Raw genomic sequence first — 922746 nt, 5'->3', positions numbered from 1 at the left:
ACCCGGCCTACCCCGACTACGACGAGATCCGCGCGATCGTCGCCGAGGCCATCGACCCGGCGCCGACACCGGACGACGCCGTGACCGGCACGCCCACCCCGGCGCCCGCACCGAGCGCGGCGGCGACCCCGCCGTCCGCGGCGCCCGGAGGGGACGCGGCGACGGTCACCGACGTCACCGACGCCTGCGCCTACGACCCGGTCCGTGCCGCCGAGGCCCGCGCCGCGGGTGAACCGCCCAACCAGGCCGACTGAAACAGGACCTCCTCGCCCCCCACGCCTCGCTCCGCTCGGCGCGGGCCCCTGCGAGGGGACCGTTCCAGCACGTCACCTGCTCGGCGCGGGCCCCTGCGAGGGGGCCGTTCCAGCACGTCACCTGCTCGGCGCGGGCCCCTGCAGCGGGGCCGGGTCCGGAACGCCACCACCTAGGGTCGTGGGCATGACCCCACCCGCCGACGGCCGGGAGCGCCTCGTCGCCCTCCTCGCGGCGGGGATCGCCGCCGTCCTCCTGGTGTCGTCGGTGACCTGGTTTGCCAGCGACCGGGCGGTCATCGGCGTCGCCCAGCTGTTCCTCGGGGCCGTCCTGGCCGCCGTGGCGGCGCTGCTGTACCGGCGCGCGCAGCGCCGCTGAGCCCGCGACCGGCCAGGTCAGCCGCCCTGCACCGGCGCCTCGCCCACCACGGCACCGCTCGCGTCGAGGACCCGCACGGTGGCCGGAGCGGGCGGCACGTACGGCTCCACGCCGGCTCCGGCGACCAGCGGGACGGTGGTGGTCACCGTGCCGTCGGCCAGCAGCACCTCGGCGCGCACGCCGGTGCCCGGGCCGCTCACCGCGAGGGCCCGGCCGGTCGCCACCGCGACCACCCGGTCCAGCAGCGGCGCACCGGCCGGGGCCGGGTCGGTCATCGTGAGCTCGCTGCTCGAGCTCTGCACCGGGTCGACGAGCGGCCACTGGGTGGCCAGCGCGGTGGCGGTGGCCCCGGACGGGAACGTGACGCCCACCAGGACTGCCGTCCCGCCGCCTGGGGAGTCGCCGAGGTCCGCGGCCGCGAGGAGCGTCGGGGCGAGCTCGGCCGTGGGCGGCCGGTAGCTGCCCACCAGGGACTCCACGGCCGACCGCAGCAACTCCTCACCGACCCGGCCGCGCAGGCCCCGGGGGTCGGCGACGTCGACCGGGCGGTCCACCAGCTCGTCCGGGTACACGGTCCAGGCAGCCACCGCCGGCTGGGGGCGGCCGTCCCGCCGGACCTCCAGCTGCAGGCCGGCCGGCCAGGGCGGCCCGTCGAGGGCCAGCCCCCCGGCACCGCCGGGCATCGGCACCGGCTCCCACCGCTCGGTCACCTCACCGGTGGCCGTGACGTCCCGGCCGGTCAACGCCCGGGCCTCGTCCCCGGGGAGGCCGACGACCACGAGCACCGCGCCGTCGTCGTCCCGGGCGGCCCACAGCGAGATCGGGTCCGTCCGCGACAGCTGCCCCACCGAGGTGGCCAGCGACAGCCCGCCCGGCGCGGCACCGGGCGGGCCGGTGAACCAGGCGCCGTGCAGGCTGCCCCGCTGGTCGGGGCCGAGCACGAACGCCACTCGGGTGTCGCCCACGTCACCGGCGAAGGCCACCCGCCGGCTGTCCGGCGGGACCTCCGGGAGCTCGGCGAACGCCGTGGCCGGCAGGTCCGGCGGCACCCAGCCGAGCACGGCCACCTCCCGCAGCCACGCCGTGTCCCCGGCGAGCGAGCCGCGGGTGGGCTGGTCGTACAGGGACGGCAGCGGGTCGAGGGGCGGGCGGTCGGCGGGCGCCGCCGGCTGACCGCGGTCCTCGGCGACCAGGCCGGACACCGCCACCGGCACGCCGACCAGCACCAGCGCCGCGGCCGCGGCGGCGGCCGTGGCGACCAGCCGGGTGCGCCGCTGCCGGCGCGCCCGGGACCGCACCCGGTCGGCCAGGTCGTACGGCGCCGGCGGGACGTCGTCGGCGGTCGCGCGCAGCCCGCGGCGCAGCCGGTCCTCGAGGTCGGACCGCATGTCAGCACTCCTCGAGCAGGGCGGCGGGGGCGGGGTCGGCGAGCAGCAGGCGCAGCCGGGCGAGGCCGCGGACGGTCTGGCTGCGCACCGTGTGCACCGAGCAGCCCAGGGCGTCCGCGGTGGCGGCCTCGCTGAGGTCCTCGGCGTAGCGCAACACCAGGACGGCGCGCATCCGCGGCGGGAGGGTGGCCAGCGCGTCGGCGACCCGCTCGCGCTCGGCGACGTCCTCGGTGGCGTCCGGGCCGGCCGGCTCCGCGGCGGGCAGCGCGACGACCTCCTGGGAGCTGCGCAGCCGCCACCAGCCGGCCGCGGTGGTCACCAGGATGCGGCGCACGTAGGGGTAGGGGTCCTCGCCGGCGATCCGTGACCACCGGCGGTAGGCCTTCACCAGAGCCGTCTGCAGCAGGTCCTCGGCGTGCCCGCGGTCGCGGCTGAGCAGCACCGCGGTGCGCAGCAGCTCGCCGGACCGTGCGGCGACGAACGCCTCGAAGGCCGCCTCGTCTCGTGCTCTCACCCGTTCCCCCTCGTCGTCACCCCTCCGACGCGCGGGCGGGCCGCGGACGAACGCCGCCGTGACCTGATCGTGACCGGGTGCCGTCCGCCGGGGCGGTGCCGGTCGGCGTTTCGGGCCCGGTGTGACGGGCACCACGCCGCTGGGACGGCGCCCAGCCCGGAGCGCCGGGGACGGAGGCGACGTGCAGATCGACAAGGTGAAGCTCGTGCAGCTGCTGCGCGGCGAGGGTGACAACGACACCGCCGAGAAGGTGGACGCGCAGCTGCCCGACCAGATCGACACGCAGCGCGACAGTGACGCCCTGTCCGCCGTCGGCCTCGACCAGGCCACCCTGCAGGGCAAGCTCGCCGGCGGCGCGATCGGCGGCAGCATGGCGATGTGAGCAGCGCGGCGGTGTGAGCCGTGCAGCGCCGTGAGGCCGGCCCCGCGGTGCGGGACCGGCCTCACCCGCTCGCCCCGTCCGGGGCACCGCCCCGAGCCGGTGAGGGTGGGGAGGACGAGTCCTTCCTCAGCCGGCGCTGTCCTCGGCCGGCTTCCGCGCCCGGGTCCGCTCCTCGCTCGCTGGCGCTCGCTGCGATGCTCCCCGGGCTGTCAGCCGGCGCTGTCCTCGGCCGGCTTCCGCGCCCGGGTCCGCTCCTCGCTCGCTGGCGCTCGCTGCGATGCTCCCCGGGCTGTCAGCCGGCGCTGTCCTCGGCCGGCTTCCGCGCCCGGGTCCGCTCCTCGCTCGCTGGCGCTCGCTGCGATGCTCCCCGGGCTGTCAGCCGGCGCTGTCCTCGGCCGGCTTCCGCGCCCGGGTCCGCTCCTCGCTCGCTGGCGCTCGCTGCGATGCTCCCCGGGCTGTCAGCCGGCGCTGTCCTCGGCCGGCTTCCGCGCCCGGGTCCGCTCCTCGCTCGCTGGCGCTCGCTGCGATGCTCCCCGGGCTGTCAGCCGGCGCTGTCCTCGGCCGGCTTCCGCGCCCGGGTCCGCTCCTCGCTCGCTGGCGCTCGCTGCGATGCTCCCCGGGCTGTCAGCCGGCGCTGTCCTCGGCCGGCTTCCGCGCCCGGGTCCGCTCCTCGCTCGCTGGCGCTCGCTGCGATGCTCCCCGGGCTGTCAGCCGGCGTAGGGGCGCTCCCGCGCCAGCTCCTCCTTGGCCACGCCGCGGATGTGCACGGCGTCGGGGCCGTCGACGATCCGCAGCGTCCGCGCGCTGGCGTAGAAGCGGGCCAGCACGGTGTCGTCGCTGACGCCCGCCCCGCCGTGCAGCTGGATCGCCCGGTCGATGACGTCGAGGGCGACCCTCGGGGTGGCCACCTTGATGGCCGAGATCTCGGTGCGGGCGCCCTTGGCGCCGTACTTGTCGATCAGGTCCGCGGTCTTGAGCACGTAGAGGCGGGCCTGGTCGATCTCCATCCGGGACAGGGCGATCGCCTCGCGCACGGTGCCCTGCTCGGACAGCGGGCGGCCGAAGGCCACCCGCGCCTTGGACCGCTCGACCATGAGCGCCAGCGCTCGTTCGGCCATGCCGATGGCCCGCATGCAGTGGTGGATCCGGCCGGGGCCCAGCCGCGCCTGGGCGATCATGAAGCCGTCGCCCTCGCCGGCCAGGATGTTGCTGACCGGCACGCGCACGTCGGTGAACCGCAGTTCGGAGTGGCCGTGCTGGTCCTGGTAGCCGAAGACCGGCAGGTGCCGGACGATCTCCAGCCCCGGGGTGTCGCGGGGCACCAGCACCATCGACTGTTGCCGGTGCGGGGCGCCGTCGGGGTCGGTCTTGCCCATCACGATGAAGATGGCGCAGCGGTCGTCGGCCGAGCCGGTGATCCACCACTTGCGGCCGTTGATGACGTAGTCGTCGCCGTCGCGGACGATCGAGGTCTGGATGTTGCGGGCGTCGGAGGACGCGACGTCGGGCTCGGTCATCGCGAAGCCAGACCGGATCTCCCCCTCGAGCAGGGGCTCCAGCCAGCGCTCCTTCTGCTCGGCGGTGCCGAACATCATGAGTGTCTCCATGTTGCCGGTGTCCGGGGCACCGCAGTTGGTGACCTCGGGGGCGATCACCGGCGACCAGCCCATGACCTCGGCGACCGAGGCGTACTCGAGGTTGGTCAGCCCGCCGAGCTCGTGGTGGAAGAGGTTCCACAGGCCCCGCTTGCGGGCCTCGACCTTCAGCTCGTCCAGCACCGGCGGGTGCTCGTGGTTCTCGTGGCCGCGTTCCTTGCGCCAGCTCTCGTACCCCGGCTCGGCGGGGAAGACCTGCTCGCGCATGAAGTCCCACATCCGGCCGCAGACGTCCTCGGCTCGTGCGGAGAGGGCGAAGTCCATGGGGGCAAGGTAGAGGGCGCCGTGACCGGCGTCTCCCCGGGGTCCGCACGCGCCGGAGGCCGGGCCCCTCGTAGGACCCGGCCCCGGGACGCGCTGGAACCGGCCCCCTCGCAGGGACCCACCGCGAGCTCGCGAGCGGTGGGGGGCGAGGGGGTCCTTCTTCAGACGCGCGTGCTGTGGTCGCCGACGCCGGTCCGCACCGGGCCCAGGGCGATGAGCAGACCCACCGCCGCGGTGGCGATGTGCAGGACGTTGTCCGCGGCGTTGAGGCTCAGGAAGTCCCAGGTCTGGCCGATGGCGATCAGCCCGTAGACGAACGCGGCGCCGTAGCCGACGGCCAGCAGCCAGCCGTAGGTGCGCGCCCCGGCCAGGGTGCGGGCGAGCACCAGCCCGGCCACACCGATCAGGATGTGCACCACGTTGTGCATGCCGTTGATCTCGAAGAACAGCAGCTGCTCGCCGGTGTCGTGGGCGAAGAAGTCGTCGACACCGGTGATGAAGAAGCCGACGACGCCCACCAGCAGGTAGACGGCGCCGAACGCCAACGCCAGGAGCTCCGGCCAGGTCCGCGCTCCACCGTTCGTGTTGCCCGCCGCAGCGGTCATCGTGTCCTCCAGTGTCCGGTCCGTCGTCAGGAGACGACGGCTCAGTCGGTGCGGTACCCCCCGCTCACAAGCCGAACGCAGAGTCACCCGTTCAGGGTGGGCGTGTCGCCCGGGTGGGCGACCCCGCCGTCGGACCGTCGGGGTCACCGCACCCGTGGTTCGACCCGTGACGTCCGGACGGTTCGGTGAACGGAGCCCGGGCCGGCGGCGTATCCCCAGGACGGGTGACGGCCCGGGCCCCGCGCACCACGGGGGAGCACGGGGCCGGGTCCGTCACCCCTAGGACGTGGCAGCGGTCAGCGCGGGGTGGGCCGGGGACGGCGGACGACGAACGGGCCGATGGCCAGCAGGTCGACCGGCGCGGAGCCGAAGCACTCCAGGGCGTCGCGCGGGTCGTCGACCATCGGCCGCCCGGCGGTGTTCAGGCTGGTGTTGACCACCACCGGGATGCCGGTGCGCCGCTCGAAGGCCGAGATCATCCGGTGCACCAGCGGCTCGGTCTCCCGGTCGATGGTCTGGATCCGCGCCGTCCCGTCGACGTGGGTGACCGTGGGGATGCGGTCGCGCCACTCGGGGGCGACGTCGTGCACGAAGAGCATGTACGGCGAGGGGACCGGCCCCCGGCTGAAGATCTCCGGCGCCCGCTCGAGCAGCACCATCGGCGCGACCGGGCGGAACTGCTCGCGGCCCTTGACGTCGTTCATCCGCTCCAGGTTGGCCTCGTGGCCGGGGTGGGCCAGCAGCGAGCGGTGACCCAGCGCGCGGGGGCCGTACTCCGAGCGGCCCTGGAACCACGCCACGATCCCGTTGTCGGCCAGCACCTCGGCGACGGCCTCGGCGACGTCGTCGGGCCGCTCGTAGTCGATGGCGGCGGTGTCCAGCCACCGCTGGACCTCCTCGTCGGTCCAGCCGCGGCCCAGTGCGGCACCCGGCATCGGCTCGGTGCGCTCGCCGAGCTCGTGCGCGACGTGCAGGGCGGCACCCAGCGCCGTCCCGGCGTCGCCGGCGGCCGGCTGCACCCAGACCTCCTCGAACGGGGTCTCGGCGAGGACGCGGGTGTTGGCCACGCAGTTGAGGGCGACGCCGCCGGCCATCGTGAGCGTCTCCTCCCCGGTCTGCTCGTGCACCCAGCGGGCGAGGTCGACGAGCACCTCCTCCAGGCGCGTCTGCAGGCTGGCGGCGAGGTCGGCGTGCGCCTCGGTCCAGTCGTCGCCCTTGGCCAGGCGCGGGGCGAACTCGGCGAAGTCGACCCGCTCGGTCACGAACCCGCCGTCGCCGGTGGCCCGGACCAGCTCCGAGAGCTCACCGAGGAACCGCGGCTTGCCGTAGGAGGCCATCGCCATGACCTTGAACTCGTCGGAGCTGCGCAGGAAGCCGAGGTGGTCGGTGAGCTCCTCGTACAGCAGGCCCAGCGAGTGGGGGAGTGCCTGCCCGGCCAGCACCTCCAGCTGCCCGTCGACGTAGCGGCCGGCCAGGTGGCTGTGCGCCTCGCCGCGGCCGTCGAGCACCAGGACGGCGTTGTCCCGCTGCGGGGCGGCCTTGCCCGCGGAGGCGGCGTGCGCGACGTGGTGCGCGACGAACCGCACCCTCGCCGGGTCCAGGCCGGGCAGCGCGTGGGCGAGGAAGTCCGGCGCCATCTCGGCGTAGCGCTTGCGCATCGTGTCGCCGTCATCGAACAGCCCGGACTCCTCCGGCGTGCCCATGAGCGCCGGGTCGAAGGAGTAGGCGACGGCGTCGAGCTCCTCGGGACGGACGCCGGCGTGCCGCAGGCACCAGGCCGCCGACAGCTCGGGCAGCTCCCAGGCGCTCCACGGCAGCGGGCGCTTGCCGTGCTTGCGCCGGCTGAACCGCTCCTCCTCCGCCGCGGCCACGACCCGGCCGTCGACGACGAGGGCCGCCGACGGGTCGTGGTAGATGGCGTTGATGCCCAGGACCTTCACGCGTGCACTCCTCCCGCCGGGCACGTCGCCCGCTCGTCCTCCCCGATCATGATCGGCATCCCGCCGTCCCGCAGCGCGGGGCCCTCGCTCAGGTGTCCCGCCGGGCGAGCAGGCCGTGCTCCAGGACGGCGGCCAGCGCCAGTGTCTTGTAGCCGACCTGGTCGAAGAGGACGACGACCCGGTCGCCCTCGACCCGCATGACCACGCCGGGCCCCCACTCGGCGTGCTGCACCGGGGTCTGCACCGGGAAGGGCGTCGCGCCGTCGTCCGGCGGCGCGCAGGACAGCCCGGCCGCGCAGGTGTCGCAGTTGCCGCACGGCCGGTCCAGCTGCTCGCCGAAGTAGCCGAGCAGGAACTGCCGCCGGCACTGGGTGGTCTCGGCGTAGCCGCGCATCATCTCCACGCGGCTCTGGTCGACCCGCTGGTGGTGCTCGGCCAGCTCGCGGGCGGCCGCCGCGGCCTCGCCGGGCGCGGGCGCGTCCTCCGCCGGGTGGGCGGCGCCGTCCTCGTCGAGGACGACGGCCGACACCTGCTCGAGCAGGTTGAGGTCGCGGGCCAGCGGGCTGGCGGCCCGGCCGGTCTCCTCGCGCAGCTGACCGACGGCGACGCCGTCCTCGAGGCCGGCGGCCTCGGCGGCGCCGACCAGCCCGGCGACCTGCTGCAGCTCCTCCTCGGCGGGGACGCCGGCGGCGAAGAACTTCCGGATGCCCAGGTCCTCCTGGCGGTAGACCAGCACCGCCAGCGCCGGCTGCCCGTCGCGGCCGGCCCGGCCGATCTCCTGGTAGTAGCTGTCCACGGAGTCCGCGGGTTCGGCGTGCACGACGAAGCGGGTGTCGGGCTTGTCGATGCCCATGCCGAAGGCGGTGGTGGCGACCACGACGTCCAGCTCGTCGGCCATGAACGCGCGCTGGGTGTCCTCCCGGTCGGCCCTCCGCAGGCCCGCGTGGTACGGCCGCACCCGCAGCCCGCGCTCGGTGAGCGCGTCCGCGACGGACTCGGTGCCCTTGCGCGTGGCGCTGTAGACGATCCCCGGCACCCGGCCCTCGCCGACCAGCCCGGTGACCCGGTCGAGCACGGCCCGGTCCTTGCCGGCCGCGTCGGCGTGCCGCTCGACCTCCAGGCGGATCTCCGGGCGGTCGAAGCCGGCGACGACGACGTGCGCGTCGCGCATGTGCAGCCGCTCCACGATCTCCGCGCGCACCGGTGGGGCGGCGGTCGCGGTGAGGGCGAGCACCGTCGGGTGGCCCAGCTGCTCGACCACGCCGCCCAGGCGCAGGTAGTCGGGGCGGAAGTCGTGACCCCAGGCGGAGACGCAGTGCGCCTCGTCGACGACGAACAGGGCGGGTCGCGCCTGCGTGATCGCCTCGACCACCTCCGGCTTGGTCAGCTGCTCGGGCGCGAGGAAGAGGTGGCGGACCGTCCCGTCCGCCAGTCCCTCCAGGGCGGCGCGCTGCTCCCGGGCGGGGAGGGTGGAGTTGAGCTGGGCGGCCTGCCCGGCCAGTCCGTCGAGCTCGGCGAGCCGGTCGACCTGGTCGCGCTGCAGCGCGATCAGCGGTGACACGACCAGCACCGGCCCGTCGACCAGTTCCCCGGCGACCTGGTAGACCGCCGACTTGCCGGCGCCCGAGGGCAGCACCGCGAGGGTGTCGCAGCCGGCGACGACGGCCTGCATCGCCTCCTCCTGTCCCGGCCGGAAGTCCTCGTAGCCGAGCAGGTCGCGGGCGACCCGGCGGATGCGGCGGGTGCGGACGGAGGGCGACGCCCCGGCGGGGTTCCTCTGGTCGGTGCGGGGCACCGGCACCCGCTTCCCGCGGCCGGAGATCGGCAAACCGCCTCGTTGGTGTCACTCCATCGACCTGCTCTGCGGCTCGGCGCGTCCCGACGGACGACGAGCCCGGTGGGCGACCACTAGCGTCCTCGCCGTGAGCGCCCGCTACCGGATCGCCGAGGCAGCGGGCCTGCTCGGCGTCAGCGACGACACGGTGCGCCGCTGGATCGACAGCGGCCGGCTGCCCGCGTCCCGCGACGGCGGTGGCCCGGCGCACGTGGACGGCGCCGACCTCGCCCGGCTGGCCGCCTCGCTGCACGACGCGCCCGAGCCCGGCGCGACCCGCGGTTCGTCGGCGCGCAACCGGCTGACCGGCATCGTCACCCGCGTCGTCCGGGACACCGTGATGGCCCAGGTGGAGATCCAGGCCGGGCCGTTCCGGGTGGTCTCGCTGATGTCGCGGGAGGCGGCCGACGAGCTGGGGCTGGACGTCGGCGTGCGCGCCGTGGCGACGGTCAAGGCCACCCAGGTCAGCGTCGACGTCCCCTGAGCGCAGCTGCGGAGATCTGCCCGATCGGGTGGTCGCGTCTGCGCCGTCCTCGGCGCTAGAGTCCCGCAGGTGCGGACCGCACGTGTCCGCCGGAGGAGGTTCCGTGTCCCGACGCGTCGTGGTGCCGGTGCTGGCCGCGCTGCTGCTCGCGGGTTGCGGTGGCTCGTCCGGCGGGGCGGCCACGCCGTCACCCGCGGGCGACGGTGCCGCGGGGGACGCGCTGTCCGGGACCCTCACCGTCTTCGCCGCCGCCTCGCTGACCGACGTCTTCACCGACCTGGGCGGCCGGCTGGAGGTCGAGCACCCCGCGCTGGACGTGCAGTTCAACTTCGCCGCCAGCACGGCGCTGGCCACCCAGGTCCTCCAGGGCGCCCCGGCCGACGTCTTCGCCAGCGCCGCGGAGCCGCAGATGGACCGCGTCGCGGACGCGGGACTGGTCGACGCACCCGAGGTCTTCGCAGCCAACGAGCTCATGCTCGTCGTCCCGCCCGACGACCCGGCCGCCGTCCGGCCGCCGCAGGGAGCCGGCATCCCCCGGCTGGCGGACCTGGTCCGCGACGACCTCACCATGGCCGTCTGCGCCCTGGAGGTCCCCTGCGGTGCCGCTGCGGCCGAGGTGCTCGGTGCGGCCGGGATCGAGGACGTCCCCGACACGTACGAGGAGGACGTCCGGGCGGTGCTCACCAAGGTGCAGCTCGGTGAGGTCGACGCCGGCCTGGTGTACGTCTCCGACGTGCACGCCGCGGGCGACAGCGTCCTGGCCTACGCGTTCACCGAGTCCGTGCTGGCACGCAACCGCTACCCGATCGGCGTCCTGGGGAGTGCGCCGAACCCCGAGGCGGCCCGGGCCTTCGTCGACCTGGTCCTGAGCGAGGAGGGCCGACAGGTGCTGCGGGACGCCGGTCTGCAGGAGCCGTGAGGCGGGGGGCCGGCGTCCCGCTCCCGCTGCTCGTCCCCGCCCTGCTGGCGGTCGCCTTCCTGGTGCTGCCGCTGCTCGGCCTGGTCGTCCGCGCGCCGTGGGGCGAGCTGTGGCCGCAGCTGTCCACCCCCGCCGTCGGGCAGGCGCTGCGGTTGTCCCTGGTCTCGGCGACCCTGGCCACCCTGGTCTCCGTCGTGCTCGGCGTGCCGTTGGCCTGGGTGCTGGCCCGCTCGCGGGTGCGCGGCCGCTCGGTGCTGCGCGCGCTGGTCACCGTGCCGCTGGTGCTGCCCCCGGTGGTCGGCGGTGTGGCGCTGTTCCTGGTGCTCGGCCGGCAGGGCCTGGTCGGTGCCTGGCTGGACGACGCCTTCGGCCTGACCATCCCGTTCACCACCACCGCGGTGGTCATCGCGGAGACCTTCGTCGCGATGCCCTTCCTGGTCATCAGCGTCGAGGGCGCGCTGCGTGCCGCCGACGCCCGCTTCGAGGACGCCGCCGCCACCCTGGGTGCCGACCGGTGGACGACGTTCCGCCGGGTCACCCTGCCGCTGGTCGCCCCCGGCGTGGCGGCCGGGGCGGTGCTGTGCTGGGCGCGCGCGCTGGGCGAGTTCGGCGCCACGATCACCTTCGCCGGCAACTTCCCGGGTACGACGCAGACGATGCCGCTGGCGGTCTACCTGGCCCTGCAGCGCGACCCGCAGGCGGCGGTGGTGCTGTCCCTGGTGCTGCTCGCCGTCTCGCTGGCCACCCTGCTCCTGCTGCGCGACCGCTGGCTGTCCCGGGCCGGTGCCGCGGCGTGAGCCTGGCCGCCTCGGTCACCGTGGCCCGCGGGCCGATGACCGTCGGGCTCGACGTGGCCGTCGCCGACGGGGAGGTGCTCGCCGTCCTCGGGCCGAACGGCGCGGGCAAGTCGACGCTGCTGCGGGTGCTGGCCGGGCTGCTGCGCCCGGACGACGGGCGGGTCGTCGTCGGCACGGACGTGTGGGTGGACGTCGCCGCCGGCGTACACCTGCCGGCGCACGAGCGGCGCCTGGGCATGGTCTTCCAGGACCACCTGCTCTTCCCGCACCTGTCGGTCACCGACAACGTCGCCTTCGGGCTGCGCACCCGGGGCGTCCGCAAGCACGCCGCGCGCGCGACGGCACGGGAGTGGCTGGCGCGGGTGGGCGTCGCCGACCTCGCCGACCGGCGGCCCGGCCAGCTCTCCGGCGGGCAGGCGCAGCGGGCCGCGCTGGCCCGCGCGCTGGTCGGTGACCCGGCGCTGCTGCTGCTCGACGAACCCCTGTCGGCGCTGGACGCGCGCACCCGGCTCACCGTCCGCGCCGAGCTGCGCCGCCACCTGGCCGACTACGGCGGCAGCACGGTGCTGGTCACCCACGACCCGGTCGACGCGATGGCGCTGGCCGACCGGGTCGTCGTCGTGGAGGAGGGGCGCGTCGTGCAGGCCGGCACGCCCGCCGACGTCAGCCGCCACCCGCGCACCGACTACGTGGCCCGGCTGGTCGGCCTGGCGCTGCTGCCGGGCACCGGCGAGGGCGGGTCCGTCCGGCTGGAGGGCGGCGGCCGGGTGGCGGTGGCCGAGCCGAGTGCGGGGCCGGTGTTCGTCGCCGTCCGCCCCGAGTCGGTGGCGCTCTACCCCTCCCGGCCCGACGGCAGCCCGCGCAACGTCTGGCCGGCCCGGCTGGTCGCGGCCACCCCGCACGGCTCGACGGTGCGCTGCGAGCTGGCCGGTGAGGTGCCGCTGATCGCCGACGTCACCGCCACCGCCTTCGCCGAGCTGGGCCTGGCCCCCGGCACGCCGGTGTGGGCGTCGGTCAAGGCCTCCGAGGTCGCGGTCTACGAACGCTGAGAGGGTGACGGGCATGAGCACGGTCGCGGGAGTGGTCCTCGCCGCGGGCGGTGGGCGCCGCTACGGGATGGCCAAGGCGCTGGTCGAGTACGGGGGCAGCCTGCTGGTCGAGCGGGCGGTGCGGACGGCGCGCGCGGTGTGCGACCCGGTGCTCGTCGTCCTCGGCGCCCGGGCGGTCGACGTCTGGCGGACGGCGGACCTCGACGGCGCCACCGTGCTGGCCAACCGCGACTGGGAGACCGGGATGGCGTCCTCGCTGCGCACCGGGCTGGACGGCCTGCGCGGCTGGCCCGTGGCGGCGGGGCGGCGGGGTGGGGGAGCGATCGACGCGGCGCTGGTCACCCTGGTGGACATGCCAGGCATGACGCCGGAGGCCCTGGCCGCGCTCGCCGCGCACGCCGCCCCGGACGCGCTGGCGGTCGCCACCTACGACGGCGTCCGCGGGCACCCGGTGCTGATCGGCCGCGACCACTGGGCCGGTGTCGTGGCGACGGCGACCGGCGACGAGGGCGCCCGCCGGTACCTCGCCACGCACCCGGTCACCGAGGTCGACTGCACCGGCCTGGCCGATCCGGCCGACCTCGACGTGCCCCCGGGGGAGGTACCGTCGGCGCCGTGATCGCCAGGCCCCTGATCGCCGCAGTCGTCGACGCGCCGCTGTCGGTCGCCGAGCACGAGGACGCCGTGGCCGACAAACGGGCCGGAGCGGTCGTGTCCTTCGCCGGCGTGGTCCGCGACCACGACGGCGGGCGCTCGGTCACCGAGCTGGAGTACGTCGGCCACCCGAGCGCCGCGCAGGTGATCACCGAGCTGGCGGAGGAGTTCGCCGCCCGCCCCGACGTGCACGCCGTCGCCGTCTCCCACCGGGTGGGCCTGCTCGCCATCGGCGACGTCGCGCTGGCCTGCGCGGTGAGCACCTCGCACCGCGGCCAGGCGTTCGCCGCCTGCGCGGAGCTCGTCGACCTGGTGAAGGAGCGGCTGCCGATCTGGAAGCGGCAGGTCTTCACCGACGGCGAGGAGGAGTGGGTCGCCTGCCCCTAGGGACGCCGGTCCCCGCTCAGTACGCGTCGACCAGGACGACCTCGAACGGGCCGGCGTCGGTGAGCTCGAACTGGGCGTTGACCGCCGCCAGGCCGCCGCGCCACAGGATGGCCGTCGTCGGCACCTGGAAGTCCTCGTCGGTGATGACCTCCTCGACCGTGCCGGAGGCGAGGTCCTCGGCCAGGTCGATCCGGGAGACCTGGTTGACCCGGTTCTGCACCACCCACACCCGGCCGTCGCGGTACTCGACGCCGTCGGCGTTGGGCAGCGGACCTCCGACGTCGATGCGGGCGCTGTCGCCGGTGGCCGGGTCGACGGTGTACAGCGCCTGGTTCGTGGAGTGCGCGACGACGAGCACCCGGCCGTACCGCGCGTCGGCGATGCCGTTGAGGTTGAACTGCCCGGACAGCTCGGCCGCGGGGCCGTCCAGCTGCAGCGTCCGGGCCTCACCGGGCCGGCCGTGGTGGTCGACCGGCACGAAGTACAGCTGCGCGGCGCGGCTGTCGGTGAACCAGGCGCCGTCCCGGGTCACCGCCACGTCGTTGACGAACGAGCCCGTCGTCCCGCCCAGCTGGTAGGTGGCCACCGTCGTGCCGGAGCGGGTGTCGTAGACGTACGCCTGGCCGGTGGGGCCGCCGGCGACGAAGAGCAGTCCGTTCTCCGGGTCGGTGTCCATGCCGACCGCGACGCGGCCCTCGGGTGCGTCGATGAACAGCTCGGCGGTGCCGCGGCGCAGGTCCCCGCGGTACACGTCGCCGTCGCTGAGGTCCCCGGCGTAGAAGGTGTCGTCACCGCCGGGCGCGATGCCCTCGGCCCCTCCGGCGCCCGGGAGCTCGATGACCTCGGTGTCGGCTGCGGCGTCGGTCCACGGCCGGTCGGTCCACGTCCGGTCGGTCGCGGCGGCGGGGACGGTGGTGGCAGCGAGCGTGGCGAGGGCGGTCCCGACCAGGACCACCCCCCGGGTCGTCGTCCGGCGGGGGAGCGCGGGACCGGGCATGCGGGCCTCCTGGGTGCAGCGGGTCCACCCCACCGTGGCACGGCGGCACCCGGCCCGCAGCCCGGTCGCCGGGGCGGGTCAGGCCCGGACGGGGTCCCCGCCGTCGTCCCGGTGGCCGTCCGCGCCGCCGTGCCCGCCGTCCTGCCCGCGTTCGGCGGCGGCGACCTCGGCCTCGCCCTCGATGCGGTGCGCCTCCCCGTGCAGCTGCGCGGCGGCGTCCCCGTGGGACTCGCCGTACACCTCCTCGGCGCGGCCGACCAGCTCGTCGACCTTGCCCTTCGCCTTGTCCCAGGTGCTCATGCACCCATTCTGCGAGCAGCGGACCGCGACGGCGGGGTTCACCCCCCCGCGAAGGGGGGCAGCACGTCGACCACCGCGCCGGGTGCCAGCGTGTGCGACCGGTCGCGCGTCTGGGTGCCGTCCACGAGGAACGAGCAGGCGGTGAGCACCCGCTCCAGCCGCTCGCCGTGCGCGTCGGCGATCTGGCCGACGAGCTCGGCCAGCGTGCCGGCGTCCCGGGTCTCGGTCTCCACGCCGGCGGCCGCGCGGGCCCCGGCGAAGTACCGCACGGTGACCAGCGATGTCACGGTCCGCCTCCACCCGGCGGAGCCGGCAGGTCGACAGAGCGGCTCACGGCGCTCAGCCCCCGATCGCGGACATCGGCCGGGTCGGCTGCAGGAAGCTCGGGTCGTCGATGCCGTGGCCGGGCAGCTTGCCCAGGGTGGCGATCCGCCAGCGGTCGGCGATCTCGGCGTCGGTGGCGCCGTCGCGCAGCGCCGTCCGCAGGTCGGACTCCTCGCGGGCGAACAGGCAGTTCCGCACCTGCCCGTCGGCGGTCAGCCGGGTGCGGTCGCAGCTGCCGCAGAACGAGCGGGTCACCGAGGCGATGACGCCGACGGTCGCCGGGCCGCCGTCCACCAGCCACCGCTCGGCCGGCGCGGACCCGCGCTCCTCGGTGTCGGGCGTGAGGGTGTGCGCCGCCGACAGCCGCTCGAGGATGTCCTCGGCGGTGACCATCTCACCGCGCGTCCAGGCGTGGTGGGCGTCCAGCGGCATCTGCTCGATGAAGCGCAGCTCGTAGCCGTGCTCCAGGCAGAAGTCCAGCAGCGGGACGGCGTCGGCCTCGTTCATGCCGCGCAGCAGGACGGCGTTGACCTTGACCGGGGTGAGCCCCGCGCGCTGCGCGGCGGCCAGGCCGGCGAGCACGTCGTCGAGGCGGTCGCGGTGGGTCAGCTGCTTGAAGCGGGCGCGGTCGACGGTGTCCAGGCTGCAGTTGATCCGGTCCAGGCCCGCGGCGGCCAGCGCGGGCGCCACCCGGGCCAGGCCGATCGCGTTGGTCGTGAGGCTGACCTCCGGCCGCGGGCGCAGCGCGGTGGCCGCAGCCACGATGCCGACCAGGCCGGGGCGCAGCAGCGGTTCCCCGCCGGTGAAGCGGACCTCGCGGATGCCCAGGTGCTCCACGCCGATGCGGACCAACCGGACGAGCTCCTCGTCGGTGAGCACCTCCACCTTGGGCAGCCAGTCCAGGCCCTCCGGCGGCATGCAGTAGGTGCAGCGCAGGTTGCACCGGTCGGTCAGCGAGACCCGCAGGTCGGTGGCCACCCGGCCGTGCCGGTCCACCAGCCCACCGGTCCCGGGGGTGGGGTCCGGACGGCGGAGCACCGGGTCCGGGAGCGGGTTGGTCGAGGTCACGCCTGCGAATGTAGTGCCGACCGGGGACGGCGTGCCGTTCCCCGGACGGGGGTCCCGGTGGCGCCCGGGTGGCCGGGAACGCGGGAGCGGACCGGCGCGGTCCGTTGTTACCGTCGCAGTGCCACCCGAGGGACCGGCGGCCCCACCCCGCACTCGCCCGTGGCCAGGAAGCCCGAGACGCCCCGTGTCCGTGTTCAGCCCCTACGCCCGCCTGTTCGCCGTCCCCGGGTCGCGGGCGTTCTCCTTCGCCGGCTGGGTCGCCCGGCTGCCCATCCCGATGCTGGGTCTGGGTGCGGTGCTGCTGGTCGCCGCCGAGACCGGCAGCTACGGGTTGGCCGGCGCGGTCAGCGGCACGCTGGCGCTGAGCTTCTCCGTGGCCAGCCCGCAGTGGGCCCGGGCGATGGACCGCCGCGGGCAGGGCGCCGTCCTGCGGGTCGCCATGACCGGCTACCTGGTCTCCGGGGTGGCCTTCGTCGCCGCGGTCACCGCCGGGGCGCCGCGGTGGAGCTGGTTCGTGCTGGCCGCGCTGGTCGGAGCCAGCGGGCCGAACATCGGCTCGCTGGTGCGTGCCCGGTGGGCGCAGGCGCTGGCCGAGCCGGACCGCCGGCAGACCGCGTTCGCCCTGGAGGCGGTCGTCGACGAGGTCGTGTTCGTCGTGGGCCCGCCGCTGGTGACGCTGCTGGCCACGCTCGTCGCCCCGCCCGCGGGCTTCCTCACCGGCATCACCCTCGGCGCGGCCGGCGGGTTCTGGCTGGCCCGCCAGCGCGCCACCGAGCCCCCGGCCTCGCCCGCCGACCCGGCGGCGCCGTCCCGGCGGTGGGCCGCGCTGAACGCGAGCGTGCTGGTCGTGGCGGTGACCTACGCGGCGGTCGGCACGGTCTTCGGCGCGATGGACGTCGTCGTGGTGGGCTTCGCCGACGAGCAGGGCGTCCCCGCGCTGGCCGGCCTGGCGCTGGCCGTCTACGCCTTCGGCAGCCTGCTCGCCGGCCTGCTCTACGGCGTCGCCCGGCTGCCCGGGACGCTGGCCGCGCGCTTCCTGGCCACCGCGGTCGCCTTCGGGCTGGCCGCCCAGGTGCTGTGGGCCGTGGGGTCGCTGCCGGTGCTGGTGGTCGCCGGCTTCCTCGCCGGCACCGCCATCGCGCCGGTGCTGGTCTCGGGGACGTCGCTGGTCGAGTCGCGGGTGCCGCGGACCGCGCTCACCGAGTCCCTGTCCTGGACGACCACCGGGCTCACCCTCGGCGTCACGGCCGGGTCCGCGCTGGCCGGGGCCGCCGTCGACGCGTGGGGCGCGCAGGCGGCCTTCGCCGTCCCGGCGGTCGCGGCGGGGCTGGCGGCGCTGGTCGCGCTGGCCGGCGCGCCGCTGCTGCGCGACCGGCGGGCCGCTGTGACCAGCCCCCGGGTTGAGCACTCGGCTGCCGGGTAGGCCGTAGCCCGGCAGGTTGCGCGCCACCTGGTGCGCCCGCCCGCGACCGAGAGGAGCCCCTGTGGCCAGCGTGCCCACGATCCGCCTGAACAACGGCGTCGAGATCCCCCAGCTGGGCTTCGGTGTCTACCAGGTCCCGCCGGAGGACACCGCCGAGGCCGTCTCCACCGCCCTGGAGATCGGCTACCGGCACATCGACACCGCCGAGATGTACGGCAACGAGAAGGGTGTCGGCGAGGCCGTCGCGCGCTCGGGCCTGGACCGCGGCGAGGTCTTCGTCACCAGCAAGCTGAACAACGGCTTCCACGCCCGGGACGACGCCCTGCGCGCCTTCGACCAGTCCCTGGCCGACCTGGGCTTCGAGTACCTGGACCTGTTCCTCGTCCACTGGCCGCTGCCGGGGATCGACGTCGACTACGTCGAGACGTGGAAGGCCATGGAGGAGATCTACGCCAGCGGCCGCGCCAAGGCCATCGGCGTCTCCAACTTCCAGGTCCACCACCTGCGCCGGCTGTTCGGCGAGACCGACGTGCGCCCCGCGGTCAACCAGGTCGAGGTGCACCCCTACCTGGCCAACGACGAGCTGCGCGCCTTCGACGCCGACCACGAGATCGTCACCGAGGCCTGGTCGCCGATCGCGCAGGGCAAGGTGCTCGACGACCCGGCGGTCGTGCGGGTGGCCGAGCGCTACGCGCGCACCCCGGCCCAGGTCGTGCTGCGGTGGCACGTGCAGCGCGGCGACGTGGTGTTCCCCAAGTCGGTGAACCGCGAGCGGATGCAGCAGAACGCCGAGCTGTTCGACTTCCAGCTCGACGGTGACGCGATGGGCGACCTGAGTGCGCTGGACCGCGGCGAGCGCACCGGCCCGGACCCGGACACCTTCAACTACATCCCCGGCTGAACCTGCTGTCGGAGGCTGGGAGCGCAGGAAACCTGCGCTGCCAGCCTCCGTTGCGACCCCTCAGCGCACCCCGGCGCGGAGCAGGGCGGCCCGCACCATCGCCAACACGGCCTCGCCGTCCACGCCTGCCGTCCGGGCCTGGACGGCGAGGTCGTCGGCCTGCCGCTGCAACCGGTCCCGGGCCGGAGCGCTGGGCCGGCCGCCGGTGACCACGGTGCCGGTGCGCCGCCGGCTGGCCACCAGGCCCGCGGCCTCCAGCTCGGCGTAGGCGCGGGCGACGGTCCCGGTGGCGACGCCGAGGTCGGCGGCCAGCGCGCGCATGGTGGGCAGCCGGGCGCCCTCGGCCAACAGCCCCGCGTCGACGTAGGCGGCGATCTGACTGCGGATCTGCTCGTACGGCGGGGTCGCGGCACCGACGTCGACGGTGATGTCCAGCCCGGCCACCGGCGTCACGCCGGGACCGCCTGTTCGCCCGCCGGTACCCGGGGTGCCCGGGTGCACAGCACCACCGCGGCGGCCAGCAGGGCGGTGAACCCGCACGCGGCGGTCAGCAGCCCGAGGAGGGCGACCAGTTCGCGGCCGGACGACGACCCGACCGTCCACAGCGCGCGACCGGAGACCCCGAGCAGCCCGCCGCTGACCGTCAGAGAGGCCCCGACGGCCCCGCGCAGCACGCGGTGCGCCGACGCCACCCGCAGGGCCGCCTCGATGCGGTCGTCCTGGGTGGCCACGGCGGGCCGGTTCGCGACCACCCACAGCGCGCCGGCCGTCGCGGCGGCCAGCAGGAGCAGCCCGACCGCTGCCGGAGTGCCGTAGACGGGTCCGGCGAACGGGCTCGCGGTGACCTCGAAGGGCGGGTCGTCGACCACGAGGCTGCGGCCGTCCGGAGCAGCCACGAGCGATCCGGCGAGGACCGTGGTCGTCGCTGCGACCGCGCTGACCGCCGCCATCCGCAGCAGCCACCGGGGTGCGGCGTCCAGCAGCCCGCGCCGTTCGAGGCGAGCCCGGCGCACCGCTCCGTCCGGACGCGGCCAGGTCAGCTCCGCGACGGCCAGCACCGCGGTGTGCACCAGCCCGAAGGTGACCGGCACCAGGAGAGCCGTGACCCCCAGGCTGCCGGGTGCCGCGGCGTGCTCGAGGCGGGTGGTGCCGATCCAGACGCCGGCGGCGGCCCCCAGGAGGACGGCGGCGGCCGACCCCACGCGGGCGTGCGCCCGGGCGCCGGCCACGGCCGCCTCCCGGCTGGGCGGGGAGCGCCGGACGACACCGGTGACGACCAGCGCCATCACGCCCGCGAGGACCGGTAGCAGCAGGAGCACGCTCACGGCCGTCCCGCCTCTCTCAATCAGCCAGGTGATTGAGACAATGGCAGGCGGGCCGTCCGCTCGCAAGGCGCGTCCCGCCGATCGACACGCTCTAAGGTCGTGGACGTGGGCATACCCCGTATGCATACTCCGTATCCATGTCCATCAGACACGGCCTGCTGGCGTTGCTCGAGCGCGGCCCCAGCCACGGCTACCAGCTCAGGGCGGAGTTCGACGTGGCGACCGGGGCGACCTGGCCGCTGAACGTCGGGCAGGTCTACACGACGCTGGACCGCCTCGAGCGCGACGGCCTGGTCACCCAGGACGGCGAGCCCGACGCCGACGGGCGCATCGCCTACCGCATCACCGACGACGGCCGGGCCGAGGTGCTCGACTGGTTCGGCTCCCCGGTGAGCCCGCGCAGCGCCCCTCGGGACGAGCTGGCCATCAAGCTGGCGCTGGCCGTCACGACGCCGGGCGTCGACGTGTTGGGGGTCGTGCAGACCCAGCGCACCGCCACCATGACCGCGCTGCAGGAGCTCACCCGGCTCAAGACTCGCGGCACGGACGACCCCGGCGACCTGGCCTGGTCGCTCGTGCTCGAGTCCCTGGTGTTCCGCTCCGAGGCCGAGATCCGCTGGCTGGACCACTGCGAGGCGCGGGTGGCCCGGGCGGCCACCCGCCGTCCGGCCGCGACGCCGCAGCCGGCGCCCGCCCCGGTCCGCGAGGGGGGACGGCGGTGAGCGCGCCGGTGCTGCAGTTGTCCGGTGTCACCCGCGAGCACCGCCAGGGTGAGACCACCGTGCACGCGCTGCGCGGGGTGGACCTGTCCGTCTCACCGGGCGAGCTGGTCGCGGTCATGGGCCCGTCCGGGTCGGGCAAGTCGACCCTGCTGCACCTGGCCGGCGGGCTGGACACGCCGACGTCCGGTGCGGTGCTCGTCGAGGGCCGCGACCTGGCCCGGCTCGGCACCGCCCAGGTGGCCGCGGTCCGCCGGCGCAGCGTCGGGTACGTGTTCCAGGACCTCAACCTGCTGCCCTCGCTGACCGCCCTGGAGAACGTCGCCCTGCCCCTGGAGCTGGACGGCGTCCGCGGCGGCGTGGCCCGGCGCACGGCGCGCGCGGCCCTCGAGGAGGTCGGCGTCGGCGCCCTGGCCGGCCGGTTCCCCGACGAGCTGTCCGGCGGGCAGCAGCAGCGGGTGGCCATCGCCCGGGCCCTGGTCGGGCCGCGTCGGTTGCTGCTGGCCGACGAGCCGACCGGCGCACTGGACTCGGTGACCGGTGAGGAGGTGCTCCGGGTGCTGCGCGCCCGGTGTGAGGCCGGGGCCGCCGGCGTGCTGGTCACCCACGACGCCCGGCACGCCGCGTGGGCCGACCGGGTGGTGTTCCTCCGGGACGGCGTCGTGGTCGACCAGAGCGGCCCGGCCGCGCCGGTGGAGTCGCTGCTGGCCCCCGGCGGCACCTGGTGAGCACCCTGCTCAGCCCGCCGGAGCGGCCGGGCGCGACCGGCCCGGCGGTGCCGCCCGCTGCGCCGGGTGCCTTCGCCCGGTGGTCGGTCCGGTGGCGGCTGGCGCTGCGGATGGCCCGGCGTGAGGCCCGCCGGGCGCGCGGCCGCACGGCGCTGGTGCTGCTCATGGTCGGCCTGCCGGTCGCGGCCGTCACCGCGGGCGACACCCTGTACCGCACCTGGGACGTGAGCGCCGCCGAGGCGCTGCCGTCGCAGCTGGGAGCAGCGGATGCGCGGATCGAGGGCCGGTTCCGCGGCCCCGTGTACGCCGACCCGGTCACCGGGGAGGCGTTCGAGATCGCGGACGCCGAACCGGACCCGTGGACGGCCGAGGAGGTGCGTGCCGCCCTGCCCGCGGGGTCGCGGGTGGTGACCCGGGAGGTCGGCCGCACCAGCTACCGCACCGGCGCCGGCTACGCGACGGTCGACGCCTTCGCCGACGACCTGCGCGACCCGGTGCGCGCCGGCGCCTTCACCGTGGTGGCCGGCCGGGTGCCCGCGCAGGACGGGGAGGTCGCCGTCAGCGCCACCGTCGCCGAGCGCGGCGTCGCGGTGGGCGACCGACTCCTGCTGACCCGCGACGACGTCCCGGCGACCGTGGTGGGGGTGCTGACGACCGTCGCGCGCAGCTCCTCGCCGTTCGTCGTCCTGCCACCCGCGTCGCGGGACCTGGTGTCCGACCCGGTCAGCGAGTTCCACGCGGTCGTGCCCGGCGGCCTGGACTGGCCGGCGGTGCGCGAACTCAACCAGCAGGGTCTCGTGGTGCTCTCCCGTGCGGTCGCGCAGGACCCGCCGCCGGCGAGCGAGACCTCCCCGCCCGGCTACTGGACGGGCAGCAGCACGAACACCGGGCAGGTGGCCGTGCTGGCGCTCGTCGTCGCCGCCCTCCTGCTCGAGGTGGTGCTGCTCGCCGGACCGGCGTTCGCCGTCGGGCTGCGTCGGCAGCGGCGTGATCTTGCGTTGCTGGCCGCCACCGGTGCCACGCCCGCCGACCTGAGCCGCACGGTGCTCGCCTTCGGACTGCTCCTCGGCGGGGGCGCTGCGGTCGGCGGCGCGCTGCTGGGCGTGGGCGTGGCGCAGCTGGCCGTGCCGGTCGTCGAGGCCCGCACCGACGCGGTGTTCGGGCCCTTCGACGTGCCGCTGGGCCACGTCCTGGTCGTGCTGGTGATGGGCACCGTCGCCGGGCTGGCGGCGGCCGGCACGGCGGCGGTGCAGGCGTCGCGCACCGACGTCGTCACCACGCTGACCGGGCGACGCGGCCAGACGCGCTCCTCGCGCCGGCTGCCCTTGCTGGGACTGGTCCTGGCCGTCGTCGGCCTGGTGCTGACCGGCCTCGGCGCGCGGGGCAGCGAGTTCGGCGTCGCCGGCGGTGCGGTGCTGCTGGTCGTCGGCCTCGTCGTGGCGACCCCGTGGCTGGTCGGGCTGCTGACCCCGCTGGCCCCTCGACTGCCCACGTCCGCGCGGCTGGCCGTCCGGGACGCCGTCCGCAACCGCTCCCGGACGGCGCCCGCGGTCGCGGCGGTCATGGCGACCGTCGCCGGCGTGACCACGCTGGCCATCGGCAGCGCCAGCGACAGCGCGCAGGGCCGCCGCGACTACGCGCCGCAGGCACCGCTGGGGGCGGCGGTGGTCAGCGGCGTGGACCTCGACTGGGAGGCCGTCACGGCGACGGTGGCCCGCGAGGTGCCGGGACGGGAGGTCACCCGCCTGTCCGGTGTCTCCTGGAGCGACCCGGCGGCGCCGCAGCTGGTCGTGACCGCCCCGGGCTGCGCCGGGTCGGTCGACACCTGCCGGTGGTTCGACGAGGCGGGCGTGCCCGTGTCGCTCAGCCTGACCGACGTCCTGGTCGGCGGGCCGGACACCGCCGCCCGGCTCTTCCCCACGGAGCTGGCCGGGGAGGTGGCCGCCGCCCTGGCGCAGGGCCGGGTCGCCGTCCTGGGCACCGGCGCCGTCGACGCCTCCAGGCAGGTGCGGCTCGCCGCCGTCCGCTACGACCCGGTCACCGGGGCGTCGCAGCCGGCCGGCGCCGTGACGCTGCCGGGCGCGGAGGTGCCGCTGACGGCCCAGGATCCGGTCACCCTGCCCGCGCAGGTCGTCGTCCCGGAGTCGCTCGTCGCGGAGCTGCCCGCGCCGGTCGGCCCGCTCCAGATTGTCGTCGGGGGACCGGACGCACCGGTCACCGCGGCCGAGGAGACCCGCCTGCGGGAGGCCCTGACCGTGCTCGCCGGGGACGTCGCCGTGTACGTGGAACGCGGGTGGTCCGACGAGCTGTGGGTGGCCCGCCTGCTGCTGGTCCTCGTCGGCGGGACGCTCGTGCTGGTCGCCACGCTCACCGCCACCGGGCTCACGGTCGCCGACGCCCGGCCCGACCACGCCACGCTGGCCGCCGTCGGCGCCCCGCCGCGCACCCGCCGCCGGATGGCGATGGGGTCGGCGGCGGTGATCGGCGGGGGCGGCGCGCTGCTGGGCGTGCTGGCCGGCCTCGCGCCGGGCATCGCGGTGGCGTACCCGCTGACCAGCAACGACTACGGAGCGGGCGCCCGTCCGCTGGTCGTCGTCCCGTGGGACCTGCTGGCCGCCGTCGCGGTCGGGGTGCCGCTGCTCGCGGTCCTGGTCACCGGCCTCGCCGTCAGGTCCCGGCTGCCGATGACCACCCGGCTGCGCTGACCGGAGGCTGGGAGCGCAGGAAACCTCCGCTCTCAGCCTCCGGTCAGTCCGTCGTGACGAAGTCGATGAGCTCCTCGACCCGGCCGATGAGCTGGGGCTCCAGGTCGGTCCAGGTGCGCACGCGCGCGAGGATGCGCTGCGCCCACACGTAGCCGGTGTCGTCCTCCCAGCCCAGCCGGCGGCACACGCCGTCCTTCCACGACTCGCCCTTGGGCACCGTGGGCCACGCCCGGATGCCGACGACCGAGGGCTTGACCGCCTGCCAGATGTCGATGAAGGGGTGCCCGACGACGAGGGCGTGCGCCCCGGTCACCTGAGCGGCGATCCGGGACTCCTTGGAGCCGGGGACCAGGTGGTCGACCAGGACGCCGAGCCGCCGTCCCGACGAGGGGCGGAACTCGCGCACGATGCCGGGCAGGTCGTCCACGCCGTGCAGGGGCTCCACGACGACGCCCTCGATGCGCAGGTCGTGGCCCCACACCTTCTCCACCAGCTCGGCGTCGTGCTTGCCCTCGACGTAGACCCGGCCCTCGCGGGCGACGCGGGCCCGCGCGCCGGCGACGTAGGTGGAGCCGGACGCGCTGCGGGTCGGGGCCGCCGGTGCCTGCGGCCTCGGGCGCACCAGCACGACCGGCCGGCCCTCGACCCAGAAGCCGGGGCCCAGGGGGTAGGCGCGCACGCGGCCGTGGCGGTCCTCCAGGTGCACGACGTCCTTCTCGCAGCGCACCACCGCGCCGACGAACCCCGAGCTCGGGTCCTCGACGACCAGGTCGCGTTCGGCCTCGACGGAGGGGCTGGGCGCCTTCCGCGTGCGGGGGTGCACCAGGTCGTCGTACGGCGAGCGGGGAGGCACGCCCTCCAGGATGGGCACGACCCGCGCCGACAGCGGGGACGACGCGCCGGTGCCCCCCGGGCCCGACACGCCCGAGCGACCGCAGATCACGAAACGTCACCGGCGACCACGGTGACCCGCGTCCGCCCTACCACCCACCTGAACAGGCCTTTCCCCGTTCGGTGACCCCTCACGGCGGTGGCCGCCGGGGCCTCCGCGCGTGTCGGATCGGCCGTGTCTGTTTCGTGACCTGCCGGCCGGTCACCCAGTGATCGACAGGAAACACCCCCTGCTCAGATGGGAGCGACAGCCACGATGATCGGCACCGAAGCCATCAGCCGCGTGATCGGCAAGGACGTCTACGACCAGAGCGGTGACAAGATCGGCTCCGCGTCGGAGGTGTACCTCGACGACGAGAGCGGTCAGCCGGAGTGGGTCACCGTGCGCACGGGCCTGTTCGGCACCAAGGAGTCCTTCGTCCCGCTGCAGGGCGCCGACCTGAGCGGGGACGGCCTGCGCGTACCGGTGAGCAAGGCCCAGGTCAAGGACGCCCCGAGGGTCGACACCGACGGGCACCTGTCCCCGCAGGAGGAGGAGGAGCTCTACCGCTACTACGGCCTGGGGTCGGGTACGTCGATGACCGATACCACCGTCGGCCGGGTCGACACCGACACCACCACGACGACCGGGACGGCCGGGACGGCCGGGATGGCCGCCGGGACCGCGGGCACGACCACCGGCACCGCGGGGATGGCCGCCGGGACGTCGGGGCGCACCGACCGGGACGGCGACGGGGTCTACGACGACGTGCAGGGCGGCGCGGTGGGCCGGGACACCTCCGGGCCGACCACGGATGACGCGATGACCCGCTCGGAGGAGCGGCTGAGCGTGGGCACCCGCACCGAGCAGGCCGGCGTCGCCCGGCTGCGCAAGTACGTGGTGAGCGAGAACGTGACCGAGACGGTGCCGGTGTCCCGCGAGGAGGTGCGGGTCCAGCGCGAGCCGATCACCGACGCCAACGCCGGGCAGGCCTACGACGGGCCGGCGATCTCGGAGGAGGAGCACGAGGTGACGCTGCACGCCGAGCGTCCGGTGGTGGAGAAGGAGGCCGTGCCGGTGGAGCGCATCCGCCTGGACAAGGAGACGGTCACCGACACCGTGCAGGTCGACGAGACCGTGCGCAAGGAGGAGATCGAGGTCGACGGCCCCGGGACCACGGACCGCCGCGTCTGAACCCCCGCCCGGCCGGACCGGGCACCTGATGGCGATGGCCGGCCGAGGAGCGGACTCCCGGCCGGCCATCTGCCGTCCCCGCTCGGGGTGGCCTCCGGAGGCCCGCCCGACCGGGCAGGGTCGCTGGTGGGCGGCGGGTGGGATGCTCGGGACGTGAGCGAGACCACGGTGCTGCCGGTGCCCGGCGCGGACGGCGTGTTCGCCGGGCCGGACGAGCTGGCCGCGGCGCTCGAGACGACCGGTTACCTGCCCGACGAGGGGCTGGCCACCGCGGCCTTCCTGGCCCTGGCCATGCACCGCCCGCTGTTCCTCGAGGGGGAGGCCGGGGTCGGCAAGACCGCCCTGGCCCGGGCCCTCGCGGAGGTCACCGGCCGCCCGCTGTACCGGCTGCAGTGCTACGAGGGGCTGGAGGCCAGCCAGGCGCTCTACGACTGGGACTTCGGCCGCCAGCTGCTGCACCTGCGCGCCGCGGAGGCCGCGCACGCGACCGCGGACACCGAGACCCTCGAGGCCTCCCTCTACGACCGCCGCTTCCTGCTGGCCCGTCCGCTGCTGCAGGCGCTGGAGGACTCCCCGAGCGTGCTCCTGGTCGACGAGGTCGACCGCGCCGACGACGAGTTCGAGGCCTTCCTGCTCGAGGTCCTGTCCGACTTCACCATCTCCATCCCCGAGCTCGGCACCGTCCGCGCGCAGACCCCGCCGCTGGTGGTGCTCACCTCCAACCGCACCCGTGAGGTGCACGACGCGCTCAAGCGGCGCTGCCTCTACCACTGGCTGGCCCACCCCGACTTCGACCGCGAGGTGGCGATCCTGCGCCGCCGGCTGCCCGACGTCACTGACCGGCTGACCCGCGAGGTGGCCCGCGCGACGGCCAAGCTGCGAACCCTGGACCTGCTCAAGCCCCCCGGTGTGGCCGAGGCCATGGACTGGGCCACCGCGCTGCACACCCTCGGCGCCCGGGACCTCGACCCGGACGTCGCCGCCCGCACGCTGGGCGCGGTCCTCAAGTACCGGGAGGACACCGACCGGGTGCACGCCATGGCGAGGGGGGCGCTGTTCGGTGGCGGATGAAGGACCCCGCTCTCCTCACCCCTCGCGAGCTCGGGGCGAGCCTCTGAGCGGGGCCACCCGCCCGGCTCACCTGCGGGACGTCGTGGACACGGTGCTGGGCTTCGCGCGGACGCTGCGCGTCGCTGGGGTGGGCGCCTCCCCGGACCGGGTCGAGGCGATGCTGGCCGCCGTCTCCGCCCTTGACGTCCTCGACGCCACCGACGTCTACTGGTCCGGCCGGCTGACCCTGTGCGGGGGCCCGGACGACCTGGAGCGCTACGACGCCGCGTTCGCCGCGTACTTCGGCGGCGAGTCGCCGCGCCCGGTGCCGCCCGCGGCACGGGAGGTGCAGCGGACGGTCACCACCGCCCCGCTCGACCCGGGCCCCGGCGAGGGGGACGGCGACTCCGACCCGGAGCTGGCCGGGCAGGCCAGCGCCGACGAGGTGCTGCGGCACCGGGACGTCGCCGACCTCACCGGCGCCGAGCGCGAGCAGCTGCGCCGGTTGTTCGCCCTGCTCACCCCGGCCGCGCCGATGCGGGCGTCCCGCCGCCGGCGGCCCGGACCGCACGGCACCGTGCACGCCGCCCGCACCGTGCGCCGCGCGCTGCGCGACGGGGGCGAGGTGACCCGGCTGCTGCACCGTCGGGCCCGCCCGCGCCCGCGCCGGGTGGTGCTGCTCGTCGACGTGTCCGGCTCGATGAGCCCCTACGCCGACGCGCTGCTGCGCTTCGCGCACGCCGCCGTCCGGGCGCACCCGGCCGCGACCGAGGTGTTCACCGTGGGCACCCGGCTGACCCGGGTGACCCGGGAGCTGCGGCTGCGCGACCCGGACAAGGCGCTGACGGCCAGCGGCTCGGCCATCCCGGACTGGTCCGGCGGCACCCGCCTCGGCGAGGTGCTCAAGGCGTTCCTGGACCGCTGGGGCCAGCGCGGCACGGCCCGGGGCGCGGTCGTGGTCGTCTGCAGCGACGGCTGGGAGCGCGGCGGCACCGACGTCCTGGCCGAGCAGATGGCGCGGCTGCAGCGGCTGGCGCACGCGGTCGTGTGGGTCAACCCGCACAAGGGCCGTGTGGGCTACCAGCCGCTCACCGGCGGGATGCAGGCCGCGCTGCCGTCGGTCGACCACTTCGTGGCCGGGCACAGCCTGGCCGCGTTCCAGGAACTGGCAGGGGTGATCCAGCGTGCCTAGGAGCGTGCGGAGTCCCACGGTGACGGTCCCCGTCGCGCTGCGACTCCGCCCGGAGAGGAGGGCCAGCGATGCGTGACGTGCTCGAGGACCTGGTCGGCTGGTGGCAGGCGGGGGAGACCGTCGGCATGGGCACCGTCGTGGCGACCTGGCGCTCCGCGCCGCGCCCGGCGGGGGCCTCGATGCTCGTCGGCCCGGACGGCACCGCGGTCGGCAGCGTCTCCGGCGGCTGCGTCGAGGGCGCGGTGTACGAGGAGGCCCGGGACGTCGTCGAGTCCGGCGTCCCGACCCTGGAGCGGTACGGGGTCAGCGACGACGACGCCTTCGCCGTGGGACTGACCTGCGGCGGGATCCTCGACGTCTTCGTCGAGTCGGTGTCCCGCGAGTCCTTCCCGGAGCTGGGCGAGGTCGCCGCGTCGGTGGCCGCGCACGAGCCGGTCGCCGTCGTCACCTGCGTCGCCGGCCCGGAGGACCGGGTGGGCCGCCGGCTGGTGATCTGGCCCGACCGCGCCTCGGGCACCCTGGGCGCCCAGCGGCTGGACGACGCCGTCGTCGAGGACGCCCGCGGCATGCTGGCCGCCGGGCGCACCGGGATGCTGCACGTCGGGCACGACGGCGAACGCCGCGGCGACGACCTGTCGCTGTTCGTCAACGCCTTCGCCCCGGCCGCCCGGATGGTGGTCTTCGGCGCCATCGACTTCGCCGCCGCCGTCGCCCGGGTCGGGGCCTTCCTCGGCTACCGGGTCACCGTCTGCGACGCCCGGCCGGTGTTCGCCACGCCCAAGCGCTTCCCGGACGCGCACGAGGTGGTCGTGGAGTGGCCGCACCGCTACCTGCAGGCCGAGGTGGACGCCGGCCGGGTCGACGAGCGCACCGTGCTGTGCGTGCTCACCCACGACCCGAAGTTCGACGTCCCGCTGCTGGAGGTCGCGCTGCGGCTGCCGGTGGCCTACGTGGGCGCGATGGGCTCGCGGCGCACGCACGAGGAGCGCCTGGCCCGGCTGGCCGAGGCCGGGATGACCAAGGAGGAGCTGGCCCGGCTGTCCTCGCCGATCGGGCTGGACCTCGGCGCCCGCACGCCGGAGGAGACGGCGGTCTCCATCGCCGCGGAGGTCATCGCCGGCCGCTGGGGGGGTTCGGGGGAGCGGCTGACCGGCACCGACGGCCCCATCCACCGGACGGCCGACCGATAAGGACCCCCGTGCCCCCCACCGCTCGCCCGCTCGCGGCGGGCCCCTGCACGGGGGCCGACGATGGGCCGGTGGGCGGTGACCCTCCGTACCGGTACGAGGTCGAGGTCGTCACGCTGCTCGCCTCGCCGGTGCACCGCTACGACGGGCGTCCCGCGGGGCCGGTGCCGGCCCAGGACGGCGACCACCGCGACCGGGTCGAGGTGCGCGCCGGGTACGGCGTGGTCGGCGACCGGTACGCCGGCCGGACGGCGCACCGCGACGCGCAGCTCACCGTGCTCGCCGTCGAGGCGCTGGAGGCCGTGGCCGCCGCGACCGGCGCCGGGCCGTTCGACCCGCACCTGGCCCGGCGCACCGTCGTCCTGCGCGGAGCGGAGGTCGAGGCGCTGCGCGGGCAGCGGTTCGCCCTCGACACCGGCGACGGGCCGGTGCTGCTCGGCGGCGGCCGGGCGGCCCACCCGTGCGCGTGGCTGGACGTCGTCCTGGCGCCGGGCGCGCACGCGGCGATGCGCGGCCGCGGCGGGGTGCGCTGCGCGGCACTCTCCGACGGGGTGCTGCGGCTCGGGCCGGCCGTGCTCGCCACCGCCGTCCCGCTGGACGCCGCCCGGGCCGGGGACGCCGTCCGGCGCCGCTGAGCCGTCACCCCAGCAGGGTGCGCACCGCCACCGGGGCGTCCCCCGCCCGCCGCAGCGGCGCCACCCGACCGCCCCCGGCGGCGGCCAGCGCCGCGCACTGCGCCACCGACTCGGCGTCCGCGGACAGCGACAGCACGTGCAGCCGGGCCCCGGCGCGAGCCAGCGCGGCGGCCGCCGGCAGCGGGTCAGGGCTCTCGGTGGGCACCCCGTCGGACAGCAGCAGCACGTCGCGGGCCGCGGCTCGGGTGCGGGCCAGCTGGGCGGCCGCCGTCCGCAGGCCGAGGTCGAGGTCGGTGGTCCCGCCGCCGCGCAGGTCGAACAGCCGGGAGACGGCGAGGTCGGCGCGCGGGTCGGCCGACAGCGGGCGCAGCACCACCGCCCGCGACCAGAACGCGACGACCCCGAGCTCGTCGCCCGGGCGCATCCGCTGGGCCAGTGCCGCGGCGGTGAGCACGGCGACGGTGAGCTCGTCCCCGGCGACGGACCCCGAGGCGTCGACCAGCAGCACGCTGGCCCGGCCGGTGGCCCGCCAGCCCCGGGTGTGCAGGTGGTCGGCGCGCCAGTGCGGCTCGGCGCCGCGGGCGGCCAGGGTGGCGTCGAGGTCGACGTCGCTGCCGGTGGCGTCGCGGCGGGTCACCACCCGGCGGGTGCCCGGCCGGTCGGGGACGCCGGTGCGCGGGGCGGCCACCGGCAGCCGGGCGGCCAGCGCGCGGGCGGCGGCGCGCAAGCCGGGGTCGAAGGCGCGGCCCATCGCGGTGAGCAACCGGGTGGCGGCGTCGGGGTCCCGCTCGGCGAGGTCGCGCAGCGCCTGCTCGTCGAGCTGCCCGGCCTGCGGGGAGACCTGCTGGAACTCCGGGTGGGCGCGGCTGAGCTCGTCGCGGCCGGCCCGGCGGGCGGCGTGCTGCCGGAGCAGCTGCTCGACGTCGGCGGGGTCCTCGACGGCGGCCGGCTGCGGTGGGCGCCCGCCGGGCGGTGGCGGCGCCGGTGCGCCGGGGGTGGACCGGTCCGCCTCGTCGGCGGTCAGACTTTTCCCAGCTCCTCACCCGCCCGGCGCCAGATGTCGGCGACCACGTCCTCGACCGGGCGGGTCGCGCCGTCGGCGAGGGTGACCTTGCCGGTGAGGGCGGCCAGGGCGGCGTCCAGGCCGGACGTCTCCTCGACGCCCTCCTGCCCGCGGACGGTGGCCAGCTCCACCGCGATCAGCACGGTGTCCAGCGCACCGCGCACCGAGGCGCCGATCCGCAGCTCCGGGTGGTCGCGGGTGATCCGCACCGCACGCACCGCGCGGGCGACGAGCGCCTCGGGCCCACCGGTCGCCGCGGCCACGACGGCCAGCTCGGCGTCCTCGTCCTGGTAGCCCATGGCCACCCGGCAGGACCGGTCGTAGAGGGCGGGGGTGACCCGCGCGGTGCCCACCGCGTCGAACGGGTTCATCGCCGCGACCAGCCGGAAGGTGGGCCGCGCGGTCACCCGGCCGAAGCGGGGCACGTGCATCTCCCGCTCGGACAGCACCCCGAGCAGCACGTTCATCGTCTCCTCGGGCACCCGGTTGAACTCCTCGACGTAGAGGACGGCGCCGTCGGTCATCGCCCGGGTGAGCGGGCCGGGCACGAAGTTCTCCGGCCGGTAGTCCTCGGTAAGCACCCGGGAGGCGTCGTGGTGCCCGACCAGCCGGGTGGGGGTGAGCTCTGCGTTGCCCTCGACCAGGACCAGCGGGACGCCCGCCCCGTCGGCGAGGGCACGCAGCAGCGTCGTCTTGCCGGTGCCCGGCGGGCCCTCGAGCAGCACGTTGCGGCCGGCCGACAGCGCGGCGGCGACCACCTCGGCCTCCCGGATGCGGGCGACCACCCGCTCGCGGGCGACGCGCACCATGCCGGTGACGTCCAGCCGCCGCGCGGGGGTGGTGGTCACGCTCCTCCTCGGGGGACACGCGGCCGGGGCGCCCCGGGAGAGGGACGCCCCGGCCGTCCGTCAGCTGTGGATGAGCACGCCGCGGATGTTGCGGCCGGCGTGCATGTCCTCGTAGCCCTCGTTGATGGTGTCCAGCGTGTACTGCTTGGTGACCAGCTCGTCGAGCTTGAGCTTCCCCTCCTGGTAGAGGCGCAGCATCTTGAGGATGTCGGCGCTGGGGTTCTGGTCGCCGAACATGGCGCCCTTGAGCTCCTTGGCGAAGAGGGTCAGCTCCCCGATGGAGATGGGCAGGCCGACCTGGGTGATGTCGCCGAGGCCGGTGACGACGACGACGCCGGCCTTGCGGATCGACGAGAACGCCTGGGCCACGTGCTCGCCGGTGGTGACGCCGATGGTCACGATGGCCTTGTCCGCACCCTGGCCGTTGGTGACGCTGCGGGCGAAGTCCGCGGCCTCCTCGATGCCCTCGAACGCGTGCGTGGCGCCGAGCTCCTGCGCCTTCTCCCGCTTGAACGCGACCGGGTCGACGGCGATGACGTGGCTGGCGCCGGCGAAGGCGGCCCCCTGGACGGCGTTGATGCCGATGCCGCCGATGCCCATGACGATCACCGTCTCGCCGGGCTGCACGTCCGCGGCGGTCACCGCCGAGCCCCAGCCGGTGCCGACGCCGCAGCCGGTCAGGCAGGCGACCTCGAGCGGGATGTCCTGGGGGATCTTCACCGTCGAGCGCACGTCGACCGTGGTGACCGCGGCGAAGGTGCCCAGGCCGCACATCTGCGAGACGGCGGTGCCGTCGGGGAGGGCGAACCGGTAGCTGTCCTGGTCGTCCCAGCGGGACCCGTAGAGCAGGTTCGCGCCGGAGTCGCACAGGTACTGCATGCCGCCGGCGCACCAGCGGCACCGGCCGCAGCCGGGCAGGAAGGAGAACACGACGTGGTCGCCCTCGGCGAAGCCCGGGGTGTTGGGGCCGACCGCGGTGACCACGCCGGAGCCCTCGTGTCCGCCGCACATCGGGTAGTGGCCGGCGGGGATGTCGCCGGTGGCCACGTGGTCGTCGGAGTGGCACAGCCCGGAGGCGGCGAGCTCCACCTGCAGCTCGCCCTGCCGCGGGTCGTCGACCACCAGGTCGGTGACCTCGTACTTGCCGGGGGCGGAGCGGATGATCGCCCCGCGGGTGTTGACGGGCACGCCGGACCTCCTCGTCTCGGGCCGGCACGGTGCACGGCCGTGCGGGCACGGTATGTCCCAGGTCACACCGGGCGGAAGGTGGGTGCAACGTCGGCGCACCTGCGACGCTGTCCGGGTGCCCGGCAGCCCGGTGGTCGTCGTCGGCGCCGGGCCGGTGGGGCTCACCGCGGCGCTGCTGCTCGCCCGGCGGGGGCTCGCCGTCGTCGTCCTCGAGCGGCAGCCGGCGCCCTACGGCCTGCCCCGCGCGGTGCACCTGGACGACGAGGCGTTGCGGGCGCTCGCCGACGCCGGGGTCGCCGAGGGCTTCCTGCGGGTCAGCCGGCCGGTGCGCGGCCTGCGCCTGGTCGACGGGGGCGGCGGGGTGCTCGCCGAGTTCGCCCGCGCGTCGTCGTCCGGGCCGCACGGCTGGCCGCAGGCGTCGATGTTCTCCCAGCCGGACCTGGAGGAGCTGCTGCTGGCCGCCGTCCACCGGGAGCCGCTGATCCAGCTGCACCGCGGCTGCGAGGTCGTGGACCTGACGCCGGACGGCGTCGTCACCTCCTCCGCCGGGGCGCGGACGCGGGTGCCGGCTGCGGCCGTGCTGGGCTGCGACGGGGCCAACTCCACCGTGCGCCGGCTGCTCGGCGCCCGCATGCACGACCTCGGCCGGCCCGACCGCTGGCTGGTGGCCGACCTGCGCTCGGCGCAGCCGCTGCCGCTGTGGCCCGGCGTGCAGCAGGTGTGCGACCCGCGCCGGGCGGCCACCCTGATGCCGGTCGCCGGCGACCGTTACCGCGCCGAGTTCCGCCTGCTGCCCGGGGAGACCGGTGCGGGCCTGGCCGCCCGCCTGCCGGAGCTGCTGGCCCCGCACGGTGCGGCGGACGCGGAGGTGGTGCGGGTCGCCGAGTACACCTACCGGGCGCAGGTGGCCGACCGGTGGCGCTCGGGGCGGGTGCTGCTCGCCGGGGACGCCGCGCACCTCACCCCGCCGTTCATCGGCCAGGGGCTGGGGCTCGGCCTGCGCGACGTGCACCAGCTGGCGTGGAAGCTGGCCGCCGTCCTCGCCGGGTCCGCACCCGAGCGGCTGCTGGACACCCACCGGGCCGAGCGCGGGCCGCACGCCCGGTCGATGGTGCGGCTGGCGCTGCTCGTCGGCCGGCTCATGACCGGCGGCGGCCGAGGAGCCGCGGTGCTGCGCCGCGCGGTGCTGGCCGGGGTGGGCCGGGTGCCGGCCGTCGCCCGCTTCGCCGTCGGCAGCCGCACCCCGCCGCTGCGCCGCGGACCGCTGGTGGTGCGCCGCGTGCCGGCCGGTCGGCGGCTGGCCGGCACGCTGCTGCCCCGCGTGCCGGTGCGGGTGGACGGTCGGGAGGTGCCGGTGGACGACGTCCTCGGGCCCGGGACGGCGCGGCTGCGGCTGCTCGCCCCGGGTCGGCTGGCGGTGCGCCCCGCCGGTGGAGCGGAGGTCGTGGTCGCCGACGTCTCCGGGGTGCTCACCGGGTGGCTGCGGCGCGGGCGGGCGACGGGCGTCGTCGTCCGGCCCGACCGGATCGTGCTCTCGGCGTCCTGACCGGCGTGGCGCGCGGGGTCCCGGGTAGGGGGTGGCCATGCAGATCGACAAGAACCAGATCCTCGACCTCCTGCGCTCCCAGGGCGACGACGGCAAGGCCCAGCAGGCCGACCAGGAGCTGCCCGGCACCGTGGACACCGACCAGCACGCCGGACTGCTGGAGAAGCTGGGCCTGTCCCCGATGGACCTGGTCACCAAGCTCGGTGGCGGCGGGGGTGGCGGTCTGGGCGGTCTGCTCGGCCGCTGACCTGCCGCGACTGTGCGCTCATCGTGGTCTCGGCCCACCCCGAGACCACGATGAGCGCACACTCCCCGCCGCCGGTCGCCCGACCGGGTGACCGGCTGGCCCGTCCCTGACGCCCCGCCGACCATGGCGCGGTGCGCGAACGTCTGCTGAGGGCCCCGGCCTGGGCGCAGGCCCTCATCGCCGGTGGGTCCTTCGGCTCCCTCATGGTCCTCAACTACCGCCTCATCCAGGGGTTCAGCTGGAGCGAGGCTCTGGTCACCGGCTTGATCACGGGTCTCGTCTTCGGCGCTGTCATGGGGCCGGTCACGGCCCGGATGAATCGCGGGGTGCTCCAGGCTGCCCGTGACCTCCCGCCGGACCGGCTCGGCCGGGCGATCCGGCTGCGCGTCGGGGGGCAGTCCCCGAGGACCCGGTGCTCCGCGGCGCGGCCCGGCGGATCGCCCTGCAGCAGCGCGACGTGATGGTGCGCCAGCGGCGCTGGTTGCTGCCGCTGCTCGGCGTGTTGCTCGTGCTGCTCCTGGTCCTCGCCCTGGGTGGCGGCGGTTCGCCGGCCGTGTGGCTGGCGATCGTCCTCCTCTCCGGGCTGGTCGCCGCGCACTTCCTGATGGCCCGGCACCTCGCCCAGCGGGCCGAACTGCTCGCGGACCCGGCGGGGGACCGATGACCGGCTGGCTGGCCCGCGCCCGGTGGTGGCAGGTCGGCCTGCTCGTGGCTCCGCTGCCGGGCACCGTCTTCGGCCTGATGGAGCGGTTCGCCCGCGACGAGAGCTGGACGCACGCCGTCGCGTTCGGCGCCGTCACCGGCCTGCTCTGCGGCGGCATCGTCGGTGCCATCGCGCAGACCCGGCTCCAGGAGGACGCCGGGGACCTACCGCCCGAGACGTACGCCCGCCTGGACCGGGCCGCGCGGCGCGGGCCGGTGCCCGGGGACCCCGACGAGCGGGCGGCGGCCCTCGATCTGCTGCTGGGGCGGCTGTCCGCCGTCCGTGCGTCCCGCACACCGAGCGCGGTCCTGATGTCGGGTCTCCTCCTGTTCACCGTGGCCGCTGCCGTCACCCGGTCCCCGTGGTGGTGGGTGGGCACCGCGGTGTGCGCGGTGCTGCTCGTGCTCGCAGTCCGGGTCGTCCCCCGTCGCCTGGAACGGCGGGCGGGGCAGCTGGCCGAGCCGCCGGGCTGACCCGCGCGGGGTGTGCACGTACTGCGGACCAGGTCGGCCGGAGACCGCGCTCCGTGCACATCCCGCGAAGCGGCATGCTGACGCAGTGAGCTACGACGTCGCCGCCGTCCGCGCCTGCTTCCCCGCCCTGCGCGAGGGGGCCGCCCACTTCGACGGGCCGGGCGGCTCGCAGGTCCCCGAGTCGGTGGCCGCCGCCGTTGCCGCGACCATGACCGCGCCGATGGCCAACCGCGGCCGGACGACGCAGGCCGAGCGCAATGCCGACGACGTCGTCCTCGCCGCCCGCCGCGCCGTCGCCGACCTCGTCGCGGGCGACCCCGGCGGCGTGGTGTTCGGCCGCAGCATGACCCAACTGACCTACGACCTCTCCCGCACGCTGGCCGCCGGGTGGGGCCCGGGTGACGAGGTGGTGGTCACCCGGCTGGACCACGACGCCAACGTCCGCCCCTGGGTGCAGGCCGCGCAGGCCCGCGGGGCGACCGTGCGCTGGGCGGACTTCGACCCGGCCACCGGCGAGCTCGCGCCCGAGGCGGTGGCCGCCGTCCTCTCCGACCGCACCCGGCTGGTCGCCGTCACCGGCGCGTCCAACCTGATCGGCACCCGGCCGGACGTCGCCGCGATCAGCGCCCTGGCCCACCGCGCCGGGGCGCTCGTGCACGTCGACGGGGTGCACCTCACCGCGCACGCCCCGGTGGACGTCGCCGCGCTGGGTGCGGACCTCTACGCCTGCTCGCCGTACAAGTTCCTCGGCCCGCACCTCGGCTGCCTGGTCGCGGCCCCGGACCTGCTGGCGACGCTGCACCCGGACAAGCTGCTGCCCTCCACCGACGCCGTCCCCGAGCGGTTCGAGCTCGGCACGCTGCCCTACGAGCTGCTCGCCGGCACCACCGCCGCGGTCGACTTCCTCGCCGGGTTGGGCGGCCCCGAGGGCGACCGGCGGGCCCGGATCGAGCTCGGCATGGCGGAGCTGGAGGCGCACGAGGACCGGCTGCGGGAGCGCATCGAGGACGGCGTCCGTGCGCTGCCCGGCGTCACCGTGTGGTCCCGGGCCGAGCGCCGGACGCCGACCCTGCTGCTCACCGTCGAGGGCCGGGACGCCGCCGACGCCCACCGGTTCCTCGCCGCGCGCGGGGTCAACGCGCCGGCCGGCTCGTTCTACGCGATCGAGGCCTCCCGCCACCTGGGCCTCGGGGACACCGGCGGCCTGCGGGTCGGGCTGGCGCCGTACAACGACGACGAGGACGTCGACCGCCTGCTGGCCGGCCTGGAGGAGTGGCTCGCCGGCCGCTGAGCGGCCTCCCGCGCGCGGGAGGCCGGTGGATCGCGCACGACCGGACGGCCAATATCGCGACAAAGGCGGATGGATCGCGCGCGACCGGAACGTGTGACAGCGGTCACGCGCGGGCTAGGGTGGGCCGTACCGCCGAGACCCCGGAGGTCCTCGTGTCCGCTGCCGCGTGCGCTCCCCCGCACGGACGCCGGTGACCGCCGCCGCGCCGGCCCGGCCCACCTCCTGGCCCCGTCCCGTGCTCCGCGCGCCCGCAGCGCGGCCGGCCCCCGCCGTCCCGGCGTTCAGCAAGTACCTGGTGCCCGAGGTGGTCTTCGGCTGGGGGGCGCTGTCGGAGGCCGGCTGGGCGGCGCGCCGGCTGGGCGCCCGGCGGCCGTTCGTCGTCACCGACGCCGGGCTGGTGCAGGCCGGGTGGTGGGCCGAGCTCGCCGGGCACCTGGCCGAGGCGGGGCTGCAGCCGACGGTGTGGCAGGACCTCACGCCCAACCCCAAGGACCACGAGGTCGCCGCGGGCGCGGAGTGCTACCTGGCCAGCGGCTGCGACGTGATCGTCGGGCTCGGCGGCGGGTCGGTCATCGACGCGGCCAAGGCGGTCGCGGTGGTGGCGAGCAACGGGGGCGTGATCCTCGACTACGAGGGCGTGGACCGGGTCACGGCCGCCATCCCGCCGACGGTCATGTGCCCCAGCACCGCCGGCACCGGCGCCGACGTGAGCCAGTTCGCCGTCATCACCGACACCACCCGCCGGCTCAAGGCCACCCTGATCGGCCGGGCCCTGGTGCCCGACATCTCGGTCACCGACCCGCGGCTGCTCACCACGATGCCCGACGACCTGGCCGCCGCCACCGGCCTGGATGCCCTCACCCACGGCATCGAGGCCTTCGTCTCCCGCGCGTCGGGCCCGCTCACCGACGTGCACGCGCTGCACGCCATCGAGCTGATCTGCGGCTCGCTGCGCGGCACCCTCGCCCGGCCCGACGACCAGGCCGCGCACACCGCGATGGCGCAGGCCAGCCTGGAGGCCGGGCTGGCCTTCACCAACGCCATCCTCGGCGCCACGCACGCCATGAGCCACCAGGTGGGCGGGCTGCTGGACCTGCCGCACGGCGTCGTCAACGGCGTCCTGCTGCCGCACGTCATCCGGTTCAACGCCCGCAGCGCGCCGGACCGGTTCGTCCCCGTCGCGCGGGCCATGGGCATCGACGTCGGCGGCCTGCCCGGCGAGGTGGCCGCCGAGGCCGCCGCCGCGGAGGTCGCCCGGCTGGCCGCGGACCTCGGCTGCCCGAGCGGGCTGGCCCAGCTCGGCGTGCGCGAGTCCGACGTCGACACGCTGGCGACCACCACCCTCGGCGACGCCTGCCTGTCGACCAACCCCCGCGACGCCGACCGCGCCGAGATCGCGGCGCTCTTCCGCAGCGCGCTGTAGATGCGCGCCCCGGACATCTCCCAGCTCACCGGGCTGCGCTCGTCCAAGCCGAGCTGGTACGCCGAGTACCGGCAGACCGTCGACGACCTGCACCGCGCGATCGGCTCCCTGGAGCACGTCGCCGGCGTGCTGTCGGCCACCGGTCGGGGCGCCGACGCGCTGTGCCGGGCGGTCGTCGACGCCGCCGCCGAGCACCTCGGCGAGCCCTGGGCGGTGCTCGCGCTGGCCCCGACGGCGCTGCCGCTCGCCCGCCCGCGGATGCTCGGCCGCGGCCCCTCGGGGGTCGGCGTGGAGGACGTGGCGCTGCTGCCCGAGGTGGTCCGCCGCCCGGTCACCGCCGCGCTGGCCGCCGACGCCGTCGAGCCGTGGCAGACCCCCGACGGTGCCGTCGTCGTCCCGCTGGTGGTGGACGGCGAGCCGGTGGGCGCCCTGGTCGGCTGCGGCGGCCCGCGGCGGACGGCGACACCCGCGGACCTCGCCATCCTGCGGATCATGGCCAACCAGTCGGCGGTCGCGCTGCTGTCGGAACACCTGCTGGCCCGGTCGGAGGGGCTGCGCCGGCAGACCGAGCAGCTCTGTGCCCAGGCCCAGGAGCGCGCCCGGGACCTCGCCGAGCGGCACGCGCAGCTGGCCGACGCCGAGCGGCGGCTGGACGTGGCGGCGCAGCGGGAGGCCGTGGACGCCGAGCGGCACCGCATCGCCCGGGAGCTGCACGACAGCGTGGCCCAGCACGTGCTGTCGGCCGGGATGACCATCGAGTGGTGCCGGCCGGAGGTGGCCCACCACGCGGAGGTGCACGAGCGGCTGGGGCACGCCAAGGCGCTCACCCGGGAGGCGGTGGAGCGGCTGCGCGGCGCCATCCACGCGCTGTCCTGCGACGGGCACGGGGACGGCGACGGGCTGCCCGCGATGCTCGGCCGGCTCTCCGACGTCGCCCCGGTGCCGGGCCTGGCGGTCGCCGTCCGGGTGGAGGGGCGCCCGCGCCCGCTGCCGGCGGAGGTGGCGCACTCGCTGTTCCGGATCGCCTCGGAGTGCCTGTTCAACACCGCCCGACACGCGCAGGCCACCCGCAGCACCGTGCGGCTGGCCTACCGGCCCGGCGAGCTGCGGCTGTCGGTGGCCGACGACGGCCGCGGTGACCCCGACGTGCTGCGCCGCGCGCTGCGCGCATCGGGGCGCCGGGACGACGGGTACCACCGCGGGCTGGCCAACATCTCCTCCCGCTGCCGGGAGATGGGGGCGACGGTGCGGATCACGCGGGCGCGGATGGGCGGGGTGCGGGTGGAGGTCCGCGTGCCGCGGGGGAACGACGTGCCGGGGGAGGACGCCGGTGGGTGAGGTCATCCGGCTGGTCATCGTCGACGACCACGCGATCGTCCGGCAGGGGCTGCGCTCGATCCTGGAGCGCGAGCCGGACATCGAGGTGGTCGGCGAGGCGGCGTCCGCGGGCGAGGCGCTGGACCTGGTGGCCGCCAGCCGCCCGCACATCGTGCTGCTGGACCTCAAGCTGTCGGCCGGCTCCGACGTCGCGGGGCTGGCGCTGTGCGGCCAGCTCACCGCCGCCAGCCCCGCGCCCGGCGTGCTGGTGGTGACCACGTTCCTCGACCAGCAGCTGGTGCTGGAGGCCATCCAGCGCGGCGCCCGCGGCTACGTGCTTAAGGACGTCGACGCCGTGGCGCTGGTGGCTGCCATCCGGGCGGTGCGCCGCGGGGAGAGCGCCTTCGACAGCCACAGCGCGACGATGGTGGTGCGCTCGCTGTCCGCGCCGCCGTCCCCGGCCCGGAGTGGCCCGGCCCTCACCGCCCGCGAGCGCGAGGTGCTCACCCTGCTGGCCCGCGGGCTGTCCAACGAGGCGATCGGCCGGGAGCTGTACATCTCGGCCACGACGGCGAAGTTCCACGTCGGCAACGTCATGCGCAAGCTGGCGGTGTCCCGCCGCGCGGAGGCCGTCTACGCGGGCTCCAAGCTCGGCCTCATCTAGAGCTGGAGTCGCTCGGTGAGGGTTCCCGCACTCGAGCGACTCCGGTCCGGCCGGACTCGGCGATGCGCTTGACGGCGGCGAGGGTGGCCGGGATGCCCTCGTGCGCGGCGCGGGTGCGGTCCTCGACCTGGCGCTCGGCGTCGTCCCCGAAGCGCTCGGCGAAGCGGGCCAGCCCGGCCGGCAGGAACTCCCAGGACTCGGTCAGCCGGGTGCCGCTCTCGACCGGCTCCATCGTGAACGCCCAGCGGACCAGCGTGCCGCCGACCACCCAGGCGAACTCGCGGCCGCGGTCGGCGGTGACCACCTGGCTGCGGGTCTCCCAGGTGCGGTCCGGCGTCTCGTTGCGCCCGGTGAACCAGTCACCCACCGCGCCGGTCGCGCCCTCGTCCCACCAGCAGGAGCGGCAGACGGGGCTCCACTCCCCGGTGCGGGTCACGTCCGACACCAGGTCGTAGACCTCCTCCGGCGAGGCGGCGACGACGACGGACGCGGCGTGGGTCAGCGCGGACACGGGCGCAGTGTGTCAGCCGTGACCGGATCTCGGCGGCCCGGTCCAGAGGCTCGCCGCGAGCTCGCGAGCGGTGAGGAGGACCGGAGCCTCCTTCAGCGGGCGGACGCGCGGGTGACCACGTCGGTCGCCCAGCCCTCCAGCCCGGAGTGGTCGCGGATGACCTCCACCCGGCTGCAGTTCTCCGCGTAGGCGGGCAGGTCGCAGCCGCCCAGCGCCCAGGAGTACCGCGGCTCCGGGGTCAGCCAGATGGTCTCGCGCACCCGCCGGGTGAGGTCGGCGAACACGTCCAGCCGCGGGGCGTTGCCGTTGCCGCGGCCGTCGCCGAGCACCAGCAGCGTCGAGCGGCGGGTGAAGGCGCCGGAGTGGTCGGCGGCCAGCTTCGCGAACACCGTCCCGTAGTCGCTGGAGGCGTCCACGTCGATCACGTCGCCGCCGAACACCAGGCCCAGCGCGTGCTCCAGCGGGTGCTCGTCGAACAGGTCGGTGATCTCGACGACGTCGTCCACGAACGCGAAGGTGCGCACCTGCGCGAACAGGTCCTGCAGCGCGTGGACGACGTGCAGGGTGAACCGCGCCGTCGTCCGCACCGACAGGCTCACGTCGGCGACCACGACCAGCCGCGGCTTGTCCTCCGCGAGCCGGGTCGTCACCGGCCGGAACGGGACGCCGTCGTACTTCAGGTTGCGGCGCATCGTGCGGGCCACGTCGACCCGCCCGCGCGGGGACTGCCGCTTCTTGTGGGTCAGCCCGCCGTGCAGCGAGGTGGCCAGCCGGCGCAGCGACTCCTCGATCCGCGCGCGGTCGGCCTCGGTCACCTCCTCCACCGGCGCCCGCGCCAGCTCCCGCTCCTCGATGGCCACCTCGGTCATCTCGGCGAGCTTCTGCAGGTGGGCGGCGAGCAGCTCGGGCAGGTCCTCGATGACCCCGGCGAGCTGGCGGCGCAGCACCTCGGCCACCTCGGGGTCCAGATCGCCGACCGGGTCGGCCAGCCAGTCGCGCAGCGCCTGCTGCTGGGCCACCGACAGCTCCAGGTCCAGCCGCGTGCCGCCGGCGCGGACCAGGTCGCCGGGCAGGCCCGGGTCGTGCAGCCGGGTGACCTCCAGCTGCACCTGCTGGGCGTCGGAGGCGTCGCCGCCGCGGCTCTCCGAGGACAGCATGATCTCGTGGGTCAGCGAGGCCATGTCGATCTTGTTGGCCTCTTGGTGCAGGTTGTACTGCGCGGCGAGGTCCTCGGGCTTGAAGAACTCCTTGATGTCCACCGGCTTGCCGTGGCTGTGCCCCTCCTGCACGTCGGCGGCCGGGTCCGGCGACCAGGTCATCCGCTGCAGCGCGCCGGTGTCGGCCAGGTCGTCGTGCGCGTGCCCGTGGGCCTGCTCGGCCTCGACCACCGCCCGCAGGGAGAAGAAGCGGGCGAAGGTGTCGGCGAAGACCTCGGCGTCCCGGCGGTCCTTGAGCAGCGCCGCGCCGAGCGCGGCCTCCAGCGCCGCCCGGTCGCGCACCCCGACGGCGGCCGCGGCCGCGTAGGCGTCGATCGCCTCCGCGGTGGAGACCCGCATCCCGCGCAGTCGCAGCAGCCGGACGAACCGGTGCAGGGCGCCCTCCACCTCAGACCGGCCGCCGCCGGGCGCCGCCGCCCCGGTTGAACGACCGCTCGCCCTGCCCGGGCCGCACCTGCCGCGGAGCGGCCGGCGGCGGGGACTCCGCCGGCGCCTGCTGGCCGTAGTAGTTCCCGTCGTGCCGGCCGGGGGTGTCCTTGGCCGCCCGCGCCCGGCGCCCGTCGTCCCCGTCGTCGTGGGTGTGCGCGTGCCCGCCGTGGGAGTGGGACCCGTGCGCGTGGCCGTGGCCGTGGTCCGCCGGCGCGGGCACCGTCGCGTTGGGGTCGACCAGCCGGGGCAGCGCCTCGCGCGAGCGCTGCACGTCGCGCTCGTACTTGGCGACGACGGACACGGTGTCGCCGAGCACCTGCGCGTCCAGCTCGCTCACCCCGAGGACAGCGAGGGTGCGCGCCCAGTCGATGGTCTCGGAGATGCTCGGGGCCTTGCGCAGGTCCAGGCCGCGCAGCCCGCGGACGATCTGCACCAGCCGCTGCGCCGCCGCGTCGGCCAGGCCGGTCTGCTTGGACCGGAGGATCTCCAGCTCGCGGTCGGCGTCGGGGTACTCCAGGAACAGGTGCAGGCAGCGCCGCTTGAGCGCCGCGGACAGGTCGCGGGTGTTGTTCGAGGTCAGGACGACGTACGGCGCCTGCTGGGCGACGAAGGTGCCGATCTCGGGCACCGACACCTGGTATTCCGCGAGCATCTCCAGCAGCACCGCCTCCAGGGCCTCGTCGGCGCGGTCGACCTCGTCGACCAGCAGCACCACCGGGTCCGGCGAGCGGACCGCCTCCAGCAGCGGCCGCGGGGCGAGGAACCGCTCGTTGAAGAAGGCGCTGTCCGCGCCGGCGATCCGGTCGACGGCGTCGGCCAGCGAGGTGGTGTCCTCGAGCAGCTCGGCGGCCTTGTCCCGGAGGATCTGGGTGTAGAGCAGCTGCTTGCCGTAGTCCCACTCGTAGAGCGCCTTGGTCTCGTCCTGGCCCTCGTAGCACTGCAGCCGCAGCAGCCGGCGTCCGGTGGCGGCGGCCAGCGTCTTGGCCAGCTCGGTCTTGCCGACCCCGGCCGGGCCCTCCAGCAGCAGCGGCTTGGCCAGCCGGGACATGACGAACGTGGTGGTGGCCAGCCGCCGGTCGGCGATGTAGCCGTGCTCGGCGAAGGCGCGGGCCACGTCGTCCGGCGAGTCGAAGTCGGGGGAGGCGGGGACGGCGTCGGCGGGCACGGGCTGGAGGGTCACGCGGCACTCCTGGGCGGTGGGCGGACAGGGGCGGGACGGCGGGGGGACCGCCCCGCCCCTGGGTCGGTGACGGGTCAGCCGAGCAGGTCGTCGAGGTCGCCGGACATGCAGTGCTCGACCACCGGGCGGACGGTCTCGAACGTGCACTCCTTGGCGTTGCCCGGCGTGCAGGCGTCGCCGAGCACGTGGTTGGTGATCCGGTCGACGTCGGTGTCGTCGCCCTTGATGACCGCGGCGTTCTCGTAGAAGCGCGTCGGGCCCTGCCCCAGCCGGTTCTTCGAGTAGCTGTCGGTGGTGACGTCCACGAACCGCTCGGGGATGCCCACGTCGCGCATCAGCCGGATGGCCGCGGCCAGTGCGGCGTCGGCGGCCTGCGGGGCGGTCATCCCGTGGGTGTCCACGCCCATGGCCTCGGCGATGTCGGCGAACCGCTGGTACTGGGTGGGCATGTTGAACGCCCAGACCCGCGGCAGCGCGATCGCGTTGTTCAGCCCGTGGTGGGTGTCGTAGAAGGCGCTCACCGCGTGGCTGATCGAGTGGATGATGCCCAGGCCGCCGGAGTTGAACGCCTGCGCGGCGATGTACTGGGCGTACATCATGCCCTCGCGGCCGCCGAGGTCCTGGCCGTTCCACACCGCCTGGCGCAGGTGCTGGCTGGTCAGCTTGATCGCGTACAGGGCGTTGCCGAGGGACGGCTGGAAGTTCAGCCGGGACACGTAGGGCTCGCTGGCGTGCGCCAGGACGTCGAAGCCGCACTGGGCGGTGTAGTCGACCGGGCAGTCGTAGTAGAGGACCGGGTCGTCGATGGCCAGCGTGGTCACGCTGGTGTCGTCGAAGGCCACGTACTTGTGCGGGTTGTCCGGGTCGGTCGTGGTGTCGGTGATGACGTAGGCCCAGCTGGTCTCCGAGCCGGTGCCGGCGGTGGTGGAGACGGCGATGTGCGGCGGGTTCTTCGGGTTCTCCGACTGGTTGAACCCCTCGAACTCGTTGACGCTGCGCCCGTCGTGGGCCACCGAGATGCGCGCGCCCTTGCAGGCGTCGTGGCTGGACCCGCCGCCGATGGAGACGAAGCTGTCGCACTCGTTCTCCTGGTACATCCCCACGGCGTCCATGACGTTGTAGTCCTTGGGGTTGGACTCGACCTTGTCGTAGACGACGACCTCGAGGCCGTGGTACTTCATCGACTCCGCGATCTTGTGGACGATGTCGGTGCCGCGCAGGCCCGACGTCATGATCAGCGTCCGCTTGAAGCCCAGCTTGAGCGCCTCCGGGCCGATGATCTCGTGGGCGCCGGGGCCCATCAGGGCCCGCGGGAACGGGTGGAACTCCTTGATCGGGAACGGCCTGAGGAGTTCTTCGACCTTCATGGGGAGGGGCCCTTCCTGCTGCCGGCGGGGTCGTCGGCGCGGACGCTAGGAGCGCCGTCACGGGTCGCGGCAGGGGTGCCGGGGCGGAACCGGCCGTCCGGAGGTGCAGGTCGGCCCGCCCGGTGAGGTGCACCTGCCCGACCGGGCAGGGTCGCCCACCCCGGCGTCCGGGCGGGTCCGGGCTCGCCGTCGCGGGTCCGGGCTCACTGCCTGCGGTGAGCCAGGACCCGCGATGATCAGCTCAGCTGGTCGTCGAGGACGGCGGGGCCCCACGCAGGGCCGGGAAGCCGAGCGCGAGCTGGTCGAAGGCGGCGTGCAGGGCCCGCCCGAGGGTCGTCGTCCCGTCGGCGAGCCACACCTCGAACGCCGTGGTCGCCGCGGCCCGCGTGGTGGTGGCCACCAGCCGGGGGAGCAGGTCGCCGGGGGCCTGCCCCGTGCGGCGGGCGACGTGCTCGGCCACCACCCGGTCGACGTCGGCGTAGCGCACCTGCGAGTGGGCCTGCAGCGCCGGCTCGCCGAGGATCAGCGCCATCCGCTGCCGCAGGATCGGCAGGTCGCCGTCGGCGTAGTCGTTGACCTCGACGTAGGCCGCGCAGATCGAGGCCAGCACCGGCTGGTCGTCACGGGTCGCCGCCAGCAGCCGCTCGAGGCGGTCGACGTGCGCGCCGAACTCGCCCCACACCGCGTCGGCCTTGGTCGCGAAGCAGCGGAAGAACGTGCGCCGGCTGGTCCCCGCCGCCTCGGCGATGTCGTCGGCGGTGACCTGCTCGAAGCCGTCCCGGGTGGACAGCTCCAGGGCCGCCTGCTGCAGGCGGGCGCGGGTGTCGGCGCGCACGTCCACGGGCCCCTCGGTCACCGGCCCATCCTGCGCCACCGGACCGCCCGGACGGCGCGCCGCCGGACACGCGGCCGGTGTTGCCGGGTGGCACTGGGTGTCACTAACGTGCCCGCCACCGCATGACCCGGATCACAGGAGGCGCCGTGCCCGAGACCGACGACACCCAGACCGGCAGCGGCCCGGAGGCCGCTCCCGCGGTCGAGGAGACCCTGGTCGAGGAGTCCCTCGTCGAGGAGGTCTCCATCGACGGCATGTGCGGGGTGTACTGATCGACGCGCCGCTCGCGGCGCCGGTCGCGCCCCCCGGCGGGGCCGGCGCCGCCTCCCCGTCGGGCTCCGGCGCTCCCGCGCCCGCCCCGTCCGCGGGCTTCGACCCGTCCCTGCCCTGGCGCAAGGCCCCGTCGGTGGCCCTGCGCCCGGAGCCGTTCGGCGCGCTGGTCTACTCCTTCGGGACCAGGAAGCTGTCCTTCCTCAAGTCGAAGGCGCTGGTCACCGTCGTCGAGACGCTGGCCGAGCACCCCAGCGCCGACGCCGCCCTGGTCGCCTGCGGCGTCCCGGTGGCCCAGCAGCCCGCCTACCGCCGGGCGCTGGCCGACCTCGCCCGCTCGCAGATGATCGAGAGAAGGACCTCGTCGCCCCCCGAGAAGGACCCTCCTGCCCCCCACCGCTCGCACGCTCGCGGCGGGACCCTGCAGGAGGGCCGTCCGGAGCTCGCGGCGGGCCCCTGCGACGAGGCCACCCCGGAGGCTCACCGATGACCAGCGTCCTGCCCCAGCGCCCCGTGGGCGGGCGGCTGGTCGACCAGTTCGAGTACGGGCTGGACGCGCCGATCTGCCTGACCTGGGAGCTCACCTACGCCTGCAACCTGGCCTGCGCGCACTGCCTGTCCTCCTCCGGACGGCGCGACCCGCGCGAGCTGTCCACCGCCGAGGCCGAGGCGGTGATCGACGAGCTGCAGCGCATGCAGGTCTTCTACGTCAACGTCGGCGGCGGCGAGCCCACCGTCCGGCCGGACTTCTGGCACCTGCTCGACTACGCCATCGGCCACGACGTCGGCGTCAAGTTCTCCACCAACGGCGTCAGGCTGGACCGCGCCCGCGCCGAGCAGCTGGCCCGCACCGACTACGTCGACGTGCAGATCTCCCTGGACGGCGCGACCGCCGAGGTCAACGACCGCGTCCGCGGCACCGGCTCCTACGCCACCGCCATCCGGGCGCTGGAGAACCTCGCCGAGGCCGGCATGCGCGACTTCAAGGTGTCCGTCGTGGTGACCCGGGAGAACGCCGGGCAGCTCGACGAGTTCCGGGCGCTCACCGACCGCTACGGCGCCCAGCTGCGGATCACCCGGCTGCGCCCGTCGGGCCGCGGCGCCGACGTCTGGGACTCCCTGCACCCCACCCAGGCCCAGCAGCGGGAGCTCTACGCCTGGCTGCTCGCCAACGGTGACCGGGTGCTGACCGGCGACTCGTTCTTCCACCTGTCGGCGTTCGGCGAGGCGCTGCCCGGCCTGAACCTCTGCGGCGCCGGCCGGGTGGTCTGCCTGATCGACCCGGTGGGTGACGTCTACGCCTGCCCGTTCGCCATCCACGAGCAGTTCCTCGCCGGCAACGTGCGCTCGCCGGGCGGGTTCCAGCGGGTGTGGCAGCACTCGGAGCTGTTCGCCGACCTGCGCAGCCCGCAGACCGGCGGCGCCTGCACGAAGTGCGCGCACTTCGACGCCTGCCGGGGCGGCTGCATGGCGGCCAAGTTCTTCACCGGCCTGCCCCTGGACGGTCCCGACCCCGAGTGCGTGCAGGGCTACGGCGAGTCCGCGCTGGCCGCCCGCGACGCGGGCACCGTCGCGCCGCGCAGCTCGGTCGACCACTCGCACACCGGCCCGGTCCGCGGCCAGCCCACGCTGCTCGGCATGCCGGCCGTCCCCGCGAAGATGTGCGACGAGTCCCCGCTGGCCGGCATGCGCTGACCCGGCTCACCGACCCGCTGGTCCTGGCGGGCCGGACGGCGCCCTCCCGGGTGCTGTTCGGCCCGCACGAGACCAACCTGGCCCGCGGCCGGGCGCTGTCGGCGCGGCACGTCGCCCACTACGCCCGGCGGGCGGCCGGTGGGTGCGGCGTCGTGGTCACCGAGACCGCGTCGGTGCACGTCTCCGACCACCCCTACGAGCTCAGCCCCCTGGCCGCCGACTGCGGCCCCGGCTGGGCGGACGTCGTCGCCGCCTGCCGCCCGTACGGCGCCCTGGTGCTCGCCTCGCTCGGGCACACCGGGGCCCAGGGCACGTCGGCGCACGCGGGGACGGCGCTGTGGGCGCCGTCCGCGGTGCCGGACGTGGTCACCCGCGAGGTGCCCGTCGCGATGGAGCAGCCGGACGTCGACGCGCTCGTCGCCGGCTTCGCGGCCGGCACCCGGGTCGCGGTGGCGGCCGACGTGGACGGCGTGGAGGTCGACGCCGGCCCGCGCTCGCTGCTGCGCCAGTTCCTCTCCGGCCTGACCAACGCCCGCACCGACGGCTACGGCGCCGACCGGGCGCGGCTGCTGCGCGAGGTGCTCGCCGCCGTCCGGGCCCCGCTCGGCCCGCGGCGGGTGCTGGCGCTGCGGCTGGCCTGCGACGAGCAGGCGCCCTGGGCCGGGATCACGCCCGACCTCGCCGTCGGGTACGCCGCGGCGCTCGCCCCGCTGGTCGACCTGCTCGTCGTCGTCCGCGGCGGCGGGCTCGCGCCCTCGGCGTACCGGCCCGACGGCCACGTGCCGCCCGGCTTCAACACCGACCTCACCCGCGCGGTCCGCGCGGCCGCCGGGGGCACGCCGGTCGTCCTGCAGGGGTCGGTCGTGGACGTCGCCGCCGCCCAGCGGGCGCTGGACGACGGGGTCGCCGACGCGGTGGAGATGACCCGCGCCCAGCTCGCCGACGCGGACCTGGTGGTCGAGGCGCGGGCCGGCGTCCCGGTGCGGCCGTGCACCCTGTGCAACCAGGCCTGCCAGGTGCGCGACGTCCGCAACCCGCCGGTCAGCTGCGTGGCCGACCCGTCGCACGACGGTGACCTCCCCGACGGCACCGGCCGGCGGGTCACCGTGGTCGGCGGTGGCCCGGCGGGGCTGGAGGCGGCCCGCGTGCTGGCGTCCGCGGGGGCCGCCGTCCGGCTGGTGGAGTGCGCCGACCGGCTCGGCGGCGCGCTGCACGCGGTGGCCGCGCTGCCCGGCCGGGCGCGGTTCGCCGACCTCGCCGGCTGGCTGGCCGGGGAGGTGTCGCGGCTGGGGGTGCGGGTCGAGCTGGGCACCGCCGCCGACGGCGGGGACGTCGTGGCCACCGGCGCGCGGCGGCGTCCTGGTGTGACCGCCGCCGACGTGCTGGCCGGCGCGGGGCTGCCGCCCGGTCCGGTGGTGGTGTGGGACCCGGTCGGGGGGCCGGTCGGCGTGGGGGTCGCGGAGTTGCTCGCCGCGGCCGGTCGCGAGGTCGTGCTGGTCACACCGGACGCGGTGGCCGGCGAGCGGCTCGGCGGGGACCTGGGCCCGGCCAACGCCCGGCTGGCGCGGGCCGGCGTGCGGCGGGAGACGTCGTCGCTGCTGCGGTCGGCCGCCGACGGGGTGGCGGTGCTGGCCGACCGCTGGACCGGGACGGAACGGTCCGTGCCGTGCGCCGTCGTGGTGGACGCCGGGCCGCTGCTGCCGGGGGAGGTGCCGCCCGGCGGGTCCGCGGCCGGGGACGCCGTCGCGCCGCGCACCGTGCTCGAGGCGGTGCTCGAGGGCCGGCGCGCGGCGCGGGCGGTGCTCACCCGGGGTGCGACCGACCTGGCCGCCCCCTGACAGCTCAGAACGCACTCAGAGGTCGACGACCTTGTTCTCCCCGGTGTCGGGCTTCTCACCGGTGGCCTTGGCCTTGACGAAGCTGAACGCCGTGGCCAGCCGGTTGCCGGGGCTGTCCCAGTACTCCGCGGTGTCCCCGTGCACCTTCACCAGCACCACGGAGGGGTCCTCGGGCCCCTGCGGCAGCCAGGCCTCGACCCCGGCGTTCCACAGGTCCTTCTTCTTGGCGACGTCGTCGACGATCGACGCGTGCCCGCTGAGGGAGACCCAGGTGCCCCCGGAGCCGACCCCGACGTTGACCTGCGGCGCGGTCGCGACGTGGCCGAGCCAGTCGGAGGTGCGCTCGGTGATGAACCACAGGTCGCCGTCGAACTCCACCTCCTGCAGCGCCATCGGGCGGCTGGTCAGCTTGCCCTCGGGTGACGTCGTCGTGAGGAAGCCGAACCTCTGGCCCCTCAGAAGCTCGGCGACCTTGTGGGTGTCCTCGGCGGTCATGTCGTCCTCTCGCAGTTCGTCCGGTGTCCTCGTGACTCCTGCCCAGGCCCGGAGATCCCGACACGCCCCACTCCCGCGCCGTTCCCCTCACCCTCGCGCCGGTGCACCGGCGCGAGGGTGCGTGCACCTGCGCGGGAGTGCGCCCGGGCACCGGGGCAGCGGCCGGTCAGCGGCCGTCCAGGTACCGCCAGACGCCGTCCACCCGGGTGAAGCGGCTGACCTCGTGCTGGTCTCCGGTCTGCCCGCCGTGCCGGTGCCAGGCCCGGAACTCCACGGTGCCCTCGCTGTCGAGCAGCCCGCCGCGGGAGGTGGCGAGCACGTCGAGACCGGTCCAGCGGACCGCCGGGTCGAGCTCCAGCGAGGGCGGCCGGGTGGACGGGTGCCAGGTGGCGAGCAGGTAGGCGGCGTCGCCCACGGCGAAGGCGCTGTACCGCGACCGCACCAGCTGCTCGGCGGTCACCGCCACGGCAGACCCGTCGTGCAGCCGGCCGCAGCACTCGCCGTAGGCCAGTCCGCTGCCGCAGGGGCAGCGTCGTGGGGCCATGACTGCCAGTCTCTACGTCCGCAGCACCGGCGCGACGGGGGAGGCACGTGCGACACCTCGCCACGCCGCTGCGCGTCGGGCCGGTGCGGCTGGCCAACCGCCTCGTCCTGCCCGCCCACCTGACCAACTACGCCGTCGACGGCGCCTTCACCGACCGGCACGCGGCCTACTACGCCGCCCGGGCGGCCGGCGGGGCCGGGCTGGTGGTCACCGAGGAGGTCTCCACCGACCCCGCCGACCGGCCCTACGAGAAGACCGTGCACGGCTGGGACCCCGCCGGACTGCCCGGCATGCGGCGGGTCGCCGACGCCGTCCACGCGCACGGGGTGCCGGTGTTCGCGCAGGTCAACCACAACGGCGGGCAGTCGGACTCGCTGCACACCCGGACGCCGGTCACCGCACCCTCCCCGGTGCCCGACCCGCTGTTCCGTGAGGTCCCCCGCGAGGCCACCGCCGCCGACCTGGCCCGGCTGGTCGCCGGCTACGCCGAGGCCGCCGCCCGCTGCGCCGTGGCCGGGTTCGACGGCGTGGAGGTGCAGGGCTCGCAGTCCTCGCTGGTCCGCCAGTTCCTCTCCGGTGCCACCAACCGGCGCACCGACCGCTACGGCGGCCCGCTGGAGCACCGCGCCCGCTTCCTCGTCGAGGTGCTGACCGCCGTCCGCGAGGCCCTCGGCTCCGGCCGGGCCCTCGGTGTCCGGCTGGCCGACGAGGAGGGTCTCGACGGCGGGACGACGCTCGCCGAGGCCGTGGCCACCGCCCGGCTGGTGGCCGGCCTGGTCGACTACGTCAGCACCACCGTCGGCGTCGCGACGGCCACGCTGGACCGCGTCGTCCCGCCGATGACCACCCCGCCCGGGTACGCCCGGCACGTGTCGGCGGCGGTCCGCCGGGCCGTCGACGTGCCGGTGGTGGGCGTCGGCCGCTTCCTCACCCCCGCCCAGGCCGAGCGCGCGCTCGCGGACGGCGACTGCGACCTGGTCGGCGCCGTGCGCGCGCAGATCGCCGACCCGGAGTTCGCCGCCAAGGCGCTCGGCGGGCGGGACCGCGAGGTGCGCCGCTGCCTGGGGTGCAACTCCGACTGCGTGGGCCGGGTGGGCCGCAACCTGCCGCTCGGCTGCGTGACCAACCCGCGGGCCGGCCGCGAGGCGCCGCTGCCGGCCCCGCACCGCCGCCGTCGGGTGCTGGTCGTCGGGGGAGGGCCGGCCGGGCTGCGCGCCGCGGCCACCGCGGCCGCCCGCGGGCACGCGGTCACCGTCTGGGAGCAGGCGCCGTGCACCGGCGGCGCGGTCCGGCTCGCGGCGTCCGCCCCCGGCCGGGAGGGGCTGCGACCGCTGGTCGACGACCTGGCCGCCGAGTGCGCGCGCGCCGGCGTGACCGTGCGCACCGGCGTGCGCGCCACCGCGGCGGCCGTCCTCGCCGAGGCCCCGGACGCCGTCGTCCTCGCCACCGGCGCCCGCCCGGCGCGGCCGGCCTGGGCGGGGGAGAGCGACCGGGTGGTCGACGTCCGCGACGTGCTCTCCGGTACCGACGCACCGGCCGGTGCCGTGCTCGTCGTCGACGACCTCGGCACCACCGCGGCCACCTCGGTCGCCGAGCTGCTCGCCGGCCGCGGCTGCACCGTCGAGGTGGTCACCGCGGCGCTGGTCGCCGGCCAGGACCTGGGCCTGACCCTGGAGCGGCCCGGCTGGGAGCGGCGCGCGGCGGCCCTGGGCATCCGGCGGACGACGGAGCGGCTGGTCACCGCCGTCGACGGCCGCACCGTGCGGCTGCTGCACCACCCGACCGGCGACACCGAGGAGCGCACCGTCGACCGGGTGGTCACCGTCGCGCCGCCGCGCGCCGACGACGCGCTGTGGGCGGCGCTGCGGGACAGCGGCCTGGAGGTGCACCGGATCGGCGACTGCCTCACCCCGCGGCGGGCCGGCGACGCCACCCGGGACGGCGACCGCGCCGGGCTGGCGGTCTGACTACCGTGCCCCGGTGACCACCCTCGCCGGCGCCACCTGGCCCGACCTGCCCGAGCGCCCGCTGCTGCTCGTGCCGCTCGGCGCGGTCGAGCAGCACGGCCACCACCTGCCGCTGGCCACCGACACCACCGTGGCCTGCGCGGTCGCCGAGGCCGCCGTCGACGTTCTCGACGGCGCGCTGCTCGCCCCGGCCCTGGCCTACGGCGCCAGCGGCGAGCACGAGGACTTCCCCGGCACCGTCTCCCTCGGCACCGAGGCGCTGACCGGGCTGCTGGTCGAGTACGGCCGGTCGGCCTGCCGCTGGGCCGGGCGGCTGGTCCTGGTCAACGGGCACGGCGGCAACCTCGACGCGCTGCGCACCGCCGGGGCGCGGCTGCGCGGAGAGGGCCGCGAGGTCGGCTGGTTCCCGTGCGCCCCGCCCGGCGGCGACGCGCACGCCGGGCGGACCGAGACGTCGGTCATGTTGCACGTGGAACCCGACGCCGTCCGCATCGACCGGGCGGTCGCGGGGGACACCACGCCGATCGCCGAGCTGTTTCCCCGGCTGCGCGCCGAGGGCGTGCGGGCGGTCAGCCCCACCGGCGTGCTCGGTGACCCGGCCGGCGCGTCGGCGCGCGAGGGCGCGGCGCTGCTCGAGGGCCTGGCCGGGCGGCTGGCCGCCGCCGTCCGGGGCTGGGACGTCGACCCCTCCGGGCGGCTGCGCGGCTGAGCGGCGGTTATCGTCCGGCGCATGGGGAGCCCGCCCGGCTGGCTGGTCGTCGTCGACTACCAGGAGGTCTTCCGCGACCGCGGCTCGCCGTGGACGACGCCCCGGTTCGACGAGATCCGCCCGCGCGTCCGCTCCCTGGTCGCGGCGTTCGGCGACCGCGTCGTCTTCACCCGCTTCGTCGTCCCCGAGGAGCCGACCGGCGCGTGGGCCGACTACTACGCCAAGTACGACCACTTCACCCAGCCGCACGCCATCCCGCTGTTCCAGCTCGCCGAGGACCCGGGCGCCTCCCCCGTCGTCGACGCGCCCACCTTCGGCAAGTGGGTCCCCGAGGTCGCCGCGCTGGTCGGCGAGGGCCCGGTCACCGTCGCCGGGGTGGCCACCGACTGCTGCGTGCTGTCCACCGTGCTGCCCGCCGCGGACGCCGGCGTGCGGGTGCGGGTGGTGTCCGACGCGTGTGCTGGCGCGGACGACCAGGCCCACGACGACACCATGCGCATCCTCGGCTGCTACGCCCCGCTGGTGGAGGTCGCGACCACCGCCGAGGTCCTGGCCGCGGGGTGACCGGCGGGCCGCGCGTCGCCGTCCCCCCGCCCGACCGGCTGCCCGACGGCACCGCCGTCCGCCTGGACCCACGCGTCCGGCGCCGGGACGGCGGGACGGCGCTGCTCGGCGGCTCCCCCCTGCGGCTGGTCCGGCTGCGGCCGCGGGCCCGCGACCTGCTGCGCGCCGACCGGCTGGTGGTCACCGACGCGACCACCGCCGCGCTGGCCGCCCGGCTGCTGGACGCCGGCCTCGCCCACCCGGACCTGGCCCACCCGGAGCCCGGCGCCGGCGCGACGACCGACCTCACCGTCGTGGTGCCGGTGCGGGACCGCCCGGCCGGGCTGACCCGGCTGCTGGCCGCGCTGCGCGCCGACCCGGACACCGCCGGCGTCCCGGTGCTCGTGGTCGACGACGGGTCGGCCGACGCCGCCGCCGTGGCGGGGATCGCCACCCGGCACGGCGCCCGGGTGCTGCGGCACCCGACCGCCCGCGGCCCGGCCGCGGCCCGCAACGCCGGCCTGCGGGCGGCCGGCAGCGACCTGGTCGCGTTCCTCGACTCCGACTGCGTGCCGCTGCCGGGCTGGACGGTGCCGCTGGCCGGGCACACCGCCGACCCGCGGCTGGCGCTGGTCGCCCCGCGGGTCGTGCCGCTGGACCCGCGCGCCGGGGGCTGGGTGGTGCCGTACGAGGCCGCGGTGAGCGCACTGGACATGGGGCCGGACCCCGCTCCCGTCGCCCCCGGGACGGCGGTGTCTTACCTGCCCAGCGCGGCCCTGCTGGCCCGCCGCGCGGCGCTGGGTGACGGGTTCGACGAGTCGATGCCGGTCGCCGAGGACGTCGACCTGGTGTGGCGGCTGGTCGCGGCCGGCTGGCGGGTGCGTTACGAGCCGTCGGCCGCCGTCGCCCACGACCACCGGTCGGCGACGGGGGCGTGGCTGCGCCGCCGCGCCTTCTACGGCACCGGTGCCGCGCTGCTGGCCGCCCGGCACGGCCCCGTGGTCGCCCCGGTGGTGCTCTCCCCGTGGACGGCGGCGGCCTGGGCGCTGGTGCTGACCGGCCGCCGCCCCGGCGTGCTGGCCGCAGCCGGGGTGCTCGCCGGGGCCACCGGCCGGCTGGCGCCCCGGCTGGCCCGTCCCGGCGGGCGGCCGCCGGTCGGGCTGGCCGCGCTGCTGGTGGTGCGGGGCAGCGCCGCGGCGGGACGGACGATGGCGCGCAGCGTCACCCGGCACCACTGGCCGCTCGCGCTGGCCGCCGCCGCGGTGTCCCGCCGCGCCCGCCGGCTGGCCGTCGCGGCCGCCGTCGCCGACGCCGTCCTGGCCTGGTGGCCGCACCGCGCGCGGGTCGGCCCGCTGCGCTTCGCCGCCGGCCGCCGGCTCGAGGACCTCGCCTACGGCGCCGGCCTGTGGTGGGGCGCGCTGCGCGCCCGCGACGCCCGCGCGCTGCTGCCCGCCCGACCTGCCCCGATGCCCCTCGCACCGGGACGGTTGCGCACGACCGGGTCACTGGTGCAATCGACGGCGAGCGGTCACGATGGGCGCACGATGGACCCGAGCCCGCGGACGACACCGTGACGTCGGTCAACCCCTGGATCGCGCTGCCCGACGGCCGGCCCGACCCCGCGCTCCCCCGGCGGCTGCGCGCCGCGCACGAGGCACTGGTCACCCGCTCCGAGCGCGCCACACCGGACGCCGTCCGCGCCGTCGTGTGGGAGTCCTGGCGGCGCAGCCTGGCCGGCGGTGTGGACCCCGACGGCGCCGCCCCGCCGGTCGACCTGCTCGACGACGACCTGCTGGCCCACCGCGCCGCGCACCCGCTGGCCGCGGTGCTGCCGGTGATCCGCCGGCTGCTCGTCCAGGACGCCGAGGCCGACCGGATGATCGTCGCGGTCACCGACGCCGACGGCCGGATGCTGTGGGTCGAGGGGGACGCCGCGCTGCGCCGCCGGGCGGAGACGATGCACTTCGTCGAGGGAGCGCGGTGGGCGGAGGAGGTCGCCGGCACCAACGCCCCGGGCACCGCGCTGGCCCTCGACCACGCCGTGCAGATCTACGGCAGCGAGCACTACCGGCGCCCGGTGCAACCGTGGAGCTGCTCGGCCGCACCGGTGCACCACCCGGTCACCGGCGTGCTGCTCGGCGCCATCGACGTCACCGGCGGCGACCACGTGGCCAGCCCGCAGGTGCTCACCCTGGTGCGGGCCACCGTGGCCGCGGTGGAGGCCGAGCTGCGCTGGCTGCACCGGGAGGACGCCGCCCGCCCGGCCCCCGGGCCCGCCGCCCGCCCGGCGCCGCGGCTGGCGGTGCTCGGCCGCGACCGCGCCCGGCTGGTGCTGCCGTCGGGCTCCGCGGAGCTGTCCCTGCGCCACTCCGAGCTGCTGCTGCTCCTGGCCGAGGCGGCGACCGACGGCGGGGGACGCACCGCCGAGCAGCTGGCCGTCGAGCTGCACGCCGGCGACGCCGCGGCGGTCACAGTCCGGGCCGAGCTGTCCCGGCTGCGCCGGCTGGTCGGCGTCCAGCTGCTCGGCTCCCGCCCCTACCGGCTGACCGGCCCGCTGGAGACCGACCTGGACCAGGTGCGCCGGCTGCTGGCCCGCGGCGCCGTCGGCCCGGCCCTGGAGCGCTACCCCGGCGCCCTCCTGCCCCGCTCATCGGCCCCCGGGGTGGTCGCCGCCCGGCACCGGCTCAGCACCGCGCTGCGGCACGCGGTGCTCGCCGCCCGCCGCCCGGAGCTGCTGCTGCGCTACACGCGGCTGCCCGAGTGCCAGGACGACGTCGCCGTGTGGCAGGCCTGCCTGGACGCGCTGCCGCCCGGCGCGCCCAACCGCCCGGTCGTCGCCGCCCACCTGCACCGGCTGCGCCGCAGCCCGCGCGGACCGCTGCGCCTGCACTGAAGAAGGACCACCCTGCCCCCCACGCCTCGCAGGCTCGGCGCGGGACCCTGCAGGGTGGCCGTTCCAGCACGTCACCGAGCTCGCGGCGAGCCTCTGGACGGGGCCGTGGCCGTGCCAGCACGTCACCGGGCTCGCGGCGAGCCTCTGGACGGGGCCGTGGCCGTGCCGGCAGGTCACCGGGAATGTGACCTGACCCGGCCGCCTTGCTCCTCCCACGTGACCGCACCGCCCGATGTCGCCACGACCGGTACCCGGCGGGTCGTCGCCGCCGTCCTCGCCCTCGCCCTCGGCGGCTTCGCCATCGGCACCACCGAGTTCGTGACGATGGGCGTGCTCCCCGAGATCGCCGCCGGCGTGGGCGTCGACATCCCCACCGCCGGGCAGGTCATCTCCGCCTACGCGCTGGGCGTGGTGGTGGGCGCCCCGGTCATCGCCGCGCTCGGTGCCCGGCTGCCCCGCCGAGGGCTGCTGGTGGCGCTCATGGCGGCCTTCCTGCTCGGCAACCTGGGCAGCGCGCTGGCCGCCGGCCACACCTCGCTGCTGCTCGCCCGGTTCGTCAGCGGCCTGCCGCACGGTGCCTACTTCGGGGTGGCCTCGCTGGTGGCCGCCTCGCTGGTCCGCGCCGAGTTGCGCGGGCGGGCGGTCAGCTCGGTGATGCTCGGCCTGGCCGTGGCGACCGTGGCCGGTGTCCCCGCGGCGACCTGGCTCGGGCAGACGCTGGGCTGGCGGGCGGCCTACTGGGCGGTCGTCGTGCTGGCCGCGGCCACCGTGGCGGCGGTCCTGGCGCTCGTCCCGGCGACGCCCGGCCGCAGCGAGGTCACCGTCGCCACCGAGCTGGCCGCGCTGCGCCGTCCGCAGGTGCTGCTGACCCTGCTGGTGGCCACGGTCGGCTTCGGCGGCGTGTTCGCCGTCTACAGCTACATCGCCCCGCTCACCACCGAGGAGGCCGGGCTGCCGCGCGGCGCGGTGCCGTGGGTGCTGCTGATCTTCGGGGTGGGCGGCGTGCTGGGGACCGTGCTCGGCGGCCGGCTCGCCGACGTCGCGCTGTTCCGCTCGCTGGTCGGCGCGATGGTCACCCTGGGTGGGCTGCTGGCGGTCGTGGCACTGGTCGGCGGTCGGGCCCCGGCGCTGCTGGTCACGCTGTTCCTGCTGTCCGGCACCGCCTCGGTGCTGGTCGTGACCCTGCAGCTGCGGCTGATGGAGGTCGCCGGCGACGCGCAGATGCTCGGCGCCGCGCTCAACCACTCCGCGCTGAACGCGGCCAACGCGCTGGGGGCGTGGGTCGGCGGCGTGGTGATCGCGGCAGGGCTGGGCTGGACCGCCCCGGCCGCCGTCGGGACGGGGCTGGCCGCGGTCGGGCTGGTCGCGCTGGCCGCGTCGGCGCTGCTGCGCCGGCGGGACCGCCGGGCCGGGCCGGTGCGGACGGCGCCCGCACCGGCCGGCTGACCCCTAGGGAGCCAGCGTCTCGGCGAACAGCGGGACGGCGTTGTCCAACGCGTACTGCGTACCGAGGGCCGAGCCGCTGGAGAAGGCGTTGGACAGCGTCTGGTCCTCCAGCACCAGCGCGTTGCCCTCCTGCACCGCGGGCAGCGACTGCCACAGCGGGTTGCCGGTGATCTGCGCGGCGTCGACGAAGATCGGGAAGACGACGGTCAGCGGCGCGTCCAGCAGCGGCACCTGCTCCTCGCTGAGCGACACGGCGAAGCTCTCGCCGGCGAGGTCCTGGACGGCCGGTGAGTTGACGAAGCCCAGGGTCTCCATGAAGTCCACGCGGGGGTCCCCGCTGACGTAGGCGCTGAAGCCCTCGGAGGTGTAGGCGCCGACGGCGACCTCGGTGCCCGCGAACCCCGGGTTGGCCTCGGCGGCCTCGCTGAACTGCTGCTCGACCTCGGCCCGAAGGTCCGCGGCCTCCTGCTCCCGGCCCAGCGCCCGGCCGACCAGCTCCAGCTGCTGCTGCCAGGTCGTCTGGTAGGCGCCCACCCCCTCGGGCTGGCCGATCGTCGAGGCGATCCGGCTGAGCGCGTCGTGGCGCTCCTGGGTGGCGGGGGAGCGGGTGTCCAGGATGAGGTCCGGGTCCAGCGCGGCGACCGCCTCCAGGCTGGGCTCCAGCGTCTCGATGAGCTCCGGGGCCTCGTCGTAGCGACCCTCCGCCCAGGGGCCGACGCCCTCGCCGCCGAAGGCCAGCCAGTCGCTGGCGCCGACCGGCTGGACACCCAGCGCCAGCGCGGTCTCGGCGTCCGACCATCCGAGGGCGACCACCCGCTGGGGCTCCTCGGGCACCTCGACGGCGCCGAACGCCGTCTCGACGGTCACCGGGAACCCCCCGGAGCCGGACGGGGCGTCACCGGTCGCGCCGGTCCCCCCGGAGGACGTGGTGTCGGCGGAGCCGCAGCCGGCGACCAGGACGGTGGCGACGAGCAGGGCGGCGCCGCGCAGGGACGGGTGGACGGACATGGACGTACCTCCAGAGCAGGACAGGCTCACCTAACTACGTGTCCCTGGAGCGGTCCTCCCCGGGTCTCCGCGAACCCGTCCGTGCAACCCGGCTGCAACGTTGCCCACTCTCCGCACCCGCGGATCGTGTATCGGCGAGACTGCTGCTGGTGCGGGGCTTCACCCCGAGTGGAGCCGCGACTGCGGGCCGGACGACGCCAGCCCGGAGTAGGTAAGCGTGGCCTAAGTCACGTGTCGGTCGCGAGGATCCGCACCAGGCGGGGCCGTGTGCCCGCGGCCCACACCCTGCGGAGGAGCGGAGGAACCGTGACCCAGATCAACGTGCGGGTGGACGGGGTGACGTACACCGACGACGTCGAACCCCGGACCCTGCTGGTGCACTACCTGAGGGAGCAGCTCGGCAAGGTGGGCACCGTCGTCGGCTGCGACACCAGCAACTGCGGCTCCTGCACCGTCCACCTGGACGGCGTCGCGGTGAAGTCCTGCACCGTGCTGGCCGTGCAGAGCGACGGCGGCGAGGTCACCACCATCGAGGGGCTCACGCCGCAGGGCGGCGACCTGCACCCGATGCAGCGGGCGTTCCACGAGATGCACGGCCTGCAGTGCGGGTTCTGCACGCCGGGGATGATCATGGCCTCGGTCGACCTGCTGAACGAGAACCCCGACCCGAGCGAGCACGAGATCCGCGAGGGCATCGAGGGCAACCTCTGCCGCTGCACCGGTTACCAGAACATCGTCCGCGCGGTCCAGCAGGCCGCCGGCGAGATGCGCACCCAGGGCAACGGGTCCGCCCGACCCACCCACGCCGCCCCGGCCGAGGTCGACACCGCCGCCGCGCCGCACGTGGTGGGGCAGGCATGACCGCCGTCGAGGACCGCCCGGCGCAGGCGCCGGAGCGCGAGGTCGGCAAGGCCCGCCGTCGCAAGGAGGACGCCCGGCTGATCACCGGCGCGACGACGTGGACCGACAACATGGTCCTGCCCGGCATGCTGCACCTGGCCGTCGTCCGCAGCCCCGTGGCACACGCGAAGATCACCGCCATCGACGTCAGCGCCGCGCAGGAGGCGCCGGGCGTGGTCACCGTGCTCACCGGCCGCGACGTGGCCGACGAGCAGGGCTCGCTGCCCTGCGCGTGGCCGGTCACCCCCGACATGGTCAACCCGGGCCACCCCTCGATCGCGGTGGACGAGGTCAACCACGTCGGCGAGGCCGTCGCGGTGATCGTGGCGCGCAGCAAGGCCGCCGCGCAGGACGCCGTCGAGCTGGTGGACGTCGACTACGACGTGCTGACCCCGGTGCTGGACATGGAGGAGGCGGTCGCCGAGGGCGCCGCGCTCACCCACGACCACCTGGAGTCCAACCGCAGCTTCCACTTCGTCTTCGACGGCGGGGAGGCCGGCACCGGGACCGACACCGACCAGGCCTTCGCCGATGCCGAGGTCGTGGTGAGCCGGCGGTTCGTGCAGCAGCGGCTGATCCCGGCGTTCATGGAGCCGCGCTCGGTGGTCGTCCAGCCGCAGGGCGACAACTACACGATGTGGTCGGCCACCCAGGTGCCGCACATCCTGCGCGTGATGCTGGCCATGGTCACCGGGGTGCCCGAGCACAAGCTGCGCGTGGTCGCCCCCGACGTGGGCGGCGGGTTCGGCGGCAAGCTGCAGGTCACCCCGGAGGAGGTCATCAGCCTGCTGGTGGCCCGCCGCCTGGGCAAGCCGGTCAAGTGGACCGAGAGCCGCAGTGAGTCGCTGATGACCGCCCACCACGGGCGCGACCAGGTCCAGTACATCGACATCGCCGCCGACCGCGAGGGCAACGTCAAGGGCCTGCGCTGCCGGATCCTCGCCGACATGGGCGCCTACCTGCGCCTGGTCAGCCCCGGCGTCCCGGTGCTCGGTGCCTTCATGTTCAACGGCATCTACAAGTTCCCGGCCTACCGCTTCGAGTGCGACGGGGTGTTCACCAACAAGGTGCCCACCGACGCCTACCGCGGCGCCGGCCGGCCCGAGGCGACCTTCGCCATCGAGCGGATCATGGACGAGCTCGCCGCCGAGCTCGGCATGGACGCCCTGGAGCTGCGGCGGAAGAACTGGATCAAGGCCGAGGAGTTCCCGTTCACCACGGTGGCCGGGATGACCTACGACAGCGGTGACTACGAGACCGCCACGCAGCAGGCGCTGGACCTGATCGGCTACGACGAGCTGCGCGCCGAGCAGCAGCGCCGCCGGGAGTCCGGGAACCCGGTCCAGCTGGGCATCGGTTTCTCCACCTTCACCGAGATGTGCGGCCTGGCGCCCTCCCGGGTGCTCGGTTCGCTGTCCTACGGCGCCGGCGGGTGGGAGCACGCCTCCATCCGGATGCTGCCCACCGGCAAGGTGGAGGTGGTCACCGGGTCCACGCCGCACGGCCAGGGCCACGAGACCGCGTGGAGCCAGTTGGTCGCCGACCGGCTCGGGGTGCCCTTCGAGGACGTCGAGGTGCTGCACGGCGACACCTCGGTCGCCCCCCGCGGCATGGACACCTACGGCTCCCGCTCGCTGGTCGTCGGCGGGGCGGCGGTGGTCAACGCCGCGGAGAAGGTGGTCGCCAAGGCCCGCCGGATCGCCGCCCACCTGCTGGAGGCCAGCGAGGAGGACCTGCAGTTCACCGACGGGAAGTTCTCCGTCCGCGGCACCCCGGGGGCAGAGCTCGCCATCCAGGAGATCGCGCTGGCCACCTTCGCGGCGCACAACCTGCCCGACGGCATGGAGCCCTCGATCGACGCCGACGCGACGTTCGACCCGGAGAACTTCTCCTTCCCGCACGGCACGCACATCTGTGCCATGGAGGTCGACACCGACACCGGGGCGGTCAGGATCCGCAAGTACGCCTGCGTGGACGACGTCGGCACGATCGTCAACCCGCTCATCGTGGAGGGGCAGATCCACGGCGGGCTGGCCCAGGGCATCGCCCAGGCGCTGTTCGAGGAGGCCGTCTACGACGCCGACGGCAACCTCACCACCGGCACCTTCGTCGACTACCTGGTGCCCTCGGCGGCCGACCTGCCGAGCTTCGACACCGGCAACACGGTGCACGAGGCGCCGGGCAACCCGATCGGCGCGAAGGGCGTCGGGGAGGCCGGGTGCATCGCCAGCACCCCGGCGGTGGTCAACGCCGCGCTGGACGCCGTCCGGCACCTGGGGGTGCGCGACATCCGGATGCCGCTGACCCCGGAGCGGGTCTGGCGGGCGCTGCACGACGGCGGGGACGGCGGCGACCGCGCCACCGCCGGCACGAACGCCTACGGCGGGGCCTCCACGGAGAGCACGTCCGGCGTGTCCACCCCTGCGTCCTCCCTCGGAGGTGACCGGTGATCCGCCGCAACGACTCTGGAGTGAAGCCATGATCCCCGCGTCCTTCGGTTATGCGCGTCCCACCACCGTCGAGGAGGCCCTGCGGGCCGTCGCCGAGGGCGGGGACGACGTCAAGGTCATGGCCGGCGGCCAGTCGCTGATCCCGGTCATGCGGCTGCGGCTGGCCGCACCGGAGACGGTGGTCGACCTCGGTGGTGTCGCCGAGCTGCGCGGCGTCCGGGACGACGGCGACGCGATCGTCATCGGCGCCATGACCACCCACGCCGACGTGATCCGCGACCCGCTGGTGCAGCAGTTCGCGCCGCTGATCGCCGAGGCGACCGAGACGGTGGCCGACCGGCAGACCCGCGCCCGGGGCACCTTCGGGGGCGCCCTGGCGCACGCCGACCCGGCCGGCGACCTGCCGGCGGTGGCCCTGGCCCTGGACGCGGACTTCGTCCTCGCCGGACCGGGGGGACGCCGCACGGTGCCGGCGGCGGAGTTCTTCGTCGACTACCTGACCACCGCGCTGGAGGAGGGGGAGCTGCTCGTGGAGATCCGCGTCCCCAAGCTGGCCGGTGAGTGGGGGGTGCGCTACGAGAAGTTCAACCGGGTGGCGCAGGCGTGGTCGATCGTGGCGGTGGCCGCGGTCGTCCGCCGGGAGGACGGGCACATCGCCGAGGCGCGGGTCGGGCTGACCAACATGGGTCCGACGCCGCTGCGGGCCAGCGCGGTCGAGGCCGCCCTGGCCGGTGCCGAGGCCAGCCCGGAGGCGATCGCCGCGGCGGCGCGGGCGGCGGCGGAGGGGACGTCCCCGAGCAGCGACCTCAACGCCCAGGCCGACTACCGCGAGCACCTCGCGCAGGTGCTGACTCGCCGCGCCGTCACCGCGGCCGCGGGGATGTAACGTCGATCACCCGCTCCGGAAGCCGCTCGACCGCATCGGCCGGTCCGCCCTCGACCCGGGGGCGGACCGGCCGTGCCACGCCCCCCAGGAGGTAGCACCGTGCAGTTGGAGAACTCGTTCACCGTCCCCGTGCCGATCGACGAGGCCTGGCGGGTGCTGCTGGACATCGAGCGGATCGCGCCGTGCATGCCCGGTGCGGCGCTGGACTCCGTCACGGGTGACGACTTCACCGGGCGGGTCAAGGTCAAGCTCGGCCCGATCAACCTCACCTACCAGGGCAAGGCCAGCTTCGTGGAGAAGGACGAGGCGGCGCACCGGGCGGTGATCGACGGCCGCGGCAAGGACCAGCGCGGCAACGGCACCGCCAACGCACTCATCACCGCCCAGCTCAAGGCCCAGGGCCAGACCACGCGGGTCGACGTCCTCACCGACCTCAACATCACCGGCCGACCGGCGCAGTTCGGCCGCGGTGTCATGACCGACGTCGGCAACAAGCTGCTGGGCCAGTTCGCCGACAAGCTCGCCGCCCAGCTCGGCGCCGGCGACGCGGGGGCGACGGCCGCCGCGACCCCGGCGGCGGCCGGCCCGGCGCAGAAGGCCACGGCCACCGTGGCCGGCGTCGCCGAGGAGGTCGCCGCCACCGCCGAGCAGCTGCCCGGGGACAACGCGGTGGCGAAGAAGGCGCGCTCGACCGCGGCGGCGGCCAAGGAGTCCGCCGCGGCCACCGCGGACCGGGCCGCGGCACCGGCGGCGGCGAACGGCACCGCGCCGGCGGCCGCCACGGCACCGCGGGCGACCGACACCGCGCCGATCACGACCGGCACGGCGGCGGCGGCGGGGGCGACCGACACCAGCCCCATCACGACCGCCGCGACCAGCGCGGCCACCGCACCCGCCGCGCCCGCGACGGTCCCGGTGGCCCAGGTCCCCCGGCCGCCGGCTGCCGCGCAGGAGGAGCCCGAGCCGATCGACCTGCTCGAGGTCGCCGGTGGGGCGGCGCTGACGCGCTACGCCGCGCCGCTGGCCGGGGTGGCGGCGCTGCTGCTGGTCGTCACGCTGGTCGTCCGGCGCCGGCGCCGCTGACGTCCGCGGGGTCGCCGGGGCGTCTCCCGGCGACCCCGCCCAGCCAGTCGACGGCGGCCAGCGCGACGACGTCCGGGGCGCGGGACAGCGCGTGGTCGCCGGGGACGGCGTAGAGCGACGCGCCCGGCCGCCCGGTGAGCACCGCGGCCAGGTCCTCCGGGCGGCCGGAGGCGTCCCGCTCGCCCTGGACGACGCCCAGCGGCAGCTCGACGGCGGTCAGCTCGCCGGCGCGGCTCTTCTCCGGGCGGCCCGACGGGTGCAGCGGGAAGGCCAGGCAGAGCACGCCGTCGGCCCCCAGCGCGGCCGCCGTCCGGCAGGCCACCCGGGCCCCGGCGCTGCGCCCGCCGAGCACCAGCGCGCCGGTCAGCCGGCCGTCGTCCCGCAGCGTGGCGAGCACCGCCGTCCAGGCCTCGTCCAGCCGGGGCGGCGCCGGGGCGATCCGCCGTCCGGCCACCCGCCAGGGCTGCTCCACCCCGAGCACCCGCCACCCGGCCGCGGCCGCCGCCGCGGTGACCGCGACCAGGTCCACCGACCCCAGGCCCCCGCCGGCGCCGTGGCCCAGCACCAGCGTGCCGGCGGCCCGGCCGGGCGGCTCGGTCGCGGTGACCCGGGCGGGACCGAGCGGGGTCGGCACCCCCGTCACGGGGCGGGCAGGGCCAGCAGCGCGTCGACCGCGCCGGCGAGGTCCGCGGCGACGAGCGCGGCGGGGTCGTAGACCGCCGGGTAGCTGCGCTCCGCCCGCGGGAACCAGGCGGCGGTCAGCCCCGCGCGCAGCGCCCCGTGCACGTCCCAGCCGTGCGCGGCGACCAGCGCCACCCGCGCCGGCTCGACGTCGCACACGCCGGCCGCCCACAGGTACACCTCGCGGGCCGGCTTCCACGCCCGGATGACCTCGCTGGACAGCGACCGCTCCACCAGCGGGGCGATCCCGCCGCGCTCCAGGCCGGCCTCGGCGACGCCGGGGGAGCCGTGGGTCAGGGTCACCACCCGCACGCCGGCCCCGACCAGCCGGCGCAGCGCGGGCTCGACGTCCGGGTGCGGGGCCAGCTCGCGGAAGGCGTCGGCCACCGCGGACCGGTCGGCGTCCCCGAGGTCGGTGCTCTGGGCGAGGGCCGCGTCGAAGGCGTCCCGGAAGCGGCACCAGGTGCCGGCGGTCGCCGCGGCGAAGCCGGTCAGCAGCGTGCGGGAGAAGACCGACGGCAGCAGGTCGGCCGGCTGCCCCACCTCGACCAGCGCGGCGCGCACCGGGCCGAGGTCCAGCAGCGTCTCGTTGACGTCGAAGGCGACCACCTGCGGCCGCACCGTGCTCACGCCGGGCCCCGGCCGGCCTTGGCGCGGTGGACCTTCACCTGGCGGCGGACCAGCAGGCCGGCGGCGACCGCGATCCCGGCGTAGATGAGGTAGTCGAAGTACTGCAGGTACTCGGTGACGACGTCGCCCAGGGCCACCCCGAGACCGATGAGCACGCTGTTCCAGATCAGGCTGCCGGCGGTGGTGTAGAGCACGAACTGGCCGAACGGCATCCGGACGACACCCGCGGGCACCGAGATGAAGCTGCGCACCAGCGGCACCATCCGGCCGAAGAACACCGCCGAGCGCCCGTGCCGCTCGAACCAGGCGAAGGTCCGGTCGACGTCCTCGGTGTCCACCAGCGGCAGCCGGTCGAGGAAGGCGTGCGAGCGGCGCGGGCCCAGCGCCCGGCCGACGTAGTAGAAGACGATCGCGCCGAGCACCGAACCCAGGGTCGCGGCGAGGACGACCGGGACGATCGACATCCGGCCCTCGTTGATGAGCACGCCGGCCAGCCCGAGCACCGCCTCGCTGGGGATCGGCGGGATCACCGTCTCCAGCAGGATGGACAGGCCCACGCCCACCGGCCCCAGCCGCTCCACCAGGTCGAGCAGGAAGCCGGTGATCCCGCCGGAGTCCGAGGAGGCTGCGGCGGCGAGGGACGACATGCGCCCACGGTAACGGCGCGGTCCGGGGGGCACCCGGCAGCGCCGGGGTAGGTTCGCCACCCATGCGGCAGCGCTTCACCGCCCGGGCCGTCGTCGTCGGGGACCGCGCCGGCACCGTCGTGCCCGACGCGGTGGTCGACGTCGAGGACGGCACGATCGGCTGGGTCGGCCCGGCCGCCGACGCGCCGGACGCCGGCGACGCCGCGGTGGTCGCCGTCCCGGGGCTGCTGCTGCCGGGGCTGGTCAACACCCACTCGCACGCGCCGATGGTGCTGTTCCGCGGGCAGGCCGAGGGGCTGGCGCTGGACCGCTGGCTGCGCGAGGTGATCTGGCCGCGGGAGGCCCGGCTGACCGCCGACGACGTCGAGGTGGCGATGACCGCGGCGTCGGCGGAGCTGCTGCGCGGCGGGGTCACCACCAGCGTGGAGATGTACTTCTCCCCCGAGCGGATCGCCGCCGCCGTCGGGCGCACCGGCGCCCGCGCCGTGGTCGCCACCCCGCTCATCCCGCTGCCGGGCATGCCGCCGCTGGCCGAGCAGCTGGCCGCCGCCGTCGACCTGGCCACGGCCGCACCCCGCGACGGCGCCGTGGAGTACGGCATCGGCCCGCACGCGGCCTACACGCTGCCGCTGCCGGTGCTGCGCGACGCCGCGGCCGCCGCCCGCGAGCACGGCCTGCTGCTGCACCTGCACGTCGCCGAGACCGCGGGCGAGGGCGCGGACCTGCTGGCCACCCACGGGCTGTCGGTGCCCGCGCTGCTCGCCGCGCACGACGTCCTGGGCGGGCGGGTGCTCGCCGCGCACTGCGTGCACCTCGACGACGGGGACCTGCAGCTGTGGCGGGAGTACGACGTCGCGGTGGCGCACTGCCCGGCGAGCAACGCCAAGCTGGCCAGCGGGACCGCCCCGGTGCGGGCGATGCTCGACCGCGGGATCCGGGTCGGGCTGGGCACCGACGGGCCGGCGTCCAACGACGGGCTGGACCTGCTCGCCGACGTCCGGCTGGCCGCGCAGCTCGCCCGGCTGCGGGAGTCCTCGGCCACCGCGCTGACCGCGGCCGAGGCGTTCTGGCTGGCCACCGGTGCGGCCGCCGACGCGATCGGCCGCCCGGACCTCGGTCAGCTCGCCGCCGGCCGCCGCGCCGACCTGGTGCACGTCGACACCCGCGACCCCGCCTTCGAGCCGGTGCTCGACCCGGCCGACCTGCTCACCCACCTGGTCTGGTCGGGCACCTCGCGGCTGGTGCGCGACACCTGGGTCGGGGGTGCGCAGGTGGTGCGCGACGGCGTCTGCACGACGGTGGACGCCGACGCCCTGCGCGCCGACGTCGCCGCCCGCGCGAGGCGCCTGGCGACCGGCTGAGGCACCACGGGCGGCCTCTCGCGCGCGAAAGGCCCCGGGACCGCCATTATCGCGATATTGGCGGTAGGGGGTGGGTCAGGAGCGCAGGGAGATCGTCTCGCCGCGGGTCACCGCGCGGATCTCACCGGGGATGCGGCGGGCGGCCACCTCGCGGACGAAGTCGCCCAGCGGCGAGGCGAAGCGGTCGTAGTCGTCGTAGTGCACCGGCACGGTCACCGGCGGCTTGAGCAGCTCGACCAGGTCGGCGCCCTGCCGGCCGTCCATGGTCACGGTGAACCCCAGCGCCTTCGTGCCGCCCAGGTGCGGGACGACGACGTCCAGCGGCCCGCAGCGCTGCAGCACCTCGCCGAGCCACGGCTTGAAGACGGTGTCGCCGCTGACGTAGCCGCGCCAGGTGACCCCGCCGTCCCGCACGAGTTCGAGCACGCTGCCCATCACCGGCGGCAGCAGCCGCGCCATGGGGCCGGGGCCGTGCACGCCGGGCACCGAGGTGACCCGCAGCGTGGCGCCGTCCCGGGTCAGCTCGTGCCGCTGCCACGGGGTGAGGTCGACGGTGGACCGGAACCCGCGGCGCGACAGCGCCTGGGCGGCGGCCGGCGTGGTGAGCACCGGGGTGTCGCGGTCCAGGGTGGCGGTGGCGATGCGGTCCCAGTGGTCGGCGTGCAGGTGCGACAGCAGGATCGAGTCCAGCGCCGGCAGCTGGTCGGGCAGCAGCGCGGGGTCGGTGAGCCGCTTGGCCCACAGCCCCTTGCCGAGGTAGGCCCGCTGGCCGCGGCGCAGGAAGTTCGGGTCGGTGAGCAGGGTGAAGGGGCCCAGCCGCAGCAGCATGGTGGCGTTCCCGCCGAAGGTGAGTGTGACGTCGTCGGCAGGGGCGGGGGCGGCCATGCCGGGCCGTCTACCCCGCTTCCCCGGCGGACACGCCGTCCCGGCCGAACCGCTCGGTCGGGCCGGGACGAACACCAGCGGTGAGGATGTCTCCCATGACGGACGGACGGCTCGGGCGCCTGCGGGCGGGGTGGCGGCGACTCGCGGAACGCACCCGGCCGGTGCACCCGGAGACCGAGCGGGCACTGGCCGAGCGCTGGGCGGCGCTGCCGGAGCACGTGCGCACGCCGGCGCAGAGCCTGGGCCGGCACGCGGTCGGCTGCGAGGGCACGCACGGCGTCTTCCCGAAGTGCAACCTGACCTGCACCCCGTGCTACCACTCGGCCGACGCCAACAAGGTCCGCGTGGACGGCGGGCACACCGTGCGCGAGGTGGACGCGCAGATGGCCTACCTGCGGGAACGCCGCGGGCCCTACGCGCACGCCCAGCTGATCGGCGGCGAGGTCTCCCTGCTGCCCCCGGACGACCACGCCGAGGCGCTGCTGACCATGCGCCGGCACGGCCGCTCGCCGATGTCGATGACCCACGGCGACTTCGACCCCGACTACCTGCGCGCCCTGGTCACCGGGGACGACGGCCGGCTGCGGCTGCCGCGGGTGAGCTTCGCCGCGCACGTCGACTCCCTCATGCGCGGCCGCCGCGGCGCCGTCCGCCCGCGCACGGAGGCCGAGCTGCACCCGTTCCGGGAGCGCTTCGTGCAGATGTTCCGCGACCTGCGCGCCGAGACCGGCCTGCGCTCCTACCTGGCGCACAACATGACCGTCACGCCGGCCAACCTCGACCAGGTGGCCGAGGTGGTGCGCGCGGTGGTGCCCATGGGCTACTCGATGATGAGCTTCCAGCCGGCCGCGCACGTGGGCGACGACCGCCGGTGGAAGGAGTCCTACACCGCGGTGGACGTCGACGCGGTGTGGGCGCGGCTGGAGGAGGGCCTGGGCCGCACGGTGCCGTACCAGGCGATCGAGTTCGGCGACCCCCGGTGCAACCGGCTGGGGTTCGGCTTCCTGGCCGACGGCGGGTGGCACCCCTTCGTCGACCCCGCCCACCCCGCCGAGCTGCGCGCCCGCGACGCCTTCTTCGCCCACTTCGGCGGGATCGCCTTCAGCAACACCCCGCCGGCGCTGCTGGCGGTCAAGGTGCTGCGGGTGCTGCGGCACCACCCCGGGGACGCCGCCGTCGCGGCCGGCTGGGCGCGCAGCCTGGTGCGCCGCGCGGGCGGGCTGCGGGCGCTGGCCGGCGCGGCCCGCCGCGGGCGGCTGGGGCTGATGACCTTCGAGGTGCACAGCTTCATGGACGCCGCGCACGTCGGGCCGGCGTGGGACATGATGCGCCGCGGCGAGGTCGCCGAGGACCCGCAGCTGCGGGCCACCCAGGAGCGGCTGGCGGCCTGCACCTACTCCATGGCCCACCCGGAGACCGGTGAGCTGGTGCCGGCCTGCGCGCAGCACTCGGTGCTCGACCTGGCGGAGAACGCCCAGCTGCGCAAGCTCCTGCCGCTGACCGTCGTCTGACCCCGCTCCCGCGGCGAGATCGGCGATCTCACCCGCCTGCGGCCGTCCATCCGTGCGAGACCGCCGATCTCGCCGGCACGGGCGGGCGACGACCGGCCGGACCACGAACGCAGGGTGAACTGTCCGTGCACGAGGTGTCACCGCCGCGGGGCTGGGCACCGGCGAGCACGTGACTGCTGTGCACCGCCGGGCCGCCGCCCTGAGCCGCCGCCGGTTCCTGCAGGTCGGCCTGGCCTCCGGCGCCGCCGTCGTCCTCTCCTCGGCCGCCGGGACGGCACCCGCCTGCGCGGCGACCCCGGACCTGCGGGTGCACGTCCTCGTCCTCGACGGCACCAGCCCCGCCGAGGTGACGCCGCTGCTCATGCCGCGGGTGGCCGCGCTGCGGGCCGACGGCGCGTGGTTCGACCGGGCGCGCTCGTTGCCGGTGATGGAGACCATCCCCAACCACGTGATGATGATGACCGGCGTGCGCCCGGACCGCTCCGGCGTGCCGGCCAACGCCGTCTACGACCGCGCCGAGCGCGTCGTCCGGGACCTGGACCGGCCCACCGACCTGCGCTTCCCGACGCTGCTCGAGCGGCTGAACGCCACCGGCCGCACCACCGGCACGGTGCTGTCCAAGGACTACCTGTACGGCATCTTCGGCACGCGGGCCACGCACCGCTGGGAGCCGTTCCCCGTCGTCCCGGTCAGCGGCCACGCCCCTGACGTGTTCACGGTGGACGCCGCGATCAGCATGGTCCGCGAGTTCGACCCGCACCTGCTGTTCGTCAACCTCGGTGACGTCGACCGGGTGGGCCACAGCGACCCGACCGGGCCGCTGGAGCTGGAGGCCGCCCGCCGCGCCGCGCTGCTGAGCACCGACACGCAGGTGGGCCGGTACGTCGACGAGCTGCGGGCCGGCGGGCGCTGGGCGAACACGGTGCTGGTCGTGCTGGCCGACCACTCGATGGACTGGTCGATCGCCACCGACTTCGTCTCGGTGGCCCGGGTGCTGGCCGGTCGGCCCGAGCTGCGGGAGAACATCGTCATCGGCCAGAACGGCGGCGCCGACCTGCTGTACTGGGTCGGCCCGGCGGAGGAGCGGCGGGCCGGGCTGGCCGAGGTCACCCGGCTGGTGCGCGCGCACCCCGGCGTGCTGTCGGTGCAGGCCCCCGACCGGCTGGCGCTTGGTCCCGAGGCCGGCGACCTGGTCTGCTTCGCCCGCCCGGGCTGGCGGTTCAGCGACGAGAACCCCTGGTCCAACCCGCTGCCGGGCAACCACGGTCACCCGGTCACCGAGCCGATCCCGTTCCTCGTCGCCGGCGGGCACCCGGCGGTGCGCCGCGGGGTCGTGTTGAGCGACCCCGCCCGCACCGTCGACGTCGCGCCCACGGTCGGCGGGCTGTTCGGCCTGGGCGCACCGGAGGGCGGCTACGACGGGCGGGCGCGCACCGGCGCCTTCACCACCCGCGGCCCGCTGGTGCCCGCACCGGCCTGACCGGCGGTCACTGGCCGGCTCCGGGCCGGCACCGGCGAGATCGGCGATCTCGCACGGTCAGGGCCGCTCAGCCGTGCGAGATCGCCGATCTCGCCGGGTCGGCGGGGGTCGGGGCCACCAGCGGCGGCACCACCGTGCGGGCGGTCACCGGCAGCACCAGCCCCACGGGCCGGCCGGCCGGCGGCTCGTCGGCGGCGGCGGTCTCGGCCTCGACCGCCACCCCGCCGGGTCCGGGCACCTGCACGACGACCAGCGCGCGCAGACCGCGCCGCCGCACCCGGACGACGGTGCCCGTCACGTCGGCGGCCGGGTCACCCGGCGCGGTCACCCGCACCACCTCGGGGCGGACGACGAGCACCCCGGGCCCGTCCGGGACCGGCCCGGGCAGCGCGAGGGCGCCGAGCGCGGAGGTGTGCACGCCGTCGCGTACCGTCCCGGGCACCTCGGTGCGCCCGCCGAGCAGCCGGCTCACGGCCAGGGACGCCGGCCGGGCGTACAGCTCGCGCAGCGGCCCGGCCTGCTGCAGCCGGCCGCCGTCGAGCACCGCGACCGCGTCGGCCAGCGCGTCGGCCTCGGCCGGGTCGTGGGTGACCAGCAGCACGGTGGGGTCAAGCCGCAGCCGCAGGTCGGCCAGCAGGTCGTGCATCTCGGTGCGCAGCGCGGTGTCCAGGGCGCTGAACGGCTCGTCGAGCAGCAGCACCCGCGGTTCGGCGGCCAGCGCGCGGGCCAGGGCCACCCGCTGCTCCTGCCCGCCGGACAGCGCCCGGGCCGGCCGGTCGCCGTAGCCGGCCAGCTGCACCAGGCCCAGGTACTCCTCGGCGCGCTCCCGGGCCCGTCGCCGCGGTACCCCGCGCACCCGGTCGGCGAAGGCCACGTTGTCCCGCACCGACAGGTGCGGGAACAGCAGCGGCCGCTGGAAGACCATCGCCATGCCGCGCCGCTCGGGCGGCACGCCGGCCAGGTCGCGGCCGTCCAGGCGCACGCTGCCGCCGGTGGGCTCGTCGAGGCCGGCGGTCAGCCGCAGCACCGTGCTCTTGCCCGACCCCGACGGGCCGAGCACGGCCACGCAGGAGCCGGCGGGCACGTCGAGGGTGAAGCCGTCCAGCGCGGGGGCGGCGCCGCCGGGGTGCACCCGGGTCAGCCCCCGCAGGTCCAGCGCGGCACTCACCGCCGCCGTCCGAGCAGCCCGACCGCCACCAGCAGCGCCAGCGGCGGCAGCACCGAGCCCAGCGACAGCACGGCCACCTGCGCCTCGTTGCCCACGCTGGAGGCCGCCGACGCGACGAGCAGCGGCAGCGTCACCAGCTGCCCGCCGCCGACCAGCAACGTGACGACGTAGTCGCTCCAGCCCACCAGGAAGGCCAGGAACGCCGCACCGGCCAGCGCCGGGGCCAGCATGGGCAGCTGCACGGCGAGCACCGCCCGTCGGGCGGTCGCCCCCAGGGTGCGCGCTTCCTCCTCGAAGCCGGGGTCGTGGGCGGCGTAGGCGGTGCGCATCAGCACGGTCGTGTAGGGCAGCGCGGCCACGGTGAGCAGCAGGACCACCCCGACCGACGAGGGCACCCGCAAGCGCAGCAGCAGCACGTCCAGGCCCAGCGCGACGGCGAAGGGCGGCAGCACCAGCGGCGAGAGCAGCGCGCCGAGCACCGCCCCACGCGCCGGCACTCCGGAACCGGCCAGCGCCCGTCCGGCCATCGCGCCCAGCGGGGTGGCCAGCGCCGCGACGACCAGCCCGAGCACCGTCGACCGGACCGACGCCGGGCCCGCGCCGGCGGCCACGGCGTCGCGCAGCCCCGCCGTCCCCCACGCCTGCGGCAGCACTGCCGGGGCGGCCCAGCGGTCGGCGGCGGCCCACAGCACCAGGGGCACGAGCGGGAGCAGCAGCCAGACCGCCAGCGCGGCCCGGCCCGCCCGGACGCTCAGTGCCACGCGGACAGCCTCCGCAGCGCGCGCAGCGCCAGCAGGACGGCGGCCAGCGCCAGCACCGCGGTCGTCACCGCCACCGCGGCCGCCTGCGGGCGCACGGCCAGGTCGATCGAGCCGGCCAGCCGCACCGCCATCACCGGCAGCGGCTCGGGGTAGGGGCGGCCGAGCAGCGCGGCGACCTCGTAGGAGCCCAGCGTGTAGACGAACGTGACCGCCGACGCCGCGCCCAGCGCCGGGGCGGCCAGCGGCAGCGTCACGAACCGGAACCGCGCCCACCGGCCGGCCCCCAGCAGCGCCGCCGTCTCGTCGTAGGAGCGCGCCCGCGAGGCCAGCACACCGCCCACCACCAGCGCGACGAACGCCGACTCCTTCCACGCGTACTCCGCGACGACGGCCACCCACCACGGGCCGCCCACCAGCGACGGCCAGGCGTCCGGGGACACGCCCAGCCAGCGGGCCAGCACGCCGGAGTCGGCCAGCAGCAGCCCCATCGCCGCCGCACCGACCAGGTGGGGGACCGGGATGGTGAGCGCGGCCAGCGCCCCGAGCAGCCGGCTGCGGCGGACGGCGGCGGTCGCGGACAGCGCGATGCCCAGCCCGAGGACGGCGGCGAGGACGGTCGAGGCCGCGGCGATGCCCAGCGACAGCCGGGTCGCCGTGCCCAGGTCCCCGGCCGCGGCCCGCCAGGCGGAGAGCGACAGCTCCGGGCGCCCGACCAGCGGGGTCAGGCCCAGGCTGAGCAGGACGGCGGAGACCAGCGCCGCACCGACCACGGCGGCCACCGGCACCAGGGCGGGCAGCACGAGCAGCACCGCCCGCCGCCGGGGGCTCACGGGACCGTCCTCACGGCGCCCTGCCCACGGCCCCCGGTCACGGGGCCAGGACCGACCGGCGCCACCCCTCGTCCAGCGGTGACACCCAGTCTGCCGACAGCTCGGGCTGGGCGTTCTCCGAGAGCTCCTCGTACGGCGGCACGACGGGGGACGCGGGCAGGGCCTCGAACGCGGCCCGGTCGGCCTCCTCGAGCAGCCCGAGGTCGAGCACGGTGAACTGCCCCCAGGTGCCCGGGTCGGCCTTGGCCGCCTGCTGCTCCGGGCTCAGCGCCAGGTCGGCGACGACCTGCGCGCCGGCGGAGTCACCGGAGGTCGACGGCAGGGCCAGGAAGCTGGCGTTGCCGAAGGTGCCCTCCTCCAGCGTCAGCACCCGTGTCGTCTCCGGGAAGGTGCCGTCGGCGACCAGGTCGGCCAGCGTGGCCGGCCCGTAGGTCATCGTCATGTCGACCTCCCCGTCGGCGAACAGCCGGTCGAGCTCCTGCTGTGACTGCGGGTACGTGTCCCCGCCGCGCCACAGCGCCGGCCGCAACGCGGCCAGCCGGTCGAACAGCGCCGGCGCGTACTCGTCGTAGGCCTCCTGGGAGAACTCCACCGGCACCTCCCCGGGCCCGCCGACGACGCTGGTGAGCACCTGGCGGACGAACACCGAGCCGGTGAAGTCCGGCGGGGCGGGGTAGGTGAACCGGCCCGGGTTGGCCTGCGCCCAGTCCAGCACGCCGGCCATCGTCGTCGGCGGCTCGGGCACCCGCGCGGAGTCGTAGACCAGGGTGAACTGGGCCTTGTGCCAGGGCGACTCGCAGCCCTCCACCGGGACGCCGAAGTCGCTGCTCAGCAGCGGGTCGTCGGGGTCGGTGTACTGCCGGTTGGGCAGGTCCAGCGCCCAGTCGCACAGCCAGGCGCCGGCCTGCCGCCCGGCGGCGTAGTTCTCGCCGTTGACCCACACCAGGTCGACCTCGCCGTCGGTCACCCCGGCCTGCCGCTCGGACAGCACGCGGTCCAGCGCGTCACCGGTGTCGGAGACCGGCACGCGGCGCAGGGTCACCCCGAGCTCGGCGGCCGCGGGCGCCAGCACGTCGTCGACGTAGGCGCTGCCGGCCTCCTCGCCGCCGTACATCCACAGGTCCACCGTCTGCCCGTCGGCCTCCGCCAGCACGTCGTCCCACGGCCGGTCGGCGGCCACGGGGGCCTCGGCGGCGGGCGCGGCGCAGCCGGCCAGGGCGAGCAGCGCGGCGCCGGCCGCGATCGAACGACGACGTCCTGTGGGCACCGGGCCCGCCTTCCGGTCGGGGGACGGCGGACGCCGGGCGGGCCGCCGCAGGGTGTTCGCGCCGGGCGGGTGGGGCGGATGCCCGGTGCGGCCCCGCTGGATCGTGCACCATCGGTCCCGGGCTCGCCCGCCGGAGGCCCGTCGTGACCGTCCGTGCCGGGAGGTGCCGTGCTCGACCCCGCCGCCCGCGCGCTGCTGGACGCGCCCCTGGCCCGCGCGGCCGCCCTGCTGGACCGCCCCGGGATCACCCCGGACCGGCTCACCGGCGCCAACCTGGTGCTCGGGTTGGCCAGCGCCGGGGCGGCCGCGGCGCAGCTGTGGCTGCCCGCGCTGGTGCTGTGGCTGGCCTGCCGGCTGGCCGACGGCCTGGACGGCCCGCTGGCCCGGCGGCGCCGGGCGGCCGGACACCCGGGTGACGCCGGTGCCGGCGGGTTCTTCGACATCACCGCCGACTTCGTCGTCTACGGCGCCGGCGTGGTCGGTGTCGCGGTCGGGGCCACGGCCGGTCACGGCGCCTCCTGGCTGCCGTTCCTCGCCGTCCTGTTCGCCTACTACGTCAACGGCGCGGCGTTCCTGGCCTTCTCCTCGATCGCGGAGCGGGCCGGCCGGCAGCTCGACGACGGCCGCTCGCTGTCCTTCCTCGGCGGGCTGGCGGAGGGCACCGAGACGGTGGTCGTGCACGCGCTGTGGCTGCTGCTGCCCGCGTACGCCGGGGGCACCGCCTGGGTCTGGGCGGCGCTGGTCGGCGTCAGCGCCGCGCACCGGGTGTGGGCGGGCTACCGCGCGCTGCGCTGAGCGCGCAGCCGGACGGCGGCCCGCAGCACCCGGCCGAGCACCGGCCCGGCCAGCCGCGCGCGGACGTCGTCCACCGCGGCGTCCCAGGCCGCCCCGCTGTAGGTGGGGTAGGCGTGTGTGGTGCCGGCCAGGTCGGCGGTGGTCAGCCCCCGGCGGACGGCGAGGGTCAGCTCGCCGAGCACCTCCCCGGCCCGCGGGCCCACTGCGGTCGCGCCGACGACGCGGCGGCGGCGGTCGAGCACCAGCGTGGTGAACCCGTCGGTCTCCCCGTCGGTGACCGCCCGGTCGACGTGTCCGTGACCGACCCGGCGCACCGCGGCGCCCCGCTCGGGCGGCAGGCCGACCGAGGCCACCTCGGGGGAGGTGTAGGTGACCCGCGGCACGACCGGGTCGACGGTGCGGCGCAGCCCGAGCAGCGCGTTGGTGGCGGCCAGACTGCCGTGGACGCCGGCGGTGTGGGTGAACTGCGGGTGCCCGGTGAGGTCGCCGGCGGCCCAGATCCGCGGGTTCGTCGTCCGCAGCGCGTCGTCGACCGCCACGGTGCCGTCCTCGCGCAGCTCGACCCCGGCGGCCGGGCAGCCGAGGTCCGCGGTGCGGGGCGTGCGGCCGACGGCGACGAGCAGCCGGTCGAACGGGACGGCGGAGCCGTCGGCCAGCTGCAGCGCCCCGTCGCGGACGGCGGTGACGCCGGAGCCGGTGCACACGGTGACCCCGTCGCGGCGCAGCGCCGCCGTCACGATCGCGGCGGCCTCCGCGGGCTCCTTGCTGAGCAGCCGGTCGGCGCCGTCGACCACGGTGACCGCCGAGCCGAGCCGGGCGAAGGCCTGGCCGAGCTCGCAGCCGATCGGGCCGCCACCGAGGACGGCCAGCCGCCGCGGCAGCTCGGTGAGGTCGTCCCACACCGTCTCGCTGGTCAGCGGGCCGGCCTCGGCCAGGCCGTCGACCGGCGGGAGCGCGGGGGCGGCGCCGGTGGCCAGCAGCGCGCGGCCGAAGCGGACGGTGCGGCCGCCGACCGTGGCCGTGTCGGGTCCGGTGAGCACGGCGTCGCCGATCTCGACCCGGACGCCGGCGGCCTGCAGCGCCTCGGCGGAGTCGACCGGCGCGATGTGCTCGATCGCGGCCCGCACGTGCGCGCGCACCCCGGCGAAGTCGACGGTCACGTCGCCGGCGTGCACGCCGAACCGGCCGGCGGTGCGGGCGCTCGCGGCGGCGTCGGCGGCGGCCAGCAGCGCCTTGGAGGGGACGCAGCCGGTCCACAGGCAGTCCCCGCCGGTGCGGTCGCGCTCGACCAGCAGCACGCGGGCACCGAGGCTCGCAGCGGTCTTCGCGCCCACCATCCCCGCCGTCCCGCCGCCGATGACCAGCAGGTCCACCCCGTCGTCGTCCCGTCGTCCGCGCACGGCCCGACGGTAGGCGCTGCGCGCGGGGAGGATGGGTGTGGTGAGCACTCCCGACGTCCTCGTCGTCGGGGCCGGGCAGGCCGGCCTCGGGACGGCGTACCACCTGCAGCGCCTCGGCGTCCGCGACGTGCTGGTCCTCGAGGCGCGCGGCATCGGGCAGAGCTGGTGCGAGCGCTGGGAGTCCCTGCGGCTGTTCACCCCGCGCCGGTACTCCGGGCTGCCCGGGCTGCCGTTCCCGCCCGGCCCGACGCCGGCGCCGTCGCGGGAGGAGGTGACTGGCTACCTGCGCGACTACGCCCGCCGGTGGGGCCTGCGGGTGCGCACGGGCACCCCGGTGCGGCGGCTCGCCCCCGACGGCGACGGCTTCTGCGCGGACACGCCCGCGGGGCCGGTGCGCGCGCGGCAGGTGGTGGTCGCCACCGGGGCGTTCCGCCGGCCGTCCGTGCCCGAGGCGGCCCGCGACCTCGCCGTCCCCCAGCTGCACTCGGCCGACTACCGCCGCGCGGACGACGTCCCGCCCGGGCGGGTGCTGGTCGTCGGCGGCGGCAACTCCGCCGCCCAGCTGGCCGTCGAGCTGGCCGCCACCCACGAGGTCACGGTCGCCAGCGCCCGCGAGCCCCGCTACGTGCCGGAGCGCGCGCTCGGGGTGGGCCTGTTCGACTGGCTGCTGGTCAGCGGCGTGCTCAACGCCGACCGGGACGCCTGGGTGTCCCGGCGCATCCGCGCCCGCGGCGACGCGGTCGTGGGCCGGGAGCTGGACCGGCTGCGCCGCCGCGGCGTCGTCCGGGTGCTCCCGCACCGGGTGGTCAGCGCCGACGGCGACCGGGTCGGCCTGTCCGACGGGTCGGTCGAGGAGGTCGCCAGCGTGCTGTGGTGCACCGGCTTCGCGCCCGACACCGGCTGGGTCGACGTCCCCGGCGCCCTCGACGGGGACGGCGCGCCCCGCTCCGACCGCGGCGCCTCCCCGGTGCCCGGGCTGCACTGGATGGGGCTGCCGTGGCAGACCCGGGTGAACTCCGGGCTGCTCGACGGCGTGGACCGCGACGCCCGCCGGACGGCCCTCCGGGTGCACCGTGCGCTGTCGGCCGCCCCTGGTAGACAGAACCGGTGGCTGCCTCCCGCGACGTGGACGCGTCCTTCCTCGCCCTCCCCCTCTCCGCGCTGACCGACGCCGCGCTCACCCGCGCGGTCGACCTGGGCTGCGAGCACGCCGACATCCGCGTGGAGCGGATCCGCACCCAGTCGATCAGCCTGCGCGACGCCCGGCTGGAGGCCCTGGCCGACGGCGAGGACCTCGGGCTGGCCGTGCGGGTGGTGCACGAGGGCACCTGGGGCTTCGCCGCGGGCGTCGTCCTCACCGCGGCCGAGGCCGTCCGGCTGGCCGAGGAGGCCGTCGCGGTGGCGCAGCTGTCGGCGGCGGTGAACAGCGACCGCGTCGAGCTCGCCCCCGAGCCGGTGTACCCGGACGCGGTGTGGGTGTCGGACTACGACGTCGACCCGTTCGGCGTGCCCGACGGCGAGAAGACCGCGCTGCTCACCGAGCTGTCCGAGCAGCTGCTGGCCGCCGACGGCGTGGAGCACGTGCAGACGGTGTGCCAGACCGTCAAGGAGCAGAAGTACTACGCCGACACCGCCGGCACCCGGACCCGCCAGCAGCGGGTGCGCACCCACCCGTCGCTCACCGCGCTCACCGTCGACCGCGCCACCGGCGCCTTCGAGAGCATGCGCACGACCGCCGCGCCGGCCGGCCGCGGCTGGGAGTACCTCACCGGAACGGGCTGGGACTGGCGCGCCGAGATCGCGGAGATCCCGTCGCTGCTGGTGGAGAAGACGAAGGCGCCGTCGGTGGAGCCGGGGCGCTACGACCTGGTCGTCGACCCGTCGAACCTGTGGCTGACCATCCACGAGTCCATCGGCCACGCCACCGAGCTGGACCGGGCGCTGGGCTACGAGGCCGCCTACGCCGGCACGTCCTTCGCCACCGTCGACGGGCTCGGCAGCCTGCAGTACGGGTCGGCGGTCATGAACGTCACCGGTGACCGGACGGCCGAGCACGGGCTGTCCACGGTCGGCTGGGACGACGAGGGCGTCGCGGGCCAGCGCTGGGACATCGTGCGCGACGGCGTGCTGGTCGGGTACCAGGTCGACCGCAACACCGCGCGCCTGGGCGGCATGTCCCGCTCCAACGGCTGCGCGTTCGCCGACTCCCCGCAGCACACGCCGGTGCAGCGGATGGCCAACGTCTCGCTGCAGCCCGCCCCCGACGGCCCCTCCACCGCCGAGGTGATCGCCGGCGTCGAGCGCGGCGTCTACGTCGTCGGCGACAAGAGCTGGTCGATCGACATGCAGCGCTACAACTTCCAGTTCACCGGCCAGCGCTTCTACCGGATCGAGGGCGGCCGGCTGGCCGGCCAGCTGCGCGACGTGGCCTACCAGGCGACGACGACGGACTTCTGGGGCTCGATGCGCGTGGTGGGCGGCCCGCAGACCTACGTCCTCGGCGGCGCCTTCAACTGCGGCAAGGCCCAGCCCGGGCAGATCGCCCCGGTCAGCCACGGCTGCCCGGTGGCCCTGTTCGAGGGCGTGACCATCCTCAACACGGTGCAGGAGGCCGGACGATGAGCAGCTGGTTGCGTCCGCAGGACGTCGTCGAGAAGGCGCTGGCCGCCTCCACCGCCGACGGGCAGGTCGTCTTCGTCGTGGAGAGCTCCGAGGCCAACCTCCGCTGGGCCAACAACAGCCTGACCACCAACGGCGCCACGCGCTCCCGGCAGGTCGTGGTCGTCTCCTTCGTCGACGGCGGCGCCGGGATGGCGGCCGGCACCGTGGCCCGCACCGGCAACCCCGACGTGGGGGAGCTGGTGGCCGCCAGCGAGCAGGCCGCCCGGGACGCCGGCCCGGCCGAGGACGCCGTCCCCCTGGTCAGCGAGACGCCGGCGGGTGCCGGCGACTGGGACGCCGACCCCGCGGAGACCTCGATCGCCGTCTTCCGCGACGTCGCCCCGGCCCTCGGGGAGGCCTTCGGCGGTGCCCGTGACCGCGACGAGCTGCTCTTCGGCTACGCCGAGCACGGCATGTCCACCACCTACCTCGGCACCTCGACCGGGCTGCGGCTGCGGCACGACCAGCCCGGCGGCCGGGTGGAGCTCAACGGCAAGAGCGCCGACATGAGCCGCTCGGTGTGGGCCGGCGTCGGCACCCGTGACTTCACCGACGTCTCGGTGGCCGACCTGGTCGCCGAGGTGCAGCGGGGGCTCGGCTGGTCGCAGCGACGGGTCGAGCTGCCCGCCGGCCGCTACGAGACGCTGCTGCCCCCCTCGGCGCTGGCCGACCTGGTGATCTACGCCCACTGGACGATGGGGGCCCGCGACGCCGACGAGGGCCGCAACGTCTACGCGAAGCCCGGCGGTGGCAACCGGATCGGCGAGCGGCTGGCCGCGCTGCCGCTGACGCTGCGCAGCGACCCGTTCGAGCCCGGCCTGGAGGCCCGCCCGTTCCAGGTCGTCGGCGGATCGTCGGGGACGGCGTCGGTGTTCGACAACGGCATGGCCACCCCGGCCGTCGACTGGATCTCCGGCGGCGTGCTCACCAACCTGATCCGCCCGCGGGCCTGGGCGCTGAAGACCACCGCCCCGGCCATCGCCGCCGTCGACAACCTGGTCCTGGAGCAGCCGGGCGCCACCGCGTCGCTGGAGGAGATGGTCGCCGCCACCGACCGCGGGCTGCTGCTGACCACGCTGTGGTACATCCGCGAGGTCGACCCGCAGACGCTGCTGCTGACCGGCCTGACCCGCGACGGGGTGTTCCTCGTCGAGGGCGGGGAGGTGGTCGGCGCGGTGAACAACTTCCGGTTCAACGAGTCCCCGGTGGACCTGCTGGGGCGCATCACCCAGGCCGGCCGCACCGAGCGCACGCTGCCGCGCGAGTGGAGCGACTGGTTCACCCGCGCCGCCATGCCCGCCGTCCGCGTCCCGGACTTCAACATGAGCTCGGTGTCCCCCGCCAGCTGACGCAAGGACCCTCCTGCCCCCCGCTGCGCGGGCCCGCGCGGACGGGTGGGGCTGCTGTGACGGCGTCCGGTGAGTTGTGCCGACCGGTCCGTCACACGTTTGTGGGGTGGCGTACGTGACGTTGTGCGTCCGACCACCTACCGTCTGTTGTGCACGGTGGTCGTCCCGAGTACTGACGCACCGCCCACTGCACGCCGAGGCGAGCAGTGGACGGGGTCTCCTCGCCCGGCCGCGGACGGCTCCGGCACAGCCGGACAGGTGAGGGGAGCACTCGGTGACGAGGAGTCAGAAGCCGTCGGTCTTCCAGATCGGGCGGGTGTGGGACGACGGGGACACCGTCGTGGTGTCCGGCTGGGGCCTGGGTCTGTGCGCCGCCGCGTGCGCGTGCCACCGCCACCCCTCGGCCGGCAGCCTGGCCATCGCCGAGGACCAGGCGCGGGGCCTGATCGGCCTGGTCAGCTACCGGCACGACTGCGACTGCTGCGAGCCGTGGACGGCCGAGGAGCTCACCGCCATCGTCCGCGACCTGGAGATGGTCGCCGCCCTCGACGCCCCGGAGCCCCTGGCCGGCTGAAGGAGGACCACCCTCCTCCCCACGCCTCGCTCGCTCGGCGCGGGCCCCTGGAGGGTGGCCGTTCCAGCACCCACTGGGGTCGCGGCAGGACCCTGCACGGGGGCTGTTCCAGCACGTCGCCGGGCTCACGGTGGGACCCTGCACGCGAGCCGTTCCGCACCTCACCGGGGGCGTGGTACCCGAGGCGCCCGCCCGGGTAGGGGTGCCCACATGCTCGGACGCGCTGCCCTCCGGGGCGCCCTCGCCGGCCTGGCCGGCACCGCGGCGATGACGCTCGCGGAGGAGGTCGAGCAGGCGGTGACCTCCCGGCCGGACTCCTACGTGCCCGCGCGCACCCTGACGGCGCTGACGACCGGGCGCCGCCTCCCCGGCTCCGCGCGCCCGGCGGTGCGCAACCACCTCATGCACTGGGGCACCGGCGCGCTCGTCGGCGCGCTGCGCGGCGTGTGGTCGGCCAGCGGCCTGCGCGGCTGGCGCGCCTCGGCCTGGTACACCTCGGTGCGGCTGGCCACCGACCAGACGCTGGAGAACGCCACCGGCGTCGGCGCGCCGCCGTGGACGTGGTCCCGTCGCGACCAGGTCGTCGACCTCGCCGGCAAGGCCGTGTACTCCTTCGTCACCGGCGCGGTGGCCGACCGGCTGGTCCCGCTGGCGCCGGACCGCACCCCCTCGGGCTCCGCCCCGCCCCGCCGCCGCTGAGCGACCGGCGCGCCTCCTGCGGCGCGCGCGCCGGGCGGGAGCCGTGGGACGGATGAGGTGGGCGCCGCGATCGGCGGCCCGCGCGCCATCACCTACCCCTTGACGTCGTGTCCTTACTGTGCGTGCTCACGCGCTCGGAACTCCGTCCCCCTCCCGGGGCGGGGCGCGGCGGGAAGGGGCCGGTCATGGGCCACGACAGGACGACGAGCCGGCACTGGTCGCGCGGCGCACTGGGTGCCGCCCCCCTGTCGCTCGCCGTGGTCGTCGGCGTGCTGCTGGCGCCGGGCAGCGCGGGCGCCGCACCCGACACCCCGGCCGCACCCGCCGCTCCGGTCACCCCCGCCGCACCGGCCGCTCCGGCCACCGCCGACGACGCCGCCCGCCTGGTCGCCGAGGCCGGCCGGCAGCTGGCCGTCCTGGACGAGCAGGTGCACGAGGCCCAGCTGACCGTCGCCCAGCACCAGCAGACCGCGGCGGTCGCCGGTGCGACCGCCGCGCAGGCCGACGCCGTGCTGGCCGGCTACGCCCCGCAGCTGGCGGCCATCGCGCAGACCTCCGGCACGTCGCAGTCCCGGATGGCCGCCTTCCTCACCGGCGACTCCGCCGCGGACGTCGTCCAGCAGATGACCACGCTGGACCTCATCGCCGCGCACACCGAGGGGCTGCTGGCCGAGGTCTCGATCGCCCAGCGCCAGGCCGAGCAGGCCCGCGCGGACGCCGACGCCGCCGCCGCGCAGGCCACCGCGGCCCTCGCCGAGCTGGACCGCCAGCGGACCGAGGTGCAGGCCCGCCAGCAGCAGTACGAGCAGGACTACGCCGCGCTGTCCGCCGCTGCGCAGGCCGCCGTGCTCACCACGGTCGCCGGCCCGTCGCTGGCCCCGCCGGACACGGACGCCGTCGTGGCCGCCGCACCCAACGGGGACGTGGGCGCCGTGCTGGCGGCCGCGCTCGCCCAGGTGGGCGACGCCTACGTGTGGGGCGGCACGGGTCCCGACGGCTTCGACTGCTCGGGCCTGACCAGCTTCGCGTACGAGGCGATCGGGGTCTCCCTGCCGCACTCCAGCCGGGCGCAGTCCCGGATGGGCGTGGCCGTCGCCCGCGGCGACCTGCAGCCCGGTGACCTGGTCTACTTCGGCTCCCCCGTCTACCACGTGGGCATCTACGTGGGGAACGGCAAGATGGTGCACGCGCGCACCTTCGGCATGCCGGTCGCGGTGACCACCGTGGACATCGGCGACTACGCCGGGGCCCGCCGCGTCCTCTGAGCGGCCTCACCCGTACGGACGGCGACCCTCGGCGAGCATCGTCACGAGCGCGGCGATCCGCCGGGCGCGGGTCTGCTCGGTGGCGGCGGTCTGCACCCGGAAGAGGACCGCGTAGCGGTTCTGGGCGTCCAGGCCGGCGAAGGCCTCCTGCGCCGCCGGCTCGGCGGCCAGCGCGGCGGCGAGGTCGTCGGGCACGGCGGCCGTCGCCGGTCCGGCGTAGGCCCGGTCCCAGCGGCCGTCGGCCCGGGCCGCCTCGACCGCCGCCAGCCCGGCCGGGCGCATCCGCCCGGCCGCGGTGAGCTCCGCGACCGTGGCCACGTTCTTCTGCGACCAGACGCTGCGCGGCCGCCGCGGGGTGATCCGCACCAGGTAGGACGTGTCGTCCAGGCTGTTGGACCGGCCGTCGATCCAGCCGAAGCAGAGCACCGACTCGACCAGCTCGGGATACGTCACCGACGGGACGCCGGACCCCTTCTTGGCGATCTGCACGTACAGCCCGGGCGCGGTTGCGTGCTCGGCCGCCAGCCACTCCTCCAGCGCCGCCTGACTGGGGAAGGCCCGCACCGGCAGGTCGGTCGGCACGCCCACGACGGCCATCCTCACCAGGTGCCGGTGCACCGTCCAGGGGGCCGACCGCGGGGCAGCCGGCCCCTCCCGGGCGCCGCGGACCCCGGTGTCGCCGCGGTCGGCCCCCGGTGCGGGGCCGGGGGCCGTGTGCTGTGCTGTCGCCCGTGGCCGAGAACACCGCCGAGAACTTCATCGCCGAGTTGCCGTTCGGGTCCCCGCAGATCGACGACGAGGCGTTCGTCGCGCCCACCGCCGTCGTGGTCGGGGCCGTGACCATGGGCCCCCGGTCCAGCATCTGGTACGGGGCGGTGGCGCGGGCCGACACCGAGGTCATCGAGATCGGCGCGGACTCCAACATCCAGGACGGCAGCACCCTGCACTCCGACCCCGGTTTCCCGCTGGTGGTCGGCCGCGGGGTCACCGTCGGCCACCGGGTCGTCCTGCACGGCGCCCGCGTGGACGACGACGTGCTGGTCGGCATGGGCAGCGTCGTGATGAACGGCGCGCACATCGGCTCCGGGTCGATCGTCGCCGCCGGTGCCGTGGTCACCCAGGGCACCCAGGTGCCGCCGGGCTCGCTGGTCGCCGGGGTGCCGGCCAAGGTCATCCGGCAGGCGTCCGACACCGACGGCGAGCACATCCGCGGCAACGCGGCCAGCTACACCGGCCGGCTGGCCGACGCCCGCCGGGTGCGCCCGCTCGGCTGACCCGGGCGACCCGCCGACCCGTCCGGGCGACGGTGGGAGGACCTGGTCCCCGTGCAGGAGGCCAGGAGGTCCTCCCTCAGGTGCCGAGCAGCTCGCGGACCAGCGCGCCCACGGCGTCGACCTCGATGAGGAAGCCGTCGTGCCCGTACGGCGAGGTGACCAGCCGCAGTGGGACACCCAGGGCGTCGGCGACCTGCTGCTGCAGGGCCGGCGGGTAGAGCCGGTCGGTGTCGATGCCGGCCACGACCGACCGGGCGGTGACCCGGGACAGCGCCGCCGCGACGCCCCCGCGGTCGCGGCCGACGTCCCAGGAGTTCATCGCCTCGGTGAGCACCACGTAACTGCCGGCGTCGAACCGGCCGGCCAGCTTGTCCGCGTGGTGGTCCAGGTAGGAGGCGACCGCGTACCGGCCGTCGTCCTGCACCGCGGTGCCGAACCGCTCCTCGAGCTCGAGCGCGCTGCGGTAGGTCAGGTGCGCGATCCGCCGCGCGACGCCGACGCCGGCGACCGGACCAGGGCCGGGCAGGTAGTCCCCGCCGGCCCACGCGGGGTCGGCGCGGATGGCGGCCTGCTGGGTGGTCTGGGTGCCCAGCTGGTCGGCGGTCGCGGCGGCCCCCGCGGCCAGGAAGAACAGCGCGTCCACCCGGTCGGGCAGCGCCACCGCCCACTCCAGCGCGCGCATGCCGCCCATCGAGCCGCCGATCACCCCGGCCCAGCGGTCGATGCCCAGCGCGTCGGCCAGCGCCGCCTCGACGCGGACCTGGTCGGCCACGGTCACGGCGGGGAACCGCGACCCCCACGGCCCGCCGTCCGGCGCCGCGGACGACGGGCCGGTCGTCCCCTGGCAGCCGCCGAGCACGTTGGCGCAGACGACGAACAGCCGATCGGTGTCCAGCGGCGCGCCGGGGCCCACCAGCCCCTCCCACCAGCCCGGGGTGGGGTGCCCGGGCCCGGCGGGACCGGCGACGTGGCTGTCGCCGGTCAGCGCGTGCTCGACCAGCACGGCGTTGCCGCCGCCCGGCGCGAGCGCGCCCCACGTCTCGTAGGCCACCCGCACCGCCGGCAGCGAGCCGCCGCGCGCGAGGTCGACCGGCCCGGGCAGGTCGAGGAAGCGCCGGTCGCCGACCGGGTCGCCCTCGCGCCAGCCGCCGGGGCGTGGCGGGGCCCAGGCGGCGACCCGGACCCCGCCCACCTCAGGCGCCCTTCGCGGCGCGGAAGCCGGCCTCCAGGTCGGCGAGGATGTCGTCGATGCCTTCCAGGCCCACCGCGAGGCGGACCAGCCCGGGGGTGACGCCGGTGGTCAGCTGCTCGTCGGGGGTCAGCTGCGAGTGCGTCGTCGACGCCGGGTGGATGACCAGGCTGCGGACGTCGCCGATGTTGGCCACGTGGCTGTGCAGCTCCAGGGCCTCCACGAACCGCTTGCCGGCCTCGACCCCGCCGTGCAGGTCGAAGGTCAGCACGGCGCCGGTGCCCCGGGGCGCGTACTTCTGCTGCGCGGCGTGCCACGGCGAGGAGGGCAGGCCCGGGTAGTTCACCCGGTCGACCTCGTCGTGCGCCTCGAGGAACTCCGCGACCCGCTGGGCGTTGGCGACGTGCCGCTCCATGCGCAGCGACAGCGTCTCGATGCCCTGCACGATGAGGAACGCGTTGAACGGCGAGAGCGCCGGGCCGAGGTCGCGGAGCAGCTGGACCCGGGCCTTGAGGGCGAACGCGGGCGCGCCCAGGTCGGCGTAGACCACGCCGTGGTAGGTCGGGTCCGGCTCGGTGAAGCCGCTGAACCGGCCGCTGCGCCAGTCGAACCGGCCGCCGTCGACGATCACCCCGGCGATCACGGTGCCGTGCCCGCCCAGGTACTTCGTCGCCGAGTGCACGACGACGTCGGCGCCGTGCTCCAGCGGCCGGAGGAGGTAGGGGGTGGCCACGGTGTTGTCCACGATGAGCGGGACGCCGTTGCGGTGCGCCACCCCGGCGACGGTCTCGATGTCGAGGACGTCGCCCTTCGGGTTGCCGATCGACTCGCCGTAGAAGGCCCGGGTGTTCTCCCGCACCAGGGACTGCCAGTTCTCCGGGTCGTCGGGGTCCTCGACGAAGGACACCGTGACACCGAGCTTCGGCAGCGAGTGGTGCAGCAGGTTGTACGTGCCGCCGTACAGCGAGGCCGACGCGACGACGTGGTCGCCGGCCTCGGCGACGTTGAGCAGCGCGAGGGTCGTCGCCGACTGCCCGCTGGCCACGGCGAGCGCGGCGACGCCGCCCTCCAGCGACGCGACCCGCTGCTCCAGCGCGTCCTGCGTCGGGTTCATGATCCGCGTGTAGATGTTGCCCATCTCCGCCAGGGAGAACAGGTCGGCGGCGTGCTGGGTGTCGCGGAACTGGTAGGCCGTCGTGGCGTAGATGGGCAGGGCCCGGGCGCCGGTCGTGGGGTCAGGGGCGGTGCCGGCGTGGATCTGCCGGGTCTCGAAGCTCCAGCCCTGGGGGTCGCTCATGCGCCGTCTCCTCTCGGTCGCGGAGACCCGCGGCGCAGCGAGCTCCGTCCTTGCCCGGACGGCGGACGCCACCCGGGCCGGCTCTTCCCCTGGAGCACCTCGGACGGAGTCGAGGTTGCCGGGCAGCCAGCCAGGTGCTTGACACTGCCTCTCGTGAGCCACCCGCGATCCTAGGCGCCCCCGCCGTGCCCGGTGGACGCCGGCCCCGGGAGGCTGGCGGCGTGCGCGCACTCGTCTTCGACACCTTCGGCGGCCCGCTGACCGTTCAGGACGTCCCCACCCCCGACCCGGCCCCCGGCGGGGTGGTGCTCCGGGTGGGCGCCACCGGCGTGTGCCGCAGCGACTGGCACGCCTGGCAGGGGCACGACCCGGACGTCGTCCTGCCGCACGTGCCCGGCCACGAGCTGGCCGGCACCGTCGCCGCGGTCGGGGCCGGCGTCCGGCGCTGGCGGGCCGGTGACCGGGTCACCGTGCCGTTCGTCAACGCCTGCGGCCGCTGCGCGCAGTGCGCGGCCGGGCAGCACCAGGTGTGCACCCGGCAGACCCAGCCCGGGTCCACCCACTGGGGTTCGATGGCCGAGTACGTCGCGCTGGACGCCGCCGACGTGAACCTCGTCGCGCTGCCCGACGGGCTGACCGACGCCACCGCCGCCGCGCTGGGCTGCCGCGTCGCCACCGCGTTCCGGGCAGTGGTGCACGTGGCCCGTGTGCGGCCCGGCGAGTGGGTGGCCGTGCACGGCTGCGGCGGGGTCGGCCTGTCGGCGGTGCAGGTCGCGGTGGCCGCCGGCGCCCGGGTCCTCGCCGTCGACGTCTCCCCGGCGGCCCGGCATCTGGCCGCCGACCTGGGCGCCGAGCACGTCCTCGACGGGCCGGCCGCGATCGCGGAGCTGACCGGCGGCGGCGCGCACGTGTCCCTCGACGCCGTCGGCGCCGTGGCCACCTGCGAGGACTCCGTCCGGTGCCTGCGGCCGCGCGGCCGGCACGTGCAGGTCGGCCTGCTGCCGCCCGCGCAGGGCCGCCCGGCGGTGCCGATGGACCTGGTCGTCGCCCGGGAGCTGCAGGTGCTGGGCAGCCACGGCATGGCCGCGCACGCCTACCCCGAGCTGCTCGGCCTGGTCGCCGCCGGGCGGCTGCGCCCCCAGGCGCTGGTCACCCGCGAGCTGGCCCTCGACGAGGCCGGCGCCGCGCTGGCCGTGGTCGGCCGCGCACCCGGCATCGCCGTGGTCACCCGCTTCTGAGGACTCAGGTCCCGGGCGCGCCGGTCGCGGTCGGCACCGCGGGCGTCGGGGTCGCCGTCGGCGTGGGCTCCGGCGCCGCCGTCGGGTCCCCCGTCGGTTCCTCCGTCGTCGGGTCCGCGGTCCCCGTGGGGGTCTCCTGCCCGGCCCCGCCCGGTGCGGTGGGGGTCGGGACGGCGGAGGTCCGGGGCGCCGTCGTGGGGACCGCCGTCGTCGGCGCGGCCGGCTCCGTCGGCACCCCCGGGACCACGGGCGCCGGCGTCTGCACCGTCGAGTCGGTCACCGGGACCGTGCGGGTGACCGGGTCCGGCGGGCGGACGTACAGGTACAGCACGTAGCAGCCGACGAACAGCAGCGCCAGGACGACGGTGGAGGTCCGCGCCCGGCCGAGGTGGTGCGGCACCGCGGACCACCAGCGGGGTGGGGCGGCCGGCGGCGCGGTGCTCACCGACAGCGCGCGCGGCGGCTGGCCCGGGCCGTTCGTCTCCGGGGCGGTCACCGCACACCGTCCGCCGACGGCGCGGGTGCCTCCGCCGGGTGCGAGACCGCCGAGTGCGCCGGCACGTTCAGGCCCTCCCGGCGGAAGGCCGTGACCACGCGCGCCCGCAGGTCGCGGCCGACGTCGAACTGCTTGCCCGGCAGCGTGCGGGCCACCATCCGGACGTTCACCTGCTCCAGGTCGATCGTCTCGACCCCCATGACGCTGGGCGGGTCCAGAAGCAGCGGGCGCAGCGCCGGGTCGCGGAAGGCCTCCGCGCCGACCTGCCGGAGGAGCTCGTTGACCCGGGTGACGTCGCTGCTGGTCGGCACCGGGACGTCGACCACGGCGCGCGCCCAGTCCCGGGAGAGGTTGGTGACCTTCACGATCTGCCCGTTCGGCAGCGTGACCACCTCGCCGTTGGCCGAGCGCAGCCGGGTGATCCGCAGCGTCACGTCCTCGATCGTGCCGTCGGCCGGCTCCACGCCGCCGACCACCTGGATGCTCACCACGTCACCGAACCCGTACTGCCGCTCGGTGATGATGAAGAAGCCGGCCAGCACGTCGCCGACGACCCGTTGCGCCCCGAAGCCCAGTCCGACACCCAGCACGGTCGCCGGCGCCACCAGCCCGCCGACCGGGATGCCCGCCCGGTCCAGGACGGCGAACACCGCGACCGCGTAGACCAGCACGATCAGCGTCCAGGTGATCACCTGGGTCAGGGAGTGCCGGTGCTTGGCCGCCTCGGAGCGCACCAGCGCGTCCCCGCCGGTGGCGCGGGCGTCGATCCGGTCGGTGATCTTGTCGCCGACCCAGGAGACGAACCGGGCCAGCAGCACCGACCCGAGCACGAGCAGGACGATCTCCAGGCCGCGCCCGGCGAGCCAGGTCAGCAGTGGGTCCAGGGGTTCCATCGGGTCCCAGCCTCCCCGGCCGGGGAGGGCCCTGCCAACCCGGTCACCCGGTCAGCGGGCCGGTCAGCGGGTCTCGACGAACAGCGTGTGCGAGGAGCGGCCGATCCGGCCGGTGGCGTCGTACAGGTCCGCGAAGCACTGCCCGGCGCCGCCCGGGCCGATCGTGGTGGCGGCGTCCACGCCGAGCCACGCGCCGGCCGGGGGCCGCACGAGGGCCACGGTGAGGTCGACGTTGGCGAACGTGGCCCGCGTCCAGTCCAGGACGGCGGAGATGCCGCTGGCCGCGTCGGTCATCACCAGCAGGTGCTGCAGCGGGGTCATCGGCTCGCCCTCGACGAGGGTGCACAGCGGCCGGGTCCACGCGGCGGCCGGGCCGGGGGAGTTGAAGGAGCCGTGCGCGAAGCGCCAGTCCAGCGCCCGGTGGTAGGCGACGTCGGTGGTGAAGAAGGCGGCGGTCTCCGGACGGCACCGCTCCGGTCCGGGCAGCGGGACGCCGACCTCCGGGGTCCCCTCGACCGCCGACGTCCGCAGCCGCCACGCGGTCAGCCGCATCGAGGGGCGGTCGGCGGTCCCGGCGGTGAGCACGGCCTCGACCAGCTCGATCCGCCGTCCCGGGCGCAGCAGCCGGGCGGTGACCTGCACCGGGCCCACCGGCACCGGCGCGAGGATGTCGAAGGCCAGCCGCACGGTCTGCCCGTCGGGGATCGCGGTGACCCGCTCGGCCTCGCGGGCCAGCAGCGCGGCGACCGGCCCGGCGTGCTGCAGGCCCGGGTCCCAGGGCCCGATGGTGAGGTCGGTGGCGCGGAAGCCGTCCCCGTCGGGCAGGTAGAGGGCGGTGGGCAGCGCGGCGGTCACGGAGGCCGAGTCTGCCGCCGCCCTCAGCCGCCGGAGCGGCGGGTCTCCCACACGGCGAACGCGGTCCACGCCGCGGCCACGGCCGCGGCGACCACCCACAGCCAGCGCACCGAGGACCCCGTGGGGTTGGACAGCACCAGCAGCACGGCCACGACGAGGACGGCCCCGGCCAGTGGCGGGGTGCGCAGCAGCGTGCCCAGGGTGTCCGGCCCCGGGACGGTGACGAACACCACCAGCGCGACCACCACCAGGAAGGCGCACAGCGCGCCGAGGAAGGCCGCCGTCACGCCCCACTCGGCGGGCAGGCCGACGGCGCCCAGGGCACCGAGGACGGCGCCCACGGCCAGCCACAGCAGCGTCTTCCGCCGCCGCGACGACCAGGGGGGACGCGGCTCGGTCACGGTGTGGTGCTCCTCCCTGCCGTGGTCCCGCAGACCCGGTGCGGCCGACGTGTCGCCGGGCGAGTGTGCCCGGCCTCCAGGGCGGACACACGGCACCCGACCGCCCCGGCGCGCCGGTGTGCCCGGTTCCGGCGGGCCCGCCCCGACTGGCGCCCTCCCTACGGTGGGGGGACAGCCGTCTACCGAGGAGGGGGTGCGCCGGAACCGGCGCTCACCACGTGACCACCACACCCACGCACCGCACGACGTCCCCACCGTCCCGACCACCAGCACCGTCCGACGCCTCGGGGGCCCACCCCGCCGTCGCCCAGCCACCGCTGTCGCCGGCCGACCACGGCAGCGCCCTGGACCGTGGGGTCTTCGGCGTCTCCGCGGGGATCGCCCTGGCCTTCGTCGTCTGGGGCCTCGCCAGCCCGGCGGGCCTGGGGTCGGCGAGCGGCACCGCCCTGGAGTGGGTGCAGACCAACCTCGGCTGGCTGTTCGTGCTGCTGGCCTCGGCCTTCGTCGTCTTCGTGATCTGGCTCGCGGCGGGGCGGTACGGCCGCATCCCGCTGGGCCGCGACGGCGAGGCGCCGGAGTTCCGGACGGTGTCCTGGGTGGCGATGATGTTCAGCGCCGGCATGGGCATCGGGCTGATGTTCTTCGGCGTCAGCGAGCCGCTGTCCCACTACGCCTCCCCACCCCCGGGCACCGTGGCGGCCGAGACCCCCGAGGCCGTGCGGACAGCGATGGCGACCACGCTGTTCCACTGGTCGCTGCACCCGTGGGCCATCTACGCCGTCGTCGGGCTGGCCATCGCCTACGGCACCTTCCGGCGCGGCCGACGGCAGCTGATCAGCGCGGCCTTCGCGCCGCTGTTCGGCCAGCGCCGCACCGAGGGCCCGGCGGGCAAGGTCATCGACGTCCTCGCGATCTTCGCGACGCTGTTCGGCTCGGCGGCCTCGCTCGGCCTGGGCGCGCTGCAGATCGGCAGCGGCGCGACGATCCTCGGCTGGGCGGGGGAGGCCGGCAGCGGCCTGCTCGTGGTGGTCATCGCGGTGCTGACCGCCGCCTTCGTCGCCTCCGCCGTCTCCGGCATCGCCCGCGGCATCCAGTGGCTGGCCACGATCAACATGGTGCTCGCCGTCGTCCTGGCGGTGTTCGTGTTCGTCGTCGGTCCGACCGTGTTCATCCTCAACCTGCTGCCGACGACGATCGGCAGCTACTTCGCCGACCTGGGCGACATGGCAGCTCGTACCGAGGCCGGCGGTGGCGACGCCACGGCCGAGTGGCTGCGCGGCTGGACGGTCTTCTACTGGGCCTGGTGGATCAGCTGGACGCCGTTCGTCGGGCTGTTCATCGCCCGGATCAGCCGCGGGCGCACCATCCGCCAGTTCGTCACCGGCGTGCTGCTGGTGCCCAGCGTGGTCAGCCTGGTCTGGTTCGCCGTCTTCGGCGGCGCCGGGATCGCCGCCCAGCAGGGCGGGGTGGACATCGCCGGGGCGGCGACCACCGAGGGGCAGCTGTTCGGCGTCCTCGACCGGTTCCCGCTGGCCACCGTCACGACCGTGCTGGTCATGGTGCTGGTGGCGGTCTTCTTCGTGTCCGGGGCGGACGCCGCCTCGATCGTCATGGGATCGCTGTCCGAGCGCGGCACGCTGTCCCCGAGCCGGACGACGGTCGTCTTCTGGGGGGTCGTCATGGGCGCGGTGGCCGCGGTCATGCTGCTCGTCGGCGGCGACGCGGCACTGACCGGGCTGCAGAACGTGACGATCGTCGCGGCCCTGCCGTTCGCGCTGGTGATGGTCGGCCTGGCGGTGTCGCTGGCCAAGGACGTGCGCTCGGACCCGCTGGTGCTGCGCCGCACGGCCGGGACCGAGGCCGTGGAGGAGGCCGTCGTCGAGGGCATCACCCGGCACGGGGAGGACTTCGTCCTGGTCGTCGAGCCGGCCCGGTCCGCCGGCCGCGACGGTCTGCCGCACACCCCTCCCGGCAGCGCGCTCCGGACGGCCGCGGGACGCCGCAGCACCGACGGCCGGCGCACGGTGCGCGACGTCGGCTCGCCGATCCCCGACCGCCGCCGATGACTCCGGCCGGTCGGCTCCGTCTGTACTCCTGACGGGGCCGGCCGGGCCCCACGACGAGCGGAGCCCCCCGTGCGCTGGATCTTCGTCAACCTGCCCGTGGCCGACCTGGCCGCGGCCCGGGCCTTCTACGCCGGCCTCGGCTTCGGCTTCGACGAGCACTTCTCCGACGAGCGGACGGCGTCGGTCGTCGTCGCCGACAACGTCGTCGTGATGCTGTTGACCCGGGACCGGTTCGCCGACTTCCTCCCCGACGCCGACCGCCTCGGTGACCCGTCACGCACCACCACGGTGCTCAACGCGCTGTCGGCCGGCAGTCGGGAGGAGGCCGACGACCTGCTGGCGCGGGCGCTGCCCTCGGGTGGGCGGCGGTGGATGCCGGCGCAGGACCACGGCTCGATGTCCGGCGTCAGCTTCACCGACCCCGACGGCCACGTCTGGGAGGTCGTCTGGATGGACCCTGCCGTCCTGCCGTGAGCCGTAGGGGGCTCGGGGTGCGACGGTCGCTACATTCGACGGCGTGCCCCGGCCCCCGCTCGGTTACGCCCTGACCGTCGCGGCCGCCGGCCTGTTCGCGGTCAACGGCACGGTGTCCACGCTGGCCCTGCAGGCCGGCGTGCCGGCGCCGTGGCTGACCGCGCTGCGCTGCGGCGGCGCGGCCGTCGTCCTGCTGACCGTGCTGGCCGTGGTCGCGCCCGCGCGGCTGCGGCTGTCCTGGCGGGAGGTGCCGTTCCTCGCCGCCTTCGGCGTGGTCGGCGTCGCGCTGACCCAGTGCCTGTACTACGTGGCGATCGGCCGGCTGCCGGTCGGCATCGCGCTGGTCTTCGAGATGACCGCGCCGGTGTTCATCGCGCTGTGGGTGTGGCTGGTGCGCGGCGAGCGGGTCCGCCGGCGGCTGTGGGCCGCGCTGGGGCTGTCGCTGTCCGGGCTGGTGCTGGTCGCCGAGGTCTGGGAGGGCGGCGGCTCGCTGGACGCCGGCGGGGTGGCCGCGGCTCTCGGGGCGGCGCTGTGCCTGGCGACGTACTACCTCATGGGGGAGCGGGGCACGACCACCCGCGACCCGGTGGGCCTCACCTGCTGGAGCTTCGTCGCGGCGGCCCTGTTCTGGGCGGTCGCGGCGCCGTTCTGGCCGCTGGACCCCGCGGTGCTGGGCAGCTCCGTGCCGGTCTCCCTCGGCTCGCTGCAGCTGCCGCTGTGGGTGCTGGTCTGCTCGATCGTCGTCCTGGGCGCGGTGCTGCCGTTCTGGCTGTCGCTGTCCGCGCTGCGCCACCTGCCGCCGACGACGGCCGGGCTGGTCGCCACCGTGGAGCCGGTGCTGGCCTCGGTGGTGGCCTGGCTGTGGGTGGAGCAGGTCCTCTCGGCGTGGCAGGTGCTCGGCGGGGTCGTCGTCCTGGCCGGGATCGCCCTGGCCCAGACCGCGCGGACGGCGCGCCGACCGGCCCCGGTGCCGGAGGCGGCCCCGGCCTGAGCGCCCCGTCCCGTCCCGTGCTGTCCCGTACCGGCGAGATCGGCGATCTCGCACGGATCGGCGGCCGGAACCGTGCGAGACCGCCGATCTCGCCGCGTGAGCCCCGCCGCCTCAGCCCGCCGGCTGAGGTGAGGCTAACCTGACCGGGGCGGCGCACCGGCCGGCCGGGACGGGGGCGACGCATGACCACCACCGTGCAGCCGGCGGTCGTCACCGCGCCCGCCTGGCGGTTCTTCGACGCCGCGGTCGCCGCGGTCCGCCGGCTCGGCCCCAGCTCCGTGCGGCTCACCCTCACCGGCCCGGGGCTGACCGGCTTCGGCGCCGCGGGTTGTGACCAGCGGTTCAAGCTGGTGCTGTCCCGCGACGGCGACGGGCTGGACCGGCTGCGCGCGTGCGGCGCGGACTGGTACGCCGCGTACCGCGCGATGCCCGAGGAGCAGCGGCCGGTGCTGCGCACCTACACCGTGCGGGCGGCCCGCCCCGCACGCGCCGAGCTCGACGTCGATGTCGTCCTGCACGGCGTGCGGGAGGGGCACGCCGGCCCGGCCGCCAGCTGGGCGGCCGCCGCCGTCCCGGGCGACCCGGTCGTGCTGCTGGGCCCGGACCGGCCGTGCCCCGACCCTGCGACTTGCGGCCGGCCGTGGGGCGTGGAGTGGGCGCCGCCCGCGCGGGCCCGGACGCTGCTGCTGGCCGGCGACGAGACCGCCGTGCCGGCCGTGTGCGCCATCCTCGAGTCGCTGACCGGCGAGACGCGGCCGGTCACCGCCCTGCTGGAGGTTCCCGGGGCCGCGGACGCGGCCGACGTCGTCCTGCCGGCGGGAGCCACCCTGCGCTGGCTGCCGCGCGACGGCGCGCCGCGTGGGTCCCGGCTGGTGCCGGCCGTGCACGCCGCACTGGGCGAGCTCGGTGTCGTGGCCGCGCCGGCCGCGCCGCCGGAGGAGGTCGGCGACGAGCTGCTGTGGGAGGTCCCGGACGCCGGGCCCGGCGACGACGGCGCGGCCGCGGGCTGCTACGCCTGGCTGGCCGGTGAGGCCGGCGTGGTGACCACGCTGCGCCGCCGCCTGGTGGGCGACCTCGGCGTCCCCCGCGGGGCGGTCGCGTTCATGGGCTACTGGCGCCAGGGCGTCGCCGGACCGTGACGCCATGGAACGGCCCCGCGTCAGGGTCCCGGCCCGAGCTCGCGAGGGCAGGGGGACGCGGGGTCCTTCATCGGATGCGGCGGACCGGCACCACCATCGGTGAGCCCACCACCGGGTCGGGCACGACCCGCGCCTCCAGGTCGAACACGTCGGCCAGCAGCTGCTCGGTGAGCACCTCGCGCGGGGCACCGGAGGCGACCAGCGCGCCGTCGTCCATCGCCACCAGCCGCTGGGCGTAGCGGGCGGCCAGGTTGAGGTCGTGCAGCACGACGACCACGGTGCGCCCGCGCTCGGCGTGCAGCCGCGCCACCAGCTCCAGGACGTCGATCTGGTGGGACAGGTCCAGGTAGGTCGTCGGCTCGTCGAGCAGCAGCAGGTCGGTGCCCTGGGCCAGCGCCATGGAGATCCAGGCGCGCTGCCGCTGGCCGCCGGAGAGCTCGTCGACCGGCCGGTCGGCGAGGTCGGCCATGTCGGTCCAGGTCAGCGCCTCGGCGACGGCCACCTCGTCGTCGCGCGACCACTGCCGCAACCACGACTGGTGCGGGTGCCGGCCGCGGGACACCAGGTCACCTACGGTGAGCCCCTCGGGGGCGACCGGCGTCTGCGGCAGCAGGCCGAGCACCCGGGCCACCTCGCGGGTCGGCGTGCGCGCGATCGCCCGCCCGTCGAGCAGCACCTGCCCGGAGACCGGCCGCAGCAGCCGGCCCAGCGCCCGGAGCAGCGTGGACTTGCCGCAGCCGTTCGGGCCGACGATCGCGGTGAACGAGCCGTCGGTGAGCTGCAGGTCCAGGTCGCGGACCACGACCCGGTCGTCGTAGGCCAGGTTCACCGACTCCGCGGCGAGACGGACCGGTCCCCTCCGGGGCGCCCGGGTGCCCACGGGGTCCGGACCCGTCGGGCGCAGCGTGGCCGGGTGCGGGGTCGCGGGGTGCAGGGTCGTGGGGTGCAGGGTCACAGCGTGGATCGCCGCCTTCCGCGGACGAGGAGCCAGAGCAGGTAGGGCGCGCCGACGGCGGCGGTGAGCACGCCCACCGGCAGCGCCTGGGGCAGCACCGTGCGGGTGAGCAGGTCCGCGCCGACCACCAGCACCGCGCCGAGCAGGCCCGAGGCCAGCAGCGGCGGGCGCGCCCCCCCGGTCAGCCGGACGGCGACCTGCGGCACCACCAGGGCGACGTAGGCCACCGGGCCGGCCGCGGCCACCGCGGCCGCGGTGAGCCCGACGGCGACCAGCACGACGCACACCTGGGTCGGGACCAGCCGCACGCCCAGGCCGCGGGCGGTGTCGTCGCCGAACTGGACGGCGTCCAGCGCCCGACCCGCGGCCAGCGCGGCCGGCAGCAGGACGGCGAGGGCGGCCAGCAGCGGTACCGCCTGTGACCAGGTGCGGGCGTTGAGCGAGCCGGTGATCCACACGTAGGCGCTGGCGGCGTCCTGGACGTCGGCCCGGGTGAGCATCCAGTCCACGAGCGCGGAGGCCACCGCCCACAGCGCGATGCCCACCAGCACCAGCCGGTAGCCGTCCAGGCCGCGTCGCCAGGCGAGCGCCACCAGGAGCAGGCCGGTGGTCAGCGCACCGGCGAGGGCGGCCAGCGGCACCCCGGCGCCGGCGACCAGCCCGGAGCCGGCCGGCCCGCCCAGGACGATCGCCGCGACCGCACCGGCCGACGCGCCCTGGCTGATGCCGAGCACGTCGGGGGAGGCCAGCGGGTTGCGCGCGGTGGTCTGGAACAGCGCCCCGGCCACCCCGAGGGCCACCCCGACGAGGGCGCCGACCACCACCCGGGGAGCGCGCAGCTGCCAGACGACCAGCTCCTGCCGCTCGTCGCCCAGGCCCACCAGGGTGCGCAGCACGTCGGCCAGCCCGATCGGGAAGTCGCCGCGGCCGGTGCTGACCGCGGCGAGCAGCACGACGGCGACCACGGCGCCGGCTCCCACGCCGAGCGGCCGCCAGCGCAGCCGCCCGGACACCGGCCCGACCCGGACGACGGTCTCCCCGCGCCGGTGCACCCGCTCCGCCGTCGCCGTCACGTCGCGGCCAGCCGTCGGCGGCGGATCAGCGCGATGAAGAACGGCGCCCCGACGAGCGCCAGGACGATGCCGACCTGCAGCTCGCTCGGGCGGGCGACGACCCGACCGACCACGTCGGCCAGCAGCAGCAGCACCGCGCCGAGCAGCCCCGAGCAGGGCACCAGCCAGCGGTGGGAGGGGCCGGTGAACGCCCGCACGACGTGCGGCACGACCAGCCCGACGAAGGCGATGGGCCCGCAGGCCGCCGTCGCCGCGCCGCACAGCAGGGTGACCGCGCCCAGGCCGACGAGCCGCGCCGGCCACACCCGCTGGCCCAGTCCGCGGGCGACGTCCTCACCGAGGCCGAGCAGGTCCAGGGCCGGGGCGTTCAGCAGCGCCAGCACCAGACCGACGGCGATGAACGGGGCGACCTGCCAGGCGACGTCGGCACCGCGGCCGGCCAGCGAGCCGACCACCCAGAAGCGGAAGGCGTCGAGGCTGTCGGTGTCGCTGACCAGGACCGCCCGCACCAGCGCGTAGAACAGCGCCGACAGCGCGGCGCCGGCCAGGGCCAAGGTCACCGGCGAGGCGCCGCCGCGGCCGGCCGAGCCGAGGGCGAAGACCAGCACGGTGCCCACCAGCGCGCCGGCGAAGGCGAACCAGACGTAGCCGGCCGGTGTCCCGACGCCGAGCAGGTGGATGGCCAGGACGACGCCGAGCGAGGCACCGGCGGTGACCCCCAGCAGGCCCGGGTCGCCGAGCGGGTTGCGGGTGTGGCCCTGCGCGAGCGCGCCGGCGAGGCCGAGGGCCAGGCCGGCCATGAGCCCGATCGCGGTCCGCGGCACCCGCAGCTCGCGGACGATCACCGTCTCCTCGGTCGGCGGGCCCGGGTCGGTCAGCGCCTGCCAGACCGCGTCCAGGGCGATGACCCGGGAGCCGACCGCCACGCTCAGGGCGGCCGCGGCCGCGACCAGGACGAGCAGCAGGAGCAGGCCGAGCAGCCGGGCACGGCGTCGCCGCAGCAGGCCGGCGCCGGCCGCGGCGGCAGGAGCCGCCCCGGGTCGCCGCACGGCAGCGTCGGTCGTGGCGGACACGAGCGGCTCCCGGAGCGGACGGCGTAGGCCAGCCTCACCTTAGTGGTGACGACACCTGTTCGGCTCCCCGGCCCCGCCCCGCGCCGGCGAGGGGCAGGGGGTTCCTCAGCGGTGCTGCCGTCGGCTGCCCCCGTGCCAGTCCTCCTGCCGGCCCGCCTCGCCCGGGCGGACGCCGAAGGCCGGCAGCTGGGGCCGCTCGCGCAGGCTGCGCTTGAGCTCGGCGAACCCCGGGAAGGTGGCCAGGCCGACGACGTGGTCCCAGAGCTCGACGGCCTCCTCCGCCGACGGCAGCCGGCTGATCACCGGTCCGAAGAAGGCCGCGCCGTCCGGGGGGCGGAAGTGCAGGATCGGCGTGCCGACGTCCTTGCCGGTCAGGGCGAGGGCGGCGTCGGTCTCCTCCTGGATCCCGGCGTCCCACGACCCGTCGTCGACGGCGGCCGCGAGCCCGGTCGGCAGGCCGGCCTCGGTGAGCACCTGCTCCACGAACTCCCGGCTGGTGGCCCGCTCCGGTGGCGGCTGACCGGCCGGGTCCTCGAAGACGTGCCGGCCGAACGTGGCGTACAGCGGGTCCAGGGCCTGCGGGCCGTGCTCCGCGCGGGCGGCGGCGGCCACCCGGAGCAGGTGCAGCCCGGCGGTGTGGCCGGCCTCGTACTCCGGCGGGAACTGCGCGTCGTAGTCGACGTGCCGGTTGAGCAGCCGCAGCGAGATCAGCCGCCACTCCACCCGGTACTCGCGCTGCTCGGCGACCGTGCGGACCCACTTGGAGGTCATCCAGGCGAAGGGGCAGACCGGGTCGAACCAGAAGTGCAGGTCGGCGTCGCTCACGTCTCTCCTCGGTCCAGGGCGCTCAGGTCGTCGGGGACGTCGACCGCGTGCTGCCGCAGCGCCTCGATCGGCACCACCTCCAGCGCGCGGGCGTTGGTCGCCGCCAGGACGACCCCCGCCGCCGCACCGGCCTGGTGGGCCTGCAGCCACCGCACCGCCACCACGCACCACCGGTCGCCGGGGCGCAGGCCGGGGAAGCCGTACTCCGGGCGCGGGGTGGACAGGTCGTTGCCCAGCTGCCGCTGCAGGGCCAGGAACTCGGCGGAGACCACGGCGCACACGGTGTGGCTGCCGACGTCCTCCGGTCCGCTGCTGCACGTGCCGGTGCGGTAGAAGCCGGTCACCGGGTCGGTGCCGCACGGCTGCAGCGGCCCGCCGAGCACGTTGGTCTCGCCCTCGGTCCGCGGCTCGGTCACCCGGCCCATCCTGCCGCCGGACGGCGGTCCGCGCCGCCCGGGGCGGTGGCAGGGTGGGGGTGTGAGCACCGACACGCCCGCCGTCCTCTGGCAGCCCACGCCCGACTCGATCCGGGCCACCCGCCTCGCCCAGTTCGCCCAGCGGGTGTCCGCCCGGCGCGGCATCGACCTGGGCGACGGGGGCGACTACGACGCGATCTGGCGGTGGTCGGTGGAGCACCTGGACCAGTTCTGGGCCGAGGTGGCCGACTGGTCCGGCGTGCTGCCCGGCGTCCCCGACGACCGGGTGCTCACCCGCCGCGCGATGCCCGGCGCGGAGTGGTTCCCCGGCACGTCGGTGAACTTCGCCGAACAGGCCCTCCGGCACCCGGCCGACGGCGCGGTCGACCCGGCCGCCCCGGCGCTGATCGGCAGCGCCGAGGACGCCGACCCGGTGGAGACCAGCTGGGCGGAGCTCCGCGGGCAGGTCGGCGCGTTCGCCGCCACGCTGCGCCGGCTCGGGGTGCAGCGCGGCGACCGGGTGGCCGGCTACCTGCCCAACGTCCCCGAGGCCGTCGTCGCCTGCCTGGGTGCAGCGGCCGTCGGCGCGGTGTGGTCGTCGGTCGCCCCGGACTTCGGCACCCGCGCCGTGCTGGACCGCTTCGCCCAGATCGAGCCCACCGTGCTGGTCGCCGTCGACGGCTACCGCTGGAACGGCCGGGAGTTCGACCGGCGCGACGTCGTGGCCGAGCTCCGCACGGCGCTGCCCACCGTCCGGACGACGATCGCCGTCCCCCGGCTGCACCCCGGCGAGCTGCCCGACGGCGCTCTCTCCTGGGCCGAGGCGGTCGCCGACGTCCAGGAGCCGGTGTTCGAGTCCCTGCCCTTCGACGCCCCGCTGTGGATCGTCTACTCCTCGGGCACCACCGGGCTGCCCAAGGGCATCGTGCACGGCCACGGCGGCGTCACCCTCGAGCAGCACAAGCAGCTGGGCCTGCACGCCGACGTCGGCCCCGGCGACCGGTTCTCCTGGTACGCCTCCACCGCCTGGATCATGTGGAACATCACGCTGTGCGCGCTGCTGCGCGGCGCCACCGTGGTCGTCCACGACGGCGCCCCGACGCACCCCTCGGCCACCGCGCTGTTCGACCTCGCCGAGCGGACCCGGCTGACCTACCTGGGCACCAGCCCCGGGTACCTCATGGCCTGCGAGAAGGCCGGCGTCCGGCCCCGGGACACCCACGACCTGTCCGCGCTGCGCTCCATCGGCGTCACCGGCTCCCCGCTGCCGGCGTCGTCCTTCTCCTGGGTGTACGACGCCGTCGAGCCCGACGTGTTCCTGGGCTCGATCTCCGGTGGCACCGACGTGGCCACGGGGTTCGTCGGCTCCACGACGCTGCTGCCGGTGACCGCGGGGGAGCTGCAGCGGCCGATGCTGGCCGTCGCCGCGGCTGCGTGGGACGAGGACGGTCACCCGGTCACCGGCGAGCTCGGCGAGCTGGTCATCACCGAGCCGATGCCGTCGATGCCGCTGTACTTCTGGGCCGACCCCGACGGCACCCGCTACCGGGAGGCGTACTTCGAGCCGTGGCCGGGGGTGTGGCGGCACGGCGACTGGCTGGAGGTTACCGAGCGCGGCACCTGCGTCATCACCGGCCGGTCGGACTCCACGCTCAACCGCGGCGGCGTCCGGATGGGCACCGCGGACATCTACGCCGCGGTCGAGTCGATCCCCGAGGTGCGCGACTGCGTCGTCCTCGGCGTCGAGCAGCCCGGCGGCGGCTACTGGATGCCGCTGTTCGTGCAGCTGGCCGACGGTGCGGAGCTGACCGAGGAACTGGTGATCCGCATCCGGGACGCCATCCGCCGGCAGGCCAGCCCGCGGCACGTGCCCGACGAGGTGCTCGTCGTCCCCGCCGTGCCGCACACCCGCACCGGCAAGCGCCTGGAGGTCCCGCTCAAGCGGCTGTTCCAGGGCGTCGACCCAGCGCGGGCGGTCAACGTGGGCGCCGTGGACGACCCGTCGGCGGTCGAGCACTACGTGCGGCTGGCCGCCGAGCGCGCCGCCCGCTGAACCGGGCCGGGCTCAGCCCTTCTCCGCGCCGGCGGTCAGCCCGTTCAGGGGGCGTAGAAGGCAGGGCCTCTAGGCGGCGGGCGGCTGTCTACGATTCCGTGGCCGGCGAGTGGGTTCATGCGGTTCCAATTGAAAATGACGTCGCATGTAGTCGCCGAACTGGGGGACGGTGAAGGCCGTGTACCCGAGCCGGGGTGAGTAGACGAGGCCTCGGCGGATCAGCGCCTCCCGCACCGTGCCCGTCTGCGTCGAAGACCGAAGCCCGAGGGTGGCAGCGACGTCGCCGGTAGGGACCTCGGCTTCACCCGCTTCGGCCAAGGCGCGCAGGTACCGGCGTTGAGCGTCAGTCACGCCCCCAACTCGTGCCTTGAAGAAGCTAGTGTCTAGCTCGTCGCGGACGATCGCCTCAGCACGTTGAACGTCGTCAGCGGTGACTAGGTCAGATCCCTGTGCTGTCGACCAGACAATGCTGCCGAAGACCTGAAGGAAGAACGGATACCCTTCGGTAAAGTTGATCATGTGCTGGACGGCGGCGGGCTCGTAGTTGACGCCACGCTCGTGGGCGGGCTTGGTGATGGCGTATTCCGCCTCGCTCGGTGCCAGCGGGCCGATGAGCGAGTTCGTGAAGAGGCGCTCAGCGTATGACTTCGCCTCACCGGCCAACTCGGGAAGCATCGGGAGTCCAGCCCCTACGCAGGTAACGGGGAGCCGGCGCTGCACAACCTTGTGAAGCGCAGTGATGAAGGCTCCGAGCGGTTCCGCGGGTGCAAACTGAAGCTCATCGAGTAGGAAGATCACACCACGTCCCCGCTCAGCTGCTGCCTGACCTAGCGTGACGATGACGTCGGTCATGTCCATGGTGAGATCGCCAGAGTCAGCGATGCCTGGCTCCGGGTCCGGGAAACCGGCCCAACTGATGCCCATGGTGCCGTCGACGCTCGCATTGAGGGTGAGCCCTCTCAGCGCTGCGGCGCACTTCTTGCCGAACCCACTCCAACGGCTAGGGGCGTCGAGCGTTAGCAGGGCTCGACGGGTCAGTCGGAGGAGGAGGGCAGTGAAGTTGGTGTTCTTGGTGACCTCGCCCTCAACGACAATCCACTCCTGTTGTTCGGCGATCTCGCTGAACCTGTTAAGCAGGACGGTCTTGCCCACTCCGCGGAGGCCGGTGACTAGGCCCTGTCCTGGCGATCTTGCATCGGTGTGATTCAGGCTTGGTCCGTGGTCGGCCGACATGAACTCACCGACGCCGCCTGGGCCCGGATCGAGCCGCTGCTGCCGGCGACCGGTGGTCGGGGTGGGCGGTGGCGCGATCACCGGCAGGTGATCAACGGCATCCTGTGGCAGGCCAAGACCGGCGTGCCGTGGCGGGATCTGCCCGAGCGCTACGGGCCGTGGAAGACCGTGCACGAGCGGCTGCGCAAGTGGACCGCCGATGGCACCTGGGACCGCATCCTCACCCAGGTGGTAGTCAAGGATGACGCCGTCAGCGTGGTGGAGTGGACGATCAGCGTGGACTCCTCCTCAGTTCGGGCGCACCAGCACGCCGCTGGCGCCCGGAAAAAGGGGGCTGCAGCGACCCGGTCGAGGCGCTCGCCGTTGACGGCGAGGCGCTCGGCCGCTCCCGGGGCGGGCTGACCAGCAAGATCCATCTGGCCGTGGATGGGCGTGGGCTGCCGCTGTCGGTGCTCTGCACGCCCGGTCAGGCCGGGGACAACCCGCAGCTGCTGCCCTTGCTCGACGGGATCCGGGTGCCCCGCGTCGGCCCCGGGCGGCCGCGCAAGCGCCCCGATCACCTGATCGCTGACAAGGCCTACTCCCATCCCTCCACCCGACGGGCGCTGCGCCGCCGCGGGATCGCGCACACGATCCCGGAGAAGCGCGACCAGCGGGCGCACCGGCGCTCCCGAGGGTCGGCCGGCGGGCGACCGCCGAAGTTCGACCGCGACCGATACAAGCAGCGCAACGTCGTCGAGCGGTGCTTCAACCGGCTCAAGCAGTTCCGCGCCCTGGCCACCCGCTACGCCAAGCGGGCCGCCTACTACCGGGCCACGCTGCTGCTGGTCAGCGCGGTGCTCTGGCTCCGCGCATGATCCGCGGGACAGGCCCTAGAAGGCTCTGCGAGGTCTCCCGTCGGTTCAGCCGAGTGAGCAGGTATCCGAACGAGGCCTCTTGGCCGGCACGTCCGGCCAGCACGAGCGGTCGCGCGCCGGCGTTAGGCGTATACGGGTTGTCACCGGGTACGAGCATGCTTGCGGCCTTTCCGCTGGTTTACGGCGACATAGTAAACCATGAGAAACGACGCAAGGCTCGGCATCTCAGACGAGGCTGGACCAGCGCTCCTGTCGTGCCTCCTCCTGTGGCTGCTGGCCAGTGGCTTCTCAGCGGTCCGGAGAAGGGCAGTGAGTTGGTGAACCGGCTCAGCCCTTCTCGGCGCCGGCGGTCAGCCCGCCGGTGAGCAGCCGCTCGGTGGCGAAGAAGAGGACGACGATCGGCAGCGTCAGGATCACCGACCCGGCCATGAGCACCGTCGTCGGGATCTCGATGCTGCCCGCGAGCTGGGACAGCCCCAGGGACACCGTCCAGCGGTCCCGGTCCTCCACGAGGAAGAGCAGGGCGAACAGGAACTCGTTCCACGCGATCATGAACACGAACAGCGCGTTGGACAGGATCGCCGGTGCCGCCAGCGGCAGGGTGATCCGCCGCAGGACGGTGAACCGGGTGGCGCCGTCCACGGCCGCGGCCTCCTCGATGCTGGCCGGCACGGTCTGGAAGTAGTTGCGCAGCGTGTAGATGGCGACCGCGATCGTCTGGGACACGTACACCAGCACCAGCGGGGCCAGGGCGCCGCGCAGCCCGAGCCGGGTGAAGAACACGAACAGCGGGACGGCGAGCAGGATGCTGGGGAACAGGTAGACGGCGAGGAACAGCACGCTGATCCGGCGGCGGCCGGGGAAGCGCAGCCGGGCGATGGCGTAGCTGCCCAGGACGGCGAAGACCAGCGTCACCGCGACCGTGCCGAGCGCGACCAGGCCGCTGTTGAGCATCAACCGCAGGAAGCCCTGCCCGCCGGACCCGGTGGGGGCCAGCACGTCGCGGTAGGTGTCGACGGTCAGCTCCGACAGCGCCGGCCACAGCCGTCCCGGGTCCTGCAGCAGCGAGCTGAGGTCCCGCAGCGACAGCAGGACCATGTAGTAGAAGGGGAACAGCGTGAACACCGCCAGCCCGACGATCACCACCCAGCGCAGCACGCCGAGCACCCGGGTCTCCACGGTGGTGCGCGACCAGCCCGGCCCGGTGGGGGCCCGGGAGGGGCGGGTGTCGGCCGCGGCGGCCGGCGTCTCCGGCGGCGCCGTCACCATCCGGGTCATCAGGCGACCTCGTCCTTCGCCGCGAACCGGTAGTACACCGTGACCAGGACCAGCAGCACGACGGAGAGCACCAGCGCCTGCGCGGACGCCGCGCCGATGTCCCCGCGGCTGACCAGGTAGTCGAAGACCCGCACGCTGATCACCTCGGTGCCGGCCCCGCCGCCGGTGAGCAGGTAGATGTCGTCGAAGTTGTTGAACGTCCAGATGAAGCGCAGCAGCGCCAGCACCGCGATCGTCGGCATCAGCTGGGGCAGCGTGATGTGCCGGAACACCTGCGTCGGGGTGGCGCCGTCCACCCGCGCGGCCTCCTCCAGCGACGCCGGGGCGGCCTGCAGCCGGGCGGTGAGGAAGAGGAAGGCGAACGGGAAGGACCGCCACATCTCGAACACGATGACGGTGACCAGCGCGGTCGGGCGGTCGGTCAGGAAGGGGATCGGCTCGTCCCAGCCGAGCACCCCGGTGCCGACCTCGTTCACGATGCCGAACTGGGGGTTGAGCATCACGCCCCAGACGAAGGTGGCGGCCACGACCGGCGCCACGTAGGGCAGCAGCAGCGACGCGCGGACGAACCCCCGCCCCCGGAAGGGACGGCGCAGCGCCAGCGCCGCGACCAGCCCCAGCCCGACGGACGCCGCCGTGCCGCACCCGGCGTAGACCAGCGTGGTGACCAGCGCCTGCCAGAAGCCGGGGGAGCCGAACACGTCGGCGAAGTTCTCGACGGTGAGGTCCCCGAACAGCCCGGCGCTGCGCAGCCGGATCAGCCGCAGGTCCTGGAAGGCCAGCAGCACCGTCCACAGGATGGGCAGCACCACGAGCACCAGCACGAGGACGACGGTCGGCGAGATGAGGGCCAGCCCGGTCCGCGCCTCACGCCACCGCAGCGTCCCGCGGCCGGCCCCCGCCGACTGCGCCGCGCGGGGGGACGACACCCTGCTCACTCCAGGGCCCTGCTCACTCCAGCGAGGCGGCGATCTCGCGCAGCGCGTCGGCCGCCTGCTGCGCCGCCCCGGGCGGGTCGACCTCGCCGCCGGTCATGGCGGCGATCGCCTGCGGGACGGGCAGCTCGCCCAGCGCCGCCCCGACCAGGGCGCCCTGCCCCTGCGGGATGCCCCACGGGGAGATGGTGTCCGGCGCGGTGCGCACGGCCTCCAGGACCTCGGGGGAGTAGAGGTCCGACAGCGGCGCCTTGGTGTCCACGCCGGCCGGCAGCGTGGCCCAGGCGTCGATGAACCGCGTCGGTTCCTCGGCCGTGCCCGACCGGGTCGGCACCTTGCCCTCGGGGGAGAAGCCGAGCCACTGCTCGTAGCCGTCCTCGAGCATGTAGCTGACGAAGTCGGCCGCGGCGGCCTGCGCGTCCGCGGTCACCGCCCAGGAGACGATCTCGCCGAACTGGGCCGCGCCGTCGCCGTCCGGGCCGGAGATGGCGGTCACCACGCCGCTGTTCTCCGCGAGGAAGGCCGGGTTGCCAGCGCACTCCGGGCAGGTCGGCGCCGCGTCGGCTCGCAGCCCGGCCATCTCGTCGAGGATGAACGACGACCACACGACCATGGCCGCCTGCCCGGCGAAGTAGGCCGCGCGGGTGGTGTCGACGTCCTGCGCCCCCGCCACGGAGTGGTCGCTGATCAGCCGGTCGTAGAACTCGAAGGAGGCCACGCACGCGTCGCTGTCCAGGGTGACCTCGCCGGCGTCGTCCACCAGCTCGCAGCCGTTGCCTAGGGCCAGGTGCTCGAAGGTCTGCTGGGTGAAGGCGTCGTTGGGCACCGTGGCCCCGACGAAGCCGGCCCGCTCGGGGGTGTCCAGCGCCTGGGCGGCGGCCAGGATGTCCTCGTAGGTCTCCGGCGGCGCCAGCCCCGCGGCGTCGAACAGGTCCTGGCGGTAGACGAGCAGCTGTGCCCAGCCGTCGCTGGGGACGGCGAGCTGCGTGTCGCCGTCCCGGGTGAGCTCCAGGGCCCGCTCGGAGAACGTGTCGGCGCCCAGCCCCTCGACGATCGAGGCCGTGGCGTCGGTGTCGAGCAGCTCGTTGGTCGACAGCAGCTGCACGCCGGCCAGCGGCAGCGCGCCCACGACGTCGGGCAGCTCCCCTGCCGCGGCCGAGGAGGTGAGCAGCTGGTTGAACTGGTTGGGGTCGACGGCGACCAGCTCGACCTCCACGCCGCTGCTCTCGGTGAACGCCGCGGCGATCTCCTCCTGCGCGGCCACCCGGTCGGGCAGGTTCTCCAGGGTCCAGACGGTCAGCAGGCCGCCGTCCTCGCCGCCGCCGGAGTCGCCGGACCCGCAGCCGGCCACCAGCACGCCGGCGCCGACCGCGGCCACCGCTCCCCTGACCCGTCGCCTCGTCGCGCCCATCGAGCCTCCTCGCGGTGACCGGCCCCCTCGCCGGAGTCCCGGACAGTAGCGGCTGATCACCGCGGCTGCGCCCCGAGCGGTCAGGTGCGCAGCACCCGGGCCTCCCACGGCCGCAGCACGGCGGGGTCGCCCCCGGGCAGGTTGCCGAGCACCGGCTCCGCGCCCACGGCCTGCGGCAGCAGCTCGCCGAGCGGGTGCTCCTGGCCGCCCAGGTTGCACACGACGAGCAGCGTGTCGCCGTCCAGGCTGCGGGTGAACGCGTAGAGCTCCTCGTGCTCCGGCAGCAGCATGGTGAAGTCGCCGAGGGCGACCACCGGCTCGTCGTGCCGCAGGGCGACCAGCCGCCGGTGGTGGGCGAGCACCGACGTCGGGTCCCGGCGCTGGGCCTCGGCGTTCCACTCGGTGTGGTCGGGGTTGACGCCGATCCACGGCGTGCCGGTGGTGAAGCCGGCGTGCGGCGAGGCGTCCCACTGCACCGGCGTCCGCGCGTTGTCCCGGCTCATCGTCCGCAGCGCGGCCAGCACCTGCTCCGGGTCCTCGCCGTGCGCCGTCGCCTGCGCGAAGTGGCCCAGCGACTCGACGTCCCGGAAGTCGTCGATGCTCCCGAACGGGGCGTTGGCCATGCCCAGCTCCTCGCCCTGGTAGACGTAGGGCGTCCCCCGGTGCAGGTGCAGCAGGGTGGCCAGGCAGGTCGCGGAGTCCCGCCGGTACCGGGGCGAGTCGTCACCGAAGCGGGACACCGCCCGCGGCTGGTCGTGGTTGTCCCAGTAGAGGCTGTTCCACCCCACGTCGGCCAGCCCGGCCTGCCAGCGGCCGAGGGAGGCCTTGAGGTCGCGCATCCGCAGCGGCCGCGGGCGCCACTTGGAGCCGTCGACGTCCAGCTGCACGTGCTCGAACTGGAACACCATGTCCACCTCGCCCCGCGCGGGGTCGGTGTACAGCCGGGCCTGCTCCACGGTCACGCCCGGCATCTCGCCGACGAGCAGCAGCGACTCCCGCCGGCCGGTGAACACCTCGCGGTGCATCTCCTGCAGGTACTCGTGGACCCGCGGGCCGTCGAGGAAGTGCGGCGTCCCGTCGCCGTGGGGCAGCCCCGGGAGCGGCGGCCCGTCGGGCAGCGACCCGTCCGGGCCGACGGCCTTGCTGATCATGTTGATGACGTCCATGCGGAAGCCGTCGACCCCGCGGTCGAGCCACCAGCGCATCATCGCGTACACCGCCTGGCGGACCTCGCGGTTCTCCCAGTTGAGGTCGGGCTGCTTGCGGTCGAACAGGTGCAGGTAGTACTCGCCGCTGGCCTCGTCGAGCTCCCACGTCGGCCCGGAGAAGAAGGAGTGCCAGTTGGTCGGCTCCGCACCCGGCTGGCCGGCCGCCATGCCCTCCCGCGGCGGGCGCCACCAGTACCAGTCCCGCTTCGGGGAGTCCGGCGACGCCCGGGACTCCACGAACCACGGGTGCTCGTCACTGGTGTGGTTGACCACCAAGTCCATCAGCAGCCTGATCCCGCGGGCGTGCAGGGCGGCGATCAGCTCGTCGAGCTGCGCCAGCGTGCCGAACAGCGGGTCGACGTCGGTGTAGTCACTGATGTCGTAGCCGTTGTCGGCCATCGGCGAGCGGTACACCGGCGAGAGCCACACGACGCCGACGCCCAGGTCGGCCAGGTGGTCGACGCGCCGCAGGACGCCGCCGAGGTCACCGATGCCGTCGCCGTCGGAGTCCTGGAAGGAGCGCGGGTAGACCTGGTAGACGACGGCGCGGGTCCACCAGGCGGGCTGCTCGGGGGTCACCGGACCACCCCAGCACGGGCACCGGCGCCGCGCACACCGCGCTACGGTCCCCGACCGTGCCCCCTGGTGTGCTCCTCGTGACCGGCGGCAGCCGCGGCATCGGGGCGGCCACCGCCCGCGCCGCCGCGGCGGCGGGCTGGTCGGTGGCCCTGACGTTCCAGGACGACGCGCGAGCCGCCGCCGAGGTCGTGGGCGACATCGTGGCGGCGGGCGGGCAGGCGATGGCCGCACGCGCCGACGTCTCGGTCGAGGACGACGTGCTGGACGCCTTCGCCGACGCGGAGACCACCCTGGGCCCGGTGACCGGGCTGGTCGCCAACGCCGGCATCGTCGGGCAGCGGGCACGGGTGGACGAGCTCACCGCCGAGCGGGTGCAGCGGGTGCTCGCCGTCAACGTCCTCGGCGCCATCCTGTGCTGCCGGGAGGCCGTGCGCCGGATGTCCACCCGGCACGGCGGCCCCGGCGGCCCGATCGTGCTGGTCTCCTCGGCCGCCAGCCGGCTCGGCTCGCCGGGGGAGTACGTCGACTACGCCGCCAGCAAGGGCGCCGTCGACACCCTCGGCGTCGGGCTGGCCCGCGAGGTGGCCGCCGAGGGCGTCCGGGTCAACGTCGTCCGCCCCGGGATCATCGACACCGACATCCACGCCAGCGGCGGGCAGCCCGACCGGGTCGACCGGCTGGGGCCCGCGGTGCCGATGGGCCGCGCCGGCACCGCGGAGGAGGTCGCGGCCGCCGTCGTCTGGCTGCTGGGGGAGGACGCCGGCTACTGCACCGGCAGCCTGCTCGACGTCGCCGGCGGCCGCTGAGCAGGTCCGCGGGACCGCTGTTTGGATGGTCGGGACGCACCCGGCACGACCGCGAGGAGACCCGATGTCCCAGCCCGCCCGCCCCGACGTCGAGCCGCCGACCGGCCCGGCCCCCGACGACCTGGTGACGGAGGACATCACCGTCGGCGACGGTCCGGAGGCCAAGGCCGGTGACCTGGTCAGCGCCCACTACGTCGGCGTCACCCACGACGGCGGCGAGCAGTTCGACGCCTCCTGGGACCGCGGCGACCCGCTGGAGTTCCGGCTCGGCGTCGGGATGGTCATCCAGGGCTGGGACGAGGGCATCGCCGGCATGCGGGTGGGCGGCCGCCGCCGGCTGACCATCCCCGCGCACAAGGCCTACGGCGAGCGCGGCGCCGGCGGGGTCATCAAGCCCGGCGCGACGCTGGTCTTCGTCGTCGACCTCATGGGCGTGCGCTGACCCTCGATCCCCGACGATCACGGCGCCGTGACCACGTCCCGGCGCCCCGGGGTGGTCCCGGCGCCGTGATCGCGGCGGACAGGGGAGGAGGCCGGGTCAGGCCAGCAGGTCCGCCGCCGCGCGCAGCGCCCGCTCGGCGTCGGCGGCCAGCTGCCGGACGACGTCGGCGGCGGGCCGCTCGGCGGTGACCAGCCCGACGGACTCCCCGGCGTAGAGCGGGGCGGCGGACAGGTCACCGGTCCGCCGCGCCTCGACCACCCGGCGCCGGGCGTCCGGGTCGGCGGCCAGCTCGGCCTCCCGGCCGTGCCACTCGCGGCTGAAGTCGTTGACCAGGGCCCGGCCCGGCCAGCGCTCGGGCCAGGCCAGCCCCTGCGCGACGTCGAAGGCGCGGGTGAGCACGGTGTCCTCACCGGTGGCCGCGCACACGCGGGCCCGGGCGGCGGGGGAGTTCAGTGCCTCGGGGCAGGCCAGCAGCGGGGTGCCGATCCACACCCCGGCGGCACCGGCCGCCAGTGCGGCGGCCACCCCGGCCCCGGTGGCGATGCCACCGGCGGCCAGCACCGGGCGGTCGGCGAGGGCGAGCACCTCCTGCAGGAGCGGCAGCGTGGCCCGGTGCCCGGTGTGCCCGCCGGCCTCGGTGCCCTGCGCGACCAGCAGGTCGACGCCGGCGTCCAGGGCGCGGCGGGCGTCGTCGGCGGTGTTCACCTGGGTGACCACCGCGATGCCGGCCTCGTGCAGCAGCCGGGTGGTGGGGGTGACGTCGCCGAAGGACACCGACACCAGCACCGGGCCCGCGGCGACGGCGGCGTCGAGCAGCTCGGGCCGTTCGACCAGCGCCCAGGCCATCAGGCCGATGCCGAACGGCAGGCCGTCGGCGGCCGGGACGGCGGCCTGTTCGGCGACGAACTCCGGGGTGGCGGCGTTGCCCACGCCGACCATCCCCAGGCCCCCGCCGAGCGACACGGCCCGGGCGAGCGAGCCGCCGGCCACACCGGCCATCGGGGCCCCGACGACCGGTGCGGTCAGGCCGAACCTGCGGGTGAGCGGCGTCCGGATCACGGCGTCATGATGCCGCTACTGGGTGGCGGGGCCGCCCTGCTCGGTGCCGGAGATCTGCCGGAGGAGCTCGTGGCAGCGGCGGGCCCGCGCGCTGTCCTGCTCCATCACCTCGCGGAAGAAGCCGGCGACGTCCTGCAGGCCGGCGTTCTCCGCGTCACGGACGTACTGGCCGTAGTCGTGCCCGGCCTTGAGCGAGTGGTACTGCACGGAGATGAGGTCGTAGGTGACGTCCTCGAAGCCGGTCTCACCGGTGGCCATGGTGTGCCTCCTCGCCTGCGGACTGTGGGGTGACGGGGGTGCCCGGTCGGCGGCGGCCGAAACGGCCCACGCCGTCGGCGCTCAGGTGTCCGGGGCCTCGGAGAACGCCCCGCCGACCACGGGCGGGCCGAAGCCCTCGTCCTCGACCATGCTGGGTCCGGGCGCGGTCCCCGTGACGTCCCCGCCGCCGGCGTCGTCGGCGGCGTCCCGCCCGGCGACGAGCTCGTCCTCGCCGGTGGCCGAGGGGTCGTCCGCGGTGGAGGCGAGGTCCTCGCCCTGCCCGTGGGCACCGGGGTCGGCCTGGGTGGTGCGCGGGTCGTTCAGCGGGTCGGGGACGTCGGGGTCGGTCACGCTCATGGCCCCGTCGTGCCCGGGAGGGCCGTGCGCCAACCCCTCGCCCCAGCCGCGCGCCGTGGCACCCCGGCCCGGCGGCCGGTGGGTCCCCGTCGCGTGCCGTGCGCCCGCGGGAGGACGGCTGGGCCGGTCAGCCGGGGCTGGTGACCTGGACCGGGTCCGGGCCGGTCCACGGGCCCAGCCGGGCGAGCAGTCGCTCGCGCGAGGCCAGCCGCGGCCCGGCCTGGACGGGGTAGGCGTCGTAGCCGGCGGTGAGCTCCCGGGCGGCGTGGACGGCGAAGTTCGGGTCGTCCTGCGCCTCGCGGGCCACGGCGACCAGGTCGGCCGAGCCGCCGGCGACGACCGCCTCGGCCTGCTGCGGGTCGACCAGCAGTCCCACGGCCATGGTGGGCACGCCGGTCCGCTCGCGGATGGTCGCGGCGAAGGGCACCTGGTAGCCGTAGCCGATCGGGTGCTTCCAGCCCGCGCCGATGCCGCCGCCGGAGACGTCGACCGCGTCCACCCCGAGTGCCCCCAGCTCCCGGGCGAAGGCGATGGTGTCCTCCAGCGTCACCCCGTCGCCGGTGGCGTCGACCGCCGACACCCGCACGAACAACGGCCTGTCCTCCGGCCACACGGCCCGGACGGCCGCGACGACCTCGAGCGGGAACCGCATGCGGTTCTCCAGCGAGCCGCCGTAGCCGTCGTCCCGCCGGTTGGTCAGCGGGGAGAGGAACTGGTTGAGCAGGTAGCCGTGCGCGGCGTGCACCTCGACCACCTCGTATCCGGCCGCGAGCGACCTGCGGGCGGCGGCCACGAAGGCCTCGCGCACCTCGGTCATCTCCTCGACGGTCAGCGGGTGCGGCGCCGGCCAGCCCTCGCCCATCGGCACGCCACTCGGGGAGACGGCCTGCCACGGGGTGTCGCCGGGGCGGGCGTTCGCCGGGGTCACCGGGCCGCCGCCGTCCCAGGGGCGCTGGGTGCTGGCCTTGCCGCCGGCGTGCGCCAGCTGGATCGCCGGGACGCTGCCGTGGGCCCGCAGGAACGCGGCGACGCGGGCAAGGCCGGGCACGTGGGCGTCGGACCACAGGCCGACGTCCCCCGGGCTGATCCGGCCCTCGGCCGTGACCGCGGTCGCCTCGACCACCACCAGCCCGAACCCACCCAGCGCGAAGCGGCCCAGGTGCACCAGGTGGTAGTCGCCGACCAGGCCGTCGGCCACCGTGTACTGGCACATCGGGGCCACGACCAGCCGGTTCGGCAGGGTGACCCCCCGCAGCGTCAGCGGGGTCAGCAGGGCGGGGTGCGTCGGGGCGGTGTCCACGGGCGGGACCAACGCCGGACCCCCTCCTGGACTTCCGGCCCGCGAGGTAGACGTCCTATACGTAACATCTCTCACGGTTGCACTCGTGTTCCCCGCTTGTACGCTTTCCGGACCCCGGCACCGCTGCCGGCGCCCCGGGCGTCAGGCGGTCCCGACGACAGCTGAGCAGCACGAGCACCCGCGCCGGCGGCCCCCCGACCGGTGTACCCAGAGGATGGAGACGCCGTGACTTCCGTGGCCACCCCCGGTCTCGAGAACGCCCCGACCACCCACGCCCGCCTGCTGGCGTGGGTGCGCGAGATGGCGGAGCTGACGCAGCCGGACCAGGTGGTGTGGGTCGACGGGACCGACGAGGAGTGGGAGCGGCTCACCGGGCAGCTGGTCGACGCCGGCACCTTCACCCGCCTGGAGAAGAAGCCGAACTCCTTCTGGTGCGCCTCGGACCCCAGCGACGTCGCGCGCGTCGAGGACCGCACCTACATCTGCTCGGTCGACGAGGCCGACGCCGGTCCCACCAACAACTGGATGGACCCGGCCGAGATGAAGTCGGTCATGACCGAGCTGTACCGCGGGTGCATGCGCGGCCGGACGATGTACGTCATCCCGTTCTGCATGGGCCCGGTCGAGGCCGAGAGCCCGATGTTCGGCGTGGAGATCACCGACTCGGAGTACGTCGTCGTCTCGATGCGGGTGATGGCCCGCATCGGCAGCCACATCCTGGAGGCCATGGGGGAGGACCGGCCCTTCGTGCCGGCCATGCACTCCCTGGGCGCCCCGCTGGCCGACGGCCAGGCCGACGTGCCGTGGCCGTGCAGCGACACCAAGTACATCGTGCACTTCCCCGAGGAGCGCATGATCTGGTCCTACGGCTCGGGCTACGGCGGGAACGCGCTGCTGGGCAAGAAGTGCTACTCGCTGCGCATCGCCTCGGTCATGGCCCGCGACGAGGGCTGGCTGGCCGAGCACATGCTGATCCTCAAGCTGGTCAGCCCGCAGGAGAAGACCTACTACGTCGCGGCCGCCTTCCCGAGCGCCTGCGGCAAGACCAACCTGGCGATGCTGGAGCCGACCATCCCGGGCTGGCGGGTGGAGACCCTCGGTGACGACATCGCCTGGATGCGCTTCGGCGAGGACGGCCGGCTCTACGCGCTGAACCCGGAGTACGGCCTGTTCGGCGTCGCCCCGGGCACCGGCTGGGACACCAACCCCAACGCGATGCGCACCATCGACAAGGGCAACTCGGTCTTCACCAACGTCGCGCTCACCGACGACGGCGACATCTGGTGGGAGGGGATGACCGAGGAGCCGCCGGCGCACCTGACCAGCTGGAAGCACCAGGACTGGACGCCGGACAGCGACGAGCCCTCCAGCCACCCGAACAGCCGCTTCTGCACGCCGATCACCCAGTGCCCGATCCTGGCGCCGGAGTACTCCGACCCGAAGGGCGTGCCGATCTCGGCGATCCTCTTCGGCGGGCGCCGCAAGACGACGATCCCGCTGGTCACCGAGGCGCGGGACTGGAACCACGGCGTGTTCATGGGCGCGACGCTGTCCTCGGAGACGACCGCCGCGGCCACCGGTGCCGTCGGCGTCGTCCGCCGCGACCCGTTCGCGATGCTGCCCTTCATCGGCTACCACGCCGCCGACTACGTCGGCCACTGGGTGGAGACCGGCAAGCAGCACGACGCCGCCAAGCTGCCGAAGATCTTCTACGTGAACTGGTTCCGGCGGGACGCCGACGGCGGCTTCCTGTGGCCCGGGTTCGGGGAGAACAGCCGGGTGCTCAAGTGGGTCGTCGAGCGGCTCGAGGGCACCGCCGCGGCCGAGGAGACCGCCGTCGGGCACGTGCCGACGCCGGACTCCCTCGACGTGTCCGGCCTGGGCATGACCCGCGAGCAGGTCGAGCAGGCCCTCGCGGTGGACCGGGACGAGTGGCGCGCCGAGGTGCCGCAGATCCACGAGTGGTTCGACAAGTTCGGGGACAAGCTGCCCAGCACCATGTGGGACGAGCTGGCCATCCTGGAGCACCGGCTGTCCTGACCGGCCCCCGCCGCGGCGGGCCCTCCTCCCGGGGGGCCCGCCGCGGGCGCGTGCGGGGCCGGCCCCTGCCACGGCGCGGGCGCGCAGCCGGGCGCTGTCGGGCCCCGGTCGCGACCGTCGGTTAGCGTGGCAGGTCAGCCGGTGACCCCCTCCGCCCGAGACGACAGGTCCCCCTCGTGCTCTCTCCCTACCTCCACGTGCTCCGCACGCCGCACACGCTGCCGATGGTGATGGCCGCGTTCGTCGGCCGGCTGCCGCTGTCGATGGTCGGCCTGGGCTCGGTGCTGCTCATCGCCTCGGAGACCGGCAGCTACGGGCTCGGCGGGGCGGTCGCGGCCACCGGGGCGGTCACGACGGCGGTCTCCGGTCCGCTGCTGGGGCGCTGGGCCGACACCCACGGCCAGCGCCGCACGCTGCTGCCGGTCCTGGCCGTCTTCGTCGCCGCCGGCTGCGTGTTCCTGCCCGCGGTCAAGGACGACTGGCCGCTGTGGACCGTCTTCGCCTCCGCCGGGGTGGCCGGCGCCTGCATCCCGCCGGTGGCCTCGATGATCCGGGTGCGCTGGACCCACCTGCTGCGCGGCACGCACCGGCTGCCGACGGCGCTGGCGATGGAGTCGGTGGTCGACGAGTTCGTCTTCATCGTCGGCCCCGTGCTGGTCACCTTCCTGTCCACGACCGGACACGCCACCTCCGGGGTGGTCACCGCCTTCGTCCTGGCCGTCGTCGGCAGCGTGCTGTTCGCCGCGCAGGGCCGCACCGAGCCACCGCCGCACGGGCACGCCGCCCGCACCGGCCCGGCGGCGATCCGCACGCCCGGCCTGAAGGTGCTCTTCGTCGTCGGCGCCGCGGTGGGCGCGGTGCTCGGCAGTCTGGAGATCGCCCTCGTCGCCTACGCCGACGAGCAGGAGGCGATGGCGCTGTCCGGCGTCCTCATCGCCGCGCTCGCGGTCGGGTCCATGGCCAGCGGCATCGGGTGGGGCAGCGTGCACTGGCGCCACCCGCTGCGGCACCGGCTGGTCGTCGCCCTCGCGGTGCTGACCGTGCTGAGCCTGCCGCTGGCGTTGATCGGTGACATCTGGCTGATCATCCCGTTCGTGGTCCTGGCCGGCCTGGCCGTCTCGCCGTCCCTCATCAGCTCCTTCACGCTGGCCGAGGTGCTGGTCCCGCGCTCGGCCACCACCGAGGCCTTCACCTGGATCGGCACCGCGCTCGGCCTCGGGGTGGCCCTGGGCTCCTCGGCCGCGGGCAAGCTGGTCGACACCGCCGGGGCCAACACCGCCTTCCTGGTCGCGACCGTCTCCGCCGCGGTGGCCACGGGGGTCGTCGCCGCCGGCCAGCGGCTGCTGCACGTGCCCGCCGAGCACGCCGCCGAGCCGGCGATGGCCCGATGACTGGGCACCGGTCCATCGACGCGGTGCTCGCCGAGGCGCGCGGCCGGATCGACCGCCTGGAACCGGCCGAGGCCGCGGCGCGGGTCGCCGCCGGTGCCCTGCTGGTCGACACCCGGCCGGTCGCCCAGCGGGAGGCCGACGGCGAGGTGCCCGGCGCCCTGGTCGTGGAGCGCAACGTGCTCGAGTGGCGGCTGGACCCGGCCAGCGACGCCCGGCTGCCCGAGGCCACCGGCCACGACGTCGAGGTGATCGTGCTGTGCAACGAGGGGTACGCCTCCAGCCTGGCCGCCGACTCGCTGCGCACCCTGGGCCTGCACCGCGCCACCGACGTCGTCGGGGGCTACCAGGCCTGGGCCGCCGCCGGGCTGCCCACCACCCGGGACAGCGCCTGACCCGTCCCCGGCCCGCGGCCGGCGGCGGCCGGCAGCTGCGCGTCCCGCCCGAGCGCCTGGGCCGCTGGCTGGACGGCGTCGCCGCCAGGCACGGCACCTTCGACACCGTGGAGCCGGCCGGCGAGGGTGTCCGGGTGGTCTGCGCGGACACCACCGAGGTCGTGTTGCGGGCGCCGTTCGGCTGGCGCGCGGGCCCGGCGCTCCTGTCGTCGTTCAGCGCGGCCGCGCGGGTGCCGCACCGGGCGGCCGTGCTGCTGGTCCGCCGCGGCCGGTGGGCGGTCGGCGTGTTCGACGGCGGCGACCTGGTGGCCTCCAAGGTCGACGCCCGCCAGGTCCAGGGGCGGACGGCGGCCGGGGGCTGGTCGCAGCAGCGCTTCGCCCGGCGCCGCGCCCACCAGACCGACGCGGTCGTGGACGCCGCCGTCGAGACCGCCGTCCGGGTGCTGGCGCCGCACGCCGGCGGGGTCGAGGCGCTGTTCAGCGGGGGCGACCGCGGTCTGGTGGACGACGTCCTGGCCGACCCCCGGCTGCGGGCGCTGGCCGCGCTGCGCCGCGAGCCGGCCCTGGAGGTCGGCGAGCCCACCAAGGCGGTGCTGCTGACCACCCCGCAGCAGTTCCGCGCCGTCGAGGTGCACATCGTGGAGCCGGGCGACCGCCCCTCCCCGTGACCATCGGCAGGTGGCTGCCGCCGTCGGCGGGTCGAGCAGCCACCTGCCGATGATCGACGCGGGACGTGCCGTGACGGATGTCGCCGCACCGCGTAAGGTCCTCCGGCCGTGTCCTCCGCACCGAGCGAGACGACCACCGCCCCCGACCCCGTCCTCGCCGCCGAGCGCGCCTACCTCGCGCGCGCGGCCGACTGCCTGACCGCGATGCGCGCGGCCACCACCGCCGTCACCGACGCCGGCGTGGACGCCTGGGCCGCCGAGCGGCTGGGCGCCGCCCGCGCCGAGCGGCTGCGCGCGCTGGCCGCCGACCCCGGCGTCCCGGCCTTCTTCGGACGGACCGACACCGCCACCGAGACCTTCCACATCGGCCGCCGGCACGTCCGCGACGCCGACGGCACCCCGGTGGTCATCGACTGGCGGGCGCCGATGAGCCGGCCGTTCTACCGGGCCGGGGCGGCCGACCCGCAGGGCCTGGTGCGCCGCCGGCGCTTCGGCTTCTCCGGCGGCGAGCTCACCGGCTACGAGGACGAGCTGCTGGGGGAGGGCTCCCCCAGCCACCCCGACGACGGGGGCCAGGTGCTGCGGGAGGCGATCGAGCGCCCGCGCTCGGGCCCGATGCGCGACATCGTGGCCACCATCGCGCCCGACCAGGACGACATCGTGCGGGCGCCGCTGGCCGAGTCGATCTGCGTGCAGGGCGCCCCGGGCACGGGCAAGACCGCCGTCGGCCTGCACCGGGCGGCCTACCTGCTCTACACCCACGGCGGGCAGCTCGCCCGCACCGGCGTCCTCGTCGTCGGGCCCAACCGGGCGTTCCTGCGCTACATCGAGCAGGTGCTGCCGACCCTCGGCGAGGTCGACGTCGAGCAGACCACCGTCGGTGAGCTGACCGCCCGGGTGCCGGTGCGCGGCGAGGACACCCCGCAGGCCGCCGTCCTCAAGGGCGACGCCCGCATGGCGCACGTGCTGCACCGTGCGCTGTGGGGGTCGATCGCCAGGCCGGCCGAGGACGTGCAGGTGCCGGTGGCCGGGCGGCGGCGCCGGGTGCCGGTCGAGCGGCTCAAGCGGTACGTCGACGACCTGCGCCGGCGTGGCCGGGCCGCCGACGACCAGCAGGTCCTGCACCACGCCGCCGGCCGGGAGCGGCTGGCCATGCTGGTGGCCGAGGACGCCCGACGGCAGGCCGAGGCCGCCGGCGGCAGCCCGACGGACGCCGAGACCCGCCGGGCGGCCCGCAGCCCGGAGGTGCGGGCGTTCTGCGACGCCGTCTGGCCGGCCCGGGACGCCGCGGAGCTGGTGCACGCTCTGCTCACCGACCCCGCCCTGCTGGCCGGCGCGGCCCGCGGCGTGCTGGACGACGCCGAGCAGGCGCTGCTGCGGCGCCCGGCCGGGCCGCTGTCCCGCGCTGTCTGGACCGAGGCCGACGCGGTGCTGGTCGACGAGGTGGCCGGGCTGCTGGAGCGCACCCCCGGCTTCGGGCACGTCGTCGTCGACGAGGCGCAGGACCTCTCGCCGATGCAGTGCCGGGCCGTCGCCCGCCGGCTGGCCGCCGGGTCGCTCACCGTCCTCGGCGACCTGGCCCAGGCCACCAGCCCCTGGTCGGCGGCCGACTGGGGCGACACCCTGGCCGGGCTCGGCCGCCCGGACGCCGCGGTGCGGCCGCTGCTGCGCGGCTACCGGGTGCCCGGTGAGGTCCTCGACTACGCCAACCGGCTGCTGCCGCTCATCGCACCCGGCCTGCCGGCGGCCACGGCGGTGCGCCGGGGGCCGGGGTCGCTGCGGGTCCGCGCGGACGGGGTGCTGCCCGAGGTGGTGCGCGAGCTGGCCGCCGCACCGGGCTCGGTCGGCGTGGTCTGCGCCGACGCCGCCGCGCCCGGGGTGGCCGCGGCCCTGGTCGCCGCCGGGCTGCCCGCGGCGGTGCTGGCCGACGACGGCGCGGTGGGGCCGCTGGCCGTCGTCCCGGCGTCGCTGGCCAAGGGGCTGGAGTTCGACGCGGTCGTCGTGGTGGACCCCGCCGCGATCGTGGCCGCCGAGCCGCGGGGGCTGCACCGGCTCTACGTCGTCCTCACCCGGGCGGTGAGCACCCTGGTCGTGCTGCACCGCGGCGACCTGCCGGGACCGCTCGGCGCGTGACGGGTGGTGCTGCCGCGACCACCCGCCGTCCGCACGCGGCGCGGGTGGTTGTGGGTGGCCGGGAATGCTGTTGGGGTGGGCACCTCACGGGAAGGGTGCACATGGACCTGGGCACGGACGCACGGGCCGGGACGCTGCTCAAGCTCGCCGTCACGGTCGTGGTGGCCGGTGCGCTCGTGGCGGGTCTGCTGCTCCCGTGGGTCGGGGGGCCCGCGGTGGCCGCACAGCAGTCCACCGGCCTGCTCGGCGACCTGCCCACCGAGCTGACCGTCGACGCCCCGGCGGGCAACACCGTGCTGCTGGCCGCCAACGGCGAGGTGATCACCTCCTTCTACGAGGAGAACCGCGCCCCCGTCCCCGGTGACCGCATCGCCGAGGTCATGAAGCAGGCCATGGTCGCCATCGAGGACGCCCGCTTCTACGCCCACCACGGCCTGGACGTGCAGGGGACGGCGCGCGCCCTGGCCACGAACATCGCCGCCGGCGGGGTGCAGGAGGGCGGGTCCACGCTCACCCAGCAGCTGGTCAAGCAGACCCTGCTGCAGACCGCCGACACCCCCGAGGAGCGCAGCGCGGCCACCGAGCAGACGCTGGGCCGCAAGCTGCGCGAGGCCCGGCTGGCCCTCGCCCTGGAGGACACCTACTCCAAGGACGAGCTGATCACCCGCTACCTCAACATCGTCTACTTCGGGCAGAACGCCTACGGCGTGCAGCCGGCCGCGCAGGCCTTCTTCGGCGTCGACGCCGCGGCCCTCACCCTGCCGCAGGCCGCGCTGCTGGCCGGTCTCGCGCAGAGCCCGACCGAGGACGACCCGTTCACCAACCCGGAGGCGGCCACCGCCCGGCGCGACGAGGTGCTGTCCCGGATGGCCGAGCAGGGCCTCGTCGACCCGGCCGAGGCCGCCGCCGCGCAGGCGTCCCCGCTGGGCCTGGCCCCGGCGCCGGCCCCCCGCCGCGGCTGCGCCGAGGCCACCGTGGGCCCCTTCGTCTGCGACTTCGTGCAGCGCCACCTGATCCAGGAGCTGGGGCTGACCCAGGAGCAGCTGGACAACGACGGGCTGGTCGTCCGGACCACCCTGGACCCCGACCTGCAGCGCGCCGGGGACGCCGCCGTGCTGCAGACGGTGGCCCTGGGCGACCGGCTGGCCGGCATGTTCACCGCCGTCGAGCCGGGCACCGGCCACCTGCTGGCGATGAGCGTCAACCGCGTGTTCGGCTACGACCCGAACGACCGCGCGCAGGAGTCGTTCAACCTCAACCTGGCCGCCAGCAAGGGCTCCGGCTCGACCTACAAGGTCTTCACCGCGGCCGCGGCCCTGGCCGAGGGCTACTCCCGCTACTACACGCTGACCACGTCGGACCCCTACGTGTCCCGCGTCTACCAGGACGCCGGGCGCCCCTACGACGTGGAGAACGCCGGCACCTACCGCCCCACGCTGGACCTCACCACCGCGCTCTACCAGTCCTCCAACACCTACTTCCTGGCGCTGGAGGACGCCCTCGGCAGCGTCGAGGAGCCGGTGCGGATGGCCGAGCGGATGGGGTTGTTCCAGTTCAGCGACCCCGCGCTGCCGCAGCGGATCATCGACGAGAACCGCGGGTCGTTCACCTTCGGCGCGGAGGCCACCAGCCCGCTGGCCCTGGCCAGCGCCTACTCGACGCTGGCGGCCAGCGGCACCCAGTGCGACGTCGTCCCGGTGACCGAGGTGCTCGACCGGAACGGCCGGCCGCTGCGCGGGGCCGACGGCGAGCCCCTGGCCCTCGGCGACCGGTGCACCCCCGAGGCGGTCGCCCCCGGCGTCGCCAACACGCTCAACCAGATGCTGCGCAAGGACGTCGAGCCCGGCTTCCCCGGCGCGACCGGCACCCGCGCGTACGTGCCCGGCCACCAGATCGCCGGCAAGACCGGGACGGCGCAGGACAACGACTCGATCGCCTTCGTCGGCTACACGCCGGAGGTCGCGGCCAGCGTGATGGTGCTCAACCCCAAGGAGAAGCAGAGCGTCCGCGGCTTCGGTGGCGGCAAGGCGGCCACCATCTGGCGCGACGCCATGGCGCCGGTCCTGCAGGCACGCGGCAGCGGGGAGTTCCCGCCGGCCGACGAGAAGGTGGAGAACGGCAACACCCGCCCGGTGCCCGGCTGCACGTCGGTGCGTGCCTGCCGCACGGCGCTGACCGACGCCGGCTTCGAGCACCGCACCGCCGAGGTGGACAGCGACCGGCGGCGGGGCACCCTGCTGGGCACCAGCCCGCCCCGCGGCGGCCGCGCCGTGCCCGGCCAGGTGGTCGCCATCCTGGTCAGCAACGGCGAGGACTACGTCGCACCGGCACCGGCGCCGCAGCGGCCGGCCGAGACCGACCGGCAGCAGCCGGGGTCCCGGCCGCAGGCCCCCGAGGCGCCGTCGGAGGCCCCGGCGCCCGACGCGGAGCGCCAGCCGCCGGCCGACGCCCCGGCCCCGGACCCGCAGGACGGCGGCGGGCAGCCGGAGCAGCCCGGTCAGGGCCGGCCGGACACCGGGGGCCGGCCCGGGGGCTGAGCAGCGTCGCGCAGTCGCTCGTCGAGGGCCTGGGTGAGCAGCCACCCCCCGATGACCACCAGGTGCAGCAGCCACAGCCACAGGCTGACCGCCACGACGGCGCCGACCTCGGTGAGGCCGCCGAACGGGGACCCGAGGGCCAGCGGCAGGGCCAGGAACACGACGAAGCCCTGCAGGAAGCCCGACAGGCAGGCGGCGGTGAACAGCACGCCGGACACCAGGGCGGCCAGCCGCAGCCGCCGTCCCCCGGCGATGACCCCGTAGCCCCAGCCCAGTGGCACGGTGAGCACGGCGAGCACGGAGTAGTAGCCGACGAAGAAGCTGCCCACGTCGCTGCCCCGCTCCTGCATGTCCGCCATCACCCCCGCGGCCATCAGCAGCGGGTAGGCCAGCACCGGGAAGGCGGCCACCAGGGGCATGGCCAGCAGCCGGCCCCGCCAGCCGGTGAGCGTGTCCTTCTCGGTGGTGAAGCGCAGCAGCGCCCGGCGCAGGCCCTCCCCGTAGAAGGACAGCGGGACGAGGGCGAGCACGAACTCCAGCAGCCCCATCGACACGCCGGTGTCGACCAGGGTGCGCACCGCCTCCGGTGCCCCCAGCTGACTGGGCAGCAGCTCGCCCAGCCGGCCACCGAGGTCCCGGACGGCCTCCGGCGAGGTGGCCAGGGCGGTCAGGGACAGCGCGACCAGCAGCAGGGGGACGACGGCGATGTTGGCGTAGAAGGTGAGGCCGGCGGCGATCAGCGCGACGTCGCGCCCGCGCAGCTGTTCCGCGGCGTCCTGCAGCAGCCCCCGCGTCTCGGCGCGCAGGCGGGCCGCCGACCAGGTCGCGCTCACCCCCGGTCCAGCGGGGGCCGGGCCGCCGCGCACCCGCCCGGGCCGCGCACGGGTCCGCCGGCCCCGGTGCCGACGACGGCGCCGCACGCGTCTCCAGCCACCGGCGGACCGTAACCCGTGCAGCCGGGAGCCGTCGGTCCGCCCCGGGGTCGCGTCGTGGTCAGCCCTCGCTGTCGTCCTCGGTCTCGCTCTGCTCCTGGTTGTCCTGCTCGGTGTCCTGGCAGAGCTCCTCGTCGGTGGCACCGGCCTCGGCGGCGTTGCACTCGCCCTCGCCGCGCTGCAGATCGGTGTTGCTGCCGCACCCGGCCAGCGCGGCCGCGGTGACCAGCACGACGAGGGGTCGCTTCAGATCCATGACCGCTGCGTGCCCCGGCGCACCCCCGGGCAACCCCGTCCGCCCCAGCGGCCCCGGCCGCCCCAGGCCACCTGCGGGATCGCGTCGACGACCGACGAAACGCGCCCGGCCTGATTGTCACAGTGCGATCACGCCACTACATTCAGTGCATCCGCCGGGGCTCCCGGTCACCGAGGTGGAGACCTCCTCTCCCGGGGTGACGGCCCGCGGCCCACCCGGGTGCAGCGCGCACCGGCACCTGCGGCCGGGCGGTCGACCGTGCCCGGGCCCGTCAGCCGCCCGGTGGGCGGCCGGAGCAGAACGGAGTGCCGCCGCACCATGGCGACCCCTCGCACCGCCCGCCGTGCCGCCCTCGTCCTGGCCGGCGTCCTCGGACTCGCGTTCGCCGCGGTCCCCGCGGTCGCCGAGGAGCCGACGACCGCCGCCGCGGCCGCGCAGCTCGTCGCCGCCCGGGGGCACGAGCTGGAGGTCCTCACCGAGGACTTCAACGAGGCCCGCGAGGAGATGGCCGGCCAGCAGGCCGCGGCGGTGGCCGCCGCGGCGACGGTGACCGAGGCGGAGCGTGCGGTCACCACCGCCCAGGACGCCGTGGTCGGGATCGCGCGCAGCGCCTTCACCGGTGAGGGCGCGGGGGCCCTCCGGGCGCTGCTGACCAGCGGGTCGGCCGAGGAGTTCGTCAACCGGGTGACCCTGCTGCAGGCGGTGGCCGGCCACCAGGGCGAGCTGCTGGAGCAGGCGGCCGCCGCCGGCGAGGCGGCCCGGCAGGCGCGGGTGGTGGCCGACCGGGCCGCCGGCGAGGCGCAGCGGCAGTACGACGCGGTGGCCCGCCAGCAGGCGGAGCTGCAGGCGCAGATCACCGCCTACCAGGCCGACTACGCCCGGCTGTCGGCCGAGGAGCGGCGGGCGGCCCTGGCGGCCGCCGCGGCCGCGCACGGCCCCGCCGAGGGCGACCGGGCCAGCCGTGTCGAGCGCGAGGAGCCGGCGCCGGCCGGGACCGCCCCCGCCCCCGTCGCGGTGGGCAGCGGCTCGGTGCAGGCGGTCGTGGACCGGGCGATGGCCCAGCGCGGCAAGCCCTACGTGTGGGCGGCCGGGGGCCCGGCGTCCTTCGACTGCTCGGGCCTGGTGCAGTACGCGTTCGCCGCCGCGGGGGTCGACCTGCCACACTCCAGCCGCATGCAGTCGGCGATGGGCGCACCGGTGTCCCGGTCCGAGGCGCGCGCCGGGGACCTGGTCGCCTTCTACAGCCCGATCAGCCACATCGGCATCTACCTGGGCAACGGCCAGATGGTGCACGCGCCGACGTCGGGTGACGTGGTCAAGGTGTCCAGCATCGACGTCATGGGCGCCCCGCCGAAGTTCACCCGCGTCGCCGTCTGACCCCCGGACCGCCAATGTCGCGACAAGTGCGCCTCCGACCGCCTCTGACGCGAGAAGCGCGCCGCCCGGGACGGCGGGTGGTCGGGGTCACCGCGGGCGGGAGGCCGGTGTCCCGCGCGGTCGGGGACCATGGGGCCGTGACCCCGCGCGCCGTCGCCCTCGCGTTCCGTGCCGTCGCCCTGGCCGAGGCGGGCTCCTGGGTGGGCCTGCTGTTCGGGATGTTCGTCAAGTACGTGCTGGCGACCTCCGAGCGCGGGGTGCAGATCTTCGGCCCGGTCCACGGCGCGGTCTTCGTCGTCTACCTGGTCGTCACGGTCGTGGCCGCCCGCGTGCTGCGGTGGAACGCCGGGACGACGCTGCTCGCCCTCGCCGCGTCGGTGCCGCCACTGGCCACCCTCTGGTTCGACCGCTGGGCCACCCGCACCGGCCGGCTGCCCGTGCCCGAGGCGGCCCCGACCTCCTGAGGCCCACCCGCTGACCCCCGGCTCGCTACGGTCCCCGGTCATGCCGGAGCCCGTGCTGCCGTCCACCGCCCGCCTGCTGCTCGCCCGCACCGCCCGGGCCCAGCGCGACGGCCGGGCGCCGAGCCTGGTCGCCGGCGTCGTCCGGGACGGTGGCCCGGTCTGGTCGGCCGGGCGGGGTGGGGTGCCCGGACCGCACACCGACGTCCAGTACCGGCTCGGCTCGATCAGCAAGACGGTCACGGCGGTCGCGGTCCTGCGGCTGCGTGACGAGGGCCGGGTGCACCTCGACGACCCGCTGGACCGGCACGTGCCCGGCACCCCGCTGGGGGACCGCACCGTCGGCCAGCTGCTCGCACACGTCGCCGGCGCCGCCGCGGAGAGCCCGGGGGAGTGGTGGGAGCGGGCCCCCGGCGGCACGCTGGCGGACCTGCGGCTGGGCCCGGAGCACGTCGTGCTCGGCGCCGCCCGCCGCTTCCACTACTCCAACCTGGGCTTCGGCCTGCTCGGTGAGCTGGTCGCCCGGTTGCGCGGCCGCCCGTGGGAGGACGTCGTCCGCAGCGAGGTGCTCGCCCCCCTCGGCATGGACCGGACGACGCCCCGGCCGGTCGCCCCTGCCGCCGAGGGCCGCGCGGTGCACCCGTGGGCCGACGTCGTCCTGCCCGAGCCGGAGCACGACGCCGGCGTGATGGCCGCCGCCGGGCAGCTGTGGGCGACGCTGGGCGACCTGTCCCGCTTCGCCACCTTCCTGCTCGGCGACACCGGGGACGTGCTCGACCCCGCGACGCTGGAGGAGATGACCGTGCCCGCAGGCGTGGACGCCTCCGCACCGGGGTGGTCGGCGTACGGCCTGGGCCTGCAGGTGCTGCGGGTCGACGGGCGCACCCTGGTCGGCCACGGCGGGTCGATGCCCGGCTTCCTCGCCGGCGTGCTGGTCGACCGCGAGGAGCAGACCGGGGCGGTCTCGCTGGCCAACACCACCAGCGGCCTGGACCCGCTGCTGCTCACCGGCCTGCTCGGCGACCTGCGGGCCGCGGAGCCGCGGGTCGTGGCGGCCTGGGCGCCGTCCTCGCCGCCGGTGCCGCTGGAGGTCCTCGGCGTGTGGTTCTGGGGCCCGGCGCCGGTCGTGCTGCGCGCGGTGCCCGGCGGCCTGCTGCACCTCGGCCCGCTGCCGGGCCGGGCCGGGCGGGCCAGCCGCTTCACCCGGCGGGACGACGGCACGTGGCTGGGCCTGGACGGCTACTACGCCGGCGAGCCGCTGCGCATCGCCGAGGACCACCTGGACATCGGCACCTTCGTCCTCACCCGGCAGCCCTACGACCCGGCCGCCCCGGTGCCCGGCGGCGTCGACGAGGGCGGCTGGGAGAGCTGAGCGGGTGGGCGCAGCCGACGTCGTGCGCTCGCAATGCCGCTCGTCCAGCTGAGTCGACAGCGGATCCGATCGTCCTCCACGAGAACGGGCCCGCGTCGTGGACCTGCCCGAGCCAGCCGTGGGCACATCGTGCCGGTCGGTCAGGGCACCTGTTGCTGACTGATCACACGAGGGCACCTGTGTCGGTGAGAGCGGCCGACATCGAGCAGATCTCGCGTCAGCCGGCGGGGTACAGGCCGGCGGAGTACTGCTCGCCGTAGTAGCTCTCGATGTCCTCGAGCCGTTCCCCACGGCGCTCCAGCCGGTGGGCGATCCGGGCACGGGAGGGGACGTCGTCCGGCCGCCAGCTCTCCGGGTCCCACAGGTGCGAGCGCAGGAACGCCTTGGCGCAGTGGTGGAACACCTGCTCCACCTCGACGACCAGCGCGAGCAGCGGACGGTGCCCCTGCACCAGCATGCGGTCGAGCAGCGCCGGGTCCCGGGTCAGCCGCGCCCGGCCGTTGACCCGCAACGTGTCACCGCGACCCGGGAGGAGGTATAGCAGGCCGACGTGCGGGTTGGTCAGCACGTTGCGGAAACCGTCGGTCCGCCGGTTGCCGGCCCGTTCCGGGAGTGCGAGCGTCCGAGCGTCGAGGACTAGGGTGAAGCCAGGTGGGTCGCCCTTGGGGGAGACGTCACAGCTGCCGTCGGTGGCGCTGGTCGCCACCAGGCAGAACGGCGAGGCCGCCAGCCACTCCCGGTCCAGCTCGTGGAGGCTCGTCCGCTCCTTGGCCAGCGCGGGCGGAGCGGGCTCACCGAGGAGCTCGCGCAGCTCCGCCTCCGTGGTGATGTCGTGCACACCGTGCAGTCTGCCGGGCCTAGTCCACTTCCGCGGAAGTGCACCGGAGGACGGCCCCCCATCACAGGCGGTCGAAGGCGTCCATCGTCGTCTTGACCACCGCGGCGTAGGCCACGTGGGGGACGACGTCGGCCGCCCAGTCGGCGCCCGACCAGGTGCGCGGGTCGGTCACCCCGAGCACCGTCATCGGCCCGTTGGAGGCGACCAGCACCCCGAGCGTCGTCAGCAGCGTGCCGACCAGCGGCTGCGACCGGTAGCCGGCCGCACGCACCAGCCCGACGACGACGCCGACGCCCACGCCGGCGACCAGCCCGGTGATCGGGCCCAGGCCCTGCACCCGGTTGGCCCGCGTGTCGTCGTCCCCCGGGATCGGCAGGTGCGCCCGCTGCGCCAGCACCTCCACCGTCTGCTCAGGGGTGGAGCTGGTGCCCCGGCCGCGGACGACCATGTCCAGGTAGGTGACCGCGTTGAGCGCCGTGGTGCCCGCCGCGCCGGCGGCCGCGCCGCGCAGCGCCCAGCCCGCCACGCTGATGCCGCGCCGTCCCTTGCCGATCGTCCCCAGCGGGGTGCGCTTCGCCATCCGCGGGGTCTACCCGCCCTGCTCGGCGGTGCACACCCCCGGCACGGGGCGGCACGGGAACTCGGCGACCAGTGCGGCGCAGGCCAGCTCCCGCCGGCAGATCTCCCGGACGGCGTCATCCTGGCCCGGCGGGCCGTGGGCGGACAGCAGCTCCTGCAGCAGGTCGCGGTCTCCGGGGTCCACGGCGCGCCCCTACCCGCGGCCGTCCCGGCCGCGGCGGCGCAGCAGCAGACCGCCGACCACCACGACGAGGACGGCGGCGGCACCGGCCTCCAGGGTCGTGCGCGACGGGCCCGTGCGGACCTCGGTGCCGGCCGAGCCCGGCGTGGGCGTGCCGGAGCCGGTCAGCATCTGCACCTCCGCCGCGGCCTCGACGGTCCACGGCGCGGTGCCGCCGCACGACCCGGCGGTGAGCCCGTCGCCCTCCCGCGTGGCGAACACGAGGAAGGGACCCTCGCCGCTGAGCTCCAGGCCGCACCGGGCAGGGGACAGCACCCCCTGCCGGGCGGCGACCCGGCCGGTGTACACGGTGCCGACGCGGAAGACGTGCAGGACGGTGTCCCCGGCCTCCTCCCGGGACTCCAGCCGGCCGGAGAAGACCGCGTCCGCGCGCAGGGCGAGCTCGGTCGGCGTCCCCCCGGTGCAGCCGCACGCCGACGCCCCCGGCGCCGACACCCACCCGGCGAGCACGAGCAGCAGGGCGGCGAGCAGTCCGGTGGTGGCGCGGCGCACGACCACCAGCATCCCCGGGCCGGTGGCGCCGTGGCGGGAGGGCGGCCAACCTGGGCGGTGTGGACGACGTCGGCGCGCGGCTGGAGCAGGCGATCGACGCCCTGCTGGACCAGCGGCGGGCCGGGGCGACGATCTGCCCGTCGGAGGCCGCCCGCGCCGTCGACCCGGCTGGCTGGCGGGAGCTCATGCCGGCCGCCCGCGCGGCGGCCGGGCGGCTGGCCGCGGACGGCCGGGTGCAGGTCACCCAGCGCGGTGAGGTCGTCGACGTGGCCACCGCGCGCGGCCCGGTGCGGGTGCGCCGGCCTCAGTCCTGAGCCGACGCACGCGCCAGCAGCGGGCCCATGCGGTGGTCGACCAGCCGGCGCAGCGCCAGCGCGGTGTCGGTGCGCTGCACGCCGGGGATGGCCAGCACCCGCTCGGTGATCCGCCACAGGTCGTCGGCGTCGACGGCGACCACCCGCACCAGCAGGTCGGCGACGCCGGACAGCGCGGTCACCTCGAGCACCTCGGGGATGTGTGCCAGCGCGTCGCCGACGTCGGCCAGGCTGCGCTGCACCACCTGCACGGTGACGTACGCGCCCAGCCGGTAGCCCAGGGCCTCCGGGCGGACGCGGTGGTCGAAGGGCGCCAGCGCGTCGCCGGACTCCAGCCGGGCCAGCCGCGCCTGCACCGTGTTGCGGGCCAGCCCGAGCCGCTGCGACAGGGCCATGACCGTCGCCCGCGGGTCCTCGCCCAGGGCCTGCAGCAGGCGGGCGTCGGTGGCGTCGAGAGCGGGCACGTCGCTCAGTCTGACAGGCCCGGCCCCCCTCGGAGGGGTCATGCTGCGCAATCCGTGCGGAGGACCTTGCGCAGATCGGTGGGCGGGTGTCTGCTCCACCCGGGACCCGGACGTGCCACGATGTGTGAGTGGCGCCACACCCGGGTGCCACGGGACGTCCGACCCGCCGCCCCGACCGGTGACCCCGGCAGCGGCGGTGCGACGGTGAGGAGGAGCACAGTGCGCGAGCTCGCGAGCAGGCCCCTGAGCGCTGCCGTGTCCGGCATGACCACCGAGGTGGTCGACCCGGTGCCCGGGGCGGGTGCGCCGCACCTGCCCCGCCAGACCGGCCTGGTCCAGCTGCTGACCCCCGAGGGCGAGCGGGTGCAGCACCCCGACTACGCCATCGACGTGACGGCCGAGGAGCTGCGCGACCTCTACCGCGACCTGGTGCTGGTCCGCCGGTGGGACGTCGAGGCCACCGCGCTGCAGCGGCAGGGCGAGCTGGGCATCTGGGCCTCGCTGCTGGGCCAGGAGGCCGCGCAGATCGGCGCCGGCCGCGCGCTGCGCCCCGACGACACCGCCTTCCCCACCTACCGCGAGCACGGCGTGGCCTGGACCCGCGGGGTGGACCCGCTGCACGTCATCAGCCTGTTCCGCGGCGTCGACAACGGCGGCTGGGACCCGGTCGCCACCGGCTTCAACCTCTACACCGTCGTCATCGGCGCCCAGTGCCTGCACGCCACCGGCTACGCCATGGGCCTGCAGCGCGACGGCGCCGAGTCCGCCGCGCTGGCCTTCCTCGGCGACGGCGCGACCAGCCAGGGCGAGGTCAACGAGGCGATGATCTGGGCGGCCAGCTTCTCCGCCCCGGTCGTCTTCTTCTGCCAGAACAACCAGTACGCGATCAGCGTGCCGCTGGAGCGCCAGACCCGGATCCCGCTCTACCAGCGGGCCGCGGGCTTCGGCTTCCCCGGCGTCCGGGTCGACGGCAACGACGTCCTCGCCGTCCTGGCGGTGACCCGCGCGGCGCTGGCCGCCGCCCGCGAGGGCCAGGGCCCCACCTTCATCGAGGCGTTCACCTACCGGATGGGCGCGCACACGACCTCCGACGACCCCACCCGCTACCGGCTGGCCAGCGAGCTGGAGGAGTGGAAGCTGCGCGACCCGATCGCCCGGGTGAAGGCCTACCTCTCACGCACCGGCACCGCCGACGCCGACTTCTTCGCCGACGTGGAGGCGCAGGCCGACGAGCTGGCGGTGCGCATCCGGCGCGGCACGACCGAGATGGCCGACCCGCCCGGGAGGGCGATGTTCGACCGGGTCTACGCCGAGCAGACGCCGCACCTGGCCGCGCAGCAGGCGCAGTTCGAGGCCTACCAGGCCGGCTTCGAGGGAGGCGGTCACTGATGGCCGAGACGCTGACCATCGGCAAGGCGCTCAACCTCGGCCTGCGCCGGGCGATGGAGGACGACGCCAAGGTCGTGCTCATGGGTGAGGACATCGGCCGCCTCGGCGGGGTCTTCCGGATCACCGACGGTCTGCAGAAGGACTTCGGCGAGGACCGCGTCGTCGACACCCCGCTCGCCGAGGCCGGCATCCTCGGCACCGCGGTCGGGCTGGCCATGCGGGGCTACCGGCCGGTCTGCGAGATCCAGTTCGACGGGTTCGTCTTCCCCGCCTACAACCAGATCGTCACCCAGGTCGCCAAGATCCACGCCCGCTCGCGCGGGCGGCTGCCGATGCCCGTCGTCATCCGCATCCCCTTCGGCGGGGGCATCGGCGCCGTCGAGCACCACAGCGAGAGCCCCGAGGCCTACTTCGCGCACACGCCGGGCCTGAAGGTGGTCGCGGTCAGCAACCCGGTGGACGCCTACTGGGGCATCCAGCAGGCGATCGCCCACCCCGACCCGGTTGTCTTCCTGGAGCCCAAGCGGCGGTACTGGGACAAGGGCGAGGTGGACACCGGCGCCACCCCGGAGGCGCTGTTCGCCTCCCGCGTCGTCCGCGCCGGCGACGACGTCACCGTGCTGGCGTACGGCCCGATGGTGAAGACCGCGCTGCAGGCCGCCGAAGCCGCCGCGGAGGAGGGCCGCTCGCTGGAGGTGGTCGACCTGCGCACGATCAGCCCGCTGGACCTCGACCCGGTGGTCGACTCGGTGCGCCGCACCGGGCGCTGCGTCGTCGTCCACGAGGCGCCGGTGACCCTCGGGCTGGGCGCGGAGATCGCCGCCCGCGTCACCGAGCACTGCTTCCACTCCCTCGAGGCCCCGGTGCTGCGGGTGGGGGGCTACGACACCCCGTACCCGCCGTCCAAGCTCGAGGAGGAGTACCTGCCCGACCTCGACCGGGTGCTCGACGCCGTCGACCGCGCCATGGAGTTCTGACCGATGCTGCGCCAGTTCACCCTGCCCGACGTCGGTGAGGGGCTCACCGAGGGCGAGATCCTGCAGTGGCTGGTCGCCGTCGGCGACACCGTCACGGTCAACCAGCCGCTGTGCGAGGTGGAGACGGCCAAGGCCGCCGTCGAGCTGCCCAGCCCGTGGGCCGGCACGGTCACCGCGCTGCTGCACGACGCCGGTGCCACCGTCGACGTCGGGACGCCGATCATCACCATCGACACCGGCGGCGGCGACGTGCCCGCCCCCGCCCCCGACCGGGCGGCGGACGCCGAGCCCGCGGCCGGGCTGATCGGCGGGGCGGCGCCCGGCGGGCGGACGGCGGTGCTGGTCGGCTACGGCCCGCGCACCACCGAGGCCCGCCGCCGCCCGCGCCGCGGCGCACCGCCGCCGAACCGGCCCGCCGCGCGGGTGCCCGGGGCGGACTACGGCTCGGGCGGCCAGGACCGTCCGCCGCTGCTGGCCACCGCCCCGGACATGACCACCAAGCCGGTGCGGCACGGTGGCCTGGAGGTGGGCCGGCAGGCCGAGGCCAACGCCGCCGACGAGGAGTCGGCGACCGCCCGCAGCGCCGCCCCCGGCCGTGGGCGGGCCCGCCCGCTGGCCAAGCCCCCGGTGCGCAAGCTGGCCAAGGACCTCGGCGTGGACCTCACCGTGCTCACCGGCAGCGGTCCCGGCGGGGTCATCACCCGCGCCGACGTGCAGCAGGCGGCGGCGCCCGCGTCCGTGACGGAACTGCGGCCGGCCCCGGACCCGACGGCGGGCGAGCAGCGCATCCCGGTGCGCGGGGTGCGCAAGCACACCGCGGCGGCGATGGTGGCCAGCGCGTTCACCGCCCCGCACGTCACCGAGTTCCTCACCGTCGACGTCACCCGGGTGCTCAAGCTGCGCGCGCGGCTGGCCGCCCGCCCGGAGTTCGCCGGGGTGCGGGTCAGCCCGCTGCTGTTCGCCGCCAAGGCGGTGCTGCTGGCCGCGGGCCGGCACCCGATGGTGAACAGCTCCTGGGACGAGGCGGCGCAGGAGATCGTCGTGCACGGGCAGGTGAACCTCGGCATCGCGGCGGCCACCCCGCGCGGGCTGCTCGTCCCGAACGTCAAGGACGCCGGCCGGCTGTCCCTGGTCGAGCTGGCGACCGCGCTGGCCGAGCTCACCGAGACCGCGCGGGCCGGGCGCACCGCGCCGGAGGACATGACCGGCGGGACGATCACGATCACCAACGTGGGCGTCTTCGGCGTGGACACCGGGACGCCGATCCTCAACCCCGGCGAGTCGGCGATCCTGGCCTTCGGCGCGATCCGCGAGATGCCGTGGGTGCACAAGGGCAAGGTGCGCCCCCGGCAGGTCACCCAGCTGGCCCTGTCCTTCGACCACCGGGTGATCGACGGGGAGCTGGGCAGCCGGTTCCTCGCCGACGTCGGTGCGCTGATGTCCGACCCGGGGACGGCGCTGGCGTTCTGAGGCATGCTCCACGCGTGACCCGACCGACGGCGGCCGCGGGGCCGGCATGACCGGCGGCGCCCCCGGCGCCGGCCGCCCGGAGCTGGACCGGCGGCTGGGCACCGGCGACGCCGTGGTCATCGGCGTGGGCTCGATGGTCGGCGCCGGCGTCTTCGCCGCCTTCACCCCCGCCGCGGCCGCCGCCGGTGCCGGGCTGCTCGTCGGCCTGGCGCTGGCCGCCGTCGTCGCGTACTGCAACGCCGTCGCCTCCGCGCAGCTCGCCGCCCAGTACCCGTCCTCGGGTGGCACCTACCTCTACGGCCGCGAGCGGCTGGGCCCGTGGTGGGGGTTCCTCGCCGGGTGGGGCTTCGTCGTCGGCAAGACCGCCAGCTGCGCGGCGATGGCGCTGACCTTCGCCGCGTACGCCGCCCCCGCCGGCTGGCAGCGGCCGGTGGCCGTCGTGGCGGTGGTGGCGCTGGCCGCGGTCAACTACCGGGGCATCACCCGCACCGCCGGGCTGACCCGTGTCATCGTCACCGTCGTCCTGCTCGCCCTCGCGGTGGCGGTGGCCGTCGCCTGGGCCGGCGGGCGGGCCGACCCGGGCCGGCTGGCGTCGTGGGACGCCCCGCCGGGCGGCTGGTACGGCGTGCTGCAGGCGGCCGGCCTGCTGTTCTTCGCCTTCGCCGGCTACGCCCGCATCGCCACCCTCGGCGAGGAGGTGCGCGACCCCGCCCGCACCATCCCGCGCGCCGTCTCCGCCGCCCTGGGCATCGCGGTGGCCGTCTACGCCGTCGTCGCGGTGACGCTGCTGGCCGTGCTCGGGCCGGAGGGGACCGCGGCCACCCCGGTGCCGCTGGCCGCCGCGGTCGGGGACGCCGGCGACTGGGCCGGTGCGGTCGTGCGCGTCGGCGCCGCCGCAGCCGCCCTCGGCGCGCTGCTCGCGCTCATCGCGGGCATCGGGCGCACCGGCCTGGCGATGGCCCGCGAGGGCGACCTGCCCGGCCCGCTGGCCGCCGTCCACCCCCGGTACCGGGTGCCGCACCGCGCGGAGGTCGCCCTCGCCGCGGTCGTCTGCGTGCTGGTGCTGACCGTCGACCTGCGCGGGGCGATCGGCTTCTCCTCCTTCGGCGTGCTGCTCTACTACCTGGTCGCCAACCTCGCCGCGGCCACCCAGACCGGCCCGCACCGCCGGTACCCGAGGGCGCTGCAGGTGCTCGGCGCCCTCGGCTGCGTCGTGCTGGTCGTGACCCTGCCGCCGTCCTCGGTGGCCGCCGGGGTGGCCGTGTTCGCGGTCGGGGTCGGGTACCGGCTGTGGCGGCTGCGTAGCGTGGCCGGGTGACCGACCTCGACCGGCTGCTGCAGTTCGCCGCCCGCTCCCGCCTGCCGGAGGGCTTCGGCCACCTCGGGGACGACGGCCGGGTGCGCCCCGACCGCGGCCAGGAGACCTGGATCGTCGCCCGCATGACCCACGTGTTCGGGCTGGCGCAGCTCAGCGGCCGCGACGGGTGGGACGGACTGGTCCGCCACGGGGTCGAGGCGCTGGTGGCCGGCCCGCTGCACGACCGCACCCGCGGCGGCTGGTACGCCGCCGCCACGGCCGACGGGGTCCCGGCCGACGACGGCAAGGCGGCCTACCCGCACGCCTTCGTCGTCCTGGCCGCCGCGACCGCCACCGCCACCGGCGCGCCCGGCGGCCGGGAGCTGCTCGACGAGGCGCTGGACGTCTGGCAGACCCGCTTCTGGGACGACACCGAGGGACTGGCGGTCGAGGAGTGGGACGCCGGCTGGAGCCGGCTGTCGGACTACCGCGGCGCCAACGCCAACATGCACGGGGTGGAGGCCTCGCTGGCCGCCGCGGACGCCCTCGGGGACGACGACCCGCGCGCGGCCCGGCTGCGGAGCCAGGCGCTGCGCGCCACCGAGCGGCTGGTGCACGGCTGGGCGCGGGCGTGGCACTGGCAGCTGCCCGAGCACTTCACCGCCGCCTGGGAGCCACTGCCCGAGTACAACCGCGAGCAGCCGGCGCACCCGTTCCGCCCGTACGGCGTCACCGTCGGCCACCTCTTCGAGTGGGCCCGGCTGGCGCTGCACCTCCGCGCTGTCATCCCCGAACCGCCGTCCTGGCTGCTCGAGGACGCCGTCGGCCTGTTCACCGCGGCCGCCTCCCGGGGGTGGGCCGTCGACGGGTACGACGGCTTCCCCTACACGCTGGACTGGGCCGACCGCCCCGTGGTGCGCCAGCGGATGCACTGGGTGCTGTGCGAGGCGGTGGCCGCGGCCGAGACGCTGGCCACCGTCACCGGTGAGGCGACGTACGGCGTCCTGGCCCGCCGGTGGCGCGCCCACGGGGAGGCCCGGTTCGCCGACCCCGCCACCGGCAGCTGGCACCACGAGCTCACGCCGGAGGGCGCCGTCGCAGCGGACACCTGGGAGGGGCAGCCGGACGCCTACCACCTCGCGCAGCTGCTGCTCCTGACCGGCCGCCCGGTGCGGGGCAGCGTGGCGGCCGCCTCGCGCTGAGGCCGCGTGTGTCCGCCCGGGGGGTCCGGGTAGGGCGGGAGGCGTACCGGAACCCCGAGCAGAGGAGTGCACCGTGGCCAGCGTGCAGGAAGCCGTCGACGTCGACGTCCCCATCCGGGTCGCCTACGACCAGTGGACGCAGTTCGAGTCCTTCCCGCAGTTCATGGGTGGCGTCGAGCGGATCACGCAGATCGACGAGACGCGCACCCACTGGGTCACCAGCATCGACGGCGTCACGCGGGAGTTCGACGCCGAGATCACCGAGCAGCACCCCGAGGAGCGGGTGGCCTGGACCAGCACCGGCGGCGACGCGAAGCACGCCGGCGTGGTCACCTTCCACCGCCTCGCCGACGACAAGACCCGCGTGATGATCCAGATCGACTGGGAGCCCACCGGCGTCGTCGAGAAGGTCGGTGCGGCGCTGGGCTTCGACGACCGGCAGGTCAAGGCCGACGCCAAGCGGTTCAAGGAGTTCATCGAGAGCCGCGGCACCGAGACCGGGGCCTGGCGCGGCGACGTCCCCCGCCCCGACCAGCAGTAGGAGGACCCCGTCCTCCTCACCGTTCGCAGGCTCACGGCGAGCCTCTGGACGGGGCCGGGGGCACGGGACGGCGCCCGCCCCCTTCCGCAGGGGACGGGCGCCGTCGTCCGTGGTGGCCACCCTCCAGGGGCCCGCGCCGAGCGTGCGAGGCGTGGGGGGAGGGTGGTCCTTCTTCAGTCCGCGTCGAGGTCCTGGGCGACCAGACCGGCGATCTGGTCGAGCACGGCGGGGTCGTCGCTGCTCACGACGACCTCGGTACCCTGCTTCGCGCCGAGCGTCATGATCATCAGGGGCGATCCGGCGTCGATCGGGTTGCCCCCCGGGGTGGCCAGGGTGACCGGCACGCCGGCCTTCCCGACGGCCTCGGCGATCAGGGCCGCCGGCCGGGCGTGCAGCCCGACCCGGGAGCCGACGGTGACGGTCTGACTGGGCATGGGGGAACTCCTCGATCAGGGGCGGACGGGTGGGACACAGCCTGGCCGCTCAGGCCCTGGCCGGCTGGGTGACCGGGGCCGCGGAGTGGACGTGGGCCGTGTCGACGGCGTCCTCGGGGTCGGCGTCGGTCTTCGGCCGGCCGATGCTCTTGGCGACGGTCACCGCGAGGGCGCCCACCACCATGCCGATGAGTACGGCCAGCAGGAACAGCAGGAAGTTGCTCATCGCGAAGAAGACGAAGAAGCCGCCGTGCGGGGCCCGCAGTTCGATGCCGGACACCGCGACGATGGCGCCGGTGGTGGCACCACCGAGCATCATGGAGGGGATGACCCGCAGCGGGTCGGCTGCGGCGAACGGGATAGCGCCCTCGGAGATGAACGAGGCACCGAGCGCCCAGGCCGCCTTGCCGTTGTCCCGCTCGGCCGGGGTGTACAGCCGGGGCCGGACGGCGGTGCTCAGCGCCATGGCCAGGGGGGGCACCATGCCGGCGGCCATGACCGTGGCCATGATGACCAGCGAGCCGCTGGTCTGCGAGGCCAGGCCCGCCGTGGCGAACAGGTAGGCGGCCTTGTTCACCGGGCCACCGAGGTCGAAGCACATCATCAGGCCGAGGATGATCCCGAGCAGGATCGCCGAGGTGCCGCTCAGGCCGGTCAGCCAGTTGCCCAGGCCGGTGAGGGCGGCGGCCAGCGGGCGGCCGAGCAGGACGACCATGATGCCGCTGGAGATCAGCGTGGCCAGCAGCGGGATGATCACGACCGGCTGCAGTCCGCGGACGCCGGCCGGCAGCTTCCAGCGGCTGATCCACAGCGCCACGAGGCCGGCGAGGATGCCGCCGACCAGGCCGCCGAGGAAGCCCGCGCCCACGGTCACCGACACGGCACCGACGACGAAGCCGGGCGCGATACCGGGGCGGTCGGCGATCGCGTAGGCGATGTAGCCGGCCAGCGCCGGGACCAGGAAGCCGAAGGCCGCCCCGCCGAGGACGAAGAACAGCGCGCCCAGGTAGCCGAAGAAGCCGTCGCGCAGGCCCTCGACCGGCTCGGCGAGCGTCGGCAGGTCGAGGAAGGTGTTGTTCAGCGCCCAGACCGTGCCGTAGTTGTCCCCGGCGTCCGAGGTCGGGTCGGCCAGGGCGATGCCGTACCCGGCGAAGGCGAAGCCCAGCGCGATGAGCAGGCCGCCCGCCGCGACGAACGGGATCATGTAGCTCACGCCGGTGAGCAGCCAGCGGCGGATCTCGGTGGCCGTGCCGGCCGAGCCGGCGGCGGCGGGCTCGTCGGCCGCGTCGGCACTCCCCGGCACCCGGCGGGCGTTCGGGTCGTCCGCGGCGGCCAGGGCCTCGCGGATCATCACGTCGGGCTCGTTGATCGCCCGCTTGGTGCCCGACTGCACCAGCGGCTTCCCGGCGAACCGGTCGCGGTCCCGGACGCCCACGTCGACGGCGAAGACGACCGCGTCGGCGGCGCGGATGACCGCCGGGTCCAGCGGGGTGGCGCCGGAGGAGCCCTGGGTCTCCACGTGCACGTCGACGCCGGCCGCCTGCCCGGCGGCGGTGAGCTTGTCCGCGGCCATGTAGGTGTGCGCGATGCCGGTCGGGCAGGCGCTGACCACGACCACGCTGCGGCGCGCGGTGGCCGGTCCGGCGGCCTGCACGGTGGCCGGCGCGGGGGTGGGGGCCGGCGCGCCGGCCGGCGCGCCCACGGGGGCGGCGGCCGGCTCGGGGGCGACGACCTCCTGCACCAGCCGCACGACCTCGGCCGGGGAGCCGGCCGCGCGCAGCGAGGACACGAACTCCGGCCGCACCAGCGCGCGGGCCAGCGCGGTGAGCAGCGTCAGGTGGTCGGCGTCGCCGTGCGCCGGCGCGGCGATGAGGAACACCAGGTCGGCCGGGCCGTCGGGGGCGCCGAAGTCGACCGTCGGCGAGAGCCGGGCGAAGGCCAGCGAGGCCTCGGTGACGGCGGCCGAGCGGCAGTGCGGGATGGCGATGCCGCCGGGCAGGCCGGTGGCCGCCTGCGCCTCGCGGGCGAGGGCGTCGTCGGCCAGGTCGTCGGCGCCGGTGGCCCGCCCGGCGCCGGCGACGAGTGCGGCCAGGCGGCGCACCACCGTGGCCTTCTCGGTGCCCAGGTCGGCGTCGAGCGCCACCAGGTCGGGGGTGATCAGGTCGGGCATGACCCAGCCTCCGGAGGGGATCAGCGGACGTCGCGGCCGGCGGCCGGGACGGTGGTGCGCGAGGTGTGCGGGGGTGGGGTGCGGGTGCCGGGCAGCGCCTCGGTGCGGACGGCGGCGACCTCGACGCGCAGGGCGGCGACCTGCGCCGGGCCGGGGACGGCGGACCCGGGGAGGGCGGCGCTGGCCGCCCCGTGGGCGACCGCGTTGCGCAGCCGCTCCGCGGGCGGGGCGCCGGCGAGGTCGGCCAGCACGTGGCCGGCCAGGCTGCAGTCGCCGGCACCGACGGTGCTGCGGACGGCGATCCGCGGGGGCGTGGCCGACCAGACGCCGTCGGCGCAGGACAGCAGCGCGCCCTCGGCCCCCAGGGTCAGCAGCACCTCACCGACCCCTCGGGCGTGCAGCGCCGAGAGGGCGGCCAGGGCGGCGGCGCGGTTGGTGGTCAGGTGGGCCTCGGGCACCCCGGAGAGCTGCGCGAGCTCCTCGGAGTTGGGCTTGAGCAGGTCCGGCGCGGCGTCCGGGCCGGCGGCCAGCAGGGCCAGCAGCGGCGCCTCGGAGGTGTCGACGGCGATCCGCGCCCCCGTGTCGCGCAGCGCCCGGACCAGGTCGGCGTACCAGTCCGGCGGCGTGCCCGGCGGCAGCGAGCCGGACAGCACCACCCAGCGGGCACCCACGGCGTGCCGGTGCAGGGTGGCGGCCAGGTCCGCGCGGGCGGCGCGGTCCAGCGGGGCACCCGGCTCGTTGAGCTTGGTGGTCGTCCCGTCGGGCTCGGCCAGGGTGTAGTTGGTCCGCACCGGGGCGGCGACCGGCACGGTGGCCATCGGCAGCCCCAGCCCGTGCAGGGCCCGCAGGATCGGGTCGTCGTCGGCCGCCGGCAGCACGGTGAGCACGTCCACCCCGGCGGCGGCGACCGCGCGGGCGACGTTGACCCCCTTGCCGCCGGGCTCGGTGGAGCTGGGCGCCAGGCGGACGACGCCGCCACGGGCCAGCGGGCCGGGCAGCGACAGCGTGCGGTCCAGGCTGGGGTTGGCGGTGAAGGTGACGACCTGCGGGGCTGCGCCCCCGGACGACGTCGCCGGCTCGTTCGTCATGCGACCACGACCTCGATCCCGGCGTCCTCGAGACGGGCGAGGTCGGCCGGTGCGGCCTCGGCGTCGGTGACCAGGACGTCGACGTCGGCCGGCGTCGCGAAGCGGACCAGGTGCTCGTGGCCGAACTTGCTGCTGTCGGCCAGGACGACGACCTTCTGCCCGGCGCGGATCATCGCCCGCTTCACCGACGCCTCGGCCTCGTCCGGGGTGGTGAAGCCGTGTTCGGCGGTGACGCCGTTGGTGCCGAGGACGACGACGTCGACCCGCAGGTCGGCCAGCGCGCCCACCGCCCGCTCGCCCACCGCGCACTGGGTGATCCCGCGGACCCGCCCGCCCAGCACGTGCAGGTCGATCCCCGGCACGGCGGCCAGCCGCGCGGCGTGCGGCACCGAGTGCGTGGCCACCAGCAGCCGGCGGTCGCCGGGCAGGAGTTCGGCCAGCGCGGCGGTGGAGCTGCCGCCGTCGAGCAGCAGGCTGCCGTCGGTCGCGGGCAGCAGGTCCAGCGCGGCGGCGGCGATCTTGCGCTTCTGCTCGCTGCGCGTGCCGTGCCGCTCGCCCAGGGCGGTCTCGACGTAGGTGAGCGCGCCGGCGGGTACGGCCCCGCCGTGGACCCGGCGCAGCATCCCGGCGCGCTCCAGGACGGCCAGGTCGCGGCGCACGGTCTCGGTCGTGACGCCGAACTCCTCGGCGAGCGCGGTCACCGACACCCGCCCGCGGTCGGCGACGAGCCCGGCGATCGTCTGCTGGCGCTCCTCCGCGTACACACCCACCTCCTGCCCGTTTGTGTTGGTTAACCGTTGGATTGATGTTGTTCTACGCCCGATCTGTTGACAAGTCAACACCAACTGGTGACCCTGGTCTCAGCACGCGTCCACCTCCGCGTTCCCCCCGGCCACCGACCCCGTGCGAGGCAGCCATGACCGTCCCCGCCCCCACCACTGCCCTCACCACTGCCCCCGACAGCGACACCCCTCCGGCCACCGGCGGCCCGCTGGTGCTCCCCGGCACGCCCGTCGTCCCCGGGGTGGCCTGGGGACCGGTCGTGCGCCCGTCGGGTGCGGTGGTGCTGCCGGCCGACGACGGCGCCGCGCTCGGCGAGGAGCAGCGCGCAGCGGAGAAGGAGCGCTTCGCGGCGGCCGCCGGGGTGGTCGCCGACCGGCTGGCCGCCCGCGCCGCCGCGGCGACCGGGGTGAGCGCGGAGGTGCTGGCCACGACGGCCGGCCTGGCCCGCGACCGCGGCCTGCTGTCGGCGGTGGAGCAGCGGATCGACGCCGGCACGCCGGCCGCCGTCGCCACCGTGCAGGCCGCCCAGCAGTTCGTCGACCTCTTCACCGGCCTGGGCGGGCTCATGGCCGAACGGGTGACCGACGTCCGCGACGTCCGCGACCGGATCGTCGCCCAGCTGACCGGGCAGGGGGAGCCCGGCGTGCCGAGCCCGGAGGAGCCGTCGGTGCTGCTGGCCGACGACCTCGCACCGGCCGACACCGCCGGGCTGGACCCCGAGCGGATCACCGGCCTGGCCACCCGGCTGGGCGGCACGACCAGCCACACCGCGATCATCGCCCGCCAGCTGGGGCTGCCCTGCGTGGTCGCCGTCGCCGGCCTGGCCGACGTCCCCGAAGGGGTGACCGTGCTGCTCGACGGCGAGCGCGGCACGGTCACCGTCGACCCCGACCCGGCCGACGCGCGCGCCCGCGTCGAGGCCTCGCGGACTGCCGCCGCGGCGCTGGCCGGCTACCGCGGCCCGGGCCGCACCCGCGACGGGCTGGCGGTGAAGGTGTTGGCCAACGTGCAGGACGGCGCGGGCGCGCAGGCCGCCGCGGCCCGGTACGCCGAGGGCGTGGGGCTGCTGCGTACGGAGCTCGCCTTCCTCAGCCGGGCCGAGGAGCCGTCGGTGGCGGAGCAGGCGGCGGGCTACGCCGCGGTGCTCGAGGCCTTCCCGGGGCAGCGGGTCGTCGTCCGCACGCTGGACGCCGGGTCGGACAAGCCGCTGGCCTTCGCCACCATGCCCGACGAGGAGAACCCGGCCCTCGGCGTGCGCGGGCTGCGGGTGGCCCGCCGGGACCCGGGCCTGCTGGAGCGGCAGTTGGACGCCGTCGCCGAGGCCGCCCGCCGGACGGGGGCGCAGCCGTGGGTGATGGCCCCGATGGTCGCCACCGTGGCCGAGGCCCGCGACTTCGGGCAGCGGGTGCGGGCCCGCGGGCTGACCCCGGGCGTGATGGTCGAGATCCCCTCCGCGGCGCTGATGGCCGAGCGGCTGCTGCGCGAGGTCGACTTCCTCTCGATCGGCACCAACGACCTGTCGCAGTACACGCTGGCCGCCGACCGGCTCTCCGCCGACCTCGCCGACCTCACCGACCCGTGGCAGCCGGCCCTGCTCGCCCTGGTGCAGGTGACCGCCGAGGCCGGCCGGCGCACCGGCAAGCCGGTCGGCGTCTGCGGCGAGGCTGCCGCCGACCCGCTGCTCGCCTGCGTCCTCGTCGGGCTGGGCATCACCTCGCTGTCCTGCGCCGCGTCGTCGATCGCCGGCGTGGGGGCGCGGCTGGCCGTCGTCGACTCCGACGCCTGCCGGCGGGCGGCCCACGCCGCGCTGGCCACCGACGACCCGCACGAGGCGCGGGCCGCGGCCCGCAGGGAGCTCGGCGGGGACTGACACCGGGCGGCCCGGCCGGCCCGCGAGCTGTCGTCGGCATCACCCGGTGGGGTGAGGGATCGTCGCCTACGTCTCAGGTTCACCTGCATTTCTTCGGAACACTAGAGGTGAGACCTGGGTTGTCTCAGGTGACGGACCCCCACGACGGAAGAAGGCGACGAGAGATGAGCAGCGTGACCTCCACCTGGCGGCGGCGTCGGGAGGCGGCGCGGACGCGTCGGGCACTGGACCGTGCCCTCGCCCGCACCAGCAGCCCGGCGATGCGCGACGAGCTGCTGACGCTCGCGAACACCAGCTCCCTGCGCTGAGCAGCACCCCTCCCCCGGGAGGGACGACGTGCGACCCCGGCCTCGCCCGACGAGGACCGGGGTCGCTGCTGTCCGGGGTCGCTGCGTCCGGGGAGGGCCCGCCCGCGGCTCCTCCCGAGGGGTGGACCCGCTCAACCCGCCGGCGCGCACTGCCGATCCCCCGGGCGTGATCAGATCGTCCGCACGCAGCGCGGACCACCCCCGGGCCGACGTCCCCTCCGGACCGCGTCGGTGAGCGCCGTCCCGCCGGCCGAGCCGCGCGAGACCTCGGGTGCCACGACGGGGCTGCTCCTGGCGCACGTCCGCCGGCGGGGTGGGGACGAGGCCGTCGAGGCGGTGCTGCGCTCCGCCGGCGTGCCGCACTCCGCGGCCGAGCTGTCCCAGCCGTCGCACTGGACGAGCTACGACACCCGGATCCGCCTGTTCACCGCCGCGACCGAGGTGCTGGGCGACCCGGGGACGATGTTCCGCGTCGGACGCGAGGCGCTCGGCAACGGGCTGCACCCCGCCCTGGTGCTGTTGGTGCGCACCATGGGCTCACCCCGCCAGGTGTACCGGCAGCTGCCCCGGGCGGTGGCGAAGTTCTCCACCACCTCGACGATGCAGGTGCTGTCCGCGGGCAGCACCTCGGCCACCCTCCGGTACACGCTGCACCCCGGCCACCGGCACTCCCGGCTGGACTGCGAGTACGCCCAGGGCCTCATCGGCATGGTGCCGACCATCTTCGGTCTCCCACCGGCCGAGCTGCAGCACCCCGAGTGCGAGGCCGACGGGCACCTGGCCTGCCTCTACCGGCTGCGCTGGCAGCGGCGGGGGTGGCGGCGCGGCCTCCGGAGCGGGGACGCGGCCGACCCGGAGCTGGTCGCCCTGCGCCAGCAGCTGAGCACCCTGCAGTCGGCCGCGGCCGACCTGGTGGCCAGCGCGGACGCCGACTCGGTCCTGCACCGCATCGTGGAACGGGCGGCCACCGCGGTGCTGGCGCCCGGGTACCTGCTGGCCGTGGCCGACCCGGCCGGCGGCCCACCCCGGGTGCACTCCGCCGGCGTGCCGGAGGACCAGCGCGACACGCTGGCCGCGACGCTGCTGAGCGGCGGTGACCCCGGCCCGCACGTGGTGGCGGTAGACGTCACCTCGGCGCGACGCACCCACGGCCGGCTCGCGGTGGTCTACCACCCCGGCGGCGGTGAGCTCGGGCACGAGGGGCCCATGCTGGCCGCCTACGCCAGCCACGCCGCCGCGGCCCTCGACCTCGTCCTCGCCCTGGGCAGCGCCCGGGAGGAGGCCGACCGGGCCGGTGCGCTGCTGAGCCTGGCCCACGAGCTGTCCGGGGCGACCGAGGCCGCCACCGTCTCCGCCGTCGTGGCCGAGGCCCTGCCGCACGTCGTCGGCTGCCACAGCGCGGCGGTCCTGCTGTGGGACCCCGCGTCGGGTTGCCTGCGCACCTCGGCCACGACCGGCCACAGCGGTGCCGCGCACGCCCTGCTGGACGCCACCCCCCTGCACGCCGAGGAGGTCCCGGAGGTCGTCGGCATGCTGGCCGACCGCGAGCCGCGCGTCCTGCGGCCCGGGACGAGCAGCCCGGTGCTGCGCGACCTGCTGCTGGGCACGGACCTCGACGAGGTCGTCGCCGTCCCCGTCCTCGCCGGCCGCACGTTCCTCGGCGTGGTGACCGCAGGCTGGCCGGCCGGGCAGGCGCACGGACTCGTCGGTGACACCCTCGTCCGGCTGCGCGGCGTGGGGGACCAGGCCGCCACGGCCCTGCAGCGGGCGCGGTTGCTGGAGACCGTCCGTCGCCAGGCCACCCACGACGGGCTCACCGGGTTGCCCAACCGGGTGCTCTTCCGGGACACCCTCGCCACGACCCTGGCCGCCGCGACGCCCGGTCAGCACGTCGGTGTGCTGTTCTGCGACCTCGACCGGTTCAAGGCGGTCAACGACTCCCTCGGGCACGCCGCCGGCGACGAGCTGCTGCGCCAGGTGGCCGCCCGGCTGCGCGCCGCCGTCCGCCCCGGGGACACCGTGGGCCGGCTCAGCGGTGACGAGTTCGCCGTCGTGCTGCCCACTCTGGCCCGGCCCGAGGACGCCGATCGGGTGGTCGACCGGGTCACCGGCTGCTTCACCGAGCCGTTCCGGCTGGAGGGGACCCGGGTCGACGTGGGCGTCTCGGTGGGCGTCGCCGTCCACGGCGGGCCGGACGGCGACCCCGGGACCCTGCTGCGCGTCGCCGACGCGGAGATGTACCGGCACAAGAAGAAGGACCCCCCGCCCCCCGCGGCTCGCGAGCTCACCGCGGGACCCTGAGGGGGCCACCCGCCAGCTGCTCAGTCGCGCAGGCGGGTCCGCAGCGCGGCCTGCTCGTCGGCGCCGAACCCGTGCTCGGTCAGCCAGCCCAGCGGCCCGCCGTGGCGCTCGTCGAGCAGCGCGAGCAGCCGGGTCATGGTCTCGGCGCGGGGGGTGTGGGAGGCGACGTCGCGGGTGACCATGTCCTCGGCGTAGGTTGGTGAGGCGGCCAGCTTGGCGACCAGCGCGTCGATCACCTCGGCGGTGAGCGCGTAGTCGGCGACGATCTCCTCGTGCGGGACCCCGGCCGCGGCCAGGGCGAACATGCACACCACGCCGGTGCGGTCCTTGCCGGCCGCGCAGTGCACGACGGTGGCGCCGTCGGGGTCGGCGGCGAGGGCCCGCAGCGCGGCGACCACGTTGTCCGGCCGGTGGGTCAGGTAGCCCAGGTAGGAGCGCACCGCCGGCGGCTCGTCCTGGTCGGCCTCGGCCACCTGCCGCGGCAGGATCGACTCCGCCCAGCCGGCCGGCAGCTCGGGGGCGTCGTCCTCCTCGGCGGCGAACACGTCGGTGTGCTGGCCGCGCTCGGGCAGCAGGCTGAAGTGGCGGTGGGTCACCCCGGGCACCGCGCGCAGCGGCCCGCGGCCCTCCAGCAGCACCTCCGCGGTGGTGCGCAGGTCGACCACCTCCCGCAGCGGCAGCTCCTCCACCAGCCGGCGGACGTCGGCCTCGCTCAGGGTCTGCAGGTTGTCGCTGCGCAGCACCCGGCCACGGACCGTCGTGCCGCCGTCGACGGTGGGCAGGCCACCGAGGTCACGGGTGTTCGTGGTCCCGTCGAGCCGCAGCCAGCGGTCGGTGCGCGTGGAGGTCACCCCCCGACCGTACGACTCCCGGGCCACGCCCCCGGGACGGCCACGTGCACCCCCGGTGAGCTGCGGACGTCGGACCGGTCTCACCCGGTGGCGTCCGGGAGCCCCCGGCACACCTCGAGCAGCCGGGCGCGCAGCTGGGCGCCGCGGTGGGCGAACCCCCGCTGCGCGGCCACGTACTGCGCCTTGCCCTCCGGCGTCTCGATGGCGACCGGCTGGTACCCGGCCGAGCGCAGGTCGTACGGCGAGGCCCGCATGTCCAGCACCCGCACGTCGGCGGCCAGCACGAAGCAGTCCAGCAGCAGCTCGCCGGGGACCGCCGGGCCCAGCTTGTACGCCCACTTGTAGACGTCCATGGTGGCGTGCAGGCAGCCGGGCTGCTCCAGCTCCACCTGGGTGGCGCGGGTGGGCTGCAGCTTGTTGCGGCCGACGGCGGCCGGGGTGAAGAACCGGAACGCGTCCACGTGCGAGCAGCGGACCGGGTGGGCCTCCACCACGGCGTCGGTGCCGGCCTGACCCAGCCGCAGCGGCAGCGGGTGCCGGTGCCCGTCGTCCCGGTAGACCATCGCCCACTCGTGCAGGCCGAAGCAGCCGGTGAACGCCGGACGGCCCGCGGTCGCGGCGAGCAGCCGGGCCACGAAGGCGACGGTGTCCCCCCGGTCGGCCAGGAAGGCCGCGCGGTCCAGGGCCACCGCCCCGTCGTCGCCGGTGGCGTACCAGCGCCAGGAGGCGTGCGGCGCCGGGCCGTCCGCGGCCGGCTCCAGCACCACCCCGGCCCCCGGGTGCCAGCGGCGCAGCTGGGCCGGCCGGGCGCTGTAGTACTCGAACAGGAAGTCCTCGACCGGGTGCCGGGTGCCGGCGGCGCGCCGCGCGCGGTGCCCGGCGGTGAGCGCGTCGACCCGCTCGGCGTGCCCCCGCACCTGCGCCGTCCACTCCGCCGCCGGCAGGTGGGTCGGGGCGGCGGGGGACACGGGCCCAGGCTAGGAGGGCCGCCGGCGCCGGTGTGCACCCATCGTGGTCCACACCGCGGTGAGACCACGATGAGCGCACACTCACAGCGTCAGGGCCGCCGCGATCCGGGCCAGCAGCTCGCCGGGGCGGTGCAGGTCTGCGGCGGTCACGAACACCACCCGCCACCCCACGGCCTGGAGCCGGTTGAGGCGCCGCCGGTCGCGGGCGAACTGTCCGGGTTCGGCGTGCCAGGCACCGTCGTACTCGACGGCGACCCGCCGGTGCGGCCAGGCGAAGTCGACCCGGGCGACGAAGCCTGCCTCATCCCGGACCACGAACTGGGCCACCGGCGGCGGGAGGTCCGCGCGGATCAGCAGCAGCCGCAGTCTCGTCTCCTGCGGAGAGCCAGCCAGTCCGTCGGCGAGTCGGCACGCGGTCCGTGCCCGCCGGGAGCCCGCACCCTGCAGGGTCGCGGCCAGGACCCGCACCGCCGCCAGGTCGGCGATGCCCGAGGCGACGAGTCGGTCCACCGCCACCACCGCCTCGTCCCCGCCCAGCACACCGGCCACCCGTACGGTGGTCGCCTCGGGGCTCGTCGTGGGCACCCCGCGTCGTCGGGAGAGCCACCCGGCCGGCAGGCGGGCGCGGCGCACGCGGAGCCCGGGCACCCGGACCGGGTGCCTGCCGGGTTGCACGGTGAGCTCGACGTCGTCGACGGCCTCGGCCAGGTCGACACCCCAGAGCGCGGCGGCGCTGCACCCGGTGACGACGGCGCCGGGCACCACGAGCGCGGCTGCGGCGCTGGCGCGCACGACGTGCGTGACGGGCAGCCCCCGGTGCACGTAGACGTCGGGGAAGAGCCGACGCCATGCGGGACCGCGCAGCTGGTTGGCGGTCAGGAGTCCCGCGCGGACAGCAGACGACCCGCGGAACGCGCAGGTGCGGAGGGGCTCGGGGACGGCTGCGGGCGCGGGCACCGGCGCAGACTCCCGCCCGTGCGCCGCGCCGACCGGCGCGCCGTCCCCACCCCTGCCGCTGTGCACAGGTCGTGGTCACCCCTGGTGGGAGACCACGATCTGTGCACACCGACCTAGTGCGCGGTCCAGCCGCCGTCCATGACCAGTGAGCTGCCGGTGATGGAGGCCGCCGCCGGGGAGCACAGGTGGGCCACCGCCTCGGCGACCTCCTCGGGCTCGATCAGCCGCTTGACCGCGGCCGGCGCCAGCATCACCTGCGCCACCACCTCGTCGGCGGACAGGCCGTGCACCCGCGCCTGGTCGGCGATCTGGTTCTCCACCAGCGGGGTGCGCACGTAGGCGGGGTTGACGCAGTTGGAGGTGACCCCGTGCGGGGCGCCCTCCAGCGCGATCACCTTCGACAGCCCCTCGAGGCCGTGCTTGGCGGTGACGTAGGCGCCCTTGAACGGCGAGGCGCGCAGGCCGTGCACCGAGCTGATGTTGACCACCCGGCCCCAGCCGCGGCCGTACATGTGCGGCAGCGCCCCGCGGACCAGCCGGAACGGCGTCTCCAGCATCAGCCGCAGGATGAGGGAGAAGCGGTCCACCGGGAACTCGTGCAGCGGCGCCACGTGCTGCAGGCCGGCGTTGTTGACCAGCACGTCGACGTCGAGGTCGAGGGCGTCCACCGCGTCGAGGTCGGACAGGTCGACCGTGACCGCCGTCCCCCCGACCGCGGCGGCCACCTGCTCGGCCGCCGCGCCGTCCCGGTCGACGACGACCACCTCCGCACCGGCCTGCGCCAGCCGCACCGCGCACGCCCGGCCGATGCCCGAGGCGCCGCCGGTGACGAGCGCGCGACGTCCGCTGAGGGTCCCTGAGTCCGCCATGCCGCCGCACGCTAGGGCCTGCCGTCCCCCGGTTGCACGGCGGGGGCCGGACCCGGCACGGCCGGCCCCTGACACCTGCGAGTGGCGGGGGCACGGGGGTCCTCCCTCAGCTGTTGCCGGGCTGGATCGGGGCGTGGTCGTCCTGGGCCTCGTCGTCGGTGGTCAGCGTGACCTCGTCGCGCTCGCCGCCGTCGGGCCGGTCCTCACCGGTGACGCCGTCGACCAGGTTGTCCTGACCCGGGCCGGTCCCGCCGGTCGCCGGCTGGGGCTCGCTCATCTCGTCTCCTGACGTCGTGGTGGTCGGTGGGTCACAGGCTGCCGCCGGACCCGCCCCGTTCGGCCCGGGCGGCATCACTCTCCGCCTTCGCCGGCAGGTCGTCGGGCTGGGCGGCGTCGCGCTCGACGGCCTCCTCGCGGGTGAGGGGGACGTCGTCGAAGCCCGTGCCGGTGCTGCTGTCGTCGCCGCTGCCCGACGCGGTGGGTGCGCCCTGCTGGATCCGGTCGCTGCCCTCGGGATCGGTCATCGTCGTCCTCCCTCGTCGTGGCCGGTCGCGGGGGGACATGCCCGGGGGGCCGCCGGTCCATGCCCGGCCCGCACCGGTGGTCTCACTCCACCGCGCTGGCCGCGGCCGTCCTCACCCCCGCCGGGTGACCCGGCGGGTCAGCCGTGGCGGCGGCGGGCGCGCAGCACCAGGCCGGCCAGCCCGACCAGCAGCCCGCCCAGCGCCGCGGCGATCACCAGGGCCAGCACGAGCGGTGCCTGCACGTCCGCGAAGACCAGGCTGATCTCGACGGTCTGGGTGTTGTAGACGACGAACAGCGCCAGCACGACGGTCACGAACAGCAGCAGGGCCAGGGCGAGCGTCCGGCCGATGGTGCGACCAGGGTGGCGCTCGCGGGGCGCGGCTCGGCCGGTGGTGGCGGGGCCGGTCCCGCCCGGGGCCGCCGCCGTGCCGGGGGCCGTCGTCCCCGGGGTCGTCGTCGGGCCGGTGGCGGCCGCTCGCGGGCGCGTGGGGTCGGAGCCTGGCACGGTCACGGGTCGAGTCTGGTCCCGGCCGCCGTCGCCCGCACGGTCAGCGCGCGTCGGGCTCGGTGCCGGCCGGTGGCCAGCTGGGGCCCGCGACCTCGTCGCCCGGGCCGTCCCCGGTGCCGGCGCCCTGGGAGTCCGGGTCGCCGGGCGGGGCCTTCTCGGCGCCCAGGGGTGCGACGTCGCGTGGCTCGTCGGGCTCGGGCATCGTCACGAGGCCAGTCTGCGTCGGCGCCGTCAGGACGGCGACCCGGTCGGCCTCCCTGCAGGGTCCCGACGCGAGCGTGCGAGCGTCGGGGGGCAGGGAGGTCCTTCTTCAGTCGGCCAGCGCGGGACCCGCCTCGTGCGCCGGGTGCCCGGCACTGCGCTCGCGCTGCTTCATCCGGGCCTCGAAAACGTGCCGGTCGCCGTCGGCCAGCTCGGTGCGGGCGCGCTCGTCGAAGGCGCGGAAGACCGACCAGTAACCGGCGTCGTAGTCCTCGACGATCTGGAAGGTCCACCGGTCGGCGATGACGTTGCGGCCGACGAGGTCGCGCTCGAGGTCGTCGGCGAGCGCGGTGTGGCCGGCCTCGCGCAACAGCGCGACGGCGTCCTGGAGCAGCAGGTCGGCCTTGCCGGAGTGCTGGTGGAAGCCGTAGAGCTGCCCGCGGGCCTGCTCGATGGTCTCCAGGGCCTCGGAGAGCTTGCCGAGGCCCTCCACGGTGGTGTCGTCGAGGTCGGGCCGGCTGCGGTCGGTGCTCACCCGGTCATCCTGCGGTCCGCCGCGCCCGGCCGCCGCTCGACCGCGGCCGCCGTGCTCAGCGGGCGGCGGCGGCGTCCACCAGCCGCTCGGCCAGCTCCCGGCCGTGGGCGGCCGGGCCGTCGGGGCCCAGCAGGCCGCCGGACAGGTACATGCCGTCGATGATCAGGTGCACCTGCGCGGCCAGGTCCTCGCCCTCGCCGGGGGCGACCTGCTCGGCGAGGCGCTCCAGGCGACCGTGCAGCTCGAACTTGTAGTCGGCGGCGGCGCTGCGCGCCGGGTGCTGCGGGTCGTCGTACTCGCTGCTCACGTTGGTGAACGGGCACCCGCGGAAGCCCGCCCGCGTGACGTCGGCCTCCACCGTCCGGACGACGGACAGCAGCGCCGCCCGGGGGTCGTCCCGCAGCCGCGCCAGCTCCACGTCGATCTGCGCCAGCACGGTGGCCGCCTTGCGGGCGAGGTAGGCGCCGACCAGCTCGTCCTTGCTCTTGAACAGCCGGTAGACGGTCATCTTGCCCAGCCCGGTCTCCCGGACCAGCTCGTCCATCCCGACGCTGCGCGAGCTGCGCGTGGCGAACAGCCGCTCCGCGGTGTCCAGCACGATGGCCTGCCGCTCGGCCCGGCTGCGGCGCACGGGGATCGAGGCGTCGTCGGCGGCGAGGGGGAGGGCGGCGGCGGTCACGCCCGGATGCTGCCTCAGCGCGTGACGGAGCGGTTCGCGGCACGCCGGGGGTCAGTGACCCAGTGGTTGCGGTGAGTGACGAGATGCCCACGGGCTGACCGTGACCCGTGGGGTGGGTGGGACTCCGTGCGTACCGGGGACCGGAGGGTCTCCCCTCAAGCGCGGCGCGTCCGGCGGGGGTTGGCGAGCAGGCGGGCGAGGGGCGGGGTCGCGTCCCGGCGGGCCTGCGACTCGTCGGCCGGGCGCTCCTCGGCGGCCTCGGTACCGACGTGCGGCTGGTGCTGCGTGTCCTCCATGCAGAGCACCGTCCCCCGCACGGCGGGTGACGAAACCGTCCGGAAGGGGAGCGGGCCGTTGCCGGACGGAGACATGCATCACGGTCGGGGGGCGCGGGCACCCGGCCGCGCCCGGAGCCCTGCCGCTCAGGGGGTGTCGGCGCCGCCCCCGGACACGTCCGCGCCCTCGGCCGGCTCCTCGGCCCGCGGCGTGCGGCCGGCGTCCTCCTGGCCGGGCGGGTCCCCGCCCTCGGCGGGCTCGGGCGTGCGGGGTGGGCGCTCGGGGTCGCTCATCAGGGTCCTCCTCGGTCCTCGGCTGGTCCGGCCTGTGCCCGGCCGGCCCGCCGGTCAACCGCGCCCCCGTCGGGTCGCCGACGACGGGGCCGGTCCACCCGGGCGGCGTCCCGTTTCCCGGCCGGGCCGGCGCGGTACCGCGCAGGGCAGGTCACGACACGCGGAGGCAGCCATGGCCCAGGACGACGACCCCGACACGATCCGCCGCGAGTTCGGCGATGCCGTCAACATGAGCCCGGCGGAGCTGGAGCGGTGGCTGGAGACCGACGAGTCGCAGTCGGTGGGGCAGAAGACCGACGGCGGGGAGTCCACCGGGCACGCCGAGGGGCGCCGCATCGTGGAGCTGCTGCGCAAGAAGAAGGGCGACCTGGACGACGACGACCTCGCGCACATGCGCAAGGTGCACGGCTACGTCGCCCGTCACCTCGCCCAGGAGCCGGCCAAGGAGGACGTCGAGACCTCCAAGTGGCGGTACTCGCTGATGAACTGGGGCCACGACCCGCTGAAGAAGGGCTGACCTCCGGGCATGGGGGTGCTGCGCCCGAACGACCCTGCCCAGTACGACACCCTCGCCGACCACTGGTGGGACCCCTCCGGGGGGTTCGCCGCGCTGCACTGGCTGGCCGCCTCGCGGGCCGAGCACCTCCCGCCGGCGCCGCACCCCGGCGCGGTGCTGGTCGACCTGGCCTGCGGCGGCGGGCTGATGGCGCCGCACGTCGCCCGGCTGGGCTACCGCCACGTCGGCGTCGACCTCGGCGTGCCGGGCCTGCGGGTGGCCCGCGAGCACGGCGTCGTGCCGGTGTGCGGGTCGGTGCTCGCTGTCCCCCTCGCCGACGGGTGTGCCGACGTGGTCGTCGCCGGGGAGATCCTCGAGCACGTCGAGGACGACGTCGGGGTGCTCGCCGAGTGCGCCCGGCTGCTGCGCCCCGGCGGCGCGCTGGTCCTCGACACCCTGGCGGCCACCCGCATCGGCCGCTTCCTCACCACCACCGTCGCCGAGCGGCTGCCCGGCGGCCCGCCGCCCGGCATCCACGACCCCGCCCTGTTCGTCGACCGCGCCCGGCTGCTCGCCGCCGCCGCGGACCTCGGGCTGGAGCTGCGCCTGGTCGGGCTGCGGCCCTCGGTCCGCGACGCGCTGGCCTGGCGGCTGGGCCGGCGGGCCACGGTCCGGATGAAGCCGGTGCGCTCCACCGCCGTCGTCTTCGCCGGTTACGGGCGGCTGCGCGAGGACGCGGCGGCCGGCGGCCGACCGGAGGACGGCGAGGGCCCACGGCCGCCCGTACGGTCGTGACCATGACCGACCGCTGCGCCGAGCTGCGCCGATGAGCGCCGTCCTGACCGGTGCCGGCCACGCGCTGCCGACGACGCTGGACCAGGACGCGGCCTGGGAGGGGTTCTTCGCCGGGCACTACGCCGACGTCCGGGCGGCCAGGCGGGTGTTCGCCGGGTCCGGCGTGCGCCGCCGGCACACGGTGGCCAACCCGCTCGACGAGGACATCAGCCGGTGGAGCACCGGGGCCCGGATGCAGCGCTACGTCCAGGAGGCACTGCCCCTGGGCAAGCAGGCGGTGGCCGGCGCCCTCGACGACGCCGGGCTGGCGCCGGGGGACGTCGGGCTGTTCGCCGTCGCCACCTGCACCGGGTACGCCACCCCCGGCCTGGACATCCGGCTGGCCAGCGACCTGGGCATGCCCCCGGGGCTGCAGCGGCTGCTCGTCGGCCACATGGGCTGCTACGCCGCCGTCCCCGGCCTGGCCGCGGTGGGCGACTACGTGGAGGCCCGTGCCCGCCCGGCCGTGCTGCTGTGCTGCGAGCTGACCAGCCTGCACGTGCAGCCGCCGGCGCGGGAGCTGGACCAGGTGGTCGCGCACGCGCTGTTCTCCGACGCGGCCGCGGCCGTCGTCCTGCAGCCCGGCGCGCGCGGGCGGCGGCTGGCCGGCGTGGTGGCCCGCACCGACTCCTCCACCGCCGACCACATGACCTGGGACGTCACCGACCTGGGCTTCCGCATGGGCCTGTCCCCGCGGGTGCCCGACGTGCTCTCCCGGCACGCCGGCGACGTCGTCGACGAGCTGCTGACCGGCGCGGGGCTGGTGTCGGGGGACGTCGCCGGGTGGGCGGTGCACCCCGGGGGCCCGCGGATCCTGGACGTCGTCCGCGACTGCCTCGGGCTGGCCGAGGAGGACCTGGCGGCCTCCCGCCACGTGCTCGCCGAGCACGGCAACTGCTCCTCGGCGACGGTCCTGCTGGTGCTGGAGGAGCTCCGCGACGTGGACGGCCCGGTGGTGGTCATGGCCTTCGGTCCCGGGCTCACCCTCTACGCCGCGCTGCTCCTGCCGTCCTAAGGAGGACCCTCGCCCCCCGCCGGCTCGTGGCGGGACCCTGCCAGAGGGCCACCCGGGTTACCCTCTGTGACGTGGATCACGCTGCCGCCGAGCGGGGGTCCGTGCGGGTGTTCCTCGTCGACGACCACGAGGTCGTCCGGCGCGGGGTGGCCGAGGTCCTCGAGGACGACCCGGTGATCACCGTGGTCGGTGAGGCCGGGTCGGTGGCCGAGGCGCTGGCCCGGGTGCCGGCGGTCCGGCCGGACGTCACCGTCGTCGACATGCGCCTGCCCGACGGGGACGGCGCGGAGGTGTGCCGCCGGCTGCGCGAGCGGGTCCCCGGCCTGCGCTGCCTGGTGCTGACCAGCTTCCCGGACGAGGACGCCGTGGCCGCCGCGGCCGCCGCGGGCGCCGCGGGCTACCTGCTCAAGCAGGTCCGCGGGTCGGCGCTGGTCTCCGCCGTCCGCACCGTGGCCGACGGCGGGACGCTGTTCGACCGGGACGCCGGGGCGGCGGCCGCCGCGGCCCGCCGCCGGCCGGTCGAGCGGGACCGCCGGCTGGCGCTGCTCACCGAGCAGGAGCGCACGGTGCTGCGGCTGATCGGCGAGGGGCTGACCAACCGGCAGATCGGCGCGCGGATGGGGCTGGCCGAGAAGACCGTGAAGAACTACACCAGCCACCTGCTGGCCAAGCTCGGCCTGGAGCGGCGCACCCAGGCCGCCATCCTGGCCACCGAACTGCGCGACCGTTGAAGGACCCCCGTCCTCCTCACGCCTCGCAGGCTCGGCGCGAGCCTCGGGACGGGGGCCTCACCGTCACCGGGGGGACAGCGGGACCGACCAGCGGATCTGCGTGCCGCGCGGTCCGGTCGAGGTGGTCATCCGCCCGCCGTGCCGCTCGGCGCGGTCGGCCAGGTTGGTCAACCCGCTGCGGACGGCCACCGTCGGCAGCCCGATCCCGTCGTCGGTGACCACGACCTGCACCTGCGTGCCGACGGTGACGGTGACCGTCAGCCGGCCGGCCTGCGCATGCCGCACCACGTTGGTCACCAGCTCGCGGACCACGGCGACCACGTCGGGCAGCAGCCGGGGCGGCAGGTCGTCCTCGCCGCGCAGCCGCACGTCCGGGCGCAGGCCCTGCCCGCCGGTGATCGAGCGGACGACGTCGACGATGCGGGTGCGGACGGCGTCGGGGGAGGCGTCGTCGGCCTCGTGCAGCTCGAAGATCGCCGAGCGGATGCGGGCGATGGTGCCGTCCAGCTCGTCGACCCGCGCGGCCAGCGCCGCCGCGGTCTCGGGCAGCCGGTCGGCCAGCGAGCGGCTGACCCGGTCCAGGGCCAGGCCGGTGGCGAAGATCCGCTGGACGACGTGGTCGTGCAGGTCGCGGGCGATGCGGTCCCGGTCGGACTGGACCTGCAGCCGCCGCTCCCGCTGCTGGCTGCGGGCCAGCTCCAGGGCCACCGAGGCCTGCGCGGCGAACGCGGCGGCCAGCTCCAGGGTGTCGGGCGCGAACAGCTCCCGGTCGCGCAGCCGCAGGGCCACCACCGTCCCCAGCGCGGGCCGCCCGCCGAGCGGGATGACCAGGGTGGGGCCGAAGTGCCGCGCGAGCTCGCCCAGCACCGGGGCCCGCCGGCCGCCGTGGGCCGCCGTGCTCGCGTCGGCGATCAGCCGCGGGACGCCGGAGCGGTGCGCCGCCCCCAGCTGGCTGTCCACCAGGGGCAGCCGCACGCCCTCGAACGCCTCGGCCTCCTCCCGGTCCTGGCCGATGGCGACCACGACGGTCAGCACCTCGTCGTCGTCCGCCGCGGGCACCAGCACGCCGGCGACGTCGGCGGAGGCCAGCTCGGCGACCCGCTCGCCGATGGAGCGCAGCACGCTGTCGGGGTCGGCGCCGGACAGCAGCGCCGTGGCGATGTCGCTGCCGGCCTGCGCCCACGCGCGCCGGTGCTCGGCCCGCTCGACCAGCTCGGCGTTCGCGATGGCCAGGCCCGCGGCGGCGGCCAGGGCCTCCACGGCGGTCTGGTCCGCCGCCGTGAAAGGCCCGCGGGCCGGCTCGGCCGTGAGGTGGAGGTGGCCGAAGACGGTGTCCCCGACCCGGACGGGCACGCCGAGGAAGGCCTGCATCCGCGGGTGCCCCGGCGGGAACCCGACCGCCCGCGGGTGGGTGGACAGGTCGGCCAGCCGCAGCGTCTCGGGCCGCTCCAGGAGCACGCCCAGCACCCCGTGTCCGCTGGGGAGCGTGCCGATCCGGTCGCGGTCGGCGGCGTCCACGCCCACGACGAGCAGCCGTTCCAGCCGGGTCCCGGTCGCGTCGAGCACCCCGATCGCGCCGTAGGTCGCGCGGGTGTGCTCGACGGCCAGCCGCAGGGTGCCGCGCAGCGTGGCGTCGACCTGCTCGCTGCGCTCCGCGGGCCGGGCGCCGGGGACGACGATCTCGGTGGAGGGCAGGCCGTGGGACCCCGCGCCGGGCGGGGTCACGGCCCGGTGGTCGGGGAGCTCCGGGAGGAGCGGCGGGGTGGTGATGCGGGGCTCCGTCAGGCGCCGCGGGCCAGGCGGCGGGCCGGGTGCCGGGGGACGGCGCGACGCAGCAGGGTCTTGCCGCGTCCGCCGACGACGACGAGGTCGGCGCCCCGCGCGGCGCTGGTCAGTGCCTCGAGGACCGGCCGCTCGACCACGGCGGTGCGCACCCGGCACGAGACGCCGGTCTCGGCCAGGGCCCGCAGCACCTCGGCGTCGAGCCGTTCGAGGGCCCGGGCGTCCGCGTGCCGCCCGGCGCGGGTGCGACCGCCCGGGCGGTCGTCGGTCTCGTCGGGTGCGCAGACGACCACCACCGTGGCCTCGCGGCGGGCGGCCTCCTGCAGCGCCCAGACCAGCGCCTCGTGGGACCCCGACGAGCCGTCGACGTCGACGAGCAGCCACGGGGACGGCCGGCGGGGGAGCAGCGGGGCCGGCCGCACGGCGGCCGCGGGGCAGCCGCGTGCGTCGTCGCCGGTCGCGCGGGTGCCCCGCCGGCCCTCTTCCGGCCCGGCGGCGAGCCGGCGTCCCTCCTGCATGCCCGGATGGTGGCAACCCGCGTTCCGGTACGGCAGGGCACAAGGGCCCGCCCCGGTGCCGGTCACGGCGCGACCGGTCCGTCCCGGGACACCCCGCCGTGTGTCGCGGCGCAGCGTGCCAGGCCTGGCACGGTGTCCTCGGGGGCGGTCCCGGCGACGACCGTCGCGTCGCGCGCCTCGTCGTGCACCACCACCGCGCGCAACCCGCCGTCCCGGACGGCGGCCGCGGTCACCCGGGCCTGGGCGGCGCCGGTCTCGACCAGCAGGGTGCCGCCGGGGGCCAGCCACCGCCGCGCCCCGGCGGCGACCCGGCGGTGCAGGGCGGTGCCGTCCGGCCCGCCGTCGAGGGCGGTGCGCGGCTCGTGGTCGCGCGCCTCGGGTGGCAGCAGCGCCACGGCGGCGGTGGGTACGTAGGGGGCGTTGACGGCCAGCAGGTCGACCCGGCCGCGCAGCCCGGCGGGCAGCGCGGCGTACAGGTCGCCCCGGTGCACCCGGCCGCCGACCGCGGCCAGGTTGCGCCGGGCCCAGCCGACGGCGACCGGGTCGACGTCGGCCGCGTGCAGCTCCACCGGGCCCGCGCGGACGGCCACGGCCAGCCCCACCGCGCCGGAGCCGCAGCACAGGTCGACGACCACCGGTGTGCGGCCGGTGCCGCGCAGCGCGGCGACCGCCTGCTCGACGAGCAGGGCGGTCCGCCGGCGGGGGACGAAGACACCGGCCCCCACCTGCACCCGCAGGCCGCAGAAGGCCGCCCAGCCGACGACGACCTCCAGCGGCTCGCCGGCGACCCGCCGGGCGACCAGGTCGGCGAGGGAGGCCGGGTCGGTCGCCTCGGCCAGCAGCACGGCGGCCTCCTCCTCGGCGAACACGCAGCCGGCCGCCCGCAGGGCCGCGACGACGCCGGGCCGCTCGGCCGGCACGGCACCCGCGCTCACCACCGGGAGGCTACGGGCGCGGCGGTCGCGTGCATGACCACCGCGGCCCCGGGGCACGGGGACGACGCGCGAGCGGCGCCCGGCCGGCGCACGGACAGGAGGCCCCATGGCGACGAGCGGACCAGGACCCGACGGGGAGCCCCGCGGGGAGGAGCCGACCGCGCGGGGACGGCGCGGCCGGCTGATGGTGGCCGGGGTGGTCCTCGGCGGGTTCGCCGTGGTGCTGTCCGTGTTGCTGGGCGTGTCGCGCTGCGGCGCGGAGGTGCAGGAGAACGGGTCGGCCGACCGCCCGTCGCCGGTGGTCCAGGAGGCCGTGCCGGCGGGCGCCGCCGGCCGCGGGTAGCCGCGCCGGTCAGACCCCGGCCGCCGGCCGGAGCCGGACGTCGCCGTCGGCCGGGTCCCCCGACCGCGGCACGGGCGCCACGCGCAGCGCCGCACCCGGGGACGACGGGTGCCGCCGGTCGGCCGGCTGCCCCGTCGCGGCCGGTGCGGGCCGGCCGAGGTGGTAGCCCTGCCCGTAGCGGACGCCGAGGGCCTCCAGGGCCGCCAGCTCGGCGCCGGACTCGATGCCCTCGGCCACCAGGTCCATGTCCAGGGTGCGGCCCAGCGCCACGATCGCGGCGACGACGGCCCGGTCCGCGGTGCTGCGGGCGACGCCGTCGACGAAGGACTTGTCGATCTTGAGGACGTCGATCGGGAAGCGGCGCAGGTAGCTCAGCGAGGAGTAGCCGGTGCCGAAGTCGTCCAGGGCCAGCCGGACGCCGAGGTCCTTGACCGCCTGGAGCCGGGCCGTCGCGCGGTCGGCGTCCTGCACGAGCAGTGACTCGGTGATCTCCAGGGTGAGCCGGTCCGGCGGCAGGTCCGAGGTGGCCAGCGCGTCGGCGACGTCGGCGACCAGGCCGGGGTGCTGGAACTGGCGCACCGAGACGTTGACGCTCACCCGCGGTCCCGCGCCGTCGCCCGCCTGCCAGGTCGCGGCCTGCCGGGCGGCCTCGCGCAGCACCCAGCGGCCGATCGGCACGATCAGCCCGCTCTCCTCGGCCAGCGCGATGAACCGGGCCGGCGGCACGAGCCCGCGCGCGGGGTGCTGCCAGCGCAGCAGTGCCTCGTAGCCGCTGACCCGGTCGGCGGTCAGGTCGACGATCGGCTGGTAGTGCAGGACGAGCTCCTGGCGCTCCAGCGCGTGGTACAGGTCGGCCTGCAGCTGCTCCTGGTCCAGCTGGGCGGCGTGGTGGCGCGGGTGGAAGACCTCGCTGCGCCCCTTGCCGTGGGTCTTGGCCACGTACATGGCCGTGTCGGCGGCGCGCAGCAGCCCGATCCCGCTGACCGCGCAGGTGTCGGAGGTGGCCAGCCCGAGGCTGGCGCTGGTGCGGACGGCGCGGTCGCCGACGACCACCGGCTCGTCCAGCGCGGCCAGCACGCGCGCCGCCACGCCGGCCGCCCGGGTGCTGCTCGCCTCCCCGACGAGCAGGACGGCGAACTCGTCACCGGCCAGGCGGGCGAGGGTGTCCTCGGGCCGCAGCAGGCGGGCGACCCGGGAGGCCACGACCCGCAGCAGGGTGTCACCCGCCTCGTGCCCGAGGTCGTCGTTGACCGTCTTGAGGTTGTCCAGGTCCAGGAACAGCACCGCGGCCGGGACGCCGTCGCGCTCCCCGGCCTCGGCCGCGCGCAGCCGGTCCATGAACACCGCCCGGTTGGGCAGCCCGGTCAGCGGGTCGTGGAAGGCCTGGGTGCGCAGCTGCTCCTCCAGCTCGCGGCGGTCGCTCACGTCGCGGGTGGTGAGCACCAGGCCGCTGACCGCGGGGTCGGCGCGCAGGTCGGCCACCACCGTCTCCGTCCACCGCCAGGTGCCGTTGCGGTGGCGCATGCGCGCGCCCGGGCAGGCGGTGTGCGCGCTGCCGGCGACGACCTCGGCCAGGCGGGTCCGGAAGGCCGGCCGGTCCTCGACGTGCACCAGGTCGTACACGTCGGTCCCGACCAGCGCGCCGGGCGGGTGGCCGAGCACCCAGCCCACCGACGGTGTCTGGTAGGTGATCGTCCCGGACGCGTCGACCACCGTGATGACGTCGGAGGCGTTGCGCACGAGTGCCCGGAAGTGCTCGCCGTCCTCCAGGGCGTCGAGCAGGCTGTTGAAGGCCCGGGCGGTCTGCCCCAGTGGGTCCTCGGAGTCCACGGCGATGCGCTGGGGGGTCGACCCCGACCAGTCCCCGGTGCGGCTGGCCTGGGCGATGCCGTCGGCGACCGAGCGCAGCCGGGCGCTGAGCAGCGTCAGCCGGCCGCCGACCACGACGCGGCACACGACGAAGCTGAGCGCGCCCACGAGGAAGCCGGCGACCAGGCAGGCGACCTGGAACAGCGGGCGGGTCGCGACCGCGGACGGCACGCCCAGCCAGACGGCGAACGGCGGGAACACCAGCCCGACGGCCAGGCCGAGCCCGACCATGGACACCGCGAGGTCCCAGAAGACCCGGTTGGTCAGGCGGAAACCGCGGCGGCGGCGGCCGACCGCGGTGCGTTCCCGGACGTGGTCCATGAGGAGACAGTCGGCCTGCGGGGTCCTCTGTCTGAGCGATCTCACCCCAAAGGGCTTGAGGATCCCCACCCCGCGGCCGATGCACCTCCCATGCCCACCGTGCCGGTCGTCCCCGAGAGCCCGCTGGTCGGCGGCGACGTCGTCGTCCCCGTGCTGGACGGCGGTCGGCGGCGCTACGTCGACCTCGACGCCGCCGCGACCACGTCGGCCTCGGCCCGGGTGGCCGCGGCCGTGCAGGAGTTCCTGCCCTGGTACTCCAGCGTGCACCGCGGGGCCGGTGCGAAGTCCCAGGTCGCCAGTGCCCGCTACGAGCAGGCGCGGGCGGCGCTGCTGGCCTTCGTCGGCGCCGACCCCGCGACGCACGTCGTCCTGTTCCCGCGGAACACCACCGAGGCGCTCAACACGCTGGCCTTCCGGCTGGACCTGCGGCCCGACGACGTCGTGCTGACCACGGCCGTCGAGCACCACGCCAACCTGCTGCCGTGGCGCCGGCACGCGCGGCTGCGCGTCGTGGACGTCGACGCCCGCGGGACGTTCACCGTCGAGGACGTCGTCGCCGGCCTGGACCGGCGGCCGACGCCGAGGGTGCTGGCGGTGACCGGGGCCTCGAACGTGACCGGCTGGGTCCCCGACCTCGCCGCGATCGCCGCCGCGGCGCGGGCGCGGGGGGTGTTCGTGGCCGTGGACGCCGCCCAGCTGGCGCCGCACCGGCCCATCGACCTCGGCGCGCTGGGCGTGGACGCGCTCGCCCTGTCCGGGCACAAGGCGTACGCGCCGTTCGGGACCGGGGCCCTGGTGGTGCCGCGACGGCTGCTCGCGCACGGCGAGCCGATGCTGGTCGGCGGTGGCGCGGTGAAGGCGGTGTCCTTCGACGACGTGGTCTGGGCCGACGCCCCGGACCGCGACGAGGCCGGCTCGCCCAACGTGCTCGGTGCCGTGGCCCTCGCCGCGGCCGCCGACGAGCTGCGGGCCGGGGGCTGGACCGGCCTGCTCGCCCACGAGCGGGCGCTGGTGGCCGCCCTCGACGCCGAGCTCGCCTCCGTCCCCGGGCTGCAGCGGCTGGGGCCCGGGTCCGGCGACCGGCTGCCGGTGGCCGCCTTCACGCTGGCCGGCGTGCCGCACGCCCTGCTCGCCGCGCGGCTGTCCGCCGAGTTCGCGATCGGCGTGCGCAACGGCTGCTTCTGCGCGCACCCGTACATGGCCCGGCTCCTGGCGCTGACCGAGCAGGAGGTCACCCGCTTCCACCGGGACGCGCGCGGTGCCGACCGGCACCTGCTGCCGGGGGCGGTCCGGGCCAGCGCCAACCGGGCCACCCGGCTGGAGGACGTGGCGGCCCTCGGGGCGGCGCTGCGCGAGATCGCCGCCACCCCGGAGCGGGCCGGCGGCTACGCCCCCGACGGGCACGGCGGCTACGCCCCCGACGGGCACGGCGGCTACGCCCCCCGCCACGGCTCCCCGGTGGCGGCGGCGCCCGGCTGGTGACCGGCGCCGGTCAGACGCCGAAGCCGGCGCGGTCGATCTTGCGGTGGTACCGCTCGCCGAGCTTGCCGCCGACCAGCGCCCCGAGCAGGGAGGCCAGCAGGGCGGCGACCCCGGCGACGATGCCGGCGGTGGTCGCGGTGTCGCCGCTGACCGGGATGCCCGGCAGGTTCAGCTGGCCCAGCACGTTGTACTGGGCACCCAGCACCACCCCGAGGACGCCGAGCAGGACGACGACCAGCAGGCCGATGACCCACACGGCCAGGCCCTGGCGGGTGCCGTCGAAGCGGCTCATCCGCCCGGCGACGTAGCCGCCCGCGAGGTAGGCGAGGAAGAGGACGACCAGCAGCGCGATGCCGCCGGCCAGGCCGATCGTGTCCGCCTGCGCGCTCGCCTGCTCGGCGGCCAGGGCGCCGGTGCCGGCCTGCGAGAGGCCGAAGGCCACACCGGCGGCGGACAGCAGCGCCAGCAGCAGGACGGCCAGGCCGTTGGCCGACAGCCAGCCGAAGAAGGCGGCGCCCCACTTGATGCCGCCGTAGCGGGCGTGCTGGGCGGCCACGGCGTCCCGTGCGCTGCCGCGGGTGGCGTGCGCGCCGTCCGTGGTCGTCGCCGGGTCGGGGCGGGTGCGGTCGAACTCGGTCACGTCGGCTCCTCGGGACGGCGGGGACGACCGCGGCACCGGGTCGTCACCCCCTGGGCTGCCCGTGCGCCCACCGGCCTGAACGGGCGGCCGGGGGAGTGTGATCCAACCGTCACGTGGCTGCGTCGCCCGGGGAGCGGCAGGCGTCCGCGCCCTCGGGGGTGAGGGCGGCCAGGGTGGCGAGCAGCCGCACCGGCCCGGCGAGGGCCTCGCAGCACAGCGCGTGGACGTTGCTGCGGCCCCGGGGGGTGACGGTGACCAGCCCCTGCTCGCGCAGTGGGGTCAGGTGGTGGCTGACCAGGGTCTGGCCCATGCCGCTGAGCTCGGCGAGCTCGCGCACCGAGCGGGGGCCCTCGGCCAGGAGCAGCAGCAGGTGCAGCCGGTTGGGGTCGGACAGCGCCTTGAGCTGCGGGGCGAGCAGCCTCGCCCGGTCGGCGGCGGAGTCCGACGGCCCGGGGTCGAGCAGGCGGACACCGAGTTCCTCGCGCATGCCCCCAGTGTTCCAGGTCGGTGTTGTTGTCACCAGCATCGGCTGTTATGTTCGGCCCGCCACCGACGGAGGAGGGGTCACCGCCATGCCAGGGACGGACAGCGACCTGCCGGTCGTGGTCGTCGGCGCCGGGCCGGTGGGCCTCGCCGCGGCTGCCCACCTGCTGGAGCGGGGGCTGGAGCCCCTGGTGCTGGAGGCCGGTGCGCAGGTCGGCGCGGCCGTGCGCCAGTGGGGGCACGTGCGCCTGTTCTCCCCGTGGGAGTACGACGTCGACGCCGCCGCCGTGCGCCTGCTGGAGCGCACCGGCTGGGAGTCCCCCGACCGCGACGGGCTGCCGACCGGCGCCGAGCTGGTCGAGGCCTACCTGGCGCCGCTGGCCGCCACGCCCGAGCTGGCGGGGCGGATCCGCACCGGCACCCGGGTGGTCGCGGTCACCCGCCGGGGCGTCGACAAGACCCGCACCGTCGGCCGCGCCGGGCGGCCGTACGTCGTCCGCACGGAGTGCGACGGCCGGGTGGTCGACGTCGTGGCCCGGGCGGTGCTCGACGCGTCCGGGACGTGGGGGCGGCCCAACCCGCTCGGCGCGGCCGGTCTGCCGGCGATCGGCGAGGAGCGGATCGGTCCCTGGCGCAGCGGTCCGCTGCCCGACGTGCTGGGCGCCGACCGCGCGCGCTTCGCCGGCCGGCACGCCCTGGTGGTCGGCACGGGCCACTCGGCGGCCACCACCCTGCTGGCGCTGGTGCGGCTGCGCGAGGACGAGCCGGGCACCGAGGTCAGCTGGGCCATCCGCGGCCGCTCACCGGCCCGCCTCTACGGCGGCGGGGACGTCGACGGCCTGCCGGCCCGCGGCCTGCTCGGCTCGGAGCTGCGGGCCGCGGTGGCCGGTGGCGCGGTCACGCTGCACCGCGAGTTCGCGATCACCTCGTTCACCCCACCACCCGGCGGGGAGGGGCCACTGACCGTGGCCGGCACGGGGCGCGACGGCGTCGCGGTGCGGCTGCCGGTCGACGTCGTCGTCGCAGCCACCGGGTCCCGCCCGGATCTGGAGGTGCTGCGCGAGGTGCGGCTGCACCTGGACCCCGGTCTCGAGGCGCCCGCGGCGCTGGCGCCGCTGATCGACCCGAACGCGCACTCCTGCGGCACCGTGCCCCCGCACGGGGAGGCGCTGCTGGCCCACCCGGACGACGGTCTCTACGTCGTGGGGGGGAAGTCCTACGGCCGGGCACCGACCTTCCTGCTGGCCACCGGCTACGAGCAGGTCCGCTCCATCGCCGCGCACCTCGCCGGGGACGCCGAGGCCGCCGCCCGGGTGCAGCTCGCGCTGCCGTCCACCGGGGTCTGCTCGACCGACCTCGGCGAGCGGGAGGCCGCCGAGGCCGCGGACGGCGGGGTGGGCTTCGCCACCGGCTCGGTGCACGGCTGGTCGGCCGAGGAGACGCCCGACGCCGGCTGCTGCGGCAGCGCACCCGAGCCCGTCCGCGCGTCGCCGTCCCGTGCGGGCTGAACGGCGGGCGCTGATCGGCCTGTGCGCCACCCAGGTCACCAGCTGGGGCGTCCTCTACTACGCCTTCCCGGTCGCCCTCGCCGCCATCACCGCCGACACCGGCTGGTCGGCCACGGCGGCCACGGCGGCGTTCTCCGCCGGCCTGGTCGTCTCCGCCCTGGCCGGGATCCCGGTCGGTCGCTGGCTGGACACCCACGGGCCCCGGCGGGTGATGACGGCGGGGTCGCTGCTCGCCGTACCGGCCACGGTCGCCATCGGGCTGGCGCCCACCTACCCGCTGTTCCTGGCGGCCTGGCTGGTCGCCGGGGCGGCCATGGCCGCGGTCTTCTACCAGGCTGCCTTCGCCGCGCTCACCCGCTGGTACGGCGAGGGCCGGGTCCGGGCGCTGACCACGCTGACCCTCGTCGCCGGCCTGGCCAGCACGCTGTTCGCCCCGCTGACCGACGCGCTGGTCGCGGCCCTGGGCTGGCGGGACACCTACCTGGTGCTCGCCGTGGTGCTCGCGGTGGTGACCGTCCCGGTGCACGCCCTCGCGCTGACCGCCCCCTGGGTGCCCGCGGGTCACCGCGGCCCCCCGGCGACCCGCCGTCCGCGCCGGGTGCCGACCGAGGTGCGCAGCCGTGAGTTCCTGGCGCTGTCCGGCGCGCTCACCCTCACCGCCCTCGGGCTGTACGCGGCGAGCCTCACGGTGATCCCGCTGCTCACCGGCCGCGGCTTCTCCGCGTCGTTGGCCGCGACCACGCTGGGCCTGCTCGGCGCCGGCCAGGTGCTGGGCCGGCTGCTCTACGCCCCGCTGGTGGCCCGCACCACCCCGACCGGGCGGACCGTGGCCCTCATCGCGGCCGCGGCGCTGTCCATCGGGCTGCTCGGGGCCCTGCCCGGGCCGCCGGTCGCCCTCGTCGCCGCCGCCGTCGCGGTCGGTGCGGTCCGCGGCGCGTGCACCCTGCTGCAGGCCACCGCGGTGGCCGACCGGTGGGGGACGGCGCACTACGGCACCCTGTCCGGGTTCTTCGCCGCGCCGGTCACCGCGGCGACCGCACTGGCGCCCTGGGTGGGCACCGCGCTCGCCGAGGCGATCGGCAGCTACGCGACGGCGTTCTGGGTGCTCGCCGGTGTGGTGGTCACCGCCGTCGTCCTCGCCTGGCGGGCGGGCGCCCCGCACGCAACCGCGTCGCGGCCCCCTGCGTTGCGCCGACCGTGAGACCGCCGACCCGTTGCCCGGTCGTCCTCGCCGCCGTGCTGGCCGCGCTGCTGGCCGGGTGCGGTGCCCCGTCGACCGCGGACCCTCGGTGCGCGCCGCCGAGGAGGCGTTCGTCGCCGACCCCGTCGTCGTGCCCCACCCGTCCGGGACGTCGGCCACGCTGCGGGTGTCCACCGACCTCGACATGGCCTGCGCGGTGGTGTCCGGGCGGGACGGGTCCCTCGGCGACGGCATCGCCACCGACATGGGCGGGGGAGCGCACCGCGACCACGAGGCCGTCATGCGCGGCCTGCAGCCGGGCACCGAGTACCTCTACCGCGTGCAGGGCTCGGGTGCCGACGGTGCGCTCCACCGCAGCGAGCCGCGGACCTTCCGCACCCCGGACGCGGTCCCGGTGGCCGTCCCCGGCGACGAGGTGACCGGAGCCAGGGTGGTGGCCGTCAGCTCCCAGTTCTCCGGTCCCTCCGCCGGCCCGCTGGCGGTCGACGGCGACCTGGCCGCGGAGTGGTCCAGCGCCGGGGACGGCGACGACGCGTCGATCACGCTGGACCTCGGCCGTCCGGTCGAGGTCGCCGGCCTCACGGTGCGCAGCCGGGCGACGAGCGACGGCACCTCGGTGATCGAGACCTCCACCGTGACCGTCGACGGCGACCGCACGTACGGGCCGTTCGAGGCCGGCACGGCCGTCGTGGTCACCGAGGTCGATCTCACCGGCCAGGTGCTCCGGATCGACGCCGAGCAGACGACCGGGGGCAACACCGGGGCCGCGGAGATCCAGGTGTACGAGGCGCGCTGAACCGCGCGGCGGGCCGGTCCCCGTGGCGGGGACCGGCCCAGCGCTCACAGACCCGGTGCCCGGGGGACGTCCAGGTCGGTCTCGACCAGGTGGTTGAAGTGGTTGGTGAAGAGGTTGAGCGCGATGTGGACGGAGGCCTCGGTGAGCTCGGCGTCGCTCCACCCCGCCTCCAGGGCGGCCCGCCAGGTGGCGTCGTCGACGGCGCCCAGGCCACCGGCGGACTCCCGGACGAGGGTGAGCAGCGCGGCCAGCCGGGCGTCGCCGGCGTACGAACCGTCCCGGATCGCCACCGTCTCCTCGGTGCTCCAGCCCGCGGCCCGGGCGCCCGCGGTGTGCGCGGACTGGCAGTAGGTGCACCGGTCGACGTTGCCGACGACCAGCGCGATCGCCTCCCGGGTGCGGGCGTCGTAGGTGCCGTGGGCGCCGATGACCTCCTGCAGGGCGGCGTAGGCCTGCAGCACGACCGGCGCGTGCGCCATGGCGCCGTGGATGTTGAGGACCTTGCCGAACCTCGCCTCCAGCGCCTTGAGGGCGTCGCGGCCGCCCTCGGGCGCGTCGGCGACGGTGTGGACGGGGATGCGCGTCACGGGTGTCTCCTGTGGGTCGGGATCAGGACACCGCGGGCAACCGGGTGCGGTGGACCGGCCTTTCCGGATGGTCAGCTCGCCGACACACCCGTGCGGGCACCCGGGCGGGGCGGTGGCCGCTCCGGCGCGCTCTGACAAGATCGACCGTGTGGGGGCAACGCGGTGGAAGGAGTTGCTGCGCGCGGACCCCGCCGGGCTGAGCCCGCAGGACGCGCGGGTCCGGGACGCCGCCTGGATCGCCCGCTGCGTCGGCCGCGGCGCGACGGCGCCCCTGGGTCCGCAGGACGTCGCCGCCCTCGCCGGCCGCATCTCGCCGGTGACCGCCTCCCGCGGCGCACCGGTCTTCGGCGACGGCAGCGGTGCCGAGCCCGGCGTCTGGATCGTCCGGGCCGGCCACGTCGAGCTGGGTGTGCGGACGCCGCGGGGTCGGGTGGTCGTCGGGGTGCTGGGCCCCGGGGACGTCGAGGGGGACGTGCCGCTGCTGCTGGGCGTCCCGGTCCCCTACACCGGCCACGCGCTGGACGAGGTGGTCTGCCTGTTCCTGACCGCGGCCGACTTCGAGACGCTGCTGGCCCGGCACCCGGCGATGGCGCGGCGCTGGCTGTCCAGCGTGGCGCAGCGGCTGGCCACCAGCCACGGGCGACTGGTCTCCCTCCTCGGCCGCCCGCTCACGGCGCAGCTGGCCGGGCTGCTCCTCGACGAGGCGGAGGACGGCGCCGTCCGCCTGCCCCAGCGCACGCTGGCGGCCATGCTCGGTGTGGCCCGCCCCTCGCTGAACAAGGTCGTGAAGGCCATGGAGCGCCGGGGCCTCGTGGACGTCGGCTACGGCACCATCCGGCTCCTCGACGAGGACGGGCTGGTCCGGGCGCGGGACGCCTGAGCGGGTCAGGTGCCCTGCGACGTCCCGGCGTGCAGAGCCGGCCACCCCACCGCGGCCGCGACCACCAGCAGCGCCCCGCCGAGGAGGTAGACCGCCTGGATGCCGAGGGTCGCGGCGAGCAGCCCGCCGAGGAGCAGGGACGCCAGTCGACCCAGCTGCCACAACACGTCGAAGGTGGCGAACACCCGGCCGCGGACCTCGGCGGCGGTGCTGGCCTGCAGCAGCGAGGTGAAGGTGACCGCACCCGTCGAGGTGCACAGGCCGTAGACGGTCAGGGCGACCAGGGCGGCGGGGAGCGCGGTCGAGGTGGCGAGGACGACGTCGACGACACCGCGCAGCAGGTACGGCCCGAGGACGAGGACGGGCCGCCGCGGGTCGCTGACCAGCCGGGTCAGCAGCAGCGGACCCAGGACGGCACCGACGCCGATGGCCCCCAGCAGCAACCCGTAGCCGCTGGGGGCCAGGTCGAGGTGGTCGCGGGCGAGGACCACCAGCAGGGCGCTGGTGGCACCGGCGGACAGGGCGGCCAGGAGCTGCCCGGCCCCGAGGGCCCGGAGCAACCGGTCGGTGGCCAGCAGCCGGACACCGGCGGCGGCGTCGGCGAGGAAGCCGTCCCGGCGGGTGGACGCCGGCGCGCCCGGGAGCCGCAGCCCGGCGAGGACCGCCGCGCTGAGCAGGAAGCTCCCCGCGTTGACCGCGAAGGCCGGCCCGGCGCCCGCGGTGGCGTACAGCAGGCCGGCCAGCGGGGCCAGGGCGACCTGGCTGAGGACGGCCGCGGTCTAGATGCCGCTGTTTGCGGCGACCAGCTCGCGGTCGGCCACCAGGGCGGGCAGGGCGCTGTTGGCTGCCGGGGTGAACAGCACCGCGCCCAGGGACAGTCCGGAGGCGACGGCGTACACCGCGGGTGCGCTGTCGCCGACGACGAGCAGGGAGGCGGCCAGCGCGGCCCGCAGGAGGTCGGCGCCGACCATCACCGGGACGCGTGGGAGCCGGTCGACCAGCGTGCCGGCGAACGGCCCCAGCAGCAGCACCGGCAGGATCTCGGCGACCACCACGGCGCTCACGCCCAGCGCTGAGCCGGTCAGGTCGAGGACGAGCAGGCTCAGGGCCACGGCGGCGAACACGTCGCCCCACTGGGAGGCCGTGCGGGCCCACCACAGCCGCCGGTAGCCGGACCGGCCGAACACCGCGCGCAGGCCCACCCGCTCGCCGCGTGGGGTGGTCACACCCGTGGTCCTACGCCATCGGGTGCCGGGCGCCTCCGGGTGGCACGCCCAGCTCGTGGGCGAGGGCCGCCACCCGTCGGGCGATGTCGTCGCGCACCAGCCGCATGCGCTCGACGCCGTCGACGCCCCGCTCGGAGGGCTCGTCGGTGACCCACCGCTCGACGTGGGTGCCCTCGACCGACGCCACGTGCGCGTCGCGTCCCAGGGTGACGACGACGTCGGCGCTCCGGACCATCTCCTCGGTGACGGCCTTCGGCCGCTCGTCGGAGATGTCGACGCCGACCTCGCCGAGGACCCGCACCGACAGCTCGTTGAGCGCCGTCCCCGGCGCGGTCCCCGCGGAGGACACCTCGGCGGCACCGCCGACCAGGTCCGCCATCAACCCGGCGGCCATCCGGGACTTGCCGGCGTTGCGCACGCAGACGAACAGGACCGGGGGGCGGTCGCTCACCGGCCGGCCGCCGGCTGCACCTGCAGCTCGGCCAGCAGTCCGCGGACGCGGCCCTCGATCTCGTCGCGGATCGGTCGGACGGCCTCGACGCCCTTGCCGGCCGGGTCCTCCAGCGCCCAGTCCAGGTAGCGCTTACCCGGGAAGACCGGGCAGGCGTCCCCGCAGCCCATGGTGATGACGACGTCGGAGGCCTCGACCGCCTCGGTGGTCAGCACCTTCGGCTGCTGGCCGGTGATGTCGATGTCCACCTCGCGCATCGCCTCGACGGCGGAGGGGTTCACCTGCTCGGCGGGCAGGGAGCCGGCCGAGCGGACCTCGACGGCGTCGCCGGCGAGGGTGCGCAGCCAGCCGGCGGCCATCTGGGACCGGCCGGCGTTGTGGACGCAGACGAACAGGACGGTGGGCTTGTCGGACACGGAGGTCTCCTCCTCGGGCGGTGGGCCGGTGCGCTCAGCGCGCGGCGCCGGCGGGGTGCAGGTCGGCGAGCAGCGCGCGGACGCGGCCGTCGACGTCGTCGCGGATGGCGCGGACCTCGCCCAGGGACAGGCCGGCGGGGTCCCGGACCGGCCAGTCGTGGTAGCGCTTGCCCGGGTGGACCGGGCAGGCATCGCCGCAGCCCATGGTGACGACGACGTCGGCGGCGCGCACGACGTCGTCGGTGAGCGGCTTGGGGAACTCCGCGCCGAGGTCGATGCCGACCTCGGCCATGGCGGTGAGCACGGTGTCGTCGATCGTGGCGGACGGCTGCGAGCCGGCCGAGCGGACGTGCACCCGGCCCCCGCCGTGGTGGACCATCAGCGCCGCGGCCATCTGCGAGCGGCCGGCGTTGTGCACGCAGACGAAGAGGACCTCGCAGGTGTCGGTCGGCAGCGCGCCCCTCGCCTGCGCGAGCGCGGTCAGCCGCTCGGTGGCGAAGCGTTCGGTCAGCACCGGCAGGTGCGTGGTGACCCTCGCGGTGCGGGCCAGCGCGGTGTGGGACTCGACGACGTAGCGGTCGATCGTCTCCCGGGTGAAGACGCCGGTGAACCGGGTGGCCAACTGGTCGGAGAGCCGGTGCAGGGCGGCCTCGCCCACGGTGTCGCTCACGCCCGGGCCCCGGCCAGGCCCGGCGCGGTGAACAGGGTGGCCACGGCAGAGAGCGCCTCCGGGCGCACGGCGTAGTAGACCCACACCCCGCGCTTCTGCCGGTCCAGCACCCCGGCTGAGTGCAGCACCCTGAGGTGGTGGCTGATCGTGGCCTGGGTGAGGTCGAAGGCCTCGTTGAGGTCGCACACGCAGGCCTCGCCGCCCTGACCGGAGGCGATCAGGCTCACCAGGCGCAGCCGGACCGGGTCGGCGAGTGCCTTGAGCAGGGGTGCGACGGCCTGGGCCTGCTCTGCGCTCATCACGGTGCCGGTCAACGGCGTGCAGCAGACCAGGCCGGCGTCGGTCGTCTCGTTCCGGTGCGGAGGCATCGACACTCATCATAGTGATCGTCGTCGATGAGATGCCCGTCGATGGGTGAACCCCTGGTGACGAACCGCCTGGCCGGGTGGCACGCCCGACCGGTACCCGTCCCGGGGACGGCGTCGCGGACGGCGCACGGTGCTCGATGGCGTGCGTGGGGGCCCCGACAGGCGTTGGATCGCAGGGGGTGCTGGGCCCGCTGGCCGTCGTGTCGGCCGTCCGGGTGTGGTGCCACCGACGCTGACCGGTCGTGGAGCGGGTGACGAGAATCGAACTCGCACTGTCAGCTTGGGAAGCTGATGTTCTACCATTGAACTACACCCGCGGGGCGTGCTGAGGAGCCTACCGGAGCCTCCCGTCGGAGGGCAGCGGGGGCCCGGCCGAGCGGATGACCACCGTGGTGCCCGAGGGCCCCGGCGTCGCGACGACCTCCCCGACGGCGCTCATCAGCATCGAGCCCCGGCCACGGTCCATGCTCGGCACCCGCTCCCGCCAGCGGCGGTGGTCCCGCACGGCTACCTCCACCTGCCCGCCGGCGACCTCGACGTGCACGTCGACCACCGGCTCCGCCGGGTCCTGGGCGTGCTCGACGGCGTTGGTCGCCGCCTCGCAGGCCGCCAGCACGATGTCGTAGGCGCGGTCCTCGTCCAAGCCGGCCTCGGCGAACAGCGCCCGCAGCTGCCGCCGCAGCACCGGGATCGAGGAGGTGGCCGACGGCAACCGCCAGTGCCGCCGGACGGTGGTCCCGCGGGCGCCGGTCGGTGACACGGCGGTCGGTGGCACGGCGGTCGGTCGCCGCGGGTGCGGCGGCAGTGCACCGGTCCCCGCGCCGTCCTGCGCGGCGGCCGGCGACGGGGGCGGGCCCGGACGCGCCGCCGCGGCGGGCCCGGCGGCGCGGCCGGCGGCGCGCTCGAGCACCGCACGCAACCGCGCGACCAGCTCTGCGGACTCGAACGGCTTGGCCAGGTAGTCGTCGACGCCGGCCTCGAAGCCCTCCACCGCGGCCTCCTGGCCGGCGCGGGCGGTGAGCATGACCACCGGGACGTCGCGCACGGCCGGGTCCGCGCGCAGCGCGCGCAGCAGTTCGAACCCGTCCAGCCCGGGCATCATCACGTCGGTCACGACGACGTGCGGGCGGGCCGCGGCCACGGCGGCCAGCGCCTCCCGGCCGTCGGTGGCGGTCCGCACGGTGAACCAGGGGGACAGCAGCCGGGTCAGGTAGGCCCGCATGTCGGCGTTGTCGTCCACGACCAGGACGTCGGCCTCCGAGGCGGTCGCGGCCGTCCGGGGGCCGGCGCCGTCCACGTCGTCCCAGGGCGTGACGGCGCCGCCGCGTGCCGAGGACGACGGGACGGCGGGAGCGCCGGCCGGGGCGTCCGGCTCGCCGAAGGGCACCCGCACGGTGAACGTGCTGCCCACGCCCGGCTCGCTGGTCGCCTCGATCCCGCCGCCGTGCAGGGCGACCAGCTCGCGGGCCAGCGCGAGGCCCAGGCCGCTGCCCTCGCGGCTGCGCGCGGCAGTGCCGCTGCCGCGGTGGAAGCGCTCGAACAGCAGCGGCAGCTCCGCGGCCGGGATGCCGACACCCGTGTCGGCGACGGTGAGCACGAAGGCGTCGCCGTCGGCCCGCAGCGCGACGTCGATGCCGCCGACGAAGGTGTACTTGACGGCGTTGGCGACCAGGTTGAGGACGACCTTCTCCCACATCCGCGGGTCCACGTACGCCGGACGCCCCAGCGGGGGGCAGTCGACCGACAGCCGCAGTCCCGCCCGCTCGGCGGCGGCCCGCAGCACCCCGGCCAGCTCCGCGGTGAAGGCGGCGACGTCGGTCTCCACCCGCATCGCCGACGCCCGGCCGGCTTCGATGCTGACGACCTCCAGCAGGTCGTTGACCAGGCGCTGCAGCCGCTGGCCGTTGCGCAGCGCGAGGGTCAGCGACTCGCGGACGTCGTCGGGCAGCGCCGCCCCGTCCGCGGCGAGGGTGTCGGCGATCGGGCCGAGCAGCAGCGTGAGCGGGGTGCGCAGCTCGTGGCTGACGTTGGCGAAGAACGCCGTCTTGGCCCGGTCGAGCTCGGCCAGCGCCTCGGCCCGGGCCCGTTCCTCGGCGTAGGCGCGGGCGTTGCGGACGGCGGCGGTGAACAGGCCGGCGAGCAGCTCGTGGAAGGAGCGGTACTCCTCGTCCAGCACCCGGTTGGGGCTGAGGCCGACGACCAGCGCTCCCACGTGCTCGCCGTCCGGGCCGCCGAGCGGCAGCACGACGGCCTCGGTGACCAGGTCGCCGAACGGGCCGCCGTGGACGCCCAGGGCGGCGACCGACGGGGGCAGCAGCCCGTCCGGGGTGGCCGCCGTCCGGGGCAGGGACCCCGCCGGGCAGCCCACGGCCGCGGCACGGCGCAGGCCACCCGCGCCCGAGAGGTACACGGCGGCGAACGGCACGTCGAGGGGGGCGCCGGCCAGCGCGGCGGTCATCGCCGACACCGTGGCCGACTCCTCGGCGAGCCCGCCACCGCAGGTCGCCACGTCGTGCAGCAACCGCTGGCGCCGCTCGGCGAGCACCTGCCGGGTGACCTCGGTGCAGACCGCGAGCATCCCCGCGACCCGCTCGTCGTCGTAGGCGGGTGCGTGCGAGACGGTGAAGTAGGTCTCCTCGCGGTAGCCGGCCCGTTCGAGCAGCAGCAGCAGCTGCGGGATCCAGCTCGGCTCGCGGGTGGCCATGGCCTGCTCCACGGGGCCTTGCAGGGCGCTCCAGTGCTCGGCCTGGGTGACCCGCAGGTCGCGCCCGATGGCGTCGGGGTGCTTGGCGCCGATCAGCGTGGCGTAGCCGTCGTTGTAGACCTGGGTGTACTCCGGACCCCAGGTGAGGATCATGGGGAACCGGGAGGCCAGCACGGTGCGCACCGTGTGCCGCAGACTGGCCGGCCACGCCTCGACCGGTCCCAGCGGGGTGCGGGACCAGTCCAGGGCGGCCATCAGCCGGCCGGTGGCACCGCCGTCGCGGAAGAGCTCGTCGTCGCCGGGGGCGGGCGACGCGGAGGGGCTCGCGCTCACCTGCCGGAGCACCTCCCGTGCTGGTCGTCCACCCCCACCCCGACGGGACCGGATGCGTCGGGTTCGCACACCCGGCCGGAGGCCGGGTGCGAGACAGGAACGGTACCCCGGCGGGTCGGCGGCGCAGCGCCGGTGCGGGTGGTGGCGGCCCGGTCCGGCGACGCCCGCAGGCGCCGCCGGACCGGGCTCCGGATCAGACCGCGCGACCCGGGCAGGACACCGCGCAGCTGGTCGACAGCACCGGCCGCAGTGCCGCGAAGGCCGCGTTGCGCACCAGCCGCTGACCGTCCGGACCGGTGCGGACCTCCGGTCCACCGGTGGCGCCACCCGGGCCACCGCCGGTGCCGTCCGTGCCGTCGGTACCCGGGTCGACCGGGCTGCCCGGCGTGTCGTCGCCCGGGCCCACGGCAGGCTGGGCGACGTAGGTCAGCGCCGCGGACAGCACCTCCTCGCGACCGTCGGGTGCGAAGACGTGGACGTCGTAGACGCCCGGCACGCGAGCCGGTGCCCGGAAGTCCAGCGCCGTGGCCGTGCCGCGCAGCACCTCCGCCGCCGCGCTGGAGCCCACCCGCACCCGCGCCCCCTCGGGGAGCGCGCTGCCGGTGATGGTCACCGTGGTGCCGCCGTCGTCGCCCACCACGGCCGGGCTCAGCGAGGTGATCCCGAACGGGCCGCTGCCGGGGTAGGTCACCTCGCCCCCCTCCTCGGGTGCCGGACCGGTGCCCGGGCCGCCGTCGGAGCCGTCGCCCGGGCCACTGCCCGGGCCGCTGTCACCAGGCGTGCCGGTCGGGGAGTCGGAGCCGTCCGCGGGGTCCGGGGTCGGGGTGCCGGAGGGCACCTCCACGTCGGGGGTGACCGGGTCGGCCGGCGCGCCGGGCGCGGTGCCGCCGTCCGGGCCGCCGTCCCCCGGCGGGGTGGTGGTGCCGTCCGGGACGGACCCGTCCGCCACGTCGGGGGACGGGCTGCCACCCGGCTCGGTCCCGGGCGGGCCGTCCGGGGCGGGCGTGCCCGTGTCCCCACCGCCGTCGGGGGTGTCCCCACCCGCGCCGCCGTCCGGGGTGCCGGCGTCCGGGGTGGCGCCGCCCGTGCCCTCGTCCGGGGTGCCGGTGTCGGGGGTGGTGCCGCCCGTGCCGTCGTCCGGGGTGCCCGGCGTGGTGCCGTCCGGCACCCCGCCGTCCGGGGAGCCGCCGTCCGGGGTGGACGTGCCGTCCGGCGGTGCCGGCGCAGCCGTCGTCCCGACCAGCAGGGGTGCGGCGTACGTGCGTCCCAGGGGGGCGCCGTCGCGGTCGAGCTGCACGGTGAGCACGTAGCGGCCCTCGGCCAGCTCGACGGTGGGGGACAGGTCGAGGTCGGCCGGTGCGTCGGCGCGACCGAGGGGGAAGCGCGCCGTCCCGGTGTCGTCGGTCGCCAGCGTGTTGCCGCCGACGGTGAGCTCGGCGCCGGAGAGGGCCCAGACCTCGCCCTCGTGCTCCATGCCGAGACCGATCGTGACGCCGTAGTCACCGGTCCCCGGCGATCCCGCCGCGCTCACCTGCGGGGTCACCGGGCCCGGGGCGCCCCACATCGAGCTGAACGTGTACGAGACGCTGCCCGTGGTGCGGGCGGGCAGCCGGCTGAGCGAGAGCCGGCCGCCGGTGACCGACCGCCCGGCGAACGCCGGGAGGACGTCGACGTCCTCCAGGAGGGCCTGGCGCAGCTGTTCCGGCGTCGCGTCGGGCAGCACCTGCCGGTAGAGCGCGACGGCGCCGGCCACCTGCGGCGAGGCGATCGACGTCCCGTTGATGACCCGGTAGCCGCCGTCGTTCCAGGTGCTGAACACCCAGCTCCCGGGCGCGAACAGGTCCACCGACCCGGCGCCGTACGCGGAGAAGTCGCTGATGCCGTCGGAGGCGGTGGAGGCGCCGACGGTGATGACGTTGGGCTCGGTCAGGCTGGCCGGGTACATCGGTGTGACGTCCCGGTCGAGGGAGTCGTTGCCAGCGGCGGCCACCACCACGACGCCCTTGCTGGCGGCGTAGGAGACGGCCGCGCGCAGGTTGTCCAGCACCCACCCGCTCTGCGCCCCGCCCCACGAGGCGTTGACGACGTCGGCCCCGTGGTCGGCGGCGTAGCGGATGGCCTCCGCACCCAGCACCGGGTCCACGCCCTCGCCGCTGCCGATGACCAGCGGCATGAGGGTCACCCCGGGCGCCACGCCGGCGGTGCCCTGACCGTTGCCCGTACGCGCGCCCACGGCGCCGGCGACGCTCGCCCCGTGCGTGCCGCCGGCGCCGTTGTCGACGTCGGCGCTGTCGGTCGTGAAGTTCCAGCCGTGGCAGTCGCCGGCCCGGCCGTTGCCGTCGGTGTCGGTGGTGCCGCAGGGCTCGGCCGGGTTGGTCCACAGCGCGCCGGCCAGGTCCGGGTGGTCGGAGTCGTAGCCGGTGTCGACGACGGCGACCACGACGCCCTCGCCGGTGCCGACCTCCCAGCCGGTGGTGACGTCGTCGTCGGCGTCGGCCCGGGTGGCCTGGCCGTACGCGTTGCTGCCGGTGTTCTCCAGGTTCCAGCCGTACTGCGGCCAGTAGGGGTCGGCCACCGACCCGGCGGCCACGGGGACGGTCGGGGAGACCTCCGCGTCGGCCACCCCGGGCAGCGCCTCCAGGTGGTGCGGGGCCAGACCGGAGGTGGCGACCAGCACCCGGTCCCCGCCGACCACCTGGGCGTTGACGACGCCGTCCGCGGAGCCCAGCGCCTGCACCAGGTCGGCCGGGGCGACGCCCTCGTCGGCGGTGAGCACGTAGCGGGTCAGCCCGTCGCCGGGGCCGAAGTCGGTGGCCTCCTGCACGTCCGGGGCGGCCAGCGCGCTGACGGTCGCCGCCGCGGCGTAGCCGGCCACCGCGGAGGTGACCAGCACGACGGACAGCACGCCTCGGCGCAACGCCGCTGCTCGGGATCGGGACACGGACCCTCCACTCCACCGGTGCCGGCCGGGGACGGGCCAGCGCGAGGGGATCGGCGCGTCCGGTCGCCCGGTTGAGGGGCTGACCGGCGGGATTCGCCCGGAGGGGTGAGCGACGGCGGTCCCTACACTCCGCCGCATGCTGCTGTCCGACCGCGACATCACCGCTGCGATCGCCGAGGGCCGGCTGGGCATCGAGCCCTACGACGCGGCGCTGGTGCAGCCCTCCAGCATCGACGTGCGGCTGGACCGCTTCTTCCGGGTGTTCAACAACGCCCGCTACACCCACATCGACCCCGCGCAGCAACAGGACGACCTGACCACGCTCGTCGAGCCCGACGGCGACGACCCGTTCGTGCTGCACCCCGGGGAGTTCGTGCTCGGCTCCACCCTGGAGGTCGTCTCCATCCCCGACGACGTCGCAGCCCGCCTCGAGGGGAAGAGCTCGTTGGGGCGTCTCGGACTGCTCACCCACTCCACCGCGGGCTTCGTCGACCCGGGCTTCTCCGGCCACATCACCCTGGAGCTGTCCAACGTGGCCAACCTGCCCATCACGCTGTGGCCGGGCATGAAGATCGGCCAGCTGTGCATGTTCCGGCTCACCTCACCCGCCGAGCACCCGTACGGCTCGGCGGTCTACGGCTCGCGCTACCAGGACCAGCGCGGCCCGACGCCCTCGCGGTCCTTCCGCAACTTCACCCGCGCCGAGACGCGGCGTCCGGCGCTCTGACCGGGCCGGCCAGCTCGTCGTCCACGAACCGCTGGCGGGTCACCTGCCACCCGGTGACCAGCATGCCGGCCAGCCCGGCCAGCAGGACGACGAACATCGGCGCGTAGGAGCCGGTGCGGCCGAGCAGGACGCCGACCAGCAGCGGACCGGCCGCGGCCAGGACGTACCCCCAGCCCTGCACCGCGGTGGCCAGCGCGGCGGTGGACTGCGGTGTCCGGGCCCGCAGCCCCAGCAGCGCCAGCACCATGGCGAAGGTGCCCAGCCCGACGGCGAGGAAGGCCATCCACAGCCAGGGCACCGTGGTCGGCGCGACCCACAGGCCGACCCACCCGACGGTGTAGCAGCCGAGGAAGGTCAGCAGCAGCGGCCGCTGCAGGTGCGGCCGCACGGTCAGCGCGGGCACCACCGCGTGCACCGGGATGACCAGCAGCTGGTTGACGCCGAGCAGCACGCCGGCCGCCGCGGCGCTCAGCCCGGCGTCGCGCAGGTAGGAGGGCAGCCAGCCCACCAGCACGAAGGCCTGCAGCGCCTGGAAGCCGAAGAAGCAGGCGAACACCAGCGCCAGCGGGCTGCGGGCCAGCGACGACGTCCGGACGGCGGGCCGCGCCGCCGGGCCCCCGCCGGGCCGGACCGGGACGGCGAGCCACGGCAGCGCGGCCACCAGGGCCAGGACCGCCCACATGCCGAGCGCCCAGCGCCAGCCGTCCTCGCCGATGGCCCCGGCGACGGGAGCGGCGGTCACCGCGGCCACCGTGCCGCCGGCGGTGAGCGCGCTCGTGTAGGCGCCCACCAGCAGCCCGGTGCGCTCGGGGAACCAGCGCTTGACCAGGCCGGGCAGCAGCACGTTGCCCAGGGCGCCGCCGACCATCGCCAGCACCGTGCCGACGACGAACAGCCAGAACGCCCCGGCCACCGCGCGCAGCACCAGGCCCGCGGCCATGGCCAGCAGGGCGCCGGCGAGCACGTGCCCGTCGCGGTAGCGGGCGGCCAACGGGGGCCCGGCGAACCCGATGGCGGCGAAGCACAGCACCGGCAGGCTGGTCACCAGCCCGGCCAGGCCGCTGGAGACGCCGAGCCCGGCCTGCACCTCCTGCAGCACGGGCCCGACGCTGTTGACCGCCGTCCGCAGGTTCAGCCCGGTGAGGACGATTGCGGTGCCGACGAGGAGCAGGCCGCGGCGGGTCGCCCGGTGGCCCTGCCCGGGGTGGCCGGCCGTCACCGGCGCAGCCGGGGGCCCACCGCGTCGACCCGCGGGCTGGTCCGCGGCAGCCGGTGCCAGAGGTACTTCTGCACGGCGAGGGTGACCGTCGCCGCCAGCAGGATCCCGACCAGGTTGATGCCGAGCTGGGTCGCGGCGCGCACCAGCTCGGTGCCGCCCTCGAGGGCCAGGGACAGGCCGATGTCCGCGGCGGCGGGCACCGTGGTGACGGAGATGAAGACGCCGACCAGCGCGCCGCTCTTGGCCGCGGTCAGCGACAGCACGCCGGCCACCCCGGCGAGCACCGCCACGATCAGCGACCACCGGTCGGGGGCGGTGATGAAGCCGGTCTGCGGGCGGTCGTCGGACAGCTCCGAGGCGTCGAACCAGCCCAGCCCGCGGCCGACCAGCCCGGCCAGCGTGGTCGCCAGGATCGCCACCGAGAACCCGACCACCAGGGCCTTCGCAGCGCTGCGGGCGATCGACGGCCGGCGGTGCACCGCGGCCACCGCCAGCCCGGCCAGCGGGCCGAACTCCGGGCCGAGCACCATCGCCCCGATCACCAGCACCGCGGAGTCCACGACGATGGCGATCCCGGCCAGCAGCGTGGCGATGACCAGGAAGGCCAGGTAGGAGACCGACAGCGCGGAGTCCGCGGCCGTCGTGCGCACCACCTGCTCCCAGATGACGGCGTCGGTGCCGTCGCCCGGGGCCAGCTCCTCGGCCCGCCGCGCGGCGTGCGAGACCGCGGCGTCGATGCCCTCCAGGGTGATCGCGCCGTCCTCGTCGATGCCGATCCCGCGCAGCCCGCGCACCAGGCCGTCGGCGGACTCGCGGGCCACGTCGGCCATCACCAGGTCCCCCGCGGGCACGAGGGAGACCCCGGGGAGGACGGCGACGTGCGCCGTCCCCGGGCAGTCCTCGAGCAGCCGCACGACCTCGCCGGTGCGGTCGGGGGGGACGGTGATCCTCAGGTGCAGCAGCACCCGGACGTTGTACCCCACACCCTCCCGGCGTCGCCCCGCTACTGGCCGCCGGACTCCGTCGGTGCCGCGCCCGGGCCGGACTGCCCGGCCTGGACCTCCCCGTGGCCGGTGCCCTGGGGGGCGGTGCCGCGGTCGGTCGGGCCCTCGGTGCCCGGGGTGGGCCCGGACTCGGTGCCGGGGGAGCCGGCCGCCACGCCCGCGGGGACCATCGAGCGGAGCAGGATCTGGCTCACGTCGAGCACCTCGACGTGCTCGGCGGCCTCACCGTTCTGCTTCTTGGTGGTCAGCGCGTCGGACAGCATCGTGATGCAGAACGGGCACGCGGTGGAGATGACGTCGGGGTCCAGGCCGAGGGCCTCCTCGGTGCGCTCCACGTTGATCCGCTTGCCGATCTTCTCCTCCATCCACATGCGGGCACCGCCGGCGCCGCAGCAGAAGCCGCGGTCCTTGCAGCGGTGCATCTCCTGCGTGGACAGGCCCTGCACGGCGCCGAGGATCTCCCGCGGGGGCGTGTAGACCTTGTTGTGCCGGCCGAGGAAGCACGGGTCGTGGTAGGTGACCTTGCGGTCGACCGGGGTGACGGGGGTGAGCCGGCCCTCTTCCACCAGCTGGCTGAGCAGCTGGGTGTGGTGCACCACCTCGTAGTCGCCGCCGACCTGCGGGTACTCCCGGCCGAGGGAGTTGAAGCAGTGCGGGCAGGTGGTGACGATCCTGCGGGCCCCCGGCCCGCGGCCCTCGAAGACGCCGTCCAGCGTGGCCACGTTCTCCTGCGCCAGCATCTGGAAGACGAACTCGTTGCCCATCCGGCGGGCCGGGTCGCCCGAGCAGGTCTCCCCGGAGCCGAGGACGGCGAACTCCACGCCGGCGGTGTGCAGCAGCTCGGCGACGGCCTTGGTGACCTTCTTGGCGCGGTCGTCGATGGCCCCGGCGCAGCCCACCCAGAACAGGTACTCGACCTCGGCGTCCAGCGGGCCGTCGGCCGTGCGGACGTCGAAGTCCACCTCCTCGATCCACTGGTCGCGGGTGCTGGCCTGCACGCCCCACGGGTTGCCGCGGTTCTCCAGGTTGCGCATCATCACGCCGGCCTCGGACGGGAAGTTCGACTCGATGAGCACCTGGTAGCGGCGCATGTCCTCGATGTGGTCGACGTGCTCGATGTCGACCGGGCACTGCTCGACGCAGGCGCCGCAGTTGGTGCAGCTCCACAGCACGTCGGGGTCGATGACCCCGCCCTCCTCCAGGGTGCCGACCAGCGGCCGGTGCGCCTGCGCGTCGTTGGTCCCCTCGATGCGGGCGTACCCCGACGTCCAGACCTGCTCGTCGCTGGGCTTGAGGACGTCGTAGTCCGGCGCGGTCTCGCTCGCCTTCTGGGCACCCAGCAGGTACGGCGCCTTGGCGTAGAGGTGGTCCCGCAGGTCCATCACGACCATCTTGGGGCTCAGCGGCTTGCCGGTGTTCCACGCCGGGCACTGGCTCTGGCACCGCCCGCACTCCGTGCAGGTGGTGAAGTCCAGCATCCCCTTCCAGGTGAAGTCCTCGATCTTGCCGCGACCGAAGGTGGCGTCCTCGTCGGGGTCCTCGAAGTCGATCGGCTTCCCGCCGGAGGTCATCGGCTGCAGCGGGCCCAGTGCCTGGCCGCCGCCGGACTCGCGCTTGAAGTAGATGTTGAAGAAGGCGCTGAACCGGTGCCACGCGACGCCCATGTTGAGCACCCGGGACACCACGACCAGCCAGGCCAGCGAGACGACGATCTTGACGAAGGCGACGACGCTGAGCAGGTCGGGGCTGTCGGGCAGCACGGTGGCCAGCAGCCCGGAGACCGGGTGCGACCAGGACGGGGCGTCGGTGAGGCCGGAGGAGACCTTCAGCCCGCGGATCAGCAGGATGCACACGCCGACGGTCAGGACGACGGCCTCGACGAAGTAGCCGCGGCCCTCGTTGGAGCCGGCGAAGCGGCTGGCCCGGCCCTGCCGGCGCGGGTGGTCCCGCTGCCGCCGGTAGATCAGGTACAGGATGCCGAGGACCGTGCCGGCGCCGATGACGTCGGCGAAGAGGTTCCACAGCCCCCACTCGCCGATCAGGGGCAGGGAGAACGACGGGTCGAAGACCTCGCCGAAGGCCTCGACCAGGGTGAGGAACAGGCCGTAGAAGCCGATGAAGACGAACCAGTGGGCGACGCCGATGGCCGACCACTTGAGCATCCGGGTGTGTCCGAGGGACTCCACCGCCAGCGTCTTCAGCCGCGGGCCGACCGGGCCGGTGCGGGTGTCGTCGGGCTGGCCGGTCCGGATGATGCGGACCATGGCGCGCACGGCCCGGTAGGCCATCACGACGGCCACGACGAGGAGGAGGAGGCTGATCGTCCCGAGGACGACCTGCAGCGGGCCGGTCATGACGTTCCCTCCCGGACGCCGGCGTGGCGTCGGTCGATCCCCCACCCGCCACGACGGCGGGCGGGCGCAGCACCGTCGGGCCGACCGTGCGCGCGCACGCGTCGGACGATAGCTGCCGGCCGCACAGGCTACTCGCCGGTAACCCCTCCCGGCCGCCGTCCGCGGTGGGACTGCTCTGTCCCGCCGTCCGCACGGGCCCGCACTCGTCGGGTGGTGCCCGACCTCGCCCTGCAGCGCGAGGTCCGGCACCACGGAGCGAGGGTCGGCTCAGGCTGAGCGGCGTCGGCCACGCGCCCTCGGGGTGGTCGTGAAGCGCCGGCGCGTCGGGCCGGGGACGGCGAGCAACTCGCGGAGCCGTCGTTCGATCCGCGGCCAGGTGGCACCGATGTCCTCGTCGGCCACGCGCACGACCCGGATGTCGAGCGAGCGCAGCTCGTCCTCGCGCCGCTTCTCGTTCCACAGCACGCGCTCGGGTGTGCGTCCTCGCCAGGGGTCCGTGTACTTGACCTTCCCGTCGAACTCGACTGCCACCGCCGCGCCGTCGAACCACGCGTCGACCACGGCGATCAGCCGGCCCTCCGCGTGGATCTCGACCTGTAGTCCTGGCGTGGGTAGTCCGACGCCGACCATCCGCAGCCGGCCCCGGGTCTCCAGCGGCGACTCCGCCCGCCCGTCGGCCAGTCGGATGGCGCGTCGGGCCGCGGCGACCCCGCGCCAGGACTGCTGTGCTGCTGCGATGCGCGTCAACTCGCCGGGCGTCGTCGACTCGACGAGCAGGGCGGAGTCCATGGCGATGACGGCGTCCTCGAGTGGCCACTCGCGGGCGCAGTCGACGAGGGATCGGGCCATGGAGGTGAGCCGGAACGGGCCGCGCCGGACCACCTCGCCGGTGCTCAGGGGCGCGCAGGCCATCCGGAGACCTCGTCCTGAGCGCCACTGGAGCGGATCGGTCAGCCGGACGGTGCCGTCCAGCCGGTCGCTGACCGTCGCGCCGAGGAGCCGGGCCGCCGATCCGTGGCTGATGACCGTGTCCGGCCGGTCGAGGGAGAGCAGGGCGGCCAGGCAGTCCGCGCCGTGCCGCCGACCGTCCAGCTCCGCGAGGCGGTCGGCCGTCGTGTAGACCCCGCGACGGAGGCGCACCCAGGCGCCGGTGGCGCGGAGGGTGCGGACCTCGTCGTGGCCGTAGCCCGCACGCCGGGCGTCGACGGCGGTGAACAGCCCCCACTGACGGTCGGCCGCCGCTCGCAGGATCGGGTGCACGTGCCGAGTCTCACGTGCCCGGCCGGGCACGTGAGGGCTGGCCGCCCATCTGTGGACAGCGCGGATCGTCGTCCACGACCCCCACCGCGTGGGGCCCGACCTCGCCCTGCAGCGCGAGGTCGGGCACCACGCGACGAGGACGGCCACGCGCCGGCAGTGGTCCCGACGCACGCGACCACACCGGGGAACACGGCCGGGACGGGTGCCGTTAGGGTGGGCAGGAAAGTTGAGTGGACCCCGCGCAAGGCGTCCACCGGCTCCCTCCGGACCAGCACGACCACCAGCACACACGACAAGAGAGGCCAAGCTCCATGGCTCGAGCGGTCGGAATCGACCTCGGCACCACCAACTCCGTCGTCACCGTCCTGGAGGGCGGCGAGCCGACGGTCATCGCGAACTCCGAAGGCTCGCGCACCACCCCGTCGGTCGTCGCGTTCGCCAAGAACGGCGAGGTCCTCGTCGGCCAGTCGGCCAAGAACCAGGCCGTGACCAACGTCGACCGGACCATCCGGTCGGTCAAGCGGCACATGGGCACCGACTGGAAGACCGAGGAGATCGACGGCAAGCGCTACACGCCGCAGGAGATCAGCGCGCGCATCCTGCAGAAGCTCAAGCGGGACGCCGAGACCTACCTGGGTGAGCCGGTGACCGACGCGGTCATCACCGTCCCCGCCTACTTCGAGGACGCCCAGCGCCAGGCCACCAAGGAGGCCGGTGAGATCGCGGGCCTCAACGTCCTGCGCATCGTCAACGAGCCGACCGCGGCCGCGCTGGCCTACGGCCTGGACAAGGGCGAGACCGAGCAGACGATCCTCGTGTTCGACCTCGGCGGCGGCACCTTCGACGTCTCCCTGCTGGAGATCGGCGAGGGCGTCATCGAGGTCAAGGCCACCGCCGGTGACAACCACCTCGGCGGCGACGACTGGGACCAGAAGGTCGTCGACCACCTGGTCCGCACCTTCAACGTCTCCAACGGCATCGACCTGTCCAAGGACAAGCTGGCCATGCAGCGGCTGCGCGAGGCCGCCGAGAAGGCCAAGATCGAGCTGTCCGGCGCGCAGTCGACCAACGTGAACCTGCCCTACATCACCGCCGGTGCCGACGGCCCGCTGCACCTGGACGTCACGATCACCCGCGCGGAGTTCCAGCGGATGACCCAGGACCTGCTCGACCGCACCCGCGCGCCGTTCAACCAGGCCATCCGGGACGCCGGCGTCTCCGTCGGCCAGATCGACCACGTCGTCCTGGTGGGTGGCTCGACCCGCATGCCGGCCGTCACCGACCTGGTGCGCGAGCTCACCGGCGGCAAGGAGCCCAACAAGGGCGTCAACCCCGACGAGGTCGTCGCCATCGGCGCCGCCCTGCAGGCCGGCGTCCTGCGCGGTGAGGTCAAGGACGTCCTGCTGCTCGACGTCACCCCGCTGTCCCTGGGCATCGAGACCAAGGGCGGCATCATGACCAAGCTCATCGAGCGCAACACCACGATCCCGACCAAGCGCTCGGAGATCTTCACGACGGCCGACGACAACCAGCCGAGCGTGCAGATCCAGGTGTTCCAGGGTGAGCGCGAGATGGCGATGTACAACAAGAAGCTCGGCATGTTCGAGCTGACCGGCCTGCCCCCGGCGCCGCGCGGCGTCCCGCAGATCGAGGTCGCCTTCGACATCGACGCCAACGGCATCGTGCACGTGTCGGCCAAGGACCTCGGCACGGGCAAGGAGCAGTCGATGACCATCACCGGCGGCTCGGCCCTGCCCAAGGACGACATCGAGCGGATGATGAAGGACGCCGAGGCGCACGCCGAGGACGACAAGCGCCGCCGCGAGGAGGCCGAGACCCGCAACCTGGCCGAGTCGCTGCAGTACCAGACCGAGAAGTTCCTGGCCGAGAACGGCGACAAGATCCCGGCCGAGAAGAAGGAGGAGCTCGGCGAGGCGCTGACCGAGCTGCGCTCGGCCCTCGGCGGCTCGGACTTCGCCGCGATCAAGGCGGCCCAGGAGAAGGTCGCCCGGGTCTCCCAGGAGGTCGGCGGGGCCCTCTACGCCCAGCAGGCCGAGGCGGGTGCCGGTGACGCGGGCACGCCCGGCGGGGCGACCGGTGGTGCCACCGGTGCGACCGCGGCGGACGACGACGTGGTCGACGCCGAGATCGTCGACGAGGGCCCGGACCAGGGCGCCGACCGCCGATGAGCGAGCGGGAAGAGCAGCCGCGGGTCGTCATCCGCGACAAGCGGCGCATCGACCCGATCAGCGGCACCGTGCGGGTGCCGGCCGGGAACGCACCGGCCGGCGCCCGCCCGGGCGTGGACCCTTCAGAGGAGCAGATGAGCGAGCAGCAGGCCCCCGACGGCACGCAGCCGACGGTGGTGGACGACGACCTGTCACGACAGCTGGCGGAGCGGACGGAGGACCTCCAGCGGGTCACCGCCGAGTACGCCAACTACCGCCGCCGGGTGGACCGGGACCGCCAGCTGGTGGTCGACCAGGCCGCCGAGCGGTTCGCCACCCAGCTGTTCCCGCTCGTCGACGACATCGAGCGGGCCCGCGACCACGGGGACCTGACCGGCGCCTTCAAGGTGGTCGCCGACCGGGTGCTCGGGCTGCTCGACGGCCTGGGCGTGACGGCGTTCGGCGTCGCCGGCGACCCGTTCGACCCGGCGCTGCACGAGGCGGTCATGCACGACACGTCCGCCGACGTCGACGTCCCGACCGCGACCACGGTGCTGCGGCAGGGTTTCCGCCGCGGGGACCGCGTGCTGCGGACGGCGATGGTCGCGGTCACCGAGCCCGAGGGACCGGTGGCCGCCGCGCCCGCCGACGGGACCGCCGGCGTGCAGCCGGGCGGGGAGCCGACGTCCGGCCCGACGTCGGACTGAGCCGGGAGGGAGGCGCCCGATGAGCACCCGGGACTTCATCGAGAAGGACTACTACGCCGCGCTGGGCGTCCCCCAGAACGCCGACGCGGCGGCCGTCAAGAAGGCCTACCGCCAGCTGGCCCGCGACCTGCACCCGGACAAGAACCCGGGCAACGCGGACGCCGAGGCCCGGTTCAAGGAGGTCTCCGAGGCCTACGACGTGCTGTCGGACCCCAAGCGGCGGGCCGAGTACGACGAGGCCCGCCGGCTGTTCGGGGCTGGCGGGGCGGGCGCGCGGGCCGGCTTCCCGGGCGGTTTCCCCGGTGGGGCCGGCGGCGGGCAGCCGTTCGACCTCGGCGACCTGTTCGGCGCCGCGGGCGGCGGGGCCCGTGCCGGCGGCGCCGGCGGGCTCGGCGACCTGTTCGGCGGCCTCTTCGGGGGCGGCGGGGCCGGTGCCGGCTCGGCGCGGGCACGCAGCCAGGCGGCGTCCGGCCCGGCCCGCGGCCAGGACGTCGAGACCGAGGCGACGTTGTCGTTCGAGGAGTCCGTCCTCGGGGTGACCGTGCCGCTGCGGATGCAGAGCCCCGGTACCTGCCCGACCTGCGCCGGCTCCGGGGCCCGCCCGGGCACCAGCCCGCACGCCTGCCCGGTGTGCCAGGGCGCCGGCGTGACCAGCCGCAGCCAGGGGGCCTTCGCGTTCTCCGAGCCCTGCCGCAACTGTCGCGGCACCGGTCAGGTGGTCGACGACCCGTGCCCGACCTGCTCGGGCAACGGCGTGACCAACCAGACCCGCACGATCACCGTGCGCATCCCAGCCGGGGTCAAGGACGGCCAGCGCATCCGGCTGGCCGGCAAGGGCGCGCCCGGACGGCGCGGCGGCCCCGCCGGTGACCTGTTCGTCGTCGTGCACGTGTCCGGCCACGAGCTGTTCGGGCGCAAGGGCGAGGACCTGACGCTGACCGTGCCGATCACCTTCGCCGAGGCCACGCTCGGGGCGACGCTCACCGTGCCCACGCTGGACGGCGGCGTGACGCTGAAGGTGCCCCCGGGGACGGCGAGCGGGCAGACGCTGCGGGTCCGCGGGCGCGGCGTCCCCGGCAAGGGCCGGGCCGGCGACCTGCTGGTCACCGTGGAGGTGGCGGTGCCCAAGCGGCTCACGCCCGCCGCGGAGGAGGCCGTCAAGGTGCTCGAGGCCGAGCTCGGCGACCCGCGGCCGCGGATCACCGCGGCCGTCCAGCAGCAGGGCGGCACCCGGTGAGCGTCCCGGGCCGCGAGCAGGCCGACGCCGGCCGCGCCGTGGCCGAGGACGCGCCGGTGTTCGTCATCTCCGTCGCCGCGGAGCTGGCCGGCATGCACGCCCAGACGCTGCGCCAGTACGACCGGCTGGGGTTGGTCAGCCCGGGCCGCACCCGCGGCGGGGGCCGCCGGTACAGCCCGCGCGACGTCGCGCTGCTCCGCGAGGTGCAGCGGCTGTCCCAGGAGGACGGCGTCAACCTGGCCGGCATCAAGCGGATCATCGACCTGGAGTCGCAGGTCGAGGCGCTGCAGCAGCGGGTGCAGGAGCTGATCGAGGAGCTGGAGATCGCCGAGCGGCGGGTGATCGCCGCGGAGACCGCCGTGCAGGCCGGCTACCGGGGCGACGGCTGCGCCCCGGGCGTCCTGTCCACCGGCGCTCTCGTGCCACTGCGACCCGCCACGTCCGCCCTCGTCGTCTGGCGGCCCCGGGACGACCGGTGACGCCGGTGGACCCGCACGAGGCCTTCGTCCGCGTGGAGCGGGAGATCGGCCTGCTGCTGCGCCGCTCGCGCGCCATCTCCGCCCGGCTGTCCCGCGAGGTGCACCCGGACCTGGACGGCGCCGGCTACGGCCTGCTGGCCCTGCTGCAGGACACCGGCCCGCTGCGCGCCAGCGACCTGGTGGCCCGGCTGGGGCTGGACAAGAGCACGGTCAGCCGCCAGGTGTCCTCGCTGGCCGGCCTGGGTCTGGTGTCCCGCGAGGCCGACCCGGCCGACGGGCGCGCCCAGGTGCTGCGCACCTCACCGGAGGGCGCGGCTCGGCTGGCCCGCATCCGGGACGCCCGCCGGGCCCGCTGGGAGGCCGACCTCGCCGGCTGGCCGGCCGAGGACGTCGCCACGCTGGGCGAGCTGCTGGCCCGGCTGAACCGGCTCGGTGAGGCCGAGGCCCGCGAGGCCGAGGAGGAGGACCGCTGACCCGGTCTTCGGCCGCCTCGCAGGGTCCCGCCGCGAGCGTGCGAGTGGCGGGGGGCGAGGTGGTCCTTCTGGGCGCCCCCGTACCCGGCCGGGTACGGGGGCGCCGTCGTGCGCTGCTGTCCTGCTACCCGCCCACGGGGGCCGGGACCATCCAGCCGAGCACCGGCGTGGCCTGCAGCACCACGATCAGGCACATGAGCAGCAGCAGCAGGATGCTCCAGCCGAACACCTTGCGGAACAGCTCGCCCTCCCGGCCGGCCATGCCGACCGCGGCGGCGGCGATGGCCAGGTTCTGCGGGCTGACCATCTTGCCCATGACGCCGCCGGAGGAGTTGGCCGCGGCGAGCAGCACCGGGTCCAGGCCGGCGTTGGTCGCCGCCTGCACCTGCAGGGCGCCGAACAGCGCGTTGGCCGAGGTGTCCGAGCCGGTCACCGCGACGCCGATCCAGCCCAGGATGGGCGACAGGAAGGCGAAGAAGCCGCCGGTCTCGGCGAGGATCCGGCCGAGGTGGCTGGTCATGCCCGACTGGTTGAGCACGTAGGCCAGGGCGAGCACCGCCATCACGGTGAGGATGGCCCACTTCAGCTCGCGGTAGGTGTCGATGTAGGCCTTGAGCCCCCGGGCCGGGGAGACCCGCAGCGCCAGCATGGTGAGCAGTCCGGCGAAGATCATCAGGGTGCCGGCGGCGGGGAACCAGTTGAAGTTGTACGTCGTCGACGCGAGCTCCGTGTCCGACCCGGCCGCGAAGACGTTCAGCCCCGGCCAGGCGAAGGACGTCGTGAACGGCGGCTGGGCCAGCGCGCTCTTGATCGGACCCAGGTTGGCCAGCGAGAAGATCGCGATGATGATCCCGTAGGGGGCGTAGGCCTTGACCACCTCGGCCCGGGTGTCGGCCAGGACGGGCACGTCGCCCGCGCCGGTGGCCGGCGCGTGCGGGTCGCGCGGCGCCTGGTCGCCCGGGGCGTCACCGAGCTGCTCGCCGGCGGTCGCGCCGACCCCGCCCCGTGCGCCCGAGCCGCCGCTGCCGGCCGCGGCCGTGCCGCCGGCACCGCCGCCGACCATGGCCGCGGTGACCGGCTCGTAGGCGGCCGTGCGCATCCGGACCACCGCGACGACCGCGGCGGCCGCCACCAGCGCGGCGATGATGTCGGTCAGCGGCACCGAGATGTAGTTGGCCGCGACGAACTGGGCGATGCCGAACGAGACGCCGCCGACCAGCGCCTCGCGCCAGGTGTCCCGCAGCCCGCGCTTGCCGTCGACGACGTAGACCAGCACCAGCGGGACGAACGCGGCCAGGATCGGCGTCTGCCGGCCGGCCATGGCACCCAGGGTGTCGACGGTGAGCCGGGCGTCGTCGCTGACGCCGGAGGTGACCGTGGCCAGCGTGATGATCGGCGTGGCCAGCGCGCCGAAGGCGACCGGCGCGGTGTTGGCGATCAGCGCGACGACCGCGGCCTTGAGCGGCTGGAAGCCCAGCGCCATGAGCATGACGACGCTGATCGCGACCGGCGTCCCGAAGCCGGCCAGCGCCTCCAGGAGGGCGCCGAAGCAGAAGGCGATGATGATCGCCTGGATCCGCTGGTCGGGGCTGACCTTCTCGAAGGAGCGGCGCAGCACGTCGAAGTGGCCGGTGGCGACGGTGAGGTTGTAGACCCAGATCGCGTTGATGACGACCCACAGGATCGGGAAGAAGCCGAACGCGGCGCCCTCGGACGCCGACAGCAGCGTCTGCCCGACCGGCATCCGGAACGCGACGATGGCCAGCACGACCGCGACGGCCAGCGAGATGACCCCGGCCAGCCACGCCTTGAGCTTCAGCGCGCCGAGGAGCACGAACAGGGTGAGCAGCGGGATCGCTGCCACCAGTGCACTCAGTGCGAGTGACCCCCCGACGGGGTCGACGACCTGCTCGAACAACGGAGCTCCTTCCCTCGGCGGTGAGGGCGCGTGACGGGGTGGGGGTGGTGCGGCGGTGCGGGTCTGTCGGGGCGACCCCGCTGCGCGGGGCCGCCTCTCAGCGGTCGGCGGCCGCGGGGGGCCGGGGCAGGGCGGTGCCAGGGCCGTTGAGCGCCCGCTCGAGCAGTTCCTCGACGGGCACCCCGCGGATCGAGGCGTCCAGCACCTGGACGGTGTGGGCGACCGGCATCCGCTCGCCCATCCGGGCCAGCGTCGTCGCCACCTGCATCCAGCAGCCGGGGTTGGCGGTCACCATGAGCTCCGCCCCGGTGGCGAGGACGGCGGCGGCCTTGCGCTCACCCAGCTCCCGCGCGGGTTCGGGCTGCAGCATGTTGTAGGTGCCCGCGCTGCCGCAGCACAGCTCCGCCTCGGCGATCGCCTTGATCTCGACACCGGGGATGCCGCGCAGCAGCTGCCGCGGTTGCTCCCGGATGCCCTGGGCGTGCGCCAGGTGGCAGGCGTCCTGGTAGGCCACGGTCATGGGCAGCGGGTGCCGCTGGGCGACCGGGCCGATCTCGGTGATGAACTCGGTGATGTCCCGGGACCTGCGGGCCAGGGCCTCGGCGCGCTGCGCCCACTCCGGCTCGTCGCGCAGCTGGTGGCCGTACTCCTTGATGTTGGAGCCGCAGCCCGCCGCGTTGACGACCACGTAGTCCACACCGGCCTGCTCGAAGGTCTCGATGGTCTGCTTGGCGAACCCCAGCGCCTGCTCCTCGCGGCCGCCGTGGCCGGGCAGCGCCCCGCAGCAGCCCTGCCGCCGCGGGGCGATGACGTCGCAGCCCTCGGCGGCCAGCACGCGGGCGGTGGCGGCGTTGACGTCGGGGAAGAACGTCCCCTGCACGCAGCCGGCCAGCAGGCCGACGACCGCCCGGCGCTGCCCGACCGCCGGCGTCCGCTCCGGGACGCGCTCGACCGGGCCCAGCTTGGGGGCCAGGGACTCCATCGCCTGCAGCGGCGCCGGCATCTTCCCCATCAGGCCCGAGCGGGTGAGCAGGGTGCCCAGCCGGCTGGCCTGGTAGGCGCGCAGCGGCCCGCGCAGCGCGCGCAGCCGCTTCGGGTAGGGGAACAGGTTGTAGATGAGGTCGCGGTAGAGCTTCTCCGCCCGCGACCGCTCGTACCGCCGCTCGATCTGCGGGCGGGTCGCCTCGATCAGCTTGTCGTACTGGACCCCGGAGGGGCAGGCGGTGACGCAGGCCATGCAGCCCAGGCACTGGTCGAAGTGCCGCACCATCGAGTCGTCGAGCGGCTCGCCCTCCAGCGCCTCCTTCATCAGGTAGATGCGCCCGCGGGGGCTGTCCATCTCCTCGCCCCACAGCACGTAGGTGGGGCAGGTGGGCAGGCAGAACCCGCAGTGCACGCAGTCGCCGATCAGCGCGGCGTCCGGCGGGTGGTGCTCGTCGAACGCCGGCGTCACCGCCTGGCGGGTGCCGGGCAGGCCGAGCAGCGTCTGGGTGCCCACCGTGGCGGCGCCGGTGCCCGACGGCAGCTCGATGTCCTGACCCAGGTCGAGCGGGCGGCGCGCTCCTATGGCGGCGGCCGGCGCCTCGTCGGCCGCCCGCAGGGCCCCGGTCGGGGCGCCGTCGGGCAGGTCGGCACCCGAGTCGCGCACCGGGTTGGTGCCGGCGGAGGCCCCCGGCGACCCGGGCGGCGGGGCGTCGCCCCGGCCGTGGCTGCCCGGCGTGATCTCGGTCATCTACAACACCCCGTCATCTAGAAGCCCCCGACGAACCGGCCCGGCGACATCCGCCGCTCGGGGTCGAACCTGTCCTTGACCCGCCGCATCAGGTCCAGCGCGTCGCCGACCGGACCCCAGTGGTCCAGCCGGTCGCGGACGGCGTCCGGCGCACGCTGCACCACCGCCGTCCCGTCGTGCGGCGCCAGGGCGGCGCGCAGCCCCGGGAGCACGGCCGCGGCGTCCCCGGCGGGGACGGCGACGGAGCAGACCCCCGTGCCGGCGTGCGCGGACACGGCCGCGCCGGCGGGCAGGGCGCCCAGCACCTGGGCCAGCGACGCCGGCGCGAAGGCCAGCCGCAGCAGCACGTCGTCGGCGCCGCCGGGACGCCGGCCGAACCCGTCCGGCAGGTCCTCGGACTCCGTGCCGCCGCCGAGCAGGGCGACGGCCGAGCGCGCCTGGTCGCTCACCGACTCCGCGATCGACTCGAACAGCACGACCAGCCGCCCGGGGCCGCCGGCCGTGCCGATCAGCTCCACGGCGGTCGGGGTGAGCGTCGAGCGGGCCAGTGCGATCGACAGGGACCCCGCGGCCGCGACGTCGGGCAGCTCCAGGGTGACCACCCGGCGCGCGGGCGGCACCGGGTGCAGCCGCCAGGTCGTGGAGACCACCACGCCGAGCGTGCCGTGCGCCCCGGTGAACAGCTTGCCCAGGTCGTAGCCGGCGACGTTCTTGACGACCTTGCCGCCGGCGTGCGCCACGGTGCCGTCGGCCAGGACGACGGTGATGCCGATCAGCAGGTCGCGGGTGGTGCCGTACCGCAGTCGGCGCGGCCCGGACGCGTTGGCCGAGACCACCCCGCCCAGCGTGGCGCCGTCCTCGGGCGGGTCCAGGCCGAGCAGCTGACCGGCCTGCCCGACCGAGGCCTGCAGGTCGGCCAGCCGGACCCCGGCCTCGGCCACGACGGTCAGGTCACCGGCCACGTGCTCCACGACCCGGTCCAGACCGGTGAGGTCCAGCAGCAGGTCCGCCGAGCTCGGCGGGGCGGCCCACGTCGTCTTGGTGCGCCCGCCGACCGGGACGACGGTGCGCCGGTCGGCCGCCGCGGCCCGCAGCACCTCGGCGACCTGCTCGGTGCTGTCCGGCCGGACCACCTCGCCCGGCACCACGCCGCCGACGGCGTCGTCGGCACCTCCCGGGCGGCGGGTCCGGGTGGCGGTCGTCATCAGAAGACCTCGCCCAGGCCGGCCGCCTGCACCGGGTGCTCGCCCTTCCGGACGCCGGGCCGCTCGCCGCACAGCCGCGGGGTCGGGAAGACCTTGCCCGGGTTGGCGATGCCGTCGGGGTCGAAGGCGCAGCGCACCAGCTGCATGGTGTCGAGGTCCTCGGGCGTGAACTGCTTGCCCATCTTCATGCGCTTCTCCTGGCCCACCCCGTGCTCGCCGGTGATGGAGCCGCCGGAGGTGATGCACAGCTCGAGGATGTCCCCGGCCAGCTCCTCGGCCTCGTGGGCCTGGCCCTCGACCGCGTCGTCGAAGAGCACCAGCGGGTGCAGGTTGCCGTCGCCGGCGTGGAACACGTTGGCCACCCGCAGGCCCTTCGCGTCGGCCATGCGCTTCATCTCGGCCAGCACCTCGGGCAGCTTGGTGCGCGGGATGACGCCGTCCTGCACGAAGTAGCTGGGGCTGATCCGGCCGACCGCGGCGAACGCGGACTTGCGGCCCTTCCACATCAGCGCCCGCTCGGCGGCGTCGGCGGCGATGCGGACCTCGAAGGCGTTGCGCCGCTGCGCGATCTCCTCGACCTGCTTGAACTGCGCCTCGACCTCCACCCGCGGGCCGTCGAGCTCGATGACCAGCACGGCGACCGCCCCCTCCGGGTAGCCGCAGCTGACCGCGGCCTCGGCCGCCTCGATGGCCAGGGAGTCCATCATCTCGACGGCGGCGGGCAGGATGCCGGCGCCGATGATGTCGCTGACGGTGCCGGCGGCGTCCTCGACCGAGCGGTAGCCCACCAGCATGGTCTGCACCTCCTCGGGCACCCGGACCAGCCGCAGGGTCAGCTCGGTGGCCACGCCGAGGGTGCCCTCGCTGCCGATGAAGGCCCCCAGCAGGTCGTAGCCGGGGTGCTCGGGGGCGCGGCCGCCCAGGTGCACGACCTCGCCGTCGGGCAGCACCACCTCCGCACCCAGCACGTGGTTGACCGTGAAGCCGTACTTCAGGCAGTGCGCGCCGCCGGCGTTCTCGGCCACGTTGCCGCCGATCGAGCAGACCAGCTGGGACGACGGGTCCGGGGCGTAGGCCAGGTCGTGCGGCGCGGCGTCGCGGGTGACCCACAGGTTGATGACGCCGGGCTCGACGGTGACCTGCCGGTTGTCCGCGTCGACCGGGCCCAGCGAGCGCAGCCGGGACAGCACGAGCAGGACGCCGTCGGCCCGGGGGAGCGCACCGCCGGACAGCCCGGTGCCCGAGCCGCGCGCCACGAACGGCACGCCGGCCTCCGAGCACAGCCGCACCGTGTCGACCACGTGCTGGCGGCTCTCCGCGAGCACCACGACGGCCGGGGTGACCTTGAAGTTGGCCAGGCCGTCGCACTCGTAGGTGCGCACCTGCGCGCGGTCGGTGAGCACCCGCTCGGTGCCGACGGCGGCGCGCAGCCGGCCGGCGAGCGCGGTCGTGCGCTCGGCGGTGGCCGGTCCGGCGAGGGGGTTCTCGGCGAGGGTCGTCATGGTGTCCTCACGGCGTGCGCTCGTACGCGGGCAGGGTCAGGGAGTCGAGGTGCTCGTCGGCCGCGGCCGACCCGGGGGACGGTGTCCGCGCATCGTCCCACCGACCGGAGGAGGCGGCACCACCGCGGGAGGGCCCAGGCCGGCGGTGCTCCTCATCGCTCTCCCTGGGGTCGCTCAGCGGGGGCGTCGACCTGTTCCCGGGATCGGCCGGCGACGCTATGGTCATTTCCACATCGCGGAACAGCCCGTCTGATCACTGGAAAGTAGTGCGCTCGGTCACCGGTGGTCAACCCGGGGCCGGGGCCGGTCCGGGCCCCCGCGAGGGGGCTGGGCGGTGCGGTGGTGGGTGGAGCCGAGAGGTGTGGTGGCAACGGTGGCAGAGGCGACGCCGGGCGGGCCGGTGGACGGCGTGCAGTCGCTGGAGCGGGCCTTCCTCCTGCTGGAGCTGATGGCCGACGCCGGGGGCGAGGTGGCGATCAGCCGGCTCGCCGCGGAGAGCGGGCTGCCGGTGTCGACGATCCACCGGCTGGTGCGCACGCTGGTGTCCCGCGGCTACGTCCGCCAGCTGCCGTCGCGCCGCTACGTGCTGGGCCCGCGACTGATCCACCTGGGCGAGTTCGCCGCCCGGGAGCTGACCACCTGGGCGCGGCCGCACCTGACCTGGCTGGTCGACGCGATCGGGGAGACGGCCAACCTCGCGGTGCTGGACGGCGACCGGGTCGTCTACGCCGCCCAGGTGCCCTCCCGGCACTCCATGCGGATGTTCACCGAGGTCGGGCGGCGGGTGCACCTGCACTGCACCGGTGTCGGCAAGGTGCTGCTCGCCCAGCTGCCCGCCGGGACCGCGCGCGAGCTGCTGGTCCGGGGCGGGATGCCGGCGCGCACCGACCGCACCGTGACCGACCCCGACCGGCTGCTCGCCGACCTGCCCGTGATCGCCGCGCAGGGCTACGCGGTCGACGACGGGGAGCAGGAGGCCGGGGTCCGCTGCGTGGCCGTGCCGGTGCCCGGCGGCTCGGCGGCCGGCGCCATCTCGGTGTCCGGGCCCGCGGGCCGCCTCGCCCTGGACGCCGTCCCGCGGGTGGTGCCGCTGCTGCAGCAGGCGGCCGCCGCGCTGGCCGCGGAGCTTCGGGAGGACGGCGTGCCGCTGCTCAGCGCCCCGTCCAGCTGACCCGCTCGCGGGCCACGAAGGCCGCCACCCCGGCGCGGAAGTCCGCGCTGCCGTAGACGGTGCGCACCAGGTCGGCGTCCTCGGGCAGGCCGGCCCGGCGCAGCCGCAGCACCGCCTGCTTGGCCGCCCACATGCTCAGCGGGGCGTGCCCGGTCAGCGTGCCGGTCAGCTCGTCCAGCGCGGCGTCCAGCCCCTCGTCGGGGCAGGTGGTCACGAACCCGGCCGCGGCGGCCTCGTCGGCACCGAGCAGCCGGGCCCGCAGCAGCAGGTCCAGGGTCCGCCCCGGCCCCAGGTGGTGCACCAGCAGCGAGACGCTGTTGACCGACAGGCAGTTGCCGAGCGTCCGCGCCACGGGCACGCCGAACCGGGACGACGCGGTGGCCAGCCGCAGGTCGCAGGCCGCGGCGAGGGCCAGCCCACCGCCGACGCAGGCGCCGTCGACCGCGGCGACCGTGGACACGGTGACGTCCTCGAGCCGGGTGACCACCCGCTCGATCGACTGCTCGTAGGCGATGCCGTCGTCCCCGCCGGTGAACTCCTGGAACTGGCTGATGTCGGTGCCCGCGACGAAGGCCCGCCCGGCGCCGCGCAGCACCAGCACGCGCACGTCCTCGTCGGCGTCGGCCCGCTCGCAGGCGGCGTGCAGCCCCTCGTACATCGCGAAGGTCATCGCGTTGCGCTGCTCGGGCCGGTCGAACAGGACGGTCAGCACCGCGCCGTCCCGGGTCACCTGCAGGTCCTCGCTCATGCGCCCTCCACCTCCGCCTTTGTAGCGATAATGGCGGGACGCCCGGCGACGGCGTCGATGACGTCGGCCGGGACGCCGGCCCGCTCGAGCACCGTCCGGGTGTCGGCGCCCAGCGGTGGCCCGGCGGGGCCGCGGACGGCCGGGCCGGCCGACAGCCGCATCGGCGACCCGATCTGCCGCTGGGGCGGCAGCGTCGGGTGCGGGGCGTCCCAGAAGAAGTCGCGGGCCAGCAGGTGCTCGTCGGTGAAGACCTGGCCGTGGTCGTTGATGGGGGCACAGGGCACGCCGGCCGCACCCAGCGCGTCCAGCAGGTCGTCGGTGGTCCGGGTGGTCGTCCGGCCCTCGATGAGCTCCTGCAGCTCCGCGCGCAGCGCGTGCCGCCGCGTGGCGTCGGCGTAGCGGTCGTCGGCGAGGGCGTCGTCCATGCCGAGCGTGCGGCACAGCCCCGCCCAGGTGTTCGGGGTGTTGGCGCCGATGGTCACCCAGCCGTCGGCGGTGCGGAACGCCTGGTAGGGCGCCTGGCTCTGGTGCGCCGAGCCGAGCGGCCCGCTCACCTCCCCGGTGGCGAAGTACCGGCCGGCCTCCCAGACGGCGAGACTCACGCCGGCCTCGAACAGCGAGACGTCGATGCTCTGCCCGACGCCGGTGCGGTCCCGCTCGCGCAGCGCGGCGGTCACCGCCAAGGCGAGGTAGAGGCCGCAGACGAGGTCGCACACCGGGACGCCGACCTTGACCGGCTCGCCGCCGGGGGTGCCGGTGATGCTCATCAGCCCGCTGCGGGCCTGGGCCATGATGTCCAGCCCGGGCAGCGGGGCGAGCGGGCCGTCCTGCCCCCAGCCGGAGCCCGAGGCGTAGACCACGCGCGGGTTGACCGCCCGGACGCCCGCCGCGTCCAGGCCGAGCCGGGCCATGGCGCCGGGGCGCAGGTTCTCGACGACCACGTCGGCGGTCTCCACCAGCGCGAGGAACGCCCGCTTCCCGGCGTCGGACTTCAGGTCCAGCGCGACCGACTCCTTGTTCCGGTTGAGCCGCAGGTACGGCGAGCTCTCCCCGCCCACGAACGGGCCGCTGGCGCGGACCGGGTCGCCGGAGCGGGGGTCCTCCACCTTGACCACCCGGGCGCCCAGGTCGGCCAGCTGCATCGCGGCGAAGGGGGCGGCCATGAACACGCCGACCTCCAGCACGGTGATCCCGCTCAGCGGCGGCCGGGCCCCGCCGTCGGTCTCGGTCATGCGTCCTCCCCGGGTGCGTGCGTGCGGTCGGTGCCCGGCGTCAGTCTGGCCGGGACGCGACCGCGCCCCGGCGGCGGGAGCCGTCCGGGGCGCGGTCAGGTGGTGCTCGACGGGCTCAGAGCCAGCCGGGCACCACGAGGACCAGCCAGGTGACCAGGGGGATGACGGCCACCATCGAGAAGCCCCAGATGGTCAGCGAGCGGAAGACGCTGTCCCGCTCGTTCTCCTGGGCGTTGGCCACGACCAGGGCGCCGCTGGTGGAGAAGGGGCTGGAGTCGACGATGGACGACGACAGCGCCAGGGCGGTGATCAGGCCGATCGCGCCGATCGACTCGCTGCCCAGCAGGAAGGGCACCGCCAGCGGGATGAGCGCACCCAGGATGCCGGTGGTGGAGGCGAAGGCGGACACGACCGCGCCGATGTAGCAGATCAGCAGCGCGGCGATGGTCGGGGCGCCGAGCTGGGCGACGTTGTCGCCGAGCCAGCCGGGGGTGTCGATCTCCTGCATCAGGCCGACGTAGGTCACGATGCCGCAGATCAGCAGCACGGTGGGCCAGGCGATCTGGCCGACGGCGCCCTTCGCACCGCGGGGGGCGACGATCGACAGGAGCACGCCGACGGTGATGGCCAGCAGGCCGATGTCCAGGCCGATCGGCAGCAGCGCGCCGAGCACCAGGACGACGAGCCCGACGAGGGTCAGCGTCCGGTCGCGGTCCAGCGTCGTGACCGGGCCCGGGCGGTCGGCGGTGGCCACGGCGGTCGTTTGCACGGCCTTGTCCTCGGCGCGCTCCTCGGCTCCGCCGTGCACGTGACCCGGCTGGCCGTGCCCGGGGGTGCCGACCGCGGCCCCGCCGGTGGACGGGCTGCCGACGGCCACGGAGCGGGCGCCGCCGTCCGTGCCGGCCTCGTCGAGGTCGACGCGCTGCGGGTTGCCGAGCAGCTTCTTGCCGCCGAACAGGAAGAACACCAGCACGCTGAGCAGCACGTTGGCCACGATGGAGGCGACCCAGAGGAACAGCGGGCTGCCGGGCAGGTCGTTCTCGGCGACCACGTTGTTGGTGATGGAGCCGAAGATCGACAGCGGTGAGAAGCCGCCGGCCGTGGCGCCGTTGATGATGAACAGGCCCATCAGCAGCGGGTTGATGCCGTAGCGGCGGGCGAAGGACATGCCCACCGGCGCGATGATCGCGACCACCGCGGGGACGACGCCGCCGATGGCGGTGAGGGCGCCGGTGACGGCGAACATCGCCCACGGGATGGCGACCAGCTTCCCGCCGGAGGCCTTGACCGCGGCGTGCACCAGCCAGTCGACGGTGCCGTTGTTCTTGGCGATCGCGAACAGGTAGGTGACGCCCACGAGGATCACGAACAGCGACCCCGGGAAGAAGCCGAACACCAGGTCGGCGTACTCCTCCGAGCCGAACAGGAAGTACCCGAACACGAAGGCGGCCACGAAGGCCAGCGCCCCCATGTGCACGGGCAGCACCGTGGCGATCAGGAAGACCGCCAGCAGGACGAGGATCGAGACGAGCTGTTCGGACACGGTGCCCCTGACGGTCGGGACGGACCCCTGCGGGCGCCCGTCCTGTGTTCCACGCAGCGGAAATCGACTCCCGCGCACCGGGCATTCAAGTGATCACCAGCCGACGTGTCAACCGTCACAAGCCGCGTCCGGGACGGTGCACGGCAGTCCGGGAGGCGGGAGTACCGTCCCGCATCGTGGAGCCCGGCTGACCACGCCGGGCACGGTCTGCGGCGAGAGGGCGATGACGTGCCGACTGACATGCCGACCACGGCGGCGGGCGCGGGGACGGGCACCGGCGGCCGTCACTTCCTGCAGATCCCCGGGCCGACCAACGTGCCCGACCGCGTCCTGCGCGCCATGGACATGCCCACCATCGACCACCGCGGTCCGGAGTTCGCCGCGCTCGGCCGCGAGGTACTGGAGGCGGTCAAGGCCCCGTTCGGCACCACCAACCCCGTGGTCGTCTACCCGGCGTCCGGCACCGGCGCGTGGGAGGCGGCCCTGACCAACACGCTGTCCCCCGGCGACCGGGTGCTCTGCTTCGAGACCGGCCACTTCGCCACCCTCTGGCAGGACATGGCCCGCCGGCTGGGCCTGGAGGTCGAGTTCGTCCCCGGTGACTGGCGGCACGGCGTCCCGCCCGAGGCGGTGCAGGAGCGGCTGGCCGCCGACCCCGGTCACGAGGTCAAGGCCGTGATGGTCGTCCACAACGAGACCTCCACCGGCGTCACCAGCCGGGTCGGGGAGATCCGCGCGGCCATCGACGCCGCGGGGCACCCCGCGCTCTACCTGGTCGACACGATCTCCTCGCTCGGCAGCATCGACTACCGGCACGACGAGTGGGGCGTCGACGTCACCATCTCCGGGTCGCAGAAGGGCCTGATGCTCCCGCCGGGCATCAGCTTCAACGCGGTCAGCGACAAGGCCCTCGAGGCCGCGAAGGGCGCCCGGCTGCCCCGCTCCTACTGGGACTGGGAGCCGATCCTGGCGGCCAACGCCAACGGCTTCTGGCCCTACACCCCGGCCACGAACATCCTCTACGGCCTGCGCGAGGCGCTGCGGATGCTGGAGGAGGAGGGCCTGCCGAACGTCTACGCCCGCCACCAGCGGCACGCCGAGGCGACCCGGGCCGCCGTCCGCGGCTGGGGCCTGGAGGTGCTCGCGCTGGACGAGCGGGAGTACTCCGGCTCGCTGACCGCGATCCTGCTGGCCGACGAGCACGACGCCGACGAGGTCCGCCGGGTCATCCTCGAGCACTACGACATGTCGCTCGGCGCGGGCCTGGGCAGGCTGGCCGGCAAGGTGTTCCGCATCGGCCACCTCGGCCACTTCAACGACCTGATGCTCGCCGGCACGCTGGCCGGCGTGCAGATGGGCCTGGTCCGCACCGGCGTGAAGGTCGACCCCTCCGGGCTGCAGGCGGCGCTGGAGGTCCTGGGGCAGTGACGACGGCGCCCCCGCGGCCCTCGACGGCCGCCGCCGAGCACGCCGACCTGGGCGCGGAACTCCGCCGGGCCCTCGACGGCGAGGTCGCGTTCGACGACTACACGCGCCACCTATTCAGCCAGGACGCGTCCATGTACGCGATGACGCCGGCCGGTGTCGTCTACCCCCGGCACGCCGACGACGTGGTGGCCACCGTGCGGCTGGCCGCCGAGGCCGGGTTGCCGGTGCTGGCCCGCGGGGCGGGCACCAGCCTGGTCGGACAGACGGTCTCCCCGGGCGTCGTCATGGACCTGTCCCGGCACATGCACGCCATCACCGACCTCGACCCCGAGGGCCGGACGGCGCGGGTGCAGCCCGGCGTGGTGCAGGACGACCTCAACCGCGCGGCCGGCCGGCACGGGCTGATGTTCGGCCCGGACACCTCGACGTCCAACCGCGCCACGATCGGCGGGATGATCGGCAACAACTCCGCCGGCAGCGGGTCGCTGCGCTTCGGGATGACCATCGACCACGTCCTGGAGATGGACCTGGTGCTCGCCGACGCCTCCACCACCCGCTGGGGCGTGCTCGACGAGGCCGAGCGGGCCCGCCGCGCCGGGGGCGACTCGCTGGAGGCGCGCATCCTGCGCGGACTGCCCGGCATCGTGGCCGCGCACGCCGACGCGATCGGCACCGGCTTCCCCGCCTACTGGCGCCGCGCCGGCGGCTACCGGCTCGACCGGCTGGCCACCGCCCCGCCGTACGACCTGGCCAAGTTCCTCGTCGGCTCGGAGGGCACCCTCGCGGTCACCACCTCGGCCCTGGTGGGCCTGGTGCCCAAGCCGGCCAAGCAGGTGTTCGCCGTCGGCCACTTCCGGTCGGTGCTGGAGGCCACCGCCGCGACCGGGGACGCCCTGTCCCTCGACCCGGCCGGCGTGGAGATGATCGACAAGACCATCCTCGACCTGTCCCGGCGCAAGATCGAGTACGCCGGCCTCGGCCGGATCCTCGAGGGCGACCCCGAGGCGCTGGTGTTCGTGTCCTTCACCGGCGACGACCAGGACGAGTTGGTCGCCTCGCTGGACCGGCTGACGGCGCTGTGGAAGAGCAACGGGCACGGCTACGCCACCCTGCGCGCGGTCACCGCGGCCCAGCAGGCCGACCTGCTCAAGGTGCGCAAGTCCGCCCTGGGGCTGCTGATGGCGGCCTCCGAGGGCGCCCGCCGCCCGCTGGCCTTCGTCGAGGACACCGCCGTCCCCCCGGAGCACCTGGCCGAGTACACGGCCCGCTTCCGCGACGTGCTCGACCGGCACGGCCTGGAGGCCGGCTTCTACGGGCACTGCTCGGTCGGCTGCCTGCACATCCGGCCGTTCGTCGACCTGACCCAGCCCGGCCAGGTCGAGACGATGCGGTCGGTCGCCGAGGAGGTCAAGGACCTCGTCCGGGAGTACGGCGGGGCCAACTCCAGCGAGCACGGCGACGGCCTGGCCCGCAGCGAGTTCAACCGCGAGCTCTTCGGCGAGGAGCTCTACCAGGCCATGCGCGAGGTCAAGGCGCTGTTCGACCCGGCCGGGGTGATGAACCCCGGCAAGATCGTCGACGCCCCGGCCATGACCGAGCACCTGCGCGACGCCGACCCGCCGCAGCCCGGGCCGCTGCGCACCCGGCTCACCTTCGACGTCGTCGGCGGCATGTTCGGCGCCGCCGACCGCTGCATGAACATCGGCCTGTGCCGCAAGTCCACGACCGGCACCATGTGCCCGAGCTACATCGCCACGCGCATGGAGGAGCACTCCACCCGCGGCCGGGCCGGCGCGCTGGTCAAGGCGCTGTCCGAGGGCGACCCGCACACCGCGCTGGGCGACGAGCGGCTGCACGAGGCGCTGGACCTGTGCCTGTCGTGCAAGGCGTGCAAGAGCGAGTGCCCGCTGGGCGTGGACATGGCCTCGCTCAAGGCCGAGGCGCTGGCGCACAAGTACGACGTCCAGGGCGTGCCGCTGCGCGCCCGGGTGTTCGGCGCGATCCGCACGCTCAACAAGCTGGGGTCGGCGACGGCGCCGCTGTCCAACGTGCCCGGCCGGATCCGGCCGCTGCGGGTGATCCTGGACCGGCGCCTCGGGATCGCCCGGCAGCGGCCGCTGCCCCGCTTCCAGCGGGACAACCTGCCGCGCTGGTTCAGGCGGCACCGGCCGGCGGGCACGCCGACGCAAGGCCGGGTCACCGTGCTGGCCGACTCCTTCACCAGCTACAGCGAGCCCGGCGTCGGCAAGGCCGTCGTCCAGCTGCTCGAGCACGCCGGCTACGACGTCCGGCTGGAGAGCCGGGGCTGCTGCGGGCGGCCGAGCATCTCCAAGGGCCTGCTGGACGACGCCCGGGACAAGGCCCGTGGCCTGGCGGCCTCGCTGTGCGCGAGCGGCGCGGCCGACGGGCCGATCGTGGGCTGCGAGCCGTCCTGCATCCTCACCCTGCGGGCCGAGCACGTGTCCCTGCTGCCCGACGACCCCAACGTGCGGGCGGTTGCCGAGCGGGTGCGGCTGCCCGAGGAGCTGCTGGTCGAGGCCATCGACGCCGGGCGGCTGCGGTTGCGCGAGGACAGCTGGCTGGCCGGCCGCACGATCGTCTTCCACGGCCACTGCCACCAGAAGGCCGAGGCCGGCACCGCGGCCACCGTGGCGCTGCTCGAGCGCATCCCCGGGGCCACGGTGCAGGAGCTGGACGCCGGCTGCTGCGGCATGGCGGGGTCCTTCGGCTACGAGACCGAGCACTACGACATCTCGCTGCGGGTGGGGGAGGACCGGCTGTTCCCCGCCGTGCGCTCCGCGGCGCCGGACGCGGTGATCGCGGCGACCGGGACGTCCTGCCGCGAGCAGATCCACCACGGCACCGAGCGCACCGCCCGTCACCCGGTCGAGTTGGTCCTGGAGGCCCTGGACCGGTAGCCGTCCGCGAACCGGTTCGCTCACCGGCGCCCCCGGCTACGGTGCGCCGGTGAGCGGGACCCCTCGGCTGCTGGCGGTGGTCAACCGGGCCGCCGGCACCGCCGGGGACGACGCGGTCGCGGCCGCCCTGCGCGAGCTGCGCAGCGGGGCCGACGTGGTGGTGGCCGCGACCGGGTCACCGGCCGAGCTGGACCAGGCGATCGCCGGGCGCGACGGCCGGCGCCTGGTGGTGCTCGGCGGGGACGGCTCGCTGCACGCCGTCGCCCGGGCGCTGCACCGGGCGGGCGCCCTGGACCCCGCCGACCCGGTCGGCGTGGTGGCCCGCGGCACCGGCAACGACCTGGCGCGCACCCTCGGCCTGCCGCTGGACCCGGTCGCGGGCGCGGCCGCGGTCCTCGCCGGGGTGCCCCGGCCGCTGGACCTGCTCGACGACGACGCGGGCGGGCTGGTGGTGAACGTCGTGCACGCGGGGGTGGGAGCCCGGGCCGGCGCGCGGGCCGAGGCGCTCAAGGAGCTGCTGGGGGCGGTCGCCTACCCGGTCGGCGCGGCGCTGGCCGGGGTCAGCAGCCCGGGCTGGCCGCTCCGGGTGGAGGTCGACGGCCGGGTGGCGGTGCACCCGCGGGAGGGCTGGGCGGCCGACGGGACGCTCGAGCTGCTGATGCTCGCCGTGTGCACGGGCCGCTCGATCGGCGGCGGGACGCCGCTGGCGCCGGGCGCCGAGCCGGACGACGGGCTGGCCGACGTGGTGGTCTCCGCGGCGACCGGCCCGGTCGCCCGCGCGGCCTTCGCCGCGGCGCTGACCGACGGGGAGCACGTCGACCGGCCCGACGTGCTGGTCGTGCGCGGGAGCCGGGTGACGATCACCGGTGGCCCGGTCGACCTCGACGCGGACGGCGAGGTCGAGGAGGGGGTGGCGTCGCGGACCTGGCGGGTGCGGCGGCACGGCTGGTCGGTGCTCGTGCCGCCGCCCCGGTGACCGACCGGAACGGCCCTCCTGCAGGGGCCCGCCGCGAGCTCCTCCGGCCTCTCTGCAGGGGCCCGCTGCGAGCGTGCGAGCGGCGGGGGCAGGGAGGTCCTTCTCGGGGGGCAGGAGGGTCCTTACGCGAGCGCGGCGTCCAGCTCGATGTCGACGCCGGTGAGTGCCTTGCTGACCGGGCAGCCGGCCTTGGCCTCCTGGGCGGCCTTGTCGAACCCGGCTGCGTCCAGGCCGTCGACCTCGCCGCGCACGGTCAGCAGGATGCCGGTCAGCCGGAACCCGCCGTTGGCCTCGTCCGGACCCAGCGAGACGTCGGCCTTGACGTCCAGGCTCTGCGGCGTGCCACCGGCCTGGGCGATGTTGGCCGACAGCTGCATGGCGAAGCAGGCGGAGTGCGCCGCGGCGACGAGCTCCTCGGGGCTGGTCGTGCCGCCGGCGTCGTCGGCCGCGCGCTTGGGGAAGGACACCTCGTAGGTGCCGACCTTCGAGCTGGACAGCTCGACCTGGCCGGAGCCCTCCTGCAGGGTGCCGTTCCAGGCGGTGCGAGCGGTACGGGTGGGCATGGGACCTCCTCGGACGCGGGTGTGGACGTGCCCACCCTAGGGGGTTGCACACAACCCATCCCCGGGCGGCTCAGCCGGTCGCGACCCGCTCGGTGACCAGGTGCAGCTTGGCCTTGAGCTCGGTGAACTCCGCGCGGTCGAGGTCGAGGGCGCGGATGATCTCCTGCGAGATCGCGTCCGCCCTGTCCCGCAGCGCGCGGCCGGTGTCGGTCAGCGCGATGGACACCGAGCGCTCGTCCTCCACCCGGCGGTGGCGGGTGACCAGGCCGGCGGTGGTGAGCCGCTTGAGCAGGGGGGACAGCGTGCCGCTGTCCAGGGCCAGGCGGGCGCCGAGCTGGCCGACGGTCTGGTTGTCCTGCTCCCAGAGCAGCATCATGACCAGGTACTGCGGATAGGTGAGCCCGATCGCGTCGAGCAGGGGGCGGTAGCGCGCGGTCATCGCCCGAGAGGCGGCGTAGAGCGCGAAGCAGAGTTGGTCCTCGAGGACCGCGCTCGGTGCCGGGAGACGCGTCATCCTGCTCATGCTAGTGGTCCGGTGTCCGGCGACAGCCGGGGTTGCCCCCAGCGCCCCCCGCAGTGGTGAACGGACGTCGGGGACCGGGCGAGGTTGAGCGGAACAGGCTCAACCCTGGGCTCGTTGCACTGCTCGACACCGACGGCCGGCGCGTCCGGCCCCGCCCGAGAGGACTGACCCCAGAGACCATGCAGAGCAAGCTGACCACCCGTTCGCAGGAGGCGATCACGGCCGCCCAGCGGCTGGCGGTCGACCGCGGCCAGGCCGCGCTGGAGCCCCTGCACCTGCTCGCCGCGCTGCTCGAGCAGACCGACGGCATCGCCGGCCCGCTGCTCAGGGCCGTCGGGGCCGACGTGACCGACGTCCGCGCCAAGACCGAGGCCGCGCTGCGGCGGCTGCCCAGCGTCAGCGGCGCCACCGTGCCCGCTCCCGCGCCGTCCCGGGAACTGCTCCGCGTGCTGAACGCCGCCGGCGAGCAGGCCGGCGCGCTGGGTGACGAGTTCGTGTCCACCGAGCACCTGCTGGTCGGTCTGGCCGGGTCCGACGGCGAGGCCGCGGCGGTGCTCACCAGCGCCGGTGCCACCCGCGACGCGCTGCTGGCCGCCTTCCGCACCGTGCGCGGCAGCCGCAAGGTCACCACCGCCGACCCGGAGAGCACCTTCCAGGCGCTGGAGAAGTACGCCGTCGACCTCACCGAGCGGGCCCGCGAGGGCAGGATCGACCCGGTCGTCGGCCGGGACACCGAGATCCGCCGCGTCGTGCAGGTGCTGTCCCGGCGGACGAAGAACAACCCGGTGCTGATCGGCGAGCCGGGCGTCGGCAAGACCGCGATCGTCGAGGGCCTGGCCCAGCGGATCGTGGCCGGGGACGTCCCCGCCAGCCTCGAGGGCAAGCGGCTGATGGCGCTGGACCTGGCCAGCATGGTCGCCGGCGCCAAGTACCGCGGCGAGTTCGAGGAGCGGCTCAAGGCCGTCCTGCAGGAGATCACCGAGGCCGAGGGCGAGGTCATCACCTTCATCGACGAGCTGCACACCATCGTCGGTGCCGGCGCCACCGGCGACTCGGCCATGGACGCCGGCAACATGATCAAGCCGATGCTGGCCCGCGGCGAGCTGCGGATGGTCGGCGCGACCACCCTGGACGAGTACCGCGAGCACATCGAGAAGGACCCCGCGCTGGAGCGCCGCTTCCAGCAGGTCTTCGTCGGCGAGCCCTCGATCGAGGACACCATCGGCATCCTGCGGGGCCTCAAGGAGCGCTACGAGGTGCACCACGGGGTCCGGATCACCGACGCCGCCATCGTCGCCGCCGCCACGCTGTCCGACCGCTACGTGACCGCCCGGTTCCTGCCGGACAAGGCGATCGACCTGGTCGACGAGGCCGCCAGCCGGCTGCGCATGGAGATCGACAGCCGCCCGGTCGAGGTCGACGAGGTCGAGCGCGCCGTCCGCCGGCTGGAGATCGAGGAGATGGCGCTGGCCAAGGAGGACGACCCCTCCTCGGTGGAGCGGCTGGCCACGCTGCGCGCGGACCTCGCCGACAAGCGCCAGCAGCTCGACGAGCTCACCGCCCGCTGGCAGCAGGACAAGGGCGCGATCGTGCGCATCCAGCAGATCAAGGAGGAGCTGGAGCGGGCGCGGCTGGAGGCCGAGCGGGCCGAGCGGGACGGCGAGCTGGCCCGCGTCGCCGAGCTGCGCTACGGCCGCCTCCCGCAGCTGGAGAAGGCGCTGGCCGACGCGGAGGCCTCGGTCGCCGGCAGCGACTCCATGCTCAAGGAGGAGGTCGGCCCCGACGACATCGCCGAGGTCGTGCAGGCCTGGACCGGCATCCCGGCCGGCCGGCTGCTGGAGGGGGAGACCCAGAAGCTGCTGCGGATGGAGGACGAGCTCGCCGCGCGGGTCGTCGGCCAGCCCGACGCCGTCCGGGCGGTCTCCGACGCCGTCCGCCGGGCCCGCTCCGGCGTGGCCGACCCCGACCGGCCGACCGGCTCCTTCCTGTTCCTCGGCCCGACCGGGGTGGGCAAGACCGAGCTGGCCAAGGCGCTGGCGGAGTTCCTGTTCGACGACGAGCGGGCGATGGTGCGCGTCGACATGAGCGAGTACTCCGAGAAGCACTCGGTGGCCCGGCTGGTCGGCGCCCCGCCCGGCTACGTCGGCTACGAGGCCGGCGGGCAGCTCACCGAGGCGGTGCGCCGGCGGCCCTACACCGTCGTGCTGCTCGACGAGGTGGAGAAGGCCCACCCGGACGTGTTCGACGTCCTGCTGCAGGTGCTCGACGACGGCCGGCTCACCGACGGCCAGGGGCGGACGGTCGACTTCCGCAACACGATCCTGATCCTGACGTCGAACCTCGGCTCGCAGCTGATCGCCGACCAGTCGCTGCCCGAGGAGCGGCGCCGCGACGCGGTCATGGGCGTCGTCCGGTCGCACTTCAAGCCGGAGTTCCTCAACCGGCTCGACGACGTGGTCGTGTTCCGGGCGCTCGGCAGCGAGGAGCTGGCCGGCATCGTCGACATCCAGGTCGGCGTCCTGGCCCGGCGGCTGGCCGCCCGCCGCCTCACGCTCACCGTCACCGACGCCGCGCGGGAGTGGCTGGCGCTCAACGGGTTCGACCCGGTCTACGGCGCGCGCCCGCTGCGCCGGCTGGTGCAGTCGGCGATCGGCGACCGGCTGGCACGGGCGCTGCTGTCCGGGGAGATCCGGGACGGCGACGAGGTGGTCGTCGACGCCCCCGACGACCTGGCCGAGGCCGGGCTGACCGTCCGCCGCGGCTGAGCAGGACCACCCGGGTCGGGCGCGGGCCCGTCGACCGCACGTGCGGTCGACGGGCCCGCGCACCGCCTCACTGGCCGACGGACTCCTGGACGCACTGCTCGTAGGCGGCCTGGTCACCGGTCTGCTGGAGCTCCTGCAGGCAGTCGCCGGTGGTCTGCACCAGGAACACCGTGGCCACCAGGACGACGATCCCGAGCAGCAGACCGAGGATCCCCGTGACCAGACCGCTGATCGCCACGCCCCGGTTGTCGGCACGGCGGGCCCTCACCCGGCGCAGCCCGAGGACGCCCAGCACGATGGCGAGCAGGCCGAGGACGATCCCCGGCACCCCGGCGAAGAACGCTGCCGGCAGGGACAGGATGCCCAGCACGAGGGCCGCGATCCCGAGGCCGTTGGACTTCTGCGGCTGTCCGTACTGCCCGTAGGGGTCCTGCTGCGGGTAGCCCTGCGGACCCCCCGCCTGGGGGTACTGACCCTGCCCGCCGGGGTACTGCTGCGCCGGGTACGGCTGCGCGGGGTACTGCCCGCCGGGGGGCTGCTGTCCGGTGTAGGGCTGCCCCGGGTACGGCTGGGCGGGGTACTGCTGCCCGGAGCCGGAGGAGCCGGCGGGCGGCCCGTCCCCCCAGCCCGAGGGGCGCGAGGGATCCGGTGGCTGTCCTGGCGGCGTGGTCACGACCCGCAGCGTAGGACGCGCGCAGGTCCGCGGGACTCCGGATCGCCCGTTCGGGGTGCCTCCCCACGCCACCGCACCGGAGCCCGACCGGCCCGCGTGTCGCCGGCCGGCCGGTGGGCCGACGGGGCGAGCGCGTTGTCATCGTTCGGGTCTCGATCGACGTCCATCCCTGGCCGGGAGCCCCGCGGTGGGTCAACATCGCGCCGGACACACGCCCGGAGGCGAGGGAGCCAGCGATGACGTCAGGGCAGGGCGGCCAGGACCCGCAGCAGGGGCAGCCGCCGCAGGAGCAGCCGGGCTGGCAGGCGCCGCCCGGGCAGGGCTGGGCGCAGCAGCCGCCGCCGGACCCCGGCTGGCAGCAGCCGCCGGCCGGTCAGGGCTGGCAGGCCCCCCAGCAGGGGTGGCAGGCGCCTCCGCAGGGGTGGCAGCAGGGTCCGCCGCAGGGCTGGCAGCAGGGTCCGCCGCCGTACGGGTACGCCGCGGCCCCGTCGGCGCCCGGCGGCTACTTCTCCCAGGAGGCGCCGGAGCGGCCCACGACCGTGCGCGTCGGGCTCGGGGCCCTGATCGCCACGCTGATCCTGGGCCTCATCGCCTCGCTGGTGCAGTTCTCCGACGTCGACGGCCTGGTCGCCGAGCAGGTCGCGGTGGCCAACGACCCGGCCGTCACCGAGGACATCGTCCGCGTCGGGGTGGTCGTCGGGTCGGTGATCGGCCTGCTGGTGGTCGCCCTCCAGGCGCTGTTCATCTGGTTGGCCTGGAAGGGGCGCAACTGGGCCCGGATCGTGCTCTGCGTCCTCGGTGGCCTCAGCGTGGTCCTCGGCCTCGCCGGCCTGGGCGTGGCCGGTGCGGGCTCCGGTTTCCTGGACGCGCTGTCGGTGTTCTCGCTGCTGCTCACCCTCGTCGGGGTCGTCGCGCTGCTGCTGCGGCCGTCCACCGAGTGGTACCGGGCGATGACCGCACGCCGGCAGGTCGGCCTCCGCTGACCCATCGTGACCCGATCGTTACCGGATCGGTGAACCCGTAGCACGGCTGGTCGCGAAGACCGGACGTGACCACGACCGAGCAGGCCCCGGCCCCGGCGACCGGGCCGGACGAGCTCCCCCCGCGGGGGCGCCGTCCGCTGGCCGCCGCGGCCGGGCTGCTCTCCGCCGGCGTCGCCCTGGGCGTGGGCGAGCTGGTCGCCGGGCTGATCGGCCCCCAGGCATCCCCGGTCGTGGCGGTGGGCGACACGGTCATCACCCTCACCCCCGAGCCGGTCAAGGCGTTCGCGATCGCCACCTTCGGCGAGGACGACAAGACGGCCCTCGTCGTCGGCACGCTCGTCCTGATCGCCGGCTACGCCCTGGTCCTCGGCGTCCTGGCGCTGCGCCGTCGCCCGGTCGGGGTCGCCGGCATCGCGCTGTTCGGCGTCGTCGGCGCGGCCGCGGCGGTGACCGGGCCGGCCGGCGGCCCGCTCGACGCGCTGCCCGCCCTGGTCGGCGCCCTCGCCGGGATCGCCGCCCTGCTGGCCCTGCTGGCCCCGCTCTCCGTGCCGACCGGCGCCGCACCCGCCCGTCCCGTCGACGCCGCGCACGACGGCGGCCGGGCCCCGCTCGAGCGGCTGCGCGACGCGCTCGGCGCCGGGGACCGCAAGGGCGCCGGCCTGGACCGCCGCCGCTTCTTCCTCGCCGGCGGGGCGGCCGTGGGCACCGCGGTCGTCGCCGGTGGCGCGGGCCGGCTGCTGCTGCGCCGCTTCGACGTCGGCGGCGCCCGGGCCGACCTGGTCCTCCCGCGCCCGGCGTCACCGGCCGCGGCCCTGCCCGCCGGTGCGGACCTCGCCGGGACCGTCGACGGCCTGACGCCGCTGTTCACGTCCACCCGCGACTTCTACCGCGTGGACACCGCGATCACCGTGCCGCAGATCCGCCCGGCGGACTACCGGCTGACGCTGACCGGGATGTTCGACTCCCCGCGCAGCTACACCCTCGACGAGCTGCTCGGCCGCGACGACGTCATCGAGCGCGACGTCACGCTGACCTGCGTCTCCAACGAGGTCGGCGGCCAGCTGGCCGGCACGGCGCGCTGGCTCGGCGTCCCGCTGGGGGCCGTGCTGCGCGAGAACGGCATCCAGCCGGGCTCGGACCAGCTGGTCTGCCGCTCCTCGGACGGGATGACCATCGGCGCCCCGACCCGCTCGGCGCTCGAGGTCGAGGACGCGATGATCGCCTTCGGGATGAACGGCGAGCCGCTCCCGGTGCAGCACGGCTTCCCGGTGCGGATGCTCATCCCCGGCCTGTACGGCTACGTGTCGGCCTGCAAGTGGATGGTCGGCATCGAGGCCTCCACCTACGCCGCCTCCGCCGCCTACTGGACCCAGCGGGACTGGGCCGCCCAGGCGCCGATCAAGGTCGCCTCCCGCATCGACACCCCCGCGCCGCTGCGCGCCTTCCCCGCCGGACGCCGGCCCATCGCCGGGGTGGCCTGGGCGCAGACCCGCGGCATCTCCGCCGTCGAGGTCCGCGTCGACGACGGCGAGTGGCTGCCCGCGCAGCTGTCCCCGCAGGTCGACGCCGACCTGTGGCGCCAGTGGGTGCTGCCGTACGACTTCGCCCCCGGGCCCCACCAGCTGACCGTCCGCGCCACTGGCGCCGACGGCGAGCTGCAGACCGAGCAGCGGGCCACTCCCTTCCCGGACGGCGCCAGCGGCCTGCACTCCATCCGGGTCAGCGTCACCTGACCCCTCCTGACTCGCCTCGGCCCCCGGCCGCAGGCGCGGCCCCGACCTCCCCGGTCGGGGGCCACGACCCCGCACGACGACGACCAAGGAGCACCCCGTGAAGAGCACCCGCCTGACCCGCACCGCCCTGCTCACCGCCGCCTCGGCCCTGGCCCTGACCATGACCGCCTGTGGCGCCGAGGAGGCCGCGTCCGACGCCGCCGGCAGCGCGGGCAGCGCCGCCAGCAGCGCCGCCGGTGGCGGGTCCAGCTCGTCGGCGCCCTCCAGCAGCGCGATGCCCGTGTCCGAGGAGCCCTTCGGCGAGGGCTGCTCGGCCGTCCCCGCCGACGGTGAGGGCAGCTTCCAGGGCATGACCGACGACCCGGTCGCCACCGCGGCCAGCAACAACCCGGCCCTGTCCACCCTGGTGCAGGCCGTGACCGCCGCCAACCTGGGCGACACGCTGAACACCACCGACGACATCACCGTGATCGCCCCGGCGAACCCGGCGTTCGAGGCCCTCCCGGCGGGGACCCTGGAGACCGTGCTGGCCGACAACGCCCAGCTGACCGCGATCCTCACCCACCACGTGCTGCAGGGCCGGCTCTCCCCGGACCAGCTGGCCGGCGAGCAGACCGACATCAACGGCGACCCGGTGACCATCACCGGCTCCGGCGAGATGTTCACCATCGAGGGCACCGTCACCGGCACGCCGGCCTCGGTCATCTGCGGCAACGTGCAGACGGCCAACGCCACCGTCTACATCGTCGACCAGGTCCTGGCCCCCCCGGCCGCCTGATGAAGGACCCCTGTGCCCCCCACCCCTCGCACGCTCGGGGCGGGACCCTGCACGGGGGCCACCCGTCCTCCCCACCCCTCGCAGGCTCGGGGCGGGACCCTGCACGGGGGCCACCCGTCCTCCCCACCCCTCGCAGGCTCGGGGCGGGACCCGGGACGGGGCCACCCCTGCCCCCCGCCGCTCGCACGCTCGCAGCGGGACCCTGCAGGGAGGCCGCCCGTCCTCCCCACCCCTCGCAGGCTCGGGGCGGGACCCGGGACGGGGCCACCCGTGCCCCCACCCCCCGCACGCTCGGGGCGGGACCCTGCACGGGGGCCACCCCGCCCGCGCGGCGGGGACGTGGTGCGCCTGCTGCGGGCCGTCGTCCACCCGGACGGCGGCCCGCAGCGCCGTCGTGGGGCGCTGCGCCGCGCCGCTCCCGGGAGCGGCCGGCCCGGACGGTGATGATGTCGGCGCCCCCGACGAAGGAGCCCCGCCCCGTGACGCGCACCGCGATCCACCGCGCCCCGCTCGCCGCCGCCGCCGTGCTGGCGCTGTCGCTGCCCGGGTGCGGCTCCGACGTCCCGGCGACGGCGGGCAGCACCCCGGCGACGGCCGCCTCCGCCGAGGCCGCCCCGCCGGCGCCGACCGGCCCGTTCGGGGATGGCTGCCCCGCGCTGCCCGCGGAGGGGCCGGGCAGCGCGGCCGCCCTCGCCGGCGCCCCGGCGGCCACGGCCATGGCGACCGTCCCCGAGCTGGGCGCCACCACGGGGGCCGTGCGCGCGGCCGCGCTGTCCGCGTCCCTCGACGCCACCGCGGACCTCACCGTGCTGGCGCCGGTCGACGCGGCCTTCGCCGCCGTCCCGCGCGCCGCGCTGGACCCGCTGCTGGCCGACACCCCACGGCTGACCGCCCTGGTCACCCACCACGTCATCGCCCGGCGACTCACCCCCGGCGAGCTGGCCGGCACGCACACCACCCTCGCCGGCGGGCAGGTGACCGTCGACGGCGCGGGCGACACCTACACGATCGGTGCCGACCAGACGCTGCTCGGCGCTGCCGACGCGACGGTGGTCTGCGGCAACGTCGCCACGCTCAACGCCACCGTCTACCTCCTCGACCAGGTGCTCACCCCGCCGGCCGGCTGAGCAGCCGCGCCCGCTCACCGTCAGTAGGGTCGACGGAGTGCAGAAGGACCCCGACCCCCTCCACCCCTCGTCCCTCGGGCCGGGCCCCTGGAACGGGGCCGCCCACCCCGACCGCGACCGGCTGCTCGAGCTCGTCGTCGAGCTCGCCGTCGTGCACGGGCGGGTGACGCTGTCCTCGGGGCAGGAGGCGGACTGGTACGTCGACCTGCGCCGGCTCACGCTGCACCACGAGGGCGCCCCGCTGGTCGGGCGGGTGATGCGCCAGCTCACCGGCGACCTGCGCTACGACGTCGTCGGCGGGCTCACCCTGGGCGCGGACCCGGTGGCCGCGGCGATGCTGCACGCCGCCGCCGCGGGGGAGGGCTTCCTGGACGCCTGCGTCGTCCGCAAGACCGACAAGGCGCACGGCCTGCAGCGGCGGATCGAGGGCCCGGACGTCGCCGGGCGCGCGGTGCTCGTGGTGGAGGACGTCTCCACCACCGGCGCCAGCCCGCTGGCCGCCGCGGAGGCACTGCGCGAGGCCGGCGCGGAGCCGGTCGCCGTCGCGGTGGTCGTGGACCGCGGGGGGCGGGCCGCGGTCGAGGCGGCGGGCCTGGAGTACCGGGCCGCGTTCACCCTCGCCGACCTCGGCCTGCGCTGAGCCGACCGACGGCGGTGGCGTCGTACCGTGTGACGGTGTCCACCGTGACGACGACGCGGGGGGCCGGGCCCACCGGCGCTCCCGGCCGGGTGCTGCACCGGCGGCCGTCCGTGACCGCGTGAGCGCTGAGCGGCTGCTGGTCGTCGGCGGGGACGCCGCCGGCATGTCCGCGGCCAGCACGGCGCGCCGGCTGCGCCCGGCCGACGACCTGGCGATCACCGTCCTGGAGCAGGGCCCCGAGGTCTCCTTCTCCGCCTGCGGGATCCCGTACTGGGTGGGCGACCTCGTCGAGGACCGCGACCAGCTGGTCGCCCGCACCCCGCGCGACTTCACCGCCCGGGACGTCGACGTGCGCACCGGCACCCGCGCCGAGGAGCTCGACCTCGACGCGGGCACCGTGCGCACCAGCACCGGCGAGACGCTCGGCTTCGACCGGCTGGTGGTCGCCACCGGCGGGCGGCCGATGCGCCCGGACGTCCCCGGCCTGGACGCCCCCGGCGTGCACGGCGTGCATCGGCTGGCCGACGGCGCCGACATCCGCGCGGCGATCGCCGCCGGCGCCCGCCACGCGGTGGTCCTCGGCGGCGGGTACATCGGCCTGGAGATGGCCGAGGTGCTGCGGACCCGCGGTCTGGAGGTGACCGTGGTGCTGGCCGACTCCCTGCCCATGCCCCAGCTGGACGCCGACATGGGCGAGCGGGTGTGCAAGGCGATGGGCGACCTGGGCATCGACGTGCAGCCCGACCAGCCGGTGTGCGCCGTGGAGACCGGCGCGGACGGCGCGGCGCGGGCGGTGACCACCGACGCCGGCAGCTACCCCTGCGACCTGGTCGTCGTCGGGCTCGGCCTGGGCCCCGAGGTCGAGCTGGCCCGGGCGGCCGGCCTGCGGATCGGGGAGACCGGGGCCATCGAGGTCGACCGCAGCCAGCGCAGCCGCTCGCACGGCCACGTCCTCGCGGCCGGTGACTGCAGCGAGACGTTCCACCGGCTGACCGGCCAGGCGGTGCACGTCGCGCTCGGCACGCACGCCAACCGCCAGGGCCGGGTGGCCGGTTCGGTCGTCGGCGGCCGGGCGGCCCGTTTCGCCGGCGTCCTGGGCACCTCGATCACCAAGGTGGGCGACCTGGAGATCGGGCGGACCGGGCTGTGCACCGGGCAGGCCGAGGCCGCCGGCCACGACGTCCGCGCCGAGACCGTGGAGGAGACGACGCGGGCCGGCTACTACCCCGGCGCCGGGCCGATCGCGGTCAAGCTGGTGGTGGACGGCGGGTCCGGTCAGCTGCTCGGGGGTCAGGTCGTCGGCGGGCCAGGAGCCGGCAAGCGGGTCGACGTCCTGGCCACCGCGATCTGGGCCGGGTGGACCGCCGACGAGCTCGCCGACTGCGACCTGTCCTACGCCCCGCCGTTCTCGCCGGTGTTCGACCCGGTGCTGGTCGCCGCGCGGGTGGCCGGCCGGGCGGCCGGGGGGTGAGCGGCGTCCGGAGGGCCGGGTAGCGGGGTGTCGCGGCCGCCGACCCGGGCGCGATACTGACCGCCGGACCAGCGCCACCCCACACGAGGAGTGCCCCGCATGCCCATCGCGACCCCCGAGGTCTACGCCGACATGATCGACCGGGCGAAGGAGGGCGGTTTCGCCTACCCGGCGATCAACTGCACCTCCTCGGAGTCGGTCAACGCCGCGCTGCGCGGGTTCGCCGACGCCGGCAGCGACGGCATCATCCAGTTCTCCACCGGCGGCGCGGAGTTCGCCTCCGGCACCAGGGTCAAGGACATGGTCACCGGCGCGGTCGCGCTGGCGGAGTTCGCGCACGTCGTCGCCGAGCGGTACCCGGTCAACGTGGCGCTGCACACCGACCACTGCCCCAAGGAGAAGCTGGACTCCTACGTGCGCCCGCTGGTCGCGCTGTCCAAGGACCGGGTGGACGCCGGCCAGGCGCCGCTGTTCCAGTCGCACATGTGGGACGGCTCGGCCGTCGAGCTCACCGAGAACCTCGACATCGCCGAGGAGCTCATGGAGCGGTGCGCGGCGGCGAAGATCGTCCTGGAGCTGGAGATCGGCATCGTCGGCGGTGAGGAGGACGGCGTCGTCGCCGAGATCAACGAGAAGCTCTACACCGCCGACGGCGACTTCCTGCGCACCGCCCAGCAGCTCGGCCTCGGCGAGCGCGGGGTCTACCTGCTGGCGGCCACCTTCGGCAACGTGCACGGCGTCTACAAGCCCGGCAACGTCAAGCTGCGGCCCGACGTGCTCGAGCGCGGGCAGGCCATCGTGGCCAAGGAGTTCAACCTCGGGGACGGCGCCAAGCCGTTCAACCTGGTCTTCCACGGCGGCTCGGGGTCCGCGCAGGAGGAGATCCGCGAGGCGCTGTCCTACGGCGTCGTGAAGATGAACGTGGACACCGACACCCAGTACGCCTTCACCCGGCCGATCGCCGGGCACGTGTTCAGCAACTACGACGGCGTGCTCAAGGTCGACGGCGAGGTGGGCAACAAGAAGGCCTACGACCCGCGCACCTACATGAAGCTCGCCGAGACGAACATGGCCGCGCGCGTGGTCCAGGCGTGCGAGGACCTGCTGTCCGCCGGCCAGTCGGTGGGTTCCTGATGGGGCACCCGCACCACAACCTGCTCGGCGAGCCCCCGGCGACCCTGCTGCCGGGCGCCCCGGAGGCCGAGGCTGCTCTCGCCGCGGGCACCCCGGCGGCCGAGGTCGCCGCGGCCTCCCCGACGGTCAGCGCGGCCTGGGCGGCGCTCGCCGAGGAGGCGATCGGGGACGGCCGCACCATCGAGGCCTACGCCTACGCCCGCACCGGCTACCACCGCGGGCTGGACGCGCTGCGCCGCAACGGCTGGAAGGGCCACGGCCCGGTGCCGTGGTCGCACGAGCCCAACCGCGGCTTCCTGCGCTGCGTGACGGTGCTGGCCCGCGCGGCCGAGGCGATCGGCGAGACCGACGAGCAGGAGCGCTGCACCCAGCTGCTGCGCGACTGCGACCCCTCGCTCGCGCCGTAGGCGGGCCGCCCCGCGACGAGCACGCGGTTCGGGGAGCGACACACCGGCCGGAGTCCGCGTGTCGCTTCCCGGACGCCGTGATCGCGGGGGAGGTGGGCCCGGCTAGGGGTCCAGCCGCCAGCGGACGCGGTCGTCGGCGTACCAGGTCCAGCGGGTGACCGGCCGGGGGTGGGCGACGCCGTCGCGCACCACCCGGGCCGGGTCGCAGGCGACCTGCACCGCCCGCCCGCTGGTGCGCCGACCGGGCCGCAGCGGCAGCGTCAGCACCGTGACGTCGAGGGTGTCCACGGCCCCCCAGTCGGGCCGCACGTCGATCCGGGTGACCGGCCCGTCGGCGACCTTCACCGCGTCGTGGTGCGCCTGCGCGCCCAGCCGCCGCGCCAGCGGGCGGCGCCGGCCGTCCCCGGCCGCCTCGATGCGGCCGTGGTGCAGCAGGACTCCGCCGTGGTCGTCGCGGACCAGGCCGAGCTCCCGCACCGGGCCGCTGCCGAGGCCCAGCGCCCGTGCCAGGGCACCGGAGTCGCGGTCGCCGGCGGGCTCCCAGGAGACCGGGACGGCGGCGGTCCGCCCGGCCTTCCACAGCGCCGTGAGCACCGCCGCCAGCGCCGGCACCGGCCCGCGGACCAGCAGCGCGTCGGCCCCGGTGGCCGCGGCGACCTCGGCGCGCGCCGGCGCCTGACCCGGCGGCAGCCCGCGCAGGTCGACCTCGACGAGGGGCATGCCGATACCCTGCCACCTGCCAGCCGGTCCACCGCCGGTGACGAGTGAGGGGACGACAGCGAGATGCCGGCGATCGTGCTGATCGGCGCCCAGTGGGGCGACGAGGGCAAGGGCAAGGCCACCGACCTGCTCGGGGGGCGGGTGCCGTACGTCGTCCGCTACCAGGGCGGCAACAACGCCGGGCACACGGTGATCACGCCGGACGGCGAGCGCTACGCGCTGCACCTGATCCCCTCGGGCATCCTGACGCCCGGTTGCACCCCGGTCATCGGCAACGGCGTCGTCATCGACCCGGAGGTCCTCATCGGCGAGCTCGCCGGCCTGGAGGAGCGCGGCGTGGACACCTCGCGGCTGGTGATCTCCGCCGACGCGCACCTGATCATGCCGCACCACCGGGCGCTGGACCGGGTCACCGAGCGGTTCCTCGGCAAGCGCAAGATCGGCACCACCGGCCGCGGCATCGGGCCGGCCTACGGCGACAAGGTCGCCCGGGTCGGCATCCGCGTGCAGGACCTGCTGGACCTGTCCATCCTGCGGCAGAAGCTCGAGGGCACGCTGCAGGAGAAGAACCAGGTCCTGGTCAAGGTCTACAACCGCAAGGCCATCGACGTCGACGAGGTCGTGGCGGAGTACGCCGGCTACGCCGAGCAGCTGCGCCACCGCATCGCCGACACCCGGCTGCTGCTGGCCGACGCCCTGGACGCCGGCGAGTGGGTGCTGCTGGAGGGCTCGCAGGGCACCCTGCTCGACGTCGACCACGGGACGTACCCCTTCGTCACGTCGTCCAGCCCCACCGCGGGTGGCGCGGCGGCCGGCTCGGGCATCGGCCCCACCCGCATCGACCGGGTGGTCGGCATCCTCAAGGCCTACACCACCCGGGTGGGCTCCGGGCCGTTCCCGACGGAGCTGCACGACCAGTGGGGGCAGTACCTCCGCACCCAGGGCGGCGAGGTCGGTGTGACCACCGGCCGGGACCGCCGCTGCGGCTGGTTCGACGCCGTCGTGGCCCGCTACGCCAGCCGGGTCAACGGGATCACCGACTACTTCCTCACCAAGCTCGACGTGCTGTCCGGGCTGGAGACGGTGCCCATCTGCGTGGCCTACGACGTGGACGGCGTCCGGCACGAGGAGATGCCGATGACGCAGACGGACTTCCACCACGCCGCACCCGTGTACGAGGAGCTGCCCGGCTGGTCCGAGGACATCCGGGGCTGCCGCTCCTTCGCCGAGCTGCCGGTGAACGCGCAGGCCTACGTGCGCCGGCTGGAGGAGCTGTCCGGCGCACGGGTCAGCGTCATCGGCGTGGGTCCGGGCCGCGAGGAGAACGTCGTCCTGCACGACCTCATCGGCTGACCCGAGGGGCTACACGGCTCCCGACCGCGACGCCGCCGGCCTCGAGCGGGAGCTGTAGAGCTCCGCCCGTGCCGCCACGGCGATCTCCGGGGCGTCGGTGATCAGCCCGTCGACGCCGAGCGCCAGCAGCAGCCGGGCCTCGGTCCGCATGTCGCCGCTGCCGCTGGGGGCCGTGCCGCGGCGCAGGTGCCGGGGCAGGAAGGCGTTCTCCGGTCGCAGCGTCCACGGGACGACCAGCAGCCCGGCGCGGTGGGCCTGCGAGATGAGGCCGGAGACGCCGGTCATGGTCTGCTCGTCGTCGCGCAGCAGGATCCGGTGGCGGCTCGGGGCGATGCCCTGCGCGTAGGTGCTGACCTCCCGCAGCCCGGCTGGGGTCACCAGGTGGTCGTCCTCGCCGGCGTCGTCCACCAGCTGCAGCATCGTCGGCCCGCGGGAGCCGAGGTCGGCCCGCAGCTGGCGCAGCGCGGCGGCGTCGAAGGACTGCACGACGACGGTGCCGTCGGGGCCGGCCGAGCCCAGCCGGCGCAGCTCCGCGGCGACCAGCTCGGCCATCGGCACGCCGGCCTCGTGGTCGAACCAGCTGGGCTTCTTGAGCTCGGCCAGCACGCGGACCTGCCGGTCGGCGGTGGAGCGGCGCCGGGCGATCGCGACCACGTCGGCGAGGGTGAGGATGCCCTCCCGGTCGTCGTAGGTGGTGTTCAGCGGGCGCAGGGCCGGCATCCGCTCGACGGCGCGCAGGGTGCGCAGCTCGGCCAGCGTGAAGTCCTCGGTGAACCAGCCGGTGCGCTCGCGGCCGTCGACGACCCGGGTGGTGCGCCGGTCGGCGAACTCCGGGCGCCCGGCGACGTCGGTGGAGTGCGAGAGCTCGTTCTCGTGCCGGACGACCAGTGCCCCGTCGCGGCTGACCACGACGTCGGGCTCGACGAGGTCGGCGCCGAGGTCGATGGCCAGCTCGAAGCTGGCCGCGGTGTGCTCGGGTCGGTAGGCCGTGGCCCCCCGGTGTCCCACGACCACGGGACGGGCGGGGCCCATGGGCGCGAGTGCGGCCGTTGCCGCGGTCGCGTGCATGTCCTCTACAACACCCGAGGCAGGTGTCGGGACGGCGAACGCGCGCCGACGGGTCGTCCACGATCCGGCGGACAGCCCGCTGACCTGCGCCTCATCCGGTGCCACGTGTCTCATCTCACACACATCGGCCGGAGGGTCGGACTGCTTGAGGGCTGCGGCGCAGGGCCGTCCCCCACGGGGTCGGTCCGGCCCGGCGCCTGCCGCCGGTGGGTAGGGTCCGCGTCCGTGCGCGTGCTCGTCGTCGGCTCCGGTGCCCGGGAGCACGCCCTGTGCGTCGCTCTTTCCTCCGACCCCGCGGTCACCGCGCTGGCCTGCGCCCCGGGCAACGCCGGCACCGCCCGGATCGCGCAGGCCGCGGCGGTCGACGCCGCCGACCCGGCCGCGGTCGCCGCGCTGGCCACCTCCTGGGCGGCCGACCTGGTCGTCGTCGGTCCGGAGGTGCCGCTGGTCGCCGGCGCTGCCGACGCCGTGCGCGACGCCGGGATCGGCTGCTTCGGGCCGTCGGCGCAGGCCGCGCAGCTGGAGTCCTCGAAGTCCTTCGCCAAGCACGTCATGAGCACTGCCGGGGTGCCCACCGCCGGCTACTGGGCCGTCGGTGGGGCGGCGGAGCTGGAGACGGCACTGGACGAGGCGGGACCGCCGTACGTGGTGAAGGACGACGGCCTGGCCGCCGGCAAGGGCGTCGTCGTCACGACCGACCGGGACGCCGCCGTCGCGCACGGGCACCGCGTGCTGGACGCCGGCGGCGCGGTGCTGGTCGAGGAGTTCCTCGACGGCCCGGAGGTGTCGCTGTTCGCCGTCACCGACGGGACGACGGTGCTGCCGCTGCTGCCCGCCCAGGACGCCAAGCGCCGCGACGACGGCGACGCCGGCCCCAACACCGGCGGGATGGGCGCCTACGCCCCGCTGCCGTGGGCGCCCGCCGGCCTCGTCGAGGAGGCGCGGGCCACGGTGCTGCAGCCGACCGTCGACGAGATGGCCCGCCGGGGCGAGCCCTTCTCCGGCCTGCTCTACGCGGGCCTGGCGCTGACCTCGCGCGGGTTGCGGGTGGTGGAGTTCAACGCCCGCTTCGGCGACCCCGAGACCCAGGTGGTGCTGCCGCTGCTGGAGACGCCGCTGGCCGGGCTGCTGCAGGCCGCGGCCACCGGCACGCTGGCCGGGCACCCGCCGCTGCGCTGGCTCGACGGGGCGGCGGTCACCGTCGTGGTCGCCGCGCCGGGCTATCCGGAGCGGCCGCGCACCGGCGACCCGGTCACCGGTGCCGACGGCGAGGGCGTGCTGCACGCGGGCACCACGGTGGACGCCGAGGGCACCGTCCGCTCCGCCGGCGGGCGCGTGCTCGCGGTCACCGCCGTCGGCGCGGACCTCGCCGCCGCCCGGCAGTCGGCCTACGAGCGGGTGGCCGCCGTCCGGCTGGCCGGCGCGCACTGGCGCACCGACATCGCGCTGGCCGCGGTCGAGGGGCGGATCACGGTCTGAGAGCACCGACCGTGCCCTGCGGTGGCCGGCCTCGCGCTGCAGCACGAGGTCGGCCACCGCACGGGAGGGTCCGCGGCCGCGGGGTGGGGGCCTTGGGTCCCCTGGCCGGCCGCGAGGGAGACTGGGCCCGTGGTGCGACGAGCGGACGAGCGGTGATCGAGCGGTACACGCTCCCGGAGATGGGGCGGGTCTGGAGCGACGAGCACAAGTACGAGCTGTGGTGCCGGGTGGAGACCCTGGTGCTCGAGGCGCACGCCGCCGCCGGGCGGGTGCCCGCCGAGGTGGTGCCGCCGGTGCGCGACGCGCCGCCGCCCACGCCGGAGCGGGTCGCCGAGATCGAGGAGACCACGCAGCACGACGTCATCGCCTTCCTCACCGCCTGGGCGGACAACACCGAGCCCCGGTCGGCGGCCGCCTACGTCCACCACGGCATGACGTCGTCGGACCTGCTGGACACCGCGCTGGCCGTCCAGCTCACCGAGGCCACCGACCTGCTGCTCGGCCGCTTGGACCGGCTGGTCGCCGTGCTGCGCGACCACGCGCTGGCCCACCGCGACACCATCCGGGTCGGGCGCACCCACGGTGTGCACGCCGAGCCCGACGTGTGGGGCCACCGGGTCGCCGACCTCGCCTTCGCCGCCGCCCGGTCGCGGGACCGGCTGCGGGCCGCGCGCGGACGGGTCGGCGTGGTCGCCATCTCCGGCGCGGTCGGCACGTACTCCCTCGTCGACCCCTCGGTCGAGGCCGCCGTCGCCGCCGCGCTGGACCTCACGCCCGCCGACGCCTCCACCCAGGTGGTGCTGCGCGACTCGATCAGCGAGTGGGTCGCCTGCCTGGCGATCGTGGCCACCGTCTGCGAGACGGTGGCCCTGGAGGTCCGGCACGGGCAGCGCACCGAGGTGCGCGAGCTGTCGGAGGCCTTCGGGTCCGGGCAGAAGGGCTCGTCGGCGATGCCGCACAAGAAGAACCCGATCCGGTCCGAGCGCATCGCCGGGCTGGCCCGGGTGGTGCGCGCCGCTGTCGTCCCGGTGATGGAGGGCATCCCGCTATGGCACGAGCGGGACATCTCGCACTCCTCGACCGAGCGGGTGTTCCTGCCCGACGCCGCGGTCACCACCGACTACCTGCTGCACCTGACCACCGGTCTGGTGGAGGGCCTGGTGGTGGACGCCGGCCGGATGCGGGCGAACCTAGAGTCCACCGGCGGGCTGATCTACACCTCCGCGGTGCTGCTGGAGCTGGTCGAGGGCGGGGCGTCGCGGGAGGACGCCTACGCGCTGGTGCAGTCGGCGGCGATGGAGACCTGGACCAGCGGCACGCCGTTCCGCGAGACGCTGCGGGGGCGGGCCAAGGACGCCGGAGTCGACCTGGACGAGGCCCGGCTGGACGACATCTGCCGGCCCGAGCGGTACGTGGCCGCCCTCGGCCCGCTGTTCGACCGCGTGGCGGCCCTGGCGTGACCCTGTCGCTGCCCCTGGTGGCCCGCGGCAAGGTGCGCGAGGTCTACGAGGCCGGGCCCGGCCGGCTGCTGCTGGTGGCGTCGGACCGGATCTCCGCCTACGACGCCGTGCTGCCCACGCCCATCCCGGACAAGGGCCGGGTGCTCACCGCGCTGTCGGTGTGGTGGTTCGAGCAGCTGGCGCCGGTGCTGGCCGAGTTCGGCGCCACCCACCACCTGCTCTCGGCCACGGACGTACCGGACGCCGTCGCGGGCCGCGCGGTGCTGGTGCGGCGGCTGGAGATGCTGCCGGTGGAGTGCGTGGCGCGCGGCTACCTGTCCGGGTCGGGGACGGCGGAGTACCGGCGGACCGGGTCCATCCGGGACGTCGAGCTGCCGGCCGGGCTGGTCGAGGGCTCGCAGCTGCCCGAGCCGGTGTTCACGCCGTCCACCAAGGCCGCGCCGGGTGAGCACGACCAGGCCGTCGACTTCGCCGACGTCGTCGCCGCGGTGGGCGCCGAGCGGGCCGGCCGGTTGCGCGAGCTGACCCTGGCGCTCTACCGGCGCGGTGCGGAGGTCGCCCGGGACGCCGGCATCCTGCTGGCCGACACCAAGGTCGAGTTCGGTCTCGACTCCTCCGGGCTGGTCCTCGGCGACGAGGTGCTCACCCCTGACTCCTCGCGCTTCTGGCCGGCGACGCTGTGGTCACCCGGCGACGTCCAGCCCTCCTACGACAAGCAGTACGTCCGCGACTGGCTGACCTCCTCCGGCTGGGACCGGGTGTCCCCACCGCCGGAGCTGCCCGCCGACGTGGTGGAGGCCACCCGCGAGCGCTACGTGACCGCCTACGAGCGGCTGACCGGCACCCCGTTCCGCTGATCGGGCCCTGGTACCTCAGGGCCGGACGACCGCCGACTCCGGTGAGGTCGGACCGGTCCACCCCAGGAGCACCGGGGTGACCGAGTAGGTCACCTCGCCCTTGGCGTAGCCCTCCGGGTCGGTGCACGACTGAGCGCCGGTCTCCGCGGGGGAGGGCAGGTAGACGTTGCTGCGGCCCTCGTACGTGACGCCCGAGCAGGTGCCGCTGACGATCGTCTCGTGCCGGGCCTGCGCGGTGCCGGGGAAGATCGTGCGCCTAACCAGGTAACCCGGGACCGGGCTGGTGCCGACCGGGCCGGCCGACCACTGCACCACGTAGGTGGTCTGCCCGGTCGCCGGATCGACGACCCTCGCCACCGTCGGCTGCCCGATCTCCGGCATGGACGCCGCCCGTGCCACGGCCGCCCCGCCGCCCGAGGTCGCCCAGCCGGCCGCCGCCGGGCCGGTCGCGCCGAGCAGCAGCCCGAGCACGACCAGGCTGACCACGGCGGTCCGGCGCACGGCGGTCCGGCGCACGGCGGTCCGGCGCATGGCGGTCCTCCTCGGGCGGGACGGGGCGGTGGCCGGGGGCACCGCGGTGCGCGGTGCCCCCGACCCGGTCAGGCGGACTGTGCGGTCAGGGTGACCTGGACGCTGAAGGACGCCCCCTGGCACCCGTCGGCCGCGCTCGTGAGCATGCTCAGCGCGTCCGGCAGCAGCAGGGCGGTGTCCTGCGACTCGGCGGCCAGGCCCGCGGACAGGGCGAGCGGGCCGGCGGTGGCGACGTCCGCGGCGGCGCAGGTCTTGCCTGCCTGCGGCGTCACGGTGACCGCGCCGAAGGTGGCCTGGGTGACCGTCACCGGGAACGGGTTGGGGTTGTCGACGAGGACCTGCAGGTCGGTCGCGCCCCCCGGGTAGAGCCGGTCCTGCGGGGTACCTGCGGACACCTCGAGCGAGGTCACCGTGGCCGCCTGCGACGTCGCCGTGCCCGTACCGCTCACCAGCCACGCGGCCCAGGCCACGCCACCGCCGACGAGGGCGAGGGTCAGCAGGGCGACGACGCTGGATCGCTTGCGCAGGTTCATGAGGGGCCCCCGTGATCATCTCACTGTCCGTAGCGACGGTGTGTCGCTGTGTGTGAACGATCTACGGGACGGCGGGGCAGGGCCGGAAGCCACGGGGGCGGTGCGCCACCCGATCGAGGGGCAGGACGGCTCCGTCGTGGCGCTGCGTCACCTGCTCGCGTCACGGGAGAGAGCTGTGGCGGTCGGGTGCACCGCCGACTCCTCGTCACGGACGGTGACTACGCGGGCGCGGCGACGACGGTCACCTCGACGTCCACCGCGGCGCCCTGGCAGCCCGGTCCGGCGGTGGCCGGCATGCGCAGCGCACCGGGCACCCGCACCGGCACGCCCACGGCGCCGGCCGGCAGCCGCACCGGCTCGGCGAGGTCCACCGGGCCGGTCCGGGCGGGCAGCACGCTGCCCGCCGGGCAGACCCGCCCGGCCACGGCGCGCACGCCGACCGCGCTCAGGCGCACCGCGTGCACCCGCACGGCGGTCGGCCCGGGGTTGCCGACGGTCAGCGCGACGGCGCCCACCTCGGGGGAGGCGTAGCCGGTCGCCGGCTCGGGGAACAGCGCCCCGGCGGGCGCCCCGGCCGAGACGACCAGGGCGGTCGGGCCGGCACCGGCCGGCGCGGCCACCGTGGCCGCGGCAGCGGGCAGCCCCAGGGCGGCGACCGCGGCGGCGACGGCGCACAGCAGCACCGCGGCGAGCCGTCGGGGCGCGGTCACGGCGTCCTCCTCGGTCGCTGCTGCCGGTCGGTCGGTGCGACGGCCGGGCGGCCGTCCTGCAGCAGGAACGGCCGTCCCGGCCGGGCACCTGAGGGGTCCGGGTGCGAACCCACCCGGTCGGGTGAGCGGGGCCTCCCCGGTACCCTCGGCGGCGTGTCCCGGGTGGTCGTCGACGTCGTGCTGAAGCCGGAGATCTCCGACCCGCAGGGGCAGGCGGTGCTCGGCGCGCTCGGCCGGCTGGGCCACGGCGGCGTGCGCAGCGTCCGCCAGGGCAAGCACTTCGTGCTCGAGGTCGACGGGACGCCGGACGAGGCCGAGCTGCGCGAGATCGCCGAGACGCTGCTGGCCAACCCGGTCATCGAGGACGTCGAGCTCCACCTGCCGAGGAGCTGAGGCATGCGCATCGGGGTCGTCACCTTCCCGGGCTCCCTGGACGACGTCGACGCCGCACGCGCGGTCCGGCTGGCCGGCGCGGAGCCCGTCGCGCTCTGGCACGCCGACTCCGACCTGCGCGACGTGGACGCCGTCGTGCTGCCCGGCGGCTTCTCCTACGGCGACTACCTGCGGGCCGGCGCCCTCGCCGCGCGGGCACCGGTGATGCGCGACGTCGTCGACCGGGCCCGCCGGGGCACACCGGTGCTGGGCATCTGCAACGGCTTCCAGGTGCTGTGCGAGGCCGGCCTGCTGCCCGGCGCGCTGACCCGCAACGGCCACCTGCACTTCCGCAACCGCGACCAGGCGCTGCGCGTGGAGCGCACCGGCACCGCCTGGACCAGCGCCTACGCGGCCGGCCAGGAGGTCGTCGTCCCGGTGAAGAACGGTGAGGGCCGCTACGTCGCGGCGCCGGCCGACCTGGACCGCATCGAGGGGGAGGGGCTGGTCGCCGTCCGCTACACCGGCGGCAACCCCAACGGGTCCATGCGCGACATCGCCGGGGTGAGCAGCGCCGACGGCCGCGTCGTGGGCCTCATGCCGCACCCCGAGCACGCGGTGGAGGCCCTCACCGGCCCGTCCACCGACGGGCTCGGCTTCTTCACCAGCGTGCTCGAGGCCACGGTGTCCCGGTGATCGACACCGTCGCGCGGGCGGGGGAGACCCCGGACGAGGAGCAGCCGTACGCCGAGCTGGGGCTCCGCTCCGAGGAGTACCACCGGATCCGGGACATCCTCGGCCGCCGGCCCACCTCCGCCGAGCTGGCGATGTACTCGGTGATGTGGAGCGAGCACTGCTCCTACAAGTCCTCCAAGGTGCACCTGCGCCGGTTCGGGGACCTGCCGCGCAGCGAGGCGCTGCTGGTGGGCATCGGCGAGAACGCCGGCGTGGTCGACGTCGGTGACGGCTACGCGGTCACCTTCAAGGTTGAGTCGCACAACCACCCGAGCTACGTCGAGCCCTACCAGGGTGCGGCGACCGGGGTGGGCGGCATCGTGCGCGACATCCTCACCATGGGCGCCCGGCCGGTCGCGGTCATGGACTCGCTGCGCTTCGGCCGCGCCGACGCCCCGGACACCGCCCGCGTGCTGCCCGGGGTCGTGGCCGGGGTGGGCGGCTACGGCAACTGCCTGGGCCTGCCCAACATCGGCGGGGAACTGCTGTTCGCCGACTGCTACGCCGGCAACCCGCTGGTCAACGCCCTGTGCGTGGGCGTCATGCGGCACGAGGACGTGCACCTGGCCAAGGCCGAGGGCGCCGGCAACAAGGTGGTGCTGTTCGGCGCGCGCACCGGCGGTGACGGCATCGGCGGGGTGTCGGTGCTGGCCAGCGAGACCTTCGACGACGAGCACCGCCCGGCCAAGCGGCCCAGCGTGCAGGTCGGCGACCCGTTCACCGAGAAGCTGCTCATCGAGGCCTGCCTGGAGCTGTTCGCCGCCGACCTGGTCACCGGCATCCAGGACCTCGGCGGCGCCGGGCTGTCCTGCGCGACGTCGGAGCTGGCCAGCGCGGGCACCGGTGGCATGCACGTCGACCTCGACCGCGTCCCGCTGCGCGACCCCACGCTCACCCCGGCCGAGATCCTGATGAGCGAGTCCCAGGAGCGCATGTGCGCGATCGTCGAGCCGGCCAAGGTCGAGGCGTTCCTGGCCGTCTGCGCGAAGTGGGACGTGCTGGCCACCGTCGTCGGTGAGGTCACCGACGGCGACCGGCTGACGGTCGACTGGCACGGGCAGCGGATCGTCGACGTCCCGCCGCGCACCGTCGCCCACGAGGGGCCGGTCTACGACCGCCCGATGCGGCGCCCCGCCGACCTCGACGACCTGCAGGCCGACGACCCGGCCGCGCTGCCCCGCCCGCGGACGCCCGAGCAGCTGGCGGCGCACTGGCTGGCCGTGGTGGCCAGCCCCGACGGCGCGGACAAGACCTGGGTGACCGAGCAGTACGACCGCTACGTCCGCGGGAACACCGTGCTCGCCCACCCCGACGACGCCGGGGTGGTCCGCATCGACGAGGACAGCTCCCGCGGCATCGCGCTGGCCCTCGACGGCAACGGCCGGTACGCCCGGCTGGATCCCTACGCCGGCACGCAGCTCAACCTCGCCGAGGCCTACCGCAACGTGGCGGTGAGCGGCGCGCGGCCGCTGGCCGTCACCAACTGCCTGAACTTCGGCTCCCCGGAGGAGCCCGAGGTGATGTGGCAGTTCGCCGAGGCCGTGCGCGGGCTGGCCGACGGCTGCCGCGAGCTGGGTCTGCCGGTCACCGGCGGCAACGTGAGCCTCTACAACCAGACCGGCGACGTCGCGATCGACCCGACGCCGGTGATCGGCGTCCTCGGCGTGCACGACGACGTCCGCCGGCGGGTGCCCACCGGCTGGCGGACGGCGGGGGAGACGGTGCTGCTGCTCGGGGTCACCCGGCCGGAGTTCGGTGGGTCGGCGTGGGCGTCGGTGGCGCACGGCCACCTCGGCGGCCGCCCGCCCGCGGTCGACCTGGCGGCCGAGCGGTCGCTGGCCGAGCTGCTGGCCGCACTGGGCCGTGAGGGGCTGGTCACCTCCGCCCACGACCTGGCCGACGGCGGCCTGGCGCAGGTGCTGGCCGAGTCGGCGCTGCGGTACGGCACCGGCGCCGCGCTGCGGCTGGGTGAGGACCCGTTCACCGCGCTGTTCAGCGAGTCCGCCGCGCGGGCCGTGGTCACCACGACCGACCCGGAGGCGGTGCGGGTCACCGCCGAGTGGGCCGGCGTCCCGGTCACCGAGCTGGGCACGACCGGCGGGGACGCCCTGCTCGTCGAGGGCGTCGCCGCGCTGCCGCTGGCCGAGCTGCGCGCCGCGTGGACGGCGACCCTCCCGGCGCTGTTCGGTGCGCCCGAGGACGCGGTGGGCACCGTGCCGGCGGGGACGGTCCCGACCAGCTGATGCCCGGCGCCGCCCCGATCCCGGCCGAGCAGCTGCGGGCCGCCGTCGAGCCGGCGCGGGCCTGGCTCGCGGGGGAGGCCGAGCAGCCGCCGCGGGCGGTGCTGGGGGCGGCGGTGCGGACGAGTGCCCGCTGGCTGGCCCAGCAGGTGCCCGGCCGGTCGGTCGAGCTGCGGGTGCCGCCGCACGTCGCCGTCCAGCTGGTGCCGGGGCCCCGGCACACCCGGGGCACACCGCCCAACGTGGTGGAGACCGACGCCGCGACCTGGCTGCGGCTGGCCACCGGCGAACTGGCCTGGGCCGACGCGCTGGCCGACGGGCGGGTCAGCGCCAGCGGCGCCCGCGCCGACCTGTCACAGCACCTGCCCTTGGTGCCGCTGAGGTGAGCCGCCCTGCGGGGGCCGTGCCCGGGGCGGGCCCGGAGGGTCCCCGCCGGGTGCGGCGGATGGGGCTCCACGCGGCAGGGGACCGCACCTGGTCGCGGTGTCGGCCGGCAGGCCGACGGTGTACACGGCACAGCGCCCCCGCCCGGGGGTCCGGACGGGGGCGCTGCGGGTGGTGCCGTGGTGGCCGTGGATCAGCTGAACAGGGCGCTGGCGGCCTTGACCGCGTTGTACAGCCCGTAGGCCAGCGGGACGCCCACGAGGGTCCAGGCGAACCCGATCAGGGCGACCGGGGTGTGCGTCTGCTGCCGGTCGGCGGCGGGGTGGCTCATCGGGCGGCGCTCCTCTCGGGGTTGGCGCGGGCGGCGGCCGGGGTGGTGGCCGTGGGCTCGAAGTACCTGCTGGACACCGGACGGACCATCAGGTTGGCGATGAAGCCGACGATGAGCAGCCCCACCATGATGAACAGCGCCGGGCGGTAGTTCGCCGCCACCAGCTGCCCCGGGGTGCCCTGGGTGTCCAGGACGCCGTTGACGATCAGCGGCCCGGCGATACCGGCGGCCGCCCACGCGGTCAGCAGCCGGCCGTGGATGGCGCCCACCTGGTAGGTGCCGAACAGGTCGCGCAGGTAGGCCGGGATGGTGGCGAACCCGCCGCCGTAGAACGACAGGATCACGGCCGCGCAGATGACGAACAGCCAGGTCGCGGAGCTGCCCACGGTGGCCAGCAGGACGTAGAAGACCGCCCCGACGCCGAGGTAGACCATGTAGATCGGCTTGCGGCCGATGTAGTCCGAGGTGGAGGACCACACGATCCGGCCGGCCATGTTGAACAGCGACAGCAGGCCGACGAAGCCGGCCGCCGTGGCGGCGGCCACGGTGGAGGTCTCGCCGGTGCGGAAGAAGTCCTGGATCATCGGCGCGGCCTGCTCGAGGATGCCGATGCCCGCGGTGACGTTGCAGAACAGCACCGTCCACAGCAGCCAGAACTGCGGGGTCTTGATCGCGTTGGCCGCGGACACGTTGTCCGTGGTGACCAGGGCCTTCTTCTTCACCGACGCCGGGTCGAAGCCGGTGGGACGCCAGTCGTCGGCCGGCACGCGGACGATGAAGGCGCCGAACATCATGAAGACCAGGTAGACGGCGGCCAGCGTGAAGAACAGCGCCGCGACGGCGTCGCCGTCGGGCACGGTGCCGGCCACGGTCGGGTCGTAGGCCGGGTCGTACCAGCTCATCAGCTCACGCGACAGCGGCGAGGCGATCAGCGCACCGCCACCGAAGCCCATGATGGCCATGCCGGTGGCCAGGCCCGGCCGGTCCGGGAACCACTTGATCAGCGTGGAGACCGGCGAGATGTAGCCGATGCCCAGGCCGATGCCGCCGATGACGCCGTAGCCGAGGTACACCAGCCACAGCTGGCGGGTCTCGATGCCCAGACCACCCACCACGAAGCCGGTGACCCAGAAGACGGCGGAGGTGAACATCGCCGCGCGCGGGCCGTTGCGGTCCACCCACGTGCCGAACAGCGCGGCCGACAGGCCGAGCATCACGATGGCGATCGAGAAGATGATGCCGATCGCGGTCAGCGTGGACTCGAAGTGCGAGACCAGGGCGGCCTTGTAGACGCTGGTCGCGTACGCCTGGCCGATGCACAGGTGCACCGCCAGGGCCGCCGGCGGGATCAGCCAGCGGTTGAAGCCGGGACGCGCGACGATGCGCTCCCGGGCCAGGAAACTCGGTACTGCCACGAACGGACCTCCGGTCAGGAATCACCCGGGTTCCCCCGGCGGACGGGTCTGTGCGCGAGGTCACGGACCCGCGGGAACGGTACGTCCCCGTCGCCCGTATGGCTCGGCAGGTGAGGACTCTCACTTGAGGCGGGAGACCGCATCTTTGCCCGCCACCGGCGCGCGCGCCACTCGGGGGCACGCCACTCGTCGCCGGTGGCCGGCCCGCGGACCCGGCATAGGCTCCCGCCATGGCCTACCAGGTGAAGGGCGTCGTCGCCCGTGGGAAGGGTGCTCCGGTCACCGTCGAGACGATCACCGTGCCCGACCCGGGTCCCGGTGAGGCGGTCGTCGACGTCCAGGCGTGCGGCGTGTGCCACACCGACCTGCACTACCGCGAGGGCGGCATCACCGACGAGTTCCCGTTCCTGCTCGGCCACGAGGCCGCCGGCACCGTGGCCGCCGTCGGCGAGGGCGTCACGAACGTGACCGTGGGCGACTTCGTCGTCCTCAACTGGCGGGCGGTGTGCGGCCAGTGCCGGGCCTGCGCCAAGGGCGAGCCGCAGTACTGCTTCGCCACGCACAACGCCGCGCAGAAGATGACGCTGGCCGACGGCACCGAGCTGTCCCCGGCGCTGGGCATCGGCGCGTTCGTGGAGAAGACGCTGGTGCACTCCGGCCAGTGCACGAAGGTGGACCCGGCCGCACCGGCCACCGCCGCCGGCCTGCTCGGCTGCGGCGTCATGGCCGGCGTCGGCGCGGCGGTCAACACCGGCGGCGTGCGCCGCGGGGAGTCGGTGGCCGTGTTCGGCTGCGGTGGTGTCGGCGACGCCGCCATCGCCGGGGCGAAGCTGGCCGGCGCGACCACCATCGTCGCCGTCGACGTCGACGACCGGAAGCTGGAGTGGGCGCGGCGGTTCGGCGCCACCCACACCGTCAACTCCCGGCAGACCGACGCGGTCGAGGCGATCAAGGGGCACACCGGCGGGTTCGGCGTGGACGTCGCCATCGACGCGGTCGGGCACCCGGCGGTGTTCGAGCAGGCCTTCTACTCCCGCGACCTCGCCGGTCGGGTGGTGCTGGTCGGCGTGCCCACCCCCGACATGCAGATCACCCTCCCGCTGATCGAGGTCTTCGGCCGGGGCGGGGCGGTGAAGTCCTCCTGGTACGGCGACTGCCTGCCGTCGCGGGACTTCCCGCTGCTGGTCGACCTCTACCGGCAGGGCCGCTTCCCGCTGGAGGAGTTCGTCAGCGAGACCATCGGCATCGACGACGTGGAGACGGCGTTCGAGAAGATGCACCGCGGCGAGGTGCTGCGCAGCGTGGTCGTCCTCTGATGGCAGCGCGCATCGAGAAGGCCGTCGTCTCCGGGGTCTTCAGCCTCGACGGGCAGGACTTCGACGTCGACAACAACGTCTGGCTGGTCGGGGACGACGAGGAGGTGCTCGTCGTCGACGCCCCGCACGACGCCGCCCCGATCCTGGCCGCGGTCGGCGGGCGCCGGGTGACCGCGATCGTGCTCACCCACGGGCACAACGACCACGTCACCGCCGCCGTCGACCTGCGCGCGGCGACCGGGGCGCCGATCTGGTTCCCCCCCGCCGACCGGATGCTCTGGGACGTGGTGCACCCCGACGCCGCCCCGGACTCCGACCTGGCGGAGGGCACCCGGTTCACCGTCGCCGGGACGACGCTGACCGCGCTGCACACCCCCGGGCACTCGCCGGGCAGCACCTGCCTGCACGCCCCGGACCTGCGGGCCGTCTTCACCGGCGACACGCTGTTCGCCGGCGGGCCCGGCGCCACCGGCCGCTCGTTCAGCGACCACCCGACCATCGTCCGGTCCATCCGGGACCGGCTGCTCACCCTGCACGGGGACACCGTCGTGCACACCGGGCACGGCGAGGACACCCGCATCGCCGCCGAGCTGGGCACCGTCCGCTGAGCCCCGGGTGGCACGCGCCACCCGGGCCGGGACGCCGGCGCCGGTAGGCTCACGGGGTGCCTCGCGGTGACGGACGGCTGACGCACGCCCTCGACCCCTCGTCTCCCGGACCCCAGGACGCCTGCGGCGTCTTCGGCGTCTGGGCGCCGGGGGAGGAGGTCGCCAAGCTGACCTACTTCGGTCTCTACGCCCTGCAGCACCGCGGCCAGGAGGCGGCGGGCATCGCCGTCTCCGACGGCGCCTCGGTGGTCGTCTACAAGGACCTCGGGCTGGTCAGCCAGGTGTTCGACGAGGCCACGCTGGGCAGCCTGCGCGGCCACCTCGCCGTCGGGCACACCCGGTACTCCACGACCGGTGCCTCGACCTGGGAGAACGCCCAGCCCACCTTCCGGACGACCGACGCCGGCACCGGGCTGGCGCTGTGCCACAACGGGAACCTGGTGAACACCGCGGAGCTCGCCTCCCGCGCGGCCGACGACGGGGTGCCCGGGGCGTTCAGCTCGACCACCGACTCCGACCTGGTGACCGCGCTGATCGCCGCCCGCCCCGACCTGTCGGTCGAGGCCGCCGCGATGGAGGTGCTGCCGCAGCTGCGCGGGGCCTTCAGCTTCACCTTCATGGACGAGACCACCCTCTACGCCGCCCGTGATCCGCAGGGCGTGCGGCCGCTGGTGCTCGGCCGGCTGGAGCGCGGCTGGGTGGTCGCCAGCGAGACGGCGGCCCTGGACATCGTGGGCGCCTCCGTCGTCCGCGAGGTGGAGCCCGGCGAGCTGATCGCCGTCGACGAGGACGGCCTGCGCAGCCAGCACTTCGCCGCGGCGCAGCCGAAGGGCTGCGTGTTCGAGTACGTGTACCTGGCCCGGCCGGACACCACGATCAGCGGGCGCGGCGTGCACGCCGCGCGGGTGGAGATCGGCCGGCGGCTGGCCCGCGAGCACCCGGCCGACGCCGACCTGGTCATCTCCGTGCCGGAGTCCGGCACCCCGGCCGCCGTCGGCTACGCCGAGGCCTCCGGCATCCCCTACGGCATCGGCCTGGTGAAGAACTCCTACGTCGGGCGGACCTTCATCCAGCCCAGCCAGACCATCCGCCAGCTGGGCATCCGGCTCAAGCTCAACCCGCTGCGCGACGTCATCCGCGGCAGGCGGCTGGTCGTCGTCGACGACTCGATCGTGCGCGGAAACACCCAGCGCGCGCTGATCCGCATGCTGCGCGAGGCCGGGGCGGTCGAGGTGCACGTGCGGATCTCCTCCCCGCCGGTGAAGTGGCCGTGCTTCTACGGCATCGACTTCGCCAGCCGCGCCGAGCTGATCGCCAACGGCCTGGACGTCGACGGCGTGCGCGCCTCGATCAACGCCGACTCGCTGGCCTACGTCTCCGAGCAGGGCCTGATCGCGGCCACCGAGCAGCCGGTCAACCGGCTGTGCACGGCGTGCTTCACCGGCTCCTACCCGATCCCGCTGGCCGAGCCGACCGTGTTGGGCAAGCACGTGCTGGAGGGCATCGAGCGCCGCGCCGTCACCGGCTGGACCGGGCAGCAGGCCGGCAGCGCCACCGTGCCGGGCGGCGCGGACGACGCGCTGACCCGCCCGTGACGGAACCCGGGCGGTTCACCTACGCCGCCTCGGGCGTCGACATCGACGCCGGCGAGCGCGCCGTCACCCTCATGCGGACGGCGGTCGAGGCGACCAACCGGCCCGAGGTGGTCGGTGGCCTGGGCGGCTTCGCCGGGCTGTTCGCGCTGGACACCGCCCGCTACCGCCGGCCGCTGCTGGCCTCCTCGACCGACGGCGTCGGCACCAAGACCGCGCTGGCCCGGCAGCTGGACCGGCACGACACCGTCGGCATCGACCTGGTCGCGATGGTCGTCGACGACCTGGTCGCCTGCGGCGCGGAGCCGCTGTTCCTGCAGGACTACGTGGCCTGCGGGCAGGTGGTGCCCGAGCGCGTCGCCGCCATCGTCACCGGCATCGCCACCGGCTGCCGGCTGGCCGGGGCGGCGCTGGTCGGCGGGGAGACCGCCGAGCACGGCGACCTGATGGCCCCCGACGACTACGACCTGGCCGCGACCGCCGTGGGCGTCGTGGAGGCCGACGCGGTGCTGGGCCCCGAGCGGGTCCGGGACGGCGACGCCGTCGTGGCGATGGCGTCGTCGGGCTTCCACTCCAACGGCTTCTCGCTGGTGCGCCGGGTGGTCGCCGCGGCCGGGCTGGACCTCGCCGCGACGCCGGCCGGGCTGGACCGCCCACTGGGCGAGGTGCTGCTCGAGCCCACGCGCGTCTACGCGCTGGACTGCCTCGCGCTGGTGGACCGCTTCGGCGTCGACGGCGTGCACGCCTACGCGCACATCACCGGCGGCGGGCTCGCCGGCAACACCGCGCGGGTCGTCCCCGACGGGCTCACTGCCGTGCTCGACCGCGGCACCTGGGCGCTGCCGGCGGCCGTCGCGCTCCTGGAGGAGCACGGCGTGCCGCGCGCGGAGTCCGAGCGGGCGTTCAACTGCGGCGTCGGCATGGTGGCCGCGGTCGACCCGGCCGTCGCCGACGACGTGGTGGCCGCCCTGGGTGCCCGTGGCGTGCCCGCGTGGGTCGTCGGCACCGTCGGCCCCCGGACCGGCGCCGACCCCGCCCGGCTGGTCGGCACCTACCGCGGCTGAGGGAGGACCCGGTCCTCGTTCCGCCAATATCGTGATAAAGGCGGGATCGGGTGCGCACGGCGACGCCGCGACTCCCGGGGGAGTCGCGGCGTCGTCCGGTCCGACCGTGTCGACGGGACCGTGCCCGCCGGCTACCGGCTGGCGGCTACGCCGTCCAGGCCGTCGTCGTCGTCACCGTCCGCCCAGCGGTCGGTGTAGTCGTCCTCGTCGTCGTCGTCATCCGTGCTCGCCCGGGAGGGCGCGGTGTACGTCGACGGCGAGCCGGTCAGCTCGCGCTGCAAGGCGGAGAGATCGGTGTTCGGTGAGCTGTACTTGAGCTCACGGGCCACGCGTGTCTGCTTGGCCTTCGCTCGGCCGCGCCCCATCGGCTCGACCCCCTCGTTACGGAGTACGGGAGCCCAGCTCCGGGCTGGACGGCCCGCGTGGCGACCCCGACTGAGTGACTCTGTCCCGAGCGAGCTTACGACACGGACCGACGACCGGCACACAGCCCCGTCCGGTGCGCCACCCGGACGTGGGGGAGAGGTGCTCGCTCAGCGGGGCAGCCGGATGGTGGCCAGCCGGCCGACCGAGGCGATCCGCTCCTCGGCCAGCCGGTCGGCGGCCACGGCGGGGGAGACGCCGGCGTCGTCGGCGGCCCGGAACACCCGCAGCGCGACGTCGAAGATCCCGGTGGCCCGGGCCTCGGCCCGCGCGAAGGAGAAGCCGTGCCGCTCGTCCTCCACCTGGATGACGCCGCCGGCGTTGACCAGGTAGTCGGGGGCGTAGAGGACGCCGCGGCGCAGCAGCTCGTCGGCGGTGCCGGCGTGCGCGAGCTGGTTGTTGGCCCCGCCGCAGACGATCTCGGCCTCCAGCTCGGCGACCGTCGCGTCGTCCAGAGCGCCGCCCAGGGCGCAGGGGGCGTAGACGTCGCTGGGGGTGCGCACCAGCGTGGCGGTGTCGGAGACCGCGTCCACGCCGGGGTGGCGGGCCAGCACCCGCTCCACCGCGCCGGCGTCCACGTCGGTGACCACCACGTCGGCGCCGTCCTCGACCAGCCGGTCGACCAGCCAGCTGCCCACCTTGCCCACCCCGGCCACGCCGACGGTGCGCCCGGCCAGCGACGGCTTGCCCCAGCGGTGCTGCGCGGCCGCCCGCATGCCCTGGAAGACGCCGTGGGCGGTGAGCACCGAGGAGTCCCCGCAGCCGCCGTGGGCGGTGGACCGGCCGTGCGCGAAGCGGGTCTCCCGGGCGACGACGTCGAGGTCGGCGTTGTACGTGCCGACGTCGCAGGCGGTCAGGTACCGCCCGCCGAGGGACTCCACGAACCGGCCGTAGGCGCGCAGCAGCGCCTCGGTCTTGTCGGTGTGCGGGTCCCCGATGATGACGGCCTTGCCGCCGCCGAGGTCCAGGCCGGCCAGGCTGTTCTTGTAGGTCATGGCCCGGGACAGGGCGAGCGCGTCGGCGACGGCGGCGTCCTCGTCGGCGTAGGGGTGGAAGCGGGTGCCGCCCAGCGCCGGCCCCAGCGCCGTGGAGTGGATCGCGATCACCGCCCGCAGCCCGGAGGCCGGGTCGGAGCAGAAGACGACCTGTTCGTGACCGGAGCGGAGTACGTCCACGGCAGGAGCCTAGGGCGCGGCGGCTCGCCCGTCCGGGTGCCCGGGACGCCTGCCCGTCGGAGGGGGCGGGCATGATCCTGGGGCCGGACACCGGCGCTGCACTCCCGGGAGGACACCGCACATGGCCGAACCGAAGCGACTGCTGGCGCTCGTGCTCGCCGCGCCCCTGCTGCTCGCCGCCTGCACCACCGGCGACGGCGGGGACGGCGGCGCAGCCCCGGACGGCGGCGGCACGGGTGCCGGCGGCGGGGGCGGCGGCGGCGGCGAGCTGAGCGTCGCGGTGGTCACGCACGGTTCGGCCGGCGACGCGTTCTGGGACGTCGTGCAGAACGGCGCCGAGGCGGCCGGGGAGGACCTCGGCGTCGCCGTCGACTACCAGAGCGACGGCGACCCGCAGCGGCAGTCCCAGCTGGTCGACGCCGCGGTCAACTCCGGCGTCGACGGCATCGTCGTCTCGATGGCCAACCCCGACGCGCTGGAGGACTCCGTCACCGCCGCGGTCCGGGCCGGCATCCCGGTGGTCACGGTCAACTCCGGCGGCGACCGGTCCACGGAGTTCGGCGCCATCGGCCACGTCGGCCAGGACGAGACGGTGGCCGGCCGGGGGGCGGGTGAGCGGCTGGCCGCCGACGGCACGCAGAACGTGCTGTGCGTCGTCCACGAGGCCGGCAACATCGGCCTGGAACAGCGCTGCGCCGGTGCCGCCGAGGGCCTGGGCCGGCCGCTCACCCCGCTGCAGGTGGACGTCAACGACCTGCCCGGAGCGCAGTCCACGATCACCTCGCAGCTGCAGGCCGACCCGTCCATCGACGGCGTTCTCGCGCTGAACTCCGCGGTGGCCGGCGTGGCGGTGGACGCGGTCGCCGCCGCCGGCTCGGAGGCGCGGGTGGCCACCTTCGACCTCGACCAGGACGTCATCGCGGGCATCCAGGCCGGGGACGTCGCGTTCGCCGTCGACCAGCAGCAGTACCTGCAGGGCTACCTGCCGGTGTCGATGGTCAAGCTGTACGCGGAGAACCTGAACACCGTCGGCGGGGGGCAGCCGGTGCTGACCGGCCCGGCCATCGTCGACGCCGGCACCGTCGACGCGATCGCCGACCTGGCCTCGGCCGGGACCCGCTGAGCACCGCGACGCGGGCCCCGGAGCGGGCCGACGAGCGGGTCGCCGCCGTCGGCCCGCTGCGCCGCCTGCTGGTCCGCCCCGAGCTGGGCGCGCTCGTCGGGGCCGTGGCGGTGTTCGTGTTCTTCGCCGCCCAGTCGTCGGTGTTCCGGTCCCTGGGCGGTGTGGCCAACTGGCTGGACCCGGCCTCGACGCTGGGCATCATGGCCGTCGCGGTGGCCCTGCTGATGATCGGCGGGCACTTCGACCTGTCGGCCGGCGTCATGACCGGGACGACGGCACTGACCGTCGGGATCGTGGCCACCGAGCTGGACCAGAACATCTGGGTGGCCATCGCCGTCGCGCTGGTGCTGGCCCTCGCGCTGGGCTTCTGCAACGGCTGGCTGGTCACCCGCACCGGGCTGCCCAGCTTCATCATCACGCTGGGCAGCTTCCTCATGCTGCAGGGCCTGAACCTGGGGCTGACCAAGACGTTCACCGGCACCGTGTCGGCCGGGGGGATCGCGGAGGCACCCGGCTACGGCGGCGCGGAGTGGGTGTTCGCCTCCCGCGTGGAGCTCGCCGGCGTGGAGTTCCGCATCGCGATCGTGTGGTGGCTGCTGGCCACCGCGCTGGCCACCTGGGTGCTGCTGCGCACCCGCTTCGGCAACTGGGTCTTCGCCACCGGCGGCGACGAGGTGGCGGCCCGCAACGTCGGCGTCCCGGCGCGGCGGACCACCATCACGCTGTTCATGACCACGGCGGTCGCGGCCTGGTTCGTCGGCACCACGCTGGCCGTCCGGCTGACCTCGGTGCAGGCCAACACCGGCATCGGCCAGGAGCTCATCTACATCGTCGCCGCGGTCATCGGCGGGTGCCTGCTGACCGGCGGGTTCGGCTCGGCGGTCGGCGCCTCGCTGGGCGCGCTGGTGTTCGGCATGACCCAGCTCGGCATCGTCTACCTGCGGTGGGACGCCGACTGGTTCTACTTCTTCCTCGGCGCGATGCTGCTGCTCGCCGTGCTGGCCAACCGGGCGGTCCGCCGCTACGCCGAGGCGGCCCGCAGGTGAACCCGCCGCTGGTGGAGCTGCGGGACGTCGGCAAGGACTTCGGCGCGGTCATCGCCCTCGACGGCGTCAGCACCACGGTGCGGGCCGGCGAGGTCACCTGCGTGCTCGGCGACAACGGCGCGGGCAAGTCCACGCTGATCAAGGTGCTCGCCGGCGTGCACCGGCCCGACCGCGGTCAGCTGCTGCTCGACGGCGTCCCCGTGCAGTTCAGCGCGCCGCGCGACGCCCTGGACGCCGGGATCGCCACGGTCTACCAGGACCTGGCGATGATCCCGCTGATGGCGATCTGGCGGAACTTCTTCCTGGGTGCGGAGCCCACGCGCGGCCGTGGCCCGTTCCGCCGCTTCGACACCGCCCACGCCCGGGAGGTCACCCGCCGCGAGCTGCTGGCGATGGGCATCGACATCCGCGACCCCGACCAGCCGGTCGGCACCCTCTCCGGCGGCGAGCGGCAGTCGGTCGCCATCGCCCGCGCCGTCCACTTCGGCGCCCGGGTGCTGATCCTCGACGAGCCGACGTCGGCGCTGGGCGTCAAGCAGGCCGGCATCGTGCTGCGCTACATCGCCCAGGCCCGCGACCGCGGGGTCGGCGTGGTGTTCATCACCCACAACCCGCACCACGCGCACCCGGTCGGTGACCGGTTCCTGCTGCTCGGGCGGGGTCGCGGTCTGGGGGACCTCGCGAAGGGCGAGGTCAGCGTCGAGGAGCTCACCCGGTTGATGTCCGGCGGGTCCGAGCTGGACCGGCTCGCCGGTGAGCTGGGCAGGCCGGCGGGGTAGAAAGGACGCGGCCACCCCTCAAGGTCACCCACTCGGGTGACGACAACAGGAGGGACAGGAGTGGGGCAGGGGCCCCGTGTGCCCGGTGGGACAGCCGTGCCGCGTGGGAACCGACGGGACCGGAGTGACGCTGTCACGCTCGGTCCGCCCACCGACGCACCCCTTCCCCTGGGAGCGACATGCTGCACAGCCGTCCTCACCGGCGCTCGCGCGCGACCGTCCCGGTCGCACACCGCCGCCCGGGCGCACGGGTGGTGCAGGGCGTGCTCGCCGGCGTCGTCACCGCGACGGTCGTGCTCACCGGCGCCGCTCCGGTGAGCGCCGCCCCCGAGCCCCCCAACCCCACCGACGAGCAGCTCGGTGAGGCGCAGTCGTCGCAGGACGCCGCCGCCGCGGAGGTCGGCCGGATCGGGGCCCTGGTGGCCCAGGCGGAGTCGGAGCTGGAGCGCTACGCCTACCAGGCCGAGGCCGCCGGCACCGCCTACCTGGCCGCCGAGGAGGCGCTGGTCCAGGCGCAGGCCGAGGCCGCGCGGACGGCGCTGGAGCTGGAGGCCGCGGTCGCCGCCGTGGACGCGGCCATGGCCCGCATCGCCGGCTTCTCCCGCGACAGCTACATGAACGGCAACACCCTGTCCACGGCCGCCGCGTTGCTGGACGCCGACGGGCCGGCCGAGCTGGTGCAGACCGCCGCGATGCTGGACTACGTCTCGGCCAACCACCTCGACGTGCTCGGCCAGCTCGAGATCGCCCAGGTGCAGCAGGCCAACGCCGACTCCGCGGCCCGCGCCGCCCGCGACAAGACCGCCCAGGCCGAGGCCGCCGCGGCCGCCGCCAAGGCCGAGGCCGACCGGCAGCTGTCCGCCCAGCGCGCCGCCTACGACCAGGTCTCCGCGCAGAAGGCCGACTACGAGGCCCAGCTGCAGGCCGCGGAGATCGAGCTGCTGCGCCTGCAGGGCGCCCGCAACGCGTTCGAGGAGTGGCAGGCGCAGAAGGCCGCCGAGGAGGCGGCAGCCGCCGAGGCAGCCCGCCGCGCCGAGCAGGAGGCGGCCGCCGCGGCCGCCGCCGCCCGCGCCGCGGCCCGCAGCCAGAGCTCCGGCTCCGGCAGCTCGTCGTCGTCGTCCTCGTCGTCGTCCTCGTCCTCGTCGTCGTCCTCCGGCGGCTCGGGCCCCTACGTCACGCCGACCTCGGGTCGCACCTCCAGCTGCTACGGCATGCGCTGGGGCACCCTGCACGGCGGCGTGGACATCGCCGCCCCCATCGGCACGCCGATCTACGCCGCGCACTCCGGCGTCGTCGCCCGGGCCGGCACGGCCACCGGCTTCGGCTACGCGGTCTACATCCGCGGGGACGACGGCGCGATCACCGTCTACGGGCACGTCAACGAGTACTTCGTCAGCGCCGGCGAGCGGGTGGTCGCCGGCGAGCGGATCGCCACGGTCGGCAACCGCGGCCAGTCCACCGGCCCGCACCTGCACTTCGAGGTGCACCCCGGCGGGGCGCTGCACGGCGGCCAGGTCGACCCGGTGCCGTGGCTGCGCGCCCGCGGGGCGAGCATCAGCGGCTGTTAGGAGGACCACCCCTCCCCCCACGCCTCGCACGCGCAGGCGGAGGGTCCCTGAGGAGTGGCCGTTCCAGGCCGTCACCACGCGGACAGCAGTTACCGTGCCGGGCGTGAGGACCCCGGAGGACCCCCGCAGCACCTGGCAGCTCCCCGCGCCGGGGATGATGCCGCGGACGGCGGACCTCGAGCCGCTGGTCACCCGGGTGCTGGCGCCCAACCCCTCGCCGATGACGCTGGACGGCACCAACAGCTACCTCGTCGGCGCCCCGGGCAGCGGGCAGGCCGTGCTGGTCGACCCGGGCCCGGACGACCCGGCGCACCTGGCTGCGGTGGACGCGGCGCTGGCTGCGCGCGACGCCCGCTGCGTCGCGGTCCTGGTCACCCACCACCACGGCGACCACGCGGAGGCGGCGCTCCCGTGGGGGCAGCGGTTCGGGGCGGAGGTCGGGGCCGCCGACGCCCGGGTGGCCGGTCCGGGCGGGCGGGTCCTGGCGGCGGGGGAGCGGCTGACCCTGGCCGGGACGGCGCTGGACGTCGTCCCCACGCCCGGGCACACCGCCGACCACCTGGCCTTCCGGCTGGAGTCCGGCGCGGTCCTCGTCGGCGACCACGTGCTGGGCCGCGGGACGTCGGTGGTGACCCACCCCGAGGGCGACGTGCTGGCCTACCTGGCGTCGTTGCGCCGGGTGCACGACCTGGGGCCCAGCGCGCTGTACTGCGGACACGGACCGGAGCTGACCGAGGACCCCGGCGCGGTGCTGGACTTCTACCTGGCCCACCGGGCGTTCCGGGAGCAGCAGCTGCTCGCCGCGGTGGTGCGCGGCGGCGGGACCGTCGACGCGCTGGTGGCCGACGTGTACGCCGACGTGCCGCGGGAGCTGTGGCCGGCGGCGGCCCAGTCGACCCGGGCGACGCTGGCCAAGCTCGCCGCGGAGGGGCACGCGGTGCTGGACGGCGACCGGGTGTCCCTGCCGTGACCGTGGCGGTGGTGCGGGCCGCGGACAGCGAGCGCGACCAGCGGCGGGCCGCGGCCGCCCTGTGCGCGGCGGGGCTGGTGCCGGGCGACCGGCTGCTGGTGTCCGCGGCCGCCTCGCCGGCGCTGCTGGCCGTCGTCCTGGGCGCGCTGCGCACCGGCGTCGTCCCGGTGGTGCTGGACCCCGCGCTGCCCGCCGCCGAGCGGGCCGCGCTCGCGGCGGACGCCGACGCGGGCCTCGACGTGGGTGCGGAGCCGGGGCGGCTGCTCACCGGGGACGTGCAGGCCGAGCTGGCCGACGTCCCGCTGGCCCGGCCGGTGCACCACACGTCCGGGACGACGGGACGCCGCAAGGGCGTGTGGTCCGGCGTGCTCGCCGAGGACGACGCCCGCGCGCTGGCCGGCGAGGAGGTCGGGCTGTGGGAGCTCGGCCCGACCGACCGGCACCTGGTGCTCTCCCCGCTGCACCACTCCGCGCCGCTGCGGTTCGCCGTGCACACGCTGCTGGCCGGCGGCGAGGTGCTGCTGCCCGGGCCGTTCGACGCCGCCCGCGCGGCCGCGGTCATCCGCGCCGCGCGGCCCACCACCGCCTTCTGCGTGCCCACCCACCTGCAGCGCCTGCTGCAGCGCGACGACGTGGACTGGTCGTCCTTCCGGCGGCTGGTGCACGCCGGCGCACCCTGCCCCGAGCCGGTGAAGCGCGCCGTGCTCGCCGCCGCGCCTGCGGGCAGCGTCTGGGAGTTCTACGGCTCCACCGAGGCGCAGTTCACCGTCTGCCCGCCGGAGCTGTGGCTCGCCCGCCCGGGCAGCGTCGGGCGGGCCCGGCCGGGGCGGCGGGTGGAGGCCGACGCGCGCGGCCAGCTGTGGTGCGCGGTGCCCCGCTGGGCGCGGTTCGAGTACTGGCGGGCGCCGGAGAAGACCGCGGCCGCGTGGCGCGGCGACCTGGTCACCGTCGGGGACCTGGGCCGGGTGGACGACGACGGCACGGTCTGGCTGGACGGCCGCCGCGAGGACCTGGTCGTCTCCGGCGGGGTGAACGTGTACCCGGCCGAGGTGGAGGCGGTGCTCGACGCGCACCCGGCGGTCGTGGAGAGCGCGGTCGTCGGCGTCCCGGACGAGGTGTGGGGCCAGCGGGTGGTCGCCGCCTACGTCGGTGACGCGAACCCGGTCGAGCTGGCCGGGTGGGCACGGGAGCGGCTCACCCCGGCCAAGCGGCCCAAGAGCCTGCACCCGGTGCCCGAGCTGCCGCGCACCCCGACCGGCAAGGTGCGCCGGCTGGACCTGCCGGCGGTGCTCGGGCTGTGACCGGGTGGGACGTCGTCGTGGTGGGCGCCGGCACCTCGGGCGCCCCGCTGGCCGCCCGGCTGGCCGACGCCGGACGGCGGGTGCTGGTGCTCGAGGCCGGGGCCGACCACGCCGAGTTCCCGCCCGACCTGCGCGACGCCGCGCGCATGGCCGCGGCCGTCCCCGGCCACCCGGCCAACTGGGACCTCACCGGCGTGCTCACCGACGAGGTCACCTCCCCGGTCCCGCGCGGGCGGGTGGCCGGCGGGTCCAGCGCGCTCAACGGCGGCTACTTCATCCGCGGCACCCGCGCGGACCTCGACGGCTGGGCCGCGGCGGGCAACGACCTGTGGTCCCACGACGCGCTGCTGCCCTCCTTCGTCCGGCTGGAGGACGACCGGGACCACGGCGACCGGCCCGGCCACGGCACCGGCGGCCCGGTGCCGGTGCAGCGCCCGCGTCCCGGGCACCCGCTCGCCGACGCGCTGGGGGCGGCCGCCGCCGAGCTCGGGTTCCCCGCCGAGCCGGACAAGAACGCCGACGGGCCGCCCGGCTGGGGTCCGGTCCCGCTCAACGTGGCCGGCGGGGTGCGGGTCAACACCGCGATGGCCTACCTGGCGCCGCGCCGCGGGCACCCCGGGCTGACCGTGCGCGGCGGGGTGACCGTGCGCCGGGTCGTGGTGGAGGGCGGCCGGGCGGTCGGCGTGCAGACCGACGAGGGCGTCGTGCGCGCCGACGAGGTGGTGCTCGCCGCCGGCGCGGTGGGGTCGCCGCAGCTGCTGCTGCTGTCCGGCATCGGCCCGGCCGACGACCTGCGCGCCCTCGGCGTCGACGTGGTGGCCGACGTCCCGGGGGTGGGCGCGGAGTGCACCGACCACCCCGACGTCTACGTCACCTGGCGCCCGGCCCGGCGGCTGCCGATGCCGCGGGACCTGCACCCGCTGTCCGGCGTCCTGAACACCGCCGACGACCTCGAGGTGCTGCCCTGGCTCAAGCCGTTCAGCCGGGTGGTGGCGCCCCGCACGTCGACGGCGGTGGCCCGGGCGCTGCGCCGGCCGGGGGCCACGCTGCGCGCGCTGCGCGGGACGTCGCCGCACCGGCTGCTGGACACCGCCCGCCGCCGCGACGACCTGTTCCTCGGCGTGGGGCTGCAGCGGGAGGACAGCCGCGGGCGGCTCACCCTCACCAGCACCGATCCGCGCGTGCAGCCGCGGCTGGAGTACCGCTACCTGACCGCGGACGCCGACCGCCGGCGGATGCGCCAGGGGGTGCGGCTGGCCGCCGAGCTGCTGCGGACGCGGGCGCTGGCGCCGCTGGTCGCCGGCCGGACCGGCCTGCCCGACGACGTGCTGTGCGACGACCGCGAGCTGGACCGCTGGGTCCGGCGCTCCATCGCCACCGCCGTCCACCTGGCCGGGACGGCCCGGATGGGCCCGGACGGCGACCCCGGCGCGGTCGTCGACCAGCACCTGCGGGTGCGCGGCGTCGAGGGGCTGCGGGTCGTGGACACCTCGGTGATGCCCACGGTGACCTCGCGCGGCCCGGCGGCGACCGCGGTGGCCATCGGTGAGCGCGCCGCGGAGCTCATGGCCGGCCCGGCGTCACCGCGCGCCCGGTAGCGGCGGGAGCGGGATGCCCGCCGGCGGGAACGGGACCGCCTCCTCCGCGGACAGCACCGGCAGGAAGGCGTCGTGCCAGATCTGCCCGCCGCGGCTGCCGCCGTACCCGCCGACGTCCACGTTGGCCTGTGGGGCGAACAGCATGACGCTGGCGGTGTAGCGGGGGGTGGAGCCGACGAAGGAGACCGACGCGCGGTCCTGGGCGGTGCCGGTCTTGGTGGCGACCTGGTGCCCGGGGACAGCCGCCCGCCGACCGGTGCCGTAGGGCAGCGTGGAGCCGCCGACCAGCATCTGGTTGACCGTGCTGGCGATCTGCGGCGAGACCACCTCCGGGGTGCAGGAGGCGCCGGTGCCCAGCGGGCTGCCGTCCGCGCGGGTCAGCGGCCGCCCGTCCCGGTCGAGGACCTCCACGACCGGGACCGGCGTGCACCGGGTGCCGCCTGCGGCCAGCGTGGAGTAGGCGCTGGCCAGCGCCAGCGGGCTGGTCGCCTCCGGGCCGAGGGTGAACGAGCCGCGGTTCTCCGCCACCACCTGGTCGGCGACCGGGTCCAGGGAGGTCAGACCCAGCCGCTGGGCCACCCGCACCGGGCCCTCCACGCTGCCCAGCTCGTCCTCCAGGGCGACGAAGTAGGTGTTGGAGGAGCGGACCAGCGCCTCGTGCATGCTCAGCCGGGCCGGGATCGACTCCCCGACGTTGCCCACGGTGTAGGGCTCGGAGCCGTTGCGGTACACCCGCGAGGTGTAGGGCTCCGGCGCGGTGATCGTGTGCGTCGGCGGGAGGCCGCGCTCGAGGGCCGCGGTGGCCACGAACACCTTGTAGGTGGAGCCCGACCCCTTGCTGGCGACCACGTTGAGGTTGACCGACTCCTGCGCCGGGTCGTCGACGTCGTGGCCGAAGACCCGGTTGGCGCTCATCGCCAGCACCGCGCCGGTGCCCGGCTCGACCGCGGTGAACACGGCGGCCACCGGGTCGCCCATCGGCTGGGTGGCCAGCACGGCGGCGTCCGCGGAGCGCTGCAGGTCCGCCCGCAGCGTGGTGCGGATGGTGAGCCCACCGGTCTCCAGCTGCTCCTGGGTGACCCCGAGGGTGCCGATCAGGTGGCGCTGCAGGAAGTCGCAGAAGAACCCGCCGAGCACCGCGCCGGCACAGCCGTTGGGCGGGGCCGGCGCCGGGGCGGTCTGCACCGGCGTCGCCGCGACCTCGGCCAGCTGGGCGTCGGTGACCAGGCCCTGGGCGTGCATCCGCGCCAGCACCACGTTGCGCCGCTCGCGCGCCCGCTCGGGGTCGGCCAGCGGGTTGTCCGCGGCCGGCGTCTGCACCAGCCCGGCGAGCATGGCCGCCTGCGGCAGGTCGAGGTCGGCGGCGTCCACGCCGAAGTAGGCCTGCGCCGCGGCCTGGACGCCGTAGGCGCCCTCGCCGAAGTACACGGTGTTGAGGTACCGGGTGAGGATCTCCTCCTTGGAGTACGTCTCCTCCAGCGCCAGGGCCAGCCGGGCCTCGCGCAGCTTGCGGCCCACCGTCTGCTCGGTGGCCGCCCGCCGCTCCTCGGCGGTGGTGGCGCTCTGCAGCAGCGTCTGCTTGACCAGCTGCTGGGTGATGGTGGAGCCGCCCTCCTGGACGCCGCCGGAGGCGACGTTGCGCACCAGCGCCCGAGCCGTGCCCTGCACGTCCAGGCCGTTGTGCTCGGCGAAGCGCTCGTCCTCGATGGCGACCAGCGCCTGCTCCATGACGTCGGCGATCCGGTCGGCGGTCACCGGCGTCCGGTTCTCCCGGTAGAAGTGGGTGACCACCGTCCCGTCGGCGGCGAGGACCACCGTGTTGCCCGGCGGCGTGGCGTCGGTGAGCTCGACCGGCAGTGGTGCCAGCAGCGAGGCCGACGAGCTCGCCGCCAGCCCCGGGCCGATCACCCAGGGGCTGAGCAGCGCGGCCAGCAGCGCGCCGGTCGCCGGGAGGACCAGCACCAGGCCGACGAGGGCCCGCCGCCGGGGGTGGGGGGAACCGGACCGGGACCGTGCCATGTCGTCCTCGCCGTGCTCGTGCTCCGGCGTGCGGGTGCTGCACCGCCGTACCGCGGATCATCGCCTCCCGCGGCACCGCGCGGCACCCGGGACGACGCGGCGGTCGGCGCGTCCCGGCGACGCGCCGACCGCGACCCCCGGGCGGGGCGGCCGCGGTCGGCCGGTCACCCCGCGGGGTGGCGTGGGCGGGGCGCCGGGGTGCGGGGCGCTGCCGGCGACCGGCCGGCCGGCGGGCGGGCGGCCGACGGGGCGCTCAGGGCGACGATGAGGGCGAGCAGGGCGACGAACCCGACGAGGACACCGGCGAGGACCAGCAACGACGCGAGCACCTCCCGACCGTAGGCAGCCGCTTGCACGGTGTCACCTGGCGGGACCCCACTCCGTGATCACACGGGGATTGGTGGGGTCCCGACGGGTCGGGCGCACCCGTCCCACCCGTCCCGGGCGCCCCGCCGCGGGTGGACGGCGGCCGCCGGGCGGGGTAGCGCCGCCCGCGGGCGTCACCCCAGGAGGTGGTCCCGGGCACGATGCGTCACCGCGCCGGTTGACCGTGGCGACCGTGGGTAGGGGCGTGGACACCCGTCGACCCCGACCCGGGTCCCGCCCCTGCCCGGTCGCAGTGCGCGGCCCGCAGAGGAGCAGCACCGCGTGAACGCCGCCGACTCCCCGGCAGGTCCCGGGATCCGCGTGGTGACCGTGCCGAACACCGACCCCTACGTCGACGCCGTCCTGCCCGACGGGGTGCAGCGGGTCGGTCCCGGCCCGGGTGGCGGGCCCAGCCCCTGGCTGGACCCCGGCTACCTGGCCGCGCACGCCGACCGCACCGACGTGGTGCACCTGCACTCCGGGTACGGCCACCTGCCCGAGGACGAGGTGGTCAGCTGGACGGAGACGGTCCGGCGCTCGGGGGTCCCGCTGGTGCTGACCGTGCACCAGCTGCGCGACCCGGGCCAGCCCACCCGGCGCCGGCACGACGCCCACCTCGCGGCCCTGCTGGCCACGGCCGAGGTGGTGCTCACGCTCACCCCGGGGGCGGCGGAGGAGATCGCGGCGCGGTTCGGCCGGACGGCAATCGTGGTGGCGCACCCGTCGATCGCCGAGCCGGTCCCCGACCTCGGCGGCGGCGAGCGCGGCGTGGTCGGGATGGCGCTGCGCGCCCCGTGCCCGGCCCTGCCGGACCCCGCCGGCGTGGTCCGGGCGGCGCTGTCCGGGGCGGTCAACGGCGGGGGGCGGCTGCGGGTGTTCCTCGACGACGGGGTGGCGCCGCCGCCGGTCTTCGCCGCCGGGGACAGCCTGGAGTACCTGCCGCGCAAGGCGGACGGCTGGGCCGAGCAGCTGCAGGAGCTGCACGCCGCCGTCCTGCCGGAGTGCTGCGGCACGCACTCGCGGGACCTGGAGGTCTGCCGGGACGTCGGCACCCGGGTGGTGGCGCCCAGCTGCGGCTGGTTCGCCGACCAGTGGGCCGACGTGGTGGTCTACGACAACGACGAGGAGCGCGGCCTGGACCCGGTGTCCCTGGACGCCGCGGTCACCGCGGCACTCACCCGACCGGCCCCGCGGCCGGCCGACCAGGCGTGGCGGGCCGAGCAGCGCGCCGCCGTCCGGGCCGTGCACGGCCAGGTCTACGCCCAGGTGGTCAGCGACCGGGCGCCGTCGAGCTGACGGAGGAGGTGTGTGGGCAGGGGCGGGGTCGAACCGCCGACCTCTCGCTTTTCAGGCGAGCGCTCGTACCGACTGAGCTACCTGCCCCTCCCGGTGTCCCCACCGGAGAGCGACCCTGACGGGACTCGAACCCGCGACCTCCGCCGTGACAGGGCGGCGCGCTAACCAACTGCGCTACAGGGCCTTGCTGGTGGTGCTGGTGCTGGTGCTGCTGGTGCTGCCGTGCCCCCAACGGGGTTCGAACCCGTGCTACCGCCTTGAAAGGGCAGCGTCCTGGACCGCTAGACGATGGGGGCTCGTGTTCGCCGGGGGCAGCGAGGACTCTACATGCCCCGCGGACCACCCCGGTGGGGGGGTGGCCTCGGCGGGCCCCGACGCTGCGACACGACGTCACCGGTCGCTCACGGAGGGGTCGGCGGGTGTCAGGCTCAGCGGGTGACCCGCCGTGCCGCCCTCTGCCCGTCGCTCCTGCTCGCCGCCGCGCTGCTCGCCGGCTGCGGCGGGGACACCGCCACGGTGGCGTCCGCCAGCACGGGCGGGGCGTCGGCCCCGTCCGGGTCCGCCGCGCCGGACACGTCTGCGGACGACGGCACCGGCGGGGGCACCCCGGACGACGGCAGCGCCACCGCCCCGCCGTTCGAGGGCGACACCGCGCCGGCCACCCAGGAGGCCTCCGCCGACGCCCAGGTCACGGTCACCGAGATCCGCACCGGCCGGCAGGACGGGTACGACCGCGTCGTCCTGGAGCTGGGCGGGACCGGCACGCCGGGCTGGGACGTCCGCTACGTCGACCAGGCGTCCTCGCAGGGCAGCGGGAGCCCGATCGAGGTGGCCGGTGACGCCGCGCTGCAGGTGACCGTGACCGGCGCCGGCTACCCGTACAGCACCGGCGTCGAGGAGTGGGCCGGCCCCGACCCGCTGCCCGGCAACGGCACCGTGACGGTCACCGAGGTCGCCTGGGACGCGACCTACGAGGGCACCTCGGTCGCCGTCGTCGGGACCACCGGGGAGGCGCCGTTCCGCGTCTACGCGCTCCAGGACCCCACCCGCATCGTCGTCGAGGTCGCCGACGCCGGCTGAGAGAAGGACCCTCCTGCCCCCCGTCACTCGCAGGCTCGCGCCGGGACCCTGCAGGAGGGCCTTCAGCCGAGGGAGGCGGTCACCTCCACGGCGTCGGCCTGCACGCTGGTGCAGGTCAGGCTCAGCGACCCGGCGGCGACCGTCTCGCCCTCGGCGCAGGAGACGGTGACGCCGGCCACGCCGAGGGAGGCCCGGCCGTCCTGGACGCCACCGAAGGACAGCGAGGTGCCCAGGACGTCGACCTGCGCCTGGTCGCCGGACAGCGTCACCGTGCACCCGCTGGTGCTGCAGGACAGGGTGTCCGTGCCGATCGAGCAGGCGGTCAGGGGCAGCAGCACGAGGCTCGCCGCGAGGACGCCGGCCGCCGACCGGGCGGCGCGCGCAGGGGTCGTGGACATGGGCCGAGCCTAGGTCGGGCGGCTCACCCGGTCGGGGAGGCGGGCGCCGGGGCCGGGGGTGCGCTGGTCGTCAGCGGGCCGACCACCTCCCGTTCGATGGTCACCTCGGTCTGCCCGAGCCCGCCGAGGGTGATCTCGTCGTAGGCGGTCAGCGCGCCGGTGCCCGGGTCGAGGTAGAGCACCGTGCAGGTGAGCGGCTCGGGGAACTCGCCCTGCAGCGCGCGCAGCCCGGCCCCGCCGGTGGAGCCCTGCACCATGAGCAGCGTGCCGCCGTCGAGCCGGGTGACCTCCCGCTCGTGGGTGTGCCCGGCCAGCACGAGGGGGACGACGCCGTCCAGCGGCGGGGCCTGCTCCGGGTCGTGGACCATGGCGATCGCGGGGGGCGCGGGGAGCGTCCCGACGTAGGCGGCCAGGCCCTCGCCGGTCTCCTCCAGCGTCCGCGCGCCGTCGTCGGCGTCCGGGTCGGGGGTGAAGCGGGGGTCCGGCGTGCCCACGACCTGGATCCCGGCGACCGTCACGGCCGAGTCGTCCAGCACGGTCGCGTTCGGCTGCGCGGCGACCAGCTGCACGGTCACCGTGGAGTCGTGGTTGCCCTTGGTGAAGACGTAGGGGACCCCGAGGGCCCCGACCCGGTCCACCAGGCCGTTCTCCGGCAGGGTGCCCCAGTCGGTCAGGTCGCCGGTGTCGAGGACGGCGTCCACCTCGAACTGCGCCACCACCTGCTCGACCAGGTCGATCCCGGCGGGGTTGAGGTGGACGTCGGAGACGTGCAGCAGGGCCACCGTGTCCCCGCTCCCGCCGGCCGGCGGCAGCGCCGACAGCGTGGCGTAGAGCGTGCTGACGTTGCCGACCAGGTCCTCCAGGGAGGCCCGGTAGGCGTCGAAGCGGGCCACGATGTCCTGGGCGCTGCCGATCAGACTGGTCGCGTTGACCAGCAGCCCGGTGTAGGTCGGCTGCGACAGCGCCTCCGGCCGCCAGGTCGCCGCGGTGACGCCCGCCGTCCCCAGCACGAGCCCCGCGGACAGGCCCACCGCGATCAGGGGCTCGCGGCGGCGGCGGAACACCAGCAGCGCGGCGCCGGCCGCGCCGGCGGTCGCGGCCAGCGCGGTCAGCCAGGCGATCCGCTCGACGGCGTCCCGCAGGTCCGCGCTCACCTCGTCGACCACGCGGTCCAGCGCGGCCGGGTCGGTGGCCAGCCGGGTGGCCCGGATCTCGTCGACCCGGCTGAGGGCGATCTCCAGCCGCAGCGGCCCGTCGTAGGCGTCGACCTGCAGCGCGCCCAGCGGCGGGACGTCCACGGTGGCCCCACCGCCCAGGGGCCGCAGCGCCACCGTGGCGTCGAAGGGACCGATCTGCGCCTCGACCGGACCGAGCAGCAGCACCCCCAGCCACGCCCCGCCGAGGACGACGGCCAGCCGGGCGGCCCACCGACCCAGCCCGCGCACGGCCGCCGGGCGGCGCGGCGGTGCGGTGGGGGTCGGCTCACTCACCTGCGTCAAGCTAGCCGCGGGCGGCGGTGTGCCGTCCGGTCCGGCCCGGGCGGCACACCGCCGTCACGCGACCGTCACGCGACGAGCTTGGCGGTCACCTCGGCCAGCCGGCGGCCCTGGTAGCGGGCGGCGGCCAGCTCGGCGTCGGTCGCGGTGGCCGACTCGCCGCCGGAGGTGGTGGAGGCCCCGTAGGGGTTGCCGCCGGACTCGAACAGCAGCGGGTCGGTGTACCCCGGCGGGACGATGACGGCGCCGAAGTGGGTGAACACGTTGAACAGCGTGAGGATCGTCGACTCGTTGCCGCCGTGGGCGTTCTGCGCGCTGGTGAAGGCGGTGGCGCCCTTGTTCGCCAGCTTCCCGGTGAACCACAGCCCGCCGAGGGTGTCGATGAACTGCTTCATCTGCGCGGCCGGCGTGCCGAAGCGGGTCGGCGTCCCGAGGGCGTACCCGTCGGCCCACTCCATGTCCGCGGGGCTGGCCTCCTCGACCTCGCCGGCGGTGGCGTCGACGTGCGCCCGCCACAGCGGGTTGGAGTCGATCGCCTCCTCCGGGGCCAGCTCCGGCACCCGGCGCAGCCGCACCTCGGCGCCGGCCTCGCGGGCGCCGTCGGCCAGTGCGGCGGCGAGCTGGTGCACGTTCCCGGTCGAGGAGTAGTAGATGACGGCGATCTTCGCCACGGGGGCCTCCGGTCGGTCGATGGGTGGTTGCGTGCTCAACCATACATGCGGTTGCGTGCTCAACCAGGCCGGCGACCCGACTCCGTGGGGGGTGACTCAGGCGGTGGTGACCGAGCGCGGCCGGAACAGCCAGCGCAGCGCGATGAACCGCATCAGGCCGACCAGGCCGGTGACCGTGACGACCAGCGCGACCTGGGTGACCACACCGGCGTCCGGGGCCAGCGAGTCGAGGACGCCCAGGGCCGCGCTGCTCAGCAGCAGGCCGATGACGGTGACCCCGCCGGCCTCCAGCTGCGCGGTCAGCCAGGTCACCCGCTCGCCGGCGTGGAAGGTCAGGCGCCGGTGCATCTCGTTGGCCAGCACGGTCGAGGCCGCGGTGGCGACGACGTGCGCGGGCAGGTAGCCGAAGCCCTCCAGGGCGACGAAGAGGGCTGCGTAGACCAGCGTCGTGGAGCCGCCGACGAGGACGAAGCGGGCGAACTGGGCGACCGTGTCCTCACCGCGCAGCCGGTCCACCACGCTGCCCGCGGGCTCGCCGGCCGCGGGACGGCGGACGAGCAACGACGGGCAGGTCACGAGGACTCCTCTGCTGGTCACGGGTTCTCTCTGCACGGTCCACCTGGGCATCGGCTGTGCACCAGTGCTTATTCCCCTGAAAGCGCGCAGAACACCTGTCCGGACGACGGCCCTCCGGCAGGTCACCGTCCCGCCGTGATCATGCCGTCACCGCCCGTCACGGGATCCTGCCCGCGGTATCGCGACCGGCCGCCGGGGTAGGACGGCGCGCATGAGCCTCATGGGGATCCTCGACCGGATCGCGGACTCCGCGACCTTCGACAGGGCGATCGAGCCGGCCCGGCGGGCCGTGCTCGCCGCGCTGAAGCCGCAGGCGTTCAAGGACCTGCTGCACGGCACGTGGCTGGGCCACCCGGTGCACCCGGTCCTGGTGCAGGTCCCCGTGGGGAGCTGGACGTCGGCCGGCCTGCTGGACGCCATCCCGGCGATGCGGCCGGCCGCCACGGTCCTCATCGGCACCGGCGTGGCCGCCTCGATCCCCGCGGCGCTGTCCGGCGCGGCCGACTGGTCCGAGCAGGGCGTCGGCGTCCAGCGGCTGGGCGCGCTGCACGCCGCGGGCAACACCCTCGCGCTCGGCCTCTACGTCGGGTCCCTGGTCGCCCGGGCGCGCGGACGCGGCGGGCTGGGCCGGGTGCTGTCCTACGCGGGCCTGGGGGTGGCCACCGGGTCGGCGGCCGTCGGCGGGCACATGTCCTACGCCCAGTCCTCGGGCGCCTCGCACGCCGCGACGGCGGCCCGCGCGCTGACCTCGGACTGGATCGACCTCGGCCCGCTGGACGACCTGCCCGACGGCCGGCCGGCGCTGCGCACCGGCGGGGGCAGCGGCGTCGACGTCCCGCTGGCCGTCGTCCGCCGGGGGACGCGGGTGGACGTGTTCATCGGCGCCTGCTCGCACCTGGCCGGCCCGATGTACGAGGGGCGCATCGAGCGGGTGCGCGGCAGCGACTGCCTGGTCTGCCCGTGGCACGACTCGGCGTTCGACCTGGCCGACGGCCAGCCGCGGCGCGGCCCGGCGGCCAACCCGCAGGACAAGCTGGAGGTCCGCATGCAGGCCGGCCGGGTGATGGCCCGGCTGCCCGGGCGCGACCGGTAGGGGTCCCGGGGCGGCGCCGCCGTCCCTACCCTGCGGGGTGTGCGGCGGACGGCGGTGCTGGCCCTGGCGCTCCTGTGCGCCGGCTGTTCCGGTGCGGCCGGTGCGGCCGGTGCTGGCGACCCGGTGCCGACCGCTCCTGCCGCGCCCGCCGTGCCGCCGGTGCCGGGGATCGAGGGCGAGGTGGTGCAGCTGCGCACCGACGTGACCGTCCCGGGGCAGGTGCACGTCCGCGTGACCGACACCGGGGACCTGCCGTTCACGGTCACCGCGGTGGCGGTCGACTCGCCGGGCTTCGCGCCGCTGCCACCGACCGCGCTGACCGCGGCCTTCGCGCCGGGGCAGACCATCGCGCTGCGGACCGCGCACGGCGCGCCGGACTGCGCCGCGCAGCCGTCCCCGGTGGCCGCGCGGCTGACCGTCGTCCGCCCGGACGGCGCGATGGAGGAGCTGCGGGTGCCGCTGGCCGGCGACGACCTGGACGTCGTCCACCGCCAGGCGTGCGCCGTCGCAGGGGTGCTGGCCGTGGCCGGGGTCGGCCTGGAGGAGCTGCGGGCGACGGGGGAGTCGGTCACCGGCCGCCTGGTCCTCGCCCGGGCCGGGGAGGACGACCGCGCCGTGACGGTGGTCGACGCCCGGGGCAGCGTGGTGCTGGACGTCGCCGTCACTGGGCTGCCCCTGGAGCTGGCGCCGGGGGAGGACCGGGTGGGTGCCGAGGTGGTGTTCACCCCGGCGTCCTGCGAGCCGCACGTACTGGCGGAGACCAAGCAGCCGTTCGTCTTCCCGCTGTCCGTGGCCGTCGGCGACACCGGGCCGGTGGCGGTGCCCCTGCCGGTCGACGACGCACAGCAGGCGCTGCTGGCGGACCTGCAGGACCGGGTCTGCTGAGGTCCGGGTCTGCTGAGGACCGGGTCTGCTGAGGGCCGGGTCCGCTGAGGGCCGGGAGGCAGTCCGGCCCGGCCGCCCCGGGGGGAACGGGACGACCGGGCCGGGGCCTCGCGGGCGCCGTGCACCGGCGCCGGCCCGGTGACGTGCACCGGACGGCAGTGACGCTAGGTGACCGCGGGGGCCGGTAGGGATCACCCGACCAGGTGATGTGCAGTGGCGAACGACACGAACCGTGACCGCCGCGGTTCGCCGGCACCACCCCGGGGCACCCGCGGGGTCGTGTTCTTCCTCTTCTCCAGCCGGCTGGGCTGCCTGGGCTCGCTGGTCGTCTCGGCGCTGCTGACGCTGCTGGTCCTGCTCTTCCTCGACGTCCTCTGAGCCTCGCCGCCCGGGTCGCGCCCCGCCCGCCGCGCTAGCCTCGGCCCGGGTGCGGGTGCTTCGGACGTCCACCGCACCGGGCCTCTAGCTCAACTGGCAGAGCAGCGGACTTTTAATCCGCGGGTTGTGGGTTCGATCCCCACGGGGCCCACTTAACGGCTCGTTGAGCTGCAAAGACGCGTGAAACTGGAGATACGAAGTGACCAGTTACCGGGCCTCTGCCACGCTTTACCCCCATCTTTGCTGTGCGGCGCTTACGGTCGACGGCGGAAGGCGTTCGGGCTTCTTGGGATGGAGGCAGGCTCGGGTGCCTACCGCTGAGCTCGCCACGGGATCGTCGGGTGTCGATGCAATTGGCGGCGCGGGGCTGGGGCTCGTCCGGAACAGCAGCCGGATCGTCTGCACCGCCTCCACTTGGGGGACCAGTCATCGGATCCGGCTTGGACTCTGGCGAAACCATGTCTGGAGTCCACCAGCGCGCCAATCCGGTGGGAGCCCCGTTCCCACTGTCCGAACTCACCGCTGCCATCTCGGAACGCAGGGCTGCTGCATACGCGCTTCTGCGCGGCGCCGCCCACGCGACGACGCGCCTTCGGGTCCGGTCATCTTGAACATCACCGACGCCGGATCGGAGGTCATCACGCTGGCCGGTAGCGGCGTGAATCGACATGTGGCCGCGCGGGAGGAAGGGTCGTCGTCCCGCGGCGGCGGTGGTGCAACGATTCGGGAACGCGGGTGCCCGTGCCAGACCAGAAGGAAGGGTCACAGGCGCATTCCCTTCTAACCTTCTGCCATCTGCGCTGCTCGTCCCCGGGTGCGCAGATGCCGTCGCTCTTCCCTGGTGGCGGCCTGTTCTCGGAAGGGGTTAGCGCTGTGGGCGGTCTGTCCAGCGGTGAGGTCGTTCTTGACTGCGGTGCCGGTCAGAGTTGGTGGCTGGTAATCGAGGAGGAGGTCGGGCACGGTCGGATCGTCGCCGGCCCGTTCCCTGACCGCTTCGACGCCGCCTGGGCGGCTGGCGCGAGCGGGGATGGCGGGTTCGACGAGGCTGCCCCTGTCTACGGCCGCCTCCGGGCGGATGGCGGACTCAACCGGCGGCCGTCCCCGCAGGATTTGGCGTGGCTGGCACACTTGTCCGAGCAGATCGACCGGCTGCCCGACGACTGGCAGGCGGTTGTCTCGGACGATGACCTGGTGACCACCTTGGTCGTCGAGGTCGCCGCGGCGCTGACGGAGACCGGGCTGCCGCTGCACGACGCCGACGGCCCAGGCAACCGGCTCGGCGGTGCGTGCCTAACCCCTGAACCGGGGCTGGGCGGCATCGTCGTCACCTGGCGGCAGCACGACCGGATGAGCGTCGACGAGGTGCACGGCGCCGTCGTGAACGAATCCGTGCATCAGGTCATGAACCGCGCCTTGGCCGACGTGCTAGCTAGGCGGGGGTTCACTGTCGAGGCCCTTGGAGGAGGCAGCGGCCACCTCGTCCGCTCGGCCAAGTTCATGCCGTAAGCCCGGTCGGGATCGGACTCCGCGAACCGTGGCCAGAACCGGCTCAGCAACCCAGAACCAGTCATGGCGCGGCCCTGTCGAGCCCGCTCTGACGTGGTCGGTTAGTAGGCCTTTGTTCAGAACCGGACCGATTCGCCACTGCGGGCCCTGCAAGAACATCGACGACGTCAGATCGCTGTCGGTCAGAACTCGCGGGCCAGGGGTGCAGTCTGTTGCGAGCGTCACTCGCTCGGTACGCGCCCGGATTCGATGAAGTGATCCAAGGCGGATCGCTGCAGGCGGACGTACTTGCCAAGCTTCACGTATGAGATGCGCCGCTGCGCGACGAGTCGACGGATGAAGCGCTCACCGGTCCCTAGATACTCGGCGGCCTGCGCGATGGTGAACAGCTCGTCATGAGGGCCAGGGGGAGGACCGTGCATCACCTGGCTCGGTCGGCTCACTGCGCACCTCCGAAGGCCAACCAGGCAATCCTGTAGACCACGATGCTGCTGCGGTTAGAAGAACAGGACGTGTAGGACACGGATACCTGATTACGCTGACGGCAGTGCGACTGAGATCCTGCCCGGACCTGGTCGCCGAGGTGGAGCCCAGTGCGAGGACGAAGGTCCTGGTGCCCGCACCTGGAGACGGAGCGTTGTCCGGGACGCGTGAAGGCCAACATGCGACGAGCGTCGCCCTCCATCCTCCAGTTCTGTGGCTAGGACTCCGTGTTAGGGACGCTGACTCCCGACGTTGCTCTCCAGAGTTTCTCCAGTACTGCGCCGCCGTCTACCGCGCTGCGGAGGGAGGAGGGCCAAAGGAGTTCGTCAGGCCACCACGCTCCATCGATCCCAGCTCGCGGCTGCAACCAGCGCCATCCCGGGACGCGTTCCAGGTCGACGTCTTGTCCGGCGCAGGCTCGGATGATGCGCCTCGCCTACGTCAGGCGGTGCGAGTCGTCGCTAGGGTGCACAACAAACGGGGCGGCACCTGACCGGCTGGGCGAGGGGAGCTGCTGTGGTGCGGCCGCTACTTCGGAGTGATCGTCTCCTCGAGGCTCGGAAGGCCGCCGGTATGACACGAGAAGACCTCGCCCGAACGCTGGGATTGTCAGGCCCGGCCCGGGTTCGGGTCTGGGAGCTGGGCCTTGAACGCCCCCGGCCACGCTTCGTCCCGCGCCTGGCAGCCGCGCTAGGCGTCGAACCACTGCATCTGCTCGACGCCGACCCTCAGGATCCGTCCCTCGCGGCCCTTCGAGTCGCGGCCGGACTTGCCACAAACGAGATGGGAGCTCCGGGCCTGTCCGTCATGACGTACGCACGACTCGAGGACGGACGCCCTGGCACGGAACCGTCACCAGGCGTCGTAATCGCCGTGGCTGAGGTCCTCGGCGTGGCAGCCACTCGCGTCGAGGCAGCCATCCGGCGCTCACGTAGTGACCATGCTGCCTTGGCATCCACCAGCGACTGAACCGGCGAGCTACTGGAGGACCAGGCTGGAGAACTGGGAGGACCAGGCTGGAGAACTGGAGGCTTACTGGAGGAAGGGGTTACGCTACCGAACGCCATTGGTGGTAACTTCCCGCCACCGCTTGCCGGGGAGGTGCCATGGCGTGCACGAGCATGTTCAGCATTGCGATGGCCGCTGGTTCGATCAGCAGCCAACCGCCCATCCCGATCGACGATCAACCGCAGACGGAGCCCGTGGGAAGGCCCAAGGGCCAACAGGGGCTCGCAGGCGGGCGTGGCCGGCGGATCGACGTCGCCCCAGTGTGATGGTGGCGCGGCGGCAGGTTGTTCTCACCCTCCTCGGCGCAGCCTTGGCCCTGGCGGCGTGTAGTGACGACATAGGCGGTCCGGAGCAGGCGTCGCCGAGCGTCGCGCCTACTACTTCGTCCGCCATGACGTCCTCTGCTGTGACATCAGAGGCCCCAACCCGCGAGGAAGAAGCGGCTGAGGCCGCCACCCAAGCCTTCGAAAGGCTGCTTCAGATCAGCGACGCGGCGAGCCGTGAGCCGAACGCTCGGGACTGGGAGCCCGAGATTCGCCGCTACGCCGCCGATCCGGCGGCCCTTCTCACCGTTCAGTCCGTGCGGGACTACGCCACCCTCGGGCTCCGCCAAGAGGGTGACTCTGTCGTAGACCTAAGGGTCACCAGCGTGGATCTGGCATCGCCGGAGGGCCCAACGGTGAGGATCGCTGGCTGCTACGACAGCCAGAGCACCCAGACGGTGAACGTGGAGACCGGCGAGGTAGTGCCACCTGGGACCCCGCCTCACTACATGTGGGACATCACCGTCACGCGCTACGAGGCCGAACCCAGTGAACCGTGGTTGGTGAGCACGCTGGAGCCACGGCCGGACCAGCCATGCTGAAGCCGATCGTGGGTTTGTTCGTAGCCGTCGCGGCGCCAGTGCTGATCGGCGTGACATCTCCGGGGATCGCCGCAGCAGAGCCGGGCGTCGAGTGCTCCAAGACCAACCCCCGCACCGGGACATGCTCGCTGTGGGTCTCGACGCCGGGAGGCAGTGGTAATCCTGGGGACGTCAGCGCCGATGGGGAGCAGGGCGTGGGCGGTAATGCGTCCCCGCCAGACGCCTGCACCCGCGCGGTGGCGAATCCGCAGCCGTGGATTGGGCACCCGGTCTGGGCCGGGCACCGCCCAGAAGACGGCATGATTTGGGCGTTCACATGCCCGCGTCCGGCCGGTTGGGGTGCCGGCGTGTGGTCTGGGCTGATCTTCCTCGGGAATGGGACAGCCTCCCCTTCCGATCCTGCAGCGGATCCCCGCGTCCTCGCGCAGCAGGCGATCTCCTCCATGCCCCTGAGGGCGCCGGAGATCAGGATGGCGCCGCCCCCGGGGTCAGCGAGTGGCCTGGTTGGCCTCCCCGTCTGGATGTGGGTTGAGCGCAGCCCGGAAACCACCGGCCCTGCCCGGGCATCCGTTTCGGCGGGAGGAGTGTCCGTAACCGCTGTGGGTCAGGTGAGCCAGGTCGCCTGGGATATGGGGGACGGCACCACGGTGATCTGTGGAGCGGGGACGCCGTACACGGCGGGTGTGGAGGGTCCTTCGCCGGACTGCGGCCACGTGTACGTGAAGGCGTCCAGCCGGCACGTGCCCGGCGGGGGGCCGTGGCCGATCACCGCGACCACTACGTGGACGATCACCTGGTCCGGCGGCGGCCTGTCCGGGACGGAGACGCTGGAGCTGTCTTCATCGGCGGAGCTGTTCGTCGGTGAGCTGCACGTCCTCAACCAGGACGGGCGCAGCCAATGACTCGCACCCAGCCGGACATCAGCGCACCACCCCAGGCGGCGGTCAACGGACTGTCCCGGGCGCCGGTGCTGCCGCCACCGCGCCGCCGCCGTCGTCCGGCGCTGCTGGCCCTAGCGGTGACCATGGTGATCCTCGGCGCGCTGGGTGCCGCCTACCTGGCGACGTCGCTGGGGAAGACGTCCCCGGTGATCGCGATCGCACGGGACGTGCCCTGGGGGCAGACTCTTACCGCTGCCGACCTCGTGGAGTCGCGGATCTCGGCGGATCCGGCATTGGCGCCGATTCCTTACTCCGAGCGTGATCAGGTGATCGGCCTGATCGCGGCGACCACCCTCACGCCAGGCTCGCTGCTCACCCGCGACGCGCTGACCGGTCAGCGGCTTCCGGCTCCCGGGCAGCAGCTGGTCGGGGTCGGGGTCTCGGCGGTGCAGCTGCCAGCGACCACGCTGCGCCCGGGCGATGACGTCCTCTTAGTGCCCGTGGCCGGAGGCAGGGTTCCGGCCGCGGCCGAAGGGGCAGCCCCGAGCGTGGTGGAGGCGACCGTGGTGCAGACCGGTTCGCCGGGAACCGACGGGCTGCGGGTGGTCGACGTGCTGGTCGACGCGGCCGACGGTCCGGACGTCGCCGCCCGCGCCGCCGCGGGTCTGATCGCCATCGTCGTGGTGGCCGGCGAGTAGGCGGGGCCGCTGCCGTGCTGATCGCGCTGTGTTCGGCCAAGGGTGCACCCGGGGTGACCACCAGCGGGCTGGGGCTGGCGCTGTCTTGGCCGCGGTCGGTGGTGCTGGCCGAGCTGGATCCGGCCGGCGGGGACGTGCTGGCGGGCTACGGCCGAGGCGAGGTGCCCGCCGGCGGCCTGGCCGACCTGGAGCTCGCGGCGCGGCGGGGCGGGCTGGCCCGGCACCTGGAGACTCGGCTACTGCGACTCGACGGCGAGGGACAGAGGCGGCTGCTGCCCGGCCTGGCCGACCCCGCCATCGCCCGCCATGTGAACTGGGATCGCCTGGCCACCGTGCTGGCCTCGGTGGAGGACGGCGCCGTGGACGTCGTGGCCGATTGCGGGCGACTGCGCGCCGAGCACTTCCCGGCCGCCGTGGTCCATCGGGCTGCCGCGGTGGTGCTGGTCACCGGCTCCACGCTGCGCGCCGTACGTGCGGGTACGCAGGCGATCGCCGAACTGCGAGAGAAGGACGGACGCGCGGGCGTGCTGGCCGGGTTGGTGGTCGGGCCGGGGGAGCCGTACGGGGAGCGGGAGATTGGCGAGGCGCTCGGCGTAGCGGTCATCGGATCGCTGCCGCGGGATCCGAAGTCGGCGGCGGTGCTCAGCGATGGCGCGCCGGCCGGCCGGCTGTTCGCGCAGTCGGCGCTGCTGCGGGCCGCCCGGACGGTCGCGGCCCGGTTGGTCGAGTTCGCTGCGGCGCACGAATCCCGGCTGACGCCGCCACCCGCGACATCCGTGCTTGCGTCGGAGACCACGGTCGGGGGCGGCCGTGTCCGCTGACATCACCGATTTCCTCGACGCCGGGGCCGGGCCTCGACGACTTGACGCATCGCAGGACGCGGTGGATTGGACGCTGGTGCGCCGGCTGCACGAGGCGACGGCGTCCGCGCTGGCCGAGGAGCTCAAGCGCCGCCCGACGCTCAGCACGGTGGCGCAGCAGGAGCTGGCCCGCACGCTGATTGCCGACGGGATAGACGAGCTGGTGCGGGAGCGGATGCGGGCCGGGCAGGCGGTGCCGTCGGCGGCCGAGGAGCAGGCGCTCGCCGAGGCGGTGTTCGCTGCCCAGTTCGGGCTGGGCCGGCTGCAGCCCTACGTGGACGACCCGCTGGTGGAAAACATCGAGGCGCACGGGTACGACAACGTGTGGATCGGCTACGCCGACGGCCGAGATGTCCGCGTCGACCCGATCGCCGACTCGGACGATGAACTGGTGCGGCAGCTGCAGCACATCGCGGCCCGGCTGGGCCGCGCGGAGCGGACCCTGACCACGGCCAGCCCGCTGCTGACCATGCGGTTGCCGGACGGGTCGCGGTTGGCGGCGGTGATCGAGACGGTGCCGCGGCCGCAACTGGTGATTCGCCGGCACCGGATCCGCAACGTCGACCTCGACGACCTGGTCGGCCTTCGCGCGATTGACCGGCCGCTAGCCGAGTTCCTGCGGGCGGCGGTGCGGGCGCGCAAGAACATCGTCGTCACCGGTGCCCAGGCTGCGGGCAAGACGCTGATGCTGCGCGCGCTGGCCAACGAGCTTCCGATCGAGGAGAACCTGGCCACGATCGAGAAGCATTTCGAGCTGCTGCTGCACGAGTTGCCCGACCGACATCCGCGGGTGGTGCCGTTCGAGGCGCGGGAGGGCACCGGGGAGCGCGGCCGGGACGGCCGCCGGCTGGGTGAGGTGACGCTGACCGAGCTGGTCGAGCAGGCGCTGGTGATGAACGTGTCCCGGGTATGGCTGGGGGAGGTGCGCGGCGAGGAGGCCTGGCCGCTGATCGAGGTCATGGAGGCCGGCGAGGGCGGCTCGGCCTGCACCTTGCACGCCCGCTCGGCGCACCACGCGTTCGAGCGTCTGGCCAACCTGTGCATGCGCAACCGCGCCGCGGTCACCCCCGAGCACGCCTACCGGTCATGCGCCTCGGCGATCGACCTGATCGTCCACATCGCGACTGTGGATGAGCGGTGGATCGGGGGCGAGCGGCAGCGGTTCGTCAGCCAGGTCCTCGAGTGCAACGGCATCGGAGAGAGCGGGCGCCCGGCGGTCACCGAGGTGTTCGCACCCGGTCCGGACGGGCGTGCGGCGCCCGAGCACGACCCGGTGGACTTGGCCGACTACGTCCGGGTCGGCTTCGATCCCGGCTGGCTGCGGCCTGGCCGAGGTGACTGGCCGAGCGCCGCTGGGGGACGACGGTGAGCGGCACGGCGCTGCTGGCCGGCGTGTGCGGGGCGCTGCTGGTCGGTGGCCTGCTGCTGGCCGCGCACGCGCTCACCGCCCCCGCGGCCACGGCCCGCCCGCCGAGGCGGCGCAGGTTGCCTCCGACGGTGCACGCTGATCGTCAGACATCGCGGCGACAACGGGCGCTGTGGGTGGCTGGCGGCGTGGCGGCGGCTACGGTGTGGCTGGCCTCGGGCTGGCCGGTCGGTGGCGTGCTGGCCGGGCTGGCGGTGGTCGGCGTGCCGTGGCTGCTGACGCAGTTCTCCGCCGGCAACGCCGCGGTGGAGCGGCTGGAGGCGCTGCAGGAGTGGGTGCGGCGCGCTTCCGACGTGCTGGCCGCGGGCGGCGGGTTGGAGCAGACGCTGATCCGCTCCGCGCGCACCGCGCCCCAGCCAATCGCGGCGGAGGTGGCGGCCCTGGCCGCGCGGCTGCAGGCCCACTGGCCGACGTCCCGGGCGCTGCTTGCTTTCGCCGACGACCTCGATGACGCCGCCGGGGACTTGGTCGTCGCCGCCCTGCTGCTGGGTGCGGAGCTGCGCGGGCCGGGGCTGGCGCGAGTGCTGACCGAGCTGGCGGGAAGCCTCACCGAGGAGGTCACTATGCGCCGCAAGGTCGAGGCCGACCGCGCCAAGCCGCGGGCCAATGCCCGCTGGCTGCTGCTGATCACGGTCGCCGCGGCCGGGCTGGCCGCGCTCAACGGCGACTACCTGACGCCCTACGGCACCGGGCTGGGGCAGCTGGTCCTGGCTGTCATCGCCGCGCTCATGGTGGGCTGCCTACTGTGGATGCGCCGGCTCACCGCGCCGGCGCCGCCGGTCCGCTTTCTGGTCAATTCTGACCGCAGAGGATGGGCTGCCGGTCTCGAGCCGGAGGAGGTGCCGGCCCGGTGAGCGGCCCCCAGGTGTGGCTGATCGGCTGCGGCGCGGTCGTCGGGCTCGGCGCGTTCCTGCTGGTGCGAGCGGTCCTGGTGGTCGAACAGCCGCGGCTGGCCGACGCGCTGGCCCGTCTCGACGGGCGCCCGGCGCCAGTTTCGGTCGGTTCGATGCCGCCGACGAGCGACCGGTGGGCACGGGCGACCGGCCGCGCCGGCACCTGGGCCGCAGCCCGACTGCCCGCCGGCGCGTTGCGAGGGCCGTCCCAGGCGCTGGCGTTGATCGGCTGGACCCCGGAGGGCTACGCCGCCCGCAAGGTCGGCCTCGCCGCGTTCGGCGCGGTCGTCGTGCCACTGCTGACCGCCGTGCTCGGGATGATCGGTGTCCGGCTGCCCGTGGTGGTGCCGGTGGCTGGGTCGCTGGCGCTGGCCGGCGTCCTCTTCTTTATCGTCGACCTCGTCGTGCGTGACCAGGCCGCCGAGGCACGTGGCCAGATGCGCCGGGCGCTGTGTTCCTATCTGGACCTGGTCAGCCTGCGCCGCGACGCCAGTGAGGGCCCCACCATTGCCCTGGAGCGGGCCGCCGCGCTCGGGAATGGGTGGGTGTTCCGGCGGATCGTCGATGCGCTGGTCGCCGCGCGGCTGGCGGGTGAGGCACCGTGGGACGGGCTGCGTCGGCTGGCGGCGGACACCGGCGTGGGTGAGCTGGCCGACGTCGCCGACATCGCCGCGGTCGCCGCCGTGGAGGGCGCCTCGATCGCCCCGACGCTGCGGGCCCGCGCGCAGTCGCTGCGGGTGCAGCTGCTGGCCGAGGAGGAGGCCGCCGCCAACACCGCCAGCGAGAAACTCACCGCCCCGGTGGCGCTGCTGTCGATTGCCTTTCTGCTGCTGTTCCTCTACCCCGCCCTGGCCCGACTCATGGCCAGCTGACCCGAGCTCCGACCCGAAGGAAGTCCGATGACCGAGCTGATCACCACCCTGATGGCCCTCGGCGCAGGCCTGCGCGAGCGGCTCCGCGCCGTCCGCGACGAACCCGAGCGGGGCTCGCTGTCGGTCGAGCAGGTGATCATTACCGTGGCGCTGGTCGCCATCGCCGTCGCTCTCGTGGCGGTGATCGCCAACGCGGTCACGTCCCGCTCGTCCCAGATCCAGTAGCCGGCCCGTGGCCCGCCCCGCCGGCCCACGCGGCCCCGCGCCGGCGTCCCGGCCCAGCCCTCTCTGTGGCAGCCGGGCCGGCCGCGGGCTGCGCCGACGGCTGCCCGGGGAGCGCGGCGCGGCATCGGTGGAGCTGGCGATCACCTTCCCGGTGGTCCTGCTGCTGGTCATGACGCTGATCCAGGCGGCGCTGTGGTTCTACGCACGCTCGATCGCCCTCGGCGCGGCGCAAGAGGGCGCCCGGGAGGGCCGGGTGCAGCCCGCGTCGACCGACCGCGCCCAGTCCGCGGCCGAGGGCTTTCTCGACCAGACCGCGCAGGATCTGCTCACCGCCCGGGACGTGACCGTGGCCGGCTCGCCGGCCAGCATCGAGGTGACGGTGACCGGCATTTCGCTCAGCCTCTTCCCCGGCCTGTCCGGCTGGTCGGTGACCCAGACCGCCGTCGGCCCCGTCGAACGGCCTACGCCATGAGCGGCCACATCGGGGAGCGGGGATCGGTGTCGGTCGAGCTGGCGCTGCTGGCCCCGGCGTTGCTCCTGCTGCTGTCTTTGGCCGTCGTCGCCGGACGCACCCAGATCGCCGAGGGCGCCGTCGAGGAAGCCGCCCGTGCTGCCGCCCGGGAAGCGTCGCTGGCACGCGACCCGGCCACCGCGGCGGCCTCCGCCGCTACGCAGGCCGATCGCACATTGGCCGCCCAGGACGTGCGCTGCCAGCGCACCACCGTCGACGTCGACACTGCCGGCTTTCAGGCGCCACCCGGTCAGCCCGGCGACGTCACCGTGTCGATCACCTGCATCGTTGGCATGGCGGATTTGCTGGCGCCCGGGCTGCCCGGGGCCGTGACCGTCGAGGCCGTCTTCACCAGTCCCGTCGACGCCTTCCGCGAACGATGAGCCTCCGACAGCTGGACGCCGAACGCGGGTCGATCGCCGTCTTCTTGGCCCTCCTAGTCCCCGGGCTGCTGCTGATCATCGGCTTGGCCGTCGACGGTGGCGCCAAGGTGGCCGCCACCCAGCGGGCCAACGCAGTCGCCGACGAGGCCGCCCGAGCCGGCGGACAGGCGCTCGACGTCTCCGCCGCCCTCGCCGGACAAGTGCAGGTCGACCCGATCGCCGCAGTTGCCGCGGCGCGGGACTACCTCGATCGCAACGGCGTCGAGGGGCAGGTGAGCGTCGTCGACGGCGACACCCTGCAGGTGACCACGACAATCTCCCAGCCGACCATCTTCCTCGGCCTGGTCGGCATCTCCACGTTCACCGTGGAGGGCTTCGGCACCGCCGACCTCGTCACCGACGACGACCAGAACGGGGGAGCGGGCCGATGACCAGCCGACCGCGAAGCCTCGATCCGCTGCGTCGGGTGCTCGCCCTGCTGGTGCTGGTGGCCGCCGTCCTCGGCGTTCCGATCGGACTGGGGCGGCTCGGCGGCGCCTACCTGCCCGACGACGTCCCCTCCTGGGCGAAGGTCACCGCTGCTCTGAGCGGACCGGACACCGGCTCGGTCTTCCTCGGCCTGCTCGTGGTGATCGGCTGGGCCGCCTGGGCGTGCTTCGCCCTATCTGTGGTCATCGAGCTCGTCAGCCAGCTGCGCGGCCTGCCGCCGCTGCGGCTGCCCGGCCTGAGGGCCCCCCAGCATCTGGCCGGCCTGCTGGTGGCCGCCGTCCTCGGCGTCGGCAGCGGACCACTCTTGGCCGCCCCGGCCCTGGCCGGCCCGCCGGTCGTCGCCGAGCAGCCTGGTGGCCACGACGAGCCGCCGCCCGTACTCGAACCGGAACCGGAGTCCCCGCCGACCCCGCAGGCCGCGGCCGGCTCCACCTACACGGTGCAGCCGCGCGACACCCTCGGCCGCATCGCCGCCCGGTACCTGGGCGACTGGACGCGGTTCGAGGAGATCCTGGAGCTCAACCGGGGCCGGCCGCAGCCCGACGGCGCGACCCTCACCGATCCGGCGCTGATCCGCCCCGGCTGGGTGCTCGTCCTCCCGCCCGACGCAACCCTCCCGGAGCCTGGATCAACTGCCGCTGAGGTGACGGTGCAACCGGGCGACACCCTCGCCGAGATCGCCGAGCAGCACGGCCTGCAGCACTGGCAGCCGATCTTCGACCTCAACGCCGGCGAACCGCAGCCCGGCGGCGGCCGATTCACCGACCCCGACCTCATCCGCCCCGGCCAGGTCCTCGACCTTCCGCCCGCCGACAACGCTGTCCCCACGCCGACCCCGCCCGCCGATCGCCAGCCGCCCGCCCCAGAGGAGACACCGGCGCCACCTCCGCCGGGCGAGAACGAGCCCGCCACCCCCGCCGAATCGGCGCCGCCATCGGCTGCCTCGCCGCCGGAGAGCGCGTCCGGCGAACCGGAGCGCCCGGCCGCTGATGAGGACCGTGACGCCGACGGGGACCACTCATCGTCGGAGCTGGCAGCCGTCCTCACCGGCAGCGGCGCGCTGCTCGCCGCCGGCCTGGGCGCGGCGTGGCTGGCCCACCGCCGGCAGCGTCTGCGCGACCGTCGTCCCGGCCGACGGCTGACGCCTCTGCCGGCGACGCTGTCCGCCACCCAGGAGACCGTAACCGCGGCCGCGGAGGCCAGCCGGGTCGACTACGCCGCGCTCGACCTCGCGCTGCGCGGCCTCGCCCTGCGAATCTCCGCCGACCCCGACGGGCGGCTGCCCGACGTCCTCGCCGCCCGCCTCGACGGCCCCCGGCTGGATCTTCGGCTGCACACTCCGGCCGACCGGCCGCCGCCTACCCCCTGGACCGCCGACGACACCGGTCTGTGGTGGTCTGCCCAGCTTGACCACGGCCCGGGCATCGACACCGACGCTGCCCGTGCCCGTCTGGCGCCGTATCCCACACTGGTCACCATCGGCACCGACGGCGGCCGCCGCTGGCTGCTGGACCTGGAACGCATCGGCGCACTGCACCTTCATGGACCAGCCAGTCATCGGGAGAACTTCGCCCGTCACCTGGCCGCCGAACTGGCCGTCAACAGCTGGTCGGATCTGCTGACCGTGACCACCGTCGGCTTCGGCGAGGAACTGGTCGACCTCGCCCCGCACCGCATCCACCCGGTCGACACCGCCGCCGACGCCGAGCTCCTCGCCGCCCTACGCGACACCGGCGCCCGCGACACCAGAGACGTACTGGATGGGCGGCTCCGGGCGGGGATGGGCGACGGCTGGATGCCGCAGATCGTCCTCGCCTCCGATCCGCCACCCGACGGCGGCGAGCTAGCCGCACTCGCCGCTCTCCTGCAGGGCCGGGACGAGCGCGCGCCGGTCGCCGTGGTGCTCGCTGCCGATCCGGCGCAGACCAGCGGCCAGTGGCAGGTGACGCTGGCCCACGACGGGACGCTGCTCGTCCCGGCGCTGGGGCTGCAGCTGCCGGCCCCACAGTTGACCGCCCAGCAGGCCCGCGACATCGCCACCCTGTTGGCCTTCGAACGCGACACCGAGGACCAGCCCATCCCCGCCGCCGACGGCGACCGCCCCTGGCAGACCCACACCGACGCCGCCGGCGCCCTGCGCGGCCACGTGTCATTCCCGGAAACCACCGCACCACCCGCCCATGTGACCTCCCCCCGGCTGGCCCGACGTCCGTCCTCCACTCCGGCGGCACTCGACTCGCCGCCGCCCGGGCCGACCGAGACCCACACCGGAACCCCGTCGGCGATCACCGAGGAGGCCCAGGCGGCCGAGGATTCGGCGCCGGCCGAACTCCGCGAACGGATCGAGGACGACCTCGAGCAACTCGACCGCGACCTCGCCGATTGGTGGGACCCCAACTGCACCCGGCCACGGCTGACCCTGCTCGGGCCGGTCACCCTGCGCGCGCACGGCGATGAGCAGGCGGTCGCCAGGTCCGGACTGCGTCGCCGCTACGAAGAGACGGTCGCCTACCTCGCCACCCGCCCGCACGGCGCCGCCCCCGACGAGGCGGCGACCGCGCTGCAACCGGCCCGCGGCGGCAAGACCGACCCGGTCAGCACCCGCGCCTACGTCCACCGGGTCACCGCCGGCGCCCGCGCGTGGCTCGGCACCGACCCCACCACCGGGCAGAAACACCTCAGCTCCGGCCACCACGGCCGCTACCGGCTGACCGGCGTGCTCGTCGACGCCGACCTGTTCCGCCAGCTGCGCGCCCGCGCCGGAGTTCGCGGCGACGACGGCCTGCCCGACCTGCGGGCCGCCCTGCAGCTGGTGTCCGGGCCGCCGTTTGCCCAGCGTCCCGCTGGCTACGAGTGGCTCGACGGTCTCGATCTCACGCTCACCGCGGCCGTCTGTGACGTCGCCCACCAGGTCGTCACCGCCGCCCTCACCGCCGACGACCTCGACGCCGCCCGCACCGCCGCCGCCACCGCGCTGCTCGTCGCACCCGACGACGAGAAGGCTCTGCTCGATGCCATGGAGGTCGCCTACCGCGAGGGCAACCGCGCCGAAGCCGAGACCTACATCGCTCGCATCGTCGAGGTCCACGACGGCGACGACGAGATGGACCTTCCACTGAGCACCGCCGAGGCCATCAACCGCGTCCGCCGGCGGTACCTGGACCGTGCCTGCTGAGCAACCCAGCCGCCCAGCCGCCCGCTCAGGTGCCCCGACCGGGGGAAGTGCCAGGCTCGGCCGACGGGCAATGGTGCTGTGTTGGAAGGCCAATATTCCGAGCGGTGTGGTCAAGATCTAAATGGACTCACGTGCCTCATGTACGCCAATGAAACGTTATATCCCCCAATGACGCGACCACCAGGTCCGCCACCTCCTCCAGTCCATGGCTTCCTCCATCGGGGTCGTACCCGATCACAAATAGGCCAGCCTTCTTTGCCGAAGTGGCTCCCTTGATGCTGTCCTCGACAGCGACGACCGAAGGTGCTACGAGGCTCATCGAGTCGAGTGCCTTCTGGTAGGGCTCCGGGTCTGGTTTTCCGCGCCTCACATCATCAGAGGTGATCAGCACGTCTGGGTCCTTGAAGCCGGCCGACCGTAGCCGTGCGCAAGCCACCGATCGGCATCCGTTGGTGACGACCGCGCGCAGGTCGCCGGGGACCTGGGCGTAGAGCTTCTTGGCCCCTGGTACTCCCCGTGAGTTGTTCGCCAACAACTCTTCCCGTTCTTGGATCTGTCGCACCTGAAGCTCGGTATCCAGATGGGGAGCGACCAAGCGGACAAAGTCATAGTCGGTCATCGACTGGAACTCTGCCTGCATCCCTTCGACGTCGACCCCGGTCCACAGGGACCATGCGGCGAGGGCCTGAGCAATCTGTGTCGATGAATCGACCAGCACGCCATCCATGTCGAAGAATACGGCCGTGCACGGGTGGATGAACATCGCTTCGTCACTGCGGGGGATGCGCACCCGACAAGATCCGTTGAGAGCTCGTTGGTTCTGCTCCACGCACGCGGACCTCATGACAGTCATACCGTCACGCTCTTGGCCAGGTTGCGCGGACGATCGACGTCGCGCCCCAGAATCCCGGCGCAGTGGTAAGCCAGCAGTTGTAACACCACTCCGGCCAGGAGACCATCGACCGACGGGTCCAACGCCGGGATGCGTAGAACGTGGTCAGCCGCAAGGTTGTCCGAGTCTCCTTGAACCACGGCAATTATTCTTCCCCCACGAGCACGCAGTAGTTCTACCGTCGCCGCACCGGCATCGAACTGACCAGGACCGACCAACAGGATGCTGAGGTGATCCTCGGACACGAGCGACAGCGGTCCGTGCTTGAGTTCGGTGGACTGATAAGCCTCAGCGTGAATGTAGGTGATCTCTTTTAGCTTCTGAGCGCCTTCTCGGGCGGTGGCCCAGTACCTCTCTCGGCCCAGGAAGTACATGCTGCGGTACTCCGAGCAGATGGTAGCGAGTTCCCGAACCTTTTCGGACAGCGCAAGGCACTGCTTAACCGCCGATGGCACGAACGCGACGCCGGCTGGCATCCAGGCGGATGCCGGCCCTGCCTCACTATCAGCAGCGGTGAAGTGCTTCAGCAGGTGCGTCACCAGAAGTCCGGAAAGCAACATGTTCGTCACAACCTTGGTCGAGGCGACGGATACCTCCGGTCCGCAGCCGAGTTGGATGACGTGTTCGGACTCGCGGGCCAAGGAGCTTTCGGGAACGTTGACGACCGACACCGTCATCTGCTGATGGGCGCGGAGATAACGTGCGGCCTTCAAAGTGTCCAGAGTCTCCCCTGACTGACTGATGATCACGTAGAGGCACCGGTGATCTAGCACCGGGTTTCGCTCCACGAAGTCCAGAGCTGGTTCCGCGTCAGCAGGGATCCGCGCGATGGATTCCACCAGGAGAGCAGATTGCTGTCCGGCGTAGTACGCCGATCCGCAGCCCAGGAACTTTACTCGGGAGACCCCCGCGTAGACTTGGCGCTCGCCTTCGAGAAGCCAGTCGAAGCTCTGGAAGTATGTGTCGATGAAATCGGATGTCGTTTCAACCTGTTGCCAGATCTCTTTTGACATGAAATCCGGAAACCCGTACGTCGTGTATTCCGATGATAAAGTGGTCATTGTTCTCCAAAAGTTTTCGGCAGGCTCGGACTCGGGAGTAATTTCGAAAGTTTCTCCGTCGGCCAAGACTCCGTATTCGTCGCACCATTCCGTCAACGCCGCGAGGTCCGAAGCGACGTAGCGACCTGTCTTTCCTCGGCCCAGGAGCAGGGGGCTGTGCTTGGCGGAGGCGACCAGACGGTCCGGGCGCTGTGCGTCGAGGATCAGGACCGCGTAAGCTCCTTCGATCTTCGAGGTGGTCTTCTCTACGGCCGTTCGCAGGTCGTCACCTCGGTCTAGGCGCTGTTCGATCAGGTGCGCAAGGCACTCGCTGTCGGTGTCAGAGACTGGCTCGATCCCCGCCTCGCGGACTGCTTCCCGAAGGTGCCCGATGTTTTCGATCATCCCGTTGTGGACCACAGCTACCCGTCCGCTACTGCTGCGGTGGGGATGCGCATTGGTAGCGGTCGCAGGTCCGTGGGTCGCCCATCTGGTGTGTCCGAGGCACGTGGCCGAATTCTCGGCATTAGCGCGTCGGCTCAGCTCGGAGACAGGGCCTGCGCACTTGTGCACACGGACGGTGTCGTCATCTGGGTAGCCAATGCCGGCGGAGTTGTATCCTCGGTATTCCAGTGAGTGCAGCATGGATAGGACGACCTCGACTGCTCGGGCGTCTCCAATGGCTCCTGCGATTCCACACATTCCAGCTGTCTCCTCGGTGGTGAAGTATGGGTTACTTAAGGTCGAAGATGAGGTCCGCGGGTGAGGCTGGGAAGACATGTGCTCGGCGAAAGCCTTCGGCGTGTTCGACTCCGCACTGAAGACCTCGAATACTGGACTGCTTCTCGAGGAAGTCAAGGTAGTCAATCCCTTCGGAGCGGCGCATCCATTCGTTCTGGCTCCGGTGGCAGCGCAGCATCTGCCGCTTCGCCTCGATCGTTTCGGAGATATCGACCCACTGCTCCGGGGCGCTGCCGATGAGGGCCAGGTTGTCCATGTAAACGACCTGTGGAGTCCTCTCCAGAGTTGGTGACTGCGTCTCGAACAGCGGGGCGGTGGCCAGCTGGCGACAGGCCAGGGTGATCAGTCCGGCGCACCTGTGGTCAGGGTGGTAGTCGTTTGGAGAGTGGGCGAGGACCAGGTCCGGTGCAAAGTCACGGAGGCTCTCGGCCACCAACGATCTGGTGTCCCGGTCGTCGGTCAAGAATCCGTCGGGCCGCCCGATCCAATAGATTCCGGCGCCGATGATGGCCGCGGATTCCTGGGCCTCGCTGCGACGGATCTGCGCAGTCTGTTCGGATGAACCGGTGTCCGATCCGAGGGAGCCGTCGGTCAAGATGCACATCGCTACCTCATGGCCCTGTTGCCGGTATTTCGCCAACGTGCCCGCGGCCAGGATCTCAATGTCGTCCGGGTGGGCTCCCACAGCCATGATCTTCACAGGTGATGTCCTTTCGCGAGGTCGTCGATCAGATCCAGCTCGGAGAGGAAGTGCTTGTTCGGCAGGAACAGGTTCCGGACCCGTTCCCGAGCCGCCGATCCCATCTCCTGACGAGAGGCCGAGTCGTTGAGCAACGAGTCGACGGATCGAGCGAACTGCTGAAGGTCGTCCCAGTCCACGAGCACGCCGGAGGTGTCGTGCTCGATCTGCAGGGAAATCCCACCCACGTCCGAGGCGACGACCGCCGTGCCTTTCCACATAGCTTCGGCGACAGTCAGGCCGAAGCCCTCCGAGACGCTCTTCTGGGCGACCACAGCAGCGTGCGTCTGAGCGGCGTTGACGGCCATGGCGTTGGCGGTCCTGTCGCCCATTGGGAGACAGACCAGTTGGCATCGGCGGCGCACCGGTTCCGGAAGTTTCTTGTAGAGCGAGACGCAACGCTCGAAGTACTCCTCGGCCTCTGGGTCGTCGGCCACTCCGGTCACCTCAGGTCCGATCAGCGACAGGTACGCCTCGGTGTCGTCGACCAGGTGCTCGGCGAATGCTGTAAGGACGCCCTCCATGTCTTTGACGGGGTCCCACCTGGAGACCTGGGCGAGCATCGGGGTGGAGGTTTTCGGAGCCGGCCCCTCACGGACGATTGTGGCGCGGCGGGTCGCTTTGGACTGCTGGTCCCCGGACACGATGCCCCAATCGGCGAGCACATCCGCGGCATGCCCGGCGTTCATCCGGGCATTCTTAGGTGATCCAGGGTCGATGAACGGGGTGATGGTGTAGAGGGGTCGGGACGTCATCCACGCCGGGCTGAAGTGGGGCATCGTGAAGGCGAAGGCACTCACCTCGGTGAGGTAGCGGTGGAGGAATGCCCACGACCGCTCGGTGTGCTCGTTGGGGCGGTCCGCCCCGTTGTGGGCGCGCCAGATCGGTGTTGCTCCGATCCGGCTGATCTCTGCCACCAATCCGGCGGTCTGAGGGTCGTGCAAGAAGACGAAGTCGCCGGACCTAACATGGTCGCGCAGGCCCGCGGCGGCTTCACGACTGGTATTCGAGTAGGTCTTGTGCTCGGCCTCTCCCAGGGCTCCTCCATCTCCCGAGATCCCGGAGATGCCGTTGTCGACGCGCTTGGTGACCTCGAAGAACTCGGGGCTGGCCTGGATCACCAGCCACCGAATATCGAGGCCGATCTCGCGTCCGTATCCGACCAGCGGGGCGATCATCTCGGCAACTCCTCCACCTGCTGCGGTCGAGTTGACGTGCCAGACGGTCGGTCCTCGGTCAGCAGACCCGCGGCATTGTTGGACCAGGGCGCTGCGGTCCTGTGGGGTGAGATGCTCATAAAGCCGCTCGATGGAGTATCGGCCGACCTGGATGGCTTGAAGGTGCGCCATGTAGACGTGTCCTTTCTGGGAGTTGGTGGAGTCAGCCGTGCAGGGCTGCGCTCTGTGGGATGGCATCAGGTGGGCTACGGCGGACAATGACGATGCCCATGCAACTGAGCGCCGCCACGGCGGCGAAGGCGATGGGCAAACCGATGACGTCGGCGGCGAAGCCGATCACGGGCGGTCCACCGAGATATGCGATGTACCCAACAGCGCTGACCCGCGCGGTCATCGCCGCGGCGCGTGCAGGTGCCGATCGGCTGGCACGGGAAAGGGACACGGGGAAGACCGGGCCGAGGACCAGCCCGACCAGGCCGATGGCCACGACCATGGCCAGGGGATGGGCGACCACAGAGCCGAACGCCACGAGGCAGGCCACGAGTATGGCAATGGTCATCAGAACCCTGCGTTCCTCGAAACGGTTGAGTACCGTGTCGCCGGCTGAGCGGGAGATGAACATGGCGAGGCTGAACACGGCCAAGGCGGTGGCTCCCAAGGAGGCCGGCGCTCCAAGGTCGCGGGTGATCAGGAGGGCCGACCAGTCGGTGACGAGACCCTCGATCAGCAGGCCAGAGAAGGCGAGCACCGCGATCGCCAGGGGCAAGCGGGAGCGCCCGTTCCGCGACAGAATCTGGGTGTCTTCGGCCTCTCGTTCGGCGGGGCCCCAGGGCTGGGACCACAGCGTCGGAGCGCCCACCAGGGTCAGGACCACAAGGAGGACGGCGACGACAAGGAAGTGCCCGGTCACTGTGGCGCCAACGTGTGTGGCGATAACCCCGCCGACAGCGCCAGCGAGCACGCCCAGGCTGTACCCGCCGTGTAGCCGGGACAGGACCCGCTGACCGGTGTGCTGCTGGTAGGTGATGCCGGCGGTGTTCATGGCGACGTCGAGGACGCCGCTGGACGCCCCGAGCAACATGAGCACCGCGGTCAGCTGCCAAACGTCGTCGACGGCGCCGATCAGGGGCAGCGACGCGCTGAAGATCAGGGCGGTGACCACGCAGACCGGTGCTGATCTCAGATGATTGAGTATCCGAGCCGTGAGCAGCAGTGCGGGGACCGATCCTGCGGCGACGCCGAACAAGGCAATGCCCAGTCCGCTGTCGCTGAGATCGAGGAAGTGCTTGACCTCTGGAATGCGCGGGGCCCAGCTGGAGAGAACGGCCCCGTTGACGAAGAAGACGGTCCAGAGATGAGCGGCGACAGAACGGTTGCGTGTCGAATACAAAGCGACCCTCAGGCCGCCCTGACGACTACACTTCGCCTTTCCCCCGGACGGACAGGAGAGGCGGTCTGTGACCTTGCAGAACTTCACGGTACCAGTCGAAGCCGGGCGTCTGCAAAGTCTCGAATGCTGGGCCTAGCCCGGATCTTGCATGGGTCGGCCGCGTGAGCCGGTGGCGGGTTCTTGACCGCCGTGGTCGGTGATTCTGCGTTGGGGGTGTGACAGCTGGCCCCGTGTCGTCGGGGTGGTCGCCGGGCTCCACGGGTCCGGGCGGTCGCTGGTCGTCGGGGCGGGTGGCGCCATGGTTAGCCGGGCGGCCAAGGCGTCAAGCCGGCGGAGGCCGTTAAGAGCCAGGCCAGTGAACGGCGCTGGTCGGGCGAGGTGCAACCAGGTGCGCCGGCCTATGGTGGCGAGGGTCTGCATTTAGGCGGACTAGATCTGGACTAGATCGCCGGCGAGCGCGACGATGGCGCACCAGATCTGGTTCTGCGCGACGTCGTGCAGCGGCCGGTTGGCCAGGCCGCTGTCTTCGGCGCAGCGGATGCCGGTCCTCGGCGCGGGCCCGGCAGCGGTGCCGCAGCTCGAGGTCGGCGAGCTGGCCGGGCCGTGGTACGACGACCCAGCTCGAGAACTCGCCCAGCACGCCCGCGACGACATCATCCGAGCCAACAGCAGCTGCAGCGGGTCGGCGCCCCGCTGCTGCCCGGCAAGTTCGTCGCCGAACTGGGGTTCGCCTTCTAGCGGTTCCTGCTCGCCCGCCGCCACACCGCCACCCTGTGGCCGGCGCTGCGACCCGCCCTTCCGTATTTGCCCGGATCCGATCGGCGCCTGCTGGAGCCTCCGGTCGCCCGGTCGCCCGGTCGCCCGGTCGCCCGGTCGCCGGTTGCACGTGCTGCGCAACCGCGTGGCCCACCACGAGCCGCTGCTGGCCGAGCCGCTGCCCGACCGCTACACCGACCTGCTCGACGTCGCTGGGCTTCGTTCACCCGCAGCTGCGCAGCTGGCTCGACACCCACAATCTGCTTGCCGGTCACGGTCGCCCAGCGTCCCTGAAGAGGAGCGGATCAAGGGCACAGCGCCAGCCGGCGCGCGGCGTGAGCTCCTCCGGTAATCCTCCAGTAGTCCCCCGGTGGCGGGGCCGTCCGTCACTGCGCGCTGCGTCGGCACACCCCTGATCTCCGGACGGGACCTCCGAGAAGTTGCCGACTGGAGGACTACTGGAGGTTGGGGCGACACGGTCGACGCATGCAGAGCACAGCGCGGCGTCGGGGATCGAGGCGCGGCCGGATGAGCCGTAACGCGCCGCCGTCGGCGTCGATGGCGATCGCAAGCCCCATGGATCCCGGTGGGACGCGGCCGATGACGGTGCAGGCGATGCGAGCGGCCGTTATCGCGATCCGCGCCGGGATCTTCGACGACGTCAGCGAGGTCGACGACGTCTGCGCAGGCCACGCGTCCAGCGCTGCGGTCGCCCGGACTGCCTGCCGGCCGGCTGCCGGTCCGATGCCGTGGGCGGGAGACGATGTCGGCGGCCCCATGGTCCTCGCCGCGGCCGGCCACGCTGGGGCCGGCGCGTCGACGGTCGCCTTGGCGGTCGCGGAGGGGCTGGCGGAGAGCCGGCGGGTGCATCTGGTCGACTACGCCGAGCCGGTCCGGTCGGGGCTGGTGGCGGCCTCGTCCATCGAGCTGGGCACGGACGGGGCCGGGTGGCGGCACGGTCGCCGCGGTGGACTGGATGTCTTCCGCCTCGCTCGCCGCTCCGCCGACGGGGAGCTGCCGCCGGTGCCGGAGACCGACGACGCCGAACGACTGGTGGTGGTCGATGCGGGTTGGTCGCTGACCTGTGCGCTGCTCGACTTCCCCGGGTCGCTGGTCCGCGGGGCGATGGTCGTCGTCGTCACTCGGGTGACGGTGCCGGCGGTCCGGCAGACCGAGCACCTGCTGGGGGCCGTCGACGGGACCGCGGTAGTGGCCGCGGTGGGCCCGGCGCGCTGGCCCCAGGTGGTGGAGGCCAGTTGCGGTCCGCAGCTTCGTGAGCTTCGGGTGCGGGGCCGGGTGGTCCCGGTGCCGGTCGACCGGCGACTGGAGCCCGCCGGGTTGACCGGGGACCGGCTGCCGAAGCCGGTGGCGGCCGCCGGCCGGGCGCTGGCCGCGCTCCTGGTCCCGAGTGGGTCGCCGCAGCCTCGGCATCGGCGCCGGCCGGCGTGGTCTGGGACCGGTCCGGCGGGGCACACCCGGTGACCGGCGGATTCAGCAACGCCCCGGTCGCCGTTCGGGCGGCCGTGACGGTTGTACTCGTCCTCGCCGGGCTCGTCCTGCTGGGCGCGGAGCCGGCCGTCGCTGCACCGGCCGAGACCGCAGCGGTGGCTGCACCTGCTCCCGAGGAGGACACCGGGATCTGTCCGGAGGCGCCGCCGGGGATGCAGTCCTTCGCCGATGACGTGACCGCCTGGGCGAAGTGGGGTGTGCTGGCGCTGATCGGCATCGGCGCGGTGGTGTCCCTGGGCTCGATCCTGGTCGGGCGGATCTTCTCCCATCCGCACGCGTCCCGGTACGGAGCAATGGGCGTCGCGGTCGTGGTGCTGGTGGCGATCACCTACACGGTGATCCTGACGATCCTGGACTCGATTACCGGCAGCGGGTGCACCTGATGAACCGCCGTCCGGGACATCCGGGAAGTGATGGGTCGGAGTGGGGCCCGGCCCGGTTGGTAGCGCTCCTTGTGGTCGGCGTTCTGGTGGCGCTGGCGTTGCTGGCCGGGCTGGTCTTCGCGGTCGTCGGCGCGCTGACCGAGGACGGGCCTAACGCCACGGAGGGCGGGCAACAGGCTGCCGCCCCAACGACGGAGATGTCCCGGGAGGACGCACTCGCCGCCGCCCCCATGCCGTCTGCTGAACCGGAGGCGGCGCTGCCTGGCCCGCTGGCCAGCGAGGCTGTCGGAGTGCTTGAGCTGCCGCGCCCTACCGGCGTCGGTGCCGCCGACGTGCCGACCGGCTTTCCGGACACGCCGGAGGGGGCGCTGGCGCAGCTGGCGGCGATCGACGTGACCGCGATGCAGAGCGGCTCGTTGGACGGCGTGCGGCAGGTCATCGCCGCGTGGGCCGCGCCGGGCGGCCCCACCGGCCAGACGTGGTCCGGCGTGGAAGGCATGGCCAGCCTGCTGTCGGCCGCCGGCCTGTCCGGGGCCGGGTTGCCACAGCTGAGCATCGTGGTCCGACCTGTCATGGGGCTGGTCAAGGGCACGGTGGGGCCGGAGTTCGCGGTGGTGTGCGTGAACTTCGAGTTCACCGTCACCGTGGCGCAGACCTCCCGGATCGCGATCGCCGACTGCCAGCGCATGGCCTGGACCGGCGGACGGTGGGTGATCGGGCCGGGGGCGGAGCCGGCGCCGGCGCCGTCGGTCTGGCCGGGCACCGAGGCGGCGATCGCCGCCGGCTGGCGGGATCTGCGCTATGCCTAGTCCCCGGTTGTCTTCCCCGCTTTCGCCTGGGTCGGGGTTCGGACGGCGCCGCGCACGGGCGCTGATCGTCGTCGGGCTGGCGGTCCTTGGCTGGCTGTCGACGGCCGCTCCGGCGGCGGCCGATCCGGTGGTGTGGGCCTTCCCGGCCGATCCCTCGACGACCGAGGAGGCGTGGTCGTGCCTGCCGATCAATCCGTTCTGCGTGATCGGCGAGGCGGCCGGTGCGGTGGTCGCCGACGTGTGGATCAGCGCCATGCTCGCGCTGTGGGGAGCCGGGTTGTGGCTGCTGGGGCTGGCCTTCTCGGTGGTGGACGCCCTGACCACGCCGGACCTGTCCGCCGGCGGCCCGCTGGGCGCGGTGTATCCGGTGACCTTCGGCATCGGCGCCTCTGTGGCCGCGCTCATGGCCATGGTGAAGCTGGGCGCCGCGGCGGTACGCCGGGACGGGCAGACGCTGGGCCGGCTGCTGATCGGGCTGCTGCAGTTCGGCCTGGTCTGGGTCGGCTACGTCGGCGTGGCGGCGCTGCTGGTCACCGGCGTCTCCGGGCTGACCACCGGCCTGCTGCGCAGCCTGCTGGACATCGACACCCTGGCCGACTTCGACCCGTCGATCAGCGTGGGCCGCGACGTGGTCGACGGCACGGTCGCCACCGTGCTGGGCGTCTCCTCCATCTTTCTGCTGGTGCCGGCCAGCGTCGGCTACCTGTTGCTGATGCTCATCCGGGAGGCGGCGCTGATCCTGCTGGCAGCGACCTCGGCGATCTCGGCCGGCGGTCTGTTGGCGCAGACGTCGAGCGCCTGGTTCTGGCGCAGCCTGCGCTGGTTCCTCGCCGCCCTGCTGGTCGCCCCGGTCGCCGTGCTGGTCCTCGGGGTCGGCGTGACGATCACCGAGGGCCTGCTGACCGGTGCCGAGGAGACCAGCACCGAGGCCGCGGTGGGTATGGCGGTGGTCGGCTGCCTGCTGATCCTGCTCGGTGCCCTCTGTCCGCTCGCGCTGTTCCGGTTGCTGGCCTTCGTCGACCCGGGCACCTCCAGCGGCGCGGCCCTGCGCCAGTCCCTGGCCGGCTCCGGCGGTGTGCTGGGCGCGCTGGAGAAGCGCGGCGGTGGGCGGTCCGCCGGCGCGGCAGCGGCAGGTGCGGCCTCTGGCGGGGTGGCCGCCTCGGGTGCCGCGGCGCAGCTGGCCGGGGACCGCGCACGGGGGGAGTCGACCGCCGACGCCGCGACCAGCAGCCGGTTCGCCGGCGCGCTGCACGCGCTCACGGTCGGGAGCACGCAGGCCGGTCGGCTGGCCGCCGGAGTAGCGGCGTCGGCCGCCGACGTGCTCTCCGGCGCCGGCATCGGGCACACCGCTCCCTACTACGGGCAGGCGACGCGGAGCCGGACTCCGGCCGACGGAACTCGACACGCCGGCTGGACCTCTGCCCCCATCCAGCCCGGTGAGCCACCGCAGCCGGGCGAGGACGGCCGGTCAGCTGCCGCTCTGGCTCCGGATCCGCTGTGGTCACCCGCCGCCGACCGGGACGCCGGCACGGCGGCCGCAGCCGTCGACGGTGATCCACCCACTCCCCGGGCACCGCGGGGCGACACGACTACTGATGCCGGTGGCGATGCCCGATGAGCGCGCACCGCTACGGCGACTACACCAAGGACGTGTCGGGCTGGTTCCTCGGCATGACCGGCGCCCAGCTGGCCCTGGTGGCCCTCGCCGCGGTGCCGGCGCTGCTGGCGCTGAACGCCCGCGCCTGGGGGCTCTTCGCGCTGTGGCTTCCGGTGTGGGCGCTGCTAGCCGCGCTGCTGCTGGTGCCGATCCGGGGCCGGGTGGCCGGCCGCTGGCTCGGCGACCTCGGTCTGCATGCGATCGGAGGAGTCATGGGCTGGACGGTGTTCGGGTCCCGGGCCGCGGCAGGGACCGCCGAGGACCTGTCCGAGGCCGACCTGCCGGGGGCGCTGGCCGGCATCCGCACCCACGACGGGCCGCCCTACGGGCAGCTGTTCACCCGGCCGGTGGTCGTGCAGGACTGCGCGGCGCGGACCTGGGCGGCGGTGGCCCGGGTCGCCCATCCCGGCATCGGGCTGGCCGAGCCGGCAGACCGGGACCGGATGGGGGCCGGGCTGGCCGAGCTGTGCGAGCTGGCCGCGCGCACCGAACTGGTCGACATCCTCACCGTGCAGGTGCGCACCCTGCCCGACGACGGCGCCGAACGCACCGCCTGGGAGAGCGAGCACGCCCGCCCCGGCGCGCCGACCCTGGCCGCCCGGGTCAACGCGCTCCTGAGTGCCACCCTGACTCCGGCCGCGGTGCGCACCGAGGCCTTCGTCACCGTCGTGGTTGGCGAGGGCCGGATCGCCCGGGCCGCGCGGGAGAGCGGCGGCGGCGTGGACGGCCGTGCGCGGGTGCTGCACTCGGTGATGGCCGAGGTGGAGGCCGCGCTGCGCGGCCCGGTCGGCTGCACGGCGGTGACCTGGCTGGACTCCGCGGGGCTGGCCGCCGCGGTCCGCACCGGGTTCGCGCCCGGCGACCGCGGTCAGCTCGTCGCCGCCGACCTGGCCGCCGCCTCCGGTCAGCAGCTGGCCGCCGGTCTGCCCATGGCCACCGCCGGGCCCAGCGCCGCCCGGGCCGAGATGCGGCACTACGCGCACGACGCGTGGGCGTCGGTCACCGACACGGTCCTGCTGCCCGACTCCGGCGCGGTGCTCGGTGCGCTGGCTCCGGTGCTCGTGCCCACGACGGCGGGCGAGCGGCGCTGCCTGACGGTGTTCTTCGCGCCGCTGCCGCTGGCCCGCGCCACCCGGCTGGTCGGGCGGGAGGAGATGAGCGCCACCACCGGCAACGAGCTGCGCGCCCGGATGGGCTTCCGGCAGCGGGCCCGGCAGCGGCGGGACACCGAGCGAATCGGCGCCGCGGACGAGAAGCTCGCTGTCGGCCACGCGCTGGTCCGCGTTTCTGTCGCCGCCTGCGCCACCGTCCCGGCCACCTGGCCGGTGACCGAGCACGGCCGCCGGCTGGACGCCTCGATCCGCGCCGCCGGCTACGTGCCGCTGCGGCTGGACCTCGCGCAGGACTCCGGCTTCGCCGCCGCCGCTATCCCGCTCGGCGTCGGGCTGCCCGACCGCAGGAGCCGGCGATGACCCGCCGGCTCTCCCGGCCCGGGCGGGGCGTGGACGTGCTGCTCGCCGACTTCGGCCACCGGCTTCCCGCCTCGCCACCCGCACCTGCGGCGTCCCGAGAACGCGGACCGTTCACCCAGCTGGTGCCCCGCCGGGGACCGCGCGGCCGGGGCCGGGGCCGGGCGGTCACGCCGGCGCCGCTGCCGGTGTGGCGGATGACCTCGGAGCAGACGCCGGTGGTGTGGCCGCTGATCGCCACCAGCGGGTTGCCGCCGACCGGTGCGCAGATGGGCATCGACCTGCTCTCGGGCGGGGCGTTCTACTGCGATCCGGTCGGCTGGGTCACCGACGACGACATTTCGGTCACCAATCCGAACGTGGTCGTCTTCGGCAAGCCCGGCCGGGGCAAGTCGGCGACGGTCAAGGCTTTCGCGCTGCGGATGCTGGGCTACGGCTACCGCACGCTGGTCCTGGGGGACACCAAGGACGAGTACGAGCCGCTGTGCCGCGCGTTGGGCGTGGAGCCGTTCGTCATCGGTCACGGCCTGCCGGCAAGGGTGAACCCGCTGGCCTTCGGCCCGCTCGGGCACGGCTGGGAGCGACTCGATGCCGCCGAGGTCCGCCGCCGCGAGGCCATCATGTTCGCCCGCTGGATCGTGCTACTGCGCGGCCTGGTCGGCTCGCAGGCGGTGCCCTTCGGTCCGGTGGAGGAGACCGCGGTCTCCGAGGCGCTGCGGCTGCTCACCGGCTACGCAGGCGGCGCCACGCGGCTGACCGAGCCCACCGTGCCGCAGGTGTGGCGGGCGCTGGACGAGCCGACCGACGAGCTCGTCGCCGGTTGCCGGTACGCCGACCGGCGGCACTTCCTCGACGCCACCCGCACCCTGCGCGACGCCCTGGGTTCGCTGGTGAAGGGCTCGCTGGCCGGGCTGTTCGACGACCACACCACTCTCGACGTCGACTGGCGCGCCCCGATCCAGTCGCTGTCGCTGTCCCGGCTCGAGCCGCTCGGCGACCAGGCCGTCGGCATTGCGCTGACCTGCCTGAACTCCTGGGGGCAGGCGATGCGGGAGATCGCCGCCCCCGGCGATCTGCGGATCGTCGTCCGTGACGAGACGTGGCGGCAGATGCGCCTGGGCGCCGAGGCTATGAAGAGCCTGGACGCCAACCTGCGGCTGTCCCGCCGCGATGCCGACGTGCAGGTCCTGCTGGCGCACAAGCCCTCGGACATGCTCACCGCCGGCGACGCGAACTCGCAAGCCGTGGCTATCGCCCGCGACCTGCTGCACCTGTGCGACGTCAAGGTGCTGCACGGCCAGGACCAGGCCGTCGGCGACGAGCTGGGCAGCCTGCTGGGGCTGTCCCCGATCGCGCAGCGGGTGGTCACCGGCTGGGCGGTCGCCGGCAAGGGCCGGGCGCTGTGGCTGGTCGGCGACCGGGCGTTCAAGGTGCAGACCGTCCTCACCGAGCCCGAGCTGCGGCTGACCTTCACCAACCAGGCGTTGACAGGACGACCGGCATGAGCGGGACGCCGGAGTCCGTGGCCCACCAGCATGCGCGGGCGTGGCTGTGGAAAACCGCCGGGCCGATCGCCCTCCCGGTGCTCGCCGCACTCACCTTGTTACTGCTCCCGCTGGCCGTTCTTGCCGCACCTGAGGCGCGCACCGCGGCGGCCTCGTCGGGCTGCTCGACCGGCGGCACCGGCGCCACCGTCGCCGGCATCGAGCTGGACGCCGTGCAGATGGGCCATGCGCAGACCATCGTCACCGTCGCCGCCGCGCTCGGTCTCGAGCACTACGCCGCGACCGTGGCGCTGGCCACCGCCTACCAGGAATCCCGGATCCGGATGCTGGCCAACGACGGCAGCAGCCCGGAACTGACCGCCGAGCAGGCCGCGGTCACCGCCACCAGCCTGACCTACCCGCACGACGGCCTCGGGACTGACCACGACAGCGTCAACACCTTCCAGCAGCGCTGGATCGCCGGCTGGGGAACCGTCGCCCAGCTGATGGACCCGGTCTACGCCGCGCAGGCCTTCTACGCCCGCCTCGTCGAGGTGCCGGCCTGGCAGACCATCCCGCTCACCCAGGCGGCCCAGGCCGTGCAGATCTCGGCCGCCGGCGGCGCCTACGCCCACTGGGAGCCACTCGCCCGCGAGCTGACCGCAATGCTGTGGCCCGCCGCCCATGCCACCGCGGCCGACCCGGCCGCTGCGGCGGCCGGCGTCTGCCCGGGTCTGCCGGTGCCGGCCGGGTCGTGGATCCGGCCCACCGCCGGGGAGGTGACCTCCGGCTACGGGTCCCGGTGGGGCACCCTGCACGCCGGGGTGGACATCGCCGGCCCCCGCGACACCCTGGTGTATGCCGCCGCCGACGGCACCGTGCTCACCGCGGCCTGCACCAGTGCCTACTGCGACCGCGACGGCAGCCTGAGCGTGGCCGGCTACGGCAACCTCGTCGAACTCGACCACGGCGGCGGCGTGACCACCCGCTACGGGCACCTGTCGGCCTACACCGTCACTGCCGGCCAGCACGTCAACGCCGGGACGCTGATCGGTTTCCAGGGCTCCACCGGCAACAGCACCGGCGTGCACCTGCACTTCGAGGTCCGCGTCGACCGGTCTCCGGTCGACCCGGTGCCGTGGCTGGCCGACCACGGTGTCGACCTGCACGCCGCCACCCCCGGATGAACCGCCCACGGCCAGCAAGCAGAGGAGGAGCCATGCGCGCAACGAACGCAGGAGGTCCGCGGTGAGCGCCGGCCGGTCCCACCCGGACGTCGGCCCGGCCAGCTGGGAAATGCCGACTGCCGCCGCCCTGGTATGGCTGACAGCCGCCGCGCTGGTGCTGCCGGCCGGCCGCGCCGCCGCAGCACTCCTGACCGGCGCGGGCTGGATGTGGCCGCACGGGACGGCCGCCCTGGTCGCCTCTGTCGGCGGGCTGCTGACCGGCGACCGCACCGCCGGCCTGGATGCCGCCCAAGCCGCGGCGGCGCCGTCGCCGGCAGTCGTGTACACCGCCATCGCCGCCGGGTTTGTCCTCTATCTGGCCGGCAGCGGGGGAGCGGTCTGGGCCACACACCGGCTGCTGCGCATGCCATCCGGGATGGCCACCCGCGGCCAGATCGCCGACGTGCTCGGCCGCGCCCGGCTGCGCCGGGTCGCCCCCCTCATCCGCCCCGACCTGCTCCCGCCCGACCGGATGCTCGGCGCCCGACCGGCGGCCGGGGACCCGCACGCGGTGGGGTGGCGGCTGGGCCGCGCCGCTGTGCCCGCCGCCGGGGAGCTGTGGGTGCCCTTCGACCGGACCACCGGCGTCTACGGCCCGCAAGGCTCGGGCAAGACCCTCGACCTGCTCGCCCCGGCCCTCCTCGACGCGCCCGGCGCGGCGCTGGTGACGCTCACCAAGGCCGAGGACCTGCTGCTCAGCGTCGACGCCCGCACCACCGCCGACCGGCCGATCGCCGTCCTCGACCCCTTCGGGGCCGTGCCCGGCCTGCCGGAGCTGGTCTGGGATCCGGTGGCCGGCTGCGGAGACCCCATGCTCGCCGAGCGCCGCGCCAAGGCGTTCACCGCCGGCACGGTGACCGGCGCGGTGACCGGCGGCACCACCGAGGCGGCGGCCCGGTTCTACGCGTTCGAGGCGGCCAAGGTGCTGCAGGCCTACCTGCACGCCGCCGCGCTGACCGGCCGGACCATCGAGGACGTCCTGGAGTGGGCCGCCCACCCCCAGGCCACCACGCAGCCTGTGGATATCCTGCGCGGTCACCCGGATGCGGCACCGTTCTGGGACGGGCTGCTGCACGGCGCCCTGCAGGGTGACCCGCGCACCGCCGGGAACACCGCCACCACCGTGCAGCAGGCGCTGGCGCTGTTCTTCCAGGCCGACATCCGCCGCCGCTGCACCCCCGGGATCGGACGTCCGGCCACCGACGTCGCCGAGCTGCTTGCCGCCGGCGGCACCATCTACCTGCTCGGTCGCGAGGACCCCTACGCCTCGGCGTCCCCGCTGATGACCGCGCTGGCCGAGCACGTCCTGGACACCGCCCTGCAACTGGCCAGCAGGGGACCGACGGGTCGGCTGTGCCCGCCGCTGCTGGCCTGCCTGGACGAGCTGCCCTCCACCGCGCCGCTGCCCACCCTGCGCACCCGGATGGCCAACGACCGGGCATTGGGCGTCAGCTTCGTCTACGCCGCCCAGACCTGGCGGCAGCTCGTGCTGATCTACGGCGAGGATGAGGCCCACGCGCTGTTCGGGCTCACGAACGTGATCGTCGCCTTCGGCGGCGGCAAGGACGGCGCCTTCTACCGCGAGCTGTCCGACCTGCTCGGCACGACCCGGGTCCGGCGCACCTCCTACAGCTACGCCGGGGCCGGCTGGTCCCGGTCCACTCACGGCGAGACCGTGCCCGTGCTGCGGCCGGAAGAGATCCGTCAACTGCCGCCGGGGCGAGCGCTGGTGATCGCGGAGAACGCCCCACCGTTGATCGCCGGACTCACCCGGTGCATCACGGGGCCCCGCGGCGCAGAGCTGCTCGCCGCCCAGGCCGCCGCCCGCGACCGCGTCGCCGCCGCCCGCACCCACACCCCGCCGCTGGTCCAGCCCACTGGCCGCGCCCACGACGCCGCCGCCCGCGCCGGCCTGACCCCGACCCGACCGGAGATCCCATGACCACCCCGGACCTGGCGCTTGCCTTCCCCCGACCGCCGCAGGAGGTCCGCGCCGCTCTGGACCAGCTGCGGCAGGTCGAGGACGCCGGCCTTCCCCTCACCGGGCTGCATCTGCTGGAACGCCCCTGGGACCCGGCCACCTGCGAGCCACGGGTACGGGCCCAGCTGTGGCCCTGGCTGGACGCCGTCGCCGCCTGGCTCAACCACACCTACGCCTGGCAGACCGCGCACGCCATCCCCTCCTGCTGGCCGCGCCACCCGCATCTGGCGCACGAGCTCGCGGTGCTCGCCTGCCTGCGGCTGGCCGCCGCCGACACCACCGGCCCGCATGCGCTGGAGGAGTGGCACCGCTACGCCCTGCCCGCCTTCCACGCCCGCATGGCCGAGCGGCTCGGCATCGGCTGCCCACCGGGCCGGCACACCGACTGGCCCGCCCGCTCCTGGGCCGCCGACTACGACAGCCTCCAGGCGTCGGCTGCCCGGCGGGCGCTGTTCGACGCCGACCTCGCCGTCGAGGGAGGACACCGGTGAGAAGCACCTCCCCACGCGGGCACGAACGTGACGACTGGGTGGCGCTGGTCGACGGCGTGCGAGTCAGCCGACGCTGGATGACCCGGCACACCCCGCAGCTGCTGGCCGCCTGGCGCGACGCGCCGACCCAGCGGCGGCGGCGCACGATCGCCGCGCACATCCTGCTGGTCGCCGCGGATCTGGAAAGCGAGCCGGACGACGCCTCCGGTGACTCGGAGTGCGCCACCAGCGCCTGGCAGGCGACCGTGGCACGGATCGATCCCCGTCTGGTGGTGGGCCCGGACTGGCCGCTGCTGGCTGCCGCGCTGACCCGCGCCTCCCTCGCGGGCTACGACGTGGCCACCCGGCTACCGGAGCTCGCCGCCGCCGCGCCGCTGCCCGTCCGGCATCCCGGCCGGGAGCTGCACTGGCGGCTGCTCGACGACTGCCCGGCCGCCGTCCTCAGCCTGCCCGTGCTTCCCCGGACCGGTGGCTCGGCTGTGCACGGCGCGACGGACCATCCACAGATCCGCCGCGGCGCCCCACCCGGCCGCCGCGGCGGCCCAGCCTCGAACGCACCCCGCTGATGAAGGAGACACATGAGCCTCGACGTGCCCACCGATCCGCTCAGCTACGCCGCCTCGCTGCTGGACGCCGTCGGCGCCGACCGAGAGCAGGTACCCGCCGAGATTGCCCTGAACTGTCTCTACGCCGCGGAACTGCTCGAGCTCGCCGGCGGCCGCGCCGAACCCATCCCGCTGATCGACGGCGACCCGGCTGCGAGCATCCGCGCGGCCATGGGCGCCCTTGCTCTGCTGGACCCCGACACCTTCGCCCGCACCCAGGTGCTCGACGCTGCCCGCGTCGCACGGCGGGCCCTGCGCGGGCTGGGCTGACCGGTGGCCACAACCGTGCAGCAGCTGCTCGACGCCCTCGCCGAACGAACCCACGCACCCCGGGCGTCGACCAGCATCGAGGACGTCACCGGTGCCCTGGCGCACCTGGGCCGGGCGCTCACCGGCCTGACCCACGACGGCCTCACCCCCGGCAGCAGCCTCCGGCAGGCCACCGCCGCCGAACTCGCCGCCGCCTGCACGACAGCCGGGGGGCTGTGGCCGGCCACCGGGGGACCGCTCACCGACTTCGCCGGCGCCGCCGCCGACCTGATCGGCCGAGACCGGGCCATCATGGGCCGATCCCACCGGTGGGCCGTCACCGTCGAGCTCGCCGCCCAGGCTGAGGACTGCGCCCGGCTCGGCCACCGGCTGCTGCCCCGAGCCGCGGTCGCCGAGCTGAGCACCATTCGCCGGCTGGCCACGGCCGTGGAACGCGACGCCCAGACCCACCCACCCACCGCCGCCGGCGCGGTGGTGCTCGAGCGCCTAGGCCCTGTCCTGGCGATCTTGCATCGGTGTGATTCAGGCTTGGTCCGTGGTCGGCCGACATGAACTCACCGACGCCGCCTGGGCCCGGATCGAGCCGCTGCTGCCGGCGACCGGTGGTCGGGGTGGGCGGTGGCGCGATCACCGGCAGGTGATCAACGGCATCCTGTGGCAGGCCAAGACCGGCGTGCCGTGGCGGGATCTGCCCGAGCGCTACGGGCCGTGGAAGACCGTGCACGAGCGGCTGCGCAAGTGGACCGCCGATGGCACCTGGGACCGCATCCTCACCCAGGTGGTAGTCAAGGATGACGCCGTCAGCGTGGTGGAGTGGACGATCAGCGTGGACTCCTCCTCAGTTCGGGCGCACCAGCACGCCGCTGGCGCCCGGAAAAAGGGGGCTGCAGCGACCCGGTCGAGGCGCTCGCCGTTGACGGCGAGGCGCTCGGCCGCTCCCGGGGCGGGCTGACCAGCAAGATCCATCTGGCCGTGGATGGGCGTGGGCTGCCGCTGTCGGTGCTCTGCACGCCCGGTCAGGCCGGGGACAACCCGCAGCTGCTGCCCTTGCTCGACGGGATCCGGGTGCCCCGCGTCGGCCCCGGGCGGCCGCGCAAGCGCCCCGATCACCTGATCGCTGACAAGGCCTACTCCCATCCCTCCACCCGACGGGCGCTGCGCCGCCGCGGGATCGCGCACACGATCCCGGAGAAGCGCGACCAGCGGGCGCACCGGCGCTCCCGAGGGTCGGCCGGCGGGCGACCGCCGAAGTTCGACCGCGACCGATACAAGCAGCGCAACGTCGTCGAGCGGTGCTTCAACCGGCTCAAGCAGTTCCGCGCCCTGGCCACCCGCTACGCCAAGCGGGCCGCCTACTACCGGGCCACGCTGCTGCTGGTCAGCGCGGTGCTCTGGCTCCGCGCATGATCCGCGGGACAGGCCCTAGTTCCCGTGCCCGCCGTCCCCGGCACCAGCCGGGACCTCACCGCTGCAGACGCGGCCGGTGCGCTCACCGCCGCCCTGGACCGGGCCGCGCGGACCGACGAACTGACGCTGCGGGAGTTCCGAGCCGCCGTCGCCGCCGTCGAGATCGGCAGCCGCTGCGCCGCCGCGGTCAGCGCCGCCACCACCGGCCGCGAACCCGGACCGCTGCTGGTCACCGCGGCCGCCTGGCAGCTGGCCGGCCGCATCAGCATGACCTTCGACGACGGCCAGCCGACTAGGCACACCGACCCACGCGGGGTCATCCGGTCCGCGCAGACCTTCGCCGACAGCCTGCGCGCGGACATCGGCTCGCCCGCCGACCTAGCGGCCCTCCTCGACCGCGACGACGTCCCAAGCCTGGCCGGCCGCGTTCAGCAGATCGCCACGCAGCTCCCCGTGCTCGCCGACCAGCTCACCGCGGCCGTGCGGCACTGGGCACGCACCGGGCAGCTGCATGCCAACGCCCGCCACCTGCCACCCATGGATGAGATGCCCGAACAGCGAATCGGGGACGTCATCGCCGGTCGCCGCGTCCAGGCCCGCGGGCGGGACCTCGACGACCTCGGCGACGCTGTGCGCCGCGCCGGTTCGCTATCAGTTGCGCTGGTCGACGCGCTTCACTGCACCGACCGGCCGGCGCGGCCCAGTTCGACACCTCACACCAGCGGCCATGCCTCACCGGCTCGGCCCCAGGGCGAGCCCGAGCGTCTGCTCGGCCGTGCCCAACGCGTGGCTCAAGCCCTCGATTCGGCCCGGCAACCCTTGCACCGCCACCACTGCGGCACGCCATTGACGCCGGAGCCGTAGATCCGTCGGGCCGGCGATTTTCTCCACTGACGAACGCGACTGTGGTGACGTTCGACGGCGCGCCGCAGCGCCGGACCGGTCGTCGCCCTAATGTCATCGAGGCACCCATGTCAATGGCATTCTGCGGTAAGCGCAACAATTCTGCAGTTGGCGTAAAGAACCATTTGGTCATGCTTTCCCGCTTCATTGCCGAGAGACTTCCGGCGACGGTCACCCTGCTCGACGGAAGGTCTGAAGACCCATGAACCCCGGCGCAACAAACGAGAACATCTCCCAGCTCCGCGGCACGGGGGCGCCCGCGAACCTGCAGGACGCCATCTTTGAGAGACTGCTGCGCGAACGCATCATCTTCCTGGGCACCCAGGTCGACGACGACATCGCCAATCAGCTGTGCGCGCAGATGCTGCTGCTGTCGGCCGACGACCCGCACCGGGACGTCCACCTCTACATCAACTCACCCGGCGGCTCGGTCAGCGCCGGCATGGCCGTCTACGACACGATGCGGTTCATCGACTGCGACGTCGCCACCTACGGCATGGGCATGGCCGCCTCGATGGGGCAGTTCCTGCTCACCGCCGGCACGCCGGGCAAGCGCTTCTCGCTGCCCCGGACACGGATCATGATGCACCAGCCCTCGGGCGGGGTCGGCGGCACAGAGTCGGACATCGCCATCCAGGCCGACATGCTGCGCAATCTGAAGCGCGAGCTCAATGAGCTGCAGTCGCAGCACTCCGGTCAGCCGGTCCAGCAGATCGAGCGTGACTCCGACCGCGACCGCTGGTTCACCCCTGAGCAGGCGCTCGAGTACGGCCTGATCGACCACGTCGTGGCCACCGCCTCGGCGTTGCCGGTGTCCGACAATCCGATCACCGTGCATTGACCTGCCACGGCGCCCGCCCGCCCGGCCAGGCCGCCGGACGAACCTAGCCGGGGTGTTCTGTCGGTCAGGCGATCGGCCGCTTTCCCACCAGCACGTTGACCGGCACGTCCTCGACCAACCTCTCCCCGGACGCGGCGTGGGGGTGCAGCACCGTCGGTAGGCCTCGGCCGTCGAACCTGTGAAGTCACCGTTCACGCAGGTGAGCATCCTCAGCATCCTCAGCATCGGCGCAAGACACATCTCTATCCGCACGGGCCCCCATGCCACCGACGCCAGAGGGCGGACACCATCTGGCGTCCAGCCCTGGTCGGGTCGTCAGACCGTCGCTCCGGCCGGGTGGCTTCGGTCCAGCTTCTGCCGTGCCGTCGCCAAGGCCGATCCCAGTTCCAGTCTGTCGACGAAGGCGTCGGCTGCCCGTTCTCTGTCACGACTGATCGCGGCCTCGACAACCGGTTGGACGTAGGCGGCGAGAAGGGCAGCGCTCAGCACGGCGATCGTCGACGAGGCTTGTGCGCCAGAGCTTCCACCGGTCGCGACCCGACAGATGGCCACGGCGACAACGACCGGTGTGAGCACCGCACCGGCGCCGAAGGGCCGGATCCTGTGGCCGAGTCGGACGGCGAACAGCCGGACGGTTTGCCAGGGCCAGGTCAGCCACCAGATCACGAGTCCGTGCCGGGTGTCGCCAGCGGCGTGGTGGCCGACCTCATGCAGCGCCACCGCCAGTAGCTCGTCCCGGGTCAGGTGACCGGCGTACACCCGTTGCAGGAGGCCGGTGGTGATCGCGATGGAGTGACGTCCCGCTGCAAAGGCGTTCGGCTGACTGTCCTCGATGACGTACCAGTCTAAGTCCCGTGCCACGGGAGCGCCGACGAGTCCGCATCGTAGGTGTTCACATTCTCCCTGTAGCCAGTTCAGCCATTCGGCGTCCCGGCCGGTCGGCCTGCGGAAATGGAACATGGTGCCGACGACGAAGCGCTCCACGGGACGTTGCGGCAATAGCAGCGGCGCGCACACGAGCCAGGCGATCACGGCGATCAGGGTCGACCGGGTCAGCCAACTGAACGCGAATGTCACCAATAAGGTGCTGAGCAGCACGGCCGGTGCGGCAGCCGACAGCCGACAGGCATCTCTACGGCGGCGTTTCCATTCGGCGTTCGCCATCTCCACTCCTGGGACTCGTCGTCCAGACCTGTGCTGCCACTCTGCACCAGGCGGGTGACAAGATGCCGGGGTCGTCACCGGCGCCGATGCCATCAGTCGTCATGCCGGCGTCCCTCGAACTTCTCTTGTGCCGCCCGGTTGAACTGGCGGCGGTATCGGTCACTGGCGCTTCGTTCGGGGCGTGGCGCTGCTCGGTGATCTGGGCGGTGGATCCACGTGGTCCCTTCCGCGGATCCACCTGGACGGCGACTTGTCACCGCCGTCTGTGGCCCGGCAGGCACGGGGATCTGTCGGTTACGGAGTCGGTGGCCCGGTGTCTGGGCGGACACCTGGCGCGTTCCGCGCGTGGCTGGTGGAGAGGCCTGGGGGTGTGCGGTGTTGTGCTGTCGACCGCCCCGGGCGGGAGGGGTTGCGTGGGGGACGGGTGGAGACGCCGGTGACCGGCGGCACGGCGGGGCTCGGCCTGGCGTCGAGCACGGCCATGTGGACGGTGCCCGGGGGCAGCTGGAGGGCGTTGGTCACGCGGTCGATGTGGGTGAGCCACCGGGCCGGGGGCAGGGCGGCGATGATGGCCGCCGCCTCGCGCACCGCGTCCCTGACCGCGGAGGCGGTGCCGTCGCCCGCGGCTGCGGTGATGCGGCCGTCGAGGAGGTGGCCGGCGAGGCTGCCGGCGGTGTCGATGGCCGCGCGCAGCGCGGCGGCGCCGTCGCGGTGGAAGAGGTCGGCGGGGTCGAGTCCATGGGGCAGGGCGAGTCGGCGGGGATCGCCGCCGCGGGCGGTGAGCTGCCAGAAGATGCGTTCGGCGGCCTGCAGTCCGGCGGGGTCGTTGTCGGTGGCCACCAGAATGCCGGGCCCCTCGGCGGAGAGGTAGGGCCGGAGGAGGTCGGCTTGCCGGTCGGTGAGGGCGGTGCCGAGCGTCGCGATGCCGAGGGTGGTGACCCCGACGGTCTGCCCGTCGGTGGCCAGGGTGAGGGCGATGGCGTCCATCGGCCCTTCGACGAGAGCGGGGGTGGCCCCCTCGGCCAGTGCCTGGCGGCCTTCGTAGAGCCCGAGCAGGTGCTCGCCCTTGCGAAACAGGTCGGTGCTGGGGGTGTTGAGGTACTTCGGTCCGGCGCGGTCGTCGTCGGCGGCGGCGGGATTGCGGCGGGCGATGAAGCCGCGGATGGCGCCGTCGGTGTCCCGGATGGGAAAGGTGAGCCGGTCGCGGAATCGGTCGATCAGTGCTCCGGTGCGGGCCCGTTGGGCGAGGCCGGCGGCGAGCAGCTCGCCATCGGTGGCGCCGCCGCTGCGCAGGTGGTCGACGAGGGAGGTCCAGCCGGCGGGGGCGTACCCGGGGCTGAACCGCGGATCGGTGGCGAGGTCGGTGCCCAGCCGCTGGCGCAGGTAGCCCGGTGCCCAGGAGTCGGGGTAGTGGGTGGTGAAGAAGGCGGCGGCCTGGGTGTGCAGCTCGATGAGCCGCTCGCGACCGACGGTGGCGGTGGCCCAGAAGTGCTGCTCGAGCAGGTAGTCCGCCTCGTCGTCGGCCCCCAGCGTGCCGGTTGTCGTGAACGGGTCCGGGGTGAGGTACCCCGTGGCGGCCGTCGCCGGTGGGGTGTCGTAGTCGGGGTCGAACGGCGCCGGCTCGTCACCGGAGGGCACGCCGGGCGGGGCGGTCGTGGTGACCGCGGCCGGCACGTCGACGGGGGGCAGATGGTGCGCGTCGTCGGGGGGCTGCAGGTCGGCCGGCAGCGGCTCGGGAGCGTCGAGGGGGGCCGGGTCGGTGAGCGCGGCGATCCGAAAGACCAGCGCCTCTACCAGCCCGGTGCTCGTCTGGTCGTTCACCACCGCGGCGGGGAGGCCGGCGAGCGCGGCGCTGAGCAGCTCGACTGGGGGCCAGCCGGCGCGGGCTGCGGTGGTGACCGCGGTGACCAGGGCCGGCCAGGCGGGGTCGGCCAGCACCCGTTGCATGTCCTGGCCGGGCAGCAGGTCCAGCAGCGCCGGGCACCAGGCGGGCCGGAGCACCACGGCGCCCGGCGCGGCGGGAACGCTGGCGGGGGTGAGGTGGGGGGCCAGGCGCCACCAGAGGGCGGCGGCCGGCAGGTCGTCGGGCAAGGGCCGCTGGGCCGCCACCGCGGCCAGGAGGCCGGCGGCGTCGCGGCCGGCGCGGTCGGCGGCGGCCAGCCGGTCGGCGAGTGCGGCCCAGTGCGGATCACGGCGGATGCGGGGGGCGATGCTGTCGGCCAGCGCCGCCCACACCGAACCGCCTCGGGTCGGGCCGGCGGCGACGACGGCGTCGTCCAGCTGCCGCTGGTGCTGCCGTTCGGCCGCCGGCAGGCGGGGTGGGCCGGTGGGGCGCCGGTCGCTGTCGGGAACGCCGAGCGTGGCGCGCCAGACGGCGAGGTCCGCCCGTAGCCAGCCGTGCTCCGGGTCCAGCAGCGGTTGGGCCCAGCCGGGGGCGGTGGCCGGTGTCATCGCGGCGGCGGCCTGAGCCATCCGGTGGGCGCACTGCCTGAGGTGAGTGGCGCGACCGGTCAGGTAGGCCCCCCAGTGCGGGTCGGCGGCCAGGGGCGCCGGCACGCCGGGCAGCCAGGGCAACGGTCCGGTGCGGCCGGGGACGTGCAGCCGCCAGTCCAGAACGGCCGCCGGATCGGCGGCGCTGTCGAGCTCCCGGGCCTCGACCGCGGCCGTGAGGGCCCGGATCGGGTCGGCGCCGCAGACGGCCAGCAGGGCCAGGTGCCCGCGCAGCGTCGGCCACGCCGCTGCGCTGGTCAGGCCCTTGTGGAGCTGTTCGGCGGCGTTCTCCAGTTTTTCTCCAGTCGGGCTTCCGAGATGGTGCTCGGCGGCGACCCGCAGCGCGTCGGCGTAGCGGGTGGCAGCCGAGTGCAGCTGCTCGGCCGGGTCGGACAGCGCCCGGCGGGCTTGGGCGGCCGAGGTCTGGGCGCCGTCGCGGGTGAGCATGGCGACCAGCAGGTCGGTGGCGGTCGGCGGGGACACCGCGGCGGGGCTGATGACGCCGTGCGGGTCGCCGTCGCCGACGGTGGACAGATAGAGGTGGTTGGCGGCTCGGCCGCGGGAGAGCGCCACGTAGAGCAGCTGCCGGGACTCGGTGCCGGTGAGCACGGTGTGACAGGCCTCGGCGGTGATGCCCTGGGCGCCGTGCACGGTGCTCGCGTAGCCGAGCTGCACATGGTTCCGGGTGTAGTCGGCGGGCAGGGTGATCCGGCGTCCGGTGGCGGTGTGGGTGACGGCGAGGGCGCCGTCGGAACGCATGGCGGTGACCGTGAAGCGGTCGCCGTTCTTCACCCAGTCCACGGCGCTGATCGGCAGCGCGCGGTTGTTGGCCCGGGTGATGACCGGGTCCCCGGCGCTGGCCCGGGTGCCGTCGGCCAGCACGACCTCAGCACCCGACGGCTCGCCCAGGTTGGCCAGGCGGTCGGCCCGGGCCCGCTCGTTGAGCTGCTGGACGACCTCGCGGGTGCCGGCCAGCAGCAGCGCGTCGGCGCCGCGGGCGCGGTCGGCGGCCCACGCGGCGTAGGCCTGATCGGCGCAGGTGGCCAGGTCGCCGACGTGTACCCGCCCGCGGTCGAGGTAGAACCCGAGCCCGGTGGTGTCGCCGTCGCGGATGGCGACGGTGGCCGCGGCCTCGGCCGGGTCGGTGAAGCGAACCAGCTGGGTGAGCGTTACCGCGCCGTGGGTGGCGGCGATCTCGGCCAGTACGCCGCCGGCGGCCACGGAGGACAGCTGCTGGGAGTCACCGACCAGTCGCACCGACCCGCCGCGCCCCAGTACGTGCTCCACGGCGCGGGCCAGCTCGAGCGTGCCGGCCATGCCGGCCTCGTCGATGACCACCAGCGTGCCCGGCCCGATGTCGGCGAACCGGTTGGGCAGCGGGTCGGCGTCGAGGGCCCAGACCAGCTTGGCGAGGGTGTCGCAGGAGGTGCCCATGGCCTCCCGCAGTGCGGTGGTCGCCACCGCCGAGGGCGCCAGGCCGAGCACGCTGCCGCCGCTGGCGGTCCAGGCGCGGGCCAGGGCGGCCAGCGCGGTGGTCTTGCCGGCACCGGCCGGCGCGATCGCCAGCTGCGTCCGGGCGCCGCTGCCGGCCAGCTCGCGGACCAGCTGCGCCTGGCCGGGATTGAGCTCGATGCCGTTGGCGGTGGCCTCCAGCAGCGCCAGCTCCACCACGGCCGGGTCGACCCGCCGCCCGTCGGCGCGGCCGGCCGCGGCCAGCAGCAGGGCCTCGGCGTCCAGCACCTTCTGGGAGGTGTAGAGCTGGGCGCCGGACACGGTGTAGACGCTGGCGCCGTCGGAGCGGCGCAGCTGCGGCGGCTCGACCGCCGGATCCGGGTCACCCAGCGGGATGGACAGGGCCGGGGAGAGCGCCCGTTCGGTGATCGTGGCCACCGCGGCATCCACCTCCTCGGGCGCCAGAGCCGCGGTGCGGACGACTCGTTCGGCCTCGGCGCGGACGTGCCAGAGCTGCCAGGTGGCCCGCTGCGCGGAAACTGTGTCCAGCACCTGGATGGCGGCCGTCCGCGCCCACGCCTCGGTGGCCCGGGGAGACGATGGGGTCCGGCGCCGCAGGACGTCGGCGAGCATGCGGGACAGCCCTGTCGCCCCGCCGAGCACGCCGAGTGCCTGCCGCCGCCAGGCCGCCCGCTGCTCTGCCAGCGAGCGCGGCTCGTGTTTGGCCTCCCGCGTCTCCAGGGTGGCCTGCTGGGCCAGCGCGATCGCCTCGGTCGCCGTGGGGGTCCGCGCATGGTCGGCCTGAAAGCCTGCGGCCAGCTCGCCGCGGCGGGCCTCGATGGCCTGCCGCCGGGAGGACCAGGTGGCCAGCAGCCGCGGGTCCATCCCGGCGATCTCCCGCACCGGGCGCCGGCCCGGGTCTCGGCCCGGGCGGTTGGTGAACCGGACGCCGAGGCGGGTGACCAGCTGGGCCTCCAGCCGGGTGTCGTACCGCTCGGAGGCGGCGACCGCGGCCTTGTACAGCACCCGACCGTCCAGCGCCCGCCATCGCCCGTCCCGGGTTTGCACCTTGTTGCTCACCGCCATGTGGCTGTGCAGATCCGGATCCCCGGCCCGGGAGTCCCGATGGGTGAACACCGCCGCGATCAGTCCGGTGGTCTCCACCTGCCGCACTCCACCGGCGCCCAGCCGGCTGAAGCTGGCGTTGTCCTCCAGCCAGGACAGGGCGTCGGCGACGGCCGCGGAGTGTGCGGCCTCGATCTGCTCGGCCACCTCTGGTGGCGCCAGCGCCCACAACGCCGAGACCGATTTGACCGGGGAGAAGGTGAGGTCGTAGCCGGCCACCGCGTTGGTCGCCGGCCGGGAGGCGCGCGCCACGAACCCCGACAGCTCCCGCGCGTCGCGCGCCGGGCGGTTATAGGTCTCGACGAACATGTCCTTGGCCAGGGCGCTGCGGATGTGGGCTCGGTCCTGAGCCGGGATCGGAGCGTCTCGCGGCGAGCCTCTGGCGGTGTTGAAGGCCGCGAACTTCTCGGCGCACCGAGCCCGGAAGCTGTTGCTGGAGGCGGGAAAGGTGAGAAACGGCTGCCCCAGCGCCCCGGCCGCCCGAGCCTCCTCCACTGATCTCCCCGCGGCCAACGCATCCCGCTCCAGCCGGGCGGCATCCGGGTGCCGGCCTTCACCGAACAGCGCCATCATCTGCTGCTCGCTCACCGCCCGGCCGGCCTGCAGCCCACCGAGGCCAGCCAGACCGGCCCCGGCCCACCGGCCGGGGGACTCGCCGCGCTGCGAGTAGTAGTCCCCCAGCCCGGCGTGGCCTCGGTCCGTCGCGTCGAAGGCCGCCACCTGCCGCGTTAGGTACGCGTAGCCGTCTCCGGCGGTCAGCTTGTGCAGCGACATCACGGCCGCGGACGGTAGAAGCGCAACCTCCAGTTCCTCTCCAGTTCCACCGGAGGCCAGCTGCAGTGGCGCAACGACCTTGCTCGCTACCGCCGCAGCGCTGAGTTCCGCCAGCGACGGGGTGGCACGCGTCGGCCAGCCCGATCATCAGCTGGACAGCATCGAGTGAAACCGGGGCCGCGCCACGACCTCGGGGACCCTCAACTGCCCCTGCCAGGCGCGGCCCGTCGATCACGCTGCCGTGCAGCCCAGCATGGATGACGTGGGCGCTGACGGGCAGCCCGAGAAGTACGGCGGGCAGAGGGCTGCACTGATCCCAGCGACTGCCGCGCCGGCGGATCGACGAGGCCGTCAGATGGCGAGATGGCCGATGTCGCAGCGATCGCCCACGTGCTGGTGCGGGTCATCGCCCTTGTCGACATGCGCCGCTCTATCGGTGGAGGCGCATATTGGAACCGCCCCCTATTGCTCTCCGAGATCGGGGTGTCAGGCCCGCCGCATGGCGGCGTACTGGCTCCAGTCGCGGGCGGCGAGGGTGGCCCAGCGGGTGGCGGTGTTGGGGGAGAGACCGAGCAGCTCGGCGAGGATCGGCACCGGCATCCGGGCGGCGAGGTCGAGCATCGCCGCCTTGCGGGCGGCGGAGGGTTGGATGCCGAGCGCGACGAGTTGGGAGCGGATGTTCTCGGTGACCAGGTGCTTGCCGGGCAGGCCGCCGGGGAACAGCCAGCGGTCGGGGCGGCTGGCGTAGGAGGCCTGGCCGCGGCGGGCCAGCTGGTCGAGCACGAGCCGGTCGAGCGGGTCTGGCAGCTGGATGGGGACTTCGTCGAAGGTGACGCTCACGGCTCCGCCGGGCTCGGTGGTGATCTGTTCGGGCCGCATGCGGCAGATCCGGGAGAGCGGCTGGGCGAACAGCAGCAGGAACAGGCCGCCGATGCGCACGTAGAGGCGGATGTCGTCGTCGTGCAGCAGTCGCTCGACCTGCTGCCAGCGGTGCTGGTCGGAGAGGGTGACCTGCGGCAGCGCCCGTTCCGGCATGGGGATGGCCCGCTGGGGGCTCAGCCCGCTGCGCTGGGTCCAGTCCAGGAACGTCTTGAGGCTTTGGCCGCGGCCGGGGTGACGGACCAGGTAGTCATCGAGCTGGGCCTGGGTGGCGGTGGCGAGGGTGGTGTCGTGTTCGTCGAGCCAGTGCAGGAACCGGGTGGCGCCGAGGACGGCTTCGCGGGCGTGCTGTACTCCGCCGCGGGTGACCCGGTCGCGCTCGGCGAGTAGCCGTAGCCGGCGCAGCAGCTGCCAGCGGGCGAATCGGTCGATCAGGTCGGCGTTGGCTTTGGGCTGGTCGGCGAGGAGCTCGCGCAGCCACGGGACGATGCGTTCGACGGCGAGCTGGTAGGGCGGGATGACGCCGAGGGCGGCGAGCAGGTCGCGCACGTAGTCGACTGCGCGGCTGGAGGGCAGCGTCTCGAAGGCGGCGTGGGAGATCTCCAGCTCGCCGCGGGCCATGTCGCGCAGGATGTCCGGGCGGCTGGAGGCGCGGGTCAGCCAGTAGAGCGTGGTCTGCGGCCGTGGCGCGGCCATCAGCGCGTCGAAGACCGGTTGCAGCTGCGGGTGGATCCCTCCGCTGGGGTCGGTGAGCAGCTCGGTCAGCTGCTGGCGCAGCGTGCAGGGCCCGCAGTGCCGGCCGAACGGGCTGTCCTCGCGGCCGCAGGCCGGGCAGGCGTAGACCGGGTCGTGGCCGGTGCAGTCGGCGCAGGCCGGGCGGCGGCCGGCGTCATAGAAGGCCAACACCTTCAGCCCACCGCAGCCCGGGCAGGACGCCGGGGCGCGGCGGAAGCGCAGCACGCAGGTCTGGCAGATCCACTGCTCGAGGATCTTGCGGTGACAGGGGCGTAGCTGGCCGCACTGCCCGCAGGTCGTCGTCGACCAGCCGCGGGTCACCGGTCCTCGCGGGGACGGCGGACGGTGGCCCGGATCGGGCGCAGTTCTCCGATGCCCAGCCCCTCCTTCGCTGTGTCGGTGCCGGTCTTGGTCCGCTCGGCTTGCTTGACGACGGGCTCGAGCAGGTCGCTGGGCTGGCAGTCGAGGATGTCGCAGAGCGCGGCGAGCAGGTCGACGTTGACCCGCTGCGGCGGGGTGGTGACCAGCTTGTGCACGTACTGCCGGGTCAGGTGCACTCCGCGGTCGGCCAGCAGCGGCACCAGCTCGCTGGTCTGGAAGATGCCGCGGCCGGCCATCACCTGCCGCAGGTGCCAGCGCATTTCCACTCGGCGGGTCATCGGGCTGCCTCCGTCCCGGTCGTCGTCCTCATCGGCGTCGCCGTCTTCGTCGTCGTGGTCGTCTCGGTGGCCGCCGGTGGTGGCGTGTAGACCCGGGCCAGCGCCGCGCGCAGCGTCTGGTTCTTGAAGTCGTTGCTGACCGAGGTGTAGATCGCCGTGGTCGAGGCGTAGGCGTGTCCGACCTGCTCTTGGACGAACCGCTCCGGGTAGCCGAACTCGATCAGGTGCGTGACGTAGGAGTGGCGCAGGCAGTGCAGGGTCAGCTCCGCCGGCAGCCCGGCCTCGGCGCGCAGCGCCGCGAACCGCTTGTCCAGGTGCTTGGTCGAGACCCGGGTCAGCCGCTCGGTGACCCACAGCGCCGGATGATCGGCCGGCCGCAGGATCGGGCGGGCCTGCTCGGTCCACTGCCGCAGCCCGGCGATCGCCCAGTCGAACTCCGGCACCGCCAGCACGGTGCGCCGGCGCGGGACGCCGCCACGGATCGCCTTGCCGTAGCGCACATGCACCGACCCGTAGCTACCCCAGTCGGGCACGTGCGGGTTCGGCCGCAGGTCGGCCACGTCGAGGCGGCACAGCTCGTTGCGGCGCAACCCGAACGCGTAGCAAGTCTTGATCATCTGCGCGTCGCGCAGCGCGGCCAGCGCGCCCTTGCGACCGGAGCCGGCGATCGCCTCGACCCGGGAGTCGAGGTGGTCGAACAGCTGCTGCAGCTCGTCATAGGCCAGCGGGCGCCGGCCCGGCCGGCCCTCGTAGTCCGTCAGGTGCGCAACGGTGTTCCACTCGTGACACACCTGGGTGGGCACCTGACCGAACCGGTCGCGGCACTGGCGCGGCCACTCGTAGCGGGCGTCGGTCAGGTAGTCGCAGAACATCCGCAGCGTCAGGTGGTAACCGCGGATCGTGGCCGGCGCCAGCCGCTGTTCACCGGAGGTGAGCGAGGCGGTGAAGTCCTCCACGTCCGCCGCCGTCCACGCCCACGGGTAGCCCTCGGTGAACTCGGTGAACCGGCGCAGCAGCGATAGCCGCGGCTCCACCGTCGCATCGGCCAGCATCCGTGACTTCTGCTGTCTGGCCCAGCCGGTGAGCATCGCCTCGAACACGGCGGCCGCCTCGTCCAGATGGACGACTCCGTCGACCAGCACCAGCCCGGCCGAGCCAGGGACCTTCGCCAACCCGGAGCCCCCAGCTGTCAACGGAAACGCGACAATGTCGCATCAACGTAGCGGCGACCGGTCCCACCTCAGGTCAGCGACGCACCGGAGGGTGACCACCTGACGAGAAGGCGCCCAGCTGACGCCCGAAGTGTCAACTTTCCGTCGATATGCGGCCTTTTGACCGACAGTGCAAGACGTGTGTCGGCTCGTGATCTTGATAGGGCGGGGGAATCTCCAGTGGGCGGGCTGGCTGGTCGATCGGCGGGCTCGTCGTCGTGTGCTGGCCCGGGCGATGGGGCCGGATGAGTGGGGGAGCGGCAGGGGTGTGACTGCAGGGGGCGGCGGGGTGACGCGAGGGGGTCGGCACCGAGAAGAGCAGGGTGTGAGGCGGCTGGCCACCCCGCACGGGGGGACGGGGCGGCCAGCCGGCTATCAGGGTGCGTTAGCTGCTTCGGGTTCGTCCAGTCCGCTGGCCTCGTCCTCGGCCGGCGGGGCGTCCGGGGGCGGCTGCTCGCCGCAGGCCCGTTGCTCGACGGGGGCCAGGGTGTAGCCGCAGGACTGAAGGAACCGCAGGTAGCGCGCCGTGTGGGGGCGCACGGTGCGCCAGTCGGAGCGGTCGGTGCACTCTTCGTAGCCGGCGAGCACCTGGCCCAGGGCCAGCGTCAGGGCGCGGGCCTCGCCGGCCTGCTCGACCAGGCCGGCGAGCGCAGTGGATCGGCCGTAGCCGGCTGTCTCGGTGCAGCCGAGGAGTTCGGCGGCCAGCTGGTTGCCGCCGGCGCCGGTGACCATGGTGCCGTCGTGGGCGAGCGCGGCGGCGAGGAACGCTGCGCTGCCCTTGGGCGCGGTCTTGCGGGTCAGTAGCGCGCGCAGCCAGGTCCGGCGGACGGTCTCGGCGCTGGCCCACGCCTTGTTGGACTCGATCACGTCGCGGCGCTGGGCGCGGGCGGCCTCCCGCTCGCCCTCGTCCATCTCGGCGGCCTTCTTGCGGTCGGCATCCGATTCGGAGGTGGCCCAGCGGTCGTGGTGTCCGTGCCCGGCGGGGTCGGTGCAGACGTAGCGGGCACCGATCCAGGACCGCCACACCGGCTGCGACTGGTTTCCCGCCTCGTCGGAGTCCTCCGGGTCGTCGAGGGTGCCGGCGTCGTCGGAGGTCGGGAGTTCGGCGCCCGGGGTGACGTAGCCGGACAGGGTGGTCACGTAGGCCGCGTGGCCGGGGCATCCGGCGTGGTTGTCCGCGGTGAGCTGGACCCCGTCGGTGTCGGTCAGCCGCTGCAGGTCGGTGGCGGTGTCGCCGTAGCCGGGGCGGTCGATCACCGTCATACCGGCGGTGCGCAGTTCGTCGGCGACTCGCGCCCGCTCGGCGGTCTCGGCGCGGGCGTCGCGCAGCCGCTGCGCGGTGTGGTCGAACTGCCCGCCCCTGGCGGCCAGCACGAGGGCCTTCACCGCTTCGGGGTCGTCCTCGAACTCCGCGACCGTGGCGGCCTGGGCCAGGTCGAGGAAGTCGTGGCGGACGGTCGCGGCCTGCGCCAGGTCCGATCCGGCCACCGCGAGGGCGGCGGTGACCTCGCCGCGCTTGACGCGGGTCCGCTTGGCGATCTGCGTGGGACTGATCCCGAACGCGGCGAGTTGGGCGATCACGCCGACTCGTTCGGCGGTGGTCAGCCCGGCCCGGTGCTCGTTCTCCGCCCACTGGGTGACCAGCCGTTCCACCTCGGCGGCGTCGCCGACGGTCTCGTCGGCGGTGACGACGACGGGCACGGTGGGCCGCCCGGCCTCGATGGCGGCCAGGGTGCGGCGGTGCCCGAGGCGGACTCGCAGCCGCCCGTCGGCGGTGCGCACGGCGACGATCGGCACCAGCACGCCGAGGTCGCGGACGCTGGCGACGAGGTCGGCGTCGGCGCGGGTGTCGTGGCGCACGTTGGCGTCGACCAGCAGCGAGTGGGGGTCCAGCTGCTGCACGCGCAGCTCTGCGGCGGTGTCGGGGGCCGTCGCGCTGTCGGTGGAGGTGGATGTGTTGTCGGTGGTCATGGCAGAAACTCCTTGCTCGGTGGTGGTGTCGGTGGGATGGGGGACGGGGTCGGCGGTCATGACGCGCCGCCGGGGGAGCGGATGGCCCAGAAGGGCCACCAGCGGCGATCGGACAGCCGGGGCAGCACGGCCCGTAGCTGGCAGCCGTGCGGGCCGGTGTGCACGACCACGCCGACGGCGAGGCCGCCGGCGGTGGCCAGTTGGGCGAGGACGCCGATCAGCACGGCGGCGGCGTCGCGGTCGGGGCAGTCGATGACCAGCGGGCACCGGTGGCCGGCGGCCGTCTGCAGCGCCTGGGCCAGGGCGGCCTCGGTGGCGGCTGCGCTCATCCGCAGGCCGCTGCCGGTCCAGTCGGGGGACAGTCCCGGGTCGACGGTGGCCGCGCTGCTGGCGGGGAGGACGGCGAGCATGACCGCGCTCCCGTTCACGCCGCGACCAGCAGGACACCGGCGGTGTCCGGGGCTGGCTGGCTGGCTGGGCCGGCCGGTTCCGGGTCGCCGCCGTCGTCGTCACCCTCGAGGGAGGCGAGGATGCGCCCGGCGGCGGCGGTGACGGACGCTGCGGCCGCCCGCAGCACGGCGGTGTCCCCACCGCACCATCCGGCGACGTAGGGCACCGTGTAGGGCCCGGAGTTCAGCCCGGCCCAGGCGGTGACGATGTAGGCCACCGACTCGGCCTCGGCCTCGGCCTGCCCCCGGCAGCCGAGGTAGTCGAACCCGTGGGCGGTGTGCCCGCACTCGATGTGGGCGAGCTCGTGAGCGAGGGTCTTCACCGCCTGCGCCCCGTCGACGTCCGGGCGCACGCGCACCGTGCGGGTTGCGGGGTCGGTGATCCCGTTGGCCGGGCCGCAGTCGGCGCGGGTCACGGTGTATCCGTGCGCGGCGACCTGGTCGGTGAGCGCCGCCCACAGGGCGGCGGGGGCGTCGCCGGTCAGCAGCTCCGGCCGGATCTCGGGCAGCGGCTGGCCGTCGGTCTGGGACACGTCGAAGACGTGCACGACGCGGAATCCGCGCAGCACCCGCCGCCCCGGCGTACCGTCCTCGCGGTCGGCGGGCCCGCCGCAGCTACCTTCTGCGGCGGTCTCGCCGGCCCGCTCCTCGGCCCCCTGGTCGTGGTCGCTGCCGGCACGGTAGGTGCAGGGCGCCAGGACCGCGAGTCCGCGCTGTCCCTTGATCACCGAGCGGCCCAGGGCCTTCCAGGTGCCGAATCCGGCTACCCGGGTCGGGGTGAAGCCCCGGTCGGCGGCCTGGGCCATGATCAGCAGCTGGTTGCCCAGGCTGTAGCGGTGGAACCTGGCGGCGGTGTCGAGCATGGCGCGCCACTGCGGGTCGGCCGTGAGCCGTTCGACCTGGGCGCCGATCTGCTCGTGCAGCGCGGCGATCCGCGCCGCGCGGGCGGCGTCGGTCGCCTCCCGGTTGGCCGGGCTGCGCTGCGCCCGGGTGCCTTTCCGTCTCCTTGTCGTGCTGGTGGTTGTGCTGGTCATGTGAACCCCTCCTGTGAACCGGAGCCGATGCCGGTACGGAGGGACTACGGAAGGGGTGTCCTTCCCACCCATTCCCCCGGCCCGTCCGGCAAAGAGCTCTGCTCAGGGGCCGGGAGCGACGGCGGGGGACGACCGGACCAAGACTGCTTCCGCAGCGGAGCGCCCGAAGGGCGGAAGGATCTTGGTCCGGTCGGGAGGAGCCGGCGCGGGAGGCCCCTACGCTGAGCTGCCGGACGGGTCGGGGGATGAGAAGGACAGCCCGCCGTAGGCGGACGTTGATGCCGGCGCAGCCGGCGCCACGCGCCAGCGTGGCCCGTCAGGGTGTTCTAGACCGCAGCCGTCAGGGCAAACCAGGGCCGTATGGGGTTTCGAGCTGACGAATGCCCCTGCCGAGAGTCCGGGACAGTTCCGTGAACCGCCGGGTCTGCAACAGGCGCGCTGTCGCGTACTGGGATGATGCCCTTCATGACCCCCGGCACCGGGCGCCGTGCCAGTGGACTTCCACGCCACCTCCTACGGCAGTTCTTTGCCAGCACAGCCTCGATCAATTGGAGCTCCGCCCGGAGGAATAGACGAAGTCGGGGGGACGACGCCGGACAAGTGAGCAAGAGGTGGGTCGGCTGGCGATCTTGAAGGCTGGGTGTCGGGATGTGGGGGAGGGGCGCCGCGCCGTCGAGGGCCGCATCGGTTGATGCCAGTCGAGGAGTCTGGTCGGTCAACGTTGTAATGCGCCGTCGTCGGTGGATTGTGCCGATCGTCAGTAGCGCGGGGAGGGCCGCCTCGAAGGCAGGACCTGCGCCGGTGCATGGCCCGGGCTCCGCCGAAGGCGACGAGTCCAGCACGCTCTTGTCGCCCCGGCAGTTCGTTTCCACTGCTGGCGAGTGAGGTAGAGCAAGGATGGCTCGGACCCTGCGGCCCGGGCCATCGCAACTCACACGGGAGGAGACATGTCCGCACCTCGAGGAGGTCACACCGCCGCAGACCGTGGCGGCATGACCTGGCCGCAAATACTGGCGTCGGCGATTGGCGCCATCTATCTGCTCATCGGGATCATCGGGTTCTTCATCACCGGCTTCGACGACTTCGCCGAGCACACCGACGAGACGCTTATTGGATTCTCCATCAACCCGTTGCACAACGTGGTGCACATTCTGATCGGTGTCGCGGGTCTGGTGCTGGCGCGCACGCTTAGCCAGGCGCGAGCCTATGGTTGGCTGCTGGCGGTAGCTTACGGTGCCGCCTTCATCTACGGCCTGTTCGCCGTGGGCAACGAGGAACCCCTGAATTTCCTCAGCATCAACTGGGCTGACAACTGGCTGCACCTGGTCAGCGCTCTCGCCGGCCTGGCGATCGCCATGGGCCCGGTTCGGCATGCAATCTCCGGTCGCTCATCCCGGGTCTGATCGGAACCCCGGGGGGCGGGGCTGCTGCCGCCGACCAGACCAGCGGCAGCAGCCCCGTCATCTGTGCCCTCTCGCACCGAACACGGATGGAACCCCTTGATGGGGGGCGAGCGCTCGGTTGGCGCCGACGGTGTGGGTCTCAACGGTGTTGCAGTCGAGCAGGGCGGTCCAGCTTTCGGCCCAGTCGTTGGCGAAGGCCCCGGTGCCGGTGCGGGCGTCGGTGAACGGAGTGGACGGCGCCGAGCGGTCTGAAAGGTGACGGCGGATGCCCCGGGGCATGGGGGCGGTCACAGCCGATCGGCAGCCCATGCAGCATCCGGCTCAGGCCGGCCCGAGCATTGCGGTGCCTGTCCGCGGGAACATCCTCACCCGCTTCGGTAGGCTATCTGGCCTCGGCAGCTCATACGGAAATGGCACCGAACCGGTCGGCCGAATGTCCATCGCCTCGGAGGAGTCACATGGACGTCACCCCACAGGGCACCCCGTACGACGGCGAGACCACCGCCGCAGGTAGGCGAATGCTGACCCTGGCTCGCTTTCCGAGCTATCCCGCCGCTCAGCACCTGATCGATCAGCTGTCCGACGCCGGTTTCCCGGTCGAGCGCACGCGCATTGTCGGCAACGGCGTCCGCAGCGTGGAAACGGTCACCGGCCGGATGACCAAGGGCAAAGCGGCCGTCTACGGCGCCGGCACCGGTGCCTGGATCGGTCTGTTCATCGCCCTGCTATTCGCGATCTTCACCATCGGCCCCGTCTGGTGGGGCGTGCTGCTGACCACCGTCCTCATCGGTGCCGTGTTCGGCGCGATCGCCGGCTTCGTCGGCCATTGGGCCACGGGTGGGCGGCGGGACTTCTCCAGCGTCACCGCGCTGGAGGCTGCCGAGTACGAGGTACAGGTCGACGCCGACCTCTACGGGGAGGCCCAACGGATTACGGGGCAATCGGTCCGCTGATCTTCCGACCGCACGACGCAGGGGCCGGACCGTCACCGCACCCGAATCTCAGCACCCGAATCTCAGTACCTATGCTGTGCCATCTTCGCGTTGCTCGTCCGGGTCGAGAGAATGTCAGTACCGACGTGACCGCGCTGGCCGGCGCCTTCGAAGACGTCGGCTCGGATCTCGTCGGTCTCCCGGTCGCGGTCTGTGCACCTCTCCTGGGAATCGCTCGACAACGCTGGGTACGAGCAGGGTCGGCCCATTTCCGACAGGGTGCGGCGAAGCATCGACTGAGGTCAGTGGATTTCCGTAGCCTGGACATGTCCCTGAAGGGCAGGGTGTCTAGCGGCGAGAGGTGGGTCCGTGCCTTGGATAGCGCAGCCGTGGAGGCTGTAGCCGCCGGGTGTGTCGATGAGCGGAAGGGGAATTCTTGGTGAGCAGTGACCCGATGACGGCGGAACCGGCCCCAGACGCCGCTGACCTGCCCGGAGACCGGCCGGCGGCTCGGATCGTTGTGGGAGTTGACGGGTCTCCGGGCGCACGTGCCGCACTGGTCTGGGCGCTGGCAGCCGCCGCTCGGTCCGACGCTTTCCTCGAGGTGGTCAGCACCTTTCCCGTCACCGATCTCTATTGGGTCGATCCGTACCTCCTGGACCCCGGGCGCATCGAGAGCATCCAGTCAGACACCGACGCGCGGGTCCGCGCGCTCCTCAACGAGGTGATGAGTGAACCAGCGGTGGCCACGGTGAAGGGAGCCGAGGCCATCCAGGTGCATGTCGTCGTGTTGCCGGGTCCACCGACTGAGCACTTGGTGCAGCGGGCGGCGGGGGCCCAGCTGCTGGTGGTGGGCAGTCGCGGTCGGGGGGGCGTTCGGAGCACTCTTCTTGGCTCGGTGGCGCTGCACTGCTCAACCCATGCGCCCTGCCCCGTCGTGGTGGTGCATCCGACACCACAGCCGGCGGCCGGGCGGGTCGTTGTGGGTGTCGATGACTCGGACATGTCGCGGGCCGCTCTTGCCCGGGCGGTGCAGGAGGCCGGACGGCTCGGTGCCGAGGTGGAGGCGGTGGTCGTCTACCAGCCGGTGTCCTACTGGAGCGAGCTGTACGCGGTGACTGCGGTGCCCGTCGGGGAGACGCTCGAGCAGGCGCAGCGCAGAGGCGAGGCCATCGTTGCAGAGGTGCTGGGGGAGGAGGCCGGCGTAGCGGTGCGCGTTGTCGCCGAGGACGGCGCTCCTGGTGATGTGCTGGTACGGAGAGCCGACGGAGCTGCCCTGTTGGTCGTGGGCAGTCGGAGCCACAACCGATTGGTCGGTATGGTTCTCGGCTCGGTTGCCCTGCACTGTGTGGTTCATGCGCCGTGCCCGGTGATGGTGGTCCGCCCTGAGTCGGCCCAGGCAGCCGCATTCAGCTCGACCAGCGCAGCCGGCGTCTGAACCTGAAGGGACACGCGCCTCGGTGAGGGGCGCGTCCGACCTACATTGCAGCCGTACCCATATCGGCGGGGTTCCGTGTGTCCACGGTGCCTGATGCGATCGGTCAGGCGACGGTTGGCGGGTGCCCGAAGAGCCGGGAAGGCCACCGCCGATGCCATCACGGTCGGCCGGGACTGGGATGGAGCACGATGTCGAAGACTCTGATCATCGGCGGGCTCACACGGCGCGATCTGCCCGGGTGGCGGAGTGGTTCCCAGCCGGAAGACTCCTGCGCCACGGTCGGCTCCAACCCACGGGGGGCACCGTGAGGTGCTCAAGCTGGCTCGCGACTACGACGACGGCGGAAGGCAGCCTCGGTGATCGCCGCAGGAGGCGTGAGGAACCCTGCCTTCAACGTCGGCGGTCGGCATGATCACACCGAGAACGCGGGCAGGCCATTGCAGCAGTCACGTCACAGTCACAGCGACACGATTCATGCCTTACCGCCGCTTGTCGCGCTGTCTCGGGCAGTTGCGGGGAAAGCTCCGTTGGACGGCGCGCCACGCGAGCACCGATACCATGGAGCTCGTGGCCCAACGGACCCGCGTCGCGCTCGCGCTGGGCAGCGGTGGGGCCCGAGGGTATGCCCACATCGGCGTCATCGAGGTGCTCGAAGCACGCGGCTGCGAGATCGTCAGCATTTCCGGCACCTCCATGGGCGCGCTGATCGGCGGCCTCCACGCCGCCGGCGGTCTCGGCCCCTACTCGGAGTGGGTTCGCGACCTGGGGCAACGGGACGTGCTCCGTCTACTCGACCTGTCCACGAAGGCACCGGGAGCCATCCGCGCCGAACGGATCCTCGCCAAGGTCAACGAGATCCTCGCCGGAGCGCTCATCGAGGACCTGCCCATCCCGTTCACCGCAGTCGCCACCGACCTCCGCGCGCGCAGGGAGGTGTGGTTCCAGGAGGGACCGCTGGACGCGGCCATCCGTGCGTCCATCGCGCTGCCCGGTTTCATCGCCCCTGTGATGATGCACGGTCGGTTGCTCGCCGACGGCGGTCTGTTGAACCCGCTACCGATCGCGGCCACCGCGGCCGCGCGAGCCGATGTGACCGTGGCGGTCTCGCTGTCCGGTCAGCAGGCACCCCCGGCGGTCGGTGCCTCAGTCCGGAGAACGTCGGCAGCGGAGGATGGGAGCCAGGGCCTGCGACGGACCTCTACCCAGGTCCTCGACCGCCAGGTCATCCGCGCACTCGCGGCACGCCTCGGCCGCCTGCGTGGGACCGCACCGGTGGCCAGCGACGACGAGCTGACCGACGAGGCGGTGGAGGAACTGTTCGAGGCACTACCCGCCGGGCTACGCCTGCTCGACGTGATGGAGATGTCCCTCGAGGCCCTGCAGACGGTGGTGATGAGGTACACCCTCGCCGGCCATCCTCCTGACCTGCTCATCACCGTCCCCAAAGCGTCCTGCCGGACCCTGGACTTCCACCGAGCCGAGGAGATGATCGACCTCGGCCGCCGGCTCGCCACGGAAGCCCTCGACGGCCACGCGGCCTCATCGGCGATGGATCATGGATTTCGGCCGGAGCCGGGGGGTCTTCCGGGCAAAGTGGCTAGTCTCGGCGGTTCCGCGCCCACCCGGTGACGTGCCGTACGTGTCCGGTTGTCCGCATATCGTGCCCCGTTTGCAGGGCGACGCCCGGTCAGGCGTCGAGCGATTCAAGGGTCAGCCGTGGGGGATCCCTCCTGACGGGACCGCGCCTCAAGAAGAGAGCGGTCCGCAAGGTGAGGTCCGCCTCGTCGATCGGGCTCCGGCCCCTCCCAGAGTTCTCGACCTCCCCTCGCAGGGAGCGCCGTTCGGGCCGGAAGTGGCCGGCGATGCCCACCACGCGGCGGTTGAGGCCCGGACCATCACCGGCACGGCGCGGTTCCTCGACCGAAACCTGCCGCGGCAGCGAGCCCCTCTGCCGGTGGAGACCCGCGTGTGGAACCCCTATCGGATCAGCTGTCGGGGCTGACGTCCTCGGCGGGATCGGGGAAATCGAACGTCGGCGTCGGGTTCTGTCCCTCGGCGGCGACCATGGCATCGATGGTCACCTGGCCGGCGTTCTCGAAGACGAACGTGACGGGGATGGATTGCGACGAGCGCCGCTCCGTCTGCAGGTCCTCGAGCACGATTGACGGCGCTCCCTCCGCCCCGACGTAGACGTTGTCGTTGCCCGGCACGGTGATCGCTGCCGCCGACCGCCCGTCGACGGTGAGCGTGGCGTCGAGGAAATCGGGGCCGCGCACGTCCACGAGGTCGACCTCCTCGCTGCCGGTGTTGGCGATGCTGAGAAACAGCCGAGCGTCCTCGCCCTCCTCGTAAACGCCATCGAGCGGATACTCGAGCTGAACCTGCAGCAGCTTGACGTCCTCGTTCACCGCCTCGTCCGGACCGACGGCGCCGCCGGGGACCTCGCTGCCCTCGTCGGCGACGGGGTTGTCCTGGCTGCAGGCGCTGAGCGATAGCGTCACCACGAGCGTTGCGGCAGCGAGCGTGCGCCTGCGGTGCCGGGGATGGCTAGTCATAGGGATCCTTGTCGGTCGTTCGATCGATGACCATCAAGTGCTACCCGTGACAGTTCTCGAATCAGGCCGAACGTTGCCGTACTGCAACAGTGGGAGGCGGAATGTCGCTGATGCACAGAAATGACGTCCTCCTGTGGTTCGCCCACCTGTGCTTGGCGTCAGCACTCGTAGTGCTGACCTCCCTGCCTACGCCGCGCGCCTAGGGCGTGTCTCCCAAATCCGCGCGTGAGTGTCGTCGATGGTGAGCGGATGACGCGTTCAGCGGTGCTTGCTGAGGTGGATTGGGCGGAGTTGGAGCCGTTGCTGCCCAGCTCGGCCGGGGTGCGGGGGCGGCCCTTTCGGGATCACCGTCAGGTGCTCGAGGGGATCTTCTTCCGATACCGGACCGGGTGCGCCTGGCGTGATCTGCCGCCGGAGTTCGGGCCGTGGCAGACCGTGTGGAAGCGCCACCACCGGTTCAGCTCCGACGGCACCTGGGATCGGATCCTGACCGCGCTGCAGGCTCAGGCCGACGCCGCCGGGCGGCTGGACTGGCGGGTGGCGGTCGACTCCTCGATCAGCCGGGTGCATCAGCATGGCGCGACCGCCGCCCGGACCCCGGGGGGCTCACCCGAACTACAGGAATCGGTGTCTGGAGCCGGCTGATCACGGCATCGGTCGCTCCCGCGGCGGGCTGTCGACCAAGACTCATCTGGCCGTCGATGGCCAGGGTCGGCCTCTGGTCGTACTCATCGGCCCTGGTCAGGGAGGTGACTCGCCGGTCTTCGATGAACTGATGGCCGGCATCCGGGTTCCCCGCAGCGGCCCCGGTCGCCCGCGGACCCGCCCGCAGGCGGTGCTGGCCGATAAGGCCTACTCCGCCCGCGGCCACCGCGCTCACCTCCGGGCCCGGGGCATCACCGCGGTCATCCCCGAACCGTCCGACCAGGCCGGCCACCGGCGGCGACGCGGCTCGGCCGGCGGCCGCCCGATCAGCTATGACCAGGCCGCCTACCGCGGTCGCAACGTCGTCGAGCGGGCCTTCAACCAGCTCAAGAACTGGCGCGGTATCGCTACCCGCTACGACAAACACGCCACGGTCTTCCGCGGCGCCGTCGTCCTCGCATCGATCCTGCTGTGGCTACGCCATTGAGAGACAGGTCCTAGGTGTACCCAGGTGGCCACTCCCAGGGAGGACGCGTCAATCGACGCCGCCGAACGCGGCTGCAGCGCCATGCCGGTCGCGGCAGAGGCCCCCGTGTGAGTAAACGGCAGGGCGCAACGTCCGCCCGAGCCCCAAGGAGCAGCGACTTGACAGAGTTGGCGTTGCCACGACGTACTGGGCGAGCCAGGCAGTCTCGCCGCAGCCTACTGGTGGCGGCCCCCGACCAGTGGTGGCCTCCCTCCAGGGCAATCCTTCCGGACACAGTCCTTTCACGATGCGGCGTGAGCCGATCCCCCCGAGGCACCTCCACCCGCGGTCCCATCCGCACCGAATGACCTCGCCGGCCGCAAGGCCGGCCGGATCGAGTGCCAACTCCGGCTGCGGCCGCATCGCCGAACACCGGCTGATGATGAACGCGATTCCTCGGTCACTGTGCGATGCGAGTTGGGCCTACGCTGTGTGCATGCTGCGCGAGGGTCCCATCCCTCAGGCCCTACAGGGCCTGCTTGAGTACCTGGTTGGCGTCCTGTTCGTCGCCGCACCGTTCCTTTTCGGATTCACCGATGAGGGGCTGGCGACGGCGGCCTCGATCGCTTCCGGAGTCGTCTTCCTTGTCATCGCCGCCACCAGCGAGAGCCCGACCGGTCTGGTGAAGCAGCTGCCGCCGGCGGTACATGTCCTCTTCGACGTGGTGTTGGCGCTTTTGCTCATCGTGACCCCCTTCGTGCTGGGATTCTCCGGCGTTGCCGTGCCGCGCAACCTCTTCCTCATCTCCGGCGTCGTGTGGCTACTGGTGACCATCGGCAGCCGCTATGGGAAGAAACCCCTGCCCACGGCCGCGCCAGTCAGCACCGCGCAGCCCGAGTCTGCCCGTGGGCAGGCCGCCGGGCAGTCACCGCTCGGCCCGCGCGCTGCCGCCCCGTCTACCAGTCCGTCATCTATCGGTTCGTCGACTGTCGGGCTGTCCTCTGCTGCCCCACGTGCAGACCGTCCACCAACCGGCCCTTCGACGCCTCGCGAGGCGTCGACGCGCGCCGGCACCGATGGCTCGAAGCCCGGCCCGCTGGACGGCGGTCAGCGGCCTCGGTAGGGACACGACGCGCCTCACCTCTTGGCCCAGTGAATTGCGCGGCCTCATAGAGACTCTCGGGTGCCCCCGTCGACGATGGGGTTGGCGGCAATGGGGATGCCGGCGTGCACTTCGACGCCAACAGGCCGAACGATCATCGGTCAGGAACAATTTCGTCGGCTTCCTCGACGGCTGCAACAGAGGCCGCGCTCTGTCCCCACAGCGGTCCACTCTCGGGGCGCGCACTCCAGCGAGGGGGCGTCAATTCCGAGCTGGTTCATTTCCCGCCGGCGCGGCGGTCGTGGCCCGGTCACGGAAGCTGAACAATCTCGCATGCGCCGGACTCTTCCTGTGTGAGACGGCGTCGCGTTACCGGCAGCAGGCCCAGACATGTTTTCGGCCGGCGGCGATGTGCCAACCGTGCGTTGAGGTGAGGCGGGACACCAAGTACAGGCCCAGGCCGCCGAAACGTGGATCTCGCCCTACGGCTAGCTTCGGCGGTCGCTCGGTCACCGAGTCGCTGACCTCGATGAGCAGACCGTCTTCAGCGACGACCACGCGAGCTTGCACCGGGCGCCCGCCGTGTCGCAGCCCATTGGAAGCCAGCTCTTCAAAGGTGAGCAGGAATCGCTCCTCCAGCGAATCATCGGCATGAGCGGGCACGGAGGTGGCCAACATGTCACGTAGGGCGGCTCGTGCCGCGGGTAGCTGAGCCACGGAGGACAAGTCCCGCTGCCAGATTTCGCCATGAACCTGGGGTGGCGGCAGTTGCGCCCAGGACTCGGACACCTCGGTCATATCCTCCGCTCACCTCAGCGCCCCATCGTGGACTGTGCGCGGTACTGGGGAACAGGGAACCAGCCGAAGAGATCAGGCGCGACCGGGGCCGGGGGTGTCACCATGCCCGCTCCCGCCGGGAGACGCTCGGGGGCGGATATTTTGGTCGACATCCAGGCGGCGAATGCGGGCCGCTTGATGCGTGATCCGGGTGTGCGCTTCGGGGGCGACTCCTTCGTTTTCCGGTGTAGGCAACGTGGGCTCGACGGGGTCTTCACCTCCTAATCGGAGGGCGGCCGCCGAGGAGGCCGGGGTCGGTCGGCGCACAAAGGAGAGGTTCCGGCGTCGGGGCACGTGGCGGGAGGCCCGGCTTCTGGGTGTGAGACAAAGGGCGGCCCCGCCGCCCCGTGCGTCTGGAGCGGCGGGGCCTGGCCGCCGCCACCTCCCGGGAGGTGGCGGCGGATGACGAGGATCCCCGGGGGCTTGGGCTCGGCAGCGTCTTGGCTGAGCCCTGCGGTAGTGGACGGCTGGTTCCCCCGTGGGGTCAGGGCATCGGCAGCTCGCCGGTTCGCACCAGGTGGTCGGCGATGTCGCGGAGCTTCCGGTTGGTCGTCATCGAGGCCCGAGCCAGCAGTTGGAAGGCCCGGTCGGCGCTCAGCTTGTAGCGCTCCATCAGGATGCCCTTCGCCTGGTCGATGATGGTGCGGGACTCCAGCGCGGTCTGCAGGTTGGCGGCCATGTCCCGCGCGGTCTGATAGGCGTACAGGTTGCCGGCGGCGACCGCGGCGTAGGGCGCGAACCGGGTGGCCACCGACCGGCTGGCCTCGTCGAAGGCGTGCGGGCGGCGGGCGTAGATGTTTAGCGCCCCGGTGACCTGCTCGTCCGGGTCGATCACCAGCGGGATCGACAGGGAACTGAGGTTGCCGTGCTCCACGGCGCGTGGCAGGTAGTCGGGCCACCGGTCATCGGCGCGGGTATCGGGAACCACGGTGACTTCGCCGGTGCGGGCCGCGTGCAGGCAGGGACCGTGCCCCTCGTCGCACTGCGTCTCATCGAGGTCAGTGGCGAGCCGACCGGTGGAGACCACCGTGGTCGGCCGATCCTTGACCAGCAGCAACACCGAGGCCTCGGGGTTGCCGGGCATGACCGTCTTGGTCAGGTCGGCCACCGTCTGCAGCAGGGTGTCCATCGACAGCTCCCGCAGGGACAGCCGGCCCAGGCGTTCCAGCGCTTCGGCGGGGGCGATGGGTTGCTGGTCTTGGTTGCCGGCCACGGCGGGCCCTCCGGTCTGCTGATACCGGGGGCTGGCGGTGGCGACCTCGGCCGCGGACCCTTCTGGGTCCGCTTGGGTACGCCGCTGTTGGACGCACGGTTGACGCTCGAATATCCCGGGCGTCTGAGGGCAACCTACCCGCACCACGGGGGCCGCGCGGTGAACGTGTCACCGCCTGCCTCGATCACCGCGTGAGGGGGAAAGGCCACGTAGCGTCACGGCCAGCCGACGAAGTTCAGCACCGAGCCTCGCGCGGTCAGGCCTCACCGGCACGGCGCCGCTGCTGGTGGGGCCGCCCTACAGTCGCCGTGAATCGCCGCGAGTCGGCCGCGGCCTCCCGCTCTTCGCGGTCGTAGCGGGACTCGTAGAACCGTTCGCGGTTCTCCGCGGTGGGCCAGCCGTGTGCCCGCCCGTACTTCTGCACCGTGTTCGCCGACAGACCCAGTTCGGCGACCGACCGCACCGACGCGCCGTTCTTCAGCGCCTGTGCCACGGCCTTCTCCAGCGCCTGCTGCGCCTTGTGCACGGCCGCCACAGCGGCGCGGATGCGCGCGGCGTCGACCTCGGTGACCGGTCGCGAATCGGGCACGCCTGCAGGTTAGGACGGCCGCGATCGTGTCACCAGCGGACACGATCGCGGCACATCTCACCGGAACACGGTGCAGTCAAGGTGGGATGGCGCGTAAAGGGCGTTCCGTATGACCTGTCCGGTCCGGATTCTGGTACCGGGGGGGTCGTCCCGGCACTGGCTGCTGGCTCGCCGTGGTCTTGTAGGGCATCGCGCTCATCGGCCCAGCCTCGAGCACGGCCATGTGAATGCTGCCTGATGGGAACGCCTCCGAGTGCGACCGCCCAACAAGCTCATCACGCGCGTAGCCGACCAGCGCCCTGACCTGCGTGTTGACCAAGCGCACGCACAGTTGGTGTAAAGCTCGAGAAGCGCCACCGGCATCGACTCGAGGGTCTGCGCCGCCTCGACGTCCTGCTCGTCGGTCCGCCACCAGCGCGCCACGACACCTCTCTGTCAAGGCCCGCCAGCCGCTGGGGCACGCTCTTCCGCGCGGGGGTGCAGATGACGGATCGGGAGTGGATGGGTGGGCACGCCGAAGCCTTGGCGGTGTTCCTCAACGTGCCGGCATTCCTGAGCCAGACCGCCGCGGCTGACGGCTGCAGAACAGCTGCTTCATGTTGTTGCTCAATCCCGCAAGCGCTCCGCAGCCCCTTCCCCTGGCCGGGGTCGCCTACGGCACCATGGATGCTGTGTCTGGCCCACCGCCCAAGCCGTCGGCGGGTCGGACCACTTGACCCTAGACTGCAGATGTCGCCTAGCGCTTTAGCCCTGTAGTACATAGCGACTTTGCCTGCAGGTCCGTTGGCCCCATGCGGGTCGCCTCTCGCCATACTGCTTGGATGATCGACATGGTTGCCTCCGAGGTGCCCGTGCTGGTGGGCTATGACGGATCGTTGAGCGCCGCCACTGCTATCCAGGCAGCTGCTCGGCTGGTGCCGGGGGCCGCAGCCCACGTGGTTTACCTGTGGGAGCCCCCTTATGACTTTCCGGAGCTGCGTCATCGCTTGCGTAGCGAGGCCGAAACCGTTGACGAGCTGAGCGAGGCTTTGGAGCGGGAAGGCCTGGCGGAGGCTCGGCGAGTGGCGGCACTGGGAGTTGCCGTGGCCGAGCCCGCGGGATGGCCGGCGCAGCCGCTGGTGGAGCGCTGCTTCGGCGGGGTCGGATATCAGTTCGCCCGTCTGGCCGAGCAGCACAGCAGCGCCATGGTCGTTGTGGGTGCACGGGGCTTGAGCGGGCTGAAGGCGATGCTGGGAAGCGTCTCCGACCTGGTCCTGCATGTCAGTCCGGTGCCCGTACTGGTGGTGCCGCATCCCCTCACCACCGCGGAATGGGCGGCTGCCTCTGAGGGCCCCGTTGTGGTCGGCGATGACGGCTCGGCAGCCTCCGCTGACGCTCGAGCGCGAGCCTCGGAGATCTTCGTGGGGCGCCGCATGATTCGGGTGCGGGTTGAGAGCGGTGACGACGACGATGTCGACGTCACCGGGGCCGACATCGTGACCGCGGCAAGGCGCGGACGTGGAGCGCATGGCATCGCCGACGCGTTGTGCGGCTGTGCCCGGCAGCACCACGCCGGAGTCATCGTGGTCGGGTCGAGCGGGCGATCGGCTGGTCCCAAGACCCTGCTCGGGAACGTCGCCAAGGCCGTGGCCCACCGGGCTCAGCGGCCGGTGTTGATCGTGCCGACCAGCGAACGGGCTACGTAGCCAGCAGGCGGTGTCCCTGTGTCGCGTGTGGGTGCCACGGCGGGCGTTGACCTCGGGGGTGATGCGAGAATGCCCCTGCGACGCCCCGGCGCAGGCTCCTTTGATCAGGAGGGGCCTCGAGGTCCGGCACTGCTCGGCGCTGTCGATGAGTGACGTCGGGGCTGACGAGCTGCTGTGCGAGCCGCGGGGAGGTCGGGGTGCTGGAGATCAGCACGGCCGTCTGGGTGCTGACGGTCGGCGTGATCGTGGGGCTGTTGGCGCTGGATCTGTCGTTGGCCGCCGCGCGGCCACACGCGGTGGGCTTTCGCGAGGCGGCCGCGTGGTCGCTGTACTACATAGCCGTGGCGATCGTCTTCGGCCTGGTCTTCGCCGCGTGGGCGGGCGGTGAGTACGGCGCGCAGTACTTCGCCGGCTATGTCGTGGAGAAGAGCCTGTCGGTCGACAATCTCTTTGTCTTCGCCGTCATCATGACGACGTTCGCGGTCCCCGAGGAGCATCAGCACAAGGTGCTGACCTTCGGCATCATCGTCGCGCTGATCATGCGCGCGGTCTTCATCGCCATCGGTGCCGCCCTGCTGAGTCTGTTCTCGTTCATGTTCCTGGTGTTCGGTCTGCTGCTGCTCTGGACGGCGGTGCAGTTGTTCCGTCACCGCAACGAGGACCCCGAGGTTCAGGACAACGGCATCGTGCGGCTCGCTCGCCGCACGTTGCCGCTCACCGACGAGTACGTGGGTGGCAAGCTGCTCACCCGGTTGGACGGCCGTGTCGTCGCCACGCCCCTGTTGCTGGTGCTCCTGGCCATTGGGGGCACGGATCTGCTCTTCGCCCTGGACTCAATTCCGGCGGTGTTCGGCGTCACCCAGGAGCCTTACCTGGTCTTCGTTGCGAACGCCTTTGCCCTGCTCGGGCTGCGGGCGCTGTACTTCCTGGTGAAGGGCCTGCTCGACCGGCTGGTCTACCTGTCCACCGGATTGGCCCTGATCCTGGCGTTCATCGGTGTCAAGTTGGTCCTGCACTGGGGGCACACCATCGATGATCGGGTGCCCGAGGTGCCCACCTGGCTCTCGCTCACCGTCATACTTGTCATCTTGCTGGTGGCGACCGTGGCGAGCGTCATCAAGGTTCGCCGTGATCCGACTGCTCGGGCCCACGCCGGTTCGCTGCGTCAGCATGAGCATGAGGGGGAGGCGGCCGCGGGCAGCAGCCCGCGTCGATGAAGCAGCCCGCGTCGATGAATCGGTCACTGTCCTCGCAGGAGGGTTGGATGGCTGGGGGTGGGGATGGGTCGGGATGTCGGTCCGCTGCTGGTCGTCGTCGGGTTCGCGGTGCTCGTCGTAGGGGTCTTGGCTTGGTCTGGTGGGCTGTCCTGGTTCGGGCGCCTGCCCGGGGACATCCGGATCGAGCGGGAGAACACCCGCGTGTACATCCCTGTGGTGTCGATGCTCATCGTCTCCGTCGTCGCGAGCGTCGTGCTGTCCCTGTTCCGCAGGTAACGATCTCCGTCCCGGGCGCCGACGACGGGGCCGGCGGCCTGCCGCTGCAGGACGCCGGCCCCAGCGTGGTCACCGGTGATCGACCAGCCGGGCGATCCGCTTCTCGACCGGCGGGTGGGTCATGAACAGCGCCGTCCATGACGCACCGCCGGCCAGCGGGTGCACCAGGTACTTCGACGCTTGGGCCGGTTCCACCGGCATGGGGAGCCGCCGCGCGACCCGGTCGATCTTGGCCAGCGCGCTGGCGAGGGCGGGACCGTCGCCGCTGAGCTCGGCGCCGGTGCGGTCGGCCTCGAATTCCCGGCTGCGGGACAGCGCCAGCTGCAGCAGCGCCGCGGCGATCGGCGCGACCAGGAGAGCGACCATCGCCGCGAGCGGGCCGGGGTCCTCGTCGTCCTCGGACGACCCGAAGAACGGGAGCATCCCGACCAGGTTGGCCAGGAAGCTGATGCCGGTGGCCAGCGCCGCGGCGACCGACGTGATCAGGATGTCGCGGTTGCCGACGTGCGCGAGTTCGTGCGCCAGCACGGCGCGCAGCTCCCGGGCGTCGAGCAGGTCGAGCAGGCCTCGGGTCACCGCGACCGCGGCGTGCCGGGGGTTGCGCCCGGTGGCGAACGCGTTCGGCTGCGCGTCCGGCGTCACGTACAGCCGCGGCATGGGCAGCCCGGCCTCGGCGGTCAGCTCCCGCACGATGCGGTGGTAGGTCGGGAAGTCGTCGGGGCCCACCGGGACGGCGCGGGCGGCCATCAGTGCCAGGCGGTCGGAGTACCAGTACGAGCCGGCCACCGCGGCCAGACCGAGGAGCAGGCCGACGACCGCGCCGACCTGCCCGAACTGGGCGCCGAGCAGCACCAGCAGGCCGCCCAGGCCGGCCAGCAGCACCGCGGTCTTGATGCCGTTCCAGCTTCGGCGCAGCGCGGAGAAGGAGGGCCGCCCGGCCCTCCGGCGCGGCGTGAACAGATGGTCGCCCGCCGGCTGGGGCCACGCCCTGGTCTGGGACTGAGGCGGGCGGACCGGCGACCGGAGAGTTGTCGTCATTGTCATCCTCCCTTTCGACGGACGTGGGCAACCCCGGTCAACTGCGGGATGGCGATCCACCGGGGCAGCCACGGACTTCGGCACGCGGATGGTTCGGCACGCGGATGGTCGGCACCTCGTCGCGCGGACGGTCTCGTCGTCGTCGACAGCGGGCAGCGACGGGGTCGGGCACTCGTCCAGTTCCGGTGAGGCTGCCAGCGTGCCAGGTCGCGAGCCCCGGTCCGACCAGGCGGTGCCATGTTGATCACTCCCTTCTCTGGGACCGATACCCCGACCTCTCGCCCAGGAAAACTTCTACCGGCCGCTGTAGATTCCTGGTTGCCTCTCGTTGCGCGGCGCCGCCTAGCGAGAGGTGAAAGCTGCGGAGGGGTGTTCGCCGCGCACCAGGGCGGGAACACTGTCCACGGCGGCGTCGCCGGGTGGCCGACCGCCCGCAGATGAGGCGGCGCTGGCAGGAGGGAGGCACAGCGATGACCGCCCGGGACGACGGAATCCCGGCCAACCGTGGCCCCGAGCTGAACCGACGCGACACAGCTCGGCAGGGGGATGGCGACAGCGGACGATGGCGGCCCCCATGGCGGGTGGAGGGGGAGCGCCCGGATACCGGATCCGGCTCGTGGGCGGACAGCTGGCGCCGGCCGGGTGGAAGCCGGTTCTGGCTCGTGCTGGCCGGTCTGCTGGTGCTCAACTGGCTGCTCTCGGGACTCCTCCTCGCGCCGCCGCAGCGGCTCGAGGTCCCGTACACGTTCTTCCGCGAGCAGGTCGAGGCCGGCAACGTCGCCGAGGTCACCACGACCGGGGACGCCATCGAGGGCCGATTCGAGCAGACGGTGACCTATCCGCCCGAGGATGGGGTGCCGCAGGACGATGCAGGCTCGGACGCAGAGGTCTCCGCCGAACTGGAACGAAGGCTGGCCGGGCAGTCCCAGAGCGGAACACTGTTCACCACGCAGCGGCCGGCCTTCGCCGACGACGGCCTGATGGACCTGCTGCTCCGGGAGGACGTCACCGTCAACGCCGAGCCACCGGACCGGGTGCCGGTCTGGCAGCAGCTGCTGTTCGGTTTCGGTCCCACGATTCTGCTGGTGGCGCTGCTGGTGTGGCTGGCCCGCCGCTCGGCCGCCGGCGCCGGACTCGGCACCGGGCTGGGGCTAGGAAAGTCCAAGGCCCGCCGCTACAGCCCGGAGGCCGGACCGCGGACCACCTTCGCCGACGTGGCGGGGATCGATGACGTGGAGGAGGAGGTCAAGGAGATCGTCGACTTCCTCCGCGAGCCCGATCGCTACCGGCGACTGGGGGCCACCGTGCCCAAGGGTGTGCTGCTGGCCGGGCCGCCGGGCACCGGCAAGACGCTGCTTGCCCGCGCCGTGGCCGGCGAGGCCGGGGTGCCGTTCTTCTCCGTCTCGGCCGCCGAGTTCATCGAGATGATCGTCGGTGTCGGCGCGAGCCGGGTGCGTGACCTGTTCGAGCAGGCCAAGAAGGACGCCCCGGCGATCATCTTCATCGACGAGCTGGACGCGATCGGCCGAGCACGTGGTGGTGGCGTCACCGTCGGCGGGCACGACGAACGGGAGCAGACGCTCAACCAGATCCTCACCGAGATGGATGGCTTCGACGGCAGCGAAGGCGTCGTGGTCATGGCCGCGACCAACCGCCCGGAGATCCTCGACCCCGCGCTGCTGCGCGCCGGCCGGTTCGACCGCCGCGTGACGGTCAACCCGCCCGACACCCACGGCCGCCAGCAGATCCTGGCCGTGCACACCCGCGGGGTACCCGTCGCCGACGACGTTGACCTGGCAGTGCTGGCCTCGGCAACAGCCGGCATGGTCGGCGCCGACCTGCGCAACCTGGTCAACGAGGCCGCGCTGCTGGCCGCCCGCCGCAACCACGATCGGGTGCAGATGGCCGACTTCACCGACGCCCTGGAGAAGATCGTCTTGGGCGCGGAACGGAAGATCTTGCTCTCCCCGGAGGAGCGGGAGCGCACCGCCTACCACGAGTCCGGCCATGCGCTGCTGGGCATGCTGACCCCCGGCGCCGACCCGGTGCGGAAGATCTCGATCATTCCGCGCGGCATGGCGCTCGGGGTCACCCTGCAGAGTCCAGAGACGGATCGCTACGGCTACAGCCGCCGCTACCTGCGGGGCCGGATCGTCGGTGCGCTCGGCGGACGGGCGGCCGAGGAGCTTGTCTACGGCGACATCACCACCGGCGCGGAGAACGATCTGGACCAGGCCACCAAGATCGCCCGCCAGATGGTCGGCCGCTGGGGCATGTCGGAGGCCGTCGGCCCCGTCTCGGTGCTGCCCGATCCCCGCACCGAGCAACCGATGGCCTTGGACGGCAATGGGCCGGCGCCGGCCACCCGGGAACTGGTGGACGCCGAGGTGCGACGCATCCTTGACGAGTGCTACGTCCAGGCCCACGACACCCTGGTTGAGCACCGCGATCGACTCGAACGACTCGCCAGCGCGCTTCTCACCGCGGAGACCCTCGACGCCGACCAGGCCTATGAAGCCGCCGGTCTGCCCAAGCGCCAGACGGTCGATGACACGCTTGCCCCCGTCGTGGAGCCCCACCGCGCCGATGAGGGGACAAGCCGCCCCGGTGACCCGGTGCCGGTCGGTGACCGTTAGTCCACTCGACCGCGTCGCAACCGACACCGCCGATACGCCGGCTCGTCTACGGGCCCGTCCGGTGCCGCCTCAGCAGGCGCACCCGAACGGGCCGACACGTGGCCGCACCTGCCGGCCGGTGTGGGCGCAGAGACAGGTCCGGGTCGATGCGTGAGGTTGTGTCCCCGGCCGGCGCGGTTAGGTACCTGGCATGGCTCAGCGACCCGTGATCCTCATCGTGGGCGTGGGATACGTCGGCCTCTACACCGCGCTGCGTCTGCAGAGGCGGCTCGCCCGCGGGGAGGCCGACATGGTGGTGGTCGACCCACAACCGCACATGACCTACCAGCCGTTCCTGCCCGAGGCTGCGGCCGGCTCGGTCGAGCCGCGGCACGTCGTCGTCCCGCTGCGGCGCACACTGCGCCGCTGCCGCATCATCACCGGCGCGGTGACCGGACTCAGCCACATCCACCGCAGGGCCTACATCGCCCCGCTGGAAGGGGAGCCGTTCGAGCTCTCCTACGACGTCCTCGTGATGGCTGCCGGCTCGGTTGCGCGCACCCTGCCGATCCCCGGGCTGGCCGAGCACGGTATCGGCTTCAAGACCATCGGCGAGGCCATCTACCTGCGCAACCACGTCCTCGCCCGGCTCGACGCCGCCAGCTCCACCGACGACCCACCAGTGCGCCGCCGCGCGCTCACCTTCACCTTCGTCGGCGGCGGCTACGCCGGCATCGAGGCTCTCGCCGAACTGGAGGACATGGCCCGCTACGCCATCGAGCACTACCACCCACGGCTGTCCCCGGCCGACATGCGCTGGGTGCTGGTCGAGGGGACCGGCCGGATCCTGCCGGAGGTCGACCTCGACCTGGCCGCCTGGACGGTCCGTCAACTGCAGGCCCAAGGCATCGAGGTTCGGCTGAACACCCGGCTACAGTCGGTGTCCGACGACGGCGTGGTCCGGCTCTCCGACGGAGAGCAGTTCCCCAGCGAGACGCTGGTCTGGACGGCCGGAACAAAGCCCCACCCGCTGGTCGCGCAGACCGACCTGCCGGTCGACGACCGTGGCCGGGTGCGCTGCGAGGCGACGCTGCAGGTGGCCGACGTCCCCGACGCCTGGGCGGCCGGGGATCTGGCCGCCGTCCCCGACCTCACCCGACCGGGCGCGACGACCGCGCCCAACGCCCAGCACGCCGTCCGGCAGGCCAAGCGGCTGGCCGACAACCTCATCGCGGTGCTCCGCGACGGGCAGACCGTGCCGTACCGGCATCGCTATGTCGGGTCGGTGGCCAGCCTGGGGTTGCACCGCGGGGTCGCCCAGGTCTACGGGATCAAGCTCACGGGTTGGCCGGCCTGGTTCATGCACCGCGCCTACCACGTCAGCCGCATGCCCACCCTCGACCGCAAGGTCCGAATCATCGCCGACTGGCTGCTGGCCTCCCTCTTCCGTCGGGAAGTCATCGCCCTGGGTCAGGTGCAGGACCCGCGCCGAGAGTTCGTCTCGGCGGCGCGTGGCGCCGACAGCCGCCAGGAGCGACCGACGACCTTCTCGGGGCCCAGCCCAGACGATGCCGCTCGAGGGGCCGGTGGCTGACCGGCACCGGCAGGCGCGATGGGGATCGGCAAGCCCGCCGACCGTGCCTGAGCAAGTGGAGTTCGCCCGAGTCCGGGCTGGCGTCTCCAACGTCGGTGCAGAGGGCACCCCACCGGGGAATCTACAGCGGCCACTGTAGGTTTAAGTCGATGTCGACTGGACTACCCCACAGTCGCAGTCCACACCTTCCGGTTCGAAAGGAGGTCGACTCAGATGACACTGCCTGTCCGTTCGCGGCCGCGCGCAGTCGCCGGCTGGGATCCCTTCCGCGAGCTGGACGAGCTCACCCAGCGGGTCAACTCCCTGTGGGAGGCCAACCTCACCGGCGGCCTGCACGGCTGGGCCCCGCTCGCTGACGTGGAGGAGACCGATGACGCCTACGTCGTCGAGATCGAGCTGCCCGGCGTCAAGCGCGACGACATCGACATCCAGCTCAGCGACCGCCAGCTCACCGTCTCCGGTGAGATCAAGGAGAAGGAGCGCGCCGGAATCCTGCGCCGCCGCACCCGCCGGGTCGGGGAGTTCCAGTACTCGGTCACCTTGCCCGCCGAGGTCGACGCGGAGAAGGTCAGCGCGCACCTCGACGATGGCGTGCTGACCGTGCGGGTGCCCAAGCCCGAGCAGGCCAAGCCCCGCCGTATCCAGATCAGCAGCTGACCTGCCGGCGGCCAAGCCGCGCACCCAGCCGTCCCCGGGCTGACCGCCCACCGGCACGTCCGGCGCTCGTCCCGGGAAGACGCGCACTGTCGCGCCGACCCGGGACAGCCGGGCACCCGGGTTCATCGTTGGCTTACGAAGAGGTTTGAGGCCATGACGTCAACCCCTGCGATGCCTGCCGCGCCCTCCCGCCTGCAGCAGCTGGAGGAACGCTTCGCCGAACTCGGTGACCGGCTCGACGACTCGCCGGTCACCGAGGCCCTGTCGGTCCTGCACGCGATCGTGCAGGAAGTGGCCCGGCAGGCCCCACCCCCGTCCCTCGACCCTGCGGGCTCCACCGGCACGACCCTGCAGGACGTGGCCGACCTGTATCTGACCGCGCCGCCGATGAGCGGGGCGGCCGAGTCGACCGGCCTGCCGGTGGGCACGGCCGCGCCGGACTTCACCCTGCCCGACGCCAACGGCCAGCCGGTCAGCCTGTCGGACTTCCGCGGCCGGCCGGTGGTGCTGGTGTTCTACCCGCTGGACTGGAGCCCCGGGTGCAGCCGCCAGCTGGAGCTCTACCAGCAGGAGCTGGGAGAGTTCGAGGCCCGCGGCGCCTCGGTGATCGGGGTGTCGGTCGACTCGATCTACAGCCACGGCGCCTGGGCCGCCGTCCGCGGGATCACCTTCCCGCTACTGGCGGACTTCCACCCCAAGGGTGAGGTCGCCCGACACTACGGCGTGTGGCGAGAATCCGACGGCTTCAGCGACCGTGCGCTGTACGTCATCGACGCCGACGGCGTGATCCGCTACGCCGATGTGTCCCCGCGGGTGGAGCACCTGCCCGACATCTACGACCTGTACGCGGCGCTCGACCAGCTGACCGCTCAGCGGTCGGCGGCCTGAGCGCGTGCCAACTCACGCCATGCCTGGAAAGGAGGGAGGTGGCGCCATGACCGCCCCCGTCATCACCGGGATGCGCCCGGCCGTCGCCGTGGCCCCGGTGACCGTGTACGGCAACCGGTGGTGCGGCATCACCCAGATGACCCGCCGCATGCTCGACCGCGCCGGCGTGCCCTACCGCTACGTCGACCTCGACCTGCATCCGGAGATGCACCGCCGGCTGCGCTGGATGGCCGGCGGCGACCTGCGCAACCCCGTGGTCAATGTCGAAGGTGAGTGGCTGGAGCAGCCGACCGCGCGGGAGCTGCAGTGGGTCCTCACCCGACACGGGCTGATCTGACCTGACCAACCACTGCCAGCAGCCGACGAGACCGGACTTGCCTTTGCTGTCATGCGGCAAGAAAGGAGCGCCATGCGATACGACGAGTTCCTCGCCACAGTCCGCGAACGCGGCGAGTACGCCGACCAGGCCGAAGCCGAGCGAACGACGCGCATCGTGCTCGGCCTGCTCGCCCAGCGACTGGTCGATGGCGAACGCACGGACCTGGCGGCCCAGCTTCCCGGGCAGTTGCAGGACGCCGTGCTCACCGCCGGACCCCAGGAGACGTTCGGCGTGGAGGAGTTTCTGCGCCGGCTGGCCGGAGAGTTGTCCGCCACCGAGGAGACCGCACGCTGGGACGCCAGCGCCGTGCTCACCACCCTCGCCGAGGCGGTCAGCGGCGGAGAGCTCAACCAGATCCTGACCCAGCTCCCGGCCGGCTACGCGCCACTGTTCGGCAAGGCAGACCTCGCCTGACGCGTCGAGGGCACCCCGGTGTCGGCGCGCCAGCGGGATCCTGGCGCTGGGCAGGCCGGTGCGACCCAGGCCAGCGGGGGGTCAGATCAGGATGCTGATCACCGCAGCCCGATTCAGGCCCCGATCACGGTCCAACGAGATCTATGACGAGGAGGGATTCGCCCATGGCACGGATCAAGAGCCTCCTTCCCGAGAACGTCCAGAAGAGCGCCGGTGAGGCGCTGCAGGGCACCCTGGTCGACCTGATCGACCTCAGCCTGATCGCCAAGCAGGTCCACTGGACGGTCGTGGGACGCAACTTCCGCAGCATCCACCTGCAGCTCGATGACGTCGTGGAGACGGCTCGCCAGTACACCGACGTCGCAGCCGAGCGGGCGGCCGCGATCGGTGTCCTGCCCGACGGTCGCGTCGACGCCCTGCGGGGCCAGAGCCAGGTGCCGCAGCCTCCGGTCGAGTGGATCCAGGCCGAGGATGCCATCCGGTTCTTCGTCGACGTCTTCGACCAGATGGTCGCCCGCATGCGGGCACGCATCGACGCGACCGAGGACGACCAGGTGACGCAGGATCTGCTGATCGAGGTCACCGCGGCCCTGGAGAAGCACTACTGGATGTGGCAGGCGGAGAACCAGTCCGGCTGAGTCTGAGACGCCACACAGCCAACGGCCGGTCCCGACGGGACCGGCCGTTTGTGCATGCGGCTGCCTCAAATCTGCACCTGTTCTCCCATGATCACGGTCCGCCACCGGAAGATGCACGAGGTCGGCCTGGCTGTAGCCGAGTTGCGGGCCAAGATGATGAAAAGGCGCTTGCGCCCGGCGCTCATGCCTGCTGCCTGGCGCGGTGGAACGCGATGTGCGAGATGACGTACGGGATCTCGTCCAGGTCCACGTCCGATCTCGCGCTCCCAACGTCCTGGCCTATCAACCTCAACGACGGGACCGCGCTCTGCGCCGTCGTGGCGCTGGTGGTGGCGGCCGCGGTCGTCCTGGGCGGCACGCGCTCTCTTGGTGCTTCTCCGGGCTTCTCTTGGTGCTCCTCCGGGCTCCCGAGCCGCCGAGGTTCGCAGGGCCCCGCGGTGCGCCGGTTCCTACACCGGAATCGGTGAGCCAGCCGGAACAGCTGAGATGGTTGTGCCAGAGTTCATCGGCGATCGCCAGCTTTCCGGGTCGATCGCTTCCCCCTAACGTGCCCTCGTGCTGACGGCCGGTCGTACCCGTGGATCCCTGCTGCCGTGCGCCCTGCACAGCGCCGACTGGTGCCGGCGTGGGGACCCCGACGGCAGGGGCATGGCGACCGCCTCTCGGGCATCCGCGCGCCGGCATCTGGTGCCCCGCGGGCGGTGACGCCGATCGGTGGACGGCTTCCAGCGGGCTGTGGCAGAGGAGGGGTACGACGTTGTCTTCGGCGGCGAGGACTGGATGGCGGCGCTGTCCGCGTACCGCGACGAAACCCCCGCCACCGTGGCGCACCCGTCGCCGGAGGTCGCCGCCGAGGCGGTGGACAAGGTCGGCCTCGCTGCGGCGCGCGGTCAAGGCAGGTCTGCGGGCGCCGCGGACCGAACCGGCCACGACTCGCCGAACTGCGTGCCGACGCCCCCAAGGTGCTACACGAGCACCTGAAGCTCAATCCCGTCGACGTCCCACCGGCAGGCATGGGGCGGGGCGCTTCTCAGCGATCTGCCTCTGGCGACCTCGAGGTGGGGTCCGAAGTGCGGGCGCCCATGAGGCGGGAGCATGCCGGGCAGTGCATGAGCGGGCCTCGCCGCTCGGGCAGCCATGGGTCGCCCAGCTGGTCCACCGGCACTCCGCAGACGGCGGCCATGGGACCGCCGGAGCGCACGGCATGTAGCGGGCCGGGGTTTCGGCGGGTGGTCCCGGCCAGGTAGTACTCGGGGAAGCAGTACTCGCGGCTCTGGCTGTCCATGCCTTACCTCACACGCCAGCCTCGGTGAAGGGCAAGCGCGCTCCTCCTGCCGACGCCGTGTTCTCGATGCAAGCCGGAAAGACCGTGCGAGAGGGCCTGTACTCGCGGTCGAAGCGGCGCTCCACGCCGGTCCTGTTCCACTCATCGCAGGCACAGGTCCACGGGTTAGGTCGAGCATGTCGCGCGCCAAATCGCGGGCGGGCCGTCGGCGCCAGCCCCGGCGATACAGTCGCGCCGATCCGGCAGCGCCCCAGCATCAAGCCCTCCGCGACCTACCGCACCGCCCAGCTCCCGCGGGCACTCCGCGTCGGTCCATTCCGACCTCACCGGACGGACCGCCCAGAACCGCCAACCTGGTCGCAGCGCGTGACCAGCGGCCGACCGGGGGCCTCAGCTGGTCAGGGCTGCCATGTCCGCAGCATTAGCGGGCGCGGCCGGGTGGTGGCTGGGGTAGCGGCCCTGTGCTGCCAGCGGTCGAGCAGGTTCTCGACCTGTCGGCCGGTGATCCGGTCCATCGGCGTGCCCGGCCGACTCGGTCGGCGAGCAGGCGCCGGGTTGCCCGGGCGCCGCGCGCCAGGTCAGCCGGAGTGGAGCGCTGACGCTGTACCCACCGCCGACGGTGAACTCCCAGATGCGAACCCGAGGCTTGAGCCCAGGCCGGTGATCGGTGATCGCTTCTGACAGCAGGCCCTCGGCGTGGAAGGAACCGCAGGTGAACGGCTGGCGAAGGCACGTGAGCACCGGGGTACACCGGTTTGAGGGCGTTGGCCGCGGGTAGCGCGAGGCCGCACACACGCGTACCGCTCACCCAGGGAGGGATTGTGACGACACCTCGCGCCTCAGGCGTGGAAATCGAGCGCGTTCGGGCCAACCCCGCGGGGGCCTACATCACCGTCGCAGGCGTCGTGATCTTCAACGTCGCCGTGTTCTTCGAATGGGCCAGCAGCGACGGCGATGGTTTCAGCGGGTACGAGGCCGACAGTCTGTGGCCTTACGCGGCCTATCTGGGCATCGGCTTCGCCGTCGCCCTGCTCTACGCGGCCAGCAGGGCGTACCGACGGCAACACCGCGGGCTGTCCCTCGCGTCGATGGCCGTCGGCCTGGCGACCCTCCTCCAGTGCGTGGCCTGGCTCGTCGACGTTCCGGGTGCCGCGGAGCGCCAGTCGGAGTTGAACGCCGACGTGGGTGTGTGGATCGGGCTCGTCGGCGCTGCCATCTGGGCCATCGGATCGGGGCTGCTCGCCAAAGAACCCGAGGGCGACCCGGAGCACGACCGCATCCGGACCGGCACGGACGCGGTCGACCGTGATCGCGGGCCTGCTGGGGGCCTGGACCGGTAGGTCCACCGCACGCCAGCCACCCATCCGGAAGTGCCCTCTCCACACGCGTGGAGAGGGCACTTCCGTCATCTGGCAGGGTGCATGGCCGCTGGTCGAGGAGCGCAGATAGGGTTCGTCGCATCTACTCCCACTCTATTATCTACTGGTGCGGCAATTAGTCTTTACCAAAATGTTTCGAATCGGACCCGGGCACTCCGCCGGGTCCGCCAGAGGTACGCGCCAAGAGTCGCGCGCGGTGGTCGCGCCGACCGTGGCGAAACGTCAAACGGATCAACGCGTGACCCCGCCGCGACGCGCAGTCGAAGCCTCTCATGGAAGGCCGGCGGTGCCGTGCGCGTCGTTCGAGAGCGCCGCGGAGTCGATGAAGGCTCCGAGACATGATGGTCCTCATGACTACCACTCGTGAGCACTTCGTTGCGTACCCGTACCTAGGCCGGCCGGCGCCACTGATGGCGGAGCACTCCCTGCCGATGAGGTGCATCGGGCCGCGACAGGCGTGTCGATCAGCCTCCCCGGCCGGGAACGGCGCCCGCCGACAAGGCGGTGTGCGGGGCGCCTGTCCACGAGGACGAGGACCGGGCCTCGTTCCACGCGGGGGCTCGGTTCTGGGCAAACCTGCTCGGCATGTACGCAGATGGCCGGGTGAACCATGACCCGGCGTACCTATGGGTTCACTATCGCCGGCAGGATTACCGTCGGTGACACGACCGTCCGGTCGGCCCTATTGCCGCTCATCGAGGAGATGCTGCGCGCCGAGATCCAAGAGCACGGACTCGCGCCAGTCGACGATGAGGCCGCTGTGAAGGTGAGCTCCTACGTCCTTGCTCAGGCGGTGGGCGAGATGGAGCGAGAGCGTCCTGACGTGCTGATGAAGGCGTATCTGGAGAGGGCAGTGTCGAGGGATCTGAGGCGGGGACTGCGTGACGCCGTCGTGACGACGGCCGGCATCTACGTCGAACCGTCTGGCGAAGGGAGCCCCCCGTTGTAGTGCTGCGGCTTTCACGCGGGGCCTCGGGGACCGGCCGGCATGTCTCGGGCGCAACTCCATCAGCCCTCGGCTGAGGAGATCCGTGCGGGCGCATGCGTAGTCACCCAGATCTGCTGCATGTGGCCTGGAATGTCTGCCATTCCGTGACGTCACCCGGAGTGCGCGGTAAGCGAGGCAGCTCCCGTGATCTCTCAGCTGCTCCGCCCTCGATCCGCTGGGGCGGGGAGGCTATTCGGCCGGAAGCATGATGGTGGAGGGTCGCCTTTGCTGGCCGGGCCCCAGCAGAATCACTCGTCCGGCCTTACGCAACCGAACAAGACGAGAACTGCCGTTCAGCGCCAGCTTCGTGCGACCAGCGAGCGCCCGTCCATCAGGCGGGCGATGGGCTGAGATCTCGGCAGCAGCGGTGATCGCACGAGAAGAAGCGCCAGACCTGGCTTGTAATTCTCCTCCCAGCCGCCGACCGGCCGCATGATCACCGCCAGGACGACAAACCCGGCGATGCGTATCGCCGCGTCGCCCGGAATCAAGAGGGCGAAGATTGCCTGACCCGGCACGAGCTCACGGCTGAGTCTCCAGCAACTGCCCAAGGTCGGAGACGACGACATCGGCGCCCTGCGCTCGAAGCTCGGACGCCTGCCCCGCGCGGTCCACGCCAACGACGTAACCGAAGCCCCCGGCTCGCCCGGCGGCCACTCCCGCCAGCGCGTCCTCGAACACCGCCGCCTGCATCGGCGGCAGACCCACCGCTCGCGCGGCCGCCAGGAAGGTGTCCGGCGCCGGCTTTCCACGCAGACCGTCGCGGCCAGCGACAACGCCATCAATCCGCACGTCGATCAGAGCTGCGAGCCCGCTCGCCGCCAGCACCTCGGCGGCGTTGGCCGAGGCGGTCACCACCGCCGTATAAAGGCCGGCGGCTTTGACGGCGCGCAGGTAACGCGCAGACCCGGGATAGACCTCCACGCCGTGCTCAGCCAGTGCGCGCAGGAACAGCTGATTCTTTCTGCGGCTGAGGCCGTGGATGGTCGCGGCGTCCGGTGGGTCGTCGGCGTTGCCTTCGGGCACGGTGATGCCTCGGCTGGCGAGGAAGTCACGTACCCCGTCGGTGCGGGGCTTGCCATCGACGTATCGGGCGTAGTCCAGCTGGTTGAAGGGCCGTTGCCGGGGGTGCGCGACGCGGAGGAAGTCATCGAATGTCGTCTTCCAGGCGGCCTGGTGCACCGTCGCGGTACGGGTCAGGACACCGTCCATGTCGAACAGGCAGCCGTGGATCGATCCGGGGAGTCCCAGCACGCCGTGACGCTAGAAGAGTGCTGGCTGGGGCGTCGAGCCGGGCCCGCGCAGTCGGGGAGCGCCGTCAGCCGCCTCCGACTCCGCCAGCATCGTCTGGGTGAGTCCTCAATCATTCCTCCAGACGGTTGCGCGACACGCGGGACCAGCGCCAGACGCCCTGGTGCAGCAGGCCCCTGTCGTCTCCCAGCTCAAGCTGATCGCCGAGCCCTGGGACGTCGGTTCCGGCGGTTACCAGGTCGGCAATTTCCCGCCGCTGTGGACGGAGTGGAACGGCCGCTGCCGCGACGCGGTCCGCGACTTCTGGCGCGGGACCCCGGCACGGTGGGGGAGTTCGCCTCCCGGCTGACCGGCTCCAGCGGCCTGTACGAGTCCAGCGGCCGGCGGCCGTACGCCTCGGTCAACTTCGTCACCGCCCACGACGGGTTCACCCTGCACGACCTTGTCTCCTACAACGGCAAGCACAACGAGGCCAACGGCAAGCACAACGAGGCCAACGGCGAGGACAACCGGGACGGCACCGACGACAACCGGTCGTGGAACTGCGGCGTGGAAGGCCCCACCGACGATGTCGGCGTCCTCGCGTTGCGGGAGCGTCAGAAACACAACCTGCTGGCCACCCTGCTGCTGTCGCAGGGCGTGCCGATGCTGTTGGCCGGCGACGAACTCGGGCGCACCCAAGGCGGCAACAACAACGCCTACTCTCAGGACAACGAGATCGCCTGGGTGAACTGGAAGCGGGCCGAACAGTTCGCCGACCTCACGTCGTTCGTCGCCCGACTGACCCGGCTGCGGCGCGACCACCCGGTCTTCCGCCGCCCCCGATTCTTCCAGGGCCGGGCCGTTCGCGGCACCAATCTCGAGGACATCGCCTGGCTGACCCCCGAGGGGCATCCCATGACCGACCAGGAGTGGAGCGCCGGGCACGCCGGCGCGCTGACGGTCTTCCTCAACGGTGGCGGCATGCCCGAGCCCGACCGCTACGGACGGCGGATCGAGGACGATACGTTCCTGTTGCTGGTCAACCCCGGCTTCCAGGAGCGGGCATTCATCCTGCCCGCAGCCACCTACGGCCGCAGCTGGGCCACCGAACTGGACACCAGGGAGCCACCGATCGGAGCGGGGGAGGCCGGCGAGCCCATCCCGGGGGCGCACATCGCCGGCGACGTCCTCACCCTCGGCTTGCACTGCCTGCTGCTCCTGCGCCGGACCGAGTGACCCAGGGCAGCGGCCGACCAGCAGTGAGACTGCGGCATGCGCGCCGTTGCGGTCAGCCGCCTGAGGCAGCCCCACTGCGGCAGGAGGGCCGTCCCCTCAGCTGCCCAAGCGCGGACGGTTGCCCCGGCCGGTCGGGCCGGCCTCGGGGATATCGGTGGCCAGTTCGTCGTCCTGCGGCGACCCCTTGTACTCGATCAGCAGCAGGGAGGCGTCGTCGCTGGTTCGTCCGTAGCGGGCGGCCATGAGCGCGTGGGAGAGCCGACGGACAGCCTCGGCGGCGGGCAGCCGCTCGGCGCTGGTCTGCTCCAGGATGCGGCGCAGGCGGGCCTCGCCGAACTGCTCACCGCCGTCCAGCCGCTCCTCGACCACACCGTCGGTGAAGATCAGCACCCGGTCGCCCGGCTCCAGTCGCACCGACTGCACGTGGGCGACCGCGCCGCCGAAGCCGACCGGCCGAGTGACCGTGCCGGCTAGTTCGCCGATCACCCGCCCATTGCGTACCCACAGCGGCGCGGGATGCCCGGCGTTGATCCACTTCAGCTCCCCGCGCTTGGTGTCCAGCCGGCCGATCTGGGCGGTGGCGAACCGGCCCGGAAAGGCCTCGGCGACGACCCGGTCCATCGCCGCGTACAGCTCGGGAAGGTCCGACCCGCTGAGGCGCCCGTGGCGGTAGGCGGCGATGACGACGGTGGCCACCGCTGCTGCCTCCAGACCGTGGCCCATCGCGTCGAACACCCCGAAGTGCAGCACGTGATCGTTCATCGCGTAGTCGAAGCTGTCGCCACCGACTCGATAGGCCGGTTCCAGGATGCCGGCCAGTTCCACGTCCGGGTTCGTCATGGTCAGCGGCGGCAGGGTTCGCCGCAGCAGGTGCGCTGCGACGCTCATCGGATGCGCGGTACGCGCCCGGGCGAAGGTGTCGGTGTATCCGGACTTGGTCACGATCAGGTCGGCGACCAGGCCGGCCAGCCGTTGTGCGAGGCGTCGATCCGCGTCGTTCACGGCCGGAAGGCGCAGCGACAGCACCCCGATCCGGTCGGACCCATCGAGCATCGGCAGGTACATGCGCACCGAGCCGTCGGGGAGGTCCTCTTCGACCGGGGTGTCGGTGGTGAAGGCTCGCCCGGCCAGGCTGGCGTCGATGAGTACCCGTTGTCCGACCAAGCCCTCGCCTTCCAGCGGCTGGAGGTGCACCTGGTCGTAGTCCTGCAGGAAGATTGCGATCTCGCTGCCGCCGACTGCGTGGATCTCCTGCGCGACCAGTGGGCCCACGAGTCGGGGCGGTATGAGGTGGGCGCGGTCGAGGAGTGAGCCCAGCAGAGCCTCGCCCATGCTCTCTGCCGTTGGCTGTCCTTCGACGGCGCTGCGGAAGCCGACCGGTTCGGACCCATTCCTCCCCACTGCAGGCTGCATGTGTCGATCATGGGCAGCCGCTCGCAGCTGCAAACACGCCGGCTTCCGTTCAGCCCTGCCTGGGCCGGCGATGGCCGTTTTCTCGCCCAGGTAGCGGGGAACCGCTCCCCGGGCCGCCGTGAATCTGGCGGAGCAGCACAGTTGAGAGAAAGGAGCGAGGACATGTTGATGTGGTCGGTGGTGACCCTGCTCGGGTTCCTCGGGCTGACCGCGGTCGTGATTGCGCTCGGCGCGTCCTCGACGGCCCGCTACGAACAAGAGCGCAGCGAGTCGCCGCAGCGGGCTGACCCGGGCAACCATGAGCACTTGGCCGCAGCATGACTGAATCCGATCAACCGCTCGACCCGCGGCCGGACCGCGGGGCAGGTCGAACAGTGCGCGCAGCGGCGCAGCGCCCAGGCGGTGAGGGAGATGACCACGCCCGCGGGCAGGGCGCGGATCCGACGCTGCATCCGGCCGGTCTCATCAGCGCCGCAGCGACCATCTCGACCGGCACGATCTGAGTCAGCTCGCCCAGACGGCCGGGCGCGAACCGGCCGTGGCAACCGCGAACTCACGGAGGGACGAGGCGGGCGCGAAGGGCCCCGAGATTCCGTTAGCGGCTAGAGGGAATCTATGTTTGTCACTGGAGGTTTGAGGTAGTACCGGGGTCGGAGCGATCGATCCCGAGGAGAGGAGCGCACGGAGGTCGCGATGGCTCGTCTGATCTCACTGCCGCACCACCGCGACGGCGGCATCAGGTCTGAGCACACGGGCTCGGTCGACGGCGGCACAGACGCCGGTCGGCGCGGTCGGCAGCGAACTCGGCTCGGCATCAGTCGGGAGCTGTCCTGGGCGCTGGGACTGCGCGGCGGGCTGGCGCTCCTGCTCGGCCTGCTGGCGCTGCTGTGGCCCGGCGTCACAGTATCGGCGTTGGCGCTGTTGTTCGGCGCCTATGCGGCGGTGGACGGCGTTGCCATGATGGCGGGCGGCCTGGCCGGTCATGCCCCTCGCCGACGTCGCTGGGGGTATGCGGTGGCCGGTCTGGCCGGCCTCGTCGCGGGGCTGTCGAGCTTGCTGTGGCCGCAGATCACCGCGTTGGCCCTCGTCTCGCTGGCCGGGGCGTGGGCACTAGTGACCGGAGTGCTCGAGGTTGTGGCGGTCGTGCGGCTGCGCCGGGTGACGACCGGCGAGTGGCTGCTCGCGGCGGCCGGAGTCATCTCCGTGGTCGCCGGAGTGCTCATCCTCCTGCGCCCGGCCAGTGGAGCGCCGGCGCTGGCGACGGTGTTGGGCGTCTACGCCGTGATCGCCGGGGTGGTGCTGCTGGCCGCCGCGTGGTACCTCCGCAAGGAGCCGGTCGTGATCGTGGAGGTGTGACCCCTTCCCTGTTCCCTAGCCCTTCCCAGTCCCGGATCTGCGACCTTTCCGCTCTCCGCCCGTGACGCCGGGCGGCCGGGGAGAAACAGACCTCGTGACCGCGCCTGCGGCCACGAATCCACCGCACAGCACAAGACCACAACCGTCAGGAAGGAGAGTGACCATGAGCGTCACGCGTTTCGACCCCTTCGGGGACCCCTTCCGGGGTCTTGACCGACTGACCAGCCAGCTGGTGTCGGGTCGGCGCACGCCGATGGGCATGCCGATGGACGTCTGGCAGGGCGATGACGGTTACCACGTCGCCCTGGACCTGCCGGGTGTCGACCCGGGCAGCGTGGAGATCACCTCCGAGCGCAACGTGCTGACCATCCGCGCCGAGCGCCGCGCGGAGTACGAGGAGGGCCACAACGTCCTGCTCGCCGAGCGGCCGCAGGGCAGCTTCACCCGGCAGCTGCAGGTCGGCGACGCCCTGGACACCACCAAGGTGCAGGCCACCTACAACGACGGCGTGCTGATGCTGTCCATCCCGATGGCCGAGTCGGCCCAGCCCCGCCGCATCGAGGTCCAGACCGGCGGCGGCGGCCAGCAGCAGCTGTCGGCCGGCCAGGTCCAGAACAGCGGCGAGCAGTCCGGCGGCGAGACTGGCAGCACGGGCCGCCAGAAGCGCTGAGCGGCGCGGTGGGCGGTGCGTGAGCCCGCGGCGGGCGCACCGCTCACCCGCCCACGGTGAGCAAGGGCACGGCGGGGCTGGGCCAGGGTTGTCCCAGTCCTGCCGCTCATCCAGTGGTTGGGCGGCCGTGATGGCGAGCGGAGGTGAGGAGAGGTGCTCAAGGAAGTTGCGGTGGAGCGCTACCGGTTCACCTGCGCCGGCTGTGGGCACACCTGGAGTGCCGACTACGACGTGCAGCACGTCGAGGACGGGCACGGCCTGACCTGGGAGTACTACTCCCTCAACGGCATCCCGGTGCCGTCCCCGACCGCGCGAGGAACACTGAGCTGCCCGCGCTGCGGGGCGACCTGGATCCACTTCCGGCTCCTTGCCGTGCGCACCGTGCCACTGGTCGAGCCGGCCGACGGCCAGGCGGACCCCGACCGTCCCCGCCAGCGATTGGACGCCGAACGGCAGGAGGCCCGCCGCCAGGCGCCGCTGCTGTCCGGTGAGCAGCTTGTGTTCGGCGAGTCGGTTCCCGGCGTGCCGACCGTCGAGCAGTAGCTCGCCACCGGGTCCCGACCATCCCCTGTCAGTAAAGGCTTTCGAATTCCTCTTCCTACGAGCACACAGGAGGTTGAGATGGCCAAGGCCGTTGGTATCGACCTGGGCACCACGAACTCCGTCATCGCCGTCACCGAGGCCGGCAAGCCCACCGTCATCGCCAACGCCGAGGGGTCGCGCACGACCCCGTCGGTGGTGGCGTTCACCGAGTCCGGGGAGCGGCTGGTCGGCCAGCTCGCCCGCCGGCAGGCGATCCTGAACTCCAAGGGCACCATCTCCTCGGCCAAGCGGTTCATCGGCCGCCGCTACGAGGAGGTGGCCAGCGAGAAGGACGCGGTCACCTTCGACGTCGTCCCCGGCCCCGAGGGCGCGGTGCGGTTCGACGTCCGCGGCAAGCAGTACGCGCCGGAGGAAATCTCCGCGCAGGTGCTGCGCAAGCTGGTCGACGACGCCGCCAAGTACCTCGGCGAGAAGATCACCGAGGCGGTGATCACCGTGCCGGCGTACTTCAACGACGCCCAGCGGCAGGCCACCCGCGACGCCGGGCGGATCGCCGGACTCGAGGTGCTGCGGATCATCAACGAGCCCACCGCGGCGGCGCTGGCCTACGGCCTGGACAAGAAGACCAACGAGACGGTGATGGTCTTCGACCTCGGCGGCGGCACCTTCGACGTCAGCCTGCTCGACGTCGGCGACGGTGTCGTGGAGGTCCGGGCCACCGCCGGTGACGGGCACCTGGGCGGTGACGACTTCGACCGGCGGATCGTCGACCACCTGGCCGAGGAGTTCCAGCGGGCCGAGGGCATCGACCTGCGCAAGGACCCGCAGGCGCTGCAGCGGCTGTTCGAGGCGGCGGAGAAGGCCAAGGTCGAGCTGTCCTCGGTCACCCAGACCACGGTCAACCTGCCGTTCATCACCGCCGACGCCAACGGCCCCAAGCACCTGAACACCACCCTGATGCGGTCGACGTTCGAGAAGATCACCGCCGACCTGGTCGAGCGGTGCATGGGCCCGGTGCAGCAGGCGATGGCCGACGCGAAGGTCACGGCCAACGACATCGACGAGGTCATCCTGGTCGGCGGCTCCACCCGGATCCCGGCCGTGCAGAACCTGGTCCGCCGGCTGACCGGCGGCAAGAACCCCAACATGTCGGTCAACCCCGACGAGGTGGTGGCACTCGGTGCCGCGCTGCAGGCCGCGGTGATCAAGGGCGAGGTCAAGGACGTCCTGCTGCTCGACGTCACCCCGCTGTCCCTCGGTGTGGAGACGATGGGCGGCGTGATGACCAAGGTCATCGAGCGCAACACCACGATCCCGGCCCGCCGCTCGGAGGTCTTCTCCACCGCCGAGGACAACCAGCCCGCCGTCGACATCGTCGTGCTGCAGGGCGAGCGCGAGCGCGCCTCGGACAACCGGGTGCTGGGCCGATTCCGGCTGGAGAACATCCGTCCCGCGCCGCGCGGGGTGCCGCAGATCGAGGTCACCTTCGACATCGACGCCAACGGCATCCTCAACGTCACCGCCCGGGACAAAGACACCGGGCAGCAGCAGCGGATCACCATCAGCGAGTCCTCCAACCTCGACAAGGCCGAGGTGGAGCGCATGGTGGCCGACGCTCAGCAGCACTCCGCCGAGGACGCCCGGCTGCGTGAGCTGGTCGAGGCCCGCAACACCCTCGACTCGGCCGCCTACCAGGTGGAGCGGCGGCTGAGCGAGCTCGGCGACGCGGTGCCGGTGCACGAGAAGGCGCGGGCGGAAATGCTCGTCGGCGACGCCCGGCAGGCGGTCAAGGACGACACTGCGCCGATCGACCGGCTGCGGTCGCTGACCGGCGAGCTGCAGCAGGTCTTCCACGGCATGGCCGCGGGCTCCTCCGGCGGTGCCGGCGCTGCCTCCGGCGGCGGCGGGCCGTCGTCGTCCGGCGGGTCGGACGACGACGTGATCGACGCCGAGGTCGTCAACGAGTGAGGTGAGAACGATGGCCAACCAGGACATCCGCCCGGCCAGGCCCGACGCGTCCACCTCGGCGCCCCGCGCCGCCGACGGCGGTGCGGGGCCGGAGGTCGCCGACCCGGGCCTGCGGGTGACCGAGCTGCAGGAGCAGGTCACTGATCTGGAGCGTCAGGTGGCCGAGCTGGAGGACCGGTGGCGGCGGGCGCTGGCCGACCTGGACAACCTGCGCAAGCGCTACGAGCGCGACTCGGCGCAACAGCGCGCCCGGGAGCGGGCGCAGGTCGCCGCGGCCTGGCTGCCGGTGGTCGATCATCTGGAGCTGGCCCTGGCGCACGCCACCGCCAACCCGGCGGCGATCATCGACGGGGTCCGCGGTGTCCGGGACCAGGCGCTGGCCGTGCTCGCCGGGCTCGGCTACCCGCGACGTGACGATCTCGGCAGCACCTTTGACCCGGCTCGGCACGAGGCGGTGGCCGCCACCCCGGCCCCCCACGTGCCGGCGGGCACGGTGCTGGAGGTGGTGCGCCCCGGCTACGGGGAGGGAGAGCAGCAGCTGCGCCCGGCGGCCGTGGTCGTCGCCGCCGCCCCCGTCGCCCCCGACGGGGTCAACGGGGATGGCGGTGATCGGCGGGATGCGGGAGCGCGGTGATGGCCGACCGGAACTACTACGCGGCACTCGGGGTGGCCCGCGGCGCCAGCCAGGAGGACATCCAGCGGGCCTACCGCAAGCTCGCCCGGCAGTACCACCCCGACGTCAACAAGGACCCCGGCGCCGAGGAGAAGTTCAAGGAGATCTCCGAGGCCTACGACGTCCTCTCCGACCCCGAGACCCGCCGGCGCTACGACGCCTTCGGACCCGACTTCCGGCAGGTCCCCGAAGGAGTTGATCCGGAGACGTGGCGTCGGGCGCGTTCGGGCGCGACGGCCGGGGCCGGCGCCAGATCCGGACCGGGCTGGTCGTCGGGCTGGCCCGGCGGCTCCGACGGCGAGCAGGTGTGGGTCGGCGGCACCGGGTTCGGCTCCGGCGGCTTCGGTGAGGGCATCGACCTTGATGACCTGCTCGGTGGCATGTTCGGCGGCCGCGCCACCGGACCCCGCGGCGCTGGCCGGACCCGCCAGGGCTGGGGTCAGGTGGCCGGCGCGGACCAAGAGTTCGAGCTGGAGCTGTCAGTCCAGGATGCCTACACCGGTGGGCGCCGCTGGTTGACCGTGCCGGGTCCGGACGGCCAGCGCAGCCTGGAGGTCAACATCCCCGCCGGCGTGACCGACGGGCAGCGGATCCGGCTGGCCGGGCAGGGCGGGGCTGGCAGCGGTGGCGCGCCCAACGGCGACTTGTACTTGGTCGTGCGGCTGGCGCCGCACCCGCGCTACCGGGTGGAGGGTCGCGACCTCTACCTCGACCTGCCGCTGGCCCCGTGGGAGGCGGCGCTGGGCACGTCGGTCGCTATCGAGACCCCGGGCGGGGAGGCGAAGGTCAAGGTGCCGGCCGGTACCTCCAGTGGGCGACGGCTGCGGCTGCGTGGTCGGGGGCTGCCCAACCCCCGCGGTGAGGCGGGCGACCTCTACGCCGAGGTGCGGATCGTGGTGCCGCACCGGCTGACCGAGGAGGAACGCAGACTGTTCGCTGAGCTGGCCGCATCCTCGACGTTCGACGCGCGCAAGCAGGCTAGGAGGCGGTCATGACCTACGCCCTCGTCCGCCGGGACCGGGGGCCGCTGCTGGATCTGCACACCTTCGCGACCCGGGCGCGGCTGCACCCGGAGCTGGTGCGCCGGCTGGTCGCGCTCGGATTACTGGAGGCCGAGCGGGACGCGGGCGGCCGGCTGTGGCTGGCGCCGGCGGAGCTGGCGACGGTGGCTCGCATTCAGCGGCTGCGGGCCGGGTTCTCGCTCAACTACGCCGCCGTCGGTTTGGTGCTGGATCTGCTCGACCGCATCGAGGAGCTGCAGACCGCGCTGCGGCGAGCCGGCCAGCCGGCGGGCACGACAACCACTCACATCACCACAAATCAGACCACGACACGGACGTTCATCGGAGGCTGACGTGGACCTCAACCGACTGACCCAGAAGTCCCAGGAGGCCCTCCACGAGGCGCAGACCAAGGCGCTGCGGTTCGGCCACACCGAGGTCGACGGCGAGCACCTGCTGCTCGCGCTGCTCGACCAGCCCGAGGGCCTGACCTCGCGGCTGCTGTCGCAGGCCGGCGCCGACCCCGACGCACTGCGCACCGACCTGGAGGCCGAACTGGGCCGCCGGCCGAAGGTCACTGGCCCCGGCACCGCACCCGGGCAGGTGTATGTGACCCAGCGGCTGTCCCGGCTGTTCGACACCGCCGAGCGGGAGGCGCACCGGCTCAAGGACGAATACGTCTCCGTCGAGCACCTGGTGATCGCGCTGCTCGAGGAGGGCAGCAACACCGCGGCCGGACGGCTGCTGCGCTCGGCCGGCCTGACTCGGGACAAGTTCCTGTCGGCGCTGACCGACATCCGCGGCAACCAGCGGGTCACCTCGGCCATGCCCGAGGTTGCCTACGAGGCCCTGTCCAAGTACGGCCGCGACCTGGTCGCCGAGGCCGACACCGGCAAGCTCGACCCGGTCATCGGCCGCGACACCGAGATCCGCCGCGTGGTGCAGATCCTCTCCCGCAAGACCAAGAACAACCCGGTGCTCATCGGCGACCCCGGTGTGGGCAAGACCGCGATCGTCGAGGGTTTGGCCCAGCGGATCACCCGCGGCGACGTCCCCGAGGGGCTGAAGGACAAGACGATCTTCGCCCTCGACATGGGCTCGCTGGTGGCCGGCGCGAAGTACCGCGGCGAGTTCGAGGAACGGCTCAAGGCGGTGCTCAACGAGGTGCGGGCCGCCGAGGGGCGGATTCTGCTGTTCGTCGATGAGATGCACACCGTCGTCGGCGCCGGCGCCGCCGAAGGCGCGATGGACGCCGGCAACATGCTCAAGCCGATGCTGGCCCGCGGCGAGCTGCACATGATCGGCGCCACCACGCTGGACGAGTACCGCAAGCACGTGGAGAAGGACGCCGCGCTGGAGCGCCGCTTCCAGCCGGTGATCGTCGACGAGCCCACGGTGGAGGATGCCGTCTCCATCCTGCGCGGCCTGCGCGAGCGGCTGGAGATCTTCCACGGCGTGAAGATCCAGGACTCGGCGCTGGTCGCGGCGGTCACCCTGTCCCACCGCTACATCTCCGACCGGTTCCTGCCGGACAAGGCGATCGACCTGGTCGACGAGGCCTGCGCGATGCTGCGCACCGAGATCGACTCCATGCCCGCCGAGCTCGACGAGCTCACCCGCCGGGTGCGCCGGCTGGAGATCGAGGAGGCCGCGCTGGCCAAGGAGAGCGACCCGGCCAGTGCCAAGCGGCTGGAGGAGCTGCGCCGGGAGCTGGCCGACCTGCGGGCCGAGGCGGACGCGATGCGCGCCCAGTGGGAGGCCGAGCGGCACGCGCTCCGCAAGGTCCAAGGGCTGCGCTCGGAGCTGGAGCAGGTGCGCCAGGAGGCCGAGGCAGCCGAGCGGTCCTACGACCTGAACCGGGCCGCGGAGCTGCGGCACGGGCGGCTGCCGGAGCTGGAGCGGCGGCTGGCCGCCGAGGAGGAGCAGCTCGCGGCCAAGCAGGGCGGTCAGCGGCTGCTGCGCGAGGTAGTCACGGAAGCCGAGATCGCCAACATCGTCTCCCGGTGGACCGGCGTCCCGGTGTCCCGGCTGACCGAGGGGGAGCGGGACAAGCTGCTGCGCCTGGACGAGATCCTGCACGAGCGGGTGGTCGGGCAGGACGAGGCGGTGCAGCTGGTCGCCGATGCGATCATCCGCGCCCGGTCGGGGATCAAGGACCCGCGCCGGCCCATCGGCTCGTTCATCTTCCTCGGCCCCACCGGTGTGGGGAAGACCGAGCTGGCCCGCACCCTGGCCGCGGCGCTGTTCGACACCCCGGACAACGTGGTGCGCCTGGACATGAGCGAGTACCAGGAGCGGCACACCGTCTCCCGGCTGGTCGGCGCCCCGCCCGGCTACGTCGGCTACGAGGAGGGCGGTCAGCTGACCGAGGCGGTGCGGCGCAAGCCCTACTCGGTGGTGCTGTTCGACGAGATCGAGAAGGCGCACGCCGACGTGTTCAACACGCTGCTGCAGGTCCTCGACGACGGCCGGCTGACCGACGCCCAGGGCCGTACGGTCGACTTCCGCAACACCGTGGTGATCATGACCTCCAACATCGGGTCGCAGTACCTGCTCGACGGGGTCACTGGCGGCGGGGAGATCAAGCCCGAGGCGCGGGAGGCGGTGATGGCCGAGCTGCGCGGGCACTTCCGGCCGGAGTTCCTCAACCGGGTCGACGACATCGTGCTGTTCAAGCCGCTGACCCTGGCCGAGATCGAGACCATCGTCGAGCTCATGGCCGGTGACCTGCGGACCCGGCTGGCCGAGCGGCGGATGCGCCTGGAGCTGACTGAGGACGCCCGCCGGTTCATCGCCGGCCAGGGCTTCGACCCCGTCTACGGTGCTCGGCCGCTGCGCCGGTTCATCGCCCGCGAGGTCGAGACCCGCATCGGTCGGGCGCTGCTGACCGGGGACATCCTTGACGGGGCCACCATCCGCGTCGACGCCACCGACGCCCAGCTCGTCGTCCGGTGGGACAACCCCACCGGCGACGAGAGGGCTGTCGCCTGAGGAGGGCTGAGATGACCTCACCCACCATCGTGGCCTGTCCCAGCTGCGGCCGCCGCAACCGGGTGCCCGCCGACGCGGCGGGCACCCCCCGGTGCGGGCAGTGCCACACCCCGTTGCCCTGGATCGCCGACGCCGGCGAGTCTGACTTCGCCGAAGTCGTTGAACGGGCCCCGCTGCCGGTCCTGCTGGATCTGTGGGCACCGTGGTGCGGGCCGTGCCGCATGGTCAGCCCCGCCCTGGAGGAGCTGGCCCGCACCTTCGCCGGCCGCATGAAGCTGGTCAAGGTCAACATCGACGCCGCGCCGCAGATCGCGCAGCGGTTCACCGTGCAGGCCGTGCCCACCCTCATGGTCCTCGACCACGGGCGAGTCGTCACTCGTCAGGCCGGCGCGGCACCCGCCCCGGCCCTGCAGAGCTGGCTGGAGAGCGCGCTGTCCACCGCTGGCAGCGCCACCGGCGGGTGAGCCTGTCCGATGAACCGGCGCGCACGGTCAGCGGCTGCATGGGGCCGCTGACCGTGTCGCCGGCCGTCTTCGAGAAGTGCACCAGCACGCGTTCTCAACCAGTGCTGAGCCACCGCGGGAACCTCAGGCCCCGACGTTCCTGGTCTGCCACAGGTGATTGGAGGTGGCCGCGGCCGAGGCGACCCGGGCCGTGCCAGCGGCGCCCGGCCGGGTAGTTCCAGCGCCCGTGGCTGCGGGTTTCGTCCACGCAGAGCGCCACCCGCCGGACGGGCCCTGATCGTCGATCAGAACTGCTTTCGCAGGCGCATCCGCCACGGCCGGCCGTCTGGGTCGTACGCCAGGTCGTAGAGGGGAGCGACCAGTCGGCGGCCCCATTGTTCGCCGCGGTGTCGTGGATGGCTGCGCAGGCGCCCGGGCGGCCGTGGCCCGCGGCATCCTTTCGCATACCAGGCGTCCAGTCGTGCGGCCGCGTAGCGGACCGCGTCGGCCGCGCAGTCCGCATCGAGCAGATCTTTATCTTCGCCGGCGGCGCGGCCCAGGTGCTCGCGCATCAGGGTCAGCCGCAGCTCCCGAGCGAAGTGACGGGCGCCGTCGCCCAACCCTCCTGGATCCAGCGGATGGCGGTCGTCGAGCTGCTCGTCCACGATCGCAGCGGTCAGCTCGGAATCGTGCGTCCACGATCGCCGGTTGAGGTTCGCGCTGCCGACGGCGGCCCACACGTCGTCGATGATGCACACCTTGGCGTGCACGTAGATCGGGCGTCCGGCCTCGTTCTCCGGGTTGACCACCTGGACCCGGTCTCCGCCGGCGGCCAGCACGCTCTGCAACGCAGCGGACTGACCCAGGAAGTAGGCCGGCAGGTCCAACCACCCCTCCTGGTCGGGATAGCGCGGTACCACGGCGATGAGCTGCAGTGACGGTGACCGGCGAAGCGCAGCGGCGAACACGCGGGCCACCTCCCGTGACCACAGGTACTGGTCCTCGACGTACACCAGCCGGCGCGCCCGGGTCAGCGCCTTGGCGTAGCCGCGGGCCACGCTGCGCTCCCCGTGCGGAGCGAAGGGATAGGCGGGATGCCGCCGGGGATAGCTGCGCAGCAACTGGACGGTGCAGCTGCCGGCAGGTTCTGCTGGTGGAGCCGGTGGAGGAAGCGGTCGGGCCGACTGGGGCAGTCCGGACAGCCGGGCGGGGATCGTGTGCCAGGGCAGCCGGGTCAACCGGGCCGGGTCGGTCCACCGCTGACGGAACACCGTCTCGACGTCCCGCACGACCGGACCACGCAGCTCCAACTGGACGTCGTGCCAAGCCGGCGTGGGCCCGTAAGCCCGGCTGAACGGTCGCGCCTGGATGTCGCCGGTGTGGGACACGTCGTCTCGGCGGGCGTGCGCGACGTCGATTCCGCCGAGGAAGGCCACCTCGGTGCGCCCGGTCACCACCACGAACTTCTGGTGGTGGCTACCCAGGGCGCGCACCCGTTGATCGAGCAGGATCTGCCCGCCCGCGTCGTTCACCGCTCGGGCCAGCTCGCGGTGCGCTTCGAGGCTGTAGCCCAGCGCTGCCAGGTGTGAATGCCACAGCAGCCCTCGAACCAGAACTCCCCGGTGTGCCGCGGCGATGAGCATGGCGGCGACCGAGGGACCTGCGTCATCAAGCAGCTGATCGGGGTCGGCGCGCCACCCGGCCAGCAGAACGACGTCCCCGCTGCCCGCCTGCGCCACGGCCTGGGCGAGCGCAGGCAAGTAGCTGCGACCGTGCACCAAGGCCTGCACGACATTGCCCTCACTCCACGCGCTCATCCCGAAGGCGTCGTTGCCGCGCTCAGCGAGGGACAGCAGCCACGGACTCGTCCGGTCCTGCAGCCAGCGCGCCCAGCGCGGATTCCCTCTGGGCCACAGGGCTTCCTGAGCCGCCGGGAACACGCGTGGCCCCACAACCGGGTCCTCTCCTGTCAGTCGCAACCAGGACTGGGCGAGCCGGGACCTCACGCGTTGAGGTAGCCCCGGATTCACGAACCGGTGGCATCATGTCGCGCGATGCTTCGCGGGGCAGGCAGCGGTGGGCGGCAGACCGCCGCCCGCGGCGGAACCGATAACCCTGTGGTGCCTCTGGGCGGTACGCGCGGACACGGACCACACCGGCCATGCGACAGGATCCGCAGCCAAGTCCACCAGGCCACACCGGCCCCACACCACGTGGCAGCCGCGCGATGCCTGTGGGCAAGACCGGTCGCGGACGGCGGCAGCGAATGGGCTGCACGGAACCAGGGCCTCGTGAGCGAGGCCTTATGGCCGCTCGGAGAGCCCGGGCAAGTCATCGGTCGGCACCAAGCGCGCGGCGACATCGCGGAACTTGGTGGGGGTCCGTATGGAGATCCGGCCCAAGGCCCGGTGGGCGGGAAGCCGGAACCCTTCCTTCAGGGACGGCCTTGGCCGGCTCGATAACCGCTGCCGCTGGGCAATGTTGTCCTGCGGGCGCCGCTCCCGTATCTTGCAGTCAGGGTTCAAACGCCAGAGCCCGGGCTGTTCGCCCGTTCGGTGCCTGCTCAGACGGTTGCTGTCTGCGCGGGCATCGCTGGACCCCCCTGCCCGGAGCCTGCTCGTGCTTGACCGCCCTCCTTCCCGCCCTGTCCTTGTGAGGCAACGCCCCGCCGGTCAACTCACTGTGGGCATCGACCTGGTCGCCGGCCGCATCACCCTCGCTGGCGAACTGAATCGGCAAACGGCTCATCATCTGCTCGATGCAGCGCGCACCCTGAGCGCCGTCCCGCTTCCGCGATGGATCATGGACGCCGAACAACTGCAGTTCTGTGACTCCATCGGGCTCAGGGCTATCAGCGCTTGCTACCGCACGGCACTCAGGCACGGCGCCACGATGAGAATTGTGGGAGCCACCCGCGGCTTGCGGAGAGCGCTTGCCGCCCTCCGACTGGACAACCACCTGATGGACGGCGATTGCGCCGCTGAGGAAGTCGACGCCGACAGGGCTTATCCCCTCGCCAAGGTGTACCAGTTCCCAGGGACCCAACCGCGGCCCTCAGCCGCCCCGTCGCCGCACACGGCGGCTCAGCCCTCGCCCTTGTCCGGCCGAGATCCAGAGCGGGATGGTCCCGGGTCCCAGGGCGGCACGCCCACGTACGGCTGGTGCCGCGCCAGTAACTGACGCACGCGATCTGGCGTTGATCGGTTTCACGGTCACAAAGCCTGGGGCGCTGGCGCGCAGGTGCACTTGCGCACCAACGGAAGCTCTGCGCGGACAAGTCAAGAGTCAATGGCGGGGAAGTGATGCCGATGGTGCTGTGGCCGACGGTCACCTTGATCGGCTTCCTCTTGCTCACTACCGTGATCGTCGGACTGGGCAGGAGCTCAACAGCCCGTTACGAGGAGCTGCAGAAACGGGGATCATCGGACACCCCTCGCGGTCGGCTGACAACACCGACCGTCACGGTCGAGAAGTCGGATGTGGCGTGAAGATGATCGAAACCCACCGCCGAGTTCACGTAGCGCGCCGCCTGCCATGGCCAACATGAGAATGCGAAGGTGTGCCGTGGTGATGGCAGCGGCACTGGGAGTTGCTGGCTGCACGGGAGACACCTTCACGCCCCCGAACCAGGAAAGTCCTCCACCGGCAGCGGCAGCCGACTTCGCCGACGTGGTGGAGGCGGTCGCGCCGAGCGTCGTGACGGTTCGCACCGTCGACGGTGTCGGTAGCGGTGTGGTCTTCCAGGATGACGTCGTGTTGACAAACCAACACGTCGTCATGGATGACCAGGAGGTGAGCATCGACTACGCCGATGGCACTTCCTCCGCCGGAACTGTGCTGGCCACCGATCGCGTCACGGACCTGGCCGTCATCCGTACGTCTCGGAGCGGGTTGCCGGTCCCGGAGTACCGCACCGAACTTCCGCGGCCGGGTGAGCCCGTCCTCGCGATCGGCGCCCCGCTCGGCCTGGAAGGGACGGTCACCGCAGGCATCGTGTCCGCGCTGGATCGCGAGATCCCTGCCTCGGCATCGGCGAGCCGGGCGCTGGTCGATCTCATCCAGGTCGACGCGGCGATCTCACCGGGCAACTCCGGCGGGGCCCTCCTCGACGCGGCCGGACGGGTCATCGGGATCAACGAGGCGTACATCCCGCCGACGGTCGGCGCCGTGTCCCTCGGGTTCGCGATCCCCGCGGCGACTGCCGTGGATGTCGCCGAGCAACTGCTCGCCGATGGGCGGGCCATCCACCCCTTCCTCGGCGTCTCACTCGCGCGGATCACCCCACAGATCGCAGAACAGCTCGGCGTGCCGGATCGGCAAGGGGCGCTCGTGCTGGGGGTGCAGCCCGGCGGGCCGGCCGACACCTCCGGCGTCCGGGCCGGTGACGTGATCGTCGAGTTCGATCAGCGGACCGTGTCCACGGTCGAGGACCTTCTCGACTTCCTGCGGGACACCAGCCCCGGCCACGAGGTGCCCCTCACCGTTGCCGGGCCCGAGGGCAGCCGAGAACTCACGGTGGAGATCGGATCCGTCGGCGGTTGACTCACGGATTGGCGGCGAGGAAGACGAAAGCCGCGCACAGCACCAGGTGCACCGCGGCTTGCAACAGCGTCGACCGTCCGGGCATGACGGTGAGGATCCCGACCGCCGCGGTCAGCACCAGCAACGCGATCTGCACAGACCCGAGGCCAAGCAGCAGCGGCCCGGGCAGCCAGATGGAGACGACCGCGATCGTCGGAATCGTCAGCCCGATGCTGGCCATCGCCGAGCCCAGCGCGAGGTTGAGGCTGATCTGCACGCGGTCGCGGAGCGCGTTGCGGACCGCGGCGAGGGTCTCGGGCAACAGCACCAGCACGGCGATGATCACGCCGACGAAGGACGCCGGAAGACCCACGCCGGTCACGGCCTCCTCGATGGTCTTCGACTCCACCTTCGCCAACCCCACCACGCCGACCAGCGCAGCCACGAGCAAGGCCAGGCTGGCCAGCGCCGAACGGGTCGACGGCGGCGCGGCATGCTCGCCATCGTGGCGGGGCTGGTCGCCGCCGATGGCCTCCTCGAGCTCACCGCCGTGGGGCGGCAGAAAGTAGTCACGGTGGCGGATGTTCTGCACGAAGACGAACAGCCCGTACAAGGCGAGGGAGACGATCGCGGCGAACACCAGCTGTGCCGGTGAGAACGTCGGGCCGGGCGCACTCGTGGTGAACGTGGGGAGCACCAGGCACAACGCGGCCAGCGTCATCACCGTGGCCAACGCCGCACCGGTGCCTTCGGCGTTGAACATGGCCACCCGGCGACGCAGCGCACCGATCAGCAGGGCGAGCCCCACGATCCCGTTGCAGGTGATCATCACGGCGGCGAAGACGGTGTCCCGGGCCAGGGACTCGGTTCCCGGCCCGCCGGAGAGCATCACGCTGACGATCAGTCCGACCTCGATGACGGTCACGGCCACGGCAAGGATGAGCGACCCGAACGGCTCCCCGACCCGATGGGCGACCGTCTCGGCGTGATGCACCGCCGCCAGCACCGAGCCAGCCAGCAGGCCGGCGATCGCCACCTCGGCCAGCGGCGGAACCTGCCGTCCCCAGGCCAGGGCGAGCACGGCGACGGCCAGGAGCGGAACGACGACGGTCACAGAGCCACCGAGCCTGGCCCCCAGTCCCGCGCCGCGTGACGTCGCCGAGTCGCCGGCCGAGGTGCCGCCGGGGGATGGGTGGCCAGCGTGGCCGGCCGGTCGCGGCGCTGCAGTGCGGCGCACGTCGTGTCCTCCCTCCTATCGTGTCCTCCCTCCTGAAGACTGTGCCCGCTCCCAGACCAGGGCAGACGCCACTGGGGCGGTGCATGTCAGTGCGGCTGGAAGGCGATGATCGGCTCGCGGGGGAGCGGCTCCGGCGCCGGGGCCACGATGGCGGTAACCGTTGTCTGGCCGGCCCGGGCGAAGGTCAGGGTCAGCTGAACGGACTGTGCGGCATCAATGGGCGCGGTGAGCCCGGTCAGCACCACCGAGGGACCCCCCATGCCGACGAAGACCGCCTCGTCGGCAGGAATCGGGAGATTCATCGCACCGGCCGAACCCGAAGACTCGCCGGCCGTCGAGGACGCACGGTCCGCGTGCAGTTGGGCGGCGGGTGCGTCGGAGGCGATGACGGTAGACGCGGCAGGCGTGGAGGGCTCCCCGTTGACCGTCACGCCGGTGAAGAAGTCACCGGTGATGCTCAGCAGCTCATCGTCTGCCCAGCCACTATTAACAATCGCCATCATCAGTTCCGCCTGGTCGCCAGGTCGGTAGACGCCCTCGGGGGGATAAGCCAGCCGTACGGCGCGGATGGTCACGTCGCCGACGGAACCGAAGCCGCCGGTCTTGTCCCGATCCTGTGTCGCTGTCTGCGTCACCTGACCGGCGCTGCATCCAGTGAGCACCATCAAGACCAACAGACACAACGCGATGGCGACCTGCTTGACGGCCCTGCTCATGGCCCTCAACCCCTTTCCGGCTCTATGGAGAGAAAAGGTCCAGCGCGGGCGGAGCCAGCGTCACAGTGAACAACGCCGCCGTGATGGCTAGCCCCGGTCGACGATCGGCCGTCCTGGTCGACTCACCCGGGCCCCGGCCGCCGACCAGCCGCGCGATTCGCTCAGCGGTCGGCGGGTGTGTCATGAACAGCACCGAGAACGACCGCCCGCCGCCGTGAAGCGGATTGACGACGTACTTCGAGGCCTGTGCCGGGTCAACCGGCATCGGCACGTATTGACGAGCAGCCCGCCAAGCCCGGCCAACAGCATGGCCGTCTTCACACCATTCCAGCCGACGCGCGCGGTCGAGAAGTAAGAACGACGGCGAGGCGGTGGCAGGCAAGAAGACTGGTCGCCGGACTTCGTCCCTCGACACCAAGTCATCTGCGGTGCGAACTCCGAGTATGGCGTGGACCCGCGGAGTGCTGTGGCCATCTGTCCCTGCTCTCACCATGAATCCCCCGGCTCGGTCGCGCTCACGACAGTGCCGCTCCCTCGCCTCTACGGATACCTCGCCTCTACGGACGCCTGAACCGATTGCCTTGTTCCCGGACGGCGGACGTCAGCGAATGCTCCGATGCGGGGTGGAACGGCTGACCGTTCGGGTAGTTCCGATGTCTTCTAGCTCCTCTCTGCTGCCGCGTCGAAACGCCTTTGGAGACGGCGCGAGACGCAACACCGTGCCGGCAAGAAGCCTTTTCACGCTTTCCAGCGGCCGCATCGAGCCACCAGCGGGTGGCGTTGATCCCGCGCACACCGGCCGCGGGAACCGACTACGGATCGGCATCGGCCAGGGCGGCGGCGACGGCAGCCGCCTTGGCCCGTCCGGCGGCCAGCAGCCACACCTCCGCGGCGGAGTTGACAGTCGGGAACGTCATGCTCAAGCGGGTCGGCGGTGGCTTCGGACAGTTCCGCACGGCGACCACGGCCGCGGTTGTCCCGGGCTGCGGCAGACCCAGGGAAGATCGAGGCCACATGTCCTTCGGGGCCCATGCTCAGCAGCAACACGTCGAAGCGGGGGAGGACCTGCCCAGCCGGAGCTGCCGCGGCCAGCTGCCCGGCGTACCAGGCAGCGGCGTCCTCGGGGCCAGGGAACCCGGCGTCCGAGGCAGGCATGGGATGTACCCGCTCGTCCGGGACACCGACCGGGTCCAGCAGCGCCTGACGGGCGCCCAGCTCGTTGCGACGAGGGTCGCCGGTGGGAACGAACCGCTCATCGCTCCACCACACCTCCACCGCCGACCAATCGACCGGCTCGTGTCTGGGTGCAGGGGGCAGGGTGGGGAGCTGCGTCAGGACGGCCGTTCCGATGCCGCCGCCCGTGAGCACCAATGATCCGGTGCCGTACACCGACTGCGCCGTGGCCAGTCGGGCGGTCGATGCCGACGCGACCGTCCGGGCCAGCCGCTCGGGGTCGGGCAGCGTGAGCACCTCCGGCCCCGGCCGGCCGGCCCCGCACGCCCCGGCCCGGACCCGGTCGGCAGCAGGGGGGCTCATCGGTGCACGGGCTCCTCTTCACGGGGGTCCTGATCGCGCCGGGCGGCGGTCTCGTCGGCGTTTCCGGCGCTGCCAGCACCGGCCCTCGGAGGACGTCGGGTGGTCGATCCGCCGCCGTTCCGATCCGGAAGATCAGGCTCGCCGGCCGTGTCCTTGTGCTTGTCCGTGCGCTGCGTTGGCTCCACCCAGATGTGCTGGCGCACCGGGGAGCGGCTGGCCAGACCGGTTCGGCCTGTGGCGACCTCCAGTGCCTGGCTGTAGGGCTCATCGGCGTCCAGCCGCCGCAGCTCTTCCCCGAGCAGGTCGCCGAGCCTGCGCTCAGGCAGGGTCACAGTCGAGCCCGCCCGAAACGATTGGGTGATGACCGCACTGCCGCGATGGTCGGTACGAATACGGAGCGCCTCGTTGTCGTCGAGGTGCAGCGTGACCGCGTCCAGGCCGCTCGATCCGGTTGCCCGCCGGTCACCGACCACCTCGATGGCGCAGCCGCAGCGCCACGACAGCCAGCCCGACACGAGCGCCGCAGTGGCGTTGTTCGGATCCCCCTCGATCCGACCTCCCAGCAGCCGCAGCGGCTCCCTTCGGCGAGCAGACGCTGCATCGAGCGTTGAGGTGAGGATCGCGCGCCACGGTGTGCTGCGGGTCCATGTGAGATCGGTGTCCCCTGGGGCGTAGTCATCGGCGCGCGCACGCAACGCGGCCAGAGGATCCTCGGCCCTCGCGCAGTCGGTGATCCGTCGATCGGCGATGACCGCGAGCGCGTCCGTGGCCAACTTCTGCGGCGGCGGGGTGTGCCACCACGTCACCACCGGCACGTCCGCGGCCAACAGCGGGACCACGACCGACTCGGCATGCAGACCGAGCCGGCCATACATCCGCATCACCACGGCCTCCCCGGGACCCAACCGGCCCCCGACGAGCACCTCGGCGTCCAGACGCGGAGCCGGGGCATCGATCTGCCGGCGCACCACGACCAGGATCCGGCAAGGATGCTGAGCGGCCGCTACCGCGGCAGCCTCCTCGGCCTCGGCAACCCTGGGCTCGTCAGCGACAACAACCAGGGTGAGCGCGACACCCGAGATCACCGCACCGCCGGTGCGCCGTTGCGCGGCGAGCTCATTCACGATCGCAGTGCCGGTGGTATCCCACAGCGTCGTCATGGCGCTTCCTTACGAGACAGCATCGTTCGACGCAACCAGTGCCCAGATCCGCCTCGCGGGACACTGGCCGACACCAACACGTCCTTGTCGACCGAGCCCGCGCTGAACCGTCTCCGGCGCCCCTGGGGGCTCAGCGCGAGGCCTGGACCCGGAGGCAGGGCCGAGGACGCGTTCCCGACGCCATCACGCCAATGCCGCCGCACCGCCCGAGACGAATGCGGCCCGTCACAGGAACCCGTTCCCGTGCGGTCCGCTGCGGTACCCGTCCGAGGATGAGAGAGAACCATGTGGTTGTCGATGTGGAGACCACAACCCCCGGGCAGCCGTTGTACTAACTGCGGAGCGGCGTTGGCACCCGATTGGATCGGGGAGGAGGCCACGGCCCTGCTCCCGAGGCGCGAGGGAAGGAACCCGGCGAGCCGTTGCCCACCGGCGGTGAAGCCCGTTAGCCGGCGGCAGGCGAACTTCACCGTGACGGCAATCGCTTCGCCGTCCATGACGTCGGCAGCCTCAACGGCACCGACGTCAACCGCCCGGTCGCCGCACATGGCGGCACTTGCCTGCGGCGACGAGGTTGCACTCGTCGCTTTTCCGGCTCCTCTGCCTCACTGAGTTCTCGTCACTGGGTCCTCGTCGCAGGCTCGGCAATCTACGGCGCCGCCGACCCCGCACAGGCGATCGCCGAGCTGCGCAACCGTGCCACGCTCCGGCGCGGAGGAGCCGTGCGCCGCCACCGCTGACGCTGCTGTGCGTCGTCGCCCATGGTGCATGAGCCAGCGCGGCCCCTCACGCGCAGGATGCAGGAGTCGGGCTTCGCCGCATAGTCTTCACCGGCTCGGGCGGCTGGCTCGCGGCTGGCCACCCAGAAGGTTCCGCTGGCCGATGCGAGGGAGCACCAGTCCATGCCCGCCGATGAGTCCGATCGCCGCAGCGCGACCAAGAGCACGCATCCCGAGGCACCGGCCGAGGCCGCCAGCAACGCCCCCACCGGTCGCCCGCGCCAACCGCACCCGACCTTGCCGGAGGACTTCGGCGAGCTCGACCGGCGGGCCATTGACACCGTCCGCGTGCTGGCCATGGATGCGGTGCAGAAGGTCGGCAACGGCCACCCCGGCACCGCGATGAGCATGGCTCCGACCGCCTACCTGCTGTACCAGAAGTGGCTGCGGCACGACCCCGCCGACCCGCACTGGGTCGCCCGCGACCGGTTCGTGCTCTCGATGGGGCACTCGAGCCTGACCCTCTACATCCAGCTGTACCTGTCCGGCTACGGCCTGGAACTGGCGGACCTGCAGGCGTACCGGACCTGGGGCTCACGCACTCCCGGACATCCCGAGCACGGGCACACCCCCGGCGTGGAGACGACCACCGGCCCGCTGGGGCAGGGCGTGGGTAACGCCGTGGGGATGGCGATGGCCGCCCGCCGTGAGCGCGGCCTGTTCGACCCCGACGCGCCCGAGGGCGAGAGCCTGTTCGACCACACCATCTGGGTCTTCGCCTCCGACGGCGACCTGGAGGAGGGCGTGTCCGGCGAGGCGTCGTCGCTGGCCGGCACCCAGCAGCTGGGCAACCTGGTGATGGTCTACGACGACAACAGGATCTCGATCGAGGACGAAACGACCGTCGCCTTCACCGAGGACGTCGCCGCGCGCTACGAGGCCTACGGCTGGCACGCGCAGCACGTGGACGACGGCGAGGACCTGGCCGCGGTCGACGCCGCGCTGGCCGCCGCGAAGGCGGAGACCGGGCGGCCGTCGATCATCGTGCTGAAGACGATCATCGCCTGGCCGGCACCGAATAAGCAGAACACCGGCGCCGCGCACGGCTCGGCGCTCGGCGAGGACGAGGTCAAGGCGACCAAGCAGCTCCTCGGCTTCGACCCCGACAAGAACTTCGACGTCGCGCCCGAGGTCATCGAGCACGCCCGCAAGGTCGTCGGCCGGGGCCAGGAGTCGCACGCCGCCTGGCAGGCGCGGTTCGACGCCTGGAAGCAGGCCAACCCCGAGGCCGCCGCCCTGCTCGAGCGCATGACCACCCGGTCGCTGCCCGAGGGCTGGGCGGAGAAGCTGCCGAGCTGGGACGCCGACCCGAAGGGCGTCGCCACCCGCAAGGCCTCCGGCGAGGTGCTCGCCGCCCTCTACCCGGCGCTGCCGGAGCTCTGGGGCGGATCGGCCGACCTGGCGGAGAGCAACAACACCGCCGTCAAGGGCGAACCGTCGTTCCTGCCGGCGGACCGGCAGACGAAGATGTGGTCCGGCGGCCCGTACGGCCGCACGCTGCACTTCGGGGTCCGCGAGCACGCGATGGGCGCGATCATGAACGGCATCGCGCTGCACGGCGGCACCCGCGTCTACGGCGGCACGTTCCTGACGTTCTCCGACTACATGCGCGGCGCCGTCCGGCTGGCCGCGCTCATGCAGCTGCCGGTCACCTACGTCTGGACGCACGACTCCATCGGGCTCGGCGAGGACGGGCCGACCCACCAGCCGATCGAGCACTTCGCGGCGCTGCGCGCCATCCCGGGCCTGGACGTCGTCCGCCCGGCCGACGCCAACGAGGTCGCCGTCGCGTGGCGGACGATCCTGGAGCACAACGACCGCCCGGCCGGTCTGCTGCTGTCGCGGCAGAACCTGCCGGTGTTCGACCGGTCGCAGTTCGCCTCGGCCGAGGGCGTGGCCCGCGGCGCGTACGTCCTGGCCGACGCCTCGAATGGCAGCCCGGAGGTGATCCTGCTGGGCACCGGCTCGGAGGTGCAGATCGCGGTGGCCGCCCGCGAGCGGCTGGAGTCCGAGGGCGTCCCGACCCGGGTGGTCTCGGTGCCGTGCGTGGAGTGGTTCGCCGACCAGGACCAGGCCTACAAGGACGAGGTGCTGCCGCCGTCGGTCCGGGCACGGGTGAGCGTGGAGGCCGGCGTGCCGATGGGCTGGCGGGAGTTCGTCGGCGACGCCGGCCGCATCGTCGGTCTCACCCACTACGGGGCCAGCGCCGCCTACACCGTCCTGTACGAGGAGTTCGGCCTGATCGACGAGGCGGTCGTCGCCGCCGCCCGCGAGAGCATGGAAGCGGCCCACTCCGGGAACGCGGCGCCGGCAGGCCCGGTTGCTGCGACCGGGGGCCTGCCGCACCCCACCGGCGGCCGGTGACCCGCCACCCCATCGGCACTCGATCGGACGACCGGCCGTTGTTCGGGCTGCCACCGGCGTCGCCGACCTCGGGCTGAGGTCAGCCGTTCAGGACGCGTGCCTGGCGCCGTCTCCGAACTGCCGAACTCCCGGTCGAGCGCTCTGCTCGTGTCGCTTCTCGAAGCCGGCGCGGTGCTCAGCGGGATCGGCGCGACGTCGACATGAAGTGGTCGAGCGGTCCGTGTCCATGCCCGAGCCGCCAGGCGGCGCCGCCGACGATGGCACGCGTGACGAAGTCCTTGGCGGTCGTGAGGGCATCACGGACCGTCGTGCCGGTCGCCAGCGCCGCGGCGGTAGCTGAGGCAAAGGTGCAACCGGTGCCGTGGTTGTTCGGCGTGTCGATCCTCGCCCCGCGGAGCTCGTAGACCGCTTCGCCGTCCCAGACGACGTCGACCGCCTCCTCGGCCTCGTCGGTGACCGGGTGGCCGCCCTTGACCACGACGGCGGACGGGCCCAGGGCGCCAAGGGCACGGGCCGCCTCCTGTTGCTCGGCCAACGTGCGGATGGGGACGTCGAGCAGCACCTCCGCCTCGCGCAGGTTGGGGGTGACCACGGCCGCGTGCGGAAACAGGGCTGTCCGGTACAGCTGCTCGGCCTGCGGTTCGAGCAGCCGGTCCCCACTGGAGGCCACCATGACGGGGTCGACCACGAGCCGGGGGAGTCGGCCGGCCGCGGCGAGGTCGGCGACGGACTGCACGTTCTCGGCCGTGGCCAGCATCCCGGTCTTCACCGCCGCCACGGGGAGGTCGTCGAGCACCGCGTCCACCTGGGCGAGGACGAACTCCGCCGGTACGGGGTGGATACCGCGGACGCCGCGGGTGTTCTGGGCGGTGAGTGCGGTGATGGCCGAGGTGCCGTAGACGCCGAGTGCGGCGAAGGTCTTCAGGTCGGCCTGGATGCCGGCGCCGCCGCTGGAGTCCGAGCCGGCGATGGTGAGCGCCACCGGTGGGGTCATGCGGCCGCGTCCTGCAGGGCGGCGAGGTAGGCCGAGACGGTCGTCGGGCTGCGCATGATCGGCCCCATGACGGCGATGCCGTGCGCCCCGGCGGCCAGGCAGTCGGGAACGTCGGCCGGCCGGATGCCGCCGAGTGCGTAGGCCGGTGGCGCCCCGGTGATCAGCGAGGCGAGCCCGGCCGGTCCCAGCGCCGGTCCGTATCCGGGCTTGGAGTCGGTGGGGAAGACCGGGGAGATCATCACGTAGTCGCAGCCCTCCCGGTGTGCTCGTCGCAGTTCGTGGCGGCAATGGCAGGAGCGCCCGACCAGCGCCGGCCGCGGACGCGGCAAGGAGTCGGCCGCGGCGAGGTGGACGGCCTCGGCGCCGGCGCTGCCCGTGGCGCCGGCGCGGATCAGCACGCCGTCGACCGGGGCGAGCAGCGGGCGCAGCTGCTCGGCCAGGCGGTCGCGGTCGTCGTCGGGCAGGTCCTTCTCGCGGAGCACAATGGCTCGGGCGCCGCTGTCGACGGCGGCGGCGATCGTGTCGACCAGCGACCCGGAGCACTGAGTCCGGTCGGTGAGCACCAGCAGTGGGGGCAGCCTCACAGCTCGGGCAGCCCGTCCATCGGGGTGGAGGCCTGGGCGTGCCAGCGGCGCGGGATGCGGCCGGCCCGGCGGGCCAGCCGGCCGGCTTCGACGGCGTGGCGCATGGCCAGGGCCATCTGTTCGGGATCGCGGGCCCGGGTGACGGCGGAGGTCAGCAGGACCGCGTCGCAGCCCAGCTCCATCGCCAGTGTCGCGTCGGAGGCGGTGCCGATGCCGGCGTCGAGCACGACCGGCACCTCGACCGCCTCGCGCAGCAGGGCGATGTTGTGCGGGTTGCGGATGCCCAGGCCGCTGCCGATCGGCGAGCCCAGCGGCATGACCGCGGCGCAGCCCGCGTCGCCCAGACGGCGGCCCAGGATGGGGTCGTCGTTGGTGTAGGCCAGCACCGTGAACCCGTCGGCGACCAGCTGCTCGGCGGCGTCCAGGAGCTCGACCGGGTCGGGCAGCAGGGTGGTCTCGTCCCCGATCACCTCGAGCTTCACCCACGGGGTCTCGAACGCTTCACGGGCCAGCTGCGCGGTGAGCACCGCCTCGCGCGCGGTCTGGCAGCCGGCGGTGTTGGGCAGCAGCCGCACGCCGCACCGGTCGAGCACCTGCAGCAGTGCGCCGCCGGGCACGGCCTCCATCCGGCGCAGGGCCACCGTGACCAGCTCGGTGCCGGAGGCGCGAACCGCGCGCTCGAGCACCTCCAGGCTGGGCGCACCCCCCGTGCCTAGCAGCAGCCGGGAGGTGAACGTCGCGCCGGCCACCAACAGCGGGTCGGTGTTCTCCGGACCCGCTGTCGCCGACCGCAGGTCCGGGGTGGTCGGTGCCGTGAGTTCGGTCATCTGCTGGTCACCCTCCTGCCACTGCGGTGAGGATCTCGACGTCGTCGCCGGCGGCGAGCACGGTGTGGGCCCACGCGCTGCGCGGCACCACGGTGCGGTTCACCGCGACGGCGACGCGGCGCTGCTGGGCGTGTCGGGCCAGCAGCTGGGCCACGGTGGTGCCCTCGGCCAGTTCGGTGGGCGTGCCGTTGACGGTCAGCTGCAACTGTGGTCACCTCCGGAGGCCTGCGCGGCCGGGGTGCGGTCAGGGGGCCGCAGGCTGGCTCGGTGTGGGGTGAAGGGCACGGCGAGCTGGGGAAGTCGGCCGGAGATCAGCAGGTCGGTGATCACCTCGGCGGTGACCGGGGTGAGCAGCACGCCGTTGCGGTAGTGGCCGGTGGCCAGCACCAGCCCGGGGAGTTCGGTCGGTCCGAGCAGCGGGGCGTTGTCCGACGTGCCCGGCCGCCACCGGGCCAGCACCTCCACCAGCTCCAGTTCGCTGACCGCCGGTACGACCTCGATCGCGTCGCGCAGCAGGTCATGCACGGCGCCGACGGTGACGGTGGCGTCGAAGCCCCGGTCCTCGACCGTGGCGCCGACGACGAGCCGGTCCTCGGCGTAGGGCACCAGGTACACCTGCCGGCCGCGGACCAGCGCCCGGACAGTCCCCGCGAGCAGGCCGGCGGCGCCGCGCAACCGCAGGATCTGTCCCTTGACCGGGCGCACGCCCACCGCAGGCATGCCGGGCAGCGCGCCGGTGCGCGCGCCCAGCGCCGCCACGACGGTGTCGCCGCGCACCTCGGCTCCGTCGGCCAGCTGCAGGCCGGTGACCCGGCCGCCGGTGACGCCCAGTGCGGCGATCCGGGCGCGCCGGATCCGCACGCCGGCCGCCTGCGCCGCGGCCAGCAGTGCCGCGTGCAGCGACCGCCCGTCCACCGAGTGGTCACCGGCCACGGCCAGGCCCCCGCGCAGCCGGGGGGTCAGCGAGGGCTCGCGGCGGCGCACCTGGCGAGGGGTGAGCCGCTCGACGGCCAGCCCGAGCTCGTCCTGGTAGGCGTGCAGGTCCTGCAGTGCCCGCATGTCATCGGTGTCGAAACCGACGACCACGGTGCCGGCCGTGCGCAGCCCGACGTCGATTCCGCTGGCCGCCTGCACGTCAGTTACGAATGCGGGAAACCGTTGCAGCGAGGCCTGGCACAGCGCCAGCAGCGCCTCCTCGCCGTAGGTGACCTCGCTCACCGGCGCCAGCATCCCGGCCGCTGCGTAGGAGGCGCCGCTGCCCGGCGCCTCGTCGATCACGGTCACTGGCAGCCCGCGCTGCGCGCACCGCCAGGCCACGGCCAGCCCGATCAGGCCACCGCCGGCGACCACAATTTCGCTCATCGGGGCCCCGACCGCCGGCCGCGCTCGGCCGGGCCTGGTTCCGGGCGTGGTGGTCGGCTCTGCGGCGCGCCCCCGAGCGCGGCCAGCAGCGCCCGGGTGGCCAATCCTGGATCCGGCGCGTCGGACACCGCGGAGACCACGGCCACCCCGGCGGCCCCGGCTGTCAGCAGCGCGGGGATCCGGTCGGCGGTGATGCCGCCGATGGCGATCACCGGAACGGCGACCGCTTCCGCGACCGCCGCGACGCCGTCGACACCCAGCGGGTCCGGCAGCCCCGGCTTGGTTGCGGTGGAGAAGGCCGGGCCCACCCCGAGGTAGTCCGCGCCGGCCGCCACCAGCTCGGTGGCGGCCGCGGCGGTGCGCGCCGTGCCACCCAGCAGATGGGCCGGCCCGGCGACCGATCGCGCCGCGGCCACCGGCAGGTCCCCGGCCCCCAGGTGGGTGCCGGCTGCGCCGACGGCCAAAGCGATGTCGACCCGGTCGTTGACCAGGCATGTCGCTCCCCGTCGGCGGCAGACCTCCACGACCCGGGCGGCGAAGTCGTACAGCGCCCGGTCCGGGCAGAACTTCACCCGGACCTGCACGATCCGCGCGCCGGCCGCCACCGCCGCGGAAACGACAGCCAGGGCGTCTCTGCCCTCGCGGGCGTCGGTCAGCACGTGTAGTCCGCTGATCCGCCGGCGAACCTCGGCGCCCCGGTCCGGGTCGACCGGAATCGGTGCGTTGGTCCGGCCGGCGGCGAGCACCCGGCGGCCGGTCATCGGACGGCCTCCGATCGGGCGAGCGTGGACCGGGGCCGCCGGCGGCGGGCGAACAGCCCGCCGAGCAGGCAGAGCAGCGCGGTGAGGACGGCGGCCACCGCGAGGCTGACCAGCGACGCCGACCAGCCGTTGGCCGGATCGATGCCCAGGTCGGCCTGGCGGGCGGCCCACCACGCCGTCCAGCCGGCGCCCGGCCCGGTGAAGAAGGTCGGCAGGGTGAGTTGGTAGGCGACGAAGCCGGCCGCCCACGCCAGCAGCGGCCCCGGGCGCGCCGGGGCGGTGTCCGATACGTCCCAGCCGCCGCGCGGCAGCAGCCAGTAGGCGACGACGAACACCCCGACGAGCGGGACGAACACTGCGCCGATCAGGAATAGGAACGGCTCGTAGGCGACCAGGTCCACCGCGAGTGCGAGCCCGGTGGCCACCAGCCCGACGCCTGCGGCCAGCACCCGGCGATCGAGGCGACCCACGATGTTCTGCGCCGAGACCGCAGTGGAGTAGACGTTGGCGAAGGCCTCGTCGACCTCGACCACCAGCAGCACCAGCACGGCCAGCAGTCCCAGCGGCACGGCCAGCAGCGCGTCTACGACGTCCAGACCGCCCCGGCCGTAGGCGACCAGGGCCAGCACACCCAGGGTGAACAGGGCCACGGTGGCCATCCCGTAGCCGACAGCGACACCGGCGAACGCCGCCCGCCCGCGCCGGACGTGCCGGGTGTAGTCCGCCGCCAGCGGAAACCACGAGACCGGCAGAGCGATCACGATGTCGGCCGCGGTCCAGAACGATCCGGCTCCGCCCTCGGTGACCGGCGGCAGCGGCCGGGAAAGCACCTCGGCGAACAGGTAGACGATCGCGGCCAGCGCCGCCCACACCGCGTAGCGCGCCAGCACCCGCACCGCCCCCAGCGGGCGCAGCGCCATCAGCGTCGCGAGTGCGCCCGCGACCAGCACGAACGGCCAGCGCGGCGCACCCAGCGCCCGCGAGGCGGCCTCGGCGATGATCCACACCTCGAACGCCGCCCAGCCCACGCACTGCACCACATTGAGGGCGGTCGGCAGCCAGGAGGTCCGCCGGCCCAGCAGCCCCCGCATCAGCACCATCGCCGGCACGCCCTCCCGGGCGCCGGCCGCCGCGCCCAGGCCCAGCAGCACCGAGCCGATCACCGCACCGGTGACGATCGCGCCGATCGTCACCGACAGCGGGCGGTCGGCGAGAACCACGTACGTGGCCGCCACCGGCAGCAGCAGGCTGATCCCCAGGCTGCCCCACAACCCCACCGTCTCCCCGAGGCCCAGCATCCGCGGCGGCGGCTGCGACAGTGTGATCGGGGCATCCCCCGACGACGTGGTGGCACCGACGGCGCCCGACGGGCTCATGCTCGCTCCCTACGCCGGCATTACCCGGTCAGGTTCCAGCGGTCGGCGGCACATCAGCCGCCCTCTCAGCCCGGTTGTTCCGAGCTCCCGCACATCGCCCTTGCAGCCTAGCGAGGCGTCTACTCCCCGGGTACCGCAGGGCCAGGGGGATAGAGGTTCACTGGCACTCCTGGTGTGTTCTTCAGGGACAGTGGCGATTCGCAATAGGCCTGAGCTGTCGACGGCACGACAGTCATCTCGGCTCGAGGATCCTCACGTCGACGAGCACCACCAGAGTGACTCATGGGCGTGAAGCGGACGAACCTGCCGACATTGCGGGAGAGCCTGAATGCCACCACGGTCTCGGCCACATCGAGGTCTTCAACGGCATCGGCGCATGACGCAGTTCGAAAGCCGCTGCTGCGTCTAACTAGCGGCAAGGTTCGGCGATCTGCCCCTGCACGTGGACAGGACGGTTGTTCGCACTCAAGGGAGGATGAGAGTGGCGGGTCAGGCCACAACGAGTGGTCCCCCCGCGGATCCCAGGCCTCGGCCCATGTCCAGGTGCCCCGCAGTCACTTGCCAGGGGGCCTGCTTTGCGCTCTCCTCGAGCCGGGCCGGACACGCCGGATGTCGTGCCTGGACAGAGCTGAGACGGGTCGGCCCGCGGCGGGCGCAGGCGGTGCTCAGCGACTGGCTAGCTCCGGCCTGAGCCAGGTGTGGTGGTGCCGGACGGCCCTGCCGTCGGGGAGGAGTTCCCTGTCGTCATCGAAGAGGATCACGCCGTTGCAGAGCAGGTTCAAGCCCTGCTCGGGATGGGCGCTGACGGCAGCCGCCAACTCACCCGTGTCGCTGGTCACGTGGGGCCAGGGGGTTCCGTGTCGGCACATCGGGATCTCATCCGCTGGGGGTACCCGGGGGAGCGGGTGGAGGTTACATTCTGCACCCGACCAGTTACCGAGCGGGAACAGTCTGCACCCGGAGTTCACATGACGTCGCGTGACGCAGACCACAATCTCGACCGATCGGGGTTGTGGTGCTCTCACCATGCTGAGCTCTGTGGCGCGACGTCAGATTGGGACGAAGACCTTCGTCAAGCGACGGTCCGCACATCGCCACCGAAGACACCGTCCGCTCCTCAGGCGGCAGCGACCGCGGCGAGGGGTATGGCCGGCGGGACGACTCTGCCGACACGAATCCACAGGCAGCGGTCCCGGACACCCCGACGGGGAGTGACATGGAGCCGTTGACCGGCCTGTTGCGGATCCTGACGACGATCCTGTTCGTGGGTCTGGCGGCGACGTCGTTGGTGCTGTGGCGTCGGCGGCGCGATGCCCCGGCGAAGTGGGCGGCGGTGAGCTTTGCGCTGCTCGCAGGCGCCACCACCGCCGGGGTTCTGCTCCCCGATACGGGCGGGGACGCGGTCCAGTGGGCACAAAAGGTCAGCGTCGCCGCCCTGGTTGCCTTCCCGTATTGCCTGCACCGGTTCGCGGTCGCCTTCACCGGGGTGTCCAGACTGGTGGAGAGGCTGGCCGCGGCGGCCACGGTCGCCCTCGTCGCCGCCACGCTGATCCTGCCGCCCATCTCGGAGGCGGGCGAGCCGGTACCGGCGTGGTCGCCGTGGTACATCGGCGCGGTCCTCCTCGTGTGGACGGGGCTGTCCCTGCTGGTCGCGGTGCGACTCTGGTCCTCGGGTCAGGGGCAGCCGAACGTGGTGCGCCGGCGCATGCGCCTGCTCGCGTACGCGTCGGTCGGACTCAGTTTCGCGCTCCTGACCGCCGGCTCCAGCCGGGACGTCTCCAGCCAGTGGCCGGGGCTGGTCGTGCAGAGCCTGGCCCTGGCCAGCACTGTCTCGTTCTGGGCGGGGCTGAATCCCCCGCGTCTGCTGTTGGCGTCCTGGCGTCAACCCGACGAAGCGGACCTCAACAAGGCTGTGGAGAGCCTGGTGGCGGCTACCAGGCGCGAGGATATTGCCGGCGGTCTCCTGCCTCATCTGGTGCGGGTGGTGGGCGGCCGCGGCGCTGCCTTGATCGACGACGAGCAGGGCGTGCTCGCCACCTACGGCGACCTGCGGATGCCCGAGATGTTCCACTCCGGGGGGAGCGGCGACGCTCCCGGCGAGACCACGTCGCCGCACCGTATCGACTTTCCCCTCCGCTCCGGGCGGTTGTCCCTATGGGTCAGCCCCTACACGCCGTTCTTCGGGCAGGAGGAACTCAACTGGGTGCGGTCCATGGCGAGCCTGCTCGACCTCGCCGTGGAACGCATCCGCCTTGCCGAGGCAGAGCGGGAGGCGCAGCAGGCACTTAACCGCGAGCGGCACTTCTCCCAGCTTCTCGTCCGGAGCACGTCGGACTGCATTCACGCCTTCGACGCAGAGTTCCGGTACACCTTGTGGAATCCGGCGATGGAGAAGGTGACCGGCGTTCCGGCCTCCGAGGTCCTCGGCCAGGTGGCCTTCGAGCGGTTTCCCTCCATCGTCGGCACCGGAGATGACCGGTTCTTTCGGGACGCGCTCGACGGCAAGCACGTCAGCACCCCGGAGCGCCACTTCGACGTTCCCGAAACCGGGGTGCAGGGCTGGTTCACCGCCGCCTACTCACCCATTCTCGACGAGGACGGCGAGGTGGTCGGCGGTCTCTCGGTGTTCCGCGACGTCACGCACGCCAAGGAGGCGGAGCGACTACGCCGGGAAGTGCTCCACGACCCGCTCACCGGGCTGGCCAACCGGACGCTGTTCTTCGAACGCCTCCAGCACGCCCTCACCCGGCTGGAACGGCATCCCGGCCCGGTGGCGGTCATGTACCTCGACGTCGACCGGTTTAAGCAGATCAACGACCGCCTCGGTCACGAGGTCGGCGACCAGGTCCTCTGCGCGTTCGGCGGGCGGCTCACCGACGCGCTTCGCCCGGAGGACACCGTGGCGCGCTTGGGGGGAGACGAGATTGCCGTCCTGTGCGAGCACGTCGTCGACGCCGCGCACGCCTCGGCCATCGCCGAGCGCATCATCGACGCCTTCCGGACACCGCTTGCGGTGCGACACCTCGAGCTGACGGTCACCGTCAGCGTCGGGGTCGCGCTCGCCGCACACCCCGAAGCCGACCCGGGGCAACTCATCGCCCACGCCGACGCGGCCATGTACCGGGCCAAGAACAACGGCCGCGGCCGGGCGGAGCTGTTCGGCGGCGACACCCCTCACGTCTCGATGACAACGGGGCCGCTGGCGGGTGAGGGTAGGTCGTTTGCGGCGAGGTAGGTGAAGTGACCCCCGTCAGGCGGACGTCCTGGAGGATGGTGCCGCATAGGCGGTCAGGCGTTGACCTGCCCCACCGAGCCCTTCGGCTGGTCGAACGACGGCGGGGTCAGGAGGACGGGGTCTCGGGCAGCAGTGTGAACGCTTCGACGTGGGCGGGTCGGACGACCGTGAAGTGCCGCTGGTCGAAGGTGGCGATGCGCTGGATGCCGAGGCGCTCGGCGAGGTCAGCCATGCGGGCGACGTCCGCGGCGGTCAGCTCGGCCAACCGCAGGCCACCGGGCTGGAACGCCCGCAGAAACCGGACCTCGGCAGCGGGACTGCCCCATTCGCTGAGGACGTAACACACCTCGGCGAGCACGGTGGGTGGAACCAGGAACGACTCGTCGCGGGTCTCGAGCAGCCGCGCCGCAGTGCCGTGGTTGACGTCTACGGTTCTGGCGGCGGCGACGAGGATGTTGGTGTCGAGGAGGATCACTCGCGGCCGAAGCCTTGCTGGAGGTACTCCTCGGTCCGGGTGGACAGGTCGGCGGGACCGCCGTGGACTGAGCCGATGAAGTCCAGCCCCCGGCGTTCCGGCTGGTCGGTGCCGTCGCTCGGCCGCTCGAGCGGGGCTTCGCCGGTCTGCACCACATGCAGGCGCTGACCGGGCCGCACGCCGTGGCGGCGCAGCTCGGCCAGCAGCTCGGCTGCATCCTCCGGGACGGTCAGGTCCCATCCGTCGGCGGAGCTCACGCCCCGGGCGAACCTAGTGCCCGGACTCATGGGGGTCGGCGGGTGCGTGATGGCATGCCGACGGGCCCCCGCCGGCATGCCCACGGCTTAGGTTTTAGGGGCGGATGAGAGCGGGCCACCGGTTATGCCAGGGGGCCGCCGCCTCGAACGCGGCGGCCGCTCGCAGGACCGTCTCGTCATGGAGATGTCGGCCGACGATCTGCAGGCCCACGGGCAGGCCGTCCTCCGTCCAACCCGCCGGAACGGTGGCCGCCGGCTGACCCGTCATATTGATAGGCAGCGTGAAGGACAGCCACTGGAAGGACGGCACCATCCGACCGTCGACCTTCTCCGGCCCCTGCATGTGCACAGGAAAAGGCGGGACAGTCAGGGTGGGGGTGAGGAGCAGGTCGTAGTTCGCCATGAACCGCCACATCTTGTTGTTCACCGACTTTCGGGTCATCGCCGCGTCGGTCAGATCCTCGGCGGTCCAGGGTCGGGCGAGGAAGTCGGCTAGGTGCGGCGAGATCTCGTTCTCCGCAGCGAGCCGTCGCATCCCACGGAGGTCAGTGTCGAGGGCGACGATGCCCCAGAACGCGGCGTACGGATCGTCGAAGCCCGGGTCGGCTTGCTCGACGTCGCAGCCGAGCTCCTTCTCGAAGACGCTGACGGCGTTCTGCACGACCTCGCGCACGGCAGGGTCCACAGCGGCGTAGCCGAGGTTGGGACTGAAGGCGACACGGAGCCCCTCGACGCCCGTCGACAGGCAACCGGTCCAGTCCACGTCCGAGGTCGGGATCGTGTGCCGGTCGCGAGGATCAGGCCCAGCCATGACCGAGAGCATCAGGGCACTGTCGGCCACGGTCCGCGACATGGGACCGATGTGCTCCAGGGACTCCCAGCTCGAGGCGCCGGGGTACCGCTCGTCACGGCATCCTGGGTAAAGGGGGACACGTCCCATTGACGCCTTCATGCCGAAGAGACCGCAGTGGGCAGATGGGATGCGCACGGATCCACCGCCGTCGCTGCCCACTGCGATGGGGCCCATGCCGGCCGCGACAGCTGCCCCTGAGCCGGCGCTGGAGCCGCCCGGTGTCATCGCGGGATTCCATGGATTGCGCGTCGTCTCGAACACCGGGTTGTGGCCGACGCCGCTGTACCCGAACTCCGGCACGTTGGTCTTGCCGATGATGAGGGCGTCCGCCGCCTTCAGGCGTTCCACCACGATGTCGTCCTCGTCAGGTACGAAGTCCTCGTAGGCCTTCGAGCCCATCGCCGTCCGGATGCCCTTGGTCGCCACGAGGTCCTTGATGCCGACTGGCACGCCCGCCAGCGGCCCCACCTCCTCTCCCGCTGCGATGCGTCTCGCGAGGTCCTCCGCCTGGCTGCGGGCGAGGTCGATGGTCGTCGTGCAGAACGCGTGCAGCACCGGTTCGACGGCATCCATCCGGTCGCTCACCGCCTGGACCACGTCCACGGGCGAGATCTCGCCCCGCCTGACTGCCTCGGCTAGATCGGTCGCCGGCATGGCGCAGATGTCGGTCATGGTCACAATCTCCTTTCGATCAGGCGACGACGCTGGGCGCTGCCGTCGGTTTGGTGATGCCTTCCGCTTCCGCGGCGTTCACGAGGGTCGGCTCCTCTGCTCCCAGAGCCCCACCGAAGCCCTTCGCCAGCAGGGCATACGTCACGAGAGAGACCGTGATCCCCGGGATGCCGAAGATGAAGTTGGGGAAACTGAAGTACATGAACACGCCCACCACGATGCCGAGCACGACGGCGATGATCGCGGCGAGGTTGACGGGGGCGATGCGGTCCATGCCGAAGCCATGCCGACGCCGGACCAGGAAGTAGTCGCTGATGATGACGGCACCGACCGGCGGGACGATGAGACCGATCGCGATCAGCAGATTGGTGACGTTGCCGATCACGCCCGACATCGCCGCGACGATCCCGAGGACCATGCCCAGGATCGCGGCCCGACGCCAGTTGAAGCCAGGCAGGCTGTTGGAGAAGCCCATTGCGGCGTTGTACAGGCACGCGTCGGCGGTAGACCAGGTGCTCAGGATCGCGATGGCCGCGAGCGGGATGAGGACCGTCATGCTGTCGGAGTCAAGGAAGTAGGGCACTGTCGGGTCGTCGATCGCCGCGGAGAAGAGTGCGCCCAGGATCATGAAGGGGGCGTTGCTGAAGAGGAAAGCGACCGCGGTGACCCCGACGGCCTGCCCCCCCGTGCGGGTGTAGCGGACGATGTCGCCGGTCATGGTGCCGCTGACCGCGTACGTCGCCCAGGCGATCCCGACGCCCGTCAGGAAGGACATCGAGCCGTCACCAGTGGACTCGAACAGTGCGGAGCCGGCCGGGACGACCTTGGTGACGAGGTAGTAGACGACGAACAGGACCATCGCCGGAATGGCGATCTGACGCACCAGCGCCATCGACTTGATGCCGAAGATCACGGGCACCGCATAGATCACCCCCACCGCAAGCGCGATGAGCGCCACCCCGACGCCTGACTCGATGGTGAAGGCAACCTTGATGATGTCGGCGGTCAGCCATGTGTGGAAGCTGAACCACCCGGTCACCAGGGCGGCGAGGATCACGATGGGGATGATCGAGCCGCGGCCGCCGAACACTGCTCGGACCGTCAGCGGGAAGTTCAACCCCCACTTGCCGCTGGCGTAGCCGAGAGCCGACGCGTAGACGAACAGGATGACGTTGCCGGCGATGATCGCAAGGATCGCCTCTACCGTTCCGAGTCCCTGCTGGATCGTGCCGCCGATCACCGCGCAGATGAAGGCGATCCCGAAACCGGACCACACCCAGGCCGGCTGGCCGAAGCCCAGCCGGCCCGCCAATGGCACGGGCGTGGAGTGGTACTCCTCGTTGATGACGGCATCAGGCGTCTCGGACGTGGACATGCAGGGCCTCCGGTAGGTCGGCTAACAAGGGGTGGTGGGCGGCACGACGGGTGACGAACTCGCGGCCTCGACACCGGACGCGAGGCTGAGCAGGCTCCGTTCGCTGAAGGGCCGGCCGATCAGTTCCAGTCCGACGGGGATCCCCAGGCTGGTCAGCCCGGCCGGGACGGTGATCGCGGGTAGCCCGGACTGCGCGGCGACGATGGTGTTCGTGCGAAAGCTCTGCGTCCGCACATCCCCCCGCCGGAGCTCCTCCGACGTCGGTGCGATTCCCGGCGTGGTGGGAAAGCAGAGGGCGTCGAGCTCGTGGGCCTGCATCACTCCGACGAGCCGCGCCCGCAGGTCCTGCTGCGCCGCCTCCCGCTTGCGTAGCTCGGCCGGCTCGGGGTCGCACTCGGCAATTGCGCGCAGCAGGTCGAGGCTCTGGTCGAAGAGTCCTGCGCGGACGATGGAGGCGACGTCCCGGAACGGAACCGGCCGGCGGGACAGAAAGTCGTCGATGTCCGACCGCGAGCGGTACAGGTATAGCGACGTTTCCTGCAGACGGTCAGCCAGGTCCTCCACTGAGACGGGCACGACGATCGCCTTGCAGTCCTCGAGCCTTGAGAGCGCAGCCGCGAAAACGCGGCTCACCGGCGAGGTGGTTTCATCGTCGACGCCCGCCAGAGCCTCGGCCAGGAGGCCGAGCCGGGCGCCCCGCAGGGCTGCGGGCCGGAGCGCCGCTCGGTAGCCACCACGGGCGACGTCCGGACGAAGACATGCACGCGTGGCCGGATCCGCGGGGTCGAAGCCCACCAGCACGTCGAGCACGGTGGCCGCGTCCGCGACCGTGCGGGTGATCGGCCCCGCGGTGTCCTGGCTCGCCACCAGCGGGGCCATCCCCGACCGGCTCACCAGCCCGGTGGTCACCCGGACGCCGACGAGGTTGTTGTAGGCCGCCGGGATCCGAACCGAGCCGCCCGTGTCCTCGCCGATGGCGATCGGAGCGAAACCGGCCGCGACCCCGGCCGCCGAGCCGCTGCTTGATCCGCCGGCATCACGCTCTAGGTTCCACGGGCATCGGGTGTGCCCTGTGCGCGAGGACAACGAGAACCACGATGCCGCGAAGTCGGGCATCGCGCTCTTGGCCAACACGATCGCGCCGGCGGACGCCAGACGGGTGACCACGGTGGCGTCCCGATCCGGCACGTAGCCCCGCATGGCAGCCGAGCCGAACGTGGTCTCGATCCCCGCCGTCTCGATTTGGTCCTTGACCAGGACGGGGATCCCGTGCAACCGCCCAATAGGCCGGCCGCGGCGCAAGTCCTCGTCCAGGCGCCGGGCGGTGCGGAGCGCCTCGGGGTTCTGCACCGTGACGGCGTTGATGCCTGGCCCTTGTCGGTCGAACCGGTCGATCCGCGCGAGGCACACCTCGACGAGAACTTCCGCCGACAGCTCGCCGCGGAGGTAGGCGGCGTGAATTGCGTCGATCGATGCGAAGGGCGCTTGCTCAACGGGGAACACGGACAGGTCCCGATCGGGATGCGGTGACGGACACGTCCGCATCCTGGCGTGGAGCGCGGCGGTCACGATTCACTGCTCGGCGCCACGATCGGCTGGTTGCGCGGACCCGGACCTGCGCTCCCTGAGGGAGCCGGCGTTGCCGGTGGGGACGCCATGGCGCACCTCCTTCAGCCGATCGACGACACGTGTGGCGAAAGCTAGGTGTGGCGTCTGGCATACGTCAAGCCTTTGAGGTCAAAGGTCGGACTTTTGTTGAGTGGTAATGTCCTGCTGTGGAGCGCCACCGGGAGACCCCCGCTGCGGCCGAGGTCCTGGCCGTCCAACCGGTCTTCGTACGGACCGCGGCCGGCCAGGTCGTCGACCAGCTCCGCGCGGCGATCATCGACGGCCGGCTGCGGTCCGGGGACCGCCTGCCGAGCGAACAGCAGCTCGCGCAGGACTTCGGCGTCTCCCGAGGGACTGTGCGCGAGGCGATCAGGACCTTGGCGGCGAGCAACTTGGTGACCTCGACACGCGGTGCCACCGGCGGCACCTTCGTGACCACACCGCGAGCCGGCGAGCTGGCCGAACGGATCGGCGAACAGATCGGCCTGTGGTTTCGCGCCGGTAACATCTCACTGGCCGAGGTGCAGCACGCTCGTCATGTACTGGAGCGCGAATGCGTGGCGTTGGCGGCGCTGCATAGGACCGAAGAGGATCTCAGTGCCATGCGGCGACCGATCGAGACCTCACGGGATCCCACACTCGGCGAGGACGCGTGGCTGGCCACGGATGTCGAGTTCCACACCGCCGTCAGCAAGTCGGCCAAGAACAGCATTCTCGAGCTGGCTATGACCGCCGTTCACCTGGTTCGTCCGAGAACCAACCGGCTGCTTCTCAAGGAACTCCGGCGGGACTGCATCGCTGATCAGCACTGGGCGATGTACGAGGGCATCCGGGACCGCGACGCGGAGGCCGCGACGGCCGCCTTCGAGCAGCACTTCTCCTATCTGCACGAGATGCAGCAGCGCGCGCTGGCCGACGCAGATGCCGAGAGGATGCCGGTCCTAGACATCCCCGCGGAAGCCGGACCGGCGTCCGTGTCGTTCAGGACCGCCGATCAGCGAGATGCCGCAGGGTAGTACTGACCGGCTCGCGCCGTCCCGACGCTCACCGCGCGGAGGAGGCCTGTCTAGCGGATCTTGGTTGACTGGGGCGCCAAGCCAGACTTGATCGAGGCGACGTCGATGGTGCCGTGGAAACGAACTCACGTTCGTCGGTGAGCGAAGCAAGCCCACGCGTCAAGGTGCATGACACACGCCACAGCCGAGACCAGCTATCCGCGTGCCACCGCCAGAGCCCAGAGCAGCTCCCTCGCGCCGACGCGATTCGCCCTGTTCGACACGCCCGAGCGCGTGGACGTCAGGCAACACTCAGTCCACAAGAATCTCATTCCAGCCCGTCGACGACCATCGGGCTCCAACCATAAAAGCGCTGGTCAACAGCGGTTTCCGTCCACGTCCAAGATCGCTCAATCACGCTCGAAACGTTCCGCTTCAACGTCTGACTCCTGGCCCTCTGTGCAGGTCAGCGACGCTCACGAGGTCGCTTCGGCCCGCGCCGGCTCGTCGGGGCTCGGCGCCCGCCGCCGGAGCCCGACGACGGCCGCGACGGCACTGAGCCCCATGAGTACGAGCGGGACCGCGTACGTCCATCCCACTGCGCCGGCCAGTTGTGAGGTGGCCGCTGCGCGAGCGTCGGCGTCGAGCGCCACCATCCCGGCGACGCCGCCGTCGCCCGTGGCCCCGCCCATCTCAGGCGTCCGGGCCGCCACGAGCAGGGTGAGCGTGGTGGCGACGACGGCCACCCCTATTGCGCTGGCGAGCTGTTACGCCAGCGCGAGCAGGGTGGTCCCGCGGGGGGTGTCACTGCCCTCGAGGTCGCGGACGGCGGCCGTCATCGTCGGCATCAAGGTCGCGCCCGAGCCGACGCCGACGACGACCGTGGCTGCCGCGATCACCGGATAAGCGGCGTTGGTCGCCGTCGCCGCCAGGAGAGCGAGCGAGCCGAGCGCACCCAGAATCACTCCGGTCAGCACGATCCGCCGGGGCGGCACTCGGTCCACCAGCCGGGTGGCGACCTGCAGCGTCATCCCGACGGCCAGCGCCTGCGGGATGCCGATCATGCCGGCCGTGATGGCCGGATCGCCGCGCACGGCCTGCACGAAGATCGGCAGGATCGACATGGCGCCGAAGTAGGCCGCGCCGAAGCAGACCAGCACCAGGATCCCGCCGGCCAGCGGCGGATGCTTGAGCAGTCGCAGGTGCACCAGCGGATCGGGGACCCGCAGGGCGCGGACGACGAAGGTGACTGCCAGCAGCAGCCCCAAGGCGAGCACGCCGGCGGCCGACCAGGTGAGGGACCCGGTCTCGCCGATGAGCGTGCAGCCCAGGACGACCAACACCGCGCCGCCGGACAACTGGGTGAGACCCAACCAGTCGATGGCCACAGATCCGGCCCGGTCGGCCGGCTGGCGCGGCAGCAGGCGAAGGCACAGGACGACGGCGGCAACCCCGACGGGCACGTTGATCAGGAAGATCCAGCGCCACGAGGCGGCGTCGACCAGCCATCCGGCAAGGGGCGGCCCGAGGACCGGGCCGATCACCACGGGCAGGCCGAGCAAGCTCATCAGCCGTCCTCGGGCTTCGCGGGGGACCGATCGCAGGCCGATCGCCTGGCCCACCGGGTTGAGCAAGCCGCCGCCGAGGCCCTGCAGCACGCGCGCGGCGGTCAGCGATCCGGCGTTCCACGCGAGGCCGGCGAACACCGACGCCACGGTGAAGACGACCAGGGCGGTCACGTAGACCCGGCGGGCGCCGAATCGGTTCGCTGCCCACCCGGCGAGCGGGATCACCGCGACGACGCCGAGCAGGTAGCCGGTGGTGACCCACTGGATCGCCGGGAGGGTGGAGTCGAGGTCCGCCACCATCGCGGGGACGGCCACGAGGGTGACTGTCGTGTCGACGGTGACCATCAGGCCACCCAGGGCGAGGACGAGGCCGATCACCCGTGCGCGGGCGTCCATGCCCGCCTGCGCCGCGCTCACCGCTGGAACGGGCGCTCGCGGCGCGCGGACCGAAGCACGTCGGCCCACCAGGCCAGCTCGCCCAGCGCCTCGTCGAACGCCTTGTCCACCCCGGGTGGCGGCACGAACTCGCCCTCGTCGACGTCCTCCCACGGCGCCCTCAGGCCCACCGCCCGACGGGTGGTGACCACGTGGAGCTCGGCGAAGACACCGCGCAGGTGCTCGGTGGCGAGAAGGCCGCCCTGCGCGCCGTAGGACAGGACCGTGGCCGCCTTGAACATCCACTCGGCGTAGTGCCAGTCGATCGCGCGCTTCAGGGTGGCTGGATAGCTGTGGTTGTACTCGGGGGTCACGATCACGTACCCGTCGGCGCGCTCGACGCGCTCCGCGATCGAGGAACGCGGGCCCCCGCCGGGCTGCAGCAGGTCATCGGACGGCAGCGGGCACTCAGCGAGGTCGATGAGGTCGACGACGGCGCCGGTCGCGTCGGCTCGGCCGGCGGCCCAGTCGGTGAGCGTCCGTCCGATGCGGTCGGCGCGGACGCTGGCCGTGAGGACGGCCAGCCTCAGCGGCTCTCCAGGACTGGTAGCGGCGGCCTCGTCAGCATCCGGGTCGAGCATCTTCGATGAGGTCATGCCGCCACGTTCGGCCTTGAACATATGTTGAAGTCAAGGCGACCTGTACGTCACCATGGTGAGGTGACTCTCTCCGCGTTGGCCCCGTCCGGCTTCACGATGACCGTCAGCGACGTCGCCGCCGCCACCGGAGTCGCTCCCTCCGCCGTCCGCTTCTACGAGAAGCACGGCCTGGTCGTGGCCCACCGCACGGCTGGCGACCAGCGGCGATTCGACGACAATGCGGCCTGCAGGATCAAGGTCGCCAAGGTGGCGCAGCGAGTCGGGCTGACCGTGCGCGAGATCGCCGATGTGCTCAGGGACCTGCCGGAAGACCCTCAGCCGCACGACTGGGCCCGGATCGCCGAGGTGCTCGTTAGCGAAGCCGAGTCACGCACAGCGGCGCTGAAGGCCTACCTGGCTGAGATCCGCTCCGGAGCCCGGCTGTGCGACATCGACCACCGCGTCGACGTCGAGGCCACCGCTGCGGTCCGATGAGGACGCCACCTTCCCACTCTCCTTTGGGAGGTGGGCGTGCTGCCGCTGAAAGGCGTGCAGCCGGTCGCTGATTGACCGCAGCACCTCGTCGCTGCCGACCTCGACCGGGCCGCCGCCCCTTTCGGTGAGTCCCACCGTGGCCAGCTGTTCCCGGCCGAACTCGCCGCGGAAGCTGGCCTCGAGCAGCCACTTTGCCGCCCGCCAGTCCCCGGACGCGAACTTCTTCCGGGTCTCGCTGACCATCTCGCCGGTCTCTGGGTCGCGGTATCGGCGGTGAGTCTCCTCGATCAACTGCCCACCGGCCGCGGCTCGCCACCAGCGCCACATTGACCACGGCTACCTTGGCGCGGGCCTCAAGGACCCGAGTCCGATAGCGGCGGTACGCCTCCTGCCGCCCGGTAAGCCGGGCGCCTTCGGCGGCCAGCACTTCGGCCCGCTCTCCAGCTCCCATGGCGCGGAAGTGGGCGCGCTCAGACATCCCGGAGTAGAGGCACGCCTGCGTGATCGGGACGCCAGCCTCAATGGCGCGGATCATGCCCGCGACCTTGTGGTCGTCCTCCACGCCGGCAGGGCGCCCCGGGATCCGGCTCGGCCGGGCCGGAACCTGCGCCGGATCGGCAGCGCGCTGCGTCCGGCGGGGCACGCGTCGAGGCTAATGCCAGCTTCGGCCGCCGGTGGGCGAACGCCGACCCCGTCAGCCAGAACGGGCTACAGCCGAGGGCAGGGCGGTTGCTTGCCTGCGCTCCTAGGGCCTGTCCCGCGGATCATGCGCGGAGCCAGAGCACCGCGCTGACCAGCAGCAGCGTGGCCCGGTAGTAGGCGGCCCGCTTGGCGTAGCGGGTGGCCAGGGCGCGGAACTGCTTGAGCCGGTTGAAGCACCGCTCGACGACGTTGCGCTGCTTGTATCGGTCGCGGTCGAACTTCGGCGGTCGCCCGCCGGCCGACCCTCGGGAGCGCCGGTGCGCCCGCTGGTCGCGCTTCTCCGGGATCGTGTGCGCGATCCCGCGGCGGCGCAGCGCCCGTCGGGTGGAGGGATGGGAGTAGGCCTTGTCAGCGATCAGGTGATCGGGGCGCTTGCGCGGCCGCCCGGGGCCGACGCGGGGCACCCGGATCCCGTCGAGCAAGGGCAGCAGCTGCGGGTTGTCCCCGGCCTGACCGGGCGTGCAGAGCACCGACAGCGGCAGCCCACGCCCATCCACGGCCAGATGGATCTTGCTGGTCAGCCCGCCCCGGGAGCGGCCGAGCGCCTCGCCGTCAACGGCGAGCGCCTCGACCGGGTCGCTGCAGCCCCCTTTTTCCGGGCGCCAGCGGCGTGCTGGTGCGCCCGAACTGAGGAGGAGTCCACGCTGATCGTCCACTCCACCACGCTGACGGCGTCATCCTTGACTACCACCTGGGTGAGGATGCGGTCCCAGGTGCCATCGGCGGTCCACTTGCGCAGCCGCTCGTGCACGGTCTTCCACGGCCCGTAGCGCTCGGGCAGATCCCGCCACGGCACGCCGGTCTTGGCCTGCCACAGGATGCCGTTGATCACCTGCCGGTGATCGCGCCACCGCCCACCCCGACCACCGGTCGCCGGCAGCAGCGGCTCGATCCGGGCCCAGGCGGCGTCGGTGAGTTCATGTCGGCCGACCACGGACCAAGCCTGAATCACACCGATGCAAGATCGCCAGGACAGGGCCTAGGCGGTTCGTCCATGGCGGGCGTCGGCACACCGATCAGTTCGTCGTGGGGGCGTTGAGCTAGTCCGGGTCGGGGTCGTAGCGGTTCGGCACGAAGTCGAGCACCAGGGAATAGCGGGGCGTCCACGACTCGGCCGTGATCTCCGGCTCGTCTACTTCGTCGGGCTGGTCGTCTGCGACGACGTCCCTCGAGGTGCCGGCGTCTGGCCAGTCTGCGTCTGGCCTGCGGTCGAGGAGGTCCTCTGCCCATGCCGGCGGCGTCGGCGCCAAGTGGAGAGCGCGTGGGGCTCCGGGGCAGAAGATGCACTCCAGTGGCATCGCGTGGGCGTTGACCGCTGATGCTGGTGGCCCGTCCCCCGAGAGGGGCGCCGGCAGCGTCCCCACGCCGGTGGGAAACAGGCACAGGCTGATCGCCAGAGGTGAACGGCGGTCCGGCAGCGTCCACTTTGGCCACGTCCACCCGTGGCAAACCAACGGGCTCGAGCAGCACGCGCCCTGCACCACCCTGCCGCGGGAGCCGGGCGACGTGAACGGCGTCGTGGCGGTGTTGTAGAGGAGCATGCCGGGAACAGGCCGGCCGTGCGTGGATGCCCAAAGGCGAAGGGCGTCCACCTGCCATCTTTTCCACTCCCTGTAGGTCCCGGTCGTGGCGTCCAGCCTCTTCGCCTGGAGCACGAGATGAGCCCATCGACCCGATGACACTTCGACTGCCAACTGGAGATCTGCTCCGCTCGGCAGGATGCCGCGGCGTCGGTCGCCTCCCTCCAGTCGCCGCGAGTGCAAGGACGCGGCGAATGACCCGCCCCGCCGAGCGTGAGTGCTCGCCAGGCGGCGCATGAGGTTGAAGGTCGTGACCTCTTCAGGGGCGCGACCAAGCGATGCGCCAAGCGGACGCTCAGCTCGTGCACTCCTGCTATCGAGTCACGCGTGTCCATGCGCGCCATCGCTGAGGCCCACCAGAAGTAGTCGTACATCCCCGTCCCAGCCAGCTCGTCGGCCTGCCCCCCAGATCGGCACAGGCAGAAGGTCGTTGAGCGTCGCCGGTCGTTCGTGTGAAGACAACGCTGGGCGCGGTGCGGCCGCGCATTTCTCAGACTTCCGGCTCGGCGCGGCCCCGACACGAACGCTCTGCGCCTGAACTGTGGACACCGCCCACGAGTCCACCGACCCAGGAGGTGCCACCGCCGGGATCGCGAGTCGTCTGCCCGCGCCGGTGCTACGGCTACCGGCCCTTACGGGACTTGGTCTCGATCACGGCAGCACGTCGCGGAGGGCCTGGGGCCACCCTGGTGAGGGCTGGGCGCCAGGCGGCACGACGTATCCAGGTCCGACCTTGACGATCTGCACGCCCGGGACCGCAGCGACGAGCAGCGCCTTGAACGAGCCGTGGCCGGCCCACCCGTCCCGCAACGCCGTGCCGAACAGCCCTTGCAGCAACGCGGCGATAGACGCCAGCGACGCCGGCTGGGTTAGCTCGGACACGATCCTCGCCGTCTCGGCCATGACAAGAGCAGGCGACGCTGCCCCGGCAGCGTCCGGCGCGCTTGCTGGCTGATCTGCCGTCGGCTCAGCGGAGGCCGAAGGCGCCTCTACGGCGTCCTCGACGGCGCTCTGCGCTAGCCGGTCGAGCTCGAGCCGGAGGTCTTGGGCCAGATCGTCGACTGTCGCCAGCAGGTCGGCCATCCGCCGCGCAAGCGTCGTGACCAGGGGAGGGAGCTGAACGCCAGGCTTGTACGTGTCCTCATGCGTGAGCTCACCCCAGCCGTCCTGCAGCAAAGTCCTGACCTGCAACTCGCCTCGCACAGGAGTCAGGCCGGACAGCCCCGGAACCTGAGTGACCAAATTGACGTGGAAGGCCCGGTAGCCGGAGTCCTTAGGCGCGTCGACGTAACGCTTCTCCGACCCCTGCTCGGCCGCCATCCCGAACCCTGGGAGCCCGTCGCTGCCGGGCAGGTCGGCGAGCATGGCCTGGACCATGGCGATGTCGGAAAGGTTGTTGCAGACGATCCGAACCCCGACGAGGTCGTCGATGAGCGCCGGCACGTCCGCCGGTGCCTTGGCCTGGGAACGGTACTGCGGCTTCTGGAGCTTGGACCAGACGCGCAGGGGCTCCTTGACCCTGCTGTCGGACACCCGCACTCGGTGGCGGTCGAGCTCGCTAACACCCTGCCGGAGCTGCTCCTCGAGCAAACGCACGAAGGTCTGTCGTGCCGGCTCGAGCAGAGCGCGGCAGTGGTCGGCGTACCAGGCTTCGAAGTCGTCGAAGCCGAACGGGATCGTCGGCGGGCGGCGGCGCCCCCCCGCGGGTGCGGCGGCGCGGCTGACGCGGGGGTTCCCAGCTGGCACCCGCTCAACCTATGCCTGACGGCCTGGCCCGCTGCCGGAGGGCGAAGAGCGCCAGGACGACGGCGAAGAGGCCCCCTGCTGTCCTGCCGCAGCGCCGCCTCACCATCCTGGCCCAGCTCACCGTCAGGACCGCCTCCACCAACAGCTCTCACAGCCGCTTTCCGGCTTGCCGCTGCCGGCCACGGCCGTTCACATGGTCACGCACCCAGATCGGCGCCGGACCGCTGCGACTCACCTCGTCCTGGACCTGGTCGCCGACCACCTCTCCGCAGACGATCCTGCGGGGCGGCAGGGCGATGAGCGAATCCCCGCCGGCGGCCGCGCCACTAGGTCCAGGTTCATGCCATTGGGCGCAGGCCGCCTGGAGCAGCAGAATCAGCCGAACGGGTCGATGGCCCGGCGGAGTGCCGAAGAGGCGGAGCCGATCACTGGCTCGCCATGGCCGAAGCACGCGACCTCGACATCGAGCTCAGCCAGTTGCTGCAGGGATTGCCAAGCAGCGTCGCGGTCGATGTTGAACGGCCCCAGGACGACCTGTCCTTGGTGCTCGGCGATGGTGTCACCCGTGATCAAGAGGCCGGCTGCAGGTACATGCAGGGCGATGCTTCCGGGCGTGTGGCCCGGAACCGACAGCACGATGGCGTCATCGCCAAGGTCGAGGACGTCTTGGTCGGTGACTTCTCGGTCGACCCCACATGCGGGTGCAGGTTGCAGGTCAGCCGCTACGACAGCGTGCAGTTGCTCCTCTGCTGGCGTGAAGGTCGGCGGCGGACCTGACCGCTCCCCGCGGACGAACGCGGCGTCACCGGCTCCGACTATGACCTGTGCGCCGGACCAGCCGGCCACCTCCGCCGCGGAACCGGCATGGTCGTCGTGGAAATGGGTGAGGACTATCTGCCGCAACTCCTCAGGCGGTACGCCGAGGTGCTGCAGGGCGCCCCGGATCGCCGGGCCGCTCCCCGGTGGCCCCGTGTCGATCAGCGTCGCGCCCATGGTGCTGCGCCAGAGGTAGGCGTTGCTGATCCCCAGCGGCAGCAGGTGCAGGCCGGGTGCGACTTCGGTGAGATCCACAACCGCGACGTTAGAGCCATGACCGGGGCGGTAAAGACGACTTTCGCTACAAGGTGATCCGGCCCATCAGGCGGCCAGGACAAGGTCACATCGGCGCAGTTCGACGCGTGGACGCCGGCCGGTCAGCTCCCTCAGCGCAGCTCCGAGAAGCTCGGTCAGCTCTAGACCGAGCGCCCGACAAATGGCAGCGAGCAGCTCAGACGAAGGCTCCTTGCGCCCGCGCTCGACCTCCGACAAGTGGCCCATCGAGACGCCCGCGGCTCCCGCCACATCGCGCAACGTCCGGCCCTGTCCCAGGCGAACTCGGCGCAGGATCCGCCCAATAACTTCCCGCAGCAGCACGACCACACCCTGCCATGCTGGACTGGCTCTCTCCGCTCGGGGAGCGTTCCCCGGCTGACCCGGTTGCTGTTGCAGGCCCGATGCGTGACGAGTGACCCTGTCGAGGGCACCTACCTATCGGCATGACTGCATCGATCGCCGCTGACCTGGTGGGCGAGATGGTCCGCCGTTTGGTGTGACTCACCATGGCGCGCCCGCGATGCACCGCCGGCTGCGCGGACCACCCGAGCCAACTCGGGGCCTGTCGAGTTAGTGCTCCTCTGCGGAGGCAGGGCCCGTATACCCAATGGCCGCCAGATGGTCCTCGAGGATGTCGTACAGCGCGTTGCCCTCGTTCACGAGCAAGTGTCGGGTCGTACCGTCGGCCCGCTTGGCTATGTAGTGGATTTTTCCGGTCTCTCCCTTGTGTCGCCACGCCTTTGTGATCACCGGGTTCTTCATCAATGGCATGACCTCATCGTGCCCCGCCGTCGGAGGCCACACCTCCGCGCGTCGGAGTGAACCGCTAGGAGAGCCCGGCCACTCGACCTGAGAAGTCATGCGCGACCACGTGCCAGGTAGACCGCTGCTCTCGCTGGGCATGTCGGTCACCAGCGACGTCGGCGGGACTGTGCAGGGCGTCGCCGAGGCAATGGCCTATCGGGTGGGTGGACGGCTCGAATCAGGCCGTCCGGGCGCTGTGCCGCCAAGTCAGGTCCAGCCGTCACGAACGTCGATGGAGCGCAGCTCGGGAGGCGGCTTGTGGACGCCGAAGAGCACGGACACCTTCCGACTGCTGGTTACGTGACAGGGCGCAGCGCGCCCGTCTCCGTCGACGTCCTTTCCGGTGCACAGGGCCAGTCCCGCGGCCGGCACGGGCTCGCGCACTTGCCGGCTCCAGGGGCCCCACCTCAGTGACAGGGTGTGCGGTTGATCGGCTGCCCTTGGCTCCGGCAAGACGCCGATCCATACCCAGCCGCTGACTTCAGCCGGCCAACGGTGCACAAAGAAGGTGTCGGCGGTGCCGGGACGCCATTTCCAGCTCGCAGCCGCGAGATGCGCGACGCCTGCCGTGGCCCATCCGCGGCAGGCATAGATGGAGTCCAGAACAGCCGCCTTCTCCCAAGGCAGCGGTTCGCCCTGCTCGTATCGCTGCAACGACGACTTCGAGATCTGGCCGCCCGACGCCAACGCGACTTGCCGTTGGGTGAGTCGCTTAGCCGCGCGCAGCCCCGCCAACTCGTGTCCAAAGGCGCTCCATGTCGACGGCAGGTCGGGAAGCTCTCGGGGGTGTCCCTTCACGGCCCTCCTTGTCGCCCCATCCCTGACCGCTGGTTGGCCCATGGTTGGCCCGCCGCCGGGCTGGCCCGGTGCGCATCGCGGCTTGTTTTCTGGGACGTACCCACCAGCCCGTCAGGAAGGCGGTCACAGGATGTCGATGATCCGAGGTACGAGTCGCGGTCGCACCGCGCAGTCGCCCACCACCAGCGCCGAACGCGTGGCCGCCGGCGATGCTTCCGCCAGCCGGTCGCGGTCCCGCTGGGCCACGGCCGCTGGCGCGGCCCTGATCACCGTCCCTGGTGTCGTGTTGCTCAATGCGCCGAGCGCCGCGGCCTGGGTGCCGTACTGCGGGGAGAGCCAGTTCGTCCAGGAGATCCAGGTCGAGGACTGGGCCGACGGCCATCAGAAGATCAGCGTCACACCCAAGGGCGAGAGCCGCGTCGCTGTCGATCCGAACGGCGCCACCATCGCCATGTGGCACGCCGTCCAGGACTGCGTCGGCGGGCTCTACGGGGGGCGCGCCGACACGATTTATGACCAGCTCGAGTGCCACCAGCACTTCGGTGCGGCCTGGTTCGCCACCGGAGAGAGCTACGACCTCGAGACCTGGCGGCCCACCTTCGGGCCGGGTGAGTGGGTGTCCAGCCACTGCGGCAACGAACTGGGGACGGACCCGGCCGGACCGATCAGCGGCCACTACCGCCCGGACGCGGGGGCTACTGACTTGGAGGGAGCCTTCGACTCCGTGGCTTGAGCGACTTCCGGGGCGACCACGCGGATGGGCTGCGCCATGCCGTTCGCGAACTCCTTCCGCAGGGCCGTCGGGCCGTCCGAGAGTCGGGTCGCCCTCGGCCGCCGCGCCACCGCCATTGCGGCTCGTCCGTCTCGACTCGCGGGGCGGACGAGCCGTGTGGTGGCCTGGGCACCGGCTCCGTCGTGCCCTGCTGCGGCGATGTTCCAGCCCGTGCTTACGGCTAGTCTTTGCCGGGGTTCGGCGCCTCTTCGGTTGCTGCCGAGCTTGTCGACGGCCCGCCGGCGGGGGCGTCCGGCTGGGCTGCCACGCTTCGCGCGAATGCACGGAAGTCCGGGTCGAGGCCGGCCATTGTGACGAGGAATCCGCACACGTCGGCCAGCAGCTTGGCTGCCAGTGGATCGAACGCTGGGCCGAAGACCTGGACAAGCGTGGAGGTGTCTTTGGCGAGCTGCGCCTCGGCGACCCACTCGGCGTAGCGGAGTTCGTCGTTGATGACAGCGGGACGCCGCAGATGCCGCGTCAGCAGCTCGAGCAGCCGCGGGTACCAGTCCGGCAGCACGCCGTCGGTGGTGCTGGCCTCCGCGCCCTTCGGGGCGAGGCGCTGCAGGACGGCGGCGAGGTGCTGCTTCTCCTGCAGCGCCATCTGTCCACCGAACAGGTACTGCTGCAGGGCCGTGTCGACGTCGGTGACGTGGACGGCCCGCACATGCTGGGCGGCGTGGGCGAGGGAGAGCGCGTACAGCCACGCGCAGTCCATGAAGAGGGCGCGGTGCGCCGGCTGCCGCGGGTCCAGGTGCTGGTTGGCCTGTCGGAGGTGAGCGACGACCTGGAGCAGGTTGCGGTGCTCCTCGTACACCCAGTAGTCGAATTGGCGGTACTCGACAAGTCGCTCCAGCTTCTTGTCGAGGGTCGTGAACGCCTTCATGTATCCGGCCACGCGCTCCTGGTCGAAGAGGAGCGCCAGGGGCCCGCTGTCGAGGTTCAGGTCGGTCGGGTGGTACTCCTCCAGCCGGGCGACGTCGGTCGGTTCGAGCACCGAGATGCCGAGACGGCCGGCCAGTTGTCGTGAGGCCGCCGTCACCCCGCCGGCTCGGACCATCCACGCGTCGTCGGCGGCGAAGAAGTCCGAGACCCCCCGGACCCAGAACATGCGCTCGGTCGAACCGCGCTGGGTGGTCTTGCAGTCCGCGATGACGGTCCGCAGCGCGAACCCTGGGCTGACGGCGAGCCCGAGCACATCTAGGTCCGTGTAGGTCTCGTAGCGGGGCCCCGAGCGGGTGCCGCTGGCTCGCGGGGGCACGAACGCCCGCAGCGGGACGTCGACGCGCGTGGTGAATCCCATGCGCCACAGGAGGCGGCGGGAGGCGACCTTCAGGCCGAGGTCCAGCTCGCTCACAGGGCCGCCCGTCCCATCGCCGCGTCCATCATGGCCCGGTACTCCTTGTCGCTCATCGTCTTCTGCTCCCGGCGACGGCTCACCGTCTGCAGCGGCGCCTGGTACGGGGAGTTCAGCGACAGCAGGCCCCTGGCCTCGTCGTCGCCGGCCCGGTCCTCGAGCGGCTCGCCGTACGTGAGCAGGTCGCGGGCGAGTCGGACGGCCTCCACGTTGTCGTCTGTGACGATGAGCTTCGGCGAGACCCAGTTGCCCGAGGGCACGAAGTCGACGATCTGCATCCGGTAGAGCATCTGGTACTGCCGCTTGTGCGAGCTGTGCGGGCTGAGCTGGTGGTTCCGGTTCGGGTCGAGCAGCGCGGTCAGGACGCGGGCGGGGAACAGCGTCTTGGTCGCGCCCCCGAAGTGTTCACCGCAGCGCACGCACGCCAGCACCGCGAGGGCCTTCTCCAGCACCGTCTTCCGGACCGTCAGCAGGCTCGGGTCAGGCAGGTAGGGCAGCGCCGCGAAGGGCTGCTCCCGCCCGGCCGGGGTGGTCACCGACGGCGCCAGGATGAAGCCCCGGCTGATGGCGTCGGCGAGCGCGGGATAAGCGGAGTCGTCGAGGGGCAGCCCCTGGTGAGCCCGGACGGCGGCGAGGTCCTCGGCCACCCGGCCAGAGCCATGGGTCTCCAGCAGCGAGGCGAGCAGCTCGGGGTTCTCGAATCCGAAGAACGGCGAGTAGAGCACCTCGCCGTCGATGAGGGTCACGCCCTTGATCAGCTCCGACGCCTTGCCGACCTCGAGCAGGCGAGGGATGTCGCCGCGATCGAGCCCGAGCTCGTTCTCCAGCTCCTCCGCCGGCACCGGAGAGGCGGCGAGGCGGTCCACCACCGCGAGCATCTCCTGCTCCAGCTGGCTCGGCTCGTGTTCGCGCCACGACTCACCCAGGCGGTCGTAGAGGTTCTGGTGGAAGGGGACGTTCTCGGTGAAGCTGACGATCTTCTGTCCGCGGCGCTTGACGTCGTCCACCATCCCGGCCCGCTCCAGCGTCTCCACGACGGGCGCGAAGGCGTACGGGCTGATGTCGAGCTGCTCGGCGACGATCGTCTTCAGGGCCTCGCCGTCGGAGACGACGTCCTGCCCCCGGATCAGCGAGGCGAGGCTGGCTGCCATGCCCACCATGCGGGTGTCCGCCAGCGGGGTCAGGGTGGCGCTGTTGGGGTCCACGTTCCGCAGACCGGCGTGCACGTCGTGGCAGCGCAGTCCGGCCTTGAAGTCCGGCAGGCCCTCGCTCAATGCTCCGCCCCGTCCGTTGGTCCGTCCGGCCGACCAGCATTGGTCCAACACGTCGGACCCGATGGGTCCTCAGGTGGAATCGCTGGCGAGCACTCGCGGGGCCACAGCCACCGGCGCTCGCCCAACCCGTCAGTCGGCCGTGACGGGGACGCCGGTTCAGTCTATGTCCCCGGGCGACCTGCGGCGCACCATGTAGGACCGCTCCGGACCTTTGCGCTCGGGACGTGCCTGGCACCTCAACCAGCCTGTGGACGGACAGGCCACCTGTGGACGGGGCAACCATGCCGACGACCCCGAGCTGACACCCTGCACCGCGTCGGCGAGGTCACCCGCCGCCCGGCTACGTCACCCCCTGAAGGGTCCGGTAGCCGCCGGCCGCAGGCCACCGACACAGGCCCCGCCCGTCGCCCGAGGCGGCGGGCGGGGCGCCCCCGGACTGGCGGGCCGGGTCTCCGCGGGGAAGACGGCGACGCCCTCAATGCCACATGGCTGCCACAGGAGGACGAGAATCCACCGGAGACAACGGGAAATGCCGAGAGGTGTTTTCCCAGGTCAAGCAGCACGTCGGTGTGTTCCCGCTGGTCAACTGGCCACGGGTCAATGTTCCGCTTCAACGTCTAGCGACCCTTGGTCGCTGGATGACCGATCCCAAGGGGTCGGGGCTCGGCGTGGCATGACCTGAAGAGCGGCCGAAGGTGCCCAGTCTCGGCGTTGCTGACCCCACGTCGAACCTCGGAGGTCCTCGTGGACGCCGATCTGGACACCCTCGCCACGGCACTCTATGTACGCACCGACGATCTGCTGAAGGCCGCGCCCGAGCGTGCCCCGGCCCGCCCGCCGGTCGGGATCGCACCGCGGCTGACCGATGCCGAACTGGTGACCCTGGCGGTGATGCAGGCGCTGCTGGGGCGCACCAGCGAGGCTCGCTGGCTGCGCTACGCCCGCACCCAGCTGCGGCCTCTGTTTCCCCATCTGCCCCAGCAGCCGGGCTACAACAGCGGCTGCGCGCCCTGGCCGAGACGCTGTGCTGGCTGATCGGGGTGCTGGCTCGCGACACCAGCCTCTGGGCCGATGACGTGTGGGTGGTCGACTTCACGCCGGTGGAGTGCGCCCGGTCGCGGGAGACGGTTGCACCGCTCGGCGCTGGCCGGCTGGGCCGAGTACGGCTACTGCGCCAGCCACTCCCGCTACTTCCGGGGACTGCGGCTGCACCTGCTGTGCAGCCTGCACGGGCTGCCGGTCGGGTTCGCCCTCTCCGGCGCCAAGGCCGACGAACGTGAGGTGCTGCTGGGCATGCTGGCCGCCGATCCCACGATCACCGCCGGCCGGGTCCGGCAGACGGTGATCGCCGACCGGCAGTACTACGGCCGCGAGTTCGAAGCCAAGCTGACCGGCACCGGCATCCCGCTGCTGCGCTCCGCCCGCGTCGGTGAGCCGCCCCGGCTGGGGGCACGCTTGTTCAAGGCCGCTGCGGCAGGTGATCGAGTCGATCAACGACACCTTCGAAGGCCAGCTCGACCTCGAACGACACGGCGCACGCACCCCGACCGGCGTCTGGGTCCGCATCCTGCAACGCGTGCTGGCCCTCACCGCCGCGAGCTGGCACAACGACCACATCGGCGCCCCAGTCCCACGATCACTGATCGCCTACGACCATTGACCTTGGAACCGGTACATCTAGGACGCCGACGTGGTCCGAGCTGAGGTCGCCGCCTCGGGTGTCCGCCGGATGCGGGCCCGCTTCCGTTGCCCGAGGAGGGCGGGCACGTCGTCGGGAGGGCACGCAGGGGAGAACAGGTAGCCCTGGGCGAATTGGCAGCCGAACCGGCGGATGCAGGCAAGCTGCTCGGCGGTTTCGATGCCCTCGGCGACGGTCTCCAGGTTGAGGGACCGCCCGAGGTTGATGACGGCGGCGACGATGGCGGCGTCCTCGGGGTCAACGGCGACATCGCGCACAAAGGACCGGTCCACCTTGACCACGTCGATGGGGAAGCGTTTCAGGAACGTCAAGGACGAGAATCCGGTGCCGAAGTCGTCCAGGGCCAGCCGCACGCCCAGCTCGCCCAGGCCCTGCAGGGTGGCGGCGGTGGCCTCGGTGGCGTCGAGCAGGGCTGTCTCGGTGAGCTCCAGGCACACGGTGGCCGGGTCGGCGCCGCTGTCGCTCAGGACGGCGGCGACGATGTCGGGAAAGCGGCAGTCGCTGAGCTGACGGGCCGACACGTTGACCGCCATCGTCAGTGCCAGACCCGAGCCGCGCCGCCATTCCTGTAGCTGGCGGCACGCTTCGTGCAGCACCCAGTTGCCGATCGGGACGACGAGGCCGGTGTCCTCGGCGACGGGGATGAACTCGTCCGGGGCGAGCATCCCGCGGGTGGGATGCTCCCAGCGGACGAGTGCCTCGACCCCGGTCACGTCTCCGGACTGGATGTCGACCACCGGCTGGTAGAGCAGGCGCAGCTCGCCGCGGTCGATGGCCAGGCGCAGGTCGGCCTCCACCTGCTGGCGCAGCTCCAGCGCGCCGCGCAGCGCGCCGTCGAAGACGACGTAGCCGCCGCGGCCCCGGTCCTTGGCCTCGTACATCGCCAGGTCGGCGTCGCGGAGCAGCGCCTCGGCGCTGTCGTGGCCCGACGGGGAGACCGCGATGCCGATGCTGGCGCCGAGGGTGAACTCCTGGTCGCCGACGCGGAACGGCTTGGCCATGGTGGCCAGCAGGCGGTCGGCGATGACCAGCAGCTCATGGTCGCTGCTGATCTCTTCGCACACGACGACGAACTCGTCGCCGCCGAACCGGGCGGCGCTGTCTACGGCGCGCAGGCGGCCGGACAGCCGCTCGGCGGCAACCCGCAGCAGCTCATCGCCGACACTGTGGCCGGCCGAGTCGTTCACTGTCTTGAACTGGTCGAGGTCGACGAACAGCACCGCCACCGTCGTGCGGTGGCGGCGGGCTCGGGTCAGGGCCTGTTCCAGCCGGTCCTGGAGCAGGCGGCGGTTGGGCATACCGGTCAGGCTGTCGTGCAGGGCGTGGTGGGCGAGCAACTCCTCGGCCTGGCGGCGGCCGGTGACGTCGACCAGCTGCAGGACGCCGTGCACCGGCTGCCCGGCCGTGTCGTGGACCACCGAGATGCTGGTGTCGGCCCATACCACTTCGCCGTTGGCGTGCACATAGCGTTGCTGCACCAGGTGGTGGGCGACCTCGCCGGCGGCCAGCTGCTCGACCGCCGTGCGCAGCCCTGCGCGGTGGTCGGGATGGGCGAGGTCGTCGACCGTGAGCCGCTCCAGCCGGGCGGCGGATCGGCCGACGATGCGGCCGAGGGCGGCGTTGGTCTCCAGGAACCGGCCCCGCTCGGCGGGTGCGAGGCTCATCAGGGCCATTCCGGTGGGGGCGTCGGCGAATGCGGACCGGAATCGCCCTTCGGAGACGGCCAGGGAATCCAGCGCCGTGGTGCGCTCGGCCAGCAGCTGCCGGTTGGCCGACAGCGCCGCCTCCTTCTCCTTGAGGTCGGCGAACAGGGCCGCGCCGCCCAGTAGGGCCCCGTAGGTGCGGCGCAGGGACCAGTAGTAGACGGCGACCGCGGCGGTCAGCAGCATCCAGAGCGTGTCATGCCAGGGCAGGCTGGCGCGCAGCATGTGCAGGTGGTGCGCCTCGACGCCGGGGAGCGGCAGCAGGTGCGCCGCATGGATGGCATGGCCGACGCCGCAGGAGAAGAAGATCAGACCGGTGGCAGTTCCCAGTCGGTTGGACCGCAGCTGGCCGGTACGGGCCAGGGGCCGGAAGATGGCCACCGCGATGGCGAAATAAGCAACTGCGATGACGCCACCGCCTGCTGCGCTTAGTTGCCACGGCATGGGCTTCTTCCTTTTCTTGACACATATTCGTTCTGCTTATCGGTTGCGCTGCGCGGGAACTGAGGCGCGCTTTCGCGTGCGGACGCCCCGGGATGGGCGAGGCGGGATAGCTGAGGCGCTGAGGTCGCGGGAGTGCGGTATGTCGACCCAAGCGTGCGTGGTCCGGAAACGGTCCGTTCGCATAGGGCCGCGGGCAGACAACTCTGCGTCAACAGATCAATTCCTCATCACCTCCGCGGTTGATGGTCAGCACGCCCGAGGCTTCCATTCCACGGATGATGCCGACAACCTCGATCTGGGCCTCCTCGACCGTGCGGGCGCGGACCGGGCCGAGCAGCTCGAGCTCCTCGGCCAGGTTCTCGGCGGCGCGCTGAGAGAGGTTGCGGATCACTTTGTGGCGGACGTCGGGCCGGGCACCCTTCAGCGCGGTGGCTAGGTCGTTGACTTCGACCTCCCGCAGCACCTGCTGCAGGGACCGGTCGTCGATGGTGACGATGTCCTCGAAGAGGAACATCTGATCGCGCACCTGCGCGGCCAGTTCCGGGTCGGTGTTGTCCAGCCATTCGAGGATGGAGCGCTCGGTGGGCCGCGGTGAGCGGTTGATGATCTCCACCAGGGCGTCCACGCCGCCGGCGGTGGTCATGTCCTCGTGCAGCAGGGAGCCCATCCGGCGGCTGAGCTCGTCCTCGACGAGGCGGACCATCTCCGGCGAGGTGCGGTCCATGGCGGCGACGCGGTGCGCGACCGCGGCCTGCTGGTCGGGCAGGAATACCGACAGGATCTCGACCGCCTGGGCGGCGCTCAGGTGTGCCAGGACCAGCGCGATGACCTGGGGGTGCTCGTCTTTGAGGAAGGTGGCCAGCTGGCGGACGTCGGCATTGCCTAGCGAGGCGAACGGCATTTCGGTGTAGGCGGCGTTCACCCGGGCCAGCAGCTCGTCGGCGCGCACGCTGCCGAAGCCGGCCGCGAGGATCTCGCGGGTGAACTCCTCACCGCCGCTGCGGTACAGCTGACCGCCCCGTAGCAGCGCGTGGAGTTCGTGCATGACGTCGTCGATCTCGGCGGACTCCGCGGCGCCGAGCTGCACCAGTTCGGCGGTCAGCATCTCGACGTCCCACGGCCGCAGGTGGGCGACGATCTGACCGGCCTCCTCCGTGCTCATCTGTGCGAGGAAGAGCGCCGCCTTGCGCAGACCGGATGTTCTCTGCGACGGCCGAGGTGTCGCTGAGAGGGGTGGCAGCGCGACCTGCTCTGGCACCTCCGTGACGTCTGCCACGGTCACACCGGCGTCTCCGTCAGCGGCTCGCCGACCAGTGGGGGCCGCGCATGGACCGTGACTGCCGCCTTGGTCTGCAGTCCGGCGACCAGGAAGTCGACGAGGCGGTCGATGTCGATCGCCGTCCGGGGGCGGGAACGCAGCCGGTCGAGCAACAGGCCGCGCAGAAGCCAGCACAGGGTCTGGACAGCGTGGTCCGGAATGTGCCCGTGCGCGCCGGCGCGCGCGACGACCGCGGAGACGGCGTGCATCAAGGGTCGGTCGAGTGATTCATGGACCGCGACCTTCAGCCGCGCACTCCAGATCGCGGCGCTCAAGACCGCGGCCACGACGCGCTCCTCCCTGCTCGGCGCGGTGCGCCACGGCTCCAGCAGGGTGCGGAGATCCTGCGCGAGATCTCCCGTCGGCTCGGGCGCCGGGAACAGCTGCACCCGCTCAAGGGCGATGATCACCAGGGCGTCGAGGTCGGGGGAGTCCCCGAGGCCGGGACCGGCGGCTCCGGCGCGGAGCTTGACCTCATCCGTGGTCAGGCCGGCGCAGCCCAGTTCGGCCAAGGTGTCGAGCACGGCGTTGAGGACGAGCCAGGAGCTGGGGGACTGCCAGCTGAAAACCTCGCTCATGTCGCCGCCCCTCCCCCCGGTACGCTGGCCGTCGGCTGGTGTCGCCCCGCGCTGCGGTGTCCGTCGGACGGTAGAGACCCCAGGGGAAACGCGGGAGTTCCCTCTACGGGATCGTTTCGCTGACCTGAGACTCCTGACGGGAGCATCGGCGCCTCCCTTCGCTGGCGATCTTGTCAGTCACGTCGTCCGCTGGTTACGGTGACTCAGTGTCACCGCGCCGGCCGAGCAGCCTGTCCTGGGGCATCCCCACGGTCGGCGCTCGACCCCGACGGCGTCGACTGGACCCATCGCTGGACCGGGCGATCCAGGCAGCTGTCCTGGAAGTGCTGGCGGAAGTCGGCTACCCGGGACTGACCATGGACGCGGTTGCCACCACGGCGGGGGTCAGCAAGGCGACGATCTACCGACGCTGGCCGTCCAAAGCCGACTTGCTGGTGAGTGTGATCGACACGGCTAGCGACGAGACGCTCGTAGTCCCGGACTCGGGTTCGCTGCGGGATGATCTTGTCGTCCTCCTGAGCTCGCTCGCCGGTGTCCTCGCGGGGCCGGGAGGGAGCGCCAGTCGTGCCCTCCTCGGCGTCATGAATCAGGAGCCGGCGCTGGAGGCGGCCTTTCGGCGAGGACCCATGGCGCGCTGGGCGGAAGCCTTCGTGACGGTTCTCGAGCGTGCCGTGGCCCGCGGCGAGCTCGCACCGAGCGGTGTGACGTCGCTGCCTGCCGAGGCAGGGCCGGCCATCTTCCTGCTCCGCTGGATGATCAGCGGCATGGAGATCGACGGGGGCTTGGCCGTTGCCGTGGTCGACGAGGTCATGATGCCGTTGCTTCGGCGGCTCTGACACTTCGTCGGACACTTCGTCGCGAGCGGGTCAGTTTCAGGCGTCGCGGACCGTCCCGACACGCGGCATTCCGTGGGGCGTTCGAGCAGGGCGTCCAATTGCTTCGTTGATCGTTGCCGAGCGGGGCGGTGGAGAAGGCCGTGGGTCGGGCCGCACGGGAGCATTGCGCGAGGCGGCGGGTAACGTCCCAAGTCGATATCTGACGTTCAGAGGAGTGGTATGGCACAGAAGATGCAGGTCGTGGTCGTGGACGACCTCACCGGTGAACCCTTGCCGGATGGTCAGGCGCAGACGGTCAGCTTTGCCTTGGACGGTACGTCGTATGAGATCGACCTCAGCAGGGACAATGCCGACGCTTTGCGTCAGGCCGTCAATCGTTACGTCGGGGCCGCTCGGAAGGTGGGGCGGACGGCCAAGTTCGCTCGTCGTGGGGGGCGCAGTGGGAGAGACACCGCCGCAATCCGCGCCTGGGCACGAGAGAACGGACTTGCCGTCTCGGAGCGGGGTCGCGTGCCGGGCAGCGTCATCGAGGCCTACGAAGCCGCTAACTGAGCAGACGGTCAGCGGTAGGCCGGTCTCTGTGGTCCGGGAGCCCACTGCGCGTTAACCCGGCAAGGGCGGCGGCTCCATGGGGTGCCTTGGGCCCTGTGAACAGGTCAAACGTCTGGTCCCGCGGCCTTCACTGATCTGCCGCAGCGAGTGAACCGGGCTCCGGGTTGACGTGACGGTGCCTTACGGCCGGCTGCGGGAGATGGCTCAGTGTCACACCCTGTGCAGCCAGGCAGTCCCGGATGCGGGCGGCCTCCCTGCGGCACTGTTGGGCGCACTCGCACAGGAGCACACTGCCAGCGCTGGACTGACATCGTTTGGCCTGTTGCTCGAGCACCGCGGCCGTCTCCAGATAGAGGGCCATGCGTCGGAACTGGTCGACAAGTGCTTTGTGGTTCTCGACGGATTGCCGCGGTGGGTGTGGTCCGATAGGAAGCCGCTCTGGGGTCACCCAGTGAGGGTGGCTCCCGGGAGCGCGTCAAAGCTGCTGATTGACGCGTGTCGCTTCGGGTGTGTCTTGGAACGGCCCTTTCAACTGAGCGGACCGGCTTATCGACGTCCCGGCGCGTCGAAAGCTGCCCATACTGGCTGGGTCGGGTCTCATCCTCGGCCGTTTTGCTGTTGATGCTCCCTCCCATTATGACAGCTGCAAGGGGGGCTCCTCGCCGGTGCGCCATTCGATCAAGACGATGCCAGGCATCGTCTTGGAGCTGATCTCGGGCCATCCGGATTCATGAGCAAGTCGTCTTCGACAGCAGCGAGAGGACCGACTTCCGCAGCACCTAGGCCCCGTCAACGCTCAGGATTGACTCCGGGTGGAACTGTAGTCCGACAATGCCGTCTGTTTTCACCGCATAGACTTCCATCGTGGCATCGTCGTATGCCACGTCCAGTCCAGGATTGCTCGCCCCGTCAATGTATGCGCTGAATGAGTTGTAGAAACCGACACGCACGGCATCACCGAAGAGCGATATGTTCCTTTGGCTTCCCTGGTTTGGCCGCGGGAGGCGCCTGACGTCGAGGCCGAGTTCTCGGCAGATCAGCTGATGAGAGAGACATACGGCGAGAGTGGGGATCTTTCGTGTCTCAACCACCCACCGGGCCAGTTCCCGCGCGGACGCGATCCGTGGATCGGACTCATCGTTCGGGTCTCCGGGTCCTGGGCCGAGGACGAGTAGGTGAACGTTCGCGAGTTGCTCCAGCGTTGGACTCTCGGTGATCACGGACACGTTGAGTCCTAAGGACTTTAGGTGAGCGGCGAGCATGCCGGTGAAGCGATCCTCGTGGTCAACGACCAGCGCGTTGAGTTCCTTCGGGATCACGCCGTCAAGAGCGTGGTGATCGGTCTGCATCATCCAGAACTCAGCTACGTCGTTCGCCCTTTGCTCCAGGAGCTCGTTCGCCATGGAACGAAGCGCGTCGTCGTTCCGGCGGGAGAATGCTGCCAGCACTCCAGACGCTTTCGCGATTGTCTCGGCTGCTTCAAGGGCTGGGTCGGAGTCTCTGACGATCGTCGATCCGACCGGGATTGAGACTTCGCCGGTGGTTTCGACTAGGGCCGTTCGAATGAGGATGGCGGAGTCGAAGCTCAGGTCGGTGCCTTCTGCAACGTGTGCCAGTACCCCGCCCAGGTAGTTTCGCGGACTCAAGTCGTTCCGTTGGGCCATGCGGAACGCAGATTCGAGCGGGCTACCAAGGACCGTGGGGGCGACGAGGGAGCGGTGCAGAGCGGCAGTCCACGGGAGTGAGCTATAACCGTGGATGAAGTACTCGGTATGAGCGAGGTTGGACATGAACCGCAGGTTCGGCTCAGAGATCCAGGGTCGTTCGTCGCACAGGTCGGACATTATCTTCAGCTCTTCATCAGCGACCATGTAAAGCTCGTTCCGCTCTTTGGGGTTCTGGAGAAAGTCCCGCAGGGAGCGCTCGTCGGGCCCGCCGTTCGGATATCGGTAAGTTCCCGAGATCGGGTTCATGGTCGTCAGCCCGTCGGTGCTGCGTCGCAGGTGCATCTCGGGACTGGCGCCGATCAGGCTGTGGTCCGGGAAGTGGATCAGGAACGTCCAGTAGGACCCTGCTTCAACGCGGAGCAGGGAACGATAGATCGACATTTCTGTCTCCGCGTCCCGAGACGTGATCCGGCCTCTGTACGTGCGGTGCAGCACGAAGTTGGAGCCATGGCCGGCCCGGATCTCGTTGTGTACAACGGCGCGGACTCGCTGCGCATACTCGTCATCGTCGACGTCGAAGTGTCCGTCAACAAGCCGGGTCGGCGTCGCCTCTCCCGCCTGAAGGAACTCGTCGACGGTCGACTCTTCGTGGTCGCGTACGCGGATTGCGGACACGTGCCGGCGCGCTGAGCGTTCCGGACCGGACATGGGCCGATCGCCCCAGAGTGCTTGGCGGAACGGAACCGCGAGGATCAGTTCATCGGATTCGGCTTGTGCTTGTTCGAGGTCGTCGAAGAGGGCGGATTCGCCGGCGTAGTAATGTACGACGCCGCTCTTCATGATCAGCGCGAATGAATCGTTCCGATTAGCCTTCATCGCCATGTTCCCATTCGTTGAGGATCGTTGCAGTGGGGACCACCCGCGCGGATGTGCGGGCTATGTACTCGAGCGCGCTGAGATGCTGCGTGCGGTCGAAATCCGCGACGGCATCGGCGAGTACGAAGGTTTCGATGTCCCTTGTGTATGAGTCGAGCGCCGTGGCGAGCACACCGACGTGTGCGTAGATGCCACAGATGACGAGCTGGTCCCTGTCGATGCTTCGGAGGTGATCTCCCAGCGGGGATCGGGCGAACGCTGAGTAGCGCCATTTGTCTAGCACCAGGTCCGCAGAGCTCGGCGCGAGACGGTCCACGACACGGCGGTGTTCGGGTGACACGGCCATTCCCGGGCCCCAGAAGTCCTTCAGGAGCCCACGCTGTTCGGGAGTCATGCTTCCCGGTTGAGCCGTGTAGATGACCGGTATGCCAAGTCGGCGAGCCGCCGTGATCGCTCGCTCGATGTTCTGGACGAGGTCCGCGGCGGGTTGGCTCTGAGCGTCGAAGCGTTGCAGGAAATAGCGCTGCATGTCGTGAACCAGCAGTGCGGACCGGCTTGACGACGCGTGCCACTCAACGACCGGCTCGGGATACTCATGCGGCTGCGGGGTGTCATAGCGGATGGTCTGCGCCTGATCCCAGTAGATGTTGGCCATGGTTATGCTCCGCTATCCCAGTGGGACAGCACCTCGACGGCTTGCCGGATGGTCAGGCGCGGATCGCAGAGGCTGGTGTACGGGTCGTGACCTTCGCGAACGTCCTGAACATTGATCAGACACTCCTTGACGTCGTCGATGGTCGTCTCCAGGTGGGCTCCTCCCGCGATGACCCCGGTGCCACGAGCGGCCTGCTGGAACCCCATGAGCTCGTTCTTGATGGCCTCCAGGTACCGGGTCTTCCGCCCGTCCGCTGCCGTCCGCGTGTTCCCGTGCATCGGGTCGCAGAGCCAGATCGCTGGATGGCCTTCCCGCTTCACCGCACTCATCAGTGCGGGAAGCCGATCGACCGATGCGCCCATGCGCGCGATCAGCATCAGCTTGCAGGTCTCGCGATTCGGGTTGATGACGTTCGCGAGGGAGACCAGGTCGTCCGGGGTGGTGCCTGCGGAGACCTTGCATCCGACGGGGTTGATGATGCTGGCGGCCAGAGCCACGTGGGCGTGGTCGAGCTGGCTCGTTCGTGCGCCGACCCAGATCGTGTGCGCAGACCTCAACATGGCCCTCCCGTCGGAGGTGGGCCGGATCTGCGGTAGCTCGTAGTCGAGGACAAGCGCTTCATGACTTGTCCAGATCCTCTCGCCGCCTCTACACCGCAGCTGCTGCGTGATGACCTCGGCTGCCGCTCGCGCGCGTACGAGCCGTTCCGGTTCGTGTACTCGTGCTCTGGCCGAGGGGTACGGATCGTTCACCAGTGATCCGCGGTAGGTCGGGATCAGGGAGCCGCCGACCGTTTCGTGCGACTGCGAGCGCGGCTTGGCGAACTGCCCCGCGATGCGGCCGACGCGCACCACCGGGGCGTGGGTTCTGCGCTCCAGCATCCGGCTCATGACGTCGAGGGCCTGCGCCTTGTTCTCTACGACACTGGAAGACGTGTCCGTCATCGGCTCGGCGCAATCGCCGGCCTGGAGCAGGAACGCGTTACCGGTCGCGACGGCCCGCAAGCTGTCCTTGAGCTCGGCGATCTCCGACTCCGAGACGAGCGGTACAGACCGCTCCAGCGACGAGATTGCCTCGTCTCGGGCGTCGTCGTCACGCCAGATCGGCTGCTGATGTGCCGGGAGTGCGCCGATGGCGCGTCGCGTGTCTTCGAAAGCTTCTCTGCTTACAGTGTCGATGCTTATCATTTGATCCCCTTCCAGTGGCAAAGTGATGGAGCGTGTTCCGATGCCTGCTACCGAGGTGTGGTGCGCGAACGCGCGGCAAGCGGCCTGCCACGCCCGCGATCAGGACGACGACGCCTGGCGCTGCGCCCCGGAAGGCTTGTAAATCCATCGGATGGCGAGGATGCCCAGCCCGATGCAGATGACTGCCGCGACGGCGGCGACGGAGTGAAATCCGTTAAGGAACGCGGATTGCGCCTGTTCAAAGGCGGCCGATCCCACGCCAGGCCCGTCCACGACTTCGCCGATGCCGGTCTCATCGCCGGGATACGTGGCGCGAAAGATCACGGTCAAGAGTGATCCGAGCAAGGCGATGCCGAGTGCGTTGCCGAGCTCGTTGCTGGTTTCCGCGATCGCGCCAGCGGCACCGGCGCGCGACTCAGGGACCGCCCCCACGGCCGTATCGGCGACGAGGCTGAAGGAGATGCCGAATCCCACGCCGGCTACCACGGTCGAGGCGATGTAGAAGATTGACCCCGTCGTCTCATTGGTGAAGAGAAGCAGCAGCATGCCCATGGCCATGGAAAAGTGGCAGATAATCAGCGCCTTCCGAGCGCCTACTCGTTCGACGAGGCGCGGGGTCAGCACGCTGGAGAGCGTGAGGATGATCGCGCCCGGGACCGCGAGGACCGCAGCGGTGAGTACCGAGAAGCCGAGGACGGACTGCAGGTAGGTCATGCTCAAGTACGCGGCGGCCGACCACACGAAGAGCGAGAGGAGGCCGGTCAAGATCGCGACTGCGAAGACGTGCTCCTTGAACAGAGCGATATCAAGCAGCGGCAACGCCAGGCGCTTCTGCCGAAGGATGAACACGGCGAGGATGAAAACACCGACAACGATCAGCGTGGCGCTCAGCCAGTCGAGGCCGTAGGTGGCAGCGTGCTTCACCCCATAAATCGCGAGGAGGAGACCCACGGCGGACAGGATGACGCTGAGCAAGTCAATCTTTCCCGGCCGAGATCCGTGGACTTCCTTGAGGAGAATGGGCGCTAGGCACAGGAACAGAACGATGACCGGGATGTTGATGAGGAAAACCGAACCCCACCACAAGTGATTCAGCAATACACCGCCGACGATCGGCCCGATCACAAACCCCGCGGCGAATGTGGCCGCGAAAATCCCGATCGCCCGGGCCCGCTGAGCAGGGTTCTCGAACAATTCACTGATGACGGCGAGGCACGAGGGCAGCAGTGTCGCGCCGCCCAGGCCCATCAGTGCACGGGAAGCAATGAGCAGTTCAGGAGTAGGAGAGAAGGCTCCGCACAATGATCCCACGCCGAAGACCGTGGCGCCGATGAGGAGGAGCCTCTTTCTGCCGAATCGGTCGCCCAGATTGCCGAAGGTAATGAGCAGCGAGCCCACGGCGAAGCCGTAAATGTCGAGAATCCAAAGGCTCTGGTCCGTGGTGGGCTGGATCGCCTCATCGATGCTCGGCATCGCCAAGAAAAGAATTGATCCGTCCATGGCTACCACAAGCACTGGGCCGAGGGTCGCGATTAATCCCCACCATGACCTTGGTGGAGCGAAGGCGGTTTTGTCTCTGCTGGTCAGCTGATTTACATCCATGGCCCCATGCTTGGAGACCGGCTAGGGCACAACAAGGCCACAACCTTGAGTACTCATGCGGTGGGTACAACGCGCGCGGGTATCCGCGAGAGGTGTACCCAGCCGTGCCCGGCGGGCCGCGCTCGCGTCGCGGACATCCTCGGCAACGAGGCCCGTCGTCCCGTCGTCTGGCCAGATCCTCGCGTCCACACTCTCGCGCTGGGTGCACCTGACAGGGATACCTTCACCCCTACAGAGACCGACCAGTCCGAGTAGCGTGAGAGACATGAAAGGCGAGACTCTGGGCAGCTTTCTGAAGACGAGACGGGACAAGACCAATCCAGCATCGATCGGCCTAGCTTCTGGAAGCGCGCCCCGACGGGTGCCCGGTCTGCGTCGTGAAGAGCTGGCGCGTCTTGCCGGAGTCAGTGTCGGGTACTACACGAGGATCGAGCAGGACCAGGCCGGGACTGCGTCGCTGCAGGTGCTCGACGCGCTGGCCTCAGTCATGAGACTCGACGACGCTGAACGAACGCACCTGTATAACTTGGCCAACTCGCACTCGCCGTCGCGAATGATTCGGGAGTCCCCCGAAAAACCCCATCGGCGGGTGCTCTCCTTATACAAATCCCTGCATGAGACTATTCCGGCCGTCGTCTTGGGCCGTCGCGGCGACATCCTCGCATGGAATCGCTCTGCACGCGAATTGCTTTTCGAGCACATCCCTTTCGAAGCGCCTATGGATATCCATCGTCGTCCGTCGGTTCCAAGGTCATTCTTCCTCGACCCCCTAACGCGCGACCTTTACAGCAATTGGGAAGAACTTGCCCGCGTACACGTGGCTTATCTCCGCTTGACCTCCGGTCGGTACCCCCGTGACGCGAGATTAGCCGAACTCATCGGCGAACTCTCAATGAAGAGTAGCGACTTCGCAAGTCTCTGGGCCGAAGGTGACGTCGCGGACTGCGCCGTCGGCAACATGGTCCTTTCCCACCCCACCCTTGGAGCTTTGGACGTCGACTATCAGGTTTGGCTGCAACCGGAGTCGCCGGACCATCGCCTTGAGGTCTACACGCCGAACGACGACGCGACGCGGGACGCGCTCAGCCTCCTCCCAAACAGCTCCGTGCACCAGGTCCCTCGGTCGACAAGCGGTGGGTGGCTCTTCCAGAACTCGACAGTCCCAAATCACCACAGTCTTCCATGGAGTTCTAACCTATGCGCCTCAAGTCCACAATGATGTCCGCGTTCGATCATTTCGCCGAACGTCCCGCGTTGGCAGAGCGACGTCCCATCCCGAGCACCAGCGAAGAGATACGCCGCAAGGATGGTCGCGTCCTCGACGCCTACGAAACCCTGACCTACAGCGCACTCGGAAAGCGCGTCGGATCGGTGGCCGCCCAGCTTCAAGGTGAGACCAGGGAGCACGAGGACCACTCGTCGATCCGGCCGGGGGACCGGGTGGCCCTCCTGGGGTTCGCCAGCATTGACTTCACCACAGTCGACTTCGCCTGCAATCTCGCAGGCATCACCACGGTTCCGCTGCAGACCAGCGGTACACACGAACAGCAGAGCGCGATCATCACGGAAACGGAGCCCCGCGCTCTGGCAGCCACCGTCGCACTGCTCGAACGCGCGGCCCGGTTGCTCGCGAGTCACCCGACCGTGGAACGACTCATCATCCTCGACTACCGCGGCGGCGAGCCAGAGCATCGCCGCGCTGTCGAAGCGCTTGCCCAACAGATCTCGATCTCGCCGGAGACCCTCGACATCGAGAACGGCGAGTACGTGTCCGGACTGACGCACAACGGCAAGGACGATGACCTCGCCATGCTCATGTACACCTCCGGCAGCACGGGCACACCCAAGGGTGCGATGTATACCGAACGGCTCGTCGCAGAGATGTGGGGCGGAGAAGGCTGGTCGGAGTTCTTCGCGGAGGAGACTGACATCGCGAACTTCCACTACATGCCGATGAGTCACGTAGCCGGCCACTCATCGGTGAGGAGCACGCTGGCTCGCGGCGGTGTGACCTACTTCGCGTCGACGACGAACCTATCGAGTTTCTTCGAGGATCTCAGCCTCGCTCGGCCAACAGAACTGTCCTTGGTGCCACGGGTCTGCGAACTCCTCCATCAGGAGTACCAGCGCCGGCTCCACGCCACAGCGACACCCTCAGGCAGCACAGCGGTCGACAGCAAAGCCGATGCGGCGGGCGTGCTCGCGGAGATGCGCAAAGGCATCCTGGGCGGCAATGTTCAATGGGCCAGCTGCACGTCCGCCCCCGTCTCGGCAGAGCTCAAGAACTTCATCGAGTCCCTGCTCGGAATCGAGCTGCACGAACTTTACGGGACAACCGAGATTGGCGGGGTTCTCGCTGACGGCAGGTTCCTGAGTCCACCGGTAATCGACTACAAGCTCCAGGACGTTCCAGAGCTCGGGTACTTCACCTCCGATCGGCCCGACGCCAGAGGCGAACTGCTCGTCAAGAGCACCTCAACGGTCCCGGGCTACTTCAGTCAGCCCGAACTTAATCGCGAGATCTTCACCGACGACGGATACTACCGAACGGGCGATATAGCGGCGGTGGACAGTGACGGCCGGGTACGGATCATCGACCGCAAGAATGCCATCATCAAGCTCTCGCAAGGGGAGTTCGTCGCCCTACCCTCGCTGGAAGCCACATACATCGCAGGAAGCAAGTCCATTCGTCAAACCTTTCTCTACGGTCAAAGCGATGAATCATCGATCGTGGGTGTTGCCGTCCCCTCGGACCAGCTGCGCACCGAACTCGCCGACGACGTAGCGGCCATCCAGACTCGGATACTGCACGAGTTCCGAAAGGTGGCCGCTGACGAGAGCCTGAATTCCTACGAGATCCCGAGCGCGGTCCTCGTCGAGTTCGAACCGTTCAGCGAATCGAACGGCCTACTCTCCGACCATCGCAAGCTGGTGCGCCCCCGCCTGACGGAGAAATACGGACCGCGACTGGCGACGTTGTATCAGCAGCTCCAGTCCGGACGTGACGAGCTACTTGACTGGCTGCGCTCCCACGGGGCCGAGGAAGAGACCGTCACGACCCTGCGCCGCGCAATCGCCGTGTCGCTTCAGAGCGATCCTGAGGACATCGCGGAAACTGCCAAATTCCGAAACCTCGGCGGGGACTCGCTCACCGCCGTCTACCTGTCCCGGCTTCTTGAACAAATCTACGGCATCCGCGTGTCCGTCGATACGGTGGCCAGCGAGTCCTATGACATCCGGGACCTGGCCGAGTACATCGATGCCAAACGGCTGTCGGGGCGAGACTCGGCCTCCTTTGAGGAGATCCACGGCACGGACCCTCAGCGACTTCACGCAACCGATCTCACGCTCCCACGGTTCATGAAGGATGACCTGGCCGCGCCGGGCTCGTCTGAGGCACCGCAGGCAGCCAAGTCGGTTCTCATCACCGGAGCGAGCGGCTATCTCGGGCGGTTCCTGTGTCTCGAATGGTTGCGCAAGTTCGAGGGAACCGATCATCGCGTGGCGTGCTTGATCCGCGCGAGCAATGATGCCGCCGCCCGGGATCGACTGCGAAAGGCGTTCTCAACGTCGGATTCACTGCTCGCCGAGTTCGACGAACTCAGCGCCAACCTCGACGTGATCGCCGGAGACCTCTCCGAGGCTCGGCTGGGACTGGACGACCAGACCTGGGAACGTCTTGCCGGCGACCTCACAGAGATCGTGCACGCCGGGGCGATGGTGAATCACGCATTGCCCTACCGAGAACTCTTCGCCGCAAACGTCAGCGGCACCGCCGAAGTCATCCGGCTGGCCGTCACGGACTCGCTCAAGCCGATGACGTTCATGTCGAGCATTGCCACGGCACTCCTTACAGGAGCCTCGTCACCGCTCGATGAGCTCTCGGACATACGCCGCGCGCTCCCGGAGGTCCAGGCCACGGGCGGGATCGTAGATGGGTACGCCACCACGAAGTGGGCGGGCGAGGCGCTCCTGCGTGATGCCCACGAGCGTTACGGCCTCCCTGTCACCGTCTTCCGGGCGAGCATGATCCTGGCTCACTCAAGTTACCGCGGGCAGATCAACGTCCCGGATACCTTCACGCGCCTTCTGTACAGCCTGGTCCGTACGGGCTTGGCCCCTTCGTCCTTCTATAGTCACGATGGTGACCGTGCGCACTACGACGGGTTGCCCGTCGACGTCGTCGCCCAAGCCATCACTGCGGTGACGCTTAGACGTCAGCGGGAGACGCTCGCCACGTACCACCTGGTGAATCCGTTTGACGACGGCGTGTCCCTGGACCGGATGGTCAAATGGCTCATCGACATGGGTGTGCCGCTGACTCGAATCGAGTCGTACGGTGACTGGATGCACCGATTCGCCGCCGCGCTGAATGCTTTCGATGAGGACGACAAGCGCGCTTCGGTGCTTCCCTTGCTGGACGGTCTCTCGCGACCAGAGGAACCGTCGTACGGATCCCTCATCGGGTCTTCGGAGTTTGCCGCCGCACTGTCCGCCACAGGATCGCGCGTCACGGTTTCCAGCTTGACCTCCGCCTTTCTCATGAAGTGCGTCGAAGACCTTGAGTACGTCTTCGGCCAGCCGATACTCCACGACTCGCTTGCGACGACTCGGTGATCGCCGCGACAGCCTCGGACGCGCGTCGGCCGGCGCCCTCGTCGTCGTTGCGCGAAGCGATGAGGTGCTGGAGGCGGTCGACGACCGCCTGTTGCCCCCAGCCGACGAAGCGCGCCGCCGTCAACTCGTCAGGAAGCAGGATCGCGACGACTTCACCGCGGCTCGCATGGTCGGCCTTCTTCTCATGGGCTTTCTCCATGGCGCACCGGCAACGGAGTACGAGATCCACCAGCTCTGTGACGTCTGTGGAGGTCGCCACGGGCGACCAGCTATCCCTAATCCCAGCAACTTTGATGTCTCATGGTCCCACGATCAAGGAGTCGTCGCCGCCGGCGTCGGCCCCGGACGTATTGGTGTAGATGTTCTCGCCTCGGCCCGTAGTCCGCGTGTTCGTGACCTGCGCTCGTCTGGACTGTCGAATCCGAGTATCGAAACAATTACGCGCGCCGAGGCGCTCGTGAAAGTCGGTGCCGGAGGGCTAGCGGACCTGATCCATGAAGCAGCACATCGCGCAGCGCCGGAGCCAACCGGTGAGGTATATGTGAGTGACAACAATCAACGAGTGCGCCTTCAACGTATGGATGTAGACGATGCCATCGTCTCAGTGGCTTCTACGCACTACGTACGCCCCGTCTTCCTAGACAACATCTTGCCTTGAAATCTATTTCCGCCGTCTGCCGCGGAGCACTTAAAATCGTGTTCGCCCGCTACCGGGGTCCGGCTGGCGCCTTGTGTGCGACTCCCACTGCGACGGGCAAGCACCCGTCGCTCCTGGCGCTCACCGGCCTGCACCCCACGCTGGAGAACCTGCTACGCAAGCTTGCCAGCCATCGGCATCCGGAGCGGAGCTCCGCAGCACTTACAAGCACCGGCCGAGGGGCTTGAACCCGAGGTCGCAGGCCCACCCTGAACTGGCAGCGACGGCCACCTCGGGTGAACCGGTGCCCACGGTCCCGGCTTCTCCTCAGCAACGAGGTGCTCGCGAGATCTTCGAGGCAGGTGACGACCAGGTTCAGCGGTACGGGCGACTGCCGGCACGGCGTGTGTTGGGGCTGTACGGCCTGCTCTTCCGCGTACGTCGGTGAGCTCGCCAGGGTGGCAGCGGCAAGGGCGCAGGCTGAACCGGGCCGGGCATCGAGCCGCCGTCTGCCACCAGTTCGGTACTGGTGGAGAACGAGGCGTCGTCGGAGGCGAGGAAGAGGATGTAGGTGCAGACCTCGGGGACCGTGGCGAGCTGGGGTATGGCTGCGGTGTGCATGTCGACGTGCAGCTCGCCGTCCTCGTCGTGGGCCAGGGGGAGTGTCCACGATCGCCGGGTGGAAACCGTTGACCCGGATGTGGTCGGGCGCGAGTTCCCTGGCGGCGGTCCGGGTCAGCCCGTGCAGCGCCCACTTGCTCGTCGCGTAGGTCGCGAGCGGGGGCACCGCGGCCAGGCCTGCGGTCGAGTTGACGTTCACGCTCGACCTGCCTCCGCCGCTCCGCATGGACAGCGCGACGGCGCGGATGGCGAGTCAGGGACCGACGAGGTTCGTCTCGAGCACCTCACGCAGCGGCTTGGCGCCGAGCCGCGCGATGGTGTCGGGGATCGCGCGGGCCGCGTTGTTGACCAGTACCGACACCGGCCCGAAGGTGTCCTCGGCGAGCGCGACGGTGCTGGCCCAGTCGCTGGTGCTGGTGACGTCAAGCGTCGCGGCGACAGCGCGTTGTCCGCCGATCTCGGCGACCAGCGCGGCGACCTGGTCCTTCCCGCGGGCTCCGGCCACGACGCCTGCTCCCTCGACGGCGAACCGCCGAACGAGCTCGCTGCCGAAGGGTCCGGCGGCGCCGGTGACGACGACGATCCTGCCCTGGAATCGCTCTCCGCCCATGACCTCCTCTTCTCAACGCTTCAACGCGCGGCGGCGTCAACGTCGGTGGACAGCGCCGCCTCGCGCTGCGCCTCGTAGGCAGCGAGTCGGTCGGTGGGGGCGGCGTGCACGAGCCGGTAGGCGTCCGATCCGAGCAGCAGCCGTCGCGGCGGGTCGCCGGCCTCCGCAACGTTGATCATGGCTGCGACGACCTTGCTCAGGTCGCCGGGCATGCTCTCGACCGGGATCGTGCCGCGGGCCGTCCCCCGGGTGATCGGCGTAGGCCGGGTGGACCGGGGTGCGCTCGGCGGCGTAGTAGAACGAGGTGCGGATCATCCCGGGTTCGACCAGCGTGGTGCGGATGCCGAAGGGCTCCACTTCGGGGGCGAAAGCCTCGTAGAACCTCTCGATGCCCCATTGGGTGGCGTGGTAGAGCGAGAAGGTCGGAAAGCCGAGGTGCGCGCCCATGCTGGAGACCTGCAGGATCCGCCCGCCGCCCTGGGCGCGCAGGTGCGGTACGACGGTCCGCGCCAGCTGGATAGCGGCGGTCAGGTTGGTGGCGAGCAGTGCGTCGATCTGGTCGTCGTCGGTGAGCTCCTCGGCCGCGCCGAACACCCCGTAGCCGACGTTGGACACCACGACGTCGACCCGTCCCAGCTCGGCGAAGGCGGCGTCAACCACGGCCCGCAGCTGGGCGGTGTCGGTGACGTCGAGCCGGCGAACCCGCAACCGGTCGCCGTGCACCGCGGTGAGGTCGGCGAGCTGCTCGGACCGGCGCAGCGTGGCGGCGACGCGGTTGCCGCGGGCCAGGAGCTGCTCCGTGACCTCGCGGCCGAAGCCGCGGGATGCGCCGGTGATGAACCGGGTCCTCATGGTCGGCCTCCAGGATCGGGACGAGAGCGCTCGGTCGCGCTCCTGCTCGGTCTCGAGTCAGCCAGTGCACGGCGGCGGCATCAACGACGACGTCCGGTACGTTCCACAGGTCCAGCCTGTCGATGCGAGGGTCCGGTGGAGCTGCGTCAACTCGAGTACGTACTCACGGTGGCCGAGGAACTGCACTTCCGCCGGGCCGCCGAACGCATGCACGTGAGTCAGCAGTCGGTGGGCGAACAGATCCGCCTGGAGCGGGAGCTGGGCGCGGCCCTGTTCGCCCGGACAGCCAGCGCGTGGCGCTGACCGCAGTTCGGCGACAGCGTGCCCCAGTCGGCCCCGCGGGTGGCGGGTGCTGCGGCAGCCTGGTTGAGGCGGACAGAGCTGGTCGGGTGCTTGTGGAGCTCTGTGACCGCGGGTCCTTTTCGACGATGTCGTGGCGGCTGTGCGGAGCCGTGGTCGGATGCCGGTACCCGAACAGCTCCACTCCGGGCGCCGGCGGCGCGTCATTCTTTCCGGTGAGCGGGTAGCGCCACAGCAACGCTGCGGCTACGGTCGGCCGCCGTGCCTGGCCACGATGCCTTCCAGCCCTCCCGGGCACGAGATCAGGCGTGTCAGCGCCCTTCCGTGGGGCGCCCACGCGACCCCTCCCGTGATGATGCGATCAAGGTCGCCGCGCTGCAGGTCTTGGCAGAGGCCGGCTACTGCGGTCTGACTATGGATGCCGTCGCCGCCGCGGCCGGGGTGGGTAAGGCCACGATCTACCGGCGCTGGGCCAGCAAGGGTGATCTGCTGCTGAGCGTCATCGACGATGCCACCGCCGACGAGCTGGCCCGACCCGACACCGGCTGCCTGCGTGAGGATCTCCTGGTCCTTCTGCACTCCCTCGCCGAGGTCCTCGCCGGCCCCTCTGGCCGGGCGAGCCGGACCCTGCTTGGCGCGCTGCACCATGAACCCACGCTGGCCGAGGTCTTCCGGCAGGGGCCGCTGGCCCGCTGGCAGGAAGCCTTCACTGAGGTCATCGACCGCGCCGTGGACCGGCGAGAGCTGCGACCGGGAACAGGCGCCTGGATGGCGGCCGAAGCGGGGCCGGGCATCCTCCTCCAGCGGTGGGCAGTGACCGGGCAGCCGCTGGACTCCGCGGTGGTCACCGTCGTCGTCGACGAGATCCTGCTTCCGCTGCTGCGGCGACGCTGACCGCGTCGCGGCGGCTGTCCTCGCGGAGCACGAGCGGCTGGCCGGGCGGGGTCAGCGCTGAGGCAAGCCAGGCAGCACGGTTGTCCAACAGCGCGCACCCATCACCTTGGAGCTGATCGCCAGATCCGGCTGCGGCACGGACGATTCGCCTACTACGCGACCCCGGGGATCCATCGTGAGCTACGAGTCGAGGGCATATCGGTCGGCCGATACCCGGTGGGGATCGACCGCCCGGCCTCGGTCACCGGGGCTGCCTCGGCCCGCGCCGTTGCCAGCTGCTCTTCGTTTCGCCAGGTGGGGGCACGGGTCACGCACGTGGAGAACCTTGGCTCCGTTGCGGCCTCGCTGCATACCCGGCTCCGAGACAACCCGATCCGGCCCGACGTGGAGCAGGCCGGCGTCCTGGACGGCCGGTTGCACGCGACCGCAGGGCACTCCTGGATGCCGGAGGTGCTGCTCGTCGCACCGGGTGCGGGAGACGAGAGCGGGGATCTGGCGGTGTTGACTGCCGCGGTGTCCGAGCGTAGTGGCCGTAGCGCGGTGGCCGTCCTGCTCGACAAGGAGACGGCCAGCGCGCCAGGGGGTTGGGAGCTCACGTTGACCGACGACGGCCAACTGCTCGTCCCCAAACTGGAGCTGACCCTGCTGGGCCGCCAGCTCACCGCACAGGAGGCCGCCGACATCGCCGCACTGCTGGCCTTCGAACGCGACGCAGAAGACGAGGCGATCCCCGCCACTGCCGGTGAGCAACCCTGGCAGGCCTACACCAATGCCGTCGGCTCCCTGCTCGCCCACGTCACCCGGCCGCGCGAGCCCGATACCGGCCGTGACCCAGGGTGCGGGAACCCTCGGGGGAGGAGGCCCAGACCCCATGGACGCCGGCCGTGCCCGACTCGGTACTGCCGCAGGCGACTGCCTCCTATCTGGGCGTGTCGACGGCCACTGCTGAGGACGTGGAGGAACTGGCCCGCCGGGCCCCGGCAGAACTGCGGAAGCGGGTCGAGACCGACCTGGAGTAACTGGACCGCGACTCGCCGACTGGTGGGACCCGGACTGCGACCGGCCGCAGCTCACGCTGCTCGGACCCGGCTTGGCACCTTACGATCCGTGACACCTGAACCTCGTCCAGCTCAACGATGGCCTGTGGAGTATCGGTCGGCTGACCCCCCAGTTGGGGTGCCGGGCGATTGCGAATCACGACGTGCCGGTGAGTTGCGGGGGCGCCTGGTAGTAGCGGTGGGCTATCCAGTCCACGCTGGCTCCGGTCACCGCCCATCGCGGAACTTTCCTTTACAGTTGATCCCTATCTGTGTGGATTAGTTCCGAGGGGATCCGATGACCGGCGGCGATCTGCCAGCGACGTTCACCTACTCGCAGGCGCGCGCAGCAGGCCTGACCAAGCACGAGCTGTATCGGCTGCGGGACCGCGGGGCGGTCGAAGCGATCGGTCGCGGACTGTACCGCCGAACGAGCGCTCCCTTGGCTGACCTTGACCTCGTCACCATCGCCCAACGAGCCCCCCAAGCCACCCTCTGCCTGACCTCAGCTCTGGCCGAACACCGGCTGACCGACACCATCCCGTTGGAACACGATGTCGCGCTGCCACGCGGAACGTGGCATCCGCACGTCGACGTTCCGGTCCGCTGGCACAGCTTTGCGACGGAGACCTTCCACGTCGGCCGTGACCTATTGACGATCGACGACGACACGGAGATCGGCCTCTACAACGCTCCGCGCACCATCGTCGACGCGTTCCGTCTGCGCGGCGCGCTCGGCCCGGATCTGGCCTACGAAGCGTTGCGCCGCTGGCTGCGCCGCGGCGGACAGCCGGTCGAGCTGCTCCGCGTCGCAAAGTCCTTTCCTCGAGCGACCTCGTCGCTGCGGCAGGCGCTGGAGGTCCTGCTGTGACCGGGCCGCGCCGTGCCAACGCCACCCGAGCTACCACCGATGGACGCGCCTACCTGGATCTGCGGTCGGAAGCCAAGAAGGCAGGCCGCGCCACCGCCGAGTACCTGCGGCTGTACGCGCTGGAAGGGTTCCTCGCCCGGCTTGCCGCGTCGCCGCACGCCCGCCACCTCGTCCTCAAGGGGGGCGTGCTGCTGGCCGCCTACGATCTGCGCCGCCCGACCGCCGACATCGACTTCGCCGCGCTGGCTCAGTCCCGGGAGGTCGAGCACGTTCGCCAGCTGGTCGTCGACGTGGCCCAGATCGTCCTGCCCTCCGGCGAGGACGACGGACTCGAGTTCGACATCTCCGATGTCCACGCCGAGTCGATCCGGGACGAGGACGAGTACAGCGGCGTGCGAGTCACCTTGCGTGCCCGGCTCGCCACCGCCAACGAGACCTTCCACGTCGATGTCAACGTCGGCGACCCGATCTGGCCGGCGCCCCAGACGGTGCACGTGCCGCGCCTGCTGGGCGGTGAGATCGACCTGCTGGGATATCCGATCCCCATGGTGCTTGCCGAGAAGGTGGTCACCGCCGCTCAGCGCGGTACGGCGAGCACGCGTTGGCGGGACTTCGGCGACATCTTCCTGCTGACCGGCGCACATGTCTTCGACGCCCGGGCTGCCCGGGAAGCCATGCTGTTGGTGGCCCGTCATCGCGGCGCGGACCTGCATCCGCTGCGCGAGTTGCTCGACGGCTACGCCGCACTCGGGCAGACCCGTTACCGCCGGTGGCGCGATCGCCAGCACCTGCAGGACCGGCTGCCCGACCAGTTCGACGAACTTCTGGAGGCCACCTTCCGGTTCGCCGACCCGCTGCTCGACGGAGCAACCGTGCCGGATACGGCTCGGTGGGTCCCGGCCACCCGCGCCTGGACCTCATGACCTTGAAAGTCCGGGGAGAGTGCTGGTGGCCCTGGATCTGGTGTCCGATCCGCCGTTCGGCCAGCGGCCGTCGGGCCACGACAGGCTAGGCCGGGGCGCTGCGCGTCCAGGAAGGATCGCCGACCAAGGGCACATCAACATCGGAGCCTGCGGCCGGGCGAGCGAACGGATGGGATGACAGCGTCCGCGCCGCGTCTTCCTCCCACCCTTCCTCCAGCGCGCCTACCCGCAGGGCGTGGACGGCGACCGCGGCGAGAAAGCCACGCTCGTCGTCGCCGGGTGTGAGAAGCGACGGTGGTGCCCAGGCCGGGAGTCGCTCGGCAGGACCCCGGCGTCGGCCAGCGTCGGCGACGAGGTCCAGGACCAGGTCGCGGCTGCAGGCCCGGCGGCCACGCTTGGCGGCGTCGGTCTCGTTCTCGGCGTGCACGGTGAGCGCGCCCACCGTGCGAAACCCAGCGGCCTGGAGTGCGGCGAGGCAGTCGATCCAGGCGGCGGGGGAGCGGTTCGCGTAGGTCAGCACGAGGTGGCCGTCGCGGGTGAGGACACGAGCCGCTTCTCGCAGCACCTCTGTGAGCAGACGTCGGTATTGGCCCGGATCACCGACGCCGGCGACGGTCTCTCCGTCGAGGGATTGCAGGGATAGGCCGGCCCACGCCCGCAGAGGCAGGGACAGCTCGCCGTACTGCACGTCATCGTGGTACGGCGGGTCGGTGAGCACGAGGTCGACGCTGCGGTCGGGCAGGTCCATGACGCGTGAATCGGCGCAGACGACGGTCGGCCGGCGTCCGCGGTGCCGCTGCGGCTGCCGCGGGGACTCGGCCCACCACCGCGCGGACCGAGACAGCGCGGCCAAGCGCCGTTGGATGGTGCCGCGACCGCTGCCGGCGCCCCAGACATGCGGTTCGGCGGCGAGGGTGGTGAGGCTGAAGCGGTGCCCGGCCATGCCTTCGTAGGACTTGAGGTAGTAGCGGTCCCAGCGTGAGACGAGCCCCGCCATCTCGGTGGCCCCGGTGACCGCCAGGACGACGGCGTCCCTGCCCGGGCCTGGTCGTCCGCTGGAGGCGGCGGCGTTCAGGAGTCGCTCGAGGAGGACGCGCTGGCGGGCGGGGTAGAGGTCCTCCCACTGACGGAAGCCGTGCACGTGCAAGACCCGCGTCTCCACGCCGTCGGCTGGGACCGCGCCCAGGGTTCGACCGGGGGTCCAGCTGTCATCGGCGGCCTGGGTCTTCTCCCGGTCGGTCGGCGGCCCGAGCTCCCGTCGTCGTCCGGCGACCCGTTCGACCAGGACAGGTTCCCAGCGTGCACCGGTGCTGAGCCGCTCGGCAAGCGTGCGTTCCGATCCGCAGCCGGTGCAGCTCACCCGCCGGCCGGCGGTGTAGCCCGCGGCAGGATCGACGAGTTCCCGGCAGGTGGGGCACGGCCAGGAGTGGGTGGCGTCGTCAGCGCGCCACAGGTGACCTCGGCGGCAGGCGAGCCAGGCCGGCTTGTGGTCACCGCCGCAGTCGCGGCGAACGGTCAGGCTGACGAGCGCGTGGGGGAAGAGCTTCTGCTCGTGTCCGCATTCGGCGCAGCTCGTTACTGCCACGCGCAGGGTGTGCGCGAGCTGCGCGGCGGTGCCGTCGCTGAGGTGGGTGGCGTACGCGTCCGCGAGCAGCGCCGGCGCCTTCCTGCTCAGCTCGTGGATGGCGACGTCGACCTCGCGGGGGCTCGGCATGCCGAGCAGCAGTCGAAGTCCGCCTGCCGCCCACGGGTTGATGTCTTGGGCGTAGACCCGGTGCCCGCGCCGGAGCGCGGCGAGCGCGGTCGCTCCGCCGCCAGCGAAGGGGTCTGCGACGTGCAGCCGACCTGGATGGTCGACTGCGTAGGCATCGAGCAGCGCTCCGGTCACCGCATCGGTCCGCCGTGCCCACCACCGGTAGAGACTGACGAGCGGGACCACACGTTCCCGGTTGCGGGACTCCGCGCGTGCCTGTGCCTCGACGGCTGCGACGTCGAAGTGCCGTAGCGAGCTGCGGCCCTCCCCTTCGGTCACGGTAGCTACGTTAGGGCCCGGAGGGTCCCCGGGCCCAGTGAGACGCGCCACCTGGTGAGAACCGCCGTGGGTCGTTGCGGCCTCTACGCCGGGAGTCCCGGGCGAAGCAGGCCGGAGGGCAGCGCGAGTACCACGTCGGCCCAGCGGCCCCGAGCATGCCGGTCGATGGGCAGCAAGGGCAGCAGGTCGACGCCGCGGCACCAGCCGGCGAGTTCGAGGTGTTCACCCGTCTCGCTGCCGCAGCAGACGACGAGCGCCCAGGCGGGGTCGGACGCTCCGACGTCGGCCTCCGTGCGGCTCAGGTGCACGCGCAACCCGGAGCCAGCCGTCTTCACCTCCAGTCGTCGGGTGTGACGACCGTCCAACGTCGGCGCGGTGACGTCGTAGCCGAGTTGGTCGGAGACGACGCTGACCTGGCGCACCTGGCGGGCGAGGTCCGGGCGCCCGGCGGCTTGCAGCTCCTCCTGAGCGCGCTGCACGACCAACGCCTCGCCACGCTCTCCAGCGGCCGCTCTGCCCTCGGGGTCCGCGCGCCGGGCGGCGGCGAGCAACGCGGCCTCGCGTTCGTCCGGATCCAGGCCGTTGAGCAGACGCCGTGCGCCCTCTGGCACAACCGTGTAGTCGGGCGTTCCGCCGGTGATGGCCGCGGATGCCCAGGGCGCGGCGTCAGCGGTCAAGAGTGTGCGCACGACCAGGGCACAGGCCTGGTCCGGCGGCAGGGCGGCGACCACTGTCAGGCCGGGCGCGGCGACGAGTTCCCCGGGGCCGGGGCCCTCGGTGAGCAGCCGGAGTCGGATGAGCAGCATCTCGCCGGCCGCCAGGTCCTCGACGCCCAGGAGTCCACCCGTGGGCAGGCGCCGGAACATCTCTCGGCGCGCGCGAGGGGAGCTGACGGAGCCCGCCAGCGCCGGTGCGAGCCGGACCGCGGCGCGGACCTGCTGCCAGCCGGGCAGCTCGCGCGCCGCGTTGTCAGTCATGGTGGGGAGAGGCCGCGGAGGTGGGCGAACAGAGCTGCGGCGTCGTCGCGGTTGTCGAGCACCGGCCCGTAGTCGTCCTCGTCGGGCAGGGCGAAGGTGGTCAGCTCGGGGTCATTGAGCAGTGCGCTCAGCCGCTCGGCCTTCACTCGTACGCGGCGATCCACGGTCTCGTCGACGGTGCCGCTGGTGACCAGGAACGTCACCTGGGTCCTGGTCCCGGGCGGCAGGCCGAGGCGGTGGATCCGGTCCAGGCTCTGCAGATATTGGCCGGCGTTGAAGGTCCGGTCGAGATAGACGGCCTCGTGGCACACGTCGTGCAGGCTTACCCCTTCGCTCATCGCGGCGGGGTTGGCCAGCAGAACGGTGCAGTCGGGATCGTGGCGGAAGCGCCGCAGCTCCTGCTCCCGGGTGCGCCCGCCCGGTCGTGCCGGCACCTCAGCCGGCACGCCGCCGTGCACGACGGCCGGGTTGAGCGCCGGCAGCACCCGGCTGGCCAGTTGCTCGAGGTTGCGCACGAAGTTCGACCAGACCAGCGTCTTGCGGGGCGGTGTGGCGGCCGCGTTCTCCGACACGATCTGGGCCAGCGCGGCGAACTTGGGGGGTGTCTCGTACGTCCCGTAGTCGGCGATGAGTTCGGCGAGGCGGCTGCCGGGTGGGATGTCGAGGGGCGGATGCTGGAAGGGCAGGGGGTCGCCGGTGGCCGAGCCGGCAGCCAGCAGCGCCGGATTGGTCGCGGCCTCCAGCAGGTACATCACGACGCGGCCCATGCGGGCGAACGCGGTCTGGTCCTGCGCGGTGGACACGAACTGCTGCGCCGCCCGGTTGCGCAGCGCGGCGTAGATCTCCGCCTGCAGGCCGTCCAGGGGGATCGGCTGAACCGTGAAGGCCATCTCGGGGAGGTGCAGCTCTGCCTTGGTGGTGCGGGCGAACAGCGGCGCGACGGCGACCTGGGTCTCGTGCATGGCGCTGGCTGGGGGTACGGCCGCGAACGCCTGCTGGGGGAGTAGTGCCCTGCCCTGTCCGGGCCAGCAGAAGTCCAGGAGGGCGGCGAGGTCGCGGGGGTGGTGCGGCGCGGGGGTGCCGGTGAGGACGTCCCGCCGGGCGGCGAGACGGGCCAGGTCCAGGGAGGCCGATCCCCACTGGCCGCCGCGACCACGCTTGACCCGGTGGGCCTCGTCGAGCACCACGTGCGTGGGCTGGGCCGCCACCCAGGCCGCGATGTCCTCGTAGGAGGACAGCAGCCGGTTGTAGGTCACCAGCAGGACCTCGGTATGCCATTCCCCTGCGGCCACGGTGCCGATGGTGGGTGGCGGGGCCAGCCACCGGGCCGCCTCGGTCCGCCACCCCTCGAACGCGGAGAGCGGCCCGGCGACGAGCAGCCGCTGGACGCGTCCGGCGGCGCGTTCCGCCTCATACACCGCGTAGGTGACCGCGGTCTTGCCCGCTCCGGGCACGCTGAAGTTCGCGCCGTGGGGCAGGGCGAGCAGCCGGCCCAGGTCGCGGAGCTGGAACGGTTGCAGAACATCGGGGTTCATTCGTGACCCGGTCAGCCGGCTGCGGACGGCCGCCGCGTCCAGGGATGTGCTGTCGCGCGCCGCTGCCAGCTCGCCTCGTTCCGAGCCGGCGGCCGAGACGAGGTCGCGGGCACGGTCGTCCCAGGTGATGCCCACCCGGGATCGACGCAGGGCGGGGGGCAGCCAGGCCAGATCGGTGAGGAAGCGGTGCTGGGCAACCGTCGTCCGCTCGTTCGGCCGAGTGCCGCTGGCTCCCCAGTGCGCGAGGACCTGCGACCAGAGCGCATCGGGTACACCGTCGGTTCGGCGCACGTCCACGACGGGTGGTACGTCGCGTGCGCTGATCTGAAGAAGAGGCGGGTTCGGCGCGCTCACCGGGACTGCAGCCGGACGATCTTGTCGCTCAACGTCTGTACCGCGTCGGCGAGGTCGGTGCAGTGATCAGCGAGCTTGTGCAGGTCCAGGCCAGCGTCGCTCTCGACACGGTCGAGGGCTCGTCCGGCCCGGACCACGTTCTCGCTCGCCTGCCGCAGGTAGTTGGCCGGCGCGAGCAGCCGGTTGGCGGCCTGCCGGTCCAGCGTCGCGTCGTAAGTGGCACTTTCGACGACGGCGCTCAGATGCCCGTGCACGTCTTCCCAGTCGATGACCTGTGACTGTCCGCCGTCCTCCGCTGGGGGGATCTCCACCTGCCCGGCGCGTTTGGCCGCCAGGGTGAACTCGAGTAGATCCTCGGCTGCGCTTCCCCCGGCATCGAACACCTCCAGCTCGCCCAGGCCGGGGAGCTCGGGTTGGTCGTCCACCGGGGCGCTCATCGCCGCAACCGCGGCCGGCAGCACCTCGTCCTCCTCCAGGTGCACGTGGAGGTACTCGGCGACGAAGTCCTCGTCGACGTTGCGCAGCCGGGCATAGCCTTGCTCGGCGAGCATGCAGAGCAGGCGGGCATCCCGCAGGCGGGCAACGGCCTCGGCGTCGTCCCGTAGCCGCTGCGCTGCGTCGTCGAGTTCCCGGAGCGACTGTTCCTTGTCGTCGAAGAAGGTCAACGGCAGCACCCCGTCCCCGGCGCGCTGCTGTGCATCCCGGATGAGGGCCAGACTGCGGCGCATCCGAGCCACGTCGCTGACCGCAACGCGGAGTTCCCCGGCGATCCGGTCGTCGTTGTAGTCGTAGAGCGTCGTGAAGTCCTCGACGAAGACCAACCGGTTGGTGAAGGTGTAGGGCTCCTTGTAGTCCTCCTGCACCTGCAGGCGCAGCTCGATCTGGTCGATCTCCCGCGGTCCCGCGTCCTCGGGGAGCACGGCGACCCGGACGTACTCCCGCCCCAGGTCGCTCAGCGCGGTGGCCCGGCGGTTGGCGTTGACCAGCAGGCCTTCCACGGTGATCACTCCGGCGTTGCGCTGACCCTCGGCCGCGAGGTTGGCCAGGATGGCCTTGTACTCATCACTCTCCGAGCCCGCCGGGCCACCGCGCAGCACTTCCCGCAGCACATCCTGCGCGTCGTCGGCGAAAGGATCCTGGTCGACAACTCCTCGCTGCGGGTGAGACTCCAGCTGCGCACGGATGCGGTGGCTGCGCGGGTTCAGCACCGTCGCCGCGAGGGGGACTTCGACGACAGGGAGCGCCCTGTCGCCATCGCGCCATGGCAGGCGCTCAGTCTCCCGGTGCGGGTCCATCCGAGAGGCCTCCACCGCCGATCGGATGAGTTCGCGACGTGCCTCTGGCGGCATGACCGGCAAGTCTGGCCCCTCTCGTCCCGCCGGTACGATCCGGCACTCCACGGCAATCTTGCCGGGTCGGCGCCGGAAGACACGGCTTGGGCACGCGTTTCCGCCTCGGTCTGGTTCTTTAGCGGTGTCCGACGAGATTCTCTGGTGTCATAGCCAGGGGCCGCCTGGCCGGCGTAGCTTCCGCACGGGCCGAGGATCCGCCGGATCTGAGGCGTCAGCGTCCCTCCTGCATCGCGGCGGGCACGGTCGATGCCGAGGTCCTGGATGAGGCGGGCCGCCACGGGATTGGTGCGCTCTGCCAGCTGCGTCCGGCCACGCACGTCGCGGCCGCTGCGCGGAGACCGGGTTGGCGCGGGCACCTCGTCGCGGCTGTCGTTGGACCCGGCCCGTGTGGCGCCAGCGACGTAAGTCGTTCCGCAGGGAATCGGCTGTCGACACGGCTGGCCATCGGCGGGCTGCTCGAGGACCGTCCCCCTGAGGGATCGCCCCGCGGGACGCCGGTGGTTGGCTGCCCGGTCCGCCCGAACGTGGCCGTTGCGGGTTCTTCTGGTGGAACGTCGTTCGAGTGGGATCGGCGACGGGGATCCAGTCTTTAGATGTTCCGGCCGGGTTCGTCAGCCTCTGGGCCGGGCCAGGGTGAGTGGGAGTCTCGCGGCCCTCGCCGTCATCATCGCCTCCACTTTGGCTGCCGGTGCGGTGGCTGTGCTGAACCTCCGGCGCAGTAGGCGACCGCTCTCCGCCATGCACCTCACATCTGGAGGCGCTGTCTCGTCATAGGGGCGGAGACACCTGCCGCAGCGACCTGGAGGGCCAAAGCCCGGTGGAATGCACAAGCCCGGTGCGCCGACCAAGGGCCACCCGGCTACCTCGTCCTCGGGTCGGCGAGCGGGCTCGGCGCCGATGACTTCGACAGCGAACGCGCCGGGCGTCCCGAGTACCAAGCTCGGCCAAGCGGCCCACCAGGCCGACGATCGGCTGATCGTGGCCGGCCCGCTGCGCCGGATGCTGAACAAGGTCTTTCCCGACCACTGGTCGTTCCTGCTCGGGGAGATCGCGCTCTACTCGTTCCTCATCCTGCTGTTGTCCGGCACGTACCTGACCTTCTTCTTCGACGCGTCGATGCGGGAAGTCGTCTACGAGGGGTCGTACGCGCCGTTGCGCGGCGTGGAGATGTCGGCCGCCTTCGAATCGACGCTCCGCCTGTCGTTCGATGTCAGGGGCGGGCTTTTCATGCGGCAAGTGCACCACTGGTCAGCCCTGTTGTTCGTCGCCGCGATCATCGTCCATCTGCTGCGCGTCTTCTTCACCGGCGCGTTCCGCCGGCCGCGCGAGACCAACTGGTTGATCGGCGTCGTCCTCCTGCTGCTGGCCATTCTGGAGGGCTTCGCCGGGTACACCATGCCCGACGACCTGCTGTCGGGAACGGGACTGCGGATCGCCTCGGCAATCATCTTGTCCATCCCGGTTGTCGGTACCTGGTTGCACTGGGCCGTCTTCGACGGAGACTTCGTGGGCGAAGTCATCGTCGGGCGTCTCTACATCCTTCATGTGTTGCTGATCCCGGCGATCCTGCTGGCGCTCATCGCCCTGCACCTGCTGATCCTGGTCAAGCAGAAGCACAGCCAGTTCCCGGGCGCTGGGCGGACCGAGCACAACGTGGTCGGCAACCGGCTGTTCCCGACCTTCGCCGGTAAGGCCACCGGCCTCTTCTTCGTCGTCTTCGGCGTCTGCGCCGCCCTGGCCGGGCTGGTGCAGATCAACCCCATCTGGCTGTGGGGGCCGTACAACCCCGCCCACGTGTCGGCCGCCTCCCAACCCGACTGGTACGTGATGTTCCTCGACGGGGCGCTCCGACTCTTCCCGGCCTGGGACATCAATCTGCCCGGCGGGTACACCATCCCGGCGCCCTTCTGGCCGACCGTGGTGTTGCCGGGCCTCCTCTTCACGGCCCTGGCGCTCTACCCGTTCATCGAGCGCAAGCTGACCGGAGACACCGCCTCACACCACCTACTGCAGCGCCCCCGGGACGTGCCGGTACGTACGTCTCTGGGCGCGATGGCATTGGCCTTCTACCTGGTGCTGCTCATCAGCGGCGGCAACGACGTCATCGCCGACAAGTTTCACCTCAGCCTCAACGCGATGATCTGGGCCGGCCGCATCGGCTTGATCGTCCTGCCGCCGATCGCCTACACGGTCACCTACCGCCTCTGCCTCGGGCTGCAGCGGCATGACCGAGAGGTGCTCGAGCACGGCATCGAGACCGGCGTCATCCGACGGCTGCCCAGCGGCCAGTTCGTCGAGGTCCACCAGCCCCTCGGGCCGGTGGACGACCACGGCCACGGCCGACTGGCGTACGGGGGCGCGCCGGTGCCGAAGCGGATGAACCACGTCGGTACCGCCCGCCGAGCCGTCCGCGGCTTCTTCTCCCCCATCGAGCAGCCTTCCCCGATCGCGCTCGACAACCGGCGAGACGACGGACAAGAGACGGCGCCTGAGGCAGGCCGGGAGCTCACAAGTTCCGGACGCCCTTTCGATGGCGGCAGACCGCAAGAGCCCAGGGATTAGAAGCAAGGAGCCGCCAACGGGGACTAACGCTCGCCAACCGCAACCGCAACCGCAACCGCAATCACGTCAGGGCACCTCACACGCAAAGGAAGTCTCATGAGCACCGACACGCACGCAGGGGTCACCTTCATCAACGTCATCGACGTCGAGCCGGCCAAGCAGCAGGCAGTCGTCGACATCCTGAAGGAAGGCACCGAGAAGGTGATCCGGCACCGACCAGGGTTCCTCTCGGTGCGCATCCTTGCCAGCAAGGACGGAACCAAGGTGGTCAACTACGCGCAGTGGCGCAGCGTCGAGGACGTCCAGGCCACCCAGGCCGATGCCGACGCCGCCGAGTACGCCAAGCGCGCCGCGGCCTTGGCGACGGCCGCCCCGAACGTGTACTTCATGGTCGCCGAATACCAGGGCTGACGTGCGGGCGACACCTGGTTCAAGGGGACACGGATGAGGAAAGACGACACGGCGCGACCCGCACGCCAGGCCGACGACTCGGAGCAGAGTCCCGGGTTTGAAGCGGTCAAAGCGGAGCGCACACTCCTGATCAACCTAAGCTATCGACTCCTCGGCTCTGTCGCGGACGCCGAAGACGCCGTGCAAGAGGGCTACCTCCGCTGGTACCGGTTGAGTGAGCAGGATCAGGCCGCGATCGAATCCCCATCAGGATGGCTTATCAAGGTCGTCTGCAGGATCTGCCTCGACATGCTGCGCTCGGCTCGCTCCCGCCGGGAACGCTACGTCGGGGAATGGCTGCCCGAACCTGTACCGGAGGCCGGGCAGTGGGCCAGCCACCGAGCCTGCGGCGGCGAACTCGATCCGGCCGACCGGGTGACACTCGACGAGTCCGTATCGATGGCCGTCCTGGTCGTCCTGGAAGCCATGACACCGGCCGAACGCGTCGCCTTCGTCCTGCACGACGTCTTCCGATACTCCTTCACCGAAGTCTCCGAGATCGTCGGACGTACTCCACAGGCCTGCCGCAAACTGGCTTCCTCCGCCAGGCAACGCCTCAATACCTCGAGACAGGTCATCGCACCGAGCTCTGAGCATGCGGCCGTGGTCCGGGCCTTCAAGAGAGCCTGGGAGACGGGCGATCTAGCGGGCCTCATCGCGCTGCTGGCACCAGAAGCGACAGCAATCACCGACGGCGGCGGACGGGTGAGCGCTTCCGTCGAACCGATCGAGACAGCCACCTCCATCGCTGAATTCCTCCTGGGCGTCCGTGACCGGCAACCGAATCTGCAGATCGGGGAGGCCCTCGTCAACGGTGAAGCGGGCCTCGTCGCGCAGGCAGACGGCACGACGCTTGCTGTCATCGCGCTCGAAACGGCGAAGCAGCGCATTCATCGAGTCTGGGCTATCCGGAACCCAGACAAGTTGGGCGCGTGGACACCGCTCTGAGGCGACTGAGTCCTTTCGAACGGCCTCCGACGCCTCGTGCCTCGCAGTCGACGGCCCTGGTGAGCTGACGCGGCCACACGTCCGATCGGCGTCCCCGCAGAGGATCAGCCATCGGTGCACGAGCGATCGACGGCAGGTCGGGATCTACTGACAATCTGGGGCGGTGGACATGCGACGTCTGCCTGGGCGAACCCTCCAGTCGCAGGTGCCCGCGTGTCACAGACCGTTCGGGGATCCCCTGCGGGACGGGTGATCCCCGGCCACTGTGACCTTGCGGTCATGTCGGTAGAGGTTCGGCTTGCGGGACGGGCTCTCGCTAGGGAGGCGGTCAGAGCACTTGGACCAGGCGTCCCCCGTCCGCGCGGAGCGCGCCGCCGTTGGTGGCCGAGGAGAGCGGGCTGGCGAGGTACGTGATCAGGCTCGCTAGCTCGGCAGGCTCGAGGAAGCGCTGTACGAGCGAGGTGGTGTTGCTCGCGGCGATGGCGGCCTTCATGTCCTTCTCCGACAGCCCTTGCAGCTCCGCGATGTGGCGGACGGCGGACGCGACGCCGTCGCTGTACGTCGGGCCCCCGAGGACGGTGTTGACCGTGACCTCGGTGCCCCGGGTCAGCTTGGCGAGACCGTTGCTCAGTGCGAGCATCGCGGCCTTGGTCACCGCGTAATGGATCATGTCCGACGGGACGTCGACCCCCGACTCGCTGCTCACCATGACGATGCGCCCCCACCCCCGCGCGAGCATGCCCGGCAGCAGCTGTCGCGACAGCCGCACGGCGCTCATCAGGTTGACGTCGACGACGCGACGCCAGTCCTCGTCCGTGATCGCCGCGAAGGACTTGACCTCGAAGACCCCGACGTTGTTCACCAGGACGTCGACGTCGCCGACGGCCTCGAGCAGGCGGCCGACCTGGTCGTCGTCCGCGACGTCACCGGCGACACCCGACACCTCGACGCCGTGCCCCTCCCCTTGCAGACGGCTCACAGCGTCTTGAACCCCTTCGGGCGTGCGGCCGTGGAGGACGACAGCAGCGCCCTCGGCCGCGAGCGCCCCGGCGACGGCGTACCCGATGCCCCGCGTCGAGCCACTGATGAACGCCCGCTTGCCCCTCAACCGCAGATCCATGTCCCCCTACCTCGCCGTCTGACTTGCCTGAGCAAGTGACGGTACACGTGACTTGCCTGAGCAACTGACTTAGCCTGCGTGCATGCGTTGCTTCCGCCGTCGGCGACGATGAGTGAGCTTCCCGACCCAGCCGGGTTCGAGGGTGACGAGCTGCTCACCTGGTCCGGCCTGGCCACGGTGCTGGAGTGGTTGCCGGCCCTGCTGGACGCCCAGGTACAGCGTGACGCCGGTCTGACGCACTTCGAGTACGGCCTGCTCTACGCGCTCTCCTCCGCCCCCGACCGGACCCTGCGCCTGAGCGTGCTGGCGGGCTACGCGAACAGCTCGCTGACCAAGCTGTCGCGCGCCGTCACCCGCCTGGAGCGACGGCAGTGGGTGCGCCGCACGACCGATCCGACCGACGGGCGGTACACCCTGGCGACCCTCACCGACCTCGGACAGGGCAAGGTCGAACAGGCCACGCCCGGGCACGTCGCGACCGTCCGGCAACTGGTCCTCACGCCCTTGACCGCAGCCCAGCGCCGGCAACTCCGCGACATCACTCAGCGCATCCTGAGCGCCGCCGGCCCCCTGCAGCCCTGGCGAGCGCCCACCGAGGAGACCCCAGCCGAGACGGACGGCCACCGCTGAGTTCAACGGCGCAGCTGCCTCTACCGACCAGGATCCCCGCGCTCAGGGGGTGCTCGCAACACCCTGACTGGGCTGGGGGTCAGGGCATGGCGAGGACGGCTGAGTTGCAGCATCTGCGGCGGGGGTTCTGGCGAGGGGTGCGCGAGGGCCTGTCGACGGTGGAGGCCGCGAAGCGGGCCGGCGTGTCGGCCGACCGGGAGTTCCGGTGGTTCCGCGAGTGTGGCGGAGTGTCTCCTGTCAGCCTGGTCGAGCCAGTCGGCCGGTATCTGTCGTTGGCCGAGCGGGAGGAAATCTCTCGCGGTCTGGCCGCCGAGATGACTTTCCGTGCCATCGCCGGTCAACTGGGCCGGAATGTGTCCACCATCAGTCGGGAGGTTGATCGAAACACCTCTGATGGGCGGCAGTACCGGGCAGTGGCGGCGCAATTGTCCGCCGAGAAGCGAGCGCGGCGGCCTGGCCGCGAAAGCTCGAGAATCCGGCTCTGCACGCCCGCGTCACCGCCGATCTGGAGAAGCGCTGGTCACCGGAGGAGATCGCCGCCCGGCTCCGGCTGGACTTCCCGACGATGTATCGATGCGGGCCCCTCACGAGACGATCTACCAGGCGCTGTTCATCCAGGGCCGTGGTGCGCTGCGCCGCGATCTGAACACCTGCCTGCGGACGGGCCGGGCGCTGCGCCGACCCCGCCGCCGGATCGATGGCCGCGCCGATCCCGACCGGCGCATCCCGGACAAGGTGATGATCTCCGAGCGGCCGGCCGAGGCCGCCGACCGCGCCGTCCCCGGCCACTGGGAAGGCGACTTCGTGATGGGCAAGAACAACCGCTCCGCGGTCGCCACCCTGGTCGAACGCAGCACGCGCTTCCTGATTCTGCTGCACCTGCCCGGCTCGCACGACGCACTCGCATTCCACAACGCCACCGTCGAAGCGATGGGCAGATTGCCCGAACACCTGCGTCGGTCGCTGACCTGGGACCACGGCCTGGAAATGCGCAACCACAAGCAGATCAGCATCGCCGCCGATGTGCCCATCTACTTCTGCGACCCACATTCACCCTGGCAACGAGGCACCAACGAGAACACCAACGGACTGCTTCGCCAATACCTGCCCAAAGGCACCGACCTGTCCGTGCACAGCCCCGCCGACCTCGCCGCCATCGCCGCCATCGCCGCCGAGCTCAACGGCCGCCCCCGCAAGACCCTCGGCTGGCTCAAGCCCGACGAGGTCATCGGCCCACTACTCTCCGATGATCAATCCGCGGGTGTTGCGACCGCGCCCTGAGACCACCACTCCTGGACACTCCACCGAACTTCGGTCGAGGCGGGCCGAGGGCGCTCGGCGCGGTTCAGCTCGGAAGGGCGAGGTGGTGCTGGAGTATGCGCCACATGGCGCGGTTGGCGCGGGCATTGGCGGCGGGATGGCCATCGAGCGGGGTGACGGGCAGTCCGGGCGGGGTGATCGTGTGGCCTGCTCGGTCGATGATCAGCTGGCGAGCGTCGGTTCGGGTGCTTGCGATTCCGGCGGTCATGCGGGCAGAGGGCCAGGTGCTGTCCTCGGTGCCGGCGACCAGCAGCAGCGGTGCGGTGATCCGTTCCGTGGGTATACGCGCGGGGTGCTTGGCGTCAGTGCCGTCGAGGGCGCGGTCGTGCAATGGACCAAGGCTGGTCTTGTCGAAGGAAGCGTAGAAGTCGGGTGGAGCGTTGAAGCGTAGGAAGGGGAGCGTGGTGCCGTGCTGGGTCCACGAGCCGCGCGGGTTACCGTCGGGTGTACTGGTGGCGGCTTCCCAAGAGTGCGAGCTGGGCGCCACGGCGGTGACGGTGGCCAGCGGGAGCTCGAGCCGGCTGGCGGCGTTGAGCGCGAGCTCGGCGCCCTTGGAGAAGCCGATCAAGTCGACCCTGAGCCGTCTGCCTGGATCGATCGCCGCGGCGGCGCGCACGACAAGTTCGATCGGCAGCTCGGTTATCGACTGGGGCAGCCCGAGTTGGCCGGACCAATCGAAGTAGGCGACGGCCGCCGCACGGCGGCCATGGGCGGCCAGCAGGGCGGCGACTTGCCAGGACCAGGACGTCGCACCGCCCGAGCCGCCAAGCGCCAGCGCCCAGCGGTCCGGAGCGGCTTCCACGGGCGTGAAGACGGTCGCGGCGAAGCCGGTCCCCTGTACGACCGTCACTTCGATGTCGGCAGCGACGAGTCGGCGAAGGAGGCGGCCGCGCCGACCGTCGGCGGTCAACTCGATCTCCAGCGCTTCCAGACCGTCGGTGCAGGCGTCGACGTAGGGCATCGGCGGGCGCCCAGGCGGCGGCTGTAGAGCCATCGACCAGATCAGCGCGTCCGGCTCGTCATCGACTGAAGCATTCAGCGCCACGGCGCCGCGCTGGTCGGCGACGGCGCCCACCTCGCTGGCCCAGCGCTGGCCGAGGCGATCGCTGAGTGTCGCGCGCAGCGTCACCGCCGCGCCGGGCCGAAAGGCCGGCCAGGTCTCGTCAAGGGGGGCGTCGGCGGAGCCCGTCCAGACCTCCATGCGTCTACTGTAGTAGAAGTTGTACACCCAATGAAAGGATCGGCATGCTGGCGATGGGGCGTGAACTCGGGGATGCGCGCGAGGCGGCCCGCCGCTCGCTGGCCGACGTCGCCCGTGACGCTGGCATGTCGACCGCATACCTGCACAAGCTCGAGCACGGCCAAGTGAACAGCCCGTCCCCCAAGGTCCTGTACCGGCTCAGCCATACGCTTCAGGTTCCGTACGCACGCCTCATGGACCTCGCCGGCTACGTCCCGCCGGATCTCATCCCGGCACGACCGACCGCGCCGGACGGTGATCCGCTGTTCGCTGAACTCACCGAAGCCGAATGGCGTGCGGTGCGCGCCTTCGTCGAATACCTCGTCTCCACACGCGCGCACCCAAACCCGTAGCCGTACGCGCTGCCCGGTCAGGGATCCGCTTACGGGCGATCGTCGGTGCGGTGCTGCACTCGGTTCACGCCGGTGGCTTCGACGTCCTGGTGGCTCGTTTTCTCAGCGGGACGGCAGGGCGGGACCGTGCGTAGGCGGCTGGAGTGGTGGCCAGCATGCGGCGGAAGTGTCGGGTCACGTGGGCCTGGTCGTGGAAGCCGGCTGCGGTGGCTACCTGCGCGGCGGGCATTCCGTCGAGCAGCAGTCGGCGGGCGAGGTCGATCCGCCGGCCGGTCAGGTAGCGGTGTGGTGGCAGGCCGTGGCGGCGGGTGAAGGAGCGCACCAGGTGTGTGGGATGCGCCCCGAGTACTTCTCCGGCCTCGGTGAGGGTGAGGCCTTGGCTGGTGCGGACGTCGAGGAGTTCGCGCAGCCGGTCGGCCAGGACGTCGTCGCGCACCTGCGGTGGCGCGGCCACGGTGCCGGTCAGGTGCTGGCTCAGGCGCTCGAGGACGAAGGCGAACCGGCTGTGGGCCTCCAGCGATTCGGTGCGGTACGCCAGTGCGGCGTGCAGCTGAGACAGGCGGTGTCTGAGCGTGTGGTCGTCGAAGGCCGGCCGGTCCACTGCGGCGCCGATGCGGTCCTCACCGAGGGTGTCGGGCGCCAGGTACAGCACCCGCTTGCGGAAGCCTTCAGGGGTGTCGGACCGGCCGTCGTGCGGCACGCCCGGCGGCAGCAGTGTCACACCCGATCTCCAGGCGCCATGGGCGTGCCGGTCCAGGTCGTATCGGATGGCGCCCGCGTCGACGATCAGCAGCGTCCAGGCGGCGTGGGTGTGCGAGGGGTAGGCGTGATCGGTGAAGGAGGCATGGAGAACCTCCGTCAGGCCGGGGACGTGGGGGCGCCAGGCGACGACCCGGTCGCCGTCGGCGGTCTCGCGGCCCGCTGCGGCCCCGCGACCTGCTGCCATGTCAGGAACGTACAAGACCCTGGGTGCGGCCCGGGTGATTCTGAGGGCGTGGAAAGCAAGCAGCCGGCCCCTCGCTGGGCGACGAAGATCGCTGTCCTCCTGCGGGAGGATCTGGCCACTTGGCAGCGCCTGAACGTGACCGCGTTTCTGGCCAGCGGTATCGCCGCCACCGACCCTGAGGTGATCGGGCAGCCGTATGCCGATGGTGATGGCACCGGTTACCTACCGATGTTCCGGCAGCCGGTGCTGGTTCTGACCGGCCCGGGCGACCTGCTGTCCCGTGCCCGCACCCGAGCTCTCGAACGCGGCCTGGCGATTGCGGTGTTCACCGCGGACCTGTTCAGCACCGGCGCGGACGAGGACAACCGCGCAGCGGTGCGGGCAGTGCCCGGGGCGGACCTGGATCTGGTCGGTCTGGCGGTGCACGGGCCGCGGGCGGCGGTGGACAAGGCATTCAAGGGCGCCCGGATGCATCCGTGAGCGCCACCGTCGCACCGATGCCCGAACGCGGCCGGGCGCGTGTGGTCTCCGTGCTGTATCTGGCCGCGACGATGGTGTTCTTCGGCAGCGCCTTTCCCAGTTCCAAGGTCGTGGTCGAGCAGGTTCCGCACTCCCTGGCCGCCGCGCTGCGGTTCGGCATCGGCGCGGCCGTGCTGGTGCTGCTGGTGCTGCTGCGCCTCGCTCGAGCCCGCCGGGTCACTGGTGCCGAGCCCACCCGTCCCGGTGCCCGGCGCTTGCTGGTCCGGGCCGCGGCAGCCGGGCTGCTCGGGGTCTTCGCCTACAACGTGTTGTTCTTCTGGGGGCTGTCGCTGGCGCCGGCCGCTGACGGCGCGGTTCTGGTGCCGGTGCTCTCCCCGGTATTCACCGCGGCCGCCTTCGTCCTGGCTGGTCGGGAGCGTCCGGCTCCGGCTCGAGTAGCCGGACTGCTGGTCGGTGCCGGCGGCGCCGCACTGTTCTTCGCCGGCATCGAGGCCACTGCAGGATCCGCGCGGCTGCTCGGGGATCTGCTCTTCGTCGCCGGCGCCGCCTGCTGGGCCGGTTACACCGTCGTCTCCAAGCGGGTGCTCGCCGGCCTGGATGCCCTGCTGGCCACCACCTGCGCCACCGTGGCCGGTGCCGTCGCTCTGGCGGTCGTGGCCCTGCCCGCCGCGGTGCAGGTCCACTGGTCGGCGATTCCGGCCGTCGCATGGGTGAACCTCGTCTATCTGGGAGTGGGCCCGACCGCAGTGGCCTACCTGATGTACTCGATCGCCCTGCGCTCGCTCAGCCCCACCACGGCCACGCTGGCCATGTTCGCCGTGCCCCTGTTCGGTGTGGCCGGGTCCGCGGCTTTCCTGGGCGAGTCATTCACCCATCTGCAGATCCTGGGAGCGGCCGTCCTCCTGGCCGGAGCGGTCGTCGCGGTGAGCGCCCGAGGGCGACGAGAGGAGCCCGGCACATGACAGGGCTGCGGCTGCGGCCGCTGCACGAGACGGCCAGGCTCAGGCCCGCCAGGCCCACGCAGAGCTGGCCGCCGAGGAGTTCGCCTTCCTCCTGGACTGGGACCCCGCTGCGCTGTGTGGCCGAGCGCCAGGAATGAGGCAGCGACGGTTGACTGGGTCATCGAGGAGTCGGGGCCGATGGGCGTCGCCCTCGATGCCTCCCTGAATCGGCGGTCGGGCTGGCCGCCAGCCGGCTGGTGATTCTCGAACTGTGCAGCGGTCCATTGGGCGACGGTCGCGAGCCCGGTTCAGGCAGCTGCTCCTTTGGCCGCCTGAACCGAGCGGTTTGGTGGACCCGTGCCCCTGAACCGCCCGCTGCTGAGCGGCCCCAGCGCCGATAACCAGGCGCCGGCGGATTCACCCGAGTCGCGCGCATGGGCAGGAAGTCCGATCCGGCGCGGCCATGTAGCGCGTGCGTCGTGAGGACACCACGGCCCCACGGGGGCGGACGGCGGTGTTACGTGCCCCTGCCACATGGCTGCGCTCCGAGGGCGCGACCCGCCGTGCGGTTCGGTGAGGGCCCCACCCAGGGTCGACCGGACAATTGTGACCCTGCTCACAGTATCTCGGAGGTGTCGGCATACCCGCAGGTAGCACCTAGGTTCCGCTGGACGGCGCCGCCTCCAAGGGCAGTGGAGACGGCGCCGCCAGGCCCCTGTGTACTACAACCTTAAAGCGTCAGCGCTGACTCTCGTCGCGGATGTGCGTACGTGGCTCCCGACGGCTGCCCGACAGCAGCTACGGGGAGCCACGATGCCGAGCTACCGACTGCTCGCCGGGAACTTGACCGTGATCGAAACGTTCGACGCCGAGGATGATGCCGAGGCAATAACGCGGGCTCACGGGCTGGCGCTGGACTTTCCGATTCCGGAGTGCACGTTCGCCGCCAGGTGGGGCTATTTCCGCCTGGAGAGGCAGGACGGCCACCTATGGCAGTTCTTCTTCGCCTGGGTCCCGTGATGTGACGAGTGCTGCCCGCCGGAGCGGCCCGCTCAGGGACAGATGTCCGCACTCCTGCCCAGCTCCGCGACGGCGCGGGGCCGGGCCGTTCTTGCGCGTCGGGCGGAGGGTGTCCGGCCGCAGTAGGCGTTGTGGCGTCCTTCGTTCGCGGGCTCGAGCTGTCGAGGCCCTCTCCGAGGAGGTGGCTCGCCGCGTATTGGAAGGGGTGTTCCCTCGGCTGCGCCCGAGTGGGGACCGCGACTGCTGCAGGCAGCGAGCGACGAAGCGTCGCGAGGAGGGGATCGCTGCCTCGGCCGGCTCACGCGACGGGGCCGAGTAGGTAGCCGCCGTCGGCAACGAATTCAGTGCCGGTGGAGTAGGCGGCATCGTCCGAGGCCACGAACAGGACCAATGTGCTGACCTCGTCCACGTCGGCGAGCCGAGGGATCGGCTGGTCCTCCACGCCGACGTTGAGCCTGCCGGTCGTTGGGTCGTAGGCGAGGGGTGTCTCGATGACGCCGGGGTGGACGCCGTTGACGCGAATGCCCTCCCGGCCGAGTTCTTTGGCTGCGATGCGGGTCAGACCGCGGATGGCCCACTTGCTGGTGCCGTAGGCGGCGAGGCTGGCCGCGGTGCCGAGGCCGGCGATGGAGTTGACGTTGACAATGCAGCCCCCACCGGCACGCCGCATGGACGGCACAACAGCCCGGGTGCCGAGGAAGGTGCCGACGAGGTTGGTGTCCATCACCTCTCGGAACTCGTCGGTCGTCAGCGACATGCTCGTGCCGACAATCGCCCGAGCGGCGTTGTTGACCAGGACCGCCACCGGTCCGAAGGCATCTTCGGCGCCCCGGACGGCGTCGTTCCACTGCTGTTCGTCGGTGACGTTCAGCTCGACGAACAGTGCGCGGTCGGCGCCGAGCTCGTGAAGGAGCTCTGCAACCTGCTCCTTCCGGCGCGCGCCGAGGACGACGTGGGCGCCTTCGGTCGCGAAGCGGCGCGCGAGGTTGCTACCGAGGGCGCCTCGGAGCCGTGACGAGGACGGTCCTGTCCGCGAATCTGTTCATGGGGTTGTTCCTCGGTGCGTGAAGGGGCGGTAGGTAGCGCGGACGTCGGGGTGAGGCGATGCGCCGGAGGGGTCTCAGGACGCCGTGGGGGAGAAGCCGTCGACGTCGGTCGTCAGCGCGACGGCGCGCTGCGTATCCACGGCGGCCAGCCGCTGCTGCAGTGCCGTCCTCACCAGGGCGTAGGCATCGGAGCCGAGGAGCTGGCGACGTGGTGGCTGCTCGAGGTCGCCGATGGCGATGATCGCGGCGGCGACCTTCGCCTGGTCGCCGGGCATCTGCTCCAGGGGGATGTCGGTGCGCGTGATGGCCGGGTTGCCGGCGTAGGCCGGGTGTTCCGGTTCTCGCACGGCGGCCTCGAAGAACGGGGTGCGCACCATCCCGGGCTCGACCAGCGTGGTGCGAATGCCGAACGGCTCGACCTCCGGGGCGAAGGCCTCGTAGAAGCCCTCGATGCCCCACTTCGTCGCGTGGTAGAGCGAGAAGCCCGGGTAGGCGATGTGTCCGCCCATGCTCGACAGCTGCACGATGCGCCCGCCGCCCTGGGCCCGCAGGTGCGGTACGACCGCCCGGGCCAACTGGATGGAGGCGGTGAGGTTGGTGGCAATCGAGCTCTCGATGTGTGCGTCGCTCAGTTCTTCGGCTGTCCCCAGGACTCCGCTTCCCGCGTTGGAGACGACCACGTCGATGCGGCCCAGGTCGGCGAATGCTGCATCGACGACCTCCCGCAGCCGTGCGGTATCGGTCACGTCCAGGGCTTGAACCCACAGTTGGTCCCCGTAGCGGGTGGCCAGGTCGTCCAGTCGCGGCGGTGTGCGGAGCGTCGCGGCGACGGTGTCGCCGCGCGCCAGCAGCAGCTCGGTGAGGGTTCGGCCGAAGCCACTGGAAGTGCCGGTGATGAACCACGTCTTGGTCACGTCACGCCTCGTCGTCGGTGGTGCTGGGTGCTGACCCCCGCGAAGCTAAGGCGGTCCCTGGGATGCGACCAGCGAAGATCACGCACAGTTGGCATGCCTTATACGCATGGCGGAACATGTCTCGTGCGGAGGGGGGCCTGATGGCTGAATTGACGTTGGTCGGCCTGCGGGTGGTTCAGGAGGTCGCGGCGCAGGGCTCGTTCACGGCGGCCGCCGACTCACTGGGCTATACGCAGTCAGCGGTGTCCCGCCAGGTCGGCGCCATGGAAGCGGCGGCCGGTGCGCAGCTGTTCGAGCGCCTTCCCCGTGGGGTGCGGCCGACTGAGGCCGGGGTGACGCTGCTTCGTCACGCGGCGATGCTGCTGCGGGATGTCGAGGCCGTCACGTCCGAGCTGGCGGGTCTGCGGGACCGTCTGGAGGGCCGGGTCGCCATCGGCGCCTTCCCGTCGGCTCTTGCGGTGCTGGTGCCGCGGGCACTGGCCCGACTGGGGCGCGCGCACCCGGCCGTGGCCGTGACCCTGCGCGAGGGGACGACGCCCACCCACCTTCGGCGTGTGCGGGCCGGGCGTCTGCAGCTGGCGGTCATCGCGACGGGGCCTGACCTGCCCCATTCCCTGGAGGGTCTGCGGTCCACTGTTCTCCTGCAGGGCCGACTCATGGTCGCGGTCGCCACGACTCATCGGCTGGCGGGCCGGACGGTCGTCGACCTGGGTGAGCTGGAGGACGAACCGTGGGTGGTGGGTGACGCGGGAGGCGGGGATCCCTTGCTGGGGGCATGGCCGGGCGCGTCCGGTACGCCCCGGGTCGCCTACGCCGTCAGAGAGTGGCCGGCGCGGCTGGGACTGGTTGCCGCCGGGCTGGGCATCGCCGTCGTGCCGAGCGTGGCGGCCGCCTCGGTGCCGCCCGGCGTGACGCTTCTCGGAGTCGACGAACCGACCCCGCCGCAGCGCACCGTGGTGGCGGTGACGGCGCCCGATCCGTCCCCCGGTGCGGTCGCCCTCCTTCGAGCCCTTCGATCAGAAGCCGGCCGGATCGCCGCGGCCCACAGCAGGATGACCTAAAGCTCAAACACAAGGGCAAGCAGCGGCCAGATGGTCCGACGAGGAGACCGCTCCCGCATACGACATGTGTCCGTCTTCTGGGCGCCGCTCAGGGCGTAGAGTTGACAGTCACGGCAGTAGTTGCGGACTGGCTGACGTAGTCGCCGGTGGGCTCAGCGTTGTAGACGCGGATGAGTCGCTCATCGATTGAAGGCACGTTTTCCTCGCCGTGCCCTGGAAGTGCCGCCAAGCTGACGAAGAGGTCACCCTCTCGGCGCGAGCGAGGCAGGCGAAGGACGTACCCACGACGGGCCAAGTTGCTCAAGCGGTTACCCGCGGCCGTCAACTCCAGAGACGTCTCGGCCGCGAACCTGTTCACGGTGACGTGGCCCCCTAGGAAGTCGAGGGCTTCCAGGCTCGCCTTCTCCGTCGGGGTCAGCCGGCCAGCGGGATGCGCATGTTTGACCTGGGCGGCTGATGGCGTCACGTACATGGGGAGAGCTTCGGTTTCCGAGACCATGCGGACGATGCGCGCCACACTTTCCTGAGTCGTGGCCACGACAAGCACCACGTCGCCGAACCGCCCAGCGCGAATCTCCCTGGCCAGCGGTGTGAGCATCTCCAGCAGTGTCTGCACTTCGAACCGCGCTGACCCCAGCTCGAGTACGAGAACCGTCGGCTGCCTACTACCTAGTTGATTTGCCGCCACATGCCGGACCGAACTGGGGACGCTGGGCAAGTCAATAAGCCCTCCGGTGGCCACCGTGTAGACGACCAACCTCGGAAGTGTCAGTCCCTCCTGGTACGCAACAGGGGACTGAGCCCCGCCGTGCATGGAAGGAGGGTCTGCTAGGGCGCCGAAGTCCCCGACAGGCCACCACGACTGCGCGGGCCTGGGGCATTGCTCTGTGTTCACCGGCCGCCACGTCATACCTGTGCAGCTTGCCACGCGCACGTCCGTCCGGTATGCCCAATCATCCCATCGAGTCCCACTGGATCTAGTGGAATCCGTGTGAGAGGCTTGCGCTCGCCCCCGGGGCGCCGCCGGCCGCAGGCACCTACCACCGCCAAACCGAAGGAGATGGTCACCTTGGCCAAGTTCGACCAGTCCGATCGCGGCAAGCCCCCCGCTGACAAGGGCGAGTCTCTGGTCGTGGTGGTGGTGAACGGTGCAGCCACCGTCGTCACCTTCCGCGGCAACCCGACCCTGCTCGAGATCGCCGGCCGAGCCCTCGAGCAGACCCAGAACTCCGGTCAGCCGATCGAGAACTGGGAGCTGCGCGCCCCCGACGGCACCCCGCTGACCGATCTGTCCCTCCACATCAAGAAGCTCGAGCTCGCCGACGACGCCCAGCTGTTCCTCAACCTGCGCGCCGGCATCGGCGGCTGACCTTGACCATGGGTGCGGTACATCCGCAGGTCACACGTGTGAAGTACGACCGAGAGGTCGCCAACCTTTCCCGGGACGCGGCCCGGCACCGGTCCCTCGGCATCTTCCTGCTGGCCGCCGAGTACCCCACGGTGCTGGTCGGCTTCGCGTCCCCGAAGCTCAAGCCAGCGGCGTTCATCTTCGCTATGCACGTCGACTACACCGACTACGACCTGCAGGCCCCCTCCATCCGCTTCGTCGACCCCTTCACCTCCGCGCCCTACAAGGCGTCGGAAGTGCCTACTCAGATGATGCGCACCGTGGGGCCGCCCCGGCCGGCCGCGGTGCCGTTCCCTCCGGAGCTTGCCGGCCAGGCACCCCTCCCTGGCAACCCGGGGCAGCCGCCGGGCTTCCCGCCGCCCGGCACCCCGCAGGCTCCGCCGATGGGCGGCCTCATGATCGTGGAGCAGCAGCCGCTGCTCCAGGCCTACGGCCCCGACGACATCCCGTTCCTCTGCCTGCCTGGCGTCCGCGAATACCACGACCACCCGGGGCATTCCGGTGACCACTGGGAGCTGCACCGGACAATCGGGGCCGGATCCCTGGCGCGACTGGTCCAGGTGGTCCACACCTACGCCGTACAGCCGGTTCAGGGCTGGAACGTCCACCTCAATCCACAGTTCACGCTCGCCTACGGGGAGCCCCCACTGTGAGCCCGGTTCTGCTGAGCGACGTCGACCGGTTCATCATCCCGACCACCGTGATCGACCGCACTGACTCCGCGCTTCGCGAGGCCGGGCGTCGAGGCGCCGAAAAATTCGTCCTCTGGACCGGACATGTCGTCGGGCGCGTCTTCACTGCCGCAACTGCGTACGTGCCCGATCAGGTGCCGCATCGGCTGCCGGACGGCGTCTGCGTGACCGTCGACGGCGATGCGTTGCACGCGCTGAACAAGTGGCTCTACGAGAACCAGCAGACCCTCGCGGTGCAGGTGCACAGCCATCCAACACGGGCCTACCACTCCGACACCGACGACACCTATCCGATCGTGACGCAGCGCGGCGGGCTGAGTCTGGTCGTTCCGGATTTCGCGGCAGCCGGCATCCGAGGCTCCGGCACCGCCCTCTACCGCCTGTCCGGCTCCGGATGGCACCGGCAGCGAGGATGGACCGCCCGCAGACTGCTCGTGCTCGATGGCGAAGCACCGCGAAACGGAGCGGCGATCTGATGGCTCTGGCTCCCTACTACGACAAGGCCGCGATCGCCGCGGCTCAGGTAATCGCAGGCTTCGACCCGTCCACATTCCAGCGGTCGCTGGAGGGAACATCCGTCGGGCTGTCCTTCGCCGACCAGGCAGCGACCTCACGCGAAGGCGGAGCTCTCCTCGACCTCACGGTTCGCCTGCTGGCCCGCCTCTATCCCACCCTCGCACTGCGCCCGTCCGGTCCAGCAGCCAGCAAGCTCGCCGAAGAACTGAGCGCTCTGGCCCGCGCGATCAATCCGCAACTGGATCTGGCCGACGAGGCTGACGTAGGCGTCGCCGTCGGAATCGATGCGACACCATGGACGCAGACCATCTATGCCGGCAGTGACGCCTGGCAGGGGCGAGTCAGCGTCACCGGCCCCTGCCCGGTCGGCGATACCCCCATCCCGTTCGGCGCCGGAGCGGCGGCCTGCCTCGCCGCATCCGCGATCTTTCGGCTCCTGCTCGACCCCACCGGCCCGACTCCCAGCGACGGGCAACTCTCCTGCCTGGATGGAGCCGCGCCGATCCTGGAAGCCGATCTCGCCGACGAGGAATGGTGCCTGCCATCCCGGACGGTCCTCGTCGGAGCCGGCGCCATCGGTCAAGCAGCCACCTGGGCGCTCGCCCGCAGCCCGCTGACCGGAACCGTGCACATCGCCGATCATGAGCCCATCGACGTCGGCAACCTGCAGCGCTACGTCCTCAGCACGACCGCCGACATCGGCAAGCCGAAAGCCACCTTCGCCGCCGAGCACATCAACGCCGCGGCTGCAGAAGACACGAACCGGCTGAGCGCCATCCCGCACGACACCGACTGGGTCGGCGCGCGGGCAGACGCCGGCACAGAGTGGGAGGCAGCACTCGCCGCCGTCGACTCCGCGGCCGCACGCCGAGCGGTCCAGGCATCCCTGCCTCGCTGGGCCGCAAACGCCTGGACCCAGCCCGGCGACCTCGGCACAAGTGACCACAACTTCCTCCGCGGAGCCTGCATCGCCTGCCTCTACCTGCCCGCCGGCCGCAGCCGCAATGAAGACGAACTCGTGGCCGAGGCGCTCGGCGTTCCCGATCTCGTCCACGAGATCCGAACCCTCCTGTACCAGGGAACGCCGCCGCCCCCCGACCTTCTCGCGACCATCGCCGCACGACTGGGAGTGGACCTAGAAACGGTGAAACAGTTCGACCCTCGCAGCATCCGGGACCTCTACGTCCGCGGCATCTGTGGAGGTGCGGTCCTGCCCCTGCGATCCGGCGCAGTACATGCCGAGGTCCACGTCCCGTTGGCCCACCAGTCCGCTCTCGCGGGCATCCTCATCGCAGCGAGACTGGCGCGGCGCGCAGCCGGCATCGTCCTGCCTGGCACGGAGGTCACACGGCTCGACGTCCGCAGCCACCCACCGGCCAGGCCCACCCAACCCGCCGCCAAGGACCCGCGCGGACTGTGCCTCTGCCAGGACAAGGACTACGTATCCGCCTTCTCTCAACAGTGGTCCTCGGCGGACTGATGGCTCCCTGTCTCGATCCGGGGGCCTCCCAGCGGGTCGGTCCACGGACCGTGCCGGGTCCCGCGACGCTTCTTCCTTCTCTGCCCGGCAGTCGACCCGACCGCCTAGCTGTCCTGACGGGAGACGTTGTTGACGGTCGGCATGGCGGCTTGATCACGTAGGAGACCTCCGGAAGGAGTGGCGGTCTCTGACGTCGCCGTTCCCAGCCGGAGGTCTCTGTGGCTCACGCTAATGCCCGCACGACGGTCTATGCCCGCAAGCTGATCCCCTAACGGCCACGAGATCCTTCGGTGGCCCGAGCCCGCGCCGATCGGAGGTCGGGTAATCACGGCCTGGTCTCGTACCTGGTCAGGAGCACGCCGTCGGGAAACGTCCGGGTCTCCACCAGGTTCAGGTTCACCCAGTCGTCCAGGGCGGTGAAGAACGGCGTGCCGCCGCCCACCAGTACCGGGTGGTGATGATCGCGGACTCGTCGATCAGCCCGGCCCGCATGGCCGCCGCGGCGAGGGTGGCGCCGCCGACGTCCATGGGACCGCCATCCTCAGTTTTGAGCCGGGTGATCTCGGTGACAGCGTCGCCGTGCGTTCAAGCCGATCTGCCGTCACCAATGTCCTGGCCGGGTACACCTAGTCCCCCGACGCGCTGCTGAGCGCGGCGAAGACGACGATGTTGTCGCTGTAGCTGCGCGCCCGGCGGTCGAAGGACCCACCGCAGGTGATCAGCCGAAGGCCGGCGTGGTCGATGTCGGCATAGACGGCGTCGGTGGGGAAGGCGCCCTTCGGGAACTGCTCGACCGACGCCACCCGGAACAGGGCCGTGCTGCCGTCCTCCCGCTCGACGGCGATCTCGGCCCCTGGCGTCAGGTCGCGCAGGGCGAAGAAGACCCCGGGGGAGCCGTCCCAGTCGACGTGACCCGCGATGATCGCCGGGCCCAGCTCGCCCGGTGTCGGTGCGCCGGTGTACCAGCCGGCCGGGAAGCCCTCCGGGGGCACCTCGAGCGAACCGTCGGACTGCAGCCCGAGATCCATCAGCCCGGAGTCGACATCGATCGCCGGGATCCGGATCCGGACCGGCGTGGACGCGGCCATCGGCGCAGGCCCAGATGCGGCCGGTTCCGCCGGTGCCGGTTCGGCGGCGCTGGTCACCGCGGAGGACGGCGTCGCCTCGGCAGTCGGGCCCGTAGCACAACCGGCCGTTCCGACGGCCAGCACGACGGCCAGCGCCGCGATGCCCGCCCATCGAGGGGGGGCAGCCCGGCGCTGCCTGTGGGCAGACGCCCACCGGCGGGCCGTCAGCGTGCCGTGACCGACCGGAACAGGGCGGCGACGGTCACGAGGCCCCCGCCGGCGTCGACCGAGCCGACCGGCACCCGGGTGACCTGACCACCGGTTCCACCGGTTCCCGCGGTCCCGCCAGATCCGCCCGTGCCCCCCGTGTAGGTCGCCGTCACCGGCGACGCGCAGGCCGGCCGCAGGATGGTGTTCTGGTCCAGCGTCACGGCGCCGTTGCGGGACAGCACCCGGCCCTCGAGGGTTGCGCGGGTGTTCAGGGTGCTGCTCTGCAGGGCCAGGATGGTGCCGCGGAACGTGGAGTCCACCCCCAGGGTGGCGGAGCTGGTGACCTGCCAGAAGACGTTGCACGCGATGGCGCCGTTCACCAGATTGACCTGGGTGTTCGGCTGCGTGATGAGGGTGGAGCCAGCCTGGAAGACGAAGACCGCGTTCGCGTCCCCGCCCGCGTCGAGTGTCAGCGGCACCGGCCCGTTGATCTCGAGCCCGGTGGCCGTGGTGTAGACCCCGGGGGTCAGGGTTTGCCCGGCCAGGTCGGCGATGACGGGGAAGTCCGACGTCTGGCCCGCTGCGTCTAGGTACGCGGCGGTGAGGTCGCTCTTGGCGGTCTGGGTGACGCCGTCGCCGCTGTGGTCGGTGCCGTTGAGGACCAGCGATCCGGTCACGGTCATCGCGGTGTTCGGGTAGGTCCCGATGTCGCCGTTGATGGTGGTCGGCCCGGTGCTCGTGATTCCGGTCCCGGCCAGCACGGCGAAGGGCTCCGCGGTGCCCATCGGGACAGGAGTAGCTGCCGCCTGGGCGGTGCCCACAGTGGCCAGCAGGCCGGCCGACAGGGCGAGCAGGACCGCGGTTCCGAACGCGCCGTAGCGCGCGGCGGATCGCCCGTGTCGTCGGACAGTGGGGCTGGGGTGGTTGCAGCGAACCGACGTCACGTCGGCGCTCCCGTCTCCGACGCGTGCGGGTCGGATGTGGTGGTGCGCTGAAGACGACGCCGGCGCGATTGCCGGTGCACGAGGTGCCCTCGGTGCGGTCGAACCTATCACCAGGAGTAGTGACCCATGTGCGGGGCGTGCCGAGGGCCCCGGCCTTTTCTCGCTGCACCGGAGACCGCACTAGGTGTACTGCCCAGACAGGTTGGTCAGTCGCGTGATCGGTGGGCGGCGTCCGATCGCGGTGTGGGGCCGGTGATGGTTGTACTCGTGCAGCCAGCCGGGCAGGGCCTGGCGGCGGGCGAGTTCGCTGAGGAACATCCGGCGGAAGGCCCAGCCGTCGGCCATGGTGCGGTGGAAGCGTTCGATCTTGCCGTTGGTCTGTGGCCGGTAGGGCCGGGTCCGCTTGGGCGTGATGCCGAGCTCGAGGCAGGCGTCGCGCCAGGCGTGGGAGCGGTAGGCCGAGCCGTTGTCGCTCAGCACCCGCTCGGCGGTGACGGCGCGGGCGGCGAACCAGGCCACCGCGCGGCGCAGCACGCCGATGGCGGTGGCGGCGGTCTCGTCGTCGTGGATCTCGGCGTAGGCGACCCGGCTGTGGTCGTCGAGCACGGTGTGCACGAACGCGGTGCCCAGCAGCGGTTCGCGGCGCTTGCTGCGGGGCTTGCCCGGGGTTGCTGCCCGGTTCTTGCCGCCCTGGGCGCGGCCGACGTAGCGCCAGCCGCCGCCGTCGGGGATGTTGCCCAGCTTCTTGACGTCGACGTGCAGTAGCGAGCCGGGCCGCTCGTGCTCGTAGCGGCGGACGCGCTCGCCGGTGCGCCGGTCGATGTGGGACAGGCGGTTGAGCCGGCAGCGGCGCAACACCGCGTAGACCGTGGAGGCCGGTACCCGCAGCCGGGCGCCGATCTCCACCGGCCCGAGCCGGTGCCGCCAGCGCAGGTGCACGATCCGCCGGACCAGCGGTCGCGGCGTGCGCCGGGGGCTGCGGTGCGGGCGGGAGCTGCGGTCGGCCATGCCGGCCGGCCCGGCCTGGCGGTAGCGCTCCACCCAGCGCTTCGCCGTCGGATAGGCGACCTGGAACACCGCGGCGGCGTAGGAGACCGTCCAGTCGTCCTCCACCACCGCGCGGGCCAGGCGCAGACGCTGGCGTGGAGTCAGAGCGGCATTAGCGTGGGCCACGAGGACCTCCGGGTTTGTGTGGGTGGGTGCCTTCAGCAGCTCCACTCCACGTCCGGAGGTCCTCCCTCCACAAGATCAGTCAGTCAGATCCCGTGATCACATGCCCTCGACCAACGTCTCTGGTCAGTACAACTAGGGCGTGTCCCCAATGGTGGGGCGCTGGCGTGCTCGATGCTGCTGGGATGCCGCGGTTGGCGGTACTCAGGGACGAGATGTCGGCTCGGGTCGAGCCGGTGTTGCCGCCGGTGAAGGGCGCGATGGGCAGGCCGATGCGGGAGCACCGGTCGCTGGTGGAAGCGGCCATCTACCGGTACCGCACGGGGATCGCTTTGCGGTAGCCCGACGACGGCGCACTTGAAGCAGCGGCTGGCCTCCCCTCTCAAGGGGGTATCGGGGGAGAGCCCAATCGACATCCCCGCCAGACAGCGCGCTGTACGAGGTCGAAACGTCCCGGCAGCAGACCACCGCCGGCCAGAGCGGCAGCCGGCAGTGCCGCAGGTTACGAGCCGCCACCGTCCGGTTGCAGCGAGCTGGGGTCCGGGAGAGCGTGAGCCGCCAGGGAGGGACGCGTGAGCTGGTGGGTGTGGCTGCTGCTGTGGGCAGGCGCGGCGGTCACCGTCGCTCTCGTCGTCGGCCAAGCGCTCGGGGCAGCGGATCGCCACGATCTGCCGCTTCCATCGACCCCGAGACCACGGGGGTTGACTCTCCGGCGGGTCGCGGACCGGCGAGCGCAGGATGCGGGATGGGGTCGCCCGGTGCTCCCACGCCAGAGGACTCCTGGATCCGCCCGGTAACGACGAGGCGCCTGAACCCGCGCCGAAGTTGCGCCCTGCTTCCGGCCCGGGGGCAGCAGAGCTCCTAGGCCCTGTCCTGGCGATCTTGCATCGGTGTGATTCAGGCTTGGTCCGTGGTCGGCCGACATGAACTCACCGACGCCGCCTGGGCCCGGATCGAGCCGCTGCTGCCGGCGACCGGTGGTCGGGGTGGGCGGTGGCGCGATCACCGGCAGGTGATCAACGGCATCCTGTGGCAGGCCAAGACCGGCGTGCCGTGGCGGGATCTGCCCGAGCGCTACGGGCCGTGGAAGACCGTGCACGAGCGGCTGCGCAAGTGGACCGCCGATGGCACCTGGGACCGCATCCTCACCCAGGTGGTAGTCAAGGATGACGCCGTCAGCGTGGTGGAGTGGACGATCAGCGTGGACTCCTCCTCAGTTCGGGCGCACCAGCACGCCGCTGGCGCCCGGAAAAAGGGGGCTGCAGCGACCCGGTCGAGGCGCTCGCCGTTGACGGCGAGGCGCTCGGCCGCTCCCGGGGCGGGCTGACCAGCAAGATCCATCTGGCCGTGGATGGGCGTGGGCTGCCGCTGTCGGTGCTCTGCACGCCCGGTCAGGCCGGGGACAACCCGCAGCTGCTGCCCTTGCTCGACGGGATCCGGGTGCCCCGCGTCGGCCCCGGGCGGCCGCGCAAGCGCCCCGATCACCTGATCGCTGACAAGGCCTACTCCCATCCCTCCACCCGACGGGCGCTGCGCCGCCGCGGGATCGCGCACACGATCCCGGAGAAGCGCGACCAGCGGGCGCACCGGCGCTCCCGAGGGTCGGCCGGCGGGCGACCGCCGAAGTTCGACCGCGACCGATACAAGCAGCGCAACGTCGTCGAGCGGTGCTTCAACCGGCTCAAGCAGTTCCGCGCCCTGGCCACCCGCTACGCCAAGCGGGCCGCCTACTACCGGGCCACGCTGCTGCTGGTCAGCGCGGTGCTCTGGCTCCGCGCATGATCCGCGGGACAGGCCCTAGACCCTCGCCCCGCTGCGCGGCGTGGCGGGAGCAGGCGGTCCGTCTGCCCGTCACAGGGAGCCAACTCTGGAGCGGAGTTCCTCGGGCAGGCGAGGCAAGGGCTGGGTTCTGCCCCCGGGTGCCGGTTGCCGCACAACGGGGCTCAAGGGCCGGCGACGATGCGGCAGACTAGGAGTGGTCTCGGCGCGCCTACGCTGCGTGTATACGCAACTCCATAGGGTGCGCAGTATGGACCGGTCACAGCAGGGCCCCAGCTCAGGGGATGGCTCTGACGTCGCCTGGTCCCGGACGGAGCATTTCTCGGCGACGGCCCCACTGGCAGGGATGCGCACCGACGGATCAGGCGGCCGTCACCGAGCCGGCAGCCCAGGTCGCCACCGGGCCCCGGAGCGGAACGTCCTTCCACACGGGACTGAGGCATGGGAGGGCCAGACGGTACGACTTCCCCTGGCCCGGATGGCCGTGCCGGCTTCGGGCGTCCGCTCCCCGCGCGCCCAAGCGGCGAGGCCGGTGAACGGGCCTCCGGCGCCGCGGAACGTGGCCTCCGGCTCGGGAGCCTGTACAGCGAGATGACGGTTGTCGGCACGGAGCCATTGCCGGCGGCCCCCGCTTCTGGCGGGGCCAGCGGACTGGCGCTGCCCGGCCCCTCCGGTCTCCGCAAGGCCGCGGTCTTCATGGCTCAGTTGAGCAAGGAGGAGGCCGGCGTACTGCTCGCCAAGTTGCGGCCGCGCGAGGTGGAGGCGATCACTCGGGAGCTGGTGCGGCTCGGGGCGGTGGACGTCGCCGATGTCGATGACGTCATGAAGGAGTTCCACGGCCTGGTGTCCGCGCAGCAGTTCGTGGGCCGTGGCGGTGTGGAGTTCGCTCGCGAGGTCTTGGCGGCTAGCTTTGGTGAAGGCAAGGCCGATGACCTGCTGGCGCGGGTGAACGCCGCCTACCGGGAGGTTCCTTTCTCCTCGCTGCGTAACGCCGACGTCCGTCAACTCGTCACCTTCCTCAAGGACGAGCACCCGCAGGTCATCGCGCTGGTGCTGGCGCATCTGAGCGCCGCCCAGTCCGCCGAGGTGTTGGCGGCCCTGCCGGCCGAGCAGCAGGCAGGGGTGGCCCACCGCATCGCCACCATGGATCGCACCTCTCCGGAGATGGTCCGCCTGGTGGAGGAGGAGCTGGGCCGCCGGATGGGCTCGCTCCTGGCTCACCAGGACATGACGACGGCCGGTGGTGTCGAGGCGCTGGTGGAGATCATGAACCGCTCCCCGCGGCCGACGGAGCGTTCGATCCTCGAGTGGCTGGACAACACTGATCCGGAGCTGGCAGCCCAGGTGCGCGACCAGATGTTCGTCTTCGAGGACATCGTCACCATCGATGACCGCTCCCTGCAGCAGGTGCTGCGGGAGGTCGAGGCCAACGACCTGGCCACCGCGCTGAAGGGCGTTCGTCCCGACGTCCGGGACAAGGTGGTCCGCAACCTCTCCGAGCGCGCCGCCGAGAACCTCGCCGAGGAGATCGAACTGCTCGGCCCGGTGCGCAGCAGCACGGTGGAGGAGGCGCAGGGCAAGGTCGTCGCCACCATCCGGGCCATGGAGGAACGCGGCGAGCTGACGATCAACCGCGGTGGCGACGAAGAACTCATCTCCTAAGACGCAAGGTGGTGTCTCCCATGCAGGACACAGTGCTGTTCTATCCCGGCGGGTCGAACGGTGAGGACTTCGACGGTGCGCGCGCCGAGCGGAAAGCGCAGACACGGTCGGACCTCCGGCGGGTGGCTCAGCAGCTCTTCGCCGACCGCGGCTTCGACGCCGTCACTATCGCCAGCATCGCGGCCGCTGCCTCGGTCTCGGTGCAGACGGTGTTCAACCACTTCTCCTCCAAGGAGGAGCTGTTCTTCGACGGTCGGGCGTCCTGGGTCGACGGCCCCGCGGATGCCGTGCGCTTCCGCGCTGCAGGGGTTCCGGCGCTGACGGCGCTCCGCCACCACCTTGTGGAGTGGGTGCCTGACAGGGTCGCGTTCGAGGCCGCGCCCGAAGGCAGGCGCTACACCTCTGCCGTCGAAACCTCCTCCACCCTGAGCATCCGGGAACGGGAACTGGTCCACGACGCGGAGCGCCGACTCAGCGTCGCGCTTGCCGATGCCTGGGAAGACGACGGCTTGGGGGCCGTAACCAGCCCGCCCAGTGATCCTGCTGTTGCCGCTCGAGTGACCGCGGCAACGTGGCTGGCGACCGTTCGTGTCCTCGTCACCGGGGAGCGCCAGCCGGGGGGCAGCACGGAGCAGAGGGCCGCGGACGTCGCCGCACTGACCGACCGCCTCCTGCGGGGCCTGGAAGGCTAGGTGACGTCCTGCTGAGCGGTGGATGTGGCGGCGCGGCAACGCGCATCCGGGCGCTCTGCCTCAGGTTGGCGGAGCTCCTAGACCGGGTTCGGTGCCAGCAGCGGCCTCAGCGAGTCCCGCGGGACGTGCTCGAAGATCTCGGCCCGGCGGCGCCCGTTGTTCTTGGCCCGGTACATGGCGGCGTCGGCTCGGGCGATGAGCTGTTGGGGGTCGGTGCCGGCGTGTCCGGCGGGCGCGATCCCGATGCTGACGCTGACGGGCAGCTCCACGTCCCGCAGCAGGATCCCTCATCGGGCGGCGATAGCCCGCACGACCGGTCGCTCAGCGGCACATGCGTGCGACCTCAGAGGCCTCATTTTCGTCCTCGGGGCATGCCCGTACGCCGCGCCATCCGGGATTCGAAACCGTCCGTTGAAAGCCGGCGACCTGCCCCGTGGCGGGGCCGAGTAGCCGGCATCGACGCACGTGGCGCTCCGTCCCTCGTCGGCGTCGGCGAGTCGTCCGCGAGCCGGCCGAGCGGCTGCCTTCCCAGGCCAGGCCTGATACACCGTGTGGATGCTCCTTCCGCCGGGCCTGCTCTCGCTCGAAGACGTCCGTGTCGCCGTAGACGCCGAACTGGACGGCCCGCCGAGGCTGCTCCCGCCCAGCAGTGTTCACCCGGCGTTGCTGGCGCGGCGCGAGGAGTTCGCAGCGTGGGCTTTCGGGAGGGTGCAAGGCGAGTTCGTGCCGCCGGCCGAGGTGACCGTCGCGGTAAGCAAGGCCGGGCACGGGGTGCGCCCGGTCGCGGTGTGGGACCTGCCGAGCAGGCTGACGTACTGGGCGCTGGCGAACCGTCTGCGGCCAGCGCTGCCGCCGGTCGATCGCGGCCACGGGGCGTACAGGGCGTTCCAGAGGGCGCCGTCGGAGAACGGAGCGAAGTACGTCGTCTCGTCTGACATCGCCGCGTGCTACCAGTTCGTAGACCACGCGCTTTTGGCTTCGGAGCTGTTGACCCAGACCGGCGAGGCGGCGACGATCTCCGCCCTCATCTCGCTGCTGCGCGAGACGGGCGGGCGCACGTACGGCCTGCCGCAGCAGTCGCCGGCCAGCGACCTGCTGGTTGAGGCGTTCCTCCGCCGGCTTGAGCGGGCACTGGTGCGCAGGGGTCTGAAGGTGTGGCGCTACAACGACGACTTCCGGTTCGCGTGCGGCTCCTGGTCCGAGGTCGTCAGGTCCATCGAGGTCCTGGCTGACGAGTCGCGGGCTGTTGGGCTGACCGTTAACGATCTCAAGACAGTCACGTGGACCGCCGGGAAGTACACCGCGAACCTGGACCGGGCGGAGGCCCTGCGCACAGAGATCGCCGCGGAGGCCGAACTGGACCTGACGCAGTTCGAGACCGACTACGACGGCGTCGTCGTCGCGGCGCCGCCGGACAGGGGCGACGTCGACGCGCTGGCGGCTATCCGCGTGCTCGAGCGCTGGGACAAGATCGCTGGACGGGGCCGCATGACCCAGGCGAACCGGCCCGAGCACCGCGCCGTCGTCGAACTGCTGCCTGCAGCCCTCAAGACCTTGGAGGCAGACGCGGCGACCGACCCGGACGTCCTCGCGCTGTGCATGAAGGTCCTGCGCTACGAGAGGACGGCGACGCCGGCCGTGGCCTCCTACCTAGTGACCAGGAACGACGAAGCCGCGGTCGTCGGCGCGTTCGACAAGCTCCTGGCGGCCAAGGCTTACCTCAACGGATGGCAGACCTGGTGGCTGCAACAGCCCGTAGCCCGCCACGCCGGCTTTGCGTCGGGACCGGGCTCGAAGGCTCGCCGCGCGTGGGCTCGGGACGCGCTCACAGTCGCCGAGCGCAGCCCGGTTCTGCGGGCCCACGCCGCGCTAACTCTCGCACGGCTGGGCATGGTCGACTCGGCGGAACTGCTGTCGCTGTACGACCGCACGAACGCGACGCTCAGGCCGGTGATCGCGGCGGCGATTGCGCTGTGCCGACCTGCCGCCGACGTGGCGGCGGCCGTGCGCGGCGACTCTCTCTTGCACTCGTGGGCCTACGACTGGGCGAGCATCCATGCCTGACGCGCCGACGCTGTCGACGCTGGCCGAGGTCGCGCTCAGGCGCTTGACGGCCCGCGCGGCGATGCACGCCGCGGGGCTCGGCGGTCCGGTCGGCGAGCCGGGCCGCCATCTGCCCGCCCGCGAGCTCGACAGCGACGTTAACGCGCTCGTCGACCTCGTCGCCGTGACTGAGTCCTACTTCGCGGATCGGCTCGCGGAGGCCGCGCCCGCCGCGCAGCAGCCCACGACGTGGCACGCCCGCGCCAAGGCGTGGCGGGACGCGACCGGCTTCAACGTGGCCGCAGACCCGCGCTGGCCGGTCCTCATGGGGTTCGTCGAGGCCCGCAACGCGCTCCAACACGGCCTTGGACGCCTCACCGAGCTGCAACTCGATCCGACTTCGCGCAGGGGTCGCGAGCCTCGCCGCACCCAGGTCCTGCGCGACCTTGCGGCCTGCGGCCTGGTCCTCAACGGCGACCGGGTGACCGTCCTCGCGAGAGACGTCGAGCGGTGCCTCGCGACCTGTCGTGAACTGGTCCTGACAGCGGATCAGGCTCTGTGGCGCGCTGGTGTAGCCACCGGCGGGCAAAGCTGCTAGCTGAATCGAACCAGAACCCTCGCTACTCGTTGCTCAGTCGCCCGCCCTGAGCACGATGCGCGGGCTGCTGCCGAGGATGGTGACGCTCTTTCGCGCCCTAGACAGCGCGACGTAGAGATTGCAGGGGTCCGTCATCTTGTCGAGGTCGGCGATGATGACGTGGTCGTACTCAAGCCCCTTGACGAGCAGCGTCCTGGACGCGATCCGGCTCTCGGAGCGCCGCCCAGACCGTCGAATGCGGTCCCTGACCCGGGCGAGGTTGTCGAGGGGCGGCTCTCCGCTCGTTGCCGTCAGCGAGAGCGCTTCTCGGGTGTCGTTCCATGCCTCCCAGCGGTAGACACGCAGCCCGGGGGTGTTCCTGACCACCGCGAAGGCGACGGCGACCTGTTCGTACGTCGGGGTCGTCAGGAGTGCGTCGAATGCCGCCAGCACCTCGGAGATGCCCTCGCGTTGGTAGTGGCTCACCGTTTCACCGCGTGCAAGTCGGCTCAGAACGGGCCCGTCGACACCGGCCAGGCCGATCACGCAGCCCTTGGCGACCACAGCGAACCATCGCGCTATCTGTGGATCCCCTGGAGCGGGGATGTTGCTGAGCATGTCTCGCATGAAGTTGCCGCTTATGTCTTCCATCACGGTGTAATTGCCGCCGAGCCGACTGGCATGCCCGGCCACGTCGCGGGGCCACTTATCGAGGAGTACGACCGTCTCGTCGAAGTCGCGGAAGCTGTGCGCTACCTGAGCCAGGGCGGTCGGACCCGCGGCCTGAACGAAACTCAAGCCATTGACGTCGTGGCGCTCGAAGTCGAACGTCTTGCCCGGCGTGAACAACGCCCTGGTCTCGAGGAGCCAGGCGCCGAGCTCGGCATTGTGGTCAGTCCATCGGTGTGGGTAAACCGGAATGTGGTGCTGGGGAAAGCTCTTCAGTACGTGATGGTCCCAGCTGGCCATCGGACCGTCGAAGGTAAAAATGCCTTGAAGTCTGTCGCCTAGCACCACCGTCCTCGGGATGGCTTTGGCGAGCGCGAGTACGAAGTCATGCAGCACGAGCGAGCAGTCCTGATACTCGTCGACGAACAAGTAGTCGAAGCTAGTCGCGTGCATCTCCGCGATCGCCTTAGCGCGCGACACCCTGCCCGCGCCCGCCAGGTACGCCTTCGACTGCGTCCAGTCGGGCAGTTCGCTGACCATCACCCCGGCGATGGTGGAGTAGGAGCGCGACAGAGTGAATGCCCAGCTCGTTAGCGTGTCCACACGAACCGCCGCCGGCGGCACACCGAGCTTCCGGAGCCGTTTGCGGATGGCGTCGACACCCGCGTTGGTGTGAGTGAGCACCAGCGACCGGCGACCCTCTTCGGCAGCTACCGCGGCTGCGGTGCCGAGGAGGTGCGTCTTGCCGGTCCCGGCCGGCATCTCGACCGAGCACGGCGCCGCCGCCAAGAGGGCCGCGGCATGCCCACGGAGACGTCTATTCATCGGCTGACCCTGCCTCCGACTGGCCGGCCGGTCCCTCTTCACTGCCTTCGGGCGGATCGGGGTAGACGAAGACACGGACTTGCTCGAGTCGCGCAACCGTGGCGGCGACCTGCGGGTCTTGGTACCGGTTGAGGATCCAGCGGCAAAGGTCGCGCCCGCCGGGGACGTCCTTGAACCATTTTCTAGCGATTGCCGCCTTGGCGACCCATGCGCGAAGGTCTCCCATGTCGTAGATCAGGAGCCAGTCGCCAACGGCCAGAGAGGTGAACGGGCGACCAGGCACGACCGAGTTGATGTCGTCGAGGACCGTGTTCTCGCTGTTGCGACGCTCGACGGCGAGCGCGAGAAGGTCGACCAGCCCCTGCTCTTGGAGCTGGGAGCAGATCTGTGTTTCGATGTTGTGTCCGTGCTCCCAGCGGAAGCATGTGACGCCGGCGGCCTGAGCAGCAGCGAGGGGACCGTCTACGGCCCGGTCGTCGTTGTCGCACAGCGCCGCTACGGAGAAGCCGAGCCCTGCTAGTGCGTGAGATCGGAGCGGAACCTCGGTGCCGCCGTTCCCGTCCTGGATGGCCACCCCCTCGCCCGCAGAGGTCGAGTAGCCCAAGTGCGCGCGGGTCTGATCGCAGGCGTCGAGGAACTGGAGCAGAACTCCGTGCTCCGTCTTACCTTCGGCGACGATGACACGGCGAGCCAGCAGCGAGGAAGGACGCGCGCGTCGCAACCGCTGGAGTACCTCGTCACTGCCGCCGAGCGCTGTGACTGTGACATACCCGGCTTGGTTTTGGACGGTCGCCAGATTCTCGATTGTGGCCTGTTCGACAATTACGGGGGAGTGCGTGGTCACCAGGACCTGCGCGTAGTTGTCGTCGCCGAGCAGGTAGGCGAGCAGCCTGACGGCACGGTGCGGCTCGAGACCGGACTCAATCTCGTCGACGACCGCTACGGAGCGGCTCCCGGCCGCCAACTGCTGCACGGCGAGGCTGGCCAGACGTCGGCTGCCGAGGCCGTAGCTGGTCAGAGGAACCACGTCTTCGTACAGCGCCAGGCCGGCGCCCATGGACGAGCGGGAAGTATCCAGGCCGGCCTTAATGTCACTGAAGCTTCCGCCGCCTATCTGGTTGGCACGCTCCTGGACCTTCGTGGCCAAGTCGTTCAGTGACGAGCGCTCTTGATCAACGAGAGCCTCGCGAGCTGCCCGGGACGCGGCGGCCAAAGCCGCTCGCTCGCCCCCGTCGTTCGACGACATTCGGCCAAGTGGCGAGTTGCGGCTCCACCGAAGCTGAGCGTCCGTGCGGTCGTCGACCTTGAACGTCGAGAAGGCTCGACGTTGGGTCGAGGTGACGAACTGGCTAGAGCCGTCCGCTCGAAGGATGGACCATCTCGGTTCGAGGCTTGCGTCGACGGAGAGACGAACCAGAAGCGCGGGCTCCAGTCCGTCCGCAGGATCCTGGTATAGCTCTCCTGCGCTATCGACCCCGGACATCCACAACCCGAGCGCCGTGTCCTTCCTCAGCTCGGCGGGGACGTCGATGGTTAGCGCGGTGAGGGCGATGGGCGTCTCGACGTCTGCGCCGTGGAAGTCGGTATCCGCGAAGGGGATGTTCCAGCGGTCCCCGAGGAGATAGTGGATAGCGTCGAGGATGGTCGACTTGCCGCTGTCGCCGGGACCGACGAGGGCGACCAGCCGCTGGTCTGGAGGGATTCTCCAGTCGAGGGAACGGATGCCTCGAAAGTTCTGAATCCAGAGTCGTCGAACCCGCACTCAGCCCCGCTCTCCGCACAGTGCCTGCCCGACACGTGCTGCTCACTGCTCGTGGTGGCCGAGATCTCTGCCGTGGCTCAGAACCCTAACGAGTAGGACCGACGAAATATAAGACTTACCCGGGGTGGCGCCGAAAGCGGCAGATGCGGACGTTCTTCCCGCTCATCGAACCCGCCACGGCGACGTCCGGCGAGTCGGCGTCGCCCGCCGTAGGTGTCTCGCAGAGGATCCCCTGCGGAGAAGCTGCGTCACCAGGATGGACACTGGCGATCACCTGGTTGCCAAGGGGCGTTGCTCGATACCGGCGGCCCCGTGGTCTGGTCGCGGTGTCAAAGATAGGGAGGCGAGCTCAGTGTCGTCCCCGGCGGGGTTGGCTGCTCCAGGTCTCCGCTGGTACCGCGGAGATCTCCATGTTCACTCGGTTTACTCGCACGCTGCCGAGCTGACGCCCGAGCAACTAGCGAGCGAGGCGCGTAAGGCACGGCTTGACTTTCTCGTGACCACTGAGCACAACTCGGCCGCTGCTCACGACATCTGGCGGTCGCTGAGCAGCGACGACTTGCTCGTGATTCTCGGTCAGGAGGTGACCACTCAGTCCGGTCATTGGCTCGCGCTCGGGATAGAGCCCGGGCAGGTGGTCGACTGGCGGTACGGGGTTCGCGATGAGGTGATCGAAGAGCACGTGGACGCGGTGCATCGGTCCGGGGGCGTCTGCGTGGTGGCTCACCCCTACGCCTCGTATCGGACGGGACGATTCCTGTATCCGTTCGAAGACTTCGACGTCCTGGAGGTCTGGAACGGGTCGTGGAAGTCAGACTTGCCCTGGCAAGCAGACAACGAGGCGGCCCTGAGGACGTGGGCTCAAGGATTGGCTGCTCACCTTCCTCTCAATCGGTGGCGCCCGTCCATCGGGAGCAGCGATACGCACTTGCGGGGCCAGATCGGTTCCCCGCAGACCGTCGTGCTTGCCGAGGAACTCAGTGCGGCGGCGATCCTGGCCGGCATCCGCGCTGGCCGGTGTTGGATCGCCGGGTCGGCCGGTGTCGAGCTTGCGTTCACCGCTTCCGCCACCGCTGGCGCCGCAGGACCGGGTGAGCGCTTGAGAACCGACGGACGCCTAGTCGAGGTGCGCGCGGAAGTCCAGGGCGTGCCCATGGGCGAAGTCAGCCTGCACACCGATCGGGGGACGGTGCACTGTGAATCGTTGGATGCCGACGGGTCCGGCGCCGTGCGGTGGTGCACCGACGCGAACGAGTCCGCCTTCGTGCGCGTCGAGGTCCGGCATCGCGACGGAGCCATGGCGGCGCTCGCCAACCCTGTGACACTCGCGGGCCGGAGGCGCACGTAACTGTCCCGCAAGCGGAACCCCAATCGGGAATGCCGCAGGTCCGAGAGGCAAGTGCGGCTGAGGGTGTCCCACAAGGCCCGTCCGGTGATGATTCCCGCAACGGGGCCTCATGCGGACGGTGTGACATCAACCTCGACTGGCCCCCCGAGGGCGCTTGCATCATTACTGGTGTCGGCAAGTGCTTCCAGGACAGCAGCCGCGCCGGTTGCTGCGACCTTGCGGCCGAAGTACACGTCGGTGGTCATGGAGGTGTTGGCGTGGCCCAGCTGGTCGGCTGCTGCCCGTGACGAGAGGCCGGCCTGGTCCATCAGCGTGGCCACCGTCTTGCGGAAGGCGTGAGAGGTCACCCACTCGAAGCCGGCGGTGGCGAAGGCATCTCGGAGGTCGGCCTGCGTGTTGGAGGGGTCTCGCCAGCCCCCGAGAGGAGCAGGAAACACCGGTCTGCCTCCGTCCGAAGGGACGGTGTGGGCGGCTCGCTCCCGGAGCATGGTGACGCTCCAGTGGGGGAGCACCAGGATCCGGGCACCCGCATCGGACTTGGTCTTCTTGATGACGAGGCCTTCACCTCTCACGCGCACAGCGGTCACCCGGACCTCAATCGTGCCTCCATCCAGATCCACGGCACTCCAAGCCAGGCCGCACGCCTCGCCAATGCGCAGGCCAGTGGCCATCAGAAAACTCACCAGGTCGGGCAGATCTCGGGAGATGGCCCGGTCGTCGTACGTGAGTGCGGCCCGGAGCTGCTGCAGCTGTGGCACTGTGAGCGCGCGCGGCGCCTTTCTGGCCTTGCTGCTCAGCGGGCCCAGCGCCCGAACGGGATTGTGCTGCAAGGTGTCGTAGCGGGCGGCCAGCGTGCACATCCCCGACAGCACCGAGCGGCACATTCGGGCGGTGGCCAAACCATGGTTCTCGACAACAAGTCGCAGGTGGCGGTCGAGCACGCCAATGCTCAGCTCACGGATTCGCAGCTGTCCCAGCCCAGGCAAGATCTGCCGGTCGAGCCGGTCCCGGTAGGCCTCCATGGTGCGCGGGGAAAGATCCGTCAACCCGGCGTACCAGGCGTCGGCGAGTGCGGAGACACGGCTGTCGGCGGCGATGCGGCCGGATGCCGAGGTCCGCGTGCGGTCCCGGAGGGCCAGCTTCAGAGCTCCCTCTGCGGCGGTCTTGGTCTTGCCGCGCCGCTCGACGGCGCGGACTCGGCCGTCGTAGTCCCGGGTCAGGGCGCGGGCCCTATAGCCGGTGTCGGTCCGATAGCAACGGATGGCGCCGGACGTGCCAAGCGCCAAGGGGGGACGTCCCATGGCGCCACAGTCTAGCCCCATTTTACTCACCGGAATCAGGGGTCACCACGGGTTCACAGCGGTCCGCAGCGCCCCGTACTCCAGGGATAATCGCAGCTCAAAAGGCCGTAGCGGTAGAGGTCGGGCCGTAGCGGGCGCCTGCTACTGCTAATCCGCGGGTTGTGGGTTCGATCCCCACGGGGCCCACGCGACGGACCGGGGTCGTCGGACGGCGTAGCGCAGCAGCACGACCCCGTTGCCGAACCGCCGGTGCTCCACCAGCTCCAGGTGGGTCGGCTCGTCGCCGGTCTCGAACAGCCGTCGACCGCGGCCGAGGACGACCGGGGCGACGTAGAGCCGGTACTCGTCGATGAGGTCCAGCCGGCGGAAGGTCCCGACCAGGTCGACCCCGCCGAGGGTCATGTCCCCGCCGGGCTGCTCCTTGAGCGCGCGGATCTCGTCGGGGTCCACCTCCGCCCGCAGCGAGGCGTTGGGACCGACCGCCTGCAGCGTGCGGGAGAACACGATCTTGGGCACCGCCCGCCAGATGCCGGCGAACTCGCGCACGGTCGGTGGGGCGTCCGGGTCCTGGTCGGCGGTCGGCCAGAACGCCTCCATGAGCTGGTAGGTGACCCGCCCCTCCAGGAAGGCGCTGTCGGTCGCGAGCTCCGCGTTGAAGTGCGCGTGCAGCTCCTCGTCGACGAGGTGCCAGCTCAGGTCGTGGTCCGGCCCCTCGAAGCAGCCGTCCAGCGACAGCGTCAGGTGCACGACGATCTTCCGCATGCGTCCTCCTGGTCCGTGACCCCGGTCCGGGAGCTCCGACCGGCAGGTGCGGACGATCTCATCGGTCCCGGCTCGTCAGCGGCCGCGGCGGGCGTTGAGCCGCGCCGCCTGGCGGGTCAGGTGGTCCCGCTGGGCCGGTCCCCGGTTCTCGACACCGCGGAGCCCCGGCGGTCCGACATGCCGGTGGTCGCGCCGCCGGAGTGGTGATCGGCGGCCGGTGACCGCCGTTCCGCGCGCGGGGACGGGGGAGAAGTCGACTTGACGGTGCAGCGGGGAACGGGTCACCGATCCCCCTTCCCAGGGTGCACAACGATCTCGTGACGAGGCCCGTACCAGGACGTTCGGCGAGCCGAGAACCACGGCGTCCGGACCTACGTTTCCGCCTGTCGCGACACCCACCCACCGCGGCGGCACACCATGAGGAGACCCGCGTGAGTACGCCTTCTGCACCCCAGCTGCGCTTCTCGAGACCGACGGACGAGGGCCTGGGCCTGCTGATGGACCTGTACGCCGCGGACGTGCCCCGCCGGACCGGCGCCCACCGGGCCGAGATCCGCGGCCGGGTGCGCTCCTGGCTGCGGTGGGCCACCGACTGGGGCGCCGGCCCGGGCGGAGCCTGGCGTGCCTGGTGAGGCCCGCGGGCCCGCCGCCCCCGTGACGACCGCCCGCACGAGCACCGCCCGCACGAGCACCGCCCGCACGAGCACCGCCCGCACGAGCACCGCCCGTACCACCACCCGGATGACCACCCCGTCCACTGCCACCCCGGCAGCCGGACCGCAGCACGGAGGAGAGCAGTCGTGACGCTGGAGGCGACGGAGGCCGGGCTGGCCCTCCTCGTGCTGCTCGGGCTGATCGTGTGGCTGGGCAGGACGTCGACCACCCGCCTCGAGGTGGAGCGCGACCACGCGTCGGCGGCCCGGGAGCAGCAGGCGCAGGCCGCCGGCCGCGCGGCCCACCCCGCAGGCCAGCGCGCCGGCTGGTGGCTGGTGGACGGGTCGGCCGTCGTGGCCGGACCCTTCCCCGACCGGATCGAGGCGGACTGGACCGCGCTGTCCGCCCAGCTGTCGGACTCGGTGCACCGGGTGTACGGCGTGTGCGGGCCCACCGGCGGTGTCGCGCGGCGCCAGTCCCCGCAGGAGCAGGCCTGGCTGGTCGAGCTCGGCCGCCAGCTGGACCGGCTGACCGACGACTGGGACGGGCTGCTGACCGACTCCGACACGCTCACCACGCTGCTGGTCGAGGTGAGCGCCGCCCTGCTCGAGGCGGGGCTGACCCTGCACGACAGCACGGACGACGACGCCGCCGGCGGCGTGTGCCTGGTGCCCGACCCCGGCGGCCGCGGCATCCTGGTCACCTGGCGCCAGCACGACCGGATCAGCGTCGACCGGGTCCACGGCCCTGAGCTGGAGACGGCGGTGCAGCGGACGATGAGCGCCGCGATCGCCGAGGTGCTCACCGAAATGGGCTTCCCCGTCACCCCGGTCGGGACGTCGAACTGCCACCTGGTGACCGCCACCCAGCGGTCGGCGTCGACTCCCTGACACGCCGACCCCGGGAGCGCCGCGCGCGGTCGCGGCTGAGCCCCTCCGCTCAGCCGGAGCGGGCGGGCACGCCGGTCCGTGACTCGGCCGCGGCCACCTGCGCGAGCACGTCCGCGGCCGGTGCCGGCCGGGCCAGCCAGGAGCCCTGGGCCTCGTCGCAGCCCAGCGCGCGCAGTCGCTGCCAGGTGCGCGCCGTCTCCACCCCCTCGGCGACCACGCGCAGGCCCAGGGCGTGCGCCAGCTCGATGGTGCTGCGCACGATCACGTGCGCGGTGCCGTCGACGTCCATGGTGGTGGTGGACGACCGGTCGATCCTCAGCGTGCCCACCGGCAGCCGGCTGAGGGAGGACAGCGAGGCGTGCCCGGTGCCGTCGTCGCCCACGGAGAGGGTCACGCCGAGCCCGCGCAGCTGCCGCAGGACGTCCAGCGCCTGCGCCGGGTCAGGCACCCCCGCGCTCCCGGTGACCGTCAGCTCCAGGCAACCGGCCGGCAGGCCGTGCTCGGCCAGCAGCGCGGCGACCCGGCGGGGCAGGGTGGGGTCGAGCAGCACGCGGGCGGACAGGTCCACCGCCACGGTGAGCTCCCGCCCGGCTGCCCGCCAGTCGCGGCAGTCGGCGAGCGCGCGGGCGAGGACGACGTCGGTGAGCGTCCGGACCAGGCCGGTGGCCTCGGCCAGGCCGATGAACTCCGACCGGGGCAGCAGCCCCCGCTGCGGGTGTGCCCACCGGACCAGTGCCGCCACCCCGACGACCCGGCCGTCGGCCAGCGTGGCCCTGGGCTGGTAGTGCACCTGCAGCTCGCCGTCGCGGATCCCGCGGCGCAGGTCACCGAACTGACCCAGCCGCGCGGGCCCGTGCCGGTCCAGCGCGGGCGTGTGGACGACGACGCCGCTGCGGTCGGCCTTGGCCGCGTACATGGCGACGTCCGCGGCGCGCAGCAGCTCCGCCGCGTCGGTGCCCGCGGTGGCCACACCCAGGCTGCCGTCGACCTCCAGCACCATCCCGTCGACGTCGAACGGTCGGCGCAGCGCGGCCAGCAGCCGGTCGGTGGCGTGCCGGACGGCGTCCGGGTCCGCGTCGCGCAGCAGCACGACGAACTCGTCGCCCCCGAGGCGGGCCAGCACGTCGTCGGACCTGAGCTCGGCGGTCAGCCGTCCGGCCACGGCGCGCAGCAGCGCGTCGCCCACGGCGTGGCCCAGCGTGTCGTTGACCTCCTTGAACCGGTCGAGGTCGAGCAGGACGACGGCCGGCCGCGAGCCCCCGGCCGCCGCGGGCCCGACCGCCGCGCCCAGCTCCTCGGCCAGGCCGGCGCGGTTGAGCAGTCCGGTGAGCGGGTCGGTGCGGGCGCGCTCGCGCAGCTCCCGCTCGGCCTGCTCCCGGCGGGCGGACTGGGCCTTGAGGTCCCGCGCCCGCCGCGACCCGAACACGAGCATGAACACGTGCGAGACGGCCAGCAGCAGGACGGCGTCGTCCAGCGGCCCGACGGTCGACCGCGACCACTGCGCGATCCGTCCCGGCAGGTCGGCCGCCGCGCTGGCGACCGCGACGAGGACGGTCAGCGCCACCACCACCGCGGCCTCCCGGGCCACGGTGGAGCGCAGCGCGGCGGGCGTCCCCGTGCCGCTCCCCGGACCCGGCACGCCCACCACCTCCTGGTCTCCGTCGGCTCCCGCTGACGTCCCGTGCGCAACGACACGGACGCCACCGCCCTTGAGCCGCCGGCGGCGCGCTCACCCCGGCGGGGCAGGCGCCCCCGTGGTGCCCGTGGCGCGGCGGGGGCGTCGGCTCAAGACGGGGGCGCCCGGTGCCGATGGCATCCGGTGGCGCGTCCGCGCGCCCGCACGGCGCAGCAGGGTGGGGAGGTGGCGACGGTGGTCCGCGCGACGACCCTCCCGGCGGTCACCGTCGCCCCGGCGGACGCGCCGCCCGTCGACCCGCACGCGGGCCGGCCCGAGGGGCGGCCGCTGGTCCTGCTGGCCTACGCCTGCGGCTTCGCGATGGTGGCGCTGCTGTACGGCCCGGACGCCACCCTCGGTGTCGTCGGCGGTGTGCTCAACGTGGTCTTCGGCGTGTACTTCTGCCGGCACCTGGCCTTCGCGGTCGCCGCCGCCCGCTGGGCCGAGCACGACATGCTGGCCGCCGACGTCGGGCTGGACAGCTGGACGCCCTCGGTCGCGGTCTTCGTCGGCTGCAAGAACGAGGAGCTCGTCGTCGACGGGATGGTCACCGCGCTGCTCGCGCTGGACTACCCCGCCGACCGGCTCACCCTGGTCGTCGTCGACGACGGCTCCGAGGACAGCACCGGCGCCCGGCTGGACGCCTGGGCCGACCGCGAGCCGCGGCTGCGCGTGCTGCACCGCCCGCCGGGCTCCGGCGGCGGCAAGTCCGGCGCCCTCAACGACGCCCTGCACCTGGTCGACGCGGACGTCGCCGTCGTCTTCGACGCCGACCACGAGCCCGACCCGACGGCGGTGCGCCGGCTGGTCCGCCACTTCCGCGACCCGGTCGTGGGCGCGGTGATGGGCCGCTGCGTGATCCGCAACGGCCGGGACTCCTCGATGGCCTCGACCGTCTTCGTCGACTTCCTCTCCGGGTACCTGGTCAACGAGTACGGCCGGCAGGCGCTGTTCGAGCTGCCCGCCTACGGCGGGGCCAACTGCGCGGTGCGCATGTCCACCCTCCGGGGCCTCGGCGGGTGGAACCCGCACACCGTGACCGAGGACACCGACCTCACGCTGCGGGTGCTCATGGCCGGCCAGCGGGTGCGCTACGACCTGTCCGCCGTCGACTTCGAGGAGGCGGTGGTCAGCACGCAGCGGTTCTGGAAGCAGCGGTACCGCTGGGCCCGGGGCCACCAGAAGTGCTTCCGCGACTACTGGCGCCCGCTGGTGCGCTCCCCGTACCTCTCGCTGGTCGAGAAGGTCGAGACGGTGCTGTTCCTGCTCGTCTACCACGTGCCGCTGCTCAGCGGCCTGGGCCTGCTGCTCACCGTGCTGCGCGCGTTCGGCATCGGGGACCTGCCGGTCGTCGCGCTGCTGCCGCTGTCGATGCTGCTGTTCGTCGGCCCGCTGGCCGAGCTGTCGGTGGGCCTGCTCGTCGGGCGGGTGGAGCGGCGGGCCGCGTGGCGGCTGCTGGGCTTCCTGCCCGCGTTCGCGCTGTCCATCTGGATCACCACCCGCGCGTACCTCGACGGCATGCTCGGCCGCCCCTACACCTGGGTGAAGACCTCGCGGTCCGGCGCCACCTCGACGGTGCGGGTCGACCCGCCCGTGGTCACCCCGGCCGGGACGGCGGCCTAGGTGGCGACGGTGACGACGACGGCGGTGGCGGCGGTGGTGACGGACCGGGGGAGGCACCGCGCCGGGCGGCCCCGGCGTCCCCGCCGTCCGCGGCGCAGCGGCCGCCGGCTGCTGCCGGTGCTGCTGGACCTCGCCCTGGCCGTGGTCATCTGCGCGGTCGGTTTCCGCTACGGCGCGGACCTCCTGCAGGTGCACGAGGCCCGCTGGGTGGCCGCCGTGCTGGGCTGGGTCGGCGTCGACTCGGTGTCGGGCTCGCTGGAGCGCCACGTCCTGGTCTTCCGCCCCGACGGGGAGATCATCCTGGCCGAGGTCACCGAGTCCTGCTCGGCGATCCTGTCCGTCCTCGGGCTCACCGCGCTGACCGCCGTGGTGCTGCGCGGCCGCCGCCAGCACGCGGTCGCCGGGCTGGTCGTCGCCGTCGCGGCGCTGCTGGTGCTCAACCACCTGCGGCTGGTCGGCTCCACCGTCGCCGGCCTGGTGTGGGGCACCCCGGCCCTGGTGCTCTTCCACGACTGGGTCGGGACGGTGTGGAACCTCGCCGCCACCCTCGGCGGGTTCCTGCTGATGGTCTGCCTCACCCTGCCCGCCGCCGAGCGCGCCGAGCAGGACGTCGCCGGCCGGCACACGGCCCGCCGTCCGGACAGCTGGGCCCGGCCCGGCCTGGGCTACCGGCCGGCCGACGACGACGTCCGCACCGCCACCCGGCGGGTCAACCTGACCGGCCTGGTGTACCGCTACATGCTGCCCACCCGGGTGGCCCGGTGGATGGGCGCGCGCCGCGAGGCCGGCCGCATCGACTACCGCATCGGTCACCTGCCGTCGGCCGAGCGTGCCGCGCGGGTGCGCGCGCTGGCCGCCGACGGACTCGGCGCGCACGCCGCGTCCCTGGTCGCGGTGGCCACCTACGACGAGGACCCGGCCGTGCTCGACGCGCTCGCCGCCGCGATCGCCGCCCGCCAGTGGGAACCGGTGACCTCCCCCCGGGTGGCGGCGCTGCGGTTGTGGGCGCGCGCCTGGCTGCTGCAGCACCCCGAGCGGGACACCGCCCCCGGCCCGGCCGCCCCCGGCCCGGCCGCCCCCGACCCGGCCGCCCCCGACCCGGCCGAGGCACCCACCGAGCGGCTCTCGCGCGCCGCGCCGCCCCGGCGACCCCCGGTGCCACCGGCCCCGGTCCGCCCCGACGACCCAGGACGACCGATGACCGCCTCGCTGCCCTCCCCGCGCCCGCCCGCGGCTCACCCGCCGTCCGACGGGCCCGCCGTGCTCGTCACCGGGGCGGGCGGCCCGGCCGGCGTGGCCGTCGTCCGCCGGCTGGTGGCCCTCGGCCACCGGGTCGTCGCCGCGGACGCCGACAGCACCGCCGCCGGCGGCGCGCTGGCGCACACGGCGGTCACGCTGCCGCGCGGCGACCACCCCCGCTTCGTCGACGCGCTGCTCGGCGCCTGCACCGCGTACGGGGTCGACGCGCTGGTCGGCACGGTCGCCGAGGAGCTGCCGGCGCTGGCCGCCGCCGCCGGGCGGCTGGCGGCGGCCGGCGTGGCCACTTGGCTGCCGGACGCCGCCGCCGTCGACCTGTGCTGCGACAAGGCGGCCTTCGCCCGCGCGATGGCCGCCGCGGGCGTGCCGCACCCGGCGACCGCGGCGTCCGTCGGCCGGCTGGCCGGCGTGCCCGGCCCGTGGGTGGTGAAGCCGGTGGCCGGCCGCGGCAGCCGCGGCGTGCAGCTGCTCGACGACCGGGACGCCGTGCTGGCGGCGCTCCGGGCCGACGGCGAGCTGATCGTGCAGACCCGGCTGACCGGCCGGGAGTTCACCGCGGACGCCCTGGTCGACCGCGACGGCGCCGTCCGCGTCGTCGTGCCCCGCTGGCGGGAGGAGACCAGGGCCGGCATCTCGGTGAAGGGCCGCACCTTCGCCTCGGCCGCCGTGACGGAGGTGGTCACCGGCGCGCTGGCCGCGGTGCGGCTGACCGGGCCGGCCAACGTGCAGGGCTTCGTCGCCGACGACGGCACCGCGACGGTCGTGGAGATCAACCCGCGCTTCTCCGGCGGGCTGCCGCTGACCCTGGCCGCCGGCGCGGACGTCGTCGGCGCGTACCTGGCCGGCGTGCGCGGCGAGGCGCTGCCGGAGCTGGACTTCCGCCCCGGGATCGCGATGAGCCGCTACTTCGCCGAGACCTACCGCAGCGAGGACGGCACCCCCGTCGAGGACCCGTGCGCGCCGGTGGCGGTGCGGGCATGAGCCGCAGCCGGCACGTGCTGGTGCCCTTCGGCACCCGCCCGGAGGTGGTCAAGCTGGCCCCGGTGGTCACCGCCCTGACCGGGGCGGGGCACCGGGTCAGCGTGGTCGACACCGGCCAGCACACCGACCCGCGGATGGGGCCGGAGCTGCAGGCGGCGCTGGGGCTGGTCCCCGGTCACCGGTTCACGCTGCCGGCCGACCCCGCCGAGCGCACCGGGGCGCTGCACGCCGACGCGTCCCGCGCGCTGCGGTCGTGCGCGCCGGACGTGGTGCTCGCGCTCGGGGACACCAACACCGTGCCGGCCTACGCGCTGGCCGCCCGGGCCGCCGGGGTGCCCTTCGCGCACCTGGAGGCCGGGCTGCGCAGCCTGAACCCGCGCAGCGTCGAGGAGGTCAACCGGCGGGTCGCCGCCGCGGTCGCCCAGCTGCACCTCGCGCCGACGGAGCGGGCGGCCGCGTTCCTCGCCGGCGAGGGCGTGCCCGCCGAGCGGGTGTTCGTCGTCGGCAACCCGGTGATCGACACCCTGGTCGCCCGGGGCGTCCGTCAGGTGCCGGTGAGGGAGCGGACCGGCGTGCTGGTCACCGCCCACCGGCCGACCAACGTCGACGACCCGGTGCGCCTGGCCCGTCTGGTCGGCGTCGTGACGGCCCTGGCCGGGACGGTCGGGCCGGTCACCTTCCCGGTGCACCCGCGCACCGCCGCGCGGCTGGCGGAGACCGGGCTGCGCACCCGGCTGGAGCACCCGGCGGTCACCCTGACCGGGCCGGTCGGTCACGACGCCCTGCTGGGCGCGCTGGCCTCGGCCCGGCTGGCGGTCACCGACTCCGGCGGCATCCAGGAGGAGGCCGCCTACCTCGGCGTCCCGGTCGTGGTGCTGCGCGGCTCGACGCCGCGCTGGGAGGGCGTGGAGGCCGGGACGACGACGCTGGCCGGGCTGGCCGACGACCGCGCGGCCGCCGCCGTGCTGGCCGCCGCAGCCGGGCACACCACCCCGGCGGGGCAGGAGCGGGCCGCCACCGCACCCTGCCCGTACGGCGACGGGACCACGGGCGCGCAGGTGGCCGCCCTCCTCGCCGACGAGCGCACCGACGCCCTGCTGGCCCTCGACGAGCCGGACTTCACCGACGGCCGGTTGCCGTGGTGACGGAACTCCGGCCGCTGGGTGTGGTGGTCGACCTCGACGACACGCTCTACCCGCAGGCCGAGTACCTGGCCTCCGCTGCGGCGGCGGTCGCCGTCGCGGCCGGCCGGGCCGGGCTGGACGCCGCCGCGGTGCACGCCGCGCTGCGGGCCGAGCTGGCGTCCGGCTCCGACAGGGGCGGGACGATCGACCGGGCGCTGCTCGCGGTGGGCGTGCCGGCGACGTCCCTCCCCGGGCTGGTGCCGCCGCTGGTGGCCGCCTTCACCGGGCACACCCCGCCCCGGCTGGGGCCCTACCCGGGGGTGGCCCCCGCGCTGCGGTCCCTGGCCGCCGCGGCGCCGCTGGCCTGCCTCACCGACGGCGCCCCGGCCATCCAGGCGGCCAAGCTCGCCGCGACCGGTCTCGGAGCGCTGCTGCCGGTCGTCGTCGTCACCGACGCCCTGGGCGGGCGGGCCGTCCGCAAGCCGCACCCGGCCGGCCTGGTGGCCGTCGCGGCCCGGCTGGGCCTGCCGCCGGACCGGCTGCTGGTGATCGGCGACCGGCCCGGCAAGGACGTCGCCGTGGCGGCCGCCGTCGGCGCCCGGGCGATCCGCGTCCGGCAGGGGGAGTACGCCGCCGCCCCCGACGCCCCACCCGCCTGGGCGGTCACCGACACCTTCCCGGAGGCCGCCGTCCTGGCGCTGGACCTCCTCGGGACCGGCGTCCCCCCTCCGGACGAGGCCCCCTGGGCGGGGCTCGTGTCGGGCGGCTGAGTCGTGGTGCGTCCTCGACGGAGGGCCCGACGAGGTCGCGCCGGCGGCCGACCGCTGCGCCGCCCCCTCACCCCTCCGGGTGAGACCGTCCGCCCGGGTCTCCAGCGGAGGGCGGGACGTGCCGATGCCAGTCCGTCGGGGCGGGAGTGCCGCCCCCCGGACGCGAGGACTGAGCATGGACGGGTCGACGAGACCCTCACCGGCACGGCGCCTGCGGGCGTCCGTCACGCAGCTCGCGCTGGTGACGGTGCTGGCCGGCGCGGTACTGGCCGCGACACCGGGCACCGCCGAGGCGCGGGGACAGGTCCAGCCGACGCTGGACTGCGCGCGGGCGAACCCGGACGGGACCCACACCGTGGTCTTCGGGTACACGAACAAGACGGCGCAGTCGGTCACCATCCGCGTCGGCCGGGAGAACAAGATCACGCCGAAGCGGCACGACGGCAAGCAGCCGACCACCTTCGCCGCCGGTGAGCAGCGCGGGGCCTACTCCATCACCGTGAACGCCAAGGAGTGGCGGCACGGCGCGTCCTGGGCCCTCGACGGGCACACCGTGTCGGTCGGGCCGAACGGCGTCTACGGCGGGAGCTCCTCGAAGGCGACGACCTGTCCGTCGTCCACCGAGCTGCCCGAGGAGGGCAACGGCACCGGCCCGGCGATCGTGCTGGTGCTCGCCGGCGTGGTGGGCGGTGTCGCGGTGCACCGCGTCAACCGGCGCGCTCGCGACCTGGCTGCCAGGAGCGGCGGCGATGCGTAGGGTCCTCGCGGTCGGGGCGCACCCCGACGACATCGAGCTCGGCTGCGGTGCCACGCTGCTGGCGCACTCCGCCGCCGGTGACGCCGTCACCATGCTGGTGATGACCGGCGGGGAGAACGGGCCCGGGGACGACGAGGCCGTCGTCGGCCGGAGGCTCGAGCAGGAGCAGGCCGCCCGCACGCTCGGTGCCCGGCTGCTCTGGGGCGGGCAGCGCGACTGCACCGTCGTGCCGGACGCCGCCACGGTCGCCGTCGTCGAGCGGGCCATCGCGGAGACCGACGCCGACGTGGTGTACGTGCACGCCCCCGACGACAGCCACCAGGACCACCGCGGTGTCGCCGCGGCGACGCTGTCCGCGGCCCGCCGGCTGTCCCGGGTCCTGCACTACCAGAGCCCGTCGACGCTGACGTTCGCCCCGACGACCTTCGTCGACGTCACCGCCTACCTCTCCGGCAAGCTCGCCGCCCTCGGTGCGCACGCCTCCCAGGTGGAGATGTCGGCGATGGTGGAGCCCGACGCCGTCGTGGCCTCCGCCCGGCACTGGGGCGCGCAGGCACGGATCGGGTACGCGGAGGCATTCGCCCCCACGCGCATGGTCATCGACCTGCTGCCCACGGCGCCACGTGAGCCGGTGGAGGTCCCGGACGCCTACCGGCTGACCCTCTCGGCCTCCCTGGCGGCCCACGCGCACTGACGTCCCTCGGGGTGATCGAGCCGGTGGTCCGGACGGGACCATCGGGCTCGACCGCGTCGCCGGTCGCCCGGACTCGGTGCCCGCCCGGCATGCGTGGCAGGGGCGGACGGCGAGCCGCGTTCGTGTGTGCACGAGCATCGAGCGAGGCTCGTCCCCGGCGCGGGGGATCTGCTTCGCCTTGGTCCGGCGGCGTTGCGGAGCCCTTCGCCTGTTGGCGCCGATCGGCTCGCTGACCTGCACTTTCGTCTTGCTCCGGTCGTCGCCGGGGACTATGATCGAACACGTGTCCGACACTGTGCCGCCCCGCAGCGAGGGTCTCGCTGCGCCGGCGGTGGGGTGGGCGTCGGGTGCGTTGGGTGTGGTGCAGGCCGCGGATCGGGAGATCGCCCGGCAGGTGGCGGTGCGGGCGCGGGCGGTGGCGGAGTTCGCCGCGTCGCGGCCGGCGTCGGTCGATCGGGCGCAGGGTGTGCCGGGGGCGATGTCGGCGGAGCGGTGGGCGGGCCGGGCGGAGGTGTTGCGGCCGGTGTCGGAGTGGGCCACCGCGGAGCTGGCGGTGGCGTGCAACCTGACCCGGCCGGCGGCGGAGGCGTTGCTGGCCGAGTCGTTGACGGTGGTGCACCGGTTGCCGGGCACGCTGGTCGCGCTGGAGGCCGGCGTGCTGCACCGCGGGCACCTGTGGCACCTGGTGGACAAGGTCGCTCCGATCGGCGACGACGTGCTGCGCGGGCAGGTGGAGGCGGAGCTGCTGGACTGGGTGGGCCGGCGGCGGCAGGTGACCACCCCGGCGCAGCTGGGGGCCCGGGCGCGGGTGGTGGTGGCCCGCCGGGACGCGGCGGCGGTGGCGCGGCGGTTGGCCGCGGCGCTGACCGAGCGGGGGGTGTACCTGCGGGCCGAGCGGGCCGAGGGGATGGCGTGTGTGTCGGTGGTGTGCACGGTGGCGGAGGCGCGGGCGCTGCACGCGGCGCTGCTGGCCTGTGCCGACGCGCTGACCGACGACCCGGACGCCGACAGTGTGGGCGCCGACGACCCGGACACCGGCGGCGGGGACGCCGCGGGGGCGGTCGCCGACGACCCGGACACCGGCAGCGGGGACGCCGCGGGGGCGGTCAGCGGTCCGCCGCGCACGCGGGGGCACAAGGCGGTGGATGCGCTGCTGGACCTGGTGCTGCGCCCGGGGGAGTCCGATGTGCCGCCGGTGCGGGTGTTGCTGCACGTGGTCGCGTCGGTGGCCACGCTGCTGGGTGGGGACGCTCCGGGTGAGATCGATGGGGAGCCGGTGCCCGCGGAGATGGCCCGCCAGCTGGCCCGTGCCTTTGCCGGCCTGCACCCGGTCGCCGGTGACACCGAGCCCGCCGACAGCGAGTCCGCCGGCACCGAGCGCAACGACAGCGAGGGCAGCGACACCGCCAGCACCGACAGCGCCGGCACCGCTGCTGCGGCCGCTGCCGTGGGCGCCGGTACCGGTGATGCCAACGCCGTTCCGGTTGAGCCGGAGATGCCGGTCCGCGGCGACGCCGCTGCCGGTGTGCCCGGCGGGGACCCGGTGGACGCCGCGGGTGGGCCGATCGAGCGGGCCGAGGCCGAGCTCGACGCCGACGACTTCGACCGGTGGCTGGCCGAGCTGGTCGACGAGGCGTTCAGGAACGCGCCGGCACCGGGTGATCCCGGTTGGTCACCCGGTGCCCCACCCGAGCCGGAGCCACCCGAGCCGGAGCTACCCGAGGCGGAGCCACCCGGTGTCGGGGATCGCAGGTGCGGGGGAGGGGACCTCCGGGGGTGGGACGCCGGTCGTGCACTCGACCACCACGACGCCACGGCCAGCGCGACCACTGCCGGCGTGACCACTGCCGGCGCACCCCACGGTGTGCCCGGCGGTGGGTGGTGGGCGGCCGCGGACCGGGCCGTGGACGATGCCGGTGCCGCGGTGCACGCCGCCGGCCTGGCCCTCGCCCACGCCGACCGGGCGGTGGGCACCGCCCTGCGCGCCCACGCCGCCGTGGAGGCCGACTGGGCCGCGGGCCCGGCCGGGCGGGTGAACGCCGCCCACGACACCCTGGGCGCGCTGGCCGCCGCCACCGACACCCAGCGGGCCGAGCTGGCCGCGCTGCTGGCGGCCACCGGCGGTGGCGGGCTGGTCGACCGGCCCCGGATCGTGCTCACCGACGCGGTCAGCGGCGCCCTGCGCGCCCTGACCGACCTGCCCGGCCTGCGCCGCGCCGCCCACTGCGACCGCCCCGCCTGCCGCCGGAGCCCGGACACCTGCGGGCACGACCTCACCGCCCGCCCCGGCCTGGGCCCACCCACGCCCACCGCCGGCTACACTCCCGGCGCGGCACTAGATGTACTGACCGGAGACGTTGGTCGAGGGCGTGCAATCACAGGATCTGATTGACGGATGTTGTGAGGGAGGACCTCCGGGCGTGGAGTGGAGCTGCTGAAGGCGACCACTGCACGACACCGGAGGTCCTCGTGCTCCACGCTAATGCCGCACTGACACCACGCCAGCGGCTGCAGATGGCCCGACTCATCGTCGAGGAGAAGTGGCCGGCGACGCGGGCCGCCGAGCGCTTCGGTGTCTCGGCAACCACCGCCCGGCGCTGGGCCGACCGCTACCGCACCGAAGGCGCCGCCGGCATGACCGACCGCTCCAGCCGGCCCCACACCAGCCCGACCAAGACCGATCCGGCGAGGACGAAGCGGATCGTGTCGCTGCGGCTGCGTAAGCGCTGGGGGCCGGTTCGGTTGGCCGCCGAGACTGGCGTGGCGCCCTCCACGGCCGGAGCGGTGCTGCGCCGCTGCAGCATCGGCCGGCTGTCTCGTCTCGAGCGCCGCGAGCGGGTGGTCGTGCGCTATGAACGCGAGGCGCCCGGTGAGCTGCTGCACGTCGACGTGAAGAAGCTGGGCAACATCCCCGCCGGCGGCGGGTGGCGCTTCCTCGGCCGGGTCCAGGGCAAAGTCAACCGGCACCTCGACGGCGGCCGGGCCCGAAGCCGCTATCGCAACCCGCTGATGGGCCACGGGTTCATCCACGTCGTCCTCGACGACCACTCTCGACTGGCCTACGCCGAAATCTGTGAGGACGAGACCGGCCCCACCGCCGCCGCGGTGCTGCGCCGGGCGGCCGACTGGTTCGCCGCTCGCGGGGTGACCGCTCGCCGGGTGCTGACCGACAACGGCGGCTGCTACCGCAGTCGCAACTGGGCCGCTGCCTGCGCCGAGCTGGGCATCGCTGCGAAGCGGACCCGGCCCTACCGGCCGCAGACCAACGGCAAGGTCGAGCGGTTCAACCGCACCATGACCAGCGAATGGGCCTTCGCCCAGCTGTTCACCAGCGAAGCCGACCGCCGCGCGGCCTTCCCTGGTTGGCTACACGCCTACAACCACCACCGGCCCCACACCGGCATCGGCGGCCACCCGCCCATCAGCCGCCTGACCAACCTCCCCGGTCAGTACAACTAGACCGCTGGGTACGCGCCCGCGACCGCCGCTGCCGCTTCCCCGGCTGCCGCCGCCACGTGCCCGCCGGCGGGGAACTGGACCACCACCGCCCACACGCCGACGGCGGGCACACCTCCGCGGCCAACCTGGCCGGCTACTGCACCACCGACCACCGCGGCAAGCACCAGGCACCCGGCTGGACCCACACCCTGCACCCCGACGGCACCCTCACCCTCACCACCCCCACCGGCCTGACCGCGGTCACCACACCACCGCCGTACTGAGCGCCCGTCCCACGGACGGCAGCCCACGGACGGCAGCGCGCGCACCGCGGAGCCCCGGCCCGTCACGGGCCGGGGCTCGCGGGGGACCGCGGGGTACCTCAGGCGGGGCGGCTCACGCCGCGCGGATGGCCGCGCGGACCTGCGCCACCAGGGCCGGCGGGATGTCGCTGAGGCCGTGGTCGTCACGGGCGTGACCGGCGACGGCGACGAGGATGTCGTCATCGGTGGGGGCGCTGAACGTCCGTCCACACGAGGGGACGACGTCACCGCACGCGAACTGCTTCACGGTTCACCTCCGGGGTGAGGGGGAGACCGCCGTCCGTCGGACGGCGGGGTCGGTCAGCCGGCGTCGGCCGCGGCCAGCTGCAGCAGCAGCCGTTCGATCCGGACGACGCCGAGCGCGTTGCCGCGCGCGTCGACGCACACGACGGGGTCGAACCGGGTCTCCTCGGGCCGGGCCGCCACTCGGCGGGCGATCTCGCGGAGCCCGGTGGAGGAGTGCACCCGCAGGCTCACCGGCGCCCGGCGGTGGCCGGGCGGGTCCGCACCGCGCCGGTACGGGATGAGCAGGCTGACCGGGTGCCCGTAGCCGTCGACCTCGACGCCGATCGCGCCGTCCGGTGCCCGACCGTCCTGCAGCACCACGATCGGCTCGACCAGCGCCGCGACGTACTCGACCAGCCGGGCCTGCGCCGCCTGGCGCCGCAGCCGTTCAGCGACGGCCGGGTCCAGCCCGGCCCACGGCGGACCGGGTCTCCCCAGCAGCCAGCCCTGGCCGAGGGGCACCTGCAGCCGCTGGAAGGCCAGCAGCTCGCCCCACGTCTCGATGCCCTCGGCGAGCAGCCAGGCATCGATCCGGCCGCCGAACTCACCGAGCATCTCGACGAGGGCCAGCTTCACCTCGTCGCCGTCGGCCCCGGCGACCAGCGCCCGGTCGAGCTTGATCAGCTGCGGTCGGAACTCGGTGATCTGCCGCAGCCCGGAGTAACCCGAGCCCGCGTCGTCGACCGCGAGCAGCGCGCCGCGCGCCCGCAACCGGTCCCGCAGGTCGATCAGCGGCCGCAGGTCGGCCACGGCCTGGTGCTCGGTCAGCTCCAGGACGAGCGGCGCCAGGCAGTCGGCGGCCAGCAGCAGGTCGGACAGCGCGGGCTCGGTGAGCAGGTGGGGGCTCACGTTGACGGTGAGGAAACAGTCCGGCGGCAGCGTCGGCATGACGGCGAGGGCCTCGCGGACGACGACCGCCTCCAGCTCCGCGCCCCGCCCCACCGCGTCGGCCGCGGCGAACCACCGGTCGGGCGTGGCGTCGCTGGGGCGCCCGTCCGGCGTGTGGAAGCGGGCCAGCGTCTCGTACCCCGCCACCGTGCCGCGCTGCAGGTCGACGATCGGCTGGAACACCAGGTGCAGCAACGAGGGGTCGGCGAAGACCGAGGCCAGCCGCGCGTCCCAGTCCGCCGACGCGGCGTCGGTCCTGGGTGGCAGGGACACGGACACGTCCTCCCATCGGCAGCAGCAGGAGTCCGGCGCAGCGCGGAGGTGTCCCGGGCCGGCCCGGGTCACCCGGCGGGGTGAGGGAGCAGGCCGGGGACGGCGCGCGCGGCCCTCGTCGCGCCCCCAGCCCTGCTGGACGATGACGCCGACCAGGGCAACCGGACGGCGACGGGACGACGATGGCGCGGAGGACCGTCGCGGCGCCGGGACCGGGTGCCCTCCGTGACCCGGGGAGGACCGCCGTGAGCCGCGTGCTCATCGCCGAGGACGAGACCCGCATCGCCGCGTTCATCGAACGCGGCCTGCAGGCCAACGGCTTCACCACCGCGGTCGTCGCTGACGGCCACGCCGCGCACGCCGCGGCGGCCGGCGGCGACTTCGACCTGGTGGTGCTCGACATCGGCCTGCCCGGGATGGACGGCTTCGAGGTGCTGCGGGCCCTGCGGGCCGACCGGGTGGACATCCCCGTGGTCGTCCTGACCGCGCGGGACAGCCTGCAGGACACGGTGGCCGCACTGGAGGGCGGGGCGGACGACTACATGCCCAAGCCGTTCCGCTTCGAGGAGCTGTTGGCCCGGGTGCGGCTGCGGCTGTCCGGTGGCCGGCAGACCGAGGCGACCGTGCTGACCTGCGGCGACCTGTCGCTGGACCTGCGGACCCGGCGTGCCCAGGCCGGCGGCCGCACCGTCGAGCTCTCCGGCCGGGAGTTCGCCCTGGCCGAGGCCTTCCTGCGCCACCCCGGCCAGGTCCTCGCCCGCGAGCAGCTGCTCAGCCACGTGTGGGGGTACGACTTCGACCCCGGCTCGAACGTCGTCGACGTCTACGTCCGCTACCTGCGGCGCAAGCTCGGGGCCGCGCGGATCGAGACCGTGCGCGGGATGGGCTACCGGCTCCTCGCGGACTGACCCGGAGGAATCCCGGCCGGGGGGTGTCGGCCGTCGAGCAGGGGTACGTGGGGGTGCAGCGGCCGCGCCGTCCGGCGCGGCCCCGACACAGGGAGATGCCGTGCCCGACGTACCCCAGCCGCTCACCGACAACAGCGTCAAGGTCCGCCAGCTCACGCACTACCAGTTCAGCTGGATCGCCGGGGAGGCCGGGCAGCCCGGGACGTACACCCTGCAGCTGGTCCTCGACCAGGGCGCCTGGGAGGAGGTCCTCACCCTGGACCCCGACGACGCGGACAACCTGCAGGACCTGCTCACCAACACGGGCACCGTGCACTACGACATCGAGCGCCGGGTGCTGATGTTCGGCGTCACCTCGACCGGCAGCTGACCGGTCCCGCACACGACGAGGCCCCGCCGGCAACTGCCGGCGGGGCCTCGCCGTCTGTGGCCCTGCTGCAGGGTCCCGCGCCGAGCGGAGCGAGGCGTGGGGGGCAGCAGGGTCCTTGATCAGATGCGGCGGTCCGTGGTGGGCCCGTCGACCTCGATCTCCTCCTTGCGCACGGTCTCGTCGACCTGCACGGTGTCGGTGACCGTCTCCTTGTCCAGGCGGATGCGCTCCACCGGCACGGCCTCCTTCTCCACCACCGGACGCTCGGCGTGCAGCGTGACCTCGTGCTCCTCCTCCGAGATCGCCGGCCCGTCGTAGGCCTGCCCGGCGTTGGCGTCGGTGATCGGCTCGCGCTGGACCCGCACCTCCTCGCGGGACACCGGCACCGTCTCGGTCACGTTCTCGCTCACCACGTACTTGCGCAGCCGGGCGACGCCGGCCTGCTCGGTGCGGGTGCCCACGCTCAGCCGCTCCTCCGAGCGGGTCATCGCGTCATCGGTGGTCGGCCCGGAGGTGTCCCGGCCCACCGCGCGGCCCTGCACGTCGTCGTAGACCCCGTCGCCGTCCCGGTCGGTGCGCCCCGACGTCCCGGCGGCCATCCCTGCGGTGTCGGTGGTCGTGCCCGCGGTCCCGGTGGCCATCCCGGCGGTGCCGGCGGCCATGCCCGCCGTGCCGGTCGTGGTGGTGTCGGTCATCGACGTGCCCGAGCCCATGCCGTAGTAGCGGTAGAGCTCCTCCTCCTCCTGCGGGGACAGGTGCCCGTCGGTGTCGACCTTCGGCGCGTCCTTGATCTTCGCCTTGTCGTAGGGGAAGCGGAGCTGCTCACCGGAGAGGTCGGCCTGCGCCAGCGGGACGAAGGTCTCCTTGGTGCCGAACAGGCCGGTGTGGACGGTCGCCCACTCGGGGCGGCCGGTCTCGTCGTCGAGGTAGACCTCGGCGACCTTGCCCACCTTGTCGCCGTCGGCGTCGTAGGCGGTCGTGCCGATGACCTGGCTGATCTGCTGCTCGGTGATCACAGGGGCTCCTGTCGTGGTGAGGTGGTCGGCGCGGGACCGGGGAGGTGCTCGCCCCGCACTCCGGTGTGTCCTGGGTGCCCGGCTGCTTACGCGGTAAACGCCACTCCTCTGGGTCGGTCCGGCGCACAGCGGGGGCATCGCAGCCGTCCGGCAGGGGTACAACGGGGGCCGACGAGGAGTGGAGGGCGGGCGACGTGGCGGACCAGAGTGGGCCCCCTGCCGACCCGACCGCGCAGCCGCCGGGCGGCACCGGGGCGGTCCGCGCCCCGCTGACCAGGACCATCCGCACCCCGCTGGACCGGCGCCGGGTGCTCACCGCCGCCATCGACTACATCGACGAGCACGGGCTCGAGGCGCTCACCATGCGCCGGCTGGGTGCCCACCTGGGCGTCGAGGGGATGGCGCTGTACCGGCACGTCACCGGCCGCGAGGACCTGCTGGACGGCGTCGTGGAGCTGGTCATCGACGCCCTCTACGGCGACCCGGAGGTGTACCTGGCGCCGCAGTACGGCTGGCAGGACTACCTGCAGCGGCTGGCGCACGGGGTGCGCCGGATGGCCATGGCCCACCCCGCGGTCTTCCCGCTGGTGGCCACCCGGCCACCGGCCGCGCCGTGGGTGCGGCCCCCGCTGCGCAGCCTGCGCTGGCTGGAGTCCTTCCTGGACGCCCTCACCGACCACGGCTTCACCGACGAGGGCGCGGTCGCCGCCTACCGGGCGTACACCAGCTTCCTGCTCGGTCACCTGCTGCTCGAGGTCTCCCAGCGCGGCGTCCCGATCAGCCCGCTGGACGACCCGGACGCCTCCCCGTCCGCCGGGGCCCGCTCCCTGGACGAGTACCCGCACATCCGCCGGCTGGCCCCGCTGCTGGCCGAGGACGAGTCGGCCGCGGAGTTCGAGGAGTCGCTGGAGAACCTGCTCGAGCGCCTGGCCCGGCTGCTCCGCGAGTCCCAGCACCCCGGCGTGGCACGCTGACCGACCCCGGACGGCGGGAGGTCAGTCCGTCACGACGTCGAACAGCCCGACCACCCCGGTCAGGCGCAGCACCTGCAGCACCCCCCGCGAGGGGCGGCGCAGCTCCGGGCGGCCGCCGGCGCGGCGGTGCGGCTCGGTCTCGCGGACCAGCAGCGCCACCCCGGCGGAGTTGAGGAACCCCGCGGCCGAGGCGTCCACCGCGACCACGGCGCCCTGGCCGACGTCGCCGTCCGCGGGGCGGTCGCGCTCCCACCGGGCCACGGTCGCGGCGTCGACCTCGCCGTGCAGGTGCAGCACCAGCCCGTCGGCCCCGGCCTCCAGCCGGACGGCACCCGGGGGGTGGGGTGGCACGGCGCTGAGGATCACGATGACTCCGTTCGGGGGACGGGTGCGCCGGCCGGGGCTGACCAGGTGTCGTTTACAGGGTAAACGGCGCGCCGGTCGAGCGGAGGGCGGGCCGGTACGACGCGGGGCACGCCGGCCGCGGACGCCGCGACGGGCCGGCCCCCGCAGGAGACCGGCCCGTCGTCGGCCCGCTCAGCGCAGGCCGCGGCTGCCCGCCCGGCGGCCGGGCCGCAGCTCGACGTCCACCGGCAGGTCGGGGTCGTCGACCGCCTGCCGGGCGTGCGCGACGACCCGGTCCTCCAGCACCCGGCGCACCTCGGCGACGTCGGCGTGGTCGGCCAGCTCGACGGCGACCCGCAGCGTGCGACCGCGGTGCTCGACCACCCGGGCCGAGGCGCCGAGCACCCCGCGCAGCGACCGCGCCTCGGCCTCGACGGCGTCGGCGAGGGCGCCGGCGTGCACGACGGTGCGCCCGTCGCGGTCGTCGCGGGTGAGGTCCAGCCGGCCCACCCGGTCGGTGTGCAGCTGGGCCAGCAGCCAGCGCAGCGCCAGCAGGGCGACGAGCAGACAGCCGCCGGCGACGGCCCACCAGAACCAGGGCTGCTCGCCGGGGTAGGCGCGCGCCTGCTCGGGCAGCACCGGCGGCGGGTCGCCGAACGCACCGGACCCGGCCGCCAGCCCGACGCCCCCACCCCCGGCCAGCAGCAGGCCGAGCAGGGCCAGGACGGTGCGGTTGGCGGTGTCCACGCGGCGGCTCACCGGCCGGCTCCCCTCACGGTGACCCGCGGCCGCAGGGTGCCGGACAGGCCGAGCTCCTCCAGCCGTTCGGTGACCGCGCCGGTCACCCGGGACTGCAGGTCACCGGGGTCGCGCAGCGCGGTGGCCGCGCGCACCCGCACGGTGCGGCGGCGGGCCCGCACCGTGGCCTCGCGGACGCCGTCCGGGCGGGTGGCCGCGGCCCGCAGGGTGCGCTCGATGCCCCTCTGGGACGCCGTGGTGCGCACCGACTCCACGCGCGAGGGCAGCGGCAGGGCCCCGGGGCGGCCGCGGCGCAGCGCCAGGACCAGCAGCACCAGCCCGAGGACCACCGCGCCGACGAGCGCGGCGCGGACGGCGGTCGACGCCAGGGTCTGGTCGGCCAGCCAGGAGGTCCAGTCCGGGTGCGGCACCAGCCAGGGCTGCTGTCCGAACGCGGCCAGGACGATCTCGGCCACCGCGAGCAGGCCGCCGAGCACGAGGGCCAGCGCCAGCAGGGTGGCCAGGACCCGGTTCACCACGGCCATGGCCGTCCTCCCCTCACTGCACGCGCCGCGCGGGCGCGGCGGTGGTCACGAAGTCCACGACGTCGACGTCGACGTGCGCGACCTCGACGTCGGTGATCCGCCGGACGTCCTCGCGGATCCGGGCGCGCAGTGCGTCGGTCACCCGGCGCGCGGACTGCGGCCAGGCCACCGCGATGGTCGCCTCCACGGTCGCCACGGAGCCGTCGACGGTGGCCCGGACGGCGGCCTCGGCGTCCGGGCGGGACTCGCCGACGGAGATGCCGAGGACGCGCCGCGGCGCGGCGGCCGCGCCGTCCACCTGCGTGGCGGCGTAGCCCGCGACGCGCTCGACCACCCGGTCGGCGACGGTCAGGCTGCCGCGCTCCTCGGGCGGTCCGCCGGGCAGGGCGTCGGCGGCCGGTGCCGTCACCGGCCCGGTCCCCGGCCGCCCAGGTAGGGCGTCAGGTCCAGCTGGCCGGCGACGACCTTGCCGACGAGGAAGCCGACCACGCCGAGGACGGCGGTGCCGACGAAGGCGTCGAAACCGCCGATCACCCAAGCGAGACCGAGCAGCAGACCGGTGAACAGACCCACCACGGTGGGGGGCATGGCGGTACCTCCAGAACGGGGATCGGGCTCACACGACGCGGCGTGGAGCGGGGGAGCGGCGCGCCCGCCACCAGGCGAGCACCCGGCGGACGCCACGCGGACGGCGCGCGAAGCGCACCTCGGCACCGGCTCCGGGACGGGACGCCCAGGCCCGCTGCGTGCGGGCGAACGCCTCGGGGTCACCGCCGAGGTCGGGGTGGTGCCGGCGGAGCTCCGCGCGCCGGCGGCGGCGCTCGTCCGGGGACAGGGGCGTCGTCATGGACGGGCTCCTCCGGGTGGTCAGGCCGACGGACCCGGCGGCAGGGCCGGCCGTTCCTCGCCGGGCAGCTGCAGGTCGGCGACGTGCACGTCGACGGGGCGGCCACCGGCCAGGGGCGCCACCCGCGTCCGCACCTGCTCGCCGAGCAGGGGGAGCGGGACGCCCCGGGCGGCGACCACGCTGACGGTGACCCGCTCGTCGGTGAGCTGGACGCCGTCGACCCGCCGCCCGGGGAGCAGGGTCACCACCGGGCGCAGACCGCCGGCGTGCAGCCCGGCCACCGCTGGCGCGGCGCGGACCGCGGCGGCGATGACCTCCGCGGCGTCGGGTGGGTTCGGGCCGGCCGTCACTGGACCCGCACGAGCTCCTGCTGCTGACCCTCGTCGTCCGACGGCAGGTGGATGTCGTTGACGGCGATGTTGACCTCGGTGACCTGCAGGCCGGTCATGCCCTCGACGGCGTTGACCACGTTGCGCCGCACGGAGCGGGCGATCTCGGAGATCGGGGCGCCGTACTCGGTGACGATGTCCAGGTCGACCGCGGCCTGCTTCTCGCCCACCTCGACCGACACGCCCTGACCGATCGACTGGGTGCCGCCGGGGATGCGCTCGCGCAGCGCGCCGAAGGCCCGCGCGGCGCCGCCGCCGAGGGCGTACACCCCGGACACCTCGCGGGCGGCCAGGCCGGCGATTTTCTGCACGACGCCGTCGGCGATCGTGGTGTTGCCCTGGCTGGTCTGCAGCGCCGACGGAGACGCCGTCTGGCTGAGGGCGCTCGAGGTGGTGGTGCTGCTGCCGGTGGCGGCGGTGGTCGACTGCGTCATGGATTCGGCCCTCTTCGTCTCGGACAGGACTGTCCGCTCTGACGTCCCCCTGTTGTTTCGCTTGTAAACAACAAGACGGCGCGCCACACAGATCGCCGTCCTGGCGGCCGTGCATGGCACGGACGCCCGGCGGGCAGGGCAGGACCTCGCAACCGGAGGTGTCACCATGGCTCGATCGATCGCCGAGCAGTCCGTGTCCGAGCTGGGCGGCCCGGCCAGCGTCCTGGCCCGCCAGCGGGCCGACCACGTCGACCTGGACCGGCTGCTGTCCGAGCTGGACGGCACGACCGGCCGCGCCCAGGAGGAGGTGCTCACCCGCATCGACCGGCTGGTGTTCAGCCACGCCTTCGCCGAGGAGACCGTGCTGTGGCCGGTGGTGCGGCGCGTCCTCCCGGACGGCGACGAGCTCACCCTCCGCGTGGAGGAGGAGCACCAGGAGGTCAACGAGCTGGTCACCGAGCTGGAGACGCTGGCGCACGACGACCCGCGGCGCGCGCAGCGGCTGGCCCGGCTGGTGGAGGTGCTGCAGGAGGACGTCCGCGACGAGGAGGACGTGCTGCTCCCGCGGCTGCAGGAGCGGCTGGACGCGCGCGAGCTGCGGGCGCTGGGCCGTCGGTGGGAGCTGGTGCGCCGGATCTCGCCGACCCGGCCGCACCCGACGGTCTCCCGCCGGCCGCCGGGCAACGTGCTCTCGGCCCTGCCCCTGTCGGTGCTGGACCGCAGCCGGGACGTCGTCGACGCCGTCGTCCGCCGGGTCCCCGCGTCGCTGGCGCCGGCTGGTGAGCTGGTCAGCCGGGGGCTGGCCGGGCTCGCCGGCCTGGTCGAGCGGACCCGCCCGGCCCGCCGCGGCGACGGCCCCCCGACCGCCCGCTGACCCCCCACACACGCCAGTGGCCCCCTCCCACCACGGGAGGGGGCCACTGTGACGTGCTGGAACGGCCCTCCTGCAGGGTCCCGCCGCGAGCTCGCGAGCGGTGGGGGGCAGGAGGGTCCTTCCTCAGTGGGTGTTGCGTTCCTTGGGCTCGGCGCGGGCGTCGAGCTGGATCTCCTTGTCCGCCAGCGGCACGCCCTCCTTGAGCTCCTTGGTCCGCTCGATCTCGGCGTCCAGCTCGATGCCGAACAGCAGCGCCAGGTTGGTCAGCCAGAACCAGACCAGGAACACGATGACGCCGGCGAGGGTGCCGTACGTGGCGTTGTAGTTGCTGAAGTTGGCCACGTAGAAGGCGAACAGCGCCGAGGCGCCGGCCCAGACCAGCAGCGCGACCGCGGCACCGGGGCTGGTGAAGCGGAAGCCGCGCAGCTTCACGTTCGGCGCGAAGTAGTACAGCGTGGCGATCATCAGCGCGACCAGCACGACGACGACCGGCCACTTGGCCCAGCTCCACACGGTCACCGCCGCGGGGGGCAGACCGATGGCGCCGGCGACGGCGTCGACGACCGGGCCGCTGAGCACCAGCATGGCCACGATCAGCGCGGCGAACAGCACGCCGATCAGGGTGACCAGCAGCTGCAGCGGCTTGAGCTTCCAGACCTTGCGGCCCTCGGGGGTCTCGTACACGACGTTGGCCGCGCGGGAGAACGCGCCCACGTACCCCGAGGCCGACCAGATGGCGGCGGCCAGCCCGAGCAGCAGGCCCAGGCCGGCGGTACCGGTGTTCCCGGCGATCTGCTCGATCACCGGGTTCAGGGTGGTCGCCGCCTGCTCGGGGACCACCGCGGTCAGCGCGTCGGTGAGCTGCTGCGGGTTGGTGAGCAGGCCGACGATCGACAGCAGCGCGATCAGCGCCGGGAACAGCGCCAGCGTGCCGTAGTAGGTGAGCGCGGCCGCCCAGTCGGTGAGGTTGTCCTCGCTGAACTCCGTCAGCGTCCGCTTCAGCGTGCCGCCGGCGTTCGCCTTGCCGTCGGCGCCCTGCGGTGCGCTGTCCAGGCGGGTGTCGTTGACCTTGGGGTCGTTCGGAGCGGGGTCCCCGGCGCGGTTGCCGGAGAACCGGGTGTCCTGGGCCGCGGTACTGCTGCCGCGGGGGCCGGTCGAGCGGGCCATCGTCAGTCCTCCGGTCGGTGGGTGGAGGACCCCGTGGTGCCCAGCATGATCGTGGTCCATGCCATTGCCGGTGTGTCGCCACCCGTCCGTGACCTACGCCGGGCCGCTCCGCCCCGGCACGGGGGACCGCCGGCCGGCGAGGGTGACCGCGACGACGGCGGCCGCGCTGCCCGCCCCCACCAGGGCGACCGCGGTGAACGCGCTGGCCGACGGGAAGCCGCTGGGCCCCGTCCCGGCGGCCACCACCTGCGCGGGGGTGTCGCGCAGCACGGCGAGCAGGCCGAACCCGGCCACCCCGCACACGGCGCCGGCGCGCAGCGTGGTCAGCGCGCCGATCCGGGCCACCACCCGCCCGGCCACCGGGCCGAGCAGCACGCCGGCCACCCCACCGGGCAGCAGGTAGACCACCGCGGCCTGCAGCACCGAGGCGCCGAAGCCGTAGCCGGCCGCCTCCGGCGGCGTCTGCACGTACTGCAGGACGACCAGGAAGGACGTGAAGAGCCCCACGCCGGTCAGCAGGCCGGCCAGGTTGGGCACGATGATCCGCGGGTCGGCCAGCAGGGCCGGACGGACCAGCGGGTCGGCCCGCCGCTGCTGCAGCAGCACCCAGCCGGGCAGCACCAGCGCGGCCCCGACCAGGCAGCCCACCGTCCCGGGCGACCCCCACCCCCAGGCGTTGCCCTGCGACACCGGCAGCAGGAGCAGCACCAGCCCCAGGGCCAGCACCACTGCGCCGGCCCAGTCGACCCGGCCCGACCCGGTGGCCGGGCGGCGCGGCAGCACCACGGCCGTCAGCACCAGGGTGAGCACGCAGACGACCAGGCCGATCCAGAACGGGCGGTGGTAGTCCGCCCCGTCCCGGGTGAGCACCCCGGCGGCCACCAGCCCCACCACGCCGCCGACCGCCAGGGTGCTGCTGACCACCGACATCGCCACGTCCAGCCGGGCCGCCGGCAGCTCCCGGCGCAGCACGCTGATCGCGAGGGGGAACAGGCCGTAGGAGACGCCCTGCAGCACCCGCGCCACGAGCAGCAGCGGCAGGGAGGCGGTGACCAGCGCCATCAGGGTGCCCGCCGTCATGGTGGCGAGGACGCCGAGGACGACCGGCCGCTCGCCCCAGGTGTCCCCGAGGCGGCCCAGCACCGGCGTGGCGACGGCGGCGGCCAGCAGGTTCGCGGTCAGCACCCAGCCCGCGGCGTTGGGCGAGACGCCGAGCTGCGCGCCGATGGTGGGCAGCAGGGGGACGACGAGGCTCTGCATGAGCGACAGCGCCGTCGTCCCGAGCGCCAGGACGGCGACCAGCACCGCCGGGCGCGGCGACCGCTGCCCGGGGTCGGCGGCGCGGGACACGCGGCGATCAGACCACGGGCTGCGACACGCACGTGCGGACGGTCGTCGCCGTGGGTTCGCTCACACGCCACCGCCTGGACGCCCGGGTCGACGGTTGAGGCGCCACCCTGGTGGGCAGATCCGCTGCGACGACGACCTGCCGCCCAGGGCCCGACCCGGCGGCGACACCCAGCACGGAGGAACAAGACTGATGGTGCTGTGGCCGGCCGTGACCCTGATCGGATTCGTGGTCCTGACCGCACTGGTGATCGTGATGGGGATCTCCTCCACGGCGCGCTACGAACGCGAGCAGCGCGCCGCGAAGGCCGTCCCCGCCTCCCCGGCCACCACCCGGACCGCGACCGCCGAACCGGTGGGTGCCCGCGCCGTCTGAAAGAGGACCACCCTCCCCCCACGCCTCGCATGCTCAGCGCGGGCCCCTGGAGGGTGGCCGGCCCGGCTACAGCCAGGTCTGGTCGGTGTCCAGGACGGTGCGGTCCAGCGACTCGAGCAGGTCGAACTGGGCCCGGGTGCGGGGCAGCTCCCACCGCCAGAAGTAGCGGGCCGCGGCGCGCTTGCCCTCGTGGAAGGCCTCCGTCGAGCCCTCGCACGCCAGCGCCTGTTCTAGCCACAGCCAGGCGACGACGACGTGGCCGGCGGCCTCCAGGTAGACGCTGGCGTTGGCCAGCGCCAGGTCCGGGTCGCCCGGGCCCCACAGCGTCGCGGTCACCGAGCCCAGCCGGGCGACCGCGGCGTCCAGGTCCGCGGCGAAGCCGGCCCAGTCCGTGCCGGCGGCCCGTGCCGTCGTCGCGGTGACCGTCTCCCCGAGCAGTCGCAGGCCGGCGCCGCCCTGCGCGACGACCTTGCGGCCGAGCAGGTCCAGGGCCTGGATGCCGTTGGTGCCCTCGTGGATCGGGTTGAGCCGGTTGTCCCGGTAGAACTGCTCGACCGGGTAGTCGCGGGTGTAGCCGTAGCCGCCGTGCACCTGGATCGCCAGGTCGTCGGCGACCGGGCCCCACTGGGAGGGCCAGGCCTTGGCGATCGGGGTGAGGGTGTCCAGCAGCAGGTGGGCGCGGGCGCGGTCGGCCTCGGTCTCGGCGGTCTGCTCCTCGTCGACCAGCCGGGCGCAGTACAGGCCCAGGGCCAGCCCGCCCTCGGCGTAGGACTTCGCGGCCAGCAGCATCCGCCGCACGTCGGCGTGCTCGACGATCGGCGCCGAGGGTGTGGAGGGGTCCTTGCCGCCGGCCCGGCGTCCCTGGGTGCGGGTGCGGGCGTACTCCAGCGCGTGCAGGTAGCCGGTGTAGCCGAGCACGGTCGCGCCCATGCCGACGCCGATCCGCGCCTCGTTCATCATGTGGAACATGTAGGACAGCCCCCGGTGCGGCTCGCCCACCAGGTACCCGACCGCGCCCGGCGCGCCGCCCGGCGTGTGCACGCCCTCGCCGAAGTTCAGCAGCGTGTTCGTCGTCCCCCGGTAGCCCATCTTGTGGTTCAGGCCGGCCAGGACGACGTCGTTGCGCTCGCCGAGCGAGCCGTCCTCGCGGACGAGCACCTTGGGCACGATGAACAGCGAGATGCCCTTCACCCCGGGCGGGCCGCCGGGGATCTTGGCCAGCACCAGGTGGACGATGTTCTCGGTCAGCTCGTGGTCGCCGCCGGAGATCCACATCTTGTTGCCGAACAGCCGGTACGTGCCGTCGTCCTGCGGGACGGCCTTCGTGGTGATGTCGGCCAGCGAGGACCCGGCCTGCGGCTCCGACAGCGCCATCGTGCCGAACCAGCGGCCCTCGATCTCCGGGCGCACGTAGGTGTCGATCTGCTCGCGGCTGCCGTGGGCGAGCAGCAGCCGGGCGTTGCCCATGGTGAGGAACGGGTAGGCCGACGTGCCGACGTTGGCCGCCTTGAACCAGGCGAACACCGCCTGGCCGACGACGTGCGGCAGCTGCAGCCCGCCGTACTCCTCGTCGAACTCCCCGGCCATCAGCCCGGCCTCGACGAACACGTCCAGCGCCGCCTTGACCTCGGGGATCATCTCGACCCGGCCGTCGACCATGCGCGGCTCGTTCTCGTCGGCGGTGCGGTTGTGCGGCGCGAAGTGCTCGGTGGCGATCTGCTCGGCCAGGTCGAGCACCGCGTCGAAGGTCTCCCGGGAGTGCTCGGCGTAGCGCGGCCGCTTCACCAGGCCCTCCACGTCCAGCCACTCGTGCAGCAGGAAGTCCAGGTCGCGGCGGGACAGGATCAACGACGAGCGCACGACGTGCCTCCGGGGACGGCGGTGGGCGGACGGCTCCGGTCACAGTAGGCCGGTTGCCGGCGGGGAGGAGCGGGGTAGGGGCGGGCGACAGACCCCCTGGAGGCCCCTCGATGGCGAACTCGCTGCTCTCCCGCGCCGCCGACGCCGGCGGCGCGCTGCTCGGCCGGCTGCAGAGCGTCCGGCTGCCCGGCGTGGGCACCGCGTCGGCGAAGGACGACCCGGCCGCCGCCGCCCGGCGGTGGCGCGCGGTCACCGTGCTGGCCGACCCGGGCCGGCTGGCCGAGCTGCCCGCGCCGCTGGCCGTGCTCGGCGACCGGGTGGAGACCCGGGTGACCCCCGCGCCCGGTGACAAGGGCACCGAGCTGGCGGCTCGCTACCCGGGGGGCGCCTCCGACGAGGAGGTCGGCCGGCTGCGGCAGGCGCTGCGCGAGGCCAAGCAGCTGGTCGAGGTGGGCGAGGTGCTGCGGATGGACCCGCGCCCGCACGGCGAGCGCGTGCCGACCCCCGGCGGCCGGCTGCTGGACGGCGCGGTGGCGGCGTCGCGCAGGGAGGGCGTGCTGTGAGGGCGGTGACCTGGACGGGCATCAACCAGCTGTCGGTGGTGGACGTGCCCGAGCCGACGCTGCTCAACGACCACGACGTGATCCTGAAGGTCACCCGCACCACCACCTGCGGCTCGGACCTGCACCTGCTGTCGGGCTACATCCCGTTCATGCGCGCCGGTGACGTCATCGGCCACGAGTTCATGGGCGAGGTCGTGGAGGTCGGCAAGGGGGTCCGCGGACGTACGGTGGGCGACCGGGTCGTCGTCGCCTCGTTCGTGTCCTGCGGCGCCTGCTGGTACTGCCGCCAGGAGCTGTTCTCGCTGTGCGACAACAGCAACCCGAACCCCGGCATCACCGAGGGGCTGTGGGGCCAGGCCATCGGCGGCTGCCTGGGCTACTCGCACGCCGTCGGCGGCTACGCCGGCAGCCACGCGGAGTACATCCGGGTGCCCTACGCCGACGTGGGCAGCTTCGTCGTCCCGGACGGCGTCAGCGACGACCGGGCGCTGTTCGCCTCCGACGCCGCCTCGACCGCGTTCACCGGCGTCGACCTCGCCGGGGTGCAGCCGGGCGACACCGTCGCCGTGTGGGGGGCCGGCGCGGTCGGGCAGATGGCCGCCCGCATCTCGACGCTGGTCGGCGCGGAGCGGGTGTTCGTCGTCGACCGCTTCCCCGAGCGGCTGGCGCAGGCCCGCACGCACGCGGGTGCGGAGACGATCGACTACTCGACCACCGACGTCGCCGCGGAGCTGCGCGAGCTCACCGGCGGCCGCGGTCCGGACGTGTGCATCGAGGCCGTCGGCATGGAGGCGCACAGCCCGGGCCCGCAGGGCGTCTACGACCAGGTCAAGCAGCAGCTGCGGTTGCAGACCGACCGGCCGTCCGCGGTCCGCGAGGCGGTCATGGCCTGCCGCAAGGGGGGCAGCGTGTTCACCCTCGGCGTCTTCGCCGCGATGGTGGACAAGTTCCCGCTCGGCGCGGTGATGAACAAGGGCCTCACCCTGCGCGGCGCGCAGGTGCACGGGCCGCGCTACATCCCGCGGCTGCTGGAGTGGATGGAGCGCGGTGAGCTGGTCACCGAGCACCTGGCCACGCACGTGATGCCGCTGGAGGAGGCCCCGCGCGGGTACGAGCTGTTCAAGGAGAAGGCCGACGGCTGCGTGCGCGCGGTGTTCACCCCGCACGGCTGATCCTCCGGATCGCACCGCGGCCAGGTGTCCGGAAGGACCTCGGTGCCCCCCACGCCTCGCAAGCTCGACGCGGGCCCCTGCACCGAGGCCGATCGCTGAGCCGAGCCCTCCCGTCGCGCCTGCGCGGACCCCTCCGGGGCCTACTCAGCACGACACGGCAGTGGCCCCCTCCCGTGCGGGGAGGGGGCCACTGCCGTGCCGGGGACCGGTCGGGTCAGTGGGTCGCGGCGTCGCCGGGGCGGCCGGCCGGGGGCGCGGTGGACGTCGGGGCCGCGGCGCCGACCGCCTGGCGCACCTGCTCCTCGGGGTCCTCGGCCTCCGGGGCGCCGGCGGTCTGCTCGTCGGCCTCCCGCGCCGCCTGGATGCCGGACTTGTCCGACAGCTCCAGCTGCGGCAGGAAGAGGAACACCAGGAACCCGACCGCCGCGGCACCCGCGGCGATCAGGAACACCAGGTCGATCGAGTCGGAGAAACCGACCTTGAACGGCAGCGCCAGGAACTCGGGCAGCTCCTGGATGAACGAGGTGTCCGACAGGGCCGCCCCGGCCGGCAGCTGACCATCCTCCGCGGCCTGGGCCACCCGCGGGTCCGTGGCGGCCGCCGTGGCGACGGACTCCTCGATCTCCACCGGCAGCCGGCTGAACAGCACCGAGAGCAGCGCGGCGGTGCCGACCGTGGCGCCCATCTGGCGGAAGAAGGTCACCGAGGAGGTGGCCACGCCCATCTCCCGCGGGGGGACGGCGTTCTGCACGGCGAGCACGGCGGGCTGGAAGTTGAAGCCGAGCCCGATGCCGAGCGCGACCATGAACGGCACGAGCGTCCAGACCGAGGTCTCCGCGCCGACGACGAAGGACAGCGACAGCAGCGCCCCGGTCATCAGCGTGGTGCCGAGCAGCGGGAAGACGCGGTACCGGCCGGTCCGGGAGATGGTGAGGCCCGAGCTCATCGCGCCGATCATGATGCCGAGGACCAGCGGGATCATCTGCAGCCCGGCGACGGTGGCGCTGGAGCCCTGGACGATCTGCAGGTACTGGGGGAGCAGCAGCAGGCCACCGAACATCGCCGCGCCCACGACCACGCTGCCCATCGTGGCGACGGTGAAGCTGCGGTTGCGGAACAACCGCAGCGGCAGCAGCGCCTCCGCGCCGTAGGCCCGCTCGATCGTCACGAACAGCACGAGGCCGACGGCGCCGACGGCGTAGCAGAGCAGCGCGCGCCCCGACGCCCAGCCCCACAGCCGGCCCTGCTCGGCGATGACCAGCAGCGGCACCACGAAGGTGACCAGCGCCAGCGCACCGGGCCAGTCGACGCGGTGCTCGCGGCGCTGGTGCGGCAGGTGCAGCACCCGGTAGACGGCGGCGAAGGCCAGCGCACCGAGCGGCACGTTGACCAGGAAGATCCACCGCCAGCCGTCCAGGCCGAACAGGGAGCCCTGGCCGGCGAAGAACCCGCCGATGACCGGGCCCAGCACGCTGGACATGCCGAAGACGGCCATGAAGTAGCCCTGGTACCGGGAGCGCTGCCGCGGCGGCACGATGTCGCCGATGATCGCCAGCGCCAGGGACATCAGCCCGCCGGCGCCGATGCCCTGCACCGCCCGGTAGGCGGCCAGCTGGTACATCGAGTCGGCCAGGCCGCACAGCACCGAGCCGACGACGAACACGGCGATGGCGAACAGGTAGAACGGCCGGCGCCCGTAGATGTCGGACAGCTTCCCGTACAGCGGGGTGGAGATCGTCGAGGTGATGAGGAAGGCCGTGGTCGCCCAGACCTGCAGGTCGTAGCCCTGCAGGTCGTCGGCGATGGTGCGGATCGCCGTGGACACGATGGTCTGGTCGAGGGCCGCGAGGAACATCGCGACCATCAGCCCGGCGACGATCGTGAGGATCTGCCGGTGGCTGAAGACGCCGTCCTCGTCGGGTCGGCGGGCCCCGGCCGCGGCGTCCTCCCGGCCGACCTCGGGGGTGCTGGTGCTGTGGCTCATGGCTTCTCTCTGGGGGACGCGGGGACGGGCGCGGTGTGCTGGTCGGTGGGGAGGGCGGCGGTGAGGTCGTCGAGCAGGCGACCGAACAGGCGGGCCAGGGTGCTCAGGTCCGCGGCCGTCCAGCCGGCGGTGGCGCGGGCCAGGTGCGCCTCGCGCTCGGCGCGGACCTGCGCCATGGCCCGCCGGCCGGCGTCGGTGACGACCAGCCGGCTGGCCCGGCCGTCGGTCTCGTCGGCGACCCGGCGGACCAGGCCCTGCTCGATGAGCGCCGCCACGTGCCGGCTGACCGTGGAGGGGTCGGCGTGCACCAGCTCGGCGAGCGCGCCCTGGCGCAGCGGCCCCACCCGCTCGAGCGGGAACAGCAGCGTCAGGGCCGCACGGTCGCGCCCGTCGGCGGTCCGGCTGCTCTTGAGCGCGTGCACCAGCCGGATGAAGCGCGGCAGCTGCTCGCCGAGGGTGTGCAGGTCGGTGAGCCGGTCGTCACCCGGCGCGGCGGGGCCCGGCACGGCGGAGGACGGCACGGGCGCTCCAAGGGACGGCGGGACGGGAACACGTGCAGCCTACAACCGGTTGCAGCAGTCAAGCAACGAGTTGCACGGTGCACGCATGTGGGCCGCGGCACGTCCGCCGTCCTGCCGCCGGTGCGATCCTGGGAGGCGCACCGACCGGCCGGCCCCGGCCGCCCCCTGCCGAGGAGACCCCGTGAGCACCCCGCCCGACGACCTGCGCGCGCGGCTGGCCGGACTCACCCTCGAGGACGCGCACCGGCTCCGCCGCCGGCTCGACGGCACCCGCACCACCCGGGACGTGCAGGCACGGGCCGGGCAGCGGGCGCGCATCGCCGCCGACGTCGCCGCAGCCGAGGAGCGGATCGCCCGGCGTCGGGCCGCCGTCCCCGTGCTGCGCTACCCCGCCGACCTGCCGGTCAGCGCCCGGCGCGACGACATCGCCGCCGCGCTCCGCGACGCCCAGGTGGTCGTGGTCGCCGGTGAGACCGGCTCGGGCAAGACCACCCAGCTGCCCAAGATCGCCCTCGAGCTCGGCCGCGGGGTGCGGGGCCGGATCGGGCACACCCAGCCGCGGCGGATCGCCGCCCGCACCGTCGCGGAGCGGATCGCCGAGGAGCTGGACACGCCGCTGGGCGACGTCGTCGGGTGGAAGGTGCGCTTCACCGACCAGGTGTCGGACACCACGCTGGTCAAGGTCATGACCGACGGCGTGCTGCTCGCCGAGATCGGCCGCGACCGGCTGCTGCGCCAGTACGACACGCTGATCATCGACGAGGCGCACGAGCGCAGCCTCAACATCGACTTCCTGCTCGGCTACCTGGCCCAGCTGCTGCCGCGGCGCCCCGACCTCAAGGTGGTCATCACCTCGGCGACGATCGACGTCGACCGGGTGGCCAAGCACTTCGGCAACGCCCCGGTCGTGGAGGTCAGCGGCCGCACGTACCCGGTGGAGGTCCGCTACCGGCCGGTGGTGGACCCGGACGACCCGGACTCCGACCCGGACCGCGACCAGGTCACCGCCATCGCCGACGCCGTCGACGAGCTGGCCGCCGAGGGGCCGGGCGACGTCCTGGTGTTCCTCGCCGGCGAGCGGGAGATCCGCGACACCGCCGATGTCCTGACCGAGCGCTTCCCGTCGGTCGAGGTGCTGCCGCTCTACTCCCGCCTCTCGGCCGCTGACCAGCACCGGGTGTTCGCCCGGCACACCGGGCGGCGCGTGGTGCTGGCCACCAACGTCGCCGAGACCTCGCTGACCGTGCCGGGCATCCGCTACGTCGTCGACCCCGGCACCGCGCGCATCTCCCGGTACAGCTCCCGGCTCAAGGTGCAGCGGCTGCCGATCGAGCCGGTCAGCCAGGCCTCGGCCCGGCAGCGCTCCGGCCGCTGCGGGCGCACCTCCGACGGCATCGCGATCCGGCTCTACAGCGAGGAGGACTTCGACGGCCGGCCGGAGTACACCGACCCGGAGATCCTGCGCACCAACCTCGCCTCGGTGCTGCTGCAGATGGCCGCCCTCGACCTGGGCGACGTCGCGGACTTCCCGTTCATCGACCCGCCGGACCGCCGCGCGGTGGCCGACGGCGTGGCCCTGCTCGAGGAGCTCGGCGCCCTGGACGGGGCCGGCGCGCTGACCCCCACCGGTCGGGCGCTGGCCGCCCTGCCGCTGGACCCGCGGATGGCCCGCATGGTGGTCGAGGCCGACCGGCGCGGCGTGCTGGAGGAGGTGCTGGTCATCGCCGCCGGGCTGACCATCCAGGACCCCCGCGAGCGCCCCACCGACCACCAGCAGGCCGCCGACGAGATGCACGCCCGCTTCGCCCACGAGCACTCCGACTTCCTGGCGCTGCTCGACCTGTGGCGGTACCTGGGCGATCAGCAGGAGGCGCTGTCCGGCAGCGCCTTCCGCCGCACGCTCAAGCGGGAGTTCCTGCACTACCTGCGCATCCGCGAGTGGCAGGACCTGCACGGCCAGCTGCGCAGCACCGCCCGCCGGCTCGGCATGACCACCGGTGAGCCCGCCGCCGAGCCCGACGAGCGCGGCATCCACACCGCCCTGCTGGCCGGGCTGCTGTCCCACGTCGGCGTCCAGCTGGACGACGGGAAGGGCCAACACCGCGACAGAGGCCCGCGAGGGCGCGGTGGGCGGGAGTACCTCGGGGCGCGCAACGCCCGCTTCGTCATCGCCCCGGGCACCCCGCTGGCGAAGAAGCCGCCGCGCTGGGTGGTCGCCGCCGAGCTGGTCGAGACCAGCCGGCTGTTCGCCCGCACCGTCGCCCGCGTCGACCCCGAGACCGTCGAGCGGCTGGCCGGCCACCTGGTCCACCGGCAGCACTCCGAGCCGCGCTGGGACGCCAAGCGAGGCTCCGTCGTCGCCACCGAGCGGGTCACCCTCTACGGCATCCCGCTGGTCGTCGACCGGCGCGTGCAGTACGGCTCGATCGACCCGGTCGTGTCCCGGGAGCTGTTCATCCGGCACGCCCTGGTGCAGGGGGAGTGGACGACGCACCACCGCTTCTGGCACGACAACACCGAGGCGCTGCGCCGCGTTGCCGAGCTGGAGGAGCGGGCTCGCCGCCGCGACATCCGGGTGGACGACGAGACGCTGTTCGAGCTCTACGACGCCCGCGTCCCCGCCGACGTCGTCTCCACCCGGCACTTCGACCGGTGGTGGAAGTCCGCCCGCCGGCAGACCCCGGACCTGCTGACCTTCACCCCGGCGCTGCTGACCGACGCGGCGGCGGCCGGGCAGGTGGACCCGGCGGACTTCCCCGACGAGGTGCCGCTGACGCAGGGCCTGACCCTGCCGCTGTCCTACGCGTTCGCCCCGGGCACCCCGGCCGACGGCGTCACCGTCGACGTCCCGCTGGCGGTGCTGGACGCCGTCGCCGAGCAGACCTCCGGGGAGTCCCTGGCCTTCACCGTCCCGGGGCTGCGCGCGGAGCTGGTCACCGCACTGCTGCGCACCCTGCCCAAGCAGCTGCGCCGCACGCTGGTCCCCATCCCCGACCGGGTGCGCGAGGTGCTGCCGCACGTCGCGCCGACCGAGCCGCTGCTGCCGGCCCTGGAGCGCGAGCTGCGCCGCGCCGCCGGCGTCGTCGTCCCGCCGGACGCCTGGGCGCCGGACCAGGTGCCCGACCACCTGCGGGCGACCTTCCGGGTCGTCGGCGAGGACGCCCGGGTGCTCGCGTCGGGCAAGGACCTCCCCGCGCTGCGCCGCCAGGTCGCCCCGCAGGCCCGCGCCAGCCTGGCCGCTGCCGCCTCCGACCTGGAGCGCACCGGCCAGACCGCCTGGACGTTCGGCACGCTGCCGCGCACCGTCGACGTGCGCCGCGGCGGTCACGTGGTCACCGCGTACCCCGCCCTGGTCGACGAGGGGACGACGGTCGGCGTCCGCGTGGTCGCCACCGAGGCGGAGGCGACCCGGCTGACCTGGCGCGGGGCCCGCCGGCTGCTCGTGCTCGTCGCCGGCTCACCGACCCGCCCGGTGGTCAAGGGCCTGTCGCCGCGGACCCGGCTGGCCCTGCAGTTCAACCCGGACGGCGAGATCCCCGCGCTGGTCGACGACTGCGTGGACGCCGTCGCCGACGAGCTGGTCGCCGCCGCCGGCGGGCCACCGCGGGACGAGGCCGCGTTCACCGCGCTGGTGCAGACCGCCAGGGCCCAGCTGCTGCCGCTGACCACCGACACGGTGCGGCGGGTCGAGGCGGTGCTCGTGCAGGCGCGCGAGGTCGCCGTCGCGATCGGCGCGGCACCGGGACGACGGGTGCCCGAGGCGGCGGTCGCCGACCTGCGCCGGCAGATGGGCGGGCTGCTGCACCGCGGGTTCGTCGCCACGGCCGGACGCCGCCGCCTGCCCGACCTGGTCCGTTACCTCCGGGGGATGGCCCACCGGCTGGAGAAGCTGCCGGCCAACGCGGCGCGCGACGCGCTGTGGACGCAGCAGGTCGCCGCGGTGACCGCCGAGTACGAGGACCTGCGCGCGCGGGTCCCGTCGACCGGGGCGCCCGACGACCCGGTCGCCCGGGTGCGGTGGATGGTCGAGGAGCTGCGGGTCAGCCTGTTCGCGCAGGCCGTGGGCACCCCGCGGCCGGTGTCGGAGCAGCGGGTCCACAAGGCGATCGACGCGCTGCTGACCTGATAGAGGACCCCCGTGCCCCGTGGCCCCCTCGCAGCCGAAGGACCCCGTCCTCCCCACCCCTCGCTCCGCTCGGGGCGGTGCCCTGGACGAGGCCGGCGAGTTGGCGAGCGGAGGGGGGCGAGGGGGTCCTCCTCTCAGCTGCGGGCGCGGGCCCGTTCGCGCAGCAGGGCGGAGATCCGCTGCCGGGTGACGCCGAACATCGCGGCGATCCGGTTGATGCTGACCTGCTCGGCGGCCAGGGCGTGGGCCTGCTCGCGCCGCCAGGCCCCGCCGGCGCTGGCCAGGGCGGCCATCACCGTGCTGATCTGCTCGACCACCAGCGGGCGGGACTCCGCCGTCACGATGTCCAGCCAGGCCCGGCCGGTCAGGCGCTCCTCGAGCAGCTTCTCGGCGCGCTCGCGGGCGCCACCCAGCTCGACCATGCAGGTGTCGAGCACGGTCATGAGCTCGCGGAGTGCCCGGACCGCCGGGTCCTGCTCGTCGGTGTCGCTCGTCACGGGCCCTCCGCTCGGGACATTGGGTGGAGTCAATACAGTTGCCCACTATCCATACCTGGAGGGCTGGGCGCAAGACCCCGTGACGTGCAACGGCTCGCGCGAGGCAACAGGTGTTGCACGCAGCCATCCCACTGACAGCGTTGTGCCCGGCGGGGTGGTGTCACGCGCAGTAGCAGTCGGCTGCACCGCGGCTCGCACACCTGGGCAGGGAGACCGGCGTCCATGCTCGTGGCCTCCGTCGACCTGCACCCGGTCACCGCCAGCGTCCCGGTCGCCCGGCATCTGGTGCGCGACCTGCTGCGCGACTGGTCGGCACCGCACGACGCCGAGGACGCCGCCCTGCTGGTCACCGAGCTGGTGGCCGACGTCGTCGACCACGTCGCCGGCGAGGCCTCCTCCACCCTGCAGGTCACGCTGGCCGAGCGGTGGCTGCGGATCTCCGCCGCCGACGGTTCCGCGCTGCGACCCGTCGTCCGGGACCTGCACGTCTCCGCCGACCGCGGCCGCGGCATGCGGCTGGTCGAGGCCGTCGCGGACCGGTGGGGCGTCGAGGAGCACGGCGACGGCACGTGCGTGTGGTTCGAGCTGGCCGCCCCGGGGTTTGCCGACGACGACCCGCGGGGACCGGCGGGGGAGCGATCCACCGAGGAGGAGACGGCATGAGCGAGCCGGACGGCACCACCTACAGCGCGGGCGAGGGTCTCTCGGACGAGGAGATGGTGCAGACCGTCGCCGGGCAGACCGACAGCATCTCCGAGCACGCCGACGCGGCGGGCAAGGACTGGGACGGCGACGCCAGCCAGGCCCCCGACCCCAACGCGGACGCCGCGGGCTGAGCACCCCGCCACCGACGCCGCACCGACGACGGCGTCGGTGCGATGGCGGGTCGGTGGCGGACCGGCGCCCCGTGCGGGAGGGTGACAGGGGTCACCCACCCGACGGAAGGTGAGCGCATGAGCATCCTCGGTACGCGCGTGGTCCGCACCGAAGACCCGCTGTTCCTCACCCGGGGTGCGACCTACACCGAGGACCTGACCGACGAGCGGCTGACCGGGGCCCTGCACGCGACCTTCGTGCGGTCCACCGTCGCCCACGGCCGGCTGCTGTCGGTCGACGGGTCGGCAGCGCTGGAGGCGCCCGGCGTGGTGGCGGTGGTGACCGCGCAGGACGTCGGTGACCTGGAGCCCCTGCCACCGCCCTTCCCCTTCGTCAACGCGGCGATGACCCGGCCCTGGCTGGCGTCGGACCGGGTGCGCTTCGTCGGCGACCCCGTCGCCGTCGTCCTCACCGAGCAGCCGTACCAGGGCGAGGACGCCGCGGAGCTGGTCGTCGTCGACGTCGAGCCGCTGCCCGCGGTGGTGGGCACGGCCGCGTCGGCGTCCGACGAGGTGCTGCTGTTCCCGGAGGCCGGGACCAACGTGATGGCCTCCTTCGGTGAGCCCGCGCCGGCGGACCTCTTCGACGGCTGCGAGGTCGTCGTCACCCAGCCGATGGTCAACCAGCGGGTGGCACCGGTACCGCTGGAGACCCGTGCCGCCGCCGCGGTGTGGAGCGAGGACGGCCGGCTCACCGCCTGGTGCACCAACCAGGGCGCCCAGCAGGCCCGCGGGCAGTACGGCGACTGGCTGGGGATGGACCCCGACCTGATCCGGCTGATCACCCCGGACGTCGGCGGTGGCTTCGGCGCCAAGATCGGCGCGGACCCGGAGTACGTGTTCGTCGCCTGGCTGGCCCGCCACGTCGGCCGGCCGGTCCGCTGGTCGGAGAGCCGCTCGGAGAACATGATCGGGATGCTGCACGGCCGGGCCCAGGACCAGGTGGTCACCATCGGCGGACGCCGGGACGGCACGATCGAGGCCTACAGCCTGGTGGCCGACCAGGACTGCGGTGCCTACCCCCGGATCGGCACGGTGCTGCCCACCCTGACCATGCTGATGGCCCCCGGGGTGTACGGCTTCCCGCGCGTGCACGCCCAGGCCCGCGCGCTGGCCACCACCACGACCCCCATCGGCGCCTACCGCGGCGCCGGCCGGCCGGAGGCGACGGCGGCACTGGAGCGGGCGGTCGACCTGTTCGCCGCCGAGATCGGCATGGACCCCGCCGACGTGCGCCGCCGGAACCTGCTGCCGGCGTTCGGCGAGCCACACACCACGCCGACGGGCGCCGTCTACGACAACGGCGACTACACCGCCGCCCTGGACGCGGCGCTGGAGGCGGCGGGCTACGCCGAGCTGCGCGCCGAGCAGGCCCGCCGCCGGGAGCGGGGGGACGTCCGGCAGCTGGGCATCGGGATGTCGGTGTACGTGGAGATCACCGGGGCCGACAACGGCGCCGGCACCGGCGAGAACGCCGCCCTGGAGGTCCACCCGGACGGCACGGCCACGGTGCTCACCGGCACCTCGCCGCACGGCCAGGGCCACGCCACCGCCTGGGCGATGATCGCCAGCGACCAGCTCGGCATCCCGGTGGAGCGGATCACCGTCGTGCACGGTGACACCGACCTGGTGCCGCAGGGCGGCGGCACGATGGGCTCGCGCAGCCTGCAGCAGGGCGGTGCGGCGGTGCACCAGGCGGCCGACGAGCTGGTCGAGCTGGCCAGGCAGCGCGCCGCGGAGAAGCTGGAGGTCGCGCCCGAGGACCTCGTCGTGGACCTGCGCCTGGCCGGGCTCGCCGTCCGCGGCACGCCGGGGACGGGGGTCACCTTCGCGGAGCTGGCCGCCGACGAGCAGCTCCTGGTGCGCACCAGGTTCACCGCGGGCGGCCCGACGTTCCCCTTCGGCGCCCACGTGGTCGTGGTCGAGGTGGACGTCGAGTCGGGCAAGGCCGAGGTCGTGCGGCTGATCGCGGTCGACGACGCGGGCACGATCCTCAACCCGCTGCTCGCCGAGGGGCAGCGGCACGGTGGCTACGCCCAGGGCGTCGCCCAGGCGCTGCTGGAGGAGGTGCTCTACGACGAGGACGGCAACCCGACGACCTCCACGCTGGCCGACTACCCGTTCGTCTCCGCCACCGAGCTGCCCAGCTTCGAGCTGGTGGAGATGGCCACCCCCACCCCGATGAACCCGCTCGGCGCGAAGGGCGTCGGCGAGGCCGGCACGATCGGCGCCACCCCGGCGGTGCAGAACGCGGTCATCGACGCGGTCGCCCACCTCGGCGTACGGCACATCGACATGCCCACCACCCCGATGCGGGTGTTCCGGGCCGTCCAGCAGGCCCAGGGAGGCAACTGATGCAGGTCTCGATCACGGTGAACGGGCAGGAGCGCACCGACGAGGTGGAACCCCGCCTACTGCTGGCGCACTACCTGCGGGACGTGCGGGGGTTCAAGGCCACGAACGTCGGCTGCGACACCACCTCCTGCGGCGCGTGCACGGTCATCGTCGACGGGCTGACGGTGAAGAGCTGCACGGTGCTCGCGGCGCAGACCGACGGCGGCCAGGTGACCACCCTGGAGGGGCTGGCCGGGCCGGACGGCGAGATGCACCCGGTGCAGGCGGCCTTCCGCGCCGAGCACGGTCTGCAGTGCGGGTTCTGCACCCCCGGCATGGTCATGGCGGCGGTCGGCGTGCTCGCCGACAACCCCGACCCGACCGACCGGGAGGTCCGCGAGGGTCTGGAGGGCAACCTCTGCCGGTGCACCGGTTACCACAACATCGTGCGGGCGGTGCTGGCCGCCGCCGAGGCCGGTCCCGCGGCCGGCCGCGTGCCGCAGGCGCAGGAGGTCGAGGCGTGACGACCGAGCTGGCGAGGTCGTCCATCGGCGCAGCCCGGCCCGGGATCACGCGAACGACGAGCGCCAGCGAGGAGCGAGGATGATCCCGGCGCCGTTCGACTACGTGCGGGTGCGGTCGGTCGAGGAGGCCGTGGCCGCGCTCACCGAGCACGGCGAGGACGCCAAGCTGCTCGCCGGCGGGCACTCGCTGCTGCCGGTCATGAAGCTGCGGCTGGCCGTCCCCACCGTGCTGATCGACATCAGCGGCATCCGCGACCTGTCCTACGTCCGCGTCGAGGGCGAGGAGGTGGCCATCGGCGCGGGCACCCGGCACTCCGAGCTGCAGCAGTCCGCGGTCGCCGACGCCGAGGTGCCGCTGCTGTCGCACACGGCCGGTCGGGTGGGCGACCCGCAGGTGCGCCACCGCGGCACCCTGGGCGGCACCGTGGCGCACAGCGACCCGGCGTCGGACCTGCCCACCGCGCTGCTCGCGCTCGGTGGCACCGTCGTCGTCCAGGGGCCCGGTGGACGGCGCGAGGTGCCGGTCACCGAGTTCTGGACCGGCTTCTTCGAGACGGCGCTGTCACCGGACGAGGTCGTCGTCGAGGTGCGGGTGCCGCGGATGGCCGGCGTCGGCTGGGGCTACGAGAAGTTCACCCGCCGGGAGAACGACTGGCCGATCGTGTCGGCGGCCGCGGTGCAGGGCCGTGTCGCGCTGGCAAACATGGCCGGCTCGGTGGTGCGGGCGACGGCGACGGAGGAGGCGCTCGCCGGGGGCGCGTCCATCGCCGAGGCCGCCGCGCTGGCCGACCAGGGGACCTCCCCGACGGCGGACATGCACGCCGACCAGGAGTACCGCCGCCACCTCGCCCGCCTGCTCACCCGCCGCGCCCTGGAGAAGGCCGCCGCCTGACGGTCAGCCGGCGGGGGTGAGCATCCCGGCGCCGACGGTGGCGTTGGTGGCCTCGTCGACCAGGATGAACCGCCCGGTGACCCGGTTGCGGGTGTAGTCGTCGACGAACAGCGGCTGGGTGGCGCGCAGCCGCACCCGGCCGATGTCGTTGAGACCCAGTTCGGGCGCCTCGCGGTCGCGGTGCAGGGTGTTCACGTCCAGCCGGTAGGCCAGCTCCTTGACCACGGCGCGCACCGAGCGGGTGGTGTGCTTGACCGCGATCCGCTGGCGCGGCCGCAGTGGCTCCTCGGCCATCCAGCAGACCAGGGCGTCGAGGTCCTGGGTCGCGGTCGGGGCGTTCTCCGGCTTGCCGATCAGGTCCCCGCGGGAGACGTCGAGGTCGTCGTCCAGCCGCAGAGTCACCGACATGGGGGCGAAGGCCTCCTCGACGGGGCCGCGGGGCCCGTCGATGCCGGCGATCCTCGTGGTCAGGCCGCTGGGCAGCACCTGGACGTCGTCGCCGACCCGGAAGACCCCGCTGGCGACCGTGCCGGCGTAGCCGCGGTAGTCGTGGTGCCCGTCGGTCTGCGGCCGGATGACGTACTGCACCGGGAAGCGGGCGTCGGTGAGGTTGCGGTCGCTGGCCACGTGCACGTGCTCGAGGTGGTGCAGCAGCGTCGGGCCCTCGTACCAGGGGGTGTTCGGCGAGTGCCGCACCACGTTGTCACCGTGCAGGGCGGAGATGGGGACGACGGTCAGGTCCGGGACGCTGAGCTTGGCGGCGAAGGCGTCGAACTCGTCGGCGATCCGGTCGAAGACCTCCTCCGACCAGTCGACCAGGTCCATCTTGTTGACCGCGACGACCAGGTGCGGCACCCGCAGCAGCGAGGCGAGGAAGGCGTGCCGGCGGCTCTGCTCGACCATGCCCCTGCGGGCGTCGACCAGCACGATGGCCAGGTCCGCGGTGGAGGCGCCGGTGACCATGTTGCGCGTGTACTGCACGTGGCCGGGGGTGTCGGCCAGCACGAACGTCCGTCGCGGGGTGGTGAAGTACCGGTAGGCGACGTCGATGGTGATGCCCTGCTCGCGCTCGGCGCGCAGGCCGTCGGTGAGCAGGGCGAGGTCGACGTGGTCGCCCTTGCTGGCCCGGGCCACCGCCTCGTACTGGTCCTCGAAGATCGCCTTGCTGTCGTACAGCAGCCGGCCGATCAGGGTGCTCTTGCCGTCGTCCACCGAGCCGGCGGTGGCGATCCGCACGATGTCCTTGCGGGCGCGGGCGAGCTCGGCGGCGTGCTCGGCGGCGGGGGAGTGGACGTCGACCGGACCCATCAGAAGTACCCCTCCTTCTTGCGGTCCTCCATGGCGGCGTCGCTGACCTTGTCGTCGCCGCGGGTGGCGCCGCGCTCGGTCATCCGGGTCACCGCGATCTCGGCGATGACGTCGGCGACCGTGGTGGCCTCCGACCGCACGGCGGCGGTCAGGTTGGCGTCGCCCACCGTCCGGTAGCGGACGGTCGCGCGGAACGACCGCTCGCCGTCCCGGGGACGGACGAACTCGTTGACCGCGTACAGCATCCCCTGGCGCTCGACGACCTCCCGCTCCTCGGCGAGGTACAGCGGGGGGATGGCGATGTCCTCGCGGAGGACGTACTGCCAGATGTCCAGCTCGGTCCAGTTGGACAGCGGGAACACCCGGATCGACTCGCCGAGGTGGATCCGGCCGTTGTACAGGTCCCACAGCTCGGGGCGCTGGTTCTTCGGGTCCCACTGGCCGAACTCGTCCCGGAAGGAGAACACCCGCTCCTTGGCCCGTGCCTTGTCCTCGTCGCGGCGGGCGCCGCCGAACAGCGCGGTGAAGCCGTGCTCCTCGACCGCGTCGAGCAGCACCGGGGTCTGGATGCGGTTGCGGGAGCCGTTGGGCTCCTCCCGCACCACCCCCCGCGCCATGGCGTCGGGCACCGAGGCCACGATCAGCTCGACACCGAGCTCGGCCGCCCGCTTGTCGCGGAACTCCAGCACGTCGGGGAAGTTCAGCCCGGTGTCGACGTGCAGGACCGGGAACGGGATGCGGGCCGGCGCGAACGCCTTGCGGGCCAGCTCCAGCATCACGATGGAGTCCTTGCCGCCGGAGAACAGCAGCACCGGGCGCTCGAGCTCCGCGGCCACCTCGCGGATGACGTGGATGGACTCGGCCTCCAGCGTCTCCAGTTGGGAGAGCCGGTAGTCAGGGGTCGTCACGCGAGGGGGCTCCGGGTGGTCTCGGGGGCGGGGTCCTGAACCAGCACCAACCGCACCGGTTCAGGGGGGATTCCCGGCCACCAGTCTCCGCCCTCCCCTCAGGACGACGGCGGTGACCCTGCTCGCACCGCCGCCAGCAGCCGGTCGGTCAGCTCCGGGCGGCACACCAGCAGGTCGGGCAGCGACGGGTCCGGGTCGTTGTAGACCAAGGGCGAGCCGTCCAGCCGCAGCGCGGTGAGCCCCGCCGCGCGGGCCACGGCCACCGGTGCCGCGGAGTCCCACTGGTACATGCCGCCGGCGTGCACGTACGCGTCGGCCTCCCCGCGGACGACGGCGGTCACCTTCCACCCGGCCGAGCCCATCGGCACCAGCTCCGCGTCCAGGGCCCCCGCCACGGCCGCGGCCACCGCGGGCGGCCGGGTGCGGCTGACCGCGATCCGCGGCCGGGGGCCGGCCGCCGGCGGCACCACCGGCGACGGGTCGGTGACGAGGACCTGGCCCAGCGCCGGCAGCGCGACCGCGGCCGCGGCTAGGTCGCCGGCCGCCCACAGCGCGACGTGCACCGCCCAGTCCGGGCGGCCGGCCTCGGCGTACTCGCGCGTGCCGTCCAGCGGGTCGACCACCCACACCCGGTCGGCGGCCAGCCGGCGGTCGTCGTCGGCGGCCTCCTCGCTGAAGACGACGTCGGCCGGACGGCGGTCGGCCAGCACCGCCGCGATCGCGGCCTGCGCGGCGGCGTCCCCGGCGTCCCCCAGCTCGCGGCCGGTGCGCCGGCCGTCGGCGCGCAGCGCGGTCAGGACCCCCGCGGCCGCGCGCGCCGCCTCGGCGGCGACCTCGACGTCGGTCACCGCCGCCCCGGCGGCGCGTACTGGCCCGACACGTCGGTGATGGCCCCGAAGTAGTCGGCCACCGACTCCGGGCGCGGGGTGACCCACTCGCCCCGGGCGTCCACCAGCGGGCGCTCCGGGTCCGCGGCCAGGGCGATCGTGCCGGTCGCCGTGGTGCGCCGGCCCCGACTGGCGACGACGCGGCCGCGCAGCACCAGCGGCGTCACCAGGGGAACCGGCCGGTGGTAGCCCAGCTCCAGCCGGACGGTCATGCCCCACAGCCCGGCCGCGAGCACCGACGAGCCGAGCAGCTGGTCCATCAGCAGGCTGCTGACCCCGCCGTGCACGAAGCCGGGCGGGCCCTCGTAGGCCGGGCCGAGCGTCACCTCGGCGACCAGCCCGCCGTCCTCCCGCCGGATGTCCAGCGGCGGGGCGAGCGCGCTGCCCACCCCGGTCACCGGGTTGTGCACCCGGCGGAAGACGGCCGGGTCGTCCAGTTCCGGCAGCTGCGTCACCGGGCGCTGCGCCGCGGCCAGCCGGGCGGTGACCGTGCGGGCGTCGGCGGCCGCGGCCCGCAGCTGCACGGCCGGCACGGTGCTGCGCACGGATGCGTCCACCAGCTCCCGCAGCGCCAAGCCGAGCTCGGTCACCGCGGCCATCAGGTCCGGGTCGTGGGGCTGCCCGCCCGCGTCGGAGTGCACCAGCGGACGGTAGCCGGACGCCTCGCCGGCTCAGGCCGTCGGGCCGTCCGCGACCGGGCGCACCGTCGTGCCCGGACCTGAGCGGGGCAGGCGGACGGTGAAGGCGGCACCCCGGCCCGGCGCGGTGTCCAGGTGCACCGTGCCGCCGTGCGCGGCCACCAGGGAGCTGACGATGGCCAGGCCCAGCCCGGTGCCGCCCGCCGTCCGGGCCCGGGAGGGGTCGGCGCGGTAGAACCGCTCGAACACCCGGGCGGCGTCCTCGGGGGCCATGCCCGGCCCACCGTCGGCCACCTGCAGCACGACCACCCCGCCGTCGTCGCCGTCGGACGGGGCGTCCGCCGGCGCGGGCTCGTCGGAGACGCGCACCGTGACCGGCGCGGTCGGCGGCGTGTGCACGAGGGCGTTGGTCACCAGGTTGCCGACGACCTGGCGCAGCCGGGCCTCGTCGCCCAGCACCACCGGCACCTCGCTGAGCCACTCGTCCAGGTGCAGGGCGATCGGCCGGTCGGGCTGCACGGCCCGCGCGTCGTGGACGGCGTCGCCGGCGACCTCGGCCAGGTCGACCGGGGTGATGGTCAGCGGGCGCTGCTGGTCCAGCCGGGCCAACTGCAGCAGGTCCTCGACCAGCACGCCCATCCGGGCGCCCTCGGACTCGATCCGCTGCATCAGCCGGGCGGTCTCCTCCGGGCTGCCCACCGCGCCCTGCCGGTAGAGCTCGGCGAAGCCGCGGATGGAGGTCAGCGGGGTGCGCAGCTCGTGGCTGGCGTCGGCGACGAACCGGCGCATCCGGGTCTCGGAGGCCCGGGCCTGCTCCTCGGAGGCCTGCTGGGCGCGGAAGGAGCGCTCGATCCGGGTGAGCATCCCGTTGAGCGCCAGCGACAGCCGGCCGACCTCGGTGCGCTCGTCACCGGCCGGCACCCGCTGGGACAGGTCCCCGGCGGCGATCGCGCGCGCCGTCCGCTCGACCTCGGTGAGCGGCCGCAGGCTGTTGCGGACCAGCACGTACGCGGCGCTGCCCAGCAGCAGCAGCACCACCAGGCCGACGACCACCTGCAGGGCCACCAGGCGGGCCAGCAGCCGGTCGTCGCTGTCCAGGTCGACGCCCGCGACCGCGGTCACGCCCCCGCCGACGTCCCGGCTCTCCAGCAACCACGTCGTCCCGTCCCGGCCCTCGACGATGACCGGCCGGCCGGTGCCGGCGACGAGTTCCCGGGCGTCCGCGCCGGTGACCGTCGGGGGCCCGCTGATCAGCTGCGGCGGCTGGGAGATCGGGATGGTGCGGTTGCTGCCGGGCGGCAGGCAGCCCACGTAGATGGTCCCGGGCGTGACGAAGCCCTGCCCCCGGCCCGGGTCCTGACAGCGGTCGACGAACCACGGGGCGCTGCCGTAGCCGACGAGGGCGGCGTCGATCTGGTCCCGGCGCTGGTCGCGCACGTAGTCCTCGAGGAAGGCACTGGTGAGCAGCCCGGTCAGCGTCAGCGCGAGGGCGACCAGACCGGTCAGCATCGCCACCAGGGCGATCCGCAGCGGCAGCCGCGACGCCCACGACCGGGCGGCCAGCACGCCGGTCCGCCGGGGTGGGTGACTGCCGTCGGAGCCCACCGGGCCGGCACCCACCGGGCGGGCACCGACCGCGCCCGGCGGTGCCGCTCCCGCGACCTCGGTCACCGTGCCCTCCTCACCAGCGCCGGCCGGGCGGGCGCCCGACCGTGCCGCCCCCGTGCGCGCCCCGGGGGGCGCGGTCACGAGCCCCGCGGCAACCTGAGGGTGTACCCCACGCCGCGGATGGTGTGCAGCAGTCGCGGCTCGGTGGTGTCGATCTTCCGGCGCAGGTAGGAGACGTAGGACTCCACGACGTTCGCGTCGCCGTTGAAGTCGTAGTTCCACACGTGGTCGAGGATCTGGGCCTTCGACAGCACCCGCCCGGCGTTGGCCATCAGGTAGCGCAGCAGCTTGAACTCCGTCGGCGAGAGGCTGACCACCTCGCCGGCCTTGACCACCTCGTGGGACTCCTCGTCCAGCTCGATGTCGGCGAAGGACAGCCGGGGGGCCTCCGCCGCGCGCTGCGGGCCGGTGCTGCGGCGCAGGACCGCCCGGATCCGGGCGAGCACCTCGTCGAGGCTGAACGGCTTGGTGACGTAGTCGTCGCCGCCCAGGGTCAGCCCGGACACCTTGTCCTCGGCGGCGTCGCGGGCGGTGAGGAACAGCACCGGCGTGTGCCGGCCGCTCTCCCGCAGCCGGCGGACGACACCGAAGCCGTCCAGCCCGGGCATCATCACGTCGAGCACGAGCAGGTCCGGCCGGAAGGACGCCGCCATCGCCAGGGCCTGCTGGCCGTCCGCGGCGGTGGCCACCTCGAAGCCGGCGTAGCGGAGGCTGGCCGAGAGCAGCTCGCGGATGTTGGGCTCGTCGTCCACCACGAGCAGCCGGGCCTCCGGTGCGGTGCCCCTGCTCGTGCTGCTCACAGCACCTCCAGCTTGACGCGCTGCCGTGGTCATGGGACGAGGGTGACGCCGGGTGCTGGGCCGGCACTGGGGGTTCCCTGTGAGGAACCTGGACGCCGGCCCCGGTGGTTCACCCCGCGGGTGACATCGCCCGGCCCCGGCGCCAGTACCCGATGGCGTGGTGCTGCGCCCGGCCCAGGCCCCACCGGCCGCGCAGGTCCGCGCGGATCGCGCGGACGGCGGCGGACTCGGCGGCCACCCAGGCGAACAGGTCCCCGCCCTCGGGCCGGTCGAGTGCCGCGACGGCGTCGACCAGCAGCGTGCCCTCCCCGGGCGGGGTGCCGTCGCGGTGCAGCCAGCGCACCTCGACGCCGTCCGGCGCCACCAGCGGCTGCTCCTCCGCGGCGTCGGCGACCTCCACGAGGGCGACCCCCCGGGTGGACGGCGGCGCCGCGGCCAGGATGCGGGCGACGGCCGGCAGCGCGGTCTCGTCGCCGGCGAGGAGCAGCCAGCCGGCCGGCCGGTCGCCGAGCGGGCCCCCGCCGGCGACGGCGAGCGTGGCCCCGGGGACGGCGGCACCGGCCCACGCCGCCGCCGGGCCGTCGCCGTGCAGCACGAAGTCGATCTCCACCTCCCCGCGATCGGCGTCCTGCCGGCGGGCGGTGTAGCTGCGCAGGCTGACCCCGTGCGCACCGGCCGGCCACACCACCCGCCCGTCGCGCTGCACCTCCGGCCAGCGCGGCGCCGGGTCGTCGACGCGCGGCACAAGCAGCGAGACGGTCGGGCCGGCCGCCGCGGCCGCCGCGGAGGTGCCGGAGAGCACGATGCGCCGCACCGAGGGGGTCACCCGGCTGACCCCGGTCACGGTGAGGACGTCGACCGGGCGGGTGGGGCTGTCAGGCATGGCGGGCACGAGCCTAGAACGGGCCGACCCGGCCGCCCCCGGGGGAATGGGGTCGACCGGGCCGGCGATCGCGGACGGATCAGTCACTCTCCGTGCTCGACCTCTCGCGTCCGAGCAGCGAAGACGGGTGACGTGGTCCCGTCGATCGGGACGCTACGTGACGAGAGCGCCCACGTCAGTGCCCTTCCGGGTGACCGGGCGCCACGGGTGGGTGATGTGTGTCCATCGCCCACTCCGGGCAGCAGAGGGGACCACGCAGCGCAACCTCGGGGAGGGCATCGATGGCCGACGACGTGAAGAAGGGCGACCACGTCAGCTGGAAGAGCCACGGCAGTGAGGTGGAGGGCACCGTCAAGCGCGAGATCACCTCCGAGACCGAGGCCGCCGGCCGCACCGTCAAGGCGAGCAAGGACGAGCCGCAGTACGAGGTCGAGAGCGACGAGAGCGGCAAGACCGCGGTGCACAAGCCCGGTGCCTTGCACGAGAAGTGAGCGGCGCACCCGTGACCACAGCACCGGCAGGAGGACGATCGTGAGCGAGACCGGAGACCAGTTCGCCGGGACGGCGGCCCGCAGCACCAAGCACAACCCCCGGGTGGACGAGGAGCTCGAGCACGAGGTCCAGGGGATGCTGAAGGGCCGGCACGCCACCCGCGCCGAGGAGTGGCGCGAGGTCGAGCCGCAGGCCGAGGGCGACCCGGACATCGACAGCGACCCCGAGGGCACCCTGATGGGCGGCACCCCGGAGGGCATGGACGCCGACGCGGTCGTGCGACGCGCCGAGCTGGCCCGCTGGCTGGTCCGGGCCGACTTCCCCAACGACGGGCCCGCCCTCGTCGAGGCGGCGCTGGACCACCGCGCACCGGACGCCGTCGTCGAGGAGCTGGGCCGGCTGCCGGAGGGGGAGACCTACGAGCGGATCGGTGACGTGGTCCGCGCGCTGGGCTACCCCACGGAGTAGGAGCCTGTCCTCCTCACGCCTCGCCCGCTCGGCGTGAGCCTCGGGACGCCGGCCACGGTCGGGAGCCGGACACCCGGCTCCCGACCGCCGTCAGGCCCCGGCCGCCTCGCGTCCGTCGTCCTCGGCGATCTCCTCCGCGCCGCGCCGGCGCAGCAGCCGGGAGCCGGGGAAGCCCTTCACCACGTGCCGCACGTCCTGCATGGTGTCGAGCAGGTCGTGCACGTCGGCGCCCACGGAGCCGAGCGAGGCCAGGATCGGCAGGACGTCATCGTCGAGGTGTGTCATGAGCTGCGGCAGCCGGTCGATGAAGCGCACCACCGCGTCTACCTCGGCCGGGTCGACGCTGGCCGCCAGCCGGCGCACTGCGGGTGCCAGGGCCAGCAGCGGCTCCCGGAACACCTCGACCAGCGGGTCGACCCGGTCCAGCAGCTCCCGGGCCCGGGCCACCGCGCCGTCGGTGCCGGCGATCGACGCGCCGGCCGCGGTGATCGCCTCGTCGGACCGTGTGATGGTGGCGCCCACAGCGGTGATGGCCTCGTCGGAGCGGGTGACGGTCCGCCCGACCGCGGTGATGGCCTCGTCCGAGCGGGTGACGGTCTGCCCGACCGCGGTGATGACCTCGTCGGAGCGCGCGACGGTCCGTCCGACCGCGGTGATGACCTCGTCGGACCGTGTCACGGTGGCGCCCACAGCCGTGATGGTCTCGTCGGAGCGCGCGATGGTGGCGCCCACGGCGGTGATGGCCTCGTCGGAGCGGGCGAGGGTCCGCCCGACCGCGGTGATGACCTCGTCGGAGCGCGCGATGGTGCCACCGACGGCCGCGATGGCGTCGTCGGCCTTCTGCTGGGTGGCGCCGACGGCGGCGATGGCGTCGTCGGCCCTCTGCTGGGTCGTCCCGACGGCGGTCACCGCGTCGTCGGCCCGCTGCCGGGTGACGTGCACCGCTGCGATCGCCTCGTCCGCCCGGGCCCGCGTGGCCTCGACCGCGGTGATCGCCGCGTCGGCCCGCTCTGCGATCCCCTCGAGCCGGTCGACGGCGGCCGTGACCCGGTCGAGCAGCGTCTCGGCTCCTCCCACGACGGCCGTCAGCCGGGGGAGCAGGGCCAGCGCCTGGTTCACACCGCCACGGAGGCCCTCGACCGCGGAGATCACATCGGACGGTCCGGGGACGAACGGGAGCCTCACCACGGGGACGCTAACGGACGGGGCCGAGGCGCCCGCCGGTGTCCGCGCGTCCGACCCGGGACGTGGCCCCCGCGCCCGTATCGTGGGTGACTGCCCGACTGCACAGCGGTACCCCCGCGCGCGAGCCGGGCGCAGCAGCGCCCGTGGGGCGGCGGTTCTATGACGGGGGTCGGCACGGGTGGGGGACGAACGCACGCGCGACGACGCGGTGAACCCGCGCGCCGCCGGGCGTACCCGCGGCCGGCGGCGGCCGGCGGTGCCCTCCCACGGCGCCGGTGACGGGGCGTCGACCCCCGGGCCGATCACCGTCGAGCAGCTGATCGCCCGCCAGGGCGGCGAGGTCGGCCGCCGGCGCGCCGCGCGCACCGGCGAGATCCCGCTGCCCCTCGTCCTGCCCGACCAGACCCCCGGGCGCCGGCGCGGCCTGCCCCCGGTGCCCGCCGAGGGGACGACCGGTACCGGGGACCGGCCGCGGCCGTCCGGGCGGGGTCCTGCCGAGGCCGGCCCCGCGGCCGGCGGGACACCCGCGGTGCGCCGCGGGCTGCCGCCGGTACCCAGCGGCGCGGCCGGCCCCGGGCCCGGGCTCCCGGGCACCCCGGCGGCCGCCCCGCCGTCTCCGTCGTCGCCGCCCGAGGTCGCCGGCCCACCCGCAGCGACCCTCAGCGGCCTGCCGCCGGTACCGCCCGCAGGCCGGCCCTCCGTGCCGCTGTTCCCGCCGCTGGAGACACGGGACGGCGTCCTCCCGTCCCGCCCCGTCGCCCCGCTCCCGCCCATCCCCGGCCGCGACGCCGCGCTGTCCGGGGCGACCAGGCTCGCCCCGCCCTCGCCGCGGGAGCGGCGGGCCGCCCGCCGGGCCGCCCGCAGCCCGGGCCGGCGCAGGCTGGTCCGCGCCGCGACCGCCCTGGCGGCCCTCGTCGCCGTCGTCGTCGTCTACCACCTCGGCCTCTACTTCGCCGTCGACCAGCGGATCGGGCGGGTCGACGCACTGACGCCGGACGGCCCGGAGGTGCTCGCCCCGGGCCTGCAGGAGCGGGCGAGCACCTACCTCGTCGTCGGCACGGGGTTGCCCGGTGCGGAGGGGCCGGCCTCGGTGGCCACCCTCCTGGCGCACGTCAGCCCCGGCGGCGAGCGCGCGGTGCTGGTCAGCATCCCGCCGACCACGCTCGTCGACACCCCCGCCTGCATCCGCCCGGACGGCCAGGTGCGCGAGGCCGCGACCGAGTCCTTCGCCGCCGCGTTGCTCGACGGCGGCCCGTCCTGCACGGTCCGCGTGGTGCAGCAGCTCTCCGGCCTGCAGGTCGACCACTACCTGGGCGTGGACCTGGCCCGGCTGCCCGGCATGGTCGACGCCCTCGGCGGCGTGGCGGTCTGCCTGCCCGCCGCCACCCCGGCCGTCACCGCCTCGGCGCAGCCGCTGCCCACCGGTCACAGCCGGCTGTCGGGGGAGGGCGCCACCGGCTACCTCGCCCCCGCGGACGCGGCCGCCGACCCGACCGGGGACGCCGTCGCCGAGCGCGCCCAGCTGCTGCTGACCTCCACCCTCCGGTCGGGCCTGTCCGCCGGCACCCTCGGCAACCCGATGACGCTCACCCGGTTCCTGGTCCGCGCCTCCGACGTCCTCACCCTCGACGAGGCGACCACCCTGGGCGACCTGCGGACCCTGGCCGGCACGCTCGGCGAGGTGTCGGGGGACGCCGTCCAGCGGACCGGCCTGCCGGTCGCCCAGGTCGGCTACGTGCCGGCCGGCAGCGAGCAGGCCCACGTCGTGCTCGACGCGGCCGCCACCCGATCCCTGTTCGACGCCGTGATCCAGGAGGGGCGGCTGCCTGCCGAGCTGCTCACCCCGGAGGCCGCTGACCCGGCCGTGGTCGCGGCCCCGGCGCCGGCGGCCGCCGAGCAGCCGGTGGCCCCGCCCGCCGAGGAGCTCCTGACCGCCGCGCCCACCGGGATCACCGTCGACGTGCTCAACGGCACCGCCACCGGCGGGCTGGCCGGCACCGTGGCCGACCAGCTGCGCGCGCAGGGCTTCACCGTCGGCCAGGTGGGCAACCAGCCCGGCGGGGTCGACGGGACCGTCGTCCGCTTCGGTGCCGACGCCCGGGAGCAGGCCCGCACGGTCGCCGCCGCCGTCCCCGGTGCGGTGCTGCAGCCCGGTGACGTGGCCGGTGTCCAGCTCGTCGTGGGCCCGGGCTTCCCCGGCGTCGTCCCGGTCGTCATCCCGCCGCCGGCACCGGAGCCGCCCCCCGTGGCCCCGGCCCCAGCGGCCGCCGAACCGGCCGCCGCCCCTGCCAGCTGCTGAGGTGACGGCAGGGGTCGGCCGTCAGCCGAAGCGGCCGGAGATGTAGTCCTCGGTGGCCTTCTGGTCGGGGTTGCTGAAGATCTTCTCGGTGGGGTTGAACTCGATCAGCCGACCGGGCTGGCCGACCCCGTTGAGGTTGAAGAAGCCGGTCTGCTCGCTCACCCGCGCGGCCTGCTGCATGTTGTGGGTGACGATCACGATCGTGTACTTGTCCTTGAGCTCGGTCATCAGGTCCTCGATGGCCAGCGTGGAGATCGGGTCCAGCGCCGAGCAGGGCTCGTCCATGAGCAGCACGTCGGGCTCGATGGCGATCGCCCGGGCGATGCAGAGCCGCTGCTGCTGACCGCCGGACAGGCTCGACCCCGGGCGGTCGAGGCGGTCCTTGACCTCCTCCCAGAGGTTCGCCCCGCGCAGCGAGCGCTCCACCAGCTGGTCCATCTCCCGCTTGCCGATCTTCTTGGCGTTCAGCCGCATGCCCGCGGCGACGTTCTCGTAGATCGACATGGTCGGGAACGGGTTGGGCCGCTGGAACACCATGCCGACCTGGCGGCGCACGGTGACCGGGTCGGCGTCGGAGCCGTAGAGGTCCTGGCCGTCCATGACGACCTTGCCCTCGACGCGGGCACCGGGGATGACCTCGTGCATCCGGTTGAGGGTGCGCAGGAACGTGGACTTCCCGCACCCGGAGGGCCCGATGAGGGCGGTGATGCTGCGGGGCTCGATCGAGACGTTGACGCCCTCGACGGCCAGGAAGTTGCCGTAGTAGACGTTCAGGTCCGACACGTCGATGCGCTTGGCCACGGGGGTCCTCCTGGGGTGTCCGGTCAGCGACCGGTCTTGGGGGCGAAGAGACGGCTGATGAGGCGGGCGACGACGTTGAGGCCCATGACCAGCGCGATGAGCAGCAGCGCCGCCGTCCACGCGCGGTCGATCGCGAACTCCGGCGGTACGCCGGGCTGGGTGAGCTGGTAGTAGGCGAAGACCGGCAGCGTCGCCATCCGGCCGTCGAAGGGGTTGACGTTCGTCCCGTTGGTGATGCCGACGGTGACCAGGAGGGGGGCGGTCTCCCCGACGACGCGGGCGATGGCCAGCGTGACGCCGGTGCCCAGGCCGGCGATCGCGGTGGGGATGACGACCTTGACGATGGTGCGCCACTTCGGCACGCCGAGGGCGTAGGAGGCCTCGCGCAGCTCGTTGGGCACCAGCTTCAGCACCTCCTCGGCCGAGCGGACGACGACCGGGATCATCAGCACCGACAGCGCCACCGCACCCATGATGCCCAGCCGGACCCCCGGACCGAAGAACAACACGAAGAGGGCGAACGCGAACAGGCCGGCGACGATCGACGGGATGCCGGTCATGACGTCGACGAAGAACGTGATGGCCCGCTTGAGCCGGCCGCGGCCGTACTCCACCAGGTAGATGGCGGTCATCAGCCCGATCGGCACCGAGATCAGCGTGGTGAGCAGGGTGATGATCAGCGTGCCCATGATCGCGTGGTAGGCCCCGCCGCCCTCACCGACGATGCCGATGAGGGAGGAGCCGAAGAACTCGCCGTCCAGCCGGCGGACACCGCGGCCGACGACCTCCCAGACCAGCGCGACCAGCGGCACCATCGCGATGGCGAAGGCGCTGGTGACCAGTGCGGTGACCAGCCGGTCGGTGGCCCGGCGCCGCCCCTCGGCCAGCCGGGACACGACGTAGACGGCCACCGTGCCCAGCACGACGGCGTAGACGACGGTCAGGGCGATGTTGAAGTCGCCCAGCAGCTCGACGCCCACGGCCAGGACGGCGGCGGCGGCGAAGCAGGCCCACGGCGCCCAGTTGGGCAGCCGCCGCTCTGCTCGATCGGAGACCGGGGCGACGGATGCCCCGGCGGGCGCGGGCGTCTGGACGCTCATCAGTTGGCTCCGGAGAAGTCGGCCCGGCGGCTGACGACCCACCGGGCGAGCATGTTGACCAGCAGGGTGATCACGAACAGCACCAGGCCACTGGCGATGAGGGTGTTGACGTCGATCCCGGTCGCCTCCGGGAACTGCAGCGCGATGTTGGCGGCGATGGTCGCCGGGTTCGCGCTGCTGATCAGGTTGAAGGTGATGCCACCGGAGGCGGAGAGGACCAGGGTCACCGCGAGCGTCTCGCCGAGCGCGCGGCCGAGGCCCAGCATCGACCCGCCGATGACGCCGCTCTTGCCGTAGGGGATGACCGCCATCTTGATCATCTCCCAGCGGGTGGCGCCCAGGGCGAGCGCCGCCTCCTTGTGCAGCGACGGCACCTGGAGGAACACCTCGCGGGAGATGGCGCTGATGATCGGCAGGATCATGATGGCCAGCACCAGCCCGGCGGTCAGCATGGTGCGCCCGGTCGCGGACGTCGGCCCGGCGAACAGCGGGATGAAGCCGAGGTTCTCCTCGAGCCACACGTAGAACGGCACGAGCTTGGGTGCGAGCCAGGTGATGCCCCAGAACCCGTAGACGATGCTGGGGATGGCCGCGAGCAGGTCGACCACATAGCCCAGCCCCTGGGAGAGCCGGCGCGGGGCGTAGTGGGTGATGTAGAGGGCGATCGCCACGGCCAGCGGGGTGGCCACCACCAGGGCGATCGTCGCGGCGAGCAGCGTGCCGAAGACGAGCGGGGCGACGTAGCCGAGCAGGCCCTCGCCGCCGGGGACCTCGTCCGCGGGGGCGGTGAGGGCGGGGACCGCCTCGGCGACCAGGAAGGCCGCCACCCCGGCGAGGATGACGAGGATGAGGATGCCGGCGCCCTTGGCGCTGCCGGCGAAGACGCGGTCGCCGGGGCGGCGGACCACCCGGCGGGTGCCGGGTTCGGACGGGGTCCTGGTGGCGGTCACCGCTGCTCCGTGAGGTCTGGTGCGGGGTCTGTGGTGGGGGTCCACCCGTCGCCGGGCGGGCCAACGGCCCGGGACGCCGTGTGGGGTCCCGGGCCGCTGGGGGTGCTGCTGGTGTCAGCCGGCGCTGATCGCATCGATGGCCGACTGGGACTGCTGGCGGAGCGTGTCGGAGATCGGCGCGGACCCGGCCGACTCCGCCGCCGCCTGCTGGCCCTCCTCGCTGACCACGTAGGTCATGAAGTCCTTGGCCAGGTCGGCGGTCTCCTGCTCCGGGTAGGTGAGGCACCCGACGAGGTAGCTGACCTGCACGATCGGGTAGTTGCCCGACTCGGTCGTCTCGCGGTTGAGCTCCAGGGCGAAGTCGTACTCGCCGCGACCCTCGACCCGCTCGGAGTTCTCGACCACGGCGGCCGCGGCCTCGGGGGTGGGCTCGACGAACTCCTCGCCGACGCCGATGTTGGCGATGCCGAGGTCGCCGGCCTGGCTCGGGTCGGCGTAGCCGATCGTCCCGTTGCCGCCGCCGACGGCGTTGACCACACCGGAGGTGCCCTGGCCGGCCTCGCCGCCCTCGACCGGGAACACGCCGTCGGGCTCGAAGGTCCACACCTCGGGGGCGACCGCGGCCAGGTACTCGGTGAAGTTCTCCGTGGTGCCCGACTCGTCGGAGCGGTTCACCGGGGTGATGGGGAGGTCCGGCAGGGTGGCGTCGGGGTTGTCCGCGGCGATGGCCGGGTCGTTCCAGTTGGTGATCTGCTGGGCGAAGATGCCGGCCAGCGTGGCGGGCGAGAGGTTCAGGGTGTCGACGCCCTCGAGGTTGTAGACGATCGCGATCGGGGCGATGTAGTTGACCAGCTCGACGATCTCGCCCTCGCCCGCGCAGCGCTCCTGGGCCCCCGTGAGCTCCTCCTCGTCGAGGTAGGCGTCGGTGCCGGCGAAGTCCACCCCGCCGGACACGAATTGCTCGCGGCCACCGCCGGAGCCGACCGGGTCGTAGTTGACCGTGACGCCCGGCTGCAGGCTCGAGTAGCCCGCCGTCCAGGCCTGCATGGCCGCCTGCTGGGCGCTGGAGCCGGCACCGTTGAGCGTGCCGCTGAGCTCCTCGGTGGCCCCGGTCGTCTCGCCACCGCCACCACTGGCGGGGGCGGGCTCCTCGTTGGCGGCGCCGCACGCGGTGAGGGCCAGGGAGGAGGCGAGGGCCAGGGAGAGGGTGGCGCCGCGCGTCTTGGTGCCGAGCTTCAACTCAGTGCCTTTCCGGTGGGTGCCCGGTCATCGATTCCGGGCAGCAGTGATCAACCGGGCCAGACGCTAGGGAGCCGAGGTGGACGCCTCCGGTTGGACGGGTGAACGCGCGATGAACGCCGCTTGTGATCCCGCTGACCTGCACGGACACGGCGGGCGGACAACCGGTGAACCATCGGCGCGCCGCGTTCCGTGACGAGTGGACCGCGGGCAGGATGAGGGGTCGTGACCTGGGACCGACGGCTCACGACACGCGTCGCCAGGACACGTCGACGGCGTACCGCGTGAAGCCGCTGCGCTCGTACAGGGCGACCGCCGCGGCGTTGTCCTCCTCGACGTAGAGGAGCACCTCCCGCAGACCACGGGCACGCAGGTGGGCCAACCCCAGGTCGGTCAGCGCGCGCCCCAGGCCGGTGCCCTGCCCGTCGGGGTCGACACCGAGCACGTACACCTCGCCCACCGCCTCCGGGCCCACGTCGCCCGGGGGGTGCACCTTCGTCCAGTGCGAGCCGAGCAGCCGGTCGCCGTCCCACCCCAGGAGGAACCCGGCCGGGTCGAACCACGGCTCGGCCTCCCGCAGCAGCAGGTCCTCCGCCGTCCAGCCGCCCTGCTCCGGGTGGGAGGCGAAGGCCCGGGCGTTGACGCGCAGCCACGCCTGCTCGTCGACCCCGGGCCGGAAGGCGCGCACGGTCACGCCCTGGGGCAGCCGCGGCCGCGGCGCGGGGTCCACGGTGGCCAGCTCCCGGCGCATCTGGATCAGCACCCGGGCGCGGGTGTACCCGCGGGACCGCGCCAGCTCGGCCGACCCGGGCAGGTCGCCGTGCGCCCACACCCGCAGGGGGCGCCCGCCCGCCAGCTGCTCCAGCCGGGTCAGCAGTGCCCGGCCGACGCCGCGCCGGCGGCAGCCGGGGGCGACGACGAGCTCGGCCTCCGCGTCGGGCCCGCCGGTCCCCGCCTCGAACCGGGCGTACCCGGCCAGGCCGCCGTCCGGGGCCGGGACCAGCAGGTCGCGGCCGCCGGGGGGCCCGCCGTGCTGCAGTCGCAGCTCGGCCTCCTCCGACAGCGGGCGCACGCCGTCGGCGGCGGTCGCCGCGTGCAGCAGGTCGAGGACCATGGGGACGTCGGCCGGGTCGAGCCGGTCGACGTCCCGGACGGCGGGAGCAGCGGACAGGGCGGCCTCAGACCCGCTCGGCGCCGGCCGGTGCCGGGTCGCCGGCGGCCGTCGCCTCGGCACGCGCGGCGGCCGCGGTGGCGTCGGCGACCTGCTGGTCGAGCTTGTAGCCGACGTTGCGCACGGTGCCGATCAGGGCCTCGTGCTCGGTGCCCAGCTTGGCCCGCAGCCGGCGCACGTGGACGTCGACGGTGCGGGTGCCCCCGAAGTAGTCGTAGCCCCAGATCTCCTGGAGCAGCTGCGCGCGGGAGAACACCCGGCCCGGGTGCTGGGCCAGGTACTTCAGCAGCTCGAACTCCTTGTAGGTCAGGTCCAGCGGGCGCCCGCGCAGCTTCGCGGAGTAGCTGTGCTCGTCGATGACCAGCTCGCCGGCCTGGGTGACGCCGCGGTCGGCGCCGTCGGCGGGGGAGACGGCGGCCAGCCGGCGGGCGGTGGCCCACTTCAGCCGGGCGTCGACCTCGGCCGGCCCGGCGGTGTCCAGCAGCACGTCGTCGACGCCCCAGTCCGCCGACAGCGCGACCAGGCCGCCCTCGGACAGGACCGCGACCAGCGCCGAGGCCACCCCCGTGGAGGACAGCAGCCCGCACAGGGTGCGGGCCCGGACGAGGTCGTGGCGGGCGTCGACGAGGACCACGTCGCCGGAGTCGCCGTCCAGGAGGCTGGACAGCTCGGGTGCCACCACGCGCACGGAGTGCCCGAGCAGGCCGAGTGCGGGCAGCACCTCGGTCGTGGCCTGCCGTGCGGCGGTCATGAGCACGAGTCGCATGACGTCTCCTCGGGGGAGGCGGGGACGACGCAGCGTCGTCCGGGGCCCACGACGGCGCTGTCGGTGAGCCAGCAGGATAGCCGACGGAGCGCGCCGGTCCCGCTCCGTGACCGGATCGCGACACGCGACCATCGACACGCACGCGGCGGATGGTCCGCGGATCCCGGTGTTCCCGCCCGACGTCCACCGCGGTGGTGCGTCGGTCCGACCGTGCCGCGCGGGGCGCCGCTCATGACCGACGGGCGGAAATCACCGGCTCCGCGCCCGTGCACGCGGCTGCCCCAGCACTCTCCGGCGGCGGTTCAGCCGCGTGGACGTGCGCGTTTTCTCTGACGAAACAGCGTTTCAAAAATGCTTGCCGCACCCGTGTCCGCTGTGTTTACTGTCACAACTCGCCGCGGGAGCCGCGGTCACGTCCAGGGCAGGAGCGCCGAAACGTGCCGATGATCCAGGTCCAGCTGCTCGAGGGTCGGTCCCCGGAGGAGAAGCAGTCACTGCTCGAGGAGCTCACCGCCGCGACGGTCCGGTGCCTGTCGGTCGACGCGGACCGCGTGCAGGTGCAGATCTCCGAGTACCCGGAGGGGACGTGGTCGCGCGGCGGCGTCCCGCTGCGTGTCGGTGCCGAGGGGCAGGAGTGACGGCCGCGGGGAGGCCCGGGTCCATGGCGGCCGCCGACCTCGCCGTGCTGGTGGGCGGACTGACGGTCTACGACCTGGAGCACGAACGGTACATCGGTGCGGCGATCTATCCAGGGCACTGGCCGGGGTTCGTGTACTCCCTGCACCGTCGTCACGAAGTCGTCCAGGGGCAGGCCCGGACGAGTGCCTCGGGCCTGGTGACCATGGCCGAGCACTCCGGGACGCACATCGACGCCCTGTGTCACCAGGCGCTGGACATGGAACTGCACGGTGGCGTCCACGTCGACGCCACCGTGCAGACGCCCCGTGGCTTCACGCAGCTCGGCGTGGAGACCATCGGGCCGATCATGCGGCGGGGGGTGTTGCTGGACGTATCCGGTGCCCGCGGCGGTGCTCACCTGCCGGTCGGCTACCTGGTCACCGGCGAGGACCTGCAGGCGGCTGCCGATGCACAGGGCACCGCCATCCGGCCAGGTGACTGCATCCTGGTGCGCACCGGCTGGGACCAGCGCTTCGCCGAGGGGGACGGCTATCTCGCCGCGGCTGGTGTGGGCGCCGACGGTGCCCGCTGGCTCGCTGCCCGGCAGCCGTTCCTGTGTGGCGCCGACAACGTCGCCTTCGACAACCCCGACATCGTCGACCCGGAACTGGGGTTGCTGCCCAGCCACACGGTGCTGATCGTGCACGCCGGCATCTACATCGTCGAGAACCTGAACCTGCAGGGACTCGCCGCCGCCGGCTGCTTCGAGTTCCTGTTCGTGTGCCTGCCGCTGAAGATGCGCGGCGTGACCGGGTCACCTGTCCGTCCGCTGGCTCTCTCGACCTGACCGGAACACCGCTGCGGTCACGACAACAGAGGAGATCTACGTGTCCACACTGACCTTGGAAGCCGGCCAGGCCGCCCTCCGGGCCGCGCTCGAGAAGGCTCGCGAGATGGGTTCCCCGTCGTCCGTCGCAGTTCTCGACGACGGGCGTGAGCTGATCGCCTTCGCCCGGATGGACGGCGCGCTCCTGGCCAGCGCGGAGATCTCGCAGGCCAAGGCGTACACGGCGCGGTCACTGAACTGCGCGACCAAGGACGTCGACGCTGCTGCTCAGCCGGGCGGCCCGCTCTACGGCCTGCAGACCTCGCACCTGGCGGCAGGTCGATCGCTCGTCACCTTCGGTGGTGGCGTGCCGATCACCGTCAACGGCGAGATCGTCGGAGCCGTGGGCGTAGCCGGCGGCACCCCCGACCAGGACCACGAGATCGCGTCCGCGGGGGCCGCGGCCGTCGGGAGTGCCGGGTGACCGACCTGAGGCAGATGGTGGGTTCGCGCGTCGTCATGACGGGAGGTGCGGCCAACATCGGCCGGGCGGCCGCGGTCTTGATGGCGCGCCACGGTGCTCGCATCGTCATCGGCGACATCGACGTCGACGCCACCGGTGAGACGGCCCGGCTCGTCGAGGCCGAAGGCGGTGAGGCGCACGTCGTCCATACGGACGTGTCCGATGAACACGCGGTCGAGCACCTCATCGACACCGCTGTCGAACGGCTCGGCGGTCTGGACGTCGGCTTCTTCAACGCCGGCCTGCAGCGGTCCGGCCGGGTGACGGAGTTCCCCGTCCAGGAGTGGGACGCCTTGTTCGCCGTCAACCCACGGCACTGCTTCCTGGCCGCCAAGCACGCGACGCCCCACCTGCAGGCCTCCGGTGACGGCGTCATCGTCCTGACCGCGTCACTGGCCGCGGTCAAGGGTGGTCCGGGGATGACGGGCTACTCGGCGTCCAAGGGCGCCATCGTCGGTTTCGGCCGGGCACTGGCAGCCGAGCTCGCGCCCGACGTCCGCGTCAACACCATCTGCCCCGGCTGGATCGACACGCCCTTCAACGAACCCGCCATCACCTACATGGGCGGCCGTCAGGCCCAGGAACAGGCGGTCAGCCAGATGGTCCCGCTGGGCCGGCAGGGGACGCCAGAGGAGATCGCCGCTGCGGTGCTGTACCTGGCCTCGTCGGCGTCGAGCTACATGACCGGCCAGATCCTCCTGGTCGACGGGGGAGTGGCCTGAGGGCCGCAGAGCAGCGGGACCGCGTCCCGCGACGGACGACACCTGGTCTCCCAGGTGGGTGAGACCTGCGGGGGACCTGCACGGGGCTGACGCCCCGACAGGGCGCAGGTGGAAGCCGGGCCGCCACGTGCGGATCCGCGACGTGCACGCCCTTCCAAACGGGTCGGTCCGCGACCTCTGTACCCAGTCAGGAGAAAGCGAAGTGACAGAACTCCGTTCCACGTCAGCGTCAGGCCCGGCGCCGCTCCTCAGTTTTCGTCGTCGCAGTCGTCGTGCCACGTCGGCGCTGGGGGTTGCCGCTCTGGCGGCCGTCATCGCCGGCTGTGGCTCGGAAGCGTCGGGCGGGGGCGGAGACGCCGCCGCGCCCAGCGTCGCCTCCGGCGCCGCCGAGGGCATCCAGGAGATCTTCGGCCCCGGTGGCACCGAGGCCGGCTCCGACGTCACCATGCCGGCCGGGATGCTGCTGGCCATGACGGGTCAGGGCTCGTTCTTCGGCGAGGTCATGAGCTCGGGGGCCAAGCTCGCGGCGGCGCAGATCAACGCTGCCGAGGGCTTCGACTACCAGATCAACATCGCCGACCACAAGAGCGGGGACGTCCCGGCCGCGCTCAGCGGTGTCCGGGAGATGACCTCCCGCAACGGGATCAAGATCCTCCAGACGTCGTACGGCGCACCCAGCGAGGCCATCGTCCCGCTCATCGAGCAGAACAAGCTGCTGTCGTTCAACGGCGGCGGGTCCAGCCCGGGACAGGTGGGCAAGCCCTTCCTGTACCAGACCCGCATGATCTTCGGCGACGACCCGACGCCGGGCATGCTCGCCTGGCTCAACGAGAACTACCCCGATGCCAAGCGACTGGCGATCGTCGGCACCCAGGAGAACGGGGTGCTGGGTCGCACCGAGATCGCACCGCGGGTCTGGACCCAGCTCACCGGCGGGGAGGTCGTGGCCAGCGAGCAGCACGACGTCGGTGCCACGGACTTCCGGTCCGTCGTCGCCCGGGTCAAGTCCGCAACGCCGGACGCCATCGTCACCTACAGCTTCGGTGACGACGTCGGCTACCTGGTCAAGCAGCTGCGCGAGGCCAACGTGACCGTGCCGGTGATGGGCATCGAGTTCACCGACCAGGCCGCGGCGGTGGCCGGCGAGACCTACGACACCTACAACTTCGCGACCGACTACTACGACGTCAACAACCCCAACCCCTGGAACAAGATCTTCGTCGAGGGGTACCGGGAGGCCTACGGCGAGGACCCGGAGTACTACGGCGCCAACTACTACGAGCAGGTCTTCTGGACCTGGGAGCTGGTTCGCCGGGTGATCGCCGACGGGGGCGACCCGATGGACACCGAGCAGCTCGAGCAGGCGCTGATCGACGACCCGACCTTCCCGTCGCTCTACGGCGGCAGCGCCGACGAGGTGGGCCGGGTCGAGTTCGACGTGCAGGAGCACACCATCTCTAAGCCGATGGCCGTGTTCCAGGTCGAGGGCGGCAAGCCGGTCCAGCTGCAGGCCATCACCAAGGTCGACGACGGCGCCGACCCGCGCAGCGCGCTCGTCAAGGAGTAGGGCGCCGAGGGCAGGAGGAAGGCAGGCATGAGTCTGGATCTGCTGGCACAGCTCACGGTGTCCGGGATCGTCGTGGGGATGACGTATGCCCTGCTGGGAGTGAGCTTCGGCGTCATCTACGCGACGACGAAGATCTTCCACCTGGCGCACGCGGTCCCCTACGCAGCGGCCGCCTACACCGCGGTGTGGGCGGCCGAGCGCCTCGGGCTGGGGCTCGTGCCGGCTTGCCTCCTCGGCCTGGCGGTGGGCACCGTCGCCGGAGCGGCGATCGAGATCCTCGCCTACCGCCCGATGGTGGGGCGGAACGCCACGCTGCTGTCCATCTTCCTGGTGTCCCTGGGCATCAGCGTGGCGTTCCCCAACCTGCTGCAGATCGTGTTCGGCCCGGAGAACAGAGCGTTGCCCGGCTTCACCAACCCGACGTACGAGCTGGGTGCGGTGACGGTGTCCCGGCACGACCTGCTGACCGTGGCGGTGTCCCTGGTGCTGGTCGCCGTCGTGGTGCTGTTCATCGACCGGACCCGTCTCGGCCGATCCATCACCGCGATGCGCACCAACCCGACGATGGCCTCCGCGGTCGGGATCGACCGCAAGGCGGTCTACCTGCTGGTCTTCGGCATCGGGTCCCTGCTGGTGTCGGTCGCCGGTCTGCTGTTCACGCTGCGCGGCGTCGCCACCCCCACGATGGGGCTGGCGCCGGTCCTGACGGCGTTCATCGCGGCCTTCCTCGGCGGCATCGGCTCGTTGCCCGGTGCCGCTCTCGGCGGACTGGTCCTCGGCCTGGTCAGCAGCTGGAGCGCGCTCTTCCTCGAGGTCGACTACGGCCCGGTGGTCGTCTTCGGCGCCATGTTCCTCGTGTTGCTGGTCAGGCCGCAGGGCCTCCTCGGGAGGGAAGCGGTCTGATGAGCTACGCCGCCGACATCGGTATCTCGGTACTGATCTACGTCATGCTCGGGGTGTCCCTCAACCTGCTCGTCGGGTACACCGGGCGCATCTCTATGGCGCACGCCATCCTCTTCGGGATCGGCGGCTTCACCGCTGCCCGGCTGACGCTGCCGCCGGCCGACCCCACCGCCTCCAGCGGTTTTGCGGCGGTGGTCTCGGGCGCCGGCTGGAGCTGGTTGCCAGCCCTGGCGGCCGCGACCGTGGTCGCCTTCCTGGGCGCCCTGCTCATCTCCCTGCCGGCGGTCCGACTGGTCCGCGGTGAGTACCTCATCCTGCTCACCCTGGCCTTCCAGTTGGTCGCCAACCAGCTCATGGGTGTGCTCGACTGGGTAACCGGTGGGCCCTATGGCCTGTCGGGCATCCCGCCGATCGAGCTGTTCGGCATCTCTTTCCTCACTCCGCAGCGGATGTTCTGGCTCATGCTGCTGGCCACGGTGATCGTCGTGGCCATCTGCTGGCGGCTGGGCGAGTCACCCTTCGGGCGCCTGCTCAAGGGCATCCGCGAGTACGACTCCGCGGTCTCCAGCGTGGGGAAGAACCCCGTCGTCCCGGAACTGTTGGCCTTCGGCATCAGTGCCGCCCTGGCGGGCGCGGTCGGGGCCTTGGCCGCCTTCTACTACGGCTCGGTGGTGCCGGGGAACTACACGCTCGACCTGTCGATCCTGATCATCTCGGTCGTCGTGCTGGGCGGTGCGGGCAACATCACCGGGACCGTGGTGGCGGCGGTGGTGCTCGGGTTGTTGACCCCGGCGCTGCGTGAGTTCATCGGGGACGAGGCCATCCCGTGGCAGGCGGTGATCTACGGCGTCGCACTGATCCTCATGATGCGGCTGCGGCCCGAGGGCCTGCTGCCCGAGGGCGCCGGCGTCAGTCGGCTGTTCCGCCGCCAGCGGCGCAGCCCGATCGTGCACCGGACGCCGGAGGAGGCGCTGGAACGTCTGGCGCAGGTCGGCGAGGACCCACCGGAGCGGTCGGACGCCATCGTGGAGGTCGTCGACCTGCGGAAGAGCTTCGGGGGGCTGACGGCGGTGAACGGTGCGAGCTTCGCCCTGCCCGCGGGCCAGGTCACCGCCCTCATCGGCCCGAACGGTGCCGGCAAGACCACCATCTTCAACATGATCACCGGCACCATCCCGATCGACTCGGGACGTGTCTTCCTGCGGGGGGAGGACGTCACCGGCAACCCTGCGCACGGGCTCGTACGCAAGGGGCTGGCACGGTCGTTCCAGGACGTCCGCCTGCCCCAGCGGCTCACCGCGCTGCAGAACGTCGCGATGGCCGTCCCCGGTCAACTGGGTGAGCACGTCGCGCAACTGGCCCTCCGTCCGCGGGCCGTCCGCAGGCGGGAGGCCCAGACGCGGGAGAAGGCGCTGGACTGCCTCGCCCTACTCGGGATCGCGGAGAAGGCCGAGGTGCTGGCCGGTGACCTGTCCTACGGCGACCAGAAACTGGTGGCCATCGCCCGGCTGCTGGCCACCGACTGCAACGTGCTGCTGCTGGACGAGCCGACCAGCGGCGTCGACCCGGCCAGCGTCGACCGCGTGGTGGAGGGGATCGGCCGGCTCCGGGACCTGGGCCACACCGTCTGCCTGGTCGAGCACAGCGTGCACTTCGTGCAGCGCCTGGCTGACCGGGCGGTCTTCCTCGACCAGGGGGCGGTCGTCGCGGAGGGCTCGGTGGCCGAGTTGATGCAGCGTCGAGAGCTCGCCGACCTCTACTTCGGCACGTGAGCCAGGACAGGGAGGACGTCGTGCTGCACAGCGACAGCCGGCCGCTGCTGACGGCGGAGGGGATCACTGCGGGGTACGGCAAGACCCAGGTGCTGTCGGAGGTGAGCCTGCGGGTCCACCCCGGCGAGGTGGTGGGCGTGCTCGGGCACAACGGCGCGGGGAAGACCACCCTGCTCAAGTGCCTGTTCCGGCTGGTGCCGCCGCGCAGCGGCGAGGTGGTCTTCGCCGGCCAGTCGCTGGCCAAGAGCTCCAACGTGGACACCGTGCGGCGCGGGATGTCCTTCACGCCGGCGGAGAAGCCCATCTTCCGGGACCTCACCGTGCGGCAGAACCTCGAGTTGGGGGCGCACGCCGTGCGCAACCGCGCGGACATCGGGCGGCGGATGGACGAGGTCTTCGAGCTCTTCCCGGTGCTCGCCGATCGGCAGCGGGACCTGGCGGGGAAGTTCTCCGGTGGCCAGCAGCGGCAGTTGTCCCTGGGCATCGCGCTGATGGCGCGCCCGCGGTTGATGCTGCTCGACGAGCCCTCGCTCGGCATCTCGCCGGCCGTGGTGCTGAAGACCTTCAGCACCATCCGCGACCTGGCCCGGGCGCGCGGGATGAGCGTGCTGGTGGTGGAGCAGAACGTCCCCGCGGTGACTCGCGTCGCCGACCGGGTCTACGTGCTCCGCAACGGCTCCATCGTGCTCGAGGAGACCGGCGAGCAGGCCGCCCAGCGGGAGGTGTGGTGGAACCTGTTCTGAACGGCCGGCCCGAGACCTCCTCCCCTCCGACACCGGGACCGACGATGACCCAGCCACCTGCCCGCGGACCGATGCGGGGAGTGACCTCCTACGGTGACGTGGGATTCAGCCGATTCCTGCGCGGGGCGTTCCTCGCCGGGGCCGGCTTCGACGCGGACGACCTCGACCGGCCGCTGATCGGGATCGCCGACCTCGCGTCGGACTACAACCCCTGCCACCGTGCGGTCCCGGAGATCATCGCGCACGTCAAGCGAGGGGTCCTCCAGGGCGGCGGGTTGCCGATGGTCTTCCCCACGATGAGCCTCGGCGAGACCTTCCTCACCCCGACGTCGATGCTGTTCCGGAACCTGTTGGCGATGGAGACCGAGGAGCTGATCCGCGCCCAGCCGATGGACGCCGTCGTCCTCGTCGGGGGCTGTGACAAGACGGTCCCCGCCCAACTCATGGCCGCTGCCAACAGCGACGTCCCGGCCCTCGTCGAGGTGGTCGGACCGATGATCACAAACACCTACGAGGGCCAGCGGCTGGGGGCTTGCACCGACTGTCGGAGGATGTGGGCGCGGCACCGCTCCGGGGAGTTGGACACCGAGCAGATCGGGCGGGTCGAGGGGGCGCTGGCCACCACGTCGGGCACGTGCATGGTCATGGGCACCGCCTCGACGATGGCCTGCATGGCCGAGACGCTGGGCATGATGCTGCCCGGCGGGGCGACTCCGCCCTCCCCGACCGGCGACCGCCTCCGGCACGCCGTGGCAACCGGACGGCGGGCGGCCGAGCTGGCGCGCGAGCCGGTGGTCCCACGGGAGGTGATGACCCGGCCGGCCTTCCTGAACGCACTCACCGTCCTGGGTGCGGTGGGCGGGTCGACCAATGCCGTCGTGCACCTGCTGGCCATCGCCCGCCGCGCCGGGGTCGAGCTCACCCTCCGGGACTTCGACGAGGTCTCGAGACGGGTCCCCCTCCTGCTCGACCTCAAGCCGTCGGGGCAGGGCTACATGGAGGACTTCCATCGGGCCGGTGGCCTGCCGACCCTGCTGCGGGCCCTGGCGGGCCTGCTCGACACCGGTCACGTCGGCGTCGCCGGGCGCAGCCTGGGGGAACTCCTGGCCGACGTCCACCCGCCGGCCGGCTGGCAGACGACCATCCGGACGCTCGACCAGCCGTTGGGCGAGGTCGGCGCGCTCGCCGTGCTGACCGGCACGCTGGCGCCTGAGGGTGCGGTCATCAAGGCGTCCGCGGCCACCGCGTCGCTGCTCCGGCACACTGGTCCGGCGCTGGTGTTCGAGTCCCCGGAGGACGCCGCCGAGCGGCTCGACTCACCCGACCTCGACGTCACCGCAGATCACGTACTCGTCCTGCGCGGCTCCGGGCCCGTGGGCGCCGGCATGCCCGAGGCCGGTTCCCTCCCCATCCCGCGCAAGCTCGCCAGCGCGGGGGTCACGGACATGGTGCGCGTCTCGGACGCCCGGATGAGCGGGACGTCGTACGGCACGGTGGTGCTGCACTGCACCCCCGAGAGCGCGGTCGGCGGCCCGCTGGCGCTCGTCCGCGACGGCGACCTGATCAGCGTGGACGTGCCCGGGCGACGCATCGACCTGCTGGTCGACGAGGACGAGCTGTCCCGGCGGCGCAGCCTGCTGTCGCCCTGGCCGGTCCCGGAGCGCGGATGGCGGCGGTTGTACGCGGAGACGGTGCTGTCCGCCAGCCAGGGCGCCGACCTGCGGTTCATGTGACCGGCGGGCGGACGTGACGGACACGACGAACGGGGAGCCGGTGGACGGCCGGCCCCGCCTCCCCGCACTGGCGTTGGCCGACATCGTGCACGGGGACGTGGACCTGCCGCCGCTGGTGCGGGTGAGGCGAGTCGACCGGGCGACGCCGGCGGTCGATCTGCCGGCCATGACCCGAGCTGCCCTGGGACCGGCGTGCGCGCTGGTCCGGCCGGGGGACTCGATCGCCCTCGCCGTCGGCAGCCGGGGCATCGCGGGCATCCAGACGATCGTGCAGTCGTGCGTCTCGGCGCTGCGTGAGGCCGGGGGCGAGCCGTTCATCGTGCCGGCGATGGGCTCGCACGGCGGCGCGACGCCGGCGGGGCAGCAGCAGGTCCTGGCGGGGCTCGGGATCACCGAGGAGTCCGTCGGCGCGCCGGTGCGTGCTGCCATGGAGACCCTCGTGGTCGGCGCCGCGGACGGGGTCGAGGTGCACGTCGACCGGCAGGCCGCCGCGGCGGACCACGTCCTGCTGGTCAACCGGCTCAAGAGCCACACCTCCTTCTCCGGCCGGGTCGAGAGCGGACTGGCCAAGATGCTCGCCATCGGGTTGGGAAAACAGCGCGGAGCCGAGGAGCTCCACCGCCGCGGGCCCGCGCACCTGGAGGCACGGATCCTGACCGCGGGCGGACTGCTCAAGGGCGCCCTGCCGCTGTTGGGCGGGCTGGCTGTCGTCGAGGACGCGCACAAGTCGGTGCACCGCATCGAGCTGCTGCAGCCGGCGGGCATCGGCGGCGATCAGGAGGCCGAGCTCCTGGAGGTGGCCCGGTCGCTGGAGGCCCGGTTGCCCTTCGGCCGCCTGGACGTGCTGGTCGTCGATCTGATGGGCAAGGAGATCTCCGGTACTGGCATGGACACCAACGTGCTGGGGCGACGGATGGTGCGGGGGATGCCCGAGCCCCCGGGCCTGCAGGTGACCAACGTCGTCGTCCTCGACGTCAGCCCGGGGTCCGGCGGCAACGCGGTGGGCATCGGCCTCGCCGACTTCGCGCCGTCGCGGGCGCTCGAGCGCGTCGACCTGGCCGCGACCTACGCCAACGCCATGACCGCGGGGCTGCAAGGGGTGCAGCGCGCCCAGCTGCCCATCGTCCTGGCGACCGACCGCGACGCGATCCACGCTGCGGTCCTCACTGCTGGGCTGGCCGACACGACGGAGGTACGGATGGCGCGGATACGAAGCACCGTGCACCTCGATGAGCTGATGGTCTCCCCGTGCCTGCTGCAGGAGTGTGCTGAGCACTATGAGCCCGTCGACACGGCCGACGGGGCGGCCTGGGACTTCTCTGCCGACGGCGCGGTGACCGGGTGGCCGGTCGCCCCGGCCAGCCCGCAGGGCGCGAGATGACGGTGACCACGCTGGAGGCGCGCGCCGTCCGCGTGCCGGTGGAGGAACCGACGCGGATCTCCACCCGGCTGCTGGACAAGCGCGACTACGTCCTGGTGCGCGTGCGGCGCGGCGACTGCGCCGACGTGGGCATCGGCTACGCCTACGCCGGCACGAGCGGCGGCGGCCTGCTGGCCGGGGTGGTGGACGAGTTGCTCGCCCCGGTCGTCGTCGGTGCCGACGCCGGCGACATCGTGGGGCTGTGGGAGCGGATGTACCAGGAGACGCTCCTCGTCGGTCGCCGGGGTGGCGTGGTGCGGGCCATGTCGGCGGTGGACATCGCGCTGTGGGACCTGGCTGCCAAGCGGGCCGGCGTCCCGCTGGCCGTGCTGCTCGGGGGGCGGACCGGACCTGTGCCGGCGTACGCGTCGGGTGGCTACTACAAGCCCGGCAGTGGCACGTGGACCGATGCCGTCATCGACGAGATCACCCGCGACCGCGACCAGGGATTCCGCGATCACAAGATCAAGGTGGGTGGTCTGCCCGTGCGCGAGGACGCCAGCCGGGTGGCCGCGGCCGTCGAGGCCATGGGGCCCGACGGTCGTCTCGCCCTGGACGCGAACAACGGCTACCGGACACCGGCCGAGGCGCTGACGGCGCTGCGGGCCTTCGAACGGGCCGCGGGTGACGCGGGGCTGTGGTGGTTCGAGGAGCCGCTCCCCGCCGACGACCTGGCCGGGCACGCGTCGCTGCGGCAGCGCTCCGACACGCCGATCGCCACGGGGGAGATCGCGCAGACCCGCTGGGAGTTCCGGGAGATGCTCGCCCGCGGAGCGGCTGACCTGCTGCAGCCCGACGCCGGCGTGTTGGGCGGTGTCACCGAATACGTGCGCGTGGTACGCGCCGCTGAGGTCTTCGCCGTGCCGGTGGCGCCGCACTGGCACGCCAATCTGCACGCCCACCTGGCCGCCGCGAGCAGCAACTGCACGGCGGTGGAGCACTTCACGCCCGAGAAGGACATCTACAACTTCGAGCGGCTGCTCACCCCGGAGACGCGGATGGTCGCGGCCGACGGTCACGTGGTGGTGAGCGCCCGGCCGGGCCTCGGCTTCGAGCTCGACGAGGGGGCCGTGGAGGCCTTCGCCGTGGGTCCCTGGACCGCGGCGGCCGGAGCTCGTACCCGCCCCCACCGAACGTGACGCTCGTCGGGGGACACGGCCGCCCGGACAGCGGTCACGTCGGAGTGCCGGACGTGCGCCGTCCCGGCCGGGCGCCGCCTGCGCGTGCCCACCCGGGAGCCGATGCGGTGGCCTGCCCGACGCCCGCCGTTCCGCGTCGTCGGGCCGGCGCGCTGGAGGTGCGGTGTCCTCACCCGGTGTGTGGAGGAGATGTCGTCGACGTACGCGGGGACCGCTCGCCGCACCGTGGCCGTGCAGCCCGGTGCAACAGGCCCCCGGCCGAGCACCTGGCAACACCTGCAGGAATGGGAGGATTGCACGATGGACAGCGATTCCGGGGTGGTGTCCTCAGTGGAGCGCGCTCTGCGCCTGCTGGAGGCGCTCGGGGAGGGTCCCATCGGCGCAACGGAGCTGGCTCATCGCATCGGGACCAGCAAGGCCACCGCGTTCCGGCTGGCGCGGACGCTGCAGAGCAGCGGCTACGTGATCCAGCTGCCCGATGCCCGCTACCGCCTGGGTCCGCGGTGCCTGACCTTGGCCGCATCGGCCTTCAAGGACATCGACCTCCGCGGCGAGCTCCGCTGGGCCCAGGAGGAGCTGAACGAGCGCACCGGGGAGACCACCCTGCTCGCGGTTGCCACCGGCCGAGAGGCCGTGTGCATCGATGCGATCCCGTCCCGGCACTCGGTCATGTCGGTCGCCACGGTGGGTGCCATCTGGCCGTTGCACACATCCTCCCCCGGGCTCGCCATGCTGGCCGAGGACGAGGACCTGCTCGAGCGGTACCTGTCCGAACCGCTGTCGCGCCACACCGAGAGCACCATCACCGAGCCCGCAGCCCTTCGAGCACTGCTGGCGGACGTGCGAGCGCGCGGTTACGCCGTGAACCGGGCGTACTGGCGGGACGACGTGTGCGCCGTGGGCGCCGTCGTCCACGACGCGACGGGGCAGGCCGTCGCCGGCCTCGCCGTCGTGCTGCCGCAGTTCCGGCTGGACCAGACGGGGGCAGATGCGCTCGGTGCCCTGGTCCTCGACGTGACGCACAGGGCCAGCGAGCGGCTCGGTTGGCGCGGGGAGCCCCTCCCCGCTCCGGGGGTCGTGGCCTCCTGACCTGCGTCGATCGGCGCACCACCCGGCGGCGTTGGGTCGACGCCTCGCCGGCAGCCGTGGCGTGACGGTGTCCGGCTGCCCTGGTCCGTCCGGCTCGAGTGGCCGGTTGAACCGATCCGTGGGTCGACTTCGTTTCGCCATGCCGAACGGGGTTGCGGTGAGCGGAACAACGCCGCTACGGTCGCCCTCCGTCGGGTGAGCTCTGCCACACCCGGCGGCGAGTCGGACGGTGACCGGGAGGCGAAGCGAGGCATGAGGTCCGTCGCGCAGGCCCGCACGCCGGGGGCCCGGTGCGGTGGCTGCGGGGTGGGCGATCCCGCGGTCGGCACTCGCGCCGCCGCGGCGGCACCACCGCCGCCTCGTTCCAGGCACCAGACCCGTCAGTTGCGTCTCGGCGTGGGCGCCACGCCAGGAAGTGGGAAGCATGACCACGATCCCCCTGCTCAACCGCACTGCGCCCGACGTCGCGGATGTCCTCGTGATCGGTGCTGGCGCCTCCGGGTCGGTCGCTGTGAAGGAACTGGCCGAGAACGGGTTCTCGGTCGTGTGCCTGGAACAGGGTGACTGGACGCCGACCAGCGTGTTCGCCGGCGACAAGCCCGAGTGGGAGTTGCTCCGGCAGAAGGACTGGCACCCCAACCCCAACGTCCGTGCGGGGGCGGCCGACTACCCGGTCGACACCTCCGAGTCCGACGTCAACCCGCTGATGTACAGCGCCGTGGGCGGCAGCACCATCCTGTACGCCGCCCACTGGACCCGCTTCGCCCCGTCGGACTTCCGGGTCCGTTCGCTGGACGGCGTGGCCGACGACTGGCCGTTCGACTACGCCGAGATGCTGCCGTACTACGAGCGCATGGACCGGGCCATGGCCGTGTCCGGCCTCGGCGACGACCCTGCCTATCCACCGGGAGCCCCCTACCCGCTGCCGCCCCTGCCCATCGGCAAGTTCGGGCGCAAGGCCGCCGAGGGGATGGACAAGCTGGGCTGGCACTGGTGGCCGGGGCCCAACTCCATCGCGTCTCGTCAGCACGGGGACCAGTCCCCGTGCGTCCGCTACGGCGCCTGCCTGACCGGCTGCCCGCAGGGGGCCAAGGCCAGCACGGACCTCACCCACTGGCCGCAGGCCCTGGCCGCCGGCGCCGTCCTGGTCACCGGGGCGCGCGTCCGTGAGATCACGGTGGACGCCCAGGGCCGGGCCACAGGCGCGGTGTACGTCGACCGCAACGGCGGGGAGCACCACCAGAAGGCCGGCGTGGTCGTCCTCGCCGCCAACGGCGTCGGAACGGCCCGCCTCCTCCAACTCTCCCGCTCCACCGCGCATCCCGACGGTCTCGCCAACTCCTCGGGGCTGGTCGGCAGGCGCCTGATGATGCACCCCTACGGTGCCGTCGTCGGCACATACGAGGACGACCTCGAGAGCTGGATCGGCCCGTCCGGTCAGGCGATCCAGTCCATGCAGTTCTACGAGACGGACGCCTCTCGCGGGTTCGTGCGCGGAGCCAAGTGGAACGTCATGCCGACGGGCGGACCGCTGGGCATGCGTGCCGGCTACGGCGGGCGCCCGGTCAAGGAGTCCTGGGGCGCCAACTTCCACCGCAACGTCAAGGCGACCATGGGTCGGTCCTTCGAGTGGGGGATCATCGCCGAGGACCTCCCCGACGACACCAACCGGGTCGTGCTGGACGGTGAGCTCACCGACTCCGACGGCATCCCGGCCCCGAAGATCATCTACACGAGCTCCGAGAACACGAGTGCGCTCATCGACTTCCACATCGCCCGGGCGGTCGAGGCGCACGAGGCGGCGGGGGCGGTGTCCACGTCGGTGACTCGGCTGATGCGCGACTGCGGCTGGCACCTGCTGGGCACGGCGCGGATGGGTGAGGACCCCGCGACCTCGGTCGTCGACCAGTGGGGGCGTGCGCACGACGTGCCGAACCTCTACGTCATCGACGGCAGCATCTTCGTGACCTCAGCCGGCGTGAACCCGACTGCGATGATCATGGCGTTGGCCCTCCGGTGCGTCGAGCACCTGATCAGCGAGCGTCGCAACCAGGAGGTGGCGGTGTGAGCCTGAGCAGCGTCTACACAGGCGGCGACTCGGTCGTCGACGTCCTCACGGAGGACGACCGGCGACGGTACGGCGAACTCGCCGACGTCCTGGTCCCGAGCGCCGAGGGCATGCCGTCGGCCACGCAGGCCGAGGTCCACACACACTGGGTCGACCAGGCGTTGCAGGCCCGACCCGACCTGGGCGTGGGGCTGCGGAGGGCCTTGGAGCTGACCGGCGGCCTGCCGGCCGAGGCGGCGGTCGAGATGCTGAACGCCCAGCACTCACCCGTCTTCGACGCCCTGGGCACGGTGACGGCAGGGGCCTACTTCCTCAATCCCGACGTCCGGCAGGCCCTCGGCTACCCCGGGCAGGTGCCCCAGCCGATCGTCGACGACGTGGACACGTACGCCGACCTGCTGGAGCACGTCCTCGACCGGGGGCCGATCTACCGCGAGGTGTCGCCGGCGACACCGGGACAGGCCGGATGACCGGTTTCCCCCACCCCTCCCGGCCAGGTTTCTTCGGGACGACGTTCCCCGAACCGCTACGCCGGCAGGTGGCCTCGCTGTGCGACGCGATGCTCCCGGGGGACGGGGTGTACCCCCCGGGCAGCTCTGCCCAGGTGCCGTGGTTCATGAAGCAGCGGGCCAGTCCGGAGGACCGTGCGCGCCTGCAGGCCCTCGCCGACCGGTTCCCGCTGGACAGCCCGCAGGACGCCGCGGCGGCCCTGCGCGAACTGGAGCAGTCCGACGCGTGGACCTTCGGGTGGATCCGGGAGTACGTCTACCACGGCTACTACGCCTCCCCCCGCGTGCTGGCCGCCATGCACGACCGCGGCTACGACTACCACGGTGCACCCCAGCCACTGGGCTACGCACTCCCCGGGACGACGGCCGGTCCGGCGAAGCGCCGCGGCTCCTACGTCCCCACGACGGAGGTGAGCCGTGCCACGGCATGACCAACCCGACGTCGTGGTCGTCGGCGCCGGGATGGCCGGGGCCGCGATCAGCTACGTGCTCTCGCGGGCCGGTGCCAAGGTCGTCTGTCTGGAGCAGGGGCCCGCCGTCCACCCGACCGACCACCCGACCTTCACCGACGACTGGGAGTACGGCCTACGTCGCGACTGGGCGTTCGAGCCGAACATCCGCAACCAGCCGCACGACTTCCCGGTCGTGACCAACGGGACCTTCCAGCCGTACCTGTACAACGCCGTGGGCGGGAGCACCAACCACTACTCGGCGTTCTGGCACCGTCTCAAGCCGGTGGACTTCCGCAAGGGCACCGAGCACGGTCTCGAGGGCACCATCGACTGGCCGCTGACGTACGAGGACCTCGCCCCCTTCTACGACCGGAACGACGCCGACGTCGGTGTCAGCGGACTGCCCGGAGACGCCGCCTATCCGCCCCGGCCGGGAGCGCCGCGGCTCCCACTCGTCCGGCACGGCGACTACTACGACCTGGTCACGCACGGGATGGATCAGCTCGGGGTGCACTGGTGGCCGGCGGACAACGCGATCCTCACCGAGGACCGAGGCGACCGGCTGGCCTGCAACACCTGCGGGATGTGCAACTTCGGGTGCCCACGCGGGTCGCTGGGGACGGCGACGCAGGCCTACGTCAAGCCGGCACTGGCCCTCGGGCTGGACCTGAGACCCGAGGCGCGTGTCACGCGGATCTCCACCGGTGCCGACGGCGCAGCCGACGGCGTCGAGTACGTCGATCTGCGGACCGGCACCGGGCACCGTGTCGATGCGCCACTCGTGGTGCTGGCCGCCAACGGGATCGGCTCACCGCGCACTCTGCTGATGTCGACGTCACGGAGGCATCCGCACGGTCTGGGGAACGACACCGACCACGTCGGGCGGCACTTCATGACACACGGGTACCGCTTGGGCGACATGTGGTTCGACCGGTCGACGGCGCACTACAAGGGGCCCTTCGGTGCCGGTCCGTACTGTCAGGAGTGGTACGACACGGACCTCTCTCGGGGCTTCGTCAACGGCATCACCATCACGTTCGGCGGCGCGTGGGGCCCGGCGTCCAGCGCACTGGGGGCGACGACGGGGAGGTCACCGGCCCCGTGGGGTGAGGGGCACCACGCCGCTTTCGAGGAGCGGTTCGACCGGCACGTCTTCTGTGCCATCCAGGCCGACGACCTGCCCGTCCCCACCAACCGGGTGACGCTGGACCCGACGGCCACGGACTCCAGCGGGCTGCCCGCGGCCAACGTCCACTACGACCTGCACCCGAACACCCGGGCGCTGCTGGAGTTCGGCAGCGACCGGCTGCAGGAGATCGCCACGGCGGCCGGCGCCCGGGGCCTCGACCTCCAACCGATGGACGACTCCTTCTCCCAGCCGGGTTGGCACCTCATGGGCACCTGCCGGATGAGCGACAGTCCGGAGGAGGGCGTGGTGGACGCCTGGAACCGCGTGTGGGACACCCCCGGTCTGGTCGTCTGCGACGGCAGCTCCATGGTGACGGGAGGCGCAGGCAACCCGACGTCGACCATCGGCGCTCTCGCCCTGCGCTGCGCGGACAAGCTCGTGGCCGACATGGGGCGGCGGGTGGAGGCCCCGGCTCACTGAGGCCGGGCGGAGCGTGGCCTCGATCAGCAGGTGAGGAGGACGCGAGGCTCCGTGCGCCGCTGGTGCCGCTCTATGGCCTGTCGCTGGCGACCGAGGGACCGCGCGCAGGCCGGGACCCGGTGGTCGCCGTCTGGACCGGTCCCGCGTGACCCGGGGCCGCAGCCCCGGCCTGCCTCGTGCGCACGACACCGGCGGGTGGGGGTCTCTCGTCGGCGCCGACCAGCCGTCATCGCGCGGTAGTCGTGGCCCTCCACCCGCGCCGTCCCGGTGGCCGGCTCCTCCGCTCCTGGCCGGTCCGGGGCCAGGACCCCGCTGTCCCGGACGTCGTGGCCGGCGTCGTGGTCACGATCGGCCTGCTGGTGAGGACCGGCACCAGGGCCGCGCCCCGGTGTGGAGCAGCGACGTGCGTCGGCTGTGCGGCAGACTCGGGTGGTGGGGTCGATCCGTGACGTGGACGAGCTGTCGGCCACCGGAGCAGCTCACGGAATCGATGGGGTACCCATCCGGGTGGTCCTGCTCTGCGACCATCGATCGGTGACCCGCGCCGCGCTGGAGACCGAGCCGTCCTCACCGTGGTCTCACCAGCTGTCCACGGCCGCCGCGGCTGCGGCGGCGACCGCACTGCTGCTGGTGCTGCCGGCGGCGGGGGACACCGGCAGCCTGGTGGCGGTCGCCGTCCTGCAGGTGGCGCTGGCGGTGGCGTGGGTGCCGGCCACCGGCGTCCCCGCGCGGGCCGGCGCGCCGGTGCTCGGGCTGGCCGGGGCGGCCGGCGCGGACCTGCTGGTCGTGGTGCCCGAGCGCCCGGGGGTCGGCTCGCTGCTGGCCGTGCCCGGGCTGGGCCTGCTCGCCGCGGTGCTGCACCAGATGCTGCGTCGCGCGCCGCGCCACGACGTCGTCGGCTCCCTGGCCGGCGTCCTGCTGCTGCTGTGCGCGGTGTGCGCGCTGGCGGTCCTCCTGCTGCTGCCCACCGCCGGTGACGCGGCGGCCGCCACCACCGCGCTGCTCGTGGTCGGGACGGCGCTGGTCGCCGCCCCGCTGGTCGACCTGGTGCTCCCGCGGCCGCCGGTTGCCGTGGGCGTGCCGCACGGCGTGCCCGCGCTGGTCGTCGCCGCGCTGGCCGGGGCCGCCGTCGCGGCGCTGCGGCACGGCGGCGGCCCGGCCGCCCTCCTCGTGGCGTCCGTCGCCGGCCTGCTGCTCGGCGCGGTCGCCGCGCTGGCCGGTCTGGCCGCGGCCTACGCGGTGCCCGGGGCGCGGGCCTGGGCGGCGCCGGTCGTGCGGGCCGTGCTGCCGGTCGCCGCCGCGGCCCCGGCGGCCTTCGCCCTCGTGCTGCAGGACTCCCTCTGAGCGGCCGGTCCGCGCGCGCCCTGCTGGTGGTCCTGCTGCTGGTGGGCGGCCTGCTGCTGGTCGCCGACCGGGTCGGGGAGGAGGTCGCCGAGGACCAGGTCGCGCGGGTGGTCGCCGAGCGGGCGGGGCTCGGCGGGGCGCCGGACCTGGAGTTCGGCGGCTTCCCGTTCCTCACCCAGGCGGTCGCCGGCCGGTACGAGGACCTGCAGGTGTCCCTGACCGCGGCCGACCTCGGGCAGCCCGCCGGCACCCGGGCCGACGTCTCGCTGCGGGGTGTCCGGGTGCCGCTGTCCGACGTGGTGTCCGGGTCGGTGCAGCAGGTGCCGGTCGAGCGGGTCGACGGGACGGCGACGCTGGCCTACCAGCTGCTGGCCGACCAGCTGGGCCCGGACGCCACCGTGGCCCAGGAGGGGGACGGACTGCGGGTGGACACCACCGTGGAGTTCGCCGGTCAGCGCGTGCCGCTCACCGCGACCGGCACGGTGTCGGTCGACGGCGACGAGCTGGTGGTCGACGTCGAGGACGCCAGCACCGCCGGCGTCGACGCCCCCGACGCCTTCGTCGACCAGGTCAGCGACGCCCTCGACCTGCGCTACGGGATCCCGGCGCTGCCCTTCGGCCTGCAGGTCACCGGCGTCCGGGCCGCCGGGGACGGCGTGCTGGTCACCGTCGAGGCGACCGACACGGTGCTCGGCGGCTAGGACGGAACACCGGGGCGGGCGGCCGGGTTGGCACCTGCCGTGGACCGGACGGACGGCGCTCGGCGCCCGCGACCCCCGGCCTCCCGGGCGGGCTGGCACCCGTGATCGGTTACCCTCGCCGCCGTGGGCCCGCTGCTGACCTCTCGCCGCACGGTCGACCTGTGCCGCGTCCGCAGCTGCCTGTGTCCGGCCCCCTGAGGCCGAGCCCGCCCGTCCCGCGCCCCGACCGCCGTCCAGGGACCCCGCGCGCTCCCCTGCCGGCAGCCGCGGTGCGCCGCGCCCCGGGACGCCGCACCCCCTGATCCGCACGCGCACGACCGACCCCACCGACCACGGGAGGAACACCCATGAGCCGCAACGACGTGCTCGTCACCGCCGACTGGGCCCAGGAGCACCTCGGCGCCCCCGGCACCGTCTTCGTCGAGGTCGACGAGGACACCAGCGCCTACGACAAGGGCCACCTCGAGGGTGCCGTCAAGCTGGACTGGAAGACCGACCTGCAGGACCCGCTGCGCCGCGACTTCGTCGACCGCGAGCAGTTCGAGCAGCTGATGAGCGCCAAGGGCATCGGCAACGACGACACCGTGGTCCTCTACGGCGGCAACAACAACTGGTTCGCCGCGTACGCCTACTGGTACTTCAAGCTCTACGGCCACTCCGCCGTCCTGCTGCTCGACGGCGGACGCAAGAAGTGGGAGCTCGACAGCCGCCCGCTGTCCACCGACGTCGTCGAGCGGCCCGCGACGCAGTACCGGGCCGCCGAGCCCGACACCTCCATCCGCGCCTTCCGCGACGAGGTCGTCGCCGCGATCGGCCAGCAGAACCTGGTCGACGTCCGGTCGCCCGACGAGTTCGCCGGCAAGCTGGTCGCCCCGGCCCACCTGCCGCAGGAGGGCGCGCAGCGCCCGGGCCACATCCCCAGCGCGGTCAACGTGCCGTGGAGCAAGGCGGCCAACGAGGACGGCACCTTCAAGAGCGACGACGAGCTGCGCAAGCTGTACGAGGACGCCGGCCTGGACACCGGCAGGGACACCATCGCCTACTGCCGGATCGGCGAGCGCTCCAGCCACACCTGGTTCGTGCTGCGCGAGCTGCTCGGCCACCAGAACGTGAAGAACTACGACGGCTCGTGGACCGAGTACGGCTCGCTGGTCGGCGTCCCGATCGAGAAGGGCGCCTGACCGTGTGCGGCGCCCCGAAGCAGGGCGGTGCGCTCAAGGGTGTCGACCTGGACACCCAGACGGTGATCCAGGGTCAGGTCTGGCACGACGGCGCCCCGGTCGCCGGCGCCTACGTGCGCCTGCTCGACGCCACCGACGAGTTCACCGCCGAGGTGGTCACCAGTCCGGAGGGGGAGTTCCGCTTCTTCGCCGCTCCGGGCACCTGGAAGCTGCGCTCGCTGGCCCCCGTCGGCCGGGGTGAGCGGGTGCTCGGGGCCGACGTCGGCCTGAACGAGACCACCGTCGTCATCCCGTAGTCCACCGCCCACCAGGTCGGCCGGCCCCGCGGGTCCCGGCTCCCACCGCCGGTCGGGAGCCGGGACCCGTTCCGGTGGGCCAGGACGGCCCCGGACGGCGACCAGCGCGACGTCGTCGGTCGCCGGCGTGGTCAGCACCCGCGCCAGCAGGGTGTCGCAGAGCTCCTCCAGGGGTGACCGGCCGAGGTCGCGCAGCGCCTCCTGCAGGGCGGCCAGGCCCTCGTCCAGGTCGCTGCCCCGCCGCTCGACCAGCCCGTCGGTGACCAGCAGCAGGGTGGCGCCGTCCGGCAGCCCGGCGGTGTGGTCGGCCCGCCGCGTGCCGGGGTCGATGCCGAACATCAGGTCCGGCCGGGTCTCGAGCAGCGTCGAGGTGCCGTCCGGAGCCAGCAGCACCGGCGGCAGGTGGCCGGCGCTGCTCCACCGCAGGGAACGGGCACCGGTGGGGTCCGGGAGCTGGTCGACACGGGCCAGCAGCACCGTGGCCAGGGTGCTGACCGCCAGCCCGCGGGCGGCGTGCTCGGTGCGCGACAGGGTGACCGACGGGGGCTCGTCGGCGTCGTAGGCCAGCGCCCGCAGCAGCCCGCGCAGCTGGCCCATGGCCGCGGCCGCGTCGCTGTCGTGCCCCACGACGTCCCCGATGACGAGCACCGCCGCGCCGTCGGGTTGCAGGAACGCGTCGTACCAGTCGCCGCCGACCTGCGCCCCGTGCTCGGCCGGGCGGTACCGCACCGCGACCTCGAGCCGCTCCGGTCGCGGCGGCGGGGTGAGCAGCACCTGCTGCAGCCGGTCGGACAGTGCGCGCTGCGCCGCGGCCCGCTCGGTCACCCGCCGCAGCTCCTCGGCCTGCCGCAGGGCGGTCAGTCGGTCGGTGAGGTCCCGGAAGGAGACGACGACACCGGTCACCGTGCCGTCCTCGACGGTCGGGACGGCGATCAGCTCCACCGGCACGGGCGTGCCGTCGCGGTGCCAGAAGACCTCGGTGTCGGCGGCCGTCGTCCGCCCGGTCCGCAGCGCCCGCCAGACCGGGCACTCCTGCCGCGGGTACGGCGAGCCGTCGAGCCGGTGGCCGTGGATCAGCCCGTGCTGGTCACGGCCGACCTGGGTCTGCGCGGGGTGACCGGTGAGGCGCACCGCGGCCGGGTTGACGAACTCCACGCGTCCGGTGGCGTCCAGGCCGTAGATGCCGTCGGCGACGTTGGCCAGCACCCGCTCGTAGCGGTCGAGCGTGCGGGCCAGCCGCGTCTCCACGTCGCGGAGGACGTCGTCCCCGTCGCCGGACGCTGGTGCACCCACCCGCCGCCTCCCTCCCCGCACTCCACCGGACCCGTCAGCCTGCCCCACGGCCGGCCCGCTCACCCGGGTGGTCGCCCACCGGCCGCGGCCCAGCGCCGTCCCGCCCGGACGCCGGCGAGGGCCAGCACGACCGACACCCCGAGCACGACGCCCCCGCCCCGGAAGGCGGCGGCCACCGCCGCCGAGCGCAGGTCCGGTGCGCCCGCCGTCGCACTCAGGCCACCCGCGAGCCCGGCGGTGGCGATCACCGCCCACGGCAGCCACCACCGCGGCCGGGCCGGCACGGGGACGGCCGGCGTGCGCCGCCACCACCGGCCCAGCCACGCCAGCAGCGCCACCGCCCCGAGGACGGTGCCAGTGTGGTCCAGCCAGCGCACGGCCGACAGCGGTCCCCAGTCCCCGGCCAGGACGGCGAGGTGCTCGGCACCCCAGCGGCCGGGGTGGGTGAACTCGTCGACCAGCACGTGCAGGCCCGCACCGAGGAGCAGCGCGACCACGAGCAGGACGGCGTCCCGCGCCGAGCGCAGCCGCCGGCGCAGCCCGACCGGCACCCCGGCCAGCCGGCCGCGCGCCCCGGCCGGCGCGGCGGCCAGTGCGGCCGGGGCCAGCAGCGCGTGCCACAGCGCCCAGACCAGGACGGCGAGCAGCAGGTCGACGGTGACGACGGCGAGCGCGGTGTGCGTCGCCCAGGGCAGCGCGACGGGGAGGTAGAACGGGACGTCGGGCGCGACGCTGCCGGCGACGAGGGCCGAGGCGGGCAGCGGCGTCCGCAGGAACGGCAGCACCGCGGCCGGGTGGCTCCCGGTGAACGGCACGACACCATCCTCCCCGGACGCCCCCGCGACCGCCCGCGCGTGGCCGGTGACGCGGGTCCTACGGTGGGGCGCATGGTCTCCGCCTGGGTCCTCGTCGCCCTGACGTCGCTCGGGGCACTCGGCTGCGGCTACGGCGCCGTCCGGCTCGCCCGCCGTCCGCGGGACACCCGCCGGTGACCGGCGGCACCGAGCTGCCGGTCCCGGACACCGTCGACGTCCGCTCCGGACCGGACGTCTCCGAGGAGCTGCTCGCCGTGCTCCCGCTGCTCGGGGAGTGGCACGGGGAGGGCGTCATGACCAGCGCGGTGGCCGGGTCGGCCGGTGACGTCCGCTTCGGCCAGTGGACCCGCTTCGGCCACGACGGCCGTGCCTTCCTGGCCTACGAGTCGCGCACCTGGCGGCTGACCGACGACGGACGGGTGGCCGGGCCCGCCGTCCGCGAGTCCGGCTTCTGGCGGCCGCGGGGCCGCGACGACGTCGAGCTGCTGGTGACCAGCCCCGACGGGCTCGTCGAGCTCTACGTCGGGCGGGCCCGGACGACGACCAGCTGGGAGCTCACCAGCGACGTCCTCGCCCGCACGCCGGACGCCCCGGACGTGTCCCGGTCCGTCCGGCTCTACGGCATCGTCGAGGGGGCCCTGATGTACGCGATCGACCGCGCCGACGCCGACGGGCCGCTGCGGCCCACCATGTCCGCCCGGCTGGAGCGCCTCCGGTGAGCACGCCCGGCTCGTCGGCCCGCCCCGCACCCCCCGCCCGGCCACCCCCCGCCAGGTCGCCGACCGCCACGTCGACGCGGTGTGCGACCTCGACCCGATCGTCGCCACGTCGCTGGGCACCCGTCCTGGCGACGACCGGCTGCCGGACCTCGGCCCGGACGGGCTGGCTGCCGAGGCGCAGTTGGCCCGGGACACCCTCGCCGAGCTGGACCGCGTGCTGGCCGCCGACCCGGCGCTGGACGGCGACCCCGTGGAGCGGCGCTGCGCCCGGCTGCTGCGCGAGCGGCTGGGCGCCGCGCTCGCCACCCACGACGCGGGGGAGGGGCTGCGGGCGGTGTCGAACCTGGCCAGCCCGGTGCACGCGGTCCGCCAGGTCTTCCTGCTCATGCCGACGGCGACCGACGACGACTGGGCGGTGGTCGCCCGCCGGATGGCCCGGGTGCCCGAGGCCTACGGCGGGTTCACCGCCTCGCTGGCCGAGGGCGCCCGGCGCGGGCTGTTCGCCGCGCCGCGGCAGGTCGCCACCGTGGTGGGGCAGCTGGAGGAGTGGCTGGCCGGGCCCTACTTCGCCGGGTTCGCCGCCGGGGGCCCCGACGTCCTGCGCGGGGAGCTCGAGGCCGCCGCACGGGCCGCCGACGCCGCGGTGGCCGGGGTGCGCGACTTCCTTCGCGACGTCTACCTGCCGCAGACCGAGGGGACGCCGGACGCCGTCGGCCGCGACCGCTACGCGCTGGCCGCCCGCCGGTCGACCGGGTCGGACCTGGGCGCGGGGGGCGGGCTGGAGGAGGCCTACGCCTGGGGCTGGGCCGAGCACCGCCGGATCCTCGCCGAGCAGCGGGCCGAGGCCGGCCGCGTGCTCGCCGGCGCGACGCCGATGGAGGCGATGCGCTGGCTGGACGTGCACGGTCCCGCCGTCGAGGGCGTCGAGGCCGTCCGGGAGCGGCTGCAGGCGATGATGGACGAGGCGATCGCGGCGCTGGACGGCACGCACTTCGACCTGGCCGAGCCGGTGCGCCGGGTGGAGGCGATGATCGCCCCGCCGGGCAGCGCGGCCGCGCCGTACTACACCCGCCCCGCCCAGGACTTCTCCCGCCCCGGCCGCACCTGGCTGCCCACCCTGGGCCGCACCCGCTTCCCGCTCTGGGACCTCACCTCGACCTGGTACCACGAGGGCGTCCCGGGCCACCACCTGCAGCTGGCCCAGTGGGCGTACGTGTCCGGGCAGCTGTCGAGCTACCAGACGTCGCTGGGCTCGGTGGGCGCGAACGTGGAGGGCTGGGCGCTGTACGCCGAGCGGCTGATGGACGAGCTGGGCTTCCTCACCGACCCCGGCGACCGGCTGGGGTACCTCGACGCCCAGCAGATGCGCGCGGTGCGGGTGGTCGTCGACATCGGCATGCACCTGCGGCTGCCCGTCCCGGACGACGCCGACGGAGCGCTGGCCGGGCACGGCGGGCAGCCCTGGACGCCGGAGCTGGCGCGCGCCTTCTTCGGGGAGAACTGCGGCCGCGACGCCGCCTTCCTGGACAGCGAGCTGGTGCGCTACCTGGGCTGGCCGGGCCAGGCGATCAGCTACAAGCTCGGCGAGCGGGCGTGGCTGGCCGGCCAAGACGCCGCCCGCCGCGCCCACGGGGACGCCTTCGACGCCAAGGCGTGGCACATGGCGGCCCTGTCGCAGGGCTCGCTGGGCCTCGACGACCTCGCCGCGGAGCTCGCCGTCCTCTGAAGGACCCCGTCCTCCTCACCGCTCGCAGGCTCGCGGCGGGGCCCCTGCAGGAGGCCGTTCCAGCACGTCACCAGCGCGACGGCGCGGGGTTGACCCGATCGGCGTCGAAGCCGACCGGGTCCTCCGGCTGTGCCGGGTGGGCCTCCAGCGGGGAGGTCAGGACGGCGTCGACGGCACCGTCGGGCCCGCCGAGGTAGGTGCTCATCAGGGTCGGGTCGGTGGCGACGAACCAGGCGCGGTCGGCCGGCCACCACACCGCCGCGCTCTGCTCCCGCGGCTCGGGGGCGAAGTTGGCCGCGGCCAGCGTCACCGGGCCGGGGCGCAGTCGCAGGTCGCAGCCGGGCAGGCGCAGGTACGGGCCGCCACCAGGCGCGTCGGTCGCGGCGTCGGTGCACCAGCCGAACCAGCAGTCCTGCGGCGTGGTCGTCCACCCGGTGAGCAGGCCGGCCAGCGCTGCCGCGACGTGCGCGGCGAGGTGGCCCTCGGCGGGGCTGTCGTTCCAGACGCCGGGCTGGTCCTCCTCGCCGACGTGCTCCCACGAGCCGGTCAGGGCCGGCCACTGCACCAGCCGGTGGGCGGTGGTGCCGTTGTGGGCCGCGACCTCGTCCCAGCGGACGTCGACGTCGTCGTCCCCGGCGTAACGCACGGCGGGGTGCAGCACCCGGGCGTAGGCCGTGAAGACCGGGGGCACGAGCGAGGCCACGGTGCGGTCCCGCCGGAGACCGGCGGCGACCCAGGCGCCAGGGGAGTCGCCGGTGGTCAGCAGGGGCCTCTCCGGAGGACGGACGACCCCCGGGCTGCTCCACGGCGACTCACCTGGCGGGGCCAGAGGCAGCGCGTGGGCCGACTGGACAAGTGTCGGCGGCCCGGGGGTCGGGTGACTGTCCGGTTCTCGCTCGCCGCCGTACGACGGACGGGCGATCGAGCCTGCGTTCGGATTCCACTCCGAACGGGCGGCCCATCTGGACGGCGGCTAGCGGACAGCCACCTCACGAGTCCGGTAAGAATTCAATTCTCGGACCACCTCCTCTCTCGTGTACCCCGACGGTACGTCGCCTCGGAGAGGTCGGCAACGGCGTTGTTCAGCCCTCGGCGGAACCGCCGGCGGTGCGCCCGGGAGGGGGTGCGCCCTCCCAGCTGGGCCGGTGCTCGGCGCGGTCGTCGACGGTCTCCCGCTGGTAGACGTCCGGGATGCCGTCGCGGTCGAAGTCGGCGCGCTCGTCCTCGTAGATCCGCTTGTAGCGACGGTTGCGCAGTCGCAGGATCACCGCGGCCAGGAGCGCGGCGAGCAGGGTGCCGGACAGGATGCCGACCTTGGCGTGCTCGTAGGTCTCCGTGCCCATGCCGAAGGCCAGCTCGGTGATCAGCAGCGAGACGGTGAAGCCGATGCCGCCGAGCAGCGACAGGCCGAGGACGTCGGGCCAGCCGAGCTCGCTGTCCAGCTCGGCGCGGGTGAACCGGGAGACCAGCCACGTGGCCCCGGTGATGCCGATGGCCTTGCCCAGCACCAGGCCGACGGTGATGCCGACGGCGACGCTGTCGGTGACCGACTCGAGCAGGCCCGACACGCCCCCGACCGCGACGCCGGCGGAGAAGAACGCGAACACCGGGACCGCGACGCCGGCCGAGATCGGTCGGATCCGGTGCTCGAAGTGCTCGGCCAGTCCCGGGCCGGCGTCCGGACCGCCGGCCGCCTCGCTGCGCACCACGGGCACGGTGAAGGCGAGCAGCACCCCGGCGACGGTGGCGTGCACCCCGGACTCGTGCATCAGCACCCACGTGACGGCGGCCAGCGGCAGCAGCAGCCACCACGACCGGATCCGCTTCTGCACCAGCAGGCCGAACACCGCCAGCGGCACGAGCGAGAGCAGCAGGAACCCGACCGACAGCTCCTCGGTGTAGAAGACCGCGATGACCAGGATCGCCAGCAGGTCGTCGACCACGGCCAGGGTGAGCAGGAAGGTGCGCAGCGCGGCCGGCAGGTGCGTGCTGATCACCGCCAGGACGGCGAGGGCGAAGGCGATGTCGGTGGCCGACGGGACGGCCCACCCGCGCAGGGCCCCGTCGTCCCGGCCGAGGTTGAGCAGCACGTAGAACAGGGCCGGCACGGCCATGCCGCCCACGGCCGCGGCGATCGGCAGCGCCGCCCGGCGGGGGTCGCGCAGGTCGCCGGCGACGAACTCGCGCTTGAGCTCCAGACCGGCCACGAAGAAGAAGACGGCGAGCAGCCCGTCGGCCGCCCAGGTGCCGAGGGTCAGGTCCAGGTGCAGCGAGGCGGGGCCCACCACGGTGTCGCGCAGCGCCTCGTAGGCCGCACCCCACGGCGAGTTGGCCCACGCCAGCGCGACGGCCGCCGCGGCCAGCAGCAGGGCGCCGCCGACGGTCTCCTTGCGCAGGATGTCGGTGACCCGGCTGGTCTCGGCCCAGGTACCGCGGCCGAAGAGCCGGGCGGTGGACGTGGAAGGCATCGGGGCGGCTCCGGAGTTGGGGTCGGTCGATCGACTGCCGACCAGACTTCCCGGCGCACCTGTCGGAGGACCCTACCGGCGACCGCCCGGACGCGCCGTCCCAAAGAGGACCCCCTGCCCCCCGCCACTCGCGGGCTCGCGGCGGGACCCTGCAGGGGGCCTGCTCCGTAGAGTGGACGCCGTGACCCCCCGCCCCGCACGGCCCTCCGGACGCCGCCGGTGAGGCTGGCCGAGCTGGCCGGGCGCCGGGTCGGCGTATGGGGTCACGGCCGGGAGGGGCGCGCCGCGGTGCGTGCCGCGCTGGCCTCCGGCGCGGCCGAGGTCGTGGTCGTCGACGCCGTCCCGCCGGCGGACCTCCCCGCGGGCGTGCGGGCCGGTCCGGACGTCGCCGGGCTGGCCGGCTGCGACGTCGTGGTCCGCTCGCCGGGCATCAGCCCCTACCGCGAGGACGCCCGCGCGCTGGCCGCCCGGACCGCCCTCACCTCGGGCACGGGCATCGCCCTGGCCGAGTTCGCCGCGCGGGGGGTGCCGACGCTGTGCGTCACGGGCACCAAGGGCAAGAGCACGACCAGCGCGCTGGCCGCGGTGGTGCTGCGCGCCGCCGGCCGCCCGGCGGTGCACGCGGGCAACATCGGCACCCCGCTGCTCGACGTCCTGCTCGACGGTGTCGTCGGGGAGAGCACCTCGCTGGTGGTCGAGGTCTCCAGCTACCAGGCCGCCGCGGTCGAGGGCTGGTCGGGCTGGGGTGCGGTCACCTCGCTGTCGCCGGAGCACCTGGACTGGCACGGCGACGTCGCCACCTACTACCGCGACAAGCTGCACGTGTTCGCCGGCTGCGGCGCCGGTTCGGTGGTCGTCTCCCCGCAGGCCCGCCCGGTCGCCGAGGCGCACCTGGACCCGGCGGTGCTGGTCGACCCGGCCGACGTCGTCCGCCCGGAGCAGGCCGCCGCCTTCCGGCCCGAGGGGCTCGCCGGCCTGCACAACGTCGCCAACGTGCACGTCGCGCTGGCCGCCGGCGTGCGCATGGGCGTGGACCTCGACCGGCACGCCGACGCCGTGCGCGCCGCCGTGGCCGGCTTCCGCGCCCTGCCGCACCGGCTGTGCCCGGTGGCCACCCGGGACGGCGTCACCTTCGTCGACGACACCCTGAGCACCACGCCGGTGTCGGTGCGCGCGGCGATCGACGCGTTCGCCGGGCGGCAGGTGACGCTGGTCGCCGGCGGGCAGGACCGCGGGCTGGACCACGCCGAGCTGGCCGCCGCCGTGGTCGCCCGTGCCGGCCAGGTGCGGGTGCTGACCGTCCCGGACACCGGCGCCCGGTTCGCCGCCGACATCCGCGCCGCCGCGGCGGCCGCCGGCGTCGACGCCCCGGTCACCGAGACCGGCTCGCTCGCCGACGCCGTCGCCGAGGCCCTGCGGACGGCCCGCCCGGGTGCGCTGGTGCTGCTCTCGCCGGGCGCGCCCAGCTACAACCGCTTCCGCAACTACGAGGAGTTGGCACGGACCTATGAGCAGATCCTCCTCGACGCCGGGGCCGAGCCTGTCTGAGGCGTTCGTCGTCGCCGACCGCTCGCTGGACCCGGCCACCGGCGAGGCGGCGTTCGGCTACCGGCTGGCCGGCGACGAGTTCACCGAGCGGCTCACCCTCGACACCGCGCTGCTCGGCGGGGACGCCGACCCGGCCCGGGTGGACGCCGCGCTGGACCTGGTGCACCTGGTCATGGGCACCAGCTACTACAAGCTGCGGGCGCCGAGCCGGGTGGTGGTGCAGCGGCCGGTCAGCAAGGCGCAGGCCGCGGTCGCCGAGGCCGCCTACACGCACGGCCTGGGCGAGTTCGCCGCGGTCAACCGGCTGCCGGTGCCGCACGAGGTGGCATTCGACGTCGAGCTGCGCGACGAGCTGCCCGCGCCGGTGGCCGGCGGTGGGGGTCAGGCGCTGCTGCCGGTCGGCGGCGGCAAGGACTCCGCGCTGGCACTCGTCGTCGTCACGCCGGCCACCGCGCTGGCGGTCAACCCGACCGACGCACAGCGCTCCGTCACCCGCGCGGCCGGCGTCCCGCTGGTCGGCGTCCGCCGCCGGCTGGACCCGCTGCTCGGCGAGCGCACCCGCGCCGGCGGGCTGAACGGGCACGTGCCGGTCACCGCGATCAACTCCGCGATCTCCACGCTGGTCGCCGTCCTCGGCGGGTTCGACCCGGTGGTCTTCGCCAACGAGCGCTCCGCCGACGAGGAGACGCTGACCGTCAACGGGGCGCGGGTGAACCACCAGTACTCGAAGTCCCACGAGTTCGAGCGGCTGTTCGCCGCCGCGGCCGCCGAGGTGGGCGTCGGCTACTTCAGCCTCACCCGGCAGCTGTCCGAGCTGGCCACGGTGGCCGCGGTGGCGGGGCTCCCCGACCTGCGTGGCGAGATCCTCAGCTGCAACCGGTCCTACACCCAGGCCCACCTGGGCCTCCGCGACGGTGCGGCGGCTCCCCAGCGGTGGTGCCTGCACTGCGACAAGTGCCTGTTCACCTTCCTCTGCTTCGCGGTCTTCCTCACCCCCGCGGAGGCGGTCGCGATGTTCGGCGGCGACCCGCTGACCGACCCCGGCCTGCTCGACGGGTTCCGCCGGCTCTGGGCGACGGAGAAGCCGTTCGACTGCGTGGGCGAGCGCGCCGAGAGCGCCGCCGCGATGGCCCACCTGGCGGGCAGCACCGCGTGGAGCGGGCACGCCGTCGTCCGGGCGCTGGGGGCCGAGGCGGCCGGCTTCGCCGGGGTCACCGGCGCCACCGTCGACGGGTTCCTGCCGCCCCGCGGGGAGCACGCGGTGCCCGACCGGTACCTCGCCGCGCTGCGGCGGGTGCTCGCGGAGGCCCGCCCGCCGGTGCGGTGAGCCCCCGGGTGGTGGACGTGGCCCTCGCGGGCATCGAGCGCGCCCTGCGGCGCCCGGGCGCCCGGGACGTGACCGGGCTGGCGGCCGCCGTGCCGGGGCAGTTCGCCCGGCTGGCCACCGAGCTCGCCGCCGCCGGGCGCGCCGGCACCCGCGTCGGGCTGGTGACCGGCGTGCACATCGCCTGGGCGCCGGCACCCGCGGCGGAGACCGACGGCCCGGTCGGCACCGCCGTGCTGGCCGCCGCGCTGGCCCGGGTCGGCGCGCAGCCGGTGGTGCTCACCGACGAGCCGTGCGCGCAGGTCACTTCCGCCTGCCTGGCCGCAGTCGGCGGCGCGCCGCCCGAGGTGCTGCCGGCGGACGCGGTCGGGGCGGAGGTGACCGCCCGCGTCGCGGCACTGGGCCTGTCCCACCTCGTGGCCGTCGAGCGGCTCGGCCCGAACACCGCCGGGCGGGTGCTCACCATGCGCGGGTTCGACGTCACCGACTCCACCGCGCCGCTGCACGCGGCCTTCGCCCTGCCCGGCCTGGTCACCGGGGCGGTCGGGGACGGGGGCAACGAGATCGGCATGGGCAACGTGCCGGCCGGGGTCGTCGCCGCGAGCGTCGCGCACGGGGACCGGATCGCCTGCCGGGTGCCGGTGGACGCCCTGGTGGTGGCCGGCACGTCCAACTGGGGCTGCGCCGGGCTGGTCGCCGCCCTCGCCCGGCTGGTGCCCCCGCACCGGGACGCACTCGCCGCGCTGCTGGACCCGGCGCTGGACGCGCGGGTGCTGACCGCCGCCACCGCCGCCGGGGCGGTCGACGGCGTGACCGGACGGCCGGACGCCACGGTGGACGGCGTCCCGGTGGCCGGCTACGCCGACCTGCTCGCCGGCCTCGGGGCGATCGCGCGGGCATAGGCTCGACCGGTGCCCACCCCGCACCCGCCGCACGGCCTCGCTCCCGAGGCCCTGGCACCGCTGGCCCAGCGGTTGCGCGCCCAGGGGCTGCGGCTGACCACCCAGCGCCAGCAGGTCCTGGCGGCGGTCGCCGCGCTCGAGCACGCCACGCCCGAGGCGATCGCCACCCGGCTGCGCGCGGAGGCGGGGGCCGACGGCGCGGCGCCGGACACCTCGACGGTCTACCGCACCCTCGAGCTGCTGGAGCGGCTCGGCCTGGTGTGGCACACCCACCTCGGCAAGGGGGCGCCGGTCTACCACGCCGCGGAGCGCCCGCACCTGCACGTCGTGTGCGCCGACTGCGGGGAGATCTCCTCGGCCGACCCGGCGCTGCTCGACAGCGCCGCGGAACGTCTGGCCGCCGACCTCGGTTTCACCCTCGACGTGGGGCACGTCGCCCTGTCGGGCACGTGCCGCGCGTGTCGTGACCGAGTCGGAACGGAGCCCTGATGTCCACCCCGAGCCCCCTGCTGTCGCACCCCGGTGCCGTCGCCGTGGACGGCGGCTCCGTCCCGGCGCACTTCGGCAGCCCGCTGCGCGAGCAGCGCGAGCTGGCCGAGGGTGCCGCGCTGGTCGACCGCAGCGACCGCGACGTGCTCGCCGTCCCCGGTGCCGACCGGTTGAGCTGGCTGCACAGCCTGCTCACCCAGCACCTCGAGCGGCTCGCCGACGGCACCGGCGCGGAGGCCCTCGGGCTGTCACCGAACGGGCACGTCGAACACCACCTGGTGCTCGCCGACCTGGCCGGCACCACCTGGGTCGACGTGGAACCGGGCACCGGCGCGGCGCTGCACGCCTACCTGGAGCGGATGCGGTTCATGCTCCGCGTGGAGCCGGCGCTGGTCACCGGCTCCTGGGCGCTGCTGGCCCTGGTCGGCCCCCGCGGGGACGCCGTGCTGACCGCCGCCGGCCTGCCCGTCCCCGCCGAGCCGTACGCGGTGCTCCCCCTGGACGGCGGTGGCTGGGTGCGCCGGATGCCGCCGATCGGGGACGGCGCCCCCGTCGTCGACCTGCTGGTGCCCCGCGCCGACCTCGCCGCCCGCGCCGGGGCACTCGTCGACGCCGGCGCCGCCCCGGCCGGGGTGGACGCCTACGCGGCACTGCGCGTGCAGGCCCGCCGCCCGCGCCTGGGCGTCGACACCGACCACCGCACCATCCCCAACGAGACGCCGTGGCTGGGCGGCGCGGTCCACCTGGCCAAGGGCTGCTACCGGGGGCAGGAGACGGTGGCCCGCGTGCACAACCTCGGCCGCCCGCCCCGGCGGTTGGTGCTGCTGCACCTCGACGGCCTGGCCGAGCAGCTGCCCGAGGCCGGGACGCCGGTGCTGACCGGCACCCGAACGGTGGGCCGGGTGGGTTCCGTCGTCCGCCACCACGAGCTCGGCGTGGTGGCCCTGGCGCTGGTCAAGCAGTCCGTCCCGATGGACGCCGAGCTGACCGTGGCCGGCGCCCGCGCCGCGATCGACCCCGACGACGCGCCGACCGCACTGGACGACACGGTCGCTGCGGCGCGGGAACGGGTGCAGGCCGTGCGGTCTGGGACCATCCCCCGGTGAGCGCCCGCACCCCCGGAGAGGCCCGCCCCGTGACGCCCGAACCGACCCGCGCCGGCGGCGCCGCCGTCGACGCGCTGCTCGACCCCGGCTTCCTGACGGCCGCGGTGGACCTGCCGATGGCCGACGTCCGGCGGCTGCGCCGCCAGGCCGAGCAGGAGGAGGTCAACCTCTCCTACACGCGGCGGCTGCTGCAGGGCCGGCTGGACATCGTGCGCCGCGAGCTGCAGCGCCGCGCCGAGCACGACGGCCGCTCCCTGGTCGACCTGCTGCCGGAGATCCTCGCCGAGAAGGGCCGCGGCCCCGCCCACGGGCTGGGCCGCCACCAGACCGCGCAGCCGGCCGCGCCCGAGGAGTACGAGGGCTGGGTCAACTCGCTGACCCGCGGGGTGGACCTCTCCGACGTCCCCGTGCTGTCCGACGCGGACCTGGAGCGGGCCGCCCGGGCGCTGGCCGCCGCCGAGGGCTCGCTGTCCGAGCGGCGCCGCGGCGTGCAGCACGTCATGGACGGGCTGGCCGCCGAGCTGGGCCGCCGGTACCGCAACGGCGAGGCCGACGTCGCCGCGCTGCTCGCCGACGAGGGCCGCCACTGATGGAGGCCCTCCCACCGGTGCTGGTGGAGGTGGAGCGGTCGGGGTTCCTGGAGTCGGTGCACCGCGGGTCGCTGGTCGTCGTCGGCCCCGACGGGTCGGTGCTGCACGCCGTGGGGGACGTCGACCGGACGGTGCTGCCGCGGTCGGCGAACAAGCCGGTGCAGGCCACCGCGCTCCTGGCCGCCGGCTGGACGCCGCGCTCGGGCGAGGAGCTGGCCATCGGCGCCGGCTCGCACACCGGTGAGGACGGCCACCGCGAGCTGGTCGCCGACGTGCTCGCCGCCGCGGGCCTCACGCCGGAGGACCTCGGCTGCCCGCCCGCGCTGCCCTCGCACGAACCGACCCGCGCCGCCTGGCTGGTCGCCGGCCGCGGCCCCGAGCGCACGGCCATGAACTGCTCGGGCAAGCACGCCGCGATGCTGTCGGCCTGCGTCGCCGCCGGCTGGCCGACCGACGGCTACCTCGACCCGGGGCACCCGCTGCAGCAGGCGATCGAGGCCCGGCTCGGCGAGGCCGCCGGCACGCCGGTGGCCGCGGTCGTCGTCGACGGCTGCGGCGCCCCGCAGCACGGCCTGCCGCTGACCGGCCTGGCCCGCGGCGTGTCCTCCCTCGTCGAGGCCGCGCCCGGCACGCCCGCCCGGGCGGTGGCCGACGCCGTGCGCGCGCACCCCTGGTACGTGGCGGGCACCGGCCGCGACGACACCGAGCTGATGGGCGCCGTCCCCGGGCTGCTCGTCAAGGGCGGTGCCGACGGCGTGCACGTCGCCGCCCTGCCCGGCCGTGGCGCGGTCGCCCTCAAGCTCGACGACGGGAGCGACCGTGGGCGCACGCCCGCGCTGTGCGCCGGCCTGCGCCGGCTAGGGGTGCCGGCCGAGCAGGTGGCGGCCTGGTCGACCACCCCGGTGCACGGCGGGGACGGCGTGGTCGGCGAGGTGCGTCCCGCCGCGGCGCTGACCGGGTGAGCCGCAGCCCGGTGTGAGGAGCTGCACACCGGCGCTGAGCTGCGGCGCTTGCAACAGCTAGCACCCGGACATAGTGTCGGTGGTGTGCACACCCCTGGGGAGTTCGTCCGCGGGCAGGTGACGACCGTCCGCGAGAAGGTCGACCAGCTCGCGGGCACGGTCGCCGGGACGGTGGCCGCCGAGCGCTCCAAGGTGTCGGCCACGGGGACGCAGGTCGGGGACTTCATCCGCGAGCAGCGCAGCGCCGCCCGGGTGTCCCTGCGCGAGCTCGCCCGCCTGGCCGGCGTGAGCAACCCCTACCTCTCCCAGGTCGAGCGCGGGCTGCGCAAGCCGTCGGCGGAGATCCTCTCCGCGATCGCCAAGGGGCTGGAGATCTCGGCCGAGACGCTCTACGAGCAGGCCGGGATCCTCGACCGCCGCGACGGCCACCCCGACACGGTGGCGGCCATCCGCGCCGACCCGATGCTGTCCGAGCGGCACCGCGCGGTGCTGCTCGAGCTCTACGAGACCTACGTGCGCGAGCACGCCGCGCGCCCGCGTCCCACCGACCCCACCCCGTCCGGCTCCACGGAGGAACCACGATGAAGACCCCGCTCGACACGACGCTGCTCAAGCAGTACGGCCAGACGGTCGTCGTGCAGAACAAGACCGTGCTGCTGGCCGCCGTCGGCGCCGGTGACCTGGCCGTCGAGCGCGCCCGCGCGGCGGCCGACACGCTGCGCTCGCGCGCCGAGGCCCTGCCCGGCGAGGCCCAGGTGCAGCTCGACCTGGCCGCCAAGGAGGCCCGCACCCGCGCGGAGGAGGCCGCCGACCGCGCCCGTGTCGCCGTCCGCACCGCCCGCACGTCGGCCCAGCAGGTCGCCACCGCCGTCCGCCCCGAGACCGTCGTCAGCACGGTGGCCGGCCTGGTGAGCACCGCGCGCACCCAGACGGTGGCCACCATCGAGACCCTCGCCGTCCGCGGCGCCGAGGTCGTCGAGGAGCTGCGCCGTCAGCCCGTCGTGCGCACGGTCGTCGGCCGGGCCGGGCAGGCCGTGGACGCGGTGGAGGACGTCGTCGAGGACGTGCTCGAGGAGACCGCCGAGACCGTCGCCGAGACCTCCAGCGAGGTCACCTCGCTCGCCCAGAAGGCGGCCGCCCGCGCCGAGAAGGCCATCGACCGGGCCGAGCAGGCCACGCACGAGGCCGCCGAGGAGGCGCGCTCGTCGATCGACGAGGTCGCCCCGGAGCAGCCCGCGGCCCCGGCGCGCAAGCCGACGGCGTCGAAGAAGGCCACCAAGAAGAAGTAGGACACCCCGGACCCAGGGCCCCGGAGCTGCGCGCAGCGCTCCGGGGCCCTGCCGTGTCCGGGGCGCCCCAGGGCCCGACCCGTGCGGGGCACTCCCGCCCGCGTCGGGCCCGGGGGAGGCGCCCGCCGAGTACCGTCTCGGCCATGGCGCTCTTCGACGGTCTGCTCCTCACCGGGCTCCACTACGGCGTGCTGGCCCTGGCGCTGTGGGCCTTCGTCGACGCGCTGATCCGCCCGGCCACCGCCTACGTGGCGGCCAGCAAGCTCAGCAAGCCCGCGTGGGCGGCGATCACCGGGCTGGCCGCGGTCTTCGCCTACCTGTCCGGCCCCCTGGGTCTGTTCTGGCTGGTCGCGGCCGTGGCCTCGATCGTCTACCTGGTCGACGTCCGGCCCGCCGTCCGCGGGCTCAGCCGGGGCGGCAACAACTGGTGAGCCGCCGGGGCGCTCAGCCCCTCCGGTCGCTGGGGATGACCACCCATAGCACCAGGTAGGCGACGAACTGCGGGCCGGGCAGGATGCAGGACACCACGAAGGCCAGCCGCAGTCCGCGCCGCGACAGGCCGTAGCGCCGGGCCAGCCCGGCGCAGACGCCCGCCACCACCTTGTGGTGCGAGTCGCGGCGCAGGGGCATCCGGGCGGGTGACGTCATGGCCCGACCCTACGACCGACAGCCCGGCGCCGTCCGGCTTCAGCGGCCGAAGACGCCCTCCGGCGGCAACGGCGAGGCGACCGCGTCCGCGTCGTGCACCGGTGGCACCCGGCCGGCGAACCGGTCGAGGTCGGCGCCCTCCACCACCCGCGCCGGCATCGGGTCGGCGGCGCAGCGGCGGGTCAGGTCCGCGACCGGCAGCCCGGCGTCCGAGGCCACCGCCACCAGGTTCCCGAAGCGGCGGCCGCGCAGCACCCCCGGCTCGGCCAGCAGGCACACCGCACCGAAGACGGCGCGCAACGTGGCCACCTGCGTGCGGGCGAAGCGCAGCGGCGGGCCGTCGGCGACGTTGACGGCGTACGTGCCGCCGGGCCGCAGCACCCGGTGCACCTCCCTCGCGTACTCGACGCTGGTCAGGTGCGCCGGCGTGCGGGCCCCGGCGAAGACGTCGCCGACCACCACGTCGGCGCAGGCGGCCGGCAGCGCGGTCAGCCCGGCACGGGCGTCGGCGGCACGCACCCGGACGCGGGCGTCCCGGGGCAGCGGCAGGTGGGTGCGCACCAGCCCGGTCAGCTGCTCGTCGACCTCGACCACCCGCTGGCGCGAACCGGGCCGGGTCGCCGCGACGTACCGGGGGAGGGTCAGCGCGCCGCCGCCGAGGTGGACGGCGTCCAGCGGCCGACCCTCGGGGGCGGCGAGGTCGAGCACGTGACCCATCCGGCGGACGTACTCGAACTCCAGGTGGGTCGGGTCGGTGAGGTCGACGTGGGACTGCGGCGTCCCGTCCACCAGGAGCACCCAGGAGCCGTCGCGGTCGGCGTCCCCGAGCAGCTCGGCCGTGCCGCCGTCGACGGGGGTGGGACCGGGCGGCACCACCGGCGCGGCAACCCGGCGCCGGCTCATCGGGTCATCGGGGTCGACCGCACCCGCGCCATCGTGCCCGGCCGGCGAGATCGCCGATCTCGCACGGTCCCGGGGCCGGGAGCGCACGAGATCGCCGATCTCGCCGCGGGAACGGACATCAGACCGGGGCGACGGCCGACCAGCGCACGGTGACCTCGCCGTGCCGCCACCGGCGGCTGGACCCGACGAACGGCCAGCCCTGGTCGGCGAGGGCCTCCACCGCGGCCACCCAGCGCTGGCGGGGGCCGAACGCGGACAGTCCGGCAGCACCGGCCCAGGCGGCGTCGAAGGCGCGCAGGAACCCGTGCACCGGCCGGCCGGGCACGTTGTGGTGGATCAGCGCCTTGGGCAGCCGCTCGGCGAGGTCGGAGGGCCGGTCGAGGTCGGCCACCCGCGCCGACAGCGTCAGGGTGAGCGGGCCGTCGGCGTCCAGGGCCACCCACGCCGAGCGCCGTCCCCACTCGTCGCAGGTGCCCTCCACGAGGAGCCCGCCGGGGCCCAGCGCGGCGCACGTCGTCTCCCAGGCCCGGGCGGCGGACTCCTCGTCGTACTGGCGCAGCACGTTGAAGGCCCGCACCAGGACCGGGCGCAGGCCGGCCAGCTCGAAGCCGCCGAGCCGGAAGTCCACCCGCGGCGGGCGGCGGTCGGCGGCCACCGCGGCCACCCGCTCCGGGTCGATCTCCAGGCCGACCACCTCCAGGCCGTGCACCTCCGCGCCCAGCCGGTCGGCCAGCTCCAGCGTGGTGACCGCCGAGGAGCCGTAGCCCAGGTCGACGACGAGCGGAAGGGCGGCGTCGCGCAGCCGGGGCAGCTGGGTGGCCAGCAGCCAGCGGTCGACCCGGCGCAGCCGGTTGGCGTTCGTGGTGCCGCGGGTGGGCAGGCCCAGCGCGCGGGCCCGGCCGGCGGCCAGCCGCGGGTGGGCCCGCCGGGGGAGGCTGGCCCGGCGCTTGTGGTCCCCGCCGCCTGCCTCGCTCACCGGGTCCCACCCTAGTCCCGGTTAGCGTGGGGTCGTGCAGGTCCGACGCAACGCCCGGCTCGCGGAGCTGACGACCCTCGGTGTGGGCGGTCCGATCGACCGGCTGGTCGAGGTGGACGACGCCGAGGAGCTCCTCGCCGCGGTGCGGGAGGCCGACGCCGCCGCGCGGCCGCTGCTGCTGCTCGGCGGCGGGTCCAACCTGATCTGCCCGGACGAGGGCTGGCCCGGGGACGTCGTCGTCGTCCGCAGCCGCGGGGTCGTGCGCGACGGCGGCCGGCTGGTGGTCCAGGCCGGCGAGCCCTGGGACGACCTGGTCGCGTACACCGTCGAGCAGGAGCTGTCCGGGGTGGAGGCGATGTCGGGCATCCCCGGCTCCACGGGGGCCACGCCGGTGCAGAACGTCGGCGCGTACGGCCAGGAGGTCGGCCAGGCCGTCGCCGCCGTCCGCGTCTGGGACCGGGCGGAGGCCGCCGAGCGGGTGCTCAGCGCCACGGACTGCGAGTTCGGCTACCGGGACAGCCGCCTCAAGCGCGAGCCGGGCCGCTACGTCGTCCTCACCGTGACCTTCGAGCTGGAGCCCGGCCCGCTGTCCCGGCCGGTCGGCTACGCCGAGCTGGCCCGCACCCTCGGCGTGGAGCTGGGGGAGCGGGCGCCACTGGCCGACGTCCGGGCCGCGGTGCTGGAGCTGCGCCGCGGCAAGGGCATGGTCTGGGACCTCGCCGACCCGACCAGCCGCAGCGCCGGCTCCTTCTTCACCAACCCGGTCGTCCCGGAGGCGCGGGCGGTCGAGGGCTGCCCCAGCTGGCCGGCCGGCGACGGGCAGGTCAAGCTCAGCGCCGCCTGGCTGGTGCAGCAGGCCGGGTTCGGCAAGGGCCGCCGCGAGGGGCGGGTCGGCACGTCGCCCCGGCACAGCCTGGCCCTGACCACCGAGCCCGGGGCGACCACCGAGGAGCTGCTCGCCTACAGCGGGAAGATCATCGCCGCGGTCGAGGAGCGGTTCGGCGTCACCCTGGAGCGCGAACCGACCGAGGTGCGGCCGTAGGCCGGTGGCCCGCGCCGCGGGTGGCCCGTGGCGCGGGGGCCGGAGGCCTCCCGACGCCGACCCTCCTGCAGGGGCCCGCCGCGAGCGAGCGAGTGGTGGGTGGCAGGAGGGTCCTTCTACTCGCGGTGCACCTTGTGCTGGGCGGCCTGTGCGCGGGGGCGGACGACGAGCAGGTCGACGTTGACGTGGTGCGGGCGGGTCAGCGCCCAGGCGATGCAGTCGGCGACGTCCTCGGCGACCAGCGGAGCGCGCACGCCGCGGTAGACCGCCTCGGCCCGGTCCCGGTCGCGCACCCGGTTGAGGGTGAACTCCTCGGTCTTGACCATCCCGGGGGCGATCTCCACCACCCGCACCGGCTGGTCGTACAGCTCCAGCCGCAGCGTCTCGGCCAGCGTGTGCACGCCGTGCTTGGCCGCGGTGTAGGAGGCGCCGCCCTCGTAGCTGATCAGCCCCGCGGTCGAGCCGACGAACAGCAGGTCGCCGGCGCCCGAGGCGACCAGCTTCGGCAGCAGCGCCCGGGTCATCCGGACGGTGCCCAGCACGTTGACCTCGTAGGTGCGCGCCCAGGAGTCCAGGTCGGCCTCGGCCACGGGGCTGGCGTCGAACGCGCCGCCGGCGTTGTTGACCAGCACGTCCACCCGGTCCAGGGCGCCGGTGAAGGCGGCCACGGAGTCCGGGTCGGTGACGTCCAGCGGCAGCGCGCGGGCGCCGATGGCCGCGGCCAGCTCGGTCAGCCGGTCCAGGCGGCGCGCGCCGAGGACGACGTCGAAGCCCTCGGCGGCCAGGCGGGTCGCGGTGGCCGCGCCGATGCCGCTGGAGGCGCCGGTGACGACGGCGGTGCGCCCCGCGCCGGGCAGGTCCCGGGGGGCGGAGGCAGGATGGGGTGCTGAGCCGGGCATGGGACCCATCCTGGCGCTGTTGCAGGATGCGGAGTCCAGCGGGTGCCGGCCGGTGCCCAGGAGCACGGCAGGAGGGGTCGCGTGGCCGCACGCCGGCGTCCCCGCTCGGCCGTGCCCCGGCGGGTGGCCACGCTGTCGGTGCACACCAGTCCGCTGGACCAGCCCGGTGCCGGTGACGCCGGGGGCATGAACGTCTACGTCGTCGAGGTGTCCCGCCGGCTGGCCGAGCGCGGCATCGCCGTCGACGTGTTCACCCGGGCCACCTCCAGCGACCTGCCTCCGGTGGTGGAGATGAGCCCCGGGGTGACGGTGCGCCACGTCAGCGCCGGCCCGTTCGAGGGGCTGGGCAAGGAGGAGCTGCCCGCCCAGCTGTGCGCCTTCACCGCCGCCGTCCTGCGCGAGGAGGCCCAGCACGAGCCGGGCCACTACGGCGTCGTGCACTCCCACTACTGGCTGTCCGGCCAGGTCGGCTGGCTGGCCCGGGACCGGTGGAGCGTGCCGCTCATCCACACCGCGCACACCCTGGCCAAGGTCAAGAACGCCGCGCTGGCCACCGGTGACCGGCCCGAGCCGCGGGCCCGGGTGATCGGCGAGGAGCAGGTGGTCGCCGAGGCCGACCGGCTGGTCGCCAACACCGTCGACGAGGCCCGCCAGCTGGTCGAGCACTACGGCGCCGACCCGCGGCGCACGCTGGTCGTCCCGCCCGGCGTCGACCTCGACCGGTTCACCCCCGGCGACCGGGGGGCGGCCCGCCGCCGGCTGGGCATCGCCGCGGACGCCGTCGTGATGTTGTTCGTCGGCCGCATCCAGCCGCTCAAGGCCCCGGACCTGCTGCTCGAGGCGGCCGCGCGGCTGCTCGCCGACGACCCCACCCTGCGCGGCCGGCTGCAGGTGCACGTCGTCGGCGCCCCCAGCGGCACCGGCCTGGAGGCCCCCCGCCGGCTGGAGCAGCTGGCCGCCGGGCTGGGCATCAGCGACCTGGTCCGCCTGCTGCCGCCGGTGCACGCCGAGCTGCTCGCCGAGCACTACCGCGCGGCCGACGTCGCCGTCGTCCCCAGCCACAACGAGTCCTTCGGCCTGGTGGCCCTGGAGGCCCAGGCCTGCGGGACACCGGTGGTCGCCGCGGCCGTCGGCGGGCTGCGCACCGCCGTCCGGGACGGCGTCTCCGGCGTGCTGGTGCCCGGCCGCGACCCGGCCGACTACGCCGCCGCCGTCCGGTCGGTGCTGGCCCGCCGCGAGCTGCTGTCGGCCGGCGCCCGGCGGCACGCGGGCGCCTTCTCCTGGGAGCGCACCGTCGACAGCCTGGTCGCGGCCTACACCGCCGCCGCCGAGGAGATGGCCCTGACATCCCGGGAGCCGTCCCTGGGCACCCTGCGCCGTCCGGCGTGGGGGCTGGGTCCGGTGCGGTCCCCCGCCGCGCAGGTGGCCCGGTGAGCGGACCGGGGGACGCCGTGGGCCGCGAGCGGACCGTCCAGGAGCTCGACGCGGTCGTCGAGCAGACCCTGCGGGACAGCGAGCTGGTGTACGACCACCCCGCGCCGGGCCGGTGGCTGGTCGACCTGCCCGGCACGAACAAGCTCAAGACCGTCTGCGGACTGGTCGTCGGCGCGCACGCCCTGCGGGTGGAGGCCTTCGTGTGCCGGCAGCCCGACGAGAACCGCGAGCAGCTGTGGACCTACCTCCTGCAGCACAACGCGCGCACCTACGGCGTCGCCTACTCCATCGACCGCGTCGGGGACGTCTACCTGACCGGGCGCCTGCCGCACGCCGCGGTCACCCCCGAGGAGCTCGACCGGCTGCTCGGCGCGGTCCTCAGCTACGCCGACGACCACTTCAACACGATGCTGGAGATCGGTTTCGGGACGTCGATCCGGCGGGAGTGGGAGTGGCGGGAGAAGCGCGGGGAGTCCCTGCGCAACCTGGCGGCCTTCGCCGGGTTCGTCGAGGCCGACCGTCGGGCCCGCGGCACCGGCGACCCGGACGACGGGGCGTGACGGCGACCGAACGGTCGCTCCCCGAGGCCGCCGAGGAGCGGTCCGGCCACCCCCGCCGCTGGTGGGTGCTGGCCACCATGACGGTCTGCCTGCTCGTGGTGATCATGGGCAACACGACGCTCAACGTGGCCATCCCCACCCTGCAGCGCGAGCTGGGCGCCAGCCAGGCGCAGCTGCAGTGGGCGATCGACGCCTACATCCTCGTCTTCGCCGGGCTGCTGTTCTCCTGGGGCGTCATCGGCGACCGCATCGGCCGGCGCCGGGTGCTGCTCATCGGACTGTCGGTGTTCACCGCGGCCTCGCTGCTGGGCGCGTTCAGCGACAGCCCCGGTGAGCTGATCGCCTGGCGGGCGGTCATGGGGGTCGGTGGGGCGGCGGTGCAGCCGACCACGCTGGCCGTCATCACCAACGTGTTCCCGCCGCGGGAGCGTGGCCGGGCGATCGGAGTGTGGGCGGGCACCGCCGGAATCGCCATCGCCGGTGGCCCACTGGCCAGCGGCGCGGTGCTCGAGCACTTCTGGTGGGGCGCCATCTTCCTCATCACCGTGCCGGTGGCCGTCCTCGGCATCGTCGCGACGCTGCTGGTCGTCCCCGAGTCCCGCGACCCCTCGCCCGGGCGGCTGGACGTGCCCGGCGTGCTGCTGTCGATCGTGGCGCTGGCCGGGCTGGTCTACGGGATCATCCACGGCGGCTCCGGGGCCGGGTGGACCTCGGCCGGGGTCCTCGTGCCGCTGCTGGGCGGGGCGGGCCTGCTGGTGCTGTTCGTCTGGCTGCAGCGCCGCTCGGCCCACCCGGCCCTGGACGTCACGCTGTTCGCGAACCCCGCCTTCTCCGCCGCCGCGGCCGCGCTCGGGCTGAACTTCTTCGCGCTCATGGGCGCCACGTTCTACCTCGTCTACTACCTGCAGGGGGTGCTCGGCTACGGCCCACTGGCCAGCGGCGCGACGCTCATCCCGGTGGCGCTGGGCATGTCGCTGATGGCGCCGCAGAGCTCTCGGCTGGCCGAGCGCTTCGGGCCAAAGGCCGTCGTCGGCGGCGGTTTCCTGCTCATCGCGTCGTCGTTCGCGGGCTTCCAGCTGCTGGACCGGGTCTCCCCGCTGTGGCTGATGGTCGCCATCCTGACGGTGCAGGGCCTCGGCATGGGCGCGGTGATGGCGCCGACGACGGAGTCGATCATGTCGGTGGTGCCGCGGCACAAGGCCGGCGCCGGCGCGGCGGTCAACAACTCGGTCCGGCAGGTGGGCGGCGCGCTGGGGGTGGCCATCCTCGGCTCGCTGCTGTCCGCGGCCTACGCCGCCCAGCTGGGCGACGCGGTGGACGTGCTGCCGGCGGCGGCGCGCGGTGAGGCCGACTCCTCGATCGTGGCCACCCTCGGTGCCGTCGAGCGGCTGGCCGCCAGCGGGGAGGACGGGTCCGCGGTGGCCGCGGCTGCGCTGGCCGACCGGGCCGCGGACGCGTTCGTCTCGGCCATGCACCTGACCGCCGTGGGCACCGCGTCGGCCGCGGTGCTGGCGGCGGTGGTGGTGTTCACCTGGCTCCCCGGGCGGCGCCGCCCGCTGGACACGCCACCGACCTGAGCTGCACCGCCGGTGGGCGTGACCGGCGGCGGCAGCGGTTAGCGTGGCGGCGGTGCAGGAGCGTCCCGGGCAGCAGCAGCGGCAGGTCCGGGCCCTCGTCGGCCTGCTCGCCGCGACCGCGCTGGTGTACCCGCTGCTGCTGTGCGCGGTGCAGCTGACGGTCGCCCAGCTGCTGGTCGTCGACGTCGGGAACATCGTGTTCTGGCTGCTCGCCGGAGCCGGGTGCAGCGTGGCCGCCGTCGCGGCCCTGCGCTGGGGGGTCGACCGGCCGGTGCCCAGCCCGTGGCTGCTGACCGGCCTGCTGCCGCCGGCGGCGTTCGAGGCCTGGCTGCTGTGGCCGCTGCTGGCCGCGTGAGGTCCGGGGAGGCCGTCCCGTCGGCCCCGGGGTCGGGCAGGATGGCGGCGTGACGCACACCCTGGTGCTGCTCCGCCACGGCGAGAGCGAGTGGAACAAGGCCAACCTGTTCACCGGCTGGGTGGACGTGCCGCTGTCGGAGAAGGGCCGCGGCGAGGCTGCGCGTGGTGGCGAGCTGCTCGCCGAGCACGGGCTGCTGCCCGACGTGCTGCACACCTCGGTGCTCAAGCGGGCCATCACCACCGCGGAGCTGGCGCTGGCCGCCGCGGACCGGCAGTGGATCCCGGTGTCGCGCTCCTGGCGGCTCAACGAGCGGCACTACGGCGCGCTGCAGGGCAAGGACAAGGCCCAGACGCTGGCCGAGTACGGCGAGGAGCAGTTCACCACCTGGCGGCGGTCGTACAGCACCCCGCCGCCGCCCATCGACCCGGGCAGCGAGTACTCCCAGGACGGCGACGCCCGCTACGCGGTGCTGCCCCCGGAGGTGCGCCCGCGGACGGAGTGCCTGGCCGACGTCGTCGTCCGGATGCTGCCGTACTGGTACGACGCCGTCGTCCCGGACCTGCGGGCCGGCCGGACCGTGCTCGTCGCCGCCCACGGCAACAGCCTGCGGGCGCTGGTGAAGCACCTGGACGGCATGGGGGAGGACGAGGTCGTGGGGCTGAACATCCCCACCGGCGTCCCGCTGCGCTACGACCTGGACGACGACCTGCGCCCGACCAACCCCGGCGGGGAGTACCTCGACCCCGAGGCCGCAGCCGCCGCCATCGAGGCGGTCAAGAACCAGGGCAAGCGCTGAGGAGGGGGGCCGGAGGCCCCCCGACGAAGCGCTGCGACACTGTCGGCCTACCGGCCGACACCGCGGCCAGGAGCCGTCCCCCCGTGGCATGGAGCCCCCTCCGCCACCTCCTCGGGGAGGCCTCCGGCCCCCTCTCGTCGGGGCGCCTCGCAGGGCGGCCTCGGACGAGGCCTGCTTCGGGGAGCCCTCCGGGCCCCCGCTCAGCAGACCTCAATCAGACACCGCGTACATCTCCCGCTCGCCGGTGACCAGGTAGACCACCCGGCGGGCGACGCTGACCGCGTGGTCGGCGAACCGCTCGTAGTAGCGGCCCAGCAGGGTGATGTCGATGGCCGCCTCCATGCCGTGCGGCCAGTCGGTGCTGAGCAGCTCGCTGAACAGCTGCCGGTGCAGCTGGTCCATCAGGTCGTCGTCGGCCTCGAGCGCGGCGGCGGCCTCGACGTCGAGCTTGGCGATGACGGTCGCGGTCTGGGCCACCAGGCTCTCGGCGACGTGCCCGGCCTCGAGGAACAGCGGGCGCAGCTCCTGGGGCACGGTGTGCTCCGGGAAGCGCATGCGGGCCAGCTTGGCGACGTGGACGGCGAGGTCGCCCATCCGCTCCAGGTCGCTGATCATCCGCATCGCCGCGGTGATGGTGCGCAGGTCCGTGGCGACCGGGGCCTGGCGGGCCAGCAGGGTGAAGCAGCGCTGCTCGATGTTCTCCCGGCGGGCGTCGATGCCCTCGTCGCCCTCGATCACCAGGTTCGCCAGCTCGATGTCGGCGTCCAGCAGCGAGGTCGTCGCCTTGCTCATGGCCGACCCGACCGTGTTCGCCATCTCGACCAGGCAGTTGTTGATGTCGTCGAGTTCCTCGTGGTAGTGCTGACGCACGTCGTCCTCCTCGTCGGCCGGGCCAGCCGCTGGCGCAGCCAGTCGGGGCTACCCGCGCCGCGAGGTCCCGACGCCTCTGGACCTCGAGGGTAGGACCGTCTGCCGATCCGCCCCGCCCGAAGCGGTGAACGGGCGGGCACCGGCGCGTGAACAGTCGCGGTGCCGGCTGCCCCGATCACCCCGACGAGGGATCCGCGCGTGTCGCCGCGATCTAGCATCGGGCCGTGAGCTCGTCGGTCGCCCTGCTGGCCGGCCTGGTCGTCGGCCTGGTCGGTGGCGTCCTGGTCGCCGCGCTGCTGCACCGGTCCCGGCGTCCCGACCCCCAGGACGCCCCTCCGGCCGACGGCGCGGCCCCCGAGGCGGTCCTGGCCCGGCGGCTGCTCGACCTCATCGACCCCGCCGTCGTCCTGCTCGACCCCGGTGACGTCGTCCTGCTGGCCAACCCGGCGGCACGCTCCCTGGGCATCGTGCGCGAGACCCGGCTGCTGGTCCCCGAGCTGCTGGAGCTGGCCCGCACGGTGCGCGACGGCGGGCGCCGCCGCGCCGAGGTGAGCCTGCCGAGCTCGGTCGTCGGCGGGGGTCCGCGCCAGCTCGGGGTGCTCGGCGTCCGCCTCGAGCGCGCTGCCGGGTCACCCGGCCCGGTGGCGCTGGTGCTGCAGGACGTGACCGAGGCCCGGCGGGTCGAGGCGGTCCGCCGCGACTTCGTCGCCAACGTCGGGCACGAGCTCAAGACGCCGGTGGGAGCCCTGTCGCTGCTCGCCGAGGCGGTGGAGGACGCCGCCGACGACCCCCCGACCGTGCGCCGGTTCGCCTCCCGGATGACCCACGAGGCCGACCGGCTGGCCCGCCTGGTCCGCGAGCTCATCGACCTGTCCCGCCTGCAGGGTGGTGAGCCGCTGCCGGAGCTCGTGCCGCTCGAGGTGGACACGGTCATCGCCGAGGCGGTCGACCGCACCAAGCTGGCCGCGACCGCCAAGCAGATCGCCATCGTCGCCGGCGGCGAGCGGGGGCTGGTCGTGAAGGGCGTGGAGTCGCAGCTGGCCACCGCGGTCACCAATCTGCTGGCCAACGCCGTCGCCTACAGCCCCGAGCACACCCGCATCGCCGTCGGCGCCCGCGCCCGCGCCGGGCTCGTGGAGATCACCGTCACCGACAGCGGCATCGGCATCCCCCGCGAGGACCGGTCGCGCGTCTTCGAGCGCTTCTACCGGGTCGACCAGTCCCGGGCCAGCCGCACCGGTGGCACCGGACTCGGGCTGGCGATCGTGAAGCACGTCGCCACGAACCACGGCGGCTCGGTGAGCGTGTGGAGCGAGGAGGGGCTCGGCTCCACCTTCACCCTGCGGATCCCGCTGGCCGACCGCGCTGCGACCCCTCCACCTCCCGGCGACGCGCCGGACGAGCACGACCTCGCCGGCGGCCCGACCGCCGCACACGCCCCGAAGGGACGGTCATGACCCGAGTGCTGGTCGTGGAGGACGAGGAGTCCTTCTCCGACGCGCTGTCCTACATGCTGCGGAAGGAGGGGTTCGACCCGGTCGTCGCCGGCACCGGGCCGGAGGCCCTCGCGGAGTTCGACCGGGGTGGTGCCGACATCGTCCTGCTGGACCTCATGCTGCCGGGTCTGCCCGGGACCGAGGTTTGCCGCGCCCTGCGCTCCCGCAGCGGCGTGCCGATCATCATGCTGACCGCCAAGGACGCCGAGGTCGACAAGGTGGTCGGCCTGGAGCTCGGCGCCGACGACTACGTGACCAAGCCGTACTCGGCCCGCGAGCTGGTCGCTCGCATCCGTGCGGTGCTGCGCCGCCGCGGTGACGTCGAGGCGCCGGCGGAGTCGGCCCTGGAGGCCGGCCCGGTGCGCATGGACGTCGAGCGGCACGTCGTCTCGGTCGACGGCGAGCCGATCGCGCTGCCGCTCAAGGAGTTCGACCTGCTCGAACTCCTGCTGCGCAACGCCGGCCGGGTGCTCACCCGCGTCCAGCTCATCGACCGGGTGTGGGGGTCGGACTACGTCGGCGACACCAAGACCCTCGACGTCCACGTCAAGCGGCTGCGGGCCAAGATCGAACCCGACCCGGCCAACCCCAAGTACCTGGTGACCGTGCGCGGGCTGGGCTACAAGCTGGAGGCCTGACCTGCCGGCCGGGGCTACTGGCCCCGGCCGGTCTCGTCCTGCAACTCGTCGATCTTGATCGACGCGTCGGCCTTGGTGATGTCGTCCGGCACGTCCTCGCCGGCCTGGCGGGCCAGGGTGTGCAGGTAGCTCTTCTGCGCGCCGGTGGCGGGCTCGTCGCCGGTCACCCAGTCCGACGGGTCCTTCTCGGCGCTGCGGTCCTCGTTCGCGGTGGGCTCGCTCATGTGTTCGAGAGTAGGCGGAGGTCGGCTGCGGCGCAGGTCGAGCCGTGGCGGTTGCCCGGCCCGCCGCCCAGCGGCGGCCGGTGCGGTAGACGTGCACGCCGCCGCACGGGCACGAGACGTGCAGCGCGATGTGGTTCGGGTGGTTGACCACCGAGCGGATCCGCCGGTCGCCGACCAGCTCGTGGGACCCCGTCACGGGGCAGGTGATGAGCAGCACGGGTGCAGCCTGCGACCGTCCGTGCTCCCGGACGAGTGGCAGGACCGACCACCAACGCAGTTTTCCTGCCATCATGACGGGCATGGCCACGCCCGACCGCCCCGTCGTCGTCAGCACCCTGGTCGCCGACGGGCTGGTCGGCAGCTTCGGCCTCGGCGTGGCCGCGGAGGTCTTCGCCTACGACCGCCGGCACCTCGGGCTGCCGCTGTTCGACTTCGCGCCGGTCACCGAGCACCCGGGCGTCGTCCGCACGGACACCGGGCTGGCGATGACCGTCGAGCACGGCCTCGACCGGCTGGTCGCCTCCGACGTCGTCACGGTCACCGCCTGGGAGCGGCTGGACCGGGCGCCCTCGCCGGCGGTGCTCGACGCGCTGCGCGCCGCGCACGCGCGCGGGGCCGTGGTCGTCAGCCAGTGCTCGGGCGCGTTCGTGCTGGCCGCCACCGGCCTGCTCGACGGGCTCCGGGCCACCACGCACTGGCGGTACACCGGTGAGCTGGCCGCCCGCCACCCCGCCGTCCGGGTCGACCCCGCGGTGCTCTACGTCGACAACGGCCGGCTCGTCACCGGCGCGGGGACGGCGGCCGGCGTGGACACCCTGCTGCACCTGGTGCGCCGCGAGTGGGGCGCCGCGGCGGCCAACGCGCTGGCTCGGGAGATGGTGGTGCCGCCGCACCGCGACGGCGGGCAGGCGCAGTTCATCGACGCCCCGGTGGCCCGGGTGCAGGACGACCTGCTCGGCGCGGTGCTGGAGTGGGCGCAGGCCCACCTCGCCGACGACCTCTCCGTCGAGCTGCTCGCCCGGCGGGCCCTGATGAGCCCGCGCACCTTCGCCCGGCGGTTCAGGGCGACCACCGGGACGACGCCGCACGCCTGGCTGCTCACCCAGCGGCTCGCCGCCGCCGAGGCGCTGCTGGAGGGCAGCGACGCCCCGGTCGAGGAGGTCGCCCGGCTGGTCGGCTTCGGCACCGCGGCCGGGTTCCGCGAGCAGTTCGCCCGCCGCCGCGGTGTCTCACCGCGGGCCTACCGGCAGACCTTCCGCCGCGCGGCGACCGCCCCGCGGGGGGACGACGACCGCGCCGCCTGATGGAGGACCCCTCTGCCCCCCACCACTCGCGGGCTCGCGGCGGGCCCCTGCAGACGGGCCGCGTCGGTCACGGCGTCGCGGGGATGGGGCGGGCGACGCCGACGAGGGAGTCCAGCCGGCCGGCGTTCGCCGGGGCGAGCGGGTTGCGGACCACCCGGGTGAGCGCCAGCCCGGCCCGCGCGAGCAGCAGCGCGTGGGTGCGCGGGGTGAAGTGCCAGATGTGCTCGGCCGGCTTGAGCGTCCACCAGCGGGTGCCCAGCAGCCGGGCCGGCAGCGAGTCCACGTAGGGCGTGGAGAACACCACGATCCCGTCGTCGGCGACCAGCGAGCGCACCGCCCGCCAGAAGGACACGGGGTCGGGCACGTGCTCGGCGGTGTCCCAGGCGCACACCACGTCGAAGCCCGGCTCCAGCGGCGCGTCCTCCAGCTGGCCGCGGAACACGTCCAGGCCCAGGGCGTCCTGCGCGTGTTTCGCCCCGGTGCGGGAGAGCTCCACGCCGGAGGTCGCCCAGCCGGCGTCCCGGGCGGCGGCCAGGAACAGGCCGTAGCCGGCGCCGACCTCGAGCAGCCGCCCGCCCGCGGGGAGGCCGCGCTCGCGGTCGACGAGCGCCAGCCGGCCGGCCGTCCAGGTCCGCTGCAGTAGCATGGCGGGGGAGAGGCCCTCGGCGCGGACGCCGGCGTCGTAGACGCCGCCCTCGAAGTAGCCGGCGTCGTCGTAGAGCCGCTGCAGCGCCTCTGGGCGCAACCGCGGGCTGATGAACACCAGCGCGCACTGCGGGCAGCGGACCACCCCGAACGGGGCGAGGTCGTGCACCAGCGTGCCGGGCACCCGGCACAGGCAGCAGACGACGTCCTCGGTGTCCTCGGCCGTCCACCGCACGGGCTCCGTCACGTGGTCAGCCTACGGAGCGGCCGGCCTGCTCCGCGGCAGCGGTGGAGCCCGCGCCGGGCGTCGCACCGACCCCGCCGTCGCCGTCGCCGTCGCCGTCACCGTCCGCGGGCGCCGGGTAGCGGGTGGCCACCAGGGCGGCCAGCCGCCGGCGGACGACGGGGGAGACCAGCCCGCCGGTGCTGGTGGCGTCCAGCAGCTCCCCGGGGACGACGACGTAGCGGTCGGGCGCGGCCTCGGCCAGCTCGAGGAACGCGCGGCGCACCGCCTGGGCGTCGGCGCCCGGCGGGGCGGCGGTGACGGGGGAGTCGACGAGCACGGTGAGGTCGGGCAGCAGGCCGCGGGTGGCCCACAGCGACGTGCGGAAGATGCGGTCGCCGTCGAGGCCCTGACCCGCGCCGTGGAAGGCGATCGAGGTGTCCACGTAGTGGGTGTTGACCACGATCCGGTGGTCCTCCAGCGCCGGGCGGATGACCGTGGCCACGTGCTGCGCGCGGTCGGCGGCGGCGAGCAGGGCGGCGGTGTGCGCGCCGATCGGCCGGCCGGTGTCGTCGATCGACGGCTCCGACCGCGGGGCGGCGGCCGCGTCCGGCGGGGCCGGGAACAGCAGGCCGCGCACCTGGTGGCCCAGCCGGGTGTCGCTCGGCTCGGCGGTCACCTCGACCGGGCGCCGGGACTCCTCGCGCAGCACCTGGGCGAGGTCCGCGGTGTAGCGGCGGGTGAGCTCGCGGTCGGCCCCCTCGACGACGACGAAGAGCCCGACGCCGCTGGAGGAGGCGGAGAACAGGTCCGAGCGGCCCCACAGCAGGCGCAGCAGGTCCCGGACCCGGGTGCGCGAGCGGGCGGGCACCACCTGGCGGGTGGCGTAGGCGCTGACCGCCAGCGCGATCAGCCCGCCGACCAGCAGGGTCAGCCCGGGCCCGGTGAGGGTGAGCACCAGGTCACCGAGGCGGACGTCGTGCGTGCCGAGCAGGCCGGCCAGCCCGGGGCCGACGGCCACGGTCAGCAGCAGGACCACGCGCACCGAGGAGATGACGAAGGCGAAGACCCGGCCGCGCAGCCGGTCCTCCACCTCGTAGCCGATCAGGGTGTAGCCGATGATCCAGCTGACGCCCGCGAACAGCCCCACGCAGAAGGCGGCGGCGGTGGCCAGCACGAAGTCCCGCAGCACCGACATCACCAGCAGCGCGACCCCGGCCAGGCCGATGGCGTGGGTGAACACGCTGCGCCGCGGCACTGTGGGCAGGATGCGTGGCCCGGCCAGCATGCCGATGGCCAGGCCGGTGAAGACCACGCCGAAGACGACGGAGTACCCGGCGGTGCCGGCCTGCAGGGTGGCCACGTAGAGCTGGGCGACGCCGACGGTGAGCCCGCCGGCGCCGAACGCGCCGATGACGCCGACGTAGAGGGCGCGCATGAACGGCTGCCCGCGCAGGAAGGCCACGCCCTCCACGACCAGGGAGAAGACGTTGCGCTGCCCGCCGTCCCGGTCGACCGGCGTGCCCGGGATGAGCCGGCGGGAGAGCAGCACGGTGACGGCGCTGACGCCGAAGCTGGCCGCGTTGACGACGAGGGCCACGACGATCGCGGTCTGCGCCTCGTTGCCGTCGTCCTCGCCGATCAGCCGGCTGACGGTGGACAGCAGCGCGAACAGCAGCGCGGCGACCGGGACGGCGCCGTAGACGGAGAACAGCGACACCTGGTTGGCCACGGCCAGCCGCTCGCGGGGCACGATGGACACCCAGATCGCCTGCTTGGCGGGGTTGGTGAACAGCCCGACCGCCTCGACGAGGAACTGGGCCACGTAGAGCCAGGTCAGCTCGTAGCTGACCGCCATGGACAGGTACAGGGCGGCGGCCAGCACCTCGCCGACGACGACCGTCGTCCGCCGGTCCAGCCGGTCGGCCAGCGCCCCGGCCAGCGGGCCGAGCAGCAGGTCGGGCAGCAGCCGGGTGAGGATGACGCCGGAGATCGCCGCGCCCTGCACCGCGAGGGACTCCTCGCGGGTGAGCTGCTGGGCCATCGCCGTCGTGGCCAGCAGCCCCAGCCAGTCACCGAGGCTGGAGACGGTGATCGCCGCCCACAGCCGGCGGAACACCGGGATGCGGACCAGCGCCAGGAAGGCGTTGTCCGGAGATGCGTTGTCCGGAGATGCGTCGTCCGGAGATGCGTTGTCCGGCGGCGCCCCCCCGGCCGGGGGAGGGCCCGCCACCGCGCGCTCCTCGCTCACAGTCCCCGCCGTCCGCTCGTGGTCCGTCCGCTGAAGGGTAGTGGCGGGAGGCGGCCGGCCGGGGTCCCTCACCTCCGGACGGGGGAGGGCTCAGGGCCGCCGGCGCTGGAGGGTCAGGGGCACCGGTGGAGGGCTGGCCGGGTGCGGGGCGACCAGGCCGAGGTCCAGCCGCCGTCCGGTCAGCCGCCGCAGCTCGGCGTAGGCGGCCGGCCCGAGCAGGGCGGTGAGCTCGGCGGCGCAGGTGTCCACCAGCGGCTCGGCGGACACGTGCGCGGCCGGCGACCCGGTGCACCACCAGTGCAGGTCGTGCCCGCCGGGGCCCCAGCCGCGCCGGTCGAACTCGCCGATGGTCGACACCAGGACGCGCGTGCCGTCCGGGCGCTCGACCTCCTCCTGCTCGCGGCGCAGCGGCAGCTGCCAGCACACGTCGGGCTTGGTCAGCATCGGGTGCAGGTCCTCGCGCAGCGCCATGCTGTGCAGCGCGCAGCCGGCGCCACCGGGGGAGCCGGCGCGGTTGAGGAAGACGCAGGCGCCGTCGACCAGCCGGGTGCGCAGCGAGCGCACGCCGCCGTCCTCGTCGTCGGCCGCGTCCTCCTCCGTCCAGGACCCGCGGCCGACCGGCGCCAGCTGCCAGTCCGCGTCGGTGAGGTCGGCGACGGCGGCGGTCACCCGGGCCAGGTCGTCCTCGTCGGTGAAGAAGGCGCCGTGCTTGCAGCAGCCGTCGTCCGGGCGTCCGGCGACGACGCCGGCGCACCCCCGGCCGAACACGCACGTCCAGGCCGACGACAGCCAGGTGAGGTCGGCGCGGACGACGTGCCGCGGGTCGGCCGGGTCGGGGAACTCGACCCACTCGCGGGCGAAGTCCAGCGGCACCTCGGGCGGGACCTCCTGCGGGTCGTCGTGCACCGGGCCAGCGTAGAGAGAGGGCCCCCTCCAGCTCATGCCCCGCTCCGCTCGGCACGAGCCTCCGGAGGGGGCCGGGCAGACTGAGCGCATGAGGCTCGGGGTGCTGGACGTCGGATCGAACACCGTCCACCTGCTGGTGGTCGACGCCCACCGCGGCGGCCACCCCACGCCGCAGCACGACGACCGCTGGCTGCTGCGCCTGGCCGAGCACGTCGGTGACGACGACCTGCTGTCCAAGGAGGGCGAGAAGGCGCTGCTCAAGGCGGTGGGCAAGGCCTGCGAGCAGGCCGAGAAGCAGGGCTGCGACGAGGTGCTGGCCCTGGTCACCTCCGCCATCCGCGAGGCGGGCAACGGCACGGAGGTGCTGGAGCGGGTCCGGCGCCGCACCGGCGTGGAGCTCAAGGTGACCAGCGGGGAGGAGGAGGCGCGGTTGACCTTCCTCGCCGTCCGCCGGTGGTTCGGCTGGAGCGCCGGGCGGCTGCTGGTGCTCGACATCGGCGGCGGGTCGCTGGAGCTGGCCAGCGGCATGGACGAGGACCCCGACGTCGCGCTGTCGCTGCCGCTGGGCGCCGGCCGGATGACCCGCCGCTTCCTGCCCGCGGCCCGCACGGGTGGGCGCCCCGACCTGGCCGCGCTCGCCGAGCTCGACGCGCACGCCACCCACCTGCTCCGGCCCGCGGCGAAGAAGCTGCTCGCCGGTGGCCCGCCGGACCTGGTCGCCGCCACGTCCAAGACGTTCCGCACGCTGGCCCGGCTGACCGGCGCGGCCCCCTACTCGGCGGGGCTGCGGGCCCCCCGCCAGCTCACCGTCGACGGGCTGGCCCAGCTGCTGGGGTTCGTGGCCCGCATCGAGTCCTCGGCGCTGGCCGAGCTGCAGGGCGTGTCGCCCGACCGCGCCCACCAGATCCCCGGCGGCGCCGTCGTGGCGCGGGCCACCATGCGCGCTCTGGCCGTACCGTCCGTCCGGATCTGTCCGTGGGCGCTGCGGGAGGGCGTCATCCTCCGGCGACTGGACTCGTTGGAGGACGAGAGATGAGCACTCCTCCCGGTGGCCGCGGCGAGGGACGCCGTGACCCGGAGACCGGCGGCCGGCCGCTGGCCGACATCCTGCGCGAGGCCGGGGTGGAGTCCCCGACGCGCGGCCGGCGCCGCCGGGGGGACGAGTTCGAGGACACCGGCGTGCGCCAGCGCGGCACCGGCGACACCGGTCGGGTCGCCGAGCGGCCGGAGTTCGGCCGGCGGGCCGGTGACCAGCCCGCTGCCCCGGCCGGGGACGGCGTCGCCCCCGCCACCGACCGACGGCGCCCGGCCGAGCCCTCGACCGCGGCCATCCCCGGCCTGCGGCCCTCCCGCAAGCCCGGCGTCCCGGGCGCTGCCACGGCGGGTGCCCCCGACGGCTCGCCCCGGACGGGGACGGTGCGCGAACGTGCGCCCCGCCGGGCCGCGGCGGGGTCCGGCCGGGAGCCGCAGACCGGGCCGATCCCCGTCGTCCGCGGCGGCGAGCCGCCGATGCTCGAGGACGGGACCGCCGGCGCCGGGGAGGGCGTGCTTGCCTGGGTGCGCTTCGGCGGCGAGCTGGTGCTGGCACTGGCCGCCGGGGTGGGCACCTTCTTCCTGTTCACCGTGCTCTGGCAGCAGCTGCCCTACCTGGCCGTGCTGCTGGTCCCGGTCGCGGTGGCCGCGCTGGTCGGCGGCGTCGGCGTGTGGCGGCAGCGGCTGGACCAGGAGCCGGCCGGGGTGCGGCTGGTGGCCGTCCTGGTCTTCGCGGGGACCCTGCTCACCATCGCCCCGGCCGCCGGCCTGCTCGCCACGGGCTGAAGGCCCCCTGCGGGGTCCCGCGGCGAGCCTGCGAGCGGGGGGCAGAGGAGCCGGGGGTCACCCCTCGCGGTCGCCGGCGGGCTGCAGCGCGAACTGCTCGACGATCGCGGCGTTGAAGGCGTCGAGGTCGTCGGGGTTGCGGCTGGTGACCAGGTTGCCGTCGACGACGACCTCCTCGTCGACCCAGGTGGCGCCGGCGTTGCGCAGGTCGGTCTGCAGCGAGGGCCAGGAGGTCATCCGCCGGCCGCGGACGACGTCGGCCTCGGCGAGGACCCACGGCGCGTGGCAGATGGCCGCCACCGGCTTGCCCGCCTCGAAGAAGGCCGTGACGAAGGCGACCGCGTCGGCGTCGGCGCGCACGAAGTCCCCGTTGACCACCCCGCCGGGCAGCAGCAGGGCGCCGTACTCGTCGGGGTCGGCCGAGCTGACCACCGCGTCGACCTGCTTGGTGTCGCCCTTGTCGATGTGCTGGAAGGCGGTGATCTCCCCGGCCTCGAGGGAGACGAGCACCGGTTCCGCACCGGCCTCCTCCAGCGCCTGCCATGGCCGGTCGAGCTCGACCTGCTCCACCCCGTCGGTCGCGAGGACGGCCACCTTCATCCCGTTCAGTTCTCCTGGCATGGGGCGGCGGCTACCCCGCCCCCGAGGAGGGCACACGCCGCGCGCACTAGGTTCGGGCGAGCGACCGACAGCGGGGAGGGCGTCATGCCGGGGCAGGTCCGCAGGCAGCAGCAGCACCGGCCGGCGGGCCGGTCGTGAGCGCCGGGGACGCCGGCCGCTCGGGTCTGGCGATCGTCGGCGGCGGGAAGATCGGCGAGGCGCTGCTGTCCGGGCTGGTCCGCCGCGGCGGGTCCGGGGGCATCGTCGTCTGCGAGCGCCACCCCGAGCGCGCGGCCGAGTTGACCGCCCGCTACGGCGTCCCGGTGGTGGCGCTCGCCGAGGCCGCCGCCCGCGCGCGGGTGCTGCTGCTGGCGGTCAAGCCGCAGGACATCGGCGCGCTGCTCGGCGCGCTCGCGGGTTCGGTGGACGACGGACACCTGGTGGTCTCGGTGGCGGCCGGCGTCCCGACGTCGGTCATCGAGGCGGCGCTGCCCGCCGGCGTCCCCGTCGTCCGGGTCATGCCGAACACCCCCGCGCTGGTCGACGAGGGGATGAGCGTGCTGTCCGCCGGTGCGCACGCCGACGACCGCCACCTGGACGAGGCCGAGACGCTGCTGGCCGCCGTCGGGCGCGTGCGGCGCGTGCCGGAGAGCCAGCAGGACGCCGTCACCGCCCTGTCGGGCAGCGGGCCGGCCTACTTCTTCTACCTGGTCGAGGCCATGATCGACGCCGGGATCCTGCTGGGCCTGCCGCGCGACCTGGCCGCGGACCTCATCGTGCAGACCGCCCTGGGCGCGGCGGTCATGCTGCGCGACTCCGGTGAGCACCCCGTGCAGCTGCGGGAGGCGGTGACCAGCCCGGGCGGGACGACCATCGCGGCGGTCCGCGAGCTGGAGCGGCACAGCGTGCGCGCCGCGCTGATCGCCGCCATCGAGGCCGCCCACGCGCGCTCGGTGGAACTGGGGCGGGCCACGCAGGACCGCTGACCCTACCCCGACCCGGGGTCGATGTGTCGACTCAGCGTGAGGGGATCGGGACGTGTCGTCCGCGACGCGCCCGGAGACATGTCGACGAGGAGCTTGAGGCACAGATGTGCCCAGGACGGACCGTTCTGCCTGTTCGTTTCTTCCATCGCTTCCGTCACGCATGCCCCCCTACTCTCTGTATCAGCACGTGCGTGCCCCGTAGTCGGTGGGGAAGCCGACGAGCGACACGTGCCAGGCCGGAGATGAAGAGATGACCATGCCCCAGCGCACGATCCCCGCCGCCGCCTACGCCCGTCCGGGTGTCCCCGGCCCGCGTCCCGTCGGCCGGCCCATCCCGGCCGCCACGATGGCCCGCCCCATCCCCCCGCAGCACCCGGCCGCGATGCCCGTCGGCCGCCCGCCCGTCCCGGCCCCGCGCGCCGCCGTCACCTTCCTGACGGTCGCCGAGGTCGCCAGCATGATGCGCGTGTCCAAGATGACCGTGTACCGCCTCGTGCACGCCGGTGAGCTCGCCGCCGTCCGCGTCGGCCGGTCCTTCCGCGTCCCCGAGCGCGCCGTCCAGGACTACCTGCGCGACGCCTACACCGACATCGCCTGAAGAAGGACCTCGGTGCCCCCCGCGCCTCGCAGGCTCGACGCGGGTCCCTGCACCGAGGCCGTTCCAGCAGGTCACCTGCACCACTCCCACCCCTGCGGGTGGGCCTCGACGCCGGCTGGTCCCGCGGCAACGTCGCCACGGGGGCGCCGGGTACTCTCGGACGCCGAGCGACGCCGGGCCGTCAGGCCCGGGTCGTCGCACTGATCACCCCGCGCGGCGCCCGGAACGACCTCCCGGTCGACGGTGGCTGCCGTGCCGCAACGACGTCGGGAGCACGGACATGGGTTCGGTCATCAAGAAGCGCCGCAAGCGGATGGCGAAGAAGAAGCACCGCAAGCTGCTGAAGAAGACCCGCGTCCAGCGACGCAACAAGAAGTGAGCTGACGCTCGTGCCGCCGTCCGTCGTCCTGGTCACCGGTGTGAGCCGGTGGCTCGGCGGAGCGCTGGCGGCCGAGCTCGCTCGCGACCGCGCCATCGAGCGCGTCATCGGGGTGGACACCGTCCCCCCGTCCCCGGAGGTGCTCCGCCGCCTGGGCCGGACCGAGTTCGTGCGGGCCGACATCCGCAACCCGCTGATCGGCAAGGTCATCGCGACCGCGTCGGTCGACACGGTCGTGCACATGAACATCAGCTCCACACCCGCCGGCTCCGGTGGGCGGGGGCCGATGAAGGAGCTCAACGTCATCGGCACGATGCAGCTGCTCGCGGCCTGCCAGCGCGCGTCCTCGGTGCGCCGGTTCGTGCTCAAGTCCAGCAGTGCCGTCTACGGCGCCTCCCCGCGTGACCCGGCCGTCTTCACCGAGCCCATGCAGGCCCGCCGGGTCCCCTCGGGCGGCTTCGCCCGGGACAGCCTGGACATCGAGGGCTACGTCCGGTCCTTCTCCCGGCGTCGTCCCGACGTCGGCGTGGCCGCGTTGCGGTTCACCAACTTCATCGGCCCGCGGATCGACTCGGTGCTCACGCAGTTCCTGCGCATGCCGGTGGTCCCCACCGCGCTCGGCTACGACGCGCGCGTGCAGCTGCTGCACGAGGACGACGCCCTGGCCGTGCTGACCCGCGCCACCACCGGGACCTTCACCGGCACCGTCAACGTGGGCGGGGAGGGCACCCTGCTGCTGTCCCAGGTCATCCGCCGGCTGGGCCGCCTGCAGGTGCCGCTGCCCGCGCCCGCCCTCGGCTCGCTGGGCCGGCTGACCCGCCGCTTCGGCTACGTCGACTACTCCCCGGAACAGATGCGCTTCCTCAACTTCGGCCGGGTCGTGGACACCACGGTGCTGCGCGAGACGTTCGGCTACACACCCCGGTTCACCACCGAGCAGGCGCTGGCCGACTACGCGAGCACGATCGTGCCGGTGGTGCCGCCGCAGGCCGTCGCCGCGGTCACCTCTCGCGCGCAGGACCTCGTCCACCGGGTCGGTCGCACGGCGGACTCGGTGGGGGAGCGGCTGCGGCCGGCGCCGCCGGCCCCCGGGCTGCGAGCGGTGCGCGATGCCTGAGGCGCGGGTCATCCCGCTGCGGCGCGACGACGACGAACCCCGGCTCCCGCCGCCGTCGACCGCGTCCTGGGACGAGCAGGTCGCCGGCGGCCTGGAGTTCCTGCGCCGCCGGCTGACCGGCGACTACGCCACCGACGAGTTCGGCTTCGACCCCGACCTCACCGACCACGTGCTGCTGCCGGCGCTGCGGCCGCTGTTCTCCCGCTGGTTCCGCGTGGAGACCCTCGGCGTGGACCACGTGCCGCACACCGGCGGCGGGCTGGTCGTCGCCAACCACTCGGGCACGGTGCCGCTCGACGCCATGATGGCCACCGTCGCGCTGCACGACGACCACCCGGCCCGGCGCCGGCTGCGGCTGCTCGGCGCCGACCTGGTCTTCGAGCTGCCGGTGGTCGGCTCGCTGTCGCGCAAGCTCGGCTCGACGCTGGCCTGCAACGAGGACGCCGAGCGCCTGCTGACCGGCGGGGAGCTGGTCGGGGTGTTCCCGGAGGGGTTCAAGGGGATCGGCAAGCCGTTCCGCGAGCGGTACACGCTGCAGCGGTTCGGCCGCGGGGGTTTCGTCACAGCGGCTCTGCGCACCGGGGCGCCGATCATCCCGTGCGCGATCGTCGGGGCCGAGGAGGCCTACCCGATGCTGGGCAACGTCCGGCCCCTCGCCCGGCTCCTCGGCCTGCCCTACTTCCCGGTCACGCCGACCTTCCCGGCCCTGGGACCGCTGGGGCTGGTGCCGCTGCCGTCGAAGTGGCTGATCGCCTTCGGTGAGCCGATCGAGACGGCGTCCTACGGGCCGGCCGCCGCCGAGGACCCGATGCTCGTCTTCAACCTCACCGACCAGGTGCGCGAGACGATCCAGCAGTCGCTGTACCGGCTGCTCCTGCAGCGCAGGTCGGTCTGGGGCTGAAGGAGGACCCTCGTCCCCCCACGCCTCGCTCGCTCGACGCGGGCCCCTGACGAGGGCCACCGTCACAGCCGCCGGGGCCGTTCCCGCACCTCACCAGGGGAGCTTGTCGCGCCGGCGCAGGGCGATGGCGCCGCCGACCAGCCCGCCGGACAGCGCCGCGGCCGCCACGGTGGGGACGACGGTGCGCGCGGCCTTGCGCCCGGTGCGGAAGTCCCGGACCTCCCAGCCGCGGGAGCGGGCGACCGCGCGCAGCTCGGTGTCGGGGTTCACCGCGACCGCCCGGCCGGTGAGCGTGAGCATCGGCAGGTCGTTGGAGCTGTCGCTGTAGGCGGTGCACCGGGTGAGGTCCAGGCCCTCCCGCACGGCCAGCGCCCGCACCGCCTCGGCCTTGGCCTCGCCGTGCATCATCTCCCCGACCAGCCGCCCGGTGTAGCGGCCGTCGACGATCTCCGAGACGGTGCCCAGCGCGCCGGTGAGCCCCAGCCGGTGGGCGATGATGCTGGCCAGCTCCACCGGCGTCGCCGTCACCAGCCAGACCCGCTGCCCGGCGTCGAGGTGCTGCTGGGCGAGCACCCGCGTGCCGGCCCAGATCCGGTCGGCCATGAGCTCGTCGTAGATCTCCTCGCCGGCCTGCACGATCTCGGTGACCGCGCGCCCCGCGGCGAAGGCCAGCGCGCTCTCCCGGATGGAGAGCATGTCGTCGGTGCTCTCGTTGCCGGCGATCCGGAACTTCGCCTGCTGCCACACGAACCGCGACATGTCACGGGCGGTCAGGTACTTGCGGGCGGCCAGCCCCCGGGCGAACCAGAAGATCGACGCGCCCACCATCATCGTGTTGTCGACGTCGAAGAACGCCGCCGCGGTCAGGTCGGGGACGACGGCCGGCGCCGGCTCGACCTCGGCGGCCGCGGCCGAGGCGGCACCGGCGACGTGCGCCCGCGTCTCCTCGTCCGGCACGCCGGCCCGGCGCGCGCGGCGGCCGCGGAAGGGCAGTCCCGCCACGACGACCTCCTGTCGCTCCGCCACCACCGGCTGGGTGCACCGACGACGCCTGGACCCTATCGGCGGCCCCGTGCCCGGCGGCCCCGGGTGCGGTGCTGCGGGCACGGACCCCGGGTGACACCATCGCGGGGGCCCGGACCAGGGTGGCCGGAGGCGCTGCGTGCCGAGGAGGAGAGCGTGACCGACGCCGTCCCCTCGCTGTCCGCGCTGGTGCGCGCGGCGGCCCGCGAGCGCCCGGACGCGCCGGCCGTCGTGGCCGGGGACCAGCGGCTCACCTGGGGCGAGCTGGACGCCGCGGTCGACCGGACGGCCGCCGGGTACGCCGCCCGCGGGCTGGCGCCCGGCGAGCGGGTGGCGGTGCAGCTGCCCAACGGCGTCGCCTGGCTGCGGGCGACGCTGGGCGCCCTGCGCGCGGGGCTGGTCGTGGTCCCGGTGAACACCGCCTACACCGATCCCGAACTGGAGCACGTGCTCACCGACTCCGGTGCCGCGCTGCTCGTCGTGGCGGGAGAGCGGACGGCGGTGGCCGGGGTGCCGGTGCTCGCCGGGCCGCCCTCCGACGACGCCGCACCACCGGAGGAGCCGGAGGACCTCGAGCGCCTGGCCTTCCTCGCCTACACCAGCGGCACGACCGGCCGGCCGCGCGGCGCGATGCTGTCGGTGGCCGCGCTCCGGGCCAACCAGGAGCAGTGCCTGCGGATGGCACCCCCGCCGGTGCGGTCCGACGACCGCGTGCTGCTCGCCCTCCCGCTGTTCCACGTCTACGGGCTGAACACCGGCCTCGGCCTGGTGGCGGCCACCGGCGCGTGCGCGGTGCTGGTGGAGGCGTTCGACCCGGTCGACTCCCTCGCCGTCATGGCGCGCGAGGGGGTCACCACCGTCCCGGGCGCCCCGCCCGTCTACCAGGCCTGGCTGGCCGCCGCCGACGCCGCCGGGTCCGACGCCGACCTGCGCCGCGCGTTCGCCGCCGTCCGGGTCGCCTCCTCCGGTGCCGCGCCGCTGCCGCCCGCCGTCTGGACGGCGATGCGGGACCGGGCCGCGGTGACCGTCTGGGAGGGGTACGGGCTGACCGAGGCCTGCCCGGTGGTGGCCAGCACCCTGGCGACCGGGCGGGCCAAGCCGGGGTGCATCGGCGGCGCCGTCCCCGGGGTGGAGGTGCAGCTGCGCGACACCGCCCTGCGCGCGCCGGTCGACGACGTGCCGGCGGCCGGTGACCTGGTGGAGGACGGCCCGGGCGAGATGTGGGTCCGCGGCCCCAACCTGTTCGCCGGGTACTGGCCCGACGGTGCCGACGGGCCCGACGCCGCGGGCTGGCTGGCCACCGGCGACCTGGCCTACGCCGACGAGGACGGCGACCTGCACCTGGTCGACCGCCGCAGCGACCTGATCCTGGTCAGCGGCTTCAACGTCTACCCCGCCGAGGTCGAGCGGGTGCTGGCCACCCACCCCGCCGTGGCGCAGAGCGCGGTCATCGGCGTGCCCGACCCGCGGACCGGCGCCGCCGTCCGGGCCGTGGTGGCCCTGCGCCCGGGCGCCCGGCTGGGCTTCGAGGAGCTGCGCGCGCACGCCGCGACCTCCCTGGCCCGGTACAAGGTGCCCACGTCGGTGCAGGTGCTGCCCGCGCTGCCGCACTCGCTGACCGGCAAGGTGAGCCGGGCCCGGCTGCGCGAGCTGGGCCTGGCCGGCGCCGGTGAGGTCACGGCCGGGGACGACGATGCGTCCTGAGGTGCCCCGGCTGCAGTTCCTGACCCGGGCGGGCTGCCACCTGTGCGCCGTGGCCGCCGAGACGCTGGACCGGCTGGCGGACGAGGCCGGCCTGGGGGTGGCGACCGTCGACGTGGACGCCGACCCCGAGCTGCAGGCGGAGTACGGCGACCGCGTGCCCGTCGTGCTCCTCGACGGCCGCGAGCACTCCTACTTCACCGTCGATGTGCCGCGCCTGCGCCGGGACCTCGGCATCGGCTGAAGGGGGACCCGCCTCCGCTCAGGCGGGCACCTCCCGCCCCGGCACCAGCCCGGCCAGCACCGGGTCGACGACCAGCACGGTCTTGCCCCGTGCGTGCCCGGCCTCGAGCTGCCGGTGCGCGGCGCGCACCTCCACCAGCGGCAGGGTGCGCTGCACGACCGGTCGCACCGTGCCCTCGGCCAGCCAGCCGGAGAGCACCGCCAGGTCGGCGGCCCGCGGGGCGACGAGCACCGAGCGCAGCCGGCGCCCGCCGCGCAGCGGGGCCAGCAGGCCGGGGGACAGCCGCTCGGCGAAGGGGTTGACGCTCACCGCGGTGCCGCCGGGGGTCAGCAGCGCCCGGGCGTGCCGGAAGGACAGCGCGTTGGCCGCGTCCAGGACGACGTCGAACGCCTCCCGCAGCCGCTCGGGTGGCCGGGTCAGGTCGACCGTCCCGCGGTCGAGCACCTCCTCGGCGCCCAGGTCGCGCAGCAGGGCGGCGGCGTCCCGGCTCGCCGCGGCGGTCACCGTGGCACCGAGCGCCCGGCCGACCTGCACGGCCAGCGAGCCGACGCCGCCGGCGGCGCCGTGCACCAGCAGCCGCTGACCGGCCCGCAGTCCGGCCCGCAGTCCGGCCCGGTCGCGCAGCGCCTGCAGCGCGGTCGACCCGCACAGCGGGACGCCGGCGGCCTCAAGCAGCGGCACCCCGGCTGGTGCCGGGGCCAGGTGCTCGCGGGGGACGGCGGCGTACTCGGCGCACGCGCCCCCGGTGCGGGTGGCCTGCATGGCCATGACCGGCTGACCGGACCGGACGTCGTCCACCCCGTCGCCGACCGCCTCCACCACACCGGCGAGGTCGGCTCCGGGGACGAAGGGGAAGCGCAGCCGCAGCGCGAACCGGAACTGGCCGCTGCGCAGCCGCCAGTCCGCCGGGTTGAGCCCGGCGGCCGCGACCCGGACGAGCACCTCGCCGGGGGCCGGGCGCGGGACGGGGACCTCGCGGACCTCCAGCACGTCCGCCGGGCCGTACCGGTCGTACACCACTGCTCTCACGTCGACCTCCATAGCTTGTCGGGGTGACAATAGGATACGGATATCCTGTCCGTTCGTCTACCCTCTGGCCATGGGTCGCCGACCGGGAGCACGCAACCGCGACTACGAGCAGACCCGGCACGCGCTGGCCGCCACGCTGAGCGCTGCCCTGCTGCGCGACGACGGGACGCCGGCGACGCTCGTCGACCTGGCCCGGGCCGCCGGGGTCAGCACCACCACGCTCACCCACTACTTCGGCGACCGGGACGGCCTCTACGCCGCCGTCCTGGAGGCGGTGCGCGCCGACGCCGCGGACTTCCTCGCCTCGGGCACCTCGGCCGGGGGCCGCCCCCCCGAGGAGACGCTGCCGGGCCTGCTGCTGGGCACCGTGCTGGCCTGGCGGCGCTTCGGTCTGGGCCGCGTCTTCGCCGGGGGGCTGGCGCTGGGGCTGGGCAGCCCGCGGCGCGGCCCCGCGTTCGTCTCCGGGCTGCTCGAGCCGTTCCTGCAGGCCGTCGAGCAGCTGCTCGCCGAGCACGTCGGCCGGGGCGAGCTCCCACCGCTGGACGCCGACCAGCGCCGCGCCGCCGCCCTCGGCGTGCTGTCCCCGGTCGTCCTGGCACTGCTGCACCAGGACGGCCTGGGCGGCAGCGGCGTGCGCCCGCTGGACGTGGAGACCCTCGCCCGCGGCCACGCGGCCCTGCTGCTGGCCGGCCTGCGGGCCTCCTGACCGGGGGCCCGGCGGGGCGCCGTACGCCTCCCCGGGTATGGTCTCCACCACAGCGGGGCGGATCCGTGCTGGGGAGCGGCCCGTGGGCCCCCCGGCGACTTTGTTCCTGCGTTCACAAGCGGTTACCGTGGCGTTCGCCGGGCGATCCTGTGCCCGGGCCCCCGATGTCGCGCGACCGCACCGGCACCCCGCCGGACCCGGGCGCGACCGCTGTGGAGTGGTACGCCCGTGTCCTCACCCCGGCCCCGGATCCCGGAGGCCACCGTCGCCCGCCTGGCCGTGTACCTGCGGGTGCTCGCCGCCCTGGCCGACGCGGGGCGCAGCAACGTCTCCTCCGGCGAGCTGGCCTCGGCGGCCGGTGTCAACCCGGCCGGGTTGCGCAAGGACCTCTCCCACCTGGGCCCCTGCGGGGTCCGCGGGGTGGGCTACGAGGTCGTCACGCTGCGCGACCGCATCGCCCGCGTCCTCGGCGTCGAGCGGTCCCGACCGTGCGTGCTGGTGGGCATCGGCAACCTGGGCACCGCCCTGGCCGACTACGCCGGCTTCGGCAGCCGCGGGTTCCGCTTCGTCGGGCTGTTCGACGCCGCCCCGGGGCGGGTCGGCCAGGAGATCGGCGGCCAGCCGGTGCGCCCGCTCACCGAGCTCGACGAGGTCGTGGCCGCGACCGCGGCCACCCTGGGGGTCATCGCCACCCCGGCTGACGTCGCCCAGTCCGTCTGCGACCGGCTGACCGCGGCCGGGGTGCGCAGCATCCTGAACTTCGCGCCGGTGGCGCTGAGCGCGCCCGCGGGGGTCGACGTCCGCCAGGTCGACCTGTCCGTCGAGCTGCAGGTGCTCGCCTTCCTCGGCCAGCAGCGCGGCGCGGCCGCGGCGGCGGAGGTGACCGCATGAGTCTCCTGGCCGTCGGCGTGAGCCACCAGACCGCGCCCGTCGCGCTGCTCGAGCAGTTCGCCATGGGCGCCGACGAGACCGTCAAGGCGCTGCACGAGCTGGTCGGCGGCGACCACGTCAGCGAGGCGATCCTGCTGGCGACCTGCAACCGGGTCGAGGTCTTCGCTGAGGTCGACCGCTTCCACGGCGGCGTGTCCGACGTCAGCCGGGTGCTCGCCCGCCAGGCCGGCGCCACGGTGGAGGAGTTGTCCCCGTACGTCACCGTCCACTACGAGGACCAGGCCGTCGCGCACCTGTTCACCGTCGCCGCCGGGCTGGACTCCATGGTGGTCGGCGAGACCCAGGTCCTCGGGCAGCTGCGCACCGCCTACGCGCTGGCCCGGGAGCAGGGCACCGTCGGCCGGGCGATGCACCCGGTCGCGCAGCGGGCGCTGCGGGTGGGCAAGCGGGTGCACTCCGAGACGGGCATCGACCGGGCCGGCGCCTCGCTGGTGTCGGTCTCCCTCGACCGTGCCGAGGCGCGCGTCGGCGCCCTGGCCGGCCGGCCGGTGCTGGTCGTCGGCGCGGGGTCGATGGGCGCGCTGGCCGCCAGCACGCTGGCCCGCCGCGGCGCGCGGGCCACCGTCATCAGCCGCACCCCCGCGCACGCCCGCCGGCTGGCCGCCTCCGTCGAGGGCCGGGCCGCCGACCTCGCCGACCTGCCCGCGGAGATCGCCGCCGCCGACGTGCTGGTCACCTGCACCGGGGCCCGCGGCACCGTCATCGGCACCGACGTCGTCGCCGCCGGCATGGCCGACCGTGCCGGGCGGCCGCTGGTCGTCATCGACCTGGCGCTGCCCCGCGACGTCGACCCCGGGGTGGCCTCGCTGCCCGGCGTGCACGTGGTGGACCTGGCTCTCCTGCAGAGCGAGAGGGGCGGGGCGCTGCTGCCCGACGGTCGGGACGTCGACGGCCGCTCGTCGGCCGGCCCGGTGGCCGCGGACGACGTCGCCGCCGCACACGCCCTCATCGAGCTGGAGATCGCCCTGCTGCGCGCGGAGCGCCAGGCCGCCGCGGTCGCGCCGACGGTGTCGGCCCTGCGCAGCCAGGCCGCCGAGGTGGTCGACGCCGAGCTGTTGCGGCTGTCCACCCGGGTGCCCGGCCTCGACGCCCGGGCCCGCGCCGAGGTGGCCCGCACCGTGCACCGCGTCGTCGACAAGCTGCTGCACGAGCCGACCGTGCGGGTCAAGGAGCTGGCCAGCGCCCCCGGCGGGGTCGACTACGCCGACGCGCTGCGCGCCCTGTTCGGGCTGGGCATCGACGCCGAGGTGGTCCCCGAGCGCACCACCCTGGCCGAGGCGGTCACCGTGGACCCCGACGAGCTGCGGCCCGGGGGGACGGCGTGAGCACCACCACCGGCACGCTGCGGCTGGGCACCCGCGCCAGTCAGCTGGCCACCACGCAGTCCCGGACCGTCGCCGACGCGATCACCACGGCCAGCGGTGTCCCGGTCTCGCTGGTGCACATCAGCACCGAGGGCGACCGCTCCTCGGTGGCGATCGCCCAGCTCGGTGGCACCGGCGTCTTCGTCACCGCCATCCGCCAGGCGCTGCTCGAGGGCACCGTCGACGTCGCCGTGCACAGCTACAAGGACCTCCCCACCCTCCCCGAGCCCGGCCTCGCCATCGCCGCCGTCCCGCCCCGGGAGGACCCGCGCGACGCGCTGGTCGCCCGTGACGGCCTCACCCTCGGGGAGCTGCCGGCCGGGGCCACGGTCGGCACCGGCGCCCCGCGGCGGGTCGCCCAGCTGCGCGCGCTCGGCCTCGGCCTGGACGTCGTGCCGATCCGCGGCAACGTGGACACCCGGATGAACCGGGTGGTCCCGGGTGACCTGGACGCCGTGGTGCTGGCCCGGGCGGGGCTCGCCCGGCTCGGCCGGCTGGGCGCGGTCACCGAGACCCTCGACCCGCTGCAGGTGCTGCCCGCGCCGGCGCAGGGCGCGCTGGCCGTGGAGTGCCGCGCCGACGACGAGCGCACCCGCCAGGTGCTCGCCGCCCTCGACCACGGGCCCACGCGGGCCTGCGTGCTCGCCGAGCGCACCACGCTGGCCGCCCTGGAGGCCGGCTGCAGCGCGCCGGTCGCCGCCTACGCCGAGCTGGCCGAGGGCGAGGACGGCCCCGAGCTGTTCCTGCGCGCCTCGGTCACCGCCCTGGACGGCAGCGACGGCGTCCGCGGGTCGACCACCGGGCCGCCGCACGCGGCCGAGCGGCTCGGCCGCGAGCTCGCCGCGGAGCTCCTCGACCGCGGCGCCGCCGAGCTGATGGCCGCGTCCCGGTGACCGAGCCGGCGAGGTCGCCCCGCGACACGGTGAGCCCCACCCCCCGGGCCGGGCAGCAGGCCCCGGCCCCCCACACCCCCGCACACGAGCCCTCCGGGGCCACGCCACCAGAGCCCTGTCGGGCAGGAACCAGGAGCAGGACATGACGCGCAAGAACGGCGCGGCCGGCACGGTCGTCTTCGTCGGCGCCGGCCCGGGCGACCCCGGGATGCTGACCGCCCGCGCGACCGCGGCGCTGGCGGGGGCGCACACCGTCCTCGTCGACCTCGACGTCCCGGTGGCGATCACCGACGCCGTCCGCGCCGAGCGCCCCGACCTCGAGCAGACCCCCGCCACCGGTGAGCCGGCCGAGGTCGCCAGGGCCGCCGTCGCCGCGGCCCGGTCCGGCGGCACCGTCGTGCGGCTGGTCGCCGGTGACCCGTTCACCGACGACGCCGTGGTCAAGGAGGTGCTGGCCGTGGGCCGCACCTCCGTCGGCTTCGACGTGGTCCCCGGCGTGGCGGTCTCCACCGCCGTCCCGGCGTTCGCCGGCGTCGCCCTCGGCAGCACCTCGCTGTCGGCCGACCTGCGCGGCGGCGAGGCGGACCTCCCCGCGCTGGCCGCCGCGGCGCGGGCCCTGGACGCCCCGCTGGTCCTGCAGGGCACCGCCGAGGACCTCCCCGACGCCGCCGCCCGGCTGGTCGAGGGCGGCCTGCCCGGCAGCACGCCGGTCGTCGTCACCACCGGCGGCTCGGGCACCGGCCAGCGCAGCGTGGTGGCCAAGCTCGCCGCGGTCGCGGAGAAGACCGCCGGGCTGGACGCCGTCACCGGACCGGTCGTGGCCACCGTCGGCTCGGCCGTCGACAAGCGGGCGAAGCTCTCCTGGTGGGAGAGCCGGCCGTTGTTCGGCTGGCGGGTGCTGGTGCCGCGCACCAAGGACCAGGCCGGCGAGATGAGCGACCGGCTGCGCGCGCACGGCGCCGTCCCGGTCGAGGTCCCGACCATCGCCGTCGAGCCCCCGCGCAGCCCCGCGCAGATGGACCGCGCGGTCAAGGGCCTGGTCACCGGCCGCTACGGCTGGATCGTGTTCACCTCGGTCAACGCGGTGAAGGCCGTCCGGGAGAAGTTCGTCGAGCTGGGCCTGGACGCCCGCGCGTTCGCCGGCGTCAAGGTCGCCTGCGTGGGGGAGTCCACCGCCGACGCGGTGCGGGCCTTCGGCATCGTGCCGGAGCTGGTGCCCACCGGGCAGCAGTCCAGCGAGGGCCTGCTGGCCGACTTCCCCGAGTACGACGACGTGCTGGACCCGATCGACCGGGTGCTGCTGCCCCGCGCCGACATCGCCACCGAGACCCTCGCCGCCGGGCTCAAGGAGCGCGGCTGGGAGATCGACGACGTCACCGCCTACCGCACCGTCCGGGCCGCCCCGCCGCCCGCGCCGGTCCGCGAGGCGATCAAGGGCGGCGGCTTCGACGCGGTGTGCTTCACCTCCTCCAGCACCGTGCGCAACCTGGTCGGCATCGCCGGCAAGCCGCACGCCAAGACCGTCGTCGCGGTGATCGGCCCGCAGACCGCCGCCACCGCGCAGGAGTTCGGCCTGCGGGTCGACGTCCAGCCGGAGACCGCCGCCGTCGGCCCGCTGGTCGACGCGCTCGCCGAGTTCGCCGAGGCCAGGCGGGCGGAGGCCGGGGAGTGAGTCCGGCGCAGGGCGGGTCCACGCCCGGCTTCGCGCGCGGGCGCCGGCTGCGGTCCACGCCCGCGCTGCGGCGGCTCACCGCGCAGACCCGGCTGCACCCCGCGGACCTGGTGCTGCCGGTGTTCGTCAAGGAGGGCCTGACCGAGCCGCAGCCGATCGGCTCGATGCCCGGCGTCGTGCAGCACACGACCGACTCGCTGCGCAAGGCCGCCCACGAGGCGGCCGAGGCCGGCACCGGCGGGCTGGTCCTGTTCGGCATCCCGTCGGACAAGGACGCCGTGGGCTCGCAGGCCGACGCCGCCGACGGCGTGGTCAACGCCGCCCTGCGCCAGCTGCGCGCCGACCTCGGCGACGAGCTGGTGCTGATGGCCGACCTGTGCCTGTGCGAGTACACCGACCACGGGCACTGCGGGCTGGTCACCCCCGCCGGCGTCGTCGACAACGACCCGACGCTGGACCGCTACGCCGCCGTGGCGATCGCCCAGGCCCGGGCCGGGGCGCACGTCATCGCCCCCAGCGGGATGATGGACGGCCAGGTCGCGGCCATCCGGCGGGCGCTGGACGGCGCGGCGTTCACCGAGACGCCGATCCTGGCCTACGCCGCCAAGTACGCCTCGGGGTTCTACGGGCCGTTCCGCGAGGCGGCCGAGGGCGCACCGCAGTTCGGCGACCGCTCGACCTACCAGATGGACCCGCCCAACCTCGACGAGGCGCTGCGCGAGGTGGCGCAGGACCTCGCCGAGGGCGCCGACGCGGTCATGGTCAAGCCCGCGCTGCCCTACCTGGACGTCGTGGCCCGGGTCGCCGACGCCGTCGACGTCCCGGTCAGCGCCTACCAGGTCAGCGGCGAGTACGCGATGGTCGAGGCGGCCGCCGCCCAGGGCTGGATCGACCGGCGGCGGGCCGTCCTGGAGACGCTCACCGCCATCCGCCGCGCCGGGGCCGGCACCGTGCTGACCTACTGGGCGGTGGAGGCCGCCCGCTGGCTGCGGTGACCCACGTCGAGCCGGGGGCCTCCTGGCGACCGCTGTGGCTGGTCGCCGGACTCTGCGGGCTGGCCGTCACCCTGGGTCTCCTGCTGCCCGGGTCGACGGCTCCGTCCACGGCGCTGGGGATCTCCCAGGGCCTCCTCGTCCTGACCGTCGGCCACGTCCTCCTGGCCCGGCGGACGAGGACGGTGCGGGTGGACGGCGAGGCACTCACCGTCGGCCGGGAGCGGGTGCCGCTGGCGCACGTCGACGCCGCCCACCTGCGCGCGGTCACCGAGGGGACGGCGGGGGTGGACGCCGGCGCCCCGCTGCTCGGCGGGGCGTCGTCGCTGCCGCGGGGCCGGGCGGCCCTGCCGCTGCGGCTGACCGACGGGCGCACCGTGCTGGTGCCCACCCGCGACCCCGCCGCGCTCGCCCGGGCGCTGCTCGCCGGAGTGCCGCACACCACCGACGGGCCGGCCGGCCGGAGGGGGACACTGGGGTCGTGACCTCGCTGGACAGCCCCCCGTACGCCTACGAGGCCCCGGCATCGGCCGGCCTGTTCACCCGCGCCCGGCGGGTCACCCCCGGCGGCGTGAACAGCCCCGTGCGCGCCTTCGGCGCCGTCGGCGGCACCCCGCGCTTCATGGCCCAGGGGCAGGGCGCCTGGCTCACCGACGCCGACGGCCGCCGCTACGTCGACCTGGTCGCCTCCTGGGGGCCGCTGATCCTCGGGCACGCCCACCCGGCCGTCGTCGAGGCGGTCACCGCCGCGGCCCGCCGGGGCACCACGTACGGCGCACCGACCGAGGGCGAGGTCGAGCTGGCCGAGGAGATCGTCGCCCGGGTGGCCCCCGTGCAGCAGGTGCGGCTGGTCAACTCCGGCACCGAGGCAGTCCTGTCCGCCGTCCGGCTGGCCCGCGGGGTCACCGGCCGCCGGCTGATCGTCAAGTTCGCCGGCTGCTACCACGGCCACGTCGACGCGCTGCTGGCCTCCGCCGGCTCCGGCGTGGCCACCCTCGGCCTGCCGGACACCCCCGGCGTCACCACCGGCGCCGCCGCCGACACCGTCGTGCTGCCCTACAACGACGCCGCCGCGGTGGAGGCCGTGTTCGCCGAGCGCGGTGCGGAGATTGCCTGCGTGGTCACCGAGGCCGCGGCCGGCAACATGGGCGTCGTCCCGCCGCTGGACGGCTTCAACCAGGTGCTGCGCCGGGTCACCGCCGCGCACGGCGCGCTGCTCGTCGTCGACGAGGTCATGACCGGGTTCCGGGTCACCCGGTCCGGCTGGTACGGCCTGGACCCGGTGGACGCCGACCTGATGACCTTCGGCAAGGTCATGGGCGGCGGGCTGCCGGCGGCCGCGTTCGGCGGCCGCGCCGACCTCATGGAGCACCTCGCCCCGGCCGGGCCGGTCTACCAGGCGGGCACCCTGTCGGGGAACCCGGTGGCCGTCGCCGCGGGCCTGACCACGCTGCGGCACTGCACCGACGAGGTCTACGCGCGCTGCGACGAGGTGGCCGCCACCCTGCGCGGGGCGGCCAGCGCGGCGCTGTTCTCCGCCGGGGTGCCGCACCGGGTGCAGCAGGCCGGCTCGATGTTCTCGGTCTTCTTCGTGCCCGACGAGCGGCCGGTCCGCGACTACGCCGGCGCCCGCTCCCAGGACGCCGCCCGCTACACCGCCTTCTTCCACGCGATGCTCGCCCGCGGGGTCTACCTGCCGCCGTCGGCCTTCGAGGCGTGGTTCGTCAGCGCCGCGCTGGACGACGCCGCCGTCGAGCGGGTGCTGGACGCGCTGCCGGCCGCCGCCCGCGCCTCCGCGGAGGTCGACCCCGCGTCCGCGCCGCCGGCCGAGGAGCCGGCCGACGCCGCCACCGGGATGAGCACCTGATGGCCGCCGCGACCGGGGAGACCACCGTCGTCCACCTGCTGCGCCACGGCGAGGTGCACAACCCGGAGAAGGTGCTCTACGGCCGGCTGCCCGGCTACCGGCTGTCGGAGACCGGCGAGGCGATGGCCGTCGCGGCCGCCGACTGGCTCTCCGCCCGCCCACCCGTGACGCACCTGGTGTCCAGCCCGCTGGAGCGGGCCCGGCGGACCGCCGCGCCGATCGCCACCAAGCTGGACCTGCCCGTGGAGGTCGACGAGCGGCTGCTGGAGGCGGGCAACGCCTTCGAGGGGCTGCGCGTCGGGGTCGGCGACCGCGTGCTGCGCTCCCCCCAGCACTGGTGGAAGCTGCGCAACCCGGTGCGCCCGTCCTGGGGCGAGCCCTACGTCGAGATCGCCACCCGGATGCTCGCCGCGGTCGAGGCCGCCCGCGACGCCGCCCGCGGGGCCGCCGCGGTGTGCGTCAGCCACCAGCTGCCCATCTGGACGCTGCGGCTGCACCTGGAGGGACGCCGGTACGCGCACGACCCGCGCCGCCGCCAGTGCGGCCTGGCCAGCGTCACCTCGGTCACCTACGACGGCGACCGGGTCACCGGCATCACCTACGCGGAGCCCGCCGGCGCCACACCGCCCGACCAGGTGCCCGGCGCATGAGACGGGTCCTGCTCGGCGCGCTGGCCGGTGCGCTGCTGCTCACCGGCTGCACCTCCGGGGACGGCGCGGTCGACGTGGCCAACGGGGGGGAGTTCCGCTTCGTCCAGGGCACGCCGTCCGGCGAGGTGATCCCGCTCGCGGAGCGCGCCGCGGCGCCGGAGTTCAGCGGCGAGACGCTCGACGGCGCCCCGTTCGACTCCACCGAGCTCGACGGCGGCATCGCGGTCCTGAACTTCTGGGGCTCGTGGTGCGCGCCCTGCCGGGTGGAGTCCCCGGAGTTCCAGGAGGTCTACGCCGAGGTGCGTGACCGTGGCGTGCAGTTCCTGGGCGTCAACGTCAAGGACACCGACCAGCTGGCCCGCGCGTTCGAGGACAGCTTCGGCATCGAGTTCCCCTCGCTGTACGACCCGCGGGGGGAGGTGGCCCTGGCGTTCCGCGACTACCCGGCCAATGCCATCCCGTCCACCGTCGTGCTCGACGCGCAGGGCCGGGTGGCCGCCGTCTACACCGGCGCCGTGCAGCAGGAGGACCTGCGCGCGGTGCTGGACCTGCTGACCGCCGAGGGCGAGGCGGGCTGATGGGGGAGACCCTGAGCGGCCTGGTCACCGACGGCCCGCTGCTCGTCGCCGCCGCGGTCGCCGCGCTGGTCGGACTGGTCAGCTTCGCCTCCCCGTGCGTGCTGCCGCTGGTGCCCGGCTACCTGTCCTACGTCACCGGGCTGGTCGGCACCGGTGCGCGGGCCGCCGCGCCCGCCCCGACCGGCGGGGGCACGGCGACGGCCGTGCGCGTCGACGAGCGCTCGACCCGCGGGCGGATGGTGGCCGGCGCGGTGCTGTTCGTGCTCGGCTTCACCGCCGTCTTCGTCACCGTCGGCACCGCGTTCGGCGGCCTGGGCCGGCTGCTGCTGCAGCACAGCGAGGTCATCACCCGGGTCATGGGCGTGGTGGTGGTCGTCGTCGGCCTGGCCTTCCTGGGCCGGGTGCCGCTGCTGCAGCGCACCGCGCGGCTGTCGGTGCGGCCGGCCGCCGGGCTGGCCGGGGCACCGCTGCTCGGCGTGGTCTTCGGCCTGGGCTGGACGCCGTGCCTGGGTCCGACGCTGGCCGCGGTGTACTCGCTGGCCTACACCGAGGCGACGGCCGGGCGGGGCGCGCTGCTGGCCCTGGCCTACTGCCTGGGCCTGGGCGTGCCGTTCGTGCTCGTCGCGCTCGGTGCCCGCTGGGCGATGGGCGCCACGTCGTTCCTGCGCCGGCACGCGCAGGCGGTCACCCGTGTCGGTGGCGTCGTCCTCGTCGTCGTCGGGCTGCTGCTGGTCACCGGCGCGTGGACCGAGATGATGCGCTGGCTGCAGGGCTGGCTGGCCGCCAGCGGCCTCGCGGAGACCTCGCTGTGACGACCACCGCCCCGCCGCGGCCGCCCGCCGCGCCGCAGCCCCCGGCCCGGCCGTCCGCCGCCGCCCGCGCCCGGGGCCTGTGGCTGCGCTGGTGGCGCCGGCTGACCGCCATGCGGACGGCGATCGTCCTGCTGTTCCTGCTCGCGCTGGCCGCGATCCCCGGGTCGCTGCTGCCGCAGCGCTCGCTCAGCCAGAACGCCGTCCGGCAGTACTACGCCGACCACCCGACGCTGGCGCCGGTGCTCGACCGGCTCTGGGCCTTCGACGTCTTCGGCTCGCCCTGGTTCGCCGCCGTCTACCTGCTGCTGTTCGTCTCCCTCGTCGGCTGCGTCGTCCCCCGCCTGGCCGAGCACGTGCGGGCGCTGCGGGCCGCCCCGCCGCCCGCGCCCCGCCGGCTGCACCGGCTGCCCGACTCCGACGAGCTGGCCACCCCGCTGCCCGGTCCGGCGGCCCTCGACGTGGTCGAGGAGGAGCTGCGGGTGCGCCGCTACCGCGTCGTCCGGCGCACCGGGGCGGCGGGGCCCGAGCTGTCCGCGGAGCGGGGCCGGCTCAAGGAGACCGGCAACATCCTGTTCCACCTGTCGCTGCTGGCGCTGCTGCTCGGCCTGGCCGGCGGCAAGCTGTGGGGTTACGAGGGCAGCATCCTGGTCACCGAGGGCCGCGGCTTCTGCAACGCCTTCCAGCAGTACGACACCCACTCCTCCGGGGCGCTGGTCGACAGCTCGGACCTCACCCCGCTGTGCGTCGACCTCGTCGACTTCGAGGCCACCTACGAGGAGGACCTCACCGCGGCCACCTTCACCGCCGACATCACCTACGGCGGGCCCGACGAGGAGGGCGTGCCGACCACGATCGGCGTCAACGACCCGCTGCGCCTGGACGGCGACCGGGTGTACGTCACCGGGCACGGCTACGCGCCGCGGTTCACCGTCACCCTCCCCGACGGGACGGCGTTCACCGACGTCTCCGCCCCCTTCCTGCCCACCGACCAGACGACGATGTCCAGCGAGGGTGCGCTGAAGCTGCCGGACCTGGGCGCGGGGGCGGAGGACCAGCTGGCGCTGGAGGGCTTCTTCGCCCCCACCGGGCTGGTGCAGGGCGGCCTGCTGACCTCCATCGACCCGCAGCCGCTCAACCCGCAGGTGGCGATCCGGGCCTTCGAGGGCTACCTCGGCCTGGACTCCGGCCTGCCGCAGTCGGTGTACTCCCTGGACCGCAGCCAGATCGAGCGCGGCCGGCTGACCGAGGTGGGCGGGGCGAACCTGTCGGTCGGGGAGACGCTCACCCTGCCCGACGGGACGGCGGTCACCTTCACCGGCGTCGACCAGTTCGCCGCGCTGCAGCTCTCCCACGACCCCGGGCAGGTGTGGGTGCTCGGCTCCTCCATCGCCCTGCTGGCCGGCCTGCTCGCCCTGCTCCTGGTCCGCCGGGAGCGGTTCTTCGCCCGCGCCACCCCGGCACCGGGCGGGGGTACCGTGCTGTCGGTCGGCTCGCTCACCCGCGGGGGCGGCGAGAGCGCCACCTCGTTCGCCGAGTGGACCGACCGGCTGCGGGCCGCGCTCGACGAGCGCTCCCCGACCCCTCCGCCGGCGTCTCCCGGCGGGCCGAACGCAGAACCGGAGGTCCCCCCGCGTGACCGTTGACCCGTCGCTGGCGCAGCTGTCGGACACGCTGTTCTCCGTCGCCGTCGCGCTCTACTCGGTCGCCGTCGTCGCGTTCTCCGCGCAGCTGGCGTTCGGCCGGCGCCCGGTGCGCGAGCTGGTCGCGGCCGGCGGGGTCGCCGAGGCCCCGGCCGCGCCGGCGCGCACCGACCGCTGGGGCGTGGTCGGCCTGGCGTTCACCGTCCTGGGCGCGGTCGTGCACACCGGGGTGCTCCTCACCCGCGGGATGGCCGCCGACCGGTTGCCCTGGGGCAACATGTACGAGTTCGCCACGGCCGTCGTCCTGGTCGGCGTGGTGGCCTACCTGGTGCTCGCCGTCCGCGTCCCGGTGGTCCGCGACATCGGCGCCTTCGTGCTCGCGCCGGTCGTGCTCGCGCTGGTCGCCACCGGCCTGTTCCTCTACACCGAGACCGGGCCGCTGGTCGCCGCGCTGCGCTCCAGCTGGCTGGCCGTCCACGTGTCCACGGCCATCCTGGGCTTCGGCGTCTTCTTCGTCAGCGGCATCGCCAGCGTGCTGTACCTGCTCAAGCTGCGCACCGACGCCCGTGGCGCGGAGGCCGACAGGTCGGTGCTGTCCCGGCTGCCGAGCGCGGTCACCCTCGACCGGGTCGCCCACCGCACCGCCGTCTTCGGCTTCCCCGTCTGGACCTTCGCCGTCATCGCCGGCGCCGTCTGGGCGGAGAGCGCGTGGGGCCGCTACTGGGGCTGGGACCCCAAGGAGACCTGGGCGTTCATCGCGTGGGTCGTCTACGCCGGGTACCTGCACGCCCGGACGACCGCCGGCTGGCGGGGTCGCCCCGCGGCCTGGGTCAACGTCGTCGGCCTGGGCGTCATGGTGTTCAACCTGCTGTACGTGAACATGGTCTCGACCGGCCTGCACAGCTACGGCGGGCTCGAGTAGCGGGAGGACCTCGCGTCACGGGCCCGTGCAGCACGGCCCCGGGCCCGCGGCGTGTCGGTCGCCGCTCCGCGCGGCGGGTCCGTGCTCCCATGTACGCATGTCGCGCCGGAGGGGGACACCGCGTGGGTAGGCACTCCGCTCCCGAGGGGGCCGCGGTGGACCCGGTGGTCGCCGCCGCCCTCGCCCAGCGGGCACCCGACGCACCCTCCGGGCGGCGCGCCGGGGACGACGGCAGCGGCCTGGGCTGGCCGGGGACGTCGACGACGCACGAGGGCCTGGGCTGGCCCGGCGACACGACCGAGGCCGACCGGGACGCCGGCCGACCGCAGCGCGGACGCTCCGCGGCCGCCTGAAGGAGGACCCCGTCCTCCTCACCGTTCGCGAGCTCACGGTGAGCCTCTGGACGGGGCCGCGGTCCCGTCCAGAGAGCTAGGCGGGGGAGCCGTCGTCGCGCCGGGTGCGGCGCTCGAGCTCGCGCAGGAACTCCGGGTCGTCGTCCGGGGCCACCGGGCGCACCGCTCGCTGCGGCGGGCGGGGGCGGGGTGCGCCGGCGCCCCTGGCGCCGCTCCGCTCGGCTGCGCGCAGCACCAGCACCACGACGGCGACCGCCACGATCAACACCAGCACGAAGGCCACGGCGGCCCACCCCCTCGTCGTTCGAGTCGACTGTCCCCACAGTACGTGCGCGGGGGACAATCGCGGCCTGCCCCAGCGCCGCCGCAGTGGAGGAGGGATCGGCCATCGACGCCGTCGACCGGCAGCTGATCGACCTGCTGCGTGCCAACGGCCGGGCGAGCTACGCCGAGCTCGCCCGGCGGGTGGGCCTCTCGTCGCCGGCGGTGCACGAGCGGGTGGGCAAGCTGGAGGCGGCCGGCGTCATCACCGGCTACCGGGCGCAGGTCGACCCGGCGTCCGTGGGGCTGGGCGTCACCGCCCTGGTGGGCGTCATCGAGAGCGACTCGGTCGACGACCACGGTCTGGTGGAGGCGTTCGCCGCGATGCCCGAGGTCGAGGACTGCTGGCGCGTGGCCGGCAGCGAGGGCTACCTGCTGAAGGTGCGCGTGACCGACATCCCGGCACTGGAGGCGGCCATCAGTGCGTTGAACCGGGTGAGAGGCGTCGCCCGCACGCGGACGACGGTCGTGCTGAGCACCAAGTGGGAGGGCCGCCATGGCGGAGAGGGCTGACGCGACGGTGCCGGGCGCGCCGACGGGAGGGCCGGCGAGCCCGCCGCGGGTGGCGCCGTGGCTGGCGGTCTACACGGTGGGCCGGCTGGGGATCGCCGCGGCGCTGGTCGTGCTGCTGTGGACCCTCGGCCTGGACCTGTGGTCCGGCGCGCTGTTCGGCCTGCTGCTGTCGATGCCGGTGTCCTACCTGCTGCTGCGCCCCTCGCGCGAGCGGCTGACCGAGGCCCTGGCCGCGCGCAGCGTCGCCCGCCGGCAGGCCAAGGAGCAGCGCGAGGCCCGGCTCGCCGGCGACTGACGGCCCACTCCTCCCTCACCCCGGGACCACGCTGCGGGCGATCTGCGCGAGGACGTCGGCGCCGAACGTCTCACCCGCCTGCACGTACCCCCAGCGCCGCTCGCGACGGGCGCCGAAGCGGGACTTCTGCAGGTCCGCGCTCATGCCGTACAGCACCTGCCGCGCCCCGTGCCGCTGTCCGGCCCGCAGCGCCTGCCACAGCAGCTGCTGGTAGCTGCGGTGGCTGGCGACGAACCGGTCGTCGAGCCCGAGGAACACCGTGGCGACGCTGTCCCCGGTGACCAGCAGGGTGCCGAAGGCCACCGGGCCGTCGGGCTCCTCCGGCAGGTGCAGCAGCACCGTCTCCCAGCCCGGTGAGTCCAGGACGGCGTCGACGACCCGGCGCGGCAGCGGGAACACGTTGAGCTCGAGGGCGCGGGCGTGGACGGCGCGGTACATCGCGTAGAGCCGGTCGCGCTGCGCCGGGGCGACCGCGGCCGCCGCGGGGCTGCCCCCGGTGACCACCTCGACCCGGTAGCGCTCCTCCCACGGCAGCACGTGGCGGCGCTGGTGCTGCCGGCGCTTGCGGTCCAGCTGGGCCAGGAACCCGGCGTCGTCGGCGAAGTCCAGGTCGCGCACCCAGGTGTCCCACAGCGGGACCCGGAAGAACCCCTCGCCGAGCAGGAACTCGTGCAGCTCGTCGTCGCCGTCGGGCAGGTCGCGCAGCACCAGGCCGGACGCCCCGGCGGCGTCCTCCTCGGCGCGGGCCGCCTGCAGCACCAGCCGCAGCGCGCCCCGCCAGTCCGCGGTCCGGTCCAGCCACAGGTGGTCGCCCTGGGTGAGCAGCGACCCCAGGCCCAGCACCGGCGAGGTGAGGAAGTGCGGGTCGGCGTCGCGCACCCGGAGGCGCTCCACCTCCGCGGAGACGTGCGCGGGGGAGAGCATGTCCTCCTTCCACAGCGCGGTGGTGCCGAAGGTCGCCGCCACCGGCCGCCCCGACGGGCCGCGCACCAGCCAGTAGTGGAAGTCCCAGGCGTCCTCGGTCTGCCCGGCCGCGCCCGTGCCGCCGGCCTCGAACACGGCCTCCTGGGTCCGCAGGGCCGCGCTGCCGGAGAACGCCGTCGCCCCGAGCAGCCGGTCCCACTCCGCGGTGTCGAGTGCGTCGACGGAGCGGGCCCGCTCCAGCCGCAGCGCCGGCGCCGGGCCCGGCGCGCCCCGCGGCGGGAGTGCCGGCCGGGTGCCCAGCTGCCGGGCGAAGGCCCGGTACAGGTCCTCCACCGTGGCCCCCTCGTCGGCGATCGCCCGGGGCAGGTGCTCGGCGAGTGCGGCCACCAGCCCGGCGACGTCGTCCTCGGTGTGGTGGGCGGTGAGCGTGAGCCGGGCGCCGCTGCGCTTGGCGGGGACGGCGGGGAAGGAGGCGGTGTTGACGTGGAAGCCCGAGCCGCGCAGCAGCTCGGTGAGCCGGTAGGCGACCGCGGTGACGCCCGCGCCGACGCACCGGATGGGGGCCTCCGAGGCCGACACCACCGGCAGGCCGGCGTCGGCGGCCAGCCGGTTGAACAGCCGGATCCGGGAGCGCAGCAGCTCCTGGCGGGCGGCCACCTCGGGGGTGGCGTGCAGCCGGGCCGAGGCCAGCACGGCGCCGAGCATGGGCGGCTGCACCGGGCCGGAGAAGATCAGCGGGCCGCCGACGTGGGAGACCCGCCGGTGGGCCGCCGCGTCCGGGAAGGTGAGCGCGCCCCCGGCCGCGGCGAAGGACTTGTTCAGCGACAGCGCCACCACGGTGCGGGCCAGGGTGCCCGGGGACAGCTGCTCCAGGGCGTACCCGCGCCCGTGCCGGCCGGTCCAGGACGCCGCGTGGGCGTCGTCCACGTACAGCCACAGGTGCGGGTGCCGGGCGGCGAGGTCGTCCAGCCCGGCGGCGGGGAGGAAGTCGGCGTACATCGAGTACAGCCCGTCGGCGGCGTACCAGACCCGCCGGTGCGTCCGCCGGTACTGCGCCAGCCGCCGGTCCAGGGTGCGCAGGTCGTTGTGCGGCAGCAGCTCCACCCGCGCGCCACCGGCCTGCACCAGCTTGGCCGCCGTCTGCACCGAGTTGTGCACCTGGTGGTCCAGCAGCAGCACGTCCCGGTCCCCGATCAGCGCCGGCATCGCCGCGAGGTGACCCAGGGTGGTGGACGGCGTGAGGATCGTCGGCCGGCCGAACAGGCCGGCCAGCGCGGCCTCGGCCTCCCGGTACAGCGGTGCGGAGGCGTAGACGCGGGAGGAGGAGAACTGCGTCCCGTAGCGGTCCACCGCGTCCCGGACGGCGGCCTTGAGCGCGGGGTGGGTCTCCAGCCCGAGGTAGGAGCAGGACCCGAAGTTGACCAGCCGGCGCCCGTCGATGGTCACGTGCCGCCCGTCGAGCTCGGCGTCCTCCACGTGGTTGTGCAGCATCCCGCGGCGGACGCCGTCGGAGACCACCTCGTCCACCGCGTCCAGCAGCTGCTCCGTCGTCGCCATGGGGGCCTCCGTGTCCTCCGGCCCCGTGCAACCGGCAGCGCGGGGACGCCGGTGTCATCGGCAGGCCGGGGCCGGCACGACGTCCCGGTCGGCGGCGTCTCACCCGGGAGGGGCAGGTCGCTGCAGCAGCGCGGTTGCCCCGCCGATGCGGCGGTCATGGAGAAGCTCCTGTCCCCGCAGCTGCGCCCGGTGGTGCACCAGCTGCTGTCCCGCTCCTACGACTCGGTTGGCCAGGCGGCGGCGGACGTCGCCCGGCTCGTCCGCACCTCGCTGCACGCCGACGTGGTGCTCGTCCAGGGCATCCGCGGCAGCCAGGTCGAGCTGCTGGGCGTGGACGACGCGCTCGGGCTGGGCCTGCAGGTCGGGATGCGGGTGCCGGCCGCGGAGACCTTCTGCGACCGCGTGCTGCGCGGGGAGGCCCCGTCGGTGTGGGCCGACCTCGTCGAGGGGCCGTTCGCCGACCTGCCGGTCCGTGAGTGGCTCGGCGTGCGCGGGTACGCCACGACACCGCTGTGGGACACCGCCGGGTGGCCGACCGGGACGGTGTGCGTCTACACCCGGGAGCCCCGCGAGTTCACCGACGACCAGCTCGCCGTGCTCGAGTTCGCCGGCGCCCTCATGTCCCGCGAGCAGGAGCTGGCCCGCGGCCGGGCCCGGGAGGCGGCCCGCTCCGCCGAGGTCGTGGCCTCGGAGACCCGGTACCGCTCGCTGATCGACGACCTCGGCGACCTGGTCGTGGAGACCGACGCGGCCGGTCACTTCACCTACGTCAACCGGGCCTTCACCGAGCTGACCGGCGTCCGCCTCGAGGACATGGCCGGCTGGGGGCTGCTGGACCGGGTGCACCCCGACGACCGGCCGATCGCCGAGGCGCAGGTCGCCGCGGGGCTCGGCGGCGCGGACACCGCGGGCCCGGAGACGGCGTGCGAGGTGCGCTTCCTGGTGCCCGACGGCAGCACGCGGTGGATGTCGGTCCGGGGTCGCCCGGTGTTCGACGACGCCGGCGACCTCGTCGGGCTCCGCGGCATCCTGCACGACGTGACCGTCCGGGTGGAGGCCGAGCAGCAGGTGCGGGCCGCCCTCGCCCAGGCCGAGGCCGCGCTGGCCGACGCCGAGACGGCCCGGGACGAGGCGCAGCGGCTCTCCCGCGCCAAGTCCGAGTTCCTCTCGCGGATGTCGCACGAGCTGCGCACCCCGCTCAACGCCATCCTCGGGTTCGGGCAGCTGCTCGAGCTCGGCGACCTCACCGGTGAGGACGCGGAGAACCTCGGCCAGATCATGCGGGCCGGCACGCACCTGCTGGACCTGATCAACGAGGTGCTCGACGTGGTCCGCATCGAGTCCGGCCGGCTGAGCCTGTCGCTGGAGCCGGTGGCCGTGCGCGAGGTGGTCGCGGAGAGCCTGGACCTGGTCCGGACCGCCGCGGCGCCGCGGGGGATCTCGCTGCGCACCCCGACCCGGCTCGACGGGGCGGTGGTCGTCGCCGACCGGCAGCGGCTCAAGCAGGTGCTGGTCAACCTGCTGTCCAACGCGGTGAAGTACAACCGCGACGGCGGGGACGTCACGGTCGCGTGGGGGCCGTCCCCGGACGACCCGCAGCGGCTGCGGCTGGCGGTCACCGACACCGGGCAGGGCATCCCCGCCGACCGGCTGGACGACGCGTTCGTGCCGTTCGACCGGCTGGGTGCGGAGAACAGCGGGATCGAGGGCACCGGGGTCGGGCTGTCGCTGACCAAGACGCTGGTGGAGGCCCAGTCGGGCGTCATCGGCGTGCTGAGCGAGCCGGGCCGCGGGTCGACCTTCTGGGTGGACCTGCCCGCCGCCGAGCCGCTGGTCGTGCCGGCGGCCCCGGTGGTCGACGCCGTGCTCACCCACACCGTGCTCTACGTGGAGGACAACCCGTCCAACACCACGCTGGTCCGCAAGGTCCTCGCCCGCCGGCCGCACGTGCACCTGGAGGTCGTGGCCGACGGCGCGGAGGCGCTGCCCGCCGCCGCGGCGGTGCGGCCCGACCTGGTGCTGCTCGACCTGCACCTGCCCGGCGTGCCCGGGGAGGAGGTCCTCGCCCGGCTCCGCGGCAGCGAGGACACCCGGCTGGCCGGGGTGCCGGTGGTGGTGGTGACCGCCGACCTCAGCCCGGGCATCGAGCGCCGGATGCTGGAGGCCGGCGCCACCCGCTTCCTGTCCAAGCCCATCGACGTGCGCCAGCTGCTGGCCGTCGTCGACGAGCACCTGGCGGGGTCGTGACCGGCCCGGTGGGGAGCGGCCCCGTCGGCGGCCGCGCGGCCGCGGCGGCCGACCCGGCCGGTGCGCCCACGGTCGAGCGGGCGCTGAGTCAGGCCGTCCGGACCCCGCTGCACTCGCTGCTGGGCTTCCTGGAGCTGTTGGGCATGAGCCCCCTGCAGCCCGACCAGCGCCGCCTGCACGACCAGCTCGTCGACAGCGCCGAGGACCTGCTGACCGGCAGCGACCGCGTGCTCTGGCTGGTGCGGCTGCTCGGCGGGCAGCACCGGCCGCGCCCGGCACGGGTGCACCTGGCGGTCTTCGTCGCCGAGCTGGCCGCGGAGAGCGCCCGGCCGGTGTCCGTGGTCGTGGCACCCGACGCCCCCGCCCACCTCGAGACCGACCTCGCCGCGCTGCACCGGTTGGTGACCGAGCTGGTCACCAACGCCGTCGTGCACGGCCGGGCCCCCGTCGTCCTGTCCGTCACCCCGGACGGGCCGCGGACCGACCGGGTCAGGATCACCGTCAGCGACGCCGGGGTCGGCCTGCCGGCGCCGGTCCGGCAGGCGCTGGCCGGCCCGGGAGCCGCCGCGGCCCCCGCCGGGCTGGGGCTGCTGCTCGTGCAGCAGCTCACCGCGCTGCTGGACGGCACCCTGCGGGTGCTGCCCAGCGCGGCCGGCGCGCACGTCGAGGTGAACCTGCCGGTGTCGGCCGCCGGCACGGCGCCGGTCACCGAGCCCGTGGCGGCACCCGAGGTCGCCGCCGGTGGCGCGGTGCGCCCGCTGCACGTGCTGCTCGTCGAGGACAACGCCACCAACCGGCTGCTCACCGAGCGCCAGCTGGCCCGGCTGGGCCACCGGCTCACCGCGGTGGCCACCGGGGAGGCCGGCGTCCAGGCGGCGCTGCAGGACGACGTCGACGTGGTGCTGATGGACCGCCACCTGCCCGACGTCGACGGCTGCGAGGCCACCCGGCGGATCAGCGCCGCGCTGTCGCCGCACCGGCGCTACCTGCCGGTGATCGCGGTGACCGCCGACGCCACGGCCGACGCTCGGGAGGCGTGCGCGGCCGCGGGCATGGACGAGGTGCTGACCAAGCCGGTGGACCTGGGGTCGCTGTCGGCCGCGCTGGCCCGGGCGGCCGCCGCGATCGACCGCGGCGACCGGGTGCTGCCCCGGGAGGGCGCCGGCTCGCCGGTGCCCGCGGCGCTGCGGGCGGTCGTCGGGCGGGTCGACGGCGACGCCCGGGCCGCGGCCGAGCTGGTCGGCACCTACCTGGGCGAACTGCCCGGACGGCGGCTGCGCATCCAGGCCTCGCTGCGCCGGCGGGAGCCGCGGGCGGTGCAGGCCGCCGCGGAGTCGCTGCGCACCTCCAGCGAGAGCATGGGGGCCACCGCGGTGGCCGGCACCTGCGCCGCCCTGGCCGCCGCCGCGGCGACCGGGGACCTGGTCGCCGCCGGCGCCTTCGTGCCCGGCCTGCTGCTGCAGTGCGAGCGGTACGCCGCCGAGCTGCGGTCCTACACCGAGCCGGAGCTGGTCGCCGCCGCCCTCGCCGACGCCTGACGGCCCCCTCCCGGGCACCGCCCCGAGCTCGCGAGGGGTGGGGAGGAGGGGGTCCTTCACCAGCCGCTGAGGGCCAGCCCGGCACCGAGCAGCACGCCGGTGGCCAGGGTGAGCAGCCCGGTGCCCTGCAGCGCCGCGACCAGTGCCGGCCCGCGGCCACCGGTGAGCACGGTGCGCACCGGCGGCACCGCCAGCGGGACGGCGAGCAGCGCCAGCAGCGCCCACGGCCGGGCCAGGCCGATCGCGGCGACCACCGCGAAGGCCGCGGCCGGCAGGCCCGCGAAGGCGACCCGGGTGCCGCGGTCGCCGAGCAGCACGGCCAGCGTCCGCTTGCCGACCGCGGCGTCGCCCTCGATGTCGCGCAGGTTGTTGACCACCAGCAGCGCCACCGACAGCAGGCCGACCGGGACCGACGCCGCCACCGCCAGCCCGTCGACCGAGCCGGTCTGCACGAACGCCGTCCCCACCACGGCGACCAGGCCGAAGAAGACGAAGACGAACACCTCGCCCAGCGCCCGGTAGCCGTAGGGCAGCGGGCCGCCGGTGTAGGTCCAGGCGGCCGCGATGCAGGCCGCGCCGACCGCGACCAGCCACCAGCTGGACAGCGCGGCCAGCGCCAGCCCGGCGAGCGCGGCGACGGCGAAGGCGGCCAGCGCCGCGCCGAGCACCTGCCGCGGGGTCGCGGCGCCCGAGCCGACCAGCCGCATCGGCCCCACCCGGGTCGCGTCGGTGCCGCGCACCCCGTCGGAGTGGTCGTTGGCGTAGTTGACCGCCACCTGCAGGGCCAGCGCGACCACCAGGGCCAGCGCGGCGGGCAGCGGCCGGAAGCCGTCGAGGGCCGCGGCGGCCCCGCTGCCCACGAGCACCGGGGCGAGCGCGGCGGGCAGCGTGCGGGGCCGGGCGCCGGCCAGCCACTGGGCCGGGGTGGCCATCAACGGGCCACCGCGGCGGCGACGGCGCGCCGGTCGGGCTTGCCGGTGTGCAGGGTGGGGACGGCGGCGATGCGGTGCAGCTCCCGCGGTGCGGCCGGCGCGCCCAGCCGCCCGGCCACCCACGGCCGCAGCTCGGCGAGGGCCGGTTCCGCGCCCGGTGCCGCGACGACCGCGGCGACCACCCGCTGGCCCCACTCGTCGTCCGGCCGGCCGAAGACGACGGCGTCGGCGACGTCGGGGTGCTCGCGCAGCACTCCCTCCACGGCCTGCGGGGCGACGTTGACCCCGCCGGTGACCACGACGTCGTCCAGCCGCCCGTGCACGGTCAGCCGCCCGTCCTCCAGCGAGCCGGCGTCGCGGGTGCGGAACCAGCCGTCGGCGAAGGCGGCGGCCGTGCCCCCGGGGTCCAGCCGGTAGCCCAGCGCCAGGGTCGGCCCGGCCAGCTCGACCCCCTCGGTGACGCGCACGCCGACCCCGTCGAGGGGCACGCCGTCGTAGACGCACCCGCCGGCGGTCTCGGTCATCCCGTAGGTGGTCACGACAGCGACGTCCTCGCCGCGGGCGCGGGCCAGCAGGCCCGGGTCGGTGGCCGCGCCGCCGACGAGGACGGCGTCGAAGGCCCGCAGCGCCGCGGGCTCGGCGTCGAGGTGGCGGCGCAGCTGGGTGGGCACCAGCGCGGTGTACCGCCGGCCGGCGGGCATCCGGGCGACCGCGGCGGCCAGCGGCTCGCCCGGCGCCAGGACGGTCGGGTCGGTGCCGGCGAGCAGTGACCGGCAGAGCACCTGCAGGCCGGCGACCGCCGACACCGGCAGGGCCAGCAGCCAGGCGCCGGGACCGCCGAGGCGGCGCAGCGTGGCCTCGCCGGACGCCCGCACCGCGCCGGCCGCCAGCAGCACCCCGCGGCCGCCGCCGGTCGAGCCGGAGGTGACGACGACGAGGTCCGCGCCGTCCTCCAGCGGCTCGCCGGGCCGCAGCGCGGCGAGGGCGGCGTCGACGGCGGCCGGCGGGCCGGCGGGCAGCACCGCGAGGGGTGCGCTGCCGTCCAGGGCGGCGCGCAGGTGCGGCAGCAGCGCGCGCGGGTCGGCCGGCGCCGGCACGGGGGTGAGGTGCCGGGGCATGGGATCCGAGGATAAGGACCCTCCTGCCCCCACCACTCGCACGCTCGCGGCGGGGCCCTGCAGGAGGGCCGCATACGCTTGGCGGCGTGATCGACACCGGCGGGGCGCGGGTCTGGTCGGTGCCGATGCGGACCCGGTTCCGCGGCATCGACGTGCGCGACGGCGTGCTGGTGCGGGGCCCGGCCGGCTGGGGGGAGTTCTCCCCGTTCTGGGACTACGACGTCGCGGAGAGCCGCCGCTGGTGGGCCGCCGCGGTGGAGGCCGCCTGCACGGGGTGGCCGGCGCCGCTGCGCGCCAGCGTGCCGGTGAACGTGACCGTCCCGGCCGTGGACGCCGGGCGGGCGCACGCGATCGTGACCGCCTCCGGCTGTCGGACGGCGAAGGTCAAGGTCGCCGAGCCCGGCCAGACCCCCGCCGACGACCTCGCCCGCGTCGAGGCGGTGCGCGACGCGCTCGGGCCGGCCGGCGCGATCCGGGTCGACGCGAACGCGGCCTGGGACGTCGACACCGCGGTCGCGCGGATCCGCGAGCTGGACCGGGTGGGCCTGGAGTACGCCGAGCAGCCCTGCGCGTCCCTGGCCGAGCTGGCCGCGCTGCGCCGGCGGGTCGACGTCCGCATCGCCGCCGACGAGGTGGTCCGGCGCGCGGCCGACCCGCTGCGGGTGGACCTGCGCGAGGCCTGCGACGTCGTCGTCCTCAAGGTGCAGCCGCTCGGTGGGGTCCGCGCGGCCCTGGAGGTGGCGCAGGCGCACGGCCTGCCGTGCGTGGTGTCCTCGGCGCTGGAGAGCTCGGTCGGCATCGCCGCCGGGGTGGCGCTGGCCGCGGCGCTGCCCGAGCTGCCGTTCGCCTGCGGACTGGCCACCGTCGCGCTCCTGGCCGGCGACGTCACGAGCGACCCGCTGCTCCCGGTGGACGGCGCCCTGCCGGTGCGCGCCGTGGTGCCCGACCGGCTGGCCGACGTCGCGGCCGGGCCGGACGTCGCGGCGCGCTGGCGGGCCCGACTGGCCGCGGTGTCCCGGTGAACCCCTCCACCGCGCTGGCCCGGGTGCTCGTCGACGAGCTGCTCCGCGGCGGGGTCACCGACGCCGTCGTCGCCCCCGGCTCCCGGTCCGCGCCGGTCGCGCTGGCGCTGGCCGCCGCCGAGCGGGCCGGCCGGCTGACCCTGCACGTGCGCATCGACGAGCGGACGGCGGCCTTCCTCGCCCTCGGCCTGGCCAAGGCGTCCGGGCGGCCGGTGCCGGTGCTCACCACCTCCGGGACGGCGACCGCGCACCTGCACGCCGCCGTGCTGGAGGCCGACGCCGCCGGCGTGCCGCTGCTCGCGCTGACCGCCGACCGGCCCCCGGAGCTGCGGGACACCGGCGCCAACCAGACGATCGCCCAGCCGGGCCTCTACGGCGGCGCGGTGCGGGCCGCGGTCGACGTCGGCGTGCCCGAGGCCGGCCGCGAGGAGGCGCAGAACCGCTACTGGCGCTCCCTGGTGGCCAAGGTCCTGCTGGTCGCCCGCGGCGCGCTCTCCGGCGACCCGGGCCCGGTGCACCTCAACCTGCCGCTGCGCGAGCCGCTGCTGCCCGACGACGCGGACGTCCCCCCGGACGGGCCCTGGGCCGGGCGGCCGGACGGCGCGCCGTGGACCGGCGCCGCGGTCACCGCCGCGGCGCGGCCGGCCGACGGCGGACCCGCGCGCACCCTGGTCGTGGTCGGGGACGGCCCGCCGGGACTGGGGCGGGCGGCGGGCGAGCTGGCGCGGGCGCAGGGCTGGCCGGTCGTCGCCGAGCCCTCCAGCGGGGCGTGGGGCGGGTCGGTGCGGGGCGGCGCGCTGCTGCTGGGGGTGCCGGACTGGCTGGCCGCGCACCGGCCCGACCGGGTGCTGGTGGTCGGGCGGCCGACGCTGTCCCGGCCGGTCTCCGCGCTGCTCGCCGACCCCGCCGTCCGGGTGGAGACGGTCTCGGCGAGCCCGCGCTGGCCCGACGCCGGCCGCTCGACGACCCGGGTGGGCACGCTGCCGGCGCCCGGCGCCCCGGCCGACCCCTCCTGGCGGGCCGCGTGGTGCGCCGCCGCCGACCGGGTCGGGACGGCGGTCGACGGCCTCCTCGACGCCGAGCCCGCGCTGACCGCGGGCCGGCTCGCCCGCGACCTGGTCGCCGGCCTGCCCGACGGCGCGCTCCTCGTCCTCGGCTCGTCGACCCCGGTGCGCGACGTCGACCGGCTCGCGCTCCCGCGGGCGGGGCTCACGGTGCTGGCCAACCGCGGGGTCGCCGGCATCGACGGCACGGTCTCCACCGCGGTCGGCGCGGCCCGCGCGCACCAGCGGGCGGACCGCCGACATCGCGATGATGGCGGTGGATCCGGCGGAGGGCGGGCGTTCGCGCTGCTCGGTGACCTGACGTTCCTGCACGACCTGCAGGGGCTGCTGCTGGGGGAGGGCGAGCCGCGGCCGGACCTCACCCTGGTCGTGGCGGACAACGACGGCGGCGGCATCTTCGCCCAGCTCGAGCCCGGCGACCCCCGGTACGAGGCCGGCTACCGGCGGGTCTTCGGCACGCCGCACGGCCAGGACCTGGTCGCCGTGGCCGAGGCCCTGGGCTGGCCGGCGCAGCGGGTGTCCTCGCCGGCCGGGCTCCGGGACGCCGTCGCCGCCGGCGGGCCGCAGGTGGTCGTCGTCGGCACCGACCAGCGCGCCGAGGCCGGGCTCGCCGTCCGGCTGCGGGCCGCCGCCGCCGACGCGCTGGCCGGCTGAGGGCCCGGACCGGTCGGTCCCGGCACCGCGGCCCGGCCAACCGGTCGTGTGGCCGCTCGTGCTCTGCCCACGGTGGTGGGCAGAGCACGAGCGGCGCCGGGGAGACCCGGCCGGCGGTCAGCTCTCCAGCGCGGCCTGGACGGCGGCGAACTTCGCCTGGGTCTCGGCGAGCTCCGCGGCCGGGTCGGAGCCGGCCACGATGCCGCAGCCGGCGAACAGCCGCGCCGAGGCCGGGTCGGTGGCGGAGAGCTCTGCGCAGCGCAGCGCCAGGCCGAACTCGCCGTCCCCGCGGGCGTCCACCCAGCCGACCGGACCGGCGTAGCGGCCGCGGTCCATGCCCTCCAGCTCCCCGATCAGCGCGGCGGCGGCGTCGGTCGGGGTGCCGCAGACGGCGGCCGTCGGGTGCACCGCGCCGACCAGCTCCAGCAGCCCGGCGCGCCCCCGGGTGCCTCGGGCGCGCTGTGCACCGGTGACGTCGGTGGCCAGGTGGCGCACGTTGGCCAGCGTGAGCAGCTCCGGCTCCGCGGGCGCGCTCAGCGTCGTGCAGTACGGCTCCAGCGCCCGCACCAGGGATTCGACGGCCAGGGCGTGCTCGGCGCGGTCCTTGGCCGAGGACAGCAGGTCCGCGGCCAGCCGCGCGTCCTCGGCACCGGCGCCGCGGGGTGCGGTGCCGGCCAGCACGCGGGAGGACAGCTGCCGGCCGGTGCGGCGCAGCAGCAGCTCCGGGGTCGCCCCGAGCAGGCCGTCGACGGCGAAGGTCCAGCAGTCGGGGAAGCGGTCGGCCAGCCGGGCGAGCAGCGAGCGCACGTCCAGCGGCGCGTCGGCGGTGACCAGGAGGTCGCGGGCGAGCACCACCTTGGCCAGCTCACCGGCGCCGATGCGGGCCACGGCGGTGGTCACCCGCGCGCACCACGAGGCGGGGTCCAGGGCGCCGTCGGCGTAGCGCAGCCGGCCCGGCGGAGCCGGCGGGACCGTGCCCGTCGACCCGCCGGCCAGCACCTCGGCGGGGTCGGCGTCCCCGGTGGTGGTCACCCAGGCCACGCCGTCCCGCCGGCCGACCACCACCTCCGGGACGACGAACACCGACGTCCCGGCGGCCGGGTCGAAGGCGATGCTGGCGAACAGGACCGGCCCGGAGCCGGGCACCCCGGCGCGGTCGTCGACGTCGAGGCCGGCGCTGTGGTCGGCCCACCACGCGGCCGCCTCGGCCAGGGCACCCGGGCCGGTGACCTCCAGGCGGGCCACCTCGCCCCACCCGACCAGGCCCTCGCCGCGGCGCACCCAGGACAGCGCGCCGGAGACCGGCAGCAGGTCCAGCAGGGCCGGCGCCTCGTGCAGCGGCGTGGTGGTCACCGCAGGCGTGACCGCCCCCGCTGTGGTCACCGCCGCCACGCTCACGAGGTCAAGAGTAGGCAGCCGGTAGCGTCGATCGGCGTGGCGGACCGGCGAGACAGCGCACACACCGCGGGCACGAGGGCCGGCCTGGACAAGCGGCCGGCCGAGGTCGCGGCCATGTTCGACCGGGTTGCCCGGCGCTACGACCTGACCAACACCGTGCTGTCCGGTGGCCGGGACGCCTCGTGGCGGCGGGCCACCCGGGAGGCGCTCGGTGCGCGCCCGGGCCAGACGGTGCTCGACGTCGCCGCCGGCACGGCGGTCTCCACGGTGGAGCTGGCCGCCGGCGGCGTGCACGCGATCGCCTGCGACTTCTCCCAGGGGATGCTCTGGGCCGGCGCCGCGCGGCCGGTGCCCAAGGTGGCCGGCGACGCGATGGCGCTGCCGCTGGCCGACGCGAGCGTCGACGGCGTGGTGATCTCCTTCGGCCTGCGCAACGTCGCCGACCCCGATGCCGCGCTGCGTGAGTTCGCCCGCGTCACCCGGCCCGGCGGCACGCTGGTCGTCTGCGAGTTCTCCAGCCCCACCTGGGCCCCGTTCCGGACCGTCTACACCGAGTACCTCGTGCGGGCCCTGCCGCGGGTCGCGCGGGCGGTCAGCAGCAACCCCGACGCCTACGTCTACCTGGCCGAGTCGATCCGGGCCTGGCCCGACCAGCCGGCGCTGGCCGCCCGGCTGCAGGCCGCCGGCTGGGCCGACGTGGCCTGGCGCGACCTCACCGGCGGCGTCGTCGCCCTGCACCGCGGGCGCCGGCCGGCCGGCTGAGCTGCGGCCGGGACGAGTGGGGTGCGGCGAGACCCAACCGTGACGCCCCGGTCCCGGCGGCCCCCTGTCAGCGAGCTCACAGACCGGCCTACAGTAGGGACCGGGCGACTTTGTGAAGCATTTCACAAGCTGCGCGGGAACACCCGACATCGAGGCGGAGGGGGCCGAGGTGGACGACCACGACCGGCGGGCCGACGTGCTCGTCGTCGGCGCCGGTCCCGCCGGCTCCTCGGCCGCCTGGCACCTGGCGGGGGCCGGGCTGGACGTCGCCGTCCTGGAGAAGGCCCGGCTGCCCCGGGAGAAGGTCTGCGGCGACGGCCTGACCCCCCGCGGCGTCAAGGCGCTGGCCGACATGGGCGTGGACACCACCGGCTGGGTCCGGCACCGGGGGCTGCGGGTCACCGGCGGCGGCGAGGTCGTCGAGGTGGACTGGCCGCAGCTGCGGTCCTGGCCGTCCCACGGCCTCATCCGCAGCCGCCGGGACCTCGACGCCGGGCTGGCCGCACACGCCGTCGCGGCCGGCGCGCGGCTGGTGCAGGAGGTCACGGTCACCGGCCCGCTGCTGGACGACGCCGGCCGGGTCACCGGGGTGCGGGCCACCGAGGGGCCCGACCGGGCGCCGGCCACCTGGCGCGCGCCACTGGTGGTCTCCGCCGAGGGCCTGTCCGGCCGGCTGGCCAAGGCGCTGGGCCTGCTCCGCCGCGAGGACCGGCCGCTCGGCGTCGCCGTCCGCCGCTACGTGTCGTCCCCGCGCACCTCCGACGAGTACCTCGACATCTCCTTCGACCTGTCCCCGGCCGGCCCGGACGCCGACTCGATGCCCGGCTACGGCTGGGCGTTCGGGATGGGCGACGGCACCAGCAACGTCGGCTTCGGCCTGCTGGACACCCGCCGCGGCTCCGGCGCCGAGCCGCGGGCCGTGCTGCGCCGGTGGCTGGACACCCTCCCGCCGGAGTGGCAGCTCGGCGAGGAGCACGCGGTCACCCCGCTGCGCGGCGCCGGCCTGCCGATGGCCCTGCACCGCGGCCCGGCCTACACCCGCGGGCTGCTGCTGGCCGGCGACGCGGCGGGCACCGTCAACCCGTTCAACGGCGAGGGCATCAGCTACGCCCTGGAGACCGGCCGGATGGCGGCCGAGGCGGCGACCGAGGCCCTCGCCGCGCCCGCGGGCCCGGCCCGGGAGGCCGTGCTGCGCCGGTACCCGGCCCGGCTGCGCGCGGAGTACGGCGGCCACCACCGGCTGGGCACCGGCTTCCTGGCGCTGCTGGCGCGCCCCGACCTGGTCCGTTTCGCCACCGCGCACGGGCTCCGGCGGCCGGCGCTGGTGGCCCGGGCGCTGCGGCTCATGGGCAACCTCACCGACGGCCGGGACGGCGACCGGTTCGACCGCGCCGTCGCCGTCCTCACCCGGCTGGCGCCGGCGGTCTGACGTGCCCACCGAGCCGAGGAGCCGCTGATGCTGTCGTACTACGTCCCGATCGTCGGGTTGTTCGTGCTGGCCGCGGGCTTCGCGCTGTTCTCCGTGACGTTCGCGCCCTACACCGGCCCCCGCCGGTACAACCGCGCCAAGCTGGCCGCCTACGAGTGCGGCATCGAGCCGGTGGACCAGCCACTGACCGGCGGCCGCTTCCCGATCAAGTACTACCTGACGGCGATGATCTTCATCATCTTCGACATCGAGATCGTCTTCCTCTACCCGTGGGCCGTCGCCAACGACGCGCTGGGCGTCTTCGGGCTGGTCGAGATGGTCGTCTTCATCGGCACCGTGTTCATCGCCTACGTCTACGTGTGGCGACGCGGCGGCCTGGACTGGGACTAAAGGAGCAGACGATGGGTCTCGAGGAGAAGCTGCCGAGCGGGGTGCTGCTGACCAGCGTGGAGAAGCTGGTCAACTGGACCCGCAAGTCCTCGCTGTGGCCGGCCACCTTCGGGCTGGCCTGCTGCGCGATCGAGATGATGGCCACCGGTGCCGGCCGCTACGACCTGGCCCGCTTCGGCATGGAGGTCTTCCGCGCCTCGCCGCGGCAGGCCGACCTGATGATCGTGGCCGGCCGGGTCAGCCAGAAGATGGCGCCGGTGCTGCGCCAGATCTACGACCAGATGCCCGAGCCGCGCTGGGTGCTGGCCATGGGTGTGTGCGCCAGCTCCGGCGGGATGTTCAACAACTACGCCGTCGTCCAGGGCGTCGACCACGTCGTCCCGGTGGACATGTACCTGCCCGGCTGCCCACCGCGGCCGGAGATGCTCACCGACGCCATCCTCAAGCTGCACCACAAGATCATGCAGGAGCCGCTGGGGCCCCGGCGGGCGCGCGAGCTGGAGCAGGCCCGCGCCGAGGGCCGGCTGCCCGACCCGCTGGTGGAGATGCCCTCGTCGGTGCGGGTGGACAAGGCCAAGCGGGCGGCCTACGAGCAGGCCGCCGCCGAGCGGCGCACCGGCCAGTTCGCCATCGAGCAGCGCGGCGGGGACGCCGTCCTGCTGCCCGAGCCCTACGTGCGGGGCAACCGGTGACCGGCCCGGGGGACCGCAGCGGCGTCGACGCCGGCCAGGGCGCGAGCGCGCCGTCGGGCGGGTTCCGCAAGGGCGCGTTCGGGGTCAGCGGCAGTGGGGACACCTCCGGCTTCGGCGGGCTGGTGCGCGTGGAGCCCGGCGGCGCGGTCGCGCTGCACTCGACCGAGCGGCCCTACGGCGGGTACTTCGACGAGGTCACCGACGCCCTGGTCGACGCCCTCGGCCAGGCCACCTACGACGCCGCGGTGCAGCGCGTGCTGGTCGACCGCGGCGAGATCACCTACTTCGTCGCCCGGGAGCACCTGCTCACCCTCGTGCAGACGCTGCGGGACGACGAGGCGCTGCGCTTCGAGCTGTGCAGCAGCGTGTCCGGGGTCGACTACGAGGGCAGCGGCGGCCCGGCGGCCACCCCGGCGCGGCCGCGGTTGCACGTCGTCTACCACCTGACCTCGATGACCTACCGCCGGCGGATCCGGCTGGAGGTGGCGGTCACCGCCGAGGACCCGCACGTCCCCTCCGTCAGCGGCGTCTACCCGACGGCGGACTGGCAGGAGCGGGAGACCTGGGACATGTTCGGCGTCGTCTTCGACGGCCACCCGGCGCTGACCCGCATCCTCATGCCCGACGACTGGGACGGCCACCCCCAGCGCAAGGACTACCCCCTGGGCGGGGTCCCGGTCGAGTACCACGACGCCACCGTCCCGCCGCCGGACACCCGGCGGGCCTACCGATGAGGGGCTCCCGATGAGCACCACCTACGACCCCTACGCCGGCTCGCGGGAGACCACCGAGGGCCGGGTCTACACCGTCACCGGCGGCGACTGGGACCAGACGCTGGGCGCCGATGCGCTCGGCGAGGAGCGCCTCGTCGTCAACATGGGCCCGCAGCACCCCTCCACGCACGGCGTGCTGCGGCTGGTGCTGGACCTGGAGGGGGAGACGGTCACCAAGGCGCGGGTGGTGATCGGCTACCTGCACACCGGCATCGAGAAGAACACCGAGTACCGCAACTGGACGCAGGGCACGACCTTCGTGACCCGGATGGACTACCTCTCCCCGCTGTTCAACGAGGCCGGCTACTGCATGGCCGTCGAGAAGCTGCTCGGCGTCGAGGTGCCGCAGCGGGCACGGACGATCCGCGTGCTGGTCATGGAGCTCAACCGGATCGCCTCACACCTGGTCGCGCTGGCCACCTTCGGCATGGAGATGGGCGCGCTCACCGGGATGACCAACGGCTTCCGCGAGCGGGAGATGGTCCTCGACCTGCTCGAGGAGATCACCGGGCTGCGGATGAACCACGCCTACATCCGCCCCGGCGGGCTGGCGCAGGACCTCCCGCCGGGCGCGGTCGAGCACATCCGCGAGTTCCTCGAGGTCATGCCGGCGCGGGTGGCCGACACCCACAAGCTGCTCACCGGCCAGCCGATCTGGCAGGCCCGCCTCAAGGACGCCGGGTACCTCGACGTCACCGGCTGCGTGGCGCTCGGCGTCACCGGGCCGGTGCTGCGCGCGGCCGGGCTGCCCTGGGACCTGCGCAAGGTCGAGCCCTACCTGGGGTACGAGACCTACGACTTCGAGGTGCCGACCGCCGACACCTGCGACGCCTGGGGCCGCTACCTGGTCCGCATGGCCGAGGTGAACGAGTCGCTGAAGCTCATCGCCCAGGCACTGGACCGCCTCGAGCCCGGCCCGGTGATGGTCGAGGACAAGAAGATCGCCTGGCCGGCGCAGCTGTCCCTCGGGCCGGACGGCATGGGCAACTCCCTGGACCACGTGCGGCACATCATGGGGCAGTCCATGGAGGCCCTGATCCACCACTTCAAGCTGGTCACCGAGGGCTTCCGGGTACCGGCCGGTCAGGTGTACGTGCCGATCGAGTCGCCCCGGGGTGAGCTCGGCTACCACGTGGTGAGCGACGGCAGCACCCGACCGTGGCGGGTGCACGTGCGCGACCCCAGCTTCGTCAACCTGCAGGCGACCGCGGCGATGAGCGAGGGCGGCATGATCGCCGACGTCATCGCCGCCATCGCCTCGCTCGACCCGGTGATGGGCGGGTGTGACCGATGAGCGCGCTCCCCGGGTCCCCGGAGGCGACCGCCACGACGGGGCTGGACTCCACCCCCGTCCAGCCCCCGGCCGCGGACCTGCCGCCGCTGACCGAGCAGACCCGGCTCGAGGCGCGGGAGATCATGGCCCGCTACCCGCAGCCCCGCTCGGCGCTGCTGCCGATGCTGCACCTGGTGCAGAGCTACCAGGGCTACGTCACGCCCGAGGGCGTCGCGCTGTGCGCGGAGGAGCTGGGCCTGACCAAGGCCGAGGTCGGCGCGGTCGCCACCTTCTACACGATGTACAAGCGCCGCCCCACCGGCCGGCACCTGGTCAGCGTGTGCACCAACACGCTGTGCGCCGTCCTCGGCGGGCAGCGGATCTTCGACGCGCTGGCCGCCGACCTCGGCGTGCACCACGATGAGACCGCCGCCGACGGCTCGGTGACCCTGGAGCACGCCGAGTGCCTGGCCGCCTGCGACTACGCGCCGGTGGTCACCGTCGACTACGAGTTCTACGACCAGCAGGACGTCGAGGGTGCCCGCGCCCTGGTCGCCGCGCTGCGCCGCGGGGACAAGCCGCACCCCACCCGCGGCGCCCCCCTGACGGACTTCCGCGGCGTCTCCCGCCAGCTGGCCGGCTTCTCCCAGCACGCCGACGCCGCGGCCGCCCGCGCCGCGATCGACGCGCCGGGGGAGTGGGGCCCCACCCTGCGCGGGGTGCACCTGGCCGCCGAGCGCGGCGAGACCGCCCCGCCCATGCCCGCCGGCACCGAACGGCACGCCCCGGACGCCGGGGAGCCGGCCGCCACCGTCCGCCCGACCGGCCGGGACGGGGAGACCCCCGAGGAGGAGGCCGCCGACGCCCGCGTCGCGGCCGCCGACAACCCGGCCGAGCGCGCCGGCGCCGCGCTCAACCACCCGGACCGCGGCACCGAGTACGGCCGCCGCCGGCCGCCCGGCGGCCGCGAGCAGGCCGGCACCGAGACCCCACCCACCCGTGACCCCGGCCAGTCGGGGCAGGGGACGTCCATCGAGCGGGAGGCCTGACCCCCATGCCCCTCACCCCTGTCCTCACCTCGCGCTGGGGAGCCGACCAGCCCTGGCGGCTGGCCACCTACGAGTCCCTGGACGGCTACGCCGCGCTGCGCACCGCGCTGTCCATGACCCCGGACGAGCTCGTCGCGCTGGTCAAGGACTCCGGGCTGCGCGGCCGCGGCGGCGCTGGGTTCCCCACCGGCATGAAGTGGAGCTTCATCCCGCAGCCCAAGCCGGGGGAGACCCCCACCGGCCCGGCCGCGATGCCCAAGTACCTCGTGGTCAACGCCGACGAGGGGGAGCCCGGCACCTGCAAGGACCTGCCGACGGTGATGACCGACCCGCACTCCCTGGTGGAGGGCGTGGTCATCTCCTCCTACGCGATCCGCTCGCACTTCGCCGTCATCTACGTGCGCGGCGAAGCCGTGCACGCCCACCGCCGGCTGGTCAGCGCGGTCGAGGAGGCCTACGCCGCGGGCTACCTGGGTCGCGACATCCTCGGCTCGGGCTACGACCTCGACGTGCTGGTGCACGCCGGCGCCGGCGCCTACATCTGCGGCGAGGAGACCGCGCTGCTGGACTCCCTGGAGGGCTACCGCGGCCAGCCGCGGCTCAAGCCGCCGTTCCCCGCGGTGGCCGGTCTCTACGGCGCCCCGACGGTGATCAACAACGTGGAGACGCTGGCCAGCGTGCCGTTCGTCGTCCGCGGCGGGGCGGACTGGTTCAAGGAGTTCGGCCCGGAGAAGTCCCCCGGCCCGAAGATCTACTCGATCAGCGGCCGCGTCGTCTCCCCCGGGCAGTACGAGGCCCCGATGGGCACCACGATGCGCGAGCTGCTGGAGATGGCCGGCGGCGTGCGCCCCGGCCACGAGCTCAAGTTCTGGACGCCGGGCGGCTCCTCGACGCCGTACTTCACCGCGGAGCACCTCGACGTCCCGCTGGACTTCGACTCCGTCGCCGCCGCGGGCTCCATGCTCGGCACCACCGCGCTCATGGTGTTCGACGAGACCGACTCGATCGTCGAGGCCACCCTGCGGTTCACCGAGTTCTACGCGCACGAGAGCTGCGGCAAGTGCACCCCGTGCCGGGAGGGCACCTACTGGCTGGTCCAGATCCTCGAGCGGCTGGTGCACGGCAGGGGGACGGCGGCCGACCTGGACCTGCTCACCGACACCTGCGACAACATCCTGGGCCGCTCCTTCTGCGCCCTCGGCGACGGCGCCACCAGCTGCATCGCCAGCTCGCTCAAGTACTTCCGCGACGAGTACGTCGCGCTGCTGCCCCCGGAGGAGCAGGCCCGACTGGGCCGCAGCCTCCGCCTCGAGCCCGTCGGAGCTGCTGCCTCGTGACCCTCGTCAACCCGACCCCGGCGCCGGCCGTACCGCCCGGCGCCCCCGGCCCGCACACCCCGCCGGACGCCGTGCACTGCACCATCGACGGCCTCGACGTCGCCGTCCCGAAGGGGACGCTGATCATCCGCGCCGCCGAGCAGGTCGGCGTCTTCGTCCCGCGGTTCTGCGACCACCCGCTGCTGGAGCCGGTCGGCGCCTGCCGGCAGTGCCTGGTCGAGGTGGAGGGGCAGCGCAAGCCGGTGGCCTCCTGCACCATGCCGGTCACCGACGGCATGGTGGTGAAGACCCAGCTCACCAGCCCGGTCGCGGACAAGGCGCAGCAGGGCACCATGGAGCTGCTGCTGATCAACCACCCGCTGGACTGCCCGACCTGCGACAAGGGCGGGGAGTGCCCGCTGCAGAACCAGGCGATCAGCAACGGCCGCGCCGAGAGCCGCTTCGTCGACGTCAAGCGGACCTACCCCAAGCCACTGCCCATCAGCACCGAGGTGCTGCTGGACCGCGAGCGCTGCGTGCTGTGCGCCCGCTGCACCCGGTTCTCCGCGCAGGTGGCCGGCGACCCGTTCATCGAGCTGTTCGAGCGGGGCGCGCTGGAGCAGGTCGCGGTCTACGAGGACGAGCCCTTCGAGTCCTACTTCTCCGGCAACACCACGCAGATCTGCCCGGTCGGCGCGCTGACCAGCGCCAAGTACCGGTTCCGGGCGCGGCCGTTCGACCTGCGCAGCGAGGACAGCGTCTGCGAGCACTGCGCGTCCGGCTGCGCCCAGCGCACCGACTACCGGCGCGGCCGGGTCACCCGCCGGCTGGCCCGCGAGGACCCGGCGGTCAACGAGGAGTGGAACTGCGACAAGGGCCGGTGGGCCTTCCGCTACGCCACCGCCAACGAGCGGGTCACCACCCCGATGGTCCGGCGCGACGGCGTGCTGGAGCCGGCGTCCTGGCCGGAGGCGTGGGCCGCGGCGGCCGAGGGGCTCGCCGCCGCCCGCGCGGCCGGCGGGGTGGGGGTGCTGCCGGGCGGCCGGCTGACCGTCGAGGACGCCTACGCCTACGCCAAATTCGCCCGCGTCGCCCTGGGCACCAACGACGTGGACGCCCGCGCCCGCGCGCACTCCGACGAGGAGCTGGCCTTCCTCGCCGCGCACGTCGCCGGCACCGGCCCGTACGGCGGGCCGGCAGGGGCATCGGTCACCTACGACGACCTCTCCGCGGCCCCGGTGGTGCTGCTGGCCGGCCTCGAGCCGGAGGAGGAGTCGCCGATCGTCTTCCTGCGGCTGCGCCGGGCGGTGCGCACGACGGGCATGCAGGTCTACGACCTCGCGCCCTTCGCCACCCGGGCCGCGGAGAAGCTGCAGGCCACCGTGCTGGCCACCCGCCCCGGCACCGAGGGCCGGTCGCTGGCCGCGCTGGCCGAGGGCAGCTGGGGCGGTCCGGCGGTCGACGCGCTGCGCCGGCCCGGCGCGGTCGTGCTCGCCGGCGAGCGGCTGGCCGAGTCCCCCGGCGCGTTCTCCGCGCTGGCGGCCCTGGCCCGCGCCACCGGAGCGCGCGTGGCCTGGGTGCCGCGGCGGGCCGGCGAGCGCGGCGCCGTCGAGGCCGGTGCGCTGCCGACCCTGCTGCCCGGCGGCCGGCCGGTCACCGACGCCGCCGCGCGCGCCCAGGTGGCCACCGCCTGGGGGGTGGCCGACCTGCCCGCCGCACCCGGGCGCGACACCACCGGGATCCTCGCCGCGGCCGCCGCCGGGGAGCTGGCCGGGCTGCTGGTCGGCGGCGTGGACCCCGCCGACCTGCCCGACCCCGGCCTGGCCGAGGCGGCCCTGGCCCGGGCGGCCTTCGTGGTCAGCCTGGAGCTGCTGCCGAGCGCGGTCACCGCGCACGCCGACGTCGTCCTGCCGGTGGCCGCGGCCGCGGAGAAGGCCGGCGGCTACCTGGACTGGGAGGGCCGGCTGCGGCCCTTCGACGCCACCCTGCACGGCACCGGTCAGCTGCCCGACGGCCGCGTCCTGCAGGGGCTGGCCGACGAGCTGGACGTCGACCTGCGGCTGCCCGCCCCAGAGGCCGCGCGCGCCGAGCTCGCCGCCCTCGGCGTGGTCGCCGAGCGCCCGCGGGTCACCGGCCTGGACGTCGTCCCGGCTCCCGAGCCCGAGCTGGCCGACGACGAGGCGGTGCTCGCCTCCTGGCGGCAGCTGCTCGACGTCGGGACGCTGCAGCGGGACGAGCCCGAGCTGGCCGGCACCGCCCGCCCGCCGGTCGCCCGCGTCGGCGAGGACACCGCCCGCCGGCTGGGCCTGGTCGACGGCGCCCCGGTCACCGTCTGCGGCGCCATGGGCGAGATCACCCTGCCGGTGCTGGTCACCGCCATGCCCGAGCAGGTGGTCTGGCTGCCGATGCGCTCCCCGGGCAGCGAGCTGCGCGCCGGGCTGGGCACCGCACCCGGCGGCGTCGTCCGCCTGATCGCCGGAGGGGCCCAGTGACCGTCCTGGCCGCGGCCGCCGACCAGCCCACGCTGGCGGACTTCGGCACCGACGTCTGGTGGATCGTCGTCCTCAAGGTGGTCGGCGTCTTCGGCGTCCTGGTGCTGCTGACGCTGTTCGCCATCGTGTTCGAGCGCAAGGTCGTCGCGCGGATGCAGCAGCGCACCGGCCCCAACCGGGTCGGCCCGCGCGGCTACCTGCAGAGCCTCGCCGACGGGCTGAAGCTGGCGTTCAAGGAAGACATCATGCCGGCGCTCGCGGACAAGCCGGTCTACTTCCTGGCGCCCGTCCTGGCCTGCGTCCCGGCGTTCCTGGCCTTCTCGGTCATCCCGCTGGGGCCGGTGGTCAGCATCTTCGGCCAGCAGACCCCGCTGCAGCTCACCGACGCACCCATCGGCGTGCTCATCGTCCTGGCCTGCTCGGCGATGGGGATCTACGGTATCGTGCTGGCCGGCTGGGCCTCCGGCTCGACCTACCCGCTGCTGGGCGGGCTGCGCAGCGCCGCGCAGATGGTCAGCTACGAGATCGCGATGGGCTTGTCCATCGTCGCGGTGTTCCTCTACGCCGGGTCGATGTCGACCTCGGAGATCGTCGCGGCGCAGGCCGACGGCAACCCGGTGTCGTTCTTCGGACTGGACTTCACCGGCCCCGGCTGGTTCGCCGTCCTGCTCCCGGTCTCCTTCGTCATCTACGTGATCGCCGTGGTGGGTGAGACCAACCGGGCGCCGTTCGACCTGCCCGAGGCCGAGAGCGAGCTGGTGGGCGGCTTCCACACCGAGTACTCGTCGCTGAAGTTCGCGCTGTTCTTCCTCGCCGAGTACATCAACATGGTCACCGTCTCCGCGCTGGCCGCGACGCTGTTCCTCGGCGGCTGGCGGGCGCCGTGGCCGATCTCCATCTGGGACGGCGCCAACTCCGGCTGGTGGCCGCTGCTGTGGTTCTTCCTCAAGGTGGTCGCCGCGCTGTTCGTCTTCATCTGGCTGCGCGGCACGCTGCCCCGGCTGCGCTACGACCAGTTCATGCGCTTCGGTTGGAAGGTGCTGGTCCCGACCGCGCTGGTCTGGATCCTCGCCGTCGCCACCATGCGCACCGTGGCCCGCGAGGCCGACCTGTCCACCGGCCAGGTGGCGCTGTTCGTCGGCGTGCCGATCGCGCTGCTGGTCATCGGCGTGCTCCTGCTGGCCGGCCGGGCCGGGACCCGGGCGACCCGGGTCGCCGCGACGAAGGCCGCGGCCGGCTCCAACCACCCGACCGAGGCGGAGAGCGCGGAGGAGGGCACCGTGCTGCCACCCCCCGGCCCGCGCCGCCGGCCGGCCCGCCCCACGGGGCCCAGCCGCGCCGAGGGGGGCTTCCCCGTCCCGCCCATGGACCTCACCGTCCCGCCGTCGCCACGGCTGCGGCGCCGGGAGGCGGTCGCGCCCGACGGTGCCGTCGTGGGCACCGGACGGCGCAGCACCACCACGATCGAGGAGGACGTCGATGACCGAGCACGGTGACCCCGGCTCCCGCTCCCCCGACCGCCGCTCACCGGACCCGCACGCGCCCGGCCACGACGCGCTGGCGCAGACCTCGCGCGAGCTCGCCCCGCGGGACCGCGGCGCCGAACCGGCCCGGCGCACCAGCTGGCTGCCCGGCCCGGGGCAGGGCTTCGGGGTCACCTTCGCGCAGATGTTCCGCAAGGTGACCACCGAGGAGTACCCCGAGGTGCCCAAGGTGACCAAGCCGCGCTACCACGGGCGGCACGTGCTCAACCGGCACCCCGACGGGCTGGAGAAGTGCGTCGGCTGCGAGCTGTGCGCCTGGGCCTGCCCGGCCGACGCGATCTACGTCGAGGGCGGCGACAACACCGAGGACGCCCGCTACTCACCCGGCGAGCGGTACGGGCGCGTCTACCAGATCAACTACCTGCGGTGCATCTTCTGCGGGCTGTGCGTGGAGGCCTGCCCGACCCGCTCGCTGACGATGAGCAACGACTTCGAGCTGGCCGACGACAACCGCGGCGACCTGATCTACACCAAGGAGCAGCTGATGGCCCCGCTGCTGCCGGGCATGGAGGCCCCGCCGCACGCCATGCGCCTCGGGGACGACGAGAAGGACTACTACCTGCGGACGCCGGACCCCGCCTCGCCCGCCGAGCCGGTCACCGCGGAGCTGCCATGACCGAGCTCGCGAGGTCGTGCAGAGGCAGAGCAACCCGGGGCACCGACCCGACGAGCGCCAGCGAGGAGGGGCGGTGAACCCCGAGGTCGTCATCGGGACGGGCGAGGCCGTCGTGTTCTGGGTGCTGGGCCCGGTGGCGCTGGCCGGCGCGCTGGGCATGGTGTTCTCCCGCAACGCCGTGCACTCCGCGCTGTGGCTGGTGACCACCATGCTGTCGCTGGGCGTGTTCTACGTCGTGCAGGAGGCGCCGTTCCTCGGGGCGGTGCAGATCATCGTCTACACCGGCGCGATCATGATCCTGTTCCTGTTCGTGCTCATGCTGGTCGGCCGCGACTCCTCCGACTCGGTGGTGGAGACGCTGCGCGGGCAGCGGCTGGCCGCGATCGTGCTCGGCCTGGGCTTCGCCGGGCTGGTCGGCGCCGGCATCGCCCGGGCCACCCAGGGCCTGGCGGTCACCGGCCTGGGCGGCGTGCAGGACGCGGAGACCAGCAACATCGAGGCGATCGCCGCGGTGCTGTTCACCCGCTACCTGCTGGCCTTCGAGGTCACCAGCGCGCTGCTCATCACCGCCGCCGTCGGTGCCATGGTGCTGGCCCACATCGAGCAGGAGCCCGGCAGCCGGCGCACCCAGAAGGAGCTGTCGCAGGCCCGGTTCCTCACCGACCGGCCGCAGACGCTGCCCGGGCCCGGGGTCTTCGCCCGCGGCAACTCCGTCGCCGTCCCGGCGCTGCTGCCCGACGGGCGGCCGGCCGAGGACAGCCTGGCGACCGGCATCGAGCCGCAGCAGGTCGACCAGATGCCCCGTCCCACCGGCCGCGGGCAGCTCGGCTCCCCGGACGCGGCGCTGGGCACCCTGGACCCGGCGCCGGGGCGGGACGAGCGATGACCCTCACGTACTACCTGGTGCTGGCCGCGATCCTGTTCACCATCGGCGCGGTCGGCGTGCTCGTGCGGCGCAACGCCATCGTCGTGTTCATGTGCGTGGAGCTGATGCTCAACTCGGTGAACCTGACGCTGGTCACCTTCGCCCGCGCCAGCGGCACCCTCGACGGCCAGGTCATGGCGTTCTTCGTCATGGTCGTGGCCGCGGCCGAGGTCGTCGTCGGCCTCGCGATCATCATGTCGATCTACCGCACCCGCCGTTCGGCGTCGGTCGACGACGCCAACCTGCTCAAGTACTGAGGACGGGGAACGGTAGATGGAGACCGCACCGGCCGACGGGCTGATCGCCGCGTCCTGGCTGCTCATCGCGCTGCCGCTGGCCGGCGCCGCCGTCCTGCTGCTCGGCGGGCGGCGCACCGACCGGTGGGGCCACCTGCTCGGCACCGGCACGGTCGTCGCGGCGTTCGTGCTGGGCCTGCTGTGCACGCTGCAGCTGGACGGCCGGCGCCTGGACGTCGCGCTGTTCACCTTCATGTCCACCGGCTCGCTGGACGTGCGGGCCGGCCTGCTGTTCGACCCGCTGTCGGCGCTGTTCGTGCTGTTGATCACCGGCGTGGGCTCGCTCATCCACGTCTACTCGATCGGCTACATGGAGCACGACCCGCGACGCCGGCGGTTCTTCGCCTACCTGAACCTGTTCGTCGCCGCGATGCTGCTGCTCGTCCTCGGCGACAACTTCGTGGCCCTCTACGTCGGCTGGGAGGGCGTGGGCCTGGCGTCCTACCTGCTCATCGCGTTCTGGCACGAGCGCCCCTCGGCGGCCACCGCCGCGAAGAAGGCGTTCATCATGAACCGGGTCGGCGACGTCGGGCTGGCGCTGGCCATCTTCCTGATGTTCGCCCAGCTGGGCACCGTCTCCTACGACGGCGTGTTCGGCTCCATCGGCCTGCTGGCCGGCGGCACGGTCACCGCGATCGGCCTGCTGCTGCTGCTCGGCGCGTGCGGCAAGTCCGGCCAGTTCCCGCTGCAGGCCTGGCTGCCCGACGCCATGGAGGGCCCGACCCCGGTCTCGGCGCTCATCCACGCCGCGACCATGGTCACCGCCGGGGTGTACCTCATCGCCCGGTGCGCGCCGATCTACGACGCGACGCCGACCGCGCGGACCGTGGTCCTCGCCGTCGGGGCGGTCACGCTGATGATCGGGGCGATCGCCGGCTGCGCGCAGGACGACATCAAGAAGGTGCTGGCCTACTCCACGGTCAGCCAGATCGGCTACATGTTCCTGGCCGTCGGGCTCGGCCCGATCGGCTACGTCGCGGGCCTCGCGCACCTGCTCACGCACGGCTTCTTCAAGGCCGGGCTGTTCCTCGGCGCCGGCTCGGTCATGCACGCCATGGGCGACCAGGTGGACATGCGCCGGTTCGGCGGTCTGGCCCTGCACATGAAGGTCACCTTCGTGACCTTCGGACTGGGCTACCTGGCGCTGATCGGCTTCCCGTTCCTGTCCGGCTTCTACACCAAGGACGCGATCATCGAGGCCGCGTTCGACCGCGGCGACGGGTGGGGCTACCTGCTCGGCGGGCTGGCGATCCTGGCCGCGGGGCTCACCGCCTTCTACATGACCCGGCTGATGCTCATGACCTTCTTCGGCCGGCCGCGGTGGGAGCCCGGCGTGCACCCGCACGAGTCGCCGGCGGTGATGACCGCGCCGATGGTGCTGCTCGCGTTCGGCTCGGTGGCCGCCGGCTTCCTGCTGGTCGTCGCCTTCCCGCTGGAGGAGTGGCTGGCCCCCGTCTTCGGCGAGCCGGAGGCCGCCGAGCACGTGGTCGCACCGGTCGTGGTCAGCATCCTGGTCACCGTCGTCATGGCCCTCGGCGTCCTCACCGCCTGGCTGTTCGTCGGCCGCCGCGAGGTGCCGGTGACCCCGCCGGTGCGGGTCTCCCCGGTCACCCGCGCCGCCCGCCGCGCCCTGTACGCCGACGCGGTCAACGAGTCGCTGTTCATGCGGCCCGGGCAGTGGCTGACCCGCGCGCTGGTGTTCGTCGACAACCGCGGGGTGGACGGCGCGGTCAACGGCCTGGCCGCCACGCTGGGCGGCTCGTCGTCCCGGCTGGGCCGCACGCAGACCGGCTTCGTCCGCTCCTACGCGCTGTCCATGCTCGGCGGCGCCGTCGTCGTCGCGGGCGCGCTGCTGGCGGTGACGACGGGATGAGCACCACACCCACCCGACGAGAGGCGACGGCCGCGTGAACGACTTCCCCTGGCTGCTCACGATGATCGCCGTCCCGGCGGTCGGTGCGGCGGTCGTCGCGGCGCTGCCCAAGGGCCGGGAGCAGATCGCCAAGCAGACCGCTCTCGGTGTGAGCCTGGTGGTGCTGCTGCTGGCCGTGCTGACGACGGCCGCCTTCGACGTCGGCGGCGAGCGGTTCCAGCTGACCACCTCGGTGGCCTGGATCCCCGACTTCGGCGTCGACTTCGCCCTCGGCGTGGACGGCATCGCGCTGGTGATGCTGCTGCTGATCGGCGTCCTCGTGCCGGTGGTGGTGCTCGCCTCGTGGCGGGACACCGCACCGGGCAACCGGTCGATGCGCACCTTCTTCGCCTGGCTGCTGCTGCTCGAGTCGTTCATGATCGGCGTCTTCGCCGCCACCGACGTCTTCCTGTTCTACGTGTTCTTCGAGGCGATGCTCGTCCCGATGTACTTCCTGATCGGCAGCTTCGGCGGGCCGCGCCGGCAGTACGCCGCGGTGAAGTTCTTCCTCTACAGCCTGGTCGGTGGGCTGGTCATGCTGGCCTCGGTCATCGGGCTGTACGTGGTCAGCGCCGGCCAGCTCGGCGAGGGCACGTTCGCCTTCGACGCGCTGCGCCAGCTGGAGATCGACCCGAACGTGCAGCGGCTGCTGTTCCTCGGCTTCTTCATCGCCTTCGCGATCAAGGCCCCGCTGGTGCCGTTCCACACCTGGCTGCCCGACTCCGGCGCCGAGGCGCCGATCGGTGGGGCGGTGCTGCTGGTCGGCGTCCTGGACAAGGTCGGCACCTTCGGGTTCATCCGCTACTGCCTGCCGCTGTTCCCCGACGCCTCCCGCTACTTCGCGCCCTGGGTGCTCGTCCTGGCCGTCGCGGGCGTGCTGTACGCCGCGCTGCTGGCGATGGGCCAGAGCGACATGAAGCGGCTGGTGGCCTACACCTCGGTCGCGCACTTCGGCTTCATCGCGCTGGGCATCTTCGCCTTCACCACCGAGGCCACCACCGGCGCGGTGCTGTACATGGTCAACCACGGCATCTCCACCGGCCTGCTGTTCCTGGTCGTCGGCATGCTCATCGCCCGCGGCGGCTCCCGGCAGGTCGGCGACTACGGCGGGGTCGCCCGGCAGGCGCCGCTGCTGGCCGGGGTGTTCCTCGTCGCGGGCCTGGCCTCGCTGGCCCTGCCGGGCACCAACAGCTTCGTCAGCGAGTTCCTCGTGCTGATCGGCTCGTTCCCGACCCGGCCGGTGTTCACCGTGCTGGCCACCGTCGGCATCGTGCTCGCCGCGCTGTACGTGCTGCTGGTCTACCAACGCACCATGCACGGGCCGCCGCGGGGCGTGCTGCTCGAGCCAGCACCGGAGGGCGCCACGACCGGCACGCCGGCCCCCGGCGGCGGAGGGGCCACCGCGGCCACCGCCACGCTGGAGGCCCCGGCGCTCGCGCCGGCCCGGCTCCGCGTGCAGGACCTGTCCCCGCGCGAGCTCGCCGTGGCCGCACCCATGGTGGCGCTGGTCATCGCGCTCGGGGTGTACCCGCAGCCGCTGATCGACCTGGTCGAGCCCGCGGTCGCCGCGACGATGGTCGACGTCGGGGCCGACCCGGCCGGCGTCACGCCCGAGGCCCCTGGGGGGACGGACTGATGATCGAGGCCCCGGACATCTCCCTGGCCGCCCTGGCGCCGTTCCTGCTGGTCTTCGGCGCGGCCTGCGTCGGCGTCCTGGTGGAGGCCTTCGCCCCGCGCGAGACCCGGCACCCGGTGCAGGTGGGCGTCGCCCTGGTCGGCACCCTCGGTGGGCTGGTCACCAGCCTGCTGCTGGCCGGGGAGCGGCAGGTCACCGCCGGCGGGGCGCTGGCCGTCGACGGCCCCGCGGTGTTCCTGCAGGCCACCATCGCCGGCCTGGGCGCGCTGTCGCTGCTGCTGTTCGCCGAGCGCTCGCTGGACCCGGCCCGCTCGGCGTTCGTCGCCGCCGCGGCCGTGCCCGCGGGCAGCCCGCGCGACCGCGAGCTGATGACCGCGACGCGGGTGCAGACCGAGGTCTACCCGCTGGCCACCTTCGCCATCGGCGGCATGATGCTGTTCGTCGCGTCCAACGACCTGCTCATCATGTTCGTGGCGCTCGAGGTGCTCAGCCTGCCGCTGTACCTCATCTGCGGCCTCTCCCGCCGCCGGCGGCTGCTGTCGCAGGAGGCTGCCGTCAAGTACTTCCTGCTCGGCGCGTTCGCCTCGGCGTTCTTCCTCTACGGCCTGGCGCTGGTCTACGGGGCCACCGGCAGCATCCGGTTCTCGGTCATCCGGGAGTCCGCCGCCGCGGAGGCCGGGGGCGGCGTCCTGCTGGTGCTGGGGCTGGCGCTGCTGGTCGTCGGGCTGATGTTCAAGGCCAGCGTGGCCCCCTTCCACGCCTGGACGCCGGACGTCTACCAGGGCGCCCCGACGCCGGTCACCGCCTTCATGGCCGCCTGCACCAAGGTCGCGGCCTTCGGCGCGATCCTGCGGCTGCTCTACGTCGCCTTCGGCACCAGCGAGTGGACCTGGCGGCCGCTGGTCTACGGCATCGCGATCGTGTCGATGGTGGTCGGCGCCGTCCTCGGGCTGACTCAGACCGACCTCAAGCGGATGCTGGCCTACTCCTCGATCGCGCACGCCGGGTTCCTGCTCACCGGCGTGCTCGGCTACGGCAGCGGCGCCGACGGCACCGGCTCCGGGCTGAGCGGCACGATGTTCTACCTGCTCGCCTACGGGCTGACCACGCTCGGCGTCTTCGCCGTCCTCACCCTGGTGCGCGACGGTGACGGGGAGGCCACGCACCTGTCCCGGTGGGCGGGCCTCGGGCGCCGCTCGCCGCTCACCGCCGCGGTGATGGCGCTGTTCCTGCTCGCGCTGGCCGGCATCCCGCTCACCAGCGGGTTCACCGGGAAGTTCGCCGTCTTCCGGGCGGCGATCGACGACGGCGCCTGGCCGCTGGTGGTCGTGGCGCTGCTGGCCAGCGCGGTGGCGGCCTTCTTCTACCTGCGGGTCATCGTGCTCATGTACTTCTCCGAGCCGGCCGCCGACGGACCGACGGTCGGCGTCCCCGGCCTGCCGACCACGCTGGTGCTCGCCGTGACGGTCACCGCGACGGTCGTCCTGGGTGTGATCCCCGGGGCGGTGCTCGACCTGGCCGAGCAGGCGGATAGATTCGTCGGCTGATGACCGGAGCCAGCGCCGCCGTCGGCGGGGGGACCCCGACCGACACCTGGCAGCGGATCTCGACGCCGGCCTCCTCGGTGGGGTCCTGGCTGCCCGGGGGCGACCTCGGCGCCCGGCTGTCGGAGTCCCTGGGCCGGGTCGAGGAGGCGCTGCTCACCGCGGTCGGCAGCGACCACCCGTTCGTCCGGGAGGCGGCCGGGCACCTGGTCGCCGCCGGCGGCAAGCGGTTCCGCCCCCTGCTGGCGATGCTGGCCGCCGAGCTCGGCGACCCGCGGGCGCCGGGCGTGGTGGAGGCGGCGGTGGTCTGCGAGCTCACCCACCTGGCCACGCTGTACCACGACGACGTCATGGACGAGGCGGACGTCCGCCGCGGGGCGCCGAGTGCGAACAGCCGGTGGTCCAACAGCATCGCCATCCTCACCGGCGACTTCCTCTTCGCCCGGGCGTCGGACCTGCTGGCCGACCTCGGCCCCGAGGCGGTGCGCATCCAGGCGCGCACGTTCGAGCGGCTGGTCACCGGGCAGATCCGGGAGACCGTCGGCGCCCAGGGCGACGACGACCCGGTGGCCCACTACCTCGACGTGCTGGCCGACAAGACCGGCTCGCTGGTGGCCACCTCGGCGCGCTTCGGCGCCTCCTTCGCCGGGGTGGACGGCGCGCTGGTCGGCGCGCTGACCGCCTTCGGCGAGGAGGTCGGCGTGGCCTTCCAGCTCTCCGACGACCTGCTGGACATCGTGAGCCGGGACGGTTCCTCCGGGAAGGCGCCGGGCACCGACCTGCGGGAGGGCATCGCGACGCTGCCCGCGCTGTTCGCCCTGGCCGGCGACGACCCGGCCGAGCAGCGGCTGCGCGAACTCGTCGCCGGCCCGATCACCGACGACGCCGAGCACGCCGAGGCCCTGGAGCTGCTGCGCGCCTCGGCGGCCCTGCAGCGCGCCGGCGCGGTGCTGCGCGAGTACGCCGACCGGGCGCAGACCCGGCTGTCCGGCGTCCCCGACGGGCCGGTCCGCGAGGCGCTGTCGGCCCTGTGCGACTACGTGGTCACCCGCACCAGCTGAACGCGGGGGGATGCTGGGCGGGTGCGCCCGCTGCCCCCGGCCCTGCTGATCGGCCTCGTGCTGCTGTCCGGCTGCGCCGCGCCGGCCGCGGAGGAGCCCGGCGCGGCTGCCCCGCCCGCGCCCGCCACCCCCTCGGCCACCCCGCCGACGGTGTCACCGTCCCCGTCGGCGCCCCCGACCCCGGAGCCGGCGCCCGCCCTGGACGTCGCCGTCCTCGCCGACGGCCTGGACCACCCCTGGGACGTCGCCCAGGCACCCGACGGCACCCTGCTGGTCGACGAGCGGGCCGGCGGGCTCACCGCGGTGCTGCCCGACGGCACGGTGCGCGAGCTGGCCGCCGACCTCGGCGACCTCTTCGCCACCGGGGAGACCGGGCTGATGGGCCTGGTGCTGGACCCCGGCTTCGCCGACAGCCGCCGGTTCTACACCTGTCAGGGCGTCCGGGAGGACGGCGGCGCGGAGGTGCAGGTGCTCGCCTGGAGCGTCGACCCCGGCTGGACGGCGGCCACCCGGGTCGCCGACCCGCTGGTCGGCGACATCCCGGTCAACGAGCGCAGCGGCCGGCACGGCGGGTGCCGGCTGCGCGTCGACGCGAGCGGGGCGCTGCTGGTGAGCACCGGGGACACCGCCGACGCCGACCAGCCCCAGGACCCCGGCTCGCTCGTCGGGAAGGTGCTGCGCGTCGACCCGGTCACCGGCGGACCCGCTCCTGGCAACCCGTTCGCGGGTGAACCGGACGCCGACCCGCGGGTGTGGACCTACGGCCACCGCAACATCCAGGGGTTGGCGCTCCGCCCAGGCTCGGGGGAGGTGTACGCCGCCGAGCACGGCCCCGACCGGGACGACGAGGTGACGCGGCTGCGCCCGGGCGGCAACGGCGGCTTCGCACCGGTCGGCCCCGGCTACGGCGAGTACGTACCGATGACCGACCTGTCGCTGCCCGACGCGCTGCCGCCGAGCTGGGTCTCGGCCGACTCCCGGCTCGCCCCCTCCGGCGCGACCTTCCTCCAGGGCGCGCAGTGGCAGGCCCACGAGGGGCTGCTGCTCGCCGGCCTGTTGCGCGGCCGGGGGGTGCTGGCGCTGCGGCTGGCCGAGGACGGCAGCCAGGTCGAGCAGTTCCGGCTGCCGGAGCTGGACGGCACGTACGGCCGCATCCGCACCGTGCAGCAGGGCTTGGACGGCGCCCTCTACGTCACCACCGACAACGGCGACGGCGCCGACCAGCTGTTGCGGGTCACGCCCCGGGGCTGAGCCGGGTCGCCCGGGAGCGCACCCGGTCGGGGACCGCGGTGCCCGGCGGGAGCAGCGGGCAGGGCTCGGGTTCGCCGGCCACCGTGCGCAGTGGCAGCACGCCGGCCCACACCGGCCCGGCCAGGTCGCGCTCGTCGTCCCCCGGCGGGCCGGTGCGCACCTTGACGCTGGCCTCGGTGAGGTCCAGGGCGAGCACGGCGGTGGCGGCGAGCTCGCGACGGTCGGGCCGCCGGGTGGCCGCCCACGAGCCGGGGGCCAGGTGCTCGGTGAGGGCCTCCAGGCCGACCAGCAGCTCGGCGGGGTCGGTGACCGGCCGGGCGAGGCCGTGCACGACCGCGCACCGGTAGTTCATCGAGTGGTGGAACGCCGAGCGGGCGTAGACGACACCGTCGACGAGAGTGACGGTGAAGCAGACCGGCCCGCCCGCTGCCGCGGCCCGCAGCGTCGCGGCGCCGGTGGAACCGTGCAGGTAGAGGGTGTCGCCGCGCCGTCCGTAGCCGGTGGGCAGGACGACCGGGGCGCCGTCCAGCACGACGCCGAGGTGCCCGACCAGGCCGGCGTCGAGCACGGCGTGCAGCTCGGCGCGGTCGGTGCGGGCGCGCCTGGCGCCCCGGCGGACGGTGCTGCGGGAGGTGGGGGAGAGCGGTGTCGCGGTGTCCACGGAGCCCACCCTGCCGCCTCCGGTGGCCTCCTCCCAGGGCCACTACGCTGACGTTCCGGCAGGCCACCGGAGGACGGGGGTGCGGTCGTGGTGGAGGTGCCCCCGGTGGTGCTGGACCGGGCGTCCGGCACGCCGCTGTCGGTGCAGCTGGCCGACGCGCTGCGGGCGGCGGCGTCGGGCGGCACGCTGCGCCCCGGCGACCGGCTGCCCTCCACCCGCGGGCTGGCCACCGCCCTGCGGGTCAGCCGCACCGTCACCGCGGCGGCCTACGACCAGCTGCTGGCCGAGGGGTGGGCCGACGGGCGCCGGGGGGTGGGCACCTTCGTCGTCGGCACGGCCGCCCCCGCGCCGGCCCGGGCGCCGGCGGACCCGGGCGCGCCCCGTGCTGCTGCCGGGCCGGTCGACCTGCGCGCCGGCTCGCCCTGCCTGGAGGTGCTGGACCGGGCCGCGTGGCGGCGCGCCTGGCGGGCCGCCGGCGACCGGCCGCCCGACGCCGGGCCCGAACCGGCGGCCGACGCCGGCTTCCAGCGGGCGGTGACCGAGCACCTGCTGCGCCACCGCGGGCTGCCCGCCGCGCCCGGCGAGGTGCTGGCCACCGCGGGCACCTCCGCCGCCGTCACCGAGGTGGCCCGCCTGCTGCCCGCGGGCAGCCGGGTGGGCGTGGAGGACCCGGGCTACCAGCGGGTGGTCGGCGCGCTCCGCGACGCCGGGATCACCGTGGTGCCCGTGCCGGTGGACCGCGACGGCCTGGTCGTCGACGCCGTCCCCGCCGGCCTGGCCGCGGTCTACTGCACGCCGGCGCACCACTACCCGCTGGGCCGGCGGCTGTCCGCCGCCCGGCGGGCGGCCCTGGTCGGCCGGGCCCGCGCCGAGGGCTGGTGGGTGCTGGAGGACGACTACGACGGCGAACTGCGCTACGACGTCGCGCCGCTGCCGCTGCTGGCCGCCCTCGGCCCGGACGTCACGGTGCACCTGGGCACGACCAGCAAGGTGCTCAGCCCGACGCTCGGGGTGGGCTGGCTGGTGGCGCCACCGGAGCTGCGGGCGGCGCTGGTCGCCCGGCGGACGGCGACCGGCACCCGCCCCGCGCGGGCCGGTCAGCGGGTGTTCGCCGCACTCGCCGCCAGCGGTGACCTCGCCCGGCACCTGCGCCGGCTGCGCCGGGAGCTCGCCGGCCGGCGCGCCGCGGTGCTGGCGGCGGTGGCCGCGGCCGGCGCCCGGGCCGAGGGCGACCCGGCCGGCGCACACGTCCTGGTCCCGCTGCCCGACCGGGGCGCCGAGGACGCGGTCGTCGTCGCGGCCGCCGCCCGGGGCGTCGCCCTGGACGGGCTGGCGCGCCACTGGACCGGCCCGCGACCGCACGCCGCGGGACTGGTCCTCGGCTTCGCCGCCCCGTCCCGCGCGGAGCTCACCCGCGCCCTGGCCGTGCTGACCAGGTGCCTGCGGGAGGCGGTGTCGTGACGAGTGGGGGCCCGGAGGGTCCCCCGAGGAGCGACGGGTGGGGCTCAGCGCCGGTCGGGGACGGCCCCTGGCCGCGGTGTCATCCGGAGGATGACGATGTGACGGTCCAGGTGTCGCTGCCGGACAGCAGACCGGTCAGGTCGCCGGGTGAGGAGGCGCGGGCCTCCTCGACCTGGTCGGCCATCATCCGGTCGTAGGTCGGCTTCTGCACCGCCCGGAAGACGCCCATCGGCGTGTACCGCAGGTCCTGGCTGGACAGCCGGGACAGCGCGAAGGCGTAGGACGGGTCCTCGCGGGTGGCGTCGTGCACGACGATGTCGCCGGCGTCCACCTGCGCCGTCTCGGCGATCCGCAGGCCGCCGACCTCGTCGCGGACCACGCACGAGACGCCGTCCGGACCGAACACCAGCGGCTCGCCGTGCACCAGCGGGATCGACCACTGCACGCCGGTGGTCGGGTCCTTGAGCAGGTCGAAGGCGCCGTCGTTGAAGATGTTGCAGTTCTGGTAGATCTCCACCAGCGCGGTGCCCTGGTGCTCGGCGGCCTGCCGCAGCACCTCGGTGAGGCCCTTGCGATCGGAGTCCATGGCCCGCCCGACGAAGGTGGCGTCCGCCCCGATCGCCAGCGACACCGGGTTGAACGGGTGGTCCAGCGAGCCCATCGGGGTGGACTTGGTGACCTTGCCGACCTCGCTGGTGGGCGAGTACTGGCCCTTGGTGAGCCCGTAGATCCGGTTGTTGAACAGCAGGATCGTCAGGTTCACGTTGCGGCGCAGCGTGTGGATGAGGTGGTTGCCGCCGATGGACAGCGCGTCGCCGTCCCCGGTGACGACCCACACCGACAGGTCGGGGCGCGAGGCCGCCAGGCCGGTGGCGATCGCCGGCGCGCGGCCGTGGATCGAGTGCATCCCGTAGGTGTTCATGTAGTACGGGAAGCGCGAGGAGCAGCCGATGCCGGAGACGATGACCATGTCCTCGCGGGCGATGCCGAGGCTGGGCAGGAAGCTCTGGACGGCGTTGAGGATGACGTAGTCACCGCACCCGGGGCACCAGCGCACCTCCTGGTCGGTCTTGAGGTCGCGCGCCTTGAGCTGGGTCTGCTTCTCCCCCTGGGTCTCCAGGGAGCGGGCGATGGCGTCGGCGATGGGGCCCTCGGCGGGCATGCCGAGCTCGACGGTGGTCACGGGGTGCCTCCGGTGGTGGAGTCGATGACGTCCTGCACCATCCCGGCGAGCTCGGCGGCCCGGAAGGGCAGCCCGCGCACCTGGGTGTGGCTCTCGACGTCGACGAGGTACTTGGCGCGCAGCAGGAGCGACAGCTGCCCGAGGTTCATCTCCGGGCAGATCACCCGGTCGTAGCGGCGCAGCACGTCGCCGAGGTCGGCCGGGAACGGGTTGAGGTGGCGCAGGTGGACCTGGGCGACCGACCGGCCGGAGCGGCGCACCTGGCGGCAGGCGGCGCCGATGGGGCCGTAGGTGGACCCCCAGCCGACGACGGCGACGCGGGCGTCGCCGTCCGGGTCGTCGACGTCGGTGGGCGGCACGGTGGCCGCGATGCCGTCGACCTTGGCCTGCCGCAGCCGGGTCATCAGGTCGTGGTTGGCCGGGTCGTAGGAGATGTTGCCGGTCTTGTCGGCCTTCTCCAGGCCGCCGATGCGGTGCTGCATGCCGGCGGTGCCCGGGACGGCCCACGGGCGGGCCAGCGTCTCGGGGTCGCGCAGGTAGGGGAGGAACTCCGGCGTGCCGTCGGGGGTGGCGCCGTTGGGCTCGGAGGCGAACTCCACCCGCAGGTCCGGCAGGTCCTCGACGTCGGGGATCTGCCACGGCTCGGCGCCGTTGGCCAGGTAACCGTCGGAGAGCAGCACCACCGGGGTTCGGTAGGTCAGCGCGATCCGCGCGGCCTCCAGCGCCGCGTCGAAGCAGTCGGCGGGGGAGCGGGGGGCGACCACCGGCAGCGGGGCCTCGCCGTTGCGACCGAACATCGCCTGCAGCAGGTCCGACTGCTCGGTCTTGGTGGGCAGCCCGGTGGAGGGGCCGCCGCGCTGCACGTCCACGACCACCAGCGGCAGCTCGGTCATGACCGCCAGGCCGATGGTCTCCGACTTCAGCGAGACGCCGGGGCCCGACGTCGTCGTGACGCCGAGGGCGCCGCCGAAGGACGCGCCGAGCGCGGCGCCGATGCCGGCGATCTCGTCCTCGGCCTGGAAGGTGCGCACGCCGAAGGACTTGTGGCGGGACAGCTCGTGCAGGATGTCCGACGCCGGGGTGATCGGGTACGCCCCGAGGAACACCGGCAGGCCCGAGCGCTGCCCGGCGGCGACGAGGCCGAGCGCGAGCGCCTGGTTGCCGGAGATGTTCCGGTACCGGCCGGGCGCCATCGGGGCGGGCTTGATCTCGTAGGAGACCGCGAAGGCCTCGGTCGTCTCGCCGTAGTTGTAGCCGGCGCGGAAGGCGGCGATGTTGGCCGCGGCGATCTCCGGCTTGCGGCGGAACTGCCGCTCCAGGAAGCGGACGGTGCCCTCGGTGGGCCGGTGGTACATCCAGCTCAGCAGGCCGAGGGTGAACATGTTCTTGCTGCGCTCGGCCTCCTTCTTGCCCAGACCGGAGTCCGCGAGCGCGTCGAGGGTCATGCTGGTGAGCGGCACGCTGACCAGCTGCCAGCCCTCCAGCGAGTCGTCCTCGAGCGGGTTGGTGGCGTAGCCGACCTTGGCCAGGTTGCGGGGCGTGAACTCGTCGGCGTCGACGATGAGCAGCCCGCCCCCGGGCAGGTCGGACAGGTTGGCCTTGAGCGCGGCCGGGTTCATGGCGACCAGCACGTCCGGGGCGTCGCCGGGCGTCATGATGTCGTGGTCGGCGAAGTGCAGCTGGAAGGAGCTGACGCCCGGGAGGGTGCCCGTCGGCGCGCGGATCTCGGCGGGGAAGTTGGGCAGCGTGGAGAGGTCGTTGCCGAAGGACGCCGTCTCGCTGGTGAAGCGGTTGCCGGTGAGCTGCATGCCGTCGCCGGAGTCACCGGCCAGTCGGATCACGACACGGTCGAGCTCCACGACGCTCTTGGTGAAGGGGGCGGAGCTGCCCGCCGTGGGCGCGCCGACGGACGGGTTGGTCGTGGTCATGTCTGCTGCACCTCCACCGGCCGAGGTTACGTGGACGTCACATCCCGCGGACCTGTGAGCCGGACGACAGTGGGGACGCCGCCGTCCCCGGTACCTGCCGGTCGCAACCGGACCCGGTCCGACCCCATTCCGTGAGCGCCGTCGCACCCGGTCAGGACGGGGAACGGCCTCCCGGGGCGCCACGTTGGTCGGACGTGCAGCGCTGGGGCAACGGACTGAAGACCGCGGTGCTCCTGGGCCTCATGGGCGGGCTCATCCTCACCGCCGGCGCCCTCGTCGGCGGTCGGGGCGGCCTGCTGGTCGCCCTGGTCGTGGCGCTCGCGGTCAACGGCTTCGCGTACCTCAACTCCGACAAGCTGGCCCTGCGGGCGATGCGCGCCTTCCCGGTCACCGAGACGCAGGCGCCGCAGCTGTACGCCATGGTGCGCGAGCTGGCCACCGAGGCGCGCCAGCCGATGCCCCGCCTCTACGTCAGCCCGACCGGCCAGCCCAACGCCTTCGCCACCGGCCGCAACCCGCGCAACGCCGCCGTCTGCGTCACCCAGGGGATCCTCGAGCTGCTCGACCGCCGGGAGCTGCGCGGCGTGCTGGGCCACGAGCTGTCGCACGTCTACAACCGCGACATCCTGATCAGCTCCGTGGCCGGCGCGATGGCGACCGTGATCACCTACCTCGCGCACATGGCGATGTTCGCCTCGCTGTTCGGCGGCCGGTCCGAGGACGACCGCGGTGGCGGCAACGCCCTCGGCGGCCTGCTGCTGGTGGTCCTCGGCCCGCTGGCCGCCGGCCTGGTGCAGATGGCGGTCAGCCGCAGTCGGGAGTACCAGGCCGACGCCTCCGGTGCGGCGCTGTCGCAGGACCCGCTCGCGCTGGCCTCCGCGCTGCGCAAGATCGCCGCCGGGGCGGCCGCCCGGCCGCTGCCGCAGGACGACCGGCTGGTGACCCAGAGCCACCTGATGATCGCCAACCCGTTCCGGGGGCAGGGCCTGGCCTCGATGTTCGCCACCCACCCGCCGATGCCCGAGCGGGTCGCCCGGCTCGAGCAGATGGCCCGGGAGCTCGGCCAGCGCTGAGGCCGGGACGGCGTCGCGGCGCAGGTCCGACGCGTGGACCCGGCCGACCAGGTCGACCCCGGGACCTCGGGCCGGGCGCCGAGTCGGTGCCCGCGCCCGCCGTCAGCGGTAGTTGTCGAACTGCAGTGCGACGTCGAGGTCCTTGCCGCGCAGCAGCTGCTGGACCGCCTGCAGGTCGTCGCGCTTCTTGCCGGTGACCCGCAGCTGGTCGCCCTGGATCTGTGCCTGGACGCCCTTGGGCCCCTCGTCCCGGATGATCTTCGCGATCTTCTTGGCGGTGTCGGACTCGATGCCCTGCTTGATCCGCGCCGACAGCCGGTAGGTCTTGCCCGAGGCCTGCGCCTCGTCGGCGTCCAGTGCCTTGAGCGAGATGCCACGCTTGACCAGCTTGTCCCGGAAGACGTCGAGGGCGGCGGTGACCCGCTCCTCGGTGTCGGCCTGCAGCGTCACGCCGTCCTCGCCGGCCCAGGCGATGGAGGCGTTGGTGCCGCGGAAGTCGAAGCGCTGGGAGAGCTCCTTGGCGGCCTGGTTGAGGGCGTTGTCGATCTCCTGGCGATCGACCTTGCTCACCACGTCGAAGGACGAGTCGGCCATGTGTCACTGCTCCTTGTCGTCTGCCGTCCGCCGGCCCCGGACCGGCCGGGGCCGCTCCCGGAGCGGGTCTCCGGTGTCTTGTACGCTCACTCCCGGCACCACACGGCGGGTTGCCCGAGCGGCCAATGGGAGCGGACTGTAAATCCGTCGGCACAGCCTACGAAGGTTCGAATCCTTCACCCGCCACACCCGGTGCGCAGCGGCCCCGACCTCCACCGAGGTCGGGGCCGCTGCCGTCCGTGCGGGCCGGCCTCAGGGGACGGTCGGTGCCCGGGCGCCGGCGACCGCGGTCCGCTCCAGCGGCCGCCCGCCGAGGAAGAGCCAGCCGAATGCGATCTCGACGTGGCGGGTGCAGCGCACCGTGACGTCGACCCCGTCGGTGTCGGTGCCCCAGGAGTCCAGCGGGGTCCCACCGTCGGCGAGCTGGTCGGCCACCGCCGCCTGGGTGCTCGCCCGGGTCAGCGGCAGCGTCGTCCCGACGCCGTCGGCGTACACGACCGCCTCGTCCGTGGCGTTCGCCGCGGCCAGCGCCGCCCCGTCGCACACCGACTGCACCTGCTGCTGCTCCAGGAAGGCGTCGGACGCGGCGATCGCGCCGAAGGCCATGAGGGCGGCGACCAGCCAGCACACCAGCACGAGCGGCAGCGTCGAGCCGCGCTCGGCGGCCTCCCCGTCCCGTCGCACGCGGCGCAGCGTAGGGGCCCCACGAGCCGTGGACGCGCGTCGAGTGGGCACCGTGGACGCCGTGCACCCGATCGAGCTACCGCGGGTCGGCAGGAGACGCCCGGGGCCCGGCGTCCTCGGGTCCGCCGGTCGCGCCGTCATCGCTCCGCCCTCACGCGTCACACCACTGGGTGACGATGTGCCTACGTAAGGTCACGACGTGTGACGCCACGGCGGTCGAGAGCACCCGAGCACCATCCAAACGGGTGACGCCCTTGCCCCCATCAGGTGACCCGCAGCAATCTCGCAGCAGCAGTACGTACCGGATGACGCCCTGACCCTGCGCGTGTCTGGCTGCCCAGCCGAACAGACCTCTCACGTCCAGGAGTCATCATGATCAACGCTGCCTCGGCGACCAGCACCCGCGGCCAGAAGTGGAACCGCGGCCAGAAGTGGAACCGCGGCCAGAAGTGGAACCGTCAGGCCGCCTGAGGTCTGGCCCTCCGCTCGACCCATCGCGTCGCTGTCGCGTCGACGCCGTCCCGAGCTGCGAACGCCACCCAGCACGACGCACTCCTCCTCGGGGTGAGAGCTGTCCCGTCGCCCCGGGGATGCACGGCGTGCCGCTGTTAGCCTCTCCTCCGCCCATGCCCCTCCGGCGGAAATGCAGGTACCAGTGGCCGAGCAGGACACACCGGCGCGACAGCGACGGTGGCCGGCGGCAGTCTCGGGGCCCGCCACCATCGGATGGCTCAGCGTGCTCCTCGTCCTACCGGTGGCCGCCTGGGTGTTGCCCAACCGCCTCGCATCCGTGAGCCCGGTCGTCGTCGTCGTCATCCTGATCGCGCTCGTGGTGGCCGAGAGCTACAACTTCAACGTCGAGTTCCCGCGCCACGGTGTGTCGGTCTCGGCGTCCGAGGCGGCCTTCGTCATGGCCCTCGTCGAACTCGGTCCCACCTGGACCGCGGTCCTGCGTGCCGTGGCCGTCGGCGGTGTCTGCTTCGCGCAACGCATCAGTCCGGCGAAGGTCGTCGCCAACACCGCCGTGGCGGTGCTCGAGGTCGCCGTCGCGGTCGCGTTGCTGAGTCTGCTGCCGGTCGGACAGCTGGCCGCCCCGCTGACGTGGTTCTCCTACCTCGTGGCCATCCTGCTCGCGACCATGGTGGGCGGTGCCCTGATCCGCCTCGCGATCATCGCGACGCAGGGTTACCCGGGTTCGATCCTGTGGACGAGCATGTTCCTGGCAGCTGCGACGGTCACGCCCATGGCGGTCGTCGTCGGCCTGTCCGTGTTCCTGCTGGTGGAGGCGACGCCCTGGTCGCTGGTGCTCGTGCTCCCGCTGATGGGCGGACTGGTCCTCCTCTACCGGCGGTTCGCGGGGGTCAAGCGGGGGGGTGAGGACCTCCAGAAGGTCTATGCCTTCGCTCGGCAGGTGCAGCAGATCGCCTCGCACGAGGACGGCACGCGGCGGATGGTCGAGGCGATCCGCGAGCTGCTCAACGCCGAGCGCGTGGCGTTGTGGTTGCCCCCCTACCTCGACGAGGAGCCGCGGCTGCTCGTCGCCTCCGACGACGGTGGCGCGTGGTACGAGGGCCCCAGCGACCCCGACGACCTCTTCCGGCGCCGGGCGACGACGGGGGCGCACGGCGGGCCGGTGCTCGTCTCGCTCGCCCGGGCCACCGAGGAGGAGGCGGCCGCGCTCGCCCGTCGCGGGGCCCGGGACCTGCTCGCCGCGCCGGTGGCCACCGCGGCCGGGGAGCCGGGCTACCTGGAGATCTGCGACCGCCGCAGTGACGTCGTCTCCTTCGCCGACGGCGACCGCGCCGCCCTGGACTCCATGCTCACCCACGTCAACGCCGCCATCCGTCAGCAGCAGCTGCTGACCCAGATCCGCTACGACGCCGACCACGACCGGCTCACCGGCCTGCCCAACCGCCAGCGCCTGGCCGCGGAGATCGACCAGCTGCTCGCCGCGGACCCGGTCAGCGGACGGGCCGGCCTGATCCTCGCCTCGCTGGACAACTACACCGAGGTCACCGACACCCTCGGTCACGCCGCCAGCGACGAGCTGCTGCTGGTCACCGCCGGCCTGCTCCGTGAGCACGCCCCGCCGCAGGCCCTGGTCGCCCGGATGGAGGGCGACCAGTTCGCCGTCCTGCTCCCGGGTCTGTCCCTGCCCGCCACCGAGCGGGCCGCCCGCCGGCTGCGCGAGGCCACCTCGACGCGCGCCCGTGTCGCCGGCCTGGACCTGGAGGTCACCCTCACCATCGGCGTGGCCGCCGCCCCGGTGCACGGCGCGGACGCCGGCACGCTCATGCAGCGGGCCGACGTCGCGCTGCTGGCCGGGGTCGGCAAGAGCGGGGTGGCCAGCTACCACCCGGTGCTCGACCAGCAGAGCCTGCGCCGCCTGCAGCTGGGCACGGAGCTGGAGCAGGCGATGGCCGACGGCGACATCAGCGTCGTCTTCCAGCCGATCATCGACGCCCGGACGTACGACATCGTCGCCGTCGAGACACTGGTGCGTTGGGCGCACCCCCGGTACGGCTCGATCGCGCCGGACGAGTTCATCCACCTCGCCGAGCAGATCGGACGCATCGGTCCGCTGACCGACCACGTGCTGGACCGGGCACTGGCCCGCTGCCGCCGGTGGCTGGACCAGGACATCTCCCTGTCGGTGGCGGTCAACCTCTCCGCCCGGTGCCTCACCGAGCCGGACCTGGTCGACCGGGTGCAGCGGGCGCTGCGGCGGCACGGCGTCCCCGGCGAGCTGCTCACCCTGGAGCTCACCGAGGGCAGCGTCGTCGACGACTCGGTGCGCAGCAGCACCGTCCTGGCCGACCTGCACGCCCTCGGGCTGCGCCTGTCGATGGACGACTTCGGCACCGGCTACTCCTCGCTGTCCCAGCTGCGCCAGCTGCCGATCGACGAGGTGAAGATCGACAAGTCCTTCGTGCTGGGGATGTCGACCAGCCAGGGCGAGTCCTTCATCGCCCGCTCGATCATCGAGCTGGCGCACAACCTGGGTCTGCGGGTGGTCGCCGAGGGCGTCGAGGACGAGCTGACGCGCGACCTGCTCGCCGAGATGGGCTGCGACAAGCTGCAGGGGTTCCTGGTCAGCCGCCCCCTGCCCGACGAGCGGCTGGAGAGCTGGATCCTGGCCCGCGCGGGTGTGCGCTCCGCCGTCCCCGGCATGCCGCACCGCCGGCTCTTCGTCCGTTCCTGACCCGCCGGGGGGTCCTGCGCGAGTCCCTCGTGACGTCCGGTAGAGTCTCTCCCGGCTCGAGGCCCGCCCCTTTAGCTCAGTCGGCAGAGCGTCTCCATGGTAAGGAGAAGGTCTACGGTTCGATTCCGTAAAGGGGCTCTGGAACACACCGGTCGCTCGGCCCGGTCGGCGAGACCGGGCCGCACGGCCACGTCCGGCGGTGTAGCTCAGCCAGGCAGAGCAAGCGGCTCATAATCGCTGTGTCACCGGTTCAAATCCGGTCACCGCTACCCCTGACGGACCCCGGAGCCGGGGTCCGTCCCCGTGCCCGGCGACCGCCGGTCACGGACCGACAAGGCGAGGAGCCTCCCGTGGCAGCCACCGACGTCCGTCCGAAGATCACCCTGGCCTGCCAGGAGTGCAAGAGCCGGAACTACATCACCCGCAAGAACCGGCGCAACGACCCCGACCGGCTCGAGCTGAAGAAGTTCTGCCCCCGGGAGCGCCGGCACACCGTGCACCGCGAGACCCGCTGACCCAGCGGCACTGCGGGACGGAGGGCGGGACGTGGCGCTCGACCCGGCACTGGTCGGGCGCAGCTACCCGCCCTCGGCCGTCTACGAGGTCGGCCGGCAGAAGATCGCCGAGTTCGCCGACGCGATCGGTGCCGCCGACCCGGTGCACCGGGACGCCGACGCGGCCCGCGCCGCCGGCCACCCGGACGTCATCGCGCCGCCCACCTTCGCCATCGCGCTGACGCTGTCGGCGGCCGGCGTCGTGGTGGCCGACCCCGACGTCGCGCTGGACTACAGCCGCGTCGTCCACGGCGAGCAGCGGTTCACCCACCACCGGCCGATCCGCGCCGGGGACCGGCTGGTAGCCACCCCCACCATCGAGGCGGTGCGCACCGTGGGTGGCAACGACCTGCTCACCACCCGGGTCGACGTCGCCACCGAGGACGGCGAGCCGGTGTGCTCGGCCGCCTCCATGCTCGTCGCCCGGGGCGCACCGTGAGCGCCACCGTGCGGTCCGCCGACGTGACGGTCGGCACCGAGCTGCCGGAGGTGACCTACCCGGTGACCCGCGCGGACCTGGTGCGCTACGCCGGCGCGTCCGGGGACCTCAACCCCATCCACTGGAGCGACCGGGTGGCCACGGAGGTCGGCCTGCCCGGCGTGATCGCGCACGGGATGCTCACCATGGCGCTGGCCGCCCGCGCCGTGACCGCCTGGGCGGGGGACCCGGGCGCGCTGGTCGAGTACCACGTGCGCTTCGGCCGCCCGGTCGTCGTCCCCGACGACGACGCGGGGGCGCAGGTGACCGTCCGCGGCCGGGTGGCCGCGGTGGGCGAGGACGGCCGGGCGCGGGTCGACCTGACCGTCACCAGTGGCGGTGAGAAGGTCCTGTCGCTGGCCCGCGCGACCGTCCAGCTGGCCTGAGCCCCCTCAGTCCGCGGTGCCGAGCAGGCGCTGCACGCGGCTGACGCCCTCGACCAGGTCCTCGTCGCCGAGCGCGTAGGACAGCCGCAGGTACCCCGGCGTCCCGAACGCCTCGCCGGGGACGACGGCGACCTCGGCCTCCTCCAGCACGATCTCGGCCAGCTGCACGCTGTCGTGCGCCGTCCGCCCGGCGATCTCCCGGCCGAGCAGCCCCTTCACCGACGGGTAGACGTAGAAGGCGCCGCGCGGCTCGGGGCAGGCCACCCCGGGGATCTCCCGCAGCATCGACACGATCGTCCGCCGCCGCCGGTCGAAGGCCTCCCGCATCGTCGCCACGGCCGACAGGTCACCGCTCAGCGCCGCGACCGCGGCCGCCTGGGACACGTTGGCCACGTTGGAGGTGGCGTGCGACTGCAGGTTGGTCGCGGCCTTGACGACGTCGGCCGGGCCGACCACCCAGCCCACCCGCCAGCCGGTCATCGCGTAGGTCTTGGCCACCCCGTTGACGACCACGCAGCGGTCGGCCAGCTCCGGGACGACGACCGGCATGGACGGCGCCGACGCCCCGTCGTAGGTGAGGTGCTCGTAGATCTCGTCGGAGAGCACCCACAGGCCGTGCTCGTGCGCCCAGCGGCCGATCTCCTCCACCAGCTCCGGGGGGTACACCGCGCCGGTCGGGTTGGACGGCGAGCAGAACAGCAGCACCTTGGTCCGCGGCGTCCGGGCGGCCTCCAGCTGGGCGACCGACACCAGGTAGCCGCTCTCCTCGTCGGCCACCACCGGCACCGGCACGCCCCCGGCCAGCGCGATCGCCTCGGGGTAGGTCGTCCAGTACGGCGCGGGCAGCAGCACCTCGTCACCGGGGTCGAGCATCGTGGCGAAGGCCTCGTACACCGCCTGCTTGCCGCCGTTGGTGACCAGCACGTTCGCGGGGGTGACCTGCAGGCCGGAGTCGCGCGCGGTCTTCGCCACGATCGCCTCCTTGAGCGCCGGCAGCCCGCCCGCGGGGGTGTACCGGTGCATCGCCGGCTGCGTGCACGCGGCGACGGCGGCCTGGACGATGTAGTCCGGGGTGGGGAAGTCCGGCTCGCCGGCGCCGAAGCCGATCACCGGCTTGCCCGCGGCCTTGAGCGCCTTCGCCCTGGCGTCCACCGCCAGCGTCGCCGACTCGGCGATCGCGGCGATGCGGCGGGAGACGCGCCGGTCGGCGGACGGGCGCGCGGGGGAGGGGGCGGCGGGCTCCTGGCGGGAGACGGCGGTCATGTCCCCATCATGTCGGAGGCGGCGCCCGGCGGCCGCCTCCGACCGCCGGCCCGCAGGTCCGGCCCGGTGGTGTTGGTGGGCGCGCCCCGCGGTCCCGTACACTGACGTCCCTGGGGCCACTGACCCCGCCACCGGCGTGCCCCGGGACCCCCGCGGGGGCGGTGCCGGCCGGAGCGGGCAGGCGGTCCACCGAGGGGTGTAGCTCAACTGGCAGAGCAGCGGTCTCCAAAACCGCAGGCTGCAGGTTCAAGTCCTGTCACCCCTGCCCGTACCGCCGGCGACCCGACCGGTGGCGTGCACCAGCCGCAGGACAGCACCACCACCGACCGTCGGCCCGAGGACGGTGGCCACGACCAGCGAGGCGAGCGAGGCGCAGTGAGCGACGAGAAGCCGGGGAGCGGGGGCGACCCCCGCCCCGAGCCGACCGACGAGCAGCTCGACCGCGAGGCGCCGGGCGTGGACGACGCGACCGAGCTCGAGGCCGCGGAGGCCGAGGTCGCCGCCGATGCGGAGTCCGAGGAGGACAAGGTCGTGGCCACCCGGCCCACCAGGGCCCGGCGTGGCGGCCGGATCACCGCCGGGGACGACGAGGACGACGACCGCGACGCGGCCCCCCGCGGTCGCCGTGCCGCCCGCGAGGGCGTGTCCACCCGGCCCGCCGGGCGGGCGGGCGAGGGTGGCGCCACCCGGTCGCGCGCGGCCGCCGAGCGCGACCGCGCGGCCGAGACGCGGCAGCGGCGCAACCTGCGGCGCTTCCTGCGCGAGGTCGTCGCGGAGCTGCGCAAGGTCATCTGGCCTGGCCGGCGCGAGCTGATCACCTACACGACCGTCGTCATCGTCTTCGTGGCCTTCATCGTCGCCCTGGTGGCCGGCCTGGACCTCCTCTTCGCCCAGGGCGTGCTCGCCGTCTTCGGCTGAGCCCACCTGCCCCATCCCACGACGCCGACGAGGAAGAGACACCGTGACCGACCCCCGCGAGCCGTTCGACACCGACAGCGCCGTCGAGGGCACCGACCTCGACGACACCCGTTTCGACGCGCGCGGCACCGTGGACGTCGAGACCGGCGTGCGCGAGACCGGCGCCGCCGAGGGCTCCGTCGACACCACCGACCTGACGGCCGACAACCCGATGGCCGACGCCACGGCCCCCTCCGACGGGGCCAGCAGCCGCGGTGCCGTCGATGCCGCCTTGGCCGGTGACCCGCTGGCCGCCCCGGCTCCCGACCACGACCCGATCGTCGTGGAGACCCTCCAGCAGGCCGAGGAGGACGACGAGGACCCGGCCGAGGCGATGCGCAAGGTGCTGCGCGGCCAGTTCGGCGACTGGTACGTCATCCACTCCTACGCCGGCTACGAGAACAAGGTGAAGACCAACCTGGAGTCGCGCATCCAGTCACTCGACATGGAGGACTACATCTTCCAGATCGAGGTGCCCACCGAGGAGGTCACCGAGATCAAGAACGGCAAGCGCACCCAGGTGAACCGCAAGAAGCTGCCCGGCTACCTGCTGGTCCGCATGGACCTCAACGACGAGTCGTGGGGCGCGGTGCGCAACACCCCGGGCGTCACCGGGTTCGTCGGGGCCACCTCCAAGCCCTCGCCGCTGAGCATCGACGAGGTCGTCGGCCTGCTCGCGCCGGCGGCGACCCCCCAGACCGCCCGCACGGCGGAGGCCGCCAGCACCGCCACCGCGGCCGCCCCGACCGCCGTCGTCGACTTCGAGGTCGGCGAGTCGGTCACCGTCATGGACGGCCCGTTCGCCACCCTCCCGGCCACGATCAACGAGATCAACGCCGAGCAGCAGAAGCTGCAGGTGCTGGTCTCCATCTTCGGCCGGGAGACGCCGGTCGAGCTGTCGTTCAGCCAGGTCCAGAAGCTCTAGTCGAAGGACCCCGTCGCCCCCACCGCTCGCACGCTCGCGGCGGGACCCTGCGACGGGGCCGGTTCCATCCCGTCACGACAAAGGAAAGACATGCCCCCCAGGAAGCGGTTGACCGCGGTCATCAAGCTCCAGATCAAGGCCGGTGCGGCCACCCCCGCTCCGCCCGTCGGTCCGGCGCTCGGTCAGCACGGCGTCAACATCATGGAGTTCTGCAAGGCGTACAACGCCGCGACCGAGGCGCAGCGCGGTGACGTCGTGCCCGTGGAGATCTCGGTCTACGAGGACCGCTCGTTCACCTTCGTCACCAAGACCCCGCCGGCGGCGCGCATGCTGCTCAAGGCCGCCGGTGTGGAGAAGGGCTCGGGCGAGCCGCACAAGACCAAGGTCGCCACCGTCACGCGCGACCAGGTCCGCGAGATCGCCCAGACCAAGATGGTCGACCTGAACGCCAACTCCCTCGACGAGGCCGAGAGGATCATCGCCGGCACCGCCCGGTCGATGGGCATCACCGTCAAGTGAAGGACCCTCCTGCCCCCCACTGCTCGCGAGCTCGCAGCGGGGCCCTGCAGGAGGGCCGTACCAGCACGTACTGAGTGGGAGGGCCTGCGCCGGGCCCGCAGACCACACGACTCCCGGCCGGAGCGCCGGGGGAGAGGACACCACCATGGCGAAGCACGGCAAGAAGTACCTCGAGGCCGCGGCGAAGGTCGACCGCGACAACCTCTACTCCCCGCTGCAGGCGGCCACCCTGGCCAAGGAGACCTCGCCGACCGCCTACGACGCGACCGTCGAGGTGGCGATGCGCCTGGGTGTCGACCCGCGCAAGGCCGACCAGATGGTCCGCGGCACGGTGAACCTGCCGCACGGCACCGGCAAGACCGCCCGCGTCATCGTCTTCGCCACCGGTGACAAGGCCGCCGAGGCCGAGGCGGCCGGCGCCGACGTCGTCGGCTCCGAGGACCTGATCGAGCGCATCCAGGGTGGCTTCCTGGACTTCGACGCCGCCATCGCGACCCCGGACCAGATGGCCAAGGTCGGCCGGATCGCCCGCATCCTCGGCCCGCGCGGCCTGATGCCGAACCCGAAGACCGGCACGGTGACCCCCGACGTCACCAAGGCGGTCAACGACATCAAGGGCGGGAAGATCAACTTCCGCGTCGACAAGCAGGCCAACCTGCACCTGGTGATCGGCAAGGCCTCGTTCGACGAGGCGCGGCTGGTGGAGAACTACGCCGCCGCGCTGGACGAGGTCCTGCGGGCCAAGCCGGCCGCGGCCAAGGGCCGGTACCTCAAGAAGATCACCATCTCCACCACCATGGGCCCGGGCATCCCGGTCGACCCGAACCGCACCCGCAACCTGACCGTGGACGAATAAAGGACCACCCTTCCCCCCACGCCTCGCAGGCTCGGCGCGGGCCCCTGGAGGTGGCCGTTCCCTTGCCTCACGGGGGCCCCGTCGCGCACTGCGCGGCGGGGCCTCCGTCGTCCCGGCCCTCGGGACGGGCCCGCGCTCACCCCGTGTACGCTGGGGCCCGTTCCCCCCACGACCGCTGGTCGTCGCACGTCCGCGTGCGATCGAAGGTCCCGGAGCACCGGGCGGCCCGCGCAGGAGGACGGTTCGATCGACGCGGCGCCGCGCGCCCGTCCTCGCCCCGTGCGCCTGCGCCGGGGCGTCCGTCGTCTCCGGGCCCGGTTGATCGCCCGCCGTCGCGCTGCGGCCCGCGGTCCCGCCCGACAGACGAGAGGAGGCCCATGCCCACGCAGGCGAAGGCCGAGGTGATCGACGAGATCACCGAGCGGTTCCAGTCGTCCAGCGCGGCGGTGCTCACCGAGTACCGCGGGCTGACCGTGGCCCAGCTGACCCAGCTGCGCCGTTCCCTCGGTGAGGGCAGCAGCTACGCCGTCGTCAAGAACACCCTGACGAAGCGGGCCGCGGACCAGGTCGGCCACGCCGACCTCGCACCGCTGCTCACCGGCCCGACCGCGATCGCCTTCATCGAGGGCGACCCGGTCACCGCGGCCAAGGCCATCCGTGACTTCGCGCGCGCGCACCCGCTGCTCGTCGTCAAGGGCGGCGTGGTCGAGGGCCGCACGGTCGGCGCCGCCGAGGTCACCGCCCTCGCCGACGTCGAGCCGCGCGAGGTCCTGCTGGCCAAGCTGGCCGGCGCGATGAAGGGCAACCTGACCAAGGCCGCCGGCCTGTTCCAGGCCCCGCTGTCGCAGGTCGCCCGCCTGGCCGCCGCGCTGCAGGAGAAGAAGGAGTCCGCCGAGGGCTCCCCGGCTCCGGCCGCGGACACCGCTGCTGCCGACACCACCCCGGCCGCCCCGGCCACCGACAACCCGGATGCCGTCGCGGACGCCGCGACCGGCACCGCCTGACCCCTAGGAGACACCATGGCCAAGCTGTCCACCGACGAGCTGCTCGACGCCTTCAAGGAGATGACCCTCCTGGAGCTGTCCGAGTTCGTGAAGCAGTTCGAGGAGACCTTCGAGGTCACCGCGGCTGCCCCGGTCGCCGTCGCGGCCGCCGCCCCGGGTGGTGGCGGCGGTGGCGACACCCCCGTCGTCGAGGAGCAGGACGAGTTCGACGTCATCCTCGAGGCTGCCGGTGACAAGAAGATCCAGGTCATCAAGGAGGTGCGCAGCCTGACCTCCCTGGGCCTCAAGGAGGCCAAGGACCTGGTCGACGGCGCGCCCAAGCCCGTCCTGGAGAAGGTCGCCAAGGACGCCGCCGAGAAGGCCAAGGCCGCTCTCGAGGGCGCCGGCGCCACCGTCACCGTCAAGTGAAGGACCCCGGCGCCCTGGCCTCGTCCGGAGGCTCGGCCCGAGCTTGCGAGGGCTGAGAGGGACGAGGTCCTTCTACTGCGCCGGGGCTGTTCCAGCACGTCACCTGACGCCGTTCCACCGCGTCCACAGGGGCCGTCCTCCTCCGGGAGGGCGGCCCCTGTGGCGTCCTGCGGTCCGGACCGCGGGGGTCCGCCCCGGCGTGGCGGAGGCGGGGGAGGGGCCGGGCTGGCATCATGACGACGCGGAACGCCGCCCGGTCAGCCGGACGCCGTCCTTCCCGGGAGTGTGGTGCAGGTCGCCCCCACCTCCTGACGTGGACAGCGCCGCGGAGCAGGGGTAGGGTTCTCTGTTGCGCTGCCCCCTGACTGCCTGCCCGCCGAGACGGGTCGCCTGGGCTGCCCGGAGGACCCGTTCCCCGGGCGCCCGTCGACCGACCGGGCAGGACGGACGCGGACAGCCCGGCCATCACCAACGACGACCCAGGACGAACCAGCACCGACCGCCCGCACGTCGTGAGGTCCTTGGAAGGACGCATCTTGGCAGGCTCTCGCCCCACCAGCACCTCCCCCAGCACCACTGAGTCAGCTGCTCCCCGCACCACCCCGCAGGCCCCCCAGTCCGGTCCCCGCACCGGCGAGGCCGACCAGCAGAAGATCCCCGGCGCGCCGCTGCGCGTGTCCTTCGCCAAGATCTCCGAGCCGCTCGCGGTGCCGGACCTCCTGGCGCTGCAGACCGCCTCGTTCGACTGGCTGATCGGCAGCCCCGAGTGGCGCGCCACCCTCTCACCCGAGGAGCAGGCCGACGCCGTCGGCGGTCTGGCCGAGATCCTCGAGGAGATCTCCCCGATCGAGGACTTCAGCGGCTCGATGTCGCTGTCCTTCTCCAACCCGCGCTTCGAGGACGTCAAGGCGTCCCTCGAGGAGTGCAAGGACAAGGACATGACCTACGCGGCGCCGCTGTTCGTCACCGCCGAGTTCATGAACAACACCACCGGCGAGATCAAGAGCCAGACGGTGTTCATGGGCGACTTCCCGATCATGACGCGCAAGGGCACGTTCGTCATCAACGGGACCGAGCGCGTCGTGGTGTCCCAGCTCGTCCGCAGCCCCGGCGTCTACTTCGACCGCACCCTGGACAAGACCTCGGACAAGGACGTCTTCAGCGCCAAGGTCATCCCCAGCCGCGGGGCCTGGCTGGAGTTCGACGTCGACAAGCGCGACACCGTCGGCGTCCGCATCGACCGCAAGCGCCGCCAGCCGGTCACCGTGCTGCTCAAGGCGCTGGGCTGGACCGAGGACCGCATCCGCGAGCACTTCCAGTGGTCGCCCACGGTCCTGGCCACCCTGGAGAAGGACCACATCGCCGGGCAGGACGAGGCGCTGCTGGACATCTACCGCAAGCTGCGGCCGGGTGAGCCGCCGACGCGGGAGAGCGCCCAGGCGCTGCTGGAGAACCTGTTCTTCAACGCCAAGCGCTACGACCTCGCCAAGGTCGGCCGGTACAAGGTCAACAAGAAGCTGGGCGTCAGCGTGCCGCAGGGCACCTCGACGCTGACCGAGGACGACATCGTCGCCACCATCGAGTACGTGGTGCGCCTGCACGCGGGCGAGCCCGACCACGGGACCGACGACATCGACCACTTCGGCAACCGCCGGCTGCGCACCGTGGGCGAGCTGATCCAGAACCAGATCCGGGTCGGCCTGTCCCGCATGGAGCGCGTCGTCCGCGAGCGGATGACCACCCAGGACGTCGAGGCCATCACGCCGCAGACCCTGATCAACATCCGGCCGGTCGTCGCCTCCATCAAGGAGTTCTTCGGCACCAGCCAGCTGTCCCAGTTCATGGACCAGACCAACCCGCTCGCGGGCCTGACCCACAAGCGCCGCCTGTCGGCGCTGGGCCCCGGTGGTCTGTCCCGCGAGCGGGCCGGCATGGAGGTCCGCGACGTGCACCCCAGCCACTACGGCCGGATGTGCCCGATCGAGACGCCCGAGGGTCCGAACATCGGCCTGATCGGGTCGCTGTCGGCCTACGGGCGGGTCAACGCCTTCGGCTTCATCGAGACCCCGTACCGCCGGGTCGACAACGGCGTGGTCAGCGAGACGATCGACTACCTGACCGCCGACGAGGAGGACCGCTTCGTCGTCGCCCAGGCCAACTCGCCGCTGGACCCCCAGGGCCGGTTCGCCGAGGACCGCGTGCTGGTGCGCACCAAGGGCGGTGAGGTCGACTACCTCGTCCCGGAGAACGTCGACTACATGGACGTCTCGCCGCGGCAGATGACCTCGGTCGCCACCGCGATGATCCCGTTCCTCGAGCACGACGACGCCAACCGCGCGCTCATGGGCGCCAACATGCAGCGCCAGGCCGTGCCGCTGCTGCGCAGCGAGGCGCCGCTGGTCGGCACCGGCATGGAGCTGCGGGCCGCCGTGGACGCCGGCGACGTCGTCGTGGCGGAGAAGGCCGGTGTGGTCGAGGACTCCACCGCCGACTACGTCACCGTCATGGCCGACGACGGCACCCGGCAGACCTACCGGCTGCTGAAGTTCCGCCGCTCCAACCAGGGCACCTCGATCAACCAGACCCCCGTCGTCGACGAGGGCCAGCGGGTCGAGGTCGGCCAGGTCATCGCCGACGGACCGTGCACCGACCAGGGCGAGATGGCGCTGGGCAAGAACCTGCTCGTCGCCTTCATGCCGTGGGAGGGGCACAACTACGAGGACGCGATCATCCTGAGCCAGCGCCTCGTGCAGGACGACGTCCTGTCCTCGATCCACATCGAGGAGTTCGAGGTCGACGCCCGCGACACCAAGCTCGGCGCCGAGGAGATCACCCGGGACATCCCGAACGTCTCCGAGGAGGTCCTCGCCGACCTCGACGAGCGCGGCATCATCCGCATCGGCGCCGAGGTCGTCCCCGGCGACATCCTGGTCGGCAAGGTGACGCCCAAGGGCGAGACCGAGCTGACCCCCGAGGAGCGGCTGCTGCGGGCGATCTTCGGCGAGAAGGCCCGCGAGGTGCGCGACACCAGCCTCAAGGTCAAGCACGGTGAGTCCGGCAAGGTCATCGGCGTCCGCGTGTTCTCCCGCGAGGACGGCGACGAGCTGCCCGCCGGCGTCAACGAGCTGATCCGCGTCTACGTGGCCCAGATGCGCAAGATCTCCGACGGCGACAAGCTCGCCGGCCGGCACGGCAACAAGGGCGTCATCGCCAAGATCCTGCCGCAGGAGGACATGCCGTTCCTGGAGGACGGGACCCCGGTCGACATCGTGCTCAACCCGCTGGGCGTGCCCGGCCGGATGAACGTCGGCCAGGTCCTCGAGACCCACCTCGGCTGGGTGGCCAAGACGGGCTGGCAGGTGGAGGGCACCCCGGAGTGGGCGGCCAACCTGCCCGACGCCGCGCGGGCCGCGGCCCCGGGCACCCGGACGGCGACGCCGGTGTTCGACGGCGCCCGCGAGGAGGAGATCATCGGCCTGCTGGGCTCGACGGTCCCCAACCGCGACGGCAACCGGATGGTGCAGCCCACCGGCAAGGCGCGGCTGTTCGACGGCCGCTCCGGGGAGCCCTTCCCCGAGGCGATCTCGGTCGGCTACGTCTACATCCTCAAGCTGCTGCACCTGGTCGACGACAAGATCCACGCCCGCTCGACCGGCCCGTACTCGATGATCACGCAGCAGCCGCTGGGTGGTAAGGCGCAGTTCGGTGGCCAGCGCTTCGGTGAGATGGAGTGCTGGGCCATGCAGGCCTACGGCGCGGCCTACGCGCTGCAGGAGCTGCTCACCATCAAGTCCGACGACATCCTCGGCCGCGTCAAGGTCTACGAGGCCATCGTCAAGGGCGAGAACATCCCCGAGCCGGGCATCCCGGAGTCGTTCAAGGTGTTGCTCAAGGAGCTGCAGTCCCTCTGCCTCAACGTGGAGGTCCTCTCCGGCGACGGCCAGGCGATCGAGCTGCGCGACACCGACGACGAGGTCTTCCGGGCCGCGGAGGAGCTGGGCATCGACCTGTCCCGCCGCGAGCCCTCGAGCGTCGAGGACGTGTGATGAAGGACCCCCTCCCTCCCCGGCCCACGCTTCGCGCGGGCCGGGGCCCTGGGAGGGGGCCTTCCAGGCAAGACCAGAAAAGAACGTTCAGTAACTAGCCCCGGAAAGGGGTCCCCTTGCTCGACGTCAACTTCTTCGACGAGTTGCGCATCGGTCTGGCCAGCGGCGACGACATCCGCCAGTGGTCGCACGGTGAGGTGAAGAAGCCCGAGACCATCAACTACCGGACGCTGCGCCCGGAGAAGGACGGTCTCTTCTGCGAGAAGATCTTCGGTCCCACCCGGGACTGGGAGTGCTACTGCGGCAAGTACAAGCGGGTCCGGTTCAAGGGCATCATCTGCGAGCGCTGCGGCGTCGAGGTGACCCGCGCCAAGGTGCGCCGTGAGCGGATGGGCCACATCGAGCTGGCCGCGCCGGTCACCCACATCTGGTTCTTCAAGGGCGTGCCCTCGCGCCTGGGCTACCTGCTCGACCTGGCGCCCAAGGACCTCGAGAAGATCATCTACTTCGCGGCCTACCTGATCACGACGGTGGACGACGAGGCGCGCCACCGCGACCTGCCGACCGTCGAGGCCGAGATCAGCGCGGAGAAGTCCAACCTGGAGAACCGCCGCGACGCCGACGTGGAGGCCCGCCAGCAGAAGCTGGAGGCCGACCTCGCCGAGCTCGAGGCCGAGGGCGCCAAGTCCGACGTCCGGCGCAAGGTGCGCGAGGGCGGCGAGCGCGAGATGCGCCAGCTGCGCGACCGCGCCCAGCGGGAGATCGACCGCCTCGAGGAGGTGCTCGACACCTTCCGCAAGCTGGAGGTCAAGCAGCTCATCGCCGACGAGGGCCTCTACCGCGAGCTGCGCGACCGCTTCGGCGAGTACTTCGAGGGCGGCATGGGCGCGGCGGCGCTGCAGAAGCTGCTGGCCGACTTCGACCTCGACGCGGAGGCCGTCTCGCTGCGCGAGACCATCCGCAGCGGCAAGGGCCAGCGCAAGCTGCGCGCGCTCAAGCGGCTCAAGGTCGTCGCGGCGTTCCAGCAGACCCGCAACTCGCCCATGGGCATGGTGCTGGACTGCGTGCCGGTCATCCCGCCGGACCTGCGCCCGATGGTGCAGCTCGACGGTGGCCGGTTCGCCACCAGCGACATGAACGACCTCTACCGCCGGGTGATCAACCGCAACAACCGGCTCAAGCGTCTGCTCGACCTCGGCGCGCCCGAGATCATCGTGAACAACGAGAAGCGGATGCTGCAGGAGTCCGTGGACGCGCTGTTCGACAACGGCCGCCGCGGCCGGCCGGTCACCGGCCCGGGCAACCGCCCGCTGAAGTCGCTCTCGGACCTGCTCAAGGGCAAGCAGGGCCGGTTCCGCCAGAACCTGCTCGGCAAGCGCGTCGACTACTCCGGCCGGTCGGTCATCGTCGTCGGCCCGCAGCTGAAGCTGCACCAGTGCGGCCTGCCCAAGCAGATGGCGCTGGAGCTGTTCAAGCCCTTCGTCATGAAGCGGCTGGTCGACCTCAACCACGCGCAGAACATCAAGTCCGCCAAGCGCATGGTCGAGCGGGCCCGTCCGGTCGTCTGGGACGTGCTCGAGGAGGTCATCACCGAGCACCCGGTGCTGCTCAACCGCGCGCCGACGCTGCACCGGCTGGGCATCCAGGCCTTCGAGCCGCAGCTGGTCGAGGGCAAGGCCATCCAGATCCACCCGCTGGTCTGCACCGCGTTCAACGCGGACTTCGACGGCGACCAGATGGCCGTGCACCTGCCGCTGTCGGCCGAGGCGCAGGCCGAGGCCCGCATCCTGATGCTGTCCAGCAACAACATCCTGAGCCCGGCCGACGGTCGTCCGATCACCGCGCCGACCCAGGACATGGTGCTGGGCCTGTACCACCTGACGACCCTGGTGCCCAGCCGGCACGAGGCCGACGGTGGGCAGCCTGCCGCCTACGGCTCGACCGCCGAGGCGATCATGGCCTTCGACATGGGCGCGCTGGGTCTGCAGGAGCGGGCGCTCATCCGCCTCGACGAGGTGTTCGGCGTCGACAACGGCAAGGTCAACGAGCCGTGGGAGCAGCCGGAGGACTGGACCCCCGGTCAGCCGGCGCTGGTGCGCACCAGCCTGGGCCGGGTGCTGTTCAACGAGGCCCTGCCCGAGGACTACCGCTTCGTCAACTACCAGGTGCCGAAGAAGGAGCTCGGGGCGATCGTCAACGACCTCGCCGAGCGCTACCCCAAGGTGCAGGTCGCGGCGACGCTGGACGCGCTGAAGTCCGCCGGCTTCCGCTGGGCCACCCGCTCGGGCGTGACGATCGCCATCGACGACGTCGTCACCCCGCCGGCCAAGCAGGAGATCCTGGACCGGCACGAGGCCGAGGCCCGGCAGATCGAGCGCCAGTACGAGCGCGGCGTCATCACCGACGCCGAGCGTCGTGGCGAGCTGATCGAGATCTGGACCCGCGCGCGGGCCGAGGTCAGCCAGGCGATGGTGGACAACTTCCCGACCACCAACCCGGTCTGGGTCATGGTCAACTCCGGCGCCCGCGGCAACATGATGCAGATCAGCCAGATCGCCGGCATGCGCGGCCTGGTGGCCAACCCGAAGGGCGAGATCATCCCGCGGCCGATCAAGGCCAACTTCCGGGAGGGTCTGTCGGTGCTGGAGTACTTCATCTCCACGCACGGTGCCCGCAAGGGCCTGGCCGACACGGCGCTGCGGACGGCGGACTCCGGCTACCTCACCCGCCGGCTGGTCGACGTCTCGCAGGACGTGATCATCCGCGAGGAGGACTGCGGCACCGAGCGCGGCGTCATCATGCCGATCGCGACCTCGATCGACGGGGTGCTCACCCGGGACGCGCACGTGGAGACCAGCGTGTACGCCCGCGCGCTGGCCACCGACGTGGTGGCCGAGGACGGCACGCTGATCGCGCAGGCCAGCTCCGACCTGGGTGACGTGCTCATCCAGGCGCTGGTCGACGCCGGTGTCGCGGAGGTCAAGGTCCGCTGCGTGCTGACCTGCGAGTCGCTGTTGGGCACCTGCGCCACCTGCTACGGCCGGTCGCTCGCGACCGGCAAGCTGGTGGACGTCGGCGAGGCGGTCGGCATCATCGCCGCCCAGTCCATCGGCGAGCCCGGCACCCAGCTGACGATGCGCACCTTCCACACCGGTGGCGTCGCGGGTGAGGACATCACCCACGGCCTGCCGCGCGTGGTGGAGCTCTTCGAGGCCCGCGTCCCCAAGGGCAAGGCCCCGATCGCCGAGCTGGCCGGCACCGTCCGCATCGAGGACGGCGAGCAGTTCCGCAAGTTGACGATCACCCCGGACGACGGCTCCGACGAGGTCGTCTACGACAAGCTGTCGCGCCGGTCGCGGCTGCGGGTCGAGGACGGCGCGCACGTCGAGGTCGGCGAGCAGCTCACCGAGGGTGCGGTCGACCCGCACGAGGTGCTGCGGATCATGGGCCCGCGCGAGGTGCAGCTGCACCTGGTCCGCGAGGTCCAGGAGGTCTACCGCAGCCAGGGCGTGTCGATCCACGACAAGCACATCGAGGTGATCATCCGCCAGATGCTCAAGCGGGTGACCATCATCGACTCCGGTGCCACCGAGTTCCTGCCCGGTGCGCTGGTCGAGCGGACGCTGTTCGAGACCGAGAACCGCCGGGTCGTCGCCGAGGGCAGCGAGCCGGCCTCGGCCCGCCCGGTGCTCATGGGCATCACCAAGGCCTCGCTCGCGACCGAGTCGTGGCTGTCGGCCGCCTCCTTCCAGGAGACGACCAAGGTGCTCACCGACGCCGCGATCCAGGGCAAGAGCGACAGCCTGCTCGGCCTCAAGGAGAACGTGATCATCGGCAAGCTGATCCCGGCGGGCACGGGCATCAGCCGCTACCGCAACATCACGGTCGAGCCGACCGAGGAGGCGCGCGCCGCGGTCTACACGATGGCCGGGTACGACGACGGGCAGTACTACAGCCCGGACGTCTTCGGTCAGGGCAGCGGCGAGGCCGTCCGCCTGGAGGAGTACGACTGGCGCAGCTGAACGAGGACCTCCCTCCCCCCACCGCTCGCAGGCTCGCGGCGGGATCCTGAGGGAGGCTTTCCAGCGGGTCACGAGGGCCCCGCAGGTCGTCAGACCTGCGGGGCCCTCTCGTGTCCTCGCGGTGCGGTGCCCGTCCTCGCGCTGTACCGCGAGGACGGGCACCGCAGGGCGCCCCTGGCGGGCGTCAGCGGTCGGTGATGCGGCGCATCGTCTCCACGGTCCGCAGCCGGCTCTCAGCGGAGTCGTCGAGGGGCTGCAGCACCAGCGTGGTCACCCCGGCCTCCCGGAAGGCGGCGACCCGCTCGGCCACGAAGGACTCCGGACCGACCAGGGACACGGCCCGCACCAGCTCCTCGGGGACGACGGCGGCCGCCTCGTCCTTGCGGCCGTCGAGGTAGAGGTCCTGGATGGTGCGGGCCTCGTCCTCGTAGCCGTACCGCCGGGCCAGGTCGTTGTAGAAGTTCCTGCCGCGGGCGCCCATGCCACCGATGTAGAGCGCCAGCTGCGGGCGCACGTGGTCGAGCATCCCGTCGACGTCCTCGCCGACGGCCACCGGGACGCCCACGGCGATCTGCAGGTCACCCAGCGCCGGGTCCCGCCGGGCCCGCCCGGCGCCCAGCGACTCGCCCCACACCGAGTCCGCCCGCTCCGGCATGAAGAAGATCGGCTCCCAGATCTCGGCGATCTCGGCGGCCAGCTCCACGTTCTTCGGGCCGATCGCGGCCAGCATGACCGGGACCCGGTCGCGGACCGGGGTGTTGATCAGCTTGAGCGGCTTGCCCAGGCCGGTGCCCTGGTCCGGCGGCAGGGGGACGTGGTACTTCGGGCCGTCGTGGACCAGTCGCTCCCGGCGCCACACCTGCCGGCAGATCTCCACGACCTCGCGGGTGCGCTGCAGGGGGGCGTCGTAGGGGACGCCGTGCCAGCCCTCGATGACCTGCGGTCCGGACGCGCCCAGACCGAGGGTGAACCGGCCGCCGGACACGAAGTCCAGGCCTGCGGCGGTCATCGCGGTCAGGGCCGGGGTGCGGCTGTAGATGGGGAGGATGCCGCTCATCAGCTCCACCCGCTCGGTCACCGCGGCCAGGTAGCCCAGCTGGCTGACGGCGTCGAAGGTGTAGACCTCCGCGACCGTGGCGACGTCGAGCCCCGCGGACTCCAGGTCGCGGATCTCGGTGGCCGTCTGGCGGAACCCGCCGCTGTAGCTGGCCTGGATGCCGATGCGCACGTCCACTCCTCAGGTCGGCGGCGGCGCCGTCGTCGGCGCCGCGCCGACCGTAGCGGGGCCGCCGGCGACCGCGGCGTCCTGCGGGGTCCCCGGGCCCGGGCTCTACAGCGGCCGGACGACCCCGACGACCTCGGTCACCACGCGGACGCCGTCGACGTCGCCGGGCACCCGCTCCGCGGCGTGCGCGTCGGCCAGGTCCACCTTCACCACGTAGCCGCTGTCCCGGCGGGCCAGCCCGACGCCGACGACGCCGGGGTCCGCGGACAGCCGGCGACTCAGGGCGCTCTTGGCGGCTCGGGCGGACGCGCGGTCGGTCATGCCGCCATGGTGCCCCCCGTCGGGCCCCCGCGACAGTAGGAGGGCCCCGGCCTCACCCCCCGCCGGCGTGCGCGCAGGCCGGCGGCCGGACGCCGTCCCTCAGCCGGCGACCCACTGCAGGTCCAGGACGGCCAGCACGGTGGCCAGGGGGTTGGCGAAGGTGACCCCGCCGCCCTCGCGCCCACCGGTGTCGCTGCCGGCGAACAGCAGCCCGAGCGGTGCGCGGTCCGCGCTGCGCCAGATCACCGACCCGCTGTCGCCGCCGGCGCTGAAGCCGCCCCCGACGCCGTCGATCTCCACCTGGTCGTCGAAGGTGCGGACCTCCTCGTCGTACTGCACGACGACGCCGTCGACCTCCACCGCACTGACCCGGCCCACCGTGTGCCCGGTGGTCCGCCCGACCTTCTCCACCCGCTCGTCGGGCTCGACGTCGTCGACCTGCAGCGGGTCGGCCCCGAGCGGGCCGCCGGGGAACCGCCGCGGGTCCAGGGGCACCTCCGCGTCGACCACCGCGACGGCGGCGTCGACCAGGTTGACCTGACCGCCGGCGACGAACCGCTCGAAGGCGGCCAGCGTCGCGACGCGGTCGGTCGCCGGGTCCCCGCCGTCCGCCGGGCCCGGCTGCAGGACCGGGTCGCCCAGGGAGGCGGCGTCACCGGCGGCCAGCACGTGGTTGTTGGACAGGACCGCCAGCCGGCCGCCGAGCCGCACGAAGCCACCCAGCGTCCCCGCCGTCACCGTCGGGTGGCCCACCGACAGGCCCGGCACGAGGGGTCGGGTCCGCCGCTGCAGCTCGCCGGCCGTGGGGGAGGACAGCGCGCGGACCGGGCCGATGACGCGGACGTCGACCTCGTCCAGCACCGCGTCGTCCAGCCCGGTCAGCAGCAGGTCGGCGTCCTCCTTGGCGGCGAGGCGGATCGCCAGGTGGGCGAGGTCGGGGCCCACCGGTGCCAGCCCCAGCGCCGGCTGCGTCCACCGGCGCCCACCGAGGTCGCTGGCGGACACCGGGCCGCCCGCACGGGCCAGCCGGGCCGACAGGTGGGCCTTGAGCTCTCGGGCGAGGTCGACGTGCACGTGTCCTCCGGTGGCAGGGCGGTGGCGGGCTGGTGAGGGCGGTGGCTGGTCGAGGCCGTGGCAGGACGAGGCGGTGGCGGTGGGTGGGCGTCCTGCCACCGACGGTAGGGCCGGGGTACGACAGCCGCCCGCGTCCTCACCGTCCGCGGTCCCCGATCGGGTGGCCGTGTGCGCCGACCCGGGGTCGCCCGGCACCACCGCTACAGTGGGTGGCCGTACCCCGGGCCCCCGGGTGCCCCTCCGGCAGCCCGTCGCGCCTGCCCGTGCCGCCGTCCGCCGACCACGGCGGACGGGCACCCCGGCCGCCCCGTGCTGTGGTACACCCGGCTTTGACCGGCCTCCGGCACGCGGGTATCGTGGTCAGCCGTGCCCAGGGTGCCCTGGGCCTGCTCCCGTTCGCGGTGCGCCTGCCGACAGGTGGTGGCGCCGAGTCGCGGGGGGCGACCGATCCGGTTCGACTCACCGGCCGGTCCCGGGGACGGCGACACGCCCGACCGCGGGGGCCGGTGGTGCACCGTGGCCCGGACCCGGGTACGGCCCCGGCAGGACCGGCACCCCGGCACGACACCGCACCTCCAGCAGTACTCCAGAGCACAGCACCGTCCGCAGTACGACCCAGCGCAGGTAGGAGATCCAGGCCACCCATGCCCACGATCAACCAGCTGGTCCGCAAGGGCCGCGAGGACAAGGTCGAGAAGACCAAGACCCCGGCGCTGAAGGGCTCCCCTCAGCGTCGCGGCGTGTGCACCCGCGTGTACACGACGACGCCGAAGAAGCCGAACTCGGCGCTGCGCAAGGTCGCTCGCGTCCGCCTCACCAGTGGCATCGAGGTGACCGCCTACATCCCGGGTGTCGGCCACAACCTGCAGGAGCACTCGATGGTCCTGGTCCGCGGCGGCCGGGTGAAGGACCTCCCCGGCGTGCGTTACAAGATCATCCGCGGGTCCCTCGACACCCAGGGCGTCCGCAACCGCAAGCAGGCTCGCAGCCGGTACGGCGCGAAGAAGGAGAAGAGCTGACATGCCGCGCAAGGGCCCCGCACCGCGCCGTCCGCTGGTCGCCGACCCGGTGTACCAGTCGCCGCTGGTGACCCAGCTGGTGAACAAGGTGCTCGTGGACGGCAAGCGCTCGGTCGCCGAGGCGATCGTCTACGGCGCCCTCGAGGGCTGCCGCGCCAAGAGCGACACCGACCCGGTGGTCACGCTCAAGCGCGCGCTGGACAACGTCAAGCCGGCTCTCGAGGTCCGCAGCCGCCGCGTCGGCGGCGCGACCTACCAGGTGCCGGTCGAGGTCCGCGCCTCGCGCAGCACCACCCTCGGCCTGCGCTGGCTGATCCAGTACAGCCGGGCCCGTCGGGAGAAGACGATGACCGAGCGCCTGATGAACGAGCTGCTCGACGCGAGCAACGGGCTCGGCGCCGCGGTCAAGCGTCGTGAGGACACCCACAAGATGGCCGAGTCGAACAAGGCCTTCGCGCACTACCGCTGGTAGGCGCCCCCGCCGGTGCGAGCCGGCACCCGCGGCCGGCGGACGAGTCCGGGCCACCCTCGGACGTCCGCACGCGGACCCAGAGCACAGAGGAGTGAGGAATGGCCAGCAACGAGGCCCAGCTCGCCAAGACCCGCAACATCGGGATCATGGCGCACATCGACGCCGGCAAGACCACGACGACCGAGCGCATCCTCTTCTACACCGGTATCAACTACAAGATCGGTGAGGTCCACGACGGCGCGGCCACGATGGACTGGATGGAGCAGGAGCAGGAGCGCGGCATCACCATCACGTCCGCCGCGACCAAGTGCTCCTGGGCCGGTCACGACATCAACATCATCGACACCCCCGGGCACGTCGACTTCACCGTCGAGGTGGAGCGCTCCCTGCGGGTGCTCGACGGTGCGGTCGCGGTCTACGACGGCGTCGCCGGCGTGGAGCCGCAGACCGAGCAGGTGTGGCGGCAGGCCGAGAAGTACGGCGTCCCGCGCATGTGCTTCGTCAACAAGCTCGACCGCACCGGCGCCAACTTCTTCCGCTGCGTCGACATGATGGTCGAGCGCCTGGCCGCCAACCCCCTGGTGCTGCAGCTGCCCATCGGCGCCGAGGCCGACTTCATCGGCGTCGTCGACCTGGTGCAGATGCGGGCCCTCACCTGGCGCGGCGAGACCAAGATGGGCGAGGACTACGCCATCGAGGAGATCCCGGCCGAGCTCGCCGACCAGGCCGCCGAGTACCGCGAGAAGCTGCTGGAGAACATCGCGGACTTCGACGACGAGCTGATGGAGGCCTACCTCGGCGGTGAGGAGATCTCCGTCGACCGGCTCAAGGCCGCGATTCGCAAGGCGACCATCGGCGCGCAGGTCAACCCGGTGCTCACCGGCACGGCGTTCAAGAACAAGGGCGTGCAGCCGCTCCTGGACGCCGTCGTGGACTACCTGCCCAGCCCGCTGGACGTCGGCGCGATCGTCGGCACCGCGATGGACGGGGAGACCGAGGTCCTCCGGCACGCCGACGAGGACGAGCCGTTCTCCGCCCTGGCCTTCAAGATCCAGACCGACCAGCACCTGGGCAAGCTGACCTACATCCGGGTCTACTCCGGGCGGCTGGACTCCGGGTCCCCGGTGCTCAACAGCACCAAGGACCGCAAGGAGCGGGTCGGCAAGATCTACCAGATGCACGCCAACAAGCGCGAGGAGCGCGCAGGCGTGGGCGCCGGCCAGATCGTCGCGGTCAACGGCATGAAGCAGACGACGACGGGTGACACGCTCTGCGACCCGCAGAAGCCGGTCATCCTGGAGTCGATGACCTTCCCGGCGCCGGTCATCTCCGTGGCCATCGAGCCCACGACCAAGGGCGACCAGGAGAAGCTGGGCACGGCCATCCAGAAGCTGGCCGAGGAGGACCCGACGTTCCAGGTCCGCCTCGACGAGGAGACCGGTCAGACGGTCATCTCCGGCATGGGCGAGCTGCACCTGGAGATCCTGGTCGACCGCATGCGGCGGGAGTTCCGGGTCGAGGCGAACGTCGGCAAGCCGCAGGTCGCCTACCGGGAGACCATCCGCAAGGCGGTCGAGAAGTACGACTACACCCACAAGAAGCAGACCGGTGGGTCCGGGCAGTTCGCCAAGGTCCAGGTGACCATCGAGCCGCTGGAGGTGACCGGCGACGGCCCGACCTACGAGTTCGTCAACGCCGTCACCGGTGGCCGCATCCCGCGGGAGTACATCCCCTCGGTGGACGCCGGCATGCAGGACGCCATGCAGTACGGCATCCTCGCCGGCTACCCGGTCGTGGGCGTGAAGGCGACGCTGATCGACGGCCAGTACCACGAGGTCGACTCCTCGGAGATGGCCTTCAAGATCGCCGGCTCCATGGTCTTCAAGGAGGCCGCCCGCAAGGCCAGCCCGGCCCTGCTCGAGCCGATGATGGCCGTCGAGGTCGTCACCCCCGAGGACTACATGGGTGACGTCATCGGTGACCTGAACTCCCGTCGCGGCACGATCCAGGCGATGGACGAGCGCTCCGGCGCCCGCGTCGTCCGGGCCCTGGTGCCGCTGTCGGAGATGTTCGGCTACGTGGGTGACCTGCGCAGCCGCACCCAGGGACGGGCGAGCTACACCATGGTGTTCGACTCGTACGCCGAGGTCCCGCAGAACGTCGCCAAGGAGATCATCGCGAAGGCGACGGGCGAATGAGCATCGTAGGGCGCGCCAGCGACCGAGGAGCGGAGTTCGTCCGGAGCCGAGTCATGGACATCGCGAAGGCGACGGGCGAGTAACCCCACCGTCCGGGCGGCGGGCCCCCGGCCCGCCGCCCCCCAGCGAGCCCACCCCAGAGTTCGCGTACCACTGCGACACCACGAGGAGAGGAACCCAGTGGCCAAGGCCAAGTTCGAGCGGACCAAGCCGCACGTCAACATCGGCACCATCGGGCACATCGACCACGGCAAGACGACGCTGACCGCGGCGATCACCAAGGTCCTGCACGACAAGTACCCGGACCTCAACGAGGCCTCCGCCTTCGACCAGATCGACAAGGCGCCCGAGGAGAAGGCCCGCGGCATCACGATCTCGATCGCGCACGTCGAGTACCAGACGGAGAACCGTCACTACGCGCACGTCGACTGCCCCGGGCACGCCGACTACATCAAGAACATGATCACCGGTGCGGCGCAGATGGACGGCGCCATCCTGGTGGTCGCGGCGACCGACGGTCCGATGCCGCAGACCAAGGAGCACGTCCTCCTGGCCCGCCAGGTCGGCGTTCCCTACATCGTCGTGGCGCTGAACAAGGCCGACATGGTCGACGACGAGGAGATCCTCGAGCTCGTCGAGCTGGAGGTCCGCGAGCTGCTCAGCGAGTACGAGTTCCCGGGTGACGACGTCCCCGTGGTCCGCGTCTCCGCGCTCAAGGCCCTCGAGGGCGACGCCGAGTGGGGCGACAAGCTCATGGAGCTCATGAACGCGGTCGACACCGCGATCCCCGAGCCCGAGCGCGAGATCGACAAGCCCTTCCTCATGCCCGTCGAGGACGTCTTCACCATCACCGGCCGCGGCACCGTCGTCACCGGTCGCGTGGAGCGCGGCGTCGTCAAGGTGTCGGAGACCATCGAGATCGTCGGCATCCGGCCCACCTCGACCCAGACCACCGTCACCGGCGTCGAGATGTTCCGCAAGCTGCTCGACCAGGGCCAGGCCGGCGACAACGTGGGCCTGCTGCTGCGCGGCATCAAGCGCGAGGACGTCGAGCGCGGCCAGGTCGTCGTGAAGCCGGGCTCGATCACCCCGCACACGAACTTCGAGGGCTCAGTCTACATCCTCTCGAAGGACGAGGGTGGTCGTCACACCCCCTTCTTCAACAACTACCGTCCGCAGTTCTACTTCCGGACCACGGACGTCACCGGCGTCGTGACCCTGCCGGCCGGCACCGAGATGGTCATGCCCGGCGACAACACCGAGATGACGGTCGAGCTGATCCAGCCGATCGCCATGGAGGAGGGCCTGCGGTTCGCCATCCGTGAGGGTGGCCGCACCGTCGGCGCCGGTCGCGTCACCAAGATCGCCAAGTAACACCCCCGACGGGCGGCGGCGCTCCCAGCACCGCCGCCCGTCCCCGGGTGGCCGCCACACGGGCACGCCTGTGTGCGCGGCCACCCGTCCCGCCGGGGCCCGACCGGATGACGGTCGGGACCTCCCGGCGTTCCCCGGCTACGAACGAACACCGATCGGCAGGAGCAGAAGACAGCGATGGCGGGACAGAAGATCCGCATCCGGCTGAAGGCCTACGACCACGAGGCGATCGACGCCTCGGCGCGGCGCATCGTCGACACGGTGACCAAGACCGGTGCGCGCGTCGTCGGCCCGGTGCCGCTGCCGACGGAGAAGAACGTGTACTGCGTCATCCGCTCGCCGCACAAGTACAAGGACTCGCGCGAGCACTTCGAGATGCGCACGCACAAGCGGCTCATCGACATCCTCGACCCGACCCCGAAGACGGTGGACGCGCTCATGCGCATCGACCTGCCGGCCTCGGTCGACGTCAACATCCAGTAAGGAACCGAGTCCAGTCATGGCGAGTACGTTCCGCGGTCTCCTCGGCGAGAAGCTGGGGATGACCCAGGTCTTCGACGAGAACAACCGCATCGTGCCGGTGACCGTCGTCAAGGCGGGCCCGTGTGTGGTCACGCAGGTGCGCACCCCCGAGGTCGACGGCTACTCCGCCGTCCAGCTCGGCTTCGGCGAGATCGACCCGCGCAAGGTGAACCGGCCCGAGGGCGGGCACTTCGCCAAGGCCGGGGTCACGCCGCGGCGGCACCTGGTGGAGCTGCGCACGAAGGACGCCTCGGAGTACACGGTCGGCCAGGAGCTGACCGCCGAGGTCTTCGACGGCGTCGCCCGGGTCGACGTCATCGGCACCAGCAAGGGCAAGGGCACCGCCGGTGTCATGAAGCGGCACGGCTTCAAGGGCCTCGGCGCCGCGCACGGCACCCAGCGCAAGCACCGGTCACCCGGTTCCATCGGCGGGGCCTCGACCCCCGGCCGCGTGTTCAAGGGGCTGCGCATGGCCGGCCGCATGGGCGCGGTGAAGACGACCACCCTGTCGCTCACCGTGCACAAGGTGGACGCCGAGCGCGGGCTGCTGCTGATCAAGGGCGCCATCCCCGGTCCGAAGGGCGGCCTCGTGCTCGTCCGTTCGGCCGTCAAGGGCGGGCCCGTGGGGAGTGACGACAAGTGACCGTGACCTCATCGACAGGGTCCATCGACCGCGGGGCCACCGCGACCCGGACCGACCGCCAGGTCGACGTCCGCACCCCGGCGGGGGAGACCGCCGGCAGCGTCACGCTGCCGGGGACGCTCTTCGACGCCTCGGCCAACGTCTCGCTGCTGCACCAGGTCGTCGTGGCCCAGCTGGCCGCCGCGCGCCAGGGCACGCACTCGACCAAGACGCGCGGCCAGGTCAGTGGCGGTGGGGCCAAGCCCTACCGCCAGAAGGGGACCGGCCGGGCCCGCCAGGGCTCGACCCGCGCACCGCAGTTCGAGGGCGGTGGCATCGTCCACGGCCCCCAGCCGCGGGACTACTCGCAGCGGACGCCGAAGAAGATGAAGGCCGCCGCCCTGCGCGGTGCCCTGTCCGACCGGGCCCGTGAGGACCGCGTGCACGTGGTGAGCACCTTCGTCGACGGGGACGCTCCGCGGACCAAGGCGGCGCTGGCCACCCTGCGGTCGATCACCCAGGCCAAGCGGGTGCTCGTGGTCCTCGACCGCGACGACGTCCTCAACTGGGTGAGCCTGCGGAACCTGCCGCAGGTGCACCTGCTGGAGGCCGGTCAGCTGAACACCTACGACGTGCTGATCGCCGACGACGTGGTCTTCACCGAGACCGCGCTCGCCGAGTTCGTCGCGGGCCGCGCCCGTGACGGTGCGGCGGTCCAGCCCGACCTGACCACGCCGCACATCCCGGACGCCGTCCCCTCCATCGCCCCCGCCGAGGGTGCCGGCACCGTGGACACCCCGACCGGCGCAGCCGCCACCGACGGCTCGACGGCTGCCCGGCCCGTCGCGGTCGACCCCGCGGACCCGGCCCCGGCCGACGCCGCCCAGGCGGCGAAGGCCCCCGCGGCGCAGGCCGAGGCCGCCAACGCCGGTCCCGACGCCACCGCGCCGACCGAGGACGGCACCACCGCGAGCACCGAGGAGAAGGCATGACCGTCCGCGACCCCCGGGACGTCCTGCTGTCCCCGGTGATCTCCGAGAAGAGCTACGGGCTGCTCGACGAGAACCAGTACACCTTCGTCGTGCTGCCCGAGGCCAACAAGACGCAGATCAAGATCGCGGTCGAGCAGGTCTTCGACGTGAAGGTCCTCGGCGTGAACACGATCAACCGCCAGGGCAAGCGCAAGCGCAGCAAGGGCAACAAGCTGGGCAAGCGCAAGGACACCAAGCGGGCCATCGTCTCGCTGGCCCCCGGCGACCGCATCGAGATCTTCGGGGGTCCCGGCGCCTGAGCGCCGGTGACCGTCCGGACCAGAGACAGAGGGACCGTCAGCAATGCCCATCCGTAAGTACAAGCCGACGACGCCGGGCCGCCGCGGCTCCAGCGTCGCCGACTTCGCCGAGGTCACCCGCGACCACCCCGAGAAGTCGCTGGTCCGGCCGCTGCACGGCCGCGGCGGGCGCAACGTCCACGGGAAGGTCACCGCGCGCCACCAGGGTGGCGGGCACAAGCGCTCCTACCGGGTGATCGACTTCCGCCGGGCCGACAAGGACGGCGTGCCGGCCAAGGTCGCGCACATCGAGTACGACCCGAACCGCACCTCGCGCATCGCGTTGCTGCACTTCGCCGACGGCGAGAAGCGCTACATCATCGCGCCGGCCCGCCTGCGGCAGGGCGACACGGTGGAGTGCGGCCCGGCGGCCGACATCAAGCCCGGCAACAACCTGCCGCTGCGCAACATCCCGGTCGGCACGGTGGTGCACGCCATCGAGCTGCGGCCCGGCGGCGGCGCCAAGATCGCCCGATCTGCGGGCACCAGCGTCCAGCTGGTCGCCCGTGAGGGACGGCTCGCGCAGCTGCGCATGCCGTCGGGGGAGATCCGCAACGTCGACGTGCGCTGCCGCGCCACCGTCGGCGAGGTGGGCAACGCCGAGCAGTCCAACATCAACTGGGGCAAGGCCGGCCGCATGCGCTGGAAGGGCAAGCGCCCGACCGTGCGCGGTGTGGCGATGAACCCGGTGGACCACCCGCACGGTGGTGGTGAGGGCAAGACCTCCGGTGGTCGTCACCCGGTGAACCCGAAGGGCAAGCCGGAGGGCCGCACGCGCAAGCGCAAGGCCAGTGACGCCCTGATCGTGCGCCGCCGGCGCACCAACAAGAAGCGCTGAGCGGGTAGAGGAGTCCGACAGACATGCCACGCAGCCTGAAGAAGGGCCCGTTCGTCGACGACCACCTGCTCAAGAAGGTGGACGTGCAGAACGACAAGGGCACCAAGAACGTCATCCGGACCTGGTCGCGCCGTTCGACGATCATCCCGGACATGCTCGGCCACACGATCGCCGTCCACGACGGCCGCAAGCACGTCCCGGTCTTCGTGACCGAGGCGATGGTCGGGCACAAGCTCGGCGAGTTCGCCCCCACGCGCACCTTCCGTGGGCACGTGAAGGACGACCGCCGGTCCCGGCGCGGCTGACCAGGCAGAGAGAGATCCCCATGACATCCCAGCTGGGAGAGGAGACGCCGGTCGCCCGGGCCACCGCCCGCTTCGTCCGCGTCACCCCCATGAAGGCACGCCGGGTGGTGGACCTCGTCCGCTACCTGCCGACCGAGGAGGCCCTGGCCCTGCTGCGCTACGCGCCGCAGGCAGCGAGCGAGCCGGTGCTCAAGGTGGTCGCCAGCGCGGTCGCCAACGCCGAGCACAACCTGCGGCTCGACCCCGCCGCGCTGGTCGTCAGCGCGGCCTACGTCGACGAGGGTCCGACGCTCAAGCGGATCCGTCCGCGGGCCCAGGGCCGCGCCTACCGCATCAACAAGCGGACCTGCCACATCACCGTCGAGGTCGCGGAGGTCTCCTCCAGCACCGAGCTCGCCGGCAAGTCGCGCACGGCCCGTCGCCGCACCGGACAGTCCGGCCCGGCCAGCCAGCAGCAGGGCAACACGAGGGGAGGGACCCGCTAGTGGGTCAGAAGGTCAACCCGCACGGGTTCCGGTTGGGCATCACCACCGACTACAAGTCCCGGTGGTACGCGGACAAGCTCTACAAGGACTACGTCAAGGAGGACGTCGCGATCCGCAAGCTCATGTCCAAGGGCATGGAGCGGGCCGGCATCTCCAAGGTCGAGATCGAGCGCACCCGGGACCGGGTCCGCGTCGACATCCACACCGCCCGGCCGGGCATCGTCATCGGCCGGCGCGGGGCGGAGGCCGACCGCATCCGCGGTGAGCTGGAGAAGCTCACCGGCAAGCAGGTGCAGCTGAACATCCTCGAGGTGAAGAACCCCGAGTCCGACGCCCAGCTGGTCGCCCAGGGCGTCGCCGAGCAGCTGTCCAGCCGGGTCAGCTTCCGGCGGGCCATGCGCAAGGCCATGCAGTCGGCGCAGCGCAGCCCGCAGGTCAAGGGCATCCGGGTGCAGTGCTCCGGTCGCCTCGGCGGCACCGAGATGAGCCGGTCGGAGTTCTACCGCGAGGGCCGGGTGCCGCTGCACACGCTGCGCGCGAACATCGACTACGGCATCTACGAGGCCCGGACCACCTTCGGCCGGATCGGCGTGAAGGTCTGGATCTACAAGGGCGACGTCAGCGGCTCGCGGGCCGAGCGGGAGGCCCTCGAGGCCCTCGCCGCCCGCCAGCAGCGCCGCGAGCGGGCCCAGCGCCCGCAGCGGCGGTCCGGCTCCTCGGGCACCACCGCCGGCGGGACCGAGGCCGGCCGGGCGGCCGCCGAGGCCCCGTCGACCGGTCCGGCCGCCGACAGCACCCCGGTGCAGACCTCCGGCGAGGCCGCGGCCGAGCAGACCGTGGCCGAGGCCGCCGGTCCCGAGGCCACCGCGGCCGCCGAGACGGCGGCGACCGACACCACCCCGTCCGAGCAGGGGAGCTGACCGATGCTGATCCCACGGCGCGTCAAGCACCGCAAGCAGCACCACCCGAGCCGCTCCGGCCGGGCCAAGGGCGGCACCGAGATCAACTTCGGCGAGTACGCCATCCAGGCCCTGGAGCCGGCGTACGTCACCAACCGGCAGATCGAGTCCGCCCGTATCGCCATGACCCGGCACATCCGCCGTGGCGGCAAGGTCTGGATCTCGATCTACCCGGACCGCCCGCTCACCAAGAAGCCGGCCGAGACCCGCATGGGCTCGGGCAAGGGCTCGCCGGAGTGGTGGGTCGCCAACGTCAAGCCCGGCCGGATCATGTTCGAGCTGTCCGGCGTGGCCGAGCCCGTGGCCCGCGAGGCCATGCGGCGCGCGATCCACAAGCTGCCCATGAAGTGCCGCTTCATCACTCGTGAAGGAGAGGTGTGATGGCCGCCGGTCTGACCGCTCCCGAGCTGCGTGAGCTCTCCGCCGAGGAGCTCGCCACGCGGCTGCGCGAGTCCAAGGAAGAACTGTTCAACCTGCGCTTCCAGGTGGCCACCGGCCAGCTGGACAACAACCGGCGGCTGCAGACCGTGCGCCGCGACATCGCGCGGATCTACACGATCATGCGTGAGCGCGAGCTCGGCCTCTCGGTCGCCCCGAACGAGGGTGTGGCATGAGCGAGAGCCAGTCGGTGACCGCCAACGAGGCGGTCGCCACCGGACCCGGCCTGGCCGGCCGTGGCTACCGCAAGGTCCGCGAGGGCCTCGTCGTCAGCGACAAGATGGACAAGACCATCGTCGTCGAGGTCGAGGACCGCGTGAAGCACGGCCTCTACGGCAAGGTCATCCGCCGGACCAGCAAGCTGAAGGCCCACGACGAGCAGCAGGTCGCCGGCATCGGTGACCGGGTGCAGATCATGGAGACCCGGCCGACGTCGGCCACCAAGCGGTGGCGGCTCGTCGAGGTCGTCGAGAAGGCCAAGTAGGACCGCCGGGGGCCCTCCGCGGGTCCCCGGCGGAGCCGCCCTGCGGGGTGGCTCCGGGGGCGAGTACCCTGGACCACTGGCGCGCTCGGCTCCACTGCGCGCCCATCCCGGTGACCGTGCTCGGACGCACCGGCGGCTGCGCCGCCGGTGCGTCCGCACGTGGGCACCGGACAGCCGGTTCACCGTTCCGGCCCGGCTGTCACCCACACAGATCAGGAGTAGGACGTGATCCAGCAGGAGTCGCGACTGCGGGTCGCCGACAACACCGGTGCGAAGGAGATCCTCTGCATCCGGGTGCTCGGCGGCTCCGGGCGACGCTACGCCGGCATCGGTGACGTCATCGTCGCCACCGTCAAGGACGCGCTGCCGGGCGCAGGGGTCAAGCGGGGTGACGTGGTCAAGGCCGTCGTCGTCCGCACCGCGAAGGAGCGCCGTCGCCCCGACGGCTCCTACATCCGCTTCGACGAGAACGCCGCCGTCATCATCCGCGACAGCGGCGACCCGCGCGGGACGCGCATCTTCGGCCCGGTCGGCCGTGAGCTCCGCGACAAGCGCTTCATGCGGATCATCTCGCTCGCCCCGGAGGTGCTGTGACCATGGCGGCCAACAAGAAGCAGGCAGCCCACTCGAAGGCCAAGGCGCCCTCGATGAAGGTGAAGAAGGGCGACACCGTCGTGGTGCTGTCCGGCAGGGACAAGGGCGCCCGCGGCCGGGTCATCGCGGCCTACCCGGAGCGGCAGAAGGTCCTCGTCGAGGGCGTCGGCCGGGTCAAGAAGCACACCCGGATCAGCTCCAACCAGCGTGGTGCCCAGTCGGGCGGGATCGTCACGCAGGAGGCCCCCATCCACGTGAGCAACGTGATGGTGCTCGACTCCGAGGACAAGCCGACCCGGGTCGGCCACCGCAAGGACGAGGAAGGCCGCAGCATCCGGGTCTCGCGGCGCACCGGTAAGGACCTGTGAGCCCCATGTCGTCGATGACCGAGAGCGCACCCGCCCGTGAGCTGCCGCGCATGCTCGCCCGCTACCGCGGGGAGATCCTCCCCGCGCTGCAGAGCGAGTTCGGCTACGAGAACGTCATGCAGATCCCGCGGCTGACCAAGATCGTGGTCAACATGGGCGTCGGTGAGGCGACCCGTGACGCCAAGCTGATGGACGGCGCCGTCCGCGACCTCACCGCCATCACCGGGCAGAAGCCGGCCGTCGTCCGGGCGCGCAAGTCCATCGCCCAGTTCAAGCTGCGCGAGGGCATGCCGATCGGCGCGAAGGTCACCCTGCGCGGGGACCGCATGTGGGAGTTCCTGGACCGGCTGCTGAGCCTGGCCCTGCCCCGCATCCGCGACTTCCGTGGCCTCAACGCCAAGCAGTTCGACGGCCACGGCAACTACACGTTCGGCCTGACCGAGCAGTCGATGTTCCGCGAGATCGACGTGGACAAGATCGACCGTCCGCGGGGCATGGACATCACGCTGGTCACCACCGCCACCAACGACGAGGAGGGTCGCGAGCTCCTCCGCCTGCTGGGCTTCCCGTTCGCCGGCCAGCCCGTCGTCACCACCACCCGCTGAGCCGGGCGAGGAGACACCCAGATGGCCAAGAAGGCGCTGATCAACAAGGCGGCCCGCAAGCCGAAGTTCACCGTCCGCGGCTACACCCGGTGCCAGCGGTGCGGTCGTCCGCACTCGGTCTTCCGCAAGTTCGGCCTGTGCCGGATCTGCCTGCGGGAGATGGCGCACGCCGGCGAGCTGCCGGGCGTGAGCAAGAGCAGCTGGTAGCAGGACCCGGCTGCTCCCCACGACGCGCTGTGCGCATCGTGGGTCCCGGCAGCCGGGCCGTTCCATCCGGTCACCAACACCGAGAGGCCCCGCCCGACGGCACCAGCCGTACGGCGAGAGGAACCGCGGTGAGAGAGGCACGACACCCATGACGATGACCGACCCGATCGCGGACATGCTGACGCGGATCCGGAACGCCAACCAGGCGTACCACGACTCCACCACCATGCCCTCGTCCAAGCTCAAGACGCACATCGCCGAGATCCTCCAGCAGGAGGGTTACATCGCCGGCTGGACCGTCAACGAGGTGGACAAGGACGGCACCAGCTTCAAGGAGCTGGTGGTCGACCTCAAGTACGGCCCCAACCGCGAGCGGAGCATCGCCGGCGTCCGGCGCGTGTCCAAGCCCGGGCTGCGGGTGTACGCCAAGTCCACCGCGCTGCCGAAGGTGCTCGGCGGCCTCGGCGTGGCGATCATCTCCACCTCCACCGGGCTGCTGACCGACCGCCAGGCGAACAAGAAGGGCGTGGGTGGGGAAGTCCTCGCCTACGTCTGGTGAGGAGCGAGTGACATGTCGCGGATCGGACGACTGCCGATTCCCGTGCCCGGAGGCGTGGACGTCTCCATCGACGGCCAGACGCTGAGCGTCACCGGCCCCAAGGGCACGCTGAGCCACGTCGTCGCCCCGCCGATCACCGTGGGGCGCGGCGAGGACGGCACGCTGCAGGTGCAGCGGCCGGACGACGAGCGCGAGAGCCGTGCGCTGCACGGGCTGTCGCGCACGCTCATCGCCAACATGATCACCGGCGTGACCGAGGGCTACACGAAGACCCTCGAGATCGTCGGTGTCGGGTACCGCGTGCAGGCCCGCGGGTCGGACCTCGAGTTCGCCCTGGGCTACAGCCACCCGGTGCCGGTGAGGGCCCCCGAGGGCATCACCTTCACCGTCGAGTCCCCGACCCGCCTGCGGGTGACCGGGATCGACAAGCAGCTGGTGGGCCAGGTGTCGGCCAACATCCGCGGCCTGCGCCGCCCGGACCCCTACAAGGGCAAGGGCGTGCGCTACCAGGGTGAGGTCGTCAAGCGCAAGGTCGGGAAGACGGGTAAGTGATGGCACAGACCGACAAGAGCGTCGCTCGGGTGCACAAGCCCGTCGGCACCGACATCAGCACCGCGCGACGGGTCTCCCGCCTGCGCCGGCACACCCGGCTGCGCAAGCGCGTCGGGGGCACCCCGGAGCGCCCCCGCCTGGTGGTCAACCGCAGCTCGCGGCACATCCACGTCCAGGTCGTCGACGACACCGCCGGCCGTACCCTGGTCAGTGCCTCCACGCTGGACGCCACCCTGCGCACGGCCGAGGGCGACAAGTCCGCGCTGGCCCGGCAGGTCGGCGCGCTGGTGGCCGAACGTGCCCGTGCCGCCGGCATCACCGCGGTCGTGTTCGACCGGGGCGGCAACCGCTACCAGGGCCGCATCGCGGCACTGGCCGACGGCGCCCGCCAGGGTGGGCTGGACTTCTGATGAGCGACACCGTGAACCAGCAGATCGAGAGGGACGTCTGATGCCAGGACCACAGCGACGCGGCGGCGGCGCCGGCGGCGGCAACGACCGCCGCGACCGTCGTGACGGCGGGCGGGGCCCCGGCGGCGCGCCTGCCGAGAAGAGCGCGTTCATCGAGCGCGTGGTGGCCATCAACCGCGTGTCCAAGGTCGTCAAGGGCGGCCGGCGCTTCAGCTTCACCGCCCTGGTGATCGTGGGCGACGGCGACGGCACCGTGGGCGTGGGCTACGGCAAGGCCAAGGAGGTGCCCGCGGCGATCGCCAAGGGCGTCGAGGAGGCCAAGAAGCACTTCTACAAGGTGCCGCGCATCGCCAGCACCATCCCGCACCCGGTGCAGGGCGAGGCGGCGGCCGGTGTGGTGCTGCTCAAGCCGGCCAGCCCCGGTACCGGTGTCATCGCCGGCGGGCCGGTGCGTGCCGTCCTGGAGTGCGCCGGCATCCACGACGTGCTCTCCAAGAGCCTCGGGTCGTCCAACCCGATCAACATCGTGCACGCCACCATGCAGGCGCTGAAGGACCTCGTCCGTCCGGAGGAGATCGCGGCCCGCCGCGGCCTGCCCCTCGAGGACGTCGCCCCCGCCGCCATGCTGCGGGCGCGGGCGGGCCAGGGGGTCTGAGATGGCACAGCTCAAGGTCACCCAGATCCGGTCGGCGATCGGCTCGAAGCCCAACCAGCGCCAGACGCTGCGCTCGCTGGGTCTCAAGCGGATCAACGACTCGGTCGTCCAGGAGGACCGTCCCGAGATCCGCGGGATGGTCGCGACGGTGCCGCACCTGGTCGCCGTCGAAGAAGTGCAGAGCTGAGGAACGACTCGCCATGACACTGAAGGTCCACCACCTGCGCCCGGCCCCCGGCGCCCACACCAAGAAGACCCGGGTGGGTCGCGGTGAGGGTTCCAAGGGCAAGTCGGCCGGCCGCGGTACCAAGGGCACCGGCGCGCGGGGCAACACGCCCGCGGGCTTCGAGGGCGGGCAGACGCCGCTGCACATGCGGCTGCCCAAGCTCTCCGGCTTCAAGAACCGCAACAAGGTCGTCTTCCAGGTCGTCAACCTCGACCGGATCGCGTCGCTGTTCCCCCAGGGCGGCTCGGTGGACCCGGACGCACTGGCCGCTGCCGGCGCCGTGCGGCGCGGGCAGCCGGTGAAGGTCCTGGGCTCCGGCGAGCTGGGCGGCGTCGCGGTGCACGTGCACGCGCACGCCTTCTCCGCGTCGGCCGCCGAGAAGATCGGCGCCGCCGGAGGCAGCACCAGCCGCCTCTGAAGCAGGACCCCGTCCTCCCCACCCTCCGCAGGCCCAGGGTGGGACCCGGGACGGGGCCACGTCGGCCCGCCCTGCCCAGTGCCGGGCGGGCCGATTGCTAATGTCATACGACCGAGCAGGGGAGGGCACGTGCTGCAGGCGTTCGCCGCGGCGTTCCGGACGCCAGACCTCCGGCGCAAGCTGCTGTTCTCCCTGGCGATCATCGCCGTGTACCGCCTGGGGGCCGCGATCCCCGGCCCGGGCGTCTCGGTGGAGGCCATCAACAGCTGCCTCGAGCAGGCCCAGGCCTCCGACCAGCGCGACCTGTACTCGCTGGTCAACCTGTTCTCCGGCGGGGCGCTGCTGCGGCTGAGCGTCTTCGCGCTCGGGATCATGCCCTACATCACGGCGAGCATCATTGTGCAGCTGCTGGTGGTGGTGATCCCGCGCTTCGAGCAGCTGAAGAAGGAAGGGCAGTCGGGTCAGGCGAAGCTGACCCAGTACACCCGCTACCTGACGATCGCCCTCGCCGTCCTGCAGAGCACCGGGATCATCGCGCTGGCCCGCAGCGGTCAGCTGTTCCCCGGGTGCCCGCAGGACATCATCCCGTCGGACTCCATCTGGACGACGATCGTCCTGGTGATCGCCCTGACCGCCGGTACCGCGGTGATCATGTGGCTGGGCGAGCTGCTGACCGAGAAGGGGATCGGCAACGGCATGTCCGTGCTGATCTTCACCTCCATCGCGGCTCGCATCCCCGCCGAGGGCGGCGCGATCCTGCAGACCCGCGGTGGCATCGTCTTCGCGCTGGTCTGCCTGCTGGCGCTGCTGATCATCGGCGCCGTCGTGTACGTGGAGCAGGCCCAGCGGCGCATCCCCGTCCAGTACGCCAAGCGGATGGTCGGCCGGCGCATGTACGGCGGGACGTCGACCTACCTGCCGCTCAAGGTCAACCAGGCCGGCGTCATCCCGGTCATCTTCGCCTCCTCGCTGCTCTACCTCCCCCAGCTGCTCACCCAGTTGCAGGGCAACGAGACCGGTCCGGTGCGCCAGTTCTTCGAGAACTACGTCATCGACCAGAGCAGCCCGGTGCACGTCGCGCTCTACTTCGGGCTGATCGTCTTCTTCACGTACTTCTACGTGTCGATCACGTTCAACCCGGAGGAGCGGGCCGAGGACATGAAGCGCTACGGCGGCTTCATCCCGGGCATCCGCCCCGGCCGGCCCACCGCGGAGTACCTGCAGTACGTGCTGTCCCGGATCACCCTGCCCGGGTCGCTGTACCTGGGCATCGTGGCCGTGCTGCCCAACTTCTTCCTGTCGGTCACGCAGGAGGGGCAGAACCAGAACTTCCCGTTCGGTGGCACCGCGGTGCTGATCATGGTCGGAGTGGGGTTGGAGACGGTGAAGCAGATCGAGACACAGCTCAACCAGCGCAACTACGAAGGGTTCCTGAAGTAGTGCGCGTCGTGCTGCTGGGCCCCCCCGGAGCGGGCAAGGGGACCCAGGCGCAGGTCATCGCCGGCGAGCTCGGTGTCCCGGCGATCTCGACCGGTGACATCTTCCGGGCGAACGTCAGCGGCCAGACCGAGCTCGGCCTGCAGGCCAAGGGCTTCATGGACGCCGGTGACCTGGTGCCCGACGAGATCACCGTGGCCATGGTCCGCGACCGGCTCGCCGAGACCGACGCCAAGGGCGGCTTCCTGCTCGACGGGTTCCCCCGGACCATCGCCCAGGCCGAGCAGCTCAAGGCGTCCCTGCAGGAGCTCGGCGACGGCCTGGACTGCGTGCTGGAGCTCGTCGTGGACGAGGACGAGCTGGTGCGCCGGCTGTCCGGACGCCGCACGCTCGTCGACGGCCAGTGGGTGCAGCGGTCCGACGACGAACCGGAGACCGTGCGCCACCGGCTGCAGGTCTACCGGGAACAGACCGCCCCGCTGTCGGGTTGGTACGACGCCGAGGGGCTGCTCTCGCGGATCGACGCCATCGGCGCGGTCGAGGAGGTCACCCAGCGGGCGTTGAGCGCGCTGGAGGCCTGCCGCGGCACGCGGTCCGACGCGCCGGGCGCGGGCTGAGGACAGGCAGCCGGGATGACGGCCGCAGGGATCCTCGACCGGATCCCGCTGCTGGCGAAGTGGAGTGGACGCATGATCCAGATCAAGACACCGCAGGAGCTCGAGCTCATGCGTGCCGCCGGGCTCGTCGTGGCCGGCGCCATCGCCGCCGTCCGTGCCGCGGTCCGTCCCGGTGTGACCACCGGTGAGCTGGACGCCATCGCCGAGGACCACATCCGCACCGCCGGCGCCGTCCCGTCCTTCCTCGGGTACCACGGGTTCACCGGCAGCATCTGCGCGTCCGTCAACGACGAGATCGTGCACGGCATCCCCGACCCCGGTCGCGCGCTCGCCGAGGGCGACAACATCTCCATCGACTGCGGCGCGATCCTGCGCGGCTGGCACGGCGACTCGGCGGTCACCGTCACCGTCGGGCCGCCCTCGGCCGAGGACGCCGCGCTGATGGACGTCACCGAGCGCTCGATGTGGGCCGGGCTGGCCCGAGCCCTGGCCGGTGGACGGCTGACCGACATCAGCCACGCCGTGGGGCAGACGGTCACCGCCGAGCAGCACCCCTACGGGATCGTCGACCACTACGGCGGGCACGGCATCGGCACCGAGATGCACCAGGACCCGCACGTGCTCAACTACGGCCGGCCCGGCCGCGGCCCCCGGCTGGTCCCGGGTCTGGCCCTCGCCATCGAGCCGATGGTCACCGTCGGCGACCCGGCCACCGTCGAGCTGGAGGACGGGTGGACCGTGGTCACCAAGGACGGGTCGCGGGCGGCCCACTTCGAGCACAGCGTCGCCATCACCCCCGAGGGCCCCTGGGTGCTCACCGCGGAGGACGGCGGCGTCGCGGGGCTCGCCCCCTTCGGGATCACCCCCCGCACCTGAGGTCCCTCCGGAGGCTCAGCCCGAGCCTGGAGGGCCGAGGGGGAGGGGGTCCTTCCTCCGCCCCCCACGCGCCCCTGGGGGGTGGCCGTCCCAGCACGTCACCGGAGCTCGGCGCGGGTACCTGCGGGGTGAGCCGTCCTTGCCGGTCACGACCTCGCGGTCGGACTCCCACGGGTGGTCCGTGTGACGGAACCCGGGTTGGAGGGGCTGGTCGAGGCGGGGTACAGTGGCCGATGGCGCTCGCGCCGCTCTGCTGTTGTGCTGTGGCCGCACGACCCGGAGCGCCCTCGCGGGAGTGTCTGCACCACCCGTTCTGTACCCACCGATCGCGCCCGCCGGGTCCCGGCACGTGCGCGGGAGGACACCAGCACCACCGAGTCAGGGAGGCCGTGTAGGGCATGGCGAAGAAGGACGGGGCCATCGAGGTCGAGGGTCGCGTCGTCGAGCCGCTGCCCAACGCGATGTTCCGGGTCGAGCTGCAGAACGGGCACCGGGTGCTCGCCCACATCAGCGGCAAGATGCGACAGCACTACATCCGCATCCTGCCCGAGGACCGCGTGGTCGTGGAGCTGTCGCCCTACGACCTGACGCGCGGTCGCATCGTCTACCGGTACAAGTGATCGCCGGCCCGTCCCCCGCGGGCGGTCGGCCTACGAGCATGAGGAATGAGGGGCGGCACCGGTGAAGGTCCAGCCGTCGGTGAAGAAGATCTGCGACAAGTGCAAGGTGATCCGCCGGCACGGCCGGGTCATGGTCATCTGCGACAACGCCCGCCACAAGCAGCGGCAGGGCTGAGGGAGTACCTGAGACATGGCACGACTGGCCGGCGTCGACCTGCCCCGCGAGAAGCGGATGGAGATCGCGCTCACCTACATCTACGGCATCGGCAAGGCCCACGCCAAGGAGACCCTGGCCGCGACGGGCGTCAGCCCGGACCTGCGCGCCCGCGACCTCTCCGACGAGGACCTGCTGAAGCTGCGCGACTACATCGACGAGCACTTCCGCGTCGAGGGTGACCTGCGCCGCGAGGTGGCCGCCGACATCCGCCGCAAGGTGGAGATCGGCTGCTACCAGGGCCTGCGGCACCGTCGCGGCCTGCCCGTGCACGGGCAGCGCACCCGCACCAACGCGCGCTCCAGCAAGGGCCCGCGCAAGACCATCGCCGGCAAGAAGAAGGCCGGCAAGAAGTAGAAGGACCCCGGCGCCCCCCAGCCCTCGCTCCGCGCGGGCCGGGCCCCTGCGCCGGGGCCGTTCCAGGCCCTCACCTGGGCCGTTCCAGCCCCTCACTAGGCCACGAAAGACAAGAGGAACCGGATACATGCCTCCCAGGGCTCGCGCCGCGGCTGGTGCCAAGAAGGTCCGCCGCAAGGAGAAGAAGAACGTCGCCCACGGCGCCGCGCACATCAAGAGCACGTTCAACAACACGATCGTGTCGATCACCGACCCCACCGGGAACGTGATCAGCTGGGCCTCCGCCGGCCACGTCGGCTTCAAGGGCTCGCGCAAGTCCACCCCGTTCGCCGCGCAGATGGCCGCCGAGAACGCCGCCCGCAAGGCGCAGGAGCACGGGATGCGCAAGGTCGACGTCTTCGTCAAGGGCCCCGGCTCCGGTCGTGAGACGGCGATCCGGTCGCTGCAGGCCACCGGCCTGGAGGTCGGCCAGATCCAGGACGTGACCCCCCAGCCGCACAACGGCTGCCGCCCCAAGAAGCGCCGCCGGGTCTGACCGGCCACCGACGAGAGCAGAGGTAGACAGACGTGGCCCGTTACACCGGAGCCGACTGCCGCATGTGCCGGCGCGAGAAGATGAAGCTGTTCCTCAAGGGCAGCAAGTGCGAGTCCCCCAAGTGCCCGATCGAGATCCGGCCCTACCCGCCGGGCGAGCACGGCCGGGGCCGCAGCAAGGACAGCGAGTACCTCCTGCAGCTGCGCGAGAAGCAGAAGGCACGCCGCATCTACGGCGTCCTGGAGAAGCAGTTCCGCGGCTACTACGAAGAGGCCAACAAGAAGTCGGGCAAGACCGGTGAGGTCCTGCTGCAGATCCTCGAGTCGCGGCTGGACAACGTGGTCTACCGGGCCGGCCTGGCCGAGTCCCGCGACATGGCGCGCCAGCTGGTGCGCCACGGCCACATCCGGGTCAACGGCCGCAAGGTCGACATCCCGTCCTACCGGGTCAGCGCCAACGACATCGTCGAGGTCGCCGAGAAGTCCCGCCGGATGCTGCCCTTTGAGATCGCCCAGGCCCGCGCCGGCGAGCGCCCGGTGCCGCCGTGGCTGGAGGTCATCACCAGCCAGCTGCGCGTGCTGGTGCACAGCGTGCCGGCGCGCCAGGTGATCGACACCCCGGTCCAGGAGCAGCTGATCGTCGAGCTCTACTCCAAGTAGCAGCTCGCTGCCCGGTGCAGGAGCCTCACCGCTCCTGCACCGGGCCGGCTCCCGCGGGCGGACGGATGCCCGCCGGGGGCCTGCACCATCCCCCTCACGGCGTCATATGGCGGTCGCCGGAGGACCCCGAGGAGAACACCACCATGCTCATCGCACAGCGTCCCAGCCTCACCGAGGAGACCCTCACCGAGTCCCGCTCGCGGTTCGTCATCGAGCCGCTGGAGCCCGGCTTCGGTTACACCCTCGGCAACTCCCTGCGCCGGACCCTCCTGTCGTCGATCCCCGGTGCTGCCGTGACCAGCATCCGGATCGAGGGCACCCTGCACGAGTTCACCACCGTGCCGGGCGTCAAGGAGGACGTCACCGAGATCATCCTGAACCTCAAGGGCCTGGTCGTCAGTTCCGACTCCGACGAGCCGGTGACGATGTACCTGCGCAAGCAGGGCCCCGGTGAGGTCACCGCCGCCGACATCGCCCCGCCCGCCGGTGTCGAGGTGCACAACCCCGAGCTGCACATCGCCACGCTCAACGGCAAGGGCCGCCTGGAGATCGAGCTGGTCGTCGAGCGGGGTCGCGGCTACGTGCCGGCGCCGCAGAACAAGCAGCCCGGCCAGGAGATCGGGCGCATCCCCGTCGACTCGATCTACTCGCCGGTGCTCAAGGTCACCTACGCCGTCGAGGCCACCCGCGTCGAGCAGCGCACCGACTTCGACCGCCTCGTGGTCGACGTGGAGACCAAGCCCTCGATCGCCCCGCGCGACGCGATCGCCAGTGCCGGGTCCACGCTGGTCGAGCTCTTCGGCCTGCTGCGCGAGCTGAACATCGACGCCGAGGGCATCGAGGTCGGCCCGAGCCCGGCCGAGGCCGCCGACATCGCGAACTTCTCGATGCCGATCGAGGACATGGACCTCACCGTCCGGTCCTACAACTGCCTCAAGCGCGAGGGCGTGCACACCGTCGGGGAGCTCGTCACCCGGTCCGAGGCCGACCTGCTGGACATCCGCAACTTCGGGGCGAAGTCCATCGACGAGGTCAAGATGAAGCTGGCGGCCATGGGCCTGGCGCTCAAGGACAGCCCGCCCGGGTTCATCCCCACCTCCATCGAGAGCTACGACGAGGGCTACGAGACCGACGCCTACCAGGGCCACGGCGAGTTCGCCGCCGGCTACGACCAGGCGCAGTACGACGACGGCTCCTACCAGGAGACCGAGCAGCTCTAGAGGAGGGCCCCGTTGCTCCCCACCGCTCGCACGCTCGCGGTGGGACCCGGCAACGGGGCCCGCCGGACGGCGGGGCGACCCGCCGTCCGGCGCCGCCTCCGGGCCCGCCACACTGGCCCGGATGCACCACCCGCGCGCTGCGCGCACCAGTTCGTCAGCACCACCACGGAACGCAGCCGGCACCGCGGCCCGGCAGCCTGAGGAAGGACCGACATGCCCACCCCCACCAAGGGCCCTCGTCTGGGCGGTTCCCCCGCGCACGAGCGGCTGATGCTGGCCAACCTGGCCACCTCGCTGTTCGAGCACGGGCGGATCACCACCACGGAGACGAAGGCCAAGCGGCTGCGTCCCCTGGCCGAGAAGCTGGTCACCTTCGCCAAGCGCGGCGACCTGCACGCCCGCCGCATGGTGATGACGACCATCCGCGACAAGGCCGTCGTCCACACGCTGTTCGCCGAGATCGGGCCGCGGTTCGCCGACCGGCCGGGCGGCTACACGCGCATCACCAAGGTGGGGCCGCGCAAGGGCGACAACGCCCCCATGGCCGTCATCGAGCTCGTCGAGGGCCAGACCGTCGCCCAGCAGGCCGTCGGCGAGGCCGAGCGGGCGCGCGGCACCCGGTTCGCCGGTGCGACCGCGGGCGCGGGTGCTGCAGCCGTCTCCGGTGAGGTGACCGCCGACGCGCTGGAGACCGCAGAGGCCCCCGAGACCGCCGTCGACACCGTCGCCGCCGACGCCCCGGCGACGGAGGCCGGGGACGACGCCGTCACCGACGTCGGCGCCGTGGACCCCGTCGTGACCGGCGGCGCCACCGCGTCCACCGAGACGGACACCCCGGCGCAGCCCGAGACCCCGGCGACCGAGACCCCGGCGCAGTCCGGGACCGTCGCGGAGGCCGAGGGCACGGACGGCGCCCGGTGAGCGACCCGACCGACCCCGCCCAGGGCGGCACCGCCGGAGCCCCCGGCGCCACCACCGGTGGCAGCGACCCGGGCGCGGCCGTCGCGGGCGAGAGCACCGGACCCGGCGGCGACACGTCGCCGGCCGTGACCTCCGGTGACGTCGACCCCGAGGCCCAGCAGGTCGTCACCGACCTCTACAACCCCGACGGCGACCGGCAGGACGACGGCGCCGTCACCCCGGAGCCGGCCGCCGAGAACCTCGCCGTCGTCGACGACCCGCAGCTGTCCCCGGACGTGGCCGCCGCGGCCGCGGCGGAGATCGAGGCCGCCGAGATGAGCGACGCCGCCACCGCCGGCACGCACTCCCCCGGGGGCGAGGCCGCTCCCGACCCGAAGTGAGCGGTCGCTGACCACGTCACCGCCAGGTGCCGGGGCCGGCACCGAGCGCCGGACCGACGAGCCCGCCACCGACCGAGGTGGCGGGCTCGTCGTTCTCCGGTCGGGGCCGCGCAGCGACGACGTCCGGCTGCGCCTCGGTGTCGCCTACGACGGCACGGCCCTGCACGGGTGGGCGCGGCAGCCCGACGGGCGCACCGTGCAGGGGGAGTTGGAGGCTGCCCTGGCGACGGTGCTGCGCTGCCCGGTGCGGCTGACCGTGGCCGGCCGCACCGACGCCGGCGTGCACGCCACCGGCCAGGTCGCCCACGCCGACGTGCCACGCCCGCTGTGGGTGGAGCACCGCGACCGGCTGGTCCGCCGGCTGCGGGGGGTCCTGCCGCCGGACGTCGCCGTGCACACCGTCGGTGAGGCGCCGCCGGAGTTCGACGCCCGGTTCGGCGCGCTCCGCCGGCACTACGTCTACCGGCTCACCGACGCCGACGGCGGCCCGCCGCCGCTGCGCCGGGCGGACACGGTCGGCTGGCCCCGGCGGCTCGACGCCGGCGCGATGGCGGACGCGGCGCAGCGCCTGCTCGGCCTGCACGACTTCGCCGCCTTCTGCCGCCGCCGGGAGGGCGCGACGACGATCCGCACCCTGCTCGCCCTGGACGTCGCCCGGGACGGCGACCTGGTGACGGTGCAGGCCTCCGCGGACGCCTTCTGCCACTCGATGGTGCGCAGCCTGGTCGGCGCGCTGACCGCGGTGGGCGAGGGACGGCGTCCGCCGGGGTGGCCGGCGGGGTTGCTGACCGCCACGCAGCGCTCGAGCGAGGTGCCCGTGGTCCCGCCGGGCGGGCTCACGCTGGTGGGGGTCGACTACCCGCCGGACGACGAGCTGGCCGCTCGGGCGGCGGTCACCCGGGGCCTGCGCGCCTGACGCGGCTCACGGCAGCGCGGCGACGGCGTCGGCGATCGGGGTGTCCCCGCCGACGAGCTCCAGCACCTCGCCCGACGTCCCGGCGTCCAGCAGCGCCACCAGCACTGCGGCGACGTCGTCCCGCGGCACCTCGCCGTACTCCGCGCCGCGGGCCAGCCTGACCCGCCCGGTGCCGGGGGAGTCGGTGAGTCGGCCGGGCCGCAGCACCACCGTGTCCAGGCCCGGCCGCGGCAGGACGTCGTCCTCGGCGGCCAGCTTGGCCTGCAGGTACACGGCGAACGCCGGGTCGGTGTCCTCCGGTGTCCCGTGCCGCGCCTGCTCGACGCCCATCGAGGACACCAGCAGGTACCGCCGGACGCCGGCCCGTTCGGCGGCGTCGGCGAGAAGCACCGCCGCCCCCCGGTCGACGGTGTGCTTGCGGGCGTCCCCGCTGCCCGGGCCCGCGCCGGCCGCGAACACGACCGCGTCGGCCCCGGACACCACCTCGGCCAGCTGGTCGACGCCGGCCCGCTCCAGGTCGAGGACGACCGGCTCGGCGCCGTCGGCGCGCAGGTCGTCGGCGTGGTCGGGGTTGCGGACGATGCCGACCACGGTGTCCCCGCGGGCGGACAGCAGACGGGTGAGGCGGCGGGCGACCTGCCCGTGGGCCCCGGCGGTGACGATGCGCACGAGGCAGCCCTACCCCGGTGGGCGGCGCGGAACCCGGCGCGCGGCGGCCGCCCGGGCGCGGGCGAGGTCGGCGGGGGTGTCGCAGTCGGTCCACGGCGGCGGCTGCCCCGGTGTCACGTCCGGGTGCAGCCGGCGGACGCCCAGCGGGGCGAGCACCCGGCGCACCGACGTGGGCCCGTGGACGTCGGCGACCGCCGCGCGCAGCGCCGCCGTCCGCCAGACGCCGAGCAGCAGCTGGTCGCGGTCGGTGTCGTCGACGACGAGGACCCCGTCACCGGTCAGCCGCTCGCGCAGCGCCCGGACCAGCCCCGCGGTGAGGAACGGCAGGTCGCCGGCGAGCAGCGCCACCACCTCGGTGGGGACGTGCGCCAGGCCGGTGCGCATCGCCGCCACCGGCCCACCGCGCGGCGGGTCCTCGCGGACCACGACGACGTCCGCCGGGACCGGCTGGGGCGGGCCGACGACGACCCGCGGTGCGGCGTCCGGGACGGCGGCGAGGACGGCGGCGAGGATGCTGCGCCCGCCGACGTCCAACTGCGGCTTGGCCTGCCCACCCATCCGGGCCGCCCGGCCGCCGGCGAGCACCAGGGCGGCGTAGGGCGGCAGCGCGGACACGCTCGGACAGTAGGGGTTACCGTCGCCAGGCGTGGGACGAGTGACGAGCAGGACGCCGGTGCTGCGGATCCGTGGCGCGGCGCACAGCACCCGCCCGGACACCGTGGCCGCCGAGGAGCCGCTGGAGATCCGGCTGGACGGGACGCCGCTGGCGGTCACCATGCGCACGCCGGGCGACGACTTCGACCTGGTGCACGGCTTCCTGGCCACCGAGGCGGTCATCGCCTCGGCCGACGACCTGGCCGGGCTGCGCTACTGCAACTCCGTGGACGCCGAGGGGCGCAACACCTACAACGTGGTCGACGTCGACCTCGCGCCGGGCGTGCAACCGCCGGACACCGCGCTGGACCGCAACTTCTACACGTCGAGCTCCTGCGGGGTGTGCGGCAAGGCCAGCATCGACGCCATCCGCACGAAGACCCGCCACGACGTGGCCGGCGACGGCCTCCGGGTGCCGCTGGCCACGCTGCTCGCCCTGCCCGACCGGCTGCGGGCCGCCCAGCAGGTGTTCGACAAGACCGGCGGGCTGCACGCGGCCGGCCTGTTCACCGCCGAGGGCGAGCTGGTGGCCCTGCGGGAGGACGTCGGCCGGCACAACGCGGTGGACAAGGTGGTCGGCGACGGGGTGCGCGCCGGGCGCCTGCCCCTGGCCGGGCACGTGCTCATGGTCAGCGGGCGGGCCAGCTTCGAGCTGACCCAGAAGGCGGCGATGGCCGGCATCCCGGTGCTCGCGGCGGTGTCCGCGCCCTCGTCACTGGCCGTCGAACTGGCTGCCGACGTCGGCATCACCCTCGTCGGCTTCCTCCGCGGCGACGGCTGCAACGTCTACACCCGTCCGGAGCGGGTCGTCCTCCCCGACTGAGCGCGGTGGACCCGTCCGCGTGACGCGGACGGGTCCACCCGGCTCAGTGGTCGCCGCCGCGCAGCTGGCTGACCACGTGGGGGAGCAGCGGGCCGAGCACGGCCAGGGCGTCGCGCACCCCACCGGGAGAGCCGGGCAGGTTGACCACCAGGGTGCGCCCGGCGGTGCCGGCCAGCCCCCGGGAGAGCACCGAGGTGGGCACCTGCGGCTCGCCGTACCGGCGGACCGCCTCCGCGATGCCCGGCGCCTCCCGCTCGAGCACCTGCCGGGTGGCCTCGGGGGTGACGTCGGTGGGCGACAGCCCCGTGCCGCCGGTGGTCAGGACGACGTCCGCGCCCGACTCCACCGCCTCGCGCAGCACGGTGACCAGTGCCTCGACGTCGTCCGGGCGCACGTGCGGGCCCTCCACGGCGAACCCCAGCGCCTGCAGACCCTCGGCCAGCGCCTGGCCGCTGCGGTCCGCGTAGACCCCGGCGGCAGCCCGGTTGGACGCGGTGACGACGACCGCGCGGGCGCCGGCCGGCAGGCCGGAGGTCACCGGCGCCACTCCCCGCTCTTCCCGCCGGACTTGGCCAGCAGCCGGACGTCGGTGACCGACGCCCGCGGGTCGACCGCCTTGACCATGTCGATGACGGTCAGCCCGGCGACGGCCACGGAGGTGAGCGCCTCCATCTCCACGCCGGTGCGGTCCGCGGTGCGGGCGGTGGCGACGATCTCCACGGCGTCGTCGGCCACGGTCACGTCCACGGTGACCCCGTGCAGCGCGATCGGGTGGCACAGCGGCACGAGGTCCGGCGTCCGCTTGGCCCCGGCGATGCCGGCGATGCGGGCGACGGCGACGGCGTCGCCCTTGGGCACCCCCTCGCCGCGCAGCAGCGCCACCACCTCCGGGCTGACCAGCACCCGGCCGGCGGCGGTGGCCTCCCGGGCGGTCACCGGCTTGGCGGAGACGTCGACCATCCGGGCCGCGCCGGCCTCGTCGACGTGGGTCAGGCGGTCGCTCACTGGAGTGCTCCCTCGATCAGCACGACGTCCACCGGGGCGCCGGCGGGCAGTTCGGTCACGTCCTCGGGGACGACGACCAGGCAGTTGGCGCGGGCCAGGTGGGCGACCAGGTGCGAGCCCGGGCCGCCGACCTGGGAGACGGTGCCGGCGTCGTAGCGGCCGCGCAGGAACTGGCGGCGCCCGGCCGGGGAGCGCAGCGGCGCGGTGAGGGTGGCCGGGGCGCGCAGCCGGCCGGGCGCGGCGTGGCCCAGCGCGCGGCGCAGCGCCGGCCGGACGAACACCTCGAAGGACACGAACGCGCTCACCGGGTTGCCGGGCAGCGTGACCACCGGGACGCCGTCCACCGTGCCGGCCCCCTGCGGACCGCCGGGCTGCATGGCCACCTTGACGAACTGCACGGTGCCCAGCTCGGCGAAGGCGTCCTTGACCACCTCGTAGGCCCCGGCGCTGACTCCGCCGCTGGTGACCAGCAGGTCGGCGGTGGCCAGCTCGGCGCGCACGGTGGCGAGGAACTCCCCGACGTCGTCGGGCACGAAGTGCAGCCGCCGCGCGGTGCCCCCGGCGTCCTGCACGGCGGCCACGAGCAGTGCGGAGTTCGACTCGTAGATCTGCCCGGGCAGCAGCTCCTCCCCGGGGGCGACCAGCTCGCTGCCGGTGGAGAGCACGAGCACCCGAGGGCGGCGGCGCACCCACAGCGTCCGGGCGCCGACGGCGGCCGCCAGGCCCAGCTGGGCGGCGCCGAGCGGGACGCCGGCGGTCAGCGCCACCGTGCCGGCGGTGATGTCCTCCCCGGCCCGGCGCAGGTGGGTGCCCGGCGCGGGCGCGTCGCGGACCTCCACGACGTCGGTGGCGCCGTCGGTGAGCTCCACCGGCACCACGACGTCGGCGCCGTCGGGCAGCGGGGCGCCGGTCATGATCCGCTGCACGGTGCCGGGCTCGAGCGGGCGCACGTCGGTGCGCCCGGCGGGGACGTCGTCGGCGACCGGCAGCCGCACGGGCAGCGTGGCCACCTCGGCCGAGCGCGCGGCGTAGCCGTCCATGGCGGAGTTGTCGAAGCCGGGCAGCGACACCCGTGCGGTGACGTCCCGGGCCAGGACCCGGTTGTGCGCGGCCGCCAGCGGCACCTCCTCGTCGTCCAGCGGGGCGAGCAGCGCCGCGACGACCGCCTGGTGTTCCTCGACCGTGCGCACGAGCCCATCCTGACCGATCGGTGTCACGAGCACGGGGGAGGTCGCTCGGCCGCCGCCCCGGGGTGCGTCGCTAGGGTCGGGTCCACCGGACGAGGGGGTGGCAGTGGCCGAGCTGGACCGCATGCTCGAGGCGAACGCGCAGTGGGCACCGCAGGCGCCCGGGGGGCTGCCGGCCCCACCGGCCCGCGCGGTCGCCGTGGTGGCGTGCATGGACGCGCGGATGGACGTCCCCCGCATCCTCGGCCTCCAGCCCGGTGACGCCCACGTCATCCGCAACGCCGGCGGTGTGGTCACCGCCGACACCCTGCGCTCCCTCACCGTCTCCCAGCACGTGCTCGGCACCCGCGAGGTGGTGCTGGTGCACCACACCCGCTGCGGGATGGAGGGCGCCGACGAGGCCGCGCTGCTCGACCGGGTCGAGCAGACCACCGGTGTGCGGCCGGACTGGGCGGTGCAGGCCTTCCCCGACGTCGAGGAGGACGTCCGGGAGTCCGTGCGGCAGCTGCGGTCCTGCCCGTACCTGCTGTCCCACGACGTCCGGGGCACCGTCTACGACGTGGACACCGGGCGGCTGCGCGAGGTCGTCGTCCCGGACTGACCGCGGGCCGGGGCGCCCGTCGACCGGCTGGTATCGTCGTCCGCTGGTGCGCGGAGCCGGCTGGTGCCCGCGCGCCGCTCCCGCTTCCCGTCCTCGGTGAGGCGATCCACCAGCCGCCCCGACGACGACGGAGGACACGAGCGCCGTGCGCACGTACACCCCCAAGCCCGGCGACATCAGCCGGGCCTGGCACGTCATCGACGCCACCGACGTGGTGCTCGGTCGACTCGCCAGCCAGACCGCGATCCTGCTCCGCGGCAAGCACAAGCCCCAGTACGCCCCGCACGTCGACGTCGGCGACTTCGTCGTCATCGTCAACGCCGGCCAGCTCGCCCTCACCGGCTCCAAGCGGGACGAGAAGATCGCCTACCGCCACTCCGGCTACCCGGGCGGCCTCAAGCGGATCAACGTCGGCGACCAGCTGCGCACCCACCCCGACCGCGTCGTCGAACGCGCCGTCAAGGGCATGCTCCCGCACAACAGCCTGGGCCGTCAGATGCTCAAGAAGCTCAAGGTGTACGCGGGCCCCGAGCACCCGCACGCCGCCCAGCAGCCCCAGACCTACGAGATCAAGCAGGTGGCCCAGTGACGACCGCCCTCACCGTGACCGACGCCGAGGGGCGTCCGGTGCAGACCGTCGGCCGGCGCAAGGAGGCCATCGTCCGCGTGCGCCTGCTGCCGGGCACCGGCCAGTTCCGGCTCAACGGCCGCACCATCGAGGAGTACTTCCCGAACAAGGTGCACCAGCAGCTCATCCGTGAGCCGTTCGTGACCGTGGAGCGGACCGAGCAGTACGACGTCGTCGGCATCCTCCGGGGCGGTGGCGTGAGCGGCCAGGCCGGCGCGCTGCGCCTGGCGATCGCCCGCGCACTGATCGCCGTCGAGGCCGAGGACCGCCCGGCCCTGAAGAAGGCCGGCTTCCTCACCCGGGACCCGCGCGTCACCGAGCGCAAGAAGTACGGGCTCAAGAAGGCCCGCAAGGCACCTCAGTACTCGAAGCGCTGACCGGCCCGCGCGGCGTCTCCGTGGGAGGCCGACTCTTCGGGACCGACGGCGTCCGGGGCCGGGCCAACGCCGACCTCACCCCGGAGCTGGCCCTCTCGGTGGCACGGGCGGCCGCTGGCGTGCTCGCCGACCGCGACGGGACCGCGCGTCCCGTCGCGGTCGTCGGTCGCGACCCGCGCGCCAGCGGGGAGATGCTCGAGGCCGCCGTCGTCGCCGGCCTCGCCAGCGCCGGCGCGCAGGTGCTGCGGGCCGGGGTGCTGCCCACCCCGGCGATCGCCCACCTCACCGGGCACACCGGCGCGGACCTCGGCGTGATGATCTCCGCCAGCCACAACCCGATGCCGGACAACGGCATCAAGCTGTTCAGCCGCGGCGGGCACAAGCTGCCCGACGCCGTCGAGGCCGCCATCGAGCAGGCCGTGACCGCCGGTCAGACCGACGGCCCCCGGCCCACCGGCGCCGACGTCGGCCGGGTCTCCGACCTCACCGACGCCGGGGCCGTCTACGTGGAGCACCTGCTGTCCACGGTCGACCGGCCGCTGTCCGGGCTCACCCTCGTCGTCGACTGCGCGCACGGGTCGGCCGCCGTGTGCGCCCCCGAGGTCTACCGGCTGGCCGGCGCCACCGTGCACGTGATCGGTGGCGAGCCCGACGGCTGGAATACCAACGACGGCGTGGGCTCCACGCACCTCGGCCCGCTCACCGCGGCCGTGCGCGCGCATGGTGCCGACCTCGGCATCGCCCACGACGGCGACGCCGACCGCTGCCTGGCCGTGACCGCCGCGGGCGAGGTCGTCGACGGTGACGCGATCCTCGCCGTCTGCGCCCTGGGGCTGCACCAGCGCGGCCGGCTCACCGGCGACACCGTCGTCGCGACGGTCATGAGCAACCTCGGCTTCCACCACACCATGCGCGACGCCGGCATCGCGGTGCACACGACCGCCGTCGGCGACCGCTACGTGCTCGAGGCGCTGCGGGCCCACGGCCTGAGCCTGGGCGGCGAGCAGAGCGGGCACCTGGTCTTCCTCGACCACGCCACCACCGGGGACGGGCTGCTCACCGGGCTGGCGCTGCTGTCCCGGATGGCCGAGACCGGCGCCTCCCTGACCGAGCTCGCGTCGGTGGTGCAGCGGCTGCCGCAGACGCTGGTCAACGTGCCGGTGCGCGACCGGACGGCCGTGTCGGCCAGCGACGAGGTCGCCGCGGCGGTCAACCGGGGCGAGGCCGAGCTCGGGGAGGACGGCCGGGTGCTGCTGCGCCCCTCGGGCACCGAGCAGCTGGTGCGGGTGATGGTCGAGGCGCCCACCCAGGAGCGGGCCGACGCGATCGCCCAGCGCCTGGCCGCGGTCGTCGCCGCCGTCGACTAGCGCCCCGCGAGGCCGCCGGCCGGGGGTGCCCACTCGGCGAGCAGGGCCTGCTCGCGCCGGGCCGCCTCGGGGGTGTCCAGCCCCTCACCGGGGGCCTCCGCCCGCGCCCAGGTCAGCGTGTCACGGGCCGTGTCCTCGGCCGGGCGGAAGGCCAGGCCGGCGGCGAGCGCAGCGGAGGAGTCGATCGCCGACTGCGGGATCTGGTCCTCGGGGTACCACAGCGGCCGCGACTCCTCCTCGACCCCGGCCAGCCGGTCGCGCAGCAGGTCCTCGTCCACCCAGGTCAGGTCGACGTCACCGGGCGCACCGCCGGCCGCGCGCAGGCAGGCCGCCAGCACCTCGCGCAGCGGCTCCGCCCGGCCCGGGCCGACGGCGTTGAGGACCCCGCCCCGCCCGGCGGCCAGCGCGGCCACGATCCAGCCGGCCACGTCCCGGGCGTCGCTGTACTGCACCGGACGGTCGGGGTCCCCGGGTGCCAGCACGGTGCGCGGGCGCTCCCCGGTGAGCGCCCGGGACAACCGCAGCGGCCAGTAGGTGAAACGGTGCGACGGGTCGCGCGGGCCGACCATGATGCCGACCCGGGGGAATAGCGCCGGCCCGTCGAACACCTCGGTCACCACCCGCTCGCCGGCCAGCTTCGCCAGCGACCGCTCCTGCAGCGGGTCGTCGTCCGGCTGCACCCCGGCCGCCCGGACCGGCGCGCGCTCGTCGGGCACGGCGGGCCCCTGCGGGTCGTAGACGCTCATCCCGGACACGTAGCCGTAGACGCCGACCGAGCCGGACAGCAGCTCCGCGGTCGCGCGCACCGCCGGCGCGTCGGGCGTGGGGTCGGTGAAGGTGTCGAGGACGGCGTCCCACTGCCGGCCGCGCAGCGCGCCGAGGTCGGCGGTGCGGTCCCCGCGCAGCACCTCGACGCCGTCGTGGGGGGTGCGGCCGGAGCGGCTGAGGACGCTCACCTCCGCGCCGGCGGCCAGCGCCGCGGCCACCGCGTGGAAGCCGAGGAACCCGCCGCCACCCAGCACCAGCAGCCGCACCGGACCCCCTCGTCGATGGGCGGCGGCCGCCCGCGCGGGCACCCGGGACGCCGCCGTGGCCGGACGCTACCCGGCCCGCGTGCCGCGCCCGTGGCCGGCGTCACGCGCTCGGCCGGTCTCATCCCGTGGAGCGAGGCGGGACGGAGCGGTCCGGTGCCGCCGGTAGCCTCGGGGGAATGTGCGGCATCGTGGGATACGTCGGTCCACAGAACGCCCTGGACGTCGTCCTGGAGGGTCTGCGCCGGCTGGAGTACCGGGGGTACGACTCCGCGGGGGTGGCCGTCCTCGCCGACGGCGGGCAGGCCACGGCCAAGAAGGCCGGGAAGCTGGCCAACCTGGAGAAGGTCCTCGGCGACGCCCCGCTCCCGGAGTCGACGATCGGCATCGGGCACACCCGGTGGGCCACCCACGGCGGGCCGACCGACCGCAACGCGCACCCGCACGTGTCCGCCGACGGCCGGGTCGCAGTGATCCACAACGGGATCATCGAGAACTTCGCCGCTCTGCGCGCCGAGTGCGAGGCCACCGGCGTCGAGTTCACCTCCGAGACCGACACCGAGGTCGCCGCCCACCTGCTCGCCCGGGTCTACGCCGAGACGCCCGCCGGGCCCGGCCGCCTGGCCGAGGCGATGCGCACGGTGAGCCGCCGGCTGGAGGGCGCCTTCACCCTGGTCGCCTCGCACGCCGACGAGCCGGACACCCTGGTCGCCTCCCGGCGCAACAGCCCGCTGGTCGTCGGCGTCGGCGAGACGGCGGACGGCACCGCCGAGTACTTCCTGGGCTCCGACGTCGCCGCGTTCATCGCGCACACCCGCGAGGCCCGCGAGCTCGGCCAGGACCAGGTCGTCGAGATCGACCGGCACCGCGGGCTGACCGTCACCGACTTCACCGGCACCGCCGTGGAGCCGCACGCCTACACCGTCGACTGGGACGCCGAGGCCGCCGAGAAGGGCGGCTACGACTGGTTCATGCTCAAGGAGATCGCCGAGCAGCCGCGGGCGGTCGCCGACACCCTGCTCGGCCGCATCGGCCAGGGCGGCGAGCTGGTCCTCGACGAGGTGCGGCTGTCCGACCAGGACCTGCGCGACGTCGACAAGGTCTTCGTCGTCGCCTGCGGCACCGCCTACCACGCCGGGCTGATCGCCAAGTACGCCATCGAGCACTGGACCCGCATCCCGGTCGAGGTCGAGGTCGCCAGTGAGTTCCGCTACCGCGACCCGGTGCTGGACCGCTCCACGCTGGTCGTCGTCATCAGCCAGTCCGGCGAGACGATGGACACCCTCATGGCGCTGCGGCACGCCAAGGAGCAGAAGGCCCGCGTGCTGGCGATCTGCAACGCCAACGGCTCGACCATCCCGCGGGAGTCCGACGCCGTCCTCTACACCCACGCCGGGCCGGAGATCGCCGTTGCCTCGACCAAGGGCTTCCTCACCCAGCTGATCGCCTGCTACCTGGTCGGGTTGTTCCTGGCGCAGGTGCGCGGCATCAAGTACGCCGACGAGGTGGCCACGATCGTCGACGACCTGCGCCGGCTGCCCGAGGCGGTCGCCGAGGTGCTCACCCAGATGGAGCCGGTGCGCGAGCTCGGCCGCTCCCTGGCCGACGCCGGCACCATCCTGTTCCTCGGCCGGCACGTCGCCTTCCCGGTGGCTCTGGAGGGTGCGCTCAAGCTCAAGGAGCTGGCCTACATCCACGCCGAGGGCTTCGCCGCCGGCGAGCTCAAGCACGGGCCGATCGCGCTGATCGACCAGGGGACGCCGGTGGTCGTCGTCGTCCCGTCCCCCCGGGCGCGGGGGTCGGTGCACGGCAAGGTGGTCTCCAACATCCAGGAGGTCCGGGCCCGCGGCGCGCGCACCATCGTGATCGCCGAGGAGGGCGACGAGGACGTCGTCCCCTACGCCGACCACGTGATCCGGGTGCCCCGCACGCCCACGCTGATGGCGCCGGTGGTCACCACCGTGCCGCTGCAGGTGCTGGCCTGCGAGATCGCCGACACCCGCGGCTACGACGTCGACCAGCCACGCAACCTGGCCAAGAGCGTCACCGTCGAGTGACGGTCCCCGACGATCAGCTCAGCTGGTCATCGCCGGTCCGGGCTCACCGCCGGCCGTGAGCCCGGACCCGCGACGGTGAGCCCGGACGAGGTCAGAACGGCGGGTGGGACGGCGGCACGGCAGACTTGGCCCCGTGATCATCGGGGTCGGGATCGACGTGGTGCCGGTGGACCGGTTCGCCGAGTCGCTGACCCGGACGCCGGGCCTGCGCGACCGGTTGTTCACCGCCGCCGAGCAGCGGACGCCGCGGGGCGCGCCACGCACGGGTGAGTCGCTGGCCGCCCGCTTCGCCGCCAAGGAGGCCGTCGCCAAGGCCCTCGGTGCCCCCGGTGACCTGCGCTGGCACGACGCGGAGGTGTGCGTCGGCGAGCACGGCCGCCCGCACCTGGAGGTGCGCGGCACGGTGGCCGGGCGGGCGGCGCAGCTCGGCGTCACCTCCTGGCACCTGTCACTGAGCCACGACGGCGGCATCGCCTCGGCCGTCGTGGTCGCCGAGGGCTCGGGGCGGGCAGGGACGAGCGCAGACGGGGACACCGAGTGAGGGGCCTCTACACCGCCGGGCAGGTCCGCGCGGCCGAGGAGCCGCTGCTGGCCGCCACCCCCGAGGGCACGCTCATGCTGCGCGCCGCCACCGGCCTGGCCACGGTCTGCCTGCGGCTGCTCGGGCGCGCGCACGGCACCCGGGTCACCGCCCTGGTCGGCGCCGGCAACAACGGCGGCGACGCGCTGTTCGCCGGCGCCCACCTGGCCCGCCGCGGCGCCCGGGTGACCGCCGTCCTGCTCGACCCGGAGCGGGCGCACCCCGCCGGCCTGGCCGCGCTGCGGGCCGCCGGCGGGCGGGTCACCGGCCCCGACGGCCCCACCGGCCTGGAGCGTGCCGACCTCGTCCTGGACGGGATCGTCGGCACCGGCGGCCGCGGTGGCCTGCGGGCACCGGCCGCCGGGCTGGTCGAGCGGGCGGCCACCGGGCCGGGCCTGATGGTCGCCGTCGACGTCCCCAGCGGCGTGGACGCGACCACCGGCGCGGCCCCCGGGACGGCGTTCCCCGCCCAGCACACCGTCACCTTCGGGGCGGTCACGACCGGGCTGGTCGTCGGCGCGGGCCGGGGGCACGCCGGCGAGGTGCACCTGGTCGACATCGGGCTGGACCTGCCGGCCCCGGACGCCTGGCAGCTGACCGACGCCGACGTGGCCGCCCGCCTCCGCCCGCCGCACGCCGGCGACGACAAGTACACCCAGGGCGTGGTCGGCGTGGTCGCCGGCTCGGCCACCTACCCCGGCGCCGCCGTGCTGTGCGTGGGAGCGGCGCTGCGCACCCGGCCCGGGCTGGTCCGCTACGCCGGGACGGCGGCCGCGGGCGTGCGGGCTGCCTGGCCCGAGGTGATCGTCACCGAGGGCCGGCCGGCCGACGCCGGACGGGTGCAGGCGTGGGTCGTGGGCCCCGGCGCGGGCACCGACGACGCCGCCCGCGCCGTGCTGGCCGAGGTGCTCGCCACCGACCTCCCGGTGCTGCTGGACGCCGACGCGCTGACCCTGGCCGCGCGGGAGCCGGACCTGCTGCGCGGCCGGGCGGCGCCCACCGTCCTCACCCCGCACGACCGCGAGTACGCCCGCTTCGGTCGTGAGGTGGGCGAGGACCGGGTCGGCGCGGCCCGCCGGCTGGCCGCGGACCTCGGCGCCGTCGTCCTGCTCAAGGGCGACGCGACCGTCGTCGCCGCCCCCGACGGCACCACCTACGTCAACGGCACCGGCACCCCGTGGCTGGCCACCGCCGGCACCGGCGACGTGCTGTCGGGGGTCCTCGGTGCGCTGCTGGCCACCGGCCTGCCGGCCGAGGAGGCGGCCGCGGTCGCCGCGCACGTGCACGGGCGGGCGGGGCAGGTGGCCGCCGAAGCGGGTCCGCCGGTCGCGAGCGACCTGGTGCGGTGCCTGCCGGCGACGCTGCGCCGGGTGCGCCAGGCACCCGCGGGACGGCTGGGAGACTGGGGCGCGTGACCAACGGACCCCGTGCGGAGGTGGTGGTCGACCTCGACGCCATCGCCGCCAACACCGCGGCGCTGCGCGAGCGCGTCGGCCGGCCGCTCATGGCGGTGGTCAAGGCCGACGGCTACGGCCACGGCCTCGTCCCCGCGGCGCGGGCGGCGCTGGCCGGGGGGGCCGACGCGCTCGGGGTGGCGGTGCTGGAGGAGGCCGTGGCACTGCGGGCGGCCGGGGTCACCGCCCCGCTGCTGGCCTGGCTGCACGCCCCGGGCACCGACTACGCCGCCGCGCTGGCTACCGACGTCGAGGTGTCGGTCAACGCCGGCTGGGCCCTGGCCGAGGTCGTCGAGGCCGCGCGCGCCACCGGCCGCACCGCCCGCGTGCACCTGTGCGCCGACTCGGGCCTGTCCCGCGAGGGCGCCGTCGCGGCGGACTGGCCGGACCTGGTCGCCGCCGCCGCGCGGGCACAGGCCGACGGCGAGCTGGACGTCGTGGGGTTGTGGAGCCACCTGGCCCATGCCGACGCCCCCACCCACCCGACGATCGGCACGCAGGTGCGGGTGTTCGAGGAGGCCGTGGCGGTCGCCCGCGCGGCCGGGCTGACCGGGGCGCGCCGGCACCTGGCCAACTCCGCGGCGACGATCGCGCTGCCGGGCACCTGGTACGACCTGGTCCGCCCGGGGATCGCCGTCTACGGCCTGGACCCCCTCGGCGGCGACCCCGCCGCCCACGGGCTGCGCCCCGCGATGACCGTGCGGGCTCCCGCCGCGCTGACCAAGCGGGTGCCCGCCGGCGCCGGCGTCTCCTACGGGCACACCTACAGCCCCCGGACGGAGACCACGCTGCTGCTCGTGCCGGTCGGGTACGCCGACGGCGTCCCGCGCGCGGCGGGCAACCGGGCCCCGGTGCTGGCCGCCGGCGCCCGGCGCACCATCGCCGGGCGGGTGTGCATGGACCAGTTCGTGCTCGACGTCGGGGACGCCGACGTGCGGGCCGGCGACGAGGTCGTGCTGTGGGGGCCGGGGGACCACGGCGAGCCGACCGCGCAGGACTGGGCCGACGCGGTCGACACCATCCACTACGAGCTGGTCACCCGCGTCGGGGGCCGCTTCGCCCGCCGGTACGTCGGCTCGGCGGGGGCGGTCTGATGGCCGCCCCGAAGCTGCCGCAGCACCGCGTGGGGGTCCTCGGTGCCGTCGTCGGCCTGGCCGCCGCCGGCACCGCCGTCGGGATCGCGGTCAGCCGGGCCGCCGCCCGGCGGGTGGGCGCTCAGCGGGTGGGGTCGGCGGCGGGCCTGCCGGCGGGCGCCTCGGACGCGGAGCTGCGCGAGGACGACCCGCTCGGCCCGCGGTCGCGGCGGGCCGACCGGACGGCGCTGGTCGCGGCGGACGACGGCGTGCTGCTGGCCGTCGAGGAGGTCGGGCCCTCCGACGCTCCGCTGACCGTCGTCTTCGTCCACGGCTACTGCCTGTCGATGGCGACCTGGACCTTCCAGCGCCGGGCGCTGGGTGCTGCCCTGGCCACCGCCAACGGCGCCCGCCCGACCGCCCGGCTGGTGTTCTACGACCAGCGCGGGCACGGCGCCTCCGGCCGCGGGCCGGCCGAGCACTCGACCATGGCGCAGCTGGGCCGCGACCTCGACGCGGTGCTGCGGGCGCGGGTGCCCTCGGGGCCGGTGGTGCTCGTCGGGCACTCCATGGGCGGCATGACGGTGATGGCGCTGGCCGCGGTGCGCCCGGAGCTGTTCGGCACCCGGGTCGTGGGGGCCGCGCTGGTGAGCACCTCCAGCGGCAACCTCGCCGACGTCGACCTCGGCCTGCCCCAGGTGCTCACCCGGGTGCGGGCGGCGGTGGTGCCGATCGCGGCCTACACGATGCGCCGACGTCCCGGCCTCGCCGAGCGCACCCGCCGGGTGGCCGCCGACCTCATCTCCCAGGTCACCTGGTCGCTGTCGTTCGCCTCCCGCGACGTCGACCCGGCGCTGGGCCGCTACGTGGACTCGATGATCACCGGCACCCCGGTCGAGGTGATCGCGGAGTTCTACCCGGCGCTGGCCGGCCTGGACGAGACGGCGTCGCTGGCGCCGCTGCGCCGGGTCCCCGTGCTGGTGCTCACCGGGGACGGCGACACCCTGATCCCGCCGGGGCACAGCGCCGCGATCGTGGAGCTGCTGGGCGGCCCCGGGGCGCCGGGCGTGGAGCACGTCGTCGTCCCCGCGGCGGGTCACATGGTGCCGCTGGAGCAGCCGGAGGCGGTGACGGCGGCGCTGTCGGGCCTGCTGCGCCGGGTGGCCGCCGACCAGCCCAGCGGGGTCGAGGGGTGACCCGGCCGCCGCGGTCCGACGCCGCCGCCGAGGAGGTCGCCCACGCCGCGGCCGCGGCCCCGGACTGGGACGGCCTCGCCCGGGTCGCCCGCCCGTGCGTGGCCTGCCCCGAGCTGGCCACCACCCGGCAGCAGGTCGTGGTGGGCGACCCCCCGGCTGCCGGGCGCCCGCGCTTCGCGCTGGTCGGCGAGGCCCCCGGGGCGACCGAGGACCAGACCGGCCGGCCGTTCGTGGGGAGGTCCGGCCAGCTGCTGGACCAGCTGCTCGCCGAGGCCGGGCTGCACCGGGCGCAGGCCGCCGTCCTCAACGTCGTCAAGTGCCGCCCGCCGGGCAACCGGACGCCGAAGGCGCCGGAGGTGGCCCGCTGCAGCGGCTGGCTGCGCCGCCAGCTGGAGCTGCTCGACCCGCCGGTCGTGGTGGCCCTCGGGCTGTCCTCGGCCAAGTGGTTCCTCGGCCCGCGCACCGTGCTGGCGGCCGCCCGCGGCCGGGCGCACGACGTCGACGGCCGCGCCGTGTGGGCGACCTACCACCCGTCGGCGGCGATCCGGTTCGGCCCGAACGGGGCGCCGCGCGCCGGGCTGCTGGCCGACCTCACCGCGGTCGCGGCCACCCTGACGTGAGGCGCGAGCACCTGCTGCCCACCCCGGCCGACACCCGGGCGCTCGGCGCCGCACTGGCCGCGCTGCTGCGTGCTGGTGACCTCGTCGTGCTGGTCGGCCCGCTGGGCGCGGGCAAGACCGCGCTGACCCAGGGCATCGGGGAGGCGCTCGGCGTACGCGAGCCGGTCACCTCGCCGACGTTCGTCATCGCCCGGGTGCACCGCGGCGGCCGGCTGCCGCTGGTGCACGTCGACGCCTACCGGCTCGGCGGGGTCGCCGACGTCGACGACCTGGACCTCGACGTGACGGTCGCCGACTCCGTCACCGTCGTGGAGTGGGGGCAGGGGCTGGTGGAGCAGCTGACCGACGAGCACCTGGAGGTGCGCCTGGACCGCCGCGAGGACGACGTCCGGACGGCGGTGCTGGTGCCGCACGGCCCGGGCTGGGAGCAGCGGCTGGACGGTGCCGACCGGTGAGCGGCGGTCGCCCGCGGGTCGAGGTCCGCCAGCTCCCCGGCCCGGTGCTCGCCGCGCTGGCCGACGGTGACCTGGCCGCCGCGGGCGCCGGCTCGCCCGTGCCGCTGCCGCCGTCGTTCGCCGGCCCGCGGTGGGCGCCGGTGTGGCGGCTGCGGGCCGAGCAGGTCACGGCCGACCCCGGGTCCGCCGCGTGGGTGACCGGGGTCGTCTGGGACCCCGACCGGCGGCTGACCGTCGGCCGCGCCGGGTTCCACGGCCCGCCCGACGCCCGCGGCATGGTCGAGGTGGGCTACGAGGTCCTGCCCGAGCACCGGCGCCGGGGCTACGCGCGGGCCGCCCTGGCTGCGCTGCTCGACCGCGCCCGGCGCGAACCGGACGTCCGGGTGGTCCGGGTGTCCATCGCGCCGGACAACGCCGCGTCGCTGGCCGTGGTGGCGCCCTTCGGCTTCCGCCGGGTGGGGGAGCAGGTGGACGAGGAGGACGGTCCGGAGACGGTCTTCGAGCTCGACCTCCCCTGAGCACTACCCTGGTCACCCGTGCTCGTCCTCGCCCTCGACACCGCCACGCCGACGCTGGTCGCCGGCCTCGCGCGGTGGTCGGCGGACGGTGCCGAGGTGCTCGCCGAGCGGGCGGTGCCCTCGGGCACCCGGCACGCCGAGCTGCTCACCGGCACGGTCACCGACGTGCTGCGGGACGCCGGCGTGACACTGGCCGACGTGGCCGCCGTCGTCACCGGCCTGGGCCCCGGCCCGTTCACCGGCCTGCGCGTCGGGGTGGTCACCGCCGCCGCGCTGGCCGACGCCCGCGGGCTGCCGGCCGTGGGGGTGTGCTCGCTGGACGCGGTGGGCTCCGGTGCCCGCACGGTGGTCACCGACGCCCGACGCCGGGAGGTCTACTGGGCCGCCTACGACCCGGACGGGACACGCAGCGACGGGCCGGGGGTGCTGCGCCCGGAGGAGCTGGCGCCGGCCGGCCCGGTCGTGGGGGACGCCCGGTTCGCCGAGCGGCTCGGCGTCGAGGTCACCCCCGCCGAGGTGACCACGGCCGGACTGCTCCGGGCCGCGGCGGCGCAGCTGGCCGACCCGCCGTCCGCCGCACCGCTGGTGCCGCTCTACCTGCGCCGTCCGGACGCCGTCCCGCCGGCGTCCCACAAGCCGGTGACCACCGCTTGAGCGTCCGCCTGCGGCCGATGCGGCTGGCCGACCTGGACACCGTGCTGGAGCTGGAGGAGCAGCTGTTCGCCCCGGACACCTGGACCCGCGCCATGTACCGCGACGAGCTGGCCCGCACCGACACCCGGAACTACCTGGTCGCCGAGGAGGACGACCGGGTCGTCGGCTACGCCGGGCTGATCGCCTACGCCGACGAGGCGCACGTGGCCACCATCGGCGTCGCCGCGGGCCGGCAGGGAGAGGGCATCGGGGCCCTGCTGCTCGACGCGCTGCTCACCGAGGCCGACCGGCGCAGTCCGGTGGTGCTGCTGGAGGTGCGCGCGGACAACGAGGTGGCCCAGGGGCTGTACCGGCGGCGCGGGTTCACCGAGGCCGGCCGGCGGCCGCGCTACTACCAGCCCAGCGGCACGGACGCCGTCGTCATGAGGAGGGAGCGCCGGTGAGCGAGCCGCTCGTCCTGGGGTTCGAGACCTCCTGCGACGAGACCGGCGTCGGCCTGGTGCGGGGCCGGACGCTGCTGTCCGACGCGCTGGCCACCTCGGTCGCCGAGCACGAGCGCTTCGGTGGGGTGGTGCCGGAGATCGCCTCGCGGGCGCACCTGGAGGCGATGGTGCCGACCGTGCACCGCGCGCTGGCGGAGGCCGGGGTGCGCGCCGCCGACGTCGACGCCGTGGCGGTGACCGCCGGGCCGGGGCTGACCGGGGCGCTGCTGGTCGGGCTGGCCGCGGCCAAGGCGTACGCGCTGGCCCTCGACGTGCCGCTGTACGGCGTCAACCACCTGGCCGCGCACGTCGCCGTCGACGAGCTGCAGCACGGGGCGCTCGCCGAGCCGTCGATCGCGCTGCTGGTCTCCGGCGGGCACAGCTCGCTGCTGCTGGTGCCCGACCTGGCCCGGGAGGTGCGGTCGCTGGGCCGCACCGTCGACGACGCGGCGGGGGAGGCCTTCGACAAGGTCGCCCGCGTGCTCGGCCTGCCCTTCCCCGGTGGCCCGCCGATCGACCGGGCCGCGCGCGAGGGCGACCCCGCGGCGATCGCCTTCCCCCGCGGGCTCACCGGACCCCGCGACGCCCCCTACGACTTCTCCTTCTCCGGGCTGAAGACCGCCGTCGCCCGCTGGGTGGAGGCCCGGCAGCGGGCGGGGGAGCCGGTGCCGGTGGCCGACGTCGCGGCGTCGTTCCAGGAGGCGGTGGCCGACGTGCTGACCCGCAAGGCCGTGCGCGCCTGCCGGGACACCGGCGTGGACCACCTGGTGCTCGGCGGCGGGGTGGCGGCCAACTCGCGGCTGCGCGCGCTGGCCGAGGAGCGCTGCGCCGCGGCCGGGATCGTGCTGCGGGTGCCCAGCCCGCGGCTGTGCACCGACAACGGCGCGATGGTGGCCGCGCTGGGCTCCCGGCTGGTCGAGGCGGGGGTGGCGCCGTCCGCCCCGGACGTCGGCGCGGACAGCTCCCTGCCGATCGACGTCGTCACCCGCTGAGGGCCGCCTTCATCGCGACATCGGCGATTGGTGGACGTCGCACACCAAGGCGCTGGGGGCGCCGGCGACCCGGGTTAGGACGACGGTCGCCGTCCCCGAACCCGGGCCGCGCAGCTGGCGGGCGAGGGTCTCCGGCTCGATCGCCGAGCCGCGCTTCTTCACCACCACCCGCCCGACGCCGCGCGCCCGCAGCAGGGCCCGGAGCCTCTTCAGGTGGAACGGCAGCACCTCGTCGACCCGGTACGACGACACCCACGGGGAGCCGGCCGCCGCGCCGGAGGTCAGGTAGGCGATGGTCGGGTCGACCAGGGTGGCGCCGAGGTCGGCGGCGACCAGCGAGACCAGCCCGGAGCGGATCACCGCCGGGTCCGGCTCGTGCAGCCAGCCCCGCACCGGTCCGCTGTCAGCGGCGCCCGGGTCGGCGTCGGCGGTCAGCTCGTGCACCGTGTCGCCGCGCACCACCGTCGCCCGCCGCCAGGTCGCCGAGACGCCCCGGCCCCACAGCAGCGCCTCCACGATCGACCCGCCCACCGACACCCACTCCGCCTCGACCCCGGCCGGCACCCGGTCGTGGTCCAGCCCAGGGGCCACCTTGACCACCGCGCGCGGCACCCGGTCCAGCAGCGCGGCGACCGTCGACCAGGGCGGGGACCAGCGGTCGGGGTCCAGCTGCCGCCGTCCGCCGGCCCGGCGTGCGGGGTCCAGGACGGCGGCGGCGCACCCGGCCACCTCCCCGCCGCGGGCGGCGTCCACCAGGTCGATGGCGTCGCCGGCCACCACCCAGACGTCGTCGTCCACGCCGAGCGCCGCGGCGTTGGCGGCGGTCAGCTCCCTGGCCAGCGGGTCGCGGTCGACGGCCAGCACCCGCGCCCCGGCCCGGGCCAGCGCGACCGTGTCGGTACCGGCGGCGCAGCCCAGGTCGACGGCGGAGTCGGTGCCGTCGGCGAGCAGCCGGGTGGCGCGGCGGGCGGCCAGCGCGGGACGGCCGGCCTGCTCGAGGGTGTCCGCGGTGAGGAACAGGACGTCGGCGTCGGCGCCGAAGACCGGCCGGGCGCGGGCGCGCAGCCGGGCCAGCTCCCAGGCCGGGCCGGCGTGCTCGGGTCCGACCTCCGACCGCAGCCGGGTCAGCCCGCCGAGCAGATCGCTGCCGCCGTCCAGCAGGGCGGCCGCCCGCGCCACGGCCGCCGTCCCCTCGGGGGTGCGCAGCCAGCGGAGGTCGTCGACGGTCGTCATGCGTCCAGGACGCCGCCCGCGGACACCCCGCGAGCCTCCGGCACCCGTCCGGTCGCGAGGTCCTCCGCCAGGTGGGCGGTGGAGTGCTCCGGTGGCGTGTGCCGGCCCAGCTCGTCGAACAGCCGCACCCGCCGGCGCAGCCGCACCCCCGGCCGGCCGGCCCAGTCGAAGGTCACCTCGATCGTGGTCTCCGGCCACCGGCCGACGAGCTGCGCGTGGCCGCCGGACACGCCCTCCTCGACCGGCCGGACCGCACCGGACGCGTCGGCCCACGTCCGCAGCCAGAACCGGGCGTAGGAGTCGTGGTCGACCGGGCGTGGCCCCAGCGGCCGGCAGTGCGCCGTGACGTCGACGGAGTCCGCGGGCAGCACCACGTCCACCCGGTCACCGACGACCTGCAGCAGGTCGACCGGGGCGGGCGCCCCGACCCCGGCGGCGCGGTCGGCCGGTCGGGCGAAGGCCACCCACAGTGCGTCCGGCCGCCCGACGGCGGCTCGCACCGTGCCCGCGCCCAGGACCACCCGTGTGCCGGTCGACGACGTCGCGACCGATCCCCGCGGGGTCCCGACGGGTCCGCGGACCCAGCCGAGCTCCCAGGTGGCACCGGCTGCCGGCTCGGTGCCTCCAGGGTGGTCGAGGGCCGGGTCCTCGCGGTCCTCCGAGGGATGCCACCCGAACCCCCGCCCGGCCACGGCCGAAGCCAGCACCCGTGGTGCCGGTGACCAGGTGAACGGCGCGTCGAGGGCGTCGGGCACGCCCGCCGACCACGGCAGGGTCACCCACCGCAGCTCGGGCACCCACTCCCAGGTGCCGGCTCCGAGGTGGCGCCGGGTCCCAGTGCCGGTCTCGACCTGGAGGTGCACCCCGGCGTCGCTGCCGACGATGTCGACCACCGGCGCCTGGACGACGACCTCCCGGACCGACCCGTCAGCGGCCGCGACCAGCAGTGGGCTCCACCCGCGCGCCGGTGCGGGTGCGTCCGGTCCGTGGGCCAGGTCCTGGGGTGGTGGCGGCGGTACCAGCCAGGCGCCGTGCGCGCCGGCCGCGACCAGTCGGAGGCCGGCCGTGTCGGTGGTGACGCGGACGGTCGCGACGGTCACCGCGCCGGCCGGGGTCACCCGGGCCACCGGACCGTGCCCGGCCTGCACCCAGAGGCCCTCGCCGTCCGACAGTGCCCGCCACTCGCCCTGCCAGTGGGTCTCGCTCGCCGCCGGCACCGCGGGCCAGCCGACCAGGCGCCGGAGCCGTCCCGAGCCGGGGTCGACGACGGCGGCGACGGGCTGCACCTCGTCGACGGCCCAGACCTCGCCGGCGACCACCTGCAGGTGCGCCGGACGCAGGTGTCGCACTGCGCTCACCAGCGGGAAGCTACGCCAGGACGTCGGCCGTGGCCCCGGTTGAGTGGCTGGCACTCTCCTGGGTAGAGTGCCAATCGACACGGGAACCAGGCGTCTGACCCCCGCGACGGCAGGCCCCGGCACCGTGCCACAGCAGCAGATCGACCCACCAGCCGTCCGACACCGAAGGGGGCGTCACCGACGTGACGACCGCTACCAAGGTCAACATCAAGCCGCTGGAGGACCGTGTCGTGGTCCAGGCCAACGAGGCCGAGACCACCACCGCCTCCGGCCTGGTCATCCCGGACACCGCCAAGGAGAAGCCGCAGGAGGGCACGGTCGTGGCCGTGGGCCCCGGTCGCGTCGACGACAACGGCAACCGCGTCCCGCTCGACGTCTCCGTCGGCGACGTGGTCATCTACTCCAAGTACGGCGGCACCGAGGTCAAGTACGCCGGCGAGGAGTACCTCGTGCTCTCCGCGCGCGACCTGCTCGCCGTCGTCGAGAAGTAGTCGAAGGACCCCGTCGCCCCCCACTCGCTCGCACGCTCGCGAGCGGACCCCTGCGACGGGGCCGTTCCAGCGGCTCACGAGGCCGTTCCAGCACGTCACGTCCGCCCCGGCGACCCGAGTGACCGGGTCGCCGGGGCGGTCGTCGTCCCACCCCTGACCTCCGAGAAGGGCCCATGGCCAAGATCATCAAGTTCAACGAGGACGCCCGCCGCTCGCTCGAGCGCGGCGTGGACAAGCTGGCCGACGCGGTCAAGGTGACCCTCGGCCCGCGCGGGCGCAACGTCGTCCTCGACAAGAAGTTCGGCGCCCCCACCATCACCAACGACGGCGTCACCATCGCCCGCGAGGTCGAGCTCGAGGACCCCTACGAGGACCTCGGCGCCCAGCTGGCCAAGAACGTCGCCACCAAGACCAACGACGTCGCCGGCGACGGCACCACCACCGCCACCGTGCTGGCCCAGGCGCTGGTGCACGAGGGCATGCGCAACGTCGCCGCGGGCGCCAGCCCGACCGCGCTCGGCGCCGGCATGCGCGCGGCCGCCGACGCGGTGTCGGCGGCCCTCGACGAGGTCGCCATCCCGGTCGCCGACCAGGCGGCCATCGCCGGTGTCGCGACCGTCTCCGCCCAGGACGCCGAGGTCGGCGAGCTCATCGGGCAGGCCATGGAGAAGGTCGGCAAGGACGGCGTCATCACCGTCGAGGAGGCCACCACCCTCTCGACCGAGCTCGATGTGACCGAGGGCGTGCAGTTCGACAAGGGCTACCTCTCGCCGTACTTCGTCACCGACCCCGAGGCGATGGAGGCCGTCCTCGAGGACGCGCTCGTCCTGCTCGTGCAGGGCAAGGTCGGCGCGCTGGCCGACCTGCTGCCGCTGCTGGAGAAGGTGCTGTCCACCGGCAGCCGCCCCCTGCTGATCGTCGCCGAGGACGTCGAGGGCGAGGCGCTGTCCACCCTGGTCGTCAACTCCATCCGCAAGACGATCAAGGCCGTCGCGGTCAAGTCGCCGTACTTCGGTGACCGCCGCAAGGCCTTCATGACCGACCTCGCCGTCGTCACCGGCGGCCAGGTGGTCAGCGAGGACGTCGGCCTCACGCTCGACCAGGTGGGTCTGGAGGTGCTCGGCACCGCCCGCCGGGTCACCGTCACCAAGGACGACACCACGATCGTCGACGGCGGCGGCACCCGGGAGGCCATCGGCGACCGGGTGGCGCAGATCCGCCGCGAGATCGAGGCGACGGACTCCGACTGGGACCGCGAGAAGCTCCAGGAGCGGCTGGCCAAGCTCGCCGGCGGCATCGGCGTCATCCGCGTCGGCGCGGCCACCGAGGTGGAGATGAAGGAGAAGAAGCACCGCATCGAGGACGCCATCGCCGCCACCCGCGCCGCGGTGGAGGAGGGTGTCGTCCCCGGTGGCGGGTCGGCGCTGGTGCACGCGGCCGCGGCCGTGGACGCCCTCGACCTCTCCGGCGACGAGCTGACCGGCGCCCGCGTGGTCCGCAGCGCGCTGGACGCCCCGCTGGTGCGCATCGCGGAGAACGCCGGCTTCGAGGGGCGGGTCGTCGTGGCCCGCGTCCGCGAGGCCGGTGCCGGTCAGGGCTTCAACGCCGCGACCGGCGAGTACGGCGACCTGGCCGCCCAGGGCGTCATCGACCCGGTCAAGGTCACGAAGGCCGCGCTGGGCAACGCCGTGTCGATCGCCGCCATGGTGCTCACCACGGACTCCGCCGTCGTCGAGGCGCCGAAGGAGGAGCCGGCCGGGGCCGGGCACCACACCCACGGCCACTCGCACGGCCACGGGCACAGCCACTGAGCTGACGCTCCCGGCGAGATCGGCGGTCTCGCACGCTCAGCACCGCTGAACCGTGCGAGACCGCCGATCTCGCCGCTGGGAGGGCCCTGGAACGACGAGAGGGCCCGGTCCGAACGGACCGGGCCCTTTCGTCGTGCGGTGTGGCGCCCTCAGACCCCCGCGGCGACCGCGGCGGGCTCCGCGGCGATCAGCCGGGCCCGCTCCTCCTCGCTCATGCCGCCCCAGACCCCGTAGGGCTCGCGCACCGACAGCGCGTGCTTGAGGCAGGACTCCAGGACCGGGCAGCGCCCGCACACCGCCTTGGCGGCCGTCTGACGACGGGCCCGAGCCGGGCCACGTTCGCCGTCCGGGTGGAAGAAGAGAGCGGTGCTCTCCCCGCGGCACGCGCCGTGCAGCTGCCAGTCCCAGACCTCGGCGACGGGGGTGGGCAGGCGGCGGATGTCGGCCATTGGTCCTCCTCGGCTCGATGCGAGCCGGAGGGGGCGGTCCGGTCGCATGGGGGCCGGTGCCCGAGGCCTCCGTGGGTCAAACGCACGGTGATCCTGCATTTTGTCGGCTCCGGCCTCCCTCCGCTGGGTGAGAGCGGCTGTCCTCCCCCCGGCCAGTCGATCAAGGTGGCTGCAGGCCGTGCCGAACACCGCCACGGGACACCCCTCGCCACCCGGTCCGACCGGGCGGACGGCGGAGTCCCTGGCGGGACGCGCGCCGAGCGACACCCGGCCGGGGGACCCGGGCGGTGGGGGACCCGGCCAGCCGTGGCCGAGGCAGCGAGGAGCAGGCGTGATCGACGACAGGATGCGCGGACCCGGCCACGGGACCACGACGGTGTGGGTCTACGACGAACGCCGGCGGGTGCGCGACGACATCGCGGGCCGGCTGGTGGCCCTGCCGTTCGTCGGCCGGGTGGAGGTCGTCGGTGAGCCGGCCGCGCTCATGGCCCGGCTGGCCACCCGCCAGCCCGACGTCCTGCTCATCGGCACCCAGCGCGCCACGGACTCCGGGCTGACCGTCGCCACCCAGGCGCTGCGGGTCAACCCGCGGCTGCCGGTGCTGGTCCTCGGCGCCCCCGACGACGGCGAGACCGTCCGGGCCGCGGTCGCGGCCGGTGCCCGCGGCTACCTGCGCTGGGACGCCACCGCGCTGGAGATGGGCCTGGGTCTGTCGCGGGTCGGCCTGCGGGTCGACGGGCGGGGTCCCGCGCCGGCCATCCCGGCCCAGCCGGTGCCGCTGGCGTCGGTCGGTGCCGCCACGGCGCCGTCCTGGGGCGGTGCCAGCCCGCTGACCGGTGGCGCGCCCACCACGGTGCGCTCGACGGTGCGCGAGCCCGCGCCGGTCAGCCTGTCCATGCGCGAGATGCAGGTGCTCACCGGCATGAGCCAGGGCAAGAGCAACGCCCAGATCGGCCGGGAGCTCTACCTGTCCGAGGACACCATCAAGACCCACGCCCGCCGGCTGTTCCGCAAGCTCGGCGCCAAGGACCGCGCCGAGGCGGTGGCCACCGGCTTCCGCCGCGGCATGATGACCTGACGGGCACGGACACCCGCCGAGGGCCCTCTCCGACCGGTCGGAGGGGGCCCTCGGCGCGTCCGCGTCAGGACCGGGCGGCCGGCGCGCGGTAGGTGCGGAGCAGCGGGCGGGTGCCCGCCGGTGTCGTCCAGTCGGCCGGCCGGGTGCCGACCAGGGACCAGCCCTGCCGCTCGTACAACCCGACGGCGGCGGCCGCACCGTCGACGACGTCCAGCACCAGGCCGGTGCGCGCGGCGCCGGCCCAGCCGCGGACGACGTCCAGCAGCACGGCGCCCAGCCCGTGTCCCCGCGCGTCCGGGGCGACGAACAGCCGGGTGACCGCGGCCAGGCCGTCCGGGGCCCGGGTCACGACCACGTGCCCGGTCACGGCGCCGGCCCGCTCGGCGACCCAGGCCTCCGCGGTGTCCGGCGGGTCCAGCCAGGCAGCCGGGTCGGCCGGCCAGCGCCCGGGGTAGCCGTCAGCGAGGTGGACGGCCCTCAGCACCCGGACACAGTCGGTCAGGTCACCGGTGCTGCGCCGGCGGACCCGGGGTTCAGTCGTCGCGGGCGTGCCGGCCGCCACGGCCCTCGCCACCGGGCTCCTCGCGGTCGGCCACCGCGGCGATGCCGTCGGCGTAGCCGCTGGCGTAGTCCCAGCTGACGTAGTCGTCGGGGTCGGGGTCGAACGGCGGCTCGTGCCGGCCGGTCTGGCCCTCCTCGAGCAGCTGGCGGAGGTTGGCCTGCATGAGCGCCCAGTCGACGTGGTGCTCCTCCTCGCAGTCCGGGCAGTCGACGACGATGCCCTTGATGCCGGTGGGCTCCAGCAGCGTCCGGAACACCTCCAGCTCGGCGAGGTCGTCGAGGACACCGGCCCGCTCCTCCATCGTCAGCGGCGGAGGAGCCGGCTGGTCGGCGGAGCCGGAGGCGTCGTCCCAAGAACTCACGGGTGCCACGGTATCGGCCGCGCGGGCGCGGCACGAAGGCCGCGAGGGGCGCCGCCTACGATCGACGGGAGCTCCCCGCGCGCCCAGGAGGGGTGCCGGCCGATCCGGAGGGTGGCGGCGACCGATGCAGCCCGATGAGTCCGTCCCCGAGCTGCCGGCGAAGTTCGCGCCGCTGGGGCTGACCTACGACGACGTCCTGCTCATCCCCGGCGCGTCCGACGTCGTCCCCGCCGAGGTGGACACCAGCAGCCGGCTCACCCGCGGCATCCGGCTGGCCGTCCCGCTGCTGTCCAGTGCGATGGACACCGTCACCGAGGCCCGGATGGCGATCGCCATGGCGCGGGTCGGCGGCATGGGCGTGCTGCACCGCAACCTGGCCGCCGAGGAGCAGGCCGGCCAGGTCGACCTGGTGAAGCGCTCGGAGGCCGGCATGGTGACCAACCCGGTCACCTGCTCGCCGGACAACAGCCTCGCCGAGGTCGACGCGCTCTCGGCGCGCTACCGCATCTCCGGGGCGCCGGTGGTCGACGGCGACGGCGTCCTGGTCGGCATCGTGACCAACCGGGACATGCGCTTCGAGAGCGACCAGTCGGTGCTGGTCCGCGACGTGATGACGCCGATGCCGCTGGTCACCGCGCCGGTGGGCGTGGACGCCGACACCGCGCTGGCCCTGCTGCGCAAGAACAAGATCGAGAAGCTGCCGCTGGTCGACCGCGCCGGCCGGCTGCGCGGGCTGATCACCGTCAAGGACTTCGTCAAGCGCGACCAGTACCCCCACGCCACCAAGGACGCCGACGGCCGCCTGGTCGTGGGTGCGGCCCTGGGGGTGGGCGACGACGCCTACAAGCGGGCCGGGCTGCTGGTCGACGCCGGCGTGGACGTGCTCGTCGTCGACACCGCGCACGGCCACCAGCGCGCGGTGCTGGACATGGTGGCGCGGGTGACGGCCGACTTCGGCGTGCAGGTCGTCGGCGGCAACGTGGCCACCCGCGCCGGGGCCCAGGCCCTGGTCGACGCCGGGGTGGACGCCGTCAAGGTCGGCGTCGGGCCGGGCTCCATCTGCACCACCCGCGTGGTCGCCGGCGTCGGCGTCCCGCAGGTCACCGCCATCTACGAGGCGGCGCTGGCCGCCCGACCGGCCGGCGTGCCGGTGATCGCCGACGGCGGCCTGCAGTACTCCGGCGACATCGCCAAGGCCCTGGTCGCCGGCGCCGACACGGTGATGATCGGCGGGCTGTTCGCCGGCGTCGAGGAGGCGCCGGGCGAGCTGGTCTTCGTCAACGGCAAGCAGTACAAGACCTACCGCGGCATGGGGTCGCTGGGCGCCATGCAGAAGCGCGGCAACCAGTCCTTCAGCCGGGACCGCTACTTCGCCGACGACGTCCTGTCCGACGACAAGCTCGTCCCCGAGGGCATCGAGGGCCAGGTGCCCTACCGCGGCCCGCTGGCCGGGGTGGCCCACCAGCTCGTCGGCGGGCTGCGCGCCTCGATGGGCTACGCGGGGGCGCAGACGATCGCTGATCTCCAGGAGCGCGGCCGGCTGACCCGGATCACCTCGGCCGGCCTGGTGGAGAGCCACCCCCACGACATCCAGATGACCGTCGAGGCACCGAACTACCGGGGGCGCTGACCATGCCCACCCGCGACACCGTCGAGATCGGCCTCAACCGCTTCGCCCGCCGCGGCTACGACCTCGACGAGGTCTCGATCGTGCCCTCCCGGCGCACCCGGGACATGGACGACGTCTCGACCGCCTGGCAGATCGACGCCTTCCGGTTCGACATCCCGCTGGTCACCAGCCCGAGCGACGCCGTCGTCAGCCCGGCGACCGCGATCGCCGTCGGGCAGGCCGGCGGCCTGGGCGTGCTCAACGCCGAGGGGCTGTGGACCCGCTACGACGACCCGACGCCGGTCTACCGGCGGCTGCGCGAGGCCGCCGGGGACGGGGCGCCGCCGGTGGCGCTGCTCCAGGAGGTCTACGCCCGGCCGGTCGAGCCGGACCTGATCACCGCCCGGGTCAAGGAGATCCGGGACGCCGGGGTGACGACGGCGGTGCGCGTCTCCCCGCAGCACACCGCCCAGCTGGCCCCGACGGTGCTGGCCGCGGGGGTCGACCTGCTGGTCATCCAGGGCACGATCGTGTCGGCCGAGCACGTCACGACCTCCGGCGACGCGCTCAACCTCAAGGACTTCATCGCCGACCTCGACGTCCCGGTCATCGTCGGGGGCGCGGCCAACTACCAGACCGCCCTGCACCTGATGCGCACCGGCGCGGCCGGCGTGGTCGTCGGCGTGGGCGCCGACACGTACTCCACGACGGACGCCGTCATGGGCATCCGGGTGCCGCTGGCCAGCGCCATCGCCGACGCCGCCGCGGCCCGCCGCGACTACCTGGACGAGACCGGCGGCCGCTACGTGCACGTCATCGCCAACGGCCGGATCGAGACCAGCGGCGCGATCGCCCGCGCCCTGGCCTGCGGTGCCGACGCGGTGCAGGTCGGGGAGCCGCTGCGCGCCGCGGCGGAGGCCCCCGGTGCCGGCATCTGGTGGGACTCGGTGGCCGCCCACCCGCGGCTACCCCGCGGGGGCACGTCCGCGCCGGTCCCGCCCGCCGGTTCGCTGCACGACGTCCTGCTCGGCGAGGCGCACACCGGCGACGGGCGCAGCAACCTGTTCGGTGCGCTGCGCCGGACGATGGCCAAGACCGGGTACCGGGACCTCAAGGAGTTCCAGCGCGTTGACCTGGTCATCGGTGGCTACCAGCCCGCCACGCAGGACGACTGATGGACTTCCCGACCGTCCTGGTCGTCGACTTCGGCGCGCAGTACGCCCAGCTCATCGCCCGGCGGATCCGCGAGGCCGGGGTCTACTCCGAGATCGTGCCCTCCGACGTCCCGGCCGAGGAGATCGTGGCCCGCAAGCCGGCGGCGATCGTGCTCTCCGGCGGGCCCTCCAGCGTCTACGCCGAGGGTGCTCCGCGCGTCGACCCGGCGCTGTTCGAGGCCGGCGTCCCGGCGTTCGGCATCTGCTACGGCTTCCAGGCGATGGCCGACTCGCTCGGCGGCACGGTGGCCCGCACCGGTGACCGGGAGTACGGCGGCACCCCGCTGACGGTGACCACGGCCGGCCGGCTGTTCGGCGCGCTGCCGGTCGAGCAGTCGGTGTGGATGAGCCACGGGGACGCCGTCAGCGCTGCCCCGCCCGGGTTCACGGTGACCGCCACCTCCACCGGTGCGCCGGTCGCGGCCTTCGAGGACGTCGACCGGAGGCTGGCCGGCGTGCAGTTCCACCCCGAGGTGCGGCACACCGCGCACGGCCAGACGGTGCTGGAGCACTTCCTGTTCGACATCGCCGGACTCGAGCCGACCTGGACGATGGCCAACGTCGTCGAGGAGCAGGTCGAGCGCATCCGCGCGCAGGTGGGCGACCGGCGGGCGCTGTGCGCGCTGTCCGGCGGGGTCGACTCCGCGGTGGCCGCCGCGCTGGTGCAGCGCGCCGTCGGCGACCGGCTGACCTGCGTCTACGTCGACCACGGGCTCATGCGCGAGGGCGAGACCGAGCAGATCGAGCGGGACTTCGTCGCCGTCACCGGCGCGGACCTGCGGGTGGTCGACGCCCGCGAGCAGTTCCTCGCCGCGCTGGCCGGCGTCAGCGACCCGGAGCAGAAGCGCAAGGTCATCGGCCGGGAGTTCATCCGCGTCTTCGAGCAGGCCGCGCTCGACGTCGTCCACGACGCGCAGACCCACGGGGAGACCGTCGACTTCCTCGTGCAGGGCACGCTGTACCCCGACGTCGTCGAGTCCGGCGGTGGCACCGGGACGGCGAACATCAAGAGCCACCACAACGTCGGCGGGCTGCCCGAGGACCTCACCTTCACCCTGGTCGAGCCGCTGCGCACGCTGTTCAAGGACGAGGTGCGCGAGGTCGGCCTGCGCCTCGGGCTGCCCGAGTCGCTGGTGTGGCGCCAGCCGTTCCCCGGCCCCGGGCTGGGCATCCGGATCGTCGGCGAGGTCACCGCCGACCGGCTGGACGTGCTGCGGCGGGCCGACGCGATCGCGCGTGCCGAGCTCACCGCGGCCGGTCTGGACCGGGAGATCTGGCAGTGCCCGGTGGTGCTGCTGGCCGACGTCCGCTCGGTCGGCGTGCAGGGCGACGGGCGCACCTACGGCCACCCGGTGGTGCTGCGGCCGGTGTCCAGTGAGGACGCGATGACCGCCGACTGGACCCGGCTGCCCTACGACGTGCTGGCCCGCATCTCCACCCGGATCACCAACGAGGTGGAAGAGGTGAACCGGGTGGTGCTCGACGTGACCAGCAAGCCACCGGGCACCATCGAGTGGGAGTAGTCCGAGGGGCGCCGCGCGCTGATCCGGGGCGTCGGTGCACAGGATGTGCACGTGTCGCTGTCGGGATGGCGTCCTGACCGCAGTGGGTGCACGAACTGCGGGCCGGCGGGCCCCGCGGCGGCCGGCGGGCAACCCTCGCCGGCCTACCGGGTCGCCGTACTCCCGGCCCGGTCCCGGACGGCGTGGGCGTCAGGCGGCGGGGTGCCGAAGACGGCGGGGTCACGGGGCGGCGCGGGTTCGGGGGTGAGCGCGGCGTCCTCGATGCGGTCGAAGCGGGCACGAGGTGCTGGTCGTCGACCAGTACGAGGGGCGGGTCTTCGACGACTACGACGAGGCAGGGGCACACGCCGAGCGGGTCGGTTTCCCGGCGCTCATGGCCGCGGCGGTGGACGCGGTCGCCGGCCTCCCCGACGGCTTCGTGGCGGCCGGCTTCTCCAACGGCGCCGGCATGGCCGAGTACGTGGCCACCCGACGGCGCTGCGCCGGGCTGCTGCTGTTCTCCGGCGCGCTGCCGCTCGACCTGCTCGGGGACCTCCCCTGGCCGACCGGTCTGCGGGCCCAGCTCCACCACACCGTCGACGACCCCTTCCGGCGGCAGGAGTGGATCGACCGGGTGGTGGCCGACGCGGCCCGCGCCGGCGGCCACGTGGAGGCACACGACTACGACGGCAGCGGCCACCTGTTCACCGACCCGAGCCTGCCGGGCGAGTACGACGCCGGGGCCGCGGAGCTGCTGTGGCAGCGCGCCCTCGGGTTCGTCGACGGGCTCTGACGCGGTGGAGGGCCCGGGGAGCGGTCGGCTCCCCGGGCCCTCTGTCCCGACGGCTCAGCGTCGGCGACGGGCCCGGCGCACCTCGGCGACCAGCAGGGCCACGCCGCCCCCGACCAGCACCAGCCACAGCAGGCTGCCGTCGACCAGGCCCGCGGGCAGCACCGCGCCGGCCAGGAAGACGACGGCGGGGACGACGAACAGCACCCCGGGGACGAGCGCGGCGAGGTCGACCCCCCGGCGTGCGGGCGGGGGCGGGTCCTCGGTCTCCAGCGGGGTGACCTCACCCCAGGCCTGCTCCTGCCAGGCCGTCGGGGTGGTCGGGAACTCGCTGTAGTCAGGCACGGTCCACCTCCACGTCGCCGACGCCGGCGTCGACGGTCAGCACGATCTCGGGGACGTCGTCCCCGCTCCAGGTGGCGGGGCCGTCGCCGCGGGAGAACCCGGTCCCGGAGTCCAGGTCGAGGACGTCCACGTCACCAACGCTGCGATCCACCTCGACCTCGACGTCGGCCCCCTCGGGCACCAGGACCTCCACGTCCCCGACCCCGGCCGCCACCCTGGTCGTGACCGGGTCGTCGAGGTCGCTCAGGTCGAGGTCGGAGAGGTCCAGCGTCAGGTCACCGATCCCGCCGTCGTAGACCGGCTGCACGTCGGCGACGCGCAGCGGCCGCTCCGTGCGGTCGCCGACGCCCCCCTCGCCCTCCGGCCAGTCGGCGGTGGCGCCGACCAGCGCCACCGACAGGACGACGCCCAGCGCGACGAGCCCGCCCCTGCCCCGCCGGCCGCCGGTGAAGGCGGCGGCGACCAGGCCCAGCCCGACCACGGCCAGCGCCGGGGCGAGGAAGCCGACCGGGCCGACGTCCCAGCTGGTCAGGGCGGTCACCCCGGCGAGCAGCCCGACGACGATGAGCAGGGCGGCCAGGGTCAGGCCGGGTACGGGGGATCGGGGCCCGGCCGGGCGGGCCGACCGCGGCTGCCCCGAGCGGGGCCCGGCCGGCGTGAACAGCCACAGCAGCAGGTAGACCGGCACGCCGGGGCCGGCGAGGGCCAGCGCGACGAAGCCGACCCGCCACAGCAGGGGGTCGACGCCGCTGTACTCGGCCAGTCCACCGGAGACGCCGCCGAGGACCTTGTCGCTGCGACTGCGGCGCAGCGACGGCCGCACCGGGGGACCGGGCGGCAGGGGGAGCGCCCCCGCCGGCGGGTCCGCCGACGGGGGAGCGGGGGGCGGTGCGGATGTCATGGCACCGAGCCTGTCCCCGCCGGGGACGGCGGTCCATCGGGGAACGCCCCCATCCTCCCCGGTGGGTGACCTCCGGGTCCTCACCGGTGCCGCCGGACCCCCTCCCGGTGCGACGATCGACACCGTGACCACGCCCCTGCCCGTGCGCCCGCGCCTGGTGCGCCCGCGCTCGGGGCGGCTGCTGGCCGGCGTCTCCGCGGGGACGGCCCGCCACCTGCGGACCGACCCGCTCGTCGTGCGGGTGGCCTTCGTGGTGCTCGCCTCCGCGGGCATCGGCGTGGTGGCCTACGCCCTGCTGTGGTTCTTCGTGCCGGTCGCGGACGCCGACGCCGAGGCCGCCGCCGAGGTGCCCGGGCCGGTCGAGGAGCCCAGCCACCGGCAGACGCTGGGCCTCGGCCTGCTCGGCGTCGGCGCGCTGCTCGCGGTCACCAACCTGGGCACCTGGGGCGGCGGCGACCTGGTGCTGCCGCTGCTGCTGGTCGGCGTCGGGCTGACCGTCATCTGGCGCCAGCTGGACACCGACCGCACCCTGTCCGGCCCCGGCGTCCGCTGGCTGCTCGCCGGCGGGGTGGCCCTCGGCGTGGCCGGCCTGGTGCTGCTGCTGGCCACCACCGGGCAGCTGGCCAACGCCCGCAACGGCTTCAGCGCGACCCTGGTCATCCTGGCCGGCGTCGCGCTGGCCACCGCGCCGGTGTGGCGCCGGCTGCTCGCCTCCCGCGAGGCCGAGCGCACCGCCCGGGTGCGCTCGGAGGAGCGGGCTGCCGTCGCCGCCCACCTGCACGACTCGGTGCTGCAGACCCTCGCCCTCATCCAGCGGCACGCCGACGACGCCACCGCGGTGTCCCGGCTGGCCCGCGGCCAGGAGCGCGAGCTGCGCACCTGGCTCTACGAACCGGCGGTCGCCTCCGGCGGAGGCACCTGGGCGGCGCTGGTCTCCGGCGTGGTCGCCGAGGTGGAGGCCGATCACGCGCTGACCGTCGAGTCGGTCGTCGTGGGCGACGCGCCGCTGGACGACGCCCTCACCGCCCTGGGGGCAGCCACCCGCGAGGCGCTGGTCAACGCGGCCAAGCACTCCGGCGCCGCCGCGGCCGACCTCTACACCGAGGTCGGCCCCCAGCGGGTCGCCGTCTTCGTCCGCGACCGCGGCGCCGGGTTCGACCCCGCCGCCGTCCCCGGCGACCGGCGCGGGCTGCGCGACTCGGTCTCCGGCCGGCTCACCCGCCTCGGCGGCACGGCGGTGGTGCGCTCGGCACCCGGGGAGGGCACCGAGGTGGAGCTGTGCCTGCCCCGCGAACGGGCGGTCGCGTGAGCACGACCGTGTCCCCGGGCGCGTCCGGTCGCCCGGCCGTCTTCCTCGTGGACGACCACGCCATGGTGCGCACCGGCGTCCGCGCCGAGCTCGGCGGCGCCGTGGACGTCGTCGGGGAGGCCGCCGACGTCGCGGGCGCCGTCGACGGGATCCGCCGGACCGTGCCCGACGTCGTCCTGCTCGACGTCCACCTGCCCGGCGGCGGGGGACGGGCGGTGCTGGACACGCTGCGCGCCGAGCTGCCCACCGTGCGCTGGCTGGCGCTGTCGGTGTCCGACGCCGCCGAGGACGTCATCGCCGTCATCCGCGCCGGCGCCCGCGGCTACGTCACCAAGACCATCTCCGGGCCGGACCTGCGCGACGCCGTCGCCCGGGTCGCCGACGGGGACGTGGTGTTCAGCCCGCGGTTGGCCGGCTTCGTGCTCGACGCCTTCGCCGCGTCGACGCCCTCCCCGGAGCCGGCGGACCCGGCCACCGACCCCGGGCTGGACCTGCTCAGCGCCCGCGAGCGGGAGGTCATGCAGCTGCTGGCGCGCGGCTACACCTACCGGGAGATCGGCTCGCGGCTGTTCATCTCGGTGAAGACGGTGGAGTCGCACGCGTCCAACGTGCTGCGCAAGCTGCAGCTGTCCAACCGCAACGAGCTCACCCGCTGGGCGGCCACCAACCGGCTGCTGTGACCGACCTCCACGCGGACGGCCGCCTGCCGGCTCACCGGAAGTGGCTCTTGGGGATCGTGCCGTGCACGCCGACGGTGCGGTCGACCACCTGCGAGACCGTGAAGTCCACGGCCGCCGACAGGTAGGCGTAGGCCACCGACCGGTCCATGCCGAGGTCGTGCTGCAGGAAGTCCAGCGCGTTGACCGTCGCCCGCCGGTTGGCGACGTCGAGGTCGCCGCCCTGGCCGCCCCGCGAGCCGTCGGGGTCGGACAGGCCGATCGTCACCCAGGCGTCCGGGGTCTCGCCGAAGGGGTAGCCGAAGGCGACCGACGGCGCGTCGCCGGAGCCGGGCTTGCAGACGGTGAGCCGGAAGGTGAGCCGCAGCGACCCCTCCAGCGCGGTGAGCGCGGCCTCGCCGCTGCCCATGGACATGTGCGGGTCGCCGACGGAGAACAGCGCCCCCTCGGCCACCACGGGCACGTAGAAGGCCGAGCCGACGGTCAGCAGGTTCACGTCGATGTTGCCGCCGCCCAGCGTGGGCGGGATGGAGTTGACCAGCGGGTCGTCCAGCGTCGGGGCGTCGCTGACCGTGGCCACCGCCATGAGGCCGGCGAACGGGGCGACCGGCCAGGACACCGTGCCGCGCCGGCCGCGGGGGAGCGAGGCGACCGTCGTCCCGCCGCGGCCGGTGGACAGCGGGGTGAGGTGGGAGACGTTGCCGTACCGGGTCGGGTCCCCTGTCGCGCGGCCGTCGGTGCCCACCGGCGGCATGACCTCGGCGAGGGTGATGTCCGCCGGCGGGTTGTCGGCGAACTGGCGGGCCAGCGCGCCCTTGCCGTGCCGGCTGGACACGACGCCGTAGGGAACGCGCGGCAGGGCGGTCAGCGGCTCGATCTTCAGGACGTCGCCGGGCCGGGCGCCCTCGACGTGCACGGGGCCGGTGACCACGTGCGGGCCGTCGGCGTCGAAGTCGCGGGCGTGCCGGTCGTACCCCGCGGCCACCGCCACGGCGTCGTCGAGCACCTGCTCGCGGGGCACGCCCCTGCTGCCGAACCAGGCCACCGGGTCGCGGCCCTGGTCCTCCAGGACCCCCTCGTGGCTGACCGTGTCCACGGTGAGCGTGCCGCCCGACCGGACCCGTGCGACTGCGGCGTCACCGACGCGCGGCAGGTAGCCCCAGTAGACCTCGTCCACCCGCGACGGCAGGTACACCTCACCGTCGATGGGCCCGCGGCCCGGCTGCAGGACCTCGCCGGGCAGCCGGGTGCGGCCGCGGGGGGAGGCCACCGCGGGGGACGCCGCGGTCACCCCGGCCGCCAGGACCGCCCCGGCGGCCAGCGTGGCCTGGACGAAGGTCCGCCGCCCCAGCCCGCGCTCGAGCAGCTCGGCGGCCGCGGCCGGGTCCGGACGGTCGGCGGTCGGGTGCGGCGGGGTCAGGGTCACGGGCTCTCCCGGGTGCTCGGCGACAGCGTCCGGGATGTTCTACGGGTGCGGTGTTCCAGCCGTGAGGCGTCGGTGTTGCCCCGGGGTCACCAGGTCTCAGGCGGTGTGCACGACGTGGAAGGCCTCGCCGAGCCGGCCGTCGGGCAGCCCCATCCGGCGCCCGGTCTGGCGCATCCAGTCGGTGACGAAGGACTCGAGGTCGGTCATGTGGCTGACCTGGGTGACGTGGCTCTTCAGTGCGGCGAACTTCAGCTCGACGACGTCGGTGACGTCGACGACGTGGTCGGCGCGCGGGCTGGCGCCCAGCCACACCTCGGCGACCGTCCAGGCCTCCAGCCCCTCGTCGGCCAGCAGCTCGGGGAACGCGAAGGGGTTGCGCGCGTCGGGGTAGACGGCCCGCAGCGTCGACTCGCCCACGGTCATGTGGTCGGGGTGGCTGGCGCCGATGCGCTCCCAGAACCGCTCCGGGGAACTGGTCAGCACCCGCTGCGGGCGCACCTGGCGGATCACCCGGCTGATGTCGCGCCGCAGGTCGAGGGTCAGCTCCAGCCGGCCGTCGGGGTGGCCGAGGAACCGGACGTCGGTCACGCCGACCGCCTTGGCCGCCGCCTCCTGCTCGGCGCGCCGCAGCGGCCCCATCCGCTCCCGCGGGGTGTCGTCGAAACCGCCGGCGTCGCCGTCGGTGACGATGCAGTAGGTGACCTCGGTGCCGGCCGCCGTCCAGGTGGCGACGGTGCCGGCGCTGCCGAAGTCGACGTCGTCCGGGTGGGCGAGCACGCACAGCGCCCGCTCGACGTGCTCGGCGGGCTTCCGGGGCGGGGGCACGGTCACGGCTGCCGAGCCTATGCCCGGGAGTGCCGGCCCACCGGCGGCGTCGCTAGAGCCGGCCCCGGCCCCGGCGCAGCAGCACCATGCCCAGCGCCGCGCCCTCGGGGCCGAGGGCGTCCTGGAAGCGGGCGATCACCTGCTGCTCGCGGGCGAGGGACAGCCGGGTGCCGCCGGCGGTGCGGCGCAGCTCGCCGATCTCCTGCGACACGGCCAGCCGGCGCTGCACCAGCGCGATGATCTCGCCGTCGCAGCGGTCGATCTCCCCGCGCAGCTCGGCGATGCGCTCGTCGGCGGGGGTCGTGGTGGTGGTCATCTCGGTCTCCTGGCAGGGGCGGGAGCCCGCGGACCCAGGGACGACGGACGCCCCGGGCTCCTCGGGCCCGGGGCGTCGGTTGCGGCGGTTGCTCAGCCAGCGGCGACGGACACCGGATCCCGGTGGCCGTAGGGAAAGCCGACGGTGGCGAGCACGGCGGGGAGTCTGCCACGCGGACCGGCGGAGGGGCCAGCACGACCCGGTGGACGGCGTGGCGCGACGGCGGGACGTGTCACCCGGTCGAACTACAGTGGTGTGTCTATGAGCAGCGCCCAGCAGGCCCTCCCGGGCACCGCCTCCCTCCCGCGTTCGGCGACCGGCCAGGTGGGGCGGGAGCTGGACCGCATGCTGGCCGGCCTCAACGGCCCGCAGCGCCAGGCCGTCGTCCACGAGGGGAGCCCGCTGCTCATCGTCGCCGGCGCCGGGTCGGGCAAGACCCGGGTGCTCACCCACCGCATCGCCTACCTGCTCGGTGCCCGCGGCGTGCAGCCCGGCGAGGTCCTGGCGATCACGTTCACCAACAAGGCCGCCGGGGAGATGAAGGAGCGGGTCGCCGCCCTGGTCGGGCCGCGCGCCCGCGCGATGTGGGTGTCGACGTTCCACTCGATGTGCGTGCGCATCCTGCGCGCCGAGGCGGCCAAACTCGGCATGAAGTCGTCGTTCACCATCTACGACCAGGGCGACTCCGTCCGGCTGATGACCATGGTCGCCCGCGACCTGGACCTCGACGCCAAGCGCTACCCCGGCCGCAGCCTGGCCGCGCAGGTGTCCAACCTGAAGAACGAGCTGGTCGACGAGGAGTCCTTCACCCCGGCCACCGCGCCGGAGAAGGTGCTCGCCGAGGCGTACACGCTCTACCAGCGACGGCTGCGCGAGGCGCACGCCATGGACTTCGACGACCTGATCATGACGACGGTGCACCTGCTGCAGGCCTTCCCGGACGTCGCCGAGCACTACCGCCGCCGCTTCCGGCACGTGCTGGTCGACGAGTACCAGGACACCAACCACGCGCAGTACGTGCTGGTCCGCGAGCTGGTGGGCACCGGCGAGGGTCCGGTGCCGCCGGCCGAGCTGTGCGTCGTCGGCGACGCCGACCAGTCGATCTACGCCTTCCGCGGCGCGACGATCCGCAACATCGACGAGTTCGAGCGCGACTACCCGCAGGCCACCACGATCCTGCTCGAGCAGAACTACCGGTCCAGCCAGCGGATCCTGCGGGCGGCCAACCAGGTCATCGCCCGGAACACCGCACGGCGCCCCAAGAACCTGTGGACCGACGCCGGCGACGGCGAGCTGATCGAGGGCTACGTCGCGGAGAACGAGCACGACGAGGCCGCGTGGGTCGCCGAGCAGATCGACGCGCTGGTCGACGAGGGCACGGCGAGGCCCGCGGACATCGCCGTCTTCTACCGGACCAACAACGCCTCCCGCGTCTTCGAGGAGGTGTTCATCCGCGTCGGCATGCCGTACAAGGTCGTCGGCGGGGTGCGCTTCTACGAGCGCCGGGAGGTCCGCGACGCGCTGGCCTACCTCAAGCTGGTCGCCAACCCGGCCGACGTGGTGAGCCTGCGCCGGGTGATCAACGTGCCCAAGCGGGGGATCGGGGAGAAGGCCGAGTCCTGCATCGAGTCCTTCGCCGACCGGGAGCGGATCGCGTTCGGCTCGGCGCTGCGCCGCTGCTCGGAGGTCACCACGTTGGCGGCGCGCTCGCGGAAGGCGATCGAGGAGTTCGTCGCGCTGCTGGAGGAGTTCGAGCAGCTGGTCGAGACCGGCTCGGGCCCGGCCGCGCTGCTGGAGAGCATCCTGGACCGCACCGGCTACCTCGCCGAGCTGCAGGCCAGCACCGACCCGCAGGACGAGGGCCGCGTCGACAACCTCAACGAGCTCATCTCGGTGGCCGCGGAGTTCGAGGCGGCCAACCCCGGTGGTTCGGTCACCGACTTCCTCGAGCAGGTCTCCCTCGTCGCCGACGCCGACCAGATCCCGGTCTCCGGGGACGACGCCGGCGTGGTCACGCTGATGACCCTGCACACCGCCAAGGGCCTGGAGTTCCCGGTCGTCTTCCTGAGCGGCATGGAGGACGGCGTCTTCCCGCACCTGCGCGCCCTCGGTGACCCGCGCGAGCTGGAGGAGGAGCGCCGGCTGGCCTACGTCGGCATCACCCGCGCCCGGCAGCGGCTGTTCCTCTCCCGCGCCACGGTGCGCACCAGCTGGGGGCAGCCGGCCTACAACCCGCCGTCCCGGTTCCTCGACGAGCTGCCGGGCGACACCGTGCACTGGGCGGGCGGGGAGCCGCTGCCCGCGCCGAGCACCGGGTACCGCTCGGCGCAGCAGCGGGTGGCGGCCACCGGGCTGTCCACCGGCGGCCTGCGCGGCGGCGCGGGCAACCGGGCGGTCATCTCCGTCGACGTCGGCGACCGGGTCAGCCACGACGCGTTCGGGCTGGGCACCGTCGTGGAGGTCACCGGGGTGGGCGACAAGGCGCAGGCGACGGTCGACTTCGGCTCCGGCGGCACCAAGCGCCTCGTCCTGCGCTACGCCCCGCTCGTGAAGCTCTGACACCGTCGTCCTACCGGACGACACCGCGGCCACGTGCCGTCCCGGCTGCCGGTGAGCCGTTCCGTCGCACCCCTCGCGGAGCCCTCCGGGCCCCACTCGGGCACGACCCTCGCAGGGCGGCTCGCTTCTCCTACACCACGACGCCGCGCGCGGCGAGGAACTCCTGGGGGTCGATCGGGCGCCCGTTCATGCCCCCGGAGTGGATCTGGTAGTGCAGGTGCGGGCCGGTCGACTGGCCCTCGTTGCCGATCGTGGCGATCTGGTCGCCGGCGTGCACCAGGTCGCCGGCCGCGACGTCGTAGTAGCGCATGTGCCCGTAGACGTGCACGTTGCCGTCGGCGTCCTGCACGTAGACGGCGTTGCCGTACCCGGAGGCCTTCCCCGCCCGGACGACGACCCCGTCGGTGGCCGACAGGATCGGCGTGCCCAGCGGCCCGGCGAGGTCCAGGCCGTAGTGCATGGTGCCCCAGCGCATGCAGAAGCAGGTGGTGAGCCGACCCTGCGCGGGCAGCACGGTCTCCGGCTCCCGGGCCGCACGGGAGGCGGCCAGCTCGCCGAGGCGGGCCTGCGCCTCGGCCTCGCTGATGCCCCGCCGCACCCCGGCGTCCTCCATGTCCCCGCTGAAGCCGACCTCGGTGGCGCCCAGGCCGTAGTCGGCGGCGCTCACCGACAGGCCGGCCGGGTCGGTGTCCACGGCACCCGGCACGGCCGCGAACAGGGCGCCGGCGACCAGGGCGGCGAGCCACGCCGGGCCGCGCCGGCCGGGCGGGCGGGGCAGCCGGCGGCGCGGCGCGGTGGCGGGCGGTACGGCGGCCGGTGCGTCGACGGCGTCGTCCGGGACGACCGCGGCCCGTGCGGCGGGGCGGGCACCGGTGCGGGCGGCGGCGAGCGCCGCGACAGCGGTCTCGCGGTCGGTGCGCGGTCGCTCCAGCAGCGCGGGGCCGGTCGAGCGGATCACGGGGCACCTTCTCCACGAGCGGTCCCCGAGCGGGGTGCCGCCGGAGCGGCCCGCGGGGGGCGACGACGGCTGGGACGTCCGGGGACCTCCGCCGGTGAGCACCGACGCCGTGATCGGACCGTAACGATCAGTCAGCGCACCGTCGCTCCCGTGGCCGCACCCGCCGGTGTGTCTGCGCCGGGTGGTGCCGGTGGGACCGCTGTGACGGCCCCACCGGGACGCCGGGCCGGGCGGGTGCGGCGCACGGGTCAGGAGTGGTCGCCGTCCACCGCGCCGCGCGCGGTGACGTCCTGGAACGGCCCCCTCGCAGGGACCCGCGCCGAGCGGAGCGAGGCGTGGGGGGCGAGGGGGTCCTTCCTCAGGCGACGGCGGCCGGCGCGAGGCCGACGGCGGGGTCTCGGCGGACCCCGGCCAGGGTCGTGGCGACCTCGTCGAGCACGCCGCGGTGGAAGGGCAGCGACGTGTGGCCGACGCCGCGGACCAGCACGTTGCGGGCCCGCAGGTCCGGGTGGTCGCACCGCCCGGCACCGGTGGGCACGACCACCTGGTCGAGGTCGCTGTAGATCGCCGTCACCGGGGTGCGCACGTCCGGCGCCGGCTCGGCGAGCTCGCGCAGCACCGCCGACCCGGGCCGCAGCTGGCGCACCAGCGGGGTGGGCAGCAGGTGGGCCAGCACCGAGCCGCCGTGCGGCGTCCCGAGCGTCACCAGCGTCTCGACGTGCCGGTCGCCGCCCTGGCGCTGCACGTGGTAGCGGGCCAGCAGGCCGCCCAGGCTGTGCCCGACGACGTGCACCCGCTCGTGCCCGATGCGCTCGCAGACCCGCTGCAGGTGCTCACCCAGGTCGGCGGCACCCCGGGCCACGTCGGACAGGAAGGGGCTGTAGTTCCACGAGCAGACCGAGGTGAACCCGCGTCGGCGCAGGCTGCGCCGCATCACCGCGAAGATCGAGTGGTTGTCGATCAGCCCGTGCACGAGGACGACGGGGACGCGGGCGGCGAGCGGGTCGGCGCCGAACAGGGCGCGCACCCCGGGCGGCTGCTCGCCGGGGCGGCAGCGTGGGTCGACCCGGAGCGGCTCGGCACGGGCGCCCAGCGGGTACATCAGCACGTGGGCCCCGACGAGGGCGAGCTCGGTCATCCCGCCGGTGAGGGCGGACGGGCTCAGCAGTGAGCGCAGCAGCTGCCGCGGTGTCCCCGTCCCGCGGCCGACGGTGTGCGAGGCTGGACCGGCCTCCGGGTCGCTGGGTGACCGCATCGTCCCTCCCCGTCCGGGCCCACCGGCCGGGTGGTCTCCCCGGGGCGCTGACCGCTGCGGGATGCCCGGTCCACCCGACGGTAGAACCGCCGTGTGGCAGCCGTCACATCGACGCCACGGGCGTCACCCGTTCGTGACCTGGGAGGGGAGGGGACCGTGGCCACCCGCGACGGACCCACCCGCGCCCGTCCGCGCCGGCCGGCCGACCGCGGGGGCGGCACCGGACGCTCGCCCGGGCCGGTCCCCGGCACGCCCGCCGACGGGCTGGTCGTCGGTGACCCGCCACCGCTCGGCCGCGCCGTCGGCGTGCTGCTCGTCCTCGCCGGCGTGGCGGGCGCGCTCGGCCTGGTCCCTGGCTACCTCGTCGTCGGCGGCACCGCGGTGGCCCCGTCCGCCCACCCGCTCGGGCTGCTCGCCGGCCTGCTGGTGCCGGTGACGGCGGCGACGGTCGGCGGGGGTCTGGCCGCGGGCCGGGTCCCGCGCCTCGGCCTGGCCTACGCCGGCATCGGCGCCGGGCCGGCCCTGGGCCTGCTGCTCATCGAGCTCTACCGGGCCCGGACCTCGACGGTCCGGCCGGGCATCGAGGTGATCGCCGGCCAGCAGGTCCTGACCAGCTCGGTCGACGTCCGGGCCGGGTGGGTGCTCGGCGCCGTCGCCCTCGCGCTCACCGTCCTGGCCGGCGTGCTGGCGGTGGCCGCCTGGGGTCGCACCGTCATGGACGACGCCGGTGCCCTGGACCCCGCCCGCCCGGCACTGGCCGGCGCCGCGGTGCTGGTGGCGGTCGGCACGGTGCTGTGCCTGGTGCTGCCGGCCGCCGACCTGCCCGACCGCATCGTTGCCGACCCCGTGACCGGGCTGCAGGTCGTCGTCCCGCAGGAGGGTCCGCAGGGGCTGTTCGAGCGGCCCGGCCTGGCGCTGCTGGGTGGTCTGCTGCTGGCCGGTGCCGTCGTCCTGTGCTCGGTGCTGGCGCCCTCGCTGCGGCCCCGGCTGGCCGCCGTCGGCGGGCTGCTGGCCATCGCCGTCGTCGTCCTGTCCGCCGGGCTGGCCGGGCTGCGGGACGCGGTGGTCTCCGGGGACCTGGAGTGGACGCTGCCCGGGGCCGGGCTGCTGCTGGCCGGCCTGGGGTACGTCGCGCTGACCCTGCTGGCCTGGCGGCTGCGCCGGACGCCCGCCCGCGCGGCCGCCGGCGGGTAGCCGCGCGGCGGTGACCAGGACGGTCGCCGTGACGCCGCGCACCTGTCGACCGCCGGTGCGCAGCGCCGGTCCGGCGGGGTCTACGGTGGCCGTTCGTGGATCTCTTCGAGTACCAGGCGCGTGACCTGTTGGCCTCGCACGGCGTGCCCGTGCTGCCCGGCGGCGTCGCCGAGACCCCCGAGCAGGCCGAGGCGATCGCGCGGGAGATCGCCGCGCCCGTCGTCGTCAAGGCGCAGGTGAAGACCGGCGGCCGCGGCAAGGCCGGCGGCGTCAAGCTCGCGGGCGACGCCGAGGAGGCCCGCGCCCGCGCCCAGGACATCCTGGGTCTGGACATCAAGGGCCACGTCACCCACCGCGTGATGGTCGCCCAGGCCAGCGACATCGCCGAGGAGTACTACTTCTCCTACCTGCTCGACCGCGCCAACCGCACCTTCCTGGCGATGGCCTCCGTCGAGGGCGGCATGGAGATCGAGCAGCTCGCCGTCGAGCGCCCCGAGGCGCTGGCCCGCGTCCCCGTGGACGCCACCGTCGGCGTCGACACCGCCAAGGCCGCCGAGATCGTCGACGCCGCAGGCTTCCCCGCCGAGGTGCGCGACCAGGTGATCGCCATCGCCGTCCAGCTGTGGCAGGCCTTCAGCGCCGAGGACGCCACCCTCGTGGAGGTCAACCCGCTGGCCAAGGCGCCCGACGGCACCGTCCTCGCGCTGGACGCGAAGGTGACCCTCGACGAGAACGCCGACTTCCGCCACCCCGACCACGCCGGTCTGGCCGACGCCGCCTCGGCCAACCCGCTGGAGGCCGCCGCCAAGGAGCGCGACCTCAACTACGTCAAGCTCGACGGCCAGGTCGGCATCATCGGCAACGGCGCGGGCCTGGTCATGAGCACGCTGGACGTCGTGGCCTACGCCGGTGAGGAGTTCGGCGGGGTCCGCCCGGCCAACTTCCTCGACATCGGCGGCGGCGCCTCCGCTCAGGTCATGGCCGACGGCCTGCAGATCATCCTCTCTGACCCCGACGTGACGAGCGTGTTCGTCAACGTCTTCGGCGGCATCACCTCCTGCGACGCGGTCGCCGACGGCATCGTGTCCGCGCTCGGGATGCTGGGGGATGCGGCGACCAAGCCGCTGGTCGTCCGGCTCGACGGCAACGCCGTCGAGGAGGGCCGGCGGATCCTCGCCGAGGCCGCCCACCCGCTGGTGACCGTGGTGGACACGATGGACGGCGCCGCGCGCCGGGCCGCCGAGCTCGCCGCCCGCTGACCGCCCACTCCCGACAGGAACCCGCAGAGATGTCGATCTTCCTCAACGAGAACAGCAAGGTCATCGTCCAGGGCATGACCGGCTCGGAGGGGCGCAAGCACACCCAGCGCATGCTGGCCTCCGGCACGGCGGTCGTGGGCGGCGTCAACCCGAGCAAGGCCGGCCAGAGCGTCGACTTCGACGGCGCCTCGGTGCCGGTCTTCGGCGGCGTGGCCGAGGCGGTGAAGGAGACCGGCGCGGACGTCAGCGTCGTCTTCGTGCCGCCGCGGTTCGCCAAGGACGCCGTCATGGAGGCCCTGGACGCCGAGATCGGCATGTGCGTGGTCATCACCGAGGGCATCCCGGTGCACGACTCGACGTCCTTCTACGCCCACTCCCGAGGCGGCTCGACCCGGCTGATCGGCCCGAACTGCCCCGGCCTGATCAGCCCCGGGCGGTCCAACGTCGGCATCATCCCGGCCACCATCGCCCCGACCCCCGGCCGGATCGGCCTGGTCAGCAAGTCCGGCACGCTGACCTACCAGATGATGTACGAGCTGCGCGACATCGGCTTCTCCACCGCCGTCGGCATCGGCGGCGACCCGGTCGTCGGCACGACGCACATCGACTGCCTGCAGGCCTTCCAGGACGACCCGGAGACCGAGGCCATCGTGATGATCGGCGAGATCGGTGGGGACGCCGAGGAGCGGGCCGCCGACTTCATCCGGGACAACGTCACCAAGCCCGTCGTCGGGTACGTCGCCGGCTTCACCGCGCCCGAGGGCAAGACGATGGGCCACGCCGGTGCGATCGTGTCCGGTTCGGCCGGCACCGCACAGGCCAAGAAGGAGGCCCTCGAGGCAGCCGGTGTGCGCGTGGGCAAGACGCCGTCGGAGACCGCCCGGCTCATGCGGGAGATCGTCGGCTGACGGCCCCGGGAGCACCGCAGGGAGCGCCAGCGACCGAGGAGCGGACCGGGGCGCGGAAGCCGACCATCGGCATCGTCGGCTGACGGCCCCGGGAGCATCGCAGGGAGCGCCAGCGACCGAGGAGCGGACCGGGGCGCGGAAGCCGACCATGGGACGCGTCGGCTGACGGTGCCGGGAGCGGCGTCCCCGGGTCCCGTCCCGGTCCCGGGGACGGACGGCGGGTGTGTCGGCCCGGCCCTCGCTGCGGGCGGTGCCCACGATCGACGCAGTGCCCCGCCGAGACCGAGGAGTGTCCCGCGATGACCAGTCAGCCGCCGCAGCCGCCCGGCGGGGGCTCCGACGAGCGCCGTCCGGCCGACGGGGGGACCGTGCCGGGGCAGCCGCCCCAGGGACACCCCGGCCACGGGCAGCAGCCGTCCTCCGGTCAGCCGTGGTACGGGCCGCAGCCGGGCCACGGCCAGCCGCCGTACGGCCAGCCCGGCTACGGGCAGCAGTCGCCGTACGGCACCCAGCCCCCCTACGGCTACGGCGCCCCCCACCCGCCGCAGTACGGGCAGCCCCAGTACGGACAGCCGCAGTACGGACAGCCCCAGTACGGGCAGCCCCAGTACGGGCAGCCCCCGTACGGACAAGCCCCGTACGGACAGCCCCCGTACGGGTACCCGTACGGCCAGCCCTGGGGCCAGCAGGGCCACGGCGCGCCGCCGTACGGCCAGCCGCAGTCCTGGGGGCCGCCACCGTACGGCCAGTACTCCCCGCCCCAGCAGCCGTACGGGCCCCCGGCTCCCGGAGCGCACGTCGGCCTGGACCGCCGCAGGCTGGACCGCGCCGACGTGCTGGTCGCGGCCAGCTGCGCGGCGTTCCTGTTCTTCGCCGCCCTGCCCTGGTTCACCTTCGACTTCGGGTTCGGCCTCGCCGAGTCGATCAACGGCTTCGACCTCGGGCTGGTCGCCACCGCCGCCGTGCTGCTCGTCCTCGCCGCGCTCTGGTCGCTGCTGCCCGCGGTCGTCGACCTGCGGCTGCCCTTCCCCCGGGGCCTGCTCAGCACCGCCCTGACCTCGCTGGCCCTGCTGCTCGCCCTCGTCGGCTGGCTGAGCACGTTCGAGGGCGGCTTCAGCGTCTTCGCGCTGCTCACCCTCCTCGCCGCCGTCGCGGCCGTGGCCTCCGCCGTGCTGGCGCTGCTGCGCCACGGCCGGTCCTCGGGGCCGAGGGGCTGGGCGCCGCAGCACCCGGGCGGGTGGCCACCGGCCGGGGCGCCGGGTGCCCCGGGTCAGCACGCCCCGGGCCCGCCGGCCGGCGGGGAGGAGCCGCCGCCGGTCACCGGACAGCCCACGCCGGCGCCCGACGCTGGCCGTGACGACGACCGGCCCGGCGGGTCGACCGCCTCCGGCGCGGCGCCCGGCCCCGCGGCGTAGGCCACCACCTCGGGTCCCGCCGGGCGCGTGGTCCGGCGTTCCCGGCCAGGGCTTGGGACAGTGGGCAGGTGGTCTCCCTGCTCGCCCGACTGGGCCTGCCCGGTCAGCGGGACCGGGACCCGGGCGCCCGGGGCTCCTGGCACGCCCCCGTGCTCACCGCCGCGGCGGTCGCCGCCGTCACCGTGCTCGGGCTGCTCGGGGTGGGCCTGGCCTCGGTCGTGGTGCAGACGCTCGACCCGGCCGGCGGGCTGCCCGTCGCGGACTCCGCCCGCCTGGCCGGGCGGGCGTGGCTGCTCGCCCAGGGCGGCGGCCTGTCGCCGGCGTCCGGTCCGCTGGTGCTCGCCCCGCTGCTGCTCACCCTGGCGGCGGCGTGGGGCCTGTCCAGCGCCGGCCGTGGCGTCGTCCGCGTCCGTGACGTCCCTGACGGGCGGTCCCTCGCCGCGGTCGTCGCGGCCGGTGCGGGGACGCACGCGCTGCTCACCGTGCTCGTCGGGCTGCTCGTCGCCACCCCCGCGGTGCCCGTCGACCTGCTGCGGTCCGCGGCCGGGAGCGCCGTCCTCGCCGTCCTGGCCGTCGGCTGGGGGGCGGCGCGGGACTCCGGGCTGCTCGACGACGTCCTCGACCGCCTGCCCGGGCCGGTGCGGCCGCTCCTGCGCGCCGCCGCGGCCGGGCTGCTGACCGCCGTGGCGCTGGCCCTGGTCGTGGTGGCCGTGGCCGTGGGCGCCGACACCCGGGGGTACGCGGCGCTGTCGGGCTCCCTCGGCGGGGCCGGCGCCGGTGCGGTCGGGCTCCTGGTGCTCGGCGTCCTGCTGCTGCCCAACGCCGCCGCGGCCGCGATCGGCCTCGCGGCGGGGCCGGGCTTCGCCGTCGGCAGCGGCACGCTGGTGTCGGTGCACGGGATCACCCTCGGCGCGGTCCCCGCCCTGCCGCTGCTGGCCGCGCTGCCCGACACCCAGGCGGTGCCGCTGCTGGCCTTCGCCTCCCAGGCGGTGCCCGCGCTGGCCGGTCTGGTGGCCGGCGGCACGCTGGGCCGGTGGCTGGACGACGAGGACGGCGGCTCGGTGGTGGCCGGGCTGTGGGGCGTGCTCGCCGGCGTGCTGCTCGGGGTCGCGTGCGGGCTGGTCGCCGCCGCCGGCGGCGGGTCGCTCGGCGACGGCGCCCTGGCCGGGGTCGGGGCGCCGCCGGTCGCGACCGGCCTGGCCGTGGCCCTCCAGGCCGGCGTCGCCGCGGGGCTCGCCGCGGCGGTCACCCGCTGGCGCTCCCTGGCCTGAGGGGGCGGGGCCAGCCCGGTTAGGGTCCTGCCGTGCCCGCCACCGAGCAGTCCGCGCGGGCGCGGGTCGTCGTCCTGCTGTCGGGGACCGGGTCGCTGGCCGAGGCGCTGCTGACCGCCGCGGAGCAGCCGGGCTACCCGGCCGGCGTCGTCGCCGTCGGCAGCGACCGCGACGCCCCGGGCCTCGAGCACGCCGGGCGCCGCGGCGTCCCGACCTTCACCTGCGCGCTGCGCGACCACCCCGACCGCACCGGCTGGGACGCCGCGCTGGCCGCTGCGATCGCCGCACACCGGCCCGACCTGGTCGTCTCCGCGGGCTTCATGAAGCTCGTCGGCCCCGCGGTGCTGGGCGCCTTCGGTGGCCGGCTGCTCAACACCCACCCCGCGCTGCTGCCGGCCTTCCCCGGCGCGCACGCCGTCCGCGACGCGCTGGCCGCCGGGGCCCGGGTCACCGGCAGCACGGTGCACTGGGTGGACGCCGGCGTCGACACCGGCCCGGTCATCGCCCAGCGGGAGGTGCCCGTCCTCCCCGGCGACGACGAGGCGCGGCTGCACGCACGGATCAAGGACGTGGAGCGCGAGCTCCTGGTGGAGACGGTGGCGCAGCTGGTCACCTCCCGCCGCACGACGAGGGAGAGCACCCGATGAGCGACCGCACCCCCGTCCGCCGCGCGCTGCTGGGCGTGTACGACAAGGCCGGCGTCGAGGAGCTCGCCCGCGGGCTGGCCGACGCCGGCGTGGAACTGGTGAGCACCGGCGCGACCGCCCGCCGCATCGCCGACGCCGGGGTGCCGGTGACCCCCGTGGAGCAGGTCACCGGCTTCCCCGAGTGCCTCGACGGCCGGGTCAAGACACTGCACCCGGCGGTGCACGCCGGCATCCTGGCCGACCGCCGGCTGCCCGCCCACGTGCAGCAGCTCGAGGAGCTCGGCATCGCGCCGTTCGACCTGGTCGTGGTCAACCTCTACCCCTTTCCCGAGACCGTGGCCTCCGGGGCCGGCCCGGACGAGTGCGTGGAGCAGATCGACATCGGGGGGCCGGCGATGGTCCGCGCCGCGGCCAAGAACCACCCGTCGGTGGCCGTCGTCGTCGACCCGGCCCGCTACGGCGACGTCCTGGCCGCCGTCGCCGCCGGCGGCTTCACCCTCGCCCACCGGCAGGCCCTGGCCGCCGCCGCCTTCCGGCACACCGCGACCTACGACATCGCCGTCGCCTCGTGGCTGGGCAGCGCGCTGGCCCCCGACGACGACTCGGGCTTCCCGGCGTGGGTGGGCGCCAGCTGGCAGCGCGCCGAGGTGCTGCGCTACGGGGAGAACCCGCACCAGCGGGCGGCGCTGTACCGCAGCGACCGGCCCGGGCTGGCGCACGCCGAGCAGCTGCACGGCAAGCCGATGTCCTACAACAACCACGTGGACACCGACGCCGCCTGGCGGGCCGCGCACGACCACACCGACCCGTGCGTGGCGATCGTCAAGCACGCCAACCCGTGCGGGATCGCCGTCGGCACCGACGTCGCCGCCGCGCACCGCAAGGCGCACGCCTGCGACCCGGTGTCGGCCTTCGGCGGGGTCATCGCGGCCAACCGCGAGGTCGACCTCGCCATGGCCGAGCAGGTCGCCGAGGTGTTCACCGAGGTCGTCGTCGCGCCGTCCTTCACCGAGGACGCGTTGCAGGTGCTCTCCGCGAAGAAGAACATCCGCCTGCTGCGGCTGCCCGAGGCCGACCGGCCGGGCACCGAGCTGCGGCCGGTCGGCGGCGGGCTGCTGCTGCAGACGGCCGACCGCATCGACGCCCCCGGCGACGACCCCACCACCTGGACGCTGGCCACCGGCGAGCCGCTGGACGCCGCCGGCCTGGACGACCTGGTGTTCGCATGGCGCTCGGTCCGCGCGGTGAAGAGCAACGCCATCCTGCTGGCCCACGGGAAGGCGACCGTCGGCGTGGGCATGGGCCAGGTGAACCGGGTGGACGCCGCCCGGCTCGCGGTGTCCCGGGCGGGGGAGCGGGCCGCCGGGGCGGTCGCCGCCTCCGACGCGTTCTTCCCCTTCGCCGACGGCTTGCAGGTGCTCCTCGACGCCGGGGTGCGCGCGGTCGTGCAGCCCGGCGGCTCGGTGCGCGACGAGGAGGTCACCGCGGCCGCGGCCGCCGCGGGCATCCCGCTCTACCTCACCGGGACCCGGCACTTCGCGCACTGATGCCGTCACCGAGACCGCACGTCGGGCCCCCCGCGGCCGGCTCGGTCGTCGAGGACGCGGACCTCGCCCGCGTCGACTGGTGGGGCGCCGAACTGGACGGCGTCACCTTCACCCGCTGCCGCTTCGACGACGCCGACCTCACCGAGCTGGTCACCCGGCGCTGCGCGTTCGACGCCTGCGTGCTGACCGGCGTGCGGATGAGCGGCGCCCGCCACCACGGCAGCGCCTTCCTGTCCTGCCGGTTCGACCGCGCCCGGCTGCTCGACGTGACCTGGGACGGCTGCAAGCTCACCGGCTCGCAGTTCCCCGGCGCGCAGCTGCGGCCGATGGCCACCACCGACAGCGACTGGAGCTGGACGTCGCTGCGCGGTGTGGACCTCTCCGGGCTCGCGCTGGCCGGCCAGCGGTTCCGGGAGGCGGACCTGACCGGCGCCGACCTGCGCGAGTGCGACCTCACCGGCGCCGACCTCGACCGGGCGCGGCTGCAGGCCGCCCAGCTGCGGGGGGCCGACGTCCGGGGCGCCTCGACCGACGCCGTCGACTGGCGCGGCCTGGACCTCACCGGTGTGCGCCTCGACCTCGGCCAGGCCGTCCAGGTCGCCCGCGCCCACGGCGCGCTCGTGGACTGACCGTGCCTACCGCCGCGGACGGCCGGCGGCGAGGGCCCGGAGCCCCCCGAGCAGGCCCAGCACCGGGACGGCGACGGCGCACCAGAGGCCGGTGTCGATCGTGGCGGCGTCCCAGCCGCCGGCGGCCAGCGGCACCAGCACCCCGACGGCGGCCACCAGGGCGACGAGCAGGGCCAGGGCGCCGAGGGCGCGGTGCGCGCGGGCCGGCACGAGGACGAGCAGACCCAGCACCGCCAGCACCGCGCCACCCAGGACGACGGCCATCGGCTGCCAGAACCCGTCGGCGAGCAGCCGCGCGACGCCGCCCGCGGCCAGGTCGTCCGACCCGCGACCGACCAGGTCCGCGCCGGTGAGGTCGCTGCCGGGCACCCAGCGCAGCAGCAGGCTCAGGCCGGCGGCTGCGCCGGCCAGGAGCAGCAGCAGGCCGGCCAGCCCGGCCGGGCGCCGGGCGCGCACCGGTCGGACCGGGTGCTCCGGCACGGGGCGGGGCGCGTAGCCGGCGGGGAGCGGCGGGACGGACGTGGGCTGCTCGGCGCTCATCGGCTCCCTCGCTCCGGGCTGCCGGCCCCCGGGCGCGGTGGCGGGCGCCGGACGCCGCTGCGGCAGACTGTCCCACCGTGGCGGCGACGACTCTGGACGGCAAGGCGACCGCAGCGGCCATCCGCACGGAGCTGACCGAGCGGGTCACCGCCCTCACCGCGGCCGGGCACCGCCCCGGCCTGGGCACGCTGCTGGTCGGCGACGACCCCGGCAGCCGCTGGTACGTCCGGGCCAAGCACTCCGACTGCGCGCAGGTCGGCATCGCCAGCATCCAGCGCGAGCTGCCGGCCACCGCCACCCAGGCCGACGTCCTGGCGGTCGTCGACGAGCTCAACGCCGACCCGGACTGCACCGGCTACATCGTCCAGCTGCCGCTCCCGGCCGGCATCGAGGAGAGCGCCGTCCTCGAGGCCGTGGACCCGGCCAAGGACGCCGACGGCCTGCACCCGGTCAACCTCGGCCGGCTGGTGCTGAACGTCCCGGGCCCCCTGCCCTGCACACCGGTGGGCATCGTCGAGCTGCTGCGCCGGTACGACGTGCCGATCGCCGGCGCCGAGGTGGTCGTCGTCGGCCGGGGCATCACCGTCGGCCGCCCGCTCGGCCTGCTGCTCACCCGCCGCAGCGAGAACGCCACGGTGACCCTGTGCCACACCGGCACCCGCGACCTCGCCGCGCACCTGCGCCGCGCCGACGTGGTGGTCGCCGCCGCCGGCGTCCCCGGGCTGGTCACCGCCGACGTCGTCAAGCCCGGCGCCGCCGTCCTCGACGTCGGGGTCAGCCGGGTCGACGGGAGGATCGCCGGGGACGTCGCCCCAGACGTGGTCGACGTCGCCGGCTACGTCGCCCCCAACCCCGGCGGGGTGGGCCCGATGACCCGGGCGATGCTGCTGCGCAACGTCGTCCTGGCCGCCGAGCAGGCCGCCGCCGCGCACGTCCTGTCCGCCTGATGACCCGCCCGCCGCTGTACACCCGCCGGCCGTTCCTGGCCGGCCTGCTGCGGCAGCTGCCGCTGCTGGTGGTGCTGCTCGCGGTGGGCACCGGGCTGCTGATGGTCACCTTCGAGCACTGGCGGCGCGGGCTGGTCGTCGTCGGGCTGGCGCTGGTCGGCGGCGGGGTGCTGCGGCTGCTCCTCCCGCTGCGCCGGGTGGGGTTCCTCGCCGTCCGCAGCCGGCCGGTGGACGTCGTCCTCATGGCGGGGGTCGGTCTGACCCTGACCGCCGTCGCCCTGTCGGTGCCGGGGGAGTAGCCCGGCCCGCGCCGGACCCGACCAGGCGCGGGGAGCGGCCCGCCGCTAGGTTGGCCGCCATGGCAGAGCAGCGCAGGAACGGCAAGGTGACCGTCGTCGGTGCCGGCTTCTACGGCTCCACCACGGCGCTCCGGCTCGCGGAGTACGACGTCTTCGAGACCGTCGTGCTGACCGACATCGTCGAGGGCAAGCCGGAGGGCCTGGCCCTGGACATGAACCAGTCCCGGCCGATCGAGGGCTTCGAGACCAGGGTCGTCGGCGTCGGCGGGGGCTCCTACGAGGGCACCGAGGGCTCCGACGTCGTCGTCATCACCGCCGGCCTGCCGCGCAAGCCCGGCATGAGCCGGATGGACCTCATCGAGACCAACGCGAAGATCGTCCGGCAGGTCGCCGAGAACGTCGCGCGGACCTCGCCGGACGCCGTCGTCATCGTGGTGTCCAACCCGCTGGACGAGATGACCGCGCTGGCGCAGCTGGCCACCGGTTTCCCGAAGGAACGGGTGCTGGGCCAGGCCGGGATGCTCGACACCGCCCGGTTCACCAACAACGTCGCCGAGGAGCTCGGCGTCCCGGTCTCCTCCGTGCAGACCCTGACCCTCGGCTCGCACGGCGACACGATGGTCCCGGTGCCCTCGCGCTGCACCGTCGACGGCAAGCCGCTGGCCGACGTCATGCCCGCCGACCGCATCGAGCACCTCGTCGACCGGACCCGCAACGGCGGTGCCGAGGTCGTCGCGCTGCTCAAGACCGGCTCGGCCTACTACGCCCCCTCGGCCGCCGCCGCCCGCATGGCGCGCGCGGTGATGGAGGACTCCGGCGCGGTCATGCCGGTGTGCGCCTGGGTGGACGGCGAGTACGGCATCTCCGGGGTGTACCTCGGGGTGGAGGCCGAGATCGGCCGGCAGGGCGTGCGCCGGGTGGTCGAGGGCGACCTGACCGAGAGCGAGCTGGCCGGGCTGCGCGAGGCGGCGGAGGCCGTGCGCGCCAAGCAGGCCGACGTAGCCGACCTCTGAGAGAGGACCCCGCTGCCCCCCCACCGCTCGCACGCTCGCGGCGGGACCCTGCAGCGGGGCCACTGAGCCGAAAGGACACCGCGTGAGCAAGATCAAGGTCGAGGGCACCGTCGTCGAGCTGGACGGCGACGAGATGACCCGGATCATCTGGCAGTTCATCAAGGACCAGCTGATCCTCCCGTACCTCGACGTGGACCTGGAGTACTACGACCTGGGCATCGAGTCCCGGGACGCGACCGACGACCAGATCACCGTCGACTCGGCGAACGCGATCAAGCGGCACGGGGTCGGCGTCAAGTGCGCCACCATCACCCCCGACGAGGCCCGCGTCGAGGAGTTCGGCCTCAAGAAGATGTGGCGCTCCCCGAACGGGACGATCCGCAACATCCTCGGCGGCGTCATCTTCCGCGAGCCGATCATCATGCAGAACGTGCCGCGGCTGGTGCCCGGCTGGACCAAGCCGATCATCGTCGGCCGGCACGCCTTCGGTGACCAGTACCGGGCCACCGACTTCCGCTTCCCCGGCGAGGGCACCCTGACGGTGACCTTCACGCCCACGGACGGGTCCGCGCCGATCGAGCACGAGGTCTTCCAGGCCCCCGGCGCCGGCGTGGCCCTGGCGATGTACAACCTCGACGAGTCGATCCGCGACTTCGCCCGGGCCTCGCTGAACTACGGCCTGGCGCGCGGTTACCCGGTGTACCTGTCGACGAAGAACACGATCCTCAAGGCCTACGACGGCCGCTTCAAGGACCTCTTCGCCGAGGTCTACGAGGCGGAGTTCGCCACGCAGTTCACCGAGGCCGGCATCACCTACGAGCACCGGCTCATCGACGACATGGTCGCCGCGTCCCTCAAGTGGGAGGGCGGCTACGTCTGGGCGTGCAAGAACTACGACGGCGACGTCCAGTCCGACACGGTGGCGCAGGGCTTCGGCTCGCTGGGCCTGATGACCTCGGTGCTGGCCACCCCGGACGGCCGCACGGTCGAGGCCGAGGCCGCCCACGGCACGGTGACCCGCCACTTCCGGCAGCACCAGCAGGGCAAGGAGACCTCCACCAACCCGATCGCGTCGATCTTCGCCTGGACGCGGGGCCTGGCCCACCGCGGCAAGCTGGACGGCACCCCGGAGGTCACCCGGTTCGCCGAGACCCTGGAGAGGGTCTGCGTCGACACCGTCGAGGGCGGTCAGATGACCAAGGACCTCGCCCTGCTGATCAGCAAGGACCAGCCGTGGCTCACCACCCAGGACTTCCTGGCCGCCATCGACGGCAACCTGCAGAAGGCCATGGCCTGACGCAGACGCCCCCGGCGGCCCCCTCACCTGCGCGGTGAGGGGGCCGCTGCGCGTCCGGGCACTGGCTGTCATCGGCCCGACTGCGGGGGGCCGGGCCTGGACCGCCCCGCGCGCGACCGACTCCGCCGCAGTCGGCTGCCGCCGGTCGCTGTGGACGACGGAGCGCCTGTGGACGACCTCGGCGGCCGGCGAGGCCGCGGGGTGCACCCTCCCGCGGTGCCCAGAGCCCACCGCCCACCCGCCCTCCACGGCCGGGTCTTCCGCGGCCGCGACGTCGTGGCCCAGGGACTGCTGACCCCGGACGCCCTCCGCAGCCGTGCCTGGCGCCGGCTCTACCGCGGGGTCTACGCCGATGCGCGACTGCCTGACTCCTTCGGTGTCCGGGTGACCGGGGCCCGCCTGGTCGTCCCGCCGACCGCCGTCTTCAGCGGCCGGACGGCGGCCTACCTGCACGGCGCCCGCGACCTCGTCCACGCCGGGACACCGGTCGAGGTGTCGGTCCCTGCCGGCGTCCGGTTTGGGCCCGTTGCGGGCCTCCGCATCCGCCGGGTGCTGGTGCCGCCCTCGGATGCCGAGGTCACCGTCGTCCGTCGCGTGCGGTGCACCTCCGAGCTCCGGACGGCGCTGGACATCGCCCGCACGGAGCCGTTGGTCGAGGGCGTGGTGGCGCTGGACGTCCTGCTGGCCCGGGGGATCGTCGACCACCGGCGGCTGCGCGCGGCCGTAGGTGTCCAGCCGACACCGCGGGGTGCACTGCGGGCCGGGCGCGCGGTCGACCTCGCCGACGCCCGGGCCGAGTCACCCCAGGAGTCACGGCTCAGGGTGCTGCTGGCCCTGGCGGGTCTCCTCGCCGTCCCCCAGCACACGGTGCGCGACGGGGCCGGCCGGTTCGTGGCCCGGGTGGACCTGGCGTTCCCCGAGCACCGGGTGGCGGTCGAGTACGACGGCGCTTGGCACGGAGACCCTGGACAGCTGGGGCGCGACCGGCGGCGACTCAACGAACTGGTCGCCGCGGGCTGGACGGTGCTGCACGTGACGGCAGCCGACCTCCACCGGCCCGACGAACTCATCTCCCGTGTCCGCGCCCTCCTCCGGCGGACGACTGCGGTGGAGTAGGGCACTGGCGGACCGCTCGAGGCCCCGGTTCCCCGCAGTCGGGCCCAGGCGCGGCCTGCGGACGGCGGGCGGCGGGCTCAGATGCCGAACAGCTGGGTCCACCACGGGCCGCCGACGCCCTCGGCGACGCCCACCCCGAGCCTGCCCAGGTCGCAATCGAGGATGTTGGCGCGGTGGCCGGGGCTGTCCAGCCACGCCTCCACCACCTCGGCGGCGTCGGCCTGGCCGTAGGCGATGTTCTCCGCCCGCGAGTAGTCGATGCCGGCCCGCTCGGCCCGGTCGAAGGGTGAGAGGCCCTCGGGGCTGGTGTGGGAGAAGTAGTCGCGGTCGCGCATGTCGGCGCTGTGCGCCCGTGCCACCGCCGCCAGCGCCGGGTCGGCGGTCACCGGCGCGCACCCGGCGGCGGCGCGGGCCTGGTTGACCAGCACCACCACCGCCGCCTCCGCGGTGGGGTCCCCGGCGGGCACGGCCGCCGCGACCACGGGCGTCGGCTCGGCCTGCGGGACGGGGGCGGGCGCCCGGGTCTCCGGGGACGGCCGGGAGGACCGGGCGGTCTCCGCGGCCGCGGTCGGCGCCGGCCGCGGTGCCGACGCGGCCGACCCGGAGGAGGGGGCACCGGCCACCGGCGCCGGGGCCGCGCCGGACGGCACGGAGGGGACCACCGGCACGGGTGCGGCGGCCGACGGGGCCGGGGCGGGGGGCGGGACGGCGGCGGCGGGGTCGTCCTCGCCCGGCCGCACCAGGGGCTCGGCCACCGAGCCGCCGGGGGACGCCGCCCCCGCATCCCACGATGAGCCGTCCGACCGGGCGGTCCCTCCGGAGGACGACGGGCCGGACGACCACCACGAGGACCACCACGAGCGCTCGGGCTCGCGGGCGGTGGCCGACCGGCCGGACGAGGTCGACTCCAGCGCCACCGGCTCGGTGAAGCTGGTCACGGCGCCGGAGACCGCGGGCACCCCGACCGTGACGGTGGCGATCGCGCCGGCGACCAGCAGCAGCGGCACCACGCGGGGCAGCCGCAGCAGCCGCAGCCACCGCCGGAGCGGGGCGGCGAGGCGGGACGAGAGCGGCGGACCCGCCGGCATGTGGTGCACCAAGGCTGTTCTCCCACCGAGTGCCAGATCTCAAGTCGTTACTCTGGCGAGACTAGCCGTATGCAGAGCGTGATCAGTAGTGGGCTGTGACCGGAGTCACCCATGAGGCCACCGCCGGCCCGGGTGGTGCTCCCGCACGGCCGAGCGGGCAGCATGGACGTCGTCCGCAACCCCGTTCGACAGGAGCACGCCGCCGGTGAGCGACGTCTGGCTCAACATCGTCATGGTCGTCGTCTTCGTCCTGATCGGGGGCGCCTTCTCGGGGTCCGAGATCGCGCTGGTCTCCCTCCGGGAGTCCCAGGTGCGCGCGCTGGCCGAGAACGGCGGACGGCGCGGGAAGGCCGTCCAGCGGCTGCTCAGCGACCCCAACCGCTTCCTGGCCGCGGTCCAGGTCGGGGTCACGCTGGCCGGGTTCTTCTCCGCCGCGTTCGGGGCCAGCACGCTGTCCCAGCCGCTGGCGGCCTGGTTCGTCGACCTCGGCATGGGCGAGGGTCTCGCCGGGACCCTCGCCCTGGTGCTGGTCACCGTCGCGATCAGCTACCTGTCCCTGGTGGTCGGCGAGCTGACCCCGAAGCGGCTGGCGCTGCAGCGGGCCGAGGGCTTCTCCCTGCTGGTCGCCGCGCCGCTCAACACGATCGCCACGCTGTCCCGCCCGGTCATCTGGCTGCTGTCGGCGTCGACGAACGTGATGGTCCGCCTGCTGGGCGGGGACCCCAAGGCCAGTGGCGAGTCGATCAGCCAGGAGGAGCTGCGCGACCTGGTCTCGGCGCACGAGTCACTGAGCTCCGACGAGCGCCGCCTCATCGGCGAGGTCTTCCGCGCCGGCGACCGCGAGGTCCGCGAGGTCATGACGCCGCGCACCGAGGTCGACTTCCTCGACGCGTCCATGACCGCCAGCCGGGCGGCCAGGCAGGTCTCGGACTCCAGCCACTCCCGCTACCCGGTCGCCGGCCGCGACGAGGACGACGTGCTGGGCTTCGTGCACGTCCGCGACCTGTTCCTGCCCAACCACCCCGCCGGCCGCGCCGCCACCGTGGGCGACCTGGTCCGCGAGGTCAAGCGGCTGCCCGGCACCGCCGGCGTGCTCAACGCCCTGTCGGAGATGCGGCGGGAGAACCAGCACCTGGCGATCGTCGTGGACGAGTACGGCGGCACCGACGGCATCGTCACCCTGGAGGACCTCATCGAGGAGGTCATCGGGGAGATCTACGACGAGTACGACGAGGACGTCGTCGAGGGCCGCGAGCAGGAGCCGGACGGCCCGCAGGAGGTCGACGGGCTGCTCAACCTCGACGACTTCGAGCAGGTGACCGGCCTGCGCCTGCCGGATGGCCCGTACGAGACGGCCGCGGGGTACGTGCTGGCCGACCTGGGCCGGCTGCCCGTCGCCGGCGACAGCGTCGAGGTCGAGGGCCGCACGCTCACCGTCCTGGAGCTCGACGGGCGGCGGATCTCCCGGCTGTCGGTCAGCCGCGCGCCGGAGCCGGTGGTCGACGCGGCCCAGGTGCCGACTCCCACGATCGGCACCTGAGAAAGGACCCTCCTGCCCCCCACCACTCGCAAGCTCGCGGCGGGACCCTGCAGGAGGGCCGAGGGCAGCGGGGCCCTTCTTCAGGCGCGCGTGCGGGCGGTGTCCCAGGCATCGCGGACGATGCCGGCCAGGTCGGTGTGCCGCGGCGCCCAGCCCAGGTCGGCGCGGATCCGCTCGCTGGAGGCGACCAGCTGCGCCGGGTCCCCGGCCCGCCGCTCGCCGACGACGACCGGCACCGGGTGCCCGGTGACCTCGCGGACGGCGTCGACCACCTGCTGCACGGAGAAGCCGGTGCCGTTGCCCAGGTTGTAGACGCGGTGCTCACCCGGCGACGGCGCGGTCAGCGCGAGCAGGTGGGCGTCGCTGAGGTCCTCGACGTGGATGTAGTCGCGGATGCAGGTGCCGTCCGGCGTCGGGTAGTCCTCGCCGTAGACGGTCAGGTGCTCCCGCTGCCCGGCGGCGACCTGCAGGGCGATCGGGATGAGGTGGGTCTCGGTGGCGTGCCGCTCGCCCCGGCCGTGGGCGGCGCCGGCCACGTTGAAGTAGCGCAGGCTCACCGCCGCGAAGTCGTGCGCGGCCGCGTAGGAGGTGAGCATCGCGTCGACGGCGAGCTTGGTGGCGCCGTAGGTGTTGGTCGGCCGGGTGGGGGCGTCCTCGCGGATCGGCACCTGCTCGGGCTCGCCGTAGGTGGCCGCGGTCGAGGAGAACACGATCCGCCGGCAGTCGACGGCGCGCATCGCCTCCAGCAGCGCCAGCGACCCGCACACGTTGGTGTCCCAGTAGGCCTGCGGCTCCACCTGGGACTGCCCGACCAGGCTCCTGGCCGCGAAGTGCAGCACCGCCTCGGGCCGGACGTCGGCCAGCACGGGCGCGGAGTCGTGCAGCGACGCCTGCGCCAGCCGGGCCCCCTCCGGGACGGCGTCGGCGTGCCCGGTGGACAGGTCGTCCAGCACGGTCACCTCGTGGCCGCCCGCGAGCAGTGCGGCGGTGACTACGCTGCCGATGTAGCCGGCCCCACCGGCGACGAGAACGCGCATGCGCCCCACCCTAGATCCGCGCGCGGCCCGACCCCGCGCGACGCGGGGGCGCGGTCAGGAGGTCCGTACGTGGTCAGCGCGCGACCGGCGGTGCAGTCACTGCCCGCCTACCGGCCGGGACGCAACCCCGCCGACCTCGCCCGCGAGATCGGCGTCGAGCGGGCGGTGAAGCTGGCCAGCAACGAGGTGGCCTTCCCGCCGCTGCCGGCCGTCGTCGAGGCCATCACCGCCGTGGCGGGGGAGACCCACCGCTACCCGGACAACGGCGCCGTCGTCCTCACCGGCGCGCTGGCGCAGCGCTACGGCGTCGACCCCGCCCAGGTCGTGACCGGCTGCGGCGCGGTCATGCTCTGCCAGCAGCTCGCCCAGTCCTTCAACGACCCGGGCACGGCCATGGCCTTCGCCTGGCGGTCCTTCGAGATGTACCCGCTGCTGGCCCGGGTGGCCGGGGCGCGGGCCGTGCAGGTGCCGCTGGTGCCCGGCCGCCCCGGGGGCCCGGCCGACACCCACGACCTGGACGCCCTGGCCGCCGCCGTGGACGACGGCACGCGGGTGGTCTTCGTGTGCAACCCGAACAACCCCACCGGGACGGCGGTGCGCCGGGCGCCGCTGGAGCGCTTCCTGGACGCCGTCCCGGCCGACACCCTCGTCGTCCTCGACGAGGCCTACCGGGAGTTCGTGACCGACCCCGACGTCCCCGACGGGCTGGAGCTGATGCGCGGCCGGCCCAACGTGGCGGTGCTGCGCACCTTCTCCAAGGCCTGGGGGCTGGCCGGGCTGCGGGTCGGCTACCTGGTGGCGGAGGACCCGGCCGTCGCGGAGGCGGTGCGCCGCACGCACGTGCCGTTCAGCGTCTCCACCCTGGCCCAAGCCGCCGCCGTCGCCGCCCTGGCCAGCGAGGAGGAGGTGCGCCGGCGCGTCGCGGCGGTGACCGCCGAGCGGGACCGGCTCACCGCCGGGCTGCGCGCCCGCGGGCTGGACGTCTCCGACAGCCAGGCCAACTTCGTCTGGCTGCCGGTCGGGGAACGGGCCGCCGGGCTGGCCGCCGCGCTGGAGTCCCGCGCGGTCATCACCCGGCCGTTCGCCGGCGAGGGGATCCGCGTCACCGTCGGCACGCCCGAGGAGGACGACGCCTTCCTCGCCGCCCTGGATGCCGTCGCGTGACGGCCGCGCTCCGGGGACCCGCGCCGAGCGTGCGAGGCGCGGGGGGAAGGGCGGTCCGCCAACTGGTTTGATGGCCGTCGTGCCACCGCTCCAGACGTCACGGCCCCGCGTGCTCTCCGGCATCCAGCCGACGGCGGAGTCCTTCCACCTCGGCAACTACCTGGGTGCGCTGCGGCAGTGGGTGGCGCTGCAGGTCGACCACGAGGCCTTCTACTGCGTGGTCGACCTGCACGCGATCACCGTCGACTGGGACCCGGCCGCGCTGCGCCGGCGCACTCTCGTCTCCGCCGCCCAGCTGCTCGCCCTGGGCGTGGACCCGGACCGCAGCACGCTGTTCGTGCAGAGCCACGTCCCCGAACACGTGCAGCTGTCCTGGGTGATGGAGTGCGTGGCCCGCTTCGGCGAGGCCAGCCGGATGACGCAGTTCAAGGACAAGAGCCAGCGGGAGGGCACCGCCGGCGCCTCGGTCGGGCTGTTCACCTACCCGGTGCTGCAGGCCGCCGACATCCTGCTCTACCAGGCCGACCGGGTGCCGGTCGGTGAGGACCAGCGCCAGCACCTCGAGCTGACCCGCGACCTGGCCACCCGGTTCAACAACCGCTTCGGGCAGACGTTCACCCTGCCCGAGGCACACATCGTGCAGGGCACCGCGAAGATCCTCGACCTGCAGTCGCCGGACCGGAAGATGAGCAAGAGCCTGCCGCCGGCCGGCTGCATCGACCTGCTCGACGACCCGGCGGTGACCGGCAAGAAGATCCGCTCGGCGGTCACCGACACCGGCCGGGAGGTGGTCGCGGACCCGGACGGCAAGCCGGGGGTCACGAACCTGCTGGCCATCCACAGCGCGCTGTCCGGGCGCACCGTCACCGAGCTGGAGGAGCACTTTACCGGCCGCGGCTACGGCGACCTGAAGAAGGAGCTGGTGGAGGTGGTCACCGACTTCGTCACACCGGTGCGCCGGCGCACCCGGGAGCTGCTCGACGACCCCGCCGAGCTGCAGCGCACCCTCGCCCGGGGTGCCACCCGCGCACGGGAGGTGGCCACCCGCACGGTCGCCGACGCCCACGACGCGGTGGGCTTCCTGCCACCGGCGGCGGGGCCGGCGTGAACGAGGACACGTTCTCCTTCGAACCGGTCCGGCCGCGACCGGTCACGGGCACGGGCACGGCGGTGCTCGGGGTCGTCGTCCCCATCCCGGAGCCGTGGTCGCAGCTGTTCGTCGACTGGCGGGCCAAGGTCGGCGACCCGCAGGCCGGGTCGGTGCCCCCGCACGTCACGCTGCTGCCGCCCACCGAGGTGCCGGCGGGGGACCGGGCGGCGATCAGCCGGCACCTCGCCGAGGTCGCCCGCGCCCACCCGCCGTTCGACATGCACCTGTCCGGCACGGGCACCTTCGCGCCGGTCTCCTCGGTCGTGTTCGTGGCCGTGGCGCGCGGCATCGGCAACTGCGAGCTGATCGCCAACGACGTCCGCCGCGGACCGCTGACCCGGTCGCTGGCCTACCCGTACCACCCGCACGTCACCGTGGCCCACGACGTCGCGGCGGACATGCTGGAGCTCGCCTACTGCGGTCTGGCCGACCTCTCGGCGGAGTTCCGGGTGCAGCACTTCACCGAGTTCGAGCAGACGCCGGACGGCTCGTGGGCCGTCGCCGCCGAGTACCCGCTCACCGGCCCACCGCACTAGGAGGACCACCCTTCCCCCCACGCCTCGCAGGCTCGACGCGGGTCCCTGGAGGGTGGCCGTTCCACGACGTTGCCAGAGCGCGGCCGACGCCGGCTGCCCGCAGACTCGGGCGGTGAGCGCCACCCGGACCGAGCGCCCCGCGCCCGCCGCCGCCGAGAGCCCGCCGCCCGGCGGGCGGTGGTCCCGGGTGACCGGGCTGCCCGCCCGGTGGCAGCGCCGGGTGGACCGGCTGCGCCGCCGCCTGCCGTGGTTCGACCACCTGGCCCGCGCGGGCGGCCGGTACCAGCGCACCCAGGGCGACCTCATGGCCGCCGGCGTCACCTACTTCGTCTTCCTCGGCCTGGTGCCGGTGCTGCTGCTGGTCGCGTCGGTCATCGGGTTGGTGCTGGCGGGCAACGAGCTGCTGCAGCAGGAGCTCTACAGCGCCATCCGGGAGAGCTTCCCCGGCTCGACCGGCCGGCAGATCACCGACGAGCTCGGCGGGGCGGTCGGGTCGGCCGGCCTCACCGGGCTGATCGGCCTGGCCGGTTTCCTGTACGCCGGGCTGCGGGCCATGGACAAGCTGCGGCTGGGGATGGAGCGCACCTGGAAGGGCCGCGTCGACGAGCCGGAGTTCCTGCGGGACAACCTGCAGGACGTGCTCGCGCTGGTGGCCCTCGGGCTGCTCGGCCTGCTGGGCCTCGGGTTCACCGGACTGGTGACCCAGGCGACCGGGTGGCTGCTGGAGCTCTCCGGCCTGGCCGAGGCCCCCGGCCTGCCGCTGCTCACCGCGGTGCTCGGCATCACGCTGGCACTGGCCACCGACGTCGTCGTCTTCCTGTGGCTGCTCAAGGTGGTGCCCTCGACCGCCCACCCGGTGCGCCGGCTGCTGCCCGGCGCGCTGTTCGGCGCCGCCGGCCTGGAGGTGCTCAAGCTGATCGGCAGCCTCTACCTGTCGTTGATCTCCGGCAGCGTCACCGCGTCGGCGTTCGGCGGCGCGGTCGGCATCCTGATCTGGCTCAACGTCGTCTGCCGGTTCGCCTTCTTCACCGCCGCGTGGACGGCGACCCTGCCCGGGGTGCAGGGCGACGCCCGCGTGGTGGCCGAGGGGCCGGACCCCGCGGTGCCCCCGGCCGACGGTCGGGCGGTGGTCGCAGCCCGCTGACCGGCGGGTGGACCGCGGGCCGGGCGCCCACCGGTCCAGGCAACGATCCCGTCTCGGTCTCCTCCGCGGGGTCCGCCGGGCCGTCGCGCGCGGCTAGCGTGCGCAGGTCGCGTGCTGTGGGGACCGGCGTCCGCCGGCAGTCACGCACGACCCGGACCCACCGGGCGGGCCGCCTCCTGCGTGCGGCCCGTCCCCAGAGAGGAGACGCCGTGCGCCGCAAGATGAGGGCCGCCTCGCTGCTGATCGCAGGCAGCATGGTCCTGGCCGCCTGTGCCAGCGACGAGACCGCCGCGACCGGTGGCGGCGAGGGCGGTGGCGGGGGCAGCCCGGCCGCCGAGGAGCTGCGGGTGGGCCTGGCCTACGACACCGGCGGCCGCGGCGACCGGTCGTTCAACGACTCCGCCTACACCGGCGCCGCCGCGGCGGTCGACGCGCTCGGCGGCGAACTGCAGGAGTTCAGCCCCAACGAGGACGCCTCCAACCGCGGCGAGGGCCTGGCCAGCCTGGCCGAGCAGGGCTTCGACCCGGTCATCGCCGTCGGCTTCAACTACGACGAGGTCATCGCCGAGGTCGCCCCGCAGTTCCCCGAGACCACCTTCGCCCAGGTCGACGGGTCCAACGCCGACGGCGCCAAGGGCGAGAACGTCACCGGCCTGATCTTCGCCGAGGAGGAGGGCTCCTTCCTCGCCGGCGTCGCCGCGGCGCTGAAGAGCGAGGCCGCCCACATCGGCTTCGTCGGCGGCGTGGAGAGCCCGCTGATCGAGAAGTTCGAGGCCGGCTACGTCGCCGGCGCGCAGGCGGTGAACCCGCAGATCCGCGTCGACCGGCAGTACATCTCGCCGGCCGGTGACTTCTCCGGCTTCAGCGACCCGGCCCGCGGCCAGATCGTGGCCCAGGGCATGTACGACGCCGGGGCCGACATCGTCTACCACGCGGCGGGCGGCTCGGGCATCGGCGTCTTCCAGGCCGCCGCGGCCTCCGGCAACCGCGCGATCGGGGTCGACTCCGACCAGTTCCTGACCGTCAGCGACCCGGCGCTGCAGGCGGTGATCATGACGTCGATGCTCAAGCGGGTCGACAACGCCGTCGAGCAGTTCATCAACGACTACGCCGAGGGCAACGTCACCGGTGCCACCGACGTGCTCAACGACCTGTCCACCGAGGGCATCGCGCTGGCCACGTCCGGCGGCTTCATCGACGACATCCAGGACGACGTCGACGGCTTCGCCCAGCAGATCACCGACGGCACCATCACGGTCCCGACGACGATCGAGTGACACCCCGTGCGGGGGACACCCGCACGGTGGAGGTGCCTGCGACGCGGGCCCGGGCGCTCACCGCCCGGGCCCGCGCCGCTCCCGGACCCCTGCGGACCGCCGGGGATGCGGCACCATACCCACGAGTCCCAGGGCCGGAGACCCGGCGGCGGACGACCCCGCCGGCCGGTGTCCCACCCGTGACCGCCCGCCTCCCGGCGGGCCCACGAGCTGAGGAGGTGCCGGCATGGCGGCAACGGACCCGCCAGCGCACGGCCGGCCGGCGGCGGCCGAGGCCCCACTCGCCGTCGAGCTGCGCGGGATCACCAAGCGGTTCCCGGGCGTCGTGGCCAACCGCGACATCGAGCTGCGGGTGCGCCGCGGCGAGGTGCACGCCGTCGTGGGCGAGAACGGCGCCGGCAAGTCGACGCTGATGAAGACCCTCTACGGCGAGCACCGCCCCGACGAGGGGCAGATCCTCGTCGACGGCCGCGAGGTGGTCCTGCGCAGCCCGGCCGACGCGATCGCCGCCGGCATCGGCATGGTCCACCAGCACTTCATGCTGGCCGACAACTTCACCGTCCTGGAGAACGTCGTCCTGGGCAGCGAGCCCACCCGCGGCGGCCGGCTGGACCTCGCCGAGGCCCGCCGCCGGATCACCGACATCTCCGACCGCTACGCCCTGGGGCTGCAGCCGGACGCCCTCGTGGAGGACCTCGGCGTCGGCGACCGGCAGCGCGTGGAGATCGCCAAGGTGCTCTACCGCGACGCCCGCATCCTGATCCTCGACGAGCCGACCGCCGTCCTCGTGCCCCAGGAGGTCGACGAGCTGTTCGCCAACCTCGCCGAGCTCAAGCGGGAGGGCCTGACGGTCGTGTTCATCTCCCACAAGCTCGACGAGGTCCGCCGGGTCGCCGACGCGATCACCGTCATCCGCCGCGGCACCACCGTGGGCACCGCCGACCCGCGCACGACGACGGCCCGCCAGCTGGCCGAGCTGATGGTCGGCGCCGAGCTGCCCACCCCGGAGACCCGCGAGTCGACCGTGCGCGAGACCCCGGTGCTGCAGCTGACCGGCGTGACGGTGCGCGACGCTGGGGCGCGCCCGGTGGTGGACGACGTCACGCTCACCGTGCGCGAGGGCGAGGTCGTCGGCATCGCCGGCGTCGAGGGCAACGGCCAGGCCGAGCTCGTCGACGCCGTCATGGGGCTGCGCCCCCTGGCCGCCGGCACGGTGCTGCTCGGCGGGCAGGACGTCACCGGCTGGAGCACCCGCGCCCGCCGGGAGGCCGGCGTCGGCTTCATCCCCGAGGACCGGCACCGCCAGGGCATGCTGCTGGACGCGCCGCTGTGGGAGAACCGCATCCTCGGCCACCAGACCCGCCCACCGGCGGTCAAGGGCCCCTTCATCGACCGCCGCGGCGCCCGCGCCGACACCGCCCGCATCATGCGCGAGTACGACGTCCGCGCCCCGGGGCCGGACACCCTCGCCGTCGCGCTGTCCGGCGGCAACCAGCAGAAGCTGATCGTCGGCCGCGAGATGAGCGCCGGCCCGCGGCTGCTGGTCGCCGCCCACCCGACCCGGGGGGTGGACGTCGGCGCCCAGGCGGTGATCTGGGAGCTGCTCAAGGACGCCCGCGCCGAGGGGCTGGGCATCGTGCTGGTCTCCGCCGACCTCGACGAGCTGATCGGCCTGTCCGACACCCTGCACGTCATGCTGCGCGGGCGGCTGGTGGCCACCCTGGACCCCGGCCAGGTCACCCCCGAGGAGCTGGGCGGGCACATGACCGGCGCGCGCACGGCGGGTGCGGCATGAGTGGTCTGCGCCGGGTGGCGCTGTCGCTGTTCGGCCCGGTGCTCGCCGTCGTCGTCGCGCTGGTCATCTCCGCGGTGGTCATCGCGCTCATCGGGGAGGACCCGGCCCGGGCGTTCGGCGTCATGACCGACCTCGGCGACAGCCCGTCGCAGCAGGTGCAGTCGATCGTGGTCATCCTCAACCGGGCGGTGCCGCTGTTCCTGGCCGGGCTGGCCGTCGCCGTCGCGTTCCGGATGGGCCTGTTCAACATCGGCGTGGAGGGCCAGTACCGGCTGGCGACCATCCTGGCCGCCGCGGTCGGCGCCGCCGTCGCGCTGCCCGGCCCGCTGCACGTGCTGCTCATCGTCGTCGTGGCGATGGCGGTCGGCGCGCTGTGGGCCGGCATCGTCGGCGTGCTCAAGGTGACCCGCGGCGTCAGCGAGGTCATCAGCTCGATCATGCTCAACTTCATCGCGCTGGGCCTGGCGTCCTTCCTGCTCACCGGCCCGCTGCGCGGCAGCCCGCCGGGTGCCTCGATCATCACCACCAGCGAGATCCCCGAGTCCGGCCGGGTGCCCAGCCTCAACGGGCTGCTCACCGCGCTGGGCCTGGCCGAGCCGCGCAGCGCCCTGCACGGCTTCCTGCCGGTCGCCGTGGTGGTCGGCGTCGTCGTCGCGGTGCTGCTGCAGCGCACCCGCTTCGGCTTCGACCTGCGGGCCACCGGCCTGTCGCCGTCGGCGGCCACGGCCAGCGGCGTCGACGCCCGGGGCATGGTGGTCAAGACGATGCTCATCTCCGGGGCCATCGCCGGGCTGATCGGCCTGCCGGACCTGCTCGGCGTGCAGTACGACTACGGCACCGAGTTCACCGCGGGGCTGGGCTTCCTCGGCATCGCCGTCGCGCTGCTGGGCCGCAGCTCCCCGCTGGGCATCGCGCTGGCCGCGCTGCTGTTCGCCTTCCTCGACCGCGCGGCGCTGCCGCTGCAGTTCGCCGACATCCCGGCCTCGGTCGTCACGATCATCCAGGGCACGATCGTGCTCGCCGTCGTCGTCGCCAACGAGATCGCCCGCCGGCTGGCGCTGCGCTCCGCCGAGCGGGCCGGCGCGACCGACGGTCCCGGCCCCGACCCGGGCGCGGACGGCGCGGCCCCGCCCACGGCCCCCGACGGCGGGCAGCGGGTGCAGACCGGTGTCCCCGGCACCCCCGAGGACGTGCGGCGATGAGCACCCAGGCACCCACCCGCACCGGGCAGCCCAGCCGTGGCCCGCTCACCGACCTGCTCATGGGCGGCGGCCGGGCCCGGCGGGTGGTCTGGCTGCTCGCCGGCCTGTGGCTGCTGTTCTCGCTGGTCCGGGTGGTCTCCGGCGAGCAGGAGCTCACCTCGTCCTCGACCCTGTCCGCGGCCCTGCTGCTCGCCGTCCCCATCGGCCTGGCGGCCCTCGGCGGGCTGTGGTCCGAACGCGCGGGCGTGGTCAACATCGGCCTCGAGGGGATGATGATCCTCGGCACCTGGGGCGCCGGCTGGGCCGGCTACCAGTGGGGCTGGGCCGGCGCGGTGGTCGGCGGGCTGGTCTTCGGCGCGGCCGGCGGCCTGCTGCACGCGATCGCCACGGTCACCTTCGGCGTGGACCACGTCGTCTCCGGCGTGGCGATCAACATCCTCGCCGAGGGCGTCGTCCGCTTCCTGTCCGAGCTGCTGTTCACCGAGGGCAGCGGCGGCGGCCCGACCCAGTCCCCGTCGCTGTCCAGCGAGCCGCCGTCGTTCTCCCTGCCGGTGCTGTCCTCCGGCCCGGACCTGCTCGGCGACCTGGAGCGCCAGGGCTGGTTCGGCGTCAGCGACCTGGCCGGGCTGCTGCGCGGGCTGACGAGCGGGGTGGGCCTGCTCACCCTGGCGGCCGTGCTGCTCGTCCCGGTCTCCTACCTGCTGCTGTGGCGGACCGCCTTCGGCCTGCGGCTGCGCGCCTGCGGGGAGAACCCCGCCGCCGCGGACTCCCTGGGCGTGCCGGTCTACCGGCTGAAGTACCTGGCGGTCATCGTGTCCGGGGCCCTGGCCGGCCTGGGCGGTGTCTTCCTCGTCTTCGTCGCCGGCATCTACCGCGAGGGGCAGACCGGCGGCCGCGGCTTCATCGGCCTGGCCGCGCTGATCTTCGGCAACTGGCGGCCCGGCGGGCTGGCGGCCGGCGCGGGCCTGTTCGGCTTCGCCGACGCCCTGCAGCTGCGCAGCCAGACCGCGGTCGTCGCGCTGCTGCTGCTCGTCGCCGTCCTGCTCGCCGGGGTCGCCGCCTACCAGGCGCGGCGCCGCAAGATCGTGCAAGCCGTGCTCGCCGGGGCCTTTGCGGTGGCTGCGCTCGTCGGCTTCCTCACCGTCGAGCGGCTGCCCGAGGGCATCGTCTTCTTCACCCCGCACCTCACCACGCTGCTGGTGCTGTCGCTGGCCTCCCAGCGGCTGCGCCCACCCAAGGCCGACGGTCTGGTCTACCGGCGGGGGGAGCACTAGTGGACGTCGACTGGGGGCGGCTGCGCCAGGAGGCCCGGGAGGCGATGACGCACGCCTACGCGCCCTACTCGCGCTTCCCCGTCGGTGTCGCCGGGCTGGTGGACGACGGCCGGGTGGTCACCGGGTGCAACGTGGAGAACGCCTCCTACGGGCTGGCCCTGTGCGCCGAGTGCGGGATGGTCAGCGACCTGGCCCGCACCGGCGGCGGCCGGCTGGTCGCGGTGGCCTGCGTCGGCGGGGACGGGCAGCCGCTCATGCCCTGCGGCCGGTGCCGGCAGCTGCTGTGGGAGCACGGCGGCCCGGACCTGCTCCTCGAGACGGTGTCGCTCGGGATCGTGCCGATGCGCGAGGTGCTGCCCGACGCCTTCGGCCCCGACGACCTGGAGAGGGCGGCCGCGCGGTGACCTTCGACGCGATCGACGTCATCCGCACCAAGCGGGACGGCGGGCGGCTCAGCGCGGAGCAGATCCGCTGGGTCATCGACGCCCACACCCGCGGCGCGGTGCCCGGCGAGCAGATGAGCGCGCTGCTCATGGCGGTGTTCTTCCGCGGCATGGACGGCGGTGAGCTGGCCGCCTGGACCCAGGCGATGATCGACTCCGGCGAGCGCAAGGACCTCTCCTCCCTGGGCCGCCCGACCGCGGACAAGCACTCCACCGGCGGGGTCGGGGACAAGACCACGCTGCCGCTCGCGCCGCTGGTCGCCGCCTGCGGGGTGGCGGTGCCGCAGCTGTCCGGCCGCGGGCTGGGCCACACCGGCGGCACGCTGGACAAGCTGGAGTCGATCCCGGGCTGGCGGGCCGACGTGCACGAGGAGGCCTACCTGGCGCAGCTGCGCGAGGTGGGCGCGGTCGTCTGCGCCGCCGGCGCGGACCTCGCCCCGGCGGACAAGGAGCTGTACGCGCTGCGCGACGTCACCGGCACCGTCGAGTCCATCCCGCTGATCGCCAGCTCGATCATGAGCAAGAAGATCGCCGAGGGCGCCGGCGCGCTGGTGCTGGACGTGAAGACCGGCTCCGGGGCGTTCATGAAGTCCGCCGAGGACTCCCGCGAGCTGGCCCGCACGATGGTCGGCCTGGGCCAGGCGGCCGGGGTGCGCACGGTGGCGCTGGTGACCGCGATGGACCGGCCGCTGGGCCGTGCCGCGGGCAACGCCGTCGAGGTGGCCGAGTCCGTCGAGGTGCTGGCCGGCGGCGGCCCGGCGGACCTCGTGGAGCTGACCCTGGCGCTGGCCCGGGAGATGCTGGCCGGCGCCGGGCGGGGCGACGTCGACCCGGCCGCGGCCCTGGCCGACGGGCGGGCCATGGACGTGTGGCGGCGGATGGTCGCCGCGCAGGGCGGGGACCCCGACGCCCCGCTGCCGCAGCCAGCCCAGCGGCACGTGGTGACGGCCCCCGCGACCGGCACGCTCACCCGGCTGGACGCCTACGCCCTCGGGGTCGCGGCCTGGCGGCTGGGTGCCGGCCGGGCCCGCAGGGAGGACCCGGTGTCGGCCGCGGCCGGCGTCACCTGGACGGCGACGGTGGGGGAGCGGGTGACCGCGGGGCAGCCGCTGCTGGAGCTGCACACCGACGACCCGGCGCGCATCCCGCGGGCGCTGGAGGCCCTGGAGGGCGCGGTCGGCGTCGACACCGACGACGTGCCGCTGCCGCTGGTGCTCGACCGCATCACCGCCTGACAGGGGGGGCAGAGGTACGCCGCCCTGCGGGGGCCGTGCCCGGGGACGGGCCCGGAGGGTCCTCACCGGGTGCGGCGTGGGGCTCCACGCAGCTCGGGGACGGCACCTGGCCGCGGTGTCGGCCGGTAGGCCGACAGTGTCACGGTGGGAGACTCGGCACCCGTGACGAGTACGCGCCCCGCGGCCCCGGCCGACGGCCGGCCGCAGCCGGGGGACCCGCTGGCCCCGGACGCCGCCATCAGCGTCCGCGGCCTGGTCAAGCGCTACGGCGACCGGGTGGCCGTCGACGGGCTGGACCTGGACATCCACCGCGGCGAGATCTTCGCGCTGCTCGGGCCCAACGGCGCGGGCAAGACCACCACGGTGGAGGTGCTGGAGGGCTACCGGCGGCGGGACGGCGGCGAGGTGCGCGTCCTGGGCGTGGACCCGGCGCGGGGCGGGCGGCGCTGGAAGGCGCAGGTGGGCATCGTGCTGCAGTCCGGCGGCGGGGACAGCCAGCTGTCGGTGCGCGAGCTGCTGGAGGCCCGGGCGGCCTGCTTCGCCGAGCCGCGCGACCCCGACGAGGTGCTGGAGCTGGTCGGGCTCACCGGGCAGGCCCGCGCTCGCGGCCGCACGCTGTCCGGCGGCCAGCGCCGCCGGCTGGACGTGGCCCTGGGCATCGTCGGCCGGCCGCGGCTGCTGTTCCTCGACGAGCCGACCACCGGCTTCGACCCCGAGGCGCGGCGGCAGTTCTGGGCGCTGCTGCGCTCGCTGCGCGACCTCGGCACCACGATGCTGCTCACCACGCACTACCTGGACGAGGCCGAGACGCTGGCCGACCGGGTCGGCGTCCTCGCCCGGGGCCGGCTCGCCGAGGTCGCCGTCCCCACCGCGCTGGGCGGGCGGGGCAGCGCGCCGGCCGTGGTCAGCTGGCTGCAGGACGGCGTCCGGCGCACCGCGGAGACCGCCGCGCCGACCGCGTTCGTGCAGGAGCTGGCCGCCCGCTTCCCGGGTGAGGTGCCCGGGCTGACCGTGGCCCGCCCGACGCTGGAGGACGTCTACCTCAAGATGATCGGGGAGCACGCGTGACCACCGCTCCGGAGCGCACCGCGCTGCCCCCGCTCGGCCGGGTCTACGCCAGCCGTGCCGGCGTCGAGCTCAAGGAGTTCTTCCGCCAGCGGGAGTCGGTGGTCTTCACCCTGGTCTTCCCAGTCATCCTGCTGCTCGGCCTGGGCGCCGTCCTCGACTACGACGTGGGCGCCGGCGTGGACTTCCCGCAGTACTTCATGGCCGGGGTCATCACCGCCGGGATCGTGGGCGCCAGCCTGCAGAACATGGCCATCCACATCGCCGCGGAGCGCTCGGACGGGACGCTGAAGAGCCTGCGCGGCACGCCCATGCCGGCCAGCGCCTACTTCGTCGGCAAGGTCGTGCAGGTGCTCGCGGTGGCCGTGGCGACCATCGTGCTGCTGCTGCTGGTCGGCGTCCTGGTGTACGGCATCGAGCTGCCCGCCGGTGCCGACTGGTTGACCTTCGCCTGGGTGTCGGTGCTCGGCGCGGCCGCCTGCACGCTGCTGGGGATCGTGGTGTCCACGCTGGCCCGCAACGGCCGGTCGGCGTCGGCGACGGTCACCCCAATCGCGCTGGTGCTGGAGTTCGTCTCCGGCGTGTTCATGCCCTTCGACCAGGTGCCCGGGTGGCTGCAGGACGTCGCCGCGGTGTTCCCGGTGAAGTGGCTGGCCCAGGGGCTGCGGTCGGTGTTCCTGCCCGACGCCCTGGCCGCCCGCGAGCCGGCCGGGTCCTGGGAGCTGGGCACCGTGGCGGTGGTGCTGGGCCTGTGGTGCGTGGCCGGCCTGGTGCTGTGCCTGCTCACCTTCCGCTGGCAGGACCGGGAGGGCTGACCTCCCGGCTCAACCGGGCGGGGCCCGCGGACGACAATCACCGCGTGCCCGCACCGCTGAACGCCGACTCGATCCGCCGCGCCCCGAAGGTGCTGCTGCACGACCACCTCGACGGCGGGCTGCGGCCGCAGACGGTGCTCGAGCTCGCCGACGAGGCCGGCTACCGGGACCTCCCCGCCGGTGACGCCGAGGCCCTGGGCCGCTGGTTCCGCCAGGCCGCGGACTCCGGCTCGCTGGTGCGCTACCTGGAGACCTTCGCGCACACCGTCGCGGTGATGCAGCGGCCCGCGGCGGTCGCCCGGGTCGCCGCCGAGTGCGCCCTCGACCTGGCCGCCGACGGCGTCGTCTACGCCGAGGTCCGCATGGCTCCCGAGCTGCTGACCGCCGGTGGGACGCCGATCGAGGAGGCCGTGGAGGCGATCCTCGACGGGTTCGCGCAGGGCAGCGCGCAGGCCGCCGCGCAGGGCACGCCGATCACCGTCGGCACGCTGCTGTGCGCGATGCGGCAGGCCGACCGGTGGGACGAGGTCGCCGGCCTGGTCGTGCGCCACCGCGACGCCGGGGTGGTCGGCTTCGACCTGGCCGGCCCGGAGATCGGCTTCCCGCCCGACCGCCACCCCTCGGCCATCGCGCTGCTGGACCGCGCCGGCGCGCACCGCACCGTGCACGCCGGTGAGGCCGCCGGGATCGACAGCATCGTCGCCGCCCTGGACGGCGCCCGCGCCGAGCGGCTCGGGCACGGGGTGCGGATCGCCGACGAGGTGGGCGAGGACGGCACCCTGGGCCCGGTGGCGCGCCGGGTGCTCGACGAGCAGGTGCCCCTGGAGGTGGCCCCGTCGTCCAACGTGCAGACCGGCGCGTACCCGTCGCTGGCCGCCCACCCGGTCGGCCTGCTGCACCGGCTGGGCTTCGCGGTCACCGTCAACACCGACAACCGGCTGATGAGCGGCGTCTCGGCGAGCAGCGAGCTCACCGACACCGCGGGCCAGTTCGGCTGGGGCTGGGACGACGCCGCCACGGTGACCGAGCGGACGCTGGCCGCCGCGTTCGTGGACGAGGCGCAGCGTTCCCGGCTCCTCACCGACGTCGTCCGGCCGGGGTACGCGGCGCTGCGAGCCTGATCACGGCCGGAATGCCGGTGCCGGCCGCGCTGCTACGGTGGGTGTACCGGCACACGCCGGTCATCCTCCCGGACGGTCCGTCCGGGCATGAGCGCATCCGTGCAGATCCGGGCGTCACAGCTGACGTGAGCGATCGCCAGTGGGGACGCCGGTCGCCGGTGTCCGCGCACTCACCACGGGACGCGCCCGAGCAGCATCGGAGTCCCACACCCGCATGACCACGTTCGACACCGTCGACGTCCCGACCACCCCCGAGACCCCGGAGGTCCCGGCCGCCGAGACCCCGAGCGGCCCGACCTTCGCCCAGCTGGGCCTGCCCCAGCAGCTGGTGACCGCGTTGGAGCGGCGCGGCATCCGGCACCCCTTCGCCATCCAGGCCTCTGCCCTGCCCGACGCCCTCACCGGGCGGGACGTGCTGGGCAAGGCCGCCACCGGCTCGGGCAAGACGCTGGCCTTCGGCCTGCCCCTGCTCACCCGCCTGGGCCAGACCGCCCGGCGCGGCCCGCGCGCCCCCCGCGCGCTGGTCCTCGTGCCGACCCGCGAGCTCGCCCAGCAGGTGTTCGACAACCTCGCCCCGCTCGGCCAGTCGATCGGCGTGCAGCTGACCACCGTCTACGGCGGTGCGTCGATGTACCGCCAGATCCAGCAGCTGCGCCGCGGCGTGGACGCCGTCATCGCCACCCCCGGCCGGCTGCAGGACCTCATCGGCCAGGGCGAGGTCACCCTCGACGAGGTCTCCGTGACCGTCATCGACGAGGCCGACTTCATGTCCGACCTCGGCTTCCTGCCGGTCGTGCAGGAGCTGCTCGACCAGACCCGCCCCGACGGCCAGCGGCTGCTGTTCTCGGCCACGCTGGACGGCGAGGTCGACACCCTGGTCCGCCGCTACCTCAAGGACCCGGCCCGCCACGAGGTCAAGCGCGCCGGGGACGACGCGCCGCCGGCCGAGCACCTGGCCTACAGCGTCGCCTTCCGCGACAAGGTGCCGGTGACCGAGCTGCTGGCCGCCCGCCCGGGCCGCACCCTGGTCTTCGTGCGCACCCAGCTCGGTGCCGACCGGCTGGGCGCGAACCTGCAGGCCGCGGGCATCAAGGCCGAGGTCATCCACGGCGGGCTGCCGCAGGGTGCCCGTCGCCGGGCGCTGGAGGAGTTCACCGACGCCCGCAGCCCGGTGCTCGTCGCCACCGACGTCGCCGCCCGCGGCATCCACGTCGACGACGTCTCGCTGGTGCTGCACTACGACCCGCCGGCCGACCACAAGACCTACCTGCACCGCTCGGGCCGCACCGCCCGCGCCGGCGCCGGTGGCGTGGTCGTGTCGCTGCTGCTGCCCGACCAGGTGGGCCAGGCCAAGCGCCGGTTCCGCCAGGCCAAGGTCGAGCCGGAGGTCTCCCGGGTGCGCCCGGGCGACGCCCCGCTGGCCGAGCTGGTCTCCAGCGGCGTGCACGTCGAGCCGGTGGAGCGCCCGGTGCGGGAGTCCCGCCGTCCCACCGGTGGCCCCGGTGGCCGGCGTCCCCGCCGCGACGGCGAGCGTCCGCGCCGCGACGGCGACCGCCCGCGTCGTCCCCACGGCGAGCGGCCACGCCGGGACGGCGACCGGCCGGCGTACGGCGACCGGCCGGCGTTCGGCGAGCGTTCCCGCGGGAACGGGGAGCGCTCCTACGGTGAGCGGTCCGGCTCCGGTGAGCGCCGGTCCAGCCCGTACCGCGGTCAGGGCCGTCGGCCCGGCGAGTAGACGGAGGACCCCGTCGCCCTCACCGCTCGCGAGCTCGCGGCGGTGGGAGGCGACGGGCCGCACGGCAGCGGCCGGTCCCGGTTCCCCGGGGCCGGCCGCTGCCGTGTCTGCGCTAGTCGCGGAAGACCAGGGCCCCGCTCACCGCGGTGACGACCTCGTCCCAGGCGGGGCGCAGCACGGCGGCGTCCTCGGCGGTCAGCGGCGCGTCCGGGACCCGCTCGCTGCGGGCGACGGCCCGGCCCAGCGGCGCGTCGGGGCGCAGCAGCGCGTCGACCCGGGTCAACCCGGCGTACTCGGCGACGTCGCGCACCCCCTCGACCTGCTGGGCGAGCACCCGGTGGTCGACCAGCCCGGCCGCACCGCCGCTGACCTCGGCCAGCACCTCGGTGAGCTCGGTGAGGTCGTAGCGGTCCTGGTCGGCCGGCAGCGGCCGGGTGTCGGTGTCGGCGACCTCCGGCCAGGAGGCGATGTCGGTCAGGTCGTGGGCCTCCTCGCCTCGGCAGAAGCGGGTGAGCTCGGCCGGGGAGGGGAACAGGAACACCTCGCCGTCCCGGCCGAGGAAGCGCGCCCGGTCCTCGACGTAGCAGCGCAGCGTCACCCCGGCCCCCTCGGGGACGACGATCTCCACCGGCAGGATACCGACGGCCTCCCAGAACGCCGCCGCCTTCGCCACCTCCGCCTCCGGTGCGGACAGCCGCCCCGGGCGGGCGATGGTGCTGACGCCGGCCGTGGCCGCCGTCGCTCCGCCGGTGGGGCGGACCGCCGGGGCGGCGTCCTCGGCGTCGTCGTCCTCGTACTCGTCGTCGGCCTCGCCGGCCGGCGGGTAGTCGGCGACGTCGACCGTGCCCCCGCCGGTCCAGTCCAGGTGCGCGCCGAGCTCCTCGATGACGTCCTCCCAGAGGTCGTCGAGCGCGGCGCCCACGCCGACCCAGGCGTCCTCGCCCGAGCGGCCGAGGAAGGCCTCGACGCCGAGGCCGAGCGACCCGATCTCCGGCCGGGCGACCAGCTCGGCGAGCGCGCCGAACTCCCCGTCGCGGGACGACCCGCCGGGGCGCCGCTCCAGCTCGATGTCGTCCTCGTCGTCACCCGGCTCGTCGGCGTCCTCGTCGGTGTCCTCGTCGGCGTCCTCGCCGGTGTCCTCGCCCGTGTCGAGGCACTCGGCCAGCCGGGTGACGATGTCGATGTCGGCCGCCAGCTCCTCCACCGCCCACCGGTCGGGGTCCTCGGCGGCGATGTCGTAGACGCCGTCGAGGTCGTAGCGGTGGTCGTCGTCCGGCGTCAGGTCATCGGCGCCCAGCCCGACCACGACCGGCCAGACCGGGTGGTCGGCGAGGTCGTGGTCGGTGCGGGTGCGGCAGAAGGCGGCGAGCGCGGCCGGTGTCGGGAACAGGTGCACGCGGGCGCTGCCGGCCGTGCCGTCGTCGTCGGAGGTGCCGAGGAAGGCCTGCCACTCCTCGCCGTCCTCCACCCAGGGCGGGGCCCACAGGGTGAACCCGGTGCGGTCGTCGACGGTCAGGGCGATGGGGACGATGCTGGGCCGGGCCACGGGTCCCGATCCTGCCCGATGGGGCTGGTCCCCGCCCGCACCCCCGACCGGGCCGTCACAAGCCCATCGGGTGCCAGACCGTCTTGGTCTCCAGGAACGGGGTGAGCCGGCCCAGGCCCGGGTCGGCCGACCAGTCCGGTTCCTCGGCCGGCGGCCGCACGACCCGCTTGATGCTGCCCGCGGCGAGGCGCTCGAGCTCCATGGCGCGGTCGGCCGGCGCCCCGGTGAGGTCGACGGCGTCGACGTCGTCGTGCTCGGCCAGCCACGGGCCGAGCTCGCCGGCGTCGCCGGTGAGCAGGTTGACCACCCCGCCGGGGACGTCGCTGGTGGCCAGCACCTCCCCGAGGGTGACCGCCGGCAGCGGCCGTGCCCGCGAGGTCACGACGACGGCGGTGTTGCCACCGGCCAGCACCGGCGCCAGCACGCTGACCAGGCCGAGCAGCGAGGAGCGCTGCGGGGCGAGGACGGCGACCACGCCGGTGGGCTCGGGCAGTGAGAAGTCGAAGTACGGGCCGGCGACCGGGTTGGCCCCGCCGAGGACGGCGCCGAGCTTGTCGGTCCACCCGGCGTACCAGACCCAGCGGTCGATCGCGGCGTCGACGGCGGCGCGCGCCCGGGAGGAGGACGACCCCTCCCCGGCGGCCACCTCCTCGCAGAACTGCGCGTGCCGGCCCTCCATCACCTCCGCCACCCGGTAGAGCACCTGGCCGCGGTTGTAGGCGGTGGCCCCGGACCACTTCCCGAACGCGGCGCGGGCTGCGACGACGGCGTCCCGGGCGTCCTTGCGGGAGGCCTGCGCGGCGTTGGCGAGGAAGGCGCCCCTCGCGTCGGTGACCTCGTAGGTGCGCCCGGACTCCGAGCGCGGGAAGGCCCCGCCCAGGTAGAGCTTGTAGGTCTTGCGCACCGCCAGGCGATCACTCACTGGGCACCCTCCAGGTACGCGGCCAGCCCCTGCCGGCCGCCCTCGCGGCCGTAGCCGGACTGCTTGTAACCGCCGAACGGCGAGGTCGGGTCGAACTGGTTGAACGCGTTCGCCCACACCACGCCGGCGCGCAGCCGGTCGGTGACGGCGAGGATGCGCGAGCCCTTCTCGGTCCACACGCCGGCCGACAGCCCGTAGGTGCTGTTGTTCGCCTTGGCCACCGCCTCGTCCGGCGTCCGGAAGGTCAGCACCGACAGCACCGGGCCGAAGACCTCGTCGCGGGCGATCCGGTGCGCGGGGGAGACCTCGGTGAACACCGTCGGCGGGAACCAGAAGCCGCGGTCGGGCAGCTCGCAGGCCGGCTGCCAGCGGTGCGCGCCCTCGGCCTCCCCGATGTCGGACAGCTCCCGGATGCGGGCGAGCTGCTCCGCGGAGTTGATCGCGCCGATGTCGGTGTTCTTGTCCAGCGGGTCGCCCAGGCGCAGCGTGCCGATCCGCCGCTGCAGCGAGGCGATCACCTCGTCGTGCACGTTCTCCTGCACCAGCAGCCGGCTGCCCGCGCAGCAGACGTGCCCCTGGTTGAAGAAGATGCCCTGCACGATGCCCTCGACGGCCTGGTCGATCGGGGCGTCGTCGAAGACGATGTTGGCCGCCTTGCCGCCGAGCTCGAGGGTGAGCCGCTTGGCCGTGCCGGCGACGGCGCGGGCGATGGAGCGGCCCACCTCGGTCGACCCGGTGAAGGCGACCTTGTCGACGTCCGCGTGCTCCACGACGGCCCGCCCGGTGTCGCCGGCGCCGGTCACGATGTTCACCACGCCCGGCGGCAGGTCGGCCTGCCGGCACACCTCGGCGAACAGCAGCGCGGTCAGCGGCGTGGTCTCCGCCGGCTTGAGGACGACGGTGTTGCCGGTGGCCAGCGCCGGGGCGACCTTCCACGCCAGCATGAGCAGCGGGAAGTTCCACGGGATCACCTGACCGGCCACGCCCAGCGGCCGCGGGCCGGGGCCCAGGCCCGCCCAGTCCAGCTTGTCCGCCCACCCGGCGTGGTAGAAGAAGTGCGCCGCGGCCAGCGGCACGTCGACGTCGCGGGACTCCCGGATCGGCTTGCCGTTGTCCAGGGACTCCAGGACGGCGAACTCCCGCGCCCGTTCCTGCAGCAGCCGGGCGATGCGGAACAGGTACTTGCCGCGGTCGGCCGGGCGCATCGGCCCCCAGGTGCGGGTGAACGCGCGGCGGGCGGCCTTCACGGCGCGGTCGACGTCGGCGTCGGAGGCGCAGGCGATCTCCGACAGCACCTCCTCGGTGGCCGGGTTCACCGTCTTGAACGGCGTCCCGGTGGCGTCGACGAACTCGCCGTCGACGAACAGGCCGTGCGACGGCGCGAGGTCGACGATGGACCGCGACTCGGGCGCGGGGGCGTACTGGAACGGGCTCGTGGGCTGGGCCGGGCTGGGCGGGGTGTCGGTCATCAGTCCACCGATACGTGGTCGGGGCCGGAGTAGTGGCCGGTGTGCAGCTTCTGCCGCTGCAGGAGCAGGTCGTTGAGCAGGCTGGAGGCGCCGATCCGGAACCAGTCGGGGGTCAGCCAGTCCGGCCCCGCGACCTCGTTGACCAGCACCAGGTGCCGGATCGCGTCCTTCGTCGTGCGGATGCCGCCGGCGGGCTTGACGCCCACCTGGCGGCCGGTGGCGGCGCGGAAGTCGCGCACCGCCTCCATCATCACCAGGCACACCGGCAGGGTGGCCGCGGGGGAGATCTTGCCGGTGGAGGTCTTGATGAAGTCGCCGCCGGCGAGCATCGCCAGCCAGGAGGCGCGGCGCACGTTGTCGAGGGTGACCAGCTCGCCGGTCTCCAGGATCACCTTGAGGTGGGCGGGGGCGGCGCCGTCAGGCCGGGAACACGCCTCCTTGACGGCGACGACCTCGTCGAACACGTCGAGGTAGCGGCCGGCCAGGAAGGCGCCGCGGTCGATGACCATGTCGATCTCGTCGGCGCCGTTCGCCACGGCGTCCCGGACGTCGGCCAGCTTGACCGCCCGGCTGGCCCGGCCGCTGGGGAACGCGGTGGCCACGGCGGCGACGGCGATGCCCGTGCCGGCCAGCGCCTCCTTGGCGACGCCGGCCAGGTCGCCGTAGACGCAGACCGCGGCCACCGGCGGGCAGGTCGGGTCGGTGGGGTCGGGACGGCGGGCCTTGGCGGCCAGGCTGCGCACCCTGCCCGGGGTGTCGGCACCCTCGAGCGTGGTGAGGTCGATCATCGAGATGGCGGTGTCGATCGCCCACGCCTTGGCGGTGGTCTTGATCGACCGGCTGGCGAGCACGGCGGCGCGGGCCTCCGCGCCGACCTGGTCCACCCCGGGCAGGCCGTGCAGGAAGGCGCGGAAGGCGGCGTCGGAGCGGGTCACGTCGCCGTACGGCGCCGGTGGTTGGCGCCGCGGCGCGATCCCCGCCGCGGGCGCGTCCGGGTCGAGCACGTGGGTCATGCGGGGCATTCTCCCCTGCCGCAGCGGCGCGCCGACCGCCTCCCACCCCTCCGTGCGAGGCGGGGGAGGCGGTCGCCGCTGCACCACCCGCGCCGGGGGGTGCCCGTCCTCGTGCTGCAGCGCGAGGCCGGGCACCCGGAGGCGGGGGCGGACGTCGCCCGGGGAGCGGCCGCCGCGGCCCCCGCCCGACCACCCCGACGGCGGAGACGGGGAGACTGTGCTGCCGTGGGCGGGATCGATCGCGTGCTGCGCGCCGAGGGCCTGGTCAACGCCCGCGACCTCGGCGGCCTCCGGCGGACGGACGGGACGACCACGCCGCGCGGCGTCTTCTCCCGCTCGGAGGACGTCGACCGGCTGACCCCCGCCGGGTGGGAGCAGGTGCGCGCAGCGGGGATCCGGACCGTCGTGGACCTGCGGCAGGCCGGGGAACGGGCGGCGGACACCGGCACGCGGCCGGACTGGGTGCGGACGGTCCACGTCGACCTGGACGGCCTGGAGGACCAGGACTTCTGGCAGCACTACTGGCCCACCGGGCTCATGGGGACGGCGCTGTACTACCTCCCCCACCTGGCGGCGATGCCCGAGCGCGCCGGGGCCGCTCTCTCCGCGATCGTCCTGGCCCCGCCGGGTGGGGTGCTGTTCCACTGCGTGTCCGGCCGCGACCGCACGGGGATGGTGGCGCTCCTGCTGCTGGCTGCGGCACGGGTGCACCCCGACGCCGTCGTCGAGGACTACCTGGAGACGGTCCGGCTGGCGCCCGAACGGGCCCGGGCGACCGGGCGGCCGGACGAGGAGGCGGACCTGGAGGCGCTGTGCCGGTCGCACGGCACCACGACCGAGGGGGCCTTCCGGGCGGCGCTGACCGGGCTGGACCTGGCCGACGTGCTCACGCGCAGCAGCCTGGACCCCGCCGCCCGGGAGGCGCTGTACAGCTGGCGGGGGAGCCTCGGGTCGCCGACCGGGTCCCCCTGACCCGTCCGGGTGGGCCGACCGGGGCCGCTACGGTGGCGCCCGTGCAGCTCACCGTGGTCGACCACCCGCTGGCCCGTGCCCGTCTGACCCGCATGCGTGACGAGCGGACTGACAACGCGGCGTTCCGCGCGGCGCTGGCCGAGCTGACCCAGATGCTGGTCTACGAGGCCACCCGCGACCTGCCGATCGCCGAGGAGTCGATCACCACGCCGGTCACGGCCACCACCGGCTACCGGCTGGCCGCGCCGCCGCTCATCGTGCCGGTGCTGCGCGCGGGGCTCGGCATGGCCGACACCGCGCACGGGATGCTGCCGGAGTCGCAGATGGGCTTCGTCGGCCTGGCGCGCAACGAGCACACCTTCCAGCCGAAGGCCTACATGGCGTCCCTGCCGGAGTCGCTCGTCGACCGGCAGGTGTTCGTGCTGGACCCGATGCTGGCCACCGGCGGGTCGCTGGTGCACTGCTGCGGGCTGCTGACCGAGCGCGGGGCCACCGCGATCACCGTGCTGTGCGCCCTGGCCGCACCAGAGGGGATCCGCCGGCTGGAGGACAGCGGACTGCCGCTGCGGGTGTTCACCGCCTCGGTCGACGAGGGGCTCGACGACAAGGCCTACATCGTCCCGGGCCTCGGGGACGCCGGCGACCGGCAGTTCGGGGCGGTCTGACCGTGCGCTTCGGGGTGCTGGGCACCGGTCACTGGGCGCGGACGGTCCACGCGGCTGCCCTGGCCGCGCACCCGACCGCCGAGCTGGTCGGCGTCTGGGGCCGCGACCCGGGCCGGGCCGCGGCGCTCGGAGCCGAGTTCGACGTCCCCGGCACCTCCGACCTGGCCGCGCTCCTGGCGCGGGTCGACGCCGTGGCGATCGCGGTCCCGCCGTCGGTGCAGGTGGAGCTCGCCGAGCAGGCCGCGGCCGCCGGGAAGCACCTGCTGCTGGAGAAGCCGATCGGGCTCTCGCTCGGGGAGGCCGACCGGGTGGTCGCCGCGGTGCGCTCGTCCGCCGTCGCCTCGGTGGTGTTCTTCACCTTCCGCTTCCAGGCCGGGACGTCGACCTGGCTGGCCCAGGCCGCCCGCACCCGGCTGGCCGGCGGCGCGGGCTCGTGGCTCTCCGCGCTGGCCGGCAGCCCCTTCGACTCCGCCTGGCGCCGGCAGCACGGCGCGCTGTGGGACATCGGCCCGCACGCCCTGTCGCTGCTGGCGCCCAGCCTGGGCCCGGTGGTGTCGGTGCAGGCCGGCGCCGGGGCGGGGGACACCGTGCACCTGGTGCTGCAGCACGCCACCCCGGGGGTGGCCTCGACGGTGACGCTGTCGCACACCGCCGCGCCGCTGTCCACCGGCATCGAGTTCTCCGTGCACGGGGACGCCGGCCGGCTGGTGCTGCTTCCGGACATCGAGGGCCCGGTGGAGTCCTTCTCCGTCGCGGTCGACGAGCTGGCCGCCGCCGCGGTGACCGGCGGGACCCACCCGTGCGACGTCGGCTTCGCGCGGGACGTCGTGGCGGTGCTGGCCACCGCCGCCCGCGCACTGGACTCCGGCTGCCGGGAGCCCGTCAGCGGCTGAGCACCACCGGCCGGTGGCAGCCGGTCAGGGGCGCGACGCGCCGTCCCGGGTCCCGGCCTGCGCGGGCTGCGGCGGGTGGGGGCCGTCGTCGTCCTCGACGAACACCACCTCGCGCTTGCGGCGCACCGCGGGCAGCACGGCGACGAAGAAGGCCACCACCGCCAGGACGAGGAGGGTGAGCGACAGCGGCCGGGTCACGAACGTCGTCGCGTCGCCCTGGGAGATGGTCAGCGCGCGCCGCACGTTCTCCTCCAGCAGCGGCCCCAGGACGAACCCCAGCAGCAGCGGGGCCGGCTCGCACCCCAGCTTGATCAGCCCGTAGCCCAGGAGTGCGAAGAAGGCGATGGCGTAGACGTCGAAGGCGTTGAGGTTGATCGAGAAGGTGCCGATCGCCGCGAACCCGATGATCGCCGGGAACAGCCAGCGGTAGGGAATGGTCAGCATCTTCACCCACAGCCCGATCAGCGGCAGGTTGAGCAGCAGGAGGAACAGGTTGCCGATCCAGAAGGAGACGATCAGGCCCCAGAAGACCTCGGGCTCCTCGTTGATGACGTCGGGGCCCGGGACGATGCCCTGGATGATCAGCGCCCCGACGAGCAGCGCCATGACCGCGTTCGCCGGCAGGCCCAGGGTGAGCAGCGGGATGAAGGAGGTCTGCGCGGCGGCGTTGTTCGCCGACTCCGGCCCCGCGACGCCCTCGATGGCGCCCCGGCCGAACTCCTGCGGGTTCTTCGCGGCGCGCTTCTCCGTGGAGTAGGACATGAACGAGGCGAGGACGTGACCGGCGCCGGGCAGGACGCCGAGCGCCGAGCCCAGCGCCGTGCCGCGCAGCACGGGCATCCGGATCCGCCGGTAGTCCTCCTTGCGGAGCCAGAGGTCCTGGACCTTCTTGACCACGACCGACCGGACCATCGAGCCCTCGAGGTTGCGGAGGATCTCGGCCACGCCGAACAGGCCGACCGCGAGGGAGACGAAGTCCAGGCCGTCGTAGAGCTCCCGCTGGCCGAAGGTGAACCGCGGCGTGCCGGTGGCGATGTCCTGGCCGACGGTGCCCAGCAGCAGGCCGAGCACGATCATGGCCAGCGCCTTGAGCGTCGAGCCGCTGGCCAGCGTGATCGAGGCGATCAGCCCGAGCAGGATCAGCGAGGCGAGCTCGGCCGGCCCGAAGTTCAGCGCCAACCGGGACAGCGGGGTGGCCAGCAGCGCCACGAAGAGCGTGGCCACGCTGCCGGCGAAGAAGGAGCCCAGGGCCGCGGTGGCCAGGGCCTTGCCGGCGCGGCCCTGCTTGGCCATCTCGTGGCCGTCGATGGCCGTCACGGCCGCCGAGGACTCCCCGGGCAGGTTGATCAGGATGGCCGTCGTCGACCCGCCGTACTGGGCGCCGTAGTAGATGCCGGCCAGCATGATCAGCGAGGTGGACGGCTCGAAGCCGAAGGTGATCGGCAGCAGCAGGGCCATGGTTGCGGTCGGCCCGATGCCGGGCAGCACGCCGACCGCGGTGCCCAGCGCCACCCCGATCAGGCAGAACAGCAGGTTGACCGGCGTGAACGCCGTGTCGAAACCGAGGGCGAGGCTGTCGAGGAGTCCCATCGGCCGGTCAGCCCCCGAGCCAGGGGCCGATGAGCGGCAGCCGCAGCTGCAGCGCGACCACGAAGATCAGCACGCTGAGCGCGGTCAGGCTCGTGGCGATCACCACGGCCGGGACGACCCGGACGCCGCGACCGGCCAGGGCGGCCAGCAGGACCGTGACGAACAGGGCGGGCACCAGGCCGAGGTCGCGCACCGTGGCACCGAAGAACAGGATGGCGGCGATCAGCAGCACGAGCGCCCGCCACGGCACCGTGCCCAGGTCGCCGCCCTCGCGGGCGAGGACGCCGGTGACGGCGATCGAGACGCCCAGCACGACCAGCACCCCGCCGAGGACCAGCGGGAAGAACCCCGGGCCCATGCGCAGCGGGGTGCCGATCTCGTAGGTCGTCGAGGTGATGGCGAAGGCCAGGCCCAGGCCGGTGAACACCGCGCCCGCGAGGAGGTCCTTGCGTGCGTCCTGCAGTCTCATGCGTGCGTCCTCAGGTGTCGGGGACGGCGGTGGGGCGGTGCGTTCCCCGCGGAACGCACCGCCCCACCACCACGGGCGTCAGTCCGCGGAGACCCCGGCCTCCTCGATGATGGGCTGCCAGAGGTCGATCTGGCTGGACAGCTGCTCGGTGTGCGCCTCCGGCGTCGCGTCGGACTCCGGCGACGGCGTGGCACCGAGCTCGGCGAGCTGGTCGATCACGTTCTGGTCGGTGAGGGCCACCTGCAGCGCGGCGGTGAGCTCCTGCACGATCGCGTCCGGGGTCTCGGCCGGCACGTACAGGCCGTGCCACACGCCGACCTCGAGGTCGGGCAGGCCCGCCTCGGCGGTGGTCGGCAGGTCGGGCAGGCTCTCCACCCGCTCCGGCGTGGTCACCGCGTAGCCGGTGATCTCACCGGACTGGATCTGGCCGGTGGTGTTCGTGGTCTGGTCGCACATGATGTCGACCTGCCCGCCGACCAGGTCGGTCAGGGCCGGGCCGGTCCCCTCGTAGGCCACCTCGGTGAGGGTGGTGTCCGTCGCCTGCTGGAAGAGCAGCCCGCACAGCTGCGAGGCGGCGCCGACGCCGGCGTTGGCGATCGTCACGGTGTCCTGGTTCTCCTGGACGTAGGTGACCAGCTCCTCGAGCGTGGTCGGCCCCAGGTCGTTGCGCGCCACGATCGTCATGGGCACCTCGGTGACCAGGCCGACGGTCTTGAAGTCCTCCAGCGGCGCGTAGGACAGGTCGCTGTACAGCGACGGCGCTGTGGACATGCCGATGTGGTGCATCAGGACGGTGTAGCCGTCCGGCTCGGCCTCGGCCACCTGACCGGCCGCGATGGTGCCGCCGGCGCCCTCGACGTTCTGGACGACGATCGGCTGACCGAGCTCCGCGCCCATGGGGTCCGCGATGAGCCGGGTGACCGTGTCCGTCGGCCCACCGGCGGAGAAGGGCACCACGAAGGTGATGTCGCCGTCCGGGTAGGAGGCCGCGGCGTCCTCCCCGCCGCCGCCACCGCCGCCGCCACCGCCGCACGCGGCGAGCGTCAGCGTGGCCGCGGCCAGGCCGATCACCGAGCGGGAGCGGCGGAGACGGGCGACGTCGTGCTGGGGACCTCGTGGCATCGAGTGGTGTCCTTCTGAGTTGGGTACCGGTCAGGATCGGCGGGAACGCTAGCACCGGGCGTGACGCCCGCCACCTGGTGTGACCGACTCGTGTCCTGGGGGCCGGCGACGGGTCAGCAGCCGAGCCGGTCGGCCAGCTCCTCGAACGAGCCGACCGACCAGTCGGCGTCCGGGTCGGCGGCCGGTGGCACCACGCGGCCGCCGAACTCCGCGGGCCGGTGCACGTAGGCCGTCCGCAGCCCGCGCGCCCGCGCCGCCGCCAGGTCGTCGACGTGCGCGGCGACCATGACCACCGACGACGGCGGCACCGCGAGCAGCTGCGCCGCGGAGTCGTAGACCTCCGGGTCGGGCTTGTAGTGCCGCACCACCTCCGCGCCCAGCACGCAGTCCCACGGCAGCCCCGACCGGCGCGCCAGGTCCACCTGCAGCGCGACGTTGCCGTTGGACAGCGGCGCGAGCACGTGCGACCGCTGCAGCCGGGTGAGCCCCGGGACGACGTCGGGCCACGGGTCCAGCCGGTGCCAGGCGAGCACCAGCTCCGCCCGCACGTCGGCACCCACGTCCGCCAGCCCGGCGTCGGCCAGCACGTCGTCCAGCGACGCGCGGTGCAGGGCGTCCAGCGGCGTCCACGGCAGGTCACCGGCGCGCACCCGCTGCATCGACGGCACGTAGCGGCCGCGCCAGTCGTCGGCCAGCGCGTCACCGTCCACCGCCGGGCCGAGCAGCCGGCGCGCCTCCCGGGCGACCCCGGCGCGCCAGTCGACCACGGTGCCGAACACGTCGAAGACCAGCGCGCGGACGGTCACGACAGCCCCAGTGCCGCCGACACCTCGTCGCGGAGCCGGTCGAGCTCGTCGGCCCCGCGGCCGCGGGCGGCGATCAGCCCGGCGTCCTCGTGCACCGGGACGACGGTCTCCAGGTAGGCCTTGAGCTTGGGCTCGGTGCCGCTGGGCCGCACGATGACCCGGACGCCGTCGCCGAGCAGCCGGACGGCGTCCACCGCGGGGGTCTCCTGCGCCAGGTCGGTGGCGACCACCTCGCGGTCCAGCAGCCGGGCCGGCGGCGCGGACCGCACCCGCGCCATCATCTCCCCGATCCGCGCGAGGTCCTCCACCCGCACCGACAGCTGCCCGGTGGCGAACAGCCCGTGCTCGACGGCCAGCTCGTCGAGGCGGTCGGTCAGCGTGCGCCCGGAGGCCGCGAGCTCCGCGGCCAGCAGCGCGACCGCCAGCGCGGCAGAGATGCCGTCCTTGTCCTTCACCACCTGCGGCGCGACGGCGTAGCCCAGTGCCTCCTCGTAGCCGAAGACCAGCGGCTCGTCGTCGGTGCCGGCGCGGACGATCCACTTGAACCCGGTCGGCGTCTCGGCGAACCGCACGCCGTGCGCCCCGGCCAGGCCGTGCAGCAGCGAGCCGCTCACCAGCGACGCCGCGTACGTGCCGCGCACCCCGCGGCGCAGCAGCCAGTCGGCGAGCAGCCCGCCCACCTCGTCCCCGGTCAGCTGCCGGCCGCCGCAGACCACCGAGCAGCGGTCGGCGTCGGGGTCCTGGGCGATGGCCACGTCGGCGCCCACCCGCGCGGCCAGCGCGGTCAGCCGGTCCACCGCCCCGGGCTCCTCGGGGTTGGGGAAGGCGACGGTCGGGAACGCCGGGTCGGGCTGCTCCTGCTCGGGCACGCCCGTCGGCGGCGCGAGGCCCGCGGCGGCGAACAGCGCGCGGGTGGTCCCGGCACCCACGCCGTGCATCGCGGTGTAGGCGACGGTGAGCCGGTCGCGGCCGGGGACCTGCTCGGGCTGCAGGGCCCGCACGACCGCGGTGACGTAGTCGGTGGCGACGTCGTCGCCGAGGGCCGTCCAGTCCTCCGACGTGGGCACGTCGCGGGCCGGCCCGACGGCGGCGATGGCCGCCTCGATCTCCCGGTCGGCCGGCGGCACCAGCTGCGCGCCGTCGCCGAGGTAGACCTTGTAGCCGTTGTCGTCGGGCGGGTTGTGGCTGGCCGTGACCATCACCCCCGCCACGCAGCCCAGGTGCCGGACGGCGAAGGCCAGCACCGGCGTGGGCAGCGGCCGGGGCAGCACCCGGACGGCGAAGCCCGCCGCGGAGAGCACCGCGGCCGAGACGCGGGCGAACTCGTCGGACCGGCGGCGGGCGTCGAAGCCGACGACCACGCCGCCGCCCGCGTGCCCGGAGTCGGTCAGCCACCGGCCCAGGCCCGCGGCCGCGCGGGAGACCACGGCGGCGTTCATCCCGGCCGGCCCGGCGCGCAGCGGGCCGCGCAGGCCGGCGGTGCCGAAGGTCAGCGGCCCGGCGAAGCGGCGCGCCAGCTCCGCGGTGTCCCCGGCCTCGACCAGCGCCTCGACCTCCGCGCGGTCGCCGTCGTGCGGGTCGGCGGCGGCCCACTCCCGGGCCCGGTCCAGCAGGCTCACCGCTCCGCCCCGCTCCCGGGCGCTCACCCGCCGGCCCCGCTCCCGGGCGCGATGTCCCCGCGCGGCAGCGGTGGCCCGAGGTGCTCGGCGTCGAACTCCGCCGTCGTGAACTCACCGCCCACCCGGGCGTGCACCGGGTCGGCCGGGTCGGGCTCTCCGTCGGCCTCGACCAGCGCCGCGGCGAACACCTCGGCGTCGTCCTGCGGGTCGTAGCCCAGCGCCCGGGCGGCGGTGAGGTCCCACCAGGCGCGGGTGTTGGCCGAGATCCCCCAGACCACGGCGAAGCCGGGGGCCGGCGCGCGCAGGGCCGCGTCGACCAGGCCCACCTGGTCGCCGGGGGACAGCCAGGTGGACAGCTGCCGCGTCGTCGTCGGCTCGGGGGTGGCGCTGCCGATGCGCAGGCACACCACGTCCAGGCCGTAGCGGTCGGCGTACAGCGCGCCGAGCGCCTCGGTGGCGACCTTGGTGACCCCGTAGAAGGTGTCCGGCCGCGGGAGGGCGTCGGTCTCGCGCAGCAACCCGGACCCGGGGCGGGGGGTGAAGCCGGTGGCGTGGTTGCTCGACGCGAGCACCACCCGGGGGACGCCGGCCCGCCGCGCGGCCTCCAGCACGCACCAGGTGCCCTCGATGTTGGCGTGCGAGACCGCCGCCCAGGTCGACTCACCGGAGACCCCGGCCAGGTGGACGACGGCGTCGGCGCCCTGCGTGGCGTCCAGCACCGCGGCGAGGTCGGTGACGTCGGCGACGAGGTGCTCCTCGCCGGGCCGGGTGTCGGTCAGCGGGACGACGTCCAGCGAGCGCAGCGCCCAGCCGCGCTCGGGCAGCCCGCCGCGCAGCACCGTGCCGATCCGCCCGGCCGCCCCGGTGAGCAGCACCGGCCCGCTCACGACCGTCCTCCGACAGCCATTATCGCGATAAACGCGGTCACGGGAGGCGCCCGATGAACCGCACCAGGAACTCGCCCAGCCGGCCGGCGGCCGCCCGCCCCGCGGCGAGCACCTCCTCGTGGTCCAGCTTCTCCCCGGTGATGCCGGCCGCGGCGTTGGTGACCATCGACAGCCCGAGCACCTCCAGGCCGGCGGCCCGCGCGGCGATCGCCTCCAGCGCCGTGGACATCCCGACCAGGTCCGCGCCCAGGGTGCGCAGCATGCGGATCTCCGCCGGCGTCTCGTAGTGCGGCCCGGGCAGCGCCGCGTAGACGCCCTCGGTCAGCGCCGGGTCCAGCTCGCGGGCCAGCGACCGCAGCCGGCCCGAGTACAGGTCGGTGAGGTCGACGAAGGTGGCGCCGACCAGCGGGGAGCGGGCGGTGAGGTTGAGGTGGTCACCGATCAGCACCGCCTGGCCGACCCGGTGGTCGGGGGACAGCCCACCCGCGGCGTTGGTGAGGACGACGGTGCGCACGCCGGCCGCCGCCGCCGTCCGGACGCCGTGCACCACCGGCTCCACGCCGCGGCCCTCGTAGAGGTGGGTGCGGCCGAGGAAGAGCAGCACCCGGCGCTCGCCCACCCGCACCGAGCGCACCTGCCCGCCGTGACCCACCGCCGTCGGTGCGGTGAAACCGGGGAGGTCGGCGACCGCCACGCTGCCCTCGACCGTGCCGAAGGCGTCGGCGGCCGGTGCCCAGCCCGAGCCCATGACGACGGCCACCTCGTGGTCGCCGCCGAGCGCGCGGGTCAGCTCGTCGGCCGCGCGCGCGGCCAGGGTCTCGGGGTCGGCCGCGGGGTCGGTCGCGGGGGGTGCGCTCACGGTGGCGACGCTAGCGCCAGCGGGCGGCCGCCGACGCAGGGACCGCGGCGGCACACGGACCCCACCCGTCCCGCCGCGGGCGTGTCCGCTGGAGGCCGCGGGCCCGATTGCCGATGGGACGGCGTGCAGCGCACCCACATCGACGGCGTCCCGGTGTTCAGCGCCGACGGCCCGGCGCGGACCACCGCCAGCCTGGTCTTCGGTGTCGGGCTGCGCGACGAGACCTTCGCGACCATCGAGGTCACCCACCTCGTCGAGCACCTGGCCATGGCCGCGCTGCCGCGCACCCACCTGCGCTGCACCGCCGTCACCGACGTCGACACCACCACCTTCGGCGCCACCGGGCGGCCGGAGGCGGTCGGTGCGTTCCTCGAGGGCGTCTGCCGGGCGCTGGCCGACCTGCCCACCGAGCGGCTGGACGTCGAGGTCGGCGTCCTGCAGGCGGAGAGCTGCAGCACGCCGCACGCCACCGCGGCCGGGCTGTGGGCGGCCCGCTTCGGGCTGACCGGCCCCGGCCTGGTCGTCGCGGCGGGGCCCGGCCCGGAGTGGCTCACCGAGCAGACCGTGCGCGCGCACGCCCGCCGCTGGTTCGTCCGGGGCAACGCCGCGCTGTGGGTCAGCGGCCCGGTGCCGCCCGGCCTGCGGCTGCCCCTGCCGCCCGGCCCGCGCCCGGAGCGCCCCGTCCCGGCCTCCCGGCCGCAGACCGGGCCGGTGTGGACCCGCGCCGGCCGCTCCGGCGTCGGCCTGCTGCTCACCGCCGGCGGCGCCGCCGACCCGGCACTCACCCTCGGCGTCGAGGTGCTCAAGGAGCGGTTGCGCGACACCGCCCGCCTGGCCCGGGGCCTGAGCTACTGCGTCGACTCCCTGGCCCTCGACCTGTCCGCGGACCGCCGGGAGGTCGCCGTCGTCGTCGACGCCCGCCCCGGCCAGGAGGCCGAGGTGGCCGGGCTGCTCTGGGGCGCCTGCACGTCCCTGGCCGACGCCGGCCCCAGCGGCGCCGAGCTGGCGCACGCGGTCGACGGCTTCGCCGAGGAGCTGGACGCCGACGAGCGCGTCGTCGTGGAGTCCGAGCTGGCCGACGCGGCCTACTGCGCGGTCGCCGGCCTGCCGTTCCGCCCCGTGCACGACGTGCTCGCCGCCTGGCGGGCGACCGGCCCGGAGCGGGTCGCCGCCGCGCTGCGCGCCACCCTGCCCACCGCGGTGCTCGCGGTGCCCGAGGACTGCGCCTACGCGGGGCCCGGGGAGCCGGTGGTGCGCCGGTCCGTGTGCGCGGTGCAGGACCGGCTGCCGCCGGGCCGGACCTTCCGCCCGTCGCTGCTGGCCCGGCTGGTCTCGCCCGGGGAGCGGGTCGCGCTCGTGGTGGGGGAGCGGGAGCTGGCCTCCCGCGACCCGGACGGCGACGTGCACGCCGTCCCGTGGGAGCGGGTGGAGGCCGCCCTGCCCGGCCCGGACGGCCGCGCGGTCCTCGTCGTGGGCCGGGACCTGTGCAGCGTGCTGGTGGACGACGACCGGTACGGCCGGGGTGCCGTCGCGGCGGTGCGCGCGCGGGTGCCGGCCGACCGCTGGCTGCCGCGGCCGGCGTCCCGGGTGGACGAGCCGGCGGAGGTGGCTCTCCAGGCGGCCGTCGTTCCGCCGGCCGACACGGTGGCCCGCCTGTAGGGGCCCGCCGCGAGCTCGCGAGAGGTGGGGGACAGGCGGGTCCTCTTAGACTCGCAGGGTGCAGATCCCGTTCCGGTCCTCCGAGCGCGCCAGTCTCGGCGTGGAGTGGGAGCTGCAGCTCGTCGACCTGCAGACCCGGCAGCTGACCGCGGGCGCGGTGGAGATCCTCGAGGAGCTGCGCCCCGAGGGCGCCGAGGAGCACCCGCGGGCCAAGCACGAGCTGCTGCAGTCGACGATCGAGGTCATCACCGGGGTCTGCGGCACCGTCGCGGAGGCCAAGGCCGACCTGGCCGGCACGGTCGCCGAGGTGCAGGCGGCGGCCGCGCGCCGCGGGCTGGGCCTGATGTGCGCCGGCACCCACCCGATCACCGACTGGCAGACCCAGCAGATCTCGCCCAAGGAGCGCTACCAGCAGCTGGTCGAGCGCATGCAGTGGCTGGCCCGCCGGCTGCAGATCTTCGGGGTGCACGTGCACGTCGGCGTCCGGTCGCCGGGGAAGGCCATCCCGATCGTCAACGCGCTCACCCAGTACGTGCCGCACTTCCTGGCGCTGTCGGCGTCCTCCCCGTTCTGGGTGGGCTGCGACACCGGCCTGGCCTCGGCCCGCTCCAAGGTGTTCGAGGGGATGCCGACCGCCGGCCTGCCCTACCAGCTGTCCGGCTGGGAGCGGTTCGAGGAGTACATGGAGACGCTGATCTCCACGCGCGCCATCGAGAGCGTCCGCGAGGTGTGGTGGGACGTCCGCCCGCACCCGGACTTCGGCACCGTCGAGCTGCGCATCTGCGACGGGCTGCCCACCCTCGACGAGGTGGGCGCGGTCGCGGCGCTGTCGCAGTGCCTGGTCGAGCAGTTCGACACCCAGCTCGACCGCGGCTACACGCTGCCGGTGCCGGCGTCCTGGGTGCTGCGGGAGAACAAGTGGCGGGCCGCGCGCTACGGCCTGGACGCCGACGTCGTCGTCGACGACAAGGGCACCGTGCTCCCCGTCCGCCAGGCCATCGCCGACCTGGTCGAGGAGCTGGAGCCCACCGCCCGCCGGCTGGGCTGCGAGGCCGAGCTGGCCGACGTGCACCGCATCCTGGCCGTCGGCGCCTCCTACCAGCGGCAGCGCGCCGTCGCCGCGGCGACCGGCGGTGACCTGACCGCCGTCGTCGACGGCCTGCTGGCCGAGCTGCGGGACGGCCTGCCCACCCAGCCGCTGCCCGGCAGCGGACCCACCGGCACGCCGCCGGTGCCCGGCCCCGCCCAGTGCGCCGGGGGTCATGCGGCGTGACCGACCTGGACAAGCTCGGCACGGCCGTCGACGAGTGGGCCGCCACGCACCACGAGCAGCTGGTCGCCGTCCGCCGGCACCTGCACGCCCACCCGGAGCTGGCCTTCGCCGAGTTCGAGACGACGTCGCACCTGGAGCAGCGGCTGCGCGACGCGGGCCTGGCCCCCCGGCGGTTGTACAGTGGCACCGGCCTGGTCGTCGAGGTGGGGTCCGGGGAACCGGTCGTGGTGCTGCGCGCCGACATCGACGCGCTGCCGCTGGCCGACCTCAAGGACGTGCCCTACGCGTCGGTCCGCGAGGACACCTGCCACGCCTGCGGGCACGACGTGCACACCACCGTCCTGCTGGGGGTGACGCTGGCCCTGGCCGAGCTGGACGCGCTGCCGGGCACCGTCCGGTGCGTGTTCCAGCCGGCCGAGGAGACGGTGCCCGGCGGTGCCACCCAGGTGGTCGCCGCCGGCGTCCTGGACGGGGCCTCCCGCGCCTTCGCGCTGCACTGCGACCCCTCCCTCCCGGTCGGCACCGTCGGCCTGCGCACCGGCGCCATCACCGCGGCCTGCGACCGGATGGACGTCACGCTCACCGGCCCTGGCGGGCACACCGCCCGGCCGCAGCTGACCGTCGACCTGGTCGACGCGCTCGGTCGGCTGATCACCGACCTGCCCGCGCTGATGTCCCGTCAGGTCGACCCGCGGGCCGGCATGTCGCTGGTGTGGGGGGCGGTCGACGCCGGCGTCGCGGCCAACGCCATCCCGCAGCGCGGACACCTGCGCGGCACGGTGCGGGTGCTGGACCGCGAGACCTGGAAGGACGCCGAGGCGCTGCTGCGCTCGCTGGTGCAGAAGGTCGCCGCGACCACCGGCGCGCAGGTGCAGGTCGACTACACCCGCGGGGTCCCCCCGGTGGTCAACGACCCCCGCTCGGTCGCGCTGCTGCGCTCGGCCGCGCTGCAGACCGTCGGCCCCGACGGCCTGCGGGCCTCGCCGCAGAGCATGGGCGGGGAGGACTTCGGCTGCTTCGCCGACGTGCTGCCCATCGCGCTGGCCCGGCTGGGCACGCACGGCGGGGGCCCCGAGCTGGACCTGCACCGGGGCACCTTCGACGTCGACGAGCGTGCCATCGGCGTCGGCGTCCGGCTGCTGGCCCGCACCGCCCTGCACGCGCTGGCCGCCGACGCCGGCAGCACGCCGTCGGGCCCCTCGCTGCGGCCGGGGCGTTCCGGTCGGGGCCACCGCCGGTAGAGACTGACCCCGACACCGACGACCCGGGAGTGCGCCGATGAGTGCCACCGACCACCAGACCGCCACACCCGGCGACGCGGTGCCAGGCGGGGGAGGGGCGCCCGTCGAGCACGAGGTCCCCGACGACCTCCGCCTCGCCGCCGACTACCCGCCCGCCACCCGCGAGCGGTGGCGGGAGATGGTGGCCGCGGTGCTGCGCAAGGCCGGCCGGGAGGACCTGCCCGACCCGGTGGAGGACGCGCTGCGGGTGCCGGTGGCCACCGGCGTCAGCGTGGCCCCGCTCTACACCGCCGAGGACGCCGGGGACCTGCCCACCGCGGTCGGCGTCCCGGGCCTGACCCCCTTCGTCCGCGGCGCCCGCCCCGCGGTCGGCCCGGCCGGGTCGGGCGCCGTCTCCGCCGCCGGGGGCGCGGTGGGCGGGGCGTCGGGCAGCTGGGACATCCGGCAGCGGCACGCCCACCCCGACGTCGGGCTGACCCGGGAGGCGATCGCCGCCGACCTGGAGAACGGCGTCACCTCGCTGTGGCTGGAGGTGGGGGAGGGGGCGGTCCCGGCCGACGCGCTGGGCGAGGTCCTCGCCGACGTGTACCTGGACCTGGCGCCCGTGGCGGTCTCCGGCGGGGTGGCGGCCGCCGAGGCGCTGCTCGCCCTGGTGGACGGGCGCACCGACCTCGCGGCCGGCGGGTCGCTGGGCCTGGACCCGCTCGGCGTGCACGCCGCCTCGGGGCAGGCGCAGGACCTCACCGGGCTGGCGGGCATGGCCCGCCGCGCGCCGGCCGGGTGGCGCACCGTCGTCGTCGACGGCACGGTCTTCTCAGACGCCGGGGCCTCCGCGGTGGAGGAACTCGGCTGCTCGCTGGCCGCCGGCGTGGCCTACCTGCGGGCGCTCACCGACGGCGGGCTCGGCCTGGACGAGGCGTTCGCCCAGCTGGAGTTCCGCTACGCCGCGAGCGCCGACCAGTTCACGACCATCGCCGGGCTGCGCGCCGCGCGCCGGCTGTGGGACCGGGTGGGGGAGGTCGGCGGCGCCTCGCCGGAGGCCCGCGGCCAGCGGCAGCACGCGGTCACCTCGTCGGTGATGACCACGCGGCGCGACCCGTGGGTCAACATGCTGCGGACGACGGTGGCCTGCTTCGCCGCGGGCGTGGGCGGCGCGGACGTCGTCACGGTCCAGCCCTTCGACGCCGCGGCCGGCCTGCCCGACGCCTTCTCCCGCCGGATCGCCCGCAACACCCAGAACCTGCTGGTCGAGGAGGCGCACCTGGCCCGCGTGCTCGACCCGGGCGGCGGCTCCTGGTACGTCGAGTCGCTCACCGACGCCCTGGCGCGGCGGCGTGGGACTGGTTCACCGAGATCGAGCGGGCCGGCGGGCTGGCCGCCGCGCTGGACTCCGGCCTGGTGGGCGACCGCATCGCCGCCGCCTGGGACGCCCGCACCGAGCGGCTGGCGCACCGCACCGACGCGATCACCGGCGTCAGCGAGTTCCCGAACCTCGCCGAGAAGCTGCCCGCGCGGCAGCCGGCCGCGGACCTGCGCCCCACCGGCGGGCTGCCCCGCGTGCGGGCCGCGCAGGCCTTCGAGGACCTGCGCGACCGCGCCGACGCCGCCCCGACCCGGCCGCAGGTGTACCTGGCGACCATCGGGTCGGTCGCCCGGCACACCGCGCGGGCCTCCTTCGCCAGCAACCTGTTCCAGGCCGGCGGCATCGCGACGCCGTCCGGGGACGGCACCTCCGGCCTCGCCGACGCCGGGACGACGGTCGCCTGCATCTGCGGCACCGACCGGGACTACGCCGACTCCGCGGCCGCGCTGGCCGCGGAGCTGCGCGCCGCCGGGGCCACCAGCGTGTGGCTGGCCGGCAAGCCGTCGCTGCAGGTCGACGGCGTCGACGGGTACGTGTACGCCGGGTGCGACGCACTCGACGTCCTGCAGCAGGTCCACCAGCAGCTCGGCACCAGCCCCTCGCCCGCGAACGGCACCCAGGAGGTCCCGGCATGAGCGGCATCCCCGACTTCGGCTCCATCGACTGGGGCACGGCCGAGCTGGGCCGCCCCGCGGCCACGGCGTCGGCCGACGACTGGGCCAAGGCGTTCAAGGAGACCAGCGGCCGCGGCGTGGAGGAGGCGACCTGGGAGACCCCCGAGGGCATCGCCGTCCCGCCGCTGTACACCCCGGCGGACCTGCGCGGGCTGGACTTCCTGGAGACCTACCCGGGCGCCCCGCCGTACCTGCGCGGGCCCTACCCGACGATGTACACCACCCAGCCGTGGACGGTCCGCCAGTACGCCGGCTTCTCCACCGCCACGGAGTCCAACGCCTTCTACCGGCGCAACCTGGCCGCCGGGCAGAAGGGCCTGTCGGTGGCCTTCGACCTGCCCACCCACCGCGGCTACGACTCCGACCACCCGCGGGTGGTGGGCGACGTCGGGATGGCCGGGGTGGCGATCGACTCAATCCTGGACATGCGGCAGCTGTTCGACGGCATCCCGCTGGACCGGATGAGCGTGTCGATGACCATGAACGGCGCCGTCCTGCCGGTGCTCGCGCTGTACGTGCTGGCCGCGGAGGAGCAGGGGGTGGCCCCGGAGCAACTCACCGGGACCATCCAGAACGACATCCTCAAGGAGTTCATGGTCCGCAACACCTACATCTACCCGCCCAAGCCCTCGATGCAGATCATCAGCGACATCTTCGCGTTCACCTCCCAGCAGATGCCGCGGTTCAACTCGATCTCCATCTCCGGCTACCACATCCAGGAGGCCGGGGCGACGGCGGACCTGGAGCTGGCCTACACGCTGGCCGACGGCGTGGAGTACCTGGCGGCGGGCAAGGACGCCGGGATCGACGTCGACGGGTTCGCGCCGCGGCTGTCCTTCTTCTGGGCGATCGGCATGAACTTCTTCATGGAGGTCGCCAAGCTGCGCGCCGGGCGGCTGCTGTGGGCCCGGCTGGTCAAGGAGGCCGGGGGGCAGAACCCGAAGTCGCTGGCGCTGCGCACCCACTCGCAGACCTCGGGCTGGTCGCTGACCGCGCAGGACGTCTACAACAACGTCGTCCGCACCTGCCTGGAGGCCATGGCCGCCACCCAGGGGCACACCCAGTCGCTGCACACCAACGCCCTGGACGAGGCGCTGGCCCTGCCCACGGACTTCTCCGCGCGGATCGCCCGCAACACCCAGCTGCTGCTGCAGCAGGAGTCCGGGACGACGCGGGTCATCGACCCGTGGGGCGGCTCGGCCTACGTGGAGAGGCTGACCTACGACCTGGCCCGGCGCGCCTGGGCGCACATCGAGGAGGTCGCCGAGCACGGCGGCATGGCGCAGGCCATCGACGACGGCATCCCGAAGCTGCGCATCGAGGAGGCCGCCGCCCGCACCCAGGCGCGCATCGACTCCGGCCGCCAGCCGGTGATCGGCGTCAACAAGTACCGGGTGGAGGCCGACGAGGCGATCGAGGTGCTGCGGGTCGACAACGCCGACGTGCTCGCCCAGCAGAAGGCCAAGCTGGCCGAGCTGCGGTCCTCCCGGGACGCCGCCGCTGTGGCCGACGCGCTGCGCCGGCTCACCGACGCCGCCCGCGCCGCCGCCGAGGGACGCCGCGGCCGGGAGCTGGACGCCAACCTGCTGAAGCTGGCCGTGGACGCGGCGCGCGCCCGGGCGACCGTCGGGGAGATCTCCGACGCGCTGGAGGAGGTCTACGGGCGGCACGCCGGCCAGGTGCGCACCATCTCCGGGGTGTACCGACAGGAGGCCGGGGCCTCCGGCCCGATGGAGGAGACCCGGCGGATGGCCGAGGCGTTCGCCGAGTCCGAGGGACGCCGCCCGCGCATCCTGGTCGCCAAGATGGGCCAGGACGGCCACGACCGCGGGCAGAAGGTCATCGCGACCGCCTTCGCCGACCTCGGCTTCGACGTCGACGTCGGCCCGCTGTTCCAGACGCCGGAGGAGGTCGCCCGGCAGGCGGTGGAGGCCGACGTGCACGTCGTCGGCGTCTCCTCGCTGGCCGCCGGGCACCTGACGCTGGTGCCGGCGCTCAAGCAGGCGCTGGCCGACCTGGGCGCCGACGACGTGCTCATCGTGGTCGGCGGGGTGATCCCGCCCGACGACGTCCCGACGCTGCGCGAGATGGGTGCCGCCGCGGTGTTCCCGCCCGGCACGGTCATCGCCGAGGCGGCGCAGGAGCTGCTGCGCACGCTGTCCGCCCAGCTCGGGCACTGATGGGTCGGGAGACCGACGTCCCAGCTCTGGCCGAGAGGGTGCTCGCCGGGGACCGGCGGGCGGTGGCGCGCGCCATCACGCTGGTCGAGTCGCGGCGGGCCGACCACCGGGAGCGGGCTCAGGAGCTGCTGGTCGAGCTGCTGCCGCACACCGGCGGCGCCCGGCGGGTGGGGATCAGCGGCGTGCCCGGGGTGGGCAAGTCGACGTTCATCGACCAGCTCGGGGTGACGCTGACGGCGGCCGGGTCGCGGGTCGCCGTCCTCGCCGTCGACCCGTCGTCGGCGCGCTCGGGCGGGTCGATCCTGGGGGACAAGACGCGCATGGCGCGGCTGGCCGTCGACCCGGCGGCGTTCGTCCGGCCCTCCCCGACGTCGGGCACGCTCGGCGGGGTCGCCCAGGCCACCCGGGAGTCGATGGTCGTCGTCGAGGCGGCCGGCCACGACGTCGTCCTGGTGGAGACCGTGGGCGTCGGGCAGTCGGAGACCACCGTCGCGGAGATGGTCGACTCCTTCCTGTTCCTGACGCTGGCCCGCACCGGTGACCAGCTGCAGGGCATCAAGCGCGGCATCCTGGAGATCGCCGACGTGATCGCGGTGAACAAGGCCGACGGGGACCAGGCGATGCCCGCCCGCAAGGCCGCCCGCGAGCTGGCGGGGGCGATCCGGATGCTGCGCGGGCACGACGAGGAGTGGGACGTCCCGGTGCTCACCTGCGCCGGGCTCACCGGCCAGGGCCTGGACGAGGTGTGGGCCAAGCTGGTCGAGCACCAGGAGCGGGCGCGCGCGTCCGGGGCGTTCGAGGAGCGGCGACGCTCGCAGCAGGTGCGCTGGACCCGGCAGCTGGTGCGCGACGGGCTGGAGCACCGGCTGCGCGCGCACCCCGGCGTGCGGGCCGCCGCACCGGAGCTGGAGAAGGCGGTGCTGGCCGGCGAGCTGACCCCCGCGCTGGCCGCCCGGCAGCTGCTGGAGACCTTCCTCGCCGCACCCGAGGTGTGAGGGCCGTCACGGCTCGCTAGCGTCCGGGCGGGGCCGTGCCCGCGGTCCGCTCCCGCCGCCGAGACGAGGCCGACCCGTGCCGATCGAGAACCCGTACTACTCCGCCGCGGTCCACGGCGACTTCCAGGTCGCCGACCTCGGCGACCTCCCGCTGGAGGAGGGCGCCACGCTCCGCGGCTGCCAGCTGGCCTACCAGACGCTGGGCACGCTGAACGCGGCGAAGGACAACGCGGTGCTGGTCACCAGCTGGTACTCCGGCAACCACTCGGTCATGCGGGACACCTACGTCGGCCCGGGCCGGGCGATCGACCCGGCAGAGCACTTCGTCGTCCTGGTCAACCAGCTCGGCAGCGGGCTCGGCAGCTCGCCGCACAACACCGCCGGGCCCTACGGGCGGGCCCGCTTCCCGCGGGTGCGCATCGGGGACGACGTCGTGGCCCAGGAACGGCTGCTGCGCGAGGTGCTCGGCGTGGAGGAGCTGGCGCTGGTGTTCGGCGGGTCGATGGGCGCCCAGCAGACCTACGAGTGGGCCGTGCGGTTCCCGGACCGGGTGAAGCGGGCCGCGCCGCTGGCCGGCACCGCCCGCAGCTACCAGCACTGCGTCCTGTTCACCCAGACACTGGTCGACGCGCTCACCTCCGACCCCGGGTACGCCGGCGGCTGGTACCGCGACAGCGAGGACGTCCGCGGCGGGCTGCAGCGGCACGCAGGGCTGTTCGCGCTGTACGTGCTGTCCAACGACTTCTGGACCGGGGAGCACTGGCGGGCGCTGGGGTTCAGCTCGCCGGAGGACTTCGTGATCGGCTTCCTGGAGGCCTACTTCGCCCCGATGGACGCCGGGGACCTGCTCACCCAGGCGTGGAAGTGGCAGCACGGCGACGTCAGCCGGCACACCGGCGGGGACCTCGCCGCGGCCCTGGGCCGGATCACGGCGAAGACCCTGGTCATGCCGATCAGCACCGACCGGTTCTTCCCGCCCGAGGACTGCGCCGCCGAGCAGGCGCTGATCCCCGGCAGCGAGCTGCGGGTCATCGAGGACGTGCACGGCCACGCCTCCCTGTTCGGGCTGACCCCGGCCTACCTCGAGCAGGTGGACGACGCGCTGCGGGGCCTGCTGTCGACCTGACCCTCCTCTCGGCCGCGATCATGGCGCCCGGGACACGACACGCCGGGCCGGCGCGGCGTGTCGCTTCCCGCAGCCCGTGATCGTCGGGCGTCCACAGGACCGCGGTGATCCACAGAACCGGCCGCTGGCTCCGCTCCTCCTAGGTCGGGTCCGACGCTGCCGGGTGTGGACGTCGCCCTCTACCGCACGATCGCCGCCCAGGGCGGGGTGTTCACGACCGCCCAGGCCCTCGACCACTGCGGCGACACCGAGCTCCGCGCGCTCGTCCGCAGCGGCCGCTGGCGCCGCAGCCGCTTCCGCGGGGTGCTCGTCGACGGCGAGGTCCCGGACACGCCCGCCCTGCTGGTGCGCGCCGCGGCGCTCGCGGTCGGCGGCGACCTGGTCGCGTGCCACTCGACGGCGGCCGCCCTGTGGGGCTTCGACGTCCTGGGCCCGGAGACGCTGCACTTCCTCGGGCCGCCCGAGCTGGGCAACCGCCGGCGGCCGGGGATCCAGGTCCACCCGTCGTCCCTCGGCACGCAGGACGCCGTGCTGGTCGACGGTGTCTGGTGCACGCCGGCCGCCCGGACGGCGTGCGACGTGGTGCGGCTGACCCCCGCCATCGACGGGCTGGCCACGCTGGACGCCGCACTCCGGTCCGGCGCCTGTACCCGGGCCGGCCTCGCCGCGGCGGCGGACCTGCAGGCCGGACTGCGGCAGGTCGTCCGGCTGCGGTGGCTGGTGCCGCACGCCGATCCGCGGGTCGACTCCCCGATGGAGTCCCGGATGCGCTGGCGGTTCCTCGCCGCCGGTTTCCCGGCTCCGGACCTGCAGGTCGAGGTGGCAGCCGGCGGTCGCGCCCGGTGGTTGGACGTCGGCTGGCGCACGGAACGGGTCGGCGCGGAGTTCGACGGCCAGGAGGCGCACATGACGCCGCAGCAGCTGCGCGCCGACCGGCACCGGCACTGGCACAACTGGCTGACGGAACACCGCTGGACGCTGCTGCACTTCACCGGCGCCGACGTCTACCGCGAGCACCGACGGATGCTGGCGGTCACCGCCCGCGCCCTCGGCCTGCGCCCCGGCACCTGGCGATCATGAGGTCCGGGAAGCGACACGCGGGCTCGGCGCGGCGTGTCGCTTCCCGACGTCCATGATCGCGGGGAGGGCGGGGAGGGCGGGGAGGGGGCGGCTCAGACGCCGGTGGAGCGGCACTCCCGGGTGCGGAGCTCGGCGAGGTAGTCGTCGGGGGCGCCGGCGGCCTCAGCAGCGTCGGCCAGCGCGCCCAGGTACCGCGCCGACGGCAGCCCGCCCTCGAAGGCGTCGAGCACGTACACGTAGGCGACCCGGTCCCCGGTCAGGGTGTGCACCTGCAGGCGCAGCTTGCGGTACAGGCCGGAGTCGGCGCCCTCCCAGGCGTCCAGGGCCTGCTCGTCGGCCTCGGTGAGGTCGTAGAGGGCGACGAAGACGCCGGGGGACAGCGCCTCGCCCGGGGTGGTGTCGTCCGGGACGAGGGTGGCCAGCGCACCCTCCCAGCCCAGCTCCTCGCCCCCGAAGGTCAGCCGCCAGCCGTTGATCCAGCCGGTGCCGGTGTGCGGGGAGGAGGGACAGCGCCGGAGCATCTGGGCGGGGTCCATGTTCGACCCGTAGGCGGCGTAGAGGCCCATCCCGGCCAGCCTACGGCGGTGTGGCGAGACCCTCCCGGCGAGTTCGGCACCACGGCCCTGTCCGGCGGGGACAATGGCGGCAGCACGTGTCCCCAGCGCACTTGAAGGGCTCCCATGACCCGCATCGTGATCATCGGTGGCGGACCGGCCGGCTACGAGGCCGCGCTGGTCGCCGCATCCCTCGGTGCGCAGGTCGCCGTGGTGGAGCGGGACGGCATCGGCGGGGCCAGCGTGCTCACCGACTGCGTCCCCTCGAAGACCTTCATCGCCTCGGCCGGCGTGATGAGCAGCGTCCGGGACTCGACCTCCCTCGGCGTGCGCGGCTCGGAGCTGACCACCGTCGGCATCGACCTGGCCGCGGTCAACCAGCGGGTCAAGGGCCTGGCGGTGGCGCAGTCCGCCGACGTCCGGGCGCGGCTGGTCAGCGAGGGCGTGCGGGTCGTGGCCGGGCAGGGCCGGCTCTCCGACGAGCGCCGCGGCCTGGCCGAGCACCGGGTGGAGGTGCTGGACGCCGAGGGCACGGTCACCGAGACGCTGGAGTGCGACGTCGTCCTCGTCGCCACCGGCGCCGACCCGCGCGTGCTGCCCGGCGCCGAGCCCGACCACGAGCGGATCCTCGACTGGCGCGACGTCTACGACATCGACGAGATGCCCGAGCACCTGGTGGTCGTCGGCTCCGGGGTGACCGGCGCGGAGTTCGCCTCCGGCTACCTGGAGGCCGGCGTCCCGGTCACCCTGGTGTCCTCGCGCGACCGGGTGCTGCCCGGGGAGGACCCCGACGCCGCCGAGGTGCTCGAGGACGTCTTCCAGTCCCGCGGCGGCCGGCTGGAGCGCGGGCGCGCCGCCGGGGTGCGGCGCACCGAGAAGGGCGTGGTGGTCGAGCTGACCGACGGGCGCACCGTCGAGGGCTCGCACGCGCTGATGACCGTCGGCACCGTGCCCAACACCGCCGGGCTGAACCTGGAGGGCACCGGCGTGGAGCTCTCGCCGTCCGGGCACGTGGTCGTCGACCGCGTCTCGCGGACCAGCGTGTCCGGGGTGTACGCCGCCGGCGACGTCACCGGGGTGTTCCAGCTGGCGTCGGTCGCTGCGATGCAGGGCCGGATCGCGATGTGGCACGCGCTCGGCGAGGCGGTCACCCCGATCCGGCTCAAGACGGTGTCGGCCAACGTCTTCACCCACCCGGAGATCGCCACCGTCGGGGTGCAGGAGAAGACCATGCCCGAGGGTGCCGACATCGAGGTGGTGCGGCTGCCGCTGGCCACCAACGCGCGGGCCAAGATGGCCGACCTGCACGACGGGTTCGTCAAGCTCTTCGCCCGGCAGGCGACCGGCGTGGTCGTCGGCGGCGTGGTGGTCGCCCCGGGGGCCTCCGAGCTGGTGCTGCCGATCGCGCTGGCGGTCACCAAGGGGCTGACGGTCAGCGACCTGGCGCAGACCTTCGCGATCTACCCGTCGCTGTCCGGGTCGATCACCGAGGCCGGCCGGCGGCTGATGCGGGCCGACGCGCTCGCCTAGGTGTACTGACCGGGGAGGTTGGTCAGGCGGCTGATGGGCGGGTGGCCGCCGATGCCGGTGTGGGGCCGGTGGTGGTTGTAGGCGTGTAGCCAACCAGGGAAGGCCGCGCGGCGGTCGGCTTCGCTGGTGAACAGCTGGGCGAAGGCCCATTCGCTGGTCATGGTGCGGTTGAACCGCTCGACCTTGCCGTTGGTCTGCGGCCGGTAGGGCCGGGTCCGCTTCGCAGCGATGCCCAGCTCGGCGCAGGCAGCGGCCCAGTTGCGACTGCGGTAGCAGCCGCCGTTGTCGGTCAGCACCCGGCGAGCGGTCACCCCGCGAGCGGCGAACCAGTCGGCCGCCCGGCGCAGCACCGCGGCGGCGGTGGGGCCGGTCTCGTCCTCACAGATTTCGGCGTAGGCCAGTCGAGAGTGGTCGTCGAGGACGACGTGGATGAACCCGTGGCCCATCAGCGGGTTGCGATAGCGGCTTCGGGCCCGGCCGCCGTCGAGGTGCCGGTTGACTTTGCCCTGGACCCGGCCGAGGAAGCGCCACCCGCCGCCGGCGGGGATGTTGCCCAGCTTCTTCACGTCGACGTGCAGCAGCTCACCGGGCGCCTCGCGTTCATAGCGCACGACCACCCGCTCGCGGCGCTCGAGACGAGACAGCCGGCCGATGCTGCAGCGGCGCAGCACCGCTCCGGCCGTGGAGGGCGCCACGCCAGTCTCGGCGGCCAACCGAACCGGCCCCCAGCGCTTACGCAGCCGCAGCGACACGATCCGCTTCGTCCTCGCCGGATCGGTCTTGGTCGGGCTGGTGTGGGGCCGGCTGGAGCGGTCGGTCATGCCGGCGGCGCCTTCGGTGCGGTAGCGGTCGGCCCAGCGCCGGGCGGTGGTTGCCGAGACACCGAAGCGCTCGGCGGCCCGCGTCGCCGGCCACTTCTCCTCGACGATGAGTCGGGCCATCTGCAGCCGCTGGCGTGGTGTCAGTGCGGCATTAGCGTGGAGCACGAGGACCTCCGGTGTCGTGCAGTGGTCGCCTTCAGCAGCTCCACTCCACGCCCGGAGGTCCTCCCTCACAACATCCGTCAATCAGATCCTGTGATTGCACGCCCTCGACCAACGTCTCCGGTCAGTACACCTAGGACACCCGAACGGGTGGGGCCCGTGGGCCGTGCCGGCACGTCGCCAGGGAGGCTGCCGGGACGCCGGGAGGACCGCGGGGCGGGTGTGACAGCGGGTTCGACTGGATCGCCGGCCACCGGTGCCGACCCGCGCGCGGGCCGCCGAGGACAGGGGGGATGCACCCTCACCGGTTCGCCCCCGCCCCCCGCCGCCGCTCGCTGCGCGCGCTGGCCGGCGTGGCGACCGTGCTGGCCCTCTCCCTCGCGGTGCCGGCGACGGCCGCCCGGGCCGAGGCGGCCCCCGCCCCCGTGGCCGACACGGTCGTCGGCGAGGTCGTCCGAGCCTGGCCCGAGGCCGGCCTGGCCGGCTCGGCCGCGGAGGAGGAGCACGCCGAGGCGCCGCTGACCTGGGTGCAGGACGCGTCGGGTGAGGCCGTCCGGGTGCCCACCGACGCGGTGGCCGGCCTGCCGGTCGGCTCCACCGTCGAGGTCACCGTGGGCGGGCAGGTCACCGACGTCGCGGCGCAGGAGGGCCTGGAGCCGGCTCGCGACGTGCTGGCCAGCACGCTGCTGCAGACGGCGCCGGAGGTCCGTGCCGCGCGGGTCGCGGGCCTCACCAACCAGGTCACCGTGGCCATGGCCGTCCCGGCCGGTGGCACGGTGGACGGCGCGACGCTGGCCTCGGTGGTCGACGCCGTCGACGGGCCGGTCGCGGGCTTCTGGGCCGAGGAGACCGGCGGTGCCGTCCGGCTGGGTGTGACCGCCGCACACGACTGGGTGCGGACCGCGGCCGGCTGCGCGGACCCGACCGCGCTGTGGGACGAGGTCGCCGAGCGCACCGGCTTCCAGGCCGGGCCGGGCCGGCACCTGCTCGTCTACGTCAGCAGCCTGCCGCGCGACCTCGCCGGCTGCTCCTACGCGCTCGGCCAGGTGGGCACCGGGGTCGGTTCCGGCGGGCGGGTGTACGTCCGCGACGTGCTGCCGTCGGTGATCGCCCACGAGCTGGGCCACAACTTCGGCCTCGGGCACTCCTCGGCGCACCAGTGCGACGCCGCCGTGGAGACCGGCGCCTGCCGCACCGCCCCCTACCGCGACCACTACGACGTCATGGGCGCCTCCTGGGACTCCGTCGGGTCGCTCAGCGCCCCGCAGGCGGCCCAGCTGGGCGTGCTGCCGGCCGACGCCCAGCTGCCCGTCGCGGCGGGCGGGCCGGCGACGCCGGTCACCCTCGCCCCGCTGTCGGCCCGCTCGGGCACCCGGGCGGTGCGGCTGACCGACGCGACCGGCGGTACGTACTGGCTGGAGCTGCGCACCGCCACCGGCCGGGACGCCTGGCTCGGCTCGGCCGACAACCGGTTCGCCCTGGACGCCGGCGTCCTGCTGCGCCGCACCGGTGGGATGCCGGACACCGCGCTGCTGCTCGACGGCACCCCGTCGCCGGCCGCGCGGTGGGACGACGACTGGCAGTCCGCACTGCCCGTCGGCCTGCCGGTGGCCGTCGCCGGCGGGGCCTTCACCGTCACCGTGGACGCCGTCACCGCGGCGGGCGCGGCGCTGACCGTCGTCCCCGCCGCCGGCGCCGCCGTCCCGGTGACGCCGCTGCCCCCGGGGACCACCCCCGAGGTGCTGGCCGCCGCGCCGGCCGCGCCGCTGCACACAGCCGGACCGGCGGCGCCGCCGGCGGCCGCGGACGCCGGCACCACTGCCCCCGGCGCCGGACCGGTCCCGTCGGACCCGCCGGCGACCGCACTGCCGGCCGGCGTCGACGCGCCGGCGCCGGTGCCGGCGGCGGGACGGACGGCGAGCGGCGAGGCGCCGGCGCTCGCGCTGCTGTCCGGGGTCGGCGTGGCCGGCGCGGCCGCCTGGACCCTCGTGCGCCGGTGGCGTCGCCGGACCTGACCGCGGTCACCCACACGGACGGTCCGCCTCCAGTTACGAGCCGTGTGCGCCGATGAGGAGAGGGTCGTCCCCCGTCGTCTGGAGACCTCGTGCGCCTGCACTCCTGGCCGCTGACCGCCGTCAGCGTCGCCGTCCTCGCCGGAGCCGTCCTGGCCCCTCCCGTTGCCGCTGCCGTGGAGCAGCCGGTCCCGGGCGACACCGTGGTCGGCGAACTGGTCCAGGCGTACGCCGAGCCGGCCCCCGGGGACCACGAGGACGACCCGGGCGGGCACGAGGACGCGCTGCTGAGCTGGATCGAGCCGGACACCGGCGCCGCGGTCCGCGTGCCCACCGAGGACGTGGCCGCGGTCGAGGTCGGCGCGACGGTCGAGGTGACGCTGGGCGGCTCGGTCGTCGACGCCGCCGTCGCCGAGGGGCTCGAGCCGGCCGTCGACGTGCTGGCCGCGGAGGTCGTGGCCGCCGCGCCCGCGGACCCGCTGCTGTCCCGTGCGGCGCCGGGCACGACGCACGAGGTGACCGTGGCGCTCGTGGTGCCGGCCGGGGCGACGCCCGACGGGCGGACCCCCGCGGACGTCGCGGCCGCCGTCGACGGCCCGGTGTCCGCCTTCTGGGCCGCGCAGACCGACGGCGCCGTCCGGTTCGGCGTGACCGCCGCGTCCGGGTGGTACAGCGCCGCCGCGGGGTGCGAGGACCCCTACGGGCTGTGGGCGGAGGCCGCGGCGCGCACCGGCTGGGTCCGCGGCCCCAACCGGCACCTGCTGGTGTACGTCCCCACGACGGCGTCCGGGTGCAGCGCCGGGCTCGCCGAGGTGGGCCGGTCGGTCACCTCCGGCGGCCGGGCGCTGGTGAACCGGACGGTGACGTCCCTGGTCGCCCACGAGCTCGGGCACAACCTCGGTCTCGGCCACGCCTCCCGGCTGCGCTGCGACGGCACCGTCGACACCGGCGCGTGCGGGGTGGAGCGCTACGCCGACTGGTACGACCTCATGGGGGTCTCCTGGGAGCAGATGGGCTCGCTCAACGCCGCGCACGCCGCCCGGCTCGGGGTGCTGCCCGCCGGTGCGGCGCCCACCGTCTCCGCCGGCGCCCCGCCGGCGCAGTTCGTGCTCGCCCCGGCCGGTGCCCGCACCGGCACCCGCGCGGTCCGGCTGGCCGACGCCGACGGTGACGTCTACTGGCTGGAGTACCGCACACCGACCGGGCAGGACGCCTGGCTGGGCACCTCGGCGAACTACCGGCGGCTGCCCTCCGGGGTGGGCCTGCGGCTGGCCGGTGACGGCGAGGAGACCTCGCTGCTGCTGGACGGCACGCCCTCCCGGTCGGCGCAGTGGGCCGCGGACACCTCCGCGGTGCTGCCCGGCGGGGTGCCGGTGACCGTGGGCGGCTTCACCGTGCAGGTGCTCGAGGCGAACGCGGGCGGTGCCCGGGTCGAGGTCAGCGGGCAGCCGGCTCCGCCGCCGGCCGCGCCGGCCGGCCCGGACGCCGGTGGGATCGGCGGGACGGGCGCCACCTACTACCTCAACGACCGGTTCACCGGCATCGCCGACCGCGTCTTCGGCTACGGCGGCCCGCTGGACACCGTCCTGGTCGGCGACTGGAACGGCGACGGCGTCGACACGCTGGCGGTTCGGCGGGGCAACGTCTTCCACCTCCGGGACCAGAACACCTCCGGGCCGGCCGACCGCACGATCGCCTACGGCGACCCGGGCGACACGGTCCTGGTCGGTGACTGGGACGGCGACGGCCGGGACACCCTGGCCGTGCGGCGCGGCAACCTCTTCCTGGTGAAGAACTCGCTGCAGACCGGCGTGGCCGACAGCTCCTTCGCCTACGGCGACCCCGGCGACGTGGTGCTCGTCGGCGACTGGGACGGCGACCGCGCGGACAGCCTCACGGTCCGCCGCGGCGCGGTCTACCACGTGCGCAACGGGCTGACCACGGGCGTGGCCGACGCCGTCTTCGGCTACGGGGACCCGGCCGACACGGTGCTGGTCGGCCGGTGGGGCACCGACCAGCGCGGCGACACCGTCGCGGTGCGCCGGGGCAACGTCTACCACCTGCGCGCGAGCCTCACGACCGGCCCGGCGGACCGCCAGGTCGCCTACGGCGAGGTCACCGACACCGCCTTCACCGGGGACTGGAACGCCGACGGCGTGGACACCCTCGGGGTGCGCCGCCCCGGCTGACCCGGACCGGCGGCGCGACCGGCCCGGTCGCGCCGCCCGTCCTCAGCCGGCGTCGGCGATGGTGCAGATGACCGCGCCGCTGGTGACCGTGGCGCCGACCTCGGCGGACAGCCCGCCGACCGTGCCGGCCTTGTGCGCGGTGATGGACTGCTCCATCTTCATGGCCTCCAGGACGACGACCAGGTCGCCCTCGGCCACGGTGTCCCCGTCGGCGACGGCGACCTTGACGATCGTCCCCTGCATGGGGCTGGTCAGGGCGTCCCCGGACGCCGCCGCCGCGCCGTGCCCGCCGCTGCGCCTGCGCGGCCTGGCCCCACCACCGGCGGCGGCCGGGGCCCCCCCGCCGGCGGCCAGGCCGGCGGGCAGCGACACCTCCAGGCGGCGTCCGCCGACCTCGACGACGACCGTCTGCCGCTCCTCGGGCTCCTCGCCCGCAGCCGGGGCGGCGGTGTACGGCGGGACCTGGTTGTCCCACCCGGTCTCGATCCAGCGGGTGTGCACCCGGAACGGCTCGCTGGTGAACGCCTCGTCGCGGACGACGGCCCGGTGGAACGGGACGACCGTCGGCATGCCCTCGACGACCAGCTCGTCCAGCGCCCGGCGGGCCCGCTCCAGGGCCTCGGTGCGCGTGGCGCCGGTGACGACCAGCTTGGCCAGCATCGAGTCGAACGCGCCGGCGACCTCGCCGCCGGCCTCGACGCCGGAGTCCCAGCGCACGCCGGGGCCCTGCGGGACCTCCAGCCGGGTCACCGGGCCGGGCGCGGGGACGAAGCCGCGGCCGGCGTCCTCGGCGTTGATCCGGAACTCGATGCTGTGCCCGCGCGGGGTCGGGTCCTCGGTGACCTCCAGCGGCAGGCCCTCGGCGATGCGGAACTGCTGGCGCACCAGGTCCAGGCCGGAGGTCTCCTCGCTGACCGGGTGCTCGACCTGCAGCCGGGTGTTGACCTCCAGGAAGGAGATCGAGCCGTCGGCGCCGACCAGGTACTCCACGGTGCCGGCGCCGGAGTAGCCGGCCTCGGCGCAGATGGCCTTGGCCGAGGAGTGGATGCGCTCGCGCTGCTCGTCGGTGAGGAACGGCGCCGGGGCCTCCTCGACCAGCTTCTGGTTGCGCCGCTGCAGCGAGCAGTCGCGGGTGCCGACGACGATCACGGTGCCGTGGGTGTCGGCGAGCACCTGTGCCTCGACGTGCCGCGGCTGGTCCAGGAACCGCTCGACGAAGCACTCGCCGCGGCCGAAGGCGGCCACGGCCTCGCGGACGGCGGAGTCGAACAGCTCGGGGATCTCGTCGGTGGTGCGGGCGACCTTGAGCCCGCGCCCGCCGCCGCCGAAGGCCGCCTTGATGGCCACCGGCAGCCCGTGCTCCTCGGCGAAGGCGATGACCTCGTCGGCGCCGGAGACCGGGTCGGTGGTGCCGGGCACGAGGGGGGCGCCGACCCGGGTGGCGATGTGCCGCGCCTGGACCTTGTCGCCGAGCGCGACGATCGCCTCGGGGGAGGGGCCGATCCAGGTCAGCCCGGCGTCGATGACCGCCCGGGCGAAGTCGGCGTTCTCCGACAGGAAGCCGTACCCGGGGTGCACGGCGTCGGCGCCGGACTGCTCCGCCGCGGCGAGCACCTTGTCGATCACCAGGTAGGAGTCGCCGGGCGTCGTCCCCCCGAGGGCGTAGGCCTCGTCGGCCGTGCGGACGTGCAGCGCGTCCCGGTCGGGCTCGGCGTAGACCGCCACGCTGGTCAGCCCGGCGTCCCGGCAGGCACGGGCGACCCGGACGGCGATCTCGCCCCGGTTGGCGATCAGGACCTTCTGCACCGGTGCCCTCCCTGGTTCGTGGACCGGTCGGACTGTAGTCATCCGGCGACGGCGCACCTGCGACCGGGCGACGCGGCACGGTCAGCCGGTGCAGGTCACGTCGAGGTCGACGTCCCCGATGACCTGCCCGTCGGCCACCAGCGGCGCGGTCAGGTGCAGCCGCACGCCGTCGACCGCCAGGTCGCCCGCGGCCACGGCGGCCGTCGACCGCAGGCCGACGTCGTCGAGGGTCAGCACGGCGCCCTCCGGCCCGAAGGCGAGCTCCACCGCGGCGCCGTCCGCTGAGCCGCGGACGGTGGTCCGTGCCCCGGCGTGCGCGCACGTGCCGGACATGGGGGCGCGGACCTCTCCGAGGCCTGCGTAGGAGACGACGACCGATCCGTCCGCGATCCCGGTGGGGAGCGTCCCGACCACGGCCGCCTCTCCCGGCCCGGCCAGTCCGGGCAGGGCGGGCGTGGCGGTCGGGGGCGTGGCGGTCGGGGGCGTGGCGGTCAGGGGCGTGGCGGTCAGGGGCGTGGCGGTCGGGGGCGTGGCGGTCGGGGGCGTGGCGGTCGGCCCGGCCGTGCAGCCGACGCACACCAGCGCCGCCACCACGAGCACCGCCTGCCGGGACCTCATGCGGCGGGCCCGGACACCGTCGTCACCCGGTCGGTGTCCGCGTCGAGGACCAGGCTGCCGCCCTCGAAGTCGGTGCGGGTCCCGCCCGGCACCGGGTACGGGTCGCTGGTCGGGTAGCCGAGCGGTCCGGTCTCGAAGCCCTGGGCGACCCAGGCGTCGAGGACGGCCCCGGTGATCCGGTGCGCCCCGGTGGACGGCGACCAGTAGACCGCGCCCCCCTCGAACCAGGTGAAGGCGCCGTCCGGGGTCGTGACGTGGTCGCCGACCGGGTGGCCGAGCGGTCCGGTCTCGAAGCCCTGGGCGACCCAGGCGTCGAGGACGGCCCCGGTCGTCCAGTGTGCCCCGGTGGACGGCGACCAGTAGACCGCGCCCCCCTGGAACCAGGAGAACGCGCCGCGGCCGCCGGGCAGGGCGACCTCGTCGGTGACCGGGTAGCCGAGCGGTCCGGTCTCGAAGCCCTGGGCGACCCAGGCGTCGAGGATGCCGCCGGTCACCCAGTGCGCGCCGGTCGGCGGCGACCAGTAGACCGCCCCGCGCTGGAACCAGGAGAAGGCGCCGCCGGGCAGGGCGACCTCGTCGGTGACCGGGAAGCCCAGGCGGCCGGTCTCGAAGCCCTGGGCGACCCAGGCGTCGAGGATGCCGCCAGCCAGCCAGTGCGCGCCCGTCGGCGGCGACCAGTAGACCGCCCCCCGCTGGTACCAGCGGAAGGCACCGGCGCCACCGGCGGTCCCCACCTCGGGCGCCACCGGCGGGCCCAGGCGCCCGCCCCGGCCGCCGGTGCGCAGCCAGGCCTGGTCGATGCCGGTCAGCCGGGGGGTGTGTCCCTCGGGGAAGGACTGGCGCACCGCTGCGGTGACCGCCGCCTCCAGGTGGGGGCCACCCCGCACCGACGGCTCCCTGGCCAGCGCGGCGACCACGAAGCGCGCGTCCGGCCCGACGACCCCGGTGGAGTGCCGGTACACCGACCCGTTGACGCAACACATCCAGCCCTGCTTCTGGGCGATGACGCCCTCGCCGGGGAGCCCGTCGCGCAGGCCGAACCACTGCCAGTGGCCGTCCGTGCCGCGCGGGGTGGACTGCCGCAGCTGGTCCAGGACGAAGTCCCGGCTGCCGGCCGACAGCCCGCCGGCGCCGCTGAGCAGGCCGTCGTAGTAGCGGACCACGTCATGGGCGGTGATCAGGGTGTTGCCCCAGTACCGGACGTTGGAGGTCAACCCGGTCTCGCCCAGCCCGTAGCGCGCGATCACGTCGCTCACCAGGCCGTTGGCCCCGTAGCCGCTCCAGAACCGGTTGGCGGCGGCGTCGTCCGACGAGCGGAGCACGCGACCCAGGGCGTCCAGGTCGGCCGGCCGGAGGACGATCTGCCCGAGGTCGCGGCGGCGCAGCAGGCTGTCGGCCATGAACACCTTGACGACCGACGCCGACTCGATCCGCTGGTGCGCCGCCGGCCCGTTGTCGGCGTACTCCCCGGTCAACCGGTCGAGGACGGCGAAGCCGAGTGTCACGCCCTGTCCCGCGGCCGACCTGCCCGCAGCGTCCACCCGGTCCTGCAGACCGGCTGCCCGGGAGGTCCCGGGGACCAGTCCGGTGACCGCCGCCACGACCGCGAGGACGACGAGGACGTGGGTCCACGTCCTGGCCGGCCCACCCACGGCACCAGATGGTCACAGCGCGCTCACCGGCGGGCAACGGATCGTGGGGCAGTCGGGACGGTGGTGACCTCAGCGGCGCCAGAGGTCGGTGATCGCCAGACCCCGCTTGGCCAGCTGGGTGCGCAGGGTGGCCAGCGACAGCCCCACGACCGCCGCCGGGTCGCCGTCCACCCGGCGGACGAACGGCGCGCCGAGCCCGTCGAGGGTGAACGCGCCGGCCACGGCCAGCGGCTCGCCGGTCGCCAGGTAGGCCTCGACCTCCGCCGGCGTCGGGCTGGCGAAGTGCACGGTGGTGGAGACGACGGCGACGTCGCGGCTGACCACCTGGCCGTCCCGGACGTCGAACAGCGCCTGCCCGGTGTGCAGCACGCCGCTGCGGCCGCTCATCCGCTGCCAGCGGTCCCGGGCGTCCTGGACGTCGGCCGGCTTGCCCAGCGGCTTCCCGCGGAACTCCAGCAGCGAGTCCGCGCCGACGACGAGCGCGTCGGTCTCCCGCTCGGCGACCGCGCGGGCCTTGGCGGCGGCCAGCAGGGCGACCTGCTCGCCGACCCGCGCGGCGCGCACGCTGGACTCGTCGACCTGGCTGACCACGACCTCCGGCGCCAGCCCGGCCTGGCGCATGAGGGCCAGGCGGGCCGGGGACGCCGAGGCCAGCACCAGCCTGCGGTCCACGCTCATGCCGTCCTCCCCGAGGCGCGCCAGCCACCGGGCCCCGGCTGCAGCGGCCGGCGGTGGCCGTCCGCGGGCCACGACCAGGCCCCGACGGGTGCCGGCCGGCGCCGCGGGCGCCGCCGCTGTGCCAGCGCGGCCACGACGACGGTGAGCGCGGCCAGCTCCTCCGCGGTGGGTTCGCCCCGCACGACCCGTAGGAGGGGAGGTGCCGACGCGAGTTCGTCGTGGGGTCGTGAGGAGTGGGGGCCCGGAGGGTCTCCGCGATCGAACGACGGATGGGCTCCACGCGGCTCGGGGACGGCACCTGGCTGCGGTGGTCGTCCGGAGGACGACGATGTCGTCGTCACAGCGGGATGTTCCCGTGCTTCTTGGGGGGCAGCGTCTGGCGCTTGTTGGCCAGCAGGCGCAGCCCCTTGGTGACCTCGATGCGGGTGTGCGAGGGGCGGATCACCTGGTCGACGTACCCGCGGTCGGCGGCGACGTAGGGCGACAGCAGCGCGTCCTCGTACTCGGTGATCAGCTCGGCGCGGCGGGCGTCGGGGTCCTCGGCGTCGGCCAGCTCGCGGCGGTACAGGATGTTCACCGCACCCTGGGCGCCCATGACGGCGATCTGCGCGGTCGGCCAGGCGAGGTTCAGGTCTGCGCCGAGGTGCTTGGAGCCCATGACGTCGTAGGCGCCGCCGTAGGCCTTGCGGGTGATCACGGTGATCTTCGGGACGGTCGCCTCGGCGTAGGCGTAGATCAGCTTCGCGCCGCGGCGGATGATGCCCTCCCACTCCTGCGAGGTGCCCGGCAGGAACCCGGGGACGTCGACGAAGGTCAGCACCGGCACGTTGAACGCGTCGCAGGTGCGCACGAACCGCGCCGCCTTCTCGCTGGCGTCGATGTCCAGCGTGCCGGCGAACTGGGTGGGCTGGTTGGCCACCACACCGACCGGCCGGCCCTCGACCCGGCCGAAGCCGACCACGATGTTCGGCGCGAACAGCGCCTGCACCTCGAGGAACTCGCCGTCGTCGAGCACGTGCTCGATGACGGTGTGCATGTCGTAGGGCGTGTTGGCCGAGTCCGGGACGAACGTGTCGAGCTCGCGGTCGGTGTCGGTGACGCCGTCGGCCGTGGTGTCGGCCGGGGGCACCTCGACGACCGGCAGCGGGTCGAGGTTGTTGCTGGGCAGGTGGGACAGCAGCGCCTTGACGTAGTCGAGCGCGTCGTCCTCGTCCTCGGCCAGGTGGTGGGCGACGCCGGAGCGGGTGTTGTGCGTGCGGGCGCCGCCGAGGTCCTCCAGCGTCACGTCCTCGCCGGTGACGGTCTTCACCACGTCCGGGCCGGTGATGAACATCTGGCTGGTGCCGTCGACCATGACCACGAAGTCGGTGAGCGCGGGGGAGTAGACGTGCCCGCCGGCGGCGGCGCCCATGACCAGGGAGATCTGCGGGACGACGCCGGAGGCGTGCACGTTGCGCCGGAAGATCTCCGCGTACAGACCGAGGGAGACCACGCCCTCCTGGATTCTCGCGCCGCCGCCCTCGTTGATGCCGACGACCGGGCAGCCGGTGCGCATGGCGAGGTCGAGCACCTTGACGATCTTCTCGCCGTAGACCTCGCCGAGGCTGCCGCCGAAGACGGTGACGTCCTGGGAGAAGACGCACACCGGGCGGCCGTCGACGGTGCCGTGGCCGGTGACGACGCCGTCGCCGAGGGGGCGGCGGGCCTCCATGCCGAAGCTGGTCGAGCGGTGGCGGGCGAACGCGTCGAGCTCGGTGAACGACCCCGGGTCCAGCAGCGCCTCGATCCGCTCCCGGGCGGTCATCTTGCCCGCGGCGTGCTGCTTGTCCACGGCCCGCTCGGAGCCGGCGTGCGCGGCCTCCCCGACGCGGCGCTCGAGGTCGGCCAGCTTGCCGGCGGTCGTGTGCAGGTCGAGGTCGGCGGGGACGTCGTCCCCGGCGCTTGCCCGTTCAGCCACCGTCACAGGTTCCGTAGCGTAGGGGAGTGCCCGAACCGTCGTCGTCCGCCTCCTCCGACCCGGCCCGGGCCCCGCTCGACGCCCCGGCGCTGGCCGCCGCGCTGACCTCCGGCAGCGGGCTGTGGCGGTCGCTGGAGGTGGTGGCCGAGATCGGCTCCACCAACGCCGCGCTGCTCGACGCGGCGGCCGGCGACGCCCCCGAGGGGACGGTGCTGGTGGCCGAGCACCAGGTCACCGGCCGGGGCCGGCTGGACCGCACCTGGACCTCCCCGCCGGGCGCGGGGCTCACCGTGTCGGTGCTGCTGCGCCCCGACGTCCCCGCCGCCCGCCGCGGGTGGCTGCCGCTGCTCACCGGCGTCGCGCTGGCCGAGGCCGTGGGCGAGGTGCCCGGCGTGCGGGCCTCGCTGAAGTGGCCCAACGACCTGCTCGCCGCGGACGGCGCCAAGCTGGCCGGGATCCTCGCCGAGGTGGGCGGCGGCGCGGTGGTGGTGGGCGTGGGCCTCAACGTCTCCACCCGCGCCGACGAGCTGCCGGACACCGCCACCTCGCTGGCGCTGGCCGCGGGTCACCCGGTGGACCGGGCGGCGGTGCTGCTCGGCTTCCTGCGCGGTCTGGAGCGCCGTTACCTGCCCTGGACGGCGGCCCTCGGCGACCCGGTCCTCACCGGGCTGGCCCGCGACTACCTGGCCTGGTCCTCGACCGTCGGGTCCCCGGTGGCGGCCACGCTGCCGGACGGGTCGGTGCTGGAGGGGATCGCGGAGTCCGTGGACTGGGACGGCCGGCTCGTCGTCCGGACGGCGGCCGGCACCGTCGCGCTGGCCAGCGGGGACGTGCGACACGTGCGGTGACACTGTCGTCCTGCCGGACGACACCGCGGCCAAGAGCCGTTCCCGACCTGCGGTGAGCCCTGCGTCGTTCCTCGCGGAGGACCTCCGGCCCCCCACTCGTCACGACACCGCGCGGTGACCTGGTGGACGGGTCGCGGTGGGTCATCCTGTCCGCGTGCCGTACCCGGACAAGCTGCTCGCCGACGACGAAGAGGTCCTCCGGCACCTGCACCCGCACTGGCTGACCCTGGCGCGGCCGGTGCTCGTCCTGCTGCTCGTCGTCGGGGGCACCTCCTACGCCGCGGCGCTGGTGCCCTCCAGTCCCGCGCAGGGCACCGTGCGGGCGGCCGTCGCGGGGCTGGCCCTGCTGGTCCTCCTCCTCGCCGTCCTGCGGCCGGTGCTGCGCTGGCGCACCACGCACTACGTCCTCACCACCCACCGGCTGCTGCTGCGCGAGGGCGTGCTCGGCCGCCGCGGCCGCGACATCGCGCTGTCGCGTGTCGCCGACGTCTCCTACCGGCAGACGCTCGGCCAGCGGCTGGTCGGCTCGGGCACGTTGACCATCGACACGGTGGGGGACGGCGGGCCCACGGTGCTCGAGCGGGTGCCCGGCAGCGAGGAGGTCCAGCAGCTGCTGGTCCTGCTGGTCGAGGAGGACGCCGACCGGCGGGAGCGCGAGCGCGTCCCGTCGGTGCACGACGGGGGACCGGGCTGGGGCTGGTGAGGCGGGTGGGACGACGCCTGTCGACTCCTGCCCACCGACCGCGCCGGTCTTCGTCGGGCTTCGGCTGCACGTGACCGTCCCGTGACCCATACGCTCAGGTCGCACACAGGAAGTAGTGACCTGATGACTGGTGGTGACACGTGGTGCGTCCGTCGCACGCTCCGTCGTCCGCGGCCGGCGGGCCGCCCGCTCCGGCGCCGTCGGGGGAGATCCGGGCCCTGACCGGGCTGCGCATCGTCGCCGCCCTGTGGGTGGTCGTCTTCCACTTCTGGTTCACCCCCGGTGACGCCTACCGGGCGGTCTGGGAGCCGCTGGCGCCCCTGGTCAAGACCGGCGCGCTCGGGGTCGACCTGTTCTACGTGCTGAGCGGGTTCGTCATCACGCTGACCTACCTCGACCGGCTGGGCCCGCGACCGGCGGCCCGCGCGGCGGTCGGGTTCTGGTGGGCCCGCATCTGCCGGGTGTGGCCGGTCTACGCGCTGGTCACCACCGCCTTCGGCGGGTGGCTGCTGTACAAGGCGAGCCGGGCTCCCGACGGCTTCCTCGTCTGGCAGAACACCCAGCCCACCGTCACCGTCGGCAGCTGGCTCGAGCAGCTGGCCATGGTGCAGCTGTGGCACCAGCCCGCGTTCGACGGCTCCTCGTGGGTCGGCGCCGCCTGGTCGATCAGCGCGGAGTGGCTGGCCTACGTGTGCTTCCCGCTGCTGGTCCTGCTCCTGTGGCGGCTGCGCGACCTGCCGCCGGTGGTCACCGGCGGCCTCGCCGTCGCCGTGCTGGTCCCCTTCGCCGCCGCCTGCTACTCCACCGGTGACCCGTACTTCGCCTGGAGCTGGCTGGTGCGCATCGGTGGCGGCTTCCTGGCCGGCGCCCTCACCTGCCTGGCGGTGCGGCGGATCCGGGTGACCCCGCGCGTCGAGCGGGTCGCCGCCGGGGTCGCCGTGCTCGCCGTCGTGGAGATCCTGGTCGGGCTCTGGTGGGGCCACTGGCGCGGTCAGGGCACCGCCGAGCACGGCGGGGTCGTCGTCGTGCTGTTCCCCGTCCTGGTCGGGGCGCTCGCGCTGTCCACCCAGGGGCTGAGCCGGGTGCTGTCCCGGGACGCGCTGGTCCACGGTGGCCGGATCTCCTTCAGCCTCTACCTCGTGCACATCCCGCTGTTCGAGATCGCCTGGACGCACATGGAGTGGTGGCCGGCCATCGCGCCCGGCACCGGGCTGTCCGCGCTGCTCGTCCCGCACCTGCTGCTGGCCGCCCTCGTCCTCGCCCACCTGCTGCACCGCTTCGTCGAGGAGCCCAGCCGGCTGTTGCTGCGCGACCGCGGGCCGGGCCGCTGGGCCCGCGGCGACCGCCGGCAGGGGGTCCCGGCCCCCCGGGACGCCGCGGGGCGCCCCGCCGTCCGGCCCGCCCGGGCCGCCGCCGCCCGGACCGCCGTCGCGCTGGGGCCCTCCGCGGTGCTGCCGGTGCCCCGGGTGCGGGCCGACGCCGAGGGCGCCCCCCGCACGGTCCTGTCGGCCCCCTGACCTAGCTTCGCGCCCATGCGGCTGCTGCACACCTCGGACTGGCACCTCGGCCGCACCCTGCACGGCGCGGACCTGCTGCGCGAGCAGGAGGCGGTGCTGTCCGGGCTGGCCGACGCCGTCGTCGCCGAGTCGGTGGACGTCGTGGTCGTGGCCGGTGACGTCTACGACCGGGCGGTGCCGTCGGCGGACGCGACGGCCGTGCTCGACCGGGTGGTCGGCCGGCTGCTGCGGGCGGGGGCACAGGTGGTGCTCACCCCGGGCAACCACGACTCCGCGCGCCGGCTGGGCACCTTCTCCGGCCTGCTCTCCGCGGCCGGCCTGCACGTCCGGGCCGCGACCGACCGGCTCCACGAGCCGGTGCTGCTGCGCGACGAGCACGGGCAGGTGGCGGTCCACGGGCTGCCCTACCTCGAGCCCGAGCTCGCCCGGCACGAGCTGGGTGGGGGCGGGCGGGAAGCCGGCATTGCGCGCTCGCACGAGGCGGTGCTCACCGCGGCGATGGACCGGGTGCGCGCGGACCTCGCCCGCCGTCCCGGCGTGCGGTCGGTGGTCCTGGCGCACGCCTTCGTCGGTGGCGGCGTGCCCAGCGACAGCGAGCGCGACATCTGCGTGGGCGGCGTCGACCTGGTGCCCGCGCCGGTGTTCGACGGGGTCGACTACGTGGCGCTGGGGCACCTGCACCGCCCGCAGACGATCAGCCCGCGGCTGCGCTACAGCGGCTCCCCGCTGGCCTACTCGTTCGGCGAGGCCGGGCAGCAGAAACAGGTGTGGCTGGTCGACCTCGACGCCGCCGGGCTGGCCGGCGTGCGGGCGCTGCCGCTGCCCACGCCGCGCCCGCTGACCGTGCTCACCGGCACCCTGGAGGCCCTGCTGGACGACCCGGCGCACGCCGGCGCCGAGGAGCACTTCGTCTCCGCCCGGCTCACCGACGCCGTCCGCCCGGCCGACCCGATGCGCCGGCTGCAGACCCGGTTCGCGCACTGCGTGCACCTGGAGTGGTCCGGCGGCGGGGCAGGTGACGGGCGCAGCTACCGGGAGCGGCTGCGCGGCCGCAGCGACCTGGAGGTGGCCGGGGAGTTCGTCACGCACGTCCGCGGCGGGGTCGGGGCCAGCGAGGCCGAGCGGGAGCTGCTCGCCCGCGCGCTGGGCGCGGCGGCCCGCGCGGAGGCGGCCCGGTGAGGCTGCACGCCCTGTCGCTGACCGCGTTCGGCCCGTTCGCCGGCACCGAGACCGTCGACGTCGACGCCGTCGCCCGCGACGGGCTGTTCCTGCTGTGGGGGCCGACGGGGGCGGGCAAGACGACGCTGCTCGACGCGGTCGTGTTCGCCCTCTACGGCACCGTCCCGGGCGCGCGCGGCGAGGAGAAGCGGCTGCGCAGCGACCACGCCGACGCCGCCACCCGCACCGAGGTCCGCTGCGAGCTCACCCTCGCCGGGGAGCGGCTGCTCGTCGTCCGCCGGCCGGAGCAGACCCGGCCCAAGAAGCGGGGCAGCGGCGAGACCACCGAGCAGGCCCGGCTGACCGTGCAGCGGTGGGACGGCACCACGTGGGAGCCGGTGAGCACCCGCATCGACGAGGGCTCGGAGCACCTGCGGCTGCGGCTGGGCCTGACCGCCGAGCAGTTCTGCCAGGTGGTGCTGCTGCCGCAGGGTGACTTCGCCCGCTTCCTGCGCGCCGAGCCGGAGGACCGCGCCCGGCTGCTGCGCACCCTGTTCGACGTGGACCGCTTCGCCCGCGCCGAGGACTGGCTGGCCGGTGAGCGGCGCGCGGCCGAGGAGGCCCTGCGCGGCGACCGGCACCGGATCAGCACCCTGCTGCACCGGGTCGCCCAGATCGCCGACGTCGAGGTGCCCGAGGAGCTGGCGCCCGAGCTGGTCGGCGCCCGCCCCGGCGCCTCGGTGGGGGCGTGGCTGCGCGCGGTGCGGGCGCGCGCCGCGGAGCGCCTCACCGCGGCCGGGGCCGACGCCGCGACCGCGGCCGCGGCCGACGCGCGGGTCGACGCCGAGCTCACTGCCGCCCGGGCGCTGGCCGACCGGCACACCCGGCGGGACCGCGCCCGCGCCCGCCTCGAGGAGCTCGCCGCCCGCGAGCCGCAGCTCGCTCCGCTGCGCGCGCGAGCCGACGCCGGCCGCCGCGCCGAGGTGCTGCGCGACGTGCTGGAAGCCGGGGGCCGCGCGGCGCTGGCCGCCGAGGGGGCGCAGGACGCGCGGGAGGAGGCCGAGGCCCGGTGGGCCGCCGTGGGCGACGGCCGCCCCGCCGCCCCGGGGACGGCGCGCGAGCTGCGCGATGCCGCCGCGCACGCCCGGGCCCTGCTGCCCGACGCCGCCCGGGCCGGCGAGCTGGCCGCCGAGGCGGCGCGGCTGACCGGCGAGGTCGACCGGCTGGCGGCGGCCTGCGCCGACGGTGCCCGGGTGGTGGCCGAGGAGCCGGGCCGGGTGGCCGGCGCCCAGGCCCTCCTGGACGCCGCCGTGGCCGCGGCGGCCCGGCTGCCCGGCGTGGTCGCCGCCGAGGAGGCCGCCCGCGGTGCCCTCGACGCCGCCACCCGCGCCGACGCGCTCGCCGGCCGGCTCGAGCGCGCCCGCGCCGGGGCCCACGGCGCCCGGCTGGCCTGGGTCGAGGCGCGGGAGCGGCTGGTGGAGGTGCGCACCGCCCGGCTCGACGGCATGGCCGGCGAGCTCGCCGTCGGCCTGGTCGACGGCGAGGACTGCCCGGTGTGCGGCGCCACCGAGCACCCGCGCCCGGCCCGGCCGGCCCCCACGCCGGTCACCGCCGACGACGAGGAGCACGCCCGCGCCGCCGTCGACGCCGCCGACGAGCGGCGCACCGCGGCCGGCCGCGCCGTGGAGGAGCAGGAGCGCGAGCTCGCGGTGCTCCGGGCGCGCGCCGGTGACGCCGCGGCGGCGGACCTGGCCGCGCAGGCCGCCGCCGCCCGCGCCGAGCACCGGGAGGTGGCAGCGCTGGCCGCCGGGCTGGCCGCCGCCCGCGCCGGGCTGGCCGCCGCCGAGCTGCGCCGCGACGCGGCCGCCACCGCCCTGGCCGCCGACCGCGAGAGGCTGCAGCGGCGCACCGCCGAGCGGGACGCCGCCGAGCACGGGGCCGCCGAGGCCGCGGCCCGCGTGGACGCCGTCCGCGGCGGGGACGCGGACCTGCCGGCCCGCGTCGCGCGGCTGACCGCCGCCGCCGAGCGGTGCGAGGCCGCGGTCGCCGCCGCGGCCGAGGCGGTGCGCGCCCGGGAGGCGGCCGGCGCGGCGCAGACCACCGCGGCGGAGCGGTCGGCGGCCGCCGGCTTCCCCGACGTCCTCGACGCCGCGGCAGCGCTGCTGCCCGCCGGCGAGCTCGCCGCCCTCGACCGCGGGCTGCGCGAGCACGACGAGGCCCGCTCGGTGGCCGCCGCCACGCTCGCCGACCCCGAGCTGGCCGACCTCGGCGAGCGGCCCGACGTCGCGGCGCTGGCCGAGCGCTGCGCCGCGTCGACCGCCGCCCGCGAGCAGGCGGTGACCGCCCTGGACCAGGCCCGCCGGTGCGCCGCGGCGCTCGACGGGCTGGCCGGCGACGTGGTGGCCGCGGAGGAGGAGCTCGCCGGGCGGCACGCCTGGGCCGCGCAGGTCACCGGGCTGGCCGACCTGGTCGCCGGCCGCGGCGCGAACACGCGGCGCATGCGGCTGGAGTCCTTCGTGCTGGCCGCCCGGCTCGAGCAGGTCGCCGAGGTCGCCAGCCGGCGGCTGCAGGAGATGTCCGGCCGGCGCTACACCTTCCGGCACAGCGACGCCCAGGCCCGCCACGGCGCCCGCGGCGGGCTGGGCCTGGACATCTTCGACGAGTACACCGGCACCCGGCGTCCCACCAAGACCCTGTCCGGCGGGGAGAGCTTCATGGCCTCCCTCGCCCTGGCCCTCGGCCTGGCCGACGTGGTCACCGCGGAGGCCGGCGGCATCCAGGTGGACACGCTGTTCGTCGACGAGGGGTTCGGCACCCTCGACGCGCTGGCCCTCGACGCGGTCATGGACGTCCTCGACGAGCTGCGCCGCGGCGGCCGCACGGTCGGCGTCATCAGCCACCTGGAGGAGCTGCGCGCTCGCATCCCCACCCGGCTGGAGGTGGTCACCGGCCGGCACGGGTCCCGGCTGGCCGGCTGACCGGGGCGGTCAGCGTCCGCGGTCGCCGGTGGTGGCCGGGTCCGGGACGGCGACCTCGCCGGCCACGGCGGCGGCCGCCGCAGGAGCGGCGTCCTTGGCCGGGAACACCCACCGGCGGTAGGCCAGGAACCGGATGACCGTCCCCAGCCCGATGGAGAACGCGTTGGCCGCCTGCAGGACCAGCGCGCTGGACTGGTCCAGCGGGTAGCGGACGAACGCCACGATCGCCATCCCCAGCAGCAGCGTGGAGCCGTTCACGAGGGCGAACAGCAGGTACTCCCGGCGCACCCCGGTCCGGGTCCGGTGGGAGAACGACCAGTACCGGTGACCCACGTAGGCCACGGTCATCGCCACCACCGTGGCCAGCAGCTTCGCCGTGACCGCCCCGAGGCCGGCCTGGGCGTAGAGGACCTGGAACAGGCCGAGGTCCAGGGTCAGGGTCAGGCCCCCCACGACGCCGAACGCGCTGACCTCCTTGAGGAGCAGCCGCCACGTCGTGCCGGCGCGGCGCCCCAGCGCCTCCAGTAGACCCACGGGGCCAGCGTAGGAGCCGTCGCCGGGACGGGCCGGACGGAGGGGAGGACCGCCGAGACGCGGGGCGGTCCGCACGTGCCCGGCTCCCGGGTCAGACTCGGACCCATGACCGCGTCCGGATCCTGTGCGGCCCCGACCCGTCGCCCGCTCCGGGCGGCGGCCCTCGCGGTGTGCCTGCTCGTCCTCCTGCCGTCGTGCGGGGACGGGTCGGCCACCCGGGAGGAGCCGGCCGACCCGGCCGCGCAGCCCACCACACCGGCCTCCCCGACGGCCTCCGCACCGGCCTCCGCGTCGGCCTCCGCGCCGGCCTCCGCGCCGACCTCGTCCTCTCCGGCGGCCGAGGGGTCGGCTGCGGCCGAGGGGACCGCCGCGGAACCCGGCGGGCAGGACGACGGGGTCCGGTTCGCCGTGGTCGGCGACTCGATCACCGCGGGCTTCGCGGCGGTGGAGGGCACGACGGTGCGCGACCGGTACTCCTGGATCCCGTTCGCCGACACCACCGGGCAGCTGACCTTCGTCGGGGGCTACGCCGTCCCCGGTGCCACCACGGCGGTCATGCGGGAGGACCTGGTGACCGTGGACGCCGACGTGCTCGTGGTCATGGCCGGCACCAACGACGTCGGCACGGGTGAGCCCTGGGAGACCATCCGGGACAACCTGCTGGCGATCACCGCGGCCGCGGGGACGCCGGTGCTGCTCTCGGCCATCCCGCCCTACGACCAGGTGGCCGAGGAGGTGGTCGCGACCAACGCGCGGCTGGCCGAGCTCGCCGCCGAGCAGGGCTGGGAGTTCGTCGACCCGTGGGCCGACCTGTCCGTCGACGGCGCCTGGCTGCCCGGCACCAGCGAGGACGGCATCCACCCCGTCGAGGAGGTGGTGGCGCTGGTCGGGCAACGGCTGGCCGCCGCCATCCCCGGCGCCGCCGGCTGACCGGTCGTTAGGCTCGGCCACCGTGCCCGCCCGTCCCGACCCCCGCACCGGGCTGCCCGTCGTCGCCATGGTCGGGGGCGGCCAGCTCGCCCGGATGACCCACCAGGCCGCGGTCGCGCTGGGCCAGTCGCTGCGGGTGCTGTCCACCGGCCCGGACGAGTCCGCCGCCCTCGTGGCCGCCGACGTCCGCCTGGGCGACCACCGCGACCTCGACGCCCTGCTCGCGCTGGCCGACGGTGCCACCGTGGTCACCTTCGACCACGAGCACGTGCCCACCGGCCACCTGCGCGCCCTGGAGGCGGCCGGCCACCGGGTGGCGCCCGGCCCCGACGCGCTGGTGCACGCCCAGGACAAGCTGGTGCTGCGCCGCGCGCTGGCCGCGGCCGGGGAGCCGCAGCCGGCCTGGGCGCCGGTGTCCTCGGCCGGGGAGGTCACCGCCTTCGGCGACCGGCACGGCTGGCCGGTGGTGCTCAAGACCCCGCGCGGCGGCTACGACGGCAAGGGCGTCTTCGTGGTGGACGACGCGGCCGCGGCCACCGAGCTGCTGGAGCGGCACGGCACGCTGCTGGCCGAGGAGCGGGTGCCGCTGGTGCGCGAGCTGGCCGCCGTCGTCGCCCGCTCGCCGTTCGGGCAGGTCGCCGTGTGGCCGGTGGTGGAGACCGTGCAGCGCGACGGTGTCTGCGTCGAGGTGGTCGCGCCGGCGCCCGGGCTGGACGAGGAGGTCGCGACCGCCGCCCAGGAGCTCGCGGTGCGGGTGGCCGACCGGGTCGGCGTGGTCGGGGTGCTCGCCGTCGAGCTGTTCCAGACGGCGGACGGCGTCCTGGTCAACGAGCTGGCGATGCGGCCGCACAACTCCGGGCACTGGACCATCGAGGGCTCGCGGACCAGCCAGTTCGAGCAGCACCTGCGCGCCGTCCTGGACTACCCGCTGGGCACCACCACGATGACCGCGCCGGTCGTGGTGATGGCCAACGTGCTCGGCGGGGCGGCCTCCGCCGAGGGCTGGACCGGCCCCGGGCTCGACGAGCGGGTGCACCACCTCATGGCGCACTGGCCGGACGTGAAGCTGCACTGGTACGGCAAGGGCCAGCGCCCCGGCCGCAAGCTCGGCCACGTCACGGCGCTGGGCAGCGACCTGGCGGCGGTGCGCGCCCGCGCGGCCGCGGCCGCCCGCTACCTGGCCGACGGCGAGATCGACCCCGCGTTCGCCTTCGACGACCCCGAGCACTGACCGCCAGGTCCCGCCAATACCGCGATGTTGGCGGGACGCCCGAGCAGCGAGGAGCCCCGCGTGGACCCGGTCGTCGGCAGTGCAGTCGTCGGCATCGTCATGGGCAGCGACTCCGACTGGCCGGTGATGGAGCCCGCGGCGGCCGCGCTGGCCGAGTTCGGCGTCCCGTACGAGGCGCACGTGGTCTCCGCGCACCGCACGCCGCGCCGGATGCTGGAGTACGCCGAGACGGCCGCCGGGCGCGGGCTGCGGGTGATCGTCGCCGGCGCCGGGGGCGCGGCCCACCTGCCCGGCATGGTCGCGGCGGCCACGCCGCTGCCGGTGATCGGCGTGCCGCGCGCGCTGGACCGCCTCGACGGGTTGGACAGCCTGCTGTCGATCGTGCAGATGCCCGCGGGGGTGCCGGTCGCGACGGTCTCCATCGGCGGGGGGCGCAACGCCGGGCTGCTCGCCGTCCGCATCCTCGCCGCGGGCGACCCGCAGCTGCGGGCCGCCGTCGAGCGGTTCCAGGCCGACCTCGCCGCCCAGGTCGCCGCGCGCGACCTCACCCTCCAGGAGCGCCTCACTGCCGACGGGGAGGCCGGCGGCATAGCATCTACCCGTGGGTAACAACGCTGCCGGGCTGTACGCCCTCACCGAGGAGCACGAGGCCGTCCGCGAGGCGGTGCGGGACATCGCCGAACGCGAGATCGCCCCCTACGCCGCCGAGGTGGACGCCGACTCGCGCTTCCCGGTCGAGGCGCAGAAGGCCCTCACCGCGGCCGGCTTCCACGCCACCCACGTCCCGGAGGCCTACGGCGGCGAGGGTGCCGACGCCATCGCGACCTGCATCGTCATCGAGGAGGTCGCCCGGGTCGACGCCAGCGCCTCGCTGATCCCCGCGGTCAACAAGCTCGGCTCGATGCCGGTGATCCTGGCCGGGTCCGAGGAGCTCAAACAGCGGGTGCTGCGCCCGGTCGCCACCGGCGAGGCGATGATCAGCTACGGGCTGTCCGAGCGGGAGGCCGGCTCCGACGCCGCGGCCATGCGCACCCGCGCCCGCCGCGACGGCGACTCCTGGGTGCTCGACGGGACCAAGGCCTGGATCACCAACTCCGGCGTCTCGGAGTGGTACACGATCATGGCGGTCACCGACCCGACGGCGGGGGCCAAGGGCATCTCCGCGTTCGCCGTCCACCGGGACGACCCCGGCTTCGCGGTCGGCCCCAAGGAGCGCAAGATGGGCATCAAGGGGTCGCCCACCTGCGAGCTGTACCTCACCGGCTGCACCATCCCGGCCGACCGCGTCATCGGCGAGCCCGGCACCGGCTTCACCACCGCGCTGCGCACGCTGGACTTCACCCGGCCGACCATCGGCGCCCAGGCCGTCGGCATCGCCCAGGGCGCGCTGGACGCCGCCGTCGCCTACGTCAAGGAGCGCCGGCAGTTCGGCAAGGCGGTGAGCGAGTTCCAGGGCGTGCAGTTCATGCTCGCCGACATGGAGATGCGGATCGAGGCGGCCCGCCACCTGGTCTACGTCGCCGCGGCCGCCGGCGAGCAGGGCCGCCCCGACGTCAGCCGGGTCTCGGCCTCGGCCAAGGCCTTCGCCTCCGACGTCGCCATGCAGGTCACCACGGACGCCGTCCAGCTCTTCGGCGGGGCGGGCTACACGCAGGACTTCCCGGTCGAGCGGATGATGCGCGACGCCAAGATCACCCAGATCTACGAGGGCACCAACCAGGTGCAACGCATGGTGATCGCGAGGTCGCTCCTGAAGTAGGGGGTGGCATCCTCGCGTACACCGCACCCCGGCCATGGGAGCAGGACGTGGAGCCGTTCGGGCAGCACCCGTTCACCGACCCATCCCGTGGACACGACTACGGGATCGTCCCACCCGTGTTTGCGAACCCGAACGACCACGTCCTCGAGCACGAGTGGCATGCCGCCAACGACACCCTCGAGCGGCAACTCCGCACCAGCCGCCAGGCCACCGGGACCACGACAGGTGCCTCACCAGCGCCCTACGAGCCCAACCCGTTCCCGCCGCCACCCTCAGCGACCGCCTGGCTCCTCGGACAGGCCCGCCAGCGGCTCACCGAGCAGCCGGTCACCCCGGACGACCGGTCGGCAGCCGCACGCGTGATCAACGAGCTTCCGGCCGCGAGCGTGCGGGCGAATCGTGAGGCGGTACGGGACCTGCTCCACCTGCTGGGTGACCGCTCCGACCTGGATGCGCGCATGGAGTGGAACACGCACGTCGTCGCGGTCCGAGTCGGCCTGGAAGAGGCTCGACCACCCGCCCGGCCGCCCTCGGTGCCCCTGCAGGAGAAGCGGGGCTGGTGGTCTCGACTGACTGGCCGATCGACCACGTGACCACCAGCGCCCTGGCGCGCACGGCACGAGCTCGCCACCGCAGTCCCCGGAACAGCCGGGGCCCGTCGCGCCCCGCGCCGACCTGCGGTCACCGGCAGCCCGCCCCGGCCGCCGGTGCGCAGCAGGTGCCGGCGCAGCCGCACCCGGCGGGCGGATCTCCTCCGTCCCCACCCGGCCGGACCGGGGCGCAGCAGCCCTCGCCGCGCCAGGCCTGCACCGCCTCGCGCGCGGCGACGGCGGCGACCACCAGGCCGGCGACCGGGTCGGCCCAGGTCCAGCCGAACGCCGCGTTGAGCAGCAGCCCGGTCAGCACCGCGGCGCTCAGCGCCGTGCACAGCGCGGTCTGGGTGCCGTCGGCCACCACCGCGGCCGAGCCCAGCGCCCGGCCGGTGCGCCGCTGCGCCCGGGACAGGACCGGCATGACCAGCAGCGAGGCGACCGTCAGCGCGATGCCGACCCCGGAGCCGTCCGGCTGGGCACCGGTGACCAGCGCCCGCACCGACTCCGCACCCACGTAGGCCGCCAGCAGGCCGAACGCCACGGACATCAGCCGCAGCGCCCGCCGCTCGCGGGTCTCGGGCAGCCGGGCGGAGAACTGCCACAGGACGACGAGGCCGCTGGAGACCTCGATGACGGAGTCCAGGCCGAAGCCGACCAGCGCGACCGACCCGGCGACCAGGCCCGCGGTGATCGCGATCCCGGCCTCCACGGCGTTGTAGGCCACGCTGAACCCGGCGAGCAGGCGCGCGCGGCGCCCCAGCCGGGCGCGGTCCGCAGCGGTCGGCGCCGGGCGGGTGGGTGCCGTGGTCACCGGCCGTCCCCGCCGGTGACCGGGCAGAGCACGACGGCATCCCCGGTCACCGCGAGCAGCCGCTCGGCAGCGGCCAGCACGTCGAGCACCTGGTCCGGGACGGCCAGCGACCACAGGGACGCCCGGCCCTGCGGCCGGGAGGTGGCCACCCCGCAGTCCCGCAGGCAGGCCAGCGCGGCGCTCACCGATGACTGGGCCAGCCCGAGGTGGGCGGTCAGGTCGACCACGCGGTGCTCGCCGAGCAGCAGGTGCCGGATGATCGCCAGCCGGGTCGGGTCCCCGAGGCTGCGGAACAGGCACGCGGCCGCCGAGAGAGCCGCGGCCTCGTCGACCGGCGCGCCACCGGACTCCGCGGCCGCGACGCCCCTGGCTCCGGCGTCCGCCGGTGTCATCGACATGTCCCGATGCTATCGGCCCTTGCCAGAGGTGCCGATGGGTCAGCCGAGGGGCACCGCGGTGGTGGTGCGCCCGCCGTCGCCGGACTCCACCACGCCGTCGGCGGTCACGACGACGACCCGCAGCCCGTCGGGGCCGGCGGTGGCGGCCACGGCCTGCGGCGGGGAGCCGAGCGCCGCTCCCCGCCGCCAGGTGCTGGCGCCGTCCTCGCTGGTCCACACGGTGCCGGCCGGGTCCACGCCCACCGCCGCGCCGCCGGCCCAGGTGACCACCTGCAGCAGGGGCGCTCCCTCGACGGCAGTCCAGGAGGCGCCGCCGTCGGTCGACCGCTGCAGGCCCTCCTGCGTGGTGGCCAGCACGGAGGTCCCGTCCGGTGCCGCGGCGAGCGTGTGCGGCTCGGCCCCGATCGGCAGCTGCTCCCAGGCCCGCCCGTCGCCGCTGCGGACCAGCGAACCGTCGTAGCCGAGCACCCCGGCGTCGCTGACGGTCAGGGCGTGGAAGTCCGACCGTCCCTGCCGGGACACCGGCGTCCAGGTGCGCCCGCCGTCGGTGGACTCGATGAGCCCGACCGGCTGGGGGAGGTCGACCTGCGGACCGGGGTGGCCCGAGGCCAGGTAGTGGTCGGGGCCGACGACGGCGAAGCCCATCAGGTCGATGACCGGTCCCACCGCGACGGGCCCGCCGTCGCCGAGCTCGAGGAGACCGTGGTGGGTGGCCAGCAGGAGCGTGCCGTCCCCGGGGTCGAGTGCGGCGCCGTGCACGTGGGTGAGGTCCAGCACCGACCCGGTGGCCACCGCGGGAGCGGCGTCCGGTGCGGGCCCGGCGCCCGTGCAGCCGGCCAGCGCGACGGTGAGGGCGGTGACGCCGGCGGCCACCGTGCGCAGCGAGGGGGAGGGAGGACGGGACGGGGGCACGGAGGACCTCCGGGGCGTGCGGGGGTGAAGGGACCCCGCGGCGGGGCGGACACCGGTCCACCCCGCCGCGGGTCGGGCTCAGCCGCCGAGCTCGGCCAGCAGCTGCTCCATCTCGGCGATCTCGGCCGTCTGGCTGCCGCGGATCTCCTCGGCCAGCGCGACCGCGTCGGCGTCCTGCCCGTCGGCGACCTCGGTCTCGGCCATCTGCACCGCGCCGCGGTGGTGGGCCAGCATCATCTCGAGGAACGCGCGGTCGAAGTCCGCGCCCGAGGCGTCGGCCAGGGCCGTCACGTCCTCCTCGGACATCATCCCGCCCGCGTCGCCGCCGTGGCCCATGGACCCGTGGTCCGTGCCGGTCGAGCCGGTCTCCTCGGCGCCCCAGGCCGCCAGCCACCCGGAGAGCGTCTCGATCTCCGGTGCCTGGGCGGTCTCGATGCGGGTGGCCAGGTCCTGGACCCGGGGGTCGGCGGCGCGGTCGGCCGCCAGGCGGGCCATCTCCACGGCCTGCTCGTGGTGGGGCAGCATGCCCTGGGCGAAGGCGACGTCGGCCTCGGCCGCCGTGCCCGAGGGGTCGGCCGGCGCGCCGGCCGACGAGTCGGCGGTCGAGCCGGACATCCCGGCCATGCCCTCGTGCCCGGCGCCGCCGGAGCAGCCGGTGAGGAGGAGGGCGCCGGCGAGCAGGGCGCCGGTCAGGCCGGGGAGTCGTGCAGGGGTGTGCGTCACGGGAGTCGTCTCCTGGGTGTGCTGGGTCTGCGGCTGTGGGCGTGCGCGTACCGCCCGCGGCACCGGGTGCCGGGGCGCGGTCGGTCGGCCTAGGTCCGCAGGACGCAGAGGAAGAACGGGTCCGGTGGTCGCAGCGGTGGTGGTGCGGACCGCCGGGGCAGGCGGGCCGGGGCCGTGGTCGGCAGCACCCGTGCCAGCAGCCGGGGTACGGCGAGCCCGAGGAGCACGGCCAGCCCGGCGGCGAGCACCGCCAGGCAGGCGGCCCACAGGTGGCCGGGCAGGTCGGGCCCGTGGCCGGGTGCACCCCCGACGTCTGCCGCGTCGTGGTGCGGCGCGGCCGCGTCCCCCGCCGGTGCCGGGACGCCGGCGGCGGGCGGGGTGGCGGTCAGGGAGGCGGCGAGCTCGACCGGCACCGCCGTGACGTGCACGGCGTGCCCGGCCCCGGCGCCCGCGGCCGGGCCGGTCGCGCCCGCCGGGTCGCACTGCAGCCCGTGCCCCAGGAAGACGGCCGCGAGCAGCAGCACCGCCGCCCAGGTCCGTGCCGCCGTCCCCACCCGGTCGAGGCTACGAGGGCCCGGGCCACGGCGCCGCGGCGCCACCTGCGCGGGCGACGACCACGAACTCGTTGTGGGGGAACAGCCGGCCGACCGGCCGGGGGAACGGGAAGGACGACGACCGCTCCACGGTGAGCCCGAGCTCGGCGGACAGGGCGGCCAGGTCGGCGTCGTCGACGAACCGCACGTGCGTGGGGTCGGAGGCCCAGCCCCGCTCCTGCGGGCAGATGAACACCACCCGGCCGCCCGGCCGGAGCACCGGCAGGTAGCGGCGCACCAGGTCGACGGCCACCTCGTGGTCGACGTGCTCGACGACGTGGGCCAGCAGCAGCGAGTCGAACGCGCCCGGACGGTCGTGCGGGCCGCCGGCGAACTCCTCGGGGGTGCAGGCGCTCAGGCCCCGCTCGCGGGCGATGGCCACCGAGGTCGGGTTGTGGTCCACGCCGAACGCGTTGCCGTCCAGGTGCGCCAGGTTCCGGCCCACGCCGCAGCCGACGTCCAGCACGCGGCCCAGCCCCAGCCGGCGCAGGTTCCACCGGTAGGGGCGCTGCACGTCCAGCCGCTGCTTCCAGCCCGCCCCGGCGAGCGCGACGAGCCGGGCGGCGTAGTCGGCACCGGCCGTGGCCGCCCCGGACCCGCTGGGCGTCCCGGGCAGGTCGCCGGCCGGGGCGGGTCCGCCGGCCGCCGTCGCCTCGACCTCGATGCCGACGGCCTCGACGGCGTCCACCGACGGCGGCGCCCCGGCGTCGACGGAGGCGTACAGGTCGGCGACGTCCTCGTCGGGGAGGACGCCGAGCAGCCGGACGCGCGGGTCGCCGGCCAGCACCCGGCGGACCTCCTCGGCCACGGCCCCGCCGGTCACGTCCCCGGCGTCGCTGCTGACCACGACCCGGTCGCCGCGCCGCAGGGCGTGCCGGCTGGTGACCACCCGCACCCGGTGCCCGCGCCCGGTCAGCCCCTCGGCGACGTCGCGGGCCACGGCGGTCAGCCCGCCGACGGCGGGCGGGTGCTGGTCCAGCACGACCAGCAGGTCCAGCGGCGGGGTCATCCTCGGGGTGCTCCTCGGGTGGGTGGGTGGGGACGGCAGGGGACGGCGGGGGCCCGCGCTCACCGTCGGCACGCGTCCAGGCCCAGGACCCCGGCGACGGCGCCCTCGGGGCAGGACAGGTACTGCGCCCAGATCGACGGGGGGCTGTCCAGCCGCTCCAGGAACGCGGGGACCGACTCGTCCCAGCGCTGTTCGCGGTCCGGAGGCGGGTCGGCGAAGGCGCTGCGCACCTCCGCGACACCGGTGGGGACCGACAGCGCCACGGCGGTGGCCGCGACGACGGTGACCGCGACCCGCGCGTTCGGGCCGCCCGGCCGGGCCCACGCGCGGAGCACGCCGAGCCAGGCCAGCAGACCGAGCGCCATGAGGGCCGGCAGCGAGGCGCGCATCGCCAGGTCGTTGAACTCCCCGAGGCTGACCAGCGGCAGGACGACGAGGAGGAGCAGCACGGGCAGCAGGGCCGACGCCAGCCGGCCGGCCAGGCAGGCCAGGACGACCCACAGCGCCACCTCCAGGCCGAGGAACAGCAGCAGGCCCGCCGGGCCGATCCCCGACGCGGTCAGCACCTGCCCGCCGCTCGGGATGGCCAGGAAGACCGCCACGGGGAGCAGCGCGGCCCCCAGGCAGACCTCCACCCACAGGGACCGCCACCGCAGCGCGACCCGCTGCGCGGCGAGCCGGAGCAGCAGCGCGCCCAGGAGCACCACGCCCCCGATCACCGCGAACGGCGACCACAGCGCCGACAGCCCGACGGCGAACAGCAGCGCCCGGCCGTCCCGCCACTGCCGGGCCGACCAGCCCTGGACGAACAGCGTCCCGATGAACCACGACGGGAGGGCGTGCTGGGGTACCCAGCGCAGCGCGGTGACGTTGCCGCTGTACTCCAGGACGACGCCGGTGTTCCACATCCACACCTCGGGGGCGACCGGGTCCCCGGGCACCAGGAGGCCGCCCAGCAGGTCCGCGCCGCCGACGGTCACCAGCACCACCGCCGCCGCGACGGCCCGTCGCCCGGCCGGGAAGCAGGACCCGACGAGCGCGAGCAGCAGCGCGTACCCGAGGGCCATCCAGGCGAACAGCGCGAGGTGCGCGGCGAGGACGGACCCGCCCACCACCTTCGCCGCCGCCGCGGCCGGCAGGTAGAAGCCGAAGCTGTAGACCAGCGAGGCGCCCCCGACGCCCTCGTAGGTCACCGGCCACGGCATCGTGGCGAGGTCGTGCAGCAGGGCGTTGTGCTTGTGCCAGTCCGAGCTGGCGGTCACGAGGCCGAGGGGCCCGGCGAGGGCGGCGAGCACGAGGGCCAGCGCGACGACGGCGAGGACCTCACCGCGGGTGAACCGCACGAGCGCGGGTGGCGCGGCCGAGCGGTCGGGGGAGTGCCGGGCGCGGGCGGCGGCGACCAGCGCGACTCCGAGCAGCGCGCCGCCCAGCAGGGCCACGGGGCTGCGCAGGTACCCGGCGAAGAGCAGCCCCGGCAGGCCCAGGTAGGCCAGGACGGCGGTGACCAGGGTGCCCCGGCGGACGGCGACGGCCCGCGGCGCGGCCGACTCGGCAGCATCCACGGCGGCCGACCCGGGCTCCCCGGCCCGGCCCGCGGTACCTCGTGTCACGTCGTCCCCGTCCTGTTCCCGCCCCACCCGCCGGCGCGCCGCCGGACCCCGGACGGTCAGCGGAAGTACTGCTGGACCACCCGGCGGGCCATGGCCACCGCGTAGTTCTGCCCCCGGTCCTGCGGGTACACCTGCGACATCGTGGCCAGCACGACCCCGGGCATCGACGTCTCATGTGGCGGGATGGACGCCCGGTACTCGGGGGTGACCACCGGCTGGGCGAACGGCGCCCGGGAGAAGTGCCAGTCCTGCACCCACGACAGGTCGAAGTCGGGGTTGAGCCGGCGCAGCCACGGCACGTACTGCTCGAGCAGCTCGGCCGGGTCGGTGGTGAACCGCCAGTCGTCGCGCGGCACGTAGTTGCCGACGTAGACGACGTGCCGGCCGCCGTACTCCGCGGGCGGGACCAGCCGGGTGTGCTCGACGACGGCGAGGAACGGCGACGCCGGGTCGTTGACGTTGAGCCAGTAGTAGGGGATGACGCTGCGGTCGCACTCGAGCACGAAGCAGGTCGCGCCGAGGTACTCGTTGCGGTGCAGGACGTCGTCCGCCGGCGCGCCGGTCGCCTGGGCGAAGGCCGGCTGGGGGACGGTGACCAGCACCTTGTCGTACTCGTAGCGGGCGCCGTCCTCGGTGCGGACCTCCACCGGCCCGGCCGGGTCGGGCTGGGCGATGGACGCCAGCCGCTTGCCGAACTCGACCTTGCCCCCGTGCTCCTGCACCGAGCGCAGCAGCCCGGTGTAGACCTGGTCGAAGCCGCCGTCGAGGTAGCCGAGCTCGAAGGTGCGGAAGTGCACCCGCGCCCACAGCCAGGCCATCGAGATCTCCGGGGCCCGCGCGCCGAACTTGCCGATGAGCAGCGGCTCCCAGATGACCTCGGTGGCCCGCCGACCGGCCCAGCGGCGCACCCACGCCAGCGCCCGGCGGTCGCCCAGCCGCTCGCCGCGGCGGATTGCCTTGAGCGCCGCCGACGAGGCGCCGAACCGGATCCGCTCCAGCAGGCTCAGCGGCGGGAAGCGCAGCATGTCCGCGGGGGTGGAGAAGTCGTGCATCACACCGTCGTGGTAGATGCCGGTCGTGGTCTTGTGGAAGCGCAGCTTCTCGGCGAGCCCGAGCTCCTCGACCAACCCGATGACGTCCCGGTCGGTCCGGAAGACGTGGTGGTAGTACCGCTCCAGCGGGGTGCCCTGCACGGTGAGCGAGCCGGCCAGGCCGCCGAGCTCGTCGGCCCCCTCCAGGACGGTGACCTCGTGGCCGTCGCGCACCAGGTCGGAGGCCGCGGTCAGGCCCGTCGCGCCGGCACCGATGACGCCGATCTTCATCCGAAGCTCCATCTCTTGTTGACCGTGAACTGCAGGACCGCGACGACCGGCATGGAGGCGACCTTGACGATGTTCGCGTCGACGCCCAGCCACGAGTGGAAGACGAGGAGCAGCACCGCCACGAGTCCCATCCCGAGCAGGCCCACCGTGTAGAAGCGGGCGAACCGGCGGAGCATGCCGTCGCGCTTGCGGAAGTTGAGGTAGCTGTTCAGCAGGAAGTTGTTGGTGATCCCGGCCGACGTGCTCAGCGCGGTGGCGACCTGCTCGTGCACCCCCAGGGCGTTGTACAGCGCCAGGAACAGCACGAGGTCCAGCAGGACGCCGGAGACCCCGATCAGCTGGTAGAGGACGAAGCTCCGGTGCCGCGCCCAGAGCTCAGCCCTCGGACTCCGCACCCTGCCCTCGACCCCGGCCACGCTGCACCACCTCCTGCACCACGTAGAGGGGGCGGCCCTGCACCTCGGTGTAGATCCGGCCGACGTAGGCGCCGATCACGCCGAGGGAGAGCATCTGCACGCCACCCAGGAACAGCACCATGATCATCAGCAGCGTCCAGCCGGGCACCGAGATCTCCGGCAGCAGCAGCCGCAGCGCCAGCGCGTAGAGGATGCCCAGCAGCGACAGGACCACCGTCACCAGGCCCAGGCGGGTGATCCACTTCAGCGGGACGGTGGAGAAGCTGGTCACGCCGTCCGCGGCGAGCCGGACCATCTTCGCCAGCGGGTAGTTCGTCGTCCCCGTCGTCCGCTCGTCGCGGTCGAACGGCACCGCCACCTGCCGGAACCCCAGCGAGGCGACGAGCCCCCGGACGAACCGGTTGCGCTCCCGGTGGGCGCGCAGCACGTCGGTCGCCGCCCGGTCCATGAGCCGGAAGTCGCCGGTGTCGACCGGGATGTCGATGTCGGCGAAGCGGTGCAGGATCCGGTAGTAGGCGTGCGCGGTGAGGCGCTTGAGGGCGCCGTCCTTGCGCGTGCGGCGCTGGCCGTAGGCGATCTGCGCACCGGCCTCCCACGCCTCGATCAGCTGCAGGCTCACCTCCGGCGGGTCCTGCAGGTCGGTGTCCATGACGATGACCGCGTCGCCCCGGGCGTGGTCCAGGCCCGCGGTGATCGCCATCTGGTGCCCGAAGTTCCGGGAGAAGTTGAGCACCGTCACGGCCCGGTCGGACTCCGCGATCTCCTCCAGGACGGCCAGCGAGCGGTCGCGGGAGCCGTCGTTCACGTAGACGAACTCGACGTCGAGGTCTGGACGGGTGGCCACGGCGGCCGACAGCCGGTCGTGGAACTCCCGGATGCCGTCCTGCTCGTTGTAGACGGGCAGCACGTAGGAGACCAGCCTCCGGCCGGGGGGTGAGCCGGTGCCCGGCCGTGCCTGGGCGGCGTCGGTCCGGACGGCAGGCTCGGTCCGGCCGGCGGGGTCGGTTCGGGTGGCGGGGTCGGTTCGGGTGGCGGGGTCGGTTCGGGTGGCAGGGTCGGTTCGGGTGGCGGGGGTCGCCATCGCGGGCTCCTGGTGGGTCGGACTCGGGCGGGCGGGGAGGTCGAGCCCCCCGGGACGGGGCGCGCGGGGCGGGCTAACGGTCGCCCTCCCAGCCCCAGAGCGGAGTCGTGGTGGTCACGCGGTCGTAGGCGTCCCGGTCGATGCCGTGGTCGAGCAGCACGACCCGTCCCCACTCCTCCTGCGGGGCACCGACCAGCCGGCTGGGCACCTCCCGGCCGTCGGCGAGGGTGACGCCGGCGAAGCTCCCGCCCTGGTCGGTGCGGTAGGTGATGTCGGAGATGGCGGCGTAGTCGGGCGGGGCGGCGAGGAGCACCTCGGGGGTCTGCGCCAGGCCGTCGGACACCACGGGCAGGTCCTGCACGCACGGCACGTGCCAGGCCAGCGGCCAGTCGACCAGCACGTCCCCGCGACCGGCGAGGAAGGTCTGCAGGTCCTCGGCCGTGCGCACCCGCGGGCCGGTGACGGCCAGCCAGCCCCCGACGTCCGTGGCCGCGTCGGAGGCGACCACCCGGACCCGGTCCGCGGCGGCGGGGACGTCGTCCGCGGCGACGGCGAGCGGGCGCCAGGTGGGGGCGCCGACCGGGCCGTCGTCGAGGCCGCGGCGGCCGACCGCTGTCACGCCCGCGTCCTCCTCGGCGCGGCCGAACTCGACCTCCAGGCGGTTGGCGCCGCCGGTGCGCCCGGCGGCGGTGACGGCGAGGTCCTGGTCGCCGTCCAGGGCCGGCAGGGGGAACCACGGGCTGACCAGCGTGCCGGTGGCCAGTTCGCCGCCGACCAGGCTGCCCCAGACGGGGGGAGCCGGCCGGGACCCGGCCGGTTCCGGCGGCGGGAAGTCCCCGGGGTAGCCGTCCCCGGCGGCGAACCCGTCGAGGGACGCCGCGTCCCCGATCGGGCGCAGCGGGCCGCCGGGGGCGTCGACCAGCACCTCCACGGCCTCGCCCAGCCCGCAGCTGCCCCCGGCCAGCGTCTGCAGGTTCACCGCGGTGAGGGAGTAGCTGCCGGCCTCGGCCTGCCGCAGCGGGGCCACGGTGAACCCGACCAGCAGCAGGGTGACCGAGGCCAGCAGGGCCGCCGCGGCGACCAGCACCGGGGCCACGAGCACCGCGGACGCCGGCCTGCCCGGGCCCCGCCGCCGCCACCGGCCCACCGCGACCGCCACGAGGGCCGCGGGCACCAGCCAGACCACGGGGTTGTCCAGCGGCACCCCCAGCGGGCGCACCGGCACCTCCCGGTAGGACACGCCGTACCCGGAGGCGAGGAACCAGGTGTTGGTGGCGGAGAAGGACAGCGCGGCGGCCAGGGCGAGCAGCACGGCGCCGACCAGCCCGGTGCCCGCGACCACCCGGTCGCGCGGGCGGTCGCGGGCGACCTGCAGCAGCAGCGCGCCGGCGACGACGAGCAGCGGCACCCCGACCCCGGCCACCGCGCCGAAGTGGTGCGACCACTTCGACGGCGTGATGGCGAGCAGCGCGAAGGACAGCGCCGCCGACGCGGTGAGCAGGTGCACGTCGCGGAACCCCTGCACCGCCCGCACCCGGCGGGCGACGAGCAGGCCGACGAGCAGCACCGCCACCAGGGTCAGGAGCACCGGCAGCCGCTTGGTCGCCGAACCCTGGTTGCCGCCGCCGAGCAGGGCGGCGTAGCGCACCGGCTCCTCGAACCAGGAGAAGCTCGGGCCGATCAGCGTGTGCAGCTCGGTGGCCTTGGCCACGCCGTGCCAGGACTGGTCGGCGAACATCACCACCAGCCCGCTGCTGGCGGCGCAGGCCAGCAGGGCGGCGAGGCCGGCGGTCGAGGCCCAGGAGCGGCCGGTGGTGCCGTCCGCGGTGCGCAGCACCCGCCAGATCCGCGGCAGGAACACCAGCACCGGCGCGAGGACGACGACGCTGGACGGGGTGACCGACAGGGACAGCCCGGCCACCAGGGCGGCCGCACCCAGCGCCGGCAGCGGCCGGCGGGCACCGGGCCCGGTGGCCCGCAGCAGCAGGGCCAGGACGGCCGCCGCGGCCAGGGCCACGAACGGCTCGGGGCGCAGCCCGGTGTTGTAGGGCAGCCACCAGCCGAGGAAGCACAGCGCCGTCAGCACCGGGACGAGGCGGCTGCGGCCCTCCCGCGGCAGCACCGCGCCGAGCACCCCGCGGCTGACGACGAACCACGTCGCGACACCCACCAGGTAGCTGGGCAGTCGCAGCCACAGCGGCTCGGCGCTGAGCGCCATGATCGGCGCCAGCACCTGCTGGACCAGCGTGAACGGGGCCTCCGACGCGTTGGCCCAGTGGTAGTAGTTACCGATGTCCCCGCTGACCAGGCCGTTGCGGATGGTCATCGAGGCGTAGCCGTCGTCGTCGGTCTGCGGGGCGATGACGACCCACGCGGTGAGGGCGAGCAGCACGGCGGCGTCGCACGCGGCCCGGAGTGCGCGGCCGGGGACGGGCTGGCGGGTCGCGCGCGGGCCGGCCGGGCGGGGCGCCCACCGCGCCAGCAGGACCAGCGCGGTGAGCACCAGCAGCACGTGGCCGGCGGTCATCGCCGACTTCACGGCGCTGGGCCGGCTCTCGAACCAGGTCCGCGTGCGGGCGGTCACCGTCGTCCCGGCGGCCTCCTCCGGCGTCAGGTCCGTGGTGAACGCGAACACCTCAGGCACCGGCTCCAGCGGCAGCACCGTGGGGGGGCCTGCGCCGGTGGACACCGTCGTGGCCGTGTCGTCGGAGTCCACCCGGACGTCGCAGCCGGTCGGCGCGGGCGACGTCGTCTGCACGAGGCGGCCGTTCAGCAGCACCCGCAGCTCGCCGGAGCCGGCGTCCACCACGAGCCCGGGCGCCGGGCCCCCGTCGCGGACGATCGTGGTCGCCAGCAGGGTGGTGCGCTCCGGGGCGCCGACCGCCGCCTGCACCGCGGCGCACGGGACCTCCGCGGACAGCTCCGCGGGCCGGTAGGGCACGAAGTAGGCGGTGGTGGACGCCGGCAGCTCGCCCTGGGCCGGCCAGCTCACCACGGTGCGGTCGGCCACCACCGGCGCCAGGGGCAGCGCCACGGCAAGCCCCACCCCGAGCAGCCCGACCACGAGCGCCACGACGGCCCGCACGCGCCGCCGGCGGGCCGGGACGGGCGCGGGAGCGACCGGTGTGCCGAGCGCATCCGGCGAGAGCGTCGTCGACACGGGGGCCTCTCGGGAGGGGAGACGAACCGAGCCAGGGTATCCGCCGCTCCCGGCCGCCCGACCTGCGGCGGACCCCGCCGGGGCCCTCCGGTGGCCGTCGTCACCGCCGCGCCGTCCCGGCGGTCACCGGGCGTGTGCGCCACGGACCTCCGTGCGACCGGTTCCGCCCGGCAGTGCCCCGCTCACCCCAGCAGCCGGGACACCCCGCCCAGCCGGGCGTCGCCGGCCATGCCGGCCAGCCACGCCGACCAGGCCGGGCGGTCGCGCAGCGCGGCCAGCGCGGCGCGAGCGGCCTCCCGGTCGCCCCGGCGGGAGGCGGCCAGCGCGGCGTAGAGGTCCCGGGCGCCCTCCGGGGCGAACAGCGCGAGGGTCTCGTAGTCGCGCTCGTCGTAGGCGCGCTGCAGGGTCCGCAGCACCCGCAGCTGGGCCACCGGGTCCCCGGAGTCGTCGACCCGCAGGTCCACCCGCACGCCGTCGTCCTCCTCGGTGGCCGGCGTCCCGCTGACCACCAGCAGCGCCGCGGACTGCCGGCCGCGGACGTCACCGCCGGCGTCCTGGCCGGCGATCAGGGCGGCCAGCAGCCGGTCGGGCAGCGCGCCGGCCGCGCCGGTGAGCGCCCGCGCCATCGCCGGCAGCACGTCGGCCGAGGCCAGCGTGTTGCCCTGCACGCTCCAGCCCTCGCCGAGCAGGTGGCCGCTGACCGGGAACGAGCCCGGGCCGGTGTCGGCGGCGACCTGCCCCGCGGCGCCGAGGACGGCGAGCTGCCGGTCGGCGTCCTCGGCCGCGTGCGCCGCCCGCCGGACGAGGACCGCCGGGTCGGTGCCCTCGGCGAGCCCGGCGAGCAGCACCTGCCCGAGGCCGCGCGGGCTGCGGGCCTGCACCGCCACCACGCCGACCCCCGGCCGGGCGGCGGGGACCGCCCGGCCGACGGCGAGGACGCAGGAGGACACCGCGATGCCCAGCTCGCCCGTCGCCGCGTCGCGGGCGACGACCGAGAAGGTCACACGGCAGCAGCCGGGAGCGGCATCTCGCGCAGGTCCTCGGCGACCGCCAGCGGGGCGCCGGTCTTCTCCGCCACCTCGTCGGCGGTCACGCCGGGGGCGGTCTCGCGCAGCACGAAGCCCTCCGGGGTGACGTCGACGACGGCCAGGTCGGTGACCACCCGGTCCACGCAGGCCTTGCCGGTCAGCGGCAGCGTGCACTCCTGCACCAGCTTCGGCGACCCGTCGCGGGCGACGTGCTCCATCATGATGATGACCTGGCGGGCGCCGTGGACGAGGTCCATCGCGCCGCCCATGCCGTTGACCATCTTGCCGGGGATCAGCCAGTTGGCGAGGTCCCCGCGCGGGTTGACCTGCATCGCGCCGAGGACGGCGACGTCGAGGTGCGCACCGCGGATCATCCCGAAGCTCAGCGCGGAGTCGAAGAACGACGCGCCGGGCAGCAGCGTGACGGTCTCCTTGCCGGCGTTGATCAGGTCCGGGTCCTCCTCGCCCTCGAACGGGTAGGGGCCCACGCCGAGGATGCCGTTCTCCGAGTGCAGCACCACGTGCACCCCGTCGGGCACGAAGTTCGGCACCAGGGTCGGCATGCCGATGCCCAGGTTCACGTACTGGCCGTCCTGGAGCTCGAGGGCGACGCGGGCGGCGAGCTGGTCGCGGGTCAGGGCCATCTCAGTTGCTCCCCTCGGCGGCGGCCTCGTCGCCGGCGGCCGCCGGCGCGGCGGCGGTGTCGGTGCGGGGCCGGGTGGTCCGGTACTCGATGCCCTTGCCCTCGGTGCCCACGACGACCACGCGGTCGACGAAGACCCCGGGCAGGTGCACGTCCTCCGGCGCGATCTCGCCGGGCTCGACGAGGGTCTCCACCTCGGCGACGGTCACCCGCGCGGCCATGCCCGCCAGCGGGTTGAAGTTGCGCGCCGACTCGCGGAACACCAGGTTGCCGTGCCGGTCGCCGACCGCGGCCCGCACGAGGCCGAAGTCGGCGGTCAGCGCGGTCTCCAGGACGTACTGCCGGCCGCCGAACTCGCGGATCTCCTTGGGGGTGGAGGTCTCCACGACGGTGCCGTCGGCGTCGTAGCGCACCGGGATGCCGCCGTCGGCGACCATCGTGCCCACCCCGGTCGGGGTGTAGAAGGCGGGGATGCCGGTGCCGCCGGCGCGCAGCCGCTCGGCCAGGGTGCCCTGCGGGGTCAGCTCCACCGACAGCTGGCCGGACAGGTACAGCCGGGCCAGCTCCTTGTTGCCGCCGACGAAGGAGCTGATCGTGCGGGTGATCCGGCCGGCGTAGAGCAGCACCCCCAGGGCCTGGTCGTCCACCCCGCAGTTGTTGCTGATCGTCGTCAGCCCGGAGGCGCCCTGCGCCAGCAGCGCGTCGATCAGCTTGATCGGCACGCCGCACAACCCGAACCCGCCGACGGCCAGCACCGCGCCGTCGGGGACGTCGGCCACCGCCTCCGCGGCGCTGCCCACCACCTTGTCCATGCCCAGCCCACCGTCCGTCGAGCGTCCAGGAGTGCTGCCCGCTCCGGCCCCGTGCCGGGTCGGATGCGGGTCGCCCGGCGAGCCTAGTGCCGCCGGAGCAGTCGCAGGTCAGCCGTCCCGGCCGCCGGGCAGGGGGGACGCCGGGTCGGCGGTGCAGGCGTCCAGGTCGGCGTCCCGGGTCACGGCGGGGTCGATCCGGAACACGGCGGCGTCGGCGTTGGCGTGGACCACCTCCAGGCCCGGGACCTCGGTGAGGTCGAAGAAGCCGGGGGCGTAGTCGAAGTACCGGGTGCGCACCCACCGGTCGGGTGCGCCGCGCGCGCCGATCGCCGGGGAGGTGAGCGACACGATGACGTGGGTGACCTCCCACCGCCGCAGCAGGCAGGGCACGGCCGGGTCGGAGGCCAGGTCGTTGAGGTGCTGCATCAGGTAGATGCCGTGGCGGGCCTCGGGCATGCCCAGGGGGTAGGTGTTGACCACCGGGATGCCCTCGTAGACGTAGAGGAACGTCGACCCGTCGTTGGCGTTGTTGAGCACCCGGCCGACGTCGGGCTCCGCGGCGATGGCGGCGAAGGCGGCCCGCTCGTCGGCGCTGATCCGGGTGAACTCCGGGTCGCCGTACCGCTCGGCGATCGCCTCGGTGTTCGTCTCCCGGTAGCCCAGGCCGGCGGTGAGCAGGTGGACTCCCGCGACGGCGGCGGCCACGAGGGCGGGGACGGCGGTCCGCGCACCGGCGCGCGCGTGCTGCTGGTGCCGGGCGGGGGGCCGCGCCGCCGCCCGGTCGGTGACCCGCGTGACGAGCGCGGCGGTGCCCAGGGCCGCCACCGCGGGGGCCAGCACGCCGCTGACGCTCATGATCCGCACCCAGCTGTTGAAGAACAGCGAGCCCAGCTGGGTCAGGCCCGGCAGGTCGTCGTACCCGGAGCCGTAGAGCAGGGCGGCCAGCGCCCAGCCCAGCCAGGCGGCCAGCAGGGGCAGCAGCCGGCGCTGGGTCAGGCAGCCCAGGACGCCGATCCAGAAGACCACCGCGAAGCCCAGCTGCAGGTGCTCGGAGTCCAGGTCGAACCAGCCGCCGTAGAGGAACCCGGCGATGCCCCGCGCGGTCTCGCCCAGCGGGTCGGCCGGCGGCCGCTCGGGGTAGCTGGCGACGGACCCCGCCACGGTCACGCTGGCCAGCGCCCACGGCAGGACCAGCACCGCGGCCAGCAGCCCGGCGCCGGCCAGCGTGCCCACCCGGGCCCGCAGCCACGCCCGGCCCGGGCCGAGCAGCAGCGCGGTCCCCACGACCATCGCCGTGACCAGCGCGGCGATGATCGCGATCGAGGGGTGCAGGGTGAACAGCGCCAGCGCGGCCACCGCGGTCACCACCGCCATCGGCCCGTCCCGCCGGCCGCTGGCCAGCAGGCACACCGCCAGAGCGGGGGTCATCGCCAGGCCGACGGCGAAGGGGAGGATCCCGGCGTCGTGCACCAGCAGCACGTAGGGCCGGTACAGGCCGACGGCCAGCAGCGCGGCCAGCGCGCCGTACACCGGGCGGGCCCCGGCCGGCTCCACCGTGGCCACGGCGGCGGCCAGCGTGAGCGGCCCGGCCACCGCCAGCAGCAGGACGGTCGCGGCGTTGAGCCCGGTGACGGCGTCCCCGGCCACGTCGGCCAGCAGCGCGGCGTAGGTGTGCAGGCCGGCGGGGTAGAAGCGGACGAACTCCCCGGAGGCGTAGTCGACCGGGTTGACGTCGAACGGGGACGCCTCGCCGGTGCGGGCGATGAGCGCGGTCAGCATGGTGTGGGTGACCGTGTCGTGCTCCTGGGGCGGGGTGCCCAGCCCGTTCAGCCCGCGCAGCCATGTCGTGGTCGCCAGCCACACCGCGCCCAGCAGCAGGCCGCCGGCGACCGCGGTGGCGACGGGGGCGCGCCGGACCGCCCCGGCGGCCTGCCGCACCGCGCCGACGACGGCGCCCCCGCGGCCGGCGCGCAGGTCCAGGGCGAGCAGGCCGGCGGCCAGCAGCCCGGTGACGACGGCGGCGGCCGCCGGCAGCCCCAGCGGCGTGGCGGTGGCCAGCAGGGTGGCCAGCTGCAGCAGCCCCAGGGTGGCCACCGGGGCCACGCCCAGCAGCACGCGCGCGGCGCGCACCCGGCAGACCAGCAGCAGCAGGACCCCGGGGACGTAGAGGACCAGCAGGCCGAGGGCCAGGAAGCTGCTCGTCTGGCTCATCGGGCGGCAGCCTCCTCCGCCGGGCCCCTACGGCCGGCCGAGTTCACGGATCTGTGCGACTTCGACACCGAGGGTAGCCGTGACCCGTTCGGTGGCGGCGCGTGCGGCCAGCCGTGCGGGGTCCGCCGAGCGCACCAGCACGACGGAGGCGCCCGCGGCCAGCGGGGCCAGCAGCCAGGCCACCGGGCCGGCCTCCGCGGCGGTGCGCTCACCGACGAGCACCCGGTCACCGGCCGCGACGCCCAGCCGGCCGGCCAGCTCCTGCGCGGCGTCCACCAGCCCGCCGAGGGTCAGCTCCAGCCCGCCCACGAGCAGGCCGGGGGCGGCGGGGTCCGGCCGCTGCCAGGGCACGAAGACGTCGCCCTGCCCCCGGACCTCCACGGCGAAGTCGCGGGCGGCGCCGGTGTAGCCGGTCATGCCCGCCCCGAGCGGGTGCAGCGACAGCCCCAGCAGCGCGGGGAGGTCCTGGTCCTCCAGCGGCGCCAGCCGCTCCCGGTCGGCCAGCACGACGTCGGCGTCGTCCAGCCGGCCGTCGTCCTCGACCGCGGTGTCGAGGACGGCCGCCCCGCAGCTCCACGCGCCCAGGAGCACCGCGGCGGTCTGCCAGTGCACCGGCAGGGCGACGGCGACGGTGCTGCCGGTGGTGACGTCGAACTCCTCCTGCAGCAGGTTGGCCGTCTTGGCCACCCAGTTGGCCAGCGTGGTCCCGGACAGCTCCACCCGGGAGCCGTCGGCGTCGTCGTACTGGGTGAGGCAGGGCGCGGCGGGGCTGCGGCGCAGGACGGCGTCCAGCAGGTCGGCGGGGGTCGCCATCAGTAGATGCAGCCGGTGTCGGCGGCGGTCCGGGCCGCGTCGGTCTCCACCGGCGCGCTCGGCGCCACGGGCGCGAGCGCCTGGCCGACCGCGGTGAAGTCCGACCCGAGCACCAGCTGCACGGTGCCCGGCGTGGCCTCCGTGTCGGCCTCGACCAGCGCGCCGGGGACGGCGGCGGCGAGGGCGGCGGCCAGCCGCTCGTCGCCCACGGCGTGCCGGACGACGGTCTGCCCGTAGTCGGAGGCGTCCGCGTTGCCGGTGCTGCCGACGGCGAACCCGGCCGCCTCGAGGGCGGTGGCCGCCTCCGCGGCGACGCCGGCGACCCCGGACCCGTTCTGGACGTCGACGGTCACCGCCGAGGGGGCCGCCGGCGCGACGGGGGCCGCGGGGCCGGCCGGCGCGGCCGACAGCTCGGCGAAGAAGTCCCGCAGGGTGTCCGCGTCGGCCAGCCGGAGGATGGCGCGGCCCTGCTCGTCGCGGTCGTCGCCGACGACCGGCACGGTCTGGAACTCGATGGCGCCGGCCGTGACCGCCTGCATCTGCTGGGCCAGGTCCAGCAGCACCAGGTCGCGGTCGATGGTCAGCGACTGCGAGGCCGCCTCCACCAGCTGCCGCTGCTTGCCCAGGTCGAGCAGGACCTGCTCGGAGAGGATCTTGCGCAGCACGCCGCCCATGAACACCTGCTGGCGCACGATGCGGTCGAGGTCGCCGCGCGGCAGGCCGTGCCGCTGGCGGACGAAGGCCAGCGCGTCGGCCCCGGAGATGGTCTGTGGGCCGGCGGCGAAGACCGCGCCGGAGAACTCCGAGTCGTCGACGGCCTCGCACAGGTTGACCTCGACCCCGCCGACGACGCTGCTGAGCTCGAAGAAGCCGAGCAGGTCCACCTCGGCGTAGTGGTCGATCTGCAGGCCGGTCAGCCGGCTGAGCGTCTGCACCAGCAGCTGGCCGCCGGCGGCCTGCTTGGCGGCCTCGGACGCGGCGTCGTCGACCTCGCCGTAGCCGTAGGCGTAGGCGGCGTTGAGCTTGTCCATCCCGTAGCCGGGGATCTCGACGTAGGAGTCGCGCGGGAAGGACACGAACGACGCGCGGGACCCGTCGGCCGGGACGTGGACCAGGATCATCGTGTCGGTGTTGATCCCGGAGTCGGCGCCGGCGGTCAGCTCGGCCATCTGCTGGTCGGTCAGCTGCGCGCGGCTGTCGTTGCCCACCAGCAGCAGGTTCATGTCCTGACCGGACCCGGTGTTGCCGTCGGCGGGGATGGCGTCGGTGCGGTTGACGGTGGCGTCGGCCACCTGCCCCAGGTACCAGCCCCAGCCGCTGGCGCCCAGGACGACGACGGCCAGGACGGCCGCCACCGCGCGGGCGGCGGCGGCCACCCGGTGCCCCCTGCCGGCCCCGGGGGGCGCCGCGTCGTACCGGTCGGGTGCGGCGCGGGAGGGCTCGGCGGCCGGGCGTCGCCGCGGCGGGCGCCCGGACCGCGGGTCCAGGCGCGCCGGCAGCGGGCGACCGCCCGGCCGGGGACCCTTGTCAGGCTCGTCGCTCACGGGTTGGTCCTCACTGGCTGCGTCGGGGCCCGGCCGTCGACCGGGCGCGCCGCCGGGGCGCGGGGGCGTCCTGGGCGGACGTGCTCGACGGCGATGCTAGGTCCGCAGCCCGCGGCCGTGGCCGGTCCGACACGGCCGGCCGGTGTGGAACGGACCCGTCCGCCCGTCCCGTGCACCCCCGGCCCACCGGACGCAGCGGTCACACCGGCCACCACGGGTGCGGCGCGGACTGCGCGAGACTGGGCGCAGGAGAGCCGGGGCGTCCCGGCGGGACGAGAGGCTGGGCATGCGCATCTTGGTCACCGGCGGTGCCGGGTTCATCGGCTCGCACTACGTGCGGACCATGCTGACCGGCGGCTACCCCGGCTTCGAGGACGCCGCGGTCACCGTCTTCGACAAGCTGACCTACGCCGGCAACCCGGCCAACCTGGCCCCGGTCGCCGACAGCCCGCGCTACTCCTTCGTGCGGGGTGACATCTGCGACCGGGCCGACCTGGACGCGGCGCTGCCCGGCCACGACGTCGTCGTCAACTTCGCGGCCGAGTCGCACGTCGACCGCTCCATCACCGGTGCGGCCGACTTCGTGCTGACCAACGTGCTCGGCGCGCAGCAGGTCTTCGAGGCCGCGCTGCGGCACGGCGTGCGTCGGGTGGTGCACGTCTCCACCGACGAGGTCTACGGCTCCATCGACGAGGGCTCCTGGACCGAGGACCACCTGCTCGAGCCCAACTCCCCGTACTCCGCGGCCAAGGCCGGCAGCGACCTGATCGCGCGCGCCTACGCCCGGACCTACGGGCTGGACATCTCCGTCACCCGGTGCAGCAACAACTACGGGCCGTACCACTTCCCGGAGAAGGTCATCCCGCTGTTCGTCACCAACCTGCTCGACGGGCACCGGGTGCCGCTGTACGGGGAGGGCGCCAACGTCCGCGACTGGCTGTTCGTCGACGACCACTGCCGCGGCATCCAGCTCGTCGTCGAGCACGGCGCGCCCGGGGAGTACTACAACATCGGCGGCGGCCGGGAGCTGTCCAACAAGGAGCTCACCGAGAAGTTGCTGGAGGCCACCGGCCGCGACTGGTCGTCCGTGGAGAACATCGTCGACCCCCGCGGCGGCGGCCACGACCTGCGCTACTCCGTTGACTACTCCAAGACCGCCGCGCTGGGCTACGCCCCGCGGATGACCTTCGAGGACGGCCTGGCGCTCACCGTGCAGTGGTACCGGGACAACCGGGCCTGGTGGGAACCGCTCAAGGCGGCCGCGGCCACCGCCCGCGCGTGAGCACCTCCTGGCTGGTGACCGGGGCCCGGGGCCAGCTCGGGCACGACCTGCTCGCCGTCCTGGCCGACCGGCCCGGGGACCGGGTGACCGCCGTCGGCCGGGCGGAGGTGGACCTCACCGACGAGGCGGCGGTGCGCGGCTGCGTCCGGGAGTGGCTCCGCGGCGCCGCCGGCCCGGCCGTGCTGGTCAACGCCGCCGCCTACACCGCGGTCGACGACGCGGAGACCGACCGGGACACCGCCGCCCTGGTCAACGCCGCCGCGCCCGGCTGGCTGGCCGAGGAGATGGCCGGCGCCGGCCGGCTGGTGCACGTGTCCACCGACTACGTCTTCGACGGGCAGGCCACCCGGCCCTACCCGGTGGACGCGCCGACCGCGCCGCGCTCGGTGTACGGGCAGACCAAGGCGGCGGGGGAGCGGGCGGTCGCCGCCGCCGGCGGGGACGCCACCACCGTGCGGACGGCGTGGGTGTACGGGCGGCACGGCGGCAACTTCGTGCGCACCATGCTGCGGCTGGAGGCCGAGCGGCCCACCGTCTCGGTGGTCACCGACCAGGTGGGCTCCCCGACGTGGTCGCTGGACCTCGCCCGCGGCCTGGTCGCGCTGGGCGGGCGGGCCGAGCCGGCGCCCCCGGTCCTGCACTGCACGAACACCGGCGCGGTGAGCTGGTGGGAGCTCGCCCGCGCGGTGTTCGCCCTGCGGGGCGCCGACCCCGAGCGCGTGCTGCCCACCACCACCGACGCCTTCCCCCGGCCCGCCCCGCGCCCGGCCTGGTCGGTGCTGGACACCTCGGCGTGGACCGCGGCCGGGCTGCCCGCCCCCCGCGACTGGCACTCGGCGCTGAGCGAGGCCCTGCGCTCCTGGTGAGCCGCCGCCGGCGCGGTGCCCGCGGGTCGGGCGGGGCCGGTGGGACGGGGGAGGCGGGCCGCCGGGCCGTCCGGTCACCCCGGGCGGTGCGCCTGCCGATGGCAATGCGTCCGTGAAGGACACATCACGGTCGGTGAGCGGCGCGCCTCAACCCAAACTCCTCCGGTGCCGATGAAGCTGCTGGGCGGTCCGTGTCAGCCGTGCGGCCGGGCCATCCCTCGCCCATCGGAGGAACCAGCTCGTGCGACGAACACTGACCGCATCGTCGGCCTTCCTCGTCCTCACCGGGACCGTCCTCGTCCTGCCCGTCTCCGCCGCCCCGGCGCCGGAGGCGACACCGGTGGAGCCGTCGATCGAGGCCGTGGACCTCGGGTCGGTGCAGGCGCCGGAGGACGAGGCGGTGGTGACCGCCGACGGTGCGGTCGTCGACGCCGGGCCCGACGCCGAGGTGGCGCCCCCCGCCCCCGGCGGGCCGGCCCCCGAGGCGACGACCGCCGGCGGGGACGAGGTCGCCAGCTCCGGCGAGGAGATCGACGGGGTCCCCGCGCTGACCGTGTCCCGGCCCGACACCGAGGAGTTCTCCGCCGTCGGGGTCACCTGGGCCGAGGACGGGTCGGTGACCGACGTGACCGTCCAGCTGCGGACCCGCGGCCCGCGCGGCGGCTGGGGGGCGTGGACCACCGTCGGGCAGGACGACGTCGAGCAGGACGAGGACGCCCCGACCGACGGCGACGTGCGCGGCGGGACGGCCCCGGTGTGGACCGGCCCCTCCCGCGGCATCGAGGTCGTCGTGCAGGCCGCCGACGGCCGCACGCCGCGCGACGTGCAACTGCAGCTGGTCGACCCCGGGGACAGCCCGGCCGACGCCGCGCCCGGCGCCCCGGAGATCACCGACCAGGCCCACGCGGCGGCGACCATGCCGGCGATCTACTCCCGCGCCCAGTGGGGCGCCGACGAGAGCCTCATGGGCTGGGAGCCGCAGTTCGCACCGACGATCAAGGCGGCGACGATCCACCACACCGCCGACGGCAACACCTACTCCGCCGCCGACGTGCCGGCCATCCTGCGCTCGATGTACGCCTACCACGCGGTCAGCCGCAAGTGGGGCGACATCGGCTACAACGTCATCGTCGACAAGTACGGTCGGGCCTGGGAGGGCCGCTCCGGCGGCCTGGCCAGCGCCGTGGTCGGGGCGCACGCCGGCGGGTTCAACTCCGGCACCTTCGGCGTCTCCATGCTGGGCAACTACGACGTCGTCGCCCCTCCGCAGGTGATGCTGGAGACGGTGGCCGCCGTGGTCGCCTGGAAGCTCTCCCTCTACGGCGTGGACCCCAAGGGCACCACCACGCTGACCTCCAGCGGCGGCGGCACGTCGCGGTACGCCGCCGGCCAGAAGGTGACGCTGCCGACCGTCTTCGGCCACCGTGACGTGGGCGCCACCGCCTGCCCGGGGAGGTACGCCTACGCCCGCATGGGCGACCTGCGCGCCCTCGTCGCCGCCAAGTACGTCGCCGCCGGGGCAGCTCCCTCCGGCCCGCGGACGCTGCTGCGCAACTCCAACACCGGCGGCGCCGCGGAGTGGACCACCCCCCGGGGCGACGCCGGCGACGTCCCGCTGGCCTGCGACTGGGACGGCAGCGGCAACCAGACGATCGGGGTCTTCCGCCGCGGGCGGTTCTTCCTGTTCGACTCCAACAGCGCCACCGCGGCGCCGACCGCGCAGTTCTCCTTCGGCGACGCCGGGGACACCCCGATCTGCGGCGACTGGGACGGCGACGGCAAGGACACCGTCGGCGTCTGGCGCAACGGCTGGTTCCACCTGCGCAACACCAACACGACCGGGATCGCCCACGGCTCGTTCGCCTACGGCAACTGGGACGCCCAGCCGGTCGTCGGCAACTGGGACGGCGACGACTACGACACCGTGGGCGTGTTCCAGGACGCCGCCCTGTTCTGGACCAACAGCAACGTCCGGCCGCGCGCCGACGGCGTGGTGCGCTTCGGCCTGACCACCGACCGGGTGCTGGCCGGCGACTGGAAGGGGACCGGCCGCGACTCCGTCGGCGTCTTCCGCGCCGGCACCTTCCACCTGGCCGCGTCGCTGTCCGCGCCCCGGTCGGTGACCACGATCGCCTTCGGGGACCGCACCGACCGGCCGCTGGTGGCCGACTGGAACGGCGACCGCACGACCACCGTGGGGGTCACCCGTGGCTACTGACCTGCGCGCCCGGCTGCGCCGTTGGGGCGCGGTCGCCGTGGCCGGCCTGGTGCTCGGCGGTGCCGCGGTGGCGGCCGGGCCGGCGACGGCCCCGGCGCGGGCCGCGGTCACCGACGACGTGCGCTTCACCGGGCACGGCTGGGGCCACGGCCGCGGCATGGGGCAGTGGGGCGCCTACGGCTACGCCACCCAGCAGGGCTGGCTGCACCCGCAGATCCTGTCGCACTTCTACGGCGGCACGGTCCAGTCCACCCAGCCGAACACGGTCATCACCGTCAGCCTCACCGGCCAGGACGGCAGGGACCTGCTGGTGACGTCGGGCCGGGACTTCACCGCCGGTGGCGTCCGGGTCTCCGCCGGCTCCGCGGCCCGGCTCACCGCCAACCCGGACGGCTCGTTCACCCTGGCCACCAGCCACGGGTGCGGCAGCCCGGTGGTCTGGACGACGTCGGTGCCGAACGCCCGGGTCACCCCGACGGTCGAGCCCGGCAACGACCTGCAGGCGATGCTCAGCCTGTGCACCGCCGCGGGCACCACCCAGTACCGCGGGGAGCTGTCGGTGCTGTGGGCGGCCAACGCCCAGCGCACCGTGAACACCGTCTGGATGGAGGACTACCTGCGCGGCGTGGTGCCGCGGGAGTCCCCGGCCAGCTGGGGGGACGGCGGCGGCGGCAAGGGCATCGAGGCGCTCAAGGCGCAGGCCGTGGCGGCCCGCTCCTACGCCTACGCGGAGAACCGCTCGGCCCACGCCAAGACCTGCGACACCACGTCCTGCCAGGTGTACATGGGCGCGGGCAAGAACCTCGCCGCGCTGGAGTACCGGCAGACCGACACGGCGATCGCCGCGACCGCCGGCGTGGTGCTGCGCAACGGCGTGGGCGGCATCGTGCGCGCGGAGTTCAGCTCCTCGACCGGCGGCTGGTCGGCCGGCGGCGCCTTCCCCCCGGTCCGCGACGACGGTGACGTCGTGTCCCCGCACCACGACTGGAGCTACGCCGTCCCGGCGACCAAGATCGCCGACGCGTTCGGCGTGGGCACGCTGACCGGCATCCGGGTCACCGCCCGCAACGGCCTGGGCGCCGACGGCGGCCGGGTCACCCAGGTGGAGGTCGCCGGCACGGCCAAGACGGTCACGGCCACCGGCGCGCAGGTGCGCACCCGGCTGGGCCTGAAGTCCGACTGGTTCGTCATCGGCGGGGCCGCCGTCCCGGACGGCGGAGGCGGCGGCGGGACCCCCGGCGGGGGCGTGCCCACCCTGTTCCAGGCCGCCACGAACGCCGCCGGGGCGCCGGTGCAGGCGCTGCCGTTCGGCTCCCCCGGGGACGTGCCGCTCAGCTGCGACTGGGACGGCGACGGCGTCGACACCGCCGGCGTGTTCCGCGGCGGCACCTTCTTCCTGGCCAGCCGGCCGGGGACGGGGCAGGCCGACCGGGTCTTCGGCTTCGGCCAGGCCGGCGACCAGCCGGTGTGCGGCGACTGGGACGGCGACGACCGCGACACCGTGGGCGTCTACCGCGACGGGGTCGTGTACCTGCGCAACAGCACCACCACCGGCGTGGCCGACGGCCGCTACTTCTTCGGCTCCCCGGGCGACACGCTGGTGGCGGGCGACTGGAACGGCGACGGCTTCGACACCGTGGGCGTCTGGCGCTCGGGCGCCTTCTTCCTCACCCAGAGCAACGTCCGGCCGGCCACCGACGTCGTCCTGCCCTACGGCGACCGGGGCGACCTCCCGGCGGTCGGGGACTGGGACGGCAACCGCAGCGACACGGTCGGGGTGTTCCGCGCCGGCCGCTTCCTGCTACGCAACAGCAACACCGCGGGGGCCGCGCAGCTGACCGTCGGCCTCGGCGACCCCGGTGACCGGCCGGTGGTCGGCCGCCGGGCGGCCGCCGGCGGCACGGTCGTGGGGGTGGCGCGGGGCTACTGAGCCCGAGTGGGTGCGGCAGGGCCGGTGACCGTCGGGTCACCGGCCCTGCGCGCGTCCGGGGCCGGTGCTCAGCCGGCCGGCCGGGTGCAGCCCTCGACCGGCGAGTCGGCCGGCGGGCGCAGGTCCACCTCGTAGAGCCGCACGCCGCCCTCGTCGCGGACCAGCCGCAGGGACGGCGACGCGGACAGCTGCCGCAGCCCCGGCGCCCGGTGCGCGGTGGGCCGGACGAACCCCGAGCCGACCAGGACGTACCGGATGCCCAGCTGCGCGACGGCGTCCCGGACGGCGGGGTCGCTGTCCAGGCAGGCGAAGCGGCTCAGCAGCACGCCCTGCACCGGCCCCAGCGCGGCGTTGGAGGGGACGTGGTGGCCGAAGACCGGCCGGACCCCGGTGACCGACAGCAGGTGCGCCGAGCCGTCCATGGGGTCGTTCATCACGAAGTCCCCGGGCGGCACGCGCTCGGCCAGCCAGGCCATGGCCGCGGTCTCGGCCCGGGACAGGTGCCGCTCGGAGGCGTAGGCCGTCGCCGTCCGGTCCCGGTTGGTCTGCCAGTACAGCCCGCCGGTCGCCAGCACCAGCACGCCGAGCACGGCGCCCACCGCCACCGCCCGGGACGCCGGTCGCGACCACACGGCCCCCGGCGCCGGCCGGGCCCGCGCCGCCAGCGCCACCGCGCCCCGGGCCACGGAGCGGACGCCGTGCGCGGCCACCGGGGCCGTACCCAGGGCGGCCAGCGCGGCGAAGCGCCACCGGTCGTTCCACCACGGCCGGGTGACCGCCTCGACCAGCGGGGCGTCGGAGGAGGCGGTGAGGACGAACAGCACCCCGGCGACGGCCGTCGCGGCCACCCACCACCACAGCCACCGCGCCGACCGCAGCGTGCCGAGCCCGACCAGGACGGCCAGGGCCAGCGCGTACTGCGGCGGGCCCGGGGTGGCGTGGTCGAACAGCAGCAGGTCGGTGGTCGCCTCCCACGGCGTGGCGACCGCGCGCCAGCTGGCCACCACCTCCCCGGTCCCGGCCCGCAGCGCGCCCAGGACGGCCGGTGCGGCGAGCACGGCGGTGAGCGCGGCGGCGGCCAGGAGCAGCCCGGCCTCGCGCAGCCGCACCCGGCCGGCGTCCCACCAGCCCTGGCCGACCATCAGCGCGGTGAGCAGCGCGGCGGCCAGGGCGGTGCTCGGTTGCAGCCCGAACAGCGCCGCGGCGCCGAGGGCGGTCAACAGCACGGGGGCGGCCGGGCGCCGTCCCGCCACCCCGCGCACCAACAGCAGGAACGCCGGGAGCAGCGCCACCCCGGTGGCGTAGGGCAGCAGCGGCCCGCGCCACAGCAGGTCGTAGGGGAAGGCGGTGCAGCCGGCCAGCAGCAGCGGGGTGGCGGCCCGGACGCCCAGCGGCGCGCCGAGGTCGCGCAGCAGGACGGCCAGGCCCAGCCCGGCCAGCCCGCCGACCAGCAGCGCCGAGGTGTTCAGCACGGCGAAGACGGAGGCGCCGGTGAGGTCGCGGACGACCGCCCCGAGCGCGGCGTGCGCGTTCGGGTAGAAGAAGGCCTCGGTCTCCCAGTGGTTGACCTCGCGCAGCGCGGAGGCCGCGACCTGCCCGGTGTCGGCGATGAGCCGGGTGGCGTTGGCGTGGAAGGTGAAGTCCCAGTCCTGGTTCGGCCGGGTGACCGACCCCATCCCGGCCAGCAGCACCGCGGCCGAGAGCACCCCACCGGCCAGCACGCCGGCCCCGGTGACCAGGCCCGGCACGCCGGGGCGGCGCAGCACCGGCCGGCGCGGCCGCCACCGTCCCGGCCGCGGGTGGCGCACCAGCCACAGCAGCGCGGCGGGGACGGCGGTGGTCACCAGCAGCGCGCCCGGCCCCCAGTCGACGTCCACGACGGCGGCGGCGGTGGCGGCCGCGGCGGCCAGCCCGTAGGACAGCAGCGGGGCCACCGCCAGCGCCACGGGCGCCCGCAGCCCGGCGGCCGCGGCGACGGCACCGCCGGGCAGGAACAGGACCAGCAGGCTCACCGGCAGGACGACGAGCAGGTCGGAGAGCACGAGAGGGCGGGCCCCGTCGGGGAGTGGGTTCGGGAGACGGAGTGGGTTCGTCCCACCCCGCCTGGCGGCTGGGCACACGGTAGCCGCCGTCCCCGGCGCGCCTGGGCAACCCGGGGCCGGTGCGCCCGGTGGGCCGCCCGAGGGCCCGGTGTGCGGGGGCCGGGGGAGGCGGGACGGGTAGCGTTCCCCCACGTGTCAACCGCGTTGCCCCGGTCGTCGTCCCGCGCGTGGTCCCGGGCCGTCGCGGACCTGCAGGGCGGGTGGGCGCAGCGGCAGCTGTGGGGTCACCTGGGCTGGCAGGACATCAAGCAGCGCTACCGGCGCTCGGTGCTCGGGCCGATCTGGATCACCATCAGCATGGCGGTCACCGCGCTGGCCCTCGGCGTGCTCTACGCCGGGCTGTTCGGCCTCGAGCTGTCGGTGATGCTGCCGCACGTGCTGGTGGGCTTCATCGTCTGGGGCTTCATCAGCGGCTGCATCCTCGAGGGCGCCGACGTGTTCATCGCCAACGAGGGGCTGATCAAGCACCTGCCCTCGCCGCTGAGCGTGCACGTCTACCGGCTGGTGTGGCGCCAGACCCTGCTGTTCGCCCACAACACGATCGTCTACCTGGTCATGCTGCTGGTCTTCCCGCAGCCGCTGCACTGGACGGCGCTGGCGGTGTTCCCCGCCGTGCTGCTGCTCATGGCCAACGGCGCGTGGGTGGCGCTGCTGCTCGGGGTGGTCACCACGCGGTTCCGCGACCTCAACCCGATCACCCAGAGCGTCGTGCAGCTGATGTTCTTCCTGACGCCCATCGTGTGGATCTACGACGAGCTGGTGAACAGCCCCAACCCCGACATCGCCGCCCGCGCGCGGCTGGCGGAGTTCAACCCGTTCCTGCACTTCGTCGAGATCGTCCGGGCGCCGCTGCTGGGCCAGGACCAGCAGCTGCGGCACTGGGTCGTCGTCGGGGTCATCACCGTCCTGGGGTGGGCGCTGACGATGGTCGTCGTCCGCCGGTACCGCTCCCGCGTCTCGTATTGGGTGTGACCGTGTCCGAGACCAACCGCCGGGTGCAGATCGTGACCGAGGACGCCTGCGTCGACTTCCCGATCTTCGACGCCAAGAGCCGGTCGCTGAAGAAGACCGTCATGGGGCTGGTCGGCGGCAACATCGCCAGCACCAGCAAGGTGCCGATCATCGAGGCCCTGCGCGACGTCACCGTGCACCTGGAGCACGGCTCCCGGGTCGCGCTGGTCGGCCACAACGGCGCCGGGAAGACGACGCTGCTGCGGCTGCTGGCCGGCATCTACGAGCCGACCCGCGGCGCCGCGGAGATCTCCGGGCGGGTCGCGCCGGTGTTCGACCTCGGTGTCGGCATGGACCCGGAGATCTCCGGCCTGGACAACATCATGATCCGGGGGCTGTTCCTCGGCATGAGCCGCCGGCAGATGGAGGAGCGGGTCGACGACATCGCCGAGTTCACCGAGCTCGGCGACTTCCTCCGGATGCCGCTGCGCACCTACTCCACCGGCATGCGGGTGCGGCTGGCCCTCGGCGTGGTCACCAGCATCGACCCGGAGATCCTGCTGCTCGACGAGGGCATCGGCGCGGTCGACGCCGCCTTCCTGGAGAAGTCCAAGAAGCGGCTGTCCGACCTGGTCGAGCGCTCCGGCCTGCTGGTGTTCGCCTCGCACTCCGACGAGTTCCTGCGCGAGCTGTGCGACACCGCCATCTGGATGGAGCACGGGCAGGTGAAGCTGCACGGCGAGCTGGAGGAGGTCCTGCGGGCCTACAAGGGGCAGCCGTGAGCGCCCCCACCCCCGACGGCGAGTGCGTCGTCGCCGTCGTCGTCACCCGGCACCGCCGCGCGCAGCTGGCGCAGAGCCTGGCCGCGCTGGCCGCGCAGACCCGCCCGGTCGACGCCGTCGTCGTCGTGGACAACGGCCCCGACCAGCCCGCCGAGGACGTCGTCCGGGCCAGCGGCCTGCCGGCGACCTACCTGGTCAGCCGGCGCAACCTGGGCGGGGCCGGCGGCTTCGCCCTGGGCATGCTGAGCGCGCTGGCCGCCGGGGCGGACTGGGTCTGGTGCGCCGACGACGACGGCCGCCCGGCCGACGACCGCGTGCTGCAGACCCTGCTGGACAGCGCCCGCCGGCACGGCCTGGCCGAGGTGTCCCCGCTGGTCACCGACTTGGCCGACCCCGAGCGGCTGGCCTTCCCGCTGCGCCGCGGGCTGCGCTGGCGGCGGCGGCGCAGCGACTTCGCCGGGCTGGACCTGCTGCCGAACTACGCGTCGCTGTTCAACGGGGCGCTGTTCCGCGCCGAGGCGCTCGACGTGGTCGGGGTGCCGGACTACCGGCTGTTCTTCCGCGGCGACGAGACCGAGGTGCACCGCCGGCTGCTGCGCGCCGGCCTGCCGTTCGGCACCTGCCCGCAGGCGGCCTACCTGCACCCGGAGGGGACGACGGAGTTCGAGCCGATCCTGGGCGGGCGGCTGTCCGCGCAGTACCCGGCCGACGAGGTGAAGCGGTACTACACCTACCGCAACCGCGGCTACCTGATGGCCCAGCCGGGGATGCGCTGGCTGCGCCCGCTGGAGACGGTGCGCTTCGGCTGGTTCTTCCTCGTCGCCCGCCGCGACCGCTCCGGCTGGCGGGAGTGGCTGCGGCTCACCCGGGCCGGCCGGCAGGAGCGCCTCACCCGCCGCTGAGCCGCGGGGCGCCCTCCCCGACGATCAGCTCAGCTCACGGTCGCGGGTCCTGGCTCACGTCCGGCAGTGAGCCAGGACCCCCGATGACCAGCTCAGCTGATCGTCGGGGGCCCCAGGGAGGCGCGCCGGCTCAGCGGCCGGCGGCGCTCTGCTCGAAGGCGCGGTTCCAGTTCTCCGGCGAGGTCAGCTCGCCGAGGTGCCGGCGGTACTCCTCCCGCAGCCGCGGGAACTCCCGGTACAGCGTCCAGTGCGTGCGCACCGAGTGCGCCAGCATCTGCCGGAAGGTCTGCGGCTCGCGGCGCCGGAAGGTCACCCCCCGGCCGTCGGCGGTGCCCACGGTCGCGCTGTCCAGGCGGGACAGCAGGAACCAGCGGGCGTCCTGGGCGCTGATGTTGAGCTCCGGCCGCTGCGCCGCCTCGGCCTTCGGCGGGCGCAGGTTGTGCGCCAGCGCCGCCAGCAGGGTGCGCCCGATGGTCACCGGCGTCGTCGGCGGCTTCATGAACCGCTCGGCCTTGACCGCGCCCATCGACGGCATCGGCAGCTCCGACGACGACGGGATGACCCGCCCGTCGGGGTAGTCGCCCTGGTGCTCCAGCGCGGTGGGCAGCGCGGTCGGCAGCAGCGGGAACAGCCGCTCGGGGCCGGCCAGGAAGTCGTCGTAGGCGCGGTGGTGCAGCGCCGCGGTGGCGTACTGCAGCATGATCAGGAACTTCAGGTCGAACTTGAAGGTGTCCCGCAGCAGCGACCCGCCGTGCTTGTACTGGGTGTGCAGCGCCGCGGCGACCAGCCGGTTGCGGGTGTGGAAGTAGGCCTGCCAGCCGGCGGTGTCGTCCTTGTCGCTCCAGGACAGGTGCCACACCGCGGCGCCGGGCAGCGTGGCCACCGGGTAGCCGTTCTCCCGGGCGCGGATGCCGTACTCGGCGTCGTCCCACTTGATGAACACCGGGAGCGCGAAGCCCTGCTTCTCCATGGTCTCGCGGGGCACCAGGCACATCCACCAGCCGGTGTAGTCCACGTCGATCCGCCGGTGCAGGTCCGTGGACTTGCGCAGGCTCTGCTTGGCGAAGTCGTGCGCGTACTCAGTGTTGGGCGCGGCCCGCCAGAAGAACTTGTCCGGGGCGACGACCTCGCCCATGGTGTGCAGCACCGAGCGGTCCTGCAGGGCCAGCATCTGCCCGCCGACCACCATCGGCGTCTTGGTGAACCGGGCGAAGGCGAACAGCCGGGCGATGCTGTCCGGCTCGATCTGCACGTCGTCGTCCAGCAGCAGGTGGTGGGTCGCGTCGGTGTGCGTGAGCGACTCGTACATCGTCCGGGAGAAGCCGCCGCTGCCGCCCAGGTTGCCCTGCTCGACCAGCCGCAGCCGGCCGGCCAGCGCGGCCTCGACCTCGGTGAAGCCGGCCGCGTCCCGCACCTTGCGGCTGCCCTGGTCGGCGACGACGACGGTGCCGATCTGCTCGCGGACGACGTCGTCACCGGCGAGCGCGACGAGTGCGGCCACGCAGTCGTCGGGGCGGTTGAAGGTGCAGATGCCGATGGACAGCCGCGCCTCGCGCGCCGGCTCCTGCGGCGCCGACCAGGCCGCCTGGTGCACGGTGACCGGGGCGTCGTCGGCGGTGACGTCGAACCAGTACCAGCCGCCGTCCTCGAACGGGGTGAGGTCCAGCTCGAACTCCAGCGTGCGGTGCTGGCCCTCGGTGGTGGCGCCGGTGACGTGGATGATGCTGCCGTCGGCCTTGGACCGGTACACGTCCACGCGGCCGGGCCCGGACAGCGTCATCCCGAGGACGACGGTCTGCAGCACCGTCCAGCGGCGCCAGTAGCTGGCCGGGAAGGCGTTGAAGTAGGTGGCGAAGGAGACCTCGGCGCCGGCGGCCACGGTGGCGTCGCGGCGGCTGGTGGACTTGACCCGCCGGGTGCGGTCCTCGTCGACGTAGAGGGAGCGCACCTTCAGGGGGTCGCCGGGCCGGGGCATGATCACCCGCTGCAGCAGCGTCACCGCCTTGTCCGGCGTGAGGTCGGCGGCCGACGGCTCGCTCACGCGCTCCGGGGACACGGTGTTCTGCGTGGTGGTCATCGGTGGGATCAGTCCTCGCGGGTCAGTCGTCGAGGCGGCCGTCGAGCGAGCCGCCCTCGTCGAAGAAGGGCCGGATGCGGTTGTCGAACATGGTGAGTGCCGAGCCGATGGCCATGTGCATGTCCAGGTACTTGTAGGTGCCCAGCCGGCCGCCGAAGAGCACCCGCTTCTCCGCGGCCTCCTTGGCCGCCAGCTCCCGGTAGCGCTCGAGCCGGGCGCGGTCCTCGGGGGTGTTGATCGGGTAGTACGGCTCGTCGCCGGGCTCGGCGAAGCGCGAGTACTCGCGGACGACGACGGTCTTGTCGCTGGGGTAGTCCCGCTCCGGGTGGAAGTGCCGGAACTCGTGGATGCGGGTGTAGGGCACGTCCTCGTCGGCGTAGTTCATGACCGAGGTGCCCTGGAAGTCCGCGACCGGGAGGACCTCGGTCTCGAAGTCCAGCGTGCGCCAGCCCAGCTCGCCGGCCTGGTAGTCGAAGTACTTGTCGATCGGCCCGGTGAACACCGTCGGGACGTCGGCCGGCAGCTCGTCGCGGACGTCGAAGTAGTTGGTCTCCAGCCGCACCTCGATGTTCGGGTGGTCGGCCATCCGGGTCAGCCAGGCGGTGTAGCCGTCCTTGGGCAGGCCCTCGTAGGTGTCGTTGAAGTACCGGTTGTCGAACGTGTAGCGCACCGGGAGGCGGGCGATGACCGCGGCGGGCAGCTCGGTGGGCTCGGTCTGCCACTGCTTCTTGGTGTACCCGCGGATGAACGCCTCGTAGAGGGGACGGCCGATCAGCGAGATCGCCTTCTCCTCGAGGTTGGCGGCCTCGGCGGTGTCGATCTCGCCGGCCTGCTCGGCGACCAGGGCGCGCGCCTCGCCGGGGGAGAAGCTGCGGCCGAAGAACTGGCACAGCGTGGCCAGGTTCATCGGCAGCGAGTACGTCTGCCCCTGGTAGGTCGAGTAGACCTTGTGCTGGTACTTGGTGAACTCGGTGAACTGGTTGACGTACTGCCAGACCCGCTCGTTCGAGGTGTGGAACAGGTGCGCGCCGTAGACGTGCACCTCGATCCCGGTCTCGGGCTCGGGCGCGGAGTAGGCGTTGCCACCGATGTGGTCGCGCCGGTCGAGGACCAGCACCTTCTTGTCCAGCTGGCTCGCCACGCGTTCGGCGACGGTCAGGCCGAAGAAGCCGGAGCCCACGACGACGAGGTCAGGTGCGGCTGAGGTCACGCCTGGCGACGATACCGTCCGGGCGCGCACCGCCTCCGGTCTCCGTGGGGCCCGCGGGGCCGCTGGGGCGCAGAGACCGAGGTCACCCCGGACGTCGGGGTGTGGGCGCGCCGGGTGTGTCGGACCCCTCCCTCACGCGGGGCCCACCCATTCCCGCCCGCCGGGCGCCTGGTGGCGTCCGGGGCCGACGACTCCCCTCCTAGGGTGACCCCGTGCCACCACCCTCCGGGACGACGCCGCTGCGCGTGGTCGCCGTGACCTACTCGCCCGGCGAGGCCCTGGAGGGCTTCCTCGACTCGCTGGCACAGGCCACGACCCGGCCGGTGGAGGTCGTGCTGGCCGACAACGGCTCGACCGACGGCGTGCCGGAACGGGCGGCCCGGCGTCCCGGCGTCCGGCTGCTGCGCACCGGCGGCAACGTGGGGTACGGGGCCGCGGTCAACGCCGGGCTGGCCGGCCTGACCGAGGGGTACGCGGTCGTGGCCAACCCCGACGTGCGCTTCGAGCCGGGGGCGGTCGACGAGCTGCTGGCCTCGGCCGCCCGCTGGCCGCGCGCGGCGACCGTCGGGCCGGCGATCCGCACCCCCGACGGCGAGCTCTACCCGTCCGCGCGCGACCTGCCGCGGCTGTCGACCGGCGCGGGGCACGCCCTGCTGGGCTGGGCGTGGCCGGCCAACCCGTGGACGGCGCGCTACCGGCGCGAGCGGGAGGCCCCGCGGGAGCGGCCGGCCGGCTGGCTGTCCGGGTCGTGCCTGCTGGTCGACGTCGCGGCGTTCTGGTCGGTCGGCGGGTTCGACGCGGGCTACTTCATGTACTTCGAGGACGTCGACCTCGCCGAGCGGCTGGGCCGGCGCGGCTGGCTGCACGTGTACGCGCCGTCGGCGGTGGTGGAGCACGAGGGCGGGCACGCCACCCGGCGCGAGCCGAACCGGATGGCCCGGGTGCACCACACCAGCGCGCTGCGCTATCTGTCCGGGCAGTACCCGATGCGGCGGCACGCGCCGCTGCGGCTGGCGTTCCGCGGCGGGCTGGGAGCCCGGATGCTGCTGTCCTACGTCAGCGGCCGGGTGGCCGCCGGTGCCCGCTTCCAACGCACCGCGGACGACGTGGGCGCCGGGGCGCGGCGCTGATGCGGCACGCGGTGGTGATGGCCGGCGGGTCGGGCACCCGGCTGTGGCCGCTGTCGCGGGCGGCGCGGCCCAAGCAGCTGCTCGACGTGGTCGCCGACGAGGGCGGCGGGGCGCACAGCCTGCTCGCGGAGGCCTTCGACCGGCTGCGGGCGGTGCTGCCGGTGGAGCGGATCTGGGTGTGCACCGCGGCGCGCTACGGCGAGCAGGTGCGGGCGGCGCTGCCGGAGCTGGCCGCCGACCGGCTGGTGCTGGAGCCCACCGCGCGCGACACCGCCAACGCCGTCGGGCTGGCGGCGGCGCTGGTGGCCGACGTCGACCCCGACGCCGAGCTGGCGGTGGTGAGCGCCGACCACGTCATCCGGCCGGTGGAGCGGTTCGCCGCCGCGCTGCACACCGCCTACGACGTCCTGGCCACCCGGCCGCGCGCCCTGGTGACCCTGGGGATCACCCCGACCGCGCCGGCGACCGGCTTCGGCTACGTGCAGCGGGGTGCGCCGACCGGGGTGCCCGGCGCCTCGGAGGCGGTGTCCTTCCGGGAGAAGCCGGACCGGGCGACCGCGGAGGCCTACCTGGCCTCGGGGGAGTACCTGTGGAACTCCGGCATGTTCGTGTGGCGGGCGCGGACGGTGCTCGACGCCCTCGCCGAGCACCTGCCCGAGTCCGCGGCCGGGCTCGCGCGGGTGGTGGCCGTGCCGGCGGGGCCGGAGCGGGACGCCGTCCTGGCCGAGGTGTTCCCCACCCTGCCGAGGATCAGCGTGGACTACGCCGTCCTGGAGCCGGCCGCGACCGAGCCCGGCCGGGTGCTGGTCGTCGACCTCGACGTCGAGTGGCTGGACGTCGGCTCGTGGCCGGCCCTGGCAGGCACGCTGGACGCCGACGCCGCGGGCAACGCCGTCCGCGGGCTGACCGTGCTGCTCGACAGCGACCGCAACGTCGTGCTCAGCGACGACCCCGGGCACCTGGTGGCCCTCGTGGGGGTGCGGGACAGCGTCGTGGTGCACACCGCGGACGTGACGATGGTCTGCCCCCTGGCCGACGCCGAGCGGGTCAAGCAGCTGCTCGCCGAGGTCGAGCGACGGCACGGCCCCCGGTACGGCTGACCCGGCGGCACCCCGTCCCGGGCGTAGCGCGTTCCCGCGGAAGCGACCCAGGTGGTCGGGGCGCGGGTGGCCCATCAGGCCACGGCCGTCAGTCCCCCGGTGGTCGCGCGGTTCTCGGTGGCGAGGCGGCGTTCGAGGTCGCGGTGGTGCAGCAGGACGCCGACGACGTAGCCGAGGTCCATCCGTTCGCCGTTCACGTGCATCGCTTCGGGCAGGTCCGGTACCCGGTCAGGGAAGAGCAGCCGGGTGATCGAGGCAGCGGACGTCGGGGGAGCGGTGGCTTCCGGTGCCGTGTCCGGGCGGCGTCCTGTCGCGGTGTCGAGCGGGTGGACCCCGACGTACGCGGGGGCGTCCGTCGTGGTGAGGCTGGCCAGCCCGCCGGCGAAGGCGGCGTCGGCGGCCCCCCACACCCGGCGCCCGTCCGGGGTGGTGACGACCAACCGGCCGTCGCGGCGGGTCATGACGAGGTCCAGGTCGTGGGCCTGGCCGTGGTCGACGTCGCAGAGCAGCACCAGGTTGGTCAGGTCGGTGGGCCCGCCGTGCAGCCAGTGCCGCAGGTGGTGGGCGTGCAGCCGCTTGATCCGGCTCTCCGTGCAGCCGGGGCGGGCGCAGCCGCCGTCGCGTCGGTGCAGTGCACGGCGCTGGGCGCGGGTGGCGAACCGGCGAGCGCGGCCGACGGCCAGCGGTTCGCGGCCGCGCTCGAGCATGGTCACCACGGTGGCCTCGCACAGCATCCGGCGGACCTGGGCTGGGTGCAGCGCCGGCCCGCCCTGCAGGTGGGCGCGGCCGGCGGCGGCGTCCTCGGCCAGCACCGCGGCATCGACGTGCACGACCACCTCCCGGCGCGGCGGGTCCCCGGCCCGCCGGTCGGCGTCGGCCGCAGCCGAGGCCAGCCGGGCGACCGCCGCGCAGCGTCGCGCGGTCGAACGGTTCCGCGCGCGGTTCACCTCCTCGTCCTCGTCCTCGCCGGTACCGGTCGCCGGAGCCGTCCCCGAGGCCGCTGCACGCGTGGCCGCGGCACGTTCCCGGCGGGCGTCGCGTTCGGCCAGGGAGTCCACCCCGGCCAGGAAGGCTGCGCCGTGCTCGGCGTCCAGGCACATGCGCACGTGCAGCATCCCGTCCTCGTCCCACCAGGAGTCGAACCGCTCACGGGCGGCCACCGTGGCGGCCGGGTCAGCAGCGTGGGCGGCGTCGACGGCGTCCGAGCGGCGCCACTCCCGCACCACCTGCTCCAGCTGGGCGGCGGTCAGCTCGTGGGCCAGGCCCAGCAGCGTGGCCTCGGTGGCCGGCTCGGCGACCCGGGTCAGCGCGCGCACCTTGGCGTATGACAGCCGCCCGGCGGCGAAGACCGCCGCGGTGGCCGGCAGCACGGTCAGCGCGCGGGCCACCCGCACGTGCTCCCGGGCCGTGCTCGTCGACAGCCCGCACTGCCAGGCCAGCCAGTGCGCGCACGAGCGGACGCCGACTGCACCCCAGCCCTCACGGCGGTCGAACTCCGCGACCAGCGCCAGCCACGCCGCGGTGGCTGCGGCCAGCCGCACCGCCCCACCGGTGATCCGCGCCGCCAGCTCCGCCAGCGACAGCTCCCCGCCCTCGGACTCCTCACCCACGACACCCTCCTCGTCGAACCGTTGTTCGGACGGTAGGCCGAGGGGGTGACAGAACCGCAGGTCACAGGCCCGGTCGCTTCCGCGGAAACGCCTGCGGAGGGGCCCAACAGGCGGAGCTGCACGAGAAGACCGCGACTCCTCCCTCACCAGGACGGTGCTGCAGGTCGTCGTCGTGATCGCCGAGCTCGCCGCGGTCAGCTCCTGGGTGGCCGACGCCCGGCTCAGCACGGCGATCAAGCTGCTGCAGTCCCGGGGCCGGCCCTGGAGTTCACCCTGATCGGCAGTAGCCAGGACGTCCGCACGGAGATGCTGACCATGTGCGACCTGTTCACCCACCGGGTGGCGCTGCGCGCGGCCGAAGCCGAGCAGGCCCGCATGCTGCTCTAACAAGGCGCCCGCGGCCGGGGAGCGCGGATCGGCCGCACCAACGCTCGCACCCGCGGGGTCCGCTACGGGCTCGGGCAGCGCACCTCGCGGGCCAAGAACCGGCTCTCGGCGATCGGCGGGCGGGCCCAGACGAGACAGGCGCCGTCGGCGTCGCGGGGGTCGGCGGCCGGTGCGTTCTGGCGGCGGGCGGTGAGCGCGGCGATCAGCCTGCCGCCACTGGGGTGGTGACGAGCGCGAGCTCGGCGAGCGGCCTGGCACCGGTCATCGGTCCCGGGGCGTTCCCGGCGGTGCGGCGTCGGTCGCGGTCCAGGACCACGGTGGCCCTCAGAGCCGGGTCGATGCCCTCCGTGCTTGGCTATGTCCTCGCCGGGCCAGTCCGGCAGCTGCCTGTGGAGGTCAAGCGGCGACACGGCTCCCGGCACGGCTGACCGCCGGCCGTCTCGCTCGGTCGGGGCCTGAGCGTCGACGCCTACTGCTCAACGGCGGCGTCGCCCCGGGCGACGCACCACCGGGACGGGGCACCACCCCAGGTGACGAGTGCGCAACGCTGTGGGGAGGCCTCTGGGGATCCCCCGCGAGGCGGTGCTCTGCTGGTGGCATGAGCGGGGTGAGCAGCTGCGTTGCGGGGCTGCTCCTGATCGTCGCGCTCACCGGTTGTGGCCAGGCCGCCGGCACCAGGGCTGCCGAGTCCGGTGGCGACAGCCCGCCGTCCGATCCGCCGGAGCTGACGCCGTCGTCCGCGGCGGTGACCCCGGACGTCGCGTGTCCGGCGCAGGAGTCGAGCCGCTTGTCGGGTGACACCGGGGGGCCCATGGACGCCTATGTCTGCTCCTACGAGATCCGCACCGTGCCGGGCGACGGCAGCTGGTCGTTCCACGTCGTCCGGCGCGTCACCGGCGGCCTCGGTGCCCTGCTGGAGGCCTACCGCTCACCGGACGAACCCCCCGTCGCCGACATGGCGTGCACGGCCGCCGGGGTGGATCCGCTCGTGGTGCACCTGCACGACGAGCACGGGACGCGCGCCGTCCGGGCGCCGGTGGGCCCCTGCAGCGCCCCCACGGAGTCGGCCAAGTCTGCCTACGCGTCGCTCATCACCGCGGTGGTCGGGGAACAGCAGGAGGGCCAGAGCCGGAGCCAGCTGTCGGTGGACACCAGCTGCCCGGACGAGACCAAGGACGTGCTCTCGATCGAGCAGCCCCCGCAACGCGGGGACCCCACCCCGACGCCGCTGTCCGCTCCGGTGTCGGTCTGCATGTACCGCGTCGCGGCCGAGGAGGGCATGCGGGTCGGGTACCTGGAGGCGCACCGCACCCTCACCGCCGATCAGGTCGCCGGGGTGAACGCGGCACTGGACCTGGTGCGCCCCGACCGGGGCTGCAGCCGCGTCGAGCACAGGAGGTTCGCGGTGCTGTTCGGATCCCAGCCCGGCCGGACCGTCATCGCCCTGGACGGGTGCGCCGTCTCCCAGGACGCAGGTTGGTGGCGCGCCGACGACCACCTCCGCCGAGCCGTCGGCGGCTGAGGTGGACGGCATCGCCGGTCCCGACGAGACCGCACCCGGCGGACGCGTGTGACTCGTGTGATCGGTGGGACGGCAGAGGTGAACACGGTCCCGGTTTCGTCACCGTCCGGCGACGGGTGTTGCACTCTGGGTGGGTGAGCCCGGTCAGCACAGCCCTCGGTGTCCGGCCGGTCGTCGACCAGGTGTCGACGACGGGCGTCCTACCATCCGAAGCGATGGGCACCGCCACCATGGGCGCACCGAACCCGCCGGACCCCTGCTGGGACGACACGGTCGTCGTCGTCCGCGTCTACAACGAGGCGCCCGTCGTGGGCGGGGTCATCGCCGAGCTGGTCGCCGCGGGGCTGTCTGTCATCGCCGTGGACGACGCGAGCACCGACACGTCGGCGGACGAGATCGACAAGGCCGGGGCCTTCCGCGTCAGCCACCCGATCAACCTCGGCGCCGGCGGTGCGCTGCAGACCGGCTTCGAGGCCGCGCTGATGCTCACCGACGCCCGCTACATCGCCTGTTTCGACGCCGACGGCCAGCACCAGCTGCCCGACCTGCTCGGCATGATCGGCAAGATCCGCGAGGGCTACGACGTGGTCATGGGCTCGCGGTTCCTGGAGGGCGACGGCCCCACCCAGATGAGCTGGCTGCGCCGGGTCATCCTGAAGACGGCGAGCACGCTGCTCAACCGCGGGGAGGGCACCCGGCTGACCGACGCGCACAACGGACTGCGGATCGTCGCCCGGCACGTGGCCGCCGACATCCGGCTGTCCTACGCCGGCATGGCCTACGCCTCGCAGCTGGAGCGGCACCTCACCCGGCCCGAGCACCGGATCACCGAGTACCCGGTGCACATCCTCTACACCGAGTACTCCAAGGCCAAGGGTCAGCCGCTGCTCAACAGCGTCAACATCCTCGCCGAGGTCGCCGCGCACCGCGTCACGCACTGGGGCCGCTCGTGATCATCCAGCTCCTGCTCGTCCCGGCGCTGGTCATCGCCGTCGTCAGCTCCCTGCGCTCCCGGACGTCGCTGCGCGGCCAGGCCCGCCGGAAGATCATCGCCTTCCTCACCGTGGTGGCCGGCGTGCTCGCCGTGCTCTTCCCCGACACGCTGCAGTCGCTGGCCGACTGGACCGGCGTCACCCGCGGCACCGACCTGCTGCTCTACGTCCTCGCCCTGGTGATCATCTACCTGGTGGGCAGCACGAGCGCCCGGTTCCGCGAGCAGGAGGCCCGGCTAGTGCTGCTGGCCCGCCAGGTCGCGCTCGCCGACGCCGCGCTGCGGCACGTCGAGGCCCAGCAGGCCCGCACGCAGCAGGCCGCGGACGACGCCGCGCTGTCAGCTGCTCACCAGCGCGTCCAGCGCCCCGCCGTCACGCGGTAGCGGCTGTCGTCTCCCACGGAGACGTGAGGTCCACGAGCGCGGCCGAGGTCGACGACGGGCACCGTCAGGTGGGCAGGCCGCGCCAGTCGTGGCCCAGGACCGCGTCGGGATCCCGCTCATCGACCACAGGCAGTGCGGTGTACTCCGCCGACAGCCCGGTGACGGCCTCGCTGATGAGCCGACGGTGCTCCTCACGGACGCGGTCGAGTCGCTCGTGCGACGCGGTGGGGACGGCCTCGGCCAGCGACTCGTGTGTCGCGTCGGCCAGGTCCCTGGCCGGTCGGTCCGCCTCGTCGCTCTCGATGCTCGGTGCCACCGACGCAGTGTCGGGAGACGAGCCGCCGTGGGGACGGCGCACCGGACGCGCCGGCACGCACAGTGGAGCAACCGGCCGTCTGACGGTGCGGACGACGGACGACGCTGCACGACCGGTCAGCGATGGGCGTCGCGGCGGTGGGCGACGTCGACGACGGCCACCGTGCGGGTGTCCTCGTCGATGCGGTAGATCACCCGGTAGGTGCCGCGACGGGCTCTGTGCCTGTCGTCGAGCGGCGGGCGCAGTCGCTTGCCCACTCGGTGCGGCTCGTCGAGCAGCGGCCCCACGATGAACTCGTACGCGGCGGCCGCGACGGCCTCGGGTAGGCGCTCGGTGAGCTGCCGTCGGGCCGTGGGTGTGACGGCCAGGACGTAGCGGCCTGGATCTGTCACGCCGAGGAGCCGCGCCGCCGCATCGCCGCCGCCAGCTGCTCCTCAGTCTCGACATCACCCGCGCTCAGCTCGGCCTCCGAGGCGTGCAGCCTGCGCATGACGTCCTGGTCGGCCAGGATCTCGATCGTCTCCTCCAGCGACTCGAGGTCCTCCGGCGCCAGGAGTACGGCGGAGGGACGGCCGTGCACGGTGACGTAGACCCGCTCGTGCTGGCCACTGACCCGTGCCACGAGTCCGGACAGGTGTGCCTTCACATCGGCCAGCGACAGCGTCGTCATGGTCAGAAGATGACCACATCGTCGATCGTCGTCCACCCTGTCCGGCTCAGGGATCACGTCAGAGCAATCGGCGGACGACGCCCCAGTAGCCGCTCATCACCGCGTTGAGCGCCCCGCCGCCGGCCGGCAGCGGCAGCACCGACGGGTCGAAGCGGGCGGTCAGCAGGCCGGCCAGCTCGCGGTCGGAGCGGCGGCGCACCCGCTGGACGGCGCAGCGGTGGGCAGCCAGCCACCGCCGGTGGGCCACCAGCCAGCGGTAGCCGCGCAGCTTCAGCGGCAGCCAGCCGTTCAGCGCGGCCACCCCGACGATGGCCACCTCGAAGGCGAGCAGCGCGGGGGCGAGCAGCAGCAGCGTGCGGCCCTGGTAGAGGCTCAGCACCATGGCCAGCCGGTTGCGCTCCAGCAGGTAGAACTTCGCCGGGTTGCGGCTGAACTCGTAGTGGTGGGCCACCACCGCCGTCGGCACGTAGCGGACCTCCCAGCCCTGCTGCCAGCAGCGCAGCGACAGGTCGGCGTCCTCGCAGTAGGCGAAGAACTCCTCGGTGAACCCGCCGAGGGCGTCCCACACCTCCCGCCGCAGGACGATCGCCGCGCCGGTGCCGCTGGCGATCGGCAGCTCGTCGGGGAAGCGGGCGGCCGGCTCGCCGAGGTGACCGGCCCAGGACAGCCCCAGCACGTGCACCGGGTTGCCGTTGGTGTTGAGCAGGGCGGGGTCCGCGGCCAGCCGCAGGCTGGCCGAGGCGATGCCGACCTCCGGGCGGGCCGCGACGGTCACTAGCTCGGCGAGGGCGTCGGGCTCGACCAGCGCGTCGGAGTTGATGAACGCCAGGTACGGCGAGTCCGTGGCGGCGGCACCCAGGTTGCAGCCGCCGGTGAACCCGGTGTTGGTGCCGGGCTCCAGCAGCGTGACGCCGGGCCGGTCGCGCAGCGGCTGCAGCGACGGGCTGGTGCAGCCGTTGTCGACGACGACGACGCGCACGCCGACGCCGGTCGAGGCCAGCAGCCGGTCGACGACGTCGAAGAGGTAGGGCTGCTCGCCGTAGGCGAGCACCACCGCGGTCACGTCCAGGGGACGTCCTCCCTCTCCTGGCGCGCCGGGTCGCCCGCGACCAGCGGGGCGCGCAGCCGCACGCGCATGGCGACGGCCAGGACGAGGACGGCGACCACGCTCCCGGCGAGGAAGGCCAGCCCGACCCGCTGCTCCAGGCGCAGCGGCAGGAGCAGGCCGAGCAGGAAGGCCACGGTGCCGGCCAGCCAGCCGAGCACCGACGCCCGGTAGCCGCGGACCGACACCAGGGTCTGCGCCAGCACCGAGGCGACCATGAACAGGCCGCTGGCGGCGGCGAGCGGCCACAGGTCGGCGCGGGTGGTGACGTAGGCGGGCCCGTAGACCAGTCGCACCAGCTCCGGTCCGACGGCGAGGACGACGACCAGCCCGGCGGCGCCGAGCGCGGTGACCGCGCCGACGATCAGCTCCAGGCGGCGGCGGAAGCCCGCGGTGTCACCGGCCGCGGCCAGGGCGGCCATGCCGGGCAGGAAGGAGGCCTGGATCGCGGCGAAGAGGAACAGCGGCACGCGGGCGAGCACCAGGACGCTGATGAAGACCCCGGCGCGGCCCTGCTCGTCGGCGCCGGCGAGCAGCGAGGCGGCGACGGGTGCGGCGTTGATGACGAACTGGCCGGCCACCGCGCCCAGGACGAGCCAGCCCACGGCGGAGGTGAGCTCGCCCCAGGAGTGGTGCGGCCCCGGCCGGGTGGCCGGGCCGAGTCGGCCGGCGGTGAGCAGGACGGCGAGGACCGGGGCGAGCCCGAGGAACAGGCCGTACCAGCCGGCGGTCGCCACGCCGGCGAGCGCGAGGACGGCGGCGCTGCCGATGCGCAGCACCCCGTCGACGGCGAGCTGGGTGCCGTAGCGGCCGAACGCGCCGGCGCCGGCGAACGCCCCGCGGGTCAGGTGCTCGGCGCTGTAGCCGACCAGGCCCAGCAGCAGCGCCAGCACGAGCACCTCCTGCCCGGCGAACACCGCGCCGGCCAGCGGTTCCCGGGCGAGCAGCAGGACGGCGGCGACCAGGACGACCACGCCGGCCGCGACCGCGCAGGCGCGCAGGAAGACCGGCCGGGCGCCCTCGCCGCGGGTGGCGCGGTGGGCGACGGCGCGGCCCACCTCCTGCTCCAGGGGCTGGAAGAGCGCCGGGCCCAGGGCGTTGACGAGCACCCACAGCGTGGCCAGGGGCGCCAGCTCGGCGGGGCCCAGGGCGCGCCCGCTGACGGAGAGGAAGGCGAAGGAGGCCAGGCCGAGGACGCCGAGGCCCACGGCCACCGGGCCCACCTGCCGCGTGACGGCGGAGAGCTGGCTGCCCACTCCGTTCCCCCTCGCACGCGCCCGGTGGCGCTCGGTGTTCACCCTAGGCGAGCCCCCGGATGCCGCTGGGCAGCGTTCGGGACGCCTTCGGTGGTGTTCGGAGACCGCTCCGACACGCAACGGGTGGGGTGGGGCGAGGGGCGTGTGACTCGTGGGACGACGCCCGGATTTTTCTGGCGATCCGTGCGTGAGGCCTTCCGGCACCCGTTCGTCACCTCCCCGTGGGGCTGACGAGGCGCCAACTGTCAGCCAGTGACGAGGTGTCGACACGGAGCTTGGCGTGACTCACCGGATCGCGGCGCCGACCTGCCGTGTCGGTGCACAGGACGACACGACGATTCGCCGACACAACGCCACACATCGCCATCCAACGTCCTTGCCAGCCTCCGGCCGTCCCCCTAACTTTCTGTCAGCCGCCCAACACGGGGCGCGACTGATGGAGGATCCATGAGCAAGCGAGCACTTACGGTCGGCATGCTGACCGCGGGGCTGTCCGCGGGCCTGGTCGCTGGCGCCCTGTCTCCGGCCGCCGCGCAGGGCAACCCGGTTGGTGGCCAGGGCAACGTCTACTTCCTGAGCGGTGCCGGCAACACCAGCGGCCAGGCTCAGAAGGTCATGGTCTTCGGTGACCCGGGCGACGAGGTCTACTTCGGCGACTGGGACGGCGACCACACCGACACCCCGATGATCCGCCGCGGCAACGCCTTCTACGTGGCCGACCACGACGGCAAGACCGTCAACGTCTTCGCCTACGGCGACGCTGGCGACGAGGTCATGGCCGGCGACTGGGACGGCGACGGCAAGGACAGCCTGGCCGTCCGCCGCGGCAACAAGTTCTTCGTCAAGAACGACACGTCGAAGAGCGGCGTGGCCGACGTCGAATTCGCCTACGGCGACGCCGGCGACACCATCCTGGTCGGTGACTGGAACAACGACGGCAAGGACACCCTGACCGTCCGCCGCGGTGGCGAGTACTTCGTCAAGAACGACACCGAGACCGGCAACGCCGAGTACACGTTCCTCTTCGGTGAGGCCAACGACACCATCCTGGTGGGCGACTGGTCCAACGCGGAGAAGCAGGAGAGCGGCAACGGCGCCGACCAGCTGGCCGTGCGTCGCGGCTTCGAGTACCACCTGTCCAGCGAGCTGGGCGCCGGCGCGATGAAGACCGACCGGGTCTTCGGCTACGGCAACCCGGACGACACCGTCTTCACCGTCTCCCTGCCGACCCCGGTGCTCGACGCCAACGGCAACCCGGTCCTGACCGAGAAGACGGTCAAGATGTACGACGCCGACATGGCTGCCACGTACAAGGCCGGCGACCCCATCATCAACTGGCAGGACGGCACCCAGGTCAAGGACCCGGTGACCGGCAAGCCGGTGACCGCCAAGGGTGGCGAGGAGAAGGTCTACGTCAAGGACGACCTGAAGCACTACCGCGGTGGTGAGTGGCAGGTCAACGCCAAGGGCGAGGCGCAGAAGTACTCGGCGGCTGAGATCACCGCCAACGGTGGCAAGGTCCGCCTCCACGAGAGTGCTGACTACGTCCTCGCGGCGGACTTCTCGATCGAGCGCATGACCAACGGTGACCCGAAGACCTACGGGGACCTCGTTGCCGAGGGCAAGTTCGACCTCAACGCCTCGACCAACTACATGACGGTCAAGGAGAACGACGTCAAGAGCTACCGCTCCGGTCAGGTCAAGCTGCACCTGGTGGGCGCGGCAGCGGTCTACGAGGTCGGCGGGCAGTACCCGGCCAACGTGTCGACGCCCATCACCACCACGGCGGACTTCAAGCTGGACTCCAACAACGACCCCATCTGGAACCCGAGCACGAGTACCTGGGTCATGGCTGACGCCGCCAGCGAGACCGAGGGTTACGCCCCTGGTACCGCGGTGACCTACCGCAAGGGCCAGCAGATGCAGGCGTACACGTGGACTGCGCCCATGGGTCGCGCGGTCAGCGACGGTGTTACCGACTCGACCGCGCCTGGAACCACGGTCACCTCGGCGACCGCCAACTTCGTCGCTGGCGACGTGGGCCGGACCATCACCGGCGGCAGCATCCCGGCTGGGGCCACGATCACCGCGGTGACCAACGCGACCACCGTGACGATCTCCGCGGCGGCGACTGCGTCGGCCACCGGCGTGACGCTGACCCTCGGAAACCTCGCGACGGAGGGGTGGTCTGCCTCCGCGACCAACATCGCGGACGACGAGCTGGCCAACCGGTACGTGACCCGCCAGACGGGCCAGTACGACGTGCCGACCACCGACAACAAGAAGGTCAGTGACCTGGACGCCGACGTGAAGCCTGAGCCGGGTGTCTACCTCGGGACCGAGGCGAAGCTCTTCGTCACCGGTGACGACCTCGACATGACCCTGTACAAGGGTGGCGAGCCGGTCCTGATCCACAAGAAGGGCGACTGGGTCTACGGCTCGGACGGCCAGCCGGTGTACCAGGGCGGCGAGCCCAAGACCGTCAAGGGTGATGGCCTGGGCGTCCGTCGCAACTTCGGCTGAGCCTCGGCTGAGCCCGCCGGCACCTACCCCCGCGGCTGAATCCGGCACCGCACCCCTGCACTGAACGACCGAACCCCCGTTCGGGCCACCCGGCCCGGGCGGGGGTTCGGTCGTTTTGCATTCCCGCTGCGAGGCGGGCCAGCGCCTCACTCACGCCTCAAGATCCGCGCGAGCCGGCCGATACACGTGTGACGGCAGTGGCCCTCCGGGGCGGGCGGGGCAGAGGAGCAGGGCGATGCGCGCAGCACGGCAACGGGTGCGGAGCCGGCGACGCCGGCTGGGCGCGCTGACCGCCGTCCTCACCGCCGGCCTCGGCGTGGGCGCCCTGCTCCCCGCCACGGCGCAGAGCGGCCCGGTCGCCGGCGCGGGCAACCACTTCCTGCTCTCCGGCGCGGGCGACACCTCCGGGGTGGCCGCGGAGCGCTTCTGGTTCGGCCGGGCCGACGACGAGGTCTACCTCGGCGACGTGATCGACCGCTCCGGCGCCCTGGTCGGTGACGGCCGCGACGACGTGCTGGTGCGCCGGGGCAACACCTTCACCGTCCGTGGCGCGGGCGGGCGCACCTTCGCCTACGGCGACCCCGGCGACACCGTCCTCGTCGGCGACTGGGACGGCGACGGCACCGACACCCTCGCCGTCCGCCGCGGCAACTCCTACTTCCTGAGCAACAGCCTCACCAGCGGCGTCGCCGACGCGGTCGTCGTCTACGGCGACCCGGGCGACGTCGTCCTGGTGGGCAACTGGGACGGCGACACCAGCGCCGCCGACGCGCCGCGCCCGGTCACCACCGACACCCTGATGGTCCGGCGCGGCCACCACTACTTCGTCAAGAACTCCCTGGCCACCGGTGTCGCGGACGCGGACTTCTTCTTCGGCGAGCCGGGCGACACCGTCCTGGTCGGTGACTGGGCGACCGCGCCGGGCCCCGGCACCCCCGGTCGCTCCGGGGACTCCGCCGACCAGCTGGCCGTGCGCCGCGGGAACGTCAACCACCTGTCCGCGGAGGTGTGGACGGCGCGGCGCGGTTCCGCCCTGCCCACCCGGTCCTCGGTCGCCTACGGCGAGCCCGGTGACACCGCCTTCGCCGCACAGCTGCCGCGGACGTACCCCACGCCGGGCGGTCCGCAGACGGTGTACGGGGACGGCTTCGGCGTCCGGCGGGCCGGTGTCCCGGCCGGCACGGACACCCCGCCGGCGCCGGCCGCCCCGTCGGCCGCGGACGGCGGGGTGCGCACCTACGCCGCCGTCGGCGACTCGATCACCGCGGGTTTCCGGCACTACGACCACCTCGGCGCCCCCGGCCCCTCGTCCTGGCTGCAGGGGGAGACCGCAGGCCGGCTGCAGCTCGCCGGCGGCTGGGCGGTGCCGGGCACCACGACCGCGCAGATGCTGGCGCACGTCGCGCCCGCGGACGCCGACGTCCTGGTGCTGCTGGGCGGCACCAACGACGTGATCCGCGGCGTGCCGTGGGAGGTGACGGCCGGGAACCTGCAGGCCATCGCCGCGAAGGTGGGGGCGCGGAACACGCTGGCGGTGGGCATCGTGCCGATCGGCTGGCTGCCCGGCGCGCGCGAGCAGTTCAACGCCCGGCTGGCCGCCCTGGCCAGTGAGCAGGGCTGGCGCTACGTCGACCCCTGGCTGCCGCTGACCGCCGGCGACCGGTGGGCCCCGGGCGCCAGCCCGGACGACCTGCACCCGACCCCGCAGGCCGCCTTCGCCGCCGGCCGGACGATCGCCGACGCCGCCTGGCAGGCCGCCGCCCGCCGCGGCCCCCGCTGACCGCGCCGGTCGCCGTCCTCTGGCGGGAACTGCGGTGCTCGGCCTCCGCGTGCGGTCCTGCACCACCGCGGATCCGGGTGCACCACCGCAGGACCGGGGTCGCCTCCGTCGAGCCGCGGGGGAGCGCCGTGAGGTCGTCGGGGGACCGTGGGTCACCCGAGGTCGATCATCCGCCGCAGGACGAAGCGCACGCCGTCGACGTCCTCCGGAGTCAGCCGGCCGGGGTGGCCGCGGACGAGGCGCTCGCGGCGCACTCCCACACCGGGACGTCGACCCCGGCCAGGTCAGCGGCGGCCTCGGAGACTGGAGTCGGCGGCCTGCGGATCGGTAGTCGACCGGGCCTGGGCGAGCCGTGACCCGTGCGCGAGCAGGAGCACCCAAAAGGCATCCTCGAGGCCGGCGCCTCCGAGCTCGCCCCTCGCGATGCGTGCCAGCGGTGCACACACCGAGCACGCGCGTGACGTGTCCCGTCACCCCCTCGGCCACTCCCGTCACACCGGCGGGCAGCGCACTGACCAGCGGCTCTCACGCACGGTAGGTTGATCAGGGCAGCGCGCTACTCCTGTTCGGGTCGGTCGGCCTGGTGGCGCGCGTGACGGGAGAACTCAGTGCAGCAGCGCACCGCGCCGATCGGCGTCCTCGTCCTGGGGCTGACCGCCGGCCTGGCCGTGGGCACCGCCACGCCGGCTGCCGCTCAGGGTGACCCGGTGGGCGGAAGCGGCAACACCTACTACCTCGCCGGTGCCGGCAACCGCTTCGGCCAGGCCGCGGAGGTGTTCGTCTACGGCGACCCGGGCGACGAGGTCTACTTTGGCGACTTCGTCGACGCCACCGGCGCCGTCGGGGGCGACGGCCAGGACGAGCCCGTGGTCCGGCGCGGCAACACCTTCGTCATCGAGGGCCAGGGCGGCACCGGGTTCGCCTACGGCGACCCCGGCGACACCGTGCTCGTCGGCGACTGGGACGGCGACGGCACCGACACCCTCGCCGTCCGCCGCGGCAACCGCTACTTCGTCAAGAATGACCTCACCACCGGCAGGGCGGACTCCGAGTTCGTCTACGGCGACCCGGGCGACACCGTGCTGGTCGGCAACTGGGACAGCGGCAGCGACAGCATCGACCGCCCGGAGCCGAACGTCACCGACACGCTCATGGTGCGGCGGGGCAACCGGTTCCTCGTCACGAACGACACGACGCCCGACGTCGCCGAGTACGAGTTCGTCTTCGGGGACCCGGGCGACACCGTGCTCGCCGGCGACTTCGCCGGGCCGCCGTCGTACGGCAACGACCCGGACACGCCCGAGTGGGAGACCGACCACCGCTACCCCGGCTACTCCGGTGACGGTGGCGACCAGCTCGCCGTCCGCCGTGGCAACACCTACATCCTCTCCGAGGAGGTCTGGTTCGGCCGCACCTCCTACTGGAAGCACCTGACCGTCATCGACTCCTTCGCCTACGGCGATCCCGACGACACGGCGTTCGTGGCCGCTGCCGATGTCACCTACGACGACGGCAGCACGTCTCAGACCCTCACCGGCGACGGGATCGCCGTCCGCCGCTGACGCACCTAGCCGCGCCGCCGTCCCCCCGATCGAGGAGAGCTGTGCGCACCCGTGCCCTGACCGTCCTCATCCTCGTCGCGGCCGTGACCCCCGTGACCGCCGTGCCGGCCGCCGCCCAGGGCAGCCCGGTCGGCGGCGTCGGACACGTCTACTTCGTCTCCGGCGCCGGCAACCCCACTGGTGAAGCCGTGGCCTGGTTCGTCTACGGCGACCCGCACGACGAGGTGTACGTCGGGGACTTCGTGGACCGGGCCGGGTGGCTGCCCGGTGACGGCCGTGACGAGCTGATGGTCCGCCGCGGCAACTGGTTCGTCGTCCGTGGCGGGGACCCCGCAGGTTTCCACTACGGCGACCCGGGCGATGTCGTGCTCGTCGGTGACTGGGACGGCGACGGCCGCGACACCCTCGCCGTCCGGCGGGGCAACGAGTTCCACCTCAGGAACGCGCTCAGCGACGGGCCTGCCGACCTCGTCGTCGCCTACGGAGACCCCGGCGACACCGTGCACGTCGGGAACTGGGACGCCGGGGAGAACGGCCCGGGCACGTGGTCGGCCGTCACCACGGACACCCTGATGGTGCAGCGGGGCAACCGGTTCCACGTCGCGAACGACCTGGAGGCGGAGGTCGCCGACTACGAGTTCGGCTTCGGCGACCCCGGCGACACCGTCCTGGTGGGGGACTGGGCCACCCCGCCGGTCCTCGGCACCCCGGTGGCGCCGCGGCGGAACGACCCCTACGGCGTCCAGCGCGGTGCGTACCCCGACGGTGCCGATCAGCTGGCCGTGCGCAGGGGCAACGTCTACCACCAGTCCGGCGAGCTGTGGCAGGTCGAGGACACCGGCGCCGACCCGGGCACGGTCCGCACCCTGGTCTACGGGGACCCGGGGGACACGGCTCTCGTGATGGCCGCGGAGTACACCTATTCCACCGCCGAGGGCCTGCACACGCTGCTCGGTGACGGGCTCGCGGTCCGCCGTCCCTGGCAGGCCTCGGACGACCGCCTGCTGCCGCCGCGGGGCTGAGCGGATCCGCAAGGTGCCGGGGTCAGCCGGCCGGCGTCCAGGTGCCGTCCTCCTGCGGGCGCATCATCGGCGCGTCCTCGCGGATGGTCAGCTCACCCGGCCCCTGCAGCTGGGTGAAGGAGCCGTCGGCCTCCAGCCGGCGGCCGTTGAGCACGGTGCCGACGGCGACCTGCACGTCGGCGCCCGGCTTCACGCCCAGCCGGCCGTTGATGACGCCGCGGAAGACCAGCGTGCCGCCGCGGGCGTGCACGTCGCCGTTGACGACGGCGACGACGTCGGCCTGCCCGTCCAGCCGGATCTCCAGCGGGCCCTGCACCGTGCCGCGCAGCTCCAGCCGCCCCCCGGTGACGAGGGCGCCGCCGTGCACGGTGCCGTCCACCTTGACCAGGCTGCTCACCTCGAGCGGGCCCTGGACGTCCCCGGTCAGCGTCTGGAACACGGCTGCTCCCCTCCGTCGTTCGAGTCGGGCCGAGGCTACGGGGTGCGGTCGCGCCGTCGCAGAGCCGGGCGGGGCGGCTCGCGGGTGGCTGACGGGAGCGGTTCGTGCACGTACTGCTCCCTTAGGCGGGTCGAGGGCACGATGCGTGCACGAACTGCGCGCCCGCACACCGCGCCCGCACGGGGACCGCGCCGCTCGCCGCACCTCCGGCCGGGCCGGCGCGGGGCGCGGTTAGGGTCCCCGCATGCAGATCCCCGACGTCGCCGCCGTCGTCACGGGGGGCGCCTCCGGCCTCGGCGAGGCCACCGTCCGCGCCCTCGCCGCCCGCGGAGCGGCCGTGACCGTCCTCGACCTGCAGGAGGAGCGCGGGCAGGCGCTGGCCGCCGAGCTGGGTGGGCACACCACGTTCGTCCGCACCGACGTCACCGACGAGGCCTCGGTGCAGGCCGCCATCGCCGAGGCCACCGGCAAGGACCGGCCGCTGCGCGTCGCGGTCAACTGCGCCGGCATCGGCTGGGCCGAGCGCGTGGTCAAGCGGGACGGCTCGGCGCACGGCCTCGACGGCTTCACCCGGACCGTCATGGTCAACCTGGTCGGCACCTTCAACGTGCTGCGCCTGGCCGCGGCCGCCATGGCCACCACCGAGCCGGGGGAGGGCGGCGAGCGCGGCGTCGTCGTCAACACCGCCTCGATCGCCGCCTACGACGGCCAGATCGGCCAGATCGCCTACGCGGCGTCCAAGGGCGGCATCGTCGGCCTGACCCTGCCCGCCGCCCGCGACCTCGCCGCCGTCGGCGTGCGGGTGTGCACCATCGCCCCCGGGCTGGTGGACACCCCGCTGCTGGCCGGCCTGCCCGAGGAGGCCCGCACCGCGCTGGCCGCCGGCATCCCGTTCCCGCGCCGGCTGGCCCGCCCGGCGGACTTCGCCCAGCTGGCGCTGGACGTCGTCGAGCACGGCTACCTCAACGGCGAGGTCATCCGGATGGACGGCGCCCTGCGGATGGCGCCGCGCTGACCCTGACCGCAGGTCCCTCTTCCCCGGGGAGCACGACCGTGAGCACGACCACGCTGGACGCGCCGACGTTCACCGACACCTGGCGGCCGTCCTGGCCGCTGGACCTGCGCCGCACGCTGTACCCGCACCAGCGCAGCGCCGGCGACCCGGCCCTGCAGCACGGCGACGACGGCTGCTGGCGCACCGTCAGCACCGCCGACGGCCCGGCGACCGTGCACGTCTCCGTCCGCGGCGGCGAGGTGCGGGTGCGCGCGTGGGGTGCCGGCGCCGAGCGGGCCGGGGCGGCCGTCCCGTCGTGGCTGGGCGCCGACGACCGGCCCGAGGAGTTCGAGCCCGGCGGCCACCCGCTGCTGGACCGGGTGCACCGTGCCTCGCCGTGGCTGCGGATGAGCCGCACCGGGCGCACCTGGGACGCGGTGGTGCCCGCCGTCCTGGAGCAGAAGGTGACCGTCGTGGAGGCCCACCGCGTGTGGCGCGCGCTGCTGCGGCTGGCCGGCGACCCCGCCCCCGGCCCGGCGCCCGCGGCGATGCGCGTGGTGCCCAGCCCCCAGCGGGTCCTCGCGGTCACCGACTGGGAGTGGCACCGCTGCGGTCTGGACGGCGCCCGCCGCCGGGCGCTGCGGGCGGTGGCCAGCGTGGCCTCCCGACTGGAGCCGGGGGAGGAGATCGACTGCCGGGACCTGCAGCGCCGGCTGCGGTCGGTGCCCGGCGTCGGCGTGTGGACGGCGGCGGAGGTGGTGCAGCGTGTCCTCGGCTGCCCCGACACGGTCAGCTACGGCGACTACCACCTGAAGAACCTGGTCGGCTGGTCGCTGGCCGGGGTGCGCACCGACGACGACGGGATGATGCAGCTGCTCGAACCGTGGCGCGGGCAGCGGCAGCGCGTCGTCCGGTTGCTGGCCATCGGCGGCAGCCGGCCACCCCGCCGCGGTCCCCGCACCGCGCCGACGGACCACCGGAGGATCTGAGGCGCTCACCCGTTCGAGGGACACCTGGGGCGGGTGGGGCCTCGTCCGGCCCCGTCAGTTCCTGATCCGTCCGGTTCCCGTGCCAGGGTCGCCGTCGGCGCCGCGGGGGCGCCGGGAACGGGGGCGGGACATGGGACGGGCAACGCGCGCGGGCCTGGCGGCCGCGGTGGTCACGGCCGGCGTGCTCGCCGGCACGGGTCCGGCGGCGGCGCAGGGGACGACGGTGGGCGGGGTGGGGACGCAGTACTTCCTCAACGACGCCTTCACCGGCAAGGCCAACATCGAGCTCAGCTACGGCGAGTACTCCGACGAGGTGTACGTCGGCGACTGGGACGGCAACGGCACCGACACCCTGCTGGTGCGGCGGGGCAACACCTTCTACGCGCGCAACAGCGCGACCTCCGGTCCTGCCGACGTCGTCTTCAGCTACGGCGACCCCGGCGACGCGGTGCTGGTCGGCGACTGGGACGGCAACGGCTCGGACACCCTCGCGGTCCGCCGGGGCAGCACCTTCTTCGTCAAGAACAGCGTCACGACCGGGCGGGCGGACACCGAGTTCGTCTACGGCGACCCGGGCGACACCGTGCTGGTCGGCGACTGGGACGGCCGCGGCGGCGACACCCTGGTCGTGCGCCGGGGCGGCCGGTACTTCGTGAAGAACGACCTGAGCACCGGCGTGGCCTCCAGCGAGTTCTCCTACGGCGACCCGGGCGACGCCGTCCTCGTCGGGCGCTGGTCCGGTGCACAGGCCGGCGACACCCTCGGCGTGCGGCGCGGTGCCACCTACTTCCTGCGCAACTCGCTCACCTCCGGCGTGGCCGACCGGGTCCTCGACTACGGCGAGCCCACCGACACCGCGTTCAGCGGTGACTGGAACGGCGACCGCATCGACACCCTCGGCGTCCGCCGCGGGGCCGCTGCGCCGCCTCCGCCGCCTCCGCCGGGCAACGGGTCGTTCGGGGACGGCACCTACCGCATCGGCGCGGACGTCGCCCCCGGCACCTACCGTGCCTCTGCGACCACGGACGACTGCTACTGGGAGCGGGTCTCCGGGTTCGGAGGCTCGCTGGACGAGATCATCGCCAACGGCATCGGCAGTCCCGAGATCGTGACCATCGAGGCCGGTGACGCTGGCTTCGAGTCCAGCAGGTGCGGCACCTGGCAACCGTTGGCGTCCACCTACCCGCCGGCTCCCCAGACCGTCTTCGGCAGCGGGACGTTCCAGGTCGGGACGCACATCGCCGCGGGTACCTACCGTGCCGACGGCGTCCCCGACGACTGCTACTGGGAGCGACTGTCGAACTTCTCGCGCGAGGGGATCGACGGCGTCATCACCAACGACGTCGGCTCGACCATCGTGACGATCTCGGCGTCCGACGCGGGCTTCAGCAGCGCACGCTGCGGCACCTGGACGCGGACCGGGTAGTCCACTCCGCCAATGCCCGCCGGGACGACACGACCGTCGTCCTGGCGGGCACCGTCTACGTCGCTGACCTGCACGTTTTTCTTGCGTCGGCGGCGTGTCACCGGTAGGATCGAACACGTGATCGAGGACGTCCAGGCCGCCGCGCCAGGTGTCGTCGCGCCCAGCGTGGGGTGGGCGTCCGGGTCGCTGGGTGCGGTGCAGGCCGCGGCGCGCGAGATGTCCCGGCAGGCAGCGCTGCGGGCCCGCGCCGTGGTCGCGTTCGCCGAGTCCCGGCCGGCCTCCGCGGACCGGGCGCAGGGCGAGCGCGGCGCGATGTCGGCGGAGCGGTGGGCGGCCCGCGCCGAGGTGCTGCGCCCGGTCAGCGAGTGGGCCACCACGGAGCTGGCGGTTGCGCTGGACCTGACCCAGGAGGCCGCCGAGCGGGAACTGGAGCGGTCGCTGACCCTGGTGCACCGGCTGCCGGGCACGCTGGCCGCGCTCGAGGCCGGGCAGCTGCACGAGGGCCACCTGTGGCACCTGCTCGACAAGGTCGCCCCCATCGCCCAGGACGCCGTGCGCGCGGAGGTGGAGGCCGAGCTGCTGGCCTGGCTCGCCCGGCGGCAGACGGTCACCACGCCGACGCAGCTGGGCGCCAGGGTGCGGGTGCTGGTCGCCCGCCGGGACGCTGCCGCGGCCGGGCGGCGGCTGGCACGGGCACTGCGCGAGCGTGGCGTCTCGGTGCACCCGGACCGCACCGACGGCATGGCCACCCTCAGCGTGTACTGCACCCTGCCCGAGGCGCGGGTGTTCCACGCCGCGCTGGGGCAGTGCGCGGACGCGGTGGTCGACGAGGAGGGCCAGCCGCCCCGGACGCGCGGGGAGAAGATGACCGACGCGCTGATGGAGTTGGTGCTGCGCCCCGGGGAGCACGAGCTGCCACCCGTGCAGGTCCTGCTCACCCTGGTCGCCTCGGTGGCCACGGTGCTGGGCGGGGACGCGCCGGCCGAGCTGGACGGCGAGGTGCTGCCCGCGGAGATGGCCCGTCAGCTCGTGCACGCCCTCGCCGGTCAGGAGCCGACCACCGCCGGCCCCGAGCCGCTGCCGTCTGCCGGGGGAGAGCCGGTGGACCTCGTCGGCGGCCCGGAGGAACGCGCCGTGGCCGAGCTGGACGGCGAGGAGCTGGACCGCTGGTTCGACGAGTTCGTGCGTGCCGCCTTCGGCGACGAGCCACCGCCGATGCCTCGTGTCCCCGACGCCGACGCCGACGCCGACGCCGACGCCGGTCCGGTGCCCGAGGAGCAACCCGACCCGCTCGACGACCACGGTGCGGCCGGCGCGCCACCGTCGTCCGGCACCGGCTGTCCGCCCGCGGGGACCGGCTGGTGGGCCGCGGCCGACCGGGCGGTCGACGACGCCGGTAGCGCGGTGCACGCCGCCCGGCTGGCCCTCGGCCACGCCCAGCGCAGCGTCCGCACCGCCGAGCGCGCGGCTGCCGAGGTGGAGGCCGGGTGGCGATCCGGTCCCGCCGGGCAGGTGGACGCCGCCCTCGACACCCTCGCCGCCCTCGCCGTGGCCGCCGACGCGCAGCGCGAGGCACTGGCCGCCCTGCTCGAGGCCACCGCCGGCGGCGGGCTGGCCGACCGGCCCCGCCTGGTGCTCGCCGACGCGGTCACCGGCGCCTTCGTCACGCTGACCGACCTGCCCGGACTGCGCCGCGTCGCCCACTGCGGCCGGCCGGCCTGCCGGCGGCGCCCGGACACCTGCGGGCACGACCTCACCGGCCGCCCCGGCCTGCGCGCCCCCGACCCGACCGAGGGCTACCGCCCCGGTGCGGCGCTGGACCGCTGGGTGCGCGCCCGCGACCGGCGGTGTCGCTTCCCCGGCTGCCGGCGGCGCGTGCCCAGGGGCGGCGAGCTCGACCACCACCGGCCGCACGCCGACGGAGGCGAGACCTCGGCGGCCAACCTGGCCGGCTACTGCACCCGGGACCACCGCGGCAAGCACCAGGCCCCCGGCTGGAGCCACGATCTCGCGCCCGACGGGACCCTGACCGTCACCACCCCCACCGGGCTGACCGCCGTCACCACCCCACCGCCCTACTGAGGCCCCACTCCGCCCCGGAGGCGGGCTGCGGCGGACACCCCAGGTGTCACAGTCACCCCGCGCTGCGTGTCTTCACCCTGAGTGTTGAGCCGAGTTCCTAACGTTCCGGCATCGATGGCCGTCAGCGGTCGCTCGACGGCCGGTGCGGCAGCGAGCGGTGCGCTCTGACCCAGGGAGTACCACCGTGTCACGCGCTGCCCTCCGTTCCACCCTCGTGCTCGCGGGGGTGACCGGACTCCTCGGCACCGGACTGCTCCAGGCCGCCGTCGCCGGCGCCGCCGAGCCGTGCGTGCTGTCCGCCGACGGGGCGACCGCGACGTGCACCTCCGCCGACACCGACAGCCCGCAGCTGGTCACCGTCCCCGCGGGCGTGACCGGCGTCGACGTCACCGTGCTGAGCGGAGGGTCGTCCGTCGAGGGCACGGGCCCGGTCACCCAGCGGGTGGCGGTCACGCCCGGCAGCACGCTGGTGGTCGACCTCGGCCGGGACGACGACCAGCCCCCGGCTGCGACGGCCCCGACCGCTGCCGACGCAACGGACCCCGGCGCGACGGTGCTGCCGGAGGAGGAGACCGCGACGGCGCGGTACCACCTCGCGCTGGGGGATAAGACGGTGCTCGTCCGCCCGGCGGAACCCGCCGCCGTGGACGCTGCGGCCGTCGAGGACCCGACGGCCGCAGCCCAGGACCTCACCGCCTCGGCGCCGGCTGAGCTCGCCGAGGCGAGTGGCGCGGTCGTCGCCGGGACGCCGGCCGAGGTCCCTGCCGTGACGCCGGTCGAGGACGACGCGCCCGTCTTCGTCGTGCTGACCTTCGTCCAGGACCCCGCCGAGGCGCCGGCGCCCGGGGTGCTCCCGGCCGAGCTCCCGGTGCCCGCGCCGTCCGCGCCTGCCTCGCCGGCCGCGGCCGACGAGCCTTCTGCCGAGCCGACCGCCGGTGAGCCGGTGGTCCCGGTGGGGAAAACCGACACCCCTGAGGACGCCGTCCCGATCGATCCGCCGCTGCCGGCCCACGTCCCCTCGCCGGCGGACGCCGCGGCTCCCGAGGTCGTCCCGGTCCTGGTGGAGACTCCGGTGCCGGTCGAGCCTGCCGCTCCGGTGGCGGAGGGCGCGGTGCCCGAGGCCGCCCCGGCTCTGCCCCAGGACACCGCCGCCCCCCAGCCGGTCCAGCCGGCGGCGCCCGGGGAGACCCCGGTGGAGTCCGCGGAGGCCGTCGAGGTCGACGTCCCCGTACCTGCCGCGGCGCCCGCACCCGTGGCCACCCCGGCCCCCGCGGTCCGGCCGGCGGCCGCTGCGCCGCAGGCGGACGTCCCGGCACCGGCCGCGCCGACCCCCACCGACGAGGCGACGGAGGTCGACCTGCAGACGGCGTCCAGCATCGCCGGCGACGTGCTCGACACCCGAGGCGTCGGCGTCCTCGCCGCGGCCCTCGGCGGCTCGGTCGCCCTGGGCCTCGCCGTGGCCGTGGCCGCCGGCAGCAGCCGGGGACGGGGCCGCGACTGACGCCAGGGGCTCAGCGCCCCTCAGCGAGCAGCCGCATCAGGTAGTCGCCGTAGCCGCTCTTGCCCAGCGGCTCGGCGGCCCGCCGCAGACCCGCGTCGTCCAGCCAGCCGTTGCGCCAGGCGACCTCCTCGATGCAGCCGATCTTCAGGCCCTGCCGGTCCTCGACGACGGACACGAACTCCGTGGCCTGCCGCAGCGACTGGAAGGTCCCGGTGTCCAGCCAGGCCGTGCCCCGGTCCAGCGCGGTGACGGTCAGCCGCCCCCGCCGCAGGTAGTGCTCGTTGACCGCGGTGATCTCCAGCTCCCCGCGGGCGCTGGGCCTGATCCCGCGGGCGATGTCCACGACCTCCCGGTCGTAGAAGTACAGCCCCGGGACGGCGTAGGAGCTCTTCGGCTTCGCCGGCTTCTCCTCGATCGACAGCACCCGGCCGTCCGCGTCGAACTCCACCACGCCGTAGTCCTGCGGGTTGGCGACGTGGTAGGCGAACACGTGCCCGCCGTCGGGCTCCGGCAGCCGGGAGAGCGCGGTGCCCAGGCCGGCGCCGTAGAAGATGTTGTCCCCGAGGACGAGCGCCACGGCCTGGTCCCCGATGAAGTCCGCCCCGATGAGGAACGCCTGCGCCAGGCCCTCGGGCCGCGGCTGGGCGGCGTACTCGATCCGCATCCCCAGCCGGGTGCCGTCACCGAGCAGGGAGCGGAAGGCCTCCTGGTCGGCCGGCGTCGTGATCACCAGGACCTCGCGGACCCCGGCCATCATCAGCGTGGACAGCGGGTAGTAGACCATCGGCTTGTCGTAGACGGGCATCAGCTGCTTGCTGACCGCCTGCGTGATGGGGAAGAGGCGGCTGCCGGTGCCCCCGGCCAGGATGATCCCGCGCATGACCGGCGACGCTACCCAGCGCGCCCGCTCAGGGAGCCGGCTGACCGACCCACAACCTCCCCACGAGGGAGGTGCCGCCGGGCGTGCCCACCGGCTCCCAGCGGGTCGTCCAGCCCTCGGCGTGCAGCTGCACGATGACCGCGCCGAGCAGCGCCCCGAGGTTGAGCGCCGCCGTGGTGGTGGCCCGCTCGGGCAGGTGGACGTCGACCACGCCGTCGCCCTCGCCCCCGTGGCGCAGCACGACGGGGAACTCCGGCAGCGCGGTGGTGGCCAGCCGGAAGGCCGCGGCCACGGCGTCGCGCTCCCCGGGGCGGGGCAGCAGGTCGCGGCCGGGCGCGCGGGTGCCCACCAGGTCGCGGCTGCCGTAGGGGAACAGGTCGCCGGGGCCCAGCCGCACCAGCGGGCGGGTGCCGGCGTCCTCGGCGGGCGGGTCGAACGCCAGGCCGCGGACGACGGCCACCGGGATGCCCGCGAGCTTTCCCTTCACCAGGTCCGCGGCCGAGGCCAGCTCGTCGACCAGCGCCACCTGGGTGGTCTCCAGCCGGTTGCCGAACGCGTCGACCGCACCGCGGAGGTCGACCAGCGCGGGGATGCCCGCCGACCCGACGGCGACGTCGGTCAGCCCGTCCCGCCAGGTGCGCCCGAAGGTGTCGCTGACGACGACCGCGACGGTGACGCCGAGCAGCGCGCGCAGCCGGTCCCGCAGCGCCCGGGCGGAGGCGTCGGCGTCCTCGGGCAGGAGCACCAGCGCGTCGCCGGCCACGTTGGAGGCGTCGATCCCGGCGGCGGCCACCACCCAGCCCTGGCGGGTCTCCACGATCCGCAGCGGCCCGCGGCGGGCCACCACCCGGACGGTCTCCGCGTCGATGGCGCGCTGGCGGGCGGCCTCCCGGTCGGTGCCCGGCGGGACCGGCACCAGCCGGCCCTCCACCTTGGACACCACCTTGGAGGTGACCACGACGACGTCGCCGTCGGCCAGCCAGGGTGCCGCGCCGGCGACCGCGGCAGCCAGGTCGTCGCCGGGGGCGAACTCCGGCAGGCCGGCGACCGGGTGGACCGAGACGCCGGCCGGGGGCCTAGACACCTGCGGCGTCGAGCGCGGCCCGCGCCAGCGCCGCGGTCGCCTCGGGGGAGGACATCAGCAGGGGGACGGCGCGGACGTCGACGCCGGGCACGGCGGCCCGGTCCCCGGTGTGCACCAGCCAGGCGTCCAGCAGCCCGCCGGCGGAGCGGGCGCCGTAGTGCCGCCCCACGCCCTCCGCGCTGACCTCCACGCCGAGGACGGGCAGGCAGCGGTCGGCCATCCCGCGCACCACGCCGCCGGACACGATCGGTGAGACCCCGACGATCCGGCCCGGCGTGGCCAGCAGCGCGTCGCGCAGTCCGGGGACCCCGAGGACGGTGCCCACCGACACCACCGGGTTCGACGGTGCCAGGAGCACCGCGTCGGCGGTGCCGAACGCCTCGGTGACGCCGGGTGCCGGGCGGGCGGCGTCCACCCCGACCTGGACGAAGGCGCGGGGCTCGGGCTCGGCGCGGTGGCGCACCCACCACTCCTGGAAGTGGATGGCCTGCTGCCGGCCGGTCGGGCGCCCCTCGTCGTCCGTGCCGGCGACCACGACGTGGGTCTCCACCCGCTGGTCGCTCATCGGCAGCAGCTCGACGCCGGGCTGCCACCGGTCGGCCAGCGCCGCGGTGACCTGGGACAGCGGGTAGCCGGCGTCCAGCATCCGGGTGCGCACCAGGTGGGTGGCCAGGTCGCGGTCGCCCAGGCCGAACCAGGTCGGCTCGGCGCCGTAGGCGGCCAGCTCCTCGCGCACCGTCCAGGTCTCGTCGGCCCGGCCCCAGCCGCGGCCGGCGTCGATGCCGCCGCCGAGGGTGTACATGACCGTGTCGAGGTCCGGACAGATCCGCAGCCCGTGCATCGTCGCGTCGTCGCCGGTGTTGACGACGGCGGTGAGCCGGGCGTCGGGCGCGGCCGCGCGGAGGCCGGACAGGAACCGGGCCCCACCGACCCCTCCGGCGAGGACGACGATGTGCACGAAGTTCATCGTGCCCGATGGGCAGTTGTGCACTGTTAGCCGGGCGTGTCGAGGTGTGCAGCGAGAAGTGACGAACACCCCGGGGCGGCTGGGGCCGGTGGTGCCCGACACCTACACCGGCCGGAGTTGACGCCCCCGCAGCGACACGCGTGTAATTCCGGCGGTGTGAGCACGTGCCGAGCGGCCCGGGGACGTCCCGTGGAACGCCCATCGGGACGGCAGCGAGAGGGGACGCATCGTCATGGCAGAGGTCTCGTGGTTGAGCGACTACCTGCACGCCGCTGAGCGGGCCGACCGCACCGGCTCGGCCCAGGACGCCGCCGACCGGTGGGTCCTCGGCCTGGAGGCCGAGGCGCAGGCGTGGCAGGAGCGCGCGCTGTGCGCCGAGACCGACCCGGAGGCCTTCTTCCCGGAGAAGGGCGGCTCCACCCGGGAGGCCAAGAAGATCTGCACCGGCTGCGAGGTCAAGGCCGAGTGCCTGGAGTACGCGCTGGCCAACGACGAGCGCTTCGGCATCTGGGGCGGGCTCTCCGAGCGGGAGCGCCGCCGGCTGCGCCGCCGCGTGGGCTGACGGCGGGACCGGTCAGCCGGCGTACCGGACGACGCCCAGCCCCGGCTCGTCGACCGCGCCGGCCCGGGCCAGACCCAGCGAGAAGGTGCCCCCGGCCGGGGCGGCGCCGTCCACCACCGGCCCCGCGGGGGAGACGGTGACGGCCAGGTCGTAGACCCGCCCGGTGTAGGCCGGCGGGGTGGCGACCGGCCGGGTGTAGGACGGGAAGCGGCCGGCCAGCCGCAGGTCGCGGCCCTCCCGGTGCACCGAGAGGGCCGGTGCGGGCAGGTCGGCGTACTCGGTCCGCGACCGCACGCAGCCGGCGGCGACCGGGTCCGGCGGCGGCTCGGTGCCCAGGCAGTTCCAGGTCGGCAGCAGCAGGTGCGCGAGGGCCCCGGCGTCCCCGGCCGTGACGCTCACCGACGGGTAGCCCACCGTCGTCCCCACCGCCCGCTGCTCGACGACGAGGCCGCCGAAGGCCAGCCGGGCCGCGACGCCGTCCGCCCCGAGCGGCACCGACCGGTGGGCCAGCACCCCCGCGCCGCCCTCGCCGGGCAGCGGGTCCGCGGGCACCGGCGGCAGGTCGACCGGCGGCTCCGGCGTCGGGGCCGCGGCCGGGGCGGGTCCCTCCGAGCGGGCAGCCGCGGCCACGCCGGCCAGCGCGGCGACCAGCAGCAGCGCCGCCGCGGCCATCCCGGCCACGACGCGGCGGGTGCCGTCGGGGCCCGCGGGGAGCTCGTGCCGGTCGTCCGATTCCGGGGCGGGCCGGACAGGGACCGCCGGTGTGCCCGGCGGGGACTCCAGGAAGCCGGGCAGGTCGTCGTCCCGCCAGCGCGGCGCCGGGCGCGGGGCCCGGGGTGCGGCGGCGCGGGGGGACGGCGGCCGGTCCCCGCCCAGCGCCACCGCGACCAGGCCCGCCGAGCCCAGCAGCGCCACCACCAGCACCGCCCAGGGGTCCATCGCCGGCAAGCATCCCAGGCCTGCCGGGGCCCGCCCCAGCGCCTCAGCCGGTGGGGTCGATCTCCTCCGGGTCGCGGCCCAGCAGCACGGCGACCTGGTCGACGACGACGTCGCGCACCAGGTCGGCCAGGTCGTCGCGGTCGTGCGCCCGCAGCTCCAGCGGCCGCCGGTAGACCACGATCCGCGGCGGCACCTCCCGGGTGCCCTCCCGGTGCGCGGGCAGCACGCGGGCCAGGGGCACGCTGCCGTCGTCGAGCACGTCGGCGTCCAGCACCACCTCGTCGGGGCTGGTGTGCTCCACCCACGGGACGTCCTCGACGGCGAACTCGACGCCGGTCAGCTCCTTCTCCCACCGCCGCTCGAGGTCTTCCACCGCGTCCAGGACGAGGTCGTCGAACCGCTCGGCGCGGCTGCGGGCCAGCGGGACGCCGTCGGGGACCAGGCGCCCGCGCAGCCCCCGGCCGTGCCGGTCGCGGCGGGAGCGGGCGGGTCGGCTCATGACGGGTGCGAGCGTACGGCCGGGCGCGCCGAGGGGGCGCCCGACGGGGTGCACGGGGCGGTCGTGCAGGATGGGACGGCTGCTCGCCGACCGGCCCCGAAACGCGGTGTGCCTGATGCCAACGGGCGCCGTGCGCGGCTACTGTGCCGGGCGTGAGGAACCGGTGGTGAGGCAGGCACGTCGCTGCTCGCGCAGCGGCTGCGCGCAACCGGCGGCAGCGACCCTGACGTACGTCTACGCCGAGTCGACCGCCGTCGTCGGCCCGTTGGCGACGTTCTCGGAGCCGCACAGCTACGACCTCTGCGAGTTCCACGGCCAGCGGCTGACCGTGCCGCGCGGCTGGGAGGTCGTCCGCCACGAGATCGACGCCGAGGAGTCCGGCCCGACCGGCGACGACCTGCTCGCCCTGGCCGACGCCGTTCGCGAGGCCGCCCGGCCCGAGCTCCCGCGCAACCCCGCCGACGACGGCAGCGGTACCCGTCGCGGTCACCTGAGGGTCCTGCCCGACCTCAGCTGAGGCAGGACCCGTCCACGGGTCCCCCTAGGATCGCCGGCGTGCCGGACCTGTCGAGGATCATCAAGGCCTACGACGTCCGCGGCGTCGTCCCCGACGAGTGGGACGAGGCGGTCGCCCGCCGGATCGGCGCCGCCTTCGCCGAGCTGGTCTGGCAGGAGAGCGGTGCGACCGCGGTCGTGACCGCCCACGACATGCGCGACTCCTCGGTGCCCCTGTCCCGGGCCTTCGCCGAGGGTGCCCTGTCCCGCGGCGTCGACGTCCTGGAGGCCGGTCTCGGCTCCACCGACCTGCTGTACTACGCCTCCGGCTCGCTCGGCGTCCCCGGGGCGATGTTCACCGCCAGCCACAACCCGGCCCGGTACAACGGCATCAAGCTGTGCCGCGCCGGCGCGACGCCGGTGGGCCAGGACACCGGCCTGGCCACCGTCCGCGAGTGGGCCGAGCGCGACGGCTACGACCGCGCCCCCGGGCGGACGGCGACGGTCGGCTCGCGCGACCTGCTCGCCGGCTACGCCGCGCACCTGCGCTCGCTGGTCGACCTGTCCGCGATCCGGCCGCTGCGGGTGGTCGTCGACGCCGGCAACGGCATGGGCGGGCACACCGTCCCGGTGGTCCTCGACGGCCTGCCGCTGGAGGTCCTGCCGCTGTACTTCGAGCTCGACGGCACCTTCCCCAACCACGAGGCCAACCCCCTGGACCCGGCCAACCTGGTCGACCTGCAGGCCGAGGTGCGCCGCACCGGCGCCGACGTCGGGCTGGCCTTCGACGGCGACGCCGACCGGGTCTTCGTCGTCGACGAGCGCGGCGAGCCGGTCAGCCCCTCGGCGGTCACCGCGCTGGTCGCCGTCCGCGAGCTGGCCAAGGGCCGGGGGACGACGGTCATCCACAACCTGATCACCTCCCGCGCGGTGCCCGAGATCGTCCGCGAGCACGGCGGCACCCCGGTGCGCACCCGCGTCGGGCACTCCTTCATCAAGGCCGAGATGGCCCGCACCGACGCCGTCTTCGGCGGGGAGCACTCCGCGCACTACTACTTCCGCGACTTCTGGCGGGCCGACACCGGCATGCTCGCCGCCATGCACGTGCTGGCCGCGCTGGGCGAGCAGGGCCGGCCGCTGTCGGAGCTGACCGCCGGCTACTCCCGCTACGCCGCCTCCGGGGAGGTCAACTCCACCATCGCCGACGCGGCGGACCGGACGGCGGCCGTCCGCGAGGCCTTCGAGCGGGAGGACGGCGTGACGGTCGACGACCTGGACGGGCTGACCGTCGAGCTGCCCGACGGCTCGTGGTTCAACCTGCGGGCCAGCAACACCGAGCCGCTGCTGCGGCTCAACGTCGAGGCGCCGGACGTGGCGCGGATGACCGACCTGCGGGACCGAGTGCTGGGGATGGTGCGCGCATGACCACTGGTCCGTCGACGGGGCCGGGCCCGCTGGGCCTGGACCCCGTGCTGCTGGAGATCCTCGCCTGCCCCGACACCCACCACAGCCCGCTGACGGTGGACGAGGCGGCCAGCGAGCTGGTCTGCACCACCTGCGACCGGGCGTTCCCGGTGCGCGACGGCATCCCGGTGCTGCTGCTGGACGAGGCCCGGCGGCGGGGGGCGGGCTCGTGACCTCCCCCGAGCTGGCCGAGGAGGTCCTCGACGACCTGCAGCTGCTGCGTGCCCGCGACCCGCGCGGCCTGCTGCCCGCGGTCGCCGGCGCCGGGGCGCAGGTGCGGGAGACCGCCCGGCTCACCGAGGAGGCCGGCCTGGCGCGGGTCACCGCCGGGGGCCGCCCGCGCGGGCTGGTCATCGTCGCCCGCCGGGAGGGGGCGGTGGCCGCCCAGGTGCTGCGGGCGCTGCTCGGGCCGGCCAGCCCGGTCACCGTGGACGTCGTCCCGGGGCCGGACCTGCCGGTGTGGACCGGGCCCAGCGACATCGCCGTCGTCGCCACCCGCACCGGCGCCGGCCGCTACGCCGTCACCCCGGCCTACGAGGCGGCCCGCCGCGGGGTGACGCTGCTGGGCATCGGCGCCGAGGACGCGCCGCTGCGCGCGGCGTGCTCCACCGCCCGCGCCCCCTACGTCCCGCTGCCGCGGTCGCGGGTGCGGCACTCCACCCTGTGGTCGCTGCTCACCCCGCTGCTGCAGCTCGGCGTGGGCCTGGAGCTGCTGGCCGAGGACGCCGCCGACCTGGAGGCGATCGCCGCCGCCCTCGACGAGGTGGCCACCGAGTGCGGGCCGACGCGGGAGTCCTTCGTCAACCCGGCCAAGACGCTGGCCCTGGAGCTGCTCGACGCGCTCCCGGTGATCGCCGCCGAGGGGCCGCTGGCCGGCACCGCGGCCACCCGGATCGCCGACCAGCTGGCGACGCTGGCCGGGCTGCCGGTCACCACGTTCCGGATGCCCGACCAGCGGGTGGCCGCCTGCGCCGTCCTGCGCGGCCCGCTGGCCCCCGAGGGCGGGGAGGGCGACTTCTTCCGCGACCGCGCCGAGGACGTCGGCCGGCGGCTGCGGCTGATCACCATCCGGGACGCCGACGCCGGCGAGCACGACGGCGCCGGGGAGCGCGAGCCCCGCTCGGCCCGCGAGGCGCTGTCGGAGGCCCTGCGCAGCGCGGCGGCGGCGAACGTGCCGGTCAGCGGGCTCGCCGAGCACGGCGACCGGCAGCGGTACGGCCGGCTGCCCCGACTGGCCCGCCAGCTGGCCGTCGCGGACTTCACCGCCGCCTACCTGGCGCTGGCCCTGGACACCGAGCGGTCCGCGCCGGGGTGAGGTCCGGCACCCGGGGGCGCCCGGGGGTCCCCGGCCGGGCCCGCGGTCACTAGCCTCTGCGCTGATGTGGCCCCTGACCAGCGCCGTCCGGCACTACCCGTGGGGGAGCCGCACGGTCATCCCCGAACTGCTCGGCCGGCCCAGCCCGGCCGCGCAGCCGCACGCGGAGCTGTGGCTGGGCGCGCACCCGGACGACCCCAGCGTGCTGGCCGACGGCCGGCCGCTGGACCGGGCGATCGCCGAGGAGCCCCAGCGGCTGCTCGGCGCGCCGGTGGTGGACCGCTTCGGGCCGCGGCTGCCCTTCCTGCTCAAGGTGCTCGCCGCCGACCGCCCGCTGTCGCTGCAGGCCCACCCCACGATGGAGCAGGCCGCCGCCGGTTACGCCGCCGAGGAGGCCGCCGGCATCCCCAAGGACGACCCGACGCGGACGTTCAAGGACCCGTGGCACAAGCCCGAGCTGCTGCTCGCGCTGAGCACCTTCGAGGCGCTGTGCGGCTTCCGGCCGGTCGAGGAGTCGTTGCACTGCCTGGCCAAGCTGCAGCTGCCCGAGCTCAAGCCGACCATCGCGGCACTGGCCCGCGGCGGGCTGCGCGCGGCCATCCCGCAGCTGATCGCCCTCTCCGGCGGGCGCCGCACCTCCCTGGTCGAGGCGGTCGCGCGGCGGGCGGCGGCCTTCGTCGCCGCCCACGACCCGGAGTTCATCAACACCTACCGCTGGGCGGCGACGCTGGCCGAGACCTACCCGGGTGACCCCGGCGTGGTCATCTCGCTGATGTGCAACCACCTCAAGCTGGCGCCCGGCGAGGCGGTGTTCCTGCCGGCGGGCAACCTGCACGCCTACCTCAGCGGGGCCGGCGTCGAGGTGATGGCCAGCTCGGACAACGTGCTGCGCGGCGGGCTGACCAGCAAGCACGTCGACCTGGCCGCGTTGATCGAGGTGCTCGACTTCACCGACGGCCGCATCCCGGTGATCCACCCGGTGCTCGGTCCCGGCGGGCTGCGCTACCCGGTGCCGGTCGAGGACTTCGACCTGACCCGGGTGCAGCTCGACGACCGGACCGGGACGCTCACCACGGCCGGCCCGCAGGTGCTGCTGGTCACCGAGGGCCGGGCGGTGCTGTCGGCGGCCGACGGCGAGCTGGCCCTGGCGAAGGGGGAGTCGGCGTTCGTCCCCGCGGGGGAGCCGGTCACCGCGCGCGGCCCCGCGCTGCTCTACCGCAGCACCACCAACCTGCCCTGAGCCCCGCGCCGCCCTCCCGCCGTGTTCACGGAGTCCGGGGAGCGGCACGCCGAGGCAACCCGGCGTGTCGTCTCCGCAACCCCGTGATCGCGGCCTAACGTCCCCCGGGCTGTGCCCTCCCGCGTCGGTCCGGTCGCCGGCCTCGCCGCGCTGCTGCTCGTGCTGACCGGCTGCGGCCTGCTGCCGCCGGCGGGCGAGGGCGGGGGGAGTGCCGCGACCGGCGTCCTGGACGACGCCGCCGCCGACGCGGCGGTCGCGGCCGCACCCGCCGGGTCGGCGCTGGCCGCCCTCGCCGAGGTGGCGGTGCGGGGACGGGCGCCGCGCACCGGCTACGAGCGCGACCTGTTCGGCGAGGGCTGGCTGGACACCGACCGCAACGGCTGCGACACCCGCAACGACGTGCTGGCCCGCGACCTGACCGGCGAGCAGTTCCGATCCGGCAGCGACTGCGTGGTCCTCGCCGGCACCCTCGCCGACCCCTACTCCGGGCGCACCATCGAGTTCCGGCGCGGGGAGGGGACCAGCGACGACGTCCAGGTCGACCACGTCGTCGCGCTGTCCGACGCCTGGCAGAAGGGCGCGCAGGGCTGGGACGCCGACCGGCGCGCCGCCTTCGCCAACGACCCGCTCAACCTGCTCGCCGTCGACGGGCCGCTGAACTCCCAGAAGCGCGACGCCGACGCCGCGACCTGGCTGCCCCCGCGGGCGGCCTACCGCTGCGCCTACGTCGCCCGCCAGGTCGCGGTCAAGGCCGGCTACGGGCTGTGGACGACCCGGGCGGAGCGCAACGCCGCCGCCACCGTGCTGTCCGGCTGCCCCGACGAGCCGCTGCCCGGCCAGGTCGCGGTGGACCCGGCCCCCCGGCCCGCGCCGTCGGCGGCGACGTCCTACGCCGACTGCGCCGCCGTGCGGGCGGCCGGCGCGGCACCCCTCCGGCGCGGCGAGCCCGGCTGGCGGGACGCCTTCGACGGCGACGGGGACGGCGTGGCCTGCGAGTGACCCGGGCGGCACGCCGCCCTCGGTCCGTCGCGCCGCACCTGGTCGTCGACGGGCGTGGCGTACCCTGGACGGCGGCACGAGCCCCGCCGAAGCCTCGGCATGCTCGCTCTCCCCGCGCTGCGCGGGGATGGGAGCGACCTGCATCCGACACGCATCGCCCGGCTCGTGGGCCGGGCGGATCTGGAGCGACATGACCGCCAGCACCGAGACCCGCGTCCTGACCGACGGCGACTTCAAGGTCGCCGACCTCTCCCTCGCCGGCTTCGGCCGCAAGGAGATCACCCTCGCCGAGCACGAGATGCCCGGCCTCATGGCCCTGCGCGCCGAGTACGGCGACGCCCAGCCGCTGGCCGGCGCCCGCATCGCCGGCTCGCTGCACATGACCGTGCAGACCGCCGTCCTCATCGAGACGCTGACCGCGCTGGGCGCCGACGTCCGCTGGGTCAGCTGCAACATCTTCTCCACCCAGGACCACGCCGCCGCCGCGATCGTCGTCGGGGACGGCACGGCCGAGCAGCCCGCCGGCGTCCCGGTGTTCGCCTGGAAGGGCGAGACGCTGGAGGAGTACTGGTGGTGCACCCAGCGGCTGTTCGAGTTCCGCGACGCCGACGGCGGGGTCGTCGGGCCGAACATGCTCCTGGACGACGGCGGCGACGCCACCCTGCTGGTGCACCTGGGCACCCGCTTCGAGGCCGACGGCGCCGTCCCGGACACCACCGAGGCCGACTCCGAGGAGTACGGCGTCATCCTCGACGTGCTGCGCGGCTCGCTGGCCGCCGACGCCGGCTACTGGACCCGCATCGGGCAGGGCATCTCCGGCGTCACCGAGGAGACCACCACCGGCGTCCTGCGGCTGTACGAACTCGCCCGCGACGGCCGGCTGCTGTTCCCGGCGATCAACGTCAACGACTCGGTCACCAAGAGCAAGTTCGACAACCTCTACGGCTGCCGGCACTCCCTCATCGACGGGCTCAACCGGGCCACCGACGTGATGATCGGCGGCAAGGTGGCCGTGGTCTGCGGCTACGGCGACGTGGGCAAGGGCTGCGCGGACTCGCTGCGCGGCCAGGGCGCGCGGGTGATCGTCACCGAGATCGACCCGATCAACGCGCTGCAGGCAGCCATGCACGGCTACGAGGTCACCACGCTGGACGAGGTGATCGGCAAGGCGGACATCATCATCACCGCCACCGGCAACCGCGACATCATCTCCGCCGAGCAGCTCGGGCAGACCAAGCACCAGGCGATCGTCGGCAACATCGGCCACTTCGACAACGAGATCGACGTGGCCGGCCTGGCCCGCACCCCCGGCATCGAGCGGACGACGATCAAGCCGCAGGTCGACGAGTGGCGCTTCGCCGACGGCCACACGATCATCCTGCTGTCCGAGGGCCGGCTGCTGAACCTCGGCAACGCCACCGGGCACCCCAGCTTCGTCATGAGCGCCTCGTTCTCCAACCAGGTGCTCGCCCAGATCGAGCTGTGGACCAACCGGGCCGCCTACGAGGGCCAGACCCCCGGCGTCACCGTGCTGCCCAAGAAGCTCGACGAGCACGTGGCCCGGCTGCACCTGGACGCACTGGGCGTCAAGCTCACCGAGCTGTCCAAGGTGCAGGCCGACTACCTCGGCGTCCCGGTCGAGGGTCCCTACAAGAGCGACCACTACCGCTACTGACGAAGGACCCCCTCCCTCCCCGCGACACGCTCCGCGCGCCGCGGGTCCCTGGGAGGGGGCCGTTCCATCGACTCACGCCGCGGGCGCGCCCGCCTGGATCACCAATCCGGGCGGGTGCGCCCGTTTTGCGGCGCGGCCAGCGCAGAATGGGCGGCGTGCCACCCACCGCGTCCCAGAACGGGCCCAGCCGCGGCCGAGTCCTGGTCGTCGATGACGACGCCGCCCTCGCCGAGATGCTCGGCATCGTCCTGCGGCGGGAGGGCTACGAGCCGGCCTTCGTCTCCGACGGCAACCGCGCGGTGGGCGCCTTCCAGCAGACCCGGCCCGACATCGTGCTGCTGGACCTCATGCTGCCCGGCCGCAACGGCCTGCAGATCTGCCAGGACATCCGCACCCAGTCCACCGTGCCGATCGTCATGCTCACCGCCAAGGGCGACACGATCGACGTCGTCCAGGGGCTGGAGGCCGGCGCCGACGACTACGTCACCAAGCCGTTCAAGCCGGTGGAGCTGGTCGCCCGGGTGCGCGCCCAGCTGCGCCGCGGGGAGACCGGGCAGGCCGAGAGCCTGGCCATCGGTGACGTGCAGATCGACGTCCCGGCCCACCAGGTCACCCGGGACGGCGTGCCGATCGCGCTCACGCCGCTGGAGTTCGACCTGCTGGTCGCCCTGGCCCGCAAGCCGCGTCAGGTGTTCACCCGCGAGCTGCTGCTGGAGCAGGTGTGGGGCTACCGGCACGCCGCGGACACCCGGCTGGTCAACGTCCACGTGCAGCGGCTGCGCGCCAAGATCGAGCGGGACCCCGAGAAGCCCGAGATCGTGCTGACCGTGCGGGGTGTGGGCTACAAGGCCGGGCCCTCGTGACACGGCGGTGAGCACCACCCGGCCGGCGCCGTCGGCGCCCCAGGCCCCACTCGAGCCCGCGTCCCCAGGGCTGCCCCCGCCCGCCACACCGCCGCGCCCGTGGCCGGCCGACCTGGCGGCGGTGCGCCGCGCGGTGCGCCGGCGGGTCCGGCGGGCGCGGCGGCTCACCCGGCGGGCGGCCCGGCAGTCGGCGGCCACCTGGCGCTCCTCGCTGCACGTCCGGATCGGCCTGATCACGATGGCCGTGGCCGGCACGGTCGTGGTGGTCGTCGGCCTGGTGCTGTTCAGTCAGATCCGCACCCAGCTGCTCAACGTCAAGGAGCAGGCGGCCATCGACCAGGCGCAGGCCGGGGTCGTCTACGCCCGCAGCGAGGTCGCGGGCATCGCCGCAGGCGACGGCGCGAGCGTGCGCGCCACCCTGGAGCGGACGGTCGAGCAGCTGCAGGACCGCGGCGGGCGGGCCGGCGACTTCGAGGTGGTGATGGTCTACCGGGCCGGTGACTCCGAACGCACCCCCGCGGCCAGCCAGAGCGGCGTCTTCCCGGCCATCCCCCCCGAGCTGCGCGCCGACGTGGCCTCCGGCGGGCAGTGGGCGCAGTACGCCCCGGTCCCCGACGGCAGCGGCCGGCCCGTGGCCACCTTCCTGGTCGGCGCGCAGGTGCCCACCGGTGCGGCGGGCTCCGACCGCATCGAGCTCTACCACGCCTTCCCGCTGGACCAGGAGGCGGAGAGCCTGTCGCTGATCCGCGGCACCGTGGTCATCAGCGGCATCGCGCTGACCCTGTTCGTCGTCGGGATCGCGGTGCTGGTGACCCGGCTGGTCGTCGACCCGGTGCGCCAGGCGGCCGGCACCGCCCAGCGGCTGGCCGACGGGCAGCTGGAGGAGCGGATGGCGGTGCGCGGCGAGGACGACCTCGCCCGGCTGGCGACCAGCTTCAACGCGATGGCCGACAGCCTGCAGCGCCAGATCACCCAGCTGGAGTCCCTGTCCCAGCTGCAGCAGCGGTTCACCTCCGACGTCTCCCACGAGCTGCGCACGCCGCTCACCACCGTGCAGATGGCCGCCGAGGTGCTCTTCGACTCCCGCGAGGACTTCCCGCCGCACGTCGCCCGCTCCGCGGAGCTCATGCACGCCGAGCTGGACCGGTTCGAGTCGCTGCTCACCGACCTGCTGGAGATCAGCCGGTACGACGCAGGGGCCGCCGTCCTGGACTGGGAGCCGGCCGACCTCGGCGCGCTGGTGCACCGGGTGACGGACGGGATGGCCGCGCTGGCCGAGCGGCACGGCTGCGAGCTGGTGGTGACCGCCCCCGGCTACGAGGTCATCGCCGAGGTCGACGCGCGCCGGGTGCAGCGGGTCCTGCGCAACCTGGTCGGCAACGCGATCGAGCACGGGACCGGCCGGCCCGTCGAGGTGGCCTGGGCGGCCAACCGGACGGCGGCCGCGGTCACCGTGCGCGACCACGGCGTGGGCCTGTCCCCGGCGGAGGCCCAGCACGTGTTCGACCGGTTCTGGCGCGCCGACCCCTCCCGGGTGCGCACCGTCGGCGGCAGCGGGCTGGGTCTGTCGATCAGCCTGGAGGACGCGCGGCTGCACGGCGGCTGGCTGCAGGTCTGGGGCCAGCCCGGGGTCGGCGCCCAGTTCCGCCTCACCCTGCCGCTGGCCGCCGGCAGCGACCTCACCAGCTCGCCGCTGCCCCTGCGGCCGGTGACCCTGCGGCGGCCGGGGGGCGGGCGGTGAGGTCGGCCGTGCGGGTGGTGTCCGCCGCGGTGCTGGTCGCGCTGTCGACGGCCTGCTCCACCGTCCCGACCAGTTCCCCGACGGTGCAGATCACCCAGGAGCCGCCGCGCTCGGACGGCCCGGTGGGCATCGAGCCGGACTCGCCCGAGCCGGACGCCACCCCCGAGGAGGTCGTCCGCGGCTTCATCGAGGCCACCGCCAGCACGGTGGTCACGCACCCGGTGGCCCGCGAGCACCTGGCCCCCGAACCGGCGGGCTCGTGGGCCGACGACGCGGGCATCACCCTGCTCGGTGCCGACTACGCCACCGTCACCACCGACACCGGCACCGTCGTGGTCACCGGCGAGCTCGTCGGCAGGATCGACCAGCGGGGTGGCTTCACCGTCGGGGGCGAGGAGGTCTACCGGCAGGAGTTCCGGCTCGAGCAGGTGGACGGCCAGTGGCGGATCAGCGACCCGCCCGACGGGCTGCTCATGCTCCAGCCGGACTTCCAGCGGCTCTACGAGCGGCTCGACCTGTACTTCCTCGACCCGACCGGCAGCCGCGTCGTCCCCGACCCGCGCTACCTGATCGACGGCGACGCGCTGCCGACCGTCCTGGTCGACCGGCTGCTCGACGGGCCGTCGGCGGTCCTGGCCGCCGGGGTCCGCAACGCGCTGGACGACCCGGCCCTGGCCGACGCCCGGCTGGGCAGCGCCGTGGAGGTTTCCGGGCCGGTGGTCCGGGTCGACCTGACCGGCGTCGCCGACGGGCCCCCGGCCCTGCTGGCCGAGCTGTCCGCCCAGCTGGTCTGGACGCTGGGCCAGCTGGAGTCGGTGCGGTCGGTGGAGGTCCTCGCCGACGGGGAGCCGCTGGCCCTCGACGGCGTGCCCTCGGTGCAGACCGTGGACACCTGGGCGTCGCTGGATCCCGACGCCGCCCCGGTCGACGCGGTCGGGCACTACCTGGAGGCAGGTGCACTTCGCCGGGCCACCGATCCGCCGGCGCCGGCCCCCGGGCCGGCCGGTGAGGGCGCCTACGGACTGACCAGCGCCGCGGTCGCCACGGACCCGAGCACCGGTGGGCTGACCGACATGGTCGGGGTCACCGAGCGGGACGGGCAGGCCACCCTGCTCGCCGGTCCCTACGGCGGCGACCTGACCCCGGTGCTGTCCAGCGGCTCGCTGACCGTGCCGACCGTGGCCGCCACCCGGGAGGAGTTCTGGCTGGTGCGCGACGGCTCGACCGTGGTGCGGCTCCCCACGGGTGGTCCGCCCCAGGCGGTCAACGCCGTCACCCTGCCCGGCCTGGGCCGGGTCACGGCGCTGCAGCTGTCCCCCGACGGCGTCCGCGCCGCGGTCGTCGTGGAGGACGGGCAGCGGCTGGGCGTGCACGTCGGCACGGTGGTGCGCTCCGACGACGACCCGGTGGCGCTGCGCGACTGGCGCGAGGTGACGCCCACCGTGGGCCAGGTGACCGACGTGGCGTGGCGGACGTCGGGCAGCCTGCTGCTGCTGGCCGGGGACGCCGGCCGGGAGCGGACCGTCCCGTACACGGTCGGCGTCGACGGCTGGGACCTCGCACCGGTGCCCACCGCCGGGCTGCCCAGCCAGGCCACCCGGGTGGCCGCCGCGCCCGGGCGCCCGCCGCTGGTCAGCGCCGGCGGCGCGATCTGGGAGTGGCAGGCCGCCGGGGGCACCTGGGTGACGCTGGTGCGCGGCCAGCAGCCGCAGCCGGGCACCGAGCCGTTCTACCCCGTCTAGGCGAGGTCGGCGGGGTGTCCACAGGAGGAGGACCCCGTCCTCCTCAGGCCTCGCGAGCTCGGCCCGAGCCTCGGGACGGGGCCATAGAGTGCGTCGATGGCCGGATCGACGCTCCCGGGCGGGGCGCTGGCGGCGCTGGCCGACCTGCTGCTGCCGCGCGAGTGCGCCGGCTGCGGCGTGCCCGGTGCCGTGCTCTGCCGGCGGTGCACCGCGCTGCTCGCCGTGCCGCACCTCGCCCAGCCGCGCCGCTTCCCCGCGGGCTTCCCGCCGACGGTGGCCGCCGGCGGCTACGCGGGCCCCGTCCGCCCGGCGGTCAACGCCTTCAAGGAGCGCGGCCGCGCCGAGCTCGCCCGCCCGCTGGGGGCCGCGCTGGCGCTGGCCGTCGCCGGTGTGCTCGCCGGGCTGCCCGCGCCGGCGGGCCCGGTCCGGCTGGTGCCGGTGCCCAGCGGCGCCGCCGCGCTGCGCGCCCGCGGCCGCGACCACGTCCGGGAGCTGACCGCCCGCGCGGTCGCCGAGCTGCGCGGCGCCGGGGTGCCGGCGGCCGAGGCCCGGCTGCTGCGCCGCACCGGCCGCGCCGCGGACTCCGCCGGGCTCTCCACCGCCCAGCGGCGGGCCAACCTGGCCGGCACCTTCGCCCTGCGTCCCGGGCCGCACCGGCTGCCGGCCGAGGCCGTGCTGGTGGTCGTCGACGACGTCGTCACCAGCGGCGCCACGCTCACCGAGGCGGCCGCGGTGCTGGCGCCGGCGGCCGGTCCGGACGGCCCGCCGGTGCTGGCGGCGGTGGTCGCGGCGACCCCCCGGCGGGCCCCGTCGTGGTCCCCGGCGCCTCCCCGCGGAGGGTCGGTCGATCGACTGTCGGGACGCGGCGAGCGGGTCTAGCGTGGGCTCGATCACACCCCGAACGACCGGGAGGTCTGATGGAGATCGTGGTCCGTGGCCGCAACGTGGAGGTCCCCGAGCACTACCGACAGCACGTCGAGGACAAGGTCGGTCAGCTGGAGCGCTTCGACGGCAAGCTGAAGATGCTGCGCATCGACGTGGAGCTGTTCCACGAGAAGAACCCGCGCCAGTCCGGGGTGTGCCAGCGCGTGGAGATCACGCTGCGCGGCAAGGGCCCCGTCGTCCGCGCCGAGGCGGCCGCGCCGGACTTCTACGCCGCGCTGGACATGGCCGCCGGCAAGCTCGACCACCGGCTGCGCAAGGCCGCCGACCGCCGCCGGGTGCACCACGGCCGCCGCACCCCGGCCTCCGTGCGGGTGGGCGCCGGCGCCCCCGACACCGACGTGCTGGAGTCCCTCGACCGCGACCGGCAGCTCGCCGACGGCCCGCACGTCACCGACCTCGACGAGCACCTGCCCGGCCAGGTCGTCCGCGAGAAGCACCACCCGGCCACCCCGATGCACGTCGACCAGGCGCTGCACGAGATGGAGCTGGTCGGCCACGACTTCTTCCTGTTCATGTGCGCCGACACCGGCCAGCCCACGGTCGTCTACCGCCGGCACGCCTACGACTACGGCCTCATCCGGCTCGTCGACGTCCCGCTGGACGGCGCGGCCGGGCGGCAGCCCGCGGCGGCCCCGCTCTGAACCCCCGGGGTGGGTCCGTGCGGGTCACCCGCACGGACCCACCCCGGTCACCGCACCCGGCCGAACAGCACGGCGTCCCCGCGACCGCCGTCCCGGTGCTCCAGGCAGGAGCGGACGACGCCCTCCGCGGTGAACCCGGCGCGGCGGGCGACCGCCTGCGACGCGGTGTTGCCCACGTCGGCGTAGAGGTGCACCCGCGGCGCCCCGTGCGCGAAGGCCCACTCGGCCAGCGCGGCCGCCGCCTCCGCGGCGTAGCCCCGGCCGCGGGCCCACGGGGCCGTCCAGTAGCCGATCTCGGGACCCAGCCGCGCGGCGTCGTGCAGGTGGTGCAGGCCGCTGGAGCCGACCAGCACGCCGTCCGCCTCCACCGCGCAAACCAGCTCCCTGGCCCCGGCCCGTGCGGCCGGCGCGACCACGGTCAGGAACTCGAGGGCGGCCGCGCGGGTGTACGGGGAGGGGATGGCCGCGATCCAGCGCTGGATGCCCTCGTCCTGGCAGGCGCGGACGACGGCGTCCACGTCCTCCTCGCGGTACGGGCGCAGCACCAGCCGCTCGGTGTGCACCACCTCGGTGGTCAGGTCGACGGCGGAGAGGTCCAGGGCCATCGGGTCATGGTCAGGGGTTGCCGAGCACCCGGTCGACCGAGATCTCCAGGACCACCCGGGCCGGGTTCTCCCGCGGCTGGCGGTACCGGGCGGCGTAGCGCCGTTCGGCGTCGGCGACCGCATCCGGGTCGTCGCGCACCACCGCCGTCCCCTCGAGGGTGACCCAGCGGCGGCCCTCGACCTGGCAGACCGCCACCCGCGCCTGCCCGGCGCGCACGTGCCGGGCCTTGGCCGAGGTGCCCGAGGTGATCACCCGGGCGGTGCGGGTGGCGGCGTCGTAGGTGACCCCCACCGGGACGACGTGCGGACTGCCGTCGGCGCGCAGGGTCGTGAGCGTGGCCAGGTGCCGCTCGGTGAGGAAGGCGAGCAGGCCGTCGGGCAGGGCGTCGAGGTCGTGGGCCACGGGGTCCGAGGTTAGGTCGCGGCCGGCCGGGGCACCGGCGACCCGTGGAGCTGCAGGGTGCGCGGGTGCTGGTGGCCGGCGCCACCGGGGTGCTGGGCGGGGCGCTGGCGCGGGCCCTGCACGGCGCCGGCGCCCGGGTGGCGCTGACCGGCCGGGACGGCGCCCGGCTGCAGGCCCTGGCCGCGGAGCTCGACGGCGCGCCCGCGGAGGCGGCCGACGCCGTCGACGTCGGGTCCGTCCGCGCCGCTGTCGAGGCCGCGGTGGCCGGCCTCGGCGGCCTGGACGCGGTGGTGGTCGCCTGGGGGGTGGTGGCCTTCGGCCCCGCGGCGGACGCCGACGACGCGGTGACCGAGGAGCTGTTCGCGGTCAACACGCTGGCCCCGATGAGCCTGGTGCGCGCCGCGCTGCCGCACCTGGCCGACGGCGGGGCGGTCGTGCTGCTGTCGGCTGTCGTGGCCGACGCCCCGACCCTGCAGATGGCGGAGTACTCGGCGAGCAAGGCCGCCCTGTCGGCCTGGGCCGGGGTGCTGCGCCGGGAGCTGCGGTCCCGCCGGGTCACCGTGCTGGACGTCAAGCCGCCGCACATCGACACCGGCCTGGTCGACCGCGCCCTCGCCGGGACGCCGCCGCGGCTGCCCGCCGGGCACGACCGGGACGAGCTGGTCGCCGTGGTGCTCGACGGGCTCCGGGAGGGCGGCCAGGAGGTCGTGCGGGACCCGCGAGAGGGGCGGCTGGTCCGCCGGTGACGAGAGAGGGCTGCCGACGGCGGGTCACCGCGGGCAGCCCCGGGCCGGGGGGAGCGCCGCCTACTCTGGACGGGTGGTGTTCTCGAAGATCCTCCGTGCCGGTGAGGGCAAGATCGTCCGACGACTGCACAAGATCGCCGATGCGGTCGAGTCGCTGGCGGACGACGTCGCCGACCTCACGGACGCCGAACTGCGGGCGAAGACCGACGAGTTCCGGGAGCGCCTGGCCGAGGGCGAGACCGTCGACCAGCTCCTCCCCGAGGCCTTCGCCGTCGTCCGCGAGGCCGCCACCCGCACCCTGGGCCAGCGGCACTTCCGCGTGCAGCTCATGGGCGGCGCCGCGCTGCACCTGGGCAACATCGCCGAGATGCGCACCGGTGAGGGCAAGACGCTCACCGGCGTGCTGGCGGCCTACCTCAACGCGCTGAGCGGCCAGGGCGTGCACGTCGTCACCACCAACGACTACCTGGCCCAGCGCGACGCGGAGCAGATGGGCCGGGTGCACCGCTTCCTCGGCCTGCGGGTCGGCGTGATCGTGTCCGGCCAGCAGCCCGACGTCCGCCGCCAGCAGTACCTGTGCGACATCACCCACGGCACGAACAACGAGTTCGGCTTCGACTACCTGCGCGACAACATGGCCTGGAAGAAGGGTGACCTCGTCCAGCGCGGCCACCACTTCGCCATCGTCGACGAGGTCGACTCGATCCTCATCGACGAGGCCCGCACCCCGCTGATCATCAGCGGCCCGGCCGGGGACCCGGCCATGCACCGCTGGTACGGCGAGTTCGCCCGGCTGGCCCCGCTGATGCAGCGCGACGTCCACTACGAGGTGGAGGAGGCCAAGCGCACGGTCGCCATCACCGAGGAGGGCGTGGAGTTCGTCGAGGACCAGATCGGCATCGACAACCTCTACGAGGCGGTCAACACCCCGCTGATCAGCTTCCTCAACAACGCGCTCAAGGCCAAGGAGCTCTACCACCGCGACCAGCAGTACATCGTCAGCAACGGCGAGGTGCTCATCGTCGACGAGTTCACCGGCCGTGTGCTGTCCGGCCGCCGCTACAACGAGGGCATGCACCAGGCCATCGAGGCCAAGGAGCGGGTGCAGGTCAAGGACGAGAACCAGACGCTGGCCACCATCACCCTGCAGAACTACTTCCGGCTCTACGAGAAGCTCTCCGGGATGACCGGCACCGCCCAGACCGAGGCGGCCGAGCTCTCCCAGACCTACGGCCTCGGCGTCGTCCCGATCCCGACCAACCGGCCGATGATCCGCGAGGACCGCTCCGACGTCATCTACAAGACCGAGCAGGCCAAGTTCGACGCGGTCGTCGCCGACATCGCCGAGTGCCACGAGGCCGGCCAGCCCGTGCTGGTCGGCACGGCGAGCGTGGAGAAGTCCGAGGTGCTGGCCAAGCTGCTGCTGCAGCGCGGGATCCGGCACGAGGTCCTCAACGCCAAGAACCACGCCCGGGAGGCGCACATCGTCGCCCAGGCCGGGCGGCTGGGCGCGGTCACCGTGGCGACCAACATGGCCGGCCGCGGCACCGACATCCAGCTCGGCGGCAACCCCGAGTTCATCGCCGACGAGCAGCTGCGCGCCCGCGGGCTGTCGCCGGCGGAGACGCCGGAGGAGTACGAGGCGGCCTGGGACAGCGCCCTGGAGAAGGCCCGCGACCAGGTCCGGGCCGAGCACGACCAGGTCACCGAGGCCGGCGGCCTCTACGTGCTGGGCACCGAGCGGCACGAGAGCCGGCGCATCGACAACCAGCTGCGCGGCCGCTCCGGCCGCCAGGGCGACCCCGGCGAGTCGCGGTTCTACCTGTCGCTGGGCGACGACCTCATGCGGCGGTTCAACGGTCCGATGCTCGAGTCGATGATGACCACGCTGCGCGTGCCCGACGACCAGCCGATCGAGTCCAAGATGGTCAGCCGGGCGATCCTGTCGGCGCAGACGCAGGTCGAGCAGCAGAACCACGAGATCCGCAAGGACGTCCTGAAGTACGACGAGGTGCTCAACCGCCAGCGCACCGTCATCTACGCCGAGCGGCGCAAGGTGCTCGACGGGGAGGACCTGCACGTGCAGGTCCGCAACATGGTCGACGCCGTGGTCGGCGCCTACGTCGACGGCGCCACGGAGATGGGCTACGCCGAGGACTGGGACCTCGAGCAGCTGTGGACCGGCCTCAAGGCGCTCTACCCGGTGGGCCTGGACCGCACCGAGCTCCTGGAGCGACTCGCCGACGGCGACCAGGCGGCGCTGAGCGCCGACGTGCTCAAGCAGGAGCTGCTGGACGACGTGCACCGTGCCTACGAGGAGCGGGAGGCCGCCCTCGGCGCGGAGGTCATGCGCGAGCTGGAGCGGCGGGTGCTGCTCAGCGTGCTGGACCGCAAGTGGCGCGAGCACCTCTACGAGATGGACTACCTGCGAGCCGGCATCCACCTGCGCGCGATGGCCAACCGCGACCCGGTCGTGGAGTACCAGCGCGAGGGCTACGACATGTTCATGACCATGCTCGACGGCATCAAGGAGGAGTCGGTCGGCTTCCTGTTCAACCTGGAGGTCAAGACCCAGGAGCAGCAGCAGGCCGAGGCCCAGGCCAAGGCGGAGGCCCAGGCACTGGCGGCCGCCCAGCAGGGGACGGCGCGGGTGCTGGCCCGGCAGCGGGCGGCCGCCCAGGCAGCTGCGGCAGCCGCGGCTCAGGCTCCCGCTGCTCCTGCTCCTGCTCCTGCTCCTGCGCCCGCCGCTCCTGCGCCCGAGCCCGCCGCTCCCGTAGCGCCTGTCGCGGCCGCTCCGGCTCCCGCTGCTGCGCCGCCGGCTCCGGTACCTGCGCCGGCTCCTGCACCTGCTCCTGCGCCGCCGGCTCCGGCCGGGGCGGACCGGGCCGCGCCGGCTGGCGGCCGGCACGCCACCGCACCGGCGGGCGGCCGGACCGGGACGGCCCGACGCGGCCGGCACTCCGCGCCCGAGCAGCCCGGTCCGGCAGCTCCGGAGGCGCAGCGGCCGGTGTCCACGGACGCGGGCACCGGACCGGAGCTGGCCGTCAAGGGCCTGGAGGACCCGCACCGCGCCGAGCAGCTGAGCTACTCCGCGCCGAGTCTGGACCCCTCGCCCCGGGAGAGCGGTCCGGCCAAGGCGGCCAAGACCGCCACCGTGACCGGCACCAAGGAGCCGGCCCGCAACGCGCCCTGCCCGTGCGGCTCGGGCCGCAAGTACAAGTCCTGCCACGGGTCGCCGTCCGCCTCGTGAGGTGAGGGAACGGCCTCCCTGCAGGGGCCCGGGCCGAGCGTGCGAGGCATTAGAGGCAGGGAGGTCCGTCAGCCGATCTGCAGGGCGGTGCACGTCCAGCGGCCGTCGATGCCCTCGAGCCGGGCGGCGACGGCGTGCGCCCGTCCCGCTCGGCGGGCCACCGCGCTGACCTCGGCGACCCCGTCGACCGGCTCGCAGACGCGGACCGGACCCAGCAGCACCGGCGCCGTCCCCTCCACGCACCACCGCGGCCGGCGGCCGCTGGTGAGGGCGGTGTAGACGCCGAGCGCGGCGAGCGGCCGGACCTGGGCCAGCGGACGCCGGCCGGCCAGGGCCTCCAGGGTGAGGGTGAGCAGCCTCCGACCGGCCAGCCGCGGGTCGGGGAGGTCGGCACGGACCGACCAGGTCGGCTCGAAGCCGGGGACGAAGCCGGCGGGCGGGTCCTCCCGGCGCGGGCGCGGACCCGGCCGGTGCGGCGTCCGCGGGACCTCGACACCCGGGAGGACCAGCCGCAGCACCGGCTGCGGGTCCAGGGGTGGCTGCGGTGTGGGGACGACGGTGAGCCGCATGGTCGCCGCCTGCAGCGGCTGGGAGGCGGGCTCGGCCGCGGTGGACCGGGCCGGGGAGGCGGGCGCGCTCATGGGGTGCTCCGGGACTCGTGGGGGGCAGGGGCGGTCAGGACGCCGGCGGGCGCAGCACCTGGCCGGGCAGCAGGAGGTCGGGGTCGGGACCGATCACGGCGGCGTTGGCCTGCCACCAGGCGGCCACGGCGGTGGCGACCTGCGCGTCGGACGGGGTGCCCCCGGTCCGCCGGGCGAGGTCGGCGGCGGCGATGTCCCACAGGCACTCGCCGCGCAGCACGACGTGGTCCCCGTCGGACGGGCCCGGCCAGTCGCGTACCGGGCCGGTCCCGGTCGGCAGCGGGGGACGGTCGGCCGCGGGGGCCGGGGACGACGTCGACGACGGCGGTGCCGGCCAGTCGGCGACGGGGTGGTGCGCGGACGCGGCGACGACCGTCGTCGTCACCGGGCCCGGGGTGGTGCACCCGGTCAGCAGCGGCCCGCCGGTGACCAGGCCGACGCCCAGGGCGACGGCGGTCGCGCGCCGGGCCCCCGCGGGCAGCACGCACTGGGTGAGTGCGCGGGCGAGGGTGCCGGCGACGCCGGGCAGCGCGGACAGCGCGGTGAGGACCAGGCCCAGGGCGCCCCAGGCCCAGGCCACCCAGGCCAGGGCGGCGACGGCGGCGAGCAGGACCGTGTCGGCCCCGGTGGTGTCGACGGCGCGCTGCAGGTCCAGGCCCGCGCCGGTCACCGCGGAGAGGTCCGGGGTCACCGCGCGCAGGCAGACGGCCGCGACGGCCATCGCCACCGCCGTCCCGACCAGTCGCCGGACCGACATCGCTCCTCCGTGCATCCGCGGCATGTCACCGACCAAAGCAACCAAATGCACGCAAACGCAAGTGAAGTCATCCACTACGGTGACGTGGAGGAGGTGGCAGATGCGATGGCAACGGCTCTTCGCCGACCTGCAGGCGGAGTTCGACGCGGCGGAGGCGGCCGCCGAGCGGGCGGAGGACGCGTCCCGCCGGCGGGTGGAGACCGGTGCGGTCCGCCTGGTGGACCGGCTGGCCGGTGCCGTCGGCCGGCCGCTGACCCTGCGCTGCCAGGGCGCCGGTGACCTGACCGGCGTGCTCCTCGACGTGGGCGCCGACTGGCTGCTGCTGGACGGCGGCGGCCGGGAGGTGCTCGTGGCGACGTCCACGGTCACGACGGTCGCCGGACTGGGCCGGGCCACGGCCGCGCCCGGGGACGGCAGCCCGGTGCGCGCGCGGCTGGACCTGCGCCGGGCGGTCCGCGGGCTGTCCCGCGACCGCAGCGTCGTGCAGGTCGTCCTGACCGACGGATCGGCCTACGTGGGCACCGTGGACGGCGTCGGCGCCGACCACCTGGAGCTGGCCGAGCACGCCGCCGACGAGCCGCGCCGTGCCGCCGCGGTACGCGGGGTCCGGGCCATCGCCCTGCCGGCCGTCGCGGTGCTGCGGACCCTGGCCCCGGGGCTCGGCTGACCCGGACGCCGGGCGGGGTCAGCCCCGGCCGAGGCCCCCGGTGCTGGAGGTGGCGTCGTCCGGTGCCGTCTGCTCCTCGGCCCCGGGTTCGGCGGGGACGGTACCGGCACGCGCCTCGGCGTACTTCTGGGCGATGAACCGCTCCAGCTCGTCGGTCTCGACCCGCCACTGGCCGCGACCGCCGATCTGGATGGCGATCAGCTCCTTGCGGCGCACCAGCGCGTAGGCCTGCGACCACGAGACGTTGAGGATCTCGGCGACGTCGTCGAGGGTCAGGAACCGCGGTGTGGGCATCAGGTCTCCGTCCGGTCCGCGACAGTCTGGCAGCCCCGTCCGGGTGGCATGCGCGCCGTCCACAGCCCCGAACGTGTGGACGGCGCCTGCACGCGGCCGCCGCCTCCCGCATCATCTCCGTCCGACCGTGGGCCCGTCCGGGCCGTGCACGGTGTCAGTGTGACGAGGAGGGACCGCTGGCTGTGAGCGCCGCGCGAACCGTGTCCACCACCCCGGCGCCCGGCGCCCCGGGTGCCGCGCCCGTACCGGGGTCGGCGCCACGGCGGGTCCGCGCCCCGCAGTGGCTGGACCTGCGGCTGGTCCTGGGCGTCCTGCTGGTGCTCGGCTCGGTGCTGCTGGGCGCGCGGGTGGTGGCCGCCGCGGACGCCACCGTGCCGGTCTGGGCGGCCGCAGGCGACCTCGCCGCGGGCACCGTGCTCGCCGCCGAGGACGTCGTCGCCGTGCAGGTCCGGCTCGACGACGTCGCTGGCGCCTACCTGGCGACCAGCACCCGGCCGGAGGGCCGCACCCTGGCCCAGGCCGTCCGCGGCGGCGAGCTGCTGCCGCGGGCGGCGCTGGACGAGCCGGCCGACCTGGTGCAGATCGCGCTGCCCGTGCAGGCCGGCTACGTGCCGCCGGCGCTGGACCGCGGGCAGGTGGTCGACGTGTACGCCGTCGCCGACCCGGCCGCCGGGGCCACCGCGACCGGCGCCGGGACCGTGACCCCCGTGGTGGTGGCCGCGCCGGTGCAGGCGATCTCCGGACGCGCCGAGGGCGCGCTGTCGACGGCGACGACCACGGTGCAGGTGGTCGTCTCGCTGCCTCCCGACGCGGCACCGGCCGTCCTGGCGGCCATCGGCGGGCGGCCGCTGGTGGTGGTCGTGCACGGCTCGGTGGCCCCGCCCGCCGACGGGACGGCGACGGTCCCGACGGCCGCCACGCCGTCGTCCCCTGCGGCCACGGACGTGCCCCCGGCCCCGGTCCCGGCGCCCGCGCCCGTGGCGTCGCCCCCGGCGCCCGTCGCCGCGCCGCCGGCGGAGGCCGCGGTACCTGCCGCCCCGTCGCCGGCGGAGGCCGCACCGCCGGCCGCACCGCCGGCCGCTGCGCCGACCGGGACCCCGTGATGGCCGTCCAGGTCTTCACCGCCGTCACCGGCGCGGGCTGGGAGTCCGCGCTGGTCGGGGCCCTGGACCGCGCCGACCACGGGGTCAGCGTCGTCCGCCGGTGCGTCGACGTCTCCGAGCTGCTGGCCGCCGCGGCCACCGGCACCGCGCAGGCCGCACTCCTGTCCGCGGACCTGCGGCGCCTCGACGGGGACGCGGTCGCCCGGCTCGCCGCGGCCGGGGTGGCCGTCGTCGGGCTGGTGGACCCCGGTGACGAGCAGGCCGCCCACCGGCTGCGGGGTCTGGGGATCGGCCGGGTGCTGCCCGCCGACGCCGAGCCGGAGGCGATCGCCCGGGCGCTGCGCGAGGCGGTGGCCGGAGGCCCGCCGGCCGGCCGGGACATCGCCGACCCGCGGGCGGCGCTGCCGGCGCACGGCCTGCCGGCGCCGGTGCACGGCCGGCCGGCCGGGCGCGGCCGGGTGGTCGCGGTCTGGGGGCCGACCGGCGCGCCCGGGCGCACCACCGTGGCCGTGGGGCTGGCCGACGAGGCTGCCCGGCTGGACGTGCCGACCCTGCTCGTGGACGCCGACGTCTACGGCGGGGTGGTCGCCCAGGTGCTCGGCCTGCTCGACGAGTCACCCGGGCTGGCCGGCGCGGCCCGCCAGGCCGCCGCCGGCACCCTGGACGAGGCCGCCCTCGGCCGGCTGGCCTGGGCGGTGCGCCCCCGGCTGGGTGTCCTGACCGGGCTGGCGCGCGCGGACCGCTGGCCGGAGCTGCGGCCGGCGGCCGTGGCCGCGGTGCTCGACGAGCTGCGCCGCAGGGTCGACCTCACCGTCGTGGACTGCGCCTTCAGCCTGGAGGAGGACGAGGAGCTGTCCTTCGACACCGCGGCGCCGCGCCGCAACGGGGTCACGCTCACCGTCCTGGAGAGCGCGGACACCGTGCTGTGCGTCAGCGGCGCGGACCCGGTGGCGCTGCAGCGCAGCATCCGGGCACTGGGGCAGCTGCGTGCGGTGCTCCCGGACGTCGACCCCGTGGTGGTCGTCAACCAGGTGCGGCGCGGCCCGGTCCCGGGTGACCCCCGGCGGGAGATCGGCGAGGCGCTGGAGCGCTTCGCCGGCCACGGGGTGCGCTTCTTCCTCCCCGCCGACCGGCGGGCGACGGACGCCGCGCTCGCGGAGGGACGCACGCTGGCCGAGGTGGCGCCGTCCTCGCCGCTGCGGGCGGCGCTGCGGTCGATGGCGGCGTCCCTCACCGGTGTGCCGAGCCCGGCGGCCGCGCGCGGGCGTGCCCGGCTGCGGCGCTCCGCCGGGTGAGCTGACGGCCACCCCCTGCGCGCAGGTGCCCGCCGGCCGGGTGGGGTCGTAGCGTGGGGCCCTCGACCGCGAGGAGGCCGACGGTGGAGCACCTGAGCACCCTGGACGCGTCGTTCCTCCACCTGGAGGACCCCCACACCCCCATGCACGTGGCCGGCGTGCTGGTGCTCGAGGCGCCGGCCGGTGGTCTGGACGCCATCGCCGCCCTGGTCGCCGCACGCCTCCCGCTGGTGCCCCGCTACCGGCAGCGGGTGCTCGAGGTGCCCGGCCATCTGGCCACCCCGGTGTGGGCCGACGACCCGGACTTCGCCATCGACCACCACGTTCGCCGCTCCGCGCTGCCGCGGCCGGGGACCCACGACCAGCTGCTGGAGCTGGTCTCCCGGGTGATCGCGCGACCGCTGGACCGCAGCCGCCCGCTGTGGGAGCTCTACCTGGTGGAGGGCCTGGCGCAGGGCCGGGCGGCGGTGGTCACCAAGACCCACCCGGCGCTGGTCGACGGGCTCGGCACGATGGACATCGGTCAGGTCCTGCTCGACGACTCGCCCGACGCGCCGGTGCCCGAGCCGGTGCCGTGGCTTACCCGCCCGCTGCCGAGCGCGGTCCAGCTGGTCGGTGAGGCCGTCGGTGGCTACGTGACCCGCCCGTCGGCGGTCGTGGAGACCGCCCGGCACGCGGCGACCGACGTGCGGGCCACTGGCGCGCGGCTGACCGGCGCGGCCGGCGGCGCCGTGCGTGCGGCGCGCTCGGCGCTGTTCGCGGCCCCGCGCACCCCGCTGAACGCCGCCGGTGGCAGCCAGCGCCGGGTCGTGGTGGCCCGGGGCGACCTGGACGACGTCAAACGGGTCCGCAAGGCGCACGGCGGGACGGTCAACGACGTCCTGCTGACCGTGGTCACCGGGGCGCTGCGGGAGTGGCTGCTGTCGCGGGGCCAGGCGGTCGTCGGCTCGACGTCGGTGCGCGCTCTCGTGCCCGTGTCGGTGCACGACGCGGAGGAGGCCCCGGGCACTCGGGTGTCCGGCCACCTGGTGGACCTCCCGGTCGGCGAGCCCAACCCCCGGCTGCGGCTGGCCCGGCTCAGCTACGCGATGCTCGGCGCGAGCCGCCACGGCCGGTCGGTGGGGGCGGAGGCGCTGCTCGCGCTCACCGGGTTCGCCCCGCCGACGCTGCACGCCCTCGGCGCCCGCGCGGCCAGAGGGCTGTCGCGCCGGGTGGCCAACCTGGTGGTCACCAACGTGCCCGGCCCCCAGGTGCCGCTGTACGCCGCGGGCGCCCGGGTGCTGGAGGTCTTCCCGGTGGTCCCGCTGGCTCCCGGCCACGGCCTGTCGATCGGCATCACCAGCTACGACGGCCGGGTCTTCTTCGGCCTCAACGCCGACCGCTCCGGCGTCGGCGACGTCGACCTGCTCGCCGACCTGGTCGAGCAGGAGCTCGCCGTCCTGGTCGAGACCGCCGGCTGACCCGGGGGCGCCCGGCTCGCCCCGGCGGCCGGGATACCGTCGGGCCTCCCCCGGCACGAAGGAGTCCCCCCGGTGCGTGTGTACCTGCCCGCCACGACGAGGGTCCTGCAGGCCCTCGTGGACGACGGGCGGCTGACCGGGCCGCTCACCGGCTTCGCCGTCACCCCCGGCCTGCGCGCCAGCTACCCGCTGAGCGACGCCGGGGCCGACGAGGAGGAGCTGGAGTACGCCGCCCTCCTCGCCGCCGCCCGCGCCAGCCTCCGGCTGGTCGACATCGACCCGGCGGCCGCCCGCCGCCGGGTGGTCCTGGCCGCCGACGTCCCGGACGCCGCGGTCGCCGAGGTCGAGGACCCGGACGTCGACCGCGGCGCCGTCCGGGTGAGCGGGGACGTCGCCCTGGCCGCCGTCGCGAGTGCCCACGTCGACGGTGCCGAGGCCGAGGACGACGTCCGCGCCGCCGTGGCCGTCGTGCTGGAGGCCGACCTCGGCAGCGAGGACGCCCAGTTCGTCGTCGACCAGGCCGAGGGGCACGAGCTGGCCTGGTACGCCACGCAGGAGATCGGGTCGCTGCTCGAACTGCTGTGAGCGCGGCGCGGCACGGCCGCTCACCCGGCCGCCCCGCACCCGGCGGGGCTCCCGGCCGGCAGCGGGGCGCGCCGGGCCACCTGCACCCGCTGTGCGCTGCCCGCCACGACCAGCCAGCCCGACCCCGGACGGCTGGGGACCGGGGTGCGCGGGAGCCGGACGCCCAGCAGGTCGCCGTCGCCGGGCCCCGGCGTCAGCAGCAGCCCGCTGCGCCGACGCCGCAGCACCGGGACCGGGCCCCGGAAGGCCGCCGACAGCTCCGCGGCCGACCCGGCCACCACCCAGACGACGTCCGCGAGCGCCTCCGGGCCGGTCGCCGTGCCGAGCACCGCGGAGTCGGTCAGCAGGGCGGCGTCGTCGACGACCACCACGCCCGGTGTCCCGTGCCGGGCGGTCAGCCACTCCTGCCAGCCCGGGACGTCCCCGGCGTCCAGCCGGACCCGGCCGGGGCCCGCGGCCGCCGACCCCGGGACCGCCGCTGCCGGGGCGGTGCCGCGGCCCAGCTCGAGGACCGCGAGCCCGGCGGCCGCGAGGTGCGCCGCGAAGGCCTGCAGGGTCGTCGTCCGGCCGCTGCCGGGCGGGCCGGCGACGAGCAGGCCACCGGTGCGGGCCAGGTCGACGGTCAGCACACCGCCGTCGTCACCGCCCGGGCCGACCGGCAGCCGCAGCGGGTGCTCCGCCCCGGCCGGCTCGCGCAGCCGCAGCACGGGGGCCGCCGGCAGCTCCGGGACCGACACCGGCCGGGGTGCGCCCGGGGAGCGCGGCCGCGCCGCCGAGGGGAGGGGGGCGGGCAGGGCGAGCTGGCACTCGCGGACCTCCTCGCCGACCAGCGCACGGCCGGGCGGCCGGTGCCCGGGCACGTCGCGGAGCGGGACGCCCGCGGCGGCGTAGTCGGCGCGGTCGGGCAGCGGCAGGACAAGCCGGGTGCCGACGGCGCTGGCCAGCCGGCCACCCGGGACGGCCCGGTCGGCGGTGAGCACGCAGGTCAGCCCGGCGGCCGCACCGTCGCGCACCAGCCGCAGCAGCACCGCGGACCCCCGGCCGGGATCGGACTCGTCCAGCTGCGTCATGACCGACTCCGCGCCGTCCACGAGCAGCAGCAGGTGCGGCCGCGGGCCCGCGGACGGGGCGGCGCGGCGCGCGGCCACCTCCTGCGCCAGCCGGTCCACCAGGCGCACGGTGCGCAGGGCGTCGTCCCCGCCGACCGCGGTACCGGTGTGCGGCAGGCCGGCTCCCACGGCGGCGAGGCCACCCCCACCGTGGTCGAGCACGTGCACGTGCAGCCGGTCGGGGGACAGGGCCGTGACGGCCTCGGCGAGCACCGTCCGCAGCAGGGTGGTCCGGCCGCTGCGCGCGCCCCCCACCGCCAGCCAGCCCCCCGCCCGGGCAAGGTCCAGCTCCAGCGGTTCCTGGGACTGGACCTCGGGTCGGTCCAGCAGCCCCAGCAGCAGACGGTCCGCGGGCCGGGCGCCGCCGGCCGCGGGGTGCGCCCGCAGGTCCGCGGCCGGCAGCCGGTCGGGGAGCGGCGGACACCACGGCCGGTGCGGCGTGGCCAGCCCCGTCTCCCGGGCCCGCCGCGCGAGCGCGGCGGTCAGCCGGGCGAGGTCGCTGGGGCCGGCCGGTGCCTCCCGCACCGCCGGCCCGGCCGGGGCCGGCCACCGCCAGGCGCTGACCTGCGCCGTCGCGTCCCCGGTCGCGGGTGGCCCACCGCCGACCCGCGCGGCCTGGAACAGGACGGGTGCGCCGCTGCCGGCCCGCAGGTACCCACGCCCCGGGGTGTCGACCGGCAGGGCCGCGGCCCGCGCGGTGCCCAGCACGTCCCGGGACTCCGCCTCGTCGGTGGTGCGCAGACAGATCCGCAGGGTGCAGTTCGCCCGGATCTCCGGGGAGACGACGCCGGCGGGCCGCTGGGTGGCCAGCACCAGGTGCACGCCGAGCGAGCGACCGCGCTGGGCGATGCCGACCAGGCCGGACAGGAAGGCCGGCAGTTCCTCGGCCAGGCCGGCGAACTCGTCCACCACGATGACCAGCCGCGCCAGGTCGACCGCGTCGGGCAGGGCCGCCACGTCCGGCACGCCGTGCTCGGCCAGGAGCGTCTCCCGGCGGCTGAGCTCGGCGGCCAGTGACCGTAGGGCCCGGGCGGTGGCCGCCCCGTCGAGGTCGGTCAGCAGGCCGACCGTGTGCGGCAGCGCGGCCGCCTCGGCGAAGGCGGCGCCGCCCTTGTAGTCGACGAGCAGGAACGAGCAGCGGTCCGGCGGGTGGGCCAGCGCCAGGCCGGCGACGAGGGTCTGCAGCAGCTCGGACTTGCCCGAGCCCGTGGTCCCGGCCACCAGGGCGTGCGGTCCGTGCCGGCACAGGTCGACCGTGAGGTCCCCCGCGGCGCTGCGGCCCACCGTGGCGACGAGGCGGTCCCGCGCCCGGGACCAGCCGCCGGTCACCGCCCCGGTCACCGCCCCGGGGGCCGCCGGTGCCCCGCCGGCGCCCAGGTCGACCAGCCGCACCTGCCGGGGCAGCGCCGCCTCGGAGCTGGCCGGTGCCAGGGCGGCGAGGTCCCGGGCGAGCTGGGCGGCCACCCGGCGGGGCAGGTGGTCGACCGCCGTCACCGGGCGCCCGCCCGCGCCGGCCACCAGCAGCGTGGCCTGCTCACCGGTCTCCCCGCCGAGCTGCAGGACCGCGACGCCCAGGTCCGGCAGGTCCCCCGCGGAGGAGCCGCAGCTGAGGGTGACGACCCCGGTGGACGACGCTGCCCGCAGCGCGGCGAGCAGGCCGGCCCCCACCGGCCGGTCGACCAGCACGACCAGCCGGGCGGGGACGCCGTCCTCGCCCGGCACGCGTCGGGCGAGCAGGGCGCCGAGCCACCGCCGCACGTCCTCGTCGGCGCCGCCGTCCGGGGCTGCCGGACCGACGTGCACGGCACCCTCGGGCAGGTGCGGCACCCAGCGCAGCCAGGCCCACCCGGTCAGCCGCTCCGGTGTGGTCAGCACGCCCAGCGCCAGCTCGCCGGGGGCGTGCAGCGTGACGAGCTGACCGAGGATGCCGGTGAGGACGCCCACCGTGGCCGGCCGGGGACCCGCCACGCCCAGCCCGCTGGTCGCCGCCAGGTCGATCGCGACGGGCAGCCGGTCGGAGGGCTCCCGGCACCGCGAGCCGTCGGCCGCCACGCGCACCACGCGGGACTCCCCGGGCCCCGTGCCGACCCGGACGGTCAGCGCGTCCGCGTCCCCCCTCCGCCGCTGCCAGAGGTCGGTGGACCGCCGGTGCGCCGCGGTGACCAGGACGGCCAGGTCCGGGTGCGCCGCCTCGGCGGCGCGCTCGTCCGCGCGCAGGGCCGTCACCAGGGATGCGTGTGCCTCGGCGAGCTCGGTGGCGTGGGCGGCGCGGGCCCGCCGGGTGCCGCGCCGCCCCGACCACCGGTCGGACAGCCACGTGCCGACCGCCACCACGGGGCTGAGCAGCGCGAAGAGGAGGAAGTGCGGCGCGTCGAGCACCCAGGCCAGGACGACCCCGCCCACCGCCGGCAGCGCCACCGCCACCCAGGCCAGCCTTCTCGGGGACGGGGGCACCGGTTCTGCCGGGAACGCGACCTCGACCACCTCCCGCGGCGCCTGCAGCCGTGGGTGCTGCCGCAGGGCCGACCGGCCGCCGCCCGCGGGCCGGACGGTGGCGCGGGCGCTGCCGGGACCGGCCGTGCGCAGCGTGCTGGCCCCCACCTGCAGCGGTGTGCCCGGGGTCCAGCTGCGCGGCTCGTCGTCGAGGGGCGCACCGTCCAGCCGGCTGCCGTTGCTGGAGTCCAGGTCGTGCACGGTGACGCCACCACTGCCCACGTCGACGAGCAAGTGCCGCCGCGAGACGTCGGGGTCGGCGAGCGCGACGGTGGCCTCGCCGCCGCGCCCGACGACGTGCCGGCCCCGGTCCAGGGGGTGCACGGTGCCCGCGTCCGGACCACCGACGACGTGCAGCTCCAGCGCGCTGGAGCGGGAGGCGGCGACCGGGCGGGGACCGGGCCGGCCGAGGCCCAGCAGCGTACCGTGCGCCAGCGCCGGGTCGGTCAGGGGGAGGTCGGCGGCCAGCCGGGTGCTGCCCGCCCACAGCTCCGCGGCGGGCAGGCCCAGCGTGGCGGCCAGCGCGGGCAGGACCGCGCCGAGCCGGTCGTCGTCACCGGCGGAGACCGCCACGTCGAGGGCGCCGGTGGACGCGACGAGGGTCCAGCAGCGGGTGGCGGGGGAGCAGGCGGGCACGCGCCGACCCTCGCCGGAGGAGGCGGCCACCGGGCGGGGACGGGCGGATCTGTGGACGGCGCGGGGGCCTGTGGACAGCAGGCCGGCCCCGGCGGCCCGCAGACCTAGCTGTACTGACCGGGGAGGTTGGTCAGGCGGCTGATGGGCGGGTGGCCGCCGATGCCGGTGTGGGGCCGGTGGTGGTTGTAGGCGTGTAGCCAACCAGGGAAGGCCGCGCGGCGGTCGGCTTCGCTGGTGAACAGCTGGGCGAAGGCCCATTCGCTGGTCATGGTGCGGTTGAACCGCTCGACCTTGCCGTTGGTCTGCGGCCGGTAGGGCCGGGTCCGCTTCGCAGCGATGCCCAGCTCGGCGCAGGCAGCGGCCCAGTTGCGACTGCGGTAGCAGCCGCCGTTGTCGGTCAGCACCCGGCGAGCGGTCACCCCGCGAGCGGCGAACCAGTCGGCCGCCCGGCGCAGCACCGCGGCGGCGGTGGGGCCGGTCTCGTCCTCACAGATTTCGGCGTAGGCCAGTCGAGAGTGGTCGTCGAGGACGACGTGGATGAACCCGTGGCCCATCAGCGGGTTGCGATAGCGGCTTCGGGCCCGGCCGCCGTCGAGGTGCCGGTTGACTTTGCCCTGGACCCGGCCGAGGAAGCGCCACCCGCCGCCGGCGGGGATGTTGCCCAGCTTCTTCACGTCGACGTGCAGCAGCTCACCGGGCGCCTCGCGTTCATAGCGCACGACCACCCGCTCGCGGCGCTCGAGACGAGACAGCCGGCCGATGCTGCAGCGGCGCAGCACCGCTCCGGCCGTGGAGGGCGCCACGCCAGTCTCGGCGGCCAACCGAACCGGCCCCCAGCGCTTACGCAGCCGCAGCGACACGATCCGCTTCGTCCTCGCCGGATCGGTCTTGGTCGGGCTGGTGTGGGGCCGGCTGGAGCGGTCGGTCATGCCGGCGGCGCCTTCGGTGCGGTAGCGGTCGGCCCAGCGCCGGGCGGTGGTTGCCGAGACACCGAAGCGCTCGGCGGCCCGCGTCGCCGGCCACTTCTCCTCGACGATGAGTCGGGCCATCTGCAGCCGCTGGCGTGGTGTCAGTGCGGCATTAGCGTGGAGCACGAGGACCTCCGGTGTCGTGCAGTGGTCGCCTTCAGCAGCTCCACTCCACGCCCGGAGGTCCTCCCTCACAACATCCGTCAATCAGATCCTGTGATTGCACGCCCTCGACCAACGTCTCCGGTCAGTACACCTAGCGTTGCGCCCCGACCGGGAGGGACCCGGGCCAGGAGGAGGACACGTGAGAGTCGAGATCAGCACCCTGCAGTCGATGGCCGGCCAGTGCCGCGCCGAGGCCGCCGACACGACGGCCCGGCACACCGCCCTGTCCAGCAGCGTGGACGCCTCGGTGCTCGAGGGCTGGACCGACAGCCAGGCCGCGCTCCGGTTCACCGAGCTCTACGAGCAGTGGCGGCTCAGCGCGCAGGGGGTCAGCGACGCGCTCACCGGGATGGGCGGCCTGCTCGACGGTGTGGCGGCGTCCTACCAGCAGCACGAGGCGGACGTGGCCGCCCGCATCGGCGCCCTGATCTGAGGACCAGCGCGACGTGCTCAGCCCGGTGGCGCGGCCCCGGCCGGGGCCGCGCCGGCCGGGTGCCCGGCTCGGCCGCGGGTGCGCAGCCGGCGGGCGGCCTCGGGCACCCGCTCCCACGGGAGGATCGACAGGACGGCCACGCAGTGCGGCAGGAAGATGATCGTCACGCTGGCGTAGACGGCCAGGTGGAACCCCAGCAGGACGACGACCAGGGCCACCCGCGCGCGGTTCGACCAGACCAGCAGCACCAATGGTGTGGCGAACTCCAGCGCGAGCATCGCCCACTGGGCGCCCACCAGCAGGCCGGGCACCTCGAGGGTCCACTCGGAGAACACCGTGCCGCGCCGCACGATGGCGCGGGCCAGCGTCGAGCCGGTGGCCCAGTCCCAGCCACCAAAGCGCACCTTGGCCCACGCGGCCAGGAAGTAGGTGAGCACGACGGTGACGAACACCGCCGCCATGGCCCATCCCGCGGCCTCCGAGGAGCGCCGGTCGCGCCAGCGCACCCGCCCGACGGTGGGCAGCACGGCGAGCAGGACGAGGTAGCCGATCCGGTCGTGGTCGACCTTCCCGTAGCTCATCCCGATGACCATCCACTGCAGGTAGAGCAGGAAGACCGCACTGCCCAGCAGCCGGGGCGACCGGCCGGTGGCGGCCACCAGCGCCGCGGCCACGAGGGCCCACTGCACGGCGGTCACCACCGCGGTCGTCGGCGTGGGCAGCGGCAGGAGCCGGCCGATGGTCAGCGGCGCGTACCACTCGGGCGGGACGTCGGCGTGCGCGCGGATCCAGGCGGTGGTCAGGAAGACGTCGACCGGCACGAACAGGTAGGCGAGGGTGCGCACGACGGCGACGCGCGCCAGGGGCACCGGGCGGAACCACCAGCCGGACAGGCCACGGCGGCGCGGGGACGGCGGGGTGTCGGCGGTGGGACCAGTGTCCGCGGAGGTGGTCGCGCTCACGGGGTGCCCTCCGGGCCGGTCCTCACACGGTGGTCCACGACCACGCTCTCGGTGACCTCACCGGTGCGCCGGCCGCCGTCCAGCGCGTGCCGGCGCTGCACGACCCGCACCGCGACCAGTGGCTCGGCACCCGGGTGACCGGCGGCGTAGGACTCGGCCAGCAGGCCGAGCAGCTCAGGCTGCTCCACGAGGCGGGGCAGTTGCCCCTCGAACTCCGCCCGGCGCAGCCCGACCTCGCCACCGGAGAGCGGGACCTCGTCACCGTCCGCGGTGACGCCGACCACCCCGGTGGAGACGACCGGCCGGTCGGGGTCGGCCCGGGTGGAGTACATCCGGAACGGGCCGAAGGGGAACTCGGAGTCGTTGCCCCACACGGTCCCGCCGAGCAGCAGGGCCAGCACGACGCCGGTGGCGGCCAGGCGGATCCGCCGGCCGGTGGGGGACAGCGTCAGCACGCCGGTGTCCCCGGCGTCCGAAAGGGGAGGGACCGGTACCACCGCCGCATCGTAGGATCGGCGCTCGTCCGGATGGGTCATCGACCCGGTGTGGGCGCCCGCCCACCGCTCGCCGCGGCTCCCCGGCCGAGGTCGTCCGGTGCCCGCCGTCAGCGTCGACACCCGGAGGCAGCGCGTGCAGTTCGGCCGGTACTACGAGGAGTTCGAGGTCGGTGCGGTCTACAAGCACTGGCCGGGCAAGACCGTCACCGAGTACGACGACCACCTGTTCTGCCTGCTCACCATGAACCACCACCCGCTGCACCTGGACAGCCACTACGCGGCGGAGACCACCGAGTTCGGCCGGAACGTCGTGGTCGGCAACTACGTGTACTCGCTGCTGCTCGGCATGAGCGTCCCCGACGTGTCGGGCAAGGCGATCGCCAACCTCGAGGTCGAGTCGCTGCGGCACGTGGCGCCGACCTTCCACGGCGACACGGTCTACGGCGAGACGACGGTGCTGGACAAGGTCGAGTCGCGGTCGAGGGACGACCGCGGCGTGGTGTCGGTCGAGACCATCGGCTACAAGCAGGACGGCACCGTCGTGTGCGTGTTCCGGCGCAAGGTCATGGTGCCCAAGCGCTCCCACGGCGAGGCGCGGGGCGGCGAGCAGCCCGGCCGCCCGGAGCCGTCGCCACGCGGCTGACCGACGCAGGTCACGGCTCAGGACGGCAGCGCGCCCCAGCTCCGCAGCGTCTCCAGCAGCAGCGGTGTGCAGGCCAGCCGCTCGAGGTCGGCGGCCGCGGCGAAGGTGACGGCGTCCGCGTCGTCCCCCGCAACCGGCGTGGCCCCCAGGTCCAGCAGGGTGCAGGCGAGGTCCACGACGTCGTAGACGACGCCCGGACCAGGGACCCGCACCCGGCCGACCTCGGCCCCGGCCCGCACCGCCAGACCGGTCTCCTCGCGGACCTCGCGCTCCACGGCCGCCGCGGGCGACTCGCCGGGCTCGACCCGCCCGCCCGGCACCGACCACAGCCCGCGGCCGGGCTCGGTGCCGCGCCGCACGAGCAGCAGCCGGCCCCGGCCGTCGAGCACCACCGCCCCGACGCAGGCGACCAGCGGCAGCGGGTCCCCGGCGGCGGTCGGCACGGTCGCACCGTACGCACCGCCGCCCGGGCCATCGCTTGACGAATCCGCCCGGTCACAGGACGGTGTTGCCCGATGACTGCCACCCCGGTCTGCCCCCGCTGCGGCGAGCGCGTGGTCGTCCGCCCCGGGAGCTCCGCCCAGGCCTGGTGCCACGTGCACGGCGCGGTGACCCCGCTGCACCACACCCTGCTGATCGCGCACGACGCCATCGCCGCGGTCACCGCCGACGCCCGGGTGCCGGCGTGGGTGCCCGACCCGGTGCCACCGGGCTGGTCGGTGACCGGCCTGGCGTGGGGCGGGGAGCCCGGTGCCCGGGCGATCGTCGTCGACTGCGCCGGGCCGGCCCCGCTCGGCGGCTCGGCCGAGCTGGTGCTGGTCGCCGAGGAACCGGGCACCGGCGTCGGCTGCGGGTACGCCGGGCTCCCCGGTCCCGATCCCGGCGACGTCATCTCCGGCCCCTCCTCGACCTCCGTCGAGGCCGCTGGCCAGCACGCACCGCTGTGGGCGGTCCCGACGTCCGACGACCGGGCGGCCTTCGTGGGCGAGGCCTACGGCGTGTGGTTGTGGCTGGTCGTGTGGCCGATGTCGGCGGCGTGGCTGCTCGCCGAGGACCTGGAGCTGCTCGACCTGCGCGAGCGCCTCTACCCCGACCTGCCGCTGGGACCGCCCGGCGAGCACCTGCTGCCCGGACGGTGACCGACGACTCCTCCCGGCCGTCGGTCGGCGGCGTGTCCCGGGGGCCGGCGCTGGGGCGTGTGTTACCCATGGGACTCGTCGTGCGGGCGAGTCCGCGTCCGCACGCCCAGACGACGCCCAGACGACGCCCACCCGACGCCGACCACGGAGGTACCGGTGAAGAAGGTCCTCACCTGGCTGGCGCTCGCCTTCGTGGTCTTCTACGTCATCTCGGCGCCGGAGGCCTCCGCGGACATCGTCCGCACCGCGGGGCAGGCCCTCGGTGACGCCGCGACCTCGCTCGCGTCGTTCTTCGAGTCCCTCGCCTAGGCCGGCGTGAGCGAGCCGGCTCCCGGTCCCACCGGCGGCTCCCGGTCGGTCTGGCGCAGGGACGCCGAGAAGTACCTGCTGCCGCAGGAGCAGCCGCCCGTCGTGGCCACCCGCCGGCACTGGGCGGTGCTCGTCGCGCCGGTGGTCAGGGCGGTGCCGGTGCTGGCCGCCGGCGGCTGGCTGATGCTGCTCGACCCCGACGACCGGGTCACCACCAGCGTCGGGCTGGTCCTGCTGCTCGGGGCGCTGGTGTTCCTGGCGCTGCGGGTCGGCGAGTGGTGGATGCGGCACTTCATCGTCACCAACCGGCGGGTGCTGCTCACCACGGGGATCGTCGTCCGAACGGTGGCCCTGCTGCCGCTGCGCCGGATCACCGACCTCACCTACAAGGAGACCCTGTTCGGCCAGCTGCTCGGCTACGGCACCTTCCGCTTCGAGTCCGCCGGTCAGCAGCAGGCGCTGTCGGAGATCACCTACCTGCCGCGGGCCGGCGTCCTCTACCGGGACGTCAGCGACCTGCTCTTCGGCGGCGGCGGCGCCGACTCCGGCGACGACGAGGGCAACCCCGAGCCGCCCCCCGGACCGGGCCGCCGGACGCCCCCCGCGGACCGCGCCGCCGAGCCGGAGGCCCCGCCACCGCGGCGGCCGCGCACCGGGCGGGTCGCCGGACGCCGGGTGCGGGAGGGCAGGCGCTGATGCGGATCGACCTGCACACCCACTCCTCGGTGTCCGACGGCACCGACAGCCCCGCGGAGCTGCTGGCCGCCGCACGGGCCGCGGGCCTGGACGTCGTCGCCCTCACCGACCACGACACCACCGCAGGGTGGGCGCAGGCGGAGCAGTCCCGCCCCGACGGGCTGACCGTCGTCCCGGGGATGGAGCTGTCCTGCCGGTGGTTCCCGACCGGCGCGCCGCCGATCAGCGTGCACCTGCTGGCCTACCTGTTCGACCCCGGGCACGCCGGCCTGGCGGCGGAGCGCGCGCGGCTGCGCGACGAGCGGCTCAGCCGTGGCGAGCGCATCGTCCGGGCGCTGGCCGAGGCCGGCCACCCGGTCGTGTGGCGCGAGATCGTCGAGCGCGCGGACGGTGGCGTGGTCGGCCGGCCGCACATCGCCCGCGCGCTGGTCGAGGCCCGCGTCGTCGACTCCATCGAGCACGCCTTCGCCACGCTGCTGCACCACCGCAGCCCCTTCCACGTCGCCAAGGCCGACACCGACGTGCTCCTCGGCATCGAGCTGGTCCGCAGCGCCGGCGGGGTGCCGGTGTTCGCGCACGGCCTGGCCACCCGCCGCGGCCGGGTGGTCGGCGACGAGGCCCTCGCCACGATGGCCCGGGCCGGCCTGCTCGGCCTGGAGGTCGACCACCCCGACCACGACCCGGACGAGCGCGCCCACCTGCGCGGCCTGGCCGGCGAGCTGGGCCTGCTGGTCACCGGCTCCAGCGACTACCACGGCAACAACAAGACGACACCGATCGGCGCCTGCACCACCGCCCCGGACCAGTACGAGGCGCTGGTGGCCGCGGGGACCGGCGCCGCGCCGCTCACCGGGACCGTCGGTCCCCCCGGTCACCATGGCTGACGTGGGCGGAGCGCAGCTGGAGATGCCGGGCATGCCGCGGCGGCTGTTCCCGGCCACGCCGAGCAAGCTGGCCGCGTTCGGCGACTGTCCGCGTCGCTACCGGCACGCCTACGTCGACCGGCCCACCCCGGCCAAGGGGCCGGCGTGGGCGCACAACAGCGTGGGGTCGGCGGTGCACGCCGCGCTGCGCTCGTGGTGGGAGCTGCCGCTGGGCAGGCGCACCCCGGCCGCGGCCCGGCAGCTGCTGTACGGCGTCTGGTCCACCGCCGGCTTCCGCGACGCCGAGCAGTCGCAGCGGTGGCGCGCCCGCGCGGCCGGCTGGCTCACCGACTACGTGACCGGCCTGGACCCCGCCGAGGAACCGGTCGGCACCGAGCGGCAGGTGGCCGCCACCACCGAGCGGCTGGCGCTGTCCGGCCGGGTCGACCGCATCGACCAGCGCGGCGGGGAGCTCGTGGTCGTCGACTACAAGACCGGCCGGTCGGTGAGCACCGACGACGAGGCCCGCGGCTCACCCGCGCTGGCCGCCTACGTGCTCGGGGTGCGCCGCACGCTGCGCCGGCCGTGCAGCCGCGTCGAGCTGCACCACCTGCCCAGCGGCACGGTGGCCGCCTTCGAGCACACCGACCGCTCGCTGGCCAACCACGTCCGCCGGGCCGAGGACGTCGCCGCCGACATCGCCGCGGCCACCGCGGCCCTCGACGGCGGGGCGGACCCGGACGACGCCTTCCCCGCCGTCCCCGGCCGGCAGTGCGGCTGGTGCGACTTCCGGCCCAGCTGCGCCCCCGGCCGCGCGGCCACGCCGCCCCGGGAGACCTGGAGCTTCCTCCCCGAGTAAGAGGACCCCCTGCCCCCCACCACTCGCGAGCTCGCGGCGGGGCCCTGCAGGGGGCCGACGGGTGCCGGTAACAGGTCCTAGAGCACGCGGACGACGAGCCCGGCGGCCAGCGTGACCATCACGACCGCGATGACCGCGTCGAGCACCCGCCACGCGGCCGGCCGGGCGAACACCGGCCGCAGCAGCCGGGCCCCGTAGCCGAGTCCGGTGAACCACGCCGCGCTGCCCAGCCCGGCGCCGGCGGCGAACCACCAGCGCTGCTCGCCCCAGGTGCCGGCCAGCGAGCCGAGCAGCACCACGGTGTCCAGGTAGACGTGCGGGTTGAGCCAGGTGAGGGCCAGCGCGGTGCTCACGGTGACCGTCAGGCCGGCCCGCCGGCCGGCCGCCTCGGTGACCAGCGTGGCCGGGTGCCGCGCGCGCCGGGCGGCCAGCAGCCCGTAGCCGAGCAGGAAGGCGGCGCCGGCGAGGCAGACGACGTCGAGCAGCCCGGGCACCCGCTGCACCAGTGCCCCGGCGCCGGCCGTGCCGGCGGCGATGAGGGCGACGTCGGAGAGCAGGCAGACGGCGACGACCGCGGCGACGTGCTCGGCGCGCAGCCCCTGGCGCAGCACGAAGGCGTTCTGCGCGCCGATCGCCACGATCAGCGACAGGCCCAGCCCCAGGCCGGAGACGGCGGCGAGCAGCGCGGCGGACACCCGGGCGACGGTAGGCGGCGCCGCCCGCCGGCTCCGCGCGTGTTCCTGACGCACCTGCAGCTGCTCTGATGGTGGGGTGGACCTCGACCTCGACCAGCTGCGCGCCCTGGCGGCGACCGTCGCCGCGGGCACGCTGGACGGCGCGGCCCGGGAGCTGCACCTGACGCCGAGCGCGGTCAGCCAGCGGCTGCGGGCCCTGGAGGCGGCGACCGGCCGGGTGCTGCTGGTGCGCAGCCGGCCGGTGCAGGTGACCGGGTCCGGCGCGGTGCTGCTGCGGCTGGCCCGGCAGGTGGCGCTGCTCACCGCCGACGCCACCCGGGAGCTGGCCGGCGACGGCGCGCAGCAGGCCCCGGTGACCCTGCCGGTCGCCGTCAACGCCGACTCGCTGGCCACCTGGGTGCTGCCGGCCCTGGCGCCGCTGGCCGCCGAGTACGCCTTCGAGCTGCACCGGGAGGACCAGGAGCACACCGCGGCCCTGCTCCGCGACGGCCGGGTGCTGGCCGCGGTGACCACCGACGCGCAGCCGGTGCCCGGCTGCACCGTGACCCGGCTGGGCGGGATGCGCTACCGGCCGATGGCGACCGCGGCGTTCACCGGCCGTTGGTTCCCCGACGGCGTCCCGACGGCCGCGCTGGCCCGCGCGCCGGTGGTGGTCTTCGACCGACGGGACGACCTGCAGCACGGCTACCTGCGCCGGCGCGGCGTGACGACCGCGCCACCGACCCACCACGTGCCCGCGTCGGCCGAGCTGGTCACCGCGGTGCGGCTGGGCCTGGGCTGGGGGATGGTGCCCGAGCAGCAGGAGCCGGCCGGTGAGCTGGTCGTGCTGGACCCGGACGGCGCGGTGGACGTCGTCCTCTACTGGCAGCAGTGGCGGCTGGGCTCGCCGGGCCTGGACCGGGTGGCCGCCGCCGTGCTCGCCGCGGCCCGGCGCCGGCTGAGGTGACGTCACGCGGTGACGGCGGATCCTCCGTCAGGCGGTGAGCTCCTCGGCGGCGGCGACCCGCTCGCGGGCCGCGCGCACGATCGGCGACTCCCGCACCTGCACCGGCAGTGCCAGCGCGGCCTGGCGGAAGGCCCGCACCGCCGCGGTCGCGGCGGTGTCGGTCACGCTGAAGCCGGGCAGCCCGTAGAGCTGGCGCGCCCACCGCGGGAGGGTCGCCGCACCCAGGGCGGCCAGCGTGCTCCAGGCCGGGCGGGCCGGGGTGAGCAGCTGCACCCAGCCGGGCATCGGCGGCACGAGCACGAAGCGGGAGGCGTCCCGGGTGGCCGGGGTGACCGCCAGCTGGGGGCGCATGCGCTGCAGGTAGGCCTCCAGCTCTGCGGCGGTGGCCGGCACCTCGGCGGCCTCGCAGCCGACCAGCACCGCGGCGGTCACCTGCTCGGCGACGTACCGGTCGGCGTCGTCGTCGGTGAGCGGGACCCCGGCGCGGCGGGCGACCGACAGCAGCGAGTCGACCTCGCAGCAGTGCACCCACAGCAGCAGGTCGGCGTCGTCGACGGCGTACCCGCGGCCGGTGGTCTCCTCGACGGCCGCCTTGCCCCGGTGCAGGCCGCGCACCCGGCGCACCGAGCGCAGCGCGTCCCTGCGGGTGCCGAAGGTGAGCGTGGCCACGTACTCCGCGGTGCGGGTCAGCCGCGCCCACGGGTCGGAGGTGAAGGCCGTGGAGAAGGTGGCGACGCCGTCCATGGCGACCGGGTGCAGCGCCTGCAGCAGCAGCGCCCGGATGCCGCCGACGCCGAACGCGGGGTCGGCGTGGATGCGCCAGCTGACGCTGTCCGGGCCGAAGAAGCCGAGCAGGTCCTCCTCGGCGGTGAAGTCGCGCAGCGCGGGCAGCCGGTTCACCGCAGGACCCCGCTGTCGGCGGTCACGGCGGCCCAGAAGTCCAGCAGCACGTCGAGTGTGCGCTGCGGGTTCTCGACGGCGGGGGAGTGCACCGCGCCCTCGATCACCGCGTACCGGGCCCCGAGCCGGCGGGCCATGTCCGCCTGCACGGCCGGTGGCCACGCGTCGTCCGTGGCGCCGTGGGTCACCAGCACCGGGACGCCGGTGGCCGCGAGCTCCGCGACGCGGTCGGGCTCGGCGGTCATCGCGTCGGCCATGCCGCGCAGCCCCGCGGCGCTGTTGGCGAGGAACCGGCGGGACAGGAAGCGCCGGGTGGGCTCGGGCACCGGCTGCGCCGTGGGGTCGGTCATGGCCAGCTGCTCCAGGGCCTCGTTGACCAGCGCGACGCCGCCGGCGTCCAGCAGCGGGGTGAGGTGCTCCAGCAGCTGGGCGCGGGGGCCGCCCAGCCGGGCGGGGCCGGAGCCGAGCAGGGTCAGCGTGTCGAACGCCGCCGGGTCGGCCAGGACGGCGGCCCGGGCGACCAGCCCGCCGAAGGAGTGCCCGACCAGGTGCAACGTGCCGACGCCCTCGGACCGCAGCTGGGCGGCGACGGCGACGAGGTCCGCGCCGAGCTCGGCGACGGAGTAGGCCGCGGGGTCGTCGGGGCCGGGGGACTCGAACTGCCCCCGCTGGTCCAGGGCGACGACCCGGTACCCGGCGGTGCACAGCGGGCGCAGCAGCGGGGCGAAGTCCTCCTTGCTGCCGGTGAAGCCGGCGACGAGCAGGACGGTGCCGCGCGCCCCGTCGCCCCCGGTGTCCAGCGCGGCCAGCGGGCCGGCGCCGCCGGTGAGGGTGCGGTGCCGGGCGTCGTGGTCGGCCAGCTGGCCGAGGTCCTCGGGGACAGGAGCGCGGCCCTCGGCGCCGCCGGGCGTTCCCATGCCGCACAGTGAACCCCGACTCCGGCGGCGGTGCCGCCGGACACCTCAGCGGTGGGCCAGCACGCCGTCCGGGAGCTGCTGGACGACGACTGGACCGGTCACCGTGACCAGCCCGCCGCCGCGCAGGTCGGGGGCGGTTACGCGCCGCAGCTCCGCACCGGTCGCCAGGTCGCGCAGGACGACGGCGTCCCCGTCCGGCACCGGGACACCCGCGGGCGGCGGCGCGGAGCCGAGCGCCCCGGTGGGCAGGCCGGTCGCGGGCGCGCGCCAGGTGACCGCGCCGGTGCCCTGGTCGACGGCGGCCAGCTCGTCCCCGGCCCAGACCAGCGCGGTGCCGTCGACCCCGGCCACCAGGGCGCGCGCCGCCCCGGCCACGGGCCCGCCGAGGGGCACGCCGTCGGCACCGGCCAGCAGCTGCACGCCGTCGTCCCCGGCGACCACGACCGCCTCCTCGACGCCGGCCAGCGTCGTCCCGGTGGCCACGTCCCGGGTCCACAGCTCGCTGCCGTCGGAGCTGTCGAGCAGCCGCACCGACACCGCGTCGGCGCAGCGCTGCAGGAGGGCGACACCGGCACCGCCCACGTCGGCGTCCTCGACCGCGCAGCCCTCGTCGGGCGCGGCCCGCCAGCGGGTGGAGTTGCCGAGCGGGTCGACGGTGAGGACGCCGGTGGGGCTGGCCGCCAGCACCGTGCCGTCGGTGCCGGACAGGACCACGTCGGGACGCAGGTCGAGGTTGCGGGTCCAGGCACGGACGCCGGTGTCGACCGACAGCGCGACCGCCTCGTCACAGCGGTCCTCGGTGCCGAAGACGGCGACCACCCGGCCGCCGACGAGCGTCCAGTCGCACAGCCGGGCGTTGGCGCGGGTGTAGCGCCACGCCTCCGCGCCGGTGCCGGCGTCCAGCGCGCGGACCCCGCGGCCGTCCCCGACGACCACGCGCCCGCCGGCCACGGCCGACCGGGCGGCCCCGCCGGACGCGGTGGTCGCCGCCTCCCAGGCCACCGAGACGGCACCGGCCGGCGTCCCGCGGGGGACGTCGGCCGGTGCGGCGGTGGTGCTGGTGGTGGCCGCGGCGTCCGAGCCGCGCCACAGCAGGGTGCCGACGACGACCAGCACGAGCACGGCCACCGCCCACGCGAGCACCCGCGGCAGCCAGCTGGTGACGTGCTGGAACGGCCCGCCTCCAGGGGCCCGCCGCGAGCGGCGGACGGCCCCGTCCGGAGGCTCGCCCCGAGCTTGCGAGGGGTGAGGGGGACGGGGTCCTTCCCGGGGGGGAGGCGGGTCCTTCGTCATGCGCAGGGGTCAGGTCGACTCGGCCGGGCCCCGGCCGGAACCGCCGCGGCGGCGACGGCGGCGCTTGCGGGCCGGCGACCCGCCGTCGGCCTCGCCGTCCCCGGACGAGGCCTCCGCCGGGACGTCCGCGGTGGCCACCTCGGCGCCACCGCCGCCACCACCGCCACCGCGGGTGCGGCGGCGCGGGCGGCTCTTGGGCGCGCCGGCGGGCTTGTCGTGCTCCTCGCGGGCGGGGCCGCGACTGGCGCCGGCACCGCCGCTGGAGCGGTTGCGCCTGCCGGTCTCGCCGAGGTCCTCGACGGTCTCGGCCTCCAGGCCCTCGCGGGTCCGCTGCGAGCGCGGCAGCCGGCCGGTCGCGCCCTCGGGCACGTCCAGGTCGGTGTAGACCCACGGCGAGGTGGAGTAGGTCTCCGGCGGGTCGGTGAAGTCCAGCTCCAGCGCCTTGTTGATCAGCTGCCAGCGGGGGATGTCGTCCCAGTCCACCAGCGTGACGGCCACGCCCTCGCTGCCGGCCCGGCCGGTGCGGCCGATCCGGTGCAGGTAGGTCTTCTCGTCCTCGGGGCACTGGTAGTTCACGACGTGGCTGACCCCGGTGACGTCGATGCCGCGCGCGGCGACGTCGGTGGCCACCAGCACGTCGACCTTGCCGCTGCGGAAGGCCCGCAGCGCCTGCTCGCGGGCGCCCTGGCCGAGGTCGCCGTGCACGGCGGCCGCGGCGAACCCGCGGTCGACCAGCTCGTCGGCGACCTTCTGCGCGGTGCGCTTGGTCCGGCAGAACACCATGACCAGACCGCGGTCGCGGGACTGCAGCACGCGGGACAGCAGCTCGGGCTTGTCCAGGTTGTGCGCCCGGTAGACGAACTGGGTGGTCTGCGGGACCGTCGAGCCCTCGTCGTTGCCGTGCGCCCGGATGTGCGTGGGCTGGGTCATGAACGACCGGGACAGCGTCACGATCGGGCCGGGCATCGTCGCGGAGAACAGCATGGTCTGCCGCTTGTCCGGGACCATCGCCAGGATCCGCTCGATGTCGGGCAGGAAGCCCAGGTCGAGCATCTCGTCGGCCTCGTCGAGGACCAGCACGCGCACCTTGCCCAGGACCAGCTGGCCCTGCTGGGCGAGGTCCAGCAGCCGGCCCGGGGTGCCGACGACGACCTCGACGCCGGCCTGCAGCGCGGCGACCTGCGGCTCGAAGGCCCGGCCGCCGTAGATGGCCTGCACGCGGATGCCGCGCCGGGCGGCCGCGGCGGACAGGTCACGGGCCACCTGCACGCACAGCTCGCGGGTGGGGACGACGACCAGCGCCTGCGGGACGCCGTCGCCGCCCTCGGCCGGCGGGACGACGCGCTGCAGCAGCGGGACGCCGAAGCCCAGCGTCTTGCCGGTGCCGGTGCGCGCCTGGCCGATGAGGTCGTTGCCGGCCAGCGCCAGGGGCAGGGTGAGCTCCTGGATGGCGAAGGTGCGGGTGATCCCGGCGTCGGCCAGCGCCGCGACGACGTCGGGGTGCACGTCGAAGTCGCTGAACAGCGGGGCGTCGGGGGCCACGGGTGCGCCGCCGAGCTCGGGCGCGGCCTGTTCCAGCTGCTCGGGGTCCGGCGCGCCGGTCTCGGCGTGGTCCAGCTCGGGGGTGGTCGGGGGGTTCTCGGTGGAGGTCAGTGCTCTCGCCTCTGGTCTGCTCGGGGACCGGCTCCGGAGCGCGATCGCGCTGCTGTCGCACCGGTCCCGGTCGGGTGTCGCGGGATCAGTTCCAGCGCCGACGGGACCAGCAGGGACCGGGCCGCACCTCGGTGTCGGCCTGGGAGAGCACCCTCGGGGCGTCGTCTCCGGCGGTCGTCAGCGCACAGATGTACCAGCGGGCCCGGGGGCCTGCCGATTCCCACCATAACGCGCGCACCGGTTAGCCTCCCTGCGCCGCACTGTCCAGGCCGCTGCGGCCACCCCTCCGGGGCAGTCACCGCACGTCCCACCGACCCCCGGGAGCTGCCAGTGGACGGTGTCGCCCAGCGAGCCGTCGTCGACCTGCTCGGTGTGCTGTCCTACGCCGAGCTGACCGCCTTCGACCGGCTCGCCGAGGACGCCCGCCTGGCGCCGACGCTCGCCGGCCGGGCCGCCCTGGCGCGGATGGCCGCCGCGGAGATCGACCACCACGGCCGGCTGACCGCCCGCCTCACCGAGCTCGGCGCCGACCCCACCGCGGCGATGACGCCGTTCGTCCCGGCACTCGACGCCTTCCACGACAGCACCCGGCCGCGCACCTGGCTGGAGGGGCTGGTCAAGGCCTACGTCGGCGACGGCCTGGCCTCGGACTTCTACCGCGAGGTCGCCGGCTTCCTGCCCGACCCCGACCGCGGCCTGATCCTCGACGTCCTCGCCGACACCGGGCACGCCGACTTCGCCGTCCGGGAGGTGCGCGCGGCCCTCGCCACGGACCGCACGCTGTCCGGCCGGCTGGCGCTGTGGGGACGGCGGCTGGTGGGCGAGGCGATGCGGCAGGCCCAGGCGGTGGTCGCCGAGCGCGACCAGCTCGCCGAGCTCATCGTCGAGGGCACCGGCGACCTGACCGGCATCGGGCGGCTGGTGGAGCGGATCACCAGCGCGCACACCGAGCGGATGAAGACCCTCGGCCTGAACCCGTGAAGGGCTGTGCACATCGTCGTCCTACCGGACGACACCGCGGCCAGGTGCCGTCCCCCTGGTGTGCTGAGCCCCACCGTCGCTCCGCGCCGGGGGGCCTCCGACCCCCGCGCCGCGGACCGACCCTCGCGTGGCGGCTCACCGGAGTGCCTGTGAGACACCGCGGGGCGCCTCCGCCGCAGCGGAGGCGCCCCGTCGGGACGTGCGGGTGGTGCTAGGCGCCGGCGATGAAGCCCACCCGGCGCTGGTCGGCCTGCGCGATCTCCACGTAGGCGATCCGGTCGACCGGGACGAGCACCCGGCGGCCGCGGTCGTCGACCAGGGTCAGCAGGCCGTCCTTGGTCGCACCGGACATGGCCTTGGCCACCTCGGCAGCGATCTCGTCGGGGGTCTTGGGGCTGTCGATGACCAGCTCCCGGGGGGAGTGTTGGACACCGATCTTGACTTCCACGGGGGATGCCTCCTCAGAGCGTGCGGCTGGTCCCCACGCTAGTGCAGCCGCCGAGCCGCCGACCTGCGGTGCCGGTGCGCCGTCAGCGAACGCGGCCCCGCTGCAGGGTCCCGCCGCGAGCTCGCGAGCGGTGGGGGGCAGGGGGGCCTTCAGCAGCGCGGCGTGCCCTCCCCGCCGCTGTCCCGGCGGGGGAAGCGGGAGATGCCCCGCCAGGCCAGCGACGTCAGCAGCGACACCGCCTCGTCCCGGGACACGGTGCCCTTGCGCGGCAGCCACCAGCGGGCGCTGGTCTCCGACAGGCCGGTCATCCCCGAGGCCAGCAACAGCGCCCGCTCCCGGTCCAGCCCGGTGTCGGCGGCGATGACCTCACCGATCGCCTCGACGCACGCCCGGTGCCCGCGGTCGGCGAGCTCCCGGACGGCGTCGTCGTTGCGCAGGTCGGACTCGAAGACCAGCCGGAACGCCGCGCCCTCGGCGTTGATGAAGTCGAAGTAGGCGCCGACGGCCCCGTTGACCCGGGTGCGGTTGTCGTCGGTGCCCTCCATCGCCTCGCGCACCCGGTCGGTGAGCAGCGTGACCTGCTCCTCCAGCAGCGCCAGGTACAGCTCCCGCTTGCCCGGGAAGTGCTGGTACAGCACCGGCTTGCTGACCCCGGCCCGGTCGGCGATCTCGTCCATCGCCGCGGCGTGGTAGCCCTGGGCGACGAACACCTCCTGCGCGGCCTGCAGCAGCTGGGCCCGGCGGGCGTCCCGCGGCAGGCGGGAGGAGCGGCGGACGGGCGCGGGCGCGGATCGGGGTAGCTGCATGGCGGCGGGGATGTTACCGACCGGCCGTGCGACGCCGTCCGCGTCGGCCTACCGTCGCACCGGTGCCGAAGGGTCCCGACCGCCTCGTCCCCGCGGCCCCGCCCCGCCGCGCCCGGTCGTCGGCCACCCCGCTGCCACCTGCCGGCCCCGTCCTCCCGCCCTGGCCGGGGGAGCAGGTCCCCGTCCGCGGCGGATCGGTGTTCGTCCGCCGCACGCCGTGGACCGGGCCCGTGGACGGCGCCGCTCCCGGGGCGCCGCGGGAGCGCGCGCTGTACGTGCACGGTCTCGGCGGCGCCTCGACCAACTGGACCGACCTCGCCGCGCTGCTCGCCGTCCGGTTCGACGGCTGGGCCCTGGACCTCCCCGGCTTCGGGCGCTCGCGACCGCCGGCGCGCTCGGCCTACTCGGTGGGCGGGCACGTGCGGGCGGTCGTCGACGTCCTGGAGCGGGTCGCCGCCGAGCCCGGGGCGGCCGCCGGGAGGCCGGTGCACCTGCTCGGCAACTCCCTCGGCGGCCTGGCGTCGCTGGCCGTCGCCGCACGCCGGCCGGACCTGGTGGCCACCCTCACGCTGGTCTCCCCGGCCATGCCGGTCCGCCGCGTGCCGCGCGCCCTCAGCCGCACGCTGCTGCTGCTCCTGCTGCCGGGCATCCCGGCGCTGGCCGAGCGTCGGCTGTCCGGCGGGACGCCCGAGCAGCAGGTCCGCGGCATGGTGCAGGCCTGCTTCGGGGACCCGCGCCGGGTGCCGCGGGAGCGGCTGGACCAGGCCCTGGAGGAGGCCCGCGAGCGCGCCGGGCAGCCGTGGGCGACGCGGGCGCTGGTCCGCAGCACCCGCGGGCTGATCACCTCCTACCTGCGCGTCGGCCCGGGCAGCGCCTGGCGGCTGGCCCGGTCGCTGCGGACGCCGACGCTGGTGGTCTGGGGCGACCGCGACCGGCTGGTCGACCCGGCGCTGGCGCCCCGGCTGGCCGCCGCCGTCCCCGACGCGCGCCTGCTGGTCCTGCCCGGGGTGGGGCACGTGGCCATGCTGGAGGCCGCCGAGCCGGTGGCCCGGGCGGTGCTCGCGCTGGCCGAGGACGCCGCCGGGTCGCCCGCGGACGGCGCACCGGCCGCGGACCCCGGACCGACCCACACGCCGTCCCGGCGCGGTCTGCGGCGTGGCCGGGGTGCCGTGAGAACCTGACCGGGTGAGTCCCGCGGACGCCTCCTCCGGCCGCGGGCCGGACGGGCGCACGCGACCGCGCTTCCCCGACACCAGCCCGGTGGTGACCCGGACGGGCACCCCCGAGCAGCCGGGCGGACGCCGTCCCGCGGACCCCGGCCGCGGCCCGGCCGGCCCGCGCACCCGCGTCGTCGTCACCGCCCGCCGGCGACCGCCCGGACGGTCCCGCCGGCTGCTGCAGCGGTGGGGGTGGCGGGCCTACGCGATCCCGCTGCTCGCGCTGGCGACCGTGGCGACGCTCGTGGACCTGGTGGTCTCCGGCACGGGCACCCGCGGCCCGGCCACCGCCTCGCCGCCGTCGGTCGCCGCCGCCGCGCCCACCCCGGAACTCCAGCCGGAGGTCGAGCCGGTGGCCGAGCCGCCGGCCCCGCCCGGGGTGCGGGCCGAGGTGGACGCCGCGCCGTCCGGGGCGCCGGAGGCTGCCGCGGGCGCCCCCGGCTTCGTCCAGCAGGGCGCCGGCACCGTGACCGTCGTCGACGGGACCTCGCCGGTGTACGGCACCGGGCCGCTGCAGCGCTTCGTCGTCGAGGTCGAGGACGGCATCGAGGTGGACGGGACCGCGTTCGCCGCCGCGGTCGAGGAGACCCTCGGTGACCCTCGCTCGTGGGGCAACGGCGGGCGGGCGTCCTTCCAGCGGGTCGGGCGGGCGCAGGCCGAGGCCGGCGACTACGCGTTCCGGGTGACGCTGATCAGCCCCGGCAGCATGGAGCGGTACTGCCCGGGCGTGGGCACCGGCGGCTACACCTCCTGCCGGTACGGCGAGCGCGCCGTCATCAACCTGGCCCGGTGGGCGACCGCCGTCCCGGACTACCAGGGCGACATCCCCACCTACCGGCAGTACGTCGTCAACCACGAGGTCGGCCACGCCCTGGGCAACGGCCACCAGGTCTGCCCGGGCCCCGGGCAGCCCGCACCGGTCATGCAGCAGCAGACCCTCGGGCTGGAGGGCTGCACGAAGAACGCCTGGCCCCACCCGTGACCTGGTGGCGCGGTGCGCCCGGGCCGCTGCGGCTGGACTTCGAGGAGGTCCACCGGCACCGCCCCCGGTCGGTGCTCTCGCCGTTCGTCGCGCACGACGAGACCGACCCGCGGGCTCCGGCGGACGGCGAGGTGCGCCGGCTGGGCACCGGCCCGGTCGCCCCCTTCTGCGCGGTGCTGCTGGACCTGGGGTCCGACGGCGTGGGTCCGGGCCTGGCCGCCGGGCTGTCCGGGAGCACCGGGTCCGTGCTCGGCCGCTGGGACCCGGCGCGCGGGGAGGTGCGGATCGAGGTGACCGGCCCCGCGGGCGTCACGGTGGCCGGGACGGCGCGGGCACCGGGGGAGCGGCCCAGCCAGCTGGCCGTCGTCGTCCAGGCGGACCGGGTGACCGTGCTCGCCGCGACGGCCGGCGGCGAGCTGCGGCCGCTGCTCACCGCGCGGGCCCCGGTCGCGGCCGCGCTCGACCTCCGCGAGCCCGCCGTCCTGGCCGGCCTGCGGTACGCCTGGGGCGGCCGGGTGCGCCGGGTCCGCGCCGGGGTCTGCGGCCCCGCGGGGGTGCGCGACCCCCAGGTGGTGCGCCGGCCCGACGGCAGCCCGCTGGTCGAGGACGGGCGGCTGCACCTCACGATGACCAGCGCCGGGCTCGGCTTCTTCCAGCAGGCGCACTGGAGCGTGTGGGCGCTGGACCTCGCGGACCCCTCCCGCCTCGAGCAGGTCGGCGCGGTCTTCTCCGCGCGCGACGGCCTGCTGCTCGGTGACCACGCCGGGCAGCTGCTGGTCGACCGGTCGACGGGCAGGACGACGGTGCTCGTCTCCTCGTGGGGCGACCACGACCCGGCTCGCGGCGTGCACGTGCGGCACACGACCACGACGGCGGACCTGCTCCGCGGCGTGCACGTGCTGCCCACCGAGCGGCTGGACCTGCCCACCACCGCGAGCGCCTGGGACCCGTCCCTGGCGCGGGTCGGGCGGCGCTGGTACCTGGCGTTCACCGAGTGCGTCGCCTTCAGCCCCCGCTACACCTTCCACCCGGCGCTCGCCGTCACCACCGGGCCGGACTGGACGCGGGGTCTGCGGCTGGTCGCCGCGGACACCGTGCTGGAGCAGACCGAGGGCAGCCTGCTGCAGCCGGTCGAGGGACGGTGGTACGTGTTCGCCAGCGACGGCGACGCGCGGCGCCACCCCGTCTACGACCTGCGGCTGCGCCGGCTCGGGCACCTGTCGGCGCCCTACGGGACCAACATCCCGCACCCCGTCGTGGTCCGGGCCGGGACCGGACGGCGGGCCCCGTGGTGGCTGCTGACCTTCGACGGGACGGCGTGGCACGAGGACGTGCTCGGCTACGGCACGCACGGCGACTTCGTGGTGATGGCCGCCCGGTCCCGCTGAGGGAGTCGAGCGCGTCGCCGGCGCCGCGTCCCGGGGGTGGGTCAGAGCGGCGCGGTGAGCTCGATGGCGTTGCCGTCGGGGTCGAAGGCGGCCAGGAAGGCCATGCCCATGGCGGGCACCTCGCGCACCGGGCCGTGCTCGACGCCGTGCTCGTCGTAGCGGGTGACGGCGGCGTCGAGGTCGGCGCGGTCGCCCACGGAGAAGCTCAGGTGGTCCAGGCCGACCCGCCGGGGGTCGAAGCGGTCACCGGCGCGGGCGGCGTCGACCGGCCGCAGCCCCACCATCACGCCGTTGATCGTCAGCACCACGCCGCCCTGCAGGGTGTCCGCGACCAGCCCGTCCGGGTCGTCGTCCGGCGGGCCTCCAGCGCGACGTCGAAGCCCAGGACCCCGGTGTAGAAGGCGCGGGAGCGCGCCACGTCGGTCACGGTCAGCCGGACGTGGTGCGGGGGCCCGATCTGCGGCGCGGTCGTCATGGCGCGCGACGGTAGGGGCCCGCCCGGCGGCCCGCAGCGCGAGGAGGTGCGCGCCGGCGGGTGGGAAGAGTCCGGCGTGGCCCGGTGTTCAGCCCACGAACGACGGCCCACGCGGCCGCTGTCGAGCACCGAGGAGCGCACCCGTGTCCCTGCCACCCCTGGTGGAGCCCGCCGCCGACCTGTCCATCGAGGAGGTCCGCCGCTACAGCCGGCACCTGATCATCCCCGACGTCGGGATGGAGGGTCAGAAGCGGCTGAAGAACGCCAAGGTGCTCGCCGTCGGCGCCGGCGGCCTCGGCTCGCCGGTGCTGATGTACCTGGCCGCGGCCGGCGTGGGCACCCTCGGCATCGTCGAGTTCGACACCGTCGACGAGTCCAACCTGCAGCGCCAGATCATCCACGGCGCCTCCGACGTCGGCCGGTCCAAGGCGCAGAGTGCGCGGGACTCCATCAAGGAGATCAACCCGCTGATCGACGTCCGGCTGCACGAGACCAGGCTGGACAGCGACAACGTCATGGAGGTGTTCGCCGACTACGACCTGATCGTCGACGGCACCGACAACTTCGCCACCCGCTACCTGGTCAACGACGCCTGCGTGCTGCTGGGCAAGCCCTACGTGTGG

At 74.3% G+C, this 922746-nt stretch carries 872 protein-coding genes, 9 tRNA genes, 12 pseudogenes and 2 riboswitches (2 of these 895 cut by a window edge); of the genes and pseudogenes, 536 read left to right on the top strand and 357 right to left on the bottom strand.

Translation table 11 applies throughout. From position 1 onward, the window contains the following. A protein-coding gene (locus RTG05_RS21620) for an LCP family protein (RefSeq protein WP_166526820.1) crosses the window boundary here: on the top strand, window positions 1-254 show its end. It extends 1339 nt beyond the left edge of the window; only the last 254 of its 1593 coding nucleotides appear in the window; its start codon lies off the left edge, out of view; its stop codon occupies window positions 252-254. Between the two features lie 184 nt (window positions 255-438). Continuing rightward, the gene (locus tag RTG05_RS21615) at window positions 439-630 is read left to right on the top strand and encodes a hypothetical protein (RefSeq protein WP_166526819.1); all 192 of its coding nucleotides are present in this window, start codon (window positions 439-441) and stop codon (window positions 628-630) included. Between the two features lie 17 nt (window positions 631-647). Here the strand turns inward: RTG05_RS21615 and RTG05_RS21610 are convergent, their stop codons facing one another. Continuing rightward, entirely contained in the window at window positions 648-2018 is a 1371-nt protein-coding gene (locus tag RTG05_RS21610) for a hypothetical protein (protein WP_166526818.1), read from the bottom strand. 1 nt (window position 2019) lies between these two features. After that, window positions 2020-2532 (bottom strand): SigE family RNA polymerase sigma factor, encoded by a 513-nt coding sequence (locus RTG05_RS21605; RefSeq protein WP_166526817.1) that lies wholly within the window; start codon window positions 2530-2532, stop codon window positions 2020-2022. Between the two features lie 181 nt (window positions 2533-2713). On the opposite strand from RTG05_RS21605, the gene RTG05_RS21600 reads away from it, so the two are divergent. Then, entirely contained in the window at window positions 2714-2914 is a 201-nt protein-coding gene (locus RTG05_RS21600) for a hypothetical protein (RefSeq protein ID WP_166526816.1), read from the top strand. A 707-nt stretch (window positions 2915-3621) separates the two neighbouring features. Here the strand turns inward: RTG05_RS21600 and RTG05_RS21595 are convergent. From RTG05_RS21595 to RTG05_RS21580, 4 genes are all read right to left on the bottom strand, one after another. After that, window positions 3622-4833 (bottom strand): acyl-CoA dehydrogenase family protein, encoded by a 1212-nt coding sequence (locus RTG05_RS21595; RefSeq protein WP_166526815.1) that lies wholly within the window; start codon window positions 4831-4833, stop codon window positions 3622-3624. Window positions 4834-4994: 161 nt separating this feature from the next. Then, window positions 4995-5438, bottom strand: coding sequence for a DUF4383 domain-containing protein (locus RTG05_RS21590; RefSeq protein ID WP_166526814.1), 444 nt, complete (start codon window positions 5436-5438; stop codon window positions 4995-4997). 296 nt (window positions 5439-5734) lie between these two features. Then, window positions 5735-7378, bottom strand: coding sequence for a carbamoyltransferase family protein (locus RTG05_RS21585; protein ID WP_166526813.1), 1644 nt, complete (start codon window positions 7376-7378; stop codon window positions 5735-5737). Between the two features lie 88 nt (window positions 7379-7466). After that, entirely contained in the window at window positions 7467-9206 is a 1740-nt protein-coding gene (locus tag RTG05_RS21580) for a RecQ family ATP-dependent DNA helicase (RefSeq protein WP_315912133.1), read from the bottom strand. A 94-nt stretch (window positions 9207-9300) separates the two neighbouring features. Here RTG05_RS21580 and RTG05_RS21575 point away from each other — a divergent pair, with 94 nt between their 5' ends. From RTG05_RS21575 to RTG05_RS21550, 6 genes are all read left to right on the top strand, one after another. Further along, window positions 9301-9696: a TOBE domain-containing protein gene (locus tag RTG05_RS21575; RefSeq protein ID WP_166526812.1), complete on the top strand. Its 396-nt coding sequence runs from the start codon at window positions 9301-9303 to the stop codon at window positions 9694-9696. Between the two features lie 103 nt (window positions 9697-9799). Then, entirely contained in the window at window positions 9800-10615 is an 816-nt protein-coding gene (gene modA / locus RTG05_RS21570; protein ID WP_166526811.1) for a molybdate ABC transporter substrate-binding protein, read from the top strand. After that, window positions 10612-11412 carry an ABC transporter permease gene (locus RTG05_RS21565; protein ID WP_166526810.1) on the top strand — a complete coding sequence of 267 codons (801 nt, stop codon included), beginning with the start codon at window positions 10612-10614 and terminating at the stop codon, window positions 11410-11412. The genes modA and RTG05_RS21565 overlap by 4 nt, the downstream gene beginning before the upstream one ends. Then, complete coding sequence (locus RTG05_RS21560; protein ID WP_208104707.1) at window positions 11409-12461, top strand: ABC transporter ATP-binding protein; 1053 nt, start codon at window positions 11409-11411, stop codon at window positions 12459-12461. Before RTG05_RS21565 ends, RTG05_RS21560 begins: the two co-directional genes overlap by 4 nt. 13 nt (window positions 12462-12474) lie before the next feature. Further along, a complete protein-coding gene (locus tag RTG05_RS21555) occupies window positions 12475-13080 on the top strand; it encodes a nucleotidyltransferase family protein (protein WP_166526809.1) in 606 nt (201 codons plus the stop codon). Further along, entirely contained in the window at window positions 13077-13502 is a 426-nt protein-coding gene (locus tag RTG05_RS21550) for a molybdenum cofactor biosynthesis protein MoaE (protein ID WP_315912132.1), read from the top strand. Before RTG05_RS21555 ends, RTG05_RS21550 begins: the two co-directional genes overlap by 4 nt. A gap of 16 nt (window positions 13503-13518) precedes the next feature. Here RTG05_RS21550 and RTG05_RS21545 read toward each other — a convergent pair whose 3' ends face one another. From RTG05_RS21545 to moaA, 4 genes are all read right to left on the bottom strand, one after another. Next, window positions 13519-14499 (bottom strand): SMP-30/gluconolactonase/LRE family protein, encoded by a 981-nt coding sequence (locus tag RTG05_RS21545; protein ID WP_166526808.1) that lies wholly within the window; start codon window positions 14497-14499, stop codon window positions 13519-13521. 78 nt (window positions 14500-14577) lie between these two features. After that, a complete protein-coding gene (locus RTG05_RS21540; RefSeq protein WP_166525603.1) occupies window positions 14578-14799 on the bottom strand; it encodes a hypothetical protein in 222 nt (73 codons plus the stop codon). A 38-nt stretch (window positions 14800-14837) separates the two neighbouring features. Then, window positions 14838-15086 carry a MoaD/ThiS family protein gene (locus RTG05_RS21535; RefSeq protein WP_166526807.1) on the bottom strand — a complete coding sequence of 83 codons (249 nt, stop codon included), beginning with the start codon at window positions 15084-15086 and terminating at the stop codon, window positions 14838-14840. A 52-nt stretch (window positions 15087-15138) separates the two neighbouring features. Continuing rightward, window positions 15139-16191: a GTP 3',8-cyclase MoaA gene (gene moaA, locus RTG05_RS21530; protein WP_208104706.1), complete on the bottom strand. Its 1053-nt coding sequence runs from the start codon at window positions 16189-16191 to the stop codon at window positions 15139-15141. A 184-nt stretch (window positions 16192-16375) separates the two neighbouring features. On the opposite strand from moaA, the gene RTG05_RS21525 reads away from it, so the two are divergent. Both RTG05_RS21525 and RTG05_RS21520 read left to right on the top strand, forming a co-directional pair. Beyond that, window positions 16376-17614, top strand: coding sequence for an MFS transporter (locus RTG05_RS21525; RefSeq protein ID WP_166526806.1), 1239 nt, complete (start codon window positions 16376-16378; stop codon window positions 17612-17614). 61 nt (window positions 17615-17675) lie between these two features. Then, the gene (locus tag RTG05_RS21520; protein ID WP_166526805.1) at window positions 17676-18515 is read left to right on the top strand and encodes an aldo/keto reductase; all 840 of its coding nucleotides are present in this window, start codon (window positions 17676-17678) and stop codon (window positions 18513-18515) included. 60 nt (window positions 18516-18575) lie between these two features. Here RTG05_RS21520 and RTG05_RS21515 read toward each other — a convergent pair whose 3' ends face one another. Both RTG05_RS21515 and RTG05_RS21510 read right to left on the bottom strand, forming a co-directional pair. Continuing rightward, complete coding sequence (locus tag RTG05_RS21515; protein ID WP_208104705.1) at window positions 18576-18968, bottom strand: GntR family transcriptional regulator; 393 nt, start codon at window positions 18966-18968, stop codon at window positions 18576-18578. Beyond that, complete coding sequence (locus tag RTG05_RS21510; RefSeq protein ID WP_166526804.1) at window positions 18965-19840, bottom strand: hypothetical protein; 876 nt, start codon at window positions 19838-19840, stop codon at window positions 18965-18967. Before RTG05_RS21510 ends, RTG05_RS21515 begins: the two co-directional genes overlap by 4 nt. A 137-nt stretch (window positions 19841-19977) precedes the next feature. Here RTG05_RS21510 and RTG05_RS21505 point away from each other — a divergent pair, with 137 nt between their 5' ends. From RTG05_RS21505 to RTG05_RS21495, 3 genes are read left to right on the top strand one after another with little or no spacing between them, the layout of a single operon-like run. Further along, on the top strand, window positions 19978-20562 hold the full coding sequence (locus RTG05_RS21505) for a PadR family transcriptional regulator (RefSeq protein WP_208104704.1): 585 nt from the start codon (window positions 19978-19980) through the stop codon (window positions 20560-20562). Continuing rightward, entirely contained in the window at window positions 20559-21287 is a 729-nt protein-coding gene (locus RTG05_RS21500) for an ABC transporter ATP-binding protein (RefSeq protein ID WP_208104703.1), read from the top strand. The genes RTG05_RS21505 and RTG05_RS21500 overlap by 4 nt, the downstream gene beginning before the upstream one ends. After that, window positions 21284-23992, top strand: coding sequence for an FtsX-like permease family protein (locus RTG05_RS21495; RefSeq protein WP_166526803.1), 2709 nt, complete (start codon window positions 21284-21286; stop codon window positions 23990-23992). Before RTG05_RS21500 ends, RTG05_RS21495 begins: the two co-directional genes overlap by 4 nt. A 43-nt stretch (window positions 23993-24035) precedes the next feature. On the opposite strand, the gene RTG05_RS21490 is transcribed toward RTG05_RS21495, so the two are convergent. Then, a complete protein-coding gene (locus RTG05_RS21490; protein ID WP_315912131.1) occupies window positions 24036-24914 on the bottom strand; it encodes a DUF3097 domain-containing protein in 879 nt (292 codons plus the stop codon). Between the two features lie 225 nt (window positions 24915-25139). Here RTG05_RS21490 and RTG05_RS21485 point away from each other — a divergent pair, with 225 nt between their 5' ends. From RTG05_RS21485 to RTG05_RS21465, 5 genes are all read left to right on the top strand, one after another. After that, entirely contained in the window at window positions 25140-26057 is a 918-nt protein-coding gene (locus RTG05_RS21485; protein ID WP_166526802.1) for a DUF2382 domain-containing protein, read from the top strand. A 153-nt stretch (window positions 26058-26210) separates the two neighbouring features. Further along, window positions 26211-27128, top strand: coding sequence for an AAA family ATPase (locus tag RTG05_RS21480; RefSeq protein WP_208104702.1), 918 nt, complete (start codon window positions 26211-26213; stop codon window positions 27126-27128). 82 nt (window positions 27129-27210) lie between these two features. Further along, on the top strand, window positions 27211-28299 hold the full coding sequence (locus tag RTG05_RS21475) for a vWA domain-containing protein (protein ID WP_315912130.1): 1089 nt from the start codon (window positions 27211-27213) through the stop codon (window positions 28297-28299). A gap of 68 nt (window positions 28300-28367) precedes the next feature. After that, entirely contained in the window at window positions 28368-29489 is a 1122-nt protein-coding gene (locus RTG05_RS21470) for an XdhC family protein (RefSeq protein ID WP_315912129.1), read from the top strand. A 68-nt stretch (window positions 29490-29557) separates the two neighbouring features. Next, a complete protein-coding gene (locus tag RTG05_RS21465) occupies window positions 29558-30121 on the top strand; it encodes a molybdenum cofactor biosysynthesis protein (protein WP_166526800.1) in 564 nt (187 codons plus the stop codon). A gap of 4 nt (window positions 30122-30125) precedes the next feature. Here RTG05_RS21465 and RTG05_RS21460 read toward each other — a convergent pair whose 3' ends face one another. The 3 genes from RTG05_RS21460 to RTG05_RS21450 form a co-directional block, all read right to left on the bottom strand. Then, a complete protein-coding gene (locus tag RTG05_RS21460; protein ID WP_315912128.1) occupies window positions 30126-30872 on the bottom strand; it encodes a vWA domain-containing protein in 747 nt (248 codons plus the stop codon). Window positions 30873-31141: 269 nt separating this feature from the next. Further along, window positions 31142-32032 carry an AAA family ATPase gene (locus tag RTG05_RS21455; RefSeq protein ID WP_315912127.1) on the bottom strand — a complete coding sequence of 297 codons (891 nt, stop codon included), beginning with the start codon at window positions 32030-32032 and terminating at the stop codon, window positions 31142-31144. A 60-nt stretch (window positions 32033-32092) separates the two neighbouring features. Continuing rightward, window positions 32093-33220 carry an NDMA-dependent alcohol dehydrogenase gene (locus RTG05_RS21450; RefSeq protein WP_166526799.1) on the bottom strand — a complete coding sequence of 376 codons (1128 nt, stop codon included), beginning with the start codon at window positions 33218-33220 and terminating at the stop codon, window positions 32093-32095. Here RTG05_RS21450 and RTG05_RS21445 point away from each other — a divergent pair. The 8 genes from RTG05_RS21445 to RTG05_RS21410 all read left to right on the top strand — a co-directional run bounded on the left by RTG05_RS21445 (window position 33192) and on the right by RTG05_RS21410 (window position 40884). Beyond that, window positions 33192-34766, top strand: a complete 1575-nt coding sequence (locus tag RTG05_RS21445) for a bifunctional 3-(3-hydroxy-phenyl)propionate/3-hydroxycinnamic acid hydroxylase (RefSeq protein ID WP_315912126.1) — start codon at window positions 33192-33194, stop codon at window positions 34764-34766. The genes RTG05_RS21450 and RTG05_RS21445 overlap by 29 nt on opposite strands. Window positions 34767-34803: 37 nt before the next feature. Next, window positions 34804-35013 carry a hypothetical protein gene (locus RTG05_RS21440; protein WP_166526797.1) on the top strand — a complete coding sequence of 70 codons (210 nt, stop codon included), beginning with the start codon at window positions 34804-34806 and terminating at the stop codon, window positions 35011-35013. Window positions 35014-35425: 412 nt separating this feature from the next. Next, the gene (locus tag RTG05_RS21435; RefSeq protein WP_166526796.1) at window positions 35426-35677 is read left to right on the top strand and encodes a hypothetical protein; all 252 of its coding nucleotides are present in this window, start codon (window positions 35426-35428) and stop codon (window positions 35675-35677) included. Further along, window positions 35674-36189, top strand: coding sequence for a hypothetical protein (locus RTG05_RS21430; protein WP_166526795.1), 516 nt, complete (start codon window positions 35674-35676; stop codon window positions 36187-36189). Before RTG05_RS21435 ends, RTG05_RS21430 begins: the two co-directional genes overlap by 4 nt. Before the next feature lie 85 nt (window positions 36190-36274). After that, on the top strand, window positions 36275-37480 hold the full coding sequence (locus RTG05_RS21425; RefSeq protein ID WP_166526794.1) for a cysteine desulfurase-like protein: 1206 nt from the start codon (window positions 36275-36277) through the stop codon (window positions 37478-37480). Window positions 37481-37670: 190 nt separating this feature from the next. After that, window positions 37671-38903: an iron-containing alcohol dehydrogenase gene (locus RTG05_RS21420; protein ID WP_166526793.1), complete on the top strand. Its 1233-nt coding sequence runs from the start codon at window positions 37671-37673 to the stop codon at window positions 38901-38903. Continuing rightward, entirely contained in the window at window positions 38904-40241 is a 1338-nt protein-coding gene (locus RTG05_RS21415; RefSeq protein WP_166526792.1) for a GAF domain-containing sensor histidine kinase, read from the top strand. Beyond that, complete coding sequence (locus RTG05_RS21410) at window positions 40234-40884, top strand: MadR family response regulator transcription factor (RefSeq protein ID WP_166526791.1); 651 nt, start codon at window positions 40234-40236, stop codon at window positions 40882-40884. The genes RTG05_RS21415 and RTG05_RS21410 overlap by 8 nt, the downstream gene beginning before the upstream one ends. Here RTG05_RS21410 and RTG05_RS21405 read toward each other — a convergent pair. From RTG05_RS21405 to mftR, 5 genes are all read right to left on the bottom strand, one after another. After that, the gene (locus RTG05_RS21405) at window positions 40877-41395 is read right to left on the bottom strand and encodes an SRPBCC family protein (RefSeq protein WP_166526790.1); all 519 of its coding nucleotides are present in this window, start codon (window positions 41393-41395) and stop codon (window positions 40877-40879) included. The two genes, RTG05_RS21410 and RTG05_RS21405, sit on opposite strands and share 8 nt — an antisense overlap. A 92-nt stretch (window positions 41396-41487) precedes the next feature. Continuing rightward, the gene (locus RTG05_RS21400; protein ID WP_166526789.1) at window positions 41488-42999 is read right to left on the bottom strand and encodes a VWA domain-containing protein; all 1512 of its coding nucleotides are present in this window, start codon (window positions 42997-42999) and stop codon (window positions 41488-41490) included. Between the two features lies 1 nt (window position 43000). Continuing rightward, window positions 43001-44221 carry an AAA family ATPase gene (locus RTG05_RS21395; RefSeq protein WP_315912125.1) on the bottom strand — a complete coding sequence of 407 codons (1221 nt, stop codon included), beginning with the start codon at window positions 44219-44221 and terminating at the stop codon, window positions 43001-43003. 74 nt (window positions 44222-44295) lie between these two features. Next, a complete protein-coding gene (gene mdo / locus RTG05_RS21390) occupies window positions 44296-45588 on the bottom strand; it encodes an NDMA-dependent methanol dehydrogenase (RefSeq protein WP_166526788.1) in 1293 nt (430 codons plus the stop codon). 241 nt (window positions 45589-45829) lie between these two features. Continuing rightward, window positions 45830-46444 carry a mycofactocin system transcriptional regulator MftR gene (gene mftR / locus RTG05_RS21385; protein WP_315912124.1) on the bottom strand — a complete coding sequence of 205 codons (615 nt, stop codon included), beginning with the start codon at window positions 46442-46444 and terminating at the stop codon, window positions 45830-45832. A 125-nt stretch (window positions 46445-46569) separates the two neighbouring features. Between mftR and mftA the strand changes: the two genes are divergently transcribed. The 4 genes from mftA to RTG05_RS21365 are packed head-to-tail and all read left to right on the top strand — an operon-like array spanning window position 46570 to window position 50226. Next, window positions 46570-46695 (top strand): mycofactocin precursor MftA, encoded by a 126-nt coding sequence (mftA, locus tag RTG05_RS21380; protein WP_166526787.1) that lies wholly within the window; start codon window positions 46570-46572, stop codon window positions 46693-46695. Beyond that, a complete protein-coding gene (gene mftB, locus RTG05_RS21375) occupies window positions 46680-47183 on the top strand; it encodes a mycofactocin biosynthesis chaperone MftB (RefSeq protein ID WP_315912123.1) in 504 nt (167 codons plus the stop codon). Before mftA ends, mftB begins: the two co-directional genes overlap by 16 nt. After that, a complete protein-coding gene (gene mftC, locus RTG05_RS21370) occupies window positions 47180-48388 on the top strand; it encodes a mycofactocin radical SAM maturase (protein ID WP_166526786.1) in 1209 nt (402 codons plus the stop codon). Before mftB ends, mftC begins: the two co-directional genes overlap by 4 nt. Then, on the top strand, window positions 48355-50226 hold the full coding sequence (locus tag RTG05_RS21365; protein ID WP_315912122.1) for a mycofactocin system FadH/OYE family oxidoreductase 1: 1872 nt from the start codon (window positions 48355-48357) through the stop codon (window positions 50224-50226). Before mftC ends, RTG05_RS21365 begins: the two co-directional genes overlap by 34 nt. 15 nt (window positions 50227-50241) lie before the next feature. Here RTG05_RS21365 and RTG05_RS21360 read toward each other — a convergent pair whose 3' ends face one another. Together RTG05_RS21360 and RTG05_RS21355 are read right to left on the bottom strand one after the other, a co-directional pair. Then, window positions 50242-50721: a pyridoxamine 5'-phosphate oxidase family protein gene (locus RTG05_RS21360; protein ID WP_166526785.1), complete on the bottom strand. Its 480-nt coding sequence runs from the start codon at window positions 50719-50721 to the stop codon at window positions 50242-50244. Window positions 50722-50887: 166 nt separating this feature from the next. Then, entirely contained in the window at window positions 50888-51265 is a 378-nt protein-coding gene (locus RTG05_RS21355; protein ID WP_166526784.1) for a YchJ family protein, read from the bottom strand. Window positions 51266-51312: 47 nt separating this feature from the next. Between RTG05_RS21355 and RTG05_RS21350 the strand changes: the two genes are divergently transcribed. From RTG05_RS21350 to RTG05_RS21325, 6 genes are all read left to right on the top strand, one after another. After that, window positions 51313-53232, top strand: a complete 1920-nt coding sequence (locus RTG05_RS21350) for a mycofactocin system FadH/OYE family oxidoreductase 2 (protein WP_166526783.1) — start codon at window positions 51313-51315, stop codon at window positions 53230-53232. Between the two features lie 13 nt (window positions 53233-53245). After that, window positions 53246-53941 (top strand): mycofactocin biosynthesis peptidyl-dipeptidase MftE, encoded by a 696-nt coding sequence (gene mftE / locus RTG05_RS21345; protein WP_166526782.1) that lies wholly within the window; start codon window positions 53246-53248, stop codon window positions 53939-53941. Between the two features lie 21 nt (window positions 53942-53962). Next, window positions 53963-54505 (top strand): cysteine hydrolase family protein, encoded by a 543-nt coding sequence (locus RTG05_RS21340; protein ID WP_166526781.1) that lies wholly within the window; start codon window positions 53963-53965, stop codon window positions 54503-54505. After that, entirely contained in the window at window positions 54502-56058 is a 1557-nt protein-coding gene (gene mftF / locus RTG05_RS21335; RefSeq protein WP_166526780.1) for a mycofactocin biosynthesis glycosyltransferase MftF, read from the top strand. The genes RTG05_RS21340 and mftF overlap by 4 nt, the downstream gene beginning before the upstream one ends. Further along, window positions 56055-57377 (top strand): GAF domain-containing protein, encoded by a 1323-nt coding sequence (locus tag RTG05_RS21330; protein WP_166526779.1) that lies wholly within the window; start codon window positions 56055-56057, stop codon window positions 57375-57377. The genes mftF and RTG05_RS21330 overlap by 4 nt, the downstream gene beginning before the upstream one ends. A gap of 216 nt (window positions 57378-57593) precedes the next feature. Next, on the top strand, window positions 57594-58823 hold the full coding sequence (locus RTG05_RS21325; protein ID WP_166526778.1) for an MFS transporter: 1230 nt from the start codon (window positions 57594-57596) through the stop codon (window positions 58821-58823). Between the two features lie 3 nt (window positions 58824-58826). Here the strand turns inward: RTG05_RS21325 and RTG05_RS21320 are convergent, their stop codons facing one another. Continuing rightward, the gene (locus RTG05_RS21320; RefSeq protein ID WP_166526777.1) at window positions 58827-59831 is read right to left on the bottom strand and encodes an ABC transporter substrate-binding protein; all 1005 of its coding nucleotides are present in this window, start codon (window positions 59829-59831) and stop codon (window positions 58827-58829) included. Between the two features lie 306 nt (window positions 59832-60137). On the opposite strand from RTG05_RS21320, the gene RTG05_RS21315 reads away from it, so the two are divergent. The 4 genes from RTG05_RS21315 (at window position 60138) to RTG05_RS21300 (ending at window position 65150) form a co-directional block, all read left to right on the top strand. Further along, window positions 60138-60692, top strand: a complete 555-nt coding sequence (locus RTG05_RS21315; protein WP_166526776.1) for a (2Fe-2S)-binding protein — start codon at window positions 60138-60140, stop codon at window positions 60690-60692. Beyond that, window positions 60689-63181 (top strand): xanthine dehydrogenase family protein molybdopterin-binding subunit, encoded by a 2493-nt coding sequence (locus RTG05_RS21310; RefSeq protein WP_166526775.1) that lies wholly within the window; start codon window positions 60689-60691, stop codon window positions 63179-63181. The genes RTG05_RS21315 and RTG05_RS21310 overlap by 4 nt, the downstream gene beginning before the upstream one ends. Before the next feature lie 28 nt (window positions 63182-63209). After that, window positions 63210-64067, top strand: coding sequence for an FAD binding domain-containing protein (locus RTG05_RS21305; protein ID WP_166526774.1), 858 nt, complete (start codon window positions 63210-63212; stop codon window positions 64065-64067). Window positions 64068-64166: 99 nt separating this feature from the next. Next, the gene (locus RTG05_RS21300; protein WP_315912121.1) at window positions 64167-65150 is read left to right on the top strand and encodes an SRPBCC family protein; all 984 of its coding nucleotides are present in this window, start codon (window positions 64167-64169) and stop codon (window positions 65148-65150) included. Here RTG05_RS21300 and RTG05_RS21295 read toward each other — a convergent pair. Genes RTG05_RS21295 through RTG05_RS21285 form a run of 3 tightly spaced genes read right to left on the bottom strand, consistent with a single transcriptional unit; the run spans window position 65119 to window position 67108 of the window. Next, on the bottom strand, window positions 65119-65784 hold the full coding sequence (locus RTG05_RS21295) for an alpha/beta hydrolase family protein (protein ID WP_315912120.1): 666 nt from the start codon (window positions 65782-65784) through the stop codon (window positions 65119-65121). The two genes, RTG05_RS21300 and RTG05_RS21295, sit on opposite strands and share 32 nt — an antisense overlap. Before the next feature lie 5 nt (window positions 65785-65789). Beyond that, window positions 65790-66461, bottom strand: a complete 672-nt coding sequence (locus RTG05_RS21290) for an HAD-IA family hydrolase (RefSeq protein ID WP_166526772.1) — start codon at window positions 66459-66461, stop codon at window positions 65790-65792. After that, window positions 66458-67108 carry a DedA family protein gene (locus RTG05_RS21285; protein WP_166526771.1) on the bottom strand — a complete coding sequence of 217 codons (651 nt, stop codon included), beginning with the start codon at window positions 67106-67108 and terminating at the stop codon, window positions 66458-66460. Before RTG05_RS21285 ends, RTG05_RS21290 begins: the two co-directional genes overlap by 4 nt. Window positions 67109-67170: 62 nt before the next feature. Between RTG05_RS21285 and RTG05_RS21280 the strand changes: the two genes are divergently transcribed. Continuing rightward, window positions 67171-68469: an amidohydrolase family protein gene (locus tag RTG05_RS21280; RefSeq protein WP_166526770.1), complete on the top strand. Its 1299-nt coding sequence runs from the start codon at window positions 67171-67173 to the stop codon at window positions 68467-68469. A 75-nt stretch (window positions 68470-68544) separates the two neighbouring features. On the opposite strand, the gene RTG05_RS21275 is transcribed toward RTG05_RS21280, so the two are convergent. Further along, window positions 68545-69354 (bottom strand): MBL fold metallo-hydrolase, encoded by an 810-nt coding sequence (locus tag RTG05_RS21275; protein WP_166526769.1) that lies wholly within the window; start codon window positions 69352-69354, stop codon window positions 68545-68547. A 95-nt stretch (window positions 69355-69449) separates the two neighbouring features. Here RTG05_RS21275 and RTG05_RS21270 point away from each other — a divergent pair, with 95 nt between their 5' ends. After that, a complete protein-coding gene (locus RTG05_RS21270) occupies window positions 69450-70865 on the top strand; it encodes a radical SAM domain-containing protein (protein WP_315912119.1) in 1416 nt (471 codons plus the stop codon). 169 nt (window positions 70866-71034) lie between these two features. Continuing rightward, window positions 71035-72345: an alkaline phosphatase family protein gene (locus tag RTG05_RS21265; RefSeq protein WP_208104700.1), complete on the top strand. Its 1311-nt coding sequence runs from the start codon at window positions 71035-71037 to the stop codon at window positions 72343-72345. Window positions 72346-72412: 67 nt separating this feature from the next. On the opposite strand, the gene RTG05_RS21260 is transcribed toward RTG05_RS21265, so the two are convergent. From RTG05_RS21260 to RTG05_RS21245, 4 genes are read right to left on the bottom strand one after another with little or no spacing between them, the layout of a single operon-like run. Beyond that, window positions 72413-73513: an ABC transporter ATP-binding protein gene (locus tag RTG05_RS21260; RefSeq protein WP_166526767.1), complete on the bottom strand. Its 1101-nt coding sequence runs from the start codon at window positions 73511-73513 to the stop codon at window positions 72413-72415. Further along, window positions 73510-74274, bottom strand: coding sequence for an ABC transporter permease (locus RTG05_RS21255; RefSeq protein WP_166526766.1), 765 nt, complete (start codon window positions 74272-74274; stop codon window positions 73510-73512). The genes RTG05_RS21260 and RTG05_RS21255 overlap by 4 nt, the downstream gene beginning before the upstream one ends. After that, a complete protein-coding gene (locus RTG05_RS21250) occupies window positions 74265-75104 on the bottom strand; it encodes an ABC transporter permease (protein WP_315912118.1) in 840 nt (279 codons plus the stop codon). Before RTG05_RS21250 ends, RTG05_RS21255 begins: the two co-directional genes overlap by 10 nt. Window positions 75105-75141: 37 nt before the next feature. Continuing rightward, a complete protein-coding gene (locus RTG05_RS21245; protein ID WP_166526765.1) occupies window positions 75142-76371 on the bottom strand; it encodes an ABC transporter substrate-binding protein in 1230 nt (409 codons plus the stop codon). 168 nt (window positions 76372-76539) lie between these two features. Between RTG05_RS21245 and RTG05_RS21240 the strand changes: the two genes are divergently transcribed. Continuing rightward, entirely contained in the window at window positions 76540-77166 is a 627-nt protein-coding gene (locus RTG05_RS21240) for a CDP-alcohol phosphatidyltransferase family protein (protein WP_166526764.1), read from the top strand. Here RTG05_RS21240 and RTG05_RS21235 read toward each other — a convergent pair. After that, entirely contained in the window at window positions 77148-78566 is a 1419-nt protein-coding gene (locus tag RTG05_RS21235) for a dihydrolipoyl dehydrogenase family protein (protein WP_315912117.1), read from the bottom strand. The genes RTG05_RS21240 and RTG05_RS21235 overlap by 19 nt on opposite strands. A gap of 40 nt (window positions 78567-78606) precedes the next feature. Between RTG05_RS21235 and RTG05_RS21230 the strand changes: the two genes are divergently transcribed. From RTG05_RS21230 to RTG05_RS21205, 6 genes are all read left to right on the top strand, one after another. Beyond that, window positions 78607-79731 carry a flavin-containing monooxygenase gene (locus RTG05_RS21230; RefSeq protein ID WP_166525602.1) on the top strand — a complete coding sequence of 375 codons (1125 nt, stop codon included), beginning with the start codon at window positions 78607-78609 and terminating at the stop codon, window positions 79729-79731. Continuing rightward, window positions 79674-81188 (top strand): TldD/PmbA family protein, encoded by a 1515-nt coding sequence (locus RTG05_RS21225; protein ID WP_166526762.1) that lies wholly within the window; start codon window positions 79674-79676, stop codon window positions 81186-81188. The genes RTG05_RS21230 and RTG05_RS21225 overlap by 58 nt, the downstream gene beginning before the upstream one ends. Further along, window positions 81185-82576, top strand: coding sequence for a metallopeptidase TldD-related protein (locus RTG05_RS21220; protein WP_166526761.1), 1392 nt, complete (start codon window positions 81185-81187; stop codon window positions 82574-82576). The genes RTG05_RS21225 and RTG05_RS21220 overlap by 4 nt, the downstream gene beginning before the upstream one ends. 274 nt (window positions 82577-82850) lie before the next feature. After that, on the top strand, window positions 82851-83150 hold the full coding sequence (locus tag RTG05_RS21215; protein WP_166526760.1) for a hypothetical protein: 300 nt from the start codon (window positions 82851-82853) through the stop codon (window positions 83148-83150). Window positions 83151-83360: 210 nt separating this feature from the next. Further along, complete coding sequence (locus RTG05_RS21210) at window positions 83361-83849, top strand: hypothetical protein (RefSeq protein WP_315912116.1); 489 nt, start codon at window positions 83361-83363, stop codon at window positions 83847-83849. Window positions 83850-84034: 185 nt separating this feature from the next. Further along, window positions 84035-85114: a C40 family peptidase gene (locus RTG05_RS21205; RefSeq protein ID WP_166526759.1), complete on the top strand. Its 1080-nt coding sequence runs from the start codon at window positions 84035-84037 to the stop codon at window positions 85112-85114. Between the two features lie 6 nt (window positions 85115-85120). Here the strand turns inward: RTG05_RS21205 and RTG05_RS21200 are convergent, their stop codons facing one another. Continuing rightward, a complete protein-coding gene (locus RTG05_RS21200) occupies window positions 85121-85702 on the bottom strand; it encodes a YdeI/OmpD-associated family protein (protein ID WP_315912115.1) in 582 nt (193 codons plus the stop codon). A gap of 143 nt (window positions 85703-85845) precedes the next feature. Between RTG05_RS21200 and RTG05_RS21195 the strand changes: the two genes are divergently transcribed. Further along, window positions 85846-86388, top strand: a complete 543-nt coding sequence (locus tag RTG05_RS21195; RefSeq protein WP_315912114.1) for a gamma carbonic anhydrase family protein — start codon at window positions 85846-85848, stop codon at window positions 86386-86388. 76 nt (window positions 86389-86464) lie between these two features. Here RTG05_RS21195 and RTG05_RS21190 read toward each other — a convergent pair whose 3' ends face one another. Both RTG05_RS21190 and RTG05_RS21185 read right to left on the bottom strand, forming a co-directional pair. Continuing rightward, complete coding sequence (locus tag RTG05_RS21190; protein ID WP_166526758.1) at window positions 86465-87580, bottom strand: homoserine O-acetyltransferase MetX; 1116 nt, start codon at window positions 87578-87580, stop codon at window positions 86465-86467. A 1-nt stretch (window position 87581) separates the two neighbouring features. Continuing rightward, the gene (locus RTG05_RS21185) at window positions 87582-88874 is read right to left on the bottom strand and encodes a bifunctional o-acetylhomoserine/o-acetylserine sulfhydrylase (protein WP_166526757.1); all 1293 of its coding nucleotides are present in this window, start codon (window positions 88872-88874) and stop codon (window positions 87582-87584) included. A 41-nt stretch (window positions 88875-88915) separates the two neighbouring features. Further along, window positions 88916-89033, bottom strand: a riboswitch (SAM riboswitch). 62 nt (window positions 89034-89095) lie between these two features. Here RTG05_RS21185 and RTG05_RS21180 point away from each other — a divergent pair. Continuing rightward, the gene (locus tag RTG05_RS21180) at window positions 89096-90112 is read left to right on the top strand and encodes a zinc-binding dehydrogenase (protein ID WP_166526756.1); all 1017 of its coding nucleotides are present in this window, start codon (window positions 89096-89098) and stop codon (window positions 90110-90112) included. A gap of 4 nt (window positions 90113-90116) precedes the next feature. Here RTG05_RS21180 and RTG05_RS21175 read toward each other — a convergent pair whose 3' ends face one another. The 4 genes from RTG05_RS21175 to RTG05_RS21160 all read right to left on the bottom strand — a co-directional run bounded on the left by RTG05_RS21175 (window position 90117) and on the right by RTG05_RS21160 (window position 92757). After that, window positions 90117-90608, bottom strand: coding sequence for an Rv3103c transmembrane domain-containing protein (locus RTG05_RS21175; RefSeq protein WP_166526755.1), 492 nt, complete (start codon window positions 90606-90608; stop codon window positions 90117-90119). Continuing rightward, on the bottom strand, window positions 90605-91501 hold the full coding sequence (locus RTG05_RS21170; protein ID WP_166526754.1) for a mechanosensitive ion channel family protein: 897 nt from the start codon (window positions 91499-91501) through the stop codon (window positions 90605-90607). Before RTG05_RS21170 ends, RTG05_RS21175 begins: the two co-directional genes overlap by 4 nt. Window positions 91502-91564: 63 nt before the next feature. Then, window positions 91565-92356, bottom strand: a complete 792-nt coding sequence (locus RTG05_RS21165) for a thioesterase family protein (protein WP_166526753.1) — start codon at window positions 92354-92356, stop codon at window positions 91565-91567. Window positions 92357-92379: 23 nt separating this feature from the next. Next, window positions 92380-92757 (bottom strand): hypothetical protein, encoded by a 378-nt coding sequence (locus RTG05_RS21160; protein WP_166526752.1) that lies wholly within the window; start codon window positions 92755-92757, stop codon window positions 92380-92382. A 218-nt stretch (window positions 92758-92975) separates the two neighbouring features. Here RTG05_RS21160 and RTG05_RS21155 point away from each other — a divergent pair, with 218 nt between their 5' ends. From RTG05_RS21155 to RTG05_RS21140, 4 genes are all read left to right on the top strand, one after another. Further along, window positions 92976-94823 carry a BCCT family transporter gene (locus RTG05_RS21155; protein WP_166526751.1) on the top strand — a complete coding sequence of 616 codons (1848 nt, stop codon included), beginning with the start codon at window positions 92976-92978 and terminating at the stop codon, window positions 94821-94823. Between the two features lie 69 nt (window positions 94824-94892). After that, the gene (locus RTG05_RS21150) at window positions 94893-95297 is read left to right on the top strand and encodes a VOC family protein (RefSeq protein WP_166526750.1); all 405 of its coding nucleotides are present in this window, start codon (window positions 94893-94895) and stop codon (window positions 95295-95297) included. A gap of 43 nt (window positions 95298-95340) precedes the next feature. Continuing rightward, window positions 95341-96288, top strand: a complete 948-nt coding sequence (locus RTG05_RS21145; RefSeq protein ID WP_166526749.1) for an EamA family transporter — start codon at window positions 95341-95343, stop codon at window positions 96286-96288. 182 nt (window positions 96289-96470) lie between these two features. Continuing rightward, window positions 96471-97427, top strand: a complete 957-nt coding sequence (locus RTG05_RS21140) for a siderophore-interacting protein (protein WP_166526748.1) — start codon at window positions 96471-96473, stop codon at window positions 97425-97427. 67 nt (window positions 97428-97494) lie between these two features. On the opposite strand, the gene RTG05_RS21135 is transcribed toward RTG05_RS21140, so the two are convergent. The 5 genes from RTG05_RS21135 to RTG05_RS21115 form a co-directional block, all read right to left on the bottom strand. Continuing rightward, window positions 97495-98382, bottom strand: a complete 888-nt coding sequence (locus RTG05_RS21135) for an ABC transporter ATP-binding protein (protein WP_315912113.1) — start codon at window positions 98380-98382, stop codon at window positions 97495-97497. Then, on the bottom strand, window positions 98379-99455 hold the full coding sequence (locus RTG05_RS21130; RefSeq protein ID WP_208104698.1) for a FecCD family ABC transporter permease: 1077 nt from the start codon (window positions 99453-99455) through the stop codon (window positions 98379-98381). The genes RTG05_RS21135 and RTG05_RS21130 overlap by 4 nt, the downstream gene beginning before the upstream one ends. Continuing rightward, a complete protein-coding gene (locus tag RTG05_RS21125; protein WP_315912112.1) occupies window positions 99452-100528 on the bottom strand; it encodes a FecCD family ABC transporter permease in 1077 nt (358 codons plus the stop codon). Before RTG05_RS21125 ends, RTG05_RS21130 begins: the two co-directional genes overlap by 4 nt. Window positions 100529-100633: 105 nt before the next feature. Beyond that, window positions 100634-101353, bottom strand: coding sequence for a mycothiol-dependent nitroreductase Rv2466c family protein (locus RTG05_RS21120; RefSeq protein WP_166526747.1), 720 nt, complete (start codon window positions 101351-101353; stop codon window positions 100634-100636). Then, complete coding sequence (locus RTG05_RS21115; RefSeq protein WP_315912111.1) at window positions 101350-101769, bottom strand: DUF2237 family protein; 420 nt, start codon at window positions 101767-101769, stop codon at window positions 101350-101352. The genes RTG05_RS21120 and RTG05_RS21115 overlap by 4 nt, the downstream gene beginning before the upstream one ends. A 61-nt stretch (window positions 101770-101830) precedes the next feature. Here RTG05_RS21115 and RTG05_RS21110 point away from each other — a divergent pair, with 61 nt between their 5' ends. Beyond that, the gene (locus RTG05_RS21110) at window positions 101831-103822 is read left to right on the top strand and encodes an acetoacetate--CoA ligase (protein ID WP_166526745.1); all 1992 of its coding nucleotides are present in this window, start codon (window positions 101831-101833) and stop codon (window positions 103820-103822) included. 69 nt (window positions 103823-103891) lie between these two features. On the opposite strand, the gene RTG05_RS21105 is transcribed toward RTG05_RS21110, so the two are convergent. Then, window positions 103892-105055: an ATP-binding protein gene (locus tag RTG05_RS21105; RefSeq protein ID WP_166526744.1), complete on the bottom strand. Its 1164-nt coding sequence runs from the start codon at window positions 105053-105055 to the stop codon at window positions 103892-103894. On the opposite strand from RTG05_RS21105, the gene RTG05_RS21100 reads away from it, so the two are divergent. Continuing rightward, a protein-coding gene (locus RTG05_RS21100) for an IS5 family transposase (protein WP_396349614.1) occupies window positions 105041-105912 on the top strand; the annotation gives its coding sequence in 2 pieces (ribosomal slippage) (window positions 105041-105413 and window positions 105413-105912; 873 coding nt in all). The genes RTG05_RS21105 and RTG05_RS21100 overlap by 15 nt on opposite strands. Before the next feature lie 327 nt (window positions 105913-106239). On the opposite strand, the gene RTG05_RS21095 is transcribed toward RTG05_RS21100, so the two are convergent. The 4 genes from RTG05_RS21095 to RTG05_RS21080 form a co-directional block, all read right to left on the bottom strand. Beyond that, the gene (locus tag RTG05_RS21095) at window positions 106240-107190 is read right to left on the bottom strand and encodes a carbohydrate ABC transporter permease (RefSeq protein WP_208104697.1); all 951 of its coding nucleotides are present in this window, start codon (window positions 107188-107190) and stop codon (window positions 106240-106242) included. Next, window positions 107190-108119: a carbohydrate ABC transporter permease gene (locus RTG05_RS21090; protein WP_166526743.1), complete on the bottom strand. Its 930-nt coding sequence runs from the start codon at window positions 108117-108119 to the stop codon at window positions 107190-107192. The genes RTG05_RS21095 and RTG05_RS21090 overlap by 1 nt, the downstream gene beginning before the upstream one ends. Window positions 108120-108141: 22 nt before the next feature. Further along, entirely contained in the window at window positions 108142-109536 is a 1395-nt protein-coding gene (locus RTG05_RS21085; RefSeq protein ID WP_166526742.1) for an ABC transporter substrate-binding protein, read from the bottom strand. An 80-nt stretch (window positions 109537-109616) separates the two neighbouring features. Then, window positions 109617-111323 (bottom strand): glycoside hydrolase family 13 protein, encoded by a 1707-nt coding sequence (locus RTG05_RS21080; protein WP_166526741.1) that lies wholly within the window; start codon window positions 111321-111323, stop codon window positions 109617-109619. Between the two features lie 56 nt (window positions 111324-111379). On the opposite strand from RTG05_RS21080, the gene RTG05_RS21075 reads away from it, so the two are divergent. Together RTG05_RS21075 and RTG05_RS21070 are read left to right on the top strand one after the other, a co-directional pair. Further along, window positions 111380-112129, top strand: coding sequence for an SDR family oxidoreductase (locus RTG05_RS21075; protein WP_315912110.1), 750 nt, complete (start codon window positions 111380-111382; stop codon window positions 112127-112129). Window positions 112130-112193: 64 nt separating this feature from the next. Further along, window positions 112194-112571: an FKBP-type peptidyl-prolyl cis-trans isomerase gene (locus tag RTG05_RS21070; protein ID WP_166526740.1), complete on the top strand. Its 378-nt coding sequence runs from the start codon at window positions 112194-112196 to the stop codon at window positions 112569-112571. Window positions 112572-112667: 96 nt separating this feature from the next. On the opposite strand, the gene RTG05_RS21065 is transcribed toward RTG05_RS21070, so the two are convergent. The 4 genes from RTG05_RS21065 to RTG05_RS21050 all read right to left on the bottom strand — a co-directional run bounded on the left by RTG05_RS21065 (window position 112668) and on the right by RTG05_RS21050 (window position 115545). Next, window positions 112668-113630 (bottom strand): NAD(P)H-dependent flavin oxidoreductase, encoded by a 963-nt coding sequence (locus RTG05_RS21065; protein ID WP_166526739.1) that lies wholly within the window; start codon window positions 113628-113630, stop codon window positions 112668-112670. 15 nt (window positions 113631-113645) lie between these two features. Beyond that, window positions 113646-113888, bottom strand: a complete 243-nt coding sequence (locus tag RTG05_RS21060) for an acyl carrier protein (RefSeq protein WP_166526738.1) — start codon at window positions 113886-113888, stop codon at window positions 113646-113648. Window positions 113889-113969: 81 nt separating this feature from the next. Beyond that, window positions 113970-114245: a hypothetical protein gene (locus RTG05_RS21055; protein WP_315912109.1), complete on the bottom strand. Its 276-nt coding sequence runs from the start codon at window positions 114243-114245 to the stop codon at window positions 113970-113972. A 127-nt stretch (window positions 114246-114372) separates the two neighbouring features. Next, entirely contained in the window at window positions 114373-115545 is a 1173-nt protein-coding gene (locus RTG05_RS21050) for an NADH:flavin oxidoreductase/NADH oxidase (protein ID WP_166526737.1), read from the bottom strand. A 225-nt stretch (window positions 115546-115770) separates the two neighbouring features. On the opposite strand from RTG05_RS21050, the gene RTG05_RS21045 reads away from it, so the two are divergent. The 6 genes from RTG05_RS21045 to RTG05_RS21020 all read left to right on the top strand — a co-directional run bounded on the left by RTG05_RS21045 (window position 115771) and on the right by RTG05_RS21020 (window position 124706). Beyond that, window positions 115771-117585 carry a phosphoenolpyruvate carboxykinase (GTP) gene (locus RTG05_RS21045; protein ID WP_166526736.1) on the top strand — a complete coding sequence of 605 codons (1815 nt, stop codon included), beginning with the start codon at window positions 115771-115773 and terminating at the stop codon, window positions 117583-117585. A 176-nt stretch (window positions 117586-117761) separates the two neighbouring features. Continuing rightward, window positions 117762-118976, top strand: coding sequence for an MFS transporter (locus RTG05_RS21040; RefSeq protein WP_166526735.1), 1215 nt, complete (start codon window positions 117762-117764; stop codon window positions 118974-118976). Next, window positions 118973-119368, top strand: coding sequence for a rhodanese-like domain-containing protein (locus RTG05_RS21035; protein WP_166526734.1), 396 nt, complete (start codon window positions 118973-118975; stop codon window positions 119366-119368). The genes RTG05_RS21040 and RTG05_RS21035 overlap by 4 nt, the downstream gene beginning before the upstream one ends. Continuing rightward, window positions 119326-120036: an acVLRF1 family peptidyl-tRNA hydrolase gene (locus tag RTG05_RS21030; protein ID WP_315912596.1), complete on the top strand. Its 711-nt coding sequence runs from the start codon at window positions 119326-119328 to the stop codon at window positions 120034-120036. Before RTG05_RS21035 ends, RTG05_RS21030 begins: the two co-directional genes overlap by 43 nt. 108 nt (window positions 120037-120144) lie before the next feature. Continuing rightward, complete coding sequence (locus tag RTG05_RS21025; protein ID WP_166526733.1) at window positions 120145-122169, top strand: HelD family protein; 2025 nt, start codon at window positions 120145-120147, stop codon at window positions 122167-122169. Window positions 122170-122270: 101 nt separating this feature from the next. Further along, complete coding sequence (locus RTG05_RS21020; RefSeq protein ID WP_315912108.1) at window positions 122271-124706, top strand: transglycosylase domain-containing protein; 2436 nt, start codon at window positions 122271-122273, stop codon at window positions 124704-124706. On the opposite strand, the gene RTG05_RS21015 is transcribed toward RTG05_RS21020, so the two are convergent. Together RTG05_RS21015 and RTG05_RS21010 are read right to left on the bottom strand one after the other, a co-directional pair. After that, window positions 124667-125539, bottom strand: a complete 873-nt coding sequence (locus RTG05_RS21015; RefSeq protein WP_315912107.1) for a YhjD/YihY/BrkB family envelope integrity protein — start codon at window positions 125537-125539, stop codon at window positions 124667-124669. The two genes, RTG05_RS21020 and RTG05_RS21015, sit on opposite strands and share 40 nt — an antisense overlap. Window positions 125540-125699: 160 nt before the next feature. Further along, window positions 125700-125894 carry a hypothetical protein gene (locus tag RTG05_RS21010; protein WP_166526731.1) on the bottom strand — a complete coding sequence of 65 codons (195 nt, stop codon included), beginning with the start codon at window positions 125892-125894 and terminating at the stop codon, window positions 125700-125702. A gap of 318 nt (window positions 125895-126212) precedes the next feature. Here RTG05_RS21010 and RTG05_RS21005 point away from each other — a divergent pair, with 318 nt between their 5' ends. The 3 genes from RTG05_RS21005 (at window position 126213) to RTG05_RS20995 (ending at window position 129104) form a co-directional block, all read left to right on the top strand. Then, window positions 126213-127271 carry a C40 family peptidase gene (locus tag RTG05_RS21005; RefSeq protein ID WP_166526730.1) on the top strand — a complete coding sequence of 353 codons (1059 nt, stop codon included), beginning with the start codon at window positions 126213-126215 and terminating at the stop codon, window positions 127269-127271. A gap of 137 nt (window positions 127272-127408) precedes the next feature. Then, window positions 127409-127735, top strand: a complete 327-nt coding sequence (locus RTG05_RS21000; RefSeq protein WP_166526729.1) for a DUF3817 domain-containing protein — start codon at window positions 127409-127411, stop codon at window positions 127733-127735. 40 nt (window positions 127736-127775) lie between these two features. Beyond that, the gene (locus RTG05_RS20995) at window positions 127776-129104 is read left to right on the top strand and encodes a serine hydrolase domain-containing protein (protein WP_166526728.1); all 1329 of its coding nucleotides are present in this window, start codon (window positions 127776-127778) and stop codon (window positions 129102-129104) included. Window positions 129105-129321: 217 nt separating this feature from the next. Here the strand turns inward: RTG05_RS20995 and RTG05_RS20990 are convergent, their stop codons facing one another. The 4 genes from RTG05_RS20990 to RTG05_RS20975 form a co-directional block, all read right to left on the bottom strand. Beyond that, window positions 129322-129942, bottom strand: coding sequence for a pyridoxamine 5'-phosphate oxidase family protein (locus RTG05_RS20990; RefSeq protein ID WP_166526727.1), 621 nt, complete (start codon window positions 129940-129942; stop codon window positions 129322-129324). Window positions 129943-130003: 61 nt separating this feature from the next. Continuing rightward, window positions 130004-130522: a hypothetical protein gene (locus RTG05_RS20985; RefSeq protein WP_166526726.1), complete on the bottom strand. Its 519-nt coding sequence runs from the start codon at window positions 130520-130522 to the stop codon at window positions 130004-130006. Window positions 130523-130531: 9 nt separating this feature from the next. Then, entirely contained in the window at window positions 130532-130705 is a 174-nt protein-coding gene (locus tag RTG05_RS20980; protein WP_166525601.1) for a hypothetical protein, read from the bottom strand. Between the two features lie 9 nt (window positions 130706-130714). Then, window positions 130715-131254 carry a hypothetical protein gene (locus RTG05_RS20975; RefSeq protein ID WP_315912106.1) on the bottom strand — a complete coding sequence of 180 codons (540 nt, stop codon included), beginning with the start codon at window positions 131252-131254 and terminating at the stop codon, window positions 130715-130717. Window positions 131255-131313: 59 nt separating this feature from the next. Between RTG05_RS20975 and RTG05_RS20970 the strand changes: the two genes are divergently transcribed. Further along, window positions 131314-131568 (top strand): DUF3253 domain-containing protein, encoded by a 255-nt coding sequence (locus tag RTG05_RS20970; RefSeq protein ID WP_166526724.1) that lies wholly within the window; start codon window positions 131314-131316, stop codon window positions 131566-131568. Here RTG05_RS20970 and RTG05_RS20965 read toward each other — a convergent pair. Next, window positions 131559-132032 carry an Lrp/AsnC family transcriptional regulator gene (locus RTG05_RS20965; RefSeq protein WP_208104696.1) on the bottom strand — a complete coding sequence of 158 codons (474 nt, stop codon included), beginning with the start codon at window positions 132030-132032 and terminating at the stop codon, window positions 131559-131561. The genes RTG05_RS20970 and RTG05_RS20965 overlap by 10 nt on opposite strands. A 264-nt stretch (window positions 132033-132296) precedes the next feature. Here RTG05_RS20965 and pdhA point away from each other — a divergent pair, with 264 nt between their 5' ends. From pdhA to RTG05_RS20935, 6 genes are all read left to right on the top strand, one after another. Further along, complete coding sequence (gene pdhA / locus RTG05_RS20960) at window positions 132297-133421, top strand: pyruvate dehydrogenase (acetyl-transferring) E1 component subunit alpha (protein WP_166526723.1); 1125 nt, start codon at window positions 132297-132299, stop codon at window positions 133419-133421. Continuing rightward, window positions 133421-134398 (top strand): alpha-ketoacid dehydrogenase subunit beta, encoded by a 978-nt coding sequence (locus RTG05_RS20955; RefSeq protein ID WP_166526722.1) that lies wholly within the window; start codon window positions 133421-133423, stop codon window positions 134396-134398. Before pdhA ends, RTG05_RS20955 begins: the two co-directional genes overlap by 1 nt. A gap of 3 nt (window positions 134399-134401) precedes the next feature. After that, complete coding sequence (locus RTG05_RS20950; protein WP_166526721.1) at window positions 134402-135868, top strand: dihydrolipoamide acetyltransferase family protein; 1467 nt, start codon at window positions 134402-134404, stop codon at window positions 135866-135868. Window positions 135869-135914: 46 nt separating this feature from the next. Continuing rightward, window positions 135915-137186, top strand: a complete 1272-nt coding sequence (locus tag RTG05_RS20945; protein ID WP_166526720.1) for an APC family permease — start codon at window positions 135915-135917, stop codon at window positions 137184-137186. Next, window positions 137183-138367 carry an AGE family epimerase/isomerase gene (locus RTG05_RS20940; protein ID WP_166526719.1) on the top strand — a complete coding sequence of 395 codons (1185 nt, stop codon included), beginning with the start codon at window positions 137183-137185 and terminating at the stop codon, window positions 138365-138367. Before RTG05_RS20945 ends, RTG05_RS20940 begins: the two co-directional genes overlap by 4 nt. 73 nt (window positions 138368-138440) lie before the next feature. Further along, entirely contained in the window at window positions 138441-138908 is a 468-nt protein-coding gene (locus RTG05_RS20935) for an SRPBCC family protein (RefSeq protein WP_166526718.1), read from the top strand. Window positions 138909-139081: 173 nt separating this feature from the next. Here the strand turns inward: RTG05_RS20935 and RTG05_RS20930 are convergent, their stop codons facing one another. The 4 genes from RTG05_RS20930 to RTG05_RS20915 are packed head-to-tail and all read right to left on the bottom strand — an operon-like array spanning window position 139082 to window position 143364. Next, a complete protein-coding gene (locus tag RTG05_RS20930) occupies window positions 139082-139342 on the bottom strand; it encodes an HPr family phosphocarrier protein (protein ID WP_166526717.1) in 261 nt (86 codons plus the stop codon). A 49-nt stretch (window positions 139343-139391) separates the two neighbouring features. Next, on the bottom strand, window positions 139392-141512 hold the full coding sequence (locus RTG05_RS20925; RefSeq protein ID WP_166526716.1) for a PTS fructose transporter subunit IIABC: 2121 nt from the start codon (window positions 141510-141512) through the stop codon (window positions 139392-139394). Between the two features lie 20 nt (window positions 141513-141532). Next, entirely contained in the window at window positions 141533-142600 is a 1068-nt protein-coding gene (locus tag RTG05_RS20920; protein WP_166526715.1) for a 1-phosphofructokinase family hexose kinase, read from the bottom strand. Continuing rightward, on the bottom strand, window positions 142597-143364 hold the full coding sequence (locus RTG05_RS20915) for a DeoR/GlpR family DNA-binding transcription regulator (RefSeq protein WP_166526714.1): 768 nt from the start codon (window positions 143362-143364) through the stop codon (window positions 142597-142599). Before RTG05_RS20915 ends, RTG05_RS20920 begins: the two co-directional genes overlap by 4 nt. Before the next feature lie 152 nt (window positions 143365-143516). On the opposite strand from RTG05_RS20915, the gene RTG05_RS20910 reads away from it, so the two are divergent. The 3 genes from RTG05_RS20910 (at window position 143517) to RTG05_RS20900 (ending at window position 147862) form a co-directional block, all read left to right on the top strand. Then, complete coding sequence (locus RTG05_RS20910) at window positions 143517-145253, top strand: phosphoenolpyruvate--protein phosphotransferase (RefSeq protein ID WP_315912105.1); 1737 nt, start codon at window positions 143517-143519, stop codon at window positions 145251-145253. Window positions 145254-145417: 164 nt separating this feature from the next. Next, entirely contained in the window at window positions 145418-145561 is a 144-nt protein-coding gene (locus tag RTG05_RS20905) for a hypothetical protein (RefSeq protein ID WP_166526713.1), read from the top strand. Window positions 145562-145792: 231 nt separating this feature from the next. Continuing rightward, window positions 145793-147862: a sensor domain-containing diguanylate cyclase gene (locus tag RTG05_RS20900; protein ID WP_166526712.1), complete on the top strand. Its 2070-nt coding sequence runs from the start codon at window positions 145793-145795 to the stop codon at window positions 147860-147862. A gap of 20 nt (window positions 147863-147882) precedes the next feature. Here RTG05_RS20900 and RTG05_RS20895 read toward each other — a convergent pair whose 3' ends face one another. The 12 genes from RTG05_RS20895 to RTG05_RS20840 all read right to left on the bottom strand — a co-directional run bounded on the left by RTG05_RS20895 (window position 147883) and on the right by RTG05_RS20840 (window position 154524). Next, entirely contained in the window at window positions 147883-148713 is an 831-nt protein-coding gene (locus RTG05_RS20895) for a tyrosine-protein phosphatase (protein ID WP_166526711.1), read from the bottom strand. 80 nt (window positions 148714-148793) lie between these two features. Beyond that, a complete protein-coding gene (locus tag RTG05_RS20890; protein ID WP_166526710.1) occupies window positions 148794-149681 on the bottom strand; it encodes a 3-methyladenine DNA glycosylase in 888 nt (295 codons plus the stop codon). Window positions 149682-149762: 81 nt separating this feature from the next. Further along, window positions 149763-150638, bottom strand: a complete 876-nt coding sequence (locus RTG05_RS20885) for a DUF559 domain-containing protein (protein WP_166526709.1) — start codon at window positions 150636-150638, stop codon at window positions 149763-149765. 113 nt (window positions 150639-150751) lie between these two features. Further along, the gene (locus RTG05_RS20880) at window positions 150752-151507 is read right to left on the bottom strand and encodes a 3-hydroxybutyrate dehydrogenase (RefSeq protein WP_166526708.1); all 756 of its coding nucleotides are present in this window, start codon (window positions 151505-151507) and stop codon (window positions 150752-150754) included. 106 nt (window positions 151508-151613) lie between these two features. Further along, complete coding sequence (locus tag RTG05_RS20875) at window positions 151614-151784, bottom strand: hypothetical protein (RefSeq protein WP_166526707.1); 171 nt, start codon at window positions 151782-151784, stop codon at window positions 151614-151616. Between the two features lie 31 nt (window positions 151785-151815). After that, window positions 151816-152031, bottom strand: a complete 216-nt coding sequence (locus tag RTG05_RS20870; protein WP_166526706.1) for a hypothetical protein — start codon at window positions 152029-152031, stop codon at window positions 151816-151818. A gap of 137 nt (window positions 152032-152168) precedes the next feature. Continuing rightward, the gene (locus RTG05_RS20865) at window positions 152169-152543 is read right to left on the bottom strand and encodes a lipopolysaccharide assembly protein LapA domain-containing protein (protein WP_315912104.1); all 375 of its coding nucleotides are present in this window, start codon (window positions 152541-152543) and stop codon (window positions 152169-152171) included. Between the two features lie 37 nt (window positions 152544-152580). Further along, window positions 152581-152748: a hypothetical protein gene (locus RTG05_RS20860; protein WP_166526705.1), complete on the bottom strand. Its 168-nt coding sequence runs from the start codon at window positions 152746-152748 to the stop codon at window positions 152581-152583. A gap of 102 nt (window positions 152749-152850) precedes the next feature. After that, window positions 152851-153276 (bottom strand): hypothetical protein, encoded by a 426-nt coding sequence (locus tag RTG05_RS20855; protein WP_166526704.1) that lies wholly within the window; start codon window positions 153274-153276, stop codon window positions 152851-152853. Window positions 153277-153331: 55 nt separating this feature from the next. Further along, window positions 153332-153955, bottom strand: a complete 624-nt coding sequence (locus RTG05_RS20850; protein ID WP_166526703.1) for a TetR/AcrR family transcriptional regulator — start codon at window positions 153953-153955, stop codon at window positions 153332-153334. A gap of 155 nt (window positions 153956-154110) precedes the next feature. Beyond that, complete coding sequence (locus tag RTG05_RS20845) at window positions 154111-154251, bottom strand: hypothetical protein (RefSeq protein ID WP_166526702.1); 141 nt, start codon at window positions 154249-154251, stop codon at window positions 154111-154113. Window positions 154252-154377: 126 nt separating this feature from the next. Next, window positions 154378-154524: a hypothetical protein gene (locus tag RTG05_RS20840; protein WP_166526701.1), complete on the bottom strand. Its 147-nt coding sequence runs from the start codon at window positions 154522-154524 to the stop codon at window positions 154378-154380. Window positions 154525-154696: 172 nt separating this feature from the next. On the opposite strand from RTG05_RS20840, the gene RTG05_RS20835 reads away from it, so the two are divergent. The 4 genes from RTG05_RS20835 to RTG05_RS20820 all read left to right on the top strand — a co-directional run bounded on the left by RTG05_RS20835 (window position 154697) and on the right by RTG05_RS20820 (window position 157600). Then, a complete protein-coding gene (locus RTG05_RS20835) occupies window positions 154697-155041 on the top strand; it encodes a DUF3140 domain-containing protein (protein WP_166526700.1) in 345 nt (114 codons plus the stop codon). A gap of 9 nt (window positions 155042-155050) precedes the next feature. Then, window positions 155051-155815 carry a methyltransferase domain-containing protein gene (locus tag RTG05_RS20830; RefSeq protein ID WP_166526699.1) on the top strand — a complete coding sequence of 255 codons (765 nt, stop codon included), beginning with the start codon at window positions 155051-155053 and terminating at the stop codon, window positions 155813-155815. A gap of 31 nt (window positions 155816-155846) precedes the next feature. Then, the gene (locus RTG05_RS20825; RefSeq protein WP_166526698.1) at window positions 155847-156869 is read left to right on the top strand and encodes a type III polyketide synthase; all 1023 of its coding nucleotides are present in this window, start codon (window positions 155847-155849) and stop codon (window positions 156867-156869) included. Between the two features lie 71 nt (window positions 156870-156940). Beyond that, the gene (locus RTG05_RS20820; protein ID WP_166526697.1) at window positions 156941-157600 is read left to right on the top strand and encodes a response regulator transcription factor; all 660 of its coding nucleotides are present in this window, start codon (window positions 156941-156943) and stop codon (window positions 157598-157600) included. Window positions 157601-157663: 63 nt separating this feature from the next. Here RTG05_RS20820 and RTG05_RS20815 read toward each other — a convergent pair whose 3' ends face one another. The 3 genes from RTG05_RS20815 to RTG05_RS20805 form a co-directional block, all read right to left on the bottom strand. Beyond that, window positions 157664-159325: a GAF domain-containing sensor histidine kinase gene (locus RTG05_RS20815; RefSeq protein WP_166526696.1), complete on the bottom strand. Its 1662-nt coding sequence runs from the start codon at window positions 159323-159325 to the stop codon at window positions 157664-157666. A gap of 56 nt (window positions 159326-159381) precedes the next feature. Continuing rightward, window positions 159382-159900 (bottom strand): universal stress protein, encoded by a 519-nt coding sequence (locus RTG05_RS20810; RefSeq protein ID WP_166526695.1) that lies wholly within the window; start codon window positions 159898-159900, stop codon window positions 159382-159384. 62 nt (window positions 159901-159962) lie between these two features. Continuing rightward, the gene (locus RTG05_RS20805; RefSeq protein ID WP_315912103.1) at window positions 159963-160835 is read right to left on the bottom strand and encodes a putative protein N(5)-glutamine methyltransferase; all 873 of its coding nucleotides are present in this window, start codon (window positions 160833-160835) and stop codon (window positions 159963-159965) included. 106 nt (window positions 160836-160941) lie between these two features. Here RTG05_RS20805 and RTG05_RS20800 point away from each other — a divergent pair, with 106 nt between their 5' ends. Further along, a complete protein-coding gene (locus RTG05_RS20800) occupies window positions 160942-161178 on the top strand; it encodes a hypothetical protein (RefSeq protein WP_166526693.1) in 237 nt (78 codons plus the stop codon). A gap of 9 nt (window positions 161179-161187) precedes the next feature. Here the strand turns inward: RTG05_RS20800 and RTG05_RS20795 are convergent, their stop codons facing one another. Continuing rightward, window positions 161188-163368, bottom strand: a complete 2181-nt coding sequence (locus tag RTG05_RS20795) for a putative bifunctional diguanylate cyclase/phosphodiesterase (RefSeq protein ID WP_166526692.1) — start codon at window positions 163366-163368, stop codon at window positions 161188-161190. A 90-nt stretch (window positions 163369-163458) separates the two neighbouring features. On the opposite strand from RTG05_RS20795, the gene RTG05_RS20790 reads away from it, so the two are divergent. Next, the gene (locus tag RTG05_RS20790; RefSeq protein WP_166526691.1) at window positions 163459-164850 is read left to right on the top strand and encodes an aminotransferase class V-fold PLP-dependent enzyme; all 1392 of its coding nucleotides are present in this window, start codon (window positions 163459-163461) and stop codon (window positions 164848-164850) included. A 10-nt stretch (window positions 164851-164860) separates the two neighbouring features. Here the strand turns inward: RTG05_RS20790 and RTG05_RS20785 are convergent, their stop codons facing one another. After that, entirely contained in the window at window positions 164861-165490 is a 630-nt protein-coding gene (locus RTG05_RS20785) for a hypothetical protein (protein WP_166526690.1), read from the bottom strand. 109 nt (window positions 165491-165599) lie between these two features. Continuing rightward, entirely contained in the window at window positions 165600-165977 is a 378-nt protein-coding gene (locus RTG05_RS20780) for an ArsR/SmtB family transcription factor (protein WP_166526689.1), read from the bottom strand. Window positions 165978-166062: 85 nt separating this feature from the next. On the opposite strand from RTG05_RS20780, the gene RTG05_RS20775 reads away from it, so the two are divergent. The 3 genes from RTG05_RS20775 (at window position 166063) to RTG05_RS20765 (ending at window position 169478) form a co-directional block, all read left to right on the top strand. Then, a complete protein-coding gene (locus RTG05_RS20775) occupies window positions 166063-167481 on the top strand; it encodes an FAD-dependent oxidoreductase (protein ID WP_166526688.1) in 1419 nt (472 codons plus the stop codon). Then, window positions 167471-168682 carry an MFS transporter gene (locus tag RTG05_RS20770; protein ID WP_315912102.1) on the top strand — a complete coding sequence of 404 codons (1212 nt, stop codon included), beginning with the start codon at window positions 167471-167473 and terminating at the stop codon, window positions 168680-168682. The genes RTG05_RS20775 and RTG05_RS20770 overlap by 11 nt, the downstream gene beginning before the upstream one ends. 88 nt (window positions 168683-168770) lie before the next feature. After that, a complete protein-coding gene (locus RTG05_RS20765) occupies window positions 168771-169478 on the top strand; it encodes a discoidin domain-containing protein (RefSeq protein WP_166526687.1) in 708 nt (235 codons plus the stop codon). 44 nt (window positions 169479-169522) lie between these two features. On the opposite strand, the gene RTG05_RS20760 is transcribed toward RTG05_RS20765, so the two are convergent. Further along, window positions 169523-170065 (bottom strand): carboxymuconolactone decarboxylase family protein, encoded by a 543-nt coding sequence (locus RTG05_RS20760; protein WP_166526686.1) that lies wholly within the window; start codon window positions 170063-170065, stop codon window positions 169523-169525. A 148-nt stretch (window positions 170066-170213) separates the two neighbouring features. Here RTG05_RS20760 and RTG05_RS20755 point away from each other — a divergent pair, with 148 nt between their 5' ends. Next, window positions 170214-170945: a Crp/Fnr family transcriptional regulator gene (locus RTG05_RS20755; RefSeq protein ID WP_208104695.1), complete on the top strand. Its 732-nt coding sequence runs from the start codon at window positions 170214-170216 to the stop codon at window positions 170943-170945. 5 nt (window positions 170946-170950) lie between these two features. Here the strand turns inward: RTG05_RS20755 and RTG05_RS20750 are convergent. The 8 genes and pseudogenes from RTG05_RS20750 to RTG05_RS20715 form a co-directional block, all read right to left on the bottom strand. Next, window positions 170951-172132 (bottom strand): annotated as a pseudogene (locus tag RTG05_RS20750) (MFS transporter). 49 nt (window positions 172133-172181) lie between these two features. Next, a complete protein-coding gene (locus RTG05_RS20745; RefSeq protein ID WP_166526684.1) occupies window positions 172182-172622 on the bottom strand; it encodes an arsenate-mycothiol transferase ArsC in 441 nt (146 codons plus the stop codon). Beyond that, entirely contained in the window at window positions 172619-173038 is a 420-nt protein-coding gene (locus RTG05_RS20740; RefSeq protein ID WP_166526683.1) for an arsenate reductase ArsC, read from the bottom strand. The genes RTG05_RS20745 and RTG05_RS20740 overlap by 4 nt, the downstream gene beginning before the upstream one ends. 34 nt (window positions 173039-173072) lie before the next feature. Then, window positions 173073-173708, bottom strand: coding sequence for an arsenate reductase ArsC (locus tag RTG05_RS20735; RefSeq protein ID WP_166526682.1), 636 nt, complete (start codon window positions 173706-173708; stop codon window positions 173073-173075). Then, window positions 173705-174076 (bottom strand): ArsR/SmtB family transcription factor, encoded by a 372-nt coding sequence (locus RTG05_RS20730; protein ID WP_166526681.1) that lies wholly within the window; start codon window positions 174074-174076, stop codon window positions 173705-173707. Before RTG05_RS20730 ends, RTG05_RS20735 begins: the two co-directional genes overlap by 4 nt. Window positions 174077-174319: 243 nt before the next feature. Next, a tRNA-Gly gene (locus RTG05_RS20725) sits at window positions 174320-174393 on the bottom strand. Window positions 174394-174410: 17 nt separating this feature from the next. Continuing rightward, window positions 174411-177113, bottom strand: a complete 2703-nt coding sequence (locus RTG05_RS20720; protein ID WP_315912101.1) for an ATP-binding protein — start codon at window positions 177111-177113, stop codon at window positions 174411-174413. A 193-nt stretch (window positions 177114-177306) separates the two neighbouring features. Further along, the gene (locus RTG05_RS20715) at window positions 177307-180054 is read right to left on the bottom strand and encodes a S8 family serine peptidase (protein ID WP_166526680.1); all 2748 of its coding nucleotides are present in this window, start codon (window positions 180052-180054) and stop codon (window positions 177307-177309) included. A 136-nt stretch (window positions 180055-180190) separates the two neighbouring features. Between RTG05_RS20715 and dcd the strand changes: the two genes are divergently transcribed. Further along, on the top strand, window positions 180191-180781 hold the full coding sequence (dcd, locus tag RTG05_RS20710; RefSeq protein ID WP_166526679.1) for a dCTP deaminase: 591 nt from the start codon (window positions 180191-180193) through the stop codon (window positions 180779-180781). Here dcd and RTG05_RS20705 read toward each other — a convergent pair. The 4 genes from RTG05_RS20705 to RTG05_RS20690 form a co-directional block, all read right to left on the bottom strand. Then, window positions 180747-182000 carry an MFS transporter gene (locus tag RTG05_RS20705; RefSeq protein ID WP_166526678.1) on the bottom strand — a complete coding sequence of 418 codons (1254 nt, stop codon included), beginning with the start codon at window positions 181998-182000 and terminating at the stop codon, window positions 180747-180749. The genes dcd and RTG05_RS20705 overlap by 35 nt on opposite strands. After that, complete coding sequence (locus RTG05_RS20700; protein WP_315912100.1) at window positions 181997-182983, bottom strand: DUF389 domain-containing protein; 987 nt, start codon at window positions 182981-182983, stop codon at window positions 181997-181999. The genes RTG05_RS20705 and RTG05_RS20700 overlap by 4 nt, the downstream gene beginning before the upstream one ends. Window positions 182984-183003: 20 nt before the next feature. Continuing rightward, window positions 183004-185358 carry a (Fe-S)-binding protein gene (locus RTG05_RS20695; RefSeq protein WP_166526677.1) on the bottom strand — a complete coding sequence of 785 codons (2355 nt, stop codon included), beginning with the start codon at window positions 185356-185358 and terminating at the stop codon, window positions 183004-183006. A gap of 267 nt (window positions 185359-185625) precedes the next feature. Further along, window positions 185626-186618: a type IV toxin-antitoxin system AbiEi family antitoxin domain-containing protein gene (locus tag RTG05_RS20690; protein WP_166526676.1), complete on the bottom strand. Its 993-nt coding sequence runs from the start codon at window positions 186616-186618 to the stop codon at window positions 185626-185628. A gap of 311 nt (window positions 186619-186929) precedes the next feature. Here RTG05_RS20690 and dnaK (RTG05_RS20685) point away from each other — a divergent pair, with 311 nt between their 5' ends. The 5 genes from dnaK (RTG05_RS20685) to RTG05_RS20665 are packed head-to-tail and all read left to right on the top strand — an operon-like array spanning window position 186930 to window position 191682. Beyond that, window positions 186930-188807: a molecular chaperone DnaK gene (gene dnaK / locus RTG05_RS20685; RefSeq protein WP_166526675.1), complete on the top strand. Its 1878-nt coding sequence runs from the start codon at window positions 186930-186932 to the stop codon at window positions 188805-188807. Then, complete coding sequence (gene grpE / locus RTG05_RS20680) at window positions 188804-189493, top strand: nucleotide exchange factor GrpE (RefSeq protein WP_166526674.1); 690 nt, start codon at window positions 188804-188806, stop codon at window positions 189491-189493. Before dnaK (RTG05_RS20685) ends, grpE begins: the two co-directional genes overlap by 4 nt. A gap of 19 nt (window positions 189494-189512) precedes the next feature. After that, window positions 189513-190730, top strand: coding sequence for a molecular chaperone DnaJ (gene dnaJ / locus RTG05_RS20675; protein WP_166526673.1), 1218 nt, complete (start codon window positions 189513-189515; stop codon window positions 190728-190730). After that, complete coding sequence (locus tag RTG05_RS20670) at window positions 190727-191209, top strand: heat shock protein transcriptional repressor HspR (RefSeq protein ID WP_166526672.1); 483 nt, start codon at window positions 190727-190729, stop codon at window positions 191207-191209. The genes dnaJ and RTG05_RS20670 overlap by 4 nt, the downstream gene beginning before the upstream one ends. Further along, the gene (locus RTG05_RS20665) at window positions 191206-191682 is read left to right on the top strand and encodes a MarR family winged helix-turn-helix transcriptional regulator (protein ID WP_166526671.1); all 477 of its coding nucleotides are present in this window, start codon (window positions 191206-191208) and stop codon (window positions 191680-191682) included. Before RTG05_RS20670 ends, RTG05_RS20665 begins: the two co-directional genes overlap by 4 nt. A gap of 124 nt (window positions 191683-191806) precedes the next feature. Here the strand turns inward: RTG05_RS20665 and RTG05_RS20660 are convergent, their stop codons facing one another. The 4 genes from RTG05_RS20660 to RTG05_RS20645 form a co-directional block, all read right to left on the bottom strand. Then, a complete protein-coding gene (locus tag RTG05_RS20660; protein WP_166526670.1) occupies window positions 191807-193600 on the bottom strand; it encodes an L-lactate permease in 1794 nt (597 codons plus the stop codon). A gap of 97 nt (window positions 193601-193697) precedes the next feature. Beyond that, a complete protein-coding gene (locus RTG05_RS20655) occupies window positions 193698-195332 on the bottom strand; it encodes a (Fe-S)-binding protein (protein ID WP_208104694.1) in 1635 nt (544 codons plus the stop codon). Between the two features lie 17 nt (window positions 195333-195349). Next, window positions 195350-196537, bottom strand: coding sequence for an FAD-binding oxidoreductase (locus tag RTG05_RS20650; protein WP_166526669.1), 1188 nt, complete (start codon window positions 196535-196537; stop codon window positions 195350-195352). Continuing rightward, the gene (locus RTG05_RS20645) at window positions 196537-198039 is read right to left on the bottom strand and encodes an FAD-linked oxidase C-terminal domain-containing protein (protein ID WP_166526668.1); all 1503 of its coding nucleotides are present in this window, start codon (window positions 198037-198039) and stop codon (window positions 196537-196539) included. The genes RTG05_RS20650 and RTG05_RS20645 overlap by 1 nt, the downstream gene beginning before the upstream one ends. A 373-nt stretch (window positions 198040-198412) precedes the next feature. On the opposite strand from RTG05_RS20645, the gene RTG05_RS20640 reads away from it, so the two are divergent. Next, window positions 198413-199210, top strand: a complete 798-nt coding sequence (locus RTG05_RS20640; RefSeq protein ID WP_315912099.1) for an IclR family transcriptional regulator — start codon at window positions 198413-198415, stop codon at window positions 199208-199210. Here the strand turns inward: RTG05_RS20640 and RTG05_RS20635 are convergent. The 3 genes from RTG05_RS20635 to RTG05_RS20625 form a co-directional block, all read right to left on the bottom strand. Further along, a complete protein-coding gene (locus RTG05_RS20635; protein ID WP_166526666.1) occupies window positions 199191-199958 on the bottom strand; it encodes an enoyl-CoA hydratase in 768 nt (255 codons plus the stop codon). The genes RTG05_RS20640 and RTG05_RS20635 overlap by 20 nt on opposite strands. Next, window positions 199955-201190, bottom strand: coding sequence for a CaiB/BaiF CoA transferase family protein (locus RTG05_RS20630; RefSeq protein WP_166526665.1), 1236 nt, complete (start codon window positions 201188-201190; stop codon window positions 199955-199957). Before RTG05_RS20630 ends, RTG05_RS20635 begins: the two co-directional genes overlap by 4 nt. A gap of 115 nt (window positions 201191-201305) precedes the next feature. Then, window positions 201306-202733, bottom strand: coding sequence for an SLC13 family permease (locus RTG05_RS20625; RefSeq protein WP_166526664.1), 1428 nt, complete (start codon window positions 202731-202733; stop codon window positions 201306-201308). Window positions 202734-202961: 228 nt separating this feature from the next. Between RTG05_RS20625 and RTG05_RS20620 the strand changes: the two genes are divergently transcribed. Genes RTG05_RS20620 through RTG05_RS20610 form a run of 3 tightly spaced genes read left to right on the top strand, consistent with a single transcriptional unit; the run spans window position 202962 to window position 208055 of the window. Next, entirely contained in the window at window positions 202962-204161 is a 1200-nt protein-coding gene (locus RTG05_RS20620; RefSeq protein WP_315912098.1) for a pyridoxal-phosphate-dependent aminotransferase family protein, read from the top strand. Next, entirely contained in the window at window positions 204158-207079 is a 2922-nt protein-coding gene (locus RTG05_RS20615) for an FAD-binding and (Fe-S)-binding domain-containing protein (RefSeq protein WP_315912097.1), read from the top strand. The genes RTG05_RS20620 and RTG05_RS20615 overlap by 4 nt, the downstream gene beginning before the upstream one ends. A 49-nt stretch (window positions 207080-207128) precedes the next feature. Continuing rightward, the gene (locus RTG05_RS20610; protein WP_166526663.1) at window positions 207129-208055 is read left to right on the top strand and encodes a diacylglycerol/lipid kinase family protein; all 927 of its coding nucleotides are present in this window, start codon (window positions 207129-207131) and stop codon (window positions 208053-208055) included. Between the two features lie 122 nt (window positions 208056-208177). On the opposite strand, the gene RTG05_RS20605 is transcribed toward RTG05_RS20610, so the two are convergent. Next, window positions 208178-208618, bottom strand: coding sequence for an OsmC family peroxiredoxin (locus tag RTG05_RS20605; protein WP_166526662.1), 441 nt, complete (start codon window positions 208616-208618; stop codon window positions 208178-208180). Window positions 208619-208688: 70 nt separating this feature from the next. After that, on the bottom strand, window positions 208689-209132 hold the full coding sequence (locus RTG05_RS20600; protein ID WP_166526661.1) for a MarR family winged helix-turn-helix transcriptional regulator: 444 nt from the start codon (window positions 209130-209132) through the stop codon (window positions 208689-208691). 188 nt (window positions 209133-209320) lie between these two features. Here RTG05_RS20600 and clpB (RTG05_RS20595) point away from each other — a divergent pair, with 188 nt between their 5' ends. Beyond that, window positions 209321-211906, top strand: a complete 2586-nt coding sequence (clpB, locus tag RTG05_RS20595) for an ATP-dependent chaperone ClpB (RefSeq protein ID WP_166526660.1) — start codon at window positions 209321-209323, stop codon at window positions 211904-211906. 67 nt (window positions 211907-211973) lie between these two features. On the opposite strand, the gene RTG05_RS20590 is transcribed toward clpB (RTG05_RS20595), so the two are convergent. Beyond that, on the bottom strand, window positions 211974-212579 hold the full coding sequence (locus RTG05_RS20590) for a DUF4190 domain-containing protein (RefSeq protein WP_166526659.1): 606 nt from the start codon (window positions 212577-212579) through the stop codon (window positions 211974-211976). A gap of 236 nt (window positions 212580-212815) precedes the next feature. Here RTG05_RS20590 and RTG05_RS20585 point away from each other — a divergent pair, with 236 nt between their 5' ends. From RTG05_RS20585 to RTG05_RS20550, 8 genes are all read left to right on the top strand, one after another. Continuing rightward, the gene (locus tag RTG05_RS20585) at window positions 212816-213562 is read left to right on the top strand and encodes a hypothetical protein (protein ID WP_166526658.1); all 747 of its coding nucleotides are present in this window, start codon (window positions 212816-212818) and stop codon (window positions 213560-213562) included. 65 nt (window positions 213563-213627) lie between these two features. After that, complete coding sequence (locus tag RTG05_RS20580; RefSeq protein WP_208104693.1) at window positions 213628-215295, top strand: molybdopterin-dependent oxidoreductase; 1668 nt, start codon at window positions 213628-213630, stop codon at window positions 215293-215295. A gap of 97 nt (window positions 215296-215392) precedes the next feature. After that, window positions 215393-216073, top strand: coding sequence for a fasciclin domain-containing protein (locus RTG05_RS20575; RefSeq protein WP_315912096.1), 681 nt, complete (start codon window positions 215393-215395; stop codon window positions 216071-216073). 479 nt (window positions 216074-216552) lie between these two features. After that, window positions 216553-217200: a fasciclin domain-containing protein gene (locus RTG05_RS20570; RefSeq protein WP_166526657.1), complete on the top strand. Its 648-nt coding sequence runs from the start codon at window positions 216553-216555 to the stop codon at window positions 217198-217200. Between the two features lie 121 nt (window positions 217201-217321). Beyond that, window positions 217322-217840: an orotate phosphoribosyltransferase gene (gene pyrE / locus RTG05_RS20565; RefSeq protein WP_315912595.1), complete on the top strand. Its 519-nt coding sequence runs from the start codon at window positions 217322-217324 to the stop codon at window positions 217838-217840. Between the two features lie 118 nt (window positions 217841-217958). Continuing rightward, window positions 217959-219311 carry an FAD-dependent oxidoreductase gene (locus tag RTG05_RS20560; RefSeq protein WP_315912095.1) on the top strand — a complete coding sequence of 451 codons (1353 nt, stop codon included), beginning with the start codon at window positions 217959-217961 and terminating at the stop codon, window positions 219309-219311. Window positions 219312-219410: 99 nt separating this feature from the next. Beyond that, entirely contained in the window at window positions 219411-220445 is a 1035-nt protein-coding gene (fbaA, locus tag RTG05_RS20555; protein ID WP_166526655.1) for a class II fructose-bisphosphate aldolase, read from the top strand. Then, window positions 220445-220852 carry a DUF3151 domain-containing protein gene (locus RTG05_RS20550; protein WP_166526654.1) on the top strand — a complete coding sequence of 136 codons (408 nt, stop codon included), beginning with the start codon at window positions 220445-220447 and terminating at the stop codon, window positions 220850-220852. The genes fbaA and RTG05_RS20550 overlap by 1 nt, the downstream gene beginning before the upstream one ends. A gap of 102 nt (window positions 220853-220954) precedes the next feature. Here the strand turns inward: RTG05_RS20550 and RTG05_RS20545 are convergent, their stop codons facing one another. Then, window positions 220955-221572: a hypothetical protein gene (locus RTG05_RS20545; protein WP_166526653.1), complete on the bottom strand. Its 618-nt coding sequence runs from the start codon at window positions 221570-221572 to the stop codon at window positions 220955-220957. A gap of 63 nt (window positions 221573-221635) precedes the next feature. On the opposite strand from RTG05_RS20545, the gene RTG05_RS20540 reads away from it, so the two are divergent. Continuing rightward, window positions 221636-222925, top strand: coding sequence for an adenylosuccinate synthase (locus RTG05_RS20540; protein ID WP_166526652.1), 1290 nt, complete (start codon window positions 221636-221638; stop codon window positions 222923-222925). A gap of 9 nt (window positions 222926-222934) precedes the next feature. Here the strand turns inward: RTG05_RS20540 and RTG05_RS20535 are convergent, their stop codons facing one another. Further along, on the bottom strand, window positions 222935-223957 hold the full coding sequence (locus RTG05_RS20535; RefSeq protein WP_315912094.1) for a glycerophosphodiester phosphodiesterase family protein: 1023 nt from the start codon (window positions 223955-223957) through the stop codon (window positions 222935-222937). Between the two features lie 261 nt (window positions 223958-224218). On the opposite strand from RTG05_RS20535, the gene purD reads away from it, so the two are divergent. The 3 genes from purD to RTG05_RS20520 all read left to right on the top strand — a co-directional run bounded on the left by purD (window position 224219) and on the right by RTG05_RS20520 (window position 227789). After that, window positions 224219-225472: a phosphoribosylamine--glycine ligase gene (purD, locus tag RTG05_RS20530; RefSeq protein ID WP_166526650.1), complete on the top strand. Its 1254-nt coding sequence runs from the start codon at window positions 224219-224221 to the stop codon at window positions 225470-225472. A 152-nt stretch (window positions 225473-225624) separates the two neighbouring features. Next, complete coding sequence (gene purB / locus RTG05_RS20525; protein ID WP_166526649.1) at window positions 225625-226932, top strand: adenylosuccinate lyase; 1308 nt, start codon at window positions 225625-225627, stop codon at window positions 226930-226932. After that, window positions 226929-227789: a phosphoribosylaminoimidazolesuccinocarboxamide synthase gene (locus tag RTG05_RS20520; RefSeq protein WP_208104691.1), complete on the top strand. Its 861-nt coding sequence runs from the start codon at window positions 226929-226931 to the stop codon at window positions 227787-227789. Before purB ends, RTG05_RS20520 begins: the two co-directional genes overlap by 4 nt. Window positions 227790-227804: 15 nt before the next feature. On the opposite strand, the gene RTG05_RS20515 is transcribed toward RTG05_RS20520, so the two are convergent. From RTG05_RS20515 to RTG05_RS20505, 3 genes are all read right to left on the bottom strand, one after another. Next, window positions 227805-228320, bottom strand: a complete 516-nt coding sequence (locus tag RTG05_RS20515) for a hypothetical protein (RefSeq protein ID WP_166526648.1) — start codon at window positions 228318-228320, stop codon at window positions 227805-227807. Window positions 228321-228388: 68 nt separating this feature from the next. Beyond that, on the bottom strand, window positions 228389-228853 hold the full coding sequence (locus tag RTG05_RS20510) for a hypothetical protein (RefSeq protein ID WP_166526647.1): 465 nt from the start codon (window positions 228851-228853) through the stop codon (window positions 228389-228391). Window positions 228854-229071: 218 nt separating this feature from the next. Beyond that, complete coding sequence (locus RTG05_RS20505) at window positions 229072-229563, bottom strand: hypothetical protein (protein WP_166526646.1); 492 nt, start codon at window positions 229561-229563, stop codon at window positions 229072-229074. Window positions 229564-229716: 153 nt separating this feature from the next. On the opposite strand from RTG05_RS20505, the gene purS reads away from it, so the two are divergent. The 4 genes from purS to RTG05_RS20485 are packed head-to-tail and all read left to right on the top strand — an operon-like array spanning window position 229717 to window position 233296. Beyond that, complete coding sequence (purS, locus tag RTG05_RS20500; protein ID WP_166526645.1) at window positions 229717-229956, top strand: phosphoribosylformylglycinamidine synthase subunit PurS; 240 nt, start codon at window positions 229717-229719, stop codon at window positions 229954-229956. 3 nt (window positions 229957-229959) lie between these two features. Further along, complete coding sequence (gene purQ / locus RTG05_RS20495; protein WP_166526644.1) at window positions 229960-230631, top strand: phosphoribosylformylglycinamidine synthase subunit PurQ; 672 nt, start codon at window positions 229960-229962, stop codon at window positions 230629-230631. After that, complete coding sequence (gene purL, locus RTG05_RS20490; RefSeq protein WP_166526643.1) at window positions 230628-232913, top strand: phosphoribosylformylglycinamidine synthase subunit PurL; 2286 nt, start codon at window positions 230628-230630, stop codon at window positions 232911-232913. The genes purQ and purL overlap by 4 nt, the downstream gene beginning before the upstream one ends. Further along, window positions 232913-233296 carry a sterol carrier family protein gene (locus tag RTG05_RS20485; protein WP_166526642.1) on the top strand — a complete coding sequence of 128 codons (384 nt, stop codon included), beginning with the start codon at window positions 232913-232915 and terminating at the stop codon, window positions 233294-233296. Before purL ends, RTG05_RS20485 begins: the two co-directional genes overlap by 1 nt. Before the next feature lie 191 nt (window positions 233297-233487). Here the strand turns inward: RTG05_RS20485 and RTG05_RS20480 are convergent, their stop codons facing one another. Both RTG05_RS20480 and RTG05_RS20475 read right to left on the bottom strand, forming a co-directional pair. Further along, window positions 233488-233625 carry an MFS transporter small subunit gene (locus RTG05_RS20480; RefSeq protein WP_166526641.1) on the bottom strand — a complete coding sequence of 46 codons (138 nt, stop codon included), beginning with the start codon at window positions 233623-233625 and terminating at the stop codon, window positions 233488-233490. After that, on the bottom strand, window positions 233622-235040 hold the full coding sequence (locus RTG05_RS20475) for an OFA family MFS transporter (protein WP_166526640.1): 1419 nt from the start codon (window positions 235038-235040) through the stop codon (window positions 233622-233624). The genes RTG05_RS20480 and RTG05_RS20475 overlap by 4 nt, the downstream gene beginning before the upstream one ends. 230 nt (window positions 235041-235270) lie before the next feature. Here RTG05_RS20475 and RTG05_RS20470 point away from each other — a divergent pair, with 230 nt between their 5' ends. The 4 genes from RTG05_RS20470 to purM are packed head-to-tail and all read left to right on the top strand — an operon-like array spanning window position 235271 to window position 239620. Further along, window positions 235271-236356, top strand: a complete 1086-nt coding sequence (locus RTG05_RS20470) for an S-(hydroxymethyl)mycothiol dehydrogenase (protein WP_166526639.1) — start codon at window positions 235271-235273, stop codon at window positions 236354-236356. Continuing rightward, window positions 236356-236964 carry an MBL fold metallo-hydrolase gene (locus RTG05_RS20465; protein ID WP_166526638.1) on the top strand — a complete coding sequence of 203 codons (609 nt, stop codon included), beginning with the start codon at window positions 236356-236358 and terminating at the stop codon, window positions 236962-236964. The genes RTG05_RS20470 and RTG05_RS20465 overlap by 1 nt, the downstream gene beginning before the upstream one ends. A 56-nt stretch (window positions 236965-237020) precedes the next feature. Next, the gene (gene purF, locus RTG05_RS20460) at window positions 237021-238559 is read left to right on the top strand and encodes an amidophosphoribosyltransferase (RefSeq protein ID WP_166526637.1); all 1539 of its coding nucleotides are present in this window, start codon (window positions 237021-237023) and stop codon (window positions 238557-238559) included. Beyond that, entirely contained in the window at window positions 238556-239620 is a 1065-nt protein-coding gene (gene purM / locus RTG05_RS20455; protein WP_166526636.1) for a phosphoribosylformylglycinamidine cyclo-ligase, read from the top strand. The genes purF and purM overlap by 4 nt, the downstream gene beginning before the upstream one ends. 131 nt (window positions 239621-239751) lie before the next feature. Here the strand turns inward: purM and RTG05_RS20450 are convergent, their stop codons facing one another. Together RTG05_RS20450 and RTG05_RS20445 are read right to left on the bottom strand one after the other, a co-directional pair. After that, complete coding sequence (locus RTG05_RS20450) at window positions 239752-239985, bottom strand: DUF3073 domain-containing protein (protein ID WP_166526635.1); 234 nt, start codon at window positions 239983-239985, stop codon at window positions 239752-239754. Window positions 239986-240153: 168 nt separating this feature from the next. Beyond that, entirely contained in the window at window positions 240154-241218 is a 1065-nt protein-coding gene (locus RTG05_RS20445; protein ID WP_166526634.1) for a Glu/Leu/Phe/Val family dehydrogenase, read from the bottom strand. Between the two features lie 121 nt (window positions 241219-241339). Here RTG05_RS20445 and RTG05_RS20440 point away from each other — a divergent pair, with 121 nt between their 5' ends. The 7 genes from RTG05_RS20440 (at window position 241340) to mftG (ending at window position 249603) form a co-directional block, all read left to right on the top strand. Then, complete coding sequence (locus RTG05_RS20440) at window positions 241340-242341, top strand: sugar ABC transporter substrate-binding protein (RefSeq protein WP_315912093.1); 1002 nt, start codon at window positions 241340-241342, stop codon at window positions 242339-242341. A gap of 104 nt (window positions 242342-242445) precedes the next feature. Then, entirely contained in the window at window positions 242446-243387 is a 942-nt protein-coding gene (locus tag RTG05_RS20435; protein ID WP_208104688.1) for an ABC transporter permease, read from the top strand. Further along, the gene (locus RTG05_RS20430) at window positions 243384-244166 is read left to right on the top strand and encodes an ATP-binding cassette domain-containing protein (protein ID WP_208104687.1); all 783 of its coding nucleotides are present in this window, start codon (window positions 243384-243386) and stop codon (window positions 244164-244166) included. The genes RTG05_RS20435 and RTG05_RS20430 overlap by 4 nt, the downstream gene beginning before the upstream one ends. 263 nt (window positions 244167-244429) lie before the next feature. Continuing rightward, window positions 244430-245734 (top strand): peptidoglycan DD-metalloendopeptidase family protein, encoded by a 1305-nt coding sequence (locus RTG05_RS20425; RefSeq protein ID WP_315912092.1) that lies wholly within the window; start codon window positions 244430-244432, stop codon window positions 245732-245734. A 103-nt stretch (window positions 245735-245837) separates the two neighbouring features. After that, entirely contained in the window at window positions 245838-246704 is an 867-nt protein-coding gene (locus RTG05_RS20420) for an MBL fold metallo-hydrolase (RefSeq protein WP_166526632.1), read from the top strand. After that, on the top strand, window positions 246701-248005 hold the full coding sequence (locus RTG05_RS20415) for a class I adenylate-forming enzyme family protein (RefSeq protein WP_166526631.1): 1305 nt from the start codon (window positions 246701-246703) through the stop codon (window positions 248003-248005). The genes RTG05_RS20420 and RTG05_RS20415 overlap by 4 nt, the downstream gene beginning before the upstream one ends. Beyond that, window positions 248002-249603 carry a mycofactocin dehydrogenase MftG gene (gene mftG, locus RTG05_RS20410; RefSeq protein ID WP_166526630.1) on the top strand — a complete coding sequence of 534 codons (1602 nt, stop codon included), beginning with the start codon at window positions 248002-248004 and terminating at the stop codon, window positions 249601-249603. Before RTG05_RS20415 ends, mftG begins: the two co-directional genes overlap by 4 nt. Here mftG and RTG05_RS20405 read toward each other — a convergent pair. Both RTG05_RS20405 and RTG05_RS20400 read right to left on the bottom strand, forming a co-directional pair. Then, window positions 249586-251622, bottom strand: a complete 2037-nt coding sequence (locus RTG05_RS20405) for a transglycosylase domain-containing protein (RefSeq protein WP_166526629.1) — start codon at window positions 251620-251622, stop codon at window positions 249586-249588. The genes mftG and RTG05_RS20405 overlap by 18 nt on opposite strands. Window positions 251623-251786: 164 nt before the next feature. Beyond that, window positions 251787-251951, bottom strand: a complete 165-nt coding sequence (locus RTG05_RS20400; RefSeq protein ID WP_315912091.1) for a hypothetical protein — start codon at window positions 251949-251951, stop codon at window positions 251787-251789. Between the two features lie 319 nt (window positions 251952-252270). On the opposite strand from RTG05_RS20400, the gene RTG05_RS20395 reads away from it, so the two are divergent. After that, window positions 252271-253284, top strand: a complete 1014-nt coding sequence (locus tag RTG05_RS20395; protein WP_166526628.1) for a glycosyltransferase — start codon at window positions 252271-252273, stop codon at window positions 253282-253284. A 13-nt stretch (window positions 253285-253297) separates the two neighbouring features. Here the strand turns inward: RTG05_RS20395 and RTG05_RS20390 are convergent. The 3 genes from RTG05_RS20390 to RTG05_RS20380 form a co-directional block, all read right to left on the bottom strand. Next, window positions 253298-253371, bottom strand: a tRNA-Phe gene (locus tag RTG05_RS20390). Window positions 253372-253394: 23 nt separating this feature from the next. Next, window positions 253395-253468 (bottom strand) — tRNA-Asp (locus tag RTG05_RS20385). Between the two features lie 39 nt (window positions 253469-253507). Beyond that, window positions 253508-253580 (bottom strand) — tRNA-Glu (locus tag RTG05_RS20380). Between the two features lie 139 nt (window positions 253581-253719). On the opposite strand from RTG05_RS20380, the gene RTG05_RS20375 reads away from it, so the two are divergent. Beyond that, window positions 253720-254364: an AMIN-like domain-containing (lipo)protein gene (locus tag RTG05_RS20375; protein WP_166526627.1), complete on the top strand. Its 645-nt coding sequence runs from the start codon at window positions 253720-253722 to the stop codon at window positions 254362-254364. Between the two features lie 62 nt (window positions 254365-254426). Here RTG05_RS20375 and RTG05_RS20370 read toward each other — a convergent pair whose 3' ends face one another. From RTG05_RS20370 to RTG05_RS20355, 4 genes are all read right to left on the bottom strand, one after another. Next, window positions 254427-254762 (bottom strand): hypothetical protein, encoded by a 336-nt coding sequence (locus RTG05_RS20370; protein ID WP_166526626.1) that lies wholly within the window; start codon window positions 254760-254762, stop codon window positions 254427-254429. A 23-nt stretch (window positions 254763-254785) separates the two neighbouring features. Beyond that, window positions 254786-256252 carry a metallophosphoesterase gene (locus RTG05_RS20365; protein ID WP_166526625.1) on the bottom strand — a complete coding sequence of 489 codons (1467 nt, stop codon included), beginning with the start codon at window positions 256250-256252 and terminating at the stop codon, window positions 254786-254788. 74 nt (window positions 256253-256326) lie between these two features. Continuing rightward, window positions 256327-256929: an NAD(P)H:quinone oxidoreductase gene (gene wrbA / locus RTG05_RS20360; protein ID WP_166526624.1), complete on the bottom strand. Its 603-nt coding sequence runs from the start codon at window positions 256927-256929 to the stop codon at window positions 256327-256329. A 96-nt stretch (window positions 256930-257025) separates the two neighbouring features. Further along, window positions 257026-257505, bottom strand: coding sequence for a GtrA family protein (locus RTG05_RS20355; protein WP_315912090.1), 480 nt, complete (start codon window positions 257503-257505; stop codon window positions 257026-257028). A 211-nt stretch (window positions 257506-257716) separates the two neighbouring features. On the opposite strand from RTG05_RS20355, the gene RTG05_RS20350 reads away from it, so the two are divergent. From RTG05_RS20350 to RTG05_RS20330, 5 genes are all read left to right on the top strand, one after another. Beyond that, window positions 257717-258598, top strand: a complete 882-nt coding sequence (locus RTG05_RS20350) for a Rieske (2Fe-2S) protein (RefSeq protein ID WP_166526622.1) — start codon at window positions 257717-257719, stop codon at window positions 258596-258598. A gap of 39 nt (window positions 258599-258637) precedes the next feature. Further along, window positions 258638-259483, top strand: coding sequence for a hypothetical protein (locus RTG05_RS20345; protein ID WP_166526621.1), 846 nt, complete (start codon window positions 258638-258640; stop codon window positions 259481-259483). 213 nt (window positions 259484-259696) lie between these two features. Further along, a complete protein-coding gene (locus RTG05_RS20340) occupies window positions 259697-259861 on the top strand; it encodes a hypothetical protein (RefSeq protein WP_166525600.1) in 165 nt (54 codons plus the stop codon). Between the two features lie 78 nt (window positions 259862-259939). Continuing rightward, window positions 259940-260012, top strand: a tRNA-Lys gene (locus tag RTG05_RS20335). A gap of 671 nt (window positions 260013-260683) precedes the next feature. Beyond that, the gene (locus RTG05_RS20330) at window positions 260684-261367 is read left to right on the top strand and encodes a hypothetical protein (RefSeq protein ID WP_166526620.1); all 684 of its coding nucleotides are present in this window, start codon (window positions 260684-260686) and stop codon (window positions 261365-261367) included. A 221-nt stretch (window positions 261368-261588) separates the two neighbouring features. Here the strand turns inward: RTG05_RS20330 and RTG05_RS20325 are convergent, their stop codons facing one another. Next, entirely contained in the window at window positions 261589-261810 is a 222-nt protein-coding gene (locus RTG05_RS20325; RefSeq protein WP_315912089.1) for a helix-turn-helix domain-containing protein, read from the bottom strand. A gap of 556 nt (window positions 261811-262366) precedes the next feature. Here RTG05_RS20325 and RTG05_RS20320 point away from each other — a divergent pair. The 13 genes from RTG05_RS20320 to RTG05_RS20260 all read left to right on the top strand — a co-directional run bounded on the left by RTG05_RS20320 (window position 262367) and on the right by RTG05_RS20260 (window position 274136). After that, window positions 262367-262819, top strand: coding sequence for a helix-turn-helix domain-containing protein (locus RTG05_RS20320; RefSeq protein WP_166526619.1), 453 nt, complete (start codon window positions 262367-262369; stop codon window positions 262817-262819). Between the two features lie 304 nt (window positions 262820-263123). Then, window positions 263124-263723, top strand: coding sequence for a hypothetical protein (locus tag RTG05_RS20315; RefSeq protein ID WP_315912594.1), 600 nt, complete (start codon window positions 263124-263126; stop codon window positions 263721-263723). Window positions 263724-264331: 608 nt separating this feature from the next. Next, window positions 264332-264625 carry a hypothetical protein gene (locus RTG05_RS20310; RefSeq protein ID WP_315912088.1) on the top strand — a complete coding sequence of 98 codons (294 nt, stop codon included), beginning with the start codon at window positions 264332-264334 and terminating at the stop codon, window positions 264623-264625. Window positions 264626-264747: 122 nt separating this feature from the next. Continuing rightward, on the top strand, window positions 264748-265302 hold the full coding sequence (locus RTG05_RS20305) for an SAF domain-containing protein (RefSeq protein ID WP_315912087.1): 555 nt from the start codon (window positions 264748-264750) through the stop codon (window positions 265300-265302). A 14-nt stretch (window positions 265303-265316) separates the two neighbouring features. Next, window positions 265317-266123, top strand: a complete 807-nt coding sequence (locus tag RTG05_RS20300) for a CpaE/TadZ family protein (protein WP_166526616.1) — start codon at window positions 265317-265319, stop codon at window positions 266121-266123. Next, on the top strand, window positions 266113-267531 hold the full coding sequence (locus RTG05_RS20295; protein ID WP_166526615.1) for a TadA family conjugal transfer-associated ATPase: 1419 nt from the start codon (window positions 266113-266115) through the stop codon (window positions 267529-267531). Before RTG05_RS20300 ends, RTG05_RS20295 begins: the two co-directional genes overlap by 11 nt. Continuing rightward, entirely contained in the window at window positions 267528-268442 is a 915-nt protein-coding gene (locus tag RTG05_RS20290) for a type II secretion system F family protein (RefSeq protein WP_166526614.1), read from the top strand. The genes RTG05_RS20295 and RTG05_RS20290 overlap by 4 nt, the downstream gene beginning before the upstream one ends. Further along, window positions 268439-269353, top strand: coding sequence for a type II secretion system F family protein (locus tag RTG05_RS20285; RefSeq protein WP_166526613.1), 915 nt, complete (start codon window positions 268439-268441; stop codon window positions 269351-269353). The genes RTG05_RS20290 and RTG05_RS20285 overlap by 4 nt, the downstream gene beginning before the upstream one ends. A 27-nt stretch (window positions 269354-269380) precedes the next feature. Next, window positions 269381-269578, top strand: coding sequence for a hypothetical protein (locus RTG05_RS20280; protein ID WP_166525599.1), 198 nt, complete (start codon window positions 269381-269383; stop codon window positions 269576-269578). A 127-nt stretch (window positions 269579-269705) separates the two neighbouring features. Continuing rightward, a complete protein-coding gene (locus RTG05_RS20275; RefSeq protein ID WP_166529324.1) occupies window positions 269706-270050 on the top strand; it encodes a TadE family protein in 345 nt (114 codons plus the stop codon). Between the two features lie 26 nt (window positions 270051-270076). Further along, entirely contained in the window at window positions 270077-270472 is a 396-nt protein-coding gene (locus RTG05_RS20270; protein WP_315912086.1) for a TadE/TadG family type IV pilus assembly protein, read from the top strand. After that, the gene (locus tag RTG05_RS20265; protein WP_166526611.1) at window positions 270469-270903 is read left to right on the top strand and encodes a pilus assembly protein TadG-related protein; all 435 of its coding nucleotides are present in this window, start codon (window positions 270469-270471) and stop codon (window positions 270901-270903) included. The genes RTG05_RS20270 and RTG05_RS20265 overlap by 4 nt, the downstream gene beginning before the upstream one ends. Then, complete coding sequence (locus tag RTG05_RS20260; RefSeq protein WP_166526610.1) at window positions 270900-274136, top strand: AfsR/SARP family transcriptional regulator; 3237 nt, start codon at window positions 270900-270902, stop codon at window positions 274134-274136. Before RTG05_RS20265 ends, RTG05_RS20260 begins: the two co-directional genes overlap by 4 nt. A 136-nt stretch (window positions 274137-274272) precedes the next feature. On the opposite strand, the gene RTG05_RS20255 is transcribed toward RTG05_RS20260, so the two are convergent. The 6 genes and pseudogenes from RTG05_RS20255 to RTG05_RS20230 all read right to left on the bottom strand — a co-directional run. Next, window positions 274273-274965, bottom strand: coding sequence for an HAD-IA family hydrolase (locus RTG05_RS20255; RefSeq protein ID WP_166526609.1), 693 nt, complete (start codon window positions 274963-274965; stop codon window positions 274273-274275). Window positions 274966-274985: 20 nt separating this feature from the next. Beyond that, window positions 274986-276770 carry a glutamine--fructose-6-phosphate transaminase (isomerizing) gene (glmS, locus tag RTG05_RS20250; protein WP_166526608.1) on the bottom strand — a complete coding sequence of 595 codons (1785 nt, stop codon included), beginning with the start codon at window positions 276768-276770 and terminating at the stop codon, window positions 274986-274988. Between the two features lie 31 nt (window positions 276771-276801). Next, on the bottom strand, window positions 276802-277500 hold the full coding sequence (locus tag RTG05_RS20245; RefSeq protein ID WP_315912593.1) for a PIG-L deacetylase family protein: 699 nt from the start codon (window positions 277498-277500) through the stop codon (window positions 276802-276804). A 5-nt stretch (window positions 277501-277505) separates the two neighbouring features. Next, a complete protein-coding gene (locus RTG05_RS20240) occupies window positions 277506-278897 on the bottom strand; it encodes a glycosyltransferase (protein ID WP_396349617.1) in 1392 nt (463 codons plus the stop codon). Between the two features lie 31 nt (window positions 278898-278928). After that, the gene (locus tag RTG05_RS20235) at window positions 278929-280203 is read right to left on the bottom strand and encodes an MFS transporter (protein ID WP_166526605.1); all 1275 of its coding nucleotides are present in this window, start codon (window positions 280201-280203) and stop codon (window positions 278929-278931) included. A gap of 351 nt (window positions 280204-280554) precedes the next feature. After that, window positions 280555-280714 (bottom strand): annotated as a pseudogene (locus tag RTG05_RS20230) (IS1380 family transposase); the annotation flags it as partial. 773 nt (window positions 280715-281487) lie between these two features. On the opposite strand from RTG05_RS20230, the gene RTG05_RS20225 reads away from it, so the two are divergent. The 15 genes from RTG05_RS20225 (at window position 281488) to RTG05_RS20155 (ending at window position 295907) form a co-directional block, all read left to right on the top strand. Beyond that, window positions 281488-282354 carry a hypothetical protein gene (locus tag RTG05_RS20225; protein WP_315912084.1) on the top strand — a complete coding sequence of 289 codons (867 nt, stop codon included), beginning with the start codon at window positions 281488-281490 and terminating at the stop codon, window positions 282352-282354. Beyond that, a complete protein-coding gene (locus RTG05_RS20220; protein WP_166526603.1) occupies window positions 282351-282764 on the top strand; it encodes a hypothetical protein in 414 nt (137 codons plus the stop codon). Before RTG05_RS20225 ends, RTG05_RS20220 begins: the two co-directional genes overlap by 4 nt. Continuing rightward, the gene (locus RTG05_RS20215; protein ID WP_166529323.1) at window positions 282764-283573 is read left to right on the top strand and encodes a hypothetical protein; all 810 of its coding nucleotides are present in this window, start codon (window positions 282764-282766) and stop codon (window positions 283571-283573) included. The genes RTG05_RS20220 and RTG05_RS20215 overlap by 1 nt, the downstream gene beginning before the upstream one ends. 130 nt (window positions 283574-283703) lie before the next feature. After that, window positions 283704-285191 carry a hypothetical protein gene (locus RTG05_RS20210; protein ID WP_315912083.1) on the top strand — a complete coding sequence of 496 codons (1488 nt, stop codon included), beginning with the start codon at window positions 283704-283706 and terminating at the stop codon, window positions 285189-285191. Then, the gene (locus RTG05_RS20205; RefSeq protein WP_166526602.1) at window positions 285188-286702 is read left to right on the top strand and encodes an SCO6880 family protein; all 1515 of its coding nucleotides are present in this window, start codon (window positions 285188-285190) and stop codon (window positions 286700-286702) included. The genes RTG05_RS20210 and RTG05_RS20205 overlap by 4 nt, the downstream gene beginning before the upstream one ends. Continuing rightward, window positions 286699-288204: a putative type IV secretion/conjugal transfer ATPase gene (locus RTG05_RS20200; RefSeq protein WP_166526601.1), complete on the top strand. Its 1506-nt coding sequence runs from the start codon at window positions 286699-286701 to the stop codon at window positions 288202-288204. The genes RTG05_RS20205 and RTG05_RS20200 overlap by 4 nt, the downstream gene beginning before the upstream one ends. After that, complete coding sequence (locus RTG05_RS20195) at window positions 288201-289370, top strand: M23 family metallopeptidase (RefSeq protein ID WP_166526600.1); 1170 nt, start codon at window positions 288201-288203, stop codon at window positions 289368-289370. The genes RTG05_RS20200 and RTG05_RS20195 overlap by 4 nt, the downstream gene beginning before the upstream one ends. Window positions 289371-289431: 61 nt before the next feature. Next, window positions 289432-291351, top strand: a complete 1920-nt coding sequence (locus tag RTG05_RS20190) for a type IV secretory system conjugative DNA transfer family protein (RefSeq protein ID WP_208104685.1) — start codon at window positions 289432-289434, stop codon at window positions 291349-291351. Next, the gene (locus tag RTG05_RS20185) at window positions 291348-291881 is read left to right on the top strand and encodes a hypothetical protein (RefSeq protein ID WP_166526599.1); all 534 of its coding nucleotides are present in this window, start codon (window positions 291348-291350) and stop codon (window positions 291879-291881) included. Before RTG05_RS20190 ends, RTG05_RS20185 begins: the two co-directional genes overlap by 4 nt. Further along, entirely contained in the window at window positions 291878-292447 is a 570-nt protein-coding gene (locus RTG05_RS20180) for a hypothetical protein (protein ID WP_166526598.1), read from the top strand. Before RTG05_RS20185 ends, RTG05_RS20180 begins: the two co-directional genes overlap by 4 nt. Before the next feature lie 12 nt (window positions 292448-292459). Continuing rightward, window positions 292460-292756 (top strand): hypothetical protein, encoded by a 297-nt coding sequence (locus RTG05_RS20175; protein WP_166526597.1) that lies wholly within the window; start codon window positions 292460-292462, stop codon window positions 292754-292756. A 3-nt stretch (window positions 292757-292759) separates the two neighbouring features. Further along, a complete protein-coding gene (locus tag RTG05_RS20170; RefSeq protein ID WP_315912082.1) occupies window positions 292760-293308 on the top strand; it encodes a hypothetical protein in 549 nt (182 codons plus the stop codon). Further along, window positions 293292-294163 (top strand): IS5 family transposase gene (locus RTG05_RS20165; RefSeq protein WP_396349614.1). Its coding sequence is split into 2 segments (ribosomal slippage): window positions 293292-293664 and window positions 293664-294163, totalling 873 coding nucleotides; the frame shifts between segments, so codons are not numbered across the junction. The genes RTG05_RS20170 and RTG05_RS20165 overlap by 17 nt, the downstream gene beginning before the upstream one ends. Before the next feature lie 24 nt (window positions 294164-294187). Continuing rightward, window positions 294188-295027 (top strand): hypothetical protein, encoded by an 840-nt coding sequence (locus RTG05_RS20160; RefSeq protein WP_166526596.1) that lies wholly within the window; start codon window positions 294188-294190, stop codon window positions 295025-295027. Between the two features lie 241 nt (window positions 295028-295268). Beyond that, complete coding sequence (locus tag RTG05_RS20155) at window positions 295269-295907, top strand: ATP-dependent Clp protease proteolytic subunit (protein ID WP_166526595.1); 639 nt, start codon at window positions 295269-295271, stop codon at window positions 295905-295907. Between the two features lie 315 nt (window positions 295908-296222). Here RTG05_RS20155 and RTG05_RS20150 read toward each other — a convergent pair whose 3' ends face one another. From RTG05_RS20150 to RTG05_RS20115, 8 genes are all read right to left on the bottom strand, one after another. Next, window positions 296223-297071 carry a M48 family metalloprotease gene (locus RTG05_RS20150; RefSeq protein ID WP_166526594.1) on the bottom strand — a complete coding sequence of 283 codons (849 nt, stop codon included), beginning with the start codon at window positions 297069-297071 and terminating at the stop codon, window positions 296223-296225. A 294-nt stretch (window positions 297072-297365) separates the two neighbouring features. Beyond that, window positions 297366-302912 (bottom strand): MobF family relaxase, encoded by a 5547-nt coding sequence (gene mobF / locus RTG05_RS20145; RefSeq protein WP_315912592.1) that lies wholly within the window; start codon window positions 302910-302912, stop codon window positions 297366-297368. A 486-nt stretch (window positions 302913-303398) separates the two neighbouring features. Further along, window positions 303399-304847, bottom strand: a complete 1449-nt coding sequence (locus tag RTG05_RS20140) for a hypothetical protein (protein WP_166526593.1) — start codon at window positions 304845-304847, stop codon at window positions 303399-303401. After that, window positions 304844-305185, bottom strand: a complete 342-nt coding sequence (locus tag RTG05_RS20135; RefSeq protein ID WP_166526592.1) for a helix-turn-helix domain-containing protein — start codon at window positions 305183-305185, stop codon at window positions 304844-304846. The genes RTG05_RS20140 and RTG05_RS20135 overlap by 4 nt, the downstream gene beginning before the upstream one ends. Next, window positions 305182-306357 (bottom strand): tyrosine-type recombinase/integrase, encoded by a 1176-nt coding sequence (locus RTG05_RS20130; RefSeq protein WP_166526591.1) that lies wholly within the window; start codon window positions 306355-306357, stop codon window positions 305182-305184. The genes RTG05_RS20135 and RTG05_RS20130 overlap by 4 nt, the downstream gene beginning before the upstream one ends. A gap of 414 nt (window positions 306358-306771) precedes the next feature. Further along, on the bottom strand, window positions 306772-308367 hold the full coding sequence (locus RTG05_RS20125; protein ID WP_166526590.1) for a ParB/RepB/Spo0J family partition protein: 1596 nt from the start codon (window positions 308365-308367) through the stop codon (window positions 306772-306774). A gap of 56 nt (window positions 308368-308423) precedes the next feature. Then, a complete protein-coding gene (locus RTG05_RS20120; RefSeq protein WP_166526589.1) occupies window positions 308424-308795 on the bottom strand; it encodes a hypothetical protein in 372 nt (123 codons plus the stop codon). Further along, on the bottom strand, window positions 308792-309850 hold the full coding sequence (locus RTG05_RS20115; protein WP_166526588.1) for an ArdC-like ssDNA-binding domain-containing protein: 1059 nt from the start codon (window positions 309848-309850) through the stop codon (window positions 308792-308794). Before RTG05_RS20115 ends, RTG05_RS20120 begins: the two co-directional genes overlap by 4 nt. Before the next feature lie 992 nt (window positions 309851-310842). On the opposite strand from RTG05_RS20115, the gene RTG05_RS20110 reads away from it, so the two are divergent. The 4 genes from RTG05_RS20110 to RTG05_RS20095 all read left to right on the top strand — a co-directional run bounded on the left by RTG05_RS20110 (window position 310843) and on the right by RTG05_RS20095 (window position 315252). Continuing rightward, window positions 310843-311253, top strand: a complete 411-nt coding sequence (locus tag RTG05_RS20110) for a DUF4383 domain-containing protein (protein WP_315912081.1) — start codon at window positions 310843-310845, stop codon at window positions 311251-311253. A gap of 458 nt (window positions 311254-311711) precedes the next feature. After that, window positions 311712-312206, top strand: a complete 495-nt coding sequence (locus tag RTG05_RS20105; protein WP_166526586.1) for a YflT domain-containing protein — start codon at window positions 311712-311714, stop codon at window positions 312204-312206. Between the two features lie 418 nt (window positions 312207-312624). Then, window positions 312625-313623 carry a universal stress protein gene (locus tag RTG05_RS20100; protein ID WP_166526585.1) on the top strand — a complete coding sequence of 333 codons (999 nt, stop codon included), beginning with the start codon at window positions 312625-312627 and terminating at the stop codon, window positions 313621-313623. 558 nt (window positions 313624-314181) lie between these two features. Continuing rightward, complete coding sequence (locus tag RTG05_RS20095) at window positions 314182-315252, top strand: patatin-like phospholipase family protein (RefSeq protein ID WP_166526584.1); 1071 nt, start codon at window positions 314182-314184, stop codon at window positions 315250-315252. Window positions 315253-315608: 356 nt separating this feature from the next. Here RTG05_RS20095 and RTG05_RS20090 read toward each other — a convergent pair whose 3' ends face one another. Then, window positions 315609-316178, bottom strand: coding sequence for a copper chaperone PCu(A)C domain-containing protein (locus tag RTG05_RS20090; protein ID WP_315912080.1), 570 nt, complete (start codon window positions 316176-316178; stop codon window positions 315609-315611). Between the two features lie 249 nt (window positions 316179-316427). Here RTG05_RS20090 and RTG05_RS20085 point away from each other — a divergent pair. Both RTG05_RS20085 and RTG05_RS20080 read left to right on the top strand, forming a co-directional pair. Further along, window positions 316428-317310 (top strand): IS5 family transposase gene (locus tag RTG05_RS20085; RefSeq protein ID WP_166529321.1). Its coding sequence is split into 2 segments (ribosomal slippage): window positions 316428-316813 and window positions 316812-317310, totalling 885 coding nucleotides; the frame shifts between segments, so codons are not numbered across the junction. 475 nt (window positions 317311-317785) lie between these two features. After that, window positions 317786-318412: an SPW repeat domain-containing protein gene (locus RTG05_RS20080; protein WP_166526582.1), complete on the top strand. Its 627-nt coding sequence runs from the start codon at window positions 317786-317788 to the stop codon at window positions 318410-318412. A 348-nt stretch (window positions 318413-318760) separates the two neighbouring features. Here RTG05_RS20080 and RTG05_RS20075 read toward each other — a convergent pair whose 3' ends face one another. The 3 genes from RTG05_RS20075 to RTG05_RS20065 form a co-directional block, all read right to left on the bottom strand. Beyond that, window positions 318761-319189 (bottom strand): ATP-binding protein, encoded by a 429-nt coding sequence (locus RTG05_RS20075; protein WP_166526581.1) that lies wholly within the window; start codon window positions 319187-319189, stop codon window positions 318761-318763. Window positions 319190-319712: 523 nt separating this feature from the next. Next, entirely contained in the window at window positions 319713-320357 is a 645-nt protein-coding gene (locus RTG05_RS20070; RefSeq protein WP_166529320.1) for a GAF and ANTAR domain-containing protein, read from the bottom strand. 340 nt (window positions 320358-320697) lie between these two features. Beyond that, window positions 320698-321030, bottom strand: coding sequence for a hypothetical protein (locus RTG05_RS20065; protein ID WP_166526580.1), 333 nt, complete (start codon window positions 321028-321030; stop codon window positions 320698-320700). 821 nt (window positions 321031-321851) lie between these two features. On the opposite strand from RTG05_RS20065, the gene RTG05_RS20060 reads away from it, so the two are divergent. From RTG05_RS20060 to RTG05_RS20050, 3 genes are all read left to right on the top strand, one after another. Further along, the gene (locus tag RTG05_RS20060) at window positions 321852-322715 is read left to right on the top strand and encodes a universal stress protein (RefSeq protein ID WP_208104684.1); all 864 of its coding nucleotides are present in this window, start codon (window positions 321852-321854) and stop codon (window positions 322713-322715) included. Window positions 322716-322912: 197 nt separating this feature from the next. Beyond that, complete coding sequence (locus tag RTG05_RS20055; RefSeq protein WP_166526579.1) at window positions 322913-323932, top strand: TerC family protein; 1020 nt, start codon at window positions 322913-322915, stop codon at window positions 323930-323932. 63 nt (window positions 323933-323995) lie between these two features. Continuing rightward, the gene (locus RTG05_RS20050) at window positions 323996-324208 is read left to right on the top strand and encodes a DUF2905 domain-containing protein (RefSeq protein WP_166526578.1); all 213 of its coding nucleotides are present in this window, start codon (window positions 323996-323998) and stop codon (window positions 324206-324208) included. A 69-nt stretch (window positions 324209-324277) separates the two neighbouring features. On the opposite strand, the gene RTG05_RS20045 is transcribed toward RTG05_RS20050, so the two are convergent. Beyond that, the gene (locus RTG05_RS20045; protein ID WP_315912079.1) at window positions 324278-325246 is read right to left on the bottom strand and encodes a M48 family metalloprotease; all 969 of its coding nucleotides are present in this window, start codon (window positions 325244-325246) and stop codon (window positions 324278-324280) included. A gap of 470 nt (window positions 325247-325716) precedes the next feature. Here RTG05_RS20045 and ftsH point away from each other — a divergent pair, with 470 nt between their 5' ends. The 10 genes from ftsH (at window position 325717) to RTG05_RS19995 (ending at window position 336044) form a co-directional block, all read left to right on the top strand. Then, window positions 325717-327882 (top strand): ATP-dependent zinc metalloprotease FtsH, encoded by a 2166-nt coding sequence (ftsH, locus tag RTG05_RS20040; RefSeq protein ID WP_208104683.1) that lies wholly within the window; start codon window positions 325717-325719, stop codon window positions 327880-327882. 190 nt (window positions 327883-328072) lie between these two features. After that, a complete protein-coding gene (locus tag RTG05_RS20035) occupies window positions 328073-329455 on the top strand; it encodes an NAD(P)/FAD-dependent oxidoreductase (protein ID WP_166526577.1) in 1383 nt (460 codons plus the stop codon). A gap of 213 nt (window positions 329456-329668) precedes the next feature. Then, window positions 329669-330112, top strand: a complete 444-nt coding sequence (locus tag RTG05_RS20030; RefSeq protein ID WP_166526576.1) for an Hsp20/alpha crystallin family protein — start codon at window positions 329669-329671, stop codon at window positions 330110-330112. Window positions 330113-330265: 153 nt separating this feature from the next. Next, window positions 330266-331000: a peroxiredoxin gene (locus tag RTG05_RS20025; RefSeq protein WP_208104682.1), complete on the top strand. Its 735-nt coding sequence runs from the start codon at window positions 330266-330268 to the stop codon at window positions 330998-331000. A gap of 46 nt (window positions 331001-331046) precedes the next feature. Then, window positions 331047-331337: a glutaredoxin family protein gene (locus RTG05_RS20020; RefSeq protein WP_208104681.1), complete on the top strand. Its 291-nt coding sequence runs from the start codon at window positions 331047-331049 to the stop codon at window positions 331335-331337. 72 nt (window positions 331338-331409) lie between these two features. Continuing rightward, window positions 331410-331793 carry a DUF2267 domain-containing protein gene (locus tag RTG05_RS20015; protein WP_166526575.1) on the top strand — a complete coding sequence of 128 codons (384 nt, stop codon included), beginning with the start codon at window positions 331410-331412 and terminating at the stop codon, window positions 331791-331793. Between the two features lie 164 nt (window positions 331794-331957). Then, the gene (locus tag RTG05_RS20010; protein WP_166526574.1) at window positions 331958-332431 is read left to right on the top strand and encodes a Dps family protein; all 474 of its coding nucleotides are present in this window, start codon (window positions 331958-331960) and stop codon (window positions 332429-332431) included. Window positions 332432-333145: 714 nt separating this feature from the next. Next, the gene (locus RTG05_RS20005; RefSeq protein ID WP_166526573.1) at window positions 333146-333412 is read left to right on the top strand and encodes a hypothetical protein; all 267 of its coding nucleotides are present in this window, start codon (window positions 333146-333148) and stop codon (window positions 333410-333412) included. Window positions 333413-334537: 1125 nt separating this feature from the next. Beyond that, window positions 334538-335056, top strand: a complete 519-nt coding sequence (locus tag RTG05_RS20000) for a hypothetical protein (RefSeq protein WP_315912077.1) — start codon at window positions 334538-334540, stop codon at window positions 335054-335056. Between the two features lie 649 nt (window positions 335057-335705). Next, window positions 335706-336044: a hypothetical protein gene (locus RTG05_RS19995; RefSeq protein ID WP_166526571.1), complete on the top strand. Its 339-nt coding sequence runs from the start codon at window positions 335706-335708 to the stop codon at window positions 336042-336044. A 332-nt stretch (window positions 336045-336376) separates the two neighbouring features. Here the strand turns inward: RTG05_RS19995 and RTG05_RS19990 are convergent, their stop codons facing one another. After that, the gene (locus RTG05_RS19990; RefSeq protein ID WP_166525598.1) at window positions 336377-336601 is read right to left on the bottom strand and encodes a hypothetical protein; all 225 of its coding nucleotides are present in this window, start codon (window positions 336599-336601) and stop codon (window positions 336377-336379) included. 4 nt (window positions 336602-336605) lie between these two features. Continuing rightward, window positions 336606-337337 (bottom strand): beta-phosphoglucomutase family hydrolase, encoded by a 732-nt coding sequence (locus RTG05_RS19985; protein ID WP_166526570.1) that lies wholly within the window; start codon window positions 337335-337337, stop codon window positions 336606-336608. 160 nt (window positions 337338-337497) lie between these two features. Here RTG05_RS19985 and RTG05_RS19980 point away from each other — a divergent pair, with 160 nt between their 5' ends. Then, a complete protein-coding gene (locus RTG05_RS19980; protein WP_208104680.1) occupies window positions 337498-337683 on the top strand; it encodes a hypothetical protein in 186 nt (61 codons plus the stop codon). Next, window positions 337659-338552: a GlgX family protein gene (locus RTG05_RS19975; RefSeq protein WP_208104679.1), complete on the top strand. Its 894-nt coding sequence runs from the start codon at window positions 337659-337661 to the stop codon at window positions 338550-338552. Before RTG05_RS19980 ends, RTG05_RS19975 begins: the two co-directional genes overlap by 25 nt. 96 nt (window positions 338553-338648) lie before the next feature. On the opposite strand, the gene RTG05_RS19970 is transcribed toward RTG05_RS19975, so the two are convergent. Beyond that, window positions 338649-339824 (bottom strand): PP2C family protein-serine/threonine phosphatase, encoded by a 1176-nt coding sequence (locus RTG05_RS19970; RefSeq protein ID WP_315912076.1) that lies wholly within the window; start codon window positions 339822-339824, stop codon window positions 338649-338651. Between the two features lie 303 nt (window positions 339825-340127). Between RTG05_RS19970 and RTG05_RS19965 the strand changes: the two genes are divergently transcribed. From RTG05_RS19965 to trxA, 10 genes are all read left to right on the top strand, one after another. Continuing rightward, on the top strand, window positions 340128-340286 hold the full coding sequence (locus RTG05_RS19965; protein WP_166526568.1) for a hypothetical protein: 159 nt from the start codon (window positions 340128-340130) through the stop codon (window positions 340284-340286). A 372-nt stretch (window positions 340287-340658) separates the two neighbouring features. Further along, window positions 340659-341321, top strand: a complete 663-nt coding sequence (locus tag RTG05_RS19960) for an HdeD family acid-resistance protein (RefSeq protein WP_208104678.1) — start codon at window positions 340659-340661, stop codon at window positions 341319-341321. A 163-nt stretch (window positions 341322-341484) separates the two neighbouring features. Then, window positions 341485-341991 carry an Hsp20/alpha crystallin family protein gene (locus RTG05_RS19955; RefSeq protein ID WP_166526567.1) on the top strand — a complete coding sequence of 169 codons (507 nt, stop codon included), beginning with the start codon at window positions 341485-341487 and terminating at the stop codon, window positions 341989-341991. A 153-nt stretch (window positions 341992-342144) separates the two neighbouring features. Continuing rightward, complete coding sequence (locus RTG05_RS19950; RefSeq protein WP_166526566.1) at window positions 342145-342534, top strand: hypothetical protein; 390 nt, start codon at window positions 342145-342147, stop codon at window positions 342532-342534. A 78-nt stretch (window positions 342535-342612) separates the two neighbouring features. Beyond that, complete coding sequence (gene dnaK / locus RTG05_RS19945; protein WP_166526565.1) at window positions 342613-344502, top strand: molecular chaperone DnaK; 1890 nt, start codon at window positions 342613-342615, stop codon at window positions 344500-344502. 10 nt (window positions 344503-344512) lie between these two features. Further along, window positions 344513-345136 (top strand): nucleotide exchange factor GrpE, encoded by a 624-nt coding sequence (locus RTG05_RS19940; RefSeq protein WP_315912075.1) that lies wholly within the window; start codon window positions 344513-344515, stop codon window positions 345134-345136. After that, complete coding sequence (locus RTG05_RS19935) at window positions 345136-346170, top strand: DnaJ C-terminal domain-containing protein (RefSeq protein ID WP_166526564.1); 1035 nt, start codon at window positions 345136-345138, stop codon at window positions 346168-346170. Before RTG05_RS19940 ends, RTG05_RS19935 begins: the two co-directional genes overlap by 1 nt. Beyond that, the gene (locus RTG05_RS19930) at window positions 346167-346529 is read left to right on the top strand and encodes a chaperone modulator CbpM (protein WP_166526563.1); all 363 of its coding nucleotides are present in this window, start codon (window positions 346167-346169) and stop codon (window positions 346527-346529) included. Before RTG05_RS19935 ends, RTG05_RS19930 begins: the two co-directional genes overlap by 4 nt. Before the next feature lies 1 nt (window position 346530). Then, the gene (gene clpB, locus RTG05_RS19925) at window positions 346531-349167 is read left to right on the top strand and encodes an ATP-dependent chaperone ClpB (protein ID WP_166526562.1); all 2637 of its coding nucleotides are present in this window, start codon (window positions 346531-346533) and stop codon (window positions 349165-349167) included. Between the two features lie 11 nt (window positions 349168-349178). Further along, window positions 349179-349631 (top strand): thioredoxin, encoded by a 453-nt coding sequence (gene trxA, locus RTG05_RS19920; RefSeq protein ID WP_166526561.1) that lies wholly within the window; start codon window positions 349179-349181, stop codon window positions 349629-349631. A gap of 284 nt (window positions 349632-349915) precedes the next feature. Here the strand turns inward: trxA and RTG05_RS19915 are convergent, their stop codons facing one another. After that, window positions 349916-351562 carry a phospholipase D family protein gene (locus RTG05_RS19915; RefSeq protein WP_315912074.1) on the bottom strand — a complete coding sequence of 549 codons (1647 nt, stop codon included), beginning with the start codon at window positions 351560-351562 and terminating at the stop codon, window positions 349916-349918. 433 nt (window positions 351563-351995) lie between these two features. On the opposite strand from RTG05_RS19915, the gene RTG05_RS22430 reads away from it, so the two are divergent. Together RTG05_RS22430 and RTG05_RS19910 are read left to right on the top strand one after the other, a co-directional pair. After that, window positions 351996-352790, top strand: coding sequence for an STAS domain-containing protein (locus RTG05_RS22430; RefSeq protein ID WP_396349616.1), 795 nt, complete (start codon window positions 351996-351998; stop codon window positions 352788-352790). Window positions 352791-353180: 390 nt separating this feature from the next. Continuing rightward, on the top strand, window positions 353181-354152 hold the full coding sequence (locus tag RTG05_RS19910) for a S1C family serine protease (RefSeq protein ID WP_315912591.1): 972 nt from the start codon (window positions 353181-353183) through the stop codon (window positions 354150-354152). A gap of 1 nt (window position 354153) precedes the next feature. On the opposite strand, the gene RTG05_RS19905 is transcribed toward RTG05_RS19910, so the two are convergent. From RTG05_RS19905 to RTG05_RS19890, 4 genes and pseudogenes are all read right to left on the bottom strand, one after another. Next, window positions 354154-355245 carry a calcium:cation antiporter gene (locus RTG05_RS19905; RefSeq protein WP_208104676.1) on the bottom strand — a complete coding sequence of 364 codons (1092 nt, stop codon included), beginning with the start codon at window positions 355243-355245 and terminating at the stop codon, window positions 354154-354156. Between the two features lie 209 nt (window positions 355246-355454). Further along, window positions 355455-356084: a copper chaperone PCu(A)C domain-containing protein gene (locus RTG05_RS19900; protein ID WP_166526559.1), complete on the bottom strand. Its 630-nt coding sequence runs from the start codon at window positions 356082-356084 to the stop codon at window positions 355455-355457. A gap of 812 nt (window positions 356085-356896) precedes the next feature. Beyond that, window positions 356897-357620: pseudogene (gene pgl, locus RTG05_RS19895) on the bottom strand (6-phosphogluconolactonase). After that, window positions 357617-358780, bottom strand: a complete 1164-nt coding sequence (locus tag RTG05_RS19890) for a glucose-6-phosphate dehydrogenase assembly protein OpcA (RefSeq protein ID WP_166526558.1) — start codon at window positions 358778-358780, stop codon at window positions 357617-357619. The pseudogene pgl and the gene RTG05_RS19890 overlap by 4 nt, the downstream one beginning before the upstream one ends. Before the next feature lie 902 nt (window positions 358781-359682). Here RTG05_RS19890 and tkt point away from each other — a divergent pair. Then, complete coding sequence (gene tkt / locus RTG05_RS19885; RefSeq protein WP_166526557.1) at window positions 359683-361923, top strand: transketolase; 2241 nt, start codon at window positions 359683-359685, stop codon at window positions 361921-361923. 175 nt (window positions 361924-362098) lie between these two features. On the opposite strand, the gene thiD is transcribed toward tkt, so the two are convergent. From thiD to RTG05_RS19845, 8 genes are all read right to left on the bottom strand, one after another. After that, a complete protein-coding gene (gene thiD, locus RTG05_RS19880; protein WP_166526556.1) occupies window positions 362099-362917 on the bottom strand; it encodes a bifunctional hydroxymethylpyrimidine kinase/phosphomethylpyrimidine kinase in 819 nt (272 codons plus the stop codon). Beyond that, on the bottom strand, window positions 362914-363501 hold the full coding sequence (locus RTG05_RS19875) for a thiamine phosphate synthase (RefSeq protein WP_166526555.1): 588 nt from the start codon (window positions 363499-363501) through the stop codon (window positions 362914-362916). The genes thiD and RTG05_RS19875 overlap by 4 nt, the downstream gene beginning before the upstream one ends. Next, the gene (locus RTG05_RS19870; protein WP_166526554.1) at window positions 363498-364328 is read right to left on the bottom strand and encodes a thiazole synthase; all 831 of its coding nucleotides are present in this window, start codon (window positions 364326-364328) and stop codon (window positions 363498-363500) included. Before RTG05_RS19870 ends, RTG05_RS19875 begins: the two co-directional genes overlap by 4 nt. A 7-nt stretch (window positions 364329-364335) precedes the next feature. Beyond that, entirely contained in the window at window positions 364336-364533 is a 198-nt protein-coding gene (thiS, locus tag RTG05_RS19865; RefSeq protein WP_166526553.1) for a sulfur carrier protein ThiS, read from the bottom strand. Further along, entirely contained in the window at window positions 364524-365690 is a 1167-nt protein-coding gene (gene thiO / locus RTG05_RS19860; protein ID WP_166526552.1) for a glycine oxidase ThiO, read from the bottom strand. Before thiO ends, thiS begins: the two co-directional genes overlap by 10 nt. After that, on the bottom strand, window positions 365687-366451 hold the full coding sequence (thiE, locus tag RTG05_RS19855; protein ID WP_166526551.1) for a thiamine phosphate synthase: 765 nt from the start codon (window positions 366449-366451) through the stop codon (window positions 365687-365689). Before thiE ends, thiO begins: the two co-directional genes overlap by 4 nt. After that, on the bottom strand, window positions 366448-367827 hold the full coding sequence (locus RTG05_RS19850) for a purine-cytosine permease family protein (RefSeq protein ID WP_166526550.1): 1380 nt from the start codon (window positions 367825-367827) through the stop codon (window positions 366448-366450). Before RTG05_RS19850 ends, thiE begins: the two co-directional genes overlap by 4 nt. Beyond that, window positions 367816-367928, bottom strand: a riboswitch (TPP riboswitch). Its footprint overlaps the gene before it by 12 nt. A 564-nt stretch (window positions 367929-368492) precedes the next feature. Then, the gene (locus RTG05_RS19845; protein ID WP_166526549.1) at window positions 368493-368696 is read right to left on the bottom strand and encodes a DUF5999 family protein; all 204 of its coding nucleotides are present in this window, start codon (window positions 368694-368696) and stop codon (window positions 368493-368495) included. A gap of 347 nt (window positions 368697-369043) precedes the next feature. Here RTG05_RS19845 and RTG05_RS19840 point away from each other — a divergent pair, with 347 nt between their 5' ends. Further along, the gene (locus RTG05_RS19840; protein WP_166526548.1) at window positions 369044-371062 is read left to right on the top strand and encodes a sensor domain-containing diguanylate cyclase; all 2019 of its coding nucleotides are present in this window, start codon (window positions 369044-369046) and stop codon (window positions 371060-371062) included. Window positions 371063-371168: 106 nt separating this feature from the next. On the opposite strand, the gene RTG05_RS19835 is transcribed toward RTG05_RS19840, so the two are convergent. The 5 genes from RTG05_RS19835 to RTG05_RS19815 form a co-directional block, all read right to left on the bottom strand. Further along, window positions 371169-371537 carry a type II toxin-antitoxin system VapC family toxin gene (locus tag RTG05_RS19835; RefSeq protein WP_166526547.1) on the bottom strand — a complete coding sequence of 123 codons (369 nt, stop codon included), beginning with the start codon at window positions 371535-371537 and terminating at the stop codon, window positions 371169-371171. Further along, window positions 371534-371794, bottom strand: coding sequence for a hypothetical protein (locus tag RTG05_RS19830; protein ID WP_166526546.1), 261 nt, complete (start codon window positions 371792-371794; stop codon window positions 371534-371536). Before RTG05_RS19830 ends, RTG05_RS19835 begins: the two co-directional genes overlap by 4 nt. A 94-nt stretch (window positions 371795-371888) precedes the next feature. Next, the gene (locus RTG05_RS19825; RefSeq protein ID WP_208104675.1) at window positions 371889-373319 is read right to left on the bottom strand and encodes an amidase; all 1431 of its coding nucleotides are present in this window, start codon (window positions 373317-373319) and stop codon (window positions 371889-371891) included. 19 nt (window positions 373320-373338) lie between these two features. Continuing rightward, window positions 373339-374694 (bottom strand): cytosine permease, encoded by a 1356-nt coding sequence (locus RTG05_RS19820; RefSeq protein WP_166526545.1) that lies wholly within the window; start codon window positions 374692-374694, stop codon window positions 373339-373341. A gap of 21 nt (window positions 374695-374715) precedes the next feature. Continuing rightward, complete coding sequence (locus RTG05_RS19815; RefSeq protein WP_166526544.1) at window positions 374716-376263, bottom strand: amidase; 1548 nt, start codon at window positions 376261-376263, stop codon at window positions 374716-374718. A 206-nt stretch (window positions 376264-376469) separates the two neighbouring features. Here RTG05_RS19815 and RTG05_RS19810 point away from each other — a divergent pair, with 206 nt between their 5' ends. Next, window positions 376470-377318 carry a FadR/GntR family transcriptional regulator gene (locus RTG05_RS19810; RefSeq protein ID WP_166526543.1) on the top strand — a complete coding sequence of 283 codons (849 nt, stop codon included), beginning with the start codon at window positions 376470-376472 and terminating at the stop codon, window positions 377316-377318. A 455-nt stretch (window positions 377319-377773) separates the two neighbouring features. Here the strand turns inward: RTG05_RS19810 and RTG05_RS19805 are convergent, their stop codons facing one another. From RTG05_RS19805 to RTG05_RS19795, 3 genes are read right to left on the bottom strand one after another with little or no spacing between them, the layout of a single operon-like run. Beyond that, window positions 377774-378043, bottom strand: coding sequence for a hypothetical protein (locus RTG05_RS19805; protein ID WP_166526542.1), 270 nt, complete (start codon window positions 378041-378043; stop codon window positions 377774-377776). Window positions 378044-378064: 21 nt separating this feature from the next. Beyond that, complete coding sequence (locus RTG05_RS19800) at window positions 378065-379261, bottom strand: DHA2 family efflux MFS transporter permease subunit (protein WP_315912590.1); 1197 nt, start codon at window positions 379259-379261, stop codon at window positions 378065-378067. 17 nt (window positions 379262-379278) lie between these two features. Continuing rightward, a complete protein-coding gene (locus RTG05_RS19795) occupies window positions 379279-379896 on the bottom strand; it encodes an NADPH-dependent FMN reductase (protein WP_208104674.1) in 618 nt (205 codons plus the stop codon). A 63-nt stretch (window positions 379897-379959) separates the two neighbouring features. Here RTG05_RS19795 and RTG05_RS19790 point away from each other — a divergent pair, with 63 nt between their 5' ends. Continuing rightward, window positions 379960-380373: a MerR family transcriptional regulator gene (locus RTG05_RS19790; RefSeq protein WP_208104673.1), complete on the top strand. Its 414-nt coding sequence runs from the start codon at window positions 379960-379962 to the stop codon at window positions 380371-380373. Between the two features lie 764 nt (window positions 380374-381137). Here the strand turns inward: RTG05_RS19790 and RTG05_RS19785 are convergent. The 5 genes from RTG05_RS19785 to RTG05_RS19765 all read right to left on the bottom strand — a co-directional run bounded on the left by RTG05_RS19785 (window position 381138) and on the right by RTG05_RS19765 (window position 387095). Next, a protein-coding gene (locus tag RTG05_RS19785) for an IS5 family transposase (RefSeq protein ID WP_396349614.1) occupies window positions 381138-382009 on the bottom strand; the annotation gives its coding sequence in 2 pieces (ribosomal slippage) (window positions 381138-381637 and window positions 381637-382009; 873 coding nt in all). 1297 nt (window positions 382010-383306) lie between these two features. Beyond that, window positions 383307-384401, bottom strand: coding sequence for a GTP pyrophosphokinase (locus RTG05_RS19780; protein ID WP_166526539.1), 1095 nt, complete (start codon window positions 384399-384401; stop codon window positions 383307-383309). Window positions 384402-384776: 375 nt separating this feature from the next. Beyond that, window positions 384777-385472 carry an MBL fold metallo-hydrolase gene (locus RTG05_RS19775; RefSeq protein WP_208104672.1) on the bottom strand — a complete coding sequence of 232 codons (696 nt, stop codon included), beginning with the start codon at window positions 385470-385472 and terminating at the stop codon, window positions 384777-384779. A gap of 66 nt (window positions 385473-385538) precedes the next feature. Beyond that, the gene (locus tag RTG05_RS19770) at window positions 385539-385820 is read right to left on the bottom strand and encodes a helix-turn-helix domain-containing protein (RefSeq protein WP_166526538.1); all 282 of its coding nucleotides are present in this window, start codon (window positions 385818-385820) and stop codon (window positions 385539-385541) included. 684 nt (window positions 385821-386504) lie between these two features. Then, window positions 386505-387095, bottom strand: a complete 591-nt coding sequence (locus RTG05_RS19765; RefSeq protein ID WP_166526537.1) for a helix-turn-helix domain-containing protein — start codon at window positions 387093-387095, stop codon at window positions 386505-386507. A gap of 130 nt (window positions 387096-387225) precedes the next feature. Between RTG05_RS19765 and RTG05_RS19760 the strand changes: the two genes are divergently transcribed. Next, on the top strand, window positions 387226-387828 hold the full coding sequence (locus tag RTG05_RS19760) for a DUF2599 domain-containing protein (RefSeq protein WP_166526536.1): 603 nt from the start codon (window positions 387226-387228) through the stop codon (window positions 387826-387828). A gap of 220 nt (window positions 387829-388048) precedes the next feature. Here RTG05_RS19760 and RTG05_RS19755 read toward each other — a convergent pair whose 3' ends face one another. Further along, window positions 388049-389224, bottom strand: coding sequence for a hypothetical protein (locus RTG05_RS19755; RefSeq protein ID WP_166526535.1), 1176 nt, complete (start codon window positions 389222-389224; stop codon window positions 388049-388051). Then, window positions 389221-390498 carry a hypothetical protein gene (locus tag RTG05_RS19750; protein WP_208104671.1) on the bottom strand — a complete coding sequence of 426 codons (1278 nt, stop codon included), beginning with the start codon at window positions 390496-390498 and terminating at the stop codon, window positions 389221-389223. The genes RTG05_RS19755 and RTG05_RS19750 overlap by 4 nt, the downstream gene beginning before the upstream one ends. A 744-nt stretch (window positions 390499-391242) precedes the next feature. On the opposite strand from RTG05_RS19750, the gene RTG05_RS19745 reads away from it, so the two are divergent. The 3 genes and pseudogenes from RTG05_RS19745 to RTG05_RS19740 all read left to right on the top strand — a co-directional run bounded on the left by RTG05_RS19745 (window position 391243) and on the right by RTG05_RS19740 (window position 392158). Then, window positions 391243-391533, top strand: a complete 291-nt coding sequence (locus RTG05_RS19745; protein ID WP_208104670.1) for a hypothetical protein — start codon at window positions 391243-391245, stop codon at window positions 391531-391533. A gap of 36 nt (window positions 391534-391569) precedes the next feature. Next, window positions 391570-391845, top strand: a pseudogene (locus tag RTG05_RS22425) (hypothetical protein); the annotation flags it as partial. A gap of 130 nt (window positions 391846-391975) precedes the next feature. Further along, window positions 391976-392158, top strand: a complete 183-nt coding sequence (locus RTG05_RS19740) for a hypothetical protein (protein ID WP_315912068.1) — start codon at window positions 391976-391978, stop codon at window positions 392156-392158. A gap of 17 nt (window positions 392159-392175) precedes the next feature. Here the strand turns inward: RTG05_RS19740 and RTG05_RS19735 are convergent, their stop codons facing one another. From RTG05_RS19735 to RTG05_RS19725, 3 genes are all read right to left on the bottom strand, one after another. Further along, on the bottom strand, window positions 392176-394344 hold the full coding sequence (locus RTG05_RS19735) for a putative bifunctional diguanylate cyclase/phosphodiesterase (protein ID WP_166526534.1): 2169 nt from the start codon (window positions 394342-394344) through the stop codon (window positions 392176-392178). 208 nt (window positions 394345-394552) lie between these two features. Then, window positions 394553-395626, bottom strand: a complete 1074-nt coding sequence (gene fliG, locus RTG05_RS19730; RefSeq protein WP_315912067.1) for a flagellar motor switch protein FliG — start codon at window positions 395624-395626, stop codon at window positions 394553-394555. Further along, on the bottom strand, window positions 395623-396240 hold the full coding sequence (locus RTG05_RS19725) for a TetR/AcrR family transcriptional regulator C-terminal ligand-binding domain-containing protein (RefSeq protein ID WP_166526533.1): 618 nt from the start codon (window positions 396238-396240) through the stop codon (window positions 395623-395625). The genes fliG (RTG05_RS19730) and RTG05_RS19725 overlap by 4 nt, the downstream gene beginning before the upstream one ends. Window positions 396241-396446: 206 nt before the next feature. Between RTG05_RS19725 and RTG05_RS19720 the strand changes: the two genes are divergently transcribed. Beyond that, window positions 396447-397076 (top strand): TetR/AcrR family transcriptional regulator, encoded by a 630-nt coding sequence (locus RTG05_RS19720; protein WP_166526532.1) that lies wholly within the window; start codon window positions 396447-396449, stop codon window positions 397074-397076. A 219-nt stretch (window positions 397077-397295) separates the two neighbouring features. Then, window positions 397296-397628 (top strand): histone-like nucleoid-structuring protein Lsr2, encoded by a 333-nt coding sequence (locus RTG05_RS19715; protein ID WP_166526531.1) that lies wholly within the window; start codon window positions 397296-397298, stop codon window positions 397626-397628. A 779-nt stretch (window positions 397629-398407) separates the two neighbouring features. On the opposite strand, the gene RTG05_RS19710 is transcribed toward RTG05_RS19715, so the two are convergent. From RTG05_RS19710 to RTG05_RS19695, 4 genes are all read right to left on the bottom strand, one after another. Continuing rightward, on the bottom strand, window positions 398408-400177 hold the full coding sequence (locus tag RTG05_RS19710; protein WP_166526530.1) for an anthranilate synthase family protein: 1770 nt from the start codon (window positions 400175-400177) through the stop codon (window positions 398408-398410). After that, a complete protein-coding gene (locus RTG05_RS19705) occupies window positions 400161-400826 on the bottom strand; it encodes an isochorismatase family protein (RefSeq protein WP_166526529.1) in 666 nt (221 codons plus the stop codon). The genes RTG05_RS19710 and RTG05_RS19705 overlap by 17 nt, the downstream gene beginning before the upstream one ends. 2 nt (window positions 400827-400828) lie before the next feature. Further along, a complete protein-coding gene (locus RTG05_RS19700; RefSeq protein ID WP_166526528.1) occupies window positions 400829-402013 on the bottom strand; it encodes a 3-deoxy-7-phosphoheptulonate synthase in 1185 nt (394 codons plus the stop codon). 99 nt (window positions 402014-402112) lie between these two features. Further along, entirely contained in the window at window positions 402113-403513 is a 1401-nt protein-coding gene (locus tag RTG05_RS19695) for an MFS transporter (RefSeq protein WP_315912589.1), read from the bottom strand. 157 nt (window positions 403514-403670) lie between these two features. On the opposite strand from RTG05_RS19695, the gene RTG05_RS22420 reads away from it, so the two are divergent. The 3 genes from RTG05_RS22420 to RTG05_RS19685 all read left to right on the top strand — a co-directional run bounded on the left by RTG05_RS22420 (window position 403671) and on the right by RTG05_RS19685 (window position 408890). Next, the gene (locus tag RTG05_RS22420; protein WP_396349615.1) at window positions 403671-404834 is read left to right on the top strand and encodes a helix-turn-helix transcriptional regulator; all 1164 of its coding nucleotides are present in this window, start codon (window positions 403671-403673) and stop codon (window positions 404832-404834) included. After that, window positions 404813-408232 carry a thioester reductase domain-containing protein gene (locus tag RTG05_RS19690; protein ID WP_166526525.1) on the top strand — a complete coding sequence of 1140 codons (3420 nt, stop codon included), beginning with the start codon at window positions 404813-404815 and terminating at the stop codon, window positions 408230-408232. Before RTG05_RS22420 ends, RTG05_RS19690 begins: the two co-directional genes overlap by 22 nt. A gap of 64 nt (window positions 408233-408296) precedes the next feature. Beyond that, window positions 408297-408890: a hypothetical protein gene (locus tag RTG05_RS19685; protein ID WP_166526524.1), complete on the top strand. Its 594-nt coding sequence runs from the start codon at window positions 408297-408299 to the stop codon at window positions 408888-408890. A gap of 49 nt (window positions 408891-408939) precedes the next feature. Here RTG05_RS19685 and RTG05_RS19680 read toward each other — a convergent pair. Then, window positions 408940-410100 (bottom strand): annotated as a pseudogene (locus RTG05_RS19680) (SDR family NAD(P)-dependent oxidoreductase). Window positions 410101-410136: 36 nt separating this feature from the next. Next, a complete protein-coding gene (locus RTG05_RS19675) occupies window positions 410137-410952 on the bottom strand; it encodes an SDR family NAD(P)-dependent oxidoreductase (RefSeq protein ID WP_208104667.1) in 816 nt (271 codons plus the stop codon). 135 nt (window positions 410953-411087) lie between these two features. On the opposite strand from RTG05_RS19675, the gene RTG05_RS19670 reads away from it, so the two are divergent. The 4 genes from RTG05_RS19670 (at window position 411088) to RTG05_RS19655 (ending at window position 414977) form a co-directional block, all read left to right on the top strand. After that, window positions 411088-411255 carry a LysR family transcriptional regulator gene (locus RTG05_RS19670; protein WP_166526521.1) on the top strand — a complete coding sequence of 56 codons (168 nt, stop codon included), beginning with the start codon at window positions 411088-411090 and terminating at the stop codon, window positions 411253-411255. A gap of 321 nt (window positions 411256-411576) precedes the next feature. Beyond that, the gene (locus RTG05_RS19665; RefSeq protein WP_166526520.1) at window positions 411577-412146 is read left to right on the top strand and encodes a TetR-like C-terminal domain-containing protein; all 570 of its coding nucleotides are present in this window, start codon (window positions 411577-411579) and stop codon (window positions 412144-412146) included. Between the two features lie 1335 nt (window positions 412147-413481). Continuing rightward, window positions 413482-414054, top strand: a complete 573-nt coding sequence (locus RTG05_RS19660) for a type IV toxin-antitoxin system AbiEi family antitoxin domain-containing protein (RefSeq protein WP_166526519.1) — start codon at window positions 413482-413484, stop codon at window positions 414052-414054. Further along, complete coding sequence (locus tag RTG05_RS19655) at window positions 414051-414977, top strand: nucleotidyl transferase AbiEii/AbiGii toxin family protein (protein WP_208104666.1); 927 nt, start codon at window positions 414051-414053, stop codon at window positions 414975-414977. The genes RTG05_RS19660 and RTG05_RS19655 overlap by 4 nt, the downstream gene beginning before the upstream one ends. An 85-nt stretch (window positions 414978-415062) precedes the next feature. Here the strand turns inward: RTG05_RS19655 and RTG05_RS19650 are convergent, their stop codons facing one another. From RTG05_RS19650 to RTG05_RS19635, 4 genes are all read right to left on the bottom strand, one after another. After that, complete coding sequence (locus RTG05_RS19650) at window positions 415063-417009, bottom strand: hypothetical protein (RefSeq protein ID WP_166526518.1); 1947 nt, start codon at window positions 417007-417009, stop codon at window positions 415063-415065. Window positions 417010-417092: 83 nt separating this feature from the next. Next, on the bottom strand, window positions 417093-417986 hold the full coding sequence (locus tag RTG05_RS19645; RefSeq protein WP_166526517.1) for a protein NO VEIN domain-containing protein: 894 nt from the start codon (window positions 417984-417986) through the stop codon (window positions 417093-417095). After that, complete coding sequence (locus tag RTG05_RS19640; RefSeq protein WP_166526516.1) at window positions 417983-419875, bottom strand: DEAD/DEAH box helicase; 1893 nt, start codon at window positions 419873-419875, stop codon at window positions 417983-417985. Before RTG05_RS19640 ends, RTG05_RS19645 begins: the two co-directional genes overlap by 4 nt. Further along, complete coding sequence (locus RTG05_RS19635; protein WP_166526515.1) at window positions 419872-421170, bottom strand: hypothetical protein; 1299 nt, start codon at window positions 421168-421170, stop codon at window positions 419872-419874. Before RTG05_RS19635 ends, RTG05_RS19640 begins: the two co-directional genes overlap by 4 nt. 1035 nt (window positions 421171-422205) lie before the next feature. On the opposite strand from RTG05_RS19635, the gene RTG05_RS19630 reads away from it, so the two are divergent. From RTG05_RS19630 to sigJ, 3 genes are all read left to right on the top strand, one after another. Beyond that, complete coding sequence (locus RTG05_RS19630; RefSeq protein ID WP_315912066.1) at window positions 422206-423789, top strand: cytochrome bc1 complex cytochrome b subunit; 1584 nt, start codon at window positions 422206-422208, stop codon at window positions 423787-423789. Window positions 423790-423885: 96 nt separating this feature from the next. Further along, the gene (locus RTG05_RS19625) at window positions 423886-424200 is read left to right on the top strand and encodes an antibiotic biosynthesis monooxygenase family protein (RefSeq protein ID WP_166526513.1); all 315 of its coding nucleotides are present in this window, start codon (window positions 423886-423888) and stop codon (window positions 424198-424200) included. Between the two features lie 33 nt (window positions 424201-424233). Then, window positions 424234-425187, top strand: coding sequence for an RNA polymerase sigma factor SigJ (gene sigJ / locus RTG05_RS19620; protein ID WP_166526512.1), 954 nt, complete (start codon window positions 424234-424236; stop codon window positions 425185-425187). A gap of 328 nt (window positions 425188-425515) precedes the next feature. Here sigJ and RTG05_RS19615 read toward each other — a convergent pair whose 3' ends face one another. Then, window positions 425516-426307, bottom strand: a complete 792-nt coding sequence (locus RTG05_RS19615) for an SDR family NAD(P)-dependent oxidoreductase (RefSeq protein WP_166526511.1) — start codon at window positions 426305-426307, stop codon at window positions 425516-425518. 78 nt (window positions 426308-426385) lie between these two features. Here RTG05_RS19615 and RTG05_RS19610 point away from each other — a divergent pair, with 78 nt between their 5' ends. Together RTG05_RS19610 and RTG05_RS19605 are read left to right on the top strand one after the other, a co-directional pair. Then, window positions 426386-426937 carry a MarR family winged helix-turn-helix transcriptional regulator gene (locus RTG05_RS19610; protein ID WP_315912064.1) on the top strand — a complete coding sequence of 184 codons (552 nt, stop codon included), beginning with the start codon at window positions 426386-426388 and terminating at the stop codon, window positions 426935-426937. Window positions 426938-427164: 227 nt separating this feature from the next. Beyond that, a pseudogene (locus RTG05_RS19605) lies at window positions 427165-428218 on the top strand (IS30 family transposase). A 64-nt stretch (window positions 428219-428282) separates the two neighbouring features. Here RTG05_RS19605 and RTG05_RS19600 read toward each other — a convergent pair. Then, a complete protein-coding gene (locus tag RTG05_RS19600; protein ID WP_166526510.1) occupies window positions 428283-429485 on the bottom strand; it encodes an alpha/beta fold hydrolase in 1203 nt (400 codons plus the stop codon). A gap of 17 nt (window positions 429486-429502) precedes the next feature. Between RTG05_RS19600 and RTG05_RS19595 the strand changes: the two genes are divergently transcribed. Then, window positions 429503-429850, top strand: coding sequence for a helix-turn-helix domain-containing protein (locus RTG05_RS19595; RefSeq protein WP_166526509.1), 348 nt, complete (start codon window positions 429503-429505; stop codon window positions 429848-429850). 64 nt (window positions 429851-429914) lie between these two features. On the opposite strand, the gene RTG05_RS19590 is transcribed toward RTG05_RS19595, so the two are convergent. Continuing rightward, window positions 429915-430796 carry an AraC family transcriptional regulator gene (locus tag RTG05_RS19590; protein ID WP_166526508.1) on the bottom strand — a complete coding sequence of 294 codons (882 nt, stop codon included), beginning with the start codon at window positions 430794-430796 and terminating at the stop codon, window positions 429915-429917. 48 nt (window positions 430797-430844) lie between these two features. Here RTG05_RS19590 and RTG05_RS19585 point away from each other — a divergent pair, with 48 nt between their 5' ends. The 3 genes from RTG05_RS19585 to RTG05_RS19575 all read left to right on the top strand — a co-directional run bounded on the left by RTG05_RS19585 (window position 430845) and on the right by RTG05_RS19575 (window position 433237). Then, complete coding sequence (locus RTG05_RS19585) at window positions 430845-431276, top strand: DUF2000 domain-containing protein (RefSeq protein WP_166526507.1); 432 nt, start codon at window positions 430845-430847, stop codon at window positions 431274-431276. Beyond that, window positions 431273-432238: a DMT family transporter gene (locus RTG05_RS19580; RefSeq protein WP_208104664.1), complete on the top strand. Its 966-nt coding sequence runs from the start codon at window positions 431273-431275 to the stop codon at window positions 432236-432238. Before RTG05_RS19585 ends, RTG05_RS19580 begins: the two co-directional genes overlap by 4 nt. 792 nt (window positions 432239-433030) lie before the next feature. Then, on the top strand, window positions 433031-433237 hold the full coding sequence (locus RTG05_RS19575) for a hypothetical protein (RefSeq protein ID WP_166526506.1): 207 nt from the start codon (window positions 433031-433033) through the stop codon (window positions 433235-433237). Window positions 433238-433535: 298 nt separating this feature from the next. On the opposite strand, the pseudogene RTG05_RS19570 reads toward RTG05_RS19575, so the two are convergent. Both RTG05_RS19570 and RTG05_RS19565 read right to left on the bottom strand, forming a co-directional pair. Next, a pseudogene (locus RTG05_RS19570) lies at window positions 433536-434228 on the bottom strand (SDR family NAD(P)-dependent oxidoreductase); the annotation flags it as partial. A 129-nt stretch (window positions 434229-434357) separates the two neighbouring features. After that, window positions 434358-435197, bottom strand: a complete 840-nt coding sequence (locus RTG05_RS19565) for an SDR family oxidoreductase (protein WP_166526505.1) — start codon at window positions 435195-435197, stop codon at window positions 434358-434360. Window positions 435198-435337: 140 nt separating this feature from the next. On the opposite strand from RTG05_RS19565, the gene RTG05_RS19560 reads away from it, so the two are divergent. Next, window positions 435338-436258, top strand: a complete 921-nt coding sequence (locus RTG05_RS19560; RefSeq protein ID WP_166526504.1) for a LysR family transcriptional regulator — start codon at window positions 435338-435340, stop codon at window positions 436256-436258. Window positions 436259-436346: 88 nt separating this feature from the next. Here the strand turns inward: RTG05_RS19560 and RTG05_RS19555 are convergent, their stop codons facing one another. Then, window positions 436347-437015: a hypothetical protein gene (locus RTG05_RS19555; protein WP_166526503.1), complete on the bottom strand. Its 669-nt coding sequence runs from the start codon at window positions 437013-437015 to the stop codon at window positions 436347-436349. A 312-nt stretch (window positions 437016-437327) separates the two neighbouring features. Between RTG05_RS19555 and RTG05_RS19550 the strand changes: the two genes are divergently transcribed. The 4 genes from RTG05_RS19550 to RTG05_RS19535 are packed head-to-tail and all read left to right on the top strand — an operon-like array spanning window position 437328 to window position 440354. Next, a complete protein-coding gene (locus RTG05_RS19550) occupies window positions 437328-437627 on the top strand; it encodes a DUF2604 domain-containing protein (RefSeq protein WP_166526502.1) in 300 nt (99 codons plus the stop codon). An 8-nt stretch (window positions 437628-437635) separates the two neighbouring features. Beyond that, window positions 437636-438319 carry a putative metal-binding protein gene (locus RTG05_RS19545; protein ID WP_315912063.1) on the top strand — a complete coding sequence of 228 codons (684 nt, stop codon included), beginning with the start codon at window positions 437636-437638 and terminating at the stop codon, window positions 438317-438319. Next, entirely contained in the window at window positions 438316-438834 is a 519-nt protein-coding gene (locus tag RTG05_RS19540) for a Mov34/MPN/PAD-1 family protein (RefSeq protein WP_208104662.1), read from the top strand. The genes RTG05_RS19545 and RTG05_RS19540 overlap by 4 nt, the downstream gene beginning before the upstream one ends. Then, on the top strand, window positions 438834-440354 hold the full coding sequence (locus RTG05_RS19535) for an E2 ligase fold family C protein (protein WP_166526501.1): 1521 nt from the start codon (window positions 438834-438836) through the stop codon (window positions 440352-440354). Before RTG05_RS19540 ends, RTG05_RS19535 begins: the two co-directional genes overlap by 1 nt. Window positions 440355-440750: 396 nt before the next feature. On the opposite strand, the gene RTG05_RS19530 is transcribed toward RTG05_RS19535, so the two are convergent. From RTG05_RS19530 to RTG05_RS19515, 4 genes are all read right to left on the bottom strand, one after another. Beyond that, complete coding sequence (locus tag RTG05_RS19530; RefSeq protein ID WP_315912062.1) at window positions 440751-440882, bottom strand: hypothetical protein; 132 nt, start codon at window positions 440880-440882, stop codon at window positions 440751-440753. Window positions 440883-440980: 98 nt separating this feature from the next. Then, window positions 440981-441442, bottom strand: coding sequence for a class F sortase (locus RTG05_RS19525; RefSeq protein WP_166526500.1), 462 nt, complete (start codon window positions 441440-441442; stop codon window positions 440981-440983). A gap of 203 nt (window positions 441443-441645) precedes the next feature. Further along, window positions 441646-442416: an ice-binding family protein gene (locus tag RTG05_RS19520; protein WP_166526499.1), complete on the bottom strand. Its 771-nt coding sequence runs from the start codon at window positions 442414-442416 to the stop codon at window positions 441646-441648. Between the two features lie 339 nt (window positions 442417-442755). Beyond that, complete coding sequence (locus RTG05_RS19515; protein ID WP_166529209.1) at window positions 442756-443748, bottom strand: IS481 family transposase; 993 nt, start codon at window positions 443746-443748, stop codon at window positions 442756-442758. Between the two features lie 907 nt (window positions 443749-444655). On the opposite strand from RTG05_RS19515, the gene RTG05_RS19510 reads away from it, so the two are divergent. From RTG05_RS19510 to RTG05_RS19500, 3 genes are all read left to right on the top strand, one after another. After that, a protein-coding gene (locus RTG05_RS19510) for an IS5 family transposase (RefSeq protein ID WP_396349614.1) occupies window positions 444656-445527 on the top strand; the annotation gives its coding sequence in 2 pieces (ribosomal slippage) (window positions 444656-445028 and window positions 445028-445527; 873 coding nt in all). Between the two features lie 588 nt (window positions 445528-446115). Continuing rightward, window positions 446116-447186: a flagellar motor switch protein FliG gene (gene fliG, locus RTG05_RS19505; protein WP_166526498.1), complete on the top strand. Its 1071-nt coding sequence runs from the start codon at window positions 446116-446118 to the stop codon at window positions 447184-447186. Window positions 447187-447206: 20 nt separating this feature from the next. After that, a complete protein-coding gene (locus RTG05_RS19500) occupies window positions 447207-447878 on the top strand; it encodes a TetR/AcrR family transcriptional regulator (protein ID WP_166526497.1) in 672 nt (223 codons plus the stop codon). Window positions 447879-447955: 77 nt separating this feature from the next. Here RTG05_RS19500 and RTG05_RS19495 read toward each other — a convergent pair whose 3' ends face one another. Continuing rightward, window positions 447956-448147, bottom strand: coding sequence for a diguanylate cyclase domain-containing protein (locus RTG05_RS19495; RefSeq protein ID WP_208104661.1), 192 nt, complete (start codon window positions 448145-448147; stop codon window positions 447956-447958). A gap of 286 nt (window positions 448148-448433) precedes the next feature. Between RTG05_RS19495 and RTG05_RS19490 the strand changes: the two genes are divergently transcribed. Both RTG05_RS19490 and RTG05_RS19485 read left to right on the top strand, forming a co-directional pair. Next, window positions 448434-449942, top strand: coding sequence for a reverse transcriptase domain-containing protein (locus RTG05_RS19490; protein WP_166526496.1), 1509 nt, complete (start codon window positions 448434-448436; stop codon window positions 449940-449942). Then, window positions 449935-450519, top strand: a complete 585-nt coding sequence (locus RTG05_RS19485; RefSeq protein WP_166526495.1) for a hypothetical protein — start codon at window positions 449935-449937, stop codon at window positions 450517-450519. Before RTG05_RS19490 ends, RTG05_RS19485 begins: the two co-directional genes overlap by 8 nt. Before the next feature lie 33 nt (window positions 450520-450552). Here RTG05_RS19485 and RTG05_RS19480 read toward each other — a convergent pair whose 3' ends face one another. Continuing rightward, complete coding sequence (locus RTG05_RS19480) at window positions 450553-451992, bottom strand: UvrD-helicase domain-containing protein (RefSeq protein ID WP_166526494.1); 1440 nt, start codon at window positions 451990-451992, stop codon at window positions 450553-450555. Beyond that, window positions 451985-453754: an ATP-dependent nuclease gene (locus RTG05_RS19475; RefSeq protein ID WP_166526493.1), complete on the bottom strand. Its 1770-nt coding sequence runs from the start codon at window positions 453752-453754 to the stop codon at window positions 451985-451987. Before RTG05_RS19475 ends, RTG05_RS19480 begins: the two co-directional genes overlap by 8 nt. Before the next feature lie 256 nt (window positions 453755-454010). Between RTG05_RS19475 and RTG05_RS19470 the strand changes: the two genes are divergently transcribed. Further along, entirely contained in the window at window positions 454011-455102 is a 1092-nt protein-coding gene (locus tag RTG05_RS19470; protein WP_166526492.1) for a CehA/McbA family metallohydrolase, read from the top strand. 107 nt (window positions 455103-455209) lie between these two features. On the opposite strand, the gene RTG05_RS19465 is transcribed toward RTG05_RS19470, so the two are convergent. Together RTG05_RS19465 and RTG05_RS19460 are read right to left on the bottom strand one after the other, a co-directional pair. Continuing rightward, on the bottom strand, window positions 455210-456403 hold the full coding sequence (locus RTG05_RS19465) for a tyrosine-type recombinase/integrase (protein ID WP_166526491.1): 1194 nt from the start codon (window positions 456401-456403) through the stop codon (window positions 455210-455212). A 147-nt stretch (window positions 456404-456550) separates the two neighbouring features. After that, the gene (locus tag RTG05_RS19460; protein WP_166526490.1) at window positions 456551-457165 is read right to left on the bottom strand and encodes a dihydrofolate reductase family protein; all 615 of its coding nucleotides are present in this window, start codon (window positions 457163-457165) and stop codon (window positions 456551-456553) included. A 431-nt stretch (window positions 457166-457596) separates the two neighbouring features. On the opposite strand from RTG05_RS19460, the gene RTG05_RS19455 reads away from it, so the two are divergent. Both RTG05_RS19455 and RTG05_RS19450 read left to right on the top strand, forming a co-directional pair. Further along, window positions 457597-457797, top strand: coding sequence for a hypothetical protein (locus tag RTG05_RS19455; RefSeq protein WP_166526489.1), 201 nt, complete (start codon window positions 457597-457599; stop codon window positions 457795-457797). A 168-nt stretch (window positions 457798-457965) separates the two neighbouring features. Then, a complete protein-coding gene (locus tag RTG05_RS19450; protein ID WP_166526488.1) occupies window positions 457966-458709 on the top strand; it encodes a hypothetical protein in 744 nt (247 codons plus the stop codon). Window positions 458710-458758: 49 nt separating this feature from the next. Here RTG05_RS19450 and RTG05_RS19445 read toward each other — a convergent pair whose 3' ends face one another. Beyond that, window positions 458759-460348 (bottom strand): putative bifunctional diguanylate cyclase/phosphodiesterase, encoded by a 1590-nt coding sequence (locus RTG05_RS19445; protein ID WP_315912060.1) that lies wholly within the window; start codon window positions 460346-460348, stop codon window positions 458759-458761. Between the two features lie 222 nt (window positions 460349-460570). On the opposite strand from RTG05_RS19445, the gene RTG05_RS19440 reads away from it, so the two are divergent. From RTG05_RS19440 to RTG05_RS19400, 9 genes are all read left to right on the top strand, one after another. Beyond that, window positions 460571-462007 carry a glycosyltransferase family 2 protein gene (locus RTG05_RS19440; RefSeq protein WP_166526486.1) on the top strand — a complete coding sequence of 479 codons (1437 nt, stop codon included), beginning with the start codon at window positions 460571-460573 and terminating at the stop codon, window positions 462005-462007. Window positions 462008-462016: 9 nt separating this feature from the next. Continuing rightward, window positions 462017-464245, top strand: a complete 2229-nt coding sequence (locus RTG05_RS19435; RefSeq protein ID WP_315912059.1) for an ATP-grasp domain-containing protein — start codon at window positions 462017-462019, stop codon at window positions 464243-464245. Beyond that, on the top strand, window positions 464242-465390 hold the full coding sequence (gene wecB, locus RTG05_RS19430) for a non-hydrolyzing UDP-N-acetylglucosamine 2-epimerase (RefSeq protein ID WP_166529299.1): 1149 nt from the start codon (window positions 464242-464244) through the stop codon (window positions 465388-465390). The genes RTG05_RS19435 and wecB overlap by 4 nt, the downstream gene beginning before the upstream one ends. Beyond that, complete coding sequence (locus RTG05_RS19425; protein WP_166526484.1) at window positions 465387-466139, top strand: HAD family hydrolase; 753 nt, start codon at window positions 465387-465389, stop codon at window positions 466137-466139. Before wecB ends, RTG05_RS19425 begins: the two co-directional genes overlap by 4 nt. A 175-nt stretch (window positions 466140-466314) precedes the next feature. Beyond that, entirely contained in the window at window positions 466315-466896 is a 582-nt protein-coding gene (locus RTG05_RS19420; RefSeq protein WP_166526483.1) for a hypothetical protein, read from the top strand. After that, window positions 466889-467590: a PIG-L deacetylase family protein gene (locus RTG05_RS19415; protein WP_166526482.1), complete on the top strand. Its 702-nt coding sequence runs from the start codon at window positions 466889-466891 to the stop codon at window positions 467588-467590. The genes RTG05_RS19420 and RTG05_RS19415 overlap by 8 nt, the downstream gene beginning before the upstream one ends. A gap of 283 nt (window positions 467591-467873) precedes the next feature. Next, on the top strand, window positions 467874-469982 hold the full coding sequence (locus tag RTG05_RS19410; RefSeq protein WP_208104659.1) for a DUF222 domain-containing protein: 2109 nt from the start codon (window positions 467874-467876) through the stop codon (window positions 469980-469982). Between the two features lie 77 nt (window positions 469983-470059). Further along, on the top strand, window positions 470060-471049 hold the full coding sequence (locus RTG05_RS19405) for an IS481 family transposase (RefSeq protein ID WP_166526481.1): 990 nt from the start codon (window positions 470060-470062) through the stop codon (window positions 471047-471049). A 56-nt stretch (window positions 471050-471105) separates the two neighbouring features. After that, entirely contained in the window at window positions 471106-471312 is a 207-nt protein-coding gene (locus tag RTG05_RS19400; RefSeq protein WP_315912058.1) for an HNH endonuclease, read from the top strand. A 112-nt stretch (window positions 471313-471424) separates the two neighbouring features. Here the strand turns inward: RTG05_RS19400 and RTG05_RS19395 are convergent, their stop codons facing one another. Both RTG05_RS19395 and RTG05_RS19390 read right to left on the bottom strand, forming a co-directional pair. Then, complete coding sequence (locus tag RTG05_RS19395) at window positions 471425-471598, bottom strand: DUF1059 domain-containing protein (RefSeq protein ID WP_166526479.1); 174 nt, start codon at window positions 471596-471598, stop codon at window positions 471425-471427. Window positions 471599-471651: 53 nt separating this feature from the next. Further along, on the bottom strand, window positions 471652-472797 hold the full coding sequence (locus RTG05_RS19390; protein ID WP_315912057.1) for an EAL domain-containing protein: 1146 nt from the start codon (window positions 472795-472797) through the stop codon (window positions 471652-471654). Between the two features lie 245 nt (window positions 472798-473042). Between RTG05_RS19390 and RTG05_RS19385 the strand changes: the two genes are divergently transcribed. Continuing rightward, window positions 473043-473705, top strand: a complete 663-nt coding sequence (locus RTG05_RS19385; protein ID WP_166526478.1) for a response regulator transcription factor — start codon at window positions 473043-473045, stop codon at window positions 473703-473705. A 100-nt stretch (window positions 473706-473805) separates the two neighbouring features. Further along, window positions 473806-474075, top strand: a complete 270-nt coding sequence (locus tag RTG05_RS19380) for a hypothetical protein (RefSeq protein ID WP_166526477.1) — start codon at window positions 473806-473808, stop codon at window positions 474073-474075. Between the two features lie 119 nt (window positions 474076-474194). On the opposite strand, the gene RTG05_RS19375 is transcribed toward RTG05_RS19380, so the two are convergent. Continuing rightward, window positions 474195-475091, bottom strand: a complete 897-nt coding sequence (locus tag RTG05_RS19375; protein ID WP_166526476.1) for a DUF2382 domain-containing protein — start codon at window positions 475089-475091, stop codon at window positions 474195-474197. Between the two features lie 194 nt (window positions 475092-475285). On the opposite strand from RTG05_RS19375, the gene RTG05_RS19370 reads away from it, so the two are divergent. Continuing rightward, entirely contained in the window at window positions 475286-476065 is a 780-nt protein-coding gene (locus RTG05_RS19370) for a TetR/AcrR family transcriptional regulator C-terminal domain-containing protein (protein WP_208104658.1), read from the top strand. A 21-nt stretch (window positions 476066-476086) separates the two neighbouring features. On the opposite strand, the gene RTG05_RS19365 is transcribed toward RTG05_RS19370, so the two are convergent. The 8 genes from RTG05_RS19365 to RTG05_RS19330 all read right to left on the bottom strand — a co-directional run bounded on the left by RTG05_RS19365 (window position 476087) and on the right by RTG05_RS19330 (window position 479363). After that, window positions 476087-476416: an STAS domain-containing protein gene (locus RTG05_RS19365; RefSeq protein ID WP_166526475.1), complete on the bottom strand. Its 330-nt coding sequence runs from the start codon at window positions 476414-476416 to the stop codon at window positions 476087-476089. 186 nt (window positions 476417-476602) lie between these two features. Then, a complete protein-coding gene (gene amaP, locus RTG05_RS19360; protein WP_166526474.1) occupies window positions 476603-477169 on the bottom strand; it encodes an alkaline shock response membrane anchor protein AmaP in 567 nt (188 codons plus the stop codon). Continuing rightward, entirely contained in the window at window positions 477166-477693 is a 528-nt protein-coding gene (locus tag RTG05_RS19355; RefSeq protein ID WP_166526473.1) for a DUF6286 domain-containing protein, read from the bottom strand. The genes amaP and RTG05_RS19355 overlap by 4 nt, the downstream gene beginning before the upstream one ends. A gap of 13 nt (window positions 477694-477706) precedes the next feature. Then, window positions 477707-478102, bottom strand: a complete 396-nt coding sequence (locus RTG05_RS19350) for an Asp23/Gls24 family envelope stress response protein (RefSeq protein WP_166526472.1) — start codon at window positions 478100-478102, stop codon at window positions 477707-477709. After that, on the bottom strand, window positions 478099-478281 hold the full coding sequence (locus tag RTG05_RS19345; RefSeq protein WP_166526471.1) for a hypothetical protein: 183 nt from the start codon (window positions 478279-478281) through the stop codon (window positions 478099-478101). The genes RTG05_RS19350 and RTG05_RS19345 overlap by 4 nt, the downstream gene beginning before the upstream one ends. A gap of 28 nt (window positions 478282-478309) precedes the next feature. Continuing rightward, on the bottom strand, window positions 478310-478540 hold the full coding sequence (locus tag RTG05_RS19340) for a hypothetical protein (RefSeq protein ID WP_166526470.1): 231 nt from the start codon (window positions 478538-478540) through the stop codon (window positions 478310-478312). Window positions 478541-478560: 20 nt separating this feature from the next. Beyond that, window positions 478561-478890 (bottom strand): hypothetical protein, encoded by a 330-nt coding sequence (locus tag RTG05_RS19335; protein ID WP_166526469.1) that lies wholly within the window; start codon window positions 478888-478890, stop codon window positions 478561-478563. Continuing rightward, the gene (locus RTG05_RS19330) at window positions 478887-479363 is read right to left on the bottom strand and encodes an Asp23/Gls24 family envelope stress response protein (protein ID WP_166526468.1); all 477 of its coding nucleotides are present in this window, start codon (window positions 479361-479363) and stop codon (window positions 478887-478889) included. Before RTG05_RS19330 ends, RTG05_RS19335 begins: the two co-directional genes overlap by 4 nt. A 166-nt stretch (window positions 479364-479529) precedes the next feature. Here RTG05_RS19330 and RTG05_RS19325 point away from each other — a divergent pair, with 166 nt between their 5' ends. Beyond that, entirely contained in the window at window positions 479530-480237 is a 708-nt protein-coding gene (locus tag RTG05_RS19325; RefSeq protein WP_166526467.1) for a hemerythrin domain-containing protein, read from the top strand. A gap of 123 nt (window positions 480238-480360) precedes the next feature. Here RTG05_RS19325 and RTG05_RS19320 read toward each other — a convergent pair whose 3' ends face one another. Together RTG05_RS19320 and RTG05_RS19315 are read right to left on the bottom strand one after the other, a co-directional pair. Then, complete coding sequence (locus tag RTG05_RS19320; RefSeq protein WP_166526466.1) at window positions 480361-481404, bottom strand: YihY/virulence factor BrkB family protein; 1044 nt, start codon at window positions 481402-481404, stop codon at window positions 480361-480363. Between the two features lie 93 nt (window positions 481405-481497). Then, window positions 481498-482754, bottom strand: coding sequence for an MFS transporter (locus RTG05_RS19315; RefSeq protein ID WP_166526465.1), 1257 nt, complete (start codon window positions 482752-482754; stop codon window positions 481498-481500). A 208-nt stretch (window positions 482755-482962) separates the two neighbouring features. Here RTG05_RS19315 and RTG05_RS19310 point away from each other — a divergent pair, with 208 nt between their 5' ends. Continuing rightward, the gene (locus RTG05_RS19310; protein WP_315912056.1) at window positions 482963-483127 is read left to right on the top strand and encodes a hypothetical protein; all 165 of its coding nucleotides are present in this window, start codon (window positions 482963-482965) and stop codon (window positions 483125-483127) included. Window positions 483128-483193: 66 nt separating this feature from the next. Here the strand turns inward: RTG05_RS19310 and RTG05_RS19305 are convergent, their stop codons facing one another. Next, window positions 483194-484987, bottom strand: a complete 1794-nt coding sequence (locus RTG05_RS19305) for an acyl-CoA dehydrogenase (RefSeq protein WP_166526463.1) — start codon at window positions 484985-484987, stop codon at window positions 483194-483196. A 110-nt stretch (window positions 484988-485097) separates the two neighbouring features. Between RTG05_RS19305 and RTG05_RS19300 the strand changes: the two genes are divergently transcribed. Together RTG05_RS19300 and RTG05_RS19295 are read left to right on the top strand one after the other, a co-directional pair. Beyond that, window positions 485098-485550, top strand: a complete 453-nt coding sequence (locus RTG05_RS19300) for a hypothetical protein (RefSeq protein WP_166526462.1) — start codon at window positions 485098-485100, stop codon at window positions 485548-485550. After that, a complete protein-coding gene (locus tag RTG05_RS19295; protein WP_166526461.1) occupies window positions 485547-486722 on the top strand; it encodes a zinc-dependent alcohol dehydrogenase in 1176 nt (391 codons plus the stop codon). Before RTG05_RS19300 ends, RTG05_RS19295 begins: the two co-directional genes overlap by 4 nt. Before the next feature lie 214 nt (window positions 486723-486936). On the opposite strand, the gene RTG05_RS19290 is transcribed toward RTG05_RS19295, so the two are convergent. Together RTG05_RS19290 and RTG05_RS19285 are read right to left on the bottom strand one after the other, a co-directional pair. Further along, complete coding sequence (locus RTG05_RS19290; RefSeq protein ID WP_166526460.1) at window positions 486937-488706, bottom strand: MDR family MFS transporter; 1770 nt, start codon at window positions 488704-488706, stop codon at window positions 486937-486939. Then, window positions 488703-489227: a MarR family winged helix-turn-helix transcriptional regulator gene (locus RTG05_RS19285; protein WP_166526459.1), complete on the bottom strand. Its 525-nt coding sequence runs from the start codon at window positions 489225-489227 to the stop codon at window positions 488703-488705. The genes RTG05_RS19290 and RTG05_RS19285 overlap by 4 nt, the downstream gene beginning before the upstream one ends. Window positions 489228-489408: 181 nt before the next feature. On the opposite strand from RTG05_RS19285, the gene hrpA reads away from it, so the two are divergent. Continuing rightward, complete coding sequence (gene hrpA / locus RTG05_RS19280) at window positions 489409-493353, top strand: ATP-dependent RNA helicase HrpA (protein WP_166526458.1); 3945 nt, start codon at window positions 489409-489411, stop codon at window positions 493351-493353. A gap of 134 nt (window positions 493354-493487) precedes the next feature. On the opposite strand, the gene RTG05_RS19275 is transcribed toward hrpA, so the two are convergent. Continuing rightward, window positions 493488-493850, bottom strand: a complete 363-nt coding sequence (locus tag RTG05_RS19275) for a hypothetical protein (RefSeq protein WP_166526457.1) — start codon at window positions 493848-493850, stop codon at window positions 493488-493490. Between the two features lie 222 nt (window positions 493851-494072). Between RTG05_RS19275 and RTG05_RS19270 the strand changes: the two genes are divergently transcribed. The 5 genes from RTG05_RS19270 to RTG05_RS19250 all read left to right on the top strand — a co-directional run bounded on the left by RTG05_RS19270 (window position 494073) and on the right by RTG05_RS19250 (window position 498475). Then, the gene (locus RTG05_RS19270; protein WP_166526456.1) at window positions 494073-494513 is read left to right on the top strand and encodes an ATP-binding protein; all 441 of its coding nucleotides are present in this window, start codon (window positions 494073-494075) and stop codon (window positions 494511-494513) included. Then, a complete protein-coding gene (locus tag RTG05_RS19265) occupies window positions 494510-494686 on the top strand; it encodes a hypothetical protein (protein ID WP_166526455.1) in 177 nt (58 codons plus the stop codon). The genes RTG05_RS19270 and RTG05_RS19265 overlap by 4 nt, the downstream gene beginning before the upstream one ends. A gap of 117 nt (window positions 494687-494803) precedes the next feature. Then, window positions 494804-497080, top strand: a complete 2277-nt coding sequence (locus RTG05_RS19260) for a xanthine dehydrogenase family protein molybdopterin-binding subunit (RefSeq protein WP_166526454.1) — start codon at window positions 494804-494806, stop codon at window positions 497078-497080. Next, window positions 497080-497583 carry a (2Fe-2S)-binding protein gene (locus RTG05_RS19255; protein ID WP_166526453.1) on the top strand — a complete coding sequence of 168 codons (504 nt, stop codon included), beginning with the start codon at window positions 497080-497082 and terminating at the stop codon, window positions 497581-497583. Before RTG05_RS19260 ends, RTG05_RS19255 begins: the two co-directional genes overlap by 1 nt. A 79-nt stretch (window positions 497584-497662) precedes the next feature. Then, window positions 497663-498475, top strand: a complete 813-nt coding sequence (locus RTG05_RS19250) for an FAD binding domain-containing protein (RefSeq protein ID WP_166526452.1) — start codon at window positions 497663-497665, stop codon at window positions 498473-498475. Between the two features lie 3 nt (window positions 498476-498478). On the opposite strand, the gene RTG05_RS19245 is transcribed toward RTG05_RS19250, so the two are convergent. The 7 genes from RTG05_RS19245 to RTG05_RS19215 form a co-directional block, all read right to left on the bottom strand. Further along, a complete protein-coding gene (locus RTG05_RS19245) occupies window positions 498479-499783 on the bottom strand; it encodes a sulfate adenylyltransferase subunit 1 (RefSeq protein WP_166526451.1) in 1305 nt (434 codons plus the stop codon). Next, a complete protein-coding gene (gene cysD, locus RTG05_RS19240; protein WP_166526450.1) occupies window positions 499783-500691 on the bottom strand; it encodes a sulfate adenylyltransferase subunit CysD in 909 nt (302 codons plus the stop codon). Before cysD ends, RTG05_RS19245 begins: the two co-directional genes overlap by 1 nt. A gap of 98 nt (window positions 500692-500789) precedes the next feature. After that, on the bottom strand, window positions 500790-501539 hold the full coding sequence (locus tag RTG05_RS19235; protein WP_166526449.1) for an inositol monophosphatase family protein: 750 nt from the start codon (window positions 501537-501539) through the stop codon (window positions 500790-500792). Then, window positions 501536-502219: a PaaI family thioesterase gene (locus RTG05_RS19230; protein ID WP_166526448.1), complete on the bottom strand. Its 684-nt coding sequence runs from the start codon at window positions 502217-502219 to the stop codon at window positions 501536-501538. Before RTG05_RS19230 ends, RTG05_RS19235 begins: the two co-directional genes overlap by 4 nt. A 30-nt stretch (window positions 502220-502249) precedes the next feature. Further along, entirely contained in the window at window positions 502250-503887 is a 1638-nt protein-coding gene (locus RTG05_RS19225) for a sensor histidine kinase (RefSeq protein WP_315912055.1), read from the bottom strand. Window positions 503888-503961: 74 nt separating this feature from the next. Continuing rightward, window positions 503962-504684 carry a response regulator transcription factor gene (locus tag RTG05_RS19220; protein ID WP_166526447.1) on the bottom strand — a complete coding sequence of 241 codons (723 nt, stop codon included), beginning with the start codon at window positions 504682-504684 and terminating at the stop codon, window positions 503962-503964. Window positions 504685-504793: 109 nt separating this feature from the next. Then, a complete protein-coding gene (locus RTG05_RS19215) occupies window positions 504794-505567 on the bottom strand; it encodes a siderophore-interacting protein (protein WP_166526446.1) in 774 nt (257 codons plus the stop codon). Window positions 505568-505848: 281 nt separating this feature from the next. On the opposite strand from RTG05_RS19215, the gene RTG05_RS19210 reads away from it, so the two are divergent. Further along, window positions 505849-506058, top strand: coding sequence for a hypervirulence associated TUDOR domain-containing protein (locus RTG05_RS19210; protein WP_166526445.1), 210 nt, complete (start codon window positions 505849-505851; stop codon window positions 506056-506058). 40 nt (window positions 506059-506098) lie between these two features. After that, window positions 506099-506527: a DUF2795 domain-containing protein gene (locus RTG05_RS19205; RefSeq protein ID WP_166526444.1), complete on the top strand. Its 429-nt coding sequence runs from the start codon at window positions 506099-506101 to the stop codon at window positions 506525-506527. Window positions 506528-506617: 90 nt separating this feature from the next. Here RTG05_RS19205 and RTG05_RS19200 read toward each other — a convergent pair whose 3' ends face one another. Continuing rightward, complete coding sequence (locus tag RTG05_RS19200) at window positions 506618-507712, bottom strand: methyl-accepting chemotaxis protein (protein ID WP_166526443.1); 1095 nt, start codon at window positions 507710-507712, stop codon at window positions 506618-506620. 178 nt (window positions 507713-507890) lie between these two features. Here RTG05_RS19200 and RTG05_RS19195 point away from each other — a divergent pair, with 178 nt between their 5' ends. Next, the gene (locus tag RTG05_RS19195; RefSeq protein ID WP_166526442.1) at window positions 507891-510011 is read left to right on the top strand and encodes an LCP family protein; all 2121 of its coding nucleotides are present in this window, start codon (window positions 507891-507893) and stop codon (window positions 510009-510011) included. A 21-nt stretch (window positions 510012-510032) separates the two neighbouring features. Here the strand turns inward: RTG05_RS19195 and pstB are convergent, their stop codons facing one another. The 6 genes from pstB to RTG05_RS19165 form a co-directional block, all read right to left on the bottom strand. Continuing rightward, window positions 510033-510812, bottom strand: a complete 780-nt coding sequence (gene pstB / locus RTG05_RS19190) for a phosphate ABC transporter ATP-binding protein PstB (RefSeq protein WP_166526441.1) — start codon at window positions 510810-510812, stop codon at window positions 510033-510035. A 23-nt stretch (window positions 510813-510835) separates the two neighbouring features. Further along, window positions 510836-511912, bottom strand: coding sequence for a phosphate ABC transporter permease PstA (pstA, locus tag RTG05_RS19185; protein ID WP_166526440.1), 1077 nt, complete (start codon window positions 511910-511912; stop codon window positions 510836-510838). Then, a complete protein-coding gene (gene pstC, locus RTG05_RS19180; RefSeq protein WP_166526439.1) occupies window positions 511912-512862 on the bottom strand; it encodes a phosphate ABC transporter permease subunit PstC in 951 nt (316 codons plus the stop codon). The genes pstA and pstC overlap by 1 nt, the downstream gene beginning before the upstream one ends. A gap of 114 nt (window positions 512863-512976) precedes the next feature. Next, on the bottom strand, window positions 512977-514101 hold the full coding sequence (gene pstS, locus RTG05_RS19175) for a phosphate ABC transporter substrate-binding protein PstS (RefSeq protein ID WP_166526438.1): 1125 nt from the start codon (window positions 514099-514101) through the stop codon (window positions 512977-512979). A 244-nt stretch (window positions 514102-514345) separates the two neighbouring features. Beyond that, window positions 514346-515272, bottom strand: coding sequence for a mycothiol synthase (gene mshD / locus RTG05_RS19170; protein ID WP_166529295.1), 927 nt, complete (start codon window positions 515270-515272; stop codon window positions 514346-514348). Between the two features lie 7 nt (window positions 515273-515279). Then, window positions 515280-516038, bottom strand: coding sequence for a winged helix-turn-helix domain-containing protein (locus RTG05_RS19165; RefSeq protein ID WP_166526437.1), 759 nt, complete (start codon window positions 516036-516038; stop codon window positions 515280-515282). A 443-nt stretch (window positions 516039-516481) separates the two neighbouring features. On the opposite strand from RTG05_RS19165, the gene RTG05_RS19160 reads away from it, so the two are divergent. From RTG05_RS19160 to RTG05_RS19065, 20 genes are all read left to right on the top strand, one after another. Further along, window positions 516482-516676: a tautomerase family protein gene (locus tag RTG05_RS19160; RefSeq protein ID WP_315912588.1), complete on the top strand. Its 195-nt coding sequence runs from the start codon at window positions 516482-516484 to the stop codon at window positions 516674-516676. Between the two features lie 23 nt (window positions 516677-516699). Next, entirely contained in the window at window positions 516700-517503 is an 804-nt protein-coding gene (locus RTG05_RS19155) for a cyclase family protein (RefSeq protein WP_166526435.1), read from the top strand. 40 nt (window positions 517504-517543) lie between these two features. Next, a complete protein-coding gene (locus RTG05_RS19150; RefSeq protein ID WP_166526434.1) occupies window positions 517544-517966 on the top strand; it encodes a GlcG/HbpS family heme-binding protein in 423 nt (140 codons plus the stop codon). Then, window positions 517963-518727, top strand: coding sequence for an SDR family NAD(P)-dependent oxidoreductase (locus RTG05_RS19145; RefSeq protein ID WP_208104656.1), 765 nt, complete (start codon window positions 517963-517965; stop codon window positions 518725-518727). The genes RTG05_RS19150 and RTG05_RS19145 overlap by 4 nt, the downstream gene beginning before the upstream one ends. A 445-nt stretch (window positions 518728-519172) precedes the next feature. Further along, window positions 519173-520294, top strand: coding sequence for an ABC transporter substrate-binding protein (locus RTG05_RS19140; protein ID WP_315912054.1), 1122 nt, complete (start codon window positions 519173-519175; stop codon window positions 520292-520294). 27 nt (window positions 520295-520321) lie between these two features. Further along, window positions 520322-521197, top strand: a complete 876-nt coding sequence (locus tag RTG05_RS19135; RefSeq protein ID WP_166526432.1) for a branched-chain amino acid ABC transporter permease — start codon at window positions 520322-520324, stop codon at window positions 521195-521197. Continuing rightward, window positions 521197-522969, top strand: a complete 1773-nt coding sequence (locus RTG05_RS19130) for a branched-chain amino acid ABC transporter ATP-binding protein/permease (protein ID WP_166526431.1) — start codon at window positions 521197-521199, stop codon at window positions 522967-522969. The genes RTG05_RS19135 and RTG05_RS19130 overlap by 1 nt, the downstream gene beginning before the upstream one ends. Next, on the top strand, window positions 522966-523712 hold the full coding sequence (locus RTG05_RS19125) for an ABC transporter ATP-binding protein (RefSeq protein ID WP_166526430.1): 747 nt from the start codon (window positions 522966-522968) through the stop codon (window positions 523710-523712). Before RTG05_RS19130 ends, RTG05_RS19125 begins: the two co-directional genes overlap by 4 nt. Window positions 523713-523756: 44 nt before the next feature. Beyond that, on the top strand, window positions 523757-525445 hold the full coding sequence (locus tag RTG05_RS19120; protein ID WP_166526429.1) for a dihydroxy-acid dehydratase: 1689 nt from the start codon (window positions 523757-523759) through the stop codon (window positions 525443-525445). A gap of 13 nt (window positions 525446-525458) precedes the next feature. After that, a complete protein-coding gene (locus RTG05_RS19115; RefSeq protein ID WP_166526428.1) occupies window positions 525459-526826 on the top strand; it encodes a nickel pincer cofactor-dependent isomerase, group 22 in 1368 nt (455 codons plus the stop codon). Window positions 526827-526828: 2 nt separating this feature from the next. Then, a complete protein-coding gene (locus RTG05_RS19110; RefSeq protein WP_208104654.1) occupies window positions 526829-528004 on the top strand; it encodes a mandelate racemase/muconate lactonizing enzyme family protein in 1176 nt (391 codons plus the stop codon). A 300-nt stretch (window positions 528005-528304) separates the two neighbouring features. After that, entirely contained in the window at window positions 528305-529093 is a 789-nt protein-coding gene (locus tag RTG05_RS19105) for an IclR family transcriptional regulator (RefSeq protein WP_166526426.1), read from the top strand. Between the two features lie 424 nt (window positions 529094-529517). Further along, entirely contained in the window at window positions 529518-531161 is a 1644-nt protein-coding gene (locus RTG05_RS19100) for a GMC family oxidoreductase (RefSeq protein WP_166526425.1), read from the top strand. Further along, window positions 531158-531631, top strand: coding sequence for a hypothetical protein (locus tag RTG05_RS19095; protein WP_166526424.1), 474 nt, complete (start codon window positions 531158-531160; stop codon window positions 531629-531631). Before RTG05_RS19100 ends, RTG05_RS19095 begins: the two co-directional genes overlap by 4 nt. Then, window positions 531628-532101 carry a hypothetical protein gene (locus RTG05_RS19090; RefSeq protein ID WP_166526423.1) on the top strand — a complete coding sequence of 158 codons (474 nt, stop codon included), beginning with the start codon at window positions 531628-531630 and terminating at the stop codon, window positions 532099-532101. The genes RTG05_RS19095 and RTG05_RS19090 overlap by 4 nt, the downstream gene beginning before the upstream one ends. Next, window positions 532088-533731: a GMC family oxidoreductase gene (locus RTG05_RS19085; protein ID WP_166526422.1), complete on the top strand. Its 1644-nt coding sequence runs from the start codon at window positions 532088-532090 to the stop codon at window positions 533729-533731. The genes RTG05_RS19090 and RTG05_RS19085 overlap by 14 nt, the downstream gene beginning before the upstream one ends. Before the next feature lie 534 nt (window positions 533732-534265). Next, complete coding sequence (locus RTG05_RS19080; RefSeq protein ID WP_166526421.1) at window positions 534266-535075, top strand: hypothetical protein; 810 nt, start codon at window positions 534266-534268, stop codon at window positions 535073-535075. A gap of 26 nt (window positions 535076-535101) precedes the next feature. Continuing rightward, window positions 535102-535776, top strand: a complete 675-nt coding sequence (locus RTG05_RS19075; RefSeq protein WP_315912052.1) for an LmeA family phospholipid-binding protein — start codon at window positions 535102-535104, stop codon at window positions 535774-535776. Between the two features lie 347 nt (window positions 535777-536123). Then, window positions 536124-536957 carry a sulfurtransferase gene (locus RTG05_RS19070; RefSeq protein WP_166526420.1) on the top strand — a complete coding sequence of 278 codons (834 nt, stop codon included), beginning with the start codon at window positions 536124-536126 and terminating at the stop codon, window positions 536955-536957. Next, complete coding sequence (locus RTG05_RS19065) at window positions 536906-537253, top strand: DUF1416 domain-containing protein (RefSeq protein ID WP_396349647.1); 348 nt, start codon at window positions 536906-536908, stop codon at window positions 537251-537253. The genes RTG05_RS19070 and RTG05_RS19065 overlap by 52 nt, the downstream gene beginning before the upstream one ends. A 102-nt stretch (window positions 537254-537355) precedes the next feature. On the opposite strand, the pseudogene RTG05_RS19060 reads toward RTG05_RS19065, so the two are convergent. After that, window positions 537356-538501, bottom strand: a pseudogene (locus RTG05_RS19060) (PP2C family protein-serine/threonine phosphatase); the annotation flags it as partial. 104 nt (window positions 538502-538605) lie between these two features. Further along, complete coding sequence (locus tag RTG05_RS19055) at window positions 538606-539361, bottom strand: DUF4184 family protein (RefSeq protein ID WP_166526419.1); 756 nt, start codon at window positions 539359-539361, stop codon at window positions 538606-538608. 173 nt (window positions 539362-539534) lie between these two features. On the opposite strand from RTG05_RS19055, the gene RTG05_RS19050 reads away from it, so the two are divergent. Continuing rightward, complete coding sequence (locus tag RTG05_RS19050; protein ID WP_166526418.1) at window positions 539535-540080, top strand: heme-binding beta-barrel domain-containing protein; 546 nt, start codon at window positions 539535-539537, stop codon at window positions 540078-540080. A 79-nt stretch (window positions 540081-540159) separates the two neighbouring features. Beyond that, window positions 540160-541806: a DUF885 domain-containing protein gene (locus RTG05_RS19045; protein ID WP_315912051.1), complete on the top strand. Its 1647-nt coding sequence runs from the start codon at window positions 540160-540162 to the stop codon at window positions 541804-541806. A 67-nt stretch (window positions 541807-541873) separates the two neighbouring features. Here RTG05_RS19045 and RTG05_RS19040 read toward each other — a convergent pair whose 3' ends face one another. After that, the gene (locus RTG05_RS19040) at window positions 541874-542509 is read right to left on the bottom strand and encodes a hypothetical protein (protein WP_315912050.1); all 636 of its coding nucleotides are present in this window, start codon (window positions 542507-542509) and stop codon (window positions 541874-541876) included. Between the two features lie 379 nt (window positions 542510-542888). Further along, window positions 542889-544274, bottom strand: coding sequence for a Na+/H+ antiporter NhaA (gene nhaA, locus RTG05_RS19035; protein WP_166526417.1), 1386 nt, complete (start codon window positions 544272-544274; stop codon window positions 542889-542891). 219 nt (window positions 544275-544493) lie between these two features. Here nhaA and murD point away from each other — a divergent pair, with 219 nt between their 5' ends. The 10 genes from murD (at window position 544494) to RTG05_RS18985 (ending at window position 552915) form a co-directional block, all read left to right on the top strand. Further along, complete coding sequence (murD, locus tag RTG05_RS19030; protein WP_166526416.1) at window positions 544494-545822, top strand: UDP-N-acetylmuramoyl-L-alanine--D-glutamate ligase; 1329 nt, start codon at window positions 544494-544496, stop codon at window positions 545820-545822. After that, window positions 545782-547149 (top strand): MurL-like N-terminal domain-containing, encoded by a 1368-nt coding sequence (locus tag RTG05_RS19025; protein ID WP_166526415.1) that lies wholly within the window; start codon window positions 545782-545784, stop codon window positions 547147-547149. The genes murD and RTG05_RS19025 overlap by 41 nt, the downstream gene beginning before the upstream one ends. After that, window positions 547146-548048 (top strand): glutamate cyclase domain-containing protein, encoded by a 903-nt coding sequence (locus RTG05_RS19020; protein ID WP_166526414.1) that lies wholly within the window; start codon window positions 547146-547148, stop codon window positions 548046-548048. Before RTG05_RS19025 ends, RTG05_RS19020 begins: the two co-directional genes overlap by 4 nt. A 9-nt stretch (window positions 548049-548057) precedes the next feature. Next, entirely contained in the window at window positions 548058-548537 is a 480-nt protein-coding gene (locus RTG05_RS19015) for a Fur family transcriptional regulator (RefSeq protein ID WP_166526413.1), read from the top strand. After that, window positions 548537-549643, top strand: a complete 1107-nt coding sequence (locus RTG05_RS19010; protein ID WP_166526412.1) for a CAF17-like 4Fe-4S cluster assembly/insertion protein YgfZ — start codon at window positions 548537-548539, stop codon at window positions 549641-549643. The genes RTG05_RS19015 and RTG05_RS19010 overlap by 1 nt, the downstream gene beginning before the upstream one ends. Then, window positions 549640-550233: an RsiG family protein gene (locus tag RTG05_RS19005; protein WP_315912049.1), complete on the top strand. Its 594-nt coding sequence runs from the start codon at window positions 549640-549642 to the stop codon at window positions 550231-550233. Before RTG05_RS19010 ends, RTG05_RS19005 begins: the two co-directional genes overlap by 4 nt. Next, on the top strand, window positions 550233-551195 hold the full coding sequence (locus RTG05_RS19000; RefSeq protein WP_166526411.1) for an asparaginase: 963 nt from the start codon (window positions 550233-550235) through the stop codon (window positions 551193-551195). The genes RTG05_RS19005 and RTG05_RS19000 overlap by 1 nt, the downstream gene beginning before the upstream one ends. Before the next feature lie 84 nt (window positions 551196-551279). Next, entirely contained in the window at window positions 551280-551780 is a 501-nt protein-coding gene (locus RTG05_RS18995; RefSeq protein WP_166526410.1) for a helix-turn-helix domain-containing protein, read from the top strand. Next, a complete protein-coding gene (locus tag RTG05_RS18990) occupies window positions 551777-552484 on the top strand; it encodes a hypothetical protein (protein WP_166526409.1) in 708 nt (235 codons plus the stop codon). Before RTG05_RS18995 ends, RTG05_RS18990 begins: the two co-directional genes overlap by 4 nt. Before the next feature lie 143 nt (window positions 552485-552627). Next, entirely contained in the window at window positions 552628-552915 is a 288-nt protein-coding gene (locus tag RTG05_RS18985) for a DUF2516 family protein (RefSeq protein ID WP_166526408.1), read from the top strand. 13 nt (window positions 552916-552928) lie between these two features. Here RTG05_RS18985 and RTG05_RS18980 read toward each other — a convergent pair whose 3' ends face one another. The 3 genes from RTG05_RS18980 to RTG05_RS18970 form a co-directional block, all read right to left on the bottom strand. After that, complete coding sequence (locus tag RTG05_RS18980; RefSeq protein ID WP_166526407.1) at window positions 552929-553132, bottom strand: PspC domain-containing protein; 204 nt, start codon at window positions 553130-553132, stop codon at window positions 552929-552931. 39 nt (window positions 553133-553171) lie between these two features. Beyond that, window positions 553172-554035, bottom strand: a complete 864-nt coding sequence (locus tag RTG05_RS18975; protein WP_166526406.1) for a spermidine synthase — start codon at window positions 554033-554035, stop codon at window positions 553172-553174. Between the two features lie 118 nt (window positions 554036-554153). Next, window positions 554154-555011, bottom strand: coding sequence for a class I SAM-dependent methyltransferase (locus RTG05_RS18970; RefSeq protein WP_166526405.1), 858 nt, complete (start codon window positions 555009-555011; stop codon window positions 554154-554156). 34 nt (window positions 555012-555045) lie between these two features. On the opposite strand from RTG05_RS18970, the gene RTG05_RS18965 reads away from it, so the two are divergent. Continuing rightward, complete coding sequence (locus RTG05_RS18965) at window positions 555046-556053, top strand: UDP-N-acetylmuramate dehydrogenase (RefSeq protein ID WP_166526404.1); 1008 nt, start codon at window positions 555046-555048, stop codon at window positions 556051-556053. Window positions 556054-556169: 116 nt separating this feature from the next. Here RTG05_RS18965 and RTG05_RS18960 read toward each other — a convergent pair whose 3' ends face one another. Continuing rightward, on the bottom strand, window positions 556170-556952 hold the full coding sequence (locus tag RTG05_RS18960; RefSeq protein ID WP_166526403.1) for an SDR family oxidoreductase: 783 nt from the start codon (window positions 556950-556952) through the stop codon (window positions 556170-556172). 81 nt (window positions 556953-557033) lie between these two features. Here RTG05_RS18960 and mshA point away from each other — a divergent pair, with 81 nt between their 5' ends. The 5 genes from mshA to RTG05_RS18935 are packed head-to-tail and all read left to right on the top strand — an operon-like array spanning window position 557034 to window position 561677. Continuing rightward, window positions 557034-558386 (top strand): D-inositol-3-phosphate glycosyltransferase, encoded by a 1353-nt coding sequence (mshA, locus tag RTG05_RS18955; protein ID WP_166526402.1) that lies wholly within the window; start codon window positions 557034-557036, stop codon window positions 558384-558386. Beyond that, entirely contained in the window at window positions 558383-558946 is a 564-nt protein-coding gene (locus RTG05_RS18950) for a type III secretion system chaperone family protein (RefSeq protein ID WP_315912048.1), read from the top strand. The genes mshA and RTG05_RS18950 overlap by 4 nt, the downstream gene beginning before the upstream one ends. Beyond that, window positions 558943-560523, top strand: a complete 1581-nt coding sequence (locus RTG05_RS18945) for an MFS transporter (protein WP_166526401.1) — start codon at window positions 558943-558945, stop codon at window positions 560521-560523. Before RTG05_RS18950 ends, RTG05_RS18945 begins: the two co-directional genes overlap by 4 nt. A 52-nt stretch (window positions 560524-560575) precedes the next feature. Continuing rightward, the gene (locus RTG05_RS18940; protein ID WP_166526400.1) at window positions 560576-560878 is read left to right on the top strand and encodes a hypothetical protein; all 303 of its coding nucleotides are present in this window, start codon (window positions 560576-560578) and stop codon (window positions 560876-560878) included. A gap of 49 nt (window positions 560879-560927) precedes the next feature. Then, complete coding sequence (locus RTG05_RS18935; protein WP_166526399.1) at window positions 560928-561677, top strand: phosphoglyceromutase; 750 nt, start codon at window positions 560928-560930, stop codon at window positions 561675-561677. Between the two features lie 210 nt (window positions 561678-561887). Here RTG05_RS18935 and phoU read toward each other — a convergent pair whose 3' ends face one another. After that, window positions 561888-562547: a phosphate signaling complex protein PhoU gene (gene phoU, locus RTG05_RS18930; protein ID WP_166526398.1), complete on the bottom strand. Its 660-nt coding sequence runs from the start codon at window positions 562545-562547 to the stop codon at window positions 561888-561890. A gap of 224 nt (window positions 562548-562771) precedes the next feature. On the opposite strand from phoU, the gene RTG05_RS18925 reads away from it, so the two are divergent. Together RTG05_RS18925 and RTG05_RS18920 are read left to right on the top strand one after the other, a co-directional pair. Next, the gene (locus RTG05_RS18925) at window positions 562772-564004 is read left to right on the top strand and encodes a sensor histidine kinase (protein ID WP_166526397.1); all 1233 of its coding nucleotides are present in this window, start codon (window positions 562772-562774) and stop codon (window positions 564002-564004) included. After that, window positions 564001-564681, top strand: coding sequence for a winged helix-turn-helix domain-containing protein (locus RTG05_RS18920; protein ID WP_166526396.1), 681 nt, complete (start codon window positions 564001-564003; stop codon window positions 564679-564681). The genes RTG05_RS18925 and RTG05_RS18920 overlap by 4 nt, the downstream gene beginning before the upstream one ends. A 14-nt stretch (window positions 564682-564695) precedes the next feature. On the opposite strand, the gene RTG05_RS18915 is transcribed toward RTG05_RS18920, so the two are convergent. Continuing rightward, complete coding sequence (locus tag RTG05_RS18915; protein WP_166526395.1) at window positions 564696-564905, bottom strand: DUF3072 domain-containing protein; 210 nt, start codon at window positions 564903-564905, stop codon at window positions 564696-564698. A 299-nt stretch (window positions 564906-565204) separates the two neighbouring features. On the opposite strand from RTG05_RS18915, the gene RTG05_RS18910 reads away from it, so the two are divergent. Further along, complete coding sequence (locus RTG05_RS18910; protein ID WP_166526394.1) at window positions 565205-566209, top strand: helix-turn-helix domain-containing protein; 1005 nt, start codon at window positions 565205-565207, stop codon at window positions 566207-566209. A gap of 67 nt (window positions 566210-566276) precedes the next feature. Here the strand turns inward: RTG05_RS18910 and RTG05_RS18905 are convergent, their stop codons facing one another. From RTG05_RS18905 to RTG05_RS18895, 3 genes are all read right to left on the bottom strand, one after another. Beyond that, the gene (locus RTG05_RS18905; protein WP_166526393.1) at window positions 566277-567101 is read right to left on the bottom strand and encodes a class I SAM-dependent methyltransferase; all 825 of its coding nucleotides are present in this window, start codon (window positions 567099-567101) and stop codon (window positions 566277-566279) included. A gap of 4 nt (window positions 567102-567105) precedes the next feature. After that, on the bottom strand, window positions 567106-569310 hold the full coding sequence (locus RTG05_RS18900) for a bifunctional MFS transporter/dTMP kinase (protein ID WP_166526392.1): 2205 nt from the start codon (window positions 569308-569310) through the stop codon (window positions 567106-567108). Between the two features lie 108 nt (window positions 569311-569418). Then, on the bottom strand, window positions 569419-570234 hold the full coding sequence (locus tag RTG05_RS18895) for a DUF3109 family protein (protein ID WP_166526391.1): 816 nt from the start codon (window positions 570232-570234) through the stop codon (window positions 569419-569421). Between the two features lie 88 nt (window positions 570235-570322). Here RTG05_RS18895 and RTG05_RS18890 point away from each other — a divergent pair, with 88 nt between their 5' ends. Further along, on the top strand, window positions 570323-571270 hold the full coding sequence (locus tag RTG05_RS18890) for a Ppx/GppA phosphatase family protein (RefSeq protein ID WP_166526390.1): 948 nt from the start codon (window positions 570323-570325) through the stop codon (window positions 571268-571270). Next, on the top strand, window positions 571267-572052 hold the full coding sequence (locus RTG05_RS18885) for a hypothetical protein (protein WP_166526389.1): 786 nt from the start codon (window positions 571267-571269) through the stop codon (window positions 572050-572052). The genes RTG05_RS18890 and RTG05_RS18885 overlap by 4 nt, the downstream gene beginning before the upstream one ends. Window positions 572053-572109: 57 nt before the next feature. Here RTG05_RS18885 and RTG05_RS18880 read toward each other — a convergent pair whose 3' ends face one another. After that, entirely contained in the window at window positions 572110-572673 is a 564-nt protein-coding gene (locus RTG05_RS18880; protein WP_166526388.1) for a type 1 glutamine amidotransferase domain-containing protein, read from the bottom strand. A 134-nt stretch (window positions 572674-572807) separates the two neighbouring features. Between RTG05_RS18880 and proC the strand changes: the two genes are divergently transcribed. The 5 genes from proC (at window position 572808) to RTG05_RS18855 (ending at window position 576633) form a co-directional block, all read left to right on the top strand. Beyond that, window positions 572808-573638, top strand: a complete 831-nt coding sequence (proC, locus tag RTG05_RS18875; RefSeq protein WP_208104652.1) for a pyrroline-5-carboxylate reductase — start codon at window positions 572808-572810, stop codon at window positions 573636-573638. Between the two features lie 382 nt (window positions 573639-574020). Beyond that, window positions 574021-574236 (top strand): helix-turn-helix domain-containing protein, encoded by a 216-nt coding sequence (locus RTG05_RS22415; protein WP_041242636.1) that lies wholly within the window; start codon window positions 574021-574023, stop codon window positions 574234-574236. Window positions 574237-574516: 280 nt separating this feature from the next. Then, complete coding sequence (locus tag RTG05_RS18865) at window positions 574517-574615, top strand: 30S ribosomal protein bS22 (RefSeq protein ID WP_012854759.1); 99 nt, start codon at window positions 574517-574519, stop codon at window positions 574613-574615. Between the two features lie 10 nt (window positions 574616-574625). Next, window positions 574626-575732, top strand: coding sequence for an NAD-dependent epimerase/dehydratase family protein (locus RTG05_RS18860; protein WP_166526387.1), 1107 nt, complete (start codon window positions 574626-574628; stop codon window positions 575730-575732). Then, window positions 575725-576633, top strand: a complete 909-nt coding sequence (locus RTG05_RS18855; RefSeq protein WP_166526386.1) for a lysophospholipid acyltransferase family protein — start codon at window positions 575725-575727, stop codon at window positions 576631-576633. Before RTG05_RS18860 ends, RTG05_RS18855 begins: the two co-directional genes overlap by 8 nt. A 90-nt stretch (window positions 576634-576723) precedes the next feature. On the opposite strand, the gene RTG05_RS18850 is transcribed toward RTG05_RS18855, so the two are convergent. Continuing rightward, window positions 576724-577635, bottom strand: coding sequence for an HAD family hydrolase (locus tag RTG05_RS18850; RefSeq protein ID WP_166526385.1), 912 nt, complete (start codon window positions 577633-577635; stop codon window positions 576724-576726). 177 nt (window positions 577636-577812) lie between these two features. Here RTG05_RS18850 and RTG05_RS18845 point away from each other — a divergent pair, with 177 nt between their 5' ends. Continuing rightward, window positions 577813-579360 carry an AMP-binding protein gene (locus RTG05_RS18845; protein WP_166526384.1) on the top strand — a complete coding sequence of 516 codons (1548 nt, stop codon included), beginning with the start codon at window positions 577813-577815 and terminating at the stop codon, window positions 579358-579360. Further along, window positions 579350-579601, top strand: coding sequence for a glutaredoxin family protein (locus tag RTG05_RS18840; protein ID WP_166526383.1), 252 nt, complete (start codon window positions 579350-579352; stop codon window positions 579599-579601). Before RTG05_RS18845 ends, RTG05_RS18840 begins: the two co-directional genes overlap by 11 nt. Window positions 579602-579619: 18 nt before the next feature. On the opposite strand, the gene RTG05_RS18835 is transcribed toward RTG05_RS18840, so the two are convergent. Further along, window positions 579620-580630 carry an NADP-dependent oxidoreductase gene (locus tag RTG05_RS18835; RefSeq protein WP_166526382.1) on the bottom strand — a complete coding sequence of 337 codons (1011 nt, stop codon included), beginning with the start codon at window positions 580628-580630 and terminating at the stop codon, window positions 579620-579622. A gap of 70 nt (window positions 580631-580700) precedes the next feature. On the opposite strand from RTG05_RS18835, the gene RTG05_RS18830 reads away from it, so the two are divergent. From RTG05_RS18830 to RTG05_RS18765, 14 genes are all read left to right on the top strand, one after another. Beyond that, on the top strand, window positions 580701-581336 hold the full coding sequence (locus tag RTG05_RS18830; protein ID WP_315912046.1) for a TetR/AcrR family transcriptional regulator: 636 nt from the start codon (window positions 580701-580703) through the stop codon (window positions 581334-581336). 228 nt (window positions 581337-581564) lie between these two features. Further along, the gene (locus RTG05_RS18825; RefSeq protein ID WP_166526380.1) at window positions 581565-582227 is read left to right on the top strand and encodes a redox-sensing transcriptional repressor Rex; all 663 of its coding nucleotides are present in this window, start codon (window positions 581565-581567) and stop codon (window positions 582225-582227) included. Then, on the top strand, window positions 582224-583612 hold the full coding sequence (locus tag RTG05_RS18820) for a glutamyl-tRNA reductase (RefSeq protein ID WP_166526379.1): 1389 nt from the start codon (window positions 582224-582226) through the stop codon (window positions 583610-583612). The genes RTG05_RS18825 and RTG05_RS18820 overlap by 4 nt, the downstream gene beginning before the upstream one ends. Continuing rightward, window positions 583609-584544 (top strand): hydroxymethylbilane synthase, encoded by a 936-nt coding sequence (gene hemC / locus RTG05_RS18815; protein WP_208104651.1) that lies wholly within the window; start codon window positions 583609-583611, stop codon window positions 584542-584544. Before RTG05_RS18820 ends, hemC begins: the two co-directional genes overlap by 4 nt. 142 nt (window positions 584545-584686) lie before the next feature. Next, the gene (locus tag RTG05_RS18810) at window positions 584687-586216 is read left to right on the top strand and encodes a uroporphyrinogen-III synthase (RefSeq protein WP_315912045.1); all 1530 of its coding nucleotides are present in this window, start codon (window positions 584687-584689) and stop codon (window positions 586214-586216) included. Further along, complete coding sequence (hemB, locus tag RTG05_RS18805) at window positions 586213-587211, top strand: porphobilinogen synthase (RefSeq protein WP_166526378.1); 999 nt, start codon at window positions 586213-586215, stop codon at window positions 587209-587211. Before RTG05_RS18810 ends, hemB begins: the two co-directional genes overlap by 4 nt. Then, complete coding sequence (locus RTG05_RS18800; RefSeq protein WP_166526377.1) at window positions 587208-587693, top strand: transport-regulating membrane protein Mce1N; 486 nt, start codon at window positions 587208-587210, stop codon at window positions 587691-587693. Before hemB ends, RTG05_RS18800 begins: the two co-directional genes overlap by 4 nt. Further along, window positions 587690-589075: a glutamate-1-semialdehyde 2,1-aminomutase gene (hemL, locus tag RTG05_RS18795; protein ID WP_166526376.1), complete on the top strand. Its 1386-nt coding sequence runs from the start codon at window positions 587690-587692 to the stop codon at window positions 589073-589075. The genes RTG05_RS18800 and hemL overlap by 4 nt, the downstream gene beginning before the upstream one ends. Further along, complete coding sequence (locus tag RTG05_RS18790; protein ID WP_166526375.1) at window positions 589075-589725, top strand: histidine phosphatase family protein; 651 nt, start codon at window positions 589075-589077, stop codon at window positions 589723-589725. The genes hemL and RTG05_RS18790 overlap by 1 nt, the downstream gene beginning before the upstream one ends. Continuing rightward, window positions 589722-590303 carry a TlpA family protein disulfide reductase gene (locus RTG05_RS18785; RefSeq protein WP_166526374.1) on the top strand — a complete coding sequence of 194 codons (582 nt, stop codon included), beginning with the start codon at window positions 589722-589724 and terminating at the stop codon, window positions 590301-590303. Before RTG05_RS18790 ends, RTG05_RS18785 begins: the two co-directional genes overlap by 4 nt. Continuing rightward, window positions 590303-591115 carry a cytochrome c biogenesis CcdA family protein gene (locus tag RTG05_RS18780; RefSeq protein WP_166526373.1) on the top strand — a complete coding sequence of 271 codons (813 nt, stop codon included), beginning with the start codon at window positions 590303-590305 and terminating at the stop codon, window positions 591113-591115. The genes RTG05_RS18785 and RTG05_RS18780 overlap by 1 nt, the downstream gene beginning before the upstream one ends. Further along, entirely contained in the window at window positions 591112-592758 is a 1647-nt protein-coding gene (locus tag RTG05_RS18775) for a cytochrome c biogenesis protein ResB (protein ID WP_166526372.1), read from the top strand. Before RTG05_RS18780 ends, RTG05_RS18775 begins: the two co-directional genes overlap by 4 nt. Next, the gene (gene ccsB / locus RTG05_RS18770; protein ID WP_166526371.1) at window positions 592748-593677 is read left to right on the top strand and encodes a c-type cytochrome biogenesis protein CcsB; all 930 of its coding nucleotides are present in this window, start codon (window positions 592748-592750) and stop codon (window positions 593675-593677) included. The genes RTG05_RS18775 and ccsB overlap by 11 nt, the downstream gene beginning before the upstream one ends. A gap of 122 nt (window positions 593678-593799) precedes the next feature. Next, entirely contained in the window at window positions 593800-594030 is a 231-nt protein-coding gene (locus RTG05_RS18765) for a hypothetical protein (protein WP_166526370.1), read from the top strand. Between the two features lie 76 nt (window positions 594031-594106). Here RTG05_RS18765 and RTG05_RS18760 read toward each other — a convergent pair whose 3' ends face one another. Next, window positions 594107-594313 (bottom strand): hypothetical protein, encoded by a 207-nt coding sequence (locus RTG05_RS18760; protein ID WP_166526369.1) that lies wholly within the window; start codon window positions 594311-594313, stop codon window positions 594107-594109. A gap of 86 nt (window positions 594314-594399) precedes the next feature. Here RTG05_RS18760 and RTG05_RS18755 point away from each other — a divergent pair, with 86 nt between their 5' ends. Together RTG05_RS18755 and RTG05_RS18750 are read left to right on the top strand one after the other, a co-directional pair. Then, a complete protein-coding gene (locus tag RTG05_RS18755) occupies window positions 594400-594864 on the top strand; it encodes an Lrp/AsnC family transcriptional regulator (RefSeq protein ID WP_315912044.1) in 465 nt (154 codons plus the stop codon). Beyond that, entirely contained in the window at window positions 594848-595159 is a 312-nt protein-coding gene (locus RTG05_RS18750; protein ID WP_166526368.1) for a DUF4229 domain-containing protein, read from the top strand. The genes RTG05_RS18755 and RTG05_RS18750 overlap by 17 nt, the downstream gene beginning before the upstream one ends. A 15-nt stretch (window positions 595160-595174) precedes the next feature. On the opposite strand, the gene RTG05_RS18745 is transcribed toward RTG05_RS18750, so the two are convergent. Beyond that, window positions 595175-597640, bottom strand: coding sequence for an aminotransferase class I/II-fold pyridoxal phosphate-dependent enzyme (locus RTG05_RS18745; protein WP_166526367.1), 2466 nt, complete (start codon window positions 597638-597640; stop codon window positions 595175-595177). Window positions 597641-597796: 156 nt separating this feature from the next. On the opposite strand from RTG05_RS18745, the gene RTG05_RS18740 reads away from it, so the two are divergent. Both RTG05_RS18740 and RTG05_RS18735 read left to right on the top strand, forming a co-directional pair. Then, on the top strand, window positions 597797-599887 hold the full coding sequence (locus RTG05_RS18740; RefSeq protein ID WP_166526366.1) for an ATP-binding protein: 2091 nt from the start codon (window positions 597797-597799) through the stop codon (window positions 599885-599887). Beyond that, window positions 599884-601425: a response regulator gene (locus RTG05_RS18735; RefSeq protein WP_166526365.1), complete on the top strand. Its 1542-nt coding sequence runs from the start codon at window positions 599884-599886 to the stop codon at window positions 601423-601425. The genes RTG05_RS18740 and RTG05_RS18735 overlap by 4 nt, the downstream gene beginning before the upstream one ends. Before the next feature lie 56 nt (window positions 601426-601481). On the opposite strand, the gene RTG05_RS18730 is transcribed toward RTG05_RS18735, so the two are convergent. Together RTG05_RS18730 and menE are read right to left on the bottom strand one after the other, a co-directional pair. Then, window positions 601482-602357, bottom strand: coding sequence for a 1,4-dihydroxy-2-naphthoate polyprenyltransferase (locus RTG05_RS18730; protein WP_166526364.1), 876 nt, complete (start codon window positions 602355-602357; stop codon window positions 601482-601484). Then, window positions 602357-603475: an o-succinylbenzoate--CoA ligase gene (gene menE / locus RTG05_RS18725; protein WP_166526363.1), complete on the bottom strand. Its 1119-nt coding sequence runs from the start codon at window positions 603473-603475 to the stop codon at window positions 602357-602359. Before menE ends, RTG05_RS18730 begins: the two co-directional genes overlap by 1 nt. An 86-nt stretch (window positions 603476-603561) precedes the next feature. On the opposite strand from menE, the gene RTG05_RS18720 reads away from it, so the two are divergent. Together RTG05_RS18720 and menD are read left to right on the top strand one after the other, a co-directional pair. Next, a complete protein-coding gene (locus RTG05_RS18720; protein ID WP_166526362.1) occupies window positions 603562-604497 on the top strand; it encodes an o-succinylbenzoate synthase in 936 nt (311 codons plus the stop codon). Then, window positions 604494-606215, top strand: a complete 1722-nt coding sequence (menD, locus tag RTG05_RS18715; protein ID WP_166526361.1) for a 2-succinyl-5-enolpyruvyl-6-hydroxy-3-cyclohexene-1-carboxylic-acid synthase — start codon at window positions 604494-604496, stop codon at window positions 606213-606215. Before RTG05_RS18720 ends, menD begins: the two co-directional genes overlap by 4 nt. 117 nt (window positions 606216-606332) lie before the next feature. Here menD and RTG05_RS18710 read toward each other — a convergent pair whose 3' ends face one another. Then, window positions 606333-607613: an isochorismate synthase gene (locus RTG05_RS18710; protein ID WP_208104650.1), complete on the bottom strand. Its 1281-nt coding sequence runs from the start codon at window positions 607611-607613 to the stop codon at window positions 606333-606335. 36 nt (window positions 607614-607649) lie between these two features. Here RTG05_RS18710 and RTG05_RS18705 point away from each other — a divergent pair, with 36 nt between their 5' ends. The 18 genes and pseudogenes from RTG05_RS18705 to RTG05_RS18620 all read left to right on the top strand — a co-directional run bounded on the left by RTG05_RS18705 (window position 607650) and on the right by RTG05_RS18620 (window position 628574). Then, a complete protein-coding gene (locus RTG05_RS18705) occupies window positions 607650-608375 on the top strand; it encodes a demethylmenaquinone methyltransferase (RefSeq protein WP_166526360.1) in 726 nt (241 codons plus the stop codon). 169 nt (window positions 608376-608544) lie between these two features. Next, a complete protein-coding gene (locus RTG05_RS18700) occupies window positions 608545-609804 on the top strand; it encodes a geranylgeranyl reductase family protein (protein ID WP_166526359.1) in 1260 nt (419 codons plus the stop codon). Window positions 609805-609834: 30 nt separating this feature from the next. Continuing rightward, window positions 609835-610194, top strand: a complete 360-nt coding sequence (locus tag RTG05_RS18695; protein WP_208104979.1) for an NADH-quinone oxidoreductase subunit A — start codon at window positions 609835-609837, stop codon at window positions 610192-610194. An 11-nt stretch (window positions 610195-610205) separates the two neighbouring features. Next, window positions 610206-610757, top strand: a pseudogene (locus RTG05_RS18690) (NuoB/complex I 20 kDa subunit family protein); the annotation flags it as partial. A gap of 125 nt (window positions 610758-610882) precedes the next feature. Then, window positions 610883-611620 carry an NADH-quinone oxidoreductase subunit C gene (locus RTG05_RS18685; protein WP_166526357.1) on the top strand — a complete coding sequence of 246 codons (738 nt, stop codon included), beginning with the start codon at window positions 610883-610885 and terminating at the stop codon, window positions 611618-611620. Between the two features lie 10 nt (window positions 611621-611630). Beyond that, complete coding sequence (locus RTG05_RS18680) at window positions 611631-612953, top strand: NADH-quinone oxidoreductase subunit D (protein WP_166526356.1); 1323 nt, start codon at window positions 611631-611633, stop codon at window positions 612951-612953. After that, window positions 612950-613981 carry an NADH-quinone oxidoreductase subunit NuoE gene (gene nuoE / locus RTG05_RS18675; protein WP_166526355.1) on the top strand — a complete coding sequence of 344 codons (1032 nt, stop codon included), beginning with the start codon at window positions 612950-612952 and terminating at the stop codon, window positions 613979-613981. Before RTG05_RS18680 ends, nuoE begins: the two co-directional genes overlap by 4 nt. Window positions 613982-613986: 5 nt before the next feature. Then, entirely contained in the window at window positions 613987-615318 is a 1332-nt protein-coding gene (nuoF, locus tag RTG05_RS18670) for an NADH-quinone oxidoreductase subunit NuoF (protein WP_166526354.1), read from the top strand. Beyond that, a complete protein-coding gene (locus RTG05_RS18665; RefSeq protein WP_166526353.1) occupies window positions 615315-617789 on the top strand; it encodes an NADH-quinone oxidoreductase subunit G in 2475 nt (824 codons plus the stop codon). The genes nuoF and RTG05_RS18665 overlap by 4 nt, the downstream gene beginning before the upstream one ends. Continuing rightward, complete coding sequence (gene nuoH, locus RTG05_RS18660) at window positions 617786-619285, top strand: NADH-quinone oxidoreductase subunit NuoH (RefSeq protein ID WP_315912043.1); 1500 nt, start codon at window positions 617786-617788, stop codon at window positions 619283-619285. Before RTG05_RS18665 ends, nuoH begins: the two co-directional genes overlap by 4 nt. Continuing rightward, window positions 619269-619949, top strand: a complete 681-nt coding sequence (gene nuoI, locus RTG05_RS18655; RefSeq protein WP_315912042.1) for an NADH-quinone oxidoreductase subunit NuoI — start codon at window positions 619269-619271, stop codon at window positions 619947-619949. Before nuoH ends, nuoI begins: the two co-directional genes overlap by 17 nt. A gap of 73 nt (window positions 619950-620022) precedes the next feature. Next, window positions 620023-620835, top strand: a complete 813-nt coding sequence (locus tag RTG05_RS18650; protein WP_166526352.1) for an NADH-quinone oxidoreductase subunit J — start codon at window positions 620023-620025, stop codon at window positions 620833-620835. Further along, entirely contained in the window at window positions 620832-621131 is a 300-nt protein-coding gene (gene nuoK, locus RTG05_RS18645; protein WP_089303696.1) for an NADH-quinone oxidoreductase subunit NuoK, read from the top strand. Before RTG05_RS18650 ends, nuoK begins: the two co-directional genes overlap by 4 nt. Before the next feature lie 16 nt (window positions 621132-621147). Next, complete coding sequence (nuoL, locus tag RTG05_RS18640) at window positions 621148-623043, top strand: NADH-quinone oxidoreductase subunit L (protein ID WP_208104649.1); 1896 nt, start codon at window positions 621148-621150, stop codon at window positions 623041-623043. 34 nt (window positions 623044-623077) lie between these two features. Beyond that, window positions 623078-624718 carry an NADH-quinone oxidoreductase subunit M gene (locus RTG05_RS18635; RefSeq protein WP_166526351.1) on the top strand — a complete coding sequence of 547 codons (1641 nt, stop codon included), beginning with the start codon at window positions 623078-623080 and terminating at the stop codon, window positions 624716-624718. Beyond that, a complete protein-coding gene (gene nuoN / locus RTG05_RS18630) occupies window positions 624718-626265 on the top strand; it encodes an NADH-quinone oxidoreductase subunit NuoN (RefSeq protein ID WP_166526350.1) in 1548 nt (515 codons plus the stop codon). The genes RTG05_RS18635 and nuoN overlap by 1 nt, the downstream gene beginning before the upstream one ends. Continuing rightward, window positions 626265-627323: a polyprenyl synthetase family protein gene (locus RTG05_RS18625; RefSeq protein WP_166526349.1), complete on the top strand. Its 1059-nt coding sequence runs from the start codon at window positions 626265-626267 to the stop codon at window positions 627321-627323. The genes nuoN and RTG05_RS18625 overlap by 1 nt, the downstream gene beginning before the upstream one ends. Before the next feature lie 21 nt (window positions 627324-627344). Continuing rightward, window positions 627345-628574, top strand: coding sequence for a PQQ-dependent sugar dehydrogenase (locus tag RTG05_RS18620; protein WP_166526348.1), 1230 nt, complete (start codon window positions 627345-627347; stop codon window positions 628572-628574). Here the strand turns inward: RTG05_RS18620 and RTG05_RS18615 are convergent. Next, entirely contained in the window at window positions 628558-629235 is a 678-nt protein-coding gene (locus RTG05_RS18615; protein WP_166526347.1) for a pyridoxamine 5'-phosphate oxidase family protein, read from the bottom strand. The genes RTG05_RS18620 and RTG05_RS18615 overlap by 17 nt on opposite strands. 87 nt (window positions 629236-629322) lie before the next feature. On the opposite strand from RTG05_RS18615, the gene RTG05_RS18610 reads away from it, so the two are divergent. Further along, complete coding sequence (locus RTG05_RS18610) at window positions 629323-630696, top strand: MocR-like pyridoxine biosynthesis transcription factor PdxR (protein ID WP_166526346.1); 1374 nt, start codon at window positions 629323-629325, stop codon at window positions 630694-630696. A gap of 79 nt (window positions 630697-630775) precedes the next feature. On the opposite strand, the gene RTG05_RS18605 is transcribed toward RTG05_RS18610, so the two are convergent. Further along, on the bottom strand, window positions 630776-631879 hold the full coding sequence (locus tag RTG05_RS18605) for a 2-oxoacid:ferredoxin oxidoreductase subunit beta (protein WP_166526345.1): 1104 nt from the start codon (window positions 631877-631879) through the stop codon (window positions 630776-630778). Beyond that, entirely contained in the window at window positions 631876-633807 is a 1932-nt protein-coding gene (locus RTG05_RS18600; RefSeq protein WP_166526344.1) for a 2-oxoacid:acceptor oxidoreductase subunit alpha, read from the bottom strand. The genes RTG05_RS18605 and RTG05_RS18600 overlap by 4 nt, the downstream gene beginning before the upstream one ends. 194 nt (window positions 633808-634001) lie before the next feature. Here RTG05_RS18600 and htpX point away from each other — a divergent pair, with 194 nt between their 5' ends. Next, window positions 634002-634880, top strand: a complete 879-nt coding sequence (gene htpX, locus RTG05_RS18595) for a zinc metalloprotease HtpX (protein ID WP_166526343.1) — start codon at window positions 634002-634004, stop codon at window positions 634878-634880. 102 nt (window positions 634881-634982) lie between these two features. Here htpX and RTG05_RS18590 read toward each other — a convergent pair whose 3' ends face one another. Beyond that, a complete protein-coding gene (locus tag RTG05_RS18590) occupies window positions 634983-635474 on the bottom strand; it encodes a YajQ family cyclic di-GMP-binding protein (RefSeq protein WP_166526342.1) in 492 nt (163 codons plus the stop codon). Between the two features lie 104 nt (window positions 635475-635578). On the opposite strand from RTG05_RS18590, the gene RTG05_RS18585 reads away from it, so the two are divergent. Further along, a tRNA-Tyr gene (locus RTG05_RS18585) sits at window positions 635579-635660 on the top strand. Window positions 635661-635726: 66 nt separating this feature from the next. Here RTG05_RS18585 and RTG05_RS18580 read toward each other — a convergent pair. Beyond that, window positions 635727-636158, bottom strand: coding sequence for a pilus assembly protein TadG-related protein (locus tag RTG05_RS18580; RefSeq protein ID WP_166526341.1), 432 nt, complete (start codon window positions 636156-636158; stop codon window positions 635727-635729). 790 nt (window positions 636159-636948) lie between these two features. Here RTG05_RS18580 and RTG05_RS18575 point away from each other — a divergent pair. The 6 genes from RTG05_RS18575 to RTG05_RS18550 all read left to right on the top strand — a co-directional run bounded on the left by RTG05_RS18575 (window position 636949) and on the right by RTG05_RS18550 (window position 640778). Further along, window positions 636949-639360 (top strand): putative bifunctional diguanylate cyclase/phosphodiesterase, encoded by a 2412-nt coding sequence (locus RTG05_RS18575; protein ID WP_315912041.1) that lies wholly within the window; start codon window positions 636949-636951, stop codon window positions 639358-639360. Window positions 639361-639425: 65 nt separating this feature from the next. Further along, window positions 639426-639498 (top strand) — tRNA-Thr (locus RTG05_RS18570). Window positions 639499-639555: 57 nt separating this feature from the next. Beyond that, a tRNA-Met gene (locus RTG05_RS18565) sits at window positions 639556-639629 on the top strand. An 81-nt stretch (window positions 639630-639710) separates the two neighbouring features. Next, window positions 639711-639875 (top strand): 50S ribosomal protein L33, encoded by a 165-nt coding sequence (rpmG, locus tag RTG05_RS18560; protein WP_166526339.1) that lies wholly within the window; start codon window positions 639711-639713, stop codon window positions 639873-639875. 31 nt (window positions 639876-639906) lie between these two features. Continuing rightward, entirely contained in the window at window positions 639907-640353 is a 447-nt protein-coding gene (locus RTG05_RS18555) for an FAS1-like dehydratase domain-containing protein (RefSeq protein WP_166526338.1), read from the top strand. Next, complete coding sequence (locus tag RTG05_RS18550; RefSeq protein WP_166526337.1) at window positions 640350-640778, top strand: MaoC/PaaZ C-terminal domain-containing protein; 429 nt, start codon at window positions 640350-640352, stop codon at window positions 640776-640778. Before RTG05_RS18555 ends, RTG05_RS18550 begins: the two co-directional genes overlap by 4 nt. 6 nt (window positions 640779-640784) lie before the next feature. Here RTG05_RS18550 and RTG05_RS18545 read toward each other — a convergent pair whose 3' ends face one another. Then, window positions 640785-642041, bottom strand: a complete 1257-nt coding sequence (locus RTG05_RS18545) for a pyridoxal phosphate-dependent aminotransferase (protein ID WP_166526336.1) — start codon at window positions 642039-642041, stop codon at window positions 640785-640787. Between the two features lie 192 nt (window positions 642042-642233). On the opposite strand from RTG05_RS18545, the gene RTG05_RS18540 reads away from it, so the two are divergent. The 9 genes from RTG05_RS18540 (at window position 642234) to RTG05_RS18500 (ending at window position 654778) form a co-directional block, all read left to right on the top strand. Beyond that, window positions 642234-642306 (top strand) — tRNA-Trp (locus tag RTG05_RS18540). 110 nt (window positions 642307-642416) lie between these two features. Continuing rightward, window positions 642417-642959 carry a preprotein translocase subunit SecE gene (gene secE / locus RTG05_RS18535; protein ID WP_166526335.1) on the top strand — a complete coding sequence of 181 codons (543 nt, stop codon included), beginning with the start codon at window positions 642417-642419 and terminating at the stop codon, window positions 642957-642959. A 43-nt stretch (window positions 642960-643002) separates the two neighbouring features. Further along, window positions 643003-643923 carry a transcription termination/antitermination protein NusG gene (nusG, locus tag RTG05_RS18530; RefSeq protein WP_208104648.1) on the top strand — a complete coding sequence of 307 codons (921 nt, stop codon included), beginning with the start codon at window positions 643003-643005 and terminating at the stop codon, window positions 643921-643923. Window positions 643924-644013: 90 nt separating this feature from the next. Further along, window positions 644014-644442, top strand: coding sequence for a 50S ribosomal protein L11 (rplK, locus tag RTG05_RS18525; RefSeq protein WP_166526334.1), 429 nt, complete (start codon window positions 644014-644016; stop codon window positions 644440-644442). 145 nt (window positions 644443-644587) lie between these two features. Next, the gene (gene rplA / locus RTG05_RS18520) at window positions 644588-645298 is read left to right on the top strand and encodes a 50S ribosomal protein L1 (protein ID WP_166526333.1); all 711 of its coding nucleotides are present in this window, start codon (window positions 644588-644590) and stop codon (window positions 645296-645298) included. 377 nt (window positions 645299-645675) lie between these two features. Further along, window positions 645676-646302 (top strand): 50S ribosomal protein L10, encoded by a 627-nt coding sequence (gene rplJ / locus RTG05_RS18515; RefSeq protein ID WP_166526332.1) that lies wholly within the window; start codon window positions 645676-645678, stop codon window positions 646300-646302. 15 nt (window positions 646303-646317) lie between these two features. Then, on the top strand, window positions 646318-646710 hold the full coding sequence (gene rplL, locus RTG05_RS18510; protein WP_166526331.1) for a 50S ribosomal protein L7/L12: 393 nt from the start codon (window positions 646318-646320) through the stop codon (window positions 646708-646710). Between the two features lie 653 nt (window positions 646711-647363). Beyond that, window positions 647364-650756 carry a DNA-directed RNA polymerase subunit beta gene (gene rpoB / locus RTG05_RS18505; protein ID WP_166529280.1) on the top strand — a complete coding sequence of 1131 codons (3393 nt, stop codon included), beginning with the start codon at window positions 647364-647366 and terminating at the stop codon, window positions 650754-650756. A 116-nt stretch (window positions 650757-650872) separates the two neighbouring features. Beyond that, on the top strand, window positions 650873-654778 hold the full coding sequence (locus tag RTG05_RS18500; RefSeq protein ID WP_166526330.1) for a DNA-directed RNA polymerase subunit beta': 3906 nt from the start codon (window positions 650873-650875) through the stop codon (window positions 654776-654778). Between the two features lie 184 nt (window positions 654779-654962). Here the strand turns inward: RTG05_RS18500 and RTG05_RS18495 are convergent, their stop codons facing one another. The 3 genes from RTG05_RS18495 to RTG05_RS18485 form a co-directional block, all read right to left on the bottom strand. Continuing rightward, complete coding sequence (locus RTG05_RS18495; RefSeq protein ID WP_166526329.1) at window positions 654963-656006, bottom strand: LLM class F420-dependent oxidoreductase; 1044 nt, start codon at window positions 656004-656006, stop codon at window positions 654963-654965. A 102-nt stretch (window positions 656007-656108) separates the two neighbouring features. Then, window positions 656109-656324 (bottom strand): hypothetical protein, encoded by a 216-nt coding sequence (locus RTG05_RS18490; protein ID WP_166526328.1) that lies wholly within the window; start codon window positions 656322-656324, stop codon window positions 656109-656111. 99 nt (window positions 656325-656423) lie between these two features. Beyond that, a complete protein-coding gene (locus RTG05_RS18485) occupies window positions 656424-657398 on the bottom strand; it encodes a hypothetical protein (protein WP_166526327.1) in 975 nt (324 codons plus the stop codon). 644 nt (window positions 657399-658042) lie between these two features. On the opposite strand from RTG05_RS18485, the gene rpsL reads away from it, so the two are divergent. The 37 genes and pseudogenes from rpsL to truA all read left to right on the top strand — a co-directional run bounded on the left by rpsL (window position 658043) and on the right by truA (window position 681790). Beyond that, window positions 658043-658417: a 30S ribosomal protein S12 gene (gene rpsL, locus RTG05_RS18480; protein WP_012950487.1), complete on the top strand. Its 375-nt coding sequence runs from the start codon at window positions 658043-658045 to the stop codon at window positions 658415-658417. 1 nt (window position 658418) lies between these two features. Next, window positions 658419-658889 carry a 30S ribosomal protein S7 gene (gene rpsG, locus RTG05_RS18475; RefSeq protein ID WP_166526326.1) on the top strand — a complete coding sequence of 157 codons (471 nt, stop codon included), beginning with the start codon at window positions 658419-658421 and terminating at the stop codon, window positions 658887-658889. 98 nt (window positions 658890-658987) lie between these two features. Continuing rightward, window positions 658988-661087 (top strand): elongation factor G, encoded by a 2100-nt coding sequence (gene fusA / locus RTG05_RS18470; protein WP_166526325.1) that lies wholly within the window; start codon window positions 658988-658990, stop codon window positions 661085-661087. Window positions 661088-661267: 180 nt separating this feature from the next. After that, window positions 661268-662461 carry an elongation factor Tu gene (gene tuf / locus RTG05_RS18465; protein WP_166526324.1) on the top strand — a complete coding sequence of 398 codons (1194 nt, stop codon included), beginning with the start codon at window positions 661268-661270 and terminating at the stop codon, window positions 662459-662461. Window positions 662462-662638: 177 nt separating this feature from the next. Next, window positions 662639-662944: a 30S ribosomal protein S10 gene (gene rpsJ, locus RTG05_RS18460; protein ID WP_014742859.1), complete on the top strand. Its 306-nt coding sequence runs from the start codon at window positions 662639-662641 to the stop codon at window positions 662942-662944. A gap of 16 nt (window positions 662945-662960) precedes the next feature. Continuing rightward, window positions 662961-663626 (top strand): 50S ribosomal protein L3, encoded by a 666-nt coding sequence (gene rplC / locus RTG05_RS18455; protein WP_166526323.1) that lies wholly within the window; start codon window positions 662961-662963, stop codon window positions 663624-663626. A gap of 2 nt (window positions 663627-663628) precedes the next feature. Then, on the top strand, window positions 663629-664597 hold the full coding sequence (rplD, locus tag RTG05_RS18450; protein ID WP_315912039.1) for a 50S ribosomal protein L4: 969 nt from the start codon (window positions 663629-663631) through the stop codon (window positions 664595-664597). Then, window positions 664594-664896, top strand: coding sequence for a 50S ribosomal protein L23 (gene rplW, locus RTG05_RS18445; RefSeq protein ID WP_166529279.1), 303 nt, complete (start codon window positions 664594-664596; stop codon window positions 664894-664896). The genes rplD and rplW overlap by 4 nt, the downstream gene beginning before the upstream one ends. A 43-nt stretch (window positions 664897-664939) precedes the next feature. After that, complete coding sequence (gene rplB / locus RTG05_RS18440) at window positions 664940-665773, top strand: 50S ribosomal protein L2 (RefSeq protein ID WP_166526322.1); 834 nt, start codon at window positions 664940-664942, stop codon at window positions 665771-665773. 23 nt (window positions 665774-665796) lie between these two features. Then, complete coding sequence (gene rpsS / locus RTG05_RS18435) at window positions 665797-666078, top strand: 30S ribosomal protein S19 (RefSeq protein WP_166526321.1); 282 nt, start codon at window positions 665797-665799, stop codon at window positions 666076-666078. A 20-nt stretch (window positions 666079-666098) separates the two neighbouring features. Further along, window positions 666099-666449 (top strand): annotated as a pseudogene (rplV, locus tag RTG05_RS18430) (50S ribosomal protein L22); the annotation flags it as partial. Window positions 666450-666562: 113 nt separating this feature from the next. Next, window positions 666563-667483, top strand: coding sequence for a 30S ribosomal protein S3 (gene rpsC / locus RTG05_RS18425; protein ID WP_166526319.1), 921 nt, complete (start codon window positions 666563-666565; stop codon window positions 667481-667483). Between the two features lie 3 nt (window positions 667484-667486). Beyond that, window positions 667487-667903 carry a 50S ribosomal protein L16 gene (gene rplP / locus RTG05_RS18420; RefSeq protein WP_012950475.1) on the top strand — a complete coding sequence of 139 codons (417 nt, stop codon included), beginning with the start codon at window positions 667487-667489 and terminating at the stop codon, window positions 667901-667903. Continuing rightward, window positions 667903-668136, top strand: coding sequence for a 50S ribosomal protein L29 (gene rpmC, locus RTG05_RS18415; protein ID WP_072919070.1), 234 nt, complete (start codon window positions 667903-667905; stop codon window positions 668134-668136). Before rplP ends, rpmC begins: the two co-directional genes overlap by 1 nt. Further along, window positions 668133-668444: a 30S ribosomal protein S17 gene (gene rpsQ, locus RTG05_RS18410; RefSeq protein WP_166526318.1), complete on the top strand. Its 312-nt coding sequence runs from the start codon at window positions 668133-668135 to the stop codon at window positions 668442-668444. The genes rpmC and rpsQ overlap by 4 nt, the downstream gene beginning before the upstream one ends. A gap of 225 nt (window positions 668445-668669) precedes the next feature. After that, a complete protein-coding gene (rplN, locus tag RTG05_RS18405) occupies window positions 668670-669038 on the top strand; it encodes a 50S ribosomal protein L14 (RefSeq protein WP_072919076.1) in 369 nt (122 codons plus the stop codon). Between the two features lie 53 nt (window positions 669039-669091). Further along, window positions 669092-669406, top strand: a complete 315-nt coding sequence (rplX, locus tag RTG05_RS18400; RefSeq protein WP_166529278.1) for a 50S ribosomal protein L24 — start codon at window positions 669092-669094, stop codon at window positions 669404-669406. A gap of 14 nt (window positions 669407-669420) precedes the next feature. Continuing rightward, window positions 669421-670011: a 50S ribosomal protein L5 gene (rplE, locus tag RTG05_RS18395; protein ID WP_166526317.1), complete on the top strand. Its 591-nt coding sequence runs from the start codon at window positions 669421-669423 to the stop codon at window positions 670009-670011. Between the two features lie 21 nt (window positions 670012-670032). Beyond that, window positions 670033-670218: a type Z 30S ribosomal protein S14 gene (locus tag RTG05_RS18390; RefSeq protein ID WP_166526316.1), complete on the top strand. Its 186-nt coding sequence runs from the start codon at window positions 670033-670035 to the stop codon at window positions 670216-670218. Window positions 670219-670366: 148 nt separating this feature from the next. After that, complete coding sequence (gene rpsH, locus RTG05_RS18385) at window positions 670367-670777, top strand: 30S ribosomal protein S8 (protein ID WP_166526315.1); 411 nt, start codon at window positions 670367-670369, stop codon at window positions 670775-670777. A gap of 12 nt (window positions 670778-670789) precedes the next feature. Next, complete coding sequence (rplF, locus tag RTG05_RS18380) at window positions 670790-671329, top strand: 50S ribosomal protein L6 (protein WP_166526314.1); 540 nt, start codon at window positions 670790-670792, stop codon at window positions 671327-671329. Next, window positions 671329-671739: a 50S ribosomal protein L18 gene (rplR, locus tag RTG05_RS18375; RefSeq protein WP_166526313.1), complete on the top strand. Its 411-nt coding sequence runs from the start codon at window positions 671329-671331 to the stop codon at window positions 671737-671739. The genes rplF and rplR overlap by 1 nt, the downstream gene beginning before the upstream one ends. A gap of 40 nt (window positions 671740-671779) precedes the next feature. Then, on the top strand, window positions 671780-672394 hold the full coding sequence (rpsE, locus tag RTG05_RS18370; RefSeq protein ID WP_166526312.1) for a 30S ribosomal protein S5: 615 nt from the start codon (window positions 671780-671782) through the stop codon (window positions 672392-672394). Window position 672395: 1 nt separating this feature from the next. Beyond that, entirely contained in the window at window positions 672396-672581 is a 186-nt protein-coding gene (rpmD, locus tag RTG05_RS18365) for a 50S ribosomal protein L30 (protein WP_166526311.1), read from the top strand. A gap of 19 nt (window positions 672582-672600) precedes the next feature. Further along, window positions 672601-673038, top strand: a complete 438-nt coding sequence (rplO, locus tag RTG05_RS18360; RefSeq protein ID WP_396349646.1) for a 50S ribosomal protein L15 — start codon at window positions 672601-672603, stop codon at window positions 673036-673038. Window positions 673039-673167: 129 nt separating this feature from the next. Continuing rightward, on the top strand, window positions 673168-674478 hold the full coding sequence (gene secY, locus RTG05_RS18355; RefSeq protein ID WP_166526309.1) for a preprotein translocase subunit SecY: 1311 nt from the start codon (window positions 673168-673170) through the stop codon (window positions 674476-674478). Further along, window positions 674478-675092, top strand: coding sequence for an adenylate kinase (locus RTG05_RS18350; protein ID WP_166526308.1), 615 nt, complete (start codon window positions 674478-674480; stop codon window positions 675090-675092). Before secY ends, RTG05_RS18350 begins: the two co-directional genes overlap by 1 nt. Before the next feature lie 72 nt (window positions 675093-675164). After that, window positions 675165-675968, top strand: a complete 804-nt coding sequence (gene map, locus RTG05_RS18345; protein WP_166529277.1) for a type I methionyl aminopeptidase — start codon at window positions 675165-675167, stop codon at window positions 675966-675968. Window positions 675969-676366: 398 nt separating this feature from the next. Beyond that, the gene (infA, locus tag RTG05_RS18340; protein ID WP_012950459.1) at window positions 676367-676588 is read left to right on the top strand and encodes a translation initiation factor IF-1; all 222 of its coding nucleotides are present in this window, start codon (window positions 676367-676369) and stop codon (window positions 676586-676588) included. A 61-nt stretch (window positions 676589-676649) separates the two neighbouring features. Next, window positions 676650-676763, top strand: a complete 114-nt coding sequence (gene rpmJ / locus RTG05_RS18335; RefSeq protein WP_012950458.1) for a 50S ribosomal protein L36 — start codon at window positions 676650-676652, stop codon at window positions 676761-676763. A 15-nt stretch (window positions 676764-676778) separates the two neighbouring features. Next, window positions 676779-677159 carry a 30S ribosomal protein S13 gene (rpsM, locus tag RTG05_RS18330; RefSeq protein WP_089303741.1) on the top strand — a complete coding sequence of 127 codons (381 nt, stop codon included), beginning with the start codon at window positions 676779-676781 and terminating at the stop codon, window positions 677157-677159. Between the two features lie 127 nt (window positions 677160-677286). After that, window positions 677287-677694 carry a 30S ribosomal protein S11 gene (gene rpsK, locus RTG05_RS18325; RefSeq protein ID WP_012950456.1) on the top strand — a complete coding sequence of 136 codons (408 nt, stop codon included), beginning with the start codon at window positions 677287-677289 and terminating at the stop codon, window positions 677692-677694. A 32-nt stretch (window positions 677695-677726) separates the two neighbouring features. Beyond that, a complete protein-coding gene (gene rpsD / locus RTG05_RS18320; RefSeq protein WP_166526307.1) occupies window positions 677727-678353 on the top strand; it encodes a 30S ribosomal protein S4 in 627 nt (208 codons plus the stop codon). A gap of 143 nt (window positions 678354-678496) precedes the next feature. Continuing rightward, the gene (locus RTG05_RS18315; protein WP_166526306.1) at window positions 678497-679573 is read left to right on the top strand and encodes a DNA-directed RNA polymerase subunit alpha; all 1077 of its coding nucleotides are present in this window, start codon (window positions 678497-678499) and stop codon (window positions 679571-679573) included. Window positions 679574-679786: 213 nt separating this feature from the next. Beyond that, window positions 679787-680134, top strand: a pseudogene (rplQ, locus tag RTG05_RS22410) (50S ribosomal protein L17); the annotation flags it as partial. Between the two features lie 356 nt (window positions 680135-680490). After that, the gene (locus RTG05_RS18305) at window positions 680491-680874 is read left to right on the top strand and encodes a hypothetical protein (protein ID WP_166526304.1); all 384 of its coding nucleotides are present in this window, start codon (window positions 680491-680493) and stop codon (window positions 680872-680874) included. 7 nt (window positions 680875-680881) lie between these two features. Continuing rightward, entirely contained in the window at window positions 680882-681790 is a 909-nt protein-coding gene (truA, locus tag RTG05_RS18300; protein WP_166529276.1) for a tRNA pseudouridine(38-40) synthase TruA, read from the top strand. A 6-nt stretch (window positions 681791-681796) separates the two neighbouring features. Here the strand turns inward: truA and RTG05_RS18295 are convergent, their stop codons facing one another. After that, window positions 681797-682459, bottom strand: coding sequence for an SDR family oxidoreductase (locus RTG05_RS18295; RefSeq protein ID WP_166526303.1), 663 nt, complete (start codon window positions 682457-682459; stop codon window positions 681797-681799). Window positions 682460-682468: 9 nt separating this feature from the next. Further along, a complete protein-coding gene (locus RTG05_RS18290; protein WP_166526302.1) occupies window positions 682469-683074 on the bottom strand; it encodes a molybdenum cofactor guanylyltransferase in 606 nt (201 codons plus the stop codon). 31 nt (window positions 683075-683105) lie between these two features. Between RTG05_RS18290 and fdhD the strand changes: the two genes are divergently transcribed. Beyond that, window positions 683106-683936, top strand: coding sequence for a formate dehydrogenase accessory sulfurtransferase FdhD (fdhD, locus tag RTG05_RS18285; protein WP_166526301.1), 831 nt, complete (start codon window positions 683106-683108; stop codon window positions 683934-683936). 43 nt (window positions 683937-683979) lie between these two features. Here fdhD and RTG05_RS18280 read toward each other — a convergent pair whose 3' ends face one another. Genes RTG05_RS18280 through glp form a run of 3 tightly spaced genes read right to left on the bottom strand, consistent with a single transcriptional unit; the run spans window position 683980 to window position 686131 of the window. Then, entirely contained in the window at window positions 683980-684474 is a 495-nt protein-coding gene (locus tag RTG05_RS18280; RefSeq protein WP_166526300.1) for a MogA/MoaB family molybdenum cofactor biosynthesis protein, read from the bottom strand. Continuing rightward, a complete protein-coding gene (gene moaC, locus RTG05_RS18275; RefSeq protein WP_089303749.1) occupies window positions 684471-684941 on the bottom strand; it encodes a cyclic pyranopterin monophosphate synthase MoaC in 471 nt (156 codons plus the stop codon). The genes RTG05_RS18280 and moaC overlap by 4 nt, the downstream gene beginning before the upstream one ends. Next, entirely contained in the window at window positions 684938-686131 is a 1194-nt protein-coding gene (glp, locus tag RTG05_RS18270) for a molybdopterin molybdotransferase MoeA (protein ID WP_166526299.1), read from the bottom strand. The genes moaC and glp overlap by 4 nt, the downstream gene beginning before the upstream one ends. A gap of 103 nt (window positions 686132-686234) precedes the next feature. Between glp and RTG05_RS18265 the strand changes: the two genes are divergently transcribed. From RTG05_RS18265 to glmM, 4 genes are all read left to right on the top strand, one after another. Further along, window positions 686235-686729, top strand: a complete 495-nt coding sequence (locus RTG05_RS18265; protein WP_315912036.1) for a beta-class carbonic anhydrase — start codon at window positions 686235-686237, stop codon at window positions 686727-686729. 145 nt (window positions 686730-686874) lie between these two features. Further along, window positions 686875-687318 carry a 50S ribosomal protein L13 gene (gene rplM / locus RTG05_RS18260; RefSeq protein WP_166526298.1) on the top strand — a complete coding sequence of 148 codons (444 nt, stop codon included), beginning with the start codon at window positions 686875-686877 and terminating at the stop codon, window positions 687316-687318. Next, complete coding sequence (rpsI, locus tag RTG05_RS18255) at window positions 687315-687734, top strand: 30S ribosomal protein S9 (protein WP_012950442.1); 420 nt, start codon at window positions 687315-687317, stop codon at window positions 687732-687734. Before rplM ends, rpsI begins: the two co-directional genes overlap by 4 nt. 20 nt (window positions 687735-687754) lie before the next feature. After that, on the top strand, window positions 687755-689101 hold the full coding sequence (glmM, locus tag RTG05_RS18250; protein ID WP_166526297.1) for a phosphoglucosamine mutase: 1347 nt from the start codon (window positions 687755-687757) through the stop codon (window positions 689099-689101). Here glmM and RTG05_RS18245 read toward each other — a convergent pair. Further along, a complete protein-coding gene (locus tag RTG05_RS18245; RefSeq protein ID WP_166526296.1) occupies window positions 689098-690135 on the bottom strand; it encodes an NAD-dependent epimerase/dehydratase family protein in 1038 nt (345 codons plus the stop codon). The genes glmM and RTG05_RS18245 overlap by 4 nt on opposite strands. 176 nt (window positions 690136-690311) lie before the next feature. On the opposite strand from RTG05_RS18245, the gene glmS (RTG05_RS18240) reads away from it, so the two are divergent. The 11 genes from glmS (RTG05_RS18240) (at window position 690312) to tsaD (ending at window position 700213) form a co-directional block, all read left to right on the top strand. Further along, window positions 690312-692189: a glutamine--fructose-6-phosphate transaminase (isomerizing) gene (gene glmS, locus RTG05_RS18240; RefSeq protein WP_166526295.1), complete on the top strand. Its 1878-nt coding sequence runs from the start codon at window positions 690312-690314 to the stop codon at window positions 692187-692189. Between the two features lie 133 nt (window positions 692190-692322). Further along, window positions 692323-692730, top strand: coding sequence for a holo-ACP synthase (locus tag RTG05_RS18235; RefSeq protein WP_166526294.1), 408 nt, complete (start codon window positions 692323-692325; stop codon window positions 692728-692730). Then, window positions 692727-694184: an NAD(P)H-hydrate dehydratase gene (locus tag RTG05_RS18230; protein WP_166526293.1), complete on the top strand. Its 1458-nt coding sequence runs from the start codon at window positions 692727-692729 to the stop codon at window positions 694182-694184. Before RTG05_RS18235 ends, RTG05_RS18230 begins: the two co-directional genes overlap by 4 nt. Next, window positions 694181-695317: an alanine racemase gene (alr, locus tag RTG05_RS18225; protein WP_315912035.1), complete on the top strand. Its 1137-nt coding sequence runs from the start codon at window positions 694181-694183 to the stop codon at window positions 695315-695317. Before RTG05_RS18230 ends, alr begins: the two co-directional genes overlap by 4 nt. Then, entirely contained in the window at window positions 695317-696492 is a 1176-nt protein-coding gene (locus RTG05_RS18220; RefSeq protein ID WP_166526292.1) for an alpha/beta fold hydrolase, read from the top strand. Before alr ends, RTG05_RS18220 begins: the two co-directional genes overlap by 1 nt. Further along, window positions 696489-697112 (top strand): uracil-DNA glycosylase, encoded by a 624-nt coding sequence (locus RTG05_RS18215; RefSeq protein WP_166526291.1) that lies wholly within the window; start codon window positions 696489-696491, stop codon window positions 697110-697112. Before RTG05_RS18220 ends, RTG05_RS18215 begins: the two co-directional genes overlap by 4 nt. Beyond that, window positions 697109-697567 (top strand): tRNA (adenosine(37)-N6)-threonylcarbamoyltransferase complex ATPase subunit type 1 TsaE, encoded by a 459-nt coding sequence (gene tsaE, locus RTG05_RS18210; protein WP_166526290.1) that lies wholly within the window; start codon window positions 697109-697111, stop codon window positions 697565-697567. Before RTG05_RS18215 ends, tsaE begins: the two co-directional genes overlap by 4 nt. Then, window positions 697564-698085 carry a GNAT family N-acetyltransferase gene (locus tag RTG05_RS18205; protein WP_208104646.1) on the top strand — a complete coding sequence of 174 codons (522 nt, stop codon included), beginning with the start codon at window positions 697564-697566 and terminating at the stop codon, window positions 698083-698085. The genes tsaE and RTG05_RS18205 overlap by 4 nt, the downstream gene beginning before the upstream one ends. Before the next feature lie 18 nt (window positions 698086-698103). Further along, window positions 698104-698739 carry a tRNA (adenosine(37)-N6)-threonylcarbamoyltransferase complex dimerization subunit type 1 TsaB gene (gene tsaB, locus RTG05_RS18200; RefSeq protein ID WP_166526289.1) on the top strand — a complete coding sequence of 212 codons (636 nt, stop codon included), beginning with the start codon at window positions 698104-698106 and terminating at the stop codon, window positions 698737-698739. Next, window positions 698736-699182 carry a ribosomal protein S18-alanine N-acetyltransferase gene (gene rimI / locus RTG05_RS18195; RefSeq protein ID WP_315912034.1) on the top strand — a complete coding sequence of 149 codons (447 nt, stop codon included), beginning with the start codon at window positions 698736-698738 and terminating at the stop codon, window positions 699180-699182. The genes tsaB and rimI overlap by 4 nt, the downstream gene beginning before the upstream one ends. Continuing rightward, window positions 699179-700213 carry a tRNA (adenosine(37)-N6)-threonylcarbamoyltransferase complex transferase subunit TsaD gene (tsaD, locus tag RTG05_RS18190; protein ID WP_166526288.1) on the top strand — a complete coding sequence of 345 codons (1035 nt, stop codon included), beginning with the start codon at window positions 699179-699181 and terminating at the stop codon, window positions 700211-700213. Before rimI ends, tsaD begins: the two co-directional genes overlap by 4 nt. Before the next feature lie 9 nt (window positions 700214-700222). On the opposite strand, the gene RTG05_RS18185 is transcribed toward tsaD, so the two are convergent. After that, the gene (locus tag RTG05_RS18185; RefSeq protein WP_166526287.1) at window positions 700223-701446 is read right to left on the bottom strand and encodes a THUMP-like domain-containing protein; all 1224 of its coding nucleotides are present in this window, start codon (window positions 701444-701446) and stop codon (window positions 700223-700225) included. Further along, window positions 701443-702804 carry a hypothetical protein gene (locus tag RTG05_RS18180; RefSeq protein ID WP_166526286.1) on the bottom strand — a complete coding sequence of 454 codons (1362 nt, stop codon included), beginning with the start codon at window positions 702802-702804 and terminating at the stop codon, window positions 701443-701445. The genes RTG05_RS18185 and RTG05_RS18180 overlap by 4 nt, the downstream gene beginning before the upstream one ends. 182 nt (window positions 702805-702986) lie before the next feature. On the opposite strand from RTG05_RS18180, the gene groES reads away from it, so the two are divergent. Both groES and groL read left to right on the top strand, forming a co-directional pair. After that, a complete protein-coding gene (groES, locus tag RTG05_RS18175) occupies window positions 702987-703295 on the top strand; it encodes a co-chaperone GroES (RefSeq protein ID WP_089303764.1) in 309 nt (102 codons plus the stop codon). A gap of 173 nt (window positions 703296-703468) precedes the next feature. Continuing rightward, complete coding sequence (gene groL, locus RTG05_RS18170) at window positions 703469-705106, top strand: chaperonin GroEL (protein ID WP_166526285.1); 1638 nt, start codon at window positions 703469-703471, stop codon at window positions 705104-705106. A 149-nt stretch (window positions 705107-705255) separates the two neighbouring features. On the opposite strand, the gene RTG05_RS18165 is transcribed toward groL, so the two are convergent. Then, a complete protein-coding gene (locus RTG05_RS18165) occupies window positions 705256-705555 on the bottom strand; it encodes a WhiB family transcriptional regulator (protein WP_166526284.1) in 300 nt (99 codons plus the stop codon). Between the two features lie 331 nt (window positions 705556-705886). Between RTG05_RS18165 and RTG05_RS18160 the strand changes: the two genes are divergently transcribed. Continuing rightward, complete coding sequence (locus RTG05_RS18160) at window positions 705887-706633, top strand: response regulator transcription factor (protein WP_166526283.1); 747 nt, start codon at window positions 705887-705889, stop codon at window positions 706631-706633. 64 nt (window positions 706634-706697) lie between these two features. On the opposite strand, the gene RTG05_RS18155 is transcribed toward RTG05_RS18160, so the two are convergent. Next, window positions 706698-707117 (bottom strand): GNAT family N-acetyltransferase, encoded by a 420-nt coding sequence (locus RTG05_RS18155; RefSeq protein WP_208104645.1) that lies wholly within the window; start codon window positions 707115-707117, stop codon window positions 706698-706700. Between the two features lie 49 nt (window positions 707118-707166). Further along, entirely contained in the window at window positions 707167-707556 is a 390-nt protein-coding gene (locus RTG05_RS18150) for a DUF5319 family protein (RefSeq protein ID WP_166526282.1), read from the bottom strand. 124 nt (window positions 707557-707680) lie between these two features. Here RTG05_RS18150 and guaB point away from each other — a divergent pair, with 124 nt between their 5' ends. The 4 genes from guaB (at window position 707681) to RTG05_RS18130 (ending at window position 712674) form a co-directional block, all read left to right on the top strand. Next, window positions 707681-709186, top strand: coding sequence for an IMP dehydrogenase (gene guaB / locus RTG05_RS18145; RefSeq protein WP_166526281.1), 1506 nt, complete (start codon window positions 707681-707683; stop codon window positions 709184-709186). A 2-nt stretch (window positions 709187-709188) separates the two neighbouring features. Continuing rightward, on the top strand, window positions 709189-710340 hold the full coding sequence (locus RTG05_RS18140; protein WP_166526280.1) for a GuaB3 family IMP dehydrogenase-related protein: 1152 nt from the start codon (window positions 709189-709191) through the stop codon (window positions 710338-710340). After that, window positions 710340-711902: a glutamine-hydrolyzing GMP synthase gene (gene guaA, locus RTG05_RS18135; RefSeq protein WP_166526279.1), complete on the top strand. Its 1563-nt coding sequence runs from the start codon at window positions 710340-710342 to the stop codon at window positions 711900-711902. The genes RTG05_RS18140 and guaA overlap by 1 nt, the downstream gene beginning before the upstream one ends. Window positions 711903-712185: 283 nt before the next feature. Then, window positions 712186-712674, top strand: coding sequence for a dienelactone hydrolase family protein (locus tag RTG05_RS18130; protein WP_166526278.1), 489 nt, complete (start codon window positions 712186-712188; stop codon window positions 712672-712674). 54 nt (window positions 712675-712728) lie between these two features. Here RTG05_RS18130 and RTG05_RS18125 read toward each other — a convergent pair whose 3' ends face one another. Together RTG05_RS18125 and RTG05_RS18120 are read right to left on the bottom strand one after the other, a co-directional pair. Continuing rightward, on the bottom strand, window positions 712729-713016 hold the full coding sequence (locus RTG05_RS18125; RefSeq protein ID WP_315912033.1) for a hypothetical protein: 288 nt from the start codon (window positions 713014-713016) through the stop codon (window positions 712729-712731). Continuing rightward, entirely contained in the window at window positions 713009-713917 is a 909-nt protein-coding gene (locus tag RTG05_RS18120; RefSeq protein ID WP_315912032.1) for a PspC domain-containing protein, read from the bottom strand. The genes RTG05_RS18125 and RTG05_RS18120 overlap by 8 nt, the downstream gene beginning before the upstream one ends. A gap of 124 nt (window positions 713918-714041) precedes the next feature. Here RTG05_RS18120 and RTG05_RS18115 point away from each other — a divergent pair, with 124 nt between their 5' ends. Both RTG05_RS18115 and RTG05_RS18110 read left to right on the top strand, forming a co-directional pair. Next, the gene (locus tag RTG05_RS18115) at window positions 714042-715226 is read left to right on the top strand and encodes an ATP-binding protein (RefSeq protein ID WP_315912031.1); all 1185 of its coding nucleotides are present in this window, start codon (window positions 714042-714044) and stop codon (window positions 715224-715226) included. Next, on the top strand, window positions 715223-715906 hold the full coding sequence (locus RTG05_RS18110) for a response regulator (protein WP_315912030.1): 684 nt from the start codon (window positions 715223-715225) through the stop codon (window positions 715904-715906). Before RTG05_RS18115 ends, RTG05_RS18110 begins: the two co-directional genes overlap by 4 nt. Window positions 715907-715937: 31 nt before the next feature. On the opposite strand, the gene RTG05_RS18105 is transcribed toward RTG05_RS18110, so the two are convergent. The 3 genes from RTG05_RS18105 to RTG05_RS18095 form a co-directional block, all read right to left on the bottom strand. Beyond that, a complete protein-coding gene (locus RTG05_RS18105; RefSeq protein ID WP_315912029.1) occupies window positions 715938-717329 on the bottom strand; it encodes an acetamidase/formamidase family protein in 1392 nt (463 codons plus the stop codon). A 96-nt stretch (window positions 717330-717425) separates the two neighbouring features. Next, entirely contained in the window at window positions 717426-718160 is a 735-nt protein-coding gene (locus RTG05_RS18100; RefSeq protein WP_208104644.1) for a PIG-L deacetylase family protein, read from the bottom strand. A gap of 46 nt (window positions 718161-718206) precedes the next feature. Next, window positions 718207-718470 (bottom strand): chorismate mutase, encoded by a 264-nt coding sequence (locus tag RTG05_RS18095; RefSeq protein ID WP_166526275.1) that lies wholly within the window; start codon window positions 718468-718470, stop codon window positions 718207-718209. Window positions 718471-718731: 261 nt separating this feature from the next. On the opposite strand from RTG05_RS18095, the gene pcrA reads away from it, so the two are divergent. Further along, the gene (gene pcrA / locus RTG05_RS18090) at window positions 718732-721029 is read left to right on the top strand and encodes a DNA helicase PcrA (protein ID WP_166526274.1); all 2298 of its coding nucleotides are present in this window, start codon (window positions 718732-718734) and stop codon (window positions 721027-721029) included. Window positions 721030-721159: 130 nt separating this feature from the next. Here the strand turns inward: pcrA and RTG05_RS18085 are convergent, their stop codons facing one another. Both RTG05_RS18085 and RTG05_RS18080 read right to left on the bottom strand, forming a co-directional pair. Further along, window positions 721160-721987 (bottom strand): M23 family metallopeptidase, encoded by an 828-nt coding sequence (locus tag RTG05_RS18085; RefSeq protein ID WP_166526273.1) that lies wholly within the window; start codon window positions 721985-721987, stop codon window positions 721160-721162. A gap of 358 nt (window positions 721988-722345) precedes the next feature. After that, entirely contained in the window at window positions 722346-723242 is an 897-nt protein-coding gene (locus tag RTG05_RS18080; RefSeq protein ID WP_166526272.1) for an esterase/lipase family protein, read from the bottom strand. A 156-nt stretch (window positions 723243-723398) separates the two neighbouring features. Here RTG05_RS18080 and RTG05_RS18075 point away from each other — a divergent pair, with 156 nt between their 5' ends. The 8 genes from RTG05_RS18075 to RTG05_RS18040 all read left to right on the top strand — a co-directional run bounded on the left by RTG05_RS18075 (window position 723399) and on the right by RTG05_RS18040 (window position 732112). Then, complete coding sequence (locus RTG05_RS18075) at window positions 723399-724436, top strand: hypothetical protein (RefSeq protein ID WP_315912028.1); 1038 nt, start codon at window positions 723399-723401, stop codon at window positions 724434-724436. 95 nt (window positions 724437-724531) lie between these two features. Beyond that, window positions 724532-725695, top strand: coding sequence for an ADP-forming succinate--CoA ligase subunit beta (gene sucC, locus RTG05_RS18070; protein WP_166526271.1), 1164 nt, complete (start codon window positions 724532-724534; stop codon window positions 725693-725695). Window positions 725696-725724: 29 nt separating this feature from the next. Continuing rightward, window positions 725725-726603 carry a succinate--CoA ligase subunit alpha gene (gene sucD / locus RTG05_RS18065; RefSeq protein ID WP_166526270.1) on the top strand — a complete coding sequence of 293 codons (879 nt, stop codon included), beginning with the start codon at window positions 725725-725727 and terminating at the stop codon, window positions 726601-726603. A 299-nt stretch (window positions 726604-726902) separates the two neighbouring features. Next, window positions 726903-728018, top strand: coding sequence for a hypothetical protein (locus RTG05_RS18060; protein ID WP_315912027.1), 1116 nt, complete (start codon window positions 726903-726905; stop codon window positions 728016-728018). A 68-nt stretch (window positions 728019-728086) separates the two neighbouring features. Next, a complete protein-coding gene (locus RTG05_RS18055; protein ID WP_166526269.1) occupies window positions 728087-729289 on the top strand; it encodes a cell division protein PerM in 1203 nt (400 codons plus the stop codon). Window positions 729290-729321: 32 nt separating this feature from the next. Next, window positions 729322-729936 carry a phosphoribosylglycinamide formyltransferase gene (gene purN / locus RTG05_RS18050; protein ID WP_166526268.1) on the top strand — a complete coding sequence of 205 codons (615 nt, stop codon included), beginning with the start codon at window positions 729322-729324 and terminating at the stop codon, window positions 729934-729936. After that, window positions 729933-731483, top strand: a complete 1551-nt coding sequence (purH, locus tag RTG05_RS18045) for a bifunctional phosphoribosylaminoimidazolecarboxamide formyltransferase/IMP cyclohydrolase (RefSeq protein WP_166526267.1) — start codon at window positions 729933-729935, stop codon at window positions 731481-731483. The genes purN and purH overlap by 4 nt, the downstream gene beginning before the upstream one ends. Continuing rightward, window positions 731483-732112, top strand: coding sequence for a pentapeptide repeat-containing protein (locus RTG05_RS18040; protein ID WP_166526266.1), 630 nt, complete (start codon window positions 731483-731485; stop codon window positions 732110-732112). Before purH ends, RTG05_RS18040 begins: the two co-directional genes overlap by 1 nt. Window positions 732113-732118: 6 nt before the next feature. Here RTG05_RS18040 and RTG05_RS18035 read toward each other — a convergent pair whose 3' ends face one another. Beyond that, window positions 732119-732652: a hypothetical protein gene (locus RTG05_RS18035; protein ID WP_315912026.1), complete on the bottom strand. Its 534-nt coding sequence runs from the start codon at window positions 732650-732652 to the stop codon at window positions 732119-732121. 77 nt (window positions 732653-732729) lie between these two features. Between RTG05_RS18035 and RTG05_RS18030 the strand changes: the two genes are divergently transcribed. From RTG05_RS18030 to RTG05_RS18010, 5 genes are all read left to right on the top strand, one after another. After that, window positions 732730-733599, top strand: coding sequence for a bifunctional methylenetetrahydrofolate dehydrogenase/methenyltetrahydrofolate cyclohydrolase (locus tag RTG05_RS18030; protein WP_166526265.1), 870 nt, complete (start codon window positions 732730-732732; stop codon window positions 733597-733599). After that, the gene (locus tag RTG05_RS18025) at window positions 733599-733898 is read left to right on the top strand and encodes a DUF3017 domain-containing protein (protein WP_315912025.1); all 300 of its coding nucleotides are present in this window, start codon (window positions 733599-733601) and stop codon (window positions 733896-733898) included. The genes RTG05_RS18030 and RTG05_RS18025 overlap by 1 nt, the downstream gene beginning before the upstream one ends. A 59-nt stretch (window positions 733899-733957) precedes the next feature. Continuing rightward, a complete protein-coding gene (gene mdh / locus RTG05_RS18020) occupies window positions 733958-734911 on the top strand; it encodes a malate dehydrogenase (RefSeq protein WP_166526263.1) in 954 nt (317 codons plus the stop codon). 82 nt (window positions 734912-734993) lie between these two features. After that, the gene (locus RTG05_RS18015; RefSeq protein WP_166526262.1) at window positions 734994-736208 is read left to right on the top strand and encodes an NADP-dependent isocitrate dehydrogenase; all 1215 of its coding nucleotides are present in this window, start codon (window positions 734994-734996) and stop codon (window positions 736206-736208) included. Window positions 736209-736424: 216 nt separating this feature from the next. Beyond that, on the top strand, window positions 736425-737324 hold the full coding sequence (locus RTG05_RS18010; RefSeq protein WP_166526261.1) for a PDDEXK family nuclease: 900 nt from the start codon (window positions 736425-736427) through the stop codon (window positions 737322-737324). Window positions 737325-737401: 77 nt separating this feature from the next. Here RTG05_RS18010 and RTG05_RS18005 read toward each other — a convergent pair whose 3' ends face one another. Continuing rightward, on the bottom strand, window positions 737402-738412 hold the full coding sequence (locus RTG05_RS18005) for a CAP domain-containing protein (RefSeq protein WP_315912024.1): 1011 nt from the start codon (window positions 738410-738412) through the stop codon (window positions 737402-737404). A 205-nt stretch (window positions 738413-738617) separates the two neighbouring features. Between RTG05_RS18005 and RTG05_RS18000 the strand changes: the two genes are divergently transcribed. Continuing rightward, window positions 738618-739952: a hemolysin family protein gene (locus tag RTG05_RS18000; RefSeq protein ID WP_166526260.1), complete on the top strand. Its 1335-nt coding sequence runs from the start codon at window positions 738618-738620 to the stop codon at window positions 739950-739952. Window positions 739953-740032: 80 nt separating this feature from the next. On the opposite strand, the gene galE is transcribed toward RTG05_RS18000, so the two are convergent. Continuing rightward, entirely contained in the window at window positions 740033-740989 is a 957-nt protein-coding gene (gene galE / locus RTG05_RS17995; protein ID WP_166526259.1) for a UDP-glucose 4-epimerase GalE, read from the bottom strand. A 69-nt stretch (window positions 740990-741058) separates the two neighbouring features. Here galE and hisC point away from each other — a divergent pair, with 69 nt between their 5' ends. From hisC to RTG05_RS17925, 14 genes are all read left to right on the top strand, one after another. Next, entirely contained in the window at window positions 741059-742153 is a 1095-nt protein-coding gene (gene hisC / locus RTG05_RS17990; protein ID WP_166526258.1) for a histidinol-phosphate transaminase, read from the top strand. A 79-nt stretch (window positions 742154-742232) separates the two neighbouring features. After that, on the top strand, window positions 742233-743261 hold the full coding sequence (trpS, locus tag RTG05_RS17985) for a tryptophan--tRNA ligase (RefSeq protein WP_315912023.1): 1029 nt from the start codon (window positions 742233-742235) through the stop codon (window positions 743259-743261). Beyond that, window positions 743258-743839: a 2'-5' RNA ligase family protein gene (locus tag RTG05_RS17980; protein WP_166526256.1), complete on the top strand. Its 582-nt coding sequence runs from the start codon at window positions 743258-743260 to the stop codon at window positions 743837-743839. Before trpS ends, RTG05_RS17980 begins: the two co-directional genes overlap by 4 nt. 112 nt (window positions 743840-743951) lie before the next feature. Beyond that, window positions 743952-744983 carry a YihY/virulence factor BrkB family protein gene (locus RTG05_RS17975; protein ID WP_166526255.1) on the top strand — a complete coding sequence of 344 codons (1032 nt, stop codon included), beginning with the start codon at window positions 743952-743954 and terminating at the stop codon, window positions 744981-744983. A gap of 209 nt (window positions 744984-745192) precedes the next feature. After that, a complete protein-coding gene (locus RTG05_RS17970) occupies window positions 745193-746260 on the top strand; it encodes a BMP family lipoprotein (protein ID WP_315912022.1) in 1068 nt (355 codons plus the stop codon). Between the two features lie 226 nt (window positions 746261-746486). After that, the gene (locus RTG05_RS17965; protein ID WP_166526254.1) at window positions 746487-748055 is read left to right on the top strand and encodes an ABC transporter ATP-binding protein; all 1569 of its coding nucleotides are present in this window, start codon (window positions 746487-746489) and stop codon (window positions 748053-748055) included. Beyond that, complete coding sequence (locus RTG05_RS17960; RefSeq protein ID WP_166526253.1) at window positions 748052-749257, top strand: ABC transporter permease; 1206 nt, start codon at window positions 748052-748054, stop codon at window positions 749255-749257. The genes RTG05_RS17965 and RTG05_RS17960 overlap by 4 nt, the downstream gene beginning before the upstream one ends. Beyond that, window positions 749254-750531: an ABC transporter permease gene (locus tag RTG05_RS17955; protein WP_166526252.1), complete on the top strand. Its 1278-nt coding sequence runs from the start codon at window positions 749254-749256 to the stop codon at window positions 750529-750531. Before RTG05_RS17960 ends, RTG05_RS17955 begins: the two co-directional genes overlap by 4 nt. Next, a complete protein-coding gene (locus RTG05_RS17950) occupies window positions 750531-750935 on the top strand; it encodes a cytidine deaminase (protein WP_166526251.1) in 405 nt (134 codons plus the stop codon). The genes RTG05_RS17955 and RTG05_RS17950 overlap by 1 nt, the downstream gene beginning before the upstream one ends. Further along, on the top strand, window positions 750932-752209 hold the full coding sequence (locus RTG05_RS17945; RefSeq protein WP_166526250.1) for a thymidine phosphorylase: 1278 nt from the start codon (window positions 750932-750934) through the stop codon (window positions 752207-752209). Before RTG05_RS17950 ends, RTG05_RS17945 begins: the two co-directional genes overlap by 4 nt. Before the next feature lie 162 nt (window positions 752210-752371). Continuing rightward, complete coding sequence (locus RTG05_RS17940; RefSeq protein WP_208104642.1) at window positions 752372-753277, top strand: ABC transporter ATP-binding protein; 906 nt, start codon at window positions 752372-752374, stop codon at window positions 753275-753277. Beyond that, window positions 753274-754089: an ABC transporter permease gene (locus RTG05_RS17935; protein WP_166526249.1), complete on the top strand. Its 816-nt coding sequence runs from the start codon at window positions 753274-753276 to the stop codon at window positions 754087-754089. The genes RTG05_RS17940 and RTG05_RS17935 overlap by 4 nt, the downstream gene beginning before the upstream one ends. A 44-nt stretch (window positions 754090-754133) precedes the next feature. Beyond that, complete coding sequence (locus RTG05_RS17930; RefSeq protein WP_166526248.1) at window positions 754134-755210, top strand: adenosine deaminase; 1077 nt, start codon at window positions 754134-754136, stop codon at window positions 755208-755210. A gap of 214 nt (window positions 755211-755424) precedes the next feature. Next, window positions 755425-756945, top strand: a complete 1521-nt coding sequence (locus RTG05_RS17925) for a DEAD/DEAH box helicase (protein WP_166526247.1) — start codon at window positions 755425-755427, stop codon at window positions 756943-756945. 112 nt (window positions 756946-757057) lie between these two features. Here the strand turns inward: RTG05_RS17925 and RTG05_RS17920 are convergent, their stop codons facing one another. The 4 genes from RTG05_RS17920 to deoC are packed head-to-tail and all read right to left on the bottom strand — an operon-like array spanning window position 757058 to window position 761895. Next, complete coding sequence (locus RTG05_RS17920; RefSeq protein ID WP_166526246.1) at window positions 757058-758491, bottom strand: SatS C-terminal domain-containing protein; 1434 nt, start codon at window positions 758489-758491, stop codon at window positions 757058-757060. Window positions 758492-758546: 55 nt separating this feature from the next. After that, window positions 758547-759413: an aldehyde dehydrogenase family protein gene (locus RTG05_RS17915; RefSeq protein ID WP_166526245.1), complete on the bottom strand. Its 867-nt coding sequence runs from the start codon at window positions 759411-759413 to the stop codon at window positions 758547-758549. Beyond that, a complete protein-coding gene (locus tag RTG05_RS17910) occupies window positions 759410-760882 on the bottom strand; it encodes an aldehyde dehydrogenase family protein (RefSeq protein ID WP_166526244.1) in 1473 nt (490 codons plus the stop codon). Before RTG05_RS17910 ends, RTG05_RS17915 begins: the two co-directional genes overlap by 4 nt. Next, entirely contained in the window at window positions 760882-761895 is a 1014-nt protein-coding gene (deoC, locus tag RTG05_RS17905; RefSeq protein WP_208104641.1) for a deoxyribose-phosphate aldolase, read from the bottom strand. Before deoC ends, RTG05_RS17910 begins: the two co-directional genes overlap by 1 nt. Before the next feature lie 225 nt (window positions 761896-762120). Between deoC and RTG05_RS17900 the strand changes: the two genes are divergently transcribed. The 3 genes from RTG05_RS17900 to RTG05_RS17890 are packed head-to-tail and all read left to right on the top strand — an operon-like array spanning window position 762121 to window position 764425. Then, window positions 762121-762867 (top strand): tyrosine-protein phosphatase, encoded by a 747-nt coding sequence (locus RTG05_RS17900; RefSeq protein ID WP_166526243.1) that lies wholly within the window; start codon window positions 762121-762123, stop codon window positions 762865-762867. A gap of 41 nt (window positions 762868-762908) precedes the next feature. Next, a complete protein-coding gene (gene upp, locus RTG05_RS17895; protein ID WP_166526242.1) occupies window positions 762909-763532 on the top strand; it encodes a uracil phosphoribosyltransferase in 624 nt (207 codons plus the stop codon). Window positions 763533-763534: 2 nt separating this feature from the next. Beyond that, a complete protein-coding gene (locus tag RTG05_RS17890) occupies window positions 763535-764425 on the top strand; it encodes a Gfo/Idh/MocA family protein (protein WP_166526241.1) in 891 nt (296 codons plus the stop codon). A gap of 24 nt (window positions 764426-764449) precedes the next feature. Here the strand turns inward: RTG05_RS17890 and RTG05_RS17885 are convergent, their stop codons facing one another. The 7 genes from RTG05_RS17885 to RTG05_RS17855 form a co-directional block, all read right to left on the bottom strand. After that, on the bottom strand, window positions 764450-766015 hold the full coding sequence (locus tag RTG05_RS17885) for a tripartite tricarboxylate transporter permease (protein WP_166526240.1): 1566 nt from the start codon (window positions 766013-766015) through the stop codon (window positions 764450-764452). A gap of 7 nt (window positions 766016-766022) precedes the next feature. Further along, the gene (locus RTG05_RS17880; RefSeq protein WP_166526239.1) at window positions 766023-766484 is read right to left on the bottom strand and encodes a tripartite tricarboxylate transporter TctB family protein; all 462 of its coding nucleotides are present in this window, start codon (window positions 766482-766484) and stop codon (window positions 766023-766025) included. Window positions 766485-766562: 78 nt separating this feature from the next. After that, window positions 766563-767606 carry a tripartite tricarboxylate transporter substrate-binding protein gene (locus RTG05_RS17875; RefSeq protein WP_166526238.1) on the bottom strand — a complete coding sequence of 348 codons (1044 nt, stop codon included), beginning with the start codon at window positions 767604-767606 and terminating at the stop codon, window positions 766563-766565. 113 nt (window positions 767607-767719) lie between these two features. Beyond that, window positions 767720-768412 carry a haloacid dehalogenase type II gene (locus tag RTG05_RS17870; protein ID WP_166526237.1) on the bottom strand — a complete coding sequence of 231 codons (693 nt, stop codon included), beginning with the start codon at window positions 768410-768412 and terminating at the stop codon, window positions 767720-767722. After that, complete coding sequence (locus RTG05_RS17865) at window positions 768409-770031, bottom strand: phospho-sugar mutase (RefSeq protein WP_166526236.1); 1623 nt, start codon at window positions 770029-770031, stop codon at window positions 768409-768411. Before RTG05_RS17865 ends, RTG05_RS17870 begins: the two co-directional genes overlap by 4 nt. Window positions 770032-770054: 23 nt before the next feature. Next, window positions 770055-770918: an NAD-dependent epimerase/dehydratase family protein gene (locus RTG05_RS17860; protein WP_315912021.1), complete on the bottom strand. Its 864-nt coding sequence runs from the start codon at window positions 770916-770918 to the stop codon at window positions 770055-770057. A 37-nt stretch (window positions 770919-770955) separates the two neighbouring features. Then, window positions 770956-771777: a purine-nucleoside phosphorylase gene (locus tag RTG05_RS17855; RefSeq protein WP_208104640.1), complete on the bottom strand. Its 822-nt coding sequence runs from the start codon at window positions 771775-771777 to the stop codon at window positions 770956-770958. Between the two features lie 123 nt (window positions 771778-771900). Between RTG05_RS17855 and RTG05_RS17850 the strand changes: the two genes are divergently transcribed. The 8 genes and pseudogenes from RTG05_RS17850 (at window position 771901) to RTG05_RS17810 (ending at window position 783368) form a co-directional block, all read left to right on the top strand. Beyond that, complete coding sequence (locus tag RTG05_RS17850) at window positions 771901-773436, top strand: hypothetical protein (RefSeq protein ID WP_166526235.1); 1536 nt, start codon at window positions 771901-771903, stop codon at window positions 773434-773436. A gap of 58 nt (window positions 773437-773494) precedes the next feature. Then, complete coding sequence (locus tag RTG05_RS17845; RefSeq protein ID WP_166526234.1) at window positions 773495-774709, top strand: glutamate--cysteine ligase; 1215 nt, start codon at window positions 773495-773497, stop codon at window positions 774707-774709. Then, on the top strand, window positions 774706-775950 hold the full coding sequence (locus RTG05_RS17840; protein WP_208104639.1) for an amidohydrolase: 1245 nt from the start codon (window positions 774706-774708) through the stop codon (window positions 775948-775950). The genes RTG05_RS17845 and RTG05_RS17840 overlap by 4 nt, the downstream gene beginning before the upstream one ends. 37 nt (window positions 775951-775987) lie before the next feature. Further along, window positions 775988-777948, top strand: a pseudogene (locus RTG05_RS22405) (methylmalonyl-CoA mutase subunit beta). Continuing rightward, window positions 777945-780167, top strand: a complete 2223-nt coding sequence (scpA, locus tag RTG05_RS17825; RefSeq protein WP_166526233.1) for a methylmalonyl-CoA mutase — start codon at window positions 777945-777947, stop codon at window positions 780165-780167. The pseudogene RTG05_RS22405 and the gene scpA overlap by 4 nt, the downstream one beginning before the upstream one ends. Next, a complete protein-coding gene (gene meaB, locus RTG05_RS17820; protein WP_166526232.1) occupies window positions 780167-781162 on the top strand; it encodes a methylmalonyl Co-A mutase-associated GTPase MeaB in 996 nt (331 codons plus the stop codon). The genes scpA and meaB overlap by 1 nt, the downstream gene beginning before the upstream one ends. Window positions 781163-781238: 76 nt before the next feature. Further along, window positions 781239-782288, top strand: a complete 1050-nt coding sequence (locus tag RTG05_RS17815; protein ID WP_166526231.1) for an alpha/beta fold hydrolase — start codon at window positions 781239-781241, stop codon at window positions 782286-782288. 165 nt (window positions 782289-782453) lie between these two features. Then, a complete protein-coding gene (locus tag RTG05_RS17810) occupies window positions 782454-783368 on the top strand; it encodes a type IV toxin-antitoxin system AbiEi family antitoxin (RefSeq protein ID WP_166526230.1) in 915 nt (304 codons plus the stop codon). 92 nt (window positions 783369-783460) lie between these two features. Here the strand turns inward: RTG05_RS17810 and RTG05_RS17805 are convergent, their stop codons facing one another. Then, window positions 783461-783934 carry a gamma-glutamylcyclotransferase gene (locus tag RTG05_RS17805; protein WP_166526229.1) on the bottom strand — a complete coding sequence of 158 codons (474 nt, stop codon included), beginning with the start codon at window positions 783932-783934 and terminating at the stop codon, window positions 783461-783463. Between the two features lie 114 nt (window positions 783935-784048). Between RTG05_RS17805 and RTG05_RS17800 the strand changes: the two genes are divergently transcribed. Further along, window positions 784049-785452 carry an NAD(P)H-quinone dehydrogenase gene (locus RTG05_RS17800; protein ID WP_166526228.1) on the top strand — a complete coding sequence of 468 codons (1404 nt, stop codon included), beginning with the start codon at window positions 784049-784051 and terminating at the stop codon, window positions 785450-785452. Here RTG05_RS17800 and RTG05_RS17795 read toward each other — a convergent pair. After that, window positions 785449-786438, bottom strand: a complete 990-nt coding sequence (locus tag RTG05_RS17795; protein WP_166526227.1) for an IS481 family transposase — start codon at window positions 786436-786438, stop codon at window positions 785449-785451. The two genes, RTG05_RS17800 and RTG05_RS17795, sit on opposite strands and share 4 nt — an antisense overlap. Before the next feature lie 290 nt (window positions 786439-786728). On the opposite strand from RTG05_RS17795, the gene RTG05_RS17790 reads away from it, so the two are divergent. Further along, the gene (locus RTG05_RS17790) at window positions 786729-788450 is read left to right on the top strand and encodes a M66 family metalloprotease (RefSeq protein ID WP_315912020.1); all 1722 of its coding nucleotides are present in this window, start codon (window positions 786729-786731) and stop codon (window positions 788448-788450) included. Window positions 788451-788539: 89 nt separating this feature from the next. Next, a complete protein-coding gene (locus RTG05_RS17785; RefSeq protein WP_166526225.1) occupies window positions 788540-790636 on the top strand; it encodes a hypothetical protein in 2097 nt (698 codons plus the stop codon). Window positions 790637-790678: 42 nt separating this feature from the next. On the opposite strand, the gene RTG05_RS17780 is transcribed toward RTG05_RS17785, so the two are convergent. From RTG05_RS17780 to RTG05_RS17755, 6 genes are all read right to left on the bottom strand, one after another. Then, window positions 790679-792442, bottom strand: a complete 1764-nt coding sequence (locus RTG05_RS17780; protein WP_315912019.1) for an acetyl/propionyl/methylcrotonyl-CoA carboxylase subunit alpha — start codon at window positions 792440-792442, stop codon at window positions 790679-790681. A gap of 81 nt (window positions 792443-792523) precedes the next feature. Then, a complete protein-coding gene (locus RTG05_RS17775; protein ID WP_315912018.1) occupies window positions 792524-793060 on the bottom strand; it encodes a hypothetical protein in 537 nt (178 codons plus the stop codon). After that, the gene (locus tag RTG05_RS17770) at window positions 793057-794565 is read right to left on the bottom strand and encodes a serine hydrolase (RefSeq protein ID WP_166526223.1); all 1509 of its coding nucleotides are present in this window, start codon (window positions 794563-794565) and stop codon (window positions 793057-793059) included. Before RTG05_RS17770 ends, RTG05_RS17775 begins: the two co-directional genes overlap by 4 nt. Before the next feature lie 216 nt (window positions 794566-794781). Further along, entirely contained in the window at window positions 794782-795390 is a 609-nt protein-coding gene (locus RTG05_RS17765) for a Maf family protein (protein ID WP_166526222.1), read from the bottom strand. Then, the gene (locus RTG05_RS17760) at window positions 795387-795731 is read right to left on the bottom strand and encodes an acyl-CoA carboxylase subunit epsilon (protein WP_315912017.1); all 345 of its coding nucleotides are present in this window, start codon (window positions 795729-795731) and stop codon (window positions 795387-795389) included. Before RTG05_RS17760 ends, RTG05_RS17765 begins: the two co-directional genes overlap by 4 nt. After that, the gene (locus RTG05_RS17755) at window positions 795728-797347 is read right to left on the bottom strand and encodes an acyl-CoA carboxylase subunit beta (RefSeq protein WP_396349613.1); all 1620 of its coding nucleotides are present in this window, start codon (window positions 797345-797347) and stop codon (window positions 795728-795730) included. Before RTG05_RS17755 ends, RTG05_RS17760 begins: the two co-directional genes overlap by 4 nt. A gap of 26 nt (window positions 797348-797373) precedes the next feature. On the opposite strand from RTG05_RS17755, the gene RTG05_RS17750 reads away from it, so the two are divergent. The 5 genes from RTG05_RS17750 to RTG05_RS17730 all read left to right on the top strand — a co-directional run bounded on the left by RTG05_RS17750 (window position 797374) and on the right by RTG05_RS17730 (window position 804551). Next, window positions 797374-798195 (top strand): biotin--[acetyl-CoA-carboxylase] ligase, encoded by an 822-nt coding sequence (locus tag RTG05_RS17750; protein ID WP_166526219.1) that lies wholly within the window; start codon window positions 797374-797376, stop codon window positions 798193-798195. 154 nt (window positions 798196-798349) lie between these two features. After that, window positions 798350-798898 (top strand): PH domain-containing protein, encoded by a 549-nt coding sequence (locus tag RTG05_RS17745; protein ID WP_166526218.1) that lies wholly within the window; start codon window positions 798350-798352, stop codon window positions 798896-798898. A 143-nt stretch (window positions 798899-799041) separates the two neighbouring features. Next, window positions 799042-800415: an acyltransferase family protein gene (locus tag RTG05_RS17740; protein ID WP_315912016.1), complete on the top strand. Its 1374-nt coding sequence runs from the start codon at window positions 799042-799044 to the stop codon at window positions 800413-800415. 15 nt (window positions 800416-800430) lie between these two features. Further along, on the top strand, window positions 800431-801594 hold the full coding sequence (locus RTG05_RS17735; protein ID WP_166526216.1) for an exonuclease SbcCD subunit D: 1164 nt from the start codon (window positions 800431-800433) through the stop codon (window positions 801592-801594). Further along, complete coding sequence (locus tag RTG05_RS17730) at window positions 801591-804551, top strand: AAA family ATPase (RefSeq protein ID WP_166526215.1); 2961 nt, start codon at window positions 801591-801593, stop codon at window positions 804549-804551. Before RTG05_RS17735 ends, RTG05_RS17730 begins: the two co-directional genes overlap by 4 nt. A gap of 9 nt (window positions 804552-804560) precedes the next feature. Here the strand turns inward: RTG05_RS17730 and RTG05_RS17725 are convergent, their stop codons facing one another. Then, complete coding sequence (locus RTG05_RS17725; RefSeq protein WP_315912015.1) at window positions 804561-805085, bottom strand: GtrA family protein; 525 nt, start codon at window positions 805083-805085, stop codon at window positions 804561-804563. A gap of 105 nt (window positions 805086-805190) precedes the next feature. Here RTG05_RS17725 and RTG05_RS17720 point away from each other — a divergent pair, with 105 nt between their 5' ends. From RTG05_RS17720 to RTG05_RS17700, 5 genes are all read left to right on the top strand, one after another. Then, the gene (locus tag RTG05_RS17720; protein ID WP_166526214.1) at window positions 805191-806015 is read left to right on the top strand and encodes an SGNH/GDSL hydrolase family protein; all 825 of its coding nucleotides are present in this window, start codon (window positions 805191-805193) and stop codon (window positions 806013-806015) included. Window positions 806016-806037: 22 nt separating this feature from the next. Then, complete coding sequence (locus tag RTG05_RS17715; protein WP_315912014.1) at window positions 806038-807246, top strand: 5-(carboxyamino)imidazole ribonucleotide synthase; 1209 nt, start codon at window positions 806038-806040, stop codon at window positions 807244-807246. Window positions 807247-807345: 99 nt separating this feature from the next. Further along, the gene (gene purE, locus RTG05_RS17710; protein ID WP_166529258.1) at window positions 807346-807855 is read left to right on the top strand and encodes a 5-(carboxyamino)imidazole ribonucleotide mutase; all 510 of its coding nucleotides are present in this window, start codon (window positions 807346-807348) and stop codon (window positions 807853-807855) included. After that, the gene (locus RTG05_RS17705; protein WP_166526213.1) at window positions 807848-809005 is read left to right on the top strand and encodes an acyl-CoA dehydrogenase family protein; all 1158 of its coding nucleotides are present in this window, start codon (window positions 807848-807850) and stop codon (window positions 809003-809005) included. The genes purE and RTG05_RS17705 overlap by 8 nt, the downstream gene beginning before the upstream one ends. A gap of 47 nt (window positions 809006-809052) precedes the next feature. Beyond that, on the top strand, window positions 809053-809598 hold the full coding sequence (locus tag RTG05_RS17700; RefSeq protein ID WP_166526212.1) for a hypothetical protein: 546 nt from the start codon (window positions 809053-809055) through the stop codon (window positions 809596-809598). Between the two features lie 88 nt (window positions 809599-809686). Here the strand turns inward: RTG05_RS17700 and RTG05_RS17695 are convergent, their stop codons facing one another. From RTG05_RS17695 to RTG05_RS17615, 17 genes are all read right to left on the bottom strand, one after another. Continuing rightward, window positions 809687-810409 (bottom strand): cation diffusion facilitator family transporter, encoded by a 723-nt coding sequence (locus RTG05_RS17695; protein ID WP_208104637.1) that lies wholly within the window; start codon window positions 810407-810409, stop codon window positions 809687-809689. Beyond that, window positions 810406-810801 (bottom strand): ArsR/SmtB family transcription factor, encoded by a 396-nt coding sequence (locus RTG05_RS17690; protein WP_396349645.1) that lies wholly within the window; start codon window positions 810799-810801, stop codon window positions 810406-810408. Before RTG05_RS17690 ends, RTG05_RS17695 begins: the two co-directional genes overlap by 4 nt. Window positions 810802-810846: 45 nt before the next feature. Then, window positions 810847-811719 carry a F510_1955 family glycosylhydrolase gene (locus RTG05_RS17685; protein WP_315912012.1) on the bottom strand — a complete coding sequence of 291 codons (873 nt, stop codon included), beginning with the start codon at window positions 811717-811719 and terminating at the stop codon, window positions 810847-810849. A 78-nt stretch (window positions 811720-811797) separates the two neighbouring features. Next, window positions 811798-812442, bottom strand: a complete 645-nt coding sequence (locus RTG05_RS17680) for a DUF305 domain-containing protein (RefSeq protein ID WP_315912011.1) — start codon at window positions 812440-812442, stop codon at window positions 811798-811800. A gap of 89 nt (window positions 812443-812531) precedes the next feature. After that, on the bottom strand, window positions 812532-812996 hold the full coding sequence (locus RTG05_RS17675; protein WP_166526208.1) for a hypothetical protein: 465 nt from the start codon (window positions 812994-812996) through the stop codon (window positions 812532-812534). Window positions 812997-813006: 10 nt separating this feature from the next. Next, a complete protein-coding gene (locus RTG05_RS17670; protein WP_208104636.1) occupies window positions 813007-814044 on the bottom strand; it encodes a class I SAM-dependent methyltransferase in 1038 nt (345 codons plus the stop codon). A gap of 59 nt (window positions 814045-814103) precedes the next feature. After that, a complete protein-coding gene (locus RTG05_RS17665; protein WP_166526207.1) occupies window positions 814104-815606 on the bottom strand; it encodes a hypothetical protein in 1503 nt (500 codons plus the stop codon). A gap of 104 nt (window positions 815607-815710) precedes the next feature. Then, entirely contained in the window at window positions 815711-816976 is a 1266-nt protein-coding gene (locus RTG05_RS17660; RefSeq protein ID WP_166526206.1) for an NAD(P)/FAD-dependent oxidoreductase, read from the bottom strand. Further along, the gene (locus RTG05_RS17655) at window positions 816973-817371 is read right to left on the bottom strand and encodes a GtrA family protein (RefSeq protein ID WP_166526205.1); all 399 of its coding nucleotides are present in this window, start codon (window positions 817369-817371) and stop codon (window positions 816973-816975) included. The genes RTG05_RS17660 and RTG05_RS17655 overlap by 4 nt, the downstream gene beginning before the upstream one ends. After that, on the bottom strand, window positions 817352-818299 hold the full coding sequence (locus tag RTG05_RS17650; protein ID WP_208104635.1) for a glycosyltransferase family 2 protein: 948 nt from the start codon (window positions 818297-818299) through the stop codon (window positions 817352-817354). The genes RTG05_RS17655 and RTG05_RS17650 overlap by 20 nt, the downstream gene beginning before the upstream one ends. Window positions 818300-818546: 247 nt before the next feature. Beyond that, window positions 818547-821507 (bottom strand): arabinosyltransferase domain-containing protein, encoded by a 2961-nt coding sequence (locus RTG05_RS17645; protein ID WP_315912010.1) that lies wholly within the window; start codon window positions 821505-821507, stop codon window positions 818547-818549. Window positions 821508-821815: 308 nt separating this feature from the next. Beyond that, complete coding sequence (locus RTG05_RS17640) at window positions 821816-822637, bottom strand: DUF1028 domain-containing protein (RefSeq protein ID WP_166526203.1); 822 nt, start codon at window positions 822635-822637, stop codon at window positions 821816-821818. After that, complete coding sequence (locus tag RTG05_RS17635) at window positions 822634-823305, bottom strand: CoA transferase subunit B (RefSeq protein WP_166526202.1); 672 nt, start codon at window positions 823303-823305, stop codon at window positions 822634-822636. The genes RTG05_RS17640 and RTG05_RS17635 overlap by 4 nt, the downstream gene beginning before the upstream one ends. A 1-nt stretch (window position 823306) precedes the next feature. Continuing rightward, window positions 823307-824116 carry a CoA transferase subunit A gene (locus RTG05_RS17630; RefSeq protein ID WP_166526201.1) on the bottom strand — a complete coding sequence of 270 codons (810 nt, stop codon included), beginning with the start codon at window positions 824114-824116 and terminating at the stop codon, window positions 823307-823309. Between the two features lie 108 nt (window positions 824117-824224). Beyond that, entirely contained in the window at window positions 824225-826327 is a 2103-nt protein-coding gene (locus tag RTG05_RS17625; RefSeq protein WP_166526200.1) for a DUF6541 family protein, read from the bottom strand. Between the two features lie 27 nt (window positions 826328-826354). Continuing rightward, window positions 826355-827140 carry a TIGR03089 family protein gene (locus RTG05_RS17620; RefSeq protein ID WP_166526199.1) on the bottom strand — a complete coding sequence of 262 codons (786 nt, stop codon included), beginning with the start codon at window positions 827138-827140 and terminating at the stop codon, window positions 826355-826357. Then, complete coding sequence (locus RTG05_RS17615) at window positions 827140-828684, bottom strand: LCP family protein (RefSeq protein WP_315912009.1); 1545 nt, start codon at window positions 828682-828684, stop codon at window positions 827140-827142. Before RTG05_RS17615 ends, RTG05_RS17620 begins: the two co-directional genes overlap by 1 nt. Before the next feature lie 286 nt (window positions 828685-828970). On the opposite strand from RTG05_RS17615, the gene rfbB reads away from it, so the two are divergent. From rfbB to RTG05_RS17595, 4 genes are all read left to right on the top strand, one after another. Beyond that, window positions 828971-829966, top strand: coding sequence for a dTDP-glucose 4,6-dehydratase (gene rfbB, locus RTG05_RS17610; RefSeq protein WP_166526197.1), 996 nt, complete (start codon window positions 828971-828973; stop codon window positions 829964-829966). Then, complete coding sequence (gene rfbD / locus RTG05_RS17605) at window positions 829963-830832, top strand: dTDP-4-dehydrorhamnose reductase (RefSeq protein ID WP_166526196.1); 870 nt, start codon at window positions 829963-829965, stop codon at window positions 830830-830832. Before rfbB ends, rfbD begins: the two co-directional genes overlap by 4 nt. A 241-nt stretch (window positions 830833-831073) precedes the next feature. Next, window positions 831074-833050, top strand: a complete 1977-nt coding sequence (locus RTG05_RS17600; RefSeq protein ID WP_315912008.1) for a peptidoglycan recognition protein family protein — start codon at window positions 831074-831076, stop codon at window positions 833048-833050. Next, window positions 833040-834980, top strand: a complete 1941-nt coding sequence (locus tag RTG05_RS17595) for a SpoIID/LytB domain-containing protein (RefSeq protein ID WP_166526194.1) — start codon at window positions 833040-833042, stop codon at window positions 834978-834980. The genes RTG05_RS17600 and RTG05_RS17595 overlap by 11 nt, the downstream gene beginning before the upstream one ends. Before the next feature lie 68 nt (window positions 834981-835048). Here the strand turns inward: RTG05_RS17595 and RTG05_RS17590 are convergent, their stop codons facing one another. Beyond that, the gene (locus tag RTG05_RS17590) at window positions 835049-837022 is read right to left on the bottom strand and encodes a DUF6541 family protein (RefSeq protein ID WP_315912007.1); all 1974 of its coding nucleotides are present in this window, start codon (window positions 837020-837022) and stop codon (window positions 835049-835051) included. A 192-nt stretch (window positions 837023-837214) separates the two neighbouring features. On the opposite strand from RTG05_RS17590, the gene RTG05_RS17585 reads away from it, so the two are divergent. From RTG05_RS17585 to RTG05_RS17575, 3 genes are read left to right on the top strand one after another with little or no spacing between them, the layout of a single operon-like run. Beyond that, a complete protein-coding gene (locus RTG05_RS17585; RefSeq protein WP_166526191.1) occupies window positions 837215-838054 on the top strand; it encodes a galactan export ABC transporter permease subunit Wzm/RfbD in 840 nt (279 codons plus the stop codon). Window positions 838055-838056: 2 nt separating this feature from the next. Continuing rightward, entirely contained in the window at window positions 838057-838815 is a 759-nt protein-coding gene (locus RTG05_RS17580) for a galactan export ABC transporter ATP-binding subunit Wzt/RfbE (protein WP_315912006.1), read from the top strand. Then, window positions 838812-839717: a galactofuranosyltransferase GlfT1 gene (locus RTG05_RS17575; RefSeq protein WP_166526190.1), complete on the top strand. Its 906-nt coding sequence runs from the start codon at window positions 838812-838814 to the stop codon at window positions 839715-839717. The genes RTG05_RS17580 and RTG05_RS17575 overlap by 4 nt, the downstream gene beginning before the upstream one ends. Window positions 839718-839847: 130 nt before the next feature. On the opposite strand, the gene RTG05_RS17570 is transcribed toward RTG05_RS17575, so the two are convergent. After that, on the bottom strand, window positions 839848-841794 hold the full coding sequence (locus tag RTG05_RS17570; protein ID WP_166526189.1) for a glycosyltransferase: 1947 nt from the start codon (window positions 841792-841794) through the stop codon (window positions 839848-839850). 22 nt (window positions 841795-841816) lie between these two features. Then, on the bottom strand, window positions 841817-843004 hold the full coding sequence (glf, locus tag RTG05_RS17565) for a UDP-galactopyranose mutase (RefSeq protein ID WP_166526188.1): 1188 nt from the start codon (window positions 843002-843004) through the stop codon (window positions 841817-841819). A 212-nt stretch (window positions 843005-843216) separates the two neighbouring features. Here glf and RTG05_RS17560 point away from each other — a divergent pair, with 212 nt between their 5' ends. Then, on the top strand, window positions 843217-844134 hold the full coding sequence (locus RTG05_RS17560; RefSeq protein WP_166526187.1) for a glycosyltransferase family 2 protein: 918 nt from the start codon (window positions 843217-843219) through the stop codon (window positions 844132-844134). After that, window positions 844134-845234: a mannose-1-phosphate guanylyltransferase gene (locus RTG05_RS17555; RefSeq protein ID WP_166526186.1), complete on the top strand. Its 1101-nt coding sequence runs from the start codon at window positions 844134-844136 to the stop codon at window positions 845232-845234. The genes RTG05_RS17560 and RTG05_RS17555 overlap by 1 nt, the downstream gene beginning before the upstream one ends. Before the next feature lie 74 nt (window positions 845235-845308). On the opposite strand, the gene RTG05_RS17550 is transcribed toward RTG05_RS17555, so the two are convergent. Beyond that, complete coding sequence (locus RTG05_RS17550; protein ID WP_315912005.1) at window positions 845309-846844, bottom strand: HNH endonuclease signature motif containing protein; 1536 nt, start codon at window positions 846842-846844, stop codon at window positions 845309-845311. Window positions 846845-846998: 154 nt separating this feature from the next. On the opposite strand from RTG05_RS17550, the gene RTG05_RS17545 reads away from it, so the two are divergent. From RTG05_RS17545 to RTG05_RS17530, 4 genes are all read left to right on the top strand, one after another. Further along, window positions 846999-847121, top strand: coding sequence for a hypothetical protein (locus RTG05_RS17545; RefSeq protein ID WP_315912004.1), 123 nt, complete (start codon window positions 846999-847001; stop codon window positions 847119-847121). 708 nt (window positions 847122-847829) lie between these two features. Further along, window positions 847830-848753: a hypothetical protein gene (locus RTG05_RS17540; protein ID WP_315912003.1), complete on the top strand. Its 924-nt coding sequence runs from the start codon at window positions 847830-847832 to the stop codon at window positions 848751-848753. A gap of 215 nt (window positions 848754-848968) precedes the next feature. Further along, window positions 848969-849706, top strand: coding sequence for a glycosyltransferase family 2 protein (locus RTG05_RS17535; protein WP_166526183.1), 738 nt, complete (start codon window positions 848969-848971; stop codon window positions 849704-849706). Next, complete coding sequence (locus RTG05_RS17530) at window positions 849703-850128, top strand: DUF2304 domain-containing protein (RefSeq protein ID WP_166526182.1); 426 nt, start codon at window positions 849703-849705, stop codon at window positions 850126-850128. The genes RTG05_RS17535 and RTG05_RS17530 overlap by 4 nt, the downstream gene beginning before the upstream one ends. Window positions 850129-850192: 64 nt before the next feature. On the opposite strand, the gene RTG05_RS17525 is transcribed toward RTG05_RS17530, so the two are convergent. The 5 genes from RTG05_RS17525 to RTG05_RS17505 all read right to left on the bottom strand — a co-directional run bounded on the left by RTG05_RS17525 (window position 850193) and on the right by RTG05_RS17505 (window position 853433). After that, window positions 850193-850444, bottom strand: coding sequence for a type II toxin-antitoxin system VapB family antitoxin (locus tag RTG05_RS17525; protein WP_166526181.1), 252 nt, complete (start codon window positions 850442-850444; stop codon window positions 850193-850195). 116 nt (window positions 850445-850560) lie between these two features. Beyond that, entirely contained in the window at window positions 850561-850836 is a 276-nt protein-coding gene (locus RTG05_RS17520; protein ID WP_166526180.1) for a type II toxin-antitoxin system RelE family toxin, read from the bottom strand. Next, window positions 850833-851114: a type II toxin-antitoxin system Phd/YefM family antitoxin gene (locus RTG05_RS17515; RefSeq protein ID WP_166526179.1), complete on the bottom strand. Its 282-nt coding sequence runs from the start codon at window positions 851112-851114 to the stop codon at window positions 850833-850835. The genes RTG05_RS17520 and RTG05_RS17515 overlap by 4 nt, the downstream gene beginning before the upstream one ends. Window positions 851115-851172: 58 nt before the next feature. Then, complete coding sequence (locus tag RTG05_RS17510; protein WP_208104634.1) at window positions 851173-852177, bottom strand: glycosyltransferase family 2 protein; 1005 nt, start codon at window positions 852175-852177, stop codon at window positions 851173-851175. Further along, a complete protein-coding gene (locus RTG05_RS17505) occupies window positions 852174-853433 on the bottom strand; it encodes a lipopolysaccharide biosynthesis protein (protein ID WP_166526178.1) in 1260 nt (419 codons plus the stop codon). Before RTG05_RS17505 ends, RTG05_RS17510 begins: the two co-directional genes overlap by 4 nt. Window positions 853434-853922: 489 nt before the next feature. On the opposite strand from RTG05_RS17505, the gene RTG05_RS17500 reads away from it, so the two are divergent. From RTG05_RS17500 to RTG05_RS17485, 4 genes are all read left to right on the top strand, one after another. Then, window positions 853923-855998, top strand: a complete 2076-nt coding sequence (locus tag RTG05_RS17500) for a hypothetical protein (RefSeq protein ID WP_166526177.1) — start codon at window positions 853923-853925, stop codon at window positions 855996-855998. Between the two features lie 235 nt (window positions 855999-856233). Continuing rightward, window positions 856234-857778: an SGNH/GDSL hydrolase family protein gene (locus RTG05_RS17495; protein ID WP_166526176.1), complete on the top strand. Its 1545-nt coding sequence runs from the start codon at window positions 856234-856236 to the stop codon at window positions 857776-857778. Between the two features lie 608 nt (window positions 857779-858386). Then, window positions 858387-859340, top strand: a complete 954-nt coding sequence (locus RTG05_RS17490) for a hypothetical protein (protein WP_166526175.1) — start codon at window positions 858387-858389, stop codon at window positions 859338-859340. Between the two features lie 41 nt (window positions 859341-859381). Further along, window positions 859382-860362 carry a hypothetical protein gene (locus RTG05_RS17485; protein ID WP_166526174.1) on the top strand — a complete coding sequence of 327 codons (981 nt, stop codon included), beginning with the start codon at window positions 859382-859384 and terminating at the stop codon, window positions 860360-860362. Window positions 860363-860384: 22 nt separating this feature from the next. Here the strand turns inward: RTG05_RS17485 and RTG05_RS17480 are convergent, their stop codons facing one another. Beyond that, window positions 860385-860801: a hypothetical protein gene (locus tag RTG05_RS17480; RefSeq protein ID WP_166526173.1), complete on the bottom strand. Its 417-nt coding sequence runs from the start codon at window positions 860799-860801 to the stop codon at window positions 860385-860387. Window positions 860802-861045: 244 nt separating this feature from the next. On the opposite strand from RTG05_RS17480, the gene RTG05_RS17475 reads away from it, so the two are divergent. The 5 genes from RTG05_RS17475 (at window position 861046) to RTG05_RS17455 (ending at window position 867793) form a co-directional block, all read left to right on the top strand. Then, a complete protein-coding gene (locus RTG05_RS17475) occupies window positions 861046-861816 on the top strand; it encodes an SDR family NAD(P)-dependent oxidoreductase (RefSeq protein WP_166526172.1) in 771 nt (256 codons plus the stop codon). Between the two features lie 38 nt (window positions 861817-861854). Next, the gene (locus RTG05_RS17470) at window positions 861855-862784 is read left to right on the top strand and encodes a DNA-3-methyladenine glycosylase family protein (RefSeq protein WP_166526171.1); all 930 of its coding nucleotides are present in this window, start codon (window positions 861855-861857) and stop codon (window positions 862782-862784) included. Between the two features lie 130 nt (window positions 862785-862914). Next, entirely contained in the window at window positions 862915-864210 is a 1296-nt protein-coding gene (locus tag RTG05_RS17465; RefSeq protein WP_166526170.1) for an Rv1352/Rv1906c domain-containing protein, read from the top strand. A 117-nt stretch (window positions 864211-864327) separates the two neighbouring features. After that, entirely contained in the window at window positions 864328-866292 is a 1965-nt protein-coding gene (locus RTG05_RS17460) for an HNH endonuclease signature motif containing protein (RefSeq protein ID WP_315912002.1), read from the top strand. A gap of 226 nt (window positions 866293-866518) precedes the next feature. Continuing rightward, window positions 866519-867793, top strand: coding sequence for a hypothetical protein (locus tag RTG05_RS17455; RefSeq protein WP_166526168.1), 1275 nt, complete (start codon window positions 866519-866521; stop codon window positions 867791-867793). A 10-nt stretch (window positions 867794-867803) separates the two neighbouring features. On the opposite strand, the gene rfbA is transcribed toward RTG05_RS17455, so the two are convergent. Genes rfbA through cofD form a run of 3 tightly spaced genes read right to left on the bottom strand, consistent with a single transcriptional unit; the run spans window position 867804 to window position 870724 of the window. Next, window positions 867804-868673: a glucose-1-phosphate thymidylyltransferase RfbA gene (gene rfbA / locus RTG05_RS17450; protein WP_166526167.1), complete on the bottom strand. Its 870-nt coding sequence runs from the start codon at window positions 868671-868673 to the stop codon at window positions 867804-867806. Window positions 868674-868701: 28 nt separating this feature from the next. Continuing rightward, complete coding sequence (locus tag RTG05_RS17445; RefSeq protein ID WP_315912001.1) at window positions 868702-869757, bottom strand: coenzyme F420-0:L-glutamate ligase; 1056 nt, start codon at window positions 869755-869757, stop codon at window positions 868702-868704. Then, complete coding sequence (cofD, locus tag RTG05_RS17440; RefSeq protein ID WP_315912000.1) at window positions 869750-870724, bottom strand: 2-phospho-L-lactate transferase; 975 nt, start codon at window positions 870722-870724, stop codon at window positions 869750-869752. Before cofD ends, RTG05_RS17445 begins: the two co-directional genes overlap by 8 nt. A 232-nt stretch (window positions 870725-870956) precedes the next feature. Between cofD and RTG05_RS17435 the strand changes: the two genes are divergently transcribed. Beyond that, complete coding sequence (locus RTG05_RS17435; protein ID WP_208104633.1) at window positions 870957-871286, top strand: WhiB family transcriptional regulator; 330 nt, start codon at window positions 870957-870959, stop codon at window positions 871284-871286. Window positions 871287-871298: 12 nt separating this feature from the next. On the opposite strand, the gene RTG05_RS17430 is transcribed toward RTG05_RS17435, so the two are convergent. Then, window positions 871299-872225, bottom strand: a complete 927-nt coding sequence (locus RTG05_RS17430) for a hypothetical protein (RefSeq protein WP_166526166.1) — start codon at window positions 872223-872225, stop codon at window positions 871299-871301. A 43-nt stretch (window positions 872226-872268) separates the two neighbouring features. Further along, the gene (locus RTG05_RS17425; protein WP_166526165.1) at window positions 872269-872724 is read right to left on the bottom strand and encodes a metallopeptidase family protein; all 456 of its coding nucleotides are present in this window, start codon (window positions 872722-872724) and stop codon (window positions 872269-872271) included. A gap of 166 nt (window positions 872725-872890) precedes the next feature. Between RTG05_RS17425 and RTG05_RS17420 the strand changes: the two genes are divergently transcribed. From RTG05_RS17420 to hpf, 12 genes are all read left to right on the top strand, one after another. After that, a complete protein-coding gene (locus RTG05_RS17420; protein ID WP_166526164.1) occupies window positions 872891-873241 on the top strand; it encodes a DUF3499 domain-containing protein in 351 nt (116 codons plus the stop codon). A gap of 38 nt (window positions 873242-873279) precedes the next feature. Then, window positions 873280-874644, top strand: coding sequence for a phosphomannomutase/phosphoglucomutase (locus tag RTG05_RS17415; RefSeq protein WP_166526163.1), 1365 nt, complete (start codon window positions 873280-873282; stop codon window positions 874642-874644). Then, window positions 874641-874856 (top strand): Trm112 family protein, encoded by a 216-nt coding sequence (locus RTG05_RS17410; protein WP_166526162.1) that lies wholly within the window; start codon window positions 874641-874643, stop codon window positions 874854-874856. The genes RTG05_RS17415 and RTG05_RS17410 overlap by 4 nt, the downstream gene beginning before the upstream one ends. Further along, window positions 874853-875998, top strand: coding sequence for an SIS domain-containing protein (locus RTG05_RS17405; protein ID WP_166526161.1), 1146 nt, complete (start codon window positions 874853-874855; stop codon window positions 875996-875998). The genes RTG05_RS17410 and RTG05_RS17405 overlap by 4 nt, the downstream gene beginning before the upstream one ends. 64 nt (window positions 875999-876062) lie before the next feature. Beyond that, window positions 876063-877238, top strand: a complete 1176-nt coding sequence (gene manA, locus RTG05_RS17400) for a mannose-6-phosphate isomerase, class I (protein ID WP_166526160.1) — start codon at window positions 876063-876065, stop codon at window positions 877236-877238. 111 nt (window positions 877239-877349) lie between these two features. After that, window positions 877350-878237 (top strand): GmrSD restriction endonuclease domain-containing protein, encoded by an 888-nt coding sequence (locus tag RTG05_RS17395; protein WP_315911999.1) that lies wholly within the window; start codon window positions 877350-877352, stop codon window positions 878235-878237. 190 nt (window positions 878238-878427) lie between these two features. After that, entirely contained in the window at window positions 878428-879912 is a 1485-nt protein-coding gene (gene ahcY / locus RTG05_RS17390) for an adenosylhomocysteinase (protein WP_166526159.1), read from the top strand. Between the two features lie 155 nt (window positions 879913-880067). Further along, complete coding sequence (gene mtrA / locus RTG05_RS17385; RefSeq protein ID WP_396349612.1) at window positions 880068-880775, top strand: MtrAB system response regulator MtrA; 708 nt, start codon at window positions 880068-880070, stop codon at window positions 880773-880775. Between the two features lie 7 nt (window positions 880776-880782). Further along, the gene (mtrB, locus tag RTG05_RS17380) at window positions 880783-882516 is read left to right on the top strand and encodes an MtrAB system histidine kinase MtrB (RefSeq protein WP_315911998.1); all 1734 of its coding nucleotides are present in this window, start codon (window positions 880783-880785) and stop codon (window positions 882514-882516) included. 8 nt (window positions 882517-882524) lie between these two features. Further along, entirely contained in the window at window positions 882525-884258 is a 1734-nt protein-coding gene (locus RTG05_RS17375; protein ID WP_315911997.1) for an LpqB family beta-propeller domain-containing protein, read from the top strand. Window positions 884259-884354: 96 nt separating this feature from the next. Then, on the top strand, window positions 884355-885137 hold the full coding sequence (locus tag RTG05_RS17370; protein ID WP_166526156.1) for a ComF family protein: 783 nt from the start codon (window positions 884355-884357) through the stop codon (window positions 885135-885137). A 38-nt stretch (window positions 885138-885175) separates the two neighbouring features. After that, window positions 885176-885844, top strand: coding sequence for a ribosome hibernation-promoting factor, HPF/YfiA family (hpf, locus tag RTG05_RS17365; RefSeq protein WP_166526155.1), 669 nt, complete (start codon window positions 885176-885178; stop codon window positions 885842-885844). A 47-nt stretch (window positions 885845-885891) separates the two neighbouring features. On the opposite strand, the gene RTG05_RS17360 is transcribed toward hpf, so the two are convergent. Both RTG05_RS17360 and RTG05_RS17355 read right to left on the bottom strand, forming a co-directional pair. Next, window positions 885892-886449 carry a GNAT family N-acetyltransferase gene (locus tag RTG05_RS17360; RefSeq protein ID WP_166526154.1) on the bottom strand — a complete coding sequence of 186 codons (558 nt, stop codon included), beginning with the start codon at window positions 886447-886449 and terminating at the stop codon, window positions 885892-885894. Between the two features lie 10 nt (window positions 886450-886459). Continuing rightward, window positions 886460-886852 (bottom strand): pyridoxamine 5'-phosphate oxidase family protein, encoded by a 393-nt coding sequence (locus RTG05_RS17355; RefSeq protein WP_166526153.1) that lies wholly within the window; start codon window positions 886850-886852, stop codon window positions 886460-886462. Between the two features lie 44 nt (window positions 886853-886896). On the opposite strand from RTG05_RS17355, the gene RTG05_RS17350 reads away from it, so the two are divergent. Next, a complete protein-coding gene (locus RTG05_RS17350) occupies window positions 886897-887598 on the top strand; it encodes an SDR family NAD(P)-dependent oxidoreductase (protein ID WP_166526152.1) in 702 nt (233 codons plus the stop codon). Window positions 887599-887671: 73 nt separating this feature from the next. Further along, window positions 887672-890848, top strand: a complete 3177-nt coding sequence (secA, locus tag RTG05_RS17345) for a preprotein translocase subunit SecA (RefSeq protein WP_166526151.1) — start codon at window positions 887672-887674, stop codon at window positions 890846-890848. A 68-nt stretch (window positions 890849-890916) separates the two neighbouring features. On the opposite strand, the gene RTG05_RS17340 is transcribed toward secA, so the two are convergent. Both RTG05_RS17340 and RTG05_RS17335 read right to left on the bottom strand, forming a co-directional pair. Beyond that, window positions 890917-891489, bottom strand: a complete 573-nt coding sequence (locus RTG05_RS17340; RefSeq protein ID WP_166526150.1) for an Rv3235 family protein — start codon at window positions 891487-891489, stop codon at window positions 890917-890919. Between the two features lie 34 nt (window positions 891490-891523). Continuing rightward, window positions 891524-892246, bottom strand: coding sequence for a LysM peptidoglycan-binding domain-containing protein (locus tag RTG05_RS17335; protein ID WP_315911996.1), 723 nt, complete (start codon window positions 892244-892246; stop codon window positions 891524-891526). A gap of 100 nt (window positions 892247-892346) precedes the next feature. Here RTG05_RS17335 and RTG05_RS17330 point away from each other — a divergent pair, with 100 nt between their 5' ends. Next, window positions 892347-892913 carry a hypothetical protein gene (locus RTG05_RS17330; RefSeq protein WP_166526149.1) on the top strand — a complete coding sequence of 189 codons (567 nt, stop codon included), beginning with the start codon at window positions 892347-892349 and terminating at the stop codon, window positions 892911-892913. An 18-nt stretch (window positions 892914-892931) separates the two neighbouring features. Here RTG05_RS17330 and RTG05_RS17325 read toward each other — a convergent pair whose 3' ends face one another. After that, a complete protein-coding gene (locus RTG05_RS17325; protein ID WP_315911995.1) occupies window positions 892932-893207 on the bottom strand; it encodes a helix-turn-helix domain-containing protein in 276 nt (91 codons plus the stop codon). Between the two features lie 182 nt (window positions 893208-893389). Between RTG05_RS17325 and RTG05_RS17320 the strand changes: the two genes are divergently transcribed. The 4 genes from RTG05_RS17320 (at window position 893390) to RTG05_RS17305 (ending at window position 897650) form a co-directional block, all read left to right on the top strand. After that, on the top strand, window positions 893390-894310 hold the full coding sequence (locus RTG05_RS17320) for an SAF domain-containing protein (RefSeq protein WP_315911994.1): 921 nt from the start codon (window positions 893390-893392) through the stop codon (window positions 894308-894310). Further along, on the top strand, window positions 894310-895605 hold the full coding sequence (locus RTG05_RS17315; RefSeq protein ID WP_166526148.1) for a CpaE/TadZ family protein: 1296 nt from the start codon (window positions 894310-894312) through the stop codon (window positions 895603-895605). Before RTG05_RS17320 ends, RTG05_RS17315 begins: the two co-directional genes overlap by 1 nt. A gap of 83 nt (window positions 895606-895688) precedes the next feature. Beyond that, window positions 895689-897065: a WS/DGAT/MGAT family O-acyltransferase gene (locus RTG05_RS17310; RefSeq protein ID WP_166526147.1), complete on the top strand. Its 1377-nt coding sequence runs from the start codon at window positions 895689-895691 to the stop codon at window positions 897063-897065. A 72-nt stretch (window positions 897066-897137) separates the two neighbouring features. Then, window positions 897138-897650, top strand: a complete 513-nt coding sequence (locus RTG05_RS17305) for a DUF6912 family protein (RefSeq protein WP_166526146.1) — start codon at window positions 897138-897140, stop codon at window positions 897648-897650. A 20-nt stretch (window positions 897651-897670) separates the two neighbouring features. Here RTG05_RS17305 and RTG05_RS17300 read toward each other — a convergent pair whose 3' ends face one another. Both RTG05_RS17300 and RTG05_RS17295 read right to left on the bottom strand, forming a co-directional pair. Then, window positions 897671-901888 (bottom strand): type VII secretion EssC family protein, encoded by a 4218-nt coding sequence (locus RTG05_RS17300; RefSeq protein ID WP_166526145.1) that lies wholly within the window; start codon window positions 901886-901888, stop codon window positions 897671-897673. A gap of 104 nt (window positions 901889-901992) precedes the next feature. Then, the gene (locus RTG05_RS17295; protein WP_166526144.1) at window positions 901993-902982 is read right to left on the bottom strand and encodes an IS481 family transposase; all 990 of its coding nucleotides are present in this window, start codon (window positions 902980-902982) and stop codon (window positions 901993-901995) included. A 178-nt stretch (window positions 902983-903160) separates the two neighbouring features. Between RTG05_RS17295 and RTG05_RS17290 the strand changes: the two genes are divergently transcribed. Then, window positions 903161-903454, top strand: coding sequence for a WXG100 family type VII secretion target (locus RTG05_RS17290; RefSeq protein WP_166526143.1), 294 nt, complete (start codon window positions 903161-903163; stop codon window positions 903452-903454). Between the two features lie 17 nt (window positions 903455-903471). On the opposite strand, the gene RTG05_RS17285 is transcribed toward RTG05_RS17290, so the two are convergent. Further along, window positions 903472-904416 carry an HTTM domain-containing protein gene (locus RTG05_RS17285; RefSeq protein WP_315911993.1) on the bottom strand — a complete coding sequence of 315 codons (945 nt, stop codon included), beginning with the start codon at window positions 904414-904416 and terminating at the stop codon, window positions 903472-903474. Continuing rightward, window positions 904413-904871, bottom strand: a complete 459-nt coding sequence (locus RTG05_RS17280) for a hypothetical protein (RefSeq protein WP_315911992.1) — start codon at window positions 904869-904871, stop codon at window positions 904413-904415. Before RTG05_RS17280 ends, RTG05_RS17285 begins: the two co-directional genes overlap by 4 nt. 139 nt (window positions 904872-905010) lie before the next feature. On the opposite strand from RTG05_RS17280, the gene RTG05_RS17275 reads away from it, so the two are divergent. Continuing rightward, on the top strand, window positions 905011-905556 hold the full coding sequence (locus RTG05_RS17275) for a MaoC family dehydratase (RefSeq protein WP_315911991.1): 546 nt from the start codon (window positions 905011-905013) through the stop codon (window positions 905554-905556). 17 nt (window positions 905557-905573) lie between these two features. Here the strand turns inward: RTG05_RS17275 and RTG05_RS17270 are convergent, their stop codons facing one another. Then, complete coding sequence (locus RTG05_RS17270; RefSeq protein ID WP_208104631.1) at window positions 905574-905999, bottom strand: NUDIX hydrolase; 426 nt, start codon at window positions 905997-905999, stop codon at window positions 905574-905576. A gap of 72 nt (window positions 906000-906071) precedes the next feature. Here RTG05_RS17270 and RTG05_RS17265 point away from each other — a divergent pair, with 72 nt between their 5' ends. The 5 genes from RTG05_RS17265 to RTG05_RS17245 all read left to right on the top strand — a co-directional run bounded on the left by RTG05_RS17265 (window position 906072) and on the right by RTG05_RS17245 (window position 909422). Beyond that, on the top strand, window positions 906072-906695 hold the full coding sequence (locus RTG05_RS17265; RefSeq protein ID WP_166526141.1) for a DUF6758 family protein: 624 nt from the start codon (window positions 906072-906074) through the stop codon (window positions 906693-906695). Window positions 906696-906851: 156 nt separating this feature from the next. After that, entirely contained in the window at window positions 906852-907004 is a 153-nt protein-coding gene (locus RTG05_RS17260) for a hypothetical protein (protein ID WP_166526140.1), read from the top strand. Between the two features lie 6 nt (window positions 907005-907010). Beyond that, the gene (locus tag RTG05_RS17255; RefSeq protein WP_315911990.1) at window positions 907011-907700 is read left to right on the top strand and encodes a PH domain-containing protein; all 690 of its coding nucleotides are present in this window, start codon (window positions 907011-907013) and stop codon (window positions 907698-907700) included. Further along, a complete protein-coding gene (locus RTG05_RS17250) occupies window positions 907700-908584 on the top strand; it encodes a PHP domain-containing protein (RefSeq protein ID WP_166526139.1) in 885 nt (294 codons plus the stop codon). Before RTG05_RS17255 ends, RTG05_RS17250 begins: the two co-directional genes overlap by 1 nt. Then, window positions 908577-909422 (top strand): RecB family exonuclease, encoded by an 846-nt coding sequence (locus RTG05_RS17245; RefSeq protein WP_166526138.1) that lies wholly within the window; start codon window positions 908577-908579, stop codon window positions 909420-909422. The genes RTG05_RS17250 and RTG05_RS17245 overlap by 8 nt, the downstream gene beginning before the upstream one ends. Window positions 909423-909499: 77 nt before the next feature. On the opposite strand, the gene RTG05_RS17240 is transcribed toward RTG05_RS17245, so the two are convergent. After that, the gene (locus tag RTG05_RS17240) at window positions 909500-910117 is read right to left on the bottom strand and encodes a LysE/ArgO family amino acid transporter (RefSeq protein ID WP_166526137.1); all 618 of its coding nucleotides are present in this window, start codon (window positions 910115-910117) and stop codon (window positions 909500-909502) included. A gap of 76 nt (window positions 910118-910193) precedes the next feature. On the opposite strand from RTG05_RS17240, the gene RTG05_RS17235 reads away from it, so the two are divergent. After that, the gene (locus RTG05_RS17235) at window positions 910194-911063 is read left to right on the top strand and encodes a LysR family transcriptional regulator ArgP (protein ID WP_166526136.1); all 870 of its coding nucleotides are present in this window, start codon (window positions 910194-910196) and stop codon (window positions 911061-911063) included. Window positions 911064-911090: 27 nt separating this feature from the next. Here RTG05_RS17235 and RTG05_RS17230 read toward each other — a convergent pair whose 3' ends face one another. From RTG05_RS17230 to RTG05_RS17215, 4 genes are all read right to left on the bottom strand, one after another. Further along, a complete protein-coding gene (locus RTG05_RS17230) occupies window positions 911091-911963 on the bottom strand; it encodes an oxygenase MpaB family protein (RefSeq protein ID WP_166526135.1) in 873 nt (290 codons plus the stop codon). Beyond that, window positions 911960-912880 carry an alpha/beta fold hydrolase gene (locus RTG05_RS17225; RefSeq protein WP_166526134.1) on the bottom strand — a complete coding sequence of 307 codons (921 nt, stop codon included), beginning with the start codon at window positions 912878-912880 and terminating at the stop codon, window positions 911960-911962. The genes RTG05_RS17230 and RTG05_RS17225 overlap by 4 nt, the downstream gene beginning before the upstream one ends. A 45-nt stretch (window positions 912881-912925) precedes the next feature. Next, complete coding sequence (locus tag RTG05_RS17220; RefSeq protein WP_315911988.1) at window positions 912926-914023, bottom strand: outer membrane protein assembly factor BamB family protein; 1098 nt, start codon at window positions 914021-914023, stop codon at window positions 912926-912928. A gap of 159 nt (window positions 914024-914182) precedes the next feature. After that, on the bottom strand, window positions 914183-915715 hold the full coding sequence (locus tag RTG05_RS17215; protein WP_208104630.1) for a DEAD/DEAH box helicase: 1533 nt from the start codon (window positions 915713-915715) through the stop codon (window positions 914183-914185). A gap of 441 nt (window positions 915716-916156) precedes the next feature. On the opposite strand from RTG05_RS17215, the gene RTG05_RS17210 reads away from it, so the two are divergent. Continuing rightward, on the top strand, window positions 916157-916807 hold the full coding sequence (locus RTG05_RS17210) for a ferritin-like fold-containing protein (protein ID WP_166526133.1): 651 nt from the start codon (window positions 916157-916159) through the stop codon (window positions 916805-916807). 211 nt (window positions 916808-917018) lie between these two features. Here RTG05_RS17210 and RTG05_RS17205 read toward each other — a convergent pair whose 3' ends face one another. After that, on the bottom strand, window positions 917019-917255 hold the full coding sequence (locus RTG05_RS17205; RefSeq protein ID WP_012950239.1) for a DUF3107 domain-containing protein: 237 nt from the start codon (window positions 917253-917255) through the stop codon (window positions 917019-917021). Window positions 917256-917404: 149 nt separating this feature from the next. Continuing rightward, window positions 917405-918061 carry a TetR/AcrR family transcriptional regulator gene (locus tag RTG05_RS17200; RefSeq protein ID WP_166526132.1) on the bottom strand — a complete coding sequence of 219 codons (657 nt, stop codon included), beginning with the start codon at window positions 918059-918061 and terminating at the stop codon, window positions 917405-917407. A gap of 62 nt (window positions 918062-918123) precedes the next feature. Here RTG05_RS17200 and RTG05_RS17195 point away from each other — a divergent pair, with 62 nt between their 5' ends. From RTG05_RS17195 to RTG05_RS17185, 3 genes are read left to right on the top strand one after another with little or no spacing between them, the layout of a single operon-like run. Beyond that, complete coding sequence (locus RTG05_RS17195) at window positions 918124-919242, top strand: alpha/beta fold hydrolase (RefSeq protein WP_166526131.1); 1119 nt, start codon at window positions 918124-918126, stop codon at window positions 919240-919242. A 4-nt stretch (window positions 919243-919246) separates the two neighbouring features. After that, window positions 919247-920260, top strand: a complete 1014-nt coding sequence (locus tag RTG05_RS17190; protein ID WP_315911987.1) for a DUF3152 domain-containing protein — start codon at window positions 919247-919249, stop codon at window positions 920258-920260. Beyond that, window positions 920257-921648, top strand: a complete 1392-nt coding sequence (locus tag RTG05_RS17185) for a hypothetical protein (protein WP_166526130.1) — start codon at window positions 920257-920259, stop codon at window positions 921646-921648. The genes RTG05_RS17190 and RTG05_RS17185 overlap by 4 nt, the downstream gene beginning before the upstream one ends. A gap of 41 nt (window positions 921649-921689) precedes the next feature. Here RTG05_RS17185 and RTG05_RS17180 read toward each other — a convergent pair whose 3' ends face one another. Further along, complete coding sequence (locus tag RTG05_RS17180) at window positions 921690-921956, bottom strand: VOC family protein (RefSeq protein ID WP_208104629.1); 267 nt, start codon at window positions 921954-921956, stop codon at window positions 921690-921692. Further along, the gene (locus RTG05_RS17175) at window positions 921947-922123 is read right to left on the bottom strand and encodes a VOC family protein (protein ID WP_208104628.1); all 177 of its coding nucleotides are present in this window, start codon (window positions 922121-922123) and stop codon (window positions 921947-921949) included. The genes RTG05_RS17180 and RTG05_RS17175 overlap by 10 nt, the downstream gene beginning before the upstream one ends. Before the next feature lie 143 nt (window positions 922124-922266). Here RTG05_RS17175 and moeZ point away from each other — a divergent pair, with 143 nt between their 5' ends. Next, window positions 922267-922746, top strand: the 5' end (the start) of a protein-coding gene (gene moeZ / locus RTG05_RS17170; protein ID WP_166526129.1) for an adenylyltransferase/sulfurtransferase MoeZ. Its footprint extends 681 nt past the window's final position; only the first 480 of its 1161 coding nucleotides appear in the window; its start codon is at window positions 922267-922269; its stop codon lies off the right edge, out of view.

The organism is Geodermatophilus sp. DSM 44513 (assembly GCF_032460525.1).
Taxonomy (GTDB): Bacteria; Actinomycetota; Actinomycetes; order Mycobacteriales; family Geodermatophilaceae; genus Geodermatophilus.
This window is presented reverse-complemented; position numbering and strand designations above follow the sequence as displayed.

Excerpts from the sequence above, each read along its gene's own strand:
- RTG05_RS18590 (WP_166526342.1), bottom strand. The coding sequence starts at position 635,474 with ATGGCCGACTCGTCCTTCGACGTGGTGAGCAAGGTCGATCGCCAGGAG.
- RTG05_RS18865 (WP_012854759.1), top strand. The coding sequence starts at position 574,517 with ATGGGTTCGGTCATCAAGAAGCGCCGCAAGCGGATGGCGAAGAAGAAG.
- RTG05_RS17955 (WP_166526252.1), top strand. The coding sequence starts at position 749,254 with ATGAGCACCCAGGCACCCACCCGCACCGGGCAGCCCAGCCGTGGCCCG.
- RTG05_RS20810 (WP_166526695.1), bottom strand. The coding sequence starts at position 159,900 with ATGCAGGAGGGACGCCGGCTCGCCGCCGGGCCGGAAGAGGGCCGGCGG.
- RTG05_RS18035 (WP_315912026.1), bottom strand. The coding sequence starts at position 732,652 with ATGAGCGCCGAGCAGCCCACGTCCGTCCCGCCGCTCCCCGCCGGCTAC.
- RTG05_RS17880 (WP_166526239.1), bottom strand. The coding sequence starts at position 766,484 with ATGAGACTGCAGGACGCACGCAAGGACCTCCTCGCGGGCGCGGTGTTC.
- RTG05_RS19300 (WP_166526462.1), top strand. The coding sequence starts at position 485,098 with ATGGCGAACTCGCTGCTCTCCCGCGCCGCCGACGCCGGCGGCGCGCTG.
- RTG05_RS17765 (WP_166526222.1), bottom strand. The coding sequence starts at position 795,390 with ATGAGCGTGGACCGCAGGCTGGTGCTGGCCTCGGCGTCCCCGGCCCGC.
- RTG05_RS17360 (WP_166526154.1), bottom strand. The coding sequence starts at position 886,449 with ATGGCCCTGGACCTCTCCGCCGTCGACCTGACCACCGAGGTGGTGCAC.
- RTG05_RS18600 (WP_166526344.1), bottom strand. The coding sequence starts at position 633,807 with ATGACCACGACCAACCCGTCCGTCGGCGCGCCCACGGCGGGCAGCTCC.
- manA (WP_166526160.1), top strand. The coding sequence starts at position 876,063 with ATGTGGCCCCTGACCAGCGCCGTCCGGCACTACCCGTGGGGGAGCCGC.
- RTG05_RS20630 (WP_166526665.1), bottom strand. The coding sequence starts at position 201,190 with ATGACCGAGACCGACGGCGGGGCCCGGCCGCCGCTGAGCGGGATCACC.
- RTG05_RS19025 (WP_166526415.1), top strand. The coding sequence starts at position 545,782 with ATGAGCAGATCCTCCTCGACGCCGGGGCCGAGCCTGTCTGAGGCGTTC.
- RTG05_RS18680 (WP_166526356.1), top strand. The coding sequence starts at position 611,631 with ATGAGCACCACCTACGACCCCTACGCCGGCTCGCGGGAGACCACCGAG.
- RTG05_RS19485 (WP_166526495.1), top strand. The coding sequence starts at position 449,935 with ATGCCTGACGCGCCGACGCTGTCGACGCTGGCCGAGGTCGCGCTCAGG.
- RTG05_RS20125 (WP_166526590.1), bottom strand. The coding sequence starts at position 308,367 with ATGACCACCGACAACACATCCACCTCCACCGACAGCGCGACGGCCCCC.
- RTG05_RS21220 (WP_166526761.1), top strand. The coding sequence starts at position 81,185 with ATGAGCAGCTGGTTGCGTCCGCAGGACGTCGTCGAGAAGGCGCTGGCC.
- RTG05_RS18625 (WP_166526349.1), top strand. The coding sequence starts at position 626,265 with ATGACCGGAGCCAGCGCCGCCGTCGGCGGGGGGACCCCGACCGACACC.
- RTG05_RS17925 (WP_166526247.1), top strand. The coding sequence starts at position 755,425 with ATGACCACGTTCGACACCGTCGACGTCCCGACCACCCCCGAGACCCCG.
- RTG05_RS21430 (WP_166526795.1), top strand. The coding sequence starts at position 35,674 with ATGACCGGCTGGCTGGCCCGCGCCCGGTGGTGGCAGGTCGGCCTGCTC.
- RTG05_RS19135 (WP_166526432.1), top strand. The coding sequence starts at position 520,322 with ATGAGTCTGGATCTGCTGGCACAGCTCACGGTGTCCGGGATCGTCGTG.
- RTG05_RS20200 (WP_166526601.1), top strand. The coding sequence starts at position 286,699 with ATGACCCGCCGGCTCTCCCGGCCCGGGCGGGGCGTGGACGTGCTGCTC.
- RTG05_RS17670 (WP_208104636.1), bottom strand. The coding sequence starts at position 814,044 with ATGACCCCGCCGCTGGACCTGCTGGTCGTGCTGGACCAGCACCCGCCC.
- guaB (WP_166526281.1), top strand. The coding sequence starts at position 707,681 with ATGCAGCCCGATGAGTCCGTCCCCGAGCTGCCGGCGAAGTTCGCGCCG.
- sucD (WP_166526270.1), top strand. The coding sequence starts at position 725,725 with ATGTCGATCTTCCTCAACGAGAACAGCAAGGTCATCGTCCAGGGCATG.
- rpmC (WP_072919070.1), top strand. The coding sequence starts at position 667,903 with ATGGCCGCCGGTCTGACCGCTCCCGAGCTGCGTGAGCTCTCCGCCGAG.
- RTG05_RS21445 (WP_315912126.1), top strand. The coding sequence starts at position 33,192 with ATGATCGCCCCGCGGGTGTTGACGGGCACGCCGGACCTCCTCGTCTCG.
- RTG05_RS20645 (WP_166526668.1), bottom strand. The coding sequence starts at position 198,039 with ATGACGACCCTCGCCGAGAACCCCCTCGCCGGACCGGCCACCGCCGAG.
- RTG05_RS19100 (WP_166526425.1), top strand. The coding sequence starts at position 529,518 with ATGACCACGATCCCCCTGCTCAACCGCACTGCGCCCGACGTCGCGGAT.
- RTG05_RS21185 (WP_166526757.1), bottom strand. The coding sequence starts at position 88,874 with ATGAGCGACCCCCAGGGCTGGAGCTTCGAGACCCGGCAGATCCACGCC.
- RTG05_RS18915 (WP_166526395.1), bottom strand. The coding sequence starts at position 564,905 with ATGAGCGAGCCCACCGCGAACGAGGACCGCAGCGCCGAGAAGGACCCG.
- RTG05_RS19890 (WP_166526558.1), bottom strand. The coding sequence starts at position 358,780 with ATGACGACGCTGTGGGATACCACCGGCACTGCGATCGTGAATGAGCTC.
- RTG05_RS21320 (WP_166526777.1), bottom strand. The coding sequence starts at position 59,831 with ATGTCCGTCCACCCGTCCCTGCGCGGCGCCGCCCTGCTCGTCGCCACC.
- mdo (WP_166526788.1), bottom strand. The coding sequence starts at position 45,588 with ATGAAGGTCGAAGAACTCCTCAGGCCGTTCCCGATCAAGGAGTTCCAC.
- RTG05_RS20585 (WP_166526658.1), top strand. The coding sequence starts at position 212,816 with ATGACGTCAGGGCAGGGCGGCCAGGACCCGCAGCAGGGGCAGCCGCCG.
- RTG05_RS20925 (WP_166526716.1), bottom strand. The coding sequence starts at position 141,512 with ATGCCCGACCTGATCACCCCCGACCTGGTGGCGCTCGACGCCGACCTG.
- RTG05_RS18390 (WP_166526316.1), top strand. The coding sequence starts at position 670,033 with ATGGCCAAGAAGGCGCTGATCAACAAGGCGGCCCGCAAGCCGAAGTTC.
- RTG05_RS18185 (WP_166526287.1), bottom strand. The coding sequence starts at position 701,446 with ATGACGACCGTCGACGACCTCCGCTGGCTGCGCACCCCCGAGGGGACG.
- RTG05_RS20955 (WP_166526722.1), top strand. The coding sequence starts at position 133,421 with ATGGCCGAGACGCTGACCATCGGCAAGGCGCTCAACCTCGGCCTGCGC.
- mobF (WP_315912592.1), bottom strand. The coding sequence starts at position 302,912 with ATGTCGCTGCACAAGCTGACCGCCGGAGACGGCTACGCGTACCTAACG.
- RTG05_RS20075 (WP_166526581.1), bottom strand. The coding sequence starts at position 319,189 with ATGACCGAGGTGTCCGAGTCCTGGGCGCAACTGCCGCCACCCCAGGTT.
- RTG05_RS19940 (WP_315912075.1), top strand. The coding sequence starts at position 344,513 with ATGGCCAACCAGGACATCCGCCCGGCCAGGCCCGACGCGTCCACCTCG.
- RTG05_RS19995 (WP_166526571.1), top strand. The coding sequence starts at position 335,706 with ATGACCCGGCGTACCTATGGGTTCACTATCGCCGGCAGGATTACCGTC.
- RTG05_RS19850 (WP_166526550.1), bottom strand. The coding sequence starts at position 367,827 with ATGAGCCCGTCGGGCGCCGTCGGTGCCACCACGTCGTCGGGGGATGCC.
- RTG05_RS19710 (WP_166526530.1), bottom strand. The coding sequence starts at position 400,177 with ATGGCGATGAAGGCTAATCGGAACGATTCATTCGCGCTGATCATGAAG.
- RTG05_RS19930 (WP_166526563.1), top strand. The coding sequence starts at position 346,167 with ATGACCTACGCCCTCGTCCGCCGGGACCGGGGGCCGCTGCTGGATCTG.
- nuoK (WP_089303696.1), top strand. The coding sequence starts at position 620,832 with ATGACCCTCACGTACTACCTGGTGCTGGCCGCGATCCTGTTCACCATC.
- RTG05_RS21005 (WP_166526730.1), top strand. The coding sequence starts at position 126,213 with ATGGCGACCCCTCGCACCGCCCGCCGTGCCGCCCTCGTCCTGGCCGGC.
- mftC (WP_166526786.1), top strand. The coding sequence starts at position 47,180 with ATGACCAGCGTCCTGCCCCAGCGCCCCGTGGGCGGGCGGCTGGTCGAC.
- nuoE (WP_166526355.1), top strand. The coding sequence starts at position 612,950 with ATGAGCGCGCTCCCCGGGTCCCCGGAGGCGACCGCCACGACGGGGCTG.
- RTG05_RS21540 (WP_166525603.1), bottom strand. The coding sequence starts at position 14,799 with ATGAGCACCTGGGACAAGGCGAAGGGCAAGGTCGACGAGCTGGTCGGC.
- RTG05_RS19845 (WP_166526549.1), bottom strand. The coding sequence starts at position 368,696 with ATGTGCCGACACGGAACCCCCTGGCCCCACGTGACCAGCGACACGGGT.
- pdhA (WP_166526723.1), top strand. The coding sequence starts at position 132,297 with ATGACCACCGAGGTGGTCGACCCGGTGCCCGGGGCGGGTGCGCCGCAC.
- RTG05_RS20035 (WP_166526577.1), top strand. The coding sequence starts at position 328,073 with ATGGCTCAGCGACCCGTGATCCTCATCGTGGGCGTGGGATACGTCGGC.
- RTG05_RS18920 (WP_166526396.1), top strand. The coding sequence starts at position 564,001 with ATGACCCGAGTGCTGGTCGTGGAGGACGAGGAGTCCTTCTCCGACGCG.
- RTG05_RS20015 (WP_166526575.1), top strand. The coding sequence starts at position 331,410 with ATGCGATACGACGAGTTCCTCGCCACAGTCCGCGAACGCGGCGAGTAC.
- RTG05_RS19760 (WP_166526536.1), top strand. The coding sequence starts at position 387,226 with ATGTCGATGATCCGAGGTACGAGTCGCGGTCGCACCGCGCAGTCGCCC.
- RTG05_RS19825 (WP_208104675.1), bottom strand. The coding sequence starts at position 373,319 with ATGACCGACATCTGCGCCATGCCGGCGACCGATCTAGCCGAGGCAGTC.
- galE (WP_166526259.1), bottom strand. The coding sequence starts at position 740,989 with ATGCGCGTTCTCGTCGCCGGTGGGGCCGGCTACATCGGCAGCGTAGTC.
- RTG05_RS19210 (WP_166526445.1), top strand. The coding sequence starts at position 505,849 with ATGGCCGACGACGTGAAGAAGGGCGACCACGTCAGCTGGAAGAGCCAC.
- RTG05_RS17200 (WP_166526132.1), bottom strand. The coding sequence starts at position 918,061 with ATGCAGCTACCCCGATCCGCGCCCGCGCCCGTCCGCCGCTCCTCCCGC.
- RTG05_RS21470 (WP_315912129.1), top strand. The coding sequence starts at position 28,368 with ATGCGTGACGTGCTCGAGGACCTGGTCGGCTGGTGGCAGGCGGGGGAG.
- RTG05_RS21210 (WP_315912116.1), top strand. The coding sequence starts at position 83,361 with ATGCTCGGACGCGCTGCCCTCCGGGGCGCCCTCGCCGGCCTGGCCGGC.
- RTG05_RS21205 (WP_166526759.1), top strand. The coding sequence starts at position 84,035 with ATGGGCCACGACAGGACGACGAGCCGGCACTGGTCGCGCGGCGCACTG.
- RTG05_RS19140 (WP_315912054.1), top strand. The coding sequence starts at position 519,173 with ATGCCGGCCGGGATGCTGCTGGCCATGACGGGTCAGGGCTCGTTCTTC.
- RTG05_RS19635 (WP_166526515.1), bottom strand. The coding sequence starts at position 421,170 with ATGGACCCGCACCGGGAGACTGAGCGCCTGCCATGGCGCGATGGCGAC.
- rpsM (WP_089303741.1), top strand. The coding sequence starts at position 676,779 with ATGGCACGACTGGCCGGCGTCGACCTGCCCCGCGAGAAGCGGATGGAG.
- RTG05_RS20830 (WP_166526699.1), top strand. The coding sequence starts at position 155,051 with ATGGGGGTGCTGCGCCCGAACGACCCTGCCCAGTACGACACCCTCGCC.
- RTG05_RS19525 (WP_166526500.1), bottom strand. The coding sequence starts at position 441,442 with ATGGCCGCGTCCACGCCGGTCCGGATCCGGATCCCGGCGATCGATGTC.
- RTG05_RS20110 (WP_315912081.1), top strand. The coding sequence starts at position 310,843 with ATGACCTGGCCGCAAATACTGGCGTCGGCGATTGGCGCCATCTATCTG.
- glmS (WP_166526295.1), top strand. The coding sequence starts at position 690,312 with ATGTGCGGCATCGTGGGATACGTCGGTCCACAGAACGCCCTGGACGTC.
- RTG05_RS21610 (WP_166526818.1), bottom strand. The coding sequence starts at position 2,018 with ATGCGGTCCGACCTCGAGGACCGGCTGCGCCGCGGGCTGCGCGCGACC.
- RTG05_RS20025 (WP_208104682.1), top strand. The coding sequence starts at position 330,266 with ATGACGTCAACCCCTGCGATGCCTGCCGCGCCCTCCCGCCTGCAGCAG.
- RTG05_RS19355 (WP_166526473.1), bottom strand. The coding sequence starts at position 477,693 with ATGGCCGTGGTGAACCGGGTCCTGGCCACCCTGCTGGCGCTGGCCCTC.
- RTG05_RS17960 (WP_166526253.1), top strand. The coding sequence starts at position 748,052 with ATGAGTGGTCTGCGCCGGGTGGCGCTGTCGCTGTTCGGCCCGGTGCTC.
- RTG05_RS20080 (WP_166526582.1), top strand. The coding sequence starts at position 317,786 with ATGCTGCGCGAGGGTCCCATCCCTCAGGCCCTACAGGGCCTGCTTGAG.
- rpsQ (WP_166526318.1), top strand. The coding sequence starts at position 668,133 with ATGAGCGAGAGCCAGTCGGTGACCGCCAACGAGGCGGTCGCCACCGGA.
- pcrA (WP_166526274.1), top strand. The coding sequence starts at position 718,732 with ATGAGCAGCGCCCAGCAGGCCCTCCCGGGCACCGCCTCCCTCCCGCGT.
- RTG05_RS18490 (WP_166526328.1), bottom strand. The coding sequence starts at position 656,324 with ATGACCGACCGCGCGTCCGCCCGAGCCGCCAAGAGCGCCCTGAGTCGC.
- RTG05_RS20920 (WP_166526715.1), bottom strand. The coding sequence starts at position 142,600 with ATGACGAACGAGCCGGCGACGTCGTCCGGGGGCGCAGCCCCGCAGGTC.
- RTG05_RS17500 (WP_166526177.1), top strand. The coding sequence starts at position 853,923 with ATGAGCAAGCGAGCACTTACGGTCGGCATGCTGACCGCGGGGCTGTCC.
- RTG05_RS20875 (WP_166526707.1), bottom strand. The coding sequence starts at position 151,784 with ATGAGCGAGCCCCAGCCGGCGACCGGCGGGACCGGCCCGGGTCAGGAC.
- rplW (WP_166529279.1), top strand. The coding sequence starts at position 664,594 with ATGACCGTCCGCGACCCCCGGGACGTCCTGCTGTCCCCGGTGATCTCC.
- RTG05_RS22415 (WP_041242636.1), top strand. The coding sequence starts at position 574,021 with ATGCCCGTCGGCCGCCCGCCCGTCCCGGCCCCGCGCGCCGCCGTCACC.
- RTG05_RS17425 (WP_166526165.1), bottom strand. The coding sequence starts at position 872,724 with ATGAGCCGACCCGCCCGCTCCCGCCGCGACCGGCACGGCCGGGGGCTG.
- RTG05_RS19320 (WP_166526466.1), bottom strand. The coding sequence starts at position 481,404 with ATGGCCCGCTCGACCGGCCCCCGCGGCAGCAGTACCGCGGCCCAGGAC.
- RTG05_RS20350 (WP_166526622.1), top strand. The coding sequence starts at position 257,717 with ATGAGCCTCATGGGGATCCTCGACCGGATCGCGGACTCCGCGACCTTC.
- clpB (WP_166526660.1), top strand. The coding sequence starts at position 209,321 with ATGCAGAGCAAGCTGACCACCCGTTCGCAGGAGGCGATCACGGCCGCC.
- RTG05_RS19705 (WP_166526529.1), bottom strand. The coding sequence starts at position 400,826 with ATGGCCAACATCTACTGGGATCAGGCGCAGACCATCCGCTATGACACC.
- RTG05_RS17410 (WP_166526162.1), top strand. The coding sequence starts at position 874,641 with ATGACCACTGGTCCGTCGACGGGGCCGGGCCCGCTGGGCCTGGACCCC.
- RTG05_RS18820 (WP_166526379.1), top strand. The coding sequence starts at position 582,224 with ATGAGTCTCCTGGCCGTCGGCGTGAGCCACCAGACCGCGCCCGTCGCG.
- RTG05_RS17265 (WP_166526141.1), top strand. The coding sequence starts at position 906,072 with ATGACTGCCACCCCGGTCTGCCCCCGCTGCGGCGAGCGCGTGGTCGTC.
- RTG05_RS21060 (WP_166526738.1), bottom strand. The coding sequence starts at position 113,888 with ATGGCCACCGGTGAGACCGGCTTCGAGGACGTCACCTACGACCTCATC.
- RTG05_RS20945 (WP_166526720.1), top strand. The coding sequence starts at position 135,915 with ATGACCGGCGGCGCCCCCGGCGCCGGCCGCCCGGAGCTGGACCGGCGG.
- RTG05_RS19245 (WP_166526451.1), bottom strand. The coding sequence starts at position 499,783 with ATGGGTCCGGTCGACGTCCACTCCCCCGCCGCCGAGCACGCCGCCGAG.
- RTG05_RS21615 (WP_166526819.1), top strand. The coding sequence starts at position 439 with ATGACCCCACCCGCCGACGGCCGGGAGCGCCTCGTCGCCCTCCTCGCG.
- RTG05_RS19490 (WP_166526496.1), top strand. The coding sequence starts at position 448,434 with ATGCTCCTTCCGCCGGGCCTGCTCTCGCTCGAAGACGTCCGTGTCGCC.
- RTG05_RS19270 (WP_166526456.1), top strand. The coding sequence starts at position 494,073 with ATGCTCGTGGCCTCCGTCGACCTGCACCCGGTCACCGCCAGCGTCCCG.
- RTG05_RS18890 (WP_166526390.1), top strand. The coding sequence starts at position 570,323 with ATGAGGCTCGGGGTGCTGGACGTCGGATCGAACACCGTCCACCTGCTG.
- RTG05_RS18220 (WP_166526292.1), top strand. The coding sequence starts at position 695,317 with ATGGCCGCCCCGAAGCTGCCGCAGCACCGCGTGGGGGTCCTCGGTGCC.
- RTG05_RS21010 (WP_166526731.1), bottom strand. The coding sequence starts at position 125,894 with ATGGATCTGAAGCGACCCCTCGTCGTGCTGGTCACCGCGGCCGCGCTG.
- RTG05_RS19480 (WP_166526494.1), bottom strand. The coding sequence starts at position 451,992 with ATGAATAGACGTCTCCGTGGGCATGCCGCGGCCCTCTTGGCGGCGGCG.
- thiO (WP_166526552.1), bottom strand. The coding sequence starts at position 365,690 with ATGAGCGAAATTGTGGTCGCCGGCGGTGGCCTGATCGGGCTGGCCGTG.
- RTG05_RS18985 (WP_166526408.1), top strand. The coding sequence starts at position 552,628 with ATGGCGCTCTTCGACGGTCTGCTCCTCACCGGGCTCCACTACGGCGTG.
- RTG05_RS20780 (WP_166526689.1), bottom strand. The coding sequence starts at position 165,977 with ATGCGCGAGGAACTCGGTGTCCGCCTGCTCGACCCCGGGCCGTCGGAC.
- RTG05_RS19250 (WP_166526452.1), top strand. The coding sequence starts at position 497,663 with ATGATCCCGGCGCCGTTCGACTACGTGCGGGTGCGGTCGGTCGAGGAG.
- RTG05_RS18880 (WP_166526388.1), bottom strand. The coding sequence starts at position 572,673 with ATGCCAGGAGAACTGAACGGGATGAAGGTGGCCGTCCTCGCGACCGAC.
- RTG05_RS19535 (WP_166526501.1), top strand. The coding sequence starts at position 438,834 with ATGGCTCTGGCTCCCTACTACGACAAGGCCGCGATCGCCGCGGCTCAG.
- RTG05_RS18830 (WP_315912046.1), top strand. The coding sequence starts at position 580,701 with ATGGGTCGCCGACCGGGAGCACGCAACCGCGACTACGAGCAGACCCGG.
- RTG05_RS21270 (WP_315912119.1), top strand. The coding sequence starts at position 69,450 with ATGACGGACGGACGGCTCGGGCGCCTGCGGGCGGGGTGGCGGCGACTC.
- RTG05_RS19690 (WP_166526525.1), top strand. The coding sequence starts at position 404,813 with ATGCGCCTCAAGTCCACAATGATGTCCGCGTTCGATCATTTCGCCGAA.
- rplC (WP_166526323.1), top strand. The coding sequence starts at position 662,961 with ATGGCGAGTACGTTCCGCGGTCTCCTCGGCGAGAAGCTGGGGATGACC.
- RTG05_RS20175 (WP_166526597.1), top strand. The coding sequence starts at position 292,460 with ATGAGCCTCGACGTGCCCACCGATCCGCTCAGCTACGCCGCCTCGCTG.
- RTG05_RS20225 (WP_315912084.1), top strand. The coding sequence starts at position 281,488 with ATGCGAGCGGCCGTTATCGCGATCCGCGCCGGGATCTTCGACGACGTC.
- RTG05_RS20135 (WP_166526592.1), bottom strand. The coding sequence starts at position 305,185 with ATGACCCGCCGAGTGGAAATGCGCTGGCACCTGCGGCAGGTGATGGCC.
- RTG05_RS21275 (WP_166526769.1), bottom strand. The coding sequence starts at position 69,354 with ATGGCCGCCCCCGCCCCTGCCGACGACGTCACACTCACCTTCGGCGGG.
- RTG05_RS17630 (WP_166526201.1), bottom strand. The coding sequence starts at position 824,116 with ATGGACAAGGTGGTGGGCAGCGCCGCGGAGGCGGTGGCCGACGTCCCC.
- rplF (WP_166526314.1), top strand. The coding sequence starts at position 670,790 with ATGTCGCGGATCGGACGACTGCCGATTCCCGTGCCCGGAGGCGTGGAC.
- RTG05_RS17790 (WP_315912020.1), top strand. The coding sequence starts at position 786,729 with ATGCACCCTCACCGGTTCGCCCCCGCCCCCCGCCGCCGCTCGCTGCGC.
- RTG05_RS18810 (WP_315912045.1), top strand. The coding sequence starts at position 584,687 with ATGACGCGCAAGAACGGCGCGGCCGGCACGGTCGTCTTCGTCGGCGCC.
- RTG05_RS21020 (WP_315912108.1), top strand. The coding sequence starts at position 122,271 with ATGGACCTGGGCACGGACGCACGGGCCGGGACGCTGCTCAAGCTCGCC.
- RTG05_RS17800 (WP_166526228.1), top strand. The coding sequence starts at position 784,049 with ATGACCCGCATCGTGATCATCGGTGGCGGACCGGCCGGCTACGAGGCC.
- RTG05_RS18855 (WP_166526386.1), top strand. The coding sequence starts at position 575,725 with ATGCCTGAGGCGCGGGTCATCCCGCTGCGGCGCGACGACGACGAACCC.
- RTG05_RS19255 (WP_166526453.1), top strand. The coding sequence starts at position 497,080 with ATGCAGGTCTCGATCACGGTGAACGGGCAGGAGCGCACCGACGAGGTG.
- RTG05_RS20195 (WP_166526600.1), top strand. The coding sequence starts at position 288,201 with ATGAGCGGGACGCCGGAGTCCGTGGCCCACCAGCATGCGCGGGCGTGG.
- RTG05_RS19870 (WP_166526554.1), bottom strand. The coding sequence starts at position 364,328 with ATGACCGAACTCACGGCACCGACCACCCCGGACCTGCGGTCGGCGACA.
- RTG05_RS21095 (WP_208104697.1), bottom strand. The coding sequence starts at position 107,190 with ATGACCCGGATGGTGACGGCGCCGCCGGAGACGCCGGCCGCCGCGGCC.
- RTG05_RS17370 (WP_166526156.1), top strand. The coding sequence starts at position 884,355 with ATGGCCGGATCGACGCTCCCGGGCGGGGCGCTGGCGGCGCTGGCCGAC.
- RTG05_RS19290 (WP_166526460.1), bottom strand. The coding sequence starts at position 488,706 with ATGAGCCACAGCACCAGCACCCCCGAGGTCGGCCGGGAGGACGCCGCG.
- RTG05_RS19160 (WP_315912588.1), top strand. The coding sequence starts at position 516,482 with ATGATCCAGGTCCAGCTGCTCGAGGGTCGGTCCCCGGAGGAGAAGCAG.
- rfbA (WP_166526167.1), bottom strand. The coding sequence starts at position 868,673 with ATGCGCGGGATCATCCTGGCCGGGGGCACCGGCAGCCGCCTCTTCCCC.
- RTG05_RS17250 (WP_166526139.1), top strand. The coding sequence starts at position 907,700 with ATGCGGATCGACCTGCACACCCACTCCTCGGTGTCCGACGGCACCGAC.
- RTG05_RS20835 (WP_166526700.1), top strand. The coding sequence starts at position 154,697 with ATGGCCCAGGACGACGACCCCGACACGATCCGCCGCGAGTTCGGCGAT.
- RTG05_RS19530 (WP_315912062.1), bottom strand. The coding sequence starts at position 440,882 with ATGGACGTCGGCGGCGCCACCCTCGCCGCGGCGGCCATGCGGGCCGGG.
- RTG05_RS19070 (WP_166526420.1), top strand. The coding sequence starts at position 536,124 with ATGAGCCGCAACGACGTGCTCGTCACCGCCGACTGGGCCCAGGAGCAC.
- RTG05_RS20800 (WP_166526693.1), top strand. The coding sequence starts at position 160,942 with ATGGCGACGAGCGGACCAGGACCCGACGGGGAGCCCCGCGGGGAGGAG.
- RTG05_RS19460 (WP_166526490.1), bottom strand. The coding sequence starts at position 457,165 with ATGCGGAAGATCGTCGTGCACCTGACGCTGTCGCTGGACGGCTGCTTC.
- ahcY (WP_166526159.1), top strand. The coding sequence starts at position 878,428 with ATGACCGCCAGCACCGAGACCCGCGTCCTGACCGACGGCGACTTCAAG.
- RTG05_RS18740 (WP_166526366.1), top strand. The coding sequence starts at position 597,797 with ATGGAGAAGCTCCTGTCCCCGCAGCTGCGCCCGGTGGTGCACCAGCTG.
- rpsH (WP_166526315.1), top strand. The coding sequence starts at position 670,367 with ATGACGATGACCGACCCGATCGCGGACATGCTGACGCGGATCCGGAAC.
- RTG05_RS20115 (WP_166526588.1), bottom strand. The coding sequence starts at position 309,850 with ATGACCAGCACAACCACCAGCACGACAAGGAGACGGAAAGGCACCCGG.
- glmS (WP_166526608.1), bottom strand. The coding sequence starts at position 276,770 with ATGTGTGGAATCGCAGGAGCCATTGGAGACGCCCGAGCAGTCGAGGTC.
- RTG05_RS19590 (WP_166526508.1), bottom strand. The coding sequence starts at position 430,796 with ATGGCAGCAGGTCGCGGGGCCGCAGCGGGCCGCGAGACCGCCGACGGC.
- RTG05_RS20155 (WP_166526595.1), top strand. The coding sequence starts at position 295,269 with ATGAACCCCGGCGCAACAAACGAGAACATCTCCCAGCTCCGCGGCACG.
- RTG05_RS20030 (WP_166526576.1), top strand. The coding sequence starts at position 329,669 with ATGACACTGCCTGTCCGTTCGCGGCCGCGCGCAGTCGCCGGCTGGGAT.
- groL (WP_166526285.1), top strand. The coding sequence starts at position 703,469 with ATGGCCAAGATCATCAAGTTCAACGAGGACGCCCGCCGCTCGCTCGAG.
- RTG05_RS17435 (WP_208104633.1), top strand. The coding sequence starts at position 870,957 with ATGGCAGAGGTCTCGTGGTTGAGCGACTACCTGCACGCCGCTGAGCGG.
- RTG05_RS19500 (WP_166526497.1), top strand. The coding sequence starts at position 447,207 with ATGCAGGACACAGTGCTGTTCTATCCCGGCGGGTCGAACGGTGAGGAC.
- nuoI (WP_315912042.1), top strand. The coding sequence starts at position 619,269 with ATGACCGAGCACGGTGACCCCGGCTCCCGCTCCCCCGACCGCCGCTCA.
- RTG05_RS21340 (WP_166526781.1), top strand. The coding sequence starts at position 53,963 with ATGGGGAGCCCGCCCGGCTGGCTGGTCGTCGTCGACTACCAGGAGGTC.
- RTG05_RS20480 (WP_166526641.1), bottom strand. The coding sequence starts at position 233,625 with ATGAGCCACCCCGCCGCCGACCGGCAGCAGACGCACACCCCGGTCGCC.
- RTG05_RS17535 (WP_166526183.1), top strand. The coding sequence starts at position 848,969 with ATGGGCACCGCCACCATGGGCGCACCGAACCCGCCGGACCCCTGCTGG.
- RTG05_RS19615 (WP_166526511.1), bottom strand. The coding sequence starts at position 426,307 with ATGGATCTGCGGTTGAGGGGCAAGCGGGCGTTCATCAGTGGCTCGACG.
- RTG05_RS20650 (WP_166526669.1), bottom strand. The coding sequence starts at position 196,537 with ATGACGACCGCCACCCGGACCCGCCGCCCGGGAGGTGCCGACGACGCC.
- RTG05_RS20985 (WP_166526726.1), bottom strand. The coding sequence starts at position 130,522 with ATGGCGAAGCGCACCCCGCTGGGGACGATCGGCAAGGGACGGCGCGGC.
- RTG05_RS21305 (WP_166526774.1), top strand. The coding sequence starts at position 63,210 with ATGATCCCCGCGTCCTTCGGTTATGCGCGTCCCACCACCGTCGAGGAG.
- RTG05_RS21415 (WP_166526792.1), top strand. The coding sequence starts at position 38,904 with ATGCGCGCCCCGGACATCTCCCAGCTCACCGGGCTGCGCTCGTCCAAG.
- RTG05_RS21460 (WP_315912128.1), bottom strand. The coding sequence starts at position 30,872 with ATGGGCCGCGCCTTCGACCCCGGCTTGCGCGCCGCCGCCCGCGCGCTG.
- RTG05_RS19910 (WP_315912591.1), top strand. The coding sequence starts at position 353,181 with ATGGCAGCGGCACTGGGAGTTGCTGGCTGCACGGGAGACACCTTCACG.
- RTG05_RS19840 (WP_166526548.1), top strand. The coding sequence starts at position 369,044 with ATGGAGCCGTTGACCGGCCTGTTGCGGATCCTGACGACGATCCTGTTC.
- RTG05_RS17475 (WP_166526172.1), top strand. The coding sequence starts at position 861,046 with ATGCAGATCCCCGACGTCGCCGCCGTCGTCACGGGGGGCGCCTCCGGC.
- RTG05_RS19545 (WP_315912063.1), top strand. The coding sequence starts at position 437,636 with ATGGGTGCGGTACATCCGCAGGTCACACGTGTGAAGTACGACCGAGAG.
- RTG05_RS19700 (WP_166526528.1), bottom strand. The coding sequence starts at position 402,013 with ATGATAAGCATCGACACTGTAAGCAGAGAAGCTTTCGAAGACACGCGA.
- rpmD (WP_166526311.1), top strand. The coding sequence starts at position 672,396 with ATGGCACAGCTCAAGGTCACCCAGATCCGGTCGGCGATCGGCTCGAAG.
- RTG05_RS18990 (WP_166526409.1), top strand. The coding sequence starts at position 551,777 with ATGAAGACCCCGCTCGACACGACGCTGCTCAAGCAGTACGGCCAGACG.
- RTG05_RS18975 (WP_166526406.1), bottom strand. The coding sequence starts at position 554,035 with ATGAGCCGGCGCCGGGTTGCCGCGCCGGTGGTGCCGCCCGGTCCCACC.
- nhaA (WP_166526417.1), bottom strand. The coding sequence starts at position 544,274 with ATGCCTTCCACGTCCACCGCCCGGCTCTTCGGCCGCGGTACCTGGGCC.
- RTG05_RS17735 (WP_166526216.1), top strand. The coding sequence starts at position 800,431 with ATGCGGCTGCTGCACACCTCGGACTGGCACCTCGGCCGCACCCTGCAC.
- RTG05_RS21285 (WP_166526771.1), bottom strand. The coding sequence starts at position 67,108 with ATGTCGTCCCTCGCCGCCGCAGCCTCCTCGGACTCCGGCGGGATCACC.
- RTG05_RS19120 (WP_166526429.1), top strand. The coding sequence starts at position 523,757 with ATGACCCAGCCACCTGCCCGCGGACCGATGCGGGGAGTGACCTCCTAC.
- RTG05_RS18885 (WP_166526389.1), top strand. The coding sequence starts at position 571,267 with ATGAGCACTCCTCCCGGTGGCCGCGGCGAGGGACGCCGTGACCCGGAG.
- rpsG (WP_166526326.1), top strand. The coding sequence starts at position 658,419 with ATGCCGCGCAAGGGCCCCGCACCGCGCCGTCCGCTGGTCGCCGACCCG.
- RTG05_RS17325 (WP_315911995.1), bottom strand. The coding sequence starts at position 893,207 with ATGCCCACACCGCGGTTCCTGACCCTCGACGACGTCGCCGAGATCCTC.
- RTG05_RS21280 (WP_166526770.1), top strand. The coding sequence starts at position 67,171 with ATGCGGCAGCGCTTCACCGCCCGGGCCGTCGTCGTCGGGGACCGCGCC.
- RTG05_RS19660 (WP_166526519.1), top strand. The coding sequence starts at position 413,482 with ATGACCGGCGGCGATCTGCCAGCGACGTTCACCTACTCGCAGGCGCGC.
- RTG05_RS19960 (WP_208104678.1), top strand. The coding sequence starts at position 340,659 with ATGGCTCGTCTGATCTCACTGCCGCACCACCGCGACGGCGGCATCAGG.
- RTG05_RS20535 (WP_315912094.1), bottom strand. The coding sequence starts at position 223,957 with ATGGGCCCCGCCCGTCCCGTGGTCGTGGGACACCGGGGGGCCACGGCC.
- RTG05_RS19010 (WP_166526412.1), top strand. The coding sequence starts at position 548,537 with ATGTCCACCCCGAGCCCCCTGCTGTCGCACCCCGGTGCCGTCGCCGTG.
- wecB (WP_166529299.1), top strand. The coding sequence starts at position 464,242 with ATGAGCCGCAGCCGGCACGTGCTGGTGCCCTTCGGCACCCGCCCGGAG.
- RTG05_RS19675 (WP_208104667.1), bottom strand. The coding sequence starts at position 410,952 with ATGAGGACCCGGTTCATCACCGGCGCATCCCGCGGCTTCGGCCGCGAG.
- RTG05_RS17690 (WP_396349645.1), bottom strand. The coding sequence starts at position 810,801 with ATGACACCGGCGGACGCCGGAGCCAGGGGCGTCGCGGCCGCGGAGTCC.
- RTG05_RS19645 (WP_166526517.1), bottom strand. The coding sequence starts at position 417,986 with ATGACTGACAACGCGGCGCGCGAGCTGCCCGGCTGGCAGCAGGTCCGC.
- RTG05_RS17720 (WP_166526214.1), top strand. The coding sequence starts at position 805,191 with ATGACCGCGTCCGGATCCTGTGCGGCCCCGACCCGTCGCCCGCTCCGG.
- RTG05_RS18140 (WP_166526280.1), top strand. The coding sequence starts at position 709,189 with ATGCCCACCCGCGACACCGTCGAGATCGGCCTCAACCGCTTCGCCCGC.
- RTG05_RS20440 (WP_315912093.1), top strand. The coding sequence starts at position 241,340 with ATGGCCGAACCGAAGCGACTGCTGGCGCTCGTGCTCGCCGCGCCCCTG.
- infA (WP_012950459.1), top strand. The coding sequence starts at position 676,367 with ATGGCGAAGAAGGACGGGGCCATCGAGGTCGAGGGTCGCGTCGTCGAG.
- RTG05_RS20045 (WP_315912079.1), bottom strand. The coding sequence starts at position 325,246 with ATGACGACAACTCTCCGGTCGCCGGTCCGCCCGCCTCAGTCCCAGACC.
- RTG05_RS20540 (WP_166526652.1), top strand. The coding sequence starts at position 221,636 with ATGCCGGCGATCGTGCTGATCGGCGCCCAGTGGGGCGACGAGGGCAAG.
- dnaJ (WP_166526673.1), top strand. The coding sequence starts at position 189,513 with ATGAGCACCCGGGACTTCATCGAGAAGGACTACTACGCCGCGCTGGGC.
- nuoN (WP_166526350.1), top strand. The coding sequence starts at position 624,718 with ATGATCGAGGCCCCGGACATCTCCCTGGCCGCCCTGGCGCCGTTCCTG.
- RTG05_RS20550 (WP_166526654.1), top strand. The coding sequence starts at position 220,445 with ATGGGGCACCCGCACCACAACCTGCTCGGCGAGCCCCCGGCGACCCTG.
- RTG05_RS20825 (WP_166526698.1), top strand. The coding sequence starts at position 155,847 with ATGAGCGCCGTCCTGACCGGTGCCGGCCACGCGCTGCCGACGACGCTG.
- RTG05_RS17885 (WP_166526240.1), bottom strand. The coding sequence starts at position 766,015 with ATGGGACTCCTCGACAGCCTCGCCCTCGGTTTCGACACGGCGTTCACG.
- nuoL (WP_208104649.1), top strand. The coding sequence starts at position 621,148 with ATGGAGACCGCACCGGCCGACGGGCTGATCGCCGCGTCCTGGCTGCTC.
- deoC (WP_208104641.1), bottom strand. The coding sequence starts at position 761,895 with ATGACCCACGTGCTCGACCCGGACGCGCCCGCGGCGGGGATCGCGCCG.
- rplJ (WP_166526332.1), top strand. The coding sequence starts at position 645,676 with ATGCCCACGCAGGCGAAGGCCGAGGTGATCGACGAGATCACCGAGCGG.
- thiE (WP_166526551.1), bottom strand. The coding sequence starts at position 366,451 with ATGACCGGCCGCCGGGTGCTCGCCGCCGGCCGGACCAACGCACCGATT.
- RTG05_RS20205 (WP_166526602.1), top strand. The coding sequence starts at position 285,188 with ATGAGCGCGCACCGCTACGGCGACTACACCAAGGACGTGTCGGGCTGG.
- rfbB (WP_166526197.1), top strand. The coding sequence starts at position 828,971 with ATGCGCATCTTGGTCACCGGCGGTGCCGGGTTCATCGGCTCGCACTAC.
- RTG05_RS18025 (WP_315912025.1), top strand. The coding sequence starts at position 733,599 with ATGACCCGCCCGCCGCTGTACACCCGCCGGCCGTTCCTGGCCGGCCTG.
- RTG05_RS19465 (WP_166526491.1), bottom strand. The coding sequence starts at position 456,403 with ATGGGACGTCCCCCCTTGGCGCTTGGCACGTCCGGCGCCATCCGTTGC.
- RTG05_RS19735 (WP_166526534.1), bottom strand. The coding sequence starts at position 394,344 with ATGCCGTGGCAACTAAGCGCAGCAGGCGGTGGCGTCATCGCAGTTGCT.
- RTG05_RS17515 (WP_166526179.1), bottom strand. The coding sequence starts at position 851,114 with ATGACGACGCTGTCGCTGGCCGATGTGAAGGCACACCTGTCCGGACTC.
- RTG05_RS21035 (WP_166526734.1), top strand. The coding sequence starts at position 118,973 with ATGACTGGGCACCGGTCCATCGACGCGGTGCTCGCCGAGGCGCGCGGC.
- RTG05_RS20280 (WP_166525599.1), top strand. The coding sequence starts at position 269,381 with ATGACCGAGCTGATCACCACCCTGATGGCCCTCGGCGCAGGCCTGCGC.
- RTG05_RS19900 (WP_166526559.1), bottom strand. The coding sequence starts at position 356,084 with ATGAGCAGGGCCGTCAAGCAGGTCGCCATCGCGTTGTGTCTGTTGGTC.
- RTG05_RS22430 (WP_396349616.1), top strand. The coding sequence starts at position 351,996 with ATGGAGATCCGGCCCAAGGCCCGGTGGGCGGGAAGCCGGAACCCTTCC.
- fbaA (WP_166526655.1), top strand. The coding sequence starts at position 219,411 with ATGCCCATCGCGACCCCCGAGGTCTACGCCGACATGATCGACCGGGCG.
- RTG05_RS20215 (WP_166529323.1), top strand. The coding sequence starts at position 282,764 with ATGAACCGCCGTCCGGGACATCCGGGAAGTGATGGGTCGGAGTGGGGC.
- RTG05_RS20840 (WP_166526701.1), bottom strand. The coding sequence starts at position 154,524 with ATGAGCGACCCCGAGCGCCCACCCCGCACGCCCGAGCCCGCCGAGGGC.
- RTG05_RS20930 (WP_166526717.1), bottom strand. The coding sequence starts at position 139,342 with ATGCCCAGTCAGACCGTCACCGTCGGCTCCCGGGTCGGGCTGCACGCC.
- rpsL (WP_012950487.1), top strand. The coding sequence starts at position 658,043 with ATGCCCACGATCAACCAGCTGGTCCGCAAGGGCCGCGAGGACAAGGTC.
- RTG05_RS20880 (WP_166526708.1), bottom strand. The coding sequence starts at position 151,507 with ATGGCGGACTCAGGGACCCTCAGCGGACGTCGCGCGCTCGTCACCGGC.
- RTG05_RS17330 (WP_166526149.1), top strand. The coding sequence starts at position 892,347 with ATGCGATGGCAACGGCTCTTCGCCGACCTGCAGGCGGAGTTCGACGCG.
- RTG05_RS20020 (WP_208104681.1), top strand. The coding sequence starts at position 331,047 with ATGACCGCCCCCGTCATCACCGGGATGCGCCCGGCCGTCGCCGTGGCC.
- rpsS (WP_166526321.1), top strand. The coding sequence starts at position 665,797 with ATGCCACGCAGCCTGAAGAAGGGCCCGTTCGTCGACGACCACCTGCTC.
- RTG05_RS19820 (WP_166526545.1), bottom strand. The coding sequence starts at position 374,694 with ATGTCCACGTCCGAGACGCCTGATGCCGTCATCAACGAGGAGTACCAC.
- RTG05_RS19130 (WP_166526431.1), top strand. The coding sequence starts at position 521,197 with ATGAGCTACGCCGCCGACATCGGTATCTCGGTACTGATCTACGTCATG.
- RTG05_RS18980 (WP_166526407.1), bottom strand. The coding sequence starts at position 553,132 with ATGACGTCACCCGCCCGGATGCCCCTGCGCCGCGACTCGCACCACAAG.
- RTG05_RS19420 (WP_166526483.1), top strand. The coding sequence starts at position 466,315 with ATGGACGGGTCGACGAGACCCTCACCGGCACGGCGCCTGCGGGCGTCC.
- RTG05_RS21360 (WP_166526785.1), bottom strand. The coding sequence starts at position 50,721 with ATGACCGCCGAGGACACCCACAAGGTCGCCGAGCTTCTGAGGGGCCAG.
- RTG05_RS19595 (WP_166526509.1), top strand. The coding sequence starts at position 429,503 with ATGCTGGCGATGGGGCGTGAACTCGGGGATGCGCGCGAGGCGGCCCGC.
- rplB (WP_166526322.1), top strand. The coding sequence starts at position 664,940 with ATGCCCATCCGTAAGTACAAGCCGACGACGCCGGGCCGCCGCGGCTCC.
- RTG05_RS20515 (WP_166526648.1), bottom strand. The coding sequence starts at position 228,320 with ATGCGCCGGACCGCCGTGCGCCGGACCGCCGTGCGCCGGACCGCCGTG.
- RTG05_RS18315 (WP_166526306.1), top strand. The coding sequence starts at position 678,497 with ATGCTCATCGCACAGCGTCCCAGCCTCACCGAGGAGACCCTCACCGAG.
- rplE (WP_166526317.1), top strand. The coding sequence starts at position 669,421 with ATGACCGAGAGCGCACCCGCCCGTGAGCTGCCGCGCATGCTCGCCCGC.
- RTG05_RS19090 (WP_166526423.1), top strand. The coding sequence starts at position 531,628 with ATGACCGGTTTCCCCCACCCCTCCCGGCCAGGTTTCTTCGGGACGACG.
- RTG05_RS21555 (WP_166526809.1), top strand. The coding sequence starts at position 12,475 with ATGAGCACGGTCGCGGGAGTGGTCCTCGCCGCGGGCGGTGGGCGCCGC.
- RTG05_RS19105 (WP_166526426.1), top strand. The coding sequence starts at position 528,305 with ATGGACAGCGATTCCGGGGTGGTGTCCTCAGTGGAGCGCGCTCTGCGC.
- rplR (WP_166526313.1), top strand. The coding sequence starts at position 671,329 with ATGGCACAGACCGACAAGAGCGTCGCTCGGGTGCACAAGCCCGTCGGC.
- rpsE (WP_166526312.1), top strand. The coding sequence starts at position 671,780 with ATGCCAGGACCACAGCGACGCGGCGGCGGCGCCGGCGGCGGCAACGAC.
- RTG05_RS19560 (WP_166526504.1), top strand. The coding sequence starts at position 435,338 with ATGGCTGAATTGACGTTGGTCGGCCTGCGGGTGGTTCAGGAGGTCGCG.
- RTG05_RS20845 (WP_166526702.1), bottom strand. The coding sequence starts at position 154,251 with ATGGAGGACACGCAGCACCAGCCGCACGTCGGTACCGAGGCCGCCGAG.
- thiD (WP_166526556.1), bottom strand. The coding sequence starts at position 362,917 with ATGACCCCACCGGTGGCGCTCACCATCGCCGGCTCGGACTCCAGCGGC.
- RTG05_RS18120 (WP_315912032.1), bottom strand. The coding sequence starts at position 713,917 with ATGACATCCGCACCGCCCCCCGCTCCCCCGTCGGCGGACCCGCCGGCG.
- rplA (WP_166526333.1), top strand. The coding sequence starts at position 644,588 with ATGGCGAAGCACGGCAAGAAGTACCTCGAGGCCGCGGCGAAGGTCGAC.
- RTG05_RS19325 (WP_166526467.1), top strand. The coding sequence starts at position 479,530 with ATGGCTCGATCGATCGCCGAGCAGTCCGTGTCCGAGCTGGGCGGCCCG.
- RTG05_RS20950 (WP_166526721.1), top strand. The coding sequence starts at position 134,402 with ATGCTGCGCCAGTTCACCCTGCCCGACGTCGGTGAGGGGCTCACCGAG.
- RTG05_RS19935 (WP_166526564.1), top strand. The coding sequence starts at position 345,136 with ATGGCCGACCGGAACTACTACGCGGCACTCGGGGTGGCCCGCGGCGCC.
- RTG05_RS18040 (WP_166526266.1), top strand. The coding sequence starts at position 731,483 with ATGCCGTCACCGAGACCGCACGTCGGGCCCCCCGCGGCCGGCTCGGTC.
- RTG05_RS19800 (WP_315912590.1), bottom strand. The coding sequence starts at position 379,261 with ATGGACGCCCGCGCACGGGTGATCGGCCTCGTCCTCGCCCTGGGTGGC.
- RTG05_RS19725 (WP_166526533.1), bottom strand. The coding sequence starts at position 396,240 with ATGAGCGAGGTTTTCAGCTGGCAGTCCCCCAGCTCCTGGCTCGTCCTC.
- purQ (WP_166526644.1), top strand. The coding sequence starts at position 229,960 with ATGCGCATCGGGGTCGTCACCTTCCCGGGCTCCCTGGACGACGTCGAC.
- purE (WP_166529258.1), top strand. The coding sequence starts at position 807,346 with ATGGGCAGCGACTCCGACTGGCCGGTGATGGAGCCCGCGGCGGCCGCG.
- RTG05_RS20105 (WP_166526586.1), top strand. The coding sequence starts at position 311,712 with ATGGACGTCACCCCACAGGGCACCCCGTACGACGGCGAGACCACCGCC.
- RTG05_RS17335 (WP_315911996.1), bottom strand. The coding sequence starts at position 892,246 with ATGTCGGTCCGGCGACTGGTCGGGACGGCGGTGGCGATGGCCGTCGCG.
- RTG05_RS18910 (WP_166526394.1), top strand. The coding sequence starts at position 565,205 with ATGGCCACGCCCGACCGCCCCGTCGTCGTCAGCACCCTGGTCGCCGAC.
- RTG05_RS17875 (WP_166526238.1), bottom strand. The coding sequence starts at position 767,606 with ATGCCACGAGGTCCCCAGCACGACGTCGCCCGTCTCCGCCGCTCCCGC.
- RTG05_RS21590 (WP_166526814.1), bottom strand. The coding sequence starts at position 5,438 with ATGACCGCTGCGGCGGGCAACACGAACGGTGGAGCGCGGACCTGGCCG.
- RTG05_RS18785 (WP_166526374.1), top strand. The coding sequence starts at position 589,722 with ATGAGACGGGTCCTGCTCGGCGCGCTGGCCGGTGCGCTGCTGCTCACC.
- RTG05_RS19795 (WP_208104674.1), bottom strand. The coding sequence starts at position 379,896 with ATGACCTCATCGAAGATGCTCGACCCGGATGCTGACGAGGCCGCCGCT.
- RTG05_RS17465 (WP_166526170.1), top strand. The coding sequence starts at position 862,915 with ATGGGACGGGCAACGCGCGCGGGCCTGGCGGCCGCGGTGGTCACGGCC.
- mdh (WP_166526263.1), top strand. The coding sequence starts at position 733,958 with ATGGCAGAGCAGCGCAGGAACGGCAAGGTGACCGTCGTCGGTGCCGGC.
- scpA (WP_166526233.1), top strand. The coding sequence starts at position 777,945 with ATGAGCGGCATCCCCGACTTCGGCTCCATCGACTGGGGCACGGCCGAG.
- RTG05_RS20070 (WP_166529320.1), bottom strand. The coding sequence starts at position 320,357 with ATGGACACCCTGCTGCAGACGGTGGCCGACCTGACCAAGACGGTCATG.
- RTG05_RS21140 (WP_166526748.1), top strand. The coding sequence starts at position 96,471 with ATGACCACCACCGTGCAGCCGGCGGTCGTCACCGCGCCCGCCTGGCGG.
- RTG05_RS21310 (WP_166526775.1), top strand. The coding sequence starts at position 60,689 with ATGACCGCCGTCGAGGACCGCCCGGCGCAGGCGCCGGAGCGCGAGGTC.
- RTG05_RS20795 (WP_166526692.1), bottom strand. The coding sequence starts at position 163,368 with ATGGACCACGTCCGGGAACGCACCGCGGTCGGCCGCCGCCGCCGCGGT.
- RTG05_RS21355 (WP_166526784.1), bottom strand. The coding sequence starts at position 51,265 with ATGGCCCCACGACGCTGCCCCTGCGGCAGCGGACTGGCCTACGGCGAG.
- RTG05_RS19340 (WP_166526470.1), bottom strand. The coding sequence starts at position 478,540 with ATGACGACGCCCCTGTCCCCGGACGAGCGCCGCCGCCGGCGCGCGGAG.
- sigJ (WP_166526512.1), top strand. The coding sequence starts at position 424,234 with ATGAGGAAAGACGACACGGCGCGACCCGCACGCCAGGCCGACGACTCG.
- RTG05_RS20060 (WP_208104684.1), top strand. The coding sequence starts at position 321,852 with ATGATCGACATGGTTGCCTCCGAGGTGCCCGTGCTGGTGGGCTATGAC.
- nuoF (WP_166526354.1), top strand. The coding sequence starts at position 613,987 with ATGCCCCTCACCCCTGTCCTCACCTCGCGCTGGGGAGCCGACCAGCCC.
- RTG05_RS19965 (WP_166526568.1), top strand. The coding sequence starts at position 340,128 with ATGTTGATGTGGTCGGTGGTGACCCTGCTCGGGTTCCTCGGGCTGACC.
- RTG05_RS20185 (WP_166526599.1), top strand. The coding sequence starts at position 291,348 with ATGACCACCCCGGACCTGGCGCTTGCCTTCCCCCGACCGCCGCAGGAG.
- RTG05_RS17175 (WP_208104628.1), bottom strand. The coding sequence starts at position 922,123 with ATGACGACCGCGCCGCAGATCGGGCCCCCGCACCACGTCCGGCTGACC.
- fliG (WP_166526498.1), top strand. The coding sequence starts at position 446,116 with ATGACGGTTGTCGGCACGGAGCCATTGCCGGCGGCCCCCGCTTCTGGC.
- RTG05_RS19470 (WP_166526492.1), top strand. The coding sequence starts at position 454,011 with ATGGACACTGGCGATCACCTGGTTGCCAAGGGGCGTTGCTCGATACCG.
- RTG05_RS17570 (WP_166526189.1), bottom strand. The coding sequence starts at position 841,794 with ATGACCACCACGCAGAACACCGTGTCCCCGGAGCGCGTGAGCGAGCCG.
- RTG05_RS20635 (WP_166526666.1), bottom strand. The coding sequence starts at position 199,958 with ATGAGCGAGGACCTGCAGGTGACCCGGGACGGCGCGGTGCTGACCGTC.
- RTG05_RS17245 (WP_166526138.1), top strand. The coding sequence starts at position 908,577 with ATGGCTGACGTGGGCGGAGCGCAGCTGGAGATGCCGGGCATGCCGCGG.
- RTG05_RS19000 (WP_166526411.1), top strand. The coding sequence starts at position 550,233 with ATGGAGGCCCTCCCACCGGTGCTGGTGGAGGTGGAGCGGTCGGGGTTC.
- RTG05_RS20260 (WP_166526610.1), top strand. The coding sequence starts at position 270,900 with ATGACCAGCCGACCGCGAAGCCTCGATCCGCTGCGTCGGGTGCTCGCC.
- RTG05_RS20240 (WP_396349617.1), bottom strand. The coding sequence starts at position 278,897 with ATGGCGCACCTTCAAGCCATCCAGGTCGGCCGATACTCCATCGAGCGG.
- RTG05_RS20245 (WP_315912593.1), bottom strand. The coding sequence starts at position 277,500 with ATGGCTGTGGGAGCCCACCCGGACGACATTGAGATCCTGGCCGCGGGC.
- RTG05_RS20265 (WP_166526611.1), top strand. The coding sequence starts at position 270,469 with ATGAGCCTCCGACAGCTGGACGCCGAACGCGGGTCGATCGCCGTCTTC.
- RTG05_RS20405 (WP_166526629.1), bottom strand. The coding sequence starts at position 251,622 with ATGGCACGGTCCCGGTCCGGTTCCCCCCACCCCCGGCGGCGGGCCCTC.
- RTG05_RS20095 (WP_166526584.1), top strand. The coding sequence starts at position 314,182 with ATGGAGCTCGTGGCCCAACGGACCCGCGTCGCGCTCGCGCTGGGCAGC.
- tkt (WP_166526557.1), top strand. The coding sequence starts at position 359,683 with ATGCCCGCCGATGAGTCCGATCGCCGCAGCGCGACCAAGAGCACGCAT.
- rpsJ (WP_014742859.1), top strand. The coding sequence starts at position 662,639 with ATGGCGGGACAGAAGATCCGCATCCGGCTGAAGGCCTACGACCACGAG.
- RTG05_RS17340 (WP_166526150.1), bottom strand. The coding sequence starts at position 891,489 with ATGAGCGCGCCCGCCTCCCCGGCCCGGTCCACCGCGGCCGAGCCCGCC.
- RTG05_RS20370 (WP_166526626.1), bottom strand. The coding sequence starts at position 254,762 with ATGTCCACGACCCCTGCGCGCGCCGCCCGGTCGGCGGCCGGCGTCCTC.
- RTG05_RS21485 (WP_166526802.1), top strand. The coding sequence starts at position 25,140 with ATGATCGGCACCGAAGCCATCAGCCGCGTGATCGGCAAGGACGTCTAC.
- fusA (WP_166526325.1), top strand. The coding sequence starts at position 658,988 with ATGGCCAGCAACGAGGCCCAGCTCGCCAAGACCCGCAACATCGGGATC.
- RTG05_RS20995 (WP_166526728.1), top strand. The coding sequence starts at position 127,776 with ATGCCGGAGCCCGTGCTGCCGTCCACCGCCCGCCTGCTGCTCGCCCGC.
- RTG05_RS17495 (WP_166526176.1), top strand. The coding sequence starts at position 856,234 with ATGCGCGCAGCACGGCAACGGGTGCGGAGCCGGCGACGCCGGCTGGGC.
- RTG05_RS18960 (WP_166526403.1), bottom strand. The coding sequence starts at position 556,952 with ATGCCCGGCTCAGCACCCCATCCTGCCTCCGCCCCCCGGGACCTGCCC.
- guaA (WP_166526279.1), top strand. The coding sequence starts at position 710,340 with ATGGACTTCCCGACCGTCCTGGTCGTCGACTTCGGCGCGCAGTACGCC.
- RTG05_RS19260 (WP_166526454.1), top strand. The coding sequence starts at position 494,804 with ATGAGCATCCTCGGTACGCGCGTGGTCCGCACCGAAGACCCGCTGTTC.
- RTG05_RS19215 (WP_166526446.1), bottom strand. The coding sequence starts at position 505,567 with ATGCCTGACAGCCCCACCCGCCCGGTCGACGTCCTCACCGTGACCGGG.
- RTG05_RS17910 (WP_166526244.1), bottom strand. The coding sequence starts at position 760,882 with ATGACCGACACCCCGCCCAGCCCGGCCCAGCCCACGAGCCCGTTCCAG.
- RTG05_RS20905 (WP_166526713.1), top strand. The coding sequence starts at position 145,418 with ATGAGCAGCGTGACCTCCACCTGGCGGCGGCGTCGGGAGGCGGCGCGG.
- RTG05_RS20150 (WP_166526594.1), bottom strand. The coding sequence starts at position 297,071 with ATGGCGAACGCCGAATGGAAACGCCGCCGTAGAGATGCCTGTCGGCTG.
- RTG05_RS21055 (WP_315912109.1), bottom strand. The coding sequence starts at position 114,245 with ATGAGCGTGACCGACCCCGACGTCCCCGACCCGCTGAACGACCCGCGC.
- RTG05_RS20870 (WP_166526706.1), bottom strand. The coding sequence starts at position 152,031 with ATGACCGATCCCGAGGGCAGCGACCGGATCCAGCAGGGCGCACCCACC.
- dcd (WP_166526679.1), top strand. The coding sequence starts at position 180,191 with ATGCTGCTGTCCGACCGCGACATCACCGCTGCGATCGCCGAGGGCCGG.
- RTG05_RS20510 (WP_166526647.1), bottom strand. The coding sequence starts at position 228,853 with ATGAACCTGCGCAAGCGATCCAGCGTCGTCGCCCTGCTGACCCTCGCC.
- RTG05_RS17660 (WP_166526206.1), bottom strand. The coding sequence starts at position 816,976 with ATGAAGATCGGCGTCATCGGTGCCGGCGCGACGGGCCTGACCGCGGCC.
- RTG05_RS21440 (WP_166526797.1), top strand. The coding sequence starts at position 34,804 with ATGCAGATCGACAAGAACCAGATCCTCGACCTCCTGCGCTCCCAGGGC.
- RTG05_RS19265 (WP_166526455.1), top strand. The coding sequence starts at position 494,510 with ATGAGCGAGCCGGACGGCACCACCTACAGCGCGGGCGAGGGTCTCTCG.
- RTG05_RS20545 (WP_166526653.1), bottom strand. The coding sequence starts at position 221,572 with ATGCCCCTCGTCGAGGTCGACCTGCGCGGGCTGCCGCCGGGTCAGGCG.
- RTG05_RS20090 (WP_315912080.1), bottom strand. The coding sequence starts at position 316,178 with ATGACTAGCCATCCCCGGCACCGCAGGCGCACGCTCGCTGCCGCAACG.
- RTG05_RS17775 (WP_315912018.1), bottom strand. The coding sequence starts at position 793,060 with ATGAGGTCCCGGCAGGCGGTGCTCGTGGTGGCGGCGCTGGTGTGCGTC.
- menE (WP_166526363.1), bottom strand. The coding sequence starts at position 603,475 with ATGCCCCGGCACCTCACCCCCGTGCCGGCGCCGGCCGACCCGCGCGCG.
- RTG05_RS20330 (WP_166526620.1), top strand. The coding sequence starts at position 260,684 with ATGCCGTCGCTCTTCCCTGGTGGCGGCCTGTTCTCGGAAGGGGTTAGC.
- RTG05_RS21595 (WP_166526815.1), bottom strand. The coding sequence starts at position 4,833 with ATGGACTTCGCCCTCTCCGCACGAGCCGAGGACGTCTGCGGCCGGATG.
- rplP (WP_012950475.1), top strand. The coding sequence starts at position 667,487 with ATGCTGATCCCACGGCGCGTCAAGCACCGCAAGCAGCACCACCCGAGC.
- hpf (WP_166526155.1), top strand. The coding sequence starts at position 885,176 with ATGGAGATCGTGGTCCGTGGCCGCAACGTGGAGGTCCCCGAGCACTAC.
- ftsH (WP_208104683.1), top strand. The coding sequence starts at position 325,717 with ATGACCGCCCGGGACGACGGAATCCCGGCCAACCGTGGCCCCGAGCTG.
- rplK (WP_166526334.1), top strand. The coding sequence starts at position 644,014 with ATGCCCCCCAGGAAGCGGTTGACCGCGGTCATCAAGCTCCAGATCAAG.
- RTG05_RS17635 (WP_166526202.1), bottom strand. The coding sequence starts at position 823,305 with ATGGCCCTGACCCGCGACCAGCTCGCCGCCCGCGTCGCCCTCGAGCTC.
- RTG05_RS17625 (WP_166526200.1), bottom strand. The coding sequence starts at position 826,327 with ATGAGCCAGACGAGCAGCTTCCTGGCCCTCGGCCTGCTGGTCCTCTAC.
- RTG05_RS21545 (WP_166526808.1), bottom strand. The coding sequence starts at position 14,499 with ATGCCCGGTCCCGCGCTCCCCCGCCGGACGACGACCCGGGGGGTGGTC.
- RTG05_RS18780 (WP_166526373.1), top strand. The coding sequence starts at position 590,303 with ATGGGGGAGACCCTGAGCGGCCTGGTCACCGACGGCCCGCTGCTCGTC.
- RTG05_RS20655 (WP_208104694.1), bottom strand. The coding sequence starts at position 195,332 with ATGACCGAGATCACGCCGGGCAGCCACGGCCGGGGCGACGCCCCGCCG.
- RTG05_RS19715 (WP_166526531.1), top strand. The coding sequence starts at position 397,296 with ATGGCACAGAAGATGCAGGTCGTGGTCGTGGACGACCTCACCGGTGAA.
- rpsK (WP_012950456.1), top strand. The coding sequence starts at position 677,287 with ATGCCTCCCAGGGCTCGCGCCGCGGCTGGTGCCAAGAAGGTCCGCCGC.
- grpE (WP_166526674.1), top strand. The coding sequence starts at position 188,804 with ATGAGCGAGCGGGAAGAGCAGCCGCGGGTCGTCATCCGCGACAAGCGG.
- RTG05_RS19165 (WP_166526437.1), bottom strand. The coding sequence starts at position 516,038 with ATGCGACTCGTGCTCATGACCGCCGCACGGCAGGCCACGACCGAGGTG.
- RTG05_RS20775 (WP_166526688.1), top strand. The coding sequence starts at position 166,063 with ATGCCAGGGACGGACAGCGACCTGCCGGTCGTGGTCGTCGGCGCCGGG.
- RTG05_RS19330 (WP_166526468.1), bottom strand. The coding sequence starts at position 479,363 with ATGACGCAGTCGACCACCGCCGCCACCGGCAGCAGCACCACCACCTCG.
- RTG05_RS18545 (WP_166526336.1), bottom strand. The coding sequence starts at position 642,041 with ATGACCGCCGTCTCCCGCCAGGAGCCCGCCGCCCCCTCCCCCGCGCGC.
- rplX (WP_166529278.1), top strand. The coding sequence starts at position 669,092 with ATGAAGGTGAAGAAGGGCGACACCGTCGTGGTGCTGTCCGGCAGGGAC.
- RTG05_RS21070 (WP_166526740.1), top strand. The coding sequence starts at position 112,194 with ATGTCCCAGCCCGCCCGCCCCGACGTCGAGCCGCCGACCGGCCCGGCC.
- RTG05_RS20050 (WP_166526578.1), top strand. The coding sequence starts at position 323,996 with ATGGGTCGGGATGTCGGTCCGCTGCTGGTCGTCGTCGGGTTCGCGGTG.
- RTG05_RS18730 (WP_166526364.1), bottom strand. The coding sequence starts at position 602,357 with ATGGCCACCCCGGCCCAGTGGCTGGCCGGCGCCCGGCCCCGCACGCTG.
- RTG05_RS18750 (WP_166526368.1), top strand. The coding sequence starts at position 594,848 with ATGGCGGAGAGGGCTGACGCGACGGTGCCGGGCGCGCCGACGGGAGGG.
- RTG05_RS17225 (WP_166526134.1), bottom strand. The coding sequence starts at position 912,880 with ATGGGAACGCCCGGCGGCGCCGAGGGCCGCGCTCCTGTCCCCGAGGAC.
- RTG05_RS20450 (WP_166526635.1), bottom strand. The coding sequence starts at position 239,985 with ATGGGGCGCGGCCGAGCGAAGGCCAAGCAGACACGCGTGGCCCGTGAG.
- RTG05_RS19955 (WP_166526567.1), top strand. The coding sequence starts at position 341,485 with ATGAGCGTCACGCGTTTCGACCCCTTCGGGGACCCCTTCCGGGGTCTT.
- RTG05_RS22420 (WP_396349615.1), top strand. The coding sequence starts at position 403,671 with ATGCGGTGGGTACAACGCGCGCGGGTATCCGCGAGAGGTGTACCCAGC.
- RTG05_RS20485 (WP_166526642.1), top strand. The coding sequence starts at position 232,913 with ATGCCCGGCGCCGCCCCGATCCCGGCCGAGCAGCTGCGGGCCGCCGTC.
- RTG05_RS20315 (WP_315912594.1), top strand. The coding sequence starts at position 263,124 with ATGGTGGCGCGGCGGCAGGTTGTTCTCACCCTCCTCGGCGCAGCCTTG.
- pstA (WP_166526440.1), bottom strand. The coding sequence starts at position 511,912 with ATGAGCGTCCAGACGCCCGCGCCCGCCGGGGCATCCGTCGCCCCGGTC.
- RTG05_RS19695 (WP_315912589.1), bottom strand. The coding sequence starts at position 403,513 with ATGGACGGATCAATTCTTTTCTTGGCGATGCCGAGCATCGATGAGGCG.
- RTG05_RS17540 (WP_315912003.1), top strand. The coding sequence starts at position 847,830 with ATGAGCGGGGTGAGCAGCTGCGTTGCGGGGCTGCTCCTGATCGTCGCG.
- dnaK (WP_166526565.1), top strand. The coding sequence starts at position 342,613 with ATGGCCAAGGCCGTTGGTATCGACCTGGGCACCACGAACTCCGTCATC.
- purH (WP_166526267.1), top strand. The coding sequence starts at position 729,933 with ATGAGCGACCGCACCCCCGTCCGCCGCGCGCTGCTGGGCGTGTACGAC.
- RTG05_RS18745 (WP_166526367.1), bottom strand. The coding sequence starts at position 597,640 with ATGGCGACGACGGAGCAGCTGCTGGACGCGGTGGACGAGGTGGTCTCC.
- RTG05_RS18005 (WP_315912024.1), bottom strand. The coding sequence starts at position 738,412 with ATGCCGGCGGGTCCGCCGCTCTCGTCCCGCCTCGCCGCCCCGCTCCGG.
- RTG05_RS18165 (WP_166526284.1), bottom strand. The coding sequence starts at position 705,555 with ATGGCCGACATCCGCCGCCTGCCCACCCCCGTCGCCGAGGTCTGGGAC.
- RTG05_RS20910 (WP_315912105.1), top strand. The coding sequence starts at position 143,517 with ATGACCGTCCCCGCCCCCACCACTGCCCTCACCACTGCCCCCGACAGC.
- RTG05_RS20470 (WP_166526639.1), top strand. The coding sequence starts at position 235,271 with ATGGCCTACCAGGTGAAGGGCGTCGTCGCCCGTGGGAAGGGTGCTCCG.
- RTG05_RS20010 (WP_166526574.1), top strand. The coding sequence starts at position 331,958 with ATGGCACGGATCAAGAGCCTCCTTCCCGAGAACGTCCAGAAGAGCGCC.
- RTG05_RS19575 (WP_166526506.1), top strand. The coding sequence starts at position 433,031 with ATGCCGAGCTACCGACTGCTCGCCGGGAACTTGACCGTGATCGAAACG.
- RTG05_RS18060 (WP_315912027.1), top strand. The coding sequence starts at position 726,903 with ATGACCAGTCAGCCGCCGCAGCCGCCCGGCGGGGGCTCCGACGAGCGC.
- map (WP_166529277.1), top strand. The coding sequence starts at position 675,165 with ATGATCCAGATCAAGACACCGCAGGAGCTCGAGCTCATGCGTGCCGCC.
- RTG05_RS20605 (WP_166526662.1), bottom strand. The coding sequence starts at position 208,618 with ATGCCCACCCGTACCGCTCGCACCGCCTGGAACGGCACCCTGCAGGAG.
- meaB (WP_166526232.1), top strand. The coding sequence starts at position 780,167 with ATGGGTCGGGAGACCGACGTCCCAGCTCTGGCCGAGAGGGTGCTCGCC.
- RTG05_RS19155 (WP_166526435.1), top strand. The coding sequence starts at position 516,700 with ATGGCGGCCGCCGACCTCGCCGTGCTGGTGGGCGGACTGACGGTCTAC.
- RTG05_RS20465 (WP_166526638.1), top strand. The coding sequence starts at position 236,356 with ATGGCAGCGCGCATCGAGAAGGCCGTCGTCTCCGGGGTCTTCAGCCTC.
- RTG05_RS17965 (WP_166526254.1), top strand. The coding sequence starts at position 746,487 with ATGGCGGCAACGGACCCGCCAGCGCACGGCCGGCCGGCGGCGGCCGAG.
- RTG05_RS20600 (WP_166526661.1), bottom strand. The coding sequence starts at position 209,132 with ATGACGCGTCTCCCGGCACCGAGCGCGGTCCTCGAGGACCAACTCTGC.
- RTG05_RS21170 (WP_166526754.1), bottom strand. The coding sequence starts at position 91,501 with ATGGAACCCCTGGACCCACTGCTGACCTGGCTCGCCGGGCGCGGCCTG.
- RTG05_RS17315 (WP_166526148.1), top strand. The coding sequence starts at position 894,310 with ATGGCCGTCCAGGTCTTCACCGCCGTCACCGGCGCGGGCTGGGAGTCC.
- RTG05_RS18840 (WP_166526383.1), top strand. The coding sequence starts at position 579,350 with ATGCGTCCTGAGGTGCCCCGGCTGCAGTTCCTGACCCGGGCGGGCTGC.
- RTG05_RS20790 (WP_166526691.1), top strand. The coding sequence starts at position 163,459 with ATGCCCACCGTGCCGGTCGTCCCCGAGAGCCCGCTGGTCGGCGGCGAC.
- RTG05_RS18095 (WP_166526275.1), bottom strand. The coding sequence starts at position 718,470 with ATGACCACCACCACGACCCCCGCCGACGAGCGCATCGCCGAGCTGCGC.
- RTG05_RS18080 (WP_166526272.1), bottom strand. The coding sequence starts at position 723,242 with ATGCGGTCACCCAGCGACCCGGAGGCCGGTCCAGCCTCGCACACCGTC.
- RTG05_RS19520 (WP_166526499.1), bottom strand. The coding sequence starts at position 442,416 with ATGGGCACCGCGGAGCCCTTCGCCGTGCTGGCCGGGACCGGAATCACG.
- RTG05_RS17620 (WP_166526199.1), bottom strand. The coding sequence starts at position 827,140 with ATGGCGACCCCCGCCGACCTGCTGGACGCCGTCCTGCGCCGCAGCCCC.
- RTG05_RS21505 (WP_208104704.1), top strand. The coding sequence starts at position 19,978 with ATGTCCATCAGACACGGCCTGCTGGCGTTGCTCGAGCGCGGCCCCAGC.
- RTG05_RS21085 (WP_166526742.1), bottom strand. The coding sequence starts at position 109,536 with ATGGGCGCGACGAGGCGACGGGTCAGGGGAGCGGTGGCCGCGGTCGGC.
- rplL (WP_166526331.1), top strand. The coding sequence starts at position 646,318 with ATGGCCAAGCTGTCCACCGACGAGCTGCTCGACGCCTTCAAGGAGATG.
- RTG05_RS20695 (WP_166526677.1), bottom strand. The coding sequence starts at position 185,358 with ATGACCGGCCCGCTGCAGGTCGTCCTCGGGACGATCAGCCTCCTCCTC.
- RTG05_RS20305 (WP_315912087.1), top strand. The coding sequence starts at position 264,748 with ATGGTGATCCTCGGCGCGCTGGGTGCCGCCTACCTGGCGACGTCGCTG.
- dnaK (WP_166526675.1), top strand. The coding sequence starts at position 186,930 with ATGGCTCGAGCGGTCGGAATCGACCTCGGCACCACCAACTCCGTCGTC.
- RTG05_RS20730 (WP_166526681.1), bottom strand. The coding sequence starts at position 174,076 with ATGCCTCCGCACCGGAACGAGACGACCGACGCCGGCCTGGTCTGCTGC.
- RTG05_RS17430 (WP_166526166.1), bottom strand. The coding sequence starts at position 872,225 with ATGGACCCCTGGGCGGTGCTGGTGGTGGCGCTGCTGGGCTCGGCGGGC.
- RTG05_RS19415 (WP_166526482.1), top strand. The coding sequence starts at position 466,889 with ATGCGTAGGGTCCTCGCGGTCGGGGCGCACCCCGACGACATCGAGCTC.
- RTG05_RS17805 (WP_166526229.1), bottom strand. The coding sequence starts at position 783,934 with ATGGGCCTCTACGCCGCCTACGGGTCGAACATGGACCCCGCCCAGATG.
- RTG05_RS19625 (WP_166526513.1), top strand. The coding sequence starts at position 423,886 with ATGAGCACCGACACGCACGCAGGGGTCACCTTCATCAACGTCATCGAC.
- RTG05_RS17555 (WP_166526186.1), top strand. The coding sequence starts at position 844,134 with ATGCGGCACGCGGTGGTGATGGCCGGCGGGTCGGGCACCCGGCTGTGG.
- RTG05_RS21105 (WP_166526744.1), bottom strand. The coding sequence starts at position 105,055 with ATGTCGGCCGACCACGGACCAAGCCTGAATCACACCGATGCAAGATCG.
- trxA (WP_166526561.1), top strand. The coding sequence starts at position 349,179 with ATGACCTCACCCACCATCGTGGCCTGTCCCAGCTGCGGCCGCCGCAAC.
- RTG05_RS19345 (WP_166526471.1), bottom strand. The coding sequence starts at position 478,281 with ATGCCCCCCACCGTGGTGGGTCTGTTCACCGGTCTGCTGCTCGGTCTC.
- cofD (WP_315912000.1), bottom strand. The coding sequence starts at position 870,724 with ATGAACTTCGTGCACATCGTCGTCCTCGCCGGAGGGGTCGGTGGGGCC.
- RTG05_RS18790 (WP_166526375.1), top strand. The coding sequence starts at position 589,075 with ATGGCCGCCGCGACCGGGGAGACCACCGTCGTCCACCTGCTGCGCCAC.